This is a genomic window from Gordonia sp. NB41Y (assembly GCF_030718915.1).
GTDB lineage: Bacteria > Actinomycetota > Actinomycetes > Mycobacteriales > Mycobacteriaceae > Gordonia > Gordonia desulfuricans.
In genome coordinates this window covers 461,372-1,384,117 of the sequence record NZ_CP132196.1, presented here as the reverse complement: position 1 = coordinate 1,384,117, position 922,746 = coordinate 461,372, and the positions used below count along the sequence as shown (strand labels likewise).

The window sequence follows — 922,746 nt, the reverse complement described above, 5'->3', positions numbered from 1 at the left end:
GCAGAAGGGGACCAACTTCATGTGGAGCACCACACTCCGCAATGTGCAGTTCGCGATGGACGTGTGTATCTCCGCAAGCGACCGCCTCTGCCGGCTGTGGAACCTGGATCACGACGACGTGCTTCGCGCTCTCAGTGAGCGGCAATCTTTGGAGCCGATCTCGTGGAAGACGTTGTGCGAGAGGTGCGACTGGGTGCGCGCGGGGGTTGAGCATCTGTCCGCCAACGTCGTCGTCGACTGGGCTGAAGACCCGCAGCCTCCTCGCTGACGTTGCCGTCGTCACGGTCTGCCGCGTGCCAGAGTGTTGAGGTGCTATACGAGGTGCAGGCCACGGTGACTGCTTTACTGTCCACGCCCGGCGGTTGGCGGAGACGCGTGCCCGGGCGTAGTGGCCAACGCCCAGTTCGGACTTCAAGCTGAGGAGAATCTCATGTTTCGCGACGAGGTGACCGCAAGGTACGCCGACGAGTTGACGGACATCAACCGTGCCGAGTTCGAGGACTTCGTGAGCGTGGAGACCGAGAGGCTCAGCGCGGAGCTGATGGCGCTGCAAGCTGATCTCGAAACCCGGCTTCGGGCTGAAGCGCAGAGCATGTTGGGTCGACCGCTGGAGTACCTCGAGACGTTGAGCGTGCTCAGTCGAGCCTGGCAGCAGGCGTTGGAAGAAGTGCGGTCTCAGCTCTGGGAGTCTTGCGCGCCGGCCCCGCATGCGGATGAGGACGATTGGGAATCGAACGCTGCCGTCGCGATCGAGGTGAGCGCGGAGACCGAGGCATTGGTCGAGCGGGTCTGGCCGCACGCAAGCCCGGCATGGCAGGTCAGCGCGGAACTGATTGTGGAGGCCCGGATTGCGGACGGTCTGCCGATTCCGGCGGCTCCTGATCATCCGTTGGTAACCACGCTGATTGCGTTGGTCGACCAGGATCTCGCGCATGATGTCGACGTCCTCTTGCGAGCACGGCGCACGGACTAATCGAGTCGCGACGACGCCCTGGGCCCGCGGCCCCATAGTCCAGGTGGATATGACCAGTCGGCCATATCCGCGCCGCCTTCGCGATTGGGATTGGAATCGCCCGGTCGCGCCAACAAGTGTCTGCTGCCTCGCATAGCGGGTCGGCAGACGTTCACGCCTCTTCCCGGCTCGCGGACGCGCAGCGGAAAACTACGGTGAGCGCTTCTTGTGCAGCCATGGCGGTCGGCATCGGAATACGTCGAATCTGTTGTCGCGCAGACTAACCCGCATGGGTTAGTGCCTTCGGCCTGACGCTACTCGCGCAGAGCAAGCTATATACTTGGGTGCCCCAAGTAGGGATCGGTGCTGGCGCTGCGCTGGCCGATCTGCCACACCTTGGGAAGGCGGTGGGTCTCCATGGGTGGAGTCGCTGCGCTGGCCGGAAGCGAGGAGTGGCGATGAGCGAGGAAGGTGCGGCGCCGAAGTCGCGTCGCCGAAGCCGCCAGTCCAACGTGTCCGGTGGCCGGCAGGTTGTCCACAAGGTGAAGGTGTCGCCCGAGCGGGAGTGTCGGTTGCAGGAAGGCGCGCAGGACGCACGGGTGACTGTTTCGCGACTGATGGTGAAAGGGACATTGGCCGATCAAATTGGACAGACCGCGACTGCACGCCACGATCTCGCGGTCGAGTTGTTCGGCGCATTCCGCTTGCTGGCGTCGATCGCCAACAACGTCACCCAGATCGCGAAGGCGACGAATCCGGACGGCGAATGGCAGGAGGACTGCGCCGCAACGTTAACTGGCTCTTCCTAATTCAGAGTGCGCGCAGGCTTTCTGCGAGTTGGCCGGAGTGGATGAGTGACCGCAAGATGTAGTGGGTGAGGTTACGGAACCCGAGGGCGATGCCGCGCAGATGCTCGAGGCGCCCGTTGATGGCTTCGACTGGGCCGTTGGAGGCGCCGGTGTCGAAGTAGGCGAGGATCTCGGCCCGTCGTGACCACAACGAACGCCCGAGTTGGGCCAGCTCTGATAGTCCGGCGGGCACGCCGGTCTTGATCTTCTTGAGCAGCTTGTACATTGCGATCTTGCTGTCCCGCTTGGTGGGTTGCTCGTAGGCATCGATCAACTCCTGGTAGATCGCGTAGGTGACCGCAACGGCCACGTGCTCCTCGCGGGCATCGAGGCCGCCGCGCAGCCGAGTCTTCTGCTTGTCGGTGAGCAACCCGATCCGGGTCAACAAGGTGCGACGGATGCCGTAGAGCGGATCCCCGGATCGACCGCGATGCCCGCACGTATCTTGTTGCACGCGTTGACGACACAAGGTCAATTTCTCCGCTGCCAGATGCACGACGTGGAAGGGGTCCATCACCACACGCGCCTTGTCGAGGGCTTCGGCAGTGGCGGTGCGATACCCGGTGAACCCGTCCATCGTGACCACCCGAATCCGGTCGCGGAACCCCTGATCCCGCGCGCCGAGCCAGTCTTTGAGCGCGGCTTTGGAGCGGCCGGCGACCATATCCAGCAACCGGGCCGGGCCGGTTCCATCCACGATCGGGGTGAGATCGACCAGGACGGTCACGAAATTCGGATCACCCTTGCCGCGAACGTGTTTCCACTTGTGCTCATCGACCCCGAGGACCCGCACACCGGCCAACCGGGCCGGTGCAGCAGCCAGCTTCTTGACCGCGGCCAGGGCGAGGGTGTTGACGGTGTTCCAGCTCAACCCGACCGCAGCCGCGACGGCCTTCACACTCATCTTGTCGCTGATCATCGCTCGCATGATCCAGGTGGTGGTGCGGCGGGTGACCTGCGCCCTCGGCGCCACGATGGCGCTGATGTCGGCACGAAACACCGACGTCGTGCAGTCGGTGGTGGCACACACATAGCGCGGCACCGACAGGTGCAGCCGGGTCGGATGCCCGACGATGGGCAGATCGGCGACCTCACGGTCGACATGATCACGCAGCCGACCCGCCTGCCCGCACGTCGGGCAGGTGTTCTTCGGGTCCAGGAGCTGGCAAAACAAGTGGGTACGGTCCTCGCCGTCGATGGCGGCATCGGTGATCGTGACGCCGAGTTCGATCGTGCGGCAAATCGTGTCGGCAATAGCGCTACGCTGCGTCATGGGTCCTGTTGGTGTTCGGATGGGTGTGTGAGAGCTTTCATCTTCACACCACAGGACCCGCCACGAGCCCAGCGGCTCACCACCGAATCGGACCTACATCTAGTGGACTCGCACACCCATTCGGGCACTCTCAATCAGGAAGAGCCTCACCTGCTATTCGGCGGACTGGGCAACGGGTGCGTGCGGTGTTGGAGGCGCAAGCATCCACATGATGCCTAACATCACCCGTGGCTCGAGCATGACCGGACTACTCAGCTACCTCGTTGGGCCAGGCAACGCCAATGAGCACACCGAGCCGCACCTGGTGGCCGGCGATCCGGCGATCATGGCGTGGCATGACGACGCGGTGCTCGATGCTGCTACGGCACGCGACATCGCGCGACAGATTGATCAGCCTCGCCGGGTTTTCAAGACCGAGGTGACGGTTCCCAAACGGCGGTGGGACGAGCGTGAACAGCGCAGGGTCGTCGTGCGGGATGACAACGGGAAACAGGTCAGGCAGAACGCTCACGTGTGGCACTGTTCGCTGTCGCTCAAGGCCCGGTGTATGCGGTCGATCCTGCGACCGGCGGGCGCACGGCGGAGCTTGTCGACGGTGAATCGGCGATCACCGACGAGCTGTGGGGCGACATCGCGCGTGACTTCATGCGTGAGATGGGTTTCACCGAGGAAGGACTGGCGCCCGCGCGGTGGGTGGCGGTACATCACGGCCCGAGCAAGAAGGGCAACGACCACATTCACCTTGCGGCGTCGATGGTTCGCGAGGACGGCACCAAAGTCTCCTCGCACAACGACTTCGCACGCGCTCAGCGAGCGGCGGCGAAGTTGGAACGCAAGTACGGGCTCGCGGTCACTCCGGGCCGTGTATCTGGGGCCGCAACGACGCCGGCCCATTCGCGCGCCGAGGAGAACATCGGGGCGGGGAAGGGTGATGAACCGGCGCGACGCACACTGGCCCGCGACGTTCGTGCGTGCGCGACGGCGGTGACGTCAGAGGCCGAGTTCGTTCGACAGGTCCGCGCGCTCGGACACCTGATCCGTCCGCGCTACGCCGCCGGGACCGACGACGTCGTGCAGGGGTATTCGGTGGCTCTGACACCGCGACACGATGACGGATCACGCGACTTCGAAGCGCGTCCGGTCTGGTTCGGCGGTGGACGATTGGGTAAGGACCTGACGCTGCCGAGAAGGCGACTCGGATGGTCGGATTCACCGAGCGCAGCGCTGGAAGCGGCGGGCGAATGGCGACGCGCGAAGCGCGGGCGCGAGCCCCTCAAACAAGCCCGGAAGACGCGACGTCACGGACACGATATGGACGCGCTATACCGCCGCGCGCACGACGACCTCGCGCAGTGGATTCAGTACCTCGGCACTATCGCGGTCGACGATTACGCGAGCTGGGCGAGCGCGGCCGGGCAGACGGCCGGTCTATTCGCTGCGTGGTCGGTCCAGATCGAGGAGCGTCCTGGCCCGCTGGCGCGGGCCGCCGACGGGCTCGGTGCGTCAGCGTCGATTCCAGCGGCTCGTGCGGTGGCGCCGAAGCGCGTCGAGTGCACGAGCCCCGTCGCTTTCCTGTTGCTGACCGCGAGCGGGCGAACAGATTCGACGGTGGCGACTGCCGTGCTGTTGCGTCAACTCCTGAGCGCGGTCGAAGCGATCGCTGCTACGCACGTTGCCGCCGGTCACGCCGCGCGGGCTGCGGCGTTGACCGCCATCACTCGTACTGAACTCGGCGCGTTGGTCGAAGCGACATCGAGAGTTGCGCCGGCCCCGGTCCGCCAGGCGTCAGTAAGCACTGAGTCGGATTGTCGACTTGAAGGCGTTACCGGTCGAGCCAGCGATTTTCCGGCCGTGCCGAAGGCTACGCGCAAAGCGGCGCCCGGCTCGCCTATACCGGCGCGCCTCGACCCGATCACGCCCGCCAATCGCGCGCGACTTGACCCCGCGCGTCGGCGAGGTCAAGAACGTACGGGGCGGTAAGCACAGAAGCGAGACCGTAGTTCGCTCCTGCGCCGCGCGGTTGCCGTGAATGGGTACAGAAAGCGAGCAACCCCAGGGTGCCGTAGCCGAACCTGGGGCCAGACGGATCGTCGGAACTCGGTGAGTTCGGAGAATCCATACCTTGCTCGGTACCGAGTATGCCACTCGGCGCAACTCCATAACAGGGGCTCGCCGCGACCGTGTCCGGCGTCGTCAAAATGTGGTTGACCTGCGTATCTGAACATCAGAATGGCTACGCTCGTCCGGCAGCCAGCCAACCGTGTCAGTGCGGGCTGGCTCCAAGCACAGCAATGAGACGTTCTCTGATGCGCCGCTTGCGTTCCTCGAAGAACGGTAGGAAGTCATTCAACTCGAGCGACAGGCCGTCGAGGTCGTTGTCGGCGAGATACGTGGTTCGTTTGTCTTCGCTGGAGAAGGCGTTCTCGATCCAAGCAGCCGGCAGACTGTCCTGCTTTTCGATGTTGGCGGTGCCGGCGAGCAGTTGGAGGTTCGGCAAGAGGTTGAAGGCAGCCATATAGTCGTCGACTTTGTCGGCTGGAATGTCTGCTTTTAGGAGCTTCTTCCTGGTGAACCGGGACTTGGGGAAGATGTGATCTTCGTGGAACTTCTTACTCAGGTCCAGACCTGGATACAAGACCGACAGCACCGAGAACGTCCGTTGGCCACCGTATTTGAGGTTCAGAAGCTCGTCGATTTCGGCGCTTTCAAAAGTGAGGCTCTTCCCGGCCACAGCCATGGCGTCTTCGATGGCTTCGGCTGGAAAGCCGCTTTCCGAATTGTCTTGCAGGACATCCCGGATGCGAGTCAGGAGCGTGTCGAGACCCGATCCCCAGATACCACGTTTGACAAGTGAACGCGTGACCCATCGCTGGAGTGCGAGCCTATCCGCGGCGTCGGCAGACGAGTCGAGGTACGAGTCACCGGCGTCGCGGAGGTGGAGGTAGTGCGCGACGGGGATTATCACGCTGTTGGCCGTGAGGTTTCGTTCGTTGTACCCGAACTGCTGCAGCAACGTCGCCGCTCGGAGAAGGGCTCCCCTGATCTGTGGCCATGCGGCCTCCACCTTCGCCATGTTCGTCTGGGTGAAGTTGGTGACCTTGAACCGTACATCGACGTCCGCGATAGTCAGTGCGGTCTTCAGAACGACGTCCTTGGAAAACGAGAACTGACGTCCGGCATTGCTGTTGATCTCGGATACGAGTGAGCGCACCTCCTCGCGGGCATCCAAGTCCTGCCACTGGTTGGTGGCCATCGACAGCAGCAGATCGGAATACGACAGCGTAGTGCCGCCGCTGTTGACCCGGACGAAAATCTCCAACACCTTGTCGGCGTCCTGATCGGTGACCAAGAAGTAGTTCATCGGCTTGAGCACGCGTACGGCTTCGTACAGGTCGTAGAGCCGTTGGAAAGCGTCTGCTGACCCTGCGATACCCCGCTTTTCCAGCTCCTTCATGATCGCGGGACCGGCGTTGGCGAGATCAAGGACTGCTCCCACCCTGAACCACTTGTCAATCTCTCCGTCATCTGGATTCGCATCCTGGTCGGTGAGGAATCGAAGATCGTATTTGGTACCGAGTTCTTCGTCGTCCGGGTCGTCGGCGAGGTTGAGGTACAGGCGTTTCGTAGGGAACGCATCAGCGCTATTCCACCACGCGTACTTCTTCTTCTCGGAGAGGCTGCCGTACAGCGCGATGTTCAATGACGTGAGCCGCTGCTGCCCATCAAGAACTGCGGTGGTCCCGCTCCCCGCCGGCACTGTGGCTTTGTCGGCGTAAGGATGGTCGCGCTCGTGGTAGTTGGTCAAGAACTCGTAGAACGTGTAGGACTGCGCGGTCTCAGGCTTGACGTTCCACAGGAGGAATGACCCTACGGGATACCCGCGCATGAGGCTATCCACGAGTTTGGTGATTTGGTCTGCGCTCCAAACGAATTCACGCTGAATCGCAGGCATCAGATATTCGCGCTTGTGGATAGCCGTGAGCATTTCCTCGACACTGCGTGGAGTCTGGAACGACATCTGCTACTCCTCGTTTCACTTGGTCTTTGTCGAGCGTGGTCGATTTAGTCGGTGGAGGTCTCGGACAGGCTGTCCACGATCTTCATCGTTTCGACCGCAACGGTTGTCACCTTCGCGATGAGGCCAACGATGTAGCGCGGGTCATCGTGCTCGTCGCACCAGTCGTTCGGGTCGTTGACGATGCCAGACGCCTTGTCGGTCTTCACTTGATACCGGTCGATGATCCACGCCAGCGCCGATCGTGGGCCGAGCATGTACCGCTCAGCTTCTTCCGGGATGTTGGCGATAGTGACCTTCGAGTTGTAGATCAGCTTCGTGACATCGCTGACGCTCTTGCCAGTCTCTGGGTCTTTTCGTTTGGCCCATTTCATCTTTGATATCCGCCAGGTCTCGCGGTCGGCGGGATCGGCGCCCGGCTTGAGCTGTACATCGACGGGGTACGGCGCGACGTCTTCGTACCCGATGTGGAGGTCGGACAGAGCCAGGCCCGCCGCTGCGAGTTGCTCGAACCGTTCCTGTGACTCTGGGGTCGGGATGTGCGGCAGTATCTTCTTCAGGTCCGCGGCGTAGGTCTCGCGGTAGCCGGGGTCGTGAAGAAGTCCGTACACGTAGAAGAAGACCTCGTCCTTGGTGACCTCGTGGCCGAGTGCGTGCTGGTACAGCTTCAGGATGCCGTCGGTGATGTTGTCGACGCGGCGGTACCCATACTCGTCTACTTCACTTGAGCCGGCTGGGAGATCAAGGGTGCCGTCGTCGGGGTCTGCCTTCTCGTAAGTCCAGCGCGGGAAATACAGTCCCGTATCGAGCAGGTGCAGATTCGGGAGGAGGTCTGTCGCTAGCGCTGTAAATTCGAAGTGAGAGGCCGGACCCGTCAGAACCATTCCGAGGTTCTTGTGATGCACCGTCGGGAACATCGAGTCAAGTTCGCCACGACGGTGACTGAGCATCGGACCGAAGTAGACGTGCTGTTCCTGGAATGGGCGATATGCGCCCAACCGGTAGGAAGCCGCATCATGGCGCGCGGCCGTTCCTCGGCTTAGGTGTTGTTTGAGACTCGATGTCCACTTGATGTGGTCCTCGCGGCTGGCGTCCGGACGGTTCGCGAGAAACGCGGTGACGTCCTTCTCGTTGGGTTTTGCGATGCCGAGGCGCTCAGTGAAGGCGGCGAACGCCTCGAGTTCGTTGTTGTAGTTTTGGATGAGGCGCTGCACATTGGCGCGGAGCGTGATGTTGCTGGAGTTGTAGACCCAGGCATCACGGTTGGTCTGGAGGCCTGCGGACATCAGGCCGAACACACGAACCCCGCCCTTCTTCTCGCCGATCGCAGGCCAGTCGGCGAACTCCTCGCTGCGTTGGTTGACCCAGTCGCCGTGCTCGTTCGGGATGATCGCCTGCCACTCAACGGACTTGAGGTCGCCTCCCGCGACGATCTCCAGCTTCCGCTCGCGTGTCAGGTAATCGCCGATGTCCCGGTACTGGAGCTCGCACGGTTCGGTGCTCGCCGGGTCCTTCACTCCGACCAGTATGGCGACGGTGTTGCGGCTGCCGGAGCCGAATACCTTGCCGCCCTCCCTGCGGGACAGCTCCCCCGAGGTGCGCTGGTTCCCACGCAAGTTGTAGACGTAGATCCGGCTGAACTCCTCGGCGAGCGACATCCGGATGCCGTCGGCAGTGTTGCCCTCGATCCACCCGCCGTTGGAAACGAACGCAACGACGCCGTGATCACCCACCCGGTCGGTGGCCCAGCGGAACGCCCGCAGATACGAGTCGTAGAGACTGTTCTTGTTCGTCGCCGTAGAGCGCTTGGCGTAGGTGTCGGCGATCCGCTTGTCCAGCGTCGGATAGGAAACGTTCGCGTTCAGGTCGTTCGTTGAGTCCTGCCCCACTGAGTAAGGCGGGTTTCCCACAATGATGTGGATCGGCGCGGCGAGCTGCTTGACGATCCGAGAGTTGTTCTGCGGGAACATCTCCGTGTCCATCGAGTCGTCGTCTTCGGTCATTTGGAACGTGTCCGTCAGGACGATTCCCTCGAACGGGCTGTACTCGGTCTTGGTCAGTGCGTGGTATGTGGTCTCGATGTTCACCGCGGCGATGTAGTAGGCGAGCAGCATGATCTCGTTGGCATGCAACTCGCTGGCGTACTTGCGCGTCAGGTCTTCTGGGCGCACCAGGCCCGATTGCATGAGTCGGGTGATGAACGTGCCTGTGCCGGTGAACGGGTCGAGAATGTGTACGGCGTCATCGGTGAGGCCGCGACCGAACGCTTCACGGGAGGCGTGGTCGGCGGCGCGGAGGATGAAGTCGACGATCTCGACCGGGGTGTAGACAATGCCGAGTGCCTCAGCCTGTTTGGCGAATCCGACCTTGAAGAACTTCTCGTACAGCTCCGCGATTACCTGCTGCTTGCCGTCAGCGGTCGTGACCTCTGATGCCCGGACCCGAACCGAGTCATAGAAGCCTTCGAGGTGCTCGGTCTCGGCTTCCAGCCCGGCCCCGCCGAGTTGGTCCACCATCGCCTGCATCGTCCTCGAAACCGGATTGTGCGCCGCAAACTCATGGCCGGCGAAGAGAGCATCGAAGACCGGCGCCGTGATTAGGTGCTGCGCCAGCATCGAAATGGCGTCGTCGCGAGTGATGGAGTCGTTCAGATTGTCCTGCAAGCCTTTGTGGAACTTCGCGAACGCCTCGGTAACGGCCTCGTCGGCGCCGTCGATCAGGATCTTGATTCGGGCGATCAACGCCGCGGCAATGTCGGCGACGTCCTTGGCCCAGTCCTCCCAATAGGTGCGGGTGCCGACCTTGTCGACGATGCGGGTGTAGATGGCTTCCTGCCACTCGGACAGGGAGAACAGCGCCATCTGTTGCGCCATACTTCCACCACTGGCTCCGCTGCCGTCGGTGATGCCGTTGGCGGGGTCGTCGTTCGCGCCGTTAGTCGCGCTGCCAGAGCTTGCACCGCTGCCGATACTCTCCGGGTTCTCCGTGGTCGGGCCAATGTGCCCGCCAAGGAGTTGGTCGGAACCCTGGCCGGTCGCGAGAAGCTCGGCGGAGGTGTTCAGTGCGATCGAGTTGACCATGGCGTTGAAGCGGTCGTCGTGGGCACGCAGTGCATTGAGGACCTGCCACACCACCTTGAAGCGGCGGTTGTCCGAGAGTGCCTGTGACGGTGAGACTCCGGCAGGGACTGCAACCGGCAGGATTATGTACCCGTAGTCCTTGCCCTCGGCCTTGCGCATCACGCGGCCGACGGACTGCACGACGTCGACGACGCTGTTCCGTGGGTGCAGGAACATCACCGAATCCAGCGCGGGCACGTCGACACCTTCGGACAGGCATCGGGCGTTGGTGAGGATGCGGCACTCATTGTCTGGGAGTGGCGCTTTGAGCCACTGGAGCTCGCGGTTGCGTTCGAGGGCGTTGTACGTGCCATCGACGTGGTGAACCTGCACGCCCAGATCAAGATTGGTGGTGTTGACGTCGTGGCCCTCGTTGATGCTGTCGGTGAGCATGTCCCGGTAGGTGTCCACAACGCGGGGAAACAGCTCGGCGATCTTTTTGGAGGCGGCGATGTCCTTCGCGAATGCGACGGCTCGACGCATCGGTGGCTCGCCCGGAGTAAAGCCGGTGCCATCCGGGGTGCGCCCAGCTCGCTTGGCCAGGCCGTTCCACGCGCCGACGATCTTCGTTGCATCGTCAAGACGCAAGTCCCCATCGGGGCCGGCGAGCTGGGTTTGCAGGGGAGCAGCGACCATCTCCTCGTCGACAGTCAGGACGAGGACCTTGTAGTCGGTGAGCAAGCCGCGCTCGACGGCCTCGCCGAACGACAAGCGATGGAACTCGGGACCGTATTCGCCCTCGTCGTCCATCGACGTGATCTCGGCGGAGTGCTCGTCCGCCTTCGTCTTGACCGATTCGTCGAAGATCCGAGGAGTAGCCGTCATGTAAAGCCGTCGCGCGGACTTGATGTAGTCGCTGTCGTGGACGCGGACGAAGTTCGACTCGTCGCCACCTTCAAGTGTGACGCCGGTCGTCCGGTGTGCCTCGTCGCAGATCACCAGATCAAAGGGGTCCACTCCGTCACGTTGCGCCTGCGCTACGACCGGCAGCGACTGATAGGTGGTGAACACCACCGTTAAACCCTTGGCGCGCTTGCGATGTGACATCTCCCCGACCAGTCTGTCGGCGTTGGTGGTGACCGGTACCGCGACGTCGTACGAGCTGATGTCTTCGGCGGCACGCGACACCTTGGTGTCGGAGCAGACTGCGAAGGCTCGGAGGTCCAGCTGAGTCTGCGCAGTCCACTCGCGCAATGTCTGGGACAGCAGCGAGATTGAAGGGACGCAGAACAGGACTCGGGCGTTGCCAGCATTCTCGGCCGCCGTGCGTTCGGCGATCTTGAGCGCCGTGAAGGTCTTTCCGGTGCCGCAGGCCATGATGAGCTTGCCGCGATCGTCGCCCTTGCCGAAGCCGGCGAACACCTTCTCGATCGCCGTGATCTGATGCGGCCGCGGCTCGTGCCGAGTTGCCTCGGCGAGGTGAACTTCGACCTCACCGTCGACCAGGCTCACATCCCAGTCGATGGGTGAGTCGGCGATCTCCGCGAGGCCGATGCGCTGCACCGGGATGGTTTGGTCGTCGAGCGTGTCCTCGGCGTTCTTTCCCCAGCGGTCGGTGGTCGAGATAATGATGCGGTTGGTGAACGGCTTCTTGCCGGATGCGGTGAAAAACGAGTCGATGTCTTCTTTGCGCAGCGTGTGGGTTGGTTCGTAGAACTTGCACTGGATTGCCGTGTAGGCGCCGTTGTCGCGCTCTCGGGCCACGAGGTCGATGCCGGTGTCGGGTTTGCCCTGCCGCCCGGGCCAATCGATCCATCGCCACACCGCGTCGTACTGCTGGGAGAGCATAGGGTCGAGTTCGAAGTACCGGACCATCAGCTTCTCGAACTTGGTGCCACGTTCAGAGTTCGACGGCGCCTCACGAAACGCCGCCATCACCTCGTGAATCGAACCCATGCTCCGTTGCCTCCAGTCGATCGGGCCGTCTGTCGCGAAACCCTATCGGGCGGGAGGCTCGCGTCGGGGCACTCGCGCTTCGGTCCAGCGCGTCGCGGAGGGTTGCTGCGGGCTTTGGTCAGTGGCGGCAGGGCCACGGATCGCGGGTGCACGTGTCCACCTCGGCTGTGGCGCTCACCGGTCTGGCGTCAGCAACTCGCCGGCATCAACGCCCAGCACTTCGGCGATATCGAACAGGCGCTCGTACAGAAGGCCGCGCCGCCCGTGCTCGACCTGGATAAGGACGTTGCGGGTGACCCCCGACTCCAGTGCCAACGCTTCTTGAGTCAGACCTTGCTCGATTCGGAGTGTCCTGATTCGTTGGCCGACGGCTTTGCGGTGCCGGGCCCACGACTCCAATCGACGTGGATCGACTTGAGATGGGCGAGTTGGCACCCACCAAGTACCGAGGATCGCTACCGGAAAGTCTGCCCTACTAGTAGTACTTTGTTGACGTGGTAGCGGAAGCGCGCAGGGAGTGGGCCTCGCCGATGTCCTTGGAGATTCTCGACGAAATGGTCGCGGTGCTGGATGAATGTGGAGCCGTCCTCCTGATGCTCTCCGACGAGGCGGCCCTCAACCTTGACGAGTTGGGCGAGATCGTCGATGTCGCTCGCGGCGAGGCCGTGAACGCGTTCGGAGCGGCGAGCCTGTTGAACAAGTATGCGGAGTTGAGTGAGTCATGGACCGATAACCTGTCGCGCCCTCGTGCGATCTACGCTCGGCACTCGAAAGCAGTGCGAAGCGGCGCGGCGCGTGTGCAGCCGGCGGTGCCCACGGCCCGCTTTCCGATGGCCGAGGAGGCTATCGCGCACGTCCTGGATACTCACCAGCAGTTCAGCGAGACGACCGTCGAGCGTCCGACTTGCTCTGCCGTCGCGAAGTCTAAGGGGCGCAGGTGCACGAAGCCTGCAGCGTGGATGGGTCCGAACGAGTTTCTGCCGCATTGTTACGGCCACCTCGACGCGGATGAGCGACGGCAGTACGAGGAGCGACGAAATAGGCAGGCTGAGCAGGAGAGGCTTCATCGGGCTGAGGTGGTCGAGCAGCTTTACGAAGAAGGCCGCATGGTCGCGGCGGAGTGGGCTGAACGGCGGCGACGGAGACACGTCGAGGAGATCTCGTAGGTGTCCGTGATTCGCAAGTGCGGGCTGCCCGTGAAACGATCGTGTCCTACGAATGAGACCGTGCGAGAGCGCTCGGTTTTCGCCTGGGTGTCGCCGCGTGGAAGCATGGGGCGATGCACAAGACCTCCGCTGGCGATTGTAGTCGCCGCGTTGTTCCGGCCACTTCAGCAACAAGGGCAGGCTGATGAGTCGGCTGCCGATTCGTACTACGGCCGGAGTTCTGCAAGGGCTGGAGCACGAGTTCTCCAACTTCGCGGCCGCTTTCACTGCTGGGGAGTACGTTCTGTGGCTTGGCTCGGGTATTTCGCGCGAAGTAGTACCGAACGTCCAGGCGCTTCTCGTCCGAGTCCTTGAACTGCTCCGCACCAATGTTGACAAGATGGACCGTGGCTGCCCTTACCTGGTAGCGCTCAGGGAGGCGCTTCTTCTCGCTGATCTGTCCGATAGCGACATCGATGCGATCGACCTGGACGCACCGGTGGCCTCATGGGCGGACTGCGATGGAATCGCCAGGCGATTGACCTCGAAATATGCTCAGGTTCTTGACATCCCCGTGGTGGGGCAGCCCGCGGACTTTCTTGTCTGGTCTGGCCTAGACGTTCCCGGTACCTACGGCGACCCTGCGCTCGAACCAGACGTCGAGCACTTCTGCATTGCATTACTGATCTTGGAGGGAGTGGTCTCTTCGGCCGTCACCGCCAACTGGGACGGGCTTATCGAGCGGGCGCTTGCAGTGCTGACGAATGACCCAGATGCGATCATTCGTGTCATCGTCCGTGCGCAGGACTTCCGCGAGGGTCGGGGACAGGCCCAGCTGATCAAGGTCCACGGATGCGCGGTCCGTGCGCGAGACGACGAGGGAGCGTATCGCGCCCTCTTAGTTGCTAGGCAGCAACAAATTTCTGGCTGGACTGAGCGGCAGGAAAACGCCGTCATGCGCAAACACGTGGAGGTTCTCTACACGGACTCCCCCTCGCTTCTGATTGGCCTCTCGGTGCAGGATGCGAATCTGCACACTATGATCGCCAAGGCGATCGAGGAGCTCCCGCGGCCATGGCCACACACACCGCCCGCGGTCGTACTGGCCGAGGAGAAACTTCAGGCGCACCACCGCCACGTTCTTCAAGTCACCTACGGGTCCGACGAGTACCAGACCCATTCGGCTGAGATGAACGACTCGGCAGTACTTCGCTCTTACGCGAAGCCCACGTTGCTGGCGCTTGTGCTCTGGACGCTTTCCGACAAGCTCCTCACACTGCTCTCGTGTCTAGCTGAAAAGTCGGGGTGGAGCGAGGCCGAAACTGATCGTATGAAGGTTGACATTCGACAAGTCCGCGATGCGGTGGCCGCATATGCGGAGCCCGGCAATCACGTATTCCTTGATCGGCTGATCGATCTGGTAGTTCTGATGCTCGGCGTCTTCCGTACCGGGCACGCCCCGGCCAGCGGCAGCGTTAACTACGAGCCGATCTCGGACCGTCCCATCCGCTCGGCCCTGCGTAGCCCCGACTATCCAGCGGCCGCATTCGGGTACCTGGCAACTGCAATCTCGCTGCTGTGGCGTGGTCACTCCGCCAGTGACTGGTCGCTCCTTCCGGGGGCCACCGAGGCCGCAGGAGAGGGCGTTCTCAGGCTTAGAACGAGCGCACCAGCGCCACGCGACCTCCGCGTCTTCGTCGTAAAGGATGCCTCTGCCGCTATTGCGCTCGCCGTAGACGGCCTCGCCGACGAGAGCGACCCCAGCGCGCTCTTCGTCTTGGCTGAACGAGAAACAACCTCCTCCGTGCGTTCGCCCCGTCCCCGGTACGGGCGTGTGGGCGTAACCGGCGCCGCACGCGTCAGCATTGCAGATCTGTACGAAGACGCACGAACGGCGGACGATCTATATGACGCGTTCAAACTTGTCGGAGGTCTCACGTGAGCGAGCTACAAGCAGCTTCTGTCGAGCAGGTAATGGCTGTACTGGAGCGTGGCGGCTACCATCGCCTTCAGAAGCCACTCACCGTCGCTGGTATGGAATTTGACTTCGAAGCCGCTGCCCGCGGGACACAGCGTTCCCACGATCTCGTCGTGGTCACCACTGGCCGGCTTCCGGGCGTGCGCCTCCAGCGGCTCCTAGCGGGACTGGCGCGTTCGCTCGATCTGGCCCATTCCAGGCGCCCGGTTACGGTCGTTGTAGTCGGTGATCTGTCCGCGAGTGGCAGAAGCGAACTCGAACGTCACGCCCGTGTGTTGCACGTCGGGTCCACCGATCCCAGCGAGATGGAGGTTGAACGCGCGATTGCTGTGCTCCTTCCGCTCGAACTTCCTCCCGTCGTCACCCTGGAGGGTAACGACCCATTAGAAGAGGTCTTGACAACTTTGGGACCCGGACAGGACACAGACGAGCAGGTCACGCTGGTACGCGCGGCAATCGGAGGCGCAGACGATGTACGGGCGGCGCTTCGTGACTACGTAAACGACGGTGTTGTCTCGACTGCACCGGAAGGCGCCTTCGATGACTGAAGTCCCCATTCGCGCGATCACGATCTCCGATTTTCGACGTCTCGCCGGCACCCGGACACTGCCGCTTGACGCACCCATCGTGCTGGTCCACGGATCCAACGGTGCCGGAAAGACAAGCTTGCTTTCTGCGCTTGAACTCGGCTTGACCGGGCAGATTCGAAGCCTGCGACGACTTGACCCCCGCTATACGGCTTACCTGCCTACGCTGGGACAAGACTTCGCCACCGTTCGCGTGGAAGTGGACCCTACCCATAAAGGTAAGGACGGTCCTTCGAAGCCTCTAACCGCAGGCGGCAGCAGGATTGAGGGCTTCCCAGCTCTCACAGCCGAGGGCGCTAATTTCTACGGCGAACGCTGCTTTCTCGACCAGGCTTCCTTGGGCCGTCTCCTGGACCTCTACCAGCACCGGGAGGGTAAGCAGGAATCTGCTCTTGCCCAGTTCGTCAACGAGCTGCTAGGCCTCGAACAGCTTGACGCACTTCGTACGGGGCTGAGTGACGCTAACAATCTTCGTCTACTGAAGAACCTCGCCGACCGCATTAAGGACGCCACGATCCAAGCGGACCTTGCCGCAACAGACCTCATTGCGACCACCCGCAACCTGACGGAGGCTAGAGCTGAGGTTGACCGGGCGCGCGAGCGAGCCTATGCCGCTGCTCGATCGATCGGCTTCGACTTGCTTGAAACCTCAACGAATGAAACGGTTGCCGTTGGTGAGAATGCGGATGAAAGACTTATCGTCACCATACGCACTTCGGTAGCCGACCAGGATCTCGACGTCGAACGCAGGCGACTACTGGCTCTCCAACGTGACCTCATCGCCCTTGGAGGACGGCTCGACGCGACCGATGAACGCCCATCAACCCAGGACCTAACGGAAGCGCTTGACCAACTGGATCAAGCCGTGCGGCGGTTTCAGCGCTGGAATAGCGAGCACAGTTCTGAGGTCGCGGCTTGGCAACGTGCAGCACACGAGGCGGGAGTAGAACCCGGTGCGGGTGTCGACACAGACATCGAGCGCGTGCTTAGTGGCGTCCAACGCCTCCTTACCTCACAGGCAGAGCTTCAGATCGAACACCAGGCCATCCAGTCGCGCCACGAAGCTAACCAGCAACGCGTCGAGTCCCTGCAGGAACGCCTTCTCGAAGCGCAGGCACATGCGACCTCACTCGTGGAGGGCCTGGCGTCCATCCGTCCCGCAATTCTTGGCGACATCTGTCCCGTCTGCGATCGCGACTACGCCGAACTCGGCTTGGGGGATCTCGACAAGCACGTCGACGTCAAGATCACTCAACTTAGCCAACAGGGGCGGCGCCTTCTCAATATGCGACGAGAACGGGATGATCTCTTGGCCACGACCGCGCGGACTCAGTCGGAACTCACAGCGACGGCGGCCTCGCTTCTCGATCCTGTACAGATGCGCGACCTCGAAGAGAAGGAGAGGGAGCTCACCACCCTCCGTGAACGGTGGCTGTTGCTGCGTCCAGCAGCCGAAACAGGTCGCGGTCTACGGGCGGCTGAAATGCAGGCGCGGCGTCGTGTCGAGGAGTTGGAAGCCGCGTCGAGCGAGTACCAAATTGTCCGAACTGAACTTGCGCGATGCGCTAGCGTGCTGTCCCGCCCAATACCGGATGGAGACACCCCTCGGGCAGTTTGGGAGAGTCTCTCAAGCATTGCGGGGTCGAGACTGGATGAGATCGGGAACCGAGCAACCGTGCAGGCAAGCGGGATCGCGGCGGCAGATCAGCTGGAGCAAGCCCTCCGGCGGCACGCTGACGCCATCGAACGTGTAGCGACCGCGGCGCAGCACAAGGACGAGTGGGACGTCTGTGTCAAGGAAGGACGACGACGCCAGGCGGTTGCTCGCACTGTCTTCGATGCGGCAACCGAAGTCAGGACTAACGTCGTCCAGCGTGTATTCACCGAATCTCTCAACCGGGTTTGGATGAGTCTTTTCACACGCCTCGCCCCGAATGAGGGTTTCATACCCTCGTTCGGAGTTCCGACCTCATCAAAGGCGGGGCTGGAGTTGGCAATTCACACCGTTCACCGTGACGGAGGTGAAGGCGGTTCGCCTCAGATGATGCTCAGCGCTGGCAACCTCAATACGGCCGCCCTGTCACTTTTCCTCGCTCTCCACCTTGCCGTTAATCCCGTGCTTCCCTGTCTGGTCTTCGACGATCCGGTTCAAGCAATGGACGAGGTCCACGTTGCCCAATTCGCTGCACTCATCCGAACGCTTGCAAGGCAACATGAGCGTCAGGTAATCATTGCTGTTCACGAGCGCGAACTCTTCGACTACCTTGCCCTCGAACTTAGCCCGGCCTACGAGGGGGACGAGTTGCTAACCATCGAGTTAGGCGAGCGGTCATTCGACCGCGATCAAGGGATTAGGCGGCACGTATGGGAGCGCGACTCAGCGATCACGGGTTAGGTTGGCCCGCCTCTGGATTGGTCAGCGTGCACGGTTCAACGGACAATGCAGGTTTACGTCGGTGGTAGACCTTCTAATGCACTGGCGGTTTACAACTCTGGCTCGCTGCGCGCAGGGCTCATCCGTTCGCTGATCTCCCGCTGCCGACCTGCGGCCACATGTTGGTAGAGCGCCGCCATGTCTGCAGTTGTGTGCCCAAGCCGCTCCTGAAGCTCGGCGGTTGACGCGCCTGCTTGGGCGGCGAGTACCGCGCCAGTATGCCGCAGTGCATGAACGTGCATCTCGGCCTTCGTGGATGGCAGCGCAGCCTTGAACGCCTTGGTGAAAGTCGCGCGAGGCAGGCGATCCCCGCGAAAGTTGCTCACTACAAGCGTGTTTGGCCCCTTGTCGATGATCTTCAAGCGTTGACGAATCGCTACAGCCAAGTCCGGCGGCACCCACACATCCCGAGTGCCGGCGTCGGACTTGCTGCCCTGCTTGACGACGGGTACGCCATCGACCAGCGGAGCGGAGCGTCGGACGTGGATGACCATGCCGTCGGGGCCGTCGTCGATATCCTTCACGCGAAGCTCGGACACTTCGGCGTAACGCAACGCGCACCAGGCCATGATAGGTAGCGCGATCGCGTAGTAGCTGGGCAGCTTGGCGGCGGTCTCGCTGATCTCCGTCGGGGTCAGCAGGATGATCTGGCGCCGGGTGGTCCGTTTTCCGTAGCGCTTGAATCGGGGATTATCGGCAGGGTTGCTCGTGATGATTTCGCGCTCGACGGCCTCCTTCAGCAGGGACTTGAGCAGATTCCATGCGTGAGCGCGGCTCGCTTCGTATTCGACGCCGAGGTTCCGCCACCACTCCTGGAGGTCGTCGGCCGTGATGTCGCGGACGACGAAATCTCCGAGGCCTGGCTCGATCCGCGTCTCCCACAGTCGCTTGTAGTTGGACCGGGTCGTCGGCTCAAGCCGACGACCCGCGAGGGCGTCTTCTGTGAACTCGCGCAGCCGAATTGACGAGCGAGCCGCCACCTTGGCGCGCTCGGCAGGCGGCGTCCAGGTGCCCTGGTCGATCAGCTGACGCTCCTTGTGGAGCCACGCCTCCGCTGCCATTCGGGTGTCGAACGTCTTCGGCGCGTTGAACCGCGTCAGGGTGCCGTCGTGGATGTGCATGTAGGAGGCCGCGAACCGGCAACTCGCCGAGCGTGGCGCGCGGACGTAACCCCAACCGCGTCGTCGGCGCTTACTCGGCAAGGCTTGTCCTCCGCATCGTCACCCATGCGTCACGGTGCGCACGTGTGCTCACTCATGTCGATATTGTGGCTGATATGGATGGTAGCGCGTGGATGCTTGCACTGGTCAGTGCTCGCGGCTAGAGTCGCTCTAACCGGGCAATATGCACGCTATGGCGCCTGGTGACACAAGTGAATGGGTCCTCAAGTGCAGCCAGGTTCGAGTCCTGGTGGGGGAGCTTCGAGTAAAGCCAGCTCAGAGCTGGTTTTGCTTACGCTCCATTCGTTGGATGCGGATGTCTCGCGGATGTCGCACGTGGCCATACGAAAGACGAACGATTCCGATCAGGTGTCACCCGCACCGGCCTGGGTCTGGCGAGGGTTCGGCCAGGATCTCCATCGGGTCGGCCGGGAGTCCGCCGCTCACCGACGCGCTGCCGATGACGCCTGCAGTGCCGGTCAACTGTCGAGTCGTGGCATATGCAGACGGCTCGTGGTGGTAAGTGGCACAACGTAGTTCGCAGCTTCACTCGGAATCGATCACAGACGTCGACGGTCGGCGAGTCGGTGCTGAACCCGAGTTCCCGATATGCCAGAACGCCTTTGCGCACGCCGACGTGGGCGGCCACCAAGGCGTGTCGCACCCCCCGGCGTTGGTGGGGAGAAAACCGGCGCCCGTGCCGATCGGTCGGTCATCACGACTGACTGCACGCACCCCGGCGTGTGTCAGCCTGCAGCACAATGACCAACGGCGACGATCCACCCGAACGTACGACAGGCCCGAGGCGTGTGGTCGAGACTCGGCGGGCGGGTGGCCCCGAACCCGAGGGCCTGTGAATCCCGCTAGGCGGACTCGACGCCCGCCCGTCGGGCGCGATGCTCGTTGCGTCGCCAGAACAGTGGTTTGGCGATCTCGGTGGCCGCCGCGTAGGCCACGGCGATCGCCAGCATCAGCGCGGCCAGCGACAGCGGCAGCACCGACAACCGCAGGATGGTGCCGGCAGGGGTCAGCACCAATGCGAAGGCCACCGCCACCACACCCGCCGACAACCCGATCAGCATGCCGCTCGGACGACTGTGCCAAGCCGGACCGCGGGTCCGGAGGATGAACAGGATGAACACCTCGGTCAGCACCGACGCCAGGAACCACGCGGCCTGGAACTCGCTTTCCCCGGCGCCGACCGCCAGCCGCAGCACCGCGAACGCGGCCAGGTCGAAGATCGAGCTGATCGCCCCGAAGACCACCATGTAGTTGACGATCAACCGCATGTCCCAGCGCTGCGGCGAGGCCACCTGCCGATCGTCGACGCGGTCGGTCGCGATGGCCGCCGCGGGCAGATCCGACAGCAGGTTGATCGCCAGGATCTGCGCGGCCAGCAACGGCAGGAACGGCAGCACCAGTGACGCGATCGCCATCGAGATCATGTTCCCGAAGTTCGCGCTCGTCGTCATCTGGATGTACTTCATCGTGTTGGCGAAGGTGCGACGCCCGGCACGCATCCCGTCGAGCAGGCTGCGAAGGTCCTTCTCCAGCATCACGATCGACGCCGACGACGCGGCGACGTCGGCGGCGCCCTTGACCGAGATCCCGACATCGGCGGCGTGCAGCGCCGGGGCGTCGTTGATCCCGTCGCCCATGTATCCCACGATCTGCCCGGCGGCGGTCAGACCCGTGACGATCCGCTCCTTGTGGTGCGGGGTGGTCTCACAGAACACGCGGACGGCCGGCAGTCGGCGTGCGAGCTCGGCGTCGTCGGCGTCGTCGATCTGCCGACCGGTCATCACCGCCCGAGGATCGAGGCCGAGCTCGCCGGCGATGTGGGTGGCCACAGGCAGTGCGTCACCGGTGATCATCCGGACAGTCACCCCGGCGTCGGCGAAGTCCGCGACGGTGCTCGCCGCGTCGGGTTTCACCGGGTCGGCGAAGCTCAGCAGCCCGACCAGGGTCAGCCCGGTCTCCGAGGCCGGACCCATCTCCACAGCCGCGGACGCGGATTCCCTTGTCGCGACCGCCAGCACCCGGAATCCCTGCGCTCCGAGCCCGGCGACGACGTCGCGGACCGACGCGATCACATCGTCGAGCGGGACGAGGCCGTCGGCGGTCCGAGCGGTGTCGCAGACCTCGAAGACCTTCTCGACCGCGCCCTTGGTGACCAGCAGCGGGCGGCCGGCACTCCCGGCCCGGTCGTCGACCAGGACCGACAGACGCTTGCGGACGAAGTCGTAGGGCACCTCGCCGAGCGCCCGGGCACCGTCGAGGTCGACGCCGGCGGCCGTCGCCGCGGTGACGATGGCCGCGTCCATCGCGTTGACCAGACCGGTCTGCAATGTCGCGTTGAGCGCGGCGACACGCAGCAGGCCGGCATCGGGTTGACCGGTCAGGTCGAGGGCCCCGGACAGGTCGATCCGGCCGAGGGTCATCGTGCCCGTCTTGTCGGTGCACAGCGTGGTCATCGCGCCGAAATCCTCGATCGCGTTGAGTCGCTTGATGATCACCCGATGACGGGCGATGACCTTCGATCCCTGTGCCAGGGAGAGGCCGACGATGGCGGGCAGCAGCTGCGGGGTGAGTCCCACCGCGAGCGACAACGAGAACAGGGCGGAGTCGATCACTGCGCGATGCAGGACGAGGTTCACCACGAAGATCACCGCGACCAGCACCACCATCACCCGGGTCAACAGCAGGCCGAACCGGGTCATCCCGCGCTCGAATCCGGTCGGATGTTGCTTCTTCCCCAACGATGCTGCCACGCCACCGAACTCGGTGTCCCGACCGGTGGCCACGATCATCGCCCGCCCCGATCCGGACTGGACGTGGGTGCCGGCGAAGACCATGTTGGCGCGGTCGGCGAGTTCGGTCCCGGGGTCGAGGACCTGAGGTGACTTGGTCGCCGGGAACGTCTCACCGGTGAGGCTCGACTGGTCGAGCTGGAGATCGGTGGCCGCCACCACCACCGCGTCGGCCGGAATGATGTCGCCCGCACGGATGACGATCACGTCACCGGGCACGACCTCGTCGAACGGGACCTCGACCTCGGCGCCGTCGCGCCGGCACGTCGCCGACAACCGGATGGTGCCGAGCAGCCGGTCCATCGACGACTGGGCGCCGCGTTCCTGGACGAAGTCGAGAAGTCCCGACAGGAGCACGATCGTCAGGATGATGGCGGCGTCGAGCCAGTCGCCGAGCAGCCCCGAGATGAGGGTGGCCACCACCAGGATCAGGATGATCGGGCTGGTGAACTGGTGCACCAGCAGACGCCAGGCCGAGTTGGCGTGCGACGTCGACACTGCACGCGCGCGGGTGGCAGGGAGCGCGGCATGGGCGGCGTCGGCGCTGAGTCCGTCTGGTCCGGAAGAGAACTCGCGGGCCAACTGATCCGGTGGTGACGCCCACGGCGGCGACTCTGTCTGCACGTTCGCTGATCATACGATCATCTCCAGGGAATGCGGCGTCGGTGTCGTCGGCCCGGGGGACACCGGCCGGAGCCCTCCTCCGAGCCCACGGTGATACTGAACCCATGGGTTACCCGCAGTATCCGCCGCACCATCCCGGCGACGTCGAGGCGTTGATCCGCGCCTATCCGCTCGCCTGGGTCATCCCGACCGCGGACCCGTTCACCGCCACGCCGCTGCCGCTGCTGCCGGAGATGGCGGGCACCGAACTCGATGCACTGTTCGGGCATCTGTCCCGCCGCAACCCCATGCTCGCGGTACTCGCCGACGACCCCACCGTCACCATCCTGTTCCAGGGGCCGCAGGGCTACATCTCGCCGCGCCTGGTCGGCGATCCGACGTGGGGGCCCACCTGGAACTACGCGGTGATCCGGGTGCGGGCGCGGATCGAGATGGTTCCCGACGAGCTCGACGACGCACTGAGCACGCTCGCGACCGCCGTCGAGGCCGACCACCGTGAGCCGTGGGAGCCGTCGGAGATGGGGGAGCGCTATGACCTGTTGCGGCGCTACATCACCGCGTTCCGCGCGCACGTCGACGCGGTCCATTCGACGTTCAAACTCGGGCAGGACGAGAACGACCACGACTTCCGCGCCATCGTCTCGGGCATGGACGATCCCGAACTGGCCGCCTGGATGGAACGGATGCGCGGGGACGTCAGGAGACGATGATCGCGATCGCCACCACCAGCACGATCAGCAGGACGAACAGTGACGCGCCGACGATCACCGCGACCCGGACGCCGGAGTCGTCGGGGCGGTAGGGCCCAGGTGGTCCCGGGGGTCCCGACATCGCAGGTGGTCCCGACATCGCAGGGGGTCCCGATGTGGCAGACGGTCCGGCCATCGGGGCCGGTTGCCCGAACGGGACCGGACCGGCACCGGTGATCTGCGGTGCCACCGGCGGGATCGGGATGATCGGCGGCAGGCCGGGATTCGCGCCCGGCAGCCCCTGCGGGGTGGGCGGGACCGGTGGGGCCGAGGGCATCGGGGCGGCCGCATGCGGGACCTGTGCGTGTGGCGGAGGCAGCATCACCAGACGTCCCTCGAGGGCATCTCGTGCGGCGCGGGCCATCTCGCCGGCCGTGGCGAACCGGTCGACCGGATTCTTCGCCATCCCGCGCGCGATCACCGGATCGAAGGGGCTGCCGAGTACCGGTGGTGGCTGGTTCAGGTGGGCGGCCACCAGTATCTGGAGATCTCCAGCGCCGAAAGGCGGTGCAGCGGTCAGGCATTCGACGAGGACGCAGGTGAGGGCGTAGATGTCGGCGGCGGGGGTGGCGATGTTGCCCGCAGCGAATCGTTCCGGCGCCATGTAGGCGAACGACCCGACCGCCGCACCGGTGTCGGTGAGTCGCGGATCGGTGGTGGTCTGGGCGAGCCCGAAGTCGGTGAGGTAGGCGAAGTCGCCGCCGTCGATCAGGACGTTGTCGGGTTTGACGTCGCGGTGGACCAGTCCGGCCGCGTGCGCCGCATCGAGGGCGTGGGCGACCTGTTCGACGATCGACACGACCTGATCGGCGGGCAGCGGCCCACCTGCCAGCAGACCCCGCAGATCGGCACCGTCGGACACGATGCGCATGTCGAGGAAGAGATGTCCGGTGATCTCACCCCAGTCGTGGATCGGGATGATGTGCGGGTCGTTGAGCTGTGCGGCCATCCGGGACTCGCGGAGGAACCGTTCGCGGAAGACACTGTCCCCGGCGTACTGCGGCGCCAGCAGCTTCAACGCCACGGTGCGTCCGCGGCGCTCGTCGCGGGCCTGATAGACCTCGCCCATCGCGCCGCGACCCAGGAGCCGCTCGAGGGTGTAGTCACCCAGCGTGGAGCCACTCCGATCGGCAGGGTCATGCATCGTGCGGTGTGTCCTCCTGCCACCTGGGCGCCGGTTCTTTGCGGGTACGCTACCCGCTCATCGGACGTCGGGGCAGCCGGACTCGCAGTCGGTGGATGGATGTGTCGACTGTTCGGACGGTGTGGTCGCGCCGGGGACCGTGGTATCCGACAGATCGGACCCGGCACCGCCCTCGGACCGGGTATGTCGAGCGTCTAGCCTGTGACGATGGGGAGCGGATCAGAGCAGAACCGGCGTCCGCTGCGCGTCGACGCCGAACGCAACCGGCGGCGCATCATCGCCGCCGCGCGGGAACTGTTCGCCGACCGCGGACTCGACGTCTCACTCGACGACGTCGCCGAGCATGCCGGTGTCGGGGTGGGCACGGTGTACCGGCGCTTCGCCAACCGTGACGAGCTGATCGCGGGCGTGCTCGTCGAGCATCTGCACGAGGTCGTCGACCATGCCCGCGCAGCGCGCGACAACCCCGACCCGTGGTCGGGTGTGGTGGAGATGGTGGACGGTGTCGTCGGATCGATGGCCGCCGACCGCGGGCTGCGGGCGGTGATCACCCGCTCCGATCACGAGCAGCCCGAGATCGCCGCACTCAAGACCGACCTCGGTGAGCAGGCGTGGGCGGTGTTCGACAGGGCGGTGGCCGCCGGTGTGCTGCGCCCGGATCTGGCGGCCAGCGACATGTTCGCGATCGTGGCCATGCTCACCGCGGTCGCCGAGGTCACCGAGTCGGCGGTACCCGGCACCTGGCGTCGCTACCGGGAACTGCTGCTCGACAGCATCCGGACCGAGCCGGTGCGCGCGGAGCTGACCGTGGCCGCGCTCACCGAGGACCAGATGAACATCGCGCACCGCGACACCCTGGAAGCGGTGCGGCGGGCTTTCTCGACCAAGGACTGACCGCACGTGCCGGGCGGTCAGGTGATCAGTCCCTCACTGACGAGCCAGTCGTAGGCCACGTCGGATGGGTCCTGGCCGTCGATGTCGACGCGGCCGTTGAGTTCCTGCAGCAGGTCGTCGGTGAGGCGTTCGGACACGGTGGCCATCAACGGCGCGATCTCCGGGTGGGCGTCGAGGACGTCCTCGCGGACCACGACGGTTCCGCTGTAGGGCAGGAAGAAGTGCTCGTCGTCCTCGAGGACCGTCAGATCGAGGTTCTTGATCCGCCCGTCGGTGGTGTAGACCATCCCGAAGTTGCACGGTGAGCTCTTCGCGGTGGAGGTGTAGACCACACCCGAGTCCATCTGGGTCACATTGCCCGACGGCACACCGTCGGGGGTGTTGTAGGGCATGTCGTAGGTATTGAGCATCGGCAGGAAGCCGTCGGGACGGGAGAAGAACTCCTCGTTGACGCAGAAGGTGCGTTCGGACACCGGCAGCTGGGCGATCTGCGACATCCGGGTGATCCCGAGGCGTTGCGCGGTGGCCGAGGACATCGCGAACGCATAGGTGTCGTTGAAGTTCGCCGGCGGCAGCCACACCAGGTGGTTCTCGGCGAGTTCGACGTCGTGGACCTTCTGCCACAGTTCGGTGGGGTCGGCGATCACGTCGGTCTCGTGCAGGTAGGTCACCCACGCCGTGCCGGTGTACTCCCAGGCGAGATCGGCACTCCCGTTGAGCATCGCCTGCCGGCTCGACGCCGATCCGGGCGCATTGGTGAGGTCGCTGACATCGGCACCCGCCGCCGCGAGATAGGTGGCGGCGATCTTGCCGAGCAGGATGCTCTCGGTGAAGTTCTTGGACGTGACGGTGATCTGGGCACCGGCCAGCGGTGTCTTCCCGTCCGGCAGTGACGCCTTGTGGAAGGTGCCCGACGAACTGACGAGACCACACCCGGCGATGGTGAGGACGCCGAGGATCGCCACCGCGAGCCCGAGTGTCGTGTTGCGGAGCCGTGCGATGGGCATCAGATCCCCCGTGGGGTCGCGGCCAGCTCGACGAGCCGGCCGAGCCAGTCGACGATGAGCGCCAACAGGCCCACCAGAATGGCGCCGGAGATGAGGAGCTTCGGCAGGAACAGGGTCACCCCGGTGGTGATCAGGGTGCCCAGGCTGGTCGCGCCGATGAACGTGCTCAGGGTGGCGGTGCCGACCAGGATCACCAGCGCGGTGCGCACGCCGTTGAGGATCACCGGTACCGCCAGGGGCAGTTCCACCAGGACCAGGGTGCGTACCGCCGACATCCCGATCCCGCGGGAGGCCTCGACGGTGCGCTGGTCGACCTGCCGGAGGCCGACGATGGTGTTCTGCAGGATCGGCAGCACCGCATAGACCACCAGTCCGATGACCGCGGTGCGGAAACCGGTGCCGAGCCAGAACGTGAACAGCACCAGCAGACCGACGGCGGGCGCGGCCTGCCCGACGTTGGCGAGGTTGATCGCGATCGGGTTGAGCAGCCTGGCCCACGGGCGGGTCAGCACGATCCCGAGCGGGATCGCGATGACCACCACGATCACGGTCGCCACCGCGGTGAGCTTGATGTGGTCGAGGATGGTCGTCTGCAGGCTCGACCAGGTCAGGGCGGCGCTCTCGGTCTCGGTGAAGGTGGTGTTCAGATACCAGATCAGATAGCCCGCGCCCACGACGACGATGAGCAGTGGTTCGAACCACACGTCCATCGGCAGACGCCGGAACCGGGCGGACAGGGCGGTCATGACGAGGCGCCGCTCTCGGTCGGTTCGCTGTCCCCGGTCGGTCTGCCGTCAGCTGTCTGTTCGCTGCCTTCGGTGTGTTCGGTGTAGGTGGAGTGGTCGTCGTCGCGGACCTCGGCGATGCGGCCCTGGATGATCTCCATGACCGACCCGATCGCGAGCGAACCGATCACCGCCCCACGCGAATCGGTGACCAGCGTGCCGCCCTGGCTGGCGGCGAGCATGCTGTCGAGGGCGTCGTTGAGCGTCGACGACGACGCCACCACCGGCAGGCGGTGGTCGACATATGCGCTGACCTGGGGTTTGGTGGCCACCTCGTCGAGTGACGGCCAGGCGAGCGGACGTCCGTGGACGTCGACGGAGACCAGCCACCGTTGTCCGGCGGCACGGGCACGACCGACCGCCGCCTCGGAGGACTCGCCGACGCGGGCGGTGACCACCGAGTCGAGGGTGACGTCGCGGACACGGGCGAGGGTGAGGTGGGCCAGGGTGGCACCGGATCCGACGAATTCCTCGACGAACGGGGTGGCCGGGCTGGCGAGGATCTCCTCCGGTGTCGCGTACTGCTCGATGTGGCCACCCTCGGACAGGATCAGCACCTCGTCACCGAGTTTGGTGGCCTCCTCGAAGTCGTGGGTGACGATCACGATGGTCTTGCCGAGTTCCTTCTGGATTCCGATCAGACTGTCCTGCAATCGGACCCGGGTGATCGGGTCGACCGCGCCGAACGGTTCGTCCATCAGCAGGACCGGGGGATCGGCGGCCAGCGCACGGGCCACACCGACGCGCTGCTGCTGGCCACCGGACATGTCCTTGGGCAGCCGGTGGGCGAAATCGGCGACGTCGAGGCCCACGAGATCGAGCAGGTACTCGGTGCGTTCGGTGATGCGTTTGCGGTCCCAGCCGAGCACGCGGGGGATGGCGCCGATGTTCTTGGCGACGTCCCAGTGCGGGAACAGCCCGCCGGACTGGATCACGTATCCGATGGACTGGCGCAGTTTGTCGGGGTTCTCGCGGGTGACATCGCGCCCGCCGATGAAGATGCGTCCCTCGGTGGGCTCGATCAGGCGGTTGATCATCTTCAGCGTCGTGGTCTTACCACATCCCGACGGTCCGACGAAGGCCACGATGTGGCCGGCCTCGATCTCGAGGTCGAGCTTCTCGACTGCCGGTTTGGCTTGTCCGCGATAGCGTTTCACGACGCCTTCGAGCGTGATGGACGCTCCGGTGACCGTGTCCGGTGGTGTCATGTCAGTCCCCTCGAGATGGTGAGCCGACCGAGCAGAACGAGCAACGCGTCAAAGACGAGTGCGACGATCACGATGAGAATCGTTCCGGTCAAGGCCATTTCCAGTGCGTTGGCGCCGCCGAGGCGCGAAAGTCCGCTGAAGATCAACGATCCGAGCCCCGGGCCGAGCACGTAGGCGACGATCGCCGCCACACCGACGATCATCTGGGTGGAGACGCGGATCCCGGTGAGGATCACCGGCCATGCGATGGGCAGTTCCACGGTGAGCAGAATCCGCCAGCGCGGAAACCCGATTCCGCGCGCGGACTCCACCACGGCCGGCGGTACCGAGCGCAGGCCGACGATGGCGTTGCCGACCACCGGCATCGTCGCGAAGAACGCCAGCATGATGAACGACGGTACGACCCCGAGGCCGAAGGGAACGATCAGCAGTGCGAGGAGGGCGAGCGACGGAATCGTCAGCGCCACACGGCTGGTCGTCAGGGTCAGGGCAGACCCCAGCGGGAGTCGATAGACGGCCACGGCGACGACGATCGCGATGAGCGTTCCGATCAGAACGGTCTGAAGCGCCAGCGACGCATGCTGATAGGTGAGGAAGGTCAGATTGCTCGCGTGGTTGCTGATGTAGTCCCAGAGATGCACATCGAAACCCCTTCCATGGGCGCCGGTGACTGCCCGCCACATCTGGGCGGGTCCTCAACTGACCGTAGACGGGACAATTGGTGAATCCGTCCCATTCGGTGGGATCGGTCGACCACCGCGGCGGGTTCGTCCGTGATCCCGCTGTGACTACCTGGGAACATATCGATGAGGTCACAGTCTGGTCACTTCGGCTCGTCGCGATCGGAATCGGACGGGATACGACGTGTCGGCCGGTGTCGTCACCGCTCGATAAGGTGGATCCATGGCAGTGAGTCGACCCCCCGACAAGAGCGGCGCGGTGCAGCGCGCCCCCCGCTCGCGGATGACCGGCGCACAGCGTCGGCTCCAGCTGATCGAGGTCGCCCGGGGGCTGTTCGCCGAGCGGGGCTTCGAGGCGACGTCGATCGAGGAGATCGCCCAGCGTGCCGGGGTCTCCAAGCCGATCGTCTACGAGCATTTCGGCGGCAAGGAAGGGCTGTACGCGGTGGTCGTCGACCGCGAGATGGAGACCCTCCTGGAGATGGTCACGTCGTCACTGACCCGCAACCGCTCCCTCTACCGCATCCAGCAGGTGGCCCTCGCCCTGCTGACGTATGTCGAGGAACGCACCGACGGGTTCCGGATTCTCGTGCGCGGCGACAGTACGGCCAGTAGCGATGCCACCACCTATTCGAGTCTGCTCAACGATGCGGTCAGCCAGGTGGAGCACATCCTGGCCGGTGATTTCGAGCGGCGTGGATTCGATCCGAAGCTCGCTCCGCTCTATGCGCAGGCGCTGGTCGGCATGGTCTCGGTGACCGCGCAGTGGTGGCTCGATGTCCGCGAACCGTCGAAGGAAGTGGTGGCCGCCCACCTGGTGAACCTGTGCTGGAACGGGCTGACGCGGCTCGATCCGCATCCGCACCTGGTGGGCCCGGACTACTCCGAGCAGACCGCGCGGACCACCGCCGACGGCCCGCCCGGACCCGATGAGGTACCGGTCACCGACGAGGCGCCGGTCACCGACGAGGCGGCACCCGCCGCGGACTAGCGGGCGCCGGACCGGTCAGTTCAGCACGATGCTGCGTTTGGCCAGTCCCATCCAGAAGCCGTCGATCACCTGGTCGGGATGCTGCTCGGGGTCGTCGCTGGCACCGAGGGCGACGAACAGCGGCGCGAAGTGTTCGATCGTCGGGTGTGCATAGGGCATTCCCGGGGCGCGCCGGCGGAAGTCGATGAGCGATTCGACGTCGCCGGCGGTGAAACGCTCGTGGGTCCAGGCGTCGAACTCCGCGGACCAGGTCGGCGGGGTGGCCTCCGGGCGCGGGTCGGTGAGGTAGGGCAGACCGTGCGTGGTGAATCCGGAGCCGATGATCAGCACGCCCTCGTCGCGCAGCGGGGCCAGCCGCCGCCCGAGGGAGATCAGCCGTTCGGGGTCGAGGGTGGGAAGCGAGATCTGCAGGACCGGGATCTCGGCGTCGGGGTACATCACGGTGAGCGGTACGTAGGCGCCGTGGTCGAGGCGTCGTCGCTGGTCGTGGGCGATCGGTTCGCCGTCGGGCATCATCGCCGCGACGCGTGCGGCCAGCTCCGGTGCGCCGGGCGACCAGTAGGTGGTCCGGTAGTAGCGCTCGGGAAAGCCCCAGAAGTCGTAGGTCAGCGGGGTGTGCGGGTCGGTGGAGCCGATGGTCAGCGGCGCGGCCTCCCAGTGCGCCGAGACCACCAGGATCGCGGTGGGGCGGGGCAGTTCGCCGGACAGCTCGGTGAGCTGGCCGACCCACCGCTTGCTGTCGACGAGTGGTGGGGCCCCGTGGCTGAGGAACAGGGCTGGGGTGCGTGACGGTGCTTCCGACATGGTCATATCGTACAAAACAGTACTCCGGTCCGTTTTGTTTCCGCGATGTTCGCCCGGGTGGGCGACGGCGGGCCCCGGCGTCCGGATGCCGCCGGTGTCGACCAGAGGTCACGGCTTAGAATCTGTAAGAGTGTCGTCCTCACCCGCCCTCTCCGGGCTAGCCGCGGTCACCTGCTCGGATTCGTCTCTGGCGGCGTTGGCCGACCGGCGCGACACCGATCGCCTCGACATCACCGCCCCCGACGCCGCCCGGCCCTTCGTGGTCACCGCGCTCGCACAGGCCACGCCGGCGCCGCTGCTGGTGGTCTCGGCGAACGGCCGTGAGGCCGACGATCTCACCGCCGAACTGCGCGAACTGCTCGACGACCCGGCGTCGGTGACGCAGTTCCCGTCCTGGGAGACCCTGCCGCACGAACGGCTGTCACCCAGCGCCGACACCGTCGGTCAGCGACTGGCCGTGCTGCATCGCCTCGCCGTGCCCGGCGACCATCCGCTGCGGGTCATCGTCACCACCGTGCGTTCGCTGGTGCAGCCGATGGCCCCGGGGTTGGGGGAGGTCCGGACCATCATCCTGCGCGAGGGCATCGAGCTCGACTTCGAGAAACTCCTCGAGGATCTCGTCGAGATGGCCTACGAGCGCGTCGACATGGTGGGTCGCCGCGGCGAGTTCGCGGTCCGCGGCGGCATCCTCGACGTCTTCCCGACCACCGCCGACCATCCGGTGCGGGTGGAGTTCTGGGGCGACGAGATCAGCGAGATGCGGGCCTTCTCGGTGGCCGATCAGCGCAGTCAGCCCGAGGTCGACGCATCGGTGGTGCAGATCCACCCCTGCCGTGAACTGGTCCTGACCGACCGGGTGCGGCGCCGTGCCGCCGACCTCGCCGCGGAGAACGCGGGCGACGCCTCACTGGCCGAGATGCTCACCAAACTGTCCGAAGGCATCCCGGTGGAGGGCATGGAGGCGCTGATCCCGGCGCTCGTCGAGGGACGCATGCAGCTGCTCACCGAGGTGGTCCCGGACGGCACGCGTGTCCTGGTCCTCGACCCGGAGAAGGTCCGCACCCGGGCGGCCGATCTCGCCGCGACCGGCGCGGAGTTCCTCGAGGCGTCGTGGAATGCCGCGGCGATGGGGGCCACCGCCCCGATCGACGGGCGCGGCGCCGAGGGCGGTACCGGCATCAACCTGCAGGCCAGTGCCTATCGGCCACTCGACGACGTACTCGCCGCGACCGTCGAGGCCGGACGGCCGTGGTGGACGATCAGCCCGCTGTCCACCGGGTTCGGTGAGGAACTCGAGCTCGACCTCCAGCCGGGCCCGGCCCCGCACGGCAAAGAAGACGAGATCGCCGCGACGTTCACGACGCTGCGAGCACACGTCGCCACCGGTAAGCCCGCCGCAATCGTGGTGGCGGGCAAGGGAACCGCACAGCGAATCGCCGAGCGTCTCGCCGACGCCGAGGTCCCGCACACCGTCGCCGAGCCGGGTGCGCGTCCGGCGCCGGGGGAGGTCACCGTCTACGGCGGAACCCTGCGGCACGGCATCATCGCGGCGTCGGCCGGGCTGGTCGTCGTCACCGAGGCCGATCTGACCGGATCGCGGGTCGCCACCGTCCGTGACGGTCGCAAGCTCCCGGCCAAACGGCGCAACCAGGTCGATCCGCTCGCCCTGAGTGCCGGCGATCTGGTGGTGCACGACCAGCACGGCATCGGCAAGTTCGTCGAGATGATCGAACGCACCGTATCCGGCGCGCGCCGTGAATATCTCGTGCTCGAGTACGCCGCGGGCAAGCGGGGGCAGCCCGGTGACCGGCTGTATGTGCCGATGGATGCCCTCGACCAGCTGTCGAGGTATGTCGGCGGTGAGCAGCCGTCGTTGTCGAAGCTCGGCGGTTCGGACTGGCAGAACACCAAACGCAAGGCGCGCAAGGCGGTTCGCGAGATCGCCGGTGAACTCGTCCAGCTCTATGCGGCGCGGCACGCCGCCCCCGGCTATGCCTTCAGCCCGGACACGCCGTGGCAGCACGAGATGGAGGATGCGTTCGACTTCACCGAGACGGTCGACCAGATGACGGTGATCGGTGAGGTCAAGGCCGATATGGAGAAGGCGGTCCCGATGGACCGTGTGATCGTCGGCGACGTCGGCTACGGCAAGACCGAGATCGCGGTGCGCGCGGCGTTCAAGGCGGTCCAGGACGGCAAACAGGTCGCGGTACTCGTCCCGACCACCATTCTGGCGCAACAACATCTGCAGACCTTCGCCGAGCGGATGAGCGGTTTCCCGGTACGGGTGCGGGGGTTGTCCCGGTTCACCGACGCCAAGGAGTCCAAGGAGATCATCGCCGAGATGGCCTCCGGTGAGGCCGACATCGTGATCGGCACCCATCGTCTGCTGCAGACCGGTGTCATCTGGAAGGACCTCGGGCTGGTGATCGTCGACGAGGAACAGCGATTCGGCGTCGAGCACAAGGAACACATCAAGTCCCTGCGTACCCACGTCGACGTGCTGACCATGTCGGCGACGCCGATCCCGCGCACCCTGGAGATGTCGATGGCCGGCATCCGCGAGATGTCGACCATCCTCACCCCGCCGGAGGAACGGCACCCCGTGCTCACCTATGTCGGTGCCTATGCACCCAAGCAGGTGGCCGCCGCGATCCGCCGCGAGTTGCTGCGGGACGGGCAGGTGTTCTACGTGCACAACCGGGTGTCGACCATCGACAAGACCGCCAAGCAGATCGCCGACATGGTGCCCGAGGCGAGAGTCGTGGTGGCCCACGGCCAGATGAACGAGGATCAACTCGAGAAGACGGTGTCGGGGTTCTGGAACCGCGACTTCGACGTGCTCGTGTGCACCACCATCATCGAGACCGGCCTGGACATCTCCAACGCCAACACGCTGATCGTCGACCGCGCCGAGAACCTCGGTCTGTCGCAGCTGCATCAGCTGCGTGGCCGCGTCGGACGCAGCCGCGAGCGGGGCTACGCCTATCTGCTCTACAGTCCGGAGAAGCCGCTCACCGAGACGGCATACGACCGGCTGGCCACCATCGCCCAGAACAACGAGCTGGGCGCGGGAATGGCGGTGGCGCTCAAGGATCTCGAGCTGCGCGGTGCCGGAAATGTGTTGGGTGCAGAACAATCCGGGCACGTGGCCGGTGTGGGCTTCGACCTGTATGTCCGCCTGGTCGGCGAGGCGGTCGAGGCCTATCGTGCGGCCGCCGACGGCAAGCCGGTGACCACCGAGGAGACCACCGAGGTCCGCATCGATCTGCCCGTCGACGCCCACATCCCGGTGGAGTACGTCGATTCCGACCGGCTCCGTCTGGAGGCCTACCGCAAGCTCGCCGCGGCCGGCTCCGATGCCGATGTCGACGCGGCGATGGCCGAGCTGCTCGACCGCTACGGTGAGCCGCCGGTGGAGACCACCCGGTTGGCGGCGATCGCCCGGCTGCGGTTGCGGTGTCGTGAGCGCGGGATCGCCGAGTTGGGTGCGGTCGGCACCAACGTGAAGATCTCGCCGCTCTATCTGCTCGACAGTGAGCAGGTCCGGCTCAAGCGGCTGTACTCGGCGGCGACGTACCGGGCGACCACCGAGCTGGTCACGTTGCCGATCCCGCGTACCGGGGGTGTCGGGTCGGCGCGGCTGCGCGACGAGGAGCTGATCGACTATCTGGTGACATTCCTCAAGACGCTCAAACCACTGGATGACTGAGCTGACGCACTAACGTTTACCGCAGAGGTTCTTCCGAACCGACCAGCACCACGGCGAAAGGCATTCCGATGACGGTGGTCCTGCTCGACCCGCATCGACCGGACATGATCCCGGTGCGGGCCCGCACCCACCTGGCGGGTGCGGTGTTCGTCACCGAGGACGTCCCGACGTCGATCCTGTGGCAGCTCGATCATTTCGAGCCGGTGTTCGTCGAGACCGACACCGCAGGGACGCTGGTGTCCACCGACGCCGCGCACCCGTTGGTGCAGGCCCGGATCGCACACGGCGACGAGGTGATCGCGTCGGCGGTGCCGGCCGGTAGCGATCTGTTGGAGGCGGTCGCGTTGATGGACACCCTGCGCCGCAACGGACCGTGGGAGAGCACCCAGACCCACGCCTCGCTCCGTCGGTATCTACTCGAGGAGGTCTACGAGCTGCTCGACGCGATCGACGGCGGAGATCAGGCCGACCTGCGCGAAGAGTTGGGGGATCTGTTGCTGCAGGTGCTCTTCCATGCGCGTATCGCCGCCGACGATCCTGCGGCGCCGTTCGACATCGACGCGGTGGCGCGCAGCTTCACCCAGAAGGTGTCCGGTCGTACCCCGGGCGTGCTGTCGGGGGAGCATTCCGATCTGGAGACCCAGATCCGGGAGTGGGAGGAACGCAAGGCCGCCGAGAAGCAGCGCGGTTCGGTCCTCGACGGGATCGCCACCACGGCGCCGGCCCTCGCGTTGACGCAGAAGGTGCTCGAGCGCCTGACCGCGGCCGGCTACCCGGTGGAGCGGATCGACCCGGCGGTGCTGACCGTGACCGTGGTGGCCGGTGACGACAGTGTCGAGGCGCAGGCGCGTGAACGCACCCTGGACCTGATGGATCAGGTCCGGGCGGTCGAGGAGCAGGCGCGGATCGACGGCATCACCCTCGACGGCCCCGACGCCTGGCTCGCCGTCCTCGACCGCCAGCAGTAGCCGTCCCGAGTTCAGCTCAACCATCAACTGGGCGTTGGCTATTGAGCTGGTGATGCCTGTTGATGATTGAGCCGGGACCGAGCGTAGCGAGGACCCGTGTCGAAATCTCTGCAGGTTGGCTCGGGTGGTGACCACCTCTGAGGTGGTCCGGTTCCGAGTTCGGCTGTCTGAGGTTTCGACTCGTCTCGTCGCTGCGCTCCTCGCCGGCTCAACCATCCCGTGGGGCAGGCTGATTGAGCCGGGTGTTGTTCGCTGATTGAGCCGGGACCGAGCGTAGCGAGGACCCGTGTCGAAATCTCTGTTGGTTGCCTCGGGTGGCGACCAGGTCGGAGGTGGTCGGGTTGGGGAGTTCGGCTGTCTGAGGTTTCGACTCGTCTCGTCGCTTCGCTCCTCGTCGGCTCAACCATCGTGTGGGGCACGCTGATTGAGCCGGGTGTTCTACGCTGATTGAGCCGGGACCGAGCGTAGCGAGGACCCATGTCGAAATCTCTGTTGGATGCCTCGGGTGGTGACCAGGTCGGTGGTGGTCGCGTTGGCGACTCGGCCGTCTGAGGTTTCGACACGTCTCGTCGCTTCGCTCCTCGTCGGCTCAACCATCGTGTGGGGCATGGTGTTTGAGCCGGGCGTTCCACGTTGATTGAGCCGGGACCGAGCGTAGCGAGGACCCGTGTCGAAATCTCTGTTGGTTGCCTCGGGTGGTGACCAGGTGGGTGGTGGTTGCGTTGGCGACTCGGCTGTCTGAGGTTTCGACTCGTCTTGTCGCTGCGCTCCTCGTCGGCTCAACCATCGTGTGGGGCATGGTGTTTGAGCTGGTCGTTCTTTGCTGATTGAGCCGGGACCGAGCATCGCGAGGACCCGTGTCGAAATCTCTGTTGGTTGGCTCGGGTGGTGACCGGGTCGGTGGTGGTTGCGTCAGCAACTCGGCTGTCTGAGGTTTCGACTCGTCTCGTCGCTTCGCTCCTCGTCGGCTCAACCATCAACGGCGGGTTGATGATTGAGCCGGGACCGAGCATCGCGAGGACCCGTGTCGAAATCTCGGTAGGTGGCCTCGGGTGGCGACCACCTTGGGTGTGCCCGCCTTGCGGGCCGGCCGGGGCGTGCATCCATGAGACAACGGACGAAAAGTGTCAGGTGTTGACCTAACGACTTTCGGTTACTACTCTCATGTGTGATCCGGTTCACAGGGGTGGCCGGTCGATGTCACAGATGTGAGAGGTGGAACTCGTCCTGGATCTGTGATGACCGAACCACACACGGAACCGGTGGTCGTGCTCGAACGCGATGCCGAGATCGCCGTACTGCGACTCAACCGTCCTGATCGGCTGAACGCCTGCACCCTCGAGATGATCGACACGCTGATCGGGCTGTTCGACGTCTGTGACGCCGACGACACCATCCGGGCTGTGGTCGTGACCGGGACTGGTCGGGCCTTCTGCGCCGGGGCCGACCTCGAATCGGGTGGCGACACCTTCGCCGCGACCGCCGACGCCGACACCGGTGCGGTCCCGCCCGACAGCGGCGGCCGGCTCGCCCTGCGCATCTTCCGGTCGACCAAACCGGTGATCATGGCGATCAACGGTCCGGCAGCGGGCGTGGGGGTCACGATGACCCTGCCCGCAGATGTGCGGATCGCCTCCGACACAGCCAAGTTCGGATTCGTGTTCACCCGGCGGGGATTGGTTCCCGAAGCATGTTCGTCGTGGTTCCTGCCGCGGGTCGTCGGGATCGCGACCGCGGTGGAATGGACCATCGGCGCGCGGATGGTCACGGCGTCCGAGGCGCTCTCGGCCGGTCTCGTCCGAGAAGTGCTTCCGGCGAGCGCAGTTCGTGACCGGGCGATCGCGATCGCCCGCGAGATGACCGCCGGGACATCACCGGTATCGGTCGCCCTGACCCGCGCGATGATGTGGCGGATGCTCGGTGCACCGGATCCGCAGACGGCGCACCACGCCGAATCCGTCGCGATCTTCGAGCGCGGGTCGTCCGCCGACGTCACCGAGGGTGTGGAGGCATTCCTGGAGAAGCGGGCGCCGTCGTTCACCGGCCGGGTGTCCGACGGGCTGCCCGAGATCTTCGGCTGATCGCCGACGATCGGTCAGACGGCCATCGACGGTGCGGCGTCGAGGTCGTTGTCGGCGATGATCCCGTGCAGGAAGCTGCGGACCATCGCCTCGAACAGTTGCTTCTGTGTCAGTTCGTTGGCGGCCAGTGCCGCGGCGAGCTCGGGCTGGGAGTCCTCGGTGACGTTCGGGAAGATCGTCGACCGTGAACTCGCCGGACGCGTCGCCTCGATCAGCGCCGCGCCGAGTGCGATCTTCTCCATCCCGTCGAGGATCTGCACGTGCAACCGGCTCGGCACGCCGGATTCGGTGAGGAACCGTGACGTCTCCTCGTAGGTCGACGAGAACAGTTCGCGGGGAAGGTGTTCCAACAACACGGGGGCGGCATTGCGATGCCGCAGGATGGACTGTCGGAAGTTCACCGCGAGGGTGACGAAGAACTCCGGCCAGTCGGGGCCGGGCCGGCGCCGCGGACTGCGCACCGCGGTGCCCCCGATATGGCGGGCGACCTCGGTGAGGATCTCGTTCTTGTCGGCGAAGTGGTGATACAACGACGGCGCACGGACCCCGAGATGCTTGGCCAGGCGGGGCAGGCTGAACGCCTCGAGCCCTTCGGAGTCGATGATGTCGATCGACGCCTCGACCGCCGCCGAACGGCTGATCAGTGGTTTGGACGGGCGCGCCATCGATGCACCTTCCTTCCGGCGACGTGTGTCTGTCCAGGATAGATTCCTGCCGTGCGGGCACAGAACCGGACACACCCCGGCCGACATGGGAAAACGAGAAAGTGCATCATGGGATGATGGCTGCCTTCCCGACCGACGAGACCGCGGGTGCCCTGACTCCGACGCGGGAGAACGTGATCCTCGTGCACTGGCACGATCTCGGACGTCATCTGGCCTGTTACGGCGCAACCGGGGTCCAGAGCCCGAATCTGGACGCGCTCGCCGCCTCCGGTATCCGCTTCGCCGACGCCCACGCGACCGCCCCGCTGTGTTCCCCGGCCCGCGGATCGCTGTTCACCGGGCAGTATCCGCACCACAACGGGCTAGTCGGGCTGGCCCATCACGGCTTCGCCTACCGCCCCGGTACCCGCACCCTGCCCGCGATCCTGTCGGACGCGGGATACCGCTCGGTGCTGTTCGGCATGCAGCACGAGAGCACCGACCCCACCAGCATCGGGTTCGATACGATCGACGTCTCCGACTCCCGGTGCGACCACGTGGTGGCCGAATCCCAGGCGTGGCTCCGTCGGTACGTCGACGCCGGATCGGACCGGCCGTTCCTGCTGACCGCGGGGTTCTTCGAGACCCATCGGCCCTACCCGGCCGACGAATACGATCCTGCCGACCCCACCACCTTCGACGTCCCGGAGTTCCTGCCCGACACCGCCGACGTCCGTGACGACCTCGCCGGCCTGCACGGCAGCATCACCAAGGCCGACGCCGCAGTCGGCCGCCTCCTCGCCACCGTCGAGGCGCTCGGGCTGGCGGAGAGCACCTGGATCGTCTTCGTCACCGACCACGGCCTCGCCTTCCCCCGCGCCAAGTCGACGCTCTACGCCGAGGGGACCGGAGTGGCACTGATCATCCGGCCGCCCACCGCCCGGGGTATCGGGCCGCGTGTCTACGACGACCTGTTCTCCGGCGTCGACCTCACCCCGACGATCCTCGACTGGCTGGGTGTCGCCACACCCGATGACGTCGACGGCGACTCCCACGCAACCGAAATCGCTGTGCCGCAATCGGAGTCACCGGTGCGCGACGAGGTCTTCACCGAGAAGAACTATCACGACGCCTACGATCCGATCCGCGCCATCCGGACCAAGACCCACAGCTACATCGAGAACTATGCGCACCGGCCGGAACTGCTGCTGCCACTCGACATCGCCGACAGCCTGTCGGCCCGGTCGATCGCCGCGTCGAGCACAACCCGCGAGCGTTCGCACGTCGAGCTCTACGATCTGACTTCTGATCCTCGTGAGCGAAACAACCTCGCCGACGACCCGGCATACGCCGCCGTGCGGGCCGACCTCGCCGATCGCCTCGCACAGTGGCGGCACCGCACCGCCGACAGTCTGCCCACCGAGGACGAAGGGACCGCTGTCGCCGAGCGATTCATGGCGATCTTCCATGCGAAATCGCAAGAGGCACAACCGGATGAAGAAGCTCTTCCATCCCGTCGTCCGCTCGGTGCGCGGCGCGAGCTCGACGGCGACATCGCCACCGGTGACGGTGTATCGGTGAGTACCTCGGTGGCGGCGTCCCCACGCCGCTGACTGGTCTGCACGTTCAGTTCACGATGTCAATATTTGACCGCCTGCTGACCATAAAACGCCAGGTTGCAGGTGGTTTCGGGCTGGCTACACTGTGCCGATGTCAACCAGTGAGAACTATCTCGTCTGCGCGAGCCAGCGCAGCGGGAGCACGCTGCTCGTCGAGTCCCTCTCGGCGACCGGGGTGGCGGGGGCCCCGGAGGAGTTCTTCCAGTACTTCAGCTCGTCGTCGCAGGCCCCGCAACCACGGGAATGGTTCGCCGACGTCGACGATCCCACGATCCTGAGCCTGCTCGACGACGTCGAACCGGGCGAGGTGGACACCCGCGACTTCGTGAGGTGGCGTGCGGACGTCCTCGCCGCCGGCCGGACCCCGAACGGTGTGTGGGGCGGCAAACTGATGTGGAACCAGACGCCTCTGCTCGTCGCGCGCACCCGTACCGGTACCGGTTCCCTACGGACCGCGATCCGCCAGCTCCTCGGAACCGATCCGCTGTTCGTCCACGTCTACCGGGAAGACGTGGTGTCCCAGGCGGTGTCGATGTGGCGGGCGGTGCAGACACGTGTGTGGCGTGACGGTCACGGTCCGCATGTCGACGCCGACCGTGATGCCCGTGCCGAGTACAACGCGGAGGGGATCGCGCACCTCGCGGGAATCCTCCTCGAACAGGAACGGCAATGGCGGCGTTGGTTTTCCGACGAGGGGATCGAACCCTTCGACGTCGAGTTCGGACAACTCGTCAAGGATCCGCAGGGCACCACCGCCCGGGTGCTGACCGCCCTCGGGCTCGATCCGGCGCTCGCGCCGCCACCGCCGCTGAAACCGCAGTCCAATGCCCGCTCCAAAGAATGGGCGCAGCGCTATCGCCGCGATGCGGAAAGGAACGGATACCCCCAATGACCACCGAACTCACCGACACCCCAGCCGATCCGATCACCACCCCCGACCCGCTCGATACCGATACCGATACCGGTACCGAGGCCGGTGCCGACGTCGATCATGTTGCGGCACTGCGTGTGCTGGAAGCCGAGTCGGTGCACATCATCCGTGAGGTGGCCGCCGAACTCGAGCGGCCGGTGCTGCTGTTCTCCGGCGGAAAGGACTCCATCGTCCTGCTCCGCCTGGCGGAGAAGGCATTCCGGCCCAATCCGCTGCCCTTCCCGATCCTGCACGTCGACACCGGACACAACTTCGACGAGGTCATCGAGTTCCGTGATCGCCGCGTCGCCCCGACCGCCGACAACCCGGCCGGCATCAAGCTGATCGTCGCGTCGGTACCCGACGCCATCGCGGCCGGCCGGATCGCCGAGTCGGCCGACCCGTCCGGGTCACGAAATCGGTTGCAGACACCGGTCCTGCTGGACGCCTTGGAGGCGGGCGGATTCGATGCGGCCTTCGGTGGCGCCCGCCGCGACGAGGACCGTGCCCGCGCCAAGGAACGGGTGTTCAGCTTCCGCGACGAGTTCGGCCAGTGGGATCCGCGCGCGCAGCGCCCCGAGCCGTGGTCGCTGTACAACGGGCGGATCCGCCGCGGCGAGTCGGTTCGCGTGTTCCCCTTGAGCAATTGGACCGAACTCGACATCTGGCGCTACATCGAACTGGAGGATCTCGAGCTCCCGTCGATCTACTTCGCGGCACAGCGCGAGGTGTTCGACCGCGACGGGATCCTGCTGGCGGTCTCGGAGTTCTCGCAACCGGACTCGCCGTCGGAGGTGTCCACCGAGTGGGTGCGGTACCGCACCGTCGGCGACCTCACCATCACCGGTGCGGTCCGGTCACAGGCGGCGAGTCTCGACGAGATCATCGCCGAGATCAGTGTGGCGACGGTCAGTGAACGAGGCGAGACCCGCGCCGACGACCGGACGTCGTCGGCCGCGATGGAAGATCGCAAGCGAGAGGGCTACTTCTGATGACGCAGGCAACCACCGCACCCACGGCACCGGAACGCGATGCGGCACCGCGTCGTCAGATCCTGCGGCTGGCGACGGCGGGCAGCGTCGACGACGGGAAGTCCACCCTGATCGGTCGTCTGCTCCACGACACCGGGAGCCTTCCGACCGACCACCTGGCCGGGGTGACCTCCGACGACGGCGACGTGGACCTCGCCGCGCTCTCCGACGGCCTGCGGGCCGAGCGTGAGCAGGGCATCACCATCGACGTCGCCTACCGCTTCTTCGCCAGCGACACCCGCAACTACGTCCTCGCCGACACCCCGGGCCACGAGCGCTACACCCGCAACACCTTCACCGGTGCCTCGAACGCCCATGTCGCGGTGCTGCTGGTGGATGCGCGAAAAGGACTGCAGCGCCAGACCCGTCGGCACGCGCGGATCGCCACCCTGGTGGGGGTGCCGCATGTGATCGCGGCGGTCAACAAGATCGATCTGGTGGACTTCTCCGCCGATCGGTTCGCCGAGTTGCAGGCCGAGCTGAACGAACTGGCCGTCCAGCTGGGCATCGGGGAGATCCTGGCCATCCCGGTCGCCGCCAAGCACGGCGACAACGTGGTGCACCGCTCGGACAACACCCCGTGGTACACCGGGCCGACGCTGCTGGAGTACCTGGAATCGGTGGAACTGCAGGCACCTTCGCCGCAGGCCCGCGAACTGCGTCTGCCGGTGCAGTGGGTGTCACGGCCGGGACCGGACGGCAAACGCAACTACACCGGTCGGGTCGCGGCGGGCACGGTGCGTGTCGGTGATCCGGTGCAGGTGCTGCCGTCGGGGTCGCGCAGCGTGGTGACCGCCCTCGACGCCCTCGACGACACCCGGGACGTGGCGGTCGCGGGGCTGTCGATCTCGGTGCAGCTGGCCGACGAGATCGACATCGGCCGCGGCGATGTGATCATCAGCGGCGCCGACGACGCCCACCTCCCGGTGGCGGCGCGGGAGCTGTCGGCGACGGTGTGCTGGCTGGCGCAGGCGCCGCTGCACGCGGGCGACCGGGTGGCACTCAAGCAGGGGACACGCACGGTGCGGGCCACCGTGCAGTCCCTGGAACGTCGCCTGGACCCGGAGTCGCTGCTCGAGGTGGTCGGTCCGACGGAGTTGGGACTCAACGACATCGGCACCATCACACTGCGGACGTCGTCGGTCGTGGTGGCCGACCGCTACACCGAGAACCGTGACACCGGTGCGTTCATCCTGATCGACGAGTCCTCCAACGACACCGTCGGCGCGGGGACGATCCTCGAGCCGCGGGAGGTGATCCCGGGCAAGGCCACCCGCAACGACATCAAGTGGCATCCGAGCTCGCTGAACCGCACCGAACGCTGGGCCAAGACCGGGCAACGCGGTGCGACGGTGTGGCTCACCGGACTCCCCGCGTCGGGCAAGTCCACCGTGGCGGTGGCACTGGAACGGGAACTGGTCAACCGGACCCGGGTCGCCTATCTCGTCGACGGCGACAACATCCGCCACGGCATCTCCGACGATCTCGGTTTCTCCCCGGGTGACCGTGCCGAGAACATCCGGCGCGTGGGCCATCTGGCGCGGCTGTTCGCCGACGCCGGGGTGATCGCCATCGCGTCGATGGTGTCGCCGTTGCACTCCGACCGTGCGATCGCCCGCGAACTGCACGAGGCGGCCGATCTCGACTTCATCGAGGTCCACGTCTCCACACCGGTCTCCGAGTGCGAACGCCGCGATCCCAAGGGGCTCTATGCGCGGGCACGGCGCGGCGAGCTCAAGGGGCTGACCGGCGTCGACGCACCCTACGAGAAGCCCGTCTCCCCGGATCTGCGGTTCGACACCACCGGCGCCGACATCGGTGAACTCGCCGAGCGGGTGCTGGCTCTGCTGGTCGGACGGGGCATCATCGAGGGGTGAGCTGTTGCCATCCGGATCGTGATCCCGGCGGCCCTCCCGTGGGGAGTGCCGACCGGGACACCGGTGGCGGCATGGGAACGCACCCGATCGACTCGGTGCGGATACCCGCGGGCCGGTTCCGGATGGGCGATGCCTTCGACGAGGGATACCGCACCGACGGCGAGGTGCCCGTCCACGAGGTCATGGTGTCGGGTTTCGACATCGACGTGACCACGGTGACCAATGCCGCGTTCGCCGCCTTCGTCGCCGACACCGGGTACGTCACCGACGCCGAACGGTTCGGGTCGTCCGCGGTGTTCGCGTCGGCCGTGCGGTCCGGGGACCCGGATGTGCGACCCGCCCGCGTCCCGGGCATCCCGTGGTGGGCCGATGTGCCCGGTGCCCGATGGGACCGGCCGTTCGGGCCGGCGAGCACTCTCGACGGCCTCGGCGATCATCCCGTCGTCCACGTCTCCCACCATGATGCACAGGCGTACTGCGTGTGGGCGGGCCGTCGGCTGCCCACCGAGGCGGAATGGGAGTACGCGGCCCGCGGCGGACTCGACGGCGCGCGGTTCCCGTGGGGTGACGAGTATCCGAGCGCAGGGGATATGCGGTGCAACATCTTTCGCGGCACCTTCCCCGACGCCCCGGACGATGTGGTGGGAACGATGCCGGCGCGGTCGTTCGCCCCCAACGGATACGGGCTCTACCAGGCGGTGGGCAACGTCTGGGAGTGGTGCGCCGACCGATTCGGTGTGCGCACCTACCGGACGGACCCGACGGCGGCGTCGGTGACCGATCCGACCGGCGCGCGCCGTGGCAGTGCCCGGGTGTTGCGCGGGGGCAGTCACCTCTGTCACGACTCCTACTGTCGCCGCTACCGGGTGGCCGCTCGCTCGCACAACGGGCCGGACACCTCGGCCGGAAACATCGGATTCCGGACGGCGGCAACGGTATCGGTGACCTGATCCGTGCTACGGGGTGTTCCCCAGCATGGTCTTGCCGTACCAGTCGCCGATCTTGGACAGCCCCGGGCCGATCGCCCACAGGGAACTCGAGATCGGGGAGACGTACTCGTTCATCGCGTCCTGCGCGAGGTTGTTCTGGATTCGGACGAACTGCTCGTGCGCGTTCTTCTGGTAGGCCATGAAGAACAGTCCGGCCGCCAGCGTGCCGGTGCGGGTGTCGATGCCGTCGGTGTAGTTGTAGCCGCGCCGCAGGATCTGGGCGCCGCCGTTGTTGTCGGGGTGGGCCAGGCGCACGTGTGAGAACGGGTGGATGGCCGGTTGCCCGTCGGTCTTCGCGGTGAAGTCGAGGGTGGCGAACTCGTCGCCACCGGACAGCGGCGCGCCGGACTCCTTGACCCGCCCGAAGATCCGTTCCTGGTCGGTGATGTCGTCGGAGTCCCATGCCTCGATGTGCATGCGGATCTTGCGGGTGACGAGGTAGCTGCCGCCCTTCATCCAGTCCTGGTCGGTCTCGTCGCCCACCCACACCCATTCACCGGCGACGGCGGGCTCCTCGGCCTTGATGTTGGCGGTACCGTCCTTGAACCCGAACAGGTTTCGGGGGGTCACCTGGGAGGTACTGGTCGCCGAGGCGCGTCCGAATCCCTCCTGCAGCCAGCGCAACGTCACCACGTTGCGGCCGATGCGGGCGAGGTTGCGGATCGCGTGGAAGGCCACCTGCGGATCCTCGGAGCAGGCCTGGACGCACACGTCGCCGCCGCTGATCGTCGGGTCGATGGTGGTGTCGGTGGCCAGCTGCCCCAACGGTTGCAGGGCGGCCGGACGCTTGTCCTGCAGGCCCAGCCGGTCGTCGAAGAACGTCGGACCGAATCCGACGGTGACGGTCAGCCGGTGTGCGCCGAGGTCGAAGGCCTCACCGGTGTCGGCGGGCGGGGTCATCGGGCGGCTCTCGACGGGGCCGACCGGTTTGCCCTGCGTGAGCAGGCTGGCCGCCGCCGCCCACCGGGCGAGCATCGTCTGCACCGACGGCACGGTGGCCGAGTCCTTGAGGTCGAAGGCGGCGAAGACCAGTGAATTCTGCTGGCGGGTGATGATTCCGGCCTGGTGCTCGCCGTAGAACGGCTCCACCTCGGCGTCGGTGTCGGTGCCGCCGGAGGCGGCGGCATAGCCGATGCCGGCGCCCGCGGCACCACCGACGGCCAGACCTGCCCCGGCCAGGCCGACGCCGGCGAGGAAACGGCGACGATCGACCCGTGGCCCGTCGGGCTCGGGGTGGGTTTCTGGCGTGTCGGTGGTGCTCATGGGAGTTCTCTCGGCGAAGGGGGTCGGTGTCGGGTCAGCTCGCGGCCGCGATCTTGCCGCCGGCCTGCGAGAGCGGGTCCTTGACGGCGATGATGGCGGCGGCCATCTCACGCTTCTGCTCCGGCGACACCTGGTCGAAGCTCTTGAATCCGCCGGGACCGTTGGGATCCCGGAAGGAGTCGATGAGCTCGGTGACCTTGTCGAAGGCCTGCTGGATGGTGGTGGTCAGCTGCGGGTCGATCTGGTTGAGCGCCGGCTTGACGATGGCGAACGCCTGCTGGCTGCCCTCGATGTTGGCGTACATGTCGACGAAGTCGATGTGCGAGTACGCCTCCTCCTCGCCGGTCAGCTTGCTGGTGGACACCTCGTCGAGGAGATCGCCTGCGCCGTTGATGATGTCGGCGGGCTTGACCTCGAAGGTCGGCTCGTTGACCAGCTGCTGCAGTTCTTTGACGTTGGTCAGCAACTGTTCGGCGACCGGGGTCATGCCGTCGAGGTTGCCGGCCTCCCACAGCTGCTTCTCCAGCACGTGGAAACCGGTCCACTTGGCGGTGGGGCCGAGGGCGTCGGGGCGGGCGTCGATCGCGACGTCGAGGTTGACGGCATTGTTGTCCGAGCAGTCCTCGGCTCCGTTGGCGCAGAAGGCGCCTGCGATCGGCTCGATGCGCTCGTAGAAGGGGCGGGCCTTGATGTAGGCGTCCTCGGCGGCGGCGACGTCGCCGGCCTTGACCGCATCGACGAGCACGGTGGTGGCATCGGTCAGTCCGTTGACCTGGGTGATGACGTACTGCTTGTATTCGTTCGCCGCGGCGGCGAGCTGGTCTGCGACGGTGCCGGTGGCCTGCACGGCCTGGCCGGACACGGTGAAGGTGGTCTTCTCGTTGGTCGCGCCGGGGCAGTAGATCTGGTATTCGCCGCCGTCGAGCTTGTGGGAGAAGGAGGTGGCGGTCATACCGGGGGCGATGTTCTCGCGCTCGGCGAGGATCTTGCCGTCCTTGAGCAGCTCGACCTCGCTGACGGCGGCGGCATCGGTGTTGGAGATCTCGAAGGTGATGGCTCCGGCGTCGACCTTGTCCGGGGTCACCTTGCAGCCGTCGTTGGTCATCTCGACCTTGACCGTCTTGGTGTCGCCCGACGACGAGCTGTCGTCGTCACTGCCACACGCGGCGATACCTACGATGGCCACTGCGGTCGCCCCTACGGCGACAACTCGGCGTGCCCTCATCGGGTGTTCTCCTTCTTCTCCAACGGCCGTTCGGTGACGGCGGGTTCTGGTTCGGGGACCGGTGTCCCCGGATCGACCGGTACGTCCGGACGACGTCGAGGCCACAGCAGGATCGCTGAGGCCACAGCGAGCAGGGCGGCGAGCACCAGGAGCGTGACCGGGATGGTCACGGTCCGGGAGTCGTGGGCCTGCTGTTGGTCTTTGGCATCCTCGACGGTTGCGAGGTCGGCGGCGGTGGCCTGATGTGCGGCGGTGAACGTGGCGACCTTGCCGAGCACGGCGGCCGCCCCGCTGGCCGGGGTGACCGTTGCGGTCACCGCATACGACACCTCGGTGGCCAGGGGGGTGGCGAAGTCGGGGTCCACCGAGACGGTGACGTCGGCGCTGACCGCATAGATCACCGGTGCGGTGTCGCCGAACTTGCGGGGATCGAGACCCACCGGCAGCCGGCCGCCGTTGGCCGCGGCGATCTGCGGCAGAGTCACCCGTTGCGGGGCCCCGGGGACGATCTGTTCGATCGGCAGGTCGGGAACGACCACCTGGTGATAGGTGGGCGCGGCGATGGTGCCGACCGGGGTGGTGGCGCCACCGGTCATCGCCGGCAGCGCGGTGGTCACACCGTCGGTGGTCAGCGACCCGGTCGCGGTGCTCCCGGCGTTCCCCGTGGCCGCGGCGGTGGAGTCGACGGTGGTGGAGTCGAGGGTGACGGCCACGTGCTCGGGGGCGCGGGCGGTGAGGCCGGTGAGGATGCCGCTGGACTGCGGGGCGGTGGTGATCGCGGCGTCGAGGGTGCGCGTGCCGGCGCCGTCGGGTGCCGCGGGTGCGGTGAGGAAGGTGACGAGGGCGGCGATCGCCGACAGTCCGGCCAGCGCTGCGGTCACCAGACCGACCGCGCGGCGCGGGAAGGGGCGGCTCGCCGGCCAGAGCACCACGGTGCCGACCACGACGAGGTAGATCGCCCACCCGAGGACCTCGATCAGGACGGGTTTGGCGGGGATACCGAGGACGCCGGTGATCAGTGATGCCTGCACGGTGCCGGGACGGACCAGCCAGGTGAGGTCGACGACCTGCTGCTGGCCCACGTCGAGCCAGCCCGCCTCGTGGGCGGTGCGCAGCGCGGTCATCACCAGTCCGGCGGCGACCAGGGCGAGCAGTGCGCCGGTGACGGTGAAGAAGCGCGACAGGTTGATCCGCACACCGCCGCGGTAGATGCCGTAGCCCAACGCCACCGACACCGCGATCCCGAGCACCGCACCGGTCGCCGACGGCAACGCGTTCTGCGACGAGTTGAAGGCGGCCACGAGGAAGACCGAGGTCTCCAGGCCCTCGCGCAGGACCGCCAGGAATGCCATCACGGCGAACGCGATGGCCGACCCGTCGTCCATCGCCTCCGCCGCCGCGGATTCGAGATCGCCCTTGAGATCGCGTGCGTGCCTGCGCATCCAGACGATCATGTAGGTGACCATCGCGACCGCGACGACACCGATCACCGTCTCCAGCATCTCCTGCTGGCGTTGCGGGAGATCCTGGGACAGGATCTCGAGTCCGACGGCGACGGCGACGCAGATCGTGATCGCGACACCCACGCCGATCCACATCCAGCGCAAGGCGTCGGTGCGGTTCTGGCGGCGCAGGAAGGCGGCGATGATGCCGACGATCAAGGCGGCTTCGAGCCCTTCGCGCAGTCCGATGATGAAGGTGGCCAGCATCAGGCGTTCACCGCTTTTCCTACGAATGGGGTGACGACTCGGTGGCCACGCTGTGCCGCACCCGAATCGCCGGAAATGTCAGAATCGCGCGGAGTGCGCGCCAGCACGGATTCCGCGGTCCCGGTCGCGGACACCGGGGGCGTGATGCCCGTGACGGTCGTGTCCATGCGTGCTCTCTCGGTTATCGGCCTCCGCCGACACCGCCACAGTGGGCGGATGGTGTGGTGAGGCTAACCGATCACAGTAGTCCTGTGCGCCGGGAACCGCCGGGGGGGATGGACAGTTGTGTCTACGTCGACCCGGAAGATTTGGGATCCGGCACCCCGGATGTGCGAAGGTATGTCGCTGTGCCGGTCCACGGGTGGACCGGCGGATACTCCGGGGACATGTGGTGCGGCGTCCGGGTGTCCGGATGGCGGAGTCGAAAGGTGATACGGGTGCGTTCGGGTAGGGGAGAACGTCGGATCCGTCGAGCGGTCCTGATGGCGGTGACCGGAGTGGTCGGATCGATCACCCTGACCAGCTGCCTGGACCTGCCGTCCAACGAGCGGCCCGACATCCCCGACGGCATCCCGCCCGCGATGGGAGTGCCGCAGCCCTACATCGACATCAACTCCCCGGGCCGTACCGCGGAACTGATGCGGGCCTGGGCCGAACCGATCTCCGAGGGCACCGGGATACCGCTGGTGTCCCTGGAGGCATACGGCAATGCCGCCGAGATCCAGCGTCAGCAGCACCCCGAATGCGGGATCGGCTGGACCACGCTCGCCGGGATCGCCGGGGTGGAGAGCAAACACGGCACCTACCGTGGTGCGAAGGTCGCCGACAACGGTGACGTGTCGCCGGCGATCCGCGGTGTCCCGCTCGACGGCACCCGCGGCAACCTGGAGATCCCCGACACCGACCGCGGAAAGCTCGACGGCGACACCACCCATGACCGTGCGATGGGCCCCTTCCAGTTCATCCCGGAGACCTGGCAGCGGTACGGCGTCGACGCCAACGGGGACGGCAAGGCCGATCCCGACAACATCGACGACGCCGCGCTGTCGGCGGCCCGGTACCTGTGCGTCTCCTCCGGCGGGGACATGACCACCGCGCAGGGATGGGAGAAGGCCGTCATGGTCTACAACAACTCGATGTCCTACGTTCTCGACGTGCGCGATCATGCCAACGCCTACTCGGTGAACGTCCGATTCTGAGCGTCCCCGACGCCCGGTCACGAGACCTGACGGCGTGTCGGGGACGGGCGGTGACCACCAGGTCACATGCCGACGGGACCGCCGCGCCGTCATGCCCTAGGCTTTGACCCGTACCTGTCGGCGCGCAGATACGCCGACCCGTCCATCGAAGGGGCTTCATCGTGGCAATCATCGAACAGGTTGGCGCACGCGAGATCCTCGACTCGCGGGGCAACCCGACGGTCGAGGTGGAGGTCGTGCTCGACGACGGTACGTTCACCCGGGCCGCAGTGCCGTCGGGCGCCTCCACCGGTGAGCACGAGGCCGTGGAGCTGCGTGACGGTGGCGAGCGCTACCTCGGCAAGGGCGTCACCAATGCCGTCGAGGGTGTCCTCGGTGAGCTGGCCCCCGCGGTGATCGGTCTCGACGCCGAAGAGCAGCGCCTCGTCGACCAGGCCCTGCTGGACTGCGACGGCACCTCCGACAAGAGCCGGATCGGTGCCAACGCCATCCTCGGTGTCTCCCTCGCCGTGGCCAAGGGCGCCGCGGAGGCGGCCAACCTGCCGCTGTTCCGCTACATCGGCGGACCCAACGCGCACATCCTGCCGGTGCCGATGATGAACATCATCAACGGCGGCGAGCACGCCGACAACGGCATCGACTTCCAGGAGTTCATGATCGCGCCGGTCGGCGCCCCGAGCTTCAAGGAGGCCCTGCGCTGCGGCGCCGAGGTCTACCACCACCTGAAGACCGTGCTGCACAAGCAGGGTCTGAACACCGCGCTCGGCGACGAGGGCGGATTCGCGCCCGATCTGCCGCACACCGAGGCCGCGATCTCGGTGATCGGCGAGGCCGTCGAGAAGGCCGGCTACACCTTCGGCCGTGACGTCGTCATCGCGCTCGACGCCGCGTCCACCGAGTTCTTCTCCCAGGGCGTCTACAAGCTCGAGGGCAAGGAGTTCAGCTCCGACGAGATGGTGCCGTTCTACGAGAAGCTGATCGCCGACTTCCCGATCGTCTCGATCGAGGACGGTCTGTCCGAGGACGACTGGGCCGGCTGGGCCAAGCTGACCGAGGCCATCGGTGACAAGGTGCAGCTCGTCGGTGACGACCTGTTCGTCACCAACCCGGAGCGGCTCGAGGAGGGCATCTCCAAGGGCATCGCCAACGCGCTGCTGGTGAAGGTCAACCAGATCGGCACCCTCACCGAGACCCTCGACGCGGTGGCCCTGGCCCACAACAACAGCTACAAGACGATGATGAGCCACCGGTCCGGTGAGACCGAGGACACCACCATCGCCGACCTCGCCGTCGCCTGTGGCTGCGGCCAGATCAAGACCGGTGCGCCGGCCCGTAGCGAGCGCGTGGCCAAGTACAACCAGCTGCTGCGCATCGAGGAGGGCCTCGGTGATGCGGCACGCTACGCCGGTGACCTCGCCTTCCCGCGGTTCTCGTTTGGTTCGTGATTAGCTAGAACCCATGGCACAACGCGAGGGGCGACGACGGGCAGGCGGGTCGGTTCGTGACACACGATCCACCGAGCGTGCCCGACGCGCCCCTCGTCGTCATGCCGAACCCTCCCGCCGTCCCGCGGTCTCGGTGATCGAGACCGGCGAGCAGGAGATCCACGAGTCCGACCTCGACGTCGTCGACGGCATCGATCCCGACGAGGTCGTCGAACCACGTCCGGCAGCACGGACGGGTGGCCGCACAGCGCGCGCCCGGCGTCGGCGTCCCTCGCTGGCCGAGCGCGTCCGCGGGCTCGACAGCAAACGGCCGCTGGCCCTGGTCCTCGTCGTCACAGTGGTGGTGGTGGCCTTTGTCGCGGTCACCCTCGCGGTGCCGCTGCGCAACTACTATGCGGGCCACTCCGAGGCCGAGCAGCTCGCCGCATCGAATGCGAAGCTGCGCGAGCAGGTCGCCTACTACCAGCAGAAGGTCAACGAGCAGGGCGATCCCGCCTATGTGGAGGCCCAGGCGCGCGAACGCCTTCAGTTCGTCCGCCCGGGGGAGACCCCGCTGGTGATGATGTATCCCGGTGACGCCGAGCGGGAGGCCGCGCAGAAGCGCGCCGAGGAGCATGCGCACAACCCCTGGTACACCAATTTGTGGGAGACCGTCGCCACGCCACCCGAGTGAGGGGCGGACCGACGTGACCACGATGGCGGCACCGACTAGTGTTGTGCATCCGTGAGCATCTCCGAGGACGATCTGGCAGTGGTGACCGCCCAGCTCGGGCGTGAGCCCCGCGGCGTGATCGAGGTCAGCTACCGCACCCCCGACGGGCTTCCCGCGGTCATCAAGACCCGGCCCCGCCTTCCGGACGGCACCCCGTTCCCCACGCTGTACTACCTCACCGACCCGCGGCTGACCGCCGAGGCCAGCCGACAGGAATCGGCCGGGGTGATGAAGGAGATGACAGCGCGACTGGCCACCGACCCGCAGCTGGCCGCCGACTACCGCCGCGCCCACGAGGACTATCTGGCCGAGCGCGATGCGATCGAATCGCTGGGCACCGACTTCACCGGTGGCGGCATGCCCGACAGGGTGAAATGCCTGCACGTGCTGATCGCGCACGCACTGGCCAAGGGGCCCGGGCTCAACCCGTTCGGTGACGAGTCCGTGGCGCTGGCCGCGGCGGCGGGCCTGCGCGGCATCGCGGTGCCGGCCGACTGGCCCGACCGGCTTCCGCCGGCCGCCGGTCAGAGTGCGCCGGACACCACCGGTGAAGCGGACCCCACCGGCGAGGCCGAGCAGTGACCGTCGTCGCCGCCGTCGACTGCGGCACCAACTCGATCCGACTGCTCATCGCCCGGGCCGTCGACGGTGAACACGGACCGCTCGCCGAGATCCACCGCGAGATGCGGATCGTGCGGCTCGGTCAGGGCGTCGACGCGACCGGGCGTTTCGCCGACGAGGCGATCGAACGCACCCGCGCCGCCCTCGCCGACTATGTCGACATGATGGTCGACGCCGGGGCGGAACGGGTCCGGATGGTCGCCACCTCGGCCACCCGTGACGCATCCAACCGCGACGAGTTCTTCGACATGACGGCGACCCTGCTCGGCAAGGTGGTGGCCGGTGCCCTGGCCGAGGTGATCACCGGCGACGAGGAGGCGCGGCTGTCGTTCCGGGGCGCCGTCGGCGAACTCGACGCCGCCGCCGGACCGTTCGTGGTGACCGACCTCGGCGGCGGCTCCACCGAGGTCGTCGTCGGTGATGCGACAGGGGTGTCAGCGGCATACTCCGCCGACGTCGGATGCGTCCGCGTCACCGAACGTGCCCTACCGTCCGACCCGCCCACCGACGCCGAGATCGCCGACGCCCAGGAATTCATCCGGGGCCGGCTGGCGCAGGCATTCGCGGCGGTCCCGGTGGCCGGGGCGCGGACCTGGGTGGGGGTGGCAGGCACCCTGACCACGTTGTCGGCGCTGGCCGCAGGCCTCGACGAATACCGGTCGGAGGTGATCCACCTGTCGCGGATCTCGCATACCGATCTCGACGACATCGGGTGGCGGCTGGTACGGATGACCCGCGCCGAGCGTGCCGCCCTCGGGCCGATGCATCCGGGCCGGGTGGACGTCATCGGCGGCGGATCGCTGGTGGCGATGGAACTGGCCCGCGAGTTTGCCGAGCGGGCGGGCATCACCGAACTCGTGGTCAGCGAGCACGACATCCTCGACGGGCTCGCCCTGGGTCTGCTCGACTGACTCAGCCCGTGTGTGCGGGGCTGCGCAACGAGATGTTGTTGCACGCCTCGCACACCGTCTCGGGGATGATGCCCCGCCGCTGCAAGAACCCGAAAACAGTGCAGCCCAAGCAGAATCCGAGGGCGAACTCCAGGGTGGCGGCGACGACGAGCACACCGAGCACGATCTGTGCGGCCGGACCGAAGCCGAGCACGCTCAAGATCAGCGCAACGGTGGAGACCACCAACCCGATGCCCTGTGCGAAACGCTTCGGCGGCCCGGGCACCAGCTTGGTCTTCCGCCAGACCTTCGGTGCGATCACCCGCACAGACAGCTGACCGAACGGCGAGAACCGCGGCCCGGACAGGACACGCAGCAAGAACCCGATCGCCACCAGCGCGTAGAGCGCCCAATGGTTCACCACGATGGTCACGATCGCCAGCGCCACGACCAGGCCGGCCGTCGACCGGGCAGCGTAGTCGTTGACCGGATTGGGAAAGGTGAACACCGAGCTCGCCGACACGTGATCCTCCTACAGTCGTGTCCAGATCAGCACGAACCTACGCGCCGATCACAGGCACGGCAAAGATTGAACTCACCCCAGGCAAAAGTCTGGCGACGCCGGGCAGCCGGTGCTCCCCGCCGGCCGGTCACTCGGTGTCGGCGGGAGTGACCGGAGCCTCCATCACGGCCTCGAGATTGATCTCCGAGAGCGCCTCGGCCCCGGTGAACTCGTCGAACTCGGGCTCGATCTCGTCGACGGCGTCATCCGACACCAACTCGGCATCGATCACGGTGGCACTGTCGGCGCCGGCACGACGCGCCGCCTCGCGCATCTCGAAACCGTCGGTGATGATCTCACCCACCTCGCGGGCGACATCGGCGACCGCCGTCGTGATGATCGAGGCGATCTGGCCCACATGTGTGGCCGTCGACTCCACGAGCTCCTGGATGATGTCCTTGTTGCGTTCGATGCGATCGACCATGTCCGATCAGCTTCCTTGTCCTACGAGAAGGGGTGCAGCACGGGCGGTACCCAGGATAGAGCGTTGACAGGCGAGGGTGCTTGTCTGTGCTTGTCTGCGCCGACTCCGTCGTCGCGTACCGTGCGCCTTACCACCCGTCTTCCCTCCTCATCGCCTCGGTCGCAAGCTCCCTCGCTCTTCGTCAGTCCAGACAGGCGACGGCGCCCGGTGTTGGTTTGCGCCGACTCCGTCGTCGCGTACCGTGCGCCTTACCACCCGTCTTCCCTCCTCATCGCCTCGGTCGCAAGCTCCCTCGCTCTTCGTCAGTCCAGACAGGCGACGGCGCCCGGTGTTGGTTTGCGCCGGCTTCGTCGTCGCGTACCGTGCGTGGCTCGGTGGTTGAGCCGCGAGGAGCGCAGCGACGACGCGTGTCGAAACCTCTGTCGGCCGGGGCCGGGTGGTGACCACCTCGGAAGGGGATCGTCACCCGGCGCAACCAGCAGAGGTTTCGACGTCGCTCGTCAGATCACCGGTTCAGGCGGTGCGGGCGGAGGGGGTGCGCTCGACGATGACGGTGAGATCGTCGTCGTCGCGGGTCATCGAATTGGGTAGCGACAGTTTGGCGATCTTCGTCCAGGTGGAGGCGAGCTGGGCGTGCAGGGGCCCGGTGTTGTACGGCAGTCCGTGGCGGTCGCACACCTTCCGGACCTCCTCGGACATCTCCGGGTAGCGGCTGGCGGGGATGTCGGGGAACAGGTGATGTTCGATCTGATGCGACAGGTTGCCGCTCATGATGTGGAACAGCCGGCTGCCGGTGATGTTGGCCGAACCCAGCATCTGCCGCAGATACCACTGGCCGCGGGTCTCGTCGACACATTCCTCGGAGGTGAATGTCTGTGCACCGGTGGGGAAGTGGCCGCAGAAGATGATCGAGTACGCCCACACGTTGCGGACCAGGTTGGCGGTGGCGTTGCCCAGCAGGGTGGGCAGGAACATCGGGCCACTCAAGGCGGGGAAGACGACGTAGTCCTTGAGGACCTGACGACTGGCCTTGCGCCACATGCCCTTCACGAGTCCCTTGATGTCGGACCACCGTCGCTTGCCCGCGACGATGTTCTCGGCCTCGAGATCGTGCAGCATCACGCCCCACTCGAACAGCAGCATCAATGCGGTCGCATAACCGAGGTTCCCGAGGTAGTAGGGGTTCCACTTCTGGTCACGCGCCATGCGCAGGACGCCGTAGCCGATGTCACGGTCCTCGCCGATGATGTTGGTGAAGGTGTGGTGCAGATAGTTGTGGGAGTGCTTCCACTGATCGGCGGGACAGACCGTGTCCCACTCGAATTCGCGCGAGTTGTAGGTGTCCTCGCGCATCCAGTCGTACTGGCCGTGCATGACGTTGTGGCCGATCTCCATGTTGTCGAGGATCTTCGACACCGACAGCGCGCCGACACCGGCGAGCCATGCGGGCGGGAAGAACCCGACGAACAACAGCGCGCGGCCGGCCACCTCTAGTCCGCGCTGGGCGCGGATCACCGAATAGAGGTATTCGCGGTCGCGGGTGCCGAGATCGGCGACGACGCGCGCCCGGATCTCGTCCAGATCGCGGCCGAGCTGTTCGACCTGCTCGTAGGAGAGGACGACGGTGTTGGGATCGGCGTTGTCGGTGCCCGACGTCAGCGGGGACGGGCTCTGGGGGCTCAGGGTCTTCGTGGTCATGTCATACCTCGATGTCGATGTCGCCGACAGGTGCGTTGATGCACAACTGGATTCGGCAGTCGGGTTCGGAGTGGGTCTCGCCGGTCAGGACGTTGCGGGTGGTGCCGGACTTCTTGACGGCGGTGCAGGAGAAGCAGATCCCCATACGGCAGCCCGATTCCGGGTGCAGCCCGGCCGATTCGGCCTGGTCGAGGATCGTGCGGCCGTCGTTGGCCACGGTGCGCCCCGAGCGCGTGAACGCCACCTCACCGGATACCGGCCGGTCGGGATCGATCGGCGCCGGGACCGCGAGGGTGAACGCCTCGGTGTGGATGCGGGCGTGCGGGCGGGCGGATTCGATGTGGGCGCCGACGGAGTCCATCAGTGTCTGCGGTCCACACACGAACACATCCGCGTCGTCGGCGGCAGTGATGCCGTCGAGGTGCTCGGGGGTGAAGTGGCCGCCGATCGTGGCCCCCTCGCCGATCCCGCGTGCGGCACTGCGGGTGTAGTGGATCCGGAGATCGATGGCGGGGTTCACCGCGGCCAGGGCGGTCAGTTCGGCCCGATAGGCGACGTCGGCGGGCGTTCGGGCGTAGTGGACGAAGGTGATCGGCTCGCTGTACCGATTCGATACAAGTGTTCTCAGCATGGACATGGCAGGTGTGATCCCACTGCCGCCGCTGATGAACACCGGGGTGCGGACTCCGGCGTCGGGAAGAACGAACTCACCGGTGGCCTGGGACAGTCCGTAGACGTCGCCGACCCGGGCGTGGGTACGCAGGTGGTCGGACACGCCACCGCTCTGATTGGCGGTGACGGTGAGCTCGACGGTGCCGTCGGCGCCGTCGCTCGCGTTGGCAGGGGAGAAGCAGCGGGTCTGACGAACACCGTCGACGACGACGCTGAGCTGCACGAACTGTCCGGCCTCGTGGCCACGCCACCGTCGGGTGGGGGCCAGGGTGAGACGGACGGTGCGGGGTGTGGGGTGCTCGACGCGGGTGACGGTGGCGCGTAGGTCGCGCCAGGTGAGCCGCGGATCGATCAGCTCGAGGTAGCGGTCGACCGGATGCGGCGACATGGTCGCCTCGACCAAGGACGTCACGACGTCCGGAAGGCGGATGCTCATGGGCTGGCTCCGTTCGTTGGGCGTGATTCGGTGTACATGTGTACTCCGACAGTGTGCCACGGGGGCCGCGGATGGGTGTCAAGGGTGCGGATATCGCCGAGTGTGTCACCCGCATCGCCGCTGTGTGGTGTGGGTCACATGTGGTGTCGACTGCCGTCATCCGCCCGGTATGGAGCTGAACTCATGTTCAAGTTCGTGTGTAAGGTGGCTCACGAACGCGCCCCGGCCGTGATGTGCGAGATCGGTGCGGGCGGGCAGGTGGGAACCGAAAGGGATTGGGAGCAGATGACAACCGACGCGGCGCTGCAGCGACTCGAGGACGCACTGACGGAGATCCGTGAGGTGCAGCAACGGAACTGGCCCGCGCAGGTGCCGCGAGAAGTGCACTACCCGATCGAGACGATGGGCCTGGTCGACCACCTCCGGCACTGGGCCGCGGTGGCAGGCGATCGCACCGCGATCGCCTTCTACGGGCGCGAGATCAGCTACGCGGAGTTCGACGCGTACTCCGATCGCTTCGCCGGATGGCTACGGGACAACGGCGTCGCGGCGGGGGACCGGGTGGGTGTCCACCTCGGCAACTGTCCGCAGTTCTCCATCGCGATGCTCGGCATCCTCAAGGCCGGCGCCGTCCACGTCCCGGTGAATCCGATGCTGCGCGAACACGAACTCGTCCACGAACTCTCCGATGCCGACGTCACCGTGATCCTCACGATGCCCGCCCTGGCACCGCTGGTCTCCCTGGTGCGTGAGCGCACGCCGCTGCGCGTGGTGGCCACCACCGACATGTCCGACATGCTCACCCCGGATGCGACCGGCGCACCGTTCCCGATCGCCGATCCGTCGGGCAGCGACTGGCACACCATCATGTCGGCGTCGCGCGCGGAGGCGGTGGCGACCGATCCCGATGCGCTCGCCGCGCTGAACTACACCGGCGGCACCACCGGCATGCCCAAGGGATGCGAACACACCCAGCGCCACATGGTCTACACCGCTGCGACCGCCACCGTCGCGATGGGCCACCAGGTGGGTGAGGACCCGCTCACCGTGCTCGTGTTCTTGCCGGTGTTCTGGATCGCGGGTGAGGACTTCGGCATCCTGATCCCGCTGATCAACGGTGGCACGGCCGTGCTGCTGACCCGCTGGGACGCCGAGGTGGTGCTCGATGCGGTGCCCCGTCATCAGGTCGGCGCCATGATCGGCACCGTCGACAACTACGTCGAGCTGATGGACCGCGACGACTTCTCCGACCATGATCTCGGCTCGCTCACCTCGCCGCTGGCGGTGTCCTTCGTCCTCAAGCTGGACAAGGGGATTCGGGCACGCTGGCGGGCGGCCACCGGTGCGACGCTGCGCGAGGGTGCCTATGGCATGACCGAGACGCACACCGCCGACACCATCACCCTCGGCTTCGCCGACGACGACCGCGACCTCGACAAGGAACCGGTCTTCTGCGGATTGCCCGTCCCCGGCACCGACATCCTGATCGTCGACGCCGACGGTGCGCCGGTCCCGCTCGGCGAGGAGGGCGAGATCATCCTGCGCAGCCCGTCGGTGATGACCGGATACCACCGCAATCCCGAGGCGACCGCCGAGACCCTCCGGGGCGGGTGGCTCCACACCGGCGACGTCGGGAAGTTCAGCGAAGAGGGCGCGGTGCACTACCTCGCCCGCAACAAGGAGATGATCAAGACCAACGGCATGAGCGTGTTCCCCTCGGAGGTCGAGGCGCTGCTGATGCTGCACCCGGCGGTCGAGCGGGCCGCGGTGGTCCCCAAACCCGACCCCGCCCGCGGCCAGGTGGCCTTCGCCTTTGTCGAGCTGGCCGCCGGCTCGGCGGCCGCGGCCGAGGAGATCGTCGCCTGGGCCCGGGACAACATGGCCGGCTACAAGGTCCCCGAGATCGAGATCCTCGACACGCTGCCGATGACGGCGACCGGCAAGGTCCGCAAGGGCGACCTGTTCGGCAAGGTCGACGCCCCGGCGGCGACTGCGGCGGAGGTGTGATCATGCCGACCCGGCAGACCGTCCTGGTGGCCAACCGCGGTGAGATCGCACTCCGGATCATCCGCACCGCAACCGAACTCGGCTATCGCACCGTGGCCGTGCACGCCTCCGACGACGCAGATGCGCCGCATGTCGGCGCGGCCACCGTCGCGGTGGCGCTCGAGTCGGCCGGCGCCGGTGCCTATCTCGACCGGGCCGCGATCGTCGGCGCCGCCCGCGATACCGGGGCCACGCTCGCCCACCCCGGATACGGCTTCCTCAGCGAGGACCCACGGTTCGCCCGGGACTGCGCCGCCGCCGGGTTGCGCTTCGTCGGGCCGTCGGCGGGGGTGCTCGAGACCTTCGGCGACAAGGCCGCCGCGCGCAAGGCCGCGGAGGCGTCGGGGGTGCCGGTGCTGGCCGCGACGGCGGGTGGGATCGACCTGCCGGCGGCCGAGCGGTTCCTCCACGCGCATCCGGCGGGCATCATGCTCAAGGCGGTCGCCGGTGGCGGTGGCCGCGGGATGCGTGTGGTCCGCGCCGGTGACGATCTCGCCGAGGCATTCCGGGCCTGTACCTCGGAGGCCGAACTGGGCTTCGGCAACCCGGCGCTGTTCGCCGAGCAACTGTGTACCGGGGCCCGCCACATCGAGGTGCAGGTGGTCGCCGCCGACGACGCCGGCCACACCCGCGCCGCCGCCCTCGGTGACCGCGACTGCAGCGTGCAGCGGCGACACCAGAAGCTGATCGAGGTGGCCCCCGCACCGCATCTCGACGACGCGACGCGGACCGCACTGCATCGTGCCGCGGTCACCCTGATCGCCGACCAGCCCTACCGCGGTCTGGCCACGGTGGAGTTCCTGGTGGCCGACGACGGGTTCTTCTTCCTCGAGGTCAATCCCCGAATCCAGGTGGAGCACACCATCACCGAGGAGGTGACCGGGGTGGACCTGGTGGCCGTGGGGCTCGCGGTGGCCGACGGTTCACCGTTCGCCGCCCTCGGCCTCCCGCCGGCGATCACGGCGCACGCCGGAACCGTCGACGGTGCCCTAGCCTGTGCGGACGGCGTCGCCATCCAGGCGCGCGTGAACAACGAATCGATCAGCGCCGACGGTCAGACCGTGCCCGATTCCGGTGTGCTGTCGGTCTTCTCGGCACCTACCGGCCCCGGTATCCGGGTGGACACCTACGGCAGGCCGGGTCTGGCGATCAGTCCCCGCTACGACTCGCTGCTGGCCAAGGTGATCGGGCACACCCGCGGCGGTGACCTCACCGTGGCCGCGGCGAAGACCGCTGCGGCGCTCGGTGAGTTCGTCGTCGAGGGCGTCTCGACCAACATCGGGCTGCTGCGGGCGATCCTCGCCGACGCCGACTTCACCGGGGGTCCGGTCACCACCGACTACCTCACCACCCGGATCGGGGACCTGTCGGTCGTGGCGCAGGAACTCACCCGGCCGTCCACGTCAGACCGGTCCGCCGATTCCGCCGGGGCCCGCCCGGCGAGTGTCGAGGTGGCCGACGGCGAGCAGCTCGTGTCCGCGCCGATGGCCGGTGTGGTGGTCCAGATCGCCGACACCGGAACCGAACTCGCCGCCGAACGCGGACTCGCCGTCCTCGAGGCGATGAAGATGGAACATGCGGTCTCCGTGCCGTTCTCGTGCCGTGTGGTGCGGGTGCTCACCACTGCCGGCGATGCCGTCGCGGCCGGGGCGCCGCTGGCGGTGATCGCACCCGCGACCGCCGCCGACCTCACCGCCGAGGATTCCGTCACCGATCCCGATCACATCCGCCCGGATCTCGCCGAGGTGTTCACCCGGCACGACGTCACCCTCGACGCGGCTCGCCCCGCCGCCGTGGCCAAGCGACACGGGATCGGTCGGCGTACCGCCCGCGAGAACGTCGACGATCTGATCGACCCGGGCAGTCTCACCGAGTACGGCGCGCTCGCGCTGGCCGCGCAGCGCACCCGGCGCAGCGACGAGGACCTGATCGCCAACACCCCTGCCGACGGCCTCGTCATGGGCCTGGCCACCGTCGGTGCCGACCGCTTCGGTGCGGCCGCGGCAGAGGTGGCGGTGGTGTCCTATGACTACACCGTGCTCGCCGGCACCCAGGGCATGCGCAACCATGCCAAGACCGACCGGATCATGGAAGTGGCCCGGCGCAAACGGGTTCCGTTCATCCTGTTCGCCGAGGGCGGGGGTGGCCGTCCCGGCGACACCGATGCGCTGGGCGCCTCCGGCCTCGAGGTGGGCACCTTCCGTGCGATGGCCGCCCTGCGGGGTGTGGTCCCGACCGTCGCGGTGGTCTCGGGGCGGTGCTTCGCCGGCAACGCGGCCCTCGCCGGTGCCTGCGATGTGCTGATCGCGACGCCGGACGCCAACATCGGGATGGGGGGTCCGGCGATGGTGGAAGGTGGCGGCCTCGGGGTGTTCCGGCCCGAACAGATCGGACCGATCGACGTCCAGGAACGCAACGGGGTGGTCCACGTGACCGCCCGCGACGAGGCGGACGCGGTGGACATCGCACGCCGCTACCTCGCGTACTTCCAGGGCGACGTCGACGACTGGGAGGCGCCCGACGAGCGGATGGCGCGGCATGTGGTCCCGGAGAACCGCCTGCGCGCCTACGATGTCCGCGCCGCCGTGGAGAGCATCGCCGATGTGGGCTCGGTCCTCGAACTGCAGCCCCGTTACGGAGCCGGCATCGTCACCGCGCTCATCCGGGTGGAGGGCGTCGCCTACGGCGTGATCGCCAACTCGAGTGCTCATCTGGGCGGTGCCATCGATGCCGAGGCGGCCGACAAGGCCACCGAGTTCCTGACGCTGTGCCAGGCGCACGGCTTGCCGCTGGTCAGCCTCTGTGACACGCCGGGGTTCATGGTCGGACCGGATTCGGAGAACGAGGCGACGGTGCGCCGGTTCGGGCGGTTCTTCGTCGCGGGGGCACGGCTCACGGTGCCGTTCGGCACGATCATCCTGCGCAAGGGATACGGCCTGGGTGCGATGGCGATGGCCGGTGGTTCGTTCCACGCCCCGGAGTTCACCGTCGCCTGGCCGACCGGTGAGATCGGTCCGATGGGCTTGGAGGGGGCGGTCCGGCTCGGCTTCCGCAAGGAACTGGAGGCGCAGACCGATCCGGCGGCCCGCGAGGCATTGTTCGCCGATCTGGTGGCCAAGGCCTATCAGCAAGGGCGCGCGCTGCATGCGGCGACCACCTTCGAGCTCGACGACGTGATCGACCCGGCGGCGTCACGGTCGTGGATCCGGAGGCTGGCACGGCGTCGTCGGTGACGAACCACGGATCTTGAACATGACGGCGGATTCAACTATGAATACTCGGCGACCTGAATCACGTCTCGGACACATCGTCCGACGAAAGGTGGAAACCCATGGCAGCTCCCGATCTGGCCGGTAAGACCGCGATCGTCACCGGCGCCTCCCGCGGAATCGGCCTGGCCGCCGCGCAGGCACTGGCCGACGCCGGTGCCACCGTGGTGGTGACCTCCCGCAAGCAGGAGGCCGCCGATGCCGCGGCCGCCCAGATCGGCGAGCGGGCCGTGGGGATCGCCGCGCATGCCGCCGAGGAGGACCAGGCCCGCGCCTGCGTCGAGCAGACCGTCCAGCGGTTCGGCGGCATCGACATCCTGGTCAACAACGCCGGGACCAACCCGGCCTTCGGTCCGCTGATCACCCAGGACCATGCCCGATTCGCCAAGGTGATGGATGTCAACCTGTGGGCGCCGCTGATGTGGACCGCGCTCGCCGTCGAGGCCGGCCTGGGTGCGAACGGCGGGGGATCGGTGATCAACACGGCCTCGATCGGCGGACTCGCACACGAGGCCAACATCGGCCTCTACAACGCATCCAAGGCCGCCCTGATCTACCTGACCGGCCAGCTCGCGCTGGAACTGTCGCCGCGGATCCGGGTCAACGCCGTCGCCCCCGGCGTGGTGCGCACCAAGCTCGCCGAGGCGCTGTGGCGTGAGCACGAGGAACTCGTCGCCGGGGTGACCGCACTCGGTCGGATCGGTGAGCCCTCCGACATCGCATCGGCGATCACCTTCCTCGCCTCCGACCAGTCGTCCTGGATGACCGGCGAGGTCATGGTGATCGACGGCGGTATGCACCTCGGCGACGCCCGCGGCTACCGCACCGGGATCTGACCGAACCACCCACCCATCGCATCGAAGGAGCATCAGATGAAGGCATGGCGCGTCCACGAACTCGGACAGCCCCGCGAGGCCCTGCGCTACGAGGAGGTCGCCGACCCCACCCCCGGCGACAATCAGGTCCTCGTGAAAGTGCTTGCCGCACCGGCGAACTTCCCCGACGTCCTGCTGTGTCGCGGGGAGTACCAGGTGAAGCCGCCGCTCCCGTTCACCCCTGGTGTCGAACTGTGCGGTGAGGTCGTGGCGGCCGGCTCGGCGGTCACCCGTGCGGCGGTCGGCGATCGGGTCGTCGGCACCCCGACCCTGCCGGGCGGCGCCTTCGCCGAGTACGCGCTGATGGAACAGCAGGCGGTGTTCGCGGCCCCGTCGACGCTCGACGACGCCGAGGCCGCATCGCTGACCATCGGCTACCAGACCGCGTGGTTCGCCCTGCACCGGCGCACGCAGATCGCCGCCGGTGACGTCCTGCTGGTGCACGCCGCGGCGGGTGGTGTCGGTAGTGCGGCGGTGCAGCTCGGCAAGGCCGCCGGGGCGACGGTGATCGGCGTCGTCGGCGGACCCGACAAGGTCCGGTATGCCACCGAACTCGGTGCCGATCTCGTCGTGGACCGGCACACCGACGACTTCGTCGCCGCGGTCAAGGAGTTCACCGGTGGCCGCGGTGCCGACATCGTCTTCGACCCGGTCGGTGGCGACGCCTATGCCGGATCGACCAAGTGCATCGCCTTCGAGGGGCGCATCGTGGTGATCGGCTTCGCCGGTGGCACCATCCCGCAGCCCGCACTCAACCACGCGCTGATCAAGAACTACTCGATCGTCGGGTTGCACTGGGGCCTCTACCAACTCAAGAACCCGGCGGTCATCGACGAGTGTCACACCGCACTCACCGCGCTCGCCGAGCAGGGCCACCTGAGGCCGCTGATCTCCGAACGGCTCGCGCTCACCGACGTCGCCGACGGCGTGGCCCGCCTCGGTGAGGGCAGTACCGTCGGCCGCGTGGTGTTCGTGCCCTGATCGTGGGCAGATCGTCCCGCGATAGACTCCGACGGTGACCCGGACCCGCCGCCCCGCCTCGCGTACCGCGGGGTCGGCGGAACCGGAGTCGCGGGCCGACAAGAAGAACCGCACCCGGCAGGCGCTGCTCGACACCACCCTCGAACTGGTCGGTGACCGCAGCTTCGCGAGTATCTCCCTGCGTGAGGTCGCCCGCGGTGCCGGGATCGTGCCCACCGCGTTCTACCGGCATTTCGCCTCGATGGAAGATCTCGGCGTCACCCTGGTCGAGGATTCGATGCGCATCCTGCGCCGCACACTGCGGGACGGCCGGCGCGACCTCGCGGCCCGCCAGGCCCTGCCCACGGCCAAGGCGTCCCTGGACATCCTGCTGGCCCACGTCGACGAGCATCGGGCCGCGTTCCGGTTCCTGGTCCGGGAACAGCACGGCGGGGTCGCCGAGATCCGGCGGGCCATCGACACCGAACTGCGACTGTTCTCCCGTGAGCTCGCCATCGACATCTCGCGGCTTCCGGCACTCGCGGACTGGCATGCCGAGGACCTCGAACTCGCCGCCGACCTGATCGTGACGATCATGCTGACCGCGGTGGCCGACCTGCTCGACGGCGAGTACCGCGGTCGCCAGGCCGAGCAGGAGATCGTCGAGCGTGCACAGCGGCAGCTGGCGATGGTCTTCCTCGGGATGGGGCAGTGGCGCCCGACCGATTCGTGAGTGGCCGCCGGCTCCTGATCGCCGCGACCTGACCGCCGGCCTCTGATCGTCGCCTCCTGACCGTCGTCGGCGTGCGGGGTTTGCCTCACCCCGATTTCAAAGGTGGGCCGCGCGTGGCCTCCCGGGTGACACTGACCGGCGTTGTCGCGTCCTCGATCGTCCGCCCGGGCGCCGACGTGACGGACCGAGCAGTTCATCGATGTCAGGAGTCCACGTGTCCACCGAGAAGATCGCCGATCAGATCAAGTTCGCCTACTGGGTGCCCAATGTGTCGGGTGGCCTGGTCACCAGTGACATCGAGCAGCGCACCAGCTGGGACTACGAGTACAACGTCAAGCTCGCCCAGACCGCCGAGAACAACGGATTCGAGTACGCGCTCTCCCAGGTCCGCTACGAGGCCAGCTACGGCGCCGAGTTCCAGCACGAATCAACGAGTTTCAGTCTCGCACTGCTCCTGGCCACGCAGAAGCTCAAGCTGATCGCGGCGGTGCACCCGGGGTTGTGGCATCCGGCCGTGCTCGCCAAGTTCGGGGCCACCGCCGACATCCTGTCCGGTGGACGGTTCAGCATCAATGTGGTCAGCGGCTGGTTCAAGGACGAGTTCACCCACCTCGGCGAGCAGTGGCTCGAGCACGACGAGCGCTACCGGCGCAGCGGTGAGTTCCTCGAGGTGATCCGCAAGATCTGGACCGAGGACGACGTCGACTACCGCGGTGACTTCTATCGCATCCACGACTTCACCCTCAAGCCCAAGCCGCTGAACACCCCCGAACGCCCCAATCCGGAACTGTTCCAGGGCGGTAACTCGACGGCGGCCCGCAGCAACGGTGGCCGGTTCGCCGACTGGTACTTCTCCAACGGCAAGGACTTCGACGGCGTCACCGAGCAGCTCGACGATCTGCGGTCGGTGGCCCGTGCCCACGACCGTGAGGTCAGGTTCGGCCTCAACGGGTTCATCATCGCCCGCGACACCGAGGCCGAGGCCCGCGACACCCTCCGCGAGATCATCGAGAAGGCGAATCGTCCTGCGGTGGAGGGGTTCCGCGGCGCAGTTCAGCAGGCGGGCAGTGCCACCGGCGACAAGAAGGGGATGTGGGCGGACTCCAGCTTCGAGGACCTGGTGCAGTACAACGACGGATTCCGCACCCAGCTGATCGGTACCCCCGAGCAGGTGGCGGAGCGGATCGTCGCCTACAAGCGTCTCGGGGTGGACCTCGTGCTCGGTGGCTTCCTGCACTTCCAGGAGGAGATCGAGTACTTCGGTGAGAAGGTGCTCCCGCTGGTGCGTGAGCTCGAGGCCGCCGAACAGGTCGCCGCGGTCTAGTCTGATGAGCGTGACCTCCACACCCGAGAACAGTTCGAGACCGATTGCGGCACAGATCGAGTCGGCCGATCAAGCACGTCTGGTCGCACAGGATCTGGCCGAGCGGTTCGCCGCCGGGGCCGCCGCACGTGACCTCGATCGCCGACTGCCGTTCGCCGAGATCGACGCCTTGTCGGCCAGTGGGCTGCTGGCGATCTCGGTGCCGGCGTCCTTCGGTGGCGCCGATCTCGCACCGAGCGTGATCACCGACGTGATCGCGATCCTGGCCGCGGCCGATCCGAATATCGCGCAGATCCCGCACAGTCACTTCGTGTATCTCAACCTGCTTCGGCTCGCCGCACCGGAAGAGCTGGCGCGCAAGCAGTTCGAGTCCGTACTCGCCGGTGGCCGGGTTGCCAACGCGCAATCGGAGCGGGGTGGTGCCACCATCGCCGACATCTCCACCACCCTGACCACGGTGGGACCGGGACGGTTCCGGATCGACGGCGAGAAGTTCTATGCCACCGGCTCGCTGTACGCCGACACCCTCGCGATCCTGGCCAGACATCCCGGCGACGACGAGCTCGCCGCGGGCGAGTACATCGCGTTCATCCCGGCGGACACCCCCGGGGTGGCGGTCGTCGACGACTGGGATGCGTTGGGGCAGCGGACGACGGGCTCGGGAACGGTCGAACTGACCGGTGCCGAGGTGGCGATCGGCGATCTCGTCGAGCGTGCCACAGCGGTGTCGCGGCCGACCGGTTACGGGGCGTTCGCACAGCTGTTGCATGTGGCGATCGACGTCGGCATCGCACGGGGTGCCCTCGCGGCCGCCGTCGAGTTCGTCGGCACCAGGTCGCGGCCCTGGTTCGAGGCCGGGGTGAGCCGGGCGGTCGACGACGAACTGCTGGTGCAGCGCTTCGGCGAACTCGGGGTGGAGCTGGTGACCGCCGAGGCCACCCTCGATGCGGCCGCGCGGGCCGTCGACCGGGCGACCGGTTTCGGTGGTACCCCCGACGACACGGTGCAGGCCGTGGCGGAGGCATCCCTCGCGGTGGCCGCGGCGAAGGTGGTGGCCGATCGGGTGGCCAACTCCATCACCTCGGCGGTGTTCGAGGTCAGCGGTACCCGCAGTGCCGCTGCGGGCACCGGCCTCGACCGGTTCTGGCGCAATGCCCGTACGCACACCCTGCACGATCCGGTGCGGTGGAAGGTGCAGCACATCGGGCGGCACGTGCTGCGCGGGGAGAACCCGCCGATCCACGGCGTCATCTGACCGTCGCCATCGAGCGGGCGCGGTGTCATCCGAACCGATGAACGTCGCGGGCCGCGTCGTTTCCCCGGACGACCGGACGGCGACATCGCGGCGGGTGACGTCCGATGCGCCGGTTATGCTCCCACCATGTCGGGAAGCCGGGTGAACACACAATTCGGGCCTTACCGCCTGGACGAGTTGCTGGGTCGCGGCGGGATGGGCGAGGTCTATCGCGCCTACGACACGGTCAAGGACCGGGTGGTCGCGGTCAAGCTCCTCAACCCGGGGCTGGCCGGCGATGCCACGTATCAGGAACGCTTCAAACGCGAGTCGCATGCGGCCGCCCGGCTCGGCGAACCCCACGTCATCCCGATCCACGACTGGGGCGAGATCGAGGGTGTGCTGTTCATCGACATGCGGCTCGTCGACGGTGAGGATCTCCGCGCGTTGCTGCGTCGCGAGCGCCCGCTGGAAGCCGAACGGGCGGTGGCGATCGTCGAGCAGGTGGCCTCGGCGCTCGACGCCGCGCACGCAGACGGGTTGGTGCACCGCGACATCAAGCCCGAGAACATCCTGATCGGGCAGAACGACTTCGCCTATCTGGTCGACTTCGGTATCGCGCACGGTGCCGACGACACCCATCTCACCCAGGCCGGCTCGGCGATCGGCTCGATCGCGTACATGGCACCGGAATTGTTCGATGCGGTCCCGGTGAGCACGTCGAGCGACATCTACGCCCTGGCGTGTGTGCTGTTCGAATGCCTCACCGGGCGGGTGCCGCATCCGGCCGACACGATCACTTCCGCGATCAAGGCCGCGGTGATGTCGCCGCCGCCGGCGCCGAGTGCGGTCAACACGGCGGTGCCGTCGGCGATGGATTCGGTGATCGCCCGAGGACTCGACCCCGACCCCGCCCGGCGCTACGGCACCGCCACCGAGCTGGCCGCCGCGGCCCGCGCGGCGTTGCGCGGCGAGGCCGATCCGGCCGCGGGGCCCGCTGCGCCGACCACGGTGACGCCCGGGCGCCCCGGGCGGATCGACCTGGTGAAGTCCGACGGTGCCCATCCGCCGGCACCGCCGACGGTGATCGGCTCGCCATCCGGCGAGGAGGCCGCCCGCGCCACGCAACTGCGGCCGGTCGGCGAGCCGGGGCCCCAGAACTATTCGGGTCCGCAACAGTATTCGGGTCCCCAGAACTACTCGGGCCCCCAGAACTACTCGGGTCCCCAGCAGTATCCGGGAGCGCCCGCGGCGTACGGTGCCGCGGCCTACCCGGCCCCGGGATACCAGCCGCCGCCCGAGCGCGACCGATCGGTGGCCTATGTCCTGATCGGTGTGATCGCGGTGGCGGTGCTCGGACTGGTGGCCGTCGGCGCATATTGGTTGTTCAGCAACAGCTCCGGCGACGACACCGCGGGCACGTCGACCACGACGGTGACCCACGCGCCCCCGGTCACCGAGCAGACCACGGAGACGGTCACGCCGGTGTTCCCGGCCGACGCGGTGCCCTGTGACGCGACCTCGGCGATCGGGACCACGGTGACGAGTTGTCCGTTCGCGCAGGCGGTTCGCGACGCCTACCGGGGCTCCGGCACCTATGGTCAGGCCCGTACGGTCCAGGCGTTCAGCCCGGTCACCGGGATGCCCTATCAGATGGCATGTACGCCTGAGGGTTCGGCAGTGACGTGTCGGGGTGGCAACAACGCCGTCGTCTACGTGCTGCCGTGAGAAGGGGAGAGGGACACGTGCGGAGGTTCTGGGCTGCCGGGGTGACGACGATCGTGGCGGCGATGGTGTTGTCCGGTTGTGCGAGCGGTGATTCCGAGTCTGGCCCGACGTCGACGGTGACGGTGTATGCGACACCGTCGAGTTCCGCGCCGTCGGCATCCTCGGCATCGTCGTCGAGTCCGTCGTCGGCAGCGAATCCAGCATTGGCGGCGAGCTTCCAGAAGGTCGCATCCGGGACCGGCCTGCGGGTCGGGGTCGCGGTGGCCCCGGTCGGCGAGGATTCGAAGGCCACCATGGTGTTCGGTGATCGCGACCCGGGGGTGGCCTGGTCGACGATCAAGGTGCCCCTGGCGGTGGCCGCGGAGCGCGAGAACGGTCGGTCGGACGCCGAGACCAATGCGATCATCAACTCCGACAATGCTTCCGCCGAGGAGCTGTGGGCGTCGCTCGGGACCGCCGAGGAGGCCTCGGCCGCGGTGACCGCGGTGTTGCGCGAGGGCGGCAATCCGGACGTCACCGTGCCGTCGCAGCAGTTGCGGGCCGGGTTCACCGTCTTCGGCCAGACCGTGTGGTCGTTGCCGGATGCTGCGACGTTCACCGGTCATCTGCCCTGTATGCCCGGAACCGAGCATGTGGTGTCGCTGATGGGGCAGGTCGCCGGAAACCAGCAGTGGGGCGTGGAGATCATGCGTCTGCCCAAGTCGACGGCGGTCAAGGGTGGATGGGGTCCGGGCGTCGACGGTGCCTACCTGGTTCGCCAGATCGGTCTGATCACCTACCGCAACGGTGCGCGAAGCGCGGTGGCGATGAGCGCGGTGGGCGGATCGATGTCCGGTGGGATCGCCGCACTCAACGCGATGGCCAACTGGCTGAACCAGAACATCACCGCACTGCCTCGCGGGGGTTGCCGATAACGGCATTCCGGGCACTCGATCACGACTCGTACACAACCGGGTCTCGGTTGCATGGCCGAACCGCTCTCGGTTCGCGGTCGCCGCGGACGCCCACCTAAGGTTCTCCTGGTACGAATGTGACCTAGGAGGCGTGTGTGACCAATGTGAAACGGCTGATCGTGGCGGTGGTACTCGCTCTCGTGGTCGTGGGTGTCACACCGTCCGCGTTGGCGTCGGCCGGGCCGGCGCTCCCGCCCCTTCCCGAACCCCTGCGTACCTGGCTCACGCCGCCGGAGCCTCCGCAGAAGGCGCTCGCGAAGTCGTTCGAGCCGTTCCAGAAGTCGCTGGCGAAGACCTATCCGGGAACGGTCGGTATCGCGATCGTGCCGGTGGGTTCGGACTCGGCGATCACCCTCGGCAAGGTGTCGACCGGACGTGCATGGTCGACGTTGAAGGTGCCGGTGTCGCTGGCCGCCGAACGGCGTCTCGGGTCCGCGGTGGTCTCGCGTGAGGTCAAGGCGATCACCTTCTCCGACAACGATGCGGCCGAGGATCTGTGGGCGGCGCTGGGCACCACCCGGCAGTCGGTGGATGCGGTCGCCGCGGTCCTGCGCGAGGGCCATGACGTGCGCACCCATGTCAGTTCGGAGCTCGACACGCCGTCGTCGTTCCCCGGATACAGCATGTGGTCGCTGGCCGATCAGGCGCGATTCGGTGCACATCTGCCGTGTATGCCCGGTTCGACGCGGGTGCTCGACCTGATGGGATCGGTGGGTCCCAATCAGCGGTGGGGCGTCGCCGATCTCGCCCGGACCAGCCGGACGGTGACGGGTTCGGCGGTCAAGGGCGGCTGGGGGCCCGGGACGGGCCTGTCGTCGGCCTTCTTCGTCCGTCAGATCGGTGTGATCACCACCGGCCGCGGGCAGTTCGCGGTGTCGCTGGCCGCCGTCCCCAAGAGCAACAGCTTCTCCGACGGCGCCGCGATGCTGACCCGGGTGGGCGACTGGCTGGGCCGCAACATCACCAAGGTGCCGGTCGGCCGCTGCTCACTGTGAGCCGGTGTCCGGCATCGAATGACGGCCGGTACGCGGCTGGGGCCGCGGCTTCGGCTGTGGCTCCGGTCGGATCTGTTCCACTTCGGCGCGGGTGCCTGACGGGCGTGCGAGGGCCGCGGCGATGGCGGTGGTCAGCGGGACCGACAGACAGATCGCGATGCCGCCGACGAAGGACCGCGCCAGCTCCACGGCGACGGTGTCACTGGTGAGCAGTGCGCCGAGCGGCTGCTGGGCCACCGAGAACAGCAACAGCAGCGGGAGTGCGCTGCCCGCGTAGGCGAAGACCAGGGTGTAGACGGTGCTGGCGATGTGGTCGCGACCGACGCGCATCGCCGCCCGGAACGTCGCCAGACGGGTCGGTTCCCCGGCGGCGGCGAGTTCGAACGCCGCCGACGCCTGCGTGATGGTGACGTCGTTGAGCACGCCCAGGGTGCCGATGATGAATCCGGCGAGCAGGAGACCGCCGACGGAGATGTTGCCCTGATACACCTGCAGGCTCGTGGTCTGGTCGCCGGAGAGTCCGGTCAGATGCATCGTCTCGATCGCCAGCCAGCTCAGCAGCCCGGCGGCCAGCAGCGAACTGAGCGTGCCGAGCAGGGCCGAGCTGGTACGCAGGCTGATCCCGTGGGCGAGATACAGCACGACGAACAGGATGGCCGCCGAACTCACCACGGCGACGGCCACCGGGGACTTGCCGTCCAGGATGGCCGGCAGGGTGAACACGGCGAGGACGACGAAGGCGAAGACCAGACCGATGAGGGAGCGCAGACCGCGCCATGCGGCGACGAGGACGACCGCCGCGGCGAACAGGATCGCCCACACGAGAGTGGATGTGGACCGGCCGAAGTCGAAGAATGCATAGCGGGGTGCACCGTCGGGACCCGGGCTGGTGCTCAGCCGGATGCTGTCGCCCACATGCAGGGTGGGCTGGCCGGCCTGCGGGTCGTCGGGTGCGCCGAGGGTCTGCGCCGACGAGTCCGGGCCGCTACCCGACTGGGCCTGGTTGGTCGGGATCTCGAGCAACGTGTACTTGCCCTCGTGCTCACCGGAGGTGATCCGCACCGTGCTCTCGATGCACGGCCCCGACCCGGCGCCGGAGATCGGGATGTCGGCGGTGTCCTGCACGGTGCCGACCATCTGGTTCAGGCATTCCGCGCGCGTCTGCGCGACGACCTCGCCGTCGACGGCGTGGATGGCCCCGCCGTCGGCACCGCGGAACTGGGCGGGGATCGGGTGATCGCCGCCCGACGGCCACAGCAGCACCGCGCCGACGATCACCGCGAGCCCGGCGATCGTCAGGGTCGCGATGACGATCCGCCGGGCCAGTGGGGGCAGATCCACGGCGATCTGCGACAGCGAATGCGAATGGCCGTGGGAATGCTCGGGGCCGTGTCCGGTGCCGGGGTTGCTCACCCCGCCACCCTATGCGGAGTGGCGGTCAGGAGGTGAGCACCGCGGTGCGAGCCCGATCGCGCACCGAGTCGTCGATGGTCGATCCGGTGCCGCCGGGCCGGAAGGTCGCACCCCGATGGTTCTGCGGCAACAGATCGCCGCGGCCGAACAGCTTGTGGCGCAAAGTGCCCGGGGTGTACGCGCGGTCGTAGACGCCGCGTCGTTCCAGCGCGGGCACCACATGGGTGATGACATCGGCGAACGATCCGGGCGTCACCGCATAGGCGAGGTTGAACCCGTCCACGTCGGTCTCGTCGACCCAACCCTGCAGCGCCTCGGCGACCTCGTCGCCCGAACCGATCAGCACCGGGCCCATACCGCCGATCCCGCCCCAGGACGCGATGTCGCGGACCCGCCATTCCTCACCGGACTCGGCGGCCTGCTGGAAGGCGGCGACCGCGGACTGGATCGCATTGCTCTCGACGTTGCCGATCGGCTCGTCGATGTCGTAGGTCGACAGGTCCAGACCCATCCACCCGGACATGAACACCAGCGAACCCTCCTCGCTGGCGTAGCGCTGGTACTCGGCGGCCTTGGCGCGGGCGGCCGCGGAGGTCTCGTCGGTGATGATCGTCAGCAGCGTGTAGATGCGCGCATCGCAGGGATCGCGTCCGGCGGTGACGAGCTCCTCGCGGATCTTGGAGACCGTATCGCGCAGAATGGCTTTGGTGGGTGCGCCGACGAAGATCGCCTCGGCGTTGGCGGCGGCGAAGCGTCGTCCGCGCGGCGAGGCGCCGGCCTGGTAGATCACCGGCGAGCCCTGCGGTGACGGCTCCGACAGATGGATGCCGGGGACGGTGAAATGCTGTCCGTGATGCCCGATGTGGTGCACCTTCTCGGGATCGGCGAAGATCCCGGCCGCCCGGTCACGGCGCACCGCATCCCGCTCCCAGGAGCCCTCCCACAACTTGTAGAGCACCGTCAGGTATTCGTCGGCGTGGTCGTAGCGGCTGTCGTGTTCGAGCTGGTCGTCGCTGCCCATGTTGCGTGCCGCCGAGGGCAGGTAGCCGGTGACGACATTCCAGCCGATCCGCCCCTTGGTGAGGTGATCGAGCGTCGACAGGCGCCGGGCGAACGGATACGGATGCTCGAATCCGGTGCCGGTGGTGATACCGAAGCCGAGATGCTCGGTGGCGTGGGCCATCGCCGACACCAGCAGCAGCGGATCGTTGACCGGGATCTGTGCACCCTGCCGGATGGCCGCCTCGTCGGTCCCGCCGTACACGTCATAGGTGCCGAGGACGTCGGCGATGAACAGCCCGTCGAATCCGCCGGTCTCCAGCAGCTTCGCCAGATCCACCCAGTAGTCGAGCGTGTTGTAGTCCCATGAGCGGTCCGCGGGATGACGCCACAGACCCGGCGACTGGTGGGCGACACAGTTCATGTCGAAGGCGTTGAAGCGGATCGGACGGCGGGCGGGTGCAGCGGGGGAGGACTGGGACACCCGGCCCATCCTCGGCGGTCGGCACGGGATCGACCAGACTTCTGCGCGGGGCGAGATAAAGGCGTAGGGAAGTAGGCATGCGAAGCATCGACGTGCTCGCCGACGGCCTGAGTCGGGTGCAGGAGAATGTCCACGCCGTCCTCGACGGCATCGACGAGGAACGCCTGGTCTGGCAGCCGGCGCCGGGCGCCAACACCATCGCGTGGCTGGTGTGGCATGTGACGCGGGTACAGGATGCCCAGGTCGCCGACGTCGCCGGCACCGAACAGGTGTGGCGGACCGGTGGTTGGTATGAGCGATTCGCCCTGCCGTTCGCCGCCGACGCCACCGGCTACGGCCACCATCCCGACGACGTGATCCGCGTGGTCGGCCCGCCCGACCTGCTGCTCGGCTACCACGACGAGACGCATGCGGCCACCCTCGACTACCTCGCACGGCTCTCCGACGCCGATCTCGACCGGATCGTCGACACCCGCTGGGATCCGCCGGTCACGCTCGGGGTGCGGCTGGTCAGCATCGTCGACGACGACGCCCAGCACATCGGGCAGGCGGCATACCTGCGCGGACTGCAACTCTGAGGGGACCACAACTCCGAGGGGACTGCACCACTGGGCTCGTCCAGGCCCGTCGACGCCGCGGTACCGGTCAGATCCACCCGCGTTCGCGGGCGATCAGTGCGGCCTCGGCGCGGGTGGAGGCGCTGGTCTTGCCGATCGCCGACGACAGGTGATTGCGGACCGTGCCCGCCGACAGGTGCACCTGCGCGGCGATCGCGGCCACCGTCGCCCCCGACAGCGCCGCCCGCAAGACCTCCGATTCCCGTGGGGTGAGCGGGTTGTCGCCGCTGGTGAGGCTCTCGGTGGCCAGCGTCGGATCGATCACCCGCAGCCCGGCGTGCACGCGCCGCACCGCGTCGGCGAGCTCGCCGGCCGGGGTGTCCTTGACCACGAAACCCGATGCGCCGGCCGCGATCGCGCGCCGCAGGTAACCGGGCCGGCCGAAGGTGGTGACGATCAGCGACCGCACTCCGGGCAGCTCGCGGTGCAGTGCGGCGGCGGCCTCGATCCCGTCGACGCCGGGCATCTCGATGTCGAGCAGGCACACCTGGGTGCCGGATTCGCGTGCGGCCGAGACCACTTCGTCACCGCGTCCCACCTGTGCCACCACCTCGAGATCGGGCTCGAGGTCGAGCAGCGCGGCCAGGGCCCCGCGGACCAGGGCCTGGTCGTCGGCGAGCAGCAGCCGGATGGTGTCGGTCATCGGGCGTCGTCCGATCTGATCGGTGTGCGGGGTCTGATCTGTGCGACGAGGGTGGTGCCGTCGGCGCCCGAGTCGATGCGCAGGGTTCCGCCGGCGGCCTCGACCCGCTCGGTCAGTCCGCGCAGACCGTTGCCGAGGAAGGCCGGATCCATGCCGGTGCCGTTGTCGTGCACCGTGATCGAGTCGTCGTCGAGGGTGACCTCGCAGCGGGTGGCACCGGAGTGGCGCACCACATTGGTGACGGCTTCGCGCAGGACCCAGGCGAACAGGGTGCCGTGGTCGGTGTGGCGATGCGGATCGGGCAGGCAGGCCTCGATCCCGGCCGCGCGCAGGGCACTCTCGGCACCGGCGATCACATCGGGCAGTTCCGGCGTGCGCAGACGGCCGACGGTGGACCGGACCTCGGCCAGGGCCTGCCGGGCGAGTTGGTTGACCTCGGTGATCTCGGTCTTCGCGCGGGCCGGGTCCAGGTCCACCAGCCGCCCGGCGAGTTCGGACTTGATGGTGATGACGGTCAGGGAATGCCCGAGGATGTCGTGGACGTCGCGAGCCACCCGTTCGCGCTCGGCCACCACGGCCAACTGCGCGTCGAGGTCACGTCGACGTTGTTCGGCGAGTTCGCGTTCGGTCTCCCGGGCGGTTGCCACCCGCACCCCGAGCAGCGTCAGCCCGACGGTCGCCAGGATCACCACCACGCTCACATCGGCTCCCCACCCGGCGAGTTCGGGGATCGCGATGGATGCGATCAGCACCGCGGCCATGACGGTCAGCGCCCAGATCATCGGGAAGGTGAGTGCGGCCACGACCATCAGGAACGGCGCGGCGCCGAAGGCATCCTGCCCGATCAGCGGCATCAGCCCGAGTACGAGCGCGACGAGGACCGCGAAAACCGCGATGCCCCACGGGTTGCCGCCGGGACGGCCGGACAGGACGTACACCGACGCGAACAGGTACACCCCGGCGAAGGCGCCGAGCAGCACGTAGGTGGTGATCTTGGCGGCGGCCGGGGCATCAGAGGTGATGGTGGCGGCCAGCGGGTAGGCCAGGAACAGTGACCAGAGCGCGATGAACGCCCAGCGCGGGTTGCGCCAGGGCGTCCACCATGAAGCGGGTGTGCGGCTCATCGGAAGCGGTGTGGTCCTCACTGACGGTCGGTGCCTCGACTGTAGAAGTATGCCGCGCCGCCGGTGAAGACCGCGGCCCAGACGACCAGATTGGCGATGGCGACCCACAGCGGGATGGCGGTGCCGTAGATGGTGACCCCGTGGTCGAGGGGATAGCGGGCGAGCGTGACCACGCCGAACATCGGGGTGAACTGCGAGACGGTGAGCAGTGCGCCCTTGAGCGGGACGAAGACGTTGCCGGCGAAGGCGAGCAGCGCCAGGACGCCACCCATCACCTGCATCGCACCGTCCGAGCGGAGCAGGCTGCCGACGGCGAGGCCGAAGGCGGCGAACACCGACGACCCCAGCCAGCCGAGGCCCAGGCAGGCGATCCAGACCCCGATCGGGGCGTCGGCACCGGTGAGTGCGCCGACCACGGCGAGGACGGCCATCGGCATGGCGCCCATCGCCAGGGCGACACCGACCTTGGTCGTGACATATCCGACCGGTCGCAGCGGGGTCATCATCAGGGTGCGCGTCCAGCCCGCCTGCTGTTCGATGGCCACCGACGCGGCGTTGGTCGATGCCGCCAGGATCGCGCCGTAGACGGCCATCCCGACCAGCACGTAGAAGGCGACATTGCCGGAGCCGACACGTTCGGTGCCGTCCTGGGTGGCGCCGAACACCAGGTACAGCAGGGCGGGCATCGCCACGGTGAAGACCAGGGCCCGGCGGTTGCGCAGGACCCGGGTGAGGTCGAGACGGAGATGGGTGGTGGCGAGGACGGTGGTACTCATCGGAGGGTGTCCTTTCGGTGGGACCCGGGCAGTCGAGGTTGCCGGGGAAGATCAGGCGGCGGGGGAGATCAGGCGGCCGAGGTGAGCGCGACGAAGGCGTCCTCGAGGTTGCGGGTCGCGACCTCGATCTCGCGGGCGCAGGTGGCGGTGAGCAGGGTGCGGGCCAGGGCGTCGGAGTCGGCCGACGAGAGGTAGACGCGCCCGCCGCGTCGGTCGACGACCTCGAGGTCGGAGATCGTGCGCCCGAGGGTGCCGAGGCCGTCCTCGTCGACGATCGCCGAGACCACCCGCCGGGAGGCCACGTTGCGGATCTGGGCGGTCGACCCGTCGGCGACGATCCGTCCGTGGGCGAGCATCACGATGCGGTCGGCGAAGTCGTCGGCCTCGTCGAGGTAGTGGGTGGCGAACACGACGGTGCGACCGTTGCGGGCGTCGGCGCGCATGGCGGCCCAGAACGCCCGCCGTGATTCGACGTCCATCCCGGCGGTCGGCTCGTCCAGGATGATCAGGTCGGGATCGGGGAGGGTGGCGAGCGCGAACTTGAGCCGCTGCTGCTCGCCGCCGGAGCACCGGGACACGCGCCGGTTCGCCAGATGTGCGATGTCGGCGCGGTCCATCACCGCATCGACCTCGGCGGTGCGGCCGTGCAGGGAGGCGATGATCCGGACGGTCTCGGCGACGGTGTAATCCGGGAGCAGACCGCCGCTCTGGAGCACCGAGGCGATCCGGCCGGCGCGGGCGGCCTGGCGGGGCGGCATGCCGAACACGGTCATCTCGCCGGAATCGGGTCGGCTCAGACCGAGCATCATGTCGATCGTGGTGGTCTTGCCCGCCCCGTTGGGGCCGAGGAAGGCGACGACCTCGCCGGGCGCGATCGTGAGATCCAGGTGGTCGACGGCGGTGACCCGGTTCCCGCCGGTGTCCCGGCTTCCGTCGGTGTCCCGGAACGTCTTGAGTACGTTGTGCGCTCGGATGGCAGGTGCGATGTTCATGGTTCTCATCCTGTCGGCGGGGTGGCCGGCGTACCCAGAGCAGATGTCATCGATCGGCCATGACGTATGTCATGCACGTCGCGGCACCTGTGAGACGATCGCCGGGTGCCTGCGGACGAAGAGAAGAAGCAGCCCGACACCGGTTCCGCGTCGTCGTTGACGGTGGTACTGGCCTTCGCCATGAACATCCTTGTGGCGGTGGCCAAATCGGTGGCTGCGGTGATCACCGGTTCGGCATCGATGGTGGCCGAGGCGGTGCACTCGTGGGCCGACGCCGGCAACGAGGTGTTCCTGCTCGTCGCCGAACGCCGTGGTGCGCTCGGCCGTGACCGCGCGCATCCCTTCGGTCACGGCCGCGAGACCTACATCTGGTCGATGTTCGCGGCCTTCGGCCTGTTCGCGGTGGGTGCGGCGGTGTCGGTGATGCACGGCATCACCTCGCTGACCGCGCCCGAGGAGGAGGCCGACTATCTCGTCGGCTACATCGTGCTCGCGGTCTCGGCTGTGCTGGAGGGGATCTCGTTCATGCAGTCGGTGCGCCAGGCGAACGCCGGAAGCCGGCGACTGTCGATCCACCCGCTGCGGTTCATCAGCCGGACCTCGGACTCGACGCTGCGCGCGGTGTTCTTCGAGGATGCGGCGGCGCTCGTCGGGCTGGCGATCGCCGCGGTCGGCATGGCACTGCACCAGATCACCGGCAAACCGGTGTACGACGCCATCGGATCGATTCTCGTCGGACTGCTTCTCGGTGTGATCGCCATCTTCCTGATCCGGCGCAACAGCGAGTTCCTGCTCGGTCAGCGCGCGATGCCGGAGACCCGGTCGATCCTGTTGCGCCGCCTGCTCGACCACCCCGACATCGATCGCGTGACCTATCTGCATGCCGAGTATGTCGGCCCCACGCAGTTCTATGTCGTCGCGGCGGTCGACGTGCGTGGCGATCTCCGCGAATCCGACGTCGCCGTACTGCTGCGGCGGATCGAGGCGCAACTGGAGGATGCCGACGCGATCGTCGAGGCGGTGCTGACGCTGTCCACCGCCGACGAGCCCTCACTGGTGCCCTGAGTTCTGGGGGCATCGGGTGCCGCCGGATCAGGCGAATCCGCGTTCCATCTCCCAGAACAGGATCTCGGCGTCGGTGGTCGCGGTGAGGCGCAACTCGCCCTGATCGGTGGTGCGTGCGGCATCGCCCTCGGACAGCACAGAGCCACCGGCAACTCCGGCGCCACCGGAAAGCTCGACGCTGCCGCGCACCACGTAGAGATGTCCGAATCGTGCCGCGGGCAAGGTCAGCGTTGTCCCGGCCACCGGCCGTGCGGCGTGCAGTGCGACATGGGAGTTGGCGATGTCGAGTGCGTCGGTGCCGCGATGGCGGGCCAGTCCGGACACCACCGGGAACAGCTCGCCGGTGGCCAGCCGATCGGTCACGTCGCGTTCGGCGTAACCCGGCTCGTGCCCGGCGTATTCGGTGGCCAGCCACATCTGCACCACTCGGAGGCGGTGCGCGTCGGCCCGTGACGACCCATTGCGCTCGGAGTGGGTGATCCCGGTGCCCGCCGTCATCCGCTGGACCACCCCGGGGGTGAGAACACCGGCGTTGCCACGTGAATCACGATGGGCCAGTGCACCCTCGACCACCCACGTGACGATCTCGACGTCCACGTGCTCATGGGTGTCGAAGCCCTCGGCCGGGTCGACGACGTCGTCGTTGCTCACCATCAGCAGACCGTGTGCGTTGCCGCGCAGGTCGAAATTGCCGGTGGCCGGGAACGATTGGCGTGAGGTGAGCCAGGCGTCGTCCCAACGGTGTCGCTCGTCGGACCGGATCACCCGGATGCCGGCGGCACCGGGTGTGCCGGCCGTGGGCGTCGACGGGGTGGTCATCGTCTCTCCCCGGAGGTGTCGGGACCGTCCTCGTCGAGATGGTCCAGATGGGTGGTGATTGTGCGCATCACGCGGGTCAGGGCCGCGGCGTCGTCGGTGTCCACCGCGGCGGAGAACAGGCGGTCGACCACCGCGCCGTGGTCGCGGGCGGCCGCGGCGAAGGTGGCGCGGCCGTCGGCGGTGAGCACCGCATAGCTGCCCCGGCGGTCCTCGGCGGCACTCTCGCGGCGCAACCAGCCCTTCTTGACCATGACGTCGATCTGGTAGGAGAGCCGCGAGGTGGAGAACACCATCCGCCGGGACAGGTCCCGCATACGTGTCCGGCCGTCGGGGCATTCGTGCAGGATCAGCAGGATGTGATAGTCCGACAACGACATCCGGCAGTGCTTGCGGAGATCCTCGTCGAGCCGGGTGTGGATCCGGGTGCTGGTCTCGATGAACAGCCGCCATGCCGTGCCCACCGAGTCCGTGCCCACCGGGTCTGCGCCCACCGGGTCCGTGCCCACCGGGTCCGTGCCGGTCACCGGGTGCGGGTGTGCGGCATGATCGCATCGGCCGGGACGGTGCCCAGCCGTCCGGCCTGGAAGTCCTCGATGGCCTCCACGAGCTGCTGTCGGGTGTTCATCACGAACGGACCGTACTGGGCGACCGGTTCCCGGATCGGCCGGCCACCCAGCAGCAGTACCTCCAGGTCGGGGTGATTGCCGTCGGCGCCGGTGCGGGCACCCACGGTCAGTCGTTCCCCGGCGCCGAGCACCGCGAGCTCGCCGGATTCGATCGGACGGGCGTCGGCGCCGACGGTGCCGCGCCCGGACAGGACGTAGACCAGCGCGTTGAAGTCCTCGCGCCACGGCACCGACACCGATGCACCCGGCGCGATCGTCGCATGGGCGACGGTGATCGGGGTGTGGGTGGCGCCGGGGCCGGCGTGGCCGTCGAGCTCACCGGCGATGATCCGGATCAGTGCGCCGCCGTCGGGCGAGCCGACGAGCGCGACCTGCCCGCCCTCCAGGTTCTGGTACCGCGGTGTGAGGAACTTGTCGGCGGCGGGCAGGTTCACCCACAGCTGGATTCCGTGGAACAGCCCGCCCGATTCGACCAGTTCGGCCGGCGGCGTCTCGATGTGCAGGATGCCCGCGCCCGCGGTCATCCACTGGGTGGCACCGTTCTCGATCATGCCGCCGCCACCGGCGGAATCCTGGTGCTGGAAGCGGCCGTCGATGATGTAGGTGACCGTCTCGAACCCGCGGTGCGGGTGCCAGTCGGTACCGCGCGGCTCGCCCGGCTCGTAGTCGACCTCACCCATCTGGTCCATGTGGATGAACGGGTCGAGGGCGGCCGAGGAGACCCCGGCGAAGGCGCGGACCACGGGGAATCCCTCGCCCTCGTAGCCGCGTGGGCCTCGGGTGACCGAGCGGACGGTGCGTTCGGTGGCCTCCAGGGGCGCCGGTGTCAGCCGGGGCAGGGTGGTGGCGTCGGCGGTGACGGCGGGCATGGGGGCCTCCTCGGTCTGGGCGGTCCCGGTCGGGCCGTCCTCGGTCGATGTATATCACTCAAATTTGAGCTATATGGACTCCAACCGGGGACCGCCGGAGGTTATTCCGCCACCTGACACGACTCCGGTCGGTCGCCGTCGCGCACCAGTGAGCCGACTCGGACCGGGTGTTCGAGGTGGGCCCGGACCTCGAGGATCGCGGTCGTCGCGTGGACCGTCCCGAGCTCGGTCAGGTGTCGTTCGTGGCGGGTCCAGGTCATCGCCGCGGCGATCGAGGCGGCGTCGCGGTGGCCGTCGGCCGCCAGCTGTCGGATCTCGCCGAGGCGACGGTCGTGGTGGTCGAGCAGTTCTCGGGCACGGACGTCGGCCGGATACGAGGCGTCGCCGTGCGCGGGCAGCATGCGCAGCCCGGTGCGGTCGGCGAACTGTGTGAGCGAGCCGAGATAGGAGGTCTCGGGCGAGTCCTCGGGGGTGTGTTCGAAGCCGAGGGACGGTGTGATCCGGGGCAGCAGGTGGTCGCCGGTGAACAGCAGTCCGGACTCCGGCAGCTCGAAGACGGTGTGCCCGCGGGTGTGTCCCGGGGTCCGGTGGGTGTGCAGCGTCTGTGCGCCCAGGTCGAAGGTCTCCGCATCGGAGATCCAGTGGGTCGGCGGGCCGAACGGCTGGTCCCGCTCGAAGTCCTCGAGGTCCAGCGCGTCGACGGCGTCGGCGAGGTCGGGTGCACCGGCGCGCCGCAGCAGGCGGGCCTGATGCGGGTACGGGCCGCCGGTGAGGTCGAAGCCGTCGATGGTGTGCCGTTCCCCGACACCGAGGTACGCGAGCTGGTCGATGTATCTCCTCACCGGATATGAGCAGGCCACCTTGCCGCCGGACGTCGACACGCTACCTGTGCGCTGCCTCGGCGTCGTCCAGCAGTGCCAGCACCGACTTGGCGAGACCGGCCTCGAAGTAGGCCTCACGCGACGCGGTTGCTGACATGCGACCACGGTAGCGAACCATGTTCGATGCCCGGGATCACGCCGAGGGGTTTCGGCGAGCGTGTCAACGCCCTCAGAAGGGCGGGTCGGGCGAGTCCGTCTGGGTGGCGGGAGTCTGGTTGCGGGCACGGTTGCGTTGCCGCTCGAGTCGTCGACGGCGATGTTTGCGGGCCAGTGTGGATTCCCGGTCCAGGATTCGTTCCCCATCCGGTTTCAGATACGCACCCGGCGGGCCTGGCGGTCCTGGTGGGGTGGGTGGGGCTTGTGGTGGGTCGTCGAACCGGTAGCGGCGTAGGCCGGGGAAGAAATCTTCCATGGTTTCCGCCGGTCCGGGCAGGATCAACCCTTCCGGGGTGGTGTATTCGATGATCAACCGACTTGTGTGGGGGTCACGGTGTTGATCATCGACCCACTCGGAATGGGTTTTGTGGAGATGATCGAACCGGCACTTCGGATTCAACCCGATCGGGGTGGTCTGCCCACCCGCCGCCGGATTGTGGTGGTCGTATTCGGTGACATGATCGAGATCGGCATCGAAGGAGCTTCGAGTACACGCCACATCAGCACACGTGGCATAGGACAGACGCACGTACTCGTCGAGGGCGGCGGACGGCCGGTACGGATCCGAAGGCAGAGTCGGCGGCAACACCACATCCTCGGGCCGCACACCCCGGGGGACGAGCCGCGTGAACCGGGCATTCGGGTGGGAGGCGAGGTCCCGCACGAATTCCGGGGCGATCACACCCTTGCCGAACAGATACCCCGGTGCCGCACCGGCGGGTAGATCCGAGGAACCAGTGGACGCAACATCCGGTGTGACAACCGGATTCGCGGGCGTGTCGATACCGGCCGGTTCCGCCTCGACCGACTCGACCGCCTCGGCTGCCGCGTCACGCTCGGTGGCACCGGTCGCAGGGGCGCCGAGATCGAGCGGAGTCTCAGAACTGTTGTCGCTGTGTACTTCCGGATCAGGTTCGGGTGTGGCAGGTGCGGGTCGGGGTTGGGGTCGGCCGGTGACGGTGTCGAGGTCGGCGACGGTGGCCTCGTTGGCCAACAGGTGGATCACGTACTGCACCTTCGGGATCGACCCGGCCTCGGGGATCTCGGCCGGGCAGTCCTCCCGCCCGCATTCACACTCGAACTGGGTCCCCGACAGGAGTGCGAACATGGCGTCGGATTTCCGGTTCTGCGAGGATCGCCCATCATGTGGGCACACCGTGTTCGCGAGGGCACCGATCACGAGACTGCACAGTTCGACCCGGTCGGCGGCCATGGTGCCGGCGATCTCCCCGGTCCCGTCAGTGCTGAACGAGGTCCACACACCACGTTTGTCCAGGCATCGTTCCCGGGCTTCACGCACGGCGTCACGGTCGTGGCGGAACACGACCCGGTCGGCCATGTCGGTGATGGTTTTCTTCGACCACAGTCGTCGGCGTCGGCGGATCAACTCGGCGATCTCGGCGTCGACCTTGGGTGCCGATTCACGGCCGTGTACCAGCGCGGTCCGCGACACCACCACCTTCATCAACTCGGGAGTGATCCAACCGTCCCGCAACACTTCCGCCACATGAGGCAGGTGGTGGAGAACGGCGATGGATTCGTCCATGAGGAGTTCGGCGGCGCGTTGGGTGATGCCACGCACACGCGAGATCTTCTTGGCCAGATCGACGAACCCCGATGGTGCCCCGGCCACACCGCGGTCGGCATCGACATGGCGGCCGATGAGTTCCATCACCGACCGGTAGGTCGACCAGGCCAGAAACGATCGTCCTCGATCGATCTCGCGTAACCCGATCAGTAGGTCGTTGGTGGAGGACTGTTCGGGTGTTTTCGGGTCGACCCCACCCAATAGATCGGCATTGTCGTGTGGCAATTGCGGCCAGCGGGAATCGGTGAACGACAGTGATGTCGTGGGTGTGTTCGTCATCTGATCACCTCCCCCCGGAGTGCCTGCGACCTGCGGTAAAGAACTGTTGTTCGATTACAGATCACGGTACACGAGGCCACCGACAAACTCTGTGGCCGATGTATTCGGTGGCTGGGGAGGCCGGTACTTTCCGTTGCCGGGAGTTCCTGGCAGTTCCTGTCGGCCGGTATTCCGGTTGGCCGTTGTTGCTTGATTCGTTCTGGCGGCCGGCCGCGTCGTCGTCGTTTCCCGAAAGTAGGGGAAGGTGAGCTTTCCCCTACTTTCGTCACTTTCCCCGGGTTTCAACTGGGGGAAGGTTGCGAATCTAGGGGAAGGACAACCTTCCCCTAGATTCGGGACGCGGGCCGGGAGCCGGGACGCGGGCCGGGAGTCGGGAGTTGGGCCCGGGGTGGCGGGGCGCCGCGTCATCGACGTTTCCCGAAAGTAGGGGAAGGTGAACTTTCCCTACTTTCGTCACCTTCCCCGGGTTTCAACTGGGGGAAGGTTGCGAACCTAGGGGAAGGACAACCTTCCCCTAGTTTCGGGAGTGGGAACAGAGAGCGAGAGTTGCGAACGGGGGCTGTGGGCGAGATGTCGGGATTCGGCGAGAGGGGAGTCCGGATTCGTGCTGCGCGGTGATCAGGTGCGTTCGAGGGAAACGCCGACGGGACATCGGTTGATAAACCTCGCCGATCATTCGACAGAAATCATGTCCTTGTTCGTGATGAATCCGTGGCTAGCATCACAGACAGCAGCCCCACGAGGAGGACGGCACAACGACGGACGAGGAGAGCACAAGGATGTCCGCACCCTTCTCGGAGAACGACGCCGAGAACGAGGCCGCCGTCGTTCACGAACCACGACCGATCGCGGGAATCGTCGAACGGCCGACCCTGCGGCCCCCGCGCCCCAGGGAGATGCTCCGGGACATCGGCGGCACCTACGTGGTCAACGGTGTGATCGGCCTGATCTTCGCGGCGTCGGGTCCGGTCGCGGTCATCCTGGCGGCCGGTGCCGCCGGACATCTGACCGCCGCACAGCTGTCGTCGTGGATCTTCGGGGTGTTCGTGCTCAACGGCATCCTGACGCTGATCGCCAGCTGGGTGTACCGGGCGCCGCTGGGTTTCGCGTGGACCATTCCGGGCACGGTGCTGGTCGGCGCGTCGTTGCAGCACCTGTCCTGGGCCGAGGTGGTCGGCGCCTTCTTGCTGACCGGTCTGCTGATCCTTCTCGTCGGATTGACCGGCCGTGTGCGACAAGCGATGTCGGCGTTGCCGATGCCGATCGTGATGGGCATGGTCGCCGGCGTCTTCCTGCACTTCGGCCTGGACATCGTCGCCGCCGTCGGTGCCGACCCGTGGGTGGCCGCACCCATCGTGATCGCCTTCTTCGGCTTGCAGTTCCACGGCACGGTGAGTCGGTGGATGCCACCGATCATCGGGGCGTTCGTGGTGGGCGGCATCGCCGTTGCCGCGACCGGGTCGTTCCACCCCGGACCGAAGCCGTCGTCGCCGCTGGCGGTCCCCGTGTTCACCGTGCCGGAGTTCACGGTGCGGGCCGCACTGGAACTGGTGCTCCCGCTGGCCATCACGGTGATCGTGGTGCAGAACGGGCAGGGCGTGGCGGTGCTGCGCGCCTCGGGGCATCGTGTGCCGGTCAACGCCGTCACCATCGCCTGCGGGGTGTGGTCGGCGGCCGCCGCGACGGTCGGGGCCATCTCGACGTGCCTGACCGGCCCCACCAATGCGTTGCTGGTGTCGGACGGCCGCCGCGAACGGCACTACATCGCGGCATTGACCTTCGGCGTGCTGGCGATCGTGGTTGGCCTGTTCGCGCCGGTGTTCGTCGAGCTGATGCAGGCGATGCCGGCGGCGTTCATCGCCACGGTCGGCGGACTCGCCCTGCTCGGGGCACTGCAGAGCGCTTTCCGCGGGGCGTTCGGCTCCCGGTTCACGATGGGTGCACTGGTCACCTTTCTGGTGTCGGTGTCAGACCTGACGATTCTCAACATCGGTTCGGCGTTCTGGGGTCTGATCGCCGGGGTCCTGGTCTCGTGGCTGGTCGAACGCGACGACTTCGGGAGGGCGGCGGCCGACCGCAGCGTCTCGCCGTCACCGTCACCGTCGACGGCGACGCCGCGTGGTGGGGGTCAGACCAGCGAAGCGGTGAGCCCGCCGTCGAGGATGTAGTGGCTGCCGGTGATCCAGGATGCACGATCGGAGGCCAGGAAGGCGCAGACCTCGGCGATGTCCTGAGGTGTCCCGAGGCGCCCCTGCTTGGCGGCGACGAGATCACCGAACGGCACCTGGGTCGCGGCCTCGAAGTCGGGAACGAGTCGCTCCACCATGCTGGTGTCGGCGAATCCCGGGCACACCGCGTTCACCCGTACCCCGGCCGGACGCATCTCGACTGCGGCCACCCTGGTGAGCTGGATGAGCGCAGCCTTTGTCGCACAATATGATCCGAGTAGTGGGCTGCCGCCGACCCCGGCGACCGAGGCGATGTTGACGACATTGCCCTTGGACTCGACGAGATGGCCGATCGCGGCCTTCATCGCCACGAACGGACCACGCACATTGACCGCGTAGATGTGATCGAAGGAGTCGGTGGACTGCTGCAACAGCGGCGACGAGATCTCGATACCGGCATTGTTGACCAGGACGTCGAGACCGCCGAGGATCGCGACGGCAGCGCTGATCGCCTCCTGTACCGCCGACTCGTCGGTGACATCGCAGTTGGCGACACCGGCGGCGCCGATCTCGGTGGCGGCCGATGCTGCGGCCGCCTCGTCGCGGTCGCTCACCACGACCGATGCGCCGCGTTCGATGAACAGCGCCGCGATGGCTTTGCCGATCCCGGCGCCGGAACCGGTGACGAACACGCGCTTGCCGGACAGTTCACTCATTGTTCTCTCCTTGCTGCAGGGTGTCTCGGATCTCGTTCTTGAGGATCTTGCCGACCTTGGAACGGGGCAGGTCGGGCCAGATCTCGATCTGTTTGGGGGTCTTCACACTGCCGATTCGTTCTTTGACGAAGGCGATCAGCTCCTCCGGGGTCACCGTCTGGTCGGGACGTAGTTGTACTGCTGCGGTGACCCGTTCACCCCACTTGGCGTCGGGCAGGCCCACCACCGCACTCTCTTTGACCGCCGGGTGGGTGAACAGTGCCTGCTCGACCTCGGCGGAGTAGACGTTGAACCCGCCGGTGATGATCATGTCCTTGGCGCGGTCGACGACGAACAGGAATCCGTCGTCGTCGAGGTAGCCGATGTCGCCGGTGTGATGCCACCCGAACTGGCTCACCTCGGCTGTGGCCGTGGGATTCTCGTGATATCCGTCCATCACCAGCGGTCCGCGGACCACGATCTCGCCGGGCTCGCCGTGCCCGAGCAGCCGTCCCGCCTCGTCCATGATGGCCTCGGTGGTGAGCGGGGTGGGCCGTCCCGCGGAGCGGAGCCGTTCGGTGGCGATCGAGCCGTCCGGGCGGAAGTGGTCGGCGGGTGCCATCGTGGCGATCATGTTGGGTGCCTCGGTCTGGCCGAAGAGCTGTCCGAGTACCGGGCCGATCCGGGTCAGGGCCTCCTCGAGCCGGGTCGGTGACATCGGTGCCGCGCCGTACCACAGGCATTGCAGTGACGAGAGATCGGTGTGATCGAGGGTCGGGGTGTCGAGGAGACCGTAGATCGCGGTCGGCGGGAGGAAGGCGTGGGTGATGCCGTGCTCCTGCACCAGGGTGAGGAATTCGGTGAGGTCCGGTGCGGGCATGATCACCACCTCGCCGCCCAGGCTCAGGATCGGGAAGGTGAGGACACCCGCCGAATGGGTGAGCGGTGCCATCGCCAGGTAGCGGGGTCGTCGACCGAACGGATACGACATCAACGCCAGCGCCGTCGACGTCATCAGGTTGTCCTCGGTGAGCCGCACGCCCTTGGGTTTTCCCGTCGTCCCGCCGGTGCCGGCGAGCATGCACAGACCGCCGTCGGGATGACGCTGCGAGTCGAGTTCTCCCGGATGCTCGGTGAGCCAGCGGTCGAACGGCACCGCCCCGTCGATGTCGTCGCCGGTGTCGTCGTCGAGGCACACCAGCCACTCCAGACGGGGCAGCCGATCGCGGATGCGGGCGACGAGACCGGCGAAAGCGCTCTGGAAGAACAGAAATCGGCAGCCGAACAGGTCGAACAGCTGCCGGTTCTCGTCGGCCTCGTTGCGGGGGTTCACCGGACACCACACCGCCCCGGCCCGGGCGATCGCGAAGACGCAGGTGAGGGCGAGCGGATCGTTCGCCGACAGCACCGCGACCCGGTCTCCGGTCTGGATTCCGTTGTGCTGCAGTGCGGCCGCGATGCTCACGGTCTGGTCACAGACCTCACCGTAGGTGCGTGTTCGGGTGCCCGCGGTCAGGCACGGCGCATCCCGGCCGAGCGATACACCCTTGTCGAGATAGTCGGACAGTCGCATCGCCGAGCTCCTCAGCCGTGGGCGGTGATGATCGGGTCGAGCACGAGACCGAATGCGCGCAGCACCCCGAGCATCTCGCGATGACCGAAGACCTGACAGCCCGAGACGAATCCGACCGCACGCGGCGTGGCCTGCAGCAGATGTGCCGCACCGTAGGCGTTGAGCAGGGCGGTCTGCTTGTAGTTGCAGTTGCCGTGGATCACACAGTGCACGCGACCCAGGGGGCCGGAGGCGTGGACCGAGTCCAGTGAGGTGTTGATCCGCGGGTTCTCCCGGGGCGGGGTCTCGCTGCGCACCGACGCCGAGACGGTGTCGATGATCTGGAACTTCTCCGCGTCGGACTTGCCCTCCATCTGTTCGAGCGCCGCCGCCACGATCTGCGGGACCCCCAGCATGAGCGGGCGGTTGATGACGCCACCGAGTGCCCTCGCGTTGGCGACGCGCGGATCGTTCTTGAACCACACCGGATGCGACGTCCCGCCCCAGGGGAGGGCCAGGCCCAGCTCGTGCTGACCGGGTACGACGAGTTCGTAGATCCCGGCGTCGGCGGGCCACTCCACGTACTCGTTCTGCTCCAGGTAGTAGGCCTTGGCGAACGCGGCGTTGGTCAGGATCGTGTTGGTGGAGGCGACGGTCGGATATCCCTTCCAGAACACCTCGATGTCGAGGGTGTCGAGGCCGGGCGTCTCCAGGCAGATGTTGGCCGCGATCTCGCCGATGGTGTACATCTGGGCCAATCCAGGGGTGAGAACCATTCCACGCGAGGCGAATTCGGCGCCGTACTGCTTCTCGACGTCGATCATCCAGTTCTGCTCGCCGTTGGTGTCGGTGTAGTGGGCTCCGATCTCGAGGCATGCCTGCACCACCGGGTCGCCCCATCGCGCGAAGGGGCCCACGGTGTTGAGGACCACCTCGGCGCCGCGGAAGGCGTCGACCAGCGCTTCGGTGGAGTGTTCGACGTCGACGATCTCGTGGTCGACGGTGTCGATACCCGGGACCGCGTCGACGACGGCCTTCAGGCGGTCGGAGTTCCGGCCGGCGGCCAGGAACGGGATGTTGTACTCACGCAGGTATTCACAGATCAGGCGGCCGGTGTACCCGGATGCGCCATAGACGACGACGACGCGCTTGTCGGTGGGCATGGTGTTGCTCCGTTCGTCGAGTGTGTGGTGCAGCTCACACACTAGGGTCTGATCTTGACAGTCGTCAAGGAAAGTCTGGACGGTTGTCAAGGGCGTCGGCGCAGGCAGCGGGGCTAGACTGGGAACTCCGGCGCCGGATGGGCCGGTTCGACGTGGAGGTGGGTGACGCCATGACAGGACCGAGTGCAACGCGTGCCCGCATCGACGAGCGGGCTCGGGACAAGTTCTCGGCCAAACGCACCGAGCTGGCGCTGGCCACCCTGCACACCCTCGCCGAACTCGGATATGCGCGCACCAGCCTGCGGGAGATCGCCCAGAACTCCGAGTACTCCCACGGCGTGCTGCACTACTACTTCTCCGACAAGCTCGACCTGATCGCCCATGCGGTCCGCCAGTACGAGGCGGTCTGTGTGACCCGCTACGACGACGTGGTGGATGCCGCCACCGACGCCGATGGACTGCGAAAGGCATTCGGCGACAACTACTTCGGTACCCTCGTCGCGGATGCCCCGATTCATCGGCTCTGGTACGACCTGCGTAACCAGAGCTTGTTCGACGATGCCTTCCGCGCCGACGTCCTCGACATCGAGGCCCGCCGCGAGGAGATGATCTGGCGGGTCGTCACCCGCTACTGCGAGCTACTGGACGGGCAGCCCGTCCTGGACTCCGCCACCGCCTACCTGCTGCTCGACGGGATCTTCCAACGGGCCCTGCTGCATCACCTGGCCGGCGACGACGCCGAGGTGGATGCCGCCAGGATCCGGCTCGCCGCCGTCTTCGAGGTGCTGGCCGGCCGCTGAGGCGGGGACCGGACGAAGGCGGCACGCCGAATCGCCCTCCTGCGCTCGGGGGGACCGGGATAATCGCCACCATGGCCGACAAAGGGGTTACGCAAGGCGCGGCGGCGCGTCCGGGGGAGCGGCAGCGGTTCCGCAAGCTGGCACAGGCCGCGTTGAACGCGGATGTCACGGTCGAGCAGGTCGACACCATTCTCACCGACATGGGTTCGGCGCTGGACGGATTCGGCAACACGCTCGGCGATCTCGATGGCACCATCGAGAAGCTCGACACCACACTGTCGCAACTGACCGGCACGCTGACCCGCGTCGACGACACGGTCGACCGGATGGTCGCGGTGGTCGCACGACTGGAGACGGTGGTCAGCCGGATCGAGGCGCTCGTGGGTATCGGGGAGGCGGCGCTACGTCCGCTCGGCGCGATCGAGTCGGCCGGCCGCAGCGTGCTGAACCGGATCGGGTTGGGCTGACAGGGACGGGATGAGAGGGCAGGGGATGGCACAGGTGGAGCACGAGTTCATCGGCAGGCACGGCGAGCGGATCGTCTTCGACGTGTTCGAGCCGGCGGATACACCGCGTGCGGTGGTGGTGATCGCACACGGCATGGGAGAACACGGCGGGAGGTACCGTCACGTCGTCGAGATGTTCACCGACGCAGGTTATCTCGTCGCGGTACCGGACCATCTCGGGCACGGCCGGTCGGGAGGACGGCGTATGCAGGTCAGCCGCTTCGAGGACTACACCGACGATCTGCACCGGGTGATCGGCGAGGTGCGCGTCGGCGGCATCCCGTTGTTCCTGGTCGGGCACAGCATGGGCGGCTGCATCGCCCTGGACTACGCCCTCGACCACCCGGACCGTCTCGACGGCCTGGTGCTGTCGGGGGCGGCGGTGATGCCCGGTGACGATCTGCCCGGACCGTTGATCGCGGTGTCGAAGCTGGTCGGGAAGATCGCGCCCGGTCTGCCGACCATGGCTCTCGACGCCGGCAGCATCAGCCGCGATCCCGCGGTGATCGCCGCCTACGAGGCCGACCCGATGGTGTATCGCGGCAAGATCCCGGCGAGGCTGGGCGCCGAGATGATCTCGACGATGCAGTCCTTCCCGGCACGGCTCCCGTCGCTGCGGATGCCGGTCCTGGTGATGCACGGCAGCGAGGACACGCTGACCAACCCCGAGGGCAGCCGGCTCGTGGAACGGCTCGCGTCGTCGGCGGACAAGACGCTGGTGATCTGGGAGGGCCTGCGGCACGAGATCTTCAACGAACCGGAGAAGGGCGAGGTGCTCGGCACCCTGCTGCGGTGGATCGAGGGCCACACCCCGACGCAACGCTGAGACCTGTTCGGCGCCATCGCAATCAATCGCCGAGCACACCGGCGGGGGCATCCGATGCGGATGCCCCCGCCGGTGTGGTGAGGGAGGAGGTGGCAGGAGTCAGGCGCCGAAGCCCAGCAGCGACTTGACCTCGAGGAACTCGTCGAAGGCGTAGTCGCTCCACTCGCGGCCGTTGCCGCTCTGCTTGTAGCCGCCGAACGGCGCCGACGGATCGAGCTGTGCACCGTTCAGGGAGATCGACCCGGCACGGATCCGACTGCCGACCTCACGGACCTTGTCGGTGTCCTTGCCCGACACGTATCCGGCGAGGCCGTAGTCGGTGTCGTTGGCGATCTCGACGGCGTTGTCGAGATCGTCGTAGCCGATCATCACCAGCACCGGGCCGAACACCTCGGTGCGGGCGATCTCCATGTCGTTGGTGACATCGCGGAACACCGTGGGGCGTACGTAGTAGCCGGTCGGCAGGTCGTCGGGACGGCCGGGGCCGCCGAAGACGGGGGTGGCGCCGTCGGCGATGGCCCGCTCGATCAGGCCCTGGATCTTGGTGAACTGCGGCTCGGAGACGACCGGCCCCAGCCGCACCTTGCCGGTGGGATCGCCGACGGTGAGGGCGGGCGCCACCGATCGGGCGGCCTCGGTGGCCTCGTCGAGTCGGCTCGCCGGCACCAGCATGCGGGTGGGGGCGTTACAGGACTGGCCGGAGTTGACCATCATCGACGACACGCCGGCGGCGACGTTCTTGGCGAGATCCTCGTCGTCGAGGATGACGTTGGGGCTCTTGCCGCCGAGCTCTTGCGCCACGCGCTTGACGGTCGGGGCGGCGTTGCGCGCCACCTCGACGCCGGCGCGGGTGCTGCCGGTGAACGACACCATGTCGATTCCGGGGTGCGTCGACAGGGCTGTGCCCACACCCGGCCCGTCACCGTTGACCAGATTGAACACACCCGCGGGAACGCCTGCGGTGTCGAAGATCTCGGCGATGATCGCAGCGCTGAACGGAGCCACCTCGGACGGCTTGAGCACCATGGTGCAGCCGGTGGCGAGTGCCGGTGCCACCTTGCACATCACCTGGTTGAGCGGCCAGTTCCACGGCGTGATCAGGCCGCAGACACCGATGGGTTCCTTGACGATGCGCGAGGTCCCGCGGTCCTCGGCGAACGAGTAGTTCGGCAGGGCGGCGGCTGCGGTCATCAGGTGGCCCAGGCCGATCGGCACCTGGACGTTCTTGGACAGGAAGTCGGGGGCGCCCATCTCCTCGGTGACCGCCGCCGACAGATCGTCCATCCGTTTCTGGTACTCGGCGATGATCGCGTTGAGCACTTCCAGGCGCTCGGCGGCAGTGGTGGAGCCCCAGGTCGTGAAGGCGCGGCGGGCTGCGGCGACCGCCACGTCGACGTCGGCCGCGTTGCCGATCGCGACATGACCCGCGGCCTTCTCGGTTGCCGGGTTGATGACGTCGATGAGGTTGAGCTCGATCGGGTCGACCCACTGGCCGTCGATGTAGAACTGGGTGATCTCGCGCATGCTTGTCCTCCGTGTCGGGATGGTCACCACGAACTGTGTCGTACCCCACACTATGCCTCATGGCCGATGAGCCCGAGTGAGCGGTCGCTAACCGACCGGGGCTCGCGTGCAGGCGTCGCGGATTGAGACCGCCGGACCGGCAGGGGCGGGCTAGTCTCGGCCCTATGATTCACATCGTCGCACTGTGGAAGATCAAGCCCGAACACGCCGATCGATGGCCCGAGATCAGCGCCGAGTTCACCCAGGCCACCCAGGCCGAACCCGGCAACAAGTGGTTCCAGTGGTCGCGCAGCCTCGCCGACCCCGACGAGTACGTGCTCATCGAGGCGTTCGACGACGACGCCGCGGTGGCACACGTGAGCAGCGACCACTTCAAGAAGGCCACCGCGGAACTGCCGGCCTACCTGGTGTCGACGCCCAAGATCATCAACACCACCGTCGACCAGGACGGCTGGTCGGAACTGGGGGAGATGGCCGTCGATTGATTCGGAGTATCGAAACGACAGCGGCACAAACGATCTCGGCCGGAGGTTTCGACCCGGGTCCACGCGGATGGTGGACCCGGTCGAAACCTCCGGCCGATTCGGGGCAGAGGTCGTCGACGATCAGTGGGTGGGGGCGGAGGTGCGACGACGCGCGGCCTGGCCGTTGCCGTTGCGGCCGTTGCCGCGACGAGCGCCGCCACCGGCCTGCGCATCGCGGGTACGGGTGCCGCCGGAGTGTCCGGCACCGCCGGAGCGTGCGGCGCCACCGGAACGTCCCGTGCCGCCGGAACGGGTGGTCGCGCCCGAGCGTGCGGCGCCGCCTTCCGGATGGCCACCGGCCGACCGGCGCGGGGCGCCCGTCCGCGAACGGGAACCCTGCGAGCCTCCGGTACCGGACTGCTCGCCGCGTCCACGGCCGCCGCGGTTGGCGTTGCGTGCACCGGACTGACCGCCGGCGCGGCGCGGGCCGCGGGGCTGACGCTGCTGGGCGGGCTGCTCGGGGGCGGGCTCCACGTAGGCGGCGCGCTCGCCGACAAGGGTGAGGACCGGCTCGGAGGTGGCATCCACGCGCTGCGGGGTGACCGAGATCTTGGCCTTGCTCAGCAGCTGTCGGAGGTCGCGGCGCTGCTCGGGCAGGCAGAGGGTGACCACGTCACCGGCGCTGCCGGCGCGGGCGGTACGGCCCGAACGGTGCAGGTAGGCCTTGTGCTCGGCCGGCGGGTCGACGTGGACGACCAGCTCGATGCCGTCGACGTGCACACCGCGGGCGGCGACGTCGGTGGCCACCAGCACGCGGACGTTGCCGCCGCCGAAGGCCGCGAGGCTCCGATCACGTTGTGCCTGGCTGAGATTGCCGTGCAGATCCACGGCGGGGATGCCCTCGGCGGTGAGCTTCTTGGCGAGCTTGCGCGCCTGATGCTTGGTGCGGGTGAACAGGATTCGCTTCCCGGTGCCCGAGGCAAGGGTCCGGATGACGTCGTTCTTGGTCGAGGCGTCGGCCAGCTCGTAGACGTGGTGGGTCATCTTCTCCACCGGCGACGACGCGTCGTCGACCGAGTGCATGACCGGCTCGTGCAGGAAGCGGCGGACCAGCTTGTCCACGCCGTTGTCGAGGGTGGCCGAGAACAGCATGCGCTGGCCGTCTGCCGGGGTCGAGGCGAGGATGCGGGTGACCGCGGGCAGGAAGCCCAGGTCGGCCATGTGGTCGGCCTCGTCGAGGATGGTGATCTCGACGTCGTCGAGCCGAATGATCTTCTGGCTCATGAGATCTTCGAGTCGTCCGGGGCAGGCGACGACGATGTCGGCGCCGCGGCGCAGGGCCTGCTCCTGACGGCTCTGCTTCACGCCGCCGAAGACGGTGGTGACGCGCAGGCCCACGGCCTCGGCGAGCGGGGTGACGGCGTCGGCGATCTGGGTGGCCAGCTCGCGGGTCGGGGCCAGCACCAGGCCGGTGGGTGCACCCGGGGTGCGGGCGACGTCGAGGTCGGCCAGTCCGGCGACCAGGGGGATGGAGAAGGCCAGGGTCTTGCCGGAGCCGGTGCGGCCGCGGCCGAGGACATCGGCACCGTCGAGGGTGTCGGGCAGGGTGTCGGCCTGGATCGGGAAGGCCTCGGTCTTTCCGTCGGCGGCGAGAACCTCGACGAGGGCGTTGGGCACACCGAGATCGGCGAAGGTGGTCAAAGTCATGCCTTTCGGGCAGGGATCGACACCGAGTGGAACACCCACATAGCGACGATCGGATGGCGAAGGCGCGGGGTCGCGCATTCGTTCGCCGTATGAAGTGGAGTGATCGAGGCGGCGCTCCGGAAGTTCGGGCGTCCCGCCGACAACAGTCGTTCTACGACGCAGTGACGCTGCTCGAGGCGCATCACGATGTTTCGACCGTACACGGTCGGGGTGGCATCCGACGAATCGCGTGACCGGCGACACGTCGGAACCGAACGGATCAGGCGATGTTTCAGACGATGCTGCTGGCCACCGCGATCACCACACCCGCGACGGTGAGGATGCCGACGATCACCGCGCAGATGATCGCGCGGCGCCGGCGCCCCTGACGTGCCGCCGTGAGTCCCATTCCGACGGCGATCAGGATCGCCGCCGCATACACCGAGATACCGATGGTCAGGCCCGCGACGGCGGCATCACCCATGGCCAGGATCTGCGGCCCGGTGAGCCGGCCGGCAGCGGACACACCCGAATCGGTCATGGGTCGAGTACACCACGGCCCTATCCGGTGGGTGCGCGACGGGTTCCCGGTTGCTGGCTGGGCATCCGATTGGGCGGCACCGGGTAGGGCGTGCCCTGCCCGAGGGTTCCGGCGGCCACGTTGGGACCACACTTGACCAGGGCGTTCTGTGCGGCCGGTACCGGATCGCCGAACCTGGGCCGGGTGGCGTCGGGACGGTGGCCGAAGTCGAACGCCGAGGTCATGTCGCCGACCGTCGATCGGCGCCATGCGGTCAGATTGGGCACCGGCACCCCGAAACGTTTCTCGATCAGCCGTAGCTGCGAGGTGTGGTCGAAGGTCTCGGTGGCCACCAGACCGCCCCGGCTGTAGGGGGAGATGACGAAACACGGCACGCGATAGCCCAGTCCGATCGGCCCGCGGATGCCCTTGGCCGAGGACACCTTGCCCAGATCGGGGACGCTGACGTACTCACCGGGGGTGCCGGGCGGAGCGGTCGGCGGGGTGACGTGGTCGAAGAAGCCGCCGTTCTCGTCGTAGCTGATGATCAGCGCGGTCTTCTCCCAGACCGCCGGATTGGAGGTCAGGATGTCGAGCAACCCGACGATGCCGACCGCGCCGAGTGCTGCCGGGAGCGCAGGATGCTCGCATTCCAGTGCGGGCGGGACCACCCACGACACCTTGGGCAGGCGGTTGGCCTTGACGTCGGCGGCGAAGTCGGCCGGATAGGTGGGATCGATTCCGCGGCGGGCGAGTTCGGAATTCGGGTTCCGGGCCTGCGTGAAACAGCCCATCATCCCGTCGAGGATCACCGACGACACCGGGCCGAAGTCCTTGTTGTTGTAGATCTTCCAGCTCACCCCGGCGTCGCGGAGGTTCTCCGGCATGGTGCGCCAGCTGTAGGCGAACTTGGGGATGAGGGTGGGGGTCTCGAGCAGTGGTCCGCCGTGTCTGCCGTCGGGGTCGAGCGTGCCGCTCATCCAGTACAGACGGTTGGGATCGGTGGGGCCGAGGACCGAGCAGTGGTAGCCGTCGCACAGGGTGAAGGCCTCGGCGAGGGACCGGTGCACCGGGATGTCGGCACGCTCGTAGTACCCCATCAGCGCCGGTGCGTTCTCCGGTCCGACCGATGCGATCGACATCGGCAGCCAGCCGTCGTTGCGTCCGTTGTTCCACGCCTTGTGCATACCGGCCCAGGAGTGGTCGGGATCGTTGATGCACTGCCCGTCGAGATTGGCGTCGTGCGCGGTGTCGAGGCGGAACGGTACGGTGTGGCCGGACGTGGTGGGACCGACGCCCGGCGCCCAGCCGTACTGCTTCCATGCGGCCGACTGCTCGCCGAAACCCCTTACGCCGGAATAGCTTCCGAAGTAATGATCAAAACTGCGGTTCTCTTGCATGAACAGCACGATGTGCTCGATGTCGGACAGGGAGCCGCTCCCGCCGGGATCGGCGGAGGCGTACGCCTTGTCGATGATCGGCGCCGCCCACGACGTCAGCAGTCCCGCGCCACCGGTCGCGGCCACACGGGCCAGGAAGTCCCGCCGCGAATATCCGGCAAATCCGGCGTTGCTCACCCTGTGCTCCTCGCTGTCGGGCGGTCGCACCGGATGGGCTGGTCCGCAGACTGAAGGTGATGCGGCCGCCCGCAGAGTGTAGGCAGAGTTCGGTGGGCGCGCGGTGAATCCCGGATGAACACGGCGCGGATCGGTCGTCGAGCATGTGGAGCCGGTGTCGGCTGTCGCGGGCGGGTGTCAGTGTCCGACGATCCGGACGGCCGCCCGTAGTCGTCGGAGATCCCCGGTGTGCCACCCGAGGAGCAGCCACATCACCACCACGTATCCGGTCACGGTCAGCGCCGTCCACGCGCGCGCCGATCCGGGCAGCAGGTCGGCGATGACCTCGTCGCGGGGCGTCCCGTCGACCGTCGCGGGCAGCCATGCGTCGAGCAGGGTCCGGGTCAGCGCGATCGGCTCGAACGGGCCGATCGTGGAGGCCAGATAGAACGAGACCAGCGTGATGAGCAGGCCGCCCACCGATGCGATCACCTTCACCTGCGACCCCAGGATGGCGGTCGCGGTACGCAAGGCCTCCACGGTGAACGCCAGCACCAGGGCGAGCAGCAGGCAGGCCACCTGGGCGCTCAACAGGCGGGCGAGGACCGAGTCCTCGTCGTCGGTGGACTCCAGCCGGGGCAGGGCGATCGCCAGGGACACCAGACCGGAGATGAACGCGATCAGGGTGACCGACGACGAGATCCCGGTGATGCGGTCGAAGGAGGCGCGCACGGCGTGCTCGGTGGTCATGGTCGCCGTCTTCGGTGACGAGTGATAGACCACCAGCACCACCAGCCCGGCCAGGACGGTGGCCAGCAGCCAGGCGATCGTCGTGGTCGCGACGGCGGCGAGGGCGAACGAACCGATCAGCGGGCCGAACACCGCATCGGATCCCAGGTGTGTCCCCACCAGCGGCAGAATCCCGACGATGGCGATCGCTACCCCGGCGACGAGCAGCGGACCCGAGTACTCGGTGATGTCGACGGGGTTGAGATCGGGGTCGCGACCGCGGATCACGCGCCATTCGGCGGCCAGGATGCGTCGTGTTCCCCGGATCCAGTGCACCTGGTCCGGGTGGTTCGGCTTGGTGGGGGCGCCCGGTTCCGGCTCGTCCGGCACCGAGGGGCCCTGGTGAACGCTGTCCGACATGACTGTCGATCATGCCTGGCGATCGGGTCGGGTGGGTGGCACCGGGCGCCTACCGTGGTGACATGAGTCGTTCGGGAGACAACACCGACACCTATGACGTCGTGGTGATCGGCGGTGGTCCCGCCGGCGAGAACGCCGCCGACTACGCCATCCGCGGTTCCGGTCGCACCGCGGTGATCATCGAAGACCAGCTCGTCGGCGGGGAATGTTCCTACTGGGCGTGTATGCCGAGCAAGGCGCTGCTCGGGGCGGGGGCGGTGCTCGAGGCCGCGGCCGGACTGCCCGGCTCGGCGCCCCGGGTCACCTCGACCCGGCCCGACCGCGACGCGCTGCTCGGCTGGCGCGACACGATGACCTCGCACCGCGACGACGCGTCCCAGGTCCGCTGGCTCGACGGCGCGGGTATCGACCTGGTGCGCGGCCGGGCACGGCTGACCGGTGAGGACGGTGTGGTGGAGGTGGACGGCCGTCGCATCCGGGCACGGGAGGCGGTGGTGCTGGCAACCGGCAGCACCGCGTCGATCCCGGACATCCCGGGACTGCGCGACGCGGCGCCCTGGACGTCCCGTGACGTGACCGCCGTGGTCGAGGTCCCGGAACGGGTGGGCGTACTCGGCGGTGGGGTGGTGGCCTGTGAGGCCGCCACCTGGCTCACCGATCTCGGTGCGACGGTGACGATGGCCGTGCGTGGGCAGGCGCTGCTGCCGGCCATGGAACCGTGGGCGTCGGCGATGGTCGCCGAGGGCCTGCGAGCCCGCGGAGTGGACCTACGCTTCGGCGAGACGTTCGGGCATGTGCAGCGGGTGAAGACCCGCGACACCGGCCCCGGCCGTGTTCACGGGGGGCCGGTCCGGATCTCGCTGACCGGGGCCGACGGCTCGCGGGCCGATGGACTGGAGGTCGACGAGGTCCTCGTCGCCGCCGGACGCCGCCCCGCCACGGTGGGGCTGGGCCTGGAGACCCTCGGGATCGATCCGACGCAACCCCTCGACGTCGACGATCACCTGAACGTGGCCGGTCGGGGATGGTTGTACGCCGTCGGTGACACCAACGGGCGTGCTCCGCTGACCCACATGGGCAAGTACCAGGCGCGGGTGGTGGGCGATGTGATCTCCGCCCGCGCAGAGGGATACCGGCTCGACGGCCCCCGGTATCGGGCGCTCGCCGACCATTCGGCCGTCCCGCAGGTGGTGTTCACCCGCCCCGAGGTGGCCTCGGTGGGAATGACCGAGCAGACCGCGCGTGCCGCCGGGATCGAGGTAAGGACAACCGAACTCGACATCGCCGTCGCGGGATCGGCGCTGGTTCGGTCGGACTATCGCGGACATGCGGGACTCGTGATCGACGCCCTGCGGGAGGTGATCGTGGGTGCCACCTTCGTCGGTCCCGACGTCGCCGAACTGTTGCACTCGGCGACCGTCGCCGTGGTCGGAGAGGTCCCGCTGGACCGGTTGTGGCATGCGGTCCCGGCCTATCCGACCGTCAGCGAGGTGTGGCTACGGCTCCTGGAGAGCCTGCACTGATCTGCGCGCACACGCGCAGGATTTCGTGTGGTCGGGTGAAAAGGCCTGTGACGCCGCCACATCCCCCGTCGAGGAGGTGGCGGCGTCGGCCAGGTGGATCAGGCCAGGACCGGCCGTCCCATCGGGAGGGCCGGTCCGCCGGTGGACGTCGACATGGCGTCGAGGAACAGGTAGGCGCCGACCGCGGCGAAGGCGAACACCACACAGCCGGCGGCGGTCTGGATCGCGGTGCTGCCCTGGGCGGTTGCCAGCAGCACCAGGACGAGTGCGATGTCGATCAGGACGAACAGCAGGGTGAACGCGAACGGCAGGCGTAGCGTCGCGACGGTCAGCAGACCCACGACCACCAGCCATGAGGTGAGGAAGACCTCTTGGGTGGCAACGGCATTCGCCTCGCCGACCCCGAACCATCCGTGGGTGAGGCCGAGGACCAGGACCGCGTAGCTGAGCCAGAATCCGCTGAAGATGCCGAAGATCGCGGCAACCGCGCTCTGTCCCGACGACGATGCCCAGACCGCCGCGACCAGCTGGCCGATGCTGGTGGCGGCCAGGATGATCGGGATGGATGCGCCGGTGGCTGGGACGAATCCCACCAGTACCATGCCGAGGGCCACCGACCCGACGATGAACGTGGGCACGCCGATCGCGGCGGGATTCGCCGGTGGGGCAGGGGGAGTGGCCGGTTCGACCGATCCGGCCGGTGCGGTGAACGTCTCGGGCGGAGCCATGGCAACGTCGGTCATCGTGATCCCTTCATAGATCTCGACATTCATAGGTGATTTCCGTCGCAAATGTAGGGATGGTGTGGCTGCGATCACAATGGCTACGGGATCGACCTGACCCGCGACTGTCCGGCAGGCCAGTGGGTCAGGTGGCCGATCAGGTCGTGGTGTGACCGGATTCGGGCGCACTCCGGCCGGAGGCCGGCAGGGGTGTGATGGTGCGCCCTCCGGGATGTCACTCGAACTCAGTGGGCGCACTCCGGCCGGAGGCCGGCAGGGATGACATGGTGCCCCCAGTCGGACTCGAACCGACACTGTGCCGGTTTTAAGCCGGCTGCCTCTGCCGATTGGGCTATGGGGGCGTGGGCATCAGCATGCCATCGCGGGGCGTCCTGTGTGCGTGGGGGTGGTGTCTGCCGAATGCGGGACGGCCCTTGACCGACGGGACTTATCGACGTTAACTTAACGCCGATAAGTCAAAATGCCGGATGGATCGACCAACAGGTCTGGGGGACCCATGTTGACCCGAATTGCACAGCTCGTGACGGCGGCACCCAAACGTGTGCTGGCCGTGGTGTTCCTGGTTCTGGTGGGGGCGGGGATCTATGGCGCGTCGGCGTCGCAGTACCTGTTGTCCGGCGGATACGAGGACCCGCATTCCGAGGCGGCCACCGCGGCACAGGTCGTCGATGAGACCTTCGACCGTGGCGGTCTGCAGATCGTCTTCAAACTCGACGCCCCGCCGGGCACCGACATGGCCACCGACCCCGTCGGCATGCGCACCGGACGGGAGATCATCGCCGAGCTCGAGGCGAATCCGAATGTGCAACGGCCGATCCTGTCGGTCTGGCAGCAGCCCGCGCTGGCGTCGTCGCTGCTCTCCGAGGACCGGACGTCGGCGCTGATCGTGGCCACCCTGTCCGGCGGCGACAACGACGCCCCGCGACATGCCGAGGAACTCGAAGGCCAGATCGTCGGTGAGCGCAACGGCATCACGATCCGCGCGGGCGGTCAGGCGCTGGTCTTCCAGCAGGTCAACGAACAGACCAGCCGCGACCTCGCGATCGCCGAGGGTATCGCCATCCCGATCAGCTTCCTGGTGCTCATCGTGGTGTTCGGCGGGGTGGTGGCCGCCGCCCTGCCGATCGCGGTGGGCGTGTTCGCGATCGTCGTCACCTTTGCCGTCCTCCGCCTGATCGGCAGCGTGACCGATGTGTCGATCTTCGCGCTCAACCTCACCACCGCAATGGGTCTGGCGCTCGCCATCGACTACACCCTGCTGCTGGTGACCCGCTATCGGGAGGAACTCGCATCCGGTCGTGAACGTCGTCAGGCGATCCTGGTGATGATGAACACCGCCGGACGCACCGTCGCGTTCTCGGCGGTGACGGTCGCACTGTCGCTCTCGGCGCTCGCGATCTTCCCGATGTACTTCCTGCGGTCGTTCGCCTATGCCGGACTCGGCGTGGTGATCGTCGCGGTCCTCGCCGCACTCGTCGTCACGCCGGCCCTGCTGATGGTCCTCGGCCCCCGCATCGACGCACTCGACGTGCGGCGGGCGATCCGCCGGGTCCGCGGCCGCCCCGAACCGGCATCGCTGCCCATCGAGGAGAGCGGCTGGTATCGCTTCGTGCAGTGGGTGCTGCGCCACGCCGCCCCGGTCGGCGCCGGGGTGATCATCGTGCTGCTGGTACTCGGCGCCCCGTTCCTGTCGATCCGGTTCGGGTTCCCCGACGACAGGGTGCTGCCGAGCTCGGCGAGCGCGCACGAGGTGCAGCAGGAGATCCGTGACGGGTTCACCGACGACCTGTCCGGCACCCTGACCGGTGTCGTCGTCGGTCCCGCCGATCCCGCGGCCCGCGCCGAATACGCCGCCGCCCTGTCCCGCGTCGACGGGGTGACGTCGGTGTCGGGCGCATCCGGGACCTTCGTCGACGGCGCCGCCCGAGGGCCCGCCGATCCGGCCGGCACCCACACCGCCGGCGACGGGACCGTCACCGGACTGCTGTCGATCTCCACCGAGGTCGAGCCGCTCAGTGACGCCGGATCCGACCAGCTCGACACCCTGCGCGCGGTGCCCACACCGCCGGGCCTCGCCGCGTCGTTCACCGGCCTCGCGGCACTCAACGCCGACACCGTCGACTCCATCTACGCCCACCTGCCGTGGGTGCTCGCGGTGATCGCGATCGCCACCTTCATCCTGTTGTTCCTGTTCACCGGCAGTGTGGTGTTGCCACTGAAGGCATTGGTGCTCAACGTGCTGTCGTTGTCGGCGACGTTCGGTGCGATGGTCTGGTTCTTCCAGGAAGGCCACCTCGGGGGCCTCGGCACCACCGCGACCGGCTACCTCGTCGCGACCATGCCGGTACTGATGTTCTGCATCGCCTTCGGCCTGTCGATGGACTACGAGGTGTTCCTGCTCGGCCGGGTCCGCGAGGAGTGGCTCGCATCCGATCGCAGCCGGGCCGCAAACGATCACGCGGTCGCGGTCGGCCTGGCCCGCACCGGACGCGTGGTCACCGCCGCGGCACTGCTGATGAGCATCGTGTTCGCCGGGATCGCGGCCTCCCAGGTGTCGTTCATGCGTATGTTCGGGGTGGGTCTGACCCTTGCGGTGCTGATGGATGCGACCGTCATCCGGATGCTGCTGGTCCCGGCATTCATGCGGCTCGCCGGTCGTGCCAACTGGTGGGCGCCGGCGCCGCTACGGGCCCTGCACGACCGGATCGGGCTGTCGGAGGAAGGTGACCACGGGCTCCCGGCCGGGACGGGGACCACAGGGACGGCGGCCACAGGGACGACGGCCACAGGGACGACGGCCACCACAACGAAGACGGAGAAACAGGAGAGCAGTGAGCACGACGTCGAGACGCCGGACGCGGTCCCCCCGCGGCTCGGGTGAACTCCTCGCCGAGGAGATCATCGATGCCGCCACCGAGTTGCTCCTCGACGAGCAGGACAGCAGCGCGGTCTCGATCCGGGCGGTCGCGACGAGGGTGGGGGTGACCCCACCGTCGATCTACCTGCACTTCGCCGACAAGGAAGAACTCCTGGACGCGGTCTGTGCCCGCTATTTCGAGCAGCTCGACGACCGGATGGCGCAGGCCTGTGCGGGTGTCGACGACCCGATGGAACGTGCCCTGCAGCAGGGACTGGCGTATGTGCGGTTCGCCGTGTCCACCCCGGTGCTCTACCGGCAGGCGTTCTCCCGGACCACCGTCGACACCCGGACGAAGGTCGACATGGTGCTCGCCGCATCGGCCTTCGTCCGGTTCACCGACACCGTCACCGAACTCGCCGACGACGGGCTGTTCGATCCCGACGAGATCGCCGACGTGGTCCTCGAACTGTGGGCTGCGGCCCACGGGGTGGCCTCGCTGATGATCGCGAAACCGGTACTGGACTGGGGTGACGAGGAGCAGCGTGCCACGACCCTGCTGCGCGCGGCATGCCTGGGGCGCGTGGTGATGCGGACGGTCGACTGCGCCGACCCCGATGCCGTCCGGCGGCTCGTCGACCGGCTGGGAACCGACTGACCAGGCCCCGGTAGGCGCGGTTCCGGCATCGATGGTCAAGAAAAGGTAAAGTCGGAACTCATGGGGGTTCGTCCCCGTTGAACAGTTCAGACGTCCACTCGAACGTCGAAGACAAGGGAGCATCAGGTGCGAGACAGTAGCAATCCGGTGATGCGCGGCGTTGTCCGTGACAATCAGTCCGGTGGCTATGCAGGCTTCGGCAGCGGTGCTGCCGGCGCCGGACAGGCCGCCATGTACAACCAGTACGGCCAGCAGGCGCCGTACAGCCCGCCCGCCGCGCCGCCGAGCACACGTCAGCTGACCATCGACGACGTGGTCACCAAGACGGCCATCACCCTCGGGGTGCTGACCATCTCGGCCATCGTGTCGTACTTCCTCAGCTCGTCCAACGAGACCCTCGCGCCGCTGCTGTGCGGTGTCGGTGCCATCGGCGGGCTGGTCCTGGTGCTGATCGCGAGCTTCGGGCGCAAGCAGGACAACCCGGCGATCGTCCTGGGCTACGCGGTCCTCGAAGGCCTGTTCGTCGGCTCGATCTCCTACGTCTTCGCCAACTGGGTGGTCAGCGGAGCCAACGCCGGTGCGCTCATCGGTCAGGCCGTGCTCGGTACCTTCGGCGTGTTCTTCGGCATGCTGCTGGTCTACAAGGTCGGCGCGATCCGCGTGACCCCGCGCTTCACCCGCATGCTGTTCGCGGGCCTGATCGGCGTGATCGTGCTGATGGTCGGCAACCTGATCATCGGTCTGTTCACCGGCAGCGCAGGCATCCTGCGCGACGGCGGCCCGATCGCCATCATCTTCTCGCTGGTCTGCATCGCGCTCGCCGCGTTCAGCTTCCTGCTGGACTTCGACGCCGCCGATCGCCTGATCCGTGCCGGTGCCCCCGATCGCGCCGCCTGGGGCGTCGCACTGGGTCTCACCGTGACCCTGGTCTGGCTCTACGTCGAGATCCTGCGTCTGCTGAGCTACTTCCAGAGCGACTAGACAGTCTCCTGAAAACGAAGAACCCCGCTCCGATCGGAGCGGGGTTCTTCGTTTGTGCCGACCGGGGTCAGCTCAGGCGCTCGAGCACCATCGCCATACCCTGGCCACCGCCGACACACATCGACTCGATGCCGAAGGTCTTGTCGTGGGTCTGCAGGTTGTTGAGCAGGGTGGTGGTGATGCGGGCACCGGTCATACCGAACGGGTGGCCCAGCGCGATCGCCCCACCGGAGACGTTGAGCTTGTCGTGATCGATGCCGAGCTCGTCGGCCGAACCCAGCACCTGCACCGCGAAGGCCTCGTTGATCTCGACGAGGTCGATGTCCGACAGCGACATCCCCGACACCTTGAGCACCTTGCGGATCGCCTCGATCGGGCCCAGGCCCATGATCTCCGGCGACAGGCCGGTGGCAGCGGTGGCCACGACGCGGGCCAGCGGGGTCAGGCCCAGCTCCTTGGCCTTGGTGTCGCTCATGATCACCAGCGCGGCCGCGCCGTCGTTGAGCGGGCAGGCATTGCCGGCGGTGATGGTGCCGTCGGGGCGGAAGACCGGCTTCAGCTGCGACACCTTCTCGTAGGAGGTGCCGGCGCGCGGGCCGTCGTCGGTGCTGACGGTCGATCCGTCGGGCAGGGTGACCGGGTCGATCTCGCGGGCGAAGAAGCCGTCGGCGATCGCCTTCTCGGCGCGGTTCTGGCTCAGCACGCCCCAGCGGTCCTGGTCCTCCCGGGAGATGCCGGTGAAGGATGCGACGTTCTCGGCGGTCTGGCCCATCGCGATGTAGACGTCGGGCAGGACGCCGTCGGCACGCGGGTCGGACCACGTGCCCGCGCCGCCCTCGGCGGTCTTCTCGGTGCGGGCCATGGCCTCGTCGAAGAGCGGGTTCTTGGAGTTCGGGGCACCGTCGGCGCCACCGGAGATCCCGAAGCTCGAGACGCTCTCCACCCCACCGGAGATGAAGACATCGCCCTCACCGGCACGGATGGCGTGCAGGGCCATACGCGTGGTCTGCAGCGACGACGAGCAGTAACGGTTGACGCTGACGCCGGGGATGTGGTCGAAGCCGAGCTCGACGGCGATCACGCGGGCGATGTTGTAACCACCCTGACCACCGGGCTGGCCGATACCCCAGTGAATGTCCTCGATGTCGGCCGGATCGAGGGCCGGCACCTTGGCGAGGGCGGCGGCGACCATCTGACGGGACAGCTCGTCGGGACGGACGTCCTTCAGAGATCCCTTTCCGGCGCGGCCGATGGGCGAACGGGCATGGGCGACGATGACAGCTTCAGGCATGTGAAACACGTTACTTCACCGCTGTCCGGTAGGCCGGGGCGTGCCCTGTCCGAAACGGTTGTGCGGTGGTCGAATGAGACCGGGCACAACCCGGAGATGACCCGTGAGCTAGCCGAGACGACCGTGCGGCATGGGCACATGTCGCACCGTCCGCACCACCCGCAGCAGCCGTTCGGTGAACTTGCTGTTGTCCACCGACGGCGAGATCTCCGGCGGTTCCGGCAGCGGCTCGGGTCCCCACTCGCCGAGGGCGACGAGCACCTCGGGCATCAGGATGTCGGCGGCGAGCTCGTACCCGGCATTCGACGGGTGATAGCGGTCGAAGGAGAACATCCGGTCGGGTGCCTCGCGGAACTCCTCGGACAGCAGGTCGGCCATCGGGACCGCCCGTCCACCGGCGGCGACGACGGCGGACTTCTGTGACGCCGCGAGGCGCAGACCCCACAGCCGCAACACCGACCGCAGCGGCTGCGGCACCGCCGTGATCACGCCCATGTCGGGACAGGTGCCGACGACCACCTGGGCACCGATCGTGCGCAACCGGTCGACGGCCTTGCCGACCCGCACCGCCGACGACCGGATGCCGTTACGGGCGGTGACGTCGTTGGCGCCGATCAGGATGACGGCGATGTCGGGCCGGTGACCGGCGATCAGCATGGCGTCGATCTGGGAGTCGAGGCCCTTCGACGTGGCGCCGACGATCGCCTTGTTGCTGTACCGGACCACGTTGCCGGTCTCGACGGCGATGCGGTGCGCCAGCAGCGCCCCCGGGGTCTGCACGCCGGTGTCGGCGCCCAGACCGGCCGCGGTGGAGTCGCCGAACACGGCGAGATGCAGGGTGGCGTCGGCGGCATTGGCGCGGGTCACGCGGATCGGTCCGGTGCCGTCGGGCCGATAGAGGCCGTCGCCGTCGGGGGCGTTGTCGGTGCGATGCGGGATCACCGTGCGGGCCTTCTGTGCCTGCCAGACCAGCAGGTTGTAGCTTCCCCAGGTGACTCCGGCGGCCGCAGAGGTCGCAGCCACCGTGGCGCCGATGTCACGGAGGAGGTGATGGTCGGTGGGACGCGGTCCGGACACGTCTGTCAGCTTAGCGATCACCGGCGACGCGACGGTCGAGTGCGCGATCCCCGGCCCGTCGTCGAGGGGCGGGGGAGAGAACCCGAGTCGGATGTGGGTGCCGCGGGGCACTCTGGGACGATAGAGGCATGCGCATCGCCAATACTGTCGTGGACCTGGTGGGCAACACCCCTCTGGTCAAGCTCAACTCGGTGGTCAAGCCCGGATCGGGTCTCGTGGCGGCCAAGGTCGAGTACCTCAACCCCGGCGGCAGCAGCAAGGACCGGATCGCCCTTCGGATGATCGAGGCGGCCGAGAAGTCCGGCGAGCTGAAGCCCGGTGGCACCATCGTCGAACCCACCTCCGGCAACACCGGTGTGGGACTGGCACTGGTGGCCCAGCAACGCGGCTACAAGTGTGTGTTCGTGTGCCCGGACAAGGTGGGCGAGGACAAGCGGAACGTCCTGCGCGCCTACGGTGCCGAGGTCGTGGTCTGCCCCACCGCGGTCCCGCCGGAACACCCCGACAGCTACTACAGCGTCTCCGACCGCCTGGTCACCGAGATCGACGGCGCCTGGAAGCCCAACCAGTACTCCAACCCGGCCGGCCCGCAGAGCCACTACGAGACCACCGGCCCGGAGATCTGGGCCGACACCGACGGCAAGGTCACCCATTTCGTGGCCGGCGTCGGCACCGGCGGCACCATCACCGGCACCGGCCGCTACCTCAAGGAGATCTCCGACGGTGCGGTCAAGGTGGTCGGCGTCGACCCGGAGGGCTCGGTCTACTCCGGCGGCACCGGACGGCCCTACCTCGTCGAGGGCGTGGGTGAGGACTTCTGGCCGGCCGCCTACGACCCGAGCATCCCCGACGAGATCATCGCCGTCTCCGACGCCGACTCGTTCGACATGACCCGCCGCCTCGCCAAGGAAGAGGGCCTGCTGGTGGGTGGCTCGTGCGGGATGGCCGTCGTCGCGGCACTGCAGGTGGCCGAGCGTGAGGGCCCCGACGCCGTCGTCGTCGTGCTGCTGCCCGACGGTGGTCGCGGCTACATGGCCAAGATCTTCAACGACGAGTGGATGAGCAGCTACGGTTTCCTGCGCTCCCCGCTCGATGCCAAGGCCACCGAGCCGCTGGTCGGAGATGTGCTGCGCGGCAAGACCGGCGCCCTGCCGGATCTGGTGCACACCCACCCCCAGGAGACGCTGCGCGACGCCATCGAGATCCTGCGCGAGTACGGCGTCTCGCAGATGCCGGTGGTCGGTGCCGAACCGCCGGTGATGGCCGGTGAGGTGGCCGGTGCGGTCACCGAACGCGACCTGCTGTCGGCGGTGTTCGAGGGACGTGCCAACCTGGCCGATCCGGTGTCGGCGCACATGGGAGAGCCGTTCCCGCTCATCGGTTCCGGTGAGCCGGTGTCGGCGGCCACCAAGGCGCTCTCCGACACCGACGCCCTGATGGTGGTCGAGGACGGCAAGCCGATCGGCGTCATCACCCGGCACGACCTGCTTGCCTTCGTCAGCACCCACCCCACCATCACCGCCGGCTGACCGCCGACCAGAGTCCAACTCAGCGAGGAGTTTTCACGTGAGTGATCAGCAGCGTCGTCGCGGATTCGCCACCGAGGCCATCCATGCGGGCTACGACCCGGACCCACGGACCGGCGCGGTCAACGTGCCGATCTACGCCAGCTCCACCTTCGCCCAGGACGGCGTCGGCGGGATGCGCGACGGATTCGAGTACGCCCGTACCGGTAACCCCACCCGTCGGGTGCTCGAGGCCAACATCGCGGCCATCGAGAAGGGCACCTACGGGCGGGGATTCGCGTCGGGGATGGCCGCCACCGACGCCGTGCTGCGTTCGCAGTTGCGCCCCGGCGACCACCTCGTCATCCCGAACGACGCCTACGGCGGCACCTTCCGCCTGATCGACAAGGTGTTCACCCAGTGGGGGATCACCTACTCGGTGGCGCCGGTGACCGACGTCGACGCGGTGCGTGCGGCGGTCACCCCGCAGACCAAACTGGTGTGGCTGGAGACCCCGACCAACCCGCTGCTCAACGTCGGCGACATCGAGGCGATCGCCGCGGTGACGCACGAGGCCGGCGCGAAGCTGGTGGTGGACAACACCTTTGCCACCCCGTACCTGCAGCAGCCGCTGACCCTGGGTGCCGACATCGTGCTGCACTCGACCACCAAGTACCTCGGCGGGCACTCCGACGTCGTCGGCGGTGCGCTGGTGACCGACGACGCCGAGATCGACGAGGCGGTGGCCTTCCTGCAGAACGGTGCCGGTGCGGTGCCAGGCCCGTTCGACGCCTACCTCACCATGCGTGGCATCAAGACCCTCGCGGTGCGGATGGAGAAGCACTGCGACAACGCCGAGACCGTCGTCGACTTCCTGGCCAAGCATCCCCGGATCGAGTCGGTGCTGTACCCCGGCCTGTCGACGCATCCGGGGCACACCGCCGCGGCCAAGCAGATGTCGCGGTTCGGTGGCATGGTGTCGGTGCTGGTGGCCGGTGACATCGAGGACGCCAAGAAGTTCTGTGCCCGTACCGAGGTGTTCACCCTGGCCGAGTCCCTGGGCGGGATCGAGTCGCTGATCGAGCATCCGGGCGCGATGACCCACGCCTCCACCGCGGGGTCGCTGCTGGAGGTCCCCGCCAACCTGGTGCGGCTGTCGGTGGGCATCGAGGACATCGACGACATCCTGGCCGACCTGGAGCAGGCGCTGCAGTAGGGCTCGGCGGGTCTGGTCTGATCGACCGGCCAGACCCTCCACACTTACGCAGAAACCCCCGGAATTTCCGGGGGTTTCTGCGTAAGTGTGGAGGGTTTGTGTCAGGCCTGGGGTGAGAGATGGGCGAAGTACCGCAACGTGTCCGACTCGATGCTGCGGAACACCGGCGTGGACAGTGGATTGGAGATCGCGGTGACCGGCCACGACGACGTGCCGAGCTCGAGCGCGAACACCCACACCAGTCGCGAACCGACCTCGGCCGGACTGATCTCGGTGTACTCACCGAACTTCCGCATCCCCGGCACGTTCACCGATCGCACGCGGAAAGCGTTGTGGTAGTTGCCCGTCGCGGCGTCCTCGGTCCAGTCGAAGAACTCCTCCGACAGTGCGACATACCCCGGGGCGAGCTCGGCCCGGCGGGTGGTGCCCACCCCGAAGGGCGCCGGCGAGGTGAACGTGACGGACTTGATCGCCTTGCACCAGTCCAGGGTGTTGGGGCGGGTCAGTTCGGCCCAGGCGCGTTGCGGGGTGACCGGGATGTTGACGTCGATACGGAACGAGATCGGCGCGTTGTCGAAGAAGTCGAGTTCGAAGGGCTCGAGGTCATAGGCCATGGCCCGACGATAGCGATTCGGGAGGCCGGGGGGAACGGTTTGCCGCGGGCGTGGACTAGCCTGGCGTGGTGGTGGACGGCGGGGTGCTGATCGTCGGACTGTGGGGTCCGGTGGCCGTGATCCGTGCGTCGGCGACCGGGGCGCTGGATGCCGACGCCGATCTGACGGTGGTGCCCGGCCTGCGGGCCCGTCGTTTGCTGGCGTCGCTAGCCCTGGCGGACGGCCGCACCCGCTCGGCGACCGCATTGATCGACGACGTGTGGGGTGATGACCCGCCCCGGTCACCGACCGCGGCGCTGCACACCCAGATATCCCGTCTGCGCCACCTGATCGGTGCGGCCCATCTGGAGGCCACGGGCACCGGATACCGACTGGTGGGCTGCCGCACCGACATCGACCTGGTGACCGATCTGGTACATGCCGCCGAGGCCGCGGACGAGGCGGTGGCCGCCGCACGGTCGTGGCGGCGGGGCGTGCCCGGCGACGATCTGGGGGCCGACGGACCGGGCGGGCCGGTGGCGGAGGTGCGGGAGCGTGCGGCGCGGGCGCAGGACCGGCTCGACCGACGGGAGTTCGACGCCGCGATGGGTGCCGGGAACGCCGACGCGGCGCGTGTGGTGGCCGAGAACCGTTGTCGCCGCGATCCTCTCGACGAATCCGCGCATCTGGATCTGATGCATGCGCTGGCTGCCGGTGGCCGGGTCGCCGAGGCGGTCGCCGTGTATGCCGGACTACGTCGCCGCCTGGTCACCGAACTCGGCGTCGACCCCGGACCGCGGATCGCCGCTTTGCATGCCGAACTGCTTGCCGCAGAAGACGACCCGGGTGAACCGGCGACGGCCGAGGATGGCCGGGTGCCGGCGCCCGGCTCCGGACGTGGCGTCGGTCTGCTCGCCGACACCACCGAACTCGTCGGCCGCGCCGCCGATGTCGATGCCCTGGCCGGCCTACTCGGTTCCGGTCGCCTGGTCACCGTGCAGGGCCCCGGCGGGGTCGGCAAGACCCGCGTGGCCACGAGCGTCGGTCACCGGCTCGTCGACGCCGGTGCCACAGTCTTCTATGCCCCGCTGGCCCCGATCCGTGACGCCGACGATCTCGTCCCGGCGATCGCCGCCGTGCTCGGCGTCGGTGAGTCCGAACTCGCCGCATCCGGCCGGCCCCGGCGTACCGTCGGTGATCTCCGTGTGCGACTGATCGATTCGGTTCGGGGTCGGGATCTGGTCCTGATCCTCGACAACTGTGAGCAGGTGATCGACGCCTGCGCCCGGCTGGTGGCCGAACTGCTCGTCGCCGACGCCCGTATCCGGGTGCTCACCACCAGCCGGGCACCGCTGCTGCTCGCCGGGGAGCAGATCTATCAGCTGCCCACCCTCGACGTCGATGCCGGGGGATCGGCTGTCGAACTGTTCGTCACCCGCGCCCGTGCGGTCCGTCCCGACGCCGACCTGCAGCCGGCCGCCGTCGCCGCCCTGTGCGCTCATCTCGACGGTCTGCCGTTGGCGATCGAACTCGCCGCCGCCCGCATCCGCACCATGACCGTCGACGAGATCGCCGACCGCCTCGTCGAACGGTTCGCCCTGCTGCGCGGCACCGACCGGACCGCACCGGACCGCCATCGCACGCTGTATGCGGTGATCGAATGGAGCTGGGACCTGCTCGACGCCGACGGCCGTCGTGCACTGCGTCGGCTCTGCCGGCTGCCGGGCGGATTCACCGCAGAAGCCGCCGGAATCATCCTGGGATTCAGCGGTTTCCGGCTCGACGACGCCCTGACTGCGCTGGCCAACCAATCCCTGCTGGCGGTGGCCGAGGCCGACGGCCGCGTGCGATACCGCATGCTGGAGATGGTCCGCGAGTTCGGCGAGAGCACCCTGGCGACCGATGCCGACGAATCGCTGTCGGTGCACACCGCGATGCGCCGATGGGCGCGGGAGGTGGCGCGGCAGGCCGTCGAGCAGTACGAGACGCGGGTCGATGCGCATCTGGTGCGCCATGTCGCAGACGATTCCGAGAACCTGGTGTGGGTCCTGCGCGAATGTCTGCGTCTGCTCGAGTCGGGGGACGAGGGGGACTCGGCGGTCGTCGCCGATGCCCTCGACACCCTGATCCGGGTCTTCCCGGTCCTCGCCTCGTTCTGGATGGCCCGCGGACTGCACGCCGAGGTGGCGTCCTGGGGTGCGCGGGTCCTGGTCGCCCTGCCGGTGCCGCCGGCAGACCTGCAGGACGAGCGGCTGCGACGTGACTGGATGGCGACCGTGGAGACGGCCGGGGCACATCAGGTGGTGCGCGGCGACCTGCGGTTGATCGCGCGCTGCCGCTACCACCTCCGGCGGCTCCACCGGCCGGAGAAGACCTACGACGACGCTGTGGAACTCGCGGCCGCGTGCGTGCTCAGCCGGACCCCCACGGCCGCGATCGCCCACCTGGTGCGGGGGACGCGGGCACGGGACGCGCGGGTCAGCCTGACCTCGCATGTGGCCCGGATGAACCTCGCGGAGAACCTCGGTGATCTCGACGGGGCCCTGCGGGACGGCCGCCAGGTGATCGATCGGGCCGTCGAACTCGGCGACTTCTGGATGTCGGGGATGGCGCGGGTGGCCCTCGCCGGACTCCACGGGCAGCAGGGCCGCTGGCAGCGGGCGATCGCCTACTACCGGGCGGGACTGGTGGACCTCGAACGGCTCGAGGCCGAGGACGACGTCCTGCAGTCACGTACCTATCTGGTCGCCGCCCTGGCCTCGGCCGGCGACATCGACGCCGCGGAGCGGGAATTCGAGATCCTCGCCGACGGCTGGACGCCGGATGACCCCGATCCGCAGGGCGGGCCGGAGACCGCGGGGCTGATCATGCTCGTCGCCGCAGAACTCGCTTGCGAGCGAGGCGAGGTCGACACCGCCGGCGCGTTGTACCGTCGGGCGACGTCGACCCTGCGCCGGGATCATCCGCTCGGCGTGCAGGATCCGGCGGTGTCGATGATGCTGGGCGTGATCGCCGTCGGGCTGTGGCGGTGTGGACTGACAGCCGATGCCCGCGCCCTGCTGCCGCTGCTCGTCGAGGCGGTGGACCTGACGTTGTCGGGTACGGCGTGGCGCGATCTGCCGCAGGCGGGGACGGTGGCGCGGGCACTCGGCACCATCTTGTGCACCGATGACGCCCTTCGCGCCGACGGCGCCCGGATCCTGATGCTGTCGCGACGGATGCGCGGGCGTCGCGACTTCCCCGGCTGCGCCGCCGTCGACGAACAGGTGATCGCGGTCTCCGGGTTGTCGGAAGACCGGTGGCACACCGAGACCCGTGGTCTGGAGAGCCTGTCGCGACACCAGGCGACCGAACGGTTGCGGTCGATCCTGGCGTCGCGGGCAGACGATGTCGAACGGTTGGGCCGCTCAGGTGTTGCGCATGTAGGCGCGCACGGCCAGCGGCGCGAAGACCGCCACGATGACGGCGGCGCCGAGTAGCGCCCACACCACGTGGATACCGGCGTGACCGGAGGCGGTGAGTTCGCGGACCGCGGTCACCAGATGGCTGACCGGATTGACCTTGACGAAGGCCTGCAGCCAGCCGGGCATGGTCTCCACCGGGACGAAGGCATTGGACATGAAGGTCAGCGGGAACATGATCAGCATCGAGATACCTTGCACCGCAGAGGCCTTGCTCATCACACAGCCCATCAGGGCGAAGATCCAGGACACCGCGAAACTACAGATCATCACCAGGACGGCCGAGGCGATCACACCCCAGACGTCGGGACGCCAGCCCATGATCACGCCCATCGTGACGGTGAGGACGGTGGCCACACCGTATCGGATGACGTCGGCCAGCAGCGCCCCCGACAACGGACTGATCCGGCTGATCGGCAGCGATCGGAACCGGTCGAAGACGCCCTTGTCCATGTCCTCCCGCAGCTGGGTGCCGGTGACGATGGAGGTCATCACCACGGTCTGCACCAGGATTCCCGGAATGATCACGGGCAGATAGGCATTCACGTTCCCGCTGATCGCCCCGCCGAAGATGTAGGTGAACATCAGGGTGAAGATGATCGGCTGGATGGTCACGTCGAAGAGCTGCTCCGGGTTGTGCCGGATCTTCAGCACACCCCGGTAGGCCATGGTGAGCGACTGTCGCGCGGTCTCGGCCAGACCCACCGAGGTCTTGGCGCGGGCGCGGACCTCGCGTGTGGTGATGGGTGCCGCAGTGCTGCGGTCGAGGGTGGTGGTCATCGGTTCGCCTCCTCGGCGGTGGCGTCGGTGGTGTTCTGGTCGGCCGTGCTCTGGTCGGCCCTGGTCTGGTCGGCAGAGTCGGGCTCGGACGGTTTGCCGGTGAGGGTCAGGAACACCTCGTCGAGGCTCGGTTTCTGGACGGTGATCTCGTCGACGGCGATGCCCTGCTCGCGCATGGCGATCAGCACGTCGGGGACGAGGTCGGGGCGGTGCAGCGATGCCGAGATCCGGCCCGCTTCCGCCGACAATGCGGCCGGCTCGCCGAGCACGTTCTCGACGATCACCGCGACGCGCGGGGCGTCGGCGCGGTCGGCCGGCGACAATTGCAGGGTGGCCGCGCCGACGGAGTCCTTGAGGCCGTCGGCGGTGTCGTCGGCGATCACCCGGCCGTGGTCGATCACGGCGATGCGGTCGGCGAGCTGATCGGCCTCGTCGAGGTACTGCGTGGTGAGCAGCACCGTGGAGCCGCCGGCGACCAGACTGCGGATGGTGTCCCACATCTGGGCGCGGGTGCGGGGGTCGAGGCCGGTCGTCGGCTCGTCGAGGAACAGCAGGGGAGGGGTGTCGATGAGGCTGGCGGCGAGGTCCAGACGGCGGCGCATGCCGCCGGAGAAGTTCTTCAGCGGGCGGTCGGCGGCCTCGGTGAGTGCGAACTCCTCGAGCAGTTCGTCTGCGCGTGATCTGGCGGCCGGTCGGGAGAAGCCGAGGAGCCGCGCGAACACGACGAGGTTCTGGGTGGCGGTCAGGTCCTCGTCGACCGAGGCGTACTGGCCGGTGACCCCGACGAGGGAGCGGACGGCGACGGCGTCGCGGACGACGTCGTAGCCGAAGACGGTGGCGTGTCCCGAGTCGGGGCGCAGGAGGGTGGCCAGCATGCTGACGGTGGTGGTCTTCCCGGCGCCGTTGGGGCCCAGGACGCCGTACACCGATCCGGTGGGGACGGCCAGATCCACGCCGTTGACGGCGCGGGTCGATCCGAAATGCTTGACCAGCCCGTGGGCCTCGATCGCGAGGTCGGTGCCGAGACCGCCTCGCGCCGAGACCGGGCCGGTGGTGGTTGCTGTGGTCATGGTGACCACTGTGCGGGGTGCTGCTGTCGTGGCCCTTACATGCGCTCACATGCGGTCACGGCCGCTGTCGTCGGGCCTGCTCGCCGGGTGCGCGGGTGCGGTCAGGCGGCGTGCGGGACCGGTGCGGTCGGCACGTCGGAGGCATACCGGACGACGGCACCGACGGTGCCGAGGCGCCGCTCGACGGTGAGGATCGCGTCGGCGAGTTGGGCCGGGTCGTCGATGTCGGCGACCAGGGCGACGGTGTGGCCGTTGTTGCCGAGCATGTAGGGCACGACGTCGGAGTAGGCGGCGCTGATCACCGCGAGCGGGACGTCGGCGTCGAAGAGGTGCTCGGCATAGGAGCGGACGACGGCGTCGTCGGTCAGCACGATCAACGGCACGGTGGGGGCGGGCTTGTGGATGCGCATCGGACTCTCCTCTCCGGACCCCTGTTGGTCCGTGCTTCCACGATGAACCCCGAGGTTGCCGGGGGTCTGCGCTACCGCTGTGGATTGCCTGTGACCGGCGCCGCGAGGTGCCACGGGAGTGGCGTTCATTTGGGTGAATGACGGGTTTGCCCGAGTTGTCGGTGGGGCTGCGGAGAGTGATGCGCGTGGCGGCACCGACTTCCCCGGAGCCGCACGAGTGAAGGAGAACTCGATGACCGATCCGCAGAACACCTCGCCGTACGGCGAGCAGCCCCAGTACGCCGCTGTGCCGAACGGCGGTGCCCCGAACGGCGGTGCCCCGAACTATGGTGCACCGAACTACGGTGCGCAGTACGGGATTCCGCCCCAGCCGCCGGTGCCCACCCCGCCGCAGAAGAAGCGCAAGTGGCCGTGGATCGTCGGTGCGCTGGTGGTCCTGATCATCATCATCGCGGTGATGTCGGGGACCTCGGGTGACGACCAGGCGTCGAGATCCGGGTCGTCGGCGACCACCGCGCAGGACGGCGGGTCGGGTGGCGGCGACCAGACGCCGGGTCTGAACACCCCGGTACGTGACGGCAAGTTCGAGTTCGTCGTCACCGGGGTGGAGAAGGGCCTGAGCAGCGTCGGCGACAACCCGTACCTGACCGAGAAGGCCCAGGGGCAGTTCGTGATCGTGACCATGACGGTCAAGAACATCTCGGACAAGGCCTACAGCTTCTCGCCGACGGATCAGAAGCTGTTCGACGCGCAGGGCCGCAGCTTCGAGCCGAGCACCAGTGCACAGATCGCACTGGGTGATTCGGACATCCCGGTGTGGGACAACATCAATCCGGGCAACACGGTGACCGCCAAGGTCGTCTACGACATGCCCGCCGATGCCCAGCCGGCGTCCATCGAGTTGCACGACTCGCTGTTCTCGGGTGGTGCGAAGGTCGCCCTGTCCTGACACGCCGACGTGGTTGCGTTCCGGCTCGGAATCCGAGCCGGAACGCAACCACTGATCGGCTCACGAGTTGGCAAGGGCTCTATCGATAGCGGGTGGTGTGAGCTTCTTCTGTCGCATGAAATCCATGAGATCGGCAATGGTCTTGGACGCTGCACGCAGACGTTGGGCTGCGGGGGCCTTTTCGTCGCTGAACGGAACCAGCCGGTTGAGCTCCGCGTCGAGTTCGGTTTCCGCCGCGGTCAATCGGTACCAGAGTTCGGTGTCATAGGGCTCGCCAATTGTGTTGAGCGAGTGCGCGATGGCGACGTGAATGGCCACGCTGGTCGGGTCCACCAGCAGTGGCTGTGCCCCGCCGCGGGCGGTTGCGGCAACAGTGGTCACCATTGCCCCGGTCGAGGCAAGGCTTCCCAGCGTGGCGAGCCCGCCGACCATCCCTCCCGGGCCGAACGCGGCAAGCCCACTGGTGATTGCTGCCGCTCCTACGGCCCCGGCGCTTCCGGCCAACGCGATTCCGATCGGACCTGCTGCGAGCAGCGCGATGCCTGCTGCGGCGGCGACCACCTTGGTCTTGTTGCTCAGTCCGCGCTTCTCGACAGCGATGAATCCAGAGACCTCGACGATCGCATCCCTGACCTTACGTCCTATGGTGCTTGACCATCCGAGGTCCACGAACAGGTCGGGGATGGCCTCGAACCGGGCCTCACCAGCATCGATCTCGTATGGATCCAGCACATTGGTGAACGCCAACACGCAGATCTGCCGGACTGCCTCGGGTAGATCCCATCGACGAGGTAGCGCCGGGACCTGACCGCGCGCGAGCTGTGCGAGCTCCGGTGGCAGTTGCCGCCCGTCGCCTTGTTCGAGTAGTGCTTGCGCGAAACCGTCTTGGAGGACGGCCATGGCATCCTCCCATCGGGTACGGGCCTCGCCGTCCAGTCCGGCGCCTACGCGACGGGCATAGGCCAGCGCCAGCAGCGTCGTGGCATCGGCGTCCTCGAGGCGAAGGACGATACCGCTGTCCGAGGGAACGAGATCGCGTGTGGGATGGAGGACGTCGGCGACGAGCTCGGCGACCGCCGAGTTGCGCAGATACAGTTCGGCGCTGTGCCGCGCCGCGCCGCCGACGCCGAAGTCCTGTGCGCCAGGGAAGATCCCGGTGAGACCACGTCCGGCGGTCACCGGATCCCAGCAGTCGAGGAAGTTCGACCAGTCGTCGACCCGAGCGTATGGGAAGCGCTTCAGGATGCGTTCACTGCCCTTGTGTAGCGATTCCGATCCAGCGGGGCTCCCGATGGTGATGAAGCGTCGGACATGTACGGCTTCAGGTAGATGGTCGAGAAGATCGATGGCTATGACACTGCCGAGGCTGTGACCGATGAGAACAATCTCTCCCGCGGTGGGCAGATCGTCCAGGATGTTCTGTAGAACAGCTGCTCGAAGGTCTTCGCTGGTCATGTAGTTCTTGACCTGCGCGATGATCGGTGCAAGGTCGATTCCCGCAGTTTGTATTCGCTCGAGTACGACGTCCGGAACCCGTCCGAGTCCGAAGGTTCGCACCAGGCCCGTTTTTTTGAGAAGCCGCTGGACTCTGGCCTGCCGGCGCTCGAATGCGCGCCGGGCGTCATGATCATTCTTCACGTTGTATGTGCGCTTGGGGTGCTTGGCCTTGATTCCCCGTGTGGTCAGGAGGCCGGCATAGCGCGGAGCGATCACGTCGTTTTCAGACACTGCGGGAAGGCCATGTTGAGCAAGGCCGAGATTCAGCCCTGTCAACCACGTTCGCTCGGGATCGCCGTCACCGACGCCGTGGAGGTAGACAATTTTCACGCCCAGTCCTTAGTTCGATCGGAAGTTCGGTAGGTGTCGTCCGATGTACCCGATGTAGATCTTGCCGGTTCCGGTTGCATCGTTGTGGTAGTGCATTCGCGGACTAATACTGCCGTACTTCGCAATTCGGACGTGGGCACCCATGAAGACCTTGCCGGACGCATCGACCTGCTCCGGGACAGGGAGAGTTCGAACCCTACCGAACTCGGAATGGACTTGAGTGGCGTGTGTTTCACCACGTGCGTGACTGCCGGGAGTGATGGTGGCGTATCCGGTCGGTGTATTGGTGACGTAGTCGTCGACGCTACCGGAAAACGCTCCGGAGGCACGGAGCGCACAGTAGTCATCGAGTGCACGTAGTGAGTCCCATGTCCGGATGGCCCAGTCGAGCAAGTTGTGCTCATCGAGTTCGAGTGCCGGCTTCGGATCGCCGGTGAAGACGATGTGCGTGAATTCGCCGACACGATCCAGTAGGTCCTGGAAGTTGTCGGGCGGATCGTCCGTGGTGACCTTCGCGGGTACCCAGGAGACCTCACCACGGTCGAGTTTGGCCAGTTCTCCACGAAGATGTCGTAGGTCCTTCTGCGCGTCCGACAGCTCGATCCGCAGTGCAGCGAGCTCATTCTGTCCATCCACGTTTCGGATGGTGACCTCGGTGTAACTGTCTTCCAAAGTGTTTCGTTCGGACTGCACAGTCTGGAGGCGGTCGCGAAGCGCTTTCAGAGCGCTCTGCTGGGCCACCGTATCGGCGGCGAGCTGGCCCAGGCGGGTCACCGCGTCGACCGTGACCTCTGCTGTTCCGATGACCGACCGGATCACTGAGCGGAGCGCGTCGGTCACCGACGACGGAATACTGTGAGGGTGTGGCGTCGCTGCTTTCTCGGTCTCGATGTCCGAGTCGCGCATGGGTCTTGCAGGGTCTGCGAAGTGTGGCGATCTAGCACTAGCTGCCGCGACTGGGCCGGCCGCTCGGTGACCGATGCCTCCGACGATAGTGTCGTCGAGTAGTTCGCGGAGTCGTCGATCGATTCGAACCAGTTCGCGCGGAAGAGCTGTGGTGGTGGATTGTCGGCATGCCGACCTCGCCAGCAGATTCCGAAGCCGTGACTCCGTATCGTTGACGATTCGGTTGGTCGTCAGGACTCGGTGCCGCACCGCGTCTCGAGCGTCGGTGAGATCGGGGTGGGGCTGAAACGTACGAATCGACCACTCACGCACCCGGTGCGATTCTGGGAGGCGAGCGTTGAGCGCCAGCGTCGCTTCTGGCGTGAGGACGTACGCGCTGGCCAGACCGCGTGTACCCGCGAGAAGTTTGCGAATGAACCCGGTCCACTTTTCTTGTGGGACCGCAAGAAAGTCGTCGGCACCGGCCAAGAAGAGAAACCCGCGGCGGTCGGTGTCGACCAGGGCGCTGTAGATGTAGTCGACATCGGCGACACCGGCGTGCTGCGGAGTGGCCGTCAAGCGGTGGTGGCCGTCGAGTCCGTCGGCGACTTCGAGGATTTGGGATACCAGTCGTGGTACCCGTGCTTCGCGGCCTTGGGGCTGCAGGACATCTGTCCACACCCAACCGGTGCGGTCTCGGGCGACGAAGCTGGTCAGTTCGGTGATCCAGACACCGTGACCCTCGTCCTGATGGAAGCGCCAGCGCTCGATCGTGCTGCCGTCGCGGCGGTCGTCTCGGACGAGAGACGCAGTGACACCCGGGGCAACCTCAGCTATACCTGGGCCGTTGATCTTGTCTGCATCCCAACCTTTCCGAGGAGCCTTGCACCATGAGTAGAGTTGCTGATGAACGGTTCCGCTCAGGTCCGCGTCGTTCTCGACACGAAACAGCGAGCGGCAGCCGAGTTCGGTTGGGCTCACGATCACTCGACCTCGAATTCTGATTGGTCGAAGCCCAACGTGGCGGCGTTCTCACGGACGGTGCGTTGCTTGTTCTCGTCGTAGCCTCCCGGCGTCGAGGCGCTGATCTCGATCCGCACTTCCACGACACCGTCAGTCGAGGTGAGATGATTCAGGACCTCTTGCTGGATCGTGGCAAAGTCCCGGGCTGGGAAGTCGAGATCCAGTGTCGTCGATGCGAAATAGCGGGTCGCCTTCCGTGTGTGAGGTTCCGGGTCCGGCGAGGTGGGCTCGCCTCCGGGGTGTCGTCTGACATTGGGGTCGGGGTAAGTGCTGCGGTCACCGTTCTCCGTGAGGTCTGCAACGTCCCTGGCCCGTTGTTGCTGCGCCAGATCAGGTTTGACGATCAATGTGCTGTCGGCCAACTGTGGCGTCGCATCGTCGCTGGGAAGGTGGATGTCGAGGTACCCCTGTTTGTCTCCGTCCCACCCGGCAGCAAAGCCGAAGCCGTCGATCTGCCAGGCGGTGTCGTTGTAAACGCTGAGCAGTCCATTGACAAGAGAATCGCGATCGCGTAAGCGCGCAAGGTACGGGTAGGTGGCGTAGAGGGCATGAAGGTCACCGATGGAGACATGGCCAGGTTCCCACGTCCAGCTGAGCGGTCCGGTGAGGTCCATCGAGATCAGCGACGACGAACGAGTCGTCGAGAGCTGGCTCTTGTCGGACATACGTGATCCGGTTCGGCCGATGAGATCCTTTGTGGTGCCACCTGTGTTGAATGTTCCCAGCGCGTAGGTAGGTGCTTTGTCCGCTTGGTCGGGCGCAATGGCCCAGACAAAGGTGTCGAGGACGCGGTCGGTGACGACGTGGTCCGCCTTGGTCATTCGGGATTCTGCTTGGCGTGTTTGGTAGCCACCGAGGTCGAGGTTGTCTGCATTCTCCTTGACATATCGCCACGCGAGGTACTGGCGAACCGCATCGTCGAGTTCTCTCGCGCGCTTGTCGTCGGCGGCGAGGAAGATCAGCGAATTCTTGTAAGTGCGGTTCGCTGTTCCCCGGTGTTCGAGTACGTCACGGGCCCATGCCAACGCCGTACTGTCGTTGCTCCGGGCACTGTGGGTGAACTCCATGGGAACGATCACCAGACGGGTCGCGGGCTCGTCGGGGACATCCGCGGAGTTCGTCGGGCAGACGTGCACGCCGACAAAGTTGCGGTCGGTCGATGTTCGCCGCATGTCGTCGAGCCGACGGTCCACTTCGGCCCATACGTCGGCCTTCGGCAGGTTGTCGGCGTGATCGCGCGCTGCACGTGTTGTGTTGGCCTGACTGTCGTACCAGTAGCGTCCGGCGTCTGTGTAGAGGTAGGTGGAGTTGTTTGCGAGATGGTCGAGCGCTGAGTGGAAGTTCCCCGGGACATCGCCGGGCATCGCAGTCCCGAGGAAGATCCTCGGCTTGTCGATACCCTTGTGGGCCGTGCGCAACGTGGGGGTGGCCCCGATGAAGATGGTCTTGGCCAGCCGTCGAGCCACACGGCGTTTTCCGAAGAGGTCGTGATCTTTGTCGATGTTTCTCGGTACCGAGTTCTCCCCGGCCACATCGGTGGTCAGGATGGGGCGCCAGGTACCCACGTCGAGGTAGGACGTGATCTCGGTGACCACCGAATCTGTCTCGAGGGGTACGAGTCCTGGCATGATGAGCGGAGCTGCATCATCGCTGCGCCACAGCGTGCCGACGATCCGGTTCATCAGGCGGAGGACCCCGCGGGTGCGCTGGAAGCGATCGAGGGTCGACCAATCCTCATAGAGTCGGTCGAACAGTTCCGGGTGGATCGGATAGCACTGTTTGATTCGATCGACATACGCGGGATCGATGGTCTGACTGGGGAATTCGGTTCTGTGTTTTCGATAGTATTCGACCAGGGACTTGGCGATGGAGCTGATCTTGGCAAGGGTGTCACCGTCGGGATCGACGAAGATCCGGCGACGCACGATCTCGAAGCTCTCCTGCGAGTTGGCAGGAAGCCAGTGGTCTGCGGTGCGTCCGACGATGGACTTCAACCGCGCCAGGGCCTCACGGCCGTGTTCTCCGCCCACCTCCTCGTCGCTCACCTCGTCGCCATCACCGTGGCTGTCGTAGGAGGCGGGGATGGAGATGACCACCTGGACTCCTGGGGTGGCCTTGGCTGCCTCGGTAAGTGTCTGCGCAAAGGTGAACTGGGTGTCGAAGTCGCCGGCGGGGAGATCTGATCGGACGATGAGTTGACGTGCATAGGCGACCCACTCGTCGATCAGGATCACCGCGGGTGAGTAGAGGCCGAACAGCTCGCGCAATGCGGCACCGGGATTGGTCGATGTGCGGTCGGACTCGGCGATAACGTCGTAGGCATCGTGACCGCCGAGCTGCCAGGCCAGCTCACCCCACATGGTCCGGATGTGGGGGCGTCCATCCCGGGTGTCCTCGGTGGCGGGTTCCATCTGGTTGCCGACCAGGGCGACCCTCCGGATGCCGGCGGGCAGAGTGTCGAGCGGGCGGGCGAGCGCAGCGACGTCGTCGGGATAGTTGGCGCTCTCGAGGCCCGATGCGAGATGCCAGAGTGCAAGCATCGAGTGCGTTTTGCCGCCACCGAAACCGGTTTGCAGGTTGACCACCGGAGAGGCGTTCATGTCTCCGGACATCCGGGCGACATTGCGCGAGATGAGATCGCGGAGTCCCTCGGTCACGTAGGTTCGCGCGAAGAACTGAACGGGATCCGAGTACTCGCCGGCATCGTCTCCCTGCGCAACGGTGTGCAGGTCAGCTGCGAACTCCGCAGCGTTGAAGTTGTCGCTGGCCACGTCGGGGTGCGGGCTGATGATCTCCCGCCAGGGCGGCAGATTGTCGGCGCCGACATCGGCGGTGCCGAGTGTCCGCGCCGCGCGGGTGTCCTCACGTTCCGCGGCGACACGGCGCAGGTCCACGCGCAGCTTTCGGACCTGCTCGGCCTCGGCGGGTGCGTCGATCGCTTTCAGGAACAGCTCGGTGGTGTCGAGCGCGCGTTGTGCCTCGTCGTTGGTGAACGATTCGAAGTGCTGGGCCCGGTTGCGGACCTCTTTGAGCTCCTCTGCCCAGCTCTTCTGGGCGCGGGACAGACGGGCATCAAACGGGTACCAGCCCTTACGGATCGCGTTCGGCACGTTGTCGGTGAGCATGCGGAGTCCGTTTTGCACGTCATCGGGGTTGTAGGGCTTGTCGATGGGCGCGCCGCGACCCTGATCCCGGATACGGAGGAGATCGACCCATGGCTTGCCGTGCAGATCGGGTGCGAGGGTGGCGGTAAGGAACGCATTCAGTGCCGGACCGAGCAGGCCCAGTGCACGCTGTATCCGTTCGATGTTGTTCATCGCCATCGTCGTTGTCACCTTTCGCTCCACAACATGTTGTGAACAGCACGACTCTATCGACACCCACCGACAATCCGAACGATCACTGCGGCGTGTACTTCAGACGAGACACAATCGTCTTCCGATTCCAAACGGCTGTGTCACCGGACTTGATCGATGTCGCAGACCGCCGTGGTTCACGGGCCAATGGCCCGGTTCTGCGGAAACACGCTGGACTCAGGGGAGAAGTGTCGGCTGGAACGACGACTGGGGTGCCTGTCGGGCGATGTCGTTCCACGCCGCACCCAGGTTGTTGAAGTCGACGGCGAGCTTGGCCTTCTTCTGGTCCTCCGCGAGTTTGAACATTAGGTTGGCGAGCTCCTTACAGAGATCCCAGTCGACGCTCTGCGGCACACGGCCGAGGAGGGCAGCCGCCGCAGGTACACCGCTGTCGGCAAGGACACGAGTGAGATGCATGACCACCGCCCACTGGCTGATCGACGTATCCGTCGCCGGATCGTAGCCTTCGGTCATGTCGGACGGTGCGACTAGCGCGACCTTGCCACCGCCTTTGGTGAGAATGCCCGACCGTTCGAGCGCATCAAGGTTCACACCCCGTCCGTTCGCAATGGACTCTGCGTCTCCGAACGTGCCGGTGTCGAACGCGTGGATGCGGAACCACGTCAGCGCAAACCGGGTTTCCTTGTCGAAGTCGTTTTCCAGCTCGGTGAGCACCTCGTCGAGGATCGTGTTGATGAGCTGGAGTGCGGTGCGCACCGTCATCGTGGAGCCATCGTCTTCGAGGACCGCGCTGTACCGTGAGAATACGGTCATTCCGGGTCCGATCACGGCCTGTGGCAGGTCGACCGGGGCGATTGCGCCTTGCTGAAGCTCGCGGAGTCTTGCCGGTAGCTCGGCTTTCAAAGCGTTCATGAAACCACGGCGATCGGTCCGGGCTGCGGTCTCTGGCCGCGGCCGGCACGCAAGGACGATTGATGAGGCAAGGGCGTTGGTTCCCTGGGCGAGCATCCGATTCCCCAACTCAGAGCGCATCGGCCACGTAGCGGTGATCTGCCAGCCAGTACGAATCATTCCTTCCAGGAGGGTTTCCCATCCTGTCGACGAAAGGCCTTGCTGTGAAACATCCTGCTGTTTGAATGCATAGTAAATTGTTGCAGGGATATCCTCCGCTGCGGCCCTTCTGGCCTCTGTGAATACTTTTTGAAATCCGTCAATGAAGAACTTGCGGGCGGTTTCTTTGTTGGAATGGCGAAATTTATTGGCAACGAGTTCGTCGGATTTTGGTACAAGTATTGTCGAAAGCAGTTCGTTGTAAACGCCATGTAGGGAATCTCTGAGCCAAATGTAGAAGAAATCTGACAGGTCGGAGTAACCGATATTGTCATAGTATGGAGGATCGGTAGATAGGACGGTGCCGACCTCTCCGAATGCCTGGACGGCTGAATTCTGTTCCGTTTGTCCGATTGAAGATGTGCAAATCCGGTCAAGAACCTTCGGGATGAACCGAAGGCTCGGGATCCAGCCGCCTGCCGAGTTGCTAAACGGATTGGCCTCGGCATAGTCCCAGGTCATTGGTATGGCTTGGAGGGCGAATAGATCGCCCACTTGTTCTTTCCCTTTGTCTGGCCTCCATCGGCAAAAGGAGTTGATGTAGTTGGTGTATCTACTCAGAGCGAGGCTTAGGTATGTCGCTATCGCATCTCCATGTGCTTCCGCCGTCTTGTTGTCCCCTTCGTGGCCGTGTTTCGGGAGAATTGTGTTCTCCGCTGCGCTGGCTACTGCATTTGAACGAACCTGACCTATGAGCGATACCAATGTACTTAGCGTTGTCAGCTGCCGCGAAGTGAACATGTCTGTATATGAGTCGAATCCGTAGGCGCGAATTCTAAAACCTGGCGCACTCTCTGGAATCTTCCCTGTCGGCAGGTGATCGGGTCGCGCAACATCTGCCGAGTTGATGTCTGTCGTCGTTGGTGGAAGGTAGATCCGACGCCTCCGACCCTCAGCAACTGTCGCCATCATCTGCCGGCTCAGTCGGCCCGCTCGTCCCTCGGTTCTGATGTAGTCGAAGTCGACGGACGCGCTACACCTCACGCATGTTGCGCCGTTTCGTCCTACGGTCCCGTCGGTCTCGGCAGTTGGCGCGGTCTTCGGATCATGTCCGATGGTGAATCGCACAGTCTTGCCCTCGATCACGGGGACGATGTAGGCCTCTTTGCCCTTCTTCTTGCCGAGCCACCATTTGCTGGTCAGCGGCATCTGAATTCGACACTCGGGATTGGGGCATGTGACGGTGCGCGCCCAGATCCAGGCGATCACAGTGGCTTTCGAGCCGTCGGGCAGGGTTGCCTTGGGGTAGAGGTGGCCGATACGCTTCTCTGCCTCGTCGCGCATCCACTGGCCGTATCGGCGCACGTCCTCGGCGAGCCCGGTGGCGCGTGGCCAGTTCTGGATGGTCTCTTCGGCCGCGCCGGGGAAAACCGGTGGCCGGCCCGCGAACTTCGGTGGGATCTCGATCAGCGCCTTGTTGATCAGGACAGCAACGGGGTTGAGATCGGATGCGTGGGCTTCGAGGCCGAGTCGCTGAGCCTCGAGCGGGATGGAACCGCCGCCGGCGAAGGGGTCGAGAATGGGTGGCGGGTTGCCGCCGGTGGACTCGAGGATCTTCTGGTGTGCCTCGCGGAGAAGGGCTTCGTCGTTGGAGTTCTCCCAGACGACCAGCCGCTCGATGAGCTCGTGCAGCTTCTTCCGTGCGAGGGTCTGATCTTCTTCGGTGGGGTACAGATCTGGTCGTGACGAAGGATCGTCGACGAGCTGGGCGAACAGCACCGCCCGCGCGGTGGCAAGTGGCTTGCGTGACCACCAGAGATGCAGCGTCGACGGATGCCCGTGCCGAATCGACTTTTCCCGGGCCGACTCCTCGTTGATCTTCTGCAGCGGCAGGCTGACCTCGATCAACTTTTGTCTACCAACATGTTGTGTGTCGCCCGACATGATTGCCTTCCGTTCAGAACAGAGCCCATCAGGCTAACGCACATCATGTTGTGCATAGATGTCGGGGGTGCGTGGGATATCTCCGTAGCCTGCGGGCCGGGTGCCACAGCGGGGGCGTTCGCTGGTAGATCAGTGCGGAGGCATGCCTCGTGACCAGGCCTTGGCCCAATCCACCATCACGCTCGCGGTGTCCGTGGTGCCCATGTCGTAGTCGCGGAAGTAGTCGGTGAGATATCGGATCTGGTCGAACTCGGGGCCGCGCTCAGACACCGACACCAGTGCAAGACGGTGTTGCCTTCCGGTGTTCCGCGCGTGGAGGACCTCATTGCAGCTGATCGAGAACTGCTGCCCACCCTCGATTCGCCCCTTCACTTCGATGAACACGGTGGGTTTGCGGGCCCCCGACCCATCGATGGGCGGTGACGAGCGGATGTCGTAGCCCTTGTGGTTGTGCGGCATCTCTTCGGGGGTTCGGCCCAACGCGACCTCGGCCGCGAGAACCGCGTCGACGGCGCGGCGTTCGGTGACCGTGGTGTCGCGTGCGATGTCGGAAGTGCGGCCTCCGACCATTCCCGCGGGCACCACCAGCATGACGGCGGTGAGCGCTGGAGGCTTGGCGGTGAGGATGGCATCGATGGCCAGTTCACGAGTGCGGAAGGCGAGGCGGGACTCGAGCTCGCGTGCCCGGGCCGCCAGTCGCTCTGGGGTCTGCCTGCTGCGTCGTCCGCCTGGTCGTCCGGCGTCCGTGCTTTCGCGGAGTCGTGCAGCTTCGGCGTCGAGGTAGTTGACCTGCTCGATCAGCCGCGACCGGACTGCCGCTGTTGTCTTCTCGATGGTCGGTAGGAGTTGGGCGCGTACCTCGGCGAGATGCTCGGGCTGCGCGATGCTTGCGGCCCAACCCATGGCACGTGTGGTCAGCCCACCCGCGATCCACGGCTGATTCAGTGCGAGGTCGCGGGCGGCATCGGCTTCCGGGGGCAGCGGTGCGAGATCGAGGTGCGGTGCCGGCCCTGCATCGGTGATCGAGCCGTCGGCATGTAGCGCCACAAACCTGAACCGTTTGCTGACTACCGCGTGATGGCCGTTGACCACCTCGCCGGTCATGGCCATGAGGACGTACGGATCGTGCGCTGGATTCAGTGGCTCGTACAGGACGGTTCCGACGTCCAGGATTCCGGCCGACCGCTCGATGGTGGTGTCGAGGACTGCGTCGAACAGGGGATGCCCGGGAGTGAGCAAGTCTGCGCGGCGGGCATCACGGGCTCCCGTGGTCGCTTGCGGATCGAAGGTGACGCGTTCGTACGATCGGACGACAGGACGACCGCCGTGTTCGCGACGCACTGCCCGCCGTCGGAGTAGAGCAGGGACATTGTTGATCTGAAAGCGGTGCTCTTCCCTGCGGATCAGCCGACCGCCCAGCCTGCCGAAGGCGCCCGAGAAGAACGCCTCGATGTAGTGGGGTTGCAGGCGGCGAGCCATCGCCTCGTCCATCTGCTGACGCAGCCGGTCGATCTCCATCGGGTTGAGTGTTTCCCTGGCCAGCGCCCGGTCGCGGACGAGCTCTTCGCAGCCGTCGGCGACCTGTGCGTCGACGACCCGCTCGATCTCTGCGAACCGCGCGGGATCATCGCCGTAACGGATGGCCTCCATGAGGAGGTCCCGGAGCGGCTTCTCGGCGAAGGCATCCCCGAGAACGTCGAACAGTCTGCCGCCGTACGCCTGGCGTTGCTGGTCCATCTTCTCCAAGAGACGAACGAAGACCTGGCCCTCGCGGGTTTCGGCGGCGACGATGTTCCACAGGCGACACACGTCGTGCTGGCCGATCCGGTGTATACGACCGAAGCGCTGCTCGAGCCGATTGGGATTCCACGGCAGATCGTAGTTGATCATCAGGTGTGCGGCTTGAAGATTGAGCCCTTCGCCCGCGGCATCGGTGGCGACCAGGACCTGGCATCGAGGTTCTTGGGTGAACCTCTCACGGATGCCCTTACGGTCGGTCCGCCGGGTGCCGCCATGGATGGTGAGCACGGCATCATCGTCGCCGAGGACATTCCGAATCTGTCGGGCGAGATAGTCGAGAGTGTCGCGGTGCTCGGTGAAGATGATCAGTTTGCGAGGCGCGCCTGTCTCATCGCGCAGGAGTGACCGGTCGGACAGCAGAGATCGGAGCTCGGCCCACTTTCGGTCGATTCCGCTGTCGCGCAGTGCTTTGGCCATGGTGATCAGTTCGTCGAGAATGGCGATCTCGACGTCGAGTTCAGCCACCGTACGTGCCGCGGTTGCGGCGTCGACGACCTGTTCCTCGATCTGTTCGAACTCGTCGGCGCTGAACTCGTCGGGGTCGTCGAACTGATCGGGCCGAGGAAGACCGGCCCGCTCCTTGACTGCCGTCACACGGCCGGCGGCCATGTCGGTACGTTTGGTGGCGAGGCGTTGCCTGCGGCGTTCCAGGCTGCGGAGAATGGCGTGAGTGCTCGACGCCAGACGGCGCTGAAGTACCGTGAGTGCGAATCCCACCGTGCGTCGCTGTGGTGAATCACCTTGCTGGTCCGCACGATTCATCTCCTCGCGGACATAGCGGGTCACCGCCTCGTAGAGCTCGTGCTCGCCGGGGGACAGGGCGTACGGCACGGTCTCGGCGATTCGTTCAGGGAACAGCGGTCGGCCTTCGAAGGTGAGTAGCTCCTCCTTGACCATCCGCCGCATGAGCCCCGCGGTGTCCGTGCTGTGTGATGTGCCGTGGGACTGCCCCTCGAATCGATCGGGGTCCAGTAGGGACAGGAACGCCTGGAAGTTCTCCTCGTTGCCGGAGTGAGGTGTTGCGGTCATCAGCAGCAGGTGTCGCGTGATCGAGCCGAGTAGCTGTCCGAGATTGAACCGCTTGGTCTTTCGGAGTTCGTTTCCCCACCAGCTCGCCGACATCCGGTGCGCCTCGTCGACGATGATGAGATCCCACTCGCTCTGGGCGAGTTGCTCGAGGAGATCGTCATCGCGGGCGAGCTGGTCCATTCGAGCGATCAAGAGCGGATGGGCAGCGAAGGCGTCTCCACCGACCGTCGTCTCGATGAGCTCTCGGGTCAGCAGGGTGGCGGTAACGCCGAATTTGGTGTCGAGTTCGTCCTGCCATTGATCGACGAGACCGCCGGGCGCGACGATCAGCATACGTTCCAGATCTCCACGCAGCATCAGTTCTTTGGCGTAAAGCCCTGCCATCACTGTCTTTCCGGCGCCGGGATCGTCGGCCAGGAGGAAGCGTAGCGGAGTGCGGGGGAGTAACTCGCCATAGACGGCGCGGAGCTGGTGGGGCAACGGAGAGATGTCACTGGTGGTGACTGCGAGCATCGGGTCGTAGACGCCGGCCATGCGAATCCGCAGTGCCTCGGCGGAGAGCTTGAACTGAGCAGGATCGGCGGTGAACGACCACGGCCGGGAATCGTCGGCGACAACGGACATGCCCGCGAGATCGTCCGCGAACACCATCTCTTCGCCCAATGAGCCATCGACGCGCCGAATGACGAGTGATGCAGCGGTCTCCCCGTGGTGTGTTGCGGACATGATCTCGACGGGCCCATGCCACCGACCTCGCACGCGGACACCCGCGACCAGCTCGTGCATCTCCACGATCCTCATCCCTTCTGGCACACATCATGTTGTGCAGACAATACGTTGTGCGTCCGACAGATTGGGTGAGTGCCTGCTCGAGAACGTGGATCCCTGGAATGGGACACCTACGGTGACTCGTTCGGGCATCGTCTCGCCTATGTCCGTGGACTACGCGGACTATCCCAGGAGGCCCTCGCCCAGCGGTGCGGAATGCACCGCAATCAGATCTCGAATCTCGAGCGCAACACCAGCAATCGCGATCCGTTCATCGCCGATCCGCAACTGTCGACGGTGTACCGCCTGGCGTACGCGCTCGAGGTGGCCCCGCGTCTGCTGATTCCGGACGGGGACGTCCTGGTCAAGCGTCGATCACCTGAACAGTCGACTCGCGCAGCCTATTCACGGGTTGAAGCCGAACTCGAACGGCTCCTCGGCGCGCTGGACGACGACAGCCATTGAGAGGTGCGTTCCGGCTCGGATTCCGAGGCCAGAACGCAACCACTCAGGCAGCGGAAACGACGAACGCCGCCACCCAAGCGGGTGGCGGCGTTCGTCGTCTGTCCGATCAGCTGTGGTACGGCTCCGCCTTGACCAGGGTCACCTTGATGGTGGCGCCGCTGGGCACGGTGTACTCGCGCGTCTCGCCGATCTTGGTGTCGATCAAAGCCGCGCCGAGCGGGGAACTCGGTGAGTAGGTCTCGAGCGAACCGCCCTGCGCGCCGCCCTCTTCACGGGTGGCGATCAGGAAGGTCTCGGTGTCCGACTCGTCGCCGTCGTAGTAGACGGTCACGACGGAGCCGGGCAGAGCGACGCCCGACTGGGTCGGGGCCTCGCCCACCTTGGCGTTGTTCAGCAGTTCCTGCAGCTGGCGGATTCGCGCCTCCTGCTGGCCCTGCTCCTCGCGTGCAGCGTGGTATCCGCCGTTCTCCTTGAGGTCGCCCTCTTCGCGACGCTCGTTGATCTCGGCAGCAATGACCGGACGATTGGCGATCAATGAGTCCAACTCGACCTTGAGGCGGTCGTGCGACTCCTGTGTCAGCCAGGTCACCTGGGTGTCGGTCATCGGTCACTCCTTTGTGTCGTCCGCGGCCCGGCGAGCGGTTCGCCGTGACATGTGGACTGCTCTAAATGCAGCAACACGACCCCTCGCGGAGCCGTGTATCTGTACAGGGTAGCAGCGAATGTGGATGAGGGCGAATTCACACGTCGTCGGACTGGGCTTTTTCCAGGGCGATGGCGTATGTGGGCTCGGCGCGCTTGAGCCAGCCGACGACGAGATAGGTGATCGGCATGACGATCACCTCGACGAGGGTCTTCCAGACGAATCCGACGACGGTGTAGTTGATGAAGTCACCCCAGGTGGAGATGCCCAGGGCACTCGCGGCGACCGAGCAGAACACCAGGGTGTCGGCGAACTCGCCGACCACCGTGGATCCGATGAGTCGCGCCCACAGGCGCTTCTCGCCCGCCCGCTCCTTCATCTTGACCAGCACGAACGAGTTGAGGAACTCGCCGGCCAGGTATCCCAGGAGCCCGGCGAGCAGGAACTGCGGGACCACCCCCGCCACCGTCTCGAAGGAGCTCTGACCCTCGTAGAAGGGGGCTGCGGGCAGGTGGATGGTGAGCCAGAAACACGCCGAGGCGATCAGCAGGACGACGAAACCGGCCAGGATCGTCCGGCGCATGGCACGGAAGCCGTACACCTCGCTGATCACGTCACCGAGTACATAGGCCAGAGGGAAGAGGAAGAATGCGCCGTCGGTGACCAGACCGTCCATCTGGATGGGGCCGACATCGATGTGCAACCACTGGTCGAACAGCAGGACGCCCTTGGTGCCGGTGACGTTGCTGATCAGCATCACGCCGACGAAGATCGCCGTGAGCATCGGCAGGTAGGGGCTCGAGATCGAGGCGAATACGGCGCGCGGTTTGCGTTCTTCGGTGACTGTCACTGTGCTCGGATCACTCTTGTGCCGGTCACCGGGTCTGTTCGGTCAGGTACGCCGGGACGTCGGTGGTGCAGCCGAAGACCTCACCGATCACCGGGGGCTTGGACGTGCTGACGTTCACACGATGCCCTTCCTGCGCGACCCCCGGGGCGATCAGCACCTCACGACGGCCCGTCTCGTCACCGTCGATCGACCGGGCGCGCACCACACAGGACGCCGGCTGCGTCGGATCGGCACGGTTGACGGTGAACTGCACCGCCACGGTCGACGGGTCGAGGATCTCGTAACCGGTGGCCTGACCGGAGACATCCGGGTCGGCGAACTTCTGGTAGCTGATGAGGGCCAACACCACACCGGTGATGACGACGAGAGCGGACAATCCGAGGAACCAGTAGCGCTTGCTGCGCGCCGATTGTTCGACGGGGTAGGTCGCCCGCGGACCGCTCTGCGGGCGATCGTGCAGGTCGGGGCCTTGTGGTGTGCCCCCGTCTGAACTGTTCACTCGTCAATACCTACCATGAGATGAGTACCGATCCGAAGGCGAGGAACTGTGAGCGACACCCAGACCGCCGAACCCGGACCGTCGACCGCGTCGACATCCGGCTCCCCGAGCGAGCTCAGGGCAGCCGGCGGGTTGCGTCTGATGGCCGTGCATGCCCATCCCGATGACGAGTCGAGCAAGGGTGCGGCCACGTCCGCCAAGTATGCCGCCGAGGGCAACGAGGTGTTGATCGTCACCCTGACCGGGGGTGAGCGGGGCGACATCCTCAACCCGGCGATGGACCGTCCGGGCATCAAAGAACGCATCCACGAGGTGCGCAAGGAGGAGATGGCGGCCGCGGCCGCCGCACTCGGCGTGCAGCAGACGTGGCTGGGCTACGTCGACTCCGGCCTGCCCGAGGGCGACCCCCGTCCGCCGCTGCCGGAGGGATCGTTCGCGACGCTTCCGCTGGAAGGGCCCACCGAGGCCCTGGTCAAGGTGGTGCGGGAGTTCCGTCCGCACGTGATGATCACCTACGACGAGCACGGCGGTTACCCGCATCCCGATCACATCCGCTGCCACGAGGTGTCGGTGGCGGCCTACGAGGCCGCCGGAGATCCGGAGGCGTTCCCCGACGCGGGGGAGCCGTGGACGATCTCGAAGCTCTACTACACGCATGGCTTCATCCGGGACCGGATGGTGCTGTTCTCCGACGAGTTCGAGCGGCACGGGCAGGAGAGTCCGTTCAAGGAATGGCTCAGCCGCTGGGACTCCAACCGTGGGGACCTGATGGCCCGCGTGACCACCCAGGTCGAATGCGGCAAGTACTTCCCGCAGCGCGACGACGCCCTCCGGGCGCACGCAACCCAGATCGACCCCAACGGAATCTTCTTCGCGGTACCCCTGGAATGGCAGCAGCGGTTGTGGCCGACCGAGGAATTCGAACTCGCACAGACGCGGGTGACCACCTCGATCCCGGAGAACGATCTGTTCGCCGGCGTCGACGCAGCAAGTGAGGCGCAGCCATGACCACCGCTCTGTACACCACGATCCTCGCCGCACAGCAGGAACCGCAGGGCCCCGAGTTCGGCAAGGCGTCCCCGCTGGGACTGCTCGTGATCATCGTGCTGCTGATCTGCACCGCGCTGCTCATCTGGTCGATGAACCGTCAGCTCAAGAAGCTGCCGAAGAACTTCGACACCGATCATCCCGAGGCCGATCAGGCCTTCGACGAGGGCACCGACACCGTGACACCCGACGCGTCCGACCCGAGTTCGGCCGCCGCCGACGGCACCGCAGCGGCCAAGAAGTCCGCGGGAACCTGAGCGCCGACACCACCGGAGGGCCGATGCGCAACGAACTGGGCGGATCGACGAGCCCCTATCTCCGTCAGCACGCCGACAACCCCGTCGCCTGGCGCGAATGGGGTGAGGCCGCCCTCGCCGAGGCGCGCCACCGTGACGTCCCGGTCCTGCTGTCGGTGGGATACGCGGCGTGCCACTGGTGTCATGTGATGGCGCACGAGTCGTTCGAGGACGACGCCACCGCCGCACAGATGAACCGGGACTTCGTGTGCGTCAAGGTCGACCGCGAGGAACGGCCCGACATCGATGCGATCTACATGAACGCGACCGTGGCGATGACCGGTCAGGGCGGCTGGCCGATGACCTGCTTCCTCACCCCGGGCGGTGAACCGTTCTACTGCGGCACCTACTACCCGGACGCACCGCGGGGCGGGATGCCGTCGTTCCGGCAGGTGCTGTCGGCGGTCACCACCGCATGGACCGAGCGGCGCGAGGAACTGGAGAACGTCGGCGCCAAGGTCCGCGACCACCTGCACGCCAACGCCGCGCCGCTGCCGGGCGGGGCACTCGAGGTCGACGACCGGTTGGCGGCACACGCGGTGAGCACGGTCCTCGGCGAGGAGGACCGGGAGAACGGCGGATTCGGCGGGGCACCCAAGTTCCCGCCGTCGGCGCTGCTCGAGGGGCTGCTGCGGCACACCGAACGCACCGGCCTGCCCGACGCCGCCGCGGCCGCGGTGCGCGCCTGCGACGCGATGGCACGCGGCGGCATCTACGACCAGCTGGCCGGGGGCTTCGCGCGGTACACCGTCGACTCCGCCTGGGTGGTGCCGCATTTCGAGAAGATGCTCTACGACAATGCGCAACTGCTCCGGGTGTACGCACATCTGGCCCGCCGCACCGGTGAACCGCTCGCCCTCCGCGTCACCGAGGAGGTCATCGAGTTCCTGAAACGCGATCTGCTCGTCGACGGCGGATTCGCCTCGGCCCTCGACGCCGATGCCGACGGGGTGGAGGGATCGACCTATGTGTGGACCCCGACGCAGCTGACCGAGGTACTCGGCCTCGACGACGGCGCCTGGGCGGCAGAGGTGTTCGGGGTCACCGCCGCGGGGACCTTCGAGCACGGCAGCTCGACGCTGCAACTGCGGTTCGACGCCGACGACCCGGACCGGTTCGCCGATGTCCGCCGCCGGCTGCTCGCCGCACGCGCCGACCGGGTCCAGCCCGCGCGTGACGACAAGGTGGTCACCGGCTGGAATGCGCTCGCGGTGACCGCGCTCGTGGAGGCGGGGACGGGACTGCGCCGCGCCGAGTGGGTCGCCCTGGGCGCCGGCGTCGCCGACGCACTGCTGGCGCGCCACATCGTCGACGGCACCCTGCGCCGGTCGTCGCTGGGCGGTGTGGTGGGGCGTCCGGCCGCGGCCCTCGACGATCATGCGGCGCTGTGCACCGCCCTGTTCACCCTGTACCAGGCGACCGGCGAGAAACGGTGGGCCGACGCGGCTCTCACCCTCCTCGACACCGCGATCGACACCTTCGGCGATCCCGGTGAGGAGGGCAGCTGGTTCGACGCACCCGCCGGTGACCTGATCGCCCGGCCGCGCGACCCGATCGACGGCGCCACCCCGGCCGGCGCGTCGTTGCTGGCCGAGGCGCTGCTCCTGGCGTCGACCCTGGCCACACCCGACCGCGCCGCCCGGTACACCGGACTGCTCGATGCGACGTTGTCCCGGGGTGCGGTGCTGCAGGCCAAGGTCGCACGATCGGCCGGGCACTGGCTGGCCGTGACCCAGGCGCGCCTGTCCGGGCCGATACAGCTGGCGGTGGCGCAGGACGGGGGCACCGACGGCGAGTTGGCCGCTCGGGCACGACAACTCGCCCCGGGCGGGGCGATCGTGGTGGCGGGCCGCCGGGATTCGATGTCACTGCTGACCGATCGGGGACCGGTGAACGGTGCCGACGCGGTCTATGTGTGCCGTGGCGCCGTGTGCGATCTCCCGGTCACCTCGTCCGCGGAACTTGCTGCGGCACTGGGGTTCTCACGCGATCAGGGGATCTGACGCGATCAGATCGATGCGGCCGAGGCCCAGTATCCCTCGGGGCCACGCAGTTCCGAGAGCCGTCGATCACCGTCGGGTTCGGCCAGCAGTGCCGATCCGGCCGGACGCAGGTCGACCGCGGCGCCCTGCGTGATCGGCCAGCCGAGGAACCGGCAGATGAACGAGCGGGAGAAATGACCGTGGGACACCACGATCACATCCGACTCCGGTAGCCGCGCCTCCACATGGTCGACCGCGGCGTCGACCCGCCGCGTCATGTCGGCCACCGACTCGCCACCGCGGGCGCCATGCGTCCAGATCGTCCAGCCCGGCTCGTGGTCGCGCTGGATCTCCAGACGGGTCAGACCCTCGTAGTCGCCGTAGTCCCACTCGGCGAACAGTTCACTCGTCTCGTCGACATGGAGACCCGCGAGCTCGGCGGTCCGCTGCGCGCGGCGCCGGGGCGAGGCGATCACATACGGCCGGCACAGACCGATCCGGTCGGCGAGGCCCGCCAGCGCCGCAGCGTCCTGTTCACCCCGTGGCGTCAGGTCGATGTCGGTGCGTCCGGTGTGCTGATTCGACAACGACCAGGCGGTCTGGCCGTGTCGGATCAACAGGACGCGGCGGGTGCGGTCGGCGTCGGTCATCTGTCCGAGCCTAGTCCTGCCCGGTGGACCGACGGGCCGCGATCGGCTGTGATCAGTGGCGCCCGCGCAGCACCGCGGCGAATCGGTCGACCATCCAGTCGATCTCGTCGGGTGTGATCACCAGCGGCGGGGCCAGCCGCAGGGTGGAACCGTGGGTGTCCTTGGCGAGCACCCCGGCGTCGGCGAGCGCGAGGCAGATCTGTTTGCCGGTGCCCAGTGCCGGGTCGATGTCGATTCCCGCCCACAGGCCCTTGCCGCGGACCTGTAGGACATCGGGACCGACGAGGTCGGCGAGCCGTGTGTGCAGCCGGGTGCCGAGCGACGCGGCCCGGGCCTGCCAGGTGCCGTCGGCGAGCATCCGGACGACGGTGTGCCCGACCGCCGCGGCGAGCGGATTGCCACCGAAGGTCGAGCCGTGCTGACCGGGATGCAGGACGCCGAGCACCTCGGTGTCGGCGACCACCGCCGACACCGGGAGGATACCGCCGCCGAGGGCCTTGCCGAGCGTGTAGACATCGGGGACCACACCCCAGTGTTCGCACGCGAAGGTGGTGCCGGTGCGGCCGAGCCCGGACTGGATCTCGTCGGCGATCATCAGCACCCGGTTGTCAGTGCACAGCGCCCGCACGGCGGGCAGATAGTCGTCGGGCGGGACGATGATCCCGGCCTCGCCCTGGATCGGCTCGACGAGCACCGCGACGGTGTCGTCGGTGATCGCGTCGGCCACCGCAGCCGCGTCGCCGTAGGGCACGCGGACGAATCCCGGTGTGAACGGCCCGAATCCACCGCGGGCGTCGTCGTCGTCGCTGAAGCCCACGATGGTGATCGTGCGACCGTGGAAGTTGCCGCCGGCCACGATGATCTCGGCACGCCCGTCGGGTACCCCCTTGACGTCGTAGCCCCACTTACGGGCCACCTTGAGGGCCGACTCGACGGCCTCTGCGCCGGTGTTCATCGGCAGCACCATCTCCTTGCCGCACAGCTCTGCCAGTGCGGCACAGAAGGGTTCGAGCCGATCGGAACGAAAAGCGCGACTGGTCAAGGTGACCCGATCGAGCTGGGCGCGCGCCGCGGCCACGATCTCGGGATTGCGGTGGCCGAAGTTCACCGCGGAGTAGGCGCCGAGGCAGTCGAGATACCGGCGACCGTCGACATCGGTGATCCAGGCGCCCTCGGCGGATGCCGCGGTCACCGGTAGCGGTGAGTAGTTGTGGGCCACATGGGGTTCGGCGAGATCAGGCATCATTGCCTCCGTTCGGTGGGGCACCGGCCGGTCGGGGTCGGAGGGGCGCAGCTCCAGTGTGCAGCATTTGATCCCGCCGCCACCGGCGAGCAGTTCGGACAGATCGACGCCGATCGTCTCGAATCCCGCCTCGCGCAGCCGGGCCGCCAGTCCCGGTGCGGCATCGGTCATCACGACGTTGCGCCCGTCGGAGACCAGGTTGAGCCCCAGCACCTCGGCGTCGGCGGCGGTCGCGATGATCGCGTCCGGATACAGCTGCGCCAGCAGTCGGCGGGAGGGTTCGGAGAAGGCGGGCGGGTAGTAGGCGATGGTGTTCTGGTCGAGCACACCGAGGGCGGTGTCGAGGTGATAGAACCGCGGGTCGCACAGCTCCAGGGTGATCACCGGCAGCCCGGTGATCGCGGCGACCTCGGCATGTGTGGCCGGATCGGTGCGGAACCCGGTACCGGCCAGGATGCGCTCGCCGACCACGAGGAAGTCGCCCTCGCCCTCCTGGGTGCCTGCGGTGCGGTACACCTCGCCCAGGCCTGCGGCGGTGAACCAGTCGGCGTAGTGACCGGCCTCGGCGGCCCGCTCGGGAAAGGTGAACCGTGCGGCGATCGCCCGGCCGTTCACCACGAGCCCGCCGTTGGCCGCATAGACCATGTCCGGCAGGCCCGGCTGCGGATCGACGAGGCGCACGGTGTGTCCGAGGTCGCGATAGACCCGGCACAGCTGTTCCCACTGGGCGAGCGCACGGGCGGTGTCGACCGGGACCGTCGGGTCCATCCAGGGATTGATCGCGTAGGTGACGGTGAAGTGGGTCGGCGGGGTCATCGCGAAGGTGCGATGGTGGGCGATCCGGGGAGCGGACACGGCGGAGTACGAGCTGGTCAGCGTCATAGTTCGAGCGTAGGGTCGGTATCTGACGCAATCAATCGTCACCGATTGCGTCTCTGTTGAAGATTTCGGTCGTCGTCGGCGGGTAAGGGGTGAAGTCTTGCGCGAGCTCGACGATCTCGACGAAAAGGTGCTCGTCTGCCTCACCCGCGATGCCCGCGCCACCTATGCCGACATCGGTGCGCAGGTGGGGCTGTCGGCGCCGGCGGTGAAGCGGCGGGTCGACCGACTCGTCGCCGACGGCGTGATCACCGGCTTCACCACGGTGATCGATCCGGCCGCGATGCAGTGGAACACCGAGGCCTATGTGCAGGTGTTCTGCCGGGGCAACATCTCGCCGGAAGACCTGCGGGCGTCGTGGGAACCGATCCAGGAGGTGGTGTCGGCGGCGACGATCACCGGACAGGCCGATGCCATCCTGCGACTGATGGCCCGCGATGTGCACCACCTCGAGCAGGCCCTCGAACGTATCCGGCAGGCCGGTCCGGTGGACCGGACCGAGTCGATCATCGTGCTCAGCCACCTCATCGACCGTGGTCATCCGTAGGCTCGGCGCCGGCAAACGGCCGTGACCTGTGACGACCGTGTTTCGTCGGGTCGGGTCGTCGTGTGCTAACCTCGGCGACGTGATCCACTCCGTGCGCGGCTATTGGCGCTTTATCGAGGCTCCGGGTGAGCCTGCGATGAAGCGCTGACTGCGCACACCACACAACCCGGAGCCCGAGCAGTGACCAGAACGGTCGCTGCTCTTGTCATTTCAAGGGCCTCCGATGACGACAGCGGGTGGCCGGCCGAGATGACAGGCCCCTCACACCCGCGAAAGGCACACCGTGACCACCCTCGGAGATCTGCCCCGGACATCGACGTCCACCGACACCGTCGAGAACACCTCGGACCGTCGGGTCAAGGCATTCCGCTCGATCCCGTCGCCGGATGTCATCCGCACCGAACTGCCGCTCACCGCACGCCGGGCCGTTGCCGTGCAGCGTGATCGCGACGAGATCGCCGCCATCCTGGCCGGTGCCGACGACCGCCTGCTCGTCGTCGTCGGACCGTGTTCGGTACACGATCCGGTGGCCGCCATCGACTACGCCCGCCGCCTGGCGCCGCTGGCCACCCAGTACGACGACCGCCTCAAGATCGTGATGCGGGTCTACTTCGAGAAGCCGCGCACCACCGTCGGATGGAAGGGTCTGATCAACGACCCGGGCATGGACGGGACCTACGACGTCGAGCGGGGTCTGCGCACCGCACGCTCGTTGCTGCTCGACATCATCGACCTCGGGCTGCCGGTGGGGTGTGAGTTCCTCGAGCCGACCAGCCCGCAGTACATCGCCGACGCGGTGGCATGGGGTGCGATCGGTGCCCGCACCACCGAGTCGCAGGTACACCGTCAGCTCGCCTCCGGTCTCTCGATGCCGATCGGATTCAAGAACGGCACCGACGGCAATGTCCAGGTCGCGATCGACGGTGTGAAAGCCGCTGCAGCACAGCATGTCTTCTTCGGTGTCGATGACTTCGGGCGTGGTGCACTGGTGGAGTCGGCGGGCAACACCGACTGTCACATCATCCTGCGCGGCGGCACCCCCGGCCCCAACTACGACGAGGTGTCGATCGCCGATGCGGTTGCGGCACTGGACAAGGCGGGCCTGCCCGCTCGCGTCATGATCGATGCCAGCCACGCCAACTCCGGCAAAGACCATGTGCGCCAGGCGCAGGTGGCCGCCGAGATCGCGGCATCGGTGCGCGCCACCCGCGCGGCCGGCCGCGAACCGGTCATCAGCGGTGTGATGCTGGAGAGCTTCATCGAGGCCGGGGCGCAGTCGCCGGACGCCGAGCCGCTCGTCTACGGCAAGTCGGTGACCGACAAGTGCATGGACTGGGAGGTCAGCGCCGCGGTACTGGCCGATCTGGCACGCGGCTGACACCTGCGTGCCGCCCCGGCGCCGTGGGTGCCGGAAATGTCGCGATCCGGTGGCTGATAGGCTCGCCCCGCGTCGGTCTGGCCGGGAGATGTCCCGGCCGGCCAAGAGGGAATCTGGTGAGAATCCAGAGCTGCCCCGCAGCGGTGACGGAAACGATGGTGGCCAGGGCACTGGGTCGGTGACGACCTGGGAAGCGGCCATCGGTAGGTGGCACGGAGGTGCCGGAGTCCGGAGTCCGAAGACCTGCCGACGTGACCGCGGAACACCCCCGCGGTGCACATCGACCTCGCGGGATATGGTCGGTGCGTTCACATCTGGGCGGTAGGTGGCCGCTCGGTGTCCTGACGCTCCGGTGTGCCCGCATATGACGAAGGGCGCAGGTGGGTCACGTGATCTCACAGACGTCGATGCGGCGATCGCTCGCGATCATCGGATCGTTGACGATAGCGGCTGCCGCAGTGGCATGTTCGACCGATTCCGACGGTGACGAGGCCTCCGCGGCGGCGGTCTCGATCGAGAACTGCGGCCAGACGGTGGCCGTCGAACAGGCCCCGCAGCGCGTGGTGTCGCTGAACCAGGGCTCCACCGAGATCCTGCTGTCGCTGGGTCTCGCCGATCGCATGGTGGGGACCGCGACCTGGACCGATCCGGTGAAACCCGATCTGGCACAGGCGAATGAGTCGGTCCCGCGTCTGGCCGACAACAAGCCGTCGCTGGAGACGGTGCTGGCCACCGAGCCCGACTTCGTGACCGCGTCGTTCGGCGGAACACTGGGTCCCGGCGGCGTCGGCGACCGCGACCAGTTCGAACGGCTCGGCGTGGGCACCTACCTCTCGCCGACCGACTGCGTGGGACGCGCGGCGACCAGCGTGAACGCCGACGGTGCGCGTTCGGAACCGCTGACCATGGACCTGATCTACCAGGAGATCCGCGAGCTCGCCCAGATCTTCGATGTCTCCGACCGTGGTGAGGAGCTGATCTCCTCTCTGCAGCAACGGTATTCGGCGGCGGCCATCACCGGGACCGATGACAACACCTCGCTGGTGTACTGGTTCGCCGACACCCAGACGCCGTATATGGCCGGGTGCTGCGGATCGTCGGGTGTGATCTCCGATGCCGTCGGCGCGAAGAACATCTACGCCGACACCACCGACGAGTGGCCGCAGGTGAGCTGGGAGAGCGTGGCCGACCGCAATCCCACCGCGATCGTGCTCGCCGACCTCAGCCGCCGCAGCATCGACGGCGACGCACTGGACAGCAAGATCGCCTTCCTGGAATCGAATCCGGTGACCAGCAAGATGGAGGCGGTGCAGAACAAGCGATACATCGTGGTCAACGGTGCCGACCTCAATCCGTCCATCCGTACCGTCGACGGCGTCGAGAAGGTCTCGGCCGGACTGCGCGGCTGGAACCTCGCAGGCTGAGAAGCCCACGATGACGACGACACTGGAGCGTCCGCCGGCCGGGCAGCGGGCGTCCGGCCTTGCGCGGTCGGCGATCTGGGTGATCGGGCCGATCGCATTGGTCGCCTCGATCGCGGTGTCGGTGACCATCGGCGTCGCCGACCTGTCGGTGGCCGACGTCTACCGCGTGATCCTGGCCCACCTCGGCGGCCCCGACTCCGATCTCTCGCCGGTCCGGCAGGGCATCGTGTGGGAACTGCGTGTCCCGCGGGCGCTGATGGCGGCGGTGTGCGGTGCGGGCCTGGCGATGTGCGGTGTGATCATGCAGTCGCTGCTGCGTAATCCGCTGGCCGACCCGTATGTCCTGGGCGTCTCCTCGGGCGCCTCGACCGGTGCTGTCGTGGTGGTGGTGCTCGGTGTGGGCGGCGGGGTGCTGTCGTTGTCGGCGGGTGCCTTCGCCGGTGCCATCGTCTCGTTCATCGTGGTGATGGCACTGGCGATGGGCGCCGGCGGCGGGACGTCGCGGATCGTGCTCGCCGGTGTGGCCGGCACCCAGCTGTTCTCGTCGCTCACCTCCTTCATCGTGATCTCCTCGGCCGACGCCGAGCGGACCCGCGGCATCCTGTTCTGGCTGCTGGGCTCGATGTCGGGGGTCACCTGGAACCAGGTCGCGCTGTGCGCTGTCGCCACCGGCCTCGGGTTCGCGGTGTGTCTGGTCCGTGCGGCCTCGCTCGACGCGTTCACCTTCGGGGCCGGTGCCGCGGCGACCCTGGGCGTGTCGGTGGCCCGTGAGCGGGCCCTGCTGCTGACGATCGTCGCGGTGGTGACCGCCACGCTGGTCAGCGCGGTCGGCGCGATCGGCTTCGTCGGGCTGGTGCTCCCGCACGCCACCCGGCTGATGGTCGGGATCGGGCATCGGCGGCTGCTGCCCGCCGTGGCCTTGACCGGCGGGGTCTTCATGATCTGGGTGGACGCGTTGTCGCGGACGGTGTTCGCACCCCAGGAGATCCCGGTCGGAGTGGTGACCGCGCTGATCGGTGTCCCGGTGTTCGCGGCCCTGTTGATCCGGATGCGGAGGCCCTCATGACCTTGACGGCAACAGAGATCCGGTGGAGCCGCGGCGGCCACCTCATCCTCGACGGTGTGACGCTGCAGCCGGGGCCGGGGGAGACCGTCGGAATCCTCGGCCCCAACGGGTCCGGGAAGTCCTCGCTGATCCGCGCGCTGGCCGGGGTGACGCGGCCGGATTCGGGGACGGTGCGCCTCGACGGCACCGAACTCGGTTCGCTCCGGCGCCGGGAGATCGCCCGCCGCGTGGCGGTGGTGTCGCAGCATTCGGCCACCGACACCGACATCGAGGTGGTGGACGTGGTCCGGCTGGGCCGGATTCCGCACGCGTCGATGCTCGGTGCCGATGCCGGCGGTGACGATGTGGTGGAGCGGGTGCTGGCACAGACCGGTCTGACCGACAAGGCGCACCGGATGTGGCACACCTTGTCCGGCGGTGAACGTCAGCGTGTGCAGATCGCCCGGGCGCTCGCACAGGAGCCGGCCGAGTTGCTGCTCGACGAGCCGACCAACCATCTCGACATCGCCCACCAGCTCGACGTCCTCGCGTTGGTCGCGGATCTGCCGGTGACCAGCTACGTCGCCCTGCACGACCTCAACCTGGCGGCACGGTACTGCGACCGGCTGCTGGTGATGCGGTCCGGTCGGGTGGTGTCGTTCGGTCCGCCCGCCGAGGTGCTGACCACCGAGCTGATCGCCGATGTGTACGGCGTGCAGACGCGGATCCTCACCGATGACGGTGAGCTCACGGTGGTGTACAAGCGCTCCCTCGGGGCAGGTGCCCGGCCGGAGGCGGGGCGTCGCGTCAGCCGGCGACGACCAGCCACACCGCGACGTAGTGGGCCAGCGCCGCGATCGCGGTGCACACATGGAACACCTCGTGGTGGCCGAAGACCGTCGGCCACGGGTCGGGCCAGCGGATCGCGTAGAGCACGCCGCCGACGGTGTAGAAGACCCCGCCGAGTGCCAGCAGTACCAGCACGGTGACGCCGGCATGCTCGACCAGGACCGGGGCGACGGCCACGATCACCCAGCCGAGCAGGACGTAGAGGGTCACACCGAGCCAGCGTGGGGCGGCGGGCCAGGCGATCTTGAGGACGACGCCGCTGAGTGCGCCGGCCCAGACGATGCCGAGCACCCACCAGCGGGCGGGGTCGGGCAGTGCCATCACGCAGAACGGCGTGTACGTGCCGGCGATGAAGACGAAGATCATCGAATGGTCGGCGCGTTTCATCCGGATCTGGGCGCGCGGCGACTTCCACGGGATGCGGTGGTAGCTCGCCGACACCGCGAAGAGTCCGACGATGGTGACGGCGTAGACGGCGCACGACACCGCGGCGGCGCTGCCGCGCAGGAGCGCGGCGCCCACGATCACGGCGATGCCGCACGCCGCGGCGACGAAGGCCGCGTACTGGTGGATGACGCCACGCAGGCGGGGTCGCTCGGCGACCGGCGTCGTCAGCAGGGGAGTCACGTAACCTACGGTACCGTAACCGTAGGTCCGGGCGTCGGGTTCGTGTCCGACGCCTCGGTGGCGAGGGATTGCGGACTAGTGTGGACCACGATGAAACTGCTTCCCGACCGCCTGCGTGGACCGATGCTCAGTGTGTACGAGCGGCGGCTGATCCAGCTGATGGACTCCACCCGGTTGCCCCAGCATGTCGCCATCATCTGCGACGGCAATCGGCGCTGGGCCAAGGAGGCGGGCTTCGAGGACGTCAGCCACGGGCATCGGGTCGGCGCGCGCCGGATCGCCGACATGCTCGGCTGGTGCTCGGAACTCGGGATCACCACCGTCACCATCTACCTGCTGTCCACCGAGAACCTGCAGCGCGACTCCGACGAACTCGACGCACTGATGCAGATCGTCCCGGACATCGTCGACGAGATCTCCGGTCCGGTCGCCCATCCCGGCACCGACGGGGCCACCGCCCCGTGGCGGGTGCGGATCGTCGGGACACTCGACCAGCTGCCCGACGCCGTCGCCGACCGGCTGCGCGCGGCGTCCGAACGCACCGCCGGACACGCCGGGATGAACGTCAACGTCGCCGTCGGCTACGGCGGACGGCAGGAGATCGTCGACGCCGTGCGTGCCCTGCTGACCGAGAAGGCGGCCGAGGGGGCGTCGCCGGCGGAGATGATCGACGCGGTCACCGTCGAGGCGATCGATCGCAATCTCTACACCAAGGGTCAGCCCGACCCCGACCTCGTGATCCGCACGTCCGGAGAGCAACGGTTGTCGGGGTTCCTGCTGTGGCAGAGCGCCTACTCCGAGATCTGGTTCACCGACGCCTACTGGCCGGAGTTCCGCCGGGTGGACTTCCTGCGCGCACTGCGTGACTTCGCCGCGCGCAACCGGCGGTTCGGCAAGTAGGGCATCCGTCGTTCCGGCCCGGTCTGCTACTCGATCGACGGGCCGACCCTGTCGGCGCAGCGGATGAAGAACAACGGAACCCGATTGCTGCTGTCGCCGGCGCCGATTGCCAGTAGCGTGGACTGCGACCACTCGGCGGATCGATGGAGGGTGTCATGCGCGTGACGGTGTTCGGGGCGAGCGGAGAGATCGGCCGCAGGCTGGTGGGGGAACTCGAGGAGCGCGGCGTGGATGTGGTTGCCGCGCAACGGTCGACCGGGGTCGATGCGTATGCGGGCACGGGTCTCGACGGGGCCTGTGCCGGGGCCGATGTGGTGGTCGATGCGATCAACGTGACCACTCTCAAGGCGAAGGTCGCCGTCGACTTCTTCTCGACGTCGGCCGCCAACATCGCCGCGGCGGCGCAACGTGCCGGCGCGCGGCGCGTGGTCTGCCTGTCGATCATCAACGCCGCCGACGAGCAGGTGAACGCCAAATTCGGCTATTACCAGGGAAAGGCGGCCCAGGAGCGCGTCTACACCGACGCCCTGGGCCCTGGAATGCTGCGGATCGTCCGCTCCGCCCAATGGTTCGAACTCGCCGAACAGCTGCTGTCGAGGGCGAGGTTCGGTCCGGTCGCGGCCGTCGCGCACATGCGGTGCCGTCCGCTGGCCGCCGCCGACGCCGCGCGGGTCCTCGCCGACGCGGTCACCGACTCGGCGGGCGGAGATGTGGAGGTGGCCGGACCCGCCGAGATGGACCTGGCCGACATCGCGAAACATCTTGCCCGCAAGCAGGGCTCACCACGGTGGGTGTTCGCGGTCAACGTCGGCGGACCCGCGATGCGCGACGGTGGACTCGTCCCGCGCGGTGAGTTCACGCAGACCCCGACCACCCTGGAGCAGTGGCTGGCCGCCCGGTAGGGCGCCGGTGCCCGATCACCAGACCGATCGGGGCGGCGCGCCCGCGCCGAGATACCCGAGTGCCTGTAGGAATACCTGCGAATCGGACTGTCCGAGAGCCTCTTCCAGAGACCGTGTCTCGGCTGCGGCGGCGTCGGCGGCCACCCGGGTGATCTCGTGGCCGAGCGGGGTGAGTTCGATGAGCACCGCGCGCCGGTCGGTGGGGTGGGGGCGTCGCTCGATGATCCCCGATTTCTCGAGGCCGCCGACGATCGCGGCCGCGGACTGCTTGGTGATGCCGAGATGGGCGGCGATCTCGTTGATCGTGGCGCCGCCCGAGGCGATGCGGCCGAAGATCAGGCCGTGCACCGGCCGGAGTCCGGGGTGTCCGGCGGCCCGGACCGCCGCGTCGATCCGCTCGGCCACCGCCGACGTCGCCGACATCAGCAGGAACGGCAGTGCATCGCGTGGGGGACGGGGCCTTGACATATCGACAGCTTAACTGTCTGAATATAGACAGTCATTTTGTCTAATTGAAGGGCCTGACCATGCACATCACCGAACCCGTCCGACACTCCCTGCACGGAGCCGACTTCGACTCCTTCGTGTCGCCCTCGTCCGGCAGCCGGGAACTGTGTGCCTGGCGCACCACGATCGGTCCGGGGCAGGCGGGGACCGAGCACACCGTCGACCACGAGGAGGTCTTCCTCGTGCTGGCCGGTGAACCGGTCATCCGGCTCGACGGCGAGCCCGAGACCCCGACGTCGGGAGAGGTGGTGTTCGTGCCCGCCGGGTCGGCGGTGGCCGTGGACAACCCCGGCCCCGACCCGGTGACGATGTGGGTCACCACCGTCGTCGGGCTCACCGCCACGATCGCCGGTGGCGACCCGATCAGTCCGCCGTGGACGCGTTAGCGCCGGTGGTGCACCGGACTCGGCGGTGGCCCGGATTCACAACTTGCGCAGCCGGACCCGATTGATCGAGTGGTCGGCGTCCTTGCGCAACACGAGGGTGGCGCGGGGCCGGGTGGGCAGGATGTTCTCGCGCAGGTTGGGCAGATTGATCGACGTCCAGATGTCGCGGGCGGCGATGGTCGCCTGCTCGTCGGTCAGCGATGCGTAGTAGTGGAAGTGCGAGTTGGGGTCGGCAAAGGAGCCCGACCGCATCTGCAGGAACCGAGAGATGTACCAGCGCTCGATATCGGTGGTCTTGGCGTCGACATAGATGGAGAAGTCGAACAGATCCGACACCATGAGGTTCTCGCCGGTCTGCAGGACGTTGAGTCCTTCGATGATCAGGATGTCGGGCTGTCGTACATAGTGGCGCACCTCGGGCACGATGTCGTAGGTGATGTGCGAATACACCGGTGCGGTGACCTCGCGTGCGCCCGACTTGACCTCGGTGACGAACCGCAGCAGCGCGCGTCGGTCATAGGATTCGGGGAATCCCTTGCGGTGCATGATTCCACGGCGTTCGAGCTCCGAGGTCGGCAGCAGGAAGCCGTCGGTGGTGATCAGGTCGACCTTCGGATGCGACTCCCACCGTGCGAGCAGTGCCGCGAGCACTCGAGCGGTGGTCGACTTGCCCACCGCCACGCTCCCGGCGATCCCGATCACGAACGGCACCTGTTTGTTGGTCTGACGCTCGCCGAGGAATGTCGACGTCGCGGCGAACAGCCGTTGCCGCGCGGCGACCTGCAGGTGGATCAGACGCGACAGGGGCAGGTAGACCTCGGCGACCTCGGTGAGATCGATCTGCTCACCGAGTCCGACGAGCTGGTCGAGCTCGTCGGAGGTGAGCACCATCGGCATCGATTCGCGGAGTTCACGCCACTGCTTGCGATCGAGCTCCAGATAGAGGCTCGGATCGCGCCCGGTCGTGTCGCGCGCCATCAGCCGGCGCGTTCCGTCGGGGCGAGGTCACAGGAGACCCGAGATGTCATGCGCTACAGCTTAGGACCACGTGTAACCCGCGCCATGGGTAGCCTTCCTTCCATGCCTTCCGAACATGGTCACCGACCCATCTCGCCGCTGGTCACCGACTATCTGCGCCTCGGCCTCGCGTTCGACCGGCTCGAAGAGGGCTTCGTCGACGCCTACACCGGCGACCCGTCCCTGCGGGCCGACGTGATGGGCGGACCGGCCCCGGATCCGGCGCAGCTGGCGCAGGTCGCGCGGGGCCTGCAGGGCGATCTCCCCGCCGACCTCGACCCCGAACGTGCGGCGTTCGTCGGCGCGCACCTGCGTGCGCTGGAGTGTTCGGCCCGCACGTTCGCCGGGGAGGACATCTCCTTCGTCGACGAGGTGCGTGCGTACTTCGACGTCGACATCACCCTCGGCGATGTGGAGACCTACCGGGCGGCACATGCCGAGCTCGCCGTCGCACTCGGCGAACCGGATGCCGGCGCCGACCGTCTGCTGTCGAGCTACACCGCCTACCGTCGTGCCGACGAGATCCCGCCCGAGCGGGTGGACGAGTGCGTGCGCGCGTTCAGCGGCGCGCTGCGGGAGAAGGTTCGTGACGCCTACCCGCTGCCCGACGCCGAGATCGTCGAGTTCGAGGTGGTCACCGACAAACCGTGGTCGGGATTCAACTACTACCTCGGCGACTACCGCTCCCGGGTCGCGATCAACGCCGACCTCACCCAGTACATGTCGAGCCTGCCGCACCTGATCGCCCACGAGGCGTACCCGGGGCACCACACCGAACACTGCCGCAAGGAACAGCGACTCGTCGGTGGCGGCCAGGACGAACAGACCATCTTCCTGGTGAACACCCCGCAGTGCCTGATGGCCGAGGGGCTCGCCGACCACGCACTCCAGGCGATCGTCGGGCCGGACTGGGGACTGTGGGCGCAGGAGATCTACGCCGACCTCGGGCTGCGATTCGACGGTGACCGGGCCCAGCGGGTCGGTGGTGCCACCGGCGGTCTGATCGGGGTGCGCCAGGATGCGGCCCTGCTGCTGCACGACCGGCACGCCGACGCCGACGAGGCCACCGCCTTCCTGCAGCGGTGGCTGCTCGCCCCGGAGGCCCGCGCCCGGCAGATGCTGCGATTCCTGACCTCGCCGTTGTGGCGTGCCTATATCTCGACCTATGTGGAGGGTTACCGGCTCCTCGAGCAGTGGCTCGACGCCGATGTGCCGACCATCGCCGGGGACGGCCGTGCGGCACGGTTCGGGCGGTTGCTCGACGAGCCGCTGATCCCGGCGTCGTTGCGGGCCGAATTGGCGGGTGCACCCGCCTGAGGGTGTGACCTGCGGCAGCACCGAGACCGGATTTCGGGGACCTGCGGGTCAACCAATAGACTCGATCCCATGACCGAGAACTCCCAGTCCGTCAACTCGATGTCGTTGGCCGACCTCGACCCCGACGTAGCCGCGGCGATGAACGGTGAGCTGAGCCGTCAGCGCGACACGCTCGAGATGATCGCGTCGGAGAACTTCGTGCCGCGCGCGGTGCTGCAGGCGCAGGGCAGCGTGCTGACCAACAAGTACGCCGAGGGTTACCCCGGACGTCGGTACTACGGAGGCTGTGAGTACGTCGACGTCGTCGAGGACATCGCCCGCAACCGGGCCAAGGAACTGTTCGGTGCCGACTTCGCCAACGTGCAGCCGCACTCGGGAGCGCAGGCGAATGCCGCTGTGCTGCAGGCACTCATGGAGCCGGGGGAGACCCTTCTCGGTCTCGATCTCGCCCACGGCGGCCACCTCACCCACGGCATGCGGCTGAACTTCTCGGGCAAGCTGTACGAGAACGCCTTCTACGGTGTCAGCAAGGAAGACTTCCGGGTCGACATGGACGAGGTGCGCAAGATCGCCCTCGACGCCCGCCCCAAGGTGATCGTCGCCGGCTGGTCGGCCTACCCGCGGACCCTCGACTTCGCGGCGTTCCGCGAGATCGCCGACGAGGTCGGTGCCCGCCTGTGGGTCGACATGGCGCACTTCGCCGGCCTGGTGGCCGCGGGTCTGCACCCGTCGCCGGTGCCGCATGCCGACGTCGTCTCCTCGACCGTGCACAAGACCCTCGGTGGCCCGCGCTCGGGCATCATCCTGGCCAAGCAGGAGTGGGCCAAGAAGCTCAACTCGGCGGTGTTCCCCGGCCAGCAGGGTGGCCCGCTCATGCATGCGATCGCCGGTAAGGCCGTCGCCCTCAAGATCGCCGGCACCGAGGAGTTCGCCGAGCGTCAGCGCCGCACCCTGTCGGGCGCGAAGCTGCTCGCCGAGCGCCTGACCGGCGCCGACGTCGCCAAGGCGGGTGTCTCGGTGCTCACCGGCGGCACCGATGTGCACCTGGTGCTGGTCGATCTGCGCAACAGCGCCCTCGACGGCCAGCAGGCCGAGGACCTCCTGCATCAGGTGGGTATCACGGTCAACCGCAACGCCGTGCCGTTCGACCCCCGCCCGCCGATGGTCACCTCCGGCCTGCGGATCGGCACCCCGGCGCTGGCCACCCGCGGATTCGGTGACGAGCAGTTCACCGAGGTCGCCGACATCATCGGTACCGCGCTGGCCGCAGGCCAGGCCGCCGATGTCTCGGCGCTGCGTGCGCGCGTGTCGAAGCTGGCCTTGGACTTCCCGCTGTACGAGGGTCTCGAGTCGTGGGGTCTGATGAGCCGGGCCTGATCTTCTCGGCCCGATCTTTCCGGAGATCCGGTCAGCTACCCCCGGTGTGCCGACGGCATACCGGGGGTACGTCGTCTCCGCCGGTCCCGCCGCCGGTGGCCCCGGCACGCCGTCGTGCTGCGGATATGACCCGATTGCCCTCGGGGGTTACGGATCCGTATCCTGGACGCGATGAACGCACTCACCGAAGACGACCTGATCATCGCGCTCGAGAAGGCGCTTCCGGAGATCGCCGAGGACCACCAGGCCGCTGCGGTCGTGTGGAACCCGCACGACTACGTCCCGTGGAAGGACGGCCGCAACTTCGCCTTCCTCGGCGGCGACGACTGGGATCCCTCACAGGCCACCCTGTCCGACGAGGCGCGCGCGGGTTCGCTGGCGCTGCTGCTCACCAAGGACAACCTGCCGTCCTACCACCGTGTGCTGGCCAAGTACTTCCCGGCCTTCTCCGACTGGCGGCAGCTGGTCGGCGTGTGGACCGCCGAGGACAACCGCCATGCCGTGGTGCTGCGGGACTACCTCGTGGTGCGTCGTGCCATCGATCCGGTGGACTCCGAAGAGCGGCGTCGTGATCACGTCACCAAGGGCTTCCGGCAGACCCCCGAGCAGGTCGACGAACTCGGCCCGCTGGACGTGCTGGCGCTGATGGCGGTGCACGAGTACCAGTGCGTGCACTTCACCAACCGGCTGGCCACGGTCGTCGGCGACGACGTGTACAGCGAGATCCTGCATCTGATCGCCGGGGACGACGCCCAGCAGGGAGTCACCTTCGGGAACTTCCTGAACGCGGCGCTGGTGGCCGACCAGGATGCCACGGTCGTCGCGGTGGACCGGGCGCTGGCGCGACTGGTCGACGAGCCGCTCGGCTACGACATCGACAACTTCGACGCCGAGCGCGCACTGATCGCCGGCTACGAGACCGACGAGACCCGTGCCGCGATCGCCGGGAGCCTTGCCGATGCGCTCAAGCTCGACTCGGTACAGGAACTCGGCGACGACGCCGAAGCGGCGCGCTCGCGCATCCTGACGCTCGCCGGACGCTGATCGGCAGGACCCGCCTCCGGGTCACCCACTTCTCACCCCACCGGGCCCCGCTCGCACTCGCGAGCGGGGCCCGGTGGTGGTAAAGGGCCGCAAAATCCCAGGTGACGCACTTTGTGCGACAGTGACTTCCACGCTACGTCCGTTAACGCGAAATTCACGCCGACACACCCTGTCCACCGCGCCGTCATGCCGGTTCCCGCGTACGTTGACCAGTGACGGGTCGCGGGGAAGCGGCTCGTCCGGGAGGTTCGATTCGTGGTTTGCAGCAGCAGCGCGAGGGGGCCGGCCCCGGTCCTCGTCGCTCTCGGCTGACGCCGAGAGAGCACCGACAAGAACCGACCGGTCGACCTGAACAGGTTTGTGCGGGCGCCGCACAGACGAGGAGCCCACGTGACCACTCGCACTTACGTCCTCGACACCTCCGTGCTCCTGTCCGATCCCTGGGCGGTCAAGCGCTTCGCCGAACACCATGTGGTCCTGCCGCTGGTGGTGATCAGCGAACTCGAGGGCAAACGTCACCACCACGAGCTCGGCTGGTTCGCCCGTGAGGCCTTGCGTCTGCTCGACGACCTGCGACTCGAGTACGGCCGCCTCGATCTCGCTCTCCCGATCGGCGAGGACGGTGGCACCCTGCAGGTGGAGCTCAACCACACCGACCCGGCGGTGCTGCCGGCCGGTTTCCGGACCGACACCAACGATTCGCGGATTCTGGCCTGTGCGCTGAACCTGCGGGCCGAGGGCCGCGAGGTCACCCTGGTCTCCAAGGACATCCCGTTGCGCGTGAAGGCCGGCGCGGTGGGTCTGGCCGCCGACGAGTACCACGCCCAGGACGTGGTGGTCTCCGGCTGGTCGGGGATGACCGAGCTCGACGTGGACCAGCAGGTGATCGACACCCTGTTCACCGACGGTGTGGTCGACATCGACGCCGCCCGGGAGATGCCGTGCCACACCGGGATTCGGCTGTTGGGCCATGGCTCGTCGTCGGCGTTGGGCCGGGTGAACGAGGCCAAGCAGGTGCAGCTGGTCCGCGGTGACCGTGAGGCGTTCGGTCTGCACGGGCGTTCGGCCGAGCAGCGGGTCGCCCTGGACCTGTTGCTCGACGAGAGCGTGGGGATCGTGTCGCTGGGCGGCAAGGCCGGTACCGGCAAGTCGGCGCTGGCGTTGTGCGCGGGTCTGGAGGCGGTGCTCGAGCGCCGTACCCAGCGCAAGGTGGTGGTGTTCCGCCCGCTGTACGCCGTCGGTGGTCAGCAGCTGGGGTACCTGCCCGGTGGTGAGGCCGAGAAGATGGGGCCGTGGGCGCAGGCGGTGTTCGACACCCTGGAGGGGCTGGCGTCGCCGGAGGTGATCGAGGAGGTGCTCGGTCGCGGGATGCTGGAGGTTCTGCCGCTGACGCATATCCGCGGGAGGTCCCTGCACGATTCGTTCGTGATCGTCGACGAGGCGCAGTCGCTGGAACGCAATGTGCTGCTGACGGTCCTGTCACGGCTGGGTGCGGGTTCGCGGGTGGTGCTCACCCACGATGTGGCGCAGCGCGACAACCTGCGGGTGGGGCGTCATGACGGTGTCGCCGCGGTGATCGAGAAGCTCAAGGGGCATCCGCTGTTCGCGCACATCACGCTCACCCGTAGTGAGCGGTCGCCGATTGCGGCGTTGGTGACGGACATGCTGGAGGAATTCGGGCCGGGCGCACCGGGAGCGTAGCGAGCGGGCGATTTTTTCGGGACCCCGGGGTCGGTTGACCTCGGGGTCCCGTTCTGTGCGGACCCAGGTCCTTGAACTTGAAACCGGGTTCAAGTACGTTCGATTCATGGAGATCGAGAACACAGTCGCCGTCGTCACCGGAGCGGGTGGCGGGATCGGCGGGGCCATCGCCCGCGCGCTGGCCGCCCGCGGCGCCCGCGTCGTCGTCACCGACCTCGACGAGGCGTCGGTCGCGGTCACCGCCGCCGACATCGAGAAGGCCGGTGGTTCTGCTCGCGCACTCGCCGGCGATGCCGCGTCACAGGAGCACATCGAGGCCGTGATCGCCGCTGCGGCAGAGGCATTCGGTCCGGTGGATCTGTATGTCGCCAATGCGGGGATCGGTGGTCGCGGTGGGATCGACGCCACCGACGCCGACTGGGAGCGGGCGATCGACATCAACCTGATGGGCCACGTGCGCGCCGCCCGTCTCCTCGTCCCGGACTGGGTGGAACGGGGCCGTGGCTACTTCCTGAGCACCGCGTCGGCGGCGGGACTGCTCACCCAGCTCGGATCGGCCACCTACTCGGTCACCAAACACGCCGCGGTGGGCTTCGCCGAGTGGCTCTCGGCCAGCTACGGCGACCGCGGGGTCCGGGTCAGCTGCCTGTGCCCGATGGGCGTCGACACCAAACTGCTGCGGCCGGAGGCGATGCCGGACGACCCGAACGGCGACCTGATGCAGCGTGCGGTGGAGACCGCCGGGGAGGTGCTGACCGTCGAGGAGGTCGCCGAGGTGGTCCTCGCGGCGATCGACGACGAGCGGTTCCTGATCCTGCCGCACCCGGAGGTCCTCGAGATGTACCGGCGCAAGGGTGCCGACTACGACCGCTGGCTGCGCGGCATGCGCCGTTTCCAGGCCTCGCTGCTCTCTTGAGCGTCGCCGTGACCCGCACGGCCACAAAGACTTTCAACCGGATATCAAGGAGTGATCATGACGTTGTTCGACCCGTCGCCCCGTGCCGAGGAGTACCGGCAGAAGCTGCTGGCCTTCATGGACACCCACGTCTACCCCAACGAGGGTGTCTACGAGGAGCAGATGGCTGCGCTGGACAACCCGCACGGGATGCCCGCGATCCTCACCGAGCTCAAGGGCCGCGCCAAGGAGGCCGGCCTGTGGAACCTCTTCCACCCGCACGCCGAATGGGCGCCGGGCCTGACCAATCTCGAGTACGCCCCGCTGGCCGAGATCATGGGCCGGGTGCACTGGGCGTCGGAGGTGTTCAACTGCAACGCCCCCGACACCGGCAACATGGAGGTCCTGACGCTCTTCGGTACCGATGAGCACAAGGAGAAGTACCTGCGTCCGCTGCTCGACGGCGAGATCGCCTCGGCATTCGCGATGACCGAGCCCGACGTCGCCAGCTCGGATGCCACCAACATCGAGATGGCCATGGTCCGCGACGGCGACGAGTACGTCCTCAACGGCCGGAAGTGGTTTGCGTCCAACGCTGTTCGTCCCGATTGCAAGGTCCTGATCGTGATGGGCAAGACCGATCCGACCGGTCCGCCGCATCGCCAGCAGTCGATGATGGTGGTGCCGACCGACGCCCCCGGTCTGACCATCCTGCGCAACCTGCCGGTGTTCGGTTACACCGACCGGGAAAGCCACGGCGAACTCGTCTTCGAGAACGTGCGGGTGCCCGCCAAGGATGTGCTGAAGGGGGAGGGCGAGGGATTCGCGATCGCCCAGGCACGTCTGGGCCCGGGTCGTATCCACCACTGCATGCGCATCATCGGCATGGCCGAACGCGCACTGGAACTGATGTGCACGCGGGCCACCCGGCGCACCACCTTCGGGGAGCCGCTGGCCAACCGCGCCAACATCCAGGACTGGATCGCCGAGTCGCGCATCGACATCGAGATGGTGCGCCTGCTGACGCTGAAGGCCGCCCACATGATGGACACCGTCGGCAACAAGGCGGCGGCCACCGAGATCGCCGCCATCAAGGTCGCCGCGCCGAACATCGCGCTGAAGATCATCGACCGGGCCATCCAGGTGCACGGCGGTGGCGGTGTCACCGACGACTTCCCGCTGGCCTCGGCCTATGCCGGCATCCGCACCCTGCGTCTGGCCGACGGTCCCGACGAGGTGCACAAGCGTGCCATCGCCCGTCGTGAGCTGCGTCGCTACCGTGACACCCCCGCACCCGAGACGGTGCCGGGCGTCTCCGATGCCGCACTGAGCGCCCGTTTCTGACGGGCAGAGGAACAGAGAGGACGAACGGCAACACCATGACGACGAGTGGACTGTCGGTGATCCCCGAGGTGGATTCCGGTGCATTGCGGCGATGGCTGGGTGAGATCGGTGTCGACGCGGACGGCGAGATCACCTGCACGCGGGTGGGAATCGGTCAATCGAACCTCACCTACCTGTTGTCCGACGACGCCGGCGGCCGCTGGGTCCTGCGGCGGCCGCCGGTGGGACACCTGCTGGCATCGGCACACGACGTGGTGCGCGAGGCGCGGATTCTCTCCGCGCTCGGCCCCACCGACGTGCCGGTCCCGCAGGTGCTGGGGGTGTGCACCGACGAGTCGGTGACCCCGGTCCCCCTCGTCGTCATGGAGTTCGTCGACGCGGTGGTGCTCGACAACCTGTCGGCCGGGGAGGCATTGGATCCCGCCATCCGCGCCCGGATCGGCGAGTCGATGATCGAGACGCTCGCCCGCATCCACGCCGTCGACATCGAGGCCGTCGGACTCGACGACCTGGCGAGCCACAAGCCCTATGCCGCACGTCAGTTGAAGCGCTGGAGTGCGCAGTGGGAGAAGTCCAAGACCCGCGAGATCCCGGCCCTGGACGCGCTGACACAGCGACTGATCCGAAGTGCGCCCGAGCAGCACGAGACCCGACTCGTCCACGGCGACTTCCACATCCGCAACGTGATGATCGATCCGGCCACCGGCGCGGTGCGTGCGGCACTCGACTGGGAACTGTCGACGCTGGGCGATCCGCTCGCCGACATCGGTAGCACGCTGGCGTACTGGCCCGGTCCCGGTGAGCCGTCCCTGACCGGAGCGCCGGTGGAACTGCTCGAGGGATTCCCGGACCGGGCGCAACTGGCCGCGAGCTACATCGAACGCACCGGTCGTGATCCGCGTGCCCTCGAGTTCTGGCATGCGCTGGGGTTGTGGAAGGTGGCGATCATCGCCGAGGGCGTGCTGCGTCGAGCGGCGGACAATCCCGCCAACCGGGCGTCGGCGGGTGTCCCGACCGGTGAGGTGATCGACATCCTGGTGTCCAAGGCGACCGCTGTCGCGGACTCCGCGGGACTCTAGGCGCGTCCATGGGGTACTCGATGTGCACGGCGGCGACGGCGGGTGTCAGGATGGCACGATGACCGCAGAATCGAGGGGGTCCGAGCTGGTCGGATCCGATCTGCCGCGGATCGCCGCCGCGGGCACCGAGAAGGCGCCGCCGGCCACCGCACGCGGGGAACGGACCCGGGCGGCGCTGATCGCGGCCGCCCGGCAGATCTTCGAGCGCGACGGCTTCTCCGATGCCCGGCTCACCGACATCACCGTGGCCGCGAGCTGCTCGACGGGTACCTTCTACACCTACTTCGACTCGAAGGAGGAGATCCTCGACGCAGTGCTGGCGGAAGCACACGAGGACATGCTGCATCCCGGGTTCCCGCATGTGGAGTCCGGATCGGAGGGCGATCCGATCGCCGTGCTCGAGGCCGCCAATCGGGCGTATTTCGAGGCGTACAAACGCAATGCGAAGCTACGTCTCGTGCTCGAGCAGGTGACCGCGAACATGCCGGAGTTCCGGGAGAAGCGACGGCAACGCGGTCTGGTGTTCGCGAGTCGCAATGCACGCCATATCGAGAAGCTCCAGGAGTCCGGGCTCGCCGATCCGGACCTCGACGCGATGGGTGCCGCCCAGGCGCTCTCGGGGATGGTGTCGCGAATGGCCTACCAGGCCTTTGCGATCGGCGTCGACGACGTGTCCATGGACGATCTCACCTTCACCGCAACCCGGTTGTGGGCCAATGCGATCGGGTTGCGGTCACCGAAGGGCTGAGTGGCTCGGACGATCAGGTGCGGGCGGGTGTCAGTCGGTCCGCACACCCAGCAGTGTCGCCAGTTGCCGCGCAAGCGGATTGAGATTCAGGCGGTCGGGATCCTTCTTCGGCGTGGTGTCCCAGGGCTGTGCGGTCGACGGATCGGCATAGCCGGCCCGGTCGGCACCGCGCACCCCGGTCGGATTGCCGAACGGTACGGCACACCGCGCGTCGGTGTTGAACGGGAAGTCGTCGTAGCGGATGTCGAGATCCGGCTTGGTGCGCTTCATCTCGTCGATGATCCGCTGCGTGCTCTCGTAGCCTCTGGTGCAGGCGGGCGGGTCGTTGGTCTCGAGCACGACGCCGAAATGGATCTGTCCGTCACCGGGCGCGGGGGAGTGCGCACCGGCCGACAGCTGTGACAGCAAGGCGAAGGTCATCGACGTGGTGTAGGTGGCCGGCTCGACGGTGCGTGCCACGTCGGCGAGCTGACCGACGACGGTGGCGAGGTCACCGCCGCTGCGCTGCACCAGTTCCGAGATCTGGGTGGCCGATGCCGAGCCGGTGGTCAGCAGTCGGCGGAGGTCCGGGTCGGCGGTGGCCAGCGTGGCCGACACCAGGTCGAGTCCGCGTGACCACGACAGGATCGCGTCGGACTGGTCGGCCTGGGTGGCCAGGACGGTGTCGGCGTCGCGGAGCAGGCCGATGGTGGCCGGGATGTTGTCGGCACCGGCCTCGGCGAGCTTCGACAGCGAGTCGACCAGCCGTGGGAGGTTCTCGTTCTGGCCGTGGAATCCCTTGCCCAGCTCGGTGATCACGGTGTGCAGGTCGTCGAGCGGGATCGACTCGGAGAGATCGATCGACGACGACACGACGTCCTCGACCTTCGGCGGGATCGACGCCCGGGTGATCCGCGAGCCGTCGGCGAGGTGCCGGCCGTCGATCTTCGACGGTTGCAGGTCGATGTACTGCTCACCGATCGCCGATCGTGCGGCCACCACGGCCACCGACGACTCGGGGATCTCGGGGGCGCTGGAGTCCAGTTGCAGGTCGACGTCCACACCGTCGGCGGTGAGCCGGAGTTCGCCGACCCGCCCCACCGGGATGCCGAGGTAGGTGACCTCGGCATTGGTGAAGATCCCGCCGGAGTTGGGCAGTTGTGCGGTGACGGTGTAGACCCCGATCCCGACCACCCGGTTGATGTGCACGTAGCGGATGCCGGCGAAGACACTGACCGCCAGGCCGATCACGAGGATCGCGGCGATCTGCAGTCGTGCGAGACGACTGAGCGGTGGCATGTGACGAGGACCCGACCCTTCCGCCCCGGCCGGGGCCCGGTCAGGCTACCCGCGGGTCAGTTCGCCGCGCCAGAGGATCGTGACAACGTCCATGGGTACATTATGCTGTGGGTGCCGTCACAGGCCGCCACCGGATCGTCCGGTGGCCGCACTCGTCGGTGCGACGAGCTCCGAGCGGTCGATCGCACGCTTGAGGATCTTGCCCGTCGCACCCTTGGGGAGTGCGTCGACGAAGCGGATGATGCGCGGCACCTTGTAGGCCGAGAGGCGTTCTTTGGTCCACGCGCGCAACGCATCCGGATCGATCTGGGTGCCCGGCCGGGGAGTGATGACCGCGGCGATCTCCTCGCCGTAGTGGTCGTCGGCCACACCGATCACCGCCACCTCGACGATGTCGGGATGGGTGTAGAGGACCTCCTCGACCTCGCGCGGGTACACGTTGTACCCACCGCGGATGATCATGTCCTTGGTGCGGTCCACAATACGTACATCGCCGTCGGTGTCCATCGTGCCCAGATCGCCGGTGCGGAACCAGCCGTCGACCAGTTCGGCGGCGGTGGCGTCGGGCCGGTTCCAATAGCCCTTCATCACGGTGGGGCCCTTGATGAAGATCTCACCGATCTCGTCGGCGGGCACCGGATGGCCGTCGGGATCGCGGACCTCGATGGTGAACCCGGGCAGGGCCGGACCCACGGTGCCCACCTTCGGCGGCCCCTCGAGGTTGCGGAAGGTGGTGGTGCCGGCGGTCTCGGTGAGCCCGTATCCCTCGAGGATGGAGCAGCCGAACCGGTCGGAGAACTCCCGGATCACCTCGCCGGGCATGGATGCGCCACCCGAACACGCCAACCGCAGGTCGGCGAAGTCGGCGGGGGTGTAGCCCTCGGTGACCTGCAGCATGGCGTTCCACATGGTCGGCACGCCGCAGGCGATGGTGATGTGCTCGTCACGAAGACGATCCATGAAGGCCGTCGGGGTGAACGGACTCAGCAGCGAGAGGGTGCCGCCACCGGCGAGGGCGTTGTGCATCACCACGACCTGCCCGAAGCAGTGGAACAGGGGCAGCGCGGTGGCCCAGCGTTCGTGTTCGCCGACCTGCAGGGCGGCCTGGAAGGCGGCCGGGACCGCGTCGATGTTGGCGACGGTGAGCTGGGCGCCCTTGGGCCGTCCGGTGGTGCCGGAGGTGTAGAGGATCACCGCGGTGTCGTCGGCGTCGCGGTCGACGGGTGCGGTGGCCGCGACGGCGTCGTCGGGTTCGTTCTCGAACTCGGTGAGTTCGAGCATCGGGAGACCGCGTTCACCCGCCGCCGACCGCGCGGCCTCGGCGCACCGATGCCACGCCAGAACCAGCGATGTCCCGGAATCGTCGATGACATAACCGATCTCGGCGGGCGTCGACATCACGTTCAGGGTGATCGCGGTGGCCCCGACCGACTGCAGTCCGTAGTAGGCGATCGCGAACTCCGGGACCGACGGCGCGATCAGCAGTACGCGGTCGTCGCGGGAGACCCCGGCCGCGGCGAGTCTGGTTGCGGCGCGGGCGATCCGGTCACGCAGGTCGGCGTAGGACAGGATGCGGTCGCCGGCGCGCACGGCGGGGCGATCGGGATGGGAGTCGGCACACTGCCGCAGGTCGGTGACGATGCTGGCCATGGGATCCGTTTCTGCTCGGGTGGATTCGTGAGGGGCGCCGGGAGGCGCGTGATGAGGGGTGCGGCGGGTCCGGGTGGGTCACTCGAAGTAGCGGCGTGGGACGTCGACGAGCATGGTGGTGATCTGCTCGTCGGTGACGCCGCGTTCGCGCAGGGCGGGCAGGACGTCCTCGCTGATGTGGCGGAAGTTCCACTTGGGCACGGCCGCCCGCTTCGCATCGGGGTCGAACCAGTCGATGAAGCACGATGCATCGTGGGCCAGGGCCATGCGGTCGGCGTACCCCCGTGCGACCAGCTCGACGACGGTGTTGATCCGGTCCTCGAACGGGAGGAGGACGTCGAGGCCGAAGCGGTCCATGCCCAGGATCGACCCGGCGTCGGCGATCTCCATGAGGTAGTCGAGGTCGGTGCTGTCGCCGGAGTGTCCGATCACGACCTTGGTGAGGTCGGCGCCCTCCTCCGCGAGGATCTTCTGGGCCACGAGACCGGACCTGGTGTGCGGGTTGGTGTGCACGGTGATGGGTGCGCCGGTCTGCGCGGAGGTGATGCCGACCGCGCGCATCACCCGCTCGACGCCGGGGGTCAGTCCCTGTTCTTCGATCGCGCATTTGAGGAACGCCGCCTTGACCCCGGTGTCGGCGATGCCCTCGGTGAGGTCCTTGGTGAAGTACTCGACCAGTGGTTCGGGGACGTCGAAGAGCAGGCCGGGGCCGGTGTAGTGGAACTGGAACGGGATGTCGTTGTAGGTGTAGAGCCCGGTGGCCACCACGATGGTGAGGTCGGTCTGTGCGGCGATCTTCTGGATCCGCGGGATGTAGCGCCCCAGGCCGAGCACGGTGGGGTCGAAGATCGTGTCGACGCCCAGCCCCTTGAGCTCGTTGAGGTCGCGCACCGCGTCGGCGATCTTCTGCTCTTCGTCCCACTCGGTGTAGTTCTGACGGAACTCCTCGCCGAGGACGAAGACGTGCTCGTGGACCAGGGTGGTGCCGAGATCGGCCGATTCGATCGGGCCGGTGACGGTGTTGACGACGGACATGCGCATCCCTTCGAGGTGGGGGTGACCCCACAGTCGCGATGAAGTGTGGGGTGGATCACTCTGGCGTCGAGGCTACTTGAGCCTGATTTCAGATTCAAGAGTCGGTAGTGATCGGATCCATGTCGCACTGTGACCGTTGCGAGACTCAGTGGCTCTTGCCTTTTGTCACACTGGTGTGGTGCTGAAGTTACTGATGAGGTCGTTGGGACTAGTGGGACTGATGGTGGCTGCGATGCTCGCTGCCGTCGCGGGCGGGAACGGAGCCGCACTCGCGGCGCCGCAAGCCACCCCGGGCACGACGACGCCCAGTACATCCACGCCCGGTACATCCACGCCCGGTACATCCACACCGGGTACATCCACGCCGGGTACGAACGGGCTGGGCGCGCTCGGGGGGATCTCCATTCCCGAGACCGGGATTCCCGAGCTCGACACGATCCTGAACAAGCTCTCCGGTGCGGGCTCGTCCGAGCTGGGTCCGCAGGCCGGTGAGAGCAGTCAGATGATCGTGGTCACCGCGCCCAAGGCGAGCGACCAGACCGCGACACTGACCGCCTTCCAGAAGGAGGACAACGGGACCTGGCGGCCGGTGTTCGGTCCGACCAAGGCCTTCCTCGGCGAACTCGGGATGGGGCAGCCGCAGGACAACGTCTACCGCACCCCCGAGGGCACCTTCGCACTCGACCAGGCCTTCGGACGGCTGGCCGACCCCGGCACCAAGATGCCCTACTTCAAGACCGACACGCAGGACTGGTGGGACTCCGACACGAGCTCGCCGACCTACAACACCCACGTCCGTCAGGCACAGAGTCCGGGCGGCGACAGCGAGAACCTGTACAACTCCGGTGCCGCCTACGACTACGCGGTGAACATCGCGCACAACCCGCAACGGATTCCGGGCAAGGCATCGGCGATCTTCTTGCACGCCAGCACCGGTGAACCCACCATGGGCTGCGTCGCCATCGACAAGGACATCCTGCGGCAGATCCTGGTCTGGCTCGACCCGGCAAAGAACCCGCGGATCACCATCGGCGTCAACCAGCCGGCACCCACCGGGCAGGCGCAGGCGACCACCCCCGAAGGCGGCACCGCGCCGTCGACGACGACCCCGACCACCCCGGGCACCACCACCCCGGGCACCACGACTCCGGGTACCACCACTCCGGGGACGGGACTCGGCGACTCGAATGCCCTGACCCAGTTGCTCAACCAGCTCGTGGGCGTGCTCCCGGCGCTACTCGGTGTCGGAGGCTGAATCCCTGACCATCTGAAGAACGCAGCGCCGTCGGTCCGATGACCGGCGGCGCTGTGCGTCGGCCTCCCTGAGAATCGCGGTGGGCCATAATCTGGCGACCCCTCCGGTGCCGGGTGAATGCTCTGTGGGTTGCGAAGTACTCGTGCAGCGAATCGGGGCACGAAACCCGTCGCGCCCCGGAAAGGAGTGAGTCATGCCCTATTTCGACGGTGCGCAGGGCCGGGTGTTCTATCGCCACTGGACGGCCGAGACCACACCGACCGCAGCGCTGATCTTCTTGCACGGATTCGGTGAACACTCGGGTCTCTACCACCGGTATGCCGCCGAACTCGCCTCACACGGAGTCGAGCTGTGGGCGCTCGACCAGCCGGGCCACGGACTCTCCGAAGGCGAACGCGGCAACGTCGGCTCCTATGACGCCGTCGTCCACAACGCCCGGGTGCTGACCGATCTCGCCGCCGCGCACCGTCCCGACGTCCCCCTGGCGATCGGCGGTCATTCGCTGGGCAGCCTCGGCGCCGTGTTCGCGGCACTCGACCGGCCCGGGCGGTACACGAGCGTCGTCGTCTCGGGTGCGCCGCTGTCGCCGCTGCCGTGGCTGCAGGCCGCCGTCGATTCCGACGACCCGTTCGAACTCGATCTGGATGCGCTGTCGGCGGACCCGTTCTATCGCGACGAGCTGGCCAACGATCCGCTGGCCTTCACCGCCGCCGACATCGGTGGCGAACTGAGCCGACTGTTCACGCCCGCATGGGAGAGACTCGACCGCGACCTGCCGGCGTCGACGATCCCGCTGCTCGCCGTCCACGGCCGCAACGACGCCGTGGCGCCGCTCGACGGTGTCACCGCGTGGCAGGACCGGCTGCCGACGCTCCGCGTGGAGGTCGTCGCCGACGGCGCCCACGACGTGCTCAACGAGGTGGCCCACGCCCACGTCGCCGCGGTGATCGGCCGGCACATCGGCGACCACGTGCCCTCGGCGGTGTCCTCGTGACGACGACGGACCGGCGCGGACTCGACCTGACCGACGGCGAGCGTCGCGCCCTGGCCGACCTCGCCGCCTTCCCGTTGCTCGGTGCGATCACCGGGCGCCGATCCCGTCGGTTCCCGGTCGGCGGCCGTATCCCCGCCGGAGAACTCGCCTTCACCAGCGTCAGGCCGGTCCAACCGCTCAGCGAGGTCGAGCGTGCCCTCGTCCTGTCGGTCGTCACCGGCGTCACCGGCCGGCACTTCGGCATCAGCCACCATCCCGGATATGCACCGGCGCTGCCGAACTACTCGGGATCGGCCACGGGGCGCACGTTTCCGTCCGCCGCCGGATTCCACACCACCGAGTTCTTCTTCACCGACGACTCGGGCACCTACTTCCTGTCCAGTCGCGACGCCGCCCCTGCTCCCAGTGGACGCGGCGGGAACATCGGGGACGGGAACATCGGGGGCGGGGACATCGGGGACGGGGGCGTCGAGGACTGGCTCGCCGAGACGGTCGGCCGGTATCGCAAGATCTCTGATCACCGGATACATCTCCCACGCGAAGAACCGTATCTGGAAGGCCACAACACCTGGATCGCCAACCATCCGGGCTCGCTGCTGGTGATCCCCATCGCCGACCTCGCCCAGCATTTCATCGCGAACGTCGCGTTCTTCCTGCAGAACGGATACGGGCTCTACGACGACATCCACGATCGGGAGATCCCCGGTGCCTCGGATCCGTCGCTGCGTCATGCGGGGGATCCCTTCCCGCTGTCGTTCGTGGAGCAGTACACCCTCGCCGAGGCGAGTGCGGAGCTGGTCACCGCCGCCTACAACGGCCATCTCGTCCTGGGTGCACTCGGTCTGGGCGGATGGACCTTCGACGGGATCGACCGATTGTCGGTCCTCGGTGCCTCCGGTGATCCGGCGGTACCCGGTCTGGGATTCGAGGTACAGACCGACGACAGGTGGTCGCTGCCCAATCCCACGGGGCTGCCCGGAGTCTTCGAGACGCTGTCACGCCCGCACGTGGCCGATGCCGGCGAGGCGGTGGCGCGCTTCACGGAACGGAAGTTCGGCCCCGGTGGGCCCTTTCACCCCGACACCGACGGTCCGTGGCGGGACACCCCGCGGGTGCGGGCATCCGCGGCGCCCTATGACGAGCGGTTCACCGAACTGCTGACCGGCCAGATCGCCTACGTGGACGACGTGTTCGGCAAGATACCGGGAACCGTACCGACCGTACACATCCTGAATTACCTTCAGGCGCAACATATCGACACCGACTTCTATGACCACCACTTCGATCCGGGTGCCTACCTGCCCACGCATCGTGACCACCAGGACGTGTGGCACTCCTGACGGTCGTCGCGGATCCGGTGGCGGCCGATCGCGCCGTCCACACCGATAGAACCCGTGAGAACCTAAGGGGGGTAACGGATATAGCCGTCGGACATACTCCTTCTGGTCAATGCACGATCTGTGCTCGCGTGGAAGGTGAAGTGTCATGTCGATTGAGGTACAGCCTGATTCGCCGGGGAGCGAGGTGAGTCCGGCAGAGGGCGTCGAAGTCCGGGAACGTGGTGCGCAGGCGGTGAGCCTGGGTGGCCGTCGGCTGACGGCCGCCGAGGACACCGGCCTGGCGCGAGGTGCACTCGGGCATTGGGGAGTGTTCGCGCAGGGACTGGCCGCGGCCGCACCGAGCGTCGCGATCGCCTCGGTGCCGTTCTCGCTCTACACCGCATCGGGTAAGGGAGCGGCCTGGGCGGCGATCGTCGGTCTGGTGATCGCGGTCCTGATCGCCACCACCATCGGCTATCAGGCGCGGCGCACGGTGACCTCGGGATCGTTGGGAACCTACACCGGCAACGGTCTGGGGCCGGGCTTCGCCTTCGCCGCCGGGTTCAGTCTTCTGTTGGGCTACATCGGATTCGCCACCACCGGCACTCTCGGCGGCGTCCTCTACGTCGACGCCTTCCTCGAGGAGATCGGGTTGGGCTCGCAGGCATCGTGGTTCCGGTTGCTGCTCGTGGCGGTCGTCGTCGGGGTGGGGGTGTACCTCCCGCTCCGTGGTGCCTCCCTGGCCGCCAGGTACGAGCTGATCTTCGAGGTCGTCGCCGTCGCAGCGATATTCGTGATCATCGTGGCGTCCTATGTCAGCTACGGCTGGCGGATCGACACCGAGCAGTGGAATCCGAGCAATCTCGGACACAGTTCGACCTTCGTCGCCGCGGTGACCGCGGTCGGCGCCTACGCCGGCTTCGAGAGTGTCGCATCCCTCGGGGCCGAGGCGCGTGATGCGCACCGCACGATCGCACGGTCGCTGCTGCGCGTCGTACTCATCCTCGGGGTGCTCTACATCCTTGCAACCTACCCACAGGTGTTGCACTTCAACGGGATCGACGGCGACAAGGCGGTGCTGCCACAGCTCGCCGATGCCTCGCACGTGTCATGGATCAACCCGGTGGTCAGTGCCGCGGTCTCGGTGGCGTTCATCGTCTTCGTCACCGCGGTCACCACGTCGGCGGCACGGTCGTTGTTCACCCTCGCCCACGAGGGTGCACTCCCGCAGGTCTTCGCCAAGGTCCATCCGCGCTACAAGACGCCGTGGGTCGGGGTGGTCTTCGTCGGTGCGCTGGCCCTGGTCTTCGCCGTCGTGGCCACCTTCTCCTCGGCCGGCCGCCTCGTGTTCGACGTGTACGGCGGCTACGTGGCGACCTGGGGATTCCTGGTCAGCTACCTGCTGGTGGTGATCGCCACACCGATCTGGCTGTACCGGATCAAGGCGCTGACCCCGGCGCGGGCGATCGTGTCCGGCCTGGCGATCGCGGCGCTCGGATATGTGATCGTCAGCAATGTGTACCCGGTGCCGGCGTTCCCGTTCAGCATCCTGCCGTTCGTCTTCCTCGGCATCCTCGCCGTCGGGCTGTTGTGGTACGCCTACCTGCGCGTCGCCCGCCCCGAGATCGCGGCCCGCGTCGGCAGCATCCAGACGCTGTCCACCGAGGAACAGGAACGGTTGGCCGACCTGGGCATCCTCGAGGTACTCGACGAGGAGGCGCCCGGCCACCGGACCGTCGACCGGTAGACGCCGCCGGCTGCCGGAACCGGGTGAGACATCCTGGCCGGCAAGCACATCCGGTGTCGGTCGACCCGGTTCAGCCGGTGACCCGTTTGAGCTCGAAGCACGCCGCGCGGCGACCGTCGAAGTCGTCGCGCGGTGTGGTCGTCCGGTCCACCTGTGCCCGGGCCTGATCGGCGACCGGTGTCGTCGGATCGAGCACCTCCAGGTACACCCGGTGCGCCGACAAGGCGTCGATCGCGGCCGGGACCTGTGCCTCGACGTCCACGGCGTGCGTCGGGTGCGGGCCGTTCTCGAACAGCCAACGCGGGCGGGCGTCGGCGGGCAAGGCGTCGTATGCGTCGAGGACCGCCGCGGAGAACTCCATGTGATCGCGCTGGTTCGGCGCACCCGGCGCCCACTCGGGTCCGCCGTAGAGCGACAGGATCACCTCGGGTGCGACGCGCCGGATGGTCTCGCCGATCCGTTCCCGCAGTTCGGGGGTGTTGCGGATCTCGCTGTCGGGGAAGCCCCAGAACTCCACCTCGTCCACCCCGACGATCCGCGCCGACGCCCGCTGCTCGTCCTCGCGTAGCGGTCCGGCCTGTTCGGGCGCCATACCCGCGATACCGGCCTCTCCGCTCGAGGCCAGGGCGTAGACCACGCGCCGGCCCTCGCCGGTCCAGCGTGCGACCGCGGCGGCCATGCCGTACTCGGGGTCGTCGGGATGGGCGACGAGCGCCAGTGCGGTCTGCCACCCGGTGGGGAACTCGTCGAGCCCGGTCACGGCGTCACGCTCGATCAGTGCTGTGGCGCAGGACCGTCACCGCGAAGTCCGCATCCGGATGCCATGCGCGCAGATCCCATGTGGCGAAACGATGTTCGACGTAGAGGTCGGTCTCGGCCACGGCGGCGTCGAAGGCCTCCAGGGAGAGCTCGCGGTTGGTGTGGAAGCCGACCACCAGCACGCCGTTCTCGGCCAGATGCGCCGACAGCCGGCGCAGCACCTGCACCTCGGTACCCGGGGCGAGGAAGACCATCACATTGCCCGCGCACACGATCGCGTCGAACGGATCGGTCTCACCCTGTGCGTCGAGGTCCAGTTCGCTGAGGTCGCCGACCAGCCACCGCGGCCCGGGATGATCGGCCTGTGCGGCGGCGATCAGGGCCGGGTCGACGTCCACGCCGACCACAGTGTGTCCGGCGACGTGCAGGAAGGAACCGATGCGGCCCGGCCCGCACCCGGCGTCGAGAACCCGGGCGCCACGCGGCACCATCGCATCGATCATCCGGGCCTCGCCGCCCAGGTCGGCGCCTTCGCGGGCCATCGTGCGGAACCGTTCGATGTACCACTCGCTGTGGCCGGGTTTGGTGTCGGTGAACCATCGGGGCGGGGTCGTGGCCATGGGTGTGACGTTACCCGCAGACGAACCGTTGTCGAGGTGAGACGTCCTGCCGGCGGTGTCAGGATGCGGCGACCGGGCGCGGTGCCGCCGACGGCAGCCCGGTGAACGCGTTGCGGTATCGGGAGGCCGGATGACGCGAACCGATGTGGGGTTCTGTCGTCTCGAACAGTTTCTCGCGCAATGACGCCGTCGCCGATGCGGGCCGACGTATCCGTCCGCGGTCACGGAGCACCGGGATGACGTGATCGGCGATGTCCCGGTAGCTCTCGTGCGCGACGGCTGCAGAGAGGTTGAAGCCGTCGACGCCGGTCTCGTCGGCGAGCTTCTCGAGCCGGTCGGCCACCGTCGTCCCCGACCCGACGACGGCATCGGCATAGGAGACCCCGCGGGCGGGTGCGAGCAGACGGCGGAGAGTCCAGACACTGCCGGGTGGGGCGTCGGTGGTGAGAGAGGCGAGAATCGAACGGTTGCTGTCGGTTTCGATGTAGGAGAGGGGTGCGTCGATGTCGTACTCGGACCAGTCGATACCGGTGATGGCCGAGAAGTGGGTCAGGGCGCCCTCGATGCTGTAGGCGTCCTGATACCTGCGTAGTTTGGCTTCGGCGCCCGCATCCGTCTCATCGGTGATCACCAGCGCCGACGCGACGAACTTGATGTCGTCGGGTTCGCGACCCTGCTCGCGTGCCAGCACACGAATCCGGTCGATGTTTCGGCGCAGGACGTCGGGCTCGTGGCCCGCGACGAAGACGATCTCGGCGTGACGAGCGGCGAAAAGACTTCCACGGGGTGATGTTCCGGCCTGGTACAGAACCGGGGTGCGTTGTCGGGATGGTTCGCTCAGGGCCGCGCCGGGAACCGAGAAGTAGCGGCCGTGGTGTCCGATCGCATGGACCCTGGAGGGATCGGCGTAGACCCCGGTCCCACGGTCGCGGAGCACTGCGCCCTCATCCCACGATCCCTCCCACAGTTTGTACGCCACCGTGAGGAACTCCTCGGCACGTTCGTAGCGTTCGTCGTGGGGGATCTGCCGCTCCAGGCCGAGGTTCCTTGCCGCGCTGTCGAGTTGCGAGGTCACGATGTTCCATCCGATGCGGCCGTCGGTCAGATGGTCGAGGGTGGTGAACTTGCGGGCGAGCAGGTAGGGATGCTCGTAGGTGGCCGAGACGGTCACCGCGAAGCCGAGCTGTTCGGTCACCGCGGCCATCGCCGATACCGCGAGGAGCGGATCGTCGAGGGGTGTCTGCGTCGCGGTGCGCAGCGCCGGGTCGGCACTGGCGGTGTAGGTGTCGAGCTGCCCGAGCGCGTCGGTGAGGAACAGTGCGTCGAATCCGGACTGTTCCAGTTCGATCGCGAGATCGGTCCAGAACCGCAGTGTTGTGTAGTCGGGCTTGTCCGGGTCGGCCAGACGCCAGAGCCCGAAGGCGATGTGGTTGGCGGTGGCCATGTCGGTCGCGTTGAGGATCAGTGGGCGATGCGGGGTGGTGGGCATTCTCAACTCCGGGAGGGTATGGGCAGTGGGTCGATCGCGACCGGGAGGACCGCGTCGACCAGACGGCGGGTGTAGGGGCTGCGTTCCCGGCCGGTGAGGTCGGCGGCCTCGAAACGGTCGACGATCCGGCCGTGATCCAGCACGATGATGTCGTCGGCGAAGTCGTGGACCACGGCGAGATCGTGGGAGATCAGGATGAATGTCACCCCTGTCTCCTCGCGCACCCTGGCGAGCAATTGCAGGATCTCGGCCTGGGTGGTGACGTCGAGGGCCGAAGTGGGTTCGTCGAGGATGATGACCTCGGGACGGACGCCGAGGGCGCGTGCCAGACCGACCCGTTGCCGCTGGCCACCGGAGAGCTGATGGGGATATCGGTCGGCGAACTCCGGATCGAGACCGACCTGCTCGAGCAGTCGACGTGCCTGGGCGATCGACTCTGCGCGGGTCGTACCCGCGATCACCTGCCGGATCGGCCGGGCGATCTGCGCGCCGATTCGGCGGCGCGGGTTCAGGGCGCTGCCATGGTCCTGGAACACCAGCTGGATGCGGCGTGCGCGGTCGTGCCGGGGCAACGTGCCGACGTCGACACCCGGCTCAGCGTGCGCGCCGATCAACGTGACCTGTCCGGATGTCGGGTGCTCGATGCCGGCGATCAGCCGTGCCAGGGTCGACTTGCCGGACCCGGACTCACCGATCAGACCGAGCGTCCGGTGGCGTCGGACGGTCACCGACACATCGTCGACGGCGGCAAAGGCCCCGGTGTCCCGGGTGGCCGCATAGGTGCGGGTCAGCGACTCGGCGATGAGTACCGGGTCGTCCGGGCCCGCACTGCTCGACGCGGCCGCCGGGACGGAACGCAGGACGGGCGCGGCGGCGATGAGGCGCCGGGTGTACGGATGCCGGGGATCGGTGAGGACCGTACGGGTCGGACCGGTCTCCACGAGCTCGCCACCACGGAGGACCGCCACGGAGTCGCTGACCCGCGCGACGACCCCGAAATCGTGTGTCACGATCAGCACGGTGATGCCGAGCTCGGAGCGCAGCTCGTCGAGGAGATCGAGGATCTGGACCGACAGTGTCGGATCGAGTGCGGTGGTCGGTTCGTCGGCGATCAGCAGGTCGGGGTGCGGGATACAGGCGACGGCGATCATGATGCGTTGACGCATACCGCCGCTGAGTTGATGCGGATAGCTGCGGAGGACGCGGTCGGGATCGGAGATCCCCACGCGTCGTAGCCATTCGACGGCCACTTCACGTGCTTCGGGCCGGTTGAGCCGACGATGCAGGCGAATCAGTTCGACGAGTTGGTTGCCGATGGTGAACGACGGGTCGAACGATGTCGCGGGGTTCTGGAAGACCGTCCCGATCCGGGCGCCGCGCAGTGTGCGGAGCCGCCGCTCGGGTGCGCCCACGATCTCGTTGCCGTCGAAGACGATCGAACCGTCGACGTCCGCGCCCTTCGGCAGCAGGCCGGCGATCGCCGATGCGGTCACGCTCTTACCGGAACCGGACTCGCCGACCAGTGCGAGTACCTCACCACGCCGGAGCTCCAGGCTGAGATCTGCGACCGCGATGACGCGCCGGGCCCGGCCCTCGAACCGTACCGAGAGTCCGTCGATGCGTAGCAGTGGTGTGGTCATCAGTGTGTTCCCCAGTTCGGATCGAGGACATCGCGAAGGCCGTCGCCGACCCAGTTGAATGCCAAGGCCACGACGAGGATCGCGATCCCGGGTGCCAGCGCCACCACCGGACTGCCGGAGATCAGGACCTTCGCGCCTTCGGCAACCATGCGGCCCCAGTCGGGTGTCGGGGGCTGAACACCGATGCCGACGGCACTGAGGCTGGAGGCCAGCACCACGAGTATCCCGATCAGGCTCGTCCAGTAGACGACGATCGCCGCGGCCACGTTCGGCAGCAACTCGCCGAGGATCACGCCTCGCGTCGAGGCCCCGAGAGTCGTTGCCGCCTGTACGTATTCCTTCTCGCGCTCGCGCCGGGTCTCGGCGAAGACCACGCGGGCGACATAGGGGGCAGCGGCGAACACGACGGCAGTGGCGACCACCCACACCCCCATCCCGATGGCCTCGGCGAGTGCGAAGGCCACGATGACCACCGGGAAGGCGAACATGATGTCGACGATCCGCATGACCAGCGCCGACCACCACGATCGTGACCAGCCGGCGAGGAGACCCAGGACCGATCCGAGGACGACGGCCACGGTGGTCGCCGCCACCGTCGGCCCCACGGTGGCCCGCGCACCCCAGATGATGCGACTGAGCACATCGCGTCCCTGTTCGTCGGTGCCGAGCAGATGGCCGCCGGTGCCAGGCGGCAGATAGCGGTTGGCGGCGTCGGCGACGATCGGATCGTAGGGCGCGACCCACGGCGCGAGGAGTGAGACCACGGCAACGAGGAACAAGATGACGACCCCCGCGACGAGCTGGGGCTGGTGCGTCCACCGCGGGCGGTGGACGCGGACTTGTGCGATCGACATGGTCAGGTCCTCAGCCGGGGGTTCAGGAGGTCACCGATGACATCGGTGACCAGGTTGACCAGGACGAAGACGATGGTCACGAGCAGGACACCGCACTGGATCACCGGGAAGTCGTGGGCGCTGATCGCATTCATCAGTTCGGTGCCGATACCCGGCCAACTGAACACGAATTCGACGAACACCGCCCCGCTCAGCAGGGTTCCGATCTCCAGTCCGGTGAGGTTGACGATCGTCGGTGCCAGATTGCGGCCGATGTGCTTGCCCACGATCCGCCACGGCGGCACACCCTGGGAGCGCAGGGTCCGGACATAGTCGGATTCGGCGGCCTCGATGACCCCGGCCCGGGCGAAACGCGCGATGATGAGCATCGAGACCAAGGCCGCGGAGAACGCAGGCAGGACCAGATGCGCGATCAGGTCCGACAATGAACCGTCGCCGGTGAGATCGCGCATTCCGCCGGTCGGCAACACCTTCCACTGCAGCGCGAAGACCCAGATGAGTACCAGACCGAACCAGTACACCGACAGGCTCGACCCGATCTGGACGATCAGCATGATGATCCGGTCGACCAACGAGTTGTGGTTGAGCGCCGCGACGGTTCCGATGGCGACCCCCACCACGACCGACACCACGACGGCGGCACCGGTCAGGATCAGAGTATTGACGAACGCGGTGCCGAGGGTGTCCAGGACCGGGGTGCCGTTCACGATGGAACGTCCACCACCAGAGGAGAATCCGCTCAACCACGCCCAGTACTGCTGGGGGAGAGGTCGATCGAGCCCGTATGCGGCCTGGAGGTCGGCGATCGCGTCGGGTGGGAGCGTGCCGTGGAGCGTCGCGGCGATCGGGTCACCGCTGCTGGCCTTGCCGACGGCGAACACCAGTATCGAGATCACGAACAGGACCGGTATGCCGATCAGCACGCGGCCACAGATCCGCAATGCCAGGCTGTGCCGGACCGCCACGGAGGACAACCACTCCCGGGCTGATGGCGCCGAACTCGGTACGGCGGCGGTGAACTCGTCGGCAACCGGTGACGAACTCATCCGGCTGCCTTGGTCACCGGGCCCAGGTCGTACCAGTTGGTGTTGGGCCACACGAAGCCGTGCACATCGGGACTCACGGCGTAGTACCGCGTGAAGTTGACCGTCGGGATCACCGCGTGCGAGCCGGCGACCACCTCGTCGGCATGCTGCCACAAGCCGATCCGTGCGGCGGGGTCGGAGGTGTAGCGGGCAGCGTCGAAAGACTCTTTGATGGCGGGGTGGTCGACGTACTGCTCGCCGCCGTTGGCCAGCACCGTGGAGTTGAAGCCCTCCTGGACCCATTCCGGATAGGTGCCGCCGTACTCGCCGAGATGGAAACCGTCGTCGGGTTGCGGTTTGGAGATGCGGGCGGAGTAGTTGCCGCGTTCGAGGGCGATCACCGGCGCATCGATCCCGACGGACTTGAGATTGCCGGAGATGTACTCGGCCTCGGGTTGCCCCGCCAGGTCGGCGATGATGTTGAACGAGACCTGTCCGGGTGTGATGCCGGCGGCCGCGAGGATCTGTTTGGCCTGCTCGGGGTCGTAGCGGTAGACGCGGTGGTCGGCGTCGTAGGCCTCGTTACCCGGATTGAGGAACGACCACAGCGGTTGTGCATACCCCGAGTAGATGTTCCGGGCGATGCCGTCTCGGTCGATGGCCAGTGCGACCGCGGATCGGACCTGTGGATTCTGGGCCCAGCGGTTGCCGAACAAGAAGGAGGCGTAGTCGAGCTGGGCTCCCGTTCCCGTCGGGACCGAGGCGCCCTGGCCTTCCAGGAGCTTCACATCGGTCGGCTGCACCCGGGTCAGGATGTCGATCTCACCGCTCTGGAACGCGGCGAGCCGGCTCTGGTTGTTGGCGATGGTGCGGAACACGAGTCGGTTCAGCTGGGGCTGCTCGCCCCAGTATCCGTCGAAGCGCGCAAGGGTGATGTGGTCGTTCACCTTCCGCTCCACCCATGTGTACGGTCCGGTCCCGGTGGGATGGTCGGAGAGACCGTCGTTTCCGTACTTCTGCAGTGCAGTGGGACTGAAGACGAGCGGTGACCCGATGGACTGTGCCAGGAGCCGGGGAAAGCCCAGATACGGGTGATTGAAGCTGAACTCGTAGGTGTGATCGTCGACGACCCGGGTGGAGCGTAGGTCGGAGAACCGCGCCTTGAGCATTGCGGCGCTCTTCTGATCGTAGAACTCGAACGACGGGTCACTGAACCGCTTGACATTGAAATCCAATGCTGCGGCATCGAAGTCGGTTCCATCATGGAACTTCACGTTGCGTCGCAGGTCGAACGTCCACACCGACCCGTCGGGGTTGGAATGCCATGCGGTCGCCAGGCCGGGAACGAGTTTCGTGACGCCGGTCGACGAGGAGAGTTCCTCCTGGACCAGGGGTTCGTACACGTTGCGCGCAACCCGGAAGGTCTCCCAGTAGTACTCCCGCTGAGGGTCGATGGCGGTCGGTTCGGTGTACAGGCCCACGACCAGGGTGTCGGTGTTCGCGCCGGCGTTCCCGCTGCACGCGGTCACCACGGTGGCGGCCAACAGGGTCAGCGCCAGGAGGAGTCGGTATCGGCCCCGAAAGAGTCTCATGTAGTCCGTCCAGATCGACAAGCAAACAAGGAGGTGGTCCGGCATGACGCCGTCGCCTGAAAGTGCCATGGAGTGGCGGCACAGGCAGCGACGTTACGTCGGCCATCGTGTCGAGGTCACAGATGAGTTCAGCCTGGGTCTATCGGACATATCGGGAATCCCGGTGATGTCCGTGACGCTCGCGACCGCTGTAATGCACTGATGTCCAACAATTGTGAGGTACGTCGCAGCCGACTCATCCAGTACGACCAGGGCAGATTCCGACGATGTGGAGCTTCCGCCAGAATCGCGCTGGGTGTAACGGTGGGCGCGACGATGCCCGGCGAGCAGGCTCGCTGAGTGGCCGGCGCCAGGGCGTCGGTGATCGGTGAGACATCGGCGAGGAGATGAGGACATGCGGGTTCGACGAGATCACTCGGGGGCGATCGTATGACGGTTGTCGTTGCCGCCGAAGAGGTTCGAGATTCGCCGGTCGGCAAGGAGCCGAGAATCGCCGCGCTGACCGGGGCCGATCAGGTGAACACCGCCTTCGGTGTGTTTCTCCGGTCCATGGTGGGGCTGCCGTTCCGGGACGTCGACGCCACCGCCGTCACCGAGACCGGGCGCTATCTCGGCGCATTCGACGGTGATCGGATCGTCGGTGGTGCCGACTCGTACACCAGCGACCTCGTGGTTCCCGGGGGTGCGCGGGTGGCGCACGCCGCCGTCACCCACGTGGGTGTGCTGCCGACTCATCGACGCCGCGGGATCGTGACGGCCCTGATCGAGCGTCAGCTCGAGGACTTCGCCCACCGCGGCGAGGTGGTCGCCACCCTGCGGGCGTCCGAAGCCGGGATCTACGAGCGTTTCGGCTACGGGATCGCCTCGACGGCCAGATCACTGCTCGTGGACACCCGCCGCGCCCGCCTCCGGGAATCGGTTGTGGCACAGGGTTCGGTGCGTCTGGCGGACGCGGATGCCGACACCGAGCTGCTCGCCGCGGTTCATCGCCGCACGAACGGGGTGGGTGCGATCGAACGCCCGGCCGGATGGTGGCGGCTCCAGGAGCTGCGCCGCGCGGCCGATCCCACCGTGCACTACGTCGCGGTGCACTCGCGCGACGGCGTCGACGAGGGATATGTGATCTATCGGCCCCGTGACACCGAGGCCTGGTTCACCAGCCGGGAGAAGGCCATCGACGTGATCGACTTCGTGGCGCTCACCGATGCCGCCCGATTCGGGTTGTGGCGGCACCTGCTCGACCTCGACCTGGTCGACGTCATCCACGTCGGCTCCGCGGCACTCGACGACCCGCTGCCGTTGGCGCTGACCGATGAGCGTGCGGTGGAACTCGGTGCGGCACATGACGAGACGTGGTTGCGACTGATCGACGTCGAGGCCGCACTGCGGGCCAGACGATTCGGCGACGGGCCCGGAGTGCGGATCGGCGTCGAGGATCGTCGCCTGCCCGCGAACACCGCGGTCTTCGAGATCACCGCCGGTGCGGTGACACGTTCGACTCGTGCCGCCGAGGCGACGGTCGACGTCGCCACCCTCGCCGCGGCCTATCTCGGCGGCACCACGTGGCGCCGGCTCGCATCGGCCGGACGCGTGGACGTCCACACCGGCGACGCGGTGAACCGGCTGGACCGCCTGTTCGGCACCGATACCCAGCCCTACTCGGGCACCACCTTCTGACCTTTCCCATCCGATTCCGATGGCCACCCGGCGATCGGGACATCAGTTCCGAGGAGTCACCCATGACCGAACTCGTCGACGCACCCGTCGCCGTCAGCTACCTGCAGTCGTCCACGGCCGACGAGGACGCGCTCCTGGCCCGGTTCGCGCCGGTTCTCGACCGGATCGCCCGCGACGAGGCCGTTCGCGAACGCGACCGCACCTTTGCCCACGACCTGGTGCGTGAGCTGAACGAACGCGGACTCGGTCGACTGCGAATCCCGGAGGACCACGGCGGTCTCGGCGCCTCGCTCGAGCAGACCTTCGTCGTCCTGTCCCGGGTCGCCGAGGCCGACCCGAACATCGCCCACGTCTTCCGCAACCACCTGGCATTCGTCGAGGACCGGCTCAACGCGCGCCCGTCGGAGGGCAACGACCGGTGGATTCGGCGGTTCCTGGCCGGGGAGTTCGTCGGCGGCGGATGGACCGAGGCGGACAACCGCACACTGGCCGCGATCGCCACCACCGTCCGGCGCGACGGCGACCACTACCTCGTGTCGGGTGCGAAATACTATGCGACAGGCAGTCTCTACGCGGACTGGCTGGACGTCATCGGGAAGTCCGACGACGGATCGCTGCTGACCGCACTGGTCCGCCGCGACGACGCCGGGGTCACCCTCGTCGACGACTGGGGCGGCTTCGGCCAGCAGACCACCGCCAGCGGCAGCGCCGCCTACACCGATGTCCCGGCCGACCCCGCCGATGTCTTCCCGGTGTCCGAACGATTCGTCTACCAGGGGCACTTCTACCAGGTGGCGATCCTCGCGGTGCTCACCGGGATCATCCGGGGAGCGCTCCGTGACGGTGTTGCGGCACTGCATGATCGCCGCCGGAACTATCCGCAGGGACTCGATCCGGTGCCGGCGCGCGACCCCCAGCTGCTCCAGGTGATCGGGGAGGTCTCGACGCAGGCCTTCGCCGCCGAGGCGGCACTGCGACAGGTGACGCGGGTACTCGACCGGCTCGCCGCCGCGCACGCGGCGGGCGACCTCGAGCGACGGGCCGAGCTGGTGACCGAGGCCCAGGTCGCCACCGATCACGCCCAGCTGGTCATCATCGAGGCCGCACTGACCGCCACCTCCACCGTCTTCGACGCACTCGGCGCATCCGGGGTGTCGAAAGACCGTGCACTCGACCGGCACTGGCGTAACGCACGGACCCTGGCATCCCACAACCCGCGCGTGTACAAGGCGCGAATCCTGGGGGACTGGCTGGTCAACGGGACCGACCCGGTGCCCGACCTGTCCGCATTCGGTCGTGGGGGACAGGGTAATTGACTCCGTATGTCGCACTGGGGCTGACCGGCGCCGACGTCACGCGGCTGCTCGCCGACCCGGATGCCCTGCATCGATGGGACCGTCTTCCGCTGGCGTTCAGCGTGATCGGGATCGACCGGGTGGACGGGCGCCCTGCCGCAGACGCCACGATCGAGTCGACCGTCGCGGCCGGCCTCCTGGGTGCGCGCACCCGACAGGCGCGGTTCCTCGCGGCCACCACCCCGAGCCGGGACCACCCCTACAACCTGGCACGACGCGTCGCATCGGTCGGTCATCTCTCCCGGGGCCGGAGCGGCCTGCTCCTGGGGACCGTCGATCCACGCGCCGTGGGTGGATGGCCATGGCCGGCAGCGGCAACGAGCGCGGCGGTATCGGCCCCGGGCACCGCGGCGCTCGTCGGCGAGGTCGCCGTGGCGGTGCGCGACCTCGAGCAGAGCTGGCCTGCCGAGTCGGTGATCGCCGATCGCCACACCGGGATCTTCGTGCGCTCCGAGGAGATCCGCCACGTCGATCTCGACGGCAGGTACCGGATCGCCGGCCCGCTCACCGTGCCCGAACCGCTCACCGGCCCGTCGGTGATCGGATGGTTCACCTCCGACACACCACCGCCACCACAGGCGGAGGCGGTCCTGGATCTGGTCCTCGGTGCGGGCGCGGCGATCCCGGTGATCGACGCCGATGCCGGGCTGCCCGGCGGCCAGGTGGGCGGGGTGCTGGTCCGCGCGGGCGACGACCGTCCGATCGGTGCGCTGCTGGACGCAGCCGAGCGTCTGCTGGTGGGTGCCCACCACGTGGGACCAGGCCCGCTGCGGCACGCACTCGGTCTGCCCCGGCCGGTGGCACGAGAAGGCCGGCGACGTGCCTTCGCCGCACCCGAACCGCTGGCGAGTCGGTGACCGAGTACGGCCGCCACACGAGCGGACACACGAGAATCGCAGTGACGCAACCGATCGCAGACGAGGAGTGGCACGATGACGCGACGTGACGGACACGTGGTCCTGGGGATCAACGCCCTGGTGCTCGGCTATGTCCCGGCATCATGGCAATCGTCTGGCCTGCACCCCCATTCGTTCGTCGACCCCGGCTATTGGGAGACGATCGGGCGGACCGCCGAACGTGGCACCCTGGACGCGGTGTTCCTCGCCGATGTCCCGGCGCTCGGTGACCCGGCCCACGACGCGAACCCGGCCCATCTGGAACCGACCGTCAACTGGGCGTATGTCGCCGGGGTGACCGAACACCTCGGGCTGGTGTCGACGGCGTCGACCACCTTCAACGATCCGGTCGAACTCGCCGAACGGCTCCTCACCTTCCACACCCTCTCCGGTGGCCGATCGGCGTGGAATGTGGTGACCTCACGCGGCCAGGCACCGGCACGGAACTTCGGGCAACCCGACGTCCCGGAGCGCGCCGACCGGTACGAGCGTGCCGCCGAGTTCGTCGATGTGGTTCGCGCACTGTGGGGATCGTCGCGCAGCGGGCGAGCGGTCACCCATCACGGCGCCCACTTCGACGTCGACGGGCGGCTGCATGTCCCGGCCGGCCCGGGCGGTGATCCGGTGCTGTTCCAGGCGGGCGGTTCGGCCAAGGGGCGAGAACTCGCGGCCCGGGTCGCCGAGGGTGTCTTCGCCGCCGAGCTCACCCGCGCCGGTGCCGTCGACCACTATCGCCTGGTGAAGCGGCGGGCGGTGGCCCACGGCCGGTCGCCCGACGACATCAAGATCCTGCCGGGCCTGCTGGTGTCGCTGGGCAGTACCGAGGCCGAGGCACGGCGGCGCAACGACGACCTCCACGACCGTAGTCCGTCGTCGTATGCGGTGGGGTGGCTCTCGCACGCGATCGGGATCGACGCCTCGAAACTCGAACTGGACGAGCCGTTTCCGGCCGAAGTGCTCGACGGTCCGGTCGATCTGGCGACCTTCGCCGGCAGCGTGGGGTTCCGTGAGTCGATCATCGCCCGAATTCGCGAGACCAATCCCACCGTCCGCGAATACCTGCGGGAGACAAGGTATTCGGGATCGGGACACGGTGGATTCGTCGGCACGCCGGAACAGTTGGCCGATCGGATCGAGGACTGGTTCCATGCCGGTGCGATCGACGGATTCAACCTGCAGCCGGATGCGCTTCTCGACGGGCTGGAGGTGATCGCCGACGAACTGGTGCCCATCCTGCGTCGCCGGGGTCTCTACCGACACGAATACGAGACCGCCACCCTGCGAGGACATCTCGCCGCAGCTGCACCGTCGGCGCCCATCTGATCCCCATCTCGTCGACCGGCGTCGGCAACGGGTGTCGACGACACCGCCCCGCCACGAGAATCATCCGATCTCGTGGCGGGGCGGTGCCGGTCAGGCGTGACGGGTCAGCGCTGCCGATCCAGGTTGGCCATCTTCAGCACGTCGAGACGCTTGTCGAGTTCGGCCTCCGACAGCGACTCGCCGATCAGGCCGCGATCGATCACGGTCTGCCGGATGGTCTTGCCCTCCTTGAGGGCCTGCTTGGCGACCGCGGCCGCCTCCTCGTAGCCGATCGCCGAGTTCAGCGGCGTCACGATCGACGGGGAGCTCTCGGCGAGGGTCTTGAGGCGGTCGGTGTTCGCGGCCAGACCGGAGATGCAGCGGTCGGCGAACAGCCGGGAGACATTGGCCAGCAGCTTCAGCGACTCGAGCACGTTGCGGGCCATCATCGGGATGTAGACGTTGAGCTCGAAGGCTCCGTTGCCGCCGCCCCAGGTGACCGCCGCGTCGTTGCCGATGACCTGGGCGGCGACCTGCGTGACCGCCTCCGGCAGAACCGGATTGACCTTGCCGGGCATGATCGACGAGCCGGGCTGCAGATCCGGCAGGGTGATCTCGCCCAGGCCGGTCAGCGGACCCGAACCCATCCAGCGCACGTCGTTGGCGATCTTGGTCAACGACACCGCCACCGTCTTGAGCTGTCCGGACAGTTCCACCAGACCGTCGCGGGCGGCCTGCGCCTCGAAGTTGTCCTGCGCCAGCGAGAGCGCGTCGACATCGGTGAGCTTGCGCAGTTCGGCGACCACCTTGGTGCCGAAGCCGTCGGGGGCGTTGAGTCCGGTACCCACCGCGGTGCCGCCGATCGGCAGTTCGCCGACGCGGGGCAGGGTGGCCGAGACCCGCTCGATGCCGGCCTGGACCTGCCGGGCGTATCCGCCGAACTCCTGGCCCAGGGTCACCGGCACCGCGTCCATCAGATGTGTGCGGCCGCTCTTGACCACCTCACGCCATTCGGTGGACTTCTCCAGCAGGGCCAGCCGCAGGTGATCCAGCGCCGGGATCAGGTCGGTCACCACGGCCTCGGTGGCCGCGACGTGGGTGGCCGTCGGGAACGTGTCGTTGGACGACTGCGACATGTTGACGTGGTCGTTGGGGTGGACCTCGACGCCGCGGGCCTTGGCGATGGAGGCGATGACCTCGTTGGCGTTCATGTTGGAACTGGTGCCCGAACCGGTCTGGAAGACGTCGATCGGGAACTGGTCGTCGTGCTTGCCGTCGGCGATCTCGGTGGCTGCGGCGATGATCGCCTCCGCCTTCTGCGCATCGAGCAGACCGAGGTCGGCGTTCACCTGGGCGCATGCGGCCTTGAGCAGTCCCATCGCACGGATCTGCGTGCGCTCCAGCGGCCGATGACTGATCGGGAAGTTCTCCACCGCACGCTGGGTCTGTGCCCGCCACAACGCGTCGACGGGTACCTTGACCTCGCCCATGGTGTCGTGTTCGATGCGGTACTGCGGTTCGGTCATGACGTGCACATCCTCCGGGGATCCGATCTGGTTGTAAGGTTGTCCTTACTCACGGTACTGCGATCGGATCGCCCGAGGCTGTGAGATTTCTCCTCAGCGCTCCTTGGAGCGAATCCTGACCCCGCCCAGCGGCACCGTCACCGCTCCTCCGGGATCGGTGAAGAAGTCGTTGCCCTTGTCGTCGACGACGATGAACGCGGGGAAGTCCTCGACCTCGATCTTCCAGACCGCCTCCATGCCGAGCTCGGGGTACTCGATGACCTCCTGGCTCTTGATGCAGTCCAGGGCGAGTCGCGCGGCGGGGCCGCCGATCGAGCCGAGGTAGAAACCGCCGTGGGCGTCACAGGCGCGCGTGACCTGCTGCGAGCGGTTGCCCTTGGCCAGCATGACCATCGATCCGCCGGCCGCCTGGAACTGCTCGACATAGCTGTCCATGCGGCCCGCGGTGGTGGGACCGAACGAGCCCGACGCCATCCCCTCCGGGGTCTTGGCCGGACCGGCGTAGTACACCGGATGGTTGCGCAGGTACTCGGGCATCGGTTCGCCGGCGTCGAGGCGTTCCTTGATCTTGGCGTGCGCGATGTCGCGGGCCACCACCAGCGGGCCGGTCAGCGACAGGCGCGTCTTGACCGGGTACCTCGACAGCTCGGCCAGGATCTCCGGCATCGGACGGTTCAGGTCGATCTTCACGACCTCGCCGCCCTCGATGTCCTCGGAGACGCCGACGGCGGGCATGTACTTGGCCGGGTCGGTCTCGAGCTGCTCGAGGAAGACACCGTCGGCGGTGATCTTGCCGAGGGCCTGACGGTCGGCCGAGCACGAGACCGCGATGGCCACCGGGCACGACGCACCGTGACGGGGCAGCCGCACCACGCGCACGTCATGACAGAAGTACTTGCCGCCGAACTGCGCGCCGATCCCGAACGACTGGGTCAGCTTGAACACCTCTTCCTCGAGTTCGACGTCGCGGAAGCCGTGCGCGGCAATCGATCCCTCGGTCGGCAGGGTGTCGAGGTAGTGCGCCGAGGCGTATTTCGCGGTCTTGAGCGCGAATTCGGCCGAGGTGCCGCCGATCACGACGGCGAGGTGATACGGCGGGCACGCCGCGGTACCCAGCGAACGGATCTTCTCGTCGAGGAACTCCAAGAGCCGCTTGGGATTCAGGATGGCCTTGGTCTCCTGGAAAAGGAACGACTTGTTGGCCGACCCACCGCCCTTGGCCATGAACAGGAACTTGTACTCCGGCCCCTTGGGGCCCTGCTCGGTCGCGTAGATCTCCACCTGCGCAGGCAGATTGGTGCCGGTGTTCTTCTCGTCGTAGGTGGTCAGCGGGGCGAGCTGCGAGTACCGCAGGTTCAGCTTGGTGTAGGCGTCGTACACGCCGCGGGAGATCCACTCGGCGTCGTCGGAACCGGTGAGGACACCCTCGGACTTCTTGCCCATCACGATCGCGGTGCCGGTGTCCTGGCACATCGGCAGGACACCACCCGCGGAGATGTTGACGTTCTTGAGCAGGTCCAGGGCGACGAACCGGTCGTTGCCGGATGCCTCGGGGTCGTCGATGATCTTGCGGAGCTGCGCCAGATGGGCGGGGCGCAGGTAGTGGCTGATGTCGTGGATCGCCTCGGCGGTCAGTTTTTCCAGTGCCTCGGGTTCGACCTCGAGGAACGCGCGGCCGTCGACGTCGAACGTCGACACACCCTCGGTCGTGATCAGTCGGTAGGGGGTCTCATCGGCGCCGGAGGGCAGCAAATCGGCATAGCGGAACTCCGGAGCAAGGGCTGGTTTGCTCACGGGGGAAATCGTATCGCGGGCGGTCAGGGCCCACATGCGCGACCCTCGCCGTCTCCGGGCCGTGATGGCGGGGAGGCGACGAGGGTCGCAAGAGGTGTCGCAGACGGCGTCGAACTAGACGTCGATGCGGGAGTACTCGCGCAGCTTCTCGGTCTTGTGGACGCCCTCGATGCGGCGGATGGTGCCCGACTTGGAGCGCATCACCAGCGAGCGCGTGGTGGCGCCGCCGCGACGGTAGGTGACACCGCGCAGCATGTCGCCGTTGGTGACGCCGGTGGCGCAGAAGAAGGAGTTCTCGCCGCTCACCAGGATGTCGTTGGTCAGCACCCGGTCGAGGTCGTGTCCGGCGTCGAGGGCCTTCTGGCGCTCCTCGGCGTTGCGCGGCCACAGCTTGCCCTGGATCTCGCCACCCATGCACTTCATCGCGACGGCGGTGATGATGCCCTCGGGGGTACCGCCGACACCCATCAGCATGTCGACGGTGCTGTAATCGCCGGCCGCGGCGATCGCGCCCGCCACGTCGCCGTCGGAGATCAGCCGGATCTTGGCGCCGGCCTGACGGATCTCGCCGATCAGATCGGCGTGACGCGGACGATCGAGCACGACCACGGTCAGGTCGGCGACGTCGATGCCCTTGGCCTTGGCGACCGAGTTGACGTTCCACTCGACCGACTCGTTGATGTTGATCGCGCCCTTGGCCTCCGGGCCGACGGCGATCTTGTCCATGTAGAACACCGCCGACGGGTCGTACATGGTGCCGCGCTCGCTGACCGCGATCACCGAGATCGAGTTGGGGCGGCCCTCGGCCATCAGGGTGGTGCCGTCGATCGGGTCCACCGCGACGTCGCAGTCGGGGCCGGTGCCGTCGCCGACCTCTTCGCCGTTGAACAGCATGGGCGCCTCGTCCTTCTCGCCCTCGCCGATCACGACCACACCGCGCATCGACACCGTCGACAGCAGTTCGCGCATCGCGTCCACGGCGGCACCGTCGCCGCCGTTCTTGTCGCCGCGACCCACCCAGCGTCCGGCGGCCAGTGCGGCCGCTTCGGTGACTCGCACCAACTCCATCGCGAGGTTGCGGTCAGGTGCCTGGTGGCTGGTTTCGGTCATGTTCTTCGACTCCTCGGCGTGCGACGTGGCTCTCTCGCCTATCCTCGCATGTCACACCGCACGGCCGGTCGGCCACCCTGCGGTTGAACACCGCGAACCGGGCGTGGGACAGATCACTCGGGGTCCGGCTGGAATACTGGCGGGCATGGCACAGAAACCGCGCATCCTGACCAGCGGTAAGGACATGATCTGGTCGGTGATCCCGCTGCTCGCGATCTGTGCGTTCGTCGCCATGGTGTCCGGCAACTGCTCGGTGGGGCTCAACGGCACCGCCAGCGACGACAAGCGGCCCTCGTTCGATGTCGCCGCCGCACTCGACTCCGATGCGCAGACCATGCCGTTCCCGATCCGGCGGCCACCGACCCCGGAGGGCTGGAAACCCAATTCGGGCAGCCGGGACTCGATCGAGACCCATCTGGCGAGCAACGTCGGCTGGCTGACCGCCGCGGGGTCGTATCTGCAGCTCACCCAGACCGATGCCGCGGTCGACGAGGTGGAACACAAGCTCGGTGGTGACCAGGTGTCGTCGGACACCGGGTCCCGTGAGATCGGTGGCCACAAGTGGATCACCTACACCACCTACGACGGCAACAAGTTCTGGATCACCGACCTCGGTGACGTCCGGATCGCGGTGATGTCGCGGGGTTCCGACGACGCCATGGCACAGATGGCCGGGCTGGTGCTCGCCCAGCAACCGCTGACACAGCGCGCCGGCGGCGCGGCGATCCTGACCGAACTGCCGACCGGGAACTGACCGGGGTCAGTCCTCGTCGGGTCAGTCCTCGTCGTCGGGTCAGTCGTCGTCGGGGTCGGCGTCATCCTCACCGTCGTTGATCGCGGCCTCGATCCGGTCCCGCGCACCGGCCAGGTGTTCTTCGCAGCGGTTGGCCAGGGCCTCGCCGCGCTCCCACAGCGACAGGGAGGCATCGAGGTCCAGACCGCCGCGTTCGAGAGTGGTGACCACCTCGACGAGTTCGTCGCGGGCCTGCTCGTAGCCGAGTTCACCGACCGGGACGGGGGCGTCGTCGGTGGACTTTCCGCGCGGGCTCACTGGTCCTCCTCAGGATTGTTCGGGCCGGGATTCTTCTGTTCGGTCTCGGTGCCGTCGTGGTGGTGCTGCGGTGACCGCTCGACCCCGGAGACGACGGTGTGCACCGACCCGTCGGCCACCCGGATACGCAATGCGGCCCCGTCGGTGACCTCGTCGACCGAGGTCAGGATCTGGGCCGGATCGGTGTCGACGCGCTGCACCACCGCATACCCGCGGGCCAGGGTCTGGGCCGGGCCGAGGCTACCCAGCCGTGCCGCGAGATGCTCGGTACGACGCTCCTCGGCGTCGACCAGCCGGCGGATGTCGCGCCGGGCATCGGCACGCAGCCGTTCCACCTGGTCGGCATGCCGGTCGATCATCGACAACGGGTCGGCGAGCACCGGGCGTGCCCGCAACCCGGCGAGGACCCGCTCCTCGCGGTGCACCCAGTTGCGCAGGGCATGCGCACTGCGGTGGCGCATCGCCGCGATCCCGGCGAGTTCGGCCGCCACGTCGGGTACCACGCGTTTCGCGGCGTCGGTCGGCGTCGCGGCGCGCAGGTCGGCGATGAAGTCCAGCAGGGGATTGTCGGGTTCGTGTCCGATCGCGCTGACCACCGGGGTGGTGCAGGCCGAGACCGCCCGCAACAGCGCCTCGTCGGAGAACGGCAGCAGATCCTCCACGCTGCCGCCACCGCGCGCGATGATGATCACGTCGACGTCGGGGTGCGCGTCGAGGTCGGCGAGATGGGTCAGGATGCGCGGCACCGCGGTCGGGCCCTGCACCGGGGCGTCACGGATGTCGAAGCGCACCGACGACCACCGGGCGGATGCCACCGACACCACATCGCGCTGCGCGGCGCTGGCCCGCCCGGAGATCAGGCCGATCGTGCGCGGCAGGAACGGCACCGGTCGCTTGAGCCGGGGATCGAAGAGTCCCTCGGCGGCCAGGAGCTGCCGCAACCGTTCGATCCGGAGCAGTAGCTGCCCGATGCCGATCGGGCGGATGTCGGTGACGCGCAACGAGAGCGTGCCGCGGCCGGTGTAGAAGCTGGGCCGGCCGAGCATCACCACATGGGCGCCGTCGGTGATCGGTACCTCCGAGCGCGCCAGCAGATCCGGGCTACAGGTCACCGAGACGGAGATGTCCGCGGCCGGGTCGCGCAGCGTCAGGAACGAGGTGCGGGTACCGGGCCGACGGGAGATCTGGGTGACCTGCCCCTCCACCCAGATCTGGCCGAGCTTGTGGATCCAGTCGGCGATCTTGGTGTTGACCGTGCGGACCGGCCACGGGTTGTCCGCCGAGTTCGCGGATGTGCTCACCGCCGGGTCACGACTGGGACGGGCGCTTCGCGGTGGCCGAGCTGATCCGGTTGTCGATCATCGTCACGAACGGCGCCCGGTTGCGGCCGGCCTTCTCGTAGTCGAGCAGCACACCGAGATCGTCGACGCCCACCGACCGCAGCTTGGCGCGCAGCTGTGCCAGGGTCAGGGTGTCGTAGTCGAGCAGGACCACCGCCTCGGGCTTGTCGGAGTCGTCGTCGGTGGAGTCGTCGGAGGTCGCGGCAGCACCGTTGGCCGCGGCGACGACCTCGGCCGGTGCCGAGCTGTACAGCGCGAAGCGGCCGGCATCCGAGCGGGTCGTCGCGGACTCGTCGGTGGTTGCGGGGTCGTCGGTGGTTGCGGGGTCGGCGGTCGTGGCGTCGGTGGTGGTCGCCTCGGTGGAGTCCGCGGGGTCGGAATCCGGTGTCGGGGTGCTCAGCACGGCGGGGGTGGGGCGGCCGGCGCTGCTCGCCGACTCGATCGGGACCACCGATTCGGTGACGTCGATCTCGTCCTCGTCGAAGCGCGCCCACGACGGTTCCTCGGCGGGGGAGTCGAAGATGAACTCGAGCGCCGCATCACCCTTGATGGCCAGCTCGGCGATCTGCTGCTGGGCCCGCATACCGGCCTGCAGCGTCTGGCTGATCGCGGTCATCGGGAGGGTGACGATGAGGGTCGGCAGCTTGCGCGTCTCCTCGATGGCGGTGACGATGAGACCTGCGGCGATGCGTGCCGGATACGGTGCGCGAACCATTCCCATACTCTGCCACCTCTGACCGGGTCGGCCAACACGTACCCTGGGAGTCATGGCTGAATCCAAGCGCATCCTGCTCGCCGAACCGCGCGGCTACTGTGCGGGCGTCGATCGTGCGGTGGAGACGGTGGAACGGGCCCTCGACAAGCACGGCGCTCCTGTCTACGTCCGCAAGGAGATCGTGCACAACCGTCACGTGGTGGACACCCTCGCCGAACGTGGCGCGATCTTCGTCGGCGAGACCGACGAGGTTCCCGAGGGCGCGATCGTGGTGTTCTCCGCACACGGGGTGTCGCCCGAGGTCCATCGGACCGCGGCCGCGCGCAGTCTCAAGACCATCGACGCCACCTGCCCGCTGGTCACCAAGGTGCACCAGGAGGCCAAGCGCTTCGCCCGCGACGACTACGACATCCTGCTGATCGGCCACGAAGGCCACGAGGAGGTGGAGGGGACCGCCGGTGAGGCGCCCGAACACATCCAGCTCGTCGACGGCCCCGACAGCGTGGACAACGTGACCGTGCGTGACGAGTCCAAGGTGATCTGGTTGTCGCAGACGACGCTGTCGGTGGACGAGACCATGGAGACCGTGCGGCGGCTGCGGGAGAAGTTCCCCGAGCTCAACGACCCGCCGAGCGACGACATCTGCTACGCCACCCAGAACCGGCAGGTCGCGGTCAAGGCGATGGCCCCGCGGTGCGAACTGGTGATCGTGGTGGGGTCGAAGAACTCGTCCAACTCGGTGCGCCTGGTGGAGGTGGCCCTGCAGAACGGTGCGGCGGCGTCCTACCTGGTGGACTACGCCCGCGAGATCGACCCGTCGTGGCTCGAGGGTGTCAGCACCGTGGGCATCACCTCGGGTGCGTCGGTACCGGAGGTGCTGGTGCGCGGGGTGATCGACTTCCTCGGCGACTACGGCTTCGCCGACGTCGAGACCGTCACCACCGCCGAGGAGACACTCACCTTCGCGCTGCCGCGCGAACTGCGTCCGGCGCGCACCGCGAAGTGAGGACACTCCCGGGCGATATGTCCGGGTTCGCGTGTTCTGCGTGGAATCTCCCGAATGGGCGTCTAGGTTCGCTGGGTGTGTCGGTCAAACGGACCACACGGCAACCGTCCAGGAGTTCTTTCATGCGCAGAGTTCACATGACCACTTCCGTACTGGGTGCGGCGGCATTGGCCGTCGTGCTCACCGCATGCGGTTCCGACGACTCGGATTCGGCCACCGCGACCAGTGCCACGACCAGCGCCACGACCACCGGCACCAGCACCGCGACCGAGAGCGACGAGACCAGCAGCACCTCCACCACCGACGTCTCCGAGACCGGGTCGGCGGGCGTCGGCCGCGATGCCTCCGTGGTGGTCGACGGCGACGACGTCGATCTGGGCGACGCCACGGTCGGATGCACCGAGGGCGGGGGCAGGGTGACGATCGGGATCTCAGGAGCCGACATCGGCGCCGTCGGAGCGGTCGTGACCAGCGGCGATTCGCCGGAGGTCGAGTCGGTGGGACTCGGTTCCGTCGACGGTGTGACCCTGGCCTACCAGAAGGATGCCGGGGACGGCAGCGGTGAGGCCACCAAGAAGGGTGACACCTACACCATCAAGGGCAAGGCCACCGGCATCGACATCAGCAATCCCACCTCGGTGGTCACCAAGTCCTACGAGATCACGGTGACCTGCCCCTGATCCCGGGGGCACGATCTCCGGCCGCACGCCGAAGAGGTGGGCGTGTGGCCGGGAGATCGACGCCATGGACCTTCGCCGTGGACCGGGTACGCGGCGCGGACGTCACCCGCCCCTCACCTGCGCCCGCAGCACGTGCTTGAGGATCTTGCCGGACGGGTTCCGCGGGATCGACCGGATGACCAGTTCGCGGGGCAGCTTGTAGTCCGAGATGTACTCGGCGGCGAAGGCGCGCAGGGACTCCAAGGTCACCTCGCGACCCTCGATCGGCATGACGACCGCGACGATGGTCTCGCCGAAGTGCTCGTCGAGTTGGCTCACCACGGCCACGTCGAGCACATCGGGGTGGGCCGCGAGGGCGTTCTCGACTTCCACCGAATAGACGTTCCGGCCGCCGGTGATGATCATGTCCTTGAGCCGGTCGACAAGGGTCATGTAGCCGTCGGCATCCTTGGTCGCCAGGTCGCCGGTGTGGAGCCAACCGTCGCGGATGGCCTCAGCGGTGGCGTCTGGCTTGTTCCAGTACCCCTTCATCACCGTTTCACCCCGGATGATGACCTCCCCGGTCTCACCGGGCCCCACATCGTCGCCGTCCGGGGTCACCACCCGCACCTCGGCGTTGGGTATCGGCCGGCGTCCGGTGGCGTCCGGGCGGGCCACGACGTCCTCGGGTGACGAGTACATTCCGGTGGGCCCGCCTTCGGTGGGACCGCACAGCTGGACGAAGCCGACGGTCGGGAGGGTCTCCACCAGCCGCGAGACCATGGACGCCGGCATCGGGGCCGCACCGAAGAAGCCCAGGCGCCACGCCGACAGGTCTCGCTCGGTCAGGTCCGGCAGCCTGAGCATCATCTGGTACATGGTCGGCACCCCGAGGAACACCGAGATCCGGTGCTCGGCCAGCGCATCGGCCACTGCAGCCGGCTCGAACTCGGCCAGCACCACATGCGTGGTACCCAGTGACAGGCCGGACAATGCGAACAGCACCAGCTCGGCACAGTGGTACAGCGGCGCCACGTGCAGCTGCCGGTCGAAGATGTTCAGCCCCAGGGCGCTGACGCTGTGCCCCACCCACAGCATCCGGTGGTGATCGAAGAACGCACCCTTGGGTCGTCCGGTGGTGCCCGAGATGTAGATGATGATGCAGTCGTCGTCCTCGGCGACGTCGACGCCGGGGGCGTGGGCAGGTGTGCTGACCGCCAGCGCGTGCAGATCGTCGTAGCCGTCGGTGCCGTCGATCGACAGGATGCGCACGTCCGGTGCGGGTTCCAACCGGTCCAGGCCCGCCACCGCCGCCACGGTGGCGCCGGCGAACAGCAGCACCGTGGCACCGGAATCCTCGAGCAGGTAGTGCAGTTCCCGTGCAGTGGATCGCGGATTGAACGGCGAGACGATCGCACCGGCCTTGAGCGCTCCGTAGAACGCGATCAGGAACCGGTCCGAATTGGCCGACATCAGACCGACCCGATCACCCTTCTGAACTCCCAGCGAGATCAGGGCGTTCGCGTACCGGTCGGTGAGCTCGTCGAGACCGCGATAGGTGTGCTCGGTGTCGCCGAAGATCAGCGCCGTCTTGTCGGGCAGCCGGTGAGCATTGCGTGTGAGTTGTCCGTGCAGGGTGGCCATGGAACGGGAGTCCTTCGCTGTGGGCGGTGGCACGACCGATGGGGCATGAGGTGGATTCGGCGCGGATCTGCCCGGCGCGCCGAGCAGGGTCCCCGGGCTTGATCAGAGCGATCGGCCGATGAGTTCCTTCATGATCTCGCTGGTGCCCCCGTAGATACGCTGCACGCGCGCATCGGCGTACATGCGGGCGATCGGGTACTCCACCATGTAGCCGTAGCCGCCGAAGATCTGCAGGCAACGGTCGACGATCTCGCCCTGCCGTTCGGTGCCCCAGAGTTTGGCCATCGACGCGGTCGCCGGATCGAGGGTTCCGGCGATCTGCTGGGCGATGCAGTGGTCCATGAGCGTCTTGCCCGCGAGCACCTCGGTCTTGCATTCGGCGAGAACGAACTTGGTGTTCTGGAACTCGATGATCGGCTTGCCGAATGCCTCGCGCTGCTTCGCGTACGAGATGGCCTCGGTGACGGCCGCCTCGGCGACCGCGATCCCGCCGACACCCAGGATCAGGCGCTCCCGCTGCAGCTGGTTCATCAGCTGGTAGAGGCCCTGGCCTTCGACGCCGCCGAGCAGGTTCTCCACCGGCACCCGCATGTCGGTGAACGCCAGCTCCCGGGTGTCCTGACCGTGCTGGCCGATCTTCTCCAGGACCCGGCCGCGCTCGAAGCCTTGCAGGCCGTCGGTTTCGGCGACCAGCAGGGAAATGCCTTTGGCTCCCTGCGTGGGGTCGGTCTTGGCGACGATCACCAGGAGATCGCAGTGGCTGGCATTCGAGATGAAGGTCTTGCTGCCGTTGACCACATAGTGGTCGCCTTCGCGAACGGCGGTGGTGCGAACCCCTTGCAGATCGGATCCGGTTCCGGGTTCGGTCATGGCGATGGCCAGGACCGATTCGCCGCTCGCACACTTGGGCAGCCAGCGCTTCTTCTGTTCGTCGGTGGCGTAGGTGTTGAGATAGTGCGCCACGATCGTCGAGTGCACGGCGAAACCGAAACCGCCGTCCTGGGCTTTCGCCAGCTCCTGCTGCACGATCGCCTCGTGACCGAAGTCGCCGCCACCGCCGCCGTAGGTTTCGGGGATGTCCAGGCACAGCAGCCCGGCGGCGCCCGCCTTGTTCCAGAAGTCGCGGTCGACCTCGTGGTTCGCGGCCCACCTGGCCACGTTGGGGGTGAGCTCCTTGCGGAAGAAGTCAGCGGCGTGCTTGCGCAGCATGGCCTGATCGTCGGACTCCCAGGGGGAACGGTAGTCGGGGAAAAGCTCGGACATGGTTTCCTGCTCTCCGGTGAATTCGGGGGTGCGTTTGCCGAGGAAGGCGGACTGCCCTTCCCGGCTGTCGGCGGAGTGGATGGCGACGTAGAAGTTGCGTTTCTCGTGTTCGAGGCCCTGCGCGAGGGATGTCTCCAGCGCCTGCAGCGCGGCATCCTTGGCCAGTGCGACGGCCAGGGGCGAGTTCGCGGCGATCCGCTGGGCCAGTGCCGTCGCCTCGGTCAGCGCCTGCCCGTCGGGCACCACGCGCGAGACCAGCCCCCACTCGCCGGCCTGCTCGGCCGGGATCAGGTCACCGCTGAGCAGCAACGCCATCGCCTGGGCTTGCCGATCGCCTGGATGAGCCGCTGTGTCCCGCCGCCGCCGGGAATCACCCCGAGCTTGACCTCGGGTCCGCCGATTCTGGCCGACGCCGCGGCGACGACGATGTCGCAGGCCATCATGATCTCGCAGCCACCGCCCAGGGCGAGGCCCTCGACCGCGGCGATCACCGGCTTGGGGAAGGTGCGGCTGACATTCGAGGACTCCTTCGGCCGCATACAACTGTATAGTAAACCCATGCGATCGTAAGGGGTCAATGCCATGCGTATGTAACGGCAGCCATGGAAATGTATGATGATCTGCGTGAATGCGACCACGACCGACCCTCGCGCAACGCTCGACGACCTGACCGCGAAGGCACGGATCCGGAATGTCGCACTGGATCTGTACGCCGCGAAAGGCGAGGATCGGGTCTCGATGCGGACCGTCGCCGCCGCCGCCGGCGTAACGGTCGGAACAGTGCAGCACCACTTCAAGAACAAGGACGGGCTCCGCGACGCCGTCGAACAGCTGATCGTCGACTATCACGCGCAGGCGATCGCGTCGGCGTCCGGCGAAGGCACTGCGGCCGAGGTCGCCGCCGCGCGCGACGACGCGGTTCGCACCATGCTCGAGAACAACCCGCCGGTGGTGAACTACCTGCGGCGAGCGGTCCTCGACCCCGGCGAAGCGGGGAACGGTCTGCTCTCCAGGCTGACCGAGCTGAGCCGCCGCGAGGTGGCCAAACTGCGCGAATCGGGACAGGCCTCCACCACCCGGGCCGAGTCCGATCAGGTGATCGGTCTGATGGTCCGCCAATTGGGCAGCATGTTCTTGCAGCCCATGGTCGACGCCATGTGGGCCCAACTCGCCGATCCGGACCACGCGGACGCGGTCAAGCCGTCGTTGCGAGTCTCCATCGAGGTCCCACCGCCCCGCCGGAACTGAACTCGGGTGGGCCGGAGACCGCTCGGGTCAGAACTCGTCTGGATCGAGCCTGCGGTCTCGCCGGAAGGGCAACGACGCCGCGACCACCGCGATGATCACCGCAGCGGCGACCCCGGCGCCGATCAAGGCCACATCGCGTGCGGTGTGGTCGGGGGTCATCACCGGTGCGGGCGCGGCGATCCGGGCGATGGGTGCCGGGCCGGGTTCCTCGGGCAGTTCCGCGGTCAGTGCGGCGACCGGATCGATCACGCCATACCCGATCGCCTGGTCATGGCCGGTCCCGGGAGCGTGTGCGGTCCGCACCACGCGGTCCATCACCTCACCCGCCGACAACTGCGGGTACCGGGCGCGGACCAGCGCCACGGTCCCCGCGACATAGGGTGCGGCGAAGCTGGTGCCGAGCAGCGGCAGCGGACCGGAATCACCCTGCTGGGCGTCGACGAGCCCGGTGCCGCGCGGGGAACTGTCGAGGCTGACGATCCCGGACCCGGGTGCGGCCACGTCCACCCATGGGCCGTGCAGGCTGAAGCCGCTGGGCCGGCCGGTGTCGGCATCCACCGATCCGACCGCGAGCACGTAGTCGTCGAACCAGGCCGGGCTGGCGATGGTCCGCACCGAACCCCATCCGGGGGTATCGGCCGGGTCGGGATCGGGATTCTGTGTCGCGCAAGACGACCCGGACGAGAGGTTGCCGGCCGCTACGACCACCACCACATCGCGTTCATAGGCGTGGCGAACCGCTGCACCGAGAGCCCCGTCGCCCGGCGGGGTCCCGGCCGGCACGCACGCCACCTCGGAGATGTTGATGACGGTGGCGCCGAGGTCCACGGCCCGCACCACGGCGGCGGCCAGTGTGCGCACCGATCCGTAACCGCTGCCGACGGTGGCGTCGGCCGACTCGGTACGGCGGCTCTTGGCGTCGAAGGCGTTGCTGGACTGTCGAATCGAGATGATCGACGCATCCGGTGCGACGCCGGTGAATCCGTCGCGCCCCGACGGGCTCGCCGCGATGATCCCGGCGACCAGGGTGCCGTGCGCATCGCAGTCCGACAGTCCGTCGCCGGTGGACACATAGTCTCCGCCGCCGCGGAGCCGGGGGAGTCGTGGATGCGGGGTCACCCCGGTGTCGATCACCGCGATCCGCTGGCCCTGTCCACGCGAGAACCGCCACGCGCCTGGGAGATTCATCATCTGTTGGGCGTTCGAGGGGGTCGTCTGCGGGCCTGCGGCCACCGGCTCGGCGCACAGTGTGCGTTGTTCGGTGGGCTCGGGAGGTCCGACCGTGGCCCCGCGGACCAGGGCGCCGGGGGAGACCTGTGGCGGGGTGATGGCCTGTGCGGGGACGGACGGCAGCACCGACGGGGCGAGGGCGATCACGGCGACGGCGGTGAGGATCACCCCGCGGCGGGTCGCCGGATCACGGCGGCGCATATCAGATGTCCCGGACCATCTGATAGACGTCGAGCACCCAGAGCAGCAGCGGGACAACCGTTCCGACGAGCAGGTACTCGCCGAGTTCGGCCATGCGCCGCATCACCGGGGAGAACTCGCGGTTCGGTGCGACGACGCCGAGCACCACCGCCAGGATCAGCAACACCATCGCGGTACCGAAACCGGTCAGCGCCCAACCGCCACCGGCGACGGCGAGGGACACCGTCAGCACGGCCAGCGCGAGAGCACCCGCGACGGTGAGTACACAGGCCTGTGCGAGATCGGTGTGTGAACGTCCGCGAAGACACAGGACCACCGCGACGACCACCGCGTAGATCGCAGGCACCACCGGATGTTGCGGCCACGGCACGACGGTGAGGACGGCCCCGGTCGCGGTGACCGTGGCACCCCCGATGATGATGCCGGTCAGGTAGGCGTTCGCCAGATGCGCCCGCCGCTCCAGGGCGTCGGCACGGGGCAGCGCCATCGCGCCGATCGCGCCGATCCCCTCGATGGCCGGTGCGGGTTCGAGATCGTCGGCGTCGAGGCTCGCGCCCGCCGTGGGGACCGGCGGCAACGGCAGCTTGGCGAGGACGATGGTCAGGCGCGGGGCCACCGCAACGGTCGCCAGGCCCACCGCAGCCCACACCGCAGCGACGTGGGGCACGGTCATCGTCGACAGCAGCGCGGTGACCGCCGCGGACGCGGTGAGCGCAGCCGCCGTCGACGCCGCGGCGTGCAGCACCGGACCGACGGTGGTCAGTCGATAGGAGAGCACCACGGTCAACAAGACCGCCGCGGCCCCGAGTGCCAGATGCGCCGATCCGAAACCTCCGGGAACGCACAGCATCCCAGTGGCGAAGGCGGGTGCGAACGACGTCGCCGAGAGGGTCGCGGCGGTGCCCGGATCGCCGTGGCGCCGGGCGATCAGGGTCGCCGCGACGAGCAGCGCGAGCACCGACACCGCGGCCGGTGCGACAGGCCACAGGGCCTCGGTTGCCGACCGGGCGCCGAGTAGACAGACCGCGGCCACCACCGACGCCGGCACGGCCAACCCGAGCCCGACGATTCGTGCGGCGGCCGGTGACCAGTTGGCGAATCGGGAGTCGTTGAGCCGGGCGATGGCGTCGACGACATCGTCGAACAAGGCCGCCGAATCGCCGGTCGATGCCGTCGACAGCATCAGCAGATCGCCGTCGCGGACACCGGACTCGGCCAGGGATCGGTTGACCGGCAACGGTTCCTGGCCGATCGGCGCGAGTGTCCACCGGGTGCGGTGGGTATGTGGCCGATGGTCGTCGGAACCCGCGTCCGCGTCGTCGACCTCCCGCCCGGCGGGACTGCGCGATTCGATCTGGGCCACCAGCTCACCGATCAGCGCGGCGAGCGGGACCGCTGCCGGCAACGCGATGTCGAGCTGGGTGTTGCCGCCGAGGACCGACACCCGCACCAGTGCGGGCTCGATCGGACCCGAGGCCCCCGCTGCTCCCGAGACCCCTGCCGCTCCCGAGACCCCTGCTGCTCCCGAGACCCCTGCTGCAGCCGAGCCCGACGTGTCCGTCGCGGCCGGCATATCCACAATCGGCATCAACCTGCTCCTCCCCCTGGATTCGCAGTTACCATAACCACACTCCGCATCCGGTTCAGGGGTTGGACACAAGCCGGTGGACAAGTGCGGGGTGTCGGGTCAGGGGAGACCTAGTAGGGGGAACGGGTGACGACGACTGAGGGATTCGTGCGGCGGCCACGCATCACACCGCCGCGGACGCCGGGCGGTGAACTGAACATCGCGCCGCCGCCGGACGTACCGCGGGTGGTACCCGGCGGGCTCCTGATGAAGCTGCTGCCGGTGGTGATGATCGTCGCCGTGGTCGGCATGCTCGCGATGATGGTGGCCACCGGCGGGCGCAACATCCTCAGCAACCCGCTGTTCATGATGTTCCCGCTGATGATGCTGATGTCGATGTTCGGCATGTTCGCGGCCGGTGGTCGCGGCGGCGGAAAACGGGCTGCCGAACTCAACGAGGAACGCAAGGACTACTTCCGCTACCTGGGACAACTGCGTGACGAGGTGGCCGACACCGCTCGTGCCCAACGCGCTGCGCTGGCCTGGACGCACCCGGACCCACGGGTGCTCGGGGAGGTCGTCGGCGGTCGGCGGATGTGGGAACGCAGGCCTGCCGACACCGACTTCGCGCACGCCCGTGTGGGGTTGGGGACCCAACGCCTCGCGACCCGCCTGATGCCGCCGGAGACCGGTCCGCTCGAGGACATCGAACCGGTGTCGATGGTGGCGCTGCGTCGCTTCGTCCGGACCCACTCGGTGGTCCATCGACTACCCACCGCGGTGTCATTGCGCGGCTTCCCGGCGATCAACATCGAAGGGGTGCGGCAGGACACCCGGGAACTGGTGCGCGCCATGGTGATCGGTTTGTGCACCTTCCACGGTCCAGACCATCTGCGGGTGGCGATCGTCACCCGGGATCCCGCCGGGGAGGTCTGGGACTGGGCGAAATGGCTTCCCCATGCCGGTCATCCGTCGATCGCCGACGCGGTCGGGCCGTTCCGGATGATCTATCCGAGTCTGGCCGACCTCGAACTGTCCCTCGGCGCCGATCTCGCCGACCGCGGCCGGTTCAGCCGCTCCGCGCCACCGGTGCCCGGGCAGCACCACCTGGTGGTGGTGATCGACGACGGCCGGGTGGACGGCACCGAACGTCTGGTGAACGATGCCGGGATGTCCGGGGTGACGGTGCTCGACCTGACCGCACCGGCCGACGGTCCCGCCGCCCGCCGCGGGCTGCAACTGGTGGTCGGCGGCGGAAAAGTGGCGGCACGCAGTGCCTTCGGGGTGGAGGAGTTCGCCTCCGGTGACACCTTGACCGTTGCCGAGTGTGAGGCGGTGGCCCGACGGATGGCCCGCTATCGCCCCGCGACGAAGGCGAGTCTGGCCAGCCTCGACGCCGAGGCGTCGGCCACCGATCCGGGCCTGCCGGCGCTGCTCGGCATCGACGACATGGCATCGTTCGATCCGGCCGTGCACTGGCGTGGACGCACCGGACGAGATCGATTGCGGGTGCCGATCGGCTTCACCCCGGCCGGGACCGCGGTGGAACTCGACATCAAGGAGAGTGCGCACGGCGGCACGGGGCCGCACGGACTGTGCATCGGAGCGACCGGTAGCGGAAAGAGTGAGTTCCTGCGAACTCTCGTGGTGGGTATGCTCGCCACCCACTCCCCGGCCGAGCTCAACCTCGTGCTCGTCGACTTCAAAGGCGGTGCAACCTTTCTCGGACTCGACCAGAGTCCACACGTCGCCGCGGTGATCACCAACCTCGAGCAGGAACTGGCGATGGTCGACCGGATGAAGGATGCGTTGTCGGGGGAGCTCAACCGACGTCAGGAACTGCTGCGGGCCGCGGGGAACTTCGCCAACGTCACCGAGTACGAGCAGGCCCGGCGGGCCGGTGCCACGCTCGCACCGCTACCCGCCCTGTTCGTGATCGTCGACGAGTTCTCCGAACTGCTCGCGCAGAAGCCGGATTTCGCGGAGCTCTTCGTCGCGATCGGTCGACTCGGCCGGTCCCTGCACATCCACCTTCTCCTCGCCTCGCAGCGGCTGGAGGAGGGCAAGCTCCGTGGACTCGACTCGCACCTGTCGTATCGCATCGGACTGAAGACCTTCTCGGCCAACGAGTCCCGATCGGTCCTCGGTGTCCCCGATGCCTACCACCTGCCCAGCGTTCCCGGTTCGGCCTACCTCAAATGCGATGCCGCCGAGCCGGTCCGGTTCAACACCAGCTACGTCTCGGGGCCCTACCACTCGCCGGCCGCCCTCCCCGGGACGGTGTCGGCAGGAATAGGGCCCGCCGCCGTGCGGCATCGGATGCGGATGTTCACCGCACTCCCGGTACCGATGGATCCCGATTCCGCCGCGACCGCGGCCCCGGATTCGATCGAGACGCCGGGCGCGATCGCAGATGCCGGGGGATCGGTACTCGACCGCGCGGCGGCGCTGCTGGACGAGGCGCCACCGGAAACGCCCGACACCGACGCCGATCTCGGTTCCGGCACCGCCCCGGCGGTGGTACCGACCCTGCTGCAGACGCTCGTCGGCCGGATCGCGGGTCACGGCCCGAGCGCCCACGAGGTGTGGCTGCCACCGCTCGACGAGTCACCGACCGTCGACGCGTTGGTCGGCGACCGGGACTTCGGCCTGCCCGCCACCACCGGGTCGCTGCGGGTTGCGGTGGGCATCGTCGACCGGCCCTTCGACCAGCGTCGTGACGTGCACGTCCTGGACCTGTCCGGGGCGGCGGGCAATGTCGCGGTGGTCGGCGGCCCCCAGACCGGCAAGTCGACGGCCCTGCGCAGTCTCATCCTGTCGGCGGCGGCGACGCACACCCCCGAACAGGTGCAGTTCTATGTTCTCGACTTCGGTGGCGGTGCGCTCACCGGCATCGCAGGCCTGCCGCATGTGGGTTCGGTTGCCACCCGCGGCGACCTGGATGCGGTGCGGCGCACCGTCGCCGAGGTGGCCGCGATCATCCGGGCGCGCGAATCCCGGTTCGTGCGACTGGGGATCGAGTCGATGGCCGACTATCGGGCACGGCGACGCGACTGGATGACCACCGGGGCGTGCACCGACGACGATCCGCTCGCCGACGATCTGCACGGGGACGTCTTCCTGGTGATCGACGGGATCGGGGTGGTCCGTTCCGAACTCGACTTCCTCGAGGACCAGATCGCCACGATCGCCACACAGGGACTGTCCTACGGTGTGCACCTGGTGGTCAGCGCCACCAGGTGGGCCGACGTCCGCCCGGCGATGCGGGATCTGATCGGCAGTCGCGTCGAACTACGCCTCGGTGATGCGATGGACTCCGAGGTCGGGCGGCGTGAGGCGTCGACGGTCCCGCACGGCCGCCCCGGCCGCGGACTGAGCCCCGACGGACTGCACCTGCTGATCGCCCTGCCGCGTCTCGACGGTGACCCGTCACCGGCATCCCTGCCCGGTGGGGTGGCCCTGGCCGTGGCCGCCGTCGGTGCCGCCTACGACGATCGGGCGGCGATGCCGGTCCGCAAACTCGGCACCGAGATCTCCCTCGAGAGCGTGCGCGAGCTGGTCGCCGCCGGTGGTGTCGCGTTGCGGCCGAACCAGGTGGTGATCGGTGTCGGCGAACTCGAACTGAGCCCGGTGGTCCTGGACTTCACCACCCAACCGCACTTCATGGCCTTCGCGGACGCCGAATGCGGAAAGACTGCACTGCTGCGCGCGATCGTCACCGGGCTGGTCGCGAACTCGACGCCGGAGGAGGTCAAGATCGTCCTCGTCGACTACCGCCGCACCCTGCTGAGCGTGATCACCGGAGACCACCTTGCCGGGTATGCCAGTACCGGGGAGAACGCGACGACGATGATGCGTCAGCTCGCCGCGTACTTCACCAAACGGCTGCCCCCGGAAGACCTCACCGTCGAGCAGCTCCGCGATCGCAGCTGGTGGTCGGGTCCGGACGTGTACGTGATCGTCGACGACTACGACATGGTCGCCACGTCGTCGGGCAATCCGCTTCTGGCACTGCTGGATCTGGCCGCCCACGCCCGCGACATCGGGATGCATCTGGTGCTGGCCCGCCGCTCGGGCGGGCTCGGCCGCGCGATGTTCGACCCGGTGATCGCACGCCTGAAGGACCTCTCCTGCGACATGCTGCTGATGAGCGGGGACCGGGACGAGGGGTACATCACCGGACGCACCCGGCTGCAGCGACTGGTACCCGGGCGCGGAGAACTGGTGTCTCGCACTCGGGTCCAGGAGATGATCCAGGTGGGGCTGGCGGACTCGGACCCCGGGCCGACGCGGTAACGCGGGGATCGTCATGGTGATCGAGCTGTCCGACGCCGGATCGGTGGTACCCGAGTCGGTCTCATCCGCGGAAGTATCCGCGGTGGTGGGCCCGGTCGTGGTGGACCTCGGCTACGGGCACACCCGCATCGGTGCGGTGCCGGGACCCGATCTGACCGGACTGATGGACGCGATCGATGCCGACCGGATCGTCCTCGACGGCGTTGCGGTGATGGTGGAGCAGCGGTGGACCGAGATCTTCACCCGGTGGTCGGAATCGTGTGGGGCGTCGCTGATCATCGGACATCCGAGCACCTGGGGTGCGGTCCGCGCCGGTGTCCTGCGTCGTGCCGCCGCGCGCGTCCCGGCAGACATCGACGTGGTGCCGCGGGCGGTGCTGATCGCCCGCGGCCACACCGACACCACCGTGTCGCGGTGTGCGGTGGTGGAGACGACACATCTGCCGCGGTACCCGGCCGGTTCGGCACCGACGTGGGATGTGCAATGCCTGCGCCGCCGCGGCGGTGACTGGGAGATCGAGGCGAGTGCCGTCGTCGCTGTCACCGGTGCCGGAGCCGACCGCGTCGAGGTGGAGGCGGCCGTCGACGACGGCATCGAGGTGGTGTTCGTCGACGGGGCGATCCCGGCCGAACGTGCCGCGGCGGTCGACGCGATCGGCCGGCACACGGTGGCCGGACGAATTCTCCAGGTGGATCCGCAGCTGATCGCGCGGTGGGGTGCACGCACCCGGCGGGCGGCCCTCGGCACCGGCCCGGGGCCCGCCGCCGGCGACGAGCCCACGACGTCACGCAGCATCCGATGGATCTGGGTGGCCGCGGCATGTGCGACCGCGGTGGCCGCCGTGGCGGCCGGGGTGGGGATCTGGCAACACGACGGACCGGCCGGGCCGCACACCGACGACGTCACGGTGGGACGCACCACGCTCACGGTGCCCGGCGACTGGCATCGCAGTGATCCGCCCGCACCGTCGGGGACGGCCGGCCCGGGCTCGCAGACGCGCACCGTGTTCGCCGCCGGCGACGACGGCTCCCGCATCCTCCTGGTCCAGAGCCCGGTACGGGCCGGGTCGACGCCGGCCTCGGTGTCCACCAGCCTGCACAACCGGATCCGGCAGCGCGGCGACGATGTCGTCACCGAGTTCTCGCCGTCCACGCGCTATGCCGGGCGGGATGTGATCAGCTATCGCGAGGCCCCGGTGTCGGGGGCGCCGATCCGCTGGTACGTCCTGGTCGACGACGATCTGCAGGTGAGTGTCGGGTGTCAGGGCGGAACCGGCGCGGAGACGATCGACGGCCCGTGCGCCGAGGCGGTGGCGTCGGTACGGATCGGGCCCGGCTGAGGCATTTTGACCCTGAACTGCGCGATCCCGTACTCTGGATCGCTGGTGCGTGGCACCTGGTCACCCTCGTGGTGTTCCGGGTAGTCGAGTCCCGGGTCCCCACTGGTCGCCGGGTGTTCCTCTGCCGCTGCATCTGACCAGCACCGTCGACAAGAGTTGAAGGACCAACTGTGTCTACCTACACCCCGAAGGCCGGTGACATCACACGCACGTGGCATGTCATCGACGCCACCGACGTGGTGCTCGGCCGGCTGGCCGTGCAGAGCGCGAACCTGCTCCGCGGCAAGCACAAGCCCACCTACGCCCCCCACATGGACGGTGGCGACTTCGTCGTCATCATCAATGCCGAGAAGGTCGCGCTGACCAACAACAAGGCGCAGACCAAGCTCAACTACCGCCACTCCGGTCACCCGGGTGGCCTGAAGGCCCAGACCACCGCCGAGCTGCTCGAGTCGCACCCCGAGCGCGTCCTGGAGAAGGCCATCAAGGGCATGCTTCCCCACACCAAGCTCGGACGCGCCATGGCCTCCAAGCTGAAGGTCTACGCCGGCCCGAACCACCCCCACGCGGCCCAGCGCCCCGTCCCCTTCGAGATCAAGCAGGTGGCCCAGTGACCAACGAGAACATTTCGGACGAGGCCGTGGAGGCCGCCGTGGAAAATGCTGCCGAGGTCCAGGCCGATGCCGGTGACGACACCGCTGCCGCCGAGACCGCTGTCGAGCAGGCCGTCGAGGCCGTCGAGGCTGTCGAAGAGGCCACCGACGACTACGACGCCGACGTTGCCGTCGACGACGATGCCGTCGCCGACCGCGGCCCGGTCGTCATCGACCGCCCGATCCAGACCGTCGGTCGCCGCAAGGAGGCCGTCGTGCGCGTCCGCCTGGTGCCCGGTACCGGCGACTTCCGCCTCAACGGCCGCACCATCGAGGACTACTTCCCGAACAAGGTGCACCAGCAGCTGATCAAGGCTCCGCTGGTCACCGTCGAGCGGACCGAGTCCTTCGACATCCACGCACGCCTCGTCGGCGGTGGCCCCTCGGGTCAGGCCGGTGCGCTGCGTCTGGCGATCGCCCGTGCCCTCATCGAGGTCACCCCGGAGGATCGCCCGGCCCTGAAGAAGGCCGGCTTCCTCACGCGCGACCCGCGTGCGGTCGAGCGCAAGAAGTACGGCCTGAAGAAGGCCCGCAAGGCGTCGCAGTACTCCAAGCGCTGACTTGTCACGCCTTTTCGGAACCGACGGCGTCCGAGGCCTGGCCAACTCCGAGCTCACCTGCGAGCTCGGGTTGCGCCTGGCCTCGGCCGCCGCGGTCGTCCTCGGTACCGGTACCCGACCCCGTGCGGTCGTGGGCCGCGATCCCCGTGCCTCCGGCGAGATGCTGGAGGCCGCGGTGTGCGCAGGCCTGGCCGCCGCGGGTGTCGACGCGATCCGGGTGGGCGTGCTGCCCACACCGGCGATCGCCTTTCTGACCGCCGACTACGACGCCGCCTTCGGCGTCATGATCTCGGCATCCCACAATCCCATGCCGGACAACGGCATCAAGTTCTTCGGCGCCGGCGGGCACAAGCTCGACGACGACGTCGAGGACCGGATCGAGGCCGCGATGGCCGCCGACGATCACCCGCGCCCGACCGGCGGTGACGTCGGCCGTCTGCTCGACGCCCCCGACGCGGAGGAGCGGTACGCCCGCCACCTCGCCGCGGCGATCGACGTGCGCCTCGACGACGTGACCGTGGTGGTCGACTGCGCCAACGGCGCCGCCTCCGCGGTGGCACCCCACGTGTACGCGGCCGCAGGCGCGACGGTCATCCCGATCTACGCCGAACCCGACGGCATCAACATCAACGAGGGCTGCGGGTCCACCCACATGGACAAGCTGCAGGACGCGGTGCTCGAACACGGCGCCGACCTGGGGCTGGCCCACGACGGTGACGCCGACCGGTGCCTGGCCGTCGACTCCACCGGCGGACTCGTCGACGGCGACCACATCCTGGCCATCCTCGCCTCGGCGATGCACCGGAAGGGCCGGCTGCACGAGGACGTGCTGGTGGCGACGGTGATGAGCAACCTGGGTCTGCACATCGCGATGCGTGAGGCGGGAATCTCCCTGCACACCACCGCTGTCGGCGATCGCTATGTCCTCGAGGAACTGCGACGCGGTGGCTACTCGCTCGGCGGTGAACAATCCGGCCACATCGTGGTACCCGGCTCGGGTACCACCGGTGACGGCATCCTCACCGGGCTGCTGCTGATGGCCGAGATGGTCGAGAACTCGAAGCGTCTGGCCGATCTCGCGTCGATCGTGACCGTCCTGCCGCAGGAACTGATCAACGTGCGCGTTGCGGACAAACATGCCGTGGCACAGGCGCAATCGGTGACCGACGCGGTGGCCAAGGCCGAGACCGAACTCGGCGAGACCGGTCGAATCCTTTTGCGGCCCTCGGGAACCGAGCAACTGGTCCGCGTGATGGTCGAGGCGCCCACGCCGGAACTGGCGCTGGGGATCGCCGAGCGCGTCGCGGGCGTGGTCGCGACGGTCGGGGAGTGACGATGGCGGTGGAGACCTCGGTCCCGCGTGCCGTCCTCTTCGACTTCTCCGGCACCCTCTTCCGGTTCGAGGCCCGCGACGAATGGTTCGCGGGACTCCACGACGCGCAGGGCCGGCCCCTGCACGTCGACGCACAGGCGGACCTGATCCGCCGGATGACCCAGCCGGTCGGGATGCCCGCAGATCTGACCGGCGACGACCGGATCGCCTGGGAGCAACGCGATCTCGATCCCGCGAAGCATCGTCGGGCCTACCTGGCGGTGCTGCGGGCGTCGGGCCTGACCGTTCCCGGCCATGCCGAGAAGCTGTATGCGCGGATTCTCGACCCGCACTCCTGGGTCCCGTTCCCCGACACCGCGGCCGTACTCGCCGGCCTTGCCGCACAGGGCATCGCGGTGGGGGTGGTCAGCAACATCGCCTTCGATCTCCGCGAGGTCCTGGCCCTGCACGGACTCACCGGACATGTCGGGGCGTGGGCGCTGTCGTACGAGGTCGGCGTGATCAAGCCGGACCCGCGGATCTTCCAGGCCGCCCTCGACGGTCTCGGCGTGCCGCCCGAACAGACGCTGATGATCGGTGACAGCGAACACGCCGACGGCGGATCGCGCACCCTCGGATGCGCCTTCGAACTCGTCGCGGACGGTCCGGTGACACAACGTCCGGACGCGCTGATCTCAGCCGTCGCCGCGCACGGCGTCACCATCCCCGCAGCCGACTGATCCCCGCGAGGTCGATCCGGTCGCGACGCCGCGGCGGTCCTGCTCCACGTGGCCGGCGCCGCAGACGGCCCTTTTCCCGGTTCGGCGTTTCTGCACCCCGGTACCCGGCGGTGCCGATACCGTCGGCTACCACATCCGGTGGGCTCGTGGACCGGAAATCCGTCCCCTGTGCACCACGCCCCCGATCTGTGGGTGATGGGTCTTCGGCGGGTGGGTGTCGGACCCGGGCGTTAGGCTGTGACCCATCTCATGACCGCCTGCGATGGCGGTGTCCAGGGGAGGGGCGGGGATGACGGGTGCGGATGGGGCACACATGCGGATGGACGTCGATCAGGTGACGGCCGTCGTCGGCTACTACCGGCGGGTCGCGCAGGTGGTCGACGCGGCTGCTGCCGACCTCGACGGCGACGCATTCGGATCGTGGTGCGGCCCCGATCACGACGAACTCGGCCGGCGTTTCGCCCAGACCGCGGGCCTGCTCGCCGACCGGCTCCGCGTGCAGGCCGCATCCGCGTCGTCACTGGCCGAGACGCTCGGTCGGGGAGTGGCCCATGTGGTGGCCGCCGACGACGAGGCCGCCGGGGCGTTGCATCCGGACGCGGGAACGCAGTGATGACCGCGCCGCGCACGGATTCCCTTGCCGCGCTGCGTGATCAGGCCATCCGCGGAGTCGAGGACCTGATCGCGGTGCTCGGAACGGGTCGCCTGCTGGGTATGCACGTACCGGGCGATGACGAGATCCGGTCGATGCTCACCTCCGTCGGCGGTGTGGACGTCGACGGTCTCGCCGCAGACGCCCGACGGCTGGCATCGGCCCACCGTGCCGTGGCCGACCGGCTGCATCGGCTAGCCGAACAGCAGGTACGTCTCGACGCCGGCTGGGTCTCGGAGGCCGGGCGGGTGGTGCTCGGACTGGTGATCGAACACCAGCGCCGGGCAGAAGCCGACCTGCATGCGCTGCGGTCGGTGTCGGATGCGGCGAACGCCGCGGCAGCGGGCATCGACCAGATCCTGCGCACCTGGTATCTCACGGTGGCGCGTCTGTCGAGTCCGATGGTGGCCGGAGTGCCGGTACCCGAGATCCCCGCCCGGGTGCTGACCGGGCAGATCCCGCTGCAGGTCGTCATCGATGACGTCGGATCTCGGATAACGCTGTTGCGCAATGCCTCCGACTCCGCACAGCAGGGGATCGGCGGGGTCCTCGCGGTGCTGTCGAGGACCTCGGACACATGGGATGACGGCGAGCTCGGCGACCCACGCGGCCAGGCGGGCACGGCGGTGCGTGCCGAGTTGCCGGACGACCCGCACGCCGACCGGCGCACCGCGGGACCCGACACGGATCGGACGGGCGCGCCGCCGGCGGGCATCGCGCAGCCGGTCGACGTCCCACCCGCCGCCGACGTGCCGTTCACCCTGTCATCGGACGAACCGTCGTCGGACGAACCGTCACCGGACACGGCACCGTCCGGTGCGCCTGCGCCGCGGCACGTCGAGCCCCCGGCGAACGATCCGGGCCATCCGGCGGGACGGACCACCGACGACCCGGGCGCCCGCCCCCAGACGATCCCGGCGCCGCCGCCCACCGGGTCGCCAGAGACCACGCAATCCGACACCACGCAATCCGACACCACGCAATCCGATACGGCCACACCGCACGTCGCCACCCCGGACGCGGCCACACCGGCGTCACCCGGTGTACCCGAACCGCCGTCCCGGCCGGCACCGCCGGTTCCCGACGCCTCCTCCACCCAGTCCGATCTCGCGCTCGCCGGTGATCAGTGAACACCGCCGACCAGATCGAACAGATCGCCCGCGCCACCACCACCCGGCTGGCGGAGGCATCGCGGGAGTTCAGCGCCGTGCAGCGTCGGCTCTCCGGGGTCGCCGACCAGCACCGGCAGGCCACCGCCGATGCCACCGCCCGACTCCGCGCCGACCTCGAGGTGGCCGCCGATGCGTGCGACAGTCCCACCCCGCGAATCCTGCTCCCGGCCGACGTGGCCGAGGCCAGTCCCCACCGCGGGCGCCACTCCGAATAGGCTGTGTGACGTGTTCGGCACAAGTGGTTCCAAGAAGCCGTCGAAGCCTCCGGCCAAGCTCATGAAGACCTTGGCCCGACGCGGTCCGCACCGGGTGCTGTCCGGCAGCCTCGGGATCGTCGGGATGGACGGCCGGGTGTTCGCGCCGTCCGAGGGGACGCACCTGCCCGCAGTGGCCTTCGGCCATCACTGGCTCACCGGGAGCAGCCGCTACCGCGACCTCCTCTACCACCTGGCCTCCTGGGGCATCGTGGTCGCCGCCCCGGACGGGCAGCGTGGTCTGATGCCATCTGACGTCGGGTTCGCCGGTGAACTGCGGTCTGCGCTGTCGGTGGTGTCGCATGCGCCGCTCGGCGACGGCGGCATCACCGTCGACCCCCGTCGCGTCGGCTATGTGGGGCACGGATTCGGTGCATCTGCCGCGGTGATCGCGGCGTCATCGGATGTGGTGGCCGGTCAGCCGCCCATCGAGACCAAGGCGGTGGTGGCGCTGTTCCCGGCGCCCACCACACCGGTGCTGGAGCCGGCCGCCGCGACCGTGACCGCACCGGGGCTCATCCTGGCCTCGCCGACAGCCCTCGACACCGTCGACGCCAACGCCCGCCCCCTGGCCCGCGCCTACGGGGGCGATGTGGTGTTGCGCACCCTGCTCGGCGCCAGTAGCCGCGGCCTGCTCGAGCGCCGCACGCCCAAGTCGCTGGTCGGCATCAACGGGGCGGACAAGCTGACCCACACCCAGGTCAGGGCTCTGCTGACCGGATTCCTGCTGCATTCGCTGACCCTGGACACCGACTACGCCGGGTTCGCCGATCCGGCCGCCGTCATCGGAAAGACCCTGGTCGCAGACCCCGAGGTGACCCCGGAGGGAGAACTGGATCACGTGTCGGCGTTGCTCGGCGCCAAACCGCGCAAGCGGCGTGGCAAGGCCACTGCAGAAATCCCGGTACCCTGACGACTTATGTGTGGAATCGTCGGATACGTGGGGGGCCGCGACGCCCTCGACATCGTGGTCGAAGCGCTTCGGCGTATGGAGTACCGCGGTTATGACTCGGCCGGTGTGGCGATCCTCGACGGGCAAGGTCACACCGCGATCGAGAAGAAGGCCGGTCGGCTGGAGAACCTCGACAAGCAGATCGCCACGGTCGGCCGGGACTCGCTGGCCGGCAGCACCGGCATGGGACACACCCGGTGGGCCACGCACGGTCAGCCCACCGATCGCAACGCCCATCCGCATGTGAGCCTCGACGGCAAGATCGCCGTCGTCCACAACGGCATCATCGAGAACTATGCGCCGCTGCGAGCCGAGCTGGAGGCCGAGGGCGTCGAGTTCGCATCCGACACCGACACCGAGACCGCGGTCCACCTGATCTCGCGGGAGTACACGCAGGGTGCGACCGCCGGTGATTTCGTGGCCAGCGCCTACGCCGCACTGCGTCGGCTCGACGGTGCGTTCACCCTGGTCTTCACGCACTCCGATCACCCGGACACGATCGTCGCCGCACGCCGGTCCACGCCGCTGGTGGTGGGCGTGGGCGACGGCGAGATGTTCGTCGCCTCGGATGTCACCGCCTTCATCGAGCACACCCGTGATGCCGTCGAGCTCGGCCACGACGAGGTCGTCGTGATCACCGCCGACAGCTACACCGTCACCGACTTCGATCAGGAGCCCCGCGAGGGCAAGCCGTTCCACATCGACTGGGACCTCGCCGCCGCCGAGAAGGGCGGCCACGACTTCTTCATGCTCAAGGAGATCGCCGAGCAGCCCGCCGCACTGGCCGACACCATGCTCGGCCACCTCGAGGACGGCCGCATCGTCCTCGACGAGCAGCGGCTGACCGACGACGACCTGCGCGATGTCGACAAGGTCTTCGTCGTCGCCTGTGGCACCGCCTATCACGCCGGTCTGCTCGCCAAGTACGCCATCGAGCACTGGACCCGGCTGCCCGTCGAGGTGGAACTGGCCAGCGAGTTCCGCTACCGCGATCCGGTGCTCGACCGATCGACGCTGGTCGTCGCGATCTCGCAGTCCGGCGAGACCGCCGACACCCTGGAGGCCGTCCGGCACGCCAAGGACCAGAAGGCCCGGGTCCTGGCGATCTGCAACACCAACGGCGCGCAGATCCCGCGTGAATCCGACGCGGTGCTCTACACCCACGCCGGCCCGGAGATCGGTGTCGCATCCACCAAGTGCTTCCTGGCGCAGATCGCCGCCGCCTACATGGTCGGTCTGGCGCTGGCCCAGGCGCGTGGCACCAAATACGCCGACGAGGTGGCCCGCGAGTTCGCGGCGATGGAATCGATGACCGAGGCCGTGCGCGAGGTCCTCGACACCATGGAGCCGGTCCGCGAGCTCGCGCGGTCGCTCGCCCATCACAACACCGTGCTGTTCATCGGTCGCCACGTCGGGTACCCGGTGGCACTCGAGGGTGCGCTCAAGCTCAAGGAGCTCGCGTACATGCATGCCGAGGGGTTCGCCGCCGGTGAACTCAAACACGGCCCGATCGCCCTGATCGAGGACGGCCTGCCGGTGATCATCGTGATGCCGTCACCGGCCGGGCGTGCCCTGCTGCACTCCAAGATGGTGTCCAACATCCGCGAGATCCAGGCGCGAGGTGCGCGCACCATCGTCATCTCCGAGGCCGACGACGTGGCCGCCCAGACGGTCGCCGACCACTTCATCGCGATCCCCAGCACACCGACGCTGCTGCAGCCGCTGGTGTCGACGGTGCCGCTGCAGGTCTTCGCCGCGACGGTCGCCCAGACCCGCGGATACGACGTCGACAAGCCGCGTAACCTCGCCAAGTCGGTCACGGTCGAATAGTCCGCCATGCCGGTCAGCCTTCTCACCGCAGAACAGGTTCGTGTGGCCGAGCGTTCCACCGGTGAGCTGCTCGCCAACGGCACACTGATGCGCCGGGCCTCGCACGGTGTGGCGCAGGTGGTGGTCGGCCGGCTCGCCGCCACCGGCGGCTGCTACGGCCGCACGGTGGGGATCGTCGTCGGTGCCGGTGACAACGGCGGGGATGCCCTGTTCGCGGGCGCCGAGCTGGCGCGTCGCGGGATCCGGGTCACCGCAGTGCTCCTGGCTCCGGACAAGGCTCATCCGAAGGCGCTGCTCGCCTTCGGCTCCGCCGGCGGCCGACTCGGGACCGAACTGCCCCGCGGTCTCGACGTGGTGATCGACGGAGTCGTCGGGATCGGTGGTCGGGGACCGTTGCGGCCCACCGCCGCAAAGGTGTTCGCCGAGGTGGCGCCGTCGACGGTCGTCGTCGCGGTGGACCTTCCCTCCGGAGTGGATGCCGACACCGGAGTGGTGCACGATCCGGCGGTCCGCGCCGACATCACCGTGACCTTCGGTGTGCGCCGCCGTGCCCATCTGCTGGCCGGGCCGCAGTGCGGGCGAATCGTGGTGGTGGACATCGGACTTCCCGCCGACCACGAAGGCGATCCGGATGTCGCCGAGGAATATGCACCCGGGGAGATCCGGCTGCAGGCACTCACCGACGCCGACATCGCCGCGGCATGGCCCATCCCCGGTGCCCATGACGACAAGTACACCCAAGGCGTGGTCGGGGTGATCGCCGGCTCGCATCGCTACCCGGGGGCGGCCATCCTGTCCACCGGTGCGGCGGTCGCCGCCACGTCGGGGATGGTGCGCTACGTCGGTTCGGCACATGCCGAGGTCGTCGCACACCGGCCGGAAGTGGTTGCGGTACCGGAACTCTCCGAGGCCGGACGGGTGCAGGCGTGGGTGATCGGTCCCGGCGCCGGCACCGACGACGCCGCCCTGGAACGGTTGCGGACAGTACTCGCCACCGATCTGCCGGTCCTCGTCGACGCCGACGCACTGACGGTGCTCGCCGCGCACCCCGACCTCGTCATCGGCCGGGACGCGCCGACCCTGCTCACCCCACACGCCGGCGAATTCGCCCGTCTCACCGGCGAACCCGTCGGCGCCGACCGCCTGGCCGCCGTCGCCGGCCTGGCCAAACGCTGGGGTGCCACGGTGCTGTTGAAGGGACGGATCACCCTCGTCGCCCAGGCCGATGGCACCGTCTACGGCAACGACGCCGGATCGTCGTGGGCTGCGACCGCAGGTGCCGGAGACGTGCTCTCCGGGATCGCCGGATCGCTCCTGGCCGCCGGCCTTCCCCCGATCTGGGCCGGGGCGGCCGCCGCCCGGGTCCATGCCCACGCGGCACGGAACGCCGCATCCGGTGCCCCCATCGGCGCCTCGGATCTGCTTGCCGCACTGCGCCCCACGATCCGAGAGTTACTGGCGCCCTGAGCGTCACCGGACAGGTTGCCGCACCTACTTCGCTGATTCAGCCGTGTCGAAATCTCTGCGGCCTGTGTTGGGTGGTGGCCACGTCGGACGTGGTTGCGTTGGCGACGTCGGCTCAACCATCAACTGGGCGTTGCTGATTGAGTAGGGCGTCCTCCGTGATTGGGTTGCGCCTTCTTTGCTGATTGAGCCGGGACCGAGCATCGCGAGGACCCGTGTCGAGATCTCCGTAGCTTGGGTTGGGTGGTGAGCATGTCGGGGGTGGTTGCGTTGGCGTCGTCGGCTGTCTGAGGTTTCGACTCGTCTCGTCGCTGCGCTCCTCGTCGGCTCAACCATCAACCGCTGCTTGCTGATTGATCCGGGCCTTCTACGATGATTGAGCCGGGACCGAGCATCGCGAGGTCCCGTGTCGAAATCTCCGCAGCTTGGGTGGGTGGTGAGCATGCCGGGGGTGGTTGCGTTGGCGACGTCGGCTGTCTGAGGTTTCGACTCGCCTTGTCGCTTCGCTCCTCGTCGGCTCAACCATATACTGGGCGTTGCTGATTGAGTGGGACGTCATCCGTGATTGGGTTGCGTCTTCTTTGCTGATTGAGCCGGGACCGAGCATCGCGAGGACCCGTGTCGAAATCTCCGCAGCCGACGTCGGGTGGTGACCACGTCGGGGGTGGTTGGGTTGGCGAGTTCGGCTGTCTGAGGTTTCGACTCGTCTCGTCGCTGCGCTCCTCGTCGGCTCAACCATATACTGGGCGTTGCTGATTGAGTGGGACGTCATCCGTGATTGGGTTGCGTCTTCGTTGCTGATTGAGCCGGGACCGAGCATCGCGAGGACCCGTGTCGAAATCTCCGCAGCCGACGTCGGGTGGTGACCACGTCGGGGGTGGTTGGGTTGGCGAGTTCGGCTGTCTGAGGTTTCGACTCGTCTCGTCGCTGCGCTCCTCGTCGGCTCAACCATCCACTGGGCGTTGCTGATTGAGTGGGACGTCATCCGTGATTGGGTTGCGTCTTCGTTGCTGATTGAGCCGGGACCGAGCATCGCGAGGACCCGTGTCGAAATCTCCGCAGCCGACGTCGGGTGGTGACCACGTCGGGGGTGGTTGGGTTGGCGAGTTCGGCTTCTGAGGTTTCGACTCGCCTTGTCGCTTCGTTCCTCGTCGGCTCAACCATCAACCGCTGCTTGCTGATTGATCCGGGCCTTCTACGATGATTGAGCCGGGACCGAGCATCGCGAGGACCCGTGTCGAAATCTCCGCAGCTTGGGTGGGTGGTGAGCATGCCGGGGGTGGTTGCGTTGGCGACGTCGTCTGTCTGAGGTTTCGACACGTCTCGTCGCTGCGCTCCTCGTCGGCTCAACCATATACTGGGCGTTGATGATTGAGTAGGACGTCATCCGTGATTGGGTCGCGGCTTCTTTGCTGATTGAGCCGGGACCGAGCATCGCGAGGACCCGTGTCGAAATCTCCGCAGCCGACGTCGGGTGGTGACCACGTCGGGGGTGGTTGCGTAGGCGACGTCGGCTCAACCATCTACGGCCAGTGCTTGATCGAGCAGCGCATCCGTTGTCGAGCGGGTCGCGGGACCTCGGACTACCGATGGGCGCCGTGGACGGTTTCGCTCGCGCGGTGATGTGCGGCGATGACGTCGCGATACCAGAACCAGGAATCCTTACGGGTCCGGTGTCCGGTGGCGAAGTCGACGTGGATCAGGCCGAAGCGCTCCTGGTATCCGGCAGCCCACTCGAAGTTGTCGAGCGCAGACCACACGTAGTAGCCACGTACATCGACTCCTGCCTCGATGGCGTCGCCGACAGCGTCGAGGTGTCGCCGCAGGTAGTCCACCCGGGCGGGGTCGGCGACGCGGCCGTCGACGGGATCGGGATCGTGGTAGGAAGCACCGTTCTCGGTCACCACCACCGGCGGGAGGTTCGGGTATCGCCGATCAAGGGTGACCAGGATGTCGGTGAGACCCGACGGGATCACCGACCAGCCGAAGTCGGTCTTCTCGACACCCTCGAACGGCACCGGCGAGAACGGCATCCCGGCCGGGATGTCGACCTCGAGAACGCCGCTGTAGTCCTTGTCCGGGCGTGGCGCCTCGATCTTCGTCGGCTCGTAGTAGTTCACGCCGTAGAAGTCGAGCGGCGCCGAGATGACCGCAAGGTCTGCGGCGAGTGCGTCGTCGTCGAGACCTGTCGTGGCCGTGACCAGCGCGGTGATCTCGCGCACCGGGTAGCGGCCGAGGAGGATCGGATCGGAGAAGGTCCAGTTGGTGAGGATCTCGAATGCCTCGGCGGCCTCGATGTCCTCGGTGGTGGTGCTCGCCGCCTCGACCGGGAAGTGCTGGCTGACCACACCCACCCGGAAGCCACCTGCCGCACGAAGACACTGCACGGCCAGCCCGTGTGCCAGGAGCTGATGGTGGGCCGCGGGGAGCGCACCGAGTCCGAGGCCGGCCGCGGGCGCATGGTCGGTCAATGCATACCCGTACAGGGCATGGACATTCATCTCGTTGAGGGTCAGCCAGTCCTTGACCCGGTCGCCGAGGCGCGCCACCACCACGTCCACATAGTCGGCGAGCGCGTGCGCGGTGTCCCGATTCATCCATCCACCACGGTCCTGCAGTGCGACCGGCAGATCCCAGTGATACAGCGTGGGAACGGGACGGATTCCGGCAGAAAGGGTCTCGTCGACGAGCCGGTCGTAGAAGTCCAGTCCTGCGGCGTTGATCTCGCCGGTGCCCTGCGGGATGATCCGCGGCCAGGAGATCGAGAACCTGTAGTCGTCGACGCCGAGCTCACCGAGCAAGGCGACGTCTTCGCGGTAGCGGTGATAGTGGTCGGCGGCCACCGCGGGGGTGTCGCCGTGGCGAATCCGTCCGGGTTCGGCGGCGAAGACGTCCCAGATACTCACGCCTCGTCCGTCTTCGGTTGCCGCGCCCTCGATCTGGATGGCAGCGGTCGACGCACCGAACCGGAATCCGGCCGGCAGTGCACGTTGAACGGGGTCGGTCATGGCAGTTCTCACTCCTCGAAATCGTTGGCTCACCGGATCACGGTGATCCGTCGGACACACACAACAGCGATCACGGCCGCCACGACCCCCAGGCCGTAGAAGCCCGGATAGCCCAACGCGCTGGTCACCACCGGCGCAGCGATCAGCGGGGCGAGCACCTGCGGCAACGAACTGGCGATGTTGGCGACACCGAGCATCGTGGCGGCCGACTCGTCGTCGGGGAGGGTGGCGGTGACTATGGCGATGTCGACTGCCAGATACAGGCCCCACCCGAGACCCACCAGGACGGCGGCGACGATGGTGGTGGACCACGTGGCGAATCCGCCCAGCACGGCCGTGCCGAGACCGACCCCGACCGCACCGGCGATCACAAAGGACCGACGACGTGCGATGCGATCCGACCAGATACCGCCGACGGCCGCCGCAGCCGCGCTGAGCAGGACATTGACCACGGTGACGAGCAGCACCTGGCCTGCGGGGTCGGCGATCCCCACCTCGTCGGAGAGGTAGTAGAAGAGATAGAGCATGACGATGGCGTTGACCATGTTCATGGCACAGCGCATCGCCCACGCCCACGCGAAGTCCCGGGTCAGGCGGAACGTCCAGCCGCCGGCGGACGACGGTCCGCGCGCCGATTCGGTACGAGGATTGCCGAGTTGCACGACGATCACCGCCGAGATCAGCGCCGGGGCGGCCACCGCGAGCGCCACATAACCCAGTGGACCCGGTCCCACGACCGTCGCGGCGACCGTGCCGAGGACCACGCCCACGATCTGGCCGACCCCGAACATCGAACCCACCAGACCGCGTTCGTCTTCGGGGACCTGGTCGGCGATCAATGCGGTGAAGGCGGCGAACGGGCCGTTGAAACCGGCTTGCACCAACGCCCATCCGGCCACCATCGCCGCCAGACCGTGCGCCGAGGACAGGACGAGCAGACCCGCGACGCCCACCACGGTGCCGGCGACGGCCACCGGGATGCGGCGTCCCCACCGCGATCGGGTGCGGTCGGAGAGCAGACCCCACAACGGATTGGCGATCATCGACACCAGGGCACCCACGCCGGTCACGGTGGCGAGCAGGGACTCCTTGCCGATGCCGGCGTCGTCGGCGATGTCGCGGGACTGCTCGGGCAGCAGGATCTGCAGCGGCCCGAACCACGCTGCGAAGATGCCGATGATCCCCAACATGAGGGCGACGATCCACATCCGGCTCACCCCAGCAGGATTGGGCGACACTGCAGGATTGGACGACACCGCGGGATTCGACGACCCGCCGGGTTTCGGGGTGGCACCGGGAGTCGATGCGGCCGGAGGATTGCCGGGGTCGGTGGGTGTGGTTCCCGGCAGGGAGGGCTCGCGGGGGTCAGTCACGCCGGACCGACTCCCACATGCGGACATAGCCTTCCGCCCCGGACATCAACTGGGCCCGTAGTCGAGGAGCATCGGAACCCGCAGCCTGCAACAGATCTGCATACCAGTCCGCGTAGAGGCCGTACTGCGCGACGCCGTCACGATTCAGGTCGTACGTCCGGGTTCCGAGCACGGCCTTGTCCATGGTGACCCCGTTGATCGCGGTGAACGGATACCGCAGCGGGTCGGAGCTCGCGTCGAGGCGGGGCGGCGCCTGGGGTGCCAGCCCGTTGACGTCGGACCCGTATCCGTATCCGTGGACGGTCAGTCCGGCCGAGTCCGCACGCCATTCGGAGAGGAAGTCGGGCTCGCCGGTACCCGTGTCGCCGGCCGCATAGGCATAGGTGGCGGCGAACCCCGACAGCGCGAGGACATCCCGCGCGATCTGCCGATCCGACCAGGTGTGTGCGGTGAGGATGCCCGCATAGTGGCGGCGTTTGGCGATGTCGAGGACATCGCGTGCCGTGCGTACGCTCATGTGGTCGATGTTGAGGAGCATGCCCCGGTCCATCGCCGATTCCACCGCGTGCCGGCCCAGATCGGTCAGGCCGCGGATGTTGCAGATCGGCCCGGCCGGATACACCGGCAGGGTGGTCCCGGCGGGCAGGTCGACGCGGGCCTCGCGCAGGAGGCGTTCGAGACCGTCGTCGGCGATCGGCTGCGGGTGGTCGGCCTCCCCTCCGGTACAGGAACGTGCCTGCCACCAGTGTCCGGTGGCGATCAGATTGCCCACATTGAGTGCGGCGCCGGTGGTCCCGGGATCGAAACGCGTTCCACCGAGGGCATTGTCGAACTTGTGGACCAGAAAGACATTGCTGACGCCGAGCCGACGCAGTTCGTCGAGGCCCGAGTCGATCTGGGCCGCAGTGCATCCGGGGCGTCCCTGCCATTCCGAACAGCCGAGGATCTCCGAGGATTCCACGCCGACCGACACCGCGAGTTTGCCCGCCGCCGCGACCGCCCGGGCCTGGGCCGGTGAGGTCACGATGCGGAACCACCCCTTGCCTGGGCCCCCGCTGCGCGAGTCGATGTAGGACTGCATCTGGTGCAGTTGCGTGGCCTGCGCCCGGATCTGCGATGTCTCGTCACACGGCCCGGTTCGCTGCGGATACAGCTCGCAGATCACGCGATTGGCCACCAACAGCGTGTTGATCATCCGCAATCCGCCGCGCCAGGCCCGTTCGATCCCGGTGTAGTACGCCTGCTCGTGCAGGAGGGTGTTGTGCCGGGGCCAGTCGGCCATCGTCGGCCAGCCGGCGGTCCCCGCCGCGGGATCGGACCCGCCGACGATGGTCTCGAGCAGTGCCCCGACTCCCAGCCGCGCGTGTGCGGGACAGCCGGCCAACGCGACCTGCGGGCCGGCCTGGTCGAAGGGGCGGCCACAGTGCAGCGATCCGCCGAACGCCGCCGAGGCGTTGAGGTGGGCGTGCGCATCGACGAGCCCCACGATGGGCCGTCCACCGGCGTCGGGCGGCACCGCAGGGGAGTGGGCGGTGTCGGCGGTGGCGGGCACGACACCGATGGTGACGGCCAGGCACACCCCGACGAGGGCGATCAGGGCGGGCCGGATGGGACGCATCAGAGCAGGCCTCCGGTGACGTTGTCGGACAGGACGACTCCCGACCGTACGGGTATCCGGGCGCCAGTGGTCGGGATTGGCATGAGCTGTCCCGACCCGGAGCCGACACGGCGCGCCGGCCCGGGCGTCGCAGCGGTCATGGTCGCTCCAGCGCGGCGAAGGCGGCGTCGGCGATCTCCATGGTCCGTGCGATGTCGGCGGAGGTGAGTGCGGCGTTGACGAAGTGGTTGTGATGGGAGGTCAGGAACACCCCTCGCCGGACGCATTCGGCGATCCAGCGTTGATGGAGATCGAGTGAATCGTCGTCGGCCAGACGCAGATAGAACAGTGCCGGTTCCCCCGAGACGACCAGCCGGTGTCCATGCGTGGCGGCCACCTCGACCAGCCCGTCGGTCAGCTCGGTGCCGAGCCGGCGGAACAGCGCCGGTGCGTCAATCTCGGCCAGCCGGGTGATCGTCGCGATCCCGGCCGCGAACGGGACGGCGCTCATCCAGTAGCTGCCCGTGTAGGTGATCGACGAGACGGGCTCCCGTAGTGCTTCGACACCGCACAGCGCAGAGACGTTGTAGCCGTTGGCCAGAGCCTTGCAGAAGGTGATCAGATCGGCCTTGAACCCGTAGTGGTGGTCGGAGCCCGCCAGATCCAATCGCCATCCGGCCCGCACGTCGTCGACGATCAGCACGATCCCGTACTCGTCACACAACCGGCGGACCTGTTTCCAGTACCCCTCGACCGGGAGTTCGTTGTCGTAGAAGTTGCCGTGCTTGTACGGCTGGGCGATGAGTGCGGCGATCTCACCGCGATGCGCGGCGAAGATCCGCCGGAGATCGGCGATGTCATTCCACCTCGCCTCGATGTTGCCCAGGACGTCCTGCTCGAGAACGCCTGGGTAGTCCAGCTTCTGGGCCCACGGGTCCACCCCGTGATAGTAGCCCTCGAAGAAGACGATGCGCTGGCGGCCGGTGGCGGCGCGGGCGGTCATCACGGCCAATGTGGTGACGTCACCGCCGTTCTTGGCGAAGAACGCCCAGTCCGCGCAGGCCACGGTGTCGGTCAGCAGTTCGGCGAACTCGACCATCGTCGACCCGGGAATGGAGACGACGTCTTCTCGGCGTGCCTGTCGCTGTGCGGCTTCGGCGACGATCGGGTCGTTGTAGCCCAATACATTCGGCCCGTACCCACACATGTAGTCGATGAACTCGTTGCCGTCGAGGTCCCAGAATCGGGTGCCCTCGGCCCGCGCGGAGAACAGCGGATAGGCATCGCGTGGGATGTAGCAGCCCTCGCTGGGACCGAGGTGGCCGTAGATGCCCCCGGGGATCACCTGCACCGCACGGTCGAACATGGCGTTGCTCTTGTCATAGGTGTAGACGGGGCTCGTGGCCTTCGGTCCGGTGCCCGTCTGCTCGGTGTTCGTCACGATGTCACGCCTTCAGATAGGCCCCGACGCGGTCGAGGATTCGGTTCGTGTTGTCGACGAGTGGGATGAAGCCGCTCATCGCGATACGTCCGTCACAGACGCAGGCCAGTGCACTGTCGCGCCCGGCCAGGACGTCACCGACGGTGGCGAGATCGGCGAAGCGAAGGCGTGCGCGCGGCGGCCCGTCGAGGTCGTCGACCACCCGGACTCGGTGTGCGTCCACCTGCAGGCGGATGCGTATGTCGTCGCCTGCCTCCACGTCGAGGGTCCCGTCGGGCATGTGTGCCGCCGAGAACCTGCCGCTGCGATCCTCGTTGGCGACCACCGCCACGGCCAGCATGGCCACGACGAGGGTGAGACGTGTGCTGGCAGCGGAGAACTCCGGATCGGACAGGTCTTCCTCGGACGGCTTGAGGTACTTCTCGAGGAGTTCGCACAGCGGGGTGAACACGGAGGTGAGAAAGCGCAGGCCGGCCGGTCCGGTCACCGGGATCGGCATCGCCCGACCGGCGAGGGTCGCGGCGAAATGGGTGGGGGAGGCGAACAGCAGTTGCGGGCCGCGTCCGGGGTCGTCGACCCGCACCACCGAGGTGGGGCCGAATCGGTAGGAGACAGTGGGAACCCGTCGCACCCGCACCGTCAGTGTGATCTCGTCACCGACGCGGCGGAGGATCTCGGCGGCCTCCGGCGCGATCTCGGCCAGTGCCGGTAGGGCGCCCAGTACCGCGTACGCATTGACCTGTGCCAGAACCGTTTCGTCCACGCCGAGCAGCATCGGAGATCTCTTTCAGGTTGGGGTCGCGGCGAGGGCCGCGAACGAGTCGGCGAAGATCGCGGCACTGCGTCGGGCCGCGGCGGTGTCCCGGTCGGCCAGCCATGACACGGTGAAGCCGTCGAGCCAGGTGACGAGGTATCTGGCCAGGTCGTCGGTGGAGTGCAGCCATCGGATGCCGGCCTCGTCGGCGACGTGCTCGAGTGTCTGCGCGGCGGCGGCGCGGTAGGTGGCCCATTGATCGGCGACGGCGTCCGGGTCGTGGCGCATCGCATGGATCGCGACCTCGAGCAGCACGAGTTCACGCTCGGGCAGGGTCGTGAGGTTGTCCAGGTAGCCGTTCATCGCGGCCTCGACCAACTGGTGCAGATCCACCGTTCCGACGCTGCTCGCGATCTGGGTGCCGAGCAGCGCACTGATCCGTTCCTGGTCGGTGATGTGCACGATGACCGCCTTCATCAATGCATCGCGCGATCCGAAGACATAGTGCAGGGCGCCGAGTGGCATCTGTGCTTCGGCGGCGATCACACGGGTACTCGCCGCCGCGATACCATCGCGTGCGATCACTCGAATGGTTGCCTGTATCAACCGATCTCGACGCTCTTCGAAAGCGATCCGGGCCATCAGTCACCGGTCCTGTGCATCGACGCACGGGCGATGACCATCGGTCCCCACACCCACCCCCGGACGATGTGCATCGTCAGCCCTCCGTTTTTGGTCACTCGACCAACGGATCACAGTTAAACCGCAAATGTGCGTGGTGCGCAACCCCCGATCCGATACGTAACAGCGGTGAAACGATGGCTACGAAAGTTCTGTCGGACTGGCGGTGCACATCAGCCCCGTTGGTGACCAGCTGTCACATCTCTATCGAGATATCCAAAGATACTGAAAATATGGGCCATTCGAGTACCTATCGCCAGTATGTTCGTTACAATGGTGCGCATGCAGGGGGAGCTGGAGACCATTCTCGACGCACTCATCGATTGTTGTTTCGACGACGATCCGACCGGGCCGGCCGTACTCACGGACATGCAGACACTGGTCACCATCAGGAATGTTGTCGACGCGTTGACCGCGGCCGGGGCTGGTCATCTCGACCGGCTGGGGGTTGCACAGAATCACGGGCACAAACCGATCGCGCTACTGATCGAGATGGGGTACGCGCCCGCCGTCGCCGCGCGGATGCAACGGATCGGCACCTCGGCGGTGGTGGAACGCACGTCGAAACATGCTGCCGACGGTGCCATCTCAGGTGAGCATGTGGACGCGATCGTGCGCGGACTCAACCAGATCGGGCTACGCGCCGGGGAGACTCCGACTGCCGAGACCTGGGCCGAGTTCGAGGGTGATCTGTTGGCGCAGGTGTTGTCCGGTGCGAAACCTGCTGAGGTGATGGCACGAGCGCATCAGCTTGGTGACCATCATGCTGATGACACCGAGGGTGGTCGTCCGGCGAAAGAGGACCGCAATCTGAATGCCCTCGATATCGGGCGAACTGATGATGGCCGGGTCGCTGTCTCGGGGAGTCTGGATGTGGTTGTCGGGGAGAAGTTGGCGACCGCGATCGAGAAACTCTCAGCGCCGGTCCCGCAGCCGGATGGTTCGAAGGATCCCCGCGAAGCGCCTCGACGCCGCGCGGATGCGTTGGAGATGGTCCTGGATATGGCGGCTGGTGCGGGGGAACGGTCGGTGACCGCGCCACCTGCGGCGTTGATCAACCTGTCGGTGCCCGCGGATACACCTGACAAGTCGGAGTTGGCGTTCGGTGGGTCGATCACTCACAGCACTTTGCTGGAAACCAGTTGTGATGGTGTGGTGGTGATGACGATCGTCGACGGTGAGCGGGTGCCGTTGGATATGGGCCGGTCGAAACGGTTGTTCACCGCTTCGCAGCGGCGTGCGTTGTTCGAGCGGGATCGGTGTTGTATCAAGTGTGGTGCCCCGGCGTCGAGGACTCAGGCTCATCATATTGAGCATTGGTCGGATGGTGGTGCCACCGACCTGGCGAACGGTTGTTTGTTGTGTGCGTCGTGTCATGCCGATGTGCATCACAACGGGTGGGATGTCTATACGGGTCCGGATGCGCATCCGTGGTTGATTCCGCCGGAGGTGGTTGATCGGCGTCGTCGTCCGATTCCGGCGTATAACCGGCGGTTTGCCGACGAGTTGCCGAATGCTGCCTGATCTTTTGTAGAAGCTTGTGTTCTTTGAGAACTTCATAGAGATGGTGGTGTGTCGGAGCCTCCGTTGGTTGGGTTGGCGAGTTCGGCCGGCGGAGGTTTCGACACGACTTGTCGCTTCGCTCCTCGTCGGCTCAACCATCCACTGGGCGTTTCTGATTGAGGCGGGACCGAGCGTAGCGAGGACCCGTGTCGAAATCTCCGGAGCCTACGTTGGGTGGTGACCGCCTCGGAGGTGGTCACGCCGGCGAGTTCGGCCGGCGGAGGTTTCGACACGTCTCGTCGCTACGCTCCTCGTCGGCTCAACCATCAACCACTGCTTGCTGATTGAGCGAGGGGCCCTGTTGGTGATTGAGCCGGGACCGAGCATCGCGAGGACCCGTGTCGAAATCTCCGGAGCCGACGTCGGGTGGTGACCACCCCAGAGGTGGTCACGTTGACGAGTTCGGCCGGCGGAGGTTTCGACACGACTTGTCGCTACGCTCCTCGTCGGCTCAACCATCAACCACTGCTTGCTGATTGAGCGAGGGGCCCTGTTGGTGATTGAGCCGGGACCGAGCATCGCGAGGACCCGTGTCGAAATCTCCGGAGCCGACGTCGGGTGGTGACCACCCCAGAGGTGGTCACGTTGACGAGTTCGGCCGGCGGAGGTTTCGACACGACTTGTCGCTTCGTTCCTCGTCGGCTCAACCACCCACTGGGCGTTGCTGATTGAGTTGGGATCGGAGTGGTTGCGTGGGCGTCATCGGCCGACGAGGTTTGGACGCGTCTTGTCGGGTCACTCCTCGTCGAATCGAACATCAACGGCGATTGGCTGATTGGGCTGCGATATGCCGATGGTGACCCCCTGCGGAGGTGTCGACGTGTCAGCGATTCAGGACGTGTAGCAAGGGTTCTCCGGTTGCGACGGCCAGAATGTTGTCGCGGACCGCGCCGATCTGTGCGGCAACCGAATTGCGGGTCACGCCGGCGACATGGGGGCTCAGCAGGACGTTCTCCTCGCCCAACACGGCCGGTGCCAGTTGTGGGGGCTCGGTGCCGAAGACGTCGAGGGCGGCGCCGGTCATGGTTCGGGCACGCACTCGCTTGAGCACCGCGTTCTGGTCGACGATGCCGCCCCGACTCACATCGATCAGGATGGAGTCCTCGGGGAGGGAGTCCACCGCATCTTGGCCGATGAGGCCCAGTGTGTCAGGGGTGCGGGCGATCGCGACTATCACGATCTCGCTGTCGGACAGCAAGTTCGGCAACGGCATCCACGACGCACCGTCGATCCTGGATCGGGGTGACCAGTACGAGACCGCACATCCGAGGTTTGCATACATGGCGCACAGACGGGTGCCGATCTGGCCGGCGCCCACCACGCCCACGCGGCTGCCACGAAGCTCTCGCGGACGGGCCTCGTCGAGGATGCCGAGCTGAGGCCACCGACCACCTCGTACCTGCGCATCGGCCCACCGATACGACCGCAGCAGGTTCATCGTCGCACCCAGACACCACTCGGTCACCGACCACGAGTTCGCCGGACCGATGTTCGCCACTGGGACGCCACGACGAGCCCAAGCATCGAGATCGATCGTCTCGACGCCGGCAGTTGGCTGTTGGACCAGGACGGCGCGCTCGGCGAGCGCGGCCTCGGTTTCGTCCAGCCGCAATTGTCCCGACCAGTCGCCGACGATCACGTCGCAGTGCGGCAGGGCCGCCCGCAGGGCATCAGAGGTGTGCTCGGGCAGCCGGGTCACCTCAACATCGACGCCTTCGGGTTCGACCGCATCTAGCAGGGCAGGAGAAGGATTGGGCGGCAACAACAGAACCCGTAATCCCATCAGACACCCGCTCCCCAGATCTCGGCGAAGTCGGGTTGTTCGCGGACGATCCTGGGAATGATCGACTGGTACTGGAACCACCCGACGGCCTCACCGCCGACTGTGGCGCCGGTGGCCACTGCGGTGTCGTGATCGAGCATGGTGGGGGTACCGGCGGCCAGCGCGATCATCTCGGCCTGCATCGACCGTTCCATCGTGATGAACCACCACACCGCCGACTCGACGGTCGTCCCCACCGTCAGATGCCCGTGATTGGCCAGGATCGCCGCCTTACGCGGACCGAGGGCCGCGGCGATCCGACGTCCCTCCTCGGCGGCGAAGACGACACCGTCATAGTTCGGATACAGGATGTGATCCTGGTAGAACGCGCACGCGTCCTGTGTCATCGCGCCGAGCTCACGACCCATCGCCGAGAACGCCTTGCCATACAGGCCGTGCGCATGCACCGCGCCGACCACATCCGGCCGTTTGTCATGGATGGCCGCATGGATGGCGAAGGTCGCCCCGTTGAGCGGCCCGCTGCCCTCGACGATGTCACCGTCGGCGTTGACCAAGATCAGGTCCTCGGGGCAGACCGTGCCGAAGTAGGCACCCCACCGTGCGGTCCAGAAGTGGTCGGACAGTTCGGGATCACGAGCGGTGATGTGCCCCGCGACACCCTCGTCCATGCCGAATCGCGACAGCAGTCGGTAGCCGCCGACCAGTGCGACCTTGCGGCGGTGGCGCTCCTCGTCGAGCGACGACGACGACCATCGGACAGGGATACCGCTCGGCTGATCGTCGGGCACAGCAGAGTCGGGCACAGCAGAGTCGGAAACGGGAGATGGGGAGACAGAGGATTCGGCGGCGATGGACATGGTCACTCCTTCGGTGCGGTCGGGGCGGGGATCATCCGGGCTGCGAGGTCGAGAAGACGTGTGTTGGCCTCGGTCTCGCCGATCGAGACGCGTATTCCGGTTCCGGCCAGCGGACGTACCGACAGTCCGATCTCGCCGGCCTCGGCGACGAACGCCGCGGCCCCGTCGGCGTCGGGGAAGCGAAGCCAGACGAAGTTGCCCTGCGGATCACCCACGTCCCAGCCGATCTCGGCGAGGCCGCCGACCACGCGCAGGCGCTCGACGACCAGGGCGTCCACGCGCTCGAGCAACTCCGAGCGCAACTGCAGCGACGCCACCGCCGCGGCCTGTGCGGGCAGACTCACCCCGAACGGGACGGCGACGGCGCGCAATGCTGCGGCGATCTCGGTGGGTGCGTAGGCGTAGCCCACCCGCAGGCCGGCGAGGCCATAGGCCTTCGAGAACGTCCGTGCCACGGCGACGTTGGTGCGTGCGGTGGCGATCGCGATCCCGTCCACGGGATCATCCATCCGCACGAACTCCGCATAGGCCTCGTCCAGGATCACCAGGACGTGCGCGGGAACGGAGTCGAGGAACCCGAGGACCTCGGTGTGCGTCAACGCCGCGCCGGTGGGGTTGTTGGGTGTGCACAGGATCACCGCGCGGGTGCGATCGTCGATGCGGTCGGCCATGGCGTCCAGGTCGTGGCGCCCGTCGGCGGTGAGCGGGACCTGCTCCGACCGCGCGTTGGCGGCGAGTACCGCGATCGGGTAGGCCTCGAAACTGGGCCACGGGTAGACGACGTTGTCGCCCGGCTCGCACACGCTGGAGAGAAGGTCGTAGATGATGGCGGCCGATCCGGCGGCCACGGCCAGATTCGCCGTGGGTACCGAAAGGCTCTCGGCCAGTGCGGCATAGAGCTCGGCATTGCCCATGTCGGGATAGCGGTTGGAGTCACGTACCGCCCGGTCGACGGCCGCGACCACGCCGGGCAGCGGCGGATACGGGTTCTCGTTGGACGACAGTTTGTACCGGGCGACCCCGGGTTTCGCGACGGGTGGTTTACCGGCCACATAGGGCGGCATCTCGCTGATGCTCGACCGTACGTGCAGGAGGGTCATCGTTGTCTCACCATGTTTCGTTGTGCTGCAGGGGTTCAGGGACAGAGGGTGGGGACACCCGGGATCAGGAATCGGCGAGGCGGCGCAACTCGGGCAGCACCGTGGTGCCGATCAACCCGAGGGCGAGCAGTGGGTCGGCCCCGATCGGCGGACCGAAGGAGATGTGCCGGGCCCCGGCCTCGATCAGCTCGGAGCACTGGGTGATCACGTCGTCCACGCCACCGACGATGCCGAGGCCGAGCATCCCGTCGGTGACCGATGCGGTGGCGGCAGCGACGCCCTCGGTGTCGAGTAGTCGTTGGGTGTGGGCGAACTCGTCGGGGTCGAAACCGTGCTCGGCGAGGACTGCGGCGGACAGCGACCCGGAGTAGAGCGCGATCTGATGGGCCATCGCGTGGCGTGCCTCGTCGCGATCATCGGCGATCGACGCCCACACGCAGGCGGCGATGTCGATGTCGGCGATGTCGCGCCCCTTGTCGGCGGCGCCGGTGCTGATCTCCTTCATCACCGAGAAGACATGGCGCGGTGGCAGACACAGGGGCAGGGCCCCGTCGGCGTAGCGTCCGGCGACCCGCAGCATCTGCGGGCCCATCGCACCGACGTATACCTCGACCTCGTGGGCGTAACGCGGTACCGCGAGGTCGGTCCAGCCGGGTCCGGCTCCGGGCACACCGGCCGGACTGCGGCCGGCGGAGAGCTCTTTGATCGCCACCACGGCGTCGCGGGTGCGGGCCACCGGCCCCGACGGCGGTGTGATCCCGGCCTTGGCGTAGAACACGTCCGACCCCGCTCCGACACCCACGATGAACCGTCCGCCGGACAATTCCTGCAGGCCGGAGGCGAACATCGCGATCTGTCCGGGATGCAGTGTGACGGGGTCGACCACGCCGCAGCCGAATCGGATGCGGTCGGTACGTGACGCGATCGCTGCCAGGCTCACCAGGCCCGGTTCGCCGAGGAAGTCGTTGCCGGTCCAGACCTGGTCGAACCCGGCATGTTCGGCCAGTTCCGCCTTGGCCACCACATCGGCCACGCTGACGTGGGAACCGATGCGGGCACTGAACACGAGGCCGGTCATCCGGCACTCCTTTCGCTTGTGATGACGCCCGACTCGTCGAGCACGCTCACCCGCATCCGCACGGCCTCCGGGGCGTCCGGACAGGCGAGAAGCGGCGACGACCTCAGGTAGTGGTCGGCCTCTGCGGCGTCGAGACGTCCGAGGACGACCGGCAAGACGTTGGCAATTGCGAAGTAGCAGAACTGCTTTCCCTCGGGCACGATGACGCCGGTGTCGGACAGGTCGAAGTGATCGCCGACGGTCAGGCCGCATGCCGAGTAGTTCATCGACTCGACGGTGCAGCGCACGGTGACGCTCATGACGTCTCGTCCGGCTCGGGCACGATCGTGATCACCACGTTCTCCTCGACATGCGGGCACAGGAAGTAGGGCTTGCGGAGCAGCCAGTCGTCGGCGGGCAGCGGCATCTGGCGCGTGCCCAGGCACGGCAACACCGCCGACAACGCGTGGGGACAGAAAGGCTTTCCGTCCGTGGACATCCGTGACTCATCGATGGTGACGTGGTCGCCGACCCGGGCTCCGCAGCGGGGCGCGTCGGCCCGGTCGATCACCACGCGCACACGCGGCGTGGGACCGACCATCGCCGGTGAGCCGGCGTCGGCACTCATCCGCGCTCGGCGAACAGCTCGCGGGCTCGCTCGGCCGGCATCATCCCGGAGGTGTCCACCCCGCCACTGCTCAGCGCGGCGCGGGCGAGCGCACCGAGATGATCACGGCGGGTGCCGGCGTGTGCGAGCGCACCGTAGGCATCCCGGAGGACACGCTGCATCGGGTCGACGTCGCGGATGAAGCCGGCGCGCGCCAGATCGGTGGTGAGGTCGACGACCCGGCGCAGCGCCAGGCCCGCGACCGCATTGACACCGGTCATCCGGGCCTGTGCGGTGGGGGTGAGCACCCGGTCGGAGAAGATGGTGTCGTCGGTGATGTCGGCGACGTGGCGGCTGCCCGCATAGGCGAAGTCGACCTCGGCGATCGCCTCACCGAATCGCTGCAGTGTGGCGGCGTCGAGGTGGGAGACGCCGCGCGCCGAGATGATGTCGGCGGTGATGTCCACCAGGTGCCGGGCCACACCGAGGGCCACGCCGGTGAGCGCGAAGTGGCTGACGTGGACGCTGCGGTTGAGCGGGTCCTTGTTCTGGTCGTAGTCGGCGTCGCGGTCGAACGAGTGTGACGCGGGGACGAAGGCGGGCTCGATGATCTCGTAGGAGGTGCTGCCCGAGCCGCTGACCCCGAGCACCTGCCAGTTGTCGCACACCGTGATTGCCTCACGCGGAAGCCAGATCCCCAGATGCAACTGCTTGCCGGTCGGGCCGATCACCGGCTGGTCGCCGTCGAAGACGTTGGCGCTGCCGATCACGTGCTCGGCGACGTAGCTGCCGCTGCCCCAATCCCAGTGCCCGCTCACGAGATAGCCACCGGGAACCACCTGTGCGCGGCCGCGTGGATGGAACGAACCACTGGTCGGCATGTCGCGGGTGGGGTAGAGCTCGGCGTAGGCCTCGTCACCGAGGCGGGCGGCGTAGTAGCCGGTCGCGTTGAGCACGCCGATGTTCCATGCGGCCGAGGCGTCGACGGTGGCCACTTCGGCAACCACGTCGAGCTGCCGGCGCAGACCCATCTCGAGTCCGCCGCGGAACGCGGGGAACGCCATCTGGAACACGCCGGCGCGGCGGAATGCGGTGGTCAGGCGGGGACTCAGGCGCGCGATCCGCTCCATCTCGTCGGCTTCCTCGGCGACGACGGGGAGCAGCCTGCGGGCATTGGTGATCACGGCATCGGCCGAGTCGAGGGCGAGCAGGTCCGGGATGGCGTCGTCGGCCGTGCTGGTGCCGATGCGGGTCGTCTCTGTGACGGTCGTGTCGGTGATTGACATTGTGAACCTCGAATCATTAAGTGGGAGTGTCGAAATCAGGTGATCGGCTCGCCGCCGGTCACCCAGATCGTCTGTCCGGTGACCGCGGGGTTGGTCACCAGGGTTCCGACCGTGGCCGCAACGTCGCCGGGTGTGGGAAAGTCCGGCAACGACATCCGCGCGGTCAGGGCCTCGGCGGCGGCCACCCAGCCGGGGTCGGTGTCGACCGGATCGTCGGGATCGACCACACGACCCGGTGCGACGATGTTGGCGGTGATCCCGTACCGGCCTTCCTCGACGGCGAGGTACCGGGTCAGGGTGGTGGCGGCCGCCTTGGCCGTGCCGTATGCCGCGTGTCCGGCGATCGGCCGGGCGATCAGCGCACCGGCCAGGTACACGATCCGCCCCGATCCGGCGGCCCGCATACCCGGCAGGACGCGTCGGCACAGGGTGAGGTGGCCGGCGACGGCGGCGAGCTGCGCGGCGAGTTCGTCGGCACCGAGGTCGGCCACGGCGGTGGCGCCCGGCGCCCGCGGATGGGCTGCGTTGACCAGCACGTCCACCGCTCCGAGACGGGCCTCGAGATCGGTGAGCGCGGTGTCGACGGCCGCGGCGTCGGTGATGTCGCAGGCCGTCGACCACTGCGCGCCGGGCGGGTGGTCCCCGGAACGACTGAGTGCGGCCACGCGTAGCCCGAGTTCGGACAGGTGGTCGACGATCCTCCGTCCGAGCGGACCGGTGGCCCCGGCGACCAACGCGATCGGATCGGTCATCTCGACGGGTCCGTCGTCGCGGTGTTCGTCATCGGAGCACCGCCGACAAGAACGTGCGGGTGCGGTCGTGGGCGGGTGTGTCGAAGACCTGCGCCGGGGGACCGACCTCGACGATGGTACCGGCATCCATGAACACCACACGGTCACTGACCTCGCGGGCGAAACCCATCTCATGGGTGACCACGACCATGGTGATCCCGCCGGTGCGGGCCAGGTCCTTGATCACCGACAGCACCTCGCCGACGAGCTCGGGATCGAGCGCGCTGGTGGGTTCGTCGAACAGCATCACCTTGGGACGCATGGCGAGTGCCCGGGCGATCGCGACCCGTTGCTGCTGCCCGCCGGACAGTTTCGACGGGTAGGAGCCCTCCTTGTCGGCCAGCCCGACGCGCGCCAGCAGCGAGCGCGCGTACTCGGTGGCCGCCGCGGGGGATTCACGCTTGACCTTGATCGGGGCGAAGGTCACGTTCTCCAGGGCGGTCATGTGCGGGAAGAGATTGAAGTGCTGGAACACCATCCCGATCTCCAGGCGGCGCCGGCACGCCTCGGATTCGCGGAGTTCGTAGAGCTTTCCGCGCTTGAGCCGGTAGCCCACCAGGTCGCCGTCGACGGTGATCGATCCCGCCGAGATGTCCTCGAGGTGGTTCATGGTGCGTAGCAGGGTGCTCTTGCCCGAGCCCGACGGACCGATGATGCAGACCGTCTCACCGGTGGGGATGTCGAGGTCGATGCCCTTGAGCACCTCGGTGGAGCCGTAAGACTTGCGGACCCCGGAGATCCGGATCATCGGATCGTCGGCGGCGGGATCGGCCGACCGGGTGACGATGTCGGGTGTTGTCGTCATTTGGTGGCCGCCCGTCGTTCGAGGAAGTACTGGCCGATCGAGAGCAGGATGATCACCAGCAGGTACCAGATGGTGGCGACGATCAGCATCTCGATGGTGCGGAAGTTGACGCCGGAGATTCCGAGAACCGCGGTCATGAGGTCACCGCCGGCGATCACCGACACGATCGCCGAGGCCTTGAGGCCGCCGATCAGTTCGTTGCCCAGCGGCGGGATGATGATCCGTAGTGCCTGGGGCAGAACGATGTACCGCAGGGTCTTGCCGCCGTTCACGCCGAGCGCCTTGGCCGCCTCGTGCTGTCCGACGCCCACCGAGAGAAGGCCGGCGCGGACGATCTCGGCCATGTATCCGGAGCCGGTCAGGGCCAGCGCGATCACCGACGCCACGAACGGGGTGACCACCTGCTGCACCTGGAAGGAGACGAGAGGTGCGGTGCCGAAGGGATTGGCGATACTGACCGTGTTGACGAACAGTCCGAGGTTGCCGACGAAGATCAGCAGCACCACCAACGGGATGCCCCGGAAGAAGAAGATCCAGATCGAGGCGAAGCCGGACAGGATTCTGCTCTCGGAGATCCGCATGACGCCGATCACCACGGCGAGGATCACTGCGATCCCGACGCCGAGGACGGTCATCTCGAGGGTCAGCAGCAGGCCTTTGAGTACACCGCCGTCGAGCAGGAAGTCGCCGACGACCGACCACTCGATGTTCGGATTGACCACGAAGCCGTACACGCAGAACGCGACGATCGCGATCAGCACGGCCGCACTGATCATGCGGCCCCAGTGCCGGACCGGAACCACTTGCAGGCTGTTGACGTCGACGTGGCCGGCGGCCCGCGTCACGTCCGGGGGTTCGAGTGCAACGGAATTGGACATGGCCACTCGTCATCCACCGATCACTTGGTGCCGGCCGGCGTGCCGGTCAACGGATTGACCTTGATCTCGTCGACGGTCACCGCGGAGTCGGCGGAGTCGTTGTCGGCGAGGATCTTGGCGTAGGTGCCGTTCTCACTGAGGCGACGCAGCGAGTCGGCGAAGGCGGTGGCCAGCGCACCGTTCTTCTTCGAGACCGCGATCGTGGTGTAGAGCGGCTCGATCTCGGTGTCCGGGACGACCACCGCGGTGAGCTTGGAATCGGCTGCGACAGCGCTCTTCTGGCTGGGGGTGGTGTCCAGCCACGCGTCGATGGCACCGGAACGCACGGCGCTGATCGCGGCGTTGGCGCCCTGGAACTCGGAGACCTTGATGGGGGTGGAGGCGCATTCCTTGTCGCTGACCGCCTTCACGGCGGCGACCTGGACGGCGCCGACGGGTGCGCCGATCGTCTTGCCGCACATGTCGGCCAGCGAGGTGATGCCGGCGGCCTTGTCGGCCGGCATCAGCAGTGACTCGGTGGTCTTGATGAACGGCACGAGGTCGAACTCGCCGGCCTCGCGTTCACGGGTGTCGGAGATCTGGCCGAAGAGTGCGTCGACGGCACCCGACTGCAGGCCGGGCAGCTGGGCCGGCCACTGCATGTTGCGCCACTGCGGGGTGAGGCCGAGGTCGGTGCCGATCGCGGCCGCGAGGTCCGGGGCGATGCCGACCGGCTGGGAGGTGTTGGACGCGTCGACGCTGATGATCGGCGGGGTCGACCATTCGGCGCCGAGCTTGAGGGTGCCGCTGGCGGCGATCTGTTCGGGCAGTCCGCTGGCCGGGGTGCCGGAGCCGGTGGACTCCGTGGTGGTGCCGGTGGAGCAGGCACCGAGGGTGACGGCGAGCGCGGTGGCGGCGCAGGCTCCGGCGAGAGAAGTCGTGAGCTTTGCAAACGGTCGGGACGACATGAGGGGCTTCCGTTTCTGTGGGGGCGTGGTTTTCCCAGACGGGAGAAGGGGCTTCACACGATTCTGGCGGTCGGTGATGACCGCAGTATTGGGTTGTCGTTACAAATACATTTCATGTTTGTGATTGCCGTCATGAACGTGACATGCCGATCAGGGGATGGCCGGGATGCGGACCAGATGACACCCCGCGGCGATCAGCGGATCGTGCAGGGATGCGGGATCGGGTACCTCGATGTCGGTGGTCACCACGGTGGTGTACTCGTGGCCATAACGGTCGACGAAATACGCGATCTCGTTGGTGTCCAGCCCTTCTCGGGTCGGAGATGGCGGGATCAGGGCCATTCTGCGGTCCGGGGTGACCCCGGCGGCGGTCAGGATGGTTGCGACCTGGGCGGTCGCGTCGGTGGAAACACCTGGGGTGATGGCGATCCCGAGCCGTCGTCCGTGTGGGCGATGGAGCCGGGCGAGAACCGCGGCAAGCTCTCCGGGTCCGACGACATCGGTGAGAGCCCCAGGTGTGCAATCGGGTTCATCGTCATCATGGGGGGTGGGCCAGTCGCCGGTGAGCGCCCAGTGGTGGGCCGGAGCCCACGTGCCGAGCCCGGACGTCTCGTTGAGATGGCCTCCGGTCGGGAGGGTGATCACCCGGACCCCGGAATCGGCGGGCGCGTCGGGAATGTGTCCACCCAGCCACGGATCATCCCGCGCCACAACGATGGTCGGTGGCTCCACGGACAGTGGTCGCAGGGCCGTGAGATCGGGGTCGGGAGTGGGGTCGGCCCAGGGGTGTCGGCCCGGGCCGGGCGGGGCGACCAGCAGGACACGGCGCGCGACGGGGACGGGGCCGCCATCGGCGGCCAGCCGTGTCCAGCAGTGAGCCGACAGCCCGTGCGCGATCACGATGGTGTCCGGGTCGATATGGCGGCGAAAGGCCTTGCACCACTGGTCGACATCGGGATCGTCGAGATCGGGTAGCAGCGGGTAGGACACCTCGATGCCCTCGTCGCAGAGGCGCTGGGCGAGCAGGATCTGCCAGTGTCCCGGCGCACGGCGGAACTGCGCACCGTCGAGCATCACCACCGGCCCGGTCATCGCGGCAACTCCTCACGGAACGCCGACATCGCCGAGCGCCGGCCGGTGACCTCCTCGATGAACCGGCCCGCGGGCTGTTCGAGGCTGTCGCTGAGCTCCAGGAACTTGGGCACGCTGACCGTGCCGGGCCAGTCGGCCGACATCATCGACGACGGCAGCGCCGGATCCACATAGGTGATGGGGCGCCAGAGGTCGAGTGCCCTGGTCCAGCCGTGGAAGGCGGTGCGCGGGTCCGGTGACTGCGAGTAGGCGGCCATCGCCGCGGCGTGTGCCGCCAGGAAGTGATCGTGCAGATCGCGGGCGAGCTCGAAGTCCCACCAGCGCGTGACGGCGACGTCCGGTCGGGTCTCGCCGTGGATCTCGCTGACGATGAAGGTGGTCACGTGGCCGGTCAGGCCCAGCTCGGCGACCATCTCGTGTACTTCGTCATCCATGTATGCCGGGCAGATCCAGAGGCCGTTGGCCACATTGCCGCAGCCCATCCAGGTGAGGCGTCGGCGCAGCTGGTGGCGTAGGCCCCGATCCTGCTCGGGAACCGAGAACGAGATCAGGCACCACGGGTCGCCGTCGGTCATCAGGCGCGGGCGTACGTAGCGGAGGATGTCACGGGCGAAGACCCGGGCGGCGCGGTCGGAGGCCACGTACCCCGGCGTCGGGCCGTCGGGCTGTGCGACGAGATGCCCCTTCGCCTTGAGGCGGGTGAGGGCGGTGCGCGCTGGCTGGTCGGCGACTCCGACCGCGCCCATGAGGGTGACTATGCTCGACGTCGGCAAGTGCGTTCGGTCGTTGCCGACGGTGACGCCCAGAACGGTCCGGAGCAGCGATGTCGCACTTCCGGGCCGTGAATCGAACTCGTCAACGATCTTTTCCATCGGTGTCTCTCCTCGGGCTGGTGGCGAGAACATATCACTGCTGTGACGACCGTCTGGTTTACGAAATGTTACGCCCGTGTTTCGGTGTTCGTGACTTTGTGCGCCCACGTCGGGCCAGGCCGTCGTGGCGTGGAATCGGCTGTCGTCGAGCCCATCTCGGATCGAGTGTCACGCCACGGAGGTGCCGACCCAGATCACAGTCGGTGATCTGGGACAATGGCTGACGATGACCACGCCAGATCCCACCGACACAGCCCTGCCCACGCCCGTACCGACCGATCCGGTGCCGACCAATCCGGCCCTGACCGCGACTGTCGACCTCGACGCCATCGCCCACAATGTCTCCGTGGTGCGAGCGGCGTCCGGCGCCGATGTGATCGCGGTGGTCAAGGCCGACGGATACGGGCACGGCGCGGTCCCGGTCGCGCGAGCGGCGCTCGAGGCCGGGGCCACTGAACTCGGTGTCGCGGTGATCGGGGAGGCCCTCGCGCTGCGGGCTGCCGGGCTGGATGCGCCGATCACCGCCTGGTTGCACACCAACGACGCCGACTTCGGCGGTGCGATCGCCGCCGACGTCGACATCGCGGTGTCGTCCCGCCGCCAACTCGCCCGGGTCCTGGGCGCGGCGCGTGGCCTCGGCGTCGCCGCCACGATCACGGTGAAGGTGGACACCGGACTCAATCGCAGCGGTGTGGCGGCGGACGAATGGTCCGACTTCGCCGCCGACCTGGCCGCCGCCGTCGCCGAGGGGGCCGTGACGGTCCGCGCGATGATGTGCCACCTCGGTCGCGGCGACGAGCCCGAGCATCCCCTCAACTCCGAGCAGGCGCGGCGACTGGACACCGCGCGTGCCGATCTCGTGCGACGCGGGGCCGGCCCCGAGGTGATGCACCTGGCCAACTCGCCTGCGGCGCTGACCAGGCCCGATCTCGCGCGCGATCTGGTTCGACCGGGTATCGCGATCTACGGCGGGGTGCCCATCCCCGGCCGCGACTTCGGGCTGATCCCGGCGATGACGTTGAGCGGCGAGGTGGCCCTGGTCAAGCGTCTGCCCGCGGGGCAGGGAGTGTCCTACAGTCACACGTGGGTCTCCGAGCGTGACACCATGATCGCGGTGGTACCCGCGGGATACGCCGACGGCGTCCCGAGGACCGCGTCCGGCCGCCTGCGGGTGCGGATCGGCGACCGGGACTTCCCGCAGATCGGCCGAATCTGCATGGACCAGATCGTGATCGACCTCGGCGCCGACGGCGGCGGGGTCCGGGAGGGCGACCGCGCCGAACTGTTCGGCACCGGCCTCACCGGCGGGCCCACCGCGCAGGAATGGGCCGAGACGGTCGGCACCATCGACTACGAGATCCTGTCGCGGATCGGCGGTCGCACCGCGCGGACCTACGTCCGGTCCGGTCACACGGCCGACGCCCCGCAGGTCCCGGACCCGGTGGGAGAACCGCAGGTGGGGGAACGGCGATGAAGCCATCGGAACGGATCGGCGTGGCCGCCGGGGCGGCGGGACTCGCCGCACTGGGCGGGCTGGCCACCGCCGGGGCGGTACGCACGGCCAATGGACGGCGCGTGCCCCCGGGGGGAGATCCCTACGCCGGCATCGACTTCACCACCATGTACGACGATCCGGCGTCGACCGTACCCGCCGCCGACGGTCTCGCCCTGGCCGTCCGCACCGTCGACCTGGGTGGTCTCACCTCGGGGGAGACACCCGAGATGACCGTGGTCTTCGTCCACGGCTTCAGTCTTCGCCTGGCCAGCTGGCACTTCCAGCGGTATGCGCTCGCCGAGAAATGGGCCGACCGGCGGATTCGTATGGTCTTCTTCGATCTCCGCGGCCACGGTCGCAGCGAGAACGCCCCCGCGCAGACGTGCACGATGGATCAGCTGGTGAGCGACCTCCGCGAAGTGGTTCGCGCCGTGGCGCCTGCGGGACGGGTTGTGCTGGTGGGGCATTCGATGGGTGGCATGGCGTTGCTCGGGCTGGCCCGTCGGCATCCCGAACTGTTCGCCGCCGACGGTCGCGTCGCAGGGGTCGCCCTGGTGGCGACAGCGGCGAGCGGACTGGCCGAGGAAGGGCTCGGCCGCAGCCTGCGCAACCCCTTGCTCGACGCGTTCGCGGTGGTCGCCCGGCGCACCCCGCGGGTGATCGAGGCCGGCCGTGACCTGACCCGCATGGTCCTCGAACCGGTGCTGGTGGCAGCGAGTTTCGGGCCCCGGTTCCACAGCCCCGCAGCCGGCCGTGCGGTGGAGAAGATGCTGCAGAACACCCCGATCGCGACGGTGGTGAACTTCCTGTCGGTCCTCGAGACCCACGACGAGACGCTCGGCCTGCCGGTGATCGCGCACGTGCCGTCGGCGGTGGTGTGCGGTGACCAGGACAAGATGACGCCGCTGCCGAACTCGCTCTACATGTACGGCGAACTCGGCACCGACTCCCACCTCGAGGTGGTCGAGGGAGCCGGGCACATGGTGCAGATGGAGGTGCCCGACCGGGTCACCGACGCCATCGACGACCTGGTCGGGCGGGCACGCCTGGCCGCCCCGCGACCCCGCCGCCGCTGGTGGCGTCTCAAGGAGAATGCGTGATGGCCGCCGACAACTCTGCCGGGCAACGCGAACTACCCGAGGTCGCCGACACCGAGGCGCTGGGATTCGATCTCGCACAGCATCTCTCGGCAGGAGACCTGGTGATCCTGGACGGTCCGCTCGGCGCCGGGAAGACGGCGCTGGCCCGCGGGATCGCCGCCGGGCTCGGCGTGGTGGGCCGGGTGTCCTCACCGACGTTCATCATCGCCCGCGAGCACCGGCCGGGCGCCCCGGGCGCACCCTGGATGGTGCATGTGGACGCCTACCGGCTCGGTGGGCTCGACGAACTCGACGCCCTCGACCTCGACACCGAGATCGCCGACGCCGTGGTCGTCGTCGAATGGGGTGAGGGTGTGGCCGAACGCCTGGCCGACCGGCATCTGATCGTACGACTGCGCCGTGATCCGGACACCGATGTGCGGCACGCGGAATGGGAATGGGTGAATCACCAGTGAGCACTGCCGAATTCGATGCCAGGGGCACCGGTACCGCCCCCTCCGGCGGGGTGCGGACGGTCCTCGTGGTCGACACCGCCACCGACGCGGTGGTCACCGGCATCGCCACCATCACGAGCGGCGACGCACAGCCGCCGGTGGTGACGGTGCTCGCCGACCGGACCGTCGCCGATCATCGCCGCCATGCCGAACTGCTCACCACGCTGATCGGCGAGACCCTCACCGAATCCGGGGTCGGCCGTGGACAACTCGATGCCGTCGTCGCCGGCGTGGGCCCCGGCCCGTTCACCGGCCTGCGGGTCGGGATGGCCACCGCGGCCGCCTTCGGTGACGCCCTGGGCCTGCCGGTGTACGGGGTGTGCTCACTCGACGCGATCGCCGTGGAGGTGGCCGGGGCGGCGCCGACCGCGTCGACGATCGCCGTGGCGACCGACGCCCGGCGCCGCGAGGTGTACTGGGCGCTCTACACGCGCACCGGCCGGATTCGCGGGCCGGAGGTCGCCGCACCCGCGGCGGTGGCCGCAGACCTCGACGGCACCACCCCCGACGCGGTCGGCGGATCGGCGCCACACCTGTCCCAGATCGGCTGGACGGCAACCGAACCCGCGTCGACCATTCCGACGGTGTCGGGTCTGGCGACCGCGGCGGCGGCAGCTGTCCTGGCCGGGGCGACCCCGGAACCGCTCGTCCCGCTCTATCTGCGACGCCCGGATGCGGTGGAACGCAAGGACCAACGGCCCAAGTCGGTGACACCGTGAGTGCCGCGGAACTCGTGATCGACGCCCTCGAACTCGCCGATGTCCCGCGGGTCGTGGAGTTGGAGCAGCAGAGCTTTGCTGCCGATTCACCATGGCCGGCAAGCGCATTCCGCGCCGAACTGAACGCCCCGTACAACCGGTACTTCGCCGCCCGTGAGCATCCCGGCGATCCGGTGATCGGGTATGCGGGGATCTCCACACTCGGGATCCCCGGATCCTACGAATGCGAGATCCACACCATCGCGGTGGCGCACACCCACCGTGGCCTCGGCTACGGTCGTGCCCTGCTCGATGCGCTGCTCGCCGTCGCCGACGCGATCGACGCGCCGGTGTTCCTCGAGGTGCGCACCGACAACGACACCGCCATCGCGCTGTACGAGCGCAACGGCTTTGCCACAGCAGGTATCCGGCGAGGCTACTACCAGCCGTCCGGCGCCGATGCCCACACCATGATCCGACCGTCGGCGTCCGGACGCGTCGGCACCGACGACGCAGGAGGCGCCACCTCATGATCGTGATGGGAATCGAGAGTTCCTGCGACGAGACCGGAGTGGGGATCGTCGCCTGGGAACCCGGCACCGACGGCGCCCCCGGCCGCGCGGTGATGTTGGCCGACGAGGTCGCCTCGAGCGTCGACGAGCACGCCCGATTCGGTGGGGTGGTACCCGAGATCGCCTCCCGCGCACACCTCGAGGCGATCGTGCCGACCATGCGACGGGCCCGCGAGGCCGCCGGGATCGACCGTCCGGATGCGATCGCGGTGACCATCGGCCCCGGGCTGGCCGGTGCGCTGCTCGTGGGGGTCGCCGCGGCGAAGGCCTATGCGCTGGCATGGGATGTTCCGCTGTATGCGATGAATCATCTCGGCGGACATGTCGCGGTGGACACCCTCGAACACGGACCGATGCCCGAGTGCGTGGCATTGCTGGTGTCCGGTGGACACACCCATCTGCTGCACGTGACCGATCTGGCCGCGCCCATCGTCGAACTCGGCACCACCGTCGACGACGCGGCCGGGGAGGCCTTCGACAAGGTGGCCCGGCTGCTCGACCTCGGCTATCCCGGCGGCCCGGCACTCGACCGGCTCGCCACCGAGGGCGATCCGCACGCGATCGCGTTCCCCCGTGGGTTGACCGGTCCGCGCGACGCCCGCTACGACTTCTCGTTCTCCGGGGTGAAGACGGCGGTCGCACGCCATGTCGAGAAATGCCGCCGTGACGGGGTGGAGGTCCCGATGGCCGACGTCGCCGCGTCGTTCCAGGAGGCGGTGGCCGATGTGCTCACCCTCAAGGCGATCCGTGCCTGCACCGACCTCGGCGTCGACACCCTGGTACTCGGCGGCGGGGCCACCGCCAACTCGCGCATCCGTTCCCTGGCCGGTGAGCGGTGCGCCGCGGCCGGGATCACCCTGCGTGTCCCGACGCCGCGCCGCTGCACCGACAACGGCGTGATGATCGCGACGCTCGGCGCCCATGTGATCGCCGGCGGTGCGGCACCGTCACCGCTGACCGTCGCCACCGATCCCGGACTGTCTGTCCAGCTCAGTCAGCTCTGACGACGACGGCCGTCGCGCGTTGTGCGCGACGGCCGATGCGAGATCTCGAGGAGAGGCTGCAGGGTCGGCTGTGCCGGCCCGGGCATGATGGGTCCTCTGCACGAAGACATCTGCGCGGTGGTTCTCACCGGTGATGTCACCATGCCATGTCCGGGCCGGCGCAGCCCGTACCGGCCTTATGCCTTGGCGGCGGCCAGTCCCAGTGCGACGTCGATGATCATGTCCTCCTGACCACCGACGAGGCGACGCTTACCGCACTCCACCAGGATGTCGCGGACGTCGACATCGTAGGTCTTGGCGGCATTCTCGGCGTGACGCAGGAACGACGAGTACACCCCGGCGTAGCCCAGCGTGAGGGTCTCGCGGTCGACGCGGACCGGACGGTCCTGCAGCGGGCGGACGATGTCGTCGGCGGCATCCTGCAGTTTGAACAGGTCGCAGCCGTGCTTCAGGTCCGACAGATCGGCGACGGCGATGAACGGCTCGATCGGGCAGTTGCCCGCCCCCGCGCCGTGTCCGGCGAGCGATGCGTCGACGCGGAAGGCGCCGTTCTCCACGGCCACAACCGAATTGGCGACCGCCATGGACAGATTCTCGTGGGCGTGGATACCGATCTCGGTCTGCGGGTCGAGGACGTCCCGGTAGGCCTCGACGCGGGCGGCGACGTCGTTCATGGTGAGCCGGCCGCCGGAGTCGGTGACGTAGACGCAATGTGCGCCATAGGATTCCATCAGCTTGGCCTGCTTGGCCAGCTCCTCCGGCGGGGCCATGTGCGAGAGCATCAGGAAGCCGGACACGTCCATGCCGATCTCGCGCGCCGCGGCGATGTGCTGGGCGGAGATGTCGGCCTCGGTGCAGTGGGTGGCCACGCGGACCGACCGCACGCCGAGGTCGTAGGCGCGCTTGAGCTCACCGATGGTGCCGACACCGGGCAGTAGCAGCGTGGTCAGCCGGGCGGTGGTGAGCACCGACGCAGCGGCCTCGATCCACTCCCAGTCGGTGTGCGAGCCCGGGCCGTAGTTCAGCGACCCGCCGGCGAGTCCATCGCCGTGGGCCACCTCGATGGCGTCCACACCGGCGTCGTCGAGTGCGGCGACGATGCGCTTGACATCCTCGGTGGAGATGCGGTGGCGGACGGCGTGCATGCCGTCACGCAGGGTGACGTCCTGGATGAAGATCGGTGTGCTCATGCCTGAATCTCCTTGGTGGCGGCGATCTTCTCGGCCATCTGCACGGCGGCCGAGGTCATGATGTCGAGGTTGCCCGCGAAGGCGGGCAGGTAGTCGGCTGCTCCCTCGACCTCGAGGAAGACCGACACCTGGTGGGTCGGCCGGTCGGTGCCGGGCACCAGCAGGGTCTCCACCGGCTGGTCGGCCGGGATCTCGTTGATCTGGACCTTCTGCTTGAGGCGGTAGCCGGGCACGTAGGCGGCGACGTCGGCGACCATCTTCTCGATGGAGTCGACGATCTCGGCCTTCACCGGGTCGGCGTCGGCCGGCAGGGTGACGAGGGTGAACACGGTGTCGCGCATGAGCAGCGGCGGCTCGGCCGGGTTCAGGATGATGATCGCGCGGCCGCGGGCGGCGCCGCCGACCTGCTCGATGGCCGCCGAGGTGGTCTCGGTGAACTCGTCGATGTTGGCGCGGGTGCCGGGGCCTGCCGAGCGCGACGCGATGGAGGCGACGATCTCGCCGTAGGCGACCGGGACGACGCGGGAGATGGCCGCGACGATCGGGATGGTCGCCTGACCACCGCAGGTCACCATGTTCACGTTGGCGGCGTCGATGTGCTCGTCGAGGTTGACCGCCGGGATCACGTACGGGCCGATGGCCGCCGGGGTCAGGTCGATCATCCGCTTGCCGAGCGGACGCAGCTTGGCGTCGTTGGCGGTGTGCGCGCCCGCCGAGGTGGCGTCGAAGACGATGCCGATCTCGTCGATCTGCGGGGAGGCGAGCAGACCGTCGACACCTTCGGCGGTGGTCTCGAAGCCGTACTTCTGGGCGCGGGCCAGACCGTCGGAGGCGGGGTCGATGCCGACCATGACCGCCATCTCCAGGTGGGTGCCGTTACGCATGATCTTCTTCATCAGGTCGGTGCCGATATTGCCCGACCCGATGATGGCGACCTTGGTCTTCTGACCTGTTGTGGTCATCGGATCTCCTTGCTGTTCTGGGGTTCTCGAAGGTGTGGTGCGGGGACTGGTGCGAGTGGCCGCTACTGCTGGGCGGTGAAGGTGACGGTGCCCAGCGGGGCGACGGTGGCCGACACGGTGGCGCCGGCGGTGATCGGACGCATCGGGCCGAGTGCGCCGGAGAGGATGATCTCGCCGGCCCGCAGCGGCTCACCGAGGTCGCGAACCTGCTCGGCGAGCCAGACGACGGCCTCGATCGGGTCGCCGAGGCAGGCGGCGCCGGTGCCGGTGGACACCTCGGCGTCGTCGATCGACATCGTCATGGTGACCTCGCGGGGTTCGAACTCGGCGAGGGTCTTGTGATCGGTGCCGAGCACGTACGCGCCGGCCGAGGCGTTGTCGGCGACGGTGTCCCCGAAGCTGATGTCCCAGTCGGCGACGCGGCTGCCGCAGATCTCGATGGCCGCCACACCGTAGGCGATCGCCGCGCGGACCCGGGCGGCGTCGATCTCGCCGTCGAGGTCGTCGGCGAGGACGAAGGCCAGCTCGGCCTCGGCGCGCGGCTGCAGCACCGCACCGGTCGCCAGGGTGCCGCCGTCGGGGATGACCATGTCGTCGAACAGGACACCGAAGTCGGGCTGGTCGACCCCGAGCTGGGCCTGCACGGCCTCCGAGGTCAGCCCGATCTTGCGGCCGACGCGGCGGGCGCCACCGGCGAGCCGTTCGGCAACCCCGACCTGCTGGACGGCGTAGGCCGCGGCGATGTCGGCGGTGCCGATCAGGTCGCGGACCGGGGCGACGGGGGTGGCGGATTCCGATGCGGTCCGCAGCCGGGCGGCCGCCTCGGTGATCGCCGCGTCGGTGATCGGTGCTGGGGTGGTGACCTGCTCTGTCATGACTCCACTGTCGCCGCAGGTCGGTGGGTTCTCCTACCAAAACGTTCCACTCAGCGATACGCTGATCCGATGTCGGGTGAGGCGGCCAAGCAGACGGATGTCCGGGGGGCCGGTGCGGTGGACGCCACCGGGGCGGATCTGAGCACCGTGCTGGGCAAGGCGGTCGCGGTACTCCGGGCGTTCCGGGTGGAGGATCGTGTGCTCCCGCTGGCCGAACTCGTCCGCCGGACCGGGCTGTCCAAGCCGACGGTGCACCGGATCGCCGGGGACCTGGTGACCTATCGGCTGCTCGACAAGGACCAGCGCGGCTACCGGCTCTCGGGCGGGCTCTTCGAGCTGGGGATGCGGGCGTCGGCCGAACGGACCCTGCTGGAGGTGGCGATGCCCTTCCTGCAGGACCTCTATGAACGGACCCGGGAGACGGTGCACCTGGGCGTCCTCGAGGGTGCCGAGGTGGTCTACATCGCCAAGATCGGCGGACACCGGCAGGCGCGATCGCCGTCGAGGACCGGCGGGCGTATGCCGCTGCATTGCACGGCCATCGGTAAAGTTCTTCTCGCGCACGCAGATCCCGAACTCCAGCAGGAGGTGCTGGCGGGGCCGCTCAAGCCGTGGACGCCGCACACGATCGTCGCATCGGGATTGCTGAGGCGCCGCCTGGCCACCATCCTCGAGGCGGGCGTCGCGTTCGAGCGCGAGGAGTCCACGCTCGGTCTGCTGTGTGTGTCGGCGCCGGTTCTCGACACCGGCACCGGGGAGGCGGTCGCGGCGATCAGTGTCACCGGCCCGGTCGGCCGGTTCCGCCCGGAGGCCCATGTCGCGGCGGTGCGGGCCGCCGCCGCGGGGATCGCCGGGGTGCTGGCGAGACGATAGTCGCGGGCCCACCGGTCAACGCGCGTCCTCGCGTCGGGGACGAATTTCGCTGCGGGCTGATCTTTTGCAGCCGCGAGCCTTGAGTGCTGGCACTCTCATGTATAGAGTGCTAGGAGGCACTGCGAGCAGACCTCGTTCACCCGCGACGACGAAGTCTCGTGGCAGAGCCCCGCAGAAACAAGAACATCGTTTTCTCAGATGAGAAAGTAGAGGACTCACATCGTGGCGAGCGTGAACATCAAGCCGCTTGAGGACAAGATCCTGGTGCAGGCCGTCGAGGCCGAGACGACCACCGCGTCGGGTCTGGTCATTCCGGACACTGCCAAGGAGAAGCCGCAGGAAGGCACCGTCATCGCCGTTGGCGAGGGCCGCGTGACCGAGCAGGGCAACCGCGTGCCGGTCGACGTCAAGGAAGGTGACACCGTCATCTACAGCAAGTACGGCGGCACCGAGATCAAGTACGCCGGTGAGGAGTACCTGATCCTGTCGGCGCGCGACGTGCTCGCCGTCATCGGCAAGTAAGGATCGCGAGACCCTCGTGACTCTTCCCGCCCCGGCGCCCAGTGGGCACCGGGGCGGAGTCGTCCGTGCGGCCGGTGACCCGGCCGCACGATCAGCCAGCACAGAGAGAAAGCCCTGATGGCAAAACAGATCGAATTCGACGAAAAGGCCCGGCGCGCACTCGAGCGCGGCATCGATCAGCTCGCCGACGCGGTGAAGGTGACCCTCGGGCCGCGCGGCCGGCACGTGGTGCTGGCCAAGGCATTCGGTGGCCCCAGCGTCACCAACGACGGCGTGACCATCGCCCGTGACATCGACCTCGAGGATCCCTTCGAGAACCTCGGTGCCCAGCTGGTCAAGTCGGTTGCGACCAAGACCAACGACGTCGCAGGTGACGGCACCACCACGGCCACCGTCCTCGCCCAGGCCATCGTTCGCGCCGGTCTGCGCAACGTCGCCGCGGGCGCCAACCCGATCACGCTCGGCGCCGGCATCGCCAAGGCCGCCGACGCGCTGAGCGAAGAACTGCTGCGCCTGTCCACCCCGGTCACCGGCGAGCACGGTGTCGCACAGGTCGCCACCGTCTCCTCGCGTGACGAGGAGGTCGGTGAGCTGGTCGGCAAGGCGATGAACACCGTCGGCACCGACGGTGTCGTCACCGTCGAGGAGGGTTCGGGTCTGCACACCGAGCTCGACATCACCGAGGGCGTCCAGTTCGACAAGGGCTACCTGTCGCCGTACTTCGTCACCGACCCCGACGCACAGGAAGCGGTCCTCGACGATCCGCTGATCCTGCTCTACCGCGACAAGATCAGCTCGCTGCCGGACTTCCTGCCGCTGCTGGAGAAGGTCGTGGGTGCGGGCAAGTCGCTGCTGATCGTCGCCGAGGACGTCGAGGGTGAGCCCCTGTCGACCCTGGTGGTCAACTCGATCCGCAAGACCGTCAAGGTCGTCGCGGTCAAGGCGCCGTTCTTCGGCGACCGTCGCAAGGCCTTCCTCGAGGATCTCGCCGTGGTCACCGGTGGCACGGTGATCTCCTCCGACATCGGTATCTCGCTGAACGCCGCGGACCTCGACCTGCTCGGGTCGGCCCGCCGCGTCACCGTCAGCAAGGACGCCACCACGATCGTCGAGGGTGCCGGTACCGCCGAGGCCGTCGCCGACCGCGCCGCCCAGCTGCGTCGCGAGATCGAGAACAGCGACTCCGACTGGGATCGCGAGAAGCTCGCCGAGCGGCTGGCCAAGCTGGCCGGCGGTATCGCCGTGATCCGCGTGGGTGCGGCCACCGAGACCGCGCTCAAGGAGCGCAAGCACCGCGTCGAGGATGCGGTCGCCGCGGCCAAGGCCGCTGTCGAAGAGGGCATCATCCCCGGTGGCGGGTCGGCCATCGTGCAGGCCGCGGCCGTGCTCGATGCCCTCGCCGAGGAACTCCCCGACGAGGAGGCGCTCGGTGTGAAGGTGGTCCGCGAGGCCGTCAAGGCCCCGCTGTACTGGATCGCCACCAACGCCGGAGTCGACGGCGCCGTCGTCGTGCACCGGGTCACCGAGGCGGAGAAGGGCCATGGCTTCAACGCCGCGACCCTGACCTACGGCGACCTCGTCGCCGAGGGCATCATCGACCCGGCCAAGGTCACCCGCTCCGCGGTGGTCAACGCCGCGTCGGTCGCCCGCATGGTCCTGACCACCGAGACCGCGGTCACCGACCGGCCCGCCGAGGCCGCCGACGACCACGGCCACGGCCACGGTCACGCGCACTGACGTCGCACTGATCCGGCCGACGGCGCCCACCCGGGCGCACTGACGCACAGCGACTCCGCGGTGGTCACCCTCTGAGGGTGACCACCGCGGAGTCGTCTGCGTTGTGGGATCTGGCTGTCGGATCTGGTGTCGTGGACGTCGGTGTCGGTCGGTGCCGGGCCCGGGGGAGCCGGGTGGGCCAACCGGTGTGGGAGTGCCGGTCACGCCCGTTCGGGTCGCGCCGGCGGTCCCGTCGTGGTGGAGTGTGTGGGTGCCTAGCTGGCGATGCGGCGTCCCACGCCACGCTTCATGAGCATGCTGCGCTCGGACTCGGAGAGCCCGCCCCAGATGCCGTACGGCTCGGCGACGGCGAGGGCGTGCTCGCGGCACTGGGCGATGACCGGGCACTGGTGGCACATCTCCTTGGCGCGACGCTCGCGCTGGGCCCGTGCACGGCCACGTTCGCCGTCGGGATGGAAGAACATCGAGGACTCAACGCCGCGGCACAAGCCGTGCATCTGCCAGTCCCACACGTCTGCATTGGGGCCAGGGAGGTGGTTGGGCTGGGGCATGTCAGCTTCTCCTTCGTCAGGACGAGGAACCGGGGCCGGCTCGTTGCGTGTCCACGCTCAGTCGGTGTCGTGGGGCGTTCCGAACTGCGCAAGCAAAACAGTAGGCGGGCGCCAGAAACAGCGTCAATACCGCCAATTCGGCCGAAATGATGGCAAAGATTCCGGTGTTGTTAACTGGGTGTTAGAGGGGTTCTCTGCACTATCACAGTGGTCCGGCGGTGTCGCCCCGGGTTCCCGGTCACCCGGTGAAATGGCCTGTGAACTGGCAGTTTCTGCGCAGATGCGGTGCTTCGTGGTACGAATCCGGGATGCGATCGGTTCGTGACCCGGGAAACGCCCGTAACCCATTGGAAATATATAAGTCACCCGGAGTTGATTTTCTCGACCGCTTTAACAATTGTGACGGCGAGTTAAATTCATGCTAACTGCTAATTCTGCCGGTGACCTGGGCCACGTTTCTCCCGCTCGGTCGGCCATTTCGGTCTGGCTTGCCGCCGTCGAGCGGGGTGGCCGCGGAGAGGTCGCCGCGGCGCTGACCGCTCTCGAGGAGCTCCTCGTCGACGCGCGACGCCGTAACGATCCCACGATTTTGTCGTTCGCGCGCACTACAGCGGGATCGTTGCTGCGTCAGGCCGGCCGGCACGAGGTGGCGCTGGGATGGGACGGGGCCGGGCTCGCGGCGCTCACCGGGGCGGGTTCGATCACGCGGTGGGGTCCGGGCACGGCGCGGTGGGCCGGCGGCGAGTGGGCCGGCGACGAGTGGGCCGGCGACGAGTGGGTTCGGGCGGCCGCGGTGGACGCAGTGGTGAACCTGGCCGCCGACAATCTCGGGCTGGGCCGGTTCTCGGCGTCGGCACGACTGTTGCGGCGGGCGGGGGCGATCCTCGCGCCCGAGCCCGCCGCGGGTGCGCGGGAACCGTGGCAGACGTCCGCGCGCGGACGCCTGCGTCTTCTCTGGGTCTCCGCCGAGCTCGCCATGTACAGCGGTGACCCGGACACCGCGCTCGATCGTGCCGCCCGGGCGGTCGACCTGATGGACCGTCGTGACGACGTCGGTCTGGACCGTCACCGGATCAAGACGGCGCTGATCTCCGCGGCCGCCCACGCGGCGGCCGGGCGGATCGAGGTCGCCCGGTCGGGGGCGGACGGGTGTCGTCGGCGTGCCGCCGAGGCCGGCCTGCTGCCCCTGCAGTGGGCTGCGGTGATGCTGGGACGAGGTGTCGGCGACGACTCCGCGGCGACGGCCACCGAGCAGGCGCGGATCGAGGCGGCGCTGAGCGCACGCGGCATGGTTTTCGTCCCGCGCTGACCCGATCGCTAAGGTGTTTGGGGTCCGACGCCGTGTTCGCGAACCGAGTTCGAGCAGCGGTGGGCCCGCGCCGGGGGCGAAGTGGCGTGCCTATGTCAACCGAGCCGGTGAGACCGGCCACACAATGCGTAACACGGGGATCTCTGCTGACGATGAAATTGACAGGTGTTGAGTTGGACGCCGCAGTCCGGGCTGCCGGACTCGGTGACCGCGACGCGCTCACGTCAGTCCTCGAAAGCGTGCAAGAGCCGATCCTGCGCTACTGCCGAGGGCGGATCGGTGTCGGAGAACGCCATCTGTTCTCCGCGGATGACATTGCACAGGAGGCGTTGATGGCGGTGATGACGGCGCTGCCCCGCTATGAGGATCAGGGCAAGCCCTTCATGGCCTTCGTCTACGGTATCGCCGCTCACAAGGTGGCCGACGCGATGCGTGTGGCCGGCCGGGTCAAGGCCGACCCCGTCGACAGCGTGCCCGATGTGATGACGGTCAACGGCGGGCCCGAACAGGCGGCATTGGACTCCGACGGCAGTCGCCGGATGCGGATGCTGTTGTCGGTGCTCCCGGACAAGCAGCGCGAGATCCTCGTGCTGCGCCTGGTCGTCGGGATGTCCGCCGAGGAGACCGCCGACGCCGTCGGGAGCACTCCCGGCGCCGTTCGCGTGGCCCAGCACCGTGCACTGGCGAAATTGAAAGACGAACTGAGGAAGGCAGGAGGGCGACGCGATGAGCGACGAGCGTGATCGGGATCGACGTCGACCGATGCCGGGCCCGCAGTCGTCGGGGGCGATGCAGGGTCCGGGATCGGCACAAGGCGGGCACGGACAGCCCGACGACGGTCACATCGACCTGAATCAGGTCCACTTCGACGACGCGTTCCTCGACTCGTTGTCACGCGATCAGCCCACGCAGACACGCGACGACGCCGAGTACGAGCTCGCCGCGCTCCTGTCCGGCTGGCGCCACGAGGCCATCACCACACCCGCGCCACCGCTGCCGGGGATCGACGAGGTCGACCGCGCCATCGCGGCGCAGCGTCCGGCCAAGCGCGGTGCCACGGTCGTGCGCACCCTGCGTGTGGTGGCCGGTGCCGCGGCCATCGCGGTGGTCGCCGCCGCCGGTCTCACGGTGGTGAGCGAGGGCGCCGCACCCGGTGATGCCCTCTGGGGTGTGAAGCAGGTGGTGTTCGCCTCGGCGGCGTCGGAGACCCAGGCGTCGTTCGACGTCCGCGCCGATCTCGAGCAGGCCGAGGCGGCGTTCGCCGCCGGCGACACCGAGAGCGCGCATGAGCTGATCGCGCGGGCCCAGACCCGGCTCGCCCCGGTGCGCGACGACGCGACCCGCGACCAGATGACCGAATGGATCGACCGGCTCAAGACCGAGGAGCCCGGATCGGCCACGGCGTCGTCGACCGCGTCGTCGGAGGCATCCGGCACGACCCGGCCGGGCGGCATGACCTCGGAACCGGGGACCACCACCGGTGGGTCGTCGACGAGTGTGGACGTGCGGGCGCGCACCACCACACCGCAGACCACCACACCGCCGGTGGAGACCACTCCGGCACCGCCGTCGCAGACCCCGTCACCGACCAGTGCCACCGTCACCCAGGTGCCGAGTGCACCGGAGGAGATCACCACCACCACGACCACCCCGTCCTGAGCGACCGGGTCTCCACTCATGACGCGACACCGCCCGGATGCGGGCGGTGCGTGCGTCGGTGATCGCGTGAGGCCGGTGCCGGCTCAGCGTTCGTGATCGATGTGGGCGCGCGCGTCGGCGTACCCGCGGCAGTAGTCCCAGGTGACGTAGCACTCCGTGCACGGATCGATCGCGGGCTCGTGCGGACGGACCGTGCCGTCGATCAGCAGCTGGAGCAGGTTGGCGCGCAACATGTCCCAGTCGTGATAGTGGTCCTCGTGGCAGTCGTCGCAGACCACGACCAGACCGCGGATCCCGCGGTGGGCCAGCAATGCCTCGTAGACGGCGAGATCGGCGAGATCCTCTTCCACTGCGAGACGCTCGTTCTCGTCGAGTGGGATTCCCGGTTCCACGGAGTCCAGTGCCGCCGCGGGATCACTCGGATCATCGGCGAACGGGTCCGGTGGGAGTCCGGGAGGGAGGTGGTCACGCACACCACCACGGTAGCCGATCTTCGGTGACCTGCGCCGCATCGCATCCACAGTTCGTCTGGTGACGCGATCGCGCCACCGGCGGCGCCGAGCACCGAATCCGGCGATGGTTGACGCGGGGCACGTACGGCGGCAGAGAGTGACCCACACAATCGCATTCGGTTCCTCGGCAATCGCTCGTTAGGATGGTCAGATGACTCACGTTCGTACCGGTGGTGACGATCCCAACAAGGTTGCAATGCTCGGCCTGACCTTCGACGACGTCCTTCTCCTGCCTTCGGCGTCGGACGTGATCCCGAGCGAGGTCGACACCTCCTCCCGCCTGACCCGCGAGATCACCCTCCGGGTGCCGCTGGTGAGCTCGGCGATGGACACCGTCACCGAGGCGCGGATGGCGATCGCCATGGCCCGCGCCGGTGGCATGGGTGTGCTGCACCGCAACCTGTCCATCGAGGACCAGGCCGGTCAGGTCGAGACCGTCAAGCGGTCCGAGGCCGGGATGGTCACCGATCCGGTCACCTGTTCACCGACCGACACCCTCGCCGATGTCGACTCCATGTGTGCGCGCTACCGCATCTCCGGTCTGCCCGTGGTGGACGGCAAGGGCGAGCTCGTCGGCATCATCACCAACCGCGACATGCGCTTCGAGGTCGACCAGGACCGTCCGGTGTCGGAGGTCATGACCAAGGCGCCGCTGATCACCGCCCAGGAGGGCGTGTCCGCCGAGGCCGCACTCGGACTGCTGCGTCGCAACAAGGTCGAGAAGCTGCCGATCGTCGACGGCAACGGCCGGCTGACCGGTCTGATCACGGTCAAGGACTTCGTCAAGACCGAGCAGCATCCCTACGCCACCAAGGACTCCGACGGCCGCCTGCTGGTCGGTGCCGCCGTCGGTGCCGGTGACGAGGCGTGGAGCCGTGCGATGGCACTCGCCGACGTGGGCGTGGACGCCCTGGTCGTCGACAGCGCACACGGCCACTCCCGCGGCGTGCTCGAGATGATCGCCAAGCTCAAGGCCGAGATCGGCGACCGCGTGCAGCTCGTCGGCGGCAACGTCGCCACCCGTGAGGGTGCGCAGGCACTCATCGACGCCGGGGTCGACGCCGTGAAGGTCGGCGTGGGACCGGGCTCGATCTGCACCACCCGCGTCGTCGCCGGTGTGGGCGCCCCGCAGATCACCGCGATCCTCGAGGCGGTGGCCGTGTGCCATCAGGCCGGTGTCCCGGTGGTCGCCGACGGCGGCCTGCAGTACTCCGGTGACATCGCCAAGGCGCTCGCCGCCGGCGCGTCCACCGCGATGCTCGGATCGCTGCTGGCCGGTACCGCCGAGGCGCCCGGTGACCTGATCCTGGTGAACGGCAAGCAGTTCAAGAGCTACCGCGGCATGGGCTCGCTCGGTGCGATGCAGGGGCGTGGGCAGGGCAAGTCGTACTCCAAGGACCGCTACTTCCAGGACGACGTCCTCAAGGAGGACAAGCTGGTCCCGGAGGGCATCGAGGGGCGCGTGCCGTTCCGCGGTCCGCTCACCCAGGTGATCCACCAGCTCGTCGGCGGTCTGCGCGCCGCGATGGGGTACACCGGGTCGGCGAGCATCACCGACCTGCACGATGCCCGCTTCGTCCAGATCACCGCGGCCGGACTCAAGGAGTCCCATCCGCACGACATCACCCTGACCGCCGAGGCGCCGAACTACTATTCACGCTGAATCGGCCGACACGGCAGATCACACACCGTCGGGAGTGGATTCTCGACAGCGTCGGCCCGTCCAGGGTCTCGGCGTGCGTAGCAGAAAGGCGTAACGGTGCGCGACATCGTCGACATCGGAATGGGCCGTACGGCCCGGCAGACGTTCGAGCTCGATGACATCAGTCTGGTCCCCTCGCGGCGGACACGGTCGTCGAAGGATGTGTCGACCGCCTGGCAGATCGATGCGTACCGCTTCGAGGCGCCGATCCTCGCCCACCCCACCGATGCGCTGGTGTCGCCGGCGGTGGCCATCGAGCTCGGGCGTCTCGGTGCGCTCGGTGTGATCAACGGTGAGGGCCTGTGGGCACGTCACCGCGACGTCGAGGACAAGATCGCCGAGCTCATCGAGCTCGCGACCTCCGACCCCGATCCGCAGGCGCCCGTGCGCCGGCTGCAGGAACTGCACGCTGCACCGCTCGACGTCGAGCTGCTGGCGCAGTCGGTGGCCGCCGTGCGCGACGCCGGGGTCACCACCGCCGTCCGGGTCAGCCCGCAGCGTGCCGCCGAGCTGACCCCCGCCCTGATCAAGGCCGGGGTGGAGCTGCTGGTGGTGCACGGCACGATCATCTCCGCCGAGCACGTCGCACAGGGTTCGCAGGAGCCGCTGAACCTCAAGACGTTCATCAGCGACCTCGACATCCCGGTGATCGCCGGCGGGGTGCACGACCACCGCACCGCGCTGCACCTGATGCGCACCGGCGCGGCCGGTGTCATCGTCGGCTACGGCTCGACCGCCGGCGCCACCACCACCGGTGAGGTCCTGGGCCTCGGCGTGCCGATGGCGACCGCGATCGCCGACGCCGCCGCCGCGCGCCGCGACTACCTCGACGAGACCGGCGGCCGGTACGTCCACGTCATCGCCGACGGCGACATCCACACCTCCGGCGACCTGGCCAAGGCGATCGCCTGCGGCGCCGATGCAGCGGTGCTCGGCACCCCGCTCGCGGCGGCCGCCGAGGCGCCCGGCAAGGGCTGGTACTGGCCGTCGGCGGCGGCCCACCCGGACACCCCGCGCGGTGCGCTGCTCGAGGTGGCCCGACCGGACGGACGCCCGAGCCTTCAGCAGGTGCTCACCGGCCCGTCCGACGACCCCTACGGTGAGCTGAACCTGGTGGGTGCCCTGCGTCGGTCGATGGCCAAGGCCGGCTACTCCGACCTCAAGGAGTTCCAGAAGGTCGGTCTGACCGTCCGCAGCTGATCGACCACCGATCGTGTCCACGATGGGGTGAGGCCGCCGTCACGTAACGTGACAATGACCGTTAGTATATTTGGTCATGGCAGCCCACCCCATTCGTGATTCATCTCACCGTACGGACTTCGACGTCCTGATCATCGGTTCCGGATTCGGCGGCAGCGTCAGTGCGCTGCGACTCGTCGAGAAGGGATACCGGGTCGGCGTGGTCGAGGCCGGCCGGCGCTTTGCCGACGACGACTTCGCCGAGACCAGCTGGCGCCTGAACAAATGGCTGTGGGCACCCAAGCTCGGCCTGTTCGGCATCCAGCGGATCCACGCCCTCAAGGACGTGATGATCCTGGCCGGCGCGGGCGTCGGCGGCGGATCGCTGAACTACGCCAACACCCTCTACAAGCCGCCCACCCCGTTCTTCACCGACCCGCAGTGGGCGCACATCACCGACTGGCAGGCCGAACTCGACCCCTACTACGAGCAGGCCCGCCGGATGCTCGGCGTGGTGCTCAACCCGACCTTCACCGAATCCGACCGCGTGATCGGTGAGGTGGCCACCGAGATGGGCGTCGGTGACACCTTCGTGCCCACCCCGGTCGGCGTGTTCTTCGGCGCCAAGACGGGGCTGGCCGGTGAGCCCGGGGAGACCGTCGGCGACCCCTACTTCGGCGGGGCCGGCCCGGACCGGACCGCCTGCACCGAATGCGGCGCCTGCATGACCGGATGCCGGGTCGGCGCCAAGAACACCCTGCTGAAGAACTACCTCGGACTCGCCGAGGCGAACGGTGCCCGGATTCTCGACCGCACCACCGTCGACTCGCTGACCCGGCGGGCCGACGGCACCTGGGTGGTGGGCACGCACCGGTCGGCGGCGTGGGGTCCGGTCGGGCGGCGTCGGCGCAGCTACACCGCCGGACAGGTGATCGTCGCCGCCGGGACCTTCAACACCCAACGACTGCTGCACCACGCCAAGGCGTCGACGCTGCCCGCGATCTCCGATGCCATGGGGCGGCTGACCCGCACCAACTCGGAGGCGATCCTCGGTGCGGTCGCCGCGAAATACGATCCGGCACATGACTACTCGGCGGGGGTGGCGATCACGTCGTCGTTCTATCCGGCGCCCAACACCCACGTCGAGCCGGTCCGCTACGGCAAGGGCTCCAATGCGATCGCCTTCTTGCAGACGGTCCTCACCGACGGCGGCTCCCGGCGCAACCGCATCGGTCAGGTCCTGCTGCAGATGCTGCGCAAGCCGTCGACGCTGGTGCGGCTGCTGGTGGTGCGACGATGGAGCGAGCGCACCGTGATCGCGCTGGTGATGCAGAACAACGACAACTCGCTGACCACCTTCCTGCGCAGACGAGGACCGCTGCGGTATGTCACCAGCAAGCAGGGGCACGGCGACCCCAACCCCACCTCGATCCCGGAGGGCAACGACGCGACACGGCGGATCGCGGCGAAACTCGACGACGGTCTCGCCGGCGGCACCTGGGGTGACGTCTTCAACATGCCGATGACCGCGCACTACCTCGGCGGCTGCGCGATCTCCGACGACCCGGCGACCGGGGTGATCGACCCGTACCACCGGGTGTGGAACTACCCGACGCTGCACGTCACCGACGGTGCGGCGATCTCGGCGAACCTCGGCGTCAACCCGTCGCTGTCGATCTGTGCGCAGGCCGAGCGGGCGATCGCACTGTGGCCGAACAAGGGGGCCGACGACATCCGCCCCGAGCAGGGCGACCAGTACCGGCGCCTCGCACCCGTCGCGCCGACGGCACCGGTGGTGCCCGCCGACGCCCCCGCGGCCCTGCGGCTGACGATCACCCCGGTGGACCGCGCGTCGGCGTCCTGAACCGGTGGTCGGGGAGTGCCCGGGTCTGCCCTAGTCGAGGCCGCGGGCGATGAGGCTGTCGGCGAACCCGTCGGCGGTACGCAGGGCCCCGACCACGATCGGGGCCACCAGGATGCGCGGCCCGGGACGCAGCCCACGCGCGCGGCGGGCCTCGTCGACCGCCCGGGCGATCTCCACCATGAGGGGGATCGCCCGGATGGTCAGGGCCAGCGAGATCGCGATCAGATCCACCCGGACGCCGAACCGCGCGAGCGGCGACAGCGCGCGGGTGATGGTGGCGAGCATGTCGGTGACCCGGGTGGTCAGCGTGACCACGGCGGCCAGGATCACCGTCAGCCCCAGGATTCCCACCACGATCACCGCGCGATGCCAGCCGGTGAAGATCACCTGGAACACGAAGATGAACAGCAGCATCCAGATCGCCGGGCGCAGCTGACGCCACGCGGCGACCGGTCCGATCCCGCCGAGCGCATAGAGCGCCGCGACCGCCACCGCGGCGATCCCCAGCGCCGGAAGCGTCCGTACGAACAGCGAGATGGCCAGCACCGCGACGGCCAGACCGACCAGCTTGGTGCCGGGGGAGAGGCGGTGCAGCACCGTGTTGCCGGGCCGGTAGACGCCGAGCGCGGTCACGACATCATCGCCCGGTAGGCGGTGAGCGCGGGACCGGGCAGGTCGTCGACCACCACCCGGCCGTCGTCGATCACCAGTACGCGGTCGAAGTCGTCGACCAGGTCGAGATCGTGGGTCACCACGATCAGCTGCTCGTCGAGCCCGGCGAACACCTCCCGCAACATGCGGCTGTTGCGGAGGTCGAGCAGCGTCGTCGGTTCGTCGGCGACGATGATCTGTGGTTCGGTCACCAGGATCGATGCGAGCGCCAGCAACTGCTTCTGGCCGCCGGAGAGGCGGGCCGACGGATGGTCGGCATGGTCGGCGAGGCCGAACCGGTCCAGCACCGCGCGGGTGCGCTCGGCCCGTTGGGCCCGGTTCAGCTCGGTGCGGGTCAGCGAGAGCTCGATGTCCTCGCGGACGGTCGGCATGATGATCTGCCGGTCCGGGTCGGAGAACACGAACCCCACCGACCGCCGCACCTGCCGTTTGTGGCGGCTCGCGTCCACACCGTCGACGACGACGCTGCCCTGATCCGGGGTGACCAGCGCATTGATCATCCGGGCCAGGGTGGACTTGCCGCTGCCGTTGGCGCCGACGATGCCCACCCGCCGCTCGGACAGGGTCAGCGACACCTCACGCAGCACGGTCCTCGCGTCGTAGGCGTGGGTGACGTCACGGAACTCGATCACGGCAACGATGCGATCACTGGTGCGGCGTCGGCCATGTCAGCCGGCGACGCCGGCGGTACCGGTGGGGCCGCGCTTCCCGGATCGCCACGGGGTGATCAGTCCGGGCCAGGAGCGGTGCACCTGCGCGGCGACCAGCGCGGCCACCACGGCCTTGATCACGTCACCGATGATGAACGTGCCGTTGGTGGAGACGGCCGCCCACAGCGTCAGGTCGGTGCGCACCAGCAGGCCGATCACGCCGCAGGCGTACACCACGACCATGCCGCCGAACAGGTTGATCAGCGCGCCCCACACGACCCGGTAGCGCGGCATCATCAGGGCGGTCAGCACACCGATCACGATCACGGCGGGCAGGAACCCGATGAAGTACCCGGCGGTGGGCGAGAGCAACGCGGTCTGACCGTTGCGGCCACCCGACAGGATCGGCAGACCGGCGAGCGCGAGCACCATGAAGATGACCACCGCGAGGGTGCCCTTCTTTGGGCCGAGGACCGCGCCGGCGAGCATCACACCGAGGGTCTGGAAGGTGATCGGGACCCCGCTGCTGCCGAGGTTGATCGTCCCGGGCAGGCCCAGGGCGGCGATCAGTGCGGCGAACACCGCCGCCTGGGTGAGGTCGGCGACGCCGAGGGAGAACCGGCCGGACGCCGACCCTGCGGATCCGGCCGTCACTGACCTGGCGTTTTCTGGGGAGTCAGAAGTATCCATGGTGGTCAACGAGTATTCCACGCGCCGTGGGCACCGCCGACCGGCAGGTCGCCGGTGGGCAGACATTAGACTCGCCTCGTGACGGATTCTGCAGATGGAGCGATCGAGGGGCCGCGTCCGGTCCTCGTCGTCGATTTCGGCGCACAGTACGCGCAGCTCATCGCGCGCCGCGTGCGTGAGGCCCGCATCTACTCCGAGGTGATCGCGCACGACGCCACCGTCGAGGAGTTCGCGGCCCGTAACCCGGTGGCGCTGGTGCTGTCGGGCGGACCGTCGTCGGTGTACGCCGACGACGCACCCGCCATCGACCCGGCGATCCTGGAACTCGGCATCCCGGTGTTCGGCATCTGCTACGGATTCCAGTCGATGGCCAAGGCCCTCGGCGGCGTGGTCGCCAACACCGGTGGCCGAGAGTTCGGCCGCACCACCCTGACCGCGGACGGGGCCGGGGTGCTGCATCAGGGACTGCCCGCCGAGCAGCCGGTGTGGATGAGCCACAACGACGCCGTGCAGGTGGCCCCGGAGGGCTTCGAGGTGGTCGGTTCGACGCCGGGCGCACCGGTCGCCGCATTCGAGAACCTCGACCGCAGGATGGCCGGCGTGCAGTACCACCCGGAGGTGCTGCACTCGCCGCACGGCCAGCAGGTGCTCACCCGCTTCCTCTACGAGATCGCCGGACTCGAACCCACCTGGACCGCCGCGAACATCGCCGACGCCCTGGTCGAGCAGGTCGCCGATCAGATCGGTGACGGCCTGGCCATCTGCGGTCTGTCCGGCGGCGTCGACTCGGCGGTCGCCGCGGCGCTCGTGCAGCGTGCCATCGGTGATCGGCTGACCTGTGTGTTCGTCGACCACGGTCTGCTGCGTGCCGGTGAGCGCGAACAGGTCCAGCACGAGTTCGTCGGCGCGACCGGGGCCCGGCTGGTCACCGTGGACGCCGCCGAGACGTTCCTCTCCGAACTGGCCGGCGTCTCCGACCCGGAGACCAAGCGCAAGATCATCGGCCGCGAGTTCATCCGCTCCTTCGAGGGGGCGGTGTCCGACGTGCTCGGCGACCGTGCCGCGGCCGGCGACAAGGTGGACTTCCTGGTCCAGGGCACCCTGTACCCCGACGTCGTCGAATCCGGCGGCGGCAGCGGCACGGCGAACATCAAGAGCCATCACAATGTGGGCGGGTTGCCCGACGACCTGGAGTTCACCCTGGTCGAGCCGTTGCGGTTGCTGTTCAAGGACGAGGTCCGCGCGGTCGGCCGGGAACTGGGTCTGCCCGAGGAGATCGTCGGACGTCAGCCGTTCCCCGGTCCGGGTCTGGCGATCCGGATCGTCGGCGAGGTGACCGCCGACCGTCTCGCCCTGCTCCGCACCGCAGACCAGATCGCGCGGGAGGAACTCACCGCCGCCGGTCTGGACGGACAGATCTGGCAGTGCCCGGTGGTGCTGCTCGCCGACGTCCGCAGTGTCGGCGTGCAGGGCGACGGCCGCACCTACGGTCATCCGATCGTGCTGCGCCCGGTGTCCAGCGAGGACGCGATGACCGCGGACTGGACACGCATCCCCTACGAGGTGCTCGAGATCATCTCCACCCGCATCACCAACGAGGTGCCCGACGTCAACCGCGTCGTCCTGGACGTGACGAGCAAGCCGCCGGGCACCATCGAGTGGGAGTGATCCCCGGCACCGGTGCCGATTCCGGTGCGGGGGTGACCGTCAGCGGCGCGCCGACCGCGCGCCGCTGACGATCAGCACCAGACCCGCGATCGCCCCGACCGCCACCGCGATCCAGCCCAGGGTCGCGAGGTCGGGGAGGGTGGGCCCGTCGGCGAGACCCCAGGCGGCCACGGCCAGGCCGAGCAGGGCGAACAGGGCCAGGCCGGGCGAACGCCGGGCGGCCTCCGTGGTCGATGCGTTCGTGTCGGTGTTGTCGGTGCCGTTCATCGCCTGATCTCCACTCGTCCCATTCCGGTGTGTGCGTCGACCGTCAGGACCGGCCCGGCGGTGCCGTCGTTGCCGCCGTCGAGTCCGTCGGGGCAGGAGTAGTCGCCGACCCCGGTACTACAGTCGGCGCGGACGTTCATACCCGCGGGGACCTCGATGACGAGCTCACCGATACCGTTGCGCAACTGGACCGTTCGGTCCGACGACAGTGTGATGTCACGCAGATCGAGTGTCCCGGTACCCATGCCGAGTGAATACTCGCCGCGGATGTCGTTCTCGCTCAGTGGTTTCCAGTTCCGGTCGCCGACGCCGCCGGTGGGGATGCCCAGGCCGTGATCACTCGGGCTCCAGGTGGTCAGCGTGGTGGAGACCACCACGGCCGCCATCAATGCGAGCAGTACCGGCACGAGACCGCCTGCGTGACGACCGGATCGGGTCTTGCGCAGGGCGCCGACGAGCAGGCCGACGGCCACCACGGCCAGCGCCAGCGACAGCACGTGTGGCACCGAGAACCAGCCGATCCCGGCGCGGTTGCCGGCGATCCCGGCAGCGGCGACGATCACCGCGAGGCCGGCGACGACGAGCCCCAGCGGGGAACGGCGTGGACTCTCGGGTACGGCCGGCGGCGTGGGTGTACTCGGTTCGGGCAGGTCCCAGGCGAAGCGGGCCGCCCCCAGCGGATCCCACGCGGGTGGGGTCCGGTCGATCGGGTCGGCCGGGATGACCGGCGTGGGGATGTCGTCGGCACCGGCCGCCACCACGGGTGGCTCGGAATCGGTGCCGGCCGGCGTCTTCCCCAGGTCGATCGTGGTGCCCTGCGCGGTCGGGGTGGGGGACGAATCGGCGGACATGGCGGCTGTACTCCCTTCGGTCGCACGTTGGTACGGGGCCGGCTGGGCAGGTGCGGGAGCAGCGGACGCGGTACGGATCGCACGCGGGGTCCAGCGCACGAAGTGATCGGCACCGATCGCAGCGGGTGGCGACGCCGGGGCGATGGTCGCGACGCTCGTCCCGGCCGGCGCCTCGGGCGTGCGCAGATACAGCAGCCACCAGCCGAACAGCATCAGCAGACCACCGAGCAGGCCGCCGGAACTCCATGGGCCCGACGATCCGATCGAGGTCACCAGCACGATCACGACGAGCACCACCAGCAGCAGCATCATGGGACTGCGGGTGCGGCCGGGATGCTGCCCGCCGGGTGGGGTGACCTGCGCGGAGACCCGGGTGACCGACGGGAAGGCGATCCAGCCGGCCAGGTACAGGATCAGGCCGCTGCCGCCGAACAGCGTCGACACCACGAATGCGACCTTCACCAGGGTCGGATCGACCCGGTAGCGGTCGGCGACACCCGCACAGACACCGGCCACGGTGCGCGGTGCCGACGGACGCACCGGGCGTGTGGCCCACAGGTTCTCGAGCCGGTTGCGAAACTCTGCACCATCCATGTCACCCATCTTCACGTCCGGCGGCCCCACCCACATCGGGGGCGCACCCTGAGATCCACCCGGAACGTGCACCCGGGCCGGATTCGGGGGTGGACCCTGATGCCCGAACTCCCACCCGCGTGACACCATCGGTTTCATGGAAGTGGCGCAGGCGGAGCTGCCGCCGCGGCTGATGCGCCGCAGCGGTGGCCGGGTGATCGGTGGGGTCGCAGGGGGTGTCGCCGACCATCTCGGCGTCGACGCGTTCCGCGTGCGGGTGGTGTTCGTGGTGCTGACCGCCCTCGCCGGGGCCGGGGTGCTGGCGTATGCGCTCCTGTGGTTCTTCTGCCCGCAGGGTGCCGACACCGCGCCCCCGCAACCGGGTGAGCGGCGTCAGGCCTGGGGGCTGGCGATCCTCGGCCTGATCGCGATGTCGGTGGTCGGGTTCGCCACCGCCGGCACCCCCGCCGCCTATCTGGTGCCGTTGGTCGTCGTGGCCGTCGGCGCCTCCCTCGTCTGGCGGGAGTTCGACACCTCCGCGCGCGCCCACCCCCGCAGCCCGGTCCTGACCTGGCTGCGGCTGGCCGGCGGTGTGGTTCTGGTGGTGGGCGGTCTGGTGGTGATCGTGCTCGCCGGCAACCGCAACTTCGGCGGCCTGAGCACCACCTTGCTCGCGGTCGGGGTGACCCTGATCGGCGTCGTGCTGCTGACCGTCCCGTTGTGGATGCGGATGTGGCGGGCGCTGAACGAGGAACGGGCGGCGCGAATCCGCAATGCCGAACGCGAGGAGATCGCCTCCCACCTGCACGATTCGGTGTTGCAGACCCTCGCCCTGATCCAGAAGAAGGCGGGCCGGCCCGAGGAGGTGGCCCGTCTGGCGCGCAGTCAGGAACGTGAACTGCGCAGCTGGCTGTTCGGTGATCCGGCCCAGCAGCGGAGCTCGCTGAGCGCCGCACTGCGCAGTGTGGGCGCCGAGGTCGAGGACGACTACGGGATCGAGGTGGAGGTGGTCACCGTCGGCGATCTCCGCCCCGACGACGACACCGACAAGGTGGTGGCGCGCCGCTGGCCCGCCCTGATCGGGGCCACCCGCGAGGCGCTGGTCAATGCGGCCAAACACTCCGGTGAGCGCAAGGTCGACGTGTACCTCGAGGTGGGCGACGACGAGGTGGAGGTCTACGTGCGTGACCGCGGCGTGGGCTTCGACCCGGACGCCGTCGACGAGGACCGCCAGGGGGTGGCGCGGTCGATCCGCGCGCGGACCGAGCGGGTCGGTGGACGTGCGACGGTGAAGTCGTCGCCGGGGCGCGGCACCAACGTGGCGATCACGATGCCGCGGGGCGACGGCCGTACGGTGCCCGACGAGGAGCGGGCACCGGACCAGGAGCGGGCACTGGACCAAGACCCGGACCAGGACGAGGACCCGGACCGGGGCGGCGACGATCCCGACACGGGCACCGATTCCGATGCGGGGACCGACACCGGCCGCGGAAAGGCGTCATGATGACGACGGCAGGCACCGCGACGATGGTCGGGGCGCGGCACATGACGACAGATGAGCGGAGTGAGATGACAACCGAGGAGCAGGCCGTACCGGCCGGTGGGTACCGGGTGTTCCTGGTCGACGACCACGGGGTGTTCCGTTCCGGCGTGCGTGCCGAGCTCGCCGGCGAACCCGGACTGACCATCGCGGGGGAGGCGGGTGCGGTGGCCGAGGCGATCGCCGGGATCACCCGGGTCCGGCCCGACGTCGTGCTGCTCGACGTGCACATGCCCGCCGGTGGTGGGGTGGCGGTGCTGCGTGGCGTCGCCGACGCACTCGGTGACCAGGCGCCGGTGTTCCTGGCGCTCAGCGTGTCCGACGCCGCCGAGGACGTGATCGCCACCATCCGGGCCGGTGCCCGCGGGTATGTGACCAAGACGATCGACGGCAAGGAACTGGCCGACGCGGTGCGACGGGTGGCCGAGGGGGACGCGGTGTTCAGCCCGCGGCTGGCCGGCTTCGTGCTGGACTCGTTCACCGGCCGCTCGTCGGTGCCCGAGCCCCAGCTCGATCCGGAACTCGACTCGCTGACCCGCCGTGAACTCGAGGTGCTGCGGCTGCTCGCGCGCGGCTACACCTACCGCGAGATCGCCGAGGAACTGTTCATCTCGATCAAGACCGTCGAGACCCATGCGTCGAATGTGCTGCGCAAGACCCAGCAGTCCAACCGCAATGCCCTGACCCGATGGGCGGCCACACGCCACATAGGCTGAGCCGCAACAGGTCCCGCCATTCGCCGAGGCGGTGTCCGGCCCGGGCGTCGCTCCGGTGAGAGGTGATCAGCCGGTGAGGGCGATCACCAGGACGATCACCGCGGCGAGCACCAGGAAGAACAGGAACACCGCCCCCGCCAGAACCGCGGGCGAGGTACCCGACTGCGATCCGGGCGGCGGGATGTGCGACGGCATGGCGCTCGGCGGATACGGGCCGTACGGTCCCGAGTTCTGGGGCGCCGGGGTATGGGTTCCGGGGGTGGACAGCGGCATCTGCGGCAGCGGGGGCGTCCGGGGTGCCGGGGTGGCGGTACGGGTGTGATCGAACTGGCCGGGCATCGCCCCGGGGTATCCGCCGGTGGACGCATATCCCCCCGACGGCGTGCCCGAGCGTGGGGCCAGTGTGGACGGACCCACCACCGGCCGGGCCACCATGCTGGTGAGGACCTGCTCGGTGGTGCCGTGCTCACCGGCGGCGACCCGGGCGAGCTCGTCGCGTGCCTGCGCCATGCTGATCCGGCGCCGCGGACTCGGTTCGAGCATGCGCAGGATCACCGGTTCGAGGGCGCCGGCGCGGGTCATCGGATTGATCTGGGCGCGAGCCACCCGGTGCAACATCACCAGTGAGTTGTCGTCGACGCCGAACGGCGGCTGCCCCTCGACCATCGTGTAGACCGTGGCCCCGAGCGAGTAGACATCCGACTCCTCGCCCGGCTCGTCACCGCGGGCCACCTCGGGGGCGAAATAGGCGGGGGTCCCGGTGATCAGACCGGTCTGGGTGATGGTGACGTCGTCCTTGGCGCGGGAGATACCGAAGTCGGTGATCTTGACCAGCCCGGCATTGCGGCCCGCCCCGGCGATCAGGATGTTGCCGGGTTTGATGTCGCGGTGGATGATCCCGGCGGCATGCGCCTCGGTCATCGCGTCGGCCACCTGGGCGCCGATCTTCGCGGCCTCGGTGACGTCGATCGTGGCGGTGGCGTGCAGGATCTGGGCGACACTGCGGGACGGCAGATACTCCATGACCAGCCATGGTTCACCGCCGTCGAGGGCCACGTCGTGCATCGCGATCGCATTGCGATGACTGAGCCGGGCGGCGATCCGTCCCTCCCGCATCGCGCGTTTGCGCACGTTCTCGGCGGATTCCTCGGACAATCCCTCGGTGGAGAGCACCTGCTTGACCGCGACCTCGCGGTCGAGCAACTGGTCACGGGCGAGCCACACGGTGCCCATCCCGCCGCCGCCGATCCGGGAGAGCAGGCGATAGCGACCGGCGACCAGATAATGCGGACCGGGGGTCCGGTGGGAGTCGGTCTCGCTGGTCATACCGGAGATGATAGCCGGGACCGCCGGATGGGCCGGGGTGCCCGGGACCCCATACGCTTGACATCTCCTCGCACGCGTGTTCGACTTTCGGCATGCGATGGTCCGAACAGGTGATCGAAGCCGACGATGGTGCCCTGCCGGGTCTCGGCCGGGCCGGGTTGGTGCGCTCGGTGCAGACGCCCGAGTTCGAGGGCATCACCTTCCACGAGGTGCTGGCCAAGAGTGCGCTCAACCGTGTGCCCGAGGGTTCCGGGCTGCCGTTCACCCACACCGTCAACACCTTTCGCGGATGTACCCATGCCTGCCGGTACTGCTTTGCCCGGCCCACCCACGAGTACCTCGACCTCGACGCCGGACGTGACTTCGACAGTCAGGTGGTGGTGAAACTCAACGTGGCTGCGGTGCTGCGCAAAGAGTTGCGGCGCCGGTCCTGGCATCAGGAGCCGGTGGCGCTCGGCACCAACACCGATCCCTACCAGCGGGCCGAGGGACGCTACCGCCTGATGCCGGGGGTGATCTCGGCACTCACCGAGGCCGCCACCCCGTTCTCGATCCTCACCAAGGGCACCCTGCTGCGTCGGGACCTGCCGCTGCTACGGCAGGCCGCCGGTCAGGTGCCGGTGCGGTTGAGCGTGTCGCTGGCGTTCATCGACACCGAACTGCAGAAACAGATCGAACCCGGCACGCCGTCGCCGGCCGCGCGGCTACAACTGATCGCCGACATCGCCGACGCCGGGTTCGCCCCGCATGTGATGCTCGCGCCGGTGATCCCGTATCTCACCGACTCCACCGCACATCTCGACGAACTCCTGGGATCGATCGCGGCGGCCGGGGCGACCGGGGTGACGGCCTTCCCGTTGCATCTGCGGGGCTCCACCAAGCCGTGGTTCCTGAGTTGGCTCGCCGAGCATCATCCGGCGCTGGTGCGGCGCTATCGCGACCTCTACGGCCGAGGCGCCTATGTCACCCCGGACTACTCCTCCCGATTGCGGGAACGGCTGCAGCCGTTGGTGTTCGGTCATGGGCTCGCCTCTCGGACCGATCGGCTGGACGACGACCGCGCCGGCGCGCCCGGCGGGAGTTCGGGTCGGGCGCGTATCCACGCGCCGGGCGGGCGCGCGGAAGCCGCCGGGGCGGAGGCCGGCGGGGTGGGGCTCGTGGCCGCCCCGGCCCAGCAGCAGGTGCTGACCCTGTTCTGAGTGCTGCCCGGCTGTGGTGTCCGCCGGGTTTGTGTGCCGGGGCTGCTTGCCGGTTTGTCTGCCGGGTTTGTTTGCCGTGGTGGCGTTTTCGGGGTTGCTTGCGGAGATCTCGACTCGACTCGTCGCTGCGCTCCTTGTCGGCTCGATCGTCGTGGTGGGTCGCCTTGTCGCTGTGTGCTTTGTTGCTGCGCTCTTGTCGGTTCGATGGTCGTGGTGTGGTGGCGTTTTCGGGGTTGCTTGCGGAGATCTCGACTCGACTCGTCGCTGCGCTCCTTGTCGGCTCGATCGTCGTGGTGGGTCGCCTTGTTGCTGTGTGCTTTGTTGCTGCGCTCTTGTCGGCTCGATCATCGTGGTGGGCGCCCGTGACCGGCGTGGTTGCGGTTTGTCGGAGGCCGGGCGTAACATTTTCGGTATCGAAAAAACGTTCGAGTAGCGCCGGTTCCGGGGCTCGGAGGGGCTTTCGAGGGCGTAGCGACTTCCCGGCTCGCCAGACATGTCGGTGCTGGTCAGGAGGGGTGTCATGGGTGTTGTGTCGATGGGCGGTGCGGACCGCCCGCGCGGGGGTCCCGCCGAACGACGGAATGACCGGGACGATGCGGAATCGGCGGGTGCGGACCGTGCCGACACGCTCGCCCGGCTACGTCGCCGGATGGCGGTCATGTCGGGGATGCCCGACCGGACCGATGCCGACCGGCCGGAGGCCGGAGTGCTCCCGGTTCCGGAGGAGCTGTCGGACCTGTTGCCGCAGAAGGGGATCGCACGCGGGACGATCGTCTGCTGCACCGGGGCGCGCTCACTGCTGACCGCGCTGATCGCCGCGGTGACCCGGGCGGGATGCCAGGTGGGCATCGTCGGCCTGCCCCGGCTCAACCTGCTCGCCGCCGCGGAGATGGGGGCCGATCTCGACCGGATCGCCGTCGTCGCCGATCCGGGGATCGACCCGGTGGAGGTGGCATCGGTGCTGCTCGACGGGATGGATCTGGTGGTGCTGGGACTGCGCGGGGTCACCGTGCCGCGGTCGCGGTGTGCGACGGTGAGCGGCCGTGTCCGCAGGCAGTCGTCGTCACTGCTGGTGGTCGACGGGGCCTGGCCGGGTGCGCAGACACAACTGGCGGCGCGTGTGCTCGGATACCGGCACCGACCCCGAACCGGTGACGCCGACCTCACGGCCGCGGCCAACGGCCACGGCCGGGTGGCGGGAATGCGGTTACAGGTGACCGCCGAGAGCGGTGGGCGTCGTCGGCGGACCGCCGAGATCGACCTGATCGCACCGGAATTCGGTGAAGAGGACCGGCTGCGCATGCTGCGCCTCGATTCGATCGGGGTACGGCGGGACATCCCCGCCGTCACCGGCGCGGATGCCGACGACGATGTGGCGGTGGCGAACTGATGGCCGGTACCAGGCGGGTGGCCGCCCTGTGGTGTCCCGACTGGCCGGCGACCGCGGCCGCGGCGGACGCGGAGCTGCCACCCGGACACCCGATCGCGGTGCTCTCGGCGAACCGGGTGATCGCCTGCTCGGCGTCCGCCCGGGCGGCCGGGATCCGCCGCGGGATGCGTAAGCGCCAGGCACAGTCGTCGTGCCCGGAGATGACGGTGGTGACCGCCGACGACCATCGCGACGGCCGCATGTTCGAGCCGGTGGCCGCGGCCGTGGCCGACCTGGCCCCGACGATGGAGGTGCTGCGGCCGGGGCTGCTGGTGGTACCGGCCTCCGGTGCCACCCGGTTCCACGGCGGTGAGGAGAACTTCGCCGAGCTGCTCGTCGACCGGATCGCGGTGTCCGGAACCGAATCCCAGGTGGGAATCGCCGACGAACTGTTCACCGCGGTCCTCGCCGCACGTAGCGGACACCTGGTCCCGGCGGGCGGCGATCGTGACCATCTCGCCGGACTGCCGATCGCCGAGCTCGCCGCCGAACCGTCGCTGTGCGGACCCGACCGGGCCGACCTGGTGGACCTGCTGCGGCGCCTCGGGCTGACCGGCATCGGGGCGTTCGCGGCGCTGTCGGCGACCGATGTGGGTACCCGATTCGGTGCCGATGCGATCGTCGCACACCGGCAGGCGCGTGGGGAGCCGGGGCGCCCGCCGTCGGCGCAGGCGTTGCCCGCGGACCTGTCGGTGGAGCAGGTCTGCGATCCGCCGATCGACCGGATCGATGCGGCCGCCTTCGCCGGACGCCGGCTCGCGGAGGTGCTGCACCGTCACCTCCGCGAGCGGTCGGTGGCCTGCACCATCCTCACCGTCGAGGCGATCACCGAACGCGGACAACGACATTCGCGGACCTGGCGATGTGCCCAGCCGCTCACCCCGGCGGCCACCGCCGACCGTATCCGCTGGCAGCTCGAGGGCTGGATGACCGGTGGCCGTTCCCGGGCCCACCACGCACGTCCGGACTCGCCCATCGGGATGTTGCGACTGGTCCCGGCCGAGGTGGTCGACGCAGGAGCGCTCCAGCAGACGCTGACCGCACCCGAACTACCCGGCGGGGCCGAACTGTCCGAGCGGGCCCGTCGCTCGATGGAACGGGTCCAGGGGCTGCTCGGCGGGGATGCGGTGCGCATCCCGGTACGCAGCGGCGGACGCGGTCCGTTCGACCAGATCACCCTGGTGGCCCTCGACGAGGAGCCGACACCCGAACGGGACCCGTCGGCGCCCTGGCCCGGCCGGATCCCGCATCCGGTACCCACGGTGATCAGCGAGTCCCCGATCGAACTGGTCGATCTGTCCGGACAGCCGGTGCGGGTCACCGACCGCGGGGCGTTCACCACCGAACCGACCACCGTCCGCCTGCCCGACCGGCGCGACGGCTGGGAACTGCGCTGGTGGGCCGGGCCCTGGCCGACCGGGATGGAGACCGGCGCAGCGTCACCGGTCAGTGCGCGGGCGCAGGTCCTGCTCGACGACTCCCGGGCATTGCTGCTGGCATATCGGTCCGGCGGCTGGATGGTGGAGGGGATCTATGAGTGAGCCACGTCGGTTCGGCGACCTCACCGATTGGCGCATCTGGCGGCCACCGGCCAGACCGACACCGGTTCCGGTGCGGCGCCGGCCGCCGGGACACCGGGGACGGGCGAGTCGAGCACGAGGACATCCGCGAGATTGACCGCGCTGCACACGTGGTTGGGGATCACCGTGATCACCGCGCCGGGGTCGGGGAGGGCGCCGGCGGCGAACTCGGCCGGATACTCGATCACCGCATGATGTTCGGACAGTGCCACGATCACCGCATCGGGCACATCGGTCACCCGGCCGAAACCGGTGGCCCACGCGGGCCGGTCGGCGCCGAGGACCTTGCTCCCGGCGTCGACGACGACCCGGTGTCCGGTGCGATGGACCACCGTGGTGACCACGGTGAGCGCCACCTGCGTGATGTCACAGGTCCCGAGTTCGACCTGCTGGGCGTCCTGGAACGGGTAGACGCCGGGCCGCAGTTCGGTGAGTGTCGCGGCGTCGGCGAACCCGGCGGTCGGGGTGGAGCCACCGCTGATCACCGCCGGTTCGATGCCGCGGACCCGCAGGGCCTCGGCCGCGACGGCCAGCGTCTGCGCCTCCTGGGTGGCGGCCGCCTCGCGCGCCGGGGCGGGACCGTAACCGTGTCCGGGAAAGGTGAACACACCCACCACGTCGAGTCCGGCGTCGACGGCCGCCGCGGCGACCACCCCGGCCTGCTCCGGGACCACCCCGGTGCGGTGCTGGCCCGAGTCGACCTCGACCACCACCGTCACCGGGTGGAACGGGCCGGTCTCGGCGGCGAGCCGGCCGGCACCGACCTCGGCACCGAGCCGTGCAGCCGCGGCGACCGAGTCGACACCCACCCGCACCGCGACGTCACGGGCCAGTGCACGCAATCGCGCACCCTTGTGCGGGGTCACCCACAACGGATAGGCGAGAAACAGGTCGCGGCAACCGGTGTCGGCCGCGGCCGCCGCGAACACCTCCGCCTCGCCGATCGTCGCCACCGTCAGACCCACTGCGCCATGATCGATCTGGCGTCGGGCGAGTTCGATGCACTTGTGGGTCTTGGCATGTGGGCGCAGGTCCACACCGAGGACGGATGCACGCGCGGCCATCGCGGCGAGATTGGCCTCGAGCCGGTCGGTCGAGACCCGCAGGTACGGGGTGTCGGGTGTCGTGATGTCTGCTGTCGGGGTCTCGGGCACGGGGACTCCTGTCTGTCGGCGACGTCGGTGTCGGGACCGTGGTCCGGTGTCGGGCCAGCCCGCCGTCGGCATCCATTGTCCGGCCACCTCGCCGTCGGAATCCATCGGTCGGGATCCATCTGTCGGGATCCATCTGTCGGGATGGACCGGTGCGGGATGCGCCGTCGGGATCCGCTGTCGGGCTCCGGGTGTCGGGATCTGCCGGGATCCTCGGGGCGAGTGTGGCGTCGTTCACCTTCCGTTCATCGTGTGCTCGGACACAACGGCGGGCGAAAGTGCAGGGTGCCGGGTACCTTGATCATGCGATCAGGAATCACGATCGTGCGATTATCACCAAACGCGAGTCGGGGGACGGCGTGACAACTGAAATGATGGGAAGTCTGCGGACCGAGTTCGCAGAACGATTCGAACGGCTGTATCGGGCGGCGGGTTCACCGCCGGCGCGCATCGTGTGCGCGCGGGCCAACGAAGAACTCGCGCGGAGCGGCCTGCGGTGGTCGGTGTCGCCGCAGCGGGTCTCCGACTGGCGGCGTTGCCGCACCACACCGGCGAGGTTCGAGGTGTTCGCACCCGTGCTGAACATCCTGGTGCTCGCTGCGCGCGGCCGGATCGGTACGACCGACGAGCAACTGCTGGACGTGCAGGCATGGGAAGCGCTGTGGCAGGAGATCCAGCGGGACGAGCCGCGTGCCGGATCGGTCCGCACCTCCACCACGGTGCAGGTGTGCCCGTATCGCGGGCTCGGCGTGATGACCGAGGCCGACCACGGTGCCTACGGCGGTCGTACGCAGGAGCGTGACGAACTGTCCCGGCGTGTCGCCGAGATGGCCGGTACCGGGCGACTGATCGTGCTGACCGGGGCGACCGGCAGCGGCAAGTCCTCGTTCATCCGGGCCGGATTCGGCGGCACCATCGCCGGTCGCCCGATGGTCGGCGGGATCGCCGATCCGCGCCGGACGATGACCGGGTCGCCGAGTCGTCCGGCGGTGGTCGTGGTGGACCAGTTCGAGCGTCTGCTCGTCGATCCGCGTGCGGCCGAGGCATCGGCGGCGTGGCTCGCCGAGTGCGCCCGCCGGCCGGGAGTGGCTGCCGTGGTGGTCTTGCGCTCGGATCGGATCGGCTGTGCAGGTTCCATCGCCCGATTGCAGGATGGCTTGGCGCACAACCGGATCGATCTCGCACAGCCATCGGTGTCGGATGTGATGGAGGCGATCACCGCACCGGCCCGGCATGCCGGGCTGGCCATCGGTGACGGGTTGGAACAGCTCATCCGGGCCGATCTGGGTCTGCGTCCGGGGCTGGGTCTGCAGGCCGCCGCCGCACCGTTGCCGGTGTTGTCGTGGGCGTTGCAGCATGCCTGGCTCAATCGCGAGCGGAACACGCTGACCGTCTCGGGATACGAACGGTCCGGCGGCATCACCGGTGCGATCGTCCACCTCGCCGAGCAGTGCTGGGCGGGGATGTCGGAATCGGACCGCGGGCTCTGCCGGGATCTGTTGTTGCGGCTGGTGGTGCCGCGTTCGGACGGTGTCGTGGTGGGCGGCGGCGTCCCGGTGTCGGATCTGGTGGCCACGGCCGGTGATCCCGGTGCCGTGCGGGCGGTGCTGTCCCGCCTGGTCGATTCCCGGGTCCTGATCGCCGACGCCGACGGGGTGCGTGCATCGCACGACGCCCTGTTCTCCGAGTGGGGGCGGATGCGGGACTGGCTGGCGGCGTGCCACGTCGGGGTCGAGGTGCCGCGTGCCGGTCCGGTGGCACCGGTCCGGCTGTCGGCGGCCATGGTCAGCTGATCCGGGCGGAGAACCCGATCGGGCGGTGACCGACCCACCCCTCATCGAACGTGCGTTCTATGATGGCGGAGTGGGTTGGAATCAGGGACCACCGACCTGGTCGGAGATGGAACGAGTGCTCTCCGGGCGCTCCCGGCAATCGGGGCGGCCCGGGGAGTTCTTCGGTCCCGGCGACGGGGGCGACTCGCCGGCGTGGTCGCGCAAACGGGGTCCCTACGTGGCCCCCGAGGTACGGCCGGAGAACTCGTCGGTGCCCTACGCCGAGTTGCACGCCCACAGTGCCTACAGCTTCCTCGACGGTGCGTCGATGCCCGAGGAGATGGTCGCCGAGGCCCGGCGGCTCGACCTCTCGGCCCTGTCGATCACCGACCACGACGGCTTCTACGGAGTGGTCCGATTTGCCGAGGCGGCAAGGGAATTCGGGATGCCGACGGTGTTCGGTGCGGAACTGTCCCTGGAACCCGACGTCGCCCGGACGGGGGTGCGCGACCCGGCCGGTGACCATCTGCTGGTGCTCGCCCGCGACAGTGAGGGGTACCGGCGGTTGTCGCGGACGATCGCCGACGCGCACATGGCCGGCGGCGAGAAGGGATTGCTGCGGTATCACCCGGACCGCCTGGCCGAGGGTGCCGGGCACTGGCTGGTGCTCACCGGCTGCCGCAAGGGGGCGGTGCGGCGTGCCCTGGATCGGGGTGGCCCACCGGCGGCCGAGCGGGCCCTGGCCGACCTCGTCGAACGGTACGGACGTGACGGGGTGGCGGTGGAACTGACCGCCCAGGGCCTGCCCGACGACGACGAACGCAATGCCGTCCTGGCCGGGTCGGCGGTTCGTCTGGGTCTGCCGACGGTGGCCACCACCGGCGCGCATTTCGCCGGCCCGTCGCGGCGGCGGCTCGCGCTGGCGATGGCCGCGGTGCGCGCCCGCACCGACGTCGACACGATCACCGGCTGGATGCCGGCCGTGGCCGGGGCGCATCTGCGCAGCGGCGACGAGATGACCCGACTGTTGCCCGCGCATCCCGACGCGATCGACAACGCGGTGCAGATCGCCGCCGACTGTGCCTTCGAACTCGGTCTGATCGCACCGCGACTGCCACCGTTCGACGTACCCGAAGGCCACACCGAGAACACCTGGCTGCGGCATCTGACGATGCTGCGTGCCGCCGGCCGCTACGGTCCGCCGTCCGGGCATCCGCAGGCCTACCGGCAGATCGAACACGAACTCGCGATCATCTCCACCCTCGACTTCCCGGGGTACTTCCTGGTGGTCACCGACATCGTCGACTTCTGCAAACGCAACGACATCCTGTGCCAGGGGCGGGGGAGCGCGGCCAACTCGGCGGTCTGTTACGCGCTGGGTATCACCAACGTGGACCCGGTCGCCAACGAGTTGCTGTTCGAACGGTTCCTGTCGCCGGAGCGGGACGGTCCCCCCGACATCGACGTCGACATCGAATCCGAACGCCGGGAGGAGGCGATCCAGTACGTCTACCGCCGTTACGGCCGGAACTACAGTGCGCAGGTCGCCAACGTGATCACCTACCGTCGCCGATCCTCGGTGCGCGACATGGCGCGTGCCCTCGGCTATGCCACCGGACAGCAGGACGCGTGGAGCCGCAACCCCGACGACGCGCCCGCCGACGTCACCGAACTCGCCGGTGAGATCGCGGGGATGCCGAGGCATCTGGGTATCCACTCCGGCGGGATGGTGATCTGCGACCGGCCGATCGCCGACGTCTGCCCCACCGAATGGGCCCGGATGGCCGACCGCAGTGTGCTGCAATGGGACAAGGACGACTGTGCCGCAATCGGATTGGTGAAGTTCGATCTGCTCGGTCTGGGTATGCTCTCGGCGCTGCACCACGCGATCGACCTCCTCGCCGAACACAAGGGACTGGCGGTGGACCTGGCCACCCTCGACCTCACCGAGGACGCGGTGTACGAGATGCTGTGCCGCGCCGACTCGGTGGGTGTGTTCCAGGTGGAATCGCGGGCGCAGATGGCCACCCTGCCGCGGTTGCGGCCCCGGTGCTTCTACGACCTGGTGGTGGAGGTGGCACTGATCCGGCCCGGCCCGATCCAGGGTGGATCGGTGCATCCCTACATCCGGCGCCGCAACGGAACCGAACCGGTCACCGTCGAGCACCCGTCGATGCTGCCCGCGCTCGAACGGACCCTGGGTATCCCGCTGTTCCAGGAACAGCTCATGCAACTGGCCGTCGACGTCGCCGGATTCGATGCCGCCGAGGCCGATCAGCTGCGTCGGGCGATGGGATCCAAACGATCCCCGGAGAAGATGCAACGGCTGCGGCAACGGTTCTACGACGGGATGGCGGCGACCAACCAGATCACCGGCGAGGTGGCCGACCGGATCTACGAGAAGATGGCCGCCTTCGCGAATTTCGGTTTCCCGGAGAGTCATTCACAGAGCTTCGCGTCACTGGTGTTCTATTCTGCGTGGTTCAAACTGCATCATCCGGCGGCGTTCTGCGCGGCGCTGCTGCGGGCGCAGCCGATGGGGTTCTACTCACCGCAGTCGCTGGTGGCCGATGCCCGCCGGCACGGGGTGGCGGTGCACCGGCCCGACATCAACCGGTCGACGGCCCAGGCGAACCTGGAGGCCGCCGGAACCGAGGTGCGCCTGGGGCTGGCCGCGGTCCGCGGGGTGGGCGAGGAGGTGGCGGAGCGGATCGTCACCGCGCGTGAGGCCGGTGACTACGCCTCGATCACCGACCTGGCGCGGCGGGCCGAGCTGACCACGCGCCAGCTCGAGGGGCTGGCCGGCGCCGGTGCCTTCGACTCGTTCGGACTGAGTCGGCGGCAGGCGCTCTGGGAGGCGGGTGCGGCGTCGTCGGCCCGTGCCGGGCACCTGGACCTGGAGCCCGCCGGGGCGGTCCCGACGCTGCCCGGGCTCTCCGACATCGAACTCGCCGCCACCGATGCGTGGGCCACCGGCATCACCCCGTCGTCGTATCCCACCCAGTACCTGCGGCCGCGCCTCGACGCGCTCGGGGTGATCCCGGCGGACCGGCTATTGTCGGTGCCGGATGGCTCCCGGGTCCTGGTCGGCGGCGCGGTCACACATCGTCAACGGCCGGCGACGGCATCCGGGGTGACCTTCATCAACCTGGAGGACGAGACCGGGATGGTCAACGTGGTGTGTTCGGTGGGATTGTGGACGAAGTACCGCGATCTGGCGCACTCGGCATCTGCATTACTCGTGCGCGGAAGGACTCAGAACGCCGAGGGTGCGGTCACGGTGGTGGCAGATCGATTGCAGCGCATGGATCTTCGTGTGGGAACACGATCCCGGGACTGGCAATGAGAGGTGGCGGAGACAATGCCGCAGCAAGTGGTCGTGACGGCCAAACCCAGCAGCCGCAAGGGGCCGCTGGTGGAGACCGCGCCGGACGGTGCGATCACCATCTACGTGCGTGAGCCGGCCACCGAGGGCAAGGCCAACAAGGCCGTGGCCGAGTTGCTCGCCAAACATCTCGGGGTGCCCAAGAGCAAGGTGGCACTCGTCGGCGGGGCGACCTCCCGCACCAAACGTTTCCGGGTCGGATAGTCCCCCCTGCTCGGGCGGCCCCGACTTCGCCGGCCCCGCCACGTACTGATCGGGCCGATGCGTCTTGTACCGACGGGGCCGGACAGATGGCGACCGGATGGTCTCCGCCGTCAGACCGCCCCGTCGAACCCGTGCTGACGCCATGCCTCGTAGATCGCGATGCTCGCCGAGTTGGCGAGATTGTGTGACCGGCGGCCGGCCAGCATCGGGATGCGCACGCGGTCGGTGACCTGTGGGTCGTCGAGTACCTCCGGCGGCAGGCCGGTGGGTTCGGGACCGAACAGCAGGACGTCGCCGGGCCGGTAGGCGATGTCGGCGTAGGAGTGCTCGGCGTGTGCGGTGAATGCGAACACCCGTTCCGGGCGCACCGTATCCCACGCCGTCTGGAGGTCGGGATGCACTGTGACCGTGGCCATCTCGTGGTAGTCGAGGCCGGCGCGTTTGACCTGGGCGTCGGACATGGAGAAGCCGAGCGGTTCGATCAGGTGCAGTTCACATCCGGTGTTGGCGGCCAGCCGGATGGCATTGCCGGTGTTCGGCGGGATGCATGGCTGATAGAACATGATGCGGAACAACGGAACTCACCTCGGTGCTTGCAGATCCCGGTGGTGTGTGGATCTCGGTGGTGTGTGGATCTCGGGGCCGGGGGGTATGGCGGCCGGCCGGGAGATGTGGTCGCAAGAAACGTACTCGTCGCCCGGTCGCCGGCGATCGGCGACTCCCGCCCGACCGTTGTTCGCTATGGTGAAATCTCGACATGTTCTCATGAATCGGGGGATTCTCGGATGAAGCTGATGGTGCGTGCCGTCCTGGCACTGACGGCCGTGTGCGCGGGGGTCGTGCTGCTCACGCCGATCGCCTCGGCGGCGCGGCGAAGGCCGACGGGTGGGTGATCCGGCTCGACCCGGCCCAGACCCGGGCGCTGGCCACCGAACCGGTGCGGCAGGTCACCACGTCGGTGCTCGATGCCTCCTCGGCTGCAGATGGGCCACCGGCCGCGCTGATGGCGGCCGCGTTGGACGCCCAGTTCGTCACCTGGTTCGCCGAGCGGATCACCAAGAGCGATCCGCAATCCTGCATGGAGGTGTCCGTCGCCGACGGCGGTGGCGTCACATCCCTGCACGGACGCGGCCCGTGTCCGTGGGGGTCGGCCTCGATCACGCGCGGCGCCGTCCACTCCGATCCGTACGCCTGATCACCGCACCGGGCACCGGGACTCACAGATCGTCGAGGCGGGTGTTGGCCCCGCACAACACGATGGCCAGGGTCGTCCCCGGCTCCGGGCGGACCCGGCCGGTGGACACCGCTGCCACGGCGGTCGCGGTGCCGTGTTCGACGACGATCCGGAACCGCTCCCACAGCATCGCCCGCGCGGCGACGATCTCCTCGTCGGAGACCAGCACCGAGGTGACCGGCCGATCGGCGATACTCGCCCAGCAGATCGCACCGACCCGGGTGGCACCCAGGGAGTCGGCGGCGACGCCCGCCGGATCCACCGGGACCGGGTGTCCGGCGGCCAGCGCCGCGTGCAGACACGATGCGGACTCGGGTTCGGCCCCGACCAGATGATCACCGGTGCGCAGGGTGGCCGACATGCCGCCCAGCAGCCCGCCGCCGCCGACACAGACCACGGTGGTGAGCGGGCCGTGTACCTGTTCGGCCAGTTCGAGGCCGATGGTGCCGGCTCCGGCGACGATCTCGGGGAGGTCGTAGGCGTGCAGCAGCAGCGCTCCCGACGCCGCGGCCATCTCGGCAGCGGCGTCGGCGGCGTCCTGATAGCGGCTGCCGATCAGGTGCACCGTCGCGCCGAGTGAACGCAGCGCGGCCACCTTGACCGCCGGTGCGGACTCGGGGACGACCACCGAACAGCCGGTGTCGGCGATCCGGGCCGCCCAGGCGGCACCGATCGCCGCATTGCCCCCGGAGGCGACCAGAACGCCGGCATCGGTGAGCCGGCCCACGCTGCGTGCCGCGATCACCGCGTTGACGCTGCCGCGCGCCTTGAAACAGCCGCCGAGCTGGGTGTACTCGAGCTTGAAGACCACCTCGACCGGGCCGTCGGCGGTGTCGAGAGACGTCCGCCAGACCGGGGTGTGGCGCACCAGTCCGCTGATCCTCTCCCGCGCGGTGAGCACGTCGGCGGGGGTGACCGGATGGCTGTGCGGGACGCCCATGTCGTCACAGTACGCAGGGACCACGCGGGGACACAGGGGAACGGGGGCCCGTGCGCGGCGCGCGGGATGAAACAATGTCGGGGTGAGCGCAATACGACTCGATGGCAAGGCGACCCGCGACGAGATCTTCACCGACCTGGCGGCGCGGGTCGAGAAACTCCGGGCCGCGGGGATCACGCCCGGTCTGGGCACGGTCCTCGTCGGTGACGATCCCGGGTCCCAGTCCTATGTGAAGGGCAAGCACGCCGACTGTGCACGCATCGGTGTGGCATCCATCCGCAAGGACCTGCCCGCCGACGCCACCACCGAGCAGCTCGACGCGGCGATCGACGAGCTCAACGCCGATCCGGCCTGCACCGGCTACATCGTGCAGCTGCCGCTGCCCAAACACCTCGACGAGAACGCGGCGCTCGAACGCATCGCACCGGAGAAGGACGCAGACGGGCTGCACCCGATCAACCTCGGTCGCCTCGTGCTCGGCAAGGAATCGACCCTGCCGTGCACGCCGCGAGGGGTGATCCACCTGCTGCGCCGCTACGACATCCCGATCGCCGGGGCCCACGTCACCGTCGTCGGCCGCGGCGTGACCATCGGCCGGCCGATCGGACTGCTGCTCACCCGGCGCAGCGAGAACGCCACCGTCACCCTGTGTCACACCGGCACCCGGGATCTGGCCGCCGAGGTGTCGCGTGCCGACATCGTCATCGCCGCCGCCGGGGTCCCGCACCTGGTGACCGCCGACATGGTCAAGCCGGGTGCCGCCGTCATCGACGTGGGCGTCAGCCGCACCGAGGACGGCCTCGTCGGCGATGTGGCGCCGGATGTGTGGGAGGTCGCCGGACATGTCTCACCGAATCCCGGTGGCGTCGGACCGCTCACCCGGGCCTTCCTGCTGGTGAACGTCGTCGAACGTGCCGAGGACCAGCTCGCCGCCCAGGGGCGATGATCGCCGGGACACCGATGTCGGACGAGACCCCGGGGCCCGACGGCTCCCCGGGGTCACCTGAGATGCCGGGGCCCCGTGAGATCCCGGCCGACGACGACACCACCGAGCAGCACGACCGGATTCTGCGGACCTGCCTCGTGCAGATCCCGTACCTCCTGGTGCTGCTGTGCGTGGCCGTCGCCGCGGCCCTGGTGCTGTTCGACCGATGGCGCCGTGGTGCATTCGTGTTCGGTTCGGCGATGTTGCTCGGTGCCGTCCTCCGTGGTGTGCTACCCCCGAATCAGGTGGGATTGCTACAGGTCAGGGGGCGTTTGTTCGATGTGGCGACGATGGCCTCGGTCGGTGCCCTGGTGCTCTGGCTGGCCACCTCCATCGACCCGTTGGGAACGGATTGATCACGAAATTGCGTAGACTGGTCCGCAGATCGTGATCTTTGCGGTCGACGAGAGGGGTGGCGGGATCTTTTCCGCCTGGCTCTTTTTCGGGGGTCGTTAGCAACACTAAGTGGGGAACGTCATCAGTTCGGAGTTCGAGACCAGCGTCCAGGGCCCCGGCGACGACATCACGTCGCTGGGCGTCTCGTCAGGCGACGGGATGATCCACTACGTCCTGCTCACCAGTGACGAGTCGGGCCGGCACGGCGTCGAGTCCCGGGTGATCGACGTCGATCCCTCCGACGGCCTCGATCCGGTCGGCCGGGTCAACGCCGGTATCGACCTCGTGCTCGACGCCGTCCGCACCGCCGATGTCCGGGTCGGTCCGATCGGTGTGTCCGCGCGAACGGCCACCCAGCGCCGCCGCCTGGGCTCGACCGGCAGCGGCACACGCCGCCAGATCCATCTCGTCTCCGACGCCGAGGCCGTCGCCGCGTTCCTGACCGGTACCGGCCAGATCGAGCGGTTCGGTTCGGTCCTGGTGGCCGACTGCGGCGACACCGGGATGTCGCTCTACACCGTCGAGCCGACCTCCGGCCGGATCGCCGCCGACGCCCGCACCGATGTCCTCAGCGGCCGTGCGCTCGACGAGGCACTGGCCGACCGGGTCGCCGCCCGCTCCGACCTCGACGGCACACAGACCCGCCGTGGACGAGCCTCGCTGGTCGGGGCCTGCCGGACCGCCAAGGAGGAGACCTCCGGTCCGGACACGGTCGGCATCACTCCCGCCGGGATACCCACCGGGGTCCGGCTGACCGACGAGATGGTGGAACAGGCCGCACGTCCGATGGTCGAGCAGGCCCGGACCGTGATCGCCGAACACCTCGAAGGACTCCGGACGGCGGCCGGACCCGCCCCCGAGGCGCTGGTGCTGGTCGGGGGACTGGCCAATCTGCCGGTGCTCGCCGAGCTCGGTGAGGGGACCGGCCTCGAACTGATCCGGCCCGACACCCCCGAGCTCGTCGCCGCGACGGGGGCGGCACTGCTCGCCCGCCGGTCGGGTGCCGGGCGGGTGACCTTCATCGGTGGCCGCCGCCGGAGCGGCTGGATGCCCCTGGCGCCGGTTGCCGCCGTCATCGGGTTCTGCTGTGCGCTGCTGGTCACCGCGGTGGCCGTCGGCGCCACCCTGACATCGGATTCCGGGGACGCCGATCCGTCGACGACCACCGTGGAATCCGAACGGTGGGTGGGGACGGTCGAGCCGGACTGGACGACGACGGCGCACACCACCCGGATGTCGTCGGTGGATTCACCGACCGCCACACACAACACCGTGACGACCTATCCGCCGAACGGGTGGACACCCGGATGGGCCACCACCGAACTGCCCCTGCCGACCGCGGGGACCTCCACGTGGACACTCGGACCGAGTTCGGCCCCGACCACCACCGAGACCTCGGTGCCCGACATGCCGACACGTCCCACCCGGCCGACCTGGTCGACCTGGACCATCCCGCCGAATCTGATTCCGCCGGAACTGATCCCGAGCCTGGGCGTCCCGACCACGGCACCCGGTGACGTGGCGGAGCCCGCGCCGGGGCAGTCGTTGCTCCCGCCGTCCGGATCGCAGCCCGCCGGGACACCGCCGGCCGAGGTCACCACGACCACTCCCGCCGCCTAGTCGCACGCCCCGGGCGCGGCCGAGACCGCTCCGGCGGCCCGGACCCGCCGACAGACAACGGCCGTACACCCGAGGGTGTACGGCCGTTGTCGGAGGGGGACTCAGTTGCGCGCGAGGTCCACGGTGCGCTTGAGCAGGTCGGCGACCGCATCGAACTCGGTCAGGAAGCCGTCGTGGCCCTTGTCGGAGTTCACCACCTGCAGTCCGCCGACGCAGTTGCCGAGCAGATCGGCGATCTCGGCCTGCAACCGCAACGGGTAGAGACGGTCGGAGTCGATACCCGCGACGATCACCGGAACGGTGCACGACCGCAGTGCGGCGGCCACGCCACCGCGGCCGCGGCCGACGTCGTGGTGATTGAGCACGTTGCTGAGCACCACGTAGCTACCCGGATCGAAGCGCTCGGTGAGCTTCTCGGCCTGGTGCTCGAGGTAGCTCTGAACCGCGTACCGACCGCCGGTGAGTGGATTCTCCTGGCCCTGAGGATGATTGGCGAACCGCTCGTCGAGTTCGACCTCGTGCCGATAGGTCAGGTGCGCGATCCGGCGGGCGATCCCCATGCCGGCGAACGGCGCGCGGCCGGTGCCGTGGTAATCGCCGCCCTGCCAGTCGGGATCCGAGGTGATCGCGGCGATCTGGGTGGTCTGGGTGCCGATCTGGTCAGCGGTGGCGCGGGCGCCGACCGCGAGGACCAGCGCGCTGCGCACCCGGTCGGGGAACTCCACCGCCCACTCGAGCGCCCGCGCGCCACCCATCGAACCGCCGACCACCGCACCGATGCTGCGGATGTCGAGCGCCTCGAGGAGGGCGGCCTCCGCACGCACCTGGTCGAGCACGGTGATCTCCGGGAAGCGTGAGCCCCACGGCCGTCCGTCGGCATCCAGGGACGCCGGACCGGTCGACCCGCGGCACCCGCCGAGGACGTTGGCCGAGATGACACACCACTCGTCGGTGTCCACGGCGCAGCCCGGACCGATCAATCCGTCCCACCAGCCGGGGGACGGGTGCTCGGCGTCGGCCTCGCCGGTGACATGGGAGTCACCGGTGAGCGCATGCAACGCCAGGATCACGTTGTCACGGGACGGCGACAACGTCCCCCAGCGCTGGAATGCCAGGGTGACGTCGTCGAGCCGGTACCCGCTGTCGAGCACCATCGGCCCGAGGCGGACGCCGACCATCCGCCCGTCCGGGACCTTCTCCCAGTCGGGTTGACGCGCCTGCGACGCCTTCGGGTCGATCGTTACCGACACTGGTTATGCGCTCCTCAACTACTTCGCTGCCGCGAAACCCTGGTCCAGGTCGGCCAGGATGTCGTCGATTCCCTCGATACCCACGGCCAGGCGGACCAGGCCGGGGGCCACACCGGCGGCCAGCTGCTCCTCCGGGGTGAGCTGGCTGTGCGTGGTGGACGCCGGGTGGATCACCAGCGACCGGACGTCACCGATGTTGGCGACATGGCTGTGCAGGGTCAGCGCCTCGACGAACCGCTTGCCCGCGTCCACACCGCCGGCGATCTCGAATCCGATGATCGCACCCTGGCCCTTGGGGGCGAGCTCCTGGCCCCGCTCGTACCACGGCGACGAGGCCAGACCGGCGTAGGCCACCGACTCCACCTGCGGATGGTCGGCGAGGTACTGGGCCACCTTCTGGGCGTTGGCGACATGCCGCTCGACGCGCAGGCTCAGCGTCTCCAGACCCTGGGCGAGCAGGAAGGCGTTGAACGGGGAGATCGCGGCGCCGGTGTCACGCAGCAGCTGCACGCGGGCCTTGAGCGCATACGCCGGGGCGCCGAGGTCGGCGAAGACCGCACCGTGGTAGCTCGGGTCCGGCGTGGTGAAGCCGGGGAACAGGTCCTGGCCGTCGCGCTGGACGCGCCAGTCGAAGGTGCCGCCGTCGACGATCACGCCGCCGATCGCGGTGCCGTGACCGCCGATGTACTTGGTGGCCGAGTGCACCACGATGTCGGCACCGTGGGCCAGCGGGTTGAGCAGGTACGGGGTGGCGACGGTGTTGTCGACGATCAGCGGGACACCGTTGCGGTGGGCCACCTCGGAGATGCCGGGGATGTCGAGGATCTCGTTGTTCGGGTTGGAGATCGACTCGCCGTAGAACGCGCGGGTGTTGTCACGCACCGCGGCCTGCCAGGAGTCGAGGTCCTCCGGATTCTCGACGAAGGTCACCTCGACACCGAACTTCGGCAGGGTGTAGTGCAGCAGGTTGTAGGTGCCGCCGTACAGACGCGGGCTGGCCACCACGTGGCCGCCGTTCTCCACGATGTTGAGGATCGCGTAGGTCTCGGCGGCCTGACCGGAGGCCACCAGCAGTGCGGCGACGCCACCCTCGAGGGCGGCGAGGCGCTGCTCGACGACGTCCTGGGTGGGGTTCATGATGCGGGTGTAGATGTTGCCCGGCTCGGCCAGGCCGAACAGGTTCGCGGCGTGCTGCGTGTCGTTGAAGGTGTACGACGTGGTCTGGTAGATCGGCAGGGCGCGAGCGTTGGTCGTACCGTCGGCGGTCTGGCCGGCGTGGATCTGCTTGGTCTCGAAACTCCACTCGCCACCGTTGGCTGCGTCAGACATGGGTATAGATCACTTTCTGCGGTCGGCAGGGTCGTGAAGACCCTGGTGGGGTCCGACCTTCGGACCCGCGCTTGCCGGGGATGCGTGAACGCGATCCCACAACCCGGTCATCACCCGGAGCACCCCACCGCGGTTGGAGGGTTGCCGATCAGCAAGCCGGGGCTGTGCGCTGATACTCATGACCTGGCGTCAAGGATATAACACGGTCACAAGCCGTTGAGAACCCTCCTGCTCGCACCGATCTCAACGCTGGTCGCCGACGATTTCTGCTGTCCTGCGTTCGATGGAGTCGCGACGGTATCGGGACGGCCGCCCAACTCCCCGGATTTACGATCGCGTACCACAGGATGTCTCGGCCGAAGGGGATGGCCATGAAGCACCGGACACACACCGCCAAGCGTCACTCGTCCCTGTTCGGCAAGCCGGGCCCCGGCTCGCCCGGGTGCACCGAACCCGGTCGATCCCGATCCGACAGACATGCGTCGGTCCGACGCCGTGGCGTCCTGGCGCCGGCGGCGGTCGTCGCGATCGGGGTGGTGGTCATCGGAGTGGGCGCAGGCGTCGCGGCCGCCGACCCCGCCGATCCCGAGTGCGCCGGACCGGGCCGGGTCTTCCTGGTGGGCGGGGCCTCCGAACCGGGGGCCGGGGCACTGATCGGTGTGCAGCAGCGCTACACCGCCCTGGGCCCCGACAACCAGCCGGACCCGACCAGTCCCTACTACGGCAACCCCTACACCGTCGAGGTGGTGGACTACTCGGCGTCGATCTGGCCGCTCGGGTCGGTGGGCTACAACAACGCCGAACGTGAGGGGAGTGCGAACCTCGAGCAGGCCGTCGGGGAGTACGTGACGCAGTGCGGTGGCGACAAACAGGTCGTGATCGCCGGCTACTCCCAGGGGGCGCGGGTCGCCGGCGATGTGCTCACCGGGATCGGCGAGACCGGGCGGGTCACCCTCGACGACGGCACGCAGGTCGAGTTGGTCCGCGACAACGTGAGCGGTGAGGTGTACTCGGATCCGCGGATGAGCGGCAGCCTGTGGGGGCGCGGCATCGAGCTGACCCTCGTCGGGGTGATCCCCGGGCTGACCATGTCGGGGCCACGCAGCAGCGCCGACTACGGCGGACTCGAGGTCACGACGATCTGCGTGGCGGGTGATCCGGTCTGTGACCTGCCCGACCCGCTGCACGATCCGATCGGCGACATCGACGGCTTGCTCGGCTACTTCGTCAAACACGGCTACTACCCGTGGCACATGTACCAGGACCCGGCCGCCTACGCCGACTGCACCGGCCCCGATCCGGCGACCCCGAACGTCCAGGTGACCACGTGCACCGTCGAACAACCATCGTCGGTGGCCGTACTGACCCAGCAGCTGGTGGACGCGCTCGGCGTCGACTGGACCGTCCCGGACCTGCTGGCCTACCGCTTCCGGTGGCCCGACATCATCGGTATCACCCTCGCCGACTTCCAGACACCGATCGCCTGGACCATGGACTGGTTCCCGCAGCTTCCCGAACTCGGCTACGGCGGATACCTGCCCGACCTGTCCATGCTCACCGACATCCTCAACGGTCTGGTCACCGGCGACCTCGCCCTGGTCCGCACCGGGGTGTCGGGGCTGACCGGCAGCGCGGTGAGCGTCGTGGGGATGCCGGTCGAGTTCGTCACCTACTGGGCCGGGCGCATCGTCGACGGGATCACCTCGGTGCCGTTCGGTCCCGACACCCTGTTCACCGACACCCTGTTCACCGACAGCCTGCTGACCGCCGGAGTGCCGGCCGCCGCATCGGTCACCCCGCAGATCGCCGCACTCACCGCCGGCACGGAAGCCGGTGACGGATCGGTCGCCCGGGGCGCCGGATCGGCGGACTCCGACGACCCGGACACCGCGCAAGCCGGCGCGGCCGCGATGGTCACCGAGCCGCGAGCCGAATCGCAAACGGAACCGGCCCCGCAGCCGCAATCCGCGCCCGACCCGGACCCCGGTCCTGCCGCCGGCGCCGATCCCGCCCCTGGTTCCGACGCCACCGGGTCCGACGCCACCGGGTCCGACGCCACCGCAGAGCAGACGCAGAACCCGGATAGCGCGACCGGGTCGACGGAACCGTCCGGTTCCGAAGGCGCGTCCCCGGCCACGATGGGAACGGTGGACACGCAATCGGACGAGACGGAAGCGGACGAGACGGAAGCGGTCGAGGCAGGGTAGAGGGGGTCGGGCGGGGTGGAGGGCGTCGGACAGGGGAGAGGTGGACCGGCGGCCCTGTGAAGTAGTTCACCGCCGGACCAGGGAATTCACCGCACCCTCGCGGTGGTTGGTGGACAGGTGCCGCACACCCCAGCCCCCTCCCAGCCCGACCGCACGTCCACGCTCCCCGCGGCGACACCCGCCGGGACCTCCCTGCGGTGGGCGATCCTGGCGCTGGCGCTCGGCGGCTTCGGCATCGGCACCACCGAGTTCGTCTCGATGGGTCTGTTGCCCAACATCGCCGACGCCATGGATGTGTCCGAACCGACCGCCGGATGGGTGATCTCCGCCTACGCCCTCGGCGTCGTGGTGGGTGCACCGCTGATCGCCGCGCTCACCGCACGTATGTCCCGTCGGACCCTGCTGATCGGACTGATGGTGGCCTTCACCGTCGGCAACCTCGCCACCGTGCTGGCCCCGACCTTTCCGTCACTGCTCGCGGCCCGCTTCGTCGCGGGCCTGCCCCACGGTGCCTACTTCGGTGTGGCGGCACTGGTCGCCGCTCACCTCGCCGGCCCGCAGCGCCGTGCCAAGGCGGTCGGTCAGGTGATGCTCGGACTGTCTGTCGCCAACGTCGCAGGCGTCCCCGCTGCGGCCTGGCTCGGCGAGCACTCCGGTTGGCGCAGTGCGTTTCTCATCGTCGTGGCGGTGGGCGTGCTCACCGTCGGCGCGCTCATCCGCAACCTCGGTTCACTCTCGGACATGCGCGTGACCAACCCGATGACCGAACTCGGCGCACTCCGCCGCGGGCAGGTGTGGTTCACCCTGCTGATCGGTACCGTCGGATTCGGCGGGATGTTCGCCTTCTACACCTACCTCAACACCACGCTGACCAGCATCTCCGGGATCGGTGTCGGAACGATCCCGTTCGCGCTGATGCTGTTCGGCCTCGGCATGGTGCTGGGCAATGTGGTCGGCGGGATCGCTGCCGACCGCAATGTGCCACTGTCCATCCTGCTCGGGCTGATCGGCACCACCGTGGTGCTGCTGGTCTTTGCCGCTTCTGTTCAATTCGCCTGGGCTGCACTGATTCTGACATTCTTCGTCGGTGTGGCCGCCACCGTGACGATCCCCGCCCTGCAGACCCGGCTGATGGACGTCGCCGACGACGCGCAGACCCTCGCCGCGGCGCTGAACCACTCGGCGCTCAACCTGGCCAACGCGATGGGCGCATGGCTCGGCGGTCTGGTGATCGGGGCCGGGCTCGGCTACCGTGCGCCGTCGGTCGTGGGCGCCGGTCTGGCGGTCGCAGGCATCGTGGTCCTGATCGTCGCGCTCGCGGTGCAACCCGGTGGTCTACGCACGTTGCGACCCCGGCGGCAGGCGCCGCCGGTGACCCCGATCGAGGTGTGACCCGCGATCTCTCGGCTCAGCCGACGTCGGGCGGGGTGGCGATGGTCTTGGTGAGGTAGAGCTGCTCACCGAGGCGATCGAGCAGTTCGAGCTGGGTCTCGAGATAGTCGATGTGGTGCTCTTCGTTGGCGAGGATCTCCTCGAAGAGCTTCGCCGAGGTGATGTCACCCTTGCCCCGGCACATCGCGATGCCCGGCTTGAGTCGTTCGACCACCTCGACCTCGATCGCGAGGTCGGACTCGAACTGCTCCCGCAACGACTGGCCGATCCGCAGGGGCAGGATCTTCTGATAGTTGGGCAGACCCTCGAGGAACAGGATTCGGTCGGTCAGGATCTCCGCGTGGTGCATCTCTTCGATGGACTCCGCACGGGTCTTGCCCGCCAGCTCCGTCAGACCCCAGTTGGCCTGCATCTTCGCGTGTAGGAAGTACTGGTTGATCGCCGTGAGCTCACTGGTCAGCTGCTCGTTGAGCAGTGCAATGACCTCATCATCTCCACGCATGCCGAACTCCGTTCGCTCTGGTGTTGATGTGCGAACGGTAACACTGATGCCGGCGTCACGCGGGCTTTCGCCTCGGATGACGTCGGTTCTCGGTATCGGGTCAGGCAGCGGTACTGGCGGTGGCATTCCTCTCGGCGACGATCGCGTGCAGACGTTCGAGGCAGGTGCCACATCCTTCACCGGCGCCACACTTGTCGCTGATGGCGTCGACGGTGCGCGCCCCGGAATCGCAGTGCTCGTGCACTTCGTCCTCGGTGACCGCGCGGCAGATACAAACGAACATGACCTCACCTCAAAACTGCTGTTAGGTGAGCATTACATAAAGTAGGGGCATTGTCCAAGGATTGCCTAACCTTGGACCGGCTCCAGAAAACACCCTGGAACGGGTCCAGAAAATCCTGTCGGAACCGACCCGTACCCTCGTCTTCTGTGTCGACCACGATCACCACAGTCAACGTCAACGGCATCCGTGCCGCCGTCAAGCAGCGTTCCGAGGTCAATCCGGGGATGCTGGCCTGGCTCACGCAGACCGACTCCGACATCGTCCTGATGCAGGAGGTCCGTGCGAGCGAGAAGCAGGCGCGCGAGGCGCTGCAGCCGGCACTCGACGCCGGCTGGCACCTGGCCATGTCGGAGTCCGTGGTCAAGGGGCACGCCGGGGTCGGCGTCCTGAGTCGCACAGAACCGCAGGACGTCCGCGTCGGATTCGGCAGCGACGAGTTCGACGCCACCGGCCGCTACCTCGAGGCCGACTTCGACGCCGAGTTCGGGCCACTCACCGTCGCGAGCCTCTACCTGCCCAAGGGGGCGGCCGCACCCACCGACGCCTCCACCGACAAGGAGGCCGAGAAGTTCGAGGAGAAGAAACGTTTCCTCGACGGGTTCGGTGCGCACATGACGGCGCTGGCGCGTCGTCGCAGGCATCTGGTGATCGGTGGCGACTGGAACATCGCACATGCCGAGGCCGACATCAAGAACTGGAAGGGCAACCTGCGCAGCCCCGGATTCCTGCCGCACGAGCGGGAATGGGTGGGCGCACGCCTCGACGGCGGCTGGACCGACGTCGTGCGCGCCCTGCATCCCGGGCTCGACGGCCCCTACAGCTGGTGGTCGTGGCGCGGCAAGGCCTTCGACAACGACTCCGGCTGGCGGATCGACTACCAACTGGCCAACCGGTCGCTCGCCGGACGTGCGACGAAGGCCTTCGTCGACCGCGCCGACACCTACGACCGCCGCTGGTCCGACCACGCCCCGGTCACCGTGGTCTACGAATGAGCGGGTCTGGAAGACTGGAATCCATGAGTGAGCCAACCGCGACCCCCGCGGCCACGCCGCGCAAGCGTGTGCTGTCGGGGATTCAGCCGACCAGTGATTCCTTCCATCTCGGGAACTACCTCGGTGCGGTGCGGCAGTGGGTGGAGCTGCAGGAGGACTTCGACGCCTTCTACTTCATCCCCGACATGCATGCGCTCACCGTCGACTTCGACCCGAAGACCCTCGCCGAACGCACCCGCACCTCGGTCGCGCAGCTGCTGGCCGTCGGCGTCGACCCCGAGCGTGCCACCGTCTACGTGCAGTCGCACATCCCCGAGATCGCCCAGCTGACCTGGGTCCTGCAGTGCATCACCGGGTTCGGTGAGGCGAGCCGGATGACCCAGTTCAAGGACAAGACCGCCAAGAAGGGCACCGACGCCGCGGGCGTCGGGCTGTTCACCTACCCGGTCCTGATGGCCGCCGACATCCTGGCCTTCGAGGTCGACTACGTGCCGGTGGGCGAGGACCAGCGTCAGCACCTCGAACTGACCCGTGATCTCGCGCAGCGCTTCAACAAGCGGTTCGGCAAGTCCTTCGTGGTGCCCCAGGCGCACATCGTCAAGGAGTTCGCCAAGATCTACGACCTGCAGAACCCGACGGCCAAGATGAGCAAGTCCGCCGAGACCGACAAGGGCCTGATCAACCTGCTCGACGACCCGAAGCGCTCGGCCAAGAAGATCCGTTCGGCGGTCACCGACACCGACACCGTGATCGCCTTCGACCGCGAGAACAAGCCCGGGGTGAGCAATCTGCTGACGATCCAGTCGGCGCTGTCGGGGGTCGGCGTGGACGATCTGGTGGCCAAGTACGAGGGCAAGGGCTACGGCGATCTGAAGGTCGAGACCGCCGACATCCTCGCAGACTTCGTCACGCCGCTGCGCGGGCGGGTGGCCGGCTATCTCGACGACCCGGCCGAACTCGACGCGATCCTCGCCCGCGGCGCCGAACGTGCCCGCGAGGTCGCGGCGGCGACCCTGGACTCGGTCTACGACAAGGTCGGATTCCTGCGCCCCGCCACAGGCGAATAGGACAGACTCTCCCCATGGGCGCCGTGGTCGATCGCATCAAGGCCGTCATCGCGTGGGCGACCGCGCTGTTCGCCGACCTGCGCCGAAGATGGCACTGGCTGGACCACCTGCTGGCGATGCAGGAGCGGTACTCGCACCGGCGCGGCAATCTGTACGCGGCGAGCATCAGCTTCAACGGCATCCTCGCCCTGGTGCCGATCATCATGGTGGCGTTCGCGATCGCCGCCTTCGTGCTGGCCCGCCAGCCCGAGGTGATCGATCAGATCAAGGATGCGGTGGTCAAAGAACTCCCCGGGGCGATGGGGACGCAGGTCGAGCAGGTCATCGACTCGGCGATCGATTCCCGCACCACCGTCGGTGTGGTGGGTCTGGCCGGTGCGGCGCTGACCGGGATCGGCTGGATCTCCGGGGTGCGCAACGGCATGACCGAGATGTTCGGTGGGCGCAAGAACCGCAATGCGGTGGTGTCCAAGGGCACCGACCTGCTGACCTTCGCACTGCTCGGCATCGCCTTCGCGGTCACCATGGCGCTGACCACCCTGGGCAACCAGGGCAGCCTGTTGCGCAAGATCCTCGAATGGGCCGGAGCCGATGAGGCGTCGTGGGCTCCGTCGGTGCTGCGGTTCGCCGCCATCATCGTCTCGATCACCGCGAGCTGGCTGCTGTTCAGCTTCATCCTGTCGCGGCTGCCGCTGGTGCCGCTGCCGTTCGTCAACACGATGCGTGCCGGGCTGGTCACCGCGATCGCCTTCGAGATCGTCAAGAATCTCGGCGGCATCTATCTGCGGTCGGTACTCGGGAGTCCGGCCGGGGTGGCCTTCGGGCCGATCCTGGGTGTGATGGTTTTCGCCTACCTGGCGTCGCGGATCATCCTCTACGCCACCGCCTGGTGTGCGACCGATCCGATCAACGCGCCGTATCAGGTGGTCGACGAGGTGGACGAGGGCCCGGGGGCGCCGGTCACCATCCGTCCGGTGGTCGAGGTCAACCCGACGTCGCGCGTCGGGGTGCTGGCCGGTGCCGCCGCACTCGGCGCGGTGGCCGGGGCGCTGGTCGACCGGTTCCGGCGGCGCTGACGCCGCAGGCCGGCATGTCGGCGGCGCCGTGCCGTGTGGCACTCAGCCGCGTCGTCGGCCGGTGAGCCGGGTCGCGATCGCGAGCAGCACCAGGATCGCCAGCGCGGCGAGCAATCCGATCACGATCCGTACCGAGACGGGGGTGCCGTCGTCGGTGTGTGTCGGGGACGACGCCGCGGCATGCTCGGCCGCCGACTCGGGTTCGGCTCCCCGGGTGGTCGCCGAGGTGGACACCAGCTCTCCCACCGAGGTACCGGCGGGCGCGGCGAACCCGTAGTCGAGCAGGGAACCGGCCTGCGTCCAGTAGCTGTCGTCGGCGGTCGACAGGCCGTACATCTGCACGATCAGCACGGTCCGGCCGTCGCGTTCGGCAGCTCCGACGAAGGTCTTCAAGGCGTCGTCGGTGTACCCGGTCTTTCCGCCGAGAATTCCTGGATAGCCATCCAGCAGAAGATGATTGGATGTCTGCATCTCGTAGCCGGGGTGAGGCGTGTCGCTGATCACGTCCGACCGCGGCGGATAGCCGGGGAAGTGGTAGGTGGGCGTGGCGATGATCTCGCGGAAGGTCGGGTGGGTCATCGCGGCCCGGAAGACGAGCGCGAGGTCGTAGGGGGAGGTGCTCATCCCCGCGGAGTCGAGCCCCGACGGGGTGGCGGCCCGGGTGTCGAGGGCGTGCAGATCGTGGGCCAGCGAGTTCATCTTGGCCAGCGTCGCGTCGACGCCACCGAGTTGCCGGGCCAGCGCCATCGCGCAGTCGTTGCCGGAGACCACGAGCAGTCCGGAGACCATGTCGCGCACGGTGTAGTGCCCGCCGGGGCCCATCCCGCAGGAGTCGCCCTCGGCACTCCAGTCCTCGACGGTGGCGGTCACCGGGGCATCGAGGTCGAGCTCGTCGAGTGCGACGAGCGCCAGCAACACCTTGATCGTCGACGCCGGACGGTACCGCCCGTGCGGGTCCTTGGCGGCGATCACCGCCCCGGTGTCCATGTCGGCGATCAGCCAGCCCGCCGAGGTGAGCCGACCGGGGACCGGCCCGGCGGCCGGGTCGGCGATCACGCCGCAGCCGGCGAGACGGTCACCGCCGACGGGCGGATTCGGCACCGGCAGCGCGGTGGGCGTCGGCGAGCCCGGGGCGACGACCTCGGACGCATCGACCGCCGGTGCCGGGGCGACGCGATACGGGCAGTGGTCGGTCACCGGCGTGGGCGGGCCGGGGGCCGCATTGGCGGCGGCGGGCACCAGTGCCGCCATGGTGGCCACACAGACACCCGCCACGAACCCCCGGAACCGTCGCCGGTGCTGCGGGCGCGGATTCACCGGTCGGACACTACCAGCGGTCGCCGGCATGGTCCGGGTGTGGCGGTGAGCCGATGCACCCGACGCGGGATCCGCTCGGGCAGGGGGTGGTTCGCCGGGGTGGCCCGGGTACGTCACCGGGCGTGGGCGAGCGGGTCACAGGCAGATCGCCGTGGCGTGCGGTCCGTCCTGACTGTCCTCGGTGACCAGCTTCTCGCCGACGAAGACCGCACATCCGGCATGCCCGCCGTCGGCGACGAAGACGACCGCCGGGCGCGCCTGGCCGGTCCCGTCGGCGGTGTAGGTCAGCGAGCCCGACCAGAGCCCGGACTCGGGGTCACGATGGGGCAGGGGCAGATCGTCCTGGCGCCGGCGTTGCCCGGCGGCATCGAACCAGACGGCGCTGCCGGTCGCGGCGTCGGAGGTCAGGACGATCGTGACGACCGGCGGCGGGTCGGGTTGCGCCGCGGCAGGGGGCGTCGGGGGCGCGGTGACGGCCAGAACGGTGACCGCCAGGGTGGCGAGGATCTGTCCGATGGTGAGCAGGAACGTGCGGTGTGGATGCATGGACCCTTGGACGCACCGCACCCCCCGAGCGGTTCCCCGTGGGTGAAGATCGGGCCGGCCCCGACAACAGGAGAACCCACCACGGTTGTGCGGAACACAACGGTGGTGGGTTCACCCGGGCTGCAGAGAGAGACTGCGAGGTGGAGCGGGTCAGCGCGAGAACATCAGCGCGCGCTTGACCTCCTGGATGGCCTGCGTGACCTGGATGCCACGGGGGCATGCGTCGGTGCAGTTGAAGGTGGTGCGGCAGCGCCACACACCGTCGATGTCGTTGAGGATGTCCAGACGCTCCACGGCACCCTCGTCACGGCTGTCGAAGATGAAGCGGTGCGCGTTGACGATCGCCGCCGGGCCGTAGTAGCTGCCCTCGTTCCAGAACACCGGGCAGCTCGTGGTGCAGCACGCACACAGGATGCACTTGGTGGTGTCGTCGAAACGGGCGCGATCGGTCTGGCTCTGGATGCGCTCACGGGTGGGCTCGTTGCCACTGGTGATCAGGAACGGCTTGATCGCCCGGTAGGCGTCGAAGAACGGCTCCATGTTCACCACCAGGTCCTTCTCCACCGGCAGACCCTTGATGGGTTCGATGGTGATGGTGATGTCCTTGGACTTGTCCTTCGGCAGCAGATCCTTCATCAGGAGCTTGCAGGCCAGCCGGTTGACGCCGTTGATCCGCATCGCGTCCGAGCCGCACACGCCGTGCGCGCAGCTGCGACGGAAGGTCAGCGTGCCGTCGAGGTAGCCCTTGACGTAGAGCAGCAGGTTGAGCAGCCGGTCGGTCGGCAGGGCCGGGACGCGGAAGCTCTCGAACCCCTGTGCATCGGGCTTCTCCGGGTTGAACCGGTAGATCTTCAGCGTCACCATCGTCGCCTCGGTGGGGACGGGTGGCAGCGGCGGCTCGTCGGAGGCAGGAGCCGGATTGTCCATGATCGCGGTCATCAGTACTTACGCTCCATCGGCTCGTAGCGGGTCTGGATCACCGGCTTGTAGTCCAGCTCGATGTCCGAGATGAGGTCGGCGCCCTTCTTGTACGCCATGGTGTGGCGCATGAAGTTCACGTCGTCGCGGGTCGGGTAGTCCTCGCGGGCGTGTCCGCCGCGCGATTCCTTCCGGTTGAGCGCACCGACGACGGTGACCTCGGCCATCTCGAGCAGGAAGCCCAGCTCGATGGCCTCGAGGAGATCGGAGTTGAAGCGCTTGCCCTTGTCGTGGACGCGGACGTGGTTGTAGCGCTCCTTGAGGGCGCGGACGTCGCCGAGTGCCTGCTTGAGGGTCTCCTCGGTCCGGAACACCGATGCGTTGGCGTCCATCGAGGCCTGCAGATCGGTGCGGATGTCGGCGACGCGCTCGTGGCCGTGCTCGGAGAGGATCGTCTCCAGCCAGGAGTCGACCATCGCGGTCGGGGCCTCCGGCAGGTCGGTGAAGTCCACCGAGTTGGCGTACTCCGCGGCGGCGATGCCCGAGCGGCGGCCGAACACGTTGATGTCGAGCAGCGAGTTGGTGCCCAGGCGGTTGGCGCCGTGCACCGACACGCAGGCGCACTCACCGGCGGCGTACAGGCCGTGCACGATCTCGGTGTTGTTGCGAAGGACCTGGCCCTCGATGGTGGTCGGGATGCCGCCCATCACGTAGTGACAGGTCGGAAACACCGGCACCCATTCGGTCACCGGGTCCACACCGAGGTAGGTGCGGGCGAACTCGGTGATGTCGGGGAGCTTCTCGTTGAGGACGTCCTCGCCGAGGTGGGTCACGTCGATGTAGACGTAGTCCTTGTTGGGTCCGGCGCCGCGGCCCTCGAGCACCTCGAGCACCATCGACCGGGCCACGATGTCGCGCGGTGCGAGGTCCTTGATGGTGGGGGCGTAGCGTTCCATGAAGCGCTCGCCGTCGACGTTGCGCAGGATGCCGCCCTCACCGCGGACCGCCTCGGAGATGAGGATGCCGAGGCCGGCCAGGCCGGTCGGATGGAACTGGTGGAACTCCATGTCTTCCAAGGGAAGTCCCTTGCGGAAGACGATGCCCATGCCGTCACCGGTGAGGGTGTGCGCATTGGAGGTGGTCTTGTACATACGTCCCGAACCGCCGGTCGCGAAGATGATCGACTTGGCGTGGAAGACGTGCAGCTCGCCGGTGGCCAGCTCGTAGGCGACGATGCCGGTGGCAACCTTCTCGCCGGCCTCGTTCTCACTCAGGCACAGATCGAGCGCGTAGTACTCGTTGAAGAACTCGACGTCGTGCTTGACGCAGTTCTGGTACAGCGTCTGCAGGATCATGTGGCCGGTGCGGTCGGCGGCGTAGCAGGCGCGACGCACCGGCGACTTGCCGTGGTCACGCGTGTGCCCGCCGAAGCGGCGCTGGTCGATCTTGCCCTCGGGCGTCCGGTTGAACGGCAGGCCCATCTTCTCGAGGTCCAGCACGGCGTCGATGGCCTCTTTGGCCATGATCTCGACGGCATCCTGGTCGGCGAGGTAGTCGCCACCCTTGACGGTGTCAAAGGTGTGCCACTCCCAGTTGTCCTCCTCGACGTTCGCCAGTGCGGCGCACATGCCGCCCTGGGCGGCGCCGGTGTGGCTGCGAGTGGGGTAGAGCTTGGTGAGGACCGCGGTGCGGGCGCGGGGCGCGGCCTCGATGGCGGCACGCATACCGGCACCACCGGCACCCACGATCACGACGTCGTAGCGGTGTTCCTGCATGTGAATTGGTCTCCCTCAGTCGACGCGGATGTCTCAGTCGACGCTGTTGACGTCAAAGGTCAGCAGGACATAGGTGCCCAGGACCAGGACGATGATCATCGAAATGCCGAGCAGGACGTTCAGCCAGAACCGGGTGGAGTCCTTGCGCGTGTAGTCGGCGATGACGGTGCGCACACCGTTGCCGCCGTGCAGCTGGGCCAGCCAGAGCATCAGCAGATCCCACACCTGCCAGAACGGCTCTTTCCAGCGGGCGGCGACGAACGAGGCGTCGATGCGGTGCACGCCGTCGTCCCAGGCCAGCATGATGAACATGTGGCCGATGGTGAGGATGATCAGGGCGAGGCCCGAGAAGCGCATGAACAGCCAGGCGTACTTCTCGAAGTTGCCGCCCTTGCGGGCACGGGGAGCGCGCGGATTGTCCAGGCTGGCCGGACGGTCGTACTGGGTTCCCAGTGTCTTGGCGATGTTCGCCGAAGAGGTGGTCATCGGTGAGATCTCCTAGAGCGAGTGGGTGAACAGGATCTGCAGCAGACGGATCGCGCCGGCGGCGAAGACGATCACGAAGAGCGTCAGGATCACCCACAGCAACACGCGCTGGTACTTGGCGCCCTTGGACCAGAAGTCCACGAGGATGATGCGCACACCGTTGAATGCGTGGTACAGCACCGCGGCCACCAGCGCGATCTCCATGAGACCGATGAGCGGGGTCTTGTAGGTCTCGATGACCTCGGTGTACTTGTTCGGGTCGACCCGGATCACCGCGGTGTCCAGGACGTGGACGAACAGGAAGAAGAAGATGGTGACACCGGTGATGCGGTGGAGCACCCACGACCACATTCCTGGGTCGCCTCGATACAGGGATCGTTTACGCACCGGCTCCGGAGCGGTTTCGGTCGGGGTGCTCATTGCGAATTTGGCCTCCAACATCGTCGATGGACGTAGTGGGCCACCGTTTGGAGGCTCCACAAGGACCCATGACAGGAGACTTTAAACCTATGCTGTCGGCAGTCATAAATTGCCCGAACAGATTTGGGCGACAAGAGATTCCGACTTAGGTTTGCCTTACCATTCTTACTTGCGCGTGTGAGGTCATGGACATGCGCCCTCCCGAGGATGCCAGGAGTTGTAGATGCACGCCACAATTGATTGGAAAGTCTTGCGCGGCAAGGCAAATGAGATGATCCCGCGGGCATATGCCCGCTACTCGCACTACCCGGTGGGTGCCGCCGGGGTCACTGCTGAGGGTGGAATCGTCGTCGGATGCAATGTGGAGAATGTCTCATACGGCCTCGGGATCTGCGCGGAGGTCGCACTGGTCGCCGCACTGGTCTCCGGTGGCGGTGGGCGGTTGCGGGCGGTGAGCGTGTGTGACTCGCGGGGCGAGATCCTGATGCCGTGTGGACGATGCCGTCAGGTGCTCTACGAACACGGCGGCCCGGAGATGCTGATCGACCATCGCGACGGTCCGCGTCCGCTGGCGCGGTTGCTCCCCGATGCCTTCGGACCCGACGACATCGCGGCCGGCCGGATCGGAGGGGACCGGTGAGCGCGGTCGGGCTCGACCCGGTGTCGGTGATCGTCGCCAAACGGGACGGCCACGCCCTCGACGACGCACAGATCGCCTGGGCGGTGGACGCCTACACCCGGGGGGAGATGGCGCCGGAACAGATGTCGGCACTGCTGATGGCGATCCTGCTGCGCGGGATGGACCGCCGGGAGATCGCCACCTGGACCCGGGCGATGATCGAGAGCGGGTCGCGGATGGACTTCTCCGGACTGCGCCGCGACGGACGCTCGCTGCCGACCGTGGACAAACACTCCACCGGTGGCGTGGGGGACAAGATCACGCTGCCGCTGGCGCCGCTGGTGGCCTCGTTCGGCGTGGCGGTGCCGCAGCTGTCCGGTCGTGGCCTGGGCCACACCGGCGGCACCCTCGACAAGCTCGAGTCCATCCCGGGCTGGCGCGCCGACGTCCCGATCGACGAGATGACCGCACAGCTGGAGTCGGTGGGGGCGGTGGTGTGTGCGGCCAACCCCGATCTGGCACCGGCCGACCGCCTGCTCTACGCGCTTCGCGACGTGACCGGGACGGTCGAGTCGATCCCGATGCTGGCGGCCTCGATCATGAGCAAGAAGATCGCCGAGGGCACCGGGGCGCTCGTGCTCGACGTCAAGGTGGGCTCCGGCGCGTTCCTGCCCGAGATCGAGCGTGCGCGGGAACTGGCCGACACCATGGTCGAACTCGGGGAGCGTGCCGGAGTCGCGACCAGCGCCCTGCTGACCGACATGGACCAGCCGCTCGGACGGGCCGCGGGCAACGCCGTCGAGGTGGCCGAGTCGGTGGAGGTGCTCGCCGGTGGCGGACCGGCCGACGTGGTAGAGCTCACCGTCGCCCTCGCGGCCGAGATGCTCACCCTGGCCGGGCTGCCCGACGCCGATCCGGCCGCACATCTGGCCGACGGCCGCGCGATGGACACCTGGCGGGCGATGATCGCCGCCCAGGGAGGTGATCCCGATGCGCCGCTGCCGCGTGCCCGCCACACCGACACCGTGACGGCCACCGAGGCCGGTCGGGTGCGGCGGGTCGACGCCCGGGCGGTCGGGGACGCGGCATGGCGTCTGGGTGCCGGCCGCTCCCGGCCAGGGGCGGATGTGCAGGCCGAGGCCGGGGTGATCGTGCACGTAGCCACCGGCGACCCGGTGCGACCGGGAACGCCGCTGTTCACCCTGCACACCCGGACCCCGGAACGGTTCGACGCCGCCCGTGCCGCGCTGACCGGCGCGGTGACCCTTGCCGACCCGGAATCCGATCCGGTCGCCGCGCCGCGCGTGATCGAACGGGTTAGGTTCGGGGCATGACGTCGATGCCGCCGCGTTCACCGCTCGATCCCGCCGCCCTGCTGCTGGCCCCCAAGGTGCTCCTGCACGATCACCTCGACGGCGGTCTGCGCCCGTCGACGGTGCTCGACCTGGCTCGCGACAGCGGATACGGCGACCTCCCGGCCGACAACGCCGACGACCTCGCGCGCTGGTTCCGCGAGGCCGCCGACAGCGGTTCGCTCGAACGGTATCTGGAGACCTTCGCGCACACGGTCGGGGTGATGCAGACCGTCGACGCCCTCGAACGGGTCGCCCGGGAGTGTGTCGAGGACCTCGCCGCCGACGGCGTGGTGTACGCGGAGGTGCGCTACGCGCCCGAACAGCACCTCGAGCGCGGGCTGGATCTCGACGAGGTGGTGGAGGCGGTGCTGCGCGGGTTCGCCGAGGGCGAGGCCGCGGCCGCGGCGTCGGGCCGCACCATCATGGTGCGGTGTCTGGTCACCGCGATGCGGCACGCCGCACGGTCCCGCGAGATCGCCGAACTCGCGGTGCGCTACCGCGATCGCGGTGTGGTGGGCTTCGACATCGCCGGCGCCGAGGCCGGACATCCGCCGTCACGGCATCTCGACGCCTTCGAGTACATGCGGGCCAACTGTGCGCCGTTCACCATCCATGCCGGTGAGGCGTTCGGGCTGCCGTCGATCCACGAGGCGATCGGCTTCTGCGGCACCGACCGGCTCGGGCACGGCGTGCGGGTGATCGACGACATCACCCTGGCCCCGGGGTCGCGACCCGATGCCCATGAGTTCCCCGGTGCCGAACTCGGATTGATCGCGAACATCGTGCGCGACAAGCGGATTCCGCTCGAACTGTGCCCGAGTTCCAATGTGCAGACCGGTGCGGTGGCATCCTTGGCCGAGCATCCGTTCAACGTGCTCGCCCGGCTTCGGTTCCGGGTGACGGTCAACACCGACAACCGGCTGATGTCCGACACCACCATGAGTCGCGAGTTCGCCAAGCTCGCCGACCAATTCGGATACGGCTGGGCCGATTTCGAGCGATTCACGGTGAACGCCATGAAGTCGGCGTTCATCCACTTCGACGAGCGGCTCGCCGTGATCGACAACATCATCAAGCCCGGGTACGCGGTTCTGCTCGAGGGCTGACGCGGGGATCGGGCGGGCACGCCGTCGGCCACCGACTCGGTGCCGTGCTGATGGGACTGGCGGCGTTGCTCGCCCGTCGTCTACCCGGACGTCGATGACGCCGACGTGCGGGTAGACGTCCCGGGTCAGCGCTTCTTGGTCAGCCGGTCCTCGAAGTCGTGGACGAGGGCCCGCCACGCCTCCGACTCGTTCTCGAACGGCGCGCTCGGTGCCATCCGCTTGGGGTCGGGGTTGATCGCATAGTCGACGAACCAGCCCAGCGGAGTGTTGGCCCCCAGCGCCTCGCTCACCGCGTCGTCGTCGGCGTAGTCGGCCGCGTCGGTGAGCAATTCGACAGCCAGCTCGAGCTGGTTGCGATCGATGCGGCGCGGCCCGTCGGCGATGTCCTCGGCCAGGCCGGGCAGGACGTAGACGTTGTCGTCGATGACGTCGAACTCCAGCGAACCGTCGGTCGCGGCCACCTGGACCTCCTCGAACGTCGACACCCGGGCCAGATCGTGCGAGGTGTCGTCGGACAGGAACTTCGCCAGCGTCCGCGGTGAGCTGAACACGAAGATCTTTCCGTCCGAACCGAGGAAGACCGGATCGTCGCCGAGATAGCAGCGCAACGACAGGTACTCCCCGTCGCCGGTGACGATCCGGATCGGGTCGATACCGACCGACGCCCAGAAGTCGTCGTCCAGATCGTCCTCGTCGTCTGCTTCGTCGTCGTCCTCGTCGAGATCGTCCTCGGTCTCGTCGGAGTCCTCGTCGCCCTCGGTCTGCTCGCCGATCAGGTCGAGATCTTCCTCCGGCTCGTCCTCGTCCTCGGCCGACGCCGCGGCCTCGAGTTCGGCCTCGGCGGTGGTCACCGCATCGGCGTCGACGGTCGGGGTGCTGATCACGCCGTCGACGGCGTCGAGAACGTCGTCCCAGTGCTTGGCGATCAGACGGCCGATCCGGACCCACAGGTCCGTGCCGTCACGGCCCTCGAAGTTGCGGGTACCGGTGGTGACCGCACCCAGGATCGGGTTGCCGTTGAAGAACTTGGTGATGACGGTCAGCTCGCACACCTCGCCGAGGATGCGCACGATCTCGAGGGCGTCCTCGAGATCGGCGATGACCTCGGGGGTGGGATCCTCGGCGGCCAGCTCGGGCACCCCGACGAGGTCGTAGGTGCGCCGCTCGTCGGGGACGAGCTCGTCGGCGGCGAGGCTCTTGACCGTCTCCCATGCCGGATGCTCGGCGAGATCGTTGTCGTCGTCGGTGCGGATGAACGCGACCAGCTCGGCGACCCCGGGGAAGACGTAGAGATCCTCGTCCAGACCCAGGAACGCCTCCCACTCGTCGTCACCCTCGCGCCAGCGCGGGGCCCACAGGGTATAGGTGTTTCCGTCCGTGAGTCCGAGCTCGATGGGGACGATGTCTCCGGCCATGACGACACAGCCTACTGATCGAGACCGGGAACGGGGGTACTGGGCCCGCGACGATTCGGTGAACTGTTCGCCGCCCCCCTCATCGCGGACGGAAGAAGCCCTGGAAACCCTGTCCTGCGTTGGTCGTACGCAGGGCCGACACCTGCACGGGATCGCCGGCCTCCACCAGCTGCTGGTTCCCGATGTACATCGCCACATGACCGTCCCACACCGCGAGATCGCCGGGCATCAGATCGCCCTGGGCCACCGGTATCCCGGCGGTGTCCTGATCCTGTGCCAGTCGCGGCAACTCCATCCCGGCCTGGCGGTAGGCCCACTGGGTCAGCCCGCTGCAATCGAAACCGGCCGGGGTGGTGCCGCCCCACGCGTAGGGCACGCCCTGCTGACTCAGCGCGGCACGCACGGCCGTGGCCGCCCGCTCGTTCGGGGCATAGGCCACCGATCCGTCCGGCAGGGTGATCGCCACCCCCTCGCCGCGGGCCGGTCCCGCCGCCGAGACCGGTACGGCCGCTGCGGGGGCCTCGTGGTGGGTCAGGGCCATCAGGTCGGCGATGTCGCCGGACAGTTCGCCGCGGGTCCGGTCGACCACCTCCACGCCCCGGCCGATCAGTCCGACGGCGACGGGGACCAGCGTGGCCAGGCCCGCCGGGCCGAACGCATCGGGGCCCAGGGCGTCGGCCACCCGCGCGAACTCGTCGACAAGCGCGTCGAGTCGGTCGGCCGCCACCCGGATGCGCCCGGCGGCGGTCTCGGTGAGGGCCACGATCTGGGGATCGTCGTCGGTGATCGTGGTGGTCAGTGCCGCGGTGCGGCGGGCCGCATCCACCGCGGCGCCGCCACCGTCGCCCGACCATCCGCGGGCGACGGTGGCGCTCGCGGCGAGCGCGTCGTCGGCCACCCCCGCCAGGTCCGGGGCCAGGGCGGCCAGCGCGGTGACCGGATCGTCGCCGGGCAACCTGCCCGTCCCCAACGCGGTCAGCAGGATTCGCAACGGTGCGATCAGCAGGTCGACGGCCGACATCAGACCATCACCTCGATGTCACCGGCACCCGTGCGGGTCATGGTGTGCCCCGCCCCGGTGTCGGCGGCGACATACGAGCCGGCGGCCGTGGCGGTCTCGGTACCGATCCGTCGATGCCGGGCGGCGACGTCGGCGAGCCGGCGGCGGCGGGACTCGAGTACCTCACCGAGTGCGGCGAGGAACTCCGCACCGATCACCCCGAACGTCATCGTGAGCGGTCCGACGTCGACGGCACCGGCGTGGGCCGCCACACGTTCGGCGGTCGTCGACTGCCGGCCGGCGTAGGTGTGCAGGGCGTCGGGGGAGACGGCAGTGGGGGAAGCGGGGGTCGGGGAAGCGGGGGTCCCGGCGGTGAGGGTCCCGGAAGCGGTGGTCGGGTTCTGGGTCATGGGAACTTGGACGCAGCGGCGGGCGCCGGGGTTCCAGTCGGCAGCGGGAAATCGCGGTCACGTCCGTCCACCCCATGCGGCGGGCCGTGTCGGTGGCGGCGCACTAAAGTCTGTAGGCCATGCAGGTACACCTCGTCGATCACCCGCTCGCGGCGGCACGACTGACCACGATGCGCGACAAGCACACCGGCAACGCGGCATTCCGTGCGGCACTGTCGGATCTCACCCAGATGCTCGTCTACGAGGCGCTCGCCGACGCCCCGGTCGACGCGATCGGCATCGAGACCCCGATCAAGGCGTGTGCGGGCACCCGGCTGGCGGCGCCGCCGCTGTTCGTGCCCGTGCTGCGCGCCGGTCTCGGCATGGTGGAGCAGGCCCACGCGATGGTGCCCGAGGCGTTCGTCGGCTTCGTCGGCGTGGCCCGTGACGAGGCCACCGCGAAGCCGGTGCCCTACCTGGAATCGCTGCCCGACGATCTGGCGGGACAGCCGGTGTTCGTCCTCGACCCCATGCTGGCGACCGGTGGTTCGATGCTGCACACCCTCGACCTGCTGGTGGCGCGCGGCGCCACCGACATCACCGTGCTGTGTGTGGTTGCGGCGCCGCAAGGTGTTGCGACACTGGAGAATTCGGGATATCCGCTGCGACTGTTCGTCGGTGCGGTGGACGAGGGACTCGACGAGGCGTCCTACATCGTGCCGGGCCTCGGTGACGCGGGCGACCGCCAGTTCGGGCCACGCTGATCACCTCGGGCCGGCCCGTCGGCGGGGCGGCGGTGACTCAGGCCGCCACCGCCGACCAGCGGCCGTCGTGGCGGCGAACACTGACCGGATGGTCGAAGCAGGCGCTGATCGTCGTCGACGTCAGCGTCTGATCGACCTCGCCGGCGGCCACCACCTCACCGTCGCGCAGCAGCATCGCATGCGTGGTGCTCGCCGGTAGATCCTCGAGGTGGTGGGTGACCAGCACACTCGCGAGTCCGGGCACGTCGGCGCGCAGCCGATCGATCGCCGACAGCAACTTCTCGCGCGCCGCCAGATCGAGACCGGTGGCCGGCTCGTCGAGCAGCAGCAACGCCGGCTCCGGCATCAATGCCCGGGCGATCAGGGTGCGGCCACGCTCGCCCTGACTCATCACCGGCCACACCGACCCGCGCCGCTCGGTCATCCCGAGCAGATCCAGCAGATCGTCGGCGCGGGCGTGCTCGGCGTCGGTGTAGACATGCCGGCGGTCGAGTTCGGGAGTGTTGGTCAGCCCGGTCAGCACCACGTCGTGGGCGGTGATCGGGACGTCGATGCGCCAGCGCGGATCGACATGCCCGATATGGGTGCGCAGCTCGCGCATGTCGACGCGGCCGAGTCGCTTGCCGAGGACGTCGACGACGCCGGTGGTGGGATGCGAGCGCGCACCGAGGATCGCCATCAGCGTCGACTTCCCGGCACCGTTCGGGCCGAGCAGTGCCCAGTGTTCACCGGGATGCACGGTCAGGCCGACGTCGTGGAGCAGGGCGCGTCCGGACCGGATCACGTCGAGATGGGCGGCGTCGAGCACAGCTGGATCCGCGAGATGGGCACACATCGGCCAGGAGGTCCTCCGTCGGTGGGCCGGCGGTACCGGTCAGCTCAGGGACCAGTACGCCAGCATGGGCTCGTCGGCCAGCGTCGAGCCGTTCTGGCTGATCACCACGGAGCTCGGCGAGACCGTGTAGGTGGTCGAACCATTCTGCGCCACAAAGCTGTTTCCGACCTGCTGAGGGTAGCCGATCTCGATGGTGTTCCCGTCGGCGAGGCCCTTGTAGTACCACCGCCCGGTCTGGGCGCCGACCTGGCAGATCACCACCCGCGAACGGGTGGTCTGGCCGATCGCGACGGCCGGGTCGTCGGCGGCATTGCACCGCGGACCGCTCAGGAAGCCCTGCCAGTCGGCGCCGGACACGCTCACCGACGGCCGCGCCGTGGTGGTCCGCGTGGTGGTCTGGGTCTGGGTGGGAACCGGTGCGCCGCCCTGGGTCTGGGTGACCGTGCTGGTGAACGTCGACGTGGAGGTGGACGGCGTCGTCGACGTGGCGCCGGCCGAATCCGAGTCGGAGCTGTTGCGCGTCAGCGCCCACGCCGCGATCCCGGCGCCGATCACGACGAGAAGGCCGATCGCGATCGCCACCAGCACCACCGGCGACGACCACGGTGAGCGTGGCGGCTGCTGCGGCGGGGGCGTCGGATAGCCGTATCCCTGCGGGGGCCCGGGTGGATAACTCATCTCACAGTTCCCCCACGATCGTCGCGAGCAGTTCCCCCATCCGGGTCGCCGATGCGCGACCCACCTCGAGCACCTCGGCATGATCGAGGGGCTCGCCGGTGATGCCGGCGGCGAGGTTGGTCACCAACGACACCCCGAGCACGTCCAGGCCGGCGGCCCGGGCGGCGATCGTCTCGTGCACCGTCGACATGCCGACCAGGTCGGCGCCGATCGTCCGCAACATCCGGATCTCGGCCGGGGTCTCGTAATGTGGTCCGGGCAGTCCGGCGTAGACGCCCTCCTCCAGCGACGGGTCGATTCCGCGTGCGATCGCCCGCAACCGCGGCGAGTAGGCGTCGACCAGATCGACGAACTGCGCCCCGGCCAGTGGGGAGCGGGCGGTGAGGTTGAGATGGTCGGCGATCAGCACCGGCTGCCCCACGCGCATCCCGTCGCGCAGTCCGCCGGCCGCGTTGGTCAGCACCACGGTGTGCACGCCCGCCGCCGCGGCGGTCCGCACCGGATGCACCACCCGCGCCAGGTGATGGCCCTCGTAGGCGTGAATCCGCCCCAGCATCAGCAGAACCCGACGATCCCCGATGTGCACCGAACGGATCGAACCACCGTGACCCGAGGCCGACGGCGGGGTGAACCCCGGGATCGACGTCATCGGCATGGTGGCGGTGGCGGCACCGAAGGCATCGGCGGCCGGCGCCCACCCGGACCCGAGGACCACCGCGACATCGTGGCCGGCGGCATCGGTGTGAGAGGCGATCGTGGCCGCCGCGGCGATGGCCGCGGCGTCGGCGTCGACGGTGGGATCCATGATCGCAACCCTAATGCGCCGAGTACCGCTCGTGGGGGTTTGCCGACCCGCCACGCGCCGCGGTGCAGGCCACGGACCGCCACCGGTCGTTCGGGCAGGGGATAAGGTCACCTCATGCCATTTCTCAGTGCGCAGCCCACCGTCGCCGACGTCGCCGAGCTGTTCCTCGGCGCCCCCGGGACCGAACTCGACGAGGCGAACCCGGAGAACCGTTTCCGGCTCGAGTGGATCGAGCAGGTCGAGTCACTGGTCGACACGGCCGTCGCCGACGGCGCCAAGGCCCTCGTGATCACCGCGACCGGCAAGTTCTTCACCAACGGGCTCGACACCGACTTCATCGCCGCCCACGCCGCCGAACTGCCCGCCTACCTCGACAAGGTGCACGGCCTCTACACCAAGATCCTCACCCTGCCCGTCCCGACGATCGCCGCGATCAACGGTCACGCCTTCGGGGCCGGTGCGATGCTCGCCCTGTGCGCCGACCACGTCGTGATGCGCACCGAGCGCGGGTTCTGGTCGCTGCCCGAGGCCGCGCTGTCGATGCCGTTCACCCGCGGCATGGCGTCGCTGATCCGTACCCGGCTGACCGACCGCACCGCCACCGAGGCCATGCTCACCAGCCGTCGCTACGCCGCCGACGCCGCCGTCGCCGCCGGGATCGTCGACGAGGCGGCCGCCGCCGACGACCTGCTGGCCCGGGCCGCCGCGATCGGCGCCGAGCGGGCTCCGCTGGCCGGTCCGGCGCAGACGCTGATCAAGCGGGGACTGCGCCAGCCGCTGCTGGCCGATCTCGCCGTGCCGACGCCACCGAGCCTGCTCTGACCGCGGCCGCACCCACTTCCTGGCCGCCCCCACCGACACCCACGCAGGGGCGCCACATCTCGAGCGAAAAGGACTGAACCGATGGCGGACACCGGGATCGGGGCCGATGCCGGACAGATTCTCGACGTCTGGCTGGCCACCCATCGTGACCAGCTGGTCGGCTGGCGACGACGGATTCATGCATATCCGGAGTTGTCCCGGCAGGAGGTCGCGACCACCGAACTGGTGATGTCGGAGCTCACCGCCCTCGGCCTCGCCCCGCGGCGGTTACCGCTGGGCACCGGGGTCGTGTGCGACCTCGGTCCCACCGGCGGCCCGCGGATCGCGCTGCGCGCCGACATGGATGCGCTGCCGATCACCGAACACACCGGCCGGCCGTTCAGCTCCACCGTCGACGGTGTCTCCCACTCGTGCGGACACGACGCCCACACCGCGATCCTGCTCGGGACCGCGTCGGTGCTGTCGTCGGTCGCCGACCGGTTGCCGGTGGGGGTGCGGCTGGTGTTCCAGGCCGCCGAGGAGGTGATGCCCGGTGGTGCGCTCGACGCCATCGCCGCAGGGGTCACCGAAGGTGTGGGCCGGATCTTCGCCCTGCACTGTGATCCGCGGCTGCCGGTCGGCTCGGTCGGCCTGCGCGAGGGCGCGCTCACCTCGGCCGCCGACCACATCGACCTGCAACTGCGTTCGCCCGGCGGGCACACCTCGCGTCCGCACCTGACCGGAGACGTCGTCTACGCGATGGGAACGGTCATCACCGGTCTGCCCGGCGTGCTGTCCCGGCGGATCGACCCGCGCTCGGGGACCGTGATGGCCTGGGGTGCAGCACATGCCGGCAACGCACCCAACGCCATCCCGCAGGAAGGCCACCTCAAGGGCACCGTCCGCACCGGTGAACATGCGGTGTGGGCGGAGCTGGAAGCGTTGGTGCGCAGCGTGATCGGCGAACTGCTGGCGCCCCTTCGGGTCTCCCACGACCTCTCGTACTTCCGGGGGGTGCCGCCGGTGATCAACGACGTGACGTCGGTGGAGATGCTCACCCGCGCGGTCGCCGCGATCGACCCCAGTGCCGTCGCCGACACCCCGCAGTCACCCGGGGGCGAGGACTTCTCCTGGTTCCTCGAACACGTCCCGGGCGCCATGGCGCGCCTCGGAGTGTGGGACGGCCTGGGCCCCCAGCTGGATCTGCACCAGCCGACCTTCGACATCGACGAGCGCGCCCTGGACATCGGTGTGCGCACGCTCGCCGGAGTGGTCATGGGTTTCACGCCCGGGGCGTGAGGATCGGCGCATCGCAACCAGTACCCTCGCGCTCGCGCACCATTCTCGCTGGTCGAGCCGATGAGGAGCTGCTCCGACGTAACCCTCGCCGTCGCGCTCGCGCACTGTTTTCGCTGGTTGAGCCGATGAGCGGCTGCTCCGACGTGACCATCACCGTTGCGCTGACGCACTGTTTTCGCTGGTTGAGCCGATGAGCGGCTGTCCCGACGTGACCATCATCGCTGCGCTGACGCGCCGTTTTCGCTGGTTGAGCCGATGAGGAGCGTAGCGACGAGTCGTGTCGAAACCTCCGCCGCCCGACTACCGAACGTCACCACCTCCGCTGTGCCTACCTTGGAGCGCAAGCAGAGAGGTTTCGACGGACGGGCGGCCTCGCTGCGCGAGGACGACCTGCTCAACCACCGATAAGCCGACTCAGGGCTCGATCGGGCCCGGCTGGGGTTTACGGGGGCCGGGGCCCTGCGCTCTGACCGGACGATCGGGACTCAGGGTTCGATCGGGCCCGGCCCGGGCCCGACATTGCGCGACTCGCGCAACCGTAGGTCCTGCACGTAGTCGGCGGGTGCGCCCGCGATCTCGGCGGCCTCGGCCATCACCCCCAGATAGCGCGCCGACGGCAGGCCACCCTCGAAGGCGTCGAGCACATACAGCCACGCCAGGACACCGCCGTCGGCGGTCTGCACCCGGGTGCGGATCTTGCGGTGGATGCCGAGCTCGGAACCCTCCCAGCGATCCAGATTGGCCTCGTCCTCGGTGGTCACGTCGTAGAGCACCACGAACACCTTGGCCGTCGGATCGTCGCGGTCCTCGGCAACGGTGGCCAAAGAACCTTCCCAGCCGATGTCCCCGCCGCCGAAGGTCAGTCGCCAGCCGTGTAGCCACCCGGTACCCGACATCGGAGAGTGCGGTGCACGCTCGGCCATCTGCTCGGGGTGCATGTTGGAACCGTAGGCGGCATAGATCGGCATGTAGGTTCTGACCTGCACTTTCCCGCCGAACCGGGGTCCGGACTGATCGACTGCTCATCGGTGTGGCCACACGGACCACACATGATCGTATTACGACGACGGCGCTACGGTGTGGGCGTGACGGCCCGCGCGGTGATGAACGAACTCGACGCCCTCGGCGATCGGCACCGCGCGGAGTCGGCGGCGGGGTTCTTCAAGACCGGCCCCGGACAGTACGGCGAGGGCGACGAGTTCATCGGGGTGCCGGTGCCGCAGCAGCGCATGGTGGCCCGCACCCACCGCGACCTGCCGGTGTCCGAGCTCGACCGGCTGATCGCCTCGCCGATCCACGAACACCGGCTCACCGCGGTGCTGATCGCCGCCGACCAGATGACCCGTGCGACCCGTCACGGTGACGACGAGACCGCGGCGCGGATCGTCGACTGGTATCTCGCCGCAGCACGCCGTGGCCGGGTGAACAACTGGGACATCGTCGACGCGTCGGCGGCGCCGATCGTCGGACAGTGGCTGCTCGACCGGCCGCGCGATCTGCTCACCGAACTGGCCGGCGTCGACGATCTGTGGCTGCGTCGGATCGCGATGGTCGCCACCCACGCGTTCATCCGTGCCGGCGACGCCTCGACCACCCTTGAACTGGCCGTGCGGTACCTCGCCTACCGAGAAGACCTGCTGCAGAAGGCGACCGGCTGGATGCTGCGCGAGGTGGGCAAGCGTGTCGACCCGGCACTGCTCGTCGCATTCCTCGACGCCCACGCCGCCGGGATGCCGGCGACGATGCTCGGGTATGCGATCGAGCATCTGCCCGCCGAGACCCGACGCCACTACCGGGCGCTGCGCAGGCGGTGAACCCACCGGTCCCCTCGCCGGTCGGCCCCTCCGCTCCACACCACCGGTCAACCGATCCGCTCCACACCGCCGGTTGACCGGTGCGTTCCACACCGTCGGTGTGCGGGGACTAGGTTGGTACCCGGCGCATCACAGCGGATACACCAACCAGCCCCCTGCATGTCCATGGTGATCCCGACGACATGGCTGCCGGTCGCGTCGACCATTCGGACGTTGCCGGCCCCGGGGCCGACACGTAAGGAGTGGCATGACCAAGATCGTGATCATCGGCGGAGGCCCGGCAGGCTATGAGGCGGCCCTGGCAGCGGCGGCCTACGGTGCCGACATCACGGTGATCGACTCGGACGGCATCGGCGGCGCCTGCGTCCTGTGGGACTGTGTGCCCTCGAAGACCTTCATCGCCTCCACCGGTATCCGTACCGAGGTGCGCCGCGCCGCGACTCTGGGCATCGACCTGCATTCGGAGGATGTGGTGGTGACGCTGCCGCAGATCCACCAGCGTGTGCGGGATCTGGCCTTCGCTCAATCCGCCGACATCCGATCACGCCTGATCAGCGAGGGTGTGCGGCTGGTCTCCGGTACCGCCCGGCTGGAATCCACCCAGCTCGGCGTGTCCACCCACGGGGTGGTGGCCACCCTGGCCGACGGCACCACCGAACGCTACGAGGGCGACGTGGTGCTGATCGCCACCGGCGCCTCGCCGCGGGTCCTGCCCGACGCGATGCCCGACGGTGAGCGCATCCTGACCTGGCGTCAGCTCTACGACCTCGAGGAGCTGCCCGAACACCTCATCGTCGTCGGTTCCGGTGTGACCGGTGCCGAGTTCGTGCACGCCTACACCGAACTCGGTGTGAAGGTGACCCTGGTGTCCAGCCGTGACCGTGTGCTCCCGCACGAGGACGAGGACGCGGCCCTGGTGCTCGAGGAGGCCTTGTCCGAACGCGGTGTGACCCTGATCAAGCATGCCCGTGCCGACAAGGTGGTCCGCACCGGCGACACGGTGACCGCGTATCTGGCCGACGGTCGCAGCGTCACCGGATCGCATGTGCTGATGACGGTGGGCTCGGTGCCCAACACCGCCGACCTGGGGTTGCAGACCGCCGGGGTGGAGACCCACCGGGGTGGCTACATCACCGTCGACCGGGTGTCGCGGACCTCGGTGACCGGTGTCTACGCGGCCGGTGACTGCACCGGGCTGTTCCCGCTCGCCTCCGTGGCCGCCATGCAGGGCCGGATCGCGATGTATCACGCACTTGGCGAGGGTGTGAGCCCGATCAAGCTGAAAACCGTTGCGTCGGCGATCTTCACGCGCCCGGAGATCGCGACGGTGGGTGTCTCGCAGACCGCGATCGACGCCGGGGAGTACCCCGCCCGCACGGTGATGTTGCCGTTGTCGACCAACCCGCGCGCCAAGATGAGCGGACTGCGGCGTGGCTTCGTCAAGATCTTCTGCCGCCCGGCGACCGGTGTGGTGATCGGCGGCGTGGTGGTGGCCCCGACCGCGTCGGAGCTGATCCTGCCGATCGCGGTGGCGGTGCAGAACAAGCTCACCGTGTCGGATCTGGCGTCGACGTTGTCGGTGTATCCGTCGCTGTCGGGGTCGGTGACCGAGGCGGCGCGTCAGCTCGTCCGCCACGACGACCTGGACTGATCGCCGGCGTGCACAGGCACGTCCACACCCCGCCACCGGCCCGGTTCCGGCGGTAGTCTCACCTGGATCGGGTGGGGACACGAGGGGGATGCGTGTGTGGGACGAGGCCAGGGGCGCCGGGGAGAACCTGCGGCGGGCACACGGGGAGCGGCACGGCGCCGGCGGCGCCGAGACACCGTGGTCGCAGCTGGGCATCGGTGAGGTGCTCGGCATCCTCGAGACGATGGACGGCGGTGCCGCACGCGGCGACGTGGAGGCCCTTCGTGCCGCGATCGCCGCGGTGCGGGCCGTCGCCCGCGGGCTGCGCACCGCCTTCGGTGACGACCAGCTGATCGGTCTGGCCGCGAACTCGGCGGTCGATCGGGCCGCATCCCTGGCCGCACAGATCGACAGCGGTGTGGACACCGTGGAGACCGGTGCCGATGCCATCGAGTCGGCGTCCGGGGTGGTCGCCGCCGCCCAGGGGAACATCCCATGGCTCCGGGAACAGCAGCAGCGTCTGCGCGATCACCCGGACACCGCCGCATCGATCCGGTCGGCGATCTCCGCCACCATGTCGGGCAGTTACAGCTCGCCGATGATCGCGGTGTCGGGCAGCCTGCCGTCTCCGGTCGCGCCGGGCGAGGACTCGGTGTTCACCGGGGTCGGCACCGGCGGGGGAGACCCGACACAGACGTCCGGGATCGGTGGTGGCGGCGACGATCCCGGCGGGGGACGCGGACAATCGGGTCTGCTCACCGATACCGACGGCCCGGACGGCGGCGGGCCCGGCGGTTCGGGACCGTCGACCACGACGACGGCCACACCCGCGGGCACGGTACCGGTCCCGGCGGTCCCCGCCGTTCCGTCGGCACCCGGTGGTGCGGGGCCGTCGGGGACCGGCCGCGGTGATGATCCCGATGTGCTCACCCGCGGCGGACTCGGCGCGCCGCAGCGCGGCGACCGCGGGGTGGGTGCACCGTCCGACGGTGTCGGTGACGGGCTCGGGACATCTCGTGGAGGTTCCGGTGAAAGCGGTGGAAATGGTACGGGCGCAGGAGAATCCGGTATCGGGATGCCGGCGGGGCAGCCCATCGCGTTCACCCCGCCGGTGGTGCCCGCGACGCCGGCCGGGGGAATGCCCGGCGGTCCGGCGGTGCCGTCGGCCGGGGCGCCCGGCATGCGCCCCGCGATGCCCGCGGGTGGTGCTCCCGGCGGGGGCGGCGGGCGCGATCTCAAACACCGGCCCCCGGGATATCTGCACCACGACGCCCATGGTCGGGAGATCGTCGGCGACCTCCCGCTGGTCGGACCGGCGGTGCTCGGCGACTGGGGTCCGCAGGCCATGCCGCCGATCACCGAACCCGACGAGCCGATCCTGGACCTGCCGGTGGACGAGACCGACGTGCGGGCCGATCTCGGTGAGATCGCCTCGGGCGCAGACGGTTCGGCATCCGATGTCCGGACCACCGGGACGGCCGAGCGGGATGGCTGACCCACATCGGCCGCGGCGGATCGACCGGGGACACGGCCCGATCGGCGACCTCGTGGACCGGGTCGCCGAGCCGGACGTCGACGCCTGCCTCGGGGTGCTGGTCACCACGGTGATCGACCTGACCGACGTGCTTGCCGAGCCATCTGTCCGAGAGGTGTTGTCGCAGTGGCGAGAACACGGCCGGGTGTCGCCGACGACCCGCGGCCGGCTCGATGCCGTGGTCTCCCGCCACGAACTCGATGCGTCGGTCGCCCATCGGGCGGACGACACCGAGACCCAGCGGCACGAGTTCTTTCGGGCCCGCGCCCTGGCATGTCTGTCGATCGCGGTGGCCGCCGATCGCCCCGCCGGTGAACGGCTCGCCGACTGCGCCTACGAGGCGATCATCGCGATGGGCGGCACGGCGGGGGTGGTCGGGGTGCTGGTGGAGTACGCGGGGTAGGCCTCAGGCCAGGTCGAGGCTGTGCTCGACCGCGCGATTCCACTCCTGGTACAGGCGCGCCCGCTCGTCGGCCTCCATCGACGGCGTCCACCGGGTGTGTTCGGCCCAGTTGGCCCGGATCTCGTCCTCACCCGACCAGTAGCCCACCGCCAGACCGGCCGCATACGCCGCACCGAGGGCGGTGGTCTCGTTGACCACCGGGCGCGACACCGGGACGTCGAGGATGTCGGCCTGGAACTGCATCAGCAGGTCGTTGACCACCATCCCGCCGTCCACCTTGAGGGTGGACAGCGCCACACCGGAGTCGGCCTGCATCGCCTCGATCACCTCACGGGTCTGGAATGCGCTGGCCTCCAAGGCGGCCCGGGCGATGTGCCGCTTGTCGGCGAAGCGCGTCAGACCGACGATCACCCCCCGTGCGTCGGGCCGCCAGCGCGGGGCGAACAGTCCGGAGAACGCCGGCACCACATACACGCCACCGTTGTCGTCGACCTGACGTGCCAGGGTCTCCACCTCGGCGGAATCGGTGATGATGCCGAGGTTGTCCCGCAGCCACTGCACCAGCGAGCCGGTCACCGCGATCGAGCCCTCCAAGGCGTAATGCGGTGCGGCGTCGCCGATCTGATAGCAGACGGTGGTGAGCAGGCCGTGGTCGGAGAAGACCACGTCGGTTCCGGTGTTGAGCAGCAGGAAGTTCCCGGTGCCGTAGGTGTTCTTCGCCTCGCCGGCCGACAGGCACGCCTGGCCGAAGGTCGCCGCCTGCTGGTCGCCGAGGATGCCGGCGAACGGAACCCCGGGCAGCGAACCGTGTTCGCGCAGGGCGCCGTACACCTGGGAGGAACTGCGGATCTGTGGGAGTGCGTCGGTCGGGATGCCGATCTCGGCGCAGATCTGCTCGTCCCACGCCAGGGTGTGCAGATCCATCAGCATGGTGCGCGACGCATTGGTCACGTCGGTGATGTGCAGCCCACCGGCCGGACCGCCCGTCATGTTCCAGGAGATCCACGAATCCAGTGTGCCGAAGCACAGTTCGCCGTTGCGGGCACGTTCGGCAACGGCCGGCACATGGTCGAGCAGCCAGCGCATCTTGGGGCCGGAGAAGTATGTGGACAGGGGTAGGCCGGTGCGCGTCCGATAGCGGTCGGTACCGGCATCACCGCCGAGTTCGACGCAGAGATCGGCGGTGCGGGTGTCCTGCCACACGATCGCGTTGTGCAGCGGCTCCCCGGTCGACCGGTCCCAGGCCATCGTCGTCTCGCGCTGGTTGGTCAGTCCGCACGCCCTGATGTCGTCCACCGTGAGGTCGACGGCGGCCAGGGCGGCCGCGGCCACCCGACGGGTGTTGCGCCAGATCTCGGCGGGGTCGTGTTCCACCCAGCCCGGTCGCGGGAAGATCTGGCGGTGCTCGATCTGCTCGGAGGACACCACACGGCCGGAGCGGTCGAACACGATGGCCCGCGTCGAAGTGGTTCCCTGGTCGATCGACATGACATAACCCGAAGCACTCTGCACGGCGCCCAGTGTCGCACGCGGTGTAGGCCACCGAGATCAATTACGCTGACGAAGCATGAACACCGAGTCCGGCGATTCGAGTGCACGAAGGGCGCATTGCGACCCTCGATTCGATCCCGATCGACCTGCGGACATGGGTCCGCTCTACCGGGCCGAGGCGTGGCGGCGTCTGTCCACCGAACAGTTCGACATCGTCGTCATCGGCGGCGGTGTGGTGGGTGTCGGGGCCGCACTGGACGCGGCGACCCGAGGTCTTCGGGTGGCGCTGGTGGAGGCCCGCGACATCGCGTCCGGGACGTCGAGCCGCTCGTCGAAGATGTTCCACGGCGGCCTGCGGTATCTCGAACAGCTCGAGTTCGGGCTGGTGCGCGAGGCGCTGCGCGAACGGGAACTGTCCCTGCGGCTGCTCGCCCCGCACCTGGTGAAACCGCTACCGTTCCTCTACCCGCTGACCCAGCGGGTCTGGGAACGCCCCTACGTGGCCGCGGGCCTGTTCCTCTACGACGCCATGGGTGGATCGAAATCTGTTCCCGGGCAACGCCATGTGACGCGGTCGGGGGCCCTGCGGGTGGCTCCGGCGCTCAAACGCGACTCGCTGATCGGTGGTATCCGGTACTACGACACCGTCGTCGACGACGCCCGCCACAGCCTGACCGTCGCCCGGACCGCCGCCAACTACGGGGCCGTGATCCGCACGTCCACGCAGGTCGTCGGGTTCCTGCGGGAGGCCGACCGCGTGATGGGTGTCAAGGTGCTCGACACCGAGAACGGGGAGACCGCCGATATCCGGGCGCACTGTGTGATCAACGCGGCAGGGGTGTGGACCGACGAGGTGCAGGCCCTCTCGCATGAGCGTGGACACTTCCGGGTGCGGGCGTCGAAGGGTGTGCACATCGTCGTCCCGCGTGACCGGATCGTCAGCGAGACCGCGATCATCCTGCGTACCGAGAAGTCGGTGCTGTTCGTCATCCCGTGGGAGACGCATTGGATCATCGGCACCACCGACACCGACTGGAACCTGGATCTGGCGCACCCGGCGGCGACCCGCGCCGACATCGACTACATCCTCGAACACGTCAACACGGTGCTGGTCACCAAACTGACCCACGACGACATCGAGGGCGTGTACGCGGGCCTGCGGCCGCTGCTGGCCGGGGAGGACGAGGCCACCTCGAAGCTGTCGCGTGAACATGCGGTGGCCCGGGTGGCCCCGGGTCTGGTGTCGATCGCGGGCGGCAAGTACACCACCTACCGGGTGATGGCCGCCGATGCGGTGGATGCCTGCGACGACTTCATCCCCACGCGGGTCGCGCCGTCGATCACCGAACGGGTGCCGCTGGTCGGGGCCGACGGCTACTTCGCGCTGATCAACCAGTGCGAGCACCTCGGTTCCCGGTACGGGCTGCATCCCTACCGAATCCGCCGGCTCCTCAATCGCTACGGTTCGTTGATCGACGACGTGCTGTCCTACGCCGCCAACGATCCGTCGCTGCTGCGTCCGCTCGCCGGCGCGCCACAGTACCTGCGGGTGGAGGTGGTCTACGCCGCGGTCGACGAGGCCGCCCTGCACCTGGAGGATGTGCTGGCCCGTCGCACCCGTATCTCGATCGAGTACTCCGACCGCGGTGTGGACTGCGCGCAGGAGGTGGCCGAACTCCTCGCCCCGATCCTGGGCTGGGGGCCCGAACAGATCGAGTACGAGGTGCGGACCTACGACGCCCGGGTCGCCGCGGAGATCGCCTCGCAGCGTCAGCCGGACGACGAGTCGGCCGACGCGCTGCGTGCCGCCGCCCCGGAGTCCCGGCCGGAACTCCTGGAGCCGGTGCCCGTCCCCGACCGCTGACCCGTGCGCCACGACAGGACCTTTGACCCTGCGGCCGGTGCCGTGTGGGGGTAGAAAATGGGTACGGGTGGCAACAGGGGTAGAGGAAGGCAACGACCATGGTGGACAATCCGATTCAGGAACTCAGCACCGACGAGGCCTGGGAATTGCTGGGCAAGGGGGCGGTCGGCCGGCTCGCGGTGACCGTCGGCGGACATCCGGACATCTTCCCGGTGAACTACTACGCGGGCGAGGGACGCATCCTGTTCCGGACCGCGGAGGGCACCAAGCTCTCCGAGCTGGTCGTCAACGAGAACGTCGCCTTCGAGGTCGACTCGTACGACGGTGACGCCGGCTGGAGCGTCGTGGTCAAGGGCACCGCACGAATCCTGTCCCGCAACGACGAGATCGCCGCCGCCGACGAGACTCCGTTGAGCCCGTGGATTCCCACCATCAAGTACAACTACGTCGAGATCGCCGCCGGCAACATCACGGGCCGTCGTTTCCAGTTCGGCCCGGAACCCGAGCGCTACCCGGTCTGAGTGCCGCCGTCCGGGTTCAGGGTGGCTGTGTCTGTCGGTCCCGGCTCAATCATCAGAGAGGGTCCTTGCTCAATCATCGAGAAGGGTCTTAGCTCAATTGTCAAGTGAGCGTTGGTGGTTGAGCCGGCGAGGAGCGTAGCGACGAGGCGTGTCGAAACCTCGGTTGGTTGCGTTGTCGACGGGACCACCTCAGGGGTGGTTACTGCTGGCCTGTGGGTTGCGGGGATTTCGACTCGGGTCCTCGCTTCGCTCGGTCCCGGCTCAATCATCAACAAGAGTCCTCGCTCAATCATCGAGAAGGGGCATCGCTCAATCGTCAAGTGAGTGTTGATGGTTGAGCCGATGAGGAGCGTAGCGACGAGGCGTGTCGAAACCTCCGTTGGTTGCGTGGTCGAGGTGGGCACCTCGGAGGTGGTTACTGTCCGACTGTGGGTTGCAGAGATTTCGACTCGGGTCCTCGCTTCGCTCGGTCCCGGCTCAATCACCAAGAAGGGTCCTCGCTGCGCTCGGTCCCGGCTCAATCACCAACAAGCGTCCTCGCTCAATCATCGAGAAGAGTCCTCGCTCAATGATCAAGCAGTCGTTCGTGGTTCGAGTGAACAAGGCTCGGTCCCGGCTCGATCGTCAAGGGCTGGTGCTGCCGCCGAGTTCGCGCTCAGGTCTGACACCGCGGGCAGAAGTAGATGACGCGCTCGGCGTCGGCGGTTCCGAGATGGTCGCGCTGAATGGGCGTGGCGCACCGACGGCATGGCTGTGCTCGACGGCCGTAGACCCAGAGCCGTTCGGTGCGGCCGGTCTTGCCGGTCGTGGTGCGGGCCAGGCGGGTCCGGTTTGCGACGAGCATCCGGTGGGCGAGGTCGACCATCGCGGGGACGTCGACGTCCCCGACCCGGCGGGTGGGCAACACGCCGCGAAGGAAACACAGCTCCGAGCGGTACTCGTTGCCGACACCGGCCATCCGGCGCTGATCGAGCAGGGCGATTCCGATCGGGGTGTCCGGGTGTCGCGCGATCCGGCGGGCGGCCTCGGCGGCGTCCCAGTCGTCGCCCAGCAGATCGGGTCCCAGGTAGGCGAGGGCGCCGTCCGGGTCGGCCATCAGATCGAGGGTGCCGAGCGCGAATCCGACCGCCTCGTAGGTGTCGTTGCGCAACACCACGCGTGCGGTGTGGGCACGCTGATGCCAGCGTTCGCCGACCCGCAGCACATCCCAGCTGCCCTCCATCGACAGATGGCTGCGGATGCTGACCGGCTCCTGGCCGTCGCCGGGGCCGACGTCGATCAGCAGGTGCTTGCCCCGTGACCGAACCGCGGTGACCGCACGGCCGGACAGATCGACGGTGGCCAGCCGGGGGACACGGAAATCCGAGTACGTCAACAGCTTTCCGGCCAACGCGGTGCGCAGCCGGGCGGCGGTGCGGAAGACGGTGTCACCCTCTGGCATGGCCGTACCGTATCCGAAGTCCCCGAGGGGTGGTGGAGAATCCGCAGTCGACGAACACCGACGCCAACGGCGACCGCAGCGCCTCCACACCGTCGATCTGGTCGACGGCCAGCCGGGCCACACCGCCACGGCCGACCACATCGGCGATCCCGGAGATCGCGGCGCGCAGCATCGGATCCGACTCGGTGAAGGTCAGGACGGTCTTACCGCCGCGCTCGACGAAGGCCACCGGCGTCCCGTCCACCATCACCACCAGCGCACCGGGTTTGCGGCCCGGCCGATGCCCGCCGTCGGGACGTTGCGGCCAGTCCAGGGCCGCGCCGTAGGGGTTCGCCGGGTCGGTGGCCGCCAGCACGACGGTGGTCGGCTGGTGGCGGTGACCGTCGAGCGAGGCATCGTCGAGGGCGTGCCGGCGCAGATCGTCGACGGTGGACGGTGCCGCGAACTGGGCCCCGCCGAGGCCGTCCACGTAATACCCGCGGCGGACCTGGCCGCTGTCCTCGAACACGTTGAGCGCCTTGTAGATACGGGCGAAACCGCCGGTGACTGCCTCACTGACGACCGGTCCGCGGGTGACCAGCCCATACCGTGCCAGCAGCTGGTCGCAGAGCACCTGTGCGAGGACCGTCGGATCGGTGGTCCGATCGAGCGGGGCGAACCACCGTCCGCCCACGATCGGCGGGGTGGGTGCGGCGCCGGGGGTCGACGACAACAGGGTGCGCGTGGACAACCGACCCGGCCGCAATCGTGGTGCCCGGCCCCGTGATCGATGTGCCGGGGTCGCACGGGGCGGGCCGGAGCGGCGTGGCATCAGCAGGGCCCGGACCGGGGCAAACGAGTCGTTGGAGACATGACCCGACCACACCAGATCCCACAGCGCGGACTCGATCGCGTCGGAACCCGCGGTGATCCCCGCATCCTCGAGGTCGGCGGTGAGCTGGGCATACCGCAGACCGCCGCCGGTCGCGAAGCGCGCCAGCAACTCCCGGTGGATGTCGGTCAGGTCGATCTCGTCGGGCTCGGGCAGCAGCGCCTCGGCGAGGTCGGCCGGGCAGAACCGGATCCAGCCGTCGGCGCCACCGATACGCCCCGCACCCGACCACACCACATCACCCGCCGACAGCAACTCGTCGAGCATCGCCGGCGAATAGTCGGGGATACGCGCAGGCAGGATGAGCGACTCCCACGCCGACGCGGGCAGCGGATGACCGGCGAGCTGGTCGAGCACCACCGCCACGCCGTCGACACCATCGAGCTGCTCGGCGGGGGAGACGTGCTGCCAGTCGGTGAGGAAACGCGCGAAGGCGTCGGTGGTGACCGGCGCGACCTCGGCGCGGGTCGCGGCCAGCGAACCCCGCCGGATCTGCCCGAGCACATCGGCGTGACACCACTGGGTGCCCGTCACGCCGGACAGGAAGTCGCCCTCGACCACCGACCGCGATCCGGCCAGCCGCGCCAGGGTGTCGGCGACGACGGCCACGCCGAGTCCGATCTCCTCGGCCGCCTCGGCGACGGTGAACGGTCCGTGGGTCCGTGCGAAGCGGTGGACGAGGTCGCCGACCGGGTCGGGCACCGACTCGAGGAAGGCGGCGGGAACACCCATCGGGGCCGGGACGCCGAGCGCATCGCGCAGCCGGGCGGTGTCCTCGACCGCCGCCCACAGCGCCCGGCCACGATGGCCGATCGAGATGATCAGGCCGTCGCGGTGCAACCCGGCGAGAACGGTCGTCACCGTCGCGACCACCTCGGCACCGGTGTCGGGGCCGCGGTCGGTATCGGGGTCGGGATCGGCGTCGGCCCGGAACCGTTGCGCCACGGCCTCGGTGGACAACGGTCCGAGCCAGCGCAGCAGATCCACGACGTCCTCGGCGTCGCGGGCGCGACGTGCCGGATCGAGGCGTTGCAGGCGTGCGGTGACCTCGGCGATCACCGCCGGGTCGAGCAGCTCGCGCAGATCGACGCGGCCGAGCAGTTGCGCGAGCAGCGCGGTGTCCAACGACAGTGCTGCAGCACGCCGTTCGGCGAGCGGGGCGTCGTCGTTGTACATGAACGCCCCGACGTAGCCGAACAGCATCGATGCGGCGAACGGGGAGGGTGTCTGCGTCTCGGTCTCGACCATCCGGACCTTGCGGGTGGCCACCCGCCGCAGCAGGTCGACGAGGGCGGGCAGGTCGTAGACATCCTGCAGGCATTCGCGCACGGCCTCCAGGACGATCGGGAAGTCCGGGAACCTCGATGCCACCGCCAGCAACTGGGCACTGCGCTGGCGTTGCTGCCACAGCGGTGCCCGGCGGCCGGGATCGCGGCGCGGCAACAGCAACGCCCGCGCGGCACACTCACGGAACCGGGAGGCGAACATCGACGATTCGGCGAGGGCATCGGTGATGAGCTGTTCGGCCTCGTCGGGGTCGACGGCGAACACGGCGGCACCGGGTGGGGTGTCGTCGGTGTCGGGCAGGCGGACGATGATCCCGTCGTCGGAGGCGGTGACCGCGCCGTCGAGGCCGAGGGAGGTCTTGAGCTGCACCGAGATCGCCGATGCCCACGGTGCGTGGACGCGTAATCCGTAGGGGGAGTGCAGAATCAGACGCCAGTCGCCGAGTTCGTCGCGGAATCGTTCGACCACCAGGGTGCGGTCGGTGGGTAGATGCCCGGTGGCCTCGCGCTGCTCGGCGATCAGCGCGGCCAGGTTCTCGCGGGCGAAGGCGGTGAGGCCGAGATCGTCTGCACGACGGTCGAGTTCGGTACGGTCGGCGATCTCACCGGTGAATCTGCCGATGGCGGCACCCAATTCGGCCGGCCGGCCGATGCTGTCGCCGATCCAGAACGGCAACCTGCCGGGCCGGCCGAACGCCGGGGAGACCAGGACGCGGTCGTGGGTGATGTCCTCGATCCGCCAGCTGGTGGCGCCGAGGGCGAACACGTCACCCACCCGGGACTCGTAGACCATCTCCTCGTCGAGTTCGCCGACGCGGGCGGCCTTCTCGCCGACCATGAACACGCCGAACAGTCCGCGGTCGGGGATGGTGCCGCCGGAGGTCACCGCCAGCCGTTGTGCGCCGCGCCGCCCCGACAACACGTTGCGGTCGCGATCCCAGGTGACGCGCGGCCGGAGCTCGGCGAACTCGTCGGACGGGAACCGGCCCGAGATCAGGTCGAGGGTCGCCTCGTAGATCGACCGCCCGAGATCACGGTACGGCGCCGACCGCCGGACGGTCTCGAACCAGTCGTCGACGTCGAGGTCGTCGACGGCGGCCGCGGCGATCGTCTGCTGGGCGAGGACGTCGAGCGGGTTGGTCGGAACCGTCAGTTCCTCGATCTCCCCGGCCCGCATCCGTGCGACGGCCACCGTGCAGTGGATCAGGTCGGTGCGATGTTTGGGGAACAGCACGCCCTGGCTGATCTCGCCCACCTGATGGCCGGCGCGGCCGATCCGCTGTAGACCGCTGGCCACCGACGGCGGCGCCTCCACCTGCACCACCAGGTCGACGGCGCCCATGTCGATGCCGAGTTCCAGCGAACTGGTCGCCACCACACAGCGCAGCCGCCCGGTCTTGAGATCGTCCTCGATCTCGGCACGCTGCTCCTTGCTGACCGATCCGTGATGCGCCCGGGCGAGGACGTGTGCGGCGCCGGCGCTCGCCCCGCTGGCCATCACCAGCGCGGGCGCACCACCGGGCACCCGCTGGTTTCGCGCCGGGGGTTCCGGCACCGCGGTACCGGCCCGGTTCTCGGCGATCTCGTTGAGCCGTGCGGTCAGCCGCTCGGCCAACCGTCTGGAGTTGGCGAACACGATGGTGCTGCGGTTGGCCTCGATCAGGTCGACGATCGCCGATTCCACATACGGCCACAACGATCCGGCGGTGGGCGAGAAGGCGTCGTCGAGCTCGTCGAGCCCGCCGTCGGCGTCCGGTGGTGCCGGGATGTTGGCCATGTCCGCCACCGGGACATCGACCCGAAGGTCGAAGGTCTTGGCCGCCGGCGGACGCACCACCGTGCAGTCGGCCGCCCCGGACAGGAATCGGGCCACCACCTCGGGCGGGCGCACCGTCGCCGACAACCCGATGCGCTGTGCGGGACGCTCCAGCAGGCGGTCGAGCCGCTCGAGCGACAGCGCGAGGTGTGTGCCGCGTTTGGTGCCGGCCACCGCATGCACCTCGTCGACGATCACGGCCTCCACCCCGGTCAGCGATTCGCGGGCCGACGAGGTGAGCATCAGATACAGCGACTCTGGGGTGGTGATCAGGATGTCCGGCGGTGTGCGCACCAACAGCCGACGTTGCGCGGCGGGGGTGTCGCCGGAGCGCAGCCCGACGGTGATCGCGGGCTCGGGCTCACCGAGTTCCTGTGCGGCGCGCGTGATGCCGGTCAGCGGCGCCCGGAGGTTGCGCTCGACGTCGACGGCGAGCGCCTTGAGCGGGGAGACGTAGAGGACCCGGGTGGTGCCCCGCGACCGGTCGGGCCGGGCGGCGAGCCGATCGAGCGCCCACAGGAACGCCGACAGCGTCTTTCCGGACCCGGTCGGGGCGATGACCAGCGTGTTGTCGCCGTTGGCGATGGACTCCCACGCACCGGCCTGGGCGGCGGTGGGCGCGGCGAAGGCCCCGGTGAACCACTGCCTGGTGGGCGCGGTGAACCGGGTCAGGATCTGGGCCGGATCGGACACGACGTCCATCATCCTCCAGACCACCGACGGTTCCGTGGTCTGCGTCTTGTGGGAGGAGTATCGTGCTGCCAGACGTTCCTGCGGGAAATCCGGTGTGAATCCGGAGCGGTCGCGCCACTGTGAGTCCATCCGACCAGGTCGGAGGGCGAGTCAGGACGCCGCCGGACGTCGGGAATGTGCATTTCAGCTGGGACGCGTGATCCCACGAAAGGATTGATCCGATGGTTGCATCGACCCATCAGGGCAAAGCGGTGTCGCTTGCCGTGCCCGACCTGTCCGCCGCGTCGGCCGCACTGTGGCTGACCGCGACGCTGGTCCTGGCCGGGATGGCCTACTACTTCCTCGGCTACGACCAGGGCGCGGTGTCGGTCTTCGGTTCCGACACCCACATCCATGAGTTCGTGCACGACGCACGGCACTTCCTCGGCTTCCCCTGCCACTGACGCGGACGGAAACGAGACAACAACACATGGAGAAGAAATTCATCGGCGCAGGCCTGCTCTCGGGCCTGATCGCCGGCATCGTCGCGTTCATCTTCGCTCGGATCTTCATCGAGCCGCAGGTCGCCAAGGCGATCGACTACGAGGGTGCCCGCTCGGAGGCCGAAGAGCACCTGCTCGAAGCCCACGGCGGTCACGTCCACGGTGGTGAGGGCGAGGTCTTCACCCGCACCGTGCAGGAGAACATCGGTGCCGGTGTCGGCACCATCGTCTTCGCGCTGTGCATGGGCGCGTTCTTCGCCGTCGCGTTCACCGTCCTGTGGACCTACATCGGTCGCCACTACCCGGCGACGGACTACCGCTGGGTCGGTGCGGCCCTCGGCGTACTCGGTTTCATCGCGTTCTTCGGTGTGCCGTTCTTCGTCTACCCGGCCAATCCGCCGGCCGTCGGCGACGACGACACCATCGGTGCGCGGTCGGGTGCCTATCTGACCATCACGGTGGTCTCGGTGATCGCGATGGTCGCCGCCGTCGTGCTCGTGTTCTGGCTGCGTCCGCGGTTGGGCGGCCTGTTCGCCGGTGTGCTCGGTGCCATCGGGTTCCTGGTGGTCGTCACGATCACCGCGGCCCTGCTGCCGGAGTTCCACGAGGTGCCCGAGCCGGTGATGGACGGCGAGACCATCCTGTTCCCCGGCTTCCCGGGCGCGGTGATCGGCGACTTCCGGGTCTACGTCATCGCCAACCAGGTGATCTTGTGGACCGTCCTGTCCACCGCGTTCGCCGCGATCCTGGGTCTGCTGACCCGGTCGAAGTCGTCGGCCGGGACGGCGGCGCTCGCCGACGTCCGCTGACGTCGGGACGAATGACGCTTCATCTGATCACCGCCGGTCGGAGCGGCCCCAACAAGGCCCTCCGATTCGGCGGTGATCCGTCTCTGGACGACGCCGGACGCACATCCGTGCTCGCCCTCGCGAACCGGCTGAACGCCGGGCCGGCCGATGCCGATACCCGGCCGATGCTGGTCGGGCCCGATCTGGCGAGCCGTCAGACCGCCGGATTCCTGGCGCCGGCACTCCTGCCGCCGTCCGGGCCACCGACCGTCGACGAGCGGCTGGCCACCCTGGACGTCGGCTCGTGGTCGGGATGCGCGCCCGAGGAGATCGACCCGTCGGCGCTCGGTGCGTTCTTCACCGACCCGTGGTCGGTCCCGCACGGCGGAGAGTCCCTGGCCGCCTTCGTCGCCCGCGTCCTCGCCTGGCGCGACGAGCGCACATCCTCCGACGCCGACCTGTTCGTGGTGGTGGCGATGCCGGTGGCGCAGGCGCTGCTCGCCGGCGATCCGGCGGGCTACTTCGCGGTGGACGTCGCCCCCGCCCATCACTATCCCGTGCCCTGATCGCGACGGTCATCTCTGGACAGCGGCCGGTGACACCTGACACAGTGGGAAACTGAAACGTGTTCTAGTCGACGTCGGGTCGGCGTGTTCAACGGAGGTCTCGATGTTCGAGTGGTCCGAGGAAGACCTGATGGTGCGGGATGCGCTGCGTGCGTTCATCGACAAGGAGATCCGGCCGCACGTCGACGACCTCGAGACCGGGGCCCTGCCGCCCTACGACATCACCCGGAAGCTGTTGTCCACCTTCGGCGTCGACGCGATGGCGGCCGAAGGGCTGGAGAAGGAGCTCGCCGCCGAGTCGGCCGGGGAGCGCACCCCGTCGGGCGGCGGCGCCCTGGGCGGCGGCAACTCGATGTTCCTGATCCTCAACATGGAACTGGCCGGGGTCAGCCTCGGCCTGGTGGCCTCGCTCGGGGTGAGCATGGGCCTGACCGTGTCCACCATCCGCGGCAAGGGCACCCTCGCGCAGAAGAAGCGCTGGCTGCCCGAGCTGGTCACCATGGAGAAGGTCGGCGCCTGGGCGATCACCGAACCGGACTCCGGGTCGGATGCGCTGGGCGGAATGAAGACCACCGTCCGCCGCGACGGGGACGACTACATCCTCACCGGGCAGAAGACGTTCATCACCAACGGCCCGTACGCCGACACCATCGTCGTCTTCGCCAAGCTCGACGACGGCTCGGACACCCCGATCCGCGACCGCAAGGTGCTCAGTTTTGTGCTCGACAAGGGGATGCCGGGTCTCACCCAGGGCAAACCGTTCAAGAAGATGGGCATGATGAGCTCACCGACCGGCGAGCTGTTCTTCGACAACGTGCGCCTGGGCCCGGACCGTCTGCTCGGTGAGACCGAGGACACCGGCTCCGACTCCAAGGGTGCCGAGGGGGCCAAGGCGGGTTTCACCGCCGAACGCGTCGGCATCGCCGCGCTGTCGCTCGGCATCATCAACGAATGTCTGCGGCTGTCGGTCGACTACGCCAAGAACCGCACCCTGTGGGGCCAGGAGATCGGTCGTTTCCAGCTCATCCAGCTCAAGCTCGCCGAGATGGAGGTGGCGCGGATCAACGTGCAGAACATGATCTTCAGCGCGATCGAACGGACCAAGGCGGGCAAGCCGATGACGCTCGCCGAGGCGTCGGCGATGAAGCTCTACAGTTCCAAGGCCGCGACCGACGTCGCGATGGAGGCGGTCCAGCTGTTCGGCGGCAACGGATACATGGCCGAGTACCGCGTGGAACAGCTCGCCCGCGATGCCAAGTCGCTGATGATCTACGCCGGCAGCAACGAGATCCAGGTGACCCACGTCGCCAAGGGGCTGCTCGCCTGATCTGCTGCTCGTCTGACCTGCGCCCGCGATCCCGGGACCGGCGAGGGCCGGCCCGGGATCAGGTGCCGGTGAACACCAGCACGATCAGGGCGAGATTGAGGATCACGATGGCCACCGACGCCACCCCGGCGGCGACCCTCAGCGGCCAGGAATCGGCGAAGGGGCCCATCAGCGAACGATCGGCGGTGAGCCGGCCGAGCGGGATGATGGCGAACGGGATACCGAAGCTCAGCACCACCTGGCTGACGACCAGGGCCCACGTCGGATCCACCCCGATCCACAGCACGGCCAGCGCCGGCAGCAAGGTGACCAGGCGGCGCACCAGCAGCGGTATCCGCTTCTCGAGCAGACCGTCCATGATCGCCGCACCCGCCGACGAACCCACCGAGGTGGCGGCCAGCCCGCTCGCGAGCAGGCCGACGGCAAAGGCGGTGGCCATGCCGGGACCCATCGCGTCGGCGACGGCGTGGTAGGCTCCCTCGATGGTGTCGGTGCCCTCCTTGCCACGGAGGTTCTCGGCGGCGAGGAGCAGCAGGGCGATGTTGACCGCACCGGCGACGACGAGCGCGAGGGCCACATCCCAGCGGGTGGCCCGCAGCAGACGCCGGCGCCGTGTCTCGGTGCGGGTGACGCCATAGCGGTCGATCACCAGTGCCGAGTGCACATAGATCGCATGCGGCATCACCGTGGCGCCCAGCATCGACGCCGCCAGCAGCACCGTCTCGGGGCCATGGAGCCGCGGGATCAGCCCGCCGGCCACATCCGCGGCCGCCGGCGGATTGACGAACAGTCCGGCGAGGAATCCGACCACGATGATCGCCAGCAGGGTCACGATCACCGACTCGAAGACCCGTTGCCTGCGCGGATTCTGCAGCAGCAACACCAGCGTCGAGATCACCCCGACGATCACCCCGCCGACCACCAGCGGCAGGTCGAACAGCAACTGCAGGGCGATGGCCCCGCCCAGGACCTCGGCCAGGTCGGTGGCGATCGCGACGATCTCGGCCTGCACCCAGAACGCGAGACGCCGGCGTCTGCTCAGCCGCTCACCGAGGATCGCCGGCAGGCTGCGGCCGGTGACGATGCCGAGTTTTGCCGACTGGTACTGGATCAGCATGGCGACGATGTTCGCCGCGACCAGTACCCAGACCAGCAGGAATCCGTACCGGGCGCCGGCGGTGATGTTGGCCGCCACATTGCCCGGATCGACGTAGGCCACCGCGGCGACGAATGCCGGACCGAACAGCGCCACCTGGCGCAGCAACCGGGAGCGGGTCCCGCGCAGCTGGGCGGTGGTCCGCGCATCGGCGACGCCGCTGTCCGTACCGACACCGCTGTCCGTACCGACGCCGCTGTCCGTACCCGCACCGCCCGCCATACCGCCACCGGCTGTGTCGATCTCGCCGTCCCGGCCGGAGGCCGGGTCGGGTTCGGACGCGTCGGAGGTGCGCGTGTCGACCTGACTCACCTGCCCAATCTGACACATCCCACAGCGTCGATCAACCTGGGCGAAACAGAAAGTTAGGCTACCCGAAAACAGACGTCGGTATGGTGCCGCCGGGTCGGGTATGCCGAACGGTCGCCGGCCCGGCTCATCCCTGGGCCAGCCGCCAGACCCGGTCCCGCGACATCGGCGTCTCGTAGGGGCGTGCGTCGATCGCGCGCCGGATGGCATTGGCCAGGGCCGGTGCCACCGGGTTGTACGGCGACTCGCTCATCGACTTGGCACCGTAGGGGCCGAGGTCGTCGGAGGTGTCGGCGAAGTACACCTCGGTGTCGGGGATGTCGGCCATCTGCGGGACCCGATAGGTTCGGAACACCGGTGTGAGGGGTACGCCCTTGCCGTCGAGCATGATCTCCTCGTACAGGGCCGCACCGATCGCCTGCGCGACCCCGCCCTCGACCTGACCGAGGCACTGCTGGGGATTCATCACCGTGCCCGCATCGGCGGCGTGCACCGACTGCAGGATCCGGACCGCGCCGGTCTCGGTGTTCACCGCGACTCGGAACCCCTGCACGTTGAATGCGATCGAGCGCAGGTCGCCACGCTCGCTGCCGGAGGCCACCGCCCGCGCACCGTCCGGATGGTCCTGACGATGATCCTCGTCGACCGCGGCGATCAGCTCACCGAAGCCGAGCATCCGGTCGCCGACGGCGGCGCCGTCAGAGCCCAGGCGTACCCGGTCGGGCGTGCTCCCGGTCAGCGACGCCGCCGCCCCGATCAGCGTCTGCCGCAGGGCGAGCGCGGCGCCGTGGACGGCCTTGCCCGCCACCGTGGTTCCCGCCGAGGCGAATGCGCCGGTGTCGTACGGGGCGGCGTCGGTGTCACCGTGGGACACCCGGATGTTCTCGATCTCCGTCGACAGCGCCGACGCCGCGATCTGGGCGTGCACGGTGGTGGTGCCGTTGCCGAACTCGCAGGTGCCCACCCCGACGTGGTAGATGCCGGCGGCGTCGACACCCACGGTCACCGTCGAGAAGTGACCGCGCGGGGCCATCGTCGCGATCGCCGCCAGGGCCATCCCCTCGCCGATCCGCCAGTGGTCGCCGTCGGGCACCGCGTCACCGCCGCCCCGGGCGAGGGCGGACTGGGCGAGGTCGAGGCACTGGTCGAGGCCGTAGCTGCCATAGACGAGGTCTTCCTCGGGCTCCTCGTGGGCGATCAGCAACGGATCGCCCTCGGCCACCGCGTTGATCCGGCGCAGGTCGAACGGGTCGATGCCGAGCCGGATGGCCAGCTCGTCCATCGCGCTCTCGACGGCGAAGATCACCTGGCCCAGGCCGTATCCGCGGAACGCACCCGACGGCGGGTTGTTGGTGTAGACCACCTCCGCGTCGACCCGCTTGACCGGGCAGTTGTAGACCGACACCGACTCCGCGCAGGCATGGAACATCACGCCGATCGCGTGATTGCCGTAGGCGCCGGTGTCGGAGAGCACGTCCACCTTCATCGCGGTGAGCCGCCCGTCGGCATCGGCACCGAGATCCACCGCGACCCGGAACGGATGCCGGTAGGTGGTCCGCGTCATCTCGTCGGTGCGGGTCATCTCGTAGGCGACGGGGCGGCCCGTGCGGAGCACCGCGACCGCGACCAGGTCTTCGGTGAGCAGTTCCTGCTTGCCGCCGAATCCGCCGCCGACGCGGGCGGCGAACACCCGGATCCGCTCGGCGGGCAGGTCCAGGAGCCGGGCGAGCTCGTCGCGCACCAGGAACGGCACCTGGGTGGAGGTGCGGATCACCAGCCGGTCGTCCTCGAGCCAGCCGATGCTGCCGTGGGTCTCCAACTGTGCGTGCGACACCCGCGCGGTCTGCCAGCTGCCGCCCACGGTGACCGCCGCCGTCGCCAGGGCCTCGTCGACGTCACCGCCGAAACCCTCGTGGAACTCGGCGATCACATTGCGGTCGGCGGCGGCCACCCGGTCGGCCGGCGTGCGATCGGGGTGGACCAGCGCCGCGCCGGGGCGCCGCGCCTCCACCGGATCGAACACCGCGGGCAGCGTCTCGTAGTCCACCTCGATCAGCCGGCATGCCTGCTCGGCGGCCGCGGCGGTGTCGGCGACGACGGCCGCGACCCGCTGGCCGACGAAGCGCACGACCGGATCGAGGATCAGGGTGTCGTCGGGATCGTCGAGCCGGGACTCGTGGCGTCCGGTGGAAAACCTTGGTGTGCTGACGTTCTCGTGGGTGAGGACGAGGTTCACCCCGTCGACGGCGGCCGCCTCGGTGGTGTCGATCCGGGTGATCCGGGCGTGTGGATGCGGGGAGGTCAGCACCCGAAGATACTGGGTACCGGGCACATCCACGTCGAAGGTGTAGGGCTCGGTGCCGGTCACCACCCGCCGTGCGGCGAGCGGATTGATCGACGTCCCGACCGGGGTCCCGGTGGCTCCCGCATCGCCGGTCGTGCCGCACAGGGCGGCACACGTCGGCGGTGTGGGTGCCGGTGTCCCGGTCACGCCGGCGGTGATGGCCGCGCGGATCGCACGATATCCGGTGCAGCGGCAGAGATTTCCCTTCATCCGGCGCGGCAGGTCGTCGAGATCGTCGGGGGTCAGGGTGGAGGCGGTGACGATCATCCCGGCGGTACAGAAACCGCACTGGAAGCCGAAGTTGTCGACGAAGGACTGCTGCATGGGGTGGAGGTCGTCGGGTGTGCCCAACCCGGCCACCGTGGTGACCGAGGCGCCGTCGATCCGCTGTGCCGGATAGATACACGAGTGCACCGGAACACCGTCCACCAGAACCGAACACGCACCGCAGTCGCCGGCGTCGCATCCCTTCTTGACCTCGAAATGGCCGGTGTCGCGCAGGAACGTCCGCAGACACTGTCCCGGGCGGGGCTCGGCGTCGACGGACTCGGCGTTGATCTCGAATCGCATCAGGACTCCTCTCGGCCGGTTGTGATGGTGCCCGCGGGCTGATCGAGATCTGTCCGGATTCGTTCGGCGAGAACGGCACTCACGCCACGACGCCAGTCGGCGGAGCCGAGCGGATCGGTGTAGTAGCCGTCGGCCGAGGTGACATCGGTGCGCAGGGTCGCCGCGTCGGGCACATCCGGATACCGCAGCACCGTCGGCCATCCGGTGGCCGCGGTGATCCCGAAGACCGTGGTGCCGTCCTCGTCGGCGCGCCCGGTCACCACCGCGCCCGATCGGCCGAGCTCGGCCAGCGCGATCTTGCCGAAACCGGTCCGCGCACGCATCGCGTACCCGGGGATGTCGATGGCGCGCATCACTTCTCCGGGTTCGAGGGTATTGGTGCCGTTGCCGGTGACGAAGGTCGCGATCGGTACCCGGCGTTCGGAACCGTCCGGACACCAGATCAGGGCCTCGCCGTCGAGGCCGACGGCCAGCGACACCATCGACGCCGCGGCGAACGACCGGCAGACATTTCCCCCGACCGTCGCCACATTCCAGATCTTGTACGACGCCAACAGTGCTGTGGCGCACTGGAACAGCAGCGGGTGCGCCCGCCATCCCGGGCGTGCGGAAAGATTCGCCAGGGTTGCGATCGGGCAGGTCGCCGCGATCCGCAGACCACCGTCGGGCAGGTCTTCGACGGGCGGCCACCCGATCCGGCTGATGTCGACGACTCCGGTCGAATCGATCTGTGGCTCACTGAAGAACCACGTACCGCCCGCGACGATACGTTCGCCGGGGGTGAGGGCGAGATCGGTGCGGGTACGGGCGAACCGGTAGCCGGTGATGGTGTTGACGTCCACGAGCGACCTCCTCAGCCCGCCTTCGCCAGCAGCCGACGGTGCTCGGCGGCGCAGTCGCGGGCCACCACGTCGGTGTCCACCGTGATGAGCTCGTTGTGGGCGACGATACGCTCGCCGTTGACCCAGGAACCGCGGATCGGCGGGATCGATCCGAGGACCAGTGCGGCAACCGGATCGGTGATGTCGGCGTGGCCCAGCCCGGTGAGATCCCACAGCACGAGGTCGGCGAGTTTGCCCACCTCGATCGACCCCACCTCGTCGGCCCGGCCGAGGACCCGGGCACCGCCGATCGTGGCCAGTTCCAATGCCGTCCGGGTGGTCAGCGCGGTGGGGCCGCCCCGGGCACGGGCCATCAGCACGGCCTGGTGGGCCTCCTCGAGCAGCTGACACGACTCGTTCGACGCCGCCCCGTCCACCCCGAGACCCACCGGCACCCCGGCCGCATGGAGATCGGCGGTGCGGCAGATCCGGTTGCCCAGCCGGGCATTGGAGGTGGGGCAGTGCGCCACCCCGGTCGAGGTGGCGCCCAGACGGGCGACGTCGGCGTCGGAGAACTCCACTCCGTGCGCGAACCACACGTCGTCGCCGATCCAGCCCACCGACTCCATGTATTCCAGCGGGGTGGACCCGAACTGGTCTGCGCAGTAGGTGTTCTCGTCCGGCGACTCGGCGAGATGGGTGTGCAGCCGCACCCCGAGTTCGCGGGCCAGCGCCGCCGACTCCCGCAACAGGTCGGTGGTCACCGAGAACGGCGAGCAGGGGGCGAGGGCGATCCGCAGCATCGACTCGCGAGAGGGATCGTGCCAGCGTGCGACCGCGGCCGACGAGTCGGCGAGGATCTCGTCGATGGTCTGCACCACGGAGTCCGGCGGCAGCCCGCCGTCCTTCTCCGACAGGTCCATCGAGCCGCGGGTCGGATGGAAACGCAGCCCGACGGTGGCCGCCGCGGTGATCTCGGCACCGAGCAGGTCGCCACCCTCCCGCGGGAACACGTAGTGGTGATCGGTGGTCAGGGTGGCGCCGGTCAGCGCGAGCCGCGACAGACCGCCGAGCGCGGCGGTGTGCACCGCCTTCTCGTCGATGCCCGCCCAGATCGGATACAGGGTCTGCAACCACTGGAAGAGGGTGTGATCGGCGGCGAGGCCGCGGGTGATCCACTGGTACAGATGGTGATGGGTGTTGATCAGTCCGGGGGTGAGCGCACAACCGGTGCCGTCCACCCGTGTCACCTCGGTGGGTAGGTCGGGGAGAGGTTCCCCGGCGGGGACGACGGCCGCGATGGTGGTGCCGTCGATCAGCACGGATGCGGCAGGCAGTTCCCGCCGATCCGGGTCGACGGTGATCACCTGCGCGTTCTCGATCAAGGTCAGTGAAGCCACGCCGACACGCTACGGCTGTCGCGTTACGGAAGTATTTCCGTACCTGTCTGCGGGGTGGTGAACAGGGGTGGAGGTGGTGGCGTTCGGTGGTCGGGCGTCGGAGGTTTCGACACGTCTCGTCGCTTCGCTCCTCGTCGGCTCAACCTGAATCCACCGATCCAGATGGAAAAACCTGGGCCCGAAACGGCGTGGGAAACACGAAATGCCCTGTCCGAGTGTGAGAATCAGACTTATCGAAGGTTCGACCCACACACAAAGAAAGGGCATCTCGCAGATGCGATCCTGCCACACCTTGCCGGTAAAGTCAGCATCATTCGATGACCACAACCTGATCGGGCCGGCCGGGGTGGTACCGGTGATGCGTCTGGCCCAAACGTGTGGCCTGCAAGAACTCGGCGATCAATGGTTGACCATCCCCACCGATACCGGCGCCAACGCCGGCCGGAAACTCTCAGCAATCGTGATGGGCATGGTGATGGGCGCCGACACCATCGACGGATTGTCGATCATCGGCCACGGCGGGATGGGCACGATCTACGGCCACACCCACGCCCCGTCCACCCTGGGCACGTTTCTGCGGGCCTGTACCCGCGGCACGGTCGCCCAGTACGAGGCGATCGCCACCCGCCTGTTGGCCGGCCTGATCGAACACACCCACCTCCTCAACCCTGCTGGTGAACGGGTACTGGTCGATCTCGACGACACCATCAACCAGTGTTACGGCCACCAGAAACAAGGCGCGAAATACGGCTACAGCGGGGTCCGTGGGATCAACGCCCTCATGGTGACGGCCACCACCGCCGATCGGGCCCCGATCATCCTCGGTCACCGCCTGCGGGGCGGGTCGTGTAACTCGGTGCGCGGAGCCGCCGACCTGTTGACCCGATCGTTGAACACCCTGCGTCGGGCGTGGCCGGCCGGACGAGAGGTGCCGGTGTTGGTGCGGGGTGATTCCGCGTTCTACTCCCACGACCTGGTCGCCGCAGCCCACCGGGCCGGGGCACAGGTGTCGTTGACGGTGCGGTTGTACAGCAACGTGACCACCGCGATCTCCACGATCGATGACTCGGCATGGACCACGATCACCCTGGCCAACCCCACCCAGGTTGGTACAGACGGGCAGCTGGTGCGTACCGCCGAGGTGGCCGAGGTTCCCTTCGACGGGTTCGTCGGTAAACCCTCCACACCGGTCAAACCCGGGCGTACCCGGGCCCCGATTCCGGGTCGGTTGATCGTGCGGCGGGTCCTGGCCCTCAATCCTGATGGTGACTCGTTGTTCGATGTGTATCGTCACCATGCGTTCTTCACCACCGACATGACCACCGACAAAGTCGTCGCTGATCGTGTGCACCGTCATCACGCGATCATCGAGCAGGTCCATGCCGATCTGAAGGCCTCGGCGATGGCCCACATGCCCTCGGGGAAGTTCTCTGCCAACGCCGCGTGGTTGGCGTGTGCGGTGATGGCGTTCAACCTCACCCGGGCAGCGGCCACCGTGGCCGGTGGATCATTGATGCGTGCGACCACGACCACGATCCGGCGTGCGTTGATCGGGGTACCGGCGCGGATTTCGTCGTCGGCACGTCGTTTGTCGTTACATCTACCGGCTGGGTGGCCCTGGGAAGTGGAGTGGAATCGGTTGTATGCCAATACTGTTCATTGAAATCCTGGTGTTTGACCTGACCATTCGGCCGTGTGTGGCCCTGATCTGAAACCTGGTGAAACAGGCCGACGTTGGAGATCGGCGGTACACACGTGTCTTTATCGGGTTGGTATCGGGGTCAAGGGCTCCAACATCATTCATCCGACCGTTGAAACCGGATCGGTGGATTCAGGCTCAACCAGCGTGGGGCTCGCTTCGCTCCTCGTCGGCTCAACCAGCGTGGGGGGCCGCTTCGCTTTCCTCGTCGGCTCAACCAGCGTGTTCATCGGTGATTGAGCCGGGACCGAGCGTAGCGAGGACCCGTGTCGAAATCTCGGTAACCCGCGCTGGGTGCTGCTCAACTCTGGGGTGGTCGCGACGCGAGGTCGGCCGGCGGGGGTTTCGACTCGTCTTGTCGCTTCGCTCCTCGTCGGCTCAACCAGCGTGGGGGGTCGATTCGCTCCTCGTCGGCTCGACCAGCGTGGGGCTCGCTTCGCTCCTCGTCGGCTCGACCAGCGTGTTCATCGGTGATTGAGCCGGGACCGAGCGTAGCGAGGACCCGTGTCGAAATCTCGGTAACCCGCGCTGGGTGCTGCTCAACTCTGGGGTGGTCGCGACGCGAGGTCGGCCGGCGGGGGTTTCGACTCGACTTGTCGCTTCGCTCCTCGTCGGCTCAACCAGCGTGGGGGGCCGCTTCGCTTTCCTCGTCGGCTCAACCAGCGTGGGGCTCGCTTCGCTCCTCGTCGGCTCAACCAGCGTGTGGGGCTCGCTTCGCTCCTCGTCGGCTCGACCAGTGCGTGCCGGTCGTCACTTGTCTGCGGGATCGACGATGTCCTCGATCACCGGGCGACGGACGGTGGGGATGGCCAGGGCGATGGCGGCGGCGACGACACATGCGGCCAGTGAGATCGCCGACGCCAGCAGGTAGCCGTCGCGACCGGGCACGTGTGCCACCACGGCGCCACCGACGGTCACCGGGACCGTCGCCCAGGTCAGGATCATGCCGACGACGGCCGCCGAGGCGGACGTACCCACCACCCGCATCAGGGCGTTGACACCGTTGGCCTCACCGGTCTGGGCGACCGGCACCGCCCGCATGATCAGCGCGGGCATCGCGGAGTAGGCGATACCCAGCCCGGCACCGACCAGACAGCTCATGATCAGCATCAGCCACCACGTGAACGCCCAGTGGCCACCGGTCACCACCACGAACAGGAGGTAGCCGGTACCGAGTACCCCGCCGCCGATCGCCAGTGAGACGCGCGGGCCGAAGCGGTCGGTGATCCGGGCGCTGACATGCGAGAACACGAACATCAACACGCCGCTCGGGGCCAGGATCAGACTCGCGATCAGCATCTCGTAGCCCAGGCCGTACTCGGCGGCGGTCGGCGCCATCAGTACCTGGATGGGCATCAACTGGGAGGAGTAGAAGGCGAAACCGGTGGCGACGGAGGCCACGTTGGTCAGCAGGACCGGGCGGTCGAGGGCCACCCGCAGGTCGATCAGCGGATTGCGGTGACGCCATTCGAGGACCGACCAGGCCGCGCCGACGAGAAGGAAGGCGGCGAACATGCCGAGGGTCATCGGCGACGACCAGCCCCAGCCGGCGCCCTTGGACAGCGGAAGGAGCAGACACGTCAGCACCACGGCCAGTCCGATGGCACCGAGCAGATCGAATCGGCCGCCGCTGGTCCCGCGGCTCTCCGGGACGGTCAGCCGGATCCCGATCGCGCCGGCGACCCCGGCCACCGCACACAGCCAGAACAGGGCGTGCCAGCCGATGCCCTGGGCGACGGCGGCACTGACCGGCAGGCCGAGCGCACCGCCGATGCCGAGCGAGGCCGACATCGTGCCGACCGCCGATCCGAGATGACGTGGGGGCACGATGTCGCGCATCACCGAGATGCCCAACGCGATGGTGCCGAAACCCAGACCCTGCATACCGCGGCCGACCAGGAACGGGATCAGCGAATCCGACAGGGCGCAGATCACCGAACCGGCCGAGACACAGCCCATGCTGGCCAGCAGCATGCGGCGTTTGCCGTACATGTCGCCCAGCCGACCGCCGATCGGTGTGATCGTCGCACCGGTGAGCAGGGTGATGGTGAGCGCCCAGGTGGTGTCGCTCGGGGCCGCGTGCAGCAGACCGGGGAGCTGGGGGATGAGGGGGACGATGATCGTCTGCATCAACGCCACCACGATGCCGGCGGCGCAGAGCACCGTCACCGCGGCTCGCGGATGAGCGTCGGGAACGGAATCCGACCCGTCGAATTCCGATCCAACCGTGCGATCTGTCGCGGACACGTGGCATCAACCTCCGCGATCAAACTATCGCACGACGATCGGAACACACGGATCCCGCTGGACCCGAACCGATCACAGGGAATCGGAAACCGATCACGCCGGACGGTAGGGGATCGAGTCGCTGCGGGTGGGGTCGACGTGGATGGACCGGCCGAGCTGCGGGAAGGCCCGCTGGGTGCAGGCCGGCCGGTCACAGACCTTGCAGCCGGCCCCGATCGGGACGACGGTGCGTTCGTCGGCGAGGTCGATCCCGGTGGAGTAGACGAGGCGGTCGGCGTGGACGAGGTCGCAGCCGAGGCCGATCGCGAAACTCTTCTGCGGGGCCAGGAACCCGCGGTGCTCGTCGGTGGTGCGGGCGAGCCAGAAATAGGAGCGTCCGTCGGGCATCTGGGAGACCTGCGTGACGATCCGGCCCGGGGTGGCGAATGCATCGTGCACCACCCACAGCGGGCAGCTGCCACCCACCCGCGAGAAATGGAAGGCGGTGGCCGACTGCCGCTTCGAGATGTTCCCGGCCCGGTCGGTGCGGACGAAGATGAACGGTATGCCCCGACTGCCGGGGCGCTGCAGCGTCGACAGGCGATGGCAGACGGTCTCGAAGCCGACGTCGAAACCCAGCCCGAGGAGTTCGATGTCGTAGCGGGCGTGCGCGGCGGCGGCCCGGAACTGCTCATAGGGCAGCAGCAGCGCCCCGGCGAAGTAGTTGGCCAGGCCGATCCGGGCGACCGGGACGGTGGCCGGTGCGAGCCCCGGCGACGACGCGATCAGGGCGTCGATCACACCGGACTGTTCGAGCAGGGCCAGCTGGGTGGCCAGCTGAAAGGCCCGCTGCCCGGACGAGAGCCGCCCGGCCAGATGCACGGTGCGCCCGGCGATGTCGAAGCGTCGTTTCGGGACGGCGACGGCGGCGATCGGATCGGGTTCGTGGGTGATCGACACCCGGATGCCGTGGCGGCGAGAGAGCAGCTCGGCCAGCTGCAGATCGAGCCCGCCGACGGTCAGTCCCTCGGTGGTGAACAGATCCTCGGCCGCCTCGTCGAGCTCGCCCACGTAGTTCTTGCGGTCGTAGAAGAAGTCGCGGACCTCCTCGAACGGCATCGGATCGCCGGGGGTGGTCGGGTCGTCGACGCGGGCGCGGTGGGTCTCGAGTTCACCGTTGGCGGCGGTGAGGCGGCGGTGCAAGGTCACCAGGGTGCGGCCGATCTCGGGCATCCGGCCGACGAGTTCGGTGATCTCGGCACGCGAGACGTCGCCGTCGGCGGTGGCGGCGAGCACCTCGGCCAGGTCGGCGACCAGGCGCGCATCGGAATCGGCGGCGAAGTAGTCGGCGTCGAGATCGAACTCGCGGGCCAGCGCGAGCAACACCGGCACGGTGATCGGACGCTGGTCGTTCTCGAGCTGGTTGACGTAGCTCGTGGACTTCTCGATCCGGCGGGCGAGGGCTGCCTGGGACAGACCCCGCTCGTCGCGCAACCGCCGTAGTCGCGGGCCCACGAACAACTTCGCCATGGCACACATGCTAACCGGCACAGTGTTCACAACGTTCGCAAAATGGTGCCGACAGATCCGCCGAAATACGCATTTGCCAGCACTTTCGCTGGTCCATGCGCTCTGCGTACGGTGCGAACATGATCATTCACGACGTACGAGCACGCCGCAGTTCCGACGACTTCCCGCAGTCCGAACACCTCGCCCAGAAGATCGCCCGGGTGGCCGTCGACCCGGTCGCGGTCCCGGCCGACACCGCGGAGATGATCATCAACCGCATCATCGACAACGCCGCCGTCAGTGCCGCGTCGGTGATCCGCCGTCCGGTCACCTCCGCCCGCGCCCAGGCGCTGGCCCATCCGCACGGTCCGGGCGGATCGGGTGCGGGTGTGTTCGGTGTCGGCGGCAACGTCTCGCCGGAGTGGGCGGCCTGGGCCAACGGCGTCGCGGTTCGTGAGCTCGACTTCCACGACACCTTCCTGGCCGCCGAGTACTCGCACCCCGGTGACAACATCCCGGCGCTGGTGGCCGTCGCCCAGCACGTCGGTGCCAGTGGCGCCGACCTGATCCTCGGCCTGGCCACCGCCTACGAGATCCAGATCGACCTGGTGCGCGGGATGTGCCTGCACGAGCACAAGATCGACCACGTCGCCCACCTCGGGCCGTCGGTCGCCGCGGGCCTGGGCACCATGCTCGGCCTCGACGAGGAGACCATCTACCAGGCGATCGGCCAGGCACTGCACCTGACCACCGCGACCCGCCAGTCGCGCAAGGGCCTGATCTCCAGCTGGAAGGCCTACGCCCCGGCGCACGCCGGCAAGATCGCCGTGGAGGCCGTCGACCGCGCCATGCGCGGGGAGGGTGCGCCCGCCCCGATCTGGGAGGGCGAGGACGGCGTGATCGCATGGCTGCTGGGCGGATTCGACGCGGTCTACCAGATCCCGCTGCCCGGTGAGGGCGAGGCCAAGCGCGCCATCCTGGACAGCTACACCAAGGAGCACTCGGCCGAGTACCAGAGCCAGGCCCCGATCGACCTGGCCCGCCGGATGCGTGACCGTGTCGGCAACCTCGACGACATCGAGTCCATCGTCCTGCACACCAGCCATCACACCCACTATGTGATCGGCACCGGCTCGGGTGACCCGCAGAAGTTCGATCCGTCGGCCAGCCGCGAGACCCTCGACCACTCGGTGATGTACATCTTCGCCGTCGCCCTGCAGGACGGCACGTGGCATCACGAGACCTCGTACGCGCCGGAGCGGGCCAACCGCCCCGACACCATCGAGCTGTGGAACAAGATCTCCACCGTCGAGGATCCGGAGTGGACCCGCCGCTACCACTCGACCGACCCCGCCGAGAAGGCCTTCGGTGCCAAGGCCGTGATCACGCTGAAGAACGGTGAGGTGATCACCGACGAGCTGGCCGTCGCCGACGCGCACCCGCTCGGTGCCCGTCCGTTCGCCCGCGCCCAGTACGAGGCCAAGTTCACCACCATGGCCGACGGCGTGATCGAGGCCGACGAGCAGCAGCGGTTCCTGGCCGCCGCCGCCCGCGTCGCCGAGCTCGGTGCCGGTGAACTCGGTGAGCTGAACCTGCTGGTCGCCCCGAACGTGCTCGACAAGGCTCCGACCGTCGGCAAGGGGATCTTCTGATGAGCGCGCTGTTCTCCTCCGGTGTCTCCGACACCGACAAGCGCAAGGCACTGCGTGCCGGGCTGGCCTCCGGCGAGCTGCAGCGGTGGCCGGGGGCGTTCTCCCCACTGGTCGCCAAGTTGATCGCCGACGTCGGGTTCGAGGGCGTCTACGTCTCCGGCGCGGTGCTCTCGGCCGACCTGGGCCTGCCCGACATCGGACTGACCACCCTCACCGAGGTGGCCGCCCGCGGCTCGCAGATCGCCCACGCCACGGATCTGCCCGCCCTGATCGACGCCGACACCGGCTTCGGTGAGCCGATGAGTGCCGCCCGCACCATCGCGGCACTCGAGGACGCCGGCCTGGCCGGCTGCCACCTCGAGGACCAGGTCAACCCCAAGCGGTGCGGCCACCTCGACGGCAAGGACGTGGTGCCGACCGACACCATGATCAAGCGGCTGCGGGCCGCGGTGTCGGCACGGCGGGACGAGAACTTCGTCATCTGCGCCCGCACCGACGCCCGGGCGATCGAGGGTATCGACGCCGCCATCGACCGCGCCAAGGCCTACGCCGACGCCGGTGCCGACCTGATCTTCACCGAGGCGCTGCGCGACCTCGGTGAGTTCGAACGGTTCCGTGCCGCGGTCGACGTGCCGCTGCTGGCGAACATGACCGAGTTCGGCAAGTCCGATCTCCTGACCGCCGACCAGCTCCGCGACGTCGGCTACAACGCGGTGATCTACCCGGTCACCACGCTGCGGATCGCGATGGGGGCGGTGGAGCGCGGACTGCGCGAGATCGCCTCGGCCGGAACACAATCCGGACTCCTCGACGGGATGCAGCATCGAAGTCGGCTCTACGAACTGCTTCGTTACGCCGACTACAACGATTTCGATTCCGATCTCTTCAACTTCACGCTCGAAGGAGTCCGATCATGAATTCCGTTGCAGCACCCAACGAAACGGCCACGCCGACCATCCACAAGGGGCTCGCCGGAGTCGTCGTCGACACCACCGCGATCTCCAAGGTGGTGCCCGAGACCAACTCCCTGACCTACCGCGGATACGCGGTGCAGGATCTGGCAGCGAAGTGTTCGTTCGAACAGGTCGCCTATCTGCTCTGGTACGGCGAGCTGCCCACCGATGCCGAACTCGCGGCATTCACCCAGCGCGAGAGGGCAAACCGACGGATCGATCGGTCGACCGCCGCGCTGCTGTCGCGGATGCCCGAGACCTGCCACCCGATGGACGTCGTGCGGACCGCGATCAGCTTCCTCGGGACCGAGGACCCGGCGGAGGACGATTCGTCACCGGAGGCCAACCTCGACAAGGCGCTGCGGATGCTCGCGGTGCTGCCCACGATCGTCGCCGCGGACATGCGCCGGCGCCGTGGATTGGATCCCATTGCGCCGCATCACGGACTGGGATATGCGGAGAACTTCCTGAATATGTGCTTCGGGGAGGTGCCCGACCGAGTGATCGTCCGGGCATTCGAGAAGTCGATGGTCCTCTACGCCGAACACAGCTTCAATGCTTCGACATTCGCCGCCCGCGTGGTGACGTCGACCCAGTCGGACATCTACAGCGCGGTCACCGCGGCGATCGGTGCGTTGAAGGGATCGCTGCATGGAGGTGCCAATGAGGCGGTCATGTACGACATGATCGAGATCGACCGTCCCGAACGTGCATCCGAATGGCTCACAAGCAAACTCGATCGCCGTGAGAAGGTGATGGGCTTCGGTCACCGGGTCTACAAGAACGGTGACTCGCGGGTGCCGACGATGAAGGAGGCGCTCACCGATGTCTCGCGTCATCTCGGTGACACGCGGTGGCTGCAGATCTACGGTGAGCTCGAGAAGGTGATGGTCGATCGGACCGGCATCAAGCCGAACCTCGACTTCCCCACAGGCCCCGCCTATCACTTGATGGGATTCGAAATCGAGTCCTTCACACCGATTTTCGTGATGAGCAGGATCACCGGTTGGACCGCGCATATCATCGAACAAACGGCCGCGAATGCGTTGATCCGGCCGCTCAGTTCCTACGACGGACCGCCACAACGCGCGTTGTCGGCGTAACCGACGACGGTGATCGCATAAGGGCTGCTGCGCACGCATCCGCGCCGTCGGGATATGGTCGGCGCGGAGCGTGTGTCCAGCAAGGCTGAAGCAGGAGCAGGGGTTTAGGACATGTTCGACAAGGTATTGGTGGCCAATCGTGGCGAGATCGCCATTCGAGGCTTTCGTGCGGCCGTGGAACTCGGTGCCCAGACGGTGGCCGTGTTTCCCTACGAGGATCGCAATTCGCTGCATCGGCTGAAGGCCGACGAGTCGTACCAGATCGGTGTGCCCGGGCATCCGGTGCGCGCATATCTGTCGGTCGACGAGATCGTGTCGGCGGCGGTGCGGTGCGGTGCGGACGCGGTGTACCCGGGATACGGATTCCTCTCGGAGAACCCGGGGCTGGCACGGGCATGTGCGGAGGCCGGCATCACCTTCGTCGGACCGAGCGCCGATGTGCTGGATCTGACCGGAAACAAGGCCGAGGCGATCGCCGCGGCCCGGGCGGCGGGTCTACCGGTGCTCGCGTCGTCGGAACCGTCCTCGGATGTCGAGGAACTGGTGGCGGCGTCGTCGTCGATGCAGTTCCCGGTGTTCGTCAAGGCCGTCGCCGGTGGCGGTGGCCGCGGGATGCGGCGGGTCGACGACCCGAAGGATCTGCGGGAGGCGATCGGCGCGGCCTCGCGTGAGGCCGAATCGGCCTTCGGTGACGCGACGGTGTTCCTGGAGCAGGCGGTGATCAATCCCCGCCACATCGAGGTCCAGATCCTCGCCGACACCCACGGCAACGTCATCCACCTCTACGAGCGGGACTGCAGCGTGCAGCGCCGCCACCAGAAGGTGGTGGAGCTGGCCCCGGCCCCGAACCTCGACCCGGCGCTGCGGGACAAGATCTGCTCCGACGCGGTCGCGTTCGCCAAGCAGATCGGCTACTCGTGCGCGGGCACCGTGGAGTTCCTGGTCGACGAGCAGGGCCGGCATGTGTTCATCGAGATGAACCCGCGGATCCAGGTCGAGCACACGGTCACCGAGGAGATCACCGACGTCGACCTGGTGGGCGCCCAGTTGCGGGTGGCCTCGGGGGAGACCCTGGCCGATCTGGGGTTGTCCCAGGACGCGATCGAGATCCATGGCGCGGCGATGCAGTGCCGGATCACCACCGAGGACCCGACGGCCGGGTTCCGGCCGGACGTGGGCCGGATCACCGCCTATCGCACCCCCGGTGGTGCCGGTATCCGCCTGGACGGCGGGGCCAACCTCGGTGGCGAGGTCAGCGGACACTTCGACTCGATGCTGGTCAAGCTGACCTGTCGTGGCCGCGATTTCGCGACCGCGGTGCGTCGGGCCCGACGCGCGCTGGCGGAGTTCCGGATTCGTGGTGTGGCCACCAACATCCCGTTCCTGCAGGCGGTGCTCGACGACCCGGACTTCCGGGCCGGACATGTGACCACCTCGTTCATCGAGGAACGGCCGTGGCTGCTGAACTCGCGGTCGTCGGCCAACCGCGGTACCCGCATCCTTCGTTACCTGGCCGATGTGACGGTCAACAAGCCACACGGGGAACGCCCGACCACGGTGTACCCGCGGGACAAGCTGCCCGCCGTCGACCGTGACCTGCTGGCCACCCCGCCGGCCGGATCGCGGCAACGTCTGCTGGAACTCGGCCCCGAAGGTTTCGCCCGTGCCCTGCGTGAGCAGAAGGGGGTGGCCGTCACCGACACCACCTTCCGTGATGCGCACCAGTCGTTGCTGGCCACCCGGGTCCGCACGTCCGGGCTGTTGACGGTGGCCCCGTATGTGGCGGCCCTGACCCCGCAGCTGCTGAGTGTGGAGTGCTGGGGTGGGGCGACCTACGATGTGGCGCTGCGTTTCCTCAAAGAGGACCCGTGGGAGCGGTTGGCGCAGCTGCGCGAGACGATGCCCAACATCAACCTGCAGATGCTGCTGCGTGGTGCCAACACCGTCGGCTACACCCCGTACCCGACCAAGGTGACCTCGACGTTCGTCGCCGAGGCCGCTCAGACCGGTGTGGACATCTTCCGGATCTTCGACGCGCTCAACAACATCGAGCAGATGCGCCCGGCGATCGACGCGGTCCGCGAGACCGGGACCACGATCGCCGAGGTCGCGATGAGCTACACCGGTGACCTGGCGAATCCGGCCGAGGACCTCTACACCCTCGACTACTACCTGCGGTTGGCCGAACAGATCGTCGACGCCGGTGCACATGTGCTGGCGATCAAGGACATGGCCGGACTGTTGAAGGCGCCGGCGGCGACCAAGCTGATCACCGCCCTGCGCGCCAACTTCGACCTGCCGATCCACGTCCACACCCACGACACCCCGGGCGGACAGCTGGCCACCTATCTGGCGGCGGTGCAGGCCGGTGCCGACGCGGTCGACGGCGCCTCGGCGGCGTTGGCCGGGACCACCAGCCAGCCCGCGTTGTCGGCGATCGTGGCCGCCTTCGCCAACACCGAACACGACACCGGGCTCGACCTGCGTGCGGTGTGTGACCTGGAACCGTTCTGGGAGGCGATCCGAAAGGTGTACGCGCCGTTCGAGTCCGGGCTTCCCGCCCCGACCGGACGCGTCTACAACCACGAGATCCCGGGCGGTCAGCTGTCGAATCTGCGGCAGCAGGCCATCGCGCTCGGGCTGGGCAACCGGTTCGAGGCCGTCGAGGACGCCTACGCCGCCGCCGACGGCATGCTCGGCCGGCTGATCAAGGTGACCCCGTCGTCGAAGGTGGTCGGTGACCTCGCGTTGGCGTTGGTGGGTCAGGGTATCGATCCCGAGGACTTCGCCGCCCACCCCGATTCCTACGACATCCCGGACTCGGTGGTCGGGTTCTTGCGTGGCGAACTCGGTGACCCGGCCGGTGGCTGGCCGGAACCGTTGCGGACCAAGGCCCTCGAGGGCCGTTCCCCGGCACAGCCGGTCGCCGAGTTGTCCGAGGAGGACTCCGCGGCGCTCGACCAGCCCGGCCGTAAACGGCAGGAAACGTTGAACCGCTTGCTGTTCCCCGGTCCCACCCGCGAGTTCGAGGAGCACTTCGAGCAGTACGGCGACACCTCCCGGTTGTCGGCGAACCAGTTCTTCTACGGTCTGCGGTACGGCGAGGAACACCGCGTCGAGCTCGAACCCGGTGTGGAACTGCTCATCGGTCTCGAGGCGATCAGCGATGCCGACGACCGCGGTATGCGCACGGTGATGTGTGTGCTCAACGGCCAGCTACGGCCGGTCCAGGTGCGCGACAAGTCGGTCGATTCCACCGTCGAGGCCGCCGAGAAGGCCGACCGGTCCAACCCCGGATCGGTGGGCGCACCGTTCGCCGGTGTGGTGTCGGTGTCGGTGGCGGTCGGTGACGAGGTCGTCGCGGGTGCGGCGATCGGCACCATCGAGGCGATGAAGATGGAGGCCACCATCACCGCTCCGGTGGCCGGCAAGGTCACCCGTGTGGCGATCGGCCCGGTCACCGGCGTCGCCCCGGGCGATCTGCTGATCGAGATCGGCTGACACCACCAGGATCCGATGACGCCCCCTACGACGATCACTCGTCGTAGGGGGCGTCATCTGTTCACCCGGTTCGTGATCGGTGACCGGCAGTGGATCTCACCGCCCGGCCATTCGACCTGGCAGGCGGGCGTCCGGTCCGTCGGCCGGGGCGCCCGCCTGCGCCGAGTGGGTATCAGTTGCCGAAGTAGCTGACGTCGTCGTTGCCGATCAGGTCCGGCACGGTCCAGCCGTCGAGGTCGTACTCGGCCAGGCAGGCCTCGGCGAGACCCTTCATCTGGTCCACGCCGCCACGGTTCTGCGCCGCGAACAGCAACTCGGCCTTGACGTTCTCGTGGTTGCCCGAGTAGTTGCGCTCGTACAGTTCGTGGCGACCACCGAACTCGCTGCCGATCGAATCCCACAGCGCCTTCATCACCTTGACGCGGTCGACGGCGGTGATCCCGTCGGAACCGCGCACATACTTGTCGAGGTAGGGGCGCACGTCAGGGCTCTTGAAGTCGGCGGCACTCGACGGCAGGTAGATCAGGCCCGACGCCACGTCCTGCTCGATGATCTCCTTGATCCGCGGGTAGCCCTGCATCATGAACATCCGGTAGATCAGGCCGTACTCGAGGCGCGGGATGACGGTGTCGCCGATCCACGGCTCCGGGTTGTGGGCCATGGCGTCGGTGATCGTCCAGAACAGGTTGCGCCAGCCGATGACCTCGCCGACGCGAGTCTGCACACCGCGGAATCCGCCGGAGCCGGTGCAGTCGAGTGCCTTCATCAGCAGGCCGGCGATGAAGTCGAGCTTCACCGCCAGACGGGTACATCCCTGGAAGGTGAACCGCGGCAGGAAGCCGGACTGCGGGAAGAACGCGTTGATGCGCTCGACGTCGCCGTACATGAAGACGTTCTCCCACGGCACGAGCACCTTGTCGAAGACGAAGATCGTGTCGTTCTCGTCCATCCGGCTCGACAACGGATAGTCGAACGGCGAGCCCATCACCGCGGCGTGCTGGGTGTAGGACGACCGGCAGATCAGCTTGATGCCGGGTGCGTCCATCGGGACGGTGCAGATCAGCGCGAATTCCTTCTTCTTGATCGGCAGACCGTAGTGCGCGATGAAGTTGTAGTTGGTGATCGCCGAGCCGGTGGCCACCACCTTCGCACCCGAGACGATGAGGCCGGCGTCGGTCTCCTTCTCGACCTTCATGAACACGTCGCCGACCTCGTCCGGCGGGAGCTGGCGGTCCACCGGCGGGTTGATGATGGCGTGGTTCCAGTAGAGGACCTTCTCCTGCGACTCCCGGTACCAGCGTTCGGCGTTGGCCTCGAACGGCGCGTAGAGGTCCTTGTTGGCGTGCAGGGTGCCCAGGAACGATGCCTTGTAGTCGGGGGAGCGGCCCATCCAGCCGTAGGTCATGCGTGCCCACTCGGCGATCGCATCGCGCTCGACGATCAGATCCGCGCTGGACTTCGGGGCCTTGAAGAACGGCATGGTGACGCCGCCGTTGCCGGTGTCGGTGGAGGTGGTGACCTTGTCGCGGGTGGCCGGGTCGTGCATCGAGTCGTACAGACGGGCGGTCATGCGGATCGGATTGCGGAACGCCGGATGCGTGGTGACATCCTTGACCCGTTCGCCGTGCAGCCAGATCTCGCGGCCGTCCTTGAGGGACTCGATGTACTCGTCACCGGTCATCGGACGCGACGCGAAGTTCTTGGTCTGGTTGGCAGGGCTGTCGGCGGCGGGATTGGTCTGCGGTGCACCGTTCTCGTCGGTTTCGGGGCGTTCGATGGTGGTCACGATTGATACCTCTTTCTGATGGATCTGTCGAAACTCGTTATGAATCAGGCGGGTACGGAGGGCTGGGCCGAATGCTGTTCGCGGGTCAGGTGAAAGGGTGTGAAGGTGGTGTTGGAGTCGAACCAGCCCGAGTGCGGGTCGTCGGCGCACAGGCTCCACGCCGACGTCGAACTGGGTTCGCCGAGGTCATGAAAGGTGCTGCGGTAGTACAGCAGTGGTGACTTTCCGGATGCCTCCGCCTCGACGATCTCGCCGATGAAGATGATGTGGTCGCCGCCGTCGTAGCTGCGCCAGGGCTTGCAGCTGAGGACTGCTGCGCTGCCCTTCAGGATCGGGGCGCACGGGCCGTCGGCCCAGGTGGGACCGGGTTCAGTGGGGCGTCCGGCGAAGTGCATCGCGATGTCGAGCTGGTCGGCGGCGAGGATGTTCACCGCAAACGGTGCATCGGACAAGTAGCTGCACGCCTTGGACTTTCGGGTCAGGGTCACCTGGCACAGCCGCGGCTCCAGCGAGACCGCGGTGAAGGCCGTGACCGTGGCACCGTGTGGTTGCCCGTCGGTGTTGGTGCACGTGATCACCGTGACGCCACTGGCGAATTGTCCGAAGATGTTCTGTAGCTGCTTCTTCTCCATTGTGGTTCGCCTTTCCTCTGGAGCAGAATGTGAGGTAGAACATAGGTCGACCCCGCGCCGTTGACGAGCCGCTGAACGCGACGTCCATCCGAAAAGCGCAGTCGAGTGAAAAGACCGGATCTCCGGTCGCGGTGAGCGGGGTCGGGAGGTGACATGAGGTGACGGTCGAACGAATCGGGATCGCCGGCGACGGCGGCTGGGACATGGTGTCCGACACGGTGTCGGAGGCATACTTTCCGCACGAGCTCCGGCCGCGTGAGGCACACGAGCCGGAGCAGTCGGTGGATGTCGCGGTGACGGTGGTCGGCCAGTTACGGATCGCGCGGATCGGCTGGGGTGCCGAGGTGGCGGTCCGATCCGACCATCCCGGTGCCTATGGCATCAACGTGCCGCTGGGCGGCGTACTGGAGACCACGGTGGCGGGCCGCACCGTGGTGTCGACGAGTGGGCTGGCCACCGTGAACCCGCCGGACATGCCGTCGGACATCACGCGGTGGTCGAGTGGGTGCACCATCGTCGGCGTCAAGATCGCCCGCGACCTCGTGCAACGGGAGGCGGTGCGGATCTCCGGTGACACCGACGCGCAGATCCCCGGGCAGGTCGACCTGTCGCGGCCCGAGGCGGCGAGCTGGTTTCGGCTGGTGCGCTCGGTGGCCACACAGCCCGCCGACGATCCGCTGCTCGCCAATCCGCTCGTCGCCGATCAGCTGGCGGCGTCGCTGACCGACGCATTCCTGCTTGCGGCGTTGCCCGGGCCGGAGGCGGTCGGTGCGCCACGACCGAGGATCGTCACCCGCGTGCTCGACGCCATGCGTGCCGATCCGGCACGTGCGTGGACGGCCGGCGACATGGCCGAGGTGGCCGGGGTGAGTGTGCGCCGGCTCCAAGAGGGTTTCCGCGAGTACGTGGGGAAGACGCCTCGAGAATGCCTCACCGACTTGCGACTGCGTGGTGTCTACGACGAGTTGGCCGCGGGGGCATCGGATTCGGTGACCGACATCGCGATCCGGTGGGGATTCACCCACTCCGGTCGCTTCGCGAGTGCATTCCGCAAACGCTATGGCCTCACCCCGTCGCAGGTCATGCGGGAGACGTAGATGAGCCGACGAGGAGCGTAGCGAGAGCACCGACATCGTCGACTCACGAGGTTCGACTCGGGTCCTCGCTCACCACTGAATGAGGTTGCTGCCATGGATGGTTGAGCCGACGAGGAGCGTAGCGACAAGTCGTGTCGAAACCCCCGCCGGCCGAACTCGGAACGCAACCACTGGGTTCGGGGTGGGCGCCGACATCCTCGACTCACGAGGTTTCGACACGGGTCCTCGCGACGCTCTGTCCTGGCTCAACCACCCAATGACGTTGCGAGCATGGATGGTTGAGCCGACGAGGAGCGTAGCGACAAGTCGTGTCGAAACCTCCGCCGGCCGGGCTCGGAACGCAACCCACGGTCGAGGTGGTCACCGCCCGAGGTGACCCACCGAGGTTTCGACTCGGGTCCTCGCTTCGCTCGGTCCCGGCTCAACCACCCAATGACGTTGCGATCATGGATGGTTGAGCCGACGAGGAGCGTAGCGACAAGTCGTGTCGAAACCCCCGCCGGCCGGGCTCGGAACGCAACCACTGGGTTCGGGGTGGGCGCCGACATCCTCGACTCACGAGGTTTCGACACGGGTCCTCGCGATGCTCGGTCCCGGCTCAACCACCCAATGTGGTTGCCGTCATGGATGGTTGAGCCGACGAGGAGCGTAGCGACGAGTCGTGTCGAAACCCCCGCCGGCCGAACTCGGAACGCAACCACCAGGTTTGAGGTGGACGCCGACATCCTCGACTCACGAGGTTTCGACACGGGTCCTCGCGATGCTCGGTCCCGGCTCAACCACCCAATGTGGTTGCCGTCATGGATGGTTGAGCCGACGAGGAGCGTAGCGACAAGTCGTGTCGAAACCCCCGCCGGCCGAACTCGGAACCCAACCACCACCCAACACCCACCACCACAAACAGTTTCACCAAATCCTGCACACCCGTTCGAAGAAACGGGTACACTAGAGACACGCACTCGAACCCGGGGGGTGAGACCACATGTCAGACCCGACAACCACAATGCCACCCGACGCCGCACACGCATTGGCATTGATCACCCAAGGCCTCGACCTCCTCGCCGCCACCGACCTCACCCGCTGCCCCGACACCGACCTCATCACCGTCGCGAAAACCACCGAACAAACACTGTCGCGCCTCACCTACCACGGCGACCGACAATGGATGGAACTATCCGTACGCGGCATCCCCCGCAAACACGGACACACCTCGATGCACGCCTTCGCCGGCAACGAACTACACGCCTCCGACATCACCCGCCGTATGCGTCAAGTCCGCAACACCCAAACCCCACCCACCATCACCGGCGAACCCGTCACCCCCGAATGCCCCACCCTCGCCGCCGCGTTCGCCGCCGGCCACGTCGGACCCTCCCACATCACCGTCGTCCTCGACTTCGTCAAAGCCCTACCCGTCGCACTGCCCCACGACGTGAAAGTCGCCGCCGAACAAACCATCACCGAGCTCGCCACCCAATACCCCGTCGACCAGGTCAAAGACCTCGCCGCCGAACTGATGGCCCGACTCGACCCCGACGGCAGCCTGATCGACAAACCCGACCGCCACCGCCGCCGCGGACTCTGGCTGGGCAAACAAGGCATCGACGGCATGTCGAAACTCACCGGCACCATCGACCCCGTCCTACGGGCCCACCTGGAAACCCTGTTCGCCGCCTGGGGTCAACCCGGCGTCAACAACCCCGACGACGAATCCTCCCCGGCCGGAGACGCCCGCGCCACCGAAGTCATCGCCCCCGCCCTGAAGCACCCCAGGTTTCGTGCCACCTCGTTGGTGGGCTACCTGCTGGTAGTGACCCCAGCATAGTAGGCAGCCTCGTACTCGTTGGGCGGGACCAAGCCGATCGACCCGTGCAGCCGAGTCGAGTTGAACCAGTCGACGTAACCCAGGGTCGCGTATTCGACGTCCGAGAGGTCCTTGTAGGGCCCAGCGTGGAACACCGTGGTCTGGATACACTCGGTCTTGTACAGGCCGTTCGTCGACTCGATCAGCGCATTGTCGTAGGCGTCGCCCACCGATCCGATCGACGCGGTGATCGATTCCAGATCAAGCGTGCCCGTCAGGGCCGACGACGTATATTGCGAACCCGCATCACTGTGATGGATCAACTCGCCCGCCACCACCGGCCGACCTTCCCGCTCCCGCTCCGAGAGCGCCATCCGAAGCGGAATCATCACCAGCTCAACCGTTTTCGACGTAGACGCATGCCACGCCACGATCTGGCGGGAATACACATCGAGGATCAACGCGACATACACCCAACCCCGCCAGGTCCGCACATAGGTGAAATCGGTGACCCACACCCGGTTCGGGGCCGGCGCGGTGAACTCCCGGTTCAACAAGTCACCAGCCCGTTTCCCACCCGCTGCAGGGATCGTCGTCCGAATCTTCGTACAACGACGAATACCGTTGAGTTCCAACACCTTCATCGCCCGATCAACCGATCCGACAGACACCCCCGGCAGGCACGTCCGGTGCAGCAGAGCACGCATCTTCTCACGCCCGTACAGCCCTTCGGGCGTCAGCCGACGCCGCCCACGACCATCGGTCCGCCAAGCGATATCACGAATCCTGTCCACCGTCACCGCATCGGAATGGGTGCGTCCGGCAGGCCGACGCGACCGCCAGGCCCGATAGGTGCGTGCGGCGATCTGACAGCCCTGCTCAGACAGGACTCGGCAGATCGACTCGACCGCAACACCTTTGGTACGCATCTCATCAATGAAGCTGATGATCATCGATTGCGGGGGTCGAGTTCCCCCACGAAGAAAGACGTCGCCGCTTTCAACACCTCGACGTCCTCACGCAACCGCTTGTTCTCGGCCTTCACACGCTTCAGCTCGGCGAGCTCGGTACTGCTGGCCCCGGGCCTCCGGCCCCCATCGACCTCGGCCTGCACCGCCCACCGGCGCACCGTCTCTTTACTCACTCCGAGTTTCTTCGCGATCGCTGCAGCTGCTGCCGTCGTCGACGAGTACTCCCCGCCATGCTCGGCCAACATCCGTAACGCACGAGCCTTGACCTCGGGATCAATGTTCTTCGGCATGTGCTCATCCTTCCTGACTCAAAAGGAAGCGGCACGAAACCCCGGGGGATTCACCCAGACAACAGCCGCGGAAACCCGAGACACCCGCAGCCAAGCCCAACGCAACCACGACGCAGTCAAAGCCATGCTCAACGCCGTGTTCGCCGACGGAATGCTGGGTAAAACCAACCGCGGCCTCCCCATCCAGGTGATCGTGAAAACCGACCTCGCCGACCTCGCCGCCGAAACCGGCCACGCCATCACCGCCACCGGCACCCTGCTCCCGATCCCCGACCTGATCGACCTACTCCCCGAATCACAGATGTATCTGTCGGTGTTCAAAAACCACACCGCCGTCCCCCTGTACTTCGGGCAAGCCAAACGGATCGCCACCCCCGGTCAACGGTTGGCCCTGTTCTCCGCCCCCGACGGACACCACTGCGCCGCCGCCGGCTGCGACCGGCAGGCCGCCTACATGGAAATCCACCACGCCGTCACCGACTACGCCCGCGGCGGCCGCACCGACATCATCGAACTGGCCGCCCTGTGCCCCACCCATCACCGAATGGTCGGTGACCAACCCGGCCAGTTCAGCACCGGAAAGATCGAGTCCGGACCCGACGAAGGCCGCACCTGGTGGCAACAGAACGCCGAACCCGGCGCCCCACCCACCGAACGCCTCATCAACCGATTACCCGACGTGGCACACAACTATTTCGCCAACCTCGAACAGGTACGCGCCGAAATCCACGGCCGTACCCCACTCGAACGTGGCGGATTCACCCTCAACCGAATCAACGTGTTCGACGTGATCACGCCCGGACTGTTCACCGCAGACACACCCCACGCCCACGCATTCCGGGCGGCGATGAAATCAGCCGGACTATGAACCGCGGTCACCGACACCGCCGACTCACGAGGTTTCGACACGGGTCCTCGCTACGCTCGGTCCCGGCTCAACCACCAAATACGGTTGCCGCCGTTGATGGTTGAGCCGATGCGGAGCGTAGCGACAAGTCGTGTCGAAACCTCCGCCGGCCGGGTTCGGAACGCAACCACCCGGTTTGAGGTGGTCACCGACACCGTCGACTCACCGGGTTTCGACTCGGGTCCTCGCGATGCTCGGTCCCGGCCAACCACCAAATCATGGTGCGGCCGTTGATAGGTGAGCTGACGCGGAGTGTTGCGCGGGCGCCGTTTGCTTCGAGGTTGGTGCCGACACCGCCGACTCACCAGGTTTCGACACGGGTCCTCGCTACGCTCGGTCCCGGCTCAACCACCAAAGGTGGTGATCGTCAAACAGGTTGCCGCCGTTGGTGTTTGAGCCGACGCGGAGCGTAGCGACAAGTCGAGTCGAAACCTCCGCCGGCCGATCTCGGAACGCAACCACCAGGTTCGAGGTTGGTCACCGACAGCGTTGACTCGCCGGGTTTCGACTCGGGTCCTCGCGATGCTCGGTCCCGGCTCAACCACCAAATTGTGCCGTGATTGCGGACACTGGACCTTGAGCTTCAGGGTCGGTCCCGGCCCAACCATCGAATCATGGCGTTGATGCCGATGGTTGAGCCGAAACCTCCGCCGATGTCAGGCGCCGGCGCGAACCGACTTCGCTGCGGCGACCATGTTGGTCAGTGCTTCGGTGACCTCATCGGTGGTCCTGGTCTTCAGGCCACAGTCCGGGTTCACCCAGAGACGCTGCGGGCCGACGGCCTTGAGTGCCTCGGCCAGCGAGGTCTCGATCTCCGAGGTGCCGGGCACGCGCGGGGAGTGGATGTCGTAGACACCCGGACCCACGGCGTTGGCGAACCCGACGCTGTTGAGGTCGTCGAGCACCTCCATATGCGACCGGGCCGCCTCGATCGAGGTGACGTCGGCGTCGAGCTCGGCGATCGCGCCGATGACCTCACCGAACTCCGAGTAGCACAGATGCGTGTGGATCTGGGTTGCATCCTCGACACCGGCCGTCGACAGCCGGAACGCCCGCACCGCCCAGTCCAGGTACGCCTGCTTGTCGGCGTTGCGCAGCGGCAGCAGCTCGCGCAGGGCCGGCTCGTCGACCTGGATGATGCCGACGCCGGCCTTCTCCAGATCCACCGTCTCGTCGCGGATCGCCAGGGCGATCTGATCGGCGGACTCCGACAACGGCTGATCGTTGCGGACGAACGACCACGCCAGAATGGTGACCGGACCGGTCAGCATGCCCTTGACCGGCTTCGCCGTCAGCGTCTGGGCGAAGGTGATCCAGTCGACGGTCATCGGGCGCGGACGCACCACATCGCCGAACAGGATCGGCGGGCGCACACAACGCGTACCGTACGACTGCACCCAGCCGTTGACGGTCGCGAAGAACCCGTCGAGCTGCTCGGCGAAGTACTGCACCATGTCGTTGCGCTCCGGCTCACCGTGAACCAGGACGTCCAGGCCGATCTGCTCCTGCAGGTCGACGACGGACTTGATCTCGTCGCGCATCTTCTGCTCGTAGCCGGCCTGATCGATCTCGCCCTTGCGCAGTGCCGCACGCGCCAGACGGATCGCCGAGGTCTGCGGGTACGAGCCGATCGTAGTGGTCGGCAACGCCGGCAGGTTCAGCCGCTCGTTCTGCGCGGCCAGACGGGTGGCGGCCTCGCCACGGGTGACGTCGGCATCGTTCACCGCAGCCAGACGCTCACGGACGGCGTCGACGTGCACGCGCGGATCGGTGGCGCGGGTGGCCAACGCGGCAGCACAGGCGTCGAACGCGGCGGCCTCTGCCTCACGTCCGCCGGTCAGCGCCCGCGACAGGGTGGCGACCTCGGTGTACTTCTCGGCACCGAACGCCAGCCAGCCTCGCAGGTTGTCGTCGAGCTCGGTCTCCGGCTCCAGCGAGTAGGGGACATGCAGCGTCGAGCACGACGTCGACACCGCCAGCGAACCGGTCGAACCCAGCAGGGTACCCAGGGTGGCGAGAGCCTTCTCCAGATCGGTGCGCCAGATGTTGCGGCCGTCGACCACACCGGCGACCACATGCAGACGCGACAGCTCCGGGACGTCGACGACGCTCTCCAGGCGGCCCTCGATCAGATCCACCGCCACACCGTCGACACCGGAACGGGCCAGTGCCGGCAGTGCCTCTCCGGCGTCACCGAAGTAGGTGGCGACCAGGATCTTCGGACGCGCCGACGCCTGTGCCAGCGCCGAGTACACCGACCCGGCCAGCGCGGGCAGACCCGAGGCGATATCGGTGACCAGGGCGGGCTCGTCGATCTGCACCCACTCGACACCCGCCTCGGCCAGCACACGCAGCAGCTCCAGGTAGCAGGGGAGCAGCTCGTTGATCCGGTCCAGCGGCGAACCCGCACCGATCGGCTTGGACAGCGCCAGGAAGGTGATCGGCCCGACCACCACGGGGCGTGCGTTCACCCCGGCGGTGCGCGCCTCGGCGACCTCGGCCAGCACCTTCTCCGGGTTCAGCGTGAAGGTGGTGTCGGGACCGATCTCCGGAACCAGGTAGTGGTAGTTGGTGTCGAACCACTTGGTCATCTCCAGCGGAGCGACGTCGGCGGTACCGCGCGCGGCGGCGAAATACCGGTCCAGCGGATCGGAGATCGCGGCGACCCGCTCGGGCAGGGCGCCCAGCATCACCGCGGTGTCGAGCACCTGGTCGTAGTAGGAGAAGGTGTTGACCGGGATCGAATCGAGCCCGGCGGCCGACAGCTGCGCGATGGTGTCGGCACGCAGGCCGGCAGCGGTCGCCTCGAGCTCGGCGGCGTCCACACGGCCCGCCCAGTAGCCCTCGATGGCACGCTTGAGTTCACGACGCGGACCGATCCGGGGAGCACCGAGTACGGTCGCGGTAAAGGGTGAGTTGGTCCTCTCGGACATGAGACATTCACTCCTGCAATGGTTTCCGACGGTCGTCGCCATTGCAGGTGCGGCGGGCAGCCCCAGAGAGGTACGTGAGAAGACGACCTCGAAGTCAGCATGTCCGACCTGCACCCAGTCCACGAGGCGACGAGCCACCGACCGCGGCGCGGCCGGTACAGGAGGCAGGTCTTCGGACTCGTCGACAGGCGCGGATCACTCCGCGGAACCTACTGGCCGTCGCTTCCCGGGCGCGGGGCCCAGTGCATGTGACGGCGGTCGTTTCGACATACCGCTGCGGGACAGTTCCGGAGTCACACCGGATTCCCTCTCGCCCGCCCGACGCCGTGAGACATCGCACGGGCTCGACGCCGACGATCGGGTGTAGGGGCTCCATGACATCCCGGCCGGCGAACCAACTGCGCCGCCCATCATAGGCCAGCCATACCGCAGCACGGCAAACGGCTCTGCTATCGGCACCGACGTCGCGGGCCCGTACGCGTGGGTGGCCGGATCCCGGCGTGACGTTGCAGAGGTTTCGACGGACGGTCGGCCTCGCTAGCGCGAGGACGTCCTGCTCAACCATCGTTTGTGGCTGATTGAGCCGATGAGGAGCGGAGCGAGGGTGCGTTCCAGCGGTGGGTGAGGGAGGTTTCGACGGACGGTCGGCCTCGCTGCGCGAGGACGTCCTGCTCAACCATCGTGTGGGGTGCGTCCTGCTCGACCATCGTTTGTGGCTGATTGAGCCGATGAGGAGCGGAGCGACGAGGCGTGTCGAAATCTCCGCAGGTCAACGTTGGAACGTGAGCACCTCGGTGTTGGCCGGCTTCCGGCGTGACGTTGTAGAGGTTTCGACGGACGGTCGGCCTCGCTGCGCGAGGACGTCCTGCTCAACCATCGTGTGGGGTGGTTGGCTCCCAGCGCAATCTGCAGAGGTTTCGACGGACGGTCGGCCTCGCTGCGCGAGGACGTCCTGCTCAACCATCGTGGGGGGTGCGTTGTGCTCAACCATCGTGTGGGGTGCGTCGCGCTCAACCATCGTGAGGAGTCTGCTCGCCGCCGAGGACGCCGGCTCGATCACCGTCGGGGTCAGCTGCCCCGATACGTCGAGTAGGCGAACGGGCTCAGCAACACCGGCACGTGGTAGTGGCGATCGGCGTCGTCGACGGTGAAGCAGATGTCGACCTCGGGGTAGAAGGCCTCGATGTCGTTGTCGGAGAACCATTCACCGGTCTCGAACACCAGGTGATAGATGCCCGGGACCAGTGGCTGCGTGCTCACCTGCCCGATGCGGCCGTCGGCGTCGGTGACCCCCGACGCCAGCTCGCCGCCGGCCGCGTCCTGCAGGATCACCGACATCCCGACGGCGGGGGTACCGGATGTGGCATCCAGGACATGGGTGGACAAACCGGTCATCGCGTTGCTGCTCCTCTGCTCGGATCAGTCGTCAACATACTCGACCGCGGGCGTGAGCATCCGGGTCAGGCGGCTGCGGTTGATCTTGCCCAGTTCCATGCGCATCACCCGGCGCTCGGTGTCCGGGTCGTTGCGCATGCGTTCCTTGAGGATGCCCAGCAGCTCCGCGGCGGGACGACCGTTGGCGAACACCAGATAGACGTGGCCGAAGCGCTCTTCGTAGGCCGCGTTGAGTTCCTTCAACTCGGACAGCACCGCGGCCTCGGCGCCGACGACGCCCGACTGCTCGCGCTGCGAGGACGGATTGTCGGCGCGGTCACCGATCCGCGGATGTCCCGACAACGCCTCGTCGAGATCGCTCTCGGTGAGTTCGGCGAGGATCAGGTCCGCATAGTCGAGCAGGGCGTCGTCGTCGGTGAACGGCCGTGCCCTGGCGACGCGGAGCGCCCAGATCGACGAACTGCAGCATTCGTAGAGGGTACTGATGGCCTGCCGCTCACTGAGCTCGTTGAAACTGGACAAACCTCGCCAATCGACTCTTCGCACGCAGACCAGCCTAGGAGAGTTCGGGCTGACGCGAGAACCGGGCCGAGGTGATCGGGTTCGCATCGGCGACGAGATCGTCGAACCGGTAGTTGGCGATCTTCGCGATCTCGATCAGCGCGAACGACTTCTCCGACGTCGACGAGTTGTCCATCCGCGCCCAGCCGCTGCGCAGCACCCGGTCGTAGCGTTCGGTCTCGCGTGCACAGATCACCAGCGGGAAGCCGAAGTGATCGCGATACGCCGCGGCGAGGTTCACCACGTTCTCGTGCTCGGTCTCCTCGAGGTGCGAGAGCCCCTTGTGATCGACGGCCTGCAGTTCGCCGGTCTCCTCGTCCTCGGCGCCCAGATCGGGGAAGGCGCGGATCAGGTCGAGCTGTTCGGTGTCGCTGCCGGTGAGCATCGCCTCCTGGAAGGCGCTGCGCAGGTCGTGAACGTCGTCGAAGGGCCGCTGGTCGAAGGCGCGGTCGAGCACCCAGTCCACCCCCTGGACCACCTCGCCGAAGGTCTCCCGGAACTGTTCGACGCTCATCTCGTTGACCTCGTCGAGGGTGATGGCGCCGCCGCCGGCCACCGCCGGACCCTTGTTCCCGATGTGGAAGAACAAGAGGTTCAACAGGATTGCGGTGATCGCACCCATCGTGATGCCGGTCGAGAACGGGATCTGCAGGATCAGGTCGGGCATCGCCTGGTCGACACCGGGCAATGCCGGGACGTCGACCGGGGCACCCTTCTCGATCACCGTCGTCGGTGCCGACGACTGCGAGAACTGGACGTAGAGCGCCACCGCGAGCGAGGTGGCGGCGATGATCAGATTGCGGTGATCGGTGAAGTCCACCGAGGTCAGGGTCTGGATGCCGACGATCGCCACGGTGGCGAACATGATCAGGGCGGCACCGCCGAGCACCGGGGCGGGGATCGACTCGACCACCTTGGCCAGCTTGGGCAGCAGCCCCAGGATGATCATGATGACACCGGCGCAGGCCACCACCCATCGGCTCTTCACGCCGGTCAGGCGCACCAGGCCGACGTTCTCGGAGAACGCGGTGTAGGGGAACGAGTTGAACGACCCGCCGATGATGGTGGCGACGCCGTCGGCCCGGACCGCCGCGGCCACGTCGTCGGACTTGATGCGTTTGCCGACGATCTCACCGGTGGCGAAGATCGACCCGGTCGACTCCACCGCGACCACCAGTAGCACCACGATCATCGACACGATCGCCACGATGTCCCACTGCGGCCAGCCGAACGCGAACGGCGGGGTGAAGCCCAGCCAGTCGGCCTCGCCGACCGACGAGAAGTGCGCGTCACCGCACAGCCAGGCCACGAAGGTGCCCACCACCAGACCCAGCAGGATGGCGATGGTGGCCATGAAGCCGCGGAAGAACCGTTGCATCAACACGATCAGCAGGATGGTGCCCAGGGCGTAGCAGACCCATTTCCAGTTGCCCGGATCCTTGAGGTGCTGGTTGGGATCGGTCACCGCATCCCCGGCACCCACCGGGATCAGGCACACCCCGATGATGGTGATCAGTGTTCCGGTCACCACCGGCGGCAGAAAGCGGATCAGCTTCGCGAAGAACGGCGCCATCAGGAAGGTGAAGACGCCCGCCGCGATCACCGCGCCGTACACCGTCTGCAGGCCGACGCGTCCGCCGCCGTGCTGATTGGCGATCTGGATCACCGGGGCGAGGGTCGCGAACGTGATGCCCTGCAGCAGTGGGAGGCGCACGCCGATCTTCCAGATACCGACCGACTGGAGCAGCGAGGCGATGCCACAGGTGAACAGATCGGCGGTGATCAGCATGGTGAGGGCCTCGTTGTCGAGGCCGATCGCCCGCGCGATCAGCAGCGGGACGAGGACCGCACCGGCGTAGAAGGCGACGACATGCTGGGCACCGAGCGCGACCAGTCTGCCGGGGGGTGGCACCTGGTCGACGGGATGAACCCGCTTGCGCTTGGCTGGTACGGATGCGGCTGGGGCCGAGTCGGTGGACATCGCCATCTCCCTGCGACGGATGAACATAGTTCGATGCGGCGATGATGGATGAGGAACACCACCGCATCAGCAGCTAAATAGTGGACCCGCGCAACGGTTCTCGCGACCGCGTGATCGTATATTGCGGTGGTGTAACCACGCCTTGTTCGGTGGTCTGATGCCGTCGGGCGGCACTACCGTGGGCGTGGTGGACCCGGGTCTTCGTCACCGTCGGAAAGGGGATCGGCCATGGATGTCGGTGCGGTTCTCGCGGCCGGCGGGGGCAGAAGATTTGGTATCCCGAAAATCCTTGCCCAGCAAGGAGAGTGGCTCGACATCGCGGTCGATGCACTGCGACGTGGCGGGTGCGCCGAGGTGCTGGTCGCGATGGGGGCCGCACTCGTCGATCCGCCGCCGGAGTCGCAGGCGGTGACGGTCCCGGACTGGGCTGTGGGAGTCTCGGCGAGTGTGCGTGCGGTACTCGATCACGTCGCCGATCGGCCCGAGATGGACGGGGTTGTTTTACATGTTGTTGACACGCCGGACGTGGGGTCCGACGTGGTGGCGCGGATCGTGGCCACCGCGGGCGGTCGGCGGGACGCGCTCGTCCGCGCCGTCTACGACGGTCGGTCCGGTCATCCGGTGTATCTGGGCGCGGACCATCTGTGCGGCGTCCGGGCGGTCCTGGCCGGTGACGTCGGTGCACAGACCTATCTGCGCGGCCGTGACGACGTCACGGTGGTGGAATGCGGTGATCTCGCGACCGGTGTCGATCACGACGTGCCGGACTGACCCCGGACATTCGGCGATCGGGATCCGGCGATCGGGATCTCAGAGCCCGTCGGTGAGGGGCCCCACGGCACCGAGTCCGAGCGCGCCGTCGGCGAACCGTGTGACCGGGCCGATCGCCGTGGTGAGTGCCTCGTCGTGGCCGTCACGGCAACGACCCCACAGGCCGCGGTCGGCGTCGACCCCGATCACGGCGACGAGCTCGCCGGTGGTGGGGATGCACACCGCCCAGGTGAATCGGGTCTCGGTGTGCCAATCATGTTCGGCCGCAGCGACATACGTGGCGGGCTGATCTATCCCGAGAGCCGACAACGCCGGGACGTCGGTGATCCGCTCGTCGGCGCGAAGCGCCCGCAGATACCACGTCCCGGCGTTGATCTCGATGGGTTCCACTACGGCAACCCGATCAGGCGAACGTCACTTCAGTTCCAGGAGCACGGTGCCCTGGGTGATCGCGGCACCGGCCTCCACGGCCAGTCCGGTCACGACACCGTCCTTGTGGGCGGTGACCGGGTTCTCCATCTTCATGGCCTCCAGGACCACCACCAGATCACCGGCGGCCACGGTCTGACCCTCCTCGACGGCCACCTTCACCACGGTGCCCTGCATCGGTGCGGTGACGGCGTCACCCGACGCAGCGGCGGCGCCGCCCTTCTTGCGGGTGCGGGCCTTGGGCTTGGTGCGGATGGCGCCACCGCCGGCACCCCCGCCACCGAGGGCCAGATCGCCCGGCAGCGACACCTCGACGCGGCGGCCACCGACCTCGACGACGATGTTCTGTCGCGGAGTGGTGTCGTCCTCGATGGCCTCGCCACCGGTGTAGGGCTCGATCGGGTTGACCCAGTCGGTCTCGATCCACTTGGTGTAGACGTCGAACGACTCGACGCCGTTCTCGTCGGTGTGACCCATGAACGCCGGGTTGGACACGATGTGGCGGTGGAACGGCAGCACCGTGGCAAGGCCCTCGACCTCGAACTCGGCCAGAGCACGGCGGGCACGCTCGAGTGCCTGCTCGCGGGTCTCACCGGTGACGATCAGCTTGGCCAGCATCGAGTCGAACTGGCCGCCGATGACGTCGCCGGCCACCACGCCGGAGTCGACGCGCACACCCGGGCCGGACGGCTCACGGTAGACGGTGATGGGGCCCGGGGCCGGCAGGAAGTTGCGGCCGGCGTCCTCGCCGTTGATGCGGAACTCGAAGGAATGGCCGCGCGGGGTCGGGTCCTCGGAGATCTCGAGCTTCTCGCCCTGGGCGATGCGGAACTGCTGGCGCACGAGGTCGATGCCGGAGGTCTCCTCGGTGACCGGGTGCTCCACCTGCAGGCGGGTGTTGACCTCGAGGAAGGAGACCAGGCCGTCGTTGCCGACCAGGAACTCCACGGTGCCGGCACCGTAGTAACCGGCCTCACGGCAGATGGCCTTGGCTGAGGAGTGGATGCGCTCGCGCTGCTCGGTGGTCAGGAACGGCGCGGGGGCCTCCTCGACCAGCTTCTGGAAGCGGCGCTGCAGCGAGCAGTCGCGGGTACCGGCGACGATGACGTTGCCGTGCTGGTCGGCGATCACCTGGGCCTCGACGTGGCGGGCCTTGTCCAGGTAGCGCTCCACGAAGCACTCGCCGCGGCCGAAGGCCGAGATGGCCTCACGGGTGGCCGACTCGAACAGCTCGGGGATCTCCTCGATGGTGTAGGCGACCTTCATGCCGCGGCCACCGCCACCGAAGGCGGCCTTGATCGCGACCGGCACGCCGTACTCCTTGGCGAAGGCGACGACCTCGTCGGCGTCCTTGACCGGGTCCTTGGTGCCGGGCGCCATCGGGGCCTCGGCCTTGAGGGCGATGTGGCGGGCGGTGACCTTGTCGCCGAGGTCGCGGATCGACTGCGGCGACGGGCCGATCCAGGTGATGCCGGCGTCGATCACGGCCTGGGCGAAGTCGGCGTTCTCCGAGAGGAAGCCGTAGCCGGGGTGGATGGCGTCGGCGCCGGAGGTCTTGGCGGCGTCGAGGATCTTGTCGAAGACCAGGTACGACTCCGCCGAGGTCTGACCACCGAGCGCGAAGGCCTCGTCGGCGAGCTTGACGAACTGCGCGTTCGCGTCGGGCTCGGCGTACACCGCGACACTGGCGATCCCGGCGTCACGGGCGGCACGGATCACACGGACGGCGATCTCGCCACGGTTGGCGATGAGGACCTTGCTGATGGCAGAGGGACTGGGCACTTGTTCTCCTGGGCCTTACTTGGGGGCGCCGCGTCGCGTGCGCGCCACGGGGCGGTTCGGCACGGCGTCCGGATAGGGCGCCGAAATCGGGTTCTGGGCACCGGTCACAACAGGGTGTCCGCGACCGGCGTGGCGCACCTCCTGGAGTCTAGGCGGCGCACACACCGGCATTCACCCTAACCCACCGAGCAAACGATCGGTGGAGGTGTGGGTCACATCCGCGAGTTGAATGTGCTGCCATCGGCGACGGCCCGCACACAGGCCGCGAAGGCGGCGAGGAACCCGGGCACGAGCTCCGCGTCGGCGTGGTGCGGGAAGCGGGTGGAATACCGCAGGCCCGACGGGGTGCGGGTGATCCAGATGTAGACCTCGTCGGGGGAGTAGGAGTGGCTGCGCAGCACCTTCGCCCGGCCGGCGTCGGCGGCGGCCGCACCCGGGGCATAGCGGGTGTCGATGAACGAGATCACGAATCGTGGATGCCCGCTGTGGCCGATCAGCTCGGCCACCCGCAGATACGGCAGTGATGCCCCCTGTCGGGAATGCTTCAACTCCGCGGTCGACCGCGCCACCGTCTGGTCGAAGGTGGGCGAATCGGACATGTCGAGACAGAACGGTGCGACGGCGACGAACCAGCCGAGCGCGGCCAGCCAGCGCGCGTCGTTGCGTGTGTGCCGGGGCAGCACGCACCGGAACTCGGGGTCGTCGGTGATGTCGTGGTGCACCATCGCGAACGCGGCGAGGACCCCGGCGGTGAGCGATCCGCCGGCCTCGGCGCAGACCGCGGCGAACCGGTTCGCGGTGTCGTCGTCGGTGATGACCCCCGACCGCGACTCCTGGGGCCGTTCACCGCCGGCGGCCGGGCCGGGGACGGTGGTGGTGTCGGCCGACGCCGATAGCAGGGCGGGCATGTCGCCGCTGCCGGCCTGCAGGAATCTGCTCCAGGTGCTCACCGCCGGGTGGTCGGCGCCGTCCTGGTCGGCCTGGCGTCGCTCGGCGGCACTGAAGTCGACGTAACTGCCCACCTCGGGAAGGTCCACCGACCGATGGTCGCGCATCGCCCGGTAGATCGTGGTGAGCTCGTGCTGGGCCATGATCAGCGAGTACCCGTCGAGCAGGGAATGGTCGGCGGTGAAGATCAGCGTGAACGACGACTCACGGCCGATCGTCGCGAACAGGTAGGCGGGCCAGTGCATCGGGGCGGTGGCGCGGTCGAAGGAACCGGCCAGCTGCTCGACGAGCGGTCCGGGCTCGGCGTACCAGCCGATCCGACCCATGTTCAGCCGGACCGTCCCCGGTGCGGTGGTCAGCCGCCGCAAGCCGTCGCGGGTGATCACCACGTGACTGCGCAGCACCTCGTGCCGGTCGATCCAGAACCTCAGCGTCGCGCGCAACGCCGGGATCGACAGCGCCTCGTCGAACTCGACGGACACGCCCAGCCACGACTCGCGGCCGCCCTCCCGGTGCGTGCGCGCACGGTACTCGAACGCCGCCCGCAGGTGCTGTTCGTGATTGTGTGAGGTCAACCGCGGATCCGGGCTCCAGGTGCCCAGGCCGCCCGGGGTGAACGGGGTCCACTCGACGAGCCCGCCCGGCTCGATCGGCTCCTCCAGGATCTGGATGAACTTCATCAGTCCGACGTCGGGGAGCCCGCGGGCGGGGTCGCCGATCCGGTGCCGGCGGGGCCGGCTCCGGTCTGCGCGCGCACCTGCGACTTGATCCGGCCGAGCATCCCGGCCATCCCGCGCAGTCGCAACGGGCTGACCGCCGCGGCCAGCCCGAGATCGTGATAGAAGTCGCCCGGCACGGCCAGGATCTCCGCAGCCGACGCGCCGTCGAGACCCTGGTGCAGGATCGAGGCGAATCCCCGGGTGGTGGGGGCCTCCCGTGGTGCGCTGAAGAACAGGCGCACCGACCCCGGGTCGTCGGCGTCGACCGACAGAAACACCGGGGACTGGCACTCGGGTACCGGTTCCATCGCCTCGGTGCGAAGGTCGTCGGGAAGGTCGGGTAACTCGCCGGCGAACTCGAGCAGCATGGTGACGCGGTCCGAATCGCCTACGGCCGCAAAGTCGTCGACGATCTCGGCGAGAGCTGGGGGCAGACTCATGACGAGCTGGGCGCGGTACCCGGCTCGTCACCGACGACGATCGGTGCGCGCACGGCGTTACCCCACTCCGTCCACGAACCGTCGTAGTTGCGGACGCTGCCGAATCCGAGCAGATGGGTCAGCACGAACCAGGTGTGGCTCGAGCGCTCACCGATCCGGCAGTAGGCGATGGTCGGGGTCTGCGGGTCGAGGCCACCGTAGATCTCGTCGAGCTCGGTGCGACTGCGGAAACGGCTGTCGGGTGCGGCCGCCTTGGCCCACGGGATCGACACCGCGGTGGGGATGTGACCGCCGCGCAGTGCACCCTCCTCCGGGTAGTCGGGCATGTGGGTGCGCTCACCGGTGTACTCCTGCGGCGAGCGCACGTCGATCAGCGGCTCGGTGCCCAGGGACTCACGGACCTGGGCGGCGAAGGCGCGAATCGCGGAGTCGTTGCGCTCGACCACCGGGTAGTCCGACCGCGGGTACTCCGGGACGTCGAAGGAGGTGTCGCGGTCCTCGGCCATCCACGCGTCGCGTCCGCCGTCGAGCAGCCGGACGTCCTCATGGCCGAACAGGGTGAACACCCACAGTGCGTAGGCGGCCCACCAGTTGGACTTGTCGCCGTAGATGACGATGGTGTCGTCCCGCTCGATTCCCTTGCTGCGCATCAGTTCTGCGAACTGCTCACCGTTGATGTAGTCGCGGGTGACGGGATCGTTGAGGTGCAGGTGCCAGTCGACCTTCTGGGCGGTCGGGATGTGCCCGATGTCGTAGAGCAACACATCCTCGTCGCTCTCGATGATCTTGAGTCCCTTGCTGCCCAGATGCGCGGAGAGCCATTGCGTCGTCACCAGCCGCTCGGGGTGCGCGTAATCGGCGAAGGCCGGATTCTGGTCGGTCTCAACGCTCAACTGAACAACCTCTCCCACAGTGGGTCAGGGATCGGCGGGCTGCGCGGTCCCGCAGAAAGCCTACCCAGTCGCGAGGTGCGGCGGGCGGCCAACCGGGTCGGTGCGGCGATTCGCGGCATCGGCAGCCGGTCGGGACAACCGCGACATCACGGTCTGCGGTGTCGCGACCTCCCGGTCATTCAACTGGTGACAACCTGTTCGGCCGCACCCCGAAGCGTTGCTAGATTCCTCACATGATGCGTCCAGGCTCGGCCCGTTTCCGACTCGTCGTCGCGATCGCGGTCACGGCGATCGGGCTCGCCGCATGTTCGACCGGCGGCGACGACGAGGCCGTCCCCACCCGGTCTCCCGCCACCACCACGGCGACGACCTCGGCATCCGGGTCGTCGACGGCCTCGAGTACCCCGCGCAGCAGCACCACACGATCGTCGTCGGCGCCGACCGGCTCGGTCCCCGGCGACTGTACCGCCGGGAACTGCCCCGCACTGCCGGTGCCGACGTCGTCGCTGATGCAGGGACAGATCACCGCCGGCAATGCGCAGCAGAAGGTCCCGGCGTACCTGAGCTCGGTGCTCGACGACCTCGACGGCACCTGGGGGCCGTGGTTCGAGGAACTGGGTTGGGGCAACCCGGATCCCGGCCGCGTACTGGTCGCCTCGGGGGAGACCTTCCGCTCCTCGTGCACCGACACCGACGACCGGGACACGGTGGTCGAGTCCGACACCCCGAATGCCTTCTTCTGCCCGGTGGACGTGGCCGCCGACGGCTCCGGGCAACGGGTCGAGGGATCGGTGATCCTGCCGGTGGAGACCTTCGTCGGGATCTGGACCGGCACCTTCCTGGTCCAGGGCCCGCTCGATCAGATCGGTGGGTTCCAGGGCGAGTTCACCGCGGCGACGGTCGTGGCACACGAGTACGGGCACGCCGTGGTCGACCGCATCGCACAGGCCGGCGGGCTGGGTCCGCGGTCGGAGCCGCGCGGGGAGAACGCCGAGCTGATCGCCGACTGCCTGGCCGGCAACTGGGCGGCCACCGTGCTCAAGCGCCACCAGCTGTCGATCGCCGACATCACCCAGGCCGTCGCATTGCTGCAGAAGATCGCCGACCCGGCCCCCGGCCAGGGCCACGGCACCGCCACACAGCGGATCGGCGCGATCTCCCTCGGCTTCTTCGGACCATCGCTCGGACAGGGCCAGCCGGTGAACTGCTTCACCAAGTACTGGCCCGAGGTGTTCGGCTGACGGCCGGAACGACCGAGACCCTCTGGGACACGACACCGGCCGGGACGGCCCAGACCTGACCCCGGCCGGGACGGCGCAGACCTGACCCCGGCCGGGACACGACACCGCCGGCACCGGAGAACCGGTGCCGGCGGATCAGATCGTGGCGGTGATCGGGACCACCGGTGATCAGGAGCCGGGTTGCCAGAGGTCGGCGACGGCGATCCCGACCCGCGTCAGGAGCCGGCGCACCGTCGGCAGACCGATACCGATCACCGACGACGGGTCGCCGTCGATGCCGTCGACGAACCATGCGCCGAGACCGTCGAGGGTGAACCCGCCGGCCACCTCCAGGGGTTCACCGGTGGCCACATACGACTCGATCTCGGCGTCGGTGGCGTCGGCGAACTCGATGGTCGTGGTGCAGGTGTCGTTGGCCGAGGCCACCACGTCCAGACCGGCCAGCACGCTCACGTGATGGCCGGTCAGCAACTGCGCCGAATGCCCGCGCACGCGCTTCCACTGGGCGATCGCCACCTCGGGGGTGTGCGGTTTGCCGGTCAGCGCGCCACGGAACAGCAGCATCGAGTCGCAGGCGATCACCACGGTGCGGTCGGCGTGGGGTCCGGGATCGGTGCCGGAACGTTCGGCGACCAGCCGGGCCACCACGGCGTCGGCCTTGGCCATCGCCAGCCGGGCCACCACATCCTCGGGCGGGGCGCCGAGGAGGCCCTCCAGGACGGAGTCCTCGTCGACGTCGGAGACCACGACCCGGGGGTCGAGCCCCGACCGGCGCAGCACCGACAGCCGTGCCGGCGACGCCGACCCCAGGATCACCTCATGGCGCGGTGTACGCCCGGTGGTGGCCACCGGCGTCAGCGGCCGAGGTTGGTGAAGCCCAGCGGTGAACCCCACTGCGGGCGCAGCCGGTCCACCGGGCGGCCCCACTCGTTGCGGGGTTCGGTGTCGGCCGGGCCCGGGCCCGATCCGCCAGCCGCGGCGAGGACCGACACCAGTACGGCGACGTCCTCGGCGGTCGGGTTACCGCTCACCACACGCAGGAAGGGAGCCTTCTCGGCGGCGTTCTCCCCGGCGCTCACGCCGGTCGTCTCGTCGGCGCTCACAGCGGGATGTTCCCATGCTTCTTCGGGGGCATGGTCACCATCTTGCGCTCCAGCAGCCGCAGCGCGGTGGCGATCTGGCCGCGGGTGTGGCTCGGCGGGATCACCGCGTCGACGTAGCCACGCTCGGCGGCGACGTACGGGTTGACCAGGGTGTCCTCGTACTCCTGCTGGAGTTCCAGACGCAGCGCGTCGACGTCCTCACCGTTGGCCTCGGCCTCCTTGAGGCGGCCGCGGTAGACGAAGCCCACCGCACCGGAGGCGCCCATCACGGCGATCTGGGCGGTCGGCCAGGCCAGGTTGACGTCGGCACCCATGTGCTTGGAGCCCATCACGTCGTACGCGCCGCCGTAGGCCTTGCGGGTGATGACGGTGATCTTGCCGACGGTGGCCTCGCCGTAGGCGTAGAGCAGCTTGGCGCCGCGGCGGATGATGCCGTTGTACTCCTGGTCGGTGCCCGGCAGGAAGCCCGGGACGTCCACCAGGGTCACGATCGGCACGTTGAACGCATCACAGGTGCGCACGAAGCGTGCGGCCTTCTCCGAGGCGTCGATGTCGAGGCAGCCGGCGAACTGGGTCGGCTGGTTGGCGACGATGCCGACGCTGCGTCCGTCGACCCGGCCGAAGCCGACGATGATGTTGGTCGCACGCTCGGCCTGGACCTCGAGGAACTCCTCGTCGTCGACGATGCGGCGGATGACCTCGTGCATGTCGTACGGCTGGTTGGCCGAATCCGGGATCAGGGTGTCGAGCTCGAGGTCTTCCTCGGTGAGGGTCTCCTCGATCGACCCCGCGGCCGGGGTGGCCACCGGCAGACGCGGCGGCTCGGCGCGGTTGTTGCTCGGCAGGTAGCCCAGCAGTTCCTTGACGTAGTCGAGGGCGTCCTGCTCGTCGGAGCCGACGTAGTGCGCCACACCCGACTTGGTCATGTGGGTCTGGGCGCCGCCCAGATCCTCCATGGTGACGTCCTCGCCGGTGACGGTCTTGATGACGTCGGGGCCGGTGACGAACATCTGGCTGGTCTGGTCGACCATCACCACGAAGTCGGTGAGTGCGGGGGAGTACACGTGGCCGCCGGCGGCCGGACCCATGATCAGCGAGATCTGCGGGATCACGCCGGATGCACGGACGTTGCGGTAGAAGATGTCGGCGTAGAGGCCGAGGGAGACCACACCCTCCTGGATGCGGGCACCGGCGCCCTCGTTGATCCCGATCAGCGGCCGGCCGGTCTTGATCGCCAGGTCCATGACCTTGACGATCTTCTCGCCGTAGACCTCGCCGAGGCTGCCACCGAAGACGGTGACGTCCTGCGAGAAGACGCACACCTCGCGGCCGTCGATGGTGCCGTAGCCGGTCACCACGCCGTCGCCGAGCGGGCGACGGTCGGCGAGCCCGAAGTTGATGCTGCGATGGCGGGCGAGGGCGTCGAGCTCGACGAACGAACCCTCGTCGAGCAGGTTCTCGATACGCTCGCGGGCGGTCATCTTGCCCTTGGCGTGGACCTTCTCCACCGCGGCCTCGCCGACCGGGTGTTTCACTTCCTCGAGTCGCTGGCGCAGATCGGCGAGTTTTCCGGCCGTCGTGTGGATATTCGGCGCGGCGCCGGAGTCGGACGAAGCAGTGGTCATGGAATCCGATGCTAGCCAGAGGAGTGTGACCCCCGTCAACCCGCCCCAACGTGAGATTTCACTCATGTTCCCGAGCGATCGGTCGGGGAAGTGGGATACCGCGTCCGAAGCAGGTCAGCGCCCCGTAGGGTGACTGGTCATGACCGATCTCACCTCCGGCGACCCCTCGGATCTGCGCTCCGGCATCGACCGTCTCGGCGACCGGCTGGCCGGCACGATCTGGCAGCGGGTGGAAGTGGTGGACTCGACCGGTTCGACCAACGCCGACCTCGTGGCGCGGGCATCGGAGCCCGACATCGTCGGCACCGCCCGCATCACCACCGACCAGACCGCCGGTCGAGGCAGGCACTCGCGGGTGTGGGAGGCCCCGGCCGGTGCGCAGCTGGCCATCTCGGCGGTGCTGCCGGTCCGCGGGCACACCGACACCCTGGGCTGGCTGTCGCTGGCCACCGGGCTCGCCGTGGCCACCGCGATCGAGGAGACCACCGGCCTGCGGGCGATGCTGAAGTGGCCCAACGACGTGCTGATCGGGGACAAGAAGGTGTCGGGGATCCTCGCCGAGTACGTTGCGGCGACCGACTCGGTGCCCGGCGGGATCGCGGTGGTCGGAACAGGTTTCAACACCGACATGACCGCCGATCAGCTACCCGTGCCGACGGCGACGAGCCTGCGCATCGAACTCGGTGAACCGGTGGACGCCGCCGCGCTGGCCGTCGACTACCTGCGGGCCCTCGGCGGCCTGGGATGGCCGGACGATCTCGCGACCATCACCCGCCGCTACCGCGACCGCTGCGACACCCTCGGCCGTCGCGTGCGGCTGATCCTGCCGGGTGACGACGTGCGGGTGGGGACGGCCGTCGACGTCGACCCAGACGGACGGATCGTGGTCCGCACCGACAGCGGGGAACAGGTCAGCGCCACCGCCGCCGACGTCGTACACCTGCGGCCCGAGGACGACTGAGCGCCCGCGCAGGCGCCGGCCCGCCGGGAGTAGCCGTCCCCGGAGTACTCGCCCCGGGGACGGATCAGCGGCCGCTGTTGACGCTCTTGTGTCCCATCGCGGGCACCAGCGAGAAGATCGGCAGGCCGATCACCAGGTGCATGACCGCGGTACCGATGCCCACCGAGATCTGGCCGGAGGCGTAGGCGACGATCGGGATGATCACCGCCGCGGCGATCAGCAGTCCGACGATCCAGCGGAAGAACGCGTCGGGGGTGGGCGTGATGATCTGCAGCACGTACCACAGCGCACCGGCTGCGACGGCGCACAGGAAACCGGTGAGCGCGAACCAGATCTCGTCGTTGGCGACCGGGTTCCAGATGCCGAACCGGCCGCTCGCGTTGACCTGGTCGACGATGCTGCGGATGATCCACGCCACCAGCCAGGCGGCCAGTCCGGTGACCACACCGGTCATCACGATGCCGCCGACGAACATGCCGACGTTGATGTCCGGGCCGACGCGCTTGCGCGGCTGGGCCGCCGGTCGCGGCGGCTGCTGTTGCTGCGCGTACGGGTCCTGCCCGTAGGCGTTCGCCGGGTTCTGATAGGCGGGATCCTGATAGGCAGGATTCTGGTAGCCGGGGTCCTGGTAGGCCGGATCCTGCCGGCTGTACGCACGCGAGTCCGGTGCGTACCCGGGCTCATACTTCGACGTGCGCGGATCCCGGGGGTCGCGATAGGTCATGAGCGTCTCCTGAACCTCGTCGAGAAGAAAATATTCGGTCGTCAGTCTACCGACGGTGCCCTGTCCTCCCGACGCTTCGCGTCTGCCCTGTCCTCCCGACGCTTCGCGTCTGCCCCGTCCTCCCGACGCTCCGCGTCTGCCCCGTCCTCCCGACGCTCCGCGTTCGTGCCGACCCCGCGCCTATGCTGACCGCATGGCATATCCACGGGAGAACCTGGCGCCCGGTGAACGGATCGTGCTGCACCGGCATCCGCACTGGAAATGTCTACTCGGACCGTTCCTGCTCTTCGTGCTCGTCAGCGCCGTCGCGGGACTGCTGGCCGGTGTGATCTCGTCGACCGGACTCACCTCGACGTCGGCGACGGTCGCCTACATCGCCATCGGGGTGCTGTGGGCGGCGGCGGCGATCTGGTTCTTCGTCCGGCCGCTGGTGTCGTGGAAGACCACGCACTTCGTGCTGACCGACCGGCGCGTGATCTTCCGCAACGGCATCCTCACGCGGTCGGGGATCGACATCCCGATCGGCCGGATCAACACCGTCGAGTTCCGCCACGGTCTGGTCGACCGGATGCTGCGGACCGGGACCCTGATGATCGAGTCGGCCTCCGACGAGCCGCTCGAGTTCGCCGACATCCCCCAGGTCGAGAAGGTGCACGCGCTGCTCTACCACGAGGTGCTCGACATCGTGGACAGAGGAGATGTGGGCAGGGGAGACGTGGGCCGGGGGGACGTGGGCAGGGGAGATGTGGGCCGGGGTGATGACCGGTGGGATGATCGTCGGGATCACCGCGACGACGACGCCGACCCGTGCCGACCGCGCCCGTGACCGCCGGACCCGCCGATGACCCGCCGGGAGAGGACTGCCCTGTGACCGATGTTCTGCTCGCCGAGGACGACACCGCGATCGCCGAACCGCTGGCCCGCGCCCTGTCCCGGGAGGGATACGGCTGTGAGGTGGTCGGCACCGGCACCGAGGCCCTCGAACGCGCCGTCGACGGTGGTTTCGAGCTGGTGATCCTCGATCTCGGACTGCCGGAGATGGACGGGCTCGAGGTCTGCCGGCGCGTACGCGCCCGCCGCCCCGAACTGGCCGTCCTGATGCTCACCGCCCGCACCGACGAGGTGGACTTCGTCGTCGGACTCGACGCCGGTGCCGACGACTACGTCGGCAAACCGTTCCGGCTGGCCGAACTGCTGGCCCGGGTGCGTGCGCTGCTGCGCCGCAGGCAGACCGCCGACGACGTGGTCCTCGAGGGCGGCGACATCCGGCTCGACGCCCGTGGTCGCCGGGTGCTGATCGACGGCCAGGACCTGGTGCTGGCCAACCGGGAGTTCGACCTCCTGCGGTTCCTGATGGAACGCGCGGGTGAGGTGGTCAGCCGGGACGAGATCCTCACCGAGGTGTGGGGATCGGCCGACCTGCGGTCGTCGAAGACCCTGGACATGCACGTGTCGTGGCTGCGCCGCAAGATCGGCGACGACCGGCACGACCGGCCGCGGCACATCGTCACCGTGCGCGGTGTCGGGTTCCGGTTCGACCCGTGATCCGCGGCCGCTGACCGGCCACGTCCATGCGTCGCCGCATCCTCTACACCATGATCGCCATGCTGGTGGCGGTCGGCGCCCTGCTGGGCATCCCGTTGTCGGTGATCGCCTGGTGGTGGGTCGGCGACAACGCACACCAGACCCTCGACAGCCGCCTCAAGTCGATCTCCGATCAGCTCATCCGCACCGACGACGGGCATGACGCCGCGCTCGACCCCGCCCGGCTCGACACCGCCTCGGTGCTGGCCCTGATCCCGGACGGCGGCCGGCTGGTCCTGATCTACACCGAGAACAGCGGCCGCTCGTCGAGTCGCACCGTCGGCCCCGACATCGCCGGCCCGGCGATGACCGACAGCATCGGCCTCGGTGACGCCGGATCGCTGGTCCTGGAGATCCCGCTCGACGACGTCCGCAACGACCAGCTCGCCGCCGTCGGCATCGTGCTGCTGGTGGTCGCGTCGTCGCTGGCCGCCGGTACCGTCGCCGCGGCGGTCACCGCCGGGCGGATCGCCGACCCGCTGATCGACCTCGCCGACCGGGCCGCGGCGATGGCGCGCGGAGACTTCCGGTCGGAGTGGAAGACCTACGGCATCAGTGAACTCGACCGGGTGTCACGGGCGCTCGGCGACGCCAACACCGAGATCGCGCTGCGACTGGAACGGGAGGGCGAGATCGTCGGCGACGTCTCACATCAGCTGCGCAGCCGGCTCACCGCCATCCAGCTGCGCCTCGACGAACTGTCGTTGCACGACGACCCCGCCGTGGTCCACGAGGCCGAGGCCGGGCTCGCGCAGGTCGAACGCCTGGCCTCCGAACTCGACGAGATGGTCGCCGCGTCCCGCGACGATCCCGCCGAGCCGGTGCGCCTGGACGTCACCGAGCTGATCACCACGCTGGTCGGAGACTTCGAGAACGCCTTCGACGCACAGGGCCGACGGCTGCGCACCACCTACACCGGCCGGCCGGTGGCGCTGTCGGCCCACCCGGGCCGATTGCGGGAGGCGGTCAGCGTGCTGGTCGACAACGCCCTGCAGCACGGGGCCGGGGACTGCCGGATCGGCGTGGGGGCCCTGGCCGGCGACATGGTGCGGATCACCGTCGCCGACGACGGCGCGGGAGTACCCGACGACCTCGTGCAGGACATCTTCCGGCGGGGCTTCTCCGCCGGTGCGGGCAACGGTGTGGGGCTGTCGCTGGCGCGTGCACTCGTCGAGGCCGACGGTGGTCGCCTGGAACTGAGCCGGCGTCGGCCGCCGATCTTCTCGGTGGTGGTGCCGTCGGCGTCAGCGCCGGGATCGGGGCCGCCGGGACCGGGCTCGCCACGACCACACGTCAGGCGTGACCGAGTTCCTCATCGTTGAGTTCCTCGACACTCGGGTACAGATCGGTCGATCCGGCGTCACCGCCGCGCAGGTTCTCCTCCGGGAAGGCGAACTTGCGCAAGGCCCAGAACCGGAACGCCATCTGCAGCAGGTTGCCGATCAGGAATCCGAGGATGAAGTCGACGACGGCGAGTTCCAGCGAACCGAGATTGGAGCGCAGGTCGAAGACGTTGTTCGCCACCCACAGCGGCGCGGCCTGCAGCAACACGCCGATACCACTGATGCCGAAGAACAGGAATGCCTCATGCGCGCGCTCACGGCCACCGCGGTTCTTGAACGCCCACTCGCGGTTGAGGATGTAGCTCAGGATGGTGGCGAGGACGCCGGAGATGATCTTCGCGACGACGGGTTTGCTCTGAAGCACGGTGAACGTCAGCGAGTAGAAGATCACCATGTCGAAGATGAACGTGGTGCCGCCCACCAAGGCGAACTTGATCAGTTCATGGTGCTTCATCACCTGCCGCTGGACCGGCTCCGGTAGCCGGGCTACGGTCTCATCGATGAATGGCACAAGACACGAGTGTAGGACCCCGACCGGGTGGTAACTTCACCGCGGTCGGTCATGCGCCCGACATGCCGGGCATGCCACGATGGATCGCGTGACTTCGCCTGACGGCGCGCACGGCGCCGACCCCCGCATCCCCGCACCCCCGCACGACCGGTCCGGTGGCGCGGCCATGCCGACCGTCACCATGATCGGTGGCGGGCAGCTCGCCCGGATGACACATCAGGCGTCGATCGCTCTGGGCCAGTGTCTGCGGGTGCTCGCCGCCACCGCCGACGACCCGGCCGCCCAGGTGAGCGCCGACGTCGTACTCGGCTCCCACGACGACATCGACGACCTGCGGGCCGCGGCCCGCGGATCGGTGGCCCTCACCTTCGATCACGAGGGTGTGCCGCTGCACCATCTGCAGACCCTGGAGGCCGAGGGCGTCTCGGTGCTCCCGCCGTCGACGGCCCTGCAGTTCGCCCAGGACAAGCGCGCCATGCGGCTGCGGCTGTCGGAGCTGGGACTGCCCGTACCCGACTACGCCGATCTCTCCGGCGACCTGGGGTTGGCCCGCGGCCGGCTGACCGAGTTCGGTGACCGGCACGACTGGTCGATCGTCCTCAAGGCGATCCGTGGCGGCTACGACGGACGCGGGGTGTGGATCGTCGACGACCGCGACGCCGCGATGGCGGTCTTCGACGAGCAGTTCGACACCGGGGTGGACCTGATCGCCGAACAGAAGGTGACGATGCGTCGCGAGCTGTCGGCGATGATCGGCCGCTCGCCGTTCGGGCAGGGTGCCGCATGGCCGGTGGTGGAGACCATCCAGCGCAAGGGACAGTGCGCGGTGGTGCTCGCCCCGGCCCCCGATCTGGACCCGGAGCTCGCCGCGCAGGCCCAGCAGATGGCACTGCGGCTGGCCGACGAACTCGGCGTCGTGGGTGTGATGGCGATGGAACTGTTCGAGACCGTCGACGGCGAACTGCTCGTCAACGAACTCGCGATGCGCCCGCACAACAGCGGGCACTGGACCATGGACGGTGCGGTCACCTCGCAGTTCGAACAGCATCTGCGGGCGGTGCTCGACTACCCCCTCGGCGACACCGCACCGCGGTCGGCGGTGACCGTGATGGCCAACATCCTCGGCGCCGACGAGGCCCCGCAGATGTCGATGGACGAGCGCCTGCACCACCTGATGGCGCGCATCCCGGAAGCCAAGGTGCACCTGTACGGCAAGGGGGAGCGGCCCGACCGCAAGATCGGGCATGTCAATATCGTCGGAGCCGGTGGCGACGACCTCGCCTCGGTCCGCGAACGTGCCGAACGTGCCGCGCACTGGATGTCCACGGCGGTGTGGACCGATGGATGGGAGGGGCACTGATGCCCGGGATCACTGACAGCACCGGAACCACGAGCGGCGACGACGCGGCCGGCGCCGCCGATCACGTCCTGAAGGCCCGCGTCGGGCTGATCATGGGCAGCGACTCCGACTGGCCGACGATGCAGCTCGCCGCCGAGGCACTCGCCGAGTTCGACATCCCGTTCGAGGTGGGTGTGGTGTCGGCGCACCGCACGCCCCAGCGCATGCTCGACTATGCGACCGCGGCCGCCGAGAACGGCATCGAGGTGATCATCGCCGGTGCCGGCGGTGCCGCGCACCTGCCCGGTATGGTCGCCGCCGCCACCCCGCTGCCGGTGATCGGTGTGCCCGTTCCGCTGCGTCACCTGGACGGACTCGACTCGCTGCTGTCGATCGTGCAGATGCCGGCCGGTGTCCCGGTCGCGACCGTGTCGGTCGGCGGGGCACGCAACGCCGGCCTGCTGGCGGTGCGCATCCTCGGCGCCGCCGATCCCGCACTGCGCGCCCGCATGGAGAGCTTCCAGCGTGGCCTCGAGCAGATGGTGCTCGAGAAGGATGCCGCCCTGCGGGCGAAGCTGCTGGGCGACTGAGATACCCCGGCCGGTCAGGTCTGGGTGGTCGGGTCGGCGGGGTGGTCAGGTCGGCGGGGCGGTGATCTCCAGGCGTCGGCGCAGGAAGTCGAGGACCTGATCGAGGGCCACCCGGGTGGGCTGGCCGGGCTCGTCCACCAGGTCGACGGTCAGCGTCGAATGTGGTTTGGGCAGTGGCGAATCCGGGCTGGCGGTGGCGTCGGGTAACTCGATGCCGATGAAGGCGTCGCCGAGCAGTTCCTCGAGCTTGCGGAACCGCGGGGCCGGTGACATGAGGTCGCCCTCGAACCGCAGGCCCATCACCTGGAGTCCCTTGGCGCAGCGGGCCTGGACCGCGGCGAGGTCGTCGGCACCGATGTCGATCGACCGGCGATGCTTGCCGGTGACGGCGAACGGCAGGGAGGGCTGCGCCAGTACCGGCGCCAGGAGCCGGTCGTCGGCGGCCATGGCCAGGGCGAACCCGCCGGTGAAACACATGCCGACCGCGCCGACGCCGGGTCCGCCGCAGCGTTCGTGCTCGTCGGCGGCCAGCGCCCGCAGCCACCGGGTGACCGGCGACGACCTGCCCAGTGCCAGGATCGAGAACTCGCGGCTGATGCACGCCCGTGCCATCGTGGTCACCGTCGACACCGCGGCACCCACCGGGTTGCCGCCGTAGACGTCCTTGCCGTCGGTGCCGAAGAGTGAGGGCATCACCGCGGTGGCGCCGAGATCGGCGACGCGACGCGCGAAATCGGCGACCGCCGGGGTGATCCCCGGCATCTCGGCGATCACGATCACCGCCGGTCCGGAACCCTTGCGGTACACCCGCCGGGTGACGCCCAGGTGGGTGGCGTCCTCGGCGGTGAAGTCGTCGAGCCGGTCGTCGCTCATGCGCTGGTGCCCCCGGCCGGCGTGTCGTCGGCGTCGACGAGGGTGCCCATCAGCGCCCACTCGAACGGTCGCCCGGCGATGCGGGCACCGAAGGGGAGATCGGGCGAGTCGGCGGGGATGATCCGCGGCCGCACCAGGCGCTGGTGACGTCCCCGGCGCGTGATCCCGCAGCCGCCCGCGGCCAGCACATTCCGTACCCAATCGGTGTCCCGGCCGTAGGCCAGCACGATCCCGAGCCGGTCGTCGTCGGTCCACGCGAGCACCGGGCAGTGATACGGCGTCCCGGACCGGCGGCCGGTATGTTCGACGACGGCCCACGGCGCGAGATACGGGGCCCACAGACCCTGGACCCGGTTGGCCACGTATCTGTTCGACCTGGCGAGTGCGGCAGGCAGTTTCATGGTCCCCACTCTGCCTGATCCCGCGGTGCGGCGCGCCCGATCCCACGGTGCGGTGCGCCCGATCCCGCGGTGCGGTGCGCCCGATCCCACGGTGCGGTGCGCCCGATCCCACGGTGCGGTGCGCCCGATCACCACGGTGCGGTGCGCCCGATCCCACGGTGCGGTGCGCCCGATCACGCAGTGCGGCGCGCCGCGTCGGTGAGAAAGTCAGTCCGGCAGCAGGACCGCGCGCTCGGTCTCGGCCCGGCGATCCTGCGGACCCGACGGGTGCGCCACCCACACCAGCCCGGTACCGGTCGCCAGCGGCCCGAGGAGGTCGGCGACGATCCCGGCGGCCGACCGCCACTCGCGCGTCGACAGCACCCGGCCACCGGGCTCGAGTCCGGCGGTCTGTGCCGCCGACCGGGCCTGCGTCAGAACCGTCTCTCCCGCAACACCGTTGAGTGCCGGGCCGCCGTAGCGTGGGCCACGCATCTGGTCGCCGTGCACCCGCACCCGCGACCCGAAATCGGAGACCCCGGGCGGAAGTCCCTTGACCGGCAATGCAAAGGGATCGAGTGGGGCCACCAGCAGTTCCTCGGCGTCCGGGTGGGCGTCGATGCCCTCGGCGGAGGTGAACACCGCGATCGGGGAGTCCGGGAGCCCACCGTCACCCGGTACGTGCACATGGGCACCGGCCCACCACGCCCCGAGGAGGATGCCCGCGGTCTGCCAGTGTTCCGGCAGATCCACCACGACGTCGTCGCCGGGCGCCGAACCGAGCTCGGCGACAAGGAAATTGGCGGTCTTGGCGGCCCAGTTGCCCAGGGTGGCCCAACTGAGTTCGGTGCGTTCATCGGTGGCGTCGTCGTAGAACGTGAGCGCCGGTCGGGTGTGGTCGTCCACGGCGTCGAACACCGCGGCGGTGAGGGTCTTCTCGGAAGTCGTCATCAGTTCACACAGGTCGGACCGTCGGAGTTGGCGGTGATCGCCGCCCGGTTGGCGGCGGCCGGGGTACTGGCCTGGTCCGAGGTGTCGGGGGAGCTCGCACCCACGTCCGACACCGAGCCGGTCCCATCGTAGGTGTTGGTCAGCACGGCGCGGATCCGGTGCTCGGGCATCGACGGGTCGGCACGTACGGTCAGTCCGCCGAGATCCTTGGCGAGCAGCCGGGCACCCGGGTCGTCGGCGTCGTGCGCATAGACCACCGAGTCGCGATCGTTGGTGGGCGTCGACGAGGTGGCGCCCGCCTGATAACCCTTCGCGGTGAGGATGCCGGAGACGTTGGCCGCCAGGCCGTCCACGGTGCCGGCGTTGACCACGTCGACGGTGTACTCGCTGCGGCCGGTGTTCCGGGACGGGTCGAGCAGATTGGACGTGAACGTCTTCACCTGTGCCGGGTCGACGGTCACCACGCTCTGCTGGCCGTCCTCGCTCCATCCGTGGTCGTCGAGCACCGGGATGGTGGCGAACTTGACCCGGCCGCCGCTGAGGTCCTTGAGCTGTTCGACGAAGGTGAGGACGTCCCAGTCGTCGTCGATGATCACCGAGCGTGACACCGCGCTCTGCAGTTCGTTCAGCTTGCCCGGGTCGGTGAGGGTGCCCGCCGACAGGATCTTCTGGGTCAGCGAGGCCATGTACACCTGCTGGCGGGTGATGCGGTCGAGGTCGCCGCGCGGCAGCTCGTGACGCTGGCGGACGAAACTCAGTGCCTGCGAACCGTTCAGCGTCTGGCGTCCCGCCTTGAACCGGGCCCCCGACATGGGTTCGCGGACCGGGTTCTTCAGGCACACGTCCACACCGCCGACGGCGTTGGTGAGCAGCACGAAGCCGAGCAGGCCGACCTCGGCGTAGTGATCCACCTCGACGCCGGTCAGTGCGGCGACGGTGTCGATGAGGGCCTTGCGTCCGGCCTCGGTTCCCTCCCGCTCGGCGTCGGCCTCGTCGGTGCCCGATTCGACGGCCTTGCGCCGCACCGATTCCCGGGTGGCGCCGTAGGCGGCGTTGATCTTGGTCTTGCCGATCCCCGGCACGTCGACATAGGAGTCGCGGGGGATCGAGATGGCCGTTGCCGACGATCCGTCGTTCGGGACGCGGATCAGCAGGATGGTGTCGGTGTTGGTGGCGATCTCGTCACCGGCCTTCAGCATCTTCAGTTCTTGCGGGGTCAGCGGGTTGCCCTTGGCGTCGGTGCGCGAATCGGTGCCGACGAGCAGGATGTCGACGGCGCCGTCGCTGCCGTTGCCCAGGCCGAGTCCGGCCAGGCGTGTGATGTCGGAGTCGAGGTTGTCCACCGAACGCCACACGTAGCCGGTGCCCAGCAGCACCGCCACCGACACCAGCGCGACGAGTCCGCGACCGATCCAGCTGCCGGACACCCCGGCCATGCGTCCCCGTCGCCGTGGCGGTGGGGAATCGGTGCCGGATTCGGTGTCGGGGTCGACGGTGGCCGGTGCGGCGGCGGCAACCGTGCTGGTGTCCGATGCCCGGGTGTTCGATGCCCGGGTGTCTCGCCGACGGGTGCGGATGCGGCGCTTCTCGCCGGTCGTGTCCCCGGTGGTGGTGGCCCTGTCGGGGGTGTTCCGGTCTGGGGTGTTCCGGTCTGGGGCGTTCTGGTCCGGGGTGTTCTGGTCGGGGGTGGCCCGGTTGGGGCGCCGCCGGGACGACGACCGTTGCCCTGCCGGACGCTGTGCCGTCAGGTCCCGGTCTTCCCTGTTGCGGTCTTCCCGGTCCCGGCCTTCCCTGTCCCGCTCCGAGGCCCCGGGTACGGGGGCCCGTCGGTTCGGCGCGGCCTTGCGTGCCGCGGGGTCGGCGGGGGGACGTTTCCGGCCCGAGCGGGGGGTGTCGGAGGTCTGCTCGGCCGGGCGACGGCGGACCGGCCGCTCACCCGGTGTGCGGTCACCTGATGTGCGCTCGCCGGGGTTTCGCTCGCCGGGGTTTCGCTCGGCGGCTGGGCGCTGACGGGGTGCGCGGGGACGGTCCGACGCCTCGGCACTGCGAGTGTGGATCTCGCCGGAGGAGCGTTGCCGCGGTCCACGCCGGGGTGCCTCGCCGCCGCCGGTGTCGTCGGGGCCCGGAGCCGGACGCCGCCGCGGCGAGTCGTCGCGGGGCGGTACCGACTCGGGGCGGGCACGCCGCCGTGGGGGTGGACCGTCGGCGCGCATCTCGGGCCGTGCCTGTCCATGGGAGTCGTCGCCGGTCTGCCGGGAACGCGGTGCATCCGGGGAGTCCGGGCGTGCGTGGCGCGACCGGGCGTCATCGCCGGTCGGCCGCCGGCGTGCGCCGTCGGGGCGGGGTTCCACGTCACCACTCGGCCGGTTCGGCCGTCGGCGCGCGCCGTCGGGGCGGGACTCCACGTGTGGTCTTCCTTCTCCGTCGTCTCTCGGCGGCGTCCGTCCGGACCTCGGCTACTGAGACCTCGGCTACTGGGACCTCTGTGACTCGAGTGCTGGACGTGCCTGATGTGGTTTGCAGTCGCAAGGCTACTGAATCTGTTGGTGAACTCGGGGGCGCAACGCCGGGCGGGCGTCGAGTGATCGGTCACGAACCGGTGGCGCAACCCCTCGAAACCGACTATCCGGAACCGGGTCCGGAGACGGCGAACCGTCGGGTACGGCGACATGGCAGACACCCTCCGCGTGGGGCACGATGGCGGCCATGGCACACACGGACAGCGCACCGGGGGATACGGGCACGTCGGGGGATACGGGGATGTCGGGGAACGCGGGGACCGAGGAGGCGACCACCGGCGGCGGGTATGCGGGCCCCGGTGCGGTCTGGATCGTCGGCGCCGCCGGTCAGCTCGGCACCGCGCTCACCCGCCGCGCCCCGCGCGGTATCGGCGTGCACGGACTGACCTCGGCCGACATCGACGTCACCGACGCCGCCTCGGTGCGCGCCGCGCTCGCCGGACTCTCCGCCGGTGACGTGGTGATCAACGCCTCCGCCTACACCGCGGTCGACAAGGCGGAGGAAGAACCGGAACGGGCCGCGGCGGTCAACACCGACGGACCCGCCCACCTGGCCGCCGTCGCCGAGGCCGCCGGGGCGTGGCTGATCCACGTCTCCACCGACTACGTCTTCGACGGCCCGGCCGCCGGCTCCGCCGGGAACGGGGTCGCGCCCCGCGTCACCCCCTATGAACCCGCCGACAGCGACTCCGTCACCACATCGCCCACCGTCTACGGCGCCACCAAACTCGCCGGCGAACGGGCCGCCGTCGCCGCCGCACCGTCGACCGCCGTGGTGCGCACCGCCTGGGTGTACACCGGCGGCCCCGACAGCCCCGACTTCGTGGGCACCATGCGCCGCCTCGAGGCCGCCCGCGACACCATCACCGTGGTCGACGACCAGACCGGCTCGCCGACCTATGCGGTCGACCTCGCCGACGGCCTGTGGGAACTGGCCCGCCGCGGCCCGCGCACCGGTTCGACCGGTGCCGGGGAGATCCTGCACGCCACCAACGCCGGGGCGCTCACCTGGTGGGAGGTGGCGCAGGCGGTGTTCGCCGAGGTCGGCGCCGACCCGGACCGCGTACGGCCCTGCACCACCGACGAGTTCCCGCGCCCCGCCCCGCGGCCGGCGTACTCGGTCCTGTCCCCGGCATCCTGGGTGGCCGCAGGCCTCACCCCGCTGCGCGACTGGCGGCAGGCCCTGCACGCCGCGGTCTCGGAGTCGTCGGTCTCGGAGTCGTCGGAGTCGTCGGTCCCGGAGTCGCCGGCATCCGACACCCCCGAATCCGAATCCGAGGTGACCGAGAACACGTCCGTGATCGACGACACCCTGGTCTCCGGCGACGCGCAATGACGAGCCGTGGGTGGCCGGTGTCCGGTTGGCTAGGCTGACCCGGTGACTTCGAAGCTGGCCGTGGTGACGGTGACCTATTGGTCCGGTGACCACCTGCGCACCTTCCTCGAGAGCCTGGTGCACGCCACGTCGTCGGTGCCGCCGGTGATCATCGCCGACAACGGCTCCGGTGACGGCGCCCCCGAGGCCGCCGACCGCGAGCACGACAACGTCACGCTGGTCCACACCGGCGGCAACCTCGGCTACGGTGGCGCGATCAACCGGGCGGTCCGCGTACTCGACGACGACGTGGAGTTCATCGTGATCGCCAACCCCGACGTCGAGTGGTCGCCGGGCGCGATCGACGAGCTGGTCGCCGCGGCCGCCCGCTGGCCGCGCGCCGGCTCGCTGGGCCCCCTGATCCGTGAACCCGACGGCTCGGTCTACCCGTCGGCACGCCGCGTCCCCGACCTGGTGTCCGGTACCGGACACGCCCTGCTCGGGACGGTGTGGAAGTCCAATCCGTGGTCGGCGGCCTACCGCGCCGACGACGTCGCACCCAGTGAACGTCCGGTCGGCTGGCTGTCCGGCTCGTGCCTGCTGGTGCGCCGCGAGGCCTTCGACGCGATCAACGGATTCGACGACCGCTATTTCATGTACATGGAGGACGTCGACCTCGGCGACCGCCTCGGCCGGGCCGGCTGGCTCAACGTCTACATCCCGGGTGCCGAGGTCACCCACGCCAAGGGTCACACCGCCGACAAGCGGCCCGAGACCATGCTCCCGGCGCATCATCGCAGCGCCTACCGGTTCCAGGCCGACCGCAACCCGGGGGTGCTGCGCGCCCCGATCCGGCTGGCCCTGCGGGTCGGCCTCGCCATCCGGTGCCGCCTCGCGGTGCGCGCCGCCAGACACTCCGCTGCGGCCGACGCCTGAACCGGCCACAATTCGACCAGTACCTCATCCATAAGGAGAGACCATGACGTTCTTCTCGGTGGGCAGCCACGGGCAACCCGCGGCCGATGTTCCCGACATCGACATGTCCGATGTGCAGGTGGTGGTCCTGGTGGGCGGTAAGGGCACCCGGCTGCGCCCGCTCACCCTCTCGGCACCCAAGCCGATGCTCCCGACCGCGGGTCTGCCGTTCCTGACCCATCTGCTCTCCCGGATCGGGGCGTCGGGCATCAAGGACGTGGTGCTCGGCACCTCGTTCAAGGCCCACGTGTTCTCCGAGTACTACGGCGACGGCTCCAAGCTCGACCTCAACATGCGTTATGTCACCGAGGAGGAGCCCCTGGGCACCGGTGGCGGCATCCGCAACGTCCTCGACGAGCTCACCGCGTCGACCATCGTCGTGTTCAACGGTGACGTCCTGGGCGGGACCGATGTGCGCAATGTGGTCGCCACCCACCGCGACACCGGCGCCGATGTCACCCTGCATCTGGTGCGGGTGAGTGATCCGCGGGCCTTCGGTTCGGTACCCACCGACGAGAACGGCCGCGTCACCGCCTTCCTGGAGAAGACCCAGGACCCGCCGACCGACCAGATCAACGCCGGAACCTATGTGTTCGACCGTTCGGTGATCGAGGAGATCCCGGCCGGTCGCGAGGTGTCGGTGGAGCGCGAGGTGTTCCCGCGGCTGCTGGCCGAGGGCCGTCATGTGCAGGCCTATGTCGACCAGGCCTACTGGCGCGACATGGGCACCCCCGAGGACTTCGTGCGCGGTTCGGCCGACCTCGTCCGCGGGATCGCGCCGTCGCCCGCACTCGGTGACCGGCACGGTGAGTCGCTGGTGCACGAGGGAGCCGGTATCGCCCCGGGCGCGGTGCTGATCGGCGGCACCGTCGTCGGTCGCGGCGCCGAGATCGGTCCGCGGGCACGTCTGGACGGTGCGGTGATCTTCGACGGCGCGGTGATCGAGGCGGGGGCCGTGGTGGAACGGTCCATCGTCGGTTCGGGTGCCCGGATCGGTCCGCGCGCACTCATCCGCGACACGGTCATCGGCGACGGTGCCGAGGTGGGCGCCCGCTGCGAGCTGCTGCGCGGCGCACGCGTGTGGCCTGGCGTCCAGATCCCCGACGGCGGACTGCGTTTCTCCACCGACGTCTGATCCCCGACGTCTGAGCCCCGTCATCTGAGCCCCGTCACCGGCCCGGGTCCTTCTCCCGGGCCGGGCGTGTCCGACATCTGCCCACGGCCCCGGTACCGCCGGTCCGTGGGCGGGTTCGTCTCTGCGGGTTCGTCCCTGGACCGTGGACGGCCTTCGGCGTGCCCCACGACACCGCGGGGGAGTTCCCGGATGCGGGTCAGCGGGCCTTGGCGGCCGCGAGCACCCCGGTCCCGAGCGGGATCACCACCGGCAGCAGCCGGTCGTCGTCGGCGACGAGCAGCGCCGCATCCCGGGCCGCGGTGGTGACCGGGTCGGTGCGCGACGGATCGGCCACCGCGCCGGAGGCGGCCGCGTGGTGGATCACCAGGACGCCGCCGGCCCGCAGCATGCGGATGCCCTCGGCGACGAAGGCCGGCATGTCCAGGCGCGGACCGTCGATGAAGACGATGTCGTAGGACTCGTCGGAGAGCCGCGGCAGCACCTCGTGCGGGGTGCCGTTGATGAGGCGGGTGCGGCCCGGGGCGATGTCGGCGCCGGAGAACGACAGCCGGGCCGCACGGTGGTGTTCGGGTTCGGGGTCGATCGTGGTGAGCACACCGTCGGCGGCCATGCCGGCCAGCAGCCACAGGCCGCTCACGCCGGTGCCGGTACCGATCTCGGCGACGGCGCGCGCATGGGTCGACCGGGCCAGCAGGGCCAGCAGCGCACCGACGGCGGGGGAGACCGGGTCGGTGCCGAGCTCGGCGGCGCGGTCACGCGCCGCGAGCAGTGCGTCGTCCTCGACGATGGCGGACTCGGCGTAGTCGATCAGTGCGGTGCGGGGATCTGCCATGCCGGGGTCTGTCGGCCGTTCGTCGGTCATCCAATGAGGTTATGCCGATACCCGTCTGCGCCGGTGACCGGCACGCCCGCGAGTCGGCGCCGGGTTCCTCAGACAAAGCTCAGGTGTCTCATACGGCGACCACACGGCGATACGGAAGGGTAAACGCCGATGAGGTCCGCAGAGTCGGAATTCCGCAGAGTCGGAATATCGACGACGCGGATGAGGTTCGACATACTGAACGCGAGCCAGCGTGATGACGGGTTGCGAGGAAGGAACCGGCCACCGACGATGACAGAGCTCGAGGCGTCCACCGAGACGGTCCCCACCGGTACGGCGGGATTCGACGCCACCGGAAACGAGATGTTCATGCCCTCCTGGGATGAACTGGTTCGTGAGCATGCCGATCGTGTGTACCGGCTCGCGTACCGCCTGTCGGGCAATCAGCACGACGCCGAGGATCTCACCCAGGAGACCTTCATCCGCGTGTTCCGCTCGTTGTCGAACTACCGTCCGGGAACGTTCGAGGGGTGGCTGCACCGCATCACCACCAACCTGTTCCTCGACATGGTGCGCCGCCGCAACAAGATCCGCATGGAGGCGTTGCCCGAGGAGTACGACCGGGTCCCCGGCGACACCCCCGACCCCGAGCAGCTCTACGCCGATGCGAACCTCGACGCCGACCTGCAGGCCGCGCTCGACTCGCTGAGCCCGGAGTTCCGTGCCGCCGTCGTCCTGTGTGACATCGAGGGTCTGTCCTACGAGGAGATCGCCACCACCCTCGGGGTCAAGCTCGGTACGGTGCGCAGCCGCATCCACCGCGGCCGGCAGACCATCCGTGACCATCTCCAGGCGAACGGTCACACCGACCGGCGCTCGGTCGCGATCGGTCGCTGACCCCACGACCTCCCGCCCACGACCTCCCGGCCCGTTTCCCGACCGGATGCATCCGCGAGGTCGACGGCCGGAGATGGGAACCCCAGGGTGCGGTCGGTCGTTGAGGGTGTCGGATAGGCTGAAGCGTCGACCACGACGACGCGGAACACGCGTACCGTGGTCGCAGCGATGTCGCCGGTAGGGTCCAGGCCCGCATGGCGCGCACGCGAGAGCACCGGTACGTGTCGAAAGGGGTGAAGGCGAAACGATGATGGACGGCCCACGACGGCAACCCGATGCCGGTGACATGACCGACCACCCGGAGTCCGCGGAGAGCATGCGCCGCCGTCGATCGGTGTGGAACGCCTCCTCCTGGACTCCCGCACGATCCTCCTTCGCGCCGATCCGGCGGCCCGCCGGACCCGGTGATCGCCGGTTCGCCCCCACCGAACACCTCGCCCCGGAGGCGGTCGCCGCCTTCGTCGACGGCGAGCTCGGCATGACCGCGCACATGCGGGCCACCCACCATCTCGCCCTGTGCCCCGAGTGTGTCGCAGCGGTCGACGCCCAGACGGCCGCGCGTGCCCGCCTGCGCTCGTCGGGCACCGTCTCCATCCCGACCGGTCTGCTCGGCCAGCTCAGCCAGATCCCGACCCGTGAGTTCGACATGCGCGATCAGGCAGCGCACGACATGCACGACCAGGCCGCCCACGGCCGGGCGGGCGAGGGGCGTCGAGCCGACGGCCCCACCGACCTCCCCGGCACCCCGCCGCCGGTCACCCGCGGGCGGATGAATCGGTGGCGGGGCCGCTGAGACGTGGATTTCGAGCGCACGGCACAGCCGCCGACCACTCCCTCGACCCCTGCGCCCGACGGCGCCGACGACGTGACGGCCGAACACCCGAACCGTTCGGGTCAGTCGGGTACCCCGGGACACCGGGCGACCCCCGCTGACACCGCGTCCGAGCGGCCCACCGTCGAACACCGCACCGCCTCGGCGGCTCCCGCGGTGACGCCGTCGACCGTTACGGCTCCGGCACCCGGCGGTCGTCACGCACCGGTGTCGCCCGGCACCGCACAGGTCTTCGGCCGTCCCTCCGGGGTCGCCGGATCGTTCGCGCCGGCGGGCCGCAGCACCGACTCCCCGCAGCCGCAGGTCGCCGCTCCCGATCCGGTACTCGCCGAGGCATTCGGCCGTCCCGAGGGCAGCGACGAGTCCCTGCAGCGTGATCCGCTCGCCACCTTCGGCGAGACCGACGAGCCCGAACCTCCCGCCGACCCGTGGCGCGATCCGGAGAGCATGGCCTCGCTGAGCAGACCCGCCGTGTCCGCCGAGACCGTCGCGCCCACCACCCCCGGCCCCAAGCTCGGGGTCCGCGACGTCCTGTTCGGCCGCCGCATCGCCTGGCATGCGCTGGCCACCCTCGTGGTGATCGCCCTGCTGATCGGTGTGGTCGGCGGCCTGATGGGCCGGTTCACCGCGGAGGTCGCCGCGCCGCTCAACAGCGACACCGTCGAACTGTCCACCGCGGACAAGAACGACGACACCACCGCACGCTCATCGGTCGCGCGGGTCGCCCAGGCCGTCGAACGATCGGTCGTCGCGATCGACGTCCGCACGAGCAGCGCCTATGCCACCGGGTCGGGGTTCGTGATCGACCGTGAGGGCTACATCCTCACCAACAACCACGTCATCTCCATGGCCGCGAACGATCGCAACGCAAAACTCGAGGTGGTCTTCTTCGACCGCAACCGGGTGACCGCACGGATCGCCGGACGCGACCCGCGCACCGACCTCGCGGTACTGAAGGTCGACAACGTCGCCAACCTGACCGTGGCGAACCTCGGCAACTCCGACGACCTGCAGATCGGCGAGGAGGTCATCGCCTTCGGTTCGCCGCTGGGTCTCGACCGCACCGTCACCAGCGGCATCGTCAGCGCGCTCAATCGTGCGGTGCCGCTGCGGCCCGATTCCGAGTCCGACACCGACGCGGTGATCGACGCCATCCAGACCGACGCCGCGATCAACCCCGGCAACTCCGGTGGCCCCCTGGTCGACAACGACGCCAAGGTGGTCGGGATCAACACCGCGGGCCTGGTGCCCGGCGGCGGATCGATCGGCCTCGGGTTCGCCATCCCGATCGACCAGGCCGTGCCGATCGCCCAGGCGCTGATCAAGGACGGCAAGGTCAACCACCCCCAGATCGGCGTCAACGCCAGCTCGGTCCGCAACGACCGCGTGCTGGGCGCGCAGATCCGCAACGTCGTCGACGGCGGACCGGGGGCCAAGGCCGGGCTTCGCGAGAACGATGTGATCACCTCGTTCGGCGGACGGCCCATCGAGAGTGCCGACGAATTGACGGTGGCGGTGCGGACCGCGAAGATCGGTGAGCCGGTCAAGTTCACCTATTGGCGGGACGGTCGCACCTTCGACGGCACGATCACCCCGGCCAGCGACTGAGTCAGGAAGCGCGCAATGTTCAGCAGTATCGGCTGGGGCGAGATCGTCGTGCTGATCGCAGCCGGGCTCATCATCCTCGGGCCCGAACGACTGCCCGGCGCGATCAGCTGGACCATGCAGTCGATCCGCAAGGTGCGCGACTACGCCACCGGAGCGAGCGACCAGCTGAAGAACGAGCTGGGTCCGGAGTTCGACGACCTGCGCAAACCGCTGTCGGACCTCAACGAGCTGCGCGGCATGACACCCAAGGCGCTGGTCACCAAACATCTGCTCAACGGTGACGACTCGGTGCTCAACACCTTCACCGACGCCGCGTCGTCGTTGAAGTCGGCCACCGAGATCCCGCCGGTCAAGCCGGTGTCGTCCCCGGTTCCCACCCCGCCGGAGCCCGCCGGGCCGTCCCTGACGAAGACCGCCGGCCCCGCCTCGACCCCCGGTGCCGACTCGTCGGCGAGGTCACAGCCGGCCGCCGACCCGGCGCACACCCCGGCGAAGGGCAGCCATGACATCACCGACTGGGACGCGACCTGAGCCGGTCGGGTGATCGTCCGCGGCGATCCGGCGTGATCGCGGTGAGCGGGCGTGATGGTGATGGGCGTGCGCGTCGAAGACTGCACCGGGCGCCTACCGCCGCTGTCTGACGGCGGTATCCCGATGGCGCCGGGTCAGTTGGTCAGTTGTGGCGTGTGGTGTCGATGCCCAGACTCATGCCGGCCAGTCCACGACGCCGCACCGCGAGCTTCTCGGCGATCGCGCGCAATGCCGATCCCGACGCCGACTCCGGCGCCGACAGCACGACCGGCTGCCCGGCGTCGCCGCCCTCGCGTAGCGCGGTCTCGAGCGGGACCTGACCGAGCAGGTCGACGTTCGCGCCGACCATACGGGTGAGGCGATCGGCGACGGTCTGGCCGCCACCGGACCCGAACGGCTCCATCCGGGTGCCGTCGGGCAGTTCCATCCACGACATGTTCTCGACCACGCCGAGGATCTTCTGGCGGGTCTGCAGGGCGATCGCACCGGCGCGTTCGGCCACCTCGGCGGCCGCCTGCTGCGGTGTGGTGACCACCAGGATCTCCGCACCCGGGATCAGCTGTGCGATGGAGATGGCGACGTCACCGGTGCCCGGCGGCAGATCGAGCAGCAGCACGTCGAGGTCGCCCCAGTAGACGTCGGCGAGGAACTGCTGCAGCGCGCGGTGCAGCATCGGTCCACGCCAGGTGACCGGCGTGTTCCCGCTGGTGAACTGGCCGATCGAGATGAACTTCACCCCGTGCGAGATGGGCGGCATGATCATCTTCTCGACCTGCGTCGGCTTGGCGTCGCTGCCCAGCATGCGCGGGACCGAATGGCCGTAGATGTCGGCGTCGAGTACGCCCACCGACAGGCCGCGCTCGGCGAGGGCACACGCCAGGTTCACCGTCACCGACGACTTGCCCACACCGCCCTTGCCGGAGGCGACGGCGTACACGCGGGTGAGCGAACCGGGCTGGGCGAACGGGATCACCGGCTCGGCGGAATCGCCGCGCAGCTTCTTGCGGAGCTCGGACCGCTGGGCGTCGTCCATCACGTCGAGGTCCACGCGCACGGTGCCGACACCGGGGACGTCGGCGACGGCGCGCTCGACCCGCCCGCTGATCTCGGTGCGCATCGGACAACCGGAGGTGGTCAGATACACCGTCACGTCGACGCTCGCGTCGTCGTTGACGGCGATCGACTTCACCATGCCCAGGTCGGTGATGGGCTTGCCGATCTCGGGGTCCGACACCTTCGACAGGGCTGCGCGGACCGCGGATTCGCTGGGGGTCACTCCGGTAGTCATCTCCACCAGCCTAGCCGCCGGTGACGACGACCCCGATCCGCGGTCGGCGCACCGGTCACCGGGACGGCACAGGCGGTCACCGGGCCGGTGTGGTGGTCGGTGTGGTGCGCTTGGGCGACGGTGTCGGTGCAGGTGCGGGCTGGCCGGGCACGGTGATCCCCGGCGGCAGGCAGACCGGACCGAAGCACTGTTGGGTCGGGGTGCTCGGACTCGGCGATCCGGGTACCGACGGCGCCGACGACGGGCCGCTGGGCCGCGACGACGACGGCCGCGACGGGCTCTTCGACGTCGACGTCGAGGCGCGCTTCGGTTCGGGGATCGGGTTGGTCGGCATCACACCGGTGGCATAGGCCGCCGCCCACGACAGCACGTTGCGGGCGTACTCGAGTGAATGGTTGTACCGCATCACCGCGGACACCTTGTGGTCGTCACTCATGATGTCGGAGACCCCGGCGCACAGGTAGCGGCCCGAGGAGTAGGTGGCGTCGAAGATGTTGTTCGGGTCGGCCTTGCCGTCACCGTTGGCATCGGTGCCCCAGGCCTTCCAGGTGCTGGGGATGAACTGCATCGGCCCCATCGCGCGGTCGTGGTTCGGGTCCCCGTCGACGGCACCGCCGTCGGTGTCGCGGATCACCTCGTTACCGGCCAGCGATCCGTCCAGGACCGGCCCGGCGATCGGGTTGATGGTGGTGCCGAACTGGTCCACCGATCCGTTGCTCGCGTGATTGGACTCGATCCGGCCGATCCCGGCGAGCAGGAACCAGGGGAGTTTGCATGCCGGTGACTCGGCGGCCACCCGGTTCGCGGCCAGCTTGTAGGCCTGCAGCACCACACCGGGGATGCCGAGCGGACCGGTCGGCAGATCGGCGGCCAGGCGTAGCTGTGGGGTGGCCGCAGCCGGGGCGGGCCGAGCGGCCGGCGGGGCGAAACCGAGCAGGGTCACCGGTGCGGCGACGGCCACATCGGCCACCGCATGCGGCGTGTCGTCGGCGGCGATGGGCACCACCGACTCGTGGGCGCTGGAGGTGGCGGCACCGAGCACCATCGCGGCGACCAGGGCGCTGCCGGCACCGACGGTGACCACGCGCCGCGACACCGGACCGTTGCGGCGCGGGCCGCGGGAACGGCGGAACAACCGGGGCGCCCTCATCGGCCGGCTCGATTCGCGGACATCGAAACACCCTGTGCTGCAATGGTTTTCAGTGTTTTGCCGCCAAGAACCACGAATTTTGCGGCACTGTCGGGCACCGCACGAACCACGCGCGCCGCAACATCCCCTGGCGCTGTACACAGCCCTGTCACGTCGTCACACCCCATCATGTTCCATCGCACGATTCCCCCGCCCCCGTGAGAGCGATCTCGGTCCGAGTGGGTCGGTGCGACGGGGCGCAACTCACCTTCGGCCGATGGGGACCACCATACAATCAGCTCCGATTGTCGCGGAACGGAACCCCGGATTCACCATCTGCATCTCGATGGCCGGAACCGCGCTGCTCGCCCCGGCCACGATCGTCGCCGTGGTGGCCGCGTCCGTCGGCGGGCCGGTCGAGCCCCTCCGCCCGGGCGGCGAGGCGATCGGTGAGCTCGTCGAGCAGGTCGTCGAGCTCTTTGCGCAGATAGTCGCGGGTGACGGTGTCGCCGACGGCCAGTCGTACCGCGGCCAGCTCGCGGGCCAGGAACTCGGTGTCGGCCTTGGTCTGGGCGGCACGCATCCGGTCTTCCTCCAGCGACACCTTGTCACGGTTCTCCTGCCGGTTCTGGGCCAGCAGGATCAACGGGGCGGCGTAGGCGGCCTGGGTGGAGAACGCCAGGTTGAGCAGGATGAACGGGTACGGGTCCCAGCGGATCGCGATCGCCCACAGGTTGAGCGCGATCCACACGATCACGATCACCGTCTGGATGGCCAGATAGCGTCCGGTGCCCAGGAATCGGGCGACGCGTTCGCTGTAGACGCCGACGATGTCGGAGTCGAGATTGAACCTCGGTCGCCGCGATTCGCGGGGGGTGTCGAGACGACGGCCTCGTGATTCGGTCACGGCGTCACCTCGTCGGCGGGCTCGGTCTCGCGCCAGTCACGCGGCAGCAGCTCGTCGAGGAGGTCGTCGACGCTGACCGCGCCGAGCAGATGCCGCTGATCGTCGACCACCGGACCGCACACGAGGTTGTAGGTGGCGAAGTAACGGGTGACGGTCTCCAGGGAGTCCTCCGGACTGAGATGGGCGAGGTCGGTGTCGAGGATGCCGCCGACGATGTTGGCGGGGGGTTCGCGCAACAGCGCCTGCATGTGCACACACCCGAGGTATTTCCCGGTCGGGGTGGACGTCGGCGGGCGCACGACGAACACCAGGCTGGCCGCGGCCGGGGTCATGTCGGGGTCGCGCACCCGGGCGAGCGCCTCGGCGACCGTCGTCGACGGGTCGACGATGATCGGTTCGGAGGTCATCAGACCGCCTGCGGTGTCGGGGGAGTGGGTCAGCAGCCGGCGCACCGGCTCGGACTCCTCGGGGTCCATCCGGCTCAGGAAGGACTCGGCCTCGGTGTCGGGCAGTTCGCCGAGGAGGTCGGCGGCGTCGTCGGGATCCATCGCCTCGAGGATGTCGACGGCCCGGTCGACGTGGAGGTGGGCGAGCAGGTCGGTCTGGTCGTCGGGCGGCAGCTCCTGCAGGATGTCGGCGAGCCGTTCGTCGTCGAGTGCCGCGGCGATCTCGTCGCGCCGTTTGGTGGGCAGCTCCCGCAGCGCGTTGGCGACGTCGGCCGCGCGCATCCCCTCGAACTGCAGCAGCGCCAGCGCCACCCCCTGCCCGGGGAGTTCGAGCGCGGCCTGGTTGAGGCCGTGGACATGTCGCCAGTCCACGACATGGGTCTCCCCGCGCCGCAGTCCGCGCCGCACCGGCCGGATGGCGACCCGCGAGACCACCCAGTCACGGGTGCGGGTGCGTTCGAGCCCGAGGTCGACCACGGTCACGTCGACGTCGGCCAGATCGTCGAGATCGGGATCGTCGATCCGGACCCGGGTGTCGAGCAGCTGGCCGATCGCCAGCGCCTCTCCCGGACGCAGGTGCAGCCGGCGCAGACTGACGGTCCCGGTGTTGAGGGTCACCGCGCCCGGCTCGATCGAGGTGACCCGCAGCATCGGCACGAAGATGCGCCGTCGCGTGGTCAATTCGACGGCCAGGCCCAACGCGCGTGGCTGCTGGCCCGGCATACGCACGGCGATCACCGCATCGCGGACACGACCGATCGACTCACCGTCGGGACCAAGGACGGCCAATCCGACTAACCTGGCCACGAACACCTTGCTCACCGCCGACATGAGAGCAAGGGTAGTGACTGGGAGGACAGAACAGTGAGCAACCCGATGCAGCCGTCGCGTCAGACGCCGGGTCTGCCGACGCCACCGAAGGGCTGGCCGATCGGTTCGTACACGACCTACGCCGAGGCGCAGCGCGCGGTCGACTACCTGTCCGACGAGCACTTCACCGTCGAGGACGTCACCATCGTCGGCGTCGACCTGATGCAGGTGGAGCGTGTGATCGGTCGTCTCACGTGGGGCAAGGTGATCGGCGGCGGCATCGTCTCGGGCGCATGGCTGGGCCTGTTCTTCGGTCTGCTGGTGTCCCTGGTCGTCACCGGAAACCCGTTGGTACCCATCCTCTTCGGCCTGGTCGGCGGCATCGTCTTCGGCCTGATCTCGGCCACCATCCCGTACGCGGCGACCCGCGGTCAGCGCGACTTCGCCTCCACCATGCAGCTGGTCGCCGGGCGTTACGACGTCCTCTGCGATCCCAAGAGTGCGGAGAAGGCCCGCGACATGCTCGCCCGTCTCAACCCCTGAGTCGCCTCGACCCCTGAACGTCCGCGGGTCGAGTGCAGATCGCCGGGGCCGCAACGTTCTCGGATCGCCGGTGGCACCCATCACACCGGGTACCCGTGGGCCCTGTCCGGCCCGGACGAGGCGGGGATCACACCGGTACCCGGATGGCGACGGTACCGGTGCACCACGATGCCGAATCCCCGATGTGGCAACCCCGAACCGAACAACACGGGCACGTCACGATCGGCCGCGAAATGGCACGTTCATCCCGATTGTGTTGATCGTCACACGGGCCTGGGTCTAGCGTAACCTCCAGACGATTGCGGGGGCGTGTGTTCGACGCCTGCCCCCGAGATCCACGACATCGAGGAGGCTGCGTGCGGCGAAGGACGGGCATTGCTGGTCGGAGTCGGCAACCGGTTCGGGGGCTGAAGAGAAAGGCACTCGTCGCCGCCGCGGCGCTGGCCGTGGCGATTCCGGTGGTCTCGGCCTGCGGTTCGGGCTACGAGGAGGGGGTCCTGCACCTGTATCCGCCTGCCGACGGTGCGGATTCGATCGCGGCGCAGGCCGACAAGTGTTCGGCAGAGTCCAACGGTGAATACCGGATCGTCACCACCTCCCTGCCCAAGGGCGCAGACGACCAGCGTCTGCAGCTCGCCCGGCGGCTGGCCGGCAACGACCACAGCCTGGACCTGATGGGCATGGACGTGGTGTGGACCGCCGAGTTCGCCGATGCGGGCTGGCTGGTGCCGGTACCCGAGGATCTCGCCGCCGAGGTCACCCGGTCCACGCTCGGTGGTCCGCTCGACACCGCGTTGTGGCGCACTCCCTCCGACGATCGTCAGCACCTGTACGCGATCCCGATCTGGACCAACACGCAGTTGCTCTGGTACCGCAAGGACGTCGTGCGTGACCTCGGGCAGCGGGCGCCGGCATCCACGTGGGACGCCATGCTCGCCGACGCCGCGAAGAGCGGCGCCACGGGCGGACCGACCTGGATCATGGTGCAGGGCCGTCAGTACGAGGGCCTGATGGTGTGGTTCAACTCGGTGCTGGCCAGTGCCGGCGGGCAGGTCGTCGATCCCGAGGACCCGAACAAGGTGACGCTCGACGACACCCCCGAGCATCGCGCGGCGACGGTCAAGGCGCTGACGGTGATGAAGCAGATCGCGACCGCGCCCGGTCACGACCCGTCGCTGACCAACTCCGACGAGGGCGCGGCACGCCTCGGGATGGAGAGCGGCAAGGCGATCTATGAGGTCAACTGGCCCTTCGTGTTCAGCGGCATCCGTGAGAACGGTGCCGCGGGCAGTGTGCCCTTCCTGACCGACCTCGGTCAGTACAAGGACTTCCTGTCGGGTCTGGACAACCCGCCGACCGTCGAGCAGTTGCGTCAGCTCGCTCCGATCAACGCCAAGATCCGGGAGAAGTTCGACTTCGCCGCCTATCCCGGTGTGAGCCCGACGATGCAGGCCCGCAGTACGATCGGCGGTCTGAACATCGCGGTGGCCAGCACGTCCAAACAGCGCGACCTCGCCTTCAGGGCGGCGGCGTGCATCACCAGCCAGACCGCGCAGAAGTACTATGCGATCAACGCGGGGACACCGCCGGTGAACCGGGAGCTCTACGACGACCAGGAGTTCAAGGCGACGTACCCGATGAGCGATCTCATCAGGCAGCAGCTGGAGGCCGGTCACGCCGTGTCACGCCCGAAGTCACCCGACTATCAGGCGATCTCGACGCTGGTGCAGGCCAAGCTCTCGCCCGTCGGCGCCTGGGATCCCGAGGTGCTCGTCGATCAGCTGGCCGACGCCGTCCGCAAGGCGATCAACGGGGAGGGGCTCATCCCATGACCGGTGACAATCCCACGACCGGCGACAATTCCGCCACCGGGGGCAACGACGACGAGAACCCGCGTCGCGGACGGCATTCCATGCCCGACGCCGGGCCGGGTTCCGGGCGTCAGCCGTCGGATGACCGTGGTCTGGACGTGACGCAACCGCACACCTTCGGTCCCACGGTGCATTCGGAGATCTGGAAGGCCCCCGACGACCCGGGCGGTTCGGGTCCCGCCGGCCGCGGCACCGGAGATCCCGTGGCCGATCTCGGCAAGGTGACCCGACCCGCGGAGATCGCACCGGCGGGTGCCGCCGGCGGGGACGACCGGTGGGCACCGGCCCCCGCGCCCGCGGGAGTCGCCACCGCGGTGGCCCCGCAACCGGAGCCCGAGCGCAAGCCGGCGCGGCTGAGCGAGGGCAAGAAAGCCGAACGGCGACTGGCGTTCTGGCTGGTCCTGCCCGCGGTCCTGATGATGGCGCTGGTCACCGGCTATCCGATCGTCTACGCGGTCTGGCTGTCGCTGAACAAGGCGAGCCTGTCGGCGCCGGGTGAACGCGAGTTCGTCTGGTTCTCCAACTACGGCACCGTGCTGAGTGACGGATACTGGTGGACGGCATTCGGTGTCACCGTGGGTATCACGGTGGTGTCGGTGATCATCGAGTTCGTCCTGGGTATGGCGATCGCACTCGTCATGCATCGAACCCTGTTCGGCCGCGGCACGATTCGTACCGTGGTGCTCATCCCGTACGGCATCGTGACCGTCGCCGCGGCGTTCTCGTGGTACTACGCCTGGACCCCGGGCACCGGCTATCTCGCGAACCTGCTGCCCGACGGCAGCGCGCCACTGACCGAACAGTGGCCGTCGCTGGCGATCATCGTGCTCGCCGAGGTGTGGAAGACCACCCCGTTCATGGCGCTGCTGTTGCTGGCCGGTCTGGCCCTGGTGCCCGACGATCTACTCAAGGCCGCCCAGGTCGACGGTGCCGGGGCGTGGACGCGCCTGTGGCGCATCATCCTTCCGCTGATGAAGCCGGCGATCCTGGTCGCGCTGCTGTTCCGCACCCTCGACGCATTCCGGGTGTTCGACAACATCTACGTGCTCACCAGGGGTTCCAACAACACGTACTCGGTCTCGATGCTCGGCTACGACAACCTGTTCAAGGCGTTCAATCTCGGCGTGGGATCGGCGATCTCGATCCTGATCTTCATCTGCGTCGCGATCATCGCGTTCATCTTCATCAAGGTATTCGGCACCGCCGCGCCGGGTTCCGATTCCGAGGGGAGGTAGGGCCCGGTGGCACACAGCGTCAAGTCCAAGTTCTGGTGGGCGATCGCCAACATCCTGGTCGTCCTGTACGCGATCATCCCGCTGCTGTGGATCCTCAGCCTGTCGTTCAAGCCGCCGTCGAGCGTCACCGACGGCAACTTCTTCCCGCGGGAGTGGACGCTGGAGAACTACTCCGGCATCTTCTCCACGAGTGCCTTCACCAGCGCCCTGATCAACTCGATCGGGATCGGGCTGATCACCACCGTGATCGCGGTGATCCTCGGCACGATGGCCGCCTATGCGGTCGCGCGCCTGGACTTCCCGGGTACGCGGCTGCTGATCGGTGCGGCTCTGCTGATCGCGATGTTCCCGCAGATCTCGCTGGTCACCCCGCTGTTCAACATCGAGCGCCGGATCGGGCTGTTCGACACGTGGGCCGGTCTGATCCTGCCGTACATCACCTTTGCGCTGCCGCTGGCGATCTACACGCTCTCGGCGTTCTTCCGGGAGATCCCGTGGGAGCTGGAGAAGGCCGCCAAGATGGACGGCGCCACACCGTGGCAGGCGTTCCGCAAGGTGATCGCACCGCTGGCGGCGCCGGGTGTGGTGACCGCGGCGATCCTGGTGTTCATCTTCGCCTGGAACGACCTGCTGCTCGCCCTGTCGCTGACGTCGACCGAGCGGGCCATCACCGCCCCGGTGGCGATCGCGAACTTCACCGGCAGCACCCAATTCGAGGAACCGACCGGGTCGATCGCGGCGGCCGCCGTCGTCATCACCATTCCGATCATCATCTTCGTGCTCTTCTTCCAACGTCGAATCGTCGCCGGGCTGACCTCCGGTGCGGTGAAGGGATAACCCCATGGCAGATATCGTCCTGGACAATGTCACCAAGCAGTACCCCGACGGTTCGACCGCGGTACACGGCGTGAACGTCGAGATCGCCGACGGCGAGTTCATCATCCTGGTCGGGCCCTCCGGGTGCGGAAAGTCCACCACGCTCAACATGATCGCCGGCCTGGAGGACATCACCGACGGTGAGCTGCGGATCGCGGGGCAACGGGTCAACGAGCGCGCACCCAAGGACCGCGACATCGCGATGGTGTTCCAGAGCTACGCGCTCTACCCGCACATGTCGGTGCGCGACAACATCGCCTTCCCGCTCACCCTCGCCAAGCTGCCCAAGGACGAGATCCGGACCAAGGTCGACGAGGCCGCGCGGATTCTCGACCTCGGACCGTACCTGGATCGCAAGCCCGCCAACCTGTCCGGTGGTCAGCGTCAGCGCGTGGCGATGGGCCGGGCGATCGTCCGCTCGCCCAAGGCGTTCCTGATGGACGAGCCGCTGTCGAATCTCGACGCCAAGCTGCGCGTGCAGATGCGCGCCGAGATCGCCCGTCTGCAGGCACGTCTGGGCACCACGACGGTGTATGTGACCCACGACCAGACCGAGGCGATGACGCTCGGCGATCGGGTCGTGGTGATGCGTTCGGGCCACGTGCAGCAGATCGGTACCCCGCAGGAGCTCTACAACCAGCCCGCCAATGTGTTCGTGGCCGGGTTCATCGGCTCCCCGGCGATGAACTTTCTGCCCGGAACGCTGGGAGCGCAGGGGATCTCGACCCCGATCGGCACCATCCCGCTGCACGATCACCAGTCGGTCACCGCAAAGGCGTCGGCGGTGCACAGCAATGGTCATGTGCTGATCGGCATCCGCCCCGAGCATCTAGAGGACGCGGCGCTCCTCGATGCCGACACCCGTTCGCGGGGAAAGAGTTTCGACGCCGACGTCGACGTCCTCGAGTCGATGGGATCGGACAACTACGCCTACTTCACGATCGGGTCGGCCCGCTCGGCCAACGATGCGCTGGCCGAGTTGTCGGCGGAGTCGGGTGCCGACCTCGGTGGGGGACAGATGATCGCGCGACTCTCGCCGGAATCGCAGGTGCGTCGGGGGACGCGCGCCGAGCTGTGGTTCGACCCGGCCAAGGTCGCGGTCTTCGACCAGGAGTCGGGCCTGAACCTGCGCTGAACGGTGTCCCCGGCGCCGGCCGTGACGGGCGGTACCGGGGACCGTTCAGCGGCGGCGTGGCGGGTGGTCGCGGAGTTCGTCGATGATCGCGTCGTCCCAGATGTGTTTGCGCACCAGCCGGTAGCGTTCGCAGGCGAGCCACAGGTACAGCTCGGAGTCGCTGGTGAGGTCGGGCCGGACGTTCGCGCGCCGGGCCATGCGCACCACCGGGAGGAACTCCTCGCCGAACCAGCGGCGCGCCACATCGGTGCGGCTGATGAACTCGCCGATCTCCTGGGCGGCACGAAACCCCCACGCCTCCACGCATTCGGCGAGTTCGGCGTAGTCGAACGGGTCGCCGAAGCGGATCACCTCCGCCTGCGCGGTGGGCAGCGGCACCCGGGTGAGGAACAGCCGGCGGTGGTCCTTGAGGATCAGGTCGCCGGTCACGTTGATGCCCTCCGGTGAGATCCGCGTGTGGATCTCGGTGACGTAGGCGTCGATGGTGTGCAGGTGCCGGGCGATGGCGATCGAGATCCGGTGGTGTCCGTCGATCACGAAGTGCATCGTCCCGATCCGGTAGAGCCGCACCGGGGGCACCGACTCGCCGCGCCGCTGGGCCGCCGCCAGGCGCTGCCACCGTTCCCGGATCCGTGAGGACGTGGGGCGGAAGTACCTGTCGAAATCCTTTGTGCGGTCCACGCTTCCGACGATCGAGGAGACCTCCACCGGCAACAGGCCGAGGGCGGTCTCACCGGTGCGGCCGAGGGCGGCGACGACCTCGTCGAAGGGCAGGATGGTGTTGACGTCGGCGGGTTGGCGGGTGAACCACTGGGTGAGGCGGGCCAGTTCGGCATGCCGCCGCATGCGCTGGAAGTCGTTCTCGGCGTCGGCGTCGGGAAAACCGGTGTCACGCGCCATGTCTGCGCCTCATCACCTCGACGTCGCCGGTGGCGGGGTCGATCTCGAACTGGCAGTATCCGACGACGTTCATCGACACGGTGCCGGTGCCGATGGGCCGGTCGGCGGGATGTGCGCCGTAGGGGTGGATGTGTCCGTGGATCAGCAGTGTCGGCCGCAGATGGGCGACGAGGCCGTGGTAGCAGGCGAATCCGCGATGCGGGCGGTCGTCGGCGTCGCCGACCCCACGGGCGGGGGCGTGGGTCAGCAGGATGTGCGGGCGTGCGGTGCGTGGGCGCAGCCGCAGTCCCCACGACCGCATGCGCTGGCGTGACTCGCTGTACTGATTCGGTCCGTCGCTGTAGCGCGGGCTGCCCCCGAGCCCGCTGATCCGCAGTCCCGCCACCGTCACCGTCCGCCCGTCGGCATTGACCGCGCCGGCCGGGCCGGGGGAGGTGGCCGGCATGCCCGCACGCGTCCAGCCGGTGCGTCCGCGACGGTATCCGCCCAGGTCGCGGTCGTGGTTGCCGGGAACGAAGACACACGGCACGTCGTAGACGGTGGCCAGGGTCTCGAGGTAGTCGAACGGCAGGTCACCGGCAGCCAGGACGAGGTCGGGGTGTCCGATCGCCCCGCGTCCGAGCGTGAGCGAGTCCACCACCTCGTCCGCGACGGCCAGGACATTCACCACCGTCCCAGGCTAGCGTGTGCCCGGGGCTGCTGGTCGGCTCGTTCACGACGTCGAGGCCGCAAACGCTACCGTTGACGCGTGAGTGCTTCTGTGACCGACCTGATCAACAGTCACCTCGTCGAGTCCTTCGGCGGACAACCGCAGCGGGCCTCGGTCACCTTTCTGGGGGTGGAGCCCATCGACGTGGTGCGCTTCGCCGCCGATGCGGAGGTCACCTATGTGACGGTGGGGTGCGCTCGGCACCCGATGTCGGACCCGGGGGATCTCAACCCGGATCCGGTGCGCGGACCGCGCGTCGAACTCGTGGTGCGGCTGCAGGCCGGGGTGGCCCTGCCGGGGCTGCACCGCCGGATGGCGACGCTGGCTGCGGCACCGGCCGTCGAGGGTCTGATCCTGGGTACCGATGCGCTGCTCGACCTCGGGGAACCGCTGTGGGACGGTGCGCCTTTCACCGCATTCATCACCGACGATGATGTGCTGGGCCAACTCTCGCTGCCCGATCCGATGGATCCCGTCCGGTTTCTGCGGGCGGTTCCGATCACCGCCAACGAGGCGGCCTGGATGCGTCTGAAAGGTGTTGACGCACTACGGGAGGCGTGGTCCGAGGCGGGTATCGACGTCACCGACCCGCACCGCAGCCCCGCCACCATGTGACGACCCGGCCGTCACAGCCAGTGGTGACGCCGGAACACCGCCCACAGTCCGACGCAGGCGAGCACCAGCGCGACCACCACGATGAAGAACCCGGGGCGGTCGTCGGAGCCGGGCATGTACTCGAAGTTCATCCCGTACAGCCCGGCCACCATGGTCGGGACGGCGCCGATCGCGACCCATGCCGAGATCTTGCGCATGTCGCCGTTCTGCTGGATGCTCACCTTGGTCGCGGCGGCGTCGAGCAGCGAGCTCAGCAACTCGTCGTACTCCACCACATGCTCGATCACGGTGGCGAGGTGATCGGCGACGTCACGGAAGTGGCGCCGAACCTCCTTGGGCACCAGCGCATTGCCGTTGGCGGTGATCCTCGACAACGGCCCGGCCAGAGGCGTGACCGCCCGGCGCAACTCGAGCACCTCGCGTTTGAGCAGATACACCGGCTCGATGTTGAGCCAGTTCTTCTGCGCCCCGAACACCGCACGTTCGATGTCGAGGATGTCGTCCTCCATCTTCTCGCTCACGGCCAGATAGCTGTCGACGACGAGGTCGCTGATCGCATGCATCACCGTTGTCGGACCCTCACGGAGCCGCTCGGGGCGTTCCTCGAGCCGGTGCCGGACCCCCGACAGATGGGTGTGGTCGCCGTGACGGACGGTGATCACGAAGTCGGGTCCGACGAAGATCATGATCTCGCCGGTCTCGACCACCTCGCTGGCCTGCTCGATGGAGTCGTGCTCGACATATTTGACCGTGCGCAGGACGAGGAACTGGATGTCGTCGTAGATCTCGAGCTTCGGCCGCTGATGGGCGTGCACCGCATCTTCCACGACGAGCTCGTGGAGACCGAAAACCTCGGCGACACCGGTCATCTGGTCGTCGTCGGGGGCATGGAGTCCCAGCCAGACGAAGCCTTCGCCGCTGTCGCGGACCGTGCGGAAGGCGTCGGCGTAGGCGATCCGACCGGGTTGGCGCACCCCGTCGATGTAGATCGCACAGTCGACCACCGCCCGCGCGACCGGTACCGGGATGTGCGGCAGTGGCCGTCGGTCGCGTCGTGCGGCGATCCCGCGGCTTCCCGGTCGGAGGTTCGGGATCTGGGGCACGTGGTGGATGCTACGCCCATCGGGCGGGCCTGCCGGTCCGAACACCTCGGTCGTCGCCGGGCTGACCGTAGGATCGCCTCATGTGCCCCGACGCGACCGCGCACGACGCCCCCGCCCGCGCGCATGATCACCGCCCCACTAGCGTGAACGCCGTGCGAATCCGTCTGCTGATCCCCACGTTCGCTGCCCTGATGCTGGTGGTCGGCGTCCTTGCCGGCTGCGGCTCCACCTCGGCGCCGCATCCGCTGGTGATGGGTTCCGACGGGACGCCCGCGATGTCGGTGATGGCCGAGATCTATGCCGGGGCGCTGCGCAACTCCGGTACCGCCGTCTCCGGCGACGTGGTGATCGGTGACGACGCGCAGCTGCTGTCGATGATGGCCCGCACCGAGGTGGACCTGTTCGGTGCCTTCACCGGAACCCTGCTCGCCGGCCTGGCCCCCGAACTCGCCCCGACCACCTCCGAGGACACCTACAACGACCTCAATCGTTCTCTGCCGCAGGGAGTCTCGGTGGGGGACCCGACCCCGGTGACCAATGCGCCGCAACTGGTGGTGGCCATCTCGCTGGCCACGTCGACCGGCGTCACCGACCTGTCCGGCTGTGCGCGGCTGCCCGCCGGCCTCCCGGTGGCGGTGACCGGCACGCCGTCCGAGGCGACACTGCATGTCCTCGCCGACGCCGGCTGCCGGCTGGGACCGGTGCAGACCCTCACCGACGTGCACGCGGTGGTCGCGCGCGTGGCCACCGGCACCGCGGTGGGCATCCTGTCCCCGCTGCAGCTCGCCGCACAGGACACGGAAGGTCCGGCCGGGAAGGTGCAGTCCCTGCCGGTGCCCGAACAGTCGCCCGGGACCAGCACCCCGGCCGGATCGGCCCCGCAGAGCGCGCCGCCCGTGACCGTCGGCCCCCGCGCCGAGGACCTCGTACCCGTCTACCGCACCGCGGCCCTCGGCAGCGACCAGGTCAAGACGATCAACAAGGTCGCCGGCGAGATCACCACCGCCGACCTGGCGACCATGGCCCGCAAGGTGCAGTCGGGGGCCGAGCCCCGTGATCTCGCGGTGGACTGGCTCGGCGAGCACGGCATCTGAGGCCGGCGCGGCGGTCGGTGAGACCGCCGCCCCGATCATCCGATACTGCGCAGTTCGGTGAAACCGGGCAGCGAGCGCAGACGGATGGCGAGATTCTGTCGCAGGGTCACCGTGGCGGCCGCACAGCCATGGCAGGTACCGCCCATCCGGACGGTCACCACCCCGCCGACCACGTCGACCAGTTCCACCCGGCCGCCGTGTGAAGCGGTGTAGCCGCCGAACTCACCGGCCAGCACCGACCGCACGCCGTCGGCCAGTTCGGCGTCGGCCCCGGCCTGCACCGCGTCGTCGAGTCGGTGTCCCGAAGGTGCCGTCGCGGCGACCGCGGGCGTGACATCGGCGACCGGCCAGCCGCCCGGGCGCGAGAGCACCGTGAACAGGGCATCGCGTACGGCGGAGCCGTCGGTGCGCGGATCGTGCCCGGCGGCCAGCCGGGTGTCGACACGACCGGGCTGCACCCGCACCGCCTCGAGCACGCCGGCGTCGACGAGTGCCCGCAGCTCGCCGGGCAGCTGCGTCGCCGGCACCTCGCCGTCCATCCGGACCAGGCCGGGCCCCACCCGCCAGCGGATCACCGAGGGATCGGCCGGATCGGTGGGTGCCGGCAGCAACATGACCGGCCGTTCCCGCGACGTCATGGTCTCACCCGGTGACGGCTGCGGTGATGACGTGACCGAGATAGCCGGCCACCCAGGCGAGCACGAACATGTATGTCCACGCGATCACCGGCCAGCGCCACGAGTTGGTCTCGCGACGGATCGCACCGACGGTCGACATACATTGCAGCGCATAGACGAAGAACAGCAGCATCGCGACGATCGTCGGCGGGGTGAACACCTTCTCGCCCTCGTGCGGGCCCTGTGTGTAGGTCATCTCGCTCAGGGCCGTCCCCGGATCCTCGGGGTCCTCTGCGGCGGCGATCTGACCGAGTGTCGACACCACGACCTCGCGGGCGGAGAACGATCCGAGGATGCCGATGTCGATTCGCCAGTCGAAGCCCAGCGGTGCGAACACCGGCTCGACGAACTTGCCGATTGACGCCGCGAAGCTGTTGTCCATCACATACGAGCGCGATGCTGCCTCACCGGCGGCGTCGGCCTCGTCGGCGGTCGCACCGTCGGCGACGGCAGCAGCAACGGCATCGGTGCGCACCTGGTCGGCCTGCTCGGTGTGTGCGGGCAGCGACAGCAGCAGCCACAGCACGATCGAGGTGAGCAGGATGATCTTTCCCACCTTGCGCAGGAACATCCGGGTGGAGTCCCACATCATCATGAACACCGACTTCAGCGACGGGACCCGGTACGGCGGCATCTCCATGTAGAACGGCATCAGGCCGCTGCGGAGCGGTCTGGTGCGCTTGAGGACCGTGGCCGCCGTCATCGCCGAGACCGCCCCGAGCAGGTACAGCCCGAACATCACCGCACCCTGGGTCTGGACGGGGCCGAACCGGGAACCCGACGGGATCAGCATCCCGGTGAGCAACACGAACACGGGGAGACGTGCCGAGCAGGTGATGAGCGGTGCCGACATCGCGGTGGCGATGCGGTCCTTCGACGACGGCAGGGTGCGGGTGGCCATGATGCCGGGGACCGCACATGCGAACGACGACAACAGTGCGACGAAGGCCCGACCCTCGAGGCCGACGCGGCTCATCACGCGGTCGGTGAGGAATGCCGCCCGCGACATGTACCCGATGTTCTCCATCAGGGAGATCAGCAGGAACATCAGCAGGATCTGCGGGACGAACACCAGCACACCGCCGACACCGCCGATCAGTGCGGTGGAGAGGAAGTCGGCCAGGATGGGCTGGGACACATGGTCGGTGACCACCGTGCCCGCCCAGCTGAAGAACTGCTCGATCCAGTCCTGGAACGGTGCCGCGACGGTGAACACCACCTGGAAGAACAAGAACATGACCACCAGGAAGGCCAGCAGGCCGGCCACGGGGTGCAACAGCAGCCGGTCGACCATCGCGGTGGCGCCGTGCCGGGCCGGCGCCCGGTAGGCCGAGAGTTCGAGCACCGATGCCACCCAGTCGGCGAGCTGGGGACCCCCGTCGTCGGGTGGTCCGACGGCCGGACGGCTCCACGATGCCGGGTCGGCGAGCAACTCGCGGATCGGTTCGAGTGTGGACTTGCGGGTCCCGATCACCGCGCGCACCGGGACGCCGAGCGCGTCGGACAGACCCTGCGGGTCGACATGACCGCCGCGGCGTTCCATCTCGTCGGTCATGGTCAGCACGATCGCCACCGGGATCCCCAGGTTGAGGGTCTCGGCGACCAGCGACAGCGAACGCTGCAACACCGTGGAGTCGACGACGACGAGCGCGGCGTCGGGCGCGGTGGTCCCGGGGAGGCGGTCGGCCATCAGGTCCGCGACGACCTGCTCGTCCGGGGAGATGGGATCGAGACTGTAGGCACCCGGAAGGTCTTCGAGGTGCACGATGGAGGGCGAGTCGTGTCGACCCGGGTCGCCTCCCGTGTCCCCACCCGGGGCGCCGGCCAGGACCGGCACCTTGCAGCGGCCGACCGACCGGGACACGGTGACGCCGGGGTAGTTGCCGGTTTTCAATCGCAGTCCGGTGAGTCCGTTGAACACCGAGGTCTTGCCGGCGTTCGGGCTGCCGATCAGCGCGACGCGGTCGATCCGGGCGCCGGCGGAATCGGCGTCGGGCAGTTTGGTCCCACCCGCGTCGTGGCAGTCGCTCATCCCCGGCCCCCGTCCACCGTGCCGTCAGGTACGGGTGCGCACTCGATGTAGCTCGCCTCGCGGGCCCGCAGGCAGATCTCGTAGGACATCACCCGGTACACACACGGGCTGCCGAGCGGTGCGCGACGCACTTTGACGACGTCGGTGCCGGGCACGAAACCGAGGCCGACCAGCCGCCGGCGCACCGGGGCCGGACAGGTGTCGGCGAAGCCGGCGATCCGGGCGGATCGCCCGATCGGGAGATCCGCGACCGGGGTCCGGACCCCTTCGGATGTCGTCATCACTGCCTGCCTTTCCTGCGTTGCAGGCACCGAGATCGCGCCCCGCCCTCCGATACTAGGTTCGGCTTACCTCGCCGAGGAGAGGCATTGGTCACGATGTCGGAAATGTCGTTCCCGCAGCCGGGCGAAGCGAACGAACCCGGCGCCGCGCAGGTCAGGCCTTCGACAATGCCAGTCCCGTCACCTTCGCGGTGACCCACTGATACTTCGACGCGACCAGCCGTACCCAGATGTCGAGGATCTTGGCATCGGCACCGACGAGAACGCGGGCCTTGTTCTTGCGGACCCCGTCGATGATCACGTCGGCGGCGTCCGCCGAGGACATCCGGGCGAGGTATTTGTCGAAGAAGTCGGCGGTGGCCTTGGCATCGTGGTCGCCGGAGGTGGTGGCGTTGCGGGCGATCGCGGTCTTGATCCCGCCGGGGTGCACACAGGTGACCTTGACCGGATGCCTGGCGACGATCATCTCCTGGTTGAGTGCCTCGGTGAAGCCGCGGACGGCGAACTTCGCCGAGTTGTAGGCGGCCTGACCGGGCTCGGCGAGCAGCCCGAACAGCGACGAGGTGTTGACGATGTGGCCGTCGCCGGAGGCGATGATGTGCGGCAGGAATGCCTTGGTGCCGTTCACGACTCCCCAGAAGTCGACGTCCATGACACGCTCGATGTCCTTGAACTCGGTGCGTTCGATCTCGCCGTGGTGGGCGATCCCGGCGTTGTTGAAGATGACGTTGACGGTGCCGTAGTGCGCGACGACGGCCTGGGCGTAGTCGAGCACGGCCTCGCGCTCGGCGACGTTGAGGATCTGACTGTGTACCGGTGCACCGGTCTCGCGGATCAGGTTCTCGGTGACCTCGAGGCCGGCCGGATTCAGGTCCGAGATGGCGAGTTTCGCGCCGAGCCGGGCGAGCTTGACGGCGAGGTCGCGGCCCATCCCGGAGCCGGCTCCGGTGACGACGACGACCTTGTCGCGAAAGTCCTTCATGTGCTTCTTCTCTCGTTTCGTGTGGGCGTTCAGGCGCCGGTGACTGCCGGGACGGCGTCGGCCGACACCGGCGCGGTGAGCGGGGCGTCGGTGCGGATGTCGTAGGCGTCGGCGTCGAATGTCTTCGTCGCGCGACGGAAGTCGAAGGTGAAGCCCGGCCACAGGGTGGTGATGTTGCCGTGCTCGTCCTTGTACCACGACCCGCATCCACCGTTGACCCACACGCTGTTGCGCAGCTTGTGCTGGATGCCGGCGTTGTAGCGCTGCTGGGCGTCGGCGGTCACCTCGGTGCGGGTGGCGCCGAGCCGGCGGGTGGTGGCGATGTAGTCGACGAGATAGTTCAGCTGGGACTCGATCATGTACACCATCGAGGTGTGCCCGAGGCCGGTCGACGGCCCCACCATGAGCATCAGGTTGGGGAAGCCGTGCACGAATCCGCCTTTGTAGCCCTGCATTCCGCCCTCGGCCCAGACCGCGGCCAGGCTGTTGCCGCCGACGCCGACGATGCTGTCGAACACCGGCGAGTCGGTGACGTGGAAGCCGGTGGCCACCACCAGGATGTCGATCTCGCGGGCGATGCCGTCGCGGGTGACGATGCCGGTGGGGGTGACGTGGTCGATGCCGGTGGTGACCAGGTCGACGTTCGGCCGGTCGAGCGTCGGATACCAGTTGTTGGACTTCAGGATTCGCTTGCAGCCGATCTGGAAGTCCGGGGTGACCGCGGCACGCAGTGCGCCGTCGCGGATGCCGCGGAAGATGTTGGCGCGGGCCAGTGCCTGGACCGGCTTGAGTGCGGCGGGGGAGTAGGTCATCCCGAACGCGATGAGCTCGTTGGAGGCGTAGATCCCGGCTCGACCCGCGGTCTGGGTGAGCGGGATGTTCTTGAACGCCCACCGCTCGAGCGGGGTGTACGGCCGTTCGGTGCGGGGCACGATCCACGGGGCGGTGCGCTGGTAGACGTCGAGCCGGCCGGCGGTCTTGGCCAGTTCGGGGACGATCTGGATCGCCGAGGCGCCGGTGCCGATCACCGCGACACGCTTGCCGGTGAAATCGACGGTGTCGTCCCAGCGCGCGGAGTGCATCACCGTCCCGCCGAACGATTCGATGCCGTCGATGTCGGGCAGGTTGGGCTCACACAGCGGTCCGACCGCGCCGACCAGGTGGCGTGCGCGGTACCGGGTGTCGACGCCGTCGGTGGTGGTGTCGACGAGCCAGTGCCGGGAGTCCTCGTCCCACGCGGCGTGGGTGACCTCGGTGCCGAAGCGCGCCTTGTCGCGGACACCGTGGGCGTCGGCGACCGCGTTGATGTAGCGGTGGATCTCCGGCTGGTGCGAGTAGGTCCGCGACCAGTCGGGGTTGGGGGCGAACGAGTAGGAGTAGAGGTTCGACGCGACGTCGCAGGCGGCACCGGGGTAGGTGTTGTCGCGCCAGGTGCCGCCGAAGCCGCGGCCGCGGTCGAGGATCACGTAGTCGTCGACGCCGCTCTGGGTGAGCTTGATGGCGGCTCCGAGGCCGGAGAACCCGGCCCCGACGATCGCGATCTCTACATCATGCGTTGTCATGGAAGTCACAATAGACATCTATTGAACCGCGGTCAATAGCTATTGACGACAGATCAATAAGCTAGGATCGTCCACGTGACCACAGCGAACACGGCCCGCTCCGGACGCCGCACCCGGATGAGTCCCGAGGCCCGGCGCGACCAGTTGATCGCACTCGGCATGGCGATGGTCGACGAGAAGCCGCTCGACCAGGTGACCATCGATGCGATCGCCGAGGTCGCCGGGGTGTCCCGGGCGCTGCTGTTCCACTACTTCGCCTCCAAACAGGACTTCCACCTGGCCATCCTGCGTGCGCAGGGGGAGCAGCTGATCGCCTGCACCACCCCCGACGACTCCCTCGACGACCCGATCGCCATCCTGACCAGTTCGCTGTCGGCGTTCGTCGACTACGTCAGCGAACACGGCGGCGCCTACACCGCCTTCCTGCGCGGCTCCTCGAGCGCCGACCCCGCCGTTCGCGAGGCCGCCGACGCCACCCGCTCGGTGATGGTCGACCGCGTCCTCGAACACGCCCCCGCCTTCGGTCTCGAGGTGACCCCACGCGCGCGGGTCGCCGTGTCCGGATGGGTGACCTTCGTCGAGGAGGTCACCATCTCGTGGCTCATCGACCCCGACGTGATGACTCGCGACGAACTGCTCGACCTGATCTGCAACTCCCTGCCCGCGATCGCCTTGAGTGTCGGGGGAGCACTGCCGAAACGGTGAGTAGGCGCAGCGCTTCTCGGTGGTTGGGTATTGCCGGGACGGCGATTGGGCGCTGCCCTTTTCGGTGGTTGGGCTTTGCCGGGACGGCGAGTAGGCGCTGCTTTTTCGGTGGTTGGGGTCTACCGGGACGGCAAGTAGGCGCTGCTTCTTCGGTGGTTGAGCCGATGAGGAGCGTAGCGACGAGGCGTGTCGAAACCTCTGTCGGCCGACGTCGGGACGCAACCACTTCGGAGGTGGCACGATGTTTTCGGTGGTTGAGCCGATGAGGAGCGTAGCGACGAGGCGTGTCGAAACCTCTGTCGGCCGAGGTCGGGACGTAACCACCTCGGAGGTGGTCACCACCCCACACGCGCTGCGGAGATTTCGACTCGGGTCCTCGCTACGCTCGGTCCCGGCTCAATCATCGACTGGTTGTGGGTGGTTGAGCCGATGAGGAGCGGAGCGACGAGGCGTGTCGAAACCTCAGACAGCCGACGTCGGGACGTAACCACCTCAGAGGTGGCACCACGTTTTCGGTGGTTGAGCCGATGAGGAGCGGAGCGACGAGGCGTGTCGAAACCTCTGTCGGCCGAGGTCGGGACGTAACCACCTCAAGGGTGGTCACCACCCCGCGAAGGGTGGTCACCACCCCGCGCACGTTGCGGGGATTTCGACTCGGGTCCTCGCTACGCTCGGTCCCGGCTCAATCATCGACTGGTTGTGGGTGGTTGAGCCGATGAGGAGCGTAGCGACGAGGCGTGTCGAAACCTCAGACAGCCGACGTCGGGACGTAACCACCTCAGAGGTGGCACCACGTTTTCGGTGGTTGAGCCGATGAGGAGCGGAGCGACGAGGCGTGTCGAAACCTCTGTCGGCCGACGTCGGGGCGCAACCACTTCGGAGGTGGTCACCACCCGACGCGCGCTGCGGGGATTTCGACTCGGGTCCTCGCTACGCTCGGTCCCGGCTCAATCACCAAAAGCGGTCCCGGCTCGATCACCAAAAGTGGTGGTCCCGGCTCGATCACCAGAAGTGGTCCCGGCTCAGTCACCAACTGATGGTTGACGAATCCGACGACAGAACGGGCGGGGCAAGCGAATCGCTTGCCCCGCCCGTTCTCGTCAGTGGAGGTGATCAGCCGTTGGTCGGCGCGAAGGCTCCGTCGAGGATCTCCTGCTGCTCGACGGCATGCACCTTGCTGGAGCCCGACGACGGTGCCGACATCGGACGACGCGACAGGCGACGCAGACCCTTGAGCAGATCCGGCAGCAGCTCGGGCAGCCACAGACCCAGGAACGGCCACGGACCCTGGTTGGCCGGCTCTTCCTGGACCCACACGAAGTCGGTGGCGTTCGGGTACTGCTCGAGGGTGGCGCGCAGACGACGGTGCGGCACCGGGTACAGCTGCTCGACGCGGACCACCGCGATGTCCTCGCGGCCCTCCTTCTCACGCCGCGCATCCAGCTCGTAGTACAGCTTGCCGCTGACCAGGAGCACACGCTTGACCTTGTCGCGGTTGCCGGTGCCCTTCTCGAAGCTCGGGTCGTCGATGACCGACCGGAACTTGTCGTCGGTGAAGTCCGACAGCGGGCTGACCGCGGCCTTGTTGCGCAGCATCGACTTCGGGGTGAAGACGATCAGCGGGCGGCTGATGCCGTCGAGCACGTGGCGACGCAGCAGATGGAAGTAGCTGGCCGGGGTGGACGGCAGGGCAACGGTCATCGAACCCTCGGCGCACAGCTGCAGGAACCGCTCGATACGGCCCGAGGTGTGGTCGGGGCCCTGGCCTTCGTGGCCGTGCGGCAGCAGCAGCACCACGTCGGAGAGCTGGCCCCACTTGGCCTCACCGGAGCTGATGAACTCGTCGATCACCGACTGTGCGCCGTTGACGAAGTCACCGAACTGGCCTTCCCAGAGCACCAGCGCGTCGGGGTTGCCCACCGAGTAGCCGTACTCGAAGCCGACCACCGCGTACTCGCTGAGCGGCGAGTCGTACACGCGGAACCGGCCCATCGACTCCTCGTCGCCGTCGATCGGCTTGAGGTGGTTGAGCGGGGTGTACTCCGACCCGTTGTCCCGGTCGATCAGGACCGAGTGACGCTGGGTGAAGGTGCCACGACGCGAGTCCTGACCGGACAGGCGCACGGTGCGGCCTTCGAGGACCAGCGAACCGAAGGCGAGCAGCTCGGCGAACGCCCAGTCGACGCCACCCTCGCGCGACATCTCCAGACGGCGCTTGAGGACCGGCTTGACGCGGGAGTGCGGGGTGAAGCCCTCCGGGGTGTTGCCGAATGCGTTGCCGATGGTCTCCAGCACGGTCTTGTCGACGGCGGTGACCAGCTTGGTCGGCAGCGCCTGGTCGGCCTCGACCGACTCGCTGGGTTCCGGATGGTACTTCTCGAGTTCCTTGACCTCGTTGAACACCCGCTCCAGCTGGCCCTGGTAGTCGCGCAGGGCGTCCTCGGCCTCCTTGGTGGAGATGTCACCACGACCGATCAGGGCCTCGGTGTAGGACTTGCGGACACCGCGCTTGGTGTCGATCACGTCGTACATCGCCGGCTGGGTCATCGACGGGTCGTCGCCCTCGTTGTGTCCGCGGCGGCGGAAGCAGACGAGGTCGATCACGACGTCCTTGCGGAAGGCCTCGCGGTAGTCGACGGCGAGCTTGGCAGCCCAGACACAGGCCTCCGGGTCGTCGCCGTTGACGTGGAAGATCGGCGCACCGATCATCTTCGCGACATCGGTGCAGTACTCGGTGGAGCGCGAGTGCTCCGGGGCGGTGGTGAAGCCGACCTGGTTGTTCACCACGATGTGCACGGTGCCGCCGGTGCGGTAGCCGGGCAGCATCGCCATGTTCAGGGTCTCGGCCACCACGCCCTGGCCGGCGAATGCGGCGTCGCCGTGCAGCATCAGCGCGAGGATCTTGAACTGATCCTCCTCGTCGAGCAGGTCCTGCTTGGCGCGGACCAGGCCCTCGAGCACCGGGTCGACGGCCTCGAGGTGGCTCGGGTTGGCGGTCAGCGACACGTTGATCTCGTTGTCGCCGAACATCTGGTAGTACTTGCCCTCGGCACCGAGGTGGTACTTCACGTCACCCGAACCGTGCGCCTGCGACGGGTTCAGGTTGCCCTCGAACTCGGTGAAGATCTTCGAGTACGGCTTGCCGACGATGTTGGCCAGCACGTTCAGACGGCCGCGGTGCGGCATGCCGATGACGACCTCGTGCAGCTTGTGCTCGGCACCCTGGTCGATCACCGCATCCATCATCGGGATGACCGACTCGGCACCCTCGAGCGAGAAACGCTTCTGGCCGACGTACTTGGTCTGCAGGAAGGTCTCGAACGCCTCGGCGGCATTCAGCTTGCTCAGGATGTACTTCTGCTCGGCCACCGGCGGCTTGACGTGCTTGATCTCGACCCGCTCCTGCAGCCACTTCTGCTGCTCGGGCTCGAGGATGTGGGTGTACTCCACACCGACATGGCGGCAGTAGGCGTCGCGCAGGATCGACAGGACGTCGCGCAGCTTCATCTTGTCCTGGCCGTGGAAGCCGCCGACGTTGAAGGTGCGGTCGAGGTCCCACAGGGTCAGACCGTAGGTGAGGACGTCGAGGTCGGGATGGCTCTTGCGCGCATCGCTGTCCATCATCAGCGGGTCGATGTCGGCCATCAGGTGACCGCGGCTGCGGTAGGCGGCGATCAGCTCGAGCACGCGGGTCGACTTGTCGACCAGCCCGGCGGGGACGTCCCGGCGCCAGCGGACCGGCTCGTAGGGGACGTGGAAGGCGGTGAAGATCTCGTCGTAGAACGCGTCGTCGAGCAGCAGGTGGTGGATCGTGCGCAGGAAGTCGCCCGACTCCGCACCCTGGATGACCCGGTGATCGTAGGTCGAGGTGAGCGTCATCAGCTTGCCCACGCCCAGCTCGGCGAGCTGCTCGTCGCTGGCGCCCTGGAACTCGGCCGGGTACTCCATCGCACCGGCGCCGATGATCGCGCCCTGGCCCTTCATCAGGCGGGGCACCGAGTGCACGGTGCCGATGGTGCCCGGGTTGGTCAGCGAGACGGTGACACCGGCGAAGTCCTCGGCGGTGAGCTTGCCGTCACGCGCACGACGCACGATGTCCTGGTAGGCGGTGTAGAACTCCGCGAAGCCCATCGACTCGCAGCCCTTGATGGCGGCGACGACGAGGGTGCGGTTGCCGTCCTTGCCGACCAGGTCGATGGCCAGACCGAGGTTGGTGTGGGCCGGGGTGACCACATTGGGCTTGCCGTCGACCTCGGCGAAGTGACGGTTCATGTTCGGGAACGACTTGATCGCCTGGACGATCGCGTACCCGAGGATGTGGGTGAAGCTGATCTTGCCGCCACGCGTGCGCGACAGGTGGTTGTTCACCACGATGCGGTTGTCGATCATCAGCTTGGCCGGGACCGCGCGCACGCTGGTCGCGGTCGGGATCTGCAGCGACAGCGCCATGTTCTTGGCGATCGCGGCGGCCGGTCCGCGGAGGACCACCTTGGTGTCCTCGGTGGCGGCGGGGGTGGCCGCGGGGGCCTTCGCCTTGGCGGTCTGTGAACGGGCGGAGCCGTCGCGGCTGGCGACGCTCTGGCCGGAGGCGGCCTTGGTGGCCGACGACTCGCGGGCCGGGGCCTTGCGGGTGGCGGTGTGCGGGGCGGGGCCCTGATCGAGGGTCACCGGGCGAGACTTCTTCGGCTCGGCAGGGGTGGACGGGGTGGTGGACGGCTGGGCGCCGTTGGTGTTCGCCGCGGGGGCGGGGGCCGCACCCGGTGCGGTGGCGCCGCTGCCGCCGGGCTTGTAGCTCTTCAGGAGGTCATGCCAACTCGGATCCACCGAGTTCGGATCCTTCAAATACTGCTGGTACATTTCCTCGACCAGCCATTCGTTTTGCCCGAAGTCGGTTTCGGATGTCGAACTGCTCACAGCGGTTTCTCGCCTCAATTCCCTCTGGTGCCGGGTCGCCAACTCACGCCCAAAGTCTCTTGTGGAGACAAGTCGTGAACCACCTGAAGATGGTACGCGTCCGGCGTCTGGTCCGTGGCGGGCAGTCCTCCCAGCCGTCCACTGCGATGGAGATCACTGCGCGCCACGCCGCCGGCGCGGGTGTCGAGGCCGCCGACCACCTCATCGGGTGACGTCCTCGGCGCACGACCGACCGCCCGTACCGGGATCGACACCTGCATCCCAGAACGCGCGGTACCTTCCACCAAACGTGATGAGCTCGTCATGTGTTCCCGACTCCACGATCCGCCCGTCGTCGACCACCATGATCCGGTCGGCGCGGGCCGCGGTGGCCAGCCGATGGGCGACGATCACCGAGGTGCGGCGGCGGGTCACCGCGGCGCCTGCGGCCAGCACGGTCGCCTCGGTCGCCTGGTCGAGTGTGGCGGTGGCCTCGTCGAGCAGCAGCAGGTCGGGTTCGACGAGTTCGGCGCGGGCCAGTGCGATCAGCTGCCGCTGCCCGGAGGACAGGCCCTGCCCGCGTTCACCGACCGGATGGCGCATACCGCCGTCGAGTCCGGCGATCATGGAGACGGCCCCGACCGACGCCGCTGCGGCCGTGATCGCGTCTCGATCGGCGTCGGGCCGGCCGTAGGCGATGTTGTCGGCGACCGTTCCGGTGAACAGATGCGGCTCCTGCGGCACCAGGCCGATGTGGCGACGATACCCCTCGAGGGTCAGGTCACGGATGTCGGTGCCGTCCATCCGCACCGACCCGGTGGTGGGGTCGTAGAAGCGGGCGAGGAGCTTCACGATGGTCGACTTGCCCGCACCGGTCCGACCGACCAGCGCCAGGGACGTGCCGGGCGCGATGTGCAGATCCACCCCGGACAGCGCGTCTCGTGCCGCGCCGGAGTAGCGGAAACCGACATTGTCGAGTTCGGCGTCGCCGAGGAACCGGGCGGCGCCGGGATCACGGGCGTCGGGGCGCTCACGCACGGTGGTCTCGGTGCGCAGCAGATCGGCGATCCGACGCAGACCGACCGCGGCCTGCTGATAGCCGTCGAACACCTGCGACAACTGCTGGACCGGCCCGAACAGCAGCGTCAGATACAGCAGGAAGGCGATCAGCGTGCCCGCCGACAACGAGCCCTGCGAGATCTGGTGGGCGCCGACGGCGATCGCGGCCGCGGCCGCGAGGTCGCTCATCAGGGTGATGAACGGGAAGTAGACCGAGATCGCGCGCTGGGAGGTCATCCGGGCGGCCACCCAGTCGCGGGTGCGTGCGGTGAACCGGTGCTGGGCGACGTCGGTGTTGTCGTAGGCCTGGGTGGTCTTGAGTCCGGCGATGTTCTCCTGGAAGTCGGCGTTGACGGTGCTGATCAGTTCCCGCGAGCGCGTGTAGGCGCGTGCGGCGATCCGCCGGAAGACCACGGTGGCGGCGATCATGATCGGGAACACCGGTAACACCAGCACCCCGAGATCGGTGCTGGTCACCAGCAGAGCTGCGGTGACGCCGACCAGGGTGAGCACCGCGACGATGGCCGTCGACAGCCCGGTCTGCAGGAATGTCGAGAGTGCGTCGACGTCGGTGGTCATGCGGGTCATGATGCGACCGGACAGCTCCCGCTCGTAGAAGTCGAGCCCGAGTCGTTGCAGATGGGCGTAGCTGCGGATCCGCAGGCCGAACAGCACCCGTTCACCGGCCCGCGTCGAGTAGAGCGTCATCAGCGCGGTGGCCACCCAGCCGACGGCGACGGTCACCAGACCGATCCCGGTGGCGACGAGCAGGGTGCGTTCGTCGGAGCGGGTGGCCGCGTCGATGACCGTACGTGCCAGCCCCGGGAACACCAGTCCGGTGAGGGTGTCCACGGTGATCGCCACGATCGCCACCGCCATCAGCAGACGCACCGGACGCAGCAGCGCCCACAGCGAGAACCGGGGGTTGTCGGCGCGCATCGCGGCGACGTCGACCTGCGGGTCCTCGTCGGCGGGGGGCAGCGCCTCGACCGCGGCGAGCAGCCGGGGGGTGGCCGGCATCGAACCGAGCGCACCCGAGACCCCGCCGCCGCGTCCGCCACGCGCACCGCCCGGCCCACCGGCGGGTGCCGGGGTGCTCGGTGAGACACGTTCGGGGGCGTCGGGCGCCTCGTCGGGCCACAGCGCGCGTTCGAGTTCGGCGGTCGGTGCCAGGATGACCGGCACCTGTGGCTGTTCCGGGCGGCTCGGTGAGAGCAATGCCCGGAACTGCGGGCAGCGCTCGTCGAGTTCGGCGACGGTACCGATGTCGACCAGCCGTCCCTCGTCGAGGACGGCGACACGGTCGGCGAGCATCAGCGTCGACCGGCGGTGCGCCAGCACCAGCATGGTCGGGCGCGCCCGGTCGGCCCCGTTCTCGCCGGTCGTCGCCGGGCCGCGGGCGCGCAGCCCGCGCAGGATGCGCCCCTCGGTGGCGGCGTCCACGGCCGACGTGGCGTCGTCGAGGACCAGCACACGCGGGCGGGCGTAGAGGGCGCGGGCCAGCGCGATCCGCTGCCGTTGCCCACCGGACAGGGTCAGGCCGCGTTCGCCGACGACGGTGTCGAAACCGTCGGGTAGCGCCTCGATGAACTCCAGGGCATCGGCGGCGTCGGCGGCTGCTCGCAATCGGGGATCGGCGACGGCGGTGCCCGGTGCGCGGGGTTCGCCGAGGGTGATGTTGATCGCGATGGTGTCGGAGTAGAGGAACGGCTCGTCGAACACCACACTCACCGCCTCACGCAGGGCGGCAGGGGAGAGTTCGGCGAGGGGATGTCTTGCCGGCGAGCCGGTTTCGTCGGATACGGGTTCGATCAGGGCGATCTGTCCGGAATCGGGGCGCCGATACCGGACCACCAGGTCGGCCAGGGTCGACTTGCCCGATCCGGGTGGTCCGACCACGGCCACGCATTCACCCGGCGCGATCTGCAGGTCGATCCCGTCGAGCACGGTGCGCCCGTCGTGGGCGAAGACGACATCGGTCAGGTCCACTCCGAGCGGCCCGTCGGGGAGGGTGCCGGTGGCGGTCTCGTCCGGGTCGGCCGGTGCGTCGATGACGTCGTAGACACGCTCGACGGCGGCCCGGGCCAGCTGGGCGCTGACCACGAGGTTGGTCAGCAGCCGGGCCAACGCGGTCATCGACGTGACATAGGTGGCGAAGGCCAGGAAGGTGCCCGCGGTGATGGTCCCGTGCAGGGTCAGGTACCCGCCGACGGCGATCACCGCCACCATCCCGAGCTGGGGGATGGCGGCCATCGTGGGGGTGAACCGGGCATTGATCTTCCCGGCGCGCAGGCGTTTGCCGAACAGGTCGCGTCCGAGCCCGACGAGCTCGTCGACCGCGCGGGACTCCTGGCCGAAGCCCTTGACCACGCGGACACCGGTGACGGTCTCCTCGACGTGCTGGGCGACGTCGGCCGCGGCCTGCTGGGCCGACCAGGTGGCGGCGAACAGCCGACGACGGTTGCGCACCACCGACAATGCGACCAGCGGCAGGATCGCCAGCGCGATCAGGGTGAGCAGCGGTGACAGGTAGGCCATGATGCCCAGGGCGATCACCACCTGCACCGCGGCACCCGCCGACAACGGGACCATCGCCAGCAGGCCCTGCACGATCTGCAGGTCCGAGATGGAGCGGGACACGATCTGACCGGTGCGGATCTGTCCCTGGCCGGCGCCGTCGAGATGCAGGATCGTGTCCAACAGTCGCAGGCGCAGCGAGTTCTGCACCTCCACCGACAACCGGCCCGCGGTGAGCCGTCGGCCGAACTGACACACGTAGCGCACCACCGCGAGCCCGATCAGCAGCGCGACGATCACCGAGATGGTCAGCCCGGTGGTCGCCACGGACGGATGGGTCGCCCGGTCGAGGGCGGCCTTGGACAGCAGGGGTGCCACCAGGTCGACGGCCACCGCGATCAGAGTGACCGTCAGGGTGATCACCACCAGCCTGCGATGGTGCAGGCAGTCTGCGGTGAGCCGGCTCAGCCAGCCGGTGGCCGGTGGTGCGGTGTCGCCGTCGGGGTCGCGGGCGACTCGGACCTCGGCGGTCCGGGTGTCCGGAAGCGACCGGGTCACTTCTTCCCGGTCGGCAGCCCCGGTTCGGTGATCACGGAGCCGTCGATCGTCCAGAACGCGGGGGCCGGGCCGAACGCCTCACGGGCATTGGCGATGACCCGCTTGCCCAACGCGCGGTTGCCGACGCCACCGATCACCGCCCCGATACCGGCCGGGAGCACGCGGCCGATCAGCAGCGGGGCGCGCTTGAACGCGTACTTCTTGGCGACCCGATTGATCAGTGTCCGGTTGAGCGAGGTGAACGAGCCGCCGGGCACCGACGCACCGCCGAGCCGGCGCAGTGCGCCACCCTGGGTGCCGACCACCCGGCCGAGCCGCGCCAGACCCTCCTCGCCGAGCGCGACGGTGAGCACCAGCGTCTTGCGCCGTTCCACCTCGTGCACACCGATGCCGTGCACCTCGGCGACGGCCAGCGCGAGCAGCGCCGACGCCTCCAGGAACAGGGCGGTCTCGCCGGTCACCGCGCCGAGGGCGGTGATGGTCCCGACGCCGGGGACGGCGGCGGTGGCGCCGACCGCACTGCCCGAGCCGGTGACCGTGGTGAGATACCGCTTCTCGAGTCGGGTGATGATCTGTGCGGGGGATTCGGCGGGGTACTTCTCGCGCAGCGAGCGCACGTACTTGGCGACGGCGGGCGCCTGCAGGCGCTGCGCCTTGTCCAGGAGGTTGCCGGTGACCACGACCGTCTTCGACGGCGGGGCGTCGGATTGCCGAGCGTTCATGCGGTGGGTACCCAGTTCTGTGCGGGCACGACTTCGGCGGGTCGTGGCGGGGGTGGGGGTGTGCCGTCGCCGAACGGCGAACCGCCGAGCTCCTCACGGTGATGCGGGGTCAGCCAGTTGCGTAGGTCCGGGCCCTGCGGGACGACGCCGGTCGGATTGATGTCGCGGTGGACGATGTAATAGTGCTGCTTGATCTGGGCGAAGTCGGTGGTGTCGCCGAAGCCCGGGGTCTGGAACAGGTCACGCGCATAGGCCCACAGCACCGGCATCTCCGACAGCTTCGTGCGGTTGCACTTGAAGTGCCCGTGGTAGACCGGGTCGAAGCGGGCCAGGGTGGTGAACAGCCGGATGTCGGCCTCGGTGATGGTGTCGCCCACCAGATAACGCCGGGTCGAGAGTCGTTCGGAGAGTTCGTCGAGTTTGGTGAACAGCCGGACGTAGGCCGAGTCGTAGGCGTCCTGGCTGCCGGCGAATCCGCAGCGGTACACCCCGTTGTTGACCTCGGTGTAGATGCCCTTGGCCACCTCGTCGATCTCGGCGCGCAGGTGCTCGGGGTAGAGCTCGGGGGCGCCGGGCCGGTGGAACTCGGTCCATTCCAGCTCGAAGTCGACGGTGATCTGCGGGAAGTCGTTGGTGACCACCTCGCCGGTGGCGACCTCGACGACCGCCGGGACGGTGATGCCCTTGGGATAGCCGGGGAACCGCTTCTCGTAGGCGTCCTTGAGGCGGGGGATGCCCAGGACCGGGTCGACGCCACCCGGGTCGAGGTCGAATGTCCACGAGTCGGCGTCGTGGGTGGGTCCGCACAAGCCCAGTGAGATGGCGTCCTCGAGGCCGAGCAGGCGGCGCACGATCAGCGTGCGGTTGGCCCAGGGGCAGGCGCGGGCGGCCACGAGACGGTAGCGGCCCGCCTCGACGGGGTAGCCGTCGCGGCCGTCGCGGGTGATCCGCGTGGTGATGTACTTCGTGTCGCGCACGAACTCCTGGCCACCGGTGACGTAGATGCCCTGGCCGGTGGGGTTCTCGTCGGGGGTGCTGGTGTCTTGGGCCATGTGTTCCACAGTAATGAAGGAATACGACACGTGGCCGGATCCGTCGGGCCACTTGGCCGGACCTCCTCGGAGCGGTATATTCCACATGGAATATTTCGTACGGGGCAGTGTGGGAGGACGCGTGAGCAAGCGACCGTTGGCACCGATGGCGATCCTGGTCCTCGGGCTCGTCGGGGAACGTCCGATGCATCCGTACGAGATGGTCCAGACCACCCTCGAACGCAAGGAGGACCGACTCGCACGGTTCCGCCCGGGGACGCTCTATCACGCCGTCGATCGCCTCGCCGCCGACGGACTGATCGAGGTCCACGAGATCCAGCGCGAGGGCAACCGGCCCGAACGCACCGTCTACACCATCACCGAGGCCGGTACCGAGGCCCTCGCCGAGGCCCTCGAACTGATCCTGGGGCGCCACCCCGTCGAGTATCCCGAGCTCTATCTCGCCCTGGCCGAGTCGCATTCGCTGCCGCGCAGTCGCGTCATCGAACTGCTCTCGGCGCGCCTGGACGCCATGCGCACCGATCTCGACGACTGCGTCGATGCGCTGGAAATCGTTCGGGCACAGGGAAAACCGGAGATGTTCTTCCTCGACGGCGGCTGTCGGGTCGCCACCCTGCGCGCACAGATCGAGTGGGTGGAGGACCTGCTCATCCGACTGCGCGAGGGCACCATCGAGTGGCTCGACGATCCCGGTTCGCCGTACTCCCACCCACATTCGTCTTCCGAGGCCGATCGGCCCGCGAACCAGAAAGCCTTGAACCCATGACCATGCCCACCTTTGCGCCGGTCACCAACCGGCCCTGGTTGTCGCTCATGGCGTTGTGCGTCGGATTCTTCATGATCCTCGTCGACGTGACCATCGTCGCCGTTGCGCAACCCCAGATCCAGGTGGCCCTGCACACCGACGTCAACGGCGTCGTCTGGGTCACCAGCGCCTACCTGCTGACCTACGCCGTCCCCCTGCTGATCACCGGTCGCCTCGGCGACAAGTTCGGACCCAAGCGCGTCTACCAGGTGGGCCTGCTGGTCTTCACCGCGGCGAGCGTCTGGTGCGGATTCTCCACGAGCATCGGCGAACTCATCGCCGCCCGCGCCTTCCAGGGTGTCGGCGCGGCCCTGATCACGCCGCAGACCATGGCACTGATCACCCGCATCTTCCCGCCGGAGAAGCGTGGCGCGGCGATGGGTGTGTGGGGCACCGTCGCCGGCGTGGCGACCCTGGTCGGCCCGCTGCTCGGTGGCATCCTCACCGACTCCCTGGGATGGGAGTGGATCTTCTTCGTGAACCTGCCGGTCGGCATCATCGGCCTGGTCCTGGCCGCCACGCTGGTTCCCGACGTCGAGACCCACGACCACAGCTTCGACTGGATCGGCGTCATCCTGTCGGCGGTCGGCCTGTTCGCCCTCGTCTTCGGCATCCAGGAAGGCGAGACCTACAACTGGTCCGGCGGGATCTGGGCGCTGATCGTCGGCGGTCTGGCCGTGATGATCCTGTTCATCTACTGGCAGTCCAGGATTCGCACCGAACCGCTGGTGCCGCTGTCGTTGTTCCGCGACCGCAACTTCACCCTGTCCAACGTGGGCATCGCCTCGATGGGCTTCGCGATCTCCGGACTGATGATCCCCACCATGTTCTTCCTGCAGCTGGTGGGCGGGATGTCGCCGACCCGCTCGGCGTTGATGATGGTCCCGCAGGCCCTGCTCACCGGCATCCTGGCGCCGATCATCGGTCGTCTGCTCGACCGCACCCACCCGAGTGCGATCATCGCCAGCTCGCTCCTGCTGCAAGGGATCTCGGTGGGGTGGCTCGGCCTCATCACCCGTCCCGAGACCCCGGTCTGGGAACTGATCATCCCGCTGTGTCTGATGGGTGTCTCGTCGGCGGGTATCTGGGCGCCGCTGGCGGCCACCGCCACCCGCAACCTACCCTGGTATCAGGCCGGCGCCGGTGCCGGTGTCTACAACACCACCCGGATGATCGGATCGGTGATCGGCGCGGCCGCGGTCGGCGCGATCATGCAGACCCGTCTGGCCGCCGAACTGCCCGGCGTGGACACCACCGAGCACTCCGACACCGTCGGCCGGCTGCCGGCGATCATCCGCGAACCGTTCGCCACCGCGCTGGGACAGTCCCTGTACCTGCCCGCGCTGGTGCTTCTCGTCGGTGCGGTCGCCACCCTGTTCCTCAAGCGGCCCCCGCATCAGGCGACGCCGTCGGGTGCGGCGGCCCGGATCGCCGAGGGCGAGGTCGAGGAGGCCGGGGCCGCCTGAACCGTGTGACCTCGCAGACCCGTGTGCCCCCGGACCGCCGTCCGGGGGCACACCGGTATCCGGGTGCTGCCGGGCCCCGATGGGCCCGAGTGGCCGACACCGCGTGGATGCCTCCGCGGAACTGTCGGGGCGAGATCGTACCGTTATGGGCATGCGCATCCTGCACACCTCCGACTGGCATCTCGGCCGTACCTTCCACGGCGTCGAGTTGCTCGCCGATCAGCGTCGCGCGCTCGGCCACCTCGCCGAGATCGTCGCCGCGGAGTCGGTGGACGTGGTGGTGGTGGCCGGTGACATCTACGACCGGTCGGTGCCGTCGGCCGACGCGGTGACCGTCTACGACGAGGGGCTGGCCGCCATCGCGGCCGCCGGGGCCACCCTCGTGGTGACCTCGGGCAACCACGATTCGCCCACCCGTCTCGGCGCGGGCTCGGCATTCGCCGCCGCCGGCGGCCTGCATCTGCGCACCACGATCGCCGGGATCGACCGGCCGGTGATGCTCGCCGACGAGTACGGCGAGGTGGCCTTCTACGGCATCCCGTACCTCGAGCCGGAGACCGCCCGACGCGAACTCGGCGTCGCCGACGCCCGCGGTCATCAGGGCGTACTCGACGCGGCGATGGCACGTATCCGCGCCGACCTCGCCGAACGTCAGGTGCGGTCGGTGGTCTCCGCACATGCCTTCGTGGTGGGTGGGGAGGCCACCGGATCGGAACGGTCGATCAGCGTCGGTGGAGTGGAAACCGTTGGTGCCGAGACCTTCTCCGGGGTCGACTACACCGCCCTGGGGCATCTGCACTCGCCGCAGCAGGTCACCGAGGCGGTCCGCTACAGCGGCTCACCGCTGCCGTACTCCTTCGGTGAGCGCTCGCACCACAAGGCGGTGTGGATCGTCGATCTCGACGCCGACGGGCTCGCGGAGGTCCGCAGGCACGACCTGCCGGAGGTGCGGGGACTGAGCGCGGTGTCGGGGACCCTCGACGACCTGCTCACCGACGCCGCATACGCAGACGCCGAGGAACACTACGTGGAGGCCACCCTCACCGATGCGGTGCGGCCGCTCGACGCGATGCGCCGGCTGCGGGAGCGCTTCCCGTATGCGGTCCACGTGCGTTGGGAGCGGCCCGAGACCACCGAACGCACCGACTACTCGTCACGGGTGCGGGGGCGGACCGATTCCGAGATCATCGCGTCCTTCATCACCGATGTGCGCGACGACCCGTCCCGCGCCGAGCGGGCACTGATCGAGCAGGCGCTGCGCGCGGTGGTCGGTGAGCCGGAGGTTGCCATCGCCGACTCCGGCGAGCAGGGTGCACTGTTCGAGCTCGAACTGCCCGCGGCGGAGTCGGCGTGAGGCTGCATCGCCTGCGGATGCAGGCGTTCGGGCCCTTTGCCGACGAGCAGGTCGTCGACTTCGACGACCTCGGCACCGACGGACTGTTCCTGCTGCACGGGCAGACCGGTGCGGGAAAGACGACGGTGCTCGACGCGGTGGCCTTCGCCCTGTTCGGGCGGGTGCCCGGAGCTCGTGACACCAACCGGCGTCTCCACTCCGATCATGCTCCGGCAGAGCAGGTCCCGGAGGTGGAGCTGGAGGCCACGATCGGTGGCCGCAGGATGCGTATCGTCCGTTCGCCCGAGTATCAGCGGCCCAAGAAGCGGGGGACCGGCACCACCAAGGTCCAGGCACACGGCACCCTCGTCTGGGTCGACGGGTCCGGTCCCGATCTGACCCGCCTGCCCGAGATCGGTGAGGCCGTCACCCGGTTGCTCGGGATGAGCGCCGACCAGTTCTTCCAGGTGGTCTTGCTGCCGCAGGGGGAGTTCGCCCGGTTCCTGCGTGCCACCTCCGACGAGCGGGAACAGTTGCTGGAGCGGCTGTTCGACACCGAACGTTTCGGTGACATCGAGGAGTGGCTGCGGGAGCGGGCACGGCGCAGTGCGGCGAAGCTCGACGAGAAGGCCGGCACGCTCGACCGTATCGCCGGTCAGATCACCGGTGTCAGCGGTGCCGAGACCCCTGCCGAGCCGGATCTCGACTGGGCGCAGCAGTGTCTGGAGGTCGCCCGCGACCAGGCCGACGCCGCTCAGAAGGCCGCCGCTGCCGCCACCGCCGACCTCGATCGCGCGCGCACCGCCCATCAGGACGGGATGCGGACGGTCGATCTGCGTCGGCGTGGCGTCGACGCCGCTGCCCGACTCACCAAGCTCGATGCCGGCAAGGACGAACTCGAGAAGGTCACCACGGCATTGGCCGCCGCTCGGCGGGCGGCGACGATCCTGCCGGTCGCCGATGACCACCTCCGTGCGCAGAAGGCCGCGACCGCAGCCCATTCCGCCTGCGCCGATGCGCTGGCCGCGCTCACCGCCCTCGACGACGGGGCTGCGGTCTGCGGCGCCCGGAGCGCCGGTGACGAGGTTTCCGACGCCGGAGATCTCGACACCGCCCTCGATACGGCGGTCAGCCGCTGGACGGGGGAGTCGGCCCGCTGGGAACCGTTGGCGCAGCGGATGTCGCGCCGTCCGGGGCAGATCGCCGAGATCGAACGTCTCGACGCCGCGATCGGGGCCGCCGGCCGTCGGCTCGACGAGCTCGATGCGGCGCTGGCCGACGCCCCGGCGCGCCGCGAGACCGCCGTCGCGGCGCTGACCGCCGCGCTCGACGCCCGCTCGGAGGTCACCAGGCTCCGTGAACAGCACGAGCGGCTCACCACCATCGGGAAGGCCGTCACCAGTCGGGATGCCCTGGTCGCAGAGATCACCGCAGCCGAGACCGCGGTCGCCGAGGCCCGTGACGCCCACGCCGCGGCACGCGATCACCGCCAGGATCTCCGCGAACGTCGGCTGACGGGGATGGCCGCCGAACTCGCCGCCGAACTGACCGACGGTCAACCGTGTGTGGTGTGCGGTTCCGTTGCCCACCCGGCGCCCGCCTCGCGCACCGACGACGCGGTGATCGCCGAATCCGCAGAGCGGGCGGCCGGGGCCGCCGAAGACCGCGCGGCCGAGCACCGGCGTCGCGCCGAGTCCGAACTCGCCGTTCTCACCGAACGGCGCACCCACGTCCTGGCGATCGCCGGTGAGGCATCCCGGGACGAGGTCGTCACCGAATTCACTAGGGTCGCCCGCGAACTGGGTGAGGCCGAACGGCTGGTCGCCCAGATCGCCCAGCGCGAGAACGCGGTGGCCGCCGTCGACACCGAGGTCGAGTCGTGGCGCACCGAACACAGCCGGGTCGCCGCGGAGCGGTCGGGCACGATGGAACGTCACACGGCCCTCCGGACGGCCGTCGACGAGCTCGACGCCGAGGTCACCGAGGCGACGGGTGGATCGATGGACATCGCGGCACGCCGCACCGAGCTCGCCGAACTGTGCACGCGCGCCAAGGCATTGCGCGAGGCACGACGCGAGGCATCGGCGTGGACGCGCCGTCGCGACGAGATCGCCGCCAACCTCGGTGACCTGTGTATCGCACAGGGATTCCCGGACGTGGGTGCTGCCCGCGCGGCATCTGCGGCACCCAAGCAGATCGTCGCGTGGGAGGACATGCTCACCCGTGCGGCCCAGATGCGCGCCGCGGCGCGCGAGACGCTCACCGATCCGGCCGTCGTCGCCGCGATGGATTCCGAACCCGTTGACGTCGAGAGTCTTTCGTCCAGGCTCGCCGACGCCCAGACGAGGCACGAGCAGGCCGCCCGGGTGCATGCGATCGCCGGGGAACGACTGCACGGACTGGAGGGTGTGGTCGCCGAGTTCTGGGCTGCACTGGACGCCATCGCACCGCTGCGCGCCAAACACGCCGAGGTGTCGGGGTTGGCCGAACTGTTCGCCGGTCGCGGCCAGAACGCGCGCAAGATGTCCTTGCATGCCTATGTACTCGCCGCACGCCTCGAAGAAGTGCTGGTGGCCGCATCGGCGCGGCTGCGTCAGATGTCGGCCGGCCGTTACGAGTTCGTCCACTCCGATGCCGTCGGACCGCGCGGCCGGCGGGGCGGACTCGGTATCGAGGTGCGCGACGAGTACACCGGTGCGGTGCGGGCCACCACCACGCTGTCGGGTGGCGAGACCTTCTATGCCTCCCTTGCGCTGGCACTCGGCCTCGCCGACGTGGTGTCGGCGGAATCCGGCGGGCGCGTACTCGACACCATCTTCATCGACGAGGGCTTCGGCACGCTCGATCCGGAGGCCCTCGACGAGGTGATGGGTGTCCTCGACGAACTGCGCTCCGGCGGACGTGTGGTCGGCGTCGTCAGCCACGTCGACGAGCTCCGCGCACGTATCCCGTCGCAGCTGCACGTGCTGCGCGGGGAGAGCGGCTCGACCATCCAGGTGGAGTCCGCGGCAGCAGTGGGGTAGCGGCTCGGCGAGAGGCCGCGAAACGCCGTGACCAGCCGACTTGGGATCGTGGCACTCCGTACGCTAATGTTGTGCTCGCCCAATGAGCCCCCGTAGCTCAGGGGATAGAGCGTCTGCCTCCGGAGCAGAAGGCCGCAGGTTCGAATCCTGCCGGGGGCACCGCAGTTTACGCAGGTCAGGCGGTATTTCCGCCCAAGCGTACCGCGCGAGTTCCATTCGGGTTCGATTCGACCCATGACGTTTCGGTCAACCGTTGAGACAAGACGGCCCCGGTCGGTGTTGGAGCACCTTCCGAGGCCTCGGCCCAACGGAAAGAGACTCCGATGAACCGTCATCGCAGCATATCCACCTACGCCCTGACCGTCATGGTCACTCTGGCGTTCTACCTCGTCCCCCTCGGAATCATGGCCGCGGCCGTGCAACTCGGTCTGCACGCCGATCCACCCACTCGCTCCCAGGCCTCGGCCACCACCAGGGGTGCCCATCCGGGGGACACCCTCGGAGCAGAGGTGCGCCTGGCGGACCCCATCCTGCTGCTCGTCGGTGACGACAACGGCGACGGCGTGATCGACGAAGACGAGTCCGGTTGGGACTGCACCACCATGGGCAACCTGATCTGCGGTCCGGTGATCGCATGACAACCCTCGAAGCCCTCGACGTCATTGTCGCTGCCCGCCAGGCAATCACGACCGCAGGCAACGACACTCGCTCACCCTCGGTCGCCGAAGTCGTTCAGGCCGCAGACCGACTCTCGATCACCCTCGGCGAGGCCCTGGGGGTGACCCGATGAGCGCCGAGCACTGGGGCCTGCACACCGGGCCAGCGACCTACGTCGGCATGAGCGGTCGACTCGACATGCCATGCCGGATCGTGCGATTCCGGCGGGATTGCGTGATGGTGCGTTTCGGTGACCAGCCCGCCGAACTCGTCCACCCTGACCACCTGCGGCAGGTGACCCGATGACCGGCCGCCACACCGTCGAGCACGACTACACGAACGCGTACCACTCCAACCTCCTCGACCGGTTCTACGACACATGGGGTCTCGGAGACGACGAGGTCTCGCGCCGGTACCGCGGCGACCGCCGACACAGCCTCGACGAGGTGAACGCATGACGGTCACCATCCGACAGACCGGCGAACCGTCAAGGTCCAAGCAAGCGGGCCCGTGCTGGATTCGGGCGTTCACCGACACCGATCCGGTCTACGCCACCACCGCCCCAAAGGAACTCACTCCCGCCGTCGGTACGACGCTCATCGTCGAGGGCAAGGTGATCCTGAAGCGAGCCACCCGAACCAGCACCGACCGCAGGCGATGGGAACTCACCGTCACCGGCCGACCCGAAGACACCGTCGCCGTGTCCCTCGGCTCACCGCAGAGCATCGACGCGCTCCTCACCGGCGTCAGCGAGGTGATCGCGTGACCGACGCAATCGTCATCCACGGGTGGTGTGCGAACTTCTGCCAGAGCGCGATATGTGGCGACCTGCCGACGAATGGCGCCGATCCTGACGAACACGGACGGTGGTGCCATTCGCGAACAATGTTCGTCGAGGGGATCGACGTCGGCGGCCACCAGCGGGTGGCGTACGTCGAGGCCGTCGCGGAGTACGTGCACGGCGTGCTCACTCCCGAGCAGAACGCGCTGCACAACCGGCTCTATAACGTCGTCGGTTTGTCCATCGTGGGCGGTCCCGATCCCGACATCGTGCTCACGGCCGGCGAGGCACGCCAGTTGGCTGCGGCGCTCAATCACTTCGCCGACGTTGTGACGGGCATCGACCGCCCAGCACCGCGATACCGCTGAACCTTCAACCGCCCTGACGGTCCACCACGGTGCTCATCACCGCGGTTGGCGGGTTCGACTCCCGCACGGGCACTGAAGACCTACCCGACCCAACCGAGGTAGGCCGTCGTCCTCGCAGAGCCCGACGCAAACCAGCCTGCTCGACTCAAACCCAGTCCCTCGCAGTCGACGAGGGCCACCGATCCCGTCGTCGCGAAACGAGACCAGGTGCCACATGGTTACCGCCTACCCGTCGGGTCAGGTGGCAATCGGACGTGGCCCAGATGCGATATGGGGTGATGGACTCGTGGGTCGACGGTGTGAGGGATCGACACCGGCACCAGTCCGCCCGTAGGGCGGCCCGCTGGCAGTGCAACCCGGCAACCACGGTCATGATGACCGTGACGACTATCCGGATGAGTCTGCGGGACCCCGCAAAGTGCCGTTTGACGACCATCACCGAACAGACGAAATAGGTCCCCGGCGCCGGGAAGCTATTCGTTGCCATCACCAAACAGACCACTTCCCGGACCCAGAAGATGGTCTGCCCGCGTCCTGGGGACGGCCCAAGACGGCCACACCGACCCTCGGACCAATCACACCGAGATCCGGCCGAATCCAGACGAATCAGGGGCCAATCCGAGCCAATCCGAGAGGTCCCACGAACGTCTGCGAGAGCGTCGCCGGGAGAGAAAAAACGCGATAGATAAATCGCGCACTCCCCCCCTGAGTGCCGCCCCCCTGTGCGCAGAGTTTCGACCCGCCCCTCCCCTGACGAGGGCATAAGCGCTGGTCAGATGGGTAGACCGGCCGCGCGGTCTTGCTGGCACTTGCGCGGCCGGTCTGTGCGGGCAGTCATATCCCCATTGCCATGCTTTGCTCTCGGCGGCTCAGGCTCGAGGGCGCGGTGCGTGGCGACCGTGGTCAGCGTCGAGGTCGTCGGCCTCGGGGTGGTGGGGTGTCGTCGGTGGTGGCTGGTGTGTCGTGGTCGTCGGTGTAGCCGGTGACGATCGCGGGTTGCACCATCAGTATTCCCCAGACACGGCGCGCGCGGAGGACACGCTGCCGTACGAGCTGGTGTACCTGCTCGACAGTGAGGTCCAGGCGTTCGGCGGCGTCGCCGACGGGTAGGAACTCGTCGTCATCGTCGGTGGCGTAGTACGGAGGTACGTAGTCCATGGGGTCTCGTAGGCCGGGGCCGCGGGGCGCGAGGGCTCGTAAGCCGGTGGCGCGCCCCGCGGCGATCCGATCAGGGTGGCGACGATCAGGCCGACAGGGTGATCTTGGCGAACGCCTGCGGGCGCAGGACTCCGATCCCGATTCGGGTCTCAGCTCGGAACTTCGCGAGGTTCTTGTCGAACAGGTCGGCGCCGGCGGTGTCGACGTCGATGCGTACACCCTCGCGGACGTAGAGCCGGATCTGGTTCCAGTCGGCGAGCAGTGCGGTACCGACGGGCACGCTGGTCGACAGCAAGCGCGGGATGGTGCCGAACACGTTGTTGCTGGGGCCGGTGCTGTCGGGCGAGTAGCCACCGGTGGCGAGGAACGCGCCGTCCTCCTCTTCACGAGCGAGGTCGATTGCCTCGGCGTCGGTCGGGTGCAGCACCCACGCCGTGGGCTTCTCGTTCTTGATCTCCATCGCGGTGCGCGCCTTGCGCAGGGTGGTGATCGGATCGGTGGCGTACGCCTGGGTGGTGATCCCGGTGGTCGCCAGGATGCCGGTGAAGGTCTCGCCGGTGCCGGCGCCCGAGATCATCTGGGACTCGATCGCACTGAGCACACCCTCCTGCAGTTCGGACCGCAGCCACCGTTCCACCTCGGCGTGGTCGTCGAGCAGACGCAGCGGCACGGCCTCGGAGAGGTGAGCCACAACGCGGGCCCGATCGGTGACGGGCTCGAAGGTGAAGGTCGAGGTGGGCTTGAGAGTACCGTCGGCCACCGGGGCGGCAAGGTTGGTGCGCACGGTCTGCCGGTAGAACTCGAAGGCGTTGCCGGTCAGGCTCTGCCGGTTCACGACGAGATCGATCAGCCGCTCGGCGTGCGGCTTGGTGACGACGTCGGTCGCGACGAGACTCGGGATGTCGACCGATCCGGACACGACGGCACGCTGCTCACCGCCCATCGAGCGCAGGGCAGTCGCGGCACGGGCAGCCCACCCGGCGCCGAGGCCGGCATGGTCTCGCACCACACGGCCCGCCTCGGTAAGACTGTCGCCTCGGCGGGCTTCGGCGGCGAGTTCCTCGATCCGCTCGTCGAGCGCGGTGATCTGATCGGACAGCGAGCGGAACTCGGTGTCCTCGGCGTCGGAGAGATCCTCGGCGCCACGGGCTTCGGCGTCGCCGACGATGTCCTTGCGGGCGGCGATCGCGTCGTCGCGACGACGGATCAGTCGAGCGAGTCGCGGGTCGCGGGCAGCGAGCCCGGCCAGCTGGTCAGCAGTGAACATGGTGGTGTCCTTCTCGGTGTGAATGCCCAACGGCGACAGCAGGTGTCGCGGGCGTAAGAATTGAGTGGAATCGACGGCGTGTCCAGTGCCAGGACTTCAACGTCTGCGAATCCCGGAGTGCCACCAGGAGTCTCGGTGCGCCCAGTGCCAGGGCCGACCACCTACTCGCTGCCATCAACGCTATCACCCGACGTCGAGATCTCTGACCAGCGAGGAAGATCGGAGGTGTCGGGTGCGGTGGTCGGCGTCGAGATCAAGCCCTGTTCCCGCCACACCTCGCGGGTGATCTCCACCTCACGATCGGCCAGTTCGGCGTCGAGCTCGGCGCGTTCGATCTCGTCGGCGGCCGCGGTGATCGTGCGGTGTTCGAGTTCATCGAGGACCGCAGAGGCCTGTGCCTGTGCCCAGGAACGGAACCCGGGGGCGGTCACCGCGGCCAACAATCCGACGAGGTGGTCTCGCAGGACTGTCAGCTCGGCGACGCTCATCGACCGCAGAGCCGCGGCAGTCGGATCGGTGGGGGTGCTCATCGGGTGGCCTTTCGGGTGGTGTGGGCGGCGCGACGGGCTCGGCGCGCCTGGTTGTCGAGTCGGGCATCGAGGCACTGCTGGCAGGTCCAGCCGTGGAACGAACCCTTGAACACGCGGCACGGACCACCGCACTGCCGGCACACGAACGGTGTGGCGTCTGAGCGGGTCCGGGGGTGCTTGGGAGGTTTCATGCTGCGGAGTCCTTTCGGGGCTTGCGAGGTCGGGAGGTCTTGCTCGGAATGCGGGCGGCGAGCACCATGTCGGTCGCCGGTTGCTCGTCGGCCCAGGAGGTGCAGCGGTCCAGAACCGGACACGCCTGGCACAGGCGGCGGGCGGTCTCGTGGCGATACTCGAGCTCGTCGAGGTCCTCGTCGAGGGCGGCGGCATCGAACAGGGCCGACCGGCCGACGCACGCGGCGCCGGCCAGATCGGTGGTCCCTCGGAGGACCTGCTCGAGCAGCGGCACCGGTCCCGGTTCCTGACGATCGTTGCGGTGCTGGCGGGTGCGGGCGCTCACAGGTTCAGCGACCGCTCGGGGGTCAGGCGCTCGCTCAGCTCTCCGATCCACTCCGGTGGCGTGGTGAGGTCACCGGACCGGCGTGACTGCTCGCGACACGTCGAGGCGGCCCACATCCACCCGCGGTGTTCGACGGCCGCGCGGGTCGCGGAGAGCCACTCGGCGTGCGCTTCGAGGATCTCCACGACCTCGGACTGGCGAGCATTCGCCTCGATCAGATGATCCGCGGAACCGTCCCAGGCGCGGCCTGTGTGGAACTCGCACATCTCCGAGAGCTGGTCGAACTGGTCGGATGTGATGGTCATCGGGTGGCCTCCTTGAGGAACCTGAAGGGGTTGCGAATGAACTGGCGTTGACGGCGGGAGGAGCGTGGCCACGAGATCGGCACACAGCTCAGGTGCTGCCCGTGGTTGATGTCCGGTTTGAAGGTCATCCGGTAGCGGCATACCCCGCAGAGAGAATCAGGGCGTTTCATGCGATACGCCCCTGACCTGGGGAAAGTACGCATAGCACCCACGAAAAGTATGAACTGATTGTGTGCGCGCGCGGGAGGTGAACCTTAAAATGCGTGCTATGCGTGCTGTTCCTGGTCATCAGACCTCCTCATCGAGGTCGGTCATGACGGCAATTCCGGTCCTCCAGCGTTTCCCGTTCGACGGGCTTCCGGCCCGGTAACCGAGACGGTCGAGTGCAACCCCGAACGCCTTCTGGGACATCGGCTCGGAGCCATCGGTGACGGCCCACTTTGTCCAGGCGTCGTGGAGTTGGGTCGTTGTCGCCTTGAGCGCCGGTGACGAGGTCACACAGACGTCGGCAACGAACCTCGCGACCGCATCGGAATCGCGCTGGTAGGCATCGGTGGCCACCTTCACCGATTCGGGCTCGTTCAGCCCCCCACCGTTGACATACGCGCGGTATCCGGCCAGTGCCCACCCGAGGACTGCATCGGCCTCGGCTGCCAGCTTCTCGTCCAACTGGGGGTCACGCTCGGCCACCGGAACGACCACGTCGAAGGGCACGACACGGATTCGACGCCAGATCGCGGGGTCGTCACCCGAGACCTTGGGCAGGAAGTTCGTGATCAGCAGCGGGGTGTGCGACGGCTCAAACTCGACGAAGTCCTGACGCATGCGGCGGGCCCGGATGGTGTCACCGCCGGTCAGACGCTTCATCGTTGCCTCGGCCAGGCGCCGGTCCTTCTCCGACTCGCTGACCGCGACGAGACGGCGCCCCATGAGATCCATTTCTCCGGTGGGATGTGCGCCCTGGCGGTGCATGAACAGGTCTGGTTCGACCGTGCTCCCGTAGTCGCCCAGCGCGTGCAGCAGCGCCTTGTACATGGTGCCCTTGCCGTTGGCGCCGGTGCCGGTGAGGATCGGCAGGACGTGCTCAACGACGCGGCCCAGCAACGCGACTCCGGCCACCCGCTGCAAGTACATCCGAACCTCGGCATCGGGCAGCACTCGCTCGATGAACCTCGGCCACGACGACGCCACAGCATCCGGGGCGTAGGCCGCCGTGGTCACCTTGGTGATGCGGTCCGCGGGGTTGTGCGACGACACTGTGAGCGTGCGCAGATCGACGGTGCCCGATGCGGTGTTGAGGAGGTACGGGTCGGCATCGAGGTCGGCAACCGAGCACGCGAATGGTGTGAGCGCGGACGCGATGTCGAGGACACCGGCGATCCCGGTCGCCGACTCGCAGCGAGTCACGTCGCGTCGTAATGTTCGGTCTTCCAACGACTCTGACAGTGCCGACTTGAGCACAGCGATGACGCAGCGTTTCGCCTCGCCGGTCTCGTCACGCTGCCACCGGGTGCCGTCCCAGTGATGCCAGCCGAGGCCGGCGACGTAGAGCAGCCGATCGGAGTACAGCTCGGCGAGTCGGTATGCCATCCGCACCTGCCCGGAGTGCTGCTCATGCTCGGCGAGAAAGCCTGCGTCGGTGCGTTCTTGGCCGTAGTCGATCACCGGCTCACCACCCGCTCGATGTAGGCGCCGGTGCGACGAGCATCGTCACGTTCACGAATCCGCCGGGCGACCCTGTCCCACTCGCGAGACTCGGAGAGAAAGACCGCGGCGTCCTTGACACCTCGGCGCCGATCGTCGAGCTCGGCGAGTTCCTGTTCGAGGCAGTGTCGGACGCCGGCCGTTAGGAGTGCGTGGAAGGCGGCTCGGTCGCATCCCTCGGGCAGTGGCAGGTTGAGCACCTGGGATCGCACCTTGAGGGCGTCGTCGTAGCTCATCGGGCATCACCTCGACCGCACACCGGGCCGACACCAGACTCGCGGGAGGCCTCTCCCCACAGGGGCCGACCACACACCTCGCAGGCCACGCACAGCAGCAACGGACGGCCGGCGAGGTCGGTGAATGCCTCGCGCGCGGCGTCGTCGTGGGCACGGTCGGGAGCGTTATACTGGACCCGATCCCGCTGCCGTCGTGTGGATTTCTTCGAGGCCCCGCCGTTGCCCGCGGCGGGGTTTCTCTTTCTCGCACTCACTCGGTGTCACCACCGATCGCGTCGTCCTGGAGATCAGCAACGCCGAGATCCGAGTGACTCGAGAGCGTCTCGTAGTCGGGGCCGGTCATGCGGCACCACCGCCGAGGCGCTCACCCAGGAGTGCACGGGACACTTCCTCGGCGTCGAGCCGGATTAGACGCGGTCCCACCCTGTGAGCTGGGATTCGGCCGGTTGTGATGTACCGGCGGACTGTCTTTGTTGAGATGCCGAACTGTGTGGCGATGTCGTCGACAGTGCTGTCGTAGCGACCGCCAGTGTGGCGGGGAGACATTCGTCCTCCAACGGGTGCCATTGAATAGGCCTCCCGTTGGGGAGACAGAACCTGTCGAAGTAAACGGCCCGACCTGACCGGATCGGACGTCGCCGATCTACTTGCTAGCCACTATAGACCATGAGTGGACCATGAGTGGACACGGTTACGCGCGCGACACGTCGATCGCGCTCCCATGAGCGGCGACGATACGGTCACGCCAGTGGTCGAGGTTGATCGGCACGTTCCGCCCGCACTCCCGACACACCAGCGTGTTCGTCACCGGCCTGCGGAACGTTACTCCTTCGGGTCCTGGCAACTCCTCGTGGAACGTCCGCTGTTCACCATTTCCCTTGTGTTGCAGGCGCATCCAATCCTCGGCGCCGCTAATCCAGGTTGCCCACCCCAGCCTGACCTTGCTGTGCGGCCGGGAGCCGCCGGTGCAGATGAAGTCGACCGTGCGGTCGGGTCGAGTCTCGCGTCGCCTACTCATCGTCGTCATCCTCCTGAGGGGTCTGTGCCAGCTTGGACAGGGCGGCGGCGACCTCGGCGTCACGTCCGCTCACGATCTGCTGATAGATCAGACTCGCCTTGACCGTCGAGTGACCGAGGCGGCCCATCGTCTCGACGAGGTTTCCCACCCGTGCCGCCTGGGTGCCGGCAAAGTGCCGGAGATCATGGGGGCGTAATCCCTTGCGCCCAATGGACTCTGCTGCCGGGTCGAAGTACTCGCGCTGAAAGGTGCGGCCGTTCATGTGCCCGCCACGGAAAGCCGGAAACAGGAGGGAATCGGGCCCGCTGTCGACGTGGGTGTCGAGGTGGCGCTGGATATCCTCGCGGATGTGTGGCGGCACGACCACTGACCGGCCCTTACCGGATTTCGTTGTGGCAACGAGGTATTCGCCTTCACGGCGGGCAACGGCACGCGTGACGTTCACGGACTCGCACCCCTTGGTGATGTCCTTTCGGCGCAGCTCGGACACCTCACCCCAGCGGACCCCGCACCACGCCGACAGCAGGATCAGGGCACGAAGTCGTTCGGGTCGGATCGCGTCTGCCAGTGATGCGACCTCGGGGACGTCGAGGATGATCGGGTCACGCTTGCGTGGCGGGTTCATCGCGTTCGGGATCGAACACGGATTGGATCTGATCAGGTCGTCGGCGACGGCGGTTGCACAGACCGCGTGAAGTAGGCCGTACGCGTGGGAGTTCCGCCGTGGGTGGTCGGTTCCGAGGCCGGCGAACCATGCGCGTACGGCCGGTGCGGACAGGTTGCGCAGCGGGACGGTACCGAGTATCGGCGTGATGTGGTTCTTGAGTACCGACGTGTAGATCGCGCGCGTCCCGGGCTTGAGCTTGCGTTCGGCGATCCACTTCTCTGCGTAGGTCGTGACCGTGACCGACTGGGCTCGGGCCTTCTCCTTCGCCAGTCGGGGAGGTTCCCACACGTCCAGCTCGATCTTGCGGCGTTCGCTGGCAAGCCACCCCTCGGCGTCGGTTCGAGTCGAGTAGGTCGTGGGTGCGGCGTGGCGTTGCAGGTCGGGTCCGGTGTACTCGGCGCGGAATCGTCCGCTGGGCAGCTTCCGTATGTAACCCCAGCCGCGTCGGCCTGGTTTGCCAGCCATGTCCGTCCCGTCGTTCGATCTGCGTGTCGATCCGGGGGTCTTTTCGTGTCCACTGGTGACCACCCGTGGCACTAGTGTACAGTTCGGTATTAGCAGGTGAGAGGCATAACACGCCTGATCATCCGCTATCAACGGCCATACTGGTCCGTCAGGTTCGAATCCTGCCGGGGGCACAGTTCGTTCTCTACAGATCCCAGGTCCTCGGACCTGGGATTTCTGTTCTCTCGACTCAGGTGCCGATTGACCGATCGAGCCGGGACGGGGTGGTGGCCACTTCTGAGGTGGGGACGCTCCTGAGTTCGGCCGTCTGAGGTTTCGACACGCCTCGTCGCTACGCTCCTCGTCGGCTCAACCATCCACTGGGCATTGATGATTGAGCCGGGACCGAGCGTAGCGAGGACCCGAGTCGAAATCTCCGCAGCATGCGCTGGGTGGTGACCACCTCTGACGCCTCAACCACCCGCTGGGCGTTGCTGATTGAACCGGGGACATCCGTGGGTGATTGAGCCGGGACCGAGCGGAGCGAGGACCCGTGTCGAAATCTCGGCAGCGCACGCTGGGAGGTGAGCACCGCCGAGGTGGTCACGTCGACGAGCCCGGCTGTCTGAGGTTTCGACACGCCTCGTCGCTACGCTCCTCGTCGGCTCAACCACCAACTGGGCATTGCTGATTGAGCCGGGACCGAGCGGAGCGAGGACCCGTGTCGAAATCTCCGCAGCACACGCTGGGAGGTGACCACATCTGAGGCGGTGACGCCGACGACGACGGCCGTCCGAGGTTTCGACACGTCTCGTCGCTTCGCTCCTCATCGGCTCAACCGTCAACTGGGCGTAGCTGATTGAGCAACACCCCCCATCGCTGATTGAGCCGGGACCGAGCGTAGCGAGGACCCGAGTCGAAATCTCCGCAGCGCACGCTGGGAGGTGAGCACCGCCGAGGTGGTCACGTCGACGAGCCCGGCTGTCTGAGGTTTCGACACGCCTCGTCGCTACGCTCCTCGTCGGCTCAACCACCAACTGGGCGTAGCTGATTGAGCAACATACCCGTTGGTGATTGAGCCGGGACCGAGCGGAGCGAGGACCCGTGTCGAAATCTCCGCAGCACACGCCGGGTGGTGAGCACTGCCGAGGTGGTCACGTCGACGAGCCCGGCCGTCTGAGGTTTCGACACGCCTCGTCGCTACGCTCCTCATCGGCTCAACCACCAACTGGGCGTAGCTGATTGAGCAACACGCCCGTTGGTGATTGAGCCGAGACCCCCACTTGCTGATTGAGCCGGGACCGAGCGTAGCGAGGACCCGAGTCGAAATCTCCGGAGGATGCGCCGAAAACCATCCACCCCAAACCTATTGCACACACCATCGAACACCTGTGGCTCTATTGATCTTTCTGTGGGTCAATTACGCTGCGGGAGAGTAGGACACGCACCTCCCCGCGTGAGTGTCGACATCGCGATAAGGGCTTCGGGTGTATGAAATCCGTATGCGCGTTTCGTGATTGCACGAAGGTGCGTGTTGGTGGCTTCCACCCGCGCGTTCGACACGTCACTCACGATCGAGTTGTAAATCTGAGTCTTCTGCGCCTCGACGCTGGTGGCGAGTCCGCGCATCTCGATGATCCCGCTCTCTCGAGCACAGATGATCCACCGCCCGATCGCCCGCCAGGGGTCGTTGTGCTTGCCGTGGAATACATACCGCAGTTGCTCTTTGAGTTGATAGGCGCGGGCCAACTCATCGTTTGCCCGAGAAACGACTTTGTGCTGCAGATGCAACTGGGTATCGGTCAGGTTCTCTGGATTCTTCAGCATCGCCCACCGCAGATTCCGTCGCTCAACTTTACTCAGGCCCGTGATCCGATGCATGACTCGTTGCCGGGTTCGGTCCAAAGCTTTTGTCGCCCACTGGACCACATGAAACGGGTCCATGCACCAGATAGCGTCTGGGGCGCGCTCGGCGACGACCACCGCTATGTATTTGGCGGCGTCAGCGCTGACATGGGTCAACTGCGCGGTGCGTTGCTCCCCGAGCTCATCGAAGAAGGTGTGCAGGGTCTCCTTCCTGGCCCCCTCTCGCGCCCATACCAGCCGGCCGGAGTCATGATCGACGATCACGGTCAGGTATCGGTGACCTTTGCGGTAGGCGATCTCATCAATACCGATGCGCCGCAGGTTATCCAGGCGGTCGATAGTTCCGACGTAGTCAGTGACGACGCGTTCGACGCTCCGGGTCACAGTCCGCCATGACACGCGGAGATACTCGCACACCGCCGTTGCCGGACAATGCGCGGTCAACCACGCGGCAGTGTCGTCGAACGCCCTGGTCACCTTGGCCCCAGGCCTGGCCCAGGGCACTTCTTCGGTGAGCACACCGTGTTCTGGACACCGTACTCGTCGTACCGAGGCTTGCAGATAGCAGCGCCAGCCACCGAGGTCGAGGTGGCGCCAACGTCGTGGCTGATTGCTCTGATCGTATCCAGGACAACGCTTATGACATCGAGGACATCGAGATCGCGTCTGGGCGTGAGCCCGGACCGTCACCACTACTCCCGACGTGCCGACATTGTCGACAAACTCCACATCGAGCACCGTCAGGTGCTCGACTCCCAGTAGCTTCTGCAGTACAGTGGTCGTGCGCAACGCCTTGCTCCTTCTGTTTAGTCTTCGCAAACCAAACATTATGGGAGACAGGGCGTTGCGTGCTTTAGGCGCACCGTTGGGTGCCCACAGAATCGTCAGTAGTGCCACACCTGTATCATAAAAGGATCTTCACGCGACAGGGGGGTGAGCGTCGATGACCAACGACATCGGTACAACCGATCCCCAATCCCGTGTGTCACAAGCAGTCGCCCTGATCACGCAAGGGTTGGATCTACTCGCTACCGCCGACCTCACCACCAGTGATGCCGACACCCTGATCACCATCGCGAAAACCACCGAAAAATCGTTGAACCGGTTGACCTTCCAAAGTGACCGGGTGATCACCGAAATCAACCACCGAGACATCCACCGCGACCGCGGCTACCGCACCATCTTCGCATTCATGGACACCGAACTCCACGCCTCCAACTGCAAAGCCCGTTTGGAACGGATGGACCGCGTCCAACCCGAACGATCGTTGACCGGCGAACCCACCCAGGCCGAATATCCTGAACTCGCGAAAGTCTTCGCCTCCGGTGATGCCGGCACCACCCACATCGACATCGCCCTGTCCTGGTTGAAGAAAATCCCCCTCGCCGCCGGGTTTGACGAAAAGATCGCCGCCGAACGTACCCTCGCCGGACACGCCACCGAATTCGGGGCATCCGCACTCGGCACCTGCGGCTCCCGCATCATCGCCCACATCGACCCCGACGGCGAGTTGATCGAGAAGAAAGACCGGGACCGTCGACGCGGAATCAGCCTCGGCAAGCAAGGCGCCGACGGCATGTCCAAACTGACCGGCTACGTCGACCCCATCCTGCGCGCCCGACTCGAAACACTCTTCGCCGCCTGGGGCAAACACGGGGTCAACAACCCCGACACACCGAACGGCCTGAACGGGGACAGTCGCACCGCCGAGGTCGTCGACCCCGACGGTTTGGAGGGTGCCTCGGTCAAAGACATGCGTACCCAACCCCAACGCAACCACGATGCGGTCAACGCCCTGCTGACCGCTGTGCTCGCAGACGGGATGCTCGGGAAAACCAACATGGGTGTCCCGATCCAATTGATCGTCAAAACCGATGTGAACGATCTGATCCGCGAAGCCGGATACGCCATCACCGCGACCGGAACCCTCATCCCCATGTCGGACCTGGTGGATCTCGCCGCGGACGCCCAAATGTATCTCTCGGTGTTCAAAGACCACACCGCGATCCCCCTGTACTTCGGGCAAGCGAAACGGATAGCCACCAAACATCAACGGTTGATGTTGTTTTCCGCCCCCGACGGCCATCACTGTTCGGCACCCGGATGTGACCGGGCCGCCGCACACGTCGAAATCCATCACGCGGTCAACGACTTCGCCGACGGTGGCCGCACCGACATCATCGAGTTGGCACCGGCGTGTCCCACCCATCATCGGATGGTCGGTGATCAACCCGGCCAGTACACCACCGGGAAGATCAGGTCGGGTCCGGATGAGGGCCGCACGTGGTGGCAACGGAATGCGAAACCCGGCCAACCCGACAACGAGAAGCAGGTCAACCGGCTCCCGGATGTCGGGCAACAGTATGTGGCGAACCTGGCGCAAGTGCGTGCCGAAATCCATGGCACCGAAACCAACACCACCACCACCACCACCAGCAGTACCGGTCAGCCGGGCAAGGTGACTCTCGACAGCACCACCGACGACGGGTTCGTCATGATCGATGATGATGCCCTGGTGATCAAGGTGTTCGACCCACCCATCCACATCGAACCGCCCATCGACATCTCCCCGACAGACACACAGATGAGACTCCCGATCCGGGAAGTCATCACCCCCGTCGGGCCGATCGAGACCCGACTCGTCGAGATCCTGGAAGGCCTCGGACTCTGACCTCGGTTTCGGGTGGCCAGGGTGTCCACCCGAGCCGATTGTTCCCGTTCACGGCACGCCCAATAGGATGATGTGTTGTGACTCCCGCCGACCTTGCCGTGCTATTGAGCACTGTGACCCGCGGTGTCGTCGCCGACCATGGCCTCGACACCTCGCTGGTCCCCGATTCGATCGTGGTCGAGCGCCCACGCAGCGCCGATCACGGTGACTATGCCACCAACATCGCACTCCAACTCGGCAAGCGCCTCGGCGTCGTGCCCCGTGATCTCGCCGGCTGGCTGGCCGAGGCCTTCGCCGCCACCGAGGGCATCGAGAAGGCCGAGGTCGCAGGCCCCGGATTCGTCAACGTCTGGCTGGCCGCCGCCGCACAGAACACCGTCATCACCGCCGTGCTCGAGCAGGGGGAGAACTACGGCCGCGGCGACGAGATCGCCGACAAGGTGATCAACCTCGAGTTCGTGTCCGCCAACCCGACCGGCCCGATCCACCTCGGTGGAACCCGCTGGGCCGCGGTCGGCGACGCACTCGGACGCGTCCTGGCCGCCCGCGGCGCGCAGGTCACCCGCGAGTACTACTTCAACGACCACGGCTCCCAGATCGACCGCTTCGCCAGGTCGCTGGAGGCGTCCGCGCAGGGCCTTCCCGCACCCGAGGACGGCTATGCCGGTGAGTACATCGTCGACATCGCCAAGCAGATCGTCGCCAAGGCCCCCGGTGTCCTCGACCTCACCGAGGCCGAGCGGGTCGAGACCTTCCGCGCGCAGGGCGTGGAGCTGATGTTCGACCACATCAAGACCAGCCTGCACGAGTTCGGCACCGACTTCGATGTCTACACCCACGAGGACTCCATGTTCACGTCGGGCCTGGTGGATCGCTGCATCACCGAACTCAAGGCCAACGGCAACCTGTACGAGGCCGACGGCGCGTGGTGGCTGCGGACCACCAACTACGGCGACGACAAGGATCGTGTCGTCATCAAGAGCGACGGCGAGGCCGCCTACATCGCCGGCGACATCGCCTACTACCAGGACAAGCGCGACCGCGGCTTCAACCTGTGTATCTACATGCTCGGCGCCGATCACCACGGCTACATCAAGCGCCTCAAGGCCGCCGCCGCATCACTCGGCGACGACCCGGAGACCGTCGAGGTCCTCATCGGGCAGATGGTCAACCTGGTCAAGGACGGCAAGCCGGTCCGGATGTCCAAGCGCGCCGGAACGGTCATCACCCTCGACGACCTCGTCGACGCCGTCGGTGTGGACGCCGCCCGCTATGCGCTCATCCGCTCGTCGATCGACGTCAACATCGACATCGACCTCGACCTGCTGGCCAAGCAGTCCAACGACAACCCGGTCTACTACGTGCAGTACGCGCATGCCCGGCTGTCGGCGCTCGGCCGCAATGCCACCGAGCTGGGTCTCACCGCGAGTACCGAGCACCTCGAACTGCTCGACAGCGATCCCGAGGCCGACCTGATCAAGACGATCGGCGACTTCGACGAGGTGGTCACGACCGCGGCCACCCTGCGTGAACCGCACCGAGTGTGTCGCTACCTGGAGACCCTCGCGGGCACCTATCACCGCTTCTACGCGCACTGCCGCGTGCTCCCGCAGGGTGACGAGGAAGCCGGTGACATCCATCGGGCCCGGCTCGCACTGTGTGCCGCGAGCCGTCAGGTCCTCGCCAACGGACTCGCACTCGTCGGCGTCACCGCACCGGAGCGCATGTGAACGCCCATCCGGCCGGCCCCCGCCACGCGGAACCGCTGGCCGCACCGAGCCTCGCCCAGAAGCCCAACGATCCCGCGGTCCTCGCCGAGATCCCCGCCGCGGTGTACCCGCGTAACGCCGTCCGCGGCGAATCCGGGGAACTGACCATCGCCGGTGTCGGCGTGGCCGAACTCGCCGAGACCTACGGCACGCCGCTGTTCGTGGTCGACGAGGCCGACTTCCGGTCGCGTTGCTCGGACATGATGGAGGCCTTCGGGCCCTACGGCCGCGTGCACTACGCCTCCAAGGCGTTCCTGTGCACCGAGATCGCCCGTTGGGTGGAGCAGGAAGGCCTGTCCCTCGACGTCTGCTCCGGCGGTGAACTCGCGATCGCCCTGCACGCCGGATTCCCGTCCGAGCGGATCGCCCTGCACGGCAACAACAAGAGCGAGGCCGAACTGGCCGCCGCCCTCGATGCCGGGGTGGGCCACGTGGTGCTCGACTCGATGATCGAGATCGAGCGGCTCGACGCCCTTGCCGGTGAACGCGGTGTGGTGGCCGACGTGCTGGTCCGGGTGACCGTCGGCGTCGAGGCGCACACCCACGAGTTCATCTCCACCGCCCACGAGGACCAGAAGTTCGGGTTCTCGCTCGCCGGTGGGGTCGCGATGGAGGCGGTCCGCCGTGTCTTCGCCACCGACAACCTGCGTCTGGTCGGCCTGCACAGCCACATCGGTTCGCAGATCTTCGACATGGACGGATTCGAGCTCGCCGCACACCGCGTCCTCGGCCTGCTCCACGACGTCGTCGCCGAATTCGGTCTCGAGAAGACCTCGCAGATGGCGATCGTGGATCTCGGTGGCGGACTGGGTATCTCGTACCTGCCAGAGGATCGTCCGCTGCCGATCGGGGCGGTCGCCGAGCGTCTGGCCGAGATCGTGCGCAAGGAATCGGCGGCCGTGGGGCTGCCGATGCCGACCCTGGCCGTCGAGCCCGGCCGGGCCATCGCAGGCCCCGGCACCGTCACCCTCTACCGCGTCGGCACCGTCAAGGACGTCGAACTCGGTGGCGGCATGACCCGCCGGTATGTGTCGGTGGACGGCGGCATGAGCGACAACATCCGCACCGTGCTCTACGACGCCGAGTACGACGTCCGGCTGGTGTCGCGGGTGTCCGACGCGGACGCCGTGGTCAGCCGCGTCGTCGGCAAGCACTGCGAGAGCGGCGACATCGTCATCAAGGACTGCTGGCTGCCCGGGGACCTCGCACCCGGTGACCTCATCGCGGTCGCCGCGACCGGCGCCTACTGTTATTCGATGTCCTCGCGCTACAACATGACGATGCGGCCGGCCGTGGTCGGCGTCGCCGGCGGCGAATCCCGCGTGATCCTGCGCCGCGAGACCATCGCCGATTTCCTGAGGTTGGAGACCTAGGTGAACACACAGACAGACAACCCCACCGGGGAACAGGCCGAAGCCCGCAGCATCGGGGTGGCGGTGCTCGGCATGGGCAACGTCGGCACCGAGGTGGTGCGGATTCTCGACGAGAGCGCCGCCGACCTGCGCGCCCGCGTCGGCGCCGACCTGGTGCTGCGCGGGGTGGCGGTCCGCGATCTCGCCAAGCCGCGCAAGATCGACGCCGCGCTGCTGACCACCGATCCCGAAGCGCTGGTCACCCGCGACGACGTCGACATCGTGGTGGAGCTGATGGGTGGTATCGATCCCGCCCGCGCACTCATCCGCAAGGCGCTCGAGAGCGGCAAGTCGGTGGTCACCGCCAACAAGGCACTGCTGGCGGAGTACACCGGTGAGCTGGCGACCGCCGCGGCGAGCGCCCGGGCCGACCTGTACTTCGAGGCGGCCGTCGCCGGTGCGATCCCGGTGATCCGCCCGCTGACCCAGTCGCTGGCCGGTGACACCGTCGAACGCGTCGCCGGAATCGTCAACGGCACCACCAACTTCATCCTTTCGGCGATGGCCGAGACCGGTGCCGACTACGCCGACACGCTGGCCGAGGCGGGCCGGCTGGGCTACGCCGAGGCTGACCCGACCGCCGACGTCGAAGGGTATGACGCCGCGGCCAAGGCCGCGATCCTCGCGTCGATCGCCTTCCACACCCGCGTGACGGCCGCCGACGTGTACCGCGAGGGCATCAGCGCCGTCACCGCCGACGACCTCGTCGCCGCCCGCAAGTTCGACTGCACCATCAAGCTGCTGGCGATCTGTGAACGGGTGCGCGACGCCGAAGGCGCACAAAGTGTCTCGGCGCGGGTCTACCCGGCACTGATCCCGCTGACCCATCCGCTGGCATCGGTCAACGGGGCGTTCAACGCCATCGTCGTCGAGGCGCAGAACGCCGGACGGCTGATGTTCTACGGTCAGGGCGCCGGTGGCGCACCGACCGCATCGGCGGTGCTCGGCGATCTCGTGATGGCCGCCCGCAACAAGGTGAACGGCGGCCGGGGGCCGCTGGAGTCCACCTATGCCTCGCTGCCGATCTCCAGCATCGACGACGTGCCGACCCGCTACTACGTGTCGATGCGGGTGGCCGACCGCCCGGGGGTCCTCGCGCAGATCGCCAACGAGTTCTCCCAGCGTTCGGTGAGCCTGGCCGCGGTCCGGCAGGAAGGGGCAGGCGACGACGCCCGCCTCAACGTCGTGACCCATCGGGCACCCGACAGCGCACAGTCGGAATGTGTTGCAGCCCTAGAAGACATGGACGCCGTGATCAAGGTGTCGAGCGTCCTGCGATTGGAAGGTACCGATGACTGACACCACCTCAACCGTTCCCGCGCCGGTGCACAAGGGCTGGCCCGGCCTGATCGAGGCATACCGGTCACGGCTGCCCGTCGCCGACGACTGGAAGGTGGTCACCCTCCTCGAGGGCGCCACCCCGCTCATCTCGGCGCCGCATCTGTCCGAGATCACCGGCTGCGAGGTGTATCTGAAGGTCGAGGGCCTCAACCCGACCGGCTCGTTCAAGGACCGCGGCATGACCATGGCGGTCAGCAACGCGGTCAACAACGGCAAGACCGCCGTGCTGTGCGCGTCCACCGGCAACACCTCGGCATCGGCGGCCGCCTACGCCACCCGCGCCGGGATCACCTGTGCCGTCCTGATCCCCGAGGGCAAGATCGCGATGGGCAAGCTCGCCCAGGCGGTCATGCACGGCGCCAAGATCATCCAGGTGCAGGGCAACTTCGACGACTGCCTCGAACTGGCCCGCAAGGCCACCGCCGAATTCGGTGAGATCGAGTTGGTGAACTCGGTCAACCCGGCCCGCATCGAGGGCCAGAAGACCGCCGCATTCGAGATCGTCGACGTCCTCGGCCGCGCCCCCGACGTGCACGCGCTGCCGGTCGGCAACGCGGGCAACATCACCGCGTACTGGAAGGGCTACACCGAGTACCACGCCGACGGCATCTCCACGACGTTGCCGCGGATGCTCGGCACCCAGGCCGCCGGTGCGGCCCCGCTGGTGCTCGGCGAGCCGGTGAAGAACCCGGAGACCATCGCGACCGCCATCCGTATCGGCGCACCGGCCAGCTGGAACCAGGCCGTGGCCGCCAAGGAGCAGTCCGGTGGACAGTTCCGTGCCGCCACCGACGAGAAACTGCTCGAGGCATACCGTCTGATCGCCGGGCGTGAGGGCGTCTTCGTCGAGCCCGCCTCCGCGGCGAGTGTCGCCGGCCTGCTGGCGGCGCGCGAGGAGGGCTGGGTGTCCAAGGGCGAGCTGGTGGTCTGCACGGTCACCGGCAACGGCCTCAAGGACCCCGACACCGCGCTGTCGGGGATGCCCGAGGTGGAGACGATCCAGGTCGATCCGGTGGCGGTGGCCCATGCCCTCGGCGTCGCCTGAGATCGACCGAGCATCACAGATGGTCACGCCCGATACGATCTATCGTCAACTGCCCGAAGGTCTTTCGGTGCGGGTGCGGGTTCCTGCGTCGAGCGCCAACCTGGGTCCGGGATTCGATTGCCTCGGTATCGCACTCGGCATCCACGACGAGATCGACGTGGCGACCACGGCCGGTGGCATCACCGTCGACGTGACCGGTGAGGCCGCCACCGACGTCCCGCTGGACGCCAACCACCTCGTCGTGCGCGCGGTGCTGGGCGGGCTCGCGCACGCCGGGTTCTCGGTGGCCGGTCTGCACCTGTCGGCGACCAACGTGATCCCGCATTCGCGGGGCCTGGGATCGTCTGCGGCGGCAGCGGTCTCGGGTCTGGCCGCGGCATCGGGGCTGCTGGCTGCCTCCGGGCTGGCCGACCGGCTGACCGCCGACGAGATGGTCCAGCTCTCCAGCGAGTTCGAGGGACACCCCGACAATGCGGCGGCCAGTGTCCTCGGCTCGGCCGTGGTCACGTGGACCGAGTCCAGCGACGGGCTCAACCGCTATCACGCGCGCCGGCTGCGAGTGCATCCCGACATCTGTGCCACCGTCTTCGTCCCGGAGACCGAATCGTCCACCGCGGTCACCCGAGGGCTGCTGCCCGACGCGGTGCCGCGCGTCGACGCGGTGGCCAACCTGAGTCGTTCGGCTCTCGCCGTCGTCGCCCTGACCTCCGACCCGAGCTGCCTGCTGGCGGCCACCGAGGATCGCCTGCATCAGCCGTACCGGGCCGAGGCGATGCGTCCGACCGCCGATCTGGTGGCGGCACTTCGGGCCCGCGGCCACGCCGCGACCGTGTCCGGTGCCGGACCGAGCGTGCTCGTCCTGGGTTCGGGACCGCTGCCCGCCGATGCCCGCTCGCTGGGCGTCGAGTTCGGTTTCACGCCGAAGTCGGTGGAGATCGCCGGCGGCGTCGAGATCGCCTGACACCTGCAGTGGGGGACGGGACGGCACCGTCGGTCACCGACCGACGGTGCCGGTTTCGTCGGTACTGCACTCGTCGGTACTGAACTCGTCGGTACTGAACTCGTCGGTGCCGAATCGATCGGGGAACGGTTCGGTGTCCGCTCGGCGTGAACCTCGAGGATCTCCCGTCCGGGGATCGGGGGCCACCGCCGCAACCGACCTGACCTCGGGCACCGGCACACACCAGCACCGATGTGCCTGGTCGACGTGCACCGGGTCGACGCGCACCGGGCCGTTGTTCGCCGGGACGATGGCCACCGGGTCGACGTGACCGGGCTGATCCCGCCCGGGTTCACCTGCCTGCGACGGTCCGGTCGGGAACGGATACGGCCGCCCGTGACGTTCGATGGAACAGGGTTGCGCGATTCGCGGGAACAATGAGGCGGATCGGCGTGTTGCTCCCATTGTGGACGCGGGTTATCATAAGCTCGTCTAGCCGCGAAGGCTCGTTCAGCCGTCTATCTCGGGTGATCAAGATCTCGAAACAGTCCGCGTGATTCCGGGTATCCGATCACCGGCAGCGATCTCCGAGCTTCGTGCCGTTCTCGACACGGCCGTTCTGTTGCGCCGAGCGCAGGATGACACTCGCAGCCCGACCCTGATCTCTGACCCCGTCCACCGAGGACGGGAATCCCCCGGACCCGGCACACCGTCGGACCCGGGAGGTGGAATGAAGCCCTCCGCGGACGTGACCTGCGGAGGAACGAAAGGACATCCGTGACCGATACGGACCTGATCACTGCGCCGGCTTCACCCGACAACGATTCTGCGGGTACCGGCGCGCCCAAGACCCGCACCCGCGCGGCCCGCACCGGGCTGTCCGGCATGGTCTTGAGCGAGCTGCGTGCCCTGGCCGGTGAGCTGGGCATCAAGGGGACCTCCGGCATGCGCAAGGGCGATCTCATCGCCGCGATCAAGGAGCGTCAGGCCGCGGCCTCGCCGAAGGCCGCTGCCCCCGAACAGATGACACTCGCCGACGAGGTGCCGGCACCCCGCACCCGACGCACCACCAAGAAGGCCGACGCCGCCAAGGCCGAGACCGCCGAGCCCGAGGGCGCTGCGGCCACAAAGACCGAGGCCCCCAAGGCCCAGGCAGCCAAGAGCGACGCGCCCAAGGCCGACGCCGACAAGGCCGATGGCCCCAAGGCAGGCGCCGACAAGGCCGAATCCGCCGGTGACGACGCGAAGAGCGCCGACGCCAAGTCCGACGACGCGGGCCGTGGACGCAACAACCGCGGCGAGGCGCGCAACGCCGACGACGACGAGTCGGGTGAGGGCGGCAACCGCAACCGCAACAACCGCAACCGCAATCGCGAGAACAACCAGAACCGCGAGGGTGGCCAGGGCCGGGACAGCCGCGACAACCGGGACAACCGCAGCGGCCAGGGTAACCAGGGTGGCAACGGCCCGGCCGGCAACCGCAACAACGCCAACAACGACGAGGACGACGAGCAGGGCGGACGCCGTCGCGGCCGTCGATTCCGCGAGCGTCGTCGTGGACGTGAGCGCGAGGGCGGCACCCCCACCGAACCGCAGGTCAGCGACGACGATGTCTTGCAGCCGGTCGCCGGTATCCTCGACGTCCTCGACAACTACGCGTTCGTCCGGACCTCCGGCTACCTGGCCGGCCCGAACGACGTCTACGTGTCGATGAACCTGGTGCGCAAGAACGGATTGCGCCGCGGTGATGCCATCACCGGTGCGGTCAAGGTTCCGCGTGAGGGCGAGCAGCCCAACCAGCGGCAGAAGTTCAACCCGCTGGTCCGCCTCGACACCGTCAACGGCGGTGACGTCGAGGCCGCCCGCAAGCGCGCCGAGTTCAACAAGCTCACCCCGCTGTACCCCAACCAGCGGCTGCGACTGGAGACCACGCCGGATCGCCTGTCGACCCGCGTGATCGACCTGATCATGCCGATCGGCAAGGGTCAGCGCGCGCTGATCGTGTCGCCGCCCAAGGCCGGTAAGACCACGATCCTGCAGGACATCGCCAACGCGATCACCACCAACAACCCGGAATGCCACCTGATGGTGGTGCTCGTCGACGAGCGTCCGGAAGAGGTCACCGACATGCAGCGCTCGGTGAAGGGTGAGGTCATCGCCTCCACCTTCGACCGTCCGCCGTCAGACCACACCTCGGTCGCCGAGCTCGCCATCGAGCGTGCCAAGCGCCTCGTCGAGGGTGGCAAGGACGTCGTGGTGCTGCTCGACTCGATCACCCGCCTCGGCCGCGCCTACAACAACGCGTCGCCGGCGTCGGGCCGTATCCTGTCCGGTGGTGTCGACTCGACCGCGCTGTACCCGCCGAAGCGTTTCCTGGGTGCCGCTCGCAACATCGAGAACGGCGGATCGCTGACCATCATCGCCTCGGCGCTGGTGGAGACCGGTTCGACCGGTGACACCGTCATCTTCGAGGAGTTCAAGGGCACCGGCAACGCCGAGCTCAAGCTCGATCGGAAGATCTCCGAGCGTCGCGTCTTCCCGGCTGTCGACGTCAACCTCTCGAGCACCCGTAAGGACGAGTTGCTGCTCGCCCCCGAGGAGTTCGCGATCGTGCACAAGCTCCGTCGTGTGCTCAGCGGACTCGACTCGCAGCAGGCGATCGATCTGCTGGTCAGCCAGCTGAAGAAGACCCGCAACAACATCGAGTTCCTGATGCAGGTGCAGACCAACGCACCGGGAGCGATGAAGGACGACTAGAGTCCACCGCAGTTCTCCGACGAGACCCGTCGGGCGCATGGCAGCATGCGTCCGGCGGGTCTCGTCGTCGGACCGGTGTCAGAGGGCCGAGAGGACCTGCGCGAGAAGGATCTTCACGACCATCGCGGCCGGATACACCAGGGCGTAGCCCAGGGCGATACGTGGATCGTCGCCGCCACGGGCGTTGGCGAAGGCCAGATGGGCCGGATTGGTCTGGGTACCGGCGAGAACGCCTGCGAGACGGACTTTTCCGGTGCGCAGCACCCACCGGCACACGGCATACATGCCCACTGCCATCACCGTCGAACATGCCGCGCCGGTGACCAGCATGTCGACGATGGCACCGCTGGTGAACGCATCGAGGATCAGCGATCCGGCCTTGGTGCCGGCGTACGCCAGGAACAGCAGCAATCCCAGTTCGGTGATCACCTGCGCCGACGTCAACGGCATGGAGGTCACGACCGGGCCGATCCGACCGATCCGGCCGAGGATCAGGCCGACGACGAGAGTGCCGGCGGCCGCACCCAGCGACAGGGTGCCCAGTCCCGGTACCGGGATCGGCACCAATCCGACGGCCAGACCGATCGCGATACCGAAACCCAGTGCCATCGCGTTGATCTCGGTGAGGCCGCGCGACGAGTCGCCGAGCACACCGGCCACCTGCCCCATCTGCTCGGGTGGCGCCACCACGCGGACGCGGTCACCGAGTTGCAGTGGGGTGTCGGGGGTGGCCACCAGATCGGTGTCGCCGCGGCGCAGACGCGTGATGGCGGCGCCGTAGCGATCGAGCTCGAGGTCCCGGACGCGACGGCCGGCCCATCGCGGCGCCGAGACGGTGATCCGGCGGAAATCCAGCGCGCTGCGGTCGGCGGTCAGATCGTGCGAGGAACGATGCCCGATCTCGTCGACGAGGGCGTCGACCTCCGACGGCGGCCCGACCACGGTGACCAGATCGCCGTGACGCAGGGTCTGTTCGTCGCCGACGGGTTCGGGAGGTTCGGCCGGATCATGGGCCAGCCGCGAGAAGGTCAGGCGATTGCCGTGGCGGGCACGCAGATCGGCGACGCCCACGTCGTCGCCTTCCACCCGGACCGTGAGATCGATCACCTTCTCGGGGGTGTCGGGGTCGGGATTGCCGAAGCGGAACGCGAGGGTGACCATGACGAGCATCAGGATCACGCCGAAGACGTAGGCGGTGGCATAGCCGACGGTGGCCTCGGCCGACCCGCCCGCAGCGGCGAGCGCTGGGGTGTTGGTCACCGCACCGGCGAATGTTCCGGCGATGGCGGTGGGCGACAGCCCGAACGCGGCCCCCACCAGATACACAGTCACCGCGGCCGTGCACACCACCGCGGCGACCGTCACCACCAACTGCCACGCGGTGCGCAGTGATGCGAAGAAGCTCGGTCCCGCAACGAGTCCCGTGGTGAAGGCGAACAGGACCAGGCCCAGGTTGCCGATCACCTCGGGCAGGGTGAGTTCGACGTCCACGGCGCTACCGAGGGCGGTCAGGACGATCGCGGTGAACAGCACCGCGGCCGGGCCCAGGCCCACACCGCGCAGCTGGACACGCCCGATCGTCACCCCGATCCCCACGATCAGCGCCAGATAGATCAGTGGTTGATCGGCGAACAACCCAAGAATCGCGGTCATCGTGTCACCTGCTCGGCCATGCCAGCAGTATCGGTGCCGGCGGCGAGTCCTGCAGGGGTCGGCTCAACCATCGACTCGATGTTGGTGGTTGAGGCGGGAACCTTTTTGGTGATTGAGCTGGGAACCTCTATTGGTGATTGAGCCGGGACCGAGCGTAGCGAGGACCCGTGTCGAAATCTCTGGAGCGTGGGCTGGGTGGTGATCGCTTCTGGGGTGGTCGTGTTCCGGCGTCGGCTGTCTGAGGTTTCGACTCGACTTGTCGCTTCGCTCCTCGTCGGCTCAACCACCGTGGGAAGGCTCAACCATCAACGGGTGGTTGGTGATTGAGCCGTGCCCCTTTTGGTGATTGAGCCGGGACCGAGCGTAGCGAGGACCCGTGTCGAAATCTCTGGAGCATGCGCTGGGTGGTGATCGCTTCTGGGGTGGTCGTGTTCCGGCGTCGGCTGTCTGAGGTTTCGACTCGACTTGTCGCTTCGCTCCTCGTCGGCTCAACCACCGTGGGAAGGCTCAACCATCAACGGGTGGTTGGTGATTGAGCCGTGCCCCTTTTGGTGATTGAGCCGGGACCGAGCGTAGCGAGGACCCGTGTCGAAATCTCCGCAGCATACGCTGGGTGGTGCTCACCTCCGAAGTGGTTTCGGCTCAACCATCCACTCGGCGTTGGTGATTGAGCCGAGACCGAGAATCGCGGCGAGTCGACGATCAGTGTACGAGGTCGGAGACCAGCTGCTGCCAGCCTTCGAACACCCCGGCGGCCACCGGACCGGTCTGTGTGGCGATCAGCGCGCAACGCCCGCGACGGTCGTACAGCTCGATCGAACCGGTCGGGCCCCAGACGCCGTCGGCGCGGGTCACCCAGCACTCGGCGAGCTGCGCGAAGTCGACCATCATCCGGGCGCCACCCGATGCCAACACCATCTGCCCGCGGTGCTCGCGGGCGCCGTCGAGGTGATCGTGGTGTAGCTGGACGCAGCCCGGTCCGGTGGCGGCCAGCGTCATCGGCATCCCCAGCAGCGCGGCATGCTCGAGTGCGGCGATCACCCGCCGCGGTTCGACGAGCGCACAGCCCTGGTCGGTGAGACCGGGCAGACTCTCGCGTCGCGACACCCCGTGGTCGTCGAGGATCGAGTCGAACTGCGCGATCTGGTCGGTGGCCGGTGCCCCGGGATCGACCGATACATCGGTGTCGACAGATGTGCCGGACTGTTCCTCCGGCACGGCCGGGGCGAGTCCCTCCGGGGTGGCCAGGGCGATCGACTCGAAGGCGAGCCGGTCACTGCGCTCGGTGAGATAGGTGGCGTGGGCGGTGTTGCCCTCGGCGTCGAACCACCGCAGCGTCGGCGGCAGATGTGCGGCCGGCTCGGTGATCAGCACCGTGCCGAGCCGGGCGGGATTGATCCGCAACGAGATCCGCGACGGCCCGCAGCGCAGGGGCCCACCCGGCAGCTCGGGGGCGTGATGCATCCCGACCGCGTTCATCACGACCGGCCCGGCCACCGTCACCCCGACGACCTGATCGAGGTGGGGTAGGGCGGCAACGGCCGCCTGTACCCCGCCGTCGATCACCGTGCCGGCGAACCCCGGCGTGTCCAGCAACGCCTGGAGGTCGCTGCCGGCCCGACATCGGCACCCGAAATGGCGCCCGCACGGGCGCGACGCGGCGGCATCGGGCCCCACAGCAGGGGAGTCGGTCGGGTCATCGGGGGTTGCGGGCATGGTGTCCTTTCGCCCGAGGCGTCAGTAGACGTCGCGGAGGTAGCGCTTGTCCTTCTTCAACTGGTTCAGGTGATCGCGGGCGCCGTCCTCGTCGAACCCGCCGTGCTCGGCGATGATGCCGACCAGGGCGGCGTCGACGTCGCGGGCCATCCGGGTGGCGTCGCCGCAGATGTAGACGTGGGCGCCGTCGGCCAGCCAGGCGTACAGCTCGGCACCCCGCTCACGCATCCGGTCCTGCACGTACACCTTGTGTGCCTGATCGCGCGAGAACGCCAGATCGAGCCGGGTCAGGACGCCGTCGGCGACGAACTGGTCGATCTCGTCGGAATAGATGTGGTCGCAGTGCTGGTGCTGGTCACCGAAGAACAGCCAGTTCTCGCCGGTGGCGCCACGCGCCTGCCGCTCGTGCAGGAAGGCGCGGAACGGGGCGATGCCGGTACCGGGGCCGACCATGATGACCTTCGCGTCGTCGGCGGGCAGCCGGAACGACTTGTTGGGGGTGATGAACACGTCGACGAGCTCCCCCTCGGCACGGCGATCGGCGAGATAGGTCGAGCACACCCCGCCCCGGGTGCGCTCCCCGGAGCGATAGCGCACCGTGGCCATCGTGATGTGCACCATGCCGGTGTGGGCCCGCGGGCTCGACGAGATGGAGTACACCCGGTGCTGGAGCGGACGGAGCTCGGCGATCAGTTCCTCGGGCGTGACGCTCAGGGCAGGATCGACGTTGAGCAGATCGAGCACGTCCTTACCCCACAGCCAGGCGTCGAGCGCCTCCTTGTCGCCGGTGGAGGTCAGGTGCACCAGCTCCGGATCCTGCGTACGGGAGGCGATGTAGTCCACCAGGTACTTCGACGGCGTGGCGATCTCCACATGCCGCGACAGGGACTCCCGCAGCGTGCGGGTGGACTTGCGGTCGGTGATCGGCTCGTCACCGGTGGCACCGAGCCGATCGAGCACCAGGTCCACCAGGGCCGGATCGTTCACCGGGGTGACACTGATCCCGTCACCGGGCTCGTAGTCGATACCGCTGTCACCCAGCGAGATCACCAGATGCCGTACCTCTTTGTCCGATTCCGGACCCGACAACACCGAGTTGGCGACGATCGTGGCCGGGTAGGGGTTCTTACGGCCCCAGCGGGGCGCGCGTTGCGGCTTGTCGGCCGGCGTCGGTGCGGCCGCCAGAGCGGTGGTGGCCGGGGCGGTGGTGTCGATGGTGCTGGTCATACGAGAACTCTCGGGGCTGTCGGCGGCAGGGTCGGCCGGGACATCGGCAAGGTTCTCGTCGATGCCGGCGAGTGCGATGATCGCACGTCCGATCCAGTCCGCCGACGGGCCCTCGTAGTCGACGTCGCAGTCGACACGATCGAGCACCCGTGTGCCGCCCAGCTCGCCGAGGCGGACGTCGATGTTCTTGCCGGCCTGGCAGAAGCCGTCGTAGACCGAGTCACCGAGCGCCAGCACCCCGAAGTACAGCCCGTCCAGGCGAGGTGCGCCCGGACCGGCGAGTGCCTGCCAGAACATCTCGGCATTGTCGGGCATCTCGCCCTCGCCGTAGGTCGAGGTGATCACCAGCAGGCGCCGGACCGCCGAGAGCGCGCCGAGATCGAGGTCTTCGAGGGCACACACCTGCGGGACGAAGCCCTGGGTGCGGGCACGGTCGGCGACCTGCTCGGCGAGGTACTCGGCGGTGCCGGTCTGGCTGCCGTAGGCGATCTGGCAGGCGATCCCGGGGGGTGCCGCCGCGCCCGGGCCGCTCAGCGGTGCGACCCCGGCCAGCGGCGACCCGGCGGCCAGCGGCATGTTGATGCGGGTGTTGAGACCGGCGAGGAAGCCGGCGAGCCACGCCTTCTGGTCACCGGTGAACGGGACGTCGGTGGGGATATAGGGCAACTGCATGTCAGGAGACCTCCGGGAGGGCGGCGGCGGTGGCCGCAGCACGAGAGTCGGGGGCGGGGACACCGGGGATACCGGCGGCGGCGGTGCGCGCGAGAGCTTCGGCGACGTCGGGGATGGCCCGTGCGGCGAACAACTGGTCGAACGACGGCAGTTCGCCGAGGACCTCCCGGTTGTGGCGGTCCTGGTGCAGAATCCAGCCGTAGGTACCGGGGGCGTCCATCGACCGCACGTTCCGGCGGGCGAGGGCCTCCTTGTAGTCGGCCACCCGCTTCGCCGACATCAGCGCCGCGATCCGGTCGTCGTCGCGGTCGGCGAGGATGTCGCGGGCATAGCGCGCGACCCGGTTGACCAGGTCGGAGTCCTCGGTGAGCACCAGGTTGCGCGCCGCGCGGGCCACACTCTCCGCCGACGGCGCACCCGCGGGACCCGCGCCGCGTCCGGCCCGACCACGGCGCAGCCGTGCCTCGGCGACCTCACGGGCGAGCTCGAACACGGTGAACGCACCCAGCAGGCGGTACATGTCGGCGTCGTCGGTGTGCCCGAAGGCCGGCACCACACCGCCGGCCACCGGGCGACCCGCCCGCAGATCCGCCTTCAGGCTGCGGACCTGATCGACGGCCATCGCGGTGGACAACTCCTCGACCAGGGCACGCCGGCCGAACCGTGCGAGCAGCGTCGGTGCGTCCTGATGGGCCACCAGGGCCCGCGGCATGGCATAGGAGACGTAGTGCCGCTCGGTCTCCCAGTTCTCCAGCAGTCGTGTCGCCAGCGCCGAACCCGTTGCGTCGGCGTGCATCTGGAGCAGGGTGTGGGCGGCGTGATGATGCAGCGGGGCGAGCGGGTCGTCGACGCCGGTGATCGCACCGACGATCACCGAATCGGTGCTGATCCGCTCGGCGAGCTCGCAGGCCGGGTCGTACTGGTAGAGGAATCCGCCGCTCATCCCGTTGCCCAGGCCGTTGCCGTAGCCGCCGAGATTGAACACCGCCCCGTTGGTCATGTACTCGCAGCCGAACTCGCCGAGACCCTCGACCACCGCGGTGGCACCCGAGTTGCGCACGGCGAACCGGTCACCGGCCTCGCCCTCGACGAACAGCCGGCCGCCGGTGGCGCCGAACAGGGCGAAGTTGCCGATCAGCACGTTGCCGCCGACCGACGCCGCGCCGCCACCCGGCGAGTGCACCACGACGGTGCCGCCGGACATCGACTTGCCGACACCGTCGTTGCAGGTTCCGTTGTGCTCCAGTCGCATTCCGTCATTGCAGAATGCGGCGTAGGACAGTCCGGCCGATCCGGAGGTGGGCACCACCACGGTGTCGTCGTCGAGGTACCGTCGGCCCCGGTCGTCGGTGCACACCGCGGCGAGCGCACCGGCGGCCGGCGCGTCGAGGATGTGGTTGAGGTGGCGTTCGATGTCCACCGCGAGCTGGGCGCCGACACCGCGGTTGCGGTTGCCCAGCCACACCTCGGCGGTGGTGATCGTGGTCTGGCCCGCCTCGAGTCCGGCGAGGACCTGCCGGCCGAGCTCGTCGTCCACGGCGTAGTCGCTGTCGAGGTAGACCGGCTCGTCGATCTCGCGGTCGGCGGCCCGGGCCAGCAGCGCATCGGTGCGCAGGGTGGCGACCAGCGCGGGATGGTCGACCGCGGTGAGCAGGTCGGTGCGCCCGCGGGCCGCACGCAGGTCGGGCAGCCCCAGGCCGGCGAGGATCTCGCGGACCTCGTGGGCGACGTTCAGCAGGTACTGGGCCATCGCACGCGGGTCGCCGTCGAACACCTCGGGATCGGTGGTGAGACCCGCCGGGCACTTGATGTTGCAGTTCTTGGCCATCACGCAGCCGATCATCATCAGTGCGGCGGTGCCGAACTCGAAGCTGTCGGCGCCGAGCATGGCCGAGATCACCACGTCGCGGCCGGTCTGGTGGGCACCGGAGGTCCGCAGGGTGACCTTCTGGCGCAACCCCTGTGCGGAGAGTGCCTGATGCACCTCGGCGAGACCGATCTCGGCGGCCCGACCGGCATAACGCAGGCTGCTCACCGACGCGGCACCGGTGCCGCCGGTGTTGCCGGCCACGTTGATCACGTCGGCACCGGCCTTGGCGACGCCGACGGCGATGGTGCCGATGCCCTCGGAGCTGACCAGTTTGACGATCACCCGGACCCGGGCGGCCTTGCAGTCGTGGATGAGCTGCGCGAGGTCTTCGATCGAGTAGGTGTCGTGATGCGGTGGGGGAGAGACGAGTTCGACTCCGGGCGTACCGCCGCGGGCGGCGGCGATCTCCACCGTCACCTTGGGCGCCGGAAGCTGGCCGCCCTCACCGGGTTTGGCGCCCTGGCCGATCTTGATCTCGAGTTCGGTGAGCATCGGGTCGGCCAGATAGCCCGCCCAGATGCCGAACCGGCCGGATGCGAACTGCTTGATCCGCGAGGCGCGCAGGGTGCCGTAGCGGGAGATGTGCTCGCCGCCCTCACCGCAGTTGGACAGCCCGCCGACCATGTTGGTGCCGTGGGCGACGGCCTCGTGCGCCGGTGCCACCAGCGCGCCGTGGCTCATCGCACCCGAGGCGAAGGTCGCGGTGATCTGGTGTGCCGGTTGCACATCGGCGAGAGCGATCGGTGCGGTGGCGGCACCCGGGGCGAGGACGTCGCGCAGTGCGCTCGGCCGGCGTTCCCGGGTGCGGCCCAGATCGTCGATGAACGCCCGGTAGGCGTCGGTGACGGTGAACGCGTCGATCTCGTCGGGGGTCAGTGCCGCGAAGCTGCTGTCGGCGTACACGTCGGCGTCGAGCCCGAAGGCCGACTCCAGGGTGCCGAGGGTGAACAGCCGCAGCGACTCGCCGATGCTCTCGCGCTCGGCGGTGGCCGAGTACTCGCGGCCGGCGGCGAACTGGATCTTCTCGCCGGTCAGGCCCGCGTAGCCGCGGACGGCGGCGGTGCCGAACGAATGGCCGGCGCCGTCGGCACGCTCCTTGAACAGACCGAGCAGCGGCAGGTCGGTGTCGGCGGCCAGGGGAGTGGCGATCGCCGCCCGGTGCGCGGCCGCGGTGACCTCCACGATCGGTCCCAGGCCGACGCCGCCGACCGGTGCGGTCAGATCACCGAACCACCGGGACAGATCGGGATCGGCGGTGTCGAGGAACGCCGGCTCGAAGAACTCGCCGCCGATGTAGCTCTCCACCGTGCACAGCCCGACCCGGCCCATCGTCTTCATCAGCGACTTCTCCGCAGCCTTACGCCAGTGCGCGAAACCGGTTGCGGTGTCGTCGTCTCCGCGTGCCAGCAGGGCGGCGCGGCGGGTGATGCTGTGCGGGTGCACCGCGGCGGCACCGAATCCGAGGACGGCGGCGAGGTGATGACTCGACTCGATCTGTCCGCTGTCGGCGACCACGGAGACCCGCAGCCGCATACCGGCGGTGATCAGCAGCCGGTTGACCGCGGAGACGAGGAAGATCATCGGCAGTGCGGCGCGGTCGGGGCCGATCCCGCGGTCGGAGAGCACCGCGATCCCGCCGCGGGCCTCGGCGAAGGCGACCACGGCGGCGGCCACCCCGTCGACCGCCGACACCAGCGCTGCCCGGGTGACCGCCGGATCGGATCCGTCCGGACCGATCGGATAGGTGGCGTCGAAGACCTCGATGGGTGATTCGCCCTGTGCGAGCAGCAGTTCCAGCTCACCGGCGGTGAGGATCGGTGTGCTCAGCACGATCTGACGGCCCTTCGACGGGTCGGGATCGTGGTGCACATCTGGCCGGGCGCCGAGCGCGACCCGCAGGGTCATGCCGTCGGCCTCGCGGATGCTGTCCAGCGGCGGGTTGGTGACCTGGGCGAATCGCTGTGAGAAGAACCGCGACACATTGGATTCGACGTTGGTCAGCGCGTTGATCGCATTACCGAAGCCCATCGCCGACACCCGCTCGGCGCCGTCGGTGATCATCGGGTCGGCGAAGTACCGGAACGACTCCTGGTCGAGGTGATAGGCGCGGAACCGCTGGTGATCGGTGAGCTCGCCGGGAGCCGGGTCGGCGACGGTGGCATCGACGTCGGTGTCGGTGCCTGCCGTGCCGGCGGCCGGCGTGGCCTCTGCGGCCGTGGCGGCCCGCAACTCGTCGAGGTCGATCTTGGCCGCGCGCAGCAGCGCGGGGTAATCCCTTGCGGCGGCGAGCTTCTCGTAGGCATCGGCGGTGGTGTACACGCGATGCTCGCGGTGGTCGTAGAAGATCATCCCACCCGCCGACACGCGGCCGCGGGCGATCACGGTGTCCGGGTCGAAGGTGACCTGTCCGGCCTCGGAGCAGACGCACAGATAGTCGGCGGTCTCGACGGTGCGCAGCGGGCGCAGGCCGAGCCGGTCGAGGCGGGCGCCGATCACGGTGCCGTCACCGAACACCACGGCGGCCGGGCCGTCGTTCTTCTCCTCGTAGAGCGAGAAGTACTCGAACATCGCGCGGACCCGGTCCGACAGGGTCGGGTCGTTCTCCCAGGCCGGCGGCATCATCGAGACGATCGCGGTCACCAGATCCACCTGGTCGTTGATCACGCGGGCGGCCACGGTCTGGTCGAGGCGGCTGGAGTCGGACTGGCCGGGCGGGCGCACGATGGTGCGCTTGCGCGCCGCGGCCGCGGTGACCTGGGCGATCCGGTTCTTCTTGTCGGTGTTGAGCTCACCGTTGTGGGCGAGGAAGCGGAACGGCTGCGCCATCGTCGGATGCGGATCGGTGTTGGTGGAGAACCGCGTGTGGAAGAACAGGGTGTGCACCCGGTGATCCGGATCCGCGAGATCGGTGAAGTAGTCGATCACCTCCGGCGACGACAACCGGCCCTTGAGCACCTGGGTACGCGCCGACAGCGACAGCGGGTACAGGCCGGCGAGTTCTGCCGTCGAGTAGCCGACGGCCTCGATGTGCAGCAGCGCCTGCTGGACCAGCCGGTCGAGATCGGCGGGACCCGGGCACGGCTCCGGTGCCGCGAAGATCCACTGCGTGATCGGCAGCTGGAAGGCCACCGCGGCCGGACGTAACACGCTGTTGTCCACCGGCACCTCGCGGACGCGCAGCACCGTGAAGCCGCGGTCGGCCATGGTCCGCTCGATCAGGCGGGTGGCCCTCGCGGCGGCCGCGGACTCGGTGGGCAGGAAGAAGTTGCCCACGCAGAACTGTCCGAGACGCAGGTCGGGGCGTCCGGTCAGCTTGCGGAAGAACCGCTGGGACAGATCGATCGAGATGCCGCCACCGTCGCCGACACCGAGTGCGGAGAAACCTCCGCGATGGGGGACCGAACACAGGGCCTCGCGGGCCTTGTCGATCACGCTGTGTTTCTGGACCCCGTCCTTGCGGGTGATGAAACCCACCCCGCAACTGCTGTGTTCGTCGCTCGGATCCCACAGTCCTTGCTGCGGGGCTTGCGGCTGCGCCTGCATGCGTCCCCTCTCGTGCCGGTCCTCGGTGGACCCGGATGGTCACGGTGGCCGCTGCGACGCTGAAGCGAACCTGGGTCACTATAACTTAGCCAAGGCTTACCAAGGTGAGGGTGTCCTCATCGGGGTGCCGTCGCAGGTGGGAGGGCCGGGAGCGGCCGCAGCGAGGCGGTCGGCGGCCGGTGGGGCGCGCGGGGTCGCGGGCCGGGAATGAACGGGCCCGGCGGCGGTGTTGAGGGGGGTACCGAGCCGGTCATGCACCACGGCGCCGCGGATTTCCGCGGGCATCCGTGTGCGTGGCATACTGGTCGGTCGAGTCCGGTTCCGGTTCACACCGACGATCCGCGTCGGTGACCCGGCGACCATGAGAAAGGGACACCAGGAATGAAGCAGGGAATTCACCCCGACTACCACCCGACCACCGTCGTGTGCGGTTGTGGCAACACCTTCGAGACCCGCAGTACCGCGGCCAACGGCCGTATCACCGTGGAAGTCTGCTCGCAGTGCCACCCGTTCTACACGGGCAAGCAGAAGATCCTCGACACCGGCGGCCGCGTCGCCCGCTTCGAGGCTCGCTACGGCAAGCGCAAGAAGGCCGACACCGCCAAGTAGGTCTGACGACGACGCCCGCCCGGTTTCTGTTCAACCGGCCGGGCGTCGTTTGCTTTTTCTCCACCAGACCCGACGGACGGACCCGAGTGAACCAACCAGCACGCACCGGCACCGCCGGTGCCACCAGCACCGCCATCGACGACATCCTGGCCGAGCACGCCGGGCTCGAGACGCAGCTCGCCGACCCGTCGTTGCACGACGACCCGGCGATGGCCCGACGTGTGGGCAAGCGTTTCGCCGAACTGGCCCCGATCATGGCGACCCACGCCCGGCTGCAGGCCGCGCGCGACGACCTCGCCGCCGCCCGTGAACTCGCCGCCGACGACGCGGCGTTCGCCGAGGAGATCCCCGGCCTCGAGGAGACCGTCGAGGAACTCGACGCCACCCTGACCGATCTGCTCGCCCCGCGCGACGCCCACGACGGCGACGACGTGGTGCTCGAGATCAAGTCCGGTGCCGGCGGCGAGGAGTCGGCACTGTTCGCCGCAGATCTCGCCCGCATGTACCTCAAGTACTGCGAACGTCACGGCTGGAAGGCGCAGATCCTCGGCGTCACCGAATCCGATCTCGGCGGGTACAAGGATGCGACGCTGTCGATCAAGTCCCGCGAGACCGTCCGCGACGGCGTGTGGTCGCGCCTGAAGTTCGAGGGTGGGGTGCATCGCGTGCAGCGCGTGCCGGTCACCGAGTCCCAGGGGCGGATCCACACCTCGGCGGCCGGCGTGCTGATCTACCCCGAACCCGAAGAGGTCGAGGAGGTCCAGATCGACGAGTCGGACCTGCGGATCGACGTCTACCGGTCGTCGGGCAAGGGCGGTCAGGGCGTCAACACCACCGACTCCGCCGTCCGCATCACCCACCTGCCCACCGGCATCGTGGTGACCTGCCAGAACGAGCGGTCCCAGCTGCAGAACAAGGCCCGTGCCATGCAGGTGCTCGGCGCCCGGCTGCAGGCCGCCGCCGAGGAGGAGGCCGAGGCGACCGCCGCCGAGGGCCGTGCCGCGCAGATCCGCACCGTCGATCGCTCCGAGCGCATCCGGACCTACAACTTCCCGGAGAACCGGATCACCGACCATCGCATCGGGTACAAGGCCAACAACCTCGACGCCGTCCTCAACGGTGAGATGGACGCCCTGCTCGACGCCCTCGTCGCCGCCGACCGTCAGGCCCGGCTCGAGGCCCAGTGAATCCCGGCACGGGCGACGCCGGGCGGCAGCCGGTCCGGCTGGCGCTCGCCGAGGCCACCGGGGTCCTGGCCGCCGCCGGGGTCGACTCGCCGCGTGCCGACGCCGAATGGCTGCTGGTCCACGTGCTCGGCACCGACCGGGGCAGGCTGCTCGTCGCCGACGATCTCGACCACGAAGCGCGGGGACGCTTCGCCGGCCTGATAGCCCTTCGCGCACAACGCATTCCGATGCAGCACCTGGTCGGGACCGCGGCGTTCGGGCCGGTGGAACTGCACGTCGGGCCGGGGGTGTTCGTCCCGCGTCCGGAGACCGAACTGCTCTACGCCTGGGCGCACCAGCTCGCCGAGCGTGAACTGGCAGGTGCCGCAGCCCAGTTCACCGTCGTCGATCTGTGCAGTGGGAGCGGTGCGCTCGCCATCGCCCTGGCGGCGACGCTGCCCGGGGCACGGGTCCACGCCGTCGAGAAGTCACCCGAGGCCACGACCTGGCTGCAGCGCAACGTCGACGGGCTCGCCGCCGACGTCGCCGCCCGCGTCGCGGTGCACACCGGTGATGTGACCGATGCCGGCGCCGTGGCCGCGATGGTCGGTGCCCCGGCCGACCTGGTGGTCAGCAATCCGCCGTATGTGCCGAGCACCACGCCGGTCCCCGCCGAGGTGTACGCCGACCCCGCGATGGCGGTGTTCGGCGGCGAGGACGGGATGGACGTGATCACGCCGATGGCGGCCACGATCGCCGCGATCCTGCGGCCCGGCGGATGCGTCGGCATCGAACACGACGACACCACCGCCGATGCCGTCACCGGTCTGCTGCACGGCACCGGAGACTTCGACGAGGTCACCTCGCACACCGACCTCGCCGGGCGTCCCCGGTTCGTCACCGCCCGTCGGCGCGGACGGTGAGCGTGCAAGGATGAATCGGTGAGCTCAGTATTCGACTGCACCGATCCCGACCAGCGCGCCACGGGCATCCGGGCGGCGGTCGGCGCCGCGAAATCCGGCCGGCTGATCGTGATGCCCACCGACACCCTCTACGGAATCGGTTGTGATGCTTTCGATCCCGAGGCCGTCTCCGCATTGCTTGCGGCGAAGGGCCGTGGTCGTGACATGCCCGTGCCCGTGCTCGTCGGGTCGTGGCACACCGTCGACGGACTGATCCTGGGGGTCAGTTCGCAGACCCGGGCACTGGTCGAGGCGTTCTGGCCCGGCGGACTGAGCATCGTCGTCGAGCAGGCCCCGTCACTGGCGTGGGACCTCGGTGACACCGACGGCACCGTGATGCTGCGGATGCCGCTGCACCCGGTCGCGATCGAGGTGCTGCGCGAGGTGGGGCCGATGGCCGTCTCCAGTGCCAACGTCTCCGGCCGCCCCCCGGCCACCATCGCCGACGAGGCACGCGAGCAGCTCGGCGACGAGGTCGCGGTGTACCTCGACGGCGGCGTCGCACCCAAGGCGCAGGCCTCCACCATCGTCGACCTGACCGGTCGCGCACCCCGCATCCTGCGGGTGGGCGCGGTCTCCACCGAGGACGTCGCGGAGGTCCTCGGCGTCGAGCCGGCGAGCCTGCTGGCCCGATGACCGCAGACGCCCAGGCCGAACTGGGTCGGATCGATCCCGAGCTGCGCGCGCTGGTCGAACGGGAATCGACGCGGCGGGCCCGGTCACTGCAGCTGGTGGCGGGGGAGACCATCGCGCTCCCCGCGGTCCGCGAGATCCTCGCCTCACCGCTCGGTGACACCTATGCCGAGGGTTATCCGGGTGCCCGCTTCCACGGCGGCTGTGAGGTGGTCGACGAGATCGAGGATCTCGCCGTCTCCCGCGCCGCCGAACTCTTCGGGGCCGAATACGTCAACGTCCAGCCGCTGTCGGGGAGTGTCGCCGCGTCGGCGGTCTACGCCGCATTCGCCCAGCCCGGCGACCCGGTGCTGTCACTGCGTCTGGACCACGGCGGTCATCAGACGCACGGTTCCCGCGCCAACTTCTCCGGCCGGTGGTTCGCCCCGATCCGGTATTCGGTCGGCGCCGACGACGAACTCGTCGACTACGACCAGATCCGCGAACTCGCCCTGCTGCACCGCCCACGGCTGCTCGTCGTCGGTTCACCGGCGTACTCGCGGCTGTTCGACTACCCGCTGCTGCGTCAGATCGCCGACGAGGCCGAGTGCATCCTCTGGGTCGACGCCGCGCACCTGGCCGGGCTGGTCGCCGGGGGAGTGGCGCCGTCACCGGTGCCCTACGCCGACGTCGTCACCCTGGTGACCCACAAGGTGCTGCGCGGCCCGCGGTCGGGGGTCGTCCTCGGCGCCGGGCGGCACGGCGCCGCCCTGCGCAAGGCGGTGTTCCCGTTCACCCAGGGTGCCGCACCGATGGACGTCGTCGCCGCCAAGGCCGCGACCTTCGCCCATGCCGCGACCCCCGGTTTCGCCGAGCATGTCCACACCGTCGTGGACACCGCGCGCGCACTCGCCGCCGCCCTCACCGACCGGGGCCTGCGGATCGTCTCCGGTGGCACCGACACCCATCTCGCCGTGGTGGACGTCAGTCCGCTCGGCCTGAGTGGGGTGCAGGCGCAGCGCCGCCTGCAGGGCGCGGGCATCGTCGTGGACAAGACGGTGTTGCCGTTCGACACCCGACCGGTCGCCGAGGGGTCGGCGATCCGGATCGGCACCCCGATCCTCGCGCTGTCGGGGGGCGGGCCGGAGACCCCGGTCACCGTCGCGGAGTGGATGGTGACGGCCCTCACCGACACCGCGCAACACACCCGGATCCGTGCCGAGATCGCCGATATGCTCGGCGGGTAGCCTGATCGGGTGCCAGATCCGTCCGCTCTTGTGCTCGCCGCTCCCGCGACGGGTGGAGCCGGTGTGCCGTTTCGCGAATTGCTGCTGGTCGGGCTGTCGGCGGCGGCGATCACCTACCTGCTGACCTCGCTGGTCCGGGTGGCCGCGATCCGGATGGGGGCGGTGGCCGTACCCCGCGCGCGCGACGTGCACGTCATCCCCACCCCGCGCCTGGGCGGACTGGGAATGTTCGCCGGGATGGTCGCGGCCATCGCACTCGCCGCCAATCTGCCCGCACTCAACCGCGGCTTCGCCTACACCAACGACCTGACCGCGGTGATCGCCGCGGGCACGGTCATCGTGATCGTCGGTGCGATCGACGACCGGTGGGGCCTGGACGCGCTGACCAAGTTCGTCGGGCAGGTCACCGCCGCCTGCGTCATGGTGATCATGGGGATCAGCTGGATCCAGATCCCGGTTCCCTTCGGCGACATCGGCACGGTGGTCCTCGATCCGCTCCAATCGGGGCTGCTGACCGTGGTCATCACGGTCGCCACGATCAATGCGGTGAACTTCATCGACGGACTCGACGGCCTCGCCGCCGGACTGGGTCTGATCTCGGCGTCGGCCATCTGCCTGTTCTCGTTGGGGCTGTTGCGTGACCAGGGCGGGGATGTCAGCTATTACCCGCCGGCACTGATCGCGGTGGTACTCGCCGGCGCCTGTCTGGGATTCCTGCCCCACAACTTCTCGCCCGCCCGAATCTTCATGGGCGACTCCGGGGCGATGTTGATCGGTCTGATGCTGGCCGCGGCGTCGACCAGCGCATCCGGCCGCATCGCGGTGTACGGCTACGGCTCGGCCGACATCGTCACGTTGCTGTCCCCGCTGATCCTGGTCGCCGCGGTGGTGTTCATCCCGATGCTGGACATGCTGATGGCGATCGTGCGGCGTACCCGCGCCGGTGTCGGCTTCTACACCCCGGACAAGATGCACCTGCACCATCGGCTCCTCCAACTGGGCCATTCGCAACGTCGGGTCGCGCTGATCATCTATCTCTGGGTGGCCGTGCTGGCGTTCTCGGTGGCCGCGTCGACGGTGTTCCCGGTGACGGTGGTGGCACCGGCCTTCGCCGGGGGACTGGTGGTGGCGATGCTGGTGACCATCGCGCCCAGGCTCTCGCGCCGTCTGGCCTCGGCGCGGTCGGCTCACGGCAGCTGACCAGGCCCGGGGGCCGGCCAACCGGGTCGTGCGTCCGCCCGGTGTGCTGCCGTCTGGTGAGAAAAGTCCCTTGCGGGGCTATGGCATGTCCGTTCCGTGCAGTAGGCTCTGCACCCGTCGGGGCAGGTGAGAACCTGAACCCGGGGGTAGGTAAGCCAACGGTAAAGGCCATGTACTATGGCCCGTAGTAGTTCGGCGGGCCCCGGTGCCCGCCGACATCGCGGAGGCCGACAACGCCTCCGTAGGACCCGAACCCGACGATGTGCCCACCCCCTGGTGGAAAACGCCCAAGGTCTTGGTAGGGTCACTGCGAACGCAAAGCGTACGCTCGGGTGGCTCACGGCCGCCTGTGGTACGCCGGTTGCCCCGTGCCCGTCGGATGGTCCATCCGTGCAAGCACAAGTAGGAGAGATGAGGAGAGGCAATGGCGACATCCGCCCCTGACTCCGCTCCCGTTTATTACCCGGCGGCACCCACCAGTTTGGTGCGGCCGGGCATCATCTCGGCGGCATTCACCCTGATCGCGGCCGGTGTCGCGATCTACCTCGGACACCCTGCTTTCGCAGTGTTCTTCGCGGTGGGCGTCGTCGCCGTCCTCGTCAACGCCAAGATGGTCACCCTTGCGGTGGCCCGGGTGGCGGCCGAGGAAGATCCCCGTAAGAAACTGCTCGCCGTCAATTCGGCGCTCCGGCTCGGTGTGATCACCGTGCTGGCGCTGGCGGCGGCCTTCCTGGTCCGGCCCGACGGGTTGGGCGTGATGTTCGGACTCGCCGTCGGCCAGGTCGTCCTGGTACTCAACACGGTGATTCCGGTGATGAAAGGACTTCGTAAGCAGATATGAGCGCACCGTCTTACGGCTCGGGCACCCTCTACCTTGCCGAGTCCAAGATCGAGGTGGGGCACCACCGGCAGGCCGAGTGGCTGGGGCTCACCTGGAACATCGACACGATCATCTCCACCCTGATCGCCGCCGCCGTCGTGATCGCCCTCGCGCTGGTCGTCCGGTACAAGGTCACCTCGGGTAAGCCCAACGCGGTCCAGATGTACTTCGAGGTGCTGACCGTCCAGATGCGTCAGCAGATCCAGAGCTCGATCGGCATGAAGGTCGCCGGGTTCGTCCTGCCGCTGGCGGTCACCCTGTTCACCTTCATCCTGGCCGCCAACTGGCTGGGTGTGATCCCGTGGCAGTACGGCAAGTCCGACGGCAGCACCACCGAGGTCCTGATGACGCCCTCGAGCGACGTCAACTTCGCCTACGCGCTGGCCCTGTTCGTCTTCGTCTGGTACCACTTCGCCGGTGCCCGTCGCCGCGGTCCGATCAAGCACCTCGTGATGCTGGTCAAGGGTCACGCAGCCGGACTCGCACCGATCAACATCATCGAAGAGATCGCCAAGCCCGTCTCGCTCTCCCTCCGACTCTTCGGCAACATGTTCGCCGGTGGAACCATGCTCGCGGTCATCGCGCTGTTCCCGGCCTACATCCTGTGGGCGCCCAACGCCCTGTGGAAGTCCTTCGACCTCTTCGTCGGCCTGATCCAGGCCTTCATCTTCGCCCTGCTGACGATCCTGTACTTCAGCCAGAGCATGGAACTCGAAGAGGATCACCACTAGAGGTCCACGACCTGAGTCAGACCACCCGTAGTACGACCCTGGTCGGCGGCGCCGACCGGACCCACAGACCTGGCAGTCTCACGGCTGCCAGTACCACCCGAAAGGAAAGATCTCAATGGATCCGAATCTGGTTAGCATGGGCGCGTTGATCGGCGGCGGCCTCATCATGGGCGGCGGCGCGATCGGTGCCGGTATCGGTGACGGTATCGCCGGTTCCCAGCTCATCGCCGGCATCGCCCGGCAGCCGGAGGCCCAGGGCCGACTGTTCACCCCGTTCTTCATCACCGTCGGTCTGGTCGAGGCCGCGTACTTCATCAACCTCGCCTTCATGGCGCTGTTCGTCTTCGCCAACCCGGCCCAGACCTACGGCGGCTGATAGCCGGCGTCACGCCAGTCCACCTCTCACGTTCGTTATCCCGATAGGGGACCACCCATCATGATGAGTCTCGCCTCAGAAGAAGCCGGGGGGACGTCAAACTTCCTCATCCCCAATGGCACGTTTTTCGCGTGCCTGCTGATCTTCATCGTCGTGCTGGTCGTTATCCGCACTCTCGTCGTCCCACCGATTCTCAAGGTGCTCGACGAGCGTGAGGAACGCGTCGCACAGACGGTCAAGGACAACAAGGCCGCTGCGGCGAGCTTCGAGGATGCCGACCGTGAGTACACGGCGCGTCTCCGCGACGCCCGTGGGGACGCCACCGGAATCCGTGACGAGGCGCGGGCGAAGGGCAACGAGCAGTTGTCCTCCGCCAAGCACAAGGCCACCGAGGAGGCCGACGCCGCACTCGCCAAGATCACGGCTGATCTGAAGGTGGCGGCGGACAACGCGGTCACGACCGCCAAGCAGGACGTGAGCCGGCTGTCGGCGACGCTGGCCGGCCGCGTCCTGGGTACCGATGTCGCCGCAGCCACCGCTGGGGCCGAGCAGACAGAGACGGTGAAGTAAGCGTGGACATTTTCATCGGACAGCTCGTCGGGTTCCTGGTCCTGGTCTTCCTGTTCGTCAAGTACGTGCTGCCGCCGCTGCGCAAGGCAGTGGTCAAGCAGCAGGACGCGATCGGGCAGCAGATCACCGAGAGTGACGACGCCAAGAATCGTGCCGCCGAGGCACAGGTGGCCCACGAGAAGGCGATCGAGCGCGCCGAGAACGAGGCCAAGGAACTGCACGAGGGAGCCCTCTCCGACGCCAAGTCGATCGAGGACGACCTGAAGAAGGCAGCCGACAGCGAGGTCAAGCGGATCAGCGAGCACGGCAAGGCACAGGCCGAGCTCAGCCGCACCAGCCTCATCCGTCAGCTGCGCACCGATCTCGGTCTGACCGCTGTCGACGGGGCCGGCGAGCTGGTGCGCAAGCATCTGGCCGTGCCGAGCAACCAGGCCGCGACCATCGACCGGGTGATCGACGAGCTCGAGGGCATGTCCTCGGGTTCGCAGCCGGAGACCGGTATCCCGTCGAACGCCGAGCTGATCGGTCTGCACTCGCTGCACGCCACCAGCCGTGAGGCTGCGCGGGCCATCGCCACCGAATTCGACTCGGCGGCAGCCGATCTCGATTCGTCGGCACTGACCGCAGCGTCGGTGGAGCTCTCCGAGGTGATCCGGTTCCTGGTCAAGAACCCGGTGCTGCGCAAGAAGATCACCGAGGACGAGGACAACGCTGCGGGCAAGCGGCAGCTGGTGCACTCGCTCTTCGACGGCAAGGTCGCCCCGATCGTCGTCGACCTCGTCGCCACCGGTGCGGTGCAGCGCTGGTCGCAGAGCAACGACCTGCTCGTCGCCCTGCGCCGGCAGAACGCCCTGGTGGTGCTCGCAGCCGCCGAGCGTGACGGAACCATCGAGCAGACCGAGGACGAGCTGTTCCGCGTCGGTCGACTGCTCGACGGCAACCCGGAACTGGCCTCGCTGCTGTCGGACTTCGCACGTCCCGCCGACAAGCGCAACGACCTGCTGCGCTCGCTCGTCGGCGACCAGGTCGGTGAGCACACCTGGTACCTGCTCTCGCACACCATCAATGCGCTGCACGGGCAGCCGGCCGAGGTCGCCGTGGCGCACCTGGCCGAACTGGCCGCCGCCCGCCGTGGCGAGACCGTGGCCCACGTGATCTCCGCCGTTGCGCTCACCGACGCCCAGGTCACCCGCCTGTCGGCGGTGCTCGCGAACATCTACCACCGCAAGATCTCGGTCCAGACCGAGGTCGATGAGTCGATCATCGGCGGCCTGCGCATCGGCGTCGGCGACGAGGTGATCGAGGCCGACATCGCCACACGTCTGGCGAAGGCGGCCGAGACACTGCCCCGTTGACGCCGCGCCCGGCGTTCGACGACCCGAACACCCCACGTACCACTCACGGACTGAGCAAGAAAGACGAGAACCCATGGCGGAGTTGACGATCTCAGCAGACGAGATTAAGGGAGCGATCGAGCAGTACGTCTCGTCGTTCGAAGCCGAAGCCACGCGTGACGAGGTCGGCATCATCACCGATACCGCGGACGGCATCGCGCATGTCAGCGGCCTGCCGAGTGCGATGGCAAACGAGCTGCTGCAGTTCCCGGGCGGCGTGCTCGGCGTGGCGCTGAACCTCGACGAGGACGAGATCGGTGCCGTCATCCTCGGTGACTACGAGACCCTGGAAGAGGGCCAGCAGGTCAGCCGTACCGGCGACGTGCTCTCGGTCCCGGTCGGTGACAAGTTCCTGGGTCGCGTCGTCGACCCGCTGGGCAAGCCGATCGACGGACTCGGCGACATCGAGGCCGAGGCACAGCGCGTCCTCGAACTGCAGGCCGCTTCCGTGCTCGAGCGTCAGCCCGTCGAGGAGTCCCTCGCCACCGGCATCAAGGCCATCGACGCCATGACCGCCATCGGCCGCGGACAGCGCCAGCTGGTGATCGGCGACCGCAAGACCGGCAAGACCGCGGTCTGCGTCGACGCCATCCTGAACCAGAAGGCCAACTGGGAGTCCGGCGACCCGACCAAGCAGGTGCGCTGCATCTACGTCGCGGTCGGCCAGAAGGGCTCGACCATCGCGGGCGTCAAGACCGCCCTCGAAGAGGCCGGCGCGATGGAGTACACCACCATCGTCGCGGCTCCCGCCTCCGACTCCGCCGGATTCAAGTGGCTGGCCCCCTACACCGGTTCAGCCATCGGCCAGCACTGGATGTACGACGGCAAGCACGTCCTCATCGTGTTCGACGACCTGACCAAGCAGGCCGAGGCCTACCGCGCCATCTCGCTGCTGCTGCGTCGCCCGCCGGGCCGCGAGGCATACCCCGGTGACGTCTTCTACTTGCACTCCCGTCTGCTGGAGCGTTGTGCGAAGCTGTCCGACGCCATGGGTGGCGGTTCGATGACCGGTCTGCCGATCATCGAGACCAAGGCCAACGACGTCTCGGCGTTCATCCCGACCAACGTCATCTCGATCACCGACGGCCAGGTCTTCCTCGAGTCCGACCTGTTCAACAAGGGCGTCCGCCCGGCGATCAACGTCGGTACCTCGGTGTCCCGCGTCGGTGGTGCCGCACAGACCAAGGGCCTGAAGAAGGTGTCCGGCTCGCTGCGTCTGGAGCTGGCCCAGTTCCGTGAGCTCGAGGCATTCTCCGCCTTCGCCTCCGACCTCGACGACGCCTCGAAGGCGCAGCTCGAGCGCGGTGCTCGGTGGGTCGAGATGCTCAAGCAGGATCAGTACAGCCCGTACTCGGTCGAGGACGAGATCGTCTCGATCTACCTGTGCGGTGAGGGTCACTACGACTCCGTGCCCGTCGACGACGTCCGGAACTTCGAGACCCAGCTGCTGAGTCATCTGCACCACAACGCGACCGGTGTCTACGACTCCATCGCCGGTGGCCAGGTGCTCTCCGGGGATCAGGCCGAGGCCCTCGTCGCCGAGACCAACAAGTTCAAGTTCTCCTACCTCACCCATGACGGCAAGCGCGTCGTCAACGAGGCCGAGGCCAAGGCGATGGACTCCGAGGACGTCGAGCACGAGTCGATCAAGATCCGCAAGTGATCGAAGCGACCATCGACATCTCAGGCAAGGAAGGGGTGAGGGCTCATGGCCAGCATTCGTGAGCTGCGCTCACGCATCCGGTCGGTCCAGTCGACCAAGAAGATCACCAAGGCGCAGGAACTGATCGCGACCTCCCGGATCACCAAGGCCCAGGCCAGGGTGGCGGCTGCGATGCCGTACTCGGAGGAGATGACCAAGGTCCTGTCCGAGCTGGCCAGCGCTGCGGGATCGCTCGATCACCCGCTGCTGGTGGAGCGTGCGCAGGCCAAGCGTGCCGGAATCCTGGTGATCACCAGCGACCGCGGCATGTGTGGCGGCTACAACACGAACGTCCTGCGGGCGACGCGCGAACTCATCGCGTTGCTGCGGGAAGAGGGCAAAGAGCCCGTGCTGTTCGTCATGGGGCAGAAGGGCGTCGGCTACTTCAGCTTCCGCGGCATGGACGTTGCCGACTCTTGGACCGGGTTCTCCCAGGCCCCCGAGTTCGTCGACGCGGCGGGTGCGACCGATTTCTTGGTCAACCTGTTCGTCGCCGGCTCGGATGAGTCGGTCGATCGGCCGGACGGTGAGGGCGCGCTGGCGGGTCTCGACGAGCTGCACCTGGTGTACACCCGGTTCGTCTCGATGCTGACCCAGGAGCCCGAGGTCCGTCGGATGGCCCCGCTGGTGGTCACCGAGGACGAGGTGGACGTCTCCGACGCGGAGACCGTGCCGAGCGAGGTTCGCAACTACTCCTTCGAGCCCGGTGCCGAGGCACTGCTCGAGGCGCTGTTGCCGAAGTACATCGCTACCCGCGTCTACGCGGCCCTCCTGGATTCGTCCGCATCGGAGTCGGCCGCACGCCGTACTGCGATGAAGGCCGCCACCGACAACGCCGAGGAACTGTCCAAGACGTTGTCCCGCGAGGCAAACCAGCTGCGCCAGGCCCAGATCACGCAGGAGATCAGCGAGATCGTCGGCGGGTCCAGCGCACTGGCCAACTAGCCGGAGAAAGCGGGCGGCGCGTCCGTTCCATCAACCGGGCCCGCCCGCTTCGCTCCCGGCGCCCGCACAGAAACTTCGATCGAAGAGGAAGTGACCCAACCACCATGACCGCAGCAGTAGAAACCCCATCCGCGAAGTCGGCGGGGTCGACCGAGGGCCGGATCGTCCGGATCATCGGCCCCGTGGTCGACGTCGAGTTCCCCCGTGGCTCGATCCCCGACCTGTTCAACGCCCTGCATGCGGAGGTCTCCCTCCCGTCGGTGGCCAAGACCCTGACGCTCGAGGTCGCACAGCACCTCGGCGACAACCTGGTCCGCACCATCTCGATGCAGCCGACCGACGGCCTGGTCCGCGGCGCTGCCGTGTCGGACACCGGCTACCCGATCCGCGTGCCGGTCGGCGACGTCGTCAAGGGCCACGTGTTCAACGCCCTCGGTGACTGCCTCGACAGCCCGGGCCTGGGTCGCGACGGCGAGCAGTGGGGCATCCACCGCAAGCCCCCGGCCTTCGACGAGCTCGAGGGCAAGACCGAGATCCTCGAGACCGGCATCAAGGTCATCGACCTGCTGACCCCGTACGTCAAGGGCGGCAAGATCGGTCTGTTCGGTGGTGCCGGTGTCGGCAAGACCGTTCTGATCCAGGAGATGATCACCCGTATCGCCCGCGAGTTCTCCGGAACCTCGGTGTTCGCCGGCGTCGGTGAGCGCACCCGTGAGGGCACCGACCTCCACCTCGAGATGGAGGAGATGGGCGTTCTCCAGGACACCGCCTTGGTGTTCGGTCAGATGGACGAGCCGCCGGGCACGCGTATGCGCGTGGCGCTGTCGGCGCTGACGATGGCGGAGTACTTCCGCGACGTCAAGCACCAGGACGTGCTGCTGTTCATCGACAACATCTTCCGGTTCACCCAGGCCGGTTCGGAGGTCTCGACCCTGCTCGGTCGTATGCCTTCGGCCGTGGGTTACCAGCCGACGCTGGCCGACGAGATGGGTGAGCTCCAGGAGCGCATCACCTCGACCAAGGGCCGTTCGATCACCTCGCTGCAGGCGATCTACGTCCCCGCCGACGACTACACCGACCCGGCGCCGGCCACCACCTTCGCGCACCTCGATGCGACCACCGAGCTCTCGCGTCCGATCTCGCAGCTGGGTATCTACCCGGCCGTGGACCCGCTGACCTCGACCTCGCGCATCCTGGAGGCCTCGATCGTCGGTGACGAGCACTTCCGCGTCGCCAACGAGGTCAAGCGCATCCTGCAGAAGTACAAGGAACTGCAGGACATCATCGCCATCCTCGGTATGGACGAGCTGTCCGAAGAGGACAAGGTCACCGTTCAGCGTGCCCGTCGTATCCAGAAGTTCCTCGGCCAGAACTTCCTGGTCGCCGAGAAGTTCACCGGTGAGAAGGGCTCGGTCGTTCCGCTGGCCGACACCATCGAGGCGTTCGACCGCGTCTGCAAGGGCGAGTTCGACCACCTGCCGGAGCAGGCGTTCAACAGCTGCGGTGGGCTCGACGACGTGGAGGCCGCCGCTGCCAAGATCGCCGGAAAGTAGCAGGCGACAATGGCTGACAAGTCCTACCACGTCGAGGTCGTCGCGGCCGACACGGAGCTGTACTCCGGTGAGGCGACCTTCCTGATCGCCCAGACCACCGTCGGTGAACTCGGCATCCTGGCCGGACACGAGCCGTTGCTCGGTCAGCTGGTGCCCGGTGGCTTCGTGGTGATCGTCGAGACCAGCGGCGAGCGCAAGGCCGCCGCGATCGAAGGCGGTTTCCTCTCGGTCACCGGCGAATCGGTCACCATCCTGGCCGATTCGGCCGAGTGGGCCGATGATGTCGACGTTGCAGCGGAGAAGGCCGCCCTCGAGGCCGCCGAACCGGGCAGCGAGGCCTACAACCATGCGCATGCACGGTTGACCGCCGCCGAACATCTGGTGAAGTAGCTCACTCCGACACTTCGGAGTTCAGCGAGGCCAGCCACCCCAGACCGGGGTGGCTGGCCTCGCTGCTTTGCGGGGTGGCATGCTTGGAACACGTCTCCCTCGACCCAGCCCCGCGTCACAGCCCGACGCGATCGCCGAGGCGGAGACCGAGGAGGTGCACTCGGGTGTCTGTACTCGTCGTGGTGCTCAGCGTATTGCTGGTGTTGGTCCTGGCCTTGTGCTGTCTGTTGGCGTTCCGCGTGGCGCAGTTGCGTCGCGGTGGGACGCCTGTTCTGTTGCGGGTGCTACCCGCCGATGTGGACGAGGGATGGCGGCACGGGACCGTGCACTACACCGACGAGGCCCTGCGCTACTACCGCCTCTCGTCCCTGCGGCCCGGCCCGTCGCGCACCCTGGTCCGACGTCGCCTCGACATCAGTGGCCGGCGCCGCCCGGTGGGCACCGAGCGCGACATCCTCGAGGGCATGGTGATCCTCGAGGTGCATCAGTCCGCGTCTTCCGGTGACGATCGGACCTACGAGATCGCCTTCGATCCGGGCGGCGTCACCGCTTTCCAGTCCTGGGTCGAATCACGCCGCTCCCTGCGGTCGCAGAACCGCCGCTCTGCTTGAACGTTGCAGAGGTTTCGACGGACAGTCGGCCTCGCTGCGCGAGGACGTCCTGGTCCGTCGGATTGAGCTTGTCGAAATCAACCATCGTGTGGGGTGCGACGAGGCGTGTCGAAACCTCCGGCGGCTGATGTCGGGAGGTGATCCGCTCGGGGGTGAGCGGCTTCCGGCGTGATGTGGCAGAGGTTTCGACGGACGGTCGGCCTCGCTGCGCGAGGACGTCCTGCTCAACCATCGTGTGGGGAACGACTTGCTCAACCATCGTTTGGGGTGCGAGGACGTCCTGCTCAACCATCGGTTTTTGCTGGTTGAGCCGGTGAGGAGCGTAGCGACGAGGCGTGTCGAAACCTCCGGCGGCTGATGTCGGGTGGTGACCCACTTCTGAGGTGGGTACGTTCCAGCGCCAGGTGACAGAGGTTTCGACAACGGTCGGCCTCGCTAGCGCGAGGACGTCCTGCTCAACCATCGTGTGGGGTGCGAGGTTGTCCTGCTCAACCATCGTGTGGGGAACGTCCTGCTCAACCATCGTGTGGGGAACGTCCTGCTCAACCATCGTTTGGGGTGCGAGGACGTCCTGCTCAACCATCGGTTTTTGCTGGTTGAGCCGGTGAGGAGCGTAGCGACGAGGCGTGTCGAAACCTCCGGCGGCCGATGTCGGGAGGTGATCCGCTCGGGGGTGAGCGGCTTCCGGCGTGATGTGGCAGAGGTTTCGACGGACGGTCGGCCTCGCTGCGCGAGGACGTCCTGCTCAACCATCGTGTGGGGAACGACTTGCTCAACCATCGTTTGGGGTGCGAGGACGTCCTGCTCAACCATCGGTTTTTGCTGGTTGAGCCGGTGAGGAGCGTAGCGACGAGGCGTGTCGAAACCTCCGGCGGCTGATGTCGGGTGGTGACCCACTTCTGAGGTGGGTGCGTTCCAGCGCCAGGTGACAGAGGTTTCGACAACGGTCGGCCTCGCTAGCGCGAGGACGTCCTGCTCAACCATCGTGAGGGGCGGTCCTGCTCAAGCGCCTTTTGGCGAGTTGCTCAACCCGCGGTGGGGCGCGACCGATCGCCGCCGGGAACCCACTTGACGTCACCCTCGCTACCGGGGACGCGGTTGGCCACCCGCGAGAGGATGAACAACAGATCCGAGAGCCGGTTGAGGTACTTCGCCGGCAGCACCGATGTCGACTCGGGATCGGCGTCGACGGCCGCCCACGCCGACCGTTCTGCTCGTCGGGTCACCGTTCGTGCCTGGTGCAGCAGCGCCGACAAGACCGTGCCACCGGGCAGGATGAACGAATCCAGGTTCGGCAGATCTGCGCCGAACTCGTCGCACCATTTCTCGAGGGCGTCGATGTAGCCCTGCTCGATCCGCAGCGGCGGGTACTTCGGGTTCTCGACGACCGGGGTGGACAGATCGGCACCGGCGTCGAACAGATCGTTCTGGACGGTGCGTAGGGCTTCGGCGATCGCCTCGGGGACGTCCGCCGACGCCAGGGCGACGCCGATCACCGCGTTGACCTCGTCGCAGTCGGCATAGGCGACGACGCGTGGATGGGTCTTGGGGACGCGGGAGAAGTCGCTGAGCCCGGTGCTTCCGTCGTCGCCGGTGCGGGTGTAGATGCGTGTGAGGTGAACGGCCATGCCCAGAATCTAGTTCGTCGGCACCGCCCCGGTGTGAGGCAGCCGGATCCGCGGTGCCGGATAAGCTGTCGGACGTGAGTGATCGCTATCTGGTGACCGGCGGGGCGCGGCTGAGCGGCGAGGTGTCGGTCGGGGGAGCCAAGAACAGCGTGTTGAAGCTGATGGCGGCCTCGCTGCTGGCCGAGGGCACGACGACGTTGACCAATTCGCCCGAGATCGCAGACGTCCCGCTGATGGCCGACGTGCTGCGCGGGCTCGGGGCCACGGTGAGCATCGACGGTGACACCGTGGTCATCGATTCGCCGGCCGAACCCAAGTACCACGCCGACTTCGACGCGGTGAAACAGTTCCGTGCGTCGGTGTGCGTGCTGGGCCCGCTGATGGCCCGTTGCCGACGGGCCGTCGTCGCACTGCCCGGCGGCGACGCCATCGGCTCCCGACCCCTCGACATGCATCAGGCGGGCCTGCGCGCCCTCGGCGCGCACAGCTCGATCGAACACGGCTGTGTGGTGGCCGAGGCCGATTCGCTGATCGGCGCGCCGGTGGCGCTGGAGTTCCCGTCGGTCGGCGCGACCGAGAACATCCTGATGGCCGCGGTGCTGGCCGAGGGGCAGACCACCATCGACAACGCCGCCCGCGAACCGGAGATCGTCGACCTCTGCGAGATGCTGCAGCAGATGGGGGCCCGGATCGAGGGCGCCGGGACGTCGACGCTGACCGTGGTGGGTGTCGACCGGCTGCACGCCACCACCCACCGCGTGGTGGGCGATCGCATCGTCGGCGCGACGTGGGGGATCGCCGCGGCGATGACCAAGGGCGATGTCACCGTGCACGGCGTGAAGCCCGCCCACCTGCAACTGGTCCTGACCAAACTCGCCGACACCGGGGCACGGGTGGACTCCTTCGCCGACGGCTTCCGGATCCGCCACGACCGCCGACCCTCGGCGGTCAACGTCTCGACGCTGCCGTTCCCCGGATTCCCCACCGACCTGCAGCCGATGGCGATCGGCCTGGCCGCCGTCTCCGAGGGCATGTCGGTGATCACGGAGAACGTCTTCGAGGCCCGCTTCCGCTTCGTCGAGGAGATGGTGCGGCTGGGTGCCGACGCCCGCACCGACGGCCATCACGCGGTGATCCGGGGGATCGATCGGCTGTCCAGTGCACCCGTGTGGTGTTCCGACATCCGGGCCGGCGCCGGACTCGTGCTGGCCGGACTCGTCGCCGACGGAGTGACCGAGGTGCACGACATCGAGCACATCGACCGCGGCTACCCGAACTTCGAGGAGAACCTGACCCGGCTCGGTGGTCAGATCGAACGGGTTCGGGGCTGAACGTGGAGGCCGGCCGCATGCATGCCGATCACGCGCACCCCGAACACGCGCACGACGGTGACGCCGAGACAGCGCACTTGCACCCCGATCACGCGCACACCCATGAGGGCAACGTGGACGTCGCGGTGTGGGCGACGCGGTTCACGCTGCTCTCCGACCCGCACCGGCTCGAGATCCTGCTCGTGCTGCACCAGCAGCCGGGGATCTTCGTCGGCGACCTCGCCGCGGCCGTCGGCCGGACCGAGACCGCGGTGTCGCAGGCGCTGCGAGTCCTCCGGCAGCAGGGGTGGGTGTCGTCGACGCGGGTCGGCCGTTCGGTGGGCTACCGGCTCGAGGACGAGACGGTGCACCGGCTACTGCACTGGATCGGTGCCGGCCACATCCCTTCGGACGGCCCCGCATGAGGTGTGGTCAGGGGCCCACCTGACCGGACGGATAGTCTGATCACTTCAACATCTGAATATGTGGACAGACGTCGCGGCCGGTCCTAACGTTCCCGGTATCGCGTGACGCGGATCACCGCGCACGTCCCGACGCGAATCCGGAAGGACAGCCGTCATGTCCACCACCACCCCTCTCGCCATGCACATGAGCGACGGCATCATCAATGCGCCGACATCGGCACTGTTCGGGGTCGTCGCCATCGTCGGCCTGGCCTTCTGCACCTGGCGCGCCCGCACCGACCTCGACGAGAAGACGGTGCCGATGGCCGGCCTGGTCGCGGCCTTCATCTTCGCCGTCCAGATGATCAACTTCCCGGTGTTGCCCGGTGTCAGCGGCCACCTGCTGGGCGGCGCGCTCGCCGCGATCCTGGTGGGCCCCTACACCGGTGCCCTGTGTATCGCGATCGTGCTGGTGGTGCAGAGCCTGCTCTTCGCCGACGGCGGGGTCACCGCACTGGGCGCGAATATCACCAACATGGCGCTCATCTCGACCTTCGTCGGGTATGGGGTCGCCGTCCTCGGCCGCCGTCTGGTGTACTCCCGGACATCGTCACCCGGCGCCCTCGGCGGTATCGCCTTTGTCGCCGCGCTGTGCGGAACCGTCGCCGCGGCAACCGGATTCGTCATCGAGTATGCGATCGGCGGCGCCGCGAGCACCTCGCTCGGCGCGGTCGCGGCATACATGTGGGGCACCCACGTGCTGATCGGCGCAGGGGAGGGGCTGATCACCGCGGTGACGGTGATGGCGGTCGCCCGCGCACGGCCCGACCTCGTCCATCTCCTGCGCAACGCCCCCCGACCCGCCGCCGCACGCCGGACAGGAGTGCCCGCATGACCGCCGTCACCGACGCGTCCACCCCCGGCTCGCCCGAGCATCGTCCGCGCGTACGCATGCGTACCTTCCTCATCGCCTTCGGCGTGGTCGCGCTCCTCGTCGCCGGGATCGTCTCCTACCTGGCCAGTTCGTCGCCCGACGGCCTGGACTCGGCCACTTTGCGGGGCTGCCAGACGGTGGAGACCAACGGTACCGAGCACCTCGTGGGCAACTGCATCGCCCAGCACGCCACCGACCACGCGATGGCGTCGTCGCCGCTGGCCGACTACTCCGTACACGGCATCGGACTGTCCACCGGTCTCGCCGGGATCATCGGTGTCCTCGTGGTGCTGGCCATCGCCGGCCTCGCGTTCCGGCTGCTCGGCCGCCGCCACCCCGGCGGGGAGGCGCACAACGGCGCCGCCCGCGCCGATGCAGCGGTCGCGACCGGACCGGGTCCCGTCGGACGGGAGCGCTGAGACGATGGGGGCCGGACATGCGCATCCGCTCTATCGCAGCGGGGAGAGCCGTGTCCACCGCGCCCCCACCGAGGTGAAGATCGTCGCCCTGCTGGTGTTCGTCTTCGCCGTGGTCGCCACCCCCCGGGAGACCTTCTGGCCCTACCTCGGATTCGCGCTGATCCTGTTCGCGGTGTGGATCGTCGCGCGCATCCCGCCGACCTGGATCGCCACCCGCATGCTGATCGAGGTCCCGTTCGTGGTGCTCGCGGTGCTGCTGCCGTTCGCCGAGGGCGGTGAGCGGATCACGGTGGCCGGACTGTCGCTGTCGGTGCCGGGCCTCTATGCAGCGTGGGGCATCGTCATCAAGGGCACGCTCGGCGTCGCCGCGTCGCTCACCTTCGCCGCCACCACGCAGGCACGCGAACTGCCCCTGGCCCTCACCCGGCTCGGCGTACCCGCCACCATCACCCCCGTCTTCGTGATGATGCTGCGGTACCTCGACCTGCTGTCGGCGGAGATCCGCCGGATGCAGATCGCCCGCGCCGCACGCGGGGACTCACCACGGCTGCTGCACCAGGCCGGTGCCGTCGCCAAAGGCGTCGGCGCGCTGTTCCTGCGCTCCTACGAACGCGGCGAGCGGGTACATCTGGCCATGGCGTCGCGGGGATTCACCGGGACCATCCCGGACATGCCGGGCATCGCGAGCGCACCGCGTGCCACACCGAGACAGTGGCTGGTGGTGATCAGCCCCGCGCTGGTCGCCGTCGCCGTCGCCGCAACCGCTTGGGGGATCCGATGAGCAGCACCGACATGACCCGTACCGACATGACCCGTACCGACGTCCGCGCGGCGGACACGGCCCACCCCGTCGCACCGGCCGCCGTCGAGATCACCGACCTGCACTACGCCTACCCGGACGGGCACGTGGCCCTCGACGGCATCGACCTGAGCGTCGCACCGGGGGAGCGGATCGCCCTGCTCGGCCCCAACGGGGCGGGTAAGACCACACTGATGCTCCAGCTCAACGGCGTCCTGCTGCCCACCGCGGGCAGTGTGTCGATCCACGGGCGGCAGGTCGCCAAGGACAGTCTGCGGCAGGTGCGCCGCCAGGTGGGGCTGGTCTTCCAGGACCCCGACGACCAGCTGTTCATGCCGACCCTGATCGAGGACGTCGCCTTCGGGCCGGCCAACTTCGGCGTCACCGGTGACGAACTCGTCGCCCGGGTCGAGGCGGCCCTGGCCACCGTGTCGATGACCGAACACGCTCGACGCAGTCCCCATCACCTGTCCGGCGGACAACGCCGGCGTGGCGCACTGGCGAGTGTATTGGCGTGTCGCCCAGACATTCTGGTCCTCGACGAGCCGTCGGCCAATCTGGATCCGGTGGCGCGCCGTGAACTCGCCGACACCCTGCTCGGGCTCGACACCACCATGCTCGTGGTGACCCACGACCTGCTCTACGCGGCACAGTTGTGCGACCGCGCGGTGATCGTCGACGCCGGCCGCATCGTCGCCGACGACGCGATCGACGACATCCTCGCCGACGCGGAACTCCTTGCCGCACACCGGCTCGAACTGCCCTGGGGCTTCGACGCCGACACCGTGCGCCGCGCTCGCACCGCCCGACGACCGTCCTCTGCGGCCCGATGAGAGGTCAGGTGGGTACCTGACCATCCGGACAGGTACCCACCTGACCTTCGCCGGTGAACCCGGGGAGTTTGGGACGGTTTGGGCGTCAACCACTTTCGGCCCCCGTTGTGACGCACGTAACGTCACAAGTGCTCGAGCCGACGGCACGCGGTGTGCGACGGCGTACAAGGAGGTCAGGTCAGATGCAGGTAGATGAACTACTGAAACCGTTCCCCATCAAGGAATTCCATCCTTTCCCGCGGGCCATGATGGGCCCGGGCGCACACGAGATGATCGGCCCGGAGGCCCTCAAGCTCGGCTTCAAGAAGACCCTCATCATGACCACCGGTCTGCGGGGCAGCGACACCGTGCACAAGATCGCCGAGTCCTGCAAGTACCACGGACTCGACGTGGTGGTCTACGACAAGGTCGAGTCCAACCCCAAGGACTACAACGTCATGGATGCCGTGGCGCTGTACAACTCGGAGAAGTGTGACTCGTTCATCTCCATCGGTGGCGGCTCGGCGCACGACGCGTGCAAGGGTGCCCGCATCTCGGTGGCCCACGACGGCCGCAACGTCAACGAGTTCGAGGGCTTCAACAAGAGCGAGAACCCGAAGAACCCGCCGCATATCGCGGTCTCGACCACGGCCGGTACCGGCTCGGAGACCTCGTGGGCCTACGTCATCACCGACACCACCACCGACCCCGACAAGCCGCACAAGTACGTGGCCTTCGACGACGCGGCGGTCACCACCCTCGCGATCGACGACCCGGTGCTCTACTACGATTGCCCGGTCGCCTTCACCGCGCAGTGTGGCTTCGACGTGCTGGCGCACGCCTCCGAGCCCTATGTCTCGCGGCTGAACTTCCCGCCGTCGATGGGCAACGCGCTGCACGCGGTGCGGATGACCGCGCAGTACCTGCGTGAGGCCACCTGGAACCCCACCGAACTGGCCGGCCGCGAGGGCATGATGTACGCGCAGTACATCGCCGCTCAGGCGTTCAACTCCGGTGGTCTGGGCATCATCCACTCGATCAGCCACGCGGTGTCGGCGTTCTTCGACACCCACCACGGCCTGAACAACGCCATCGCACTGCCGCGTGTGTGGGCGTTCAACATGCCGGTCCACTACCAGCGGTTCGCCGACATGGCCGAGGCCATGGGCGTCGACACCCACGGGATGACCAAGGTGCAGGCCGCCGATGCCGCCCTCGAGGCCGCCATCCGGCTGCTGCGTGACGTGGGCATCGTCGAGCGGTTCGCAGACGTCAAGCAGGACTCGTACCCCAAGAACCGTCTCGGCGAGGGCCCGACCAAGTTCTACGAGAACCGCAAGGAGATCACCACCGACGCGGCGACCATCGACGCGCTGACCAACCACGTCCTCGGCGACGCGTGCACCCCGGGTAACCCCAAGGAGTGCACCTTCGAGACCGTGCGCCCGGTCGTCGAGCACTGCGTCAACGGATCGCTGGACGAACTGCTCCCGTAGTCGTCGCGTCGCCGTCACAGGCGGCACCGAGACCGGATGTGGGGATCGTGCGAACCCGCCCCCACGATCTGCCCGATCCCCACATCCTCTTCACCACGAGGTGGCCGCCGACGCCCCCACACGGCGGCCACCTCGTGTTCCACCCGTCTCCCTCGTCCCCGTCCTCCGAACCCCCACTGCACCGCCCTCGAACACAGGAGAACAACGATGTCCGCGTCCACCCATCACCTCGCCGCCGCCGACGGGTCCGATACCGTCGAATTCGCCGACGTCGATGACGTCGTCGAACGGTTCGCCGACGCCGGATACCTCGCGGACTCACGCCTGGCGACCACCGTGTTCCTGCAGTCCCGGCTGGGTAAGCCGATCCTGCTCGAGGGGCCGGCGGGCGTCGGCAAGACCCAGCTCGCCAAGACCCTGGCCGAGGTGACCGGCCGCGAGCTGCTGCGTCTGCAGTGCTACGAGGGTCAGGACGAGACCACTGCCCTCTACGAGTGGGACTACGGCAAGCAGTTGCTCTACACGCAGGTGCTGCGCGAGAAGATCGGCCAGGTCGTCGCCGACGCCGACACCCTCGCCGAGGCCGTCGACCGGATCGGCGCCGAGGAGAGCGTGTTCTTCTCCGAACGATTCCTGTCCCCGCGACCGCTGTTGGAGGCGGTCCGCTCGGAGCGGCCGGTGGTGCTGCTGATCGACGAGGTCGACCGCGCCGACGAGGCCCTCGAGGCGGTGCTGCTCGAGCTGCTCGCCGAATACCAGGTGTCGGTGCCCGAGATCGGTACCTTCGTCGCCAACCACCCGCCGATGATCGTGTTGACCTCCAACAACACCCGCGACCTGTCGGCGGCGCTGAAGCGGCGCTGTCTGCACCTGTCGCTCGACTACCCCGAGGCCGACCGCGAGCTCGACATCATCCGCTCCAAGAACACCGGGCTGTCGGAGACGCTGTCGGCCAAGCTGGTCGAGATCGTCCGCGGTCTGCGTGACCTCGACCTGCGCAAGGCGCCCAGCATCTCCGAGGCCATCGACTGGGCGCGCACCCTCGCGGTGCTCGGCGCCGACGAACTCTCCGCCGAGATCCTCTCCCAGACGGCCAATGTCGTCGTCAAATACGACCGCGACCTCACCCGCGCGCTCGAGGCGATCCCCAAGCTGGTCGACCCGAACGCCGAGGTGCCCGACCACCTGCACTCCCACGATCACGGACACGGCCACTCGCACGGGCATTCCCACGGGAGCGCCCACGACCACGACCATGATCACGATCACGACCACAGCGGTCAGACCAAGCGCGCCGAGAAGGACAAGCCCGGCCGGCACGCCGACGACTACTACGGCTCGCCCGGCGCCAAGAGCGACGCCGGTCTGCGCGATGTGAGCGCGGCTCAGGGCAGCCGGTCGTTCAAGGCCGCACCCGAGAAGCCGTCCGGCCGCAGCCGCAAGCGCCCGTTCTGAGAGGGGCGAGACCATGGAAGGAGCGGTGCACCGGTTCGTCCGGCTGCTGCGTCTGCACGGGGTCCGGATCGGGGTCTCCGAGGCGATGGACGCGATGTCGGCGGTCGCGACCGCCGAGATCCTCGGCGACCGCGAGTTGCTGCGGTCGGCGCTGGAGGCGTGCCTGATCAAGGACCGCCGCGACGAGGCGACCTTTCACGAGGTCTTCGACAAGTTCTTCTCGCTGCGCCCGGTGATCGCCGCCGACGACGGGCACGGTCACTCGCACACCCACGACGACCTCGCCGACTCCGGCGATCTGCAGGAGTACACGCTGTCCGACGAGGTCAGCAACACCCCGCAGCAAGGCCACAGCCACGGCCCGCCGTCGAACATCCGTGACTTCTTCGACCCGGAGGATCTCGCCGAGCAGTACAACCTGCACCAGGAGGCCAACAAGCTCGACATGGCGTCGCTGACCGACGAGATCGTGTTGTCGGCGGACACGGTGCCCAACTCCGAGCAGGCCGCGCGGGTGCAGCTGACCGTCTCGCGGCTGCACAATCCGGGTCGCCCGGGCGAACTGGTCACCGGCAATCCCACCCAGCTCGACGCCGAGTTGTCGGTGGCGCAGGAGATGGCGCTGCTGAACTGGCTCGACGACGCCGACGACATGTTCGGTGCACAGCCCGACCGGGAGGAGATCGCCAAGCTGCGCAATGCGCTGGCCGGGTTGCTCGACGGGCTGCCGGAGAAGCTGCGCGATCACCTCGAACAGCTCATGGCCACCGACCACGAGATCGAGGAACGTGAGATCAAGGCATCGGTGCGTGATGCGATCCACGAGCACGAGCGCGCCAGTCTCGAGGAGTCGATCCGCCGGCTGATCCGCAGCCTGCACGGGGCGCCGCGGGCCCGCCGCAAGGTGGCCGCCCGGGGCACCGTCGACGCCGCGCGCACCATGCGCGCGAATCTGCGCTTCGACGGCGTGCCGTTCCGCCCGGTCACGGTGGCCAAGGTGGAGGACCGTCCGTCCCTGCTGATCCTGGCCGACGTCTCGTTGTCGGTGCGCAGTGCCGCCCGGTTCACCTTGCAGCTGGTCCACGGGCTGCAGAGCATGGTGGCCCATGTCCGGTCGTTCGCGTTCGTGTCCGATCTGGTCGAGATCACCGACCTGTTCGCCGAGCATCCGCCGGAGGAAGCCCTCTCGCTGGTGGTGTCGGGGTTGCCGGCCGGCGGCGTGCTCGACACCGACGCCGACTCCGACTACGGCAAGGCATTGGGTGACTTCCTGGAGGAGTACGGCGGCGCCATCACCCGGCGCACCACGGTGATCGTGCTCGGCGACGGCCGCAACAACGGTCGCGAGGCCAATCTCGATGCCTTCGAGGAGATCACCCGCCGCGCGCGGGAGACCATCTGGATCACCCCGGAGCCGACGTACTCCTGGGGTCTGGGCTCGTGCGATCTGCCCGCATACGCCACGTTCTGCGACCGGGTGCACGTCGTCCACGACCTCGCGGCACTCGAGCAGGTCTCGGTCAGCGCGTACGGCGCGTGAGCGGCGTCACCACGCGTAGGATCAGCGCCACACACTTCGGCGACCACGAGGCGGGTGAGCACTGATGCGGGCCGAGACCGGCAGGGTGACCAGTTCCGGGGAGGTCGACGCCCGGCCCACCGTGCGGGTGGCCAAGTTCCACACCCCGGAGATCATCATCGGGCCCGGTTCGTTGGACGAGATCCCGCGTGCCGCAGCTGGATTGGGGATGCGGAGGCTGATGATCGTCGCCGATCGCGAACTCGTCGCCACGCCCTGGTATCCGCAACTGGCGCAACGTCTGCGGGCCGCGGACCTGCGGGTGTCGTCCTACACCGGGGTCTCGCCCAATCCGCGGGCCCCGGAGATCGCCGCCGGCTTCGAGCACTACGAGCAGACCCGGGCCGAGGGGATCGTCGCCCTCGGCGGCGGGTCGGTGATCGACGCCGCCAAGGGCATCGCGATCCTCGCCGCCAACGGCGGACACATCCTGTCCTACGAGGGCATCGACCGTGCTCGGCGTCCGCTGCCGCCGATGGTCGCCGCCCCGACCACCGCGGGCAGCGGCTCGGACGTCTCGCAGTTCTGCATCGTCAACGACGTCGACCGGATGACCAAGGTGACCATCATCGGTCGCGGGCTGGTGCCGGATGTGTCGGTGATCGACCCGCTGGCGCTGGCCACCCTGCCCCACGACGTGGCCGCACAGTCGGGGATGGACGCCATCACCCACTGCATCGAGGCCTATGCATCGGTGGCGCACACCCGCCTGACCGACCGGGCCGCGCGCAGCGCGATCGGGACCGCCTGGCACTCGATCGAACGGTTCGTCGACGACCCGGCCGATGCCGACGCCGGGATGGAGATGGCGTATGCCGCACTGGAGGCCGGGATGGCGTTCACCAACGCGATCCTCGGCGCCACCCATGCGATGAGCCATCCCGTGGGCGGGCTGTGCGACGCCCCGCACGGCGCGATCAACTCCGTCCTGCTGCCGCATGTGATCCGGTTCAACGCCGAGGTCGATCCCACCCCGTACGTCGACCTCGCCGATGCGATCGGACTCGGCACGTCGTCGTCGGCGCATGTCACCGCCGAACGATTCGCCGATCAGGTCGCCGGGCTGTCCGCGCGCGTCGGAATGCCTTCTCGGCTCCGGGATTTCGGGGTCCGCGACGCCGACATCCCGGCGCTCACCGTCAATGCCCTCGCCGATGCGTGTATGCGGACCAATCCGCGACAGCCCACCACCGCCGACGTCGCGCGGATGTATCGCGAGGCGCTGTGAGCGCCGCGACCGGAGCCGACCGCCTCCCGCCCGGCGGGACGTCACCGGAGACCGAACTCGACTCCCTGATCGGATTGCACTCGGTCAAGGGCTCGCACTACGCCCAGTTCCGCGGGGTGGAGGAACGGCTCAGCCGGGTCGTCGGGGCGCTCGACCGGATCTCGCGGGCGCTGGTGCAGACCGCCGAGGGGCCCGAGACGCTGGTGTTGTCGGTGGTGCGCGCCGTCGCCGATCACCTCGACGCCGACTGGGTGGTGTTCGCGCTGTGCGACGGTGCGCTCGACCGCACCGGCCCGAGACATCTGATGCTCGCCGGCGACGGCACCATCTACGCCTTCGAGGGGGTGTCCCGCGCGCGCACGCCGTCGCATATGCCCGACGAGGTGCTCAACCGTCTCAACGACGTGCTGCGCAACCAGCTCGGTGAGCTCGTCCGGCCGATCGTCGAGGACCATCATCTGCATGTCCCGCTGCATCTCGACGGCCGTGTGGTGGGCGGGCTGTCGGCGTGGACGCCACACCACCATGTGGTCGACTCCGCCGATCTGGTGGTGATGCGGATCCTGGCCCGCCAGGCGATGGTGGCGCTGCTCAACGCGGCCCTGCTCGAGGAGAGCCGCCATCAGCTGACCCGCGCCGAGGACGCCTACGCCAAGGCCCGCGAGCAGGCCACCGACCTGGCCGTGCAGAACGCCGAACTCCAACGCACACAACGAGAGTTGTCGGCGGTGATGCGCCAGCGCCTGGTCACCGAGGAGCGTGAGCGGATCGCCCGCGAACTGCACGACTCGGTGACCCAGTCGGTGTTGTCGGCGGGGGTGCAGATCGAGGTGTGCCGGATCGAATCCGATCCCGAGACCGCCGCCCGGCTCGAGGTGGCGGGCCAGCTGACCCGTGATGCCGTCGAGCAGTTGCGCTCGGTGATCTATGCGCTCAACCAGTCGCCGTCGGTGGAGGGGCTGAGCCTCGGGGAGATCCTCGACGAGCTCTGTTCGATGCACATGCCCGCCGACCTGCGGACCGACGTGCGGATCGTCGGACGCCCCCGGGATCTGCCCGACGACCTGCAGCACGCGATCCTACGGATCGCCGGTGAGGCCCTGTTCAACACCGCGGTCCACGCCGAGGCCACCCGTGCCCGGGTGGTGTTGAGCTATGGCGACGACGACGTGGCACTGACCGTCGACGACGACGGCTCCGGCGACCCCGGGCACATGCGGCGGGTGATGCGTGCGGCCATGCTCGGTGATCTCGCCGGCCGGCACCGCGGCCTGGCCAATATGGCCGGCCGGGCCATCGACCTGGGCGGTGACCTGCGGATTCGTCGGTCGCGGCTCGGCGGTGTGCGGATCGCGGTGGACATCCCCGACCCGGCCGCGACGCGAACACTTCAGAAGGGGGCCCGGTCGACCCGGCCCCGGCGGACCGAACAGCAGGAGGTCACCCGATGAACGACGCGGCGACGAACGATCAAGGGGTCGCGACACGGCCGGTGCGCACGGTGCTGGTCGACGACCACGCGCTGCTGCGGGCGGGTATCCGATCGCTGCTCGAACGGGAGGACTCGATCGCCGTGGTCGGGGAGGCCGACACCTTCGACGAGGCACTGGCCCAGATCGCGCGGTGCGAACCCGACGTGGTGGTGGTCGATCTCAAGCTCACGGCCGGAACCGAGTACGAGGGCCTGCGGCTGATCACCGAGATCGCGGCCCGCCATCCCGAGGTGGCGTCGTTGGTGCTGACCACCTTCCTCGACGACGACCTGGTGGTGCGGGCGGTCAAGGCCGGTGCGCGCGGCTATGTGGTCAAGGACGTCGACACCACCGAACTGGTCCGTGCGATCCAGGCCGTGTCCGGCGGAGGCAGTGCCTTCGATCCGCGCAGCGCGGCGATCGTGTTGCGCACGGTGTCGGGGGAGGGGGCCGGCCCGGAGATCCTGACCGAACGCGAACGCGAGGTCCTGCGACTGCTCGCCGACGGGATGAGCAACAAGCGGATCGGTCAGACGTTGTTCATCTCGGAGTCGACGGTGAAGTTCCACATCCGCAACATCATTCGCAAGCTCGGGGTCACCAAGCGCACCGACGCGGTCTACATCGCGAGCAAACGCGGACTGATCTGAGATCGGGTGATCCGGGGGCTGCCCCCGGGCGGCGGGATCGGGTGGTCGGAGCACGCCGGGCGGTCCGGGTACTCGGGATCCGGTTGCAGCGTCGTTCGCCGCAGAGTCGTTCGGCCGCAGCGTCGTTCGGTGGACGAGTCGCCGGTGTGCCGGGGGATTCGGGTCCCGGGTGCAGCCGGTACGGGTGTTGCAGGCGGGATGGGTTGCCGGCGGGATTCAGTCCCGGGGAGTCAGGACCAGCCAGCCACCGTGGTCGGTGTGGAACTGCGCACCGGCGTGCGGGACCGCGTCGGCCCAGCGACGCAGGTCGTCCTCCGACAGCGTGGTCAGGTGCCCGAAGTGCTCGCTGGGATGTTCCTCGTAGGGGATGGCGATCACCACACGCCGGCGCGCCACGCGCAGCGCCTGGCCGATCGCGTCGCGGACCTGCGGTTCGGTGAGGTGTTCGAGCAGGTGGATGAGGGTCACGGTGTCGACCGCGTCGTCGGCGAACGGCAGGTCGGTGGCGTCGCCGACCACGGCATGCACCGGGGTGCCCCGGCGCCGGGCGGCCGCGTCGAGCAGACCGACCGCTCCGGGGGAGATGTCGCAGGCCGCCACCTGGTGACCGTCCTGCGCACACTGCAATGCGAAGAACCCGAAGCAGCTGCCGACCTCGAGCACGCTGCGTCCGGAGATCAGAGAGCGCGCCCGACGATGCACCGGGGAGAACGCGGCGATGCCCGACCGTAGGGCCGCCACGGAGTTGTCGTAGAAGGCCGACCATGCGACGTCGGGGTCGGCCGAACAGGATCGGATGATGCCGACCGCGGTCTCCTCGAATTCCCACTGGCCGCCGATGGCACCCGCGTCCACGAGTGCCACCAGGCCGCTGACCAGCGAGTCGTCCGAGAGATCGTCGAGAGTCAGGGAGTGGACCACCTCGACCCGGCCGAGGACGTCGGTCTGCCAGGCCACCCGGCCGGCACGGTGAAATCCCCGGGGGGCGATGGACGAGCGGCGAACCGCGATCCGCCGATCCGTCGGGACGCCGGCGCTGGTGGTGAGGGTGGCGGTCATACCGTGACGCTATGACCTGCATGTTCGGTGCGGAACTGACCGTCGGGGTGTGATGACTGACCGAAAGGATGGGATCGCCGCCCAGGGGTCCGCGATGACCGATATGTCGCAGATCACGTTGTGGCTGTCGGTCCCGATATCGGCGGCGGGCGCCGCGGGCAGTCGTCCGACCTGCACGGATACCCGAGGCGAGGGCTCGTGACCTGGCGATTTGATCTTCACGTCACTCGTGCGTAACTTATTCCAAGTCAGCGAGCCACGGCGCCGCCCCGGACAGACTCGAAAGAGTCTGTGGGGGAAGGGAAACCGAGTAGCAGCTGACCACCCCAGCAAGTTTGTTCGCCCGCATTTCGGTGTGGGGGTTCGCTGGTGGGGGGCTGGACAGGGTCTGGCGGGTCGGAAACCTTCGGGTTGACACCGCCGAGCGGGTCCAGTACGCTGGAGGAGTTGCCCGGGATCGGGTAGCGAATCCAAAAAGTTGAGTACAGCTCACCGGAGTTCGCCCTTGTGATGGGGTGGTGTTGGTGGGTGTGTGTTCTTTGAGAACTCGATAGTGTGTTGGTGGATTGTTTGATGCCAAATTTTTTTGGTGTCAGGGAGTTCATTAGTTTATGAAGTTTTTTGATGCCAGTTTGTTTTTTTGAGAATCATTTTTGGTCAGGTTTTGCTTTCCTGGTTGAAGGATTGTGTTGAAACGCCGGCTTTTGGCTGGTTTTGTTTCGCTATTTTTTCATGGAGAGTTTGATCCTGGCTCAGGACGAACGCTGGCGGCGTGCTTAACACATGCAAGTCGAACGGAAAGGCCCAGCTTGCTGGGTACTCGAGTGGCGAACGGGTGAGTAACACGTGGGTGATCTGCCCCTGACTTCGGGATAAGCCTGGGAAACTGGGTCTAATACCGGATATGACCTTACATCGCATGGTGTTTGGTGGAAAGCTTTTGCGGTTGGGGATGGGCCCGCGGCCTATCAGCTTGTTGGTGGGGTAATGGCCTACCAAGGCGACGACGGGTAGCCGACCTGAGAGGGTGATCGGCCACACTGGGACTGAGACACGGCCCAGACTCCTACGGGAGGCAGCAGTGGGGAATATTGCACAATGGGCGCAAGCCTGATGCAGCGACGCCGCGTGAGGGATGACGGCCTTCGGGTTGTAAACCTCTTTCGCCAGGGACGAAGCGCAAGTGACGGTACCTGGAGAAGAAGCACCGGCCAACTACGTGCCAGCAGCCGCGGTAATACGTAGGGTGCAAGCGTTGTCCGGAATTACTGGGCGTAAAGAGCTCGTAGGCGGTTTGTCGCGTCGTCTGTGAAATTCTGCAACTCAATTGCAGGCGTGCAGGCGATACGGGCAGACTTGAGTACTACAGGGGAGACTGGAATTCCTGGTGTAGCGGTGAAATGCGCAGATATCAGGAGGAACACCGGTGGCGAAGGCGGGTCTCTGGGTAGTAACTGACGCTGAGGAGCGAAAGCGTGGGTAGCGAACAGGATTAGATACCCTGGTAGTCCACGCCGTAAACGGTGGGTACTAGGTGTGGGGCTCATTTCACGAGTTCCGTGCCGTAGCTAACGCATTAAGTACCCCGCCTGGGGAGTACGGCCGCAAGGCTAAAACTCAAAGGAATTGACGGGGGCCCGCACAAGCGGCGGAGCATGTGGATTAATTCGATGCAACGCGAAGAACCTTACCTGGGTTTGACATACACCAGACGACGGTAGAGATATCGTTTCCCTTGTGGTTGGTGTACAGGTGGTGCATGGCTGTCGTCAGCTCGTGTCGTGAGATGTTGGGTTAAGTCCCGCAACGAGCGCAACCCTTGTCCTGTATTGCCAGCGGGTTATGCCGGGGACTTGCAGGAGACTGCCGGGGTCAACTCGGAGGAAGGTGGGGATGACGTCAAGTCATCATGCCCCTTATGTCCAGGGCTTCACACATGCTACAATGGCTGGTACAGAGGGCTGCGATACCGTGAGGTGGAGCGAATCCCTTAAAGCCAGTCTCAGTTCGGATTGGGGTCTGCAACTCGACCCCATGAAGTCGGAGTCGCTAGTAATCGCAGATCAGCAACGCTGCGGTGAATACGTTCCCGGGCCTTGTACACACCGCCCGTCACGTCATGAAAGTCGGTAACACCCGAAGCCGGTGGCCTAACCCTTGGGAGGGAGCCGTCGAAGGTGGGATCGGCGATTGGGACGAAGTCGTAACAAGGTAGCCGTACCGGAAGGTGCGGCTGGATCACCTCCTTTCTAAGGAGCATGCAACATTCCCATGCCGGCGGCGTCTGTCCGTTGGGTGGGTGTGTGTTCATAGGGTGAAACATCAAACACGCCAGCATGGTTGTCGGTCTCATCAGAGAGGTCGGTGGCCGGGTGACTGCGATGGGTGACTGTCGTGGTGCTGTCAACACACTGTCGGGGTTCTGAGGGAACACACCGTTTCTTCTGCCCATGATGCGGAATGTTCCGGTGATGGCTCCTGTGATGGGGGTTGGAGGAGGGTTCGGTTGTGGGTGTGTGTTGTTTGAGAAGTGCATAGTGGATGCGAGCATCTTTATTTATTGCAATGCATGACAAACTGTTTTTGGTTTGTGTGTTTTGTTCGAGTTTGTTCTCAAGAACGTGTCTACACTGGTAGGGGATGTTTGTCCTGTGTGTGCTCTTTTGGGGTGCACGGGGGCGGAGCCCCTGTGGGTGTAGGTGTTGTTGTAAGTGTTTTAGGGCGTTCGGTGGATGCCTTGGCACCAGGAGCCGATGAAGGACGTGGTAGGCCGCGATAGTCCTCGGGGAGTTGTCAAACGAGCTGTGATCCGAGGGTGTCCGAATGGGGAAACCCAGCACGAGTGATGTCGTGTTACCACCAGCTGAATGTATAGGCTGTGTGGGGGGAACGTGGGGAAGTGAAACATCTCAGTACCCATAGGAAGAGAAAACAATTGTGATTCCGTGAGTAGTGGCGAGCGAAAGCGGATGAGGCTAAACCATGCGCATGTGATACCGGGTAGGGGTTGTGTGTGTGGGGTTGTGGGGAGTGTCTTTCCTGATCTACCTGTCAGGACGTGAGTCAGAAAATCGCATGTTAGGTGAAGTGGCCTGGAATGGTCTGCCGTAGACGGTGAGAGTCCGGTAACTGAAAGCGTGTGGTCTTGCGTGATGTTTTCCCAAGTAGCAGCGGGCTCGTGGAATCTGCTGTGAATCTGCCGGGACCACCCGGTAAGCCTGAATACTTCCTGGTGACCGATAGCGGACTAGTACCGTGAGGGAAAGGTGAAAAGTACCCCGGGAGGGGAGTGAAATAGTACCTGAAACCGGACGCTTACAATCCGTCAAAGCCTGTGCACCTTCGGGTGGTGGGTGATGGCGTGCCTTTTGAAGAATGAGCCTGCGAGTTAGTGCTCGGTGGCGAGGTTAACCCGTGTGGGGTAGCCGTAGCGAAAGCGAGTCTGAATAGGGCGTTGAGTCGCTGGGTCTAGACCCGAAGCGAAGTGATCTACCCATGGCCAGGGTGAAGCAGCAGTAAGATGTTGTGGAGGCCCGAACCCACTTCAGTTGAAAATGGAGGGGATGAGTTGTGGGTAGGGGTGAAAGGCCAATCAAACTTCGTGATAGCTGGTTCTCCCCGAAATGCATTTAGGTGCAGCGTTGCATGTTTCTTACTGGAGGTAGAGCTACTGGATGGCCGATGGGCCCTACTAGGTTACTGACGTCAGCCAAACTCCGAATGCCGGTAAGTGAGAGTGTGGCAGTGAGACTGCGGGCGATAAGGTTCGTAGTCGAGAGGGAAACAGCCCAGATCGCCGGCTAAGGCCCCTAAGCGTGTACTAAGTGGAAAAGGATGTGGGGTCGCGAAGACAACCAGGAGGTTGGCTTAGAAGCAGCCACCCTTGAAAGAGTGCGTAATAGCTCACTGGTCAAGTGATCCTGCGCCGACAATGTAGCGGGGCTCAAGTACACCGCCGAAGCCGCGGCACTCCACCATGACATCCGCGATCCTCTACGGGGGGTTGTGTAGTGGGTGGGGTGGGTAGGGGAGCGTCCTGCATCCGTGGAAGCGCCGGAGTGATCTAGGTGTGGAGGGTGTGGGAGTGAGAATGCAGGCATGAGTAGCGAAAGCAGAGTGAGAAACTCTGCCGCCGGATGACCAAGGGTTCCTGGGCCAGGCTAATCCGCCCAGGGTGAGTCGGGACCTAAGGCGAGGCCGACAGGCGTAGTCGATGGACAACGGGTTGATATTCCCGTACCCGTGTATCCGCGCCCATGCTGAATCAGTTGTACTAACCATCCAAATCCCAATGGACTGCCTTCGGGTAGCCGGCGGGGGCTGCATGGGACCTTGGCTGGTAGTAGGCAAGCGATGGGGTGACGCAGGAAGGTAGTGGGGCCAGTGAGTGGTTGTACTGGTGTAAGCCTGTAGGGCGAGTGGTTGGTAAATCCGTCACTCATGATGCCTGAGAGGTGATGCGTAGCCGTTGTGGCGAATTCCATGATCCTATGCTGCCGAGAAAAGCCTCTAGTGAGTTGGTACACGGCCCGTACCCCAAACCAACACAGGTGGTCAGGTAGAGAATACTAAGGCGATCGAGAGAACTGTGGTTAAGGAACTCGGCAAAATGCCCCCGTAACTTCGGGAGAAGGGGGACCACGATTGGTGAACACTTTTTCGGTGGGAGCTGGTGGTGGTCGCAGAGACCAGAGAGAAGCGACTGTTTACTAAAAACACAGGTCCGTGCGAAGTCGTAAGACGATGTATACGGACTGACGCCTGCCCGGTGCTGGAAGGTTAAGAGGACCGGTTAGTGGGATTCGTCCCGCGAAGCTGAGAATTTAAGCCCCAGTAAACGGCGGTGGTAACTATAACCATCCTAAGGTAGCGAAATTCCTTGTCGGGTAAGTTCCGACCTGCACGAATGGCGTAACGACTTCTCTGCTGTCTCAACCACAGACTCGGCGAAATTGCATTACGAGTAAAGATGCTCGTTACGCGCGGCAGGACGAAAAGACCCCGGGACCTTCACTATAGCTTGGTATTGGTGTTCGGTTCGGTTTGTGTAGGATAGGTGGGAGACTGTGAAGTGGGCACGCCAGTGTTCATGGAGTCGTTGTTGAAATACCACTCTGATCGTATTGGACTTCTAACCTCGGACCCTGATCGGGTTCAGGGACAGTGCCTGGTGGGTAGTTTAACTGGGGCGGTTGCCTCCCAAAATGTAACGGAGGCGCCCAAAGGTTCCCTCAGCCTGGTTGGCAATCAGGTGTTGAGTGTAAGTGCACAAGGGAGCTTGACTGTGAGACGTACATGTCGAGCAGGGACGAAAGTCGGGACTAGTGATCCGGCACCAACGTGTGGAAGTGGTGTCGCTCAACGGATAAAAGGTACCCCGGGGATAACAGGCTGATCTTCCCCAAGAGTCCATATCGACGGGATGGTTTGGCACCTCGATGTCGGCTCGTCGCATCCTGGGGCTGGAGTAGGTCCCAAGGGTTGGGCTGTTCGCCCATTAAAGCGGCACGCGAGCTGGGTTTAGAACGTCGTGAGACAGTTCGGTCTCTATCCGCCGCGCGCGTTAGAAACTTGAGGAAACCTGTCCCTAGTACGAGAGGACCGGGACGGACGAACCTCTGGTGTGCCAGTTGTTCCGCCAGGAGCATTGCTGGTTGGCTACGTTCGGAAGGGATAACCGCTGAAAGCATCTAAGCGGGAAGCCTGTTCCAAGATGAGGTTTCTCTCCCTCTTGAAGGGTTAAGGCCCCCTACAGATCATGGGGTTGATAGGCCAGAACTGGAAGCCTGGTAACAGGTGTAGGTGACTGGTACTAATCGGCCGAGGACTTACAACAACACTCTTACATTTTTGTGAGTGGGTTTGATGGAGATGGTTTTGCGCATCCACTATGTACTTCTGAAACAATGCACGCATGATAGTGCGGACGCGTGAGCGTTTGTTTCATAGAGTTTCGGCGGCTATAGCGGTGGGGAAACGCCCGGTCCCATTCCGAACCCGGAAGCTAAGCCTGCCAGCGCCGATGGTACTGCACTTTAGTCAGTGTGGGAGAGTAGGACACCGCCGAACAATTTTTTGGGGATGCCCCGCAGCCTTTTGGTTGCGGGGTATTTCTCGTTGGGGGGTGTTTTGTGTTGGGGTTGGTGGTGGTCGAGCCGGCCGCGTCGTCGGGTCATCGGAGCGTGTCGTGGGGTGGGCAGCGTCGTCGAGGTGGTGGTGGTGGGGTCGGCTGGTGCCTGAACCTCGGGTGATCCCGGGATTGCCTGAAAGTAGGGGAAACCGTGTTTCCCCGAGGTTCGTGTCCTTCCCCGTGATGTAACCCGGGGAAGGTGGCGAAACTCGGGGAAGGATCCTTCCCCTGGTTTCGGGCGGCGGGCTTCCCCTGGTTTCAGCGGGACGGGGTGACGAACTTTCCCCTGGTTTCAGGGCACAGGCTTCTCGACATCCGAACCTTCCCCGGGTTTTCGCACGGGTACGGAACCGTCCCCGACTCTCCGTCGAATGCGGGGAGTGGCTGCGGGACGTCGACCTGCAAGTTCGTGACGAAATCCGAGGTGAATCCGGGCGAGATCGAAGCTCGTGTTCTACGCTCCCGGCAGGGAGGGGCCGATACCAACCGGGGGCCGGCCAGGGAGTTCGTATGCTCACACGTCGTCATTTCCTCACCGCGGCCACCGCCGGTCTGGGGCTGCTCGCCGCGGGATGCTCCACCGACAACTCGTCGGGGACATCGGCGCAACCATCGGTTCCCCCGGTCTCGACCGTGCCGCCGGCACCTGGTGCCGGTGAGCTGAAGGTGAGCAGTTTCCAGCTGTTCACCCAGGAGGACCTGAACTTCCAGTCGATGATCGCACTCGGGGCGTCGGGCATCTCGGCGGCCGTCGGTGAGGTCCTGACCGCGGTCAACCAGGCGAATGCGGCGCCGGGTGGGGCGTCGTATCAGTCGGTGTACGACGCGTGGATCGCCTCCGGGAACCTGCTGACCCAACAGGCCGACGAAGCGCTGAAGGCCGGACACAAGGTGACCGCGAGTGCGCGGTACATGCGTGCGGCGCAGTACTACAACCAGGCGCTGTTCTGGGTCCTGGGAACGTCGACGCCGGGAGCCGAGGCGCAGGTGTACGGCTCGATGAACGCGGCATGGACTGCGGCCAACAGCCTGGCCCGCCCCGCCCCGGAGTCGGTGTCGGTTCCCTACGAGGACCACCCGCTGCCCGGATGGTTCTTCTCCGGCGGCAGCGGTACCCGGCCGGTGGTGATCATGAACAACGGCAGCGACGGCCAGAACGTGGACATGCTCGCCGAGGGAGGTGATGCCGCCCTCGAGCGCGGCTACCACGTCTTCATCTTCGAGGGCCCCGGACAGGGGTCGATGCTCTTCGAACACAACATCGTGTTCCGGCCGGACTGGGAGAAGGTGATCACCCCGATCGTCGACTATCTCGGTGGGCGTGACGACGTCGACAAGGACAAGATCGTGCTGCACGGCATCAGCCTGGGCGGCTACTTCGTCGCCCGCGCCGCGGCCTACGAACATCGGCTGGCCGCCGTGATCGCCGACCCCGGGCTCGACAGTTCGTGGCGAGCCTTCCCCGAGAGCATCAAGAAGATCGCGGAAGCGGGACCGGCCGAGGTGGTCAACAAGATCTGGGCCGACGACGTCATCGCCGGGGCCAGCCCGCAGGAGTCGTTCGCCCTGCGCAAACGGTTGGAGATCTACACCGCCGAGGCACATGATGAGGCCGCGGCCGGACAGATACCGACCGACTGGTACGGCATCTCGCGACGGGTGCAGGAGTTCACCCTGAGCCCCGAGCAGATGGCCGCGATCACCTCACCGACCCTGGTCACCGACTACGTCGAGGACATCTTCTTCGGCGACGGCCCCACCGCGCTCTACGACGGGCTGACGGTCGAGAAGAAGAAGTTCATCCGCTTCGGCGAGACCAACGGTGCGCAGTACCACGACGCTCCGGTCGCCTCCCAGTACGTCGGGGAGGTCATCCTCGACTGGGTGGACGAGACCATCGGATACCAGGGCTGACCCGGCCGCGACCGGTCCACCCAGGCCGACCGGTCCACGCGGCGAGGTGAGCGGCAATCCGGGTGGACCCGGGTGTCAGCTCTCCTCGACGTCGGCGTCCTTGGGGACGACCACCATCGGAACGGCGAGTGCGCGGAGCATCTTGGACGCCGTCGAACCGAGGAACAGATGGAGCGGACGGGCCAGGCGGCTCGATCCGACGTAGACGATGTCGCCGGCGGCCCACTCCACCAGGCCGACACCGGCCTCGACGGACTCGGCCGCGATGATCTCGGTGGAGATCTCGTGTCCGGATTCCAGGCGGCCCCGGACGTCGTCGGCCAGTTCGCGCAGATGCTCGGCGGCCTCGGCGCGCGCGGGGTCGTCGGCCGCGGTGCGGGTGTCACCGGGAAGACGGCCGTCGGCGGTCACGAACGAGATCAGCCGGAGCGGGAAACCGGTATGGCGGCAGGTGGCGACGGCGGTCTCGAGGAGTGCACCGGTGCCGCCCCGGCGACCGATGGCGCAGGTGATGCGGCGGATCGGTTCGGCCGACTCCCGGGCCCCGAGCGGTGCGATCACCACCGGCGTCGACGACACGTGCAACAGATCGTTGACCACCGAACCCAGCGAGTGACGGCCGATGATCCCGCCGCCGGAACCGCCGACGACGATGACATCGCTGTGGGTCTGCTGGGCCTCGAGCACCAGCCCCTCCGCGGCGTTCTCGTGGAAGGCGAGATGTCCTTCGGCGACGACGTCGTCGGGCACGTCGGCGGTCGCCGACGCCAGCCAGTCGGCGGCCTGGTCGTCGAGCGATTCGGTCAGACTGCGGGCCTCGGGGGTCTTGGCACGGTCGGCGGGCGGCAGCACCATGCACACGGTGAGGTCGGCGTTGAGCGACCGGGCCATCGCGATCCCCAGCCCGAGCGCATCCTCACCACCGGGCGTGGGCAGGTACGCGGCCAGCAGGTTCCGGCGTGGGGTGGGCATCGTGGCGGCTCCGCTCGTCGACCAACATCGGTGTGCGCGTCGGACGCCGAACGCCTGGCACCGAGAGGTCCGGTGCCAGGCGTGGTCCGACCGAGTCCCACCGTATCGGGTCAGCGGAGGTGATGGACCTCTTGCAGGCCATACACCGGTGTGGGGATGCCTTCGAGGCGGGCCTTCAGCTGCAATGCCAGATACAGCGAGTAGTGCCGTGACTGGTGCAGATTGCCGCCGTGGAACCACAGACCCGGCTGCTGCGTCGGCTTCCACATGTTGCGCTGCTCGCCCTCCCACGGGCCGGGGTCCTTGGTGGTGTCCGAACCGAGCCCCCACACCTTGCCGACGCGGTCGGCGACCTCCTGGCCCATCAGGTCGGCGGCCCATCCGTTCATCGACCCGTAGCCGGTGGCATAGACGACCACGTCGGCCGGCAGTTCGGTGCCGTCGGCGAGCACCACACTGTTCTCGGTCAGATGGTCGACGTCGCCGTGAGCGAGCTTGATGGTGCCGTCGGCGACCAGCTCACACGCGCCGACGTCGATGTAGTAGCCCGAGCCGCGCCGCAGGTACTTCATGAACAGACCCGAGTCGTCGTCGCCGAAGTCGAGGTCGAACCCGGCGGCCTCGAGGCGGTCGTAGAAGTCCTTGTCCCGCTCGCGGATCTGGTCGTACAGCGGGATCTGGAACTCGTGCATGATCCGGTAGGGGAGCGAGGCGAAGGTGAGATCGGCCTTCTTGGTGGTCATCCCGTCGGCCACCGCCTGCTCGCTGTAGAGCGCGCCGAGCCCGATCTCCATCAGCGAGTCCGACTTGACGATGTGCGTCGACGACCGCTGCACCATGGTGGTGTCGATCCCGTTGTCGACCAACGCCTTGCAGATGTCGTGCGCGGAGTTGTTGGCACCGATCACCACGACCTTCTTGCCCACATAGCCGTCCGGGCCGGGGTGTCGGCTGGAGTGGTGCTGGTCGCCGGCGAAGACGTCCTGGCCGGGGAAGTCCGGGACGTTGGCCTTGCCGGACATGCCGGTCGCGAGCACCAGCTGCTGCGGGTAGAGGGTCAGCCGTTCGCCGTCGCGGTCGACCTCGACGGTCCAGGCGCCGGCCACCTCGTCGTAGTTCGCCGACAGACAGGTGGTCTTGCTCCAGTAGGGGACCTCCATCACCTTGGTGTAGAACTCCAGCCAGTCGCCGATCTTGTCCTTCGGCGCGAACACCGGCCAGTTCGGCGGGAACGGCAGGTACGGCAGGTGGTCGTACCAGACCGGATCGTGCAGGCACAGCGACTTGTAGCGCTTGCGCCACTGGTCGCCGGGACGTTCGTGCCGGTCGATCACGATCGCCGGCACGCCGAGCTGGCGCAGTCGCGCGCCGAGTGCGATCCCGCCCTGCCCGCCGCCGACGACGAGCACGAACGGCTGTCGGGTGCGGCCGAGGGAGGCGTCTTCGTCGGCCTTCTTCTCCGCCCACGAGCGGGTGTCGGGGTCGGAGCCGTGCACCGCACCGCGCGGCCGGTCGAATCCCTGGGACTCCTCGTGGCCCTTGAGCTCCTGCAGGCTGGTCAGCAGGGTCCACGCCTGGTCCTCACCGGTGTCGGCGTCGGCACGCAGCCGCAGGTGTCCGCAGCCGCGGCCGGTCGCAGTCTCGAACTCGATGAAGGCCGAGACCACGCCGCCGTCCTCGGTGGCCGGTTCGCTGGTGGCGAATCCCGACGGATCGGTGTCGGCGAGTCGGCTGCCGAGCATGTCGGCGATCTGCTCGCGGCCCTCGACGGTCTTGATGTTCCAGGTGAACGACACCAGGTCGCGCCAGAAGCTGTCGGTGGCGAACAGGCCGGTCGCCGCGGCCACATCGCGGGCGGCCAGTGCCGCCTCGAAGCGTGCCAGCCACCGCTGCGCACGGTCCTGGGGGGAGGCCGTCGAGGTGGCGACCTCGGGTTCGAGTGTCTGGGTCATGATGATCCTCTCGGGATGGGAGTCGCGGATGGGCGCTCGTGCTCGGACGTCGTGCTCGGTGTCATGCACCGAATGTGATGGACAGCACACTCCGCCTCCGGGGCTGCTCGCAAGGGTTGCAGCGGGTTGCCGATCGGGTCCGCGGGCGGCTGCAACCCCCTGCAACCCCGTGTGACGATTGCCGCGGGTGTGTGACGGGGAGCACAATCGCTGTGTGACGTCAGGTACTTCCACGCTCGAACCGGCCGTGTCCGCCGGCGACGATCCCCGACAGTTCGCCGCGGTGCTGAGCGCGGTGTACGACGCGGCGATGGCCGGTGACCGCCCGCCGGCCCGGCCGCGGCAGGTGATCGGGGAGTCGTGGGCACGTCTGCTGGGGGCCGGCATCGATCCGGACCGGGGCGCCGACCTGCATCTGCTGGAGGCCGCCGACCTGCAGTCACGCCGCCACGGATCGGGCCTCGACACCGTGCTCGACGGCCTCACCCGAGGCCTGGACTCGGTGGTCGCCGACGGCGACAACATCCTGGTGGTGGCCGACGCCGACGGCCATGTCCTCTGGCGCAGCGGTGCACCGCGGGTGCTGCAGCGTGCCGATCGGCTCGGCTTCGTCGAGGGTGCGTGCTGGGGCGAGTCGGCGGTGGGCACCAACGCGATCGGTACCGCCCTGGAATCCGGCCGCGCGGTGCAGGTCTTCTCCGCCGAGCACTTCGTGCGCACCCATCACACCTGGACCTGCGCAGGCGCCCCGATCCGCAACCCGCGCACCGGGGCGGTCCTCGGCGTCGTCGACGTCAGCGGTCCGGCCGCGACCATCCACCCGACCACCCTGGCACTGGTCGACACGGTGGCCCGCCTGGCCGAGTCGCAACTGCGGGACCATCACCGGCACGTCCTCGACCAGTTGCGCGCGGTGGCCGCCCCGATCATGGCGCGGTCGGGTGGGCCGACCATCGCCGTCGACGTCGACGGCTGGGTCGCCGCGGTCGACGAGATCGCGCCCCGCTCCCGGCTGACGCTGCCGCACGGGCTCGGTCCGGGCCGGTCGTGGGTGCACACACTCGGTGAATGCGACGTCGAACCCCTCCCGGGCGGATGGCTGCTCCGGATGGTGTCCGACCCCGGGGACGGCCCGGCGACGACGATCGACCTGCGCACCGGGTCCGACGGCACGATGACCGTGCTGGTCGGGGGTGCCGGTGGGCGCTGGACGCATCGGGCCTCCCCGCGCCACGCCGAGATCCTGTCGCATCTGGCGGCGCACCCCGCCGGGGTCAGTGCCGCACAACTGTCGCAGCACCTGTTCGGCACCGCCGCGCGCACGGTGACGGTGCGGGCCGAGATCTCGCGCCTCCGCAAACGTCTCGGTGGGCTGCTCGTGGCCAACCCGTACCGCTTCGCCGACGGCGTCCAGGTCTGTGACACGAGCGCACTGCCCGGCGGCGTTCACCCGGGCATGAGCGTCGAACTGCACTAGGTTCTTCCGTGTGATCTCACAAGTCGACGGCTATCTGACCCACATCATGGCCACCTGCGCGGGCGACACGTCCGGCGAGGTGGCCGGCTACATCCCCGAGCTCGCGGCCGTCGACCCCGACGGCTATGCGCTGGCGCTGTGCGTGCACGACGGACATGTCTATGCCCAGGGCGACACCGACACCGCGTTCACCATCCAGTCGATCTCCAAACCGCTGACCTATGCGCTGGTGCTGAGCCGGCTCGGGACGGCCGCCACCGACGCGAAGATCGGTGTGGAACCCTCCGGAGAGGCGTTCAACGAGGTCAGCGTCGACGAGCGGCGCCGTCCCCGCAACCCGATGATCAACGCCGGCGCCATCCTCACCGCGTCGATGCTGCTGCCGCCGGTCAAGAGCGTCGACCCCGGCACCGTCGACCGGGTTTTCGGCGACATCGTCGAGTTCTATTCCGCGTGCGCGGGCCGCCGCCTCGCACTCGACGAGTCGGTCTACCGGTCGGAGGCGACGACGGGTTCGCGCAACCGGGCGATCGCCTACATGCTCGACAGTTTCGGTGTGCTCGACACCTCGGTGGAGGCCGCCCTCGACCTCTACTACCGGCAGTGCTCGCTGACGGTGACCGCCGCCGACCTCGCGGCCATCGGTGCGACCATCGCCGACGGCGGCGTCAACCCGCGCACCGGCCGTCAGGTGATGAGCCACGAGGTCGCCCAGCGGCTGCTGTCGGTGATGACCACCTGCGGGATGTACGACGGCGCGGGGGACTGGGTCACCTCCGTGGGACTGCCGGCCAAGAGCGGTGTGGGCGGCGGGATCATGGCCGTGCTGCCCGGTCAGCTCGGCATCGGCGTGTACTCGCCGCGCCTCGACCAACACGGCAACAGCGTCCGCGGGGTGCAGACCTGCCGGGAACTGTCGACCAATCTGGGACTGCACATGTTCAACGTCGCCCGGGAGGCCCCGTCGACGCTGCGCGCGGTCTACGACCTCGCCGACATCGAGATCGGTGCCGGCTGGTCGGACCGCGAACGGATCTATCTGCGTTCCTGCCGTGACCGGGTGCGGGTGTACGAGCTGCAGGGCGACCTCACCTTCGGCGGTGCGGAGAGCGCACTGCGCCGGATCGAGGCCGACCTCGACCACATCGACGTGGCGATCGTGGACATCTCCCGGATCGGGGTGATCGACCCGGTGGCCCGCACCATGGTGCTCGGGACGAAGTTCGTGCTGTCGTCGCGGGGCAAACGCGGCATCCTGGTCGACCCCGACAACGTGGTGCGCAAGTCGGTGGAGCTCTACCGGTCGGACTCGGTGGCACCCAATCTCGGTGCACCCGAGCAGCTGCGCGGATTCGAGCCGACCCTGCCGCATGTGCACACCACGATGGACGTCGCACTGTTCGACGCCGAGGAATTCCTGCTCAAGCGGGCCCGCGACGAGACCGTCACCGACGCGCCGTCGGACTGACCCGCCCACGGCGCCGGGACGGATCGGCCGGGCTCTAAGCTCGTGGGCGTGCGTCTGGTGATCGCGGAATGCCAAGTGGACTATGTCGGACGGCTGACGGCCCATCTGCCGAAGGCGCGGCGGCTGCTGCTGATCAAATCCGACGGGTCGGTGAGCATCCATGCCGACGACCGCGCCTACAAGCCGTTGAACTGGATGAGCCCGCCCTGCTGGCTCACCGAGGCCGACGTCCCCGACGAGGTGGCCGCCGCCCACGACGACGTCGCCGCCTACTGGGTGGTGACCAACAAGGCCGGTGAGGAACTGCGCATCACGATCACCGCGATCGAACACGACTCGAGCCATGAGCTCGGCGTGGATCCGGGCCTGGTGAAGGACGGTGTGGAGGCCCACCTGCAGGAGCTGCTCGCCGAGCACGTGGAGACGCTGGGGGACGGGCACACCCTGATCCGCCGCGAGTACATGACCGCGATCGGGCCGGTGGACCTGCTGTGCCGCGACGCCGACGGCGCGACGGTGGCCGTGGAGATCAAGCGGCGCGGCGAGATCGACGGCGTCGAGCAGCTCACCCGCTACCTGGAACTGCTCAACCGCGACCCGCGGCTGGCGCCGGTACAGGGCGTGTTCGCCGCCCAGCAGATCAAGCCGCAGGCGCGCACCCTCGCCGAGGACCGCGGAATCCGTTGTCTGATCCTCGACTACGACGCGCTGCGCGGCGCCGAGAGCACCGAGTTCCGGCTGTTCTGACCGGCCCTGTTCTGACCGGACTCAGGGCCGTCGGGCGTCGCGGATCCGGGCCCGCTCCGACAGCTCCTGGTTGAGCAGGTCGGTGTCGCTGGTCTCCGACGCGGTGGTCAGTTCACGGTCGACCTCGGTGGTGAGGATCGACGGCAGCCCGGACATCGTCTCCTGGATTCGGGCGAACTCGGCGAGGATCTCGTCGCGTGCGGTCGACACGCGTGAACCCAGATCCCGTGCGCGGGCGAGACGTTCGGTGGCGATCTCGTGTGCGGTCGCAATGATCGCGTCCGCATGCTCCTCGGTGCGGGTACGCAGGTCGGCGAGCTCGGCATCGTGCCGTTCGCGTTCGGCGGCGAGGGTCTGGGCGGTCCCGGTCTCGAGTTCGTCGGCCTTCGAGCGGGCCAGCGCGACGATCCGGTCGGCCTCGGCGCGCGCGGCGGCCATCGTGTTCTCGTGCTCGGCCTCCATCGCCGAGGCACGCTGGGCGCGCTGGCGGGTGGACTGCTCGGTGTCGGCCTTCGACTGGGCCTCGGCGGCGTCGATCCGGCTGCGCGTGTCGCGCTGGTAGGCGTCGGCGTCGGCGACGATCGCCGCGGCCTTCTCCTTGGCCTCACGGATGATCCGGTCGGCCGCCTCGGCGGCGTTGCGCTGCAGGTCGTCGGCCTCCTGCCGGGCCACCGACACCGTCTCGGCGGCTTCCGACGACGCCTCGGCCCGCATCTCCGAGGCCTCGTCGGAGGCCAGCTGGAGCATGCGGGACAGACGTTCGCTCATACCCTGCGCGGTGGTCGGGGGGACCGAGAGCTTGTCCACCTCGCGGCGGAGATCCTCGATCTCTTCGCGCGCGTCCTGCAGGTGGGCGGCGAGCTCGCGGGCGTTGGCGGTCGCGGCATCGCGATCGGCTGCGAGAACACGCATCTCGGCATCGATGCGACGCAACCGGTCGGCGACCTGTTCGCGGTCATAACCGCGCATCACGACCGTGAACGGTAACTGCTGCCTGGATGCGGGGACTGACATGCCGACCAGTCTAGGGGCAGATCCGCGCCGATCCCCGTCACGAATCGGATTGGCGCGGATCGCGGGCCGCGGAGGGCTTCACCGGGGGGATGTCACCGACGGTGTGTCGGCGGCGGGATCAGTGCTTGCCGGGCTCGACGAGTTCGAGCAGCACGCCGCCGGCGTCCTTGGGGTGCACGAAGTTGATCCGCGAGTCGGCGGTGCCGCGGCGGGGTTCGGGATAGAGGACCCGCACGCCCGCACCGGTGAGGCGGGCCATGACGGCGTCGACGTCGGTCACGCGCACGGCCAGCTGCTGCAGGCCCGGGCCGTTGCGGTCGAGGAACTTCGCGATGGTCGACTCCGGGGTGAGCGGGGCCAGGAGCTGGATCACGGCACCGCCGTCGCCGTCGGCGGGGCCCACCATGGCCTCGCGGACGCCCTGCTCGTCGTTGGTCTCCTCGTGCAGGGTGACGAAGCCCAGGTGGTCGGCATACCACTGCTTGGCGGAGTCGAGATCGGGGACGGCGATTCCGACATGATCGATCGCGACGACGAGGTCGGAGATCGCCGCGGTCGCCGAGGCGGTGCCTGAGGTGGGGTCAGCTGCTGAAGCGGTCATGGACTCACGGTAGCGTTAGATGCGGAAAAGTACTTAAGCGATCGCTCGGTTTGTGCGCTTCGCCCCTGCGTTGGAGGTTCCATGTCCTCGGCTTCAGATCAGTCCGCGTCGGTCATCGTCGCCGGTGCCCGCACCCCGTTCGGCCGTCTGCTCGGATCTCTCAAGGGATTCAGCGCCGTCGACCTCGGTGCCATCGCGATCAAGGGTGCCCTCGAGAAGGGCTGCGTGCCCGCGTCGGCCGTCGACTACGTGATCATGGGTCAGGTGCTCACTGCCGGCGCCGGCCAGATGCCCGCCCGCCAGACCTCGATCAAGGCCGGCATCGGCTGGGACGTGCCCGCGCTGACCATCAACAAGATGTGCCTGTCGGGTATCGACGCCATCGCGCTGGCCGACCAGCTCATCCGCGCCGGTGAGTTCGACTGCGTCGTCGCCGGTGGCCAGGAGTCGATGACCCAGGCACCGCACGTGCTGCCGGGCAGCCGCGGCGGCTTCAAGTACGGCAACACCGAGCTCGTCGACCACCTGGCCTTCGACGGCCTGTGGGATGCCTTCACCGACCAGCCGATGGGTGCGCTGACCGAGCAGGGCAACGACGCCGACGGCTTCACCCGTGCCGAGCAGGACGAGTTCGCCGCGCGCAGCCACCGCCTGGCGGCCACCGCATGGAAGAACGGTGTCTTCGCCGACGAGGTCGTGCCGGTCCCGATCCCGCAGCGCAAGGGTGACCCGATCGAGTTCGCCGAGGACGAGGGCATCCGCGCCGACACCACCGCCGACTCGCTGTCGGGGTTGCGTCCGGCATTCCGCAAGGACGGCACCATCACCGCGGGCAACTCCTCGCAGATCTCCGACGGCGCGGCCGCGGTGATCGTGATGAGCAAGGCCAAGGCGCAGGAGCTGGGCGTCAGCTGGATCGCCGAGATCGGCAAGCACGGTGTGGTCGCCGGCCCCGACTCGTCGCTGCAGCAGCAGCCGGCCAATGCGATCGCCAAGGCATGTGAGCGTGAGGGCATCTCGCCGTCCGATCTCGACGTGATCGAGATCAACGAGGCCTTCGCGGCCGTCGGACTCAGCTCGGCCAAGGCGCTCGGCGTCGACCCGGAGATCGTCAACGTCAACGGCGGTGCGATCGCCGTCGGCCACCCGATCGGTACCTCGGGTGCTCGCATCACCCTGCACCTGGCGCTGGAGCTGCAGCGTCGCGGTGGCGGTATCGGTGCTGCGGCACTGTGTGGCGCCGGCGGTCAGGGCGACGCCCTGATCGTGCGGGTCCCCAAGGCCTGACACCAGATCCTGATGCGACATGCGCGGTGACCTCGGTCACCGCGCATGTCGCATTTCTACTACGGGATGTCGTAGAGCCTGCGTGCCTCCGGCACAATGGCTACCATGAGGCAATTCTTCGACCTGTCCACCCCGGCCAAACGATTCCGCATCGTCGCCTGGCTCGAGGCCCTCAGCTGGTTGGCCCTGCTGATCGCGATGTTCTTCAAGTGGGTACTCGGCCACGAGGAGGCGGTCGCCATCCCGGGTGCCGTCCACGGTGGCGTGTTCATCCTGTTCATCCTGATCTCGCTGGTCACCGCCGTGTCCCTGCGGTGGAATGTCAAGATCACCGCGCTGGCGCTGATCTCGTCCATCCCGCCGTTCGGCTCGGTGATCTTCGAATGGTGGGCCGCCCGCAACGGCCATCTCGCCGAACTGTCGGTGGACGCCGAGTCCACCGGTGCCGGCCTGGCCGCCTGACCTGCTGTCCCCCCGGCTCCCCGCGAGGTAGGCGATGATCGTCGCATTCAGTCTGAGCCCGTCCGGCGGTGATGCCGTCGCCGACGACGGCGGTATGAGCGAGGCCGTCGCGGAGGCGGTGCGGGTGGTCCGGGAATCCGGACTGCCGCACCAGACCACGGCGATGTTCACCTACATCGAAGGGGAGTGGGACGAGGTGATGGCCGTGGTGAAGGCCGCCACCGACGCCGTCGCGGCCCGCGCACCACGCGTCGGGTTGGTCCTCAAGGCCGACATCCGCCCCGGGCACACCGATGAGCTCACCGGTAAGGTGGCGCGCGTGAACGCCCATCTCGGACAACCAGAGGGCCCGCGGCAGCCGGGCACATCGGACTGAGTCCCGGGGTGCGTCGAGCGGCTCCGGCCGGAGCGGTCGGCGCCGCCGCCGATCGTCGCGCCCGGCGTGCACGTGGTGCGGTCACCACGATCTTCTGTCTCAACGGGTTCCTGGCCGCACTGTGGGTCGCGCACATCCCGGTGATCACCGAGCGCACCGGCACCGGACACGAACTGCTCGGCGCCTTCCTCCTGCTGATCGGGGCCGCGGCGTTCATCGGCATGCAGATGTGCGGTCCGCTGATCGACCGGATCGGCTCCCGGCCGACGACGATCGTCGCCGCGGTGATCCTGTGTCCGGTGATGCTCGGACCGGTCCTGGCCACCGGACCCGCCGGTCTCGCCGCCGCCCTGGTGGCCTTCGGCTTCGTCAACGGCAGCCTCGACGTCTCGATGAACGCCCAGGCGGTGCAGGTCGAACGTGCCTACGGCCGGCCGATCATGTCGGCGTTCCACGGCTTCTTCTCGGTCGGCGGACTCGCCGGGTCCGGAGTGGTCGCCGTCGGTCTCTGGCTCGGGTGGCCGGTGGCGGCCACCGTCGGCGTGCTCGCCGGATGCGGGCTGGTCGTCGTCGCCGTGGTCGCCCGGGGACTGGTCGACCGCGACTACGGACACGAGCCGGTCGATGCCGACGCCCCCGACGACACCGATCCGGCCACCCGCTGGTGGCATGGCATCGACCTGCGCCGGCTGATCCTGCTCGCCGCGGTCGCCTTTGCCGCGATGCTCGCCGAGGGCACCGCATACGACTGGAGTGCTTTGCACGTCGTGGAGACCTTCGGGGTCCGCGACGCGATCGGTGCGATCGCCTTCGGCTGCTTCAGTGCCGCGATGATGGTCGCCCGGTTCGTGATCGACCCGATCGTCGGACGCGTCGGCGCGGTGGCCGTGGTGCGCTACGGCGCGGTGATCGGCATGATCGGGATCTCGATAGCGCTGATCCCGTCGGCGGTCGGGACCGCCCCGGCCGTCCTCGGCATCGTCGGATGGACGGTCTTCGGAATCGGACTGGCCGGCCTGATCCCGCAGATCTTCACCGCCGCAGGCAATCTCACCGCCCGATCGAGCGGCCGGGCGATCTCGGTGGTGGTCGGCTGCGGATACCTCGGCATGCTGGCCGGCCCGGCGGTCGTCGGCTTCATCTCCGGGCAGTCGACGCTGCGTCTGGGGCTGACCCCGGTGGTCGCCATGCTGACGTTCGCCGCGCTCGCCGCCGGAGTGGTCGCGCCCCGCCGCGACACCGGACCCGACGGGGACCGAGGCGATCAACCACCCCCGGCGGTCGTGCCACACTAGTGGGGTGACCCGACCTTCGAACAGACAGCAGGCAGCCGCGGCACAGCAAGCGGCAGTGGCCATGTCCGGTGCCGTCGACCTGTCCGCACTCAAGGAACGCGCCGAGGCACAGCGTGCCGCAGCGCAACGCCCCGCCCCGCCGCGCCCGCCGGCCGGGGCCGACGGTGCCGCACCCGCCGCCCCCGCCGGTGGTGGCGGTGGTGCCGCGGTCGTCGACGTCACCGACGCGACGTTCGAGGCCGATGTGATCAACCGGTCGATGGCACAGTTGGTGCTGGTCGACCTGTGGGCCACCTGGTGCGAGCCGTGCAAGCAGCTCTCACCGGTCCTCGAGCGGATGGCCGCCGAGTCCAACGGCCGCTGGGCCCTCGCCAAGGTCGACGTCGACGCCAACCCGGGTATCGCACAGGCATTCCGGGTCCAGTCGATCCCGATGGTCGTCGCGATCGCCGGCGGACGCCCGGTCACCGCGTTCAACGGGGTGCAGAGCGAGGCCGAGATCAACGGCTGGATCGACCAGATCCTCGCCCAGGTGGGGGAGGTCTTCACCGGCGTACCCGCCGATGGTGAGCCCGCCGACGAGCCGGTCGACCCGCGGATGGCCGCCGCCGAGGACGCACTCAACACCGGTGACTTCGACGGCGCACTCGCCGCCTACCGGACGATCGCGGCCGCCGAGCCCCACAACACCGAGGCCGCATCGGCCGCACGGAATCTCGAGTTCGTGATCCGCGCCCAGGCACACGACCCCGAGATCGTCGAGACCGCAGCACCCAAGGACGTCGACGCCCAACTCGCCGCCGCCGACGTGCTGCTCCTCTCGCAGCAGCCCGAGGCCGCCTTCGATCGCATCATCGGTGTCATCAAGGTGACCAGCGACGACGATCGCACCCGGGCCCGGACCCGACTCCTCGAACTGTTCGAGCTGTTCGACCCCGCCGAACCGTTCGTCGTCGCCGCCCGTCGAAAGCTCGCCAGCGCACTGTTCTGAGGTATTGGCGCCGACTTCGTCGTCGCGGGCTCCTTAGCTCTTCGTCAGTCCAGACACGCGACGGCGCGCGGCCGTGGGGTGTTGTTTTTGCTGGTTGAGCCGGTGAGGAGCGGAGCGACGAGACGTGTCGAAACCTCCTCCGGCCGACGTCGGAACGTGGGCACCTCGGAGGTGGGTGCGTTCCAGCGTGACGTGGCAGAGGTTTCGACGGACGGTCGGCCTCGCTAGCGCGAGGACGTCCTGGTCCGTCGGATTGAGCTTGTCGAAATCAACCATCGTTTTTTGCTGGTTGAGCCGGTGAGGAGCGGAGCGACGAGGCGTGTCGAAACCTCCGGCGGCTGAGGTCGGAACGTGGGCATCTCGGAGGTGGGTGCGTTCCGGCGTGACGTGGCAGAGGTTTCGACGGACGGTCGGCCTCGCTGGCGCGAGGACGTCCTGGTCCGTCGGATTGAGCTTGTCGAAATCAACCATCGTTTTTTGCTGGTTGAGCCGGTGAGGAGCGGAGCGACGAGGCGTGTCGAAACCTCCGCGGCGGCTGAGGTCGGAACGTGGGCACCTCGGAGGTGGGTGCGTTCCGGCGTGACGTGGCAGAGGTTTCGACGGACGGTCGGCCTCGCTGGCGCGAGGACGCCCTGCTCAACCATCGTGTGGGGTGCGACGATGCGTGTCGAAACCTCCGGCGGCTGATGTCGGGTGGTGACCCGCTTCTGAGGTGGGTACGTTCCGGCGTGATTTTGCTGAGGTTTCGACGACGGTCGGCCTCGCTAGCGCGAGGACGTCCTGCTCAACCATCGTGGGGAACGTCTTGCTCAACCATCGTTTGGGGTGTGAGGACGTCCTGGTCCGTCGGATTGAGCTTGTCGAAATCAACCATCGTGTGGGGTGCGAGGACGACCGGCTCAACCATCGTGTGGGGTTCGTCCTGCTCGACCATCGGCTGTCTACGCCGGGCACAACCAGATCGCGGAGTTGGCCGGGAGCATGACCTCCGCCGACACCGGCCGACCGTGCCACGGCTTCGCCTCGGTCACCACCTGCCCCAGGTTGCCCCGACCGGCGCCGGAGTAGGCCGTGGAGTCGGTGTTGAGCACCTCGGTCCACGTGCCGGCGACCGGCAGCCCGACCCGGTAGTCGTCGCGATCGGAGCCGGAGAAGTTGAACAGACAGGCCAGCACCGAGCCGTCGGCCCCGTAGCGCAGGAAGCTGATCACGTTGTTCGCGGTGTCGTTGGCGTCGATCCACTCGTAGCCGGCGGGCTCGGTGTCCTGACTGAACAGGGCCGGGGTGGCCCGGTAGATGCGGTTCAGGTCGGTGGTCAACGCCGAGATGCCCGAATGCAACTCGCCCTCCCAGCCCGACAACTGCTGCCAGTCCAGGCTGCGGTCGTCGGCCCATTCACCGGTCTGGCCGAACTCCTGACCCATGAACAGCAACTGCTTACCCGGATGCGACCACTGGTAGGCCAGGAACACCCGCACGCCCGCGGCCTTGGTGAACGAGTCGCCGGGCATCCGGCTCCACAGCGTTCCCTTGCCGTGCACCACCTCGTCGTGCGAGAGCGGCAGCACGAAGTTCTCGCTCCACGCGTACATCATCGAGAACGTGATCTCGTGGTGGTGGAAGCTGCGGTGCACCTGATCGCGGCCGAGGTAGCCCAGCGAGTCGTGCATCCAGCCCATGTTCCACTTGAACGAGAAACCCAGACCGCCGAGATCGGTCATCCGGGTCACGCCCGGCCAGGCGGTGGACTCCTCGGCGATCGTCACCACACCGGGGAAGTGTTTGTGGACGGTGGCGTTGGTCTCCTGCAGGAACTGCACCGCCTCCAGGTTCTCGCGGCCGCCGTGAACGTTGGGCCGCCACCCGCCGGCCGGGCGGGAGTAGTCGAGGTAGAGCATCGACGCCACCGCGTCGACCCGCAGACCGTCGACGTGGAACTCGGCGAACCAGTACAGCGCGTTGGCCACCAGGAAGTTGCGGACCTCGAACCGGCCGAAATCGAAGATGTAGGTGCCCCAGTCGAGTTGCTCACCGCGGGTGGGATCGGCGTGCTCGTAGAGCGGGGTCCCGTCGAAACGTGCGAGGGCCCAGTCGTCCTTCGGGAAGTGTGCGGGCACCCAGTCGACGATCACGCCGATACCCAGCGCGTGCAGATGGTCGACGAGGAACCGGAAGTCGTCGGGGCTGCCGAACCGGCTGGTCGGGGCGTAGTACGAGGTCACCTGATAGCCCCACGAGCCGCCGAAGGGATGCTCGGCGACCGGCAGGAACTCGACGTGGGTGAACCCCTTCTCCACCAGATACGTGCCGAGCTGGTCGGCGAGTTCCCGGTAGTCCAGACCCTGCCGCCACGACGCGAGGTGCACTTCGTAGATGCTCATCGGCTCGGCCGCCGGGGTCGACGCCGCGCGTCGGGCGATCCAGTCGTCGTCGGTCCAGGTGTAGGCGGACTCGGTGACCACCGACGCCGTCGCCGGCGGCACATTGGTGTGCTGCGCCATCGGATCGGCCTTCTCCCGGATCACGCCGTCGGCGCCGTGCACCCGGAACTTGTACTGCGTACCGACGGTGACGTCGGGTACGAACAGCTCCCAGATGCCGCTGCTGCCCAGCGACCGCATCGGCGTGGCCCGGCCGGTCCAGCCGAAATCGCCGATCACGCTGACGCCGTGGGCATTCGGCGCCCACACCGTGAACGCCACCCCCGACACCTCGCCGTCGGGGGTGGTGTAGCCGACGCGGCGCGCGCCGAGCATCGTCCACAACTGCTCGTGGCGGCCCTCACCGAACAGGTACAGGTCGGTCTCGCCCACGCTCGGCAGGAAGCGGTAGCCGTCGGCGACGACGAACTCGCTCGTCGGACCGTCATAGGTGCTGAGATCGTCGGCCGGACCATCCGGATAGGTCACCCGATAGCGGTAGTCGATCAGCCCCTCGAACGGCAGGGCCACCACGAACAGGTCGTCGGTCTGCCGGGTCATCGGATGATCGACGCCGCCCACCACCGCCGACACCGCGAGCGCATCGGGCCGCAGCGTCCGCAGGATGGTGAACCCGGCACCGGTCTCGTGCGCGCCGAGGAAGGCATGCGGATCCGGGTGGGTCAGTGCATCCAGCCGCCGCAGATCGTGTTCGGAGGCGAACGGATCGGCCATACCGCAGGTCGGCGAGGCCGACTCGCCGATCGGTTCGTCGTGGCTGGGGTGCTCGGGGGTGTTGGTCACAGGCGTCCTCATCGAATCCGGTAGGAGAGTTCCTCGGCGGTGGCGGGATCCAGGGGCGGCAACGCGAGGATGTGCGCCACCGCCCGCCACGGTTCGAGTCTGATGAAATTGGCCTGACCCCAGGAATACTCCTCACCGGTCACCTCGTCGTGCACCCCGAACCGGTCCTGCCAGTCGAAGCCGAGGGCCGGCATGTCCAGCCACAACGTCGAGGTCTCCGTGCCGTACGGGTTGAGGTTGATCACCACGATCACGCGGTCGCCGGAGACCGGGTCGATCTTGGAGTAGGCGATCAGCGCGGGATTGTCGAGGTGATGGAAGGTGAGGTTGCGCAGCTGCTGCAACGCCGGATGGCGTCGTCGGATGTGGTTGAGCGAGGTGATCCACGGCTCCAACGACTCCCCGCGACTGGCCGCGGCCTTGTAGTCACGCGGACGCAGCTGGTACTTCTCCGAGTCCAGGTACTCCTCGGTGCCCGCACGCACCGCGCGGTGCTCGTACAACTCGTACCCGCTGTAGACCCCCCACGACGGCGCGAGGGTCGCGGCCAGCGCGGCCCGCAAGGCGAACATGCCCGGACCGCCGTGCTGCAGGCTCTCGTGCAGGATGTCGGGGGTGTTGACGAACAGGTTGGGGCGCGCCTCGTCGGCATGCGCGGCGATCTCGCGACCGAACTCCTCGAGCTCCCACTTCTCGGTCTTCCACGTGAAGTACGTGTACGACTGGGTGAAGCCGAGCCGGGCCAGACCGTAGAGCCGGGCCCGCCGGGTGAACGCCTCCGACAGGAACAGCACGTCCGGGTCGCGTTTCTTGACCTCCGAGATCACCCACATCCACATGTTCGGTGGCTTGGTGTGCGGATTGTCGACCCGAAAGATCTTGACGCCCAACCGAACCCAATGCAGCATCACCTGCAGGACGGCACCGTAGATGCCGTCGCGGTCGTTGTCGAAGTTCAGCGGATAGATGTCCTGGTACTTCTTCGGCGGGTTCTCCGCATATGCGATCGTGCCGTCGGGGAGGACGGTGAACCAGTCGGGATGTTCGACGGCCCACGGATGATCGGGCGCGCATTGCAACGCCAGGTCCAGGGCGATCTCCATGCCGAGTTCGCGGGCACGGCCGACGAAGTACGTGAAGTCCTCCTCGGAGCCGAGCCGGGGATGGATCGCGTCGTGGCCGCCCTGGGCCGAACCGATCGCCCACGGGGAGCCGACGTCGTCGGGTCCGGCGACGAGGGTGTTGTTGGGACCCTTGCGGTTGACCTCGCCGATCGGATGGATCGGCGGCAGATAGACGACGTCGAATCCCATGTCGGCGATGCGCGGCAGATCCTGTGCCGCGGTCAGGAAGGTGCCGTGCACCGGATGGCCGTCGTTGTCCCAGCCGCCGGTCGACCGCGGGAACATCTCGTACCAGGAGCCGTACAGGGCGCGCCGCCGATCCACCCACACGCGGTGATTGCGGCTCTTGGTGACCATCTCACGCACCGGCGACCCGTGCAGGATCGTCGCGACGTGCTCGGAGATCGCCCCCGACACCCGCGACTGCAGGCCCAGGTGCTCCGACCGCAACAGCCCGATCGCATCGTCGAGTGCGGTGCGCTCGGCGTCGTCGAGGTGCTCACGTGCGGTGGTGAGCAGGCGGGCGCCGATCTCGAGATCGTTGGCGAGATCGGCGGTGGTCTGGCCGGCCTCGATCTTCTTGGTCACCCCCGAGCGCCAGGTGGTGTACGGATCACTCCACGCCTCGATCCGGAAGGTCCAGTAGCCGATCGCGTCCGGCACGAACGCGGCGTCGAACTGGTCCGGCTCCGCCGCCGGGGTCATGCGGATGGTGGACCTGCGGTGTCGGGGGCCGTGCACCCGCAGTGTCACCCCGAGCGCGTCGTGACCTTCCCGCCAGGCGGTGACACTCACCGGAATCATTTCGCCCACAACGGCTTTGGCGGGATAGCTGCCTGCCGAGACCAGTGGTTGGATGTCGTCGATGCCCATCCGGCCGATCACGCACGGCCCCCTTTCTCCCCGACCGTGGCGGTCGGGTGTTCCCTTGGGTCAGGCTCAGCGTAAGGGTACTGCGGTGAGTCTGCTGAGCGCAGACTTCACGACGGATGAGTCGGTGGTCCGCCAGAACGGCGGCAGCGACGCCATCAGGTATCCGCCGTAGCCCGCGGTCGCCAGCCGGGAGTCGAGGATCGCCACCACACCACGGTCGTCGACCGACCGGAGCAACCGGCCGGCGCCCTGCGCGAGCAGCAGGGCGGCGTGATTGGCCGACACCGACAGGAACCCGTTGCCGCCGCGCGCGTCGATCGCCCGCTGCCGGGCGGTGGCCAGCGGATCGTCCGGCCGCGGGAACGGGATGCGGTCGATCAGGACCAGCGACAGCGACGGCCCGGGGACGTCGACGCCCTGCCACAGCGACAGCGTGCCGAACAGGCAGGTGGCCGGATCGTCGGCGAACCGCTTGACCAACGACGACGTGGTGTCGTCCCCCTGGCAGAGGATCGGCACGTTCAGGCGGGGTGTGAGTGCGTCGGTGGCCTCCCGGGCGGCCCGCATCGACGAGAACAATCCCAGGGTGCGTCCGCCCGCCGCGGTGATCAGGCCGGCGATCTCGTCGAGGGTGACCGGTGCCAACCCGTCCCGGCCGGGGCGGGGGAGATGGCGCGCCACGTACAGGATCGCCGACTTCGGGTAGTCGAAGGGCGATCCCGCATCCAGGCCGGTCCACCGCACCCGGCCCGAATCCGACGGCGCGATCTGCCCCGTCGCGGTCAGGTCGCGCAGCGGGACCGGGTCGTCGTCGGCGGCCGGGGTGTCGGCGCCCTTGCCGGGGGAGGGGCCGTCGGTGCGGGCGTCGGCGGGCAGTCCCCACGTCGCGGCCAGTGCATCGAAGTTGCCGCCGATGGTCAGCGTGGCGGAGGTCAGGATCACCGTGGCGCCGCTGAACAGGGTGGAGCGCAGCAGCCCGCCCACCGACAGCGGTGCCACGTGCAGCACCGGCCGGGTGGAGGCGGCCGGGCCCCGGCCGATCCGCTCCAGACCGACCCACACCACATCGCGGCGTTTGGACGCATCCGGCTCGTCGAAGGTGCCGAGCAGCCGCACGATCATGTCGTGGGCGTCGTCGATGCCGGTCAGTGCCGCCGAGCGCGCGGCCGCGGTGGACTCGTCGGCGCCGGCCCCGCGCGCCGGTCCGATCGCGGTGCGGGTCTGCCACAGCCGGTCACGCAGCATCGCCAGGATGGCCGCGGCGCCCGACGGCAACGACGTCCACTCGCCGGGCGGCATCGATTCGAGCAGTTCGCCGAGCTGTTCGCCGGCACCGAGCAGTGCGTCGACGGTCTCCTCGTCGACGAGCTTGCCGCAGCGCCGGGACAGGTTGGCCACCGACGCCGCCGACACCTCGTCGGTGGTCACCGCGGTGATCCGGTCGACCAGTTCGTGGGCCTCGTCGATGATCACCACGTCGTGCTCGGGCAGCACGTTGGCCGGGCTCATCGCGTCGATCGCCAGCATCGCGTGGTTGGTCACGATCACGTCCACCTGGGCACTCGCCCGGCGCGACCGTTCGGCGAAGCAGTCCTCGGCATAGGTGCAGTGGGCCGCGCCGAGGCATTCCCGCGCCGAGACGCTCACCTGCCGCCACGCGCGGTCGGTGACGCCCGGGGAGAGATCGTCACGGTCGCCGGTCTCGGTGTCGGACACCCATTCCCGCAGGCGGGTGACCTCACGGCCGGTGCGCGAGAGCTCGAAGGCGTCGAACAACTCGTTGTCGGGTTCTTCGACGGTGCCGGCATGGATCTTGTGCAGGCACAGATAGTTGGCGCGACCCTTGAGGATCGCGAAGGTCGGCTTGCGTCCCAGCGGGCCGGTCAGGGCATCGGCCAGTCGCGGCAGGTCCCGCTCGACGAGCTGACGCTGCAGCGCGATGGTGGCCGTCGACACCACCACGGTGTCGCCGGAGTCGACGGCGTGGCGGATCGCCGGCACCAGATAGGCCAGCGACTTGCCGGTGCCGGTACCGGCCTGGACGGCCAGATGCTCGCCGACGTCGATCGCGTGCGCCACCGCACTCGCCATGCGGACCTGCCCGTCGCGGCGCCGGCCGGACAGGGCGGTGACCGCCCCGTCGAGCAGTTCGGTGACCGGGGGAAGTTGTGACATGGCGGTGGGTCTCAGTCCTCGGGGCCGTCGTGGTGGGGTGCCGGAGCGTCGTGCGAGGAACCGCCGTACACCAGATCTCCGACGAGATCGATTCCGGCCGAACGCATCTCGTCGATCGCAGCGGCGGCGGTGGCCGGTGCGACGGCGGCGGTGTGATCCAGCAGCACCCGGGTGTGGAATCCGGCGCGTGCGGCGTCGAGCGCGGTGGCACGGACACAGTGATCGGTGGCGATACCCACCACGTCGACCCGCTTCACCCCACGCTCGTGCAACCAGTCGGCCAGCACCGTCCCGGTCTCGTGGGCGCCCTCGAATCCCGAGTAGGCCGCCGCGTACTCACCCTTGTCGAACACCGCCGCGACCGTCGAGGTGTCGAGGGCCGGGGCGAATGCGGCGCCGTCGGTGCCGGCGCGGCAGTGCGGTGGCCACGTGTCGACGAAGTCCGGGGTGTCGGAGAAATGCGCACCCGGATCGATGTGGTGATCGCGGGTGGCCACCACCGTCGGGTACCCGGCGAGCAGGGCGTTGACCGACTCCGACACCGCGTGCCCACCGCGCACCCCGAGTGTGCCGCCCTCACAGAAATCGTTCTGGACGTCGACGATGATCAACGCATCACCGCGCGCGGTCTCGCTCATGGTCTCTCCTGATGGTGACGGGGCCGGGTACGGGCCGGGCGGGCCGTCGGGGCCGGCCGGGCTCGTGCAGCGCCGGGCTCGTGCTGGGCTGGTGTCGGTACGGGGCTGGTGTCGGTACGGGGCTGATATCGGTACGGGCTGGTGTCGGGATGTGGGTGGGCTCGGGCGGGCAGGGTGTCGTGCGGGTCGGGGCCGGTGTCGGATGGATCGGCCGGGTCCCGCGCCGGGGTCAGCCGACGACGTGGCGGGTCGGGACCGCCGGGTCGCCGTGCGACAGGCCCAACCCCTCCCACGGCAGACTCACCAGTCCGCGTGCGAGGTGTTCACGGGCGTCGGTCAGCGTCGGCAGTCCGTCGAGCACATCGCCGCCACGTACCAGCGGGATCTGCAGTTCGCGGGTGATCAATCCATTCGTCTCGGGGACCTTACCGCCACCCTGTGACACGATCTCCTCGACGATGGTGCCGCTGGGCCGGGCAGCCCGGAACGCGGTCTTGCGGCCGCCCCGGGATTCCTTGTGGCTGGAGCGTTTGGACACCGGGATGCCGTCCACCTCGACGAGTTTGTAGACCATCCCCGCGGTTGGTGCGCCGCTGCCGGTGACCAGCGAGGTGCCCACCCCGTAGATGTCGACCGGTTCGGCCCGCAGCGAGGCGATCGCGTACTCGTCGAGGTCGCCGGAGACCACGATCTTGGTCTCGGTGGCACCCAACGAGTCGAGCTGGTCGCGCACCTGCCGGGCCAGCACCCCCAGATCACCGGAGTCGATGCGCACCGCACCGAGTCCGGGGCCGGCCACCTCGATCGCATTGCGGACACCCTGGGTGATGTCGTAGGTGTCCACCAGCAGCGTCGTGTCCACCCCGAGCGCCTCGATCTGGGTGGCGAAGGCCGCCTTCTCGTCGGTGCCGTCCGGGCCGGTGAACCCGAGGGTGAAGGCGTGCGCGGCGGTGCCGGCGCTGGGCACGCCGTAGAGACGTGCGGCCTCCAGATTCGACGTCGAGCCGACCCCGGCGATGTGGGCGGCCCGGGCCGCGGCGACCGCCGCACGCTCGTGGGTGCGGCGCGACCCCATCTCGATCAGGGGGCGACGGCCGGCGGCGGAGACCATCCGGGCGGCGGCCGAGGCGATCGCGCTGTCGTGATTGAGGATCGACAGGATCAGCGTCTCGAGCAGGACCGCCTCGGCGAAGGTCCCGCGGACGGTGAGGATCGGCGATCCCGGGAAGTACAGCTCACCCTCGCGATAGCCGTCGATGTCGCCGGAGAACCGGTAATCCCGCAGCCAGGCGACGGTGTCGGGGTCGAGGAAACGCTCCACCACCGCGATCTCGGCGTCACCGAACCGGAACCGTGCCAGCTCGTCGAGCACCCGGCCGGTACCGGCGACGACGCCGTACCGGCGGCCGTCGGGCAGCCTCCTCGCGAACACCTCGAAGACGCACTCGCGGTGCGCGATCGGTGCCCGGAGCGCCGCCGCGACCATCGTCAGCTCGTAGTGATCGGTCAGTAGCGCGGTGTTGTACACGTTTGAGATCCCTTACCCTTGGACGTATGGCGCCTGACGTGATTCGTGCGCATGAGGCTACTCCCGGTGGTGCGGCGGTTGCCGAGCCCTCCGTCGCCGACAGTGCGTCGGATCTCGACCGTCCCTGGATGACGATCGTGTGGGACGACCCGGTCAACCTGATGCGCTATGTGACCTTCGTGTTCCAGAAGATCTTCGGTTACTCCGAGGCCAAGGCCAACGAGCTGATGATGCAGGTCCACACCGAGGGCAAGGCCGTGGTGTCCTCCGGCGACCGCGACAAGGTCGAGTCCGATGTCCGAAAACTGCATGCCGCGGGGCTGTGGGCGACAATGCAGCGCGACTGCTGATCGAAGACGAGTGACACGTGCGTACCTGGAAACGACATGGGCGGGGATCGCGCCTGCGGATCTGTTCGAGCCTCGACCGCAACGAGGTGGAACTGCTCCTCTCGATGGTGGGGTCGCTGACCGAACTGCTGTCCGAGCGTGCGGCGAGTGCCCCGACCGACGAACTCGCCGAACTGACCGGCATCACCACCGGCCACAGCACCGCACCGGCCGACCTCACCCTGGGTCGGCTGCTGCCCGACTTCCACCGGCCCGACCAGGAACGCGAACTCGGCGCCGACGTCGTCAACGGTGATCTCAACGCCGCGCTGCGCAGCATCAACGAGCCACGCATCATCGACGCGAAGCTGTCGGCGGCACAGATCCTGGTGGAGTCACTGCCCGACGGCGGCGGCGAGATAGCCCTGACCGAGGAGCAGGCGCTCGCGTGGCTGACCGCCCTCAACGACGTGCGGCTGGCGCTCGGTGCGATGCTCGGGATCTCCGAGGACACGCCCGACCGCTATCCCGACGACCATCCCCATGCCGCACACCTCGACGTCTATCACTGGCTGACGGTGATGCAGGAACGGCTGGTCGAGGCCCTGATGTGACCGATCCGGGAAGCGTGATCGGCCACCCCACACGAGAGGCGCCGTTGTGACCGGACACCCCGACCACCACCGTGCAGCTCCGGGCAACCGGATCACCGACGTCGCCGGGATCACCGTCGGACATCACCATCGGCTCGACGCGGAGGTCGGTGTCGGCGGGGACGGCCCCGACGATCCGCCCGGTTTCGGCTGGGCCACCGGCACCACGGTGGTGCGGATCGCCGCACCCACTCTCGACGGTCCGGCACCGACGGTCGCCGTCGACGTCCGCGGCGGTGGTCCGGGCACGCGTGAGACCGATCTGCTCGACCCGTCCAACACGGTGACCACCGCGCACGCGATCGTGCTGTCGGGTGGCAGCGCGTACGGGCTGGCCACCGCCGACGGGGTGATGACCGAACTCGAGGCGCAGGGTGTGGGACTGCCGATGGATCGCCACGGTCATGTGGTGCCGATCGTCCCGGCCGCGGTGATCTTCGATCTGCCGGTGGGGCAGTGGACCCGCCGGCCCGACGCCGACTTCGGGGTGCACGCGGTGCGCTCGGCGTCGGCCGACTTCGAGATCGGCTCGGTGGGTGCCGGTACCGGTGCCCGGGCCGCCGGGCTCAAGGGAGGTCTGGGGACCGCGGGCCGTCTGATCGACTCCGGACCCGCGGCCGGGATTCGGGTCGGCGCGGTGATCGCGGCCAATCCGGTGGGCGCGGTGATCGATCCCGACACCGGGTTGCCCTGGGGTGCGACGGCCGCGGATCTGCGCCGGTTCGGTCTGGTCCACCCGAATGCCGACGACCTGCGCGACCTGTCGACGATCGCGACCAAACAGACCGTGCTCAACACCACCATCGGGGTGGTGGCGACCGACGCGGTGCTGGCGCCGGCCTCGGTGAAGCGGGTCGCGATGGCCGCCCACGACGGTCTGGCCCGTGCGATCCATCCGGTGCACTCACCGCTCGACGGCGACACGATCTTCGCCGTCGCCACCGGTGCCCACGCGGTGGAGCCGAGTCCGCAGATCCCGCCCGGGATGAATCCGGAGGCCGTGGTGCTCGCCGAGATCTGCCGGGTGGCCGCCGAGGTCGCCCGCGAGGCGATCGTCTCGGCCGTCGTGCACGCCCGAGCGGTGGCCGACATCCCCGCATACACCGAGGTGGCGCCGTCGGTGCTGGGCTGAGAGCCGGATCCGACGACGCCACCGCGTCGTGTGGGTGAGGTCGTGTGGGTGAGGACGGTCAGGAGTGACCGCTGGTGCACACCCAGGTGTAGATGTAGCCGCCACCGGCCGCCGACAGCGCATTGGACTGCGCGCGGTAGAGGCTCGGGGCGCGGCCGTAACCCCAGTAGTTCGTCGACGAGGCGACGGCGCCGCAGCCGTTGACGAAGTCGGTGACCACCCGGCAGCCGTAGCCGCACGAGCTGAGCGCGGCCGAACGCGCCTGACCGTAGGACCCGTAGTCCCACGAGCGTCCGTACGCACCGGTGGAGGTGTTGAGCGCGATCGCGCCGTAGTAGTTGGTGTAGGCGTTCGCCGGTGCCGGCTCGATGGCGGCCGGCAGGACCAGTGCGGTCCCCAGCGCGCCCACGGTGGCGGCAGCCGCGGTCAGGCGTGTGCGAAAACTCATGGTGGCTCCTCGGTGGTGAGTGGCGGGCGGGTGGTGAGTGGTGGGGCGATCAGGGGGATCGGCGGCCGGGGTGAGGGTTCGGGCGAGCGCTCAGGCCGGGTCGCGGGAGACGTCGCCGGACGGCGGCGGGGTGGCGGGGGTCGGGGTGGTGATGTCCGACGGCCTGGTGACCTCGACGGTCTCGTTCCACTTCGAGAGGGAGATGGTCATCGAGGCGTTGGGTGCGGGGGTGAGGACCACCCGGGCGAGCTGGTTGTCGGGGGTGATCCACATCGTCACCGGGACCGGGGTGTTCTGGTCGGCGGCGATGTTCACGCCGGTCAGCGGCGCCAGGTCGGACGCGGGAACGGTGCCGGCGACCTTGGTGGTGGTGACGCCGTCGATGTTCTCGGTCCCGGCCGCGGTCGGTGCGGTGACCGAGCGCAGCAGATGCGCCAGGCCCTTGTCCGGATTCAGCACCACCGACACGTCGTAGATCGACGACCCGTTGCCGTAGTCGAGGTAGCCGTGATCGTCGATGTTCGCGTACAGGTGGTCGTCGACGTAGACGAACGGTGCGGTGGCCTCGGTGGTGCCGAGCAGGACCGTCGCTGTGCCCTCGGCGGCGGTCTTCGGCTGCGCGACCAGATCGGCGTCGACGGACTTGGCGGTGAGATTCGGGATCTTGCCCTGGACCGCCAGGTTCAGGTGGGCGCCTTTGAGGGCTGCGGTGTTGTCGGCGGCGGCCGACACCAGTGCGGCCGGATCGGTGATGGTCGATGTGGCGGTCGTGGTGGGATCGCCGGACCCGCCGCCGGAGCCGGACGAGCATCCGGTCAGGACGATGGCGGCGGCGATGCCGGCCGAGACCGCCGCGGCGGCAACTCGCTGGGCACGGTGCATCAAAGGACTCCTCATGGTGTGTTTCCCCCGGGCCGGCACTCCCCGTCCGGCTCGATCCCCGGGTTGCTCGGCGAACTGTCGTCGGCGAAACCCGGTGTGGCGAAACACTATCGCGAGATCGTCGGGATTCGCGGAACTGTCTGTCGCATGGATGACGGGCCGTGTCCGGAATATCGGCGGGTCCTGCGGCGTTGGTCGCAGACGATGTCCGACGTCTGCGAGGCGGCCGAACACCGAGGCCGGCGGGCCGTGGTGACGGGGCAGTGTGAGAGGCGCGGCGGTGAGAGGCACGGCGGCGAGCGGGGCAGCGGTGAGAGGGCAGGAGCGAGGGTGCTGAGAATCGGTCAGGAGCTGGTGGACGCGATGATCGCGCACGCGCGCGCCGATCACCCCGACGAGGCATGCGGGGTGATCGCCGGGGCCGAGGGTGCCGACGATCCGCAGCGGTTCATCCCGATGGTCAACGCCGAGCGCTCACCGACGTTCTACCGCTTCGATTCCGTCGAACAGCTCAAGGTGTGGCGCGAGATGGACCGTCGCGACGAGGAACCGGTGGTGGTCTACCACTCGCACACCGCCACCGAGGCGTATCCGAGCCGCACCGACATCTCCTACGCCGGCGAACCGAACGCACACTATGTACTGGTGTCCACCCGTGATCCCGAGGTTGCCGAGGTACGCAGCTACCGGATCGTCGACGGCGTGGTCACCGAAGAACCGATCGAGATCAGGAGCTGAGAATCCATGGCGGTAACCGTGTCCATCCCGACCATCCTGCGCACCCACACCGGTGGTGAGAAGCGGGTCGGCGCAACGGGTTCCACGTTGGCCGAACTGATCGACAACCTCGAGTCCGGTGCGCCGGGCATCCGGGATCGGCTCGTGGCCGACGGCAAGCTGCACCGGTTCGTCAACATCTACGTCAACGACGAGGACGTCCGGTTCTCCGGCGGTCTCGAGACCACGATCGACGACGGCGACGAGGTGACCATCCTGCCCGCGGTCGCCGGCGGCGCCCCGGATGTCTGCTCCCCGGATGTCCCCGTCCTGGATGTGACCGCGGGTTTCTGAGCGGTGGCACGGTATGAGTCGCTGATCGCCTCGGTCGGCAACACGCCCCTGATCGGTCTGCGCCGGCTCTCCCCGCGCTGGGACGACACCGCCGAGGGACCGCATGTCCGGCTGTGGGCCAAACTCGAGGACCGCAATCCCACCGGGTCGATCAAGGACCGTCCGGCGTTGCGGATGATCGAACAGGCCGAACGCGACGGGCTGCTGAGTCCCGGGTCGACGATCCTCGAACCGACCAGCGGCAACACCGGGATCTCGCTGGCGATGGCGGCCAAGCTCAAGGGCTATCACCTGATCTGCGTGATGCCGGAGAACACCTCGGAGGAGCGCCGCTCGCTGCTGCGCATGTACGGCGCCGAGGTCATCTCGTCGCCGGCGGCCGGCGGGTCCAACACCGCGGTGCGGGTGGCCAAGGAACTCGCGGCCGAACATCCCGACTGGGTGATGCTCTACCAGTACGGCAACGAGGCCAACATCGCCGCGCACTACGAGGGCACCGGTCCGGAACTGTTCGCCGACCTGCCCGAGATCACCCACTTCATCGCCGGACTCGGCACCACCGGCACCCTGATGGGGGTGGGCCGCTACCTGCGCGAACGCAACCCCGACATCGAGGTCGTCGCCGCCGAGCCGCGCTACGGCGACGAGGTCTACGGGCTCCGCAACATCGACGAGGGGTTCGTCCCGGAGCTCTACGACCCGTCGGTGCTGACCCGCCGGTTCTCGGTGACCGGCGTCGACGCGATCGCCCGGGTCCGTGAGCTCATCGACGCCGAGGGCATCTTCGCCGGGGTGTCGACCGGGGCCATCCTGCAGGCCGCGCGCGGAGTCGGCCGCGGCGCCCTCAAGGCGGGCCGACGCGCCGACATCGGCCTGGTGGTACCCGACGCGGGCTGGAAGTATCTGTCGACCGGGGCGTACGACGGTAGCCTGGAGGATGCCGAGCAGGCCCTCGAAGGTCAGCTCTGGGCCTGACCCACGCGCCCGCGGGAACACCCGCCGAGCACGAGACCGGGTCGTGGAGATCCGCGGACGACCCGCGAGCCCACCGAGAACCGAGCCCACCGAGAACCGAGCCGACCGAGAACGAAGAGGACATGACCGTCACGCCGCCGCCCACGACCCGACCGGCCCCGCGGCCGTTGTGGCAGCGGTCGATCATCGTGATGGCGTGCATCGTCGTGCTGCTGGTGGTGATCGAGGCGATCGACGCCGCGACCAGTTTCCGGCTCGACGACAACGGCATCGAACCCCGGCAGGTCGACGGCCTCGACGGCATCGTCTGGGCGCCGCTGCTGCACGCCGACTGGGAACATCTGTGGGCCAACCTGGTCCCCGGGGTGGTGCTGGGCTTCCTGCTCTTGCTCACCCGCCGGTTCCTGATCGTCACCGCGATCGTATGGGTGGTGTCGGGGCTGGGGGTGTGGCTGTTCGCGCCGCCCTACACCGTCACCGTCGGCGCCTCCGGCATCATCTTCGGATGGCTGGCATACCTGCTGGTCCGTGGCCTGTTCAACCGTGACTTCTGGCAGGTCCTCGGCGGTATCGTCCTGTTCCTGATCTATGGCTCGATCCTGTGGGGTGTGTTCCCCGGGGCGGTCGAGGTCTCGTGGCAGGCGCATCTGTTCGGCGCGATCGGAGGTGTCCTGGCCGCCTGGTCCCTGGCCGGCCGCGACCGTAAACGCAAGTCCGCACCCGCTGTCGGCGGGCCCACCCCGGGAGTTCCGTCATAACCGCATCCATCCGCCCCGACGCCCCGATCGGCATCTTCGACTCCGGCGTCGGTGGACTCACCGTGGCCCGCGCCGTCATCGATCTCCTGCCGGACGAGGACATCATCTACATCGGCGACACCGGCAACGGCCCGTACGGTCCGCTGACGATCCCCGAGATCCGCAAACACGCCCTGGCCATCGGCGACGAACTCGCCGAGCGTGAGGTCAAGGCGATCGTCATCGCCTGCAACACCGCGTCGGCCGCCTGCCTGCGTGACGCACGGGAACGGTACGCGCCGATCCCGGTGGTCGAGGTGGTGTTGCCGGCGGTGCGTCGGGCGGTGGTCGCGACCAAGACCGGCCGGATCGGGGTGCTGGGCACCGAGGCCACCGTCTCGTCACGGGCCTACCAGGATTCGTTCGCCGCAGCACGCGACGCCGAGATCACCGCGGTGGCCTGTCCCCGGTTCGTCGACTTCGTCGAGCGCGGCATCACCAGCGGCCGGCAGATCCTCGGACTGGCCCAGGGCTACCTCGAACCCCTTCAGGAGGCCGACGTCGACACGGTGGTGCTCGGCTGCACGCACTACCCGTTGCTGTCGGGGGTGATCCAGCTCGCGATGGGCGATCAGGTGACGTTGGTGTCGAGCGCGGAGGAGACCGCCAAGGATCTGTTCCGGGTGCTCACCGAGGCGGATCTGCTGCATCCGCACTCCAATCGCGACGCCCACCGCGTCTTCCAGGCGACCGGTGACCCGGAGATGTTCACCAAGCTCTCGCACCGGTTCCTCGGCCCGACGATCGGCGCGGTCGGGCATCTCTGAGCATCGGTCATCGCGGAGTGTCGGTCATCTCTGGGTGTCGGACGCATGGCGTCGCCCGGCGGCGGGCATGGCTGCGTACGACGGTCCCGGCGCCACGCGCCTGAGACGTCCTTGCTCGGAACCCATGACATCTCCGCACCTGGTGTGTCAGACGACGTTTCACCCGGCGTCAAAGACACAGTGAATGACTTGTGACCCATACGTGGTCGGCGGGAAGCACGCGCATGGCAAGGTAGGGCTTATGCGTGTCACCGTCCTGGGTTGTTCGGGAAGCGTCGGCGGGCCGGGGGTCGCCTGCTCCGGCTACCTGTTCACCGTTCCTGGCGAACAGCCGGTGCTGGTGGACTGCGGCCCCGGTGTGTTCGGTGAACTCCAGCGGGTGGCCGATCCGGACTCGGTGGCGGTGGTACTCAGCCATCTCCACGCCGATCACTGCCTGGACCTGGCCGCGATGCTGGTGTGGCGGCGCTACGCCCCGCCCGGGCCGGCACCGGTGGCCGCCCCGCTCTACGGGCCGTCGGGGGTGGCGGCCCGGATCGGTGCCGCATCGTCGGAGTTCCCCGGCGAGATCGACGACATCGGCGACACCTTCGACGTGCGCGAGTGGAGTGACGGCATCGAGGTGACGCTCGGGGGGATGAGCATCCGGGCGTTCCAGGTGGATCATCCGCCGGAGACCTACGGTCTGCGCATCACCTCCCCGGAGGGCAAGGTGGTGGCCTACTCCGGTGACACCGCGCTGTGCGACGAACTGATCGACCTCGCCGCCGGCGCCGACGTGTTCCTCTGCGAGGCGTCATGGTCGCACGACCCGGCCGCACGGCCCGAGCATCTGCACCTGTCCGGGATCGACGCGGGGGAGGCCGCCACCAAGGCCAACGTCAAGGCACTGGCGATCACCCATGTGGCGCCGTGGACCGACGCGGAGCTGATCCTGGCCGAGGCGCGCTCACGGTTCGGCGGGCCGGTGGAGCTGGTGCGACAGGGTCAGGTGTTCGATCTCTGAACCCGGCTGACTACAGTTGGCACGGTGACCACACGCGCTGACGGCAGGGCCGATGACGAACTGCGACCGATCTCCTTCACCCGCGGATTCACCTCACATCCCGCGGGCTCGGTGCTCGTGGAATTCGGTCAGACCAGGGTGATGTGCACCGCCAGCGTCACCGAGGGCGTGCCGCCGTGGCGGCGTGGTTCCGGTCTGGGCTGGCTGACCGCGGAGTACTCGATGCTCCCCGCCGCCACCCACGAACGGTCCCGGCGCGAATCGGTCAAGGGCAAGATCGGTGGCCGCACCCACGAGATCAGCCGCCTGATCGGCCGCTCGCTGCGGGCGTGTATCGATCTCGGTGCGCTCGGCGAGAACACCATCGCCCTCGACTGCGACGTGCTGCAGGCCGACGGCGGCACCCGCACCGCGGCCATCACCGGCGCCTATGTGGCCCTCGCCGACGCCGTCACCTGGCTGGGTGCGGCCGGCAAGCTCAACGACCCGCAGCCGCTGTCGTGCATGATCGCCGCGGTCAGCGTCGGCGTCGTCGACGGCCGGGTGCGGCTGGACCTGCCGTACGAGGAGGACTCGCGCGCCGAGGTCGACATGAACGTCGTCGCCACCGACGCCGGCACCCTGGTGGAGGTGCAGGGCACCGGTGAGGGCGCCACCTTCCCGCGCGCCACCCTCGACAAGCTCCTCGACATCGCCGAGGTGGGCACCGCCAAGCTCTTCGAGGCGCAGCGTGCGGTGCTGGCCGACCCGTACCCCGGCGTGCTGCCGACCGCGAACTGAGCGTCGGCACCGATGACGACACAACGCATCCTGGTCGCCAGCCGCAACGCCAAGAAACTCGCCGAGCTGCGGCGGGTGCTCGACGCCGCGGGGATCGTCGGACTCGACGTGGTGGGTCTCGACGCCGTGCCGGAGTATCCGGAGGAACCCGAGACCGGGGCGACCTTCGAGGAGAATGCGCTGATCAAGGCGCGCTCCGGTGCCGCCGCGACCGGACTGGTGTGCCTGGCCGACGATTCCGGGCTCGCCGTGGACGCGCTCAACGGCATGCCCGGCGTGCTGTCGGCGCGGTGGAGCGGTGGTCACGGTGACGATGCGGCCAACAACGAGTTGCTGCTCAACCAGATCTCGGATGTGCCCGACGAGCGTCGCGGTGCGGCGTTCGTCTCGGCGTGCGCGCTGGTCGGTCCGAACGGCGACGAGACCGTGGTGCGTGGGGAGTGGCGTGGCGTGATGCTGCGGGCACCGCGCGGCGACAACGGCTTCGGCTACGACCCGCTGTTCGTGCCGGACGACGCCGTGGCTTCCGGCCGGGCGTCGGCGGAGTTGTCGGCGTCGGAGAAGGATGCGCTCAGCCACCGCGGAAAGGCGCTGGCCCAGCTGGTTCCGGCGCTGCGGTCGCTCGCGGGACAGTGATCCCCACCCGCTGATCCACCTACTCGCGAACACCCTCGATACGAGAACACCGCCCTTCGGTCATGCCGGAGGGCGGTGTTCTCGGTTTCGGTAGGACGACCGGTGCGCTCAGAGGCTGCCGCCGGTCAGGTCGAACTGCTCCTTGACCTCCTTGGTCCGGATGTGTTCGACATAGAACGACAGGAACGGGATGGTTCCGGCGATCGCGGTGAGGATGATCTTGCCGACCGGCCAGCGCACCTTGATGGCGAGGTCGACGGTCAGGATCAGGTAGATGAAGTACACCCAGCCGTGTGCGATCGGCACGAAGTCCAGCGAGTTGATGTCGAAGCCGTACTTCAGGATCAGCTCGACGACGAGCAGCAGCAGCCACAGACCGGTGATCCACGCGAGGATGCGGTAGCGCAGCAGCGCCCCCTTCACCTTCTCGACGGGCACGGTGGCGGGCTGGGCGGTCTCGGTCACTGAGAATCCTCACTGGTCAGGGAATCGGGGCGGGTCGTTCCGACACGCGCCGTGCGATCGGGGTTCTGGTCGTCGGCCTCGGCATGATCGGCGGCGTCGAGGTCGGCGAGAAAGCGGTTGTACTCACGCAGCGAGGCGTCGTCGGGGGAGGCGGCATCGGCCGCCGACGAGGCACTCGGGGTGGACGGCCGTTCCGGGAGCAGACCGGCGGGGATCTCGGTGACGCCCTTGTCTGCCATCTTGGCGGCCTCGTCCGGATCATTCTCGAGGACCACGAAGCGCCGATAGGCCCAGATCACGGCGAAACCGAATGCGGGCCATTGCAGCGCGTAGCCGAGATTCTGGGCGGTGCCGGCCGAGGACTCGTAGGTGTCCCACTGCCACCAGGCCAGCCCGAGGCAGGCGACGGCGGCGATCGCCACCAGCACCAGGAGCGCGGGTCGGTGCCGACGACGTGCAGACTGCGGGGACATACCCTCGACGGTACCCAATCGGGGTCGTCCGGCCGCCGCCCGGGCCGGTGATCTGCGGTAACGGTCACATCGCCGGCGGCAGATCCGAGGGCATACCCGGTGGCGAGACCACGGCTGCCGGGCGGCAGGCCGGTGAAGGGCGGGTCGGTGGTGTCGACCGGTGCGCGGTAGGGTTGTGCACGCACGCGCGAGTGGCGGAATTGGCAGACGCGCTGGATTTAGGTTCCAGTGTCCGGAGGACGTGGGGGTTCAAGTCCCCCCTCGCGCACGATAGAATCCCTGCCGACCTCCGGTCGGTGTGCGCCCACTGGGTTCGAGGGCATGACGGAGGGCACACCGGAACGGATGGCGGTCACGGCCGACGCGCCGACCGAGCGAGTCGGCGCCTCGGTGTTTCCGGACGTGTGCCTCAGTGTCCGGCGAACGCCTCCGCCAGCCACCAGGAACCGCCGTCGGTGGCGATCTTCGCGTCGATCACCAGCGGGCCGACGTCGGCACCGGTGGTGGCCCCGGCGACCCACCCGGAGACCGCGGACAGGTCCGACACCGACCGCACGGTGATGCCGGTGGCGCCGTAACCCCGTGCGATGGAGGCGATGTCGACCTCGGGGAAGGTCACCGTCGTCATGTCGGCGTCACCGAAGTGGTGCACCTCGGCACCGTAGGCGGAGTCGTTGTAGACCACGACCACCAGCGGAAGCCGTAGGCGAACCGCGGTCTCCAGTTCCGAGATGGCCATCAGGAAGCCGCCGTCGCCGGTCCCGAGTACCGGTATCCGGTCGGGGCGTGCGGTGGCCGCGCCGATCGCCGTGCCCAGGCCCAGCCCGATCGACTGGAAGGCCTGGGTGAAGCAGAAGCCGTTCTCGTCGGGCACGCCCAGATGCGTCGACGGGTACCCCATGAAGTTGCCCGAGTCGATGGACACGATGCGCTCGGCGGGCAGCAGATCGTCGAGCGCGATGGTCAGCGCCCGCGGATCGATCCGGTCGGCGGTGGAGATGTCGTCCACTGGCACGTCGCGCCAGCGCGACGACGCAGCGATCCGGGCGGCGACATCGGGGGTGCGGTAGCCGACGGTGGTCGGGGTCCGGTCGGCCTGGCGTGCCGCGAGGGCGTCGGCGGCGGTGAGCGCACAGTCACCGATCACGCCCAGCTCGACCGCACGATGCGCGCCGACCGCATCGACGTCCACATCCACTTGTGCGACAACGGTATCCGCGCCGATCAGCTTGCCGTGACGCATCGTCCACATGTTCAGGGCGCAGCCCCAGCCGACGATCAGGTCGGCGCCGGCGACGAGTTCGGCGGTGGTCGCCGACGAGAATCCGCCCGAGATGCCCAGCGCGAACGGATCCCCGGTGAACAGGCCGTTGGCCACCGCCGAGGTGGCCACGAGCGCGCCGGTCGCCTCGGCCAGTGCCGCGATCTGCGGCCCGGCCTCGCGCCCACCGCGACCGGCGACGAACACCGGCCGCCGCGCTTCGGCCAGCAGCCGCAGCAACCGTGCCACCGAGTCCTGGTCGGGCCGGACCCGCGGACGCACGATGTCCGCGGTCACCGGACCGGGAACCGAGGCGGGGGCGGCGGCCACGTCGATCGCGACGTTGACCACCACCGTCCGGCGTTGGGTGATCGCCGTGCGGACCGCACGGATCACATCGGCGACGACGGTCGATGCACCGTAGACGCGCTCGCTGACCGCCCCGACACCGGTGACCAGGGCGTCCTGATCGATGCGGAAGTTGGAGCGCAGGTCGGCGGCCGGGGCGTCGGCGGTCAGGACCACCATCGGTGTCCGGCTCTTGGCGGCCTCACCGATCCCGGTCATGGCATTGGTCAGTCCACACCCCTGGTGCAGCGACACCACGCCGACCTTCCCCGACATCCGGGTGTACGCGTCGGCCATGGTGGCCGCACCACCCTCGTGCCGGGCGGCGGTGAAGCCCACACCGCCGGCGCGCAAGGCGTTGGTCATCGTGAAGTTGCCGCTGCCCACCACGCCGAAGGCATGGCCGACGCCGAGATCGGCCAGCACCCGGCCGACGACGTCGCCGACGGTCGGCCCGTAGGTGAGCGGGGTGCCCGCAGAGCCTGATTGGGCTCCCGAGGTGGATGTGGTGGAGGCGGTGGGGGTGGTCATCAGAAGAACCTTGCGATCGGGTTGCGGGAGGCCGGGGCCGCGACGGGTGGAGCCGGCCACCTCATCGCTGCGAGAACTCGGAGGCGAACTCAGGCGTCCGTCTCGACCAGCGCGAGCACGCGGGACGGGCTGCCGGTACCGCCGACGATCGGCAGCGGCGCGACCACCAGCATGGCACCGGTCGCCGGGAGCCGCCCGAGGTTGCGCAGCGAGGTGATGCCGTACTTGTCGTTGCCGAGGAAGTGGTAGTGGACCGGGAAGGCGGGTTCGAAACCGCCGGCCATCCCGGCGTCCACGCCGACGGTCTCCACGCCCAGGCCGGCGAGGGGGCGGCGGGTGGCCAGCCATTCGGCACACTCGACCGCGACTCCCGGTGTGTGCGAGCCGGTCTCGTCGGTGTTGAGGAACTCCTCCTGCGATCCGCCGCGCGACTCCCACCCGGTACGTAGCAGCAGCCACGCACCGTCGGCGAGGGTGCCGTGCTCGGCTTCCCATTCCTCGACGTCGGCCACGGTCAGCAGGTAGTCGGGGTCGGCGGCGACCTTGTCGGTGAGGTCGATCACCGCGGCCGGCCCGATCAGCCGGCGTGCGGGGATCTGCGAGACGTCGTGTCCGTCGCGCCCGCTGATCCAGTGGATCGGTGCGTCGAGGTGGGTGCCGATGTGCTCACCGGTGTGAATGTTGTTGTGCCGCCAGAACGGTCCCGGCTCGTTGTAGGCACTGACCTCTTCCAGGCTGAAGTCGATCAGGTTGACGAACGGGTCGGGCAGCACGAGGGCAGGCGTCGCGCTGCTCAGCGGAGTGGTCAGGTCGATCACGGCCACCGAGCCGTCGGTGAGTGCACCGAGAAACGATGCGACGGCACCGGACGAGGTGGTGAGCGGCTCGGTCATCAAGGGGGCCTTTCGTCGGGGGCGGGGCGGGGCGGGGCGGATGCAGCGGTCTCCGGCCTGGATCGAGTCTAGGTGCGGCTCCGGCGGTTCCGGTCACCCGATGGTCGTCGAGATCGCCATTGCCGAACGGGATTCCCCCTCATCGCGCGTGGCGATGAGGGGGAGCGGGACGGGTGTGATGGCGATCATCGCCGTCCAGAATGCACAGTTCATCGTCGAGGAAATGCGGTGAAAACACCACGATAGGTGGTCTCGAAATGGTCACGAATCGTAATCGTTAGCCCCGCCAATACACCAACGCACCGCAGCCGAAATGTCGGCTGCGGTGCGTTGGAATATCAGGTCACACCGTCGAGAATCAGGCCTCGGCCTCGTAGGCCTCGATGATCTCCTTGGGCAGACGCCCGCGCGGGGAGATCTCGTAGCCCGCCTCGGTCGCCCACTGGCGGATGGCGGCGGTGTCGCGACGTGCGCGGTCACCGGAATCCTGCGGGGTGGTGGAACGGACCCGGGGAGCCGTCGACTGCCGCCGACCGCCGATCCGGGTGGACACCTCGAGCAGCTTCGACACCGGAACCTTGCCGTTCTCGATCTTCTCGAGGTTGGCGCTGGAGACGTCGAGCTGATAGTCGACGCCGACCCACGACCACGAAATGGTGTGCGCATCGTCCAGATCGAGCTCTTTGCCGTCGAGGTCGTCGACGAACGAGATCACTTCAACTTTGGCCACGTGTTTGACGATAGCTTATGCGGCGCAAAGTTTCGTGAAACGGGTCTCGCGATCGTTTCTCCGGATGCGATTCTGTCCGAACCACGGTAACTCCAGATCGGCGGGAACGGCTCGGGAATGAGCCGTCGACCTCGATCAATTCACTCCCGGAATGCGGATCGGGAGTCCCGGAACCAGCGGCGCCGGTGTCGAGGAACTCGTCGACGGCGTGCTGCTGGCCCCGGCGCGTCGGGTCGGGGAGGCCGGGTTGTTCGATCCCTGACGGGTCGATCCGGGCCGGGCCGCGGTGGGCGTCGTGGTGCTCGCCGACGGCAGTGTCGCCCGGTCACGATTGTTCTGGGCGCCACGACCGTTGCCGTTGGTGTCGTCCTCGACGAAGCACATCCCGCGGACCACGTGGTGGTAGGTGACGAGTCCGTAGGTGAGTGGAAGGGCACCCACCGCGCTGATCAGGCGGACCGGCGTGATCGGCAGGTCGGTGGAGGTGATCCCGGCGGCGCCGAGCAGATCGGGTTCGACGAGGCCACCGATCGTGCTGAACAGGTGCAGTGACAGGTAGTACGAGTAGTACGCGGCGGTCAGCGACTTGGTGACCGTCAGGTCGGTCAGCGGCACCGTCTCGAACAGGTTGTCGCCCTGACCGAGGTTGTGGCCGAGTCCGATCAGGATGTCCATCGGCGCACCGCCGACGTACGGGATGAACCCGCCGAGCATGGAGCCGATCGACTCGAGCTGCGAGAAGTCCGCGGGGTCGGCCGGGATCAGGTTGTGCGGCACGTGCGTCGAGCGCATCCCGCCCAGGATCTTGCGGACCTCGGCGTTGATGCGCGCCTTGCTCGCGGCATTGGGTGCGATGCTCTTGGCGTAGTCGCCGGTGCGCGTGACGATCCGCTCGAGGGACAGATTGCCGACCGGGGTGCAGGTGTCGTTGTCGGCCAGCGACAGCTGGTTGGCCGTCTCGCGGATGATGTCCGGGATCGGGATGTCGTAGCGCACGTTCTCGTCGGGCCGGCCGGCGTCGCTGCGCTGCTGCTCGGTGACCCGGGCGACGCAGGAGTTGATCAGCGAGTTGGAGATCGACTGGTAGATCATCTGCGCGGCCAGCGATCCGCCGAGGACGCCGATCTGCAGGATGCGGTTGTAGGTGATGAAACTCGCCAGGGAGTTGTCGTCGGGCAACGGGGAACCGAGGTTCGGGGTGACCCCGACACCGAATCGCAGCGGGGCGACGATGCCGGCGAAGATCAGCAGCCATGCCGTCTCGACGGCCTGGGTGAGGGTGATGTTGCTGACCGAGATCGCCTCGGCGTCCTGGCCGTCACGGATCTTGAGCATCTGCGTGACGATCCACTGCGAGATCGCCGACCGGTACTTCAGCGAGCCGTCGTCGGCGTCGGCGCCCAGTGCCATCGGATGATCGGAGATCGCCAGCGTCGAGATCTTCATCCGCTTCATGTCGCGCTGGGCGGCATCGCGGGCGGCGCGCGCGTTCTGGCGGAACTGCGGGGGCAGCGTCGGCAGGATCGATTCGAAGATCGAGTCGTAGACCACCGAGAGGGTGGTGAACTCACCGCTCACGCAGACCGTCGGCTGATCGGTGTTCTCCTCCAACGGCTTCAGCATCGAGCGCGGGCTCTGCGCGATCCGGTCGAGCCGATCCTGGTAGGTCTCGGCAGGCTTGCGGGTCTGGGGCTTGGGCTTGGTCTTCTCGGCGACCGGTGTGGGTGCGGGGACGAGGGCGGGGTTCAGGACCGCCGCGGAACCGTTGGCGCTCATCACGCTGGCCGAGAACGCCGTGAGTGTGGCGACCGCCGTGGCCCGGACGAACCAGATCTTGCCCTTCGACTGCCTCGGACCCATCGACGACCCCACACTCTTCACACGTACTCCTTGACCCCGGACGGACGGCGACGGGACGTGGGTGATCAGACGCCGCCGGTGCGATCCGCCCGAGGCCACGTTTCGTCAGCCGAAAATCTGAGGGAAACTTAGCATACCCTTTGAAAAGTACGGGGATCGTGACAGGGCTCACGCATCCGGTGCGTAACGGAGTGGCGTAACCGCAGGTCGGGGCGGGTCTGTCCGTCCGGGGCGACGGTCAACCATGGTTGACCGATCATCGGGCGCCCGTGCAGCATGAGCGCATGCAGACATCGGTGGGAGGCCGCGGCGGCGGCCCAGACGATCCCATGGACGAACTCGCACAGGTCGCCGAACGACGCCGGCAGCTGGCGCGTGACGAGGAGCTGGCCGTGCGGCGAGCTCGCATCGCCGGATTGTCGTGGGCCGAGATCGGTGTGGTGCTCGGCGTCACCAAACAGGCGATGCACAAGAAGTATCGGCAGGTCGGCTGATGGGCGACATGCCGCTGCGGGACGAGGCGGTCGTCGCTGCACTCGGTGCCGACCTCCGCGGTGCGGACTACACCTCCGACGGGGTCGCGGCGCTACTCGGCGACCAGGCGAACAATGCTCTGGGGCAAGGGATCTGGTGGCCCGCATTGCGGGCCACCAGATCCGTCGACCGGCCCGCGCTGGGTACTCTGGTCCGACTGTTCCTCCTCGGTTCGGACGAGACGGACACGGCCGTCGCCGCCGCGTTCCCGACGGCGGGGGTGCCCGCGCTGCTGGATCAGGGTGTGCTCGCCCGGACCGCCGACGGCACGCTGCGGGCGAACCTCGACATCCGGCCGCACGCCGACGACGTGCGCGACCACCTGGTGGTCTCCGACCAGGACGCCGCGATGCGCAGCGGTGCCGTCGCCCACGACCACGTCCTGGGCATCGGTGGCGCATCGGTGTCGCTGGCCCGTGCGGTGATCCGTGACAAGGTCGGTGCCGCACTGGATCTCGGCACCGGATGTGGGATTCAGGCGTTGCACATGAACGCGCACTGCGAGTCGATCGTCGCCACCGACACCAACCCCCGCGCCCTCGCACTGGCGGCCGCCACCGCCCGGCTCAACGGGATGTCGTGGGATCTGCGCGAGGGCAGCCTGTTCGATCCGGTCGCCGGCGAACGGTTCGACCTGATCGTGTCCAACCCGCCGTTCGTCGTCGGGTCGGGCGGCCAGGACTACATCTACCGCGACTCCGGGATGGTCGGCGACACGATCTGTGCCGACCTGATCCGGCAACTGCCCGACCATCTCACCGATGGTGGTACCGCACAGCTGCTGGCCAACTGGATCGTCCGGGAGGGGGAGGACTGGCGCGACCGGGTGGGCGGCTGGCTGGCCGGTACCGACCTCGATGCCTGGGTCGTCCAGCGGGAGCTCGCCGATCCGGTCGGCTACATCTCGCTGTGGCTCTCCGATGCCGGCGAGGAACCCGAGGAGATCGCCGCCCGCGGAGCCGCGTGGCTGGACTGGTTCACCCAGGAGAACATCGTCGGCATCGGAATGGGATCGCTGACCCTGCGCCGGCGCCGCACCGGCACCCCCGACCGCGTCCTCGAGGAGATCACCGGAGCCGGCGAGGAGGTCACCGGCTACGAGGCCCGGGCCTTCCTCGACCGCCGCGCCTATCTCCGCGACACCACCGACGAGCACCTGCTCGGCGCCCGGTTCAAGACCGCGCCGGTGTTCCTGGAAGCGCAGTCACTGCCCGGCGAGGACGGGTGGCAGGAGGTCGGCGCCTCGGTACGCCGGCCCGGTGGCCCCGGTGCGGTGCTCGGCGTCGACGAGGTCTCGCGCGCCCTGCTGGCCGGATGCCGTGGCGCCGTGTCGCTCGGTGTGCTGATCGACCTGCTCGCCGATTTCCACGGCGTCGACGCCGACGCCCTCGCCCAGGCCACATTGCCGGTGGTGCGCGAGGCGATCGGTCGGGGAATCCTGTTCGAGGTCAGGTGAACTCGCGTCGTCGACGCTGACGGGCATGCGCGCGCAGGGTGTGGCTGCGGCGGCGGAGGTCTGCCGGGGGAGGACGGTTGCCGGTCAGGCGAATGTGGCGTCGAGCGCCTGACGCAGATCCGCGGCGAGGTCGTCGGCATCCTCCAGGCCCACCGAGAAGCGCAGATGCCCGTAGGTGCGGAACGGCTCGGGGTAGGCGGCCACCCGCGGGCCGTCGGTGCCGACGTGCACGATCAGCGTCTCGTCGTGGCCCAGCGACACCGCCGAGGTGATCACCTTCAGATGCGACACGAAGCGGTTCTGTGTCGCGGGATCCCCGTCGACGGCGAAGGCCATCATCCCGCCGAATCCGCGGCCACCGAACTGCCGGCGGGCGAGGTGGTGCTGCGGATGATCGGGGAGGCCCGGATAGGTCACATAGGCGATGCGCTCGTCGTCGGCGAGCATGTGCGCCAGCGTCTCCGCGGTCGCCTGGTGCTGGGCCAGGCGCAGCGGCAAGGTGATCGACCCGCGTGCGATCAGCCAGGCGTTGAACGGTGAGATCACCCCGCCGACGTCGACCATCGCCTGCCGCTTGATCTGCCCGATCAGCTCCCCGGCGCCGATCACCGCACCGCCCATCGCGTCACCGTGGCCGTTGATGTACTTGGTCAGCGAGTGCACCACCAGGTCGGCGCCGTCGGCCAGCGGCCGGTACAGCGGCGGCGGGGTGAACGTGGAATCCACCATCAGCAGCAGACCGGCGTCGTGGGCGATCACGGCCAGCGCGGCGATGTCGGCGACCTTGGTGGTGGGATTGGCGATCGCCTCGGTCACCACCATCTTCGTCGTCGGGCGGATCGCCGCACGCACCGAGTCGGGGTCGGTGACGTCGACGAAGGTCGCCTCGATCCCGTACTTCGTCGGCATCAGGTCCGACCACAGTTTCCAGGTGGCCTCGTAGGTGACATCGGAGACCACGACGTGGTCACCGGTGGACAGGAACGTGAAGAAGACCGCATGCAGGGCGGCCACACCGGACGCCAGGACGACGGCGTCCTCGCCGCCCTCCAGCACCGCGAGCTTGTCCTGCAGTGCAACCTGATTGGCACCGGTGTTGCGGGTGTAGAACAGCTGCTCGGTACCCGACCAGTCGGCGGTCTCCGGCTCCGGCGGCAGGTGATACGAGTTCGCCATGGTGATCGGTGTGCGCACCGACGGACCGCTCGAGTCGTTGCCGGCATGCACGCTGACCGTCATGTCCCCGGCCGAACGCAGGATCTCGGACAGGTCGGCGTCACTCATCGGGGCACTCCTACGGGAAGGTCGTCGGCAGACGGGGTTTCAGCGGGACGGGACTCGAGGCAAGGGTGCCCGCGATGCTCGCCGGCGGGATCGGCGGCCGGGTCCGCCGCCGCGATCGTGACGGTGGCCGCGATGTCGGCGGTGCTCCGGGGATCGGGGGTACTCGGGGAATCGGGGGTGGCAGCGGCATCGGCGGGGGAGTGACGTCTGCCCGGCAACGCCGCGTCGACGACGATCACCGGCAGGCGATGCAGCTTGTCGATCTCGCAGGCCCGCCGGAACTCCGCCCACGCCCAGCAGCACGCGAACACCGTCACCGCGACCGCCGACATCGTCAGCGGGCTCCACGGTCGATGGGCGACGTGGATCGGCACGACGATCAACGCGATGGCCTGGATGACGTAGGAGTCGAGACTGCGGGTCCCCGTCATCACCAGCGGTCGCAGCCAGTCGTGATGGCAGAACCTGAGCACCAGCCGGAAGACGCCGTACACCACCGGCACCAGCACCCACGCCCCGAGCGCGCGGGCCGGACCGAACTCGAGCTTGTCGGCCAGCGTCACCAGATGTGGCGTGAGTGGACCGTCCTCGATCAGCAGATGGAACGAGAGCGCCACCCCCAGGGCCAGCGCCACCAGCAGCGGCAGCAGCCGATCGATCCGCGCGGCCACATCCCAGCGGCGCCAGTTCCAGCCGATCACCACGGCCGGGACGAACATGATCTGCCACCCCGCCCAGTTCTGGATGCGCGGACCGGCCATGTCGGCGGTCAGGTAGAACCAGTCCGGTGCCGCGGTCTGCGACACGACGTACAGGGCGAGGGAGGCCACCAGGATCAGCCACCACCCGCCCCGCATCAGCACCGGGAACAGCACGAATGCCGACGCCATGAACACCATGTACATCAGCAGGATGTTCCCGCCGCTGGGCAGGTAGGTCAGGGTCAGCGACCGGAGCAGCCCGTCACCCCAGCCGTCGACGGGCAGCAGCAGGGTCAGCCACCGGTGCCCGGCGAGGGCGGCGGCCACCGCGACCACCGCGAGCAACACCTGGCACAGGTAGAGCACGACGAGCCGTCTGGTCAGCCGACGGTAGGCGAAACGCAGCCCGTGGCGGTCGATCCAGCGGTGATACACCAGGCCGAGCACGAATCCGGACAGCAGGACGAACGCGCTCATCCCGTCCACATACGGGAAGGCGTGTGTCGGTGAGTCGATGGCCGCGCCGGTGGCGAAGTGGGCGGTGATCATGCTCCAGATCGCCAGGCCGCGCGTGGCGTCGATCGCGAGGTCCCGGTTCATCGACACCGAGCCTAGGACCTCGCCCCCGCATCGGGCACACCGACTCACTGCCGAGTCCCAATCGTCACATAAGAAACACCCGTCACAGGCCGTGGTCGGTGACGGGTGCTTCTCGAGGCGGTCGGGTGGGTACCGAGGTACCGGTCCGATCAGGTGTAGAGGTCGGCGATGGCCTGCTTGTAGGCGTCGTTGACGACGTTGCGCTTGAGCTTCAGCGTCGGGGTCAGCTCACCGGACTCGATGGTGAAGTCGGTGGCCAGGACCGTGAACTTCTTGATCGCCTCGGCCTTGGACACCTTGCCGTTGGCCTCGTCCACCGCGTCGCTGATCTCGCTCCGCAGGGCGGCGTTGTCGACGAGGTCGGCGATCGGGGTGGTGGCGGGCAGGTCGTGACGCTCCAGCCAGCCGGGGACGGCTTCCGGGTCGATGGTGATCAGCGCGCCGATGAACGGCTTGTTGTCGCCGACCACCATGCACTGGCTGATCATCGGATGCGCGCGGATCGCATCCTCCAGCGGCGCCGGGGACACGTTCTTGCCGCCGGCGGTGACGATGATCTCCTTCTTGCGGCCGGTGATGAACAGGAAGCCGTCGTCGAGGCGACCGATGTCGCCGGTGTGGAACCAGCCGTCGCGGATCGCATCGGCCGAGGCCTCCGGGTTGTGCCAGTAACCGTTGAAGACCACCGGCCCCTTGAGCAGCACCTCGCCGTCCTCGGCGATCGCCGCCGACACCCCGGGCACCGGGCGGCCCACCGAGCCGACCTTCTGGCAGCCCTCGTAGTTCGCGGTCACCGCGGCGGTGGTCTCCGACAGCCCGTAGCCCTCGTAGACCGGGATGCCGACACCGCGGAAGAAGTGACCCAGGCGGGCGCCGAGCGGGGCGCCGCCGGAGATCGCACCCTCGCAGTTGCCGCCGAGCGCCGCGCGCAGCTTCTTGTAGACCAGCGCGTCGAACAGCATGTGCTTGAGCTTCAGTCCCAGTCCCGGGCCGCCGTTCTCCAGCGCGGTGCTGTAGGCGATCGCGGTCTCGGTGGCCTTGTCGAAGATCGAACCCTTGCCGCCGTCGTAGGCCTTCTGCTTGGCCGAGTTGAACACCTTCTCGAACACGCGCGGCACCGACAGCACGTAGTTCGGCTGGAACACGGCGAGGTCGTTGATCAGGTTCGGGATGTCGTTGGTGTGTCCGAGGATCACGCCGTTCTCGACACAGCCGACCGCCACGACGCGCGCGAAGACATGCGCCAGTGGCAGGAACAGCAGCGTCGACTTGCCCTCCTCGAGGCCTGCGCCCACCGCGTCGCGGGTGGCGGCACATTCGGCGAGGAAGTTCGCGTGGGTCAGGACCACGCCCTTCGGGCGTCCGGTGGTGCCCGAGGTGTAGATCAGGGTGGCGGCGTCGGTGGCCAGTTGGTCGGCGTGGCGGGCGTCGAGCTGGTCGTCGCCGAGATCGGCACCCCGCTTGGTCAGCTCGTTGATCGCGCCCTCGCCCGGGCCGCCCTCGATCACCAGGGTCTCGCGCAGCGCCGGCGCCGCGTCGAGCACCTCGCGGTGGTGGGCGTGGTGGGTGTCGTTCTCCACGAACAGCAGCGTGGCCCCGGAGTTCTCCACGATGTAGCCGACCTGGTCGGGGGCCGAGGTCTCGTAGATCGCGACCGTGACCGCGCCGGCCCGCCAGATCGCGTAGTCCAGCACGGTCCACTCGTAGCGCGTGGAGGAGAGCAGGCCGACGCGGTCACCGGCCTGGACGCCGGCGGCGATCAGGCCCTTGGCCACGGCGTCGACCTCATCGGCGAAATGCTTGGCGGTGACGGTGACCCATACGCCGTTGGAGCGTTTCTTGAACAGCGGCATGGTCGGCCGCTCGGCCCGGTATCGCAGGATCGCGTCGACCGTCGTGGCCTTGTCGTCGATGTTCAGGTCGGACGGGGTGGTGTAATGCTGCAATGTCGCTCCTGATCCGAAAAGCGGGCAAATCGGGCGGACGCCGCCGTGCTGCGACGCCCCGGGTTTTTGCTGCGACCGAGAGTAGCAGTAATCAAGTGGTTTTGATCACACCATGGGGAAGGCGTGATTCCGGAGGCGATCGGCGGGGGTGCGGGTTGTGCCACATCGAGGGCTCGCCGTGACCGGCTGGAGCTCGGATGCGGCTTTCACGCGGTCCGAGCATTACAGTTGTCCTCGATGAATGGGAGACACAACGCATGACCGGACCCACAGACGCGGGTGATCCGTCGGCGATCACCTTCGACGATCTCGACATCGCACCCAAGGTGCGCAGTGCGATCACCGAAGTCGGATACGAGAAGCCGTCACCGATCCAGGCGGCCACGATTCCGCCCCTGATGGCCGGCCGTGACGTCGTCGGTCTCGCCCAGACAGGCACCGGCAAGACCGCTGCCTTCGCGATCCCGATCCTGTCTCGGATCGACCCCTCGGTGCGACGCCCGCAGGCCCTGGTGCTCGCACCCACCCGCGAGCTCGCCCTACAGGTGTCGGAGGCCTTCGAGAAGTACTCCGCACACATGCCCGACGTGCGGATCCTGCCGATCTACGGTGGCCAGAGCTACGGCGTGCAGCTCGCCGGACTGCGCCGCGGTGCGCAGGTCATCGTCGGAACGCCCGGCCGTGTGATCGATCACCTCGACAAGGGCACCCTCGACATCTCGCAGCTGGAGTACCTCGTGCTCGACGAGGCCGACGAGATGCTCACCATGGGCTTCGCCGAGGACGTCGAACGCATCCTCTCCGACACCCCGGAGAGCAAGCAGGTCGCCCTGTTCTCGGCCACCATGCCGTCGGCGATCCGCCGGCTCGCGCAGCGTTATCTGCACGACGCCGAGGAGATCACGGTCAAGGCCAAGACCGCGACCGCGCAGAACATCTCGCAGCGCTACCTGCAGGTGTCCCACCAGCGCAAACTCGACGCGCTGACCCGGTTCCTCGAGGTCGAGACATTCGACGCGATGATCGTGTTCGTCCGCACCAAGCAGGCCACCGAGGAGCTCGCCGAACGGCTGCGTGCCCGCGGTTTCTCCGCGGTCGCGATCAACGGCGACATGGCGCAGGCCCAGCGTGAGCGGACGATCAACCAGCTCAAGGACGGCACCATCGACATCCTGGTCGCCACCGACGTCGCCGCGCGCGGCCTCGACGTCGACCGGATCTCGCACGTGGTCAACTACGACATCCCGCACGACACCGAGTCCTACGTCCACCGGATCGGCCGGACCGGCCGTGCCGGTCGGTCGGGCAATGCGCTGCTGTTCGTGTCCCCGCGTGAGCGTCACCTGCTGCGTGCGATCGAGCGGGCCACCCGCCAGCCGCTCGCCGAGATCGGGCTGCCGTCAGCCGAGGACGTCAACGCCCAGCGCGTGGCACGGTTCGCCGACTCGATCACCGAGAACCTCGCCTCCGAGCATCTCGACACCTTCCGCAAGCTGGTCGAGGACTACGCCCAGGACAAGGACGTGGCGATGGCCGACATCGCCGCCGCCCTGGCCCTGGAGACCCGCGACGGCGGCTTCCTGATGGCGCCGGATCCGCCCGAGGGGCACCGTGCCGAACGCCGCGACCGCGATCGTGATCGTGACCGCGGGCCGCGCAAGTCCGGCGGCAGCTTCGCCACCTACCGGATCGCCGTCGGCCGCAAACACAAGGTGTCGCCGGGTGCCATCGTCGGTGCGATCGCCAACGAGGGCGGCCTGACCCGCGGTGATTTCGGCAACATCAGCATCCGCGACGACTTCTCGCTGGTGGAACTGCCGGAGGATCTCGACCGCAACACCCTCGACCTGCTACGCGACACCAAGATCGGCAAGAACCCGATCGACCTGCGTCGCGACATGGGGGCGCCGCGCACTCGCGGTGGTGCCAAGCGATCCGGTGGTCGCGACGGTGGCCATCAGCGTGGTGGCGGCGACTGGGGCAAGCGGGGGACCCGCCGGGTCGCCGGTCGCGGACGCGGCTGACACCTGCCCCGTAGGCCCGGTCCTCCGCCGGCCTGCTGATCGATCGGTTCCACTCGACGGCCGACGTGCTCCGCGCACGTCGGCCGTCGTGTTTCTCGGGGACGGGGGCGAACATCGGCCGGTACCGGGTGTTGTCGCTGGTGACACCGGTTTGTCTCACTCTGAGAATCACTGTTGGGCGTTTCGAGATTCTTCCGTAACCTTTTGTGGGGGTGTGAACGACATACCCAACGGGACCCGCCGACAGTCGGTCCCGACCTGCGAACGATCGACCAGCAACTTCAGGAGCGTCACCAGTGTCAGTGGTGGATCCCATCTCGGCAACCGAAGCCCTCGCCCACACCAGCGCCGTCGTCGTCGACGCCCGACCGCAGGTGGTCCGCCACCAGGGCAGCTTGCCCGGTGCGGTCGTCGTCGACCCCGCCGACATCTCCGCACGATTCGCGCCGACCCCCTCGGGTACCTTCCCGGTGATCGACGACCTCGACACCGAGATCAACGTGGTGTCCGTGTCGTCGGAGGCGCCGCGGATCGCCGAACAGATCGCCGATCTGGGTTACACCAACGTGCATTACGTGGACGGCGGTTTCCGCGCCCTCCGCAGCCGTACCCGCTGACCGCCCGACCGAGGCGTATTCGGCCCTCGCCATCCCGACTTGGTAGCGTGAGACATCAAGCTCGACCATAGGTCGAGCCCATCACCGCTGGTCGGACACAGGAGGGCGGCCCCATGGACGAGGGGGAGATTCGCGACGAGCGTCGCGATCAGGTCTTCCGTCTCCTCGGCTATCTCCGTGACCTGGTGCGATTACGGTCGGTCACCGTCCGCGACCTCGACGAGCACCCCGCGTATGTCCCGGTGGGGTCGGGCACCCGGATACCCATCCGGACCGGTGCGGTCGGCGGGCAGGTGCTGATCACCGCAGACGCCGATGCCGATGGTCACGCAGAGTTGTCGGCGTTGATCGACGAACTGCACGCCCGTCCCGAATCCCGACAACTCGTGCTCGCCGCCTGGCTGGTCACGGTGGCCGCCGCCGGCTCCGAGGCCGGTCCGCTCGTCCGCGATCATCTGCTGACCCAGGAGGTCGTCGCCGAGCGCGACGACGAGACCGGTGCCATCCGGATCACACTCGGCACCGGGTCGGTCCCGGTGCTGCAGGACTCCCACCTCCTCGCCGCGATCGACGGCATCGACCTCGAACCGGTGGTCCGGTTGCGTGCCAAGATCGACGGCCTGCCCAACGCCGCACACGCCAAGGCGGCCGAACTGGTCGACGAGTGGGCCGAGCGAGTCGAGGTCGACACCGATCTGGTGCACCTGACCACCTCGACATCCACTGCGCTCGTCGTCCGCGAACGAACCGCCTCGGCCGTACTCGACTTCTACGACGCCATGCTCGCGGCGCTCCGCGACTCCGACGACGTGCCGATCGGGCTCGCCCAGTTGATCGCCCCGGTCGAATCCGACGACCGCATCACCGCACTGGCCGACGCCGGCGCGATGCCCGCCGACGAACTCGTCGCCGACGCCCTGTATCCGCTGCCCGCCAATGTCGAACAGCGCGACGTCTTCGCGCGGCTCGGCGTCGACAGCGGTGTGGTGGTGGAGGGCCCGCCCGGCACCGGCAAGACCCAGACCATCGCCAACATCGTCGCCGCGCTGCTCGCCAAGGGCCAGCGCGTCCTGGTGACCAGCGAGAAGGCACATGCCCTCGACGTCGTCCGCGACATGCTGCCGCCGGAGCTCCAGGCGCTCACCGTGTCCACCGCCGATGTGTCCCGCGACCGGTTCTCCGCCCTGGTCTCCGGCGTGGAGGCGATCGCCGAGCGCAAGGCGACGTACACCGAGAGCGTGGCCACCGCCGAGATCGCCGACCTCGCCGACCGCCGGGAACAGGCGGTCCAGCGGCGCGAGCGTGCCCTGCGCGGCCTGTGGGATCTGCGTCGCGAAGAGACCGAGGTCCACGACTGGGTGGCCGGTGACTACCGGGGTACCGCAGCCGAGATCGTCCGCCAGACCACCGCCGACGCCGGTGAGTACGACTGGCTCCCCGGGCCGATCGACGGCGCGGTGCCGCCCCTGGACACCGCCGAGTTCGTTCGGCTGCTGGATCTGCTGCGGCGCACCGAGGGCCAGCCCGACCGGCTGGCACAGCGATTCGTCGACCTCGACGCGCTGCTGCCCGACGCGGCCACCACTGATCAGATCTGCGCGCGGATCGCGCGTCGCCCGGCCGAACCGGTGAGTCCCGGCGGGTCGCTGCTGTCGATCCTCGCCGGCGTCGACAGCGCCCGGCTGGTACGGCTCAAGGAGATCTGCGATCACCTGGCGATCGCCGCGGGGGAGGTCCAGACGTATCCGCCGACGATGGTGGACATGGCAGACCGGTTGCTCGCCGGTCAGGCGGCACACCTGTGGTCGCGGGTCGCCACGCTCTCACCGGTGATCGCCGACGCCGCCGGCCGTGACCGGGAACTCGGTGCGCACGCGGTGAGCGTGGACGGCGCCCAGCCCGGCGACGGCGCGATCTTCGCCGCCGCGGCCGGCTACCTTCGGTCCGGCGGGAAGTGGCGCGGCCGTCTTCGCCGGTCCGAGCAGCAACGCGCGGTGGAGGAGTCGGCGGTCACCGCCACCGTGGACGGGCGGACGCCCACCGATGCCGCGGGTCTGCAGCTGGTCGCCGACCACCTGGCGGTGGTCGACGCCATCCATCAGGTCCATCGCGTCCTCGCCGATCTGCACGTACCGATCGACACCTCGGGATCGCGATCGTCTCAGCTGAACCGGCTGGTGCAGCTCGACGGCCAGCTGGGATGGATCTCCACCCTGCTCACCGAACGCGACGCGCTGGTCCGCGAGCTCGAGGCGATCAGTCCGGCCGGCCCGCGGCCCCGCAGCGTCGACGAGGTGGCCGCCGTCGCCCACGAGGCCGGTGCCGTCGCGGCTGCCAACGACGGCCTGCTCGCCGAGGCCGAGCTCGCCGACCACATCCACGCACTCGCCGCCGAATTCGAGAAGGGTCCCTCACCCGAGGGCGACGACCTGCTCGCCGCGTTGTCGGAGGGCGACGCCGTCGCGATCCGTGCCGCCCGTCGTGCGGCCGTCACCGCGCATGCCCAATGGCACGACCAGACCACACTCGATCTGCTCCGGCTCCGGTTGCACGCCAAGGCTCCAGCGCTGATGGCACTGCTCGCCGACACCGCCGGAGATCCCGCATGGGACACCCGGATGCGATCGGTGAGCGGTGCGTGGGCATGGCGCCGCGCACGCGTCTGGGTCGCCGAACGCAGCGACCCGCGCGGCGAGGTGGTGCTCCAGGCGGCACTCGACGAGGCCGAGGCCGACATCGCGCAGCTCACCACCCAGCTCGCCGCGGCGCGGGCCTGGCGGGCCTGCCTGTCACGGGTGACCGTCGGCCAGGTGCAGGCCCTGCAGGCCTACCGCGACCACATGATCAGCCTGGGCAAGGGTTCGGGCAAACATGCGCCCCGATTCCGCGCCGCGGCGCGCGAGGCGATGGCGCAGGCGCAGGACGCCGTCGCGGCGTGGGTGATGCCGCTGTCGCAGGTCGTGGAAACTGTTCCGGCCCAACAGAACAGCTTCGACGTCGTGATCGTCGACGAGGCCAGTCAGGCCGACGTCACCGGCATCCTCCTGCTGTGGCTGGCGCCCCGGGTGATCGTCGTCGGCGACGACAAGCAGTGTGCACCCAACGGATTGACCGCCACCACCCTCGACGAGGCATTCGCCACCCTCGACTCGCATCTGCCGGACCTGCCGCACTACCTGCGTGACGGCCTGACGCCGCGATCGAGTCTGTTCTCGTTGCTGCGCAGTCGATTCGGGCACCTCATCCGGCTGCGTGAACACTTCCGGTCGATGCCGGAGATCATCGGTTTCTCCTCCGCTCAGTTCTACGGTGACGCCCCGCTGATCCCGGTGCGCCAGTACGGTGCCGATCGACTCGACCCGCTCCGGACGGTGGCGGTGGACGGTACCGCGACCGGATCGGGAGCGTCGATCGCCAACGAGGCCGAGGCCGAGGCCATCGTGGATGCGCTGTGCGCCTGTCTCGCCGACCCCGCGTACGACGGCCGGGATTTCGGTGTCGTGGTGTTGCAGGGCAACAAACAGGTGGACGTGATCGAGCGGATCCTGGCCGAGCAGATCGACGAGACCACGCGCCGTGCACGGCGGATCCGGGTGGGTAGCCCGCCGGACTTCCAGGGCGACGAGCGTCGTGTGATGTTCCTGTCCATGGTGGTGTCCGATCCCACCGCGATCGCCGCGTTGACCCGCGCCGAATCCCAGCGCCGGTTCAACGTCGCCGCGTCACGGGCGATGGACCAGATGTGGCTGTTCCACTCGATCGACCTCGACGATCTCGGTGCCGGTGACCTGCGGCGGTCGCTGCTCGGCTACATGGTGGCCAATGCGGGCCCGGCGCTGCCGCCGATGCCGACCGATGTGCCGACCGACGTTCGCGTGGAACCGTTCTCGAGTCTGTTCGAGCAGCAGGTGTTCGACCATCTGGCCGCCCGCGGCTATCACGTGACCCCCAAGATGGTGGTCAACAACCGCACCATCGACCTGGTGGTGACCGGCGCCGACGGCCGTATGGCGGTCGAGTGTGACGGCGACGAGTTCACCTCGACGGGCGCCCAGGCGCGCTCGGACATGGAACGCGAGCGCGAGTTACGACGCTGCGGGTGGGAGTTCTGGCGGATTCGCGAGTCGGAGTTCGAGCTCGACCCCGAGGCCGCGCTGGAAAGCCTGTGGATCGCCCTGCAGGCTCGTGGCGTCGAACCGACGTCGGTCGTCGTCCCCGATGCTGCTGAGCAGATCCCCTGGGCGCCTGTCGACCTGGGGCCGGGGGAGTAGCCGGCAGCCGGGTTCGGCACGTGGCCACCGCCGGAGGTGGTCGCCGACATCGTCGTGTCACCGGGTTTCGACACGGGTCCTCGCCCTTCGGGCTCGGTCCCGGCTCAACCATCAAAATATGTTGTGGCGGTTGGCAGTTGGCGGTTGGTGGTTGAGCCGATGAGGAGCGGAGCGACGAGGCGTGTCGAAACCTCGGTCGGCCGAGTGTCGGTGGTGACCACCTCGGTCCCGGCTCAACCATCAAGATATGTTGTCTGAGTTGGTGGTTGAGCCGACGAGGAGCGTAGCGACGAGGCGTGTCGAAACCTCCGCCGGCCGAGTGCCGGTGGTGACCACCTCGGAGGTGGGTGCGGACATCGTTGTGTCACCGGGTTTCGACCCGGGTCCTCGCCCTTCGGGCTCGGTCCCGGCTCAACCATCAAGATATGTTGTCTGAGTTGGTGGTTGAGCCGACGAGGAGCGTAGCGACGAGGCGTGTCGAAACCTCCGCCGGCCGAGTGCCGGTGGTGACCACCTCGGAGGTGGGTGCGGACATCGTTGTGTCACCGGGTTTCGACCCGGGTCCTCGCCCTTCGGGCTCGGTCCCGGCTCAACCATCAGAATATGTTGTGGCGGTTGGTGGTTGAGCCGATGAGGAGCGTAGCGACGAGGCGTGTCGAAACCTCTGTCGGCCGAGTGTCGGTGGTGACCACTTCGGAGGTGGGTGGGGACATTGGTGTGTCACCGGGTTTCGACCCGGGTCCTCGCCCTTCGGGCTCGGTCCCGGCTCAACCATCAAGATGTGTTGTGCGAGTTGGTGGTTGAGCCGATGAGGAGCGGAGCGACGAGGCGTGTCGAAACCTCTGTCGGCCGAGTGTCGGTGGTGGCCACCTCGGAGGTGGGTGGGGACATTGTTGTGTCACTGGGTTTCGACCCGGGTCCTCGCCCTTCGGGCTCGGTCCCGGCTCAACCATCAAAATATGTTGTGGCGGTTGATGGTTGAGCCGGTGAGGAGCGGAGCGACGAGGCGTGTCGAAACCTCTGTCGGCCGAGTGTCGGTGGTGACCACTTCGGAGGTGGGTGGGGACATTGTTGTGTCACCGGGTTTCGACTCGGGTCCTCGCCCTTCGGGCTCGGTCCCGGCTCAACCATCAGAATATGTTGTGGCGGTTGGTGGTTGAGCCGGTGAGGAGCGGAGCGACGAGGCGTGTCGAAACCTCTGTCGGCCGAGTGTCGGTGGTGACCACTTCGGAGGTGGGTGGGGACATTGGTGTGTCACCGGGTTTCGACTCGGGTCCTCGCCCTTCGGGCTCGGTCCCGGCTCAACCATCAAGATGTGTTGTGCGAGTTGGTGGTTGAGCGACGAGGCGTGTCGAAACCTCCGCCGGCCGAGCATCGGAGGTGACCACCTCGGAGTCGAGCCGGCTGGTCACCCCCGACGACGGATCGCGTCGACGAGTGCGGGTAGGGCGGTGGCCGCGCCGGCTCGGATGCTGTGGGTCGCGACCTCGGTCAGGGCCGACGGCTCGGGATTGATCTCGATCACGGGGACCCCGGACGCCGCGGCTCGTTCGGGCAGTGATGCGGCCGGGTAGACGATGCCGCTGGTACCGACCACGAGGACGACGTCGGCGCCACGGAAGGCGTTCTCCGCCCGCTCCCAGGCGTCGGCGGGCAGATGCTCGCCGAACCACACGATCCCGGGCCGGACGGCCCCGCCGCAGACCGCACACGTCGGCGGGGTGAGCCGCGGGTCGTGTTTCGAACCCTCGGGCTCGACCGCCGAATCGGCGTCCGGCCCGTCGTAGGGGGTGTCGCACACCGAGCAGCGGGGTGCGAACAGGCTGCCGTGTAGATGACTGAGTACCGGAGTTCCGGCACGTTCGTGCAGGTCGTCGACGTTCTGAGTCACCACCATCAGCGCACGCTCGTCGTCGCCGGCGCCCACCGACGACAGCTCGGCCAGGGCCAGATGCCCGGCGTTGGGGCGGGCATCCCGGACCAGATGCGCACGCCAGTGGTACCAACCCCAGACCAGCGCCGGATCGGCGTCCCATGCCTCGGGGGAGGCGATCGTTGCCGGATCGAAGTTCTCCCACAGTCCGGTCTGTGCGTCCCGGAAGGTGGGGACGCCGCTGTCGGCAGACATTCCTGCACCGCTGAAGACCGTGATCCAGCCGGCGTCGGCGACTGTCGCGACCACCTCGTCGGGGATGGTCGGGGTGCCGGTGGTCATGAATGGTCCTCTGCGGTCAGGGCATCCCGCAGGATGCGTGCGGTGGTGTCCGGGTCGGGATCACGCCGGACCACCAGGCCGCGGACGAATCGGACCCGATCGCCGTCGGTGCGCGGCACGACGTGCAGGTGCGTGTGGAAGACCGTCTGGAATGCGGCGCGGCCGTCGTTGATCGCCAGGTTGATCCCGTCGGCCGACAACTCCGACGAGCGCATCGCGGCGGCGACCTTCTGGCCCGCCCAGAGCACACGGGCTCCGGCGTCGGGGTCGAGATCGGCAAGCCCGGCGGAATGTCGCCGGGGGACGATCAGGGTGTGTCCCCGCACGATGGGCCGGATGTCGAGGAAGCCGACGACGTGATCGTCGGAGTAGACGATCCGGGCCGGCGACGTCCCCGACACGATGTCGCAGAAGACACAGTCGGTCATGTTCGATGACCTTACGTGGGAGTAGCCCACGGTGTGCGCGGTGGCTCGCCACCAGCACCTTCATTAAGTGTCGCACGTCACATAACGATTGAATAACGAACCATCTCTGACCTGCGGAGCGATCGCTCGGTGACTGAAAATGCGCCGTGAACTGCCGTGATTGTCGACGGGTGAAAAAAGGGATCGGAAAAGGCCTTTGTTACCCGTCGGAATACTCGTGAGTATACCGAGGGGTCAGGTCTGAACATGAGGAATCCCTCACTTTTGTGTGCCATGATGGTGCTCACGAACACGTCGATGGTGTCTCGAAGCCGAGACATGATCCCTGAAGTGATTGTCCAACAGGCGCGTTCGCAAAACAGTGCAACCAGAGGGCCAGGCCGGCGAACACCCGGGTGAGGTCGCGATACCGCATGTCCGGGGTCGGTTCGGGTTGCCATACATCACGAAGCCATCAGGAGGCCATGTGACCGTCGATCACCACCGCACCGGAGCCGGCGCCGCCCACAGTGGGCGCGCCACGCAGACACTGATCGACCGCCTCACCGGCGGCGAACCGTACGCAATCAGCTTCGGCGGTCAGGGCGCGGCATGGCTGCCGACCCTCGCGGAACTGGTGATCGACGCCGACCTCGAGCATCGCATCGCGGCGATCGTCGATGCCGCCGAGCGTCTCGTCGAGCCGGTCGCCGAGCAGGTCACCATGGCCCGCCCCGACGGCTTCCACCCGCTGACCTGGGTCCACGCACTCGACGCCGAAGAGACCGTGCCGGCCGAGGCCGAGCTCGCCGACTTCACCCTGTCCGGGCCCGGTGTCCTGCTGACCCAGCTCGCCGCGATCGAGTCCCTCAAGAAGCAGGGCCTCGACACCGCGCAGATCACCCCGGCCGCCGTGATCGGCCACTCCCAGGGCACCCTTGCGACCGGTGCGGTCGGTGCCAACGGCGAGATCGCGGAATCCGGTCAGGGCGGCCTCCTGGCGATCGCGCACCTGATCGGCGCCGCGGGCACCATCGTCGCCCGTCGTCGCGGTCTGGCCACCGCCGGCGACGGCACCCCGATGCTGGCGGTCACCGGCATCCGTCCCGAGCGCATCGACGCCCTCCTCGCCGACTACCGTGCCGGTCTCACCGGCGCCGAGCTCGAGACCGCTCCGGTCGTGGCGATCCGCAACAGCCGCACCTCGGTGGTCCTGTCCGGCGCCCCCCGTCACCTCAAGGGTTTCGCCGCCCACTGCGAGAAGGTTGCCGCCGAGGAGGCCGACGAGCGCAAGCGCAAGGTCACCGGCGGTGCGCCGTTCGCCCCGACCTTCGACCACCTGAGCGTCAGCGTCGCCTTCCACCACCCGGCGATGGCCGCCGCGGTGGACCTGGTCTCCGAGTGGGCCCGGGTCTGCGGCATCGACGTCGAACTCGCCGCCCGCTTCGCCCGCGAGATCCTGGTGGAGACCGTCGACTGGGTCGGCACCGTCGATTCGGCCGTCGCCGCCGGCGCCTCCTGGATCCTCGACCTCGGTCCCGGTGACCTCGCCACCCGTCTGGCCTCGCCGCTGGTCCGTGGCCAGGGCGTCGGCCTGGTGGCCGCTGCGACCCGTGGCGGACAGCGAAACCTGTTCAGCCCCGGCGGAATCCCCGAGGTGGCCCGACGCTGGAACGAGTTCGCGCCCAGCCTCGTCGAGCTGCCCGACGGACGCCAGGTGGTCGAGACCGCCTTCACGCGTCTGACCGGCCGTTCGCCGATGCTGCTGGCCGGCATGACCCCGACCACCGTCGACCCGGCGATCGTCGCCGCCGCGGCCAACGCCGGCCACTGGGCCGAGCTCGCCGGCGGTGGCCAGGTCACCGAGGCGATCCTCGCCGACAACGTCGCCAAGCTCACCGAGCTGCTCGAGCCCGGCCGTCAGGCACAGTTCAACTCGCTGTTCCTCGACCCCTACCTGTGGAAGCTGCAGCTCGGCGGCAAGCGCCTCGTGCAGAAGCACCGCGCCCAGGGCGCCCCGCTGGACGGCGTGATCGTCACCGCCGGTATCCCCGAACTCGACGAGGCCGTCGCGCTGGTCGACGAGCTCGTCGAGGCCGGCCTGCGCTACGTCGCCTTCAAGCCCGGCACCGTCGAGCAGATCCGCTCGGTCATCCGGATCGCCGCGGAGGTCCCGCACCACCCGGTGATCGTGCAGATCGAGGGTGGTCGCGCCGGTGGTCACCACTCCTGGGAAGACCTCGACGACCTGCTGCTGTCGACCTACGGTGAGCTGCGCGCCCGTCCGAACGTCGTGATCTGCGTCGGCGGCGGCATCGGCACCCCCGAGCGCGCCAGCAGCTACCTCACCGGCGCCTGGGCCACCGAGCACGGATTCCCGGCCATGCCGCTCGACGGCATCCTGGTGGGCACAGCCGCGATGGCCACCAAGGAGGCCACCACCGCTCCCGAGGTCAAGCAGTTGCTGGTCGACACCGTCGGTTGCGACGAGTGGATCGGTGCCGGTCGCGCCACCGCCGGAATGGCCTCGGGCCGAAGCCAGCTCGGCGCCGACATCCACGAGGTCGACAACGCCGCCTCACGCTGCGGTCGCCTGCTCGACGACGTCGCCGGTGACGCCGACGCTGTCGCCGAACGCCGCGACGAGATCATCGCCGCGATGGCACCGACCGCCAAGCCCTACTTCGGCGACGTCGCCGACATGACCTACCACGCCTGGCTCGACCGCTACGCCACCCTCGCGGTGGGCGACGCCAACGACGACCAGCTGCCGTGGGCCGACATCACCTGGCAGCAGCGCTTCGTCGACATGCTGCGCCGCACCGAGGCCCGGATGAACCCGCAGGACTCGGGCGCGATCCCCACCATGTTCGCCGAGGCCACCGCCGTCGCCGATCCGCATGCCGCGATCGACGCCCTCGTCGGTGTCTACCCGTCGGTCGAGGTGGATCTGCTGCATCCGGCCGACGTCGCGTTCTTCCTCGAGCTGTGCCGCACCCCCGGCAAGCCGGTCAACTTCGTCCCGGTGATCGACAAGGACGTCCGCCGCTGGTGGCGCAGCGACTCGCTGTGGCAGGCCCACGACGCCCGCTACCCGGCCGACGCCGTGTGCATCATCCCCGGCCCGGTGGCCGTCGCCGGTATCACCCGGGTCGACGAGCCGGTCGGTGACCTGCTCGACCGCTTCGAGGCCCGCGTCGTGTCCGACCTGTCGGCGGCGGGGGAGACCCCGGTGCCGGTGGAGTCGCGCAAGCAGGCCGGACTGGTCGAGGCCGACGGCGCGCTGACCACCGTGCTCGAGGCCGACGACGTCAACTGGGCCGGCCGTATGGTGCCGAGCCCGATCGCACGACTCGGCGACCGCGATCGCTGGACCGTGATCTCCGGCGAGCGCGCCGAGCACGAGCCGTCCGGCACGGTGCTCGAGCACATCACCGAGGACCGTTTCGACCTGGTCGTGCCGATCTCCGGTACGTCCGTGCGTATCCCGCTGCTGGTCGACATCTCCCTGCGTGACGGTGGCGCCCCGCGGGTGCTCGCCGACGACGCCTCGACCGCGATGCGCGAGATCCTCACCGTCGCCGCGGGCGGGTCCCTCGCCCCGGTCACCGGGGGAGTGTCCACCACCACCGTCGCCTGGCAGCCCGACTCGGTCGCCGACCACGCCGCGGTGACCGGCTACACCCTGCCAGCGCATCTGCACCCGACCACCCCGGCGCAGCCCTACGGCTTCGCCGTCCCCGACACCCTGGTCCGCTCCTGCTGGCCGAGCGTCTTCAGTGTCATCGGTGCGGCCACCACCGACGCCGGACTGTCGGTGGTCGAGGGCCTGCTCGACCTGGTTCACCTCGACCACGCCGTCGAGGTCACCGGTCAGATCCCGGCTGCGGCAACCGAACTCGTCGTCACCGCCACCCTCGGTGCGGTCGCCGACACCGAGGTCGGCCGCGTCGTGGAGGTGTCGGTCGACATCCGTGACGGTGACACCCCGGTCGCGGTGATGGCCGAGCGCTTCGCCATCCGCGGCCGCCTGGGCGAGGCCGAACTGGCCGACCCGGCACGTGCCGGTGGCGCCCTCGACGACGAGCGGTCGGCCACCCGCAAGCCGCTGCGCATCGCCACCATCACCGCCCCCGCGCGGATGCACGGCTTCGCCGCGGTCTCCGGTGACCGCAACCCGATCCACACCGACGCCTCGGCCGCCAAGCTGGCCGGTCTCGGTGACCCGATCGTCCACGGGATGTGGCTGTCGGCGGCCGCACAGCAGGTGGTGACCGCCACCGACGCGAAGAACCCGCTGCCGTCGCCGCGTCCGCTGCTCGGCTGGACCGCCCGCTACCTGGGCATGGTGCGCACCGGTGACGAGATCACCGTGCGCGCCGACCGCGTCGGTCTCGACGCCGGCCGCGAGGTCGTCGAGGTCACCTGCAAGGTGGGCGACGACCTGGTGATGAGCGCGACCGGTCTGCTCGCCGCCCCGCGTACCGTCTATGCCTTCCCCGGACAGGGCATCCAGCACAAGGGCATGGGTCTCGACGCCCGGTCGCGGTCCAAGGCCGCCCGCGAGATCTGGGACCGTGCCGACAAGCACACCCGCGCCGCGCTCGGCTTCTCGATCCTGGCCGTCGTCCGCGACAACCCGACCACCCTGGTCGCCGGTGGCACCACCTACCACCATCCCGACGGCGTGCTGTTCCTGACGCAGTTCACCCAGGTTGCCATGGCCACCCTGGGTGTCGCGCAGATCGCCGAGCTCAAGGAGGCCGGGGGCTTCGTCGAGGGTGCCATCACCTGTGGCCACTCGGTCGGTGAGTACAACGCCCTGGCCGCCTGTGCCGGTGTGCTGCCGCTCGAGGCCGTCCTCGAGGTGGTCTTCCAGCGTGGCGAGGCGATGCACCACCTCGTCCCGCGAGATGCCAAGGGGCGCAGCGACTACCGTATGGCCGCCATCCGTCCGAGCCAGTTCGGCCTGGACGACGCGCAGGTCACCGACTTCGTCGCCGGGGTCGGCGCCGAGGTGGGCGAGTTCCTCGAGGTGGTCAACCTCAACCTGCTCGGTTCGCAGTACGCGATCGCCGGCACCGTCAAGGGCCTGGAGGCCCTCGAGGCCGAGATCGAGCGTCGCCGTCTGGAATTCGGTGGCCGCCGTTCGTTCATCGTGGTGCCCGGCATCGACGTGCCGTTCCACTCCACCGTGCTGCGCGCCGGTGTGCCGGAGTTCCGCGGCAAGCTCGACGCCCTGCTGCCCGAGCAGATCGACCCGGAGATCCTGGTCGGCCGCTACATCCCGAACCTGGTGCCGCGCCTGTTCAACCTGGGCCGCGACTTCGTCGCCGAGATCGCCGCGCTGGTCCCCTCGGACCCGCTGGATGCCGTTCTCGCCGATTGGGATTCGTGGGCCGCACGCCCCAGCGATCTGCTGCGCGTGGTGCTGATCGAGCTGCTGGCCTGGCAGTTCGCCAGCCCGGTCCGCTGGATCGAGACCCAGGAACTGCTGTTCGCCGGCTCCGAGCGTGACGGGCTGGGTGTGCAGCGCTTCGTCGAGATCGGTGTGAAGGGTGCCCCGACCCTGTCGGGTCTGGCCACCAACACCCTCAAGCTCGACCAGTACGGCTCGGCGACCACCGAGGTGGTCAACGTCGAACGCGACAGCGCGGTCATCCTGGCCCAGGACTCCGCTCCGGAGCCCGAGGCCGACGAGCCCGCCGACGCCGCACCCGCGGCCGAGACCGCCACCGCCGCACCGGTTCCGGCCGCAGCGCCGGCCGTCGTTCCCGCCGCGGCCGCAGGCCCGCGTCCCGACGACATCGCCTTCGGCCCCGCCGATGCGGTCAAGTCCGTGATCGCGCTGTGGACCAAGATGCGGACCGACCAGATCGGTACCGCCGACACCATCGAGGCACTCTGTGACGGTGTGTCCTCGCGGCGCAACCAGCTGCTGCTCGACATCGGCGGCGAGCTCGGGCTCGGCGCCATCGACGGTGCCGCCGAGGCCGACATGGCCGCACTGGCATCCACCGTCAGCAGCCTGGCCCGCGGCTACCGTCCGCTCGGCTCGGTGCTGACCGACGCCGTCGGCGACCAGATCCGCAAGGTGATCGGCCCCACCGGCAAGCGCCAGGGCTACATCACCGACCGTGTCACCGGCGTGTGGCAGCTCGGCCCCGGCTGGGGTCTGCACACCACCGTCGCCCTGGCCCTGGGTACCCGTGAGGGCGCCAGCGTCCGTGGCGGCGACCTCGGTGACCTGCTCGACGGCGCGGTCGCCAACACCGACGCCCTCGACGCACTGATCGACCGTGCGGTCACCGCCGCCGGTGCCGCCCGCGGGATCGCGGTGGCCAAGCCGGCCGCCGAGTCCGGTGGCGGGGCCACCGTCGACGCCGCTGCGCTGGGTGAGTTCACCGAGCAGATCACCGGTCGCGACGGGGCCCTGGCCTCGGCCGCCTACACCGTGCTGTCCAAGCTCGGCCTGGCCGAGGAACTCTCCACCCCGGAGAACGTCGAGGACCCGAACGCGGTGATCGCCGCACTGGTCAGCGACGAGCTCGGTTCGGACTGGGCCCGCACCGTCGCCCCGGCCTTCGACGAGGCCAAGGTGGTGCTGGTGGACGACCGCTGGGCCAGCGCCCGCGAGGATCTCGCCCGCATCTGGCTGACCGAGGCCACCGAACTGGAGGCCGGTCTCGACGCCCGTGTGGCCGGCTTCACCGGCACCGGCGCCACCGTCGCCGAGCACGCCGGCTGGTGGCGGGCCAAGGCCGCCGCTGCCGGGAACCCGGTGCACGAGCGCGCCTTCGGCGAGATCGTGTCCGCCGCACAGGCATCCGGGACCGGGCGCTGGAGCAACGAGGTCGCCGTGGTGACCGGCGCCAGCAAGGGCTCGATCGCCGCATCGGTGGTCGGTGGCCTGCTCGCCGGTGGTGCGACCGTCGTCGCCACCACCTCGCGTCTGGACTCCGGTCGCCTGGCCTTCTACAAGGAGCTCTACCGCACCCATGCCCGCCACGACGCCGCCCTGTGGGTGGCCCCGGCGAACATGGCCTCCTACACCGACATCGACGACCTCGTCGCCTGGCTGGGCGGCGAGCAGACCGAGAACCTCGGCGGCACCACCGCGGTGGTCAAGCCGGCGCTGAAGCCGACGCTGCTGTTCCCGTTCGCCGCCCCGCGCGTCGCCGGTGATCTCACCGACGCCGGCGGTCGCGCCGAGCTGGAGATGAAGGTGCTGCTGTGGTCGGTGGAGCGGCTGATCGCCGGTCTGTCCGACATCGGCGCCGACCACGATCTCGCAGCCCGTCTGCACGTCGTGCTGCCCGGATCGCCCAACCGCGGTCTGTTCGGCGGTGACGGTGCCTACGGCGAGTCCAAGGCCGCCCTCGACGCGCTCACCAACCGGTGGGCCGCCGAGGACTGGGGTTCACGGACCACGCTGGCCCACGCCCTGATCGGCTGGGTCAAGGGCACCGGTCTGATGGGCCACAACGACGGGCTCGTCGACGCCGTCGAGGCCGCCGGGGTCCGCACCTGGACCACCGAGGAGATGGCCACCAACCTGCTGGGGCTGTGCGAGGCCAACACCCGCGCCACCGCCCGGGAGACCGCGGTCACCGCCGACTTCACCGGTGGGCTCGACCCGTCGATCGACCTGAAGGCGCTGGCCTCGCAGGCCGCCGACGCCGCCGGCCCCGACACCGATGAGGCCGTCGACGCCGACGAGCAGATCACCGTCGCGGCGCTGCCGGCACCGGCCCGCGCCAAGCAGGGACTGCGTCCGGAGTGGGCGCCGATCGACGCCCGCCCCGAGGACCTCGTGGTGATCGTCGGCGCCGGTGAGCTCGGGCCGTACGGCTCGGCGCGCACCCGCTTCGAGATGGAGGTCGACGAGAAGCTCAGCGCCGCAGGTGTTCTGGAACTCGCCTGGAACACCGGCATGATCAACTGGGACACCGCGCCCAAGCCGGGCTGGTACGACACCGAGTCCGGTGACCCGGTCGCGGAGTCGGAGATCGCCGAGCGGTACCACGATGCGGTGGTCGAGCGCTGCGGTATCCGCCGCTACGCCGACGACGGTGCGATGATCGACAACACCTCGCCGCTGATGACCTCGGTCTTCCTCGACGAGGACCTCACCTTCACCGTCGCCTCGGAGGCAGAGGCCCGGGCCTTCGCCTCGGCCGAGCCGGGCAAGACCCGCGTCGTCGCCGACGAGGAGACCGGCGAGTGGAAGGTGACGCGCCTGGCCGGTACCGAGATCCGCGTGCCGCGCAAGTTCGCCCTCACCCGCACCGTCGGCGGTCAGATCCCCACCGGCTTCGACCCCACCCGCTGGGGCGTGTCGGCCGACATGGTCGAGTCCATCGACCGGGTCGCGCTGTGGAACCTGGTCGCCACCGTCGACGCCTTCCTCTCCTCGGGCTTCACCCCGAGCGAGCTGATGCGCTGGGTGCACCCGGGTCTGGTCGCCAACACCCAGGGCACCGGCATGGGCGGCATGACCTCGATGCGCGAGCTGTACATCAACACGCTGCTCGGCGAGACCAAGGCCAACGACATCCTGCAGGAGGCGCTGCCGAACATCGTCGCCGCGCACGTCGTGCAGTCCTACATCGGCAGCTACGGCGCGATGATCCACCCGGTCGCCGCCTGCGCCACGGCCGCGGTGTCGGTCGAGGAGGGTGTGGACAAGATCCGCCTCGGCAAGGCGCTGTTCGCGGTGGCCGGCGGATTCGACGACCTCGGCATCGAGGGCATCGTCGGATTCGGAGACATGTCCGCCACCGCGGAGTCGGCCAAGATGGCCGCCCGCGGGATCGACGAGCGCCGCTACTCGCGGGCCAACGACCGTCGGCGCGGAGGCTTCGTCGAGTCCCAGGGCGGTGGCACGATCCTGCTCGCCCGCGGTGACGTGGCCGCGCAGATGGGCCTGCCGGTCCTCGGTGTGGTCGCCTGGGCGCAGAGCTTCGGTGACGGTGTGCACACCTCGATCCCGGCCCCGGGCCTCGGTGCCCTGGGTGCGGCCCGCGGTGCCACCGACTCGCCGCTGGCCTGCGCGCTGAGCGCACTGGGTGTGGGCGCCGACGACGTGGCGGTGGTGTCCAAGCACGACACCTCCACCCGCGCCAACGATCCCAACGAGTCCGAGCTGCACGAGCGGCTGGCCGGTGCGATCGGTCGCGGTGACGGTGCCCCGCTGTTCGTGGTGTCGCAGAAGTCGCTGACCGGACACGCCAAGGGCGGTGCGGCGGCCTTCCAGCTGATCGGGCTGTGCCAGGTGCTGCGCGACGGCGTCATCCCGCCGAACCGCAGCCTGGACTGCGTCGACGAGAAGATGCGCGAGTACCCGCACCTGGTGTGGCCGCGCGAGACCCTGCGGATGGGGGAGCGGTTCCCGCTCAAGGCCGGTCTGCTGACCAGCCTCGGCTTCGGGCACGTGTCCGGGCTGATCGCGGTGGTCCATCCGGAGGCGTTCATCGCCAGCCTGCCCGAGGCCCAGCGCGAGGTCTACCGCACCGCGGCCGCCGAGCGCGAGCGCAACGGCAACCAGCGCCTGCTGGAGGCCATGTGCGGTGGCGAGGCCGCCTACCGTCGTCCGGCGAACCGCCGCTTCGACGAGGCCCTCGACGAGCACGACGCCGAGGCCGGCCTGCTGCTCGACCCGTCGGCACGGCTGTCGGCGACCGACGCCTACGCCACCCCGGGATACGCGGGCTGACCATGGCAGTGCTGGGAATCGGGATCGACATCGTGTCCGTCCCGGAGTTCGCCGAGCAACTCACCCAGCCGGGTACGACGTTCGCCGACCGTTTCACGGTCGGCGAGCGTCGGGACTCGGCGGCGGGCACCGGCGACGACGCGCGGCATCTGGCCGCGCGGTGGGCGGCCAAGGAAGCCGTGATCAAGGCGTGGTCGGTGAGCCGATTCGCGCGGACCCCGCTGTTGCCGTTGATCCGGCACAGCGACATCGAGGTGGTCACCGACAACTGGGGCCGGCCGGCCGTCCGGCTGGCCGGCGAGATCGCCGAGCACCTCCGGGACACCCGCGTGCACGTCTCGCTGACGCATGACGGCCCCAGCGCCGCGGCCGTGGCGATCCTCGAGGAGTGATGCGGCCTGCGGGAGGCGTCCGCCGGTTCAGGCGGAGGCCTCCTCCAGGAGGAGATAGCCGGCGAGCATCCGCTTGAGTTCGGCGACGGTCTCGTCGTGGTCGTGGCCGTCCTGCACCGAGAAACTCAGCAACGAGTAGGCGGTGTGCACCAGGACCTGCGACATCATGTCGCGCCGGTCGCGCTGCGACGGGGTCAGCGGTGCGATCAGGCGTGAGACCTGTTGCGCCAGAACGAGTTCGTTCTCCGAAGCAGTGGCCCGGGTGGCCGGGGTGGACTGCACCGCCAGCCACACCGCGCGCCGTGACGGATCGTCTCGCCACAGGGCGGCGAGATGGTCGAGGAACTTCTCGAGCAGCGCTGGCCACTCCAGCGACGGCACCTCGGTGGCGAACTCGGTGAGTTCCTCGCGCACGGCGACGGTGTCCTGGCGGTCGAGCTCGCACACGATCACGTACTTGTTGGCGAAGTACTGGTAGAGCGTGCCGATCGGCACCTCGGCGCGTGCGGCGATCTCCTCACAGGTGAGGGATTCGAATCCGACGTCGATCAGCAGTTCCCGCGCCGACGACAACATCGCCGAGAACTTGCGTTTGCTGCGTTCCTGCGTCGGTCGTTTACGGGGGACCAGGGGCTGGGGGGTCATGTGACTGGCGGGCTCATCCGGTGGGAAGGGTGCGCGGTCGGGGATCAGACCGACAGGTCTCGACGCAGTTTGGCGACGTGGCCGGTGGCGCGGACGTTGTACTGGGCCTCGGCGACGGTGCCGTCCTCGGCCACCAGGAACGTCGAGCGGATCACGCCGGTGACGACCTTGCCGTACAGCTTCTTCTCGCCGAACGCACCCCACTCGGTGAGCACCGTCTTCTCCGGGTCGCTCAGCAGCGGGAAGGTCAGGCCCTCCTTCTCGATGAACTTCTCGAGTTTGGCGGGCTTGTCCGGTGAGATCCCGACCACCGCGATCCCGGCGTCGTTCAGCTCGGCCAGGTTGTCGCGGAAGTCGCAGGCCTGCTTGGTGCATCCCGGGGTCGACGCGGCGGGATAGAAGTAGACGATCACCTTCTGTCCGGCGTAGTCGGACAGGGAGACCGGGTTGCCATGGGCGTCCGGCAGGGTGAACGCCGGGGCGCGGTCGCCCACCTCGAGACGCTGAGTACCTGACATGACGCTCAGGCTAGCCCATCGGAGACCACGTACGGTTGCGGCGATGGCGTAGCCTTGTGATGCATTTCGCTGTGCTGTGCCTCGAGCCGGGTGTCTTCGCCCGGCCCTTGGTGTGTCGGGCGGATGTGACAGGGCGTCTCGCCAACCTTTTCATCTCTCTGGGAGGACCACGTGGCCGGGGATACCGACCGTATCGAGCAGGACATCGCGAAGGCCCGCGAAGACCTGGCCAACACGCTCGACGAGCTGGCTGCGCGCGCCAATCCGCAGCGGCTGGCCGACGACGCCAAGGCCACCGCGCTGGCGACACTCAACAAGCCGCCGGTCAAGTACACCCTGGTCGGTGTCGGGGCGGTCGTCGCGCTCCTCGTCATCCGCAGGATCATGGCGTGATCCCCGCGCGGGGCCATCGTGCCCGAAACGCGCTCCTCCTACTCACCGTCGGCGCCGCTGTGACCGTTATGCCAGGTTGCACGGCGTCGTCGTCGTATCCGGACACGGTGGGTGACGTGCCGGCGCTGAGTTCTCTGGGGCAACCGACGATCGATGTGACCGGGTGGGGCAACCGTCCGGTCCGCGACGATGCGGTGGGTGTGATGCCCGGTGCGCCGCTGACGGTGACCGCTCACGAGGGCGGCCTGACGTCGGTGACCGTCGCCGGGCCCGACGGTCCGGTCGCGGGCACGATGTCGTCCGACGGCGCCACGTGGACCGCCACCGACGGACTCGACTTCGGCACGCACTACACGCTGACCGCCGCGGCCGACGGCGTGCAGGGGACCGGCGCACGCAAACTCGGGTTCTCCACGGCCTCGGCGGATTCGACGGCGAGTGCGACCAGCGTCACCGACGACGGCGAGACCGTCGGCGTCGGGCAGCCGGTGATGATCAACTTCGATCAGCCCATCACCGACAAGAAGAACGCGCAGCAGGCGATCACCGTCACCACCGATCCGCCGGTGCAGGGGGCGTTCTACTGGGTCAACGACTCGATGGTGCGGTGGCGTCCGGAACACTTCTGGAAGCCCGGCACCAAGGTGAGTGTGAAGGTGAACACAAAGGGCATCGACCTCGGTGACGGCGTGTACGGCGACAACACACTGAACACCCACTTCACGGTGGGTCGCAGCTTTGTCGCGGCCGCCGACGACAAGACCCATATGATCACCATCACAGTCAACGGCAAGGTGGTGAAGACCATGCCGACCTCGATGGGCAAGGACTCGACCCCCACCAACAACGGCACCTACATCGTGGCCGAGCGGGAGCCGAGTGTGATCATGGACTCATCGACCTATGGTGTCCCGGTGAATTCGGCCGGCGGCTATCGCGAGGTGGTCTATGACGCCACCCGGATCTCCTACAGCGGCATCTATGTGCACTCCGCGCCCTGGTCACTGGGCGATCAGGGGGTCGACGACGTCAGCAACGGCTGCCTCAACGTGAGCCCGGAGAACGCCGAATGGTTCCTCCAGCACGCCAAGCGTGGCGACATCGTCACCGTCAAGAACGCTGTCGGCCCCACCTTGCCGGGGGATGACGGACTCGGTGACTGGAACGTCCCGTGGTCGGTCTGGTCGAAGGGCAACGCCTGAGCCAACACCGCGGATTGCGCCCAAAACCCGTCCTGACCAGGCGATTTCATATCTCGGCAAACTGTCATGTAATGTTCTCTTCGGCTCAAGGAGCGGAACACAGAGCCAAGGCCAAGCGCCATTAGCTCAATTGGCAGAGCAGCTGACTCTTAATCAGCGGGTTCGGGGTTCGAGTCCCTGATGGCGCACCATCTGGCGGAGGTCCTTTTTAAGGGCCTCCGCCTTAATGGATTTCGGGACCACGTCGTCGTCGATCCCCCAGTCGGCCGGGTCCTCATGTACGGCGACGAGCAGCAACCATGCTCGCCACTTGTCCTTCATTGACAGGTCTGCCGGGTCGGTAACATGCATCAGCTTCGCGAAGGTGTTCCGAGTACCTACTGCCGGCCCGACCTGTGTCACGATCGCTTCGACGGCGGCCTTCAGTCCGCCCGATGTGCGGAACATCTCAACCGCCAGGGCGTCGCCCCAAAGAACTTCCCGAGTGATCATCGCTCAAATCTCCTGTTGTAGAGCACGAGTTCTCGTCCGTCGTTGCACTCGTTCACGAGTGCATCGAGGTCCACTACGTCCGACCACGGCGTCTTACGCAGGGTGTCAATGGCTGCTGCGGGAGAGTCTGTGTATCCGCTCGATGCCATGACTGTGCCTTTTGCAACGGCCACGTAGAGCTCGGCCGCCATCACGCATGCCGCACACATTGGGATGTCCGGCGACGTATCCGGAGGCGGCAGGAGCTGGCCGCCGTCTCCCTCGCTGAACTGATCGCAGAACGAATGACCTCTCAGGGTCCAGATGTGCTGCTGCTTTTGCGACATGTCAGAAATGCTATTGCGTGCGTTCTTGACATGTCAATGTACGACTTGGCACTGTTGCCATATGTCAAAACTGACTACTGGCAGTCTCGCGAGGCGTCGACGCGAGGAGCTCGGTCTGACTCGAGCGCAGTTGGCAACCCGCACGGGCACCTCTATCAGCACAATTGACCGGCTGGAGCTGAACGACAAGGTCCCAGGGGTTCATAGCCTTGTCCGGATTGCGGCCGAGCTGCGAATGTCTCTTGACGACCTGCTCGTCCACGAATGCGTCAGCTGTTCGACCGACCGGAGCCAAGAGTGAATGCGCTCCGCCCAATGCGTAGACGGCTACGTAGATCGGCTCTGCAGAACCATCTCAACGTAGCTGCGGGTCTGGCTGCCGGCGGGGTACTCGGGGGGCAAGGAGACCACGATCGGCACCCCGGCAGTCACCCACAACCGAACGATCTCCCCGGTGTCGACTGGGATCGGAAACAAGTGGCTCCCGCCGAGTGCGTCAAGGCAGAAGATCACCTCGAGCAAGTCGTCGGCGATCTCGGCGTTCACGGAGAAGTCCATCCCGTTGTAGTTGATGACTGCGCGGGCTCCCGAGGTGGGGATGAAGTAGCTGTTCGAATCCGTCATCCGCGAATCGTAGGTCGGCGGTCGGGCATTCTCCGCGCATCCGACGTCGACGTTGAAGGTGTCGCGTTCTTGCGTGGCCTCCTGCTGGCCTCCGTCGTCTCTCTGACGCTCTGGGCTGTTGTTGCCCTACTGGCCTGGGTGGTGTGGGCGTGAGCGCCGCTGTGGAGCCGCTCTCTGGTGTCGCTGGGGTTGCGACACGAGGGAGCACAGGGGCGGTCGGGACGGTCGATGCCGCAGACCGGGGGCGGTCTGCTGAGCTCCCGTCCCGACCTCTCCTGGACAACAACCCGATCACTCGCCTCATGCAATCGATCGACCAGATACAGGCCGTGCTCGACGGCCTGGGTCTCCTCAACGTCCAGGCGTCGCCTGGGTCCCTATCCGAGCCGAAGGGAAACACCCCATGATCCAGTCTCTCTACGAGTCCGTCGCGCAGACCGCCGCGGCGTGCATGCTGGCCGTCGCCGGCCTGTTCACCGGAGTGGTCCTGCTGATCGACCGCGGCGACCGCCGCCGGTGGGAACCGATGATCATCCACAAGGGGGAGATCGTCGACGACCTCGGCCCGTCGTGCCCGCTGAACGTTCTGCCGCCACGTTCGGATCGAGGCCACCGATGACTGCCACTCACTTCGACCGCGACGACCTGGCGCAGGACAGAGCGATGGATCGCCGCGAGGAGCGTGCCCGGGCGCGCGGTCAGGACATCGACACCGCGTCGGCCGTTGCTGCGGCAAAGGGCAAGCCGGGTCCGGCCCCGACCGTCAAGGTGGCACCGCCGAGTGCGGTGACGAGTGGGGTGAGGCGTCGATCGTTCACCCCGGTGGCCTCGCTTCCGCCGCGTGGCCGTATCCCGGGCGCTCGCCAGGACCTGATCGACTACGCGATGAAGGCCGACAACCACGGTGTGTGGCTGCGGTACGAGCCCACTCCGGAGCAGGAGCCATTGACCATCGGTGCGCTCACGACCGCGGTCCGGAAGCGCACGGGCGGCTTCGTCGAGGGGTTCGAGTGCGCGGTCCGGCAGAAGTGCATGTACATCCGGTTCGTCGATCCCAAAGGTGACGGGTCATGAGCGGGCAGCAGCTGTCCGCCGAGGTGCGAGACCTTGACGGGGCGCTCGTCGCGATCGACCAGATCGAATGTCAGCGCTGCTATCGGGCGCTGCCCGGCCTGCTCGTGCGTGTGGCGAACGGAGTGTGCGCCTCATGTGAACGCGACGGAGGTGCCGGCCATGCGTGACCGCCACCTGTCCCTGGTCCCCCCGCTCCCGCAGGCCACAGCGGCCTCGGACTACGCGACACAGGCCGCGACCGCGCTCGGCGCGGCGACGGACTATGTGCGTCGCCGTGGTGGCACCGTCGAGATCGCGATCACCGACATCGACGGCGTCGAGCTGGTCACCGATGCGGCGTCGTCGGATCTGCCGGCGTTCGTGGTTCGTGCGGAAGCGCACTTCCGCACCGCGCACTCCGAGACCGTGATCGTCGGTGTCGCCGAGCCCGTCGAACGTGACCAGTTCCTCTCCGATGACACGCAGTACCTGTCGGCACAGGCGGAAGCCGTCTACGACCTCGTCACACAGCTGCGCCCGCACCCGAGCGAGGTCCGCCTGTGAGCGGCCGAGCACCACGCCGCTGCCGTCGCTGCCACCTGCCGGTCCTCTACTGGCGCAATGCCAACCGCGAGGACTCCTACCTCAAGGTCGACCCGTCATTCGACGAACGCGGCACCGTGCAGAAGATCGTCAACCGCGACTCGATCACCGGGCAGCCGACCGTGTGGGGCCGACGACTCACCGGCCGCGACCTCGAGGACGCGATCGCCAATGGAGAGCGACTGCACCAGCTCCACTCCCAGACCTGCACTGCCAACCGCACGCCCAATCCGCGACCCGACGGCCTCTCCTGGCCCCCGACAACGAAAGACAGGAGGTGAGCGGGATGCCGAGCACACAGACCGCCACCATCACAGATCTCGCACTGGACCAGCTGAACCCACACCCACTCAACGTGCGCCGCCAGGTCGGCGATGTCACAGACCTGGCCGCGAACATCAAAGCGGTCGGCATCATGCAGCCTCTCGTCGTGGTCCCGGTTGAGGGCGAGGGCGAGGGCGAGGGCAACCAGTATCGGATCATCGCCGGCCACCGCCGCTTCGCGGCCGCGGCGAAGGCCGGACTCGACACGGTGCCGTGCGTGATCCGACACGACCTCCCCGCCCAGCTCGACCAGGTCGCCGCGATGCTCGCCGAGAACGGCAACCGATCCGATCTGACCGCGACCGAAGAGGCCAACGGCGTGCAGACGCTGATCGATCTCGGCGACACGGTGAAGCAGATCTCGGCTCGCACAGGCATGTCGGCGACGAAGGTGCGGCAACGAGCGAAGGTGGCCAAGCTCCCGCCGAACGTGCTGGTCGGGATCGACCGTCACGCGGTGACGTTGGCCGACGCGGTCTTCATCGCCGAGCACTCCGATGACCCGATCGACGCCGAAGATCTGGAGAGGGCGATGGGCACCCGGAATTGGGGTGTCGTCCGCCAGGCTGTGCTCGACCGCGCCGCCGAACGCGCCCGACAGAAGAAGGTGCGCAAGCAGGTCGAGGCCGAGGGCATCGAGGTCGTCACCGACTGGGAGACACACCGGGAACGACGCCGCGAGGCCGCCGAGCAGTTCGGCCGAGTCCTCACCTTCGAGGTGCCGTGGAATGAGCGCCGCGGCGACGATCTGGCCCTGGCGAAGGACCCTGAGTCGGTCTCGCTCGTCCACATCGCGCCGCACCCGATAGCGATCGTCGGGGCCGGCAAGTCGTCCAAAGAGGTGTTGATCATTCACACCGCGGCCCCGCCCCGCCCGGACACCGCCACCGCTCCGGTGACGGAGAACGAGAACGCGGTGGGCGTCTCGCCGGAGGTCATCGACACCGACGCACCCGAGATCGGCGTCGAGGACGAGGACGACGAGGAGCGGGAGTACCAGCGCGCCAAGCATGAGCGTGAGCTGGCAAAGAAGGTGCGCCGCCAGTTCATCGCTGACCAGATCCGCAACGGCACCCTCGAGTCGACACGCGAGTGGGGTCAGTTCCTTGCCCAGCACGCGCCTTACGACTCCGAGGGAGATCCCGAGTACTTCGAGATCTCGTTCGGGGGCCTGGACGATCTGTTCGATGGTGATGCTCGCCCGTGGATGGCGACTGCGACACCGGCGGCTCTCCTACGTGCCCTCGTCTGGGTGACCGTCGCGTTGGAAACCGACGCGACGGTCACCCACCCCCACGGGGTCGGGTACCTGTCGACGCTGCAGCTCCGAGCCGCCATCGGCTGGCTGGACCTCCTCGAGCGCCTGGGACACGTGCTGTCGGACACCGAGGTCGCACAGCGCGCCAAGCTGATCGAGCTCGCCGCCGCCGACGACGACGCCGAGGTCGACGGTGAGTAAGGGGGGAGGGTCATGGTCGATCCCGACGACTGGTGGCACTCCCTGCCGATCGAGCGGCGCCGGCAGATCTACCGGTGGGTCGAGCAGCCAACCGGCACCCACCCCGAAACGCCAGGACAAGCCGAGCTGTTTCCTGGCCTGGGCGACCCGACCGCTGCAGAGACTGATCGTCGCCGTCGCGGTCGCAGCCGCGCGTCGTAGCGGTGGTGCGCCGTGGCTCTGACGTTGCTCGACATCACCGTCGACACCAAGGACCTCCGCCGCGCACTCACCGCGGTCGTCCCGCACGCGTCGACCGACGCGGACTGGCCTGAGCTGTCCCGCGTCCGCTGCCACATCGACCGCGAGAACCTCACTGCCGCAGCGACAGACCGCTACACCGCTGCGTTGGGGTTGTGCTCGGTGTGGGAATGCGACGAACTCAGCGGCCCGGGCAGCATGGGTGCCGCCGACGTCGGATCGATCGACTTCGGGCTCGAGCAGGTCAAGAAGATCCTCGCCGTGTTCAAAGTCGGCCGCAGTGGTGACGACGACTCGCCGCAGTGGAAGGTGCGTGTGCAGCTGATCGCCACCTCGAGCGCCGAGTCCGCCACCCTCATGGTCAGGCTCACTGACATGTCGGGTCTGTTCCCCGGTGAGCAGCTCGAGTTGCCGGCGTTACCCGCCCATGATGGCGCCCCTGACATCCCGCAGATGTTCGCCCGCTGGACCCATCGCCCGGCTGCCGTTCTCGACGTGTTCGGTGTCACCGGCAAACTGATCTCCCGATTCAAGGTCGCGGCCGCCGCGTACGACGAACCGCTGCTGATGACCTCGGTCGGCGCCCCGGGCCACGAGCTGATGCTTGTCCGGTGCAGCGACTCGTTCCTGGGCGCGGTCGTACCGCGCCGCTTCGACGAGGACGTCGACGCCAAACACAAGGAGTGGCTGGACGACTGGGTGCGTCGCCTCCCTGTCCCGACCGGCCTCGCCGACCTCTCAGGTGTGTACTCGGCCGACGACGAGAAGGACTCCGACGATGACTGATACTCGCGATCAGCCCACCTGGGCCCGTATCCGGCACGGTGCCGGGTGCGCGCTCCCTACCCGACTCGAGGACGGCACGATCGGCGTCCTGCCGGTCAGCGTGCCGACCCGCCTCGTGTTTTCCCATATCGACGACGACGGGTACGCGGTGTGGTTCATCCCGGCCGGCATGTGGTCGCCCGGCGACACCGTCGAGATCGGCCCGGTCCCTGCCGATGTCCGTGTCGAGTACGAGATCGACCCAACAAACGAACTGGAGGAGATCGGATGATCACCGAACAGCAGGCAACACCGACAAAGTTCCGTGCGCAACCCGTAGAGATCGAGGCCTTGCAGATCGTCAATGCCGTCGAGTCGCTCAACGTCGCGCTCGCCTGGATCGGTCACCACGGAGGAACAGCAAGGCGCGCGCACAACGCCCGCCCCGACCTCGGCCTCATCGTCGTCAATCCCGAGGGCGACATGCTCGCTCGCCCGGGAGACTGGGTGATTCGCGACGCGCAGGGTGAGTTCCGCACGTGTCAGCCCGAGCTCTTCGCCAAGAGCTACCTCACTTACGAAGGGCCGGAACTTGATCCGGCGATCCTCCCCGCGGACATAGACCTCCGTGCGGGTATCAGCGTGATCTCCATCGCAAGTGGCAGACCGGCGAAGGTCCGCCCCAGCGTCTCGCTCGATGGCGGACCGGCGGTGCAGATCATCGTGGACCTCGACGGCTTCGAGGTCTCGCTGTCCACGCCGCTGCATCGGCTGCTCGACGGACTCGAGTATCTGGCCGACCAGGCGCTGGCCGTCAGTGCTGAGCTCGGCGACCTGTAGTGTCCGCGAGCTTCGACGCCGCGCCCTGTCGGTGCGGACACCCGGCAGCCGATCACGAGGGCGACCTGTACGGGCGGTACCCGTGCGGCTGGACAGATCGGGTCATCGGCGACGCCGATCTCCTGGCCGCCATCCTTGAATGTGATTGCACTGCATACCTTCCCGCGGGCGGGAGTGCCGCCTGATGTCCAGATCCCGGCCGCGCGGACCGCCCGCGAAGGCCTTCACGAGGTGCGTGTTCCCGATGGCGTGAGAAAGGTGCTCGATGGCTTGGGTCCGATGGGGCGATGGATCGGCGATGCATCCGCTCCTGCTGTCCGTGCTCGAGCACCCCGAATGCGACGACCGGCTCCTCAATGAGGTGCACGGCTTCATCTCCCGGTGTGCAGCCCAATCTGGCCAGCACGCGACCGACTACGTGGTGACCCGAGGAACTGCGATCCAGATCGCGGGGCCGTCCCGAGTCGAATCGCTGCTCGCTGTGTGCTTGTTCGCCGAGTTGATGAGCGAGGTGCAGGCCGACGACGGGAGAACCGTCGCGGCGTACAAACTCGTGGATGACGATCCCGAGTTCCTGCACCTGCGCCTCAAGAAGGAGATCGAGTGGGAACGCCAGCGGAAGGCTGATTCCTCCCGCCCCCACCTGATCGTGCCTGTCCGCCTCCGAGACGGAGACGGATGCCGATGGTGCGGCTGCATCGTCGACTGGGCTGACCGTAAGTCCGGGAGAGCCGGCACCTACGACCACCTCACGCCCGGCGAAGCAGCGAGCATCGAGACCTACGTGGTCAGTTGCAAGAAATGCAACTCGTCCCGCCAAGACGGTGACCTCCCACAAGGGGTGACCGCACTCCTCGACCCACCCACCGACCCGTACTTCTCTCGGTACTCAGTCGAGTGGCTGACAACCAACGCCTGGCGCAAGTCTCAGGACCTACCGGTCCCACAGTCTGCGTCACGCTACGTCCCGCCTGGGAGACTCGCCGACGGCAGCCAGCCGCCGGCACCCGCCGACCCGTCCACCACCCCCGGATCGAAACCGACGCGCGTTGCGCAAAGCGCACCCTCGATCGATCCGGACCCGACGCGCGCTGCGGACACCAGTTCCGCACCCTCGGAGCCGACGCGAGATGCCGCCTTCTGCGCACCCTCGGCTGGTGGACAGGTCGGACCCCAGATCCCGGCCAACCCGGATCAGACGCGCGTCGCGCCTTGCGCACCCTCTGATCCCGATCAGACGCGTGTTGCGCCTTGCGCACCCTCTGATCCCGATCAGACGCGCGTTGCGCCCTGCGCACCCTCTGATCCCGGCCGGACGTCCTCACCCGGGCATGACCTGCCCGTACTGGACACCACGTCAGCCACCCCCGGATCTGACAGATATCTGACAGATCCGGATAGATCCGGACAGATCGATGCGGTACGGGACCTATCAGAACTGGTCGGGTCGGGTCGGGTCGGGCCGGGTCGGGTCGGATCCACAGATCGTTCTCACTCATCTCCAGACCTTGTCCCCGAGCGTCGTCGCCGTGGTGGCCGTCGACGCCGAGAAAGGTGACTCACCAACATGACTCGTTACCAGGTTGTTCTCTCTGGTCTGTCTACCGAGGACGTCGACGACTGGGCTGACTGGGTCGGCCGCGACGGGAGCTGCTGATGTCCGTCGTCATCGACACCACCCGCGAGGTGTTCGACGACGCTGCCGAGCACCGGGCGCGGCAGCTCGCCGCGAAGCTCCGCGACGACGTCGCCGACATCCTGTACCTCGCCGAGGTGTGGCCGTGGCTGGTCAACCTCCGAGTGCCGGGCACCCGCAAGCGGTGGGCTCAGCACGACATGCGGCGTCGGACCGCGCAGTTGACGGCGAGCGCTCTCGACGCCATGGGCTGGCAGGGTGTGCCGCGACCGGCAGCGGCTGACGTCGCGGTCCTCGATGTCCTGGCGGGGATCGCCGACGTCGCACACCGCATTGCGGACGAGACGCTGCAGCTCCTCCCGCAGTACCGGCTCGAGGTGTGGCGACCCGATCGGCCGGCGTCCCACGATCCGCGGCCGTGGCTCCATGTGGCTGCCCGCCTGCTGCCGCAGGCTCACGAGGTCACCGTCGACGACCTCGACCCGCTCGCCGAGTGGATCGAGAAGCGGCTCGGCTCGCTGCCGGACGAGGCCGCCCGGCTCATGGGCGACGTCCGTGACGGCCAGGACCTCGCCGGGATCTGCCCGTGGTGCCACGGCCTCACTGCTCGAGGTGTTGGCGAGCCCACCTTGCGTGTCCACTTCCCGCGTGACCTCGACGTGTCGCCGCAGCCGTTCGATCCCGACGCACCGGGCCGACGCGCAGACGGTGACGGGCCCGGTGCTGTGATCGTGTGTCACGGGATCAACTGCAGCCCACCGCCTGACGCCTGTGGGCAGTGGTGGCACGACCGCCCCGCCTGGAATCCACGCGAGTGGGAGTGGCTGGCCAAGCGGCTCGGATCGCCGGGGGCTGCATCATGACCGCCGCAGTCGAGGCCGAGGTTGTGCCGTTCTGCACCGAGTGTGGTGGCCGCGTCTACCAGCGAGCCACGACCGGACTGTGGTGGCACTACCACGGCCCGGACTTCTTCGGCCCCTGCGATTGGGGTCGGCCATATCCGAAGACCAGCCAGATCAGGAAGCGAGGAGGTCGTCGTGCCCAACATCGTTGACTTCGTTGAAGCCAGGCTCACCGAGGAGGGAGCCAATGCAGAGGCGATGCCCGACCCGGACAAGTGGCGGCGCATGCTCGACGCGCTGCGCACCGTGAGCGGACAGGTCGTCGCCTACCTCGAGGCGAATGACCTCGAGCCCGCCGACAACCCGATCGCCGCGGGGCTGCTCGTCACGGCCCAGGTGTGGTCGGATCATCCGGACTTCCAGCCAGCCGAATGGTTTCCTCGGATGAGCAAGGCGGGCAGGCGATGACAACCGACGACGAGATCCGAAGCGATCGGGATTCGATAGTCGAGATTGCGGAATCGATTCTCGACATTCCCGAGTTCGACGAGCCGAGGTTCGTTCCGTTCGCGGTCAAGGTTGCGGACCAGATCATGTCGAGCCAGTGGGGCCGTGACGTGCGGGACCTGATGTACGCGGCCGATCATGAGCATGCGTACTACCACTACCTCGCGATCGACGATGTGCGATGTGGCTGCTGCGATCTCCGGTACGGGGAGAGGGAGCAGTACGGGTGCTGCAGTCAGTACGGCATCCACGATCACTCGCACGAGTACGCACCGGATGCGCTGCGGGCTGCACGGCTGTGTCGAGACGACTGCCCCCGATGGTGGGCGCGGCCGAAGGACCTGGACGAGCGGGCCGACGAGGAGCGCGCCTCGTTGCAGCACGGGTTGTCCACAGGCATACTGACCTCGCTGGTTCCCCCATGCCCCGAGGGCGAGGGCGAGGGAACCACGGACACGCCGGCCACACCGGTTCCCCCGCACCGTGAGGGTGAGAGGGAGCGGCCATGAGGGCGCGACTGAGAGTGTGCACAGAGCCGGGCTGCCCCGAGATGCAGGCCGGGTCGAGGTGCCGGCAGCACCAGGCCGACAGGGACCGCCGCCAGAGGCTCACCGTCCCGACGAAGGTGTTCGCCGGCCGCGACCGAGTCCGACGCCGAGCAGCAGTCACCGCGCACCGAGACCGTCACGGAGACTGGTGCCCCGGCTTCGAGCGCGACCCACACCCTTCCACGGACCTCTCCGCAGACCATCGCGTCGAGATGCAGGCCGGCGGTGCGTGGGACGGCGAGCTCGACGTGCTGTGCCGCTCCTGCAACAGCCGGAAAGCCAAGCGCACACAGGACGCCCTCCGCGAGGCCGTGAAGACTCGCACGGGTGTTCGAAATGGCGCGCGTCCGGCCCTCGGGGTGGGGGGTGCCCCCCGTGCCCGTAGGGGGCGGACGCCGCGGGGGAGGGCTCTGAAAGGCGCGGAGGGTCCAAGACGACCGGCGGGCGGTGATGCGCGGTGATCGGGTTCACGCTCCGGGTCCTCGGTCGGGAGGTGCTCGAGTTCTATGCCGGTCATCCGGAAGCTCGGGACAGTTCCTCGTCGTCCTCGGAGGACTCACTGTTGAACTCCCACACGGAGCCAACCTTCGGATTCGTCAGGGCGGGAATCGAGTTCGAAGAACCAGATCCCAGACTGCGACGACGCACCAACTTGACTGCGACGACGCACCAACTTGGAGGTCCAGTGACCATCTCCGCTGAAGACCTCGACCTGCGGGCTGGCTGCGTGTTCTGCGAGAAGATTCACCGCAAGGACGGCGATCTGCTCCACGACCAGTCCCGGCCGGTCGTCTCGTTCACCCCCTTGAACCCGGTCACCGAGGGGCACCGGCTGTTCGTGCCGACCTGGCATTGCGAACACCCCAACCCGAATGGCGTTGCCGCCGCGGTCCGTTCGGCCACCCGGTATGTCGAGAGCGAGCAGATCGCCGACTACAACCTGATCACCAGCTCCGGCGCGCTCGCCTCACAGACGATCGCACACCTGCACGTGCACCTGGTGCCGCGCCGGGTCGACGACGGGCTGATGCTGCCGTGGTCGATGCAGGCAATCGGGGAGTTTGCGGAGATCGACGATCTGATCTCCAAGTTGAACCTGATCTCCAAGTTCAACGTCTGGCCGAATCCGTTGCTGATCTGCCCGGACCAGTCGCGCTCGTGGCCTGATCCGGCGGTGACCTGATGGCCGGCCACGGTGGTGCTCGGAATCGATCTGGGCCGACAGCGAACCCGGCGTCGGCGCGGTCGGATGCCCGCGACGTCAGGGCGAAGCGTCTGCAGGTCGGTGGGTACGTCGGCGACTTCCCTCCGATCGCTGACCTGCTGCCCGATGCGACCGAGCGGGAGGGGGAGGTGTGGGCCGGGCTGTGGCGCACTCCGCAGGCCTCGCAGTGGATCCTCGAGGAGTGGCGCTGGCGGACTGTCGCCATGTACGTGCGGTGGCTCGTGAAGGCCGAGGCTCCAGACGCGAAGGCTGTCGCGATCACTGCGGCGCAACGTCTCGCTGATCAGATTGGGATGACGCCGGCCGGGCTCAAGGAGAACGGCTGGCTGATCGTCTCCGACCTCGCTCCCGATCACCAGGACCAGCAGGAGAAGCACGGTGCGGCGAAGCGCGGGACCTCGCGGACGAATGGTGGTGGGAAGCGGATGACCGCGGTGCGGGGTCGCCGTGACTGACGAGTGGGTGGTGGATTGGCCGACACTCGGTCACCTGCACGACAAGTGGGTGCAGGCGCACTGCTCGGTGCCAGACGGGTTCGATCAGGGGATGCCGTTCAATTGGTCGGACTGGCAGTTCTGGTGTGCCGCAAACCATTACCGGGTTCGGACGACGGCGAAGTGGAAGCCGGATCGGCCGATGATGTCGCAGGCCTTCACCTACCGACGATCATTGGTCGTGGGTCCGCAGAAGTCAGGTAAGGGCCCGTGGGCGTCGACCATTGTCGCGATCGAGGCAGTCGGCCCGTCCCTGTTTGCGGGCTGGGCGCAGGGTTCGGGGGATGACGGGTATGCGTGCTCGGACTGGGGCTGTGGCTGCGGCTTCGAGTACGCGTACGAGGCGGGTGACCCGATGGGGATGCCGCATCCGACGCCGCTGATCCAGCTCACCGCCACGTCAGAGGACCAGGTCGACAACGTGTACCGGCCGCTACGCACGATGATCAAGAACGGTCCGCTCGCGGATCTGATGCTGATCCGGGAGAGCTTCATCCGGTTGCCCGGGGAGGACAACCGGATCGACATCGTGACCGCGTCGGCGAACTCCCGGCTGGGCAACCCGATCTCGTTCGCGCTGCATGACGAGGACGGGCTGTACACCAAGGAGAACAAGCTGCTCAAGGTCGCCGAGACTCAGCGTCGCGGCGCGGCCGGCATGGACGGTCGGACGATGGCGACGACGAACGCGTGGGACCCGGCCGAGAACTCAGATGCGCAGCGCACGTGGGAATCTCAGGCCAAGGACGTGTTCAAGTTTTTCCGGCAGCCGCCGAAGGATCTGCGGTGGGACAATCGGCGTGACCGGCGGAAGATTCTGCAGCACGTGTATTCCGACTCCCCGTGGGTGACGATCCCCGCGGTGGAAGCGGAGGCCAACGACATCTCGGAGAACGACCCCGCTCAGGCCGAGCGCTTTTTCGGGAATCGTCTGGTGTCCGGCCGTGGTGCGTGGCTGGAGGACGGCCTGTGGGAGCGGGCGTATGCCCGTGCCTAAGACGAGCGCGATGGTGTGGCTGCCGAATCCGCCGCGCGGCACGCAGATCTGTGTGGGCTTCGACGGCTCGGAGTTCGACGACTGGACGGCCTTGCGCTGTCACACCCGGGCCGGGCGGTCGTTCACCCCGAGGTATGGGCCGTCGCGGCGGCCGACGATCTGGGACCCGGCCGAGTGGGGTGGCGAGATCCCGCGAGCCGAGGTGCATGCCGCCGTCGATGAGGTGTTCCGGCGGTGGCGGGTGGCACGCATGTACTGCGACCCGCAGGGCTGGTACTCCGAGATCGGCGCGTGGTCGTCGAAGCACGGCGAGAAGCGGGTCGTGGAGTGGCCGACGAACCGCGACAAGGCCATGTTCGAGGCGATCCGTCGCGTCGAGGTCGACCTGCGGTCCGGGACGATGACCCACGATGGGTGCCCGATCACCGCACGGCACGTCGGTAACGCGGTGAAGCTGGCTCGCACGCACCAGCGCTACATGATCGGCAAGCCGATCGGTGAGCACCACCGCAAGATCGACGCCGCGGTGGCCACGATCCTCGCGGCCGAGGCTGCCGGTGACGCCTCGAGTGTCGCTGACGGGTGGGACGCCGACGACCGACCCGAGATCTCAACTGTCATGTACGGATTCAACTAGGAGGGCCCGTGAAGTACGCCGAGGAGTGGCTGCAGACTGGCGTTGCCCAGCTGTTGGCCGCACAGCAGACGTTCGATCTCCGACAGGCGAACTACGAGGGCGAGCAGGATCTGCCGTATGCCCCGGAGGGCGTGTCGGCCGAGTACGAGACCCTGCGCCGGCAGGCGATCGCGAACTGGCTGCAGCCCGCGATGGACGCACCGGTGCAGCGCATGGAAGTGGAGTCGATCAGCGACGACGCCGGGAAGACCGACGTCGAGGCGTGGGCGCGGTGGGTGGCATTCGACTTGGAGACACGGCAGCGGGTCGTGTTCTCGCAGATGATGGTCCACGGCCGCGGCATCATGTCTGTGTCCAAGGCTCCGGGCGGGGCGAAGGCGCGCGTCGAGAACTGCCGGCGCGTGTATCTGCACCCACACCCGGAGGATCCGTTCGAGGTCCAGTTCGCGGTGAAGATGTGGGTGGAGAATGAGCGTCCACAGTCGGGGATCTGGTTGCCGACGACGGCGCAGGCTGCACTCGGTGCGAAGTACGTCGCGGTGGTCTACGACGACGTCGAGTGCGTGCGGTTCGAGAAGACCGGATCGGATGCGGTGGGCGGCTGGCAGGCGGTGTCCGCGGTGCGCCACGGACTCGGCGAGATCCCGTTCGTCGAGTTCGGCCACAATGTCGACGCCGATGGTGTGGGGCACACGGCGATCGACCAACTGATCCCGATGCAGGATGCGATCAACACGATCAGGTTCAACACCCTGCTCGCCATGCAGTTCAGTGCGTACCGTCAGCGCGTCGCTACCGGGTACGACCCCCTGTTGCGCAACGCATCCGGCGAAGTCATCTACGTCAAGGACGAGCACGGCAACGAGATCGTCGGCCCGGACGGTCAACCCGTGCCGCAACTACGTCCTGCTGGTCGGATCGGTGTGGACCGACTCCTGGTCTTCCCGGGCAAGGACACGAAGGTGTTCGACCTCGAGGAGTCGAACCTGCAGAACTACATCACCGTCTACAAGGCATTCCTCACCGACCTGTTCAGCAAGGCGCAGGTGCCGCCGCAGTATGCCCTCGATCGCATGAGCAACCTGTCCGGTGATGCGTTGGCCGGCGCAGAGGCCACCCTGACGTCGCTGGTGATGGATCTCAAGCGCGAGGCCAACTCCGGATTCCGGCGCGTGTTCCGTCTGATCGACTCCGCGCTCGGCGAGGAGCCTCGGAACCGTCGCACCGAGTGGGCCGACACCGAGCCGAAGTCGTTCGCGCAGATCGTCGATGGTGTGACGAAGCTGATCGCGTCGGACTTCCCGCGCCGCGGGGCTTACGACATGCTGCCCGGGGCGACTCCGACGAAGGTGGATGAGTGGATGCGCCAGTCCGATGAAGAGCGCGAGTCGAAGCTGTCGGCGCTGATGCTCGACCAATTCACCGCTGACCTCGGTGAGCAGCCGCAACTCGCCTGATGACCGCGGAGGAGGTGGCGCGCCGGTACTACTCGGAGCAGCGTCGCCTTACCGCGCGTGCTCTCGATGCGTCGGCATCGCTGTGGGGTGAGTTGCCGCCGGCGGACTTCGACGTCTGGTTCGCCGATCACGAGGCCGAGCTGGTCGGGATCATCACCTCCGCCCAGGGTGCGGTGGTCGACCAGAGTCTGGACTATGTCGGTGGTGCGCTCACCAGCAGTGGTGGTGATGTGGCACCGGACTTCGACGTCGACGCCTCGCAGCTCGTCGGCGTTGCGGGTGACGGTCGCCCGTTGGGGTCGCTGCTGTACGGCGCGGTCATCCACGCGCGCTCGGCGATTGCGGCGTATCCGGACGAGAAGGATCGGCGCAGTCCCGCGGTCCAGCGGCGAGCGTGGGCGGAGCAGGGGATCGCCGCGCTGATCACCCGTACCCAGACCGCGATCGCCGACGCCGGCCGTGTGGCCGCGGGGCTCGGGATCATTGCCCGCCCCGGTGTCGGATACGTGCGGATGCTCGCCGGTTCGTCGTGCTCGAGGTGTGCGGTCCTTGCCGGTCGTGTCTATCACTCGTCGATCGCGTTCGATCGGCATCCGGGGTGCGACTGCCGCCACGTCCCTCGCCATGCCGCCGATGAGTCCGCCGATCTCGCTGCGCTGGACGTCCGTGCGTACTTCGACTCGCTGTCGACCAGTGATCAGGACAAGAAGTTCACGAAGGCTGGCGCACAGGCGATCCGGGACGGTGCGGACCCGGCCCAGGTCGTCAACGCGCGGCGCGGTGCCGCCGGACTTCAGTCGGCGTCGGGCCGGGTCACCGATGCCGAGAAGGCGGCGATCCGTTCCGGTCGGCTCGAGCGGACCACGGTACCCGGTGGCCGGCAGCTGTCGACGACCTCGGAGGGCATGACCAGACGCGGGATCGCGTACAAGGTGATCGCGGACGGAGATGCGAAGCGCGAGGCGCAGATCAAGGCGGGGTCCCGGAAGCGGCTGATGCCCGAGGCCATCTACGAGGTTGCCGCCGACCGGGCCGAAGCCCTCGACCTGTTGCGCCGCAACGGATACCTCGGACCCGCCTCGGTCCCGTCGGCGAAGGGCCGCGGCGGATCGGGCCCGAACAACCCGAACCGGGCGGTGCCGCAACCGCGGTCGGCGACACCCGCGTGGATGGCTGTCAGCCGGAACGTGCCCGATGCCGATCGGCGTCGCATCACCAACGCGTTCGGCCGCGTGCCCGCCAACGTCACCGATCGGCTCGCCGCCGAGGGCCTGCGGTTCGCGGTCGGTCGCACGTTGTCGGATCTGCCGGACGCGCAGCTGGTGTCGAAGTGGTCGGGTCGCAAGACCGGGGACGGTCGGTCGCTCGAGACCACCTCGTTCTTCTCATCGTCCGACAGCGCTGTGATCATGTCGACGGATGGGCTGCACGGGTCAGTGTCTGTCGAGCTGCACGAGTACGGGCACGCCGTGGACGCGATGATGTTTCGGACCAATCCCATTGACGTCTCGATACAGGACCAGGGCGCGGCAAACCTGTTGGGTCCGATGCAGAAGATCGCGCAAGCCGAGCAGACGTACACGATCAACACGATCGTCGATGACCCGTACATTCAGTGGGGGCATGACCGTGTGCGAGCGACGGGCGCGCTCGAGTACTGGCGTCTCGGCAGCCTGGGCACCGCGAGGTCGGGCCGAGAGGAGTGGGTGGCCGAGGGGTTCGCAGCGGCCACGATCGGCGACCGGGAGGCGTTGTTGCGGATCTCCGGCGGTGACGAGGAGGCCGCCGATATGCTGGTGTGGTCGTTCCGTCGTCTGGGAGTGGTGCCATGATCCTGCCTGTGCTGGCGCTCGGTGGTGGCCGCTATCTCGATATGGGTGGTGACGTGGTTGTGGCGACTCGCCGCTACACACACGCGCAGGTCGCCCAGCAACGAGCCATGGACCCTGACTTCGACCCGGAACTGGCGGGGATGGCCGGCGCTACTTACCTCTCTGACGATGAGCGCGAGTACTGGGAACGTGTGGCTCGCGATGGTGGGCACGAACTGTCCGAGCTGCTCGTGCCGGACCTCGATGAAGGGTCCGCGACCAGCGGGCGGTGACGCGCCACCGCCGGTGATTGCGCCGCGGGTTGTCCACAGGCATACTGTGTCCGTTGGTTCCCTCATGCCCTGATGGCGTGAGGGTTTCGTCGTTTCTGGGTCCGTTGGCGTGATGCCGCGGGCCCTTTGTGCGTTCCAGGCCGGGAGATCCGGTCCGAGACGGAGGAACTCTGATGCGTTTCAATCATCGGCGCGTGGTCGCCGCAGTACTCCCGTTGGACAGCGACCTCGGTTCGCGTCCCCGGTTCGCCGGCCGAGCTCATCCACGTCGTGACGACGGTGGGCATCCCGGCGGTGCAGGTCAGGGTGGCGGTGAAGCTGGCGGCGCAGCCGGTGAAGGCGGTGAAGGCGGCGTCGGAACCGATTCTGGTGCAGGCGGTTCCGGTGACGACGAGTTCAAGTCGGAGCACTCGAAACAGGCTGTGCTCGCCGACCTCGCGGCCGCACGAGACGAGAACAAGACACTCAAGGACCGCATCACAGAGCTCGAGAATGCGAACAAGTCCGAGGATGAGAAGGCCCGCGAGCAGCGCGAGGCCACAGAGGTCACCGCACGCAACGATGCACGGTTCCGCGCTCAGTTCGCGGCGGCGAAAGAGGCCGGCCTGGACTTGTCCTGGGTGGAGCGTATCGCGGGTGGGACGCCCGAGGAGATGGCCGCGGATGCGAAGTCGCTCAAGGCCGACCTCGACGCGCGGGCCTCGGCTGGTGAGCGCACTGATGGTGCGGGCACGGCCGGTGCGGGCGGCGCGGTGGTGACCAGCCCCGGCATGGGCACGCTGACCGCGGCCTACAACACCAGCAAGAAGTAGCTTCCCGGCGGCCATAGCCCTCGGGTCACTAGAAGAAAGGACAGAGCGCTATGGCTCTCAGCCTCGCCCAATCGGCGGTCATCTCGACCAACCAGCTCTCCAAGGGTGTGCAGGAACTGTTCGTCCAGCTGAACCCGGTCCTCGACCGGATTCCGCTCATGACGATCCAGGGCAACGCCTTCGCCTACAACGAGGAGCTGACCCTCCCGGGCGTCGCATTCCGCGGGGTCAACGAGGCATACACCGAGTCGACCGGCACCTTCAACCAGAAGACCGAGTCGCTGGTCATCCTCGGTGGCGATGCCGATGTGGACCGCTTCATCCAGCAGACCCGGTCGAATCTGAACGACCAGCGTGCCGAGCAGACCAAGCTCAAGGTCAAGGCCCTGAGCTACAAGTTCTCGGACCACTTTTTCAACGGTGACGTCACCGTGGACACCAAGGGCTTCGACGGAATCAAGAAGCGCCTCACCGGGTCCCAGGTCATCGACACCGCCACCAACGGCCTGCCGATCGTCGGCAGCTCGACGTCGGACTCGCACGCATTCTTCGACAAGCTCGACGAGCTGATCGCCGCGGTGCCAGGCATCGACGGCTCCAACGGCGCGCTGTACGCGAACAGCTCGGTCATCGCGAAGGTCAAGTCGGCCGGCCGTCGCATCGGCGGTGTCGACATCGTCAAGGAGGACCTGACCGGAAAGCGCGTCGTCCAGTACAACGGCATCCCGATCCTCGACCCGGGTAGCACCGCCGCCGGCGCTTCGGTCCTCACGCAGACTGAGACCCAGGGCAGCAGCTCCGTCGCGTCGTCGATCTACGCCGTCCGGTTCGGTGGCAGCGAGGGTGACCATGCCGTGACCGGCCTGACCAACGGCGGCGTCCAGGTCTACGACCTGGGCGAGCTGCAGGAGAAGCCCGCCCTGCGTACCCGGATCGAGTTCTACGTCGGTCTCGGTGTGTTCGGCGGCAAGGCCGCGGCCCGCCTGCGCGGCGTCCTCAACGGCTGAACGGAGACAATCTCATGGCAGAAGACAAGACCACCGAAGACACCACCGCCGACGTCGAGAACACCCCGGGCGTGGACGACGCGTCGACGGGGGAGGGCACCGACGAGACCTCGGCTGCGGCTCCCGACGCCGGCAGCAAGACGACCAAGTCGCGCGCGACCAAGGCGCGAGCGGCGAAGCCCAAGGAGCGGTTCGAGAAGTTCCGCACCACCGGACCAACCGGTGCGGTGTTCGAGATCGAACGCAACCTCGAGACCGGCGAGCAGACCACGACCCCCGTCGAGGACTGACCGATGACCACCCCCGTCTCGCTCGTCACGCCGCAACTGGTGTGCACGACGACGGCTCTGCCGCTGCCCGCAGCTGACAGTGCCGAACTCGCCCAGCTCGAGGTGCTGTGCGAGCGGGCGGCGGGGGTGATCCGGTCGCGCGTCGTGGCCGTCGACGCGCGGATCACTGCAGGCTCGCTGCAGATGAGTCTCGTGCAGGGCGTGGCAACCGACATGGTGATCGCGGCACTGGAGAATCTGGACCTTGGATTCCGTAACACCGGTGAGCAGTACCCGGAGATCCACACCACCAACGTCGCCGCGGGCAACCGGCTGACGGTCGAGATGACCGCCGCCCAGCTCGACCAGCTCGCCCCGCCGTCGCCGACGGCCGGCGTCTACAACGTGCCGCTCGGATGATCAGCTTCCCCGAGGACTGGGCGATTCGGCCGCCTCGGCCGACGATCACCGACCCCTCGACGGGCAACCCGATCCCCGGGCCGCGGCCTGATCCCATCGCGGTGAAGGCGTCCCTCGAGGAACGGTTCCCTCGGCCGGATCAGCGTCAGGTCGGCACAGCGATCGTCGATGAGGCGTGGCTACTGGTCGAGCCTGCCGCCGAGACGAAGGTACCGGGCGGTATCACCAAGGACCACAAGGTGATCGGCCCGGACGGCACGGTCTGGTCGATCGTGCGTCTACCTCGACCTCGGCGGCGGCGTCGCGTCGGCGCACCCACCCGATACATCGCACTCGTCATCCGAACCGCCACAGACATCAAGGAGAAGTGACCATGACAGACCTCGCGAAGCCCAAAGCGCAGCCCGCCGAGGACCCGGAGCTCGTCGACTGGATCGACGAGGACGGTAATCGGCATCGTGGGGCGCGCAACGGCAGCGCTTACGTCGAGTTCGTTGGCCGTTGGCTCGCCGCCGAACGCACCCACAAGGCCGAGCTGTCCGTCGCCACCGAGGCGGTCGCGGCGTTGACCTCCGACGTCGCGCCGACCAACGAGCCGCCGAGCGTGCCCGAGACTGCCGCGACCGTCGGCGAGTCGGCCGGTGCGGAGGGCGACGCAGACAAGCCCGCCCGGTCGGCGGCGTCCGCGCGCCGTAAGTAGCTCGTCATGCCGAGCGGGTCGGTGTCTGTACGGTCCAGCCTCAACCGGGCACAAGCCGCCAAGGACGCCTACGAGTCGTCGACCGAGCAGCGCGCCGAGATCGCGCACCAGGCCGCCGACGACGCCCGCAGCACTGCGCCGATCCTGACCGGGGCCTACCGCGATGGCATGTCGGTGATCGTCGACGGATCGCACGTGATGATCGTCGACAACGACCCCGACGCGATCTACAAGGAGTACGGCACGTCATCGCGGCCGGCGCATCTCACGCTGACGTCGGCGGCTGCCACCTACGGCCGATACACCGGGTGGGGACGCAACTGATGGCGGCCACTCCCTTCACGATCCCGGCGACGCTGCATCCGGCGCTGCCATTCGCGCCGGGCGCGGCCCGGGAGTACCTGCGGTCGCAAGAGGACTTCATCGCTCTCGTCGGCGCTGACCCGTCGCTGGTCACCACGCGGGAGCTGCCCGACCCGCTCGAACGGCCGGTCGTCACGATCCAGGCCGGACTCAATCACCGCGAGAACATCTTGGCGCACAAGGTGCGTCTCATGATCTCGGTGTGGGTGCCGCCGATCGAGATCCTCGTCGACGGTGACCCACCGACTCCCAAGGACCCCGAGGAACTCGCCTGGGACATCGCATCCCTGTCAGGGCAACTCCTCGACATGCGTCGCTACATGGGCCAGGGCCCGTCATTCCAGTACCGCGGCGCGACGTGGCGTGGCACCTGGGATGACGGCCCGGTCACTCTCGTCGACACCGACCGAGGACCGAACCACCCGATCTATCGGGCGGTCATCCAGGTCGTGATGACTCTCGGCTCGAACTGAGCCGCAACGGACTTCACCCGTTTGGCGGGTGAATCTGGCCCCGGCCGGGGTTGTTGCTCGGCACTCCGGTCGGGGTCCCCCAACTCTCGTGCTCACAGCCGTGGGCGAATCACAGAACAGGAGGCTCCCTGTGAGCACTACCCCCGATTCCACGAAGGCCTATGTGTGGCAGGACGGTGACGCGTTCCGCGCGCCGGCCGGGACCGCGCTGCCGGCTGATCCGTTCACCGCCACTCTGCCGCTCGTCACCGGGACCGCGCCCGGGGTGACATGGAAGGCATACGGCGGTGTGCAGGCAGGGTTCGAGCAGACCCCCGACCAGGACATCAAGAAGCACAAGATCTTCAACAAGCGCGACAGCATCTACGCGATGTCGCGCGGTGCTCGCGAGGACACGGTCAAGTTCAAGGCCGTCGACTTTACCGCCGCGACCGTGCTCACCGCACTGTGCGGCGGCTCCATCGAGCAGATCGGCACCACCGGCATCTACAAGTGGGTGCAGGGCAGCGCGGAGGAGTTCTCACTGCTGTGGCGTCTCGGCGACCCGTCGAACGCCTCGATCAACCGGTTCGGCTTCTACTCCGAGCGTGCGACTCTGGCGACCCCGCCCCCGCGCACCTTCTCCGGTGACGACCTCGACGGGTTCCAGTTCGAGATCCTGTCGATCTCGCCGATGATCCCGATCTCGAACTACGACCCGCTGGCCTGACCCAGATCTGAGAGGAACCTCCGAGCATGCCGAGCAACAAGAAGTCCAGCAAAGCCGCCGCCGAACCCGACATGGATTCGACGGCGGCTTCCGCTGCACCACAAACAGAATCGTCGTCCACCGACGACACCGCGCGCCTGGACCTGATGGACTCGCTGCAGGTGGGCTCGCCGTCCCTCGCGCCGGTCCCGGTGACCTTCCGCGGCATCGACTTCGAGATCAACCGCTACTATCCGCCCGAGGTCATCTGGGAGTGGTCGGATCTGCAGCGCACGATCCCGGACGACCCCAAGGGGATCGAAGAGAGCAACCGGAAGCTCCTCGCGATCATCATCCCCGCAGAATGTCACGACAAGATCGACGAACTCCTCGCGGCAATCGCCGACCGGTCGATCCCTGAGGCCCGCCGCGTCTACGCCTTCATGAACCAGACGGCCGGACTCACCGACCGTGCGGGAAACCCGTTGGCGCTCTGACCTACCTGGAGTCTCTCCGGGATGGTTGGGGCGCTCTGACCCCCAGAGTCCGGCGCCAGTACGGACTCGATCTGCGGGCCGAGCTGCGGTCCTCGCCATGGCAGGACGTCGTCCTGCTGATCGACGATCTCCGGCCATCGTGGACCGAGGCCGACGAGAATGCCGCCCGAATGCTCGACGTCCTCAACTACTGGCTCGAGGCCGAGTACACGAAGTGGACGACCAGCCCGGACGAGGCGAAGCGGGCCGCGGCGCGGCCACGCAAACAGCCGCCGCCGATGCCGATCATCCGGCCTGTCGCGCACCGGCCGGCACCGGTGCATGCGGCAGCGATGCGCCGCTACGAGGCGCTCGTCGAGCGATACGACGCCGACGCGAAACCCGAATCGGATTCCGTTGGCCGTGGCGCGTTCCTGCAGGCGATGCAGGCCGCGCTCGGCGGCGCGTTCCCCGTTCAACCCCAGTGACCACAGACCAGGAGGTGAAACCCGATGCCCGGTGGGCGGATTGAGATCGACGTCGTCCTGAACAACAGTGACGTCGTCGACGCACTCGACGGGATGATGGCGTCCGCCGAGGACGCCGCGAAGACTGTGGGTGCCGCCATGCTGGCCGCGGTCACTGGTGGTGGCATCGTCGCCGGGCTGCAGCAGGTCGTGCAGCTCGGCATGGAGTTCGATTCGGTCCTCAACCAGATCCGGGGTGTGTCGGGGGCGACTGCGTCCGAGATGGATCAGATCTCGGACAAGGCTCGCGCGCTCGGTAACGACATGGCGTTGCCGGCGACGTCGGCGAGCACTGCCGCCGAAGCCATGCTTGAGCTCGCCAAGGGCGGGCTTAGCGTGCAGGAGTCGATGGACGCCGCGCGTGGCTCCCTCGCCCTCGCTGCGGCCGCCCAGATCGAGGCGGGGCAGGCCGCCGAGATCCAGGCGCAGGCCATCCAGACGTTCTCGTTGTCGGCGACCGACGCCGAGCATGTCGCCGACGTGCTGGCGAACACGGCGAACAAGTCGTCGTCGGAGATCACCGACATTGCCGAGGGTCTGCAGCAGTCGGGATCGGTTGCCGCCCAGTTCAACATGACTCTCGACGAGACCGCCGCCGCGCTCGGTGTCCTCGCCAACAACGGTATCCAGGGCTCCGATGCCGGCACCTTGCTCAAGTCGACGCTCCTCGCGCTGCAGGACACCGGTAAGCCGGCGACCGCGGCCATGGAAGAGCTCGGGGTCACCGTCTACGACGCGCAGGGCAAGTTCGTGGGCCTCGGGTCCATCATGGACGACCTCAAACGCGCCTCGGGCAGCCTCACCGAGGAGCAGTTCAACCAGGCGAGCGCGGTCCTTTTCGGCTCCGATGCAATGCGTTTGGCCGGGATCGCGGCCAAGGATGGTGCGGCCAGCTTCCGCGAGATGACGACCGCGGTCGGCGAGCAAGGTGGCGCGTCCAGGCTCGCTGCCGAGATGAACGCCGGCCTCCCTGGTGCGATGGAGAAGATCTCCAACGGTGCCGAGGCCGCGCAGCTCGCTCTCTACGAGCTGCTCCGCGGCCCGGTCACTGCGCTCGCGCAGTTCGGCGCGGACCGGCTGTCGTCGCTGGCGGACTGGATCGGCTCAGATCAGGTGACCAACGCCGCCCGGGAGCTCGGCGCGGCGCTCACGCCACTCGGCCAGGATCTCCGCCATATCGGCGAGGACGCGGTCGGTGCCGGTGGTGCCCTCACTGTCGCCGGGGAGGGAGCCAAGCAGACCGGGCAGCTCGCGATCGCCGGGCTCAAGCCGGTCCTCGGTGTGGTGCAGGGCGCGGTCAGTGGGTTCGCGGCGTTGCCCGCACCGGTGCAGACAGCGGCGCTCGCGATGGGGGCGTTCGCTCTCGCTCGAGGTCGGGTGACCCGTGCGGTGTCGGCGGCCGCTGCCGGTGACGCGGCGCAGCGCGGTCGGTTCATGAACGGTGCGATGGCGTTGCGGCAGTTCGGCGGCGAGATGCGCACCCAGAACGCGCTCTACGGCCAGTCGATGGCCGCCCAGAACCGATACGGCCAGAGCCTGACTCGGATGCAGCAGGTCCAGGCCGCCTACCGCACCTCCACGATCTCCTCGGTCGCCGCGATGCGGGGCTTCACCGATCAGGTCGGCGCAGTCCGTCGTGGGGCGGCGGCGGCTGGTCAGCCGATCGGTCGTCTCGCTGGCACGATGCAGGCGCTTGGCGAGCGGGGCGGGAGTCTCGGCCGGATCGGGTCGTCGTTCACGACCGCGGCGGCCGGTGCGACCCGATTCTCGACTGCGGCCGGCCTTGCGGCCGGTGCGGGGACCGCAGTGAAGGTTGGTGCGGGCGGTCTGGTCTCGGCCCTCGGTGGGCCGATGGGCCTCGCTCTCGGCGCCGCGGCGATCGGCCTCTCGATGTACTCGCAGAAGCAGGCCGAGGCTGCGCAGCGTGCCGCCGAGCATAAGCAGGTGGTCGATGGCCTGGCCGCGTCGATCAACGCCCAGACTGGTGCGCTCAGCCAGACCGGTGTGGCGCAGGTCGAGCAAGGGCTGCGGGACAAGAAGTTCGGCCCGAACAATCCGTACGATCTCCTGGCGCAGAACAAGGACCTCGGCGTCTCGGCACAGCAGTTCACCCAGGCCGCCTCCGGCCAGGCCGAGGCCATCGACCAGGTGAACGCCGCCCTGAACGATCAGGTCAAGTCGTCGCTGACCGCGTCGAAGTCGTGGAATCAGAACAAGTCCATCCTCGAGGGCGCAGGGGTATCGGCCGATGTGCTGACCCAGGCGTTGCGGGGCAACAAGGATGCCATCGAGAAGGTCGAGATCGCCGGTGCCGGCAACTTCGGTATCGACACTTTCCGCAAGGGCCTCGACGACACTGGTCGGTCCGCGGCTGAGCTCGGCTCGCAGGTCGACAAGGCCAACGGGTCCCTCTCGGAGGCGCAACGGCAGGCGCTGTCGCAGCAGGAAGCGCTCCTCAAGGCCGATCCCGCCGCCCGTCAGCTCGCCGACGCCATGGACGTCCTGGGTGACAAGACCGCGACCGCCGGTGACCGCGCGACTGCGCTCAAGTCGGCCCTCGACATCCTCTCCGGTGGTGCCGAGGCCGTCGACGCGGCCCGCGGTATGGGCCTCGCCGAGGTCGAGAAGCTGCCCGGACTGTGGCAGTCCGCGGCGGACGCGGCCGGCGGGTACGGCGCGATCATCGACGAGTCCACCGGACGTATCCGCGTGGACTCCGAGGCGACCCGGGCGCTGTCCTCGTCGATCGGCGATGTCAAGAACTCGATGAACCAGGCGGCACAGGCCGCCTACGAGTATGCGCTGAAGACCGGGCAGGGCCAGGAGGGTGCGCAGCAGGCGGCAATCGTTGCTTCCCAGGGGATCTACGACGGATTCATGAAGACCGCCGAGGCTGCTCGCGCTGCCGGTGTCGACGTCGACGGACTGCTCGCGTCGATGAATCTGCTGCCGCCTGAGAAGCTGGTGCAGGTCCTCGCCCCGGGCGCAGATGCGACGACCGCTGAGATCGCGCTGATCAAGAACCGGCTCGACGGCGTGCCGAACAACGTGGCGATCAAGGTCGAGTCGATCTCCGATGACGCCAAGGCGAAACTGCAGGACATCGGCGTCACGGTGAACACCCTGCCTGATGGTCGGGTAGAGGTGATTGCGTCCACCGATGACGCTCGCACCAGGATCAACCAACTGCTGCAACCCGAGACGAAGACGGTCAACGTCGTCTTGGGGGATGTGACCGGTGGGTATGTCGGCTACACCCAACCGGCGAACAACACCGGCAGGTCGGCGTTCCCCGGTGACTCGGGTCCGCGGACAGGGGGAGGTCGTGCGTCCGGCGGACCGATCGGGTATGCGGTCGGTGGTGGCATCGGCCGCGACGGTGCGATCCGTGGACCGGGCACGGGCACGTCGGACTCGATCCGCACGTGGGCACCGATCGGCGGGCACGTGTTCACCGCCCGCGAGACCGAAGCTGCCGGTGGACATGACGGAATCCGGATGGCTCTGGCGGCGCTGGCATCCGGCCAGCCGGCGCGTCCGGTACGGCGGTCTGCGGGCGGGTCGATGCAGCGCGTCGCGCTGTCCAACGGTGAGCACTTCGCCACCCCCGAGCAGGTTGAGGCCGCGGGCGGCCATGCCGCGATCCTGCAGCTGCGCCGCAACCTGAGCAGCCCGTCGATGCGTCGCGGCCCGGACCTCGGCGCGCCTGGCGCGCTCGTCGGCGGCCTGCTCGCGATGCTGCAGCGCGGCGACTACGACGGTTCGTGGGCGACGTACGCGGGGATCGAAGAGGACAACCCGTTGGTGCAGTTCCTGTTGTCTCGGCGTGCCGGGCAGCAGGATTCGCCGCTGACGTCGGCGCGAAAGGACCTGGCGGCGATCGCCTCTGGTGGTGCGGGTCTCCTGCGTGGGCAGTACCTGCCGGGGTTGTCGGACCGGTTCTTCCTCGAGGAAGACAATCCGCTCGTCGCCGCGATCCTCGGGATGCGTCATCCCGCACAAGGTTTGGCGCTCGGCGGTGTTGTGCGTTCGGAGCAGGTCGGTAAGGCCAACGACGGCCTGCCCTATGTTACCGGTGCCCGCGACTGCTCGATGTGGGTGTCGTGGATGGTCGCCGCGGCGAAGGGTGAACCGCTGGCCCGTCTGTTCACCACCTACTCGCTGTTGGGTGGGCAGACCGCGGGCCTGGTGCCGGGTGCGTCGCGCTCGGATCTCCTCACCGTCGGCACGTCGCAGGAACACATGGCGGCGACGGTGATGACCGCGCAGGGCCCGGTGAACACCGAGTCTGGCGGCAATTCGTCGCCGTCGCAGGTGCGGTGGGGACGAGGTGCGGCCGGCGCATTCGACGGCCAGTTCAGCCACCGCTACCACCTGCCGATCAATCTGATCAATCCGCAGCCCACGAAGGAGGCGCTGCCGACGAACTCGGCGTCGCCCTACATTCCAGACGCTGTCGCCAACCGGCGAGACCAGGCGCGCATCTCCGGCGAGGGCGACGACACCTCCGATCAGCGGCAGTACATCGAGCCGCCGACCCCGCCGAAGCTCGAGGACGTGGCGGCCGAGGCCGCGAAGATCGGCGTACGTGGTCTGCTGGAGACGTTCGGCCTGGAGAACTCGATCCTCGCCAACCCTGAACAGTCGACGATCGGGCAGGCCCTGACGATCGCGCAGAACACCGAGCGGTACCGCAACGAGCAGGGGCAGGCCCCAACCGCCGACACCGCGTCCGACGTGGACGTGCAGGCCCTCAAGGAGAAGTACGAGCGCGAAAAGCTCGACCGCAAACAGCAGTACGAGCGCGACCAGGCCGAGATCAAGGCTCAGAACAAGGACACCAACGAGCGCGAACGCAAACTCCTCGAGCTCAAGCAGCAGCACGACCGCGCCGACCTCGACGCGAAGCAGGCCTACGACCGGGAGAAGGCCACCGCCAAGTCGTCCACCTCGGATGCCGACGTGGCCAACCAGACCAACAACTGGGGTGCGTCGTCGCACATCTCGACTCAGCCCGAGGTCACCGACCCCTACAGCCTGGTCGACTCCGCGCCCTACGATCCGGCTCTCGGCGCGAAGCAGTGGGAGAAGGAGGCGGCGGCGGCGCTGCGGATCGCAGGCATGACGGTCAGCACCTGGAAGGACAAGATGATCGCCCAGGGTGACATCGAGTCCAAGGGTGATCCGAAGGCGGTCGGGCCGGGATCGTCGGACGGATCGCCGCAGGGCTGGATGCAGGTGAAGCCGCCGACGTTCGCCGCGTTCCGTGACCCGAAGCTGCCCGACGATCCGTTCAATGTGCTCGCCAACGCGGTCGCATCGGCCCGCTACTCGGTCAAGCAGTATGACGGGCAGCCGCCGTGGCCGACGACCGCCGGATACGCCAACGGTGGCCTGTATCCGATGCGTGGGGACAAGGCGTCGATCGTCGCCCCTCAGACGTGGCGGGTGGTGGGGGATCGGCCTGTCGCCGACGAGTTTTTCATCCCGGACACCGATGACCCGCAGCATGTGGCGATCGGTGCCGAGTGGGCCCGCCGCCGCGGCTACCAGCTGGTGCAGATGCACGCCGATGGTGGGATCGCCGCGCGTGCGGCAGGTGGTCAGGCCGGTGTCGCCACCGCGCTGGCCGAGCCTCGTGTCCTCGAGGAACACCACCATCAGGGAGCCCAATACAGCTATGCGGGACCGGCTTCCGACGTGGACGCGTTCTTCCGTGGCGCACGCCGCCACGACAACATCGTCCGCCAGGGTGCGGGCATCACCAGGGTTGGACGGAAGGGATCGGTCCGTCGATGACCTACCGCGGCACTCGGCTCGTCGACGACACGATCGTGCGTCTCTACGACTGGCGTGGCACCGGCGACTTCGTCGAGCTATCCGGGCCTCGCCAGCACGTGCACGGCGCACAGCTCCTCGAGGGCGTGGGCGGGTTGTGGGAGCCGCCGATCACGCTGATCGAGATCAAGACCGCGCGCCTGCCCGGCGCGATCCCGGTGACGGTGCGCGTCGAGAAGATCGAGATCGATCTGCCGACGATCATCCAGGGGCGGGACTCGATCGAGTGGCAGTGGTGGAACCGGCGGATCAACCGGATGCTCTCCGACAGCCACGACTCGCCGCTGGTCGTGTCCACCCTGCCGTGGGGGCCACGGTGGATGCCGGTCCGTAAGGCCGAGGCCTTGTCGGATCCGTTCGAGGAGGACCCGACCCTCGCCCTCACCCAGATCTGGAACTGGAAGCTCGTCGGCTACGACCCTGACTGGCGGTCCCGCACTCTCACCGCCGACTGGTCGAACAAGGGCGGCAGCGGGAACGGCCTGATGCGCATCGCCTACCGCGGTGACCGGCCGTCCTATCCGAAGTGGACGGGCAACGCCGGGAACTGGGTGCTGCAGCAGTCACCGGCCGGGTTGTGGAATCCGTTGCCACGCATGGCAGCAGGGGAGGAGTGGGTGGCCGACTCGCACCCGCTCGCCTTCCAGTTGCAGTCGACCCTCAACTCGGACAAATGGGAGGAGCTGCAGCGCGGGTTCACCACCCCGGTCACCGAGGAAGGCGAGCACGTGTTCGGTGTGCGCGTCGACGGCGGCACCGCCGCGCAATGCCAGCTCCGACTGGAGCAACGACACCGCCACCCGTGGGGCTGATCCGATGACCTTCGATCCCGACGCCACCTACGCCGCACTCAAGCAGGTCGAGAAACAAACTCGGGCACAGCATTTCGCGCAGTCGACCATCCGCTGGTGGGACGGCGATATGAACATCAACCTCGAGGTCCGCAACGAGATCTTCACCGAGGGCGAGGACCCGGTGTGGGAGGTCGGCGGCGGCACCACACAGGTGCCCTACCGCTCACCCGAGGGCTACTTCGCCTTCGACTGGCTGCCGGCGGCCGAGGACCTGCACATGACGGTCGAGGTCCACGGCTACGACGACCGGGTCACCTACAAGGCACTCAACGTCGACCTCTCCACCAACGAGGACGGCGTCGAGATCGTCGAGGTGGTGTGGGTGACCTTGCTCGCGCACTGGGAGCACCAAATCCTGATGGCCAACCCGATCCTGCCGGTGTTCGTGCAGTGGCCACACCTGTTCGCAATCCCCGGCAACACCCGCTCCGTCTACCTGCTGAGCTGGTTGCTGAACCTCGCGGTCACCTACGCGCCGCTGTGGCGGTTCCCGGACAATCCGTGGTCGATCAAGGCCTACCGGGAGGCCATCGACCCGCGGCAGTGGCCGATCATCGTGTCCCCGCTCAACGCGCTGCGCGACGGCACGAAACCGACGATCACCTCGTGGCGCATGGACATGGCGTTGCCCGCAATGAAGCAGGGACTCAAGGACGCCCAGTGCGTGCCGGTCGCCAAGCAATGGCTGGTCGGCGACCCGCAACCGTTCCCGCAGTACTTCGAGCTCACCCGCAACTGCATCATCATCGACATCGAGGCCCGCGAGGGTGTGGCCGGACTGACCGGCACCCTGCTCGACGGGTATGTGCAGCTGGCCGTGGACCTCGGCGATGACCTGATCACCGAGATCGTGCACCCGATCCTCGACCCGAACGATCTCACTCCGTTGCCGTCGCAGACCCCGATCGGTGATCTCCTCGGGTTGGGTCCGGCTCAGCCGTGGCCGCTGTACCGCGTCGGCGAGTACTCCGGGCTCGTCGGTACACGCGTGTCGAAGAAAAAGTCCACCGGCACCGTTTTCTGGACCGGCGGCCGCAGCCCCGAGTGGGTGAACCAGGGGATCGCGCTGGCGATCTCGACCGCCCTCGAGTACCTCGGATTCTCCATGGGGATCCCCGGGCTGGGGAACCTGTACCAGGGGCAGCTCGACAACGTGGTCCTCGCGTTCGCGAAGGTCGAGGACCGGCCGCGTGCACGCAAGGCCGGCCGGTTCTGCCTGCGCCACGTGTGGGTGTCGGAGGGCGGCACGGGATTCGGCATCGCCACCGCGCTCGCCCTGCGGCAGGGCTGGTACGCCTCACGCCCGCATATCGTTCGCCAGGCCGAGGTCGTCGACGGGTTCCCCTACCTGCTCGGTGTCCACATCCGTAAGGGCGGATGGGTGATGTTCGAGATGCCCGACGGCAGTGTCTATGTCGACCAGATCACCAACGTCCGCCATCGCCGCGACGACGGTCAGGAACTGCGGCTGTCCCTGGTGATCGGTGACGACCAGGACGACGAGGACCCGATCGCCCAGCTGTGGCGGCACGCCAACGAGCTCCGAGACATCGGCCGAAAACTATTCCTGGAGCACTAGCTGATGAGTGAGTACTGGCGTGCCAATCCGCCGGCCGGTGTCACCGAGATCCACCGGTTCGCCGAGTTCTTCCGCGACGTCCCGATCCTCCCGCACGGTCAGGCCCTGCACCTCGACGACGACCAGCGCGACCGACTCGCCCGCCACGCCGAAGCGTGCGGACTCCGCAAGACCGCACCCCGCGCCGTCAAGTGGTGGCCACCGCCACGCGGCCACCACCAGGCCGGCAACACCGGACTGTGGGTGCCGATCGACACCCCCGACCCACCCGAGGTCACCACCCCAGACCCGGCGCAGATGACCGCCGAGGAACGCGAGTTCCTCCGCGATCAGCTCGCCGCGTTCGACGCCACCGACCATCCAGCCAACTGAGAGAGGCACTCATGCAGACGATCTCGCGCACCAAGGTCGACCAGACCAAGGCCTACATCTGGACCAAGGACGGCCTGCCCTACCACTACGGCGGCTCCGGCAACCCCGGCGGCGACTGCTCGTGGTTCGCGTGCGCCGGTGCCGCATCCCTGCTGGGCCTCAAGGTCAACCAGCGGTACGGCTCGACCGAGAACTTCAACCGGCCCGGCCAGTACGGTGCGACCGCAACCGCCCCGGCCGCGGTCCTCGGTATGGTCCACGCCAAGTCCAAGTCCGAGGTCCCCGCCGCCGCGGTCCTCAAGATGGGATTCCTCCACGGCGGCGGCGGCGAGAACAGCCACGTCTCCTCGACGATCGACGGACTGAACTTCGAGTCCCGCGGCCTCTACCGAGGCCGCTCCGGTCACGTCGTCGCCGACTCGGCCCGCGCCTGGAACGACTCCCTGTTCGGCGACTGGTGGTACCTGCCGTTCACCGTCGGACCGGTCGACCCGAACGCCTTCCCACTCCCGGATGGCTACGTGTACGGGTGGGCCACCGGCCCCGACTGGATGATCTCGTGCCGCTTCGGCGAGAGCTCCGACTGGCAGGCCGGGCTCCGCCGCATCCAGATCGCGCTCGGCGTTCCCGCATCCGGTGTCTACGACGAACTCACCGCCGCCGCCACCAAGACCGTGCAGGCCCGCACCCCTGGTCTGCTGCCCGACGGGTTCATCGGTCCGAAGACGTGGGCGGCAATCCTCGCGCCCCGCCCCGAGATCGACGTCGTCGCCGCCCGCGACACCTGGCTCGGCAAGCGAATCACCCAGGGCGAAGGGAGATGTGAGGACGGCGTCGGACGCTACGCCCACTTCGAGCGGGGCTCGGTGTACTGGCATCCGGATCTGCCGAAGAACTCCCTCGGCGTCCGCGCCTACAGCGTGCCGCGCGGCGGCCTGTTCGAGGCGTACGAGGCCCGCGGCTGGGAGCAGTCCGTCGGCGACCTCGGATACCCGGTCCGCGACTTCACCCGACTCTCCGACACCGATGGTGTGCAGGCCTTCCAACGCGGCATCCTCTACGTCCGGGGTGGCGGTGACCCGCGCGGCGTCGTTGTCCACGGAAAGATCGGCGCTCGGTGGGCCGCAGAGGGTTTCGAGGCTGGCCCGTCCGGTCACGCCCTCGCCGACGAGAGCGACTACGACGGCGGCCAGGTACAGCACTTCGAGCACAACTCCTACGCCTGGCATCCGTCCGGCGCGGTGAAGATCTGACAGGAGCGCGAACCCATGATCACTCCCATCCCTGAGTCCGAGGTCGTCGCACAGCTCCGCGAGCTGATGCAGGAGCAACCGTGGTGGAGACGGTTCGCCAACGCCGTCACCGCCGGCGTCGGGGCGACCACCATGATCCTGTGGCTGCTCGTCACCAACGGCGTCGACGTCCCCGCCCAGGTGCAGACCGGCATCGCCTCGGCGATCGCGATCCTCACCACCCTCGGCGTGCTGCAGACACGCAACGGGTTGACCCCGCGCGGTATCGACCGCGTCGAGCAGGCCGCTGACCTTGTCGCCGCACGCGGCGGCCGGCATCGGAGAGCCGGCGAGTGAGCGGGCCCGCGAACATCGACTCCTGGTTCGAGTTCATCGTGTGGATGCTCGTCGGTTCCAGCATCCTGGCCACCGCGATCGGCACCGCCTACAACGCGGTCAAATCGCACCGCACGAACCAGCTCACGCACATCGTCCGCGACAACGTGCAGAACGGCCACCCCACACCACTGCGTGAGGACATCGACGGCCTCGCCTCGACGATCGACAGTCTCACCTCGACGACCTCCGACATCGCGCGCGAGTTGCGCGCTCTGCGCGAAGACGTGCAGCAGGACCGGGTCGAGGCTCGCGCACACCGCCGCGACGTGAACGACCGCATCGACCGGATGGAGGAACGACGACATGGCTGAACTCGGCGAGTTCCTGGGCGACCTGCTGCTCAAGGCGAAGGTGTACGGGCTGTCCACCCCGCCCGGCGAACCGCCCCTGCAGCAGGCACAGCTCTCGGTCGTCGGCACCGACGCCGCCCTCGGCATCCCCGTCCTCAAGGGAGACCCGGGCGACCCCGGTACCGCGGCCGAACCATTCCGCTGGCAGTTCCCATCCCTGACCTCCACGGCCGAGCTGCCGACATCGTTCGTCACCTCGGACAAGGGCAAGGCCTACGTCATCAACGACGGTGACGGCACCGCCGACGTCGCCTACTGGACCGGCGTCGAGTGGAAGTACATGGTCAACGCGTTCGGGCCGGGCCTCGTCGGTCCGACACCGGACATCACCGTGACCGGTGAGCTCGTCGACGAGGCCGACCCGTTCGACGTCGTCGTGACCGGCAGCGTCGAGGCCCCTCACCTGCACTTCAAGGTGCCCGGCGTGCCGGGTCCGCAGGGTGGGCCAGGACCGTGGCAGCTGTTCGACGACAGCGTGACTCGCGACCAGGGCGACCTCATCGTGTGGGACGCGACGGCCGGCCGATTCAAACCGGCCGGACCTCTGTCGGCGCAGGCACTGCCACGGGTGATGCGCTACACCCAACCCGAGTCCGCGTTCACCGCCTACTCCGGATCGAATGCGTCGCAACTCATCTCGACCATGGCACTGCCCGCCCTCGACTGGGCCTACCAGGTCGACGTGAGTGGCCACGTCCGCGTCGGCCAGAACGTCCTCTCGTCGGCGCAGGTCGCGATCGTTGTGCGCCTCGGTGACCCGACGACCGGGCCGATCGTGGCGAAGGGACTCGCGATCACGAACGGGCCGTGCATCATCGACGCCCACTACAGCTCGCAGGCGTCCGGACAATCCGGGTACGCGGCCACCCCGGACGGCGCGCTCGGCCGCACCGCGCCGGCAACCGCGACCACCCTGTACGTCACCGCGATCCGCGAGTCCGGCTCAGGATCGTGGTACGCCAACGCCGTTGACGCTCAGCTGCGGGCCACGCTGATCCCGGCCCAGGTGTGACCTCATGGTGAATGCAGTCGACGACTGGTACGACGCACCGACCGCCAACCCAGGTGATGGTGTCGCCTCGAGCGACTTCTACGATCCGCCGCAGAGCCGGCTCGATCTCTCGAGGTTCCCGTCGAAGAACGGTGGATTGCCCATCGACGTCGACCTCATCAACGTCCTCGCCGGGGATAGCGGATTTGCCTCCAAGCCGGACGCTGAGGGCATCGCCCTATCGGTGGCTGCAGACCTCCGAGGGTTCGTGAACGCGTTGCTCTCGTCACTGCAGACCGGAGACCCCGCGCCCGTGCTCACCTGGATCACCACGGCGGCCGGTACCTGGATCGGCGACTTCACCGACTGGGGACTGGGCATCGGGGCGAACTTCGCCGAGCTCGTCGCTGCGGTCAACGGCACCTACACCGGTACCGACGAACCACTGCTGGCGATCCAGACCGTGCTGGGGAAACTCCGAGGCGGTCTCACCGGTCTGATCGATATGGCGCGCATCCCGCAACTGTCGCTGTCGCAGCTGACGTCTCAGCCGGGACCGAATCTGCTGACCGGGTTCGGCGACTTCGCCGATGCGGAGTCGATGGATGGCGGCGGGGTGTGGGTGTGGGATGGCACGGTCGGTGGGGGGTCGGCGCGCGCGACTGGCGATGGCACCCGCAAGGTGTTGACGTCGGAGCTGGTGGCGGTCGCCGAGGGGCAGGTACTCGCGGTCGCGGGGAAGGTGCAGTGGTCGGGGGCGGCGGGCAGTGGGCCGTGCCTGCGGCTGGTGGTGATGCCGTTCGTCGGTGACACCGCCCTGCCCGAGGTTGTGATCTCGTCGATCACCTCACCGCCGGCGTCATCGTCGGGGTTCGTCACGCTCTCGGGGAATCACACGGTCGCGGCGAATGTGACTGGGGTGCGGGTTCGTCTCGCGGTCGAGGCTGCACTGACGGCGGGCACGGTGTGGTGGGATGATGTCACGTTGCGCAAGACCGCGACCTCGCTACCGCAGCAGTGGATCTCGGGGCTGACGACTGCGCTCGGTGACCTCGGTGATGGTGTCGCTGAGGCGTTGGCCTGGATCAAGGACCTGATCGAGAAGCTGACCGGTCAGGCGCGGACGTCGATCGAGGATGCGGTCGCAGACGCGTTGGCGTTCGGTGACCAGCTCAAGACGATTCTCGGCGGCGGCACGGTGGGGTCACCGCTGCCGAACCTCGCCGGCGCGGCAATCGGAACGATCCAGACCGTCCTCAACCAGATCGCCGACATCCTGCGGGGCCTGGTGGTGACCCCGATCAACACCGCGGTGTCCCAGGTGGCCGATTGGTTCAACGGGCTGACCGGATGGAGGACGACCACAACCTCAGACATCAGCACCGTGAGCGCCGAGGTCGTGGACCTGCGTGAGCAGTTGCAGGCGGTCTCGGTGACCCAGCAGTGGGTGTCGCTGTCCACCAACGACATCGCTTCGTTCCCCCGAGTGCTCCTGGGCCTCGGAGTCAGCGACACGTCGGGCTCGACTTCACTCGGGTCGCACGACCACGGGTTCTCGACCACATCGCAGAACGGATCGCTGAAAACGGTGTCGGGGACCAACCCGGTCAACGTGGTCGGATTCACCCAGACCGAGAACCTCGGGTCGCACACGCACACAGTCGGTAACGCCATGCCGACTCTGACGCCGGGGAAAGGCACGATCGGGTTCGTGCCCCTGGTGGTCGATAGGTACTGCCGCCCCCGGTATTTGAAGTTGATCACCGGCACCACGGGCTGGTCACTCTTCTCGATCGACTACTGGTACGTCGGGCTCTACAAGTACAACCCCAACGACGGCCTGATCTACAAGATCTACGACGGCGGCGACCAGAAGTCGGCGATCACCAGCGCCGCTCGCCTGCACGCCTTCGACATGGGGACAGGTCTAGCCAACCTCACCCCGGGTGAGATCCTGTTCGCCGCGCAACTGCAGAACGCGAACGCGTTGACATCGACCCGCCCGATCGCCGGGCTGTGGCAGCCGGGGCTGGTAGACCCATCCGCGGAGTTGCTCGCCGCGCCGTTCTACCAGCTGGCCGGACAGTCATCCCTTCCCACGAGCGTGGCACTCTCGGCACTGTCGGCGAACAATGCCGCGTTGCCGTGGATGGGTGTCGGCACGATCCCCGCAGCCGCCTGATGTGGACCCCTGACGGGCCGATCACCGAGCAGTCCACCCGCCAGGGCTGGACACTCGATGGCCCCGACCCCGCGGCCGCCGAGGTGCGGACAGGCTGGTGGTGTCTGCCTGAGGAGACACTGCACGTCACCGCCACCGCGTCGGTGTCGCTGACGGCGGTCGCACGGATGGCAGCCACCATGACACTGCAGGTGCAGGCCGCTGTCGCGCTACCGACGTACGCGCGGATGCCTGCGACCTTGCCGGTGCAGGCGGGGGCCGACACGTCACTCGCGGCGGTGGCCCGCATGGCTGCAGGTCTGGGGATCTCGGTCAGTGCCATTGCATCGCTGAGCGCTGCGCAGAAGATCTATCCCACCTCGCTGCCCCTCGCCGTCCAGGCCGGGCTGTCGTGGGGTGCCTATGTGCGCATGGCATCGACCCTCGCCCTCGCAGCCACCGCCAGCACATCGATGGCCGCCGGGTTCCCGACAACTGCCGAGGCATCCACCACATACTCGACCGCTGGCACGTTCACGTTCACGATCCCGTGGTGGTGCACCTACCTCGACCTCATCGGCCTCGGTGGCGGTGGCGGTGGTGGCGGCTCGAACTCTGGGTCGGCCTACGGTGGCGACGGTGGCGCAGCAGGGACGTGGTCGACGATCCGGCTGCAACGCGGGGTCGACATCCCCTGGACGGCAACGTCGATCACCGTTGTTGTCGGTGCGGCCGGGGCGGGAGTGTCGGCTGTTGCGGGCACCGCGGGTGGAGCGACATCGTTCACCTGGACCGGCGGCACACTGACCGCGAACGGCGGCTCGGGCGGGGCTGACGACGCCAACTTCAACAGCTCGAAAGCCGGTGCGGCTCCGGGAAACACCACCTTCCAGGGCGTCACCTACACCGGCGGCACCGGCGGTAGCGCATCGACCGGCAGCAACAACGGTGGTGCCGCTACAGCCCCGGGCGCGGGTGGCGGCGGTGCCGGGTATGGCGTCGTCTTCTTCACCAACAAGTCGGGCGGCGCGGGATCAGCCGGGCGCGCCTGGGTTCGCGCCTACCAATGAGACAAGGAGAACAATCATGAACGTCACGACCAGCAAGAACGCCCTCGTCGATGCACTCGCCGCGCTCGGCGCGCATGTCGGTTTGGCCACCGCCAGCCCCGGCACCACCTCGACACCAGCCAACGAGGCAACCGGCGGCAGCTACGCACGGATCGCCACCACCTGGGGTGCCGCATCCGGCGGCTCCCGTGCGGGGTCGGCTGTCATCATCAACGCCAACGCGGGCACCTACACTCACGGGTTCATCGCGTCGGCGGCGACCGGCAACACCATGATCGACAACGCTGCACTGTCACCATCGATCGTGCTCAACGCGGCCGGACAGATCGTCGTCACCCCAACCCTGACGGTGGTCTGACATGTCCGACCTCGACCCGTTCGCGGCAGGACTGTCGGTCGACCTCGGGGTGTGGCCGGTCTACGTCGGTGTCAGCGACGACCCCAGCCCCCGCGCGCAGATCACCTACCGCCACGAGGACGGACAGATCGTCGGATCGGCGCGACTGTCCGTCCCCTCCGGCACCTATGCCCGCCTGCACTACTTCCACACGCCGACCGGACCAGCCACCGGCGGTGTGGTCGACATCGACCCGATCACGATGCCCGTGGCGGGAGTGATCGAGATCGACCCGATCACTATGACTGAGTAGCCGTTCTGATCTCGAGTGGTAGGGAGATTGAACCGATGACGAGGGTGCAGCGTCCGTCTGCGGGCGGCAAGATCGCTAGCTGTTGGAAAAAGCAGCCGACATCGACACCGGTCCGGGTGATTGCGGGAACAGGGAGGTCGATCCGTGCGACCTCGTTCCCGTCGGGACCGTAGATCACCACCGGAATCGCTGTGTGTGGATCGTCGTCACCCTCGGACTGGGTCAGAACGACAAGCACAGGGGTCGCGGGTTGATCAGGGAGTCGGCTCCAGCTGGAGAGCACGCCGCCCAGAACATCGAGCTTGCCTTCAGAGATCCTCGCGTACTCGGCGAGAAGCGCACCAGTCACAATCACAGTTTGTTGGTCCTTTCGGTTTGGTGGACCTGCGACGCTACGCGACTGCTGCGCCAAGTACGGCGCGACGCTTCGCGTCACTCGGAACTGCAGTGTAGATCTGCGTGGTGCGCACGTCGGAGTGGCCGAGGAGTTCCTGCACGGCGCGCAGATCTCGCTCAACGGAGTATGCGGCGGAGGCGAACCGGTGCCGCAGTGAGTGTGCGGCCCAGCCGACCGGCAGCGCCGACGACACCAGCTTGCCGACGTACTCGGGGGAGAGGTGTCCGTTGATCTGGCCGGGGAAGATGTAGCCGTTGGGGCTGCCTTCGGCGGCCTCGCGGATCTGGCGGGCGAGATCGTCGAGGAGCGGCACCTGTCGGCGTTTGTCGCCCTTGCCGACAACGACGAGCTCCCACGTGCAGTCGACCATCTGCACGAGGTCGTCCTGGTGGACCCTGCAGATCTCGCAGCGACGCAGGCCGGCGTACGCGGCGAGCCGCAGCATGAGGCGCACTCGGTCGTCACTCGCCATGAGTGCGTCTCTCAGGATGTTCTCTGGTGTCGGCCGCGGTGTCCCCTGTCTGACCGACACGGTCGGTGTGAGTGCGGCCACGTTCTCGCCGACGCGACCGGTCGCCTGGGCCCAGCGGTAGAAGCTCGTGAGGCTCGACCGCGCCGAGCGTCGCGTCTCTGCGGCCCAGTCCGGCCGGGCGAGGATGCGCACCACGTCGTCGAGACTGAGGGCCCACGGCGATACGTCGCCGACGTATCGGGAGAACCGCTCGAGGTGATAGCGGCGGAGGTTGCGTGTGCCGCGCTTCTGCCCGGCGGCAACCAGCCACACGCACCAGTCATCGATCGCTTGGGCCCAGATCGTTCGCATAGCGGAAGTTTGCGGGCGGGTTGCGGGATCGTTTCGGCGATTCGTCCGAATTGGTTCGACCGTACCAATTCCTGTGTGACTATCAGCGGGTTTACGCGTCCTCGCCATACGGTCACCGCTCCCGTCTGAGCTCTGCGATCCGGGCGATGCGTCGCGGTGACGGCTCCAGGAGCGGGGTGATGCCGGCGGCCTGACGTTCGGCGCGCAGGCGCGCGCATCGCGGGCAGGTGAACGTGGACCCGAGTGATCCGTCGGCGTGGACGAAGTCGCGTGGGTACGGGGCCTCGCTCCATCCGCGTGGCCAGTCGGCCCAGTGGGGCTGTCCGTGCGCATTGGCTCGGCGAGGCCGGGAGAGGCGATCGCAGGAGCTGCAGACGGTGCGCACTGTGCCGGTCGAGGTTGGGACGAGGTTGACGATCTCGGTGTCGCTCATGCCGCCGCGTCCTGGTCGTCGCGGTCCAGCACCATCGGCCCGTCTCCGTTTCCCTCTGACCTGGGCAGAGCCGTTAACCAGCGGGTTCGGGGTTCGAGTCCCTGATGGCGCACCGACGGGAAACCCCCGCCACCGGAAATCACCGGCGGCGGGGGTTTTCTCGTACTCGGGTCCCGGTGTCCGTCGGATCGGTGTCGGGTGACGGCATCGGGGTGACGGCAACGGAGTGGGGGAGTCGGGCGGCGCGACGGCTCCGGTGGATCGATCCCCGTCTCGGCCTTGCGAACTCGCCGGGGTCCTCGACCCGGGCGCGCGACGACGCCGCGCGCGACGGCTGAGACCCGGGCGGTCCCGCGTTCGGACCCGCACCGACCATCGAAGGGCGGCCGGTCCGACGTCGCCGCCTCCGGCGGCGGTACCGGGCAGACCGAAGCAGACAGACCGAAACGGGCATCACCGGCGCGCGCAGTGGCGTAAACGGTCGCGGCTGACAAGGATGGACAACCATGGGAGCTCTCGACAAGGCAGGGTCAACACCGCCACCACCGCCGCCGCCACCGCCGCCGCCATCGTCGTCGCCGGCGAAGGTCCAGACCGGCTGGCCGTCGTGGGCCAAGAAGACGGTCTGGACGGTCATCCTCATCGCGGTGGTCGTCGCGGCCTACTTCATCCTGGCCGCGTTCCTGCCGCGATGGTGGGCGCAGCGGGTGGGCAACATGGCCGCCGAGAGCATGGGGCAGGGGATTCTCACCGGCCTCGGATTCGGTCTGGTGTGCACCCTGGTGACGCTGCTGTTCCTGTTCCTGGCGTTCGGTGCCCGACGCTGGTCGCGGCGCAAGTTCTTCGTCCCGGCGTTCCTGATCCTGGCCATCGTCGTGTCGATCCCCAACCTGCTGACCCTGGGGATCGTGCTCGGCGCGGGTAACGGGGCGCACGCCGGTGAACGGATTCTCGATGTCCAGGCGCCCGGATTCCGCGGGGCGACGCTGATCGGCGTGATCATCGGTGCGGTGGTCTTCGCGGCCATCACGCTCGTCGGATTCCAGATGCGTCGCCGGCCCGCGAAGGGCGCAGATGCGCCCGCCCCGGCCACCGGAACCGAAGGCCCGACCGACACCCCGACGCCGCACTAGACATCGCCCGGTATGTCGGACTGGTTCTGCGAAATCTCCTGGTAGCATCGTCGGCAGGCATGGACGCCCCGCTGTGCACGGGGCGTTCATTCATGTCGGCTCACGTCATCTCATCCGCGCCGGACCCCCGGCGCGGACCCCGGATGTCATGCGGCCGACCGACTCGGGCATTCCCGAGTTCTCGTACACTCTGGGTGCGAGGCAGCAGGTCAGTTGTGGGCCAGACAGTGGTGGCCCCGTGAGGTTTTGGAGTGACATGGGGAGCAATCGGACTCGGTATCGGTCTCGGTCGATGGTGTTGGTCGTCGGGGTCTTGATGGCCGTCGTCGCCCTGGTCACCTCCTGCTCGCAGGAAGCCTCCTATTCCAGCGACGTCTCGAGCTCGGTGCTCTTCGACGATCTGCTCAAGCCGGGCCTGACCATCACCGAATGGGGCGAGAAGCCGCTCGTCGACGACGCCGTCGGCGTGCAGCCGGGCGCCCCGATCACGGTGAACGCCAGCGAGGGTGCGCTGACCAACGTCCGTATCAACAAGGCCGACGGATCGCAGCTGACCGGCACCATGTCCGACGACGGTGCCAGCTGGACCAGCGCCGAGGCGCTCGGTTACAACCGCTCCTACACCCTGACCGCCGACGCGGTCGGTGTCGGCGGCGCCAGCACCAAGAAGGTCAGCTTCACCACCCGAGCCCCCAACAGCCTCACCCAGGCCTACCTCACGCCCGGCAACGGTGAGACCGTCGGCGTCGGGCAGCCGGTGGCGGTGAAGTTCGACGAGTCGATCCCCGATCGCAAGGCCGCCCAGCAGGCCATCAAGATCACCACCAACCCGCCCACCGAGGGTGCCTTCTACTGGATCAGCGACTCCGAGGTGCGGTGGCGCCCCAAGGAGTACTGGAAGCCGGGCACCACCGTCAGCGTCGCGGTGAACACCTACGGCATCGACCTCGGTGACGGCCTGTTCGGACAGGAGAACGTCAAGTCGACGTTCAAGGTGGGTCGCTCGATGATCATCACCGCCGACGACAAGACCAAGCAGGTCTCGTTCGTGCAGAACGGCAAGACCATCCGCACCATGCCGACCTCGATGGGCAAGGACTCCACGCCCACCGACAACGGCGTGTACCTGGTGTCGGACAAGCACGACAACATCATCATGGACTCGTCCACCTACGGTGTTCCGGTCGGTTCGGCCGACGGATATCGCACCCCGGTCGACTATGCGACCCGCATGTCCTACAGCGGAATCTTCTTCCACTCGGCCCCGTGGTCGGTGTGGGCGCAGGGCAACACCAACACCAGCCACGGATGTCTGAACCTGAGCCCGGAGAACGCGCTGTGGGTCATGAACAACACGCTGCGCGGTGACCCGGTGGTCGTGAAGAACACCGTCGGCGGGGAACTGCCGGGCACCGACGGCCTCGGTGACTGGAACATCCCGTGGGAGAAGTGGTCCAAGGGCAACGCCTGATCACCGCCGCCGCCGGCACAGACGACGCAGGGCGCGACCGGAGAATTCCGGTCGCGCCCCTGCGTCGTCTGTGTCGGGGTGGGAACGACTATTTCTTCTTCTTGGCGTCCTTGATGATCGCCGCCACCTCGTCGGCGTCGATCTTCTTCGCGACCAGCTTGCCGCTCTTGGCCTTACGGACCGAGTAGGTGTCTTTTTTCTTACCGGGGGCGACGTGGAGACCGACCTTCTCGGCGGCCTTGTTCAGTTCCTCGAGCATGGACCGAGAGAGTAGGTGACGAAGGTGAACACCGACGAATCGTCTGCGTGTCGTGGTGACCGGTCTCGCAGGATTGCACTCGGGTGACCGGGACGGGCACCCGCCGACAGGCGAGTCCACGGTCTGTCCGCCACCACATCCCGGCACCGACACTGCTCGGGGGCGGACACAGCGCACGTCGTCGCCGACACCGGGAACCCGGTCAGGTGAGTGTCTGGGGGAGCAACTCGCGGTAGGTGACGACGAGGGGTGCGTGGTCGGAGAGGCGTTCATCCGGTGCGGCCTCCTTGTCGACGGTGACATCGACGGCCAGGCGTGCGAGACCGGGGGTGGCGAGCTGATGGTCGACGCGCCAGCCCACGTCCTTGGTGAACGACTGGCCGGCCCAGCTCCACCACGTCAGGGGGCCGGGGCGCTCGCCGTGGGTCTGCCGGACCACGTCGACGAGCCTGCGGCTGCCCAGTACGGTGTCGAACCACTCGCGGTCCTCGGGGAGGAATCCGTCCATCTTCTGTGCCGGCCGCCAGTTGGTGACGTCGTGCCGGGTGTGTGCGACGTTGAGGTCGCCGACCAGCAGGAACTCGCGGCCCGCCCGGGCCGCGGCGAGGCGATTGCGATTGACCTCCCGGGTGAAGGCATCCAGGAAGCGTTGTTTGCGTTCGTATCTGGCGCCCCCGTCGGGCGCCTCCCGCATCGATCCGGGCCGTTGCAGGTGCGCGGGCAGGCCGCCCTTCGGCAGATACAGGGAGGCCACCGTGAGCGGCCGGTCGGCCAGATCGGCCTCGATGTAGCGCCCGTGCGCGGCGAACTCGCCGAGGCCGCGGGCCCGAGGCGGATGACTCACCCAGGTGCGCACGGCGACCGGCGGCCGTCGCGTGAGCAGCGCCACGCCGTTGCGGCCGGGCACCGAGCCGACGTCCACCGCGGCCGAGTACCCGTCGAACTCGCCGACCTCGGTGGCCGGACACCGCAGTTCCTGCAGCGCCACCACGTCGGGGCCCCGCGTGGCCAGCCACTCGTCGAAGCCACGACGCCGCGCCGCCCGGATGCCGTTGACGTTGAACGACGCGACCGTGAACGAGCCGGTGCCGGATCGGTCTGGGGCAGTCATGTCCGATACTGTGCCGCATCGTCGCGCAGATGGTTCCAGGGGGCCGGAGCGCGCCCTGGAACGTTCTGGAACGCGCTCGAACGCCGCCGTATCGACTCGGGCGCCCGCGAACCCGGATACGTGTCCCGCGGCCGCTGACGGCCCGCTGAGCGGTCGGTGGTCGCGGGGTGGGTCGCGGGGATGGGGCGGTGGCCCCGGCACACGGACTCGTGTCGCCGTGACTCGTCATCGGGTCTCGCCGGGCCGGATCGACGGCGATCCGGTGCGGGATGCGGGGGAAGTGATCGCCTCGGCGAACAGGTGCCGAAACCCGAAGTGGGAGGCCCCGTTCGGGGCCTCCCACTTGTTCGGGGTGAGTGACGGGACTCGAACCCGCGACAGCCAGGATCACAACCTGGTGCTCTACCAACTGAACTACACTCACCATCGGCATCTGGGGCCCGGGGTTTTCACCGGGTTCCAGAGCCAGGAACATACTCTAGCGAATGGATGACATAAAACGCCAATCGCCTCTCTACCAGCGGTTTCAGGCCGGTCCGAGGTCGGTGGTGATCTGGGTCAGCGCATCGGCGTCGGGTCCGGGGGCCGGGACGAACGCCGCGGCCCGGTAGTACTTGAGCTCCCGGATGGACTCCCGGATGTCGGCGAGCGCCCGGTGGGCGAGTCCCTTCTCCGGCTGTCCGAAGTAGATCTTGGGGTACCAGCGCCGGCACAGCTCCTTGATCGAGCTGACGTCGACCATGCGGTAGTGCAGGAAGGCGTCGAGCTCGGGCATGTCCCGGCTGATGAACCCGCGGTCGGTGGCGATGGAGTTGCCCGCCAACGGCACCGTCCCGGCACTCGGGATGTGCTTGCGCAGATAGTCCAGCACCAGCTTCTGCGCCTCGTCGAGGGTCACCGTGGAGCGTCGGACCTCCTCGGTGAGCCCGGAGTTCGCATGCATCTTCTGCACCACGTCGGGCATCGCGGCCAGCGCATCGTCGTCGGCATGGATGACGACGTCGACACCCTCGCCGAGGATGTTGAGCTCACTGTCGGTCACCAACGCCGCGATCTCGATCAATTTGTCCGACTCCAGGCGGAGTCCGGTCATCTCACAGTCGATCCACACCAGTTTGTCCTGCACCCGTCAACTCTAGCCAACCGCAGGTCCCACCCCCGGCGAAGTCGGGCGGCTATCGTGATCGGGTGCATTCGTGACCGGGCGGCGCCCGCCGGTCACATACCGGCCACCCCACCCGACGGAAGGAACCGCCGCAGTGACCGATCCCGCTCAGGCGGCCGCGACGATCGCGGCCGGTTACGCCTTCTCCTCGACCGCGCTCGAACTCGGCTCGGTGTCGGTGGACGGCCAGGTCAGTGCCGATGCGCGGGTGCGGATTCCGCTGTCGATGATGAACCGGCACGGGCTGGTCGCCGGGGCCACCGGCACCGGCAAGACCAAGACCCTGCAGCTGATCGCCGAACAGCTCTCCGCCAACGGCGTGCCGGTGATCATGGCCGACATCAAGGGCGATCTGTCCGGGCTGAGCAATCCCGGTGAGTCCAACGACAAGATCACCGAACGTGCCGGACAGACCGGCGACGACTGGCAGCCCACCGCCCACCCGGTGGAGTTCGTCTCGCTCGGTGATTCCGGGATCGGCGTACCGATCCGCGCCACGATCACCTCGTTCGGGCCGATCCTGCTGGCAAAGGTGCTCGGACTCAACGAGACCCAGGAGTCGGTGCTCGGCCTGATCTTCCACTGGGCCGACCAGCGCGGTCTGCCGCTGCTCGACCTCAAGGACCTGCGGGCGGTGATCGCCTACCTGACCAGTGACGAGGGCAAACCCGAACTCAAGGCGATCGGCGGGGTCTCCACCCAGACCGCCGGGGTGATCCTGCGGGCGCTGACCAACCTGGCCGCCGACGGCGGTGACACCTTCTTCGGTGAGCCGGAGATCGAACCGACCGATCTGCTGCGCCTCGCCGCCGACGGCCGCGGCGTGATCACCCTGTTCGAACTCGGCGCGCAGGCCACCCGCCCGGCCCTGTTCTCCACGTTCCTGATGTGGATCCTGGCCGACCTGTTCGAGTTCCTGCCCGAGGTCGGCGACCTCGACAAGCCCAAGCTCGTGTTCATCTTCGACGAGTCGCATCTGCTGTTCGCCGACGCGTCCAAGGCGTTCAAAGAGCAGGTCGTGCAGACCGTCAAGCTCATCCGGTCCAAGGGCGTCGGCGTGTTCTTCTGCTCACAGCTGCCCACCGACATCCCCAACGACGTGCTCTCCCAGCTGGGTTCACGGATTCAGCACGCATTGCGCGCCTTCACCCCCGACGACCAGAAGGCCCTGGCCAAGACGGTCAAGACCTACCCGGTCTCCGATGTGTACAAGCTCGACCAGACACTCACCGCGCTCGGCACCGGCGAGGCGGTGGTGACGGTGCTCTCGGAGCGGGGCGCACCCACACCGGTGGCGTGGACGGTGATCCGCCCGCCGCGGTCGTCGATGCAGGCGGTCGGGGCCGAGGGCATCACCGCCGCGGCCACGGCGAGCCCGCTCTATGCCAAGTACGGCCAGTCGATCGACCGGGAATCGGCCTACGAGAAGCTCGCCGCCAAGACCCTTGCACCGGGGGAGTCGCCCGACGCACCGGCGCCCGTTCCGGCCCCGGCTCCGGCCCCGACTCCGAAGTCCGCACCGGCCCCCAAGCCGGCGCCGGAGGAGCCGGGCATCCTGACCGAGGTGCTCACCAGCAAGCCGATGCAGAACTTCCTGAAGTCGGCGGCAACCGCCGCGGGCCGTGAGTTCAGCCGCGCGATCTTCGGTACCGGCCGGCGCCGGCGCTGAGGTGCCGACGCTGAGGCGTCGGCGCCCGCCGGGGCGGACAGCCCGGGCGGGCGGGTGCGCGGCTACTGCTCGCCGTCGCCGAGCTTGCGGTAGAAGGTGCCGACGATGGGGGCGACCACCGCCCGCGGACTGTAGCCGCCGGCCACCGACATCGCCTTCGACAAGGTGCCGGGCACCACACGCATCTTGTTGTGCTCCAACGCATCCAGGCTCATCTCGGCGACCTTGTCGCTGGAGTGCCAGAGGAAGTCGGGGACGAGCTTGTCGACGATCGAGGCCTCCTCGGCCGACGGCGTGTGCGTGCGCACCGGCCCCGGCGCGAGCAGTGTGACGTGCACGCCCTGCCCCGACACCTCGCCGCGCAGTGACTCGCTGAAGGTGTTCACGAACGCCTTGCTCGCCGCGTAGGTGGCGTTGTTGGGGATCGGCATATTGCCCGCCGCCGATCCCACCATCAGGATGCCGCCGGCACGTCGGGCCACCATCTGCGGCAGCACGGCCAGGGTGAGGTCGTGAACGGCGTTGACGTTCAACAGGACCTGGGCGCGCTCGTAGTCGGCGTCGAGCTCGGCGACCGGGCCGAAGGTGGCGATGCCGGCGTTGTTGGCCAGGATCGAGATCTCGCGTCCGGCGAGTTCGGCGGCGAGAACCGCCACCGCCGTCGGGTCCGCGAGGTCGGTGGGCCGTACCTCGACGACGACATGCAGCTCGGTGCGCAGCTCCTCGGCGAGTTCCTCGAGGATCTCGCCGCGGCGGGCGACCAGGATGAGGGAATGGCCGCGGCGGGCGAGGGTCCGGGCCAGGGCCATACCGATCCCGGAGGAGGCTCCGGTGACGACGGCGCGGGCGGAGGCGGACGGTGCGGGGACTGCCATGCCGCTCATCGTAATCAGCAGTCCCCGCCGGTGATCGATCCGCGTCCCGGTGTCACCGTCTCCGGTGCCACCGGGACGCCGTGGGATCAGATCCCCGCGGCGACCTCGGTGCCCTGCCGGATGGCGCGCTTGGCGTCGAGTTCGGCCGCGAGGTCGGCGCCGCCGATCACATGCGTGGTGATCCCGGCCAGGGTGAGCGGGTCGACGAGTTCACGGACCGACTCTTGTCCGGCGCACAGCACGACGTTGTCGACCTCGAGGATGCGGGTCTCGGTGACGGTGCCGTCGGCGTCGTGGAAGCTCAGATGCAGCCCCTGATCGTCGATCCGATCGTAGGTTGCGCCCGAGATCTGTTCCACGCCTTTCATCTTCATCTGTGCGCGGTGCACCCAGCCGGTGGTCTTGCCGAGTGTCTTACCCTGCTTCCCGGGCTTGCGCTGCACCAGATACACCTGCCGGATCGCCGGCAGCGGTCGTGGTCGGGTGACGAAGCCGGGTGTCTCCGGGTCCTCGGTGACACCCCATTCCTGTTCCCATTCCTTGAGATTGAGCGTCGGTGACTCGTCGGTGGTGAGGAACTCGCTGACGTCGAAGCCGATGCCGCCCGCGCCGATCACCGCGACCCGCTTGCCGATCTCGCGGTGGCCGAGCACAGCGTCGGCGTAGGACATCACCATCGGATGGTCCACCCCGGGGATGTTCGGGACGCGCGGGGTGACGCCGGTGGCGACGACGACGTCGTCGAACTTCCCGGCGACGATGTCGTCGGCACTCACCCGGGTGTCGAGGTGGACGGTGACGCCGAGGACCTCGAGGCGGCGGGTGAAGTAGCGGATGGTCTCGGCGAACTCCTCTTTGCCCGGGATCCGGGAGGCGATCGAGAACTGGCCGCCGATGCTGCTGCCACCCTCGTAGAGGTCCACCCGGTGGCCGCGTTCGGCTGCCGAGACCGCCGCCGACAACCCGGCCGGTCCGGCGCCGATCACCGCGACCCGCTTGGCCCTGCGGGTGGGGCCGAGGATCAGTGTGGTCTCGCGTCCGGCACGCGGATTCACCAGGCACGACACGTGTTTGCCGACGAAGGCGTGATCGAGGCACGCCTGGTTGCATCCGATGCAGGTGTTGATCTCGTCCGCGCGACCCTCCTGTGCCTTGTTCGCCAGGTGCGGGTCGGCCAGGAACGGGCGGGCCATCTGGATCGCGTCGACCCGTCCGCGGTTGAGGATCTCCTCGGCGAGTTCGGGGGTGTTGATCCGGTTGGCCGCGATCAGGGGGATCGAGACCTCGTCGCGCAGGCGTTCGGTGAACTTCACGAAGGCCGCGCGCGGGACCGAGGTGACGATGGTCGGGACCTGCGCCTCATGCCATCCGATGTCGGTGTTGATCGCGTCGACGCCGAGTGCCTCGGCCTTGCGGGCCATCAGTGCGATCTCGTCCCAGGTCTGGCCGTTGCGGACCAGATCGGCGATGGACTGGCGCAGGATCACCGGGAAGTCGCGTGGCACCTGCCGGCGGATCTCGGTGATCACCTCCACCAGGAAACGCTGCCGGTTCTCGGTGGAGCCACCCCACTTGTCGGTGCGGTCGTTGGTGTGCGGGCACAGGAACTGGTTGATCAGGTAGCCCTCGCCACCCATGATCTCGATCGCGTCGTAGCCGGCCTCGCGGGCGAGTTTGGCGGACTGTCCGAACGAGGTGATCACGTGCCGGATGATCGGCTCGGTCATCCGCAGGTGTTTGAACGGGTGGATCGGTGACGGTTCCTTGCCCGGCGCCACCTTGAACGGGGTGTAGCCGTATCGGCCGGCGTGGATGAGCTGCATCGCGATCTTGCCGCCCTCCTTGTGGACGGCCTTGGTGATGCGCTTGTGGCGCATCATGTCGACGACGTTGGTCATCTTGCCGCCGAAGGCCATCAGCAGGCCGGTGCGGCTGGTGCCGAAGCCGCCGGTGATGATCAGGCCCGCACCGCCGCGGGCGCGTTCGGCGAAGTAGGCGGCGAGTTTGTCGGTGTCCCAGATCCGGTCCTCGAGCCCGGTGTGCATGGAGCCCATCACGATCCGGTTCCGGATGGTCATGCCACCGATGTCGAGGGGATCGAACAGATGGGGGTAGTAGGCGTTGCGCTCGGTCGACGGGGCTGTCATCGAGTCACCTCTCTGTGTGGAACGTCGCGTGCGGACGTCGGAATCTGTGGGAGTTCAGGAGTTCTCGTCGAGTTCTCGCTGGAGTGCGGTGAGCACCTCGTCGCACCAGTCGATGAATCCCTCCTCGATCCGGACGCCGCCACGCAACACCAGGTACTGGTGCAGGCGTCGGCCGGTCAGCCGGTCGGGATCGGGATAGTCGTCCTTCTCGAATCCCCGGTACAGGTCGAGGCGGGCGACGTGGAGGTCGCGGTGGCGGTGCAGCTCGGTGATCACCTCGGGGAGGTCCTCGATCTGGGCGGCCCGGATCTTCAGGCCGAGATCGTCGCGCAGCTTCTGGATCGGGGTCGGGGTGGCGACCCAGTCCCGCAGCGCTTCCCGCCCGGCGTCGGACAGGGTGTAGACCTTCTTGTCCGGTCGGCCCTCCTGCACCACGGGCTCATAGCTGACGAGGCCGTCGGCGTGGAGTTTGCGCAGCGTCCGATAGATCTGCTGATGGGTCGCCGACCAGAAGTGGCCGATCGACCGGTCGAATTGACGACCGAGTTCGTAGCCGGTGCCCGGTCGTTCGGACAACGACACCATGATCGCGTGTTCGAGTGCCACGCCTCAGACGCTAGCAGTGCAACAACGCACTATGCAACGGTGACACTATGCGCGTAGGTGCATAGGACTGGGCTGGGCGGCGTCCTGCCCGATGATCGCGGGGGCGTCGAGGTCCTCCGGGAGGATCCACCGGGGCTGCTCCTGCAGGTGCCCGGCGTGGAGTTCGATGATGCGGTCGGCGATGTCGGCGACCCGCTGGTCGTGGGTGATCAGCAGTGTGGTGCGACCCGAGGCGATACGCCGCAGCGGTTCGAGGATGCGGGAGACGGTCCGGTCGTCGAGTCCCGAGGTGGGCTCGTCGAGGATGAGTACCGGCGTGTCGCGGATCATGGCACGCGCCATCGCGATCCGCTGACGCTGCCCGCCCGACAGGGTCAGGCCGCCGTCATGCAGTTCGGTGTCGTAGCCGTCGGGCAGTGCCCGGATGAACTCGTCGGCATCGGTGGCCTGGGCGGCCCGGATGATGGCCGCGCGGTCGGCGTCGGGCCGGCCGTAGGCGATGTTGTCGGCGACGGTCGCGCCCTTGATCACCGGCGACTGGGGCAGCAGGGTGACCTGGTCGCGGATGGCATGACCGGTCAGGGTGTCGTAGTCGCGGTCGCCGAGGGTGATCGAGCCGGAATCGGGGTGCTCGAAGCGGCACAGCAGCGACGCCAGGCTCGTCTTGCCGGTACCGCTGGGCCCGACGAGGGCGGTGATCTGGCCGGGCGACAGTGTCAGGTCGACGTCGTCGAGGACGGGGAGGGCGTCGCGGCGCAGCGATACCGACCGCAGCACGACCGGCACCCCGGGGGTGGTGTCCGACGACGCGGGGCCGACCGCGGGCGAAGCGGCGGCGCCGGCATCGGGTCGCGCGGTGGCATCAGGTCGGGTGGCGGCGTCGAGTGCGCGCGCCGCGTCGGAGTCGTGCTCGGTGGGTTGCAGGTCGAGTACCTCGGCGACGCGCTCGGCGCTGACCACCGCGGAGGCGACAGCGAGGCGGACGTCGGCGATCTCCTGCATCTTGGGGTACAGCATGCCGAGGTAGCCGGTCAGGGAGAGCAGTTGGCCGATGCTGAGACTGCCCTGGCGGACCTGCCAGACACCGGCGACGGCGATCGCCAGGGTCACCACCACCTGGCCGAACCCCATCACGGCGCCGAATCCGGCCTCCACGCGGGTCTGTGCCATCCGGGCATCGCGCCAGGCCGTGCCGTGGCGGTGCAGCCGCGCGTGCTCGCGGGACTGCTGGTTGTAGGCGACGGCGGTCTCGTGGCCGACCAGTGCGGTCTCCACGGCGTCGGCGATGTCGCTGTTGGCGCCGCGCTCGTCGCGGGTGGCGGCCACCTGCCTGCGCGCGAAGATCGACGAGACCGACCACAACAGCGGTACCGCGGCCAGGGCGACCAGCGCCACCTGCCAGCTCATCAGGAGGGCGGCGATGACCAGCCCGACGGTGTTGAGGACGGCGATGATCAGCTGCATCACCCCGGACCCGACGAGGTATTCGACGGCCTCGAGGTCGCTGGAGTGGCGGCTGACCAGGTTGCCCAGCCCCAGCCGACGGTGCAGGACCGGATGCAGCCGCTGGACGTGCGCGAACAGGCGGTCCCGGAGTCGGAGGACGACTCCCTCGGAGACCCCCACCGAGATGATCTGGCCGTAGTAGTCGGCGACGGTGGAGACGGCGGTGATCGCCAGCCAGATGCCCGCCAGCTGTGCGAAGGACGCGACGCTGTCGGAGTTGAGTGCCCCGTCGATGACGTCGGCGAGGACGAAGACCGCATAGATCTCACAGATCGCGGCGACGGCGAACAGGAATCCGGCGAAGGTGAAGCGCCGGCCCATCCCGTGCAGGGCGGGGGCGAAACGTCGGAGGGCGGTCATCGTCGTCATCGGGCAACTCCACGGATGTGTTCAGAACGCGACCGGACCCGGTGTGGCGAAGGGTGCCACACCGGGCCTGCCGGTCCGTACCCGGTCAGAGACGCACAGGGCGATGCGATGTGACCGGAGGAAAGAAGGGAACCTAGCGGGTGTGGCTCACTGCCAGACCCAGATCCAGCGGAAGGTCCGCCAGTCCCACACGCGGACACGACGACGGCGACGCGGCTGCTGCTGATGCTGCGGGCGATTCTGCGGGCGCTGCTGCTGGGGCTGGCGCTGCGGTCCAGGCATTGTCTACTCCTTGTCGATGGACACGCCGGCATCGATGCCGACACGGAAGAAACTATGACCGTCACCTTCGGCTGAGCTGCTCCCTTCCTGTATGCCCCCTGTCAACCGAAAACTGATGAGTGCCTGTGTATTTCACGTGAGACAGGTGTCAGTCGGCGTGGTCTTTACACATGTGTGACCAGCGGCGTGCAACGGGGCTTGTGCGCGCCGGACCGGCCCGTCGCGCACACTGTTGCGCATGACAAACGGCGATGACCGCGGGTTGCGGATGCTGAGTTGGACCAAGGTGGACGACGGGGTGGTGATCGCACCGGGGGAGCGGCTCAGCTGGCCGCGCACCATCGGGATCGGCCTGCAGCATGTGGTCGCGATGTTCGGCGCCACCTTCCTGGTCCCGGTGCTCACCGGGTTCCCGCCGTCGACGACGCTGTTCTTCTCCGGTATCGGCACCGTCCTGTTCCTGCTGATCACCCGTAACCGGCTGCCGAGCTACCTCGGCTCGAGTTTCGCGATCATCGCCCCGGTGACCGCCGCGGTGGCCTCGCACGGACATTCGTCGGCACTCGGCGGCATCGTGGTGGTCGGCGCACTGCTCGTCGTCATCGGTGTGATCGTGAACTTCGTTGGTACACAGTGGATCGAGGTGACGATGCCGCCGATCGTCACCGGCACCATCGTCGCGCTGATCGGTCTCAACCTGGCGCCGGCGGCGAAGAACAACTTCGAGCAGGGCGCCGTCACCGCGACCGTCACCCTGGTGCTGCTGCTGGCCTCGATCGCATTCTTCCGGGGGCTGCTCGGACGTCTGGCGATCTTCCTCAGCGTGGTGCTCGGCTACCTGTTCGCCTTCGTCCGCGGTGAGGTCGACACCTCCGGGATCGAGTCGGCGGGCTGGATCGGGTTGCCGGACTTCACCACTCCCACCTTCTCGTTGTCGGTGATCCCCACCTTCCTGCCGGTGGTGCTCGTCCTGCTGGTCGAGAACATCGGGCACGTCAAGTCGGTGAGCATGATGACCGGCGCCGACTACGACAACCGGATCGGCCGTGCGCTGGCCGCCGACGGCCTGGCCACCGTGCTCGCCGGCAGCGGCGGCGGATCGGCGACGACCACCTACGCCGAGAACATCGGTGTGATGGCCGCGACCAAGGTGTACTCGACGGCCGCCTACTGGGTGGCCGGTGCCGCCGCGATCATCCTGGGTCTGTGCCCCAAGGTCGGTGCGGTGATCGCGGCGATCCCGGCCGGTGTGCTCGGCGGCGTGACCACCGCGCTCTACGGTCTGGTCGGCATCATCGGCATCCACATCTGGGTCACCAACCGGGTGGACTTCGGCAAACCCATCAACCAGTTCACCGCCGCCATCCCGCTGGTGCTCGGCATCGCCGATTTCACCTGGACGATCGGCGGACTCAGCTTCGGCGGTATCGCGATCGGTGCGATCGCCGCGCTGGTGATCTATCACAGCCTGCGGCTGATCGGCGGATGGCGCGGGACCGCCGGCGTCAGGGAGTGAACGGGACGTCCTCCGGTGAGGTCGGGCCACTGCCCGACCGTCCCGGTGGCCCGGGAATCAGCGGCCGGGGAATCAGCGGTTCGAGAATCGATCTCGGAGTCGGGAGTTCGGGTGTGGGGCGTTCCGGGATCGGCGGTGCCGGGTTGGGTGGGGTGTCGGGATGGTTGCCTCTGATGATCTCCACGGTGTTGCGGAACGGCGTCGACTCCGGGTCGTCCCAATAGGCGCCGTGTCCGTTCGGCCCGGTGATCGGTCGAGTGCCGTCGCCCCAGGTACCCATCTCCAGGTGCACCACGCCCGGCACCTCGTCGGGGTCGGCTCCGTGGGGTCCGAACGGGACGCCCTGGAGATACTCCATGAAGTCGCCGGGCGCGGTGAACGAGTAACGCCGGACGTTCTCGGCGGGGTTGTGCCACGGACCGTCGAGGACACCGGTGCCCGCCGACGACGCATAGATCACGTTGTCGGCGCGCAGCCCGAGTTGCTCGGCGGTCCCGAGTACCGAGCCGCCGTAGGAGTGCCCGATGTAGGTGGTGGTGGCGCCGGGGGCCACCGCGTCGAGTTCGGCGTCGAGGGCCTGCCCGAACGACTTCAGCCGCGGTGCCATGTCGGCGGCGAAATGCGGGTCGACCGCACTCTCGTCGACCGCGTCGGCGAGATGACCGGGCAGTCCGGCGATCCCGGGACCGAGCCCGCCGAACAAGCGGGGGATGCTCTGCAACGGTTCGGTGCGCACGATCTCCTGGGGCAGATCGCCGTCCAGATAGGTGAAGACCGGGCCGTCGGTGCGTTTGGCCAGGTTCCAGGCGACCGTCCGGTTGCTTCCGCCGACCGAGTCGAGGTTGGTGCCGGTGCCGGGTATGAACACCGCGGCATTGCGGGTACCGCGACCGAGCGGGCCGACCATCTCGATGGAACGGCCCAGGCGGGTGTTGTCGAAGGCGATGATCGTGCGTTCGGCCTGCATGTCGTCGGGATCGGCCTGGCCGATCGGTGAGTCGTGCGCGGCGGCGGCGGTGGTGTTCTTCTGGCCCAACATGTCGCGAAGGGTGCGGGCCCGCGGGGAATCGTCACCGTTGACGCGGATCTCGGCGGCGAGTGCATTGCGGACATTGATCTCGTTGGCGATGCCCCGCTGCTCGAACGGGACGCCGTCGAGGTTCCCGAGGACCCGCGGGTCGGCCTGGACGAGGCGGCGTATGTCGGTGGGGGACAGACGCTCGAGCAGTGTGCGGCGCTCCTCGATCGTCATCGCCTGCAGCCGCCGCACCGCCTCGTCGGCATCCACCGTCCCCATGCCCGGGATGGTCACCGGGGGTTGGCCGTCGATCATCGCCGCCAGATCCGCACGCAGGTCGTCGAGCCGGGCGCCGTAGGTCTCGTCGGTGTCGTCGATGAACGTCAGCGCACGGTCGATCGCCGCCGCGATCGTCGCGGCCTCCCGGGCCCGTGAGGCGGAACGATGTGAGACCTGGCCGGTGTCGGTCACGGTGAAACCGGCACCGATCGCGGCATCGACCTCGCGGAGCGCCACCGCACGGGCATGACTCAGGTCTGTACCGGCGTCCTTGGCCTCGTCGGCGACCTGTTGCAGCACATTGCGGACCTCCTCGACGTGGTCGGTCTCCTGCCGGACACGGTAGGACGCGGCATCCTTGGTCATCCCGTGCCAGTGCGACGGGATCTGGGTGGCGACGGCGACGGTCGTCGCCGCGAGATCGAGGACACCGGCACCCTGCTGGGCCGACTCGCCGGCCCCGGTGATGCCGTCCGGATTCCACGACCGCAGTTGGGAGATGGTCGGCCGCATCAGCGATCGGTCATCAGGTCGAAGACATGGGCCACCGAGTCGTCCTGCGTCTCACTGGTGGCACTGAACGCCTCGAGCGCCACCGCCATCGAGATGAGCCGGTCGGAGATCGACTCGGTGGCCGCGAGTGCGGGTTTGCCGGTGGCACGCAATGCGGTGATCACCCGGCTGCCCTCGCCGTCGACGGTCAGCGCGTCGAATCCGATCCCGCCGACCGCGTTCCCCTGCGACCGCCAGGTGTCCGACAGTGCGGAGATCTGGTCTGGATCCACCCCGAACCGGTTCGAGTCCGATCCGAACAGCCGGGACAGCGGGTTGAACAGTGATGACGGCGGGGTGGGGGACACGGCGGACTCCTCGGTCGCAGGGATGCTACGAAGGGTTGGACGCAGCTGACCCCCGCCGCGGTTCCATCCGATCCGGTTTCTTGTAGATAGGGGTTCCGCCCGGGGACGTTTCCCGCCCGGTTACGGTTGCGCCCGACCGGGTCCGCCCAGGCGGGGGTTCCTGACGCTCGATCTCCACCGACACGAGATTCCACGCCTTCGTGACTCCACCTGGACGGCCCCACCGGGCCGGCCGTAGGACCTACTTGGCCGTCGGCATGACGTACTCGGCGAGTGCGGAGCCCGCCTGGGGCCACCGGACGGTGGCGGTCTTGTAGCGGGTGTAGAAACGGACACCTTCGTGGCCGTGGATGTGGTGGTCGCCGAACAGGGAGCGCTTCCAGCCGCCGAAGGAATGGAACGCCATCGGGACCGGGATCGGCACGTTGACGCCGACCATCCCGGCGCGGACCTCGGAGACGAAGGTCTGGGCGGCGCGGCCGTCGGAGGTGAACAGCGCCGCGCCGTTGCCGAACTCGTGGGAGTTGACCAGATCCAGTGCCTCGGCGAAGGTGTCGGCCCGGACCATGCTCAGGACCGGTCCGAAGATCTCCTCCCGATAGATCCGCATGTCGGGTGTCACGTGATCGAACAGCGACGCGCCCAGGAAGAACCCGGTCGACGACTTCCCGTGTCGTCCGTCCACCACGAGTTCGGCGCCCTCGGCGACCCCGGTGTCGATGTAGCCGATCACCCGGTCGCGGTGCGCGTCGGTGACCAGCGGACCCATCTCGATGCCGGGTTCGGTGCCCGGACCCACGCGCAGTTCGGCGATCCGCTCGGTCAGTCGGTCGCGGATCGCCTGCGCCACCTGGTCGCCCACGGGCACCACCACCGAGATCGCCATGCAGCGTTCACCGGCCGAGCCGTAGGCCGAACCCATCAGTGCACTCACCACGTTGTCGATGTCGGCGTCGGGCAGCACCACCAGGTGGTTCTTGGCCCCGCCGAGCGCCTGGACGCGTTTGCCGGCCTCGGTCGCGGTGCGGTGGACGTGCTCGGCGACCGGCGTGGACCCGACGAAGCTGACCGCCTCGACGCGCGGGTCGGTGATCAGGGTGTCCACCACCTCGCCGCCACCGTGGACGACGTTGAACGCGCCGTCGGGCAGACCGGACTCGGAGAGCATCGCGGCCATCTCCATCGCCAGGGTCGGCACCTTCTCCGACGGCTTGAGTACAAAGGTGTTCCCGCAGGCCAGTGCGATCGGTGCCATCCACAGCGGGACCATGGCCGGGAAATTGAAGGGCACGATACCCACCACCACGCCCAGCGGCTTGCGCATCGACATGCCGTCGACGCCGGTGCCGATGCTCTCGGTGACCTCTCCCTTCAGCAGATCGGCTATGCCGCAGGAGAACTCGATCACCTCGATCCCGCGCTGCAGCTCACCCTTCGCATCGTCGATCACCTTGCCGTGCTCGTCGCAGATGATGGCGGCCAGCCGGTCGATGTCGGCGAGCATCTTGTCGCGGAAGGCGAACATGACCCGCGCGCGGATGTGTGCCGGGGTCGCCGACCAGGTGGGGAATGCCGCGGCGGCACTGGCGACGGCGGCCTCGGCGTCGGTGCGGGAACCGGCCGGAACGCGCTTGGTGACCTCGCCGGTGGCCGGGCAGTAGACATCGGTGGTCGGGGTGTCGGGGGTGGCGGTGACCGGACCGCCGTTGATCCAGTGGTCGACGGTGGCGGTCAGTACGGACGATGACATGGGGTTTCGGCCCTTCTGCTTGATCTGCGGATGTTGTGTCGAAATGAGGGTGGTGTTTGCGGGGTGGGTTGCGGAGGTCACCGCTCGACCATCAGGTTCTGACTGCGGCGAGGCACTTTTCACGGTGGTCGAGCCGACGAGGAGCGTAGCGACGAGGCGTGTCGAGGCCTTCGCACCCGGGCTCGACGACGTGACCACGGGGTTTGGTCTGTGGGTGGGTTGCCGAGGTCTCGACCATCAAACCGTATGTGCGGTGAGAAGTGTTGTGCTGCAGCTGATTGTGGTGGTCGGGGCGCTGTTTACGGTGGTCGAGCCGACGAGGAGCGTAGCGACGAGGCGTGTCGAGGCCTCCGCACCCGAATTCGACGACGTGACCACGGGATTCAGCGCCCCCGCAGGCCGAGGGGAGTTCCCGCCGGCCGGTGGCGAGGCGCCGACCTCAGAAGATGCTGCGGTAGATCGCGGCGATCTCGTCGGCGGTGGGTACCACGGGATTGTTCTGCGGCGAGCCCGAGGCGAGGGCCTGTTCGGCCATCGTCGGCAGGAGTCCTGCCCACTGGTCGGGGTCGATCGACAGGTCGTGCGGCGCGGGCACCTCGAGGTCGTGGTTGAGCTGACGAAGCTCCGCGACGAACAGCGCTGCGGCGGCCTCGTCGGAATGATCGTCGTCGGCCACACCGTAGGCGCGGGCGCAGTCGGCGTACCGGGCGGTGGCCGCGCCGACAGAGAACTCGGTGACCGCCGGGAAGAGCATGGCATTGGACATGCCGTGACTGATGTGGAAATGCGCGCCGAGCGGTCGGCTCATGCCATGCACCAGTGCCACACTGGAATTGGAGAATGCGATACCGGCCTGGGTGGCCGCGAGCATCATGTGTTCTCGGGCCTGGTCGTCCGCGCCGTCGGCGAAGGCGCGCCGCAGGTACCGGCCGATCGTCGAGATCGCGGTGAGCGCAAAGGAATCGCTGAACGGATTGGCCTTGCGGCTGACGTAGGCCTCCACCGCGTGGGTCAGTGCGTCGATACCGGTGTCGGCGGTCAGCCGCGGTGGCATGGACGAGGTCAACGTGTGGTCGACGATGGCCGCGGTGGGCAGGAACGCCATACCCGGGCACAGCATCTTCTCGCCGGTCTCCGAGTCGGTGATGACGGTGAAACGCGTCGCCTCCGAACCGCTGCCCGCGGTGGTCGGGATGGCGATGATCGGCAGCAGCGGCTCGTCGGTGAGCGTGGGCGCCTTGAACTCGCGCATCGGACGGTCGGTGGTCGCCAGCAGGGCCACCGCCTTGGCCGTGTCCATGGAACTTCCCCCGCCGAAGCCGATCACGGCGTCGCACCCCTCGGTCCGGACCAGGTCTGCGGCCGGCTTCAGCGAATCGGTGGTGGGATCGGGGACCACGTCACCGAACACCGCGAACTCGATCCCGGCCGCGCGGAGTCCCTCACCGATCCGGGTGACCGCACCGGTGGAGACGAGGTAGTCGTCGGTGACGATCAGCGGGCGTCGACACCCCATGTCGGCGAGGACGGCGGGGAGGTCGGCGAGGGCGTCGGCGCCGATCCGCAGGATTCGGGGCAGGGCGATGAGAGTGGACATCTGGTGGGCCTTTGTTCGGATGTCGTTGCCGGATATCCCTGTTCGGTCATCCGGTTCGGAAGGTGGGTCGGTATCGACTCTGCGTCACCGTCCGGTGTCCGGCAATGCCCAGATGCACACAGTCGTGTGCACGGCTGCACGGCTGCACGGCCGGCGGTGCAGGGCATATCGGGTTCGGGCGCGGGTGGCAGGAGGTGGGCGACGGTGGGTCCGACCAGGCGACCGCGGGCCCGGATGCTAGTGTCGCGTGTCGTTAATTGGTAGGCGGTTGCGCTTTCGCGAGGATCTCGTCGGCGGTTTTGGTCCAAACGAAGGGGTGTTTGCGGGTGTTCCAGCCGTTGATGAATGCCCGGATCTTCGCGTTGAGGTCTTTGACGGAGGTGAAGATTCCGCGGCGGATGGCTTGGCGGTCGAGGATGCCGAACCAGACTTCGACGAGGTTGAGCCATGAGCCCGAGGTCGGGGTGAAGTGCACCTGGAATCGAGGGTGAGTGGCCAGCCAGGCTTTGACGGCCGGGGTTTTGTGGGTGGCGTAGTTGTCCATGACCAGATGCAGGTCCCCCTCGGGGTAGGCGCGATCGAGCTGACGCAGAAACGCCAGGAACTCCTGGTGCCGGTGTTTGGGTTTGACTGTGGCAGTGACGTTTCCGGTCGCAATCTCCAACGCGGCGAACAAAGTGGTGGTGCCGTGGCGGCGGTAGTCGTGGGTGTGACGTTCGATCGCGCCGGGCCGTATCGGCAGCATCGGTGCGGTGCGGTCGAGCGCCTGGATCTGGGACTTCTCATCGACACAGAGCACGATCGCGTTGTCCGGTGGGGCGAGGTAGAGGCCAACGACGTCGGTGACCTTGGCGACCAGTTCGGGGTCGGTGGAGAACTTGAACGTGCCCGCCCGCCACGGCTGTACCCCGTATTCCCGCCACGCGCGGGCCACCGTGGCATTGCCGATACCCAAATGCGTTGCCAGCAACCGTGAGGACCAGTGGGTGACGCCGTACTTCTTCGGTGGCGGTCTGAGCGTGGCGGCCACGACATCAGCATGGTCGAGCGTGCGGGGCCGGCCCGAGCGTGCGGCATCACCGAGCCCGGCGATTCCGTGTTGCAGGTAGCGTTTACGCCACTTCAAGACCGTCACCACCGTCGTGCCGACCCGTTCGGCGATCCGAGTATTGGCCAGCCCCTGCCCGGCCAGCAACACAATCCGCGCCCGCATCACCAACCCCCCCGAGGCTGTGGTCGACCGCACGATCCGCTCCAACTCCTCGCTGTCACTGTCGCAGATCATCAATGCCGGAGCCGCAGAATTCGCCATAACTCGTTCTCGCAGCATTGAATCCATTTAGGTACTTACGACACGCGGCACTAGACGATGATCCCGTACTCCTTGATGTGGTGGTACAGCGTGCTGCGACTGATACCCAGATAGTCCGCGGCGTGCGCCTTGTTGCCGTGGGAGATCTCCATCGCCCGCATGATCGCATCGCAGCTGGCCTGCTGCCACGGCGTCAGTGTCTTGACCGTCGACTTCATCCGCAGCTCGATGGGCAGATCGGCGACGTCGATCACCGTGCCGCGAGACCGCGACAGTGCGCGCAACACCGACGCCAACTCCCGGTGATTGCCCGGCCACGAATACGATTCGAGTACCCGTGTGGCCTGCGGGGTGAAGCGATATCGCACGCCCGGTCCGGCCAGCTCGTCCAGGGTGGCGAGCAGTTCCGAGCGTTGATCGCGCAGCGCCGGCAGGTCCAGCCGATTCTCGAACAGGTGCAGGAGCCGGGTGGCGCAGGCGTCCTCGGGATCGGGAATCCCGGTGCCGGCCAGGACGCGGTGACGCCCCGAGACCAGGATCTCCTCGACGATGCCCAGCGGGCCCGTCGGCAGCCGGTCGAGATCGTCGATGGTGAGGAGCTGATCGCCGGGCTGCGCGGCGAAGGTCCGTAGCCTGCGTTCGGCCTCGTCCTCGTCCAGGGTGCGGCCGTCGATCGCGCAGCGCGCGAGCTCGCCGGCGGCGTCGGCGAGGGCGGTGGTGCGGCCACTGCCGGATTCGCCGACGATCACCCCCGACCCCGAGCCGCCGGGGAAGTCCTCGATCCACTGCCGCACCCGGCTCCAGCTGCGCAAGCGTTCGGCGGTGCGGGGGACCATCGGCCGTTGCCGGGTGTGCACCCGCGCGAGCACACCGTCGGAGTTCTCCACCGGTGCCAGCTCCACCCGTGCCGGATGTCCGCTGCCCAGCGTGACCTCGACGGTCGTCGACGTCCGCAGGTTGTCGGCGAGCTGCTGAAACAACGCGACATCGGTGGACGACAGCAGCCGCGCGGCGGCCGAGCTCTGCAACACCACCGAACGCGAGATCGCCACCACGATCGCGGCCGGATGCCGGGCCGCCTCCTCGAAGGCCCGGATCACCGAGCGGGTGCGGTTGCCGACGCTCTGACGGATGTTGCGCTCGATCTCGATGATCGCCGAGTCGACGAACGGTCGCATCAACGCCGACTCGGCGCCGGCGTCGCTCATGATGTCGAGCACGCCCAGGAGGCGTTTGGTGACCGGATCGAAGATCGGCCGCCCGTAACAGCTGTAGTCGTGCAGACCCTCGACGTAGTGCTCGCGGCCGCGGACGAACAGCGGTTTGCGGGTCTCGAACGGGGTGGCCAGGGCATTGGTGCCGGTGGTGTCTTCCCGCCACACCGCACCCGGGGTGGCACCGATGCGCTCCACCACCGTGTCGATCGGCCGACATCCGTTGACGGTCGTCAGCATCTCGGCCTGCGCGCCGACGAGCATCACCGAGTACCGCTCGCCGTCGATCTCGTCGCGCACCCGATCCAGGACCGGTGCGGCCGCACGGAAGAGGCGGCTCCCGGTGTCCACCCCGCTCGCGGTGGGTGGATCCATCGGTTTGGACGGGTCCAGACCCGCTTGCCGGGAGCGAGTCCAGGAGGCCTGCAGGACACGGCTCGACCGGCTCGCGGACATCATCGCGACCGTCGCTGTGAAGTTGTCGATCATCGTCACGGACCTCTCGTCATCACTTGCCGCGGGCGATCTCTCGACGGACGCGAGATGCGTCGCACGAACCTCCCCGAATGTGCTCGAAGCCACCCGCGGTGCGAACCACCGTAGCCGACGCGGCGCGCCGTTCGCCCCCGATCGGCGGGTGTCCAGATCTCGAACAGATAGCTGTGACGCAGATCGCAAGACTGAAATCCGTCGATCCCCCCGGCCCGCAACGCAGTCGATCGGAGCCCGCGGCTCGACATCACACCCGACCTTTCCCAGTGCCGTCGGCACTCGCTTCGAGAGGAACTCGATGACCTCACTTCTCACCCCGACTCCCCGGTTGGGATTCGACCCGGCGACCAAGCGGTTCGGCCAGTTGATCGAGGGCCGGCTGGTCGACGGCGCGTCCCGGGTCGCGGTGGTGGATCCCGGTACCGCCGAACAGATCGCCGAGGCTCCCGCGGCCTCGTCCGAGCAGCTCGACCTCGCCGTCGCCGCGGCCCGCCGCGCCCTGCCGGCGTGGTCGGCACTCGACGTCGCCGAGCGCGGCAGGGTGCTGCACGCGGTGGCCGACGTCCTCGCCGCGCACCACGAGGAACTCGCCCAGCTCACCACTCTGGAACAGGGCAAGCCGATCACCCAGGCACGCGACGATGTGAGCTGGTCGATCGACTTCACCCGGTACTTCGCCGACTACCGCCTGGAGACCGAGGTGCTGCGCGACGACGACGCCAACCGCGTCGAACTGCGCCGCCGGCCGGTCGGTGTGGTGGGCGCGATCACGCCGTGGAACTTCCCCCTCTTCCAGGCCCTCTACAAGCTCGCCCCGGCACTGGTCGTGGGCAACACCATGGTGCTCAAGCCGTCGCCCACCACGCCGCTGGCGACCCTGTACTTCGGTGAGCTGATCCGCGACGTGATCCCGGCCGGGGTGTTCAACATCGTCGGTGACGGCGGCGATCTGGGGCGCCGACTCACCGCGCATCCGGGCGTCGACAAGGTCTCGTTCACCGGGTCCACGGTCACCGGACGTCACGTGATGGCGGCCTGTGCGCCCACCCTCAAGCGTCTGACGCTGGAACTCGGCGGCAACGACGCGGCCGTGGTGCTCGCCGACGCCGACGTCGAGAAGACCGCAGAAGGACTGTGCACCTGGGCCTATTCGAATGCGGGCCAGGTGTGCGTGTCGATCAAGCGGATCTATGTCCCGTCGTCGATGCACGAGGCCATGGTCGAGGCGCTGTCCCGGCGGATCGCGGCGCTGACCGTCGGACACGGGTTGGACGAACAGACCCAGGTGGGACCGGTGCAGAACAAGGTCCAGTACGACAAGGCGCGCGAGCACCTGACCGTGGCCCGCCGGGACGGCCGGATCGTCGCCGGTGGTGACGCGCTCGACCGTCCGGGCTACTACATCGCCCCGACGCTGGTCTGCGACATCGACGAGAGCAGCCCGCTGGTCGCCGAGGAGACCTTCGCCCCGATCCGCTCGGTGCTGCGCTACGACGACCTCGACGACGCGATCGCCCGCGCCAACGCGACCCCGTACGGGCTCGGTGCATCGGTGTGGGGCACCGACATCGAGAACGCGATGGACGTGGCCGGCCGCCTCGAGGCCGGCACCACCTGGATCAACCACCACTTCCAGCTGACCCCCGACGTCCCGTTCGGCGGGATCAAGCAGTCGGGGCTGGGCGCGGAGTTCGGCCGCACCGGCGTCGAGGAGTTCACCGACGTCCACGTGGTCAACCTCAAGCACACCTGATGTGGCCGGCCGGTCACCGACAGCGCACGTGTCGGTGAAAAGACCGGCAGTGCACCAGAGTTCATCGTTCGAACCATCTCATTCACCCCCGATATCCGCCGTCCGGCGGAATCGAGAACACCGGAGGAAACCGCAATGAAGACCCAAGCAGCAGTCGTCGTCGAACCGGGCAAGCCGATCGAGATCGAGGAACTCACCCTCGACAAGCCCGGTCCCAACGAGGTTCTCATCCAGTACCTCTACGGCGGTCTGTGCCATTCCGACGTCCACATCTCCATCGGCGACACCATCGCGCGACTGCCGATGGTCCTCGGCCACGAGGGTGCGGGCATCATCCAGGAGGTCGGCCCGGGCGTCACGCGCGTCAAGCCCGGCGATCACGTCATCTGTTCGTTCACGCCCACATGTGGGCGCTGCAAGTACTGTGCCACCGGCCGCCAGTCGGTGTGCGACATGAACGCCGCGATGCTCGAAGGACACCTGGCGGGCCCGCGATGGCCGATCAGCGGACCGCGCGGGCAGTACGGCGCGATGTGCACGCTGGGCACCTTCAGCCAGTACAACGTGATCAACGAGTACTCCGTCGTGGTGGTCGACGACGACATCCCGCTCGACAAGGCGGTCCTGGTCGGCTGTGGTGTGCCCACCGGATGGGGATCGGCGGTGTATGCCGCCGACACCAAGCCCGGTGACATGGTGGTCATCTTCGGTATCGGCGGCATCGGCATCAACGCGGTGCAGGGCGCCAAGCACGCCGGCGCCGAGCACATCATCGTGATCGATCCGCTGCAGAACAAGCGGGACAAGGCGATCGAGCTCGGCGCGACCCTGGCGTTCGACAATGCCGCCGAGGCCAAGGCCGCGATCGACGACCTCACCAACGGGCAGGGGGCCGACTCGGCGATCATCACCACCGACCTGATCACCGCCGAGCAGGTCAGTGACGGCTTCTCGATGATCGGCCGCGGCGGGATCATGGTGCTGACCGCGCTGAACCGGATCGACGAGATCACCGTCAAACTGCCGAGCACCGAGATGAGCTACTTCCGCAAGACCATCAAGGGCTCGCTGTTCGGCGACTGCAATCCGACCTATGACATTCCCAACCTGGTCCGGATGTATGCCGACGGCAAGCTCAAGCTCGACGAGCTGATCACCAGGGAATACAGCCTCGAACAGGTCAACGAGGGATACGACGACCTGTTGGCCGGCAAGAACATTCGCGGTGTGATCAAGCACCAGCACTGATCCACCCCCGCTCGACATCTACTGCGCGGCGGCGACAACCCGGTGGTTCCGGGACTTGTCGTCGCCGCGTATCCCATTCTTTCCCAACCGAATACGACGCAAAGGACTTTCCATGACGCTCACCGTGAGCGAGTTGGTCGGCGCCGCCGGTGGTGGCGCACTGGGGGCGGCGCTGGGTGCGCTCGCCGCGTTCTCCCTGATGGGGGTGATCGTCGTGGTCGCCACCGGGTTGGCCACCGTCGGCCCCGACACCCCGCTGGTGGGGGACCTGGCCTTCGGGCCGGTGTTCGGCCCGCATGTGCTGTTCGCCGGCGGTGCGGCCGCCGCGGCGTATGCCGCCTACATCCGTGCCCACGACTCCGGCCGCGACATCGCCCAGCCGCTGATCTCCTACAACCGCATGTCCATCCTGGCGGTGGGCGCGGCATTCGGTGTCCTCGGCCAGATCCTGGCGCGTGCGCTCGCCGAGATCCCGAAGGTGCACACCGCCGTCGGCGCCGAGGTCCAGGTGATCGACGCGCTCGCGATCAGCGTCGTCCTCACCGCGCTGGTGGCCGCCGCGCTCTGGGCGCGGACGCCGAACTCCGAACGCATGCCGTGGGTTCCGTGGCAGCACGATGCCACCGCCGTGATCACCATCGGGCTGATGGGCGGTGCGGTCGCCGGATCGGTGTACCTGGCGTTCCCGGCGGATGCACGGGCGATGGCGCCACTGTTCCTCTACGGCATGTCGGCGGTGACCCTGCTGGCCCTGGTGTTCGGCAAGGCGGTGCCGGTGACCCACCACATCACCCTGCCCGCCGGTCTGGCCGCCGGGATCATCGCCGCCCACACCGACCATGCGATCTGGATTCTGGTGGCCGCCGTCGTGGCGGGGCTGGTGTCGGCGGTCGTCGCCGAGGGCTGGGCCCGGCTGGTGCTGGAACGCTGCCGGATGCATCTGGATCCGCCGGCGGTGGCGATCGCGATCATGGCGCCGCTGCTGGCGCTGGTCCAGCTCGGTGCCGGCTGATGAGCCCCGACCGGCCGCTGCACGCCACGGTGAGCGCCGACGATCTGCTGATCCTGCTGGCGGTGGCCCGCAGCGGCACCGTCACCGGTGCGGCGTCGCGGCTGGGCGTCGACCACTCCACGGTCAGCAGACATGTGGCCCGCATGGAGAAACGGGTCGGCCGGCGGCTGTTCGACCGGTCCACGAGCGGTTGGCAGCTCACCGAGACCGGACGCCGGCTCCGACGGATCGGGGAGCGAATCCAACACGATCTCGACGAGGCCGAACGCGCCGTCGCCCGGGACGACGAGGACAGCATCCGCGGTCCGGTCCGGCTGCTCACCCCGGACGCATTCGGAACCTACCTGGCGCCGCGGGCCCTCGCCCCGGCCCTCGCCCGGCACCGGTCCCTGCGTATCGAGTTGCTGACCTCCACGCGACATGTGGACCTGCGTGCCGGCGAGTACGACATCGCGGTGTCGCTGGAACCCCCACCGTCACGGGCCGTCGTCGCCACCCGGCTGTGCACCTACTCGCTGGCGCTGTTCGCCTCGGCCGACTACCTCGCCGATCACGCCCCGATCACATCCGTCGACGACCTGCGCGATCACCCGGTGGTCTACTACCTCGACGAATGCCTCGACATCGCCCCGCTACGGGTGCTCGACGACCTGATTCCCGGGGTGTGTGCCTCGGTGCAGTCCAACAGTGTGGGCGCGCAGATCCAGGCAGTGCTCGCCGGTCACGGCGTCGGTCTGCTGCCCGCCTATGCCACCGCCTTCCACGACGGCCTGGTCCCGGTGCTGCCCGCCGAGGTGGACGTGGGCGGCCGGTACTGGGTGGTGGTGCCGTCGGCCGTGCGGCGCGCCCCACACATCAGGGCCGTCGTCGATGCGTTGACGAGCCGGCTCTCCGGTCACCTCGAACCCACAACCGTCTGTAACCCCGCCCCGACAACCCAAGGAAGCCCGAGAACCGATGTCCTCCTCTGACACCCTCACCCTGACCGTCGACGACGACGGCGTGGCCCAGCTGACCCTGAACCGGCCGGCCGCACTCAACGCCCTGAACACGACGATGATGACCGAGTTCTCCGCGGCGCTGCGTCAGGTCACCGACAGCGGTGCCCGGGTACTGGTCCTCACCGGTGCCGGCCGCGCCTTTGCCGCCGGCGCCGACATCGCCGAGATGCGCGACCGCACCTTCGGCGACATGACGGACTCGAATCATCTTGCGGCGTGGGAAGAACTGGCCGACCTGCGTATCCCCACCGTCGGTGCGGTCAACGGGTTCGCGCTCGGCGGCGGATGCGAGATCGCGATGATGTGCGACATCCTGATCGCCGGTGCGGGCGCGTCCTTCGGCCAGCCGGAGATCGGTCTGGGAATCATCCCGGGTATCGGGGGCACGCAACGGCTCACGCGACTGGTCGGCAAGGCCCAGGCGATGGACCTGATCCTGACCGGCCGCCGGGTGGATGCCGCCGAGGCACTCCGCATCGGTCTGGTCAGCCGCGTCGTCCCCGACGACGACGTGCTCGAGGAGGCGCTCGTGGTGGCCCGGCAGATCGCCGGATTCTCCGGACGCGCGGCCCGTGCGGCCAAGGAGTGCGTCCTGCGGGCCGACCAGACGACCCTGTCCGAGGGGCTGCTCTTCGAACGACGGTGGTTCCATTCGCTGTTCGCCTTCGACGACCAGACCGAGGGTATGACCGCATTCCTGGACAAGCGGCCGGCGAGGTTCACCGATGGCTGAGCGCACGCAGACACCGGGGCCCGCGCAGGCCCCGACCGACACCCATGCGGCCACCGCGGCCGCCGCCGGGGCCGATCCGGGCCGGTTCTGGCTCGACGCCGCGCGCGCCGTCACGTGGATCGACCCGCCGCGGTCGGCCCACGCCGACACCGGCAACGGTCTGGTGGACTGGTTTCCCGGGGCCACCCTGAACACCGCCCACAATGCCCTCGACCGGCATGTGGGTGCGGGGCTGGGGGAGCAGGCCGCGCTGCTGTACGTGTCGGCGACGACCGGTCGGGAGCACGCCTACAGCTACCGGGAACTCCTCGACCAGGTGCGCCGGGCCGCAGGTGCGTTACGTGATCTCGGTGTGGGACGCGGGGATCGCGTGCTGATCTATCTGCCGATGATCCCGGAGGCGGTGGTGAGCATGCTCGCCTGCGCCCGCCTGGGTGCGGTGCATGCGGTGGTGTTCGGCGGCTTCGGCGCGGCCGAGCTCGCCGCGCGGATCGACGACGCGCAGCCGTCGGTGGTCGTGACCGCCACCGGGGGACTCGAACCCGGCCGGACGGTGCCCTACCTTCCGCTGCTCGATGCCGCTCTGGCAGAAGCGGACTGGCGGCCCCGGCATGTGGTCGTCGTCGACCGTCCCGAGGTCTGCGAACCGGCCGGTCGCACGGTCGGGTGGCCCGAACACCGATGGGCCGAGCTGCTCGCCGATGCCGAGCCCGCCGACTGCGTACCGGTGCCGGCCACCGATCCGCTCTACATCCTCTACACCTCCGGGACCACCGGTGCCCCGAAGGGCATCGTCCGTGACAACGGCGGACATGCGGTGGCGATGTCGTGGTGCATGCCGCATGTGTACGGCATCGGCGCCGGCGACGTGGTCTTCGCGGCCAGCGACATCGGCTGGGTGGTGGGGCACTCGTTCATCGTCTATGGGCCGCTGCTCGCCGGCGCGACCACCGTGCTGTTCGAGGGCAAACCCGTGGGAACCCCTGATGCGGGGGCGTTCTGGGACATCGTCGAACGGCACCGGGTGAGCGTGCTGCTCACCGCGCCCACCGCGATGCGGGCCATCCGCCGCGAGGATCCGCGGGCGGAGCTGCTCGCCGGGTACGACCTGAGCTCGTTGCGCGGGATCTTCCTGGCCGGTGAGCGTCTCGACCCGGACACCCAGCAATGGCTGTGCGACGTCCAGCCCGCCCCCGTGGTGAACAACTGGTGGCAGACCGAGACGGGCTGGCCGGTCATCTCGAACTTCCTCGGCCTGACGTATTTTCCGCCGCGGCCCGGCTCCTCGACGAAGCCGGTCCCGGGATTCACCGTGGCGATCCTCGGTCACGACGGGAAACCCGTCGCGCCGGGACAGGAGGGAGATGTCTGTCTGCGGTTGCCGTTGCCGCCCGGAACGCTGACCAGCGTCTGGGGTGACGACGACCGATTGGCACGCTCGTACCTGACCGAGCATCCCGGTTACTACTGTTCCGGCGACGGCGGTCACGTCGACGACGACGGCTATGTCTACATCCTCGGCCGCACCGACGACGTGATGAACGTCGCCGGCCACCGGATGTCGTCGGGACAGATCGAGACGGCCATCGCCGAGCATCCCGGGGTCTCCGAATGCGCCGTCGTCGGGGCACGCGACGAACTCAAAGGTCAACGGCCCTATGCGATCGTCGTGCCCGAGGTCGCCTACGCCGAGCGTGTGGCCGAGCTGACCACGGAGGTCGGCGATCTCGTGCGCCGACGGGTCGGGCCGATCGCCGCGCTCGGTGGCGTGAGCGTGGTCCCCGCATTGCCCAAGACCCGCTCGGGCAAGATCGTGCGCCGTTGTCTGCGCCAGATCCTCGACGGTGACGATCCCGATGTGCCCCCGACCATCGAGAACCCCGCGGTCGTCACCGACCTGACCATCCGGCTGGCCGCGGACTCGTCGACGCGATCCCCGTCCTGACCACACCCGTCCTGACCACACCGGTCCTGACCACACCCGTCCTGAACGCAACCGACCCAAGGAGCAAGTACCGCATGACCACCTACCGTTCACTCACCGCCGTCCGTCACGACGACGAGATCCGGCCCGAGGTGATCGAGCGTGAACGAGTTGCGCTCGGCGCCGGCGAGCTGCGCATCCGGGTGACCCATTCGAGCGTCAACTTCAAGGACGCACTGGCCTTCACCCCCGGCGGCGGCGTGGTCCGCGACTATCCGATCGTGCCCGGCATCGATGTCGCGGGGACCGTGATCGAATCTGCGTCACCGGATTTCGCGGTCGGCGCCGAGGTGATCGCCCACGGCTACGAGATCGGCACCGCCCGCGACGGCGGGTACGCCCAGGAGGCGGTGGTGCCGGCCGACTGGACCGTCGCCCTCGAGGGCCTCACCCCGCGGGAGGCGGCCACCATCGGCACCGCGGGGTTCACCGCGGCGATGAGCGTCGCGGCGATCCTCGACTGGGGGGTGACCCCCGAGTCGGGGCCGATCATCGTGACCGGTGCCACCGGCGGTGTCGGCTCGGCGGCCATCGATCTGCTGGCGGCCAGGGGATTCGAGGTGGTGGCCTCGTCGGGCAAACCGGCCGCGACCGACCGTCTGCACGGCCTCGGGGCCGCCGAGGTGATCGGCCGGCTGCCGCTCGACCCCGATGCCCGGCCGCGTGCTCTGGGGCGCGCCCGCTGGGCGGGTGCCGTCGACTGTGTGGGCGGCGCCGCGCTGGCCGACATCCTGAGCACCACCCGGTACGGGGGCGTGGTGACCGCCAGCGGTCTGACCGGCGGCAGCGGCCTGGCGACCACCGTCATGCCGTTCATCCTGCGCGGGGTGGGACTGCTCGGGATCGATTCCGTGGAGATGCCGATCGAGGCCCGACGCGCGTTGTGGAAGCGGATCGAGGACGACCTGCGGCCCCGGAAGCTGGATCAGATCGGTGTCGACCTCCCGGTCGGCGAGATCCCCACCGTCGTCGATGCGTTGCGCCGTGGCGAGTTCACCGGACGTGCGGTGATCGACCTGGGCGAAGGCTGGTCATGACGGTGTCGATCGGTACCGAGCAGCCGGTCGGTGTCGAGCGGCCGGTCGGGGCCACCGGGCAGACCCCGGCGCGTCGACGGATCCGGGTGCGAGCGGCCCGGCCCGGTGAACGACTCGGCGGAACCGGTCCGCTGGCCTGGCATGTCGGCCAGGACGACGGGGTGGAGCTGGTGCACCGGTTCACCACCGCCGACATCTGCGACGACGTACTCGTGGGTGCGTTGACGTCGCTGATCGACATCGGTGTGCTGAGCGGGCGGGACGATTTCGAGACGGTCGCGGTGCGGATCGTCGAAACCTGCGCCGGGACGGTCGATCGAGCCTGGAGTGCGTTCTACGACAACACCCTTCGCTCCCTCGAGCACGGCGGCTCGGCGTTCGCGCCGATCCACCGCCGGGCGCGGGCGCTGATCGAGGGACGCTCGGTGCTCGAGGTGGGCAGTTGCTTCGGGTTCCTTGCCCTCCAACTGGCGCACGAGGGCAAGGAGGTCTCGGCGTGCGACGTGGATCCGGGTGCGGTGGCCATGCTCCGCCGGGCCGCGGCCCGACGCAGGGTGCATGTGCGGGCCGACGTCGGAGATGCCACCGACCTCGGGTACTCCGACGACTCGGTCGACACCGTCACCCTGGTCCACCTCCTGGAGCATCTGACGGCCGACCAGGCGCTGACGGCGATCGAGGAGGCGTTACGCGTGGCCCGCCGCCGGGTGATCGTGGCGGTGCCGTTCGAGGAGCAGCCCAGCGAGCACTTCGGGCACGTGCAGGCACTCACCGCCGATGACCTGCGTTCATGGGCCGGTCGGGTCCGGCATGGGGGAGCGAGGGTGTTCGTCGACCACGGCGGCTGGCTGGTGTTGCGTCCTCGGATGGTGGGCAGGCATCCGTAGCCGACACGGGCGCACGCACCCGCTCGGCATCCGGCTCCGCCCGTCTCACGCGGGCGGAGCCGACGGGGTCGAACTCTCGCTGCGGATACCGGTTTTCGCGATGGCGGTGGTCACCGTGTGATCACATCGTCGACCCGGCGTCCACTGCATTGCCGGCCTCACGCTCGCCGCCCTCATGTCGACGTACGGTGGGCCCGAAATCCTCTGGTGGGCAGGTGCCCTGGGGATCTACACCGGCACGGTCCGGATGATGGTGTCCGCCTTCGGCGACACCGCGACGCTGCTCATCACGGCAGTTCTCGCCGCGGTCCTGTCGATCCACAACGCGTCGACCCGGTATGTGTTCGATCTCAGCGCCGGCGGCGCGCTGCCGCGAGCACTCGGTGCCGTCCACGGCACACATCGTTCGCCCCATCATCGTGTGGTTCCATCGGCACGGCCGCGACCGCGGAGAAGGCCGCGTGTACGCACCGCCGGCACATCGGGATGCCGTGGGCGTCACGCGCTACTCCGTCCCGCCCAGGGGGATCCATATCAGGCGGTCGATGTGTCGGACCCCACGTAAGATCGACATATGGGACACCCCGGCTCATCGAGGCACCGGTGCTGGTGATCCGCGATCTCGGTGAGATCGTCGTCGAGCGAGGCACCGACCGTTGCGACCCCGGCGGCGCGAAGCCTCGCACGATCCTCGCGCTGTTGTGTGCGCACGCCGGGCATCCGGTGCCGGCCGCCGCGCTCATCACCGAGGTGTGGGGACCGGATGCGCCGGAGCGGACCCAACGCGCCCTGGAATCGCAGATCTGGCGACTACGCAAGGTGCTGTCGCCGCAGGGTGAGGCATCGGTCATCACCACCGACCGGGCCGGATATCGCCTCGACCTCACCGCGGTGACGGTCGACTCGACCGACTTCGAATCCGCTGCTTCTGCGGTGCTCGACCGGTCCCGGACACACACACCGTCGACGACCTCGAGGACGTGCTGAGCCGGTGGCGTGGCGAACCGTTCACCACCGCGTCGTCCACCCCGACCCTCGATCAGGCACGACGCCGATTGCATGCCGTCCGCGCCGCGCTGCTGACCCGTCGCGCCGACCTCCTCCTCGCTCGTGGTGACGTCGACCGTGCCCTCGACGAGGCGCAGGCACTGATCGCCCGCGATCCGCTCGACGAACATGCATGGTCGGTCAAGATCTCGGCGCTGGTGGCCAGCGGGCCGAGGCGCTCACCGCCTATCGTGACATCCGGGAACTTCTCGCCACCGAACTCGGTGTTGACCCGGGTGCTGAAGTCCTTGCCGCACAACGAGTTGTTCTCGACGATCACAGCCGTGCGGTACGTCGCGTCCGGCTGCCGTCGCAGCACACGTCGTTCGTGGGCCGCGAGGGCGAACTCGACGAGGTCATCCGGCTCCTCACTGCGGTGCGCGCCGTCGCCATCGTCGGCATCCCCGGCGTCGGCAAGACCCGCCTGGCCATCGAGGCTGCACGGCGCGCAGCAGATTTCGTCGACGACGGAGTGTGGTACATCGTGCGCCGCGACGGCACCGACCTCGCCACGACGATCCTGGAGACAATGCGGATTCAGCCGTCGGCCGATACGACCACCGCCATCGACCAGGTGTGCAGTCATCTGTCGACCATGTCGGCGCTCCTCGTTCTCGACGGCCGATACGACGTGTCGGATCAACCAAATCCCGAGGACCACAACGCTATCGACACCATCCTGGAGAGGTGTGCTGCGGTGACGGTGCTGGCCGTCGGCGCGCCGAGTGGGGTCGACGGCGAACAGGTGATGAGTCTGCATCCCCTGTCGATCGAGGGGCCGGCCGACGCGCTGCCACCTGCGCAACGGCTGCTCGTCGATCGAATCCGCAGCGCGACCGGACAATTCGACGTCAGTCCGGACGACCGCGCCGACCTCGACCGCATCTGTCGCGCCATGGGTGGCCTCCCGCTGGGAGTGGAGCTGGCCGCCGCTCGCTGCGCCACCTACGCACTCGCGGAGGTGGCCGATCAGCTCGGCACCGAGGTGCCCGAACCTGTGACACGGGCATTCGAGCTGGCCGTCGCGGCGATGGATGACGAACTGTTCGATCGTTTCCTGCGACTCACCGCGCTGCGCAATCCGTTCACCCCGGCCCTCGCCCGCGCGGTGTGCGGTCCGTCGATCGCCGACGACCTCGAGGAGTTCACCCGTCGTTCGCTGTTGTGGCCGATTCGGGGAAACCGTCACCGTCCTACGCGTTTCACCATCTTGAGGACCGTTGCCGATCACGCGCACGCCGGCCACCCGGGTCGCGCCGAGGCCGGACTGGCCGCGCGCGACGCCGCGATCATCGAGTTGCTGACCGCGACTCCGATGGCCGTGACGGCGCACTCGGCACGCGACCTCGCCCGCGTCGACGACGACCACAGCACCGTCATGGCGTTCCTGGAATCGATCGTGACCGACCCCGCCCTGCTCGATTCGCACATCGACCTCCTCGAACGGCTCGGCGCGTACTGGTATTTCCGGCAACGGCTGGCCGACGGAATCCGGGTCCTGCGGATGGCGTCGGCCACCGTCGCCGGCGGGGCATGCAGTCCGCGCACTGCGGCCATGGTCGAACTGGCTCTGGGTTCGGCACTCGCCTTCAGTCAACTCACCGACGACGCGCACCGGCACCTGACGTCGCACACCCCCGAGGAACTCGAGGCGCTCATCGTTCCCGGCGACCGGGACCCGAACACGCATGCCGTCCGCCTCGCACTGGCGTCGCTGGCGGCGTGGACCGGTGACAACCACGCTGTCGCAACCGATTTTGCCGAGCAGGCGGCCCCGACCATCGCGGGCCGCGACGACGACATCGCGGCAACGGTCTTCGCTGCACAGGCATTGTGTGCGGTGATCGCCGGGCAGTTCGCGTCGGCACTCGACCACGCGCACACCGCGCTCGCGCTCGGCACCGAACGCGGCGACCCGCTCGCCACCCATCTCGCCGCCGTGATGCTGGGTATCGCGGCGCTCTTCGAGGGCGACTCCAGGATGGGTCTGCGCTGGAACGATCAGGCGTTCCGCGCCTATCTGGACTGCGGCGGCATCCAGATCTGCGACACGGTCGAGCAGCGTGGAAACCATCTGTCTGCGGCCGGCGAGATCGGGCGGGCGGGCCGGGCATTCGCGGTGTGCAGTTCGGCCGAACCCTGGCCGCAGCGGCCGTCGGCGCCGCCGATCTCGGCGAGGCGTACACGACGTCCCGCGAGATCGGCGGCAGGTACAACCCGCAACGGTGGTACGAGCGGTGGTCGACCCGCGCCGAGTCGGTGCGTGACGCCGCGGAACAGGCACATGTCGCAGGACACCTGGTGACCGCCCACCAGTGCTACCTGCGGGCCTCGGAGTACTACCGGCAGGCCTACTTCTACCTCCGCACCGACCTGGACGACGAGCGGCTCCGCGACTCCTACCAGGCTCACTGCCAGACCTTCGCGCGGGCGATGGACCTGTTGGGCCACACGGCCAGTCCGATCGTCGCCACCGAGGTGGCCATCCCCTTCACCACATCCGACCGGCGCATCGACATCCACGGCTGGCTGTTCCGGCCGGCCGCCGACGATCGTCCGCGGCCCACCGTCGTCATGCCGTGTGGATACGATTCGACCGCCGAATCGGGGTGGGGCTTCGCGCAGGGCGCATTGGCCCGCGGTTACAACGTCCTGTCCGTCGAGGGCCCCGGACAGGGCTCGACCCTCATCGTCGACCATGTGTACTTCCGCTCCGACTACGAGACCGTGCTGTCGCAGATCCTCGATTGGCTCGTCACCGTGCCGGGCGTCGACAACCGGCGACTCGTCGCCGTGGGACGATCGTTCGCCGGCTACCTGGTTCCGCGGGGCGTCGCCGGGGAATCCCGCATCGCCGCAATGATCTGCGATCCCGCCCAGCCCGACATGGGCGCCAAGATCCCCGCCGGCTGGAAGGGACGTATCGCGGCCCCGCTGATGACCGCACTGAGCCGGGTCAGCCGCGAACGCGCCGACTTCTTCGGCTCTCGTATGGCCTGCCACGGGGTGCGCACCATCGCCGAGTACTTCCGCGAGCTCACATCGTTCACCATGATCGATCGGGCAAGCGAAATTCGCTGTCCCACGATGATCGTCGAGTCCGCCGGTGACCCGGTCGGCGGGCAGGGTGAGGCACTGTTCGCCGCTCTCACCGTCGAGAACAAGCGACTCTTCGCCCCCGACCCGAGCACGGGCATCTCCGGACACTGCGGTGGCCTGGGCCAGCGGGTCTGGGATGACGTCGTCTACGACTGGCTCGACGGAGTCCTCGCCGACCGCATCGGAATCCCGGCATCGGGGCTCTCCACCGATCCGATCGGTGGCCGTCGGTGAGCACCGCAACAGGTGCGGTGCAACGCACCGCACAGCTCGCCGGCAACCGCTGGCTGACGCTGTTCGCGATGACCGGCGCACTGTCGATGATCATGCTCGACCAGACAGTCGTCACGGTGGCGTTGCCGTCGATGACCCGCGATCTCGGGCTGTCGCCGTCGGGCCAGCAATGGGTGGTCAACGCCCATGTTCTCGCGATGGCCGCCTGCGTCGCGCTCGGTGGCAAACTCGGCGACCGACTGGGGCCGGTGACGTGCTTCTGCCTGGGTGTCATCACGTTCTTCGTCGCCTCCGTGTTCTGCGGGATCGCACCGGCCGGTGGCGGTGAGATCTGGATTCTGGCCGCACGCGCTGCGCAGGGAGTCGGCGCTGCACTGATGATGCCGGTGTCGGCGAAGATCGTGATGGATGCCCTTCCGATCAGCGGACGCGGTCGGGCCATGGCCGTCTATGCCGGTGTCTCGCAGATCTTTCTGGCGATAGGCCCACTGATCGGCGGGGCGCTCACCGAGTGGATCAGCTGGCGTGCGGTGTTCTGGCTCAACGTTCCGGTCGGTGTCCTCGCGCTCGTTCTCGTCGCGGTCGCCCGGCCGGCCAACGGACGCGACCGCGATGCGCACGTCAGTCTCGGTGCCGCCGTCACGCTCGTCTCGGGACTGCTGCTCACCGTGTTGGCCATCCAGCAGGGCAGTACCTGGCATTGGAGTTCACCGGCCACACTGGTGCCGCTGATCAGCGGACTGACCATCATCGGGGTATTCGTTGTCTCTCAATGGCGCTCGGCCACACCGCTGGTCGCGGTCCGGTTGTTCGCGCGCCGCGCATTCGTGGCGAATCTCATCACCCTCGGTCTCGTCCAGTTCTCGTTGCTCGCCGCGATCTTGTTCTCCACGTTGTATCTGCAGGATCTGCTGCACATGAGCCCGATGAAGGCCGGCGTCGCCGCGCTGCCGTTGATCCTGCCGATCACCGTCGCCGCGCAACTCGGCGGCCGCTGGTACGACCGCCGCGGCGACCGCCCACCGGTGATCACGGGCCTCGCGACAGCGACCATCGGCATGGCCTGCTGGGCCGCATCACTTCCGCATCTCGACTACGCGCTGCAGGTGCCGGGCATGGTCATCACCGGCTTCGGGCTCGGACTGTTGTTCTCGCCGACAAACACTGACGCGCTCTCGCGCGTGAGCGCAGCCGAACGGAGTCAGGCATCGGGCATCGTGCAGACCATCCGTCAGCTGGGCGGCACCCTGGGCGTCGCGGTGATCGGGTCGGTCGTGATGGGTGTCGATCACCAGGTGACGCACAGTCCGCTCCCGCAGCATGCGGCCGACGCGATCACCGTCGGCTTCTGGGTTGCCACCGCGGTCTTCGTTCTCGCGCTCGTCTGCGCCGTTGCGCTGCTGTCGAAGGACCGGATCACCGCGGCCGCCGATGGCGGTGCAGAGCCCGCCGTGTGACCGACGGAGAAGGCCTTCTCACCCGGACACGGACTCCGCGTGGAGATCTCCTCGAGCAGCTTTCCTCGGTGCGCGCAATCTGAAACACCCGGTCAGGCAGATCGACCGGCCGCGCGTCGGTCGCGCGGGCCCGCTGGTGCGATCACCCGGCCCGCACGACGAGGATCGCCGTCCGTCTGTGAGGACTACCGAAAAACGTTCAGGAACTCGTCCTCGGGATTCTCGGCTCTGTGCGCTGGGGACCACGACGGGTCGTCGGCGAGGACACGGCCGGACCCGGAGGTCGGCAGGGATGTGACGGTGCGCCCTCCGGGATGCCACTCGAACTCAGTGGGCGCACTCCGGCCGGAGGTGACGGTGCCCCCGGCTGGACTCGAACCAGCAACCACCGGATTAGAAGGCCGATGCTCTATCCATTGAGCTACGGAGGCGCGCTGAGACCTGGTGTGGTGCTCGGCCTCGCGAGTATATCCGCCGACAGGTGGCGGGTTGTCACGGGATCGGTGACCGTCCCCTCAGCGGCACCGATCCCGCGCCCACCCAGCATGGACCACCGTCGGGCCGATGTGACGACGTGAACGAGATCTGTGGACAACCTCGGCGTCAGTTGTCCGGGTCGTGTCGGGCGGCCGGGATCAGCATGGCGTGCCGCCCGATGAGTGTGGCCAGCAGCGTGGTTCGGAAGGTGAACGCCCGCAACGACATCCGGTCCGATCGGCTCACCTCGACGCCGAGTAGCTCGCATGCGCGGGGATGCAGTAGGGCGCGTACTGCGCCCGACGGAACCCGGGCGGGATACCAGGTGTTCGGGTTGAGGGCGCGCTCGCGCAGGCTGTCGCTGTCGGGGGAGGTGCGGAGTCGGGTGGCGCAGTAGTCGTCGAACCACTCGACGAACTCGCGGTATGTGGTGGGCATGATGCGTGCGGAGATGTCGTACTTGGCATACCAGCGGCAGCAGTCGCGGTAGAGCAGGTCGCGCTCGTCGGCGTCGAGCCGGTGATCGAAGGTGTCCACCGCGGTGAACAGGGTGTCGACGTAGGTCGCGTGCTGAAAGAAGAACAGGTCCGGGTCGAGGGCGTGGTACCGGTCGCCGAAGCCGTCGACGCCCTTCACGTGGGCATGCGCGGTACGGATGACCGACGTCAGATCCCGGTTGCTGTAGGCGATGTAGATCATCTCCGACACCGCACGCTGCTTGTGGGTCCAGAGTCCGCGCGGCACATGGGCGACGAGGCCTGCGGCGTTACCCGGGTGCAGGATCTGCAGGGTGAGTGCCCGGGGGAGTGCGTAGGCGAACCGGCGGTCGCCGAGGTACCGGTAGACCAGCGGCATGTCGACGTGCCGCGTCGGCAACCGTGTGGCGTCCTGACTCATCGCACCAACCCCCCGATTCTGGATACATCCGTGATCAGATTAGCTGCCGGGGGTGGAAAGGTCACGTGAGATGGCCGTGGGGCACGGTGTGCGATGCACCGCAGACGAGTGTGGCCCCGGCTGGTCGAGCCGGGGCCACACTCAAATGTCGTACGGGCAGAGGGTCGCTCAGCGCAGGACGGCGGTGGTGACGGCGAATCCGGCGATGTACTCGCGGATCGGCCGGTAGAACTCGTAGGTGACGTCGTACTCGCCGCAGGCGCTCAGTGCGGAGTAAGCGGCCACCCAGGTGCGCACCTCGTGGGACGAGTGCCCGGCGGTGGCGTCCATGTCGTCGGCGGTGTAGGCGTCGAAGCCCTCCACCTTGCCCGACGAGCACACCTTCAGGAACGCCCGGTCCCAGTCGGGGTTGAGGTCCATGATGTCGGCCTCGCCCGCGGCGAACTTGCGTGCGGTCTCGATGGTGTTGGCCTGACGCTGGGCGCGGAACTCGGCCGACGGATGCCTTCCGGCGGTGAGGAACTCACGCTGGGCGTCGTTGGCGGTGGCGAACTGCGGTACCGGCGGGTCGTGGGAGAGGCCGCCGGAGCCGAGGAACAGCACGCGCTTGTCCTGACCCGCGAAGAACTCGCCGACGGCCTGACCGAACTTGCGCACCCGGGACACGGGCACGAAGGGCCGGGCGACGGAGTTGACGAAGATCGGCAGCACCGGCCGCGCGGCGGCGTTGCCGTCGTGCAGGATCTCCATCGGCTGCACCGCACCGTGGTCGACCTCCATGCGGCGCGAGATCGCCAGATCGATCTCACGATCGATCACGAACTGTGCGAGTTCCTCGGCGAGCTGCTCGGGGACGTCGAGGTCACCGGCGAAGGAGTCGTAGTCCCCGGTTCCGTGGGCGCGGTAGCCCACACAGAACGGCGGCATCAGGTCGTAGAAGAACCCGTTGTAGTGATCGGGCCCGAAGTTGACGACCAGTTCGGGATCGAAGTCGCGCACAAAGGTGCGTGCCTGCTCGAACGATGCCTGCACCGCGTCGACGACCTCGGCCGGCGGGTCGGCGTGTTCGAGCAACGGGCTGTGCGACATACACAACAGTGCCTGGGTCATGACGAGTCTCCTTCGACTCAGCGGTTGCCGGCGTGCCGCGCGAGGTAGCTGCCGACGACCTGATTGAACTCCGCGGACCGCTCGACCTGCGACCAGTGACCGCACTGACTGAAGATGTGCGCGTCGGCGTGGGGGATCACGTTGAGCAGTTCCCAGGTCCGCGACACCGGGATCACGACATCCTGCGCGCCGTGGATCAACAGAACCGGGATATCCAGGCGCGCAAGCACATCGAAGTCCAGCGGCAGATCGTAGCGGTCACGGTCACGGGCGGCGACGACGTCGGCGAGCCGATCGGAGGCGGTGTCGTTGAGTGCCGACTGGTAGCGCAGCGAGACCAGCTGGTCGGTCACCAGGCTCTTGTCGACGACGAACATCTCCAGCGTGTTGCGGATGCCCTCTTCGGTGAGCGTGGGGTTGGAGTGGCCCTTGAGTGCACCGGTCAGCTTGGCGCCGCCGGTACCCATCGAGATGACGCCGAGCAGACGCTCGGGGAAGTCGATGGCGAACTGGAAGGCCAGCCAGCCGCCGAGGGAGTTGCCGACGATCCAGGTCTTCTCGATGCCCAGGGCGTCGAGGACGCGCACCGCGTGACGCACCCATTCCTTGATGCCGTAGGCGGTGCCGTCGGCGACGACCGACTGGCCGTAGCCGATCGAGTCGATCGCGATGCAGCGGCCGTGGGCGCTCAGCTCGGGCAGGTTGAGCCACCAGTTCGCGGCCGCGGTGACACCGGTGCCGGAGCCGTGCAGGAACAGGATCGGGGTGCCCTCACCGAGCTCGTGGTAGTGGGTCAGCTCGCCGTCGGCGGTCTGCAGCCACTTGTCCTCGAGACCGAAGAACGCATCGGTCGTGTACTCGGGGATGGGGATGGGGGTGGTGATGGAGGTGGACATGAGAAATCTCCTTCAGTGGACGAGGGCGGGCTCGGCGGGGGCGGTCGCGGACCGGCCGGTGAACGACATCGCCCGGAGGATCGCGTCCAGGGTGGCCGGACCGTGCTGGTTCAGGCAGGCACCGGCGACGAAGCGGTCGGGACGCAGGAAGATCATCGGGGTGGGCCGGTCGTCGAACCACTTCTTGACCTGGCCGGTGTGATCACCGAGCACCAGCACGCCGTCGGTCATGTGCTGCTGGGCCCACTCCCGCTGGGTCTCCGGGACGATCGACACCAGGCGGGCGCCGAGGGCGGAGAGCTTGTCGAGCGAGGCCTGCGGCAGCACGTCGGTGGGGTCGTTGCCCCAGACGACCACCGACCACCAGTTGCCGATCGCGTCGTCGAGCAGCACGTTCTCGGCGGCGGGGGTGTTGACCCGCGGCTGCGGGAACTGCACGCCGACCGGGGAGACGGTGGTGTTGGCGGTGCGCACCGGGATGATCCGGCTGGTGATCGACGCCGCGGCACTGCCGGACACCTGCGTCGAGGGGTCGGCCAGCACGCCGCGGGTGTAGCGCGGCATCGGCTTGAAACGCATATCCGCGAAGTAGCTCTTGACCTGCGGGAACAGGTTGAGCACCGACGACGCCGCGTCACGGGCCGCCGCGGCGAGCGGATTGGTCACCTTGATGAACCGACCGAAGGTGAGCGACAGGTCGACCATCGCCTTCGAGTGTTCCTTGCGCTCGTCGGTGTAGGTGTCGAGCAGGGCGTCACCGGCCTGACCCGACAGCACCGCGGCGAGCTTCCAGCCGAGGTTGGTGGCATCGCGCATACCGGAGTTCCAGCCCTGGCCCATCCACACCGGCATCAGGTGCGCGGCGTCGCCGGCGACGATCTGACGGCCCTTGCGGAAGCTCGAGGCCACCCGACCGTGGTGGGTGAACACGCGGCGACGGATGAACTCCAGGTTGGCGGGGTCCGGAACATGTTCGGCGAGAAGCTTGTTGACGAATACCGGATCGGTGACCTGTTCCTCGGTCTCGTCGTCGTGGAGCATGAACTCCCAGCGGCGCACCGCGTGCGGCAGGCCGATGGAGACGTAGGGGCGCTTCGGGTCGGCGCCGAGGAAGACGTTGGGGGTGCCCAGCGGGTCGTTGTTGACGTCGACGACCAGCCAGCGGGTCGACGGGGACTCACCCTCGAACGAGACACCCAGGCGCTTGCGCGTGGGGGACTTGCCGCCCTCGCAGCCGACCAGGTAGCGGGCGCGGAAGCGCTCCTCGGTGATCTGTCCGTCGGCGCCGGTGACCAATGCGACGGCGGTCACCGAGTCGGCGTCCTCCACCACGTCCTCGACGCGGTGACCGAACAGCACGCGGACATTCTCGTAGCGGGCGAGACCGTCGAACAGTGCGCGGTCGACCTCGGGCTGGATGAAGCCGTGCTTGCGCTCCCAGCCGAACTCGAGGGTCTGCGGGTTGTTGACCAGGATGACCTTCCCGGCACCGTTGACGAGCCGCATGATGTGCTGCGGATTCGTATGGGGGCGAACGGTTTCCACCAGACCGACGGTCTGGATGGTGCGGAAGGACTCGTCGTCGAGCCCCACGCCGCGCGGGTAGTCGATGAGGTCATCGAGCGCCTCGAGCAGGGTGACCGAATGGCCGTACATGCCGAGGATGTTCGCCAGCATCAGGCCGACCGGGCCTGCGCCGACGATGATGACGTCGCTGTCGTGGGTGGTGCTCATGGGTTCCTTACTCCTGAAACCGAACGTGCGAGTCCGTCGACCGCCCCGTGGCCGTACGAACTCGGTGGCCCCTTCCGTCGCTGTTCACATAGTGAGCTGTGGTGATCGGTAGTTGCACGTCTACCGCCACTATGTGAACACGAACACACCCCCTCCTGTCAAGCTCGCCGGGGTGATCCGACGGCGGGACAATCGCGCACGAACGCCCGCGACCCGCACCGCCTTCGGGGGCGGTGCGGGTCGCGGGTGGGGTGATGTGTGGTGGTGTCGCGCCGTATCGACGCAGGTCGGTCCCGGATCGGGCCGGATGGTCAGCGAGTGTGACGGCTCAGTTGGGCAGCGGTCGCCAGGGTTGCGTCGATGCAGGTGTCGATCAGTTCACGCGAGGCGCTGATGATCGTCAGGCAGGCCGGCGGTTCGTTCTCGGCATGGGCCAGCGGCACACCGAGCCCCCAATATCCCTGCATCACCTCGCCGTAGCTCACCACGTATCCGGTACGTCGGCCCTCGGTGACCCGTGGATCCTCACCGGGACGGGGTGGCAGGGCTGTGAGCAGCGCATATCCCGCCGCGCCGTGGTCGAGCGGATGGCGCCCGCCCTCGCGGAACGAGACGCGGACGGCCGAGTTCGACGGCTCGGCGACCATCACCGCGACCGCGTCGTCGGTCTCGGCGACGAACAGGGCGACGCTCGCGTCGAGGCGATCGGCGAGTTCCTGCATCGGGCCCGCGGCCACTTCGCGCAGGCTCGAATACACCGTGCGGGCCAGCGCCGCGAGTCCTCCGCCGGCCCGGAATCGGCCGTCGGGACCGCGGTTGATCAGGCGGAAGTCGGCGATCGTCGCCAGTAGTCGGGTGGCGATGCTGCGGTGCACTCCGAGGCGCTCGGCCACGTCCTGAATGGTCAGTCCACCAGGGGAATTCGCCACCAGCTCCAACGCGGTGAGGCCGCGTGCGAGCGTCTGGGTGCCGGCTGCCCGCGCGGGTGCCGCGGAGGTCGGTGGGGTCGGATCGCCCGACGTCGTTTCGATGGAGGCCACGGCCACAGCTTAAGGTGACATTGTGCACATGGCGTGTGATCGGCTGTGTCGCGCGGTGAGCCGGGAGGATGTTGACATATTCCGTGAGCGCTGTCACCCTTGTGCATCACGAGCGCATCGAAGCCCCGTCGGCGCCTCGACTCTCACTTCGTCCACCTCTGACTTCCGGAGTTCACGCCCGGTCGTGACGGTGACGATCCCGTTCATGCGTGACCCGCCTCATGCACCCCTGCGATATCCGTTCGCTGCGACCGGACATGCGGGCAGGAGTGTGCCCTCGTCGAGGGAGTCGGGGAGCGCGTGCTGTGAAAGGCAACCCCCTCATGGATATTCGCGAAGCCATTCGCACCCAGCCGATGCGCCAGTATCAGATCCAGACCATCGTCATCTGCTTCTTGCTGTGCATGGTCGACGGATTCGAGATCCTCATCATGGCGTTCGTGGCGCCCCACCTCAGTGACGACTGGAACCTGTCGTCGGTGGAGGTCGGCTATCTGCTCAGCGCCGGGCTGATCGGTACGGCGGTGGGCGCCTTCGCGCTCTCGCCGCTGGCCGACCGGTACGGTCGCCGGCCGATGACCATCGCCTGTCTCGTCGTGATCACCATCGGCATGGCGCTGTCGACGATCGCCGCCGACCCCGGTCAGCTGATCGCGTTCCGCGCCTTCGCCGGCCTGGGTATCGGTGGTCTCGTCGCCAACCTCAACATCCTGGTGTCGGAGAACAGCAGTGACCGCCGGCGCGGCCTGGCGCTCGGACTCTACGGTGCCGGCCTGCCCGGCGGTGTGGCCCTCGGTGGCGCCATCTCGGGCGTGCTGATCTCGCAGTTCGGGTGGCGTTCGGCCTTCCTGTTCGGAACCATCGTCACCGCCATCCTGCTCGTCGTCGTCATCCGGGCGATGCCCGAATCGATCGAGTTCCTCGTCGACAAGCGCCCGAAGAATGCGCTGGCAAAGTACAACGCCATCGCGGGCAAGCTCGGATACGAACCGGCGCAAGAGCTTCCGGAGCCGGTTGCGGCCAAGAACGTGCGTGGTGTGAAAGGCGGTCTGTTCGCCGGCATCATGCGGCGCCGCACCATCATGCTGTGGATCGGCTACTCCTGCCTGATGGCGTCGTTCTACTTCGTCAACACCTGGACCCCCAAGCTGCTGACCGACGCCACCGGCGACTCGGGCATGGGCACCACCGCGGGTGTGCTGATCAACGTCGGCGGCGTGATCGGCGCGCTGATCTTCGCCTCGCTCACGCTGATCCTGCGCCCGCGCATCGTCAACACCCTGCTGCTGCTCGGCGGCGCGATCGTCTTCGTCGCCTACGCCAACGGATTCGAGATCGTCGCGCTGGGCATGGTGCTCGCGGTGTTCGTCGGACTGACGGCCAACGGCGGTGTCGCCGGGTTCTATGCGATCAGCCCGTCGGTCTACCCTGCGGCCGTCCGCGGCACCGGGGTGGGTCTGATGATCGGTATCGGACGACTCGTGTCGATCGTCGCCCCGATCGTCACCGGCTACCTCCTCGGCGCCGGCTGGACCCCGCAGGGCCTCTATGTCCTGTTCGGTGCGGTGCTCGTCGTCGCGGCCGTCTTCATGTTCGGACTCGACCGCAGCTACCGCGGACGCAGCGAGAACCCGGAGACCCCCGACGCCCCGGCCACACAAGTCTCAGTAGGCTTCACGTACAAGTTGGGCGAGACTGCACATGATCGGAAGTGGCGCGTGCTGCGTCTCGGGTCTTGTCGTAGTCGGGCCAGCCCGTGAACTTGTGTGCCCGGTGCGTTGTGGACGAGGGGAGTTTCCGGGGTAGCCGTGCCACTCCTGCCAACACGGTGACACCGCCGCGTTTGATCCGGTTTAGTCGCGCGCCCGGTGAGTGGACCGATTGGAACCACTCGATGAGAAGGTCAATCAGGTGCTCCATCTCGGGATCGTCGCGGAAGTGATCGACCAGGGCGATCAACTCGCGTGGGTTCACACTGGTGGCCGGATCGAGCAGTTTGGCTACGACTGTGCGCTGGCCGGTCAGTGACTTCACGACGTAGTTGATTCCCCGTTCCCGATCCTCGCCCGTCACCAGTTCGCGCACGTCCACATCTGCGGCACTGACAATTCCTGCGGACTCGATAGCCGGGGCCGAAGTCGGCAACCAGATGATCGCGTGCAGATTCGGCCACCACCGCGCCGAGTTGCCGCTAGTGGTGTGTCTCGCAAATAACCGTCTACATGTTGCGTACAATTCTCTGTATGAGTGGGCGAGCTGCGGCACCGTTGCCGTTGACCGATGGTGAGCGCGAGACGTTGGAGAGGTTGACCCGCAGCCAGCGGGTTCCGCATCAGCAGGTGCTGCAGGCCAGGGTGTTGTTGCTGGCCTCGGACGGGGTCGCCAACATCCGGATTGCCGAGGAGGTTGGGGTCCGCGCGGCCACGGTGCGGGCCTGGCGGAGCCGGTTCGGCGAGGACGGTTTGGCCGGTCTGGGTGTGATTCGCAAGGGTCGGGGTCGACGGTCGTCGATCAGCGCGGAGACGGTCGCCGAGATCGTACGGTTGACCACGACCACGACACCGCCGGGGCAGACGCATTGGTCGTGTCGGACGATGGCGCAGCGAGTGGGGGTGAGTTCTTCTACAGTGCAACGGATTTGGTCGGATCTTGACGTGAAACCGCATCGAGTCGACACGTTCAAGGTATCCAATGACCCCCGATTCGAGGAGAAGCTGATCGATGTGGTCGGGTTGTATCTGAACCCGCCGGAGAAGGCGATCGTGCTCTGTATGGATGAAAAGTCCCAGATCCAGGCATTGGACCGGACCCAAGCGTCGCTGCCGATGGTTGCCGGTCGCGCCGGGACCATGACCCACGACTACAAACGCAATGGCACGACCACCTTGTTCGCTGCGTTGGACGTGCTCACCGGTACCGTGATCGGCCAGTGCCTGTCGCGTCACCGGCACGAGGAGTTCATCACGTTCCTCAACACCATCGACCGTCAGGTCCCGGCCGGGTTGCAGGTGCATCTGATCCTGGACAACTACGCCACCCATAAACACCCGAACGTGCAGAAATGGAGGAAGCGGCACACGCGGTTTCATTTCCATTTCACCCCGACCTCATCATCGTGGCTCAACCAGGTAGAGCGCTGGTTCCGCGAGCTGACCGACAAGAACCTCCGCCGCGGGATCTTCCCCAGCGTGCCCGAGCTGATCGCCAGTATCGAGTCATACATGAACGCACACAACGACAATCCGAAGCCCTACATTTGGACCGCCACCGCCGAATCCATCCTCGCCAAAGTTGCCCGCGCACGCGCAACACTCGAACAAGTAGCCAACTAATTCAGAGACACACCACTAGTGGTTCGTGTCGTTAGTTCCTAAATTCTTGTGGATTTGTGAGAATTACCGCATGGCGAATTCTCCGGCCCCAGCATTGATCCTTCGGGATGGTGATCGGGATGTGTTGTTGTCGTGGACGCGTGCCACGACGATCTCTTCGGGCCTGGCGTTGCGTGCCCGGATCGTGTTGCTGGCCGCTGACGGGCTCGCGAACGCACCGATCGCGGACGCAACCGCAACGACCACGACAACGGTATGGAAGTGGCGTAAACGCTATATCCAGCAAGGCATATGCGGTCTCGACGATGCCCCTCGGACCGGGACCCCGACATGTCGATCCCGAACGGATCATCACCACAACTCTGAAGCCACCACCGAAGAAGTACGGGGTCACCCACTGGTCCTCACGGTTGCTGGCCGAGCACCTCGGTATCGGTAACGCCACGGTGGCCCGGGCATGGCGGGCCTACGGGGTACAACCCTGGCGAGCCGAGACATTCAAGTTCTCCACCGACCCGGAGTTGGTAGCCAAGGTCACCGACGTGGTCGGGGGAGTATCTGGCCCCACCAGACAATGCGATCGTGCTGTGTGTGGACGAGAAAAGCCAGATCCAAGCGTTGGACCGGACCGCCCCCATGCTGCCGGTCCGGCCCGGTGATGTGGAACGACGTACCCATGACTACAAGCGTCACGGGACGACGACGTTGTTCGCCGCGTTGGAGATCGCGACCGGACAAGTCACCGCAGCAGTCAAGCCGAAACACCGGCGCCAGGAGTTCCTGTCGTTCCTCCGGCAGATCGACCGCGCCTACCCTGACCAGGAACTGCACGTGGTCATGGACAACTACGCCACCCACAAGACCCCCGAAGTACGGGCCTGGCTACAGGCGCACCCGAGGTTCCACACCCATTTCACCCCGACTTCGGGTTCCTGGCTCAACCTGGTCGAGGTGTGGTTCGCGATCATCGACCGGCAAGCGATCCGCCGCGGCATCTTCACCAGCGTCACCGACCTCAACGCCAAGATCCGGCAATTCATCACCGGCTGGAACAATCGGAAACACCCATTCGTCTGGACCAAGACCGCCGATGAAATCCTGAAAAAGGCCAACCGTCAAACAATTTCAGAAACGAACCACTAGCGAACTTCACCGGGGTTTCCAGGACGTGCCCGAGGTACCGGCCACCGTGGGGACGGATCGAGTCAAGGACATCATGACGGCGCTCATCGAAATTCCCCAGTGATGCTCATCTGAATTCCCCACCCGTGTGGCTCCGCCAGAGTAGGCGGGCCTCCCGGGATGCTGATGGTCTCTGACCACTCACCAGCACACGGGAGGCCCGCTTTCATGGTGACACGGGAGGAAGATGTGGAAGTACATGCTTTGCATAAACGGGGGTGGACGATCTCGGCGATCGCCCGCCATACCGGGCACGACAGGAAGACGATCCGGGCCTACATCAACGGCGATCGCGTTCCGGGTGAGCGCAAGAAGCCGGCGGTCGATCCGTTCGAGCCGTTCGTGGCCTATGTGCGGGCGCGGTTGGTCGAGGATCCGCATTTGTGGTCGCGTACGTTGTGCGACGAGCTCGAGGATCTGGGCTACACGCAGTCGTATCAGACGTTGACCCGCCAGATCCGCCAGCGCGGGCTGCGTCCCCGGTGCGAGGAGTGCGCGCAGGTGACCGAACGCGCGAACGCGGTCATCGATCACCCGCCGGGTGAAGAGACGCAATGGGATTGGGTTGAACTGCCGAACCCTCCTGCGCAATGGGGTTGGGGTGCAACGGTATTCCTGCTTGTCGGGTCGCTGGCGCATTCGGGTCGCTGGCGCGGCTCTCTGGCGCCGGATATGACCCGCCCGCAGGTGATCGCCGGCCTCGACCGCATCACCCGCCGACTCGGTGGTGTCACCAAGAAGTGGCGGTTCGATCGGATGGCCACGGTGTGTCACCCCTCGACCGGGGCGTTGACCGCCGAGTTCGCGGGCGTGGCCAAGCATTACGGCGTGTCGGTGGCCGTGTGCCCACCCCGGCGTGGGAATCGTAAAGGGGTGGTGGAGAAGGCCAATCACACTGCCGCGCAACGGTGGTGGCGCACTCTGCCGGATGAGATGAGTGCGATCGAGGCGCAAGCCAGTTGCGACACGTTCTGCCGGACCCGTTCCGATGTGCGGATGCGGCGCACCAAAGACGGGCGGGCGAACGTGGCCACCGTGGCCGCACGCGAGCCGCTGAGCGCCCCGCCAGCGGCCCCGTATTCCGCCACGGTCACCGAGACCCGGACCGTGTCCCGGCAGGCGCTGGTGGCGTGGCGAGGCAACCAGTACTCGGTGCCCCCAGAACTGGTGATGAGCGAGGTGACTGTCAGTGAACGTCTCGGTGACGGGCACATCGACATTGCCACCGAGTCGGGAATCGTGATCGCCCGCCACCGCCTGGCCCCGGCCGGGGCGGGGGCACAGGTTCGTGACCACGGGCATGTCCTGGCTCTGGATACCTTCGCCAAGGCCGCCACCGCCTCGGCCACCGGGCGGCCGCATCGCCGCAAGGAACGCATCCCACCCGGCCAGACCGCACGCGATGCAGCAGAAGTATTGCGCCACAACAACACAACCAACACCACCACCGACGATTCCGCCGAGACGTCGGTGATCGATCTCAGCGTCTACGAACGCGCCGCACAGAACAGGACCTCCCTTCCATGACCACCACCAACAACTTGACCCGAGTCAGCACGTCCAATACTGTTGAACCGCAACCACAATCAGCGATCTCGGTGTATCAGCAACTGCGTGGGCACCTCGCGGTGCTCAAACTCGACGCCGCCGCCGAAGCATTGCCGCAGGTGTTGCAGACCGCTGGCGAGCAGGACTGGTCGATGACCCAGACCCTCGAGCACCTGCTGGGCATCGAGGTCGATGCGACCGAGGCCCGTCGACTGGCCGGGCGGTTGCGGTTCGCCTGCCTGCCCACCCCGGCCACCCTCGAGGGGTTCGACTACGACGCCGCGCCCGGTGTGGACCGGGCGCTGATCGGCGAACTCCGAACCTGCGCCTACCTCGAGTCAGCGACCAACGTGCTGCTCGTCGGCCCACCCGGGACCGGCAAAACGCACCTGGCCGTCGGGTTGGCCCACGCCGCGGTGCACGCCGGATATCGCACCTATGTGACCACCGCGGCCGACCTCGCCGCCCGCTGCCACAAAGCCGCGATCGAGGGCAGGTGGGCCACCTGCATGCGGTTCTTCGCCGGACCGACTCTGCTGGTGATTGACGAACTTGGCTATCTTCCGTTGCCCGCCGAAGCCGCATCCGCACTATTTCAGGTTGTGGCGCAACGATATTTGAAAACCAGCATCGTCATCACTACCAACCGGTCAGTCGCTGAATGGGGCGAAGTCCTCGGCGACACCACCGTCGCCGCGGCCATGCTCGACCGACTCCTGCACCGCTCAGTCGTACTCAAACTCGACGGCGACTCCTACCGACTCCGCGACCACCACGCCCGCACCCAAAACCAGCGGGCAGCTACCGCGCCGACACGCAGATCGCTACAGTAGGAGCCGCCCACAGGTGGGGAATTTCAGTGAGCACACCTGAGGAATTTTTCTGAGCCTCGTCAATCATGCAGGCCGTTGTAGGCCGTGGCGATCATCGGTGTCAGATCAGCCGAGGTCTGTGATGTGGTGGTGACCAGGTACACGCGGCCATCGGTGAGGTTGTCGAGCAGGGTTCGTATCCCGTCTGCGAGCCGCTGGCCGATTTCGTACCCGTTCGCCGGACAACTCACCTGGCGGCACGAATGGAACTTGGTCAGAGCGGCGCTGGCGTGGATCAGTGGAATGTCATTCCCGAGGTCCACCATTACCGGTTTCTCGGACTTGCAGGAGATGAGGATCATCAGGGCCGAGAGAATCTTCTCAGTGTGCCGGTGAGAGGCACCCCGCGCCAGGTCGCGTGCAAGGTACAGATCATCGAAGTTCTGGTAAGGGTCACTAAACAGACGGCTTGCGATGATTGTCGCGGCAGTCTCCCGAACTCCGGCGCTGAGTTTCCGGGTGGATTTCGGCTGAGGTGAGTCGAGCATTTTCTTGTCTTCCGTGACGGGTGGAAGAGTTATGCCGGTCATTTGCGGGTGACGAGCAGAACTCAGGTTTCGTCTGGAAGATAGGGGGAACGTTCACCCTCGCTGGAACAGTCGGTTTCGGTGGCTGAGTTTGAGGCGGCGCGACTATAATGGAATTGCGGGTGACGGCTTGGAATTTGGTCCGCCAGATTTCCCATCACAGCAGGCCTCGCGGGTTACGAGCATTTCCCGCGTGGCCTGCTTTTCTTTGTCTAGGTATTAACTGTGCACCTCAACGATTCGCCGCCTCTCTGAGCTGCTACCGACGCTCAGTGGTGGCTAATTTCCGAGTATGAGAACCGTAATACCGAAAGAGAATCAGTGATGATTAAGCCGAGGTACCCCGCACTTGCCGTATTCACACTCGCCGCTGTATTGATGGTGACCGGATGTGGATCAGGGGAAGAAGATTCCTCTCCACCCTCACAGCCGACTTCCAGGACGGCCGAATCCGTCATGCCCAAGACCACAACGACCGAGACTCGCTCCACCGACACTTCCACCCCGGAGGAGGTAACCGAGGAGCCGGTGCCGCCAGAGGAGCCGGGTCTTTCCACCGAACCACTGGCCGAGGCTGCACAGCCAGAACTACCCGAAGGCTGCGAGTGGGTTGCCGACAACGTGACCGGCAGGTTGATCGAGTCCTGTCCGTGGACGCCGAGAGGTGACATCGGCTACGACTCCGCTGAGGAACTGATGGAGGCGAACCGGCGCGGGGCTTGTGACGCCATCGGCCAGCCGTATCCCTGCTGACCACCCCACCGACCGGCGCGGCAACTGATGACGCCCTCGACCGGTCCCTTACTGTTCAATCCGACCCAAGAGAGACAGGACGACTTCGTGGCAGGTATGCGGCACTCAGGCGCACTGGAACTGACCTGGACTGACAAGGACAAGGCGCTGCTGTCAGTAGGTGACGGCAAGTACGACTACACGTTCGTCGATCCCGGCGACTACCGGGTGGCCGAGGTCCGGCTGCTCGATGAGATGGCCGAGTACCTGACCGACATCCCCGAGGAACGACCCGACGACCTGCCGTGCCCCACGTTCGACAACCTGCTGATCACCGGCGACGGTATGCACGTCCTGGATTCATTGGCGAAGATTCCCGAGTACGCCGATACCTACCTCGGTCAGGTGAAACTGGTCTACATCGACCCGCCGTTCAATACGGGTAAGGCGTTCGATAACTACGACGACAACATCGACCATTCGATCTGGCTGACCATGCTCAGGGACCGGCTGAATCAGATCAAGCCACTGCTGGCGAAGGATGGGTCAGTCTGGGTTCATCTGGACGACGTGGAGGTTCACCGATGCCGGATGGTGATGGATGAAGTGCTCCGGCCCGACAACTTCGTTGCGGAGGTCGTGTGGCAGAAGGCTGACTCTCCACGGTCAAGTGGTGAGTTCTCTGACGATCACGACATCATTCTCGTATATCGGAGTTCCGAAAAGTTCGAGACAAATCGCTTTCCCCGAAGCGCCGAAGACAATAAGCGATTCACAAACCCAGACAATGATCCGAAGGGGCCGTGGTTTGACGACAATCCAACCGCAAACAAGGGGGATGGGCGAGGGGGAATGTGCTATGCGATTCAGAATCCGCTGACGGGTGAAATGCAATACCCGGGAAACTCTCGGCATTGGAGTCTCAGTCAGGCGGACATTCTCGCCTCGATGAACGAGTGGGCGCCGTATAAATTGGAAGATCTCAACGACGCTCGAAGAAGGGCGGAGATTGAGGGCGTGCCCGTCGAGAGGGTTAAGCAGGGGATAAAGGCAATCGTCCTAGATGTCCCCCTGGACGAGGCTCGCCGCCTTGTCGAACAACGTCGGAACGCGGGTCCGTTGCCGCAATATCTGATCCGCTCGAAGGGCAGTATCGGTAGGAAGATGTATATCCCCACTACTGGGCGGGTGCCGCGAACGTGGTGGTCGAATGATGAGGTCGGACACAATCGCGAGGCGAAGGCTGAGATTAACGCACTCTTTCCAGAGACTAAGGCTTTCGACACCCCCAAGCCCGAACGTCTGCTGCAACGAATCATCCACATCGCTACCGATCCCGGTGACATCGTTCTCGACTGCTTCGCCGGTTCCGGCACCACTGCTGCTGTGGCGCAGAAGATGGGGCGGCGCTGGGTCACCAGCGAACTGCTGCCCGAGACGGTTTCCCGATACACGCTCCCGCGTTTGCAGAAGGTGATCGACGGTGACGACCCCGGAGGTATCACCACCACGACCACCCGTGTCGCTGCTGATGAGGTGGAACTGCCGAACGGGGTGAATCCCGAGGTCGCTCAGGAGTTCACCACCGTCCTCGGCAAGTTCGCCAAGGAAGTCGAGATTCCCCTCGATGTGTTCAAGGCGACCGCGAAGGTCGTTCGCACACAGGGCAAGTCCGATACTCCGGCACTTGATCCCGAGGAGCAGAAGACTCTGCTGCGGCTGCTGGGCAAGGTCGGCAAGGCTGCGGCTTCCAGCGATGACGAAGAGGCGACAATCGACCTCATGCCCGAGGCGCTGCGGGCGATCCGCAAGGCGTCGAAGACTCGTGACGAAGTGACGACGAACTGGCACGGTGGCGGTGGCTTCCGGCACCTGGTGGTCCGCGAATCCATGTTCGTTGAGGAGCAGGGGCGGGTGTTCCTGGCTGATTGGGCTTGCAACGGAGAGTTGACCGAAGCCATGTGTGCTCAGTTGGGAGTGCGGTACCGGCCCGAGGGAATCTTCGCCGCCTCCCAGGGCAAGACGTTCTACGTCATCGTTGATGGTTTGGTGCGCGCCTCCACCATCGCTTCGATCACTGATCTTCTCCCCGAGGGAAAGGTCGTTTCAGTGTGGGCTACCCAGGTCGATCCCGAGGCTGCTGACGCGCTCAGGACGGCCCGGAAAGGTTCGACCCTCCACACCATCCCGGCCTCGGTCCTGGACCGCTACAGGCGCTCCCAGGCCACCCGTTCCCCGTTCCGGCGTGAGGCGGTTCGACCCGCGCCCAACACCACCCCGGCTCCCGCCGAAGGAGAGACCCGATGACCTACCCGAGCCTGGCAGACACCGATCTTGTCGCAGAAATCAGCGCGCGTCTGGACATGAGGGAGCCGAACCGCGCGGCTCTGGAATCGGTGGCCCTGGCGACCTCGCGCCATTTCGATGTAGAGCACGAGCCGCCACCGTTCGAGTGTGTCGTGGATTCGGCTACCGGCGTGGGCAAGACCTATGTGATGGCGGGATTGATCGAATACTTCTCGCAGATCGAGACACCGGTGCGAAACTTCCTGATCCTGGCACCGGGCCGGACCATCCGCGATAAGACCATCGACAACTTCACCCCCGGTCACCGTAAGTCACTGACCGGCTCGATGGTCTCGCGCCCGTACCTCGTCACTGCTGACAACTTCAAGTCACCGGCAACGGTCGCGGCGATGGCCGACACCACGAAGGTCAAACTCTTCGTCTTCTCGGTTCAGGCGCTCACCTCGAAGACTGGCGATGGCCGAGCCACCCATGAGTTCCAGGAGACTTTGGGCGGCTCCCTGTACAAGCACCTGGCCGACCTTGAAGACCTGGTGATCCTGGCCGACGAGTCCCACTGCTACCGGTCGCCAGCGTTCGCCAAGACCATTACCGACCTCACGCCCGAGGTGGTGATCGGGATGACCGCAACGCCGCTTCGGAAGGAGGAGCCGCTGGTGGTCTACCGGTACCCGCTCGCCAAGGCTATCGAGGACAAGTTCGTCAAGACTCCCGTCCTGGTGGCTCGTCACGATGACCGCAAAGACTCCGCTACCAAACTCCTTGACGGAGTGACGCTGCTGCGTTGTAAGGCCGACATCGCTCGTGCGTATTGCGAAGAGAACGACCTGCCTACGGTCAATCCCGTCATGCTGGTGATCGCAGAGAATACGAAGGCTGCTGACGAGTTCCGGGACATCCTCGATTCCGAGAGTTTCGACAACGGTGCCTGGATCGACAAGACCTTACTAGTCCACTCGAATCTCACCGGGGACGAGAAGGAAGACGCGCTCGCAGCACTGGACGCGGTGGAAGACCCGGATTCTCTGGTGCGGATCATTATCAGCGTCGGCATGTTGAAGGAAGGCTGGGACGTGAAGAACGTCTGGGTCATCGCGTCTATGCGTCCGTCCATCTCGTCGGTGTTGACCGAACAGACGCTTGGGCGCGGTATGAGGTTGCCGTTCGGTTCCTACACCGGGGTGAAGTTCCTCGACTCGCTGGAAGTGCTCGCCCACGAGCGGTACGAGGAAATCTTGAAGAAGCGTGAGTCTCTGAACGAGGAGTTCGTGGACTATGCGGTGTGGATGAGCAGTCGCACCGACGCCGAAGGCAACACGATCATCGACAGGAACCAGACCGATCCGGTCACACCGCCGATCTTCCCTCCGTCAGGCGGAGACAGCACTGGGGGACAGGCGAATCCTGAGCCGGCTCCGGTTTCAGGGGATGACGACGAAGACTTCCTTACCCCTACCGATCCAGGGACACCCTCCGAACCAGTCGCCGTGAAGCCCCTGGAAGAGGTGACCGCCGAAGCCGAGCGTCAGGCACGCGAAGCGGCAGAGAAGCAGTCGCGCGTTCACCTGGTGATCGCTGAACGCGAGACGATCATGTTGCCGTATGTGGACCAGAGGGTCACCTCCCCGGAAGTCACCCTCAACCAGATCACCGACCTCGCCCCGTTCACCAAACTCGGGTCGGACATTGGAGTCTCGGCCTCGGGCGACTTGAAGCGGACACGGTTGGAAGCAACGGACGGGAAACTGACTGGGGTGGGCGACGACTATCAGGTCCGTGCGGGTCGCCTCGACATCCCGTTGAAGACCACCCGCGAAGACCTCATCACCGCGATCCTCAATACGCCGGGAGTTCCAAGCAAGCCGACTGAACTCGGTGCGGCGAGAGGTCTCGCTGACGCGGTGATCGAAGGAATGGGTGAGAACGCGGGAGCGTACCTGTCGGCTTACCTTGACAGTGCGAAGCAACGCACCTCCCGTCTGGTGCGCGAGACGTTGCTCAATGCGGCCACTCAGGGCGTGGCATACGAGGACCAGGTACTCACCGCCTCGCTCGACTCCCCGCGCAAGATCACCAAGAAACATGTGGGGTGCGACCGTGCGACGTTCGACCGTGCTCTCGCCTATGAGGGATGGAAGCGATCCTTGTATCCGGCAGCGACGTTCCACTCCTCTCCTGAGTACAAGACCGCTCAGGTGATCGACAATGCCGAGGAAGTCATCGTCTGGGCGCGACTGCACACCAACGATGTGCCGATCCGCTGGACCCGCGAGGGAAAGAACTACAACCCGGATTTCGTGGTGATTGAAGAGGTCGAAGGTAAGCGGTGCGCGTGGCTTGTCGAAGTCAAGTCCGACAAGGACGCTCCGACTGCCGAAGTCCAGGGGAAGCGAAAAGCCGCGAAGGTCTGGGCGAATATCGTCAACCACTCCGACGCCACCCCTGACACCACGTGGGGTTATCTGCTCCTCACGGAGACTGACATCAATCAGTCGCACGAATCCTGGCCCCGGATGAAAGCGCTGGGGTCGTAGACAGAAGTCGCGGGCGAGCCAGCGATCCTGGGCGGGTGCGCGGAAAAGTGGTCACCCCCACCGCTCGTGGTGGTGGCAGCAACTGGGTGTGGGGGATTTTAGTCCTAACCCCTGACTTGGGATTATGGCATGATAGAACCATTTTAATTCCCCAATCCCAGCAAACTGCCAAAATGCCACATCTTTTTCAAAGGAAAACTAACCCTGTGATTCACAGCGAATCCTCAGAAATAGTATCACTCACTCCGTTCCCAACACCATCCCCGAGTATCCACTCCCAATGAATCATTACCTATCTCATCCTTCGATAGCTAACCGGTATCATTAGTTTTCCTACCATCCGAAATGATGATTCATTCCGTTCACCTCCGAGGACACCTATCAGAGGGATACTATCCCCGGTCACTACGTTCCCTCAATGGATAGTATCCCTCTGATAGGTATCCTCTACGGTTCACTTCATGAATCATCATTCTGTTTTTTCTTTCCCCTGGCTATCGCCAGTGGATTGCTACTACCGGGAAATCTAGTAAGGGGAGATGTGTAACTTTTCCCCTTACTAGATTTCCCGGTAGTAGCACATGGGTGGGGGTCTGGGGGAGGGCGGCGCGAACGGACGGGGCGGTGACCAGGGGGTTTAAGTAATCTCTCAGGAGAGGTTCGATTGGGGATGTGGTGGAAAGGGGGTGGTGAGAAAATCTGTTTGGAAAATCCCCCACTCCCAACCCCACCACCCAGCACGCGGCGCGGGCGGGTCTACCTGCCGGTTTAATGGCTCGCTCGCTGTCGCCAGTCGCCGGATACGATCTGCTGATTGTGGGATCGAGAAAATCGAATCAGAACAAGAAGGTGCGGGAACAGAAGGCGCGGGAGAAGGCACGACGTGAGACTCGTCGTGCTGGTTCGCGCCGGGTTGACGAACTCGCTCAGGCACGTGCGGTTCTGACGCGCGCACTTGTGCCATCACGTGAGCGCATTGATAGCCGCGTTGAGGACGCGCGCGTGTTCGAGCGGTGGCGTGTCGCTCCGTCGCCACCCGAGGATGGCTCTTCGTTGACGCTTGATGATTCCGGTGAATGGTCGGGCGAGGTGTGCGAACTCGTGTCGGATTCGGTCGTGTTCGACCATGCGTTGTTCCCCGCGATGGCTGCTGCCGAGAACCTGACCACGGTTGTTGCGGCGGTGGACGAATGGGACGGCACCGGGGATGTGCGGAGTGTGTCGGTGGTGACGTTGTGCCGCGCGGTGATGGAAGCGGCGGCTCGCACGATCTGGCTGCTGTCGAGCGAAGACCGCGATGAAAGACGCGCTCGCGCACTGCGGGTCACTAAGGATGAGATGGTCCGGCAGAAGAAGTTCGCTGAGGCGTTGGCTACCAGTGAAGGCACAGAGGATCGCGCGGCAGGCTTGGCTAGGTGCATGAAGGTTCTCGATGTGCTCGATGTTCAGGGTGTCCGGGGCGCGTTGAAGATGGAGCAGATGATCGACTACGCAGCGGCGTGGGTTGACGAGACTGCACCCAACCGGGAGAACCGCCCGATGTCTGAGCACGTCAAGGCGATGTACTCGATCACCTCGGGAGTGGCCCACGGTCACACCTGGCCGACGCGGTACCTCGATGGGACGACTTCGCTCTTCAACGTCATCGCTGACTGTCTCTATGTCGCGGTGACCTTGCTCAGTGGTGCGGTTGTCCTCTACGAGGCGCAGGCCAGCGCGACCGGGAACATCAGTTCAAAGTGTCCGGCGACCTTGCGGGACGCGGCGCGTGCGACATACCCGAAGTACGCCGCGCCCGGTGCGGATGGTGGGCAGTGACACTCGGTAGGCTGACCTCATGCGATCCGCGCTGGTGCTGAACACCTCTGCGCTGGCCGACTTGTACTCGAAGACGTACTGCACTTGTACACGACCCCCGCTCGGTAGCATGTATGCCGGGGTAGAAAGGCTTTAGCTGTGGCTGAGTTCATTTACACAATGAAGAAGGTGCGCAAGGCGCACGGCGACAAGGTCATCCTCGACGACGTCACCATGTCCTTCTTCCCGGGCGCCAAGATCGGCGTGGTGGGCCCCAACGGCGCCGGTAAGTCCTCGATCCTGAAGATCATGGCGGGTCTGGACCAGCCGTCCAACGGTGAGGCCTTCCTCGATCCCGAGGCCACCGTCGGCATCCTGCTGCAGGAGCCGCCGCTCAACGAGGAGAAGACGGTCAAGCAGAACGTCGAGGAGGGCCTCGGCGAGATCAAGGTCAAGCTCGACCGGTTCAACGAGATCGCCGAACTGATGGCCACCGACTACTCCGACGAGCTGATGGAGGAGATGGGCAAGCTCCAGGAGGAGCTCGACCACGCCGACGCCTGGGACCTCGACAGCCAGCTCGAGCAGGCGATGGACGCGCTGCGTTGCCCGCCGGCCGACTCCCCGGTGACCCACCTGTCCGGTGGTGAGCGCCGCCGCGTCGCACTGTGCAAGCTGCTGCTCAGCAAGCCCGACCTACTGCTCCTCGACGAGCCCACCAACCACCTCGACGCCGAGAGTGTGCTCTGGCTCGAGCAGTTCCTCGCGAGCTACCCGGGCGCCGTCCTGGCCGTCACCCACGACCGGTACTTCCTCGACCACGTCGCCGAGTGGATCTGTGAGGTCGACCGCGGCAAGCTGCACCCGTACGAGGGCAACTACTCCACCTACCTGGAGAAGAAGGCCGAGCGCCTCGAGGTGCAGGGCAAGAAGGACCAGAAGCTGCAGAAGCGCCTCAAGGAGGAGCTCGCCTGGGTCCGTTCCGGTGCCAAGGCCCGCCAGACCAAGAACAAGGCACGTCTGGCGCGGTACGAGGAGATGGCGATCGAGGCGGAGAAGACCCGCAAGCTCGACTTCGAGGAGATCCAGATCCCGACGCCGCCGCGTCTGGGCGACATCGTGGTGGAGGTCTCGCACCTCGACAAGGGCTTCGAGGGTCGCGTCCTGATCAAGGACCTGTCGTTCACGCTGCCGCGCAACGGCATCGTCGGCGTGATCGGCCCGAACGGTGTCGGTAAGACCACACTGTTCAAGACCATCGTCGGACTCGAGCAGCCCGACTCCGGGTCGGTCAAGGTCGGCGAGACGGTCAAGCTGAGCTACGTCGACCAGAGCCGCGCCAACATCGACCCCAAGAAGACGGTGTGGGAGGTCGTCTCCGACGGACTCGACTACATCGAGGTCGGCCAGAACGAGATGCCCTCACGTGCCTACGTGTCGGCCTTCGGGTTCAAGGGCCCGGATCAGCAGAAGCGGTCGGAGGTGCTCTCCGGTGGTGAGCGCAACCGCCTCAACCTGGCGCTCACCCTCAAGGAGGGCGGCAACCTGATCCTGCTCGACGAGCCGACCAACGACCTCGACGTCGAGACCCTCGGCTCGCTGGAGAACGCGCTGGAGAAGTTCCCCGGTTGCGCCGTCGTGATCTCCCACGACCGCTGGTTCCTCGACCGCACCTGTACCCACATCCTGGCGTGGGAGGGCAATGTCGAAGAAGGACAGTGGTTCTGGTTCGAGGGCAACTTCGAGGCCTACGAGGCCAACAAGGTCGAGCGCCTGGGCGCCGATGCGGCCCGCCCGCACCGGGTGACCCACCGCAAGCTCACCCGCGACTGACCTCACGAGTCGTAACCGACGGCCCCGGCGCACAGATGTGCGCCGGGGCCGTCGGCGTCCTGCGGCAGACCCGCACTCGCCGACCCGTGTCGCCCCCGCACGCGGCCGGCGCGCACGGCCCGTCGGATATGTCCGCCGATACCCGTTGAGTTCCGGCCGCGAGGCCGCGAAAAGGCTAGGCTCGCGAGTGAGGCCGCAGGTTCCGGTCGCGGCGCCACCGGTTGCCCGTGAGGGGATGATTTTTCGTTGTCTGACGTTATTTCGCTTCTGCCACAGGTCATTCCGAACTATCTTGCCGCGTCGGTCGGTGCGGTCGGCGACACCGGCCACCACGGTCGGGACACGATCGACCCGGATACGCTCGACACCGACGCGGTGGAGCGGATCCGTCGCCATCTCGAGATCGCCGGCGTTCGGGCGCCCGGGCAGTCGATCGTCGACGTCACCACCGCGTCGTCCGGCGGCACCGAGGTCGTGGTGGTCAACGACGACATGCCGCTGCTGGTCGAGGCGGTGCTGGCGACCCTGGAAGGCCACGGGCTCAGCGCGGTGCGGATCGATCACCCGATCCTGTCGGTGACCCGCGATGCGGGCGGGGTGCTCACCGATGTGTCCGGGGTCCGCAGCGGAACCCTCGAGTCGTGGATCTCGGTGTCGGCGCTGACCACCCACGGCCGGATCGACGACGCCCGGTTGCGCACCGACCTGCTCGACGTGATCGGCCGGGTCGCCGATGTCGACGAGGACGCCGGATCGATGCGGACCGCACTCGGTGCGTGCGCATCGGCCTGCGCCGCCGACCGGCCCGCCGACGTCGCCGGTCTCACCGCCGACGAGCGCGGGGAGTACGCCCGGCTGCTCGAATGGTTCGCGGGCAACCACTTCGTGCCCCTCGGCAGTGCACGGATCGATGCGTCCGGCCATGCCGATGCCCGGTTGGGCATCTACCGGCCCGGGGGTGTGGAGCCGGAGTTCCCGTTGGTCACCGAGACGCCGATGGCCCCGCGGATCACCCGGGTCCACCTTGAGACCGGAATCCAGCGCTCCGACTTCCCGATCCTGCTCCAGGTGCCCACCTTCGACGCCGGCGGCACCCACACCGGTGAGTATCGCTTCCTGGGTACGTTCACTCCGTCCGGCCTGCACCAGACCGTCCAGGACGTACCGGTCCTGCGACGCAAGGTCGACGAGGTGATCGCCTACGCCGGCGTCGACGACGACTCGTTCGCCGGGCAGTCGATGATCGAACTGCTGCAGAACTATCCGCTGGTGGAGATGTTCGAGTCCAGTGCCGCGCAGCTGCACCGCCGACTCGAGGAGATGCTCGACGCGGTGGCCACCCGGTCGCTGCGTGTCTTCCTGCGGATCAACCCCGACGGTGAGGCGGCCACCGCACTCATCTACCTGCCGCGCGACCGCTACAACACCGTCGTGCGGCTCGCCCTGCAGAACGCCGTGACCGACGCCCTGCACGGATCGGCGCTGGAGTACTCCGCGCGGGTCAGCGAGATGCCCCTCGCGCAATTGCAGGTCATGGTGCGCATCGACCCGGAACTGGCGCGGTCGTGGGGCCCGGGCGACATCGGCACACCGCTGCACCGGCAACTGCAGGCGAGTCTGTCCGAGGCGATCCGCAGTTGGGACGAGCGTGTCCGTGAACTGATCGGCACCGCCGGTGACGGGATGGTCACCATGCCGCGCGGCGGGGCCGACGCGATGCTGCGGCTGATCGGATCGCTGCCGACGGACTACAAGGACCAGCGTGACCCGGCCGCCGCCGTCGGCGATCTGGCCCAGGTCGCCGGGCTCCGGCCGGGGGATCTGGCGGTGGCCCTGCGACAGCCGGGCGACGGCCGCGCCGAGGACGCGGGTGCCTGGGACTTCGCGCTCTACCTCTGCGGCGAGACCGCCACCCTGACCGACGTGTTGCCGGTGCTGCACAGCCTCGGCCTCGACGTCATCGACGAGCATCCCTACACGCTCGTGCGTCCGGACGGACAGTCCTGCCACGTCTACGAGTTCGCCGTCACCCTGGCCGCGGGGATGTCGGTGTACGCCCCCGACGGGCACGATGATCTGCCGCAACGCTTCACCCAGGCGTTCAGTCAGGTGTGGCGCGGGCGGGCGGAGGTGGACCGCTACAACGAACTGGTCATGCGGTGCGGGCTGGACTGGCGGTCGGCGGCGATGCTGCGTGCCTACGGCGGCTACCTACGGCAATGCGGATTCCCGTACAGCACAGACCATGTGGCCTCCACTCTGGGACGCCATGTGGACGTGACCCGCGGACTCGTCGCCCTGTTCGACGCGTCGTTCAGCCCGGTCCTGGCCGACGTCGCGCGGCGCGAATGGGTACTGGCCCGGCTGCGTACCGACGTCGGCGCGGTGATCAGCCTGGACGCCGATCGCATCGTGTCGGCGTTCACCGCCCTGGTCATCGCCACCGACCGCACCAATTTCTTCGTCACCGACAGCGGTGACGCGGGACCGGCGATCTGCGGTGACGACGGAAACGGGCACCGCCCGGTGATGTCGTTCAAGCTACGGCCGCGCGACATCCCGCAGGCGCCGGAACCCCGTCCGCTGCACGAGATCTACGTGTACTCGCCACGTGTGCAGGGGGTGCACCTCCGATTCGGTGACGTGGCCCGCGGTGGCCTGCGATGGTCGGACCGCCGGGAGGACTTCCGCACCGAGATCCTCGGTCTGGTCAAGGCACAGGCGGTCAAGAACGCGGTGATCGTGCCGGTCGGGGCGAAAGGCGGATTCGTGCTGACCCACCCGCCGGCCCCCACCGGGGACACCACCACCGACCGGGAGGCGTTGCGGGCCGAGGGAATCGAGTGCTATCGGATGTTCATCTCCGGGCTGCTCGACGTCACCGACAACATCGACCGGGCCACCGGCATGATCGTCCCGGCACGGTCGGTGATCCGCCGTGACGCCGACGACCCGTATCTCGTCGTCGCAGCCGACAAGGGCACGGCGTCGTTCTCCGACATCGCCAACGATGTCGCCGCGCACTACGGCTTCTGGCTGGGTGATGCGTTCGCGTCGGGTGGATCGGCGGGCTACGACCACAAAGAGATGGGCATCACCGCCCGCGGCGCATGGGAATCGGTCAAGCGGCACTTCCGCGAGATCGGTGTGGACACCCAGACCCAGGACTTCACCGTCGTCGGCATCGGCGACATGAGCGGTGACGTCTTCGGCAACGGCATGCTGCTCAGCCGCCACATCCGGCTCGTCGCCGCCTTCGACCATCGCCACGTCTTCATCGACCCGACCCCGGATGCGGCCCTGTCCTACACCGAGCGGGCACGGCTGTTCGCCCTGCCCCGGTCGTCGTGGGCCGACTACGATCCGGCGCTGATCAGTGCCGGCGGCGGGGTGTGGTCACGCGAGCTCAAGTCCATCCCGATCGGTGAACAGATCCGCGCGGCACTGGGTCTGGCCGACGACGTCACCGAACTGTCACCGCCGGAACTGATCCGGGCGGTCCTGCTGGCGCCGGTCGACCTGCTGTGGAACGGCGGCATCGGCACCTATGTGCGGGCCGGTACCGAGTCCGATGCGGAGGTCGGCGACAAGGCCAACGACGCGATCCGGGTGACCGGTGACCAACTGCGGGTCACGGTGATCGGCGAAGGCGGCAACCTCGGGGTGACCGAGCGCGGTCGGATCGAGTTCGACCTCGCCGGCGGCCGGGTGAACACCGATGCGATGGACAACTCCGCCGGGGTCGACTGCTCCGACCACGAGGTGAACATCAAGATCCTGCTCGACGCCGCGGTGTCGGCGGGGACGCTGGCGGCGGCCGACCGGAATCCGCTGCTGGAGTCGATGACCGACGAGGTCTCCGGGCTGGTGCTGGCCGACAACATCTCACAGAACTCCGAACTCGGCTTCTGCCGTGCCTTCTCGGGGGTGCGGGTGGACGTGCACTGCCGGATGCTCGATGCGCTGGCCCGCCGCGGCGTCGACCTTCATCTGGAGGCGCTGCCGGATTCGACGCAGTTGCGCAAGCGGATTGGTTCCGAGGTGGCCCGGGGCCTGACCAGCCCGGAACTCGCCACCCTGATGGCGCACGTCAAGCTGGCGACGAAATCCGATCTGCTGGCCACCGACCTGCCCGACAACGACGCCTTCGACGACCGGCTGCACGGGTATTTCCCGGTGCCGCTGCGGGATCGGTTCACCGGTGCCATCCACGCCCACCGTCTGCGCCGCGAGATCGTGACCACGGTTCTGGTCAACGACGTCGTCGACCGTGCCGGGATCACCCACCTGTTCCGGCTCGCGGAGGCCACCGGGGCGTCCACCGACGAGGCGGTGCGCGCCTTCGTCGTCGCCGAGCGCGTGTTCGGGATGCCCGATCTGCTGGAGCGGGTGCAGTCGTCGTCGGCGTCGATCGAGGCGGTCGACGAGATGATGCTGTATGCGCGGCGCCTGGTCTTCCGGGCGTCGCGGTGGCTGCTGGCGTTCCGGCCGCAGCCGCTGGCGCTGAACGCAGAGGTCACGCGCTACGGCGAATACGTCGGCTCTCTGACGGCATTGCTGGACAGCTGGTTCGGGACGGGTTCGGCCCACGACGTCGACACCCGGGTTGCGCATTACCAGTCACTGGGTGTGCCACCGGATCTCGCGCACGATGTGGCGATCAGCCTGCACCGCTTCTGCCTGCTCGACATCATCGACACCGCCGAGATCTCCGATCGCGACCCGGTGGAGGCCGGTGAGCTGTACTTCGCGGTGATGGAGCACTTCGGTCTCGAGGAACTGCTCACCGCGGTGTCCGAACTCGAACACGGTGACCGGTGGCATGCGTTGGCGCGGTTAGCGCTTCGCGACGACATGCACGGCGCGCTGCGGGCCCTGACCTTGGCGATCCTGGCGCACAGCGAGCCCGACGAGCCAGTGTCGGAGAAGATCGCCGAGTGGGAGGCGTCCAACTCCGGACGGCTCGCCCGCGTGCGCGCGATGCTCGCCGAGATCGAGGATTCGGGGAACCTCGACCTCGCCACCCTGTCGGTGGCCGCGCGGCAACTCCGTAGTGTTATTCGTTGACCGGGCTCGACCCGGCGCCGGGTGACCGGACGGACGCGACGAAGGGAACGGTGTGCTCTACGAGGACGAGGGAACGACGACCGAGCGCGGATATGTCGTCAAGGTGCCGGTCCGCTGGTCGGATATGGATGTGTTCGCCCACATCAACCACGCTCGGATGGTGACCCTCCTGGAGGAGGCCCGGATCCCGTGGCTGTTCTACGACGACCGTCCGACCGCCGATCTGCGGCACGGCTGCGTCGTCTCCGATCTGCACGTCCGGTATCAGCAGCAGGTCCGCCACGACGAGGGGCCGATCTCGGTCACGATGTTCGTCGAGAAGGTGCGAGCGGTGGACTTCACCGTCGGCTACGAGGTGCGGCCCGACGGTGCCGCCCCCGATGCCAAGCCCGCGGTGGTGGCCACGACCCAGCTCGTCGCCTTCGACGTGGATGCGCAGCGGCTGCGTCGGCTGACTCCCGAGGAACGCGGCTACCTCGAACGATTCGTGCGGCCATGACCGGTCCGGAGCGGTTCATCACGGTCGGCGGCGACGGCGATCGTGCCGATGCCCTGGCCTTTCTGGCGCGGGTATCGGCACTCGACGACGCCGCTGTGATCCGGGTGGCGCAGCGCCCCGATGGTTTGATCGGGCTGTGGTCCAACACCGGTTTCGACGTGCTCGCCACCCGCGCCGTGTTCGGCCGGATGGCGCCGCAGGACCTGGTGTGCGACGCGGCGATGCTGCGTTCGGCCCTGTCCGCAACCGATCCCGGTGGTGTCGTCGACCCGGGCATGCCCTTCGACTCCGCCTGGCGCGGGGCGCTGCCCCTGCTCACCGGGTTCCAGCAGGTCGACGACGTGCCGGCACGTGCGGTGGTGGGTCTGGCCCGCGACGGCGCCCGGCTGGCGCGTGAGGAGGGGAGCGCCCACGGTCCGGCGACCGGCGTCCTCGACCAGGAGGTCCTCGAGGTGACCTCCGACGACGGTCGTCTGCGCGCCGGAGTGATCATGCGATCGTTGTTCGCCCTCACCGCCATGGGTTTCATCCGTGACCGTGACGGTCATGCGATCACCGCCGATGCCGGCGCCGACACCATCGATGCCGACGAGCCGGTACGAATCCGGATGTCAGCAGCCTGGATTCGCATCGACGCCCGATTCGGCACGGTCTATCAGCGACGTCACCGGGACCTGAGCGTGTCGGTGCTGCCGTCATCATGAGCGTGAATTCGGTGGTTGAGCTAGGGTCGGAGCTGAAACACATCCACTCGTCGTTGGCTCGACCATCCATGGTGACAACTGAATTCGGTGGTTGAGCCGGGACCGAGCATCGCGAGGACCCGTGTCGAAACCTTGGTGGGTTGCTTCGGGTGGTGACCACCTCGAACGTGGTGGTTGCGTTCCGAGTTCGGCTGTCTGAGGTTTCGACTCGTCTCGTCGCTTCGCTCCTCATCGGCTCAACCATCCATGGTGGTGTGCTTCGTGGTTGAAATTGCAATGGTGGCAGCGTTTTTCGGTGGTTGAGCCGGGACCGAGCATCGCGAGGACCCGTGTCGAAACCTTGGTGGGTTGCTTCGGGTGGTGACCACCTCGAACGTGGTGGTTGCGTTCCGAGTTCGGCTGTCTGAGGTTTCGACTCGTCTCGTCGCTTCGCTCCTCGTCGGCTCAACCATCCATGGTGGTGTGCTTCGTGGTTGAAATTGCAATGGTGGCAGCGTTTTTGGGTGGTTGAGCCGGGACCGAGTATTGCGAGGACCCGTGTCGAAACCTTGGTGGGGTGCTTCGGGTGGTGACCACTTCGGATGTGGTTGTGTTCCGAGTTCGGCTGGCTGAGGTTTCGACTCGTCTCGTCGCTTCGCTCCTCGTCGGCTCAACCATCCATGGGGGCAACCGAATTGGGCGGTTGAGCCGGGACCGAGCATCGCGAGGACCCGTATCGAAACCTTGGTAGGCCGCCTCGGGTGGTGGTCACCTCGGATGTGGTTGCGTCCCGAGTTCGGCCGTCTGAGATTTCGACACGCCTCGTCGCTTCGCTCCTCGTCGGCTCAACCATCCATGGTGGTGTGCTTCGTGGTTGAAATTGCAATGGTGGCAGCGTTTTTGGGTGGTTGAGCCGGGACCGAGCATCGCGAGGACCCGTGTCGAAACCTTGGTGGGTTGCTTCGGGTGGTGACCACCTCGAACGTGGTGGTTGCGTCCCGAGTTCGGCCGTCTGAGATTTCGACACGCCTCGTCGCTTCGCTCCTCGTCGGCTCAACCATCCATGGTGGTGTGCTTCGTGGTTGAAATTGCAATGGTGGCAGCGTTTTCGGGTGGTTGAGCCGGGACCGAGTATTGCGAGGACCCGTGTCGAAACCTTGGTGGGGTGCTTCGGGTGGTGACCACTTCGGATGTGGTTGTGTTCCGAGTTCGGCTTGCTGAGGTTTCGACTCGTCTCGTCGCTTCGCTCCTCGTCGGCTCAACCATCCATGGGGGCAACCGAATTGGGTGGTTGAGCCGGGACCGAGCATCGCGAGGACCCGTGTCGAAACCTTGGTGGGTTGCTTCGGGTGGTGACCACCTCGAACGTGGTGGTTGCGTCCCGAGTTCGGCCGTCTGAGATTTCGACACGCCTCGTCGCTTCGCTCCTCGTCGGCTCAACCATCAACTGCAGCAGCGTCTTTGGAACTTAAGCGACGCAGGGTTGTGTTCCGGGTTCGGCTCGGCCGGTCTCTCAGACCAACCAGGCGGCGGCGTTCGGTGCGAGGTGACCGTCGACGAGCGGTGCGCTCACCAGCAGGAGCTCTCCGTGCGGCAGGGGCACCGGGGCGTCGCTCGCGTTGAGTGCGCAGATCAGCCTGCCCTCCGAGCGACGGAATGCCAGGCAACCCTCGGGGGCTCCGTACCACTCCACCTGCGTCCCGGCGAACTCCGGTCGCTCCGACCGCAGGTCGATGGCCTGCCGGTACAGCGACAGCGTCGAGGTGATGTCCTCGAGTTCGGTCTCGACGGTGAACCGCGACCACGACTCGGGGAGCGGCAGCCAGGTCTGTGATGACGAACTGAACCCGAACGGCGGTTCGTTGCCCTCCCACGGAAGCGGTACACGGCATCCGTCGCGGCCGCGCTCGGTGTGTCCGGACCGCTCCCACACCGGATCCTGCAACACCTCGTCGGGCAGATCCACGTTCGGCAGGCCCAGCTCGGCGCCGTTGTAGATGAACACCGAACCCGGCAGTGCCAACTCCACCAGGGCCATCGCGCGGGCGCGGGCGATGCCGAGTTCGAGGTCGGGCCGGGCATCGGTGTCACCGACCGGGCGGCCGTAACGGGTCACCTCGCGCTCGACGTCGTGATTGCTCAACGTCCACGTCGGCGTGCCCGCCACCGACACCACTGCATCCAGGGAGTTCTCGATCGCATCACGGATCTCGTCGGCGTCGAAAGCGGCCTTGGCGAGCCGGAAGTTGAAGCCGAGATGCAGCTCGTCGGGACGCAGGTACTCGGCGAACCGCTCGTTGTCCTCGACCCAGATCTCGCCGACGTTGGCCGCGCCCGGGTACTCGTCGAGCACGGCGCGGATCTTGCGGTGGATGTCATGCACCGCATAGTTGTTGAACCGCGGATCGTCGTCGTCGTTCTGCAGCAGACGGGTGGACTCGAGGTCCATGTCCGGAAGATCCTCGGGCTTGGCCATGCCGTGGGCCACGTCGATCCGGAAACCGTCGACACCGCGATCGAGCCAGAAACGCAAGGTGGTCTCGAGATCGTCCCAGACCTCGGGATTCTCCCAGTTCAGATCCGGCTGCTCGGCGGCGAAGATGTGCAGATACCACTGGCCGGGAGTGCCGTCGGACTCGGTGACGCGCGTCCACGCGGGACCGCCGAAGACGCTGTGCCAGTTGTTCGGTGGCTCGTCGCCGCCCTCGCCGATCCCGTCGCGGAAGATGTAGCGGCCGCGCTCGGGACTGCCGGGGCCGGCAGCGAGCGCGGCGGTGAACCACTCGTGCTGGTCGCTGGTGTGATTGGGCACCAGATCCATCGTCACGCGGATGTCGCGGTCGTGCGCCTCGGCGATCAGATCGTCGAAGTCCTCGAGATCACCGAACAGTGGATCGATGTCACGCGGATCGGAGACGTCGTAGCCGTGGTCGGCCATCGGCGAACGCATGATCGGCGACAACCAGAGCGCGTCGATGCCGAGCAACTCCAGGTAGCCGAGCTTGTCGATGACGCCGGCCAGATCGCCGACACCGTCGCCGTCGAGATCGGAGAACGACCGCGGATAGATCTGGTAGAAGATCGCCGACCGCCACCAGGTGTCGTCGGCGGGGTCGAGCTGGGGGACCGTCGGGAAGGCGCCCCCGGGGATCGGCGTGGGGCTGACCGCTTCCCGGTCGAACTGCTCGGGTTCGATCGTCTCTGGCCCGATCGGCTCGGGCACGTCGTCGGTGGCCGGGTGATCGTCGGCGGCCGGACCCGCGGCCGGGACGACCTCACGGGTGATCGCGTCATCCGCGTCATCCGCGGCGGACTGGGCAGACTCGGAAACCGGCTCGTCACCTGCGGATTCATCGGCGGGCTCACCGGCGGAGGTGACCGCATCCGGCTCATCGGCAGGCTCGGCCGGTTCCACGTCCGAATCGGGCTCGGCATGCGCGTCGGTCGGCCCGTCGTCGGGGACGAGATCGGCGGGCTCCACCGGGTCAGAAGGCCTCTCGTCGGTCACCGGCGAGTCGGCGGTGAGGGAGTCCTCGGGGGCGGCATCACCCGCCGGGCCGAGTGGCCCGCCGTCGGGACCTGCGACGGGGCCTTCGCTCGATGTCTCATCACTCACGTCGCAATTCTCTACCACCTGAACCACAGGTTGAGGAATCCTGGGGGGTACGGCGGGTCGCAGAGCGATGCGCAAACGCGGGTCAGACCGCCGAGTTCATCATCGACTGTGCGGCCATCTCCATGTAGTCGACCAGTGCCCGACGATGCGCGTCGTCGAGGGTGTCGGCGTCGATGGATGCGATCGCGATGTGCATGCAACGCAGCCAGGCGTCACGTTCGATCGGGCCGATCGTGAACGGCATGTGCCGCATCCGCAGCCGAGGGTGGCCGCGCTCGTCGGAGTAGGTGCGGGGTCCGCCCCAGTACTGCTCGAGGAACATCCGCATGCGGCGCTCGGCCGGACCGAGGTCGGCCTCGGGGTACAGGGGGCGCAAGATCTCGTCCTTGGCCACCTCGACATAGAACGTGCGGGTCAGCCGCACGAAGGTGTCATGACCGCCGACCTCGTCATAGAACGAACGCGGGGTCGGCTGGTCTTCGGGCTGCGCGTGCGGGGGCTGTCCACTCACACCGCACATTGTCCTCCAGTGTCGCCGACGCGTTCAAACCGCGACCCGCCGACGCGTTGCGGCGGATCGTCAGGTGACCCTGCGGCCACGCGCTGTTCACACAAACGACCTGCATCGACACCCAGAATTGTCGTGCAGACCCGGCCTCGCCGTGTTCCACTTGACCAGTCCGGTGGAAGTACACGGGAGGCTGGATGACACGCAGAGGCCAACGGCATGTCGGTGAGGTCACGACGCTGCGTGGAGTGCGTCACACCGATCCGCCGATCCTCGACGCCCCGACCGAGCCGCGTGACTCGACCTCGCTCTGGGGTCGCCGTCGGGTCCTGCTGCTCAACGCCACCTTCGAACCGCTCACCGCGGTCTCCCTGCGCCGCGCGATCGTGCTGGTCCTGCGTGAACGCGCCGAGGTGATCCACTCGGCCGGCCCCGGGATGGCCATCCACTCCGCCGACACGGTGGTCCCCGTGCCCTCGGTGATCCGACTCCGCAGCTACGTCCGCGTGCCCTATCGTGCGGTGATCCCCATGACCCGGGCGGCGCTGATGCACCGCGACCGGTTCCGCTGCGGCTACTGCGGCGCCAAGGCCACCACCATCGACCACGTCCAGCCACGCAGCCGCGGCGGCACCCACTCGTGGGACAACTGCGTGGCGTGCTGCGCGAGCTGTAACCACAAGAAGGCCGACCATCTGCTCAGCGAGATCGGATGGACGTTGCACACCCCGCTGACCGCCCCCAAGGGCAGGCACTGGCGGTTGCTCGCGACGATCAAGGAGATCGACCCGGCCTGGGCCCAGTATCTCGACGCGGGTGCGGCGTGAACGACCCCGAAATCGTCTACGACGCTCTGTAGGCCCCACTGGGACGCAGCGGCATCGGTGGGATAGATTGTTCACACGGCCTGCCGGCGCGGGTGCAGTCCATGGTAGTGACCTGGGCAGATCCGCCGATTGCGGGCGCTGATTCGAAAGGACGTTATGGACAGCTCGATGGTCGGCATCGGAGTCGCCGTCACGGTCATCTGCGTCGTGTTCGTCATCGCTTGTGTGGTCTCGATGGCGTTCTCGTTCGGCGTGAAGTACCCGAAGGTGCAGGAGTACAAGCTCGATCAGCCCTGGACGCACAAGCCGCTGCTGTTCAGTGCCACCGACATCGAGCCGATGGCGCTCCCGCGGCACGCAGAACCGACCGATGTGGATGGAGGCTCGGCCAGTGGCAAGTGGTGACGTAACTCAGGTTCAGGCCGCGGGCGAGGTCAAGCTCTCCCCGGTCACGGCGCTGCCGATGGGCACGGTGATCACCAACAGTGGTCGCGTCTCGGCCGCCCGCTTCCCGGGGCAGACCCCCGACACCCCGCCGTTCTCGCAGTCGGAGCTCATCGCGCTCGACGACGCGCTCAAGGCCGCCAGCGAGAAGGCACTGGTGCGGTTCTCGGTCTATATCGGCGACCTCGGTACCGATCCGGTCGACGAGGCCCGCAAGGTTCTCTCGAAGGCTCCCGAGCCCGCCAACGGTGCGCTCATCGCCGTCTCGCCCAACAGCCACGACGTCGTCGTGGTCTCCGGTGAGAAGGTCGCCGACCGCGTGAACGATCGCGTCGCCCAGCTCGGTGTGACCGCTGCGATCGGCAGCTTCCGCACCGGACATCTGATCGACGGTCTCATCGCGGCCCTGCACGTGGTCGCGACCGCCGCCGCATCGAACTGATCGCGCGGACCACAGGACAACACCACTTCGGCCGCCATCCCCGACGGGATGGCGGCCGAAGTCGTCTCGGCCGCCTCCCGCGCTAGGCGCCGGCGTCGAAGATCCGGGCCCGCTGGGAACGTGCCACCGAATCCCGTCCCTCCGAGATCAGACGCTTGAGGGCCGGCGGATGGTCTGCGGCGAGGAACTCGTCCGCTGCCGCGATCGCCTCGTCGGTCATCGCCCACGACGGGTACAGGCCCACCACCACGGTCTGGGCGACCTCACTCGACCGCCGCGACCAGACGCCCGGCACCGCCTCGAAGTACTTCGTGACGTAGGCGTCGAGCAGATCGGACTGACCCGGACGGGCGAAGCCCTCGATCATCGTGCGGGTGTAGATGTTCGACAGCGAGTCGTCGTCGATCGCCCGCGCCCACGCATCGGCTTTGGCCTCGGGGAGGGGACGCGACGAGCGTGCCGCAGCCGCCTGACGGGTCCCGGCCGCGGTGTTGTCGCGCTCGGCCTCGGCGTCGATCACCGGGGTCGATGCCGGATCGGTGTCGATCGCACCGGCGGTGGCCAGTGCACGCACCAGCTTCCAGCGCAGATCGGCGTCGACGGTCAGCCCGGACAGGCCGTGTGCGGCCGGGTCGTCGCCGTCGAGCAGTCCCTGTGCCACCGGTACCTGATCCTCGGTGAGCCGGCCGGCGAGCAGCGTGTTGACGAAGGCCAGCTGGTGATCGGACCCGGCCTCGGCGCCCCGGGCCAGTTCCAGCAGCCGCGCGGAGAACCCGGGCCGGCCGGTCTGCGCCGCCCACTGCGGGTCGGCATAGGCCTCGATCGCGGTGGTCGCCTGCAGCAGCACCCGCTGCACCACACCGATCTCGGTCTCCGCGGCGATACCGCGCTGTACCAGCTCGACGAAGTCGCGGGCACGCATCTCGGCCTGGCGGGTCATCTCCCACGCCGCCGACCACACCAGGGTGCGCGGCATCGAGTCGGTGATGTCACCGATCCGTGCGGTCGCCGTCGCGAGCGAGTCGGGATCGAGCCGCACCGACGCGTAGGTGAGGTCGTCGTCGTTGATCAGCACCAGCTTGCCGCGGGGGACACCGACGAGTTCGGCGACGTCGGTGCGCTCACCGTCGACGTCGAGCTCGACGCTGTGCGTGCGCTCCAGCGTGCCGGTGGCGGTGTCGTCATAGACACCCACCCGCAGACGGTGTGCGCGACGTTCACCGGCACCCGGTGCGGCACCGTCCTGCACGATGGTGAACCGGGTGAAGGCGCCGTCGGCGTCGAGCTCGAAGTCGGGGCGCATCACGTTGATGCCGGTGGTCTTGAGCCACTGACCACCCCAGTCCGAGAGATCGCGTCCCGACGACTTCTCCAGTGCGGCGAGCAGATCGGCGAACGTGGCGTTCCCGAACCGGTGGGTGGCGAAGTAGTCCCGCAGGCCCGCCAGGAACGGTTCGAGGCCCACATACGACACCAGCTGCTTGAGGACCGATGCGCCCTTGGCGTAGGTGATGCCGTCGAAGTTGACCTCCACCGCGGCGAGGTCGGGGATGTCGGCGGCCACCGGGTGGGTCGAGGGCAACTGGTCCTGGCGGTAGGCCCAGGACTTCTCGACGTTGGCGAAGGTGGTCCAGGCGCTGGTGTACTCGGTGGCCTCGGCCTGGCACAGCACCGAGGCGAAGGTGGCGAAGGACTCGTTGAGCCACAGGTCGTCCCACCACTGCATGGTGACCAGGTCGCCGAACCACATGTGCGCCATCTCGTGCAGCACCGTCTCGGCACGACGCTCGTAGAGGTACTTGGTGACGCGTGACCGGAAGACGTAGTCCTCCAGGAAGGTCACCGCGCCGGCGTTCTCCATGGCGCCCGCGTTGAACTCCGGGACGAACAGCTGGTCGTACTTGCCGAAGGCATAGGGGGTGCCGAAGTTCTTGTGGTAGAACGCGAATCCCTGTTTGGTCTCGGTGAACAGGCGGTCGGCGTCCATGAACTCGGCCAGTGAACCGCGGCAGTAGATGCCCAGCGGGATGGTGCCGTGCTCGTCGGTGTAGGTGTCGGTCCACTCGGCGTACGGGCCGGCGATCAGGGCGACGAGATAGGTGCTCATCACCGCGGTCTCGCGGAACCGGAACACCCCCGGGGTGGCCGCGACGTTCTGCACCAGGGCCGCGTTGGAGATGACCTTCCAGTCCTCGGGTGCGGCGACGGTGAGGGTGTAGGTGGCCTTGAGATCCGGCTGATCGAAACAGGCGAACATGCGCTTGGCGTCGGCGGTCTCGAACTGTGTGTACAGATACACCGAGGAGTCGGTGGGGTCGACGAAGCGGTGCAGACCCTCGCCGGTGTTGGAGTAGGCGCAGTCGGCCACCACGGTGAGCTCGTTCTCGGCGGTCAGATCGGGCAGTGCGATGCCGACCGACTCGTCGAATCCGGAGACGTCGAGGGCGACGCCGTTGAGCGTCGCCGACAGCAGTCGCGGGGCCACCAGGTCGATGAACGTCGACGAGCCGGCGGTCGCGGTGAACGCCACGGTGGTGGTGGACCGGAACGTGTCGACACCGGGTCGGCCGTTGCCGTCGGTCAGATCGAGATCGATGGTGTACGTCGAGACGTCGAGGATGGCGGCGCGCTCGCGGGCCTGGTCGCGGGTGAGATTCGGGGCAGTCACGACGGCCAGCTTAGTCCTGGGCGGCCCGCAGGGGTCGGAATGCGCGGGGCCGTGAGCTGCCGAAGTGCGTCGTTCCGACGGGGTTTCGCGGCGAGCGGAATCCGGTGGCGTCCCCGGGGGTTGAACCGACATGGGGTGTCGACCCGATGCCGCCGCCGCTCGACGAACACTGTCGGCAGGGGAACACTGGTGGCAGACGAACACCGGTGGCAGACGAGCACTGCCGGCGGATGAACGCCGTTCGACCGACGAAGCGAACTGATGAAGGGACCGATGGGGATGTCATCGAAGGATCGTGTGGATTTCTGGTTCGACCCGCTGTGTCCGTGGTGCTGGATCACCTCACGATGGATCCTCGAGGTGGAGAAGGTCCGCGACATCGACGTGAACTTCCACATCATGAGTCTGGCGGTGCTCAACGAGGGCAAGGACATCCCCGAGAGCTACCGTGAGGTGCTCGCACAAGCCTGGCGTCCGGTGCGGGTGATCGCCGCAGCGGCTGCCCAGCACGGCGACGAGATCCTCGCACCGCTTTATGCCGCGATGGGAACACGACTGCACAACAAGCAGATCAAGGACTTCGACGTGGTGATCGCCGAGTCGCTCGCGGAGCTCGATCTCGACGCCGCGCTGGCCGGTGCGGCCGACTCGACCGACTTCGACGAGGCCATCCGGGTCAGTCATCACGAGGGGATGGACAAGGTCGGCGACGACGTGGGTACGCCCACCATCCACATCAACGGCACCGCGTTCTTCGGTCCGGTGCTCTCACGGATCCCGCGCGGGGAGACCGCAGGCACCGTATGGGACGGGGCGGTGGCGCTGGCGTCGTACCCACATTTCTTCGAGCTCAAGCGATCTCGCAACGAGGACCCCGTCTTCGACTGACGCTCCCGGTGCATCGGCCCGCCGTGGAACAACCCACCCGCCGCACCGTGCGGGTGGGTTCTCGGCCGTGGCCGGCAGGCGCCGTTCTATAGTGGCCGCATGCGCGTTTACCTCGGTGGAGACCATGCCGGATTCGAGCTCAAGACGGCGATCGCCGATCATCTGACCAAGGCGGGACACGAGGTGATCGACTGCGGCGCCCACGCCTACGATGCCCTCGACGACTACCCCGCGTTCTGCATCGACGCCGCCAAGAAGGTCGTCGCCGACCCGGGCAGCCTGGGCATCGTGCTCGGCGGCAGCGGCAACGGCGAGCAGATCGCGGCCAACAAGGTGCCCGGTGCGCGCTGTGCGCTCGCCTGGAGCGTCGAGACCGCACAGCTGGCCCGCCAGCACAACAACGCCCAGCTGATGGGTATCGGCGGCCGGATGCACACCACCGAGGAGGCGCTGGCCATCGTCGACGCCTTCCTGGCCACCGAGTGGTCGGAGGAGCCGCGTCACCAGCGTCGCATCGACATCCTCGCCGAGTACGAGAAGACCGGTGTCGCCCCGGCGGTTCCGGAGGCCTGACCGGTCACCGTGCCCGAGGGGCACACGCTGCACCGGCTGGCCTGCCGGCAGCAGAAGATCTTCGGGGGCAGCCGCGTTCGGGTGAGCAGCCCCCAGGGCCGGTTCGCCGACGGTGCCGCCGTCGTCGACGGGATGGAGTTCGCCACGGCGCAGGCCTGGGGCAAACATCTCGTCCAGTACTACCGGGATGGACGTCGCACCGAGATGGTGCACGTCCATCTCGGTCTCTACGGGTCCTTCACCGAGAGTCCGGCTCCGATGGATGCCCCGGTCGGGCAGGTCCGGATGCGGATCGAGGGGTCCGAGATGGGCACCGACCTGCGTGGTCCCGCCGCGTGCGAGCTCTACACCCCGGCGGACCTGGATGCACTGATCGCCCGCCTCGGCCCCGATCCGTTGCGCGCCGACGCAGACCCGGAGCGGGCCTGGACGGCGATCTCCCGCTCGTCACGTCCCGTCGGTGCGTTGCTGATGGATCAGAAAGTGCTCGCCGGGGTCGGCAACGTCTACCGTGCCGAGGTCCTCTTCCGTGCCGGTATCGACCCGATGCTTGCCGGTAAGTCATTGCGGCGCAGCGACTTCGATGCGATCTGGACCGACCTGGTGGCCTTGATGAAGGTCGGGGTGCGGCGTGGACGGATGCATGTGGTGCGTCCGGAGGACGATCACGGACCGGGGTCCTACGCGCGAGACCGTCCACGGACCTATGTCTACCGGCGCACGGGGGAGAAGTGTCGGATCTGTGGCACACCGGTGTCGACCGCGGAGCTCGACGGACGAAATCTCTACTGGTGCAGCAACTGTCAGACCTAGTCGACCTGCTCGCCCGCGCATCGGACGGAGATGGCCGGTCGGTCCGGGTCCGGAAACGACTGTGTCCCGTGATCACCGCTGGTGATCGACGGGACAGGGGTGTCGGTGGGACTCAGCGCTTTTCGAGGCGCTGGGCCATCACCAGGAGCTCGTCGCGCTGGGCTTCTCCGGCGACCTCGTGGATGCGGTCGTAGAGACGGCGCCGGGTGGTGTCGGAGGGCCGGATGCTCTGGGGGGACTGGAAACGTTCACGCAAGCGTGCGAACGACATGGGTACCGCTTCTTTCGCAATTCTCGATAGTGTGTAATCTTTTCTGACTGCTATCCATTGTCCGTGTAACAATTGTGTTACGCAACCGGATCTGACGTGATCTCCCTTACCTTCTGTTGTAGGCCAGTCCGGTTCTCAGCAGACGTTCAGTGCATATGACGGGTGCTCTCATGGACTCCGGCCGACCATGGACCCATGTCGTCAAACCTGATCGAGACCGCCGCCGACGGCAATGGACCGTCGCCGGTACCGGCCGCGGGTCCGATCTCGGTGCTCGTCGTCGGCGGCACCGGCGAGTCCTATTCGGGTGATGTCCGCACGCAGGTGACCGGACTTCTCGAAGCCGTCACCGACGTCCTCGACGACCGGTTCCGGGCGAGGTGGGTGGGCTATCCGGCGAGCTATGGGCCGGCGCCGACGCTGCACGGGATGAGCTACGAGCAGAGTGTGGCCACGGGTGTCGACGCGCTCACCGGCGCTCTCGGTGACTCCATCGGGCCGGTCGTGCTGATCGGGTACTCCCAGGGCGCGGTGGTGATCCGCCGTGTCGTCGCGGCCCTGTGGGGGAGTGCCTCGCCGAGGGCGGCGGTGATTCGGCGACGGATTCTGGCGGTCGGACTGGTCGCCGACCCGCATCAGCCCCCTGGGGTGGTCCCCGGTTGCCGCGGCTGGGGTGTCGCGGGCCCGGGGCCGGCGATCCCCGCCGATCTCCCGATCTGGTGGGTCGGTGCCGCCGACGACATGATCTGCAATGCGGCCTCGGACTCGTACTTCCGCGATGTCGCCGACCTGACCGGCGCCCTGGCCCTGCCCACGACGAGGCGGTGGCTCGGCGTCATGTGGAGGTCGCTGCGCGCCAATGCCTTCCAGAACGCCGAACGAACCCGGTTCGGTCCGCGCCAATGGCGCCGCGACGTCGGGCGTCTGGCGTCGGCACGTCGTGAGGTGCTGGGATATCTGCCACCGGAGATCGCCGTCCCCGGGGTGAGGTTGCACAACCGGCGCGGTGGACGGCACACGTCGTATGCCGCAGAGCCGTATCGGCGCGCACCGGTGACCGACCCGGAGACCACCGGGTGTCAGGCGCTGGCGGGCTGGTTGCAGGTGCAGGCGACGTTCGCCGGGGCGCAGGCGGTCTCGTCGGATCCGATCGAGTCGAGGGATCGGCCGCGGTCCGCGACCCGGTGATCGGCGACCGATGGCACCCCGGTGTCGATCGACTCGAGCGGAGCACCCGCGGTGGATCACCTCCGCGTCGGGTCGGGGCTCCGGATCGAATCACACCGGCGTGCCCGGATGTGCACGGAGGCCCGGTCCCCGTGATGGGGGCCGGGCCTTCGTGACCGGGAGACGCTGTGCTGATCAGACGTCCGGGACGTGATCAGTCGCCGGTGTACTGACCGCCGATGGTGCCGCGGACGACGATCGGGGTGCCACGCGGGATGTTGTCGTAGACCCACTTGCCGTTCTCGGTGCTCACGTTGATGCAGCCGTGGCTGACATTGCTCACACCCTGCTGGGCCAGCGACCACGGGGCGGCGTGGATGAAGATGCCATCCCAGGACATGCGGGTCGCGTACTCGACGTAGGTGCGGTAGCCCTCGGGCGAGTCGATCGGCACGCCGTAGGTGGAGGAGTCCATGTACATGTCACGGTACTTCTCCTTGGTGTGGTACACACCGTTCGGAGTCGGGTGCTGATTCGAACCCATCGAGATCGGCATGGTCTTGACGACGTCGCCGTCCTTCCACCAGGTGATGGTGTGGGTCGCGTCATCGGCCAGCGCGATGTAGCCGGTGGTGGTCTTGACCTTGGGCTGCACCGGGCCGGTCGGAGTGCTCGGCGCAGTGGTGGTGCTCGTGGTCGGGGGCTCCGGTGTGGTGGTCTTGGGTGTCGACGGTGTCGGCAAGCCCGGGATGTCGGGGACCTCGACCGGCGGCAGTCCCGGGATCACGGTCACGGGAGCGGCCTGCGCCAGCCCGGGCAGCGCGAGCGAGACGGCCATGACGCCGACGACGATCGCGACCAGACGGCTGATGCCGCGGCCACTACGGTGTGAAGCTTTGCTGTTCGGCACTCTCGTTGAACCTTTGCATTCGGGAATTACCAGGCACGGTGCGTGACTCCATCGTTACACAACCGTTGTGGGCGGGCCAAAGGCTTGTACTGCGGACAGAGGAGTACAGACGAACTTTGCCGTCTCGCATCATGAAAACTCGAGGTGAGCGAGATGCGCCCTGGGGATGTGATTGCCCTCACATATCGACAGAATATCGCCGAAAATGTCCGCTTCGCCCTTTCTTCAACGGCAATTGTCCGGTGCCGGAACGTCATTGAATCGATCGCTCAAGTACGAGAAAGCCGCGGGAAGGCCGATCACGGCGGCGCTCATGTGATCCGGTGAGGGTGTCGAGAACTGCTGCACGCGCGCGCCTGCACGACAGTACCGACGGATCGTCTGATCGATCGCGGACACCGGGATGAGTACGTCGGTGGGACTGTGCCACTCGAAGATCGGCGTCTTCGGGACCCCGGGGTAGTCGACGAGACCGTTGTCGGCGAGCACCTGTCGTGCTGTGGGGTTCTCGAAGATCTGCTTTCCGCCGACGCTCACCTCCTGCGCCGAGTGGCCGGCACCGAGCCGCAGGATGTCGTTGGTGCAGGCATTGCGCATCTCGGTGTACATCCGTACCCCGGTCGCCGACAGATACCTCTGCATCGGGATCTGCTGCGGATACTCACGGGACAGGCCGATCGCGGCGGCGAAGGCCAGGCCGAACGCCGGATGCGGGCTGGAATAGCCCAGACCCTCGGCCATCCGGACGAGGTCCATCGGCACGCCGCCGTACGCCGCGCCGACGATGGGCAGGTCGGGCGCGTAGGTGGGGGCGAGCGCGGCCGCCCATGCGGTGGCCATGCCGCCGCCCGAGTAGCCGGCCAGTCCCACGTCGGAGTGGGCGACCCGGGCCGGGGCGAAGTTCCGGACCGCCCGGACACCGTCGAGGGCGATCTGACCGCCCAGCCTCGCCGCGCCGTAGGCGCTGCGGGGGCCGAGATGGTCGGGGATCGCCACGGTCCATCCGCGCTGCAGTGCCACGTTGAGTCCCGGCGCCTCGCGGATCGTCAGGTTGGGGTCCTGGGTCCACAGCGCCTGGGACGGCGCGCACTCGAGCCCGACCGCGTTGATGATGTGCTGGAACGACAGCAACGGGCCGTCGGCCTTCTTCTTGGTGGGGATCAGCACCGTGGTGACCGCGGCGATGGGGTGTCCCTGGCTGTCGGTCGACCGGAACCGGAGCTGATAGGTCGCGACGTCGAAGAATCCCGGCGGATTCGGCCGCGGGCGCACCGAGATCACGTCACCGTTGTGGAATCGGTCGAGATCGGCCGGTTGTGCATAGAACGGATCGGGCAACGGCGTCGGGAGTGCGACGTCGTCGGCGTGTGCGGGACCGGCCGAGAGCGTCCCGGCGGTCAGCGCGCCGAGGGTGAGGGCGGCGACGGCGACGAGGACGAGGCCCGTTCGTCCGGTCGTGACCCGTCGATCGGACGGTCGGTGTGTCCGAGCGTGCGCGGCACGTGGCCGGACGGCTGGACGGCGAAGAGCTCGGAACCCGACACGGGTTCCGAGGACGAGAGTCGGCACGATGTTCCCCCTGGATGGATATCCGATGTCTCACGCGGCGCCGATGCCGCGCCGGAATCCCCGACCTCGAACAGGTTGCGGGGCGGGTGGGGGGAAGTCAACACTTTTGCCTGCTAACGACCAGGCAGGGTGGGGTGTGTGGGGGTGTGGATCACGCGGGTTGGAGCAGTTCGGTCCCGAGGTGGCGGGCCGGTTCGGTGCAGGATTCGTCGCGGCACACCAGCATGGTGTCGACGCGGCGCATGCCGTTGTCGGTCTCGGTGACGTCCTTGCGGACATACAGGTTGGCGCCACAGGATGGGCATTTACGTTGGCTCTTGACATGACTGGAAGACATGTCCCCACCGTACGCCCGAATATGATCTGAATCACAGGGCCGAAAGAACCGAGATGGCCCCCTGAAATGCAAAAGCCCCGCACCGGATGAATCCGGTGCGGGGTGATCGCGAGCGGGTGACGGGAATCGAACCCGCGTAGCTAGTTTGGAAGACTAGGGCTCTACCATTGAGCTACACCCGCGTGCCGCCTCGACCTGGCCTTTCGGCTGCGGTCGCTCGTGCGGATCAGACTGTACCTGCTCGATGTGCCGGAACCGAAATCGGCCGCTGCCGTGAGTGTTCGGAGGTCCGGTGATCGTCGGCGTCCCGCCGCGTCGGGGGGCGGGTTTTCGTGAGTGGGAGCCCGACCCGTAAGATGTCCAGTCGGCCCTGCATGTGCGGGTACGTCCAGGTGACGTAGCGCGACGCGGGGGCCACGGGATGTGGCGCAGCTTGGTAGCGCATCCGCTTTGGGAGCGGAGGGTCGCAGGTTCAAATCCTGTCATCCCGACAGAGTTTCAGGGCAGGGACGCGACACCGAGGCGTCCGCAATGCAGAGATCGTCCGCAACGCAGAAATAAGGAGCATGCGCAGCGTGAAGAGCACCGTCGAGCAGCTGAACCCCACCCGGGTGAAGCTCAACGTGGAAGTGCCGTTCGAGGAGCTCTCGGGCGACTTCGACCGGGCCTACAAGGCCCTGGCCCAGCAGATCCGGATTCCCGGATTCCGCCCGGGTAAGGCGCCGGCCAAGCTGATCGAGGCCCGCGTGGGTCGCGACGCGATCCTGGAGCAGGTCGTCAACGACGCCCTGCCCGCCAAGTACTCGCAGGCAGTGGCCGAGACCGAGACCAAGGCGATCGGCCAGCCCGACATCGATCTGGCCGAGCTGAAGTACGGCGAGTCGATCACCTTCACCGCCGAGGTCGACGTCCGTCCCGAGCTGACCCTGCCCGACTACTCGGCCATCGCGGTCGAGGTCGACGCGCTGAAGTCCGACGAGGACGCCGTCGCCGAGCAGCTCGAGAACCTGCGCGCCCGCTTCGGCACCCTCGCCGGTGTCGATCGCGCGGCCCAGGACGGCGACATGGTCTCCATCGACCTGTCGGCCACCGTCGACGGTGAGGCCGTCGAGGAGGCCTCCACCGAGGGTCTGTCCCACGAGGTCGGCTCCGGCCAGCTGATCGACGGTCTCGACGAGGCCCTCGTCGGCCTGAAGTCCGGCGATTCCAAGGTCTTCACCACCACCCTCGTCGCCGGCGACCACTCCGGCGAAGAGGCCGAGGTCACCGTCACCGTCAACTCCGTCAAGGAGCGCGAGCTGCCGGAACTCGACGACGAGTTCGCCCAGATGGCCAGCGAGTTCGACACCGTCGACGAGCTGCGCGAGTCGCTCGCCGAGCGTGCTGCCCAGTCGCAGAAGCTCGAGCAGGCCAATGCGATCCGTGAGGCCGTCCTCGAGCGTCTGCTCGAGACTGTCGAGATCCCGCTGCCGGAGAACGTCGTGCAGGCCGAGGTCGACGGACAGCTCGAGCAGGTGCTGCACAGCATCGGCCACGACGAGGCGATCTTCGCCCAGCTGCTCGAGGCGCAGGGCACCACCCGCGAGGCCTTCGAGGCCGACGCCCGCGAAGGTGCCGAGAAGTCGGTGCGCACCCAGCTGCTGCTGGACGCGATCGCCGATCAGCAGGACACCGAGGTCAGCCAGGACGAGCTGACCCAGCAGATCCTGTTCACCGCGCAGCGCTACGGCATGCAGCCGGCCGAGTTCATCCAGCAGCTCACCCAGGCCAACCAGGTCGGTCAGGTGTACGCCGACGTCCGCCGCGGCAAGGCGCTCGCGTCGGTCGTCCCGGAGGTCACCGTCACCGACTCCGAGGGCGCCACCGTCGACACCTCCGAATTCTTCGGCAAGGACGACGAGGACGACGCAGCGGAGGCCGAGGACTGATCCTCGACTGCTTCGAACAGCCGGGTACCCGATACGGGTGCCCGGCTGTTCGCGTCCGCGCACGATGTGCGATCGGCACCGCCAGATGAGCGGGGGATGAACGGATACCGTTCTGCTCTCAGCGAATAGGGGTGTCCGAGGGAGTGCCGGTGGCCCCGGATTGGTTAGTGTCGGTGACGACGCCGGAGGGCACCGGAAGACGTGAGAAAGACGTGTGGGTCGCCGACCGGCACGAGGTTACGACAGGCAAAGGTAGGAACCGTGAGCAAGCCGACCATCCACACCCCTTCGATGAGCTCGGGCGTCGCCGGGCTCAACCTCACCGACTCGGTGTTCGAGCGGCTGCTGCGTGAGCGCATCATCTTCCTCGGCACCCAGGTCGACGACGACATCGCCAACCGGCTGTGCGCGCAGATCCTGCTGCTGGCCGCCGAGGACCCCACGCGCGACATCCACCTCTACATCAACTCGCCCGGTGGTTCGGTCACCGCGGGTATGGCGATCTTCGACACCATGCAGCTCGCCGAATGCGACGTCGCCACCTACGCGATGGGTATGGCCGCGTCGATGGGCCAGTTCCTGCTGGCCGCCGGCGCCAAGGGCAAGCGCCACGCGCTGCCGCACGCGCGGATCATGATGCACCAGCCGTCGGCGGGAATCGGTGGTACCGCCGCCGACATCGCCATCCAGGCCGAGCAGTTCGCCGCCACCAAGCGCGAGATGAACCGTCTCAACGCCGAGTTCAGCGGACAGCCGCTGGAGAAGATCGAGGCCGACGCGGATCGCGACAAGTGGTTCACCGCCGAGCAGGCCAAGGAGTACGGGTTGGTCGATCACGTGATCGCCCGGGCAACCGCCATCAAGCCCTGAGCGTGACGCAGCACCGCCACCGCCGACACCTCAACCCCACGGAGCAGACCATGACCAACATGTCCCACCTCGACTCGCTGCCGGCCGACGTGGCCGCAGGCATCCCCGCCTCGGCGCTGGCGCTGAAGTCCATCGAGGCGCGCTACATCCTGCCGCAGTTCATCGAGCACACCCCCAACGGGCAGCGTCAGTACGACCCGTACGCCAAGCTGTTCGAGGAGCGCATCGTCTTCGTCGGCACGCCGATCGACCAGACCGTCGCCAACGACGTGATGGCGCAGCTGCTGGTGCTCGAGTCGCAGGACCCCGACCGCGACATCACCATGTACATCAACTCGCCCGGCGGCAGCGTGCCGGACATGCTCGCGATCTACGACACCATGCAGTACGTGCACTGCGACATCGTCACGGTGTGCCTGGGTGAGGCGGCCTCGGCCGCGGCGATCCTGCTGGCCGGTGGTACCCCCGGCAAGCGTGCCGCGCTGCCGAACGCCACCATCCTGATCCACCAGCCGCGTACCGGCGGTGCCTATCAGGGTCAGGTCTCCGACCTCGAGATCCAGGCCGCCGAGATCGAGCGGATCCGCAACCGCCTCGACGAGATCCTGTCGCGCCACACCGGTCAGCCGGCCGAGAAGATCCGCAAGGACACCGACCGCGACAACATCCTCACCGCCGACGCCGCCAAGGAATACGGCATCGTGGACGAGGTGTTCGAGTACCGGAAGAAGTCCTTCAAGAAGTGACCCGATCGGGTCGACGGCGCCGCCGCTCCGGTGATGCGGCGCCGTCGACCACGATTTTCTCCCACGACATTTACGTCAAGCGGTCGAAGTAATCCGGGTACGCGGGTACCGTCGTAACAGCGGAGATGTCATGGTCTGCCCATGACGCGCCGCGTCCGCCGGCCTCCCGTCGTCACCGATCCGGTGGCGGCACCATCGAGACAACTGGCAGTCCGGCCACATCGAGGAAGTAGGTACAGCACGAGATGGCACGAATCGGAGACGGTGGCGATCTGCTGAAGTGCTCCTTCTGCGGCAAGAGCCAGAAACAGGTGAAGAAGCTCATCGCAGGACCGGGCGTCTACATCTGCGACGAGTGCATCGACCTGTGCAACGAGATCATCGAGGAGGAACTCGCCGAGAACGGCGACGTGAAACTCGACGAGCTGCCCAAGCCTGCCGAGATCAAGGACTTCCTGGAGAACTACGTCATCGGCCAGGACACCGCCAAGCGCACCCTGGCCGTGGCCGTGTACAACCACTACAAGCGTATCCAGGCCGGCGAGAAGAAGGACGCCCGCAGCGGCGAGACCGTCGAGCTGATGAAGTCGAACATCCTGATGCTCGGCCCCACCGGTTGTGGCAAGACCTACCTCGCGCAGACGCTGGCGAAGATGCTGAACGTGCCGTTCGCCATCGCCGACGCTACCGCGCTCACCGAGGCCGGATATGTGGGTGAGGATGTCGAGAACATCCTGCTGAAGCTGATCCAGGCCGCCGACTACGACGTCAAGCGCGCCGAGACCGGCATCATCTACATCGACGAGGTCGACAAGATCGCCCGCAAGAGCGAGAACCCGTCGATCACCCGCGACGTCTCCGGTGAGGGCGTGCAGCAGGCCCTGCTGAAGATCCTGGAAGGAACCCAGGCGTCGGTGCCCCCGCAGGGCGGACGCAAGCACCCGCACCAGGAGTTCATCCAGATCGACACCACCAACGTGCTGTTCATCGTCGCCGGTGCCTTCGCCGGGCTGGAGAAGGTCATCGCCGAGCGAATCGGCAAGCGCGGCATCGGTTTCGGCAACGAGGTGGCCAGCAAGAACGAGGTCGACACCACCGACCACTTCGCCGCGGTCATGCCCGAGGACCTGATCAAGTTCGGTCTGATCCCCGAGTTCATCGGTCGTCTGCCGATCATCGCCTCGGTGACCAACCTGGACAAGGAATCGCTCGTCTCGATCCTGTCCGAGCCGAAGAACGCCCTGGTGAAGCAGTACACCAAGCTCTTCGAGATGGACAACGTGGAGCTGGAGTTCACCCCGGACGCCCTCGAGGCCGTCGCCGACCAGGCCATCCACCGCGGAACCGGTGCCCGTGGCCTGCGCGCGATCATGGAGGAGGTGCTGCTCCCGGTGATGTACGACATCCCGAGCCGCACCGACGTCGGCAAGGTGGTGGTGACCGCCGAGACCGTCAACGACAACGTGCTGCCGACGATCGTGCCGCGCACCGATGACGACGACGAGCGTCGCGACAAGAGTGCCTGAGCGGGTGCTCACCCCGCGCGCCTGACACCGCGCACCGGATATCCACGAGAAGCCGGGTTCCCACGGGAACCCGGCTTCTCGCTTGTCGAGGGTGTGGCCGTCTGCAGTTTGCCGTCTGACCGCGGGCCCGGTGCCGGGCAACCGAGAACGCAGGCAACCGAGAACGCAGGGCAACCGAGAACGCAGGGCAGCCGGCGACCGGGCCGGGCGGGACGTGCCCGCCCGGCATCGGTCAGGTCAGGCGCGCGGCTCCAGCCGCACCACCACGGCCTTGGAGACCGGGGTGTTGGACTCGGCCGCCACCGATCTCAGCGGGATCAGCGGATTGGTCTCGGGGTAGTAGGCGGCGGCATTGCCCCGCGGGGTGTCGTAGGCGACCACCTCGAAGTCGGTGACCCGGCGTTCCTCGAGGCCGTCGGGTCCGTCGAACTCCGACACCACGTCGACGTGCTGACCGGGTTGCAGCCCGAGCGCGGTGATGTCGTCAGGGTGTACGAGCACCACATGCCGATTGCCGCTCACGCCGCGATAGCGGTCGTCGTGACCGTAGATGGTGGTGTTGTACTGATCGTGACTGCGCATCGTCTGCAGGATGAGACGGCCCGCGGGGACGGGTACCCACTCGAGCGGATACGCCGCGAAATTCGCACGCCCGGTGGATGTCTCGAACTTGCGGGCGTCGCGCGGGGGATGGGGTAGGACGAAGCCGTCCTTGGCCCGCACCCGGGTGTTGAAGCCCTCGAATCCGGGGATGACCCGCGAGATACGGTCGCGGATCAGGTCGTAGTCGTGTTTGAGCGCCGACCACTCCACCGGATGATCGGGGCCGAGGGTGGCCTCGGCGAGATCACAGATGATCGCCACCTCCGAGTGCAGCAACTCCGACGCCGGCTTCAGCGAACCGCGCGAGAGATGCACCACCGACATCGAGTCCTCCACCGAGACCTGTTGTGGCACTCCGGCGATGACGTCTTTGTCGGTGCGGCCCAGGGTGGGCAGGATCAGTGCGGCGTGGCCGGTGGCCACATGCGACTCGTTGAGTTTGGTACTCACCTGCACGGTCAGTCGGCACTGGGCGAGCGCGGCTTCGGTGGCCCGGGTGTCCGGTGCCGCGGACACGAAGTTGCCGCCCATCGCCATGAACACCCGCACCTGTCCGCGGGTCATCGCGTCGATCGCCGCGACGGTGTCGAATCCGTGGGCGCGGGGGCTGGTGATGCCGAACTCGTGGTCGACCGCGGCGAGGAAGGCCTCCGGCATCTTCTCGTAGATGCCCATGGTGCGGTCGCCCTGCACGTTGGAGTGGCCGCGCACCGGGCAGAGCCCGGCACCGGGCTTGCCGATCATCCCGCGCAGCAACAGCAGGTTGGTGCCCTCGGCGATGGTCGCCACCCCGTGGCGTTGCTGGGTGAGGCCCATCGCCCAGCACAATACGATCCGGTCGGCGCGGATCACCGCATCCGCCAGATCACGGATCTGCGCCTGGGTGAGCCCGGTGGCGGCCAGGACGTCGTCGAAGTCGAGACGTTCGAGCAGGGTGAGGTAGTCGTCGACGCCGGCGCAGTGCTCGTCGAGGAAGTCCTGGTCGAACACGGTGCCGGGGGCGGCGCGCTCGGCGTCGAGCACCAGTTTCGCGACACCACGGAACAGGGCCATGTCGCCGCCGATGCGAACCTGCAGGAAGTCGTCGGCGAGCTTGCTGCCCGTGCCGATCACTCCGCCCACCTTCTGCGGATCCTTGAACCGCATCAGGCCGGCCTCGGGGAGCGGGTTGATCGCGACGATCCGGGCGCCGTTGGCCTTCGCGTTGGCCAGGGTGCCCAGCATGCGCGGGTGATTGGTCCCGGGATTCTGTCCGGCGATCAGGATCAGGTCGGCGTGCTCGAGGTCGGGGACGCTGACCGATCCCTTGCCGATGCCGATCGACGACGTGAGGGCGGTACCCGACGACTCGTGACACATGTTGGAACAGTCGGGGAGGTTGTTGGTGCCGAGGCTGCGCGCGAACAACTGGTAGACGAATGCGGCCTCGTTGCTGGTGCGGCCCGAGGTGTAGAAGACCGCCTCGTCGGGGGTGGTCATCGCCGCGAACTCGGCGGCGACGATCCGGTCGGCCTCGTCCCAGTCGACCGGCCGGTAGTGGGTGTCGCCGGGTGCGAGGTACATCGGATGGGTCAACCGGCCCTGCTGGGAGAGCCAGTACCCGGACCGGGTCGCCAGATCGGCCACCGAGTGCCGCGCGAAGAACTCCGGGCCGACCTGTCGTCGGGTGGCCTCCTCGGCGACCGCCTTGGCCCCGTTCTCACAGAACTCGGCGTGCTTACGGTGTCCTGGCGTCTCCGGCCAGGCGCAGCCCGGGCAGTCGAAACCGTTGCGCTGGTTGAGTTTTGCGAGGGTGCGCGCTGTTCGGACCGGCCCCATCTGCTCCATCCCGCGCTGCAGCGCGACCGCCACCGCGGGCACCCCGGCCGCATAGTGCTTGACGTGGTCGACGTGGACCACGTCGGGTTCGTCGACGGTGACGTCGGCGTCGGCATCGGGGTGGTGAATATGGGCCATTCGTTCATCTTGCCCCCTCGCGGGCCCGTTGTCCCACAGACTGATCCCATGACCAACGCAACCGGGATGCACCTGGCGGGCCTCGTCCTCGCGGGCGGACGTTCGCGACGGATGGGCCACAACAAGGCGGCGATGGACTGGGCGGGGCAGCCGATGCTCGCGCGGATCGTCGAGATCGCCGACCGGCGCTGCCCGGCCGGGGTGTTCATCGCCGCGACCACCGCGTCCCCGGCGTATCAGGATCTGCACGGCACCGGGGGGCCGCCGGCCACCTGGGTCACCGGCGAGGAACCCGGTACCGGACCGCTCGGCGGGCTCGCCGCCGGACTGTCGGCGGCTGCGGCGGCGGGTGCCGATCTGGCCTTCGTCTGCGCCACCGACATGCCGCTGATCGAGACCGGACTGATCGACGAACTGCTCGGCGGGATCACCGAATCCGCCGACGCGGTGGTGGCCAGCGACACCCAGCGCGACCATCCGATGGCGGGGATCTACCGGGTGCGTGCGGCGTCGGTGATCAAGGGTCTGGTGGACGGGGGCGAGCGCCGGATGACCGCCGCGCTCGATGCCCTGGTCACCCATCGCGTGACCGTGAGCGACGCCACATGGCTGACCAACGTGAACGCGCCCGACGACCTGCATCGCCTGCGCACCTCGGTCGGCGGCGGGGGCCTCGGCGGCGTTTCCTAAGATTGTGGGGTGAGCACACCCGATTCCTCCCGCGAGCTGCCGAAGACCTGGGACCCCGCCGAGCACGAGGCCCGGCTCTACCAGGCGTGGGTGGACGCGGGCTACTTCACCGCCGACGCGAGTTCGGACAAGCCCGCGTTCTCCATCGTCATCCCGCCGCCCAACGTCAACGGCTCCCTGCACATGGGCCACGCCTACGAGCACGTCCTGATGGACGCGCTGTCCCGGCGGCGCCGCATGCAGGGCTACGAGGTGCTGTGGCTGCCGGGTATGGACCACGCCGCGATCGCGATGCAGACCATGGTCGAGCGCAAGCTCGCCGCCGAGGGCAAGACCCGCGACGACCTGGGCCGCGAGAAGTTCATCGAGCGCGTCTGGACCGAGAAGGCCGAGATCGGCGGCAACATCGGTGAGCAGATGCGTCGCCTCGGCGACAGTGTCGACTGGTCCCGCGAGCGCTTCACCATGGACGAGGGCCTGTCCCGCGCGGTGCACACTGTGTTCAAGAAGATGTACGACGACGGACTGATCTACCAGGCCGAGCGGCTGGTCAACTGGTCGCCGGTGCTCAAGACCGCGGTCAGCGACATCGAGGTGAGCTACGCCGACGTCGAGGGCGAGCTGGTCAGCTTCCGGTACGGATCGCTCGACGACTCCCAGCCGCACATCGTGGTGGCCACCACCCGTCTGGAGACCATGCTCGGCGACACCGCGATCGCCGTGCACCCCGACGACGAGCGCTATCGCCATCTGGTGGGCACCGAACTCGCCCATCCCTTCCTCGACCGCACCATCCCGGTGGTCGCCGACGACTACGTCGACCCCGAGTTCGGCAGCGGCGCGGTCAAGATCACCCCCGCCCACGACCCCAACGACTTCGAGCTCGGCCTGCGGCACGACCTGCCGATGCCGACGATCATGGACGAAGAGGCCCGGATCGCGGGCACCGGAACGCAATTCGACGGCATGGACCGGTTCGAGGCGCGCGTCAAGGTGCGTGAGGCCCTCGCCGAGCAGGGACGCATCGTCAAGGAGGTCCGGCCCTACCTGCACAGCGTCGGCCACTCCGAGCGCACCGGCGAGCCCATCGAGCCGCGCCTGTCGATGCAGTGGTGGATCAAGGTGGAATCCCTGGCCAAGGCCGCCGGCGACGCCGTCCGCGACGGGTCCACCGTGATCCATCCGGCGTCGATGGAGCCGCGCTGGTTCGGCTGGGTCGACAACATGCACGACTGGTGCATCTCGCGTCAGTTATGGTGGGGCCACCGCATCCCGATCTGGTACGGCCCCGACGGCGACGTCGTGTGCGTGGGCCCCGACGAGGAGGCACCCGCCGGGTACACCCAGGAGACCGACGTGCTCGACACGTGGTTCTCCTCGGGTCTGTGGCCGTTCTCCACGCTCGGCTGGCCGGACAAGACCGACGATCTCGAGAAGTTCTATCCCACTTCGGTTCTCGTCACCGGCTACGACATCCTGTTCTTCTGGGTCGCCCGGATGATGATGTTCGGCACCTACGTCGGCAAGGAACTCGGCCCCGACAAGGCCGTCCCGTTCGGCAATCTGTTCCTGCACGGCCTGGTCCGTGACGAACACGGCCGCAAGATGTCGAAGTCCAAGGGCAACGGCATCGATCCGCTCGACTGGGTGGAGCGGTTCGGCGCCGACGCGCTGCGCTTCACCCTCGCCCGTGGCGCCAACCCGGGCAGCGACATCTCGGTGGGTGAAGACCATGCGCAGTCGTCGCGCAACTTCGCCACCAAGCTGTACAACGCCACCAAGTTCGCCATGATGAACGGCGCGACCGTGCCCGACGCCGGGTTGCCGGCCGACCTCACCGTCGCCGACCGCTGGATCCTGGGCCGCCTCGACGAGGTGCTGACCGAGGTCGACGCCGGTTTCGAGGCCTACGAGTTCTCCAAGGCGTGCGAGGCGCTGTACCACTTCGCGTGGGACGAGTTCTGCGACTGGTACCTCGAACTGGCCAAGGTGCAGTTCGCCGAGGACGACGAGAAGCGTTCGGAGGCAACACGACTGGTCCTCGGTGCGGTCCTGGACCGGCTGTTGCGGGCGCTCTCGCCGGTGATGCCGTTCGTCACCGAGGTGCTCTGGACCACGCTCACCGGCCGGCAGTCGCTGGTCGTCGCGGACTGGCCGACCCCGGTGGCCGCCGGTGACGGCGCTGAGGCGGCCGTCACCATCGACGATCTGCAGAAGCTGATCACCGAGGTGCGTCGTTTCCGCAGCGATCAGGGCCTCAAGCCCGGTCAGAAGGTGCCGGTGCGGTTCACCGCGCTCGCCGAGTCGGGTCTGGAACCGGCCGTGGCCTACATCGCGTCGCTGGCCCGCCTCGAGGACCCGGCCGACGGATTCGCCGCCACCGCGACCCTCGAGGTGCGTCTGAGCCGTGCGACCGTGGGCGTCGAGATCGACACCTCGGGCACCGTCGACGTCGAGGCCGAACGCAAACGCCTCACCAAGGACCTGGCCGCCGCCGAGAAGGAGCTGGCACAGACCACCGCCAAACTCGGCAACGAACAGTTCCTGTCCAAGGCGCCGGATGCGGTGGTCGCCAAGATCCGCGGACGCCGTGAGATCGCCGTCGAAGAGGTCGAGCGACTGAAGGCCAAGCTCGCATCGCTGGGCGGATCGTGAGCCGCGACGATCGTCGTCCCGACGACGTCGACATCGACGGACCGTTGCCCGGTGACGACGAGGAACCCATCTTCACCGCCGCCGACTTCGCCGGCTGGGAGGATGCCGGGGACATCGAACCCGATCCGATGGCGCTGGGCTCCCTGCTGGCCGACGACGCGGGCGAGGTGCGCGGCGATGCCGGATATCCGGGCGACGACGACGCCCCGGTGATCGTCGCCGACAGCGACGCCGACCTGGCCGAACTCGCCGAGGTCGAGGCCGACCTGGACACCCGGTGGCCCGAGACCAAGATCGAGCCGTCGCTGACCCGGATCTCCACGCTGATGGATCTGCTCGGATCGCCGCAGCATGCGTACCCGGCGATCCACGTCGCCGGCACCAACGGCAAGACGTCGGTGACCCGGATGATCGACGCGCTGCTGGTCGCGCTGCACCGGCGGACCGGCCGGATCACCAGCCCGCACCTGCAGCGGGTGACCGAGCGGATCGCCATCGACGGACGGCCGATCCCGGCCCGCACCTACATCGACACCTACCGCGACCTCGAGCCGTACATCACGATGGTCGACGACTCGTCGACCGCCGCCGACGGCCCGCGGATGAGCAAGTTCGAGGTGCTCACCGCGATCGCCTATGCGTGCTTCGCCGAGGCGCCGATCGACGTCGCGGTGGTCGAGACCGGGATGGGCGGCCGGTGGGATGCCACCAACGTCGTCGACGCCGCGGTCGCGGTGATCACCCCGATCGCGATGGATCATGCCGACTACCTCGGTGACACCCTCGCGGCGATCGCGGGGGAGAAGGCCGGGATCATCAAGCGCGGCAAGAACGATCTGGTGCAGATCGACCCGGTGACGGTGATCGCACCGCAGGCGCCCGAGGTGATGGACGTGCTGCTGCGCGAGAGCGTGGAGAAGGGCACGGTGGTGGCCCGGCAGGACTCCGAGTTCGCGGTGCTCGCATCGGCCACCGCGGTCGGCGGTCAGCTGCTGCGCATCCAGGGTCTCGGCGGTGTGTACGAGGAGATCTTCCTGCCGCTGCACGGCGCCCACCAGGCGGCCAACGCCGCCCTCGCGCTCGCCGCGGTGGAGGCCTTCTTCGGTGCCGGCCCGGACCGTCAGCTCGACGTCGACGCCGTACGCGCGGGCTTTGCCTCCGTGTCCAGTCCCGGCCGGCTCGAACGTGTCCGCAGCGCGCCGACGGTGTTCGTCGACGCCGCCCACAATCCGCACGGCGCACAGGCGCTGGCCCGGGCGCTGACCGACGAGTTCGACTTCCGTCGGCTCGTCGGGGTGATCGGCATGCTCGGCGACAAGGATGCCGAGGGCGTGCTCGCGGCCCTCGAGCCGATCCTCGACGAGGTGGTGATCACCAACAACGGATCGCCCCGGGCCCGTGACGCCGAGGCTCTTGCCGAGACCGCCCGTGAGGTGTTCGGCGAGGACCGCGTCGTCGTCGATCCCTTCCTGCCCGATGCGGTCGCCACGGCGATCGGACTGGCCGAGGAATCCGACGGTGAACCCGTTTCCGGCGCGGGGGTGATCATCACCGGCTCGGTGGTGACCGCCGGTGCCGGCCGCACCCTGTTCGGTAAGGAACCGTCATGAGCGAGCATCCCGGCTTCACCGCGCCGGCCACCGATCCGTGGAAGGGGCTGCGTGGCGTGATGGCCGGCACGCTGGTCCTCGAGGTGATCGTGATGATCCTGACCTTCCCGGTGGTCGCCCAGCTCGGCGGGGGACTGACCTGGGTGTCGGGGACCTACCTCGCGGTCATCACCGTGCTGCTGATCCTGGCCTGCGGGATGCAGGGCCGGGCCCGCGCGCTCGAGATGGACATCGGCCTGCAGTTCCTGGTGATCATCGGTGGCCTGTTCCACTGGTCGATCGCGGTGATCGGGCTGATCTTCCTGTTCGTGTGGCTCTACATCCGCTACATCCGGGCCGACGTGGCCCGTCGGATGCGGGAGGGCCGTCTCGCCGGACAGCGTCCGATCGGCGACGGACCGGATCCCGAGGCCTGAGCGAACCGGGGGCTGACCGCACAGGACACCGGCGGTGGGGAGCCGTCACCGGAAGTGAGGGCGCAATCGCGACCGAATCGTGACCTTCTCGTGGTCATCGGGGTCCTGTGGGGCTGTGATACTCGGGCGAAAGTTCGCCGAGTGCGGCATCCGTCGACCCGAGGAGTTGCGTGATCATCGCCCGTCCCCGTACCCATACCGCCGTATCGCGCAGGGTTCGTTCCCACTGGAGACGGGGAGTTCCGGCACTGCTGGCCGCAGTGGTCGCGGTGGTCGCGATGATCGTCACCGCCACCGGGGCCCAGGCCGCGCCCGAGACCACCCCGGAGACCTCGGAACAACGAACCCCGGCGCCGGGATCGGTGTCACCGGTACCGGAGGCAGAAGAGCCGCTGTACCCCACCGCGAGTTCGCCGATGCCGGTGCCCGCGGGATCGTACGGCTACCAGGCCACGCACGGATTCACCGAGCAGCTCTCCCGCATGAAGGCCGCCGATGCGATCGCGGCCCTGCCGGTCCCGTCCGCATATCGCCTGGCCAACCTGGGTTTCGCGCAGCAATTCGACCTCGCCTTGCGCGGTGCGCTCGTCGACCCCGGAGGGTGTCTGCAGCTGATCGTCAACCCGAACACGGCACCGGGCAATCTGTTCGACTACGGGTTCTACGCCGTGTCGGGGCCGTACTGTTCGTGAGCGTGCGACCGGCCCGGCCAGGTCGGGCACGGTGGTGGTCCGGCCACGCCGCTACAGTGTGTGCGTGACTGAACGGACACTGGTACTGATCAAGCCCGACGGCGTCGCCCGTTCCCTGGTCGGCGACATCATCGCCCGCATCGAGCGCAAAGGACTGACCCTGGTCGCGCTCGAACTGAAGACGGTCGACGACGAGCTGGCCCGCCGGCACTACGCCGAGCACGAGGGCAAGCCCTTCTTCCCCGCACTCCTGGAGTTCATCACCTCGGCACCGCTGGTCGCGGCCGTCGTCGAGGGTCCCCGCGCCGTCGCGGCGTGGCGTCAGATCGCCGGTGGCACCGATCCCGTGGAGAAGGCCGTGCCCGGCACCATCCGCGGCGACTACGCCCTGAGCACCCAGAACAACCTGGTCCACGGCTCGGATTCGCCTGAATCCGCCGAGCGTGAGATCGCGATCTGGTTCCCCGAACTCGCCTCCTGACCCTGTCCTGACACGCGGGTCGACGCGCGCTGTGCACGTAGTGTGCGGGCGTCGACCCGCAGTGTGGGATACTTGTGGGGTTATCGCGGACACACTTTGTCCGAGACGACACCGATGACGTTCGGAACCGGGACGGACCAGCACGCAACGATCAGTGCCCGCCCACCCGTCCTCCCCATCGAGGTCGGCCACCGTTTGGTGACCGATTGACCGGCCACAGCCGGCCGACGATGGCGTGGAGAACGGTCCGGATACGCATCGACCCCGCAAGAGCGCCCACCGGCCCCGATCGGAGCCGACGGGCGCGGAGACCACACAACACCGGCAGACGCCGGGACACAGGACAGGCCCTCGCGTGGCCGCGTCGTGATGACGCGCCCGGGGGTTCGAGGAGAACGAGTGACCGACAACGGGTCACCGGCTGACGCGAACGCAGCGTCGGATCCGGTGGAAGAAGAATTCCCCAACAAGCTTCGTGTGCACGCACTGGCCCGAGCCCTCGGGCTGACCAGCCGACAGGTGATCGCCCACCTGGCCGAACTCGGATGGCACCTGCGGAGCCCACAGTCGAGCGTCGAGCGTGCGCAGGCCAACGCCGTCGCCAAACTGGTCCGCGAGCCGCAACCAGAGATCGACGAGAACGCCGAGGCGAGCGAGAACGCTGACGCGGCTCCCGCAGCCGCGGGCGAGCCCGAGGTGCCGGCACCGGCCGCACCTGAACCGGCCACCGAGGCCGTTGCGGACAGCGTCGGCGCTGCCGCCGTCCCGGCCGAGCCCGTCCCGGACACGGTCGAGGAGATCGTCGTCGCGGAGACCGTGGTCGAGGAGGTCGTCACCGATCAGGCGCCCGCCCCCGAGACCGTGGTCGCCGAGGCACCGGTCACGGCTTCTGCACAGGAGCCTGCCGCAGAAGATGTCCCTGCAGACCAGACCCCGGTAGACGAGACGCCTGCAGATGCGGCCCCCGAGGCCGACGCCCCCGCAGAGTCGATCGCCGCAGAGTCGATCGCCGCAGAGGCCGAGACCCCGGTCACCGAGCCTCCGGTCACCGAGACCCCGGTCGAGGCAGCCGACACCGCATCCGCCGAGGCCGCACCGGCCCGGCCGAAGATCGACTCCGTGCTGTTCTCGGCAGTCGAGACCGTCAGCCACGAGCCGGTGTCGCCGGTCGGCGAGGTCGTGGCCGGACCGCTGTTCCTGCAGCCGCAGCTGACCGAGCCGCCCGCACGCCCCCGCAAGGCGACCGTCGAGCCCGCCCCCGAGGCACCCGCCGCAGAGACCGACAGCAGTGAGCAGGTCACCGAGACCGAGCCGGAGGCCGACTCGGCGTCGGTGGCCGGTGAGACCGCCGACGACGATCAGCACGGCGAGTCCGGGCGTCGTCGCCGTCGGCGTGGCCGCCGTGGCCGTGGCCGTGGGCGTGGTGATCAGAGCGAGCGCGACGACTCCGACGACGAGACCGACTCGGAGTCGCAGGCCGAATCCGAGTCCCTCGAGTCGACGGGCTCGGATGCCGCCGGCGACGATTCGAAAGACGCCGAGTCGAAGGATTCCGACTCCGCGGGCACCGACGCCAAGGACGGCGACTCGGGCAGCGGCCGCGGCCGGAGGCGGCGCGGTTCCCAGCACGGGGAGCACACCACCGAGGACAACACCGCAGACGACTCCGACGAGGACGGATCGGACGACGAGTCCGGCTCCGATGACGACGACGCCTCCGTCCCCACCTCGAAGCGCCGGCGCCGCCGTCGCCGTCGCAAGGGTGGCGACGAGCCCGACGAGGTCTCGCCCGACGACCCGCCGAACACCGTCGTCCACGAGCGTGAACCGCGCAGCAAGCGGGTCCGCGACGAGGTGCAGGGCATCTCCGGGTCGACCCGGCTCGAGGCCAAGCGTCAGCGTCGCCGGGACGGCCGCGATGCCGGACGGCGCCGCCCGCCGATCCTGAGCGAGTCGGAGTTCCTCGCGCGCCGCGAGGCCGTCGAACGCGTGATGGTGGTGCGCGAGCGCAGCGCCAACGTCGCCCTGAACCACGGCGACCACACCGATCACACCCCGATCGAGGACTACACGCAGGTCGCAGTCCTCGAGGACGGCGTGCTGGTGGAGCATTTCGTGACCACCGAGACGTCGTCGTCGATGGTCGGCAACATCTACCTGGGCCGCGTCCAGAACGTGCTGCCGGGTATGGAGGCCGCATTCGTCGACATCGGCCGTGGCCGCAACGGCGTGCTCTATGCCGGTGAGGTCAACTGGGATGCCGCCGGACTCGACGGCGGATCGCGCAAGATCGAGCAGGCACTCTCGCCCGGCGACAACGTCGTGGTGCAGGTGTCCAAGGATCCGGTCGGCCACAAAGGCGCCCGGCTGACCACGCAGATCTCCCTGGCCGGCCGCTACCTGGTGTACGTCCCGGGCGGCTCGTCCACGGGGATCAGCCGCAAGCTGCCCGATGTGGAACGCAAGCGTCTCAAGCAGATCCTGTCCAAGCTCGTCCCGGACAACGCCGGTGTGATCATCCGGACCGCGTCGGAGGGCGTCAGCGCCGACGACCTGGCCGCCGACATCGAACGCCTGGAGAACAAGTGGGAGGGCATCGAGGAGTCGGTCGCCGAGGCCAAGAAGGCCAAGGGATCGGTCTCGCCGCGCGCTCTCTACGAGGAGCCGGACCTGCTGGTCCGCGTGGTGCGTGACCTGTTCAACGAGGACTTCCGCAAGCTGGTCATCGAGGGTGACCGCGCCTGGAACCTGGTGGAGACCTACGTCAGTGCGGTGGCACCCGACCTGCTGGAGCGGGTCGAGAAGTTCGAGCGTGCCCACGCCGACTCCCCGGACTCGTTCGTGGTGCACCGCGTCGACGAACAGCTCGCCAAGGCGCTCGACCGCAAGGTGTGGCTGCCGTCGGGCGGCACGCTGATCATCGAACACACCGAGGCGATGACGGTCATCGACGTCAACACCGGCAAGTTCACCGGGTCGGGCGGCAACCTCGAGGAGACGGTCACCCGCAACAACCTGGAGGCCGCCGAGGAGATCGTGCGGCAGATGCGGCTGCGCGATCTGGGCGGGATGATCATCGTCGACTTCATCGACATGGTCCTGGAGTCCAACCGTGACCTGGTGCTGCGCCGCCTCACTGAGGCGCTGGCCCGTGACCGGACCCGTCATCAGGTGTCCGAGGTGACGTCGCTGGGCCTGGTGCAGATGACCCGTAAGCGTCTCGGTACCGGGTTGCTCGAGGCGTTCTCGACCACGTGCACCGCGTGCGGTGGGCGTGGCGTGATCGTGCACTCGAGCCCCGTCGAGGTGCGCTCGGACGACAACACCCGCGGCGAGGGATCGGGATCGAAGCGGTCACGGCGCGGCAAGCGCAAGAGCGAACCGGCCGTGGTGGAGCAGGCGCCCGCACCCAAGGCCACCCAGCATCGCGGTGAGCATCCGATGTTCCGCGCGATGGCCGCACACTCGCATGGGGAGCACGAGGAGCACGACCACGACGGGCACGACCACGACGAGCACATCGACGGGGCGCACGCGGATCAGGCGCACGAGGATCAAACGCACGCGGATCAGGCACACGAGGATCAGGCGCACGAGGATCAGGCCCGTCAGGATCGGAGCCGCCGGGATCGGACGCAGCGGGATCGGACGCAGCGGAATCAAGCCCAGCGGGACCGGACGCAGCAGGATCAGTCCGCGACCGTCGCGGCGGAGCGCGGCCGGACCGAACCTGCTGACGACGAGCACGTCTCGGCCGAGACCCCGGTGACCGAGACCCCAGCGACCGAGACCCCGGCAGTCCAGGTGACCGAGAGCCCGGCAGCCGAGAGCCAGGAGCCCACCCCGGCTCCGGAGCAGGAGACCGCGACGCGACGGCCACGGCGGCGTCGTGCGGCACGGCGGGCGGCGTCATCTCCGACGCACACGTCCGAGGTGTCGACGCTGACCCTGCCCGACGTCGCGGCCGAGCCGCTCACGACGTTCGGTCCGACGACATCGTCGTCGAACGGGGAGACCACGGTCGCGGTGCACCGCCGACCGCGGCGACGGGCCGCCGGACGTCCGGCCGGTCCGCCGGTGGAGGAGTAACCACCGGCCACCGGCACGGTGACCGACACGCGACCCCGAGGTGAGTTTGACCTGAACCGATGGGCTCCCGTAATCTTGATTGGTCGCCTCTGGCGGAGGGTTCGAGCTGTGCCTGTTGCAGGACATTCGCACAGTGGAGATCCCGCCGGCAGGCCCTCTGGAGTGACCGAGCGAATCCCGGCGTAGCGCGCGGGGACTCGCACGGCCCGCAACAGATGCACACACCCACAACACCCGTGGTTCCCCCCAGGGCGGATCACGGCCCGAGATGATGAGTAAGAGGACAGCTTCGATGGCAACGTACGCGATCGTCAAGACCGGCGGTAAGCAGTACAAGGTCGCTGAGGGCGACATTGTGAAGGTCGAGAAGATCGACGGCGAGCCCGGCACCACCGTGAGCCTTCCGGTGGCCCTGGTCGTCGACGGCTCCACTCTCACCACCGACGCGGACAAGCTCGCGGCGATCTCGGTCACCGGCGAGGTGGTCGAGCACGTGAAGGGCCCGAAGATCCGCATCCACAAGTTCAAGAACAAGACCGGCTACCACAAGCGCCAGGGTCATCGTCAGAAGCTGACGGTCCTCAAGGTCACCGGTATCAAGTAAATCGACTCACCTGTATCCCAGGAGGACTGACAGATGGCACATAAGAAGGGCGCGTCCAGCTCGCGCAACGGTCGCGATTCCAACGCCCAGCGCCTCGGTGTGAAGCGCTTCGGCGGTCAGCAGGTCAGCGCCGGTGAGATCCTGGTCCGCCAGCGCGGCACCAAGTTCCACCCGGGCGTCAACGTCGGTCGCGGTGGCGACGACACCCTGTTCGCGCTTGCCGCGGGCGCCGTCGAGTTCGGCACCAAGCGTGGCCGCAAGACCGTGAACATCGTCCCGGAGACCGCTCAGGCCTGACCCGAGCGGTTCATCGGAACCACCAGAGCTCTCACAACAGGGCGGGCAGGGGCATAAGCACCCAGCCCGCCCTGTTGTTTTGGTTCGACCCTGTTGTTCTGCCCCGAACTGTTCCTCGGTTCGACACTCTCTACTTGATTCAACTGCGATCGTCATCGGTGAGGATCGCGAACGGAAGGAAATCGACATGTCGCGGTTCGTCGACCGGGTGACCATCCACGTCGCCGCCGGCAACGGGGGCCACGGCTGCAGCTCCGTCCACCGGGAGAAGTTCAAGCCGCTCGGCGGCCCCGACGGCGGCAACGGCGGCAACGGGGGATCGGTGCGCCTCGTCGTCGACCCGCAGGTGCACACCCTGCTCGACTTCCACTTCCGTCCGCATGCCCGCGGCACCAACGGCAAACCCGGTATGGGTGACAACCGGGACGGCGCCACCGGCGACGATCTGGTCCTGCCCGTGCCCGACGGCACCGTCGTCCTCGACACCGACGGCACCATCCTCGCCGATCTCGTCGGCGCGGGCACCGTCTTCGAGGCCGCCCAGGGCGGCCGCGGGGGACTGGGCAACGCCTCACTGGCGTCCAAGGCCCGCAAGGCCCCGGGTTTCGCGCTGCTCGGCGAACAGGGCCAGGAGCGCGACCTCGTCCTCGAACTGAAGTCGGTGGCCGACGTCGGCCTCGTCGGCTTCCCGTCCGCCGGGAAGTCGTCTCTGGTGTCGGTGCTCTCGTCGGCCAAGCCGAAGATCGCCGACTACCCGTTCACCACGTTGCAGCCCAATCTCGGTGTGGTGCAGTCCGCCGGTGACGTGTTCACCATCGCCGACGTCCCCGGCCTGATCCCGGGCGCATCCGCCGGTCGCGGTCTGGGCCTTGACTTCCTGCGCCACCTCGAGCGCTGTGCGGTACTCGCACACGTCGTCGACTGCGCCACACTGGAACCCGGCCGTGACCCGGTGTCCGACATCGACGCGCTGGAGGCCGAGCTGGCCGCCTACCGGCCCGCACTCGACGCCGATCACGGACTCGGTGACCTCGCCGAACGTCCGCGTGTGGTGATCCTCAACAAGATCGACGTCCCCGATGCCGCCGAGCTCGCCGATCTCGTGGAGAGCGACATCGCCGAGCGCGGCTGGCCGGTGTTCCGGATCTCCGCGGTGGCGCACACCGGGCTCAAAGAACTCACCAACGGTCTGGCCTCGATGGTCGCCGATTACCGTGCGGCCCACCCGAAGCCGGCCGCGCGCCGTGCGGTCATCCGGCCCAAGGCGGTCGACGAGTCCGAGTTCAGCGTGATCCCGGATCCGGAGATCGAGGGCGGCTTCATCGTGCGAGGCGCACGCCCGGAGCGCTGGATCGCCCAGACGCAGTTCGGCAACGACGAGGCCGTCGGCTATCTCGCCGATCGCCTGAACCGTCTCGGCGTGGAGGACGCGCTCACCAAGCTGGGTGCGCAGCCGGGCGCCGCGGTCACCATCGGTGACATGACCTTCGACTGGGAACCCACCACCCCGACCGGCGACGAGGTCCCGATCACCGGACGTGGCACCGACATCCGGCTCGACCGCTCCGATCGTGTCGGCGCCGCCGAGCGCAAGCAGGCACGTCGCCTACGTCGCGGACTGCCCGACGAAGCCGACGACGCATGAGCGATGTCCGCGAACAGATCGCGCATGCCCGCAGCATCGTGGTCAAGATCGGGTCGTCGGCGCTCACCGACGTCGGCACCGGACTCGACATGGCCAGGCTCGACCGGCTCGCCGACGCCCTCGAGGCGCGGATGCGGGCCGGTTCGGATGTCGTCGTCGTCTCGTCCGGGGCGATCGGTGCGGGGATCGCGCCGCTCGGCCTGAAGAAGCGACCCAAGGATCTCGCGACCAAGCAGGCCGCGGCGAGTGTCGGCCAGCTCGCCCTCGCCTATGCCTGGGGGACCAGCTTCTCCCGCTATGGGCGCACCGTCGGACAGGTGCTGCTCACCGCCGACGACATCTCGAATCGCTCACACCATGCCAATGCCCAGCGCACCCTCGACCGGTTGCGGTCACTCGGGGCGATCGCGGTGGTCAACGAGAACGACACGGTGGCGACCAACGAGATCCGGTTCGGTGACAACGACCGGCTGGCCGCCCTCGTCGCGCACCTGACCAGTGCCGACGCACTGGTGTTGCTGTCGGATGTGGACGGTCTCTACGACGGTGACCCCCGTAAGCCCGGCCCCGACGGACGTCCCGCGCGCTTCATCGCCGAGGTGAACGGCCCCGACGACCTCGACGGGGTGATCGCCGGTTCCGGCGGTGCGCTGGGTACCGGGGGGATGGCCTCCAAGCTCGCCGCCGCGCGTCTGGCCGCCGACGGCGGGGTGCCCGTCCTGCTGGCCTCGGCCGCCGACGCCGCGGCCGCATTGAGTTCCGCCTCGGCCGGCACCGTCTTCGCCGCACGTCCGGAACGGTTGTCGGCCAGGCGTTTCTGGGTGCGGCATGCCGCCGACACCCACGGGCAGCTGGTGCTGGACGACGGCGCGGTGGCCGCGGTGTCCAAGCGTCGTCGGTCGCTGCTGGCCGCCGGGATTCTCGCCGTGCGCGGCGGGTTCTCCAACGGCGATGTGGTGGAGCTCGTCGACACCACCGGCGGGATCTTCGCCCGCGGCGTCGCCTCGTATGACAGCGACGAGGTCGAGACGATGATCGGTCGTTCCACCACCGATCTGCCGCCGGACCTGCAGCGCCCCGTGGTCCACGCCGACGATCTGGTGACGGTGTAGGTTGCGCTGAGCCGTTCCGCGCCCGGGTTCGTCCCCGTGTGGTGACGTCGTGTGCTCGGGCGTGGGAGGTTTCGACTCGACTTGTCGCTTCGCTCCTCGTCGGCTCAAGCATCGTGTGGCGGTTGGCGTTTGGTGGTGTTCGCGATGGGTGGTGGCGTCGACTCGGACGTATCTTTGATCAAAGACCCACTGTGGCAACAAGTGTTGATGGTTGAGCCGGGACCGAGCCGGAAGGGCGAGGACCCGTGTCGAAACCCGGTGAGATGAGCGTGTCGGCGACCACGTCGACCCACGCCCGAGGCGATCGGCTCAGCCGGCCAATGCCGGCAGCACCACGCCGCAGTAGTGATCGACCTTGAGGTCGGCGATGTCGTCGGCACGGGTACCGCCGCGGTTGACGACGACGAGGACCTTGCCCGTCCGATGCGCGTGACGGGCGAAGCGCAAGCCGCTCATCACCGTCAACGACGACCCGGCCACCAACAGTGCATCGCTGGCGTCGACGAGCGAGAACGACTGTTCCACCAGATCTTTCGGGGCGTTCTCGCCGAAGTACACGATGTCGGGCTTCAGGATTCCGCCGCACATCGGGCATTCGGCGACGATGAAGTCGGCGGTGTCGTGGAGCACCATGTCGGCATCCGGTGCCACCTCGATCGCACCCCGACTCGTCACACGGTCGGCGAACCCGGGATTGCGCGCCTCGAGCATGTCGGCGAGGCGGTGCCGGGACACGATCCACCCGCATCCCAGGCACCGCACCCGCCCATACGAGCCGTGCAGGTCGATCACCCCGCGGGTACCCGCCTTGGTGTGGAGCATGTCCACGTTCTGGGTGATCACGCCGTTCAGACTGCCCTGTCGCTGCAACGCGGTGAGCGCATGATGTCCGGCATTCGGCTGCGCGGCGTCCATGTGCCGCCAGCCCAGATGGTTGCGCGCCCAGTAGTGGCGCCGGAAGTCCGGTGACGACAGGAACATCTGCACCGTCATCGGGGTCCGGATCGGCGCACCGGGACTGCGATAGTCGGGGATACCGGAATCGGTGGAGATCCCCGCCCCGGTGAGCGCCGCGATCCGGGCCCCGTCGAGCAGCCCGCGCAACCGGGCGATCGAGGTGTCGACATCATCATCGGCCGGGGTCGGTTCGGCCGGAATCCAGGCGGCCTGCGGACGGGTACGCACCCTGTCCAGAATAGGCCGGTCCGGATCCGGCCGGCGGGTCAGGAACCGACGGAGTGGCGACCCGGCTCGGGCACCGCGGTCACCAGCGGATAGACGCCGTTCTCGTCGTGAACCTCGTCGCCCACGACCGGCGGATTGAACACACACAGCATCCGCATCCGGGTGTCGGCGGTGACGGTGTGGCGCTCGTGTCCGTCGAGCAGGTACATGGTGCCGGGCCCGAGCGGGTACTTCTCACCGGTCTCCCGGTCGAGCAGCGTGCCCTGCCCCTCGACCAGCCACACCGATTCGATGTGGTGGGCGTAGTGGAACTCGTTGACCGTTCCGGCCTCGATGGTGGTCTCGTGGAAGGAGAATCCCACACCGTCGCCGGCCAGCACGATCCGTTTGGACACCCACTTGCCCGCGGGGTCGGCGACGTCGCGGTCGGTGCCGGTGATCTCCTGGGTGGTGCGCACGATCATGCCAGAACCTCCTCGGTGGCGTCGACGAGAATCCCGAGCCCACGGTCGAGGTCCTCGGTCGAGATGGTCAGTGGTGGAAGCAGTTTGACGACTTCGTCGGACGGCCCGGACGTCTCGGCGAGCAGCCCGGACTCGAAGGCCCGCGTGCACACCTTGCCGGCATGTGTGGCGTCGTCGAAGACGAGTCCGCGGACCATGCCGCGACCCCGCGTCGACAACCCCTGATGGCGTCCGGCGAGCGCGGTGAGCACTTCTTCGATCTGGCGGCCCTTGATGTGGATGTCGCGGGAGAACGTGTCGTCGGCCCAGTAGTGCTCGAGCGCACGGGTCGCGGTGACGAACGCCGGATTGTTGCCGCGGAAGGTGCCGTTGTGTTCACCCGGTGTCCAGACATCGAGATCAGGTCGGATCAGGGTGAGCGCCAAGGGGAGTCCGTATCCGCCGATGGACTTCGAGAGGGTGATGATGTCGGGGACGATCCCGGCCTCCTCGAACGAGAAGAACTCACCGGTACGGCCGCAACCCATCTGCACGTCGTCGACGATCAGCAGCATGTCGTGCCGGCGGCACAGGTCGGCCAGGCCACGCAGCCACTCGGGCCGGGCGACGTTGACCCCACCCTCGCCCTGCACCGTCTCGACGATCACCGCGGCGGGCAGGTTCAGTCCGCTGCCGGAATCGTCGAGGACACGCTCGAACCAGGTGAAGTCCTCGACCACACCGCCGAGATAGTTGTCGAACGGCATGGGGGTGGCGTGGACCAGCGGGATACCCGCGCCGGCGCGCTTCATCGAGTTGCCGGTCACCGACAGCGATCCCAGCGTCATGCCGTGGAAGGCGTTGGTGAATCCGATCACCGACTCGCGGCCGGTCACCTTGCGGGCCAGTTTGAGGGCCGATTCCACCGCGTTGGTACCGGTCGGACCGGGGAACTGGATCTTGTGGTCGAGTCCGCGCGGCTGCAGGACGTTGTCGCGGAAGGTCTCGATGAACCGGGCCTTGGCCACGGTCGCCATGTCGAGGCCGTGCACGATCCCGTCGTCCACCAGGTACTCCAGCAGGGCCTGCTTGAGCACCGGGTTGTTGTGACCGTAGTTGAGGGCGCCGGCACCGGCGAAGAAGTCGAGGTAGCGGTCACCGTGGACGTCGGTGAGCCAGGAGCCACGTGCCTGCTCGAAGACCGTCGGCCAGTTCCGGCAGTAGCTGCGCACCTCCGATTCGTGCTGTTCGAACACCGACATGTCGGTGATGGTGGGGACCGCGTCGTCGACAGGGGAGTCGAGCAGGGTCATGGAAAGACACCTCCAGGGGTGGGATGACGCCCGGATACGCTGGACGTGCGTAGCCGGACAGACACGATCGGGTTGATCGCGTTCAGCAGAAACCGTTGTGGCGCCTAAGAAGTGGCGTCAGTGGTCGAATCGAACCCATCGGGTTCGAGGGTGTAGAGATCTTCGGGTTGATGGGAATCCGGGAACAGGTCCGCCGCGAACAGATCACGCCGGGAAAACCGAAGGCCGCGTTGGGCGGCCACCGCCGCGAACAGCCGCTGGGATGCGGGGTTGTCCGGACTGATGGTGGTCTGTAGGCGCGAGACACCTTGTGCCGCAGTTCGGTCGAGTAGGTGGTGCAGCATCGCCGCAGCGATTCCGAGGCCGCGGTAGGACTCTCCGGTCGCCACCTGCCAGACCATCAGGGTGGCCGGGTCGTCGGGCCTGCGGTATCCGGTGACGAATCCGACTGGTGTGCCCTCGATCTCGGCGACAACCGAGGTGTCGGCGAAATCGTGACACCAGAGGACGTAGGCGTATCCGGAATTGACGTCGAGAACGCGTGAGCGCTCGGCGATCTGGTGGATGGCTGCGCCGTCGGTGACGGTCGGGACGCGCAGCGTGGGCGCCGCGGATGGCGCTCTGGGTGATGTGGCCGTTCTTGTTGGGGACGGGCTCATAACGGTTTTCGACGCTAACAACCGCTGTCGACGAATTCACCCATCGACGAAAATCGGTCGGCGAAACACCGTCGTCGGCCCAGTTCAGCCGACGGATGTGACTTGGGACACATTCCTGTAACGAATGCCGCCATGTCCGAATCGGGCACGGGTCCCGGGCCCGGATTCGCACGCGCGACAATGTGGGGATGACACGCATCATCGCCGGCCGGTTTCGCGGCCACCGCATCGCGGTCCCCGACGAGGGCACCCGCCCGACGTCCGACCGGGTCCGTGAGGCGGTGTTCAACGTGCTCGGCGCCCGCATCGACCTCGACGAGGCTCGCGTGCTCGACCTGTACGCCGGATCCGGTGCGCTGGGGATCGAGGCGCTCTCGCGCGGCGCGACCCACGCCGAGTTCGTCGACAGCCGGCGGCGGGCCACCGCGGTGATCACCAAGAACCTGTCGGCGTTGAAGGTCTCGCGGGAGACCCGCGTCGTCACCGGCACCGCGTCGTCGTATCTGGCCGGCAGTGCCACCCGGGGATTCGACGTGATCTTCTCCGACCCGCCGTATGCCCTCGGTGACGAGGAGATGACCGCCGACCTGACCGCCTTGGCCCAGGGATGGCTGGCCGAGGACGGGCTGGTGGTGCTGGAACGGGATCGGCGCAGTGCGGTGGACTGGCCCGCGGCGTTCGAGGTGATCGTGGACAAGACCTACGGCGACACGGTGGTCCAGTTCGCCCGCCTGGCCTGAGCGGTCCGGTCTGATCTGGGCGGTCCGGCCGATCTGCCTCTCCGGGTGCGCAGATGGGCTCGCCCGAGCGGTGACGGACCGGGCGGAGACGACGGTCCGGGCCGGGGGAGGCGGGGTGGGCGCGGCCGGGGCGCAGGTAGGTTGACCGGCATGACAAGCGCGGTGCTCCCAGGCTCCTTCGATCCCTTCACCCGTGGCCACCGGTATGTCGTCGAGCGCGCGGCGCGGTGCTTCGACGAACTGGTGGTGACCGTGGTGGTCAACCCCAACAAGCGGGGGATGTTCGACGTCGACGAACGCCTCGACCTGATCCGGCACGACTGTGCCGATCTGCCCAATGTGCGCGTCGACAAGTGGCGCGGACTGCTCGTCGACTATCTGACCCAGAACGGCATCCACGCGATCGTGAAGGGATTGCGGTCGTCGGTGGACTTCGACTACGAGCTGCCGATGGCGCAGATGAACCGTGAACTCGCCGACGTCGAGACCATGTTCCTGCTGACCGACCCGAGCTACGCCCACGTGTCGAGCTCACTGGTCAAGGAGGTCGCCAAACTCGGCGGCGATGTGCGTCCGTTCCTCTCCGAACACATCCACGACCGGCTGCAGGCAGTCCTCGCGGGTGAACGACAGGTCTAGGGTTTTGCCGTTTCCCGGGCGTTGACCTCGAGTTTTCGACCTCCATAGCATCACACGACACGCCGACCACAGGGGCCTCCGCAGTCACAGTCGCAACATTCGGCACAATAGTCACAAGCGTTTCATCGACGGAACCAAGGCAGATGCCGGATTGGGGTGGCTGTGTACCGGGTATTCGAAGCACTCGACGAGCTCGTTGCGATCGTCGAGGAGGCACGGAGTGTCCCCATGACCGCGGGCTGCGTGGTCCCGCGCGGGGATGTGCTCGAGCTCCTCGACGACATCAAGGACTCCATCCCAGGTGAGCTCGACGACGCGCAGGACGTCCTCGACCAGCGGGAGACCCTGCTGTCGGAGGCGCGCGATCACGCCGACACCGTGGTCACCGGCGCCGACTCCGAGTCCGAGGCGGTCCTCGCGCACGCCCGCGCCGAGGCCGACCGCATCCTCTCCGACGCCAAGGCGCAGGCCGACCGCATGGTCGAGGAGGCGGGCAACCACGGCTCCTCGCTGGTCGAGGACGCCACCGAGGAGGCCCGTCGGCTCTCGACCAGCGCGGCCCGCGAGTTCGAGGCGGTCACCGGCCGCGCCCGCGCCGAGGCGCAGCGCACCATCGACGCCGCCAACAACACCTACGACAAGTCGGTGGCCGACGGCATCGCCGAGCAGCAGCGTCTGGTCAGCGAGGCCGAGGTGGTGGCCGCGGCCAAGTCCGAGGCCGAGCGCATCATCGACGCCGCCCACGCCGAGGCCGACCGCCTGCGCGGCGACTGCGACGTCTACGTCGACGAGAAGCTGGCGCAGTTCGAGGAGACCCTCACCAACACGCTGCGGTCGGTGAACCGCGGCCGTCACCAGCTGCGTACCGGCGCCGGGATGCACGACTACGTGGAATACCCGCGCAGCGTCGACCACGAACCCGTTCGCGGTGGTCGCGGGCGCGGCCAGGAGGCCGAGCAGCCGTCGCCGATGGCGGTCTGAGCGCACCTGCCGACACGCGTCCGGGCGGGCATTCGATACTTGCCTGACCCGGGCGTATGGTGCATACGTGGCCGAAAATGCTGTGACCCCGGGAGTATCCGCGTCGGGTACCGATGCCGTCGCCCGTGATCCGTTTGTGCTCGACATCCGGTCCTTCGGGCGCCGCCCCGGCACCATGTCCGAGGTGCACCGGACCGTGACCGCCCCCGACCGTCTGGGCGTGGAGATGATCGCGATCCCCGAGGGCTCCGATGTCGAATTCGATCTGCGCCTGGAGGCGGTCAGCGAGGGCGTGCTGGTGACCGGAACCGTGTGCGGCGAGACCGCCGGACAGTGTTCGCGATGTCTGGAGCCGCTCGACGGCACCGTCACGGTCTTCCTCACCGAGCTGTTCGCCTACCCTGACAGCCAGACCGAGCAGACCACCGACGCCGACGACATCCACCGGATCGTCGACGACCGGATCGATCTCGAGCAGTCGGTGATCGACGCGGTGGCCCTCGAGCTGCCGATGTCGCCGCTGTGCGAGGACGATTGCCAGGGACTGTGCAGCGAGTGCGGTGTGCGGCTGGCCGTCGCCGAACCCGGACACGGACACGAGAAGATCGACCCGCGCTGGGCGGGACTCGCCGGCAAGTTCGGGGATCTGAAGACCGCCGACGAACCCACGCCCGGTGAGGACGGCGAACGGCAGGACCCGCAGTGAGCAGCGGCTCCCGTAAGGGCACCGAGGCCACCGAGTTCGCCTCCCTGCTGACCGCGATCGGCACCGAGATCTCCGACGACCTGCTGACGCTGGCACTGACGCACCGCTCCTTCGCCTACGAGCACGGCGGACTGCCCACCAACGAGCGCCTGGAGTTCCTCGGTGACTCGGTGCTCGGTGTGGTGATCACCGAGCGGCTGTACGTGGGCTTCCCCGACCGCCCGGAGGGCGAGCTGGCCAAGATCCGGGCCAGTGTGGTCAACATGCACGCCCTGGCCGACGTCGCGCGCGAACTCGGTGAGCACGGACTCGGCCACTATCTGTACCTCGGTCGCGGTGAGGAACTCACCGGTGGCCGGGACAAGGACTCGATCCTCGCCGATGGCATGGAGTCCCTGTTCGGGGCGATCTACCTCGAACACGGTCTCGAGACCTCGCGGCGGGTGATCCTCGGCCTGTTCGACGACGTGATCGACCGTTCCGGACATCTCGGCGCGGGCCTGGACTGGAAGACATCCCTGCAGGAACTCAGCGCCGAGCGCGGTTTCGGGCCCCCGCAGTATCAGATCTCCTCCACCGGACCCGACCACAGCAAGGAGTTCACCGCCACCGCGGTGGTCGCCGGCGAGAAGATGGGCAGCGGTGTCGGACGCACCAAGAAGGAAGCCGAGCAGAAGGCCGCAGCCCTTGCGTGGCAGGCGATCTCGGATCGGTCGGATACTGCGTCGGCCGATGCCTAGCCGTCGCCGTGTGATCGCGGATGCCTGAACTCCCCGAGGTCGAGACCGTCCGCATCGGTCTCGTCGACCACGTCGTCGGCCGTCGGATCACCGACGTCGAGGTGGCCCATCCGCGTGCCGTCCGTCGCCATCCCGGTGGTGCGACCGACCTGATCGGCCGGCTGACCGGCAAGACGGTGACCGCGGCCCGACGCCGCGGCAAGTTCCTCTGGCTCGAGGTCTCCGATGCCACCGACGACGCCGCGCTCGTCGTGCATCTCGGGATGAGCGGGCAGATGCTGATCTCGCAGCGCGATGCCCCTGATCACACGCACCTACGGATTCGGGCCGGACTCGACGGCGATCCCGGACACGACCCGCTCGGTGCCGAACTGCGCTTCGTCGACCAGCGGACCTTCGGTGGCTGGCATGTCGACGAACTGGTCGACGACCCGTTCCGGCCGGGTGAACAGGTACCGGCGTCTGTCGCCCACATCGCACCCGACCCGTTCGATCCCGGTTACGACCGCGAGGTCGTCGTCGCCCGGATGCGGGCCAAACACACCGAGATCAAACGAGCCCTGCTCGATCAGACGGTGATCTCCGGGGTCGGCAACATCTATGCCGACGAGGCTTTGTGGCGCGCCAAGCTGCACGGTACACGGATGACGGACACGTTGGCGCCCAAGCGGATTCGCGAGTTGCTCGACGCCGCGACCGAGGTGATGGCGCAGGCGCTCGCAGTAGGCGGGACGTCGTTCGACGCGCTGTATGTCAACGTCAACGGGCAGTCCGGGTACTTCGAGCGGTCGCTGAATGCCTATGGGCGAGAAGGACAACCGTGCCGCCGATGCGGGCGGGTGATGCGCCGCGAGCAGTTCATGAACCGTAGTTCGTTCTCGTGCCCGCAGTGCCAGCGGGCGCCCCGTCGTCGTCCGTCGAGCTGACCCGGCTTCGGCGCCGACCGCTCGCGGTGTGGTCCTGTGTGTTGGCGTCGTCAGCCGACGCTGAAGCTGGCACCGCCCGGGATGGCCCAGGCGCCGGCGGTGGGAATGGTGATGGACCCGACGATCTGTCCGGAACCGGTGTGCAGCCGGGCGCTCGTCGGGGGCATCGCGTGACCGCCGCACGGATTGACCGTCCCCGAACCGCGAGCGCCGGTGGTGAGGTTGGTGTAGTCGAGACGAACCAGCGCATTGGCGACGCCGTACCGGCCGCAGTCGCCGCTCGGTGCGGTGAGGACCACCCAGCCGCGTTTGTCGCTGGTGTGGATCTGGATGAACGCGGTGAAGACACTCCAGTCGGCGGGGCCGTTGGCGACGATCGCAGTGGCGGGGAGTTGCTGCACGCCGATCGGTGCGGCCTGCGCCTGCCCCGCACCGAGCGCACCCGCGACTGTGGCCGCCGCCACGGCGGCGGCTGCGGCGAATGCCCGGCCCTGATGTTTGACTACGGCCACGACGACTCCTCGGGTTCGGCGGCCCGCCGGGCGGCGAAGCACTTCGCTGTCTGCCATATCGCGGTGCACGATATGTGTGTTACGTCACGGTTCCGAGGTGAACCCGTCTATCGGTGCAGGCGTCGGGCGTGGCGAGTGTGAGCTGATGGCACCGTGGGCAGTCCGGCTACGTCGTGCGCTCGCGCAGCGCCTATGGTCGAGCCGTGCCGCCGAGACGGCCGATGGTGCGCGGCGAGCAGTTCAGGAACCGCAGTTCGTCCTCCTGCCCGGGGTGTCGCGCGTGCGGCGAGGGCGAGCCGGGAAGCAAGCCACCGGCTCCGGCGTTGACCGGGCGTCGGGCATCCCATCCCCACCGAATCCGTTTCCACCGACCCATCCACCGATCGCCGACCGACGAACGAGGAGTTCCATCCGCGATGACCACCGAGCAGCAGACCGCAGGGCAGCAGACCGATGCGAACGCCGCACCGCACACCGAGCTGTGGGTGCAGCGCACCGGCACCCGCCGCTACACCGGGCACAGCTCGCGCGGGGCGCAGGTGCTCGTGGGATCCGAGGACGTCGAGGGTGTGTTCACCCCGGGTGAACTGCTGAAGATCGCGCTGGCCGCCTGCACCGGCATGTCGTCGGATCGTCCGCTCGCGCGCCGTCTCGGTGACGACTACGACGCGACCATCCGCGTGTCCGGCGCCGCCGACCGCGAGAACGAGCTCTACCCGCGACTCGAGGAGATTCTCGAGGTGGACCTGTCCGAACTCGACCCCGACGCCGCCGAACGACTCCTCGTCGTGGTGCAGCGCGCGATCGACGCGGTCTGCACCGTGGGCCGCACCCTGAAGGCCGGCACCACCGTCGACCTGCGCATCGAGACGGAGTGAACCGATGAGTGGCGACACCCGCGTGACCGCCTACGTACACGGACATGTGCAGGGCGTCGGCTTCCGCTGGTGGACCCGGTCACGAGCCCTGGAACTGGGGCTCGTCGGCTACGCGGCCAACCAGGCCGACGGTCGGGTGCGGGTGGTGGCCGAGGGGCCCGAGGACAAGGTCGTCGCCCTGATCGACCTGCTGCGGTCGGGTCGGACGCCCGGGAGCGTCGACCTCGTCGTCGAAGCCTTCGACACCCCGCGCGGCGATCTCACCGGCTTCGTCGAGAAGTGACCTCCCAAACCCTCCACACTTGCGCAAATACCCCGGGAAAGTGGGGGTGTATCTGCGCAAGTGTGGAGGGTTTGCTGCGCACCACGCGGGCTACGGCCTGCGGCCACCACAGCGCCCTGCTCAAGTAGGCTTGACTGCCGTGCACCTCAAGTCGCTCACCCTCAAAGGCTTCAAGTCCTTTGCGTCGGCGACGACCCTGCGCTTCGAACCCGGCATCACCTGCGTGGTGGGCCCCAACGGGTCGGGCAAGTCGAACGTCGTCGACGCCCTGACCTGGGTGATGGGGGAGCAGGGTGCCAAGGCCCTGCGCGGCGGAAAGATGGAGGACGTCATCTTCGCCGGCACCTCCGGCCGCGCGCCGCTGGGCCGCGCCGAGGTGACCCTGACCATCGACAACGCCGACGGCGCACTGCCGATCGAGTACTCCGAGGTGTCCATCACCCGACGGATGTTCCGCGACGGTGCCGGTGAGTACGAGATCAACGGCAGTACATGCCGGCTCATGGACGTCCAGGAACTGCTCTCGGACTCCGGCATCGGCCGCGAGATGCACGTCATCGTCGGCCAGGGTCGCCTGGCCACCATCCTGGAATCGCGGCCCGAGGATCGTCGTGCCTTCATCGAGGAGGCCGCCGGTGTGCTCAAACATCGCCGGCGCAAAGAGAAGGCCGTCCGCAAACTGCAGTCGATGCAGGCCAACCTCGACCGATTGACCGACCTCACCGCCGAACTCCGCCGACAGCTCAAGCCACTCGGCCGGCAGGCCGAGGTGGCCCGCCGCGCCCAGACCATCCAGGCCGACCTGCGCGATGCGCGGCTGCGGCTGGCCGCCGACGACCTGGTCACCCGACGTGGCGAGATGGCCGAACACACCGAGGTCGAGGACCAGATCCGGCGTGAACAGAACGACGTGGCCACCGAACTCGACGCGGTGAACGCCGACCTCGCCGAACAAGAGGAACACCTCGCGCAGGTGGTCCCCGCCGCCGAGGCCGCCGGGCGTGCCTGGTTCACCCTCTCGGCCCTGGCCGAACGTGTCGGCGCCACCGGCCGGGTGGCCGCCGAACGCAGCCGCTACCTCGACGAACCGGTCACCGAGTCGACCGGACCGGACCCCGAGGAACTCGAGGAGCAGGCCCTCGAAGCCGCCGAGAACGAGGCCGAGATGACCTTCGCGGTGGAGACCGCCGCCGAAGGTCTCGAGCTCGCCCAGTTCGAACTCGAAGAACGGGAGCGCGCCGCCGCGGCCGCCGAACAGGCGCACATGGCCGCGGTACGGGCCATCGCCGACCGTCGCGAGGGTCTGGCCCGCCTCGAGGGCCAGGTCGACAACCTGCGCACCAAGGCCGACTCCGTCGACGCCGAGACCGCCCGCCTGACCGCGGCGATCGCCTCGGCCGCCGAACGCGTCCAGCACGCACAGGTCGAGCAGGATGCCGTCGCGGCATCCCTCGGGGAGCTCGAGACCTCCGAACGCGGACTCGACGAGCACCACGAACGCTGCGTCACCGCACTCAACCGCTCCAACGAGCGGGTGGCGACCCTGCAGGCCGAGGAACGTGAGGCGGCCCAGCGCATCGCCTCGCTGTCGGCGCGTATCGAGGCGCTGTCGGTGGGCCTCGAACGCAACGACGGCGGCGCGTGGCTGCTGGCCAACGCCCCCGACGGCCTGCTCGGCCCGGCATCGGAGCAGATCACCGTGCAGGCCGGATACGAGACCGCGGTGGCCGCGGCCCTCGGCGGCGCGGTCGATGCGATCGCCGCCACCGACCCGGACGCGGCCCTGCGCGCCCTCGACGCACTCAAGGCCGGTGACGGCGGCCGGGGAGCACTGATCATCGGCGGTACCGACGCGACCGGCGCCGACCGGACCGCATCCCTGCCGGACGGTGCGCGGTGGGTCGACGACGTCGTCGACTGCCGGGAGTCGATCCGTGGCGCCATCGAGACGATCCTCGGCGACACCGTCGTCGTCGACTCGGCCGCGCTGGGACTCGACGTGGCCCGGCGGTTCGGCGTGCGCGCGGTGACCCGCGACGGCGACCGCATCTCGAGTGCCGCCGTCGAGGGCGGATCGGCGCACCGGCCGTCGACCCTGGAGGTGCAGTCGGCCATCGACATCGCCGCCGACGAACTCACCGCCACCCGGCGCCGCGCCGAGGAACTGACCGCCGCACTCGACGGTGCGCTCACCGAACAGCAGGAGCGTCGCGAGGCGGCCGAGGAGGCGCTGGCGGCGCTGCACGAATCCGACAGCGCGGTGGGCGGCGCCTACGAGCAGCTCGCCCGCCTGGGCCAGGACATCCGCGCCGCACAGGCCGAGAGCGACCGCCTCGCCCGCCAACGCGACAAGGCCGAGGAGGGGCGGGCCGAGACCGTCGCCCGGCTCGAGGAACTCGAACAGCGGCTCAGCCTGGCCCACGACGAGGGGGTGGAGGAGCCGACCGACGTCGACGCCGGCGAGCGGGGCGTTGCGGCGGAGGCGGTGGCGGTCGCACGCAACACCCAGATGGAGGCGCGGCTGGCGCTGCGCACCGCCGAGGAGCGACTCGCCTCGGTCCGTGGCAAGGCCGACTCGCTGCGCCGCGCCGCCGAACGTGAACGAGATGCCCGCGAACGTGCACGGCTGCAGAACGAGGTCCGCCGACAGGCCGCCACCGTCGCCGCGGCGGTCGCGTCGTCGGCCGGCGAGCTGGCGCAGCGCCTGGTGACGGCGGTGGCCACCGCACAGGCCGGCCGCGACGAACTCGAACAGGTGCGTCGTGAACGGACTGCGACCCTCGACGAACTCAAGAGCCGATCGGCCACCCTGACCCAGCGTCTCAACACGCTCAAGGACGCCGTCCACCGTGACGAGGTGGCGCGTGCACAGTCGGCGTTGCGGATCGAACAGCTCGAAGAACAGATCATGGAGTCGTTCGCGATGTCACCCGACGACGTCGTCGCCGAGTACGGTCCCGACATCCCGATGCCGCCGTCGGCGCTGGAGATCAGCGAGTACGAGGCCGCCAAGGCCCGCGGTGAGCAGGTGGTGACGCCCGCGCCGATGGCCTACGACCGCAAGACCCAGGAGGCGCGCGCCAAGAAGGCGCAGAAAGACCTCAACACCCTCGGCAAGGTCAACCCCCTCGCCCTCGAGGAGTTCGCGGCACTCGAGGAACGCTACAACTTCCTCTCCGCACAGCTCGAGGACGTCAAGGCCGCCCGCAAGGACCTCCTCGAGGTGGTCGAGGAGGTCGACGCCCGGATCCTGCAGGTGTTCACCGAGGCCTACGCCGACGTCGAGCGCGAATTCGCCCAGGTCTTCTCCACGCTCTTCCCGGGCGGCGAGGGGCGGCTAGTGCTGACCGATCCGTCGGACATGCTGACCACCGGCGTCGAGGTGGAGGCACGCCCGCCGGGCAAGAAGGTCAAGCGGCTGTCGTTGCTGTCCGGCGGCGAGAAGTCACTGACCGCGGTGGCGATGCTGGTCGCGATCTTCCGGGCCCGCCCGTCACCGTTCTATGTGATGGACGAGGTGGAGGCCGCCCTCGACGACACCAACCTGCGCCGGCTGATCAGTCTGTTCGAGCAGCTGCGGGAACGCTCGCAGCTGATCGTGATCACCCACCAGAAACCCACCATGCAGATCGCCGATGCCCTCTACGGCGTGAGCATGCGCGGCGACGGGATCACCACGGTGATCTCGCAGCGACTGCGCGGGGTGGACGTCCCGGTGGCGACGCCGCCCGATCCCGAATGACCCGGCCGGTCCCGCCGTCCGGACCGCCCGGGTGACACCCGCCCTGCGGCCAGAATCCTCCCGAGAACCCTCCTCTGAATACGCAGCGGGCCCGCATCGCGCGGACCGGCCGGCGAGAACAGGACAAGCAGAGTGAACACCGAAGTCATCATCGGCATCGTCGTGGCCGTGGTCGTGATCCTGGCGCTGCTCGCGCTGGGGATCGTGCTGCGCCGCCGCCGGCAGATCTCGCTGAAGGACACCACCCCCGACGTCCAGGTGACCGACGGCAGCACTCCGCAGGTCGACAGATCCGGTGGCTACCAGGCGGGATCGGGGTTCACCTTCAGTCAGGGCGGGGGCACCACGGTGGCGCCGCCGCCGGAGCCGGTGCGACCGCCCGTCGAACGCACCGAGACCGACGGGCAGCCCGCGGTCGGTGACGACGCCTCGGTGCCACGTGATTCGGCACAGCGCCCGGTGACCGAGGTCGCCCTGCCCGAGATCGACGACGAGCCCGAGACCGCAGCACCCGAGACCGCAGCACCCGAGACCGCTGCACCTGAGGCGGCAGCGCCGGAGACCGCTGCACCCGAGACCACAGCACCCGAGACCGCTGAGCCCGAGGCAGCTGCACCCGAGGCGGCGCCCGCCGAGGTCGAGGACACCGATTCCCCGGTCGTCGAGCCCGAGACGACCCAGCCCGAGACGACCCAGCCCGAGACGACCACGCCCGCGGTCGCACAGCCCGAGGCGTCCACGCCGGCCGAGACCCCGGCCGCGGAGCCGGAGATCGCCGCTCCCGTCGATGCCGCCGACGCCGCGGTCACACCGCCACGCGAGGAGATCGCGCCGACCGCCGGGCGTCTGGGACGTCTGCGCGGACGGCTGTCGCGGTCGCAGGGTGCCATCGGTAAGTCGATGCTCGGTCTGCTCGGTGCCGGCGACCTCGACGAGGACAGCTGGGAGGAGATCGAGGACACCCTGGTGATGGCCGATCTCGGCACCGCCGCCACGAGCGCCGTCGTCGAGCGGCTGCGCACCGAGCTGGCGACGACCCCGGTGCGCAACGCCGACGAGGCCCGCGCGCTGCTCAAGCGTGTCCTGGTGGATCAGCTGCACCCGGAGATGGATCGATCGGTGCGTGCGCTGCCGCATGCCGGTGCCCCCGCCGTGGTGCTCGTCGTCGGCGTGAACGGCACCGGGAAGACCACCACCACCGGAAAGCTCGCCCGGGTCCTCGTCGCCGACGGCCGACGTGTGCTGCTCGGTGCCGCCGACACCTTCCGTGCCGCCGCCGCAGACCAGTTGCAGACGTGGGGTGAGCGCGTGGGTGCCGGCATCGTGCGCGGCAAGGAGCAGGCCGATCCCGCATCGGTGGCCTTCGACGCGGTGGCCAAGGGCATCGAGGACGGCGTGGACGTGGTGATGATCGACACCGCCGGACGTCTGCACACCAAGACCGGTCTGATGGACGAGCTGGGCAAGGTCAAGCGTGTCGTGGAGAAGAAGGCGCCTGTCGACGAGGTGCTGCTGGTGCTCGACTCCACGGTCGGACAGAACGGCCTCACCCAGGCCCGCGTGTTCGCCGAAGTGGTCGACATCACCGGCGTCGTGCTGACCAAACTGGACGGTACGGCCAAGGGCGGCATCGTCTTCCACGTCCAGGAAGAACTGGGCGTCCCGGTGAAGCTGGTGGGTCTCGGCGAAGGTGCCGACGACCTCGCCCCGTTCGAGCCCGAGGCGTTCGTCGACGCTCTCCTGTGACCTGTACTCCTGAGAGGACGCTGAAGTCCGACCTGGGAGGTTACGTGGCCGCAATACAAACCGGCCACCGGTTCACATGCACGAAACGTCAGGGCACCACTGCTGAAACCAGGTGGCGACAGTCTCTTTGAAGGCGCCGAGCCGTCGGCGCGGCTTAGGGAGGTTTCTTACAGTGGTTTCTGCACTGCCGGAAAGCGTATTCGGAGAGTTCGACACAGGCGACACGGCGTGGGTCATCACCGCCGCTGCACTGGTGTTGCTGATGACTCCCGGTCTGGCTTTCTTCTATGGCGGCCTGTCGCGGGGCAAGTCGGTCCTCAACATGATGATGATGTCGTTCGGGGCACTCGCCACCGTCAGCGTCATCTACGTCCTGTGGGGATTCTCGATGTCGTTCAGCGACGGCATCACCGGTAACAGCGACATCGGCGGAATCTTCGCCAACCCGTTCGCGCTGTTCGGCTCGGATCAGCTGATGAACACCGCGACGATCGACGGCAAGGAAGCGGTCGTCACCGCGGGCCTGTCGATCCCGGCGGTCGTGTTCCTCGGCTTCCAGCTGACGTTCGCGGTGATCACCGTCGCCCTGATCTCGGGTGCGGTCGCCGAGCGTGTGAAGTTCTCCACCTGGCTGGTCTTCACCGTCGTGTGGGCCACCATCGTGTACTTCCCGCTGGCCCACATGGTGTGGGGCGGTCTCGTCGGCGGCGGCGGCATCATGGGCGGTGGCGAAGACGGCTTCGCCGCATGGATGTTCGGCACCACCGACGGTGAGGCCAACGTCGCACCGATCGACTTCGCCGGTGGCACCGTGGTCCACATCAACGCCGGTATGGCCGGTCTGGTCCTGGCCCTGATCGTCGGCGCCCGCGTCGGCTTCGGCAAGACCGCCTACCGCCCGCACAACATCCCGTTCGTCATGCTCGGTGCCGCACTGCTGTGGTTCGGCTGGTTCGGCTTCAACGTCGGCTCGGAGCTCGCCGCGGACCTCACCGCGGGCAAGGTGTGGGTCAACACCACCGCCGCCACCGCCGCCGCGATCATCGGCTGGCTCGCCGTGGAGTTGATCCGCGACAAGCACGCCACCAGCGTGGGTGCGGCCTCGGGTATCGTCGCCGGCCTGGTCGCCATCACCCCGGCCTGTGGCAATCTGACCCCGGTCGGATCGCTGATCCTCGGTGTGATCGCCGGCGCGCTGGCCGCACTCGCGATCGGCCTGAAGAACAAGTTCGGCTACGACGACTCGCTCGACGTCGTCGGTGTGCACCTCGTCGCCGGCCTCTGGGGCACCATTGGTGTGGGCCTGCTGGCGCAGGACACCGGCCTGTTCTGGGGTGGCGACTACAAGCAGGTCGTCGTGCAGATCGTGATCGCCCTGTTCGCCCTCGCGTTCACCGGCATCCTGACCACGATCATCGCGTTCGCACTCAAGCCGCTGGGCTGGCGAGTCGACGCCGACGAGGAGAAGAGCGGCATCGACGAGGCAGAACACGCCGAGACCGCGTACGAGTTGGCCTGACTCGCGCATCGTTGACCACTACGCTTGAAACCCGTGGAGAGGGATAACTCATGAAGCTGATCACCGCAATCGTGAAGCCGTTCACACTGGAGGACGTCAAGGCCGGGCTGGAACAGGCCGGAATCCTGGGCATGACCGTCAGTGAGGTGCAGGGTTACGGTCGCCAGAAGGGTCACACCGAGGTCTACCGTGGCGCGGAGTACTCGGTGGACTTCGTCCCCAAGGTCCGTGTCGAGGTCGTCGTCGACGACGCGGCAGTGGACAAGGTCGTCGACGTCATCGTCGAAGCCGCCCGCACCGGCAAGATCGGTGACGGCAAGGTCTGGGTCTCACCGGTCGAATCCGTGGTTCGTGTTCGCACTGGTGAACGCGGCGCCGACGCACTCTGACGAGGGCCGATGCCCTTCGTGAGCACAGGACACGGCCCCGCCCCCGACGACGAGTCGGGTGCGGGGCCGCGTTCTTCCCAGCCCAACATCTCCGTTGCCGCAACCGATCTCGCCAAGACACGTCGACAGCTGACCGATGCCGGCGGGGCCAACCGCCTGGACGCGGCCGGTTTGCGTCAGGTCCTGGTGGACCTGCACGAGTTCTGGCTGACCAGCAAAGGTGCAGAGCTCGGGATCAAGCCCGGCAGCGGGATGGCCATCGTCGCGGTCGGGGGACTCGGCCGCGGTGAACTACTCCCACATTCGGATCTGGATCTGATCCTCCTGCACGAGGACCTGTCCCCGGAGCGGGTGTCGGAGGTCGCCGACGGACTCTGGTATCCGTTGTGGGACGCCAACATCCCGCTCGACCACAGTGTCCGCACGGTGCCGCAGGCGTTGCAGGTGGCCGGTGACGACATCACCGCGGCACTGGGCCTGTTGGAGGCCCGGCACATCGCCGGTGACGAAGATCTCTCGTCGCTGTTGATCGGTGGCGTGCGCCAGCAGTGGCGTACCGACATCCGCAACCGGTTCCCGGCCGTGGTCGATCATGCGCGGGACCGGTGGCGCCGCAGCGGTGACATCGCCCACCGCGCCGAACCCGACCTGAAGAACGGTCGCGGCGGGTTGCGGGATGTGCAGCTGCTCGGTGCGCTGGCCATCGCGCAATTGACCGACGGTATGGCCAACCTGCGTCCCGACAGCCCCAACGCCGGACCGCAGGTGGCCTACCAGCGATTGCTGGACATCCGTACCGAACTGCACCGGATCGCCGGTCGCGCACGCGAACAGGTCCGGGCCCAGGACGCCGACGAGATCGGCGCGGCACTGGGGATCGGGGACCGGTTCGACCTCGCCCGGGTGATCAGTGACGCGGCCCGCACCATCGGGTACTCCACCGACGTCGGGTTGCGGACGGCGGGCAACGCCCTGCCGCGACGCGGTCTGGCCAAGCTCCGGCGTTCACCCATCCGCCGTCCGCTCGACGAGGGTGTGGTCGAACACAACGGTGAGATCGTGCTGGCGCGCAACGCCATCCCGAGCAAGGACCCGGGGCTGATCCTGCGTGTCGCGTCGTCGTCGGCGCGTACCGGGCTGCCGATCAGCGCCTCCACGCTGTCCCGGCTGGCCGACTACGCCCCGGAACTGCGTGAGCCCTGGCCGTCGGAGGCCCTCAGCGACCTGCTGGTGCTGTTGGGTTCCGGACCGCACATGGTGGCGCCGATCGAGGCACTCGACCGCACCGGACTGTGGGGCCGGCTGCTGCCGGAATGGGGTGCGGTCCGCGACCTTCCGCCCCGCGATGCCATCCACACCTGGACGGTCGACCGGCACCTGGTGGAGACCGCGGTCTATGCGGGGTCGATGACCACCCGGGTCTCGCGCCCCGATCTGCTGTTGCTCGGTGCCCTGATCCACGATCTGGGCAAGGGGCGCGGCGCCGATCACAGCATGGTCGGCGCGGAGCTGGCGGTGCAGGTGGGCAACCGGATCGGTCTGTGGCCGGAGGATGTGGCGATCCTCTCGGAGATGGTGCGCCATCATCTGCTGCTGCCGACCATCGCCACCCGGCGTGACCTCGACGACCCGGCCACCGCCGAGGAGGTGGTGGAGACCCTCCGCCACAAGCGGGTGCTCCTGGAACTGCTCGCGGCGCTCGCCGAGGCGGATTCCCGGGCCACCGGGCCCGGCGTGTGGGGTGACTGGAAGGCCTCGCTGATCAGCGATCTGGTGCGGCGGGCCACCCGCCTGCTCGACGGTGACGAACTCGTCGCACCCGAACCGCTGACCGAGGAGATGATCGAGGTCGCCGAGTCCGGGGACTTCGGGGTGCGGCTCTCGCCGGCCGACGGGGTGCACACCTACTCGGTGATCATGGTGGCTCCGGACCGTCCGGGACTGCTGTCGAAGATGGCAGGTGTGTTGGCGCTCAACGGGTTGCGATCGCACTCGGCGAATGTTGCGCACCATCGGGGTCGGGCGGTCAACCGTTTCATCGTGGTACCCGCATTCGGCGAGCCACCCGAAGCGGGTCTGCTGCGACAGCAGCTGATCGCCGCGGTCGAGGGCAAGGTCAAGGTGCTCGACCGACTCGACAAGCGGGAGAAGGACTCTCCGGTCCCGACCATCGGCACCGTGACGAGTTCGCCGGGTGCGTCCACCTCGGGCAAACCGCCCGACGACCCGGAGGCGGTGGCCGCCAACGCGGTTCCGGCGCTGTTCGCGGTGGCACCGCCCAGGGTGCTGTGGGCCGAGGCGCCGGCCGCCGGTGAGGTGCTGATGGAACTGCGCACCGACGACCGGCTGGGGCTGCTCAGCCGGGTCAGCGATGTGATGGAGCAGGCCGGTGCCCGGGTCCGCTGGGCCAAGGTCGCCACCCTCGGCAGCACCGTCGTCGACACCTTCTGTCTGGTGCTGGCCGAGGACACCCCGGCGGCCCGGGAATCGCTGGCCGAGAAGATCGTCGCGGTGTGCCCGGTACCGCGGCCACGGACCGACGACGAGGACGACGGCACCGGTCCGGCCAGCTTCGGCGGCACCGGACGATCCGGGGTGCCGATCAGCTGACCCGGACACCGACACCGCCGGTCGGCGATGTCGTCACCACACCGATGACGACATCGTCCGGCCGGGCGGGCGCCGGGTCCGGCCGACATGCGAGGATGGGAGAATGTTCGATTCCCTCTCCGACCGGTTGACCGGTGCGCTCTCCGACCTGCGTGGCAAGGGCAGGCTGTCCGACGCCGACATCGACCGGACCTGTCGTGAGATCCGTCTGGCCCTGCTCGAGGCCGATGTCTCCCTGCCGGTGGTGCGGTCCTTCATCGCGCGGATCAAGGAACGTGCCAAGGGTGCCGAGGTCTCCGGTGCGCTGAACCCGGCGCAGCAGGTCGTCAAGATCGTCAACGAAGAACTCGTCGGCATCCTCGGTGGTGAGACCCGCCGGGTGGCCTTCGCCAAGACCCCGCCGACGGTGATCATGCTCGCCGGTCTGCAGGGTGCCGGTAAGACGACCCTGGCCGGCAAGCTCGGTGCCTGGCTCAAGAAGCAGGGCCACACCCCGCTGCTTGTGGCCTGTGACCTCCAGCGCCCGGGTGCGGTCTCACAGCTGCAGATCGTCGGTGAGCGCGCCGACGTCCCCGTCTACGCGCCGCATCCGGGCACCTCGGTCACCGGGGAGGGCGCCCCCACCGGCACCAACCCGCTCGGGGTGTCGGCGGCCGATCCGGTGGCCGTGGCCACCGCCGGTGTCGACGAGGCCCGCGCCAAGCACTACGACGTCGTCGTGATCGACACCGCCGGCCGCCTCGGCATCGACGCGGAGCTGATGAAGCAGGCCGCCGACATCCGTACGGCCACATCGCCGGACGAGGTCCTGTTCGTCGTCGACGCGATGATCGGTCAGGACGCGGTCACCACCGCCGAGGCGTTCGCCGAGGGTGTCGACTTCACCGGTGTGGTCCTCACCAAGCTCGACGGTGATGCCCGCGGCGGTGCGGCGCTGTCGGTCCGTGAGGTCACCGGCCGGCCCATCATGTTCGCCTCGTCGGGTGAGAAGCTCGAGGACTTCGACGTCTTCCACCCCGACCGGATGGCCAGCCGCATCCTCGGCATGGGCGATGTGCTCAGCCTCATCGAGCAGGCCGAGCAGCACTGGGACGCGCAGCAGGCCGAGGAAGCCGCCGCCAAGATCAGCCAGGGCGAGCTGACCCTCGAGGACTTCCTCGAGCAGATGCTGATGATCCGGCGGATGGGTCCGATCGGCAACATCCTCGGTATGCTGCCCGGCGCCGGCCAGATGAAGGATGCGCTCGCCCAGGTCGACGACAAGCAGCTCGACCGGGTGCAGGCGATCATCCGCGGCATGACCCCGGCCGAGCGGGACAACCCGAAGATCATCAACGCCTCCCGCCGCCTGCGCATCGCCAACGGTTCGGGTGTGACCGTCAGCGAGGTCAACCAGCTCGTCGACCGGTTCTTCGAGGCGCGCAAGATGATGGCGCAGATGTCCGGCCGGATGGGCCTGGGCCCCGGCCGCAAGTCCAACCGCAAGAGCAAGGGCAAGGGCCGCAAGGGCAAGGGCAAGGGACGCGGTCCGACGCAGCCGAAGGTGCGGGGCGGATTCCCCGGTATGCCCGGTGGGATGCCGGCCGGATTCCCGGACCTGTCGGCGATGCCGCCGGGGCTCGACCAGATGCCGCCGGGGCTCGAGGGCATCGACGTCTCGCAGTTCCAGCAGCCCAAGAAGAAGAAGTAGGCCGTGGCCGGCACCGGTGCGGTTGCGACCCCGCGACACTATCGCGGCCGCGACCCGCTGACCGACGAACCGGTCGAACTGTGGGTCACCGGTGAGGTGATCAGCCGCACCCCGGCCGCCGGGGCGGTGACCGCCGCCGACGGTGTGTGGATCCTGCCCGGGTTCGTCGACGCCCACAATCACGTCGGGATCGCTCCCGGCCTCGGGGTGACGATAGACCGGGCCCGCGAGTTCGCCCGCGCCGACGCCCGTGCCGGAACCTTGCTGATCCGCGAGGTCGGGTCGCCGCTGGACACCCATCCGCTCGACGACGACCCGACGTGTCCGCGGTTCATCCGCTCGGGCAAGCACATCGCGCGGCCGAAGCGGTACCTGCGCGACTACGGCATCGACCTCGACGACCCCGACGAGCTGGCCGCCGAGGTCGCCCGCCAGGCCGCCGACGGCGACGGCTGGGTCAAGATCGTCGGCGACTGGATCGACCGTGAGGTCGGCGACCTCGCCCCGCTGTGGGACCGGACGCAGCTCGAGGCCGCGGTGGCCGCCGCACATGCCGGGGGAGCGCGGATCACCGCCCATGTCTTCGGGACCGATGCCCTCGGTGACCTGATCGAGGCGGGAGTCGACTGCATCGAACACGGCACCGGGCTGACCGCCGATCACATCGACGCCCTGGTCGACCGCTCGATCGCGTTGGTGCCCACCATGATCCAGGTGGAGAACTTTCCTGGGATCGCCGACGGCGCAGACCGTTTCCCGACCTACGCCGCTAATATGCGGTCGTTGTACGCCCGTGCCGCGCAGACGTTCTCGGCGGCCCGCGAGGCCGGGGTGGCCATCTACGCCGGTACCGACGCGGGTGGCTTCGTCGAGCACGGCCGCATCGTCGACGAGATCGACGCACTGACCGGCATCGGGATGTCGGTCCGCGAGGCGATCGCCGCGGCCAGTACCGCGCCACGCCGGTGGCTCGACGCCGGCATCCTCGCCGACGGTGACCGCGCCGACTTCCTGGTGTTCGACACCGACCCGACCACCGATCCCGGCGTGCTGCGGCACCCGACCGAGATCGTGTGCTCCGGCCTGCCGGTCTGAGTTCCGACCGGACCCCTCGCGGCGCCTGTCGGCCCACGCTCCCGATGCCCGCGTCTGGGGCAGTTGTGGCGTCTGAGCACGGTGTTCACACCGGGGGTGCCCGATCTGGGCGTTCCTGGTGAAATACGGGCCACAGTCGCGATGGTTGTGAGTCAGATCACCCAACGGACGTTGGTCAGTTTTATTACTCTTCGGTAGGGTTTCATGTGCGTTGCATGATTCCCCGCCGGAACCGGCGGGTGGGAGCGTGATCGCCGCGGCCGCGAGGGGGAGCGAACGGCCCGCATCACCCACCCAGGTCATCGGGTCGAGCGCGCAGGCATGTGGTTACCTCTCGCGGGGTGGGTAACCACATGCCGCTCCCTTTTCGGGCCCGTCCCACGCCCCTGCGCGCCACCGTGCGGCCTCGCGATTTCGGTTCATCGGGTCTCGTCTGGCAGAATTGTCTGCTGGTTCGTCGGAGCCGGTCACGTACCGACCGACGGTCACACCCGAATAGATCGCAAAACCGGGCTCGGCACCTCCGCCGGGTCGTCCGAATTGCGCAGTGACCACTGAAAGAAGAGAAGACATGGCTGTCAAGATCAAGCTCACGCGGCTCGGCAAGATCCGCAACCCGCAGTACCGCATCATCGTCGCCGACTCGCGCACCCGCCGCAACGGCCGCGCGATCGAGACCATCGGCAAGTACCACCCCAAGGAAGAGCCCTCGCTGATCGAGGTCGACTCCGAGCGTGCGCAGTACTGGCTGAGCGTGGGCGCACAGCCGACCGAGCCGGTCGCCGCCCTCCTGAAGATCACCGGTGACTGGCAGAAGTTCAAGGGCCTGCCGGGCGCCGAGGGCACCCTGAAGACCGCTGCCGAGAAGCCGTCCAAGCTGGACCTGTTCAACGCTGCGCTGGCCGCCGCCGACAGCGCGCCGGTCGCCGAGGCGATCACCCCCAAGAAGAAGGCCGCCAAGAAGGACGAGGCCGCCGAGGGTGCCAAGGACGAGGCCGCCGCCGAGGGTGACAAGGCCCAGGCGTGAGCGCTGTCGTCGCCGACGCCGTCGAGCACCTGGTGCGCGGCATCGTCGCCAACCCTGACGACGTGCGTGTCGAGCTGATCACCGGTCGTCGTGGCCGCCTCGTCGAGGTCCACGTCAACCCGGAGGATCTCGGCAAGGTCATCGGCCGCAACGGCCGCACCGCCACCGCCCTGCGCACCCTGGTGGGTGGCATCGGTGGCCGCGGCATGCGCGTCGACATCGTCGACACCGACCGCTGACGACGCCGTATGGAGCTCGTGGTGGGCCGTGTGGCGAAGTCCCACGGCATCCGCGGTGAGGTCGTCGTCGACGTCCGCACCGATGAACCGCAGCAGCGGTTCGCCACCGGAGCCACGCTGCGCGGCAAGCTGCCGCGCGGCGGTGGCGAGCGAACCTTCACGGTGACAGCCGCCCGGGATCATGCCGGGCGGCTGTTGCTGTCGTTGAAGGAGATCGCCGACCGGTCGGCGGCCGACGCGCTGCGCGGGACCCTCTTCCTGGTGGATTCCGCCGACGTCGACTCCGGCGACGACCCCGACGAGTTCTACGACCATGAACTCGAGGGCGTGCCGGTCACCCACGTCGACGGCACCCACGTCGGCGTGCTGGAGTCGATCCTGCATCTGCCGGCCAACGACCTGCTGTCGGTGCGTACCCCCGACAACCGTGAGGTACTCGTGCCGTTCGTGCGCGAGATCGTACCGACCGTGACCCGTACGGGCATCGTCATCGATCCGCCCGACGGTCTGATCGACCCCGACGCCGCCGACGAGGCGGGGGAGCGCTGAGGCGTGCGCATCGACATCGTCTCCATCTTCCCCGAATACCTCGAACCCATGCGGGTCGCCTTGCTGGGCAAGGCGATCGACCGCGGGATCATCGAGTTCGGTGTCCACGACCTGCGCGACTGGACGCACGACGTGCACCGCAGCGTCGACGACTCGCCCTATGGCGGCGGACCCGGCATGGTGATGAAACCCGAGGTGTGGGGGCCGTGCCTGGACGCGGTGTGCCCCGACGACGCCCTGCTGGTGGTCCCGACCCCGGCGGGCGTCCCGTTCCGGCAGGCCACCGCACAGCGGTGGGCCGGCGAGGAGCACCTCGTCTTCGCCTGCGGACGCTACGAGGGCATCGATCAGCGCGTCTTCGACGACGCCGCCCGGCGCGTGCGCGTCGAGGAGGTCTCGCTCGGTGACTTCGTCCTGATCGGCGGCGAGGTCGCGACCCTGGCCATGGTGGAGGCCGCCGTCCGCCTGATTCCCGGTGTGCTCGGCAATCCCCGTTCACACCAAGAGGATTCGTTCTCCGAGGGGCTGCTCGAGGGTCCCAGCTACACCCGGCCTGAGGTGTGGCGTGACCTCCCGGTCCCGCCGGTGCTGCTCAGCGGTGACCACGCCAAGGTCGCCGCCTGGCGGCATGAACAGTCGCTCGAGCGTACGCGTGCGCGCCGCCCCGATCTGCTGCCCGAACCGGAGTCCGGCGCCCCCGCCTGACCTGCACGCCCGACCTGTGGATGGTCGCCCGATGCCGGCGGTGAACGCGGGCTACACTCGACCGACCTGCATTGCGGATCCGAGGGGGAGGCGCGCATGGTCACGGGCCGGGGGCAACGCTGGGCGGACGTCGTCGACGAGATCGCCCGACAGCGGGCCGAATTGAACCACGCCCAGGGCGTTCTCGCCGATCTCACCGCATGCGCGGTCAGTGCCGACAAGCTGATCTCGGTGACCGTCGACGCCCGCGGCAAACTCACCGACCTCACCATCGAACCCGCGGCCCTGCGTCGTCATCGCGCACCCGTACTCGCCCAGCTCATCACCGACCTCGTCGACGATGCCGATGCCCGGCTGCGCATCCGGCGTGCCCAGGTGCTGACCGCCCTGACCGAGATCGAACCCGGCTACGACGTCCTCGTCGACGAGGCCTGATGAGCACCGACCGGATGGGGATCGATCCCGACGCCGCACACCGGCTCGCCGAGGGGATCGACATCGTGGCGGGCCGGCTCACCGAACTCGGTGCGGCTCTGGAAGACCTTCTCGCCGAGGTCGATTCGACACTCGGCGCCGATCGGGGTGCCCAGGTCTTCCGTGCCGGACTGCGCTCACTCGCCGACGCCGCGACCGCCGCGGTCGGCACCGCGGCCGACCTGGCCGCCGAGCAGGCGAACCGGATCGTGCAGGCGGTGGCGGCGGTGCAGGACGCCGACCTCGACGCCGCCGGTGACATCGACGCCGCCGGTGACATCGACGCCGCCGGTCACGGCGGGTCCGGTACCGGCGTACGGGACGGCCGATGACGGTCGGGGATGCATCCGATGATGCCGACCTCACCAGGAACGCGGCAGGGGAGCACTGGCCGACCACCGACCCGGACGACCTCCGACGCCTCGCCGCGACCGTGGCCGGCCTGGCCACACGCGCCGACGAGCTGGCCGCCGAACTCGATGCCCTGCACCACGACCCCGTCGTCGGCGAGGGGCGCCTGGTGCGCGAGATCGGGGCGTCGGGGCGGCCACTGAGCGCGGCCGGGCCGGGTGCGGCCGGCGCGGCACTGGCCACCGTCGCCGGTGCGCTGGACCGCTATGCCGACGTGGTCACCGGTAGCCGTGCCCGGATGGGTGTCGTCGCCGGGGTGTGGGCCAGGGACCAGGCCGCCGGTGAGGTGGCCGCCACGCTCGGCGACGACTCGTTGCGCGTGTTCGCGGCGAGTGCCGGCCGGTTCGCGATGACGACCGCGGGGGAGGAGTACGCCGACGATGCCGCCGTCGCGGCGCGGCCTGATCCCGCCCAATCCGATCCCACCGAGGCCGATCCCACCGGCACCGAGACCTCGGCGCAGCCACCGTCCGGGTACACCTCACCGGCACCCGCCGCGACGGCCGGCATGCTGCCGCTCGGTGGGCTGGGGGCACTGGGCGGGCTGGGGGCGTTCGGGGCGTTCGCGGCGCAGGGGGCGGACCCGGTCGGGATGGGTGGAGGGCCACCGCGCACCGAGCCCGCCCGCGACGAGCCCGACACCTCGCTCACCCGCGGCGAGGTGGAGTGGCTGGTGCGACGGGCCCGCCAGGCGCACGCCGGGCTCTCCGGGCAAGTCGCGATGTGGATCGACGTCGCAGTCGGGCTGGGAACCGACACCGACGGGCGGCGCACGATCGTCGTCGGGACCAGCGATCCCGTGCCCTACCTGCGGCCCGGGCTGACGGTGATGATGACCGAGGACCTCGCCGCGGACGGTCGGGCGCCGGAGATCGCGATCGTCGACCATCTGCGGTCGGTGGGCGCGGTACCGCTCGTCGTCGCCTCGCCGAATCCGCCGGGGCCGGCGGCACGATCGGCGCTGGCCGCGGCCGAGGTGATGTCGGTGTGTCCGGTGGCCGGTGGCGATTTCGTCGTGCAGGGGTCGGTCTGGCACAATAGTCGGGTTGCCTGGTGAGGGTGCATCGCTGCATGCCGCCTCACCCAGGATGACGCCATGACTCGGAGCACGAACCGGTCGAACCCCAGATGTGCTGGTCAGGTCTTCCTGGCCGGTGTCGACGGGCCGCCAGGTTCCTCTGTTCACGCCAAGCCAGAATAGGACCAGACACATGAACACCCTGGACTCTCTCGACAAGCAGTCGCTGCGCGACGACATCCCCGCCTTCGGCCCCGGCGACACCCTTGACGTCCACGTCAAGGTCATCGAGGGCTCCAAGGAGCGCGTTCAGGTCTTCAAGGGCGTCGTGATCCGTCGCCAGGGCGGTGGCGTCCGCGAGACCTTCACCGTCCGCAAGGTGTCCTTCGGCGTCGGCGTGGAGCGCACCTTCCCGGTGCACAGCCCGAACATCGCCAAGGTCGACGTGCTGACCCGCGGCGACGTGCGTCGCGCCAAGCTGTACTACCTGCGCGATCTGCGCGGCAAGGCTGCCAAGATCAAGGAAAAGCGCTGACGCGTCTACTCTGACGACGTGGCTGACACCAACCGGTCAGGCGACGACCGCAGAGACGATCACCGTTCCGACGACGAGGTCGGCTCCGCCGAGGAGCCGACCTCGCGTCCGTGGCGGACCAAAGACGACAAGCCCAAGGGTGGCAGGAGTTCACTGCTGCGCGAGACGATCATCATCGTCGCGTGTGTGCTGCTGATCAGCTGGATTCTGCAGACCTTCATCGGGCGCCAGTACGTCATCCCCTCCGAGTCGATGGAACCGACGCTGATCGGATGCGACGGCTGCACCAACGACCGCATCGTGGTGGACAAGCTGAGCTACCGCTTCGGTGACCCGTCGCCGGGTGACGTGGTGGTGTTCAAGGTGCCCGACTCGTGGGGCGGCCCGTGGGTCTCGCCGCGATCGAGCAACACCGTCGTGCACGGTCTGCAGGACGGCATGTCCTGGTTCGGGTTCGCCCCGCCGGACGAGAACGACTACGTCAAGCGGATCATCGCCGTCGGCGGTCAGACGATCGAGTGCAACAACGACCAGAACGTCGGCGTCACGGTGGACGGCAAGCCGTTGCACGAGCCGTACGTCGACATGGCGCTGCAGCGGCAGAACCTGGCGGAGAACCTCATCGCCGACGCCGACGCGGTGAACGCCGAAGGTCAGCTCACGCCGTGTCTGGGCAAGAGCTTCGGGCCGATCAAGGTACCCGAGGGTCATGCCTTCATGATGGGCGACAACCGCACCCGCTCGTCGGACTCGCGGTATCACATCGTCACCGACAGCAACGGCGTGATCACCGATGACGGCACCGTGCCGATCGACAACATCCGCGGCAAGACGCGATTCGTCATCTACCCCTTCTCCCGGATGGGTGGTGTCGCCTCGATCGATCCCCAGCAATGACATGGATGATCGTGACGCAGAACTGGTTCCGGCCGGACACAGCCGACCGGCAGAGGATGGGAGGCCGACCATGAGTCGTTGGCCACCACGCCTGCCGGTACGCCGGGCCGCAGGCCTGCGCACCTACGAGTTCACCTTGCACCGCAGCGGTCTGGGGCCGGTGGCCGGCGTCGACGAGGCCGGCCGTGGAGCCTGTGCCGGACCGTTGGTGGTGGCCGCCTGTGTGCTCAAACCGACGCAACTGGCCTCGCTCGCCGAGCTCGACGACTCCAAGAAGCTCACCGAGGCGGCCCGCGAGAAGCTGTATCGGTCGGTGACCCGGTACGCCGAATCGTGGTCGGCGGTGGTGATCGGTGCGGACGAGATCGACCGCATCGGCATCCACGTCGCCAACATCGAGGGCATGCGGCGCGCCGTCGCCGGTCTCGACCTGACCCCCGGTTACGTGCTGTCCGACGGATTCGCGGTACCCGGCCTCACCGTGCCCTCCCTGCCGGTGATCGGCGGCGACGGTGCGGCGGCCTGCATCGCCGCGGCCAGCATCATCGCCAAGGTGACCCGCGACCGGATCATGGTCGCGATGGATGCCGAGGTGCCGGGCTACGAGTTCGCCGTCCACAAGGGCTACAGCACGGCCCTGCACATGTCCTGCCTCGACGAGCACGGCCCGTCGGTGCAGCACCGCATGTCCTACCGAAACGTGGCTGCCCGGGTGCGTCCCGGGCAGCCCTCCACCCAGGGTGGCACCGCCACCAGCAGCAACAACACCCGCGATAGGCTTACAGGATGAGCGCTGAGGATCTCGAGAAGTACGAAACCGAGATGGAGTTGTCCTTGTACCGCGAGTACAAGGACATCGTCGGCCAGTTCAAATACGTGGTCGAGACCGAGCGCCGCTTCTACCTTGCGAACGCGGTGGAGATGATCCCCCGCAACTCCGACGGCGAGGTGTACTTCGAGCTGCGGATGAGTGACGCCTGGGTGTGGGACATGTACCGTCCGGCACGCTTCGTCAAGCAGGTCCGGGTGCTGACGTTCAAGGACGTCAACATCGAGGAACTCGAGAAGCCAGAACTCCGACTCCCCGACGAACCCTGAAGGGGTTAGTCCCTCGGGAGTGACACCTCATCGGGCGTCCGGCATTGCGCCGGGCGCCCGAATTCGTTGGTGGGCCGGGATTTCGGTGGAGTGGCCGGGTGATCTCGCGTGCCGAGGGGTGTTCGTTCGGTGGTTGGGCTGGGGTGTTCTTGCGTGCCGAGGGGTGTTCGTCCGGTGGTTGGTCGGGGGTGATCCTGCGTGGCGAGGGGCGTTCGTCCGGTGGTTGGACTCGGGTGTTCTTGCGTGCCGATTGGCGTTCGTTCGGTGGTTGGGCTCGGGTGTTTTTGCGGTCCGATGGGTGTTCGTCCGGTGGTTGAGCCGACGAGGAGCGAAGCGACGAGGCGTGTCGAAACCTCCGCCGCCCGAGGCCGGTACGCGACCACCACCCGCTTGCGGTCACCTGCGCGCGACCCACACAGAACAATCGAGGTCCCCTCCCATCCGGGAGGGGACCTCGATGTCGGTCCGACCGTGTCAGCTCAGCGGGTCAGAGAGCGTAGGCGCCGCGGTTGCTGGCGGTCTTGCCCTCCTTGAGGACGAGCAGGATGTTGTCGTGGTCGGCGAGCGAATCGATGTCGGCCAGCGGATCACCCTTGACGACGACGACGTCGGCCAGCTTGCCGGCCTCCAGCGTGCCCAGCTTGTCGGCGACGTCGCAGAGCTCGGCCGAGGTGCGGGTGCCGGCGACGATCGCCTGCATCGGCGTCATGCCGCCGAACTTCACCAGGCAGCCGAGCTCGCCCAGGGTGGCGCCGTGATCGGGGACCAGGCCGGCGTCGGTACCGACGGCGACCTTGATGCCGGCGGCGACCGAGGCGGCGATGGACTCGTGGGCCAGCGCATGCCACTTGGTGCTCTTGGCGACGGCCTGCGGGGTCGCGGTGTCGGGCTTGAGGGTCTCGATGAGGGTCGGCACCAGGAACTGGCCGCGGTCGACCATCTCCGAGCGCAGCTCGTCGGTGAGGGCGTAGCCGTGCTCGACGCTGTGCGCGCCACCCTGGACGGCCGCCTGGATGCCGGCGAGGCCGATCGCGTGGGCGGCGACCTTGCGGCCACCGTAGTTGTCGGCCTCCTCGACCAGTGCGGCGACGATCTCGGTGCGCGCGCCCAGCCAGTCGGGATCATCGCTCGGGGAGGTCACGCCACCGCTGGAGGCGACCTTGATGACGTCGACGCCCTCGCGCAGGAGCTTGCGGACCTCGCGGCGCGCATCGTCGACGGTGTCGACGATCAGGCCGCCGACCAGTCCGGTGCCGTCGATGCCGGAGGGGATGTGGAAGTCGGCGTGGCCGCCGGTCTGGCTGAACATCTTGTCGGCCACCAGGAGTCGGGGTCCGGCCACGAGTCCGTGGGCGACCGCGTCGCGCACGCCGACGTCGACACCCATGAGGTCACGGACGGTGGTGACACCGGCGCCGATGGTGGTCTTGAGCCGGTCGATGAGCTCGAAGTAGCGGTAGGACGGCGGCACCATCGCCGACATGATCGGGGAGCCCTTGGTGCCGGGCAGCGACAGGTGGACGTGGCAGTCGAAGAAGCCCGGGCAGATCGTGTTGCCACCGACGTCGACGGTCACCACCTTGGCGGGGTCCTCGGGTTGCGGCGCCCCGGCCGCAGATCCGGCGTAGGTGATCTTGCCGTCGTCGATCACCAGGACCGCGTCCGCAACCGGGTCGGCGCCGGTTCCGTCGATCAGCCGTGCATTCTGCAGGATGGTTGTCGTCATGAGCTGGTTATACCGTGTGCATCGGCTCCGGGCACCGATGTACACGCCGGGGCCATCGGCCCTGTGTGGACGCCGAATCCGGTGTGCCGGCGCGGAGGAACACGGGACGTTCGGCGAACTGCGACGTCGCTCGCGTGTCCGATTGTCCGGTGGGCCGGATCGCAGGTTCCGGTCCGGACCGGCGTCCTCGCGCACACGTATGCACCTTGTCGCATTATTCGCGTATTCGCGGCACAGAATTGTCCATTACCCATAGTTGCAGCAAATTGTTTCGCACGGGTTCGGTGCTGGTGATCGAGTCATCGAGGTGCCGGTGTCCGGTGTCCGGACCAGGGGTCGCGGTCGCACCGACAACCGAGGGCACAGCGTGCTCGGATGTGTGCGGTTGTGCACAGATCGGGATGTGTCCCCAGATCTCGTGGTGATCGCCGGTGGGATCGGTCGGATGTCGCGGATGTCGGTGATTCTTGCTGCATGACAGCGGAATCAGTGGGGGACCGGCCCAATCGGCGGGCGGAGGTGGGGCGGTTGGGTGAGGATCTGGCCGCCGAGTTCGTGACGCGGTTGGGGTGGACGATCGTGGAACGGAACTGGCGCAACAAGTTCGGGGAGCTGGATCTGATCGCCGCGGATGGGCGTCGGCTGGTGGTGGTGGAGGTCAAGACGCGGGCGTCTCGGGTGTTCGCCGACCCGGTGGCCGCGGTGACGCGGGACAAGCTGCGGCGGATGCGGCGATTGACCGGGATGTGGTTGGCGCAGCAGGAGATGCACTGGCCGCAGATCCGTCTCGACGTCATCTCGATCCAACTCGATCCGGCGTATCCGCTCGATCGTGAACGGGCCCAGGTGCGGCACCATGTCAACATCGTGGAGTGAGCTCGAGGAGCCGACGGCCCGCGCGCCGCTCGGCCGGACGTTCTCGGTGGGGCTCAACGCCTTCGAGGCCAAGGTGATCGAGGTGCAGGCGCATGTGGGGCAGGGGCTGCCGGCGGTGATCATCGGCGGAACCGTCGATTCGGCGTTACGTGAGGGCCGTGAACGGGTGCGGGCGGCGATCGTCAACTCGGGCTTCTCGTTTCCCGACGGGAAGGTCACCATCAATCTGGCGCCGGCGGAGTTGCCGAAACGCGGTTCGGCGCATGACTTGTCGTTGGCGGTCGCGATCCTGGTGGCCACCGAGCAGGTGACCTCGGTGCGGTTGTCGTCGACGGTGTTGCTGGGGGAGCTGGCACTCGATGGCAGTCTGCGTCCGGTGCGGGGCATCCTGCCCGCGGTGATCGCCGCGCGTGCAGCGGGTTTCCGCCGTGTGGTGGTGCCGATCTCGATGGTCGCCGAGGCCACCCTGATCGACGACATCGAGATCGGCGGTGCGCACACGCTCAAAGAAGTGGTGGCGTGGTCGGAGGGCAAGACCGTCCTGGACACCGTCGACGGTGAGTCGTCGGCGCCGGAACCGCGGATGGTGCCGGACATGGCCGATGTCATCGGGCAGACCGAGGCGCGGCATGCCCTCGAGATCGCCGCGGCCGGCGCCCATCACGTGCTGATGACCGGGCCACCCGGGATCGGCAAGACCATGCTCGCGCGGCGGTTGCCGGGAATCCTGCCGCCGCTCGACCGCGAGGAATCCCTGGAGGTGACCGCGGTGCACTCGATCGCCGGGATCCTCTCGCCGGGTTCGCCGCTCGTGGCCGATCCGCCGTTCATCGACCCACATCACTCGGCGTCGACGACGGCGCTGCTCGGCGGGGGAACCGGGATGGCGCGGCCGGGTGCGGTGTCGCTGGCCCATCGCGGCGTCCTGTTCATCGACGAATGCGCCGAGATGGGCGGCAAGGTTCTCGACTCGTTGCGACAGCCTCTCGAAGAGGGCGTGGTCAAGGTGCCGCGGCGCGACGGCGTGGCCGAGTACCCCGCCCGCTTCCAGCTGATCCTGGCCGCGAATCCCTGCTCGTGCGCACCCGCCCGGGACACCGCGTGCATGTGCTCGTCGGTCGAACGCCGCCGCTACCTGGGCAAACTGTCGGGTCCGCTGATGGATCGGGTGGACATCCGGGTGCGGATGGATCCGCCCGGCAATGCGACGCTGACCACGGCGAGCGGCGAGTCGAGTGCCGCGATCCGGGTACGGGTCACCGGCGCCCGTGACGCCGCGGTGGAACGGTGGCGCGAGTTCGGCTGGCGCACCAACGCCGAGGCGCGTGGCGCCGACCTCAAACGGCACTTCCCCCTGCCACCCACGGTGACCCGGCCGCTGGAGCTGAGCATGCGAGAAGGTCGTCTGACCGCTCGTGGTGCCGATCGCGCGGTGCGGGTGGCCTGGACCATCGCCGACCTGGAAGGGCGCGGGACTCCCACCGAAACCGATGTGGCACAAGCACTCCTGTATCGCGATCGCGGAGGCCTGCGATGACCGGCCCGGTGCCGTCGGCCGCCGACGAGCGTGAGGCACGGGCCTGGGCCTACCTCGCCGCGGTCGCCGAGCCGCCGTGCGGGCCGGTCCGCGACCTGGTGGCCGAACTCGGCCCGGTCGAGGCGGCCCGCGCGATCCGGGCACGATCGGTGCCCGACGGGCACACCGGCGTGCTCGAGCCGACGGCGGCTCGCGCCGGAACCGACATGACGATGGCCCACCTCGAACGCGCGCACGGTGTCGGCGCCCGCCTGATCACCCCCGACGACGACGAATGGCCGGCGTGGTCGCTGCTCCCGCTGGGGCAGGCGACCACCGCGGCCAGAGCCGGCGAACCCCTCGCACTGTGGGTCCGTGGACCGGGGCGCCTCGACACGGCGGCGGCAGCGGTGGCGATGGTGGGCGCCCGGGCGTCGACGTCGTATGGCGATCACGTGGCCGGTGACCTCACCGGCGATCTGGTCACCGAATCCTGGACGGTCATCTCCGGGGCGGCCTTCGGTATCGACGCCGCCGCACATCGGGCGGCCCTCGCCGGACGCGGGGAGACGGTGGCCGTGCTGGCGTGCGGGATCGACCGGGACTATCCGGCCGCCCATTCGACGCTGCTCACCGACATCGCCCGGACCGGGCTGGTGATCACCGAGTACCCGCCGGGCACAACCGCGGCCAAACACCGGTTCCTCGCCCGGAACCGCCTGGTCGCCGCGCTGTCGTCGGCGGTGGTCGTGGTGGAGGCGGGCCGACGCTCCGGTGCGCTGAACACCGCGGCGTGGGCGCGTCGGCTCGATCGTCCGCTGGGTGCGGTGCCCGGGCCGATCAACTCCGCGACGTCGGTGGGGTGTCACGCGATGATCGCCGACGGTGATGCGGTTCTCATCCGCGATGCCGACGACATCGTCCGCCTGGTCCACCCGGACGGTGGCGGGGTGCCGGCGCCGGGACGCCAACGCTCCACCGATGGCCTCACCGACGACCAGTTGCAGGTGGTCGAGGCACTCCCGTCCCGCGGTGCGCTCGGCATCGACGAGATCGTGTTCGTGTCGGGGCGGCCGGTGTCGGTGGTGCGCACGGCCTTGGCCGTACTCGATCTGAAAGGTCTGGTCGAGCAGGACGATCAGGGATGGCGACTCGTGCGGTGAGCCCATCCGGGTCGCACGCCGCACGCCCGTCGGGGCGAGGTGATCGGGCGAGGTGCCCCCGGCGGCGTGCCCCCCGACCGCGTGTCCGGACGCCGGGGTCGTGCCGGGGGAGGTGGTAGGAATGCCGCCATGGGAGCTGTGAGTTGGTGGCATTGGCTGATCCTGCTGGTCGTGATCGCGGTGATCGCGGCCGTCGTCAGTGGCATCGTCCTGGTCGTCAGGTCGGCGTCGGCGGCACAGCGAACCCAGGCCGGTCCGCCCCCGGGCTGGTATCCCGACCCCGGCAACCCCGCGCGGAGTCGGTACTGGGATGGCATGTGGTGGACCGGACACGAGTCCAGCGGTCCCTGATGTCCCGTGTTCGCTTGAGGTCTCGTATTCGACTGATACGCAGTGGATTTCGTTCTTCTGGCGGCGGCCTCGCCGACCGTGTCGAACGGGCGCCGTGGTAGGCATGGGTGGGCGACGTGACCGAACTCACTGCTTAGGTAGACCTAATTCGGGGCGTAGCGTGGATGCGAACAAGGAGGTTCCATGGCCAAACGCGTGAACACCATGACCGTGCTGCGCCGCGAGCAGCTCACCGCACACATGGTGCGGCTCGTCCTCGGCGGCGACGGCTTCGACGGATTCGCCCCCGCCGTCGGTGCCGACGGACTCGGCGAGACCGACATGTACGTCAAGTTCATCTTCATGCCCGGTGGTGCCGGCGTGCCCGCCGACTTCGACCCGCGGGCGTCGCGGTCGCTGCCGGCCGAGCAGCAACCGATCCTGCGGACCTACACCATCCGCAAGGTCGACGCCGACCACCGCGAGATCTGGGTCGACTTCGTCGTCCACGGCGACGAAGGGGTCGCCGGACCGTGGGCGGCCTCGGTCGAACCCGGCACGGAGGTGTCGTTCCTCGGACCGGGCAGCGGCTACCATCCCCGCCCCGATGCGCCTTGGCATCTGCTGGCCGGCGACGAGTCGGCCCTGCCCGCCATCACCGCGGCCCTCGAGGCGCTCCCGGCCGATGCCCGAGCACAGGTGTTCATCGAGGTCGCCGGACCCGAGGACGAGATCACGCTGACCGCCCCGGCCGGTGCCGAGATCACCTGGGTGCATCGCGGTGGACCGGCAGGCGAGGTCGACGCCGACCATGCGGGCGACAACGCCCCGCTGATCGACGCCGTGCGGGGCGCCTTCTGGCTCGACGGTGAACCCCAGGTGTTCATCCACGGCGAGGCGCAGGCGGTGATGCACAACCTGCGCGCCTACGTCCGCAAGGAACGCGGGGTGAGCGCGGCCAACGCCTCGATCTCCGGCTACTGGCGGCGTGGCCGCTCCGAAGAGGGCTTCCGTACCTGGAAGGCCGAGCTGCGCGCGTCGGAGGAGGCCGCCGGGGCGAGCGTGTGACCCCACCCGCGGGTACCGATCCGGCAACGGGTCCGCGTGGGGGTTTGCGCTCACCCACGCGGACCGGTGAGGTCAGGGGATGACCGACGACGTCGCAGGTGCAGACGGCCCGGGGAACACAGGCGGCCCGGGGAACGCCGACGCCCGGCACACCACCACCGGGAAGGGCTCGGTGATCGCCGACTTCGCCGAGCACCTGCGGTTCGAGCGTGGACTCAGCGCACACACCATCCGCGCCTACACCGGTGACGTCCGTGGCCTCGTCTCGTTCGCCGGAGCGCGCGGCATCGCCGTCACCGCGATCGACCTCGACCTCCTGCGCGCCTGGCTCGCCGACCACACCCGTCGCGGTGCGGCGCGGACCACCGTGGCCCGGCAGGTCTCCTCGGCGAAGACCTTCTGCGCCTGGGCGGCCCGGGAGGGCATCCTCGGCACCGACCCGTCGACCCGATTGCAGGCGCCCAAGGCTCATCGCACACTGCCGGCGGTCCTGACCGCCGAGCAGGCCGACGCCGCCATCGCCGCCGCGGGCCGCAACCGGCACGTCCCCGACACCGGGGGAGACACCGACGGGGCTCCGGATGCCGACGGCACCCCGGAAACCGGAGACCAGCCCGCCGACCCGATCGCCCTGCGTGACCGCGCGATCCTCGAACTGCTCTATGGGACCGGAATCCGTGTCGGTGAACTGTGCGGACTCGACCTCGACGACGTCGACACCGACCGTCGGGTTCTCCGGGTGATCGGCAAGGGCAACAAGCAGCGCTCGGTGCCGTTCGGGATCCCGGCCGCCGACGCCCTCGACCGATGGCTGGCGGGCGGTCGGCCCGAATTGACCGGACCCCGATCCGGCGACGCCCTGCTCCTCGGTGCCAAGGGCGGCCGCCTCGACCAGCGCGTCGCCCGCACGGTGGTGACCACCGCCGTCGCGGCGGCCGGCGGCCCGGACATGGGGCCGCACGGACTACGCCACAGCGCCGCGACCCACCTCCTCGAAGGTGGCGCCGACCTGCGCGTCGTGCAGGAACTGCTCGGCCATTCGTCGCTGGCGACGACGCAGATCTACACCCATGTCAGCGTCGAACGGCTGCGTGCGGTGCACCGGCAGGCCCACCCGCGCGCCTGACCGCCGCGGTGGCGCCCGGTTCACGGCGGGGCCCGGCCGAACCCGGATTCCCCGGCTGCCGATCCGCCGACCGGTTTCAGTCGTACCGGCACCGCACCCAGTAGCCCCAGCGGATCGAGATAGGTGGCCGTGCGGCCCGCGCCGCGGCGGGCACCCCAGTGCAGGCATGCCGCCGCCACACACCTCTCGTGCCCGCCGACGACGGTGCCGATCACCTGGCCGCGTCGCACCCGCAGTCCTTTGCGTACCTCCGCGCGCACCGGCTCATAGGTGGTGATCACACCGTCGGGGTGCTCGACGGAGATCGTCGGCTTCCCGGCGACGGTCCCGGCGAACCGCACCACGCCGTCGCCGGCGGCCAGCACCGACGCTCCGGCCGGGGCGGCCAGGTCGATCCCGCGGTGACCGGCCTGCCACCGTGGGGTCGGGGCGTCGAATCCCCGGACCACCGTCGGCTTCGGTGGCAGGGGAGCGACGTAGGCGCCCCGCGATGGTGCAGTCGGCGGTCGGGCCGCGACCAGCGCCGGTACCGCCAGCAACAGCGACGCCACCAGCGCGACCTCGGTCAGCGCGGCCACCAGACGTCGCCACTGCCGGCCTGGTCCGCGGGACCGTGGGGAGCGGGATCGCCGGGACACGACATCGGGGGCATGTATCGGGTTCATGCTGGATTAGACGCAGCGCGACCCCGGTCGGCTCCGACGGATTTTGGATCCCGGTCACGCCCGGGCGTATGGTTGACGGGCACTTCGTCTACGGGCGGAGTGACTTCGCGCGCCCACAACTCGGGTCGTGGCGGCTCACGCCCCCGACCTGCTCCGCGCGGGCGGTCCCGATCACGGTCGGGTTCCGTGCGAGCCGTGGGCGCCAGGATCGGTACCGCCGGTACCGATGTCAACTGCACACAAAGGATGGATTCATGGCTGTTGTGACCATGAAGCAGCTGCTCGACAGCGGCGCACACTTCGGGCATCAGACCCGCCGTTGGAACCCGAAGATGAAGCGATTCATCTTCACCGACCGCAACGGCATCTACATCATCGACTTGCAGCAGACGCTGACCTACATCGACAAGGCGTACGAGTTCGTCAAGGAGACCGTCGCCCACGGTGGCACCGTCCTCTTCGTCGGTACCAAGAAGCAGGCCCAGGAGTCCATCGCGGCCGAGGCCACCCGTGTCGGTATGCCGTACGTCAACCAGCGCTGGCTCGGTGGCATGCTCACCAACTTCCAGACCGTCCACAAGCGCCTTCAGCGGATGAAGGAGCTCGAGACCATGGAGCAGACCGGTGGCTTCGAGGGTCGCACCAAGAAAGAGATCTTGATGCTGACTCGCGAGAAGAACAAGCTGGAGCGCACCCTCGGTGGTATCCGGGATATGGCCAAGGTGCCGTCTGCAATTTGGGTTGTGGACACCAACAAGGAGCACATTGCTGTCGGTGAGGCACGCAAGCTCAACATCCCGGTCATCGCCATCCTCGACACCAACTGCGATCCCGATCTCGTCGACTACCCGATCCCGGGCAACGACGACGCGATCCGTAGCGCTGCTCTGCTGACCCGCGTGGTCGCGTCGGCCGTCGCCGAGGGTGTCCAGGCACGCGCCGGCCAGTCCTCGGACGACGCCAAGCCGGAGGCCGGCAGCGGTGAGCCGCTCGCCGAGTGGGAGCAGGAACTGCTGACCCAGGCCGCCGCACCCGCCGAGGGTGGCACCCCGGCATCCTGACCCGTACGGGTCCACGTCGTAGGCCTCCGGCCCGGTCTGTCCGGGCCGGAGGCCGACAGACATCCCAATACTCTCTCTAAGGAGGCTCGCCGACGATGGCGAACTACACCGCAGCCGATGTGAAGCGTCTCCGCGAACTCACTGGCTCTGGAATGCTGGACTGCAAGAAGGCGCTGGAGAACAACGACGGCGACTTCGACAAGGCCGTCGAGGAACTGCGCATCAAGGGTGCCAAGGACGTGGGTAAGCGCGCCGAGCGCTCCACCGCCGAGGGCCTGGTCGCCGCCAAGGGCGGCGTGATGATCGAGCTCAACTCCGAGACCGACTTCGTCGCCAAGAACGCCGAGTTCCAGGAACTCGCCGACAAGGTGCTCGACGCCGCCCTGGTCGCCAAGACCAGTGACGTCGAGGTGCTCAAGGCCGCTGCGCTCGGTGAGGGCACCGTCGCCGACGCCGTGCAGGGCCTCAGCGCCAAGATCGGCGAGAAGCTCGAGCTGCGTCGCGTCGTGTTCTACGACGGCCCGGTCGCCGTGTACCTGCACAAGCGCGCCTCCGATCTGCCGCCGGCCGTCGGCGTGCTGGTGTCCTACACCGGTGAGGGCGACGCCGCCGCCGAGGCCGCGCGCAACGCCGCACAGCAGGTCGCCGCACTCAAGGCCCGCTACGCCAGCCGCGACGAGGTCCCCGCCGACGTCGTCGAGAACGAGCGTCGCATCGCCGAGGAGACCGCCAAGGCCGAGGGTAAGCCCGAGCAGGCCCTGCCGAAGATCGTCGAAGGCCGTCTGACCGGCTTCTACAAGGACGTCGTGCTGGTCGACCAGCCCTTCGTCAAGGAGTCCAAGAAGACCGTCAAGAACATCCTCGACGAGGCGGGCGCCACCGTGGTGGCCTTCACCCGCTTCGAGGTCGGCCAGTCCTGACCGGTCCGGTGTGCCCCCGGCGCACCACCTGACGAAACGACGACCCCGTGTCCCCGTATCCATGGGGGACACGGGGTCGTCGCGTCGGGGCCCTAAGATGATTTCTGCAAGACCGGCTCGCATCCGCCCGGCGCGGACGCGGGGCGGCGTACACAGTCGGCGGCGGTGAGGAAGTTGATGAGCGAGTCCCCGGAATCCCAGCACTCGGAGAATGCAGCACGGACCGGATACAAGCGGGTCCTGCTGAAGCTCGGCGGCGAGATGTTCGGCGGTGGTGAGGTCGGACTCGATCCCGATGTCGTGGCGACGGTCGCCGACCAGATCGCCGAGGTCGTCGGATCCGGCGCGCAGGTGGCCGTGGTGATCGGCGGCGGAAACTTCTTCCGCGGCGCCGAACTGCAGCAGCGCGGCCTCGACCGGTCCCGTTCGGACTACATGGGCATGCTCGGCACCGTCATGAACTGCCTTGCGCTGCAAGACTTCCTGGAGAAGCGTGGCGTCACCACCCGCGTGCAGACCGCCATCACCATGGGTCAGGTCGCCGAGCCCTACCTGCCGCTGCGCGCACAGCGTCACCTGGAGAAGGGCCGTGTGGTGATCTTCGGTGCCGGCATGGGTATGCCGTACTTCTCCACCGACACCACCGCCGCCCAGCGTGCCCTCGAGATCAAGGCCGAGGTGGTGCTGATGGCCAAGGCCGTCGACGGGGTCTACAGCGACGACCCGCGCACCAACCCCGATGCCGTGCTCTACCGCGAGATCAGCCATCGCGAGGCTCTCGAGAAGCAGCTGAAGGTGGCCGACGCGACCGCGTTCAGCCTCTGCATGGACAACAAGATGCCGATGCTGGTGTTCAATCTCCTCGAGCAGGGCAACATCGCCCGCGCGGTGTCCGGCGAGCGGATCGGGACCCTGGTGTCGACCACCTAGACCCCTCACTGCCACCACCGCCGCCCACCACCGACGACACCCGCAGGACGGGGACGCCACCATCCGGTGACATCCCTGCCCGAGATACCGAACAGGAATCACGATGATCGACGAAACGCTGCTCGACGCCGAGGAGAAGATGGAGAAGGCCGTGAGCGTCGCCAAGGACGACATGGGCTCCATCCGTACCGGGCGCGCCAATCCCGCGATGTTCAACCGAATCCAGATCGAGTACTACGGCTCGCTGACCCCGGTCACCCAGGTCGCCTCCATCACCACCCCGGAGCCGCGCCTGGTAGTGATCAAGCCCTATGAGGCCTCCACCCTGCGTGACATCGAGACCGCGATCCGCAACTCCGACCTGGGCGTCAACCCGACCAACGACGGCTCGCTGATCCGCGTGTCGATCCCGCAGCTCACCGAGGACCGCCGCAAGGAGCTCGTCAAGCAGGCCAAGGGCAAGGGCGAGGACGCCAAGGTGTCCATCCGCAACGTCCGGCGCAAGGCGCTCGACGAGCTCAAGCGCATCCAGAAGGACGGCGAGGCCGGCGAGGACGAGGTGGTGCGCGCCGAGAAGGATCTCGACAAGACCACCGCCACCTACGTCGCCCAGATCGACGAGCTGGTCAAGCACAAGGAGTCCGAGCTGCTCGAGGTGTGATCACACACCCTCGGCACCCTTCGGACTCAGACAGGCGGAAACCAGACGATGGACAAGGCGTCGGCAAAGGAGCCGGAGTCACCACGAAAATCCCGCGCGGGGCGTGATCTACCCGCAGCGATCGGGGTGGGTGTGGCACTGGGTGCCACGATCATCCTGATCCTGCTGTTCGCACCCAGGCTCTGGTACGTCGTCGTCGCCCTGGCGTTCGCCACCGCCACCTGGGAGGTCACCAAACGCCTCCGGGGCGGCGGCTACGACGTCGCGCTCTGGCCGCTGATCATCGGCGGCCAGGCGATGATCTGGAGCAGCTGGCCGTGGGGGACCACCGGCATCCTGGTGGCCTTCGTCGGGACCATCCTGGTGATCATGGTGTGGAAGCTGCTCGCCCAGGGCATCTCCCACGCCCCGCAGAACTATCTGCGCAACCTCGCCGCATCGGTGTTCGTGGCGGCGTGGTTGCCGCTGCTGGCGTCCTTCGGCGTCCTGATGGTCAACCAGGACCACGGTGCAGCACGCGTGGCGACCCTGATGATCGTGGTGGTCTGCTCCGATGTCGGCGGATATGCCGCCGGAGTGCTGTTCGGCAAGCATCCGATGGCCCCGGCGATCAGCCCCAAGAAGTCGTGGGAGGGTCTGGTCGGGTCGCTGCTGGTGGGCACCACCGGTGCGGTGTGCTCGGTGATCTTCCTGCTCGACAACCGCTGGTGGGTGGGCTTGGTCCTCGGGCCGGTCCTGGTGATCTGCGCGACCCTCGGTGACCTGGTGGAATCGCAGGTCAAGCGGGACCTGGGGATCAAGGACATGGGCACCCTGCTGCCCGGGCACGGCGGGATCATGGATCGCCTGGACTCGTTGCTGCCGTCGGCGTTCATCGTGTGGGCGGTACTCACCGCGCTGCTCTGACGTGGTGACCGGTGTGGGAGCCCGCTCCTGGCGGTGACCACGACCACCCTCGGTGACGTGCGACAATGGAACCCATGACTTCACTGCCCCTCGTCTTCGACGCTCCTCGTCGGGGGCGTCCGCCGACGCATTTCGCCGATCTCGATCAGGCGGCGCGGGTTGCGGCCCTCGGGGAACTGGGTCTGCCGAAGTTCCGCGCCGACCAGCTCGCCCGCCAGTATTACAGCCGCCTCAACGGCGACGTCGAGGAGATGACCGACCTGCCGGCCGGTGCCCGGGCCAAGGTCGGCGAGGCGCTGTTCCCCAAACTGCTCGCGCCGGTGCGGCACGTCTCCTGCGACGACGGCAGCACCCGCAAGACGCTGTGGCGACTGCACGACGGGACGCTGCTCGAGAGCGTGCTGATGCGCTACACCGACCGCAACACGCTGTGCATCTCCAGCCAGGCAGGCTGCGGTATGGCATGCCCGTTCTGCGCGACCGGCCAGGGCGGTCTCGACCGCAACCTGTCGACCGGTGAGATCGTCGACCAGGTGCGCTCCGCGGCCCGGGCCCTGCGCGACGGCGAGTTCGGTCCCGAGGGCCGTCTGTCGAACATCGTCTTCATGGGCATGGGTGAGCCGCTGGCCAACTACAAGCGCGTGGTGTCGGCGGTGCGGCAGATCACCTCACCCGCACCCGAGGGGCTCGGTATCTCCGCGCGTTCGGTGACGGTCTCCACCGTCGGGCTGGCGCCGTCGATCCGACGACTCGCCGACGAAGGGCTGGCGGTGACGCTGGCCGTGTCGCTGCACACCCCCGACGACGAACTGCGCGACACCCTCGTCCCGGTGAACAACCGGTGGTCGGTGTCGGAGGTGCTCGACGCCGCCCGCTACTACGCCGACACCACCGGACGCCGCGTCTCCATCGAGTACGCGCTGATCCGCGACGTCAACGATCAGCCGTGGCGTGCCGACATGCTGGGGCAGAAGCTCCACAAGGCCCTCGGCTCGCGGGTCCACGTCAACCTCATCCCGCTCAACCCGACGCCGGGATCGGAATGGGACGCCAGTCCCAAACCCGTAGAGCGCGAGTTCGTTCGCCGGGTGCAGGCGCAGGGCGTCTCGTGCACCGTCCGCGACACCCGTGGGCAGGAGATCGCCGCGGCCTGCGGCCAGCTCGCCGCAGAAGAGACCGCGGGCTGAGGTCTGCCGCTGCCCACGTCGACCGGCCTACAACCCCTTGGTGATTGAGCCGGGACCGAGGCCGAAAGTGTCGGTGACCCACTCCGAGGTGGTCGCCTTGTGCGGTCGGCCGGCGGAGGTTTCGACACGTCTCGTCGCTCCGCTCCTCGTCGGCTCAACCAGCGTTGCCACCTGCTGGTTGGGTCGAGATGTACCTTGGCGATGGTCGCGAACGACGTCGGTTCAACCAGCGACAACCCCCTTGGTGATTGAGCCGGGACCGAGCCGGAAGGGGGGCTGTTCCAAAATGGACTTCGGGTACCGCTCCATTTGCGGCCGCCGACGACCACCGGCCGGCGGCACCAGTGAGGGGTGCCCCCACGGTGCCGGTCAAGCAGCAGTGGGAACCAGACGACCTGCCCCCAAAGCCTTGAACAGGTTCTGAGTCAACGCGTGGAACGTGAATTCCGCTGTCGCACGGCGTTGTCCACGACTGGTGAATCGACGGAAACCCAGATTGTGTTTGGCATGCCCGAACGGTGTCTCAGCAATATGACTCCGTTGCCGGTACAGCGCGGAACCCTCAACCGTGGCCAACCGGTGAGCCATCTGTTCAACCGGGGTGGCATCCGACGGTGGTGGACCAACAGTTGGCTGGTCACGGGCGGTGCGATTGAGCTCGCGTGACTTTCCCGTCGCGATCAGCCGGTCAGGACCCCCAGCAGTCAACGCTTCCTCGGACAGATACCCGGCATCGGCAAGAATGACACCAATACCGTTGGCGTCGGCCCCTTCTGGTCGTGCCGCATCGATCACCTGGGCAGCCGCAACGGCCCGTTTACTCATACCGACGAACATCGCACCATCAGACGGATTGTTGGAAACCTCGACCGCGATGATCACACCATCCGAACTCGTCACGGCCTGACAGTTGTAACCCTGAATCCACCCACCCCCACGCATCGGCATCGACCGCGACTGCGGGTCGGTCATATTACGTTGCGGCCCATCCAATTTGGCGCCAGTGTCGGATGCTGCAGCGGCGACGGCCTGCTCGGCACGTGTGATCGCCGCATCGAGTCGGGCACGGGCTTGTACGACCGTCACGGCTTCATCGATCGGTTTCGGCGGACGTCCTACCCGGCCTTGATACCAGCGGTCGATCCGTTCCTGCTGGATCGTTGCGACCCGCGCATACGAGCTCTCCCGCACGCGAACCTCGGAGCGGGCCCGTTCAATCGGATCTACTGCGGGTTTAGGCATCTGGGCGAGGGCATCAGCGATCCGTTGTGCCCGGATGCTGGGTTCGGCCAACTCGGCCGGTAGTTGGTCACCAGAACCACTGTCACCGTCTGTGGTGTCTTCGTCGGCATCGGTGTCTGCGTGTTCGGCGGCGGCGCGGGCGGCTTCGGCGGCCAGTGCTTTACGCAGGCCGGCTTCGGTGCGGTTGGCTCCCAGCGAGGCGTTCGAGGCGATCTTGACGCCGTCGAGGGCCACCACCCCCAACTCGACCATCCCGACCCGTGCACACAACATCAAGACCTGGGTGAACAGGTCCTCGACCACCTCGGCGCACTCGGCGCGGAACCTTGAGATCGTCACGTGGTCGGGGACGTCACCAGCACAAATGATGCGGTAGGTGATATCGCGGTGACACAACCGTTCCAGTTTCCGGGAGGATCGTTGGCCTTGGGCCCATCCCCAGATCAGCAACGTCAACAACATGTCGGGGTGATAACCGGCCCGGCCCACACCACCGACGGATCGGCGGGCATGCAGTTTCTTGGTATCGAGTCCGGCGACCGCATCGATGACCAGCCACACCGGATCGTCAGCGGGTAACCATTCCCGCATGCTCGGCGGCAACAGATACTGTTGATCCCGGTCGACTGGTCGATATCCCTTGGCCACCAACCCATTATCGTCTACAACACCCCAAGAATGGGTGTGCGACAGGCGCCAAAACCGGGCCACCCCATTTTGCAACAGCCCCAAGGGCGAGGACCCGTGTCGAAATCCGGTGTGATGAGAGTGTCGGTGACCCTCTCGGAGGTGGTCGCCTTGTGTGGTTGGCCGGTGGAGGTTTCGACACGTCTCGTCGCTCCGCTCCTCGTCGGCTCAACCAGCGTTGCCACCTGCTGGTTGGGTCGAGATGTACCTTGGCGATGGTCGCGAACGACGTCGGTTCAACCAGCGACAACCCCCTTGGTGATTGAGCCGGGACCGAGCCGGAAGGGCGAGGACCCGTGTCGAGATCCGGTGTGATGAGAGTGTCGGTGACCCTCTCGGAGGTGGTCGCCTTGTGAGGTTGGCCGGTGGAGGTTTCGACACGTCTCGTCGCTCCGCTCCTCGTCGGCTCAACCGGCGTTGCCACCTGCTGATTGAGTCGAGATGTACCTTGGCGATGGTCGCGAACGACGTTGGTTCAGTTCAACCAGCGTTGCCACCTGCACGAACAACAGAGCCCGACCGGAACATGTCCGGTCGGGCTCTGTGATCAAGATCTGGTGGCTATTTCCACTGCTTCTTGGCGAACATCCCGCGGAGGATGAACGCGGCCACGATGAGGGCCGAAGCGATCAGCCAGATGTCCTCGACATGGCCCACGTGATTGCCGACCAGCATGCAGAGCAGGATCACGACGGAGATCCAGCCGGCAACGTAGAAGTTGCGGGTCGCCACACCGTGCCATCCGAAACGCGCCGACGGGGCGTCGGCGGGCTCATGCCGCCAACCGGTGTCGATGTCGTCGCTGTGCTCGACGTCGGTGCTTGCCACGGTGACTCCTCACTGCGCTGACGCCAGAGTTCTCTGACGGTCGGTAGTAGTTCTGCGAGAAGCATAGCCGTACCCCGCCGACGGTGGTGCACTCCCCACACCGAAGTCCCCCGAGTCGTGCTCTCTGCGGGGCCGCCCCGATGCCCATCCGGCCGACTCGGCCGATCGGTGTAAGAATTCGCCCATGCATCCGCCCACGAGAACGCTCGCCGACTACCGCTCCGAGAACTACCCCCGCGACATGATCGGCTACGGTGCCCAGCCGCCGGACCCGCAGTGGCCGGGCGGCGCGAAGATCGCCGTGCAGTTCGTCCTCAACTACGAGGAGGGCAGTGAGAACAACGTTCTCGAGAACGACCGGGGCAGTGAGACATTCCTCTCGGAGATGATCGGGGCACAGTCGTTCCCGAACCGCCACATGAGCATGGAGTCGCTCTACGAGTACGGCTCCCGCGCCGGGGTGTGGCGCATCCTGCGGACCTTCGAACGTCGCGGACTGCCGTTGACGATCTTCGCCGTCGCCCAGGCCATGGCCCGCAATCCGGAGGCCGCCGCGGCATTCGTCGAACGCGGCGACGAGATCGCCTGCCACGGATACCGGTGGCTGAGCTACCAGATGGTCGATTCCCATGTCGAGCGCGAGCACATGCGCGCAGGCATGGAAATGCTCACCGAGATCACCGGCCGGCGGCCCCTGGGCTGGTACACCGGTCGTGATTCACCCAACACCCGCGAGCTCGTCGTCGAATACGGCGGATTCGTCTACGACTCCGACAGCTACGCCGACGACCTCCCGTACTGGGTGAAGGTCCCGCGTACCGCCGACGGTGTGACCGGTGACGTCGATCACCTCGTCGTGCCCTACACCCTCGACACCAACGACATGCGGTTCTCCTCGCCGGGCGGATTCCCGTCCGGGGAGCAGTACTTCGCGCACCTGCGGGACGCCTTCGACGTGCTCTATCGCGAAGGCACGGAGGGATCACCCAAGATGCTGTCGGTGGGTCTGCACTGCCGGCTCGTCGGACGACCCGCGCGGTTGGCGGCGCTGGAGCGCTTCCTCGACCACATCCAATCCCACGACGACGTGTGGATCTCCCGGCGGATCGACATCGCCGAACACTGGCGCACCGTGCACCCCGCACCCGGGGGTGTCACCGGCTAGACCCCGGTGCCCCGAGCGTGACCACACCGGGGCCGTGATCACATCGGGCCGTGCGCGACAATGGTGCACGTGACGACGCGTGTGCTGATTCTCGGTTCCACCGGCTCGATCGGGGTACAGGCCCTCGAGGTGATCTCCGAACACCCTGAGTTGTTCTCGGTGGCCGGTCTGGGCGCCGGCGGCGGCAACACCGACCGCCTCGCCGCCCAGGCCGCCGCCTTCGGCATCCCCGCCGAACGCGTGGCCGTCGCCGATCCCGCGGCCGCCGACACGGTGTCGGCGCAGCTCGGTGGCACCGTCCTGAGCGGCCCCGAGGCGATGGTCCGGCTGATCGAGACCGTCGAGGCCGACGTCGTGCTCAATGCCGTCGTCGGGTCGATCGGTCTGGGACCGAGCCTGGCCACCCTCGCCTCCGGGGCGCGGCTGGCGCTGGCGAACAAGGAATCGCTGGTCGCGGGCGGCGCCCTGGTCCTGAAGGCGGCGGCACCGGGCCAGATCGTGCCGGTGGACTCCGAGCACTCGGCGATCGCCCAGTGTCTGCGCGGCGGGACCGCCGACGAGGTCGACCGCCTGGTGCTGACCGCATCCGGTGGCCCGTTCCGCGGGTGGAGTGCCGACCGGCTCGTCGACGTCACCCCCGAACAGGCCGGCAAGCATCCGACCTGGTCGATGGGGCCGATGATCACCCTCAACTCGGCGACCCTGGTCAACAAGGCACTCGAGGTGATCGAGGCGCACCTGCTGTTCGGCGTGCCCTACGACCGGATCGACGTCACCGTGCATCCGCAGTCGATCGTCCACTCGATGGTCACCTTCATCGACGGTGCGACCATCGCCAAGGCCTCACCGCCGTCGATGAAATTGCCGATCGCCCTGGCCCTCGGCTGGCCGCATCGGGTGCCCGGATCGTCGCAGGCCTGCGACTTCTCCACGGCGTCGGCGTGGACCTTCGAACCCGTCGACGACGAGGTGTTCCCGGCGATCGACCTCGCCCGCCGCGCCGGCACCACCGGCGGCAGCCTCACCGCGGTGTTCAACGCGGCCAACGAGGCCGCCGCCGAGGGATTCTTCGCCGGTGCCATCACCTTCCCGCGGATCGTGGAGATCATCGGCGAGGTACTCGACGACGCAGATCAATGGCAGGCCACGCCCGGTACTGTGGAGGAGGTCCTCGCCGCCGATGCCTGGGCGCGCACCCGCGCCGCGCACCTGGTGGCGATGACGCGCCGGGCCTGAGTCGGCGTCCGGGCCGCGTTCCGGCCTTCCCCGGAGGCAACCCGGCAGCACGCCCGGACAGCAACGAAGAGACGAGAGAGTACGAGTAGTGGTTTTCGCGATCGGCGTCGTGTTGTTCGCCCTGGGGCTGCTCGCCTCGATCGCCTGGCACGAGTGCGGGCACATGTGGGCGGCGCAGGCCACCGGGATGAAGGTGCGCCGATACTTCGTCGGCTTCGGGCCCACCCTGTGGTCGACCCGTCGCGGTGAGACCGAGTACGGCGTCAAGGCACTGCCGTTCGGCGGATTCTGCGACATCGCCGGGATGACCCCGCACGAACAGCTCACCGCAGACGAGCAGAGCCGGGCGATGTTCCGGCAGAAGCCGTGGAAACGTCTCGTCGTGCTGTTCGCCGGTCCGGCCCAGAACTTCATTCTCGGCTTCGTGCTGATCGTCGTCGCCGGACTCGTGTGGGGACTGCCCGATCTGTCACCGGCACCGGTCGGGACCACCCTGACCAAGATCTCCTGCGTCCCGTCGACCATCACCGTCGACGCCGACGGCAACCAGACCGAGTCGGGCTGCACCGGCACCGGCCCGGCCGGCGCGGCCGGACTGCAGCCCGGGGACAAGATCGTCGCGATCGACGGCAATCCCGTCGACCAGGCATCGCAGCTGTCACCCCGGATTCGGGAATCGAGCGGGCCGATCACCCTGACCGTCGATCGCGCGGGCACCGAGTTCACCACCACGATGACCCCGCAGCCGCTCACGGTGACCACCACCGACAGCAAGGGCACCACGTCCACCCAGACCATCAACCGGGTCGGGATCGTCTTCGACGCCCCGCCGACCTGGAAGACCTACAACGCGCTGACCATCTGGCCGGGCGCGGCGGTGTTCACCGGCGAACTCGCCCACCAGACCTGGAATGCGCTGCTGTCGATGCCGACCAAGGTGCACAACCTGTGGATCGCGGTCACCGGCGGAGAACGCGACCCCGACACCCCGGTCAGCGTCTACGGTGCGACCGTGCTCGGTGGTCAGGCCGCCGAACGCGGCCTGTGGGAGACCTTCTTCCTGCTGCTGATCAGCATCAACTTCTTCCTCGGTCTGTTCAACCTGATCCCGCTACTACCCTTGGACGGTGGCCATATGGCCATCGTCGGATACGAGAAGGGACGCGACACGTTTCGCCGGTGGTTCGGACGTGCACCCGGCGGTCCGGTCGACTACTACAAACTGCTGCCGCTGACCTACGCGGTCGTCGTGGTGATGGCCGGATTCATGGTGCTCACCTTGACCGCCGACATCGTCAACCCGATCACCTTCCCGAATTGACGTCGCCACCCGCCCGGCCCAGCCCCCACACCCACAGCCCACACCCACAGATCCATCCGCAGGGAGATTGAGATGTCCGCCTCTGACCCGGCCACTGCGACCCCGATCGGCCTCGGCCTGCCGACGGCCCCGCCGCTGGTGCTCGCCCCGCGCCGCAAGACCCGCCAGATCCAGGTGGGATCGGTGGGGGTCGGCAGCGACCACCCCATCTCGGTGCAGTCGATGACCACCACCAAGACCCACGACATCAACGCCACCCTCCAGCAGATCGCAGCGCTCACCGCGTCGGGCTGTGACATCGTCCGTGTCGCCTGCCCGCGGCAGGAGGATGCCGAGGCGCTGCCGGTGATCGCGAAGAAGTCGAAGATCCCGGTGATCGCCGACATCCACTTCCAGCCGAAGTACATCTTCGCCGCGATCGACGCCGGCTGCGCCGCGGTGCGCGTGAACCCCGGCAACATCAAGGAGTTCGACGGCCGCGTCAAGGAGGTCGCCAAGGCCGCCGGTGATGCGGGCATCCCCATCCGGATCGGGGTCAACGCCGGCTCGCTGGACAAGCGGATCATGCAGAAGTACGGCAAGGCCACCCCGGAGGCGCTCGTCGAGTCGGCGCTGTGGGAGGCCGGACTGTTCGAGGAACACGGCTTCGGCGACATCAAGATCTCGGTCAAGCACAACGACCCGGTCGTGATGGTGGAGGCCTACCGCCAGCTCGCCGCACAGTGCGACTACCCGCTGCACCTCGGTGTCACCGAGGCCGGGCCGGCGTTCCAAGGCACCATCAAGTCCGCGGTCGCCTTCGGTGCGCTGCTCAGTCAGGGCATCGGCGACACGATCCGGGTGTCGCTGTCGGCGCCGCCCGCCGAGGAGGTCAAGGTCGGCGATCAGATCCTGCAGTCGCTGAATCTGCGGCCCCGCAAGCTCGAGATCGTCTCCTGCCCGTCGTGTGGTCGTGCACAGGTCGACGTCTACAAGCTCGCCGACGCGGTGTCGGCCGGCCTCGAGGGCATGGAGGTGCCGCTGCGCGTGGCGGTGATGGGCTGCGTCGTCAACGGACCGGGTGAGGCCCGCGAAGCCGACCTCGGTGTGGCATCGGGAAACGGCAAGGGACAGATCTTCGTCAAGGGCGAGGTGATCAAGACCGTGCCGGAAGCGCAGATCGTGGAGACATTGATCGAGGAAGCGCTGCGAATCGCGGAAGAGTCGGGGGAGACTGGAGAAGGCGCGCCCGCTGGGCCGCCGGTGGTGACCGTTTCATAGCGCATCGGAGCCCCCCGAGATCGGGGCAGACGGGGACTCCGGGCACGAGAGGAGTGACGCGGTGCTGAGGCTGCTGGGCGACAAACCGCTCGGTGCGCGTGACGCGCCCGCGGTCAGTCGCGTCCTGAACTCCGACCCGGTGTCGATGTGTATGGTGGCCGCGCGGTTCGAATCCCACGGGATCGAGCCGCGGCTGCTCGGTGGCGAACTGTGGTCGGCCTCCGACCCGGAGCGCTCGCTGTGCTTCTCCGGCGCCAACATGATCCCGCTGCGCGGTTCGCCCGACGACCTCTCCCACTTCGCCGATCGTGCGGTCGCCAACGCCCGCATCTGCTCGTCGATCGTCGGGGAGTCCGGGCTGGCCATGTCGCTGTGGGAACGCGTCGACGCCGACTGGGGTCCGGCACGCGAGATCCGTCCGGTGCAGCCGTTGATGGCGTTGTCGGGGGAGCCACTCGTCGAACCCGACCCGCAGGTCCGGCTGGTGACCCTCGACGACCTCGACACCTATCTGCCCGCCGCGGTGGACATGTTCATCGGTGAGGTCGGCGTGGACCCCTGCGCCGGTGACGGCGGACGGTCCTACCGCCGCCGACTCGCCTCCCTGATCGCCGCGCGCCGCGTCTTCGCCCGATTCGAGGACGGCCAGGTGGTGTTCAAGGCCGAGGTGGGATCGATGTCGCGGGCGGTCGGCCAGATCCAGGGCGTCTGGGTGGATCCGTGCATGCGGGGCCGAGGACTCGGCGCCGCGGGGACCGCCGCGGTCGCATCGGCGATCGCCGCGCGGGGGCGGGTGCCGAGCCTGTATGTGAACAGCTTCAACCTGCCGGCCCGCGCCGCCTATGAGCGGATCGGGTTCACCCAGGTGGGGACGTTCGCCACCATCCTGATCGACTGAGCCCGGCCAGGAGCCGCCGACGCCGAGGCGATTCGGTCGGCTCGGCTGTGGGTTCGGTGTGCACACCGCGTGGCTCCCGCCGTCGGGGTCGTCGGGACCCTAGGATCGGCAACCGATGGAGCAACGCAGACCCCGACTGGCCGCCCTGGCCGCCGTGCTGATCAGTGCTGCGCTGACGCTGGGTCTGGTGACCGCGTGCTCGGAGACCGACAACGGTCCGCGTGATGCCGTCGACGCCTTCCTGACCGCCTTCGGCACAGGTGATTTCGATGCGGCCGCCGCACTCACCGACAACCCGTCGGCCGCCGGTGCGGGCCTGCGGTCGGCGTGGGACGGGCTGGCCGCCACCGGCGTGTCCGGCAGGTCCGGGCGCACCACCATCGACCAGGACACCGCGGAGGTCGCGGTCACCTACCGCTGGGATCTGCCCAGGTCGCGGAACTGGGAGTACGGTGCCACCGTCAAGGCGATCCGCTCCGACGCCGACGGCTGGCGCGTGCGTTGGAGCTCCACCGACATCAATCCGAAACTCGGTGCCGATCAACGCCTTTCGCTGCGCATCACCGAACCCCCGCGTGCCCAGGTCAACGAGTCCGACGGGTCGGCGGTGATGGTCGACGGCACCGTCATCGGCATCGCCTTCGATGCCGAGGCCGCCGCGGCGGCCGGGTCGGTCATCGACTCGCTCAACCGCCTGGTCACCGTGCTGGGCCCGATCCAACCCGATCTCGACGTCCAGCGCATCGCCGAGGAATCCACCGCGTCGGACGGCACCTATCCGATCACCCGGCTGTCCGAAGCAGAGTTCGACCGGCTGCGCGATCAGCTCGCGATCCCGGGGGTGGTGCACAACGAACAGGTCGAACTCGTCACCAAGAACCCGAACTTCGCCCCGGCGCTGCTGAGCGGCGTCAAACAGGTCGTCGAGTCGGAGGTGGACGGACGGGTCGGCTGGAAGGTGGTCACCGTCAACCCCAACGGGCTCGACGCCGACGTCCTCGTCGACAACGCCGCCGAGCCGGCCCCGGCGATCACGCTGAGCCTGTCCCGGTCGGTGCAGAACGCCGCGCAGCGGGCGGTCAACGCCACCAACGCCTTCCAGATAGCGATGGTGGTGATCCAGCCGTCCACCGGGAAGATCCTCGCGGTGGCCCAGAACCCGGCGGCCGATCGGCAGGGGCCGATCGCCACCACCGGTCTGTACCCGCCCGGCTCGACCTTCAAGATGGTCACCTCCGCGGCGGCGTTCAACCGCGACATGGCCACCCCCGACACCATCGTCGGCTGCCCCGGCGAGATCACCATCGGCCCGCGCACCATCCCGAACTACGACAACTTCTCGCTCGGTGCGGTCACGTTGCAGCGGGCCTTCGCGCAGTCGTGCAACACCACCTTCGCCAAACTCGCCAGCGAGATGGGACCGTCGGATCTGGCACATGCGGCCACCGCGATGGGTCTCGGCCAGACCTACGACATCCCCGGGCTGACCACCGCGACCGGCTCGGTGCCGATCGAGAGTGATCTGGTGGCGCGCACCGAGGACGGCTTCGGGCAGGGCAAGGACCTGGCCAGTCCGTTCGGGATGGCGCTGGTCGCGGCGACCGTCGCCAACAACGGGAAGCTCCCCGTACCGCAACTGATCCTGGGCCGTGAGACCAAGATCGAGGGCCCGACGACGACACTCGAACCCAACGTGGTGGGGGAGCTGCGGCCGATGATGCGGGAGGTGGTCACCACCGGTACCGCGACGCGTATCGCAGGACAGGGTGAGGTGTACGGCAAGACCGGTGAGGCCGAGTTCGACGGCGGTTCCCACGCCTGGTTCGCCGGCTACCGCGGTGACCTGGCCTTCGCGACATTGGTGGTGCGCGGCGGGTCGTCGGACAATGCTGTCGGTGTCACGAACGACTTCCTCAACTTCCTGCCCGCAGGGTTCTGACACAGTCCTGCTCGATCGGCGTGACCACTTCTGAGGTGGTTGCCGACATTGTCCGCTCGCCGGATTTCGACTCGGGTCCTCGCTTCGCTCGGTCCCGGCTCAATCATCGAGGGGGAGTCGACGTTCAATCGGCTACTGGCGGTTGGTGGTTGAGCGCAGTAGTGGGGTGATGGGTTGTGGACATTGTCTGCTCGCCGGATTTCGACTCGGGTCCTCGCTTCGCTCGGTCCCGGCTCAATCATCGAGGGGGAGTCGACGTTCAATCGGCTACTGGCGGTTGGTGGTTGAGCGCAGTAGTGGGGTGATGGGTTGTGGACATTGTCTGCTCGCCGGATTTCGACTCGGGTCCTCGCTGCGCTCGGTCCCGGCTCAATCATCGAAGGGCGACCCCGCTCAATCAGCAATGGGGAGTCCTCGCTCAATCGGCTACTGGCGGTTGGTGGTTGAGCCGATGAGGAGCGTAGCGACGAGGCGTGTCGAAACCTCCGGTGGCCGGGGTCGCCGACCTGGCCACTTCTGAGGTGGTCGCCACTGTGCGGATGCTGCGGAGATTTCGACACGGGTCCTCGCTTCGCTCGGTCCCGGCTCAATCAGCAATGCGGAGTCGTCGCTCAATCGGCCACTGGCGGTTGGTGGTTGAGCGCAGTAGTGGGGTGATGGGTTGTGGACATTGTCTGCTCGCCGGATTTCGACTCGGGTCCTCGCTTCGCTCGGTCCCGGCTCAATCAGCAATGGGGTGACCCCGCTCAATCATCGGGGGAGTCCTCGCTCAATCGGCCACTGGCGGTTGGTGGTTGAGCCGATGAGGAGCGTAGCGACGAGGCGTGTCGAAACCTCCGGTGGCCGGGCTCGCCGACCCGGCCACTTCTGAGGTGGTCGCCACTGTGCGGATGCTGCGGAGATTTCGACACGGGTCCTCGCTTCGCTCGGTCCCGGCTCAATCATCGACGGATGACCGGCTCAATCATCGAAAGACGGCCCCGCTCAATCATCGGGGGAGTCCTCGCTCGATCGGCAACGGGCCGTTGGCGGTCTCGAGTCGATGAGGGAGCCGTCAGGACGCGCGTTGCGGCAGTACGATCAGGCGGCCGTCGCGCTCGAAGATGTCCACCGGATGGTCGTAGATGTAGGCCAACAGGGTCTCGGTCATCACCTCGCGGGTCTTGCCGTAGGCGACGATGTGACCGTCCTTCATCAACGCCACCCGGTCGGCGTAGGCCGCCGCGAGCGTCAGATCGTGCACCACCAACAAGATCGTCGCCCCGGACCGCCGATGCTCGGTGAGTACCTGCAACACCTGCTCCTGATGGCGGATGTCGAGGGCTGCGGTCGGCTCGTCGAGCATCATGATCGGTGTGTTCTGCGCCAGTGCCCGGGCCAGCGACACCCGTGCCTGCTGACCGCCGGACAGGTGCGGGAACGGCCGGTTGACGATCCCCGACAGGTCGCAGCGGTCGATCGCCTCGGCGATCATCCGTGGGGAATCGACGGCCTGCGGGGTCCGCAGCCACGGGTAGCGGCCCATCGAGACCACCTCGCCGACGGTGAACGGCGTGTCCACCCGATTGTGCTGGGTGACCAGAGAACGCAGCTTCGCCCGGTCGCGTTCATGCGTGTGCGCGATGTCGGTGCCGTCGAGCAGGACCCGGCCCGCGCGCGGCTTGCGCATCCCCGACAACACCGACAGCAACGTCGACTTGCCACAACCGTTGGGGCCCACCAGGGCGACGAGCTCACCCGGACGGACGTCGAGATCGACCCCGGCGAGGATCGTGTGGTCACCGAAGGCCACCTCGATGTGTTCGCCGACGATCCCGGCCGACGGATCGGGTGTCCGCAACGCCGGGACGAGCGAGGCGAGATCGGCAGGGCCGTCGTGGACGCCGTTGTTCGGGTCTGCGTTGCTGGGGACATCCCGGTCGGTGGAGTCGGCGGAGTTCACGGAATCGGCCACGTCAGAATCCCGCCCCCGCATTGCGGTTGCGGCGCAACAGGATGAAGAACACCGGGCCGCCGACCAGCGAGGTGAACACGCCGAGCGGCAGGTCGGCGCCGCCGAGAACGGTGCGCGAGGCCAGATCTGCGGCGGCCAGCACCAATGCGCCACCGATCACGCTGGCGGGCAACAACACCGCATGCCGGGGCCCGACGATGAGTCGCATCACATGCGGCACGACCAGGCCGACGAAGGCGATGATGCCGGTGAACGCGACGGCTGCCGCGGTCAGGATCGCGACCAGCACGATCGCCTGCCGCCGCACCACCTCCACCTTCACCCCGAGGGAGGCGGCCTGGATCTCACCGAGCGCCAGCAGGTCGAGTTTGTGGACCACCGCCATGGCGGCGGCGATCCCGGCCACGGCCAGCGGCAACGACACCCACACCGCCGTCCACGACGCCCCGGCCAGCGAACCGAGCTGCCAGAACACGATCTGCTCGCGGGCCGCGGTGGTGGCCACGAACGTCAGATACGAGATGATGCCGAGGGCGAAGGCGTTGACGGCGATACCGGTGAGCACCAACATGATCGGCGACGACGCACCGTCACGCAGCGACAGGACGTAGACACCGGCGGTGGTCAACAGGGCCGCGAGGAAGGCCGCGCCCGCCATCGCCCAGTCGTTGACGCCGACACCGCCGATCACGATCATCGCGCAGGCACCCACCGCGGCACCCGAGGAGACACCCACCACGCCGGGTTCGGCGAGCGGATTGGCCAGCACCCCCTGCATCAGACAGCCGGCGGCACCGAGGGCGGCACCGACGACCAGCCCCAGCACGATCCGGGGGAAGCGCACCACCCACAGCGTGTGCTCACCCTGCGGATGGATCGGCAGTGACCCGATGTCGAGACCCCAATGGTGGGCGATGCTGCCCAGCACCTCCATCGGCGGGATGGAGATCTGACCGATCGTCGCCGAGAACAGGGCGACCACCGCGGTCACGACCAGCAGGACCACGATCACGATCGGCCCGGACACCCGCCCTTCCGGGCGCGCTGCCCGGGACGTGCCGGATGTCGTGGTGGGGGCGGTGCTCATACGTAGATGGCCTTCGCCAGCGCGTCGAGCACCTGGCCGACATCCGGTCCGAAGGACAGCACCTCGGTCTCGTCCATCTGCACGACGCGCCGGGCGCGGCCGGCGTCGGTGGCCTCCACGCCGGGCAGGGCGAGCACGCCGTCGAGGCCGCCCACCGACTCGGCGCCCTGCGTCATCACCAGGATGACCTGCGGGTTGGCCTGCAACAGTTTCTCCGCGGTGACGGCGGTGAACGCCGAGGTGAAGCCGCTCGCGGTGCCGGCGTCGACACCACCGAGGTTCGCGATCAGATCGTCGGCACCGGAATCGGGTCCGGCGATCAGGACCAGGCGCGGCCCGCGGATGTAGAGGAAGGCCATGCGGGGATTGCCCGACGGGTCCGGGACGGCCCGCTTGGCCGCGTCGATCTGCGATTGCGTCCGCGCGACGAGCTGCTCGCCGGCCGGGACCACACCGAGTGCGGCGGCCACCGACCGGATCAGGGTGGGGGTGGAGGCCACGGTGCGCTCGGAGGTGAACTCCACCACCGGGATCCCGGAGTTGCGCAGCTGGTCGACCGCCTGACTCGGGGTGGTGCCCTCGGTGACCAGGACGACCGACGGGTTCAGCTTCAGGACCTTCTCGGCGTTGAGCTGATGGCCGGTGTTGGACACCAGCGGCAGGTTCGCGGCGGCCGGGAACACGGTGGAGGTGTCACGGCCGACCACCTTGCCGCCCAACCCGAGCGAGAACACGATGTTCGACAACGTCGCGTTGCGGTCGATCGCGATGATCCGGCTGACGTCGCTGACCGTGGTGGTGCCGTGCCCGACCGACGGCACCGTCACCGGCAGGGTGACCTGCGGGTCGGTGGTCACCGGAACGACGTCGGCGGAGGGCAGACCGGCGGTCTGCGGACCCGATCGCAGGGTGGCAGAGGCATCGACCGACTCACCGGAGGATTCGATCGGAGCCGTGCTGCAGCCGGTGACCACCAGGATCATCGCTGTGGTCAGCGCCGCGAACAGGCACATCGTCAACCGGTTGCGCCGACGCACTTGGGGAACCTCCGCTCGTCTGGGGTGACGCCGCGGGATCGGACGCGCCCCTGGGAATGTTGCTTAGTCTATCCTTGGTCGATCGGGTGCCTGCGTTCCCTCCGGCCCCGCCGCGCCCACATGGCGGCCTCGATCACACCGCACGCCGACTCCCGCACCCGGCGACACCCACACCCGGCGTCGGGCCCGGCCCCTAAGCTGGTTCGCATGACAGTTCGCGCTCCACTGAAACCCGGCAAGCTCTCGCCCATCCGTGAGGTGCCCGACGCGATCGAACGTCCCGAGTACGCGTGGAAGCCCACCGTCAACGAGGGGCACGAGCCGTGGGTGCAGACCCCCGAGGTGATCGAGAAGGTCCGGGTGGCGAGCAAGATCGCCGCGAATGCGCTGGCCGAGGCCGGCAAGGCGGTCGCCCCGGGCGTCACCACCGACGAGCTCGACCGGATCGCCCACGAGTACATGATCGACCACGGCGCCTACCCGTCGACCTTGGGCTACAAGGACTTTCCCAAGTCGTGCTGCACCTCGCTCAACGAGGTGATCTGCCACGGCATCCCGGATTCGACGGTGATCGCCGACGGGGACATCGTCAACATCGACGTCACCGCCTACATCGACGGCGCGCACGGCGACACCAACGCGACCTTCCTGGCCGGGGAGGTGTCCGAGGAGGCCCGCGAGCTCGTCGAGCGCACCCGAATCGCCACCGAACGTGCGATCAAGGCGGTCAAGCCGGGCCGCGAACTCAACGTCGTCGGCCGCGTCATCGAGTCCTACGCCAATCGCTTCGGCTACACCGTGGTCCGCGACTTCACCGGCCACGGGATCGGGGAGACCTTCCACAACGGGCTGATCGTGCTGCACTACGACCAGCCCAACGTCGAGACCGTGATCGAACCCGGCATGGTCTTCACCATCGAGCCGATGATCAACCTCGGCGGACTGCCCTGGGAGATGTGGGACGACGGCTGGACAGTGGTGACCGCCGACCGCCGCTGGACCGCACAGTTCGAGCACACCATCGTCGTCACCGACAGCGGCGTGGAGATCCTCACCCTGCCCGACGCCTGAGCGGGCGGGGCCGAACCACCCGCGCTCACGCCGGTTCCCGGACCCGCACCGGCTCGTTGATGCTGGAGTCGGTGCTGCCGTCGCCCAGCTGGCCCTGACTGTTGAGACCCCAGCAGTACAGCTGGGACGATCCCACCGCACACAGGTTCACCGAGCCGGACGTGAGGTCGGTGACCCCGCGGATCCCGCTGACCTGCGCCGCGGTGTGGTTCGACGCGCTGCTGCGCGATCCCCAGCACCACACGTCGCCGGCACCGGTCGACGCGCATGCCCCGGAGATCACCGTGGCGATCGCTCGTGCACCGCTCACCCCGCCGACGCGCACCGGGGTGCTGCTCGACTGCTCGGTGCCGTTGCCGAGCTGACCGCTACCGTTGTTGCCCCAGCACCACGGGGTGCCGTCGGCGATCGCACACATCGAGTCCAGGCCGGTGTCGATCGCGGAGACACCGGTCAGCCCGGACACCCGGGTGGGGGTCTTGCGGACCGTGGTGGTGCCGTCACCGACCTGACCCTGATCGTTCTTGCCCCAGCACCAGGCGGCACCGTCACCGGTCACCGCGCAGGTGTTGTTGGTGTTGGCGCTCACCGCCCGGACATCGCTGAGCCCGGAGACCTTGGTGGGGGTCTTCTGAAATCCCGTGGCAGCCGGGTCACCGGTCTGCCCGTAGACGTTGTTGCCCCAGCAGTAGAGGTCGCCGTTGCTGATCGCACAGGTCGCCAGCCCGACGCTGATCGCCGAGGCATCGGTCACCCCGTCGACGCGGGTGGGCGAGTGGTACTCCGACGGCGCACCGCCGACGAGGTTGGCGCCCCAGCAGAAGACGTCGCCGTCGCTGATCGCACACGCCGAACCGAGCCCGCCCATGGCGATGGCCGTCACATCCGACAACCCGGGGATCCGGGTGGGCGTGGAGTGGCTGGTGGTGGTGCCGTCGCCGAGGGTCCCGCGGTCGTTGCTGCCCCAGCAGTACACCGACCCGTCCCGTAGCGCGCAGGAGGACTGCCCGTCGGTGGCGATCGACGCCCACTCGCCTGCGGCGACCGTGGTGGAATCCGTGGGGGCGCCGGACGTGGGCGCGCCGGAGGTCGACGGATCGACGACGGTGGTGTCGTCGGCGTGGGTGTCCGAACCGCCGGAGTTAGCCGCCCACACCGCGATCCCGGTGATCGCGGCCAGCAGTACCAACACGCCCGCGACGGCGCCGACGATCAGCCCGGTCCGGTTCTTCGACCCCCCGGTCGGTGGTGTCGGCCCGGACGGTGGCCCATACGGCTGGTGGGGTGGCGGGGTCTGCCACGCCGGACGGACGGTCCCCGGGTACGGCGCCATGCCCGGCGTCGATGAGAGCGGTGCCCCGGGCGGGACCGACTGCACCGGGGGGATCGCCTGGACGGGTGGGAGCCCCTGCGCCGGTGGGATGCCCTGGATCGGTGGCGGGGTGAAGGTCTGGGTGCCGCGTGGGCCGGACGGGCCACCGACCGCGGTCGCGGCCACCGGCGGCAGACCCGCCGATGCGGCGCCGAGTGCGGCGGCGAACTCGCGGCAGGAACCGAACCGATCCGCGGGATTCTTGGCGAGCGCCCGGACGAACACCGGGTCGAGGCCGGCGAGCATCGGGGCGCGTTCACCGATCCGCGGGACCGGACCGGTCACGTGCCCGGTGATCAGTGCCCCCGGGGTGTCACCGCGGAAGGGGGCGGTTCCGGTGAGTAGTTCGAAAGCGGTGCACGCCAACGCATACTGATCCGACGCGGGGCCCGCCGGCGCCCCCGACAGCGTCTCGGGTGCGGCGTAGGTGAGGGTGCCGATGAAGGCATTGGTGGCGGTCATCTTGGGGGCGTCGATCAGCCGGGCGATCCCGAAGTCGAGCACCGTCACCCGATCCGGATGGCCCTGCTCGTCACGGGTGATGACGATGTTCGCCGGTTTGATGTCGCGGTGGATGACGCGCCGGCCGTGGGCATAGTCGAGGGCCTCGGCCGCACGCGTCACGATGTGGTCGACGTCCTTGGGTGGCAGCGCCCCCGAACCGCCCAGGTCGGCGCCGTCGAGATAGCGCATGGTGAACCAGGCCGACCCGTTCTCGACGCCGTAGGCGTAGACCGTGACGATGCCGGGATGATCCAGCGATGCCGCGGTACGCGCCTCGTTGGTGAAGCGTTCACCGAAGTCGGCGTCCCCGGTCGGCGAGACGATCTTGAGCGCCTCACGCCGGCCGAGTGCGGGATGTTCGACCAGATACACCTGCCCCATGCCGCCGGCACCGAGCAGACCGATGACCCGGTATCCGGCGAAGACCGAACCGGGTTCGAGCGATGACACGATGGTCCGGCCCCCTCCCAGGACTCCCGGACCGGCGACACCGCCAGGCCCGGATGATTCGCGGCCCACACTATCGGGTCGACGCGCTCACGCCGCCTCGCACCGCGCCCGCGTGCTTCGAATACCCGACACCGGGCGGGTCGTCGCGGCGCGTCTACCCTGACCGTGGTGAGCGGTATCCGGGGTGCATTGCTGGTCGGTGGTACCAGCTCCGATGCGGGAAAGAGCCTTGTGGTCGCGGGTCTGTGCCGGGCGCTGGTCCGGCAGGGTGTGCGGGTGGCGCCGTTCAAGGCCCAGAACATGTCCAACAACTCGGTGGTCACCCCCGACGGCGGGGAGATCGGGAGGGCGCAGGCCTTCCAGGCATATGCATGCGGCCTCGAACCGTCGACCCGGTTCAATCCGGTGCTGCTCAAGCCGGGCGGTGACCGGCGCTCGCATGTGATCGTGCGCGGGCGGCCCGCGGGCGACGTCGGCGCCCGTGACTACATCTCCCGACGCGCCCACCTGCTCGACGTCGTCACCGATGAACTCGCCTCCCTGCGAGCCGATTTCGACGTCGTCATCTGTGAGGGGGCCGGATCGGTCGCGGAGATCAACCTGCGATCGGGCGACATCGCGAACCTCGGGCTCGCCCAGGCCGCGGATCTGCCCGTGGTGCTGGTCACCGACATCGACCGCGGCGGCTCGCTGGCACACCTGTTCGGCACCACCGCGATCCTCGGTGCCGCCGACCAGGCCCGGATCGCCGGATATGTGATCAACAAGTTCCGCGGTGACGTCGGCATCCTCGAACCCGGCCTCGACGAGCTGCAGGCGTTGACCGGCCGGCGCACCCTGGGTGTGCTGCCCTTCGACACCGAACTCTGGATCGACGCCGAGGACTCGCTGGCCTCACCGGTCGGCCGACGGGTCGGTCCGCCGCACGACGTCGTGCCGGTGTCGGGGCCGCGGCTGTCGGTGGCCGCGATCCGGTTGCCGCGGATCTCCAACTCCACCGACGTCGAGGCCCTCGCCTGCGAACCCGGCGTCGACGTGATGTGGGTCGACGACCCCGCATCGGTGCGCGCAGCCGATCTCGCCGTGCTGCCCGGCACCCGCGCCACCCTGGCCGACCTGGCGTGGTTGCGGGAGCGGGGCATCGACGCAGCCGTGGCCGAGCGAGCTGCTGCACGACGACCGGTCCTCGGGATCTGCGGCGGGTTCCAGATGCTGGCCCGCAGCATCGACGACCCGGTCGAGGGCATCGGCACCGCCCACGACGGGCCGGTGCCGGGGCTGGGACTGCTCGACCTCGACATCGTGTTCCGCCCGGACAAGGTGCTGCGGCAGGTCACCGGTTCCGGTGCGATCGGTGCCGCGGGCGAGCATCGGATCGGCGGATACGAGATCCACCACGGCCGGGTCGTCCGCTCAGCGGAACAGCCGTGGATTCGTGACGATGTTCACGGCGACGAGGGCGCCCGCCGCGGATCGGTGATGGGCACGCACTGGCACGGGCTGCTCGCCTCCGACGACTTCCGGCGCACCTTTGTGCGGGAGGTGGCGGTGGCCGTCGGCAAACCGGACTTCGCCACGGCCCCTGACCTGCGCTTCGACGCCGTCCGTGCGGCACAGGTCGACCGGATCGCCGACCTCGTCGCCGAGTCCGTCGACCTCGATGCGGTGTGCGACATCATCGTCGGCGGTGCCGACCCCGCCCTGCCCCAGATCACCCACGCCCTACGTTCCGGGCGGCGCTGAGCGGTCACACGTCGTCGGCCGTCGGCGGTGGACGGTCGGCGAGCGGTTCAGACGTGGTGGCGATCACCTAGGCTGGACGCGTGGACACGGAACGGCGTGCTGTGGATGTGGGTGGATTGACCTTCGAGGTCGAGGTCGGGGGACCGGATCGCGGTCCATGGGTGATCCTGTTGCATGGATTCCCGGTGAACAGTTCGTGCTACGCCGAGGTGGTGCCGCGGCTGCACGAGTCCGGGCTGCGCACCATCACCGTCGACCAGCGCGGCTACAGCCCGGGTGCGCGGCCCGAGGCCGTCGACGACTATCGGATCGACAATCTGGTGTCCGACGTGATCGGGGTGCTCGACGCGCTCGAGGTGCACTACGCGCTGCTCGTCGGTCACGACTGGGGCTCGCTGGTGGCATGGCATCTCGCCGCACGACACCCCCACCGGTTCACCGGTCTGGTCGCGGTCAGCGCCGGTCACCCCTCGGCCGCGCGAGATGCGCTGAAGGTCGGTGATCAGCGCGAGAAGTCTTCCTACATCAAGGATTTCGTCGGCGAGGGTGCGGCCGAGAAGCTGCTGGCCCGTAACGGTGTGCTGCTGCGACGGGCCGGGGTGACCGCCGACGAGATCACACCGCTGACCGAGCCCGGCATGCTCGACGCCGCCCTCAACTGGTACCGCGCGAACTTCACCGGTGACATCGCCAAGACCATGGCATGCGCACCCGTCGAGATCCCGACGACGATGGTGTGGGGCGATCAGGACAGCGTCCTCGGCCGCGAACAGGCCGAGTTCAGTGGCCGCTACGCCTACTCGGAGTTCCGCCTGTGCGTCCTCGAGGGCGTCGACCACTGGGTTCCCGAGAACGCCGCCGCCGCACTCGCCAGCGAGATCTCGCTCCGCTCGGCGGTGTTCTGAGCCGGACCCGATTACCGTGGGAGGTAGTCGCCATCCTGCGGATGCTGCGGAGATTTCGACTCGGGTCCTCGCTTCGCTCGGTCCCGGCTCAATCATCGAGGTGGATTCCTCGCTCAATCGGCCACTGGGCGTTGGTGATTGAGCCGATGAGGAGCGGAGCGACGAGGCGTGTCGAAACCTCCGGCGGCCGGGCTCGCCAACCCGGCCGCCTCTGAGGTGGTCACCGCGCCAGCGAATGCTGCGGAGATTTCGACTCGGGTCCTCGCTTCGCTCGGTCCCGGCTCAATCAGCAATGGGGAGTCCTCGCTTCGCTCGGTCCCGGCTCGATCATCGAGGTGGATTCCTCGCTCAATCAGTCACTGGGCGTTGGTGGTTGAGCCGGTGAGGAGCGGAGCGACGAGGCGTGTCGAAACGGCGGCCGGGCTCGCCAACCCGGCCACCTCTGAGGTGGTCACCGCGCCAACGAATGCTGCGGAGATTTCGACTCGGGTCCTCGCTTCGCTCGGTCCCGGCTCAATCAGCAATGGGGAGTTCTCGCTTCGCTCGGTCCCGGCTCGATCATCGAGGGGGAGTTCTCGCTTCGCTCGGTCCCGGCTCAATCAGCAATGGGGAGTCCTCGCCCAGTGATCAACGGAGCGTTGGTGGTTGAGCCGGTGAGGAGCGGAGCGACGAGGCGTGTCGAAACCTCCGGCGGCCGGGCTCGCCAACCCGGCCACCTCCGAGGTGGTCACCCGGATCGAGCATCAACAGGCGATCCTGTTCGATCGACGTCGGGGAGTTGCTCAGATGTCCAGACCGAGTAGGGCGTTCTCCAGGACCTCGGGCATCGCCGGATGAATCCAGTACTGGCCGCGGGCCATCTGCTGGGCGTGCAGCCCGAACGACATGGCCTGGATGACCGGCTGGATCACCGTCGGCGCCTGGGGGCCCATGATGTGGGCGCCGAGTAGCTCGCCGGTGCCGCGCTCGGCGATCAGCTTGCAGAACCCGGTGCTGTCCTCCATCGCCCAGCCGTAGGCGACATCGCCGTAGGCCTGCACCTTGACGGTGATGTCGCGCCCGGTGGCGCGGGCCTGCTCCTCGGTCAGCCCGACCATGGCGATCTGCGGGTGGGTGAACACCGCGGCCGGCACGTACCGATGATCGAAGGACTCGAGATCGGTTGCATCCCAGCCCTTCAGAACGTTCTCCTGCACCACGCGCAGTTCATGGTTGGCGACGTGCTTGAGCTGATACGGCGACGACACGTCACCGAGCGCCCACACCTTCTCGGCCTGCGTGCGGCCGTGGGCGTCGACGATCACCCGGCCGTCGTCGGCCAGCTGCAATCCGATGGTCTCCAGACCCAGCCGGTCGCCGTTCGGTTCGCGACCGGTGGCCACCAGCAGGACGTCGGCGTCGAGATGCTCACCGTCGGCGAACTGCACCCGCACACCGCCGTCGGGCAGGTCGCTCGCCCCCACCACCTGGGTGTCGATGTGCAGGTCCCACCGCTTCTGGGCGATCTCGGTGAAGCTGCGCGAGATGTCGTCGTCGAGCTTGCGCAGCATCCGCGGGCCGCGCGCCACGATCGACACCTCGGTGCCGAGTGCACCGAAGACGTGGGCGAACTCGGCGGCGATATAGCCGCTGCCCAGGATGATCATCTTCTGCGGCAGCGTCTCCAGCCGCATCACATCGACATTGGTGTAGTAGCGCACCCTGCTGTCGGCGATCGGCGCCGGAACCGATGCGCGCGACCCGGCGGCCAGCACCACCTCGTCGGCGAGGATCACGTCATCGGCGGTCACCAGTCGATAGCGGCCGTCGGCATCCCGGCCATCCAACCGGACATGCGTGTCGAAGACGGTGATGTTGTCGCAGTCTTCGACGCGGTATCGCTTGCCGCCCGCCGAGATCGGATCGATCCGGCCGAACACCCGCGACACGATCGACGGCCAGTCGGCGCCGTCGACGTGCGAGTGCACACCCAGCCGATCACCGTCGGCGGCGATCTCGGCCACCTCCGCGGCGTAGACGAACATCTTGGTGGGGATACAGCCGACGTTGAGGCAGGTGCCGCCGTAGACGCCCTCCTCGAAGATCGCGACCGACCGGTCGGCGTAGCGCTCGTCGGGCAGCGAGTTGCCGCTACCGGAGCCGATGACCGCGAGATCGACGGTGTGGGTGGTCATGGGTTCAGTTCTCCTCGGCTTCGTTGACGTCGGCCTGATCCACATCGGCGTCGACGGTGGCGGCGAGCCACGCGTCGACCTCGCGATAGGCATGTTCGCGGGCATGGGCGACCGACAGGAAGACATCGTGGCGGGCATCGGTGACCGGGATCGTGGTCACGCGATTGCCCAGACAGCCACTCCACTGCGCGATCTGGCCGACGTCGAGCACGGCATCGGCGACGTCGACGGCGGCCGAGTACTTCCCGGAGAAGTAGGTCTTGTCCGAGCGCAACACCAGCGACGGCACCCCGACGTCGATCCCATGATGCAGGTGGCGCTGTCCGGTGCGGACGGCATCGAGGAAGCCGACGGTCACCGGGAAACCGCCCAGCGGCTTGAGGGTGAGGTCATAGCTCCACTCGCCCCGCGAGTCCTGGTGCAGGCTCTCGCCATAGGCGGACGAGAGTTCTTGCGGGATCACAGTTTTCGGCTTCACCGAGGCAATGGCCTTGAGAGCCATCGACACCGGGAAGGTTCGCAGTACGGGCTTGCCCTGCAGGTCGAACCACGGGCTGTTGAGCAACAGACCGCTGATGTGGGCGTGCCGGGCCGGGTCGTCACGGCGCAGCCGGTCCAGCCACAGCGGGGTGATCAGGCCGCCGGTGGAGTGGGCGGCCACCAGGATCTGGGTGTCGGGCCCCAGCTCGTCGACGATGATGTCGACGGCCTTGCCGAGTTCCTCGTCGTAGCAGCGCAGATCGGTGGCGAAGTGGGCGGTGTGCTGATCCTGCAGGGACCGTCCGCACTTGCGCAGGTCGATCGCATAGAAGGCACGGCCACGCTCGGCGAAGTGCTCGGCCAGCGGCTCGTGGAAGAAGTAGTCGGTGAACCCGTGCACGTAGAGCACCGCTCCGTACCGGGCGTCTGCGGCGGCGTGCGGGCGTCGGATCAGGGTTGCGGTGATCGGGTCCTCGCCGTCGGGATCGGGGCCCAGGTCGATCGTGCGGACCTCGTAGCGATCGAGGAAATGGTCGGGTTGCCAGCCCGAAGCCGCGGCTTCGGTGATGGTCCCGGTGTCGGTGGTCTCAGAAGACGTCACGAGACCACTCTAGAGACGATCCGCCCACCGGTGACCCGACGGCGACGACCTGGGCTCGAACGACACATGCCTGGACGGAATGTCGCGCAGCCCACATTCCACGGACTCCCTTGAGGTGGGTCGGGGTAGATGGGGGAGAATGGGTGGTCGACAACGGACGAGGGTCGTCCGAGCTGCGTGAAGTGGAGTCCAGGGTGGCGCAAACGGTGATCAAGACAGATGTGGCGTTGGTGGGCGCGGGCATCATGAGTGCCACGCTGGGGGCGCTGCTGCGTCAGCTGCAGCCCGACTGGTCGATCAGCCTGTTCGAGCGACTCGACGCCGCGGCGGCGGAGAGCTCGGACCCGTGGAACAACGCCGGCACCGGTCACTCGGCGCTGTGCGAGCTCAACTACACCCCCAAGACCGCCGACGGCGATGTGAACATCGACAAGGCGCTCAACATCAACGAGCAGTTCCAGGTGTCGCGGCAGTTCTGGGCCCACGCCGTCGACAACGGTGTGCTCGGCGCCCCGGACGAGTTCATCAACCCCATCCCGCACGTCAGCTTCACCCACGGTGCGGCCGGTGCGGAGTACCTGCGCAAGCGCTACGACCGTCTGTCCGCGCAGACCCTCTTCGAGGGCATGGAGTACATCACCGACCCCGACGAGTTCAGCAAGCGACTCCCGCTGATGGCCACCGGGCGTGACTTCGACGAGCCGGTCGCCTTGAACTGGTTCACCGACGGCACCGACGTCGACTTCGGCGCCCTCACCCAGGGGCTGCTCAACTTCGTCTCCCGCGGCGGCGACATCTACTTCGGTCACGCGGTGACCAACCTGAACAAGCAGTCCGACGGCAGCTGGATCGTCAAGGTGCGCAACACCCGTACCGGTGAGAAGCTGCAGGTCCACGCCAAGTTCGTGTTCGTCGGTGCCGGCGGCGGCGCACTGCACCTGCTGCAGAAGTCCGGTATCGCCGAGGCCAAGGGCTTCGGCGGGTTCCCGGTGTCGGGCGAGTTCTTCCGCTGCACCAACCCCGACCTGATCGAGCAGCACGCCGCCAAGGTGTACGGCCAGGCGGCCGTCGGCGCACCGCCGATGTCGGTGCCCCACCTCGACACCCGTGTCATCAACCACAAGAAGGGCCTGCTGTTCGGCCCGTACGCCGGCTGGTCACCCAAGTTCCTCAAGAGCGGCAGCTTCATGGACCTGCCGAACTCGGTCAAGCCCAGCAACATGCTGCCGATGCTGTCGATCGCACCGCAGGAGTTCGGTCTGCTCAAGTACCTGATCTCCGAGCTGGCCGCCGGTCCCGCCGACCGTGTCGCGACGCTGTCGGAGTTCGTCCCGCGCGCCCTCGGCTCCGACTGGGAGATGATCACCGCCGGTCAGCGCGTGCAGGTCATCCGCAAGACCGGTGTCGGCGGATCGCTGGAGTTCGGCACCGCCGTCGTCGCCGCCGGTGACGGCACCATCGCCGGTCTGCTCGGTGCATCGCCGGGTGCCTCGACCGCCGTGCCGGCCATGCTCAACGTCCTGGAGAAGTGCTTCCCGGCGGAGTACAAGGCGTGGACCCCCAAGCTCACCGAGATGATCCCGTCGTTCGGGCAGAAGCTCTCGGACAACCGCGACCTGTTCCACCAGGTCTGGGACTGGACCAGCACGAGCCTGCAGCTCAAGCGTGACCCGGCGATCGCCTCGACCGGAGCCTGAGTCGGTGATGTCCGCGCAGCCCGATCCCGGTCTGCGCGGACATCTGGCATCCCACCTGCTCGGGTACCGCCGACGACCGCAGGTGTGATACCCACGAACCCATGACGTCACCCATGCCGGAACCGCAGCTGCATCGGCGGTCGTCCGCCGACCTCGACACCGCGACCCTCTACCGCCTCCTGCGGTTGCGGGTGGATGTCTTCGTCGTCGAGCAGGCGTGTCCGTATCCCGAGCTGGACGGCCGTGACCTCGAACCGGGCACCCGGCATTTCTGGTTCGCCGACGGCGACGCCGTGCTCGCCACCCTGCGCGTGCTGGAGGACGGGCCGGGCCCCGACGGTCGCATGGTGTACCGGATCGGTCGGGTGTGCACCGAGCGCGCACATCGCGGCCGGCGGCTGACCGCCCGGCTGATGCAGGCCGCCCTCGACGAGATCGGGGCGCACACCTGCCGGATCGAGGCGCAGACCTATCTCTCGGAGATGTACGCACGCTTCGGTTTCCGCGCCGACAGTGACGAATACCTCGAAGACGGCATCCCGCACGTGTCGATGGTGCGTCCCGCCGGGACCACCCCGACCCCGAACCCGGAGGTCACCCCGGCGTGACGAGTTCCCCCACCCGTCCGGACGGACTGCAGCGGCTCGCCGCGGCGGCCGGACCGGGCGTCCCCGCACCGCTGCGCTACCCGTTCACCGCGGTGGTCGGCCAGGACCGACTCAAACTCGCGCTGATCCTCTGCGCGATCTCGCCGGGTATCGGCGGAGTGCTGATCCAGGGAGAGAAGGGCACGGCCAAGTCCACCATCGTCCGTGCGCTGGGACCGCTCCTCGACGACGGGCCACACGGGCGCGGACGCGTCGTCGAACTGCCGATCGGCGCCACCGAGGACCGGGTGATCGGGTCGATCGACCTCACCAGCGTGCTGCGAGACGGGCGTCCCGAGTTCACGCCGGGTCTGCTCGCCCGCGCCGACGGCGGCGTGCTCTACATCGACGAGGTCAACCTGCTCGCCGACCATCTCGTCGACGTCCTCCTCGACGCCGCCGCCAGCGGTCGTGTGACCGTGGAACGTGACGGCGTCTCGCACACCCAGCCCGCGGACTTCGTGCTGGTGGGCACCATGAACCCGGAAGAGGGGGAGCTGCGGCCGCAGCTACTCGACCGGTTCGGGCTCGCAGTGGCCGTCACCGCCGCCCGCGATGTCTCCGAGCGCGTCGAGATCGTCCGTCGCCGAATGGATTTCGACACCGATCCGGAATCGTTCCGGGCGCGCTATGCCGACGCCGAGGCCGACCTCACCGACCGTATCGCCCGGGCCCGTGACGTGATCGGCGACGTGGAACTGTCCGATGCGCAGCTGCGGCGGATCGCCGGTATCTGCGCGCATCTGGAGGTCGACGGGATGCGCGGCGACATCGTCGTCGCCCGGACCGCCACCGCACATGCCGCACTGCGAGGGGCCGCCGCCGTGGACGCCGACGACGTGCGGGTCGCCGTCGAACTGGCCCTGCCGCATCGGCGGCGCCGCAACCCGTTCGACGAGTCCGGCCTGAGCGACCAGCAACTCGACGAGGCGCTCGCCGCCGGTGACGACGCCGCCGGCGACGACGATCCGGAACCGCCGGACACCGACCCGGACGGTGGGCCGGACAGCGGCCCTGACGATTCCGATCCGAACGGCGGACCGCAGGCCGATGCCGACACCCCGGCTCCCGGCACCCCCGAAGGGGGAACTCCGGATGCGCCGGCGGAGCCGGACGCCGAATCAGTTTCCGAGACAACGCCGAACGGACCGGCGGGCCCGCCGCCGGGCGGGGTGTTCGGTTCCCCGCCGACCGCCGCGCCCCGCCGGATGCGGGCGTTGCGGGTCGACGGGATCGGCGACGGCGACCCCGGCCGCCGGTCTCGGGCGCGCAGCCGCCGCGGTCAGACCGTGCGTGCGGTCGACTTCGCCGCCGGAACCCCGGTGCACCTGTTCGGCACGGTGCTCTCGGCCGCCGCGAACGGCATCGCCCACACCGGACGCGTCCAGATCACCGAACCCGACCTCAAGGGCGCCGACCGGATCGGCCAGGAGGGCAACCTGGTGGTGTTCGTGGTGGACCTCAGCGGGTCGATGACGGCCCGCCGCCGCCTCGCCGCGGTCAGCGAGATGTGTGTGGAACTGCTGCGTGACTCCTACACCCGGCGCGATCGTGTCGCGGTGATCGTCGCCCGCGGCTCCCGTGCCGAGACCGTGGTGCCGCCGACCAAGTCGGTGGAGATCGCCGTCCGACGCCTCGCCGGTGTCCGCACCGGCGGGCGCACCCCGCTGGCCGAGGGACTGCGGATGGCCGACGACCTGATCGCCCGCGCCCGGCGCACCGAGCCGCAGCGTCGGCCGCTGCTGGTGGTGCTCACCGACGGCCGGGCGACCGCAGGCGCCGACGCACCGCGGCGGGCACGGGCCGCCGCCGACCTGATCGGCGCCAAGGGGATCGACACCGTCGTCGTCGACTGCGAACAGGGGATGATCCGGCTCGGCCTGGCCGCCGACCTCGCCGCCCACCTGCGCGCCGACCTGATGCCGATGGCGCAGCTGAGCGTGTCCGCCCTGCAGCGTCCCGCACACTCCGCCGCCTGACCGCCCCGATCGGGACCCCGCCGACCGGGACCCAGCCCACCGAAACCCCGACCGCAGCCCCTTCCACCCAGGAGACCGACCGTGCCGCAAGGAGTCCCGACCTCCGTCCCCGACGACGGCCTAACCACGCGGCAGCGCCGCAACACCCCGGTGCTGGCCGTCCACACCGGCGACGGCAAGGGCAAGTCCACCGCTGCCTTCGGTATGGCGATGCGCGCCTGGAACGCCGGGATGCGGGTGGCGGTGTTCCAGTTCGTGAAATCCGCCAAGTGGAAGGTGGGGGAGGAGTCGGCGCTCACCGCGCTCGGCGAGGTCCACGACTCCACCGGGGCGGGCGGCCCGGTCGAATGGCACAAGATGGGTCAGGGGTGGTCCTGGCTGCGCTCCAATGCCGACGCCGACGACGATCATGCTGCCGCCGCACGCGCGGGGTGGGAGGAGATCGCCCGTCGACTCGCCGCCGAACAGCACGACTTCTACGTGCTCGACGAGTTCACCTACCCGCTGGACTGGGGCTGGGTCGACACCGACGAGGTGGTGTCGGCGCTGACCGCACGCCCGGGCCGTCAGCACGTGGTGATCACCGGCCGGCGTGCCCCGCAGGCCCTGGTCGACGCCGCCGACCTGGTCACCGAGATGCGCAAGATCGCCCATCCGATGGACGCCGGACGCAAGGGCCAGAAGGGCATCGAGTGGTGACCCGGTGAGTGCGATCCCGGCGATCGTGATCGCCGCACCCGCCTCGGGCAGCGGCAAGACCACCGTCTCCACCGGGCTGCTCGGTGCGCTGCGTGCGGCCGGCCACACCGTCGCGCCGTTCAAGGTGGGCCCGGACTACATCGACCCCGGCTACCACGCGGTGGCCGCCGGTCGTCTCGGCCGCAACCTCGACCCCAATCTGGTCGGCCCCGACGCCGTCGCACCGCTGTTCGCGGCCGGATGCGCGGGCGCCGACATCGCCGTCGTCGAGGGCGTCATGGGGCTGTTCGACGGCCGCATCACCGACGACGACGCCGACCCGATCGGCACCGGCTCCACCGCCCACGTCGCCACCCTGATCGGGGCGCCGGTGATCCTCGTCGTCGACGCCGCAGGGCACAGCCAGTCACTGGCCGCGCTGCTGCACGGCTTCCTCGGCTATTCGCCGGCGGTGCGGATCGCCGGGGTGATCCTCAACCGCGTCGGATCGGCCCGGCACGAGACCGTGCTGCGGCAGGCGTGCACCCGGGTCGGACTCCCGGTCTACGGTGTGCTGCACCGTGATCCGGCGTTGACGGTGCCGTCCCGGCACCTCGGGCTGATCCCGGCCGCCGAGCGTCGGGGTGAGGCGGTCGCCGCCGTCGACGCGATGACCGCCGGGATCGCCACCGGTCTCGACCTGCCCGGGATCGTCGCCGCCGCCTCGCAACGCACCACCGGCCCGGTGACGCCGTGGTCGGCGGACGAGGCCATCGGGGCCCACACCGAGAGCGGGGCCCACACCGAGATCTCGGCGGCACCCCACCGATCGGGGGAGCGGCCGGTGATCGCGGTCGCCGCCGGCGCGGCGTTCACCTTCGGTTATGCCGAACACCCCGAGATGTTGCGTGCCGCCGGCGCCGAGGTGATCACCTTCGACCCGCTCACCGACCGCCTCCCCGAACGTGCCGCGGCGGTGGTGATCGGCGGCGGCTTCCCCGAAGAACATGCCGAGGACCTCGCCGCCAACGTCGACCTGCGCGCCGACCTCGCCGCCCACGCCCGGGCCGGCCGGCCGATCCACGCCGAGTGCGCCGGGCTGCTGTACCTGTGCCGCGAACTCGACGGGCACCCGATGACCGGGGTGATCGACGGCGTCGGACGGTTCGGGCCGCGCCTGACACTGGGCTACCGCGACGGTGTGGCCGTCGGCGACTCGGTGCTCTACCGCACCGGCGAACGCGTCACCGGACACGAGTTCCACCGCTCCTATGTCGATCTCGACGGGCAGCACCCCGCGTGGGGTTGGCGCGATGCCGCCGGCACACCTACCGTCGACGGTGTCGCCGCGGGATCGGTGCACGCGTCCTACCTGCATGTTCATCCGGTCGCGCAACCGCAGGCGATCAGCCGGTTCGTCGCCGCGGCGGCCCGGGCCGACGTCGGAGAAGGAGACCGTCATGGCGCATGAGATCAGCGAGGCCCTCGACGCGCTCACCGCCCACGGCGCCGACAAACCCGAGATCCTGCGTGAGCTGCTCGAGTCGGTGCTCGTCGTCGGCCGCGGCCTCGACCTCGACCGTGCCCTGACCCGGATCATCGAGGTGGCCGTCGGTGTGGTCGACGCCCGCTACGGCGCACTCGGTGTGCGCGGACACGACTGGCAGCTCAAGGAATTCGTCTACACCGGCATCACCCCCGAGCAGCGGGCGGTGATGGGGCCGCTACCGGTCGGCCGTGGCGTACTCGGCGTGCTGATGGACTCCCCGCACGTGCTGCGCATCCCCGATCTCGCCCAGCATCCGGCGTCGGTGGGATTCCCGCCGAACCACCCGCCGATGACCACCTTCCTCGGTGCGCCGATCATCATCCGCGGGTCGATCTTCGGGCGTATCTATCTCACCGAGAAGCAGGGTGCCCCCGAGTTCAGTGAGGTCGACGAGACCCTGATCGCCGTGCTCGCCGTCGCCGCGGGCATCGCGATCGACAATGCGCAGCTGTTCGAGAGCGCCCGCACCCGGCAACGCTGGCTGGAGCTGGTGGCACGCCGCGGGTCCGAGCCGCTCGCCGGGATCGCCCTGTCCGACACCCTGTCCCGGATGTGCGTCGACGTCGCCGAACTGGTCGGCGCCCTCGACGTGTTCCTGATCACCGGTGACCCCGACGAACCCGAGATCGGCGGCTCCACCCGGCCCGGCGTCGACGCGTGCGGGCTGACCATGCCCGCCGGACCCGCGCTCGCGGTCCTCCCGGCCGCCGAGATCGGGGAGGCGATCGCCCGTGACGGCGCACAGTGGGCGACGGTGCAGCCGCTACAGCGGGCCTCCGGTGCGTTCGGGTGGGTGCTGATCACCCATCGCAGCAGACCGACCTGGGACGACGAGGATCTCTCCGGACTCATGGGTGTGGCCGAGATCGTCTCGCTGGCCATCGTCTACGCCGAGCAACAGCAGATCGCGCGTGACCTCGAGGTACTCGAGGACCGTCACCGCATCGCCCGTGACCTCCACGATCATGTGATCCAGCGGCTGTTCGCGATCGGGATGTCGGTGCAGACGCTGCAGGCCGGGCGGGCCTCGCAGACCGGGGACGGCGCCGCCGACGACCCGATCACCGCACGCCTCGACCAGGTGATGACCGACCTCGACAAGACCATCGCGCAGATCCGGACGTCGATCTTCGACCTGCAGACCGTCCCCGGCCATCACGACACCTCCACGTTGCGTCGCCGGATCCTCGACATCGTCTCCGAACTCGCCGTGCATGCGCCCATCGCGCCGAGCGTGCAGTTCTCCGGCCCGGTCGACACCGTGGTGCCCGAGGCCCTCGGCCCGCACATCGATGCCGTCCTGCGCGAAGGGCTCTCGAACGCGCTGCGACACGCCAAGGCCGAGCACATCTCGGTGGCGGTCAGCGCCGACGAGGTGCTCACCGTCGAGATCAGCGACGACGGGATCGGGATCGACACCGCCGTCGCCTACCGCGGGCTGGAGAACCTCACCCGCCGTGCCGAGGTCTGCGATGGCACCTTCGACATCCGCACCCGCCCCGGACGTTCCGGCGGACGCGGCGGTGGCACCGTGCTCACGTGGTCGGTGCCGCTCACCGCGGGGTAGGGCGCCCCCGGTCGGGGGCTCGATCTGTTCCGGGCCCGAGCGGTGACCGGGTGCGGATCAGATCTTGCCGTCGCGGATCTTGGTGGCCATCACCGCGACCTGGGTGCGTCGCTGCATGTCCAGCTTCGCCAGGATGCGCGAGACATAGTTCTTGATCGTCTTCTCCGCCAGGAACATCCGCTCGGCGATCTGACGGTTGGTCAGACCCTCACCGATCAGGTTGAACACCTCACGTTCCTGATGGGTGAGTTCGGCGAGCGGATCGGTCTTCTGCTCCTTGCCGTCACGCAGCTTAGCCAGCAGGGCGGCGGTGCTGCGGTCGTCGAGCAGGGAGCCGCCCTGTCCGACGGTGCGGACCGCGGCGACCAGGTTGTGGCCGAGGATCTGCTTGAGCACGAACCCGGAGGCACCGGCCAGCACGGCGGCGAGCAATGCGTCGTCGTCGGCGTAACTGGTCAGCATCAGACACCGCACCGACGGCTCGGCGGCCCGCACATCGCGGCACAACTCCACCCCGTTGCCATCGGGAAGCCGGACGTCGAGCACCGCCACGTCGGGTTTGGTGGCCAGGATGCCGACCTTCGCCTCGCCGACGGTCGCGGCCTCGCCGATCACCTCGATGTCGTCGGCGGTGCCGAGCAGATCGCGCAGACCGCGCCGCACCAGTTCATGATCGTCGACGAGATACACGCGCACAGGCGTGATGGACGGGGTGGACATGATCTGAAACTACCGCACCGGGTGAAACCGATTCGCGACATCGGTCCCCACCGGAACGGGACCTTCGGCACAGGTGTGACAGGTGTGACCGAGACGAGAGTGGTAATCGGCCGGAGTGCGTGGCCCGACCCTGTGATCGGGGTCCCACGACGCGCCCACGACTAGGTGGGCGACGGCGTGCCGCACCGAACCCGTCGTCCCAATCGAACAAGGAGTCCCAGTGACCACCCTCATCGGACAAGCCACCAGTGACACCGGCATGACCGGGTCGGATCTGTTGCGCGAGTTGTTGCCGGTCTGCGAGGCCGAGGTGGAGCGGCACATGAAGATGACCAAGGACTGGCACCCCCACGACTACGTGCCGTGGGACGAGGGCCGCAACTTCGCCGCACTCGGCGGGGTCGACTGGGACCCCGAGCAGTCGCAGCTGTCGGAGGTCGCCAAGGCCGCGATGATCACCAACCTGCTCACCGAGGACAACCTGCCGTCGTATCACCGCGTGATCGCCGACAACTTCACCCTCGATGACGCGTGGGGTTTCTGGGTGGGCCGCTGGACCGCCGAGGAGAACCGGCACAGCATCGTGATGCGCGACTACCTCGTCGTCACCCGCGGGGTGGACCCGGTGGAACTCGAAGAGATCCGCATGGCGCACATGACCCACGGCTTCAACCCGCTGCCCGAGGACGACGGCCAGCGTGACCACAGCTTCGACATGCTCTTCGCCGTGGCCTACGTCTCCTTCCAGGAGCTCGCCACCCGCGTCAGCCACCGCAACACCGGCAAGGCCTGCGGCGACCCGATCGCCGACCGCATGCTGCAGCGTGTGGCCGCCGACGAGAACCTGCACATGCTCTTCTACCGCAACATCGTCGCCGGGGCGCTCGACCTGGTTCCCGACCAGGCGATGGCCGCGATCTACGGGATCGTCTCCAACTTCCAGATGCCCGGCCTCTCCATGCCGAACTTCCGCCGCAACGCCGTGCTGATCGCCAAGGGCGGTATCTACGACCTGCCCCAGCACATGTCGGAGGTCGTGATGCCGGTGCTGCGCAAGTGGCGGATCTTCGAGCGCGAGGACTTCGGCGAGCTCGGTGAGATGTACCGCGACAAGCTCGCCGACTTCCTCGAGGAGATGAACGTCAAGGTCGAGAAGTTCGAGCGGTCCCGCGACCGTGCGCTCGAGCGTGCCGCCCGCAAGGAACGGGCCGGGGCGTGAGCGCCGTGGCCGAGGTGCCGGTCGGCTTCGAGGCGGCGATCACCATGGCCGAGGCCGCGGCCAGCCGCAATCCGACGTGGTGGAACGAGGTCCGCACCCACAGCGACGACGCGGGCGCCGGGGAGTACTGCAGTTCGATGCTGCTCGGCACCCTGCTGCAATCGGCGGCGCATCGTCTCGGGGTGCCGGCCGCCGACGTGTGGGCCCACATCCGACGGACCGGGGAACTGCCCCTCTGAACACCGGTCGGTAGGCTGTTCACTCATGGTTGCGCCCCCTGCCGACACCGCGTCCCCCGAGCCCGCAGCATCCGGATTCGGCCACTATCTGGCAGGTCTCGACCTCGCCGGCCGCAAGGTGGTCGTGGTGGGTGGTGGATCGGTGGCCCAACGCCGCCTGCCCAATCTGGTGTCGGTGGGAGCCGACGTGCACGTCATCGCGATCGAGGCGACCCCGGCGGTCGAGTCGTACCCGGGGATCACCCTGCATCAGCGGGCCTACGCCGACGGGGACCTCGACGGCGCCTGGTATGCGATGGCCTGCACCGACGACCTGGAGGTCAACGCGGCCGTCGTCGCCGAGGCCGAACGGCGCCACACCTTCTGCGTCCGCGCCGACGATGCGCGCTACGGCACCGCCGTCACCCCGGCCTCGGGACGCCACCGCGACGTGCAGTTCGGGGTGCTCGCCGGTGGCGACCACAAGCTGTCGGCGTCGCTGCGTGCGGCCATTTCCCGTGCCCTCGCCGACGGTGAGCTGGCCGTCGAGGAGGCACCGCACCCGCCCGGCGTGGCCCTCGTCGGCGGTGGCCCCGGCGACCCCGACCTGATCACCGTGCGCGGCCTGCGACTGCTGATGGCCGCCGACGTGGTGGTCGCCGACCGCCTCGCACCACCGGCGTTGCTCGCCGCCCTCGGCCCGCAGGTGGAGATCATCGACGCCGCGAAGGTGCCCTACGGGCGGGCGATGAAGCAGGAGGCCATCAACGACGTGCTCGTCGCCCGGGCCAAGGAGGGCAAGTTCGTCGTCCGGTTCAAGGGCGGCGACCCGTATGTCTACGGCCGCGGATTCGAGGAACTGCAGGCGTGTGTGGCCGCCGGGGTGCCGGTGACCGTGGTGCCCGGCATCACCAGCCCCATCTCGGTGCCCGCGTCGGCCGGTATCCCGGTGACCCACCGCGGGGTGACCCACGAGGTGGTGATCGTCTCCGGACACGTCGCCCCCGACCATCCCGACTCGCTGGTCGACTGGCCGGCACTCGGCAAACTGCGCGGCACCCTGGTCCTGATGATGGCGGTCGAACGGATCGACAAGTTCACCGCCGCGCTGCTCGAGGGCGGGCGGCCCGCCGACACACCGGTCGCGCTGATCGAGAACGGCTCACTGCCCACCCAGCGACTCGTCCGCACCGACCTCGCCCACGCCGCACAGACCGCGGCCGACGAGAACCTGAAGCCGCCGGCGATAGTCGTGATCGGTGCCGTCGCCGGGTTCACCGACGCCGACGCTCTCATCGGCGGGTAGGTGTCGTCCGCGTCTCGATCCGACATCGGGGATTGGCATCTTCGCGGCCCATGCCGGTAGCGTCGTCCTCCATGTCGACATCGGGCCACACGCAACGCCGAATGTCCGGCGGAGCGGGGGCGGGTCCGGGGACCCCGTCGTCGTCCGCATTCCAGCCGGTCTTCGGGCTGGCGATCCTGGTGTTGTCGGGGATGCAGTTGCTGATGGTCCTCGACGGCACCGTCGCGGCGCTCGCACTGCCGTCCATCCGGGATCACCTGGACATGGGGGAGTCCACCGCCAACTGGGTGATCACCTCCTACGTGCTGGCCTTCGGCGGCCTGATGCTGCTCGGCGGGCGCCTCGGCGACACCTTCGGCCGCAAACGCATGTTCATCATCGGTGTCACCGCCTTCACGCTGACGTCGCTTTTGTGCGGTGTGGCCTGGGACAGCACGAGTCTGATCATCGGTCGCGGACTGCAGGGGGCCTCGGCGGCGATCGCCGCCCCCACCGCGATGGCGCTGGTCGCGACGACTTTCGCCCCCGGCAAACCGCGTAGCCAGGCCTTCGCGATCTATGCCGCGATGACCGGTCTCGGGTCGGTGGCCGGGCTGATCCTCGGTGGTGTCCTGACCCAGGTGTCGTGGCGGCTGGTCTTCCTGATCAACGTGCCGATCGGTGTCGCGGTGGCCATCGGGGCGCTGTTCGTGTTGCGCGAATCGCAAGGCGATCGGCTGGCACTCGATGTGCCCGGCGCCGTCCTCGCCACCCTCGGCTGCACGCTGCTGGTCCTCGCGGTGAGCGAAGGCCCCAACGGGTGGGGACGGCCGATCGTGATCGTGTCGTTCGTGCTCGGGGCCGCCGCACTGATCGCGTTCGTGATCGTCGAGCGGCGGGCGGCCAACCCGATCCTGCCGTTCGTCCTGTTCGACAACTCCAGTCGTGTCGCCGCCCTCGGGGCCATCTTCCTGGCCAGCATGATCATGATGTGCATGGCGGTGTTCATCTCCCAGTATCTGCAGGGGATTCTCAAGTACACGCCGATCCAGAGCGGTCTGGCCGTGGTGCCCTTCGCCGTCGGGCTCGGCGCGGCCGCGGCCATCGCCTCCAAACTGGCGTTGATGATCCAGCCGCGTTGGCTGGTGCTGTTCGGTGGCGCGGTGATCCTGTTCGGCTGCCTGTACGCCTCGTCGATCGCCGACGACAACCCCAGCTATCTGCCGAGCATCGCGATCCCGGTGATCGTCATCGGCTTCGGTGTGGGTCTGGCGGTGATCCCGCTGACGTTGTCGGTGGTGGCCGGTGTCGGCCCCACCGAGATCGGTCCGCTCACCGCGCTCGCCCAGGTGGCACAGAATCTCGGCGGGGCGATCGGCCTGGTCATCGTCGGCGCGATGGTCACCTCGCGGGCGCTGTCGCAAGGCGGCACCACCGCTCCGGTGGAGACGATGAACGAGACCCAGCTCGCCGCCCAGGCCGACGGCTACGGGTTGGCCTTCGCCTGCTGTGCGGGTATCGCGGTGATCGCGGCCGTGGTGGTGCTGTTCATGCGGTTCACCCCCGAAGAGGTCGCCGAGGGCCAGGCCGCGCAGGAAACGGCCAACTCGGACCTCGACCCGAGCTGACCCGGAAACGCTGACCGGGCGCCCCACCTCGTCCCACCTCGTTGACTGGGCGTCCGATCGTGTTGACTGGGCACCTGATCGCGTTGACTGGGCGTCCCATCGCGTTGACTGGGCACCCGATCGTGTTGACTGGGCACCCCACCCCGTTGACTGGGCACCCCATCGCGTTGACTGGGCACCCGATCGTGTTGACTGGGCACCCCACCCCGTTGACCGGGTAGCCGGCCACGTCACCATCGGATGTGGGCGAGTCCCACTCGTACCCGGCGCACTCGCCGTCGCAGCCCACGAAGCGGCGGACGGCGCAGGGTGAGTCCGGTGAGGGCGGCAATGGTCTCGACGACGGCATCGAGCGAGCGGCCGTCGGTCGGCACGTGGACGGCGAACCGCGGAGCGGCGAGTGCCTCGACACAGCGGTCGATCTGTGCCATCGCCCATGTCTCCTCGCGTCCCGCGACCCGGCCGATCCAGTACCCGCTGCGCGTACGCAGCCGGCGCTGCAAGGTCGCCGGTGTCGCCGACAACGAGACGTGGGTGACGTCGACGCCACGGTCGGCGAGGCCGGCCATGATCTCGTCGAAGTGGTCGGCGTCGACCAGCGTCATCGGCACGATCACCGGACCGTCCCACTCGTCGACGGCGTCGGCGAGGGTCGCGACCACCGCCGACCGCCATTGCGGCCGGTCCTGGAAGTCGCGGCGCGCGTGGGCGGGCAACACCTTGTGGATGCCGTATCCGATCAGCTCGGGATCGGCGACGTGCGCGTTCCCGCAGCGGCGGGCCAGCTCGAACGCCGTGTGGGTCTTGCCCGCGCCGAAGGCGCCGTTGATCCAGACCAGCATGGCGCCGAGTGTAGGGACCGGCCCGTGAACCCCGTATGAGCGTCGGCGCCCGGTCAACATGTTCGGGTGCCCGGTGAACGTGATCTGGCGCCCGATCAACGTGTTCGGGTGCCCGATCAACGTGTTCGGGTGCCCGGTGAACGTGTTCGGGCGCCCGGTCAACGAGATCGAGTACCCGGTGAACGTGTTCGGGTGCCCGGTGAACGTGTTCGAGCGCACGGTCAACGTGATCTGGCGCCCGGTGAACGTGTTCATGGGCCCACTCGACGGGGCGGGGGAGGACTACTCGGTGACGACGACGATCTCGGCCGGCGAGGCGATCTCGACCCGCTGTCCGGCGTCGGCGAGGACCGCGGCCAGTGCATCGACGTCGCGCACGGTGCGTCGGGTACGGACCAGCTCGCGCGCCATCAGCCCCTTGTAGTGCTTGTTGAAGTGGCTCACCACCTTGCGGGAGCCGTCGGCGGCCTCGGTCACCACGGTCGCGGTCACCGCCCCCGACACCGGCCCGAGCTGCTGGTAGATCCCCGATCGCAGATCCACCACGAAGTCGTCGACGGCGTCGAGTGTCGCCGACAACTCGCGCTTCCACACCGAGGTCAGGGTGCCGAAGCCGGGCAGTTTGGAGCCGCCGGAGAGCCGGTAGGCGGGGATCGGGTCGGCGGCACGCACCACGCCGAACAGCGCCGATCCGATCGCCAGCCGCTCGGTGGCCTTCGCCTTACCCGCCTTGGTGAGAGACGCATGGTCGAGGGCGTCGTAGAGCACCCCGGTGTACCGCTCGATCGCCGGTCGGGTGGGCGAGAGCCACAGGTCGGCGTTGCGGTCGACCTCGTCGAGTTGGGTACGTCCGAGGCCGAGTGCCTTCTGACTGGCGTCGAGGTCGGCGGCGAGGGTCACTAATGCATCCCCAAGGGTCTTGCGGATGGGGTTGAGATCGCCGAACGAGAGGGCGTCGAGGTCGAGTGGTGAACCCGGGCCACCGTCGGACTTGGTCTCCGAGGGAGGGAGGATGACGAGCACCGCAACACCATAACTAAACTGGTCATCCGTGATCACACGCATGTCGACCCTGTTCCTTCGCACGCTGCGCGACGACCCTGCCGATGCCGAGGTACCCAGCCACAAGCTGCTCGTTCGTGCCGGGTACGTCCGACGCGCGGCGCCGGGCGTCTACAGCTGGCTCCCGCTGGGCCTGCGCGTGCTCCGGGCCGTGGAGAACGTCGTCCGCGAGGAGATGAACGCGATCGGTGCGCAGGAGATCCTGCTGCCCGCACTGCTGCCGCGCGACCCCTACGAGCAGACCGGCCGCTGGACCGAGTACGGCGACGCGCTGTTCCGCCTCAAGGACCGCAAGGGCGTCGACATGCTGCTCGGCCCCACCCACGAGGAACTGTTCACCCAGCTGGTCAAGGGCGAGTACTCGTCGTACAAGGACATGCCGGTCACGCTGTACCAGATCCAGACCAAGTACCGCGACGAGGAGCGTCCGCGCGCCGGCATCCTGCGCGGCCGCGAATTCGTGATGAAGGACTCGTACTCCTTCGACCTCGACGACGACGGTCTCAAGGCCAGTTACGACGCCCACCGTGAGGCCTACCAGAAGATCTTCGCCCGTCTCGGCGTGAAGTACGTGATCGTCGCCGCCACCTCGGGCGCGATGGGCGGCAGCGCCTCCGAGGAGTTCCTCGCCGAGAGCGAGGTCGGCGAGGACACCTTCGTCCGCTGCGTCGAGTCCGGATATGCCGCCAACGTCGAGGCCGTGGTCACCCCGCCGGTCGAGCCGATCCCGTTCGACGGTCTGCCGCAGGCGAAGGTGCACGACACCCCCGACGCCCCGACCATCGACTCGCTGGTCGACTGGGCCAACGACGCCCTCGAGGGCACCTACAGCGCCGCCGACACCCTCAAGAACGTGCTGGTCAAGGTGCGGGCACCGGGTGCCGACTGGGAACTGCTCGGCGTCGGCGTCCCCGGCGACCGCGAGGTGGACTTCAAGCGCCTCGAGGCATCCCTGGAGCCGGCCGAGGTGGAGTTGCTCACCGAGGACGACTTCACCGCCAACCCCTTCCTGGTCAAGGGCTACATCGGGCCGAAGGGGCTGCAGGACAACGAGGTTCGCTATCTCGTCGACCCGCGGGTCGCCGACGGCACCGCCTGGATCACCGGTGCCGACGAGCCCAACAAGCACGTCGTCGGCCTGGTGGCCGGTCGTGACTTCACCCCGGACGGCACCATCGAGGCCGCCGAGGTCCGCGACGGTGACGCCTCGCCCGACGGCAAGGGCACCCTGGTCAGTGCCAAGGGCATCGAGATCGGTCACATCTTCCAGCTGGGTCGCAAGTACACCGACGCCTTCGAGGTGGACGTCCTCGGTGAGACCGGCAAGCCGGTCAGGCTGACCATGGGTTCCTACGGTGTGGGCGTGTCACGTCTGGTGGCGGTGCTCGCCGAGCAGTGGCACGACGACAAGGGTCTGCGCTGGCCGCGTGAGGTCACCCCGTTCGACGTCCACCTGGTGATCGCCAACAAGGACCAGGCCGCGGTCGACGGTGCCGGCACCCTCGCCGCCGACCTCGACGCCGCCGGCCTCGAGGTGCTGCTCGACGACCGCAAGGCCTCGCCGGGCGTGAAGTTCAAGGACGCCGAACTGCTGGGCATGCCGACGGTGGTCGTCGTCGGGCGCGGCTACGCCAACGGCGTGGTCGAGCTGCGCGACCGGTTCACCGGCGAGAGCACCGAGGTCCCCGTGGCCGACGCGGTGTCGGCGATCGCCGCGGCCGTCCGGAGCTGATCCCCGCCGGCACCGATGCCCACGCAATCATCAGGTGCGCGGTAGATCTACCGCGCACCTGATGATTCGGCGCGCACCTGGGGGCGGCACCGGACCGTTGCACCCGCGGCCCTGTCCGTGGACTCGACCGCGTGGACCCGACCGCGTGGACCCGACCGCGTGGACTGACGCGCGTGGAGTCCGGTGCGGGACTTCCTATGTCGCGGGGGCGCCGGGAAAGGCGACGGTGGCGGGTTTGTCACCCAGCGCCACCCGCCAGTCGGCGGCGCGGCGCGCGGAGGCGGTCAGTTCGTCGACGCCGAGGGTGCGGGCCTGCTCGTCGTCGGCCTGCTCGAGCACCGCGCGGTAGGCGACGGTGCAGTCGACCTCGGCGGCCAGCGCCACCTTCGCGGCGCTGACGGGATCGGTGACGTCCACCGGCAGGGTGTACCCGGCGGCGGCCAGGGGCGGGGTGCCGCCGGCCGCGGTGATCGCCGCGTCGACCGCATCCCGGGCGGTCCGGTGCGCGGCGATGTTCTCGTTGACGGTCGGGCGGCGCGCAGCCGTCACGAATGCGGTGATCACGCCGTAGGTGAAGATCGCCGCGTTCTCCGCGTCGGCGGCCGCGGTCAGGGAGTCGATGGTGCTCATCCGAGCTGTACCTCCACGAGGGTCGTCGTCGATGCGCTGACCGAACCGGCCAATCCGGCCGAATACCCCGACAGCGAGATCGCCGCCTGACGGGCGGACTTGGCCGAGGAGGTCAGCGCGGTCCGCAGGTCGTCGAGGGTGGCCGTCCCCGCCGGTGCCGTCGGGGTGGGGGTGACCGGGGCCGACGGCGAGGCCGTCTCCGACACCCGGGCCGCGATGTCCTGGTCGAGGCGGGTGATCTCGGCGGTCAGGGCCTGGGCATGCCGGGTTCGCTGATCGGCCACCACCGTGAGTGCCGCGGAGTACTCGGTCACGCGCGGGGCGAGGTCGCGGGCCGCGGCGGCGTCGGCATCGGCCGATCGCGCCAGCGGCAGCAAGGCCTCGGCGGTGGTCTGGTTGGGGGTCGGGCCACTCTCACACGCCGACACCGTCGCCGCGACCACCACTCCGGCGCCGATCACCAGACCGCCGCGCAGCACCGCGCGTCGGTTCGGGGATGCCGGGTGGGGAGCAGGGGCGATCGGCAGGTCGGTCACCCGAGACATGATGCCAGCCGTGCGGGTCGGTGGTGGTGGCGCGCTGGATGACCGATTCCCGGCCGACATCCTCTAGCATGGTGTGCGCTCGCAGAGGCCGTGATCGGCCCGACCGACACCGTTGGACCGACACGGTTGGACCGACACCGTCGGCCCGACACCGTCGGCCCGGTACCCAGGACCCGGGTACCGCCGAGCACCGCCCGGCCGGAGCGGCAGACCGCCGAACCGCCCGGGACAGCCCAGAAGACCGAACAGCCCAGACAACTGAACACCGATGACAACTGAACATGAGGAGGACACGGTGAGAATCGACGGAGAGCGGGTACGCGAACTCGTCGAAGGCATCGTCACCTCGCGCGGACTCGACCTCGAGGACGTCGTGGTGACCACGTCCGGTGGACAGGACGAGATCGTCCTGATCGTCGACCGCGACGGTGGTACCGACCTCGACCTGCTCGGCGATCTGACCCGGGAGATCAACGAGGTCCTCGACGCCCATCCGGACGTCTCCGAGGACGCCTACGGCCTGGAGATCACCTCGCCCGGCATCGGCCGGCCTCTCACGCTGCCCCGCCACTGGCGCCGCGCGCAGGGACGCAAGGTCCGCATCGATCTGACCCCGGACGCCGAGCGCAAGCCCACCGACGACGGCCCGATCACCGGCCGGATCGGCGCCATCACCGACGACGCGGTCGAGATCGTCAGCAACAACAAGGGCCGGATCGGCATGCGCAGTGTGCCGTTCGCCACCGTCGCCGCGGCGGCGGTGGAGGTGGACTTCTCCCGGCCCAGCGTCGCCGAACTGCAGCGATGCGGACTCGACGAGGACGAGATCGCTCGTCGTCGCGATTCCGGACCCACCGAACTCGAACGAATGACACCGACAAGTGAATAGGAGTCCTTCCCGATGAACATCGACATCAACGCCCTGCGGATGATCGAGGCCGACAAGGGTATTTCGATCGACACGGTGATCACCGCGATCGAGACGGCCCTGCTCACCGCCTACCGCCACACCGACGGCTTCGCCCCGCACGCCCGGATCGACGTCAACCGCAAGTCCGGTGCCGTGCGCGTGATGGCCCAGGAGCTCGACGACCACGGCAACGTGGTGCACGAGTACGACGACACCCCCGAGGGTTTCGGCCGCATCGCGGCCACCACCGCCCGGCAGGTCATCCTGCAGCGGCTGCGGGATGCGGAGAACGAGAAGAGCTTCGGCGAGCTGGCCGCGCACGAGGGCGAGATCGTCGGCGGCGTGGTGCAGCAGGACGCCCGTGCCAACGCCCGCGGCATGATCGTGGTGCAGATCGGCAACGAGGCCAATGCCACCGAGGGCATCATCCCGTCGGCCGAGCAGGTGCCGGGCGAGAGCTACCGCCACGGCGACCGGATCAAGTGCTACGTGGTGGGCGTGGCCCGCGGCCAGCGCGGCCCGCAGATCACCCTCTCGCGCACCCACCCGAACCTGGTGCGCAAGCTGTTCTCGCTCGAGGTCCCCGAGATCGAGGACGGTTCGGTGGAGATCGTCGCCGTCGCCCGCGAGGCCGGTCACCGGTCCAAGATCGCGGTGCACACCGGGGTCAGCGGCCTCAACGCCAAGGGTGCGTGCATCGGCCCGATGGGCCAGCGTGTGCGCAACGTGATGAGCGAGCTGGCGGGGGAGAAGATCGACATCATCGACTTCGATTCCGATCCGGCGGTGTTCGTCGGGAATGCCCTGTCGCCGGCGAAGGTTGTGTCGGTGGAGGTCGTCGACGAGGCGGCCAAGGCGGCGCGCGTGGTGGTCCCCGACTACCAGCTGTCGCTGGCCATCGGCAAGGAGGGGCAGAACGCCCGACTCGCCGCCCGGCTCACCGGGTGGCGGATCGACATCCGCTCCGACGCCGACACCGGCCCGGCCGAGGGTGCCGAAACGCCCCGTCCCGACGCCCGGTGACGGCCGATTGTCCTACCGGGCACGACGCGCGCTAGACTGAGCGATGGTTCAGCGAAAGTCGTCGGCACCGGCAACGGACGGAGGTCGGCGTGATCGGCGTCGAGCCGTGCGGCAGGGTTCCGTGCGGGTCGGCCGGCATCGTCCGATTCGGATGTGTGTCGGATGTCGGCAGCGGGCCGACACCTCGGATCTGATCCGGGTTGTCGCCCGTGCAGGGGAGGACGGCCAGTGCGTCGTCGTCGATCTCGCGAAGACCATGCCGGGACGGGGTGCGTGGCTGCATCCGCGGAAGGACTGTGTGTCCACCGCGGTGAGGCGACGCGCATTCGCCGCGGCACTGAGGACGCCGCGTCTGGTCGTGGAACCGGACGACCTCACCGAAGTGATCGGAACCGGAGTCCCGGCACCGGCCACGGACGACAGCACAGGCCCCGACAAGGGGCCAGAACAGGTAGCAGAAGACATGAGCACACCGTGAAGTCACCACGATGACCTCGTATCGGACGTAATCCGAGGCCGCAGCGGGCAGCCCCGCTCGGCCTCCATAGTGAGGAGAGCAGTGGCAGGCAAGGCCCGCGTGCACGAACTGGCCAAGGAACTGGGCGTGACGAGCAAACAGGTGCTCGAGCGACTCAAGGAACAGGGCGAGTTCGTCAAATCCGCGTCGTCGACAGTCGAGGCCCCGGTGGCCCGTCGACTCCGCGAATCATTCCCCAAGAAGGACGGCTCCGGTGGAGCCGGTTCTTCGGCACCGAAGCCCGGTGCCAACGGATCGAACGCCAAGCCCGGCGCCGGTCCGCGTCCCGGTCCGCGTCCGGGAGCCCCCAAGCCCGGTCCCGCGCCGGCCCCCGAGGCCCCGGCAGCCCAGGCTCGTCCGGCGGCTCCGGCCCGTCCGGCCGAACCCGCGGCAGCCGCGCCGTCGGCACCGTCGCGTCCGCAGCCCGGCCCCAAGCCGAGCCCGGCGGCACCCGGCCCCAAGCCCGGTGCACCGCGTCCGGCGGCCGCGCAGCAGAGCGCCCCGGAGGCCAAGCCAGCCGGGCAGAAGCCCGGCGGTGGTCCCACCCCGGGTCCGCGTCCCGGCCCCAAGCCCGGTCCGCGTACCCCGCGTGTCGGCAACAACCCGTACTCGTCGGCCCCGGCTCCCGCGCCGCGCCCGCCGGCCCCGCGTCCCGGTCAGGGCGGTCCTCGCCCCGGCGGTGGACGTCCCGGTGCTGCCCAGGGTGGCGGCCGTCCCGGTCAGGGTGGCCCGCGTCCCGGTGGTGGTCAGGGCGGCGGTAACCGTCCGAGCCCCGGCAACATGCCCCCGCGCCCGAACCCGGGTGCCATGCCCAGCCGTGCCGCACGGCCCGACGCCCGTCCGGGCGGTCGTGGTGGCGGCGCCGGTCGTGGCGGCCCCGGTGGCGGTGGCGGCGGTGGATACCGTGGCGGCCCCGGTGGCGGTGGCGGAGGTGCCCCCGCCGGTGGTGGCTTCCGCGGACGTCCCGGTGGCGGCGGCGGTGGCGGTCGTGGCCGCGGCGGTGCCGCAGGTGCGTTCGGTCGTCCCGGCGGTGCTCCGCGTAGGGGGCGCAAGTCGAAGCGGGCGAAGCGCGCCGAGTACGAGAGCATGCAGGCACCGGCAGTCGGCGGTGTCCGGCTGCCCCGCGGCAACGGTGAGGTCATCCGCCTCGCCCGCGGCGCCTCGCTGTCGGATTTCGCAGACAAGATCGGCGCCAACCCGGCATCGCTGGTGCAGGCCCTGTTCAACCTCGGCGAGATGGTCACGGCGACCGAGTCGGTCAACGACGAGACGCTGGAGCTGCTCGGCGGCGAGATGAACTACACCGTCCAGGTCGTGAGCCCGGAGGACGAGGACCGCGAGCTGCTCGAGAGCTTCGACCTCAGCTACGGCGAGGACGAGGGCGGCGAGGAAGACCTCGCACAGCGTCCGCCGGTGGTCACCGTCATGGGTCACGTCGACCACGGCAAGACCCGACTGCTCGACACCATCCGCAAGGCCAACGTCCGCGAGGGCGAGGCCGGTGGTATCACCCAGCACATCGGTGCCTACCAGGTCGACACGCACCTCAACGGTGAAGATCGCCTGATCACCTTCATCGACACCCCGGGTCACGAGGCGTTCACCGCCATGCGTGCCCGTGGTGCGAAGGCCACCGACATCGCGATCCTCGTGGTCGCGGCCGACGACGGCGTGATGCCGCAGACGGTGGAGGCGGTCAACCACGCACAGGCGGCCGACGTGCCGATCGTGGTGGCGGTCAACAAGATCGACAAGGAGGGCGCGGATCCGACCAAGATCCGTGGTCAGCTCACCGAGTACGGTCTGGTGCCCGAGGAGTACGGCGGCGACACCATGTTCGTCGACATCTCGGCCAAGCAGGGTCTGAACATCGAGGCACTCCTCGAGGCAGTGCTGCTGACCGCCGACGCATCGCTGGATCTGCGGGCGAACCCGGACATGGACGCGCAGGGTGTGGCCATCGAGGCCCACCTCGACCGCGGCCGTGGCCCGGTGGCCACCGTGCTGGTCCAGCGCGGCACCCTGCGGGTCGGTGACTCGGTGGTGGCCGGCGACGCCTACGGTCGTGTGCGCCGCATGGTCGACGAGTACGGCGACGACGTCGAAGAGGCGCTGCCGTCGCGTCCGGTCCAGGTCATCGGCTTCACGTCGGTGCCCGGCGCCGGCGACAACCTGCTCGTCGTCGAGGAAGACCGCATCGCCCGGCAGATCGCCGACCGGCGCAATGCGCGCAAGCGCAACGCACTGGCCGCACGCAGCCGCAAGCGGATCAGCCTCGAGGACCTGGATTCGGCGCTCAAGGAGACCAGCCAGCTCAACCTCATCCTCAAGGGTGACAACTCGGGTACCGTCGAGGCGCTCGAAGAGGCACTGCTCGGGATCGAGATGGGCGACGAGGTCTCGCTGCGGGTCATCGACCGCGGTGTCGGTGGCGTCACCGAGACCAACGTCAACCTGGCTGCGGCGTCGGATGCGATCATCATCGGCTTCAACGTCCGTGCGGAGGGCAAGGCCACCGAGCTGGCCAACCGCGAGGGCGTCGACATCCGGTACTACTCGGTGATCTACCAGGCCATCGACGAGATCGAGAGCGCGCTCAAGGGCATGCTCAAGCCGGTCTACGAAGAGGTGGAGCTCGGCCGCGCCGAGATCCGCGCGATCTTCAAGTCGTCGAAGATCGGCAACATCGCCGGTTGCCTCGTACAGTCGGGCATCGTGCGTCGCAACGCCAAGGCCCGCCTGCTGCGCGACAACGTCGTGGTCGCCGAGAACCTCACGATCTCCTCGCTCCGCCGCGAGAAGGACGACGTGGTCGAGGTTCGCGAAGGCTACGAATGTGGTCTGACGGTCACCTACAGCGACATCAAGGTCGACGACGTGATCGAGACCTACGAGTTGCAGGAGAAGCCGCGCGACTGACGCGCACCGTTACACCCAGGCTCCCCTTCCGCCCGGCACGCACCGCTTCCGGTGCGTGCCGGGTCGGGAGGGGAGCAGCTTCTGACCTCAGGGAGGAACCCGATGGCTGATCCGGCACGAGCACAACGACTCGCCAAGCGGATCTCGTCGATCGTCGCGTCGGCGATCGCGAACGAGATCAAGGATCCGCGGCTGGCACATGTCACCGTCACCGACGCACGCGTCACCGCCGACCTACACGACGCCACCATCTTCTACACGGTGATGGGAGCGGGTATCGACGACGAACCCGATCTCGAGGGTGCAGCGGCCGGCCTGAAGAAGGCCACCGGCATCCTCCGCTCCAAGGTGGGCGCCGGCACCGGTGTCCGCTTCACCCCGACGCTGACCTTCGTCGTCGACACCGTGCCCGATGCGGCCCGGCAGATGGAGGAACTGGTCGCCAAGGCCCGGGCGAGTGACGAACTCGTCGCCCGTCAGGCCGCGGGTGCCCGGCCGGCCGGTGACGCCGACCCCTACCGGAGCAAGGACGACGACGATCCGGAGACCGCGGACGGCGAGGACACCGACGAGTGACCGCCGGTTCGAGTTCGGACGTCGCGGCACTGTTGCGCCGCGCCGCCGACGACGCGGGCGCGGTGACCATCCTGTGTCACATGCGACCCGACGCCGACACCATCGGCAGTGGTCTGGCCCTGGGTCTGGCCCTCGACGGTCTCGGCGTCGATGTCGAGGTGGCATTCCCGGGACCGGAGGAACTGCCCGCCGCGCTGCGGGAACTGCCGGGCAGCAAGCTGCTCGTCGATCCCGCACATCTGGTGGGGCAGCCGGTCGCGGTGTCGGTGGACGCGGCGAGCGTCGCCCGCCTCGGGGCGCTCGATGCGCACTTCGGTGCGGCCGAGCACTCCGTGGTGATCGACCATCACGCATCCAACCCCGGGTTCGGTGACATCGACTTCATCGACCCGGCCGCGGACTGCACCGCCGAACTGGTGCTGCGCGTCCTCGACGACATGGGTGTGGAGCTCGACGTCGACATCGCGACCTGTCTGTATGCGGGGCTGACCACCGACACCGGCTCGTTCCGGTGGGCGCGGCCGGAATCGCTGCGGGTGGCCGCCCGACTCCTCGACGTCGGGGTGGACGGTCGCGGCTGGAGCCGGCGGCTCTTCGACACCCATCCGTTCTCCTGGTTCGGCATGGTCTCGCAGGTCCTCGGCGCCGCACAGCTGGACCGGACCGCCTGTGGCGGTGAGGGTCTGGTGTATGCGGTGGTCGATGCCACGGCGCTGGCCGACCTCAGCTGGGAGGAATCGGAGAGCATCGTCGACATCGTGCGCACCGCCGCCGAGGCGGAGGTCGCCGCGGTGTTCAAGCAGGTCGGTGCCGAACGGTGGACGGTCTCCCTGCGGTCGAAGAACACCGTCGACCTGGTGCCGATCGCCCGCGCCCACGGCGGCGGCGGGCATCGTCACGCGTCCGGATACAGCGATGCCGGTCCGATCGACGAGGTGATCGCCCGACTGCGGGATTCGCTCTGACCCCCACATCCTCCGATCTCGACGCCGGGATGCGTCGCGTCGGTGTCCTGACGGTGTCGGCGCTGGCGGTGCTGGTCGCGCCGCCGCTGTACCTGCTGCTGGATCTGGCGGTGGTGGGCAGGCTCGGCGGCGACGAACTCGCCGCGGTGGCCGTGGCCACCCTCGTCCTGTCGATCATCAGTACCCAGCTGACGTTCTTGTCCTATGGGACCACCGCCCGTGCGGCCCGCCGGTTCGGTGCCGGTGATCGCGCCGGGGCGGTGGAGGAGGGTGTGCAGGCGAGCTGGATCGCCGTCGGCGCCGGGCTGCTGCTGGTCGCGATCACCTATCCGATCGCACCCTGGGTGATGTCGGCGCTGGTCGGACACGACTCGCCGGCGTCGGCGGTGGTCGCCGCCGATGCCACCCAGTGGCTGCGGATCGCGGTGTTCGGGGTGCCGCTCATCCTGCTGTCGATGGCCGGTAACGGCTGGATGCGCGGCGTGCAGGAGACCCGCCGCCCGGTGATCTACGTGGTGGTGGGGCTGTCGGTGGCCGCGGTCCTCGTCGTCGGCCTGGTACACGGCGTCGGCTTCTTCCCGCGGCTGGGCCTCGACGGCAGCGCGGTGGCCAATGTGATCGGCCAGGGCATCACCGGTCTGCTGTTCGCCACCCGCGTGGTGCGGGAACGCGTGACCGGCGCCGATCGGCCGTGGGCGGCGTTCGCCCCACGCTGGTCGGTGATCGGCGCACAACTGCGTATGGCCCGCGACCTCATCGTGCGGAGCCTGAGTTTCCAGATCTGCTTCGTCTCGGCGGCCGCGGTGGCCGCCCGGTTCGGCGTGGCCCAGGTCGCCGCCCACCAGCTCGTCCTGCAGTTGTGGGACTTCGTGTCGCTGTTCCTGGACTCGGTGGCGATCGCCGCGCAGGCCCTCGTCGGTGCGGCCCTCGGCGCCGGGTCGGTGGCGGTGGCGCGCAGCGTCGCCCGTCGGGTCACCATCATGTCGGCGGTGGCCGCGGTGCTGATGGCGTGTCTGTTCGCGCTCGGGTCGTCGGTGGTGCCGCGGGTGTTCACCGCCGACGACGCCGTCCTCGCCGCGATCGGGGTGCCGTGGTGGTTCTTCGTCGGAATGCTGCCGCTGGCCGGGGTGGTGTTCGCGCTCGACGGTGTACTGCTGGGCAGCGGTGATGCGGCCTTCCTACGCACCGCGACGCTGATCGGGGCACTGTTCGGCTTCCTGCCGCTGATCTGGATGTCGCTGGCCTTCGACTGGGGGCTGGCCGGGGTGTGGTCGGGGCTGGTGCTGTTCATGGTGATCCGGCTGATCGCGGTGGTGTGGCGGGTGCTCTCCGGACGCTGGCACCGGACCGGCACCGAGATCGCGTGAGCCGCGGGCGGTTGCACCCGAGTGGTGCGTGACTGCGCCGATTGCTCCGCGCGCCGGGGTCTCTGGCACGATGGATCCTCGTGGCAACTCTCTGGGCGATCAGCGATCTGCATGTTGCGCATCGCGGCAACGAGCACATCATCGACCAGGTCCGTCCGAGCTCCGACGACGACTGGCTGATCGTGGCGGGCGACGTCGCCGAACGCACCGACGACATCATCGACACCCTGCGCCGGCTGCGCGCCCGTTTCCACACGGTGATCTGGGTGCCGGGCAACCACGAGCTCTACACGACGGCCAAGGACCCGCTGCAGGTGTTCGGTGTGGCGCGCTACGACTATCTGGTGCAGGCCTGCCGGGACATCGGGGTGATCACCCCGGAGGACATCTACCCGAGCTTCGATCCCGGCGACGGCAGCGGACCGGTGCGGGTGGTGCCGATGTTCCTGCTCTACGACTACACCTTTCGCCCCGAGGGCACGGCGACGGCGCTCGCGGCGCTCGCCGTGGCGCGGGAACGCAATGTGGTGGCCACCGACGAGTTCCTGCTCTCGCCCGAGCCGTATCCGACCCGTGATGCGTGGGGGCGGGCGCGGGTGGCGGCCACCCGCACCCGGCTCGAGGCCCTCGACCCGGCCGAGCCGACCGTCCTGATCAACCACTGGCCGTTGCGCCGCGAACCCACCGACACCCTGATGTATCCGGAGTTCGCGCTGTGGTGCGGCACCGTCGAGACCGCCGACTGGCACACCCGGTTCAACGCCGCCTGCTGCGTCTACGGGCATCTACACATCCCGCGCACCACCTTCTACGACGACGTCCGGTTCGAGGAGGTGTCGGTGGGCTATCCGCGGGAGTGGAAGCGCCGCGGCCTGCCCGAACCGCTGCTGCGTCAGATCCATCCGGATCCGGGTCTGCGAGAGGCCGATCTGCCCGCCCACGGCGCCCGGTTCGAGCTGCCCCCCGACTACGAGGAACGGGCCCGTGAGTTCGCCCGCCGGATCGAGGAACGACGCCGCAGGCGGGCCGGGAAAGCCGGACCGGCCGGCCCGGACGCGAACACCCCCGACACGAACACCACCGACACGAACACCACCGACGAGAGCAAGGGGCACACTCCGTGATCGAACGACTGCTGCCCGCCGGTGTGGCGGCGGCCGAATCCTTCGGTGACCCACCGGGTCTGACCCCGATGCCGGCCGAGGAGTCGCTGATCTCGCGGGCGGTGGAGAAGCGTCGTCGTGAGTTCACCACCGCGCGTCACTGCGCGCGGCAGGCGCTCGGCGAACTCGGTATCGCCCCGGTGCCGATCATGCGGGGTGAACGCGGGATGCCGGTGTGGCCCAAGCAGGTCGTCGGCAGCCTCACCCACTGTGACGGCTATCGCGCGGCGATCGTCGGGTTCTCGATGGCGGTGCGGTCGGTCGGCATCGACGCCGAACCGCACGCCGCGCTGCCCGACGGTGTGCTCGACCACACCAGCCTGCCCGCCGAGCGGGAGGTGCTCGCGACGCGCCCGGACACCCTGCACTGGGACCGGTTGCTGTTCTGCGCCAAGGAGGCCACCTACAAGGCGTGGTTCCCGCTGACCGAGCGCTGGCTGGGGTTCGAGGATGCACACATCACCTTCGAGCAGGACACCGCCGATGCGGGGGTGACCGGTCCGGACGGGGTGGCGTCGGGACGGTTCACCTCCCGCATCCTGATCGACGGCCGGGCGATCGACGGGGGAGCGCCGCTGAACGAACTGCACGGCCGCTGGCTCGTGGACCGCGGACTGATCACCACGACGATCGTGATGGTGTGACATGGCCGACCTCTCCATCGAGAACGCCGGGCTGGTCATCATCGACAAGTCCGACGGCATCACCAGCCACGACGCGGTGTCCCGCTGCCGCAAGATCTTCAACACCCGCCGTGTGGGTCACGCCGGCACCCTGGACCCGATGGCCACCGGCGTGCTCGTCATCGGCATCGAACGGGCCACCAAGCTGCTCGGACTGCTGTCGCTGACCACCAAGGCCTATGTGGCCACCATCCGGCTCGGGTCGTCGACCACCACCGACGACAAAGAAGGCGAGATCCTCACCCGCGGCGACGTGTCCGGGGTGACCGACGAGGCGATCGCCACCGGGATCGCCGCGCTGACCGGCGAGATCGAGCAGGTCCCGGCCAAGGTGTCGGCGATCAAGGTCGACGGCCGGCGCGCACACGCGCTGGTGCGTACCGGCGCCGACTTCGACCTCGAGGCCCGCCCGGTGACGGTGTCGCGGTTCGACGTCCTCGAGATCCGTCGTGTCGACGGATCGGACGGCTCCGGCGGGTTCATCGACATCGACGTCGAGGTGGACTGCTCGGCGGGGACCTATATCCGTTCCCTGGCACGCGATCTGGGTGCCGGGCTCGGGGTGGGGGGACATCTCACCGCCCTGCGGCGCACCGCCGTCGGACCGTTCACCCTCGAGCATGCGCGCACCCTCGATCAGCTCGCCGAGCATCCGCTGCTGTCGCTGACCATCGACGAGGCCGCGCTGCTGTCGTTCCCGCGGCGTGACATCGATGCCGAGGAGGCCGAGTCGATCAGCCAGGGTCGGTGGCTGGAGCCGGTCGGGCTCAAGGGGATTCACGTCGCCGTCGACCCGGATGGACAGGCGATCGCCCTGCTCCAGGAGAAGGGGCGCCGGGCGAGCTCGGTGATGGTGGTCCGCCCGGCCACCCTCCGCTAGCCCGGGCGACCGGGTCCGGGGCACACCGGGTCCGGGGCACACCGGGGAGGTGGGTCGGTTCGCCGGGGCGGGGTGGACGAGGGGCTCAGGCCCCGGCCACGAGGAAGATCGCGCGGGCGGCGATGTCGCCGAGGTCGATCGGTTCGGCGTCGTTGACCGTGATCGAGATGGTGCCCGCGAACGGACGCTTCTCGATCACCGTCACCGTGCAGTCCAGTGCCACACCCACCTGGTCGAAGTACCGCAGCATCTCCGGGTCGGTGTCGGAGATACGGGCGATGGTCCCCGACGTCCCCACCTCGACGTCGGCGAGGGAATCGGCGGCCGGGCTGGGCACCGATCCGTCGAGCGCCGGGATCGGGTCGCCGTGCGGGTCGCGGTCGGGGTGGCCGAGTTTGGCGTCGAGACGGGCCATCAGCCGATCGGAGACGGCGTGCTCGAGCACCTCGGCCTCGTCGTGCACCTCATCCCAGCCGTAGCCGAGTTCGCGCACCAGGAAGGTCTCGAGCAGCCGGTGGCGGCGCACCATCAGGATCGCGGCCGTGCGACCGGCGTCGGTGAGTGTCACCGCACCGTACGGTTCGTGGGAGACCAGGCCCTGATCGGCGAGTTTGCGGATCGACTCCGACGCCGTCGACGCCGACACCCCCATCTTGTCGGCGAGCAACTTGGTGGTGACCTTGACCTCGGCCCACTCCTGGGAGGTCCAGATGACCTTCAGGTAGTCCTGGGTGACGGTCGACAGTGATTCGACCGCTCCATCGGCCGGGATCTCTTTGCGGGCCCCGGACGTTCCTCTGCTGGGCATGCACAGCAGCTTATGCGCGGACGGTGACACGGGCGAAATGCGCGGTGCGTGTCGGACGATGTTCACCGGCCGCCGTACACCCCGACACCTGAGGTTCACACCGGCCGGTCGTGGTGGTGGGCGCGGCGCCTGCGTCGTAGTCTGGTGCGCGTGTTGCGTTGGCGAGGTCTCGAGGATGTCCCCGCGGATTGGGGTCGGTGTGTGGTCACGATCGGTGTCTTCGACGGTGTGCACCGTGGGCATGCGCAGCTGATCGGTGCTGCCACCACGGCTGCACGAGACCGTGGGGTACCCGCGGTGTTGATGACCTTCGATCCCCATCCGGCGGAGGTGGTGCGCGCCGGCAGTCATCCGCCGCAGCTGACCACCCTCACCCGGCGGGCCGAACTGGCCGAGGAGCTCGGCATCGACGTGTTCTGCGTCATGCCGTTCACCCCGGAGCTGATGTCGAAGTCGCCCAAGGACTTCGCCCACGACGTCCTCGTGGAGAGCCTGCACGCCGCCGACGTGGTGGTGGGGGACAACTTCACCTTCGGACGCAAGGCGGCCGGTGACGTCCCCAAACTGATCGAGCTCGGCAAGAAGTTCGGCTTCGAGGTGCAGGCCATCTCGCTGTTCGGCGAGCATGCGGTCACCTTCTCCTCGACCTACATCCGCTCGTGCGTGGGTGCCGGCGACGTCGAACGGGCCACCGAGGCCCTCGGCCGGCCGCACCGCGTGGAAGGCGTCGTGGTGCGTGGTGACGGGCGCGGCCGCGAACTCGGTTTCCCCACAGCCAATGTCGCGCCGCCCATGCATGCGGCGATCCCTGCCGACGGTGTCTACGCGGCCTGGTTCACCGTCCTCGGTGCCGGACCGGTGGTGGGGCAGGTGGTCCCGGGGGAGCGCTACGAGGCGGCGGTGTCGGTGGGCACCAACCCGACCTTCTCCGGGCGCACCCGCACGGTGGAGGCGTTCGTCCTCGACACCAGCGCGGACCTCTACGGCCAGCACGTCGCCGTGGACTTCGTCGCCAGGATCCGTCCGATGGAACCGTTCGAGAGTGTCGAGGCGCTGATCGTCGCGATCGGCGACGACGTGGAGAAGACCCGCGGCATCCTCGAGGCCGAGAAACTGAAGTAGGCGCGCCGGCGGGACGATCCGGCCGGTCGCCGATCGGGCACGAGGCCCGGGGCGGCGCCCGGTGCCCGCGATTTGGGCGGAGCGCATCGGGTTCGGTAGCCTGTACGACGGTGTTGCTGCGGTCCGCGGTGGCACACCGGTCCCGCACAGACATCCGGGTGGATGTCGCGCGGTGGGACATCATGATTGCGCGGCACTGAGAAACGGAGAATCTCCATGGCACTGACTGCTGCCGAGAAGAAGACCATCCTGGCCGAGTACGGCCTGCACGAGACCGACACCGGCTCCCCGGAGGCCCAGGTCGCGATGCTGACCAAGCGCATCACCGACCTGACCGAGCACCTCAAGGAGCACAAGCACGATCACCACAGCCGTCGTGGTCTGCTGCTGCTGGTCGGCCGTCGCCGTCGCCTGCTCAAGTACGTCGCCAAGGTCGACATCAACCGCTACCGCTCGCTGATCGAGCGCCTCGGCCTGCGTCGCTGAGCGACCTGCCGAACGTGTCGCCGAGCGGCGCACGGTAGCCCCGATACACCACCGAACCGGCCATCTCCACTGGAGGTGGCCGGTTCTGTGCTGTGTCGATGGTAGGCTGGCCAACGGAACGTTGCCGTGGGCAAAGTCCCCAGGATGTGATCCCAGTGTCAGATCGGTCCTCGGTAGTGGCCGCCGGAACACGAGGTTCCGGCCGCTTCGATCGAAGGCCGTCTGAGCTCCAGGCAGGCAAGACGTGCATGCCGTCACCTCCGGTCGACGATGTCTCACACCCGTTCTGGGTTGTCGGACGCACGCAGACGAGATCGCGTGCACGCTTCACCTCGGACTTCTTCTCCGGTGGGGCACGGCACCCATATCCGCATATTCACGGCCGCACGATGCGGCCCACACCGGCCGCAGGATGCGGCCGAAACGAAGGGATCATCACCCCACATGACCGATGTGACCACCAATGACGACTTCGTCGACTACGACGACGCCATCACCGAAGCCACCGCCATCATCGACAACGGCAGCTTCGGCACCCGCACCATCCGATTCGAGACGGGTCGCCTGGCCCTGCAGGCCGCCGGATCGGTGACCGCCTACCTCGACGACGAGACCATGCTGCTGTCGACCACCACGGCGTCGAAGCACCCGAAGGAGCACTTCGACTTCTTCCCGCTGACCGTCGACGTCGAAGAGCGCATGTACGCCGCCGGCCGCATCCCCGGCTCGTTCTTCCGTCGCGAGGGCCGCCCGTCCACCGACGCGATCCTGACCTGCCGTCTGATCGACCGCCCGCTGCGCCCGTCGTTCGTCGACGGCCTGCGCAACGAGATCCAGGTCGTCGTCACCGTGATGAGCCTGAACCCCAACGACCTGTACGACGTCGTCGCGATCAACGCGGCCTCGGCGTCCACCCAGCTCGCCGGACTGCCGTTCTCGGGCCCGGTCGGCGGTGTGCGCGTCGCGCTCATCCCCACCGAGGAGAACAAGGCCGGCCAGTGGGTCGCGTTCCCGACCGCCGAGCAGCTCGAGGGTGCCGTCTTCAACATGGTCGTCGCCGGTCGCATCGTGGGCGGCTCCGGTGACACCGCCGACGTCGCGATCATGATGGTCGAGGCCGAGGCCACCGACAACGTCATCGACCTCATCGCCGGTGGCGCACAGGCCCCGACCGAGTCGATCGTCGCCGAGGGCCTCGAGGCCGCCAAGCCGTTCATCGCCCGCCTGTGCGAGGCGCAGAAGTCGCTGGCCGACGCCGCCGCCAAGGCGACCGGACAGTTCCCGCTGTTCCCGCCGTACGAGCAGGACGCCTTCGACGCCGTGGCCGCCGTGGCCACCGAGCGCCTGTCGGAGATCCTGACCATCCCCGGCAAGCAGGAGCGCGACGACAAGACCGACGCGCTCAAGGACGACGTCCTCGCGCAGCTCGCCGAGCAGTTCGAGGGTCGCGAGAAGGAGATCGGTGCGGCCTACCGCTCGGTCACCAAGAAGCTGGTGCGCCAGCGCATCCTGACCGACCACTTCCGCATCGACGGCCGTGGCATCACCGACATCCGCTCGCTGTCGGCGGAGGTCGCGGTGATCCCGCGCGCCCACGGTTCGGCACTGTTCGAGCGCGGCGAGACCCAGATCCTCGGCGTCACCACCCTGGACATGGTCAAGATGGCCCAGCAGATCGACTCGCTGACGCCGGAGACCTCCAAGCGGTACATGCACCACTACAACTTCCCGCCGTACTCGACCGGTGAGACCGGCCGCGTCGGCTCGCCGAAGCGTCGTGAGATCGGCCACGGTGCGCTCGCCGAGCGTGCCCTGGTGCCGGTGATCCCGAGCGTCGAGGAGTTCCCGTACGCGATCCGTCAGGTGTCGGAGGCGTTGGGCTCCAACGGTTCCACCTCGATGGGTTCGGTGTGTGCGTCCACCATGTCGCTGCTGAACGCCGGTGTGCCGCTGCGCGCCCCGGTCGCCGGCATCGCGATGGGTCTGGTGTCCGACACCGTCGACGGCGAGACCCGCTATGTCGCGCTGACCGACATCCTGGGCGCCGAGGATGCCTTCGGCGACATGGACTTCAAGGTGGCCGGCACCAAGGACTTCGTGACCGCGCTGCAGCTCGACACCAAGCTCGACGGCATCCCGTCCAAGGTGCTCGCCGGTGCGCTGAGCCAGGCCAAGGACGCCCGTCTGACCATCCTGGACGTCATGGCCGAGGCCATCGACGAGCCGGACGAGATGAGCCCGTACGCCCCGCGGATCACCACCATCAAGATCCCGGTGGACAAGATCGGCGAGCTGATCGGCCCCAAGGGCAAGACGATCAACGGCATCACCGAGGAGACCGGCGCCAACATCTCCATCGAGGACGACGGCACCGTGTTCGTCGGTGCCGCCGACGGCCCGTCGGCGCAGGCCGCGATCGACAAGGTCAACGCCATCGCCAACCCGCAGCTGCCGAAGGTGGGCGAGCGTTTCCTCGGCACCGTCGTCAAGACCACCGCGTTCGGTGCGTTCGTGTCGCTGCTGCCGGGTCGTGACGGCCTGGTGCACATCTCCAAGCTCGGTAAGGGCAAGCGCATCAACAAGGTCGAGGACGTCGTGAACGTGGGCTCCAAGCTCCGCGTCGAGATCGCCGACATCGACGAGCGCGGCAAGATCAGCCTGGTCCCGGTGGACGAGGACGCCAAGTCCGACGCCCCGGCCGAGGCTGCCACCGCCGACGCCTGATAGACGAAGCCCACCGGCCCGCATCGATCATCGATGCGGGCCGGTGTGTTTTGAGCGGTATCCGGTGGTTGAGCCGGTGAGGAGCGGAGCGACGAGGCGTGTGTGTTTGGTGGTTGAGCCGCTGAGGAGCGGAGCGACGAGGCGTGTCGAAACCTCTGTCGGCCGACGTCGAGAAGTGATCACCTTCGAGGTGGTTGCGAACACTGTCGGGTCACTGGGTCTCGACACGGGTCCTCGCCTAGCGGCTCGGTCCCGGCTCGACCATCGGAGGTGGCTGGTTGAGCCGGTGAGGAGCGGAGCGACGAGGCGTGTCGAAACCTCTGTCGGCCGACGTCGAGAAGTGATCACCTTCGAGGTGGTTGCGAACACTGTCGGGTCACTGGGTCTCGACACGGGTCCTCGCCTAGCGGCTCGGTCCCGGCTCGACCATCGGAGGTGGCTGGTTGAGCCGGTGAGGAGCGGAGCGACGAGGCGTGTGTGTTTGGTGGTTGAGCCGCTGAGGAGCGGAGCGACGAGGCGTGTCGAAACCTCTGTCGGCTGACGTCGACAGGTGGCCACCTCTGAGGTGGTTGTGAGCATTGTTGGGTCACTGGGTCTCGACACGGGTCCTCGCCTAGCGGCTCGGTCCCGGCTCGACCATCGATAGTGGCTGGTTGAGCCGCTGAGGAGCGGAGCGACGAGGCGTGTGTGTTTGGTGGTTGAGCCGCTGAGGAGCGGAGCGACGAGGCGTGTCGAAACCTCTGTCGGCTGACGTCGACAGGTGGCCACCTCTGAGGTGGTTGTGAGCATTGTTGGGTCACCGGGTCTCGACTCGGGTCCTCGCCTGGCGGCTCGGTCCCGGCTCGACCATCGAAGGTGGTCGGGCGAGCTTCGGGTCCCGGCTCGACCATCGAGGGGGTCGGTGGCTGGTTGAGCGGCTCGACCGAGCGGAACAGGGGGAGGACGTTCTGGCGGGCGAAACCGCCGTCGGTCGTCCGAGTGACCGGCAGGGGGCGTCGACACCGCTACGGTTGGTGACATCACCGGGAGCATCCTCGAGCCGATGGGGTCCACGGAGAGGTCATATGAGCGAGAAGCACAGGCCGAAGACTGACCGGGAGCGCCGGCCGTGGTTGTATGCGCGCGTGCCGGAACGGCCGTTGTTTGGTGAACCGGCACAGCCACTGCGGATCCTCGACCGCGACACCCATGCTGACCCACTGCCGTACGTCCGCGTGGATCTCGTCAGGTTCCTGCGTAGCCATGCGCCTTTCGACTCGCTGCCACCCGACACCGTCGCCCGGATGCTGGTGGACGTCGGCGACGAGACCGAACCTGCCGGCGCGGTTCTGGTGGACGGGTTCACCGAGCCGACCGACGTGGTGGTCGCGGTGATCAGCGGGCGCGTCGGACTGCAGGAGTCCACAGACACCGACGGGTTCTCTGAAGTACTCGGTCCCGGAGCGGTGTTCGGGGTGTCTCCGGGACCGGGCGGTGAACTGCGCGGACCCCGTGCCGTCGTCGTCGAGAAGGCGCGGATCTGCCGTATCCCCGGTGATGCCGCACGACGTGCTCTGCGCGGGCGGTCGTCGACCGGCATTCCCGGGCTCGCCATGCGACTGTCGGTGCCGCGGCGCCGTGGCATGCTGCCGGGCGGCACCGGCCTGGTGGGCGACCTGCTGGCCGACACCCCACCGATCCTCGACGCGCACAACACGATCCGTGCCGCGGCGTCGGCGATGGCCACCCGTGGGGGACCGGTCTGCTATCGCGCAGCCGACGGCACCGTGCGGATCGTCACCGATGCCGATCTGCGCGACCGCATCGCTGCGGGCGGCGCCACCGATGCCCCGATCACCGAGATCGGTGCCGCTCCGACGATCTCGGTGACCACCGACTTCCCGGTGTCCGACGTCATCACCCGGATCCTGGATCATCCCGCCGCCGATCACAGCACCGACGTGGTGGCGGTGGTCGATCCCGACGGCACCCTGCGCGGTCTGCTCACCCCGCGTGAGTTGCTGGCGACGCGCGTCGACGAGGTGACGCTGTTGCGAGCCGGACTCGCCTCGGCCGCCACCGTCGACGAACTGCAGGACCTCACCCGCCGATGGCCTCAGCTGATGGCCGACCTGGTCCGTCGGGGCCGCGCGACACAAGAGATCACCGCGGCGGCGTCATCGCTGCTCCAGACCTCGCTGCGGCGGGCGATCACCCTGACCGAGGCCGCGCACCCGGATCTCGCCTGGGATGCGGTGACGTGGATGTGCCTGGGCAGCGTGTCACGCCGTGAAGTGGTGCCCAGCTCGGATGTGGAATCGGCGGTGATCCTCGACGACACCGTCGACGCGACGATGCGCACGCGCCTGGCCGCCGCTTTCGGCGAGGTCGACACGATCCTCGCCGGCGGAGGTATCGCGCCGGACGACAACGGGGTGCGGGCCTCGGCGCCGCTGTTCGCCCGGACCCGCAGCGAGTGGGGCTCGGCGGCGGCCGCGTGGACCGATGCGCCGCTGGAGAACCGGGGAATGCTGTTCACCGCACTGCTCTTCGACGCCCGACCCCTGACCGGCGATTCATCGGTGTCGCTCGGGCCGAGCCTGTTCGGTGATCTCCGGACCCGACCGGACACGGTGAGATCGCTTCTGGCCGAGTCGCTCTCGACTCGATCCCGGCTGCGGTCGGTGCGTGATGTGCTGACCCGTCGCGCGGGTGTCTTCGACATCAAATCCCACGCCCTGACCCCGCTGATCAACCTGGCCCGCTGGGCGGCGATCAGCGTCGGCGCCACCGAGGTCGACACCCGATCCCGGTTGCGCGCGGCGGCGGCGAGTCCGCTTCTGGGGGAGGCGGACTCGGCCACCCTGCTCGAGGTGCTCGACGTGCTCCAGCGGGTCCGGCTGACCTACCAGGTCGCCTTGCTCGACCGCGGCGAACAACCGACCGACCTGATCACCATGTCGCGGCTGTCGCCGATCGACCGCAGCCTGATCGCCCAATCGGTGCGCGAGATCGCCGCCATCCAACGACGCATGGCCGGACTGAGTGCCCTCGTCGGCGCCGGTGACCTCACCACGACGGACTGATCCCACAGTCGCCTGATCTCACCACCGCGTCCTCGTGAGCGGGACACCCGCGGCACCGGCGTCGGCGGCACAGCCGAATCCGGTCACCCAGCGGCCGTCGTCGAGTTCGACCCTGCCCAGCGACATCGGGGAGGGCAGCGCCGCGAGGAACCCGCCGAGCGCAGCCGGTGACAGTGTCCACACCTCACCGTCGATCGCGGTCCCGGCATCGGGATCCCGGATGAGTCCGGGCTTGGCGGGTACGGTGTGGAGCTCGACCAGCCGATACGACGCGGCGGTGCGGACCTCGCCCGACCAGCGAGCCCCGCGATCGGCCAGTTCGTGTGTCAACGGACCACCGCGCATATGCGCCCCGAACACGGCGAGTTCGGTGCACTCGGCGTGCGCCTCCGGCCACGCTGCCCCGTTCGAGCCCACCCCGTTCGACACCACACCGTTCGAGCCGGTGTCGGTGAAGCGTCGGGCGAGGTCCATCACGACCGCGTCGTGATGGCCGCGACCGAGGAAGGTCACCCCGAACTGCGCGAGACCGCCGTCGGCCTCGGTGACCGTGCCGGCGGGCACGGCGACACCGCACAGGTCGAACAGATTGCAGAAGTTGGTGTAGGTGCCCATCCGGGAGTTCACGCCGACCGGATCGGCGGCCACCTCGGCCAGGCTCGGGTGCATCGGCGCGGTCGGGACCAGCAGGGCGGTGGCCTCACCCCACGACGCGAACGACTCGTCACGCAGCCGTGCGAGGGTGCGCCGGGCCCGGAGCAGATCGACCGCGCCGAACCGGTCGGCGGACCCGATGATCGAGGCCACCGTGGGATCGAGACCCACGGCATCGTCGTCTCCGGTCCGGGCGGCGTGCACGAACTCGCCGACGGCGTCGGATCGTTCGGCGACCAGTGCGTCCTCGTACAGCAGTCTGGCCGCGGCGAGGAACGGTGACAGGTCGATGGTCTTGACCCGCATGCCGGCCTGCTCGGCGCGGGCCACGGCGTCGGCGAAGGCCTCACCCCAGGCGTCGTCGAGTTCCGGGAGTTGTTCGGGGACCGCGAGAACCGGGGCCTCGGGTGCGGCGAGCGCACACGCCGGGCCGAAGGGGCGCGGGCCGGTGGCCGCGGCCATCGCCGCCGTCGCGCGGTCGGCGGTGGCCAGGTCGGCGGCCAGGACGGTGACGACGTCGATGCTCGCGCACGCCGGCACCACACCCACCGTCGACACCACCCCGACGGTCGGTTTGACCCCGACGATGCCCTGCAGGCCCGCCGGGACCCGACCCGACCCGGCGGTGTCGGTGCCGATCGCGATGTCGGCGAAGCCGAGCGCCACCGCGACCGCCGACCCCGAACTCGACCCGCCCGAGATGCGGTCGGGTCGGCGGGAATCACGCACCGCCCCATACGGACTGCGCGTACCGACCAGACCGGTCGCGAACTGGTCGAGATTGGTCTTGCCGATCACCACCGCACCCGCGGACCGCAATGCCGCCACCGCGGGGGCATCGGCGTCGGGGGTGAAGGCGAAGCCGGGACAGGCGGCGGTGGTGGGCAGACCGGCGACGTCGACGTTGTCCTTGACCGCCAGGATCAGCCCGGCCAGCGGGCCGCGTGCGGCCACCGACGCGGCGTACTCGGCGGCCACCTCGTCGCGTGGACGCAGGGTGATGAACACCTCCGGTCGGTCGGCGGCGTCGATGCGGGCGTAGATGTCGTCGATGCGGGTCATGCGACCTTCCCCTCCTCGGAGAGTGTGGATACGTCGGTGATGGTCGTGGCGGCGGTGATGTCCGGTGTGCGGCCGGCGGCGAACTCGCCGCCGAGCGCCCAGCGTCGGCGTTCCTCGTCACGGGCGCCTTCCATCGCGGTGCGGGTGGCGACGATGTCCTCGGCGTTGTCGGCCAGGAAGCGCTGGTGCTCGCCCAGGGAGAACGTGCCGTCGGTGATGCGGGTGGAGTCACCGCGCCCGGCGGCCACGTCGGCCCGCATGTCGAGCAGTTCCTCGGCGCTCACCGGGTACCAGCGGATGCGGTCGAAGAAGCGCAGCAGCCACGGGTGGTCGGGGTCGAAACCGTTCGCGGGCAGCGGATGCCGGTGATTCCACACCTGCGTGGTGCGGCCGACGAACTGGTAGCCGCCCGGCCCCTCCATGCCGTAGATGCACATGTAGGCGCCGCCGATCCCGACCGCGTTCTCCGGGGTCCAGGTGCGTGCCGGGTTGTATTTGGTGGTCACCAGGCGATGCCGCGGGTCGAGCGGGACCGCCACCGGCGCACCGAGATACACATCACCGAGGCCCAGGACGAGGTAGTCGGCGTCGAAGACGATGCGGTGGACGTCGTCGACGGAGTCCAGACCGTTCATCCGGCGGATGAACTCGATGTTCCAGGGACACCACGGGGCGTCGGAGCGCACCCCCAGCATGTAGCGTTCGATGGCCTCGCGGGTTGCCGGATCATCCCACGACAGCGGCAGTTCCACGGTACGGCTGGGTACCACCAGATCGGTGGCGGCAGGCAGCTGCGCTTCGCATTCGGTGAGCCACCGGCGCATCGCGGTCTGCGACCACACATCCGGATCGGCCTTGACCTGCAGCGAACGGATACCCGGGGTGAGGTCGATCAGGCCGCGCGGTGACTCCGCGGCGATCCGCTCGGCCAGGGCGTGCACCCGGGCGCGCAACTCCAGATCCAGGCGCATGTCGCCGTATTCGACGAGGATGTTGTCGTCGCCGGAGCGGCGGTAGGTCACCTCGGTGGTGCCGTCGGCGGTGGTGGTGCGACCGAGGATGCCGTGGTCGGCGTCGCCGCCGGTGGACAGGACGTGCGCGAAATTCGCCCGCCGGGCCGCACCGAGCTCGCCGGGGGACGCCGCCGCGGTGGCCTTGATCGCGACGAACCGCACGGTGTCGCCGGGCTTGAGCTGTCCGAGCTTCCAGCGGTCGGCGGCGACGACGGTCACCGGGCAGACGAATCCACCGAGGCTCGGGCCGTCGGGGCCGAGCAGGATCGGGGTGTCACCGGTGAAGTCGAGCGCACCCACCGAGTAGGCGTTGTCGTGGATGTTCGACGGGTGCAGGCCGGCCTCACCGCCGTCGGTCCGCGCCCACCGCGGCTGCGGGCCGATCAGGCGGATGCCGGTGCGGTCGGAGTTGAAGTGCACCTGGTACGCCGTGGACATGAGGTCCTCGACGTCGTCCTCGGTGAAGAACTCCGGGGCCGAATGCGGCCCGACGGTCACCGCGAGCTCCCACGAATCGGTCAGTGCGGGTTGCTCGTCGGAGGAGATCCGGGTCGCCGTGCGGATCGGCTCACCCGCCAGCGCGAGGGTGTCTCCGTCGGACAGGGTGCGCCCGTCCTTGCCGCCGAACCGGCCCATGGTGAAGGTGGACCGGCTGCCGAGATACTCCTGCGCGTCCAGGCCGCCACCGACCGCGACGTACACCCGCAGCCCCAGCCCGTCCACCATGCCGATGTCGAGGACCTGACCGGCATCGAGGTGGATCGGAACCCATTGCGCCACGGCCGTTCCGTCGACGGAGACCGGGACCGGGGCGCCGGTGACGGCCACCACGGTCGGGGCGTCGAAGCGGAGCCGGGGCCCGGCCAGAGTGGCCTCGAGCCCGGCCGCCGACGCCGGGTTGCCGACCGCCCGGTTCGCCAGCCGGAACGAGAGGTCGTCCATCGGCCCGGACGGCGGAACCCCGATGTTCCAGTAGCCCACCCGGCCCGGCCAGTCCTGGATGGTGGTCAGCGGACCGGCCCGCAGGATGTCCATCGTGGTCATTGTCGTCACCTCGGAAGTCGTTGCAGCAGTGTGGTTCAGGTGGGATCGATGGTCAGGCGCCGGGCCGGGTGACGATCACCCGGACGGCGGTGGGATCGAATCCGTTGCAGGGGTTGTTGATCTGCGGGCAGTTGGACACCAGGACCAGGGTGTCGGCGTCGGCGCGCAGGGCCAGACGTTTCCCGGGTGCCGAGCGCCCGTCGACGATGCCCAGCGCACCGTCCGGGTCGACCGGCACGTTCATGAAGAAGTTGACGTTGCCGACGAGGTCACGCTTGCCCAGCCCGTGCCGGGCACCGCCGATCAGGAAGTTCTCCACGCACGCGTGCTGATGCTTGGTGTGGTGGCCATAGCGCAGCGTGTTGGACTCCTGCGAGCAGGCACCACCGAGGGTGTCGTGGTTGCCGACCTCGTCGGCGACGATCGTCATCATCGGCTGCGACTCCTGATCGCGGATCACCGAGCCGGTGGTCAGGAAGATGTTGCCCTGTGCGGCGATCGTGGCCTGCGCCGAATACCGGATGGTGTGGTCGTTGCCGCCGTAGAACAGGGTGTCGACGGCCTGGTTGCCGAACAGGTCGACGATGGTGAGCACGTCGCCGGCGGCGACGATCCCCGACCAGGGGGAGCGTTCGGCGACGATCTCGTCGGCGATGACGGTGCCGCCGACGAGGGCCAGATCGGCGGCCGGGACGGTGGTCGGGTCGGTGCGGGGTGAAGCGGTGATGGTCATGGTGGTCTCCGGGGTGGTGAGCGCGATCAGAGGTGGGCGGCGAGGTGGGCGTCTTCGCTGTTGGCGACGGCGCGGGCGTACTCCGGATCGGCCGTGACGGCCTCGGGGCCCAGTGCCCCGCCGACGAGGGCGTCGAGGTCGGCACCGGCCCGCCAGGCGAGCACTTCGATTGGGCCGCAGGTGAACTCCGACGCCGGGTCGAGCGGATGGGCGGTGTTGGCGATGGCGACGATCACCGGCAGATGCACGATCAGCTCCACCGCGGTGTCCGGGCCGGCAGATCCGGTGGAGACCAGCGCACCGTCGTCGGCGACGGTGACCCCGTGGAAGAAGGAGAGCGAGGGTGCGACATCGGTGGCGGTCAGCCCGTTCTTGGCCGCGGCGAGCAGCAGTAGCTCCCGCCCGGCGGGGGTGGCCGAGTAGGCCTCGCCCGCACCGAATTTCGCGGTGTTGTCGGCGAGGGTGGTGGTACCGCACAGGGCGTCGTGGTGGGCGCTGGTGTCGTCGACGAGGGTGGCCAGCACCCGTCCCTGGTCGCTGAGCAGGGGATGGCCGGTGCTCAGGTACGCCTGCCATGGCACCTTGACGGTGTCGGCGACGTTGAGCCGCTCCCAGGGGGCATCGGCACGCCAGAGCAGCAGATGCGCGCACGCACCGCCGGTCAGGTCACGCAGGCGCAGCCGGGTCCCGCGGGCGAGGACCTTGGTGGTGTAGCGCCCACCCGGCACCGTCTCGGCCCAGGTCAGTGCGGTGGCGTCGACACCTGCGGGAGGGGTGGGCCAGTCGGTGGCGGGTACCACCGGCATCGCGCCGGTGATGGTGCGGGACTGGGCGCGGGCGTGCTCGCGGGCCCCGGCGGTGGTGGCGGTACCCGCGGCGGTTGTGGCGGTGGTCATGGAGATCTCCTCGAAGGCTTTGTGGTGCAGACGGTTCGGGATCAGGCGGTCGGATTGCCGACCGGGCGGGGATGGGTCTTGCCGTGCGGGAAGCAGGCGATACCGACCAGGACGGTGACGGCGATACAGATCGGGCCGGCCCAGCGCAGGATGGGCATCTCGCCTGCCGGGTCGAAGACCTCGGCGCGCGGCCAGGCCAGGTTGATCACCATCAGAGCCCCGTAGATCACCGCGAGGGCGTTGACGACGATCCCGAAACGGCCGAGCCCGAACAGCTTCCTGCCCTCGGCGTCGACGGCTACGGTGCCCTTCGGCCAGCCCTGCAGGCGGCGGTAGAGCATCGGCGCGGTGACCGCGAGGTAGGCCAGGTAGATCAGGATGATGCAGACGCTGGCAAGGGTTGCGAAGATCGCCGAGTTGCCGACGTTGACCAGCAGGATCGCGATGCAGGCGCCGCCGATCAGGATGGCCGGCGCGATCGGGGTTCCGGTGCGCGAGTTGACATGTGACAGGGTCGAGGAGAACGGGAGCCGGCCGTCGCGGGCCATCGAGAACATCAGCCGCGAGCAGGCGGTCTGGATGGCCAGGGTGCAGATGAAGATCGCCACCGCGACATCGCACAGCAGCACCTTGCCCCAGAAGCTGCCGAGGACCGAGTCGAGCACGTAGGGCAGTCCGCCGACGGCGAGTTCTTCACCGAGGGTGGGGGCGGCCATCAGGGCGCCGAGCAGCATCAGGCCGCCGCCGATCGCCGAGACGGTCAGCGCCATCCGGATGGTGCGTGGGGCGACACGACGCGGATTCTTGGTCTCCTCGGCGAGCTCACCGGCCGAACCGAAGCCGACCATCACATAGGCCGCCATCAGACCGGAGACGATGAACGCCCAGATGTAGCCGGGCTGTTCGCCGGGGACGCCGGTGTCGAAGACGACGCCGGGACCGCGTCGGGCGTGGGTGAACAGGGCCAGGACCACCGCGACCACACCGACGAGTTCGCAGGTGACGCCGATGTTGTTGACCAGGCTCATCCAGCGCACCCCGACACAGTTGATCGCGGTGACCACGACGATCAGGATCGAGCCGAGCAGTACCGCATTGGCGGCGCCGGAGGTGGTGGTCAGGGTCGGGTCGTCGCCGATGATCTGGAATCCCGACCACACGCTGGGCAGCACCACCTGCAGGGCGATCGCCGCGGCCGATGCGGTGACGATCTGGGCGATCATCATGAACCAGCCACCGAACCAGCCGATCACCTCACCGCCCATCCGGCGCGACCACTGATAGATGGCACCTGAGAGGGGGTAGCGGGCGGCGATCTCGGCAAAGCACAGGGCGACCAGGAACTGGCCGGCGTAGACGATCGGCCATGTCCAGAAGAAGGCCGGGCCGCCGAAACCGAAGCCCAGACCGAACAACTGGAAGATGGTGGTGAGGATGGAGACGAAGGAGAACCCCGCGGCGAACGAGGCGAACTTGCCCAGCGAGCGGTGTAGTTGCTGGTCGTAGCCGAAGGCGGAGAGATCGTCGGCGTCCTGGCGGATGGTGGGTGACCCGGCCCCCTGATCGGTGGGTGAGGTCGGTGCGGTTGCGGTCATGCGATGTCCTTCGAACGAGAGCTCCCCGTCGAGCGTTTATCTGTCGAGTGATAGATAACCGCCCGGATTTTTCTGTCGGGTGATAGTTATGTTTCGGGTTCGGTAACTTCGGTGACGGCCGTGTTACGTCGCGGCCGACGAATCCGGGAGGTGTACATGCCTGCGACGGCAGGTCGCGCGACGCCCGGCCGTGGGCGTCCACGGTTGGAGCAGCCGAAACGCGATGCGACGACGGCGCGCGAGGAGATCCTCGACGCCGCCGCCGAACTCTTTGTCCGACACGGCTACAGCGGAACCTCGACGCGGATGATCGCCGACGCCGTCGGCGTCCGGCAGTCTTCGCTCTACCACCACTTCAAGAACAAGGACGATCTCCTCGCGGCCCTGCTCGAGACCACGGTGGTGGGTCCGCTCGGCCATGCGCGCGCACTACTCCACGCCGACGGGCCGGCGCTCGACCGTCTGCTCGACCTCGCCGAATTCGATGCCCGCCAGCTCGTCGAGGCGCGGTGGAACCTCGGATCGCTGTATCTGCTGCCGGAGGTCGCCGACGAGCGCTACGCCGAATTCCGGCTGGCCCGAAGGGCGTTGGCCGACGTCTATGAGCAGCTCAGCGTCGCGGTACTCGGTGACGCCGCCGACGACCGGCGTCTGCTGCCGTTCCGGATGGTCGAGTCGATCATCATGCTCCGCTCCGACGAGGAGCGCGGCGAACTCGCCGACCACTCCGCCGGCGACCTCGTTCCCACCATCGTCGCCGCGATCGCGTCGCTGGTGTCTTCGCCCCCGCACGCGCACGACTAGGCTCGACGGCGTGTGCCTGATCCTGTTCGCGCTCGACGTCGACCCGCGACACCGGCTGGTCCTGGCCGCCAACCGCGACGAGTTCCACGCCCGCCAGACCGCGGGCGTACACCGCTGGGATGACGAACCCATCCTCGGCGGACGGGACCTCACGGCCGGCGGCACCTGGCTGGGTGTATCCACCCGCGACCCGAAACACCCTGCCGCCGCGGGTGATACACGACTCGCCCCGGGGGTTCATACCCGGCTCGCCGCGGTCACCAACGTGCGTGACGGCGTCGCCGTCCCGGATCCCACCAAGCGGTCCCGCGGACGACTGCCGGTGGACTTCCTGGTCGGCGACAGCTCGGCCGAAGATGCCGCCCGAGACCTGGTGGCACACGCCGAGGAATACGCCCCGGTCAACCTCGTCGTCGACGACGGCGTCGAGATGTGGTGGGCCACCAATCATTTCGGTCCCGTTTCACGACGCGTCGAACCGGGTGTGCACGGACTGTCCAACGGCCGGCTCGACGAGGGGTGGCCCAAGGTGCGGACCGGGATCGCCGGCCTGTCGACGCATGTCGGCGACGATCCGACGACGCTGCTCGACATGCTCCACGACCCCACCACGGCCGACCCGGCGTCGTTGCCGCACACCGGTGTCCCCGCCGCCCAGGAACTCGGGCTGTCGGCGATGTTCGTCGACCTGGGGGAGTACGGCACCCGCGCGAGCACCGTCGTCCGCATCGGTGCCGACGGCCACGGTGATCTCGCCGAGCGCCGGTACGCCCCGGATGCCCGGTCGGAGACCTCGACCTTCACCTGGTGAGGTCGGCGCGACAACAGTCCGCCGCCAGCATGGATGGTCGAGCCGAGGTGCGGATCTGTAGTGTCGGCAACCGGCTCAGGTGTGGTCCCTTCACGGTGGCAGCTGACCACCATGGATGGTCGAGCCGGGACCGAGCCGCTGGCCGAGGACCCGTGTCGAGGCCCGGTGACCCGATCGTGTTCGCAACCACCTCGGAGGTGGTCACCATCTGAACTTGGCCGTCGGAGGTTTCGACTCGTCTCGTCGCTTCGCTCCTCATCGGCTCAACCAGCAGAAACGCCACCTCGGATGGTCGTTCCTGAGGTGTGGATCTGTGGTGTCGGCGACCACCTCGGAGGTGGTCGTGGCGGGCTGCGACACCACCGTGGATGGTCGAGCCGGGACCGAGCCGCTGGGCGAGGACCCGTGTCGAGGCCCGGTGACCTGATCGTGTTCGCGACCAGCTCGGAGGTGGTCGCGGCGGGCTACGGCACCACCATGGATGGTCGAGCCGGGACCGAGCCGCTGGGCGAGGACCCGTGTCGAGGCCCGGTGACCTGATCGTGTTCGCGACCAGCTCGGAGGTGGTCACCATCTGGACTTGGCCGTCGGAGGTTTCGACTCGTCTCGTCGCTTCGCTCCTCACCGGCTCAACCAGCAGAAACGCCACCTCGGATGGTCGATCCTGAGGTGAGGATCTGTGGTGTCGGCGACCACCTCGGAGGTGGTCGCGGCGGGCTACGACACCACCATGGATGGTCGAGCCGGGACCGAGCCGCTGGGCGAGGACCCGTGTCGAGGCCCGGTGACCCGATCGTGTTCGCGACCACCTCAGAAGTGGTCACCCGATGATTGAGCAGGTCGTTGTCGCGGTCGACCACCATTGACCGACGGGCGGGGGAGACGTACCGTCATATCTGGATACGTATGTTTCCAGAAGTGGGGTCGGGATGGCGGGTCAGGTGACGATTCGGAGGCAGCAGAACATGAGGCGGGCGCCGACGACGCTGTTCGACCTGGTCACCACGCTCGGTCTGACCAGCGGGGTCGCCAACATCATCATGCAGCTGTCGTTGCCGCCGGTCGGATATGGCGTCAACGAGAGCCGCGTGGCATCGGGGAGCCCGCGCCGCTACCCGATCAAGCGGGCCCGCACCACCGGCCAGTACCTCGTCGTGGCGGTGATCGGCACCGACGCCGACCGCGACCTGATGCGCGCCGAGATCGCCGAGGCGCACAAGGCGGTGGTCTCCGAACCCGACAGCCCGGTCCGCTACAGCGGCAACTCGCCGGAACTGCAGAAATGGGTCGCGGCCTGCCTGTTCCGCTTCTATCTCGACCAGTACACCCTGCTCTACGGCGAACTCACCGAGCCCGAGCTCGATGTGCTGACGCGCGCCGCCGAACCGCTCGCCACCGGCGTCAACGTCCGTGCGCGGGCGTGGCCGACGAGCTGGGCGGAGTTCACCCGGTACTGGGAGTCCCGGCTCGGTGACCTGGCGATCGACCCGCCTGTCCGCCACGACTTCGAGACCCTCTCGGATCTGGAGTTCATCGTCGAGGCGTGGGGGCCGCTCGGCAAGCCGTTCCCGATGCTGCTCGGGCCGTCGTACCGGTACCTGACCCGCGCCAACCTGCCGGCCGAGTTCCGTGACCTGATGGGGTGGGAGTGGTCGGAGCGTGACGCCCGACGGTTCGAGCGGGTGAAGAGCGTGCTGCGTGTTGCCGACCGGTTCGGTGGACGGGCATATGTGCGCGCCGTCTATCGCATCCAGCTCGCCGACTTCCGGATTCGCGTGCGGCTCGGCATGCCGGTGCTCGGGCCCCTCCGCGTGTCGGACGTGCCGATCAAGGACGGCGGCGCGCAACGCTGGATCACCAGGCATCTCACCGGATGACCCTTGCCGGTCAGTGATGCGGGAACGGATTCGGCGTCACCGACAACCCCTGGGCTGCACCCACTTCGGGGCTGAACAGCTCGCCGTCGTGGGTGCTCAGGCCCGCCGCGAGGGAGGGATCGGCGGCCAGGGCGCGCTCCCAGCCCTGATCGGCCAGCCGGAGCACATACGGCAGCGTCGCGCCGGTCAGGGCGTGGGTCGACGTGCGGGCGACGGTGCCCGGCATGTTGGCCACGCAGTAGAAGACGGTGTCGTGCACGGTGAACGTCGGATCGTCGTGGGTGGTGGGGTGCGAGTCGGCGAAGCAGCCGCCCTGATCGATCGCGATGTCGACCAGCACCGCCCCCGGATGCATCTGCGCCACCAGCTCGTCGGAGACCAGCACCGGGGCCTTCGCACCGGGGACCAGGACCGCACCGATCACCAGGTCGGCGTCGACGACGGCCTCCGCCACCGCCGACGAGGTGCTGTAGCGGGTGTGCACCCGACCGGCGAAGCGTGCGTCGACGGTGCGCAACCTGGCGATGTCGACGTCGAAGACCGTCACCTGCGCACCCATCCCGACGGCGATGGTCGCCGCGTTCACCCCGGCCACACCGGCGCCCAGGATCACCGTGCGGGCGGGTTCGGTGCCGGGGGTGCCGCCCATCAGCACGCCGCGTCCGCCCGCCGACCGCATCAGGTGATAGGCGCCGACCTGTGGGGCCAGCCGCCCGGCCACCTCGCTCATCGGTGCCAGGAGCGGCAGCGAACCGTCGGCGGCGCGCACGGTCTCGTAGGCGATGGCCGTGGTGCCCGCGGCGAGCAAGGCGTCGGTGCCGGCGGGGTCGGCGGCCAGGTGCAGGTAGGTGAACAGGGCCTGCCCGGCGCGCAGGTGCGGGTACTCGGCCGGGGTCGGCTCCTTGACCTTGACGATCAGCTCGGCCTGGTCCCACACCTCCTCGGCGGTGGCCAGGATCTGGGCGCCGGCCTGCTTGAAGTCGGCGTCGGTGATCGCCGATCCGATCCCCGCACCGGCCTGCACGATCACCTCGTGGCCGCGGTGGGTCAGCTCGGTGACACCCGCCGGAGTGGCGGCAACGCGGTCCTCGTGGTTCTTGACCTCGGTGGGGATACCGATTCGCATGGTGACCTCATTCCTCGCAGGAACTACTGTCGAGGGTGAAGTTCCGTCGGGGCTCTCGCAACAATTCTGACGATGATTCTCGATCAGGCCTGATCGGTGAAGAACCGGCGACATCGGAGGTGTCCATGCCCGACGATCTGAAGGATGTTCGGCCGCAACTCGATCACGTCGACCGGCAGATCCTGCGGCATCTGCAGGCCGATGCCCGAGTCACCAACGCCGACCTCGCCCACGCCGTAGGGATCGCGCCGTCGACCTGCCACGGACGGGTGCGGCGCCTCGTCGACCTGAAGGTGATCCGCGGCTTCTTCGCCGACGTCGACCCGGCCGCCGTCGGACGGCCGCTGCGCGCGATGGTCGCGGTGAGTCTGCAGTCGGATGCGCGGGGTCAGATCCGGCGTTTCGTCGCCGACATCACCGGACACGACGAGGTGATCGACGTGTTCTTCCTGGCCGGCAAGGACGACTATCTGCTGCACGTCGCCACCGCCGACACCGAGGCGCTGCGACGGTTCGTCGAGATGCTCAACTCGCGTCGGGAGGTCGCCGGCACCACCACGTCACTGGTGTTCGAGCACCTCCGCGGCGACGCGCCGATCTTCTGAGCGACGCCCCGAACCGGGCGACGCCGGTGGCTGCATAGACTTGACCGCAGCACCCACGACGAAAGGCTGGCATGGCTCAGGGCATCAGGGTTGGCGTCTTCGGTTCCAACGGCAAGGTCGGTCGCGCGATCGTCGCCGGGATCGAGGCAGCCGACGACCTCGTCTACACCGCCGGCGTCGACAAGGGCGACGCACCGGAATTCTTCTCCGACACCGACACCCAGGTCGTCGTCGACTTCACCCACCCCGACGTGGTGATGAACAACCTGAAGTTCTTGATCGAGAACGGGATTCACGCCGTGGTCGGCACCACCGGCTTCACCGACGAGCGACTCGCCCAGGTCCGCGAGTGGCTGTCGGCGGCCCCCGGCGTGGGCGTGCTGATCGCCCCGAACTTCGCGATCGGTGCCGTGCTGTCGATGCGGTTCGCGCAGGCCGCCGCCCGCTTCTACGACTCGGTCGAGGTGATCGAACTGCATCACCCGAACAAGGCCGATGCGCCGTCGGGTACCGCCTACCGCACCGCCTCCCTGATCGCCGAGGCGCGCGCTGCGGCCGGTGTCGGCAAGAGTCCCGACGCCACCACCACCGAACTCGAGGGCGCCCGCGGTGCCGAGGTCGACGGCGTCCGCGTGCACTCGATCCGCCTCGCCGGTCTCGTCGCACACCAGGAAGTGCTGCTGGGGACGCAGGGCGAGACCCTCACCATCCGCCACGACTCGATGGACCGCACCTCCTTCGTCCCCGGTGTGCTGCTCGGTGTGCGCGGGATCGGTGACCGTCCGGGCCTGACCGTCGGCCTCGACGACCTGCTCGACCTCTGACGACGAGGATGCCTGCGACCATGCCTGCCGACCCCAAGCCCAAGAAGCCCCGCGGGGGTGACGCCCGCCCGACCATCTGGATGATCGGGTTCTTCGTCGTCGCACTGTGCGTGTACTTCGTGATCCTCGGCAAGCGGGCGATCGACCTGATCGCCGAGGGGACCGCGGTCGGGATCGTGCTGGGTCTGGCGGTGCTGTTCCTGCCGCTGCTCGGCGTCTGGATGGTGGTCTCGACGCTGCGTTCGGGCATCGAACACCAGAAGCTGGCCCGGATCATCTCCGAGCAGGGGCGCGAACTCGACGTGTCCGATCTGCCGCGCCGGCCTTCCGGGCGGATCGAACGCGACGCCGCCGACACCTTGTTCGCACAGGTCAAGCAGGAGTGGGAGGCCGATCCCACCGACTGGCGCAACACCTATCGGATCGCCCGCGCCTACGACTACGCCGGTGACCGCGGGCGTGCGCGGCAGATGATGAAGCGTGCCTGCGAGCAGTTCCGCGAATCCCCGGACGGCCGGGGCGCATGAGCCGGCTGCTGATCGTCCACCACACGCCGTCGCCATTCTGCCAGGCGATGTTCGAGGCGGTGATCAGCGGGGCGACCGACCCCGAGATCGAGGGCGTCGAGGTGGTCCGCCGGGCCGCGTTGTCGGTGACGGCCAGTGACTTCCTCGACGCCGACGGCTACGTCCTCGGGACACCGGCGAACCTCGGGTACATCAGCGGGGCCCTCAAGCATGCCTTCGACTGTGCGTATTACCCGATCCTGGACGCGACGCGCGGTCGGCCGTTCGGGGCCTACCTGCACGGCAACGAGGGCACCGAAGGCGCCGAACGCGCGATCGACACGATCACCACCGGACTCGGTTGGGAGAAGGTCGCGCAGTACGTTGCGGTGTCGGCGAAGCCCGGCAAGGACGACCTCGAGAAGTGCTGGGAGCTCGGTGCGACGGTGGCCGCGCAGCTGATGGGGTAGTCGAGGTGGTGACCACCTCCGAGGTGGTTGCCGACACAACAGATCCTCACCTCGGGATCGACCATCCATGGTGGTTGCGCGCTGTTTTTGCTGGTTGAGCCGGTGAGGAGCGGAGCGACGAGGCGTGTCGAAACCTCTGTTGGCCGATGTCGGGTGGTGATCACCTCTGAGGTGGTTACCGGCAATCGCGTCTCGCGGGGTCTCGACTCGGGTCCTCGCCTGGCGGCTCGGTCCCGGCTCGACCATCGAAGGGTTGCCGGGGTCTCGACACGGGTCCTCGCCTGGCGGCTCGGTCCCGGCTCGACCATCGGAGGTGGCTGGTTGAGCCGGTGAGGAGCGGAGCGACGAGGCGTGTCGAAACCTCTGTCGGCCGATGTCGGGTGGTGATCACCTCTGAGGTGGTTACCGACAATCGCGTCTCGCCGGGTCTCGACTCGGGTCCTCGCCTGGCGGCTCGGTCCCGGCTCGACCATCGAAGGGTTGCCGGGGTCTCGACACGGGTCCTCGCCTGGCGGCTCGGTCCCGGCTCGACCATCGGAGGTGGCTGGTTGAGCCGGTGAGGAGCGGAGCGACGAGGCGTGTCGAAACCTCTGTCGGCCGATGTCGGGTGGTGATCACCTCTGAGGTGGTTGCGAACATTGTCGGGTTACGGGGTCTCGACACGGGTCCTCGCCTGGCGGCTCGGTCCCGGCTCGACCATCGAGGGTGGTTGCCGACATGACGGATCCTCGCCTCGGAGGCTCGGCCATTCATGGTGAGGGGGAGTCGATGGGCGCTCAGCCGGTGGGCGGCGTCACCACCAGCAGACGACACCACGCGTCGTGGAGCCAGTCGGCAAAACGTTCGCGCGTCCAACCTCGTTCGACGACCAGCAGTGTGAAGTACTCCGAGCCGTTCATCGTCCAGATGATGTCGGCGACCTCGTCGATCGTCAGGTCGGCGCGCAACCGGCCCGATCCGGCGAGGTCGGCGGCGAGATGGCGCATGTTGTCGGCGCGTCGACGGGTGATCTCGGTCCACAGGTCGGCGAGATCGGGGTCTGCGTCGGCGGCAGCTCTCAAGACCACGAACAGCGGTGACAGCCGCGATTGCAGTGCCGTGACGGCGTCGGCGTAGATCCGAAGTTTGGCGCCGATATCGGGTTCGGCGCGCATCCGGACGGCGTAGTCGCGCCGGGCGCCCGGCACCGCATGCGCCGTCCCCGACAACGCGATCTCGATGAGCTCGCGGAACACCACCGGCTTACGGCCCACCGTCGCATAGACGGTATCGGGTGAGACCTCGGCGTCGCGGGCGATCGCCGCGATCGTGGTCGCCGCATAACCGTTGGTGATGAACAACTCTCGAGCCGCGGTGAGGATACGCATGCGGGTCTGTTCGGCGGCCGCACGGCGCCTGGTCGAGTCGTAGCGCCGCGTCGCACGATGCTCGGCCTGGGCGTTGACTGCGTCGGCCGCCGGGCCTACCCTTGGTCTATCCATATTGATCCGATATTACCTCGGATGAAAAAGGGGATGATCGCCATGGCGTTCTATGCATGGACTCAGAACGTGCCGATCACGGCCGAGATCTACGACGAGATCGATGCGCGGATCGGTACCACGCCGATGCCGGGCCTCATCGTCCATCTCACGATCGAGCACCCCGACAAATCGATCGGCTACCTGGATGTGTGGGAGTCGCAGGAGGCATGCGACAAGGCGGTCGACGCGGTCGTGCACCCCGCCGTTCATCCGGTCCTCGCAGCCCGGGGTATCCACCCGCCGGGGGAGCCGCCGCGGATGCCGACCACGGTGCTCGATGTCCGCTTCGGTGACGGGACCACGGTACGGCCCACGTGAGGGCCGCCGAGCCCGGGCAACCCCGGCACGTCCTAGACTGGCCGTCGTGAGCGACGCGATCCGAGACCAGGCATCGGCGGAGGTGGTCCCGACTCCGTACGAAGACCTGCTCCGCCTCGTCATGGACACCGGCACCCCCAAGGCCGATCGCACCGGAACCGGGACCCGCAGCATCTTCGGTGCACAGCTGCGGTACGACCTCTCGGCGGGATTTCCGCTGATCACCACCAAGAAAGTCCACCTCAAGTCGATCGTCTACGAACTGCTGTGGTTCCTGCGCGGTGACTCCAACGTCAAGTGGCTGCAGGAGCAGGGCGTCACGATCTGGGACGAGTGGGCCGACGCCGACGGCGAGCTGGGGCCGATCTATGGCGTGCAGTGGCGCAACTGGCCGACCCCGTCGGGTGAGCACATCGACCAGATCTCGGCCGCACTCGAGATGCTCAAGTCCAATCCGGATTCACGGCGCAACATCGTGTCGGCGTGGAACGTGGGCGAGATCCCGCAGATGGCGCTGCCCCCGTGCCACGCGTTCTTCCAGTTCTACGTCGCCGACGGCAAGCTGTCGTGTCAGCTCTACCAGCGCAGCGCCGATCTGTTCCTCGGGGTGCCGTTCAACATCGCCTCGTATGCGTTGCTGACCCACATGATGGCCCAGCAGGCCGGGCTCGAGGTGGGTGACTTCGTGTGGACCGGCGGCGACTGCCACATCTACGACAACCACGTCGAGCAGGTCACCCGCCAACTGTCACGTGAACCGTTCCCGTATCCGAAACTCGAACTGCGTCAGCGTGATTCGATCTTCGACTACGAGTACGACGACATCGCCGTGGTGCGATATCAGTCGCATCCGGGGATCAAGGCGCCGGTCGCCGTCTGAGAGGTCCGAGGGTTCACCGCCGCGTGGTCTAGCCTTGACGAGTGGTGGTCAGCGACTCAAATCTTCATCTCGACGGGATCGCGGGAATCCTCGATCAACTTCACGGCGCCGCGCTCCTGTGGGATCCGGAGGCATCCGAACCGGTCTGGATGAATCGCGGGGCGGCCGAGGTCACTGCCGAATGGGACCCCGACTGGCGCCGGCACTTCCTCCCGGAGTCCACCGGGGGCTCCGACACGCCGGCCACGATCCAGGCGAAGGCGCACGGGGTCGACCGGTCGGTCCGGGCCCGCTGTGTGGACCTCGACGTCGACGGCGAGCCGCGACTGCTCGTCCATTTCGACATGCCGACCAGGCGAACGGTCGAGGACGAACTGACGCTGACCGCGACCTATGTCGAGGCGCTGAGCCGGCACACCGCGGCCGGATTGCTGGTGCTCACCGCCGACGGGGTGGTCCTGCACGCCACCGCCCGTGTCCTCGAACAGTTCGACCTCACCCGGGGTGAGCTCGTCGGTCGCCCGATCACCGACCACGCCGCGGTCACCGCGGGCGACGCCGACGGGTGGTCGTCGGTAGTGGAGGCGATGGACCCCATCGCGACGGTGCAACTGGCACTGAAGACGCCCTCGCCCCGCACCCCGGAGTTCCTCGGCGGAACCCTCGAACGCGTCCCGCAACGCCCCGACCACGAACTGCTGCTGTCGGTGTACGACATCTCCGATCGGGTCCGTCGGGAACAGCAACGGTCGCGGGACGCCGAGCACCAGAACTACCTCGCCCGCTACAACGTGATGGGTGATCTCGCGATGGCCGTCGCCCACGAGCTCGGCCAACCACTCACCGCCGCACGCAATTTCCTCGCCGTCACCCGGTCCGCGATGTCGCCGCCGCCGGAGTCTCCGTCCGCGATCTCCCCGCCATCGATCTCGGAGACCGACCGGGCCGACACCGCGCGGTACGGGCTCGACGGCGCCGACCGTCAGATCGACCGCGCGGCGAGCATCATCACCAGCATGCGCAGGTTCGTCGGGCACGTCGATCACGCGCAGGAGGAGATCGACCTCAACGTCATCGTCGAGGAATGTCTCTACTTCATCGGGCTGCGTGCCGAGGACTCTTCGGTGACAGTCGAATTCGACCGTGCCGCAGAGCCGGTTCCGGTTCGGTGCGAGCGGGTGCTGACCGGCCAGGTGATCCTGAACCTGTGCTTCAACGCCGTCGACGAGATGGCGGCGAGCCCGGAACCGGTCCGCACGATCGGGCTGCGGACCCGATCGGAGGGCGGGCTCGGCATCTTCGCGGTGGAGGACCGCGGACGGGGATTCACCGGTGACCCGTTCACCGATCCGTTCACCTCCAAGGACAACGGCAGCGGGATCGGCCTCGCACTGAGCTACCGGATCATCACCCGCCAGGACGGCGAGATCTGGGCGAAGCGCCTGGCGGTGGGTTCGGAGTTCGGGTTCGCACTACCGGCGGTTCCCGACCCCGCCGGGCGGCGGTAGCCTGGGGCTCATGAGCGCAGGTCACATCGTCGTCGGGGTTCGAGGGGAGGCCGCGTGATGGGCGGGATCACGCTGGTGTGGGCACAGGACCGGGTCGGGGCCATCGGCCGGCGGAACACCATCCCGTGGCGTGTTCCCGAGGACATGGCCCGCTTCCGTGAGGTCACCGGCTCGAAGGCGGTGGTCATGGGGCGGCGCACCTGGGATTCCCTGCCGGAACGCTTCCGCCCGCTGCCCGGCCGCCGCAACATCGTGGTGACCCGCACGATCGATCTTCGGCTCGACGGCGCCGAGGTCACCCACAGCGTGCCCGATGCGCTGGCGCTCGCCGGAGCCGACGCCGTGGTGATCGGGGGCAGCGAGATCTACTCGGCCGCCATCGATCTCGCGACACATCTGCGGGTCACCGAGATCGACGTGCTGGTCGAGGAGGCCGACGCCTTCGCCCCCGTCGTCGACGAGTTGCGGTGGGAGCGGGCCGGTGAGGGACAGTGGCTGCGGTCGAGCAGCGGGACCCACTACCGCTTCGTCGACTACATCCGGCACACCGCGCACTGATCCCGGGAATGACCCCCACCGACATCTCGGCCGCACAGGCGCGCCGAATCGCCCTCGTGGCACAGGGTTTTGCCGATCGTCGCCCGGCCGGTGCGGTCACCCTGCGACATCTCGACCGGGTCGTCGGGCGCACCCGGCTGGTGCAGATGGATTCGGTCAACGTGGCCGTCCGCGCGCACTATCTCCCGCTGTTCAGCCGCCTGGGAGCCTACGACCGCACCCTGCTCGACCGCGCGGCCTGGCGACCGGGGCGCGGCGCACGCCGGCTCACCGAGTACTGGGCCCACGAGGCGGCGCTGATCCCGGTCGAGGACTGGCCGTTGTTCGCGTTCCGGATGGCCGACTACCGCGACGGGCGGTACCGCCACACCCGCGATCTGATGCGTCGCCACCGGGCCCTGGCCGCCGACGTGCGGGCGGTGATCGACGAGGTGGGGGCGTCCACGCCGCGTCGGATCGAGGACTCGCTGGGCATCGAACGGTCGCCGCGACGCTCCGGCGGCTGGTGGGATCGCGGTGAGGTCAAACATCTCTGCGAGGCCATGTTCGCCGCCGGAGATCTCGCCGCCACCCGCGACGAGTCCTTCGGCCGCCACTACGACCTCACCGAACGGATCGTCGGCGCCGACATCGCGACCCGCGTGGTCGAGAGGTCCGAGGCCATCGGTGAACTCGTCGTGCGTGCGGCGTCGGCCCACGGCATCGCCACCGTCGCCGATCTGGCCGACTACTACCGGCTCAAACCCGCCGAGATCCGTTCGGCGGTGGCCGATCTCGTCGACGCGGGCGCAATCCTGCCGGTGCGGGTGGAGAACTGGCGCGACGAGGCATATCTGCACGCGGAGGCCGCGGTGCCGAGTCGGGTGCGCAACGCGGGTGAGCCGCGCAGCGCGATCCTCTCACCGTTCGACCCGCTCGTGTTCTACCGGCCCCGCACCGAGCGGGTCTTCGGCTTCCACTACCGGATCGAGATCTATGTGCCGGCACCGAAACGGGTGCACGGGTACTACGTCCACCGTACCTGCTCGGCGACGATCTCGTGGCCCGCGTCGACCTCAAGGCCGACCGCGCCCGGGGCGTCCTACAGGTACCCGGGGCCTTCGTCGAGGACGGCCACGATCCCGATGTGGTGGCGCACCGACTGGCCGCCGACCTCGCCGCGCTCGCCGAATGGCTGGGGCTCTCGGCCGTCGAGATCGGAACGCGAGGGTCACTCACATCACATCTGCGGCGAATCGCCAGGTGAGCTCTGCGCCGGTGTCGCCGACGGCGACCGGTTTTGACATGCTTGTCACCGCGGACACACCGCACCCGGACGACACAGGAGACAGCATGACGGTGACCTACGGCGATCGTGAGTATCGACTGGTGATGTTCGATCTCGACGACACCCTGGCGCCATCCAAGAGTCCCCTCGACGACCAGATGGTCACCGTGCTGCGCACCCTGCTCGGCGAGGCGTTGGTGTGCATCATCTCCGGCGGCCGCTACGAGCAGTTCCGGATGCAGGTGCTCGACCGCATCGGTGACATCGCCGAACTCGACAACCTGCACCTGATGCCCACCTGCGGCACCCAGTACGTGCGCCGCAACGGCACCGAGTGGGAGACCGTCTACGCCGAGGACCTCACCGACGACGAGAAGCAGCGCACCCTCGCGGCACTCGAGACCGGCGCCAAGGAACTCGGCGTGTGGGAGACCGAGACCTGGGGCCCGATCCTGGAGGACCGCGGCTCGCAGATCACCTTCAGCGCCCTCGGACAGTCGGCACCGGTCGACGCCAAGAAGGCCTGGGATCCCGATGGTGCCAAGAAGGCCGCGCTGCGCGCCTACGCCGCCGAACGGCTGCCCGACCTCGAGGTCCGCAGCGGTGGCTCGACGTCGGTCGACGTCACCCGGAAGGGCATCGACAAGGCCTATGGCGCACAGAAACTCATGGAGATCCTCGGCCTGGGCCGCGACGACATCCTGTTCTACGGCGACCGCCTCGACGAGGGCGGCAACGACCGCCCCGTCCTCGACCTCGGCATCACCTCGGTCGCCGTGGACGGCTGGGAGGACACCCACGCTCGCCTCGTCGAACTCCTCGGACGCTGACGCTCCCCGGCACCCGCAGCGCGAGAATCGCACCGCCGCACAGGTATCGACACACCGATGTCGGGTGGGATGCGGAAGGCCCACGCGGCCTTCCGCATCCGACACCGGGCGGGGGAGCCGGCTAGCGGATCTGCGGTCGGCGATCCGGATCGGGGTGCAGACCCTCGATCTCGGCCGCCAGCGAGATCAGCAGGGGCTCACCGCCGGTCGGCCCGACGAGCTGTGCGCTCTGCGGTAGTCCGGCGGCGTCGAATCCGATCGGGACCGCTGCGGCGGGATTGCCCAGGACATTCCACGCCGCGGTGTAAGACGCCACATCCGAGGCGAGACGGGTCAGGCCGACGGTGCCGTGGCGGTCGAGCTGACCGACCGGCATCGCGGTGGTCGGCGTGGTCGGGGTGAGCAGCACGTCACACCGGGAGAACAGTTCGGCGAGAAAGCGTTTCGCGGTCTTGTCGGCGCTGCGCTCGGCCCGGCCCACCACATGACGGGCCAGGCGCCCGGCCGATGCCATCCGCCGGGTACGGGCCTCCAGCAGTTCCGGGAACTCCACCCGCGCCGCCTCCTCGGCCACACCGGTCGCCACCTGGATCTGGAAGGGCACCGCGAGCTTCGGATACCGCACCGTGTCGACCGACCCGTCGTCGTCGATCACGGTGTGACCGGCGGTGCGCAGCCGGTCGGCGAGTCCGCGCAGGGCGACGGTCGTCGCATCGTCGGCGACGCTGCCGCCCATCGGATTTCGCGTCGACAGCAGGATACGCAACCGCCGTGGCGGCAGTGCCGCGGCCTCGGCGAACGTCGACTCCAGCGGGTCGGCGCGGAACCGGTCGGTCTCGGCGGCCCCGGAGATCACGTCGTAGATCAGGGCGCTGTCGGCGACGGTACGGGTCAACGGTCCGAGCGTGCCCAGCGCCCGCCACAGGTCCGGGTTCGGTGCGGTGGGCACCCGACCGCGTTGCGGTTTGAGTCCGAACAGCCCGCACCAGCTCGAGGGCAGACGGATCGACCCGCCACCGTCGCCGCCGATGCCCGCGGCCACCATCCCGGAGGCGACCGCGGCCGCGGTGCCGCCACTCGATCCGGCCGGCGAGCGCCCGGGATCCCACGGATTGCGGGTCCAGCCGTTCGCGGCCGACTCGGTGAACGGCCAGATCCCGAACTCGGGCATCCGGGTCTTGCCGATGATGATCGCCCCGGCCTCGCGTAGCCGCCGGACCAGCTCCGAATCCGCCTGTGCCGGAGTCCGAACCGAGCCGCCGCCGTAGGCCGTGGGCAGTCCGGCGACGTCGTTCTCGTCCTTGATCGCGATCGGCACCCCGTGGAGCGGGCCGAGCGGACGCCGGGCCTGGCAGTCGGCGTCGAGGCGGTCTGCGGTCGCGCGCGCCTCGTCGGCGAGCACGTGGGCGAACGCGTTGAGGTGGCGGTCGCAGCGCGCGATCCGGTTCAGCGAGTGCTCGACGAGCTCACGTGCGGTCACCTCGCCGTCGGCCACCCAGCGTCGTTGCTGTACGACGGTGCTGAAGTCGAGCGAACTCGACCCCGGGGACGGATTCGGATGATCGGGGCGGTGGGTCGATCCGTCGGCGGTCATGGCACCTGGCTCCGGGACGTCATCGGTCCATTGTGGTCGAGATCGGCGTGCGGGGCGAGTGGTCGGTCGCTACCGCTCGATCGGCCCGGCCGCCGGGCTGACCCGCTGGGTACCGTTGCCCACCCGGTAGGACTTGGCGAGGTACTGCCCGGACTTCGGGTCGGTCTTGTCGTTGAGGAAGTACCAGTCCATCTGTGCCGCAGCCGGTGTCACGGTGAACACCGAGTAGCCGTGGGCGTCGAAGTCGTTCCACCGCACGTGCCGGTTGACCGCGGTCAGCGCCGACGACACCACCGAACCCGCGGTGTGCTCGGGCACCTTCACGATGTCGTCGATGTTGCTCGATGTGACGGAGGTGACCACGAGCTCGGTGGCGACCGTCCCGCCGCCCGGATACGCCGCGGCGTCCACCGGGATGTCGCACGCCCACGACGAATGGATGTCGCCGGTGATGAACACGACGTTGTCGACGTGCCGCGAGCGGATCGTGTCGAGCAGACGCCGGCGATCGGCGGTGTAGCCGTCCCACTGATCCGGGTTGTAGGGGAGGCCGCCCTCGGGTAGGCCGAGCATCTCGGTGATTGCGGCGGTGTTCTTCTGGTCCAGCGGCGGGATCACCACCGGGGTGATCATCACCGGATTGCCGACGATCTTCCAGCGGGTGGCGGAGCTGGTCAGACCGTTGGTCAGCCAGTTCATCTGGGCGGCACCGGTGATCGACCGGTTCGGGGCGTCGATGTCCCGCGAGGTCATGGAGACCTGCTCGTCGCGATAGGTGCGCAGGTCGAGCATCGACAGTTCGAGCAGGGTGCCGAACCGCAGGCGGCGGTACAGATGACGGCCACCGGCATCGGCGGCCGGGCGCACCGGCATCCACTCGTAGTAGGCGCGTTCGGAGGCGGCCTTGCGGGCGGCCCAGTCACCCTCGGACGCCTGGTGGTTCTCCGCGCCGCCGCGCCACGAGTCGTTGGCCGATTCGTGGTCGTCCCAGGTGCAGATCCACGGCAGCCGGCGATGCAGCTCGGCCAGATCAGGGTCGGTCTTGTACTGCGCGTGGCGGATCCGGTAGTCGGTAAGGCTGACGATCTCGTGCCGCGGGGCGTGGGTGCGCACCACGCCGGTCTTGCCGGTGTACTCGCCGGTCCCGTACTCGTACAGGTAGTCGCCCAGGTGCACGATCGCGGTGAGATCCGGGTGGTTGCGCAGATGCCGGTACGCGCCGAAGTATCCGGCCTCCCAGTTGGCACACGAGACCACGCCGAACCGCACGCGTGACACGTCGGCGTCGGTGGCCGGTGCCGTGCGGGTGTGGCCGATCGGCGACACCGCACCGCTCGCCGGCCCCGAGGTCACGCGGAATCGGTAGGCGTAGCGGGTGTCGGGGGACAGGCCGCCCGCATCCACCTTGACCGTGAAGTCGGCATCGGCGACGGCCTGGGCCGATCCGGAGGCGACGACGGTGCCGAAGGACTCGTCGCGGGCGATCTCCCAGGTGACCGCCGACGACGGTCCGCGACCCGAGCCGGGGGTCGCGGAGGGCGTGGCGGTGATCCGGGTCCACAGGATCACCCGGTCCGGCAGGGGATCGCCGGAGGCGACGCCGTGGGCGAACACCCGGCGGTCACCGGTGCCGCCGGAGGCCGGGGCGGCGGTGGCGCGGGCGGCGTGGGCGAGGACGGGTGCGGCGACGGACAGGGCGGCTGACGTCCGGAGCAGATTTCGGCGCGTGGTCACGGGGGATCATTGTGCGGCATCTCGGGCACTTCGCCCGGCAGGTGTCCGGGCAATGTGCAGGTGGCGTCGCCCGATTCACGTGATCGTCGACCAGAATTCACCTCCGATCGTCCTGATCGTCTGATCAAGTTCGACGGGGAGCCGGGCCCGGGCCGTCGGTGCACGACAGATGCGGGGTGGGCGCGGCCGCGGGGTACGACGGTGGGAGAATCGATGACTGCGATCGGCGGGTCACCCTGTCGAACCGTGTGACGTGAAGATGCGCGACGTGCAGGTACGCGCGGCGTATCCGTGCCGTACGAGGTGCGGCAGGACTGCCGGAGAGGTCCGGGGAACAGGAGGCAACGTGTCCGAGATGGTGCCGTTGCGAGTGCAGATGGTCGCGGCCACCCGGTTCACCACCCCGCCGGATGTGGACTGGGAGACCGACGCCGACGGTGGTGAGGCGCTCGTCGAGTTCGCCGGCCGGGCCTGCTACCAGAGTTGGGACAAACCCAATCCGCGCACCGCGACCAACGCCGGGTACCTGCGCCACATCCTCGAGGTCGGGCACCTCTCGCTGCTCGAGCACGCCACGGTGACCTTCTACATCACCGGCATCTCGCGGTCGTGCACGCACGAGCTGATCCGTCACCGGCACTTCTCGTACTCGCAGCTGTCGCAGCGATTCGTGCCCGAGCACGACTCCAACGTCGTCCCGCCCCCGGCAATCCGCGGGGACGCCGAACTGGAGAAACTGTTCACCGAGGCCACCGACGCCAGTCGCGCCGCCTACTCCGATCTGCTGGCCGCACTCGAGGCGAAGTTCGCCGACGTCCCGAATGCCATCCTGCGACGCAAGCAGGCCCGGCAGGCGGCGCGGTCGGTACTGCCGAACGCCACCGAGACCAAGATCGTCGTGACCGGCAACTACCGGGCATGGCGGCACTTCGTCGGCATGCGCGCCACCGAACATGCCGACGTCGAGATCCGCCAGCTCGCCGTCGAATGTCTGCGTCAGCTGATGGACGTGGCGCCGACGGTGTTCGGCGATTTCGAGATCGGCACCCTGGCCGACGGGACCGAGGTGGCCACCTCGCCGTTCGTGCTGGAGGGCTGAATCGGGCCCGACGGCCGAGTCGTCACCCAGCCGGCCCCGGCCCGTCGTCGGCGCCCGTGTGCAGTGCCGCTCGTCACCCCGTGGGCGACACCCGATCCCGTTGCCTCGCCGTCACATGCCCACGGTAGCCTTGAGCACCATGAACGCAGCCGACTTGCAGCCCCAGTCGCACCCTTTCGGGACGAACGTGGTGGCCATGGTGACCCCCTTCCGGCCCGACGGCTCGTTGGATCTGGACAAGGCTGCCGAGCTCGCCGACCATCTGGTCGCCAAGGGCTGTGACGGTCTGGTCGTCTCCGGCACCACCGGTGAGTCGCCGACCACCACCGTCCAGGAGAAGCTCGACCTGCTGCGCGTCGTCCTCGACGCCGTCGGCGACCGCGCCCGGATCACCCAGGGGGCGGGCAGCTACGACACCGCCGAGAGCATCCGTTTCTCCCAGGCCTCCGAGAAGGTCGGCGCCCACGGCCTGCTCGTGGTGACCCCCTACTACTCCCGGCCGCCGCAGGCCGGTCTGCTCGCCCACTTCCGCGCCGTCGCCGACTCCACCGACCTGCCGGTGCTGCTCTACGACATCCCGCCACGGTCGATCGTCCCGATCGCCGACGACACCTTGCGCGCCTTGGCCGAGCACCCGAACATCAAGGGCGTCAAGGACGCCAAGGGCGACCTCCACGCCGCCGCGCGACTGATCGCGACCACCGACCTGGAGTTCCTCTCCGGCGACGACGGCCTCAACCTGCCGTGGCTGTCGGTGGGTGCCACCGGTTTCGTCAGCGTGATCGGGCATCTCGTCGCAGATCGGATGCGCGACATGCAGATCGCCGCCGAGAAGGGCGATCTGCAGACCGCCCGGCAGATCAACCAGACGATGGCCCCGCTGGTCGACGCGATGGGACGCCTCGGTGGCGTCACCATGGTCAAGGAGTCGTTGCGCATCCTCGGCATGGACGTGGGCAACCCACGATTGCCACAGGTGCCGGCCGACGGTCCGCAGATCGAGGCCCTCATCGCCGATCTCCGGACGGCGGGTCTGCTGTGACCGCCCCCCGTCGTCGTGCCGCCCGGCGAGTCGCCGGACCGCCGGCCCCCGTCGTCGAGCAGCCCGCGCAGCAGCCCCAGAAGGCGGCTGCGGCGAAGAGCGCCGAGTCCCCGAAGAGCGCGGAGTCCCCGAAGAACGCCGAGTCCCCGAAGAACGCCGAGCCACAGAAGGCCGCCGAGGCACCGAAGAAGGCGGCGCAACCTGCCGTCGAGGCGCCGGCTGCTGCGGCACCGGCCGAATCGGCACCGGCGCAGCGGTCGGGATCGCAGTCGCGCCGCCGTGGCGGCGGCGGTGGCGGTGGTGGCCGTCACGAGAAGCGTGACGACCGTCGTCCCGGCGGTTCCGGCCGTCGTGGCGGGGGTAACGCCCCGAGCACCAACCGGCCGTCGGCGCCGGCCCCGGTCGACCGGCTCGGTACCCCGCGCCGCCTGCCCAAGGGTGCGTTGCGGGTGGTCGCCCTCGGCGGGATCGGCGAGATCGGCCGCAACATGACGGTCTTCGAGTACGACGGCCGGCTGCTGATCGTCGACTGCGGCGTGCTGTTCCCCGAGGACGCACAGCCCGGCGTCGACCTGATCCTCCCGGACTTCCGCTACATCGAGGACCGGATGGACGACGTCGAGGCGGTGATCCTGACCCACGGTCACGAGGACCACATCGGCGCGATCCCGTTCCTGCTGCGCCTGCGCGGCGACATCCCGGTGATCGGCTCCAAGTTCACCCTCGCCCTGGTCGAGGCCAAGTGTCGCGAGCACCGCCAGCGCCCCAAGCTGGTGCAGGTGCGCGAGGGTGAGACCACCCATCACGGCCCGTTCGAGTGCGAGTACTTCGCGGTCAACCACTCGATCCCGGATGCGATCGCGGTCGCGATCCGCACCGAGGCCGGTGTGGTGCTGCACACCGGTGACATCAAACTCGACCAGCTGCCGCTCGACGGCCGGCTGACCGACCTCGCCGGGTTCAGCCGCCTCGGTGACGAGGGGGTCGACCTGTTCCTGGTGGACTCCACCAACGCCGAGGTCCCCGGCTTCGTCACCCCGGAGCGTCAGATCGGCAGTGTGCTCGACCAGGTGATCGGCAAGGCCAAGCAGCGTGTGATCGTGGCGTCCTTCGCCAGTCATGTGCACCGCATCCAGCAGATCATCGACGTCGCCCACGCCCACAACCGGCGCGTGACCTTTGTCGGCCGGTCGATGGTGCGCAACATGCAGATCGCCCAGGACCTGGGCTACCTGAGCGTGCCCGACGGCGTGGTGGTGGACATGGACACCGCCGCGACCCTGCCGGATCACCGCGTGGTGCTGATCTCCACCGGATCGCAGGGCGAGCCGCTGTCGGCGTTGTCGCGGATGGCCCGGGGCGAGCACCGGCAGATCAACATCCGTGCCGACGACCTCGTCGTGCTGGCATCGTCGCTGATCCCCGGCAACGAGAACTCGGTGTTCGCGGTGGTCAACGGGCTGTCGCGGCTCGGTGCCACCGTCATCACCCAGCAGAGCGCCAAGGTGCACGTGTCGGGGCATGCCTCGGCCGGTGAGCTGCTGTACCTGTACAACGCCGTCCGCCCCAGCAATGCCATGCCGGTACACGGCGAGTGGCGTCACCTGCGGGCCAACGCCGCGCTCGCCGTGGCCACCGGGGTCAACCCCGACCGCGTCATGCTCGCCGAGGACGGCGTCGTGGTGGATCTGGTCGACGGCATCGCCCAGATCGTCGGACGCGTCCCGGTCGGACACGTCTATGTCGACGGCCTGTCGGTCGGCGACGTGGGCGAGTCGACGCTGTCCGAGCGTCTGGTGCTCGGCGAGGGCGGGTTCATCGCGATCACCGTCGCCATCGACACGGCCACCGGTCGCACGGTCAGCACCCCGGAGGTCTCCGGGCGTGGCTTCTCCGACGACCCGGACGCACTCAAGGCCGCTGCCGACCTGGTCGACCAGGCGCTCGACGCGCTGGCCGCCGAAGGTGTCACCGACACCCATCGCATCGCGCAGGCGATCCGGCGTGGAGTCGGACGCTGGGTGGCCGAGACCTACCGCCGCCGCCCGATGATCGTTCCGACGGTTATGGCCGTCGGGGACTGAGTCGGGATACGACGTCGCCCTCGTCGGGCCGCAGAATTCCGTCGGGCCGCAGAGTTCTGTCGGGCCGCAGAGTTCTGTCGGGCCGCAGAGTTCTGTCGGGCCGCAGAGTTCTGTCGGCCCGTCGGGGCTGTGGCGGCCCGTCGGGGTTCGTCGAATCGGGCTAGGGTCGAACCCGTGAGTCAAGCACGAGTTGAGCGGGCCGCCCTTGTCGCCACCCTGCGCGAGGTCGGGCCCGACGCCCCGACGTTGTGTGCGGGATGGGATGCGCGCGACCTCGCCGCACATCTGGTGGTCCGGGAACGTCGCCTCGACGCGGCACCGGGGATCATGATCAAACCGCTCGCCGGATACACCGACCGGGTCCAGCGGTCGGTGACCGACGGGACCGACTTCGACGCCCTGCTCGGGCAGATCGCCGACGGTCCGCCGCTCTACTCGCCGATGAAGCTGGTCGACCGCTGGGCCAATCTGGCCGAGATGTTCATCCACCACGAGGACGTCCTGCGTGGCCGGGTCGACCCCGACAGCGACTGGCAGCCGCGTGTGCTGTCGTCGTCGCTGGAGAAGTCTCTGGTCACCCCGCTGAAGTCGATGGCCAGGATGACCCTGCGCTCGGTGCCCGCGCGGGTCCGGCTGCGCACCCCCGACGGTGTCGAGGTGGTCGGTGGGGGAGCGGGGCCCGAGGTCGTCGTCACCGGCCGGGTCGGTGAGCTCCTGCTGTTCGCCACCGGGCGGTCCCCGGTGGTGGTGACCCTCGACGGTGACGCCGATGCGATCGCCGCGGTACGGGCCGGGGTCCACGGTTTCTGAACCGGCTCGTGGATCGGTCTCCGGCCGGCATCAGGCGGTTCCGGAACCACCGATTCCGGGTCGACGGGGATGCACGGTTACAACTTCGACACATGACCGTGTTGCCAGTGTTGCCTGTGTGACTAGCGAGGCGGTCGGCGACTAGGCTGTCGGCATGGCTTCGAGAGCGAGCACGGGTACGCGCACGTCGTCATCGCGCGCCACGGGGGCAAAGAAGGCGGGGTCGGCGCGCGGTGGTTCCACCGCGGGGTCGTCCCGCTCGGGTGCGCGTTCGGCCGGTTCCGGGACCCGTTCGGCCTCGGCCGGTCGCGTGCGGACCACATCCGGGGGTGGGTCGGGCACCGGGAGTCGGGGTGCCGGTACCAAGGGCGCAGGTGGCAAGACCGCAGCAGGCAAGGGTTCGGGTGGTAAGGCCGGGAGCGGTCGGGGCGGCAAGTCCGGCGCCGCGTCTTCTGCACGGTCGCAGCGATCCGGATCGACCCGCCCGCGGTCGGGTGCTGCGGCATCCGCCGACATCTCACGACGTACCGGCGGTCGTACGGTCGGTGCCGCGGGAGCGGTCGGCCGGGGCGTCGGCAAGGGTGTCGGCGCCGGCTGGTCGCTACTCGCCCGCGGCGTCGGGGGCATGGCCCGGGTCGGCACAGGCGGTCGCAGTGCCGGCGGCCGGGGCCGACGATCCGATGTCCGCGCCGACGACGATCTGTTCGACGACCTCGACGGTGACGACGAGGGCCTCGATCCACGCTCGGCCGGACAGGACGGCCACACCCATCGGAGGGACGGCACCGCACTCGCCGTGCTCGCGATCGCCGTCCTGATCGCCGCCGGTGTGTGGTTCGGTGCCGCCGGACCGGTCGGTGCGTTCATCGACGCCTTCATCCGGGCGATCATCGGCTGGCCCGCCGTGCTGGTACCGGTGGCGCTCGGCGTCGCCGCGGTCGTCCTGATGCGCCGCCCGCCGAATCCTACGCAGCGTGGCCGCTACCTCGGGGCCGCGCTGCTGATCGTGCTGCCGTTCCTCGGCCTGATCCACCTCGTGTGCGGTTCACCGACCGACCTCACCGGCCGCTCGTCGGCCGCCGGCTTCCTCGGCTATGCCGTCGGTACACCGCTCACCAGCGGGGTGACCGCCTGGGTGTCGGTGCCGATCCTGTTGCTGTGCATGGCCTTCGGCGCTCTCATCCTCAGCGGCCGGACGGTGCGTGAGGTACTCGACACCACCCGCGGCTACCTGGGGCTGGGCTACGTCGACGACGGCCGGTTCGCCGGCCATCCCGACGACGACCTGCCCTGGGACGACGACGCCGATGCCGACTGGGACGGGGCGGAGTGGGACGAGGCCGACGACGCCGAGGCCGACGAGCCCGACGACCGCTGGTCGTCTCGGGCCGCGGACCGTCCGTCGTGGTCGTCGGATCCCTACGACAACTACCCGCCCGACTCGGCCGACGAACCGCCCGCGCGTCGTGCGCGCCGGACCCGCCGTCCGGCGACCTCCGGTGAGGTGTTGTCGTCGGCGGCCACCGAACGCCTCGACGACGAGTCGGGTGCGACCTTCGGCGCACGCGGATTCGATGCGGATCCCTATGACCCGGACCCGTATGACGCAGATCCCTATGACGCCGGTTCCCCCGGCGCCGGCACCGACATGGGTGATCTGCCGACCGAACCGCTCGACGACGCCCCGGCACCGCGCTCGCGCGCAGCCGCTCGACGGCCGGCCGCACGGGCCGAGACGCCCACGCGCCCGACGGCGAACCGGGCCGCCGAGAGCCGGGCAGCAGCGGCGCGGGCGGCGAGTGCTGCGGCCCCCAAGCCCGCGGCCCCGGCGGTCACGGCCGACGACGACGACGACGCCATGCCGTTCGCGGTGGAGCCCACCGAGGGCGACTACCGGCTGCCGCCGACCAGCCTGCTGATCGACGGAGAGCCGCCCAAGCAGGGCAGCCGCTCCAACGACGACATGATCGACCGGATCACCGGCGTCCTCGAACAGTTCAAGATCGATGCGGCGGTCACCGGCTACACGCGTGGACCGACGGTGACCCGCTACGAGGTCGAACTCGGGCCCGGCGTGAAGGTCGAGAAGATCACTGCGCTACAGCGCAACATCGCCTACGCCGTCGCCACCGACAACGTGCGCCTGCTCGCCCCGATCCCGGGTAAGTCGGCGGTCGGTATCGAGGTGCCCAACTCCGACCGTGAGATGGTGCGCCTGGCCGACGTGCTCAAGTCGTCGTCGACCCGCAAGGACACGCACCCGCTGGTGATCGGCCTCGGCAAGGACATCGAGGGTGACTTCGTCAGCGCCAATCTGGCGAAGATGCCGCACCTGCTGGTGGCCGGTTCCACCGGCTCGGGTAAGTCGAGCTTCGTCAACTCGATGCTGGTGTCGCTGCTGACCCGGGCCACCCCGGATCAGGTGCGGATGATCCTGATCGACCCGAAGATGGTGGAGCTGACCCCGTACGAGGGCATCCCGCACCTGATCACCCCGATCATCACCCAGCCCAAGAAGGCCGCGGCCGCACTCTCGTGGCTGGTCGAGGAGATGGAGCAGCGGTATCAGGACATGAAGGCGTCGCGGGTGCGCCACATCGACGACTTCAACTCCAAGGTGCGGTCGGGGGAGATCAGCACCCCGCTCGGCTCCGAGCGCGTCTACAAGCCGTACCCGTACATCATCGCGATCGTCGACGAGCTCGCCGACCTGATGATGACCGCCCCGCGTGACGTCGAGGACGCGATCGTCCGGATCACCCAGAAGGCGCGTGCCGCCGGTATCCATCTGGTGCTCGCCACACAGCGCCCGTCGGTGGACGTGGTGACCGGTTTGATCAAGACCAACGTGCCCTCGCGGCTGGCGTTCGCGACGTCGTCGCTGACCGACTCGCGCGTCATCCTGGACCAGCCGGGTGCGGAGAAGCTGATCGGTATGGGCGACGGACTGTTCCTGCCGATGGGGGCCAACAAGCCCGTCCGCATGCAGGGTGCGTTCATCACCGACGAGGAGATCGCCGGCGTCGTCGACTACACCAAGGAGCAGGCCGAGCCGGAGTACACCGAGGGTGTCACCACCGCCAAGGCCGGCGACAAGAAGGACATCGACTCCGATATCGGCAACGATCTCGACGATCTGCTGCAGGCCGTCGAGCTGGTCGTGTCGAGTCAGTTCGGGTCGACGTCGATGTTGCAGCGCAAGCTGCGTGTCGGCTTCGCCAAGGCCGGTCGCCTGATGGATCTGATGGAGACCCGTGGCGTGGTGGGCCCGAGCGAGGGGTCCAAGGCCCGCGAGGTGCTCGTCAAACCCGACGACCTGGCCGGTGTGATCGCCTCGATCACCGGCGGGGGAGACGACGACGCGGCCGGCGACGCGGGCTGACCGCCCGGCACCGCAACGAACTGGACCGGAACGAATTGCGCCGTAACGACGGATCGGGCATCCACCGCGATTGTGCGGCGGATGCCCGATTGCGTTAGGCTGGGCAACGATCTTGGAGGGGAGTATCCCCTTCTCACGGCGTTCCCGTCAGTACGGTCGCCGGACACCCGACGCAGATCGTCGACGTGGCCGCCGCTCCGGGGCGTCGGCCGGTGATCGACGTTCGTCGTCGCACCCGGTGGGAGAGACCTCCGGCATCGCAACCATTGTGCTGCGCGCTGGAGGTAGGTCGCACCCATGCATGTCTCGCCCACCCTGTGGATCATCACCTGTCTGGTGATCCTCGGACTCTTCGTCTTCGACTTCTTCTCCCACGTCCGCGTCCCCCACGCCCCGTCCCTCAAGGAATCCGGGTTCTGGTCGGCGGTCTACATCACCATCGCGATCGCCTTCGGCGGCTTCGTGTGGTGGAAGTGGGGCTCCACCTACGGCGGTGAGTTCTTCGCCGGATATGTCACCGAGAAAGCCCTCTCGGTGGACAACCTCTTCGTCTTCGTGATCATCATGGCGAAGTTCACGGTGCCCCGTGAGTACCAGCAGAAGGTGTTGTTGCTCGGGATCGTGATGGCCCTGGTCATGCGTGCCGGCTTCATCGCTGTCGGCGCCGCCGCGATCAGCACCTACAGCTGGGTGTTCTACCTGTTCGGTCTGTTCCTGATCCTCACCGCGGTGAAACTGCTGCGCGAGAGCGACGACCCGGTCGACCACGAGGAGCAGCGGGAGACACGCCTGGAGCGCTTCCTCAAGAAGTACCTGCGCACCACCGACGACTACGACGGCGACCGCCTGTTCACCAAGGTCGGCGGCAAGCGCATGGTGACCCCGATGCTGGTGGTGCTCATCGTCATCGGCTTCACCGACGTGCTCTTCGCGCTGGATTCGATCCCGGCGATCTACGGGCTGACCGCCGAGCCGTACCTGGTGTTCACCGCCAACGCCTTTGCCCTGATGGGTCTGCGCCAGCTGTACTTCCTGCTCGGCGGACTCCTCGACCGGCTGGTGTACCTGTCGATGGGACTGTCGTACATCCTCGCCTTCATCGGCGTGAAGCTGGTGCTGCACGCCCTGCACGAGAACACGCTGCCGTTCGTCAACGGCGGTGAGCACGTCGCGGTACCCGAGATCAGCACGCCCCTGTCGCTCGGCGTGATCGTGGCGACGCTGGCGATCACCACCGTGGCGAGCCTGCTGCGGTCACGGGGTTCCCGGGACGAGCAGATGTCGTCCCGGGACCCGCAGGAACCTCAGGATTCGGTGAAGGGTCCGTAGACCTGGGTCCACTCGAGGACGCGGACGGCGTCGACGGCCTCCCCGGCGATGAACGGATCGTTGGCGATGAAGGCCTCGGCGCCGTCGAGTCCGCCCTCGGCGCGGACCAGCAGCAGCGCACCGGTGCCGTCGCCGTACGGACCGACCAGCAGCACGTTGCCGGCCTTGTTCTCCTCACCGAGCCATCGGCGGTGGTCGGGCCGCAGGCGGTCGCGGATCGCGGCCTTGGCCGGGCCGTAGCTGTAGTGGACTGCGAAGGTCGCCACGTGTGTCACTCCTGGGTGTCGGGGATCGGGGTTGTCGGTAGTAGCGGGGTCATCGGTAGCGGGGTCGTCGGGGAATCGGGTGTGGGGGATCGGCCGGCGGCTGCCGTCACGAGATCTCTGCCGGGGCGTGCAGGTCGGCGAGCATGCGGGTGTTGCCCAGCGTGTTGGGTTTGACGTAGCTGAGGTCGAGGAACTCGGCCACACCGGTGTCATACGAGCGGCACATCTCCTCGTAGACCTCCTTGGTCACCGGGGTCCCCTCGATCTCGCGGAATCCGTGACGACCGAAGAAGGCGGTCTCGAAGGTCAGGACGAACACCCGGTCGAGCTGCAGTTCCCGGGCGACGTCCATCAGCCGGCCGACCAGCAGGTGTCCGACACCGCGGCCGGAACAGTTGGAGTCGACGGCCACCGTGCGGACCTCGCCGAGATCGCTCCACAACACGTGCAGGGCACCGCAACCGACCACCGTGCCGTCGTCGTCGGCCACCCAGAACTCCTGCACCGACTCGTAGAGGGTGACGAGGTTCTTCTCCAGCAGGATGCGGCCGGCGTACTGGTCGATCAGCGCCTTGATGGTCGGGACATCGGAGGTGCGGGCGCGGCGGATGACGACGTCGGGTCGGGTGTCCGCGGGCTGCGGGGTGGGCTCCGGGGCACCGGTGGGTGCGGGATCGACGTCGTCATCGTTGTGCATGCGGTCAATCTTGCCCTCACCGGAACCGTTCGTGCTCGCAGGGCGACCGCTGTCCCGGGCGTGTCGGCCGGGGTGGCGCGGATCCGCCGACCGGTGCAGGTGTCCGGGCCGATACCCTGGTGATCGTGCGATCGAATGAGCGGCGGCCTGTGGCGACCCCCACCGACCGGGGTGCCTGCGCGTGACCGACCGGATGCGCCGGGCGGTGCACGAGCAGGGGCTGGCCGACATCGGGCGTGGACCCGATCACATCGCCGACCCCGTCGACCCGGTTCCGGTGGTCAACATCGCCAATGCGCTGACGGTGTTCCGGATCATCCTGGTCCCGGTGTTCGTCGTCGTGCTCTTCGTCGACGGCGGACACGACACGTGGTGGCGGGTCGCGGCGGCCCTGGTGTTCGGGGTGGCCGCGGTCACCGACCACATCGACGGCCGGCTGGCCCGCGGACGAGGCCTGGTCACCGATTTCGGCAAGATGGCCGATCCGATCGCCGACAAGGCCCTGATCGGGGCGGCGCTGGTCAGCCTGTCCATCCTCGGCGAGCTGACCTGGTGGGTCACCGCGATCATCCTGGTCCGCGAACTCGGTGTGACCGCCTTGCGGTTCTGGGTGCTGCGCCACGGCGTGATCCCGGCGAGCCGCGGCGGGAAGCTCAAGACACTGCTGCAGGCGATCGGCATCGGACTGCTGCTGTTCCCGCTGAGCGGTCTCTGGCACACGAGTGCGCTGGTGATCATGTGGCTGGCGGTGGTGATCACCGTGGCCACCGGCCTCGACTACGTCTGGCAGGCGATCCGGTTGCGTGCCGGGGCCCGCGCCGGCACTGCGCCCTGAGCGAACATCGGGCGAATCCGTCCGCGACGCGCCCCATACCGTGCGGCGACCACCGGCATCTTCGACTACTGTCGTCCACACCGCGCGACGATCATCGGCAGGGTGACGTCGGCACGATGGAGCCGGGAACGTGACGAACCGGGAACGCGAGAGCGCTCCCGGACGTTGCATCCATGGTCCGTCTCTCCCGTGATGGGTGGGCGGGCCGGGATTACGAGAGGAGACCCGATGGCGATGCTCTTGCGAGAGGCGCTCGGCGACAGTCTGCGCCGGGTTCGGACCCAGCAGGGCCGGACCTTGCGTGAGGTGTCCACCGATGCCCGGGTGAGCCTGGGATATCTGTCCGAGGTCGAACGCGGCCAGAAGGAGGCGTCGAGCGAACTGCTCGCCTCCATCTGTGATGCCCTTGATGTGGAGATCGCCGATCTGCTGCTCGAGGTGGGTGCGGCCATGCGGCCCGAACCCGTCGCGGTGGGTGCCGATGTGGTCGGTGTCGACCGGGATGCCGCCGTCGTGCCGGCCGGGGTCGACGCCGATGCGGCGATCGCCTCGAAGGTGGTCATCGCCGCACCCGAGGTCCATCACCGGGCCGCGACGCTCGCCGCGGCCTGAGGTCGCGCCGCTCGATCGACTGAATGGCGGTCGGCACCGCGGGTGGGTCCCGAGGCGCTAGATTGGTGTGCGAGGCTACGAGACCCAGAGCTGCGAACCCCTCAAGCCGCGATCTGGTGCTGTGCACATCCTGTTGCGGCACGGGGATCGTGAAACCCCGGAATGGAGTGGACGACAAGCATGGCGAACCCGTTCGTGAAGATGTGGCGCTACCTGATGGCACTCGGCAACGCGAAGATCGACGAGAACGCGGACCCGAAGATCCAGATCCAGCAGGCCATCGAGGACGCCCAGCGTCAGCACCAGGCGCTGTCGCAGCAGGCCGCCTCGGTGATCGGCAACCAGCGTCAACTGGAGATGAAGCTCAACCGTCAGCTCGAAGAGGTGGAGCGGCTGCAGGCCAACACCCGTCAGGCGCTGACCCTCGCCGACCAGGCCGCCGCGGCCGGTGACGTCCAGAAGGCGGGGGAGTACACCAACGCCGCCGAGGCCTTCGCCGCCCAGCTGGTGACCGCCGAGCAGAGCGTCGAGGACCTCAAGTCGCTGCACGACCAGTCGCTGCAGGCCGCGCAGCAGGCCAAGCAGGCCGTCGAACGCAACGCGATGATGCTGCAGCAGAAGCTCGCCGAGCGCTCCAAGCTGCTCAGCCAGCTCGAGCAGGCCAAGATGCAGGAGCAGGTCTCGGCCTCGCTGAACCAGATGAGCGAGCTGTCGGTGCCGGGTAACACCCCGAGTCTCGACCAGGTCCGCGAGAAGATCGAACGCCGCTACGCCAATGCGCTGGGTTCGGCCGAACTGGCCAAGAACTCGGTCCAGGGCCGGATGGCCGAGGTGGAGCAGGCGGGCATCCAGATGGCCGGGCACGCACGCCTCGAGCAGATCCGCGCGAGCATGTCCGGCGGGTCGCTGCCCGCCGGTGGTGCCGCCACCCCGAACATCGCCGCACCGGATGCCCAGCCCGCCGGACCGGGCCTGACCAAGCCCACCACCGAGCCCCCGCAGGCCGGCAACTGAAGGTCGCAATAGTCGCCGGCCCCGACGCCGGCCATGCCTTTCCTGCCTTCGCGCTTGCGGAACGTTTTGCCGCACAAGGCATCTCGGCGGTCGTCTACACCGGGTTGCAGTGGTATGACGTGGCCGCGGCCCGTGGTGTGGAGGTTGCCGAACTGCCGGGACTGCAGGCCACCGTCGACGATGACGACGAGGATGCGGGCGCCAAGCTGAGTGTGCGGGCGGCCCGGATGGCGGTCCACCTCGCGCCGGTCCTCGCCACTCGCGGCGTCGACCTCGTGATCTCCGACGTGATCACCGTCGCCGGGCTGTGGGCCGCCGAACTTGCCGGGATCCCGGCTATCGAGCTGTCCCCGCATCCGCTGTACCTGCCTTCGCGCGGCCTGCCGCCGATCGGGACCGGGATGGCCCCCGGGGTCGGTGTGCGGGGCCGGCTGCGGGACGGGCTGTTGCGCGCCGCGTCGAATGTCTCGGTGCGCACCGGTGATCGTCAGCGGGCCCGCGCACGCACCTCGATCGGGTTGTCGGCGCTGCCGCCGGCACCGCTGCGGATGGTGGCGACACTGCCCGAACTGGAGGTGCCGCGGCCCGACTGGCCGGAGTCGGCACACATGATCGGTCCCTTGCTGTGGGAACCCACCACCGAGGTGTTCACGCCGCCCCCGGGCGACGGTCCGCTGATCATGGTGGCACCGTCGACGGCGGTGATCGGCGCCGCCGACATGGTGTCGGTGGTGCTCGACGCACTACGGACCGTGGACGCCGAACCCGTTGTACGCGTGGTCATCTCGTCGCTCACTCCGCCGTCCGACGACGTTCTCGACGGCTATGGGCGCCCGGTGGTGGCCGGGTTGGGCCGACAAGATCTGCTGCTCGCCCAGGCCGACCTCGTCATCTGCGGTGGCGGGCACGGGATGCTGTCCAAGGCGTTGCTGGCCGGGGTGCCGGTGATCACCGTCCCGGGCGGTGGCGATCAGTGGGAGCTGGCCAACCGGGTCGCCCGGCAGGGCAGCGGGGTGCTGGTGCGTCCGCTGACCGTGGCGGCGGTGGCCGATGCCGTGCACCGGGTGCTCGGTGAGCCGTCGTATGCCCGCGCGGCGGCCCGGGTCGCCGCGAGTATCGCCGACGTGACCGATCCGGTCCGGATCGCGCGACGGCACGTCCGGGCGGATCCGCGGTACTCCCGGGATGGAGAGCAAGGAGACATGTGACGATGCGATTGACCGAGTTCACCGAACGGATCACCGAACAGTTCGGCACGATGTCGGCCGATGCGATCCTCACCGACCATGTGCTCACCGAGCTCGGCGGCCGTACCGGCGCCCAGGCGATCGAGGCGGGGGTGGACCCGCGGGATGTGTGGGTGGCGATCTGCCGGGACTTCGACGTGCCCCGTCACCTGTGGTGATGTGGTCTTCGGGCGGCCGGGTCGGATGACCGGCCGCGGGGGATTCGCAGGGTGATCGACGGTGATCGCCGGCCATGGCGATCGTGCGTTTCCGATGCGACACGCGGCATGTCCTACTTGTCATCGAACAGATGTTCCCTCATCCTGGAGGAAGGCGGAACCGTGGCGGGTGTCCGTGCGTCAAATGAAATTGTCGGACCCGTTGCGTAGCGTGCGTTGCGACATCGGCAATCGCTTACGCGATGGCAACGGCAACCCGCAGATCGGATACGTATGAACACCCCCCGGAAGCCCCGGCGGACGACTCGAGGAGAGACCATGGCAGCAGCACCCCAGGATCGTGAGAAGGCCCTCGATCTGGCCTTGGCCCAGATCGACAAGAGCTTCGGCAAGGGATCGGTGATGCGACTCGGTGAGGAGACGCGCCAGCCGATCGAGGTGATCCCCACCGGTTCCATCGCCCTGGACGTCGCGCTCGGTATCGGCGGACTGCCCCGCGGCCGCGTCGTCGAGATCTACGGCCCGGAGTCGTCGGGTAAGACCACCGTGGCCCTGCACGCCGTCGCCAATGCCCAGGCCCAGGGCGGTATCGCGGCGTTCATCGACGCCGAGCACGCCCTCGACCCCGACTACGCGGCGCGTCTCGGCGTCGACACCGACGCCCTGCTGGTGTCGCAGCCCGACACCGGTGAGCAGGCCCTCGAGATCGCGGACATGCTGATCCGTTCCGGCGCCCTGGACATCCTGGTCATCGACTCGGTGGCCGCGCTGGTGCCCAAGGCCGAGATCGAGGGCGAGATGGGCGACTCGCACGTGGGTCTGCAGGCCCGCCTGATGAGCCAGGCGCTGCGCAAGATGACCTCGGCGCTGAGCAACTCCAAGACCACCGCCATCTTCATCAACCAGCTGCGCGAGAAGATCGGCGTGATGTTCGGTTCGCCGGAGACCACCACCGGCGGTAAGGCCCTGAAGTTCTACTCGTCGGTGCGTCTGGACGTCCGCCGGATCGAGACCCTCAAGGACGGCACCGACGCGGTCGGTAACCGTACCCGTGTCAAGGTCGTCAAGAACAAGGTCGCCCCGCCGTTCAAGCAGGCCGAGTTCGACATCCTCTACGGCCAGGGGATCAGCAAGGAGGGCTCGCTCATCGACATGGGTGTGGCCGAGGGCTTCATCCGCAAGTCGGGCTCGTGGTTCACCTACGAGGGCGACCAGCTGGGCCAGGGCAAGGAGAACGCCCGCAAGTACCTGCGGGAGAACACCGATGTCCGCGACGAGATCGAGAAGAAGATCAAGGAGAAGCTCGGCATCGGCGCCACCGTCGACGCCGACGACGTCGCCCCGGCTCCGGTCGAGTTCTGATCGGAACCGTCATCGATCCGCACGACACGACGAGCCCGGACACCGACGGACGCAAGCAACCCAGCGCCTGGGATGCGGCACTGCGTCTGCTCGGGGTACGGGCTCGTTCCCGTAACGAGATGCGTGAGCGGCTGACGCGCCGGGGATTCGACGCCGACACCGTCGACGACGTGATGGCCCGCCTGGACAAGGCCGGCCTGCTCGACGACGAGGACTTCGCGACCGAATGGGTGCGGTCCCGTGGCGCCAACTCCGGACGTGGTCGGGTGGCGCTGCGGCACGAACTCAAGGCGAAGGGCGTCGACGCATCCACCATCGAGTCGGCGCTGTCCGACATCGACCCCGACGACGAGCGGGCCGTCGCGCGCCGGCTGGTCGACCGCAAGCTCACACCGCGGGTGATCGACGAGGCCATCGCCGACCGCACGGCTCGCGACAAACAGTTCCGGCGGCTGGCCGGGATGCTCGTGCGTCGCGGCTACCCGCAGTCGATGGCCCTCGACGTGGTCGGTGAGGCCCTGAACGAAGCGCTCGCCGACCACTGACCGAAACGCTGACGCTGTCACCTCGGCGAAGCGACGATGATGTCACCCGAAGCGAAGCGCTCGCCGACCATTCGATGGTCGGCGAGCGCTTCGGTGTGTCGGGGTCGAGGTGCGGGAGGTCTACTTCCCGAAGGTCGGCAGGTTCTCCGAGGCCGCGATGTCGGCGGTTCCCGGATCGGGTGCGGCCGTCTTGCGACGCCCCTGCCGCAGGGTCTTCTCGACGAAGGTGGCCAGCGACGACAGCCCGAAGTTGATCACGATCATCACGATCGCGACGACGATCAGCGCGGGCAGGTAGTTGCCGTAGTACGACGCCGACTGGATACCCGAGCGGACCACCTCGACGTATCCGATCGCATACCCGAGGGCGGAGTCCTTCAGGGCGATCACCATCTGCGAGATGAGTGCCGGGAGCATCGCGGTGATCGCCTGGGGGAGCAGGATGATCCGCATCATCTGCGACTTCCGTAGCCCCAGGGCCATCGACGCCTCGGTCTGTCCCTTCGGCAGGGACTGGATACCCGAGCGCAGGATCTCGGCCATCACCGATCCGTTGTACAGCGTCAGGCCGGTGACCACCGCGGCGAATGCCAGCTGCGACGACGGGAACACCGCGTAGTCGGCGAACAGGTAGTAGGCGAAGATCATCAGGATCAGCACCGGGATGGCGCGGAACACCTCGACGAACAGACCGGCGAGGGCTCGCACCCACGCGTGATCGGACAGCCGGCCGATGCCGAGCACCGAGCCGAGGATCATCGCGAGCACGATCGACAGCAGCGCCGCCTTCAGCGTGCCCCACAGGCCGGGCAGGATGTAGGTGGTCCAGGTGGTTCCGATGATGAACGGATTCCACTTCTCGGAGGTGAGCTGGTCGTTGCCGGCCAGCACCACGAGCACGTAGGCGACCACGGCGATGATGATCGCCACGAACACCACCGCGATGATCGCGTTGCGGATCCTGGCCTTCGGCCCGGGCGCGTCGTAGAGGACTGTTGCACCGCTCATCGCTTCACCGCCAGTCGCTTGGCGAGGTAGCCGAAGACGGCGCCCTCGAGAAGGGTGATGATCATGAATCCGACCGCGATGATGATGAAGATCGCGACGATCTGATCGGAGTACGACTCGATCTCCTCCTTCATCAGCAGTGACGCCTCACTGACACCGATCACCGAGGCGATCGTGGTGTTCTTGGTCAGTGCGATGAGCACACTGCCCAGTGGGCCGATCACCGCCCGCATCGCCTGGGGGAGCACGATGATGCCGAACACCTGGGTGAACGGCAGGCCCAGGGAGCGGGCCGCCTCGGCCTGACCGATCGGGACGGTGTTGAATCCCGACCGCAACGTCTCACAGACGAAGGTGGCGGTGTAGAGGATGAAGCCGGTCACCGCCAGTCAGAAGTTGTTGTTCTTGATGAAGTTCTCGTTGTCGGGGGCCAGGGCCAGACCGAGGTTCTGGTAGAGGCCGATCGAACAGAACAGCACGATCAGGGTCAGCGGGGTGTTGCGGACGATGTTGACGTAGGTCGCCCCGAACCAGCGCATCACCGGCACCGGCGACACCCGCATCGCGGCGAGCGCCACACCCAGGATCAGCGATCCGATCGCCGACCAGAAGGTCAGTTGGATGGTCACCCAGAATGCGGGCCACAGCTGTGGCCCCATGTCGGACCAGAGTTCACTCATCTGTGTTCACCTCGATTCAGCTCAGGCCCGCCGGGCACGGCGTGGGGGTCGTGGTCGGATCGGTGATGCTCTCGACTGTCTCGACACTCGGGGAGGGGAAGAACTTGTACTGGGAGTCGTGCTCGGCGCGGGCGATCATCTCGTCGACGTAGGCGTTGCCGATGGCCTCGCGCAGGGCCTTGTCCCAGGCTCCGGTCTCGATCATCTTCTGGAGCGCCTTGTTCACCGCGACCACGGCGTCGGGGTACTGCTTGGCCATGCCGATGCCGTAGTTCTCCTTGGAGAACGGGGTTCCGGCGGTCTTGAGCACGTCCTTGACGCAGGCGTCCTTGGGGTAGGTCATCCCGACGATCTTGAACTCGCCCGGGTAGAAGTTGGCGTAGCCGGCGAGGATCACCTCGTCGGTGGTCATGGCGTCGACCTTGCTCCGGCGCAACGCCTCCACACACGAGGAGTACGAGTCGTACTCCTGTAGCTGCACCGACGGCAACTGCGCCTTGACGTTCTGTGCGGGCGTCGAACCGGTGACCGAGCAGAGCTTCTTGTGGCCGGTGTCGAGGTCGGTGAGCGAGGTGATCGAGTCGTCGTCGGAGCGGACGAGCAGACCCTGGTAGTTGATCAGGTAGGGCCCGGCGAAGTCGACCTTCTTGGCGCGGGCTGCGTTGATCGAGTAGGTGGCGGCGATCATGTCGACCTCACCGTTGTTGATCAGCGTCTCGCGCTGCGCCGACGGTGTCTCGCGCCAGGTGATCTCCGGGTGTCCCACCCCGAGCTCGTCGGCGATGTGGTTGACCACGTAGGTCGACACCGACGGATCGAAGCCGGTCACCGTCTTGTCGGGATTGCGGATGCCGAGACCGGGCTGGTCGTACTTGGTGCCGAGGGTGACCTTGCCGCTGCGTATCGACTCGATCAGGTTGCGGGGTTCGGTGTTGCCGCAGGCGGTCAGGGTGGCCGCGAGCAGTGCCCCCACCACCACGATCAGACCGACGACACCCCTGGTCCTGGTGCGGCTGGTGTTCGGTGTGCGCCCCATGTCAGTGGCCCAGGATCTTGCCGAGGAAGTCCTTGGCCCGGTCGGTCTTGGGATGGTCGAAGAAGGTGTCCGGGTCGGTGTCCTCGATGACGGCACCGTCGGCCATGAAGATCACCCGGTCGGCGGCCTGGCGGGCGAATCCCATCTCGTGGGTCACCACGAGCATGGTCATGCCCTCCTTGGCCAGCGACACCATCACGTCGAGGACCTCGTTGACCATCTCCGGGTCGAGGGCCGAGGTGGGCTCGTCGAACAGCATGATCTTGGGGTTCATCGCCAGTGCGCGGGCGATCGCGACGCGCTGCTGCTGACCACCCGACAACTGGGCGGGGTACTTGTCCTTCTGGCTGGCGATGCCCACCCGATCGAGGAGCTCGAGGGCGCGGGCGTTGACCTCGGACTTGCCCTGTTTGCGCACCTTGGTGGGTGCCAGGGTGACGTTCTGCAGGATCGTCTTGTGGGCGAACAGGTTGAACGACTGGAAGACCATCCCGACGTCGGCGCGCAGCCGGGCGAGGTCCTTGCCCTCGGCGGGCAGCGACTTCCCCTCGATCCGGATGTCGCCGGAGTCGATGGGTTCGAGCCGGTTGATGGTGCGACACAGCGTCGACTTACCCGAACCCGACGGGCCGAGGACGACGACGACCTGGCCCCTGGGCACCTCGAGATTGATGTCCTTGAGGACATGCAGTTCCCCGAAATGCTTCTGTACGTCCTTCATCGCGATCATCGGAGGAGCGGTGGCGGTGGCCGACGGCTCCGGTACCTGGGTCGGTGATCCGGTCATATTCTCCAGACCCTAGCGAGTCCACCCGGTGGCGTGCTGGTTAACGACACGCACTTTTTCTCCGATGTAACCGAATCGGCGCATGCGGTGACCCGACGAGGCGATTTGCGTACGCCACGTACCCTGGATCGATGTGAGCATCTCCCTGTCCGAGCCGGCTGTCGGCGCCGACGAGCGCACCGGCTCGGTGCGCAGTTATCAGGTCCGAACCTACGGCTGCCAGATGAACGTGCACGATTCCGAGCGCATCGCGGGTCTCCTCGAAGACGCCGGGTACGTGCGGGCCGACGCCGACGACGACGCGGACCTGGTCGTGTTCAACACCTGCGCCATCCGCGAGAACGCCGACAACAAGCTGTACGGCAACCTCTCGCACCTCGCCCCGGTCAAGCAGCGCCGCCCCGGCATGCAGATCGCCGTCGGCGGCTGCCTCGCCCAGAAGGACAAGGACGTCGTCCTCAGTCGCGCCCCGTGGGTGGACGTGGTGTTCGGCACGCACAACATCGGTTCGTTGCCGGCCCTGCTCGACCGGGCCCGCCACAACGAGGCGGCACAGGTCGAGATCCGCGACGCCCTCGAAGCGTTCCCGTCGACCCTGCCGGCCAAGCGTGACTCCGCCTACTCCGGCTGGGTGTCGGTGTCGGTCGGCTGCAACAACACCTGCACGTTCTGTATCGTCCCGTCGCTGCGCGGCAAAGAGGTCGACCGTCGCCCGGGCGACGTCCTCGCCGAGGTCCAGGCGCTCGTCGACGCCGGTGTGCTCGAGGTGACCCTGCTCGGCCAGAACGTCAACGCCTACGGGATGTCCTTCGCCGATCCGGATCAGCCCCGCAACCGCGGCGCGTTCGCCGAACTGCTGCGCGCCTGCGGCGACATCGACGGCCTCGAACGCGTGCGGTTCACCTCGCCGCATCCGGCGGAGTTCACCGACGACGTGATCGAGGCGATGGCCCAGACCCCCAATGTGTGCCCGCAGCTGCACATGCCGCTGCAGTCCGGCTCGGACCGCGTGCTGCGCGCCATGCGCCGCAGCTACCGGCGCACCAAGTTCCTCGGCATCCTCGAGAAGGTGCGGTCGGCGATGCCGCATGCGGCGATCACCACCGACATCATCGTCGGCTTCCCGGGTGAGACCGAGGAGGACTTCGCCGAGACCCTCGACGTGGTGGCGCAGGCCCGCTTCTCCAGTGCCTTCACCTTCCAGTACTCGCCGCGCCCGGGTACACCGGCCGCGACCATGGCCGATCAGGTGCCGCCGGAGGTGGTCCGCGACCGCTACCAGCGTCTGATCGCGTTGCAGGAGAGCATCTGTCTGTCGGAGAACCAGGCGATCGTCGGCCGTGAGGTGGAACTGCTGGTGACCGCCGACGCGAACCGCAAGTCCGCCGACGCCCATCGCATGACCGGACGCGCCCGCGACGGCCGTCTGGTGCACTTCCGGCCGGGCGAGTTCGCCCCGGCAATCCGTCCGGGCGACATCGTCACCACCGTGGTGACCGACGCCGCACCGCACCATCTGATGGCCGACGCCGGGATCGGCACGCATCGGCGCACGCGCGCCGGTGATGCCGTGGAGGCCAGCCGGACCCCCACCACACCGCCGGTCGGTGTGGGACTGGGCATCCCCGGCATCGGCCCGAGTACTTCCGTCGCCACCGGCGGCAGCTGCGAATCCGGGGGCTGTGGTGTGCCCGCCGGGGAAACGAGGACATGGTGAGCGACAGCGACGAGACCAATCGGGGCGAGGACGGCCGGGCAGATCTCGCCCCCGCCGATGCCCTGGCCGGATACGAGAAGGATCTGCGCCGCGCCGAACGCAAGGTCGCCGGTGAGATCGACCCCGGTGCCCGCGGCATCGTCGTCGCGGTGGCAGTGCTGGTGGCGATGGTGTCGTTGGTGCTGCCGCACACCGGGTCGGCCAACGGCCTGGATGTGCTGACCATGTCCCCGGATGCGATCACCGAGCGTGTCGCGATCACCTCGCGGGTGTTCGTGTGGCTCGTGGTGGTCTTCGGCATCGGGTTCTCGATGCTGGCGCTGCTGACCCGACGCTGGGTCCTGGCCTGGATCGCCCTGTGCGGCTGTGCGATCGCCTGTGTGGCGGGCATGCTGGCCTGGTGGACCCGCAACACCCCCGGTGTGGGCGGTGTGGAACCGCCGTCGGGTGTGGGCGTGGGTCTGATCCTGGGCTGGATCGCGGTCTTCGTACTGACCTTCCACTGGTCGCGGGTGGTCTGGGCGCGCAGCAGCTACCACCTGGCCCTCGAACAGCAGCGTCGCCAGGAGAACGCGGCCCGCGAGGCGGCGACCCTGAGTCTCTACAAACGCCTCGACGCGGCCGCGGAAGCGGCGAAGAACGACGACAAGGACTGAGTTCCGACCCGCTGGGTGTCCGACCATCTCTGAGGTGGTCGCCTGCGGTGTTCGGCCTGCGGAGATTTCGACACGTCTCGTCGCTGCGCTCCTCGTCGGCTCGATCAGCGTTGGGGGTGCCCGCCGTTGGAGGTGGTCGCCCCGGGTGTTCGGCGTGCGGAGATTTCGGCACGTCTCGTCGCTGCGCTCCTCGTCGGCTCGATCAGCGTTGGGGGTGCCCGCCGTTGGAGGTGGTCGCCCCGGGTGTTCGGCGTGCGGAGATTTCGGCACGTCTCGTCGCTGCGCTCCTCGTCGGCTCGATCAGCGTTGGGGGTGCGCGGTCGCTTGGTGACGGTGATCGGCTGAGGAGACGGTGTCGCTGTCTGATGCCCGCCGTCGGGGGTGCGAGGCCGGTCGGACGCACTCGGCCCCGAGACCATGTGGTCTCGGGGCCGAGTGCGTCGGAGTACGGGGTGTCAGCGGTCGGCGATCGCGCTCTGCGCGGCCTGCGCCCACTCCTGCCACTGGGAGGCCTGCTCGCGCAGCTTCTGCGCCTCGCGGCCCTTGCCACGCTCGTCGGCCTTGCGGGCCTGCTCCTCGAGCTGGGCGGCGCGATCGGCGAACTGCGCCGCACGGGCCAGCGCCTCGGGATCGGTGCGCTGCCACTGGGCGTTCTCGGCGTCGCGGATCTTCTTCTCCAGGCTGCGCGCACGCCCCTCGAGGGAATGCATCTGCTCGCGCGGCACCTTGCCGATCTCGTCCCACCGGTCCCGGAACTCCCGGAACTCGCGGCGTGCGGCCTCGAGATCCGGGGCCGCCCCGATCGACTTCTCGGCGGCGTCGAGCAGCTGCGCCTTGGCCTCGCCGTTCGCGGTGAACTCGGCGTCGCGCTCGGTGGCGACCGCATTGCGGGCGGCGAAGAACACGTCCTGAGCCGCCTTGAATCGCTGCCACAGCGCCTCGTCGGCGTCGCGGGGCGCCCGGCCGGCCGCCTTCCACTCGGTCAGCAGATCGCGGAACTTGCCCGCGGTGGGACCCCAGTCGGTGGACGACGAGAGCGCCTCGGCCTCGGTGATCAGTTCTTCCTTGCGGGCCTTGGCCCCGGCACGGACCCGGTCGAGCTCGGCGAAGTGCGCGCCGCGCCGACGATTGAACGCATCGCGTGCCTTGGCATACCGCTTCCACAGCACGTCGTCGGTCTTGCGGTCGATGCCCTTGATCGACTTCCACTCGTCGAGGATCGCGCGCAGGCGATCGCCGGCCACCTTCCACTGGGTGGAGTCGGCGCCGATGCTCTCGGCCTCGGCGGCCAGCTCCTCCTTGCGGGCGATCGCCGCCGACCGGGCCTGTTCCTTCTCGGCCTTGAGGGTGTCGGCGACCTCGTCGGCCGCACCGACGATCTTCGACAGTCGCTTCTCGAGCGCGTCGATGTCACCGATCACGGCGGCGTCGGGCAGCGAATCGAGCAGGTGCTTCGCGGCGAGCTGGGACTTCTTCGGGTCACCGGACCGGGCGGCGAGGCGTTCCTCGAGGATCTCGACCTCGGTGGCCAGGTCGTCGAATCGCCGGGCGAAATGCGTCAGACCGTCCTCGCGGGAGCCGGCCTGCCACTCGCCGATCCGGCGCTCACCGGCGGATGTGGTCAGCCAGACCACGCCCTCGTCGTCGATCCGGCCGTACCGATGCGGGTCGGTGGCCTGCACCGGGATCGGGGTGACCGGCCCGGCAGGTGCCGGCCGTGGCCGTGGACCCGGTTTGGGTCCGGGTTTCGGGCCCGGACGCGGTGCCGGGGAGGTCCCGGATTCCGACGTGGTCGCCGGTGCCGCTGTGTTCTCGGCGTCCGTGCCGTCGGTGTTCTGTTCTCCGGTCATCGCAGGTGCCCTCCCGCATCGTGGTTGCCGCGCGTCACGGCTGCCGGTCACTGTCGTGTCCCGGCCCGCACCGATGTGCGCCGGGATCTTCCCCATTCAAGCAGCCCAGCGGCAGTTATGGGGCCACAGCCGGGCAATGTCGTCTCTCCGGTGGGTCGTCGCAGGTGTGCTACTCGGCGGCCGCGGGTGTTCGACGAGGCTGCCGGGGGACGCTGCCGAGCGATCGTGCGGCCGGGTCGACTAGCGTCGTTGACGTGCTTGCGTCCGTGGTCTTCGTCCCCAGCGCGCCCCTACTGGTCCCCGAACTGGCCGGTCCCGAGGCCACCGACACGGCCCCGGTCCGCGATGCCGTGCTGGCCGCGGTGACCGCTGCGACCCCGGGCGTGTCGTCCTGGATCGCGATCGGTGCGGCCGACGAGGGGACCGGCGCCATCGACGGTGTCGGTCATGCAGATCCCGACGGTCCCGATCCCGACGGTGCAGATCTCGACTGTGCGGATCGGGCACGGATCGACGCGGGTCAACCGGCGAGCGGGACGTTCGCGCGCTTCGGGGTGGACCTGTCGGTGCGCCTGAGCACCCGTGGCGTGCCGACCGCCCCCGGGCCGCTCGATCCCTGCCTGCCGTTGTCCATGCTGATCGCCGGCTGGTTACGCGGGCAGATGGGTGTCGAGTCGATCCGGCCGGTGACGGTGGCCCCGGCCGCGGATCCGGCCCACTGCGCCGACATCGGCGCCGCACTCGCGTCATGTGTCGACTCCGATCCGGCCCCGGTGGGCGTGCTGGTCGTCGGCGACGGCGCCACCGCCCTGTCGGCCAAGGCCCCGGGCGGCGGACTGCGTGCGGAAGCCGTTGCGTTGCAACAGGACATCGACGGAGCCCTCGGTTCGGCCGATCGTGGTGCGCTCGCCCGTCTGACCGATGCGGACTGCCGCGACGTGGGCGTGGGCGGCCGGCCCGCATGGCAGGTCGCCGCGGCGCTGGTCGGTGATCGTCCGGTCCGCAGCGATGTCCACTACGCCGGCGCGCCGTTCGGCGTCGGCTATGTGGTCGCCACGTGGACGCCGTGAGCCCGGTGACCGGCCCGGTGCCGGTGGCCGTGGTCGGTCCCACCGCGGTCGGCAAGTCCGATCTCGCGCTCGACCTTGCCGAGGCGCTCGACGGGGAGATCGTCAACATCGATGCGATGCAGCAGTACCGCGGCATGGACATCGGGACCGCGAAACTCCCGCCGGCGCAGCGGCGCGGCATCCCACACCACCAGATCGACGTCCTCGACGTCACCGAGACGGCGACCGTCGCGCAGTACCAGGTGGCGGCGACCGCCGACATCGAGAGACTGCGTGCGGCCGGCCGGACACCGGTGATCGTCGGCGGGTCCATGCTCTACATCCAGGGGTTGCTCGACGACTGGCGGTTCCCGGCCACCGACCCGCAGGTCCGCGCACGCTACGAGGCGCTGCTCACCGAGATCGGGGTGGGCGCGCTGCATCGTCGGCTCGCCGAGGTCGATCCGGCCGCGGCCGCGGCGATCCTCGACACCGACGGCCGACGGATCGTGCGGGCCCTCGAAGTGGTGGAGATCACCGGGCAGCCGTTCGCGGCATCGGCGCCGGTCATCGGCGAACCCCGGTGGGGCACCAGGATCCTCGCGCTCGACCGGGAGACCGCCGAACTCGACGAGCGGATCGCCCGCCGTACCCGGGCGATGTTCGCCGACGGTCTGGTCGACGAGGTGGCCGCGCTCGCCGAGATCGGCCTGCGCGACGGTGTCACGGCCCGCCGGGCGATCGGCTACGCCCAGGTCCTCGCCGCACTCGACGGCGAGTACGACCTCGCGCACGCCGAGGAACTCACCTTCATCGGGACCCGACGCTACGTTCGCCGCCAACGGCGCTGGTTCCGTCGCGATCACCGGCTGATCTGGCTCGATGCCGCCGTCGGCGACCTCACCGCGCGCGCCGTCGCCGCACTCGGCGATCCACCTGCCTGACGCCCTCGCCGAACCGCCGGTCCAGGCGAGGCGGGCGCGCGGCCGGCGGCGCTCGGCTCGCTACCCTGGTGGGGTGAACAGCGATCAGGCGTGGGAGTTCGTCAAAGGCCACGGCACCCAGAACGACTTCGTGATCCTCACCGATCCGGCCGCCGAACTCGACCTGCCCACCGAGGTGGTCGCCGCGATCTGTGACCGGCAGCGGGGGATCGGCGCCGACGGGTTACTGCGCGTCGCCCGTGCCGGCGCCCTGGTCGCCGCGGGCACCCTCGCCGCGCTGCCCGCCGGGGTGTCACCCGACGACTGGTTCATGGACTATCGCAACGCCGACGGCTCGATCGCCGAGATGTGCGGCAACGGGGTCCGGGTCTTCGCCCACTACGTCCGCGCCACCGGACTCGCCGGCACCGACGAGTTCACCGTCGGCTCGCGTGCCGGGGCACGGCCGGTGATCGTGCACTCCTTCGATACCCAGGACGCCGACGTCAGCGTGCAGATGGGTCCCGCCCGGCTCGGCGTGGACTCGTCGGTCACCATCGGGTCCGACCTCTACCGCGGCATCGCGGTGGACGTGGGCAACCCGCATCTGGCCTGTGTGGTCCCCGGCCTCGACGCCGATGCCCTGGCCGCGGTCGATTTCGGCACGGGCGTACAGATCGATTCCCAGGTGTTCCCGCACGGCACCAATGTCGAACTGCTCACCGTCCCCACCGAGGCCGACGGCCGCCTGCACGCCCGGATGCGGGTCTTCGAACGCGGTGTCGGCGAGACCCGCAGCTGCGGAACCGGGCTGGTCGCCGCGGCCGCCGCGGGCTTCGCCCACCGCGGGGAATCGACCGGTGAGATCACCATCGACGTGCCCGGCGGGCGCGTGCAGATCCAGATCCTGCCCGACGACGCGTGGCTGCGCGGGCCGTCGGCACTGGTCGCCGACGGACGCTTCCGACCCGGCTGGACCGCCACCGCGATCCCCGCCCCGGAGGTGACGGCCGGTGCCGTCGGGGACTAAATCAGGTGCTCGACGACGTTGATCCATGCGACCATGGAAGGCGTATGACGACATCAACTCATCTTTCGAACACCGACGGCCCCGACCGCGACGACGTCCGGAACCCGGACACCGCTGCGCATGACTCGTCCGATCCCGGCCGTTCAGACCCCATCGATCGAGATACCGCCCTGGCCGGTCTGCACGGGCTGACCACGCACCGGGCCGACGATCCGACCACCGGTGAACTCCAGCTCTCCGACCGTGCATCGCTGCAGCGTGTCGCGGGCCTGTCCACCGAGCTCACCGACGTCACCGAGGTCGAGTACCGACAGCTACGCCTCGAACGCGTGGTCCTGGTCGGCGTGTGGACCACCGGTACCTCCGCCCAGGCACACGCGGCCATGACCGAGCTGGCCGCCCTCGCCGAGACCGCGGGCTCGCAGGTCCTCGACGCGGTGATCCAGCGGCGCCAGACGCCGGACCCGGCCACCTACATCGGTTCGGGCAAGGCCGAGGAGCTGCACGACATCGTCGGCTCCACCGGCGCCGACACCGTGATCTGCGACGGTGAGCTCACCCCCGCACAGCTGACCGCCCTGGAGAAGGTGGTCAAGGTCAAGGTGATCGACCGGACCGCCCTGATCCTCGACATCTTCGCCCAGCACGCCACCTCCCGGGAGGGCAAGGCGCAGGTGTCGCTGGCGCAGATGGAGTACATGCTCCCGCGTCTGCGTGGCTGGGGTGAGTCGATGTCCCGGCAGGCCGGTGGTCGCGCCGGCAGCAACGGCGGTGTGGGCCTGCGTGGTCCGGGTGAGACCAAGATCGAGACCGATCGCCGTCGTATCCGCGAACGGATGGCCAAGCTGCGCCGCGAGATCCGAGAGATGAAGACCGCGCGGCTGACCAAGCGCGCGGCCCGTCATCGTGGGTCGGTGCCGCAGCTGACCGTCGCCGGATACACCAACGCCGGCAAGTCGAGCCTGGTCAACGCGATGACCGGCTCCGGTGTGCTGGTCCAGGATGCACTGTTCGCCACCCTGGACCCCACCACGCGCCGCGCCACCCTCGACGACGGCCGCGAGGTGGTCTTCACCGACACCGTGGGCTTCGTGCGGCATCTGCCCACCCAGCTCGTCGAGGCGTTCCGCTCGACTCTGGAAGAGGTGGTCGACGCCGATCTGCTGTTGCACGTCGTCGACGGCAGCGACCAGTTCCCGCTCGAACAGATCGCCGCGGTCCGCCAGGTGATCAACGAGGTGGTCGCCGAGGACGACGCCACCCCGCCACCGGAACTGCTGGTGATCAACAAGATCGACGCCGTCGACGCGCTGCGCATGGCCGAACTGCGGGCCGCGGTCCCCGGTGCGGTATTCGTCTCCGCCCGCACCGGCGAGGGACTGCCGGAGCTGTTCGAGCGCGTGCGTGACCACGTGCGCCGCTCCGACGTGGAGCTGACCCTCGCGGTGCCGTTCACCCGCGGCGACGTGATCTCCCGCATCCACCGCGAAGGGGAGGTGCTCTCGGCCGAACACGACGCCGACGGCAGCATCCTGCGCGTGCGGGTCCCCGAGGCGCTGGCCGGTGAACTCGCCGGCCTCGCCGTCGAGCCCGCCGCCACCTGAACCGAGGGTCCGGCGAAACCGCGCCGAACCCGCACCGACGACGAAGGCCGCCCATCCGGGAGAACCCGGGTGGGCGGCCTTCGCGTCTCGGCCGGCCGCGCGTCCGCTACTCGGCGTCGAGATCCTTGGCGACCAGCTCGGCGATGGTCGCCAGGACCTCCGCGTCGTCGGCGCTGACCACGATGTTGGTGCCCTTCTCGGCGCCCAGGGTCATGATCATCAGCGCGGAGCCCGCATCCACGGGTTCTCCGCCCTCGAGCGAGAGGGTGACGGGGACGGCTGCGCCGGCAGCGGCGTCGGCGATGATGGTGGCGGGACGGGCGTGCAGACCGACGGCCGATCCGACGGCAACGGTGGTGCTGGGCATGGTTTCTGACTCCTCGGGTGGAAGGGATCGAGCGAATTGACGGTGATGGTTCGGGGCGGGTGATCGATCAGGCCGGCACCGCCTCGAGATCCGGGGCGGACACCGCAGCACGAGTGTGACCGAACTGCTTGGCCGCGATCACGCACACCGCCGACAAGAGTGTGCCCGCCGCCAGGGCGACGAGGAACCACCACCAGGCGTTCATCGCGAAGAACACGAAGATGCCGCCGTGCGGTGCCCGCAGCTCGACGCCGAAGGCCATGATCAGGGCGCCGGACAGGGCGCCACCGGCCATCATCGACGGGATCACGCGGAAGGGGTCGGTCGCGGCGAACGGGATGGCGCCCTCGGAGATGAACGATGCGCCCAACAGCCATGCGGCCTTGCCGTTCTCCCGTTCCGGCTCACTGAACAGTCGCGGCCGCAGCACGGTGGAGGCCAGGGCGAGGGCGAGCGGCGGGACCATACCCGCGCACATCACCGCGGCCATGATCTCGTACTGCGCGGCTCCGGCGGTGGCGGTGTCGGCGATGCCGGCGGTCGCGAACAGGTAGGCGGTCTTGTTGACCGGTCCGCCGAGGTCGAAGCACATCATCAGGCCGAGCACGATACCCAGGACGATCGCCGACCCGCCGCTCATGCTGTTGAGGCCGGAAGTCATCTGCTCGGTGATCCATGCCAGCGGCTTGCCGAGGAACATGAACAGCACCGCGCCGATGATCATCGAACCGAACAGCGGGATGATCACCACAGGCTGCAGGCCACGTGCCCACTGCGGCAACGGGATTCGAGAGATCCACAGGCACACGACACCGGCCAGCAGGCCGCCGATCAGGGCGCCGATGAAGCTCGCGCCGACGGCCAGCGAGACCAGGCCGGCGACGAATCCGGGTGCGATACCGGGACGGTCGGCGATCGCGAAGGAGATGTATCCGGCGAGTACCGGGACCGCGAGTCCGAGGGCGAGGTTGCCGATCGCGAAACTCACCGCACCCAGATACTGGCCCAGTCCGCCCGGCGGCAGATCCCAGAGACTGCTGTGCAGTGCGTAGTAGGTGGCATCGCTCATCGACGAGTCGACGACGCTGTTGGCGATCTCGTATCCGGCGAGCAGGAAGCCCAGGGCCATCAGCAGACCGCCGGCCGCGACGAACGGGATCATGTAGCTGACACCGGTCATCAGGGCCTGCTGGGTGCGCTTGCCCAGGCCGGGTTCACCCGACCCGGTGGCCTGCCCGTCCGCCTCGTCACCGTCGCCACCGCGGACGACGGCCGCATGCGGGTTGCCGGCTGCGGCGACCGCCTCGGCGATCATGGTGTCGGGCTCGTTGATCGCACGCTTGACGCCCGAGGCGATCACCGGCTTGCCGTGGAAGCGGGCCTTGCCCTTGACGCCCACGTCGGTGGCGAAGATGACCGCATCGGCGCCGGCGATCACGTCGGAGGTGAACGGGGTGGTGCCCGACGAGCCCTGCGGCTCCACGTGGAAGTCCACCCCGGCGCGTTCGGCGGCGTAGCGCAGGGCGTCGGCGGCCATGTAGGTGTGTGCGATACCGGTGGGGCAGGCGGTGATCGCGACGATCGACAGGCGCTTGTCGGCGGCCGGCGCGTCCGAGGTGGCGGGTGCGGTGGCCGCAGCCGGGGCGGACTCGACCGGTGCCGCCGGGGCGGCGGCTGCGGGCTCGGCTGCGGGCTTGGCTGCGGGAGCCGCCGGGGAGATGGCCTCCTCGACCAGGGCGACGATGTCGGCGTCGGTCTTCGCCGCCCGCAGTGCGGTGACGAAGTCGGGGCGGACGAGCGCGCGGGCCAGTGAGCTGAGCAGCTTCATGTGCTCGGATGCGCCGCCCTCGGGTGCGGCGATCAGGAAGACCAGATCGGCGGGGCCGTCGGGAGCGTCGAAGTTCACCGGTGCCGACAGCCGGGCCATCGCCAGGCTCGCCTGCGTCACCGAGGCGACCCGCGCATGAGGGATGGCGATGCCGCCGGGGAGGCCGGTGGCCGACTTGGCCTCCCGGGCCAGGGCGGCGTCGGCGAGCTCGCGGACGTCGGTGGTGCGTCCGGCGGCGCCGAGCTGTTCGGCGAGGTGGGTGATCACCGACGACGGGTCGGGACCCGCGTCGACGTCGAGGCTCACCGTGGCGGCGGTGATGATCGGTTCGGACATCGGTTTTCCTTACTCCGGGGAGAGACCCGTGGGGGTCGGGATTGTCGGGACGGGTGAGCCGGCCTGCACCGGGGACGTGGACAGGGCGGTCACCGGGATGTGTGCGAGGTCGAGATGTTCGGGCCGGGGCGCCTGCGTGCCGGGCAGGGCGGTGGCCGCCGCGCCGTAGGCGACCGCCGATCGCAACCGGCCGGGTTCGTCGTCGCCGCGTGTCGCCGCGATCAGATAGCCGGCGAGCGAGGAGTCGCCGGCACCGACGGTGCTGCGCGGCACGATGGGCGGAGGTGAGGCGAACCAGCTGCCGCCGGTGGTGGTCAGGATCGCGCCGGTGGCCCCGAGCGTGGCGAGCACGCTGCCGCCGATCCGTTCGGCCATCGTCTGGGATGCGGCCACGATGGGGCCGAGGTCGCCGGCGGCGAGGGCCGCCCGCAGCACCGCCGGGTCGAGACCGCATGCCTCGGCGAGCTCGGTCTCGTTGGGCTTGATCAGGTCGACCGGGCCGGCGACGGCCGCCGTCAGCGGCGCCCCGGAGGTGTCGATCGCGACGCGGCACCCCAGTGGCGCAAGGGAATCGGCGAGGGTGCGATACCAGTCGTCGGGGACCCCGGCCGGCAGTGAGCCGCACAGCGCCACCCAGGCGGCGTCGGCGGCACGATCGAGCAGCAGGCCGGTGAGCGCGTCGACGGCGTCGGCGTCCAGCGCGGGCCCGGGCGCGTTGATCTTGGTGGTGGTGCCGTCGGCCTCGGCGATCGTGATGTTGGTACGGACGTCGCCGGAGACCCCGACGGCATCGATCTCGAGTCCGACGCCCTGCAGGGCGGTCAGCAGCGGATCGCCGTCGTGGGCCGGGAGGATGGCCCGGGTCGGCATCTCACTCGCGGCGATCACGCGCGAGACGTTGATGCCCTTGCCGCCGGGTTCGTTGCGGACACCGACGGCGCGCTGCACCTCGCCGCGTGCCAGCGGTGCGGCGAGTTCGAGGGTGCGGTCGAGGCTCGGATGTGCGGTGAGGGTGAGGATCATGCGATCACGACCTCGATGCCGTGGGCGGCCAGCACCGCCGAGAACGCCGCGTCGATCCCGGCGTCGGTGACCAGGACGTCGATCTCGTCGAGGTCGGCGAAGGAGATGAAGTCCTCCCGGCCGATCTTCGAGGAGTCGGCGAGGACCACCACCTGCCGTGCGGCCCGGACCATCGCGGACTTGACCGCGGCCTCCTCCGGATCGGGGGTGGACAGTCCCAGACCTTCGCTGAGGCCGTTGGCGCCGATGAACGCGACCGACGCCCGGATGCGTTCGAGCCGCGACACCGCCTCGGCGCCCACCGCCGCCTGGGTCACGCCGCGGACCCGGCCGCCGATCAGCTGCAGGGTGCAGTCGGGGAGCGCGGTCATCACCGCCGACACCGGGATGCTGTTGGTCACCAGCGTCAGTCGGCGCTGCGGCGGGACGCGTAGCGCCACCTGATAGGTGGTGGTGCCGGCGTCGACGATCACCGAACCGCCGTCGGGCGGCAGGAACCGGACGGCGGCCTGGCCGATCGCGGCCTTCTCCGCCGAGCTGGCGGACGCACGCTCGGCGACGCCCTGTTCGTCGCCGATCTGGGCGAGGTCGGGGCGGACGGCACCGCCGTGCACCCGGGTGAGATGTCCGCCGCGCTCCAGGATCGCCAGATCCCGACGCACGGTCTCGCCGGTGACGTCGAACTGTTCGGCGAGGTCGCTGACCGACGCCCGACCTTGCGTGCTCACCTTTTCGGCGATCGCCCGCTGTCGCTCTTCCGCGTACACGTTGCTCCGATCGAGTGACGCCACTCACCAGCGATGTGGATATAAGTGGCTATCAATGTTGATATATCTGTGTTTACGCCTGAACGTATTGACAAGTCAAGCTTTTCTTGTAACTTCGATCACAAGACAAGTGCAGAGTGAAAGGGCACGGTCGTGAATCAGCTGAAGGACGAGGTGGCGATGGAGTCGCTACAGGGCACCCCGGTGGTCGGCGGTATCGCATACGGGCCGGTGATCCGGGCCGGAGAGCGAATCGGCGCCGCCGGCGATCTCGAGACCCGCACCGAGGTCGACGAGGCAGACCGTGACGCCGAGCAGGCCCGGTTCACCGCCGCCGCGGCGGCGGTCGCCGCCCGCCTGCGCGATCGCGCCTCCCATGCATCGGGCGCAGCCGCCGAGGTCCTGATCGCCACGGCCGGCCTCGCCGAGGATCGCGGCTGGACCGGGGCGGTGGCCAAGCGCATCGCCGACGGCGCGCCCGCGGCACTCGCCGCGACCGGGGCCACCGCCCAGTTCGCGGAGATGTTCACCGCGCTCGGCGGCGTGATGGCCGAGCGTGTCACCGACCTCGAGGACGTTCGTGACCGGGTGATCGCCGAGGTCCTGGGACTCCCGGAACCCGGTGTCCCGGTACCGGAGTCGCCGTCGGTGCTCTTCGCCGACGACCTCGCACCCGCCGACACCGCCGGACTCGACCCGGCGCTGGTGACCGCCTTGGTCACGCGGCTGGGCGGACCCACCAGCCACACCGCGATCATCGCCCGCCAGCTCGGCATCCCCTGTGTGGTCGCGGTGGCCGGACTCGACGCGGTGGCCGCAGGCACCACCGTGCTGGTCGACGGCACCGCCGGCAGCGTGGAGATCGACCCGGAGCCGACGGCTGCCCGGGCGGCGGTGGCCGAGAGCCGCCGGCAGGCCGAGGTCGTCGCCGCGTGGTCGGGACCGGGCCGCACGGCCGACGGTCACGAGGTGGCCGTGCTCGCCAACGTGGCCGACGGCGTCTCCGCGCGCGCCGCGACCGGATACCCGGTCGAGGGCATCGGCCTGTTCCGCACCGAGCTGACCTTCCTCGACCGCGCCGACGAGCCGACGGTCGACGAGCAGGTGGTGCTCTATCGCGAGGTGATCGACGCGTTCCCGGGCGGCAAGGTGGTGATCCGCACGCTCGACGCCGGCTCGGACAAGCCGCTGCGCTTCGTCGACCACGGCGCCGAGGCGAACCCTGCGCTGGGTATCCGCGGAAACCGGCTGACCGCAACCCATCCCGAGATCCGGACGAATCAGCTCGACGCGATCGCCCGGGCCGCCGAGGAGTCCGGTGCCACCGCGCGGGTGATGGCACCGATGATCGCCGGACCGGCCGAGGCCGCAGACTTCGCCGCCGAGGTGCGGTCACGAGGGATGATCGCGGGGGTGATGATCGAGATCCCGTCCGCGGCGATCCTGGCATCGGCGGTGCTCGCCGAGGTGGACTTCGTCTCGATCGGGACCAACGATCTGACCCAGTACACGATGGCCGCCGACCGTATGTCGGCCGAGCTGGCCGAGCTCACCGATCCGTGGCAGCCGGCGGTGTTGCACCTGATCGAGGGTGTGGCCCGGGCCGGTGCCGACGCCGGAAAGCCCGTCGGGGTGTGTGGCGAGGCGGCCGCGGATCCGCTGCTCGCCTGCGTCCTGGTGGGGATGGGGGTGAGCTCGTTGTCGAGTGCCCCCGTCGCGGCGGCGGCCGTCGGCGCACGCCTCGGACAGGTGTCGCTGGCGCAGTGCCGTGATGCGGCCCGGGCGGCCCTGGCGACCTCGGAGGCGGCCGCCGCGCGGGCGGCGGCAGCGGCGGTCCTGGCCGGCTGAGCACGCCCTCGCCCGGCACCGTACCGGCGAGAACCGCTGTGTGAGAACGACTTCAGAAGAACTGTCCTCAGGGATGCGATTCCTGAGGGCAGTTCTCGTCGAGGTGGGTTCGCCGGGTGTCAGACCCGACGCATCACGGTGACGACCTTGCCGAGGATGACGGCGGTGTTGCCCGGGATCGGGTCGAAGAGCTCGTTGTGCGGCATCAGCCACACCTGGCCGTTGCCGCGCTTGAAGGTCTTGACGGTGGCCTCGCCGTCGATCATCGCGGCGACGATGTCGCCGTTGTCGGCCACGTTCTGCTGACGGACCACCACCCAGTCGCCGTCGCAGATCGCGGCGTCGATCATGGACTCGCCGACCACCTTGAGCATGAACAGCGATCCGTCGCCGACCAGCTCGCGCGGCAGCGGGAAGACATCCTCCACGGCCTGCTCGGCGAGGATCGGTCCGCCGGCGGCGATCCGGCCGAGCACCGGCACGAATGCCGGGGTCGGCAGACCGGCTGCGGCCGGGTCGTCGGAGGGATTCGGGTCGATCTGGTTGTCCTGCACGTTGACCGCACGCGGGCGATTGGCGTCGCGCTTGAGCAGTCCCTTGCGTTCGAGGGTGCGCAACTGGTGGGCCACCGACGAGGTCGAGTTGAGACCCACCGCATCACCGATCTCGCGGATGCTCGGCGGATAGCCGCGCTCGCGGACCGATCGGCGGATCACCTCGAGCACCTCGCGCTGACGCTGGGTCAGCGTGGCCTCGATGACCACCGGGTCGATCGCATCCGGGTTCGCCGCTGCTCGCGACGATCCCGCCCTCGACGACCCGGCCTTCGACTTCGCGCCCGACGACCCGGCCGCGCGCCGCGTCTTGTCACTCATCGCGTACGTGTCCTTTCCGTGCCGCCCCGCGTCGGCATCTTCTGTGATCGAGGTTATCCCACGTTCCCGACAACCTCAAACACCTGTTCGACGTGTTTCCACGACATTTGTCGGAGCCCCGTGATAGAACTTCGAACAACAGTTCATCGAACGCGTGATCGAGAAACGGGAGGCTCTCTCTCATGCACACAACCCTGATATCGGACCGTCCGGCGGCGGCAGCGGCCCCGTCGGCCACCCGTCCGTCCGGCACCCCCACGCCCCGACCTGCGGCGGGAGCCCGCGGCGCCGATCGGCACCCGGGGGGCCGGCGCCCCGGCGGTCGCGGTGCGGGCCGGCATCCGGCCGAGGCCGATGCCATGCGCGTCGGGCTCGAACACCGCGGTCTCGCCGAACACCGCGGTCGGATCGAACACCGCGGTCTCGCCGAACACCGCGGTCGGATCGAGCACCCGGGCGTCGAGCGGCGCGTCACGACCGCGGCCCGCAGCCGCGGTCGGGTGGTGGCGGGGCGCGGGAGTACCGAACGTGTGGGCGGCGGACGTGTGGGTGCCGGACGTGGCGGTGCCGGTCGTGTGGGCCCTGGCCGGGTGGCCTGTGCCGATGCGGTGGTGGTCCCGGTGCGCGGGACCGCGGTGTCGTCGGTCCATCGTCGGCGTCGCACCACCGCGGTCGCGGTCATGACCGGTGTCGCACTGGCGATGCTGGTGTGGATCGTCGCGATCGTCGGCTCGGACTATCAGCGCGCCACCGTCCCGTCCCCGGTCTCCACCCAGGTGGTGCACGTGCGGGCGGGGGAGTCGCTCGGGTCGATCGCCGCCCGGGTGGCCCCGGACATGCCGAGCCGGGTGGTGATCGACGAGATCGTCGAGCTCAACGACATGGCGGGCAGCGGCCTGCAGGTCGGGCAAGCACTGCTGACGCCGCGCTACCGCTGACCGGTGGGACGGTATTGTCTTTGTATGCGCTGCCCGTTCTGCAGAAACGAAGACACCAAGGTCATCGACTCGCGTGTCGCCGACGAGGGGCAGGCGATCCGTAGACGGAGGTCGTGCAGTTCCTGTGGTCGCCGCTTCTCCACCGTGGAGACCGCCGTGCTCGCCGTGGTGAAACGCAATGGCGTCACCGAACCGTTCAGCCGGGAGAAGGTCATGCGCGGTGTGCGCCGGGCCTGCCAGGGACGCCACGTCGACGAGGACGATCTCGCCCAGCTCGCCCAGCAGGTCGAGGAGGCGGTCCGCGCCTCCGGTGCCGCCGAGATCCCCAGCAACGAGGTCGGTCTGGCCATCCTCAAACCCCTGCGCGACCTCGACGAGGTCGCCTACCTGCGCTTCGCGTCGGTCTACCGGTCGTTCGACTCGCTGGAGGACTTCCAGCGCGAGATCGACGACCTGCGCGACGAGCACTCCCGGCACGGGGAGGCCGTCGGCGTCAACGGGGCCGTCTCAGCCGAGACGGTCAAGGGTTCGTAGCGCGCGCTTCTCCGACACCGGATATCGCGTGCCCAGCCGCTGGGCGAACAACCCCACCCGTAGTTCCTCGACCATCCAGTGGGCCTGTTCGTTGACCCGGTCGCGGCGGGGTGCGGGGACCTGGTCGAGGCGCTGATTCCATCGTGCGATCACCCGGTCGACGCTGGCCATCGCGTCGTGATCGCGCGTCGCGGATCCGGGCAACTGCTCCAGTCGCGACCGTGCCGCGGCCAGATATCGGGGCAGATCCTCGAGATGGGTGCGCGGCGTGGCCAGCACGAATCCGTCGAAGATCAGGTTCTCCAGCTGTTCGGCGACATCGTCGGCCGGGACCTGCCCGGAGTGGGTGTCCATCTCGCGACGCAGTGGCGCCACCTCCCGAAGCGCATCGACGGCCAGCCGCAGATAGTCCGGGGCGGCCGCGATCACCTGCGACCGCAAGCCCGACACGAGTTTCTCGAATGCCGCCGGGTCGCGCACCGCGAGAGCCGCATCCGCCGGCACGAGATCGCGGATGGCCCGTCGGGTGCAGTCGGCGAACAGCTGCGCCGATTCACGATAGGGGTTCTGGCTCAACGCGAGTCGGCCTGCCGGATCGAGCCCCGACGACGCCTTGGCGCTCAGCGGCGCGATCGCGGCGTCGAGCAGGACGATCACCGCGGGCAGATGCAGGCGTGCCGCCTCGTCGGACGATGCCGCCGTGGTGACCTCCACCCCGTCGGGACTGCCCGGATCGCCGACGACCCGCAGCGTCGGATAGCGGGTCAGTTGCTGTCCGGCGACACGGACGGTCTCACTGGCGGCGAGTGTGCCGATCCCGTCGGCGGTCCACCGCGTGTGCCGGGCGGTCGACGAGGTGGCGGCCGGAGACGCTGTGGCACCGCTCAATTCGGCCAGCGAGTCGGCCCGCGCGGTGATCTTCCCGGCCGGGTCGGCGAGGGCGAAATGCATCCGCAGGTGCGCCGGGATGCGGTCGGTGTCGAAGTCCTCGGGCCGGACCCGGTGCCGGGTGATCTCGGCGAGCTCACGGGCCAGACCGCGCGTCAGGGGCTCCGAGCGCGGCTTGAGGCGGGAGAGGGCCAATGACGCGAAGCGCTGCGCCGGTGCCATCGTCTTGCGCAGCTGCTTGGGCAGAGTCTTGACCAGCTCGGTGGCCAGCTCCTCGCGCATCCCCGGAACCAGCCAGTCGAAGCCGGCATTGCGGATGTGGGGCAGCAGCGGAGCCGGGATGACCACCGTGACACCGTCGTCGGCGGCGCCCGGCTCGAACCGGTAACGCAGCTCCAGCCGGGTGTCGCCCTGTGCCCAGATGCCGGGGTAGTCGGTGTCGGCGACGGCGATGTCGGCCGCCACGTCCTCGGGGGTGAGGTCGAGCAGCTCCGGGGTGGCCCGGCGGGCGGTCTTCCACCACGAGTCGAAATGCCGGGCCGAGGTCACCTCGGCCGGCACCCGCTGATCGTAGAATTCGAACAGCTGGTCCTCGGAGATCACGACGTCGCGTCGCCGTGCGCGGTGCTCGACGTCGGCGGCCTCCTCGAGGAGTGCTCGATTCCGTTGGAAGAAGGCGTGATCGGTGTGCCAGTCACCCTCGACGAGCGCATGGCGCAGGAAGAGGTCGCGTGCGGTCACCGGGTCGACGGGCCCGTAGTCGACGCGCCGTTTGGCGACCAGTGGCACGCCGTAGAGGGTCACCCGCTCGTAGGCCATCGCCGCGCCGCGCTTGTTCGACCAGTGCGGCTCGCTGTAGGTGCGTTTGACCAGATCGCCGGCCAGGCGCTCGGCCCACAGCGGATCGATCGAGGCCACGGTGTGCGCGAACAGCCGTGAGGTCTCGATGATCTCGGCGGCCATCATGAACGCCGGCGGCTTCTTCGACAGCGGGGAGCCGGGGAAGATCAGCAGTGTGGTGTTGCGGGCGCCGGTGAACTCGCGGCCCTCGGTGTTGCGGGCGGCGATGTTGCCGAGCAGACCGGCCAGGATCGCCCGGTGGATGGCATCGGGATTCTGCTCGGTCTCGGGGATCCCCCACCCGAGATCGTCGACGATGCCACGCAACTGCCGGTGCAGGTCCTGCCATTCCCGGATACGCAGATAGTGCAGGAACTCGCGCTCGCAGGTGCGACGGAACTGATTGCCCGACAACTGTTTGCGCTGCTCGGTCAGGTGGCGCCACAGTGCCAGGTAGCCGAGGAAGTCCGAGCCGGGCACCACGAACCGGCGGTGCGAGGCGTCGGCGGCCTCCCGGTGTTCGGCCGGCCGTTCCCGCACATCCGGGATCGACAGTGCCGCCGCGATCACCAGCACGTGGTCGAGGCAGCCTTCCTCGTGGGCGCCGACCAGCATGCGGGCGATCCGCGGGTCCACCGGGATGCGGGCCATCGAACGGCCCACCTTGGTCAGCCGAGGACCCCGCGACTCCTCGCCGGTGTCCGTGCCGTCCCGGGTGCTCCGGTCGTCTCCCGATCTCTTGCCGTCCTCCGGGCCCTTGCCGTCTCCCGTGCCCTTGTCGTCTCCCGGGGTCTTCCCGGCCGGGACGATCGCGCCGAGTTCGGTGAGCACCGCCATGCCGTCGCGCACCGAGCGTGCGTCCGGCGGCTGGACGAAGGGGAATTCCGCGACGTCGCCGAGCCGCAGCGATGCCATCTGCAGGATCACCGATGCGAGGTTGGCGCGCAGGATCTCCGGGTCGGTGAACGCGGGCCGGGAATCGAAGTCGGTCTCGGAGTACAGCCGGATGCAGACGCCGGGGGCGACACGGCCGCAGCGGCCGGCACGCTGACGCGCACTGGCCTGCGACACCGGTTCCACCGGCAGGCGCAGCACCTTGGTGCGGGTGGCGTAGCGGGAGATGCGGGCGGTGCCCGAGTCGATCACGTACCGGATGCCCGGCACCGTCAGCGAGGTCTCGGCGACGTTGGTGGACAACACGATCCGACGGCCATCCGACGGTGCGAAGACCTTGTGCTGGTCGGCGATGGACAGGCGCGCGTACAGCGGCACCACCTCGGCCCCGGCGGCGACACGGCGCGACAACGTGGCCGCCGCCTCGCGGATGTCACGCTCGGTGGGCAGGAACACCAGGATGTCGCCGCGTCCGTGGGCTCCCCACAGCTCGCCGATCGCGGCGTCGATGCCCTGGAACAGGTCGAGGTCGGCGTGCTCGCCACCGCCCTCTTCGCTGCCCGAGTCGGCGCCGTCGCGCAACGACAGCGGGCGGTACCGGACCTCCACCGGGTAGGTCCGGCCGGACACCTCGAGCACCGGGACCTGGGTGGTCGCGGTGGTGAAATGCCGTGCGAACCGGTCGGGTTCGATGGTCGCCGAGGTGATGATCACCTTGAGGTCGGGACGCCGCGGCAGCAGCCGGTGCAGATAGCCGAGGATGAAGTCGATGTTCAGGCTGCGCTCGTGCGCCTCGTCGATGATGAGCGTGTCGTAGTGGCGCAGCATCGGATCCGAGGCGATCTCGCGCAGCAGGATGCCGTCGGTCATCACCTTGACCAGGGTGTCGGCGCCGGAGCGGTCGCTGAACCGGACGGAGTAGCCGATCGCGTCACCGATGTCGGTGTGGGTCTCCTCGGCGATCCGGCGGGCCACCGAACTGGCCGCGATCCGACGCGGCTGCGTGTGGCCGATCGCGCCGCGCACGCCGCGCCCGAGTTCGAGGCAGATCTTGGGCAGCTGGGTGGTCTTGCCCGACCCGGTCTCGCCGGCGATCACGACGACCTGGTGGGCGGCGATGGCCGCGGCGATCTCCTCGCGGGCGTCGGAGACGGGCAGCTCCGGCGGGAACTCCAGGACCGGCACCGCGGCGCGGCGGGCGGCGATCCGCTTCTCCGCGGCGGTCACCGCGCGTTCGAGACCGGCGATCTTGTCGGCGGCGGGGGAGCGGCCGAGCTTGTCCAGCCGCCGACGCAGGGTGTGTTCGTCGGCGAGGGTCACGGTGCCGATGCGGTCGCGAAGACCCCGCCGGTCGAACGGTGTGCGTCGGGTATGCGGTGCGGGGTCCTGGTGATTCGGGACCCCGCGATCCGGTTCGGTTCCTGCTGATCCCATGATGGTGTCCAGGATATGGGACCGGGTGGTCCCGGCCCCGCGTCGCCCGGCGGGCCCCGGCATGATGGAGCCATGGCTGGTTCGCTGTGGCATGGGTTCGCGGATATGGGTGCGGTGTCGTCGACGGGACCGTGCGTCCTGACATACGGCAAGGGCACCCGCGTCTGGGACGTCGAGGGCAATGAGTATCTGGATGCGACCGCGGGTCTGTGGTTCGCCAACGTCGGTCACGGGCGCAACGAGATCGGCGACGCGGTGGCGACGCAGCTCGGGCGGCTGGCGCACTACTCGGGGTTCGGTGATCTGACCGCCGATGTGACCGATGCGCTCGCCGACCGTCTCGCGGGATTCGCGCCGGTACCCGGCTCCAAGATCTTCTTCACCTCCGGCGGCAGCGACTCGGTGGACACCGCCGCCAAGCTCGCCCGCCGCTACTGGGTGGAGCGCGGGCGCCCCGAGAAAACGCTGCTCGTGGGGCGCACCAAGGCCTATCACGGCATGCACGTGGCCGGGACATCCCTCGCCGGGATCCCGGTCAACCACGAGGGCTACGGCGAACTCATGCACGACACCCAGACCGTCGACTGGGACGACGCCAAGAGTCTGCTCGGGCTGATCGAGCGGGTCGGTGCCGACCGCGTCGCGGCCTTCTTCTGTGAGCCGATCATCGGTGCCGGCGGGGTCTATCTGCCCCCGGCCGGATATCTCGCCGAGGTCCGTCAGATCTGCCGCGATCACGACGTGCTGTTCGTCGTCGACGAGGTGGTCACCGGATTCGGCCGGATCGGTGGGGACAGCTGGTTCGCGTCGACCCGTTTCGATCTGCAGCCGGATCTGATGACCACGGCCAAGGGGCTGACGTCGGGGTACGTGCCGATGGGTGCGGTGTTCATCGCCCCGCACATCGCCGAGCCGTTCTTCGGCGGTGGGGTGTGGTGGCGCCATGGCTACACCTACGGCGGCCACGCGGGTGCGGCCGCGGCGGCGATGGCCAATCTCGACATCATCGAACGGGAGGGGTTGCTCGCCGAGGCGAGTCGCCTGGAGTCGGATCTGGCGGCGGCGCTGGCACCGCTGGCCGATCTGGACTCGGTGGCCGAGGTGCGCACCGGTCTGGGCGCGGTGAGCGCGGTGCAGCTGGCCGATCCGTCACGGGGACCGGAGATGGTCCTGGCCCTGCGCCGGCACGGCGTCAGCGGACGCGCGGCAGGCCAGGGGGCACTGCAGATCTCGCCCGCGTTCGTGATGACCACCGAGGAGACCGGCGAGCTCGCCGACCGGATGCGCGCCGCCCTGTCCTGAGTCGGGTCCGGTCGCGAGGTCGTGACCCGAGCCGGGCGGTAACGGCAGAAAAGCACCGCGCCCGGTGTCCGGGTTCTCCGGGTACCGGGCGCGGTGCTGTGCGGTGTGGCGGGGGATCAGGCTCCGGCCAGCACCTCGGTGGTGGAGATGGCCTGGCCGACGCCGGCGACGATCGAGGCGACCTTGAGGGCCTCGAGGATCGCCTCACGGTCGACGCCCGCCTCGCGCAGGGTGTTCTCGTGTGCGGCGACGCAGTGTCCACAGCCGTTGATCGAGGAGACCGCGAACGACCACAGCTCGAAGGCGGCCTTGTCGACGCCGGGGTTGCCGATGATGTTCATCCGCAGGCCCGGACGCAGGTCGTCGTACTTGCCGTCGAGGAAGCCGCGGCCACGGTAGAACACGTTGTTCATACCCATGATCGACGCGGCGCCCAGTGCGGCGTTGTAGGCCTCGGCCGACAGGTTGTCGGCGGCCTCGTCGGAGATCTCCGAGAGCACCTTGGCGTTGCGGGTGGCGGCGGCGGTGGCCAGCAGGGTGCCCCACAGCTGCTCTTCGTTCAGCACGGTGGTGCGGCTGATCGAGCCGAGGTTGAGCTTGAGGTCCTTCGCGTACTCGGGAAGGGCTTCCTTGAGGTTGTCGATGCTCATGAATGTTCCTCTCAGACGCTGGCGTTCAGCAGTTCGCCGGCGTCGATGGTCGGGTCGCCCTTGCGCCAGTTGCACGCGCACAGCTCGTCGGACTGCAGGGCGTCGAGCACGCGCAGCACCTCGTCGACGTTGCGACCCACCGAGCCGGCGGTGACCGACACGAACTGGATCTCGTTGTTCGGGTCGATGATGAAGGTCGCGCGGTCGGCGACACCGTCGGCGTTGAGCACACCGGTGGCCTCGACCAGCTCGCGCTTGAGGTCGCTCAGCATCGGGAAGGGGAGGGTCTTGAGATCCTCGTGCTGTGCGCGCCACTGGAAGTGGACGAACTCGTTGTCGACCGAGGCGCCGAGCACCTGGGTGTCACGATCGGCGAACTCGTCGTTCAGCTTGCCGAACGCGGCGATCTCGGTGGGGCAGACGAAGGTGAAGTCCTTCGGCCAGAAGAACACGATCCGCCACTTGCCGGCGTAGTCGTCGCTGGTGACGGTGGTGAAGTAGTCGTCGGGCTGCTGGGCGTTGACCTTGGACAGGTCACCACCGATCACCGCGGTGAGGTTGTAGGCGGGGAACTGGTCGCCGATCGTCAGCAAAGCCATGGTGTGCTCTCGCTCCTTCGTGGTGGTTTTTCGGCACGGTCGTACAACTACGACGACGTGTCGTTTCGATGACTCTTCTATTGTGCGCCCAGATCGGTAAAAGTTAAACGTGATGATTGGCACTATACTGATAGGCATGACTGATAAAAGTTATCAGCCCGGCCTGGCCGGACTACGCGCCTTTGTCGCCCTTGCTCGCACTCACCATTTCGGTTCTGCAGCAGAAGAACTCGGGGTGAGTCAACCCTCACTGTCGCAGTCCCTGGCGGGACTCGAGGCGGGCCTCGGGCTCAAACTCATCGAACGCACGACCCGGCGTGTCTTCTTGACTCCGGAGGGGCGGTCGTTGCTCGGCAAGGCGATCGCCATCACCGATGCCGCCGACGACTTCCTGGCCGCGGCGGCCGGGGCCGACGACCCGCTCACCGGGCCGATCCGACTGGGACTGATCCCCACCGTGGCGCCCTACATCCTGCCCACGGTGTTGCGCGGGATCGCCACCGCCCTGCCCGACATCCGGCTGCAGGTGGTGGAGGACCAGACCGCACGGCTGCTCGCCGCACTGCGTGACGGCAGCCTCGACGTGGCCGTCCTCGCACTACCTGCCGAGACCGCCGGGATCGCCGAGATCCCCATGTACGACGAGGATTTCGTACTCGCACTGCCGTCCGGGCATCCGCTCGAGGGGCGTCGCCGCGTGGACCCCACGACGCTCGCCGACCTCCCGCTGCTGTTGCTCGACGAGGGGCACTGCCTACGTGATCAGGCGCTCGAGGTGTGCCGTCTGGCCGGGGTGTCGCCGGATCTCGGGCAGACCCGTGCGGCCTCGCTGGCCACCGCGGTGCAGTGTGTGGAAGGCGGTCTGGGGGTCACCCTGATCCCGGCGACCGCCGTCGAATCCGAAACCGCCAGTGGGGAACTGGCCACCGCCACGTTCACCCGGCCACGACCGGGGCGACGGATCGGGCTGGTCTTCCGGGCGTCGTCGGGCCGTGAGGAACCCTACCGGCGGCTGGCTGCGGTGATCACCGACCTCGTGGACCGGGGCGGGGCGATCGTGCCGGTGGCCGCTCAGACCGGTTCGAGGACGAAGACCGGGAAGAGGTGATCGGCGGCGGCCAGGTGGTCGGCGAAGGCCGGCCACGCCGCCACCGCACGCTCGCACCACAACTCTCGCTCGGCACCGGACACCTCACGTGCGAGGTACTCGCCGACGTGGTCGCCGTCGCGCACCTGTACGCGCGGCTCGGCGAGCAGGACCCGGTACCAGCCCGCCTCGTGCGGGGTGTCCTCGCGTGGCGTGTCCTCGCGCACCGCGACCACCGCGTACACACCGTCGTGCTCGATCCGCATCAGCGGTGTCTGGCGCAGTTCGCCGGACGTGTCGTCGGCCGCGGTCACGATCACCACCGCGGGATCGGCGACGAGACCGGCCGCGGCGTCGCCGGGCTTCGGCAGGGCCGCGGCCGACGGATCCTCGACGGCCGGCCATCCGCCGGCCGACGCCGGACCCCGCTCGAACCAGCCGATCACCGGCAGGGGCCGGCGCACGGGCAGCCGCGACGGTCCGGGGTGGGCCGACCGCATCCGGCGTCCGACCGGTGTTGCACACCTCATCGGTCACCGGCGTTCGCGAGTTCTTCCCACTCGTCGAGCAGGCTCGAGTCCACCTCACGCACCATCTGGCCGACCCGGTCGGTGATGTCCTCGATCTCGTCGGTCGCCACGGCCAACGGAAGTCCTTGCCGCAGTACGCGATAGCAGTCGGTGAGGTAGCGCAGCACGATGCCCTCGCTGCGCGCCAGTCCGTAGGCGGAGATCAGTTCGGTGAAGGTCATCGCCTTCTCCAGCATCTCGCGCAGCACCGACTTGGGCTTCGGCGGGAACGACGACACCCACGGATGCCCACGGCGGTAGACGCCGAAGGCGTACTCGATCTCCTCGGCCAGCGGGCGCGGCCACGAGATCTCCTCCAGTCGCGCCATCCGCTCCTCGTACTCGACCCCGTCGGCCTTCATCTCGGCGATCGCCGCATCGCGGGCCACCTTGCGTTGGGCGAGCAGCACCGGCCGCGGGTCCTCGAGGGTCGACTCCAGCACCGACACCACGTCGAGGGCGTAGGTCGACGACGCCGGGTCCAGCAGTTCGAACGCCGCCAGCGCGAACGCCGACAACGGGTTGGTCAGCGCGAAGTTCTCCGGCATGTCCACCGACAACGCGACCTGGCGGCCGTCCTCGTCGGGCTCGTCGAGGCGCACCACGATCCCGGCGTTGCGCAGATCGCGATAGACCGCGATGGTGTGCTTGATGTGACGCAGCTGCCGGTCCCGCGGCTCGTGGTTGTCCTCGAGCAGATGCCGGATCGCGACGAAGCAGTCACCGGGGCGGCCGAGCACCTCCAGCAGCATCGCGGTGGTCATCTGGAAATGCGAGCGCAGCGGTTCGTCGGGGGCCTCGGTGAGTGCGTAGAACGTCTTCTCGCCCCACGAGACGAATCCTTCCGGGGGTTTCTTGCGGACCAGCTTGCGCAGCTTCTTCGGGTCGTCGCCCGCCTTGGCGACCGCGCGTGCGTTCTCCACATCGTGCTCGGGGGCCTGGGCGACGACGTAGCCGATGGTGTCGAAGCCGGCCCGGCCGGCCCGACCGGCGATCTGGTGGAACTCACGGGCCCGCAGACGGCGCACCCGGGTGCCGTCGTACTTGCTGAGCCCGGCGAACAGCACCGTGCGGATGGGCACGTTGATCCCCACCCCGAGGGTGTCGGTGCCGGCCACCACCTTCAGCAGCCCGCGTTGGGCGAGGCGTTCGACGAGGCGGCGATACCGCGGCAGCATCCCGGCGTGGTGGACACCGATCCCGGCGCGCAACAGCTTCGACAGGGTGGAACCGAAGCCGGTGCTGAACCGGAAGTCGCCGATGGCCTCGGCGATCGCGGCCTTCTCGGCCTTGTCGCAGATCCGCGCCGACAGCAGCGCCTGGGCCCGCTCGACGGCGGCCGCCTGGGTGAAGTGCACGACGTAGATCGGTGCCCGGCCCCGGTCGATGAGGTCCTCGATGGTCTCGTGGATCGGGGTCAGCGCGTAGGCGTACTCCAGCGGGACCGGGCGCTGGGCGCCGGCGATCTCGCGGGTCGGCCGTCCGGTGCGGCGGGTCAGGTCGTCGACGAAGAACGAGACGTCGCCGAGTGTGGCCGACATCAGCAGGAACTGGGTGTCGGGCAGTTCGATCAGCGGTACCTGCCACGCCCAGCCGCGGTCGCGTTCACCGTAGAAGTGGAACTCGTCGGCGATCAGCACCCCGATGTCGCTGTCGGGGCCGTCGCGCAAGGCGAGGTTGGCGACGATCTCGGCGGTCGCGCAGATGATCGGGGCGTCGGCGTTGACCGCGGCGTCACCGGTGAGCAGGCCCACCGAGTCGGCGCCGAACTGATCGCACAGGTCGAAGAACTTCTCGCTGACCAGCGCCTTGATCGGGGCGGTGTAGTACGCGCGCCGCCCGTGACAGCGGGCGAAGTAGATCGCCCCGGAGGCCACCAGCGACTTTCCGGAGCCGGTCGGGGTGGCCAGGATGACGTTGTTGCCGGAGATCAGCTCCAGCAGGGCGTCCTCCTGGTGCGGGTAGAAGTCGATGCCGCGCCCGGACCACCACTCGGTGAACCGGTCGAACGCGGCGTCGTCGTCCCCGGATACGGGTGCGAGCGGATCGGCGATATCGGTCAGATCGGGAATGGCCGACCACCCGGGGTGTCGTCGGGACCGTCGGTCTGGTCGTCACCGTTGAGGCCGGCGAGGAACTGCTCGAGTTCGGCGCCGAGCTCGTCACCGCTGGGCAGCGAGCCCTCGGTGGCCAACAGCGAGGCGCGTTCGGTCTGGGCCTCCTGGAAGGCGTCGTACTGCTGCTCGAGCGCCTTGACCACCGATTCCACCTCGGGATTGCCGCTGACCTCGGAGTCGACCTGTTCACGGACGCGCTCGGCGGCGACGTCGAGTGCGGCCACCGGGAGATCGAGGCCGGTGTAGTCGCCGACCGCGGTCAGCAGTCGCGCCGACGCGGCCGGGTAGTCGGTCTGCGAGAGATAGTGCGGCACATGCACCGACAGCCCGGTGGTCCGTCGGCCGTGCTCGCCCAGACGCAGTTCCAGCAGCATCGATGCGCTCGCCGGCAGCTTCATCGCCGACCCCCACCGCGGCAGGTCCCCGAGCGATTCCGGGTCGTTGCCGTGGGCGGTGATGGTGGCCGGGCGCGTGTGCGGGACGGCCATCGGGATCGCGTTGAGGCCCACCACGTCGCTGACGCCGAAATGATCGGCCAGCCGGCGGACGGCCTCACCGAACCTCTCCCACCGCAGATCCGGCTCGGCACCCGACAGCAACAGGAACACCTTGTCCCCGGCATCACGGACGGCGTGCAGCGTCAGCTGCGGCATGGTGATGTCGGTGAAGGTCTCGCCACTGAACGAGATGGTGGGACGCCGGGACCGGTAGTCCATCAGTTCGTCGGCGTCGAAGGTCGCCACGAGATCCGATTCCAGGGTGTCGCGCAGATGGGCGGCGGCCAGTGCGACGGCGTGTCCGGCGTCGGCGAAACCGTCGAGGGCATGCACCAGCACGGGGCCGGTCTCGGAGTCGCCTCGGCTCATGTGCGGCGCGGGAAATGCCAGTTCGTACAACGAGCTGTCCCCGGTCGGGTGCTCGTCCATGTCGTCGCTCCTCGGTGTCAGCGGCCGGATATGTCGGTGATTGTCTCGCATCCGCCACATCCGGGACCAATCATGCAGGTCGCAGGGTCGTGCATTGGTCACGAAGGAAGAAGATCCCCCGCTCATCAGGGTCCAACGTCACATCGGCGGGCACGATTCCCGACTCGCCGTGGATCGGCCGGTGTGTCGGGGCACGCGGGGCGCGACGCCGGTGGCACGGTTGGGGGAAACAGATGTGTGCCGGCGGACTCGGGGGCCGGTGTGGATCGGTGTGTCGGGCCGGATCGGTGACCTACCGGTCGGAGAGAGGACTGGTGGTGTGAGCAGGGATCGGGGGCGCAGGATGCGCCGGACCGGGGTGATCGCGGTGGCGGCGCTCGCGGTGACGGTGGTCGCGGCATGTGGCGTCGACGGTCGGGCGGTACCCGCGCGGGAGGATCTCTCACCGCTCGCGGTGACCGCCGACGACTTCCCGGTGCCCGGTGCCACCCGGGTCCCGCAACCGGCCGTCGGGTTCGCACTCGGCGGCCTGACCGGCAGTGACCCGGCCGCGGTCGATCCCGCCGACTGCACCCCGCCGACCCTCGATCCCACCGGGGCGGTGGTGCTGCAGGTCATCCCGGCCGGTGGCCCGCAGTCGTTCACCGCCGCCGTCGCCTACTCCGACGACGATCTGTCGTCGGTGGACGACCAGGCGCGGCGGTGCGCGCGATACACCGTCGGGGGCGGGCAGATGGTCGTGCACGTCGGTACCGACGTGTACGACCCCGGCCTGTCCGGGGTCGCGACCACCGAGATCGTGCGGGAGGTGACCTCCGATGCGCCCGGAGCCGGCGCCGAGACCCAGGTCAAAAGTCGGACCCTGATCGGGCAGCGGGGAAGCGTCCGGGTGTATGCGCAGCAGCGCTGGCCCGGCACCGAGGTACCCCCGGCATCCGACCTGGACTCACTGTTCACCGTGGCGGTCACACGCGCCTTCGGCTGAGCCGGCGCCTGTGCACGGCCCGGTGGCTGTGGACAACCGGTCGGCGCGGCGCCGACGGCGATCCCCCTCGACGGCGGGGGACCGCACGATGAGCGCATGAACCAGCCACATCACCTCCCACGGCCGGCATCGTCGCGGCCCACCGCCACCGGCCTGCTGACCGCCGTCCCGGGCCTGCTCGGCTTCATCCCGGAGTCGTCACTGGTGCTGATCTCGATGCGGGAGCAGAACCGGGTGCACGCCACCATGCGCTACGACCTGTCGCTGGGGTCCGACGGGTGGCCCGACGACGATCTGCTCGCCGTACTCGACCGGCTCGGCCGGATCGTCGCCGGCCAGGCCCCGGAGTTCATCGTCGGGGCGATCGCCGACAACCGCTTCTCCCCGCGGGACGAGCGCTACCACCGGGTGCTGGCCACCGCCGACGGCTTCTTCGCCGCCGCAGGCGGTATCGCCCACGGATTCGTCGTCACCGAGTTCGAGGAGCACGCCCCGTGGGAGCTGATCTGGCAGGGCGAGGGCCCGTCGCGGGTGGAGACCGGTGTGGGCGAGGCCGGACGCGACGTGCGCGGGTGGCCGGCCCGGCGGATCGCCGGGACGATGGGCGACCCGCACATCGCGCCGACCGCCGTACGGCATGCGGTCGACACCGGGCGACGCCTGCTCGCCCGGCGCTCGGAGATCGCCGAGATGCTCGCACCGCTGCCGCACTGCGAATCCGAGGACTGTGCGGTGACCGGACCGTATCGAGTGCGATCCCGTGCCGAGACGGCGATCACGGGGTTCGGTGACATCACCGACTTCGTCGGGATCACCGAACTCGACCCGGTCTGGGGTGACCGGATCACCCGGGACCGGCGGGCACTGCTCGCGACGGTGATGGGTGTCCTGCGCAGCCGACCCCGCCTGGACTGCCCGACGGTGTCGGAACTGGAACTGGCCATCACCACACCGGCCGTGCGTGATGCCCTGTTGGCGTGCGCGGTCACCGACCTGCGGATGGACGCGGAATGGTTGTGGCGCATGCTGACCCGGCGATTGACCGGACACGGCCGGGCGCAGGCGGCGACGCTGCTCGGCCACCTGTACTACATCGCCGGCGAGGGCAGCTATGCCGGGGTGACGATCGACATCGCGCGAGAGGCCGACCCGCACGCACGGCTGGCGGAGTTGCTCGACTCCGCACTCCGGAGCGGGGAACACCCGCAGATGCTGTGGGAGATGATCTCCGAGAGCCGGGCCGCGGCCGCCGCCCTCGGCGTGGAACTACCCGCGATCACCCTGGACCGGACGGCGTGACCGGGTTCGGGGAGACCATCGCTCGCTCACCCGGCCACCGTCCGTCGTGGATGCCCTGTGCGTCAGACCTTGTCGACGAAGAGCGAATGCGCCATCTCGCTCGACAGCACCAGACCGTCGTGTCCGGGGGTGTCGATCTCGACGTGCTGCGGGGACACGGTGACGGTCACGCGCGCGTTGGGGACCACACCGGCCTCCCGGAGCTCGGCGATCAGTTCGCGGTCGGACTGGGCGTGCTCGGCCAGGCGTCGGACGATCACCGCGACCGGCTCGCCCTGCGGCAGATCCGCGAGGCGGCTGGCGGTGTCGTTCAGCGACGGTGCATCCGCGCCCAGCGCCTCCAGGCCCGGGATCGGGTTGCCGTACGGCGAGGTCGTCGGGTTGTCGAGGATCTGCAGGAGGCGCCGCTCGACGTTCTCGCTCATGACGTGCTCCCACCGGCACGCCTCGTCGTGGACCTGATCCCATGGCATCCCGATGATGTCGACGAGCAGCCGCTCGGCCAGCCGGTGCTTGCGCATCACGGCGATCGCCAGGTTGCGACCCTTGTCGGTGAGCTCGAGGTGCCGGTCACCGGCCACTCGCAGCAGTCCGTCACGTTCCATTCGGGCGACCGTCTGGGAAACGGTCGGTCCGCTCTGCTCCAGCCTCTCGGCGATGCGTGCCCGAAGTGGCACGATGCCTTCCTCTTCGAGGTCGTAGATGGTCCGGAGGTACATCTCAGTGGTGTCAACGAGATCGTTCACTGTGCGCAGTCCCTTCGTCGCCATCAAGGCTACCCTGCGGATCCGACGGTCCGGACGATCCGGCGGCCGCACCGTGTCAGTGGCGCACCGCGCGAGCGGCCCCCGGCTGTGAGGGACCTCGCTCGGGGGCCGAATTGAGCATCTGGATCTCATCACCCACTAGCCTGAGGGGGTGTTGAGCCAGGAGGGTCCTCGATGAACGCCGCAGTGATCTGGAGTGAGGACTTTCTGTCCTACCGGTGGGCACATTCCCACCCGATGAACCCGGTGCGGCTGGCGCTGACGATGACCCTGGCACAGAGTCTGGGCATCCTCGACGACGTCGACCTCACCCCGCCGTTGCAGATCGACGACGACGCCCTGACCGTCGTGCACTCGCGCGACTACATCGACGCGGTGCGAGCGGTCGGGTCCGGTATGGCCTCGCTGTCGGGGCCGCTGCTCGAGCGGCTGTTCGGCCTCGGCGACAGCGACAACCCGGTGTTCGACGGTATGCACGAGGCGGCCCGGCTGCTCGTCGGCGGCACCCTCGCCGCGGCGCAGGCGGTGCACTCCGGGTCGGTGCGGCGGGCGGTGAACATCGGCGGCGGCATGCACCACGCGATGAAGTCACGCGCCGCCGGGTTCTGTATCTACAACGACTGCGCGGTGGCCATCCGGTGGCTGCTCGAGCAGGGCTACGACCGCATCGCCTACATCGACATCGACGCCCACCACGGCGACGGTGTCCAGGTGGAGTTCGCCGCCGATCCGAGGGTGCTGACGGTCTCGCTGCACCAGCATCCGGCCACCCTCTGGCCCGGCACCGGATGGCCCACCGAGGTCGGTGACGGCGACGCGCAGGGCACCGCGGTCAACCTGCCGTTCATGCCGGACACCTCGGACCGGATGTGGCTACGCGGATTCCATGCGGTGGTCCCGTCGGTGATCGCGGCGTTCCGGCCGCAGATCCTGATCAGCCAGTGCGGTGCCGACTCGCACCGGGCCGACCCGCTGACCGATCTGTCGCTGACCGTCGACGGGCAGCGCGAGGCGATGATCGCGATGCGTGAGCTCGCCGAGAAACACTGTGAGGGAAGGTGGATCGTCGTCGGTGGCGGCGGTTACGGCGTGGTGAACGTCGTACCGCGATCCTGGTCACACATGATCGGTGTGGTTCTGGACAAGGATGTCGACGTCACCACTCAGATCGACGAAACATGGTGTGCCACAGCAGAACAGATCTCTACTCAGGTGCATTCGGACTATGCGCGGCCGCCCGAGACGGTGATGGGGGACACGGGTGCGGACGTGAATTATCCCGCCTGGGACGGCGATACGGGCCAGCAGCCGCCGGACGGGGTCGCCGAGTCGGCCCTGCGGCAGACCGACCGTGCGATCATGGCTACGCGCAAGGCCGTTCTTCCCTTACACGGACTCGACCCGGAGGACCCCCGTGACTGACCAGCAGGCATCCCCGATCGCCGGTACGGACGCGGCGACCCCCCGAGGTCCCTGGGACTACCCGCGGCACTGGATCGCCGACGTGCTGGCCTCCGACGGCGGTGTGGTGCACCTGCGGCCGATCGTCCCCGACGACGCCGACCGGGTGGTGCGGTTCCACGCCGGCCTCAGCGAGCGCACCCGCTACATGCGCTACTTCGGGCCCACTCCGACGCTGCCGCCCCGCGAGGTGGTGCGGATGACCACCGTCGACCACAACCAGCGGGTCGCCCTCGTCGCGGTGCTCGGTGGCGAGATCATCGCGATCGGTATCTACGAGGGCCTGTCGATGGACGGCAAGCCCGAGTCGGCGGAGGTGGCCTTCGTCGTCGCCGACGACCACCAGGGCCGTGGCCTCGGGCCGATCCTGCTCGAACACCTCGCCGGTGCGGCCGCCGAGAACGGGTTCACCCGGTTCGAGGCGGAGGTGCTCAGCGAGAACCCCAACATGGTGGCGGTCTTCCGCGACGCCGGATACCAGATCTCCCGGGCCTTCGACGGTGCCACCGTGCACGTCGAGTTCCTGATCGACCCCACCGAGGCGTTGCTGTCGGTGCGCAACGCCCGTGAGCGCGCCTCCGAGGCTCGCAGCGTCGCCAACCTGCTGCGGCCCACCTCGGTGGCCGTGATCGGTGCCTCCCGCGACCCCAAGAAGGTCGGCAACACCCTGCTGGCCAACATCCTCGCCGGTGGTTTCGCCGGACCGGTCTTCCCGGTCAACGGGCCCGCCCATCCCGCCGAGGAGGCCGACGACGCCGCGGCGGCCAAGGTACCGGCCCGTCACGCCGCGGTACACGGCAACCCGCGGCGGCAGACGCGTGAACGTCCGCCGTCGGTGCGCGGTATCCGCGCCTACGAGACCGTCCGCGACATCCCCGACCCGGTCGATCTGGCCGTGGTCGCGGTGCCCGCGCCGATGGTCGACGCCGTCCTCGACGACTGCCTGGTCAAAGGGGTGCGCACCCTGGTGATCGTGTCCGCCGGTTTCGGCGAGAGCAGCGAGGCCGGGCTGGCCAGCGAACGCCGGCTCCTCGAACAGGTCCGTGCCCACGGCATGCGGCTGGTCGGACCCAACGCGCTCGGCGTCGCCAACAACGACCCCGAGACCGCCCTCAACGCGACCCTGGCACCGCGCATCCCGGCAGACGGCCGCGTCGGCTTCTTCTGCCAGTCCGGCGCCCTCGGGATCGCCATCCTCGACACCGCCGCGCGCCGTCAGATTGGGCTGTCGACCTTCGTCTCCGCAGGCAACCGCGCCGACGTCTCCGGCAACGACCTGCTGCAGTACTGGGACACCGACGCCGCCACCGATGTCATCCTGCTGTACCTGGAGAGCTTCGGTAACCCGCGCAAGTTCTCCCGGATCGCCCAGCGGGTATCGCGGTCCAAGCCGATCGTCGCGGTGAAGTCCGGTCGCGGGGCGCTCACCCCGGCGCGCGCGGCCCGATCGGCGGCGGCCACGCTCGACGACCGGATCGCGCAGATGGTGCTCGAGCAGGCCGGCGTCATCCAGGTCGACACCATCCCCGAACTGTTCGACTGCGCGACGATCTTCGCCTACCAGCCGTTGCCGCGGGGCCCGCGCACCCGGATCATCGGGAACTCCTCGGTGATCGGCAGCATCGCCGCCGACACCGCCCGCAGTCGAGGGCTCGAGGTGATCGACACCGTCGATCTCGGCGCCGGTGCATCGGAGGAGGAGTTCGAGTCCGCGGTCGCCGCGGCGATGGCCGCGCCCGAGGTCGACGCGATCATCGTGGTCTTCGTGCCCCCGGTCGCCGTGGACGCCGACTGGCATGCGCGCGCCCTGATGGCGGCGGCCAACACCCCCGACGCCGACGGCCCCAAGCCGATCGTGACCACCTTCCTCGCCGTCGAGGGCATCCCGCAGGGTCTGATGCGGCCCGGCCCCAACGGTCTGCCCGCACGGGGATCGATCCCGTCGTATTCGAGTCCCGAACGCGCGGCCGCGGCCCTGGCCCACTCGTGGGCGTACGCGCGCTGGCGTGGCCAGCCCGAGTCCTCGGTGGTCCGGCCCGCCGGCCTCGATCCCGCCGCGGCCCGGATGTTCGTGCGGGAGAAGATGGCCGACCTGCAGGACGTCGAGGAGACCGACGAGCCCGGCAAGGTCCTCGGGCATCTCGAGGCGGCCCGGCTGCTGGCCTGGTACGGCATCGAGATCGTGCCCTTCCGCGAGGTCCGGACCCTGCACGAGGCGTCGGCGGCCGCCCGCGAACTCGGGTTCCCGGTGGCGGTCAAGGCCACCTCGGCCGGGTGGCGTGGCCGGATCGACCGTGAGGGTGCGCGTCTGGACCTGCCCGACCCGACCGCGGTGGTCGGTGCCTTCGCCGAACTCATCGAGCTGACCGGCGACCCGGTACTCCACGTGCAGAAGATGGCGCCCAAGGGGATCGGCACCGTCATCACCATGCGTGACGACACGTCGTTCGGTCCGATCATCTCGTTCGGGTTGTCGGGCAGCACCTTCGACCTGCTCGGCGACCGTGCGTTCCGGGCCATCCCGCTGTCGGACCGGGACGCCGCCGACCTCGTCACCGCACCGCGTTCGGCGCCGCTGCTCGACGGGTACCGAGGCGAGCATCCCGCCGACAAGGAGGCGTTGGTCGACCTGCTGCGACGCATCTCGGCACTCGTCGACGACATCCCCGAGATCCGCGAGGTCCACCTCGACCCGATCCTGGTGTCCACCGAGACCGCCGCGGTGCTCCATGCCCAGATCCGGATCGGTCCGGTGCCGAACAAGGCCGACACCGGACCACGACGACTGGCCTGACCCCCGGTGCGGCCCCGGCGCGGCCGGGGTCGATCGGGTGGTCGCCTGTCGTGCTCGGCCTGCGGAGATCTCGACACGACTTGTCGCTGCGCTCCTCGTCGGCTCGATCAGCGTAGGTGGCTCGATCGGCGGCTGGTGGTGTCGCGTCCTGGGGTTCTTCGAGGTCACCGCAACGGAGAAACTGCACCCCGACAGCACTGACCCCGCCGACGTGGGAACGCCGACGGGGTCAGGTCAGTGGGTCGAAGGGGACCGGCGGGTCAGCTGGCGTAGGCGCGGAGACGCTCGGCGCGATCTCCCTGACGCAGCTTGCCCATCACCTCGCGCTCGATCTGGCGGACCCGCTCACGGGACAGGCCGAACAGGCGGCCGATCTGGTCGAGGGTGCGCGGCTGTCCGTCGTCGAGGCCGTAGCGCATCCGGATCACCTGCTGCTCCCGCTCGTCGAGGGTGGCCAGCACCGCCCGCACGTCGGAGTGCAGCAGCCCGGCGATCACCGCGTTCTCGGCGGAGGTGGCCTCGGCGTCCTCGATGAAGTCACCCAGCGGGGCCTCCTCGTCACTGCCGACCGGCATGTCGAGGCTCACCGGATCGCGGCTGTGATCGAGCAGGTCGGCGATCTTCTCCGCCGGAATGCCGGTCTCGGCGGCCAGCTCGTCGTCGGTGGCCTCCCGGCCGAGCTGCTGGTGCAGCTCGCGCTTGATCCGGGCGATCTTGTTCACCTGCTCGACCAGATGGACGGGCAGCCGGATGGTGCGGCTCTGGTCTGCCATGCCGCGGGTGATGGCCTGACGAATCCACCAGGTGGCGTACGTCGAGAACTTGAAGCCCTTGGCGTAGTCGAACTTCTCCATCGCGCGGATCAGGCCCAGGTTGCCCTCCTGGATCAGATCGAGCAGCGGCATCCCGCGACCGGTGTAGCGCTTCGCGAGGGACACCACCAGCCGGAGGTTGGCCTCGAGCAGATGCGCCCGAGCGGCCTCACCCTCACGGATGACCACCGCCAGGTCGCGCTTCTTGACCGCCGAGAGGCGCTTGCGGTTCGCCAGCACATGCTTGGCGTAGAGCCCGGCCTCGATCTGCTTGGCGAGTTCGACCTCTTGCTCGGCATTGAGCAGCGCGGTGCGGCCGATGCCGTTGAGGTAGACGCGGACGAGATCGGCGGCAGGGGACTGGGCGTCCAGATCCTGCTCGGTCATGGCGGGGCGGGCCGAAGTTGTGGCCTCGTCGGTGATGGTGGTGGACGAGGAAGTGGAGCGAGTAACGGTGGAGCGTGACATTCGGCCTCCTGACTTGAGTGCGTTCACTTCGTCCAACGCGGGGCAGGGTGGGAAAGTTCCCGGGGGTTCCCCGGTACGGGAACCGGGATGAATGCCTGTGGCCTGCGGATATCCCGCTCGGCCGGAGAAGATCGTCTGAGAAGTTCCTGAGATGATCCCCTGGGTGGAACCCGGGCGATCAGGCGCCGCCGGAGCCCTCCGCGGTGTGCGAGTCGACCGTGTGGGAGTCGACCGGGTGGGAGTCGACCGTGTGTGAGTCGACGGTGCGGGGATCGCGGGTCCGGTCGCCGGCGGTGGGCGAACCCGTCGGGACCGATCCGGACGTGCCGGTGCCGGTGGAGTCGGCCCGGGTGGAGTCGGCCCGGGTGGAGTCGGCAGCGGTGGAGTCGGCACGGGTCGAGTCGGTGTCGGCGGAGCCGCCGGGAGTGGTGCCGTCGGAGTAGGTGGCGTTCGTGTCGATCACCCGGAACGTCGCGCCGAGCGATGCCGGGCCCAGCACATCGTGCTCCGGTCCGTGCATGTAGTTGGGGTGCTCACCGCGTTTGCGGGGCGGGCGGTCGTTGGCGATGAGCACCGCGATCCACGGCAGGGGGATCGACGCGGCGATGATCGCCAGCGCGAGCAGTCCCGAACCGGTGGAGCTGTAGACGATGCCGGCGATGATCAGGGCGGGCACCCGGAACGCCATCAGGATCAGGTACTTCCGAACCCGTGCGCGGTGCTGCTCGTCGTAGGGTTGGGGAGCGCCGGTGATCAGGAAGGCGTCGGACCCACCGTGTTCCCGTGTGGACCGGCCGGTCGGAGAATCCTGTTCACCCATATCTCCACTGTCCCACTTCTGGGGGCGTAAAGCACAGGCGGGTCGACGGGGTCGTCGGAGCCCGGTGTGGTGACGCACAATGGAGGACATGTCTACCGAAACCATCGAGCGGCCCGACCTCGACGAGTGGTCCGACACCAAGACCGACGAGCGGCCGGACGCCGACGCGACCGACCACTCCGACGACGATCGGCCCAAGTTCTTCCACTACGTCAAGAAGGACAAGATCGCCGAGAGCGCCGTCATGGGCAACCATGTCGTCGCCCTCTGCGGCGAGACCTTCCCGGTGACCCGTGCCGCCAAGCCCGGCTCGCCGGTGTGCCCGAAGTGCAAGAAGATCTACAAGCGCATGCGCAAGGACTAGTGCCGGTCGGTCCGGTCGGTCCCGCTCAGTCCGGTCGGTGATCGGCCGGGTCGTCGGCATCCTGCTCGTCGTCGGCCCGCCGGCGCCGGCTGATCGGACCGCTGGACAGGCGTTCGGGCAGCGTCTTGAGCTGCTCGGTCACCTCCGCGGTCTGGGTGGTCACCCACTCGCGCACCTGCACCGTCATCGTCGGTTTGGCCGGCCACATCGACTGCAGTGCGGCGTTGAACTCGGCGCCGATCACGATCGCGAAGCCGAGGAAGAACGCGAACAGCAAGAAGGCGATCGGCGTCGCCAGCGCGCCGTAGGAGTAGCCGGCCCGCACGATCTGCGCCAGATAGATACGCAGGATGTAGCTGGCGATCCAGAAGAACACCCCGGCCACGATCGCCCCGCCCACCAGTCGATGCCACGGCAGCGGATTGGGCAGCGCGAGGTGATAGAGCGTGGTCAGCACGAGCAGCATCAGCACCGCGACGAACGGGAAGTAGCCGAACGCGATGAGCTGGCTGACGATCGGGTCCCACGAGTCCGGGACGATCTGGCGCAGATAGTCCGGTCCCAGCGCCACCAGCGGCAGTAGCGGGACCGCCACCGCCAGGAACACCACATACAGCAGCAGCGCGAAGATCCGCTGCCACACCGGGTTGCGCACCTCGTGCTGATCGTGGGCCCGGACGATCGAGGCGACGAAACACGACACCGCCGACGACCCGGCCCACAGCGACAGCAAGAAGCCCACCGAGATGACGCCCACCCGGCCACGGCCGAGGACGTTGTCGACGGTCGGTTTGATCAGGTCGTCGACGACGCTCGCCGAGAAGGTGCGGTCGGCGAAGGAGATGATGCGGTCGGAGATCACGTTGACCGTGTCCGGCCCGAACCAGCCCGCGAGGTAGCCGACCGAGCCCAACACCCCCAGCAGCAGCGGTGGCAACGACAGCGCCTGCCAGAACGCGGCCTGGGCAGCCCAGCCGACGATGCCGTCGTCCCACGACTTCACGATGGTGCGCCACACCAGCCGATGGATGTTGCGCCAGACCGGCAGGGGCTTCCCATCGGGTCCCGGCGGACGATCCTCCGCCGGTGAGGCGTGCCCGGACGGACGGTCCGGCGACCCGTCGCCGGCGTGCGGGGGCTGCCCGGCGGCGGACCGGCCGGACGGCAGGGCATCGGTCACCGCGTCGTCGGACACCGGTGCATCCCCGGACGGCCGATGGTCGTCGGGCGGCAGGGGGACCGGGTTGCGGTGTGGTGTGCTGATGGGTACAGCATTCCTGATCCCGGCCGACGCCGGTGCGACACCCCTGTCACCTGGTGTGTCACGGCGGTGTGTCCCGGACCGCATGTGTCGCCGACGCCGTTGTCGGCACGGATCGGTAGCATGATCGAGGCTCGATGCGCTGCACCGGGCGTCCCCGCGCCGCGACCTCGTTCTCGCCCCGCGGCGCGACCAGCCTCCTCTCATGCGAACACGGAGTCAGTACCCCAGTGACCTCTGCCGAAGACGTCGTCTCTGCTGCCACCGCAGGTCCGCCGCTCCGCGCCTGGCAGCGGCGCGCCCTGACCCGCTACCTCGCGACCGCCCCCAAGGACTTCCTCGCGGTCGCCACCCCGGGTGCCGGTAAGACCACCTTCGGCCTGCGCGTGGCGCGCGAACTCCTCGACGATCGCACCGTCGAGCAGATCGCCGTGGTCACCCCGACCGAACACCTCAAACACCAGTGGGCCGAGGCCGCCGCCCGCGTCGGCATCCAGCTCGACTCCAACTTCCGCAACTCCACCGGTCAGACCAGCACCGACTTCCACGGGGTGGCCCTGACCTACGCGCAGGTCGCCGCGCATCCCACCCGGCACCGGGTGCGTACCGAACGTCGCCGCACCCTGGTCATCCTCGACGAGATCCATCACGGCGGTGACGCGAAGTCCTGGGGTGAGGCGATCCGCGAGGCCTTCGACGACGCCGAACGCCGGCTGGCGCTGACCGGTACGCCGTTCCGTTCCGACGACTCGCCCATCCCGTTCGTCACCTACGAGCCCGAACCGGGCGGCGCGATGCGCTCGCGCGCCGACCACACCTACGGCTACGCCGACGCACTGCGCGACGGCGTGGTCCGGCCGGTGGTGTTCCTGGCGTACTCGGGGCAGGCCAGCTGGCGCAACAGCGCGGGGGAGGAGTTCACCGCCAGGCTCGGCGAACCCCTGTCCGCCGAGCACACCAGCCGTGCCTGGCGCACCGCCCTGGACCCGCACGGCGACTGGATCCCGTCGGTGCTGCAGGCCGCGCACACCCGGCTGCGGCAGCTGCGTGCCGGCGGCATGCCCGATGCCGGGGCGCTGGTGATCGCCACCGACCAGACCGTCGCCCGCGACTACGCCGAACTGATCACCGCGATCTCCGGCAAGGCCCCCACGGTGGTGCTCTCCGACGACCCGAAGGCGTCGTCGAGGATCGCCGAGTTCTCGGCGTCCGACGACGAGTGGATGGTCGCGGTGCGCATGGTGTCCGAGGGCGTCGACGTGCCCCGCCTGGCCGTGGGCGTGTACGCCACCAGCTCGTCCACCCCGTTGTTCTTCGCACAGGCCATCGGCCGGTTCGTGCGGTCGCGCCGGCCGGGTGAGACCGCCAGCGTGTTCCTGCCGTCGGTGCCGGTGCTGCTCGACCTCGCCAGCCAGATGGAGGCCGAACGCGATCACGTGCTCGGCAAGCCGCACCGGGAGAGCGACGGACTCGACGACGCACTGATCGCCGAGGCCAACAAGCAGAAGGACGAGCCCGGCGAGGAGGAGAAGAGTTTCGAGTCGCTGCACGCCGACGCCGAACTCGACCAGGTCATCTTCGACGGCTCGTCGTTCGGCACGGCCACCTTCACCGGCAGCGACGAGGAAGCCGACTATCTGGGCCTGCCCGGCCTGCTCGACGCCGACCAGGTCAAGCAGCTGCTCCGGCAGCGTCAGGACGGCCAGGTGGCGCGACGCTCCGCCGAACCCACACCGGCGCCCAAGGCCGAGGCGTCGCCGCGGGCGGCGGGGGAGAACCTGCACGCCCTGCGCAAGGAACTCAACACCCTGGTCGCCATGCACCATCACCGCACCGGCAAACCGCACGGTGTGGTGCACAGCGAGCTGCGCAGCCGGCTCGGTGGTCCGCCCACGGCCCTGGCGTCGGCCGAGCAACTGCGCGAGCGCATCCAGGCGCTGCGCGAGTGGCGCTGAGCAGACCGGACCGAGCCACACGCCGGCGGCCACGACCGAGCACCCGACGGTGACCGGCCCCGACACAGCGAAAGACCCGGCGGATGGGATCCGCCGGGTCTTTCGCTGCTGAGAGGGTCAGTTCGGGGTGGTCACACGAGTTCGGTGGCCGAGTCGTCGAGCACGATGGCGCTCATCTCGACCAGGCGGGCCTCGTGCTCGTTGAAGTGGTGTCGGCAGAAGAGGAGTTCGCCGCCCTTGGGAAGCACGGCACGTACCTTCGCCGCCGCACCGCAGCGATCGCAACGGTCAGATGCGGTCAGCGGCATGGAGATCGGGGTAGTGGTCGCGATGTCTGGCATTGGTTCCTCCGTCCCGGTCCGGCGCTCTCTGCGCCATTCCTTCAGAGCCGACACATCCGGGCGATGCGTCAACCTCACTCTGTCAGACGTTCGGGCGGTTCGTATTGTTCCGACGCGCCGAGAGTTGTGTCGTCACTCACCCGTTACAACAGAACCGCCGCCGGTTACACGCCCGACAAGGGGGGTAACCGGCGGCGAGACCGTCATCACAGAAAGCGTGGTGAGAACTAGTCCAGGTAGTCGCGCAGAACCTGGGAGCGCGACGGGTGGCGCAGCTTCGACATCGTCTTCGACTCGATCTGACGGATGCGCTCACGGGTGACGCCGTAGACCTGGCCGATCTCGTCGAGCGTGCGCGGCTGACCGTCGGTGAGACCGAAGCGCAGACGCACCACGCCGGCCTCGCGCTCGGAGAGCGTCTCGAGGACCGACTGCAGCTGATCCTGCAGCAGGGTGAAGCTCACCGCGTCGACGGCGACGACCGCCTCGGAGTCCTCGATGAAGTCACCGAGCTGGCTGTCGCCCTCGTCGCCGATGGTCTGGTCCAGCGAGATCGGCTCACGCGCGTACTGCTGGATCTCCAGCACCTTCTCCGGCGTGATGTCCATCTCCTTGGCGAGCTCTTCCGGGGTCGGCTCGCGGCCGAGGTCCTGGAGCAGCTCACGCTGGATACGGCCGAGCTTGTTGATCACCTCGACCATGTGCACCGGGATACGGATGGTGCGGGCCTGGTCGGCCATGGCGCGGGTGATGGCCTGCCGGATCCACCACGTGGCGTAGGTGGAGAACTTGTAGCCCTTGGTGTAGTCGAACTTCTCGACCGCACGGATCAGACCGAGGTTGCCCTCCTGGATCAGGTCCAGGAACGCCATACCGCGACCGGTGTAGCGCTTGGCCAGCGACACCACCAGACGGAGGTTGGCCTCGAGCAGATGGTTCTTGGCGCGGTTGCCGTCACGCGAGATCCAGTTCAGGTCACGCTTCTGGGTGGTGGTGAGCTTCTCACCGGACTCCAGGATGCGACGCAGCCGCTCGGTGGCGAACAGGCCGGCCTCGATCCGCTTGGCGAGCTCGACCTCCTCCTCCGCGTTGAGCAGCGCGACCTTGCCGATCTGCTTGAGGTAGGCGCGCACCGAGTCGGCCGAGGCGGTGAGCTCGGCGTCCTTGCGGGCCTGCCGCAGGGCCTCCGACTCCTCCTCGTCCCAGACGAAGTCGCCGGACGACTTGGCGTCGTCCTTGCCCTTCTTGTCGGTGGCCGCGGCGGTGGCCTTCTTGGCGGCCGCGGGAGCCGCGGGGGTCGAGGACTCGTCGCCCTCGTCCTCCTCGTCGTCGTCGGCGGAGTCCTCGGCGTCGTCGTCATCGTCGACGTCGAGATCATCGATCTCCACGTCGTCGTCGAGGTCGGCGTCGGGACCGTCGATGTCGTCGATCGAGGTGGACTCGAGATCGCCGTCGTCGACCCCCTCGCCGGACTTGGCCGAGGTGGCCTTCTTGGCCGCAGCCTTCTTGGCGGTCCGCTTGGCGGGTGCCTTCTTGGCAGCAGCCTTGCGGGGGGCCTTCTTGGCCGCCGCTTTCTTGGCGGCCTTCTTCGCGGGTGCCTTCTGCGCCGGGGTGGTCGTCGTCGAGGTCGAGTCGTCTACCTCGGCGCCCTCCTGACGGGTTTGGGTGGCTGCCACGTACAACCTTTCGGGATGAATCTCACAACCGTCGCGGCAGCGTGAGCCGTCGCGGATCAGGGCTTGGTCCGGCACAATGGGCACCGGTGCGCTCCATTGTAACGACACCATCACCGTTCAAGTGACAAAGGCCAGGTCAATGGGGTCGCGTCGCGTCTCTGATCAGGCTCTCAGGCCTTGTTCGACGGCCATTGCGGCGCCCACGATGCCGGCGGTGTTGCGCAGGGTCGCCGGCACCACCGGGGTGGTGTTGGTGAGCAACGGAATCCATTTGTCCGATTTCCGGCTGATGCCGCCGCCGGCGATGAACAGCTTCGGCCAGAACAGCGCCTCGTAGGTCCCCAGGACCTCGGAGACCTTCTCGGTCCACTTCGGGTAGGACAACTCCTTGACCTCCTTCACTCGCGACGACGCGATGTGCTCGGCCTCCTTCTTGCCGACCAGCAGATGCCCGAGCTCGGTGTTGGGCACGAGCTTGCCGTCGACCAGCAGGGCCGAGCCGATGCCGGTACCGAAGGTGAGCAGCATCACGACGCCGTCGACGCCCTTGCCCGCCCCGAAGGCGACCTCGGCGAGACCCGCCGCGTCGGCGTCGTTGAGCACCGACACCGGCCGGCCGCCGAGGGCGGTGCCGAACAGTTCCGAGACGTCCGTACCGATCCAGCCGTGGTCGATGTTGGCCGCGGTGCGCATCACACCGTCGGTGACCACGCCGGGCAGGGTGATGCCGACCGGACCGGCCCAGCCGAAGTGGGCGACCACCTCGGCGACCCCAGCGGCCACCGCGTCGGGCGTGGCGGGTTGCGGGGTGAGCACCTTGAACCGGTCGCCGACCAGTTCACCGGTGTCGAGGTCGACGATGCCGCCCTTGATGCCGGAGCCCCCGACGTCCACGCCGAAGCTCAGATGCGTTGCGGGGGACGGCGAGTCGGATGCGGCGGGTTCGGTCATGGGAGATCCTCTCGGATGATGACTGTCGTTGTCGGAAGCCTCGGTGTACCAGGCTATCCAGGGCGGGCGCGGTGTGCGCGGTTCCCGGCGAAGTCGACACGGCGCCCGGCGGCGGCCGGCCGGTGTGAGGTGCGGCGCCGGGGTGTGCCCGCCGCCAGGTGCGGCGGCCGGATGTGTTGACATGGACGAGTGCAGGAACAGATGAGCCAGACCGACCGGGAACGCGCAGCCGAACTGGGGGAGGTGGCCGTCACCGTCGCCGAGGCCGCCGCCGCGCATGTGCGGACGCGACGGCCGGAACTGTTCGGCGTCGCCGGCGAGGGTGGTACCCACGAGCAGAGCGACGCGGTCGCCACCAAGTCCACCCCGACCGACCCGGTGACCCTCGCCGACACCGAGACCGAGGAGCTGATCCGGACGCTGCTGCGGAGCCATCGCCCCGACGACGAGATCCTCGGCGAGGAGGAGGGTGGCAGCGTCAGCGTCCCGTCCGGGGTGCGCTGGGTGATCGACCCGATCGACGGCACCGTCAACTTCATGTACGGCATCCCGGCCTACGCGGTGTCGGTGGCCGCGCAGATCGACGGACGGTCGGTGGCCGGTGCGGTCGTGGACGTCGCCCGGCAGATCACCTATGCCGCCACGCTGGGCGGGGGAGCGTTCCGGCACGGGCCGGGCGAGTCACCGCACCGACTGCGGTGCAACGACATCGATCAGGTCGAGATGGCCCTGGTGGCCACCGGCTTCGGGTACGACGCGCAGCGTCGGCGGGCGCAGGGGCAGCTGGTGGCCCAGATGCTGCCGCGCGTGCGCGACCTGCGCCGGATCGGTGCCGCGGCCCTGGACCTGTGCATGGTGGCCAGCGGCGCCGTCGACGCCCACATCGAACACGGGCTGAGTCCCTGGGACTGGGCGGCCGGCGGCCTGATCGCTGCGGAGGCGGGCGCGACGGTGATCCTGCCGCCGCCGGATTCGCGCTCGGCCGACGGGCATCCCACGATCGCGGTGGCCGGCGGGGTGGCCGAGGACTTCCTCGGCCTGCTCGACGAGATCGGCGCGCGGGTCTGCCTCACCGCCGAGTGAGTGTGCGCAGGCGCGTGACCGTGTCTCTCTGGGTGATCGTGCCCCGCTGAGCGGTCGTGCGCCTGTGGGTGAGGACGGCCGGGTGCGCGTCGGACCCGGCCGGGCTCAGCACTTCTGTGCGTGCACCGCGCTGACGAGCCCCGGGTCGACGGCGTTCTTGTCGCTCTTGGGGTCGGCCGAGCGCAGCGCCTCCAGGGCCGCCTGCGCATCCTGCGACTGCTCCTGGGCGCGGTAGTGCTCACCGAGGGCGACGTCGACGGTGGTGTCGCGGCGACCGTCGTCGACGAGCTGGGCGCACGGGATGGCCAGCCACACCGCTGCCGCCGCGGCCTTGCCCGCCGGGCCGAACCGGATCTGGGCGACACAGTTGAGGTCGTGGTTGGGGTAGATCGGGTCGTCGCCGTAGGCCGAGTCGGTGGCCGGGGTGAACCCGAGATGGGTGAGGTCGTCGGAGGCCGAGCGTGCGGCACCGCGGGTGGTGGAGGCGTTGAGCACCCGGACCTGGAAGGTGGCCAGTGAGGCCGGGGACACCGCCAGCATCTCGTCGCGATCGGCGACGGTCGCCGTCGGCGCCGCGGTGCTCGCCGGAGCGGCCGTCGGCGCCCCCGAGGCGTCGGTGGCCGTCGGTGTGGCCGGGGTGGGCTGATTGCAGTCGGTGGGTGTCGCGGCGGCCTCCGAGTTGCTGAGTGCCACCGTCCACACGATGACCGCGAGCACCACCAGGACCGCCAGCAGGATGATCGCGGGGCGGAAACTGCGGCGGCGGAACGGGCGACCGTTGTGATCGGTCGGGTAGCCGGTAGTGATCTGCGATACCACGCGCCCACTGTAGAGGGTGGGGGCGCCGACATGCCGTCGGACGCCCCGACGGAGTGCATGTTGACTTGAGGTCTGCTCTCTTCTATGCTTCGGGCGCCCGCCCTCCCGGAACTGTTGGAGGTCATGGCAATACAATGTGATGAAGATCACAACAGTACGGCGGGTGGCGGGTAACGAATCGCACCGGTCATGACGTTGTAGTGACGCCGGCAAGACAATCCCGGCGACTTCGCGCTCCACGGTTCGCAGGTCACGAGCCCGAACCCACGGCGCCCTCCTTCAACCAGGTAAGGCACACAATGGCTACTGATTACGATGCGCCCCGTCGCACGGAGTCCGAGGATCTCAACGAGGACTCACTCGAGGAGCTCAAGGCCCGGCGCAGCGAGGCGCAGTCCGCGGCGGTCGACGTGGACGAAACCGACACCGCGGAGTCGTTCGAACTCCCCGGAGCCGATCTGTCCGGCGAGGAGCTCTCGGTTCGGGTCGTCCCGAAGCAGGCCGACGAGTTCACCTGCAGCAGCTGCTTCCTCGTCTACCACCGCAGTCGTCTCGCCCGTGAGAGCGGCTCCGAGATGATCTGTGTCGACTGCGCCTGAGTCGGGCCGATCCAGGTCCTAGTCGGACCCGGATCGCCGATCCTCATCAGATGCAGTCCCCTCGTCCGGTGCGGTCACAGCCTCGGCCGCATCGGGCACTCCGAGGGCTTTCAACAGCTCGGCCGGACGCCGCGTCGACACCAGCCAGTAGGGCGTCGGATCGTCCGGATCGTCGAGCACCAGCAACACCATCGTCTTGATCCACGCGCGGTGCACCAGGAAGGCCGCGGGGTCGAGCTGACGGCCGAGCGCAGCACTCTTGGCGGTCGCCGGGATCGTGGCCGCACGGCCGATCACCGCACGCGGTAGCCGGGCCTTCGCGGCGTGTAGCTCGCCGTCGGCGGTCACCGTCACCTGCGTCCGGCTCATCGACCACAGCACCAGGGCACACAGCACCGCCGTCCCCACATATCCGAGGTAGCCCCACGCGGAGCGATGCGCCGACAACGAGATCTCGTAGCCGACGACCCCGGTGACGACCAGTGCGGCCAGCCCCCACCACCAGGGCACGTACAGACGCTCGCTGAAGCGGACGGTGCCGGCGGGGGACGAGGGGCCGGAGGAGGACGAGGGGCCGCTCGCCGATGATGGATCACTCACAGGACCAGCGTAGTCTGCCTGCGTGGCCGCTGATCTGACCCCTTCCCCTGCCGGAGACCCCGCCGAGACCCCCGCCGGAACAGCCCCGGAAACCCCGCCGATCCGCGTACGGCGGCTCGATTCCGGAATCCCGCTGCCGGCCCGCGTACATCCGGGCGACGCTGGCGTCGACCTCTGTTCGACCATCGACCTCGAACTGCCCGCCGGCCGCCGACAGCTCGTCGGCACCGGCATCGCGATCGCCCTGCCGGTCGGCACCGTCGGCCTGATCCACCCGCGCTCGGGTCTCGCCGCCCGTGCCGGACTCTCGATCGTCAACACCCCGGGCACCATCGACGCCGGCTACCGCGGCGAGATCAAGGTGTGCCTGATCAATCTGGACCCCACCGAGACCATCCACATCAGCCGGGGCGACCGGATCGCGCAGCTGCTCGTCCAGCGTGTGGAGCTGCCCGGCTTCGTCGAGGTCGACGAGCTCGACGACACCAGTCGCGGGACCGGCGGATACGGATCGAGCGGCGGACACGCCATCCTGGGTGATCCGCAGGTCGGCTGAGCCGGGTCGGTGACCGTCGTCGGGGATGAACTCGACTACCCTCGAACCGGTCGACCGGGCAGTTCGACCGGGTCGTGCGAGGAGAGACGGAGCTGATGGCACAGGACGGGGAGTTGCGGGTCGGGCAGGCGCTCGGACCGTATGACATCGAGGCACTGGACACGCCGGCCGAAGAGCTGGCCAATTCGCACCTGGACCTCGGATCGGTGCTGGTACCGGTGGTCGAGGGCGGGCAGGTCACCGTCGAGATGAGCCCGGACCATCAGCCCGAAGGCGTCTACCTGGTGACGCCCGTCGGCCGGATCTCGGTGACCGCGTTCGCCGCCCCGAAGTCGCCCGGTCTGTGGCGCGAGGTGGTCCGCGAACTGGCGTCGTCCCTGCGTGACGACGGCGCGACCACCAGCGTCGAGGACGGCCACTGGGGCCGCGAGGTGCTCGCCGAGGTCCCCGGCGCCGCCCACCGCTTCATCGGCGTCGACGGTCCGCGCTGGATGGTGCGCTGCGTGGCCAGCGGACCCGCCGAGGCCGCCGAACAGCTGGCCCAGCTCGCCCGCGCGGTGCTGGCCGAGTCCGTGGTGCGCCGCGGCAAGGACCCGGTGCCGCCGCGGGAGATGCTGCCCATCGTGCTACCGCCGGTGCTCGCCGACCAGGTCGCCGCCGCCCAGCAGCAGATGTTCGGCGAGACCGGGGCCGAGGCCGGCGAGCCGGCCGCAGCCGAGCCCGTACCCGCATCCGAGCCGGTCGCCGACACGGCGCAGGCCCAGCCCGCCGACGCCGGCGATCGCGTCCCGGGTGGAGCGCTCGATCAGATCGAGCAGGCCACGGTCGTGACCGAGGCGCCGGTGGGCGATGCCGGTGGTGCCGAGGCCACCGCCGACGACGCCTCCGATGCTTCCGACGCCGAGACCGCCGCGGGTGTCGCCCCCGACTCCGGCGATGCCGACGAGGCGCCGCCGTCGAGCGGATCGGCCATGCAGCGCTTCCGTCGGCGGCGTTCCAAGAACTGAGTCGTGCGAGCGGCCGGGTGGGTCCCGACAGGGATCACCCGGCCGTCGTCGTACGTACCGACTGCCATGCGCGTGCGCATGCCCGCCCGAGGAGCTCCGGCTGCTCACCCCACGCGGTGAGGGTCACCTCGGCGAGTGAGGCATGCGCGGCGGCGTCGGCCCATGCCCGCGCCACGTCGATCGGGTGCAGCGGATCGTCGGCGGCCGCGACGATCCCCAACGGCACTGTGAGCCCGGCGATCTCGGCGACCGTGGGTGCACGATAGGCGGCCGCCTGTTCCAGCTGCACGACGAGTCCGGGATGCAGCGCCCGCCACGACCGCCCGAGTTCGTCGGCCAGCCACGTCGGGCTGCCCTGTGCCATCGCGGCGACGGTCGCATCCAGGCCGTCGGCGCGCAGTGCCTGCGCGGTGGCCCGTGCACTCGCGGCCGCCACCGCGGTGGTCGCCGGACCACTCCAGGCGGGTAGCGCCGCCCACACACCCGCGCAGCGCCCCGCACCGGCGCCCAGGGCCCATTCCACCGTCACCGCGGCCCCGATGGACACCCCGCCGACCAGGATCGAGCCCCGCTGGTCGGCGATGTCGGTGAGCCGTCGGCGGTATCCGTCGATCAGGTCGTCGGTGGGTTGCAGGCCGATCAGTTCGATGCCGAGATCCGCTGCGGTCGGGCCGAATGCGCGGCGGACGAAGTCGGCGTCGGAGCCGGTTCCGGGGAGCGCGACCAGCACTTCTGGACGGTCCGGACTGTTCCTGTCATCTGCGGGCATGAACAGATCATGCCGCGCGTTGTACCCCATGAGAACGTGGGTCTACGCTGAGGCGAGTTCCTACAGATCGAAGTTCGTCCCCGGAGGTTTGTGATGCCGACAACCGGTTATCTCAAGCGGCTGACGCGACGGTTGACCGAAGACCTCGGCAACGTCGACGCCGAGCAGATCGCGGCCGAGTCGCAGGCCACCGGTGCCCAGCGCGCCGCAGAGTGTTGCCGAGGCGACGAGGTGTCGATGCACGGCGAACTCAGGTCGGTGGAGACCTGCTCGCGCGCCGCCAAGACCGGCGTCAAGGCGGAGTTCTTCGACGGCTCCGACGTGGTGCTGTTGAAGTGGCTCGGCCGCAACCGGATTCCCGGGATCGAACCCGGACGCAAGATCACCGTGCGCGGTCGCCTCGCCGAGCACGAAGGCATGAAGGTGATCTACAACCCGTACTACGAACTCCAAGGCACCGAAGACTGACCGTCGCCCTTCTTTCCGATGGTTGGCCAGGTCGTCGGTTGCGTTGTCGATGACCGGTTTGATGGTGGTCGCTTGGCGAGGTTGGGCGGCGGAGGTTTCGACTCGTCTCGTCGCTTGCGCTCCTCGTCGGCTCAACCATCGTTTGGGTTTGGTGGTCGCCTCAGTCAGCCATTGGGTTTGGTGGTCGAGCCGGGACCGAGCCTCTGGGCGAGGACCCGTGTCGAGGCCTGGTGGGTTTGCGGTGTCGGTGACCGGTTTGAGGGTGGTCGCCTGGTGAGGTTGGGCGGCGGAGGTTTCGACTCGACTCGTCGCTTGCGCTCCTCGTCGGCTCAACCATCGTTTGGTTTGGTGGTCGCCTCAGTCAGCCATTCGGTTTGGTGGTCGAGCCGGGACCGAGCCTCTGGGCGAGGACCCGTGTCGAGGCCTGGTGGGGTGGCGGTGTCGGTGATCGTTGTGGTGGGGGTCGCCCTGGTGAGGTTGGGCGGCGGAGGTTTCGACTCGTCTCGTCGCTTGCGCTCCTCGTCGGCTCAACCATCGTTTGGGTTTGTCGGTCGCCTCAGTCAGCCATTCGGTTTGGTGGTCGAGCCGGGACCGAGCCGCTGGGCGAGGACCCGTGTCGAGGCCTGGTGGGTTTGCGGTGTCGGTGATCGTTGTGGTGGGGGTCGCTTGGCGAGGTTGGGCGGCGGAGGTTTCGACTCGTCTCGTCGCTTGCGCTCCTCGTCGGCTCAACCATCGTTTGGGTTTGTCGGTCGCCTCAGTCAGCCATTCGGTTTGGTGGTCGAGCCGGGACCGAGCCGCTGGGCGAGGACCCGTGTCGAGGCCTGGTGGGTTTGCGGTGTCGGTGACCGTTGTGGTGGTGGTCGCCTGCCGAGGTCGGGTGGCGGAGGTTTCGACTCGTCTCGTCGCTTGCGCTCCTCGTCGGCTCAACCATCGTTTGGTTTGGTGCTCGAATCGGCGATTGGGTTTGGTGGTCGAGTGGATCGACGCTCGCGTTGTCGCGTGTCGCAACGACGTCCGTCCTACGGTGCCACCTGCATCGACTCGTGCAATGCGTCCTCGGCCTCGGTGGGGGCGATGAAGACCAGCTCGTCGCCGCCCTCGATCGGGTCGTCGCGCTCGGGGACGATCACCCGACCGCCTCGCAGGATCGCCACCAGGGCGACATCGCGGGGGAGGGCCAGCTTGCGTACCGGGTGGCCGGCCAGCGGGGTGTTGGGTGGCAGGGTGAGCTCCACCAGGTTGGCCTGACCCTGGCGAAAGGTCATCAGCCGCACCAGATCTCCCACCGACACGGCCTCCTCGACGAGCGAGGCGAGCAGACGCGGGGTGGACACCGCGACGTCGACACCCCAATCCTCGCCGAACAGCCACTCGTTGCGCGGATCGTTGACCCGGGCCACCACCCGGTTGACCGCGAACTCGGTCTTGGCGAGCAGGCTCACCACCAGGTTGGCCTTGTCGTCGCCGGTGGCGGCGATCATCACGTCGAACGACTGCAGCCCGGCGGACTCCAGATTCGACAGCTCGCAGGCATCGGCGAGCATCCACCGCGCCTCGGGTACCGAGTCGGGATCGATGTGCCCGGCGTTGCGCTCGAACAGCGTCACCTCGTGCTTGTTGACCAGGAGTTCGCGGGCGATCGAACGTCCGACGGCGCCGGCTCCGGCGATGGCGACCTTCATCTGTCTCTCCTCGTTCTCGACCCGGCCGCTATTCGCCGCTCAACGGTGCAGACACCAGTGCGCGGGTCTCGGCGAGGTTGTCCAGGACCACGGCCCCGAACACCACGTCGTCCTGCTGCAGCACGGTCCGCGCCTCCGGCAGCACCGGATGGCCGACGCGGTTGATGAACGCGATCCGCGCGCCGGTGAGTTCCTGGAACTTGACCACGTTGGTCCCGATCCACGACTCATGGATCTCGAGCTGGGCGATGGCGAGCGTGCCCGACGGATCGCGCCATTCGGTGGTGGTGGATGCCTCACCGAGTGCGGAGACGAACCGCTCGGTGGTCCACGGGACGGTCGCGACGGTCGGAATACCCAGTCGCTCATACACTTCGGCACGTTTGGCGTCGTAGATCCGGGCCACCACCCGCTCGACGTCGAAGGTCTCACGGGCCACCCGCGCGGCGATGATGTTGGAGTTGTCGCCGGAGGACACCGCGGCGAAGGCGTCCGCGCGCTCGATCCCGGCGCGGGTCAGCACATCCCGGTCGAAGCCGACGCCGACGATGGTCTGGCCGCGGAAGCCGTCCCCGAGACGGGCGAAGGCCGACGGATTGCGGTCGATGATCGACACCTCGTGTCCACGGCGTTCCATCGCTGCGGCCAGGGACGATCCCACTCGTCCACAGCCCATGATGACTACCCGCACGTCGCATCCTCCCGTTCGGCACGGTGGGTGCCGCTGGTCGTCTCGGCGTCCGGTGACCGCCGTTGAGATGAACCTACCCTCGCGCCCGGTATCCCGGCGCGCGGTGTCGTTCCCCGGGTCGATCCGGGTCCCGGCGGCGTGTCGTCGCGGGTCGACGTGTCAGTTGTGGTGATCGGGTGGCGCAGGTCTTAGTGTGGCGTGGTGCCCACCGTGTCGAAGGTGTCCGTCGCAACCAAACGGTTGCTGTTGGGACGGCCGTTCCGTAGTGATCGGCTCGGTCACACCCTCCTCCCCAAACGCATCGCATTGCCGGTGTTCGCATCCGATGCGATGTCGTCGGTGGCCTATGCGCCGCAGGAGATCTTCCTGGTCCTGTCGGTCGCCGGGCTCTCCGGACTGGTCTACACCCCGTGGGTGGCGGTCGCCGTCGCGGTGGTGATGGCGGTGGTGGTCGCCAGCTACCGGCAGAACGTGCACGCCTACCCGTCCGGCGGCGGTGACTACGAGGTCGCCACGGTCAACCTGGGCCCCACCGCCGGTCTGACCGTCGGCAGCGCCCTGCTCGTCGACTACGTGCTGACCGTCGCGGTGTCGATCTCGTCGGCGGCGGAGAACATCGGCTCGGCGATCCCGTTCGTGTCCCAGCACCGGGTGTGGTTCTGTGTGGCGGCCATCGTGCTGCTCGCGGCGGTCAACCTGCGCGGACTCAAGGAGTCCGGGTCGGTGCTCGCGATCCCCACCTATGCCTTCATTCTCGGCGTGCTGGGCATGCTGATCTGGGGTTTCATCCAGATCTATCTGCTCGGCGACACCGTCCGTTCGGAGGCCGCCGGCTTCGAGATCAAGGCCGAACACTCCAATCTGATGGGCCTGGCGTTCGTCTTCCTGATCGCCCGGGCGTTCTCGTCGGGGTGTGCCGCGCTGACCGGTGTGGAGGCGATCAGCAACGGGGTGCCGGCCTTCCAGAAACCCAAGTCGCGCAACGCCGCCACCACCCTGTTCCTGCTCGGCGCGATCGCCATCACGCTGCTGCTGGGCATCGTGTTCCTGGCCGAGCGGATCGGCGCCAAATATGTGATGAACCCGGCGACCGACCTGATCGGTGCCCCCGAGGGGTATCACCAGAAGGCGATGATCGCCCAGCTCGCACACGCGGTGTTCGCGAGTTTCCCGGTCGGTTTCTACTTCGTCGCGACCGTCACCGCCCTGATCCTGGTCCTGGCGGCCAACACCGCGTTCAACGGGTTCCCGGTACTGGGCTCCGTACTCGCCCAGGATCGCTACCTGCCGCGGCAGCTGCACACCCGCGGTGACCGGCTCGCGTTCAGCAACGGCATCATCTTCCTGGCGCTGGCCGCCACCGCCTTCGTCGTCGCCTTCGGCGCCGAGGTCACCGCCCTGATCCAGCTCTACATCGTCGGGGTGTTCGTCTCGTTCACCCTCAGCCAGACCGGCATGGTCCGGCACTGGACCCGACTGCTGCGCACCGAGACCGACCCGAGTGCGCGGCGTCGGATGAAGCAGTCACGGGTGATCAACACCGTCGGCCTGATCATGACCGCCACCGTGCTGGTGGTGGTGCTGATCACCAAGTTCACCGCGGGCGCCTGGATCGCGATCCTGGCGATGGTGGCGCTGTTCGTCCTGATGAAGGCGATCCACCACCACTACTCGACGGTGCAGCACGAACTGGAACGCGCCGAGGACGAGGACGAGGGCGCGGTGCTGCCCAGCCGAACCCACTCGGTGGTGCTGGTGTCGGGCCTGCACCTGGCGACCAAGCGGGCGGTCCTGTACGCCCGTGCCACCCGACCGGACACCCTGGAGGCGATCACCGTCAACGTCGACGACCGCGACACCCGCAAACTGGTGTCGGAGTGGGAGAAGAGCGACATCTCCATCCCACTCAAGGTGATCGCCTCGCCCTACCGTGAGATCACCCGACCGGTGATCGAGTACGTGCGCCGGGTGCGCCGCGAGTCGCCCCGCGACGTGATCACCGTGTTCATCCCGGAGTACGTGGTGGGGCACTGGTGGGAGACCATCCTGCACAACCAGTCCGCGCTGCGGCTCAAGACGCGACTGCTGTTCGAACCCGGGGTGATGGTCACCTCGGTGCCGTGGCAGCTCACGTCGTCCGAACATCGAAAGGCGGACATGGCCTATCACGCCCCCGGCGACACCCGCCGCGCTCTCGGCGGTCCCGACCGGTGACCGACACCGACATCCTGCTGACCCTGCGCGTCGACCGGCCGGCCAACGGCGGTACCGCCGTCGGGCGCGCCGACGACGGCCGCGCGGTGTTCGTGCGCGGTGCGATCCCCGGCGAGCAGGTCACCGCCCGCATCGTCGAGGAGAAGCCGAGGTTCCTCACCGCCGAGACCGTCGACGTACTCGAGCCCGCACCGCAGCGCATCGACGAGCTGTGCGCTGCGGCCGCCCACGGCGCCGGGTGCTGCGACCAGTCGTTCATCACCCCCGACCACGTGCGGGGGCTCAAGGCGGAGGTCCTGCGCGACGTGCTGGGCCGGATCGGCGGATTCGACGCCGCCCGGCTCGACCGGCTGCTGCCCGGTGAGGCGGTGCGGGCCCTCGACGGCGGCGCGACCGGCTGGCGCATCCGCACCCGCCTGGCCGTCGACGCCGACGGCCGGCCGGGGCTGCACGAACGTGGCGGTGCCGGCATCGTCACCGGAGATCCGTGCGCCCAGAACGATCCGCTGATGGTCGCCGACCTCGGCGACGGATACGCCCCCGGCGGCGATCTCGCGATCACCCTCGACGACACCGGTACCCGGCACATCGTCGAGATCGGACCGGTCCCGGCCGCTGCGGCGGGCGGCGGCCGACCACCACGCGGCGGACCGGAGCGGGGCGGTTCGTCACGCGGACGGTCCCGGGACCGCAGGGCCGCACAGCAGCGTCGCCGACACCGCGAGGCACCCCGCCCGCAGCGGGTGGTCGCCGGTGCGCCGACGGCCGGTCACCGCGTCGGCGCGCGACGCTGGGAGATCCCGGTCGCCGGGTTCTGGCAGGGACACCGGGCCGCCCCCGACACCTACGCGGCGACCGTCACCGACATGGTGCGGTCGGCCCTCGGCGACGCCGCGCCCGGCGTCTGCTGGGATCTCTACGGCGGGGCCGGGGTGTTCGCGGCCGCCCTCACCGACACCCTCGCGGCGGGCTCGGTGCACGTCGTCGAATCCGATCCCGGCGCCCTCGAGGCCGCCGAACACACCTTCACCACCGACACCGGCATCCACCTGCACCCAGGAGAGGTGGCGCGCCTGATCGCCGACCTGCCCGCCCCGCAGGTCGTGGTCCTGGACCCGCCGCGGACCGGTGCCGGACCCGCGGTGATCGCGCAGCTCGCCGACGCCGCGCCGGAGGTGATCGTGCACGTCGGATGCGACGTCGGCCGCTTCGCCCGCGACCTGGGGCTGTACGGGCGCCACGGCTACACCGCGCAGCGGATCACCGGGTTCGACGCGTTCCCGCTGACCCACCATCTGGAGGCGATCGCGGTACTGGTGCGGTCGACGTCACGCCACTGACTACCTCACCGCTGCGCAGACATGCGCGGCGACGACCGTAGACTGGGACGGATGGGTACTGATGAGGGAGGACACCGGATGGGGCTGCTGGAGCAGATCGAATCCCCGGCCGACCTCCGTGAGCTGACGTCCGAGCAGGTCGTGACGCTGGCGGCGGAGATCCGTCGATTCCTGATCGAGAAGGTCTCCGCGGTCGGCGGGCACCTCGGCCCGAACCTCGGCGTCGTCGAACTCACCCTGGCCATGCACCGGGTCTTCGACTCACCGCATGATCCGATCCTCTTCGACACCGGACATCAGTGCTACGTGCACAAGATCGTCACCGGGCGCCGCGACCGATTCGACACCCTCCGGCAGCAGGGTGGCCTCACCGGCTACCAGGACCGCGCCGAGAGCGAACACGACTGGGTGGAGTCCTCGCACGCCTCGGCGGCACTCTCGTACGCCGACGGCCTGACCAAGTCGTTCGCCCTCACCGGCCAGCCCGACCGTACCGTGGTGGCCGTCGTCGGCGACGGCGCCCTGACCGGCGGCATGTGCTGGGAGGCGATGAACAACATCGCCGCCGGCGACCGCCCCCTGGTGATCGTGGTCAACGACAACGGCCGGTCCTACGCCCCGACGATCGGCGGCTTCGCCCGCCACCTGTCCGGGCTGCGCCTGCAGCCGAGCTATGAGCGCGTCCTCGACGAGGGGCGCCGTGTGGTGCGCAAACTGCCCGTCGTCGGCGACCCCGCGTATGCGGTGCTGCACGGGATGAAGAGCGGCCTCAAGGATCTGCTCGCCCCGCAGGCGATGTTCACCGACCTCGGCCTCAAATACGTCGGACCGGTCGACGGCCACGACGTGGAGGCCCTCGAATCGGCGTTCCGTCGCGCCCGCGCCTACGGCGGCCCGGTGATCGTGCACACCGTCACCCGCAAGGGGATGGGCTATGCGCACGCGGAGAACAACGAGGCCGACCAGATGCACGCGACCGGTGTGATCGACCCGAGGACGGGCCGCGCCACATCGGTCTCACCGCTGGACTGGACCACGGTGTTCTCCACCGCGCTGGTGGAGGCCGGACACACCCGCGACGACATCGTCGCGATCACCGCGGCGATGCCCGGACCCACCGGGCTGTCGGCGTTCGGGGATGCCTTCCCGGATCGCATGTTCGACGTCGGGATCGCCGAACAGCATGCGATGACCTCGGCCGCCGGTCTGGCGCTGGGCGGTCTGCATCCGGTGGTCGCGATCTACTCGACCTTCCTCAACCGCGCCTTCGACCAGCTGCTGATGGACGTCGCGCTGCTGCGCCAGCCGGTCACCGTGGTACTCGACCGCTCGGGGATCACCGGACCGGACGGCCCCAGCCATCACGGCATGTGGGATCTGTCGCTGCTGTCGATCGTGCCCGGCCTGCGGGTGGCCGCACCGCGCGACGCGGTCCGGCTGCGCGAGGAACTCGACGAGGCACTCGCCGTCGACGACGGCCCCACCGTGTTGCGCTTCTCCAAAGGGGCGGTGCCCGAGGACATCCGCGCGGTCACCCGCCTCGACGACGGCGTCGACGTGCTGCGCCGCGGCCCGGGTGTCGGCGAGATCGGCGGCGATGTGCTGATCGTCGCGGTCGGCGCGTTCTGCTCGCTGGCCCTCGACACCGCCGACCGCTTGCGCAGCCAGGGCATCGAGGCCACCGTCGTCGATCCGCGCTGGGTACTGCCGGTGCCCGCGTCGATCACCGACCTCGCCACCCGTCACCGGCTCGTGGTGACCCTCGAGGACAGCGGTGTGCAGGGCGGCGTCGGATCCGCGGTCGCGGCTGCGCTGTCGGCGGCCGACGTGGTGGTCCCGGTCCAGAACCGGGGCATCCCACAGGAATTCATCGCCCACGCCTCGCGCGGCCAGATCCTCGCCGAGCTCGGCCTGACCGCCCAGGACCTGGCGCGATCGATCACCGCGACGGTCTCGGAGATGCAGACCCTGCCGGGGATGGATCGTGCCGACACCGCCTCCGAGCCCGACGCCGCGCGGGCTCCCGAGGAGCTCCGGACCCCCGAAGAGGCGCGCACCCAGGACTGACCGATGACGTGGGGCAGCACCGGCCGGGCATCTCCGGCGGGTGCTGCCCCACGTCGTTGTCGGGGGTCGTCTCCCGGGTAGCGGTCTCGCGGTGCGGTGGCGGTGTGATCTAGCCGGGCAGTCCGGCGATGGCCGCCGCGATCGGCGCCGCGGTCAGCGCACGTTGCCAGGTGCGGGCCCCACCGGCGGCCAGCGCCGCGTCGACCGCCTCGGCGGTGATCGGTGCGGATACCCCGTCCCAGCACAGCTGGCGCACCAGATCGGGGGAGAGCAGGTTCTCCGCCGGTACCTCGTGGGCCGCGGCGATCTCCTTGATCAGCGGCCGCACCGTCGCCGCGCGGGCGGCGGCCTCCGGATTGCGGGGCTCCCACCGGCTGATCGGCGGCAGTCCCGTGGTCGGCGCCTTACGCGGCGGCAGTTCCTTGTCGGTCAGGTCGCGGGCCCGCAGGATCGCCGACATCCAGACCGCAGCCTGCTTGCGTTGTCGGGGACCGCCGAACACCGGCAGTTTGGTCAGGTCGCCGGCCGATTGCGGGGCGGCTGCGGCGGCGGTGATGATCGCCGAGTCGGGCAGCACCCGCCCCGGCGCCACATCCCGACGCTGCGCGATCTCCTCCCGCGCCGCCCACAACTCGCGGACGGTGGCCAGCCCGCGGGCGGTCTTGATGGTGTGGATGTTGGCGGTGCGCCGCCAGCGGTCGGTGCGCGGCGGCGAGACCGGACGCCCCAGCACGTACCGGAACTCCTCGACCGCCCACTCCTGCTTCTCGGCGTCGCCGAGTGCGGCGTCCATCGCATCGCGCAGTTCGACGAGCACCTCGACATCGAGGGCGGCGTAGTTCAGCCATTCCGGTGGCAGCGGACGACGTGACCAGTCGGCGGCGCCGTGCCCCTTCTGCAGACCGAGGCCGAGGAACTCGGCGACCATCGCGGCCAGATTCACCCGGGTCAGCCCGAGCAGCCGTCCGGCGAGTTCGGTGTCGAACAGGTCGCTGGCGCGGAAACCCAGATCACGCAGGCACGGAAGGTCCTGGTCGGCGGCGTGCAGCACCCATTCGGGGCCGTCGAGCACCTCGATCAGCGGGTCCAGCGCGTCGGGTTCCTCGATCGGGTCGATCAGGAAACTGCCCGATCCGGTGCGCCGGATCTGGATCAGGTAGGCGCGCTGGGAGTACCGGTAGCCCGACGCGCGTTCGGTGTCGAGGGCGATCGGCCCGGTGCCGGCGGCGAGCCGCTCGGCGGCGTCGGCGAACTGCCCGGCCGACGACAACACGGGCGGGACGCCCTCGCGCGGTTCGAGCAGCGGGGTGGTGGGGGTGGCGTCCTCGGCGGGCGCTGCCGGATCGCTCACGCCGACCCGAGTTCGGTGACACCGACCGGGGGCAGACCCGCGGCCGCCGACAACACTTCGCAGAACGCCTCCAGGTGCGCGCCCAGGCCTTCGGCCGACGAGGCGGTCCACGACGCCCGCAACTCGAGCTGATGGGCGCGCGGCGGACCGGCGATGTCGCCGTAGCGCACCGACGACGTGGAGGTCACGGTGCCGCCGAGAGCGGTCACGTGGACCGGTCCCTCGTCGTTGGCGGTCTCACCGACCGGGACACCGAGGGCATCGGCGAGCCAGCTCCACGCCACCTCGGGCAGCAGCGGGTCGGCCGCGAGCGCGGCCTCCACCTCCGCCTGGATGTAGGCGACCAGACGCATCGTCCCGTTCCAGGCGTCCTGGCCGTCGGGGTCGTAGAGCAGGATCAGCCGCCCGAAGGCGCTGCCCTGCAGGTCGTCGTCGGGATCGTCGTCGGCGCGGCGCACCTCCGCGCCCACCGCATAGCTGTAGGGCGCCAGGCGCTGCGGCGGGCGGATCGGCCCGACCTCGATGTCGCGTCGGATGCGCGCGGAATGCAGCGACTCGACCGCGGTGCGGAAGTCGGCAGGCTCCGTCGGAGCTCCGGAGGAGGTCACAACTGTGACGGTAAGACCAGCACTGCGCCGAAGGGCGGAGGCGCGCCGGTGGTCGATTCGGACGACATGGCAGAGTGATCGATGATGTCGCATTCACAACGTACCCGTTCAGGCCACGCCACCATGCCGCTGGTGGCCGCGGCGCAGGGCTCCACGCCCAGCAGGCGCCCAGTGTGGTTCATGCGGCAGGCCGGTCGGTCGTTGCCGGAATACCGGGCCATCCGGGAGAACCACGGCATGCTCGAGTCGTGCTTCGACCCGGAGCTGGTCACCGAGATCACGCTGCAACCGGTCCGACGCCACGACGTCGACGCCGCGATCCTGTTCTCCGACATCGTCGTGCCGCTCAAGGCCGCCGGTGTGGACCTGGACATCGTGGCCGGGACCGGCCCGGTGATCGCCGCGCCCATCCGCACCG

At 68.2% G+C, this 922,746-nt stretch carries 775 protein-coding genes, 8 tRNA genes, 3 rRNA genes, 8 pseudogenes, 4 riboswitches and 1 other annotated feature (2 of these 799 only partly in view); of the genes and pseudogenes, 475 read left to right on the top strand and 319 right to left on the bottom strand.

Annotation, left to right across the window (positions count from 1 at the left end; all coding sequences use genetic code 11):
* The 3 genes from Q9K23_RS05875 to Q9K23_RS05865 form a co-directional block, all read left to right on the top strand.
* Positions 1 to 268, top strand: the end of a protein-coding gene (locus Q9K23_RS05875; protein ID WP_020790379.1) for a hypothetical protein. The gene continues 674 nt to the left of window position 1, outside the view; the window shows 268 of its 942 coding nt (coding positions 675-942); the start codon falls outside the window, past its left edge; the stop codon is at positions 266 to 268.
* Positions 269 to 430: 162 nt separating this feature from the next.
* Positions 431 to 973, top strand: coding sequence for a hypothetical protein (locus Q9K23_RS05870; protein WP_152972888.1), 543 nt, complete (start codon positions 431 to 433; stop codon positions 971 to 973).
* Positions 974 to 1,410: 437 nt separating this feature from the next.
* On the top strand, positions 1,411 to 1,761 hold the full coding sequence (locus tag Q9K23_RS05865) for a plasmid mobilization relaxosome protein MobC (RefSeq protein WP_152972887.1): 351 nt from the start codon (positions 1,411 to 1,413) through the stop codon (positions 1,759 to 1,761).
* Position 1,762: 1 nt separating this feature from the next.
* Here Q9K23_RS05865 and Q9K23_RS05860 read toward each other — a convergent pair whose 3' ends face one another.
* Together Q9K23_RS05860 and Q9K23_RS05855 are read right to left on the bottom strand one after the other, a co-directional pair.
* On the bottom strand, positions 1,763 to 3,073 hold the full coding sequence (locus tag Q9K23_RS05860) for an ISL3 family transposase (RefSeq protein WP_305950137.1): 1,311 nt from the start codon (positions 3,071 to 3,073) through the stop codon (positions 1,763 to 1,765).
* Positions 3,074 to 3,320: 247 nt separating this feature from the next.
* Positions 3,321 to 3,584, bottom strand: coding sequence for a hypothetical protein (locus tag Q9K23_RS05855; protein WP_020791779.1), 264 nt, complete (start codon positions 3,582 to 3,584; stop codon positions 3,321 to 3,323).
* A gap of 2 nt (positions 3,585 to 3,586) precedes the next feature.
* Here Q9K23_RS05855 and Q9K23_RS05850 point away from each other — a divergent pair, with 2 nt between their 5' ends.
* Positions 3,587 to 5,053 (top strand): relaxase/mobilization nuclease domain-containing protein, encoded by a 1,467-nt coding sequence (locus Q9K23_RS05850; protein ID WP_020791777.1) that lies wholly within the window; start codon positions 3,587 to 3,589, stop codon positions 5,051 to 5,053.
* 283 nt (positions 5,054 to 5,336) lie between these two features.
* Here the strand turns inward: Q9K23_RS05850 and Q9K23_RS05845 are convergent, their stop codons facing one another.
* The 3 genes from Q9K23_RS05845 to Q9K23_RS05835 form a co-directional block, all read right to left on the bottom strand.
* Positions 5,337 to 7,091 carry a DUF262 domain-containing protein gene (locus Q9K23_RS05845; protein ID WP_053778442.1) on the bottom strand — a complete coding sequence of 585 codons (1,755 nt, stop codon included), beginning with the start codon at positions 7,089 to 7,091 and terminating at the stop codon, positions 5,337 to 5,339.
* Between the two features lie 44 nt (positions 7,092 to 7,135).
* Complete coding sequence (locus Q9K23_RS05840) at positions 7,136 to 12,103, bottom strand: DEAD/DEAH box helicase (RefSeq protein ID WP_053778441.1); 4,968 nt, start codon at positions 12,101 to 12,103, stop codon at positions 7,136 to 7,138.
* Positions 12,104 to 12,277: 174 nt separating this feature from the next.
* Positions 12,278 to 12,538, bottom strand: a complete 261-nt coding sequence (locus Q9K23_RS05835; protein ID WP_020790289.1) for a helix-turn-helix transcriptional regulator — start codon at positions 12,536 to 12,538, stop codon at positions 12,278 to 12,280.
* Positions 12,539 to 12,597: 59 nt separating this feature from the next.
* Here Q9K23_RS05835 and Q9K23_RS05830 point away from each other — a divergent pair, with 59 nt between their 5' ends.
* The 4 genes from Q9K23_RS05830 to Q9K23_RS05815 all read left to right on the top strand — a co-directional run bounded on the left by Q9K23_RS05830 (position 12,598) and on the right by Q9K23_RS05815 (position 18,208).
* Positions 12,598 to 13,269, top strand: a complete 672-nt coding sequence (locus Q9K23_RS05830; RefSeq protein ID WP_053778440.1) for a hypothetical protein — start codon at positions 12,598 to 12,600, stop codon at positions 13,267 to 13,269.
* 184 nt (positions 13,270 to 13,453) lie between these two features.
* A complete protein-coding gene (locus Q9K23_RS05825; RefSeq protein ID WP_020790290.1) occupies positions 13,454 to 15,190 on the top strand; it encodes an SIR2 family protein in 1,737 nt (578 codons plus the stop codon).
* Between the two features lie 92 nt (positions 15,191 to 15,282).
* Positions 15,283 to 15,774 carry a hypothetical protein gene (locus Q9K23_RS05820; protein ID WP_305950422.1) on the top strand — a complete coding sequence of 164 codons (492 nt, stop codon included), beginning with the start codon at positions 15,283 to 15,285 and terminating at the stop codon, positions 15,772 to 15,774.
* Complete coding sequence (locus Q9K23_RS05815; RefSeq protein ID WP_053778438.1) at positions 15,767 to 18,208, top strand: AAA family ATPase; 2,442 nt, start codon at positions 15,767 to 15,769, stop codon at positions 18,206 to 18,208. Before Q9K23_RS05820 ends, Q9K23_RS05815 begins: the two co-directional genes overlap by 8 nt.
* An 89-nt stretch (positions 18,209 to 18,297) precedes the next feature.
* On the opposite strand, the gene Q9K23_RS05810 is transcribed toward Q9K23_RS05815, so the two are convergent.
* Entirely contained in the window at positions 18,298 to 19,368 is a 1,071-nt protein-coding gene (locus Q9K23_RS05810; RefSeq protein ID WP_053778437.1) for a site-specific integrase, read from the bottom strand.
* Positions 19,369 to 20,270: 902 nt separating this feature from the next.
* The gene (gene mgtA / locus Q9K23_RS05805) at positions 20,271 to 22,841 is read right to left on the bottom strand and encodes a magnesium-translocating P-type ATPase (protein ID WP_053778436.1); all 2,571 of its coding nucleotides are present in this window, start codon (positions 22,839 to 22,841) and stop codon (positions 20,271 to 20,273) included.
* 104 nt (positions 22,842 to 22,945) lie between these two features.
* Here mgtA and Q9K23_RS05800 point away from each other — a divergent pair, with 104 nt between their 5' ends.
* Complete coding sequence (locus Q9K23_RS05800; RefSeq protein WP_020792556.1) at positions 22,946 to 23,551, top strand: FMN-binding negative transcriptional regulator; 606 nt, start codon at positions 22,946 to 22,948, stop codon at positions 23,549 to 23,551.
* On the opposite strand, the gene Q9K23_RS05795 is transcribed toward Q9K23_RS05800, so the two are convergent.
* A complete protein-coding gene (locus tag Q9K23_RS05795; RefSeq protein ID WP_053778435.1) occupies positions 23,538 to 24,734 on the bottom strand; it encodes a serine/threonine-protein kinase in 1,197 nt (398 codons plus the stop codon). The genes Q9K23_RS05800 and Q9K23_RS05795 overlap by 14 nt on opposite strands.
* 207 nt (positions 24,735 to 24,941) lie before the next feature.
* Here Q9K23_RS05795 and Q9K23_RS05790 point away from each other — a divergent pair, with 207 nt between their 5' ends.
* On the top strand, positions 24,942 to 25,628 hold the full coding sequence (locus Q9K23_RS05790) for a TetR/AcrR family transcriptional regulator (protein WP_152972882.1): 687 nt from the start codon (positions 24,942 to 24,944) through the stop codon (positions 25,626 to 25,628).
* A gap of 17 nt (positions 25,629 to 25,645) precedes the next feature.
* On the opposite strand, the gene Q9K23_RS05785 is transcribed toward Q9K23_RS05790, so the two are convergent.
* From Q9K23_RS05785 to Q9K23_RS05770, 4 genes are read right to left on the bottom strand one after another with little or no spacing between them, the layout of a single operon-like run.
* Positions 25,646 to 26,635: a glycine betaine ABC transporter substrate-binding protein gene (locus Q9K23_RS05785; RefSeq protein ID WP_053778434.1), complete on the bottom strand. Its 990-nt coding sequence runs from the start codon at positions 26,633 to 26,635 to the stop codon at positions 25,646 to 25,648.
* The gene (locus Q9K23_RS05780) at positions 26,635 to 27,381 is read right to left on the bottom strand and encodes an ABC transporter permease (protein ID WP_020791391.1); all 747 of its coding nucleotides are present in this window, start codon (positions 27,379 to 27,381) and stop codon (positions 26,635 to 26,637) included. The genes Q9K23_RS05785 and Q9K23_RS05780 overlap by 1 nt, the downstream gene beginning before the upstream one ends.
* On the bottom strand, positions 27,378 to 28,628 hold the full coding sequence (locus Q9K23_RS05775; RefSeq protein ID WP_020791386.1) for an ATP-binding cassette domain-containing protein: 1,251 nt from the start codon (positions 28,626 to 28,628) through the stop codon (positions 27,378 to 27,380). Before Q9K23_RS05775 ends, Q9K23_RS05780 begins: the two co-directional genes overlap by 4 nt.
* Positions 28,625 to 29,269 carry an ABC transporter permease gene (locus Q9K23_RS05770; protein ID WP_020791387.1) on the bottom strand — a complete coding sequence of 215 codons (645 nt, stop codon included), beginning with the start codon at positions 29,267 to 29,269 and terminating at the stop codon, positions 28,625 to 28,627. The genes Q9K23_RS05775 and Q9K23_RS05770 overlap by 4 nt, the downstream gene beginning before the upstream one ends.
* Before the next feature lie 262 nt (positions 29,270 to 29,531).
* On the opposite strand from Q9K23_RS05770, the gene Q9K23_RS05765 reads away from it, so the two are divergent.
* A complete protein-coding gene (locus Q9K23_RS05765; RefSeq protein WP_053778433.1) occupies positions 29,532 to 30,299 on the top strand; it encodes a TetR/AcrR family transcriptional regulator in 768 nt (255 codons plus the stop codon).
* A gap of 15 nt (positions 30,300 to 30,314) precedes the next feature.
* Here Q9K23_RS05765 and Q9K23_RS05760 read toward each other — a convergent pair whose 3' ends face one another.
* Positions 30,315 to 31,109, bottom strand: coding sequence for a class III extradiol ring-cleavage dioxygenase (locus tag Q9K23_RS05760; protein ID WP_053778432.1), 795 nt, complete (start codon positions 31,107 to 31,109; stop codon positions 30,315 to 30,317).
* A 124-nt stretch (positions 31,110 to 31,233) separates the two neighbouring features.
* Between Q9K23_RS05760 and mfd the strand changes: the two genes are divergently transcribed.
* From mfd to Q9K23_RS05745, 3 genes are all read left to right on the top strand, one after another.
* The gene (mfd, locus tag Q9K23_RS05755) at positions 31,234 to 34,815 is read left to right on the top strand and encodes a transcription-repair coupling factor (RefSeq protein ID WP_053778431.1); all 3,582 of its coding nucleotides are present in this window, start codon (positions 31,234 to 31,236) and stop codon (positions 34,813 to 34,815) included.
* 68 nt (positions 34,816 to 34,883) lie between these two features.
* Entirely contained in the window at positions 34,884 to 35,783 is a 900-nt protein-coding gene (locus Q9K23_RS05750; protein WP_020792379.1) for a MazG family protein, read from the top strand.
* Positions 35,784 to 37,021: 1,238 nt separating this feature from the next.
* A complete protein-coding gene (locus Q9K23_RS05745) occupies positions 37,022 to 37,864 on the top strand; it encodes an enoyl-CoA hydratase-related protein (RefSeq protein ID WP_053778430.1) in 843 nt (280 codons plus the stop codon).
* Positions 37,865 to 37,878: 14 nt separating this feature from the next.
* On the opposite strand, the gene Q9K23_RS05740 is transcribed toward Q9K23_RS05745, so the two are convergent.
* Complete coding sequence (locus Q9K23_RS05740; protein WP_053778429.1) at positions 37,879 to 38,529, bottom strand: TetR family transcriptional regulator; 651 nt, start codon at positions 38,527 to 38,529, stop codon at positions 37,879 to 37,881.
* Positions 38,530 to 38,645: 116 nt separating this feature from the next.
* Here Q9K23_RS05740 and Q9K23_RS05735 point away from each other — a divergent pair, with 116 nt between their 5' ends.
* From Q9K23_RS05735 to Q9K23_RS05715, 5 genes are all read left to right on the top strand, one after another.
* Positions 38,646 to 40,121, top strand: a complete 1,476-nt coding sequence (locus Q9K23_RS05735) for a sulfatase (protein ID WP_053778450.1) — start codon at positions 38,646 to 38,648, stop codon at positions 40,119 to 40,121.
* 97 nt (positions 40,122 to 40,218) lie between these two features.
* Positions 40,219 to 41,019: a Stf0 family sulfotransferase gene (locus tag Q9K23_RS05730; RefSeq protein WP_020792363.1), complete on the top strand. Its 801-nt coding sequence runs from the start codon at positions 40,219 to 40,221 to the stop codon at positions 41,017 to 41,019.
* A complete protein-coding gene (gene cysD / locus Q9K23_RS05725; RefSeq protein ID WP_020792367.1) occupies positions 41,016 to 42,029 on the top strand; it encodes a sulfate adenylyltransferase subunit CysD in 1,014 nt (337 codons plus the stop codon). The genes Q9K23_RS05730 and cysD overlap by 4 nt, the downstream gene beginning before the upstream one ends.
* Positions 42,029 to 43,945: an adenylyl-sulfate kinase gene (gene cysC, locus Q9K23_RS05720; RefSeq protein WP_053778428.1), complete on the top strand. Its 1,917-nt coding sequence runs from the start codon at positions 42,029 to 42,031 to the stop codon at positions 43,943 to 43,945. Before cysD ends, cysC begins: the two co-directional genes overlap by 1 nt.
* Before the next feature lie 71 nt (positions 43,946 to 44,016).
* The gene (locus tag Q9K23_RS05715; RefSeq protein ID WP_187343587.1) at positions 44,017 to 44,895 is read left to right on the top strand and encodes a formylglycine-generating enzyme family protein; all 879 of its coding nucleotides are present in this window, start codon (positions 44,017 to 44,019) and stop codon (positions 44,893 to 44,895) included.
* 6 nt (positions 44,896 to 44,901) lie between these two features.
* On the opposite strand, the gene efeB is transcribed toward Q9K23_RS05715, so the two are convergent.
* From efeB to efeU, 3 genes are read right to left on the bottom strand one after another with little or no spacing between them, the layout of a single operon-like run.
* Positions 44,902 to 46,197 carry an iron uptake transporter deferrochelatase/peroxidase subunit gene (gene efeB / locus Q9K23_RS05710; RefSeq protein WP_059038348.1) on the bottom strand — a complete coding sequence of 432 codons (1,296 nt, stop codon included), beginning with the start codon at positions 46,195 to 46,197 and terminating at the stop codon, positions 44,902 to 44,904.
* Between the two features lie 34 nt (positions 46,198 to 46,231).
* A complete protein-coding gene (gene efeO / locus Q9K23_RS05705) occupies positions 46,232 to 47,422 on the bottom strand; it encodes an iron uptake system protein EfeO (protein ID WP_053778426.1) in 1,191 nt (396 codons plus the stop codon).
* Entirely contained in the window at positions 47,419 to 49,131 is a 1,713-nt protein-coding gene (gene efeU, locus Q9K23_RS05700) for an iron uptake transporter permease EfeU (protein ID WP_082366071.1), read from the bottom strand. The genes efeO and efeU overlap by 4 nt, the downstream gene beginning before the upstream one ends.
* Before the next feature lie 482 nt (positions 49,132 to 49,613).
* On the opposite strand from efeU, the gene Q9K23_RS05695 reads away from it, so the two are divergent.
* From Q9K23_RS05695 to Q9K23_RS05675, 5 genes are all read left to right on the top strand, one after another.
* Complete coding sequence (locus Q9K23_RS05695) at positions 49,614 to 50,330, top strand: lytic transglycosylase domain-containing protein (RefSeq protein ID WP_053778425.1); 717 nt, start codon at positions 49,614 to 49,616, stop codon at positions 50,328 to 50,330.
* 161 nt (positions 50,331 to 50,491) lie between these two features.
* Positions 50,492 to 51,775 (top strand): phosphopyruvate hydratase, encoded by a 1,284-nt coding sequence (gene eno, locus Q9K23_RS05690; protein WP_020789567.1) that lies wholly within the window; start codon positions 50,492 to 50,494, stop codon positions 51,773 to 51,775.
* A gap of 13 nt (positions 51,776 to 51,788) precedes the next feature.
* Positions 51,789 to 52,448 carry a septum formation initiator family protein gene (locus tag Q9K23_RS05685; protein ID WP_053778424.1) on the top strand — a complete coding sequence of 220 codons (660 nt, stop codon included), beginning with the start codon at positions 51,789 to 51,791 and terminating at the stop codon, positions 52,446 to 52,448.
* A 51-nt stretch (positions 52,449 to 52,499) separates the two neighbouring features.
* The gene (locus Q9K23_RS05680; protein ID WP_053778423.1) at positions 52,500 to 53,069 is read left to right on the top strand and encodes a DUF501 domain-containing protein; all 570 of its coding nucleotides are present in this window, start codon (positions 52,500 to 52,502) and stop codon (positions 53,067 to 53,069) included.
* Positions 53,066 to 54,019 carry a Ppx/GppA phosphatase family protein gene (locus Q9K23_RS05675; RefSeq protein ID WP_020791213.1) on the top strand — a complete coding sequence of 318 codons (954 nt, stop codon included), beginning with the start codon at positions 53,066 to 53,068 and terminating at the stop codon, positions 54,017 to 54,019. Before Q9K23_RS05680 ends, Q9K23_RS05675 begins: the two co-directional genes overlap by 4 nt.
* A gap of 1 nt (position 54,020) precedes the next feature.
* On the opposite strand, the gene Q9K23_RS05670 is transcribed toward Q9K23_RS05675, so the two are convergent.
* From Q9K23_RS05670 to Q9K23_RS05655, 4 genes are all read right to left on the bottom strand, one after another.
* Positions 54,021 to 54,521 carry a DUF4395 domain-containing protein gene (locus tag Q9K23_RS05670; protein WP_020791215.1) on the bottom strand — a complete coding sequence of 167 codons (501 nt, stop codon included), beginning with the start codon at positions 54,519 to 54,521 and terminating at the stop codon, positions 54,021 to 54,023.
* A gap of 127 nt (positions 54,522 to 54,648) precedes the next feature.
* Positions 54,649 to 54,984: a hypothetical protein gene (locus Q9K23_RS05665; RefSeq protein ID WP_020791214.1), complete on the bottom strand. Its 336-nt coding sequence runs from the start codon at positions 54,982 to 54,984 to the stop codon at positions 54,649 to 54,651.
* Positions 54,985 to 55,497: 513 nt separating this feature from the next.
* The gene (locus Q9K23_RS05660) at positions 55,498 to 56,682 is read right to left on the bottom strand and encodes an acyl-CoA desaturase (RefSeq protein WP_020791209.1); all 1,185 of its coding nucleotides are present in this window, start codon (positions 56,680 to 56,682) and stop codon (positions 55,498 to 55,500) included.
* Position 56,683: 1 nt separating this feature from the next.
* Entirely contained in the window at positions 56,684 to 57,790 is a 1,107-nt protein-coding gene (locus Q9K23_RS05655) for a ferredoxin reductase (protein WP_020791211.1), read from the bottom strand.
* A gap of 285 nt (positions 57,791 to 58,075) precedes the next feature.
* On the opposite strand from Q9K23_RS05655, the gene Q9K23_RS05650 reads away from it, so the two are divergent.
* From Q9K23_RS05650 to Q9K23_RS05605, 10 genes are all read left to right on the top strand, one after another.
* Complete coding sequence (locus tag Q9K23_RS05650) at positions 58,076 to 59,797, top strand: AMP-binding protein (protein WP_305950421.1); 1,722 nt, start codon at positions 58,076 to 58,078, stop codon at positions 59,795 to 59,797.
* A 2-nt stretch (positions 59,798 to 59,799) separates the two neighbouring features.
* Positions 59,800 to 63,069, top strand: coding sequence for a carboxyl transferase domain-containing protein (locus Q9K23_RS05645; RefSeq protein ID WP_305950420.1), 3,270 nt, complete (start codon positions 59,800 to 59,802; stop codon positions 63,067 to 63,069).
* Positions 63,070 to 63,167: 98 nt separating this feature from the next.
* Positions 63,168 to 63,941 (top strand): SDR family oxidoreductase, encoded by a 774-nt coding sequence (locus Q9K23_RS05640; RefSeq protein ID WP_053778422.1) that lies wholly within the window; start codon positions 63,168 to 63,170, stop codon positions 63,939 to 63,941.
* Between the two features lie 36 nt (positions 63,942 to 63,977).
* Positions 63,978 to 64,961, top strand: a complete 984-nt coding sequence (locus Q9K23_RS05635; protein ID WP_053778421.1) for an NADPH:quinone oxidoreductase family protein — start codon at positions 63,978 to 63,980, stop codon at positions 64,959 to 64,961.
* Positions 64,962 to 64,995: 34 nt separating this feature from the next.
* On the top strand, positions 64,996 to 65,673 hold the full coding sequence (locus tag Q9K23_RS05630) for a TetR family transcriptional regulator (protein WP_053778420.1): 678 nt from the start codon (positions 64,996 to 64,998) through the stop codon (positions 65,671 to 65,673).
* Between the two features lie 214 nt (positions 65,674 to 65,887).
* Positions 65,888 to 66,997, top strand: a complete 1,110-nt coding sequence (gene sfnG, locus Q9K23_RS05625) for a dimethylsulfone monooxygenase SfnG (protein WP_020794095.1) — start codon at positions 65,888 to 65,890, stop codon at positions 66,995 to 66,997.
* 4 nt (positions 66,998 to 67,001) lie between these two features.
* Positions 67,002 to 68,252, top strand: coding sequence for an SfnB family sulfur acquisition oxidoreductase (locus Q9K23_RS05620; RefSeq protein ID WP_053778419.1), 1,251 nt, complete (start codon positions 67,002 to 67,004; stop codon positions 68,250 to 68,252).
* Positions 68,253 to 68,378: 126 nt separating this feature from the next.
* Entirely contained in the window at positions 68,379 to 69,959 is a 1,581-nt protein-coding gene (locus Q9K23_RS05615) for a serine/threonine-protein kinase (RefSeq protein ID WP_053778418.1), read from the top strand.
* A 62-nt stretch (positions 69,960 to 70,021) separates the two neighbouring features.
* The gene (locus tag Q9K23_RS05610; protein WP_053778447.1) at positions 70,022 to 70,873 is read left to right on the top strand and encodes a hypothetical protein; all 852 of its coding nucleotides are present in this window, start codon (positions 70,022 to 70,024) and stop codon (positions 70,871 to 70,873) included.
* 164 nt (positions 70,874 to 71,037) lie between these two features.
* Positions 71,038 to 71,907: a hypothetical protein gene (locus Q9K23_RS05605; protein WP_261978077.1), complete on the top strand. Its 870-nt coding sequence runs from the start codon at positions 71,038 to 71,040 to the stop codon at positions 71,905 to 71,907.
* Here Q9K23_RS05605 and Q9K23_RS05600 read toward each other — a convergent pair.
* Positions 71,899 to 73,320, bottom strand: coding sequence for a YibE/F family protein (locus tag Q9K23_RS05600; protein ID WP_053778417.1), 1,422 nt, complete (start codon positions 73,318 to 73,320; stop codon positions 71,899 to 71,901). The genes Q9K23_RS05605 and Q9K23_RS05600 overlap by 9 nt on opposite strands.
* 25 nt (positions 73,321 to 73,345) lie before the next feature.
* Positions 73,346 to 74,812 carry an LLM class flavin-dependent oxidoreductase gene (locus Q9K23_RS05595; protein WP_053778416.1) on the bottom strand — a complete coding sequence of 489 codons (1,467 nt, stop codon included), beginning with the start codon at positions 74,810 to 74,812 and terminating at the stop codon, positions 73,346 to 73,348.
* A gap of 68 nt (positions 74,813 to 74,880) precedes the next feature.
* Between Q9K23_RS05595 and Q9K23_RS05590 the strand changes: the two genes are divergently transcribed.
* Entirely contained in the window at positions 74,881 to 75,381 is a 501-nt protein-coding gene (locus Q9K23_RS05590; RefSeq protein WP_020791151.1) for a DinB family protein, read from the top strand.
* Positions 75,382 to 75,448: 67 nt separating this feature from the next.
* Here Q9K23_RS05590 and Q9K23_RS05585 read toward each other — a convergent pair whose 3' ends face one another.
* From Q9K23_RS05585 to Q9K23_RS05570, 4 genes are all read right to left on the bottom strand, one after another.
* On the bottom strand, positions 75,449 to 76,063 hold the full coding sequence (locus tag Q9K23_RS05585; RefSeq protein ID WP_053778415.1) for a response regulator transcription factor: 615 nt from the start codon (positions 76,061 to 76,063) through the stop codon (positions 75,449 to 75,451).
* Positions 76,060 to 77,187 carry a sensor histidine kinase gene (locus Q9K23_RS05580; RefSeq protein ID WP_053778414.1) on the bottom strand — a complete coding sequence of 376 codons (1,128 nt, stop codon included), beginning with the start codon at positions 77,185 to 77,187 and terminating at the stop codon, positions 76,060 to 76,062. The genes Q9K23_RS05585 and Q9K23_RS05580 overlap by 4 nt, the downstream gene beginning before the upstream one ends.
* 17 nt (positions 77,188 to 77,204) lie before the next feature.
* Entirely contained in the window at positions 77,205 to 77,963 is a 759-nt protein-coding gene (locus tag Q9K23_RS05575; protein WP_053778413.1) for an ABC transporter permease, read from the bottom strand.
* Positions 77,964 to 78,031: 68 nt separating this feature from the next.
* Positions 78,032 to 78,955, bottom strand: a complete 924-nt coding sequence (locus Q9K23_RS05570) for an ABC transporter ATP-binding protein (protein WP_053778412.1) — start codon at positions 78,953 to 78,955, stop codon at positions 78,032 to 78,034.
* 105 nt (positions 78,956 to 79,060) lie between these two features.
* Between Q9K23_RS05570 and Q9K23_RS05565 the strand changes: the two genes are divergently transcribed.
* On the top strand, positions 79,061 to 80,020 hold the full coding sequence (locus tag Q9K23_RS05565) for a cation diffusion facilitator family transporter (protein ID WP_020790923.1): 960 nt from the start codon (positions 79,061 to 79,063) through the stop codon (positions 80,018 to 80,020).
* 27 nt (positions 80,021 to 80,047) lie between these two features.
* Here the strand turns inward: Q9K23_RS05565 and Q9K23_RS05560 are convergent, their stop codons facing one another.
* From Q9K23_RS05560 to Q9K23_RS05540, 5 genes are all read right to left on the bottom strand, one after another.
* Positions 80,048 to 80,839 (bottom strand): pirin family protein, encoded by a 792-nt coding sequence (locus tag Q9K23_RS05560; protein ID WP_020790921.1) that lies wholly within the window; start codon positions 80,837 to 80,839, stop codon positions 80,048 to 80,050.
* On the bottom strand, positions 80,836 to 81,330 hold the full coding sequence (locus tag Q9K23_RS05555; RefSeq protein WP_261978076.1) for a MarR family transcriptional regulator: 495 nt from the start codon (positions 81,328 to 81,330) through the stop codon (positions 80,836 to 80,838). The genes Q9K23_RS05560 and Q9K23_RS05555 overlap by 4 nt, the downstream gene beginning before the upstream one ends.
* Positions 81,331 to 81,359: 29 nt before the next feature.
* Entirely contained in the window at positions 81,360 to 82,334 is a 975-nt protein-coding gene (locus tag Q9K23_RS05550) for a pirin family protein (protein WP_053778411.1), read from the bottom strand.
* 101 nt (positions 82,335 to 82,435) lie between these two features.
* On the bottom strand, positions 82,436 to 83,215 hold the full coding sequence (locus Q9K23_RS05545; RefSeq protein ID WP_053778410.1) for an MBL fold metallo-hydrolase: 780 nt from the start codon (positions 83,213 to 83,215) through the stop codon (positions 82,436 to 82,438).
* Between the two features lie 169 nt (positions 83,216 to 83,384).
* Positions 83,385 to 85,238: a DUF222 domain-containing protein gene (locus Q9K23_RS05540; RefSeq protein WP_305950419.1), complete on the bottom strand. Its 1,854-nt coding sequence runs from the start codon at positions 85,236 to 85,238 to the stop codon at positions 83,385 to 83,387.
* Between the two features lie 896 nt (positions 85,239 to 86,134).
* Between Q9K23_RS05540 and Q9K23_RS05535 the strand changes: the two genes are divergently transcribed.
* Entirely contained in the window at positions 86,135 to 87,406 is a 1,272-nt protein-coding gene (locus Q9K23_RS05535) for a benzoate/H(+) symporter BenE family transporter (protein WP_152972799.1), read from the top strand.
* On the opposite strand, the gene Q9K23_RS05530 is transcribed toward Q9K23_RS05535, so the two are convergent.
* Genes Q9K23_RS05530 through Q9K23_RS05520 form a run of 3 tightly spaced genes read right to left on the bottom strand, consistent with a single transcriptional unit; the run spans position 87,367 to position 90,816 of the window.
* Positions 87,367 to 88,122 (bottom strand): glucose 1-dehydrogenase, encoded by a 756-nt coding sequence (locus Q9K23_RS05530; RefSeq protein WP_020791063.1) that lies wholly within the window; start codon positions 88,120 to 88,122, stop codon positions 87,367 to 87,369. The genes Q9K23_RS05535 and Q9K23_RS05530 overlap by 40 nt on opposite strands.
* Positions 88,115 to 89,674, bottom strand: a complete 1,560-nt coding sequence (locus Q9K23_RS05525) for a long-chain fatty acid--CoA ligase (RefSeq protein WP_020791059.1) — start codon at positions 89,672 to 89,674, stop codon at positions 88,115 to 88,117. The genes Q9K23_RS05530 and Q9K23_RS05525 overlap by 8 nt, the downstream gene beginning before the upstream one ends.
* Before the next feature lie 11 nt (positions 89,675 to 89,685).
* Positions 89,686 to 90,816 carry a DUF5938 domain-containing protein gene (locus tag Q9K23_RS05520; RefSeq protein ID WP_053777734.1) on the bottom strand — a complete coding sequence of 377 codons (1,131 nt, stop codon included), beginning with the start codon at positions 90,814 to 90,816 and terminating at the stop codon, positions 89,686 to 89,688.
* A gap of 170 nt (positions 90,817 to 90,986) precedes the next feature.
* On the opposite strand from Q9K23_RS05520, the gene Q9K23_RS05515 reads away from it, so the two are divergent.
* The 3 genes from Q9K23_RS05515 to Q9K23_RS05505 all read left to right on the top strand — a co-directional run bounded on the left by Q9K23_RS05515 (position 90,987) and on the right by Q9K23_RS05505 (position 92,948).
* On the top strand, positions 90,987 to 91,616 hold the full coding sequence (locus tag Q9K23_RS05515; RefSeq protein ID WP_059036300.1) for a TetR/AcrR family transcriptional regulator: 630 nt from the start codon (positions 90,987 to 90,989) through the stop codon (positions 91,614 to 91,616).
* A gap of 71 nt (positions 91,617 to 91,687) precedes the next feature.
* Entirely contained in the window at positions 91,688 to 92,083 is a 396-nt protein-coding gene (locus Q9K23_RS05510) for a hypothetical protein (RefSeq protein WP_020791061.1), read from the top strand.
* A 25-nt stretch (positions 92,084 to 92,108) separates the two neighbouring features.
* Positions 92,109 to 92,948, top strand: coding sequence for an alpha/beta hydrolase (locus tag Q9K23_RS05505; RefSeq protein ID WP_020791062.1), 840 nt, complete (start codon positions 92,109 to 92,111; stop codon positions 92,946 to 92,948).
* A 99-nt stretch (positions 92,949 to 93,047) separates the two neighbouring features.
* Here Q9K23_RS05505 and Q9K23_RS05500 read toward each other — a convergent pair whose 3' ends face one another.
* Entirely contained in the window at positions 93,048 to 94,472 is a 1,425-nt protein-coding gene (locus Q9K23_RS05500) for an aldehyde dehydrogenase family protein (protein WP_053777647.1), read from the bottom strand.
* Positions 94,473 to 94,636: 164 nt separating this feature from the next.
* Between Q9K23_RS05500 and Q9K23_RS05495 the strand changes: the two genes are divergently transcribed.
* Positions 94,637 to 94,957, top strand: a complete 321-nt coding sequence (locus Q9K23_RS05495; protein WP_020791066.1) for a putative quinol monooxygenase — start codon at positions 94,637 to 94,639, stop codon at positions 94,955 to 94,957.
* A 120-nt stretch (positions 94,958 to 95,077) separates the two neighbouring features.
* Here the strand turns inward: Q9K23_RS05495 and Q9K23_RS05490 are convergent, their stop codons facing one another.
* From Q9K23_RS05490 to Q9K23_RS05475, 4 genes are all read right to left on the bottom strand, one after another.
* On the bottom strand, positions 95,078 to 96,643 hold the full coding sequence (locus Q9K23_RS05490; protein WP_305950418.1) for a DEAD/DEAH box helicase: 1,566 nt from the start codon (positions 96,641 to 96,643) through the stop codon (positions 95,078 to 95,080).
* Positions 96,644 to 96,914: 271 nt separating this feature from the next.
* Positions 96,915 to 97,163 carry a hypothetical protein gene (locus tag Q9K23_RS05485; RefSeq protein WP_020791133.1) on the bottom strand — a complete coding sequence of 83 codons (249 nt, stop codon included), beginning with the start codon at positions 97,161 to 97,163 and terminating at the stop codon, positions 96,915 to 96,917.
* Between the two features lie 20 nt (positions 97,164 to 97,183).
* Positions 97,184 to 98,719: an alkaline phosphatase family protein gene (locus Q9K23_RS05480; RefSeq protein WP_053777648.1), complete on the bottom strand. Its 1,536-nt coding sequence runs from the start codon at positions 98,717 to 98,719 to the stop codon at positions 97,184 to 97,186.
* 177 nt (positions 98,720 to 98,896) lie between these two features.
* Positions 98,897 to 99,847, bottom strand: coding sequence for a hypothetical protein (locus tag Q9K23_RS05475; protein WP_020791135.1), 951 nt, complete (start codon positions 99,845 to 99,847; stop codon positions 98,897 to 98,899).
* Positions 99,848 to 99,909: 62 nt separating this feature from the next.
* Between Q9K23_RS05475 and Q9K23_RS05470 the strand changes: the two genes are divergently transcribed.
* Entirely contained in the window at positions 99,910 to 101,370 is a 1,461-nt protein-coding gene (locus Q9K23_RS05470) for an NAD(P)/FAD-dependent oxidoreductase (protein WP_059036296.1), read from the top strand.
* 98 nt (positions 101,371 to 101,468) lie between these two features.
* Here the strand turns inward: Q9K23_RS05470 and Q9K23_RS05465 are convergent, their stop codons facing one another.
* Together Q9K23_RS05465 and Q9K23_RS05460 are read right to left on the bottom strand one after the other, a co-directional pair.
* A complete protein-coding gene (locus Q9K23_RS05465) occupies positions 101,469 to 102,113 on the bottom strand; it encodes a GPR1/FUN34/YaaH family transporter (protein WP_152972792.1) in 645 nt (214 codons plus the stop codon).
* A gap of 264 nt (positions 102,114 to 102,377) precedes the next feature.
* Positions 102,378 to 102,454 (bottom strand) — tRNA-Leu (locus tag Q9K23_RS05460).
* Positions 102,455 to 102,609: 155 nt separating this feature from the next.
* Here Q9K23_RS05460 and Q9K23_RS05455 point away from each other — a divergent pair.
* The 3 genes from Q9K23_RS05455 to Q9K23_RS05445 all read left to right on the top strand — a co-directional run bounded on the left by Q9K23_RS05455 (position 102,610) and on the right by Q9K23_RS05445 (position 106,609).
* Positions 102,610 to 104,994 (top strand): MMPL family transporter, encoded by a 2,385-nt coding sequence (locus Q9K23_RS05455; protein WP_053777650.1) that lies wholly within the window; start codon positions 102,610 to 102,612, stop codon positions 104,992 to 104,994.
* Positions 104,945 to 105,628, top strand: a complete 684-nt coding sequence (locus Q9K23_RS05450) for a TetR/AcrR family transcriptional regulator (protein WP_020791631.1) — start codon at positions 104,945 to 104,947, stop codon at positions 105,626 to 105,628. The genes Q9K23_RS05455 and Q9K23_RS05450 overlap by 50 nt, the downstream gene beginning before the upstream one ends.
* 126 nt (positions 105,629 to 105,754) lie before the next feature.
* Positions 105,755 to 106,609 carry a Bax inhibitor-1/YccA family protein gene (locus Q9K23_RS05445; protein WP_020791628.1) on the top strand — a complete coding sequence of 285 codons (855 nt, stop codon included), beginning with the start codon at positions 105,755 to 105,757 and terminating at the stop codon, positions 106,607 to 106,609.
* A gap of 67 nt (positions 106,610 to 106,676) precedes the next feature.
* Here Q9K23_RS05445 and Q9K23_RS05440 read toward each other — a convergent pair whose 3' ends face one another.
* Together Q9K23_RS05440 and Q9K23_RS05435 are read right to left on the bottom strand one after the other, a co-directional pair.
* The gene (locus Q9K23_RS05440; RefSeq protein WP_020791630.1) at positions 106,677 to 107,900 is read right to left on the bottom strand and encodes an acetyl-CoA C-acetyltransferase; all 1,224 of its coding nucleotides are present in this window, start codon (positions 107,898 to 107,900) and stop codon (positions 106,677 to 106,679) included.
* A 108-nt stretch (positions 107,901 to 108,008) separates the two neighbouring features.
* Positions 108,009 to 108,977: an SGNH/GDSL hydrolase family protein gene (locus Q9K23_RS05435; protein ID WP_053777736.1), complete on the bottom strand. Its 969-nt coding sequence runs from the start codon at positions 108,975 to 108,977 to the stop codon at positions 108,009 to 108,011.
* Between the two features lie 128 nt (positions 108,978 to 109,105).
* On the opposite strand from Q9K23_RS05435, the gene Q9K23_RS05430 reads away from it, so the two are divergent.
* Positions 109,106 to 110,506 (top strand): cystathionine beta-synthase, encoded by a 1,401-nt coding sequence (locus Q9K23_RS05430; protein ID WP_020790046.1) that lies wholly within the window; start codon positions 109,106 to 109,108, stop codon positions 110,504 to 110,506.
* A 37-nt stretch (positions 110,507 to 110,543) separates the two neighbouring features.
* Positions 110,544 to 111,698 (top strand): cystathionine gamma-synthase, encoded by a 1,155-nt coding sequence (locus tag Q9K23_RS05425; RefSeq protein WP_020790045.1) that lies wholly within the window; start codon positions 110,544 to 110,546, stop codon positions 111,696 to 111,698.
* A 101-nt stretch (positions 111,699 to 111,799) separates the two neighbouring features.
* Here the strand turns inward: Q9K23_RS05425 and Q9K23_RS05420 are convergent, their stop codons facing one another.
* Positions 111,800 to 112,312 (bottom strand): SRPBCC family protein, encoded by a 513-nt coding sequence (locus Q9K23_RS05420; protein ID WP_020793539.1) that lies wholly within the window; start codon positions 112,310 to 112,312, stop codon positions 111,800 to 111,802.
* A 68-nt stretch (positions 112,313 to 112,380) separates the two neighbouring features.
* Here Q9K23_RS05420 and Q9K23_RS05415 point away from each other — a divergent pair, with 68 nt between their 5' ends.
* The gene (locus Q9K23_RS05415; protein WP_082365953.1) at positions 112,381 to 115,770 is read left to right on the top strand and encodes a BTAD domain-containing putative transcriptional regulator; all 3,390 of its coding nucleotides are present in this window, start codon (positions 112,381 to 112,383) and stop codon (positions 115,768 to 115,770) included.
* On the opposite strand, the gene Q9K23_RS05410 is transcribed toward Q9K23_RS05415, so the two are convergent.
* The 3 genes from Q9K23_RS05410 to Q9K23_RS05400 form a co-directional block, all read right to left on the bottom strand.
* A complete protein-coding gene (locus Q9K23_RS05410) occupies positions 115,699 to 116,532 on the bottom strand; it encodes an ABC transporter permease (protein ID WP_020792434.1) in 834 nt (277 codons plus the stop codon). The two genes, Q9K23_RS05415 and Q9K23_RS05410, sit on opposite strands and share 72 nt — an antisense overlap.
* Positions 116,529 to 117,602, bottom strand: a complete 1,074-nt coding sequence (locus Q9K23_RS05405; RefSeq protein WP_053777737.1) for an ATP-binding cassette domain-containing protein — start codon at positions 117,600 to 117,602, stop codon at positions 116,529 to 116,531. The genes Q9K23_RS05410 and Q9K23_RS05405 overlap by 4 nt, the downstream gene beginning before the upstream one ends.
* A gap of 101 nt (positions 117,603 to 117,703) precedes the next feature.
* Entirely contained in the window at positions 117,704 to 118,012 is a 309-nt protein-coding gene (locus Q9K23_RS05400; protein ID WP_020790255.1) for a hypothetical protein, read from the bottom strand.
* A gap of 232 nt (positions 118,013 to 118,244) precedes the next feature.
* Here Q9K23_RS05400 and Q9K23_RS05395 point away from each other — a divergent pair, with 232 nt between their 5' ends.
* Complete coding sequence (locus tag Q9K23_RS05395) at positions 118,245 to 118,961, top strand: DUF4352 domain-containing protein (RefSeq protein ID WP_053777739.1); 717 nt, start codon at positions 118,245 to 118,247, stop codon at positions 118,959 to 118,961.
* A gap of 60 nt (positions 118,962 to 119,021) precedes the next feature.
* Here Q9K23_RS05395 and Q9K23_RS05390 read toward each other — a convergent pair whose 3' ends face one another.
* From Q9K23_RS05390 to Q9K23_RS05370, 5 genes are all read right to left on the bottom strand, one after another.
* The gene (locus tag Q9K23_RS05390; protein ID WP_053777651.1) at positions 119,022 to 120,788 is read right to left on the bottom strand and encodes a hypothetical protein; all 1,767 of its coding nucleotides are present in this window, start codon (positions 120,786 to 120,788) and stop codon (positions 119,022 to 119,024) included.
* Between the two features lie 9 nt (positions 120,789 to 120,797).
* The gene (locus Q9K23_RS05385) at positions 120,798 to 122,654 is read right to left on the bottom strand and encodes a hypothetical protein (protein ID WP_261977970.1); all 1,857 of its coding nucleotides are present in this window, start codon (positions 122,652 to 122,654) and stop codon (positions 120,798 to 120,800) included.
* A 2-nt stretch (positions 122,655 to 122,656) separates the two neighbouring features.
* Entirely contained in the window at positions 122,657 to 126,019 is a 3,363-nt protein-coding gene (locus tag Q9K23_RS05380; protein WP_053777653.1) for a DUF499 domain-containing protein, read from the bottom strand.
* Between the two features lie 210 nt (positions 126,020 to 126,229).
* Positions 126,230 to 129,007: a DUF1156 domain-containing protein gene (locus Q9K23_RS05375; protein ID WP_053777654.1), complete on the bottom strand. Its 2,778-nt coding sequence runs from the start codon at positions 129,005 to 129,007 to the stop codon at positions 126,230 to 126,232.
* A 129-nt stretch (positions 129,008 to 129,136) separates the two neighbouring features.
* Positions 129,137 to 132,637: a helicase-related protein gene (locus Q9K23_RS05370; protein WP_053777655.1), complete on the bottom strand. Its 3,501-nt coding sequence runs from the start codon at positions 132,635 to 132,637 to the stop codon at positions 129,137 to 129,139.
* A gap of 60 nt (positions 132,638 to 132,697) precedes the next feature.
* Between Q9K23_RS05370 and Q9K23_RS05365 the strand changes: the two genes are divergently transcribed.
* Positions 132,698 to 133,069: a helix-turn-helix transcriptional regulator gene (locus Q9K23_RS05365; RefSeq protein WP_020790406.1), complete on the top strand. Its 372-nt coding sequence runs from the start codon at positions 132,698 to 132,700 to the stop codon at positions 133,067 to 133,069.
* Positions 133,070 to 133,175: 106 nt separating this feature from the next.
* On the opposite strand, the gene greA is transcribed toward Q9K23_RS05365, so the two are convergent.
* The 3 genes from greA to Q9K23_RS05350 form a co-directional block, all read right to left on the bottom strand.
* Positions 133,176 to 133,673: a transcription elongation factor GreA gene (gene greA / locus Q9K23_RS05360; protein WP_020790408.1), complete on the bottom strand. Its 498-nt coding sequence runs from the start codon at positions 133,671 to 133,673 to the stop codon at positions 133,176 to 133,178.
* A 136-nt stretch (positions 133,674 to 133,809) separates the two neighbouring features.
* Positions 133,810 to 134,496: a queuosine precursor transporter gene (locus Q9K23_RS05355; RefSeq protein WP_187343557.1), complete on the bottom strand. Its 687-nt coding sequence runs from the start codon at positions 134,494 to 134,496 to the stop codon at positions 133,810 to 133,812.
* A 91-nt stretch (positions 134,497 to 134,587) separates the two neighbouring features.
* Entirely contained in the window at positions 134,588 to 135,061 is a 474-nt protein-coding gene (locus Q9K23_RS05350) for a DUF4307 domain-containing protein (RefSeq protein WP_020790405.1), read from the bottom strand.
* Between the two features lie 141 nt (positions 135,062 to 135,202).
* On the opposite strand from Q9K23_RS05350, the gene mca reads away from it, so the two are divergent.
* The 3 genes from mca to Q9K23_RS05335 are packed head-to-tail and all read left to right on the top strand — an operon-like array spanning position 135,203 to position 138,407.
* Entirely contained in the window at positions 135,203 to 136,069 is an 867-nt protein-coding gene (gene mca, locus Q9K23_RS05345; RefSeq protein WP_053777740.1) for a mycothiol conjugate amidase Mca, read from the top strand.
* On the top strand, positions 136,066 to 136,365 hold the full coding sequence (locus Q9K23_RS05340) for a hypothetical protein (RefSeq protein WP_020790407.1): 300 nt from the start codon (positions 136,066 to 136,068) through the stop codon (positions 136,363 to 136,365). Before mca ends, Q9K23_RS05340 begins: the two co-directional genes overlap by 4 nt.
* A 23-nt stretch (positions 136,366 to 136,388) precedes the next feature.
* On the top strand, positions 136,389 to 138,407 hold the full coding sequence (locus Q9K23_RS05335; RefSeq protein WP_053777657.1) for a thioredoxin domain-containing protein: 2,019 nt from the start codon (positions 136,389 to 136,391) through the stop codon (positions 138,405 to 138,407).
* A 5-nt stretch (positions 138,408 to 138,412) separates the two neighbouring features.
* On the opposite strand, the gene Q9K23_RS05330 is transcribed toward Q9K23_RS05335, so the two are convergent.
* Both Q9K23_RS05330 and rocD read right to left on the bottom strand, forming a co-directional pair.
* On the bottom strand, positions 138,413 to 139,036 hold the full coding sequence (locus tag Q9K23_RS05330; protein ID WP_020794339.1) for a histidine phosphatase family protein: 624 nt from the start codon (positions 139,034 to 139,036) through the stop codon (positions 138,413 to 138,415).
* Positions 139,037 to 139,088: 52 nt separating this feature from the next.
* On the bottom strand, positions 139,089 to 141,161 hold the full coding sequence (gene rocD / locus Q9K23_RS05325) for an ornithine--oxo-acid transaminase (RefSeq protein WP_082365942.1): 2,073 nt from the start codon (positions 141,159 to 141,161) through the stop codon (positions 139,089 to 139,091).
* A 97-nt stretch (positions 141,162 to 141,258) separates the two neighbouring features.
* On the opposite strand from rocD, the gene Q9K23_RS05320 reads away from it, so the two are divergent.
* The 5 genes and pseudogenes from Q9K23_RS05320 to Q9K23_RS05300 all read left to right on the top strand — a co-directional run.
* A complete protein-coding gene (locus tag Q9K23_RS05320) occupies positions 141,259 to 141,705 on the top strand; it encodes an Lrp/AsnC family transcriptional regulator (RefSeq protein WP_020790786.1) in 447 nt (148 codons plus the stop codon).
* Positions 141,706 to 141,988: 283 nt separating this feature from the next.
* Complete coding sequence (locus Q9K23_RS05315) at positions 141,989 to 143,083, top strand: 3-deoxy-7-phosphoheptulonate synthase (protein ID WP_020790784.1); 1,095 nt, start codon at positions 141,989 to 141,991, stop codon at positions 143,081 to 143,083.
* A gap of 56 nt (positions 143,084 to 143,139) precedes the next feature.
* Positions 143,140 to 143,349: riboswitch (cobalamin riboswitch) on the top strand.
* Between the two features lie 141 nt (positions 143,350 to 143,490).
* Positions 143,491 to 144,507: an ABC transporter substrate-binding protein gene (locus Q9K23_RS05310; RefSeq protein WP_053777742.1), complete on the top strand. Its 1,017-nt coding sequence runs from the start codon at positions 143,491 to 143,493 to the stop codon at positions 144,505 to 144,507.
* Positions 144,508 to 144,517: 10 nt separating this feature from the next.
* Entirely contained in the window at positions 144,518 to 145,573 is a 1,056-nt protein-coding gene (locus Q9K23_RS05305) for an iron chelate uptake ABC transporter family permease subunit (protein ID WP_082365943.1), read from the top strand.
* Positions 145,570 to 146,271: pseudogene (locus Q9K23_RS05300) on the top strand (ABC transporter ATP-binding protein); the annotation flags it as partial. The gene Q9K23_RS05305 and the pseudogene Q9K23_RS05300, both read left to right, overlap by 4 nt.
* Before the next feature lie 88 nt (positions 146,272 to 146,359).
* On the opposite strand, the gene Q9K23_RS05295 reads toward Q9K23_RS05300, so the two are convergent.
* A complete protein-coding gene (locus Q9K23_RS05295; RefSeq protein WP_053777658.1) occupies positions 146,360 to 147,028 on the bottom strand; it encodes a hemolysin III family protein in 669 nt (222 codons plus the stop codon).
* Positions 147,029 to 147,118: 90 nt separating this feature from the next.
* On the opposite strand from Q9K23_RS05295, the gene Q9K23_RS05290 reads away from it, so the two are divergent.
* Positions 147,119 to 147,928: an isoprenyl transferase gene (locus Q9K23_RS05290; protein WP_053777744.1), complete on the top strand. Its 810-nt coding sequence runs from the start codon at positions 147,119 to 147,121 to the stop codon at positions 147,926 to 147,928.
* A 155-nt stretch (positions 147,929 to 148,083) separates the two neighbouring features.
* A complete protein-coding gene (locus Q9K23_RS05285; RefSeq protein WP_053777659.1) occupies positions 148,084 to 148,830 on the top strand; it encodes an SDR family oxidoreductase in 747 nt (248 codons plus the stop codon).
* A 15-nt stretch (positions 148,831 to 148,845) separates the two neighbouring features.
* Here the strand turns inward: Q9K23_RS05285 and Q9K23_RS05280 are convergent, their stop codons facing one another.
* Positions 148,846 to 149,298, bottom strand: coding sequence for a MarR family winged helix-turn-helix transcriptional regulator (locus Q9K23_RS05280; RefSeq protein ID WP_053777660.1), 453 nt, complete (start codon positions 149,296 to 149,298; stop codon positions 148,846 to 148,848).
* A gap of 59 nt (positions 149,299 to 149,357) precedes the next feature.
* Here Q9K23_RS05280 and Q9K23_RS05275 point away from each other — a divergent pair, with 59 nt between their 5' ends.
* Positions 149,358 to 149,723, top strand: coding sequence for a cupin domain-containing protein (locus Q9K23_RS05275; protein ID WP_053777661.1), 366 nt, complete (start codon positions 149,358 to 149,360; stop codon positions 149,721 to 149,723).
* A 36-nt stretch (positions 149,724 to 149,759) separates the two neighbouring features.
* Here Q9K23_RS05275 and coaA read toward each other — a convergent pair whose 3' ends face one another.
* Positions 149,760 to 150,701 carry a type I pantothenate kinase gene (gene coaA, locus Q9K23_RS05270; RefSeq protein ID WP_020791484.1) on the bottom strand — a complete coding sequence of 314 codons (942 nt, stop codon included), beginning with the start codon at positions 150,699 to 150,701 and terminating at the stop codon, positions 149,760 to 149,762.
* Between the two features lie 102 nt (positions 150,702 to 150,803).
* On the opposite strand from coaA, the gene Q9K23_RS05265 reads away from it, so the two are divergent.
* From Q9K23_RS05265 to Q9K23_RS05230, 8 genes are all read left to right on the top strand, one after another.
* Complete coding sequence (locus tag Q9K23_RS05265; RefSeq protein ID WP_053777662.1) at positions 150,804 to 152,057, top strand: hypothetical protein; 1,254 nt, start codon at positions 150,804 to 150,806, stop codon at positions 152,055 to 152,057.
* Between the two features lie 69 nt (positions 152,058 to 152,126).
* Positions 152,127 to 153,434, top strand: coding sequence for a serine hydroxymethyltransferase (gene glyA, locus Q9K23_RS05260; RefSeq protein WP_020791829.1), 1,308 nt, complete (start codon positions 152,127 to 152,129; stop codon positions 153,432 to 153,434).
* A 171-nt stretch (positions 153,435 to 153,605) separates the two neighbouring features.
* Positions 153,606 to 154,478, top strand: a complete 873-nt coding sequence (locus tag Q9K23_RS05255; RefSeq protein ID WP_020791830.1) for an acyl-ACP desaturase — start codon at positions 153,606 to 153,608, stop codon at positions 154,476 to 154,478.
* Positions 154,479 to 154,868: 390 nt separating this feature from the next.
* Entirely contained in the window at positions 154,869 to 156,179 is a 1,311-nt protein-coding gene (locus Q9K23_RS05250; RefSeq protein WP_020791827.1) for a PhoH family protein, read from the top strand.
* A gap of 106 nt (positions 156,180 to 156,285) precedes the next feature.
* Complete coding sequence (locus Q9K23_RS05245; RefSeq protein ID WP_053777663.1) at positions 156,286 to 157,095, top strand: SDR family oxidoreductase; 810 nt, start codon at positions 156,286 to 156,288, stop codon at positions 157,093 to 157,095.
* 57 nt (positions 157,096 to 157,152) lie between these two features.
* On the top strand, positions 157,153 to 158,418 hold the full coding sequence (locus Q9K23_RS05240; RefSeq protein ID WP_053777746.1) for an acyl-CoA dehydrogenase family protein: 1,266 nt from the start codon (positions 157,153 to 157,155) through the stop codon (positions 158,416 to 158,418).
* A gap of 35 nt (positions 158,419 to 158,453) precedes the next feature.
* Positions 158,454 to 159,497, top strand: a complete 1,044-nt coding sequence (locus Q9K23_RS05235) for a phosphotransferase family protein (RefSeq protein WP_053777664.1) — start codon at positions 158,454 to 158,456, stop codon at positions 159,495 to 159,497.
* A gap of 58 nt (positions 159,498 to 159,555) precedes the next feature.
* Entirely contained in the window at positions 159,556 to 160,245 is a 690-nt protein-coding gene (locus tag Q9K23_RS05230; protein ID WP_053777747.1) for a TetR/AcrR family transcriptional regulator, read from the top strand.
* Between the two features lie 30 nt (positions 160,246 to 160,275).
* Here the strand turns inward: Q9K23_RS05230 and Q9K23_RS05225 are convergent, their stop codons facing one another.
* The 3 genes from Q9K23_RS05225 to Q9K23_RS05215 form a co-directional block, all read right to left on the bottom strand.
* Positions 160,276 to 161,523: an MlaD family protein gene (locus tag Q9K23_RS05225; protein WP_020792946.1), complete on the bottom strand. Its 1,248-nt coding sequence runs from the start codon at positions 161,521 to 161,523 to the stop codon at positions 160,276 to 160,278.
* 117 nt (positions 161,524 to 161,640) lie between these two features.
* The gene (locus Q9K23_RS05220) at positions 161,641 to 163,173 is read right to left on the bottom strand and encodes an AMP-binding protein (protein WP_305950417.1); all 1,533 of its coding nucleotides are present in this window, start codon (positions 163,171 to 163,173) and stop codon (positions 161,641 to 161,643) included.
* Positions 163,174 to 163,251: 78 nt separating this feature from the next.
* Positions 163,252 to 164,208 carry a phosphotriesterase gene (locus Q9K23_RS05215; protein WP_020792717.1) on the bottom strand — a complete coding sequence of 319 codons (957 nt, stop codon included), beginning with the start codon at positions 164,206 to 164,208 and terminating at the stop codon, positions 163,252 to 163,254.
* Between the two features lie 232 nt (positions 164,209 to 164,440).
* Here Q9K23_RS05215 and Q9K23_RS05210 point away from each other — a divergent pair, with 232 nt between their 5' ends.
* The 4 genes from Q9K23_RS05210 (at position 164,441) to Q9K23_RS05195 (ending at position 169,523) form a co-directional block, all read left to right on the top strand.
* On the top strand, positions 164,441 to 165,463 hold the full coding sequence (locus Q9K23_RS05210; RefSeq protein ID WP_261977971.1) for a hypothetical protein: 1,023 nt from the start codon (positions 164,441 to 164,443) through the stop codon (positions 165,461 to 165,463).
* Between the two features lie 193 nt (positions 165,464 to 165,656).
* The gene (locus tag Q9K23_RS05205) at positions 165,657 to 166,457 is read left to right on the top strand and encodes an alpha/beta fold hydrolase (RefSeq protein ID WP_305950416.1); all 801 of its coding nucleotides are present in this window, start codon (positions 165,657 to 165,659) and stop codon (positions 166,455 to 166,457) included.
* On the top strand, positions 166,454 to 167,797 hold the full coding sequence (locus tag Q9K23_RS05200) for a hypothetical protein (RefSeq protein ID WP_053777665.1): 1,344 nt from the start codon (positions 166,454 to 166,456) through the stop codon (positions 167,795 to 167,797). Before Q9K23_RS05205 ends, Q9K23_RS05200 begins: the two co-directional genes overlap by 4 nt.
* A 145-nt stretch (positions 167,798 to 167,942) precedes the next feature.
* Positions 167,943 to 169,523 carry an APC family permease gene (locus Q9K23_RS05195; protein WP_020790492.1) on the top strand — a complete coding sequence of 527 codons (1,581 nt, stop codon included), beginning with the start codon at positions 167,943 to 167,945 and terminating at the stop codon, positions 169,521 to 169,523.
* A 70-nt stretch (positions 169,524 to 169,593) separates the two neighbouring features.
* Here the strand turns inward: Q9K23_RS05195 and Q9K23_RS05190 are convergent, their stop codons facing one another.
* Genes Q9K23_RS05190 through Q9K23_RS05160 form a run of 7 tightly spaced genes read right to left on the bottom strand, consistent with a single transcriptional unit; the run spans position 169,594 to position 177,502 of the window.
* The gene (locus Q9K23_RS05190; protein WP_059036208.1) at positions 169,594 to 170,283 is read right to left on the bottom strand and encodes a PIG-L family deacetylase; all 690 of its coding nucleotides are present in this window, start codon (positions 170,281 to 170,283) and stop codon (positions 169,594 to 169,596) included.
* A gap of 4 nt (positions 170,284 to 170,287) precedes the next feature.
* Positions 170,288 to 170,902, bottom strand: a complete 615-nt coding sequence (locus Q9K23_RS05185; protein WP_053777667.1) for a class I SAM-dependent methyltransferase — start codon at positions 170,900 to 170,902, stop codon at positions 170,288 to 170,290.
* Positions 170,903 to 170,960: 58 nt separating this feature from the next.
* On the bottom strand, positions 170,961 to 172,391 hold the full coding sequence (locus tag Q9K23_RS05180) for an NtaA/DmoA family FMN-dependent monooxygenase (RefSeq protein ID WP_020790493.1): 1,431 nt from the start codon (positions 172,389 to 172,391) through the stop codon (positions 170,961 to 170,963).
* A gap of 2 nt (positions 172,392 to 172,393) precedes the next feature.
* Positions 172,394 to 174,031 (bottom strand): ABC transporter ATP-binding protein, encoded by a 1,638-nt coding sequence (locus Q9K23_RS05175; protein WP_020790497.1) that lies wholly within the window; start codon positions 174,029 to 174,031, stop codon positions 172,394 to 172,396.
* On the bottom strand, positions 174,031 to 174,885 hold the full coding sequence (locus Q9K23_RS05170) for an ABC transporter permease (protein WP_020790499.1): 855 nt from the start codon (positions 174,883 to 174,885) through the stop codon (positions 174,031 to 174,033). Before Q9K23_RS05170 ends, Q9K23_RS05175 begins: the two co-directional genes overlap by 1 nt.
* Before the next feature lie 2 nt (positions 174,886 to 174,887).
* Positions 174,888 to 175,931, bottom strand: a complete 1,044-nt coding sequence (locus Q9K23_RS05165; RefSeq protein WP_020790496.1) for an ABC transporter permease — start codon at positions 175,929 to 175,931, stop codon at positions 174,888 to 174,890.
* Positions 175,928 to 177,502, bottom strand: coding sequence for an ABC transporter substrate-binding protein (locus Q9K23_RS05160; protein ID WP_053777668.1), 1,575 nt, complete (start codon positions 177,500 to 177,502; stop codon positions 175,928 to 175,930). The genes Q9K23_RS05165 and Q9K23_RS05160 overlap by 4 nt, the downstream gene beginning before the upstream one ends.
* Positions 177,503 to 178,051: 549 nt before the next feature.
* Between Q9K23_RS05160 and Q9K23_RS05155 the strand changes: the two genes are divergently transcribed.
* From Q9K23_RS05155 to Q9K23_RS05140, 4 genes are all read left to right on the top strand, one after another.
* Positions 178,052 to 179,179: a GNAT family N-acetyltransferase gene (locus tag Q9K23_RS05155; RefSeq protein WP_261977986.1), complete on the top strand. Its 1,128-nt coding sequence runs from the start codon at positions 178,052 to 178,054 to the stop codon at positions 179,177 to 179,179.
* A 62-nt stretch (positions 179,180 to 179,241) separates the two neighbouring features.
* Positions 179,242 to 180,495, top strand: a complete 1,254-nt coding sequence (locus tag Q9K23_RS05150) for an acyl-CoA dehydrogenase family protein (protein ID WP_053777669.1) — start codon at positions 179,242 to 179,244, stop codon at positions 180,493 to 180,495.
* On the top strand, positions 180,492 to 181,391 hold the full coding sequence (locus Q9K23_RS05145; protein ID WP_053777670.1) for an LLM class flavin-dependent oxidoreductase: 900 nt from the start codon (positions 180,492 to 180,494) through the stop codon (positions 181,389 to 181,391). The genes Q9K23_RS05150 and Q9K23_RS05145 overlap by 4 nt, the downstream gene beginning before the upstream one ends.
* Positions 181,392 to 181,466: 75 nt before the next feature.
* On the top strand, positions 181,467 to 182,753 hold the full coding sequence (locus Q9K23_RS05140; RefSeq protein ID WP_053777671.1) for an NtaA/DmoA family FMN-dependent monooxygenase: 1,287 nt from the start codon (positions 181,467 to 181,469) through the stop codon (positions 182,751 to 182,753).
* Between the two features lie 104 nt (positions 182,754 to 182,857).
* Here the strand turns inward: Q9K23_RS05140 and Q9K23_RS05135 are convergent, their stop codons facing one another.
* The 3 genes from Q9K23_RS05135 to glpX all read right to left on the bottom strand — a co-directional run bounded on the left by Q9K23_RS05135 (position 182,858) and on the right by glpX (position 187,162).
* Positions 182,858 to 184,258 (bottom strand): class II fumarate hydratase, encoded by a 1,401-nt coding sequence (locus Q9K23_RS05135; protein WP_053777672.1) that lies wholly within the window; start codon positions 184,256 to 184,258, stop codon positions 182,858 to 182,860.
* Positions 184,259 to 184,351: 93 nt separating this feature from the next.
* A complete protein-coding gene (locus Q9K23_RS05130) occupies positions 184,352 to 186,052 on the bottom strand; it encodes a fumarate hydratase (protein ID WP_020791197.1) in 1,701 nt (566 codons plus the stop codon).
* A gap of 114 nt (positions 186,053 to 186,166) precedes the next feature.
* Positions 186,167 to 187,162 carry a class II fructose-bisphosphatase gene (gene glpX / locus Q9K23_RS05125; RefSeq protein ID WP_020791202.1) on the bottom strand — a complete coding sequence of 332 codons (996 nt, stop codon included), beginning with the start codon at positions 187,160 to 187,162 and terminating at the stop codon, positions 186,167 to 186,169.
* Positions 187,163 to 187,307: 145 nt separating this feature from the next.
* Between glpX and Q9K23_RS05120 the strand changes: the two genes are divergently transcribed.
* A complete protein-coding gene (locus Q9K23_RS05120; RefSeq protein WP_053777673.1) occupies positions 187,308 to 187,916 on the top strand; it encodes a DUF4245 domain-containing protein in 609 nt (202 codons plus the stop codon).
* A gap of 39 nt (positions 187,917 to 187,955) precedes the next feature.
* Here Q9K23_RS05120 and Q9K23_RS05115 read toward each other — a convergent pair whose 3' ends face one another.
* Genes Q9K23_RS05115 through Q9K23_RS05105 form a run of 3 tightly spaced genes read right to left on the bottom strand, consistent with a single transcriptional unit; the run spans position 187,956 to position 190,268 of the window.
* Complete coding sequence (locus Q9K23_RS05115; RefSeq protein WP_020791200.1) at positions 187,956 to 188,213, bottom strand: exodeoxyribonuclease VII small subunit; 258 nt, start codon at positions 188,211 to 188,213, stop codon at positions 187,956 to 187,958.
* Positions 188,210 to 189,514 (bottom strand): exodeoxyribonuclease VII large subunit, encoded by a 1,305-nt coding sequence (gene xseA, locus Q9K23_RS05110; RefSeq protein WP_053777674.1) that lies wholly within the window; start codon positions 189,512 to 189,514, stop codon positions 188,210 to 188,212. The genes Q9K23_RS05115 and xseA overlap by 4 nt, the downstream gene beginning before the upstream one ends.
* 7 nt (positions 189,515 to 189,521) lie before the next feature.
* On the bottom strand, positions 189,522 to 190,268 hold the full coding sequence (locus tag Q9K23_RS05105) for a lipid droplet-associated protein (protein WP_053777675.1): 747 nt from the start codon (positions 190,266 to 190,268) through the stop codon (positions 189,522 to 189,524).
* A gap of 52 nt (positions 190,269 to 190,320) precedes the next feature.
* Between Q9K23_RS05105 and Q9K23_RS05100 the strand changes: the two genes are divergently transcribed.
* Both Q9K23_RS05100 and Q9K23_RS05095 read left to right on the top strand, forming a co-directional pair.
* Complete coding sequence (locus tag Q9K23_RS05100) at positions 190,321 to 191,274, top strand: 4-hydroxy-3-methylbut-2-enyl diphosphate reductase (RefSeq protein ID WP_020790396.1); 954 nt, start codon at positions 190,321 to 190,323, stop codon at positions 191,272 to 191,274.
* 137 nt (positions 191,275 to 191,411) lie between these two features.
* Entirely contained in the window at positions 191,412 to 191,954 is a 543-nt protein-coding gene (locus tag Q9K23_RS05095; RefSeq protein ID WP_261977973.1) for a lipoprotein LpqH, read from the top strand.
* A 102-nt stretch (positions 191,955 to 192,056) separates the two neighbouring features.
* Here Q9K23_RS05095 and Q9K23_RS05090 read toward each other — a convergent pair whose 3' ends face one another.
* The 3 genes and pseudogenes from Q9K23_RS05090 to Q9K23_RS05080 form a co-directional block, all read right to left on the bottom strand.
* Positions 192,057 to 193,577: an AMP-binding protein gene (locus tag Q9K23_RS05090; protein WP_020790398.1), complete on the bottom strand. Its 1,521-nt coding sequence runs from the start codon at positions 193,575 to 193,577 to the stop codon at positions 192,057 to 192,059.
* Between the two features lie 102 nt (positions 193,578 to 193,679).
* On the bottom strand, positions 193,680 to 194,840 hold the full coding sequence (locus tag Q9K23_RS05085) for an acyl-CoA dehydrogenase family protein (protein WP_020790397.1): 1,161 nt from the start codon (positions 194,838 to 194,840) through the stop codon (positions 193,680 to 193,682).
* Between the two features lie 9 nt (positions 194,841 to 194,849).
* Positions 194,850 to 195,343, bottom strand: a pseudogene (locus tag Q9K23_RS05080) (enoyl-CoA hydratase-related protein); the annotation flags it as partial.
* Positions 195,344 to 195,464: 121 nt separating this feature from the next.
* On the opposite strand from Q9K23_RS05080, the gene Q9K23_RS05075 reads away from it, so the two are divergent.
* On the top strand, positions 195,465 to 196,088 hold the full coding sequence (locus tag Q9K23_RS05075) for a TetR/AcrR family transcriptional regulator (RefSeq protein ID WP_261977974.1): 624 nt from the start codon (positions 195,465 to 195,467) through the stop codon (positions 196,086 to 196,088).
* A gap of 27 nt (positions 196,089 to 196,115) precedes the next feature.
* Here the strand turns inward: Q9K23_RS05075 and mycP are convergent, their stop codons facing one another.
* Together mycP and eccD are read right to left on the bottom strand one after the other, a co-directional pair.
* The gene (gene mycP, locus Q9K23_RS05070) at positions 196,116 to 197,519 is read right to left on the bottom strand and encodes a type VII secretion-associated serine protease mycosin (protein WP_053777677.1); all 1,404 of its coding nucleotides are present in this window, start codon (positions 197,517 to 197,519) and stop codon (positions 196,116 to 196,118) included.
* A gap of 1 nt (position 197,520) precedes the next feature.
* Positions 197,521 to 199,107, bottom strand: a complete 1,587-nt coding sequence (gene eccD / locus Q9K23_RS05065) for a type VII secretion integral membrane protein EccD (RefSeq protein ID WP_261977975.1) — start codon at positions 199,105 to 199,107, stop codon at positions 197,521 to 197,523.
* A gap of 126 nt (positions 199,108 to 199,233) precedes the next feature.
* On the opposite strand from eccD, the gene eccCa reads away from it, so the two are divergent.
* The 12 genes from eccCa (at position 199,234) to Q9K23_RS05005 (ending at position 214,313) form a co-directional block, all read left to right on the top strand.
* Positions 199,234 to 203,382, top strand: coding sequence for a type VII secretion protein EccCa (gene eccCa, locus Q9K23_RS05060; protein WP_053777678.1), 4,149 nt, complete (start codon positions 199,234 to 199,236; stop codon positions 203,380 to 203,382).
* A 13-nt stretch (positions 203,383 to 203,395) separates the two neighbouring features.
* A complete protein-coding gene (locus Q9K23_RS05055) occupies positions 203,396 to 204,721 on the top strand; it encodes a type VII secretion-associated protein (RefSeq protein ID WP_305950415.1) in 1,326 nt (441 codons plus the stop codon).
* A 170-nt stretch (positions 204,722 to 204,891) separates the two neighbouring features.
* Positions 204,892 to 205,335 carry a 50S ribosomal protein L13 gene (rplM, locus tag Q9K23_RS05050; protein WP_020791917.1) on the top strand — a complete coding sequence of 148 codons (444 nt, stop codon included), beginning with the start codon at positions 204,892 to 204,894 and terminating at the stop codon, positions 205,333 to 205,335.
* Positions 205,332 to 205,934, top strand: coding sequence for a 30S ribosomal protein S9 (rpsI, locus tag Q9K23_RS05045; RefSeq protein WP_082365945.1), 603 nt, complete (start codon positions 205,332 to 205,334; stop codon positions 205,932 to 205,934). The genes rplM and rpsI overlap by 4 nt, the downstream gene beginning before the upstream one ends.
* 1 nt (position 205,935) lies before the next feature.
* Positions 205,936 to 207,267, top strand: coding sequence for a phosphoglucosamine mutase (gene glmM, locus Q9K23_RS05040; RefSeq protein ID WP_053777679.1), 1,332 nt, complete (start codon positions 205,936 to 205,938; stop codon positions 207,265 to 207,267).
* 2 nt (positions 207,268 to 207,269) lie between these two features.
* Complete coding sequence (locus tag Q9K23_RS05035) at positions 207,270 to 207,986, top strand: HAD-IA family hydrolase (RefSeq protein ID WP_053777680.1); 717 nt, start codon at positions 207,270 to 207,272, stop codon at positions 207,984 to 207,986.
* A 289-nt stretch (positions 207,987 to 208,275) separates the two neighbouring features.
* The gene (locus Q9K23_RS05030; protein ID WP_152972794.1) at positions 208,276 to 208,599 is read left to right on the top strand and encodes a hypothetical protein; all 324 of its coding nucleotides are present in this window, start codon (positions 208,276 to 208,278) and stop codon (positions 208,597 to 208,599) included.
* Positions 208,599 to 209,768, top strand: coding sequence for a hypothetical protein (locus tag Q9K23_RS05025; RefSeq protein WP_053777682.1), 1,170 nt, complete (start codon positions 208,599 to 208,601; stop codon positions 209,766 to 209,768). Before Q9K23_RS05030 ends, Q9K23_RS05025 begins: the two co-directional genes overlap by 1 nt.
* Positions 209,765 to 210,025: a hypothetical protein gene (locus tag Q9K23_RS05020; protein ID WP_305950414.1), complete on the top strand. Its 261-nt coding sequence runs from the start codon at positions 209,765 to 209,767 to the stop codon at positions 210,023 to 210,025. Before Q9K23_RS05025 ends, Q9K23_RS05020 begins: the two co-directional genes overlap by 4 nt.
* 61 nt (positions 210,026 to 210,086) lie before the next feature.
* On the top strand, positions 210,087 to 210,977 hold the full coding sequence (locus tag Q9K23_RS05015) for an alpha/beta hydrolase (protein WP_053777684.1): 891 nt from the start codon (positions 210,087 to 210,089) through the stop codon (positions 210,975 to 210,977).
* 6 nt (positions 210,978 to 210,983) lie between these two features.
* A complete protein-coding gene (glmS, locus tag Q9K23_RS05010; protein ID WP_053777685.1) occupies positions 210,984 to 212,846 on the top strand; it encodes a glutamine--fructose-6-phosphate transaminase (isomerizing) in 1,863 nt (620 codons plus the stop codon).
* 6 nt (positions 212,847 to 212,852) lie between these two features.
* Positions 212,853 to 214,313, top strand: a complete 1,461-nt coding sequence (locus Q9K23_RS05005; RefSeq protein WP_053777686.1) for a bifunctional ADP-dependent NAD(P)H-hydrate dehydratase/NAD(P)H-hydrate epimerase — start codon at positions 212,853 to 212,855, stop codon at positions 214,311 to 214,313.
* Between the two features lie 1,580 nt (positions 214,314 to 215,893).
* Here Q9K23_RS05005 and Q9K23_RS05000 read toward each other — a convergent pair.
* The 6 genes from Q9K23_RS05000 to Q9K23_RS04975 all read right to left on the bottom strand — a co-directional run bounded on the left by Q9K23_RS05000 (position 215,894) and on the right by Q9K23_RS04975 (position 223,125).
* On the bottom strand, positions 215,894 to 217,318 hold the full coding sequence (locus Q9K23_RS05000) for a GH1 family beta-glucosidase (protein ID WP_053777687.1): 1,425 nt from the start codon (positions 217,316 to 217,318) through the stop codon (positions 215,894 to 215,896).
* A 29-nt stretch (positions 217,319 to 217,347) separates the two neighbouring features.
* Positions 217,348 to 218,691: an MFS transporter gene (locus Q9K23_RS04995; RefSeq protein ID WP_261977979.1), complete on the bottom strand. Its 1,344-nt coding sequence runs from the start codon at positions 218,689 to 218,691 to the stop codon at positions 217,348 to 217,350.
* Positions 218,684 to 220,309, bottom strand: coding sequence for a hypothetical protein (locus Q9K23_RS04990; RefSeq protein ID WP_082365946.1), 1,626 nt, complete (start codon positions 220,307 to 220,309; stop codon positions 218,684 to 218,686). Before Q9K23_RS04990 ends, Q9K23_RS04995 begins: the two co-directional genes overlap by 8 nt.
* Positions 220,310 to 220,445: 136 nt before the next feature.
* Entirely contained in the window at positions 220,446 to 221,729 is a 1,284-nt protein-coding gene (locus Q9K23_RS04985; RefSeq protein WP_020793907.1) for an aminotransferase class III-fold pyridoxal phosphate-dependent enzyme, read from the bottom strand.
* 4 nt (positions 221,730 to 221,733) lie between these two features.
* The gene (locus Q9K23_RS04980; protein ID WP_261977980.1) at positions 221,734 to 222,492 is read right to left on the bottom strand and encodes a hypothetical protein; all 759 of its coding nucleotides are present in this window, start codon (positions 222,490 to 222,492) and stop codon (positions 221,734 to 221,736) included.
* Between the two features lie 24 nt (positions 222,493 to 222,516).
* Entirely contained in the window at positions 222,517 to 223,125 is a 609-nt protein-coding gene (locus tag Q9K23_RS04975; protein WP_053777688.1) for a TetR family transcriptional regulator, read from the bottom strand.
* A gap of 321 nt (positions 223,126 to 223,446) precedes the next feature.
* On the opposite strand from Q9K23_RS04975, the gene Q9K23_RS04970 reads away from it, so the two are divergent.
* On the top strand, positions 223,447 to 224,688 hold the full coding sequence (locus tag Q9K23_RS04970) for an HNH endonuclease signature motif containing protein (RefSeq protein WP_160319610.1): 1,242 nt from the start codon (positions 223,447 to 223,449) through the stop codon (positions 224,686 to 224,688).
* Positions 224,689 to 225,550: 862 nt separating this feature from the next.
* Here the strand turns inward: Q9K23_RS04970 and Q9K23_RS04965 are convergent.
* From Q9K23_RS04965 to Q9K23_RS04905, 13 genes are all read right to left on the bottom strand, one after another.
* Positions 225,551 to 226,510, bottom strand: coding sequence for an NAD(P)-dependent oxidoreductase (locus Q9K23_RS04965; protein ID WP_082365947.1), 960 nt, complete (start codon positions 226,508 to 226,510; stop codon positions 225,551 to 225,553).
* Positions 226,510 to 227,313: a class II aldolase/adducin family protein gene (locus Q9K23_RS04960; RefSeq protein WP_244882526.1), complete on the bottom strand. Its 804-nt coding sequence runs from the start codon at positions 227,311 to 227,313 to the stop codon at positions 226,510 to 226,512. Before Q9K23_RS04960 ends, Q9K23_RS04965 begins: the two co-directional genes overlap by 1 nt.
* A gap of 56 nt (positions 227,314 to 227,369) precedes the next feature.
* Positions 227,370 to 228,467 carry a histidinol-phosphate transaminase gene (gene hisC, locus Q9K23_RS04955; RefSeq protein ID WP_020790416.1) on the bottom strand — a complete coding sequence of 366 codons (1,098 nt, stop codon included), beginning with the start codon at positions 228,465 to 228,467 and terminating at the stop codon, positions 227,370 to 227,372.
* Between the two features lie 64 nt (positions 228,468 to 228,531).
* A complete protein-coding gene (locus Q9K23_RS04950) occupies positions 228,532 to 229,545 on the bottom strand; it encodes an LLM class flavin-dependent oxidoreductase (protein ID WP_020790418.1) in 1,014 nt (337 codons plus the stop codon).
* Positions 229,542 to 229,844, bottom strand: coding sequence for a TIGR04076 family protein (locus Q9K23_RS04945; protein ID WP_020790414.1), 303 nt, complete (start codon positions 229,842 to 229,844; stop codon positions 229,542 to 229,544). Before Q9K23_RS04945 ends, Q9K23_RS04950 begins: the two co-directional genes overlap by 4 nt.
* On the bottom strand, positions 229,841 to 230,152 hold the full coding sequence (locus tag Q9K23_RS04940; protein WP_053777691.1) for a TIGR04076 family protein: 312 nt from the start codon (positions 230,150 to 230,152) through the stop codon (positions 229,841 to 229,843). Before Q9K23_RS04940 ends, Q9K23_RS04945 begins: the two co-directional genes overlap by 4 nt.
* The gene (locus Q9K23_RS04935) at positions 230,149 to 231,417 is read right to left on the bottom strand and encodes a hypothetical protein (RefSeq protein WP_187343559.1); all 1,269 of its coding nucleotides are present in this window, start codon (positions 231,415 to 231,417) and stop codon (positions 230,149 to 230,151) included. The genes Q9K23_RS04940 and Q9K23_RS04935 overlap by 4 nt, the downstream gene beginning before the upstream one ends.
* A 35-nt stretch (positions 231,418 to 231,452) precedes the next feature.
* Complete coding sequence (locus Q9K23_RS04930; RefSeq protein ID WP_305950413.1) at positions 231,453 to 232,169, bottom strand: SDR family oxidoreductase; 717 nt, start codon at positions 232,167 to 232,169, stop codon at positions 231,453 to 231,455.
* Between the two features lie 28 nt (positions 232,170 to 232,197).
* Positions 232,198 to 233,013: an amino acid ABC transporter ATP-binding protein gene (locus Q9K23_RS04925; RefSeq protein ID WP_020794242.1), complete on the bottom strand. Its 816-nt coding sequence runs from the start codon at positions 233,011 to 233,013 to the stop codon at positions 232,198 to 232,200.
* Complete coding sequence (locus tag Q9K23_RS04920; RefSeq protein ID WP_053777694.1) at positions 233,010 to 233,891, bottom strand: amino acid ABC transporter permease; 882 nt, start codon at positions 233,889 to 233,891, stop codon at positions 233,010 to 233,012. Before Q9K23_RS04920 ends, Q9K23_RS04925 begins: the two co-directional genes overlap by 4 nt.
* 20 nt (positions 233,892 to 233,911) lie before the next feature.
* A complete protein-coding gene (locus Q9K23_RS04915) occupies positions 233,912 to 234,838 on the bottom strand; it encodes a transporter substrate-binding domain-containing protein (RefSeq protein WP_053777695.1) in 927 nt (308 codons plus the stop codon).
* Between the two features lie 150 nt (positions 234,839 to 234,988).
* Complete coding sequence (locus Q9K23_RS04910; RefSeq protein ID WP_053777696.1) at positions 234,989 to 235,930, bottom strand: alpha/beta hydrolase; 942 nt, start codon at positions 235,928 to 235,930, stop codon at positions 234,989 to 234,991.
* Complete coding sequence (locus Q9K23_RS04905; RefSeq protein WP_305950412.1) at positions 235,927 to 236,802, bottom strand: PaaX family transcriptional regulator C-terminal domain-containing protein; 876 nt, start codon at positions 236,800 to 236,802, stop codon at positions 235,927 to 235,929. Before Q9K23_RS04905 ends, Q9K23_RS04910 begins: the two co-directional genes overlap by 4 nt.
* Positions 236,803 to 237,028: 226 nt before the next feature.
* Here Q9K23_RS04905 and alr point away from each other — a divergent pair, with 226 nt between their 5' ends.
* From alr to tsaD, 6 genes are read left to right on the top strand one after another with little or no spacing between them, the layout of a single operon-like run.
* Entirely contained in the window at positions 237,029 to 238,276 is a 1,248-nt protein-coding gene (gene alr, locus Q9K23_RS04900; protein WP_082365955.1) for an alanine racemase, read from the top strand.
* The gene (locus Q9K23_RS04895; protein ID WP_053777699.1) at positions 238,273 to 239,397 is read left to right on the top strand and encodes an alpha/beta hydrolase; all 1,125 of its coding nucleotides are present in this window, start codon (positions 238,273 to 238,275) and stop codon (positions 239,395 to 239,397) included. Before alr ends, Q9K23_RS04895 begins: the two co-directional genes overlap by 4 nt.
* Positions 239,397 to 239,852, top strand: coding sequence for a tRNA (adenosine(37)-N6)-threonylcarbamoyltransferase complex ATPase subunit type 1 TsaE (gene tsaE, locus Q9K23_RS04890; protein WP_053777700.1), 456 nt, complete (start codon positions 239,397 to 239,399; stop codon positions 239,850 to 239,852). The genes Q9K23_RS04895 and tsaE overlap by 1 nt, the downstream gene beginning before the upstream one ends.
* The gene (tsaB, locus tag Q9K23_RS04885; protein ID WP_305950411.1) at positions 239,834 to 240,610 is read left to right on the top strand and encodes a tRNA (adenosine(37)-N6)-threonylcarbamoyltransferase complex dimerization subunit type 1 TsaB; all 777 of its coding nucleotides are present in this window, start codon (positions 239,834 to 239,836) and stop codon (positions 240,608 to 240,610) included. The genes tsaE and tsaB overlap by 19 nt, the downstream gene beginning before the upstream one ends.
* Positions 240,607 to 241,122, top strand: coding sequence for a ribosomal protein S18-alanine N-acetyltransferase (gene rimI / locus Q9K23_RS04880; protein ID WP_020792985.1), 516 nt, complete (start codon positions 240,607 to 240,609; stop codon positions 241,120 to 241,122). Before tsaB ends, rimI begins: the two co-directional genes overlap by 4 nt.
* Entirely contained in the window at positions 241,119 to 242,165 is a 1,047-nt protein-coding gene (gene tsaD, locus Q9K23_RS04875; protein ID WP_053777701.1) for a tRNA (adenosine(37)-N6)-threonylcarbamoyltransferase complex transferase subunit TsaD, read from the top strand. The genes rimI and tsaD overlap by 4 nt, the downstream gene beginning before the upstream one ends.
* 176 nt (positions 242,166 to 242,341) lie before the next feature.
* Here tsaD and dmpG read toward each other — a convergent pair whose 3' ends face one another.
* The 3 genes from dmpG to Q9K23_RS04860 form a co-directional block, all read right to left on the bottom strand.
* Positions 242,342 to 243,355: a 4-hydroxy-2-oxovalerate aldolase gene (dmpG, locus tag Q9K23_RS04870; RefSeq protein ID WP_020792620.1), complete on the bottom strand. Its 1,014-nt coding sequence runs from the start codon at positions 243,353 to 243,355 to the stop codon at positions 242,342 to 242,344.
* Positions 243,352 to 244,317 (bottom strand): acetaldehyde dehydrogenase (acetylating), encoded by a 966-nt coding sequence (locus tag Q9K23_RS04865; protein WP_020792621.1) that lies wholly within the window; start codon positions 244,315 to 244,317, stop codon positions 243,352 to 243,354. Before Q9K23_RS04865 ends, dmpG begins: the two co-directional genes overlap by 4 nt.
* 62 nt (positions 244,318 to 244,379) lie before the next feature.
* On the bottom strand, positions 244,380 to 245,192 hold the full coding sequence (locus Q9K23_RS04860; RefSeq protein ID WP_305950410.1) for a fumarylacetoacetate hydrolase family protein: 813 nt from the start codon (positions 245,190 to 245,192) through the stop codon (positions 244,380 to 244,382).
* Between the two features lie 69 nt (positions 245,193 to 245,261).
* On the opposite strand from Q9K23_RS04860, the gene Q9K23_RS04855 reads away from it, so the two are divergent.
* The 3 genes from Q9K23_RS04855 (at position 245,262) to groL (ending at position 248,324) form a co-directional block, all read left to right on the top strand.
* Complete coding sequence (locus Q9K23_RS04855) at positions 245,262 to 246,065, top strand: IclR family transcriptional regulator (RefSeq protein WP_082365950.1); 804 nt, start codon at positions 245,262 to 245,264, stop codon at positions 246,063 to 246,065.
* A 222-nt stretch (positions 246,066 to 246,287) separates the two neighbouring features.
* Positions 246,288 to 246,587, top strand: coding sequence for a co-chaperone GroES (gene groES, locus Q9K23_RS04850; protein ID WP_006334733.1), 300 nt, complete (start codon positions 246,288 to 246,290; stop codon positions 246,585 to 246,587).
* Between the two features lie 117 nt (positions 246,588 to 246,704).
* Positions 246,705 to 248,324 carry a chaperonin GroEL gene (groL, locus tag Q9K23_RS04845; protein WP_053777702.1) on the top strand — a complete coding sequence of 540 codons (1,620 nt, stop codon included), beginning with the start codon at positions 246,705 to 246,707 and terminating at the stop codon, positions 248,322 to 248,324.
* Positions 248,325 to 248,578: 254 nt separating this feature from the next.
* Here groL and Q9K23_RS04840 read toward each other — a convergent pair whose 3' ends face one another.
* Positions 248,579 to 248,875 carry a WhiB family transcriptional regulator gene (locus tag Q9K23_RS04840; RefSeq protein WP_053777703.1) on the bottom strand — a complete coding sequence of 99 codons (297 nt, stop codon included), beginning with the start codon at positions 248,873 to 248,875 and terminating at the stop codon, positions 248,579 to 248,581.
* A gap of 418 nt (positions 248,876 to 249,293) precedes the next feature.
* Between Q9K23_RS04840 and Q9K23_RS04835 the strand changes: the two genes are divergently transcribed.
* The 3 genes from Q9K23_RS04835 to Q9K23_RS04825 all read left to right on the top strand — a co-directional run bounded on the left by Q9K23_RS04835 (position 249,294) and on the right by Q9K23_RS04825 (position 251,843).
* Positions 249,294 to 250,184: a hypothetical protein gene (locus tag Q9K23_RS04835; RefSeq protein ID WP_305950409.1), complete on the top strand. Its 891-nt coding sequence runs from the start codon at positions 249,294 to 249,296 to the stop codon at positions 250,182 to 250,184.
* 152 nt (positions 250,185 to 250,336) lie between these two features.
* A complete protein-coding gene (locus Q9K23_RS04830) occupies positions 250,337 to 250,927 on the top strand; it encodes a sigma-70 family RNA polymerase sigma factor (RefSeq protein WP_053777706.1) in 591 nt (196 codons plus the stop codon).
* Positions 250,911 to 251,843, top strand: a complete 933-nt coding sequence (locus Q9K23_RS04825; protein WP_261977981.1) for an anti-sigma-D factor RsdA — start codon at positions 250,911 to 250,913, stop codon at positions 251,841 to 251,843. Before Q9K23_RS04830 ends, Q9K23_RS04825 begins: the two co-directional genes overlap by 17 nt.
* An 83-nt stretch (positions 251,844 to 251,926) precedes the next feature.
* On the opposite strand, the gene Q9K23_RS04820 is transcribed toward Q9K23_RS04825, so the two are convergent.
* Positions 251,927 to 252,316, bottom strand: a complete 390-nt coding sequence (locus tag Q9K23_RS04820) for a DUF5319 domain-containing protein (RefSeq protein WP_053777758.1) — start codon at positions 252,314 to 252,316, stop codon at positions 251,927 to 251,929.
* Positions 252,317 to 252,506: 190 nt separating this feature from the next.
* Between Q9K23_RS04820 and guaB the strand changes: the two genes are divergently transcribed.
* The 3 genes from guaB to Q9K23_RS04805 all read left to right on the top strand — a co-directional run bounded on the left by guaB (position 252,507) and on the right by Q9K23_RS04805 (position 257,100).
* Positions 252,507 to 254,018, top strand: coding sequence for an IMP dehydrogenase (gene guaB / locus Q9K23_RS04815; protein WP_053777708.1), 1,512 nt, complete (start codon positions 252,507 to 252,509; stop codon positions 254,016 to 254,018).
* Positions 254,019 to 254,114: 96 nt separating this feature from the next.
* The gene (locus tag Q9K23_RS04810) at positions 254,115 to 255,257 is read left to right on the top strand and encodes a GuaB3 family IMP dehydrogenase-related protein (protein WP_059036102.1); all 1,143 of its coding nucleotides are present in this window, start codon (positions 254,115 to 254,117) and stop codon (positions 255,255 to 255,257) included.
* Positions 255,258 to 255,333: 76 nt separating this feature from the next.
* The gene (locus Q9K23_RS04805) at positions 255,334 to 257,100 is read left to right on the top strand and encodes a GMC family oxidoreductase (protein WP_053777709.1); all 1,767 of its coding nucleotides are present in this window, start codon (positions 255,334 to 255,336) and stop codon (positions 257,098 to 257,100) included.
* Positions 257,101 to 257,130: 30 nt separating this feature from the next.
* Here Q9K23_RS04805 and Q9K23_RS04800 read toward each other — a convergent pair whose 3' ends face one another.
* Genes Q9K23_RS04800 through Q9K23_RS04790 form a run of 3 tightly spaced genes read right to left on the bottom strand, consistent with a single transcriptional unit; the run spans position 257,131 to position 259,112 of the window.
* Positions 257,131 to 257,733 carry an energy-coupling factor transporter transmembrane component T gene (locus tag Q9K23_RS04800; RefSeq protein WP_053777710.1) on the bottom strand — a complete coding sequence of 201 codons (603 nt, stop codon included), beginning with the start codon at positions 257,731 to 257,733 and terminating at the stop codon, positions 257,131 to 257,133.
* On the bottom strand, positions 257,730 to 258,404 hold the full coding sequence (locus Q9K23_RS04795) for an ABC transporter ATP-binding protein (RefSeq protein ID WP_020793370.1): 675 nt from the start codon (positions 258,402 to 258,404) through the stop codon (positions 257,730 to 257,732). The genes Q9K23_RS04800 and Q9K23_RS04795 overlap by 4 nt, the downstream gene beginning before the upstream one ends.
* Positions 258,405 to 258,440: 36 nt before the next feature.
* Positions 258,441 to 259,112: a biotin transporter BioY gene (locus Q9K23_RS04790; RefSeq protein WP_053777759.1), complete on the bottom strand. Its 672-nt coding sequence runs from the start codon at positions 259,110 to 259,112 to the stop codon at positions 258,441 to 258,443.
* Between the two features lie 78 nt (positions 259,113 to 259,190).
* Here Q9K23_RS04790 and guaA point away from each other — a divergent pair, with 78 nt between their 5' ends.
* Positions 259,191 to 260,780, top strand: a complete 1,590-nt coding sequence (guaA, locus tag Q9K23_RS04785) for a glutamine-hydrolyzing GMP synthase (protein ID WP_053777711.1) — start codon at positions 259,191 to 259,193, stop codon at positions 260,778 to 260,780.
* A gap of 39 nt (positions 260,781 to 260,819) precedes the next feature.
* On the opposite strand, the gene Q9K23_RS04780 is transcribed toward guaA, so the two are convergent.
* Complete coding sequence (locus Q9K23_RS04780; protein WP_053777712.1) at positions 260,820 to 261,047, bottom strand: hypothetical protein; 228 nt, start codon at positions 261,045 to 261,047, stop codon at positions 260,820 to 260,822.
* A complete protein-coding gene (locus tag Q9K23_RS04775; RefSeq protein WP_059036147.1) occupies positions 261,044 to 262,492 on the bottom strand; it encodes a PspC domain-containing protein in 1,449 nt (482 codons plus the stop codon). The genes Q9K23_RS04780 and Q9K23_RS04775 overlap by 4 nt, the downstream gene beginning before the upstream one ends.
* Positions 262,493 to 262,628: 136 nt before the next feature.
* Between Q9K23_RS04775 and Q9K23_RS04770 the strand changes: the two genes are divergently transcribed.
* Together Q9K23_RS04770 and Q9K23_RS04765 are read left to right on the top strand one after the other, a co-directional pair.
* Positions 262,629 to 263,975 (top strand): ATP-binding protein, encoded by a 1,347-nt coding sequence (locus tag Q9K23_RS04770; protein WP_059036098.1) that lies wholly within the window; start codon positions 262,629 to 262,631, stop codon positions 263,973 to 263,975.
* A gap of 65 nt (positions 263,976 to 264,040) precedes the next feature.
* Entirely contained in the window at positions 264,041 to 264,727 is a 687-nt protein-coding gene (locus Q9K23_RS04765) for a response regulator transcription factor (RefSeq protein WP_059036096.1), read from the top strand.
* A gap of 66 nt (positions 264,728 to 264,793) precedes the next feature.
* Here the strand turns inward: Q9K23_RS04765 and Q9K23_RS04760 are convergent, their stop codons facing one another.
* Positions 264,794 to 266,053: a serine/threonine-protein kinase gene (locus Q9K23_RS04760; RefSeq protein ID WP_053777714.1), complete on the bottom strand. Its 1,260-nt coding sequence runs from the start codon at positions 266,051 to 266,053 to the stop codon at positions 264,794 to 264,796.
* Between the two features lie 92 nt (positions 266,054 to 266,145).
* Here Q9K23_RS04760 and Q9K23_RS04755 point away from each other — a divergent pair, with 92 nt between their 5' ends.
* From Q9K23_RS04755 to Q9K23_RS04745, 3 genes are all read left to right on the top strand, one after another.
* A complete protein-coding gene (locus Q9K23_RS04755) occupies positions 266,146 to 267,252 on the top strand; it encodes an Rv2578c family radical SAM protein (RefSeq protein WP_053777715.1) in 1,107 nt (368 codons plus the stop codon).
* A gap of 649 nt (positions 267,253 to 267,901) precedes the next feature.
* Positions 267,902 to 268,642 carry a hypothetical protein gene (locus Q9K23_RS04750; RefSeq protein WP_053777760.1) on the top strand — a complete coding sequence of 247 codons (741 nt, stop codon included), beginning with the start codon at positions 267,902 to 267,904 and terminating at the stop codon, positions 268,640 to 268,642.
* Entirely contained in the window at positions 268,642 to 270,222 is a 1,581-nt protein-coding gene (locus Q9K23_RS04745; RefSeq protein ID WP_053777716.1) for a DNA polymerase Y family protein, read from the top strand. The genes Q9K23_RS04750 and Q9K23_RS04745 overlap by 1 nt, the downstream gene beginning before the upstream one ends.
* 20 nt (positions 270,223 to 270,242) lie before the next feature.
* On the opposite strand, the gene Q9K23_RS04740 is transcribed toward Q9K23_RS04745, so the two are convergent.
* Positions 270,243 to 271,415 carry an alanine racemase gene (locus Q9K23_RS04740; RefSeq protein WP_280513256.1) on the bottom strand — a complete coding sequence of 391 codons (1,173 nt, stop codon included), beginning with the start codon at positions 271,413 to 271,415 and terminating at the stop codon, positions 270,243 to 270,245.
* A 356-nt stretch (positions 271,416 to 271,771) separates the two neighbouring features.
* Between Q9K23_RS04740 and Q9K23_RS04735 the strand changes: the two genes are divergently transcribed.
* The 3 genes from Q9K23_RS04735 (at position 271,772) to Q9K23_RS04725 (ending at position 276,773) form a co-directional block, all read left to right on the top strand.
* Positions 271,772 to 273,205 carry an ATP-binding protein gene (locus tag Q9K23_RS04735; protein ID WP_152972797.1) on the top strand — a complete coding sequence of 478 codons (1,434 nt, stop codon included), beginning with the start codon at positions 271,772 to 271,774 and terminating at the stop codon, positions 273,203 to 273,205.
* Positions 273,206 to 273,275: 70 nt separating this feature from the next.
* Positions 273,276 to 276,530 (top strand): error-prone DNA polymerase, encoded by a 3,255-nt coding sequence (locus Q9K23_RS04730; protein WP_059036143.1) that lies wholly within the window; start codon positions 273,276 to 273,278, stop codon positions 276,528 to 276,530.
* 15 nt (positions 276,531 to 276,545) lie between these two features.
* A complete protein-coding gene (locus Q9K23_RS04725) occupies positions 276,546 to 276,773 on the top strand; it encodes a DUF167 domain-containing protein (RefSeq protein ID WP_053777718.1) in 228 nt (75 codons plus the stop codon).
* 110 nt (positions 276,774 to 276,883) lie between these two features.
* On the opposite strand, the gene Q9K23_RS04720 is transcribed toward Q9K23_RS04725, so the two are convergent.
* The gene (locus Q9K23_RS04720) at positions 276,884 to 277,348 is read right to left on the bottom strand and encodes a tRNA (cytidine(34)-2'-O)-methyltransferase (protein WP_053777719.1); all 465 of its coding nucleotides are present in this window, start codon (positions 277,346 to 277,348) and stop codon (positions 276,884 to 276,886) included.
* A 251-nt stretch (positions 277,349 to 277,599) separates the two neighbouring features.
* Between Q9K23_RS04720 and Q9K23_RS04715 the strand changes: the two genes are divergently transcribed.
* The gene (locus Q9K23_RS04715; RefSeq protein ID WP_059036094.1) at positions 277,600 to 277,968 is read left to right on the top strand and encodes a hypothetical protein; all 369 of its coding nucleotides are present in this window, start codon (positions 277,600 to 277,602) and stop codon (positions 277,966 to 277,968) included.
* Between the two features lie 22 nt (positions 277,969 to 277,990).
* On the opposite strand, the gene Q9K23_RS04710 is transcribed toward Q9K23_RS04715, so the two are convergent.
* Positions 277,991 to 278,947 (bottom strand): serine/threonine dehydratase, encoded by a 957-nt coding sequence (locus Q9K23_RS04710; protein ID WP_053777721.1) that lies wholly within the window; start codon positions 278,945 to 278,947, stop codon positions 277,991 to 277,993.
* A gap of 82 nt (positions 278,948 to 279,029) precedes the next feature.
* Here Q9K23_RS04710 and Q9K23_RS04705 point away from each other — a divergent pair, with 82 nt between their 5' ends.
* The 3 genes from Q9K23_RS04705 to Q9K23_RS04695 all read left to right on the top strand — a co-directional run bounded on the left by Q9K23_RS04705 (position 279,030) and on the right by Q9K23_RS04695 (position 281,948).
* Positions 279,030 to 279,893 (top strand): bifunctional methylenetetrahydrofolate dehydrogenase/methenyltetrahydrofolate cyclohydrolase, encoded by an 864-nt coding sequence (locus tag Q9K23_RS04705; protein ID WP_020789794.1) that lies wholly within the window; start codon positions 279,030 to 279,032, stop codon positions 279,891 to 279,893.
* 62 nt (positions 279,894 to 279,955) lie between these two features.
* The gene (locus Q9K23_RS04700) at positions 279,956 to 280,288 is read left to right on the top strand and encodes a DUF3017 domain-containing protein (RefSeq protein ID WP_053777762.1); all 333 of its coding nucleotides are present in this window, start codon (positions 279,956 to 279,958) and stop codon (positions 280,286 to 280,288) included.
* A 109-nt stretch (positions 280,289 to 280,397) separates the two neighbouring features.
* Positions 280,398 to 281,948 (top strand): hypothetical protein, encoded by a 1,551-nt coding sequence (locus Q9K23_RS04695; RefSeq protein ID WP_053777722.1) that lies wholly within the window; start codon positions 280,398 to 280,400, stop codon positions 281,946 to 281,948.
* A gap of 101 nt (positions 281,949 to 282,049) precedes the next feature.
* Here the strand turns inward: Q9K23_RS04695 and Q9K23_RS04690 are convergent, their stop codons facing one another.
* Both Q9K23_RS04690 and Q9K23_RS04685 read right to left on the bottom strand, forming a co-directional pair.
* Entirely contained in the window at positions 282,050 to 283,198 is a 1,149-nt protein-coding gene (locus tag Q9K23_RS04690; protein WP_053777723.1) for a homoserine O-acetyltransferase, read from the bottom strand.
* An 18-nt stretch (positions 283,199 to 283,216) separates the two neighbouring features.
* Positions 283,217 to 284,527 carry a bifunctional o-acetylhomoserine/o-acetylserine sulfhydrylase gene (locus tag Q9K23_RS04685; RefSeq protein WP_020793089.1) on the bottom strand — a complete coding sequence of 437 codons (1,311 nt, stop codon included), beginning with the start codon at positions 284,525 to 284,527 and terminating at the stop codon, positions 283,217 to 283,219.
* 62 nt (positions 284,528 to 284,589) lie between these two features.
* Positions 284,590 to 284,711: riboswitch (SAM riboswitch) on the bottom strand.
* 187 nt (positions 284,712 to 284,898) lie between these two features.
* Between Q9K23_RS04685 and Q9K23_RS04680 the strand changes: the two genes are divergently transcribed.
* A complete protein-coding gene (locus tag Q9K23_RS04680; RefSeq protein ID WP_160319611.1) occupies positions 284,899 to 286,734 on the top strand; it encodes a PE-PPE domain-containing protein in 1,836 nt (611 codons plus the stop codon).
* 192 nt (positions 286,735 to 286,926) lie between these two features.
* Positions 286,927 to 288,126, top strand: coding sequence for an MFS transporter (locus Q9K23_RS04675; protein WP_162128788.1), 1,200 nt, complete (start codon positions 286,927 to 286,929; stop codon positions 288,124 to 288,126).
* 16 nt (positions 288,127 to 288,142) lie between these two features.
* Here Q9K23_RS04675 and bfr read toward each other — a convergent pair whose 3' ends face one another.
* Positions 288,143 to 288,628, bottom strand: coding sequence for a bacterioferritin (gene bfr, locus Q9K23_RS04670; protein ID WP_020791613.1), 486 nt, complete (start codon positions 288,626 to 288,628; stop codon positions 288,143 to 288,145).
* Between the two features lie 100 nt (positions 288,629 to 288,728).
* Complete coding sequence (locus Q9K23_RS04665; protein WP_020791611.1) at positions 288,729 to 288,911, bottom strand: (2Fe-2S)-binding protein; 183 nt, start codon at positions 288,909 to 288,911, stop codon at positions 288,729 to 288,731.
* Positions 288,912 to 289,057: 146 nt separating this feature from the next.
* On the opposite strand from Q9K23_RS04665, the gene Q9K23_RS04660 reads away from it, so the two are divergent.
* Genes Q9K23_RS04660 through Q9K23_RS04650 form a run of 3 tightly spaced genes read left to right on the top strand, consistent with a single transcriptional unit; the run spans position 289,058 to position 292,046 of the window.
* Positions 289,058 to 289,903, top strand: a complete 846-nt coding sequence (locus Q9K23_RS04660; RefSeq protein ID WP_020791612.1) for an exodeoxyribonuclease III — start codon at positions 289,058 to 289,060, stop codon at positions 289,901 to 289,903.
* 23 nt (positions 289,904 to 289,926) lie between these two features.
* Positions 289,927 to 290,970 (top strand): tryptophan--tRNA ligase, encoded by a 1,044-nt coding sequence (trpS, locus tag Q9K23_RS04655; RefSeq protein WP_053777725.1) that lies wholly within the window; start codon positions 289,927 to 289,929, stop codon positions 290,968 to 290,970.
* A 14-nt stretch (positions 290,971 to 290,984) separates the two neighbouring features.
* Positions 290,985 to 292,046, top strand: coding sequence for a YhjD/YihY/BrkB family envelope integrity protein (locus Q9K23_RS04650; protein WP_053777726.1), 1,062 nt, complete (start codon positions 290,985 to 290,987; stop codon positions 292,044 to 292,046).
* A 42-nt stretch (positions 292,047 to 292,088) separates the two neighbouring features.
* Here Q9K23_RS04650 and Q9K23_RS04645 read toward each other — a convergent pair whose 3' ends face one another.
* The 6 genes from Q9K23_RS04645 to sdhC form a co-directional block, all read right to left on the bottom strand.
* Positions 292,089 to 293,297, bottom strand: a complete 1,209-nt coding sequence (locus Q9K23_RS04645) for a D-alanyl-D-alanine carboxypeptidase family protein (RefSeq protein ID WP_305950535.1) — start codon at positions 293,295 to 293,297, stop codon at positions 292,089 to 292,091.
* A gap of 201 nt (positions 293,298 to 293,498) precedes the next feature.
* Entirely contained in the window at positions 293,499 to 293,909 is a 411-nt protein-coding gene (locus Q9K23_RS04640; RefSeq protein WP_053777727.1) for a hypothetical protein, read from the bottom strand.
* 150 nt (positions 293,910 to 294,059) lie between these two features.
* Positions 294,060 to 294,848: a succinate dehydrogenase iron-sulfur subunit gene (locus Q9K23_RS04635; RefSeq protein ID WP_020793415.1), complete on the bottom strand. Its 789-nt coding sequence runs from the start codon at positions 294,846 to 294,848 to the stop codon at positions 294,060 to 294,062.
* Entirely contained in the window at positions 294,848 to 296,602 is a 1,755-nt protein-coding gene (sdhA, locus tag Q9K23_RS04630; RefSeq protein WP_020793414.1) for a succinate dehydrogenase flavoprotein subunit, read from the bottom strand. The genes Q9K23_RS04635 and sdhA overlap by 1 nt, the downstream gene beginning before the upstream one ends.
* A 33-nt stretch (positions 296,603 to 296,635) precedes the next feature.
* Positions 296,636 to 297,088: a succinate dehydrogenase hydrophobic membrane anchor subunit gene (locus tag Q9K23_RS04625; RefSeq protein ID WP_020793412.1), complete on the bottom strand. Its 453-nt coding sequence runs from the start codon at positions 297,086 to 297,088 to the stop codon at positions 296,636 to 296,638.
* Positions 297,089 to 297,100: 12 nt separating this feature from the next.
* Positions 297,101 to 297,508 (bottom strand): succinate dehydrogenase, cytochrome b556 subunit, encoded by a 408-nt coding sequence (gene sdhC, locus Q9K23_RS04620; RefSeq protein ID WP_053777728.1) that lies wholly within the window; start codon positions 297,506 to 297,508, stop codon positions 297,101 to 297,103.
* Positions 297,509 to 297,731: 223 nt separating this feature from the next.
* Between sdhC and Q9K23_RS04615 the strand changes: the two genes are divergently transcribed.
* From Q9K23_RS04615 to Q9K23_RS04605, 3 genes are read left to right on the top strand one after another with little or no spacing between them, the layout of a single operon-like run.
* On the top strand, positions 297,732 to 298,148 hold the full coding sequence (locus tag Q9K23_RS04615) for a cytidine deaminase (RefSeq protein ID WP_053777729.1): 417 nt from the start codon (positions 297,732 to 297,734) through the stop codon (positions 298,146 to 298,148).
* Positions 298,145 to 299,461 carry a thymidine phosphorylase gene (locus Q9K23_RS04610; RefSeq protein ID WP_305950408.1) on the top strand — a complete coding sequence of 439 codons (1,317 nt, stop codon included), beginning with the start codon at positions 298,145 to 298,147 and terminating at the stop codon, positions 299,459 to 299,461. The genes Q9K23_RS04615 and Q9K23_RS04610 overlap by 4 nt, the downstream gene beginning before the upstream one ends.
* The gene (locus tag Q9K23_RS04605) at positions 299,458 to 300,588 is read left to right on the top strand and encodes an adenosine deaminase (RefSeq protein WP_053777730.1); all 1,131 of its coding nucleotides are present in this window, start codon (positions 299,458 to 299,460) and stop codon (positions 300,586 to 300,588) included. The genes Q9K23_RS04610 and Q9K23_RS04605 overlap by 4 nt, the downstream gene beginning before the upstream one ends.
* Before the next feature lie 125 nt (positions 300,589 to 300,713).
* Here Q9K23_RS04605 and Q9K23_RS04600 read toward each other — a convergent pair whose 3' ends face one another.
* From Q9K23_RS04600 to Q9K23_RS04590, 3 genes are all read right to left on the bottom strand, one after another.
* Positions 300,714 to 302,003 (bottom strand): hypothetical protein, encoded by a 1,290-nt coding sequence (locus tag Q9K23_RS04600; protein WP_020790765.1) that lies wholly within the window; start codon positions 302,001 to 302,003, stop codon positions 300,714 to 300,716.
* A gap of 79 nt (positions 302,004 to 302,082) precedes the next feature.
* Complete coding sequence (locus Q9K23_RS04595) at positions 302,083 to 303,024, bottom strand: C40 family peptidase (protein WP_162128786.1); 942 nt, start codon at positions 303,022 to 303,024, stop codon at positions 302,083 to 302,085.
* The gene (locus Q9K23_RS04590) at positions 303,024 to 303,413 is read right to left on the bottom strand and encodes a type VII secretion target (protein WP_305950407.1); all 390 of its coding nucleotides are present in this window, start codon (positions 303,411 to 303,413) and stop codon (positions 303,024 to 303,026) included. Before Q9K23_RS04590 ends, Q9K23_RS04595 begins: the two co-directional genes overlap by 1 nt.
* Before the next feature lie 119 nt (positions 303,414 to 303,532).
* Between Q9K23_RS04590 and upp the strand changes: the two genes are divergently transcribed.
* Entirely contained in the window at positions 303,533 to 304,156 is a 624-nt protein-coding gene (gene upp / locus Q9K23_RS04585; RefSeq protein WP_053777889.1) for a uracil phosphoribosyltransferase, read from the top strand.
* Between the two features lie 37 nt (positions 304,157 to 304,193).
* Here the strand turns inward: upp and Q9K23_RS04580 are convergent, their stop codons facing one another.
* Genes Q9K23_RS04580 through Q9K23_RS04570 form a run of 3 tightly spaced genes read right to left on the bottom strand, consistent with a single transcriptional unit; the run spans position 304,194 to position 306,474 of the window.
* The gene (locus Q9K23_RS04580) at positions 304,194 to 304,991 is read right to left on the bottom strand and encodes an ATP-binding cassette domain-containing protein (RefSeq protein WP_053777888.1); all 798 of its coding nucleotides are present in this window, start codon (positions 304,989 to 304,991) and stop codon (positions 304,194 to 304,196) included.
* A gap of 39 nt (positions 304,992 to 305,030) precedes the next feature.
* Positions 305,031 to 305,669: a hypothetical protein gene (locus Q9K23_RS04575; protein ID WP_053777887.1), complete on the bottom strand. Its 639-nt coding sequence runs from the start codon at positions 305,667 to 305,669 to the stop codon at positions 305,031 to 305,033.
* A gap of 1 nt (position 305,670) precedes the next feature.
* A complete protein-coding gene (locus tag Q9K23_RS04570) occupies positions 305,671 to 306,474 on the bottom strand; it encodes a purine-nucleoside phosphorylase (protein WP_305950406.1) in 804 nt (267 codons plus the stop codon).
* A gap of 114 nt (positions 306,475 to 306,588) precedes the next feature.
* On the opposite strand from Q9K23_RS04570, the gene Q9K23_RS04565 reads away from it, so the two are divergent.
* Together Q9K23_RS04565 and Q9K23_RS04560 are read left to right on the top strand one after the other, a co-directional pair.
* Positions 306,589 to 307,296 carry an enoyl-CoA hydratase/isomerase family protein gene (locus Q9K23_RS04565; RefSeq protein ID WP_305950405.1) on the top strand — a complete coding sequence of 236 codons (708 nt, stop codon included), beginning with the start codon at positions 306,589 to 306,591 and terminating at the stop codon, positions 307,294 to 307,296.
* A gap of 81 nt (positions 307,297 to 307,377) precedes the next feature.
* On the top strand, positions 307,378 to 308,574 hold the full coding sequence (locus Q9K23_RS04560; RefSeq protein ID WP_053777884.1) for an amidohydrolase: 1,197 nt from the start codon (positions 307,378 to 307,380) through the stop codon (positions 308,572 to 308,574).
* Between the two features lie 485 nt (positions 308,575 to 309,059).
* Here Q9K23_RS04560 and Q9K23_RS04555 read toward each other — a convergent pair whose 3' ends face one another.
* Positions 309,060 to 309,542, bottom strand: a complete 483-nt coding sequence (locus Q9K23_RS04555) for a gamma-glutamylcyclotransferase (protein ID WP_053777893.1) — start codon at positions 309,540 to 309,542, stop codon at positions 309,060 to 309,062.
* Positions 309,543 to 309,623: 81 nt separating this feature from the next.
* On the opposite strand from Q9K23_RS04555, the gene Q9K23_RS04550 reads away from it, so the two are divergent.
* From Q9K23_RS04550 to Q9K23_RS04535, 4 genes are all read left to right on the top strand, one after another.
* Positions 309,624 to 310,388, top strand: a complete 765-nt coding sequence (locus tag Q9K23_RS04550) for a DNA alkylation repair protein (protein WP_020791099.1) — start codon at positions 309,624 to 309,626, stop codon at positions 310,386 to 310,388.
* Positions 310,389 to 310,635: 247 nt separating this feature from the next.
* Positions 310,636 to 312,039, top strand: coding sequence for an NAD(P)H-quinone dehydrogenase (locus tag Q9K23_RS04545; protein WP_020791097.1), 1,404 nt, complete (start codon positions 310,636 to 310,638; stop codon positions 312,037 to 312,039).
* Positions 312,040 to 312,127: 88 nt separating this feature from the next.
* Entirely contained in the window at positions 312,128 to 313,513 is a 1,386-nt protein-coding gene (locus Q9K23_RS04540; protein WP_053777883.1) for a hypothetical protein, read from the top strand.
* Entirely contained in the window at positions 313,506 to 313,955 is a 450-nt protein-coding gene (locus Q9K23_RS04535) for a hypothetical protein (RefSeq protein ID WP_020791784.1), read from the top strand. Before Q9K23_RS04540 ends, Q9K23_RS04535 begins: the two co-directional genes overlap by 8 nt.
* Before the next feature lie 3 nt (positions 313,956 to 313,958).
* Here Q9K23_RS04535 and glpK read toward each other — a convergent pair whose 3' ends face one another.
* The gene (gene glpK, locus Q9K23_RS04530; RefSeq protein WP_305950534.1) at positions 313,959 to 315,443 is read right to left on the bottom strand and encodes a glycerol kinase GlpK; all 1,485 of its coding nucleotides are present in this window, start codon (positions 315,441 to 315,443) and stop codon (positions 313,959 to 313,961) included.
* A gap of 79 nt (positions 315,444 to 315,522) precedes the next feature.
* Here glpK and glpD point away from each other — a divergent pair, with 79 nt between their 5' ends.
* Together glpD and Q9K23_RS04520 are read left to right on the top strand one after the other, a co-directional pair.
* The gene (glpD, locus tag Q9K23_RS04525) at positions 315,523 to 317,310 is read left to right on the top strand and encodes a glycerol-3-phosphate dehydrogenase (RefSeq protein WP_053777882.1); all 1,788 of its coding nucleotides are present in this window, start codon (positions 315,523 to 315,525) and stop codon (positions 317,308 to 317,310) included.
* Between the two features lie 98 nt (positions 317,311 to 317,408).
* The gene (locus tag Q9K23_RS04520) at positions 317,409 to 317,831 is read left to right on the top strand and encodes a pyridoxamine 5'-phosphate oxidase family protein (protein ID WP_020794703.1); all 423 of its coding nucleotides are present in this window, start codon (positions 317,409 to 317,411) and stop codon (positions 317,829 to 317,831) included.
* A 655-nt stretch (positions 317,832 to 318,486) separates the two neighbouring features.
* On the opposite strand, the gene Q9K23_RS04515 is transcribed toward Q9K23_RS04520, so the two are convergent.
* Positions 318,487 to 319,272 carry a DNA-formamidopyrimidine glycosylase family protein gene (locus Q9K23_RS04515; protein WP_020793903.1) on the bottom strand — a complete coding sequence of 262 codons (786 nt, stop codon included), beginning with the start codon at positions 319,270 to 319,272 and terminating at the stop codon, positions 318,487 to 318,489.
* Entirely contained in the window at positions 319,259 to 323,938 is a 4,680-nt protein-coding gene (locus Q9K23_RS04510; protein ID WP_152972817.1) for an ATP-dependent helicase, read from the bottom strand. Before Q9K23_RS04510 ends, Q9K23_RS04515 begins: the two co-directional genes overlap by 14 nt.
* Before the next feature lie 43 nt (positions 323,939 to 323,981).
* Positions 323,982 to 324,119, top strand: a riboswitch (cobalamin riboswitch).
* Positions 324,120 to 324,159: 40 nt separating this feature from the next.
* Between Q9K23_RS04510 and Q9K23_RS04505 the strand changes: the two genes are divergently transcribed.
* The 4 genes from Q9K23_RS04505 to Q9K23_RS04490 all read left to right on the top strand — a co-directional run bounded on the left by Q9K23_RS04505 (position 324,160) and on the right by Q9K23_RS04490 (position 327,101).
* Positions 324,160 to 324,381 (top strand): CbtB-domain containing protein, encoded by a 222-nt coding sequence (locus Q9K23_RS04505; protein ID WP_053777881.1) that lies wholly within the window; start codon positions 324,160 to 324,162, stop codon positions 324,379 to 324,381.
* Between the two features lie 26 nt (positions 324,382 to 324,407).
* Complete coding sequence (locus Q9K23_RS04500; protein ID WP_020792151.1) at positions 324,408 to 325,229, top strand: CbtA family protein; 822 nt, start codon at positions 324,408 to 324,410, stop codon at positions 325,227 to 325,229.
* An 11-nt stretch (positions 325,230 to 325,240) separates the two neighbouring features.
* Positions 325,241 to 325,774: a histidine phosphatase family protein gene (locus Q9K23_RS04495; RefSeq protein ID WP_020792157.1), complete on the top strand. Its 534-nt coding sequence runs from the start codon at positions 325,241 to 325,243 to the stop codon at positions 325,772 to 325,774.
* A gap of 103 nt (positions 325,775 to 325,877) precedes the next feature.
* Complete coding sequence (locus Q9K23_RS04490; protein ID WP_020792156.1) at positions 325,878 to 327,101, top strand: acyl-CoA dehydrogenase family protein; 1,224 nt, start codon at positions 325,878 to 325,880, stop codon at positions 327,099 to 327,101.
* A 58-nt stretch (positions 327,102 to 327,159) separates the two neighbouring features.
* On the opposite strand, the gene Q9K23_RS04485 is transcribed toward Q9K23_RS04490, so the two are convergent.
* The 4 genes from Q9K23_RS04485 to Q9K23_RS04470 form a co-directional block, all read right to left on the bottom strand.
* Positions 327,160 to 328,569, bottom strand: coding sequence for an Nramp family divalent metal transporter (locus Q9K23_RS04485; RefSeq protein ID WP_261978007.1), 1,410 nt, complete (start codon positions 328,567 to 328,569; stop codon positions 327,160 to 327,162).
* A gap of 124 nt (positions 328,570 to 328,693) precedes the next feature.
* Entirely contained in the window at positions 328,694 to 331,480 is a 2,787-nt protein-coding gene (locus tag Q9K23_RS04480; RefSeq protein WP_305950404.1) for a molybdopterin cofactor-binding domain-containing protein, read from the bottom strand.
* On the bottom strand, positions 331,480 to 332,322 hold the full coding sequence (locus Q9K23_RS04475) for an FAD binding domain-containing protein (protein WP_020792733.1): 843 nt from the start codon (positions 332,320 to 332,322) through the stop codon (positions 331,480 to 331,482). The genes Q9K23_RS04480 and Q9K23_RS04475 overlap by 1 nt, the downstream gene beginning before the upstream one ends.
* A gap of 11 nt (positions 332,323 to 332,333) precedes the next feature.
* Positions 332,334 to 333,701 (bottom strand): 8-oxoguanine deaminase, encoded by a 1,368-nt coding sequence (locus tag Q9K23_RS04470; protein WP_053777879.1) that lies wholly within the window; start codon positions 333,699 to 333,701, stop codon positions 332,334 to 332,336.
* Positions 333,702 to 333,975: 274 nt separating this feature from the next.
* Between Q9K23_RS04470 and Q9K23_RS04465 the strand changes: the two genes are divergently transcribed.
* Positions 333,976 to 335,364 carry an IS1380 family transposase gene (locus Q9K23_RS04465; protein ID WP_305950403.1) on the top strand — a complete coding sequence of 463 codons (1,389 nt, stop codon included), beginning with the start codon at positions 333,976 to 333,978 and terminating at the stop codon, positions 335,362 to 335,364.
* 786 nt (positions 335,365 to 336,150) lie between these two features.
* Here Q9K23_RS04465 and Q9K23_RS04460 read toward each other — a convergent pair.
* Positions 336,151 to 337,647, bottom strand: a complete 1,497-nt coding sequence (locus Q9K23_RS04460; RefSeq protein ID WP_053776095.1) for an MFS transporter — start codon at positions 337,645 to 337,647, stop codon at positions 336,151 to 336,153.
* Positions 337,648 to 337,740: 93 nt separating this feature from the next.
* Positions 337,741 to 339,156, bottom strand: coding sequence for a short-chain fatty acyl-CoA regulator family protein (locus Q9K23_RS04455; RefSeq protein ID WP_053776094.1), 1,416 nt, complete (start codon positions 339,154 to 339,156; stop codon positions 337,741 to 337,743).
* 119 nt (positions 339,157 to 339,275) lie between these two features.
* Here Q9K23_RS04455 and prpD point away from each other — a divergent pair, with 119 nt between their 5' ends.
* The 4 genes from prpD to Q9K23_RS04435 all read left to right on the top strand — a co-directional run bounded on the left by prpD (position 339,276) and on the right by Q9K23_RS04435 (position 346,344).
* Positions 339,276 to 340,787 (top strand): 2-methylcitrate dehydratase PrpD, encoded by a 1,512-nt coding sequence (prpD, locus tag Q9K23_RS04450; RefSeq protein ID WP_020792323.1) that lies wholly within the window; start codon positions 339,276 to 339,278, stop codon positions 340,785 to 340,787.
* On the top strand, positions 340,787 to 341,704 hold the full coding sequence (gene prpB, locus Q9K23_RS04445; RefSeq protein WP_053776093.1) for a methylisocitrate lyase: 918 nt from the start codon (positions 340,787 to 340,789) through the stop codon (positions 341,702 to 341,704). The genes prpD and prpB overlap by 1 nt, the downstream gene beginning before the upstream one ends.
* The gene (locus Q9K23_RS04440) at positions 341,701 to 342,843 is read left to right on the top strand and encodes a bifunctional 2-methylcitrate synthase/citrate synthase (RefSeq protein WP_020791258.1); all 1,143 of its coding nucleotides are present in this window, start codon (positions 341,701 to 341,703) and stop codon (positions 342,841 to 342,843) included. The genes prpB and Q9K23_RS04440 overlap by 4 nt, the downstream gene beginning before the upstream one ends.
* Positions 342,844 to 342,954: 111 nt before the next feature.
* A complete protein-coding gene (locus Q9K23_RS04435) occupies positions 342,955 to 346,344 on the top strand; it encodes a pyruvate carboxylase (RefSeq protein ID WP_305950402.1) in 3,390 nt (1,129 codons plus the stop codon).
* A gap of 172 nt (positions 346,345 to 346,516) precedes the next feature.
* On the opposite strand, the gene Q9K23_RS04430 is transcribed toward Q9K23_RS04435, so the two are convergent.
* A complete protein-coding gene (locus Q9K23_RS04430) occupies positions 346,517 to 348,130 on the bottom strand; it encodes a 4-hydroxyphenylacetate 3-hydroxylase N-terminal domain-containing protein (RefSeq protein ID WP_053776091.1) in 1,614 nt (537 codons plus the stop codon).
* A 44-nt stretch (positions 348,131 to 348,174) separates the two neighbouring features.
* Positions 348,175 to 348,762 (bottom strand): flavin reductase family protein, encoded by a 588-nt coding sequence (locus tag Q9K23_RS04425; protein ID WP_020794453.1) that lies wholly within the window; start codon positions 348,760 to 348,762, stop codon positions 348,175 to 348,177.
* A gap of 203 nt (positions 348,763 to 348,965) precedes the next feature.
* On the opposite strand from Q9K23_RS04425, the gene Q9K23_RS04420 reads away from it, so the two are divergent.
* Both Q9K23_RS04420 and Q9K23_RS04415 read left to right on the top strand, forming a co-directional pair.
* The gene (locus Q9K23_RS04420; RefSeq protein ID WP_053776096.1) at positions 348,966 to 349,859 is read left to right on the top strand and encodes an AraC family transcriptional regulator; all 894 of its coding nucleotides are present in this window, start codon (positions 348,966 to 348,968) and stop codon (positions 349,857 to 349,859) included.
* A 982-nt stretch (positions 349,860 to 350,841) separates the two neighbouring features.
* Positions 350,842 to 351,684 (top strand): DUF222 domain-containing protein, encoded by an 843-nt coding sequence (locus tag Q9K23_RS04415; RefSeq protein WP_082365660.1) that lies wholly within the window; start codon positions 350,842 to 350,844, stop codon positions 351,682 to 351,684.
* Here Q9K23_RS04415 and Q9K23_RS04410 read toward each other — a convergent pair.
* A protein-coding gene (locus Q9K23_RS04410; RefSeq protein WP_305950401.1) for an IS3 family transposase occupies positions 351,657 to 352,924 on the bottom strand; the annotation gives its coding sequence in 2 pieces (ribosomal slippage) (positions 351,657 to 352,651 and positions 352,651 to 352,924; 1,269 coding nt in all). The genes Q9K23_RS04415 and Q9K23_RS04410 overlap by 28 nt on opposite strands.
* Positions 352,521 to 352,655: a sequence feature (AL1L pseudoknot), on the bottom strand. Its footprint overlaps the gene before it by 135 nt.
* Here Q9K23_RS04410 and Q9K23_RS04405 point away from each other — a divergent pair.
* Positions 352,911 to 353,792 (top strand): HNH endonuclease signature motif containing protein, encoded by an 882-nt coding sequence (locus tag Q9K23_RS04405; protein WP_020792107.1) that lies wholly within the window; start codon positions 352,911 to 352,913, stop codon positions 353,790 to 353,792. The two genes, Q9K23_RS04410 and Q9K23_RS04405, sit on opposite strands and share 14 nt — an antisense overlap.
* Before the next feature lie 695 nt (positions 353,793 to 354,487).
* Here the strand turns inward: Q9K23_RS04405 and metE are convergent.
* The 4 genes from metE to uraD (Q9K23_RS04385) form a co-directional block, all read right to left on the bottom strand.
* The gene (gene metE, locus Q9K23_RS04400) at positions 354,488 to 356,764 is read right to left on the bottom strand and encodes a 5-methyltetrahydropteroyltriglutamate--homocysteine S-methyltransferase (protein ID WP_053778018.1); all 2,277 of its coding nucleotides are present in this window, start codon (positions 356,762 to 356,764) and stop codon (positions 354,488 to 354,490) included.
* A 163-nt stretch (positions 356,765 to 356,927) separates the two neighbouring features.
* Positions 356,928 to 357,090: riboswitch (cobalamin riboswitch) on the bottom strand.
* 742 nt (positions 357,091 to 357,832) lie between these two features.
* Complete coding sequence (gene uraH / locus Q9K23_RS04395) at positions 357,833 to 358,159, bottom strand: hydroxyisourate hydrolase (RefSeq protein WP_020792111.1); 327 nt, start codon at positions 358,157 to 358,159, stop codon at positions 357,833 to 357,835.
* Positions 358,160 to 358,183: 24 nt separating this feature from the next.
* Entirely contained in the window at positions 358,184 to 358,705 is a 522-nt protein-coding gene (uraD, locus tag Q9K23_RS04390; protein ID WP_053778017.1) for a 2-oxo-4-hydroxy-4-carboxy-5-ureidoimidazoline decarboxylase, read from the bottom strand.
* Positions 358,706 to 358,715: 10 nt separating this feature from the next.
* Positions 358,716 to 360,701 (bottom strand): 2-oxo-4-hydroxy-4-carboxy-5-ureidoimidazoline decarboxylase, encoded by a 1,986-nt coding sequence (gene uraD / locus Q9K23_RS04385; RefSeq protein ID WP_053778033.1) that lies wholly within the window; start codon positions 360,699 to 360,701, stop codon positions 358,716 to 358,718.
* Between the two features lie 228 nt (positions 360,702 to 360,929).
* On the opposite strand from uraD (Q9K23_RS04385), the gene Q9K23_RS04380 reads away from it, so the two are divergent.
* On the top strand, positions 360,930 to 361,472 hold the full coding sequence (locus tag Q9K23_RS04380) for an NTP transferase domain-containing protein (protein WP_020792109.1): 543 nt from the start codon (positions 360,930 to 360,932) through the stop codon (positions 361,470 to 361,472).
* A 39-nt stretch (positions 361,473 to 361,511) separates the two neighbouring features.
* On the opposite strand, the gene Q9K23_RS04375 is transcribed toward Q9K23_RS04380, so the two are convergent.
* The 5 genes from Q9K23_RS04375 to Q9K23_RS04355 all read right to left on the bottom strand — a co-directional run bounded on the left by Q9K23_RS04375 (position 361,512) and on the right by Q9K23_RS04355 (position 366,683).
* Entirely contained in the window at positions 361,512 to 361,862 is a 351-nt protein-coding gene (locus Q9K23_RS04375) for a hypothetical protein (protein ID WP_020792106.1), read from the bottom strand.
* A gap of 24 nt (positions 361,863 to 361,886) precedes the next feature.
* Entirely contained in the window at positions 361,887 to 363,683 is a 1,797-nt protein-coding gene (locus Q9K23_RS04370) for an acetyl/propionyl/methylcrotonyl-CoA carboxylase subunit alpha (RefSeq protein WP_053778016.1), read from the bottom strand.
* Between the two features lie 212 nt (positions 363,684 to 363,895).
* A complete protein-coding gene (locus Q9K23_RS04365) occupies positions 363,896 to 365,311 on the bottom strand; it encodes a condensation domain-containing protein (RefSeq protein ID WP_053778015.1) in 1,416 nt (471 codons plus the stop codon).
* A complete protein-coding gene (locus Q9K23_RS04360) occupies positions 365,311 to 365,790 on the bottom strand; it encodes a SufE family protein (RefSeq protein ID WP_053778014.1) in 480 nt (159 codons plus the stop codon). The genes Q9K23_RS04365 and Q9K23_RS04360 overlap by 1 nt, the downstream gene beginning before the upstream one ends.
* On the bottom strand, positions 365,787 to 366,683 hold the full coding sequence (locus Q9K23_RS04355) for a sulfurtransferase (RefSeq protein WP_053778013.1): 897 nt from the start codon (positions 366,681 to 366,683) through the stop codon (positions 365,787 to 365,789). The genes Q9K23_RS04360 and Q9K23_RS04355 overlap by 4 nt, the downstream gene beginning before the upstream one ends.
* Positions 366,684 to 366,916: 233 nt before the next feature.
* Between Q9K23_RS04355 and Q9K23_RS04350 the strand changes: the two genes are divergently transcribed.
* Positions 366,917 to 367,924 (top strand): neutral zinc metallopeptidase, encoded by a 1,008-nt coding sequence (locus Q9K23_RS04350; RefSeq protein WP_305950400.1) that lies wholly within the window; start codon positions 366,917 to 366,919, stop codon positions 367,922 to 367,924.
* 168 nt (positions 367,925 to 368,092) lie between these two features.
* On the opposite strand, the gene Q9K23_RS04345 is transcribed toward Q9K23_RS04350, so the two are convergent.
* The 3 genes from Q9K23_RS04345 to Q9K23_RS04335 are packed head-to-tail and all read right to left on the bottom strand — an operon-like array spanning position 368,093 to position 370,652.
* Entirely contained in the window at positions 368,093 to 368,773 is a 681-nt protein-coding gene (locus tag Q9K23_RS04345) for a Maf family protein (protein ID WP_053778032.1), read from the bottom strand.
* A 5-nt stretch (positions 368,774 to 368,778) separates the two neighbouring features.
* Positions 368,779 to 369,027, bottom strand: a complete 249-nt coding sequence (locus Q9K23_RS04340; RefSeq protein WP_020792931.1) for an acyl-CoA carboxylase subunit epsilon — start codon at positions 369,025 to 369,027, stop codon at positions 368,779 to 368,781.
* Positions 369,024 to 370,652 (bottom strand): acyl-CoA carboxylase subunit beta, encoded by a 1,629-nt coding sequence (locus Q9K23_RS04335; protein WP_020792929.1) that lies wholly within the window; start codon positions 370,650 to 370,652, stop codon positions 369,024 to 369,026. Before Q9K23_RS04335 ends, Q9K23_RS04340 begins: the two co-directional genes overlap by 4 nt.
* A gap of 139 nt (positions 370,653 to 370,791) precedes the next feature.
* On the opposite strand from Q9K23_RS04335, the gene Q9K23_RS04330 reads away from it, so the two are divergent.
* Positions 370,792 to 371,613, top strand: a complete 822-nt coding sequence (locus Q9K23_RS04330) for a biotin--[acetyl-CoA-carboxylase] ligase (RefSeq protein ID WP_053778011.1) — start codon at positions 370,792 to 370,794, stop codon at positions 371,611 to 371,613.
* A gap of 64 nt (positions 371,614 to 371,677) precedes the next feature.
* Here Q9K23_RS04330 and Q9K23_RS04325 read toward each other — a convergent pair whose 3' ends face one another.
* Positions 371,678 to 372,337 carry a hypothetical protein gene (locus Q9K23_RS04325; protein ID WP_053778010.1) on the bottom strand — a complete coding sequence of 220 codons (660 nt, stop codon included), beginning with the start codon at positions 372,335 to 372,337 and terminating at the stop codon, positions 371,678 to 371,680.
* A 193-nt stretch (positions 372,338 to 372,530) separates the two neighbouring features.
* Here Q9K23_RS04325 and Q9K23_RS04320 point away from each other — a divergent pair, with 193 nt between their 5' ends.
* Genes Q9K23_RS04320 through Q9K23_RS04310 form a run of 3 tightly spaced genes read left to right on the top strand, consistent with a single transcriptional unit; the run spans position 372,531 to position 375,243 of the window.
* Positions 372,531 to 373,163 (top strand): PH domain-containing protein, encoded by a 633-nt coding sequence (locus Q9K23_RS04320; RefSeq protein WP_305950399.1) that lies wholly within the window; start codon positions 372,531 to 372,533, stop codon positions 373,161 to 373,163.
* 41 nt (positions 373,164 to 373,204) lie between these two features.
* On the top strand, positions 373,205 to 373,882 hold the full coding sequence (locus Q9K23_RS04315) for a response regulator transcription factor (protein WP_053778031.1): 678 nt from the start codon (positions 373,205 to 373,207) through the stop codon (positions 373,880 to 373,882).
* Positions 373,883 to 373,908: 26 nt separating this feature from the next.
* Entirely contained in the window at positions 373,909 to 375,243 is a 1,335-nt protein-coding gene (locus Q9K23_RS04310) for a HAMP domain-containing sensor histidine kinase (RefSeq protein WP_305950398.1), read from the top strand.
* Here the strand turns inward: Q9K23_RS04310 and Q9K23_RS04305 are convergent.
* Entirely contained in the window at positions 375,215 to 375,775 is a 561-nt protein-coding gene (locus Q9K23_RS04305) for a GtrA family protein (RefSeq protein WP_020794607.1), read from the bottom strand. The two genes, Q9K23_RS04310 and Q9K23_RS04305, sit on opposite strands and share 29 nt — an antisense overlap.
* Before the next feature lie 166 nt (positions 375,776 to 375,941).
* On the opposite strand from Q9K23_RS04305, the gene Q9K23_RS04300 reads away from it, so the two are divergent.
* Both Q9K23_RS04300 and purE read left to right on the top strand, forming a co-directional pair.
* Complete coding sequence (locus Q9K23_RS04300; RefSeq protein WP_053778029.1) at positions 375,942 to 377,135, top strand: 5-(carboxyamino)imidazole ribonucleotide synthase; 1,194 nt, start codon at positions 375,942 to 375,944, stop codon at positions 377,133 to 377,135.
* 8 nt (positions 377,136 to 377,143) lie between these two features.
* Positions 377,144 to 377,704 (top strand): 5-(carboxyamino)imidazole ribonucleotide mutase, encoded by a 561-nt coding sequence (purE, locus tag Q9K23_RS04295; protein ID WP_261978031.1) that lies wholly within the window; start codon positions 377,144 to 377,146, stop codon positions 377,702 to 377,704.
* 45 nt (positions 377,705 to 377,749) lie between these two features.
* Here the strand turns inward: purE and Q9K23_RS04290 are convergent, their stop codons facing one another.
* The 4 genes from Q9K23_RS04290 to Q9K23_RS04275 all read right to left on the bottom strand — a co-directional run bounded on the left by Q9K23_RS04290 (position 377,750) and on the right by Q9K23_RS04275 (position 382,313).
* Entirely contained in the window at positions 377,750 to 378,577 is an 828-nt protein-coding gene (locus Q9K23_RS04290; protein WP_053778009.1) for a dienelactone hydrolase family protein, read from the bottom strand.
* Positions 378,574 to 378,978 carry a nitroreductase family deazaflavin-dependent oxidoreductase gene (locus tag Q9K23_RS04285; RefSeq protein ID WP_053778027.1) on the bottom strand — a complete coding sequence of 135 codons (405 nt, stop codon included), beginning with the start codon at positions 378,976 to 378,978 and terminating at the stop codon, positions 378,574 to 378,576. The genes Q9K23_RS04290 and Q9K23_RS04285 overlap by 4 nt, the downstream gene beginning before the upstream one ends.
* Positions 378,979 to 379,185: 207 nt before the next feature.
* Positions 379,186 to 379,908 (bottom strand): TIGR03089 family protein, encoded by a 723-nt coding sequence (locus tag Q9K23_RS04280; RefSeq protein ID WP_053778008.1) that lies wholly within the window; start codon positions 379,906 to 379,908, stop codon positions 379,186 to 379,188.
* The gene (locus Q9K23_RS04275) at positions 379,908 to 382,313 is read right to left on the bottom strand and encodes an LCP family protein (RefSeq protein WP_261978028.1); all 2,406 of its coding nucleotides are present in this window, start codon (positions 382,311 to 382,313) and stop codon (positions 379,908 to 379,910) included. The genes Q9K23_RS04280 and Q9K23_RS04275 overlap by 1 nt, the downstream gene beginning before the upstream one ends.
* Before the next feature lie 355 nt (positions 382,314 to 382,668).
* Here Q9K23_RS04275 and rfbD point away from each other — a divergent pair, with 355 nt between their 5' ends.
* The 3 genes from rfbD (at position 382,669) to Q9K23_RS04260 (ending at position 385,852) form a co-directional block, all read left to right on the top strand.
* On the top strand, positions 382,669 to 383,763 hold the full coding sequence (rfbD, locus tag Q9K23_RS04270) for a dTDP-4-dehydrorhamnose reductase (protein ID WP_305950533.1): 1,095 nt from the start codon (positions 382,669 to 382,671) through the stop codon (positions 383,761 to 383,763).
* Between the two features lie 42 nt (positions 383,764 to 383,805).
* The gene (locus Q9K23_RS04265; RefSeq protein WP_082366004.1) at positions 383,806 to 384,678 is read left to right on the top strand and encodes a glycosyltransferase family 2 protein; all 873 of its coding nucleotides are present in this window, start codon (positions 383,806 to 383,808) and stop codon (positions 384,676 to 384,678) included.
* Positions 384,679 to 384,781: 103 nt separating this feature from the next.
* Positions 384,782 to 385,852 carry an NDP-sugar synthase gene (locus Q9K23_RS04260; protein ID WP_305950532.1) on the top strand — a complete coding sequence of 357 codons (1,071 nt, stop codon included), beginning with the start codon at positions 384,782 to 384,784 and terminating at the stop codon, positions 385,850 to 385,852.
* A gap of 196 nt (positions 385,853 to 386,048) precedes the next feature.
* On the opposite strand, the gene Q9K23_RS04255 is transcribed toward Q9K23_RS04260, so the two are convergent.
* Positions 386,049 to 386,714, bottom strand: a complete 666-nt coding sequence (locus Q9K23_RS04255) for a class I SAM-dependent methyltransferase (protein ID WP_053778007.1) — start codon at positions 386,712 to 386,714, stop codon at positions 386,049 to 386,051.
* Positions 386,715 to 386,963: 249 nt separating this feature from the next.
* On the opposite strand from Q9K23_RS04255, the gene sigE reads away from it, so the two are divergent.
* The 4 genes from sigE to tatB all read left to right on the top strand — a co-directional run bounded on the left by sigE (position 386,964) and on the right by tatB (position 390,540).
* Complete coding sequence (sigE, locus tag Q9K23_RS04250; RefSeq protein WP_020793416.1) at positions 386,964 to 387,569, top strand: RNA polymerase sigma factor SigE; 606 nt, start codon at positions 386,964 to 386,966, stop codon at positions 387,567 to 387,569.
* Between the two features lie 247 nt (positions 387,570 to 387,816).
* Entirely contained in the window at positions 387,817 to 388,362 is a 546-nt protein-coding gene (locus Q9K23_RS04245; protein WP_053778006.1) for a hypothetical protein, read from the top strand.
* Between the two features lie 195 nt (positions 388,363 to 388,557).
* Positions 388,558 to 390,009 carry a trypsin-like peptidase domain-containing protein gene (locus tag Q9K23_RS04240; RefSeq protein ID WP_152972839.1) on the top strand — a complete coding sequence of 484 codons (1,452 nt, stop codon included), beginning with the start codon at positions 388,558 to 388,560 and terminating at the stop codon, positions 390,007 to 390,009.
* Between the two features lie 15 nt (positions 390,010 to 390,024).
* Positions 390,025 to 390,540 (top strand): Sec-independent protein translocase protein TatB, encoded by a 516-nt coding sequence (gene tatB / locus Q9K23_RS04235; protein ID WP_305950397.1) that lies wholly within the window; start codon positions 390,025 to 390,027, stop codon positions 390,538 to 390,540.
* Positions 390,541 to 390,682: 142 nt separating this feature from the next.
* Here tatB and Q9K23_RS04230 read toward each other — a convergent pair whose 3' ends face one another.
* The 4 genes from Q9K23_RS04230 to Q9K23_RS04215 all read right to left on the bottom strand — a co-directional run bounded on the left by Q9K23_RS04230 (position 390,683) and on the right by Q9K23_RS04215 (position 395,141).
* The gene (locus Q9K23_RS04230; protein WP_053778025.1) at positions 390,683 to 391,828 is read right to left on the bottom strand and encodes an Mrp/NBP35 family ATP-binding protein; all 1,146 of its coding nucleotides are present in this window, start codon (positions 391,826 to 391,828) and stop codon (positions 390,683 to 390,685) included.
* 76 nt (positions 391,829 to 391,904) lie between these two features.
* A complete protein-coding gene (locus Q9K23_RS04225) occupies positions 391,905 to 392,978 on the bottom strand; it encodes a lytic transglycosylase domain-containing protein (RefSeq protein WP_053778005.1) in 1,074 nt (357 codons plus the stop codon).
* A 274-nt stretch (positions 392,979 to 393,252) separates the two neighbouring features.
* Entirely contained in the window at positions 393,253 to 393,864 is a 612-nt protein-coding gene (locus tag Q9K23_RS04220; RefSeq protein WP_053778004.1) for a DUF1003 domain-containing protein, read from the bottom strand.
* The gene (locus Q9K23_RS04215; protein ID WP_053778003.1) at positions 393,861 to 395,141 is read right to left on the bottom strand and encodes a CBS domain-containing protein; all 1,281 of its coding nucleotides are present in this window, start codon (positions 395,139 to 395,141) and stop codon (positions 393,861 to 393,863) included. The genes Q9K23_RS04220 and Q9K23_RS04215 overlap by 4 nt, the downstream gene beginning before the upstream one ends.
* 33 nt (positions 395,142 to 395,174) lie before the next feature.
* Here Q9K23_RS04215 and Q9K23_RS04210 point away from each other — a divergent pair, with 33 nt between their 5' ends.
* The 5 genes from Q9K23_RS04210 (at position 395,175) to ugpC (ending at position 400,780) form a co-directional block, all read left to right on the top strand.
* On the top strand, positions 395,175 to 395,663 hold the full coding sequence (locus Q9K23_RS04210) for a general stress protein (RefSeq protein WP_020791551.1): 489 nt from the start codon (positions 395,175 to 395,177) through the stop codon (positions 395,661 to 395,663).
* 446 nt (positions 395,664 to 396,109) lie between these two features.
* Positions 396,110 to 397,495, top strand: a complete 1,386-nt coding sequence (locus Q9K23_RS04205; RefSeq protein WP_244882607.1) for an extracellular solute-binding protein — start codon at positions 396,110 to 396,112, stop codon at positions 397,493 to 397,495.
* Positions 397,492 to 398,769 carry a sugar ABC transporter permease gene (locus Q9K23_RS04200; protein ID WP_082366003.1) on the top strand — a complete coding sequence of 426 codons (1,278 nt, stop codon included), beginning with the start codon at positions 397,492 to 397,494 and terminating at the stop codon, positions 398,767 to 398,769. The genes Q9K23_RS04205 and Q9K23_RS04200 overlap by 4 nt, the downstream gene beginning before the upstream one ends.
* A 6-nt stretch (positions 398,770 to 398,775) precedes the next feature.
* On the top strand, positions 398,776 to 399,606 hold the full coding sequence (locus Q9K23_RS04195; RefSeq protein ID WP_020792395.1) for a carbohydrate ABC transporter permease: 831 nt from the start codon (positions 398,776 to 398,778) through the stop codon (positions 399,604 to 399,606).
* Between the two features lie 4 nt (positions 399,607 to 399,610).
* Positions 399,611 to 400,780, top strand: coding sequence for a sn-glycerol-3-phosphate ABC transporter ATP-binding protein UgpC (gene ugpC / locus Q9K23_RS04190; RefSeq protein ID WP_053778002.1), 1,170 nt, complete (start codon positions 399,611 to 399,613; stop codon positions 400,778 to 400,780).
* Between the two features lie 45 nt (positions 400,781 to 400,825).
* On the opposite strand, the gene Q9K23_RS04185 is transcribed toward ugpC, so the two are convergent.
* On the bottom strand, positions 400,826 to 401,680 hold the full coding sequence (locus Q9K23_RS04185) for a hypothetical protein (RefSeq protein ID WP_020792397.1): 855 nt from the start codon (positions 401,678 to 401,680) through the stop codon (positions 400,826 to 400,828).
* Positions 401,670 to 402,350, bottom strand: a complete 681-nt coding sequence (locus Q9K23_RS04180) for a metallophosphoesterase (protein ID WP_053778001.1) — start codon at positions 402,348 to 402,350, stop codon at positions 401,670 to 401,672. Before Q9K23_RS04180 ends, Q9K23_RS04185 begins: the two co-directional genes overlap by 11 nt.
* Positions 402,351 to 402,428: 78 nt before the next feature.
* Here Q9K23_RS04180 and Q9K23_RS04175 point away from each other — a divergent pair, with 78 nt between their 5' ends.
* The gene (locus Q9K23_RS04175) at positions 402,429 to 403,004 is read left to right on the top strand and encodes a suppressor of fused domain protein (protein WP_053778000.1); all 576 of its coding nucleotides are present in this window, start codon (positions 402,429 to 402,431) and stop codon (positions 403,002 to 403,004) included.
* An 11-nt stretch (positions 403,005 to 403,015) separates the two neighbouring features.
* Here the strand turns inward: Q9K23_RS04175 and Q9K23_RS04170 are convergent, their stop codons facing one another.
* Positions 403,016 to 404,098, bottom strand: coding sequence for a magnesium and cobalt transport protein CorA (locus Q9K23_RS04170; protein ID WP_174519032.1), 1,083 nt, complete (start codon positions 404,096 to 404,098; stop codon positions 403,016 to 403,018).
* Positions 404,099 to 404,298: 200 nt separating this feature from the next.
* Between Q9K23_RS04170 and Q9K23_RS04165 the strand changes: the two genes are divergently transcribed.
* A complete protein-coding gene (locus Q9K23_RS04165; RefSeq protein ID WP_059036791.1) occupies positions 404,299 to 405,201 on the top strand; it encodes a glycine betaine ABC transporter substrate-binding protein in 903 nt (300 codons plus the stop codon).
* Between the two features lie 35 nt (positions 405,202 to 405,236).
* Here the strand turns inward: Q9K23_RS04165 and Q9K23_RS04160 are convergent, their stop codons facing one another.
* The 5 genes from Q9K23_RS04160 to Q9K23_RS04140 form a co-directional block, all read right to left on the bottom strand.
* Positions 405,237 to 405,839, bottom strand: a complete 603-nt coding sequence (locus Q9K23_RS04160; RefSeq protein ID WP_059036772.1) for a NifU family protein — start codon at positions 405,837 to 405,839, stop codon at positions 405,237 to 405,239.
* A 4-nt stretch (positions 405,840 to 405,843) separates the two neighbouring features.
* On the bottom strand, positions 405,844 to 407,910 hold the full coding sequence (locus Q9K23_RS04155; protein WP_020791414.1) for a ferrous iron transporter B: 2,067 nt from the start codon (positions 407,908 to 407,910) through the stop codon (positions 405,844 to 405,846).
* On the bottom strand, positions 407,907 to 408,191 hold the full coding sequence (locus tag Q9K23_RS04150; protein WP_053777998.1) for a FeoA family protein: 285 nt from the start codon (positions 408,189 to 408,191) through the stop codon (positions 407,907 to 407,909). The genes Q9K23_RS04155 and Q9K23_RS04150 overlap by 4 nt, the downstream gene beginning before the upstream one ends.
* 154 nt (positions 408,192 to 408,345) lie before the next feature.
* On the bottom strand, positions 408,346 to 409,173 hold the full coding sequence (locus Q9K23_RS04145) for an SDR family NAD(P)-dependent oxidoreductase (RefSeq protein WP_020791416.1): 828 nt from the start codon (positions 409,171 to 409,173) through the stop codon (positions 408,346 to 408,348).
* A 29-nt stretch (positions 409,174 to 409,202) separates the two neighbouring features.
* Positions 409,203 to 410,735, bottom strand: coding sequence for an NAD(P)/FAD-dependent oxidoreductase (locus Q9K23_RS04140; RefSeq protein ID WP_020791412.1), 1,533 nt, complete (start codon positions 410,733 to 410,735; stop codon positions 409,203 to 409,205).
* Between the two features lie 117 nt (positions 410,736 to 410,852).
* On the opposite strand from Q9K23_RS04140, the gene Q9K23_RS04135 reads away from it, so the two are divergent.
* Positions 410,853 to 411,440, top strand: coding sequence for a TetR/AcrR family transcriptional regulator (locus Q9K23_RS04135; protein WP_053778020.1), 588 nt, complete (start codon positions 410,853 to 410,855; stop codon positions 411,438 to 411,440).
* A 1,113-nt stretch (positions 411,441 to 412,553) separates the two neighbouring features.
* Here Q9K23_RS04135 and Q9K23_RS04130 read toward each other — a convergent pair.
* Positions 412,554 to 416,354 carry a multifunctional oxoglutarate decarboxylase/oxoglutarate dehydrogenase thiamine pyrophosphate-binding subunit/dihydrolipoyllysine-residue succinyltransferase subunit gene (locus Q9K23_RS04130; RefSeq protein ID WP_053777997.1) on the bottom strand — a complete coding sequence of 1,267 codons (3,801 nt, stop codon included), beginning with the start codon at positions 416,352 to 416,354 and terminating at the stop codon, positions 412,554 to 412,556.
* Positions 416,355 to 416,428: 74 nt separating this feature from the next.
* Here Q9K23_RS04130 and Q9K23_RS04125 point away from each other — a divergent pair, with 74 nt between their 5' ends.
* Positions 416,429 to 416,566 (top strand): hypothetical protein, encoded by a 138-nt coding sequence (locus Q9K23_RS04125; protein WP_020794214.1) that lies wholly within the window; start codon positions 416,429 to 416,431, stop codon positions 416,564 to 416,566.
* Here the strand turns inward: Q9K23_RS04125 and Q9K23_RS04120 are convergent.
* The 3 genes from Q9K23_RS04120 to Q9K23_RS04110 all read right to left on the bottom strand — a co-directional run bounded on the left by Q9K23_RS04120 (position 416,556) and on the right by Q9K23_RS04110 (position 422,241).
* The gene (locus tag Q9K23_RS04120) at positions 416,556 to 420,377 is read right to left on the bottom strand and encodes an ABC transporter ATP-binding protein (protein ID WP_305950531.1); all 3,822 of its coding nucleotides are present in this window, start codon (positions 420,375 to 420,377) and stop codon (positions 416,556 to 416,558) included. The genes Q9K23_RS04125 and Q9K23_RS04120 overlap by 11 nt on opposite strands.
* Before the next feature lie 86 nt (positions 420,378 to 420,463).
* A complete protein-coding gene (locus Q9K23_RS04115; protein ID WP_053777996.1) occupies positions 420,464 to 421,189 on the bottom strand; it encodes a hypothetical protein in 726 nt (241 codons plus the stop codon).
* Positions 421,186 to 422,241, bottom strand: coding sequence for a glutathione S-transferase C-terminal domain-containing protein (locus Q9K23_RS04110; protein ID WP_053777995.1), 1,056 nt, complete (start codon positions 422,239 to 422,241; stop codon positions 421,186 to 421,188). Before Q9K23_RS04110 ends, Q9K23_RS04115 begins: the two co-directional genes overlap by 4 nt.
* A gap of 145 nt (positions 422,242 to 422,386) precedes the next feature.
* On the opposite strand from Q9K23_RS04110, the gene Q9K23_RS04105 reads away from it, so the two are divergent.
* From Q9K23_RS04105 to Q9K23_RS04055, 11 genes are all read left to right on the top strand, one after another.
* Positions 422,387 to 423,007, top strand: a complete 621-nt coding sequence (locus Q9K23_RS04105; protein ID WP_238403770.1) for a PadR family transcriptional regulator — start codon at positions 422,387 to 422,389, stop codon at positions 423,005 to 423,007.
* Positions 423,004 to 424,512, top strand: a complete 1,509-nt coding sequence (locus Q9K23_RS04100) for an MFS transporter (protein WP_053777993.1) — start codon at positions 423,004 to 423,006, stop codon at positions 424,510 to 424,512. The genes Q9K23_RS04105 and Q9K23_RS04100 overlap by 4 nt, the downstream gene beginning before the upstream one ends.
* 151 nt (positions 424,513 to 424,663) lie before the next feature.
* A complete protein-coding gene (locus Q9K23_RS04095; RefSeq protein WP_059036767.1) occupies positions 424,664 to 425,866 on the top strand; it encodes an exonuclease SbcCD subunit D in 1,203 nt (400 codons plus the stop codon).
* A complete protein-coding gene (locus tag Q9K23_RS04090) occupies positions 425,863 to 428,868 on the top strand; it encodes an SMC family ATPase (protein ID WP_059036765.1) in 3,006 nt (1,001 codons plus the stop codon). Before Q9K23_RS04095 ends, Q9K23_RS04090 begins: the two co-directional genes overlap by 4 nt.
* A gap of 86 nt (positions 428,869 to 428,954) precedes the next feature.
* Positions 428,955 to 429,027 (top strand) — tRNA-Arg (locus Q9K23_RS04085).
* 164 nt (positions 429,028 to 429,191) lie between these two features.
* The gene (locus Q9K23_RS04080) at positions 429,192 to 429,506 is read left to right on the top strand and encodes a hypothetical protein (protein ID WP_020791307.1); all 315 of its coding nucleotides are present in this window, start codon (positions 429,192 to 429,194) and stop codon (positions 429,504 to 429,506) included.
* Positions 429,503 to 429,658: a hypothetical protein gene (locus tag Q9K23_RS04075; protein WP_160319621.1), complete on the top strand. Its 156-nt coding sequence runs from the start codon at positions 429,503 to 429,505 to the stop codon at positions 429,656 to 429,658. The genes Q9K23_RS04080 and Q9K23_RS04075 overlap by 4 nt, the downstream gene beginning before the upstream one ends.
* Positions 429,655 to 429,831 carry a hypothetical protein gene (locus tag Q9K23_RS04070; protein ID WP_160319620.1) on the top strand — a complete coding sequence of 59 codons (177 nt, stop codon included), beginning with the start codon at positions 429,655 to 429,657 and terminating at the stop codon, positions 429,829 to 429,831. Before Q9K23_RS04075 ends, Q9K23_RS04070 begins: the two co-directional genes overlap by 4 nt.
* On the top strand, positions 429,828 to 429,983 hold the full coding sequence (locus Q9K23_RS04065) for a hypothetical protein (RefSeq protein WP_020791313.1): 156 nt from the start codon (positions 429,828 to 429,830) through the stop codon (positions 429,981 to 429,983). Before Q9K23_RS04070 ends, Q9K23_RS04065 begins: the two co-directional genes overlap by 4 nt.
* Positions 429,980 to 430,291, top strand: a complete 312-nt coding sequence (locus Q9K23_RS04060; protein WP_020791301.1) for a hypothetical protein — start codon at positions 429,980 to 429,982, stop codon at positions 430,289 to 430,291. Before Q9K23_RS04065 ends, Q9K23_RS04060 begins: the two co-directional genes overlap by 4 nt.
* A complete protein-coding gene (locus Q9K23_RS04055; protein WP_020791299.1) occupies positions 430,288 to 430,674 on the top strand; it encodes a hypothetical protein in 387 nt (128 codons plus the stop codon). Before Q9K23_RS04060 ends, Q9K23_RS04055 begins: the two co-directional genes overlap by 4 nt.
* Before the next feature lie 903 nt (positions 430,675 to 431,577).
* On the opposite strand, the gene Q9K23_RS04050 is transcribed toward Q9K23_RS04055, so the two are convergent.
* The 11 genes from Q9K23_RS04050 to Q9K23_RS04000 all read right to left on the bottom strand — a co-directional run bounded on the left by Q9K23_RS04050 (position 431,578) and on the right by Q9K23_RS04000 (position 441,214).
* Complete coding sequence (locus Q9K23_RS04050; RefSeq protein ID WP_020791306.1) at positions 431,578 to 431,832, bottom strand: hypothetical protein; 255 nt, start codon at positions 431,830 to 431,832, stop codon at positions 431,578 to 431,580.
* An 85-nt stretch (positions 431,833 to 431,917) separates the two neighbouring features.
* Positions 431,918 to 433,099 carry a phage major capsid protein gene (locus Q9K23_RS04045; RefSeq protein ID WP_152972836.1) on the bottom strand — a complete coding sequence of 394 codons (1,182 nt, stop codon included), beginning with the start codon at positions 433,097 to 433,099 and terminating at the stop codon, positions 431,918 to 431,920.
* 161 nt (positions 433,100 to 433,260) lie between these two features.
* Positions 433,261 to 433,629 (bottom strand): hypothetical protein, encoded by a 369-nt coding sequence (locus tag Q9K23_RS04040; protein WP_020791310.1) that lies wholly within the window; start codon positions 433,627 to 433,629, stop codon positions 433,261 to 433,263.
* A gap of 187 nt (positions 433,630 to 433,816) precedes the next feature.
* The gene (locus Q9K23_RS04035; protein WP_020791304.1) at positions 433,817 to 434,146 is read right to left on the bottom strand and encodes a WhiB family transcriptional regulator; all 330 of its coding nucleotides are present in this window, start codon (positions 434,144 to 434,146) and stop codon (positions 433,817 to 433,819) included.
* A complete protein-coding gene (locus tag Q9K23_RS04030) occupies positions 434,143 to 434,451 on the bottom strand; it encodes a hypothetical protein (protein WP_053777990.1) in 309 nt (102 codons plus the stop codon). The genes Q9K23_RS04035 and Q9K23_RS04030 overlap by 4 nt, the downstream gene beginning before the upstream one ends.
* A 288-nt stretch (positions 434,452 to 434,739) precedes the next feature.
* The gene (locus Q9K23_RS04025; RefSeq protein ID WP_082366010.1) at positions 434,740 to 436,041 is read right to left on the bottom strand and encodes a phage/plasmid primase, P4 family; all 1,302 of its coding nucleotides are present in this window, start codon (positions 436,039 to 436,041) and stop codon (positions 434,740 to 434,742) included.
* Positions 436,042 to 436,112: 71 nt separating this feature from the next.
* Positions 436,113 to 436,391, bottom strand: a complete 279-nt coding sequence (locus Q9K23_RS04020) for a hypothetical protein (RefSeq protein ID WP_020791300.1) — start codon at positions 436,389 to 436,391, stop codon at positions 436,113 to 436,115.
* Between the two features lie 339 nt (positions 436,392 to 436,730).
* The gene (locus tag Q9K23_RS04015) at positions 436,731 to 436,937 is read right to left on the bottom strand and encodes a helix-turn-helix domain-containing protein (protein ID WP_152972835.1); all 207 of its coding nucleotides are present in this window, start codon (positions 436,935 to 436,937) and stop codon (positions 436,731 to 436,733) included.
* A 145-nt stretch (positions 436,938 to 437,082) separates the two neighbouring features.
* Entirely contained in the window at positions 437,083 to 437,409 is a 327-nt protein-coding gene (locus Q9K23_RS04010; RefSeq protein WP_053777988.1) for a hypothetical protein, read from the bottom strand.
* Positions 437,402 to 438,541: a site-specific integrase gene (locus tag Q9K23_RS04005; RefSeq protein WP_020791311.1), complete on the bottom strand. Its 1,140-nt coding sequence runs from the start codon at positions 438,539 to 438,541 to the stop codon at positions 437,402 to 437,404. Before Q9K23_RS04005 ends, Q9K23_RS04010 begins: the two co-directional genes overlap by 8 nt.
* Before the next feature lie 1,395 nt (positions 438,542 to 439,936).
* On the bottom strand, positions 439,937 to 441,214 hold the full coding sequence (locus tag Q9K23_RS04000; protein WP_261977629.1) for an ISL3 family transposase: 1,278 nt from the start codon (positions 441,212 to 441,214) through the stop codon (positions 439,937 to 439,939).
* Positions 441,215 to 441,329: 115 nt separating this feature from the next.
* On the opposite strand from Q9K23_RS04000, the gene Q9K23_RS03995 reads away from it, so the two are divergent.
* From Q9K23_RS03995 to thrB, 6 genes are all read left to right on the top strand, one after another.
* Complete coding sequence (locus Q9K23_RS03995) at positions 441,330 to 443,057, top strand: HNH endonuclease signature motif containing protein (RefSeq protein WP_053778075.1); 1,728 nt, start codon at positions 441,330 to 441,332, stop codon at positions 443,055 to 443,057.
* Positions 443,058 to 443,134: 77 nt separating this feature from the next.
* Positions 443,135 to 444,787 (top strand): arginine--tRNA ligase, encoded by a 1,653-nt coding sequence (gene argS / locus Q9K23_RS03990; RefSeq protein ID WP_053778076.1) that lies wholly within the window; start codon positions 443,135 to 443,137, stop codon positions 444,785 to 444,787.
* The gene (gene lysA / locus Q9K23_RS03985) at positions 444,784 to 446,199 is read left to right on the top strand and encodes a diaminopimelate decarboxylase (RefSeq protein ID WP_053778077.1); all 1,416 of its coding nucleotides are present in this window, start codon (positions 444,784 to 444,786) and stop codon (positions 446,197 to 446,199) included. The genes argS and lysA overlap by 4 nt, the downstream gene beginning before the upstream one ends.
* Entirely contained in the window at positions 446,200 to 447,537 is a 1,338-nt protein-coding gene (locus Q9K23_RS03980; RefSeq protein WP_053778078.1) for a homoserine dehydrogenase, read from the top strand.
* A complete protein-coding gene (thrC, locus tag Q9K23_RS03975) occupies positions 447,530 to 448,624 on the top strand; it encodes a threonine synthase (RefSeq protein ID WP_053778079.1) in 1,095 nt (364 codons plus the stop codon). Before Q9K23_RS03980 ends, thrC begins: the two co-directional genes overlap by 8 nt.
* Positions 448,625 to 448,643: 19 nt before the next feature.
* A complete protein-coding gene (thrB, locus tag Q9K23_RS03970) occupies positions 448,644 to 449,585 on the top strand; it encodes a homoserine kinase (RefSeq protein WP_238403763.1) in 942 nt (313 codons plus the stop codon).
* A 33-nt stretch (positions 449,586 to 449,618) separates the two neighbouring features.
* Here thrB and Q9K23_RS03965 read toward each other — a convergent pair whose 3' ends face one another.
* The gene (locus Q9K23_RS03965) at positions 449,619 to 449,882 is read right to left on the bottom strand and encodes a hypothetical protein (RefSeq protein WP_152972847.1); all 264 of its coding nucleotides are present in this window, start codon (positions 449,880 to 449,882) and stop codon (positions 449,619 to 449,621) included.
* A 459-nt stretch (positions 449,883 to 450,341) separates the two neighbouring features.
* On the opposite strand from Q9K23_RS03965, the gene rho reads away from it, so the two are divergent.
* Entirely contained in the window at positions 450,342 to 452,321 is a 1,980-nt protein-coding gene (gene rho / locus Q9K23_RS03960) for a transcription termination factor Rho (RefSeq protein WP_053778081.1), read from the top strand.
* 78 nt (positions 452,322 to 452,399) lie between these two features.
* Here rho and Q9K23_RS03955 read toward each other — a convergent pair whose 3' ends face one another.
* The 4 genes from Q9K23_RS03955 to Q9K23_RS03940 all read right to left on the bottom strand — a co-directional run bounded on the left by Q9K23_RS03955 (position 452,400) and on the right by Q9K23_RS03940 (position 463,002).
* On the bottom strand, positions 452,400 to 453,974 hold the full coding sequence (locus tag Q9K23_RS03955) for a TrkA C-terminal domain-containing protein (RefSeq protein WP_053778082.1): 1,575 nt from the start codon (positions 453,972 to 453,974) through the stop codon (positions 452,400 to 452,402).
* Between the two features lie 702 nt (positions 453,975 to 454,676).
* Entirely contained in the window at positions 454,677 to 455,690 is a 1,014-nt protein-coding gene (locus Q9K23_RS03950) for a heme transporter (RefSeq protein WP_053778083.1), read from the bottom strand.
* Between the two features lie 21 nt (positions 455,691 to 455,711).
* Positions 455,712 to 457,589 (bottom strand): sulfite reductase subunit alpha, encoded by a 1,878-nt coding sequence (locus tag Q9K23_RS03945; RefSeq protein WP_305950396.1) that lies wholly within the window; start codon positions 457,587 to 457,589, stop codon positions 455,712 to 455,714.
* Position 457,590: 1 nt separating this feature from the next.
* Positions 457,591 to 463,002 (bottom strand): glutamate synthase-related protein, encoded by a 5,412-nt coding sequence (locus Q9K23_RS03940; protein WP_305950395.1) that lies wholly within the window; start codon positions 463,000 to 463,002, stop codon positions 457,591 to 457,593.
* Between the two features lie 381 nt (positions 463,003 to 463,383).
* Here Q9K23_RS03940 and rpmE point away from each other — a divergent pair, with 381 nt between their 5' ends.
* The 16 genes from rpmE to Q9K23_RS03860 all read left to right on the top strand — a co-directional run bounded on the left by rpmE (position 463,384) and on the right by Q9K23_RS03860 (position 477,950).
* Positions 463,384 to 463,611: a 50S ribosomal protein L31 gene (rpmE, locus tag Q9K23_RS03935; RefSeq protein ID WP_020794625.1), complete on the top strand. Its 228-nt coding sequence runs from the start codon at positions 463,384 to 463,386 to the stop codon at positions 463,609 to 463,611.
* An 86-nt stretch (positions 463,612 to 463,697) separates the two neighbouring features.
* The gene (gene prfA, locus Q9K23_RS03930) at positions 463,698 to 464,798 is read left to right on the top strand and encodes a peptide chain release factor 1 (protein ID WP_053778084.1); all 1,101 of its coding nucleotides are present in this window, start codon (positions 463,698 to 463,700) and stop codon (positions 464,796 to 464,798) included.
* Complete coding sequence (gene prmC, locus Q9K23_RS03925) at positions 464,795 to 465,700, top strand: peptide chain release factor N(5)-glutamine methyltransferase (RefSeq protein WP_053778085.1); 906 nt, start codon at positions 464,795 to 464,797, stop codon at positions 465,698 to 465,700. The genes prfA and prmC overlap by 4 nt, the downstream gene beginning before the upstream one ends.
* A gap of 18 nt (positions 465,701 to 465,718) precedes the next feature.
* Positions 465,719 to 466,375, top strand: coding sequence for an L-threonylcarbamoyladenylate synthase (locus tag Q9K23_RS03920; protein ID WP_053778086.1), 657 nt, complete (start codon positions 465,719 to 465,721; stop codon positions 466,373 to 466,375).
* On the top strand, positions 466,372 to 467,598 hold the full coding sequence (locus Q9K23_RS03915; protein WP_053778087.1) for a serine hydroxymethyltransferase: 1,227 nt from the start codon (positions 466,372 to 466,374) through the stop codon (positions 467,596 to 467,598). The genes Q9K23_RS03920 and Q9K23_RS03915 overlap by 4 nt, the downstream gene beginning before the upstream one ends.
* A 9-nt stretch (positions 467,599 to 467,607) precedes the next feature.
* On the top strand, positions 467,608 to 468,798 hold the full coding sequence (locus Q9K23_RS03910; RefSeq protein WP_053778088.1) for an MraY family glycosyltransferase: 1,191 nt from the start codon (positions 467,608 to 467,610) through the stop codon (positions 468,796 to 468,798).
* 424 nt (positions 468,799 to 469,222) lie between these two features.
* Complete coding sequence (locus Q9K23_RS03905; RefSeq protein WP_053778089.1) at positions 469,223 to 469,639, top strand: hypothetical protein; 417 nt, start codon at positions 469,223 to 469,225, stop codon at positions 469,637 to 469,639.
* Positions 469,636 to 470,409 carry a F0F1 ATP synthase subunit A gene (gene atpB, locus Q9K23_RS03900; protein ID WP_020791254.1) on the top strand — a complete coding sequence of 258 codons (774 nt, stop codon included), beginning with the start codon at positions 469,636 to 469,638 and terminating at the stop codon, positions 470,407 to 470,409. Before Q9K23_RS03905 ends, atpB begins: the two co-directional genes overlap by 4 nt.
* 115 nt (positions 470,410 to 470,524) lie before the next feature.
* On the top strand, positions 470,525 to 470,785 hold the full coding sequence (locus tag Q9K23_RS03895; RefSeq protein ID WP_053778090.1) for a F0F1 ATP synthase subunit C: 261 nt from the start codon (positions 470,525 to 470,527) through the stop codon (positions 470,783 to 470,785).
* Between the two features lie 63 nt (positions 470,786 to 470,848).
* Positions 470,849 to 471,355, top strand: coding sequence for a F0F1 ATP synthase subunit B (locus tag Q9K23_RS03890; protein ID WP_053778097.1), 507 nt, complete (start codon positions 470,849 to 470,851; stop codon positions 471,353 to 471,355).
* A 2-nt stretch (positions 471,356 to 471,357) separates the two neighbouring features.
* The gene (locus Q9K23_RS03885; RefSeq protein ID WP_053778091.1) at positions 471,358 to 472,710 is read left to right on the top strand and encodes a F0F1 ATP synthase subunit B/delta; all 1,353 of its coding nucleotides are present in this window, start codon (positions 471,358 to 471,360) and stop codon (positions 472,708 to 472,710) included.
* 73 nt (positions 472,711 to 472,783) lie between these two features.
* Entirely contained in the window at positions 472,784 to 474,412 is a 1,629-nt protein-coding gene (gene atpA / locus Q9K23_RS03880) for a F0F1 ATP synthase subunit alpha (RefSeq protein ID WP_020793327.1), read from the top strand.
* 45 nt (positions 474,413 to 474,457) lie between these two features.
* Positions 474,458 to 475,396: a F0F1 ATP synthase subunit gamma gene (locus Q9K23_RS03875; RefSeq protein ID WP_020793332.1), complete on the top strand. Its 939-nt coding sequence runs from the start codon at positions 474,458 to 474,460 to the stop codon at positions 475,394 to 475,396.
* 104 nt (positions 475,397 to 475,500) lie between these two features.
* Positions 475,501 to 476,949 carry a F0F1 ATP synthase subunit beta gene (gene atpD, locus Q9K23_RS03870; protein WP_020793331.1) on the top strand — a complete coding sequence of 483 codons (1,449 nt, stop codon included), beginning with the start codon at positions 475,501 to 475,503 and terminating at the stop codon, positions 476,947 to 476,949.
* A 9-nt stretch (positions 476,950 to 476,958) separates the two neighbouring features.
* A complete protein-coding gene (locus Q9K23_RS03865; protein WP_020793328.1) occupies positions 476,959 to 477,339 on the top strand; it encodes a F0F1 ATP synthase subunit epsilon in 381 nt (126 codons plus the stop codon).
* A gap of 164 nt (positions 477,340 to 477,503) precedes the next feature.
* The gene (locus Q9K23_RS03860) at positions 477,504 to 477,950 is read left to right on the top strand and encodes a DUF2550 domain-containing protein (RefSeq protein ID WP_020793329.1); all 447 of its coding nucleotides are present in this window, start codon (positions 477,504 to 477,506) and stop codon (positions 477,948 to 477,950) included.
* On the opposite strand, the gene Q9K23_RS03855 is transcribed toward Q9K23_RS03860, so the two are convergent.
* On the bottom strand, positions 477,883 to 478,533 hold the full coding sequence (locus Q9K23_RS03855) for a hypothetical protein (RefSeq protein ID WP_305950394.1): 651 nt from the start codon (positions 478,531 to 478,533) through the stop codon (positions 477,883 to 477,885). The two genes, Q9K23_RS03860 and Q9K23_RS03855, sit on opposite strands and share 68 nt — an antisense overlap.
* A gap of 442 nt (positions 478,534 to 478,975) precedes the next feature.
* Positions 478,976 to 479,578: a cob(I)yrinic acid a,c-diamide adenosyltransferase gene (locus tag Q9K23_RS03850; RefSeq protein ID WP_020791980.1), complete on the bottom strand. Its 603-nt coding sequence runs from the start codon at positions 479,576 to 479,578 to the stop codon at positions 478,976 to 478,978.
* Positions 479,579 to 479,652: 74 nt separating this feature from the next.
* On the opposite strand from Q9K23_RS03850, the gene murA reads away from it, so the two are divergent.
* The 12 genes from murA (at position 479,653) to Q9K23_RS03790 (ending at position 492,136) form a co-directional block, all read left to right on the top strand.
* A complete protein-coding gene (murA, locus tag Q9K23_RS03845; RefSeq protein WP_053778098.1) occupies positions 479,653 to 480,909 on the top strand; it encodes a UDP-N-acetylglucosamine 1-carboxyvinyltransferase in 1,257 nt (418 codons plus the stop codon).
* A 17-nt stretch (positions 480,910 to 480,926) separates the two neighbouring features.
* On the top strand, positions 480,927 to 481,313 hold the full coding sequence (locus Q9K23_RS03840) for a metalloregulator ArsR/SmtB family transcription factor (RefSeq protein ID WP_082366026.1): 387 nt from the start codon (positions 480,927 to 480,929) through the stop codon (positions 481,311 to 481,313).
* 154 nt (positions 481,314 to 481,467) lie between these two features.
* Positions 481,468 to 482,187: an energy-coupling factor ABC transporter permease gene (locus tag Q9K23_RS03835; RefSeq protein ID WP_053778092.1), complete on the top strand. Its 720-nt coding sequence runs from the start codon at positions 481,468 to 481,470 to the stop codon at positions 482,185 to 482,187.
* Between the two features lie 56 nt (positions 482,188 to 482,243).
* Positions 482,244 to 482,645: a PDGLE domain-containing protein gene (locus Q9K23_RS03830; RefSeq protein ID WP_053778100.1), complete on the top strand. Its 402-nt coding sequence runs from the start codon at positions 482,244 to 482,246 to the stop codon at positions 482,643 to 482,645.
* A gap of 4 nt (positions 482,646 to 482,649) precedes the next feature.
* A complete protein-coding gene (cbiQ, locus tag Q9K23_RS03825; RefSeq protein WP_053778101.1) occupies positions 482,650 to 483,426 on the top strand; it encodes a cobalt ECF transporter T component CbiQ in 777 nt (258 codons plus the stop codon).
* A 26-nt stretch (positions 483,427 to 483,452) separates the two neighbouring features.
* Positions 483,453 to 484,277 carry an ABC transporter ATP-binding protein gene (locus tag Q9K23_RS03820; protein ID WP_053778102.1) on the top strand — a complete coding sequence of 275 codons (825 nt, stop codon included), beginning with the start codon at positions 483,453 to 483,455 and terminating at the stop codon, positions 484,275 to 484,277.
* Positions 484,278 to 484,459: 182 nt separating this feature from the next.
* Positions 484,460 to 485,752, top strand: coding sequence for an NDMA-dependent methanol dehydrogenase (gene mdo / locus Q9K23_RS03815; protein WP_053778093.1), 1,293 nt, complete (start codon positions 484,460 to 484,462; stop codon positions 485,750 to 485,752).
* 207 nt (positions 485,753 to 485,959) lie between these two features.
* Positions 485,960 to 487,207 carry a MoxR family ATPase gene (locus Q9K23_RS03810; protein ID WP_020792399.1) on the top strand — a complete coding sequence of 416 codons (1,248 nt, stop codon included), beginning with the start codon at positions 485,960 to 485,962 and terminating at the stop codon, positions 487,205 to 487,207.
* Between the two features lie 13 nt (positions 487,208 to 487,220).
* Positions 487,221 to 488,747, top strand: a complete 1,527-nt coding sequence (locus Q9K23_RS03805) for a VWA domain-containing protein (protein WP_053778094.1) — start codon at positions 487,221 to 487,223, stop codon at positions 488,745 to 488,747.
* A gap of 64 nt (positions 488,748 to 488,811) precedes the next feature.
* Positions 488,812 to 490,014: an iron-containing alcohol dehydrogenase gene (locus Q9K23_RS03800; protein ID WP_020792573.1), complete on the top strand. Its 1,203-nt coding sequence runs from the start codon at positions 488,812 to 488,814 to the stop codon at positions 490,012 to 490,014.
* On the top strand, positions 490,011 to 491,465 hold the full coding sequence (locus Q9K23_RS03795; RefSeq protein ID WP_053778095.1) for a GAF domain-containing sensor histidine kinase: 1,455 nt from the start codon (positions 490,011 to 490,013) through the stop codon (positions 491,463 to 491,465). Before Q9K23_RS03800 ends, Q9K23_RS03795 begins: the two co-directional genes overlap by 4 nt.
* Positions 491,462 to 492,136 (top strand): response regulator transcription factor, encoded by a 675-nt coding sequence (locus tag Q9K23_RS03790; protein WP_020792574.1) that lies wholly within the window; start codon positions 491,462 to 491,464, stop codon positions 492,134 to 492,136. The genes Q9K23_RS03795 and Q9K23_RS03790 overlap by 4 nt, the downstream gene beginning before the upstream one ends.
* A 216-nt stretch (positions 492,137 to 492,352) precedes the next feature.
* Here the strand turns inward: Q9K23_RS03790 and mftM (Q9K23_RS03785) are convergent, their stop codons facing one another.
* Positions 492,353 to 493,195, bottom strand: a complete 843-nt coding sequence (mftM, locus tag Q9K23_RS03785; RefSeq protein ID WP_053778096.1) for a mycofactocin oligosaccharide methyltransferase MftM — start codon at positions 493,193 to 493,195, stop codon at positions 492,353 to 492,355.
* A gap of 729 nt (positions 493,196 to 493,924) precedes the next feature.
* Here mftM (Q9K23_RS03785) and Q9K23_RS03780 point away from each other — a divergent pair.
* The 4 genes from Q9K23_RS03780 (at position 493,925) to Q9K23_RS03765 (ending at position 501,239) form a co-directional block, all read left to right on the top strand.
* Positions 493,925 to 495,444 (top strand): 16S ribosomal RNA (locus Q9K23_RS03780).
* Positions 495,445 to 495,900: 456 nt separating this feature from the next.
* A 23S ribosomal RNA gene (locus Q9K23_RS03775) occupies positions 495,901 to 499,031 on the top strand.
* A 116-nt stretch (positions 499,032 to 499,147) separates the two neighbouring features.
* Positions 499,148 to 499,264, top strand: a 5S ribosomal RNA gene (rrf, locus tag Q9K23_RS03770).
* The 16S, 23S and 5S rRNA genes sit together here, the layout of an rRNA operon.
* 571 nt (positions 499,265 to 499,835) lie before the next feature.
* The gene (locus Q9K23_RS03765) at positions 499,836 to 501,239 is read left to right on the top strand and encodes an alpha/beta fold hydrolase (RefSeq protein WP_020792524.1); all 1,404 of its coding nucleotides are present in this window, start codon (positions 499,836 to 499,838) and stop codon (positions 501,237 to 501,239) included.
* 75 nt (positions 501,240 to 501,314) lie between these two features.
* Here the strand turns inward: Q9K23_RS03765 and Q9K23_RS03760 are convergent, their stop codons facing one another.
* A complete protein-coding gene (locus Q9K23_RS03760) occupies positions 501,315 to 502,211 on the bottom strand; it encodes a universal stress protein (RefSeq protein ID WP_059039688.1) in 897 nt (298 codons plus the stop codon).
* 110 nt (positions 502,212 to 502,321) lie between these two features.
* Entirely contained in the window at positions 502,322 to 504,163 is a 1,842-nt protein-coding gene (locus Q9K23_RS03755; protein WP_053776148.1) for an NAD(P)/FAD-dependent oxidoreductase, read from the bottom strand.
* Between the two features lie 214 nt (positions 504,164 to 504,377).
* Between Q9K23_RS03755 and Q9K23_RS03750 the strand changes: the two genes are divergently transcribed.
* The 3 genes from Q9K23_RS03750 to nucS are packed head-to-tail and all read left to right on the top strand — an operon-like array spanning position 504,378 to position 507,855.
* Positions 504,378 to 505,640: a helix-turn-helix domain-containing protein gene (locus tag Q9K23_RS03750; protein ID WP_059039692.1), complete on the top strand. Its 1,263-nt coding sequence runs from the start codon at positions 504,378 to 504,380 to the stop codon at positions 505,638 to 505,640.
* Positions 505,641 to 505,650: 10 nt separating this feature from the next.
* Complete coding sequence (glsA, locus tag Q9K23_RS03745; protein ID WP_020791795.1) at positions 505,651 to 507,108, top strand: glutaminase A; 1,458 nt, start codon at positions 505,651 to 505,653, stop codon at positions 507,106 to 507,108.
* Between the two features lie 48 nt (positions 507,109 to 507,156).
* The gene (nucS, locus tag Q9K23_RS03740; protein WP_053776150.1) at positions 507,157 to 507,855 is read left to right on the top strand and encodes an endonuclease NucS; all 699 of its coding nucleotides are present in this window, start codon (positions 507,157 to 507,159) and stop codon (positions 507,853 to 507,855) included.
* 21 nt (positions 507,856 to 507,876) lie between these two features.
* Here nucS and Q9K23_RS03735 read toward each other — a convergent pair whose 3' ends face one another.
* Both Q9K23_RS03735 and mce read right to left on the bottom strand, forming a co-directional pair.
* The gene (locus tag Q9K23_RS03735) at positions 507,877 to 508,869 is read right to left on the bottom strand and encodes a hypothetical protein (RefSeq protein ID WP_059039686.1); all 993 of its coding nucleotides are present in this window, start codon (positions 508,867 to 508,869) and stop codon (positions 507,877 to 507,879) included.
* Positions 508,870 to 508,987: 118 nt separating this feature from the next.
* Positions 508,988 to 509,470 carry a methylmalonyl-CoA epimerase gene (mce, locus tag Q9K23_RS03730; protein WP_020792991.1) on the bottom strand — a complete coding sequence of 161 codons (483 nt, stop codon included), beginning with the start codon at positions 509,468 to 509,470 and terminating at the stop codon, positions 508,988 to 508,990.
* 81 nt (positions 509,471 to 509,551) lie between these two features.
* Here mce and Q9K23_RS03725 point away from each other — a divergent pair, with 81 nt between their 5' ends.
* The 5 genes from Q9K23_RS03725 to Q9K23_RS03705 all read left to right on the top strand — a co-directional run bounded on the left by Q9K23_RS03725 (position 509,552) and on the right by Q9K23_RS03705 (position 513,881).
* Positions 509,552 to 510,757, top strand: coding sequence for an acetyl-CoA C-acetyltransferase (locus Q9K23_RS03725; protein WP_020792990.1), 1,206 nt, complete (start codon positions 509,552 to 509,554; stop codon positions 510,755 to 510,757).
* Between the two features lie 96 nt (positions 510,758 to 510,853).
* Positions 510,854 to 511,219, top strand: a complete 366-nt coding sequence (locus Q9K23_RS03720) for a DUF3817 domain-containing protein (RefSeq protein WP_053776100.1) — start codon at positions 510,854 to 510,856, stop codon at positions 511,217 to 511,219.
* Positions 511,220 to 511,253: 34 nt separating this feature from the next.
* Positions 511,254 to 511,595, top strand: coding sequence for a thiamine-binding protein (locus tag Q9K23_RS03715; protein ID WP_053776101.1), 342 nt, complete (start codon positions 511,254 to 511,256; stop codon positions 511,593 to 511,595).
* Between the two features lie 8 nt (positions 511,596 to 511,603).
* Complete coding sequence (locus Q9K23_RS03710; protein WP_059039684.1) at positions 511,604 to 512,890, top strand: MFS transporter; 1,287 nt, start codon at positions 511,604 to 511,606, stop codon at positions 512,888 to 512,890.
* A gap of 61 nt (positions 512,891 to 512,951) precedes the next feature.
* The gene (locus Q9K23_RS03705) at positions 512,952 to 513,881 is read left to right on the top strand and encodes a tetratricopeptide repeat protein (protein ID WP_053776151.1); all 930 of its coding nucleotides are present in this window, start codon (positions 512,952 to 512,954) and stop codon (positions 513,879 to 513,881) included.
* 941 nt (positions 513,882 to 514,822) lie between these two features.
* On the opposite strand, the gene glgB is transcribed toward Q9K23_RS03705, so the two are convergent.
* The 5 genes from glgB to Q9K23_RS03680 all read right to left on the bottom strand — a co-directional run bounded on the left by glgB (position 514,823) and on the right by Q9K23_RS03680 (position 523,401).
* A complete protein-coding gene (gene glgB, locus Q9K23_RS03700; protein WP_261977641.1) occupies positions 514,823 to 517,036 on the bottom strand; it encodes a 1,4-alpha-glucan branching protein GlgB in 2,214 nt (737 codons plus the stop codon).
* Positions 517,037 to 517,113: 77 nt separating this feature from the next.
* Positions 517,114 to 519,114, bottom strand: coding sequence for a maltotransferase domain-containing protein (locus Q9K23_RS03695; RefSeq protein ID WP_053776102.1), 2,001 nt, complete (start codon positions 519,112 to 519,114; stop codon positions 517,114 to 517,116).
* Positions 519,115 to 519,168: 54 nt separating this feature from the next.
* Complete coding sequence (locus Q9K23_RS03690; protein ID WP_053776103.1) at positions 519,169 to 521,277, bottom strand: ATP-dependent DNA helicase; 2,109 nt, start codon at positions 521,275 to 521,277, stop codon at positions 519,169 to 519,171.
* Positions 521,278 to 521,288: 11 nt separating this feature from the next.
* The gene (locus Q9K23_RS03685) at positions 521,289 to 521,915 is read right to left on the bottom strand and encodes an isochorismatase family protein (protein ID WP_053776104.1); all 627 of its coding nucleotides are present in this window, start codon (positions 521,913 to 521,915) and stop codon (positions 521,289 to 521,291) included.
* Between the two features lie 229 nt (positions 521,916 to 522,144).
* Positions 522,145 to 523,401: a nicotinate phosphoribosyltransferase gene (locus Q9K23_RS03680; protein WP_202927389.1), complete on the bottom strand. Its 1,257-nt coding sequence runs from the start codon at positions 523,399 to 523,401 to the stop codon at positions 522,145 to 522,147.
* A gap of 68 nt (positions 523,402 to 523,469) precedes the next feature.
* On the opposite strand from Q9K23_RS03680, the gene clpS reads away from it, so the two are divergent.
* Genes clpS through Q9K23_RS03665 form a run of 3 tightly spaced genes read left to right on the top strand, consistent with a single transcriptional unit; the run spans position 523,470 to position 525,557 of the window.
* The gene (gene clpS / locus Q9K23_RS03675) at positions 523,470 to 523,793 is read left to right on the top strand and encodes an ATP-dependent Clp protease adapter ClpS (protein WP_053776105.1); all 324 of its coding nucleotides are present in this window, start codon (positions 523,470 to 523,472) and stop codon (positions 523,791 to 523,793) included.
* Between the two features lie 17 nt (positions 523,794 to 523,810).
* Entirely contained in the window at positions 523,811 to 524,386 is a 576-nt protein-coding gene (locus Q9K23_RS03670) for a DUF2017 domain-containing protein (protein WP_020793746.1), read from the top strand.
* A gap of 46 nt (positions 524,387 to 524,432) precedes the next feature.
* Complete coding sequence (locus Q9K23_RS03665; RefSeq protein WP_053776106.1) at positions 524,433 to 525,557, top strand: P1 family peptidase; 1,125 nt, start codon at positions 524,433 to 524,435, stop codon at positions 525,555 to 525,557.
* A 58-nt stretch (positions 525,558 to 525,615) separates the two neighbouring features.
* On the opposite strand, the gene Q9K23_RS03660 is transcribed toward Q9K23_RS03665, so the two are convergent.
* Together Q9K23_RS03660 and Q9K23_RS03655 are read right to left on the bottom strand one after the other, a co-directional pair.
* Positions 525,616 to 526,005 carry a DUF4189 domain-containing protein gene (locus Q9K23_RS03660; protein WP_053776107.1) on the bottom strand — a complete coding sequence of 130 codons (390 nt, stop codon included), beginning with the start codon at positions 526,003 to 526,005 and terminating at the stop codon, positions 525,616 to 525,618.
* Positions 526,006 to 526,095: 90 nt separating this feature from the next.
* On the bottom strand, positions 526,096 to 526,887 hold the full coding sequence (locus Q9K23_RS03655) for an LppX_LprAFG lipoprotein (RefSeq protein ID WP_053776108.1): 792 nt from the start codon (positions 526,885 to 526,887) through the stop codon (positions 526,096 to 526,098).
* 330 nt (positions 526,888 to 527,217) lie between these two features.
* Between Q9K23_RS03655 and Q9K23_RS03650 the strand changes: the two genes are divergently transcribed.
* From Q9K23_RS03650 to rdgB, 8 genes are all read left to right on the top strand, one after another.
* Positions 527,218 to 527,625 carry a M67 family metallopeptidase gene (locus Q9K23_RS03650; RefSeq protein WP_053776152.1) on the top strand — a complete coding sequence of 136 codons (408 nt, stop codon included), beginning with the start codon at positions 527,218 to 527,220 and terminating at the stop codon, positions 527,623 to 527,625.
* Positions 527,626 to 527,631: 6 nt separating this feature from the next.
* Positions 527,632 to 527,958: a MoaD/ThiS family protein gene (locus tag Q9K23_RS03645; RefSeq protein WP_053776109.1), complete on the top strand. Its 327-nt coding sequence runs from the start codon at positions 527,632 to 527,634 to the stop codon at positions 527,956 to 527,958.
* A gap of 3 nt (positions 527,959 to 527,961) precedes the next feature.
* Positions 527,962 to 528,933, top strand: a complete 972-nt coding sequence (locus tag Q9K23_RS03640; protein WP_020792888.1) for a cysteine synthase — start codon at positions 527,962 to 527,964, stop codon at positions 528,931 to 528,933.
* Positions 528,934 to 529,055: 122 nt separating this feature from the next.
* On the top strand, positions 529,056 to 529,691 hold the full coding sequence (locus Q9K23_RS03635) for a rhomboid family intramembrane serine protease (RefSeq protein WP_020792889.1): 636 nt from the start codon (positions 529,056 to 529,058) through the stop codon (positions 529,689 to 529,691).
* A complete protein-coding gene (gene murI / locus Q9K23_RS03630; RefSeq protein WP_187343500.1) occupies positions 529,688 to 530,497 on the top strand; it encodes a glutamate racemase in 810 nt (269 codons plus the stop codon). The genes Q9K23_RS03635 and murI overlap by 4 nt, the downstream gene beginning before the upstream one ends.
* A gap of 241 nt (positions 530,498 to 530,738) precedes the next feature.
* Positions 530,739 to 531,503, top strand: a complete 765-nt coding sequence (locus Q9K23_RS03625; RefSeq protein ID WP_053776110.1) for a cyclic nucleotide-degrading phosphodiesterase — start codon at positions 530,739 to 530,741, stop codon at positions 531,501 to 531,503.
* 24 nt (positions 531,504 to 531,527) lie between these two features.
* Complete coding sequence (gene rph / locus Q9K23_RS03620; RefSeq protein ID WP_053776111.1) at positions 531,528 to 532,283, top strand: ribonuclease PH; 756 nt, start codon at positions 531,528 to 531,530, stop codon at positions 532,281 to 532,283.
* A 12-nt stretch (positions 532,284 to 532,295) separates the two neighbouring features.
* Positions 532,296 to 532,919 carry an RdgB/HAM1 family non-canonical purine NTP pyrophosphatase gene (gene rdgB / locus Q9K23_RS03615; RefSeq protein WP_020793031.1) on the top strand — a complete coding sequence of 208 codons (624 nt, stop codon included), beginning with the start codon at positions 532,296 to 532,298 and terminating at the stop codon, positions 532,917 to 532,919.
* Between the two features lie 108 nt (positions 532,920 to 533,027).
* Here rdgB and Q9K23_RS03610 read toward each other — a convergent pair whose 3' ends face one another.
* Positions 533,028 to 533,384, bottom strand: a complete 357-nt coding sequence (locus tag Q9K23_RS03610; protein WP_020793032.1) for a DUF3817 domain-containing protein — start codon at positions 533,382 to 533,384, stop codon at positions 533,028 to 533,030.
* Positions 533,381 to 533,857, bottom strand: coding sequence for a hypothetical protein (locus tag Q9K23_RS03605; protein WP_020793033.1), 477 nt, complete (start codon positions 533,855 to 533,857; stop codon positions 533,381 to 533,383). Before Q9K23_RS03605 ends, Q9K23_RS03610 begins: the two co-directional genes overlap by 4 nt.
* Before the next feature lie 185 nt (positions 533,858 to 534,042).
* Between Q9K23_RS03605 and Q9K23_RS03600 the strand changes: the two genes are divergently transcribed.
* Positions 534,043 to 534,125, top strand: a tRNA-Leu gene (locus tag Q9K23_RS03600).
* 141 nt (positions 534,126 to 534,266) lie between these two features.
* On the opposite strand, the gene Q9K23_RS03595 is transcribed toward Q9K23_RS03600, so the two are convergent.
* Together Q9K23_RS03595 and Q9K23_RS03590 are read right to left on the bottom strand one after the other, a co-directional pair.
* Entirely contained in the window at positions 534,267 to 535,997 is a 1,731-nt protein-coding gene (locus tag Q9K23_RS03595; protein WP_305950393.1) for a thiamine pyrophosphate-binding protein, read from the bottom strand.
* 89 nt (positions 535,998 to 536,086) lie between these two features.
* A complete protein-coding gene (locus Q9K23_RS03590) occupies positions 536,087 to 536,890 on the bottom strand; it encodes a cyclase family protein (protein WP_053776112.1) in 804 nt (267 codons plus the stop codon).
* A 100-nt stretch (positions 536,891 to 536,990) separates the two neighbouring features.
* Here Q9K23_RS03590 and Q9K23_RS03585 point away from each other — a divergent pair, with 100 nt between their 5' ends.
* Positions 536,991 to 537,122 (top strand): hypothetical protein, encoded by a 132-nt coding sequence (locus tag Q9K23_RS03585; protein ID WP_020791192.1) that lies wholly within the window; start codon positions 536,991 to 536,993, stop codon positions 537,120 to 537,122.
* 126 nt (positions 537,123 to 537,248) lie between these two features.
* Here Q9K23_RS03585 and Q9K23_RS03580 read toward each other — a convergent pair whose 3' ends face one another.
* Entirely contained in the window at positions 537,249 to 537,620 is a 372-nt protein-coding gene (locus Q9K23_RS03580) for an Lsr2 family protein (RefSeq protein ID WP_174518990.1), read from the bottom strand.
* Positions 537,621 to 537,755: 135 nt separating this feature from the next.
* The gene (locus Q9K23_RS03575; RefSeq protein ID WP_261977633.1) at positions 537,756 to 539,501 is read right to left on the bottom strand and encodes a hypothetical protein; all 1,746 of its coding nucleotides are present in this window, start codon (positions 539,499 to 539,501) and stop codon (positions 537,756 to 537,758) included.
* Positions 539,502 to 539,764: 263 nt separating this feature from the next.
* Here Q9K23_RS03575 and Q9K23_RS03570 point away from each other — a divergent pair, with 263 nt between their 5' ends.
* Both Q9K23_RS03570 and Q9K23_RS03565 read left to right on the top strand, forming a co-directional pair.
* Positions 539,765 to 539,974, top strand: a complete 210-nt coding sequence (locus Q9K23_RS03570; protein ID WP_020791193.1) for a hypothetical protein — start codon at positions 539,765 to 539,767, stop codon at positions 539,972 to 539,974.
* Entirely contained in the window at positions 539,974 to 541,470 is a 1,497-nt protein-coding gene (locus Q9K23_RS03565; RefSeq protein WP_053776114.1) for a methyltransferase, read from the top strand. Before Q9K23_RS03570 ends, Q9K23_RS03565 begins: the two co-directional genes overlap by 1 nt.
* An 84-nt stretch (positions 541,471 to 541,554) precedes the next feature.
* Here Q9K23_RS03565 and Q9K23_RS03560 read toward each other — a convergent pair whose 3' ends face one another.
* The 3 genes from Q9K23_RS03560 to Q9K23_RS03550 form a co-directional block, all read right to left on the bottom strand.
* On the bottom strand, positions 541,555 to 542,754 hold the full coding sequence (locus tag Q9K23_RS03560; RefSeq protein WP_053776115.1) for an aminotransferase class I/II-fold pyridoxal phosphate-dependent enzyme: 1,200 nt from the start codon (positions 542,752 to 542,754) through the stop codon (positions 541,555 to 541,557).
* Complete coding sequence (opgC, locus tag Q9K23_RS03555; RefSeq protein WP_082365672.1) at positions 542,751 to 544,055, bottom strand: OpgC domain-containing protein; 1,305 nt, start codon at positions 544,053 to 544,055, stop codon at positions 542,751 to 542,753. The genes Q9K23_RS03560 and opgC overlap by 4 nt, the downstream gene beginning before the upstream one ends.
* A 149-nt stretch (positions 544,056 to 544,204) precedes the next feature.
* The gene (locus tag Q9K23_RS03550) at positions 544,205 to 546,001 is read right to left on the bottom strand and encodes a long-chain fatty acid--CoA ligase (RefSeq protein WP_305950392.1); all 1,797 of its coding nucleotides are present in this window, start codon (positions 545,999 to 546,001) and stop codon (positions 544,205 to 544,207) included.
* Positions 546,002 to 546,258: 257 nt separating this feature from the next.
* On the opposite strand from Q9K23_RS03550, the gene Q9K23_RS03545 reads away from it, so the two are divergent.
* The 3 genes from Q9K23_RS03545 to Q9K23_RS03535 all read left to right on the top strand — a co-directional run bounded on the left by Q9K23_RS03545 (position 546,259) and on the right by Q9K23_RS03535 (position 552,913).
* Entirely contained in the window at positions 546,259 to 548,025 is a 1,767-nt protein-coding gene (locus Q9K23_RS03545) for a DEAD/DEAH box helicase (protein ID WP_305950391.1), read from the top strand.
* A 296-nt stretch (positions 548,026 to 548,321) separates the two neighbouring features.
* A complete protein-coding gene (locus Q9K23_RS03540) occupies positions 548,322 to 548,642 on the top strand; it encodes a rhodanese-like domain-containing protein (RefSeq protein ID WP_053776116.1) in 321 nt (106 codons plus the stop codon).
* A 113-nt stretch (positions 548,643 to 548,755) separates the two neighbouring features.
* Positions 548,756 to 552,913: an AAA domain-containing protein gene (locus tag Q9K23_RS03535; RefSeq protein ID WP_053776117.1), complete on the top strand. Its 4,158-nt coding sequence runs from the start codon at positions 548,756 to 548,758 to the stop codon at positions 552,911 to 552,913.
* Between the two features lie 1,408 nt (positions 552,914 to 554,321).
* Here the strand turns inward: Q9K23_RS03535 and Q9K23_RS03530 are convergent.
* Positions 554,322 to 555,128 carry an NAD-dependent deacylase gene (locus Q9K23_RS03530; RefSeq protein ID WP_020791972.1) on the bottom strand — a complete coding sequence of 269 codons (807 nt, stop codon included), beginning with the start codon at positions 555,126 to 555,128 and terminating at the stop codon, positions 554,322 to 554,324.
* Positions 555,125 to 555,556 (bottom strand): HIT family protein, encoded by a 432-nt coding sequence (locus Q9K23_RS03525; RefSeq protein ID WP_053776118.1) that lies wholly within the window; start codon positions 555,554 to 555,556, stop codon positions 555,125 to 555,127. The genes Q9K23_RS03530 and Q9K23_RS03525 overlap by 4 nt, the downstream gene beginning before the upstream one ends.
* 466 nt (positions 555,557 to 556,022) lie before the next feature.
* On the opposite strand from Q9K23_RS03525, the gene Q9K23_RS03520 reads away from it, so the two are divergent.
* Positions 556,023 to 565,250 carry a polyketide synthase gene (locus Q9K23_RS03520; RefSeq protein ID WP_305950390.1) on the top strand — a complete coding sequence of 3,076 codons (9,228 nt, stop codon included), beginning with the start codon at positions 556,023 to 556,025 and terminating at the stop codon, positions 565,248 to 565,250.
* Between the two features lie 2 nt (positions 565,251 to 565,252).
* On the top strand, positions 565,253 to 565,642 hold the full coding sequence (locus Q9K23_RS03515; RefSeq protein ID WP_059035205.1) for a holo-ACP synthase: 390 nt from the start codon (positions 565,253 to 565,255) through the stop codon (positions 565,640 to 565,642).
* A gap of 27 nt (positions 565,643 to 565,669) precedes the next feature.
* On the opposite strand, the gene Q9K23_RS03510 is transcribed toward Q9K23_RS03515, so the two are convergent.
* Together Q9K23_RS03510 and bcp are read right to left on the bottom strand one after the other, a co-directional pair.
* Positions 565,670 to 566,287: a TetR family transcriptional regulator gene (locus tag Q9K23_RS03510; RefSeq protein ID WP_020793435.1), complete on the bottom strand. Its 618-nt coding sequence runs from the start codon at positions 566,285 to 566,287 to the stop codon at positions 565,670 to 565,672.
* 44 nt (positions 566,288 to 566,331) lie between these two features.
* Positions 566,332 to 566,805, bottom strand: coding sequence for a thioredoxin-dependent thiol peroxidase (gene bcp / locus Q9K23_RS03505; RefSeq protein ID WP_053776119.1), 474 nt, complete (start codon positions 566,803 to 566,805; stop codon positions 566,332 to 566,334).
* A gap of 171 nt (positions 566,806 to 566,976) precedes the next feature.
* Here bcp and Q9K23_RS03500 point away from each other — a divergent pair, with 171 nt between their 5' ends.
* From Q9K23_RS03500 to Q9K23_RS03490, 3 genes are all read left to right on the top strand, one after another.
* Entirely contained in the window at positions 566,977 to 567,198 is a 222-nt protein-coding gene (locus Q9K23_RS03500; protein ID WP_020793436.1) for a DUF3618 domain-containing protein, read from the top strand.
* Positions 567,195 to 568,400 (top strand): Ig-like domain-containing protein, encoded by a 1,206-nt coding sequence (locus Q9K23_RS03495; RefSeq protein ID WP_053776120.1) that lies wholly within the window; start codon positions 567,195 to 567,197, stop codon positions 568,398 to 568,400. Before Q9K23_RS03500 ends, Q9K23_RS03495 begins: the two co-directional genes overlap by 4 nt.
* Positions 568,401 to 568,515: 115 nt before the next feature.
* Positions 568,516 to 568,591: transfer RNA gene (locus Q9K23_RS03490), tRNA-Lys, on the top strand.
* 297 nt (positions 568,592 to 568,888) lie between these two features.
* On the opposite strand, the gene Q9K23_RS03485 is transcribed toward Q9K23_RS03490, so the two are convergent.
* Both Q9K23_RS03485 and Q9K23_RS03480 read right to left on the bottom strand, forming a co-directional pair.
* Positions 568,889 to 569,218, bottom strand: coding sequence for a hypothetical protein (locus tag Q9K23_RS03485; RefSeq protein ID WP_053776121.1), 330 nt, complete (start codon positions 569,216 to 569,218; stop codon positions 568,889 to 568,891).
* 327 nt (positions 569,219 to 569,545) lie between these two features.
* Positions 569,546 to 569,842, bottom strand: coding sequence for a hypothetical protein (locus Q9K23_RS03480; RefSeq protein WP_020789748.1), 297 nt, complete (start codon positions 569,840 to 569,842; stop codon positions 569,546 to 569,548).
* A 403-nt stretch (positions 569,843 to 570,245) separates the two neighbouring features.
* Between Q9K23_RS03480 and Q9K23_RS03475 the strand changes: the two genes are divergently transcribed.
* From Q9K23_RS03475 to Q9K23_RS03270, 42 genes are all read left to right on the top strand, one after another.
* Complete coding sequence (locus tag Q9K23_RS03475) at positions 570,246 to 570,461, top strand: hypothetical protein (RefSeq protein ID WP_020789744.1); 216 nt, start codon at positions 570,246 to 570,248, stop codon at positions 570,459 to 570,461.
* Entirely contained in the window at positions 570,458 to 570,916 is a 459-nt protein-coding gene (locus Q9K23_RS03470) for a hypothetical protein (protein WP_053776122.1), read from the top strand. The genes Q9K23_RS03475 and Q9K23_RS03470 overlap by 4 nt, the downstream gene beginning before the upstream one ends.
* A complete protein-coding gene (locus tag Q9K23_RS03465) occupies positions 570,913 to 571,083 on the top strand; it encodes a hypothetical protein (protein WP_020789760.1) in 171 nt (56 codons plus the stop codon). The genes Q9K23_RS03470 and Q9K23_RS03465 overlap by 4 nt, the downstream gene beginning before the upstream one ends.
* The gene (locus Q9K23_RS03460; RefSeq protein ID WP_160319567.1) at positions 571,076 to 571,459 is read left to right on the top strand and encodes a hypothetical protein; all 384 of its coding nucleotides are present in this window, start codon (positions 571,076 to 571,078) and stop codon (positions 571,457 to 571,459) included. Before Q9K23_RS03465 ends, Q9K23_RS03460 begins: the two co-directional genes overlap by 8 nt.
* Complete coding sequence (locus tag Q9K23_RS03455; protein ID WP_020789774.1) at positions 571,456 to 571,779, top strand: hypothetical protein; 324 nt, start codon at positions 571,456 to 571,458, stop codon at positions 571,777 to 571,779. Before Q9K23_RS03460 ends, Q9K23_RS03455 begins: the two co-directional genes overlap by 4 nt.
* A 5-nt stretch (positions 571,780 to 571,784) precedes the next feature.
* Positions 571,785 to 573,281, top strand: a complete 1,497-nt coding sequence (locus Q9K23_RS03450; protein ID WP_053776123.1) for a ParB/RepB/Spo0J family partition protein — start codon at positions 571,785 to 571,787, stop codon at positions 573,279 to 573,281.
* A 213-nt stretch (positions 573,282 to 573,494) separates the two neighbouring features.
* Positions 573,495 to 574,307, top strand: coding sequence for a hypothetical protein (locus Q9K23_RS03445; RefSeq protein WP_020789759.1), 813 nt, complete (start codon positions 573,495 to 573,497; stop codon positions 574,305 to 574,307).
* A complete protein-coding gene (locus tag Q9K23_RS03440; protein ID WP_020789766.1) occupies positions 574,300 to 574,578 on the top strand; it encodes a hypothetical protein in 279 nt (92 codons plus the stop codon). The genes Q9K23_RS03445 and Q9K23_RS03440 overlap by 8 nt, the downstream gene beginning before the upstream one ends.
* Positions 574,575 to 575,126, top strand: coding sequence for a hypothetical protein (locus tag Q9K23_RS03435; protein ID WP_020789751.1), 552 nt, complete (start codon positions 574,575 to 574,577; stop codon positions 575,124 to 575,126). Before Q9K23_RS03440 ends, Q9K23_RS03435 begins: the two co-directional genes overlap by 4 nt.
* Positions 575,127 to 576,782: 1,656 nt before the next feature.
* Positions 576,783 to 577,625 carry a hypothetical protein gene (locus Q9K23_RS03430; protein WP_053776124.1) on the top strand — a complete coding sequence of 281 codons (843 nt, stop codon included), beginning with the start codon at positions 576,783 to 576,785 and terminating at the stop codon, positions 577,623 to 577,625.
* A gap of 174 nt (positions 577,626 to 577,799) precedes the next feature.
* Positions 577,800 to 578,072: a hypothetical protein gene (locus Q9K23_RS03425; protein WP_152972581.1), complete on the top strand. Its 273-nt coding sequence runs from the start codon at positions 577,800 to 577,802 to the stop codon at positions 578,070 to 578,072.
* The gene (locus Q9K23_RS03420; protein ID WP_020789746.1) at positions 578,069 to 578,620 is read left to right on the top strand and encodes a hypothetical protein; all 552 of its coding nucleotides are present in this window, start codon (positions 578,069 to 578,071) and stop codon (positions 578,618 to 578,620) included. Before Q9K23_RS03425 ends, Q9K23_RS03420 begins: the two co-directional genes overlap by 4 nt.
* A 532-nt stretch (positions 578,621 to 579,152) precedes the next feature.
* A complete protein-coding gene (locus Q9K23_RS03415) occupies positions 579,153 to 579,842 on the top strand; it encodes an HIT domain-containing protein (protein ID WP_160319568.1) in 690 nt (229 codons plus the stop codon).
* Positions 579,842 to 580,339 (top strand): hypothetical protein, encoded by a 498-nt coding sequence (locus Q9K23_RS03410; protein ID WP_020789749.1) that lies wholly within the window; start codon positions 579,842 to 579,844, stop codon positions 580,337 to 580,339. The genes Q9K23_RS03415 and Q9K23_RS03410 overlap by 1 nt, the downstream gene beginning before the upstream one ends.
* Positions 580,332 to 581,375, top strand: a complete 1,044-nt coding sequence (locus tag Q9K23_RS03405; protein WP_020789771.1) for a hypothetical protein — start codon at positions 580,332 to 580,334, stop codon at positions 581,373 to 581,375. The genes Q9K23_RS03410 and Q9K23_RS03405 overlap by 8 nt, the downstream gene beginning before the upstream one ends.
* Positions 581,362 to 582,012, top strand: coding sequence for a terminase (locus Q9K23_RS03400; RefSeq protein ID WP_053776127.1), 651 nt, complete (start codon positions 581,362 to 581,364; stop codon positions 582,010 to 582,012). The genes Q9K23_RS03405 and Q9K23_RS03400 overlap by 14 nt, the downstream gene beginning before the upstream one ends.
* A gap of 8 nt (positions 582,013 to 582,020) precedes the next feature.
* Positions 582,021 to 583,469, top strand: coding sequence for a phage portal protein (locus Q9K23_RS03395; protein ID WP_020789747.1), 1,449 nt, complete (start codon positions 582,021 to 582,023; stop codon positions 583,467 to 583,469).
* Entirely contained in the window at positions 583,469 to 585,301 is a 1,833-nt protein-coding gene (locus Q9K23_RS03390) for a hypothetical protein (RefSeq protein ID WP_053776128.1), read from the top strand. Before Q9K23_RS03395 ends, Q9K23_RS03390 begins: the two co-directional genes overlap by 1 nt.
* Entirely contained in the window at positions 585,298 to 585,573 is a 276-nt protein-coding gene (locus Q9K23_RS03385) for a hypothetical protein (RefSeq protein WP_053776129.1), read from the top strand. The genes Q9K23_RS03390 and Q9K23_RS03385 overlap by 4 nt, the downstream gene beginning before the upstream one ends.
* Before the next feature lie 173 nt (positions 585,574 to 585,746).
* On the top strand, positions 585,747 to 586,385 hold the full coding sequence (locus Q9K23_RS03380; protein WP_053776130.1) for a hypothetical protein: 639 nt from the start codon (positions 585,747 to 585,749) through the stop codon (positions 586,383 to 586,385).
* Positions 586,386 to 586,435: 50 nt separating this feature from the next.
* Positions 586,436 to 587,392 (top strand): major capsid protein, encoded by a 957-nt coding sequence (locus Q9K23_RS03375; protein WP_053776131.1) that lies wholly within the window; start codon positions 586,436 to 586,438, stop codon positions 587,390 to 587,392.
* Between the two features lie 14 nt (positions 587,393 to 587,406).
* On the top strand, positions 587,407 to 587,682 hold the full coding sequence (locus Q9K23_RS03370; RefSeq protein WP_020789754.1) for a hypothetical protein: 276 nt from the start codon (positions 587,407 to 587,409) through the stop codon (positions 587,680 to 587,682).
* 3 nt (positions 587,683 to 587,685) lie between these two features.
* Positions 587,686 to 588,081 carry a hypothetical protein gene (locus Q9K23_RS03365; RefSeq protein WP_053776132.1) on the top strand — a complete coding sequence of 132 codons (396 nt, stop codon included), beginning with the start codon at positions 587,686 to 587,688 and terminating at the stop codon, positions 588,079 to 588,081.
* On the top strand, positions 588,078 to 588,452 hold the full coding sequence (locus tag Q9K23_RS03360; protein ID WP_020789772.1) for a hypothetical protein: 375 nt from the start codon (positions 588,078 to 588,080) through the stop codon (positions 588,450 to 588,452). Before Q9K23_RS03365 ends, Q9K23_RS03360 begins: the two co-directional genes overlap by 4 nt.
* Before the next feature lie 2 nt (positions 588,453 to 588,454).
* The gene (locus Q9K23_RS03355) at positions 588,455 to 588,781 is read left to right on the top strand and encodes a hypothetical protein (RefSeq protein WP_305950389.1); all 327 of its coding nucleotides are present in this window, start codon (positions 588,455 to 588,457) and stop codon (positions 588,779 to 588,781) included.
* 21 nt (positions 588,782 to 588,802) lie between these two features.
* Entirely contained in the window at positions 588,803 to 589,105 is a 303-nt protein-coding gene (locus Q9K23_RS03350) for a hypothetical protein (RefSeq protein ID WP_053776154.1), read from the top strand.
* Positions 589,105 to 589,617, top strand: coding sequence for a hypothetical protein (locus Q9K23_RS03345; RefSeq protein WP_020790790.1), 513 nt, complete (start codon positions 589,105 to 589,107; stop codon positions 589,615 to 589,617). The genes Q9K23_RS03350 and Q9K23_RS03345 overlap by 1 nt, the downstream gene beginning before the upstream one ends.
* A 130-nt stretch (positions 589,618 to 589,747) precedes the next feature.
* Entirely contained in the window at positions 589,748 to 590,326 is a 579-nt protein-coding gene (locus Q9K23_RS03340; RefSeq protein WP_020790787.1) for a hypothetical protein, read from the top strand.
* A gap of 26 nt (positions 590,327 to 590,352) precedes the next feature.
* Positions 590,353 to 590,802 (top strand): hypothetical protein, encoded by a 450-nt coding sequence (locus Q9K23_RS03335; RefSeq protein ID WP_020790789.1) that lies wholly within the window; start codon positions 590,353 to 590,355, stop codon positions 590,800 to 590,802.
* Between the two features lie 170 nt (positions 590,803 to 590,972).
* On the top strand, positions 590,973 to 591,269 hold the full coding sequence (locus tag Q9K23_RS03330; protein WP_053776134.1) for a hypothetical protein: 297 nt from the start codon (positions 590,973 to 590,975) through the stop codon (positions 591,267 to 591,269).
* A 24-nt stretch (positions 591,270 to 591,293) separates the two neighbouring features.
* Positions 591,294 to 597,107, top strand: coding sequence for a phage tail tape measure protein (locus Q9K23_RS03325; RefSeq protein WP_053776135.1), 5,814 nt, complete (start codon positions 591,294 to 591,296; stop codon positions 597,105 to 597,107).
* On the top strand, positions 597,104 to 597,958 hold the full coding sequence (locus Q9K23_RS03320; protein WP_020789407.1) for a hypothetical protein: 855 nt from the start codon (positions 597,104 to 597,106) through the stop codon (positions 597,956 to 597,958). The genes Q9K23_RS03325 and Q9K23_RS03320 overlap by 4 nt, the downstream gene beginning before the upstream one ends.
* A gap of 4 nt (positions 597,959 to 597,962) precedes the next feature.
* The gene (locus Q9K23_RS03315) at positions 597,963 to 599,579 is read left to right on the top strand and encodes a hypothetical protein (RefSeq protein ID WP_020789408.1); all 1,617 of its coding nucleotides are present in this window, start codon (positions 597,963 to 597,965) and stop codon (positions 599,577 to 599,579) included.
* 3 nt (positions 599,580 to 599,582) lie between these two features.
* Positions 599,583 to 599,951: a DUF2744 domain-containing protein gene (locus Q9K23_RS03310; protein WP_053776137.1), complete on the top strand. Its 369-nt coding sequence runs from the start codon at positions 599,583 to 599,585 to the stop codon at positions 599,949 to 599,951.
* Between the two features lie 11 nt (positions 599,952 to 599,962).
* Entirely contained in the window at positions 599,963 to 601,204 is a 1,242-nt protein-coding gene (locus Q9K23_RS03305) for a hypothetical protein (protein ID WP_053776138.1), read from the top strand.
* 15 nt (positions 601,205 to 601,219) lie between these two features.
* Entirely contained in the window at positions 601,220 to 601,540 is a 321-nt protein-coding gene (locus Q9K23_RS03300; RefSeq protein WP_053776139.1) for a hypothetical protein, read from the top strand.
* Complete coding sequence (locus Q9K23_RS03295) at positions 601,537 to 601,893, top strand: DUF2746 domain-containing protein (RefSeq protein WP_020791919.1); 357 nt, start codon at positions 601,537 to 601,539, stop codon at positions 601,891 to 601,893. Before Q9K23_RS03300 ends, Q9K23_RS03295 begins: the two co-directional genes overlap by 4 nt.
* The gene (locus tag Q9K23_RS03290; RefSeq protein WP_020791920.1) at positions 601,886 to 602,944 is read left to right on the top strand and encodes a hypothetical protein; all 1,059 of its coding nucleotides are present in this window, start codon (positions 601,886 to 601,888) and stop codon (positions 602,942 to 602,944) included. Before Q9K23_RS03295 ends, Q9K23_RS03290 begins: the two co-directional genes overlap by 8 nt.
* Before the next feature lie 4 nt (positions 602,945 to 602,948).
* Positions 602,949 to 605,105: a hypothetical protein gene (locus Q9K23_RS03285; protein WP_053776140.1), complete on the top strand. Its 2,157-nt coding sequence runs from the start codon at positions 602,949 to 602,951 to the stop codon at positions 605,103 to 605,105.
* The gene (locus tag Q9K23_RS03280; RefSeq protein ID WP_020792315.1) at positions 605,105 to 606,154 is read left to right on the top strand and encodes a glycine-rich domain-containing protein; all 1,050 of its coding nucleotides are present in this window, start codon (positions 605,105 to 605,107) and stop codon (positions 606,152 to 606,154) included. The genes Q9K23_RS03285 and Q9K23_RS03280 overlap by 1 nt, the downstream gene beginning before the upstream one ends.
* A 16-nt stretch (positions 606,155 to 606,170) precedes the next feature.
* Complete coding sequence (locus Q9K23_RS03275) at positions 606,171 to 606,512, top strand: hypothetical protein (RefSeq protein ID WP_020792313.1); 342 nt, start codon at positions 606,171 to 606,173, stop codon at positions 606,510 to 606,512.
* Between the two features lies 1 nt (position 606,513).
* Positions 606,514 to 606,804 carry a hypothetical protein gene (locus Q9K23_RS03270; protein ID WP_020792309.1) on the top strand — a complete coding sequence of 97 codons (291 nt, stop codon included), beginning with the start codon at positions 606,514 to 606,516 and terminating at the stop codon, positions 606,802 to 606,804.
* 392 nt (positions 606,805 to 607,196) lie between these two features.
* On the opposite strand, the gene Q9K23_RS03265 is transcribed toward Q9K23_RS03270, so the two are convergent.
* On the bottom strand, positions 607,197 to 608,024 hold the full coding sequence (locus tag Q9K23_RS03265; RefSeq protein ID WP_082365669.1) for a tyrosine-type recombinase/integrase: 828 nt from the start codon (positions 608,022 to 608,024) through the stop codon (positions 607,197 to 607,199).
* 112 nt (positions 608,025 to 608,136) lie between these two features.
* Entirely contained in the window at positions 608,137 to 608,457 is a 321-nt protein-coding gene (locus tag Q9K23_RS03260) for a hypothetical protein (protein ID WP_020792312.1), read from the bottom strand.
* A gap of 506 nt (positions 608,458 to 608,963) precedes the next feature.
* Between Q9K23_RS03260 and Q9K23_RS03255 the strand changes: the two genes are divergently transcribed.
* Entirely contained in the window at positions 608,964 to 609,590 is a 627-nt protein-coding gene (locus Q9K23_RS03255) for a hypothetical protein (protein WP_020794090.1), read from the top strand.
* 256 nt (positions 609,591 to 609,846) lie between these two features.
* Positions 609,847 to 611,061, top strand: coding sequence for an Ig-like domain-containing protein (locus tag Q9K23_RS03250; protein WP_020794089.1), 1,215 nt, complete (start codon positions 609,847 to 609,849; stop codon positions 611,059 to 611,061).
* 88 nt (positions 611,062 to 611,149) lie between these two features.
* Here the strand turns inward: Q9K23_RS03250 and Q9K23_RS03245 are convergent, their stop codons facing one another.
* From Q9K23_RS03245 to orn, 4 genes are all read right to left on the bottom strand, one after another.
* Positions 611,150 to 611,320, bottom strand: a complete 171-nt coding sequence (locus Q9K23_RS03245) for a hypothetical protein (RefSeq protein WP_020793727.1) — start codon at positions 611,318 to 611,320, stop codon at positions 611,150 to 611,152.
* 202 nt (positions 611,321 to 611,522) lie between these two features.
* Entirely contained in the window at positions 611,523 to 612,431 is a 909-nt protein-coding gene (locus Q9K23_RS03240; RefSeq protein ID WP_305950388.1) for an exodeoxyribonuclease III, read from the bottom strand.
* 351 nt (positions 612,432 to 612,782) lie between these two features.
* Positions 612,783 to 612,855, bottom strand: a tRNA-His gene (locus Q9K23_RS03235).
* Positions 612,856 to 612,957: 102 nt separating this feature from the next.
* The gene (gene orn, locus Q9K23_RS03230) at positions 612,958 to 613,557 is read right to left on the bottom strand and encodes an oligoribonuclease (protein ID WP_020790063.1); all 600 of its coding nucleotides are present in this window, start codon (positions 613,555 to 613,557) and stop codon (positions 612,958 to 612,960) included.
* A 133-nt stretch (positions 613,558 to 613,690) separates the two neighbouring features.
* Between orn and Q9K23_RS03225 the strand changes: the two genes are divergently transcribed.
* Positions 613,691 to 615,265, top strand: a complete 1,575-nt coding sequence (locus Q9K23_RS03225; RefSeq protein ID WP_053776144.1) for a helicase HerA-like domain-containing protein — start codon at positions 613,691 to 613,693, stop codon at positions 615,263 to 615,265.
* A 62-nt stretch (positions 615,266 to 615,327) separates the two neighbouring features.
* On the opposite strand, the gene cmrA is transcribed toward Q9K23_RS03225, so the two are convergent.
* The 5 genes from cmrA to Q9K23_RS03200 all read right to left on the bottom strand — a co-directional run bounded on the left by cmrA (position 615,328) and on the right by Q9K23_RS03200 (position 621,050).
* Positions 615,328 to 616,140 carry a mycolate reductase gene (gene cmrA, locus Q9K23_RS03220; protein WP_059035196.1) on the bottom strand — a complete coding sequence of 271 codons (813 nt, stop codon included), beginning with the start codon at positions 616,138 to 616,140 and terminating at the stop codon, positions 615,328 to 615,330.
* A gap of 86 nt (positions 616,141 to 616,226) precedes the next feature.
* Complete coding sequence (locus tag Q9K23_RS03215) at positions 616,227 to 618,287, bottom strand: NADPH-dependent 2,4-dienoyl-CoA reductase (RefSeq protein WP_053776145.1); 2,061 nt, start codon at positions 618,285 to 618,287, stop codon at positions 616,227 to 616,229.
* Positions 618,288 to 618,341: 54 nt separating this feature from the next.
* Complete coding sequence (locus Q9K23_RS03210; protein WP_020790019.1) at positions 618,342 to 618,893, bottom strand: PadR family transcriptional regulator; 552 nt, start codon at positions 618,891 to 618,893, stop codon at positions 618,342 to 618,344.
* A gap of 45 nt (positions 618,894 to 618,938) precedes the next feature.
* A complete protein-coding gene (locus Q9K23_RS03205) occupies positions 618,939 to 620,768 on the bottom strand; it encodes an ABC transporter ATP-binding protein (RefSeq protein WP_305950387.1) in 1,830 nt (609 codons plus the stop codon).
* Between the two features lie 147 nt (positions 620,769 to 620,915).
* Positions 620,916 to 621,050 carry a hypothetical protein gene (locus Q9K23_RS03200; RefSeq protein ID WP_261977640.1) on the bottom strand — a complete coding sequence of 45 codons (135 nt, stop codon included), beginning with the start codon at positions 621,048 to 621,050 and terminating at the stop codon, positions 620,916 to 620,918.
* Between the two features lie 268 nt (positions 621,051 to 621,318).
* On the opposite strand from Q9K23_RS03200, the gene Q9K23_RS03195 reads away from it, so the two are divergent.
* The gene (locus Q9K23_RS03195) at positions 621,319 to 622,566 is read left to right on the top strand and encodes a solute carrier family 23 protein (protein WP_238403627.1); all 1,248 of its coding nucleotides are present in this window, start codon (positions 621,319 to 621,321) and stop codon (positions 622,564 to 622,566) included.
* Here Q9K23_RS03195 and Q9K23_RS03190 read toward each other — a convergent pair.
* From Q9K23_RS03190 to Q9K23_RS03165, 6 genes are all read right to left on the bottom strand, one after another.
* Positions 622,556 to 624,376 carry an alpha/beta hydrolase gene (locus tag Q9K23_RS03190; protein WP_020792339.1) on the bottom strand — a complete coding sequence of 607 codons (1,821 nt, stop codon included), beginning with the start codon at positions 624,374 to 624,376 and terminating at the stop codon, positions 622,556 to 622,558. The two genes, Q9K23_RS03195 and Q9K23_RS03190, sit on opposite strands and share 11 nt — an antisense overlap.
* Positions 624,376 to 624,723, bottom strand: coding sequence for a hypothetical protein (locus Q9K23_RS03185; protein WP_020792341.1), 348 nt, complete (start codon positions 624,721 to 624,723; stop codon positions 624,376 to 624,378). Before Q9K23_RS03185 ends, Q9K23_RS03190 begins: the two co-directional genes overlap by 1 nt.
* A gap of 241 nt (positions 624,724 to 624,964) precedes the next feature.
* Positions 624,965 to 626,473, bottom strand: a complete 1,509-nt coding sequence (locus Q9K23_RS03180; RefSeq protein WP_305950386.1) for a CoA-acylating methylmalonate-semialdehyde dehydrogenase — start codon at positions 626,471 to 626,473, stop codon at positions 624,965 to 624,967.
* Positions 626,474 to 626,912: 439 nt separating this feature from the next.
* On the bottom strand, positions 626,913 to 628,070 hold the full coding sequence (locus Q9K23_RS03175) for an iron-containing alcohol dehydrogenase (protein WP_020790583.1): 1,158 nt from the start codon (positions 628,068 to 628,070) through the stop codon (positions 626,913 to 626,915).
* A 253-nt stretch (positions 628,071 to 628,323) separates the two neighbouring features.
* The gene (locus Q9K23_RS03170) at positions 628,324 to 629,355 is read right to left on the bottom strand and encodes an IS630 family transposase (protein WP_305950530.1); all 1,032 of its coding nucleotides are present in this window, start codon (positions 629,353 to 629,355) and stop codon (positions 628,324 to 628,326) included.
* A gap of 77 nt (positions 629,356 to 629,432) precedes the next feature.
* On the bottom strand, positions 629,433 to 630,971 hold the full coding sequence (locus Q9K23_RS03165) for a helix-turn-helix domain-containing protein (RefSeq protein ID WP_261978019.1): 1,539 nt from the start codon (positions 630,969 to 630,971) through the stop codon (positions 629,433 to 629,435).
* A gap of 415 nt (positions 630,972 to 631,386) precedes the next feature.
* On the opposite strand from Q9K23_RS03165, the gene Q9K23_RS03160 reads away from it, so the two are divergent.
* The 13 genes and pseudogenes from Q9K23_RS03160 (at position 631,387) to Q9K23_RS03100 (ending at position 646,580) form a co-directional block, all read left to right on the top strand.
* Positions 631,387 to 632,841, top strand: coding sequence for an aldehyde dehydrogenase family protein (locus Q9K23_RS03160; RefSeq protein WP_053777944.1), 1,455 nt, complete (start codon positions 631,387 to 631,389; stop codon positions 632,839 to 632,841).
* A gap of 135 nt (positions 632,842 to 632,976) precedes the next feature.
* Positions 632,977 to 634,089: an NDMA-dependent alcohol dehydrogenase gene (locus Q9K23_RS03155; RefSeq protein WP_020792962.1), complete on the top strand. Its 1,113-nt coding sequence runs from the start codon at positions 632,977 to 632,979 to the stop codon at positions 634,087 to 634,089.
* A 112-nt stretch (positions 634,090 to 634,201) separates the two neighbouring features.
* A complete protein-coding gene (locus tag Q9K23_RS03150) occupies positions 634,202 to 635,101 on the top strand; it encodes a hypothetical protein (protein WP_053777945.1) in 900 nt (299 codons plus the stop codon).
* On the top strand, positions 635,101 to 636,072 hold the full coding sequence (locus tag Q9K23_RS03145; RefSeq protein ID WP_053777946.1) for a LysR family transcriptional regulator: 972 nt from the start codon (positions 635,101 to 635,103) through the stop codon (positions 636,070 to 636,072). The genes Q9K23_RS03150 and Q9K23_RS03145 overlap by 1 nt, the downstream gene beginning before the upstream one ends.
* Positions 636,059 to 636,835: an enoyl-CoA hydratase-related protein gene (locus tag Q9K23_RS03140; RefSeq protein WP_020793908.1), complete on the top strand. Its 777-nt coding sequence runs from the start codon at positions 636,059 to 636,061 to the stop codon at positions 636,833 to 636,835. Before Q9K23_RS03145 ends, Q9K23_RS03140 begins: the two co-directional genes overlap by 14 nt.
* Positions 636,828 to 638,780 (top strand): AMP-binding protein, encoded by a 1,953-nt coding sequence (locus tag Q9K23_RS03135; RefSeq protein WP_053777947.1) that lies wholly within the window; start codon positions 636,828 to 636,830, stop codon positions 638,778 to 638,780. The genes Q9K23_RS03140 and Q9K23_RS03135 overlap by 8 nt, the downstream gene beginning before the upstream one ends.
* 74 nt (positions 638,781 to 638,854) lie before the next feature.
* Positions 638,855 to 639,856 (top strand): acryloyl-CoA reductase, encoded by a 1,002-nt coding sequence (locus tag Q9K23_RS03130; RefSeq protein ID WP_053777948.1) that lies wholly within the window; start codon positions 638,855 to 638,857, stop codon positions 639,854 to 639,856.
* Positions 639,853 to 640,743: a mycofactocin oligosaccharide methyltransferase MftM gene (gene mftM / locus Q9K23_RS03125; protein WP_020791821.1), complete on the top strand. Its 891-nt coding sequence runs from the start codon at positions 639,853 to 639,855 to the stop codon at positions 640,741 to 640,743. The genes Q9K23_RS03130 and mftM (Q9K23_RS03125) overlap by 4 nt, the downstream gene beginning before the upstream one ends.
* A gap of 603 nt (positions 640,744 to 641,346) precedes the next feature.
* Positions 641,347 to 641,730 carry a helix-turn-helix domain-containing protein gene (locus Q9K23_RS03120; protein ID WP_020791817.1) on the top strand — a complete coding sequence of 128 codons (384 nt, stop codon included), beginning with the start codon at positions 641,347 to 641,349 and terminating at the stop codon, positions 641,728 to 641,730.
* Positions 641,724 to 641,906 (top strand): annotated as a pseudogene (locus Q9K23_RS03115) (BTAD domain-containing putative transcriptional regulator); the annotation flags it as partial. The gene Q9K23_RS03120 and the pseudogene Q9K23_RS03115, both read left to right, overlap by 7 nt.
* Before the next feature lie 17 nt (positions 641,907 to 641,923).
* Positions 641,924 to 642,004, top strand: a pseudogene (locus tag Q9K23_RS03110) (hypothetical protein); the annotation flags it as partial.
* A 1,907-nt stretch (positions 642,005 to 643,911) separates the two neighbouring features.
* Positions 643,912 to 645,123, top strand: a complete 1,212-nt coding sequence (locus Q9K23_RS03105; RefSeq protein WP_261978020.1) for an alpha/beta fold hydrolase — start codon at positions 643,912 to 643,914, stop codon at positions 645,121 to 645,123.
* Complete coding sequence (locus Q9K23_RS03100) at positions 645,120 to 646,580, top strand: MFS transporter (protein WP_020789711.1); 1,461 nt, start codon at positions 645,120 to 645,122, stop codon at positions 646,578 to 646,580. The genes Q9K23_RS03105 and Q9K23_RS03100 overlap by 4 nt, the downstream gene beginning before the upstream one ends.
* A 358-nt stretch (positions 646,581 to 646,938) precedes the next feature.
* On the opposite strand, the gene Q9K23_RS03095 is transcribed toward Q9K23_RS03100, so the two are convergent.
* The 6 genes from Q9K23_RS03095 to Q9K23_RS03070 all read right to left on the bottom strand — a co-directional run bounded on the left by Q9K23_RS03095 (position 646,939) and on the right by Q9K23_RS03070 (position 652,734).
* Positions 646,939 to 647,011, bottom strand: a tRNA-Arg gene (locus tag Q9K23_RS03095).
* Positions 647,012 to 647,183: 172 nt separating this feature from the next.
* Positions 647,184 to 647,954 carry an oxygenase MpaB family protein gene (locus Q9K23_RS03090; protein WP_020789709.1) on the bottom strand — a complete coding sequence of 257 codons (771 nt, stop codon included), beginning with the start codon at positions 647,952 to 647,954 and terminating at the stop codon, positions 647,184 to 647,186.
* 168 nt (positions 647,955 to 648,122) lie between these two features.
* The gene (locus Q9K23_RS03085; RefSeq protein ID WP_020789715.1) at positions 648,123 to 649,064 is read right to left on the bottom strand and encodes a 3-carboxyethylcatechol 2,3-dioxygenase; all 942 of its coding nucleotides are present in this window, start codon (positions 649,062 to 649,064) and stop codon (positions 648,123 to 648,125) included.
* Positions 649,065 to 649,081: 17 nt separating this feature from the next.
* A complete protein-coding gene (locus Q9K23_RS03080) occupies positions 649,082 to 649,960 on the bottom strand; it encodes an alpha/beta fold hydrolase (RefSeq protein WP_020789712.1) in 879 nt (292 codons plus the stop codon).
* A gap of 12 nt (positions 649,961 to 649,972) precedes the next feature.
* Positions 649,973 to 651,694, bottom strand: coding sequence for a bifunctional 3-(3-hydroxy-phenyl)propionate/3-hydroxycinnamic acid hydroxylase (locus Q9K23_RS03075; RefSeq protein WP_053777949.1), 1,722 nt, complete (start codon positions 651,692 to 651,694; stop codon positions 649,973 to 649,975).
* 311 nt (positions 651,695 to 652,005) lie between these two features.
* Complete coding sequence (locus Q9K23_RS03070; RefSeq protein ID WP_261978021.1) at positions 652,006 to 652,734, bottom strand: helix-turn-helix domain-containing protein; 729 nt, start codon at positions 652,732 to 652,734, stop codon at positions 652,006 to 652,008.
* A gap of 323 nt (positions 652,735 to 653,057) precedes the next feature.
* Between Q9K23_RS03070 and Q9K23_RS03065 the strand changes: the two genes are divergently transcribed.
* The 5 genes and pseudogenes from Q9K23_RS03065 to istB all read left to right on the top strand — a co-directional run bounded on the left by Q9K23_RS03065 (position 653,058) and on the right by istB (position 659,629).
* Positions 653,058 to 654,494 (top strand): MFS transporter, encoded by a 1,437-nt coding sequence (locus Q9K23_RS03065; protein WP_020790016.1) that lies wholly within the window; start codon positions 653,058 to 653,060, stop codon positions 654,492 to 654,494.
* A 483-nt stretch (positions 654,495 to 654,977) separates the two neighbouring features.
* Positions 654,978 to 656,066 carry an IS630 family transposase gene (locus Q9K23_RS03060; RefSeq protein ID WP_305950385.1) on the top strand — a complete coding sequence of 363 codons (1,089 nt, stop codon included), beginning with the start codon at positions 654,978 to 654,980 and terminating at the stop codon, positions 656,064 to 656,066.
* A gap of 70 nt (positions 656,067 to 656,136) precedes the next feature.
* Positions 656,137 to 657,209: pseudogene (locus Q9K23_RS03055) on the top strand (IS630 family transposase).
* 207 nt (positions 657,210 to 657,416) lie between these two features.
* The gene (locus Q9K23_RS03050; RefSeq protein ID WP_305950384.1) at positions 657,417 to 658,775 is read left to right on the top strand and encodes an IS21 family transposase; all 1,359 of its coding nucleotides are present in this window, start codon (positions 657,417 to 657,419) and stop codon (positions 658,773 to 658,775) included.
* Positions 658,772 to 659,629, top strand: a complete 858-nt coding sequence (gene istB, locus Q9K23_RS03045) for an IS21-like element helper ATPase IstB (RefSeq protein ID WP_020790650.1) — start codon at positions 658,772 to 658,774, stop codon at positions 659,627 to 659,629. Before Q9K23_RS03050 ends, istB begins: the two co-directional genes overlap by 4 nt.
* Before the next feature lie 59 nt (positions 659,630 to 659,688).
* On the opposite strand, the gene Q9K23_RS03040 is transcribed toward istB, so the two are convergent.
* Positions 659,689 to 660,198, bottom strand: coding sequence for a hypothetical protein (locus Q9K23_RS03040; protein WP_152972826.1), 510 nt, complete (start codon positions 660,196 to 660,198; stop codon positions 659,689 to 659,691).
* 453 nt (positions 660,199 to 660,651) lie between these two features.
* Here Q9K23_RS03040 and Q9K23_RS03035 point away from each other — a divergent pair, with 453 nt between their 5' ends.
* The 8 genes from Q9K23_RS03035 (at position 660,652) to Q9K23_RS03000 (ending at position 675,668) form a co-directional block, all read left to right on the top strand.
* A complete protein-coding gene (locus Q9K23_RS03035) occupies positions 660,652 to 660,948 on the top strand; it encodes a hypothetical protein (RefSeq protein WP_020794450.1) in 297 nt (98 codons plus the stop codon).
* A gap of 96 nt (positions 660,949 to 661,044) precedes the next feature.
* Positions 661,045 to 663,234 (top strand): site-specific DNA-methyltransferase, encoded by a 2,190-nt coding sequence (locus Q9K23_RS03030; protein ID WP_053777959.1) that lies wholly within the window; start codon positions 661,045 to 661,047, stop codon positions 663,232 to 663,234.
* Positions 663,231 to 665,768: a DEAD/DEAH box helicase family protein gene (locus Q9K23_RS03025; RefSeq protein ID WP_053777957.1), complete on the top strand. Its 2,538-nt coding sequence runs from the start codon at positions 663,231 to 663,233 to the stop codon at positions 665,766 to 665,768. Before Q9K23_RS03030 ends, Q9K23_RS03025 begins: the two co-directional genes overlap by 4 nt.
* 771 nt (positions 665,769 to 666,539) lie before the next feature.
* Positions 666,540 to 667,586, top strand: a complete 1,047-nt coding sequence (locus Q9K23_RS03020) for a hypothetical protein (RefSeq protein WP_020791791.1) — start codon at positions 666,540 to 666,542, stop codon at positions 667,584 to 667,586.
* 138 nt (positions 667,587 to 667,724) lie between these two features.
* Positions 667,725 to 669,398, top strand: coding sequence for an energy-dependent translational throttle protein EttA (ettA, locus tag Q9K23_RS03015; RefSeq protein WP_053778771.1), 1,674 nt, complete (start codon positions 667,725 to 667,727; stop codon positions 669,396 to 669,398).
* Between the two features lie 246 nt (positions 669,399 to 669,644).
* Positions 669,645 to 674,465, top strand: a complete 4,821-nt coding sequence (locus Q9K23_RS03010) for an NAD-glutamate dehydrogenase (RefSeq protein ID WP_053778770.1) — start codon at positions 669,645 to 669,647, stop codon at positions 674,463 to 674,465.
* Between the two features lie 52 nt (positions 674,466 to 674,517).
* Positions 674,518 to 674,964: a thioesterase family protein gene (locus Q9K23_RS03005; protein WP_020791772.1), complete on the top strand. Its 447-nt coding sequence runs from the start codon at positions 674,518 to 674,520 to the stop codon at positions 674,962 to 674,964.
* Complete coding sequence (locus tag Q9K23_RS03000; RefSeq protein WP_053778769.1) at positions 674,961 to 675,668, top strand: hypothetical protein; 708 nt, start codon at positions 674,961 to 674,963, stop codon at positions 675,666 to 675,668. Before Q9K23_RS03005 ends, Q9K23_RS03000 begins: the two co-directional genes overlap by 4 nt.
* Positions 675,669 to 677,160: 1,492 nt before the next feature.
* On the opposite strand, the gene Q9K23_RS02995 is transcribed toward Q9K23_RS03000, so the two are convergent.
* Positions 677,161 to 679,155: an alpha-amylase family glycosyl hydrolase gene (locus tag Q9K23_RS02995; protein WP_261978125.1), complete on the bottom strand. Its 1,995-nt coding sequence runs from the start codon at positions 679,153 to 679,155 to the stop codon at positions 677,161 to 677,163.
* A gap of 190 nt (positions 679,156 to 679,345) precedes the next feature.
* Positions 679,346 to 679,783 (bottom strand): globin, encoded by a 438-nt coding sequence (locus Q9K23_RS02990; RefSeq protein WP_020791893.1) that lies wholly within the window; start codon positions 679,781 to 679,783, stop codon positions 679,346 to 679,348.
* 185 nt (positions 679,784 to 679,968) lie between these two features.
* On the opposite strand from Q9K23_RS02990, the gene Q9K23_RS02985 reads away from it, so the two are divergent.
* The 3 genes from Q9K23_RS02985 to Q9K23_RS02975 all read left to right on the top strand — a co-directional run bounded on the left by Q9K23_RS02985 (position 679,969) and on the right by Q9K23_RS02975 (position 681,484).
* Positions 679,969 to 680,598: an HNH endonuclease gene (locus tag Q9K23_RS02985; protein WP_082366136.1), complete on the top strand. Its 630-nt coding sequence runs from the start codon at positions 679,969 to 679,971 to the stop codon at positions 680,596 to 680,598.
* Between the two features lie 156 nt (positions 680,599 to 680,754).
* Positions 680,755 to 681,003 carry a hypothetical protein gene (locus Q9K23_RS02980; protein WP_020791896.1) on the top strand — a complete coding sequence of 83 codons (249 nt, stop codon included), beginning with the start codon at positions 680,755 to 680,757 and terminating at the stop codon, positions 681,001 to 681,003.
* Entirely contained in the window at positions 680,990 to 681,484 is a 495-nt protein-coding gene (locus Q9K23_RS02975; RefSeq protein ID WP_053778768.1) for a DUF5130 domain-containing protein, read from the top strand. The genes Q9K23_RS02980 and Q9K23_RS02975 overlap by 14 nt, the downstream gene beginning before the upstream one ends.
* Positions 681,485 to 681,566: 82 nt before the next feature.
* Here Q9K23_RS02975 and pepN read toward each other — a convergent pair whose 3' ends face one another.
* Positions 681,567 to 684,152 (bottom strand): aminopeptidase N, encoded by a 2,586-nt coding sequence (pepN, locus tag Q9K23_RS02970; protein WP_053778767.1) that lies wholly within the window; start codon positions 684,150 to 684,152, stop codon positions 681,567 to 681,569.
* Positions 684,153 to 684,431: 279 nt separating this feature from the next.
* Between pepN and Q9K23_RS02965 the strand changes: the two genes are divergently transcribed.
* The 3 genes from Q9K23_RS02965 to Q9K23_RS02955 all read left to right on the top strand — a co-directional run bounded on the left by Q9K23_RS02965 (position 684,432) and on the right by Q9K23_RS02955 (position 686,426).
* Positions 684,432 to 685,040 (top strand): DsbA family protein, encoded by a 609-nt coding sequence (locus tag Q9K23_RS02965; protein WP_053778781.1) that lies wholly within the window; start codon positions 684,432 to 684,434, stop codon positions 685,038 to 685,040.
* Positions 685,041 to 685,139: 99 nt separating this feature from the next.
* Positions 685,140 to 685,613 carry a ribose-5-phosphate isomerase gene (locus Q9K23_RS02960; RefSeq protein WP_020791159.1) on the top strand — a complete coding sequence of 158 codons (474 nt, stop codon included), beginning with the start codon at positions 685,140 to 685,142 and terminating at the stop codon, positions 685,611 to 685,613.
* Positions 685,614 to 685,622: 9 nt separating this feature from the next.
* Positions 685,623 to 686,426, top strand: a complete 804-nt coding sequence (locus tag Q9K23_RS02955; RefSeq protein ID WP_020791580.1) for a zinc finger domain-containing protein — start codon at positions 685,623 to 685,625, stop codon at positions 686,424 to 686,426.
* 112 nt (positions 686,427 to 686,538) lie between these two features.
* On the opposite strand, the gene Q9K23_RS02950 is transcribed toward Q9K23_RS02955, so the two are convergent.
* Positions 686,539 to 686,697, bottom strand: a complete 159-nt coding sequence (locus tag Q9K23_RS02950) for a hypothetical protein (protein WP_020791582.1) — start codon at positions 686,695 to 686,697, stop codon at positions 686,539 to 686,541.
* Positions 686,698 to 686,892: 195 nt separating this feature from the next.
* Between Q9K23_RS02950 and Q9K23_RS02945 the strand changes: the two genes are divergently transcribed.
* Positions 686,893 to 687,885 (top strand): PE-PPE domain-containing protein, encoded by a 993-nt coding sequence (locus Q9K23_RS02945; protein ID WP_020791583.1) that lies wholly within the window; start codon positions 686,893 to 686,895, stop codon positions 687,883 to 687,885.
* Positions 687,886 to 688,078: 193 nt separating this feature from the next.
* Here the strand turns inward: Q9K23_RS02945 and Q9K23_RS02940 are convergent, their stop codons facing one another.
* The 4 genes from Q9K23_RS02940 to Q9K23_RS02925 form a co-directional block, all read right to left on the bottom strand.
* A complete protein-coding gene (locus Q9K23_RS02940) occupies positions 688,079 to 688,774 on the bottom strand; it encodes a L,D-transpeptidase (protein ID WP_020791579.1) in 696 nt (231 codons plus the stop codon).
* A gap of 225 nt (positions 688,775 to 688,999) precedes the next feature.
* The gene (locus Q9K23_RS02935; protein WP_053778779.1) at positions 689,000 to 690,175 is read right to left on the bottom strand and encodes a lipase family protein; all 1,176 of its coding nucleotides are present in this window, start codon (positions 690,173 to 690,175) and stop codon (positions 689,000 to 689,002) included.
* A gap of 319 nt (positions 690,176 to 690,494) precedes the next feature.
* A complete protein-coding gene (locus Q9K23_RS02930; RefSeq protein ID WP_020791229.1) occupies positions 690,495 to 690,680 on the bottom strand; it encodes a hypothetical protein in 186 nt (61 codons plus the stop codon).
* Between the two features lie 111 nt (positions 690,681 to 690,791).
* Positions 690,792 to 690,862: transfer RNA gene (locus Q9K23_RS02925), tRNA-Gly, on the bottom strand.
* 235 nt (positions 690,863 to 691,097) lie between these two features.
* Between Q9K23_RS02925 and Q9K23_RS02920 the strand changes: the two genes are divergently transcribed.
* From Q9K23_RS02920 to clpX, 5 genes are all read left to right on the top strand, one after another.
* Positions 691,098 to 691,171 (top strand) — tRNA-Pro (locus Q9K23_RS02920).
* An 84-nt stretch (positions 691,172 to 691,255) separates the two neighbouring features.
* Positions 691,256 to 692,608, top strand: coding sequence for a trigger factor (gene tig, locus Q9K23_RS02915; protein ID WP_020791231.1), 1,353 nt, complete (start codon positions 691,256 to 691,258; stop codon positions 692,606 to 692,608).
* A gap of 261 nt (positions 692,609 to 692,869) precedes the next feature.
* Complete coding sequence (locus Q9K23_RS02910; RefSeq protein ID WP_020791230.1) at positions 692,870 to 693,478, top strand: ATP-dependent Clp protease proteolytic subunit; 609 nt, start codon at positions 692,870 to 692,872, stop codon at positions 693,476 to 693,478.
* A 50-nt stretch (positions 693,479 to 693,528) separates the two neighbouring features.
* Positions 693,529 to 694,224: an ATP-dependent Clp protease proteolytic subunit gene (locus Q9K23_RS02905; protein WP_053778766.1), complete on the top strand. Its 696-nt coding sequence runs from the start codon at positions 693,529 to 693,531 to the stop codon at positions 694,222 to 694,224.
* A gap of 245 nt (positions 694,225 to 694,469) precedes the next feature.
* Complete coding sequence (clpX, locus tag Q9K23_RS02900) at positions 694,470 to 695,750, top strand: ATP-dependent Clp protease ATP-binding subunit ClpX (protein ID WP_020792023.1); 1,281 nt, start codon at positions 694,470 to 694,472, stop codon at positions 695,748 to 695,750.
* Positions 695,751 to 695,987: 237 nt separating this feature from the next.
* Here clpX and Q9K23_RS02895 read toward each other — a convergent pair whose 3' ends face one another.
* Positions 695,988 to 698,309, bottom strand: coding sequence for an FdhF/YdeP family oxidoreductase (locus Q9K23_RS02895; RefSeq protein ID WP_053778765.1), 2,322 nt, complete (start codon positions 698,307 to 698,309; stop codon positions 695,988 to 695,990).
* A 48-nt stretch (positions 698,310 to 698,357) separates the two neighbouring features.
* On the opposite strand from Q9K23_RS02895, the gene Q9K23_RS02890 reads away from it, so the two are divergent.
* The 11 genes from Q9K23_RS02890 (at position 698,358) to proB (ending at position 712,600) form a co-directional block, all read left to right on the top strand.
* Positions 698,358 to 698,999 (top strand): molybdenum cofactor guanylyltransferase, encoded by a 642-nt coding sequence (locus Q9K23_RS02890; protein ID WP_059035133.1) that lies wholly within the window; start codon positions 698,358 to 698,360, stop codon positions 698,997 to 698,999.
* A 9-nt stretch (positions 699,000 to 699,008) separates the two neighbouring features.
* On the top strand, positions 699,009 to 701,654 hold the full coding sequence (locus tag Q9K23_RS02885; RefSeq protein WP_020789678.1) for a valine--tRNA ligase: 2,646 nt from the start codon (positions 699,009 to 699,011) through the stop codon (positions 701,652 to 701,654).
* A 128-nt stretch (positions 701,655 to 701,782) separates the two neighbouring features.
* Positions 701,783 to 703,264 carry a folylpolyglutamate synthase/dihydrofolate synthase family protein gene (locus Q9K23_RS02880; RefSeq protein WP_082366137.1) on the top strand — a complete coding sequence of 494 codons (1,482 nt, stop codon included), beginning with the start codon at positions 701,783 to 701,785 and terminating at the stop codon, positions 703,262 to 703,264.
* The gene (locus Q9K23_RS02875) at positions 703,261 to 703,680 is read left to right on the top strand and encodes a DUF4233 domain-containing protein (RefSeq protein ID WP_020790933.1); all 420 of its coding nucleotides are present in this window, start codon (positions 703,261 to 703,263) and stop codon (positions 703,678 to 703,680) included. Before Q9K23_RS02880 ends, Q9K23_RS02875 begins: the two co-directional genes overlap by 4 nt.
* 170 nt (positions 703,681 to 703,850) lie before the next feature.
* Positions 703,851 to 704,372 carry a hypothetical protein gene (locus Q9K23_RS02870; RefSeq protein WP_020790932.1) on the top strand — a complete coding sequence of 174 codons (522 nt, stop codon included), beginning with the start codon at positions 703,851 to 703,853 and terminating at the stop codon, positions 704,370 to 704,372.
* Positions 704,373 to 704,436: 64 nt separating this feature from the next.
* Positions 704,437 to 704,853 carry a nucleoside-diphosphate kinase gene (ndk, locus tag Q9K23_RS02865; RefSeq protein WP_053778776.1) on the top strand — a complete coding sequence of 139 codons (417 nt, stop codon included), beginning with the start codon at positions 704,437 to 704,439 and terminating at the stop codon, positions 704,851 to 704,853.
* A gap of 399 nt (positions 704,854 to 705,252) precedes the next feature.
* Entirely contained in the window at positions 705,253 to 708,942 is a 3,690-nt protein-coding gene (locus tag Q9K23_RS02860; protein ID WP_305950383.1) for a translation initiation factor IF-2 N-terminal domain-containing protein, read from the top strand.
* Between the two features lie 292 nt (positions 708,943 to 709,234).
* Positions 709,235 to 709,546 (top strand): 50S ribosomal protein L21, encoded by a 312-nt coding sequence (rplU, locus tag Q9K23_RS02855; protein WP_020791077.1) that lies wholly within the window; start codon positions 709,235 to 709,237, stop codon positions 709,544 to 709,546.
* 33 nt (positions 709,547 to 709,579) lie between these two features.
* On the top strand, positions 709,580 to 709,843 hold the full coding sequence (rpmA, locus tag Q9K23_RS02850) for a 50S ribosomal protein L27 (protein WP_020791075.1): 264 nt from the start codon (positions 709,580 to 709,582) through the stop codon (positions 709,841 to 709,843).
* 187 nt (positions 709,844 to 710,030) lie between these two features.
* A complete protein-coding gene (gene obgE / locus Q9K23_RS02845; RefSeq protein WP_053778762.1) occupies positions 710,031 to 711,488 on the top strand; it encodes a GTPase ObgE in 1,458 nt (485 codons plus the stop codon).
* Positions 711,485 to 712,600 (top strand): glutamate 5-kinase, encoded by a 1,116-nt coding sequence (gene proB / locus Q9K23_RS02840; RefSeq protein ID WP_053778761.1) that lies wholly within the window; start codon positions 711,485 to 711,487, stop codon positions 712,598 to 712,600. Before obgE ends, proB begins: the two co-directional genes overlap by 4 nt.
* 309 nt (positions 712,601 to 712,909) lie before the next feature.
* On the opposite strand, the gene Q9K23_RS02835 is transcribed toward proB, so the two are convergent.
* The 4 genes from Q9K23_RS02835 to ectA all read right to left on the bottom strand — a co-directional run bounded on the left by Q9K23_RS02835 (position 712,910) and on the right by ectA (position 716,200).
* Positions 712,910 to 713,785, bottom strand: a complete 876-nt coding sequence (locus Q9K23_RS02835; protein ID WP_020791006.1) for a Sir2 family NAD-dependent protein deacetylase — start codon at positions 713,783 to 713,785, stop codon at positions 712,910 to 712,912.
* A 38-nt stretch (positions 713,786 to 713,823) separates the two neighbouring features.
* Positions 713,824 to 714,249 carry an ectoine synthase gene (locus Q9K23_RS02830; protein WP_020791008.1) on the bottom strand — a complete coding sequence of 142 codons (426 nt, stop codon included), beginning with the start codon at positions 714,247 to 714,249 and terminating at the stop codon, positions 713,824 to 713,826.
* Complete coding sequence (ectB, locus tag Q9K23_RS02825) at positions 714,246 to 715,541, bottom strand: diaminobutyrate--2-oxoglutarate transaminase (RefSeq protein WP_020791010.1); 1,296 nt, start codon at positions 715,539 to 715,541, stop codon at positions 714,246 to 714,248. The genes Q9K23_RS02830 and ectB overlap by 4 nt, the downstream gene beginning before the upstream one ends.
* Positions 715,542 to 715,645: 104 nt before the next feature.
* Positions 715,646 to 716,200: a diaminobutyrate acetyltransferase gene (ectA, locus tag Q9K23_RS02820; RefSeq protein WP_020791011.1), complete on the bottom strand. Its 555-nt coding sequence runs from the start codon at positions 716,198 to 716,200 to the stop codon at positions 715,646 to 715,648.
* Between the two features lie 188 nt (positions 716,201 to 716,388).
* Here ectA and rsmD point away from each other — a divergent pair, with 188 nt between their 5' ends.
* The 6 genes from rsmD (at position 716,389) to mutM (ending at position 720,932) form a co-directional block, all read left to right on the top strand.
* The gene (gene rsmD / locus Q9K23_RS02815; protein WP_053778760.1) at positions 716,389 to 716,940 is read left to right on the top strand and encodes a 16S rRNA (guanine(966)-N(2))-methyltransferase RsmD; all 552 of its coding nucleotides are present in this window, start codon (positions 716,389 to 716,391) and stop codon (positions 716,938 to 716,940) included.
* A 150-nt stretch (positions 716,941 to 717,090) separates the two neighbouring features.
* A complete protein-coding gene (gene coaD / locus Q9K23_RS02810) occupies positions 717,091 to 717,579 on the top strand; it encodes a pantetheine-phosphate adenylyltransferase (RefSeq protein ID WP_053778759.1) in 489 nt (162 codons plus the stop codon).
* A 162-nt stretch (positions 717,580 to 717,741) separates the two neighbouring features.
* On the top strand, positions 717,742 to 718,560 hold the full coding sequence (locus Q9K23_RS02805) for a DivIVA domain-containing protein (RefSeq protein ID WP_059035124.1): 819 nt from the start codon (positions 717,742 to 717,744) through the stop codon (positions 718,558 to 718,560).
* Between the two features lie 67 nt (positions 718,561 to 718,627).
* A complete protein-coding gene (locus Q9K23_RS02800; RefSeq protein WP_059035122.1) occupies positions 718,628 to 719,266 on the top strand; it encodes a DUF177 domain-containing protein in 639 nt (212 codons plus the stop codon).
* Positions 719,263 to 720,006 carry a ribonuclease III gene (rnc, locus tag Q9K23_RS02795; RefSeq protein ID WP_020791988.1) on the top strand — a complete coding sequence of 248 codons (744 nt, stop codon included), beginning with the start codon at positions 719,263 to 719,265 and terminating at the stop codon, positions 720,004 to 720,006. The genes Q9K23_RS02800 and rnc overlap by 4 nt, the downstream gene beginning before the upstream one ends.
* 20 nt (positions 720,007 to 720,026) lie before the next feature.
* The gene (gene mutM, locus Q9K23_RS02790) at positions 720,027 to 720,932 is read left to right on the top strand and encodes a bifunctional DNA-formamidopyrimidine glycosylase/DNA-(apurinic or apyrimidinic site) lyase (RefSeq protein ID WP_053778757.1); all 906 of its coding nucleotides are present in this window, start codon (positions 720,027 to 720,029) and stop codon (positions 720,930 to 720,932) included.
* Positions 720,933 to 720,982: 50 nt separating this feature from the next.
* Here the strand turns inward: mutM and Q9K23_RS02785 are convergent, their stop codons facing one another.
* Positions 720,983 to 721,444 (bottom strand): hypothetical protein, encoded by a 462-nt coding sequence (locus Q9K23_RS02785; RefSeq protein WP_053778756.1) that lies wholly within the window; start codon positions 721,442 to 721,444, stop codon positions 720,983 to 720,985.
* A 416-nt stretch (positions 721,445 to 721,860) separates the two neighbouring features.
* Between Q9K23_RS02785 and Q9K23_RS02780 the strand changes: the two genes are divergently transcribed.
* The 20 genes from Q9K23_RS02780 (at position 721,861) to Q9K23_RS02685 (ending at position 742,349) form a co-directional block, all read left to right on the top strand.
* Entirely contained in the window at positions 721,861 to 722,322 is a 462-nt protein-coding gene (locus Q9K23_RS02780) for an OsmC family protein (protein WP_053778755.1), read from the top strand.
* A gap of 4 nt (positions 722,323 to 722,326) precedes the next feature.
* Entirely contained in the window at positions 722,327 to 722,605 is a 279-nt protein-coding gene (locus Q9K23_RS02775) for an acylphosphatase (RefSeq protein WP_020794457.1), read from the top strand.
* A 139-nt stretch (positions 722,606 to 722,744) separates the two neighbouring features.
* Positions 722,745 to 726,347 (top strand): chromosome segregation protein SMC, encoded by a 3,603-nt coding sequence (gene smc / locus Q9K23_RS02770; protein WP_059035114.1) that lies wholly within the window; start codon positions 722,745 to 722,747, stop codon positions 726,345 to 726,347.
* A 132-nt stretch (positions 726,348 to 726,479) separates the two neighbouring features.
* Positions 726,480 to 728,093, top strand: a complete 1,614-nt coding sequence (ftsY, locus tag Q9K23_RS02765; protein WP_059035113.1) for a signal recognition particle-docking protein FtsY — start codon at positions 726,480 to 726,482, stop codon at positions 728,091 to 728,093.
* 172 nt (positions 728,094 to 728,265) lie between these two features.
* Positions 728,266 to 729,612, top strand: a complete 1,347-nt coding sequence (locus tag Q9K23_RS02760) for an ammonium transporter (protein WP_020792092.1) — start codon at positions 728,266 to 728,268, stop codon at positions 729,610 to 729,612.
* A 50-nt stretch (positions 729,613 to 729,662) separates the two neighbouring features.
* Complete coding sequence (locus Q9K23_RS02755) at positions 729,663 to 730,001, top strand: P-II family nitrogen regulator (protein ID WP_005176661.1); 339 nt, start codon at positions 729,663 to 729,665, stop codon at positions 729,999 to 730,001.
* Between the two features lie 9 nt (positions 730,002 to 730,010).
* Positions 730,011 to 732,611 carry a [protein-PII] uridylyltransferase gene (locus Q9K23_RS02750; RefSeq protein ID WP_053778754.1) on the top strand — a complete coding sequence of 867 codons (2,601 nt, stop codon included), beginning with the start codon at positions 730,011 to 730,013 and terminating at the stop codon, positions 732,609 to 732,611.
* Positions 732,612 to 732,714: 103 nt separating this feature from the next.
* Positions 732,715 to 734,301, top strand: a complete 1,587-nt coding sequence (gene ffh, locus Q9K23_RS02745; RefSeq protein ID WP_053778753.1) for a signal recognition particle protein — start codon at positions 732,715 to 732,717, stop codon at positions 734,299 to 734,301.
* 3 nt (positions 734,302 to 734,304) lie between these two features.
* On the top strand, positions 734,305 to 735,396 hold the full coding sequence (locus tag Q9K23_RS02740; RefSeq protein ID WP_053778752.1) for an amidohydrolase family protein: 1,092 nt from the start codon (positions 734,305 to 734,307) through the stop codon (positions 735,394 to 735,396).
* 571 nt (positions 735,397 to 735,967) lie between these two features.
* Complete coding sequence (gene rpsP / locus Q9K23_RS02735; protein WP_020793388.1) at positions 735,968 to 736,423, top strand: 30S ribosomal protein S16; 456 nt, start codon at positions 735,968 to 735,970, stop codon at positions 736,421 to 736,423.
* Positions 736,420 to 736,662, top strand: coding sequence for an RNA-binding protein (locus Q9K23_RS02730; RefSeq protein WP_020793386.1), 243 nt, complete (start codon positions 736,420 to 736,422; stop codon positions 736,660 to 736,662). The genes rpsP and Q9K23_RS02730 overlap by 4 nt, the downstream gene beginning before the upstream one ends.
* 9 nt (positions 736,663 to 736,671) lie before the next feature.
* Positions 736,672 to 737,211, top strand: coding sequence for a ribosome maturation factor RimM (gene rimM / locus Q9K23_RS02725; RefSeq protein WP_020793390.1), 540 nt, complete (start codon positions 736,672 to 736,674; stop codon positions 737,209 to 737,211).
* Between the two features lie 3 nt (positions 737,212 to 737,214).
* Positions 737,215 to 737,916, top strand: coding sequence for a tRNA (guanosine(37)-N1)-methyltransferase TrmD (gene trmD / locus Q9K23_RS02720; RefSeq protein WP_053778751.1), 702 nt, complete (start codon positions 737,215 to 737,217; stop codon positions 737,914 to 737,916).
* A gap of 96 nt (positions 737,917 to 738,012) precedes the next feature.
* On the top strand, positions 738,013 to 738,351 hold the full coding sequence (locus Q9K23_RS02715; RefSeq protein ID WP_020793940.1) for a YbaB/EbfC family nucleoid-associated protein: 339 nt from the start codon (positions 738,013 to 738,015) through the stop codon (positions 738,349 to 738,351).
* Positions 738,351 to 738,722: a hypothetical protein gene (locus Q9K23_RS02710; protein ID WP_059035099.1), complete on the top strand. Its 372-nt coding sequence runs from the start codon at positions 738,351 to 738,353 to the stop codon at positions 738,720 to 738,722. Before Q9K23_RS02715 ends, Q9K23_RS02710 begins: the two co-directional genes overlap by 1 nt.
* On the top strand, positions 738,719 to 739,858 hold the full coding sequence (locus Q9K23_RS02705) for a hypothetical protein (protein ID WP_059035097.1): 1,140 nt from the start codon (positions 738,719 to 738,721) through the stop codon (positions 739,856 to 739,858). The genes Q9K23_RS02710 and Q9K23_RS02705 overlap by 4 nt, the downstream gene beginning before the upstream one ends.
* Positions 739,859 to 740,012: 154 nt before the next feature.
* Positions 740,013 to 740,354 carry a 50S ribosomal protein L19 gene (gene rplS, locus Q9K23_RS02700; RefSeq protein ID WP_020790199.1) on the top strand — a complete coding sequence of 114 codons (342 nt, stop codon included), beginning with the start codon at positions 740,013 to 740,015 and terminating at the stop codon, positions 740,352 to 740,354.
* Between the two features lie 18 nt (positions 740,355 to 740,372).
* Complete coding sequence (lepB, locus tag Q9K23_RS02695; protein WP_020790207.1) at positions 740,373 to 741,251, top strand: signal peptidase I; 879 nt, start codon at positions 740,373 to 740,375, stop codon at positions 741,249 to 741,251.
* Positions 741,252 to 741,321: 70 nt separating this feature from the next.
* Positions 741,322 to 742,041 carry a ribonuclease HII gene (locus Q9K23_RS02690; RefSeq protein WP_053778775.1) on the top strand — a complete coding sequence of 240 codons (720 nt, stop codon included), beginning with the start codon at positions 741,322 to 741,324 and terminating at the stop codon, positions 742,039 to 742,041.
* A complete protein-coding gene (locus tag Q9K23_RS02685; RefSeq protein WP_020790197.1) occupies positions 742,038 to 742,349 on the top strand; it encodes a DUF2469 domain-containing protein in 312 nt (103 codons plus the stop codon). Before Q9K23_RS02690 ends, Q9K23_RS02685 begins: the two co-directional genes overlap by 4 nt.
* A gap of 487 nt (positions 742,350 to 742,836) precedes the next feature.
* Here the strand turns inward: Q9K23_RS02685 and Q9K23_RS02680 are convergent, their stop codons facing one another.
* Positions 742,837 to 744,075 carry an amidohydrolase family protein gene (locus Q9K23_RS02680; protein WP_053778748.1) on the bottom strand — a complete coding sequence of 413 codons (1,239 nt, stop codon included), beginning with the start codon at positions 744,073 to 744,075 and terminating at the stop codon, positions 742,837 to 742,839.
* A gap of 474 nt (positions 744,076 to 744,549) precedes the next feature.
* Here Q9K23_RS02680 and Q9K23_RS02675 point away from each other — a divergent pair, with 474 nt between their 5' ends.
* The 6 genes from Q9K23_RS02675 (at position 744,550) to Q9K23_RS02650 (ending at position 750,154) form a co-directional block, all read left to right on the top strand.
* Positions 744,550 to 744,951: a YraN family protein gene (locus Q9K23_RS02675; protein WP_053778747.1), complete on the top strand. Its 402-nt coding sequence runs from the start codon at positions 744,550 to 744,552 to the stop codon at positions 744,949 to 744,951.
* A complete protein-coding gene (locus tag Q9K23_RS02670; protein ID WP_053778746.1) occupies positions 744,932 to 746,488 on the top strand; it encodes a YifB family Mg chelatase-like AAA ATPase in 1,557 nt (518 codons plus the stop codon). Before Q9K23_RS02675 ends, Q9K23_RS02670 begins: the two co-directional genes overlap by 20 nt.
* The gene (dprA, locus tag Q9K23_RS02665; RefSeq protein ID WP_053778745.1) at positions 746,485 to 747,630 is read left to right on the top strand and encodes a DNA-processing protein DprA; all 1,146 of its coding nucleotides are present in this window, start codon (positions 746,485 to 746,487) and stop codon (positions 747,628 to 747,630) included. Before Q9K23_RS02670 ends, dprA begins: the two co-directional genes overlap by 4 nt.
* A 129-nt stretch (positions 747,631 to 747,759) precedes the next feature.
* Positions 747,760 to 747,981, top strand: coding sequence for a DUF2510 domain-containing protein (locus Q9K23_RS02660; RefSeq protein ID WP_082366134.1), 222 nt, complete (start codon positions 747,760 to 747,762; stop codon positions 747,979 to 747,981).
* Between the two features lie 183 nt (positions 747,982 to 748,164).
* Positions 748,165 to 749,028: a siderophore-interacting protein gene (locus Q9K23_RS02655; protein WP_020794469.1), complete on the top strand. Its 864-nt coding sequence runs from the start codon at positions 748,165 to 748,167 to the stop codon at positions 749,026 to 749,028.
* A 79-nt stretch (positions 749,029 to 749,107) separates the two neighbouring features.
* Complete coding sequence (locus Q9K23_RS02650) at positions 749,108 to 750,154, top strand: tyrosine recombinase XerC (protein ID WP_053778744.1); 1,047 nt, start codon at positions 749,108 to 749,110, stop codon at positions 750,152 to 750,154.
* 20 nt (positions 750,155 to 750,174) lie between these two features.
* Here Q9K23_RS02650 and Q9K23_RS02645 read toward each other — a convergent pair whose 3' ends face one another.
* On the bottom strand, positions 750,175 to 750,735 hold the full coding sequence (locus Q9K23_RS02645) for a M23 family metallopeptidase (protein ID WP_261978124.1): 561 nt from the start codon (positions 750,733 to 750,735) through the stop codon (positions 750,175 to 750,177).
* Between the two features lie 338 nt (positions 750,736 to 751,073).
* Between Q9K23_RS02645 and rpsB the strand changes: the two genes are divergently transcribed.
* The 6 genes from rpsB (at position 751,074) to rlmN (ending at position 756,484) form a co-directional block, all read left to right on the top strand.
* Complete coding sequence (gene rpsB / locus Q9K23_RS02640) at positions 751,074 to 751,880, top strand: 30S ribosomal protein S2 (protein WP_053778743.1); 807 nt, start codon at positions 751,074 to 751,076, stop codon at positions 751,878 to 751,880.
* Between the two features lie 95 nt (positions 751,881 to 751,975).
* Positions 751,976 to 752,800 carry a translation elongation factor Ts gene (tsf, locus tag Q9K23_RS02635; RefSeq protein ID WP_053778742.1) on the top strand — a complete coding sequence of 275 codons (825 nt, stop codon included), beginning with the start codon at positions 751,976 to 751,978 and terminating at the stop codon, positions 752,798 to 752,800.
* Between the two features lie 177 nt (positions 752,801 to 752,977).
* Complete coding sequence (pyrH, locus tag Q9K23_RS02630) at positions 752,978 to 753,730, top strand: UMP kinase (RefSeq protein WP_053778741.1); 753 nt, start codon at positions 752,978 to 752,980, stop codon at positions 753,728 to 753,730.
* 103 nt (positions 753,731 to 753,833) lie between these two features.
* The gene (gene frr, locus Q9K23_RS02625; protein WP_020789960.1) at positions 753,834 to 754,391 is read left to right on the top strand and encodes a ribosome recycling factor; all 558 of its coding nucleotides are present in this window, start codon (positions 753,834 to 753,836) and stop codon (positions 754,389 to 754,391) included.
* 48 nt (positions 754,392 to 754,439) lie between these two features.
* Positions 754,440 to 755,297: a phosphatidate cytidylyltransferase gene (locus tag Q9K23_RS02620; RefSeq protein ID WP_020789959.1), complete on the top strand. Its 858-nt coding sequence runs from the start codon at positions 754,440 to 754,442 to the stop codon at positions 755,295 to 755,297.
* Positions 755,298 to 755,371: 74 nt separating this feature from the next.
* Complete coding sequence (rlmN, locus tag Q9K23_RS02615) at positions 755,372 to 756,484, top strand: 23S rRNA (adenine(2503)-C(2))-methyltransferase RlmN (RefSeq protein WP_053778773.1); 1,113 nt, start codon at positions 755,372 to 755,374, stop codon at positions 756,482 to 756,484.
* 369 nt (positions 756,485 to 756,853) lie between these two features.
* On the opposite strand, the gene Q9K23_RS02610 is transcribed toward rlmN, so the two are convergent.
* Together Q9K23_RS02610 and Q9K23_RS02605 are read right to left on the bottom strand one after the other, a co-directional pair.
* Entirely contained in the window at positions 756,854 to 758,458 is a 1,605-nt protein-coding gene (locus Q9K23_RS02610) for a transposase (protein ID WP_305950382.1), read from the bottom strand.
* A gap of 516 nt (positions 758,459 to 758,974) precedes the next feature.
* The gene (locus tag Q9K23_RS02605) at positions 758,975 to 759,241 is read right to left on the bottom strand and encodes a DUF2631 domain-containing protein (protein ID WP_020792062.1); all 267 of its coding nucleotides are present in this window, start codon (positions 759,239 to 759,241) and stop codon (positions 758,975 to 758,977) included.
* Between the two features lie 184 nt (positions 759,242 to 759,425).
* Here Q9K23_RS02605 and puuE point away from each other — a divergent pair, with 184 nt between their 5' ends.
* From puuE to Q9K23_RS02575, 6 genes are all read left to right on the top strand, one after another.
* A complete protein-coding gene (gene puuE / locus Q9K23_RS02600; RefSeq protein ID WP_020792064.1) occupies positions 759,426 to 760,406 on the top strand; it encodes an allantoinase PuuE in 981 nt (326 codons plus the stop codon).
* A 60-nt stretch (positions 760,407 to 760,466) separates the two neighbouring features.
* Positions 760,467 to 761,642, top strand: coding sequence for a 1-deoxy-D-xylulose-5-phosphate reductoisomerase (dxr, locus tag Q9K23_RS02595; RefSeq protein ID WP_053776388.1), 1,176 nt, complete (start codon positions 760,467 to 760,469; stop codon positions 761,640 to 761,642).
* 88 nt (positions 761,643 to 761,730) lie between these two features.
* Positions 761,731 to 762,963, top strand: a complete 1,233-nt coding sequence (locus Q9K23_RS02590) for a M50 family metallopeptidase (RefSeq protein WP_020792958.1) — start codon at positions 761,731 to 761,733, stop codon at positions 762,961 to 762,963.
* A gap of 72 nt (positions 762,964 to 763,035) precedes the next feature.
* The gene (gene ispG, locus Q9K23_RS02585) at positions 763,036 to 764,223 is read left to right on the top strand and encodes a flavodoxin-dependent (E)-4-hydroxy-3-methylbut-2-enyl-diphosphate synthase (protein ID WP_020792622.1); all 1,188 of its coding nucleotides are present in this window, start codon (positions 763,036 to 763,038) and stop codon (positions 764,221 to 764,223) included.
* Between the two features lie 61 nt (positions 764,224 to 764,284).
* Positions 764,285 to 765,121, top strand: a complete 837-nt coding sequence (locus tag Q9K23_RS02580; RefSeq protein WP_053776389.1) for a GNAT family N-acetyltransferase — start codon at positions 764,285 to 764,287, stop codon at positions 765,119 to 765,121.
* Between the two features lie 115 nt (positions 765,122 to 765,236).
* A complete protein-coding gene (locus tag Q9K23_RS02575; protein ID WP_053776390.1) occupies positions 765,237 to 767,060 on the top strand; it encodes a penicillin-binding transpeptidase domain-containing protein in 1,824 nt (607 codons plus the stop codon).
* Positions 767,061 to 768,114: 1,054 nt separating this feature from the next.
* Here Q9K23_RS02575 and Q9K23_RS02570 read toward each other — a convergent pair.
* The 3 genes from Q9K23_RS02570 to Q9K23_RS02560 all read right to left on the bottom strand — a co-directional run bounded on the left by Q9K23_RS02570 (position 768,115) and on the right by Q9K23_RS02560 (position 771,114).
* Positions 768,115 to 768,873, bottom strand: coding sequence for a heme ABC transporter ATP-binding protein (locus Q9K23_RS02570; RefSeq protein ID WP_261977724.1), 759 nt, complete (start codon positions 768,871 to 768,873; stop codon positions 768,115 to 768,117).
* 142 nt (positions 768,874 to 769,015) lie between these two features.
* Entirely contained in the window at positions 769,016 to 770,101 is a 1,086-nt protein-coding gene (locus Q9K23_RS02565; protein WP_053776391.1) for an iron ABC transporter permease, read from the bottom strand.
* Complete coding sequence (locus Q9K23_RS02560; protein WP_082365724.1) at positions 770,098 to 771,114, bottom strand: ABC transporter substrate-binding protein; 1,017 nt, start codon at positions 771,112 to 771,114, stop codon at positions 770,098 to 770,100. The genes Q9K23_RS02565 and Q9K23_RS02560 overlap by 4 nt, the downstream gene beginning before the upstream one ends.
* A gap of 231 nt (positions 771,115 to 771,345) precedes the next feature.
* Here Q9K23_RS02560 and map point away from each other — a divergent pair, with 231 nt between their 5' ends.
* A complete protein-coding gene (map, locus tag Q9K23_RS02555; protein WP_053776393.1) occupies positions 771,346 to 772,209 on the top strand; it encodes a type I methionyl aminopeptidase in 864 nt (287 codons plus the stop codon).
* 25 nt (positions 772,210 to 772,234) lie between these two features.
* Here map and Q9K23_RS02550 read toward each other — a convergent pair whose 3' ends face one another.
* Positions 772,235 to 774,535, bottom strand: coding sequence for a protein kinase (locus Q9K23_RS02550; protein ID WP_053776394.1), 2,301 nt, complete (start codon positions 774,533 to 774,535; stop codon positions 772,235 to 772,237).
* Positions 774,536 to 774,703: 168 nt separating this feature from the next.
* Between Q9K23_RS02550 and Q9K23_RS02545 the strand changes: the two genes are divergently transcribed.
* Positions 774,704 to 776,278, top strand: a complete 1,575-nt coding sequence (locus tag Q9K23_RS02545) for a cobyric acid synthase (protein WP_152972609.1) — start codon at positions 774,704 to 774,706, stop codon at positions 776,276 to 776,278.
* Between the two features lie 101 nt (positions 776,279 to 776,379).
* The gene (locus Q9K23_RS02540) at positions 776,380 to 777,183 is read left to right on the top strand and encodes an alpha/beta hydrolase (protein WP_020794463.1); all 804 of its coding nucleotides are present in this window, start codon (positions 776,380 to 776,382) and stop codon (positions 777,181 to 777,183) included.
* Positions 777,184 to 777,965: 782 nt separating this feature from the next.
* Here the strand turns inward: Q9K23_RS02540 and Q9K23_RS02535 are convergent.
* Both Q9K23_RS02535 and Q9K23_RS02530 read right to left on the bottom strand, forming a co-directional pair.
* Positions 777,966 to 779,357 (bottom strand): mycothione reductase, encoded by a 1,392-nt coding sequence (locus tag Q9K23_RS02535; RefSeq protein WP_020791537.1) that lies wholly within the window; start codon positions 779,355 to 779,357, stop codon positions 777,966 to 777,968.
* A gap of 4 nt (positions 779,358 to 779,361) precedes the next feature.
* On the bottom strand, positions 779,362 to 780,405 hold the full coding sequence (locus Q9K23_RS02530; protein WP_053776515.1) for an alpha/beta hydrolase: 1,044 nt from the start codon (positions 780,403 to 780,405) through the stop codon (positions 779,362 to 779,364).
* 227 nt (positions 780,406 to 780,632) lie between these two features.
* Here Q9K23_RS02530 and mqo point away from each other — a divergent pair, with 227 nt between their 5' ends.
* The 6 genes from mqo (at position 780,633) to Q9K23_RS02500 (ending at position 788,555) form a co-directional block, all read left to right on the top strand.
* Complete coding sequence (gene mqo, locus Q9K23_RS02525) at positions 780,633 to 782,135, top strand: malate dehydrogenase (quinone) (protein ID WP_053776516.1); 1,503 nt, start codon at positions 780,633 to 780,635, stop codon at positions 782,133 to 782,135.
* A 101-nt stretch (positions 782,136 to 782,236) separates the two neighbouring features.
* Complete coding sequence (locus Q9K23_RS02520; protein WP_053776396.1) at positions 782,237 to 782,743, top strand: GNAT family N-acetyltransferase; 507 nt, start codon at positions 782,237 to 782,239, stop codon at positions 782,741 to 782,743.
* 26 nt (positions 782,744 to 782,769) lie between these two features.
* Entirely contained in the window at positions 782,770 to 784,761 is a 1,992-nt protein-coding gene (locus tag Q9K23_RS02515; protein WP_305950529.1) for a VWA domain-containing protein, read from the top strand.
* A gap of 81 nt (positions 784,762 to 784,842) precedes the next feature.
* Positions 784,843 to 785,460 carry a cob(I)yrinic acid a,c-diamide adenosyltransferase gene (gene cobO / locus Q9K23_RS02510; RefSeq protein WP_059039486.1) on the top strand — a complete coding sequence of 206 codons (618 nt, stop codon included), beginning with the start codon at positions 784,843 to 784,845 and terminating at the stop codon, positions 785,458 to 785,460.
* Between the two features lie 4 nt (positions 785,461 to 785,464).
* Complete coding sequence (locus tag Q9K23_RS02505; protein WP_305950381.1) at positions 785,465 to 786,910, top strand: cobyrinate a,c-diamide synthase; 1,446 nt, start codon at positions 785,465 to 785,467, stop codon at positions 786,908 to 786,910.
* Positions 786,900 to 788,555 carry a GAF domain-containing sensor histidine kinase gene (locus Q9K23_RS02500; RefSeq protein WP_053776397.1) on the top strand — a complete coding sequence of 552 codons (1,656 nt, stop codon included), beginning with the start codon at positions 786,900 to 786,902 and terminating at the stop codon, positions 788,553 to 788,555. The genes Q9K23_RS02505 and Q9K23_RS02500 overlap by 11 nt, the downstream gene beginning before the upstream one ends.
* A 57-nt stretch (positions 788,556 to 788,612) precedes the next feature.
* On the opposite strand, the gene Q9K23_RS02495 is transcribed toward Q9K23_RS02500, so the two are convergent.
* Positions 788,613 to 789,275, bottom strand: coding sequence for a response regulator transcription factor (locus tag Q9K23_RS02495; protein WP_020793069.1), 663 nt, complete (start codon positions 789,273 to 789,275; stop codon positions 788,613 to 788,615).
* A gap of 220 nt (positions 789,276 to 789,495) precedes the next feature.
* On the opposite strand from Q9K23_RS02495, the gene Q9K23_RS02490 reads away from it, so the two are divergent.
* The 4 genes from Q9K23_RS02490 (at position 789,496) to Q9K23_RS02475 (ending at position 793,625) form a co-directional block, all read left to right on the top strand.
* Positions 789,496 to 790,494, top strand: coding sequence for an acyl-ACP desaturase (locus Q9K23_RS02490; RefSeq protein WP_020793071.1), 999 nt, complete (start codon positions 789,496 to 789,498; stop codon positions 790,492 to 790,494).
* A complete protein-coding gene (locus Q9K23_RS02485) occupies positions 790,491 to 790,733 on the top strand; it encodes a hypothetical protein (protein WP_059039489.1) in 243 nt (80 codons plus the stop codon). Before Q9K23_RS02490 ends, Q9K23_RS02485 begins: the two co-directional genes overlap by 4 nt.
* 25 nt (positions 790,734 to 790,758) lie before the next feature.
* A complete protein-coding gene (cobA, locus tag Q9K23_RS02480) occupies positions 790,759 to 792,018 on the top strand; it encodes a uroporphyrinogen-III C-methyltransferase (protein ID WP_053776398.1) in 1,260 nt (419 codons plus the stop codon).
* A gap of 101 nt (positions 792,019 to 792,119) precedes the next feature.
* Complete coding sequence (locus tag Q9K23_RS02475; RefSeq protein ID WP_020793296.1) at positions 792,120 to 793,625, top strand: DHA2 family efflux MFS transporter permease subunit; 1,506 nt, start codon at positions 792,120 to 792,122, stop codon at positions 793,623 to 793,625.
* 230 nt (positions 793,626 to 793,855) lie between these two features.
* On the opposite strand, the gene Q9K23_RS02470 is transcribed toward Q9K23_RS02475, so the two are convergent.
* Together Q9K23_RS02470 and yaaA are read right to left on the bottom strand one after the other, a co-directional pair.
* Entirely contained in the window at positions 793,856 to 794,467 is a 612-nt protein-coding gene (locus Q9K23_RS02470) for an AAA family ATPase (protein WP_053776517.1), read from the bottom strand.
* A 282-nt stretch (positions 794,468 to 794,749) separates the two neighbouring features.
* Entirely contained in the window at positions 794,750 to 795,532 is a 783-nt protein-coding gene (yaaA, locus tag Q9K23_RS02465) for a peroxide stress protein YaaA (RefSeq protein WP_187343509.1), read from the bottom strand.
* Here yaaA and Q9K23_RS02460 point away from each other — a divergent pair.
* Positions 795,531 to 797,261 carry a proline--tRNA ligase gene (locus Q9K23_RS02460; RefSeq protein ID WP_053776518.1) on the top strand — a complete coding sequence of 577 codons (1,731 nt, stop codon included), beginning with the start codon at positions 795,531 to 795,533 and terminating at the stop codon, positions 797,259 to 797,261. The two genes, yaaA and Q9K23_RS02460, sit on opposite strands and share 2 nt — an antisense overlap.
* A 195-nt stretch (positions 797,262 to 797,456) precedes the next feature.
* On the opposite strand, the gene Q9K23_RS02455 is transcribed toward Q9K23_RS02460, so the two are convergent.
* Both Q9K23_RS02455 and Q9K23_RS02450 read right to left on the bottom strand, forming a co-directional pair.
* Positions 797,457 to 797,891 (bottom strand): ferritin-like domain-containing protein, encoded by a 435-nt coding sequence (locus Q9K23_RS02455; RefSeq protein WP_059039492.1) that lies wholly within the window; start codon positions 797,889 to 797,891, stop codon positions 797,457 to 797,459.
* Positions 797,888 to 798,427 (bottom strand): hypothetical protein, encoded by a 540-nt coding sequence (locus Q9K23_RS02450; RefSeq protein WP_244882942.1) that lies wholly within the window; start codon positions 798,425 to 798,427, stop codon positions 797,888 to 797,890. Before Q9K23_RS02450 ends, Q9K23_RS02455 begins: the two co-directional genes overlap by 4 nt.
* A gap of 304 nt (positions 798,428 to 798,731) precedes the next feature.
* Between Q9K23_RS02450 and rimP the strand changes: the two genes are divergently transcribed.
* The 10 genes from rimP to truB all read left to right on the top strand — a co-directional run bounded on the left by rimP (position 798,732) and on the right by truB (position 809,439).
* Positions 798,732 to 799,325, top strand: coding sequence for a ribosome maturation factor RimP (gene rimP, locus Q9K23_RS02445; RefSeq protein WP_053776400.1), 594 nt, complete (start codon positions 798,732 to 798,734; stop codon positions 799,323 to 799,325).
* 12 nt (positions 799,326 to 799,337) lie between these two features.
* Positions 799,338 to 800,369 (top strand): transcription termination factor NusA, encoded by a 1,032-nt coding sequence (gene nusA / locus Q9K23_RS02440; protein ID WP_020794023.1) that lies wholly within the window; start codon positions 799,338 to 799,340, stop codon positions 800,367 to 800,369.
* 151 nt (positions 800,370 to 800,520) lie between these two features.
* The gene (locus Q9K23_RS02435) at positions 800,521 to 800,847 is read left to right on the top strand and encodes a YlxR family protein (protein WP_238403876.1); all 327 of its coding nucleotides are present in this window, start codon (positions 800,521 to 800,523) and stop codon (positions 800,845 to 800,847) included.
* An 81-nt stretch (positions 800,848 to 800,928) separates the two neighbouring features.
* Positions 800,929 to 803,805, top strand: coding sequence for a translation initiation factor IF-2 (gene infB / locus Q9K23_RS02430; protein ID WP_162128830.1), 2,877 nt, complete (start codon positions 800,929 to 800,931; stop codon positions 803,803 to 803,805).
* Between the two features lie 102 nt (positions 803,806 to 803,907).
* Positions 803,908 to 804,381 (top strand): 30S ribosome-binding factor RbfA, encoded by a 474-nt coding sequence (gene rbfA / locus Q9K23_RS02425; protein ID WP_053776404.1) that lies wholly within the window; start codon positions 803,908 to 803,910, stop codon positions 804,379 to 804,381.
* On the top strand, positions 804,378 to 805,346 hold the full coding sequence (locus Q9K23_RS02420; protein ID WP_020794483.1) for a DHH family phosphoesterase: 969 nt from the start codon (positions 804,378 to 804,380) through the stop codon (positions 805,344 to 805,346). Before rbfA ends, Q9K23_RS02420 begins: the two co-directional genes overlap by 4 nt.
* Before the next feature lie 29 nt (positions 805,347 to 805,375).
* Positions 805,376 to 806,713, top strand: coding sequence for an MATE family efflux transporter (locus tag Q9K23_RS02415; protein ID WP_082365728.1), 1,338 nt, complete (start codon positions 805,376 to 805,378; stop codon positions 806,711 to 806,713).
* Between the two features lie 80 nt (positions 806,714 to 806,793).
* Entirely contained in the window at positions 806,794 to 807,837 is a 1,044-nt protein-coding gene (locus Q9K23_RS02410) for a metallophosphoesterase (protein ID WP_305950380.1), read from the top strand.
* A complete protein-coding gene (locus Q9K23_RS02405; protein ID WP_020793639.1) occupies positions 807,834 to 808,520 on the top strand; it encodes a 4'-phosphopantetheinyl transferase superfamily protein in 687 nt (228 codons plus the stop codon). Before Q9K23_RS02410 ends, Q9K23_RS02405 begins: the two co-directional genes overlap by 4 nt.
* Position 808,521: 1 nt before the next feature.
* The gene (truB, locus tag Q9K23_RS02400) at positions 808,522 to 809,439 is read left to right on the top strand and encodes a tRNA pseudouridine(55) synthase TruB (RefSeq protein WP_020793641.1); all 918 of its coding nucleotides are present in this window, start codon (positions 808,522 to 808,524) and stop codon (positions 809,437 to 809,439) included.
* Positions 809,440 to 809,524: 85 nt separating this feature from the next.
* Here the strand turns inward: truB and Q9K23_RS02395 are convergent, their stop codons facing one another.
* Positions 809,525 to 810,247 (bottom strand): metal-dependent transcriptional regulator, encoded by a 723-nt coding sequence (locus tag Q9K23_RS02395; RefSeq protein ID WP_020791216.1) that lies wholly within the window; start codon positions 810,245 to 810,247, stop codon positions 809,525 to 809,527.
* A 150-nt stretch (positions 810,248 to 810,397) separates the two neighbouring features.
* Here Q9K23_RS02395 and Q9K23_RS02390 point away from each other — a divergent pair, with 150 nt between their 5' ends.
* From Q9K23_RS02390 to Q9K23_RS02375, 4 genes are all read left to right on the top strand, one after another.
* The gene (locus Q9K23_RS02390; RefSeq protein ID WP_082365739.1) at positions 810,398 to 811,369 is read left to right on the top strand and encodes a bifunctional riboflavin kinase/FAD synthetase; all 972 of its coding nucleotides are present in this window, start codon (positions 810,398 to 810,400) and stop codon (positions 811,367 to 811,369) included.
* 216 nt (positions 811,370 to 811,585) lie between these two features.
* A complete protein-coding gene (gene rpsO / locus Q9K23_RS02385) occupies positions 811,586 to 811,855 on the top strand; it encodes a 30S ribosomal protein S15 (protein WP_020791219.1) in 270 nt (89 codons plus the stop codon).
* Between the two features lie 444 nt (positions 811,856 to 812,299).
* Positions 812,300 to 814,579 (top strand): polyribonucleotide nucleotidyltransferase, encoded by a 2,280-nt coding sequence (locus Q9K23_RS02380; RefSeq protein ID WP_053776406.1) that lies wholly within the window; start codon positions 812,300 to 812,302, stop codon positions 814,577 to 814,579.
* Positions 814,580 to 815,643: 1,064 nt separating this feature from the next.
* Entirely contained in the window at positions 815,644 to 817,644 is a 2,001-nt protein-coding gene (locus Q9K23_RS02375; RefSeq protein WP_152972610.1) for a putative nucleotidyltransferase substrate binding domain-containing protein, read from the top strand.
* A gap of 18 nt (positions 817,645 to 817,662) precedes the next feature.
* Here Q9K23_RS02375 and atzF read toward each other — a convergent pair whose 3' ends face one another.
* The 5 genes from atzF to Q9K23_RS02350 are packed head-to-tail and all read right to left on the bottom strand — an operon-like array spanning position 817,663 to position 824,641.
* Positions 817,663 to 819,360 carry an allophanate hydrolase gene (atzF, locus tag Q9K23_RS02370; protein ID WP_305950379.1) on the bottom strand — a complete coding sequence of 566 codons (1,698 nt, stop codon included), beginning with the start codon at positions 819,358 to 819,360 and terminating at the stop codon, positions 817,663 to 817,665.
* The gene (locus Q9K23_RS02365; RefSeq protein WP_053776409.1) at positions 819,357 to 821,417 is read right to left on the bottom strand and encodes a 5-oxoprolinase/urea amidolyase family protein; all 2,061 of its coding nucleotides are present in this window, start codon (positions 821,415 to 821,417) and stop codon (positions 819,357 to 819,359) included. The genes atzF and Q9K23_RS02365 overlap by 4 nt, the downstream gene beginning before the upstream one ends.
* A gap of 52 nt (positions 821,418 to 821,469) precedes the next feature.
* Positions 821,470 to 822,150, bottom strand: coding sequence for an urea amidolyase associated protein UAAP2 (locus Q9K23_RS02360; RefSeq protein ID WP_020794643.1), 681 nt, complete (start codon positions 822,148 to 822,150; stop codon positions 821,470 to 821,472).
* Positions 822,151 to 822,176: 26 nt separating this feature from the next.
* Positions 822,177 to 823,046 (bottom strand): urea amidolyase associated protein UAAP1, encoded by an 870-nt coding sequence (locus tag Q9K23_RS02355; RefSeq protein WP_053776410.1) that lies wholly within the window; start codon positions 823,044 to 823,046, stop codon positions 822,177 to 822,179.
* A gap of 41 nt (positions 823,047 to 823,087) precedes the next feature.
* A complete protein-coding gene (locus Q9K23_RS02350) occupies positions 823,088 to 824,641 on the bottom strand; it encodes an amino acid permease (protein ID WP_020789653.1) in 1,554 nt (517 codons plus the stop codon).
* Between the two features lie 156 nt (positions 824,642 to 824,797).
* Between Q9K23_RS02350 and Q9K23_RS02345 the strand changes: the two genes are divergently transcribed.
* The 3 genes from Q9K23_RS02345 (at position 824,798) to Q9K23_RS02335 (ending at position 828,133) form a co-directional block, all read left to right on the top strand.
* Positions 824,798 to 825,445 carry a TetR/AcrR family transcriptional regulator gene (locus Q9K23_RS02345; RefSeq protein WP_053776520.1) on the top strand — a complete coding sequence of 216 codons (648 nt, stop codon included), beginning with the start codon at positions 824,798 to 824,800 and terminating at the stop codon, positions 825,443 to 825,445.
* Between the two features lie 10 nt (positions 825,446 to 825,455).
* Positions 825,456 to 826,256: an NRDE family protein gene (locus tag Q9K23_RS02340; RefSeq protein ID WP_020789652.1), complete on the top strand. Its 801-nt coding sequence runs from the start codon at positions 825,456 to 825,458 to the stop codon at positions 826,254 to 826,256.
* Between the two features lie 965 nt (positions 826,257 to 827,221).
* Positions 827,222 to 828,133, top strand: coding sequence for an oxygenase MpaB family protein (locus Q9K23_RS02335; RefSeq protein ID WP_152972611.1), 912 nt, complete (start codon positions 827,222 to 827,224; stop codon positions 828,131 to 828,133).
* A 10-nt stretch (positions 828,134 to 828,143) separates the two neighbouring features.
* Here the strand turns inward: Q9K23_RS02335 and ald are convergent, their stop codons facing one another.
* Positions 828,144 to 829,259: an alanine dehydrogenase gene (gene ald, locus Q9K23_RS02330; protein WP_053776411.1), complete on the bottom strand. Its 1,116-nt coding sequence runs from the start codon at positions 829,257 to 829,259 to the stop codon at positions 828,144 to 828,146.
* A 125-nt stretch (positions 829,260 to 829,384) separates the two neighbouring features.
* Here ald and Q9K23_RS02325 point away from each other — a divergent pair, with 125 nt between their 5' ends.
* From Q9K23_RS02325 to Q9K23_RS02310, 4 genes are all read left to right on the top strand, one after another.
* Positions 829,385 to 829,864 carry an Lrp/AsnC family transcriptional regulator gene (locus Q9K23_RS02325; RefSeq protein WP_053776412.1) on the top strand — a complete coding sequence of 160 codons (480 nt, stop codon included), beginning with the start codon at positions 829,385 to 829,387 and terminating at the stop codon, positions 829,862 to 829,864.
* A 71-nt stretch (positions 829,865 to 829,935) separates the two neighbouring features.
* Positions 829,936 to 830,688: a 4-hydroxy-tetrahydrodipicolinate reductase gene (gene dapB, locus Q9K23_RS02320; protein ID WP_020791602.1), complete on the top strand. Its 753-nt coding sequence runs from the start codon at positions 829,936 to 829,938 to the stop codon at positions 830,686 to 830,688.
* Between the two features lie 20 nt (positions 830,689 to 830,708).
* Complete coding sequence (locus tag Q9K23_RS02315) at positions 830,709 to 831,215, top strand: hypothetical protein (protein WP_020791598.1); 507 nt, start codon at positions 830,709 to 830,711, stop codon at positions 831,213 to 831,215.
* The gene (locus tag Q9K23_RS02310) at positions 831,212 to 831,664 is read left to right on the top strand and encodes an NAD(P)H-dependent oxidoreductase (RefSeq protein ID WP_020791599.1); all 453 of its coding nucleotides are present in this window, start codon (positions 831,212 to 831,214) and stop codon (positions 831,662 to 831,664) included. Before Q9K23_RS02315 ends, Q9K23_RS02310 begins: the two co-directional genes overlap by 4 nt.
* Positions 831,665 to 832,440: 776 nt before the next feature.
* Here Q9K23_RS02310 and Q9K23_RS02305 read toward each other — a convergent pair.
* Positions 832,441 to 833,031 (bottom strand): TetR family transcriptional regulator, encoded by a 591-nt coding sequence (locus tag Q9K23_RS02305; RefSeq protein ID WP_238403869.1) that lies wholly within the window; start codon positions 833,029 to 833,031, stop codon positions 832,441 to 832,443.
* Between the two features lie 57 nt (positions 833,032 to 833,088).
* Here Q9K23_RS02305 and Q9K23_RS02300 point away from each other — a divergent pair, with 57 nt between their 5' ends.
* From Q9K23_RS02300 to Q9K23_RS02275, 6 genes and pseudogenes are all read left to right on the top strand, one after another.
* On the top strand, positions 833,089 to 833,505 hold the full coding sequence (locus Q9K23_RS02300; RefSeq protein WP_261977702.1) for a hypothetical protein: 417 nt from the start codon (positions 833,089 to 833,091) through the stop codon (positions 833,503 to 833,505).
* A 46-nt stretch (positions 833,506 to 833,551) separates the two neighbouring features.
* Positions 833,552 to 834,385 (top strand): thymidylate synthase, encoded by an 834-nt coding sequence (locus tag Q9K23_RS02295; protein WP_020791595.1) that lies wholly within the window; start codon positions 833,552 to 833,554, stop codon positions 834,383 to 834,385.
* A gap of 44 nt (positions 834,386 to 834,429) precedes the next feature.
* Positions 834,430 to 835,893, top strand: a complete 1,464-nt coding sequence (locus tag Q9K23_RS02290; protein ID WP_152972612.1) for an ATP-binding protein — start codon at positions 834,430 to 834,432, stop codon at positions 835,891 to 835,893.
* 57 nt (positions 835,894 to 835,950) lie between these two features.
* Complete coding sequence (locus Q9K23_RS02285; protein WP_053776413.1) at positions 835,951 to 836,451, top strand: dihydrofolate reductase; 501 nt, start codon at positions 835,951 to 835,953, stop codon at positions 836,449 to 836,451.
* Between the two features lie 8 nt (positions 836,452 to 836,459).
* Positions 836,460 to 837,697: pseudogene (locus Q9K23_RS02280) on the top strand (crosslink repair DNA glycosylase YcaQ family protein).
* An 86-nt stretch (positions 837,698 to 837,783) separates the two neighbouring features.
* A complete protein-coding gene (locus Q9K23_RS02275) occupies positions 837,784 to 838,548 on the top strand; it encodes an HAD-IIB family hydrolase (RefSeq protein ID WP_020790942.1) in 765 nt (254 codons plus the stop codon).
* 121 nt (positions 838,549 to 838,669) lie between these two features.
* Here Q9K23_RS02275 and Q9K23_RS02270 read toward each other — a convergent pair whose 3' ends face one another.
* Positions 838,670 to 840,142 (bottom strand): amidase, encoded by a 1,473-nt coding sequence (locus Q9K23_RS02270; protein ID WP_053776414.1) that lies wholly within the window; start codon positions 840,140 to 840,142, stop codon positions 838,670 to 838,672.
* 69 nt (positions 840,143 to 840,211) lie between these two features.
* Positions 840,212 to 841,876 carry an alkaline phosphatase D family protein gene (locus tag Q9K23_RS02265; RefSeq protein ID WP_053776415.1) on the bottom strand — a complete coding sequence of 555 codons (1,665 nt, stop codon included), beginning with the start codon at positions 841,874 to 841,876 and terminating at the stop codon, positions 840,212 to 840,214.
* A 346-nt stretch (positions 841,877 to 842,222) separates the two neighbouring features.
* Here Q9K23_RS02265 and thyX point away from each other — a divergent pair, with 346 nt between their 5' ends.
* From thyX to Q9K23_RS02235, 6 genes are all read left to right on the top strand, one after another.
* Positions 842,223 to 842,975 (top strand): FAD-dependent thymidylate synthase, encoded by a 753-nt coding sequence (gene thyX / locus Q9K23_RS02260; protein WP_053776416.1) that lies wholly within the window; start codon positions 842,223 to 842,225, stop codon positions 842,973 to 842,975.
* Between the two features lie 139 nt (positions 842,976 to 843,114).
* The gene (dapA, locus tag Q9K23_RS02255; protein ID WP_053776417.1) at positions 843,115 to 844,017 is read left to right on the top strand and encodes a 4-hydroxy-tetrahydrodipicolinate synthase; all 903 of its coding nucleotides are present in this window, start codon (positions 843,115 to 843,117) and stop codon (positions 844,015 to 844,017) included.
* A complete protein-coding gene (locus tag Q9K23_RS02250; RefSeq protein WP_053776418.1) occupies positions 844,014 to 846,101 on the top strand; it encodes a ribonuclease J in 2,088 nt (695 codons plus the stop codon). The genes dapA and Q9K23_RS02250 overlap by 4 nt, the downstream gene beginning before the upstream one ends.
* 174 nt (positions 846,102 to 846,275) lie before the next feature.
* On the top strand, positions 846,276 to 846,911 hold the full coding sequence (locus tag Q9K23_RS02245; RefSeq protein WP_020791074.1) for a TIGR03085 family metal-binding protein: 636 nt from the start codon (positions 846,276 to 846,278) through the stop codon (positions 846,909 to 846,911).
* Positions 846,912 to 847,065: 154 nt separating this feature from the next.
* Positions 847,066 to 850,293, top strand: a complete 3,228-nt coding sequence (locus tag Q9K23_RS02240; protein WP_305950378.1) for a DNA translocase FtsK — start codon at positions 847,066 to 847,068, stop codon at positions 850,291 to 850,293.
* Positions 850,294 to 850,590: 297 nt separating this feature from the next.
* Positions 850,591 to 851,622 carry a TerC family protein gene (locus tag Q9K23_RS02235; RefSeq protein WP_020792216.1) on the top strand — a complete coding sequence of 344 codons (1,032 nt, stop codon included), beginning with the start codon at positions 850,591 to 850,593 and terminating at the stop codon, positions 851,620 to 851,622.
* Here Q9K23_RS02235 and Q9K23_RS02230 read toward each other — a convergent pair.
* Both Q9K23_RS02230 and Q9K23_RS02225 read right to left on the bottom strand, forming a co-directional pair.
* Positions 851,598 to 851,888: a YciI family protein gene (locus Q9K23_RS02230; RefSeq protein ID WP_020792221.1), complete on the bottom strand. Its 291-nt coding sequence runs from the start codon at positions 851,886 to 851,888 to the stop codon at positions 851,598 to 851,600. The genes Q9K23_RS02235 and Q9K23_RS02230 overlap by 25 nt on opposite strands.
* Positions 851,889 to 851,994: 106 nt before the next feature.
* Positions 851,995 to 852,585: an amino-acid N-acetyltransferase gene (locus Q9K23_RS02225; RefSeq protein ID WP_020792223.1), complete on the bottom strand. Its 591-nt coding sequence runs from the start codon at positions 852,583 to 852,585 to the stop codon at positions 851,995 to 851,997.
* Between the two features lie 181 nt (positions 852,586 to 852,766).
* Here Q9K23_RS02225 and pgsA point away from each other — a divergent pair, with 181 nt between their 5' ends.
* From pgsA to Q9K23_RS02190, 7 genes are all read left to right on the top strand, one after another.
* Entirely contained in the window at positions 852,767 to 853,420 is a 654-nt protein-coding gene (gene pgsA / locus Q9K23_RS02220) for a CDP-diacylglycerol--glycerol-3-phosphate 3-phosphatidyltransferase (RefSeq protein WP_053776420.1), read from the top strand.
* A gap of 228 nt (positions 853,421 to 853,648) precedes the next feature.
* A complete protein-coding gene (locus Q9K23_RS02215; protein WP_020792898.1) occupies positions 853,649 to 854,032 on the top strand; it encodes a helix-turn-helix transcriptional regulator in 384 nt (127 codons plus the stop codon).
* A 180-nt stretch (positions 854,033 to 854,212) separates the two neighbouring features.
* Positions 854,213 to 855,046, top strand: coding sequence for a phage shock protein PspA (pspA, locus tag Q9K23_RS02210; protein ID WP_053776421.1), 834 nt, complete (start codon positions 854,213 to 854,215; stop codon positions 855,044 to 855,046).
* Positions 855,043 to 856,254: a nucleotide disphospho-sugar-binding domain-containing protein gene (locus Q9K23_RS02205; RefSeq protein ID WP_053776422.1), complete on the top strand. Its 1,212-nt coding sequence runs from the start codon at positions 855,043 to 855,045 to the stop codon at positions 856,252 to 856,254. The genes pspA and Q9K23_RS02205 overlap by 4 nt, the downstream gene beginning before the upstream one ends.
* Before the next feature lie 2 nt (positions 856,255 to 856,256).
* Positions 856,257 to 856,451, top strand: a complete 195-nt coding sequence (locus tag Q9K23_RS02200) for a DUF3046 domain-containing protein (protein ID WP_053776423.1) — start codon at positions 856,257 to 856,259, stop codon at positions 856,449 to 856,451.
* A gap of 318 nt (positions 856,452 to 856,769) precedes the next feature.
* Entirely contained in the window at positions 856,770 to 857,813 is a 1,044-nt protein-coding gene (gene recA / locus Q9K23_RS02195) for a recombinase RecA (protein WP_020791619.1), read from the top strand.
* Positions 857,814 to 857,932: 119 nt separating this feature from the next.
* Positions 857,933 to 858,358 carry a regulatory protein RecX gene (locus tag Q9K23_RS02190; RefSeq protein ID WP_020791617.1) on the top strand — a complete coding sequence of 142 codons (426 nt, stop codon included), beginning with the start codon at positions 857,933 to 857,935 and terminating at the stop codon, positions 858,356 to 858,358.
* Positions 858,359 to 858,478: 120 nt separating this feature from the next.
* Here the strand turns inward: Q9K23_RS02190 and Q9K23_RS02185 are convergent, their stop codons facing one another.
* The 4 genes and pseudogenes from Q9K23_RS02185 to Q9K23_RS02170 all read right to left on the bottom strand — a co-directional run bounded on the left by Q9K23_RS02185 (position 858,479) and on the right by Q9K23_RS02170 (position 861,812).
* Positions 858,479 to 859,366, bottom strand: a complete 888-nt coding sequence (locus Q9K23_RS02185) for an amino acid ABC transporter permease (protein ID WP_020791618.1) — start codon at positions 859,364 to 859,366, stop codon at positions 858,479 to 858,481.
* A pseudogene (locus tag Q9K23_RS02180) lies at positions 859,363 to 860,046 on the bottom strand (amino acid ABC transporter permease). The gene Q9K23_RS02185 and the pseudogene Q9K23_RS02180 overlap by 4 nt, the downstream one beginning before the upstream one ends.
* Before the next feature lie 16 nt (positions 860,047 to 860,062).
* The gene (locus Q9K23_RS02175) at positions 860,063 to 861,082 is read right to left on the bottom strand and encodes a glutamate ABC transporter substrate-binding protein (protein WP_020791615.1); all 1,020 of its coding nucleotides are present in this window, start codon (positions 861,080 to 861,082) and stop codon (positions 860,063 to 860,065) included.
* A gap of 1 nt (position 861,083) precedes the next feature.
* Complete coding sequence (locus Q9K23_RS02170) at positions 861,084 to 861,812, bottom strand: amino acid ABC transporter ATP-binding protein (protein ID WP_187343514.1); 729 nt, start codon at positions 861,810 to 861,812, stop codon at positions 861,084 to 861,086.
* Positions 861,813 to 862,002: 190 nt separating this feature from the next.
* Here Q9K23_RS02170 and miaB point away from each other — a divergent pair, with 190 nt between their 5' ends.
* Together miaB and Q9K23_RS02160 are read left to right on the top strand one after the other, a co-directional pair.
* Positions 862,003 to 863,586: a tRNA (N6-isopentenyl adenosine(37)-C2)-methylthiotransferase MiaB gene (miaB, locus tag Q9K23_RS02165; protein ID WP_020791616.1), complete on the top strand. Its 1,584-nt coding sequence runs from the start codon at positions 862,003 to 862,005 to the stop codon at positions 863,584 to 863,586.
* On the top strand, positions 863,580 to 864,242 hold the full coding sequence (locus Q9K23_RS02160) for a hypothetical protein (protein WP_020791620.1): 663 nt from the start codon (positions 863,580 to 863,582) through the stop codon (positions 864,240 to 864,242). The genes miaB and Q9K23_RS02160 overlap by 7 nt, the downstream gene beginning before the upstream one ends.
* Before the next feature lie 455 nt (positions 864,243 to 864,697).
* Here Q9K23_RS02160 and Q9K23_RS02155 read toward each other — a convergent pair whose 3' ends face one another.
* Entirely contained in the window at positions 864,698 to 866,092 is a 1,395-nt protein-coding gene (locus tag Q9K23_RS02155; RefSeq protein WP_053776424.1) for a DUF349 domain-containing protein, read from the bottom strand.
* Between the two features lie 254 nt (positions 866,093 to 866,346).
* On the opposite strand from Q9K23_RS02155, the gene Q9K23_RS02150 reads away from it, so the two are divergent.
* The 4 genes from Q9K23_RS02150 to hflX all read left to right on the top strand — a co-directional run bounded on the left by Q9K23_RS02150 (position 866,347) and on the right by hflX (position 870,698).
* Entirely contained in the window at positions 866,347 to 867,162 is an 816-nt protein-coding gene (locus tag Q9K23_RS02150; protein ID WP_305950377.1) for a hypothetical protein, read from the top strand.
* Positions 867,159 to 868,085: a tRNA (adenosine(37)-N6)-dimethylallyltransferase MiaA gene (gene miaA, locus Q9K23_RS02145; RefSeq protein ID WP_305950528.1), complete on the top strand. Its 927-nt coding sequence runs from the start codon at positions 867,159 to 867,161 to the stop codon at positions 868,083 to 868,085. The genes Q9K23_RS02150 and miaA overlap by 4 nt, the downstream gene beginning before the upstream one ends.
* A gap of 73 nt (positions 868,086 to 868,158) precedes the next feature.
* Positions 868,159 to 869,094, top strand: a complete 936-nt coding sequence (dapF, locus tag Q9K23_RS02140) for a diaminopimelate epimerase (protein WP_053776425.1) — start codon at positions 868,159 to 868,161, stop codon at positions 869,092 to 869,094.
* Positions 869,095 to 869,138: 44 nt separating this feature from the next.
* A complete protein-coding gene (gene hflX / locus Q9K23_RS02135; protein ID WP_082365732.1) occupies positions 869,139 to 870,698 on the top strand; it encodes a GTPase HflX in 1,560 nt (519 codons plus the stop codon).
* 106 nt (positions 870,699 to 870,804) lie between these two features.
* Here hflX and Q9K23_RS02130 read toward each other — a convergent pair whose 3' ends face one another.
* The 4 genes from Q9K23_RS02130 to Q9K23_RS02115 all read right to left on the bottom strand — a co-directional run bounded on the left by Q9K23_RS02130 (position 870,805) and on the right by Q9K23_RS02115 (position 875,019).
* Entirely contained in the window at positions 870,805 to 871,065 is a 261-nt protein-coding gene (locus Q9K23_RS02130) for an HPr family phosphocarrier protein (RefSeq protein WP_053776426.1), read from the bottom strand.
* A 67-nt stretch (positions 871,066 to 871,132) separates the two neighbouring features.
* A complete protein-coding gene (locus Q9K23_RS02125; protein WP_305950376.1) occupies positions 871,133 to 873,229 on the bottom strand; it encodes a fructose-specific PTS transporter subunit EIIC in 2,097 nt (698 codons plus the stop codon).
* Positions 873,230 to 873,238: 9 nt separating this feature from the next.
* Positions 873,239 to 874,252: a hexose kinase gene (locus tag Q9K23_RS02120; protein WP_305950375.1), complete on the bottom strand. Its 1,014-nt coding sequence runs from the start codon at positions 874,250 to 874,252 to the stop codon at positions 873,239 to 873,241.
* Positions 874,249 to 875,019, bottom strand: coding sequence for a DeoR/GlpR family DNA-binding transcription regulator (locus tag Q9K23_RS02115; RefSeq protein ID WP_053776528.1), 771 nt, complete (start codon positions 875,017 to 875,019; stop codon positions 874,249 to 874,251). The genes Q9K23_RS02120 and Q9K23_RS02115 overlap by 4 nt, the downstream gene beginning before the upstream one ends.
* 180 nt (positions 875,020 to 875,199) lie before the next feature.
* Here Q9K23_RS02115 and ptsP point away from each other — a divergent pair, with 180 nt between their 5' ends.
* Positions 875,200 to 876,867 (top strand): phosphoenolpyruvate--protein phosphotransferase, encoded by a 1,668-nt coding sequence (gene ptsP / locus Q9K23_RS02110; RefSeq protein WP_305950527.1) that lies wholly within the window; start codon positions 875,200 to 875,202, stop codon positions 876,865 to 876,867.
* A 119-nt stretch (positions 876,868 to 876,986) separates the two neighbouring features.
* Here ptsP and lexA read toward each other — a convergent pair whose 3' ends face one another.
* Positions 876,987 to 877,640, bottom strand: coding sequence for a transcriptional repressor LexA (gene lexA / locus Q9K23_RS02105; RefSeq protein WP_307190370.1), 654 nt, complete (start codon positions 877,638 to 877,640; stop codon positions 876,987 to 876,989).
* A 284-nt stretch (positions 877,641 to 877,924) separates the two neighbouring features.
* Between lexA and Q9K23_RS02100 the strand changes: the two genes are divergently transcribed.
* Together Q9K23_RS02100 and nrdR are read left to right on the top strand one after the other, a co-directional pair.
* Entirely contained in the window at positions 877,925 to 878,680 is a 756-nt protein-coding gene (locus Q9K23_RS02100; protein ID WP_261977706.1) for a LysM peptidoglycan-binding domain-containing protein, read from the top strand.
* Positions 878,681 to 878,704: 24 nt separating this feature from the next.
* Positions 878,705 to 879,214, top strand: coding sequence for a transcriptional regulator NrdR (nrdR, locus tag Q9K23_RS02095; RefSeq protein ID WP_020793743.1), 510 nt, complete (start codon positions 878,705 to 878,707; stop codon positions 879,212 to 879,214).
* On the opposite strand, the gene hrpA is transcribed toward nrdR, so the two are convergent.
* Positions 879,188 to 883,270: an ATP-dependent RNA helicase HrpA gene (gene hrpA / locus Q9K23_RS02090; RefSeq protein ID WP_305950374.1), complete on the bottom strand. Its 4,083-nt coding sequence runs from the start codon at positions 883,268 to 883,270 to the stop codon at positions 879,188 to 879,190. The two genes, nrdR and hrpA, sit on opposite strands and share 27 nt — an antisense overlap.
* 72 nt (positions 883,271 to 883,342) lie before the next feature.
* Between hrpA and Q9K23_RS02085 the strand changes: the two genes are divergently transcribed.
* Positions 883,343 to 884,572 carry an aminotransferase class III-fold pyridoxal phosphate-dependent enzyme gene (locus Q9K23_RS02085; protein ID WP_053776428.1) on the top strand — a complete coding sequence of 410 codons (1,230 nt, stop codon included), beginning with the start codon at positions 883,343 to 883,345 and terminating at the stop codon, positions 884,570 to 884,572.
* A 116-nt stretch (positions 884,573 to 884,688) separates the two neighbouring features.
* Here Q9K23_RS02085 and Q9K23_RS02080 read toward each other — a convergent pair whose 3' ends face one another.
* Positions 884,689 to 885,222: an alkyl hydroperoxide reductase gene (locus Q9K23_RS02080; RefSeq protein WP_020793778.1), complete on the bottom strand. Its 534-nt coding sequence runs from the start codon at positions 885,220 to 885,222 to the stop codon at positions 884,689 to 884,691.
* Between the two features lie 11 nt (positions 885,223 to 885,233).
* Positions 885,234 to 885,821, bottom strand: a complete 588-nt coding sequence (locus Q9K23_RS02075) for a peroxiredoxin (protein WP_053776429.1) — start codon at positions 885,819 to 885,821, stop codon at positions 885,234 to 885,236.
* Between the two features lie 136 nt (positions 885,822 to 885,957).
* Between Q9K23_RS02075 and Q9K23_RS02070 the strand changes: the two genes are divergently transcribed.
* A complete protein-coding gene (locus tag Q9K23_RS02070; protein WP_053776430.1) occupies positions 885,958 to 886,929 on the top strand; it encodes a hydrogen peroxide-inducible genes activator in 972 nt (323 codons plus the stop codon).
* Here Q9K23_RS02070 and Q9K23_RS02065 read toward each other — a convergent pair.
* Genes Q9K23_RS02065 through Q9K23_RS02055 form a run of 3 tightly spaced genes read right to left on the bottom strand, consistent with a single transcriptional unit; the run spans position 886,893 to position 890,520 of the window.
* Positions 886,893 to 887,408, bottom strand: coding sequence for a nitroreductase/quinone reductase family protein (locus Q9K23_RS02065; RefSeq protein WP_053776431.1), 516 nt, complete (start codon positions 887,406 to 887,408; stop codon positions 886,893 to 886,895). The two genes, Q9K23_RS02070 and Q9K23_RS02065, sit on opposite strands and share 37 nt — an antisense overlap.
* 26 nt (positions 887,409 to 887,434) lie before the next feature.
* A complete protein-coding gene (locus Q9K23_RS02060) occupies positions 887,435 to 889,540 on the bottom strand; it encodes a DUF3516 domain-containing protein (RefSeq protein WP_053776432.1) in 2,106 nt (701 codons plus the stop codon).
* Entirely contained in the window at positions 889,537 to 890,520 is a 984-nt protein-coding gene (locus tag Q9K23_RS02055) for a PAC2 family protein (RefSeq protein WP_053776433.1), read from the bottom strand. Before Q9K23_RS02055 ends, Q9K23_RS02060 begins: the two co-directional genes overlap by 4 nt.
* Positions 890,521 to 890,839: 319 nt before the next feature.
* Between Q9K23_RS02055 and Q9K23_RS02050 the strand changes: the two genes are divergently transcribed.
* Positions 890,840 to 891,505, top strand: a complete 666-nt coding sequence (locus Q9K23_RS02050; protein WP_157079394.1) for a hypothetical protein — start codon at positions 890,840 to 890,842, stop codon at positions 891,503 to 891,505.
* A gap of 96 nt (positions 891,506 to 891,601) precedes the next feature.
* On the top strand, positions 891,602 to 892,804 hold the full coding sequence (locus Q9K23_RS02045; protein WP_053776435.1) for a DUF4192 domain-containing protein: 1,203 nt from the start codon (positions 891,602 to 891,604) through the stop codon (positions 892,802 to 892,804).
* A gap of 62 nt (positions 892,805 to 892,866) precedes the next feature.
* On the opposite strand, the gene Q9K23_RS02040 is transcribed toward Q9K23_RS02045, so the two are convergent.
* Complete coding sequence (locus Q9K23_RS02040; protein WP_053776531.1) at positions 892,867 to 893,550, bottom strand: metal-dependent transcriptional regulator; 684 nt, start codon at positions 893,548 to 893,550, stop codon at positions 892,867 to 892,869.
* Positions 893,551 to 893,745: 195 nt separating this feature from the next.
* Between Q9K23_RS02040 and Q9K23_RS02035 the strand changes: the two genes are divergently transcribed.
* On the top strand, positions 893,746 to 894,993 hold the full coding sequence (locus tag Q9K23_RS02035) for an acetoin utilization protein AcuC (protein WP_053776436.1): 1,248 nt from the start codon (positions 893,746 to 893,748) through the stop codon (positions 894,991 to 894,993).
* Positions 894,986 to 897,826: a bifunctional GNAT family N-acetyltransferase/acetate--CoA ligase family protein gene (locus tag Q9K23_RS02030; protein WP_305950373.1), complete on the top strand. Its 2,841-nt coding sequence runs from the start codon at positions 894,986 to 894,988 to the stop codon at positions 897,824 to 897,826. Before Q9K23_RS02035 ends, Q9K23_RS02030 begins: the two co-directional genes overlap by 8 nt.
* Before the next feature lie 260 nt (positions 897,827 to 898,086).
* On the opposite strand, the gene Q9K23_RS02025 is transcribed toward Q9K23_RS02030, so the two are convergent.
* Together Q9K23_RS02025 and Q9K23_RS02020 are read right to left on the bottom strand one after the other, a co-directional pair.
* Positions 898,087 to 899,106, bottom strand: a complete 1,020-nt coding sequence (locus Q9K23_RS02025) for a sigma-70 family RNA polymerase sigma factor (RefSeq protein WP_020793826.1) — start codon at positions 899,104 to 899,106, stop codon at positions 898,087 to 898,089.
* A gap of 460 nt (positions 899,107 to 899,566) precedes the next feature.
* Positions 899,567 to 899,926: pseudogene (locus tag Q9K23_RS02020) on the bottom strand (DUF3099 domain-containing protein); the annotation flags it as partial.
* An 88-nt stretch (positions 899,927 to 900,014) separates the two neighbouring features.
* On the opposite strand from Q9K23_RS02020, the gene Q9K23_RS02015 reads away from it, so the two are divergent.
* Positions 900,015 to 900,290, top strand: a complete 276-nt coding sequence (locus Q9K23_RS02015) for a DUF3039 domain-containing protein (RefSeq protein ID WP_053776532.1) — start codon at positions 900,015 to 900,017, stop codon at positions 900,288 to 900,290.
* A gap of 25 nt (positions 900,291 to 900,315) precedes the next feature.
* On the opposite strand, the gene Q9K23_RS02010 is transcribed toward Q9K23_RS02015, so the two are convergent.
* Positions 900,316 to 901,485 (bottom strand): YihY/virulence factor BrkB family protein, encoded by a 1,170-nt coding sequence (locus tag Q9K23_RS02010; RefSeq protein ID WP_261977711.1) that lies wholly within the window; start codon positions 901,483 to 901,485, stop codon positions 900,316 to 900,318.
* A gap of 296 nt (positions 901,486 to 901,781) precedes the next feature.
* On the opposite strand from Q9K23_RS02010, the gene Q9K23_RS02005 reads away from it, so the two are divergent.
* Positions 901,782 to 903,506, top strand: coding sequence for a DEAD/DEAH box helicase (locus Q9K23_RS02005; RefSeq protein WP_053776437.1), 1,725 nt, complete (start codon positions 901,782 to 901,784; stop codon positions 903,504 to 903,506).
* 131 nt (positions 903,507 to 903,637) lie between these two features.
* Here the strand turns inward: Q9K23_RS02005 and Q9K23_RS02000 are convergent, their stop codons facing one another.
* The 3 genes from Q9K23_RS02000 to ppgK form a co-directional block, all read right to left on the bottom strand.
* Positions 903,638 to 903,847: a hypothetical protein gene (locus tag Q9K23_RS02000; RefSeq protein WP_020793520.1), complete on the bottom strand. Its 210-nt coding sequence runs from the start codon at positions 903,845 to 903,847 to the stop codon at positions 903,638 to 903,640.
* A gap of 227 nt (positions 903,848 to 904,074) precedes the next feature.
* On the bottom strand, positions 904,075 to 905,523 hold the full coding sequence (locus Q9K23_RS01995) for an RNA polymerase sigma factor (RefSeq protein ID WP_020793522.1): 1,449 nt from the start codon (positions 905,521 to 905,523) through the stop codon (positions 904,075 to 904,077).
* Between the two features lie 162 nt (positions 905,524 to 905,685).
* Entirely contained in the window at positions 905,686 to 906,474 is a 789-nt protein-coding gene (gene ppgK / locus Q9K23_RS01990; RefSeq protein ID WP_053776438.1) for a polyphosphate--glucose phosphotransferase, read from the bottom strand.
* 201 nt (positions 906,475 to 906,675) lie between these two features.
* Here ppgK and Q9K23_RS01985 point away from each other — a divergent pair, with 201 nt between their 5' ends.
* On the top strand, positions 906,676 to 907,557 hold the full coding sequence (locus Q9K23_RS01985) for an inositol monophosphatase family protein (RefSeq protein ID WP_053776534.1): 882 nt from the start codon (positions 906,676 to 906,678) through the stop codon (positions 907,555 to 907,557).
* Positions 907,558 to 907,662: 105 nt separating this feature from the next.
* Here the strand turns inward: Q9K23_RS01985 and cei are convergent, their stop codons facing one another.
* The gene (cei, locus tag Q9K23_RS01980) at positions 907,663 to 908,376 is read right to left on the bottom strand and encodes an envelope integrity protein Cei (protein ID WP_053776439.1); all 714 of its coding nucleotides are present in this window, start codon (positions 908,374 to 908,376) and stop codon (positions 907,663 to 907,665) included.
* A gap of 299 nt (positions 908,377 to 908,675) precedes the next feature.
* On the opposite strand from cei, the gene Q9K23_RS01975 reads away from it, so the two are divergent.
* Positions 908,676 to 908,975 (top strand): DUF4193 domain-containing protein, encoded by a 300-nt coding sequence (locus Q9K23_RS01975; RefSeq protein WP_020793611.1) that lies wholly within the window; start codon positions 908,676 to 908,678, stop codon positions 908,973 to 908,975.
* Between the two features lie 18 nt (positions 908,976 to 908,993).
* On the opposite strand, the gene Q9K23_RS01970 is transcribed toward Q9K23_RS01975, so the two are convergent.
* Positions 908,994 to 909,575, bottom strand: a complete 582-nt coding sequence (locus Q9K23_RS01970; RefSeq protein ID WP_053776440.1) for a DUF3093 domain-containing protein — start codon at positions 909,573 to 909,575, stop codon at positions 908,994 to 908,996.
* Positions 909,576 to 909,675: 100 nt separating this feature from the next.
* On the opposite strand from Q9K23_RS01970, the gene dut reads away from it, so the two are divergent.
* Positions 909,676 to 910,131 carry a dUTP diphosphatase gene (gene dut / locus Q9K23_RS01965; RefSeq protein ID WP_053776535.1) on the top strand — a complete coding sequence of 152 codons (456 nt, stop codon included), beginning with the start codon at positions 909,676 to 909,678 and terminating at the stop codon, positions 910,129 to 910,131.
* A gap of 95 nt (positions 910,132 to 910,226) precedes the next feature.
* Positions 910,227 to 911,138, top strand: a complete 912-nt coding sequence (locus tag Q9K23_RS01960; RefSeq protein WP_053776441.1) for a DUF3710 domain-containing protein — start codon at positions 910,227 to 910,229, stop codon at positions 911,136 to 911,138.
* Positions 911,139 to 911,172: 34 nt separating this feature from the next.
* Here Q9K23_RS01960 and Q9K23_RS01955 read toward each other — a convergent pair whose 3' ends face one another.
* Positions 911,173 to 911,907 (bottom strand): alpha/beta hydrolase, encoded by a 735-nt coding sequence (locus Q9K23_RS01955; protein ID WP_053776536.1) that lies wholly within the window; start codon positions 911,905 to 911,907, stop codon positions 911,173 to 911,175.
* A gap of 93 nt (positions 911,908 to 912,000) precedes the next feature.
* On the opposite strand from Q9K23_RS01955, the gene Q9K23_RS01950 reads away from it, so the two are divergent.
* Positions 912,001 to 912,375 (top strand): OB-fold nucleic acid binding domain-containing protein, encoded by a 375-nt coding sequence (locus Q9K23_RS01950; RefSeq protein ID WP_053776442.1) that lies wholly within the window; start codon positions 912,001 to 912,003, stop codon positions 912,373 to 912,375.
* Between the two features lie 1,019 nt (positions 912,376 to 913,394).
* On the opposite strand, the gene Q9K23_RS01945 is transcribed toward Q9K23_RS01950, so the two are convergent.
* Both Q9K23_RS01945 and Q9K23_RS01940 read right to left on the bottom strand, forming a co-directional pair.
* Positions 913,395 to 914,057, bottom strand: coding sequence for a TrkA family potassium uptake protein (locus tag Q9K23_RS01945; RefSeq protein WP_053776443.1), 663 nt, complete (start codon positions 914,055 to 914,057; stop codon positions 913,395 to 913,397).
* 28 nt (positions 914,058 to 914,085) lie between these two features.
* Positions 914,086 to 914,748: a TrkA family potassium uptake protein gene (locus Q9K23_RS01940; protein ID WP_053776444.1), complete on the bottom strand. Its 663-nt coding sequence runs from the start codon at positions 914,746 to 914,748 to the stop codon at positions 914,086 to 914,088.
* 201 nt (positions 914,749 to 914,949) lie between these two features.
* Here Q9K23_RS01940 and Q9K23_RS01935 point away from each other — a divergent pair, with 201 nt between their 5' ends.
* From Q9K23_RS01935 to dxs, 3 genes are all read left to right on the top strand, one after another.
* The gene (locus Q9K23_RS01935) at positions 914,950 to 916,962 is read left to right on the top strand and encodes an APC family permease (protein ID WP_174519023.1); all 2,013 of its coding nucleotides are present in this window, start codon (positions 914,950 to 914,952) and stop codon (positions 916,960 to 916,962) included.
* A complete protein-coding gene (locus tag Q9K23_RS01930) occupies positions 916,959 to 918,302 on the top strand; it encodes a TRAM domain-containing protein (protein ID WP_305950372.1) in 1,344 nt (447 codons plus the stop codon). Before Q9K23_RS01935 ends, Q9K23_RS01930 begins: the two co-directional genes overlap by 4 nt.
* Positions 918,303 to 918,380: 78 nt before the next feature.
* On the top strand, positions 918,381 to 920,369 hold the full coding sequence (dxs, locus tag Q9K23_RS01925; RefSeq protein ID WP_053776445.1) for a 1-deoxy-D-xylulose-5-phosphate synthase: 1,989 nt from the start codon (positions 918,381 to 918,383) through the stop codon (positions 920,367 to 920,369).
* Between the two features lie 109 nt (positions 920,370 to 920,478).
* Here the strand turns inward: dxs and Q9K23_RS01920 are convergent, their stop codons facing one another.
* Together Q9K23_RS01920 and Q9K23_RS01915 are read right to left on the bottom strand one after the other, a co-directional pair.
* On the bottom strand, positions 920,479 to 921,720 hold the full coding sequence (locus tag Q9K23_RS01920; protein ID WP_053776446.1) for a ribonuclease D: 1,242 nt from the start codon (positions 921,718 to 921,720) through the stop codon (positions 920,479 to 920,481).
* A complete protein-coding gene (locus Q9K23_RS01915; protein WP_305950371.1) occupies positions 921,717 to 922,328 on the bottom strand; it encodes a DUF3000 domain-containing protein in 612 nt (203 codons plus the stop codon). The genes Q9K23_RS01920 and Q9K23_RS01915 overlap by 4 nt, the downstream gene beginning before the upstream one ends.
* 84 nt (positions 922,329 to 922,412) lie before the next feature.
* Here Q9K23_RS01915 and hemE point away from each other — a divergent pair, with 84 nt between their 5' ends.
* Positions 922,413 to 922,746: the start of a uroporphyrinogen decarboxylase gene (gene hemE / locus Q9K23_RS01910; RefSeq protein WP_053776537.1), read on the top strand. 728 nt of this gene lie beyond the right edge of the window; 334 of the gene's 1,062 nt are visible here — the first part of the coding sequence; it begins with the start codon at positions 922,413 to 922,415; the stop codon falls past the right edge of the window.

Coding starts and splice junctions, on each gene's coding strand:
- Q9K23_RS04575 (WP_053777887.1), bottom strand. CDS start 305,669: ATGAGTTATCCACCCGGGCCCCCGCAGGGATACGGCTATCCGACGCCC.
- Q9K23_RS05735 (WP_053778450.1), top strand. CDS start 38,646: ATGGCTGCCTTCCCGACCGACGAGACCGCGGGTGCCCTGACTCCGACG.
- Q9K23_RS05595 (WP_053778416.1), bottom strand. CDS start 74,812: ATGGGCCGGGTGTCCCAGTCCTCCCCCGCTGCACCCGCCCGCCGTCCG.
- nrdR (WP_020793743.1), top strand. CDS start 878,705: ATGCGCTGCCCGTTCTGCAGAAACGAAGACACCAAGGTCATCGACTCG.
- rbfA (WP_053776404.1), top strand. CDS start 803,908: ATGGCTGATCCGGCACGAGCACAACGACTCGCCAAGCGGATCTCGTCG.
- Q9K23_RS03765 (WP_020792524.1), top strand. CDS start 499,836: ATGCTCACACGTCGTCATTTCCTCACCGCGGCCACCGCCGGTCTGGGG.
- ispG (WP_020792622.1), top strand. CDS start 763,036: ATGTCCGCCTCTGACCCGGCCACTGCGACCCCGATCGGCCTCGGCCTG.
- Q9K23_RS05305 (WP_082365943.1), top strand. CDS start 144,518: ATGACGACGACACTGGAGCGTCCGCCGGCCGGGCAGCGGGCGTCCGGC.
- Q9K23_RS02650 (WP_053778744.1), top strand. CDS start 749,108: ATGACCGACGACGTCGCAGGTGCAGACGGCCCGGGGAACACAGGCGGC.
- Q9K23_RS02000 (WP_020793520.1), bottom strand. CDS start 903,847: ATGCCAGACATCGCGACCACTACCCCGATCTCCATGCCGCTGACCGCA.
- Q9K23_RS02275 (WP_020790942.1), top strand. CDS start 837,784: ATGACGGTGACCTACGGCGATCGTGAGTATCGACTGGTGATGTTCGAT.
- Q9K23_RS02080 (WP_020793778.1), bottom strand. CDS start 885,222: ATGAGCATCGACAACCTCAAGGAAGCCCTTCCCGAGTACGCGAAGGAC.
- Q9K23_RS03565 (WP_053776114.1), top strand. CDS start 539,974: ATGGGCGACATGCCGCTGCGGGACGAGGCGGTCGTCGCTGCACTCGGT.
- Q9K23_RS04915 (WP_053777695.1), bottom strand. CDS start 234,838: ATGTCGTCCCGACCGTTTGCAAAGCTCACGACTTCTCTCGCCGGAGCC.
- Q9K23_RS04505 (WP_053777881.1), top strand. CDS start 324,160: ATGGTTGCATCGACCCATCAGGGCAAAGCGGTGTCGCTTGCCGTGCCC.
- Q9K23_RS05775 (WP_020791386.1), bottom strand. CDS start 28,628: ATGACACCACCGGACACGGTCACCGGAGCGTCCATCACGCTCGAAGGC.
- Q9K23_RS05645 (WP_305950420.1), top strand. CDS start 59,800: ATGCCGACCCGGCAGACCGTCCTGGTGGCCAACCGCGGTGAGATCGCA.
- Q9K23_RS05550 (WP_053778411.1), bottom strand. CDS start 82,334: ATGCCCGCCGTCACCGCCGACGCCACCACCCTGCCCCGGCTGACACCG.
- Q9K23_RS02045 (WP_053776435.1), top strand. CDS start 891,602: ATGAACCAGCCACATCACCTCCCACGGCCGGCATCGTCGCGGCCCACC.
- Q9K23_RS04155 (WP_020791414.1), bottom strand. CDS start 407,910: ATGAGCGACTGCCACGACGCGGGTGGGACCAAACTGCCCGACGCCGAT.
- Q9K23_RS05745 (WP_053778430.1), top strand. CDS start 37,022: ATGACCGAACCACACACGGAACCGGTGGTCGTGCTCGAACGCGATGCC.
- Q9K23_RS04225 (WP_053778005.1), bottom strand. CDS start 392,978: ATGAGGGCGCCCCGGTTGTTCCGCCGTTCCCGCGGCCCGCGCCGCAAC.
- Q9K23_RS03905 (WP_053778089.1), top strand. CDS start 469,223: ATGGCGACATCCGCCCCTGACTCCGCTCCCGTTTATTACCCGGCGGCA.
- Q9K23_RS03385 (WP_053776129.1), top strand. CDS start 585,298: ATGATCCTGCCTGTGCTGGCGCTCGGTGGTGGCCGCTATCTCGATATG.
- Q9K23_RS05580 (WP_053778414.1), bottom strand. CDS start 77,187: ATGAGCCGCACACCCGCTTCATGGTGGACGCCCTGGCGCAACCCGCGC.
- Q9K23_RS04040 (WP_020791310.1), bottom strand. CDS start 433,629: ATGAGCACCCCCACCGATCCGACTGCCGCGGCTCTGCGGTCGATGAGC.
- Q9K23_RS05485 (WP_020791133.1), bottom strand. CDS start 97,163: ATGACCGATTCGGGTGTGTCCGCTGCCGGCCGGCTCACCGGGCCGCAG.
- Q9K23_RS03805 (WP_053778094.1), top strand. CDS start 487,221: ATGGAAGGAGCGGTGCACCGGTTCGTCCGGCTGCTGCGTCTGCACGGG.
- Q9K23_RS04455 (WP_053776094.1), bottom strand. CDS start 339,156: ATGGCGAAGTTGTTCGTGGGCCCGCGACTACGGCGGTTGCGCGACGAG.
- Q9K23_RS03645 (WP_053776109.1), top strand. CDS start 527,632: ATGGCGGTAACCGTGTCCATCCCGACCATCCTGCGCACCCACACCGGT.
- frr (WP_020789960.1), top strand. CDS start 753,834: ATGATCGACGAAACGCTGCTCGACGCCGAGGAGAAGATGGAGAAGGCC.
- coaD (WP_053778759.1), top strand. CDS start 717,091: ATGACAAGCGCGGTGCTCCCAGGCTCCTTCGATCCCTTCACCCGTGGC.
- Q9K23_RS05505 (WP_020791062.1), top strand. CDS start 92,109: ATGGCACAGGTGGAGCACGAGTTCATCGGCAGGCACGGCGAGCGGATC.
- Q9K23_RS02225 (WP_020792223.1), bottom strand. CDS start 852,585: ATGCACAACGATGACGACGTCGATCCCGCACCCACCGGTGCCCCGGAG.
- Q9K23_RS02435 (WP_238403876.1), top strand. CDS start 800,521: ATGTGTGTCGGATGTCGGCAGCGGGCCGACACCTCGGATCTGATCCGG.
- efeO (WP_053778426.1), bottom strand. CDS start 47,422: ATGAGGGCACGCCGAGTTGTCGCCGTAGGGGCGACCGCAGTGGCCATC.
- Q9K23_RS04290 (WP_053778009.1), bottom strand. CDS start 378,577: ATGAGCGACGACCGGCTCGACGACTTCACCGCCGAGGACGCCACCCAC.
- Q9K23_RS02285 (WP_053776413.1), top strand. CDS start 835,951: ATGGGCGGGATCACGCTGGTGTGGGCACAGGACCGGGTCGGGGCCATC.
- Q9K23_RS03240 (WP_305950388.1), bottom strand. CDS start 612,431: ATGACTGCCCCAGACCGATCCGGCACCGGCTCGTTCACGGTCGCGTCG.
- nusA (WP_020794023.1), top strand. CDS start 799,338: ATGAACATCGACATCAACGCCCTGCGGATGATCGAGGCCGACAAGGGT.
- Q9K23_RS03155 (WP_020792962.1), top strand. CDS start 632,977: ATGAAGACCCAAGCAGCAGTCGTCGTCGAACCGGGCAAGCCGATCGAG.
- Q9K23_RS03830 (WP_053778100.1), top strand. CDS start 482,244: ATGCGTACCTTCCTCATCGCCTTCGGCGTGGTCGCGCTCCTCGTCGCC.
- Q9K23_RS03175 (WP_020790583.1), bottom strand. CDS start 628,070: ATGTCCACTCTCATCGCCCTGCCCCGAATCCTGCGGATCGGCGCCGAC.
- Q9K23_RS03895 (WP_053778090.1), top strand. CDS start 470,525: ATGGATCCGAATCTGGTTAGCATGGGCGCGTTGATCGGCGGCGGCCTC.
- Q9K23_RS04790 (WP_053777759.1), bottom strand. CDS start 259,112: ATGGATACTTCTGACTCCCCAGAAAACGCCAGGTCAGTGACGGCCGGA.
- Q9K23_RS05220 (WP_305950417.1), bottom strand. CDS start 163,173: ATGGCCAGCATCGTCACCGACCTGCGGCAGTGTGCCGACTCCCATCCC.
- Q9K23_RS02240 (WP_305950378.1), top strand. CDS start 847,066: ATGGCTTCGAGAGCGAGCACGGGTACGCGCACGTCGTCATCGCGCGCC.
- Q9K23_RS04665 (WP_020791611.1), bottom strand. CDS start 288,911: ATGTTCGTTTGTATCTGCCGCGCGGTCACCGAGGACGAAGTGCACGAG.
- Q9K23_RS03660 (WP_053776107.1), bottom strand. CDS start 526,005: ATGAGTTTTCGCACACGCCTGACCGCGGCTGCCGCCACCGTGGGCGCG.
- puuE (WP_020792064.1), top strand. CDS start 759,426: ATGCATCCGCCCACGAGAACGCTCGCCGACTACCGCTCCGAGAACTAC.
- dxr (WP_053776388.1), top strand. CDS start 760,467: ATGGTGCACGTGACGACGCGTGTGCTGATTCTCGGTTCCACCGGCTCG.
- Q9K23_RS03195 (WP_238403627.1), top strand. CDS start 621,319: ATGCTGAGTTGGACCAAGGTGGACGACGGGGTGGTGATCGCACCGGGG.
- Q9K23_RS04760 (WP_053777714.1), bottom strand. CDS start 266,053: ATGACCAGCGAGACCGACTCCCACCGGACCCCCGGTCCGCATTATCTG.
- Q9K23_RS02085 (WP_053776428.1), top strand. CDS start 883,343: ATGGCTGGTTCGCTGTGGCATGGGTTCGCGGATATGGGTGCGGTGTCG.
- Q9K23_RS02120 (WP_305950375.1), bottom strand. CDS start 874,252: ATGATCCTCACCCTCACCGCACATCCGAGCCTCGACCGCACCCTCGAA.
- Q9K23_RS04495 (WP_020792157.1), top strand. CDS start 325,241: ATGACGCTTCATCTGATCACCGCCGGTCGGAGCGGCCCCAACAAGGCC.
- hisC (WP_020790416.1), bottom strand. CDS start 228,467: ATGACCCTCCTGCACGTACGGTCGAGCATCAGCGAGATGCCGCCCTAT.
- Q9K23_RS05455 (WP_053777650.1), top strand. CDS start 102,610: ATGTTGACCCGAATTGCACAGCTCGTGACGGCGGCACCCAAACGTGTG.
- Q9K23_RS03300 (WP_053776139.1), top strand. CDS start 601,220: ATGATCACTCCCATCCCTGAGTCCGAGGTCGTCGCACAGCTCCGCGAG.
- Q9K23_RS02495 (WP_020793069.1), bottom strand. CDS start 789,275: ATGTCCACCCCGTCCATCACGCCTGTGCGCGTGTATCTCGTCGACGAT.
- Q9K23_RS02070 (WP_053776430.1), top strand. CDS start 885,958: ATGACTGATAAAAGTTATCAGCCCGGCCTGGCCGGACTACGCGCCTTT.
- efeU (WP_082366071.1), bottom strand. CDS start 49,131: ATGCTGGCCACCTTCATCATCGGACTGCGCGAAGGGCTCGAAGCCGCC.
- Q9K23_RS05240 (WP_053777746.1), top strand. CDS start 157,153: ATGACGTTGTTCGACCCGTCGCCCCGTGCCGAGGAGTACCGGCAGAAG.
- Q9K23_RS04750 (WP_053777760.1), top strand. CDS start 267,902: ATGGCGGTCATGTCGGGGATGCCCGACCGGACCGATGCCGACCGGCCG.
- Q9K23_RS03160 (WP_053777944.1), top strand. CDS start 631,387: ATGACCTCACTTCTCACCCCGACTCCCCGGTTGGGATTCGACCCGGCG.
- Q9K23_RS04095 (WP_059036767.1), top strand. CDS start 424,664: ATGCGCATCCTGCACACCTCCGACTGGCATCTCGGCCGTACCTTCCAC.
- glmS (WP_053777685.1), top strand. CDS start 210,984: ATGTGTGGAATCGTCGGATACGTGGGGGGCCGCGACGCCCTCGACATC.
- Q9K23_RS03205 (WP_305950387.1), bottom strand. CDS start 620,768: ATGACGACGATGACCGCCCTCCGACGTTTCGCCCCCGCCCTGCACGGG.
- Q9K23_RS04310 (WP_305950398.1), top strand. CDS start 373,909: ATGCGTCGCCGCATCCTCTACACCATGATCGCCATGCTGGTGGCGGTC.
- Q9K23_RS02960 (WP_020791159.1), top strand. CDS start 685,140: ATGCGCGTTTACCTCGGTGGAGACCATGCCGGATTCGAGCTCAAGACG.
- Q9K23_RS03090 (WP_020789709.1), bottom strand. CDS start 647,954: ATGAGTCAGGACGCCACACGGTTGCCGACGCGGCACGTCGACATGCCG.
- Q9K23_RS04020 (WP_020791300.1), bottom strand. CDS start 436,391: ATGAGCTACGACGACGCCCTCAAGGTGCGATCCCAGGTGCTCAACCTG.
- Q9K23_RS05610 (WP_053778447.1), top strand. CDS start 70,022: ATGGTGTTGTCCGGTTGTGCGAGCGGTGATTCCGAGTCTGGCCCGACG.
- Q9K23_RS03525 (WP_053776118.1), bottom strand. CDS start 555,556: ATGACCGACTGTGTCTTCTGCGACATCGTGTCGGGGACGTCGCCGGCC.
- Q9K23_RS04755 (WP_053777715.1), top strand. CDS start 266,146: ATGCGATGGTCCGAACAGGTGATCGAAGCCGACGATGGTGCCCTGCCG.
- Q9K23_RS03720 (WP_053776100.1), top strand. CDS start 510,854: ATGGCTACCATGAGGCAATTCTTCGACCTGTCCACCCCGGCCAAACGA.
- Q9K23_RS04160 (WP_059036772.1), bottom strand. CDS start 405,839: ATGACGTCGCGGGAACGGCCGGTCATGTTGCTGCCGGCACCCACCGAT.
- Q9K23_RS05005 (WP_053777686.1), top strand. CDS start 212,853: ATGCCGGTCAGCCTTCTCACCGCAGAACAGGTTCGTGTGGCCGAGCGT.
- Q9K23_RS05760 (WP_053778432.1), bottom strand. CDS start 31,109: ATGACCATGTCGGAAGCACCGTCACGCACCCCAGCCCTGTTCCTCAGC.
- Q9K23_RS05865 (WP_152972887.1), top strand. CDS start 1,411: ATGAGCGAGGAAGGTGCGGCGCCGAAGTCGCGTCGCCGAAGCCGCCAG.
- sdhC (WP_053777728.1), bottom strand. CDS start 297,508: ATGAGCACCCCGACCGAAACCGCTCCGGAGCCGGTGCGTAAACGATCC.
- Q9K23_RS04245 (WP_053778006.1), top strand. CDS start 387,817: ATGATGGACGGCCCACGACGGCAACCCGATGCCGGTGACATGACCGAC.
- Q9K23_RS05090 (WP_020790398.1), bottom strand. CDS start 193,577: ATGGCCACCCTGCACGGACAACTCACACGCAATGCTCACCGGCTGCCC.
- glpX (WP_020791202.1), bottom strand. CDS start 187,162: ATGACCGAAACCAGCCACCAGGCACCTGACCGCAACCTCGCGATGGAG.
- Q9K23_RS04420 (WP_053776096.1), top strand. CDS start 348,966: ATGGTGTCCGACACGGTGTCGGAGGCATACTTTCCGCACGAGCTCCGG.
- Q9K23_RS03995 (WP_053778075.1), top strand. CDS start 441,330: ATGACCAACGACATCGGTACAACCGATCCCCAATCCCGTGTGTCACAA.
- Q9K23_RS04550 (WP_020791099.1), top strand. CDS start 309,624: ATGATCGTATTACGACGACGGCGCTACGGTGTGGGCGTGACGGCCCGC.
- Q9K23_RS05515 (WP_059036300.1), top strand. CDS start 90,987: ATGACAGGACCGAGTGCAACGCGTGCCCGCATCGACGAGCGGGCTCGG.
- Q9K23_RS03535 (WP_053776117.1), top strand. CDS start 548,756: ATGGACGAGGGGGAGATTCGCGACGAGCGTCGCGATCAGGTCTTCCGT.
- Q9K23_RS02325 (WP_053776412.1), top strand. CDS start 829,385: ATGCCCGACGATCTGAAGGATGTTCGGCCGCAACTCGATCACGTCGAC.
- Q9K23_RS04335 (WP_020792929.1), bottom strand. CDS start 370,652: ATGACCACTGCTTCGTCCGACTCCGGCGCCGCGCCGAATATCCACACG.
- Q9K23_RS05660 (WP_020791209.1), bottom strand. CDS start 56,682: ATGACCACGAAGACCCTGAGCCCCCAGAGCCCGTCCCCGCTGACGTCG.
- dapA (WP_053776417.1), top strand. CDS start 843,115: ATGAACGCAGCCGACTTGCAGCCCCAGTCGCACCCTTTCGGGACGAAC.
- obgE (WP_053778762.1), top strand. CDS start 710,031: ATGTCGCGGTTCGTCGACCGGGTGACCATCCACGTCGCCGCCGGCAAC.
- Q9K23_RS04080 (WP_020791307.1), top strand. CDS start 429,192: ATGAACCGTCATCGCAGCATATCCACCTACGCCCTGACCGTCATGGTC.
- Q9K23_RS03020 (WP_020791791.1), top strand. CDS start 666,540: ATGGCTCGCTCGCTGTCGCCAGTCGCCGGATACGATCTGCTGATTGTG.
- Q9K23_RS05380 (WP_053777653.1), bottom strand. CDS start 126,019: ATGGCGATGAACAACATCGAACGGATACAGCGTGCACTGGGCCTGCTC.
- Q9K23_RS02350 (WP_020789653.1), bottom strand. CDS start 824,641: ATGACCGCAACCGCACCGACCTCACCCACCGATCAGGGGGCCGGGTCA.
- Q9K23_RS03410 (WP_020789749.1), top strand. CDS start 579,842: ATGGCCGGCCACGGTGGTGCTCGGAATCGATCTGGGCCGACAGCGAAC.
- mutM (WP_053778757.1), top strand. CDS start 720,027: ATGCCTGAACTCCCCGAGGTCGAGACCGTCCGCATCGGTCTCGTCGAC.
- Q9K23_RS04500 (WP_020792151.1), top strand. CDS start 324,408: ATGGAGAAGAAATTCATCGGCGCAGGCCTGCTCTCGGGCCTGATCGCC.
- Q9K23_RS04700 (WP_053777762.1), top strand. CDS start 279,956: ATGCCGGGGCCCCGTGAGATCCCGGCCGACGACGACACCACCGAGCAG.
- Q9K23_RS03755 (WP_053776148.1), bottom strand. CDS start 504,163: ATGACCCAGACACTCGAACCCGAGGTCGCCACCTCGACGGCCTCCCCC.
- Q9K23_RS02345 (WP_053776520.1), top strand. CDS start 824,798: ATGCCTGCGACGGCAGGTCGCGCGACGCCCGGCCGTGGGCGTCCACGG.
- Q9K23_RS04140 (WP_020791412.1), bottom strand. CDS start 410,735: ATGACAACGCATGATGTAGAGATCGCGATCGTCGGGGCCGGGTTCTCC.
- Q9K23_RS05230 (WP_053777747.1), top strand. CDS start 159,556: ATGACCGCAGAATCGAGGGGGTCCGAGCTGGTCGGATCCGATCTGCCG.
- Q9K23_RS05335 (WP_053777657.1), top strand. CDS start 136,389: ATGCGCAACGAACTGGGCGGATCGACGAGCCCCTATCTCCGTCAGCAC.
- Q9K23_RS04015 (WP_152972835.1), bottom strand. CDS start 436,937: ATGTCTCCCCGCCACACTGGCGGTCGCTACGACAGCACTGTCGACGAC.
- Q9K23_RS02705 (WP_059035097.1), top strand. CDS start 738,719: ATGACGGTCGGGGATGCATCCGATGATGCCGACCTCACCAGGAACGCG.
- Q9K23_RS03515 (WP_059035205.1), top strand. CDS start 565,253: ATGGCAGTGCTGGGAATCGGGATCGACATCGTGTCCGTCCCGGAGTTC.
- Q9K23_RS05185 (WP_053777667.1), bottom strand. CDS start 170,902: ATGGCCACGACCCCGCCCCGATGGTTCACCGACACCAAACCCGGCCAC.
- groL (WP_053777702.1), top strand. CDS start 246,705: ATGGCAAAACAGATCGAATTCGACGAAAAGGCCCGGCGCGCACTCGAG.
- Q9K23_RS05640 (WP_053778422.1), top strand. CDS start 63,168: ATGGCAGCTCCCGATCTGGCCGGTAAGACCGCGATCGTCACCGGCGCC.
- Q9K23_RS05540 (WP_305950419.1), bottom strand. CDS start 85,238: ATGACGAACACACCCACGACATCACTGTCGTTCACCGATTCCCGCTGG.
- Q9K23_RS03635 (WP_020792889.1), top strand. CDS start 529,056: ATGACCGTCACGCCGCCGCCCACGACCCGACCGGCCCCGCGGCCGTTG.
- metE (WP_053778018.1), bottom strand. CDS start 356,764: ATGTCCGAGAGGACCAACTCACCCTTTACCGCGACCGTACTCGGTGCT.
- Q9K23_RS05370 (WP_053777655.1), bottom strand. CDS start 132,637: ATGAGGATCGTGGAGATGCACGAGCTGGTCGCGGGTGTCCGCGTGCGA.
- Q9K23_RS05420 (WP_020793539.1), bottom strand. CDS start 112,312: ATGGCCTATGACCTCGAGCCCTTCGAACTCGACTTCTTCGACAACGCG.
- Q9K23_RS04840 (WP_053777703.1), bottom strand. CDS start 248,875: ATGCCCCAGCCCAACCACCTCCCTGGCCCCAATGCAGACGTGTGGGAC.
- Q9K23_RS03595 (WP_305950393.1), bottom strand. CDS start 535,997: ATGACCACCCCCACCGCCTCCACCACATCCACCTCGGGAGCCCAATCA.
- Q9K23_RS04065 (WP_020791313.1), top strand. CDS start 429,828: ATGACCGGCCGCCACACCGTCGAGCACGACTACACGAACGCGTACCAC.
- Q9K23_RS05000 (WP_053777687.1), bottom strand. CDS start 217,318: ATGACCGACCCCGTTCAACGTGCACTGCCGGCCGGATTCCGGTTCGGT.
- thrC (WP_053778079.1), top strand. CDS start 447,530: ATGACTGACACCACCTCAACCGTTCCCGCGCCGGTGCACAAGGGCTGG.
- Q9K23_RS03865 (WP_020793328.1), top strand. CDS start 476,959: ATGGCTGACAAGTCCTACCACGTCGAGGTCGTCGCGGCCGACACGGAG.
- Q9K23_RS03215 (WP_053776145.1), bottom strand. CDS start 618,287: ATGACAGCCCCGTCGACCGAGCGCAACGCCTACTACCCCCATCTGTTC.
- Q9K23_RS04925 (WP_020794242.1), bottom strand. CDS start 233,013: ATGACGACAACACCCGACATCGTCACCCGGTCGGCCGATCCCGCCGCC.
- Q9K23_RS03050 (WP_305950384.1), top strand. CDS start 657,417: ATGGTGACACGGGAGGAAGATGTGGAAGTACATGCTTTGCATAAACGG.
- glpD (WP_053777882.1), top strand. CDS start 315,523: ATGAACACCGAGTCCGGCGATTCGAGTGCACGAAGGGCGCATTGCGAC.
- Q9K23_RS02680 (WP_053778748.1), bottom strand. CDS start 744,075: ATGACGACAACCATCCTGCAGAATGCACGGCTGATCGACGGAACCGGC.
- efeB (WP_059038348.1), bottom strand. CDS start 46,197: ATGAGCACCACCGACACGCCAGAAACCCACCCCGAGCCCGACGGGCCA.
- Q9K23_RS04350 (WP_305950400.1), top strand. CDS start 366,917: ATGATGCGTCCAGGCTCGGCCCGTTTCCGACTCGTCGTCGCGATCGCG.
- eccD (WP_261977975.1), bottom strand. CDS start 199,107: ATGCCGATTGTGGATATGCCGGCCGCGACGGACACGTCGGGCTCGGCT.
- Q9K23_RS03760 (WP_059039688.1), bottom strand. CDS start 502,211: ATGCCCACCCCACGCCGGAACCTGCTGGCCGCGTACCTGCCCACGCCC.
- Q9K23_RS04930 (WP_305950413.1), bottom strand. CDS start 232,169: ATGACCGATCCGATCGCGTTGGTCGCCGGGGCCACCGGTCCGCTCGGA.
- Q9K23_RS04285 (WP_053778027.1), bottom strand. CDS start 378,978: ATGAAACTGCCTGCCGCACTCGCCAGGTCGAACAGATACGTGGCCAAC.
- Q9K23_RS05405 (WP_053777737.1), bottom strand. CDS start 117,602: ATGACCACAGCAACCACCACCGGCCCGGTCTCGGCGCGAGGCGGTCTC.
- Q9K23_RS05525 (WP_020791059.1), bottom strand. CDS start 89,674: ATGCGACTGTCCGACTATCTCGACAAGGGTGTATCGCTCGGCCGGGAT.
- Q9K23_RS04625 (WP_020793412.1), bottom strand. CDS start 297,088: ATGACCACCTCTTCGGCGAACATCGCCAAGACACTGGGAACCCAGTAC.
- Q9K23_RS04405 (WP_020792107.1), top strand. CDS start 352,911: ATGTTCTTCGGCATGTGCTCATCCTTCCTGACTCAAAAGGAAGCGGCA.
- Q9K23_RS01945 (WP_053776443.1), bottom strand. CDS start 914,057: ATGAAGGTCGCCATCGCCGGAGCCGGCGCCGTCGGACGTTCGATCGCC.
- Q9K23_RS03560 (WP_053776115.1), bottom strand. CDS start 542,754: ATGAGTGACGCCGACCTGTCCGAGATCCTGCGTTCGGCCGGGGACATG.
- Q9K23_RS03190 (WP_020792339.1), bottom strand. CDS start 624,376: ATGCGGCCGACCATCTCCCAACTGCGGTCGTGGAATCCGGACGGCATC.
- Q9K23_RS03060 (WP_305950385.1), top strand. CDS start 654,978: ATGAGTGGGCGAGCTGCGGCACCGTTGCCGTTGACCGATGGTGAGCGC.
- prpD (WP_020792323.1), top strand. CDS start 339,276: ATGATCATTCACGACGTACGAGCACGCCGCAGTTCCGACGACTTCCCG.
- Q9K23_RS02270 (WP_053776414.1), bottom strand. CDS start 840,142: ATGACCGCCGACGGATCGACCCACCGCCCCGATCATCCGAATCCGTCC.
- Q9K23_RS05800 (WP_020792556.1), top strand. CDS start 22,946: ATGGGTTACCCGCAGTATCCGCCGCACCATCCCGGCGACGTCGAGGCG.
- Q9K23_RS03140 (WP_020793908.1), top strand. CDS start 636,059: ATGTCCTCCTCTGACACCCTCACCCTGACCGTCGACGACGACGGCGTG.
- Q9K23_RS03040 (WP_152972826.1), bottom strand. CDS start 660,198: ATGACCGGCATAACTCTTCCACCCGTCACGGAAGACAAGAAAATGCTC.
- Q9K23_RS02375 (WP_152972610.1), top strand. CDS start 815,644: ATGAGCGAGAAGCACAGGCCGAAGACTGACCGGGAGCGCCGGCCGTGG.
- Q9K23_RS03690 (WP_053776103.1), bottom strand. CDS start 521,277: ATGTCACAACTTCCCCCGGTCACCGAACTGCTCGACGGGGCGGTCACC.
- Q9K23_RS03790 (WP_020792574.1), top strand. CDS start 491,462: ATGAACGACGCGGCGACGAACGATCAAGGGGTCGCGACACGGCCGGTG.
- Q9K23_RS05210 (WP_261977971.1), top strand. CDS start 164,441: ATGCTCGCTGCCGTCGCGGGCGGGAACGGAGCCGCACTCGCGGCGCCG.
- bcp (WP_053776119.1), bottom strand. CDS start 566,805: ATGTCAGGTACTCAGCGTCTCGAGGTGGGCGACCGCGCCCCGGCGTTC.
- Q9K23_RS03890 (WP_053778097.1), top strand. CDS start 470,849: ATGAGTCTCGCCTCAGAAGAAGCCGGGGGGACGTCAAACTTCCTCATC.
- Q9K23_RS05765 (WP_053778433.1), top strand. CDS start 29,532: ATGGCAGTGAGTCGACCCCCCGACAAGAGCGGCGCGGTGCAGCGCGCC.
- proB (WP_053778761.1), top strand. CDS start 711,485: ATGAGCGATGTCCGCGAACAGATCGCGCATGCCCGCAGCATCGTGGTC.
- Q9K23_RS02830 (WP_020791008.1), bottom strand. CDS start 714,249: ATGATCGTGCGCACCACCCAGGAGATCACCGGCACCGACCGCGACGTC.
- Q9K23_RS03570 (WP_020791193.1), top strand. CDS start 539,765: ATGCAGACATCGGTGGGAGGCCGCGGCGGCGGCCCAGACGATCCCATG.
- Q9K23_RS01950 (WP_053776442.1), top strand. CDS start 912,001: ATGCCGACAACCGGTTATCTCAAGCGGCTGACGCGACGGTTGACCGAA.
- glyA (WP_020791829.1), top strand. CDS start 152,127: ATGACCGAGAACTCCCAGTCCGTCAACTCGATGTCGTTGGCCGACCTC.
- Q9K23_RS02300 (WP_261977702.1), top strand. CDS start 833,089: ATGCTCGGCCTGGGCGTTGACTGCGTCGGCCGCCGGGCCTACCCTTGG.
- glpK (WP_305950534.1), bottom strand. CDS start 315,443: ATGTCGATCGACCAGGGAACCACTTCGACGCGGGCCATCGTGTTCGAC.
- Q9K23_RS05475 (WP_020791135.1), bottom strand. CDS start 99,847: ATGTCGGACAGCGTTCACCAGGGCCCCTCGGTGCCGGACGAGCCGGAA.
- Q9K23_RS04540 (WP_053777883.1), top strand. CDS start 312,128: ATGCGTGTGTGGGACGAGGCCAGGGGCGCCGGGGAGAACCTGCGGCGG.
- prpB (WP_053776093.1), top strand. CDS start 340,787: ATGAGCGCGCTGTTCTCCTCCGGTGTCTCCGACACCGACAAGCGCAAG.
- ptsP (WP_305950527.1), top strand. CDS start 875,200: ATGGAGTCGCTACAGGGCACCCCGGTGGTCGGCGGTATCGCATACGGG.
- Q9K23_RS03375 (WP_053776131.1), top strand. CDS start 586,436: ATGGCTCTCAGCCTCGCCCAATCGGCGGTCATCTCGACCAACCAGCTC.
- Q9K23_RS05175 (WP_020790497.1), bottom strand. CDS start 174,031: ATGACCACACCACTGCTACGCATCGACGGACTCTCGGTACGGTTCGAG.
- Q9K23_RS04595 (WP_162128786.1), bottom strand. CDS start 303,024: ATGTCGGCCGTCGACCTGCTGATCGCACCGTTGCGAATCCTGCTGACC.
- Q9K23_RS05570 (WP_053778412.1), bottom strand. CDS start 78,955: ATGAACATCGCACCTGCCATCCGAGCGCACAACGTACTCAAGACGTTC.
- cysD (WP_020792367.1), top strand. CDS start 41,016: ATGACCACCGAACTCACCGACACCCCAGCCGATCCGATCACCACCCCC.
- Q9K23_RS03450 (WP_053776123.1), top strand. CDS start 571,785: ATGCCGAGCACACAGACCGCCACCATCACAGATCTCGCACTGGACCAG.
- Q9K23_RS03875 (WP_020793332.1), top strand. CDS start 474,458: ATGGCCAGCATTCGTGAGCTGCGCTCACGCATCCGGTCGGTCCAGTCG.
- Q9K23_RS03605 (WP_020793033.1), bottom strand. CDS start 533,857: ATGTCCCCGCAGTCTGCACGTCGTCGGCACCGACCCGCGCTCCTGGTG.
- Q9K23_RS03310 (WP_053776137.1), top strand. CDS start 599,583: ATGAGTGAGTACTGGCGTGCCAATCCGCCGGCCGGTGTCACCGAGATC.
- Q9K23_RS04185 (WP_020792397.1), bottom strand. CDS start 401,680: ATGGCGCGTGACACCGGTTTTCCCGACGCCGACGCCGAGAACGACTTC.
- Q9K23_RS05510 (WP_020791061.1), top strand. CDS start 91,688: ATGGCCGACAAAGGGGTTACGCAAGGCGCGGCGGCGCGTCCGGGGGAG.
- Q9K23_RS05395 (WP_053777739.1), top strand. CDS start 118,245: ATGACCGATCCGCAGAACACCTCGCCGTACGGCGAGCAGCCCCAGTAC.
- Q9K23_RS05410 (WP_020792434.1), bottom strand. CDS start 116,532: ATGACCACCACCCTCGACCGCAGCACTGCGGCACCCATCACCACACGC.
- tsf (WP_053778742.1), top strand. CDS start 751,976: ATGGCGAACTACACCGCAGCCGATGTGAAGCGTCTCCGCGAACTCACT.
- Q9K23_RS05620 (WP_053778419.1), top strand. CDS start 67,002: ATGAGCGTGACCTCCACACCCGAGAACAGTTCGAGACCGATTGCGGCA.
- Q9K23_RS03420 (WP_020789746.1), top strand. CDS start 578,069: ATGACAACCGACGACGAGATCCGAAGCGATCGGGATTCGATAGTCGAG.
- uraD (WP_053778033.1), bottom strand. CDS start 360,701: ATGTCCACCGACTCGGCCCCAGCCGCATCCGTACCAGCCAAGCGCAAG.
- Q9K23_RS03915 (WP_053778087.1), top strand. CDS start 466,372: ATGACCGCAGACGCCCAGGCCGAACTGGGTCGGATCGATCCCGAGCTG.
- Q9K23_RS02775 (WP_020794457.1), top strand. CDS start 722,327: ATGAGTGGCGACACCCGCGTGACCGCCTACGTACACGGACATGTGCAG.
- Q9K23_RS02660 (WP_082366134.1), top strand. CDS start 747,760: ATGGGAGCTGTGAGTTGGTGGCATTGGCTGATCCTGCTGGTCGTGATC.
- Q9K23_RS02335 (WP_152972611.1), top strand. CDS start 827,222: ATGAGGCGGGCGCCGACGACGCTGTTCGACCTGGTCACCACGCTCGGT.
- cobA (WP_053776398.1), top strand. CDS start 790,759: ATGGTTGCGCCCCCTGCCGACACCGCGTCCCCCGAGCCCGCAGCATCC.
- Q9K23_RS05340 (WP_020790407.1), top strand. CDS start 136,066: ATGACCACCGCTCTGTACACCACGATCCTCGCCGCACAGCAGGAACCG.
- Q9K23_RS05225 (WP_020792946.1), bottom strand. CDS start 161,523: ATGCCACCGCTCAGTCGTCTCGCACGACTGCAGATCGCCGCGATCCTC.
- opgC (WP_082365672.1), bottom strand. CDS start 544,055: ATGAACCGGGACCTCGCGATCGACGCCACGCGCGGCCTGGCGATCTGG.
- Q9K23_RS02155 (WP_053776424.1), bottom strand. CDS start 866,092: ATGACCGGAGAACAGAACACCGACGGCACGGACGCCGAGAACACAGCG.
- cmrA (WP_059035196.1), bottom strand. CDS start 616,140: ATGGCAGTCCCCGCACCGTCCGCCTCCGCCCGCGCCGTCGTCACCGGA.
- Q9K23_RS05780 (WP_020791391.1), bottom strand. CDS start 27,381: ATGACCGCCCTGTCCGCCCGGTTCCGGCGTCTGCCGATGGACGTGTGG.
- Q9K23_RS02685 (WP_020790197.1), top strand. CDS start 742,038: ATGAGCGCTGAGGATCTCGAGAAGTACGAAACCGAGATGGAGTTGTCC.
- Q9K23_RS03080 (WP_020789712.1), bottom strand. CDS start 649,960: ATGTCCACCTCCATCACCACCCCCATCCCCATCCCCGAGTACACGACC.
- yaaA (WP_187343509.1), bottom strand. CDS start 795,532: ATGCGTGTGATCACGGATGACCAGTTTAGTTATGGTGTTGCGGTGCTC.
- Q9K23_RS03400 (WP_053776127.1), top strand. CDS start 581,362: ATGCCCGTGCCTAAGACGAGCGCGATGGTGTGGCTGCCGAATCCGCCG.
- Q9K23_RS03170 (WP_305950530.1), bottom strand. CDS start 629,355: ATGATCTGCGACAGTGACAGCGAGGAGTTGGAGCGGATCGTGCGGTCG.
- Q9K23_RS04650 (WP_053777726.1), top strand. CDS start 290,985: ATGGGCGCCGTGGTCGATCGCATCAAGGCCGTCATCGCGTGGGCGACC.
- rpmA (WP_020791075.1), top strand. CDS start 709,580: ATGGCACATAAGAAGGGCGCGTCCAGCTCGCGCAACGGTCGCGATTCC.
- Q9K23_RS02670 (WP_053778746.1), top strand. CDS start 744,932: ATGTCAACATCGTGGAGTGAGCTCGAGGAGCCGACGGCCCGCGCGCCG.
- atpB (WP_020791254.1), top strand. CDS start 469,636: ATGAGCGCACCGTCTTACGGCTCGGGCACCCTCTACCTTGCCGAGTCC.
- Q9K23_RS02690 (WP_053778775.1), top strand. CDS start 741,322: ATGAGTCGTTGGCCACCACGCCTGCCGGTACGCCGGGCCGCAGGCCTG.
- Q9K23_RS04365 (WP_053778015.1), bottom strand. CDS start 365,311: ATGAAGTTCATCCAGATCCTGGAGGAGCCGATCGAGCCGGGCGGGCTC.
- Q9K23_RS05845 (WP_053778442.1), bottom strand. CDS start 7,091: ATGTCGTTCCAGACTCCACGCAGTGTCGAGGAAATGCTCACGGCTATC.
- Q9K23_RS03320 (WP_020789407.1), top strand. CDS start 597,104: ATGACCTACCGCGGCACTCGGCTCGTCGACGACACGATCGTGCGTCTC.
- Q9K23_RS04865 (WP_020792621.1), bottom strand. CDS start 244,317: ATGACCACAACAGGTCAGAAGACCAAGGTCGCCATCATCGGGTCGGGC.
- dprA (WP_053778745.1), top strand. CDS start 746,485: ATGACCGGCCCGGTGCCGTCGGCCGCCGACGAGCGTGAGGCACGGGCC.
- mftM (WP_020791821.1), top strand. CDS start 639,853: ATGACGGTGTCGATCGGTACCGAGCAGCCGGTCGGTGTCGAGCGGCCG.
- Q9K23_RS05815 (WP_053778438.1), top strand. CDS start 15,767: ATGACTGAAGTCCCCATTCGCGCGATCACGATCTCCGATTTTCGACGT.
- Q9K23_RS04645 (WP_305950535.1), bottom strand. CDS start 293,297: ATGGCGGCACTGGTGCCCGCCGCCGCCAATGCGGCCCCCGGCCCGCCC.
- Q9K23_RS04010 (WP_053777988.1), bottom strand. CDS start 437,409: ATGAGTAGGCGACGCGAGACTCGACCCGACCGCACGGTCGACTTCATC.
- Q9K23_RS05035 (WP_053777680.1), top strand. CDS start 207,270: ATGGCGGTGGAGACCTCGGTCCCGCGTGCCGTCCTCTTCGACTTCTCC.
- Q9K23_RS05750 (WP_020792379.1), top strand. CDS start 34,884: ATGACGGTGGTCCTGCTCGACCCGCATCGACCGGACATGATCCCGGTG.
- Q9K23_RS04025 (WP_082366010.1), bottom strand. CDS start 436,041: ATGGCATACCGACTCGCCGAGCTGTACTCCGATCGGCTGCTCTACGTC.
- Q9K23_RS05100 (WP_020790396.1), top strand. CDS start 190,321: ATGGCTGAATCCAAGCGCATCCTGCTCGCCGAACCGCGCGGCTACTGT.
- Q9K23_RS04520 (WP_020794703.1), top strand. CDS start 317,409: ATGGTGGACAATCCGATTCAGGAACTCAGCACCGACGAGGCCTGGGAA.
- Q9K23_RS04605 (WP_053777730.1), top strand. CDS start 299,458: ATGACGTCGATGCCGCCGCGTTCACCGCTCGATCCCGCCGCCCTGCTG.
- Q9K23_RS03180 (WP_305950386.1), bottom strand. CDS start 626,473: ATGTCATCGTCCGTACTGACCGCCACCGTCGACCACTGGATCAACGGC.
- Q9K23_RS03025 (WP_053777957.1), top strand. CDS start 663,231: ATGACCTACCCGAGCCTGGCAGACACCGATCTTGTCGCAGAAATCAGC.
- rlmN (WP_053778773.1), top strand. CDS start 755,372: ATGACTTCACTGCCCCTCGTCTTCGACGCTCCTCGTCGGGGGCGTCCG.
- Q9K23_RS05290 (WP_053777744.1), top strand. CDS start 147,119: ATGAAACTGCTTCCCGACCGCCTGCGTGGACCGATGCTCAGTGTGTAC.
- Q9K23_RS01985 (WP_053776534.1), top strand. CDS start 906,676: ATGAGCCAGACCGACCGGGAACGCGCAGCCGAACTGGGGGAGGTGGCC.
- Q9K23_RS04465 (WP_305950403.1), top strand. CDS start 333,976: ATGCGATCCTGCCACACCTTGCCGGTAAAGTCAGCATCATTCGATGAC.
- Q9K23_RS02470 (WP_053776517.1), bottom strand. CDS start 794,467: ATGCTGGTCTGGATCAACGGCGCCTTCGGCGCGGGCAAGACCCACACG.
- Q9K23_RS04910 (WP_053777696.1), bottom strand. CDS start 235,930: ATGACCGGGCCGGTGGTGATGCTCGACGGTGCGCAGTTCCGCCGTGCG.
- Q9K23_RS04635 (WP_020793415.1), bottom strand. CDS start 294,848: ATGACCGCGATCATGGACAATCCGGCTCCTGCCTCCGACGAGCCGCCG.
- Q9K23_RS04110 (WP_053777995.1), bottom strand. CDS start 422,241: ATGGCCCAAGACACCAGCACCCCCGACGAGAACCCCACCGGCCAGGGC.
- Q9K23_RS03735 (WP_059039686.1), bottom strand. CDS start 508,869: ATGTCAGTCCCCGCATCCAGGCAGCAGTTACCGTTCACGGTCGTGATG.
- Q9K23_RS02355 (WP_053776410.1), bottom strand. CDS start 823,046: ATGACCACCGCCACAACCGCCGCGGGTACCGCCACCACCGCCGGGGCC.
- Q9K23_RS02710 (WP_059035099.1), top strand. CDS start 738,351: ATGAGCACCGACCGGATGGGGATCGATCCCGACGCCGCACACCGGCTC.
- Q9K23_RS02520 (WP_053776396.1), top strand. CDS start 782,237: ATGACGTCACCCATGCCGGAACCGCAGCTGCATCGGCGGTCGTCCGCC.
- Q9K23_RS03355 (WP_305950389.1), top strand. CDS start 588,455: ATGACAGACCTCGCGAAGCCCAAAGCGCAGCCCGCCGAGGACCCGGAG.
- rpsB (WP_053778743.1), top strand. CDS start 751,074: ATGGCTGTTGTGACCATGAAGCAGCTGCTCGACAGCGGCGCACACTTC.
- mycP (WP_053777677.1), bottom strand. CDS start 197,519: ATGCGCCGCCGTGATCCGGCGACCCGCCGCGGGGTGATCCTCACCGCC.
- dxs (WP_053776445.1), top strand. CDS start 918,381: ATGGGGCTGCTGGAGCAGATCGAATCCCCGGCCGACCTCCGTGAGCTG.
- Q9K23_RS02395 (WP_020791216.1), bottom strand. CDS start 810,247: ATGCCCAGCAGAGGAACGTCCGGGGCCCGCAAAGAGATCCCGGCCGAT.
- Q9K23_RS02950 (WP_020791582.1), bottom strand. CDS start 686,697: ATGTCGTTCGCACGCTTGCGTGAACGTTTCCAGTCCCCCCAGAGCATC.
- Q9K23_RS03460 (WP_160319567.1), top strand. CDS start 571,076: ATGCGTGACCGCCACCTGTCCCTGGTCCCCCCGCTCCCGCAGGCCACA.
- Q9K23_RS04070 (WP_160319620.1), top strand. CDS start 429,655: ATGAGCGCCGAGCACTGGGGCCTGCACACCGGGCCAGCGACCTACGTC.
- tsaB (WP_305950411.1), top strand. CDS start 239,834: ATGGGTGAATCACCAGTGAGCACTGCCGAATTCGATGCCAGGGGCACC.
- Q9K23_RS05205 (WP_305950416.1), top strand. CDS start 165,657: ATGCCCTATTTCGACGGTGCGCAGGGCCGGGTGTTCTATCGCCACTGG.
- Q9K23_RS04970 (WP_160319610.1), top strand. CDS start 223,447: ATGCAGGGGGAGCTGGAGACCATTCTCGACGCACTCATCGATTGTTGT.
- Q9K23_RS04895 (WP_053777699.1), top strand. CDS start 238,273: ATGAAGCCATCGGAACGGATCGGCGTGGCCGCCGGGGCGGCGGGACTC.
- Q9K23_RS02560 (WP_082365724.1), bottom strand. CDS start 771,114: ATGTGCCTGTTCGCGGCGCTGACCACAGCGATGATCCTGGTGGTCACC.
- Q9K23_RS05265 (WP_053777662.1), top strand. CDS start 150,804: ATGCCTTCCGAACATGGTCACCGACCCATCTCGCCGCTGGTCACCGAC.
- Q9K23_RS03345 (WP_020790790.1), top strand. CDS start 589,105: ATGGCGGCCACTCCCTTCACGATCCCGGCGACGCTGCATCCGGCGCTG.
- alr (WP_082365955.1), top strand. CDS start 237,029: ATGACCACGCCAGATCCCACCGACACAGCCCTGCCCACGCCCGTACCG.
- Q9K23_RS04555 (WP_053777893.1), bottom strand. CDS start 309,542: ATGCCGATCTATGCCGCCTACGGTTCCAACATGCACCCCGAGCAGATG.
- Q9K23_RS04965 (WP_082365947.1), bottom strand. CDS start 226,510: ATGGGATTACGGGTTCTGTTGTTGCCGCCCAATCCTTCTCCTGCCCTG.
- Q9K23_RS05840 (WP_053778441.1), bottom strand. CDS start 12,103: ATGGGTTCGATTCACGAGGTGATGGCGGCGTTTCGTGAGGCGCCGTCG.
- Q9K23_RS04060 (WP_020791301.1), top strand. CDS start 429,980: ATGACGGTCACCATCCGACAGACCGGCGAACCGTCAAGGTCCAAGCAA.
- Q9K23_RS02500 (WP_053776397.1), top strand. CDS start 786,900: ATGGCGCATGAGATCAGCGAGGCCCTCGACGCGCTCACCGCCCACGGC.
- dapB (WP_020791602.1), top strand. CDS start 829,936: ATGGCTCAGGGCATCAGGGTTGGCGTCTTCGGTTCCAACGGCAAGGTC.
- Q9K23_RS04440 (WP_020791258.1), top strand. CDS start 341,701: ATGAATTCCGTTGCAGCACCCAACGAAACGGCCACGCCGACCATCCAC.
- Q9K23_RS04775 (WP_059036147.1), bottom strand. CDS start 262,492: ATGGATGGTGCAGAGTTTCGCAACCGGCTCGAGAACCTGTGGGCCACA.
- Q9K23_RS05120 (WP_053777673.1), top strand. CDS start 187,308: ATGGCACAGAAACCGCGCATCCTGACCAGCGGTAAGGACATGATCTGG.
- Q9K23_RS05280 (WP_053777660.1), bottom strand. CDS start 149,298: ATGTCAAGGCCCCGTCCCCCACGCGATGCACTGCCGTTCCTGCTGATG.
- Q9K23_RS03260 (WP_020792312.1), bottom strand. CDS start 608,457: ATGAGCGACACCGAGATCGTCAACCTCGTCCCAACCTCGACCGGCACA.
- Q9K23_RS02575 (WP_053776390.1), top strand. CDS start 765,237: ATGGAGCAACGCAGACCCCGACTGGCCGCCCTGGCCGCCGTGCTGATC.
- tsaD (WP_053777701.1), top strand. CDS start 241,119: ATGATCGTGATGGGAATCGAGAGTTCCTGCGACGAGACCGGAGTGGGG.
- Q9K23_RS03000 (WP_053778769.1), top strand. CDS start 674,961: ATGACCGGTCCGGAGCGGTTCATCACGGTCGGCGGCGACGGCGATCGT.
- Q9K23_RS04680 (WP_160319611.1), top strand. CDS start 284,899: ATGAAGCACCGGACACACACCGCCAAGCGTCACTCGTCCCTGTTCGGC.
- Q9K23_RS02675 (WP_053778747.1), top strand. CDS start 744,550: ATGACAGCGGAATCAGTGGGGGACCGGCCCAATCGGCGGGCGGAGGTG.
- Q9K23_RS03150 (WP_053777945.1), top strand. CDS start 634,202: ATGACGCTCACCGTGAGCGAGTTGGTCGGCGCCGCCGGTGGTGGCGCA.
- Q9K23_RS02075 (WP_053776429.1), bottom strand. CDS start 885,821: ATGGCTTTGCTGACGATCGGCGACCAGTTCCCCGCCTACAACCTCACC.
- Q9K23_RS05440 (WP_020791630.1), bottom strand. CDS start 107,900: ATGCCTGAAGCTGTCATCGTCGCCCATGCCCGTTCGCCCATCGGCCGC.
- Q9K23_RS04825 (WP_261977981.1), top strand. CDS start 250,911: ATGAGCGACGAGCGTGATCGGGATCGACGTCGACCGATGCCGGGCCCG.
- Q9K23_RS02750 (WP_053778754.1), top strand. CDS start 730,011: ATGCCCTTCGTGAGCACAGGACACGGCCCCGCCCCCGACGACGAGTCG.
- Q9K23_RS05275 (WP_053777661.1), top strand. CDS start 149,358: ATGCACATCACCGAACCCGTCCGACACTCCCTGCACGGAGCCGACTTC.
- Q9K23_RS05650 (WP_305950421.1), top strand. CDS start 58,076: ATGACAACCGACGCGGCGCTGCAGCGACTCGAGGACGCACTGACGGAG.
- Q9K23_RS04940 (WP_053777691.1), bottom strand. CDS start 230,152: ATGAGTGCCGACGCCGGCTCACCGGCGATGGTCGGTCCCACGCCGCGT.
- Q9K23_RS05285 (WP_053777659.1), top strand. CDS start 148,084: ATGCGCGTGACGGTGTTCGGGGCGAGCGGAGAGATCGGCCGCAGGCTG.
- Q9K23_RS03810 (WP_020792399.1), top strand. CDS start 485,960: ATGTCCGCGTCCACCCATCACCTCGCCGCCGCCGACGGGTCCGATACC.
- ectA (WP_020791011.1), bottom strand. CDS start 716,200: ATGAGCCCGTCCCCAACAAGAACGGCCACATCACCCAGAGCGCCATCC.
- recA (WP_020791619.1), top strand. CDS start 856,770: ATGGCAGCAGCACCCCAGGATCGTGAGAAGGCCCTCGATCTGGCCTTG.
- Q9K23_RS05400 (WP_020790255.1), bottom strand. CDS start 118,012: ATGCGCATCCACAAGCCCGCCCCCACCGTGCCGTTGATCGTGCTGACC.
- Q9K23_RS03245 (WP_020793727.1), bottom strand. CDS start 611,320: ATGCTCGAGGAACTGAACAAGGCCGCCGAGAAGGTCGGTCTCCACGTC.
- Q9K23_RS05785 (WP_053778434.1), bottom strand. CDS start 26,635: ATGCCCATCGCACGGCTCCGCAACACGACACTCGGGCTCGCGGTGGCG.
- Q9K23_RS05165 (WP_020790496.1), bottom strand. CDS start 175,931: ATGAGTTCGTCACCGGTTGCCGACGAGTTCACCGCCGCCGTACCGAGT.
- upp (WP_053777889.1), top strand. CDS start 303,533: ATGCAGGTACACCTCGTCGATCACCCGCTCGCGGCGGCACGACTGACC.
- Q9K23_RS03950 (WP_053778083.1), bottom strand. CDS start 455,690: ATGCCCGCAACCCCCGATGACCCGACCGACTCCCCTGCTGTGGGGCCC.
- Q9K23_RS02380 (WP_053776406.1), top strand. CDS start 812,300: ATGACCGATGTGACCACCAATGACGACTTCGTCGACTACGACGACGCC.
- rdgB (WP_020793031.1), top strand. CDS start 532,296: ATGACGACACAACGCATCCTGGTCGCCAGCCGCAACGCCAAGAAACTC.
- Q9K23_RS05495 (WP_020791066.1), top strand. CDS start 94,637: ATGATTCACATCGTCGCACTGTGGAAGATCAAGCCCGAACACGCCGAT.
- atzF (WP_305950379.1), bottom strand. CDS start 819,360: ATGACCCGCATCGACGACATCTACGCCCGCATCGACGCCGCCGACCGA.
- Q9K23_RS04105 (WP_238403770.1), top strand. CDS start 422,387: ATGGCGATCCTGGTCCTCGGGCTCGTCGGGGAACGTCCGATGCATCCG.
- Q9K23_RS03955 (WP_053778082.1), bottom strand. CDS start 453,974: ATGACCGCGATTCTTGGGTTGTTCGCCGATCAACCACTGATCTATCTG.
- Q9K23_RS03145 (WP_053777946.1), top strand. CDS start 635,101: ATGAGCCCCGACCGGCCGCTGCACGCCACGGTGAGCGCCGACGATCTG.
- Q9K23_RS03130 (WP_053777948.1), top strand. CDS start 638,855: ATGACCACCTACCGTTCACTCACCGCCGTCCGTCACGACGACGAGATC.
- Q9K23_RS05530 (WP_020791063.1), bottom strand. CDS start 88,122: ATGAGTGAACTGTCCGGCAAGCGCGTGTTCGTCACCGGTTCCGGCGCC.
- Q9K23_RS03380 (WP_053776130.1), top strand. CDS start 585,747: ATGCGTTTCAATCATCGGCGCGTGGTCGCCGCAGTACTCCCGTTGGAC.
- ald (WP_053776411.1), bottom strand. CDS start 829,259: ATGCGAATCGGTATCCCCACCGAGGTCAAGAACCACGAGGACCGCGTT.
- Q9K23_RS02875 (WP_020790933.1), top strand. CDS start 703,261: ATGAGCGAGCATCCCGGCTTCACCGCGCCGGCCACCGATCCGTGGAAG.
- hflX (WP_082365732.1), top strand. CDS start 869,139: ATGACGACATCAACTCATCTTTCGAACACCGACGGCCCCGACCGCGAC.
- Q9K23_RS03530 (WP_020791972.1), bottom strand. CDS start 555,128: ATGACCACCGGCACCCCGACCATCCCCGACGAGGTGGTCGCGACAGTC.
- Q9K23_RS05180 (WP_020790493.1), bottom strand. CDS start 172,391: ATGCCCACCACCCCGCATCGCCCACTGATCCTCAACGCGACCGACATG.
- Q9K23_RS03480 (WP_020789748.1), bottom strand. CDS start 569,842: ATGACGGATTCGAACAGCTACTTCATCCCCACCTCGGGAGCCCGCGCA.
- Q9K23_RS04975 (WP_053777688.1), bottom strand. CDS start 223,125: ATGGCCCGGATCGCTTTCGAAGAGCGTCGAGATCGGTTGATACAGGCA.
- Q9K23_RS03835 (WP_053778092.1), top strand. CDS start 481,468: ATGTCCACCACCACCCCTCTCGCCATGCACATGAGCGACGGCATCATC.
- Q9K23_RS02455 (WP_059039492.1), bottom strand. CDS start 797,891: ATGAGCACCATCGACTCCCTGACCGCGGCCGCCGACGCGGAGAACGCG.
- ppgK (WP_053776438.1), bottom strand. CDS start 906,474: ATGACCGAACCCGCCGCATCCGACTCGCCGTCCCCCGCAACGCATCTG.
- Q9K23_RS04300 (WP_053778029.1), top strand. CDS start 375,942: ATGCCGACCGTCACCATGATCGGTGGCGGGCAGCTCGCCCGGATGACA.
- Q9K23_RS05170 (WP_020790499.1), bottom strand. CDS start 174,885: ATGTCGATCGCACAAGTCCGCGTCCACCGCCCGCGGTGGACGCACCAG.
- Q9K23_RS05245 (WP_053777663.1), top strand. CDS start 156,286: ATGGAGATCGAGAACACAGTCGCCGTCGTCACCGGAGCGGGTGGCGGG.
- Q9K23_RS03940 (WP_305950395.1), bottom strand. CDS start 463,002: ATGCAGGCGCAGCCGCAAGCCCCGCAGCAAGGACTGTGGGATCCGAGC.
- Q9K23_RS02905 (WP_053778766.1), top strand. CDS start 693,529: ATGACCAACATGTCCCACCTCGACTCGCTGCCGGCCGACGTGGCCGCA.
- pyrH (WP_053778741.1), top strand. CDS start 752,978: ATGAGCGAGTCCCCGGAATCCCAGCACTCGGAGAATGCAGCACGGACC.
- tatB (WP_305950397.1), top strand. CDS start 390,025: ATGTTCAGCAGTATCGGCTGGGGCGAGATCGTCGTGCTGATCGCAGCC.
- Q9K23_RS05825 (WP_020790290.1), top strand. CDS start 13,454: ATGAGTCGGCTGCCGATTCGTACTACGGCCGGAGTTCTGCAAGGGCTG.
- thrB (WP_238403763.1), top strand. CDS start 448,644: ATGGTCACGCCCGATACGATCTATCGTCAACTGCCCGAAGGTCTTTCG.
- Q9K23_RS03165 (WP_261978019.1), bottom strand. CDS start 630,971: ATGGATCCACCCACCGCGAGCGGGGTGGACACCGGGAGCCGCCTCTTC.
- Q9K23_RS02460 (WP_053776518.1), top strand. CDS start 795,531: ATGTCGACCCTGTTCCTTCGCACGCTGCGCGACGACCCTGCCGATGCC.
- Q9K23_RS02620 (WP_020789959.1), top strand. CDS start 754,440: ATGGACAAGGCGTCGGCAAAGGAGCCGGAGTCACCACGAAAATCCCGC.
- Q9K23_RS03430 (WP_053776124.1), top strand. CDS start 576,783: ATGTCCGTCGTCATCGACACCACCCGCGAGGTGTTCGACGACGCTGCC.
- Q9K23_RS04860 (WP_305950410.1), bottom strand. CDS start 245,192: ATGACAGAGCAGGTCACCACCCCAGCACCGATCACCGACGCGGCGATC.
- Q9K23_RS03275 (WP_020792313.1), top strand. CDS start 606,171: ATGAACGTCACGACCAGCAAGAACGCCCTCGTCGATGCACTCGCCGCG.
- Q9K23_RS05810 (WP_053778437.1), bottom strand. CDS start 19,368: ATGCACATCCACGACGGCACCCTGACGCGGTTCAACGCGCCGAAGACG.
- bfr (WP_020791613.1), bottom strand. CDS start 288,628: ATGCGTGGAGATGATGAGGTCATTGCACTGCTCAACGAGCAGCTGACC.
- Q9K23_RS02025 (WP_020793826.1), bottom strand. CDS start 899,106: ATGTCACGCTCCACCGTTACTCGCTCCACTTCCTCGTCCACCACCATC.
- glgB (WP_261977641.1), bottom strand. CDS start 517,036: ATGGCCGATCCGTTCGCCTCCGAACACGATCTGCGGCGGCTGGATGCA.
- Q9K23_RS03335 (WP_020790789.1), top strand. CDS start 590,353: ATGCCGAGCAACAAGAAGTCCAGCAAAGCCGCCGCCGAACCCGACATG.
- mdo (WP_053778093.1), top strand. CDS start 484,460: ATGCAGGTAGATGAACTACTGAAACCGTTCCCCATCAAGGAATTCCAT.
- Q9K23_RS03265 (WP_082365669.1), bottom strand. CDS start 608,024: ATGCGAACGATCTGGGCCCAAGCGATCGATGACTGGTGCGTGTGGCTG.
- Q9K23_RS05255 (WP_020791830.1), top strand. CDS start 153,606: ATGAACGCACTCACCGAAGACGACCTGATCATCGCGCTCGAGAAGGCG.
- Q9K23_RS03330 (WP_053776134.1), top strand. CDS start 590,973: ATGCTCGACGTCCTCAACTACTGGCTCGAGGCCGAGTACACGAAGTGG.
- pspA (WP_053776421.1), top strand. CDS start 854,213: ATGGCGAACCCGTTCGTGAAGATGTGGCGCTACCTGATGGCACTCGGC.
- rpsO (WP_020791219.1), top strand. CDS start 811,586: ATGGCACTGACTGCTGCCGAGAAGAAGACCATCCTGGCCGAGTACGGC.
- Q9K23_RS04360 (WP_053778014.1), bottom strand. CDS start 365,790: ATGAGTCTGCCCCCAGCTCTCGCCGAGATCGTCGACGACTTTGCGGCC.
- Q9K23_RS03510 (WP_020793435.1), bottom strand. CDS start 566,287: ATGACCCCCCAGCCCCTGGTCCCCCGTAAACGACCGACGCAGGAACGC.
- Q9K23_RS03390 (WP_053776128.1), top strand. CDS start 583,469: ATGACCGCGGAGGAGGTGGCGCGCCGGTACTACTCGGAGCAGCGTCGC.
- Q9K23_RS05615 (WP_053778418.1), top strand. CDS start 68,379: ATGTCGGGAAGCCGGGTGAACACACAATTCGGGCCTTACCGCCTGGAC.
- Q9K23_RS04230 (WP_053778025.1), bottom strand. CDS start 391,828: ATGACTACCGGAGTGACCCCCAGCGAATCCGCGGTCCGCGCAGCCCTG.
- Q9K23_RS04935 (WP_187343559.1), bottom strand. CDS start 231,417: ATGTCAATCACCGACACGACCGTCACAGAGACGACCCGCATCGGCACC.
- istB (WP_020790650.1), top strand. CDS start 658,772: ATGACCACCACCAACAACTTGACCCGAGTCAGCACGTCCAATACTGTT.
- guaB (WP_053777708.1), top strand. CDS start 252,507: ATGACTCACGTTCGTACCGGTGGTGACGATCCCAACAAGGTTGCAATG.
- Q9K23_RS02945 (WP_020791583.1), top strand. CDS start 686,893: ATGTCGTCAAACCTGATCGAGACCGCCGCCGACGGCAATGGACCGTCG.
- Q9K23_RS05575 (WP_053778413.1), bottom strand. CDS start 77,963: ATGAGTACCACCGTCCTCGCCACCACCCATCTCCGTCTCGACCTCACC.
- Q9K23_RS04165 (WP_059036791.1), top strand. CDS start 404,299: ATGCTGGTGGTCGGCGTCCTTGCCGGCTGCGGCTCCACCTCGGCGCCG.
- Q9K23_RS04905 (WP_305950412.1), bottom strand. CDS start 236,802: ATGGAAAAGATCGTTGACGAGTTCGATTCACGGCCCGGAAGTGCGACA.
- Q9K23_RS04145 (WP_020791416.1), bottom strand. CDS start 409,173: ATGAAGGACTTTCGCGACAAGGTCGTCGTCGTCACCGGAGCCGGCTCC.
- Q9K23_RS03030 (WP_053777959.1), top strand. CDS start 661,045: ATGCGGCACTCAGGCGCACTGGAACTGACCTGGACTGACAAGGACAAG.
- Q9K23_RS03440 (WP_020789766.1), top strand. CDS start 574,300: ATGACTGATACTCGCGATCAGCCCACCTGGGCCCGTATCCGGCACGGT.
- Q9K23_RS05860 (WP_305950137.1), bottom strand. CDS start 3,073: ATGACGCAGCGTAGCGCTATTGCCGACACGATTTGCCGCACGATCGAA.
- Q9K23_RS03485 (WP_053776121.1), bottom strand. CDS start 569,218: ATGTCGCAAAAGCAGCAGCACATCTGGACCCTGAGAGGTCATTCGTTC.
- sigE (WP_020793416.1), top strand. CDS start 386,964: ATGACAGAGCTCGAGGCGTCCACCGAGACGGTCCCCACCGGTACGGCG.
- Q9K23_RS03305 (WP_053776138.1), top strand. CDS start 599,963: ATGCAGACGATCTCGCGCACCAAGGTCGACCAGACCAAGGCCTACATC.
- Q9K23_RS02130 (WP_053776426.1), bottom strand. CDS start 871,065: ATGCCCAGCACCACCGTTGCCGTCGGATCGGCCGTCGGTCTGCACGCC.
- Q9K23_RS02315 (WP_020791598.1), top strand. CDS start 830,709: ATGCCTGCCGACCCCAAGCCCAAGAAGCCCCGCGGGGGTGACGCCCGC.
- ectB (WP_020791010.1), bottom strand. CDS start 715,541: ATGACCCTGCTCGACTCCCCTGTCGACGACGCGGTCCCCACCATCACC.
- Q9K23_RS05655 (WP_020791211.1), bottom strand. CDS start 57,790: ATGAGCATCCGCCTTCCGGACGTCGTGACGTCCTTGGTCGAGGCGACC.
- Q9K23_RS04780 (WP_053777712.1), bottom strand. CDS start 261,047: ATGAACGGCACCGACAACACCGACACGAACGCATCGACCACGGAGGCC.
- Q9K23_RS03685 (WP_053776104.1), bottom strand. CDS start 521,915: ATGAGCGAGACCGCGCGCGGTGATGCGTTGATCATCGTCGACGTCCAG.
- clpS (WP_053776105.1), top strand. CDS start 523,470: ATGGCGCCTGACGTGATTCGTGCGCATGAGGCTACTCCCGGTGGTGCG.
- Q9K23_RS04600 (WP_020790765.1), bottom strand. CDS start 302,003: ATGGCCGGAGACATCGTCCCCATCGAGCTCGGACTCACGGACGGAAAC.
- Q9K23_RS04280 (WP_053778008.1), bottom strand. CDS start 379,908: ATGACGACTTCCGAGAAGACCCTCACCGCCGCGGTGTTCGACGCCGTG.
- map (WP_053776393.1), top strand. CDS start 771,346: ATGACAGTTCGCGCTCCACTGAAACCCGGCAAGCTCTCGCCCATCCGT.
- uraH (WP_020792111.1), bottom strand. CDS start 358,159: ATGACCGGTTTGTCCACCCATGTCCTGGATGCCACATCCGGTACCCCC.
- cysC (WP_053778428.1), top strand. CDS start 42,029: ATGACGCAGGCAACCACCGCACCCACGGCACCGGAACGCGATGCGGCA.
- Q9K23_RS04135 (WP_053778020.1), top strand. CDS start 410,853: ATGAGTCCCGAGGCCCGGCGCGACCAGTTGATCGCACTCGGCATGGCG.
- Q9K23_RS02310 (WP_020791599.1), top strand. CDS start 831,212: ATGAGCCGGCTGCTGATCGTCCACCACACGCCGTCGCCATTCTGCCAG.
- Q9K23_RS05870 (WP_152972888.1), top strand. CDS start 431: ATGTTTCGCGACGAGGTGACCGCAAGGTACGCCGACGAGTTGACGGAC.
- Q9K23_RS03590 (WP_053776112.1), bottom strand. CDS start 536,890: ATGACCGAGCCGCTCACCACCTCGTCCGGTGCCGTCGCATCGTTTCTC.
- Q9K23_RS01955 (WP_053776536.1), bottom strand. CDS start 911,907: ATGCCCGCAGATGACAGGAACAGTCCGGACCGTCCAGAAGTGCTGGTC.
- Q9K23_RS04075 (WP_160319621.1), top strand. CDS start 429,503: ATGACAACCCTCGAAGCCCTCGACGTCATTGTCGCTGCCCGCCAGGCA.
- Q9K23_RS04725 (WP_053777718.1), top strand. CDS start 276,546: ATGCCGCAGCAAGTGGTCGTGACGGCCAAACCCAGCAGCCGCAAGGGG.
- Q9K23_RS05375 (WP_053777654.1), bottom strand. CDS start 129,007: ATGTCGGGCGACACACAACATGTTGGTAGACAAAAGTTGATCGAGGTC.
- Q9K23_RS02125 (WP_305950376.1), bottom strand. CDS start 873,229: ATGTCCGAACCGATCATCACCGCCGCCACGGTGAGCCTCGACGTCGAC.
- Q9K23_RS03545 (WP_305950391.1), top strand. CDS start 546,259: ATGACCGGACCCACAGACGCGGGTGATCCGTCGGCGATCACCTTCGAC.
- Q9K23_RS03850 (WP_020791980.1), bottom strand. CDS start 479,578: ATGGCCGTTCACCTCACACGCATCTACACCCGCACCGGCGACGACGGA.
- Q9K23_RS03085 (WP_020789715.1), bottom strand. CDS start 649,064: ATGACCCAGGCACTGTTGTGTATGTCGCACAGCCCGTTGCTCGAACAC.
- Q9K23_RS02890 (WP_059035133.1), top strand. CDS start 698,358: ATGACCAACGCAACCGGGATGCACCTGGCGGGCCTCGTCCTCGCGGGC.
- trpS (WP_053777725.1), top strand. CDS start 289,927: ATGAGTGAGCCAACCGCGACCCCCGCGGCCACGCCGCGCAAGCGTGTG.
- Q9K23_RS02185 (WP_020791618.1), bottom strand. CDS start 859,366: ATGAGCGGTGCAACAGTCCTCTACGACGCGCCCGGGCCGAAGGCCAGG.
- Q9K23_RS03800 (WP_020792573.1), top strand. CDS start 488,812: ATGCGGGCCGAGACCGGCAGGGTGACCAGTTCCGGGGAGGTCGACGCC.
- greA (WP_020790408.1), bottom strand. CDS start 133,673: ATGACCGACACCCAGGTGACCTGGCTGACACAGGAGTCGCACGACCGC.
- Q9K23_RS05665 (WP_020791214.1), bottom strand. CDS start 54,984: ATGGTCGATCGCATCGAACGCAACAAGGACATCATCCAGGAGCTCGTG.
- Q9K23_RS04950 (WP_020790418.1), bottom strand. CDS start 229,545: ATGACCGGCCTCGTGTTCAGTGCCCGCATCGGTTCCCACGTCAGCGTG.
- Q9K23_RS03035 (WP_020794450.1), top strand. CDS start 660,652: ATGCCCAAGACCACAACGACCGAGACTCGCTCCACCGACACTTCCACC.
- Q9K23_RS03360 (WP_020789772.1), top strand. CDS start 588,078: ATGATCAGCTTCCCCGAGGACTGGGCGATTCGGCCGCCTCGGCCGACG.
- Q9K23_RS04710 (WP_053777721.1), bottom strand. CDS start 278,947: ATGGGCGTCCCGCACAGCCATCCGGTCACCCCCGCCGACGTGCTCACC.
- coaA (WP_020791484.1), bottom strand. CDS start 150,701: ATGGCGCGCGACACGACCGGGCGCGATCCGAGCCTCTATCTGGAGCTC.
- Q9K23_RS01975 (WP_020793611.1), top strand. CDS start 908,676: ATGGCTACTGATTACGATGCGCCCCGTCGCACGGAGTCCGAGGATCTC.
- Q9K23_RS02880 (WP_082366137.1), top strand. CDS start 701,783: ATGGCGCTGGGCTCCCTGCTGGCCGACGACGCGGGCGAGGTGCGCGGC.
- Q9K23_RS04200 (WP_082366003.1), top strand. CDS start 397,492: ATGACCGGTGACAATCCCACGACCGGCGACAATTCCGCCACCGGGGGC.
- truB (WP_020793641.1), top strand. CDS start 808,522: ATGGCCGACCTCTCCATCGAGAACGCCGGGCTGGTCATCATCGACAAG.
- Q9K23_RS03470 (WP_053776122.1), top strand. CDS start 570,458: ATGACTGCCACTCACTTCGACCGCGACGACCTGGCGCAGGACAGAGCG.
- Q9K23_RS05585 (WP_053778415.1), bottom strand. CDS start 76,063: ATGACCGACACCATCCGGCTGCTGCTCGCCGACGACCAGGCCCTGGTC.
- clpX (WP_020792023.1), top strand. CDS start 694,470: ATGGCACGAATCGGAGACGGTGGCGATCTGCTGAAGTGCTCCTTCTGC.
- Q9K23_RS05160 (WP_053777668.1), bottom strand. CDS start 177,502: ATGAGACTCTTTCGGGGCCGATACCGACTCCTCCTGGCGCTGACCCTG.
- Q9K23_RS04570 (WP_305950406.1), bottom strand. CDS start 306,474: ATGGATCCCACCGTCGACGCCGACGCCGCGGCCATCGCCGCGGCGGCC.
- Q9K23_RS04560 (WP_053777884.1), top strand. CDS start 307,378: ATGGCGGACACCGGGATCGGGGCCGATGCCGGACAGATTCTCGACGTC.
- Q9K23_RS04005 (WP_020791311.1), bottom strand. CDS start 438,541: ATGGCTGGCAAACCAGGCCGACGCGGCTGGGGTTACATACGGAAGCTG.
- mca (WP_053777740.1), top strand. CDS start 135,203: ATGGCCGTGCATGCCCATCCCGATGACGAGTCGAGCAAGGGTGCGGCC.
- rocD (WP_082365942.1), bottom strand. CDS start 141,161: ATGACGCTGACCAGCTCGTACTCCGCCGTGTCCGCTCCCCGGATCGCC.
- mftM (WP_053778096.1), bottom strand. CDS start 493,195: ATGACCGCCACCCTCACCACCAGCGCCGGCGTCCCGACGGATCGGCGG.
- Q9K23_RS04945 (WP_020790414.1), bottom strand. CDS start 229,844: ATGAGCGTCACCGTGCGCTGCACCGTCGAGTCGATGAACTACTCGGCA.
- Q9K23_RS03315 (WP_020789408.1), top strand. CDS start 597,963: ATGACCTTCGATCCCGACGCCACCTACGCCGCACTCAAGCAGGTCGAG.
- Q9K23_RS03855 (WP_305950394.1), bottom strand. CDS start 478,533: ATGGTTGAGCAGGACGTCCTCGCACCCCAAACGATGGTTGAGCAGGAC.
- Q9K23_RS03435 (WP_020789751.1), top strand. CDS start 574,575: ATGATCACCGAACAGCAGGCAACACCGACAAAGTTCCGTGCGCAACCC.
- Q9K23_RS04745 (WP_053777716.1), top strand. CDS start 268,642: ATGGCCGGTACCAGGCGGGTGGCCGCCCTGTGGTGTCCCGACTGGCCG.
- Q9K23_RS05330 (WP_020794339.1), bottom strand. CDS start 139,036: ATGACCGACGCCGACCGCACCCGCCGCGTCCTGTTGATCCGACACGGC.
- Q9K23_RS04330 (WP_053778011.1), top strand. CDS start 370,792: ATGACCGATCTCACCTCCGGCGACCCCTCGGATCTGCGCTCCGGCATC.
- Q9K23_RS02965 (WP_053778781.1), top strand. CDS start 684,432: ATGTCATCGAAGGATCGTGTGGATTTCTGGTTCGACCCGCTGTGTCCG.
- Q9K23_RS03840 (WP_082366026.1), top strand. CDS start 480,927: ATGCATGCCGATCACGCGCACCCCGAACACGCGCACGACGGTGACGCC.
- Q9K23_RS04415 (WP_082365660.1), top strand. CDS start 350,842: ATGTCAGACCCGACAACCACAATGCCACCCGACGCCGCACACGCATTG.
- Q9K23_RS05795 (WP_053778435.1), bottom strand. CDS start 24,734: ATGCATGACCCTGCCGATCGGAGTGGCTCCACGCTGGGTGACTACACC.
- rplS (WP_020790199.1), top strand. CDS start 740,013: ATGAACACCCTGGACTCTCTCGACAAGCAGTCGCTGCGCGACGACATC.
- atpD (WP_020793331.1), top strand. CDS start 475,501: ATGACCGCAGCAGTAGAAACCCCATCCGCGAAGTCGGCGGGGTCGACC.
- Q9K23_RS04770 (WP_059036098.1), top strand. CDS start 262,629: ATGGAAGTGGCGCAGGCGGAGCTGCCGCCGCGGCTGATGCGCCGCAGC.
- Q9K23_RS02055 (WP_053776433.1), bottom strand. CDS start 890,520: ATGGACGAGCACCCGACCGGGGACAGCTCGTTGTACGAACTGGCATTT.
- Q9K23_RS04050 (WP_020791306.1), bottom strand. CDS start 431,832: ATGGACTACGTACCTCCGTACTACGCCACCGACGATGACGACGAGTTC.
- Q9K23_RS04615 (WP_053777729.1), top strand. CDS start 297,732: ATGCACGCCACAATTGATTGGAAAGTCTTGCGCGGCAAGGCAAATGAG.
- rpsP (WP_020793388.1), top strand. CDS start 735,968: ATGGCTGTCAAGATCAAGCTCACGCGGCTCGGCAAGATCCGCAACCCG.
- Q9K23_RS03680 (WP_202927389.1), bottom strand. CDS start 523,401: ATGGTCGCGGCGGCGCTCCGGGCACCGATCGCGCACCGCGAGTGCGTC.
- Q9K23_RS04425 (WP_020794453.1), bottom strand. CDS start 348,762: ATGGAGAAGAAGCAGCTACAGAACATCTTCGGACAATTCGCCAGTGGC.
- rpmE (WP_020794625.1), top strand. CDS start 463,384: ATGAAGCAGGGAATTCACCCCGACTACCACCCGACCACCGTCGTGTGC.
- Q9K23_RS02475 (WP_020793296.1), top strand. CDS start 792,120: ATGTCCGGCGGAGCGGGGGCGGGTCCGGGGACCCCGTCGTCGTCCGCA.
- Q9K23_RS05015 (WP_053777684.1), top strand. CDS start 210,087: ATGAAGACCTTGGCCCGACGCGGTCCGCACCGGGTGCTGTCCGGCAGC.
- Q9K23_RS02175 (WP_020791615.1), bottom strand. CDS start 861,082: ATGGGGCGCACACCGAACACCAGCCGCACCAGGACCAGGGGTGTCGTC.
- atpA (WP_020793327.1), top strand. CDS start 472,784: ATGGCGGAGTTGACGATCTCAGCAGACGAGATTAAGGGAGCGATCGAG.
- Q9K23_RS04100 (WP_053777993.1), top strand. CDS start 423,004: ATGACCATGCCCACCTTTGCGCCGGTCACCAACCGGCCCTGGTTGTCG.
- Q9K23_RS03475 (WP_020789744.1), top strand. CDS start 570,246: ATGATCCAGTCTCTCTACGAGTCCGTCGCGCAGACCGCCGCGGCGTGC.
- Q9K23_RS03705 (WP_053776151.1), top strand. CDS start 512,952: ATGTCCGGTGCCGTCGACCTGTCCGCACTCAAGGAACGCGCCGAGGCA.
- Q9K23_RS03655 (WP_053776108.1), bottom strand. CDS start 526,887: ATGCACCGTGCCCAGCGAGTTGCCGCCGCGGCGGTCTCGGCCGGCATC.
- Q9K23_RS05685 (WP_053778424.1), top strand. CDS start 51,789: ATGGCACAACGCGAGGGGCGACGACGGGCAGGCGGGTCGGTTCGTGAC.
- Q9K23_RS03200 (WP_261977640.1), bottom strand. CDS start 621,050: ATGCCTGGACCGCAGCGCCAGCCCCAGCAGCAGCGCCCGCAGAATCGC.
- rplU (WP_020791077.1), top strand. CDS start 709,235: ATGGCAACGTACGCGATCGTCAAGACCGGCGGTAAGCAGTACAAGGTC.
- Q9K23_RS05730 (WP_020792363.1), top strand. CDS start 40,219: ATGTCAACCAGTGAGAACTATCTCGTCTGCGCGAGCCAGCGCAGCGGG.
- Q9K23_RS02190 (WP_020791617.1), top strand. CDS start 857,933: ATGCGTGAGCGGCTGACGCGCCGGGGATTCGACGCCGACACCGTCGAC.
- Q9K23_RS04030 (WP_053777990.1), bottom strand. CDS start 434,451: ATGACCATCACATCCGACCAGTTCGACCAGCTCTCGGAGATGTGCGAG.
- Q9K23_RS03585 (WP_020791192.1), top strand. CDS start 536,991: ATGGTCGTCGAGATCGCCATTGCCGAACGGGATTCCCCCTCATCGCGC.
- Q9K23_RS05820 (WP_305950422.1), top strand. CDS start 15,283: ATGGAATTTGACTTCGAAGCCGCTGCCCGCGGGACACAGCGTTCCCAC.
- Q9K23_RS02305 (WP_238403869.1), bottom strand. CDS start 833,031: ATGCGTATCCTCACCGCGGCTCGAGAGTTGTTCATCACCAACGGTTAT.
- Q9K23_RS02930 (WP_020791229.1), bottom strand. CDS start 690,680: ATGTCTTCCAGTCATGTCAAGAGCCAACGTAAATGCCCATCCTGTGGC.
- Q9K23_RS03280 (WP_020792315.1), top strand. CDS start 605,105: ATGTGGACCCCTGACGGGCCGATCACCGAGCAGTCCACCCGCCAGGGC.
- Q9K23_RS02100 (WP_261977706.1), top strand. CDS start 877,925: ATGCACACAACCCTGATATCGGACCGTCCGGCGGCGGCAGCGGCCCCG.
- Q9K23_RS03325 (WP_053776135.1), top strand. CDS start 591,294: ATGCCCGGTGGGCGGATTGAGATCGACGTCGTCCTGAACAACAGTGAC.
- Q9K23_RS03945 (WP_305950396.1), bottom strand. CDS start 457,589: ATGCAGTTGCCCTATATCCCCACCGACGTCCCGTTCACCGGTGACCAG.
- Q9K23_RS03370 (WP_020789754.1), top strand. CDS start 587,407: ATGGCAGAAGACAAGACCACCGAAGACACCACCGCCGACGTCGAGAAC.
- Q9K23_RS05085 (WP_020790397.1), bottom strand. CDS start 194,840: ATGTCCGAGCTTTTCCCCGACTACCGTTCCCCCTGGGAGTCCGACGAT.
- Q9K23_RS03290 (WP_020791920.1), top strand. CDS start 601,886: ATGGCTGAACTCGGCGAGTTCCTGGGCGACCTGCTGCTCAAGGCGAAG.
- Q9K23_RS03625 (WP_053776110.1), top strand. CDS start 530,739: ATGCGTGTCACCGTCCTGGGTTGTTCGGGAAGCGTCGGCGGGCCGGGG.
- Q9K23_RS04435 (WP_305950402.1), top strand. CDS start 342,955: ATGTTCGACAAGGTATTGGTGGCCAATCGTGGCGAGATCGCCATTCGA.
- cbiQ (WP_053778101.1), top strand. CDS start 482,650: ATGGGGGCCGGACATGCGCATCCGCTCTATCGCAGCGGGGAGAGCCGT.
- Q9K23_RS04830 (WP_053777706.1), top strand. CDS start 250,337: ATGAAATTGACAGGTGTTGAGTTGGACGCCGCAGTCCGGGCTGCCGGA.
- ugpC (WP_053778002.1), top strand. CDS start 399,611: ATGGCAGATATCGTCCTGGACAATGTCACCAAGCAGTACCCCGACGGT.
- Q9K23_RS03135 (WP_053777947.1), top strand. CDS start 636,828: ATGGCTGAGCGCACGCAGACACCGGGGCCCGCGCAGGCCCCGACCGAC.
- Q9K23_RS05150 (WP_053777669.1), top strand. CDS start 179,242: ATGACCGAACTCGTCGACGCACCCGTCGCCGTCAGCTACCTGCAGTCG.
- Q9K23_RS04515 (WP_020793903.1), bottom strand. CDS start 319,272: ATGCCAGAGGGTGACACCGTCTTCCGCACCGCCGCCCGGCTGCGCACC.
- Q9K23_RS04490 (WP_020792156.1), top strand. CDS start 325,878: ATGTTCGAGTGGTCCGAGGAAGACCTGATGGTGCGGGATGCGCTGCGT.
- Q9K23_RS02065 (WP_053776431.1), bottom strand. CDS start 887,408: ATGCGGTCGGCCCACCCCGGACCGTCGCGGCTGCCCGTGCGCCGGCCC.
- Q9K23_RS02415 (WP_082365728.1), top strand. CDS start 805,376: ATGCGTCGCGTCGGTGTCCTGACGGTGTCGGCGCTGGCGGTGCTGGTC.
- Q9K23_RS02535 (WP_020791537.1), bottom strand. CDS start 779,357: ATGACCACCCACACCGTCGATCTCGCGGTCATCGGCTCCGGTAGCGGC.
- Q9K23_RS02235 (WP_020792216.1), top strand. CDS start 850,591: ATGCATGTCTCGCCCACCCTGTGGATCATCACCTGTCTGGTGATCCTC.
- Q9K23_RS05025 (WP_053777682.1), top strand. CDS start 208,599: ATGACCGCGCCGCGCACGGATTCCCTTGCCGCGCTGCGTGATCAGGCC.
- Q9K23_RS03820 (WP_053778102.1), top strand. CDS start 483,453: ATGACCCGTACCGACGTCCGCGCGGCGGACACGGCCCACCCCGTCGCA.
- Q9K23_RS04765 (WP_059036096.1), top strand. CDS start 264,041: ATGACAACCGAGGAGCAGGCCGTACCGGCCGGTGGGTACCGGGTGTTC.
- Q9K23_RS04640 (WP_053777727.1), bottom strand. CDS start 293,909: ATGCATCCACACCGCACGTTCCTGCTCACCATCGGACAGATCCTCGCC.
- Q9K23_RS05140 (WP_053777671.1), top strand. CDS start 181,467: ATGACGCGACGTGACGGACACGTGGTCCTGGGGATCAACGCCCTGGTG.
- Q9K23_RS05155 (WP_261977986.1), top strand. CDS start 178,052: ATGGTGGGGCTGCCGTTCCGGGACGTCGACGCCACCGCCGTCACCGAG.
- sdhA (WP_020793414.1), bottom strand. CDS start 296,602: ATGCAGGAACACCGCTACGACGTCGTGATCGTGGGTGCCGGTGGTGCC.
- Q9K23_RS04255 (WP_053778007.1), bottom strand. CDS start 386,714: ATGACCGACGAACGGCCGACAGACCCCGGCATGGCAGATCCCCGCACC.
- Q9K23_RS03365 (WP_053776132.1), top strand. CDS start 587,686: ATGACCACCCCCGTCTCGCTCGTCACGCCGCAACTGGTGTGCACGACG.
- Q9K23_RS05560 (WP_020790921.1), bottom strand. CDS start 80,839: ATGACCACCCCGTCGACGCCCACGGCCGGCACACCCGGTGCCGCCGGC.
- Q9K23_RS04805 (WP_053777709.1), top strand. CDS start 255,334: ATGGCAGCCCACCCCATTCGTGATTCATCTCACCGTACGGACTTCGAC.
- Q9K23_RS04920 (WP_053777694.1), bottom strand. CDS start 233,891: ATGTCCAATTCCGTTGCACTCGAACCCCCGGACGTGACGCGGGCCGCC.
- Q9K23_RS05055 (WP_305950415.1), top strand. CDS start 203,396: ATGGTGATCGAGCTGTCCGACGCCGGATCGGTGGTACCCGAGTCGGTC.
- Q9K23_RS05105 (WP_053777675.1), bottom strand. CDS start 190,268: ATGGTTCGCGCACCGTATCCGGCACGCATCGCCGCAGGTCTCATCGTC.
- Q9K23_RS02895 (WP_053778765.1), bottom strand. CDS start 698,309: ATGGCCCATATTCACCACCCCGATGCCGACGCCGACGTCACCGTCGAC.
- Q9K23_RS05195 (WP_020790492.1), top strand. CDS start 167,943: ATGTCGATTGAGGTACAGCCTGATTCGCCGGGGAGCGAGGTGAGTCCG.
- Q9K23_RS04325 (WP_053778010.1), bottom strand. CDS start 372,337: ATGACCTATCGCGACCCCCGGGATCCGCGCACGTCGAAGTATGAGCCC.
- Q9K23_RS02655 (WP_020794469.1), top strand. CDS start 748,165: ATGGCCAAACGCGTGAACACCATGACCGTGCTGCGCCGCGAGCAGCTC.
- Q9K23_RS03285 (WP_053776140.1), top strand. CDS start 602,949: ATGGTGAATGCAGTCGACGACTGGTACGACGCACCGACCGCCAACCCA.
- Q9K23_RS05490 (WP_305950418.1), bottom strand. CDS start 96,643: ATGACTTTGACCACCTTCGCCGATCTCGGTGTGCCCAACGCCCTCGTC.
- Q9K23_RS05790 (WP_152972882.1), top strand. CDS start 24,942: ATGGGGAGCGGATCAGAGCAGAACCGGCGTCCGCTGCGCGTCGACGCC.
- dmpG (WP_020792620.1), bottom strand. CDS start 243,355: ATGAGCACACCGATCTTCATCCAGGACGTCACCCTGCGTGACGGCATG.
- Q9K23_RS03255 (WP_020794090.1), top strand. CDS start 608,964: ATGGGAGCTCTCGACAAGGCAGGGTCAACACCGCCACCACCGCCGCCG.
- Q9K23_RS04480 (WP_305950404.1), bottom strand. CDS start 331,480: ATGCGATTCGAGATCAACGCCGAGTCCGTCGACGCCGAGCCCCGCCCG.
- Q9K23_RS03270 (WP_020792309.1), top strand. CDS start 606,514: ATGTCCGACCTCGACCCGTTCGCGGCAGGACTGTCGGTCGACCTCGGG.
- Q9K23_RS03725 (WP_020792990.1), top strand. CDS start 509,552: ATGTCCTCGGCTTCAGATCAGTCCGCGTCGGTCATCGTCGCCGGTGCC.
- Q9K23_RS05590 (WP_020791151.1), top strand. CDS start 74,881: ATGCGAAGCATCGACGTGCTCGCCGACGGCCTGAGTCGGGTGCAGGAG.
- Q9K23_RS02985 (WP_082366136.1), top strand. CDS start 679,969: ATGACACGCAGAGGCCAACGGCATGTCGGTGAGGTCACGACGCTGCGT.
- Q9K23_RS04580 (WP_053777888.1), bottom strand. CDS start 304,991: ATGTGTGCCCATCTCGCGGATCCAGCTGTGCTCGACGCCGCCCATCTC.
- Q9K23_RS03715 (WP_053776101.1), top strand. CDS start 511,254: ATGATCGTCGCATTCAGTCTGAGCCCGTCCGGCGGTGATGCCGTCGCC.
- Q9K23_RS05695 (WP_053778425.1), top strand. CDS start 49,614: ATGGCGGTGACCGGAGTGGTCGGATCGATCACCCTGACCAGCTGCCTG.
- mce (WP_020792991.1), bottom strand. CDS start 509,470: ATGACCGCTTCAGCAGCTGACCCCACCTCAGGCACCGCCTCGGCGACC.
- Q9K23_RS04590 (WP_305950407.1), bottom strand. CDS start 303,413: ATGACCCAGAACCCGACCACCGCTTCCGGGACCCTCACCGCCGGGACC.
- Q9K23_RS03075 (WP_053777949.1), bottom strand. CDS start 651,694: ATGAGCACCACCCACGACAGCGACGTCATCATCGTCGGCGCAGGCCCG.
- Q9K23_RS04000 (WP_261977629.1), bottom strand. CDS start 441,214: ATGTTTGGTTTGCGAAGACTAAACAGAAGGAGCAAGGCGTTGCGCACG.
- Q9K23_RS04045 (WP_152972836.1), bottom strand. CDS start 433,099: ATGTTCACTGCTGACCAGCTGGCCGGGCTCGCTGCCCGCGACCCGCGA.
- Q9K23_RS01960 (WP_053776441.1), top strand. CDS start 910,227: ATGGCACAGGACGGGGAGTTGCGGGTCGGGCAGGCGCTCGGACCGTAT.
- Q9K23_RS04320 (WP_305950399.1), top strand. CDS start 372,531: ATGGCATATCCACGGGAGAACCTGGCGCCCGGTGAACGGATCGTGCTG.
- tsaE (WP_053777700.1), top strand. CDS start 239,397: ATGGCCGCCGACAACTCTGCCGGGCAACGCGAACTACCCGAGGTCGCC.
- Q9K23_RS04150 (WP_053777998.1), bottom strand. CDS start 408,191: ATGACGACATCCGAAGGGGTCCGGACCCCGGTCGCGGATCTCCCGATC.
- Q9K23_RS05635 (WP_053778421.1), top strand. CDS start 63,978: ATGAAGGCATGGCGCGTCCACGAACTCGGACAGCCCCGCGAGGCCCTG.
- Q9K23_RS05500 (WP_053777647.1), bottom strand. CDS start 94,472: ATGCGCGAGATCACCCAGTTCTACATCGACGGCCAGTGGGTCGACCCG.
- Q9K23_RS04215 (WP_053778003.1), bottom strand. CDS start 395,141: ATGTCGGCGGTGAGCAAGGTGTTCGTGGCCAGGTTAGTCGGATTGGCC.
- Q9K23_RS02755 (WP_005176661.1), top strand. CDS start 729,663: ATGAAGCTGATCACCGCAATCGTGAAGCCGTTCACACTGGAGGACGTC.
- Q9K23_RS02015 (WP_053776532.1), top strand. CDS start 900,015: ATGTCTACCGAAACCATCGAGCGGCCCGACCTCGACGAGTGGTCCGAC.
- Q9K23_RS03250 (WP_020794089.1), top strand. CDS start 609,847: ATGGGGAGCAATCGGACTCGGTATCGGTCTCGGTCGATGGTGTTGGTC.
- Q9K23_RS05030 (WP_152972794.1), top strand. CDS start 208,276: ATGACGGGTGCGGATGGGGCACACATGCGGATGGACGTCGATCAGGTG.
- Q9K23_RS05215 (WP_020792717.1), bottom strand. CDS start 164,208: ATGTCCGTCGTCAACACCGTCACCGGCCCGATCGAATCGGCCGATCTC.
- Q9K23_RS05740 (WP_053778429.1), bottom strand. CDS start 38,529: ATGGCGCGCCCGTCCAAACCACTGATCAGCCGTTCGGCGGCGGTCGAG.
- hrpA (WP_305950374.1), bottom strand. CDS start 883,270: ATGGGATCAGCAGGAACCGAACCGGATCGCGGGGTCCCGAATCACCAG.
- Q9K23_RS02980 (WP_020791896.1), top strand. CDS start 680,755: ATGGACAGCTCGATGGTCGGCATCGGAGTCGCCGTCACGGTCATCTGC.
- Q9K23_RS02170 (WP_187343514.1), bottom strand. CDS start 861,812: ATGATCGCGATGAAGGACGTACAGAAGCATTTCGGGGAACTGCATGTC.
- ffh (WP_053778753.1), top strand. CDS start 732,715: ATGTTCGATTCCCTCTCCGACCGGTTGACCGGTGCGCTCTCCGACCTG.
- Q9K23_RS05520 (WP_053777734.1), bottom strand. CDS start 90,816: ATGCCCACCGACAAGCGCGTCGTCGTCGTCTATGGCGCATCCGGGTAC.
- Q9K23_RS02715 (WP_020793940.1), top strand. CDS start 738,013: ATGGTCACGGGCCGGGGGCAACGCTGGGCGGACGTCGTCGACGAGATC.
- rfbD (WP_305950533.1), top strand. CDS start 382,669: ATGTCGGGGAACGCGGGGACCGAGGAGGCGACCACCGGCGGCGGGTAT.
- Q9K23_RS02160 (WP_020791620.1), top strand. CDS start 863,580: ATGGTGAGCGACAGCGACGAGACCAATCGGGGCGAGGACGGCCGGGCA.
- Q9K23_RS05535 (WP_152972799.1), top strand. CDS start 86,135: ATGCTCCGGGACATCGGCGGCACCTACGTGGTCAACGGTGTGATCGGC.
- Q9K23_RS04535 (WP_020791784.1), top strand. CDS start 313,506: ATGGCTGACCCACATCGGCCGCGGCGGATCGACCGGGGACACGGCCCG.
- Q9K23_RS04260 (WP_305950532.1), top strand. CDS start 384,782: ATGTCCGATGTGCAGGTGGTGGTCCTGGTGGGCGGTAAGGGCACCCGG.
- Q9K23_RS02365 (WP_053776409.1), bottom strand. CDS start 821,417: ATGACCACGATGGACATCCTGCGGGCCGGTCCGCTGACCACCATCCAG.
- Q9K23_RS05355 (WP_187343557.1), bottom strand. CDS start 134,496: ATGCTCACGGCGATCTTCGTCGGCGTGATGCTGATCAGCAACGTCACC.
- Q9K23_RS02035 (WP_053776436.1), top strand. CDS start 893,746: ATGAACGCCGCAGTGATCTGGAGTGAGGACTTTCTGTCCTACCGGTGG.
- Q9K23_RS02780 (WP_053778755.1), top strand. CDS start 721,861: ATGACCACCGAGCAGCAGACCGCAGGGCAGCAGACCGATGCGAACGCC.
- Q9K23_RS04115 (WP_053777996.1), bottom strand. CDS start 421,189: ATGAACGCTCGGCAATCCGACGCCCCGCCGTCGAAGACGGTCGTGGTC.
- Q9K23_RS03465 (WP_020789760.1), top strand. CDS start 570,913: ATGAGCGGGCAGCAGCTGTCCGCCGAGGTGCGAGACCTTGACGGGGCG.
- Q9K23_RS05430 (WP_020790046.1), top strand. CDS start 109,106: ATGCGCATCGCCAATACTGTCGTGGACCTGGTGGGCAACACCCCTCTG.
- Q9K23_RS02360 (WP_020794643.1), bottom strand. CDS start 822,150: ATGACCATCACCGCTTCACCCCGCACCGACCCGACCACCGTCCCGGCC.
- Q9K23_RS02990 (WP_020791893.1), bottom strand. CDS start 679,783: ATGTGCGGTGTGAGTGGACAGCCCCCGCACGCGCAGCCCGAAGACCAG.
- Q9K23_RS04835 (WP_305950409.1), top strand. CDS start 249,294: ATGCTAACTGCTAATTCTGCCGGTGACCTGGGCCACGTTTCTCCCGCT.
- Q9K23_RS04380 (WP_020792109.1), top strand. CDS start 360,930: ATGGATGTCGGTGCGGTTCTCGCGGCCGGCGGGGGCAGAAGATTTGGT.
- Q9K23_RS05135 (WP_053777672.1), bottom strand. CDS start 184,258: ATGACCGAACCGCAGTACCGCATCGAACACGACACCATGGGCGAGGTC.
- Q9K23_RS05095 (WP_261977973.1), top strand. CDS start 191,412: ATGACCACTTCCGTACTGGGTGCGGCGGCATTGGCCGTCGTGCTCACC.
- Q9K23_RS04565 (WP_305950405.1), top strand. CDS start 306,589: ATGCCATTTCTCAGTGCGCAGCCCACCGTCGCCGACGTCGCCGAGCTG.
- Q9K23_RS02565 (WP_053776391.1), bottom strand. CDS start 770,101: ATGAGCACCGCCCCCACCACGACATCCGGCACGTCCCGGGCAGCGCGC.
- Q9K23_RS04855 (WP_082365950.1), top strand. CDS start 245,262: ATGTCGGGTGAGGCGGCCAAGCAGACGGATGTCCGGGGGGCCGGTGCG.
- Q9K23_RS04990 (WP_082365946.1), bottom strand. CDS start 220,309: ATGCGTCCCATCCGGCCCGCCCTGATCGCCCTCGTCGGGGTGTGCCTG.
- Q9K23_RS05470 (WP_059036296.1), top strand. CDS start 99,910: ATGAGTCGTTCGGGAGACAACACCGACACCTATGACGTCGTGGTGATC.
- Q9K23_RS05465 (WP_152972792.1), bottom strand. CDS start 102,113: ATGACCGACGTTGCCATGGCTCCGCCCGAGACGTTCACCGCACCGGCC.
- Q9K23_RS04685 (WP_020793089.1), bottom strand. CDS start 284,527: ATGTCTGACGCAGCCAACGGTGGCGAGTGGAGTTTCGAGACCAAGCAG.
- rimM (WP_020793390.1), top strand. CDS start 736,672: ATGGAGCTCGTGGTGGGCCGTGTGGCGAAGTCCCACGGCATCCGCGGT.
- Q9K23_RS04545 (WP_020791097.1), top strand. CDS start 310,636: ATGACCAAGATCGTGATCATCGGCGGAGGCCCGGCAGGCTATGAGGCG.
- Q9K23_RS05235 (WP_053777664.1), top strand. CDS start 158,454: ATGACGACGAGTGGACTGTCGGTGATCCCCGAGGTGGATTCCGGTGCA.
- rsmD (WP_053778760.1), top strand. CDS start 716,389: ATGACACGCATCATCGCCGGCCGGTTTCGCGGCCACCGCATCGCGGTC.
- Q9K23_RS02215 (WP_020792898.1), top strand. CDS start 853,649: ATGGCGATGCTCTTGCGAGAGGCGCTCGGCGACAGTCTGCGCCGGGTT.
- Q9K23_RS03065 (WP_020790016.1), top strand. CDS start 653,058: ATGGATATTCGCGAAGCCATTCGCACCCAGCCGATGCGCCAGTATCAG.
- Q9K23_RS05715 (WP_187343587.1), top strand. CDS start 44,017: ATGGGAACGCACCCGATCGACTCGGTGCGGATACCCGCGGGCCGGTTC.
- Q9K23_RS02200 (WP_053776423.1), top strand. CDS start 856,257: ATGCGATTGACCGAGTTCACCGAACGGATCACCGAACAGTTCGGCACG.
- Q9K23_RS05310 (WP_053777742.1), top strand. CDS start 143,491: ATGCGGCGATCGCTCGCGATCATCGGATCGTTGACGATAGCGGCTGCC.